The organism is Mycobacterium lacus (assembly GCF_010731535.1).
Classification (GTDB): domain Bacteria; phylum Actinomycetota; class Actinomycetes; order Mycobacteriales; family Mycobacteriaceae; genus Mycobacterium; species Mycobacterium lacus.
Genome location: NZ_AP022581.1, coordinates 4,086,028 through 5,008,773, shown reverse-complemented (window position 1 = coordinate 5,008,773; position 922,746 = coordinate 4,086,028). Strand labels below are relative to the sequence as shown.

812 protein-coding genes, 11 tRNA genes, 1 other RNA gene, 65 pseudogenes and 2 riboswitches (2 of these 891 cut by a window edge) are annotated in these 922,746 nt (G+C 67.1%); of the genes and pseudogenes, 441 read left to right on the top strand and 448 right to left on the bottom strand.

Annotation, left to right across the window (positions count from 1 at the left end; genetic code table 11):
• Both radA and disA read left to right on the top strand, forming a co-directional pair.
• Nucleotides 1–1,311, top strand: partial view of a DNA repair protein RadA gene (radA, locus tag G6N24_RS23200; protein WP_085157056.1) — the 3' portion only. Its footprint begins 129 nt before the window's first position; only the last 1,311 of its 1,440 coding nucleotides appear in the window; the start codon falls outside the window, past its left edge; the stop codon is at nt 1,309–1,311.
• A 14-nt stretch (nt 1,312–1,325) separates the two neighbouring features.
• Nucleotides 1,326–2,393 carry a DNA integrity scanning diadenylate cyclase DisA gene (gene disA / locus G6N24_RS23195; RefSeq protein WP_085157059.1) on the top strand — a complete coding sequence of 356 codons (1,068 nt, stop codon included), beginning with the start codon at nt 1,326–1,328 and terminating at the stop codon, nt 2,391–2,393.
• A gap of 5 nt (nt 2,394–2,398) precedes the next feature.
• Here the strand turns inward: disA and G6N24_RS23190 are convergent, their stop codons facing one another.
• Both G6N24_RS23190 and G6N24_RS23185 read right to left on the bottom strand, forming a co-directional pair.
• Nucleotides 2,399–3,217: a hypothetical protein gene (locus G6N24_RS23190; RefSeq protein WP_139822205.1), complete on the bottom strand. Its 819-nt coding sequence runs from the start codon at nt 3,215–3,217 to the stop codon at nt 2,399–2,401.
• Between the two features lie 80 nt (nt 3,218–3,297).
• On the bottom strand, nt 3,298–3,927 hold the full coding sequence (locus tag G6N24_RS23185) for a carbonic anhydrase (protein WP_085157065.1): 630 nt from the start codon (nt 3,925–3,927) through the stop codon (nt 3,298–3,300).
• On the opposite strand from G6N24_RS23185, the gene G6N24_RS23180 reads away from it, so the two are divergent.
• On the top strand, nt 3,926–4,840 hold the full coding sequence (locus G6N24_RS23180; protein WP_085157068.1) for an HhH-GPD family protein: 915 nt from the start codon (nt 3,926–3,928) through the stop codon (nt 4,838–4,840). The two genes, G6N24_RS23185 and G6N24_RS23180, sit on opposite strands and share 2 nt — an antisense overlap.
• Here the strand turns inward: G6N24_RS23180 and G6N24_RS23175 are convergent.
• Together G6N24_RS23175 and G6N24_RS23170 are read right to left on the bottom strand one after the other, a co-directional pair.
• Complete coding sequence (locus tag G6N24_RS23175; protein ID WP_085157071.1) at nt 4,837–6,558, bottom strand: PE family protein; 1,722 nt, start codon at nt 6,556–6,558, stop codon at nt 4,837–4,839. The genes G6N24_RS23180 and G6N24_RS23175 overlap by 4 nt on opposite strands.
• A 57-nt stretch (nt 6,559–6,615) precedes the next feature.
• Entirely contained in the window at nt 6,616–7,389 is a 774-nt protein-coding gene (locus G6N24_RS23170) for an alpha/beta fold hydrolase (RefSeq protein WP_139822206.1), read from the bottom strand.
• 14 nt (nt 7,390–7,403) lie between these two features.
• Here G6N24_RS23170 and mhuD point away from each other — a divergent pair, with 14 nt between their 5' ends.
• Nucleotides 7,404–7,724, top strand: coding sequence for a mycobilin-forming heme oxygenase MhuD (gene mhuD, locus G6N24_RS23165; protein WP_085157074.1), 321 nt, complete (start codon nt 7,404–7,406; stop codon nt 7,722–7,724).
• Nucleotides 7,687–9,066 (top strand): serine hydrolase, encoded by a 1,380-nt coding sequence (locus G6N24_RS23160; protein ID WP_232070653.1) that lies wholly within the window; start codon nt 7,687–7,689, stop codon nt 9,064–9,066. The genes mhuD and G6N24_RS23160 overlap by 38 nt, the downstream gene beginning before the upstream one ends.
• Here the strand turns inward: G6N24_RS23160 and G6N24_RS23155 are convergent, their stop codons facing one another.
• From G6N24_RS23155 to ftsH, 18 genes are all read right to left on the bottom strand, one after another.
• Nucleotides 9,067–9,600 (bottom strand): histidine phosphatase family protein, encoded by a 534-nt coding sequence (locus tag G6N24_RS23155; RefSeq protein ID WP_085157080.1) that lies wholly within the window; start codon nt 9,598–9,600, stop codon nt 9,067–9,069.
• Nucleotides 9,597–10,340, bottom strand: coding sequence for a CbtA family protein (locus G6N24_RS23150; RefSeq protein WP_085157082.1), 744 nt, complete (start codon nt 10,338–10,340; stop codon nt 9,597–9,599). The genes G6N24_RS23155 and G6N24_RS23150 overlap by 4 nt, the downstream gene beginning before the upstream one ends.
• Nucleotides 10,341–10,349: 9 nt before the next feature.
• Complete coding sequence (locus G6N24_RS23145; RefSeq protein ID WP_085157085.1) at nt 10,350–10,559, bottom strand: CbtB domain-containing protein; 210 nt, start codon at nt 10,557–10,559, stop codon at nt 10,350–10,352.
• 174 nt (nt 10,560–10,733) lie between these two features.
• Nucleotides 10,734–12,092, bottom strand: coding sequence for a PE family protein (locus G6N24_RS23140; RefSeq protein WP_085157088.1), 1,359 nt, complete (start codon nt 12,090–12,092; stop codon nt 10,734–10,736).
• Between the two features lie 141 nt (nt 12,093–12,233).
• Nucleotides 12,234–14,780 (bottom strand): ATP-dependent protease ATP-binding subunit ClpC, encoded by a 2,547-nt coding sequence (gene clpC1, locus G6N24_RS23135; protein ID WP_085157092.1) that lies wholly within the window; start codon nt 14,778–14,780, stop codon nt 12,234–12,236.
• Between the two features lie 278 nt (nt 14,781–15,058).
• Nucleotides 15,059–15,397 carry a histone-like nucleoid-structuring protein Lsr2 gene (gene lsr2, locus G6N24_RS23130; protein WP_085157095.1) on the bottom strand — a complete coding sequence of 113 codons (339 nt, stop codon included), beginning with the start codon at nt 15,395–15,397 and terminating at the stop codon, nt 15,059–15,061.
• A 112-nt stretch (nt 15,398–15,509) separates the two neighbouring features.
• Nucleotides 15,510–17,006 carry a lysine--tRNA ligase gene (gene lysS / locus G6N24_RS23125; protein WP_085157098.1) on the bottom strand — a complete coding sequence of 499 codons (1,497 nt, stop codon included), beginning with the start codon at nt 17,004–17,006 and terminating at the stop codon, nt 15,510–15,512.
• 137 nt (nt 17,007–17,143) lie between these two features.
• Nucleotides 17,144–17,968 (bottom strand): type III pantothenate kinase, encoded by an 825-nt coding sequence (locus G6N24_RS23120; protein WP_085157101.1) that lies wholly within the window; start codon nt 17,966–17,968, stop codon nt 17,144–17,146.
• 2 nt (nt 17,969–17,970) lie between these two features.
• Nucleotides 17,971–18,390 (bottom strand): aspartate 1-decarboxylase, encoded by a 420-nt coding sequence (panD, locus tag G6N24_RS23115; protein WP_085157104.1) that lies wholly within the window; start codon nt 18,388–18,390, stop codon nt 17,971–17,973.
• Nucleotides 18,390–19,313, bottom strand: a complete 924-nt coding sequence (panC, locus tag G6N24_RS23110; protein WP_085157107.1) for a pantoate--beta-alanine ligase — start codon at nt 19,311–19,313, stop codon at nt 18,390–18,392. The genes panD and panC overlap by 1 nt, the downstream gene beginning before the upstream one ends.
• Nucleotides 19,310–20,221, bottom strand: a complete 912-nt coding sequence (locus G6N24_RS23105; RefSeq protein ID WP_085157187.1) for a Rossmann-like and DUF2520 domain-containing protein — start codon at nt 20,219–20,221, stop codon at nt 19,310–19,312. Before G6N24_RS23105 ends, panC begins: the two co-directional genes overlap by 4 nt.
• Before the next feature lie 99 nt (nt 20,222–20,320).
• On the bottom strand, nt 20,321–21,556 hold the full coding sequence (locus G6N24_RS23100) for a DUF6779 domain-containing protein (RefSeq protein WP_085157110.1): 1,236 nt from the start codon (nt 21,554–21,556) through the stop codon (nt 20,321–20,323).
• An 80-nt stretch (nt 21,557–21,636) separates the two neighbouring features.
• Nucleotides 21,637–22,113 (bottom strand): DUF3180 domain-containing protein, encoded by a 477-nt coding sequence (locus tag G6N24_RS23095; RefSeq protein ID WP_085157190.1) that lies wholly within the window; start codon nt 22,111–22,113, stop codon nt 21,637–21,639.
• On the bottom strand, nt 22,113–22,643 hold the full coding sequence (gene folK / locus G6N24_RS23090; protein WP_085157113.1) for a 2-amino-4-hydroxy-6-hydroxymethyldihydropteridine diphosphokinase: 531 nt from the start codon (nt 22,641–22,643) through the stop codon (nt 22,113–22,115). Before folK ends, G6N24_RS23095 begins: the two co-directional genes overlap by 1 nt.
• Nucleotides 22,643–23,041, bottom strand: coding sequence for a dihydroneopterin aldolase (gene folB, locus G6N24_RS23085; protein ID WP_085157116.1), 399 nt, complete (start codon nt 23,039–23,041; stop codon nt 22,643–22,645). The genes folK and folB overlap by 1 nt, the downstream gene beginning before the upstream one ends.
• On the bottom strand, nt 23,034–23,861 hold the full coding sequence (gene folP / locus G6N24_RS23080) for a dihydropteroate synthase (RefSeq protein WP_085157119.1): 828 nt from the start codon (nt 23,859–23,861) through the stop codon (nt 23,034–23,036). The genes folB and folP overlap by 8 nt, the downstream gene beginning before the upstream one ends.
• Nucleotides 23,858–24,466 (bottom strand): GTP cyclohydrolase I FolE, encoded by a 609-nt coding sequence (folE, locus tag G6N24_RS23075; RefSeq protein WP_085157122.1) that lies wholly within the window; start codon nt 24,464–24,466, stop codon nt 23,858–23,860. The genes folP and folE overlap by 4 nt, the downstream gene beginning before the upstream one ends.
• Nucleotides 24,467–24,481: 15 nt before the next feature.
• Nucleotides 24,482–26,761 (bottom strand): ATP-dependent zinc metalloprotease FtsH, encoded by a 2,280-nt coding sequence (gene ftsH / locus G6N24_RS23070; RefSeq protein WP_085157125.1) that lies wholly within the window; start codon nt 26,759–26,761, stop codon nt 24,482–24,484.
• A 243-nt stretch (nt 26,762–27,004) separates the two neighbouring features.
• Here ftsH and G6N24_RS23065 point away from each other — a divergent pair, with 243 nt between their 5' ends.
• The 3 genes from G6N24_RS23065 to G6N24_RS23055 are packed head-to-tail and all read left to right on the top strand — an operon-like array spanning nt 27,005 to nt 30,194.
• Complete coding sequence (locus G6N24_RS23065; RefSeq protein ID WP_085157128.1) at nt 27,005–27,982, top strand: alpha/beta fold hydrolase; 978 nt, start codon at nt 27,005–27,007, stop codon at nt 27,980–27,982.
• Complete coding sequence (locus tag G6N24_RS23060) at nt 27,979–29,166, top strand: LLM class flavin-dependent oxidoreductase (RefSeq protein WP_085157132.1); 1,188 nt, start codon at nt 27,979–27,981, stop codon at nt 29,164–29,166. Before G6N24_RS23065 ends, G6N24_RS23060 begins: the two co-directional genes overlap by 4 nt.
• Entirely contained in the window at nt 29,166–30,194 is a 1,029-nt protein-coding gene (locus G6N24_RS23055) for a zinc-binding dehydrogenase (protein ID WP_085157135.1), read from the top strand. The genes G6N24_RS23060 and G6N24_RS23055 overlap by 1 nt, the downstream gene beginning before the upstream one ends.
• 662 nt (nt 30,195–30,856) lie before the next feature.
• Here G6N24_RS23055 and G6N24_RS23050 read toward each other — a convergent pair.
• Nucleotides 30,857–32,101, bottom strand: a complete 1,245-nt coding sequence (locus G6N24_RS23050; RefSeq protein ID WP_085157138.1) for a PPE family protein — start codon at nt 32,099–32,101, stop codon at nt 30,857–30,859.
• A 13-nt stretch (nt 32,102–32,114) separates the two neighbouring features.
• Nucleotides 32,115–32,414, bottom strand: coding sequence for a PE family protein (locus G6N24_RS23045; RefSeq protein WP_085157141.1), 300 nt, complete (start codon nt 32,412–32,414; stop codon nt 32,115–32,117).
• Between the two features lie 603 nt (nt 32,415–33,017).
• On the opposite strand from G6N24_RS23045, the gene G6N24_RS23040 reads away from it, so the two are divergent.
• Nucleotides 33,018–33,764, top strand: a complete 747-nt coding sequence (locus G6N24_RS23040; protein ID WP_085157144.1) for an SIMPL domain-containing protein — start codon at nt 33,018–33,020, stop codon at nt 33,762–33,764.
• Nucleotides 33,765–33,770: 6 nt separating this feature from the next.
• Here G6N24_RS23040 and hpt read toward each other — a convergent pair.
• The 4 genes and pseudogenes from hpt to dacB form a co-directional block, all read right to left on the bottom strand.
• A pseudogene (gene hpt / locus G6N24_RS23035) lies at nt 33,771–34,386 on the bottom strand (hypoxanthine phosphoribosyltransferase).
• Nucleotides 34,383–35,375: a tRNA lysidine(34) synthetase TilS gene (gene tilS / locus G6N24_RS23030; RefSeq protein WP_085157150.1), complete on the bottom strand. Its 993-nt coding sequence runs from the start codon at nt 35,373–35,375 to the stop codon at nt 34,383–34,385. The pseudogene hpt and the gene tilS overlap by 4 nt, the downstream one beginning before the upstream one ends.
• Nucleotides 35,354–36,406: a zinc-dependent metalloprotease gene (locus G6N24_RS23025; RefSeq protein WP_085157193.1), complete on the bottom strand. Its 1,053-nt coding sequence runs from the start codon at nt 36,404–36,406 to the stop codon at nt 35,354–35,356. The genes tilS and G6N24_RS23025 overlap by 22 nt, the downstream gene beginning before the upstream one ends.
• Nucleotides 36,403–37,788 carry a D-alanyl-D-alanine carboxypeptidase/D-alanyl-D-alanine endopeptidase gene (gene dacB, locus G6N24_RS23020; protein WP_139822210.1) on the bottom strand — a complete coding sequence of 462 codons (1,386 nt, stop codon included), beginning with the start codon at nt 37,786–37,788 and terminating at the stop codon, nt 36,403–36,405. The genes G6N24_RS23025 and dacB overlap by 4 nt, the downstream gene beginning before the upstream one ends.
• 363 nt (nt 37,789–38,151) lie before the next feature.
• Here dacB and G6N24_RS23015 point away from each other — a divergent pair, with 363 nt between their 5' ends.
• The gene (locus tag G6N24_RS23015; RefSeq protein WP_085157196.1) at nt 38,152–38,640 is read left to right on the top strand and encodes an inorganic diphosphatase; all 489 of its coding nucleotides are present in this window, start codon (nt 38,152–38,154) and stop codon (nt 38,638–38,640) included.
• Here G6N24_RS23015 and G6N24_RS23010 read toward each other — a convergent pair.
• On the bottom strand, nt 38,621–39,754 hold the full coding sequence (locus G6N24_RS23010) for a DUF475 domain-containing protein (RefSeq protein ID WP_085157156.1): 1,134 nt from the start codon (nt 39,752–39,754) through the stop codon (nt 38,621–38,623). The genes G6N24_RS23015 and G6N24_RS23010 overlap by 20 nt on opposite strands.
• Before the next feature lie 160 nt (nt 39,755–39,914).
• On the opposite strand from G6N24_RS23010, the gene G6N24_RS23005 reads away from it, so the two are divergent.
• The 5 genes from G6N24_RS23005 (at nt 39,915) to G6N24_RS22985 (ending at nt 46,844) form a co-directional block, all read left to right on the top strand.
• Complete coding sequence (locus tag G6N24_RS23005; RefSeq protein WP_085157159.1) at nt 39,915–41,132, top strand: hypothetical protein; 1,218 nt, start codon at nt 39,915–39,917, stop codon at nt 41,130–41,132.
• Nucleotides 41,133–41,166: 34 nt separating this feature from the next.
• On the top strand, nt 41,167–41,880 hold the full coding sequence (locus tag G6N24_RS23000) for a glycosyltransferase family 2 protein (protein ID WP_139822211.1): 714 nt from the start codon (nt 41,167–41,169) through the stop codon (nt 41,878–41,880).
• Entirely contained in the window at nt 41,877–42,233 is a 357-nt protein-coding gene (locus tag G6N24_RS22995) for a DUF2304 domain-containing protein (RefSeq protein ID WP_085157165.1), read from the top strand. The genes G6N24_RS23000 and G6N24_RS22995 overlap by 4 nt, the downstream gene beginning before the upstream one ends.
• Nucleotides 42,234–42,382: 149 nt before the next feature.
• A complete protein-coding gene (locus tag G6N24_RS22990; protein WP_085157168.1) occupies nt 42,383–43,261 on the top strand; it encodes a phytanoyl-CoA dioxygenase family protein in 879 nt (292 codons plus the stop codon).
• A 271-nt stretch (nt 43,262–43,532) separates the two neighbouring features.
• Nucleotides 43,533–46,844, top strand: a complete 3,312-nt coding sequence (locus tag G6N24_RS22985; protein ID WP_163745617.1) for a PE family protein — start codon at nt 43,533–43,535, stop codon at nt 46,842–46,844.
• A gap of 16 nt (nt 46,845–46,860) precedes the next feature.
• Here G6N24_RS22985 and G6N24_RS22980 read toward each other — a convergent pair whose 3' ends face one another.
• Together G6N24_RS22980 and G6N24_RS25450 are read right to left on the bottom strand one after the other, a co-directional pair.
• On the bottom strand, nt 46,861–47,082 hold the full coding sequence (locus tag G6N24_RS22980; RefSeq protein WP_085157171.1) for a hypothetical protein: 222 nt from the start codon (nt 47,080–47,082) through the stop codon (nt 46,861–46,863).
• A gap of 433 nt (nt 47,083–47,515) precedes the next feature.
• Nucleotides 47,516–47,647, bottom strand: coding sequence for a hypothetical protein (locus G6N24_RS25450; RefSeq protein WP_269151266.1), 132 nt, complete (start codon nt 47,645–47,647; stop codon nt 47,516–47,518).
• Nucleotides 47,648–47,727: 80 nt separating this feature from the next.
• On the opposite strand from G6N24_RS25450, the gene G6N24_RS22975 reads away from it, so the two are divergent.
• Entirely contained in the window at nt 47,728–47,877 is a 150-nt protein-coding gene (locus G6N24_RS22975) for a hypothetical protein (protein WP_232070652.1), read from the top strand.
• A 167-nt stretch (nt 47,878–48,044) separates the two neighbouring features.
• Here G6N24_RS22975 and G6N24_RS22970 read toward each other — a convergent pair whose 3' ends face one another.
• The gene (locus tag G6N24_RS22970; RefSeq protein WP_085157178.1) at nt 48,045–48,989 is read right to left on the bottom strand and encodes an NAD-dependent epimerase/dehydratase family protein; all 945 of its coding nucleotides are present in this window, start codon (nt 48,987–48,989) and stop codon (nt 48,045–48,047) included.
• Between G6N24_RS22970 and G6N24_RS22965 the strand changes: the two genes are divergently transcribed.
• Together G6N24_RS22965 and G6N24_RS22960 are read left to right on the top strand one after the other, a co-directional pair.
• Nucleotides 48,955–50,766, top strand: coding sequence for a hypothetical protein (locus G6N24_RS22965; protein ID WP_085157181.1), 1,812 nt, complete (start codon nt 48,955–48,957; stop codon nt 50,764–50,766). The two genes, G6N24_RS22970 and G6N24_RS22965, sit on opposite strands and share 35 nt — an antisense overlap.
• Nucleotides 50,767–50,901: 135 nt before the next feature.
• The gene (locus G6N24_RS22960) at nt 50,902–52,302 is read left to right on the top strand and encodes a PE family protein (protein WP_163745616.1); all 1,401 of its coding nucleotides are present in this window, start codon (nt 50,902–50,904) and stop codon (nt 52,300–52,302) included.
• Between the two features lie 79 nt (nt 52,303–52,381).
• On the opposite strand, the gene G6N24_RS22955 is transcribed toward G6N24_RS22960, so the two are convergent.
• A tRNA-Thr gene (locus G6N24_RS22955) sits at nt 52,382–52,454 on the bottom strand.
• A 141-nt stretch (nt 52,455–52,595) separates the two neighbouring features.
• Nucleotides 52,596–53,801 carry a DNA polymerase III subunit delta' gene (locus G6N24_RS22950; protein WP_139822268.1) on the bottom strand — a complete coding sequence of 402 codons (1,206 nt, stop codon included), beginning with the start codon at nt 53,799–53,801 and terminating at the stop codon, nt 52,596–52,598.
• A 155-nt stretch (nt 53,802–53,956) separates the two neighbouring features.
• On the opposite strand from G6N24_RS22950, the gene G6N24_RS22945 reads away from it, so the two are divergent.
• Complete coding sequence (locus G6N24_RS22945) at nt 53,957–55,573, top strand: adenylate/guanylate cyclase domain-containing protein (RefSeq protein ID WP_085158496.1); 1,617 nt, start codon at nt 53,957–53,959, stop codon at nt 55,571–55,573.
• Between the two features lie 80 nt (nt 55,574–55,653).
• On the opposite strand, the gene topA is transcribed toward G6N24_RS22945, so the two are convergent.
• From topA to cspA, 3 genes are all read right to left on the bottom strand, one after another.
• Nucleotides 55,654–58,446 (bottom strand): type I DNA topoisomerase, encoded by a 2,793-nt coding sequence (topA, locus tag G6N24_RS22940; RefSeq protein WP_085158498.1) that lies wholly within the window; start codon nt 58,444–58,446, stop codon nt 55,654–55,656.
• Nucleotides 58,447–58,671: 225 nt separating this feature from the next.
• The gene (locus G6N24_RS22935) at nt 58,672–59,259 is read right to left on the bottom strand and encodes a hypothetical protein (RefSeq protein ID WP_085158501.1); all 588 of its coding nucleotides are present in this window, start codon (nt 59,257–59,259) and stop codon (nt 58,672–58,674) included.
• Between the two features lie 176 nt (nt 59,260–59,435).
• On the bottom strand, nt 59,436–59,639 hold the full coding sequence (gene cspA / locus G6N24_RS22930; protein ID WP_003419650.1) for a cold shock protein CspA: 204 nt from the start codon (nt 59,637–59,639) through the stop codon (nt 59,436–59,438).
• A 248-nt stretch (nt 59,640–59,887) separates the two neighbouring features.
• On the opposite strand from cspA, the gene G6N24_RS22925 reads away from it, so the two are divergent.
• The 5 genes and pseudogenes from G6N24_RS22925 to G6N24_RS26010 all read left to right on the top strand — a co-directional run.
• The gene (locus G6N24_RS22925) at nt 59,888–62,197 is read left to right on the top strand and encodes a DEAD/DEAH box helicase (protein ID WP_085158513.1); all 2,310 of its coding nucleotides are present in this window, start codon (nt 59,888–59,890) and stop codon (nt 62,195–62,197) included.
• Nucleotides 62,198–62,815: 618 nt separating this feature from the next.
• Entirely contained in the window at nt 62,816–63,889 is a 1,074-nt protein-coding gene (locus G6N24_RS22920) for a PAS domain-containing protein (RefSeq protein WP_085158504.1), read from the top strand.
• Between the two features lie 182 nt (nt 63,890–64,071).
• Entirely contained in the window at nt 64,072–66,855 is a 2,784-nt protein-coding gene (locus G6N24_RS26145) for a PE family protein (RefSeq protein WP_163745615.1), read from the top strand.
• A 169-nt stretch (nt 66,856–67,024) separates the two neighbouring features.
• Nucleotides 67,025–68,276: pseudogene (locus tag G6N24_RS25445) on the top strand (PE family protein).
• A 182-nt stretch (nt 68,277–68,458) separates the two neighbouring features.
• Nucleotides 68,459–69,010, top strand: a pseudogene (locus G6N24_RS26010) (PE family protein); the annotation flags it as partial.
• 1,088 nt (nt 69,011–70,098) lie between these two features.
• Here the strand turns inward: G6N24_RS26010 and G6N24_RS22900 are convergent.
• From G6N24_RS22900 to ssd, 7 genes and pseudogenes are all read right to left on the bottom strand, one after another.
• Nucleotides 70,099–70,389, bottom strand: coding sequence for an Rv3654c family TadE-like protein (locus G6N24_RS22900; protein ID WP_232070651.1), 291 nt, complete (start codon nt 70,387–70,389; stop codon nt 70,099–70,101).
• A pseudogene (locus G6N24_RS22895) lies at nt 70,362–70,708 on the bottom strand (TadE family type IV pilus minor pilin); the annotation flags it as partial. The pseudogene G6N24_RS22895 and the gene G6N24_RS22900, both read right to left, overlap by 28 nt.
• A gap of 35 nt (nt 70,709–70,743) precedes the next feature.
• A complete protein-coding gene (locus G6N24_RS22890) occupies nt 70,744–70,950 on the bottom strand; it encodes a DUF4244 domain-containing protein (protein ID WP_139822431.1) in 207 nt (68 codons plus the stop codon).
• Nucleotides 70,951–70,959: 9 nt separating this feature from the next.
• Nucleotides 70,960–71,550, bottom strand: coding sequence for a type II secretion system F family protein (locus G6N24_RS22885; protein ID WP_179963454.1), 591 nt, complete (start codon nt 71,548–71,550; stop codon nt 70,960–70,962).
• Nucleotides 71,547–72,335 carry a type II secretion system F family protein gene (locus tag G6N24_RS22880; protein ID WP_085160980.1) on the bottom strand — a complete coding sequence of 263 codons (789 nt, stop codon included), beginning with the start codon at nt 72,333–72,335 and terminating at the stop codon, nt 71,547–71,549. Before G6N24_RS22880 ends, G6N24_RS22885 begins: the two co-directional genes overlap by 4 nt.
• Nucleotides 72,332–73,498, bottom strand: coding sequence for a TadA family conjugal transfer-associated ATPase (locus G6N24_RS22875; protein WP_085160978.1), 1,167 nt, complete (start codon nt 73,496–73,498; stop codon nt 72,332–72,334). The genes G6N24_RS22880 and G6N24_RS22875 overlap by 4 nt, the downstream gene beginning before the upstream one ends.
• Nucleotides 73,495–74,559, bottom strand: coding sequence for a septum site-determining protein Ssd (gene ssd / locus G6N24_RS22870; protein WP_085160976.1), 1,065 nt, complete (start codon nt 74,557–74,559; stop codon nt 73,495–73,497). Before ssd ends, G6N24_RS22875 begins: the two co-directional genes overlap by 4 nt.
• A 485-nt stretch (nt 74,560–75,044) precedes the next feature.
• Here ssd and G6N24_RS22865 point away from each other — a divergent pair, with 485 nt between their 5' ends.
• Entirely contained in the window at nt 75,045–75,902 is an 858-nt protein-coding gene (locus G6N24_RS22865) for an HAD-IB family hydrolase (RefSeq protein WP_085160974.1), read from the top strand.
• Nucleotides 75,903–76,307: 405 nt separating this feature from the next.
• On the opposite strand, the gene G6N24_RS22860 is transcribed toward G6N24_RS22865, so the two are convergent.
• Genes G6N24_RS22860 through G6N24_RS22840 form a run of 5 tightly spaced genes read right to left on the bottom strand, consistent with a single transcriptional unit; the run spans nt 76,308 to nt 82,129 of the window.
• Nucleotides 76,308–77,060, bottom strand: coding sequence for an oxidoreductase (locus G6N24_RS22860; RefSeq protein WP_085161000.1), 753 nt, complete (start codon nt 77,058–77,060; stop codon nt 76,308–76,310).
• 34 nt (nt 77,061–77,094) lie between these two features.
• Nucleotides 77,095–78,717 (bottom strand): dipeptide ABC transporter ATP-binding protein, encoded by a 1,623-nt coding sequence (locus G6N24_RS22855; RefSeq protein WP_085160996.1) that lies wholly within the window; start codon nt 78,715–78,717, stop codon nt 77,095–77,097.
• On the bottom strand, nt 78,714–79,577 hold the full coding sequence (locus tag G6N24_RS22850) for an ABC transporter permease (RefSeq protein ID WP_085160998.1): 864 nt from the start codon (nt 79,575–79,577) through the stop codon (nt 78,714–78,716). Before G6N24_RS22850 ends, G6N24_RS22855 begins: the two co-directional genes overlap by 4 nt.
• Entirely contained in the window at nt 79,570–80,496 is a 927-nt protein-coding gene (locus G6N24_RS22845; RefSeq protein ID WP_085160972.1) for an ABC transporter permease, read from the bottom strand. Before G6N24_RS22845 ends, G6N24_RS22850 begins: the two co-directional genes overlap by 8 nt.
• 1 nt (nt 80,497) lies before the next feature.
• Nucleotides 80,498–82,129: a peptide ABC transporter substrate-binding protein gene (locus tag G6N24_RS22840; RefSeq protein ID WP_085160970.1), complete on the bottom strand. Its 1,632-nt coding sequence runs from the start codon at nt 82,127–82,129 to the stop codon at nt 80,498–80,500.
• 121 nt (nt 82,130–82,250) lie between these two features.
• On the opposite strand from G6N24_RS22840, the gene G6N24_RS22835 reads away from it, so the two are divergent.
• Nucleotides 82,251–82,508, top strand: a complete 258-nt coding sequence (locus G6N24_RS22835) for a hypothetical protein (protein ID WP_085160968.1) — start codon at nt 82,251–82,253, stop codon at nt 82,506–82,508.
• 102 nt (nt 82,509–82,610) lie between these two features.
• Entirely contained in the window at nt 82,611–83,150 is a 540-nt protein-coding gene (locus tag G6N24_RS22830; protein WP_085160994.1) for a DUF4232 domain-containing protein, read from the top strand.
• A 75-nt stretch (nt 83,151–83,225) separates the two neighbouring features.
• Here G6N24_RS22830 and G6N24_RS22825 read toward each other — a convergent pair.
• Nucleotides 83,226–84,061: pseudogene (locus G6N24_RS22825) on the bottom strand (hypothetical protein).
• Nucleotides 84,058–85,047, bottom strand: coding sequence for a DNA adenine methylase (locus tag G6N24_RS22820; protein WP_085160992.1), 990 nt, complete (start codon nt 85,045–85,047; stop codon nt 84,058–84,060). Before G6N24_RS22820 ends, G6N24_RS22825 begins: the two are co-directional and overlap by 4 nt.
• A gap of 286 nt (nt 85,048–85,333) precedes the next feature.
• Between G6N24_RS22820 and acs the strand changes: the two genes are divergently transcribed.
• A complete protein-coding gene (gene acs / locus G6N24_RS22815; protein ID WP_085160966.1) occupies nt 85,334–87,286 on the top strand; it encodes an acetate--CoA ligase in 1,953 nt (650 codons plus the stop codon).
• Between the two features lie 7 nt (nt 87,287–87,293).
• Here the strand turns inward: acs and G6N24_RS22810 are convergent, their stop codons facing one another.
• A complete protein-coding gene (locus G6N24_RS22810) occupies nt 87,294–87,992 on the bottom strand; it encodes a S1 family peptidase (RefSeq protein WP_139822426.1) in 699 nt (232 codons plus the stop codon).
• Between the two features lie 279 nt (nt 87,993–88,271).
• On the opposite strand from G6N24_RS22810, the gene G6N24_RS22805 reads away from it, so the two are divergent.
• Nucleotides 88,272–88,793 (top strand): phage holin family protein, encoded by a 522-nt coding sequence (locus G6N24_RS22805; RefSeq protein ID WP_085160962.1) that lies wholly within the window; start codon nt 88,272–88,274, stop codon nt 88,791–88,793.
• On the top strand, nt 88,794–89,753 hold the full coding sequence (locus tag G6N24_RS22800; protein WP_085160960.1) for an alpha/beta fold hydrolase: 960 nt from the start codon (nt 88,794–88,796) through the stop codon (nt 89,751–89,753). It abuts the gene before it with no gap.
• On the opposite strand, the gene marP is transcribed toward G6N24_RS22800, so the two are convergent.
• From marP to nth, 4 genes are read right to left on the bottom strand one after another with little or no spacing between them, the layout of a single operon-like run.
• On the bottom strand, nt 89,746–90,939 hold the full coding sequence (gene marP / locus G6N24_RS22795; protein WP_139822429.1) for an acid resistance serine protease MarP: 1,194 nt from the start codon (nt 90,937–90,939) through the stop codon (nt 89,746–89,748). The two genes, G6N24_RS22800 and marP, sit on opposite strands and share 8 nt — an antisense overlap.
• A gap of 5 nt (nt 90,940–90,944) precedes the next feature.
• Nucleotides 90,945–91,742 (bottom strand): NUDIX hydrolase, encoded by a 798-nt coding sequence (locus G6N24_RS22790; protein WP_179963453.1) that lies wholly within the window; start codon nt 91,740–91,742, stop codon nt 90,945–90,947.
• 1 nt (nt 91,743) lies between these two features.
• On the bottom strand, nt 91,744–92,391 hold the full coding sequence (locus tag G6N24_RS22785) for a TlpA family protein disulfide reductase (protein ID WP_085160988.1): 648 nt from the start codon (nt 92,389–92,391) through the stop codon (nt 91,744–91,746).
• Nucleotides 92,392–92,399: 8 nt separating this feature from the next.
• On the bottom strand, nt 92,400–93,137 hold the full coding sequence (gene nth, locus G6N24_RS22780) for an endonuclease III (protein WP_085160956.1): 738 nt from the start codon (nt 93,135–93,137) through the stop codon (nt 92,400–92,402).
• A 116-nt stretch (nt 93,138–93,253) separates the two neighbouring features.
• Here nth and G6N24_RS22775 point away from each other — a divergent pair, with 116 nt between their 5' ends.
• Both G6N24_RS22775 and crp read left to right on the top strand, forming a co-directional pair.
• A complete protein-coding gene (locus tag G6N24_RS22775; RefSeq protein ID WP_085160953.1) occupies nt 93,254–93,649 on the top strand; it encodes a hypothetical protein in 396 nt (131 codons plus the stop codon).
• A gap of 97 nt (nt 93,650–93,746) precedes the next feature.
• On the top strand, nt 93,747–94,421 hold the full coding sequence (gene crp / locus G6N24_RS22770) for a cAMP-activated global transcriptional regulator CRP (RefSeq protein WP_012396681.1): 675 nt from the start codon (nt 93,747–93,749) through the stop codon (nt 94,419–94,421).
• A 70-nt stretch (nt 94,422–94,491) separates the two neighbouring features.
• Here the strand turns inward: crp and G6N24_RS22765 are convergent, their stop codons facing one another.
• Genes G6N24_RS22765 through G6N24_RS22755 form a run of 3 tightly spaced genes read right to left on the bottom strand, consistent with a single transcriptional unit; the run spans nt 94,492 to nt 95,920 of the window.
• Nucleotides 94,492–95,286, bottom strand: coding sequence for an MBL fold metallo-hydrolase (locus G6N24_RS22765; protein ID WP_085160951.1), 795 nt, complete (start codon nt 95,284–95,286; stop codon nt 94,492–94,494).
• A 5-nt stretch (nt 95,287–95,291) separates the two neighbouring features.
• The gene (locus tag G6N24_RS22760) at nt 95,292–95,759 is read right to left on the bottom strand and encodes a RidA family protein (RefSeq protein WP_085160949.1); all 468 of its coding nucleotides are present in this window, start codon (nt 95,757–95,759) and stop codon (nt 95,292–95,294) included.
• Nucleotides 95,756–95,920: a DUF4177 domain-containing protein gene (locus tag G6N24_RS22755; protein WP_139822425.1), complete on the bottom strand. Its 165-nt coding sequence runs from the start codon at nt 95,918–95,920 to the stop codon at nt 95,756–95,758. Before G6N24_RS22755 ends, G6N24_RS22760 begins: the two co-directional genes overlap by 4 nt.
• A gap of 88 nt (nt 95,921–96,008) precedes the next feature.
• Here G6N24_RS22755 and G6N24_RS22750 point away from each other — a divergent pair, with 88 nt between their 5' ends.
• Both G6N24_RS22750 and G6N24_RS22745 read left to right on the top strand, forming a co-directional pair.
• On the top strand, nt 96,009–97,034 hold the full coding sequence (locus G6N24_RS22750; protein ID WP_085160947.1) for an ArsA family ATPase: 1,026 nt from the start codon (nt 96,009–96,011) through the stop codon (nt 97,032–97,034).
• Complete coding sequence (locus tag G6N24_RS22745) at nt 97,031–98,188, top strand: ArsA family ATPase (RefSeq protein ID WP_085160945.1); 1,158 nt, start codon at nt 97,031–97,033, stop codon at nt 98,186–98,188. Before G6N24_RS22750 ends, G6N24_RS22745 begins: the two co-directional genes overlap by 4 nt.
• Nucleotides 98,189–98,525: 337 nt before the next feature.
• Here G6N24_RS22745 and whiB4 read toward each other — a convergent pair whose 3' ends face one another.
• Nucleotides 98,526–98,882, bottom strand: a complete 357-nt coding sequence (gene whiB4, locus G6N24_RS22740) for a transcriptional regulator WhiB4 (RefSeq protein ID WP_085160943.1) — start codon at nt 98,880–98,882, stop codon at nt 98,526–98,528.
• 356 nt (nt 98,883–99,238) lie between these two features.
• Between whiB4 and ponA2 the strand changes: the two genes are divergently transcribed.
• The 4 genes from ponA2 (at nt 99,239) to G6N24_RS22720 (ending at nt 103,914) form a co-directional block, all read left to right on the top strand.
• Entirely contained in the window at nt 99,239–101,656 is a 2,418-nt protein-coding gene (gene ponA2, locus G6N24_RS22735; protein WP_085160941.1) for a transglycosylase/D,D-transpeptidase PonA2, read from the top strand.
• 57 nt (nt 101,657–101,713) lie between these two features.
• The gene (locus tag G6N24_RS22730) at nt 101,714–102,670 is read left to right on the top strand and encodes a metallophosphoesterase (protein WP_085160939.1); all 957 of its coding nucleotides are present in this window, start codon (nt 101,714–101,716) and stop codon (nt 102,668–102,670) included.
• Nucleotides 102,667–103,779: an L-cysteine desulfhydrase Cds1 gene (gene cds1, locus G6N24_RS22725; RefSeq protein WP_085160937.1), complete on the top strand. Its 1,113-nt coding sequence runs from the start codon at nt 102,667–102,669 to the stop codon at nt 103,777–103,779. The genes G6N24_RS22730 and cds1 overlap by 4 nt, the downstream gene beginning before the upstream one ends.
• 61 nt (nt 103,780–103,840) lie before the next feature.
• Nucleotides 103,841–103,914, top strand: a tRNA-Pro gene (locus tag G6N24_RS22720).
• Nucleotides 103,915–103,998: 84 nt separating this feature from the next.
• Here G6N24_RS22720 and G6N24_RS22715 read toward each other — a convergent pair.
• The 8 genes from G6N24_RS22715 to G6N24_RS22680 all read right to left on the bottom strand — a co-directional run bounded on the left by G6N24_RS22715 (nt 103,999) and on the right by G6N24_RS22680 (nt 110,226).
• Nucleotides 103,999–104,358 carry an Rv2640c family ArsR-like transcriptional regulator gene (locus tag G6N24_RS22715; protein ID WP_085160934.1) on the bottom strand — a complete coding sequence of 120 codons (360 nt, stop codon included), beginning with the start codon at nt 104,356–104,358 and terminating at the stop codon, nt 103,999–104,001.
• 66 nt (nt 104,359–104,424) lie between these two features.
• Nucleotides 104,425–104,658, bottom strand: a complete 234-nt coding sequence (locus G6N24_RS22710; protein WP_085160932.1) for a hypothetical protein — start codon at nt 104,656–104,658, stop codon at nt 104,425–104,427.
• A 93-nt stretch (nt 104,659–104,751) separates the two neighbouring features.
• Nucleotides 104,752–106,176 (bottom strand): cytochrome P450, encoded by a 1,425-nt coding sequence (locus G6N24_RS22705; RefSeq protein WP_232070845.1) that lies wholly within the window; start codon nt 106,174–106,176, stop codon nt 104,752–104,754.
• A 16-nt stretch (nt 106,177–106,192) separates the two neighbouring features.
• A complete protein-coding gene (locus tag G6N24_RS22700; protein WP_085160929.1) occupies nt 106,193–106,495 on the bottom strand; it encodes a DUF4193 domain-containing protein in 303 nt (100 codons plus the stop codon).
• 167 nt (nt 106,496–106,662) lie between these two features.
• A complete protein-coding gene (locus tag G6N24_RS22695) occupies nt 106,663–106,998 on the bottom strand; it encodes a hypothetical protein (RefSeq protein ID WP_085160927.1) in 336 nt (111 codons plus the stop codon).
• Between the two features lie 152 nt (nt 106,999–107,150).
• A complete protein-coding gene (locus G6N24_RS22690; protein WP_085160925.1) occupies nt 107,151–107,492 on the bottom strand; it encodes a hemophore-related protein in 342 nt (113 codons plus the stop codon).
• 94 nt (nt 107,493–107,586) lie between these two features.
• On the bottom strand, nt 107,587–109,278 hold the full coding sequence (locus tag G6N24_RS22685; protein WP_372514579.1) for a CocE/NonD family hydrolase: 1,692 nt from the start codon (nt 109,276–109,278) through the stop codon (nt 107,587–107,589).
• A 24-nt stretch (nt 109,279–109,302) separates the two neighbouring features.
• A complete protein-coding gene (locus G6N24_RS22680; protein ID WP_163745613.1) occupies nt 109,303–110,226 on the bottom strand; it encodes a LysR family transcriptional regulator in 924 nt (307 codons plus the stop codon).
• 220 nt (nt 110,227–110,446) lie between these two features.
• Here G6N24_RS22680 and G6N24_RS22675 point away from each other — a divergent pair, with 220 nt between their 5' ends.
• Nucleotides 110,447–111,103 (top strand): TetR/AcrR family transcriptional regulator, encoded by a 657-nt coding sequence (locus G6N24_RS22675; RefSeq protein WP_085158996.1) that lies wholly within the window; start codon nt 110,447–110,449, stop codon nt 111,101–111,103.
• Nucleotides 111,104–111,420: 317 nt separating this feature from the next.
• A pseudogene (locus G6N24_RS25440) lies at nt 111,421–112,579 on the top strand (PE family protein); the annotation flags it as partial.
• 332 nt (nt 112,580–112,911) lie between these two features.
• Here the strand turns inward: G6N24_RS25440 and G6N24_RS22660 are convergent.
• On the bottom strand, nt 112,912–113,799 hold the full coding sequence (locus G6N24_RS22660) for a LysR family transcriptional regulator (RefSeq protein WP_085158994.1): 888 nt from the start codon (nt 113,797–113,799) through the stop codon (nt 112,912–112,914).
• A 409-nt stretch (nt 113,800–114,208) separates the two neighbouring features.
• Between G6N24_RS22660 and G6N24_RS22655 the strand changes: the two genes are divergently transcribed.
• Together G6N24_RS22655 and G6N24_RS22650 are read left to right on the top strand one after the other, a co-directional pair.
• The gene (locus G6N24_RS22655; protein WP_139822297.1) at nt 114,209–114,823 is read left to right on the top strand and encodes a glycosyltransferase; all 615 of its coding nucleotides are present in this window, start codon (nt 114,209–114,211) and stop codon (nt 114,821–114,823) included.
• Between the two features lie 14 nt (nt 114,824–114,837).
• Nucleotides 114,838–115,884, top strand: a complete 1,047-nt coding sequence (locus G6N24_RS22650; protein ID WP_232070649.1) for a helix-turn-helix transcriptional regulator — start codon at nt 114,838–114,840, stop codon at nt 115,882–115,884.
• An 18-nt stretch (nt 115,885–115,902) separates the two neighbouring features.
• On the opposite strand, the gene G6N24_RS22645 is transcribed toward G6N24_RS22650, so the two are convergent.
• Both G6N24_RS22645 and G6N24_RS22640 read right to left on the bottom strand, forming a co-directional pair.
• On the bottom strand, nt 115,903–116,547 hold the full coding sequence (locus G6N24_RS22645; RefSeq protein WP_232070648.1) for a PAS and ANTAR domain-containing protein: 645 nt from the start codon (nt 116,545–116,547) through the stop codon (nt 115,903–115,905).
• 323 nt (nt 116,548–116,870) lie between these two features.
• Nucleotides 116,871–117,239 carry an STAS domain-containing protein gene (locus G6N24_RS22640; protein WP_085158992.1) on the bottom strand — a complete coding sequence of 123 codons (369 nt, stop codon included), beginning with the start codon at nt 117,237–117,239 and terminating at the stop codon, nt 116,871–116,873.
• 186 nt (nt 117,240–117,425) lie between these two features.
• Here G6N24_RS22640 and G6N24_RS22635 point away from each other — a divergent pair, with 186 nt between their 5' ends.
• The 5 genes from G6N24_RS22635 to G6N24_RS22615 are packed head-to-tail and all read left to right on the top strand — an operon-like array spanning nt 117,426 to nt 122,070.
• Nucleotides 117,426–118,313: an STAS domain-containing protein gene (locus G6N24_RS22635; RefSeq protein WP_085158990.1), complete on the top strand. Its 888-nt coding sequence runs from the start codon at nt 117,426–117,428 to the stop codon at nt 118,311–118,313.
• A 31-nt stretch (nt 118,314–118,344) separates the two neighbouring features.
• Nucleotides 118,345–118,749 carry an STAS domain-containing protein gene (locus tag G6N24_RS22630; protein WP_085158988.1) on the top strand — a complete coding sequence of 135 codons (405 nt, stop codon included), beginning with the start codon at nt 118,345–118,347 and terminating at the stop codon, nt 118,747–118,749.
• Nucleotides 118,739–119,149, top strand: a complete 411-nt coding sequence (locus G6N24_RS22625; RefSeq protein ID WP_085158985.1) for an anti-sigma regulatory factor — start codon at nt 118,739–118,741, stop codon at nt 119,147–119,149. Before G6N24_RS22630 ends, G6N24_RS22625 begins: the two co-directional genes overlap by 11 nt.
• Nucleotides 119,142–119,768, top strand: a complete 627-nt coding sequence (locus G6N24_RS22620) for a SpoIIE family protein phosphatase (protein WP_085158983.1) — start codon at nt 119,142–119,144, stop codon at nt 119,766–119,768. The genes G6N24_RS22625 and G6N24_RS22620 overlap by 8 nt, the downstream gene beginning before the upstream one ends.
• Nucleotides 119,769–119,778: 10 nt before the next feature.
• Complete coding sequence (locus tag G6N24_RS22615) at nt 119,779–122,070, top strand: SpoIIE family protein phosphatase (protein WP_085158981.1); 2,292 nt, start codon at nt 119,779–119,781, stop codon at nt 122,068–122,070.
• 5 nt (nt 122,071–122,075) lie between these two features.
• Here G6N24_RS22615 and G6N24_RS24025 read toward each other — a convergent pair.
• Together G6N24_RS24025 and G6N24_RS22605 are read right to left on the bottom strand one after the other, a co-directional pair.
• Nucleotides 122,076–122,165: pseudogene (locus G6N24_RS24025) on the bottom strand (peptidase C56); the annotation flags it as partial.
• A gap of 57 nt (nt 122,166–122,222) precedes the next feature.
• Nucleotides 122,223–122,687: a GatB/YqeY domain-containing protein gene (locus tag G6N24_RS22605; protein ID WP_085158979.1), complete on the bottom strand. Its 465-nt coding sequence runs from the start codon at nt 122,685–122,687 to the stop codon at nt 122,223–122,225.
• A 134-nt stretch (nt 122,688–122,821) separates the two neighbouring features.
• On the opposite strand from G6N24_RS22605, the gene G6N24_RS22600 reads away from it, so the two are divergent.
• From G6N24_RS22600 to G6N24_RS22580, 5 genes are read left to right on the top strand one after another with little or no spacing between them, the layout of a single operon-like run.
• Nucleotides 122,822–124,000, top strand: a complete 1,179-nt coding sequence (locus G6N24_RS22600) for a hypothetical protein (RefSeq protein ID WP_085158977.1) — start codon at nt 122,822–122,824, stop codon at nt 123,998–124,000.
• A gap of 14 nt (nt 124,001–124,014) precedes the next feature.
• A complete protein-coding gene (locus G6N24_RS22595) occupies nt 124,015–124,668 on the top strand; it encodes a DUF4129 domain-containing protein (RefSeq protein ID WP_085158975.1) in 654 nt (217 codons plus the stop codon).
• A complete protein-coding gene (locus G6N24_RS22590; RefSeq protein WP_085158973.1) occupies nt 124,665–125,840 on the top strand; it encodes a DUF4350 domain-containing protein in 1,176 nt (391 codons plus the stop codon). The genes G6N24_RS22595 and G6N24_RS22590 overlap by 4 nt, the downstream gene beginning before the upstream one ends.
• A complete protein-coding gene (locus tag G6N24_RS22585) occupies nt 125,837–126,832 on the top strand; it encodes an AAA family ATPase (RefSeq protein WP_085158971.1) in 996 nt (331 codons plus the stop codon). Before G6N24_RS22590 ends, G6N24_RS22585 begins: the two co-directional genes overlap by 4 nt.
• 51 nt (nt 126,833–126,883) lie before the next feature.
• A complete protein-coding gene (locus G6N24_RS22580) occupies nt 126,884–128,206 on the top strand; it encodes a DUF58 domain-containing protein (protein ID WP_085158969.1) in 1,323 nt (440 codons plus the stop codon).
• 77 nt (nt 128,207–128,283) lie between these two features.
• Here G6N24_RS22580 and G6N24_RS22575 read toward each other — a convergent pair whose 3' ends face one another.
• The gene (locus G6N24_RS22575; RefSeq protein WP_085158967.1) at nt 128,284–129,276 is read right to left on the bottom strand and encodes a stage II sporulation protein M; all 993 of its coding nucleotides are present in this window, start codon (nt 129,274–129,276) and stop codon (nt 128,284–128,286) included.
• Nucleotides 129,277–129,322: 46 nt separating this feature from the next.
• Between G6N24_RS22575 and G6N24_RS22570 the strand changes: the two genes are divergently transcribed.
• Together G6N24_RS22570 and G6N24_RS22565 are read left to right on the top strand one after the other, a co-directional pair.
• Complete coding sequence (locus G6N24_RS22570; RefSeq protein WP_085158965.1) at nt 129,323–130,306, top strand: RDD family protein; 984 nt, start codon at nt 129,323–129,325, stop codon at nt 130,304–130,306.
• Nucleotides 130,307–130,404: 98 nt separating this feature from the next.
• The gene (locus G6N24_RS22565; RefSeq protein WP_085158963.1) at nt 130,405–131,103 is read left to right on the top strand and encodes a PadR family transcriptional regulator; all 699 of its coding nucleotides are present in this window, start codon (nt 130,405–130,407) and stop codon (nt 131,101–131,103) included.
• A gap of 14 nt (nt 131,104–131,117) precedes the next feature.
• Here the strand turns inward: G6N24_RS22565 and glpK are convergent, their stop codons facing one another.
• The 3 genes from glpK to G6N24_RS22550 all read right to left on the bottom strand — a co-directional run bounded on the left by glpK (nt 131,118) and on the right by G6N24_RS22550 (nt 133,336).
• Complete coding sequence (glpK, locus tag G6N24_RS22560; RefSeq protein WP_232070844.1) at nt 131,118–132,584, bottom strand: glycerol kinase GlpK; 1,467 nt, start codon at nt 132,582–132,584, stop codon at nt 131,118–131,120.
• Nucleotides 132,585–132,677: 93 nt separating this feature from the next.
• Nucleotides 132,678–133,115 (bottom strand): type II toxin-antitoxin system VapC family toxin, encoded by a 438-nt coding sequence (locus tag G6N24_RS22555; RefSeq protein WP_085158959.1) that lies wholly within the window; start codon nt 133,113–133,115, stop codon nt 132,678–132,680.
• Complete coding sequence (locus G6N24_RS22550; protein WP_085158957.1) at nt 133,112–133,336, bottom strand: antitoxin; 225 nt, start codon at nt 133,334–133,336, stop codon at nt 133,112–133,114. Before G6N24_RS22550 ends, G6N24_RS22555 begins: the two co-directional genes overlap by 4 nt.
• Nucleotides 133,337–133,426: 90 nt before the next feature.
• Here G6N24_RS22550 and G6N24_RS22545 point away from each other — a divergent pair, with 90 nt between their 5' ends.
• Nucleotides 133,427–134,896, top strand: coding sequence for a glutamate--cysteine ligase (locus G6N24_RS22545; protein WP_085158955.1), 1,470 nt, complete (start codon nt 133,427–133,429; stop codon nt 134,894–134,896).
• Between the two features lie 35 nt (nt 134,897–134,931).
• Here G6N24_RS22545 and G6N24_RS22540 read toward each other — a convergent pair whose 3' ends face one another.
• The 14 genes and pseudogenes from G6N24_RS22540 to G6N24_RS22485 all read right to left on the bottom strand — a co-directional run bounded on the left by G6N24_RS22540 (nt 134,932) and on the right by G6N24_RS22485 (nt 146,483).
• On the bottom strand, nt 134,932–135,345 hold the full coding sequence (locus G6N24_RS22540; protein WP_085158952.1) for a type II toxin-antitoxin system VapC family toxin: 414 nt from the start codon (nt 135,343–135,345) through the stop codon (nt 134,932–134,934).
• The gene (locus G6N24_RS22535) at nt 135,342–135,611 is read right to left on the bottom strand and encodes a hypothetical protein (RefSeq protein ID WP_085158950.1); all 270 of its coding nucleotides are present in this window, start codon (nt 135,609–135,611) and stop codon (nt 135,342–135,344) included. The genes G6N24_RS22540 and G6N24_RS22535 overlap by 4 nt, the downstream gene beginning before the upstream one ends.
• A 47-nt stretch (nt 135,612–135,658) precedes the next feature.
• Nucleotides 135,659–136,804, bottom strand: coding sequence for an ergothioneine biosynthesis PLP-dependent enzyme EgtE (egtE, locus tag G6N24_RS22530; RefSeq protein WP_085158948.1), 1,146 nt, complete (start codon nt 136,802–136,804; stop codon nt 135,659–135,661).
• A gap of 1 nt (nt 136,805) precedes the next feature.
• Nucleotides 136,806–136,905, bottom strand: a pseudogene (locus G6N24_RS26005) (hypothetical protein); the annotation flags it as partial.
• Entirely contained in the window at nt 136,902–137,867 is a 966-nt protein-coding gene (gene egtD, locus G6N24_RS22525; protein ID WP_085159007.1) for an L-histidine N(alpha)-methyltransferase, read from the bottom strand. The pseudogene G6N24_RS26005 and the gene egtD, both read right to left, overlap by 4 nt.
• Nucleotides 137,867–138,574, bottom strand: a complete 708-nt coding sequence (gene egtC, locus G6N24_RS22520) for an ergothioneine biosynthesis protein EgtC (RefSeq protein WP_085159011.1) — start codon at nt 138,572–138,574, stop codon at nt 137,867–137,869. The genes egtD and egtC overlap by 1 nt, the downstream gene beginning before the upstream one ends.
• Nucleotides 138,574–139,851: an ergothioneine biosynthesis protein EgtB gene (gene egtB, locus G6N24_RS22515; RefSeq protein WP_085159009.1), complete on the bottom strand. Its 1,278-nt coding sequence runs from the start codon at nt 139,849–139,851 to the stop codon at nt 138,574–138,576. Before egtB ends, egtC begins: the two co-directional genes overlap by 1 nt.
• Entirely contained in the window at nt 139,848–141,146 is a 1,299-nt protein-coding gene (gene egtA / locus G6N24_RS22510; RefSeq protein ID WP_085158946.1) for an ergothioneine biosynthesis glutamate--cysteine ligase EgtA, read from the bottom strand. The genes egtB and egtA overlap by 4 nt, the downstream gene beginning before the upstream one ends.
• Before the next feature lie 144 nt (nt 141,147–141,290).
• Nucleotides 141,291–141,932 carry a sensor domain-containing protein gene (locus G6N24_RS22505; protein WP_085158943.1) on the bottom strand — a complete coding sequence of 214 codons (642 nt, stop codon included), beginning with the start codon at nt 141,930–141,932 and terminating at the stop codon, nt 141,291–141,293.
• Between the two features lie 145 nt (nt 141,933–142,077).
• A complete protein-coding gene (locus tag G6N24_RS25230) occupies nt 142,078–142,524 on the bottom strand; it encodes a hypothetical protein (RefSeq protein WP_085158941.1) in 447 nt (148 codons plus the stop codon).
• Nucleotides 142,525–142,638: 114 nt separating this feature from the next.
• Nucleotides 142,639–142,986 carry a hypothetical protein gene (locus tag G6N24_RS22500; RefSeq protein ID WP_085158939.1) on the bottom strand — a complete coding sequence of 116 codons (348 nt, stop codon included), beginning with the start codon at nt 142,984–142,986 and terminating at the stop codon, nt 142,639–142,641.
• Between the two features lie 72 nt (nt 142,987–143,058).
• Complete coding sequence (locus G6N24_RS22495) at nt 143,059–144,186, bottom strand: DUF4185 domain-containing protein (RefSeq protein WP_372514593.1); 1,128 nt, start codon at nt 144,184–144,186, stop codon at nt 143,059–143,061.
• Entirely contained in the window at nt 144,183–145,217 is a 1,035-nt protein-coding gene (locus tag G6N24_RS22490) for an aspartate-semialdehyde dehydrogenase (RefSeq protein ID WP_085158926.1), read from the bottom strand. Before G6N24_RS22490 ends, G6N24_RS22495 begins: the two co-directional genes overlap by 4 nt.
• Nucleotides 145,218–146,483, bottom strand: coding sequence for an aspartate kinase (locus tag G6N24_RS22485; protein WP_085158924.1), 1,266 nt, complete (start codon nt 146,481–146,483; stop codon nt 145,218–145,220).
• A 228-nt stretch (nt 146,484–146,711) separates the two neighbouring features.
• On the opposite strand from G6N24_RS22485, the gene leuA reads away from it, so the two are divergent.
• Together leuA and G6N24_RS26000 are read left to right on the top strand one after the other, a co-directional pair.
• Nucleotides 146,712–148,748 (top strand): 2-isopropylmalate synthase, encoded by a 2,037-nt coding sequence (gene leuA, locus G6N24_RS22480; protein ID WP_163745611.1) that lies wholly within the window; start codon nt 146,712–146,714, stop codon nt 148,746–148,748.
• A 50-nt stretch (nt 148,749–148,798) separates the two neighbouring features.
• Nucleotides 148,799–148,936: pseudogene (locus G6N24_RS26000) on the top strand (DUF4190 domain-containing protein); the annotation flags it as partial.
• Between the two features lie 153 nt (nt 148,937–149,089).
• Here the strand turns inward: G6N24_RS26000 and G6N24_RS22470 are convergent.
• Nucleotides 149,090–150,076 carry a DEDDh family exonuclease gene (locus G6N24_RS22470; RefSeq protein WP_085159005.1) on the bottom strand — a complete coding sequence of 329 codons (987 nt, stop codon included), beginning with the start codon at nt 150,074–150,076 and terminating at the stop codon, nt 149,090–149,092.
• A gap of 263 nt (nt 150,077–150,339) precedes the next feature.
• Between G6N24_RS22470 and G6N24_RS22465 the strand changes: the two genes are divergently transcribed.
• Together G6N24_RS22465 and G6N24_RS22460 are read left to right on the top strand one after the other, a co-directional pair.
• Nucleotides 150,340–151,581, top strand: coding sequence for a Mur ligase family protein (locus G6N24_RS22465; RefSeq protein WP_085158918.1), 1,242 nt, complete (start codon nt 150,340–150,342; stop codon nt 151,579–151,581).
• On the top strand, nt 151,574–152,278 hold the full coding sequence (locus G6N24_RS22460) for a type 1 glutamine amidotransferase (protein ID WP_085158916.1): 705 nt from the start codon (nt 151,574–151,576) through the stop codon (nt 152,276–152,278). The genes G6N24_RS22465 and G6N24_RS22460 overlap by 8 nt, the downstream gene beginning before the upstream one ends.
• Here G6N24_RS22460 and G6N24_RS22455 read toward each other — a convergent pair.
• From G6N24_RS22455 to G6N24_RS22445, 3 genes are all read right to left on the bottom strand, one after another.
• Complete coding sequence (locus G6N24_RS22455) at nt 152,275–153,153, bottom strand: hypothetical protein (protein WP_139822295.1); 879 nt, start codon at nt 153,151–153,153, stop codon at nt 152,275–152,277. The two genes, G6N24_RS22460 and G6N24_RS22455, sit on opposite strands and share 4 nt — an antisense overlap.
• Before the next feature lie 63 nt (nt 153,154–153,216).
• Nucleotides 153,217–153,828 carry a recombination mediator RecR gene (recR, locus tag G6N24_RS22450; protein WP_085158912.1) on the bottom strand — a complete coding sequence of 204 codons (612 nt, stop codon included), beginning with the start codon at nt 153,826–153,828 and terminating at the stop codon, nt 153,217–153,219.
• 12 nt (nt 153,829–153,840) lie between these two features.
• Nucleotides 153,841–154,221: a YbaB/EbfC family nucleoid-associated protein gene (locus G6N24_RS22445; protein ID WP_085158909.1), complete on the bottom strand. Its 381-nt coding sequence runs from the start codon at nt 154,219–154,221 to the stop codon at nt 153,841–153,843.
• A gap of 98 nt (nt 154,222–154,319) precedes the next feature.
• On the opposite strand from G6N24_RS22445, the gene G6N24_RS22440 reads away from it, so the two are divergent.
• Nucleotides 154,320–155,075, top strand: a complete 756-nt coding sequence (locus G6N24_RS22440) for an Rv3717 family N-acetylmuramoyl-L-alanine amidase (RefSeq protein ID WP_197743100.1) — start codon at nt 154,320–154,322, stop codon at nt 155,073–155,075.
• Here the strand turns inward: G6N24_RS22440 and G6N24_RS22435 are convergent.
• Nucleotides 155,072–155,509, bottom strand: a complete 438-nt coding sequence (locus G6N24_RS22435; protein ID WP_085158905.1) for an SRPBCC family protein — start codon at nt 155,507–155,509, stop codon at nt 155,072–155,074. The genes G6N24_RS22440 and G6N24_RS22435 overlap by 4 nt on opposite strands.
• Before the next feature lie 77 nt (nt 155,510–155,586).
• On the opposite strand from G6N24_RS22435, the gene G6N24_RS22430 reads away from it, so the two are divergent.
• Both G6N24_RS22430 and G6N24_RS22425 read left to right on the top strand, forming a co-directional pair.
• Nucleotides 155,587–156,975, top strand: a complete 1,389-nt coding sequence (locus G6N24_RS22430) for an FAD-binding oxidoreductase (RefSeq protein ID WP_179963512.1) — start codon at nt 155,587–155,589, stop codon at nt 156,973–156,975.
• Complete coding sequence (locus tag G6N24_RS22425) at nt 156,972–158,291, top strand: class I SAM-dependent methyltransferase (RefSeq protein ID WP_197743099.1); 1,320 nt, start codon at nt 156,972–156,974, stop codon at nt 158,289–158,291. Before G6N24_RS22430 ends, G6N24_RS22425 begins: the two co-directional genes overlap by 4 nt.
• A gap of 20 nt (nt 158,292–158,311) precedes the next feature.
• On the opposite strand, the gene G6N24_RS22420 is transcribed toward G6N24_RS22425, so the two are convergent.
• From G6N24_RS22420 to ffs, 3 genes are all read right to left on the bottom strand, one after another.
• Entirely contained in the window at nt 158,312–159,985 is a 1,674-nt protein-coding gene (locus G6N24_RS22420) for a DNA polymerase III subunits gamma/tau (RefSeq protein ID WP_085158903.1), read from the bottom strand.
• 165 nt (nt 159,986–160,150) lie between these two features.
• Nucleotides 160,151–161,455 (bottom strand): aminotransferase class I/II-fold pyridoxal phosphate-dependent enzyme, encoded by a 1,305-nt coding sequence (locus G6N24_RS22415; RefSeq protein ID WP_139822294.1) that lies wholly within the window; start codon nt 161,453–161,455, stop codon nt 160,151–160,153.
• Nucleotides 161,456–161,500: 45 nt separating this feature from the next.
• Nucleotides 161,501–161,597, bottom strand: an RNA gene (gene ffs, locus G6N24_RS22410) — signal recognition particle sRNA small type.
• 359 nt (nt 161,598–161,956) lie between these two features.
• Between ffs and G6N24_RS22395 the strand changes: the two genes are divergently transcribed.
• From G6N24_RS22395 to G6N24_RS22365, 7 genes are all read left to right on the top strand, one after another.
• A tRNA-Ser gene (locus tag G6N24_RS22395) sits at nt 161,957–162,042 on the top strand.
• A gap of 55 nt (nt 162,043–162,097) precedes the next feature.
• Entirely contained in the window at nt 162,098–162,859 is a 762-nt protein-coding gene (locus tag G6N24_RS22390) for a hypothetical protein (RefSeq protein ID WP_085158901.1), read from the top strand.
• Nucleotides 162,860–163,199: 340 nt separating this feature from the next.
• Nucleotides 163,200–163,670, top strand: coding sequence for a lipoprotein LpqH (locus G6N24_RS22385; protein ID WP_085158898.1), 471 nt, complete (start codon nt 163,200–163,202; stop codon nt 163,668–163,670).
• Nucleotides 163,671–163,758: 88 nt separating this feature from the next.
• Nucleotides 163,759–165,450: a hypothetical protein gene (locus G6N24_RS22380; protein ID WP_085158896.1), complete on the top strand. Its 1,692-nt coding sequence runs from the start codon at nt 163,759–163,761 to the stop codon at nt 165,448–165,450.
• The gene (locus tag G6N24_RS22375) at nt 165,447–166,796 is read left to right on the top strand and encodes a CHAT domain-containing protein (RefSeq protein ID WP_085158894.1); all 1,350 of its coding nucleotides are present in this window, start codon (nt 165,447–165,449) and stop codon (nt 166,794–166,796) included. Before G6N24_RS22380 ends, G6N24_RS22375 begins: the two co-directional genes overlap by 4 nt.
• Nucleotides 166,797–166,846: 50 nt before the next feature.
• Nucleotides 166,847–167,095, top strand: a complete 249-nt coding sequence (locus G6N24_RS22370; RefSeq protein WP_085158892.1) for a hypothetical protein — start codon at nt 166,847–166,849, stop codon at nt 167,093–167,095.
• Nucleotides 167,082–167,510, top strand: a complete 429-nt coding sequence (locus G6N24_RS22365; protein WP_085158890.1) for a type II toxin-antitoxin system VapC family toxin — start codon at nt 167,082–167,084, stop codon at nt 167,508–167,510. The genes G6N24_RS22370 and G6N24_RS22365 overlap by 14 nt, the downstream gene beginning before the upstream one ends.
• A gap of 22 nt (nt 167,511–167,532) precedes the next feature.
• Here G6N24_RS22365 and G6N24_RS22360 read toward each other — a convergent pair whose 3' ends face one another.
• Nucleotides 167,533–167,910, bottom strand: a complete 378-nt coding sequence (locus G6N24_RS22360; protein ID WP_372514592.1) for a hypothetical protein — start codon at nt 167,908–167,910, stop codon at nt 167,533–167,535.
• 44 nt (nt 167,911–167,954) lie between these two features.
• On the opposite strand from G6N24_RS22360, the gene G6N24_RS22355 reads away from it, so the two are divergent.
• The 4 genes from G6N24_RS22355 to G6N24_RS25995 all read left to right on the top strand — a co-directional run bounded on the left by G6N24_RS22355 (nt 167,955) and on the right by G6N24_RS25995 (nt 173,469).
• Complete coding sequence (locus G6N24_RS22355) at nt 167,955–169,274, top strand: hypothetical protein (protein WP_085158886.1); 1,320 nt, start codon at nt 167,955–167,957, stop codon at nt 169,272–169,274.
• Nucleotides 169,271–170,410 (top strand): hypothetical protein, encoded by a 1,140-nt coding sequence (locus tag G6N24_RS22350; protein ID WP_085158884.1) that lies wholly within the window; start codon nt 169,271–169,273, stop codon nt 170,408–170,410. The genes G6N24_RS22355 and G6N24_RS22350 overlap by 4 nt, the downstream gene beginning before the upstream one ends.
• A gap of 91 nt (nt 170,411–170,501) precedes the next feature.
• The gene (locus G6N24_RS22345) at nt 170,502–171,560 is read left to right on the top strand and encodes an NAD(P)H-dependent amine dehydrogenase family protein (protein ID WP_085158882.1); all 1,059 of its coding nucleotides are present in this window, start codon (nt 170,502–170,504) and stop codon (nt 171,558–171,560) included.
• Nucleotides 171,561–171,627: 67 nt separating this feature from the next.
• Complete coding sequence (locus G6N24_RS25995; RefSeq protein WP_163745610.1) at nt 171,628–173,469, top strand: PPE family protein; 1,842 nt, start codon at nt 171,628–171,630, stop codon at nt 173,467–173,469.
• A 26-nt stretch (nt 173,470–173,495) separates the two neighbouring features.
• Here the strand turns inward: G6N24_RS25995 and G6N24_RS22335 are convergent, their stop codons facing one another.
• The 3 genes from G6N24_RS22335 to G6N24_RS22325 all read right to left on the bottom strand — a co-directional run bounded on the left by G6N24_RS22335 (nt 173,496) and on the right by G6N24_RS22325 (nt 176,821).
• The gene (locus G6N24_RS22335) at nt 173,496–173,624 is read right to left on the bottom strand and encodes a hypothetical protein (protein WP_163745609.1); all 129 of its coding nucleotides are present in this window, start codon (nt 173,622–173,624) and stop codon (nt 173,496–173,498) included.
• Between the two features lie 72 nt (nt 173,625–173,696).
• Nucleotides 173,697–174,749, bottom strand: coding sequence for an ISAs1 family transposase (locus G6N24_RS22330; RefSeq protein ID WP_163745667.1), 1,053 nt, complete (start codon nt 174,747–174,749; stop codon nt 173,697–173,699).
• A 191-nt stretch (nt 174,750–174,940) separates the two neighbouring features.
• A complete protein-coding gene (locus G6N24_RS22325) occupies nt 174,941–176,821 on the bottom strand; it encodes a PPE family protein (protein WP_163745608.1) in 1,881 nt (626 codons plus the stop codon).
• Nucleotides 176,822–177,087: 266 nt separating this feature from the next.
• Between G6N24_RS22325 and G6N24_RS22320 the strand changes: the two genes are divergently transcribed.
• From G6N24_RS22320 to G6N24_RS22300, 5 genes and pseudogenes are all read left to right on the top strand, one after another.
• Nucleotides 177,088–177,759, top strand: coding sequence for a cutinase family protein (locus G6N24_RS22320; protein WP_163745666.1), 672 nt, complete (start codon nt 177,088–177,090; stop codon nt 177,757–177,759).
• 69 nt (nt 177,760–177,828) lie between these two features.
• Nucleotides 177,829–178,806 (top strand): annotated as a pseudogene (locus G6N24_RS22315) (SDR family NAD(P)-dependent oxidoreductase); the annotation flags it as partial.
• A gap of 294 nt (nt 178,807–179,100) precedes the next feature.
• Nucleotides 179,101–180,291 (top strand): zinc-binding dehydrogenase, encoded by a 1,191-nt coding sequence (locus G6N24_RS22310; protein WP_085158847.1) that lies wholly within the window; start codon nt 179,101–179,103, stop codon nt 180,289–180,291.
• Between the two features lie 391 nt (nt 180,292–180,682).
• A complete protein-coding gene (locus G6N24_RS22305; protein ID WP_085158849.1) occupies nt 180,683–182,491 on the top strand; it encodes a hydroxysqualene dehydroxylase in 1,809 nt (602 codons plus the stop codon).
• A 60-nt stretch (nt 182,492–182,551) separates the two neighbouring features.
• The gene (locus G6N24_RS22300; protein WP_085158851.1) at nt 182,552–185,725 is read left to right on the top strand and encodes an MFS transporter; all 3,174 of its coding nucleotides are present in this window, start codon (nt 182,552–182,554) and stop codon (nt 185,723–185,725) included.
• 42 nt (nt 185,726–185,767) lie between these two features.
• Here the strand turns inward: G6N24_RS22300 and G6N24_RS22295 are convergent, their stop codons facing one another.
• The 3 genes from G6N24_RS22295 to G6N24_RS22285 all read right to left on the bottom strand — a co-directional run bounded on the left by G6N24_RS22295 (nt 185,768) and on the right by G6N24_RS22285 (nt 187,681).
• The gene (locus G6N24_RS22295; RefSeq protein WP_232070647.1) at nt 185,768–186,064 is read right to left on the bottom strand and encodes a HigA family addiction module antitoxin; all 297 of its coding nucleotides are present in this window, start codon (nt 186,062–186,064) and stop codon (nt 185,768–185,770) included.
• A 13-nt stretch (nt 186,065–186,077) separates the two neighbouring features.
• Complete coding sequence (locus tag G6N24_RS22290; protein WP_232070646.1) at nt 186,078–186,368, bottom strand: type II toxin-antitoxin system RelE/ParE family toxin; 291 nt, start codon at nt 186,366–186,368, stop codon at nt 186,078–186,080.
• 239 nt (nt 186,369–186,607) lie between these two features.
• A complete protein-coding gene (locus G6N24_RS22285; RefSeq protein ID WP_085158857.1) occupies nt 186,608–187,681 on the bottom strand; it encodes a DNA polymerase domain-containing protein in 1,074 nt (357 codons plus the stop codon).
• A gap of 37 nt (nt 187,682–187,718) precedes the next feature.
• On the opposite strand from G6N24_RS22285, the gene G6N24_RS22280 reads away from it, so the two are divergent.
• Both G6N24_RS22280 and G6N24_RS22275 read left to right on the top strand, forming a co-directional pair.
• The gene (locus tag G6N24_RS22280) at nt 187,719–188,804 is read left to right on the top strand and encodes an ATP-dependent DNA ligase (RefSeq protein ID WP_085158859.1); all 1,086 of its coding nucleotides are present in this window, start codon (nt 187,719–187,721) and stop codon (nt 188,802–188,804) included.
• Nucleotides 188,805–188,839: 35 nt separating this feature from the next.
• Complete coding sequence (locus G6N24_RS22275) at nt 188,840–189,283, top strand: hypothetical protein (RefSeq protein WP_139822290.1); 444 nt, start codon at nt 188,840–188,842, stop codon at nt 189,281–189,283.
• On the opposite strand, the gene G6N24_RS22270 is transcribed toward G6N24_RS22275, so the two are convergent.
• Complete coding sequence (locus G6N24_RS22270) at nt 189,280–190,515, bottom strand: cytochrome P450 (RefSeq protein ID WP_085158863.1); 1,236 nt, start codon at nt 190,513–190,515, stop codon at nt 189,280–189,282. The two genes, G6N24_RS22275 and G6N24_RS22270, sit on opposite strands and share 4 nt — an antisense overlap.
• An 81-nt stretch (nt 190,516–190,596) precedes the next feature.
• Here G6N24_RS22270 and G6N24_RS22265 point away from each other — a divergent pair, with 81 nt between their 5' ends.
• Nucleotides 190,597–191,667: a DUF2330 domain-containing protein gene (locus G6N24_RS22265; RefSeq protein WP_085158865.1), complete on the top strand. Its 1,071-nt coding sequence runs from the start codon at nt 190,597–190,599 to the stop codon at nt 191,665–191,667.
• Here the strand turns inward: G6N24_RS22265 and G6N24_RS22260 are convergent.
• From G6N24_RS22260 to G6N24_RS22250, 3 genes are all read right to left on the bottom strand, one after another.
• Nucleotides 191,650–192,135: an NUDIX domain-containing protein gene (locus G6N24_RS22260; protein ID WP_085158867.1), complete on the bottom strand. Its 486-nt coding sequence runs from the start codon at nt 192,133–192,135 to the stop codon at nt 191,650–191,652. The two genes, G6N24_RS22265 and G6N24_RS22260, sit on opposite strands and share 18 nt — an antisense overlap.
• Nucleotides 192,136–192,148: 13 nt before the next feature.
• Nucleotides 192,149–193,507: a WS/DGAT/MGAT family O-acyltransferase gene (locus G6N24_RS22255; RefSeq protein ID WP_085158869.1), complete on the bottom strand. Its 1,359-nt coding sequence runs from the start codon at nt 193,505–193,507 to the stop codon at nt 192,149–192,151.
• A 180-nt stretch (nt 193,508–193,687) separates the two neighbouring features.
• A complete protein-coding gene (locus G6N24_RS22250) occupies nt 193,688–195,529 on the bottom strand; it encodes an AMP-dependent synthetase/ligase (RefSeq protein WP_085158871.1) in 1,842 nt (613 codons plus the stop codon).
• A 371-nt stretch (nt 195,530–195,900) separates the two neighbouring features.
• Here G6N24_RS22250 and G6N24_RS22245 point away from each other — a divergent pair, with 371 nt between their 5' ends.
• Complete coding sequence (locus G6N24_RS22245) at nt 195,901–196,398, top strand: adenosine-specific kinase (protein WP_179963511.1); 498 nt, start codon at nt 195,901–195,903, stop codon at nt 196,396–196,398.
• Between the two features lie 182 nt (nt 196,399–196,580).
• Nucleotides 196,581–197,597, top strand: a complete 1,017-nt coding sequence (locus G6N24_RS22240) for an AraC family transcriptional regulator (protein WP_085158875.1) — start codon at nt 196,581–196,583, stop codon at nt 197,595–197,597.
• 14 nt (nt 197,598–197,611) lie between these two features.
• On the opposite strand, the gene eccE (G6N24_RS22235) is transcribed toward G6N24_RS22240, so the two are convergent.
• The 11 genes and pseudogenes from eccE (G6N24_RS22235) to G6N24_RS22195 form a co-directional block, all read right to left on the bottom strand.
• A complete protein-coding gene (gene eccE / locus G6N24_RS22235) occupies nt 197,612–198,655 on the bottom strand; it encodes a type VII secretion protein EccE (protein ID WP_372514564.1) in 1,044 nt (347 codons plus the stop codon).
• Between the two features lie 97 nt (nt 198,656–198,752).
• On the bottom strand, nt 198,753–199,040 hold the full coding sequence (locus G6N24_RS22230) for a WXG100 family type VII secretion target (RefSeq protein WP_163745607.1): 288 nt from the start codon (nt 199,038–199,040) through the stop codon (nt 198,753–198,755).
• 34 nt (nt 199,041–199,074) lie between these two features.
• Nucleotides 199,075–199,368 carry a type VII secretion system protein EsxG gene (gene esxG, locus G6N24_RS22225; RefSeq protein WP_163745606.1) on the bottom strand — a complete coding sequence of 98 codons (294 nt, stop codon included), beginning with the start codon at nt 199,366–199,368 and terminating at the stop codon, nt 199,075–199,077.
• A 40-nt stretch (nt 199,369–199,408) separates the two neighbouring features.
• Nucleotides 199,409–200,647, bottom strand: coding sequence for a PPE family protein (locus tag G6N24_RS22220; protein ID WP_085158492.1), 1,239 nt, complete (start codon nt 200,645–200,647; stop codon nt 199,409–199,411).
• Nucleotides 200,644–200,958 (bottom strand): PE family protein, encoded by a 315-nt coding sequence (locus G6N24_RS22215; protein WP_085158494.1) that lies wholly within the window; start codon nt 200,956–200,958, stop codon nt 200,644–200,646. Before G6N24_RS22215 ends, G6N24_RS22220 begins: the two co-directional genes overlap by 4 nt.
• Before the next feature lie 1,106 nt (nt 200,959–202,064).
• Nucleotides 202,065–202,250 carry a hypothetical protein gene (locus G6N24_RS22210; RefSeq protein WP_163745373.1) on the bottom strand — a complete coding sequence of 62 codons (186 nt, stop codon included), beginning with the start codon at nt 202,248–202,250 and terminating at the stop codon, nt 202,065–202,067.
• Nucleotides 202,251–202,271: 21 nt separating this feature from the next.
• Nucleotides 202,272–202,439, bottom strand: coding sequence for a hypothetical protein (locus G6N24_RS25205; protein WP_232070645.1), 168 nt, complete (start codon nt 202,437–202,439; stop codon nt 202,272–202,274).
• Nucleotides 202,440–202,510: 71 nt separating this feature from the next.
• Nucleotides 202,511–202,612: pseudogene (locus G6N24_RS25200) on the bottom strand (IS3 family transposase); the annotation flags it as partial.
• Nucleotides 202,613–202,676: 64 nt separating this feature from the next.
• Nucleotides 202,677–203,270, bottom strand: a complete 594-nt coding sequence (locus G6N24_RS25195) for an integrase catalytic domain-containing protein (protein WP_232070644.1) — start codon at nt 203,268–203,270, stop codon at nt 202,677–202,679.
• Entirely contained in the window at nt 203,267–203,710 is a 444-nt protein-coding gene (locus G6N24_RS23960; protein ID WP_179963428.1) for a transposase, read from the bottom strand. Before G6N24_RS23960 ends, G6N24_RS25195 begins: the two co-directional genes overlap by 4 nt.
• A gap of 85 nt (nt 203,711–203,795) precedes the next feature.
• Nucleotides 203,796–205,148, bottom strand: a pseudogene (locus tag G6N24_RS22195) (HNH endonuclease signature motif containing protein); the annotation flags it as partial.
• A gap of 542 nt (nt 205,149–205,690) precedes the next feature.
• On the opposite strand from G6N24_RS22195, the gene G6N24_RS25190 reads away from it, so the two are divergent.
• Nucleotides 205,691–206,143 (top strand): integrase catalytic domain-containing protein, encoded by a 453-nt coding sequence (locus G6N24_RS25190; RefSeq protein ID WP_232070643.1) that lies wholly within the window; start codon nt 205,691–205,693, stop codon nt 206,141–206,143.
• Entirely contained in the window at nt 206,128–206,520 is a 393-nt protein-coding gene (locus tag G6N24_RS25185) for a hypothetical protein (protein ID WP_232070642.1), read from the top strand. The genes G6N24_RS25190 and G6N24_RS25185 overlap by 16 nt, the downstream gene beginning before the upstream one ends.
• 57 nt (nt 206,521–206,577) lie before the next feature.
• Here G6N24_RS25185 and G6N24_RS25180 read toward each other — a convergent pair whose 3' ends face one another.
• The 5 genes and pseudogenes from G6N24_RS25180 to G6N24_RS25435 all read right to left on the bottom strand — a co-directional run bounded on the left by G6N24_RS25180 (nt 206,578) and on the right by G6N24_RS25435 (nt 211,398).
• Nucleotides 206,578–206,922 (bottom strand): PPW family C-terminal domain-containing PPE protein, encoded by a 345-nt coding sequence (locus G6N24_RS25180; RefSeq protein ID WP_232070841.1) that lies wholly within the window; start codon nt 206,920–206,922, stop codon nt 206,578–206,580.
• A gap of 468 nt (nt 206,923–207,390) precedes the next feature.
• A pseudogene (locus tag G6N24_RS25175) lies at nt 207,391–207,833 on the bottom strand (PPE family protein); the annotation flags it as partial.
• A 401-nt stretch (nt 207,834–208,234) separates the two neighbouring features.
• Nucleotides 208,235–209,578, bottom strand: a complete 1,344-nt coding sequence (locus tag G6N24_RS22180; RefSeq protein ID WP_139822440.1) for a WS/DGAT/MGAT family O-acyltransferase — start codon at nt 209,576–209,578, stop codon at nt 208,235–208,237.
• Nucleotides 209,579–209,615: 37 nt separating this feature from the next.
• On the bottom strand, nt 209,616–211,121 hold the full coding sequence (locus tag G6N24_RS22175; RefSeq protein WP_085161105.1) for a flavin-containing monooxygenase: 1,506 nt from the start codon (nt 211,119–211,121) through the stop codon (nt 209,616–209,618).
• Nucleotides 211,122–211,266: 145 nt separating this feature from the next.
• Nucleotides 211,267–211,398, bottom strand: coding sequence for a hypothetical protein (locus tag G6N24_RS25435; RefSeq protein ID WP_264035229.1), 132 nt, complete (start codon nt 211,396–211,398; stop codon nt 211,267–211,269).
• Between the two features lie 137 nt (nt 211,399–211,535).
• On the opposite strand from G6N24_RS25435, the gene G6N24_RS22170 reads away from it, so the two are divergent.
• Nucleotides 211,536–212,048 carry a class I SAM-dependent methyltransferase gene (locus G6N24_RS22170; RefSeq protein ID WP_232070641.1) on the top strand — a complete coding sequence of 171 codons (513 nt, stop codon included), beginning with the start codon at nt 211,536–211,538 and terminating at the stop codon, nt 212,046–212,048.
• 15 nt (nt 212,049–212,063) lie between these two features.
• On the opposite strand, the gene G6N24_RS22165 is transcribed toward G6N24_RS22170, so the two are convergent.
• From G6N24_RS22165 to G6N24_RS22155, 3 genes are all read right to left on the bottom strand, one after another.
• Nucleotides 212,064–212,462, bottom strand: a complete 399-nt coding sequence (locus G6N24_RS22165; RefSeq protein WP_085161101.1) for a DUF2237 family protein — start codon at nt 212,460–212,462, stop codon at nt 212,064–212,066.
• 39 nt (nt 212,463–212,501) lie between these two features.
• Entirely contained in the window at nt 212,502–212,837 is a 336-nt protein-coding gene (locus G6N24_RS22160) for a PE family protein (RefSeq protein WP_085161099.1), read from the bottom strand.
• Nucleotides 212,838–213,078: 241 nt separating this feature from the next.
• Nucleotides 213,079–213,342 (bottom strand): hypothetical protein, encoded by a 264-nt coding sequence (locus G6N24_RS22155; protein ID WP_085161097.1) that lies wholly within the window; start codon nt 213,340–213,342, stop codon nt 213,079–213,081.
• A 139-nt stretch (nt 213,343–213,481) separates the two neighbouring features.
• On the opposite strand from G6N24_RS22155, the gene G6N24_RS22150 reads away from it, so the two are divergent.
• From G6N24_RS22150 to G6N24_RS22135, 4 genes are all read left to right on the top strand, one after another.
• On the top strand, nt 213,482–213,868 hold the full coding sequence (locus G6N24_RS22150) for a hypothetical protein (protein ID WP_085161095.1): 387 nt from the start codon (nt 213,482–213,484) through the stop codon (nt 213,866–213,868).
• A 53-nt stretch (nt 213,869–213,921) separates the two neighbouring features.
• Entirely contained in the window at nt 213,922–214,320 is a 399-nt protein-coding gene (locus tag G6N24_RS22145; protein WP_085161093.1) for a YbjQ family protein, read from the top strand.
• A gap of 50 nt (nt 214,321–214,370) precedes the next feature.
• Entirely contained in the window at nt 214,371–214,730 is a 360-nt protein-coding gene (locus G6N24_RS22140; protein WP_085161091.1) for a hypothetical protein, read from the top strand.
• A 101-nt stretch (nt 214,731–214,831) separates the two neighbouring features.
• Entirely contained in the window at nt 214,832–215,968 is a 1,137-nt protein-coding gene (locus G6N24_RS22135; RefSeq protein WP_085161088.1) for a glycoside hydrolase 5 family protein, read from the top strand.
• A gap of 117 nt (nt 215,969–216,085) precedes the next feature.
• On the opposite strand, the pseudogene G6N24_RS22130 reads toward G6N24_RS22135, so the two are convergent.
• Nucleotides 216,086–216,613, bottom strand: a pseudogene (locus G6N24_RS22130) (transposase); the annotation flags it as partial.
• A gap of 181 nt (nt 216,614–216,794) precedes the next feature.
• Between G6N24_RS22130 and G6N24_RS23955 the strand changes: the two are divergent.
• The 5 genes from G6N24_RS23955 to G6N24_RS25170 are packed head-to-tail and all read left to right on the top strand — an operon-like array spanning nt 216,795 to nt 221,341.
• Nucleotides 216,795–217,238 carry a transposase gene (locus tag G6N24_RS23955; protein WP_179963428.1) on the top strand — a complete coding sequence of 148 codons (444 nt, stop codon included), beginning with the start codon at nt 216,795–216,797 and terminating at the stop codon, nt 217,236–217,238.
• Nucleotides 217,235–218,239 carry an IS3 family transposase gene (locus tag G6N24_RS22120; protein ID WP_163745452.1) on the top strand — a complete coding sequence of 335 codons (1,005 nt, stop codon included), beginning with the start codon at nt 217,235–217,237 and terminating at the stop codon, nt 218,237–218,239. Before G6N24_RS23955 ends, G6N24_RS22120 begins: the two co-directional genes overlap by 4 nt.
• On the top strand, nt 218,239–219,357 hold the full coding sequence (locus G6N24_RS22115) for a tyrosine-type recombinase/integrase (protein WP_331253178.1): 1,119 nt from the start codon (nt 218,239–218,241) through the stop codon (nt 219,355–219,357). Before G6N24_RS22120 ends, G6N24_RS22115 begins: the two co-directional genes overlap by 1 nt.
• Complete coding sequence (locus G6N24_RS22110; protein ID WP_163745604.1) at nt 219,351–220,850, top strand: tyrosine-type recombinase/integrase; 1,500 nt, start codon at nt 219,351–219,353, stop codon at nt 220,848–220,850. Before G6N24_RS22115 ends, G6N24_RS22110 begins: the two co-directional genes overlap by 7 nt.
• Before the next feature lie 29 nt (nt 220,851–220,879).
• Nucleotides 220,880–221,341, top strand: a complete 462-nt coding sequence (locus tag G6N24_RS25170; RefSeq protein ID WP_170296073.1) for a hypothetical protein — start codon at nt 220,880–220,882, stop codon at nt 221,339–221,341.
• 24 nt (nt 221,342–221,365) lie between these two features.
• Here the strand turns inward: G6N24_RS25170 and G6N24_RS22100 are convergent.
• From G6N24_RS22100 to G6N24_RS22090, 3 genes and pseudogenes are all read right to left on the bottom strand, one after another.
• Nucleotides 221,366–221,653: pseudogene (locus G6N24_RS22100) on the bottom strand (transposase); the annotation flags it as partial.
• A 251-nt stretch (nt 221,654–221,904) separates the two neighbouring features.
• A tRNA-Ser gene (locus G6N24_RS22095) sits at nt 221,905–221,994 on the bottom strand.
• A 29-nt stretch (nt 221,995–222,023) separates the two neighbouring features.
• The gene (locus G6N24_RS22090; RefSeq protein WP_085163077.1) at nt 222,024–222,479 is read right to left on the bottom strand and encodes a nucleoside deaminase; all 456 of its coding nucleotides are present in this window, start codon (nt 222,477–222,479) and stop codon (nt 222,024–222,026) included.
• Between G6N24_RS22090 and G6N24_RS25990 the strand changes: the two are divergent.
• Nucleotides 222,479–222,685: pseudogene (locus G6N24_RS25990) on the top strand (gamma-glutamyl-gamma-aminobutyrate hydrolase family protein); the annotation flags it as partial. The gene G6N24_RS22090 and the pseudogene G6N24_RS25990 sit on opposite strands and share 1 nt — an antisense overlap.
• Here G6N24_RS25990 and G6N24_RS22080 read toward each other — a convergent pair.
• Nucleotides 222,638–223,159 carry a tRNA adenosine deaminase-associated protein gene (locus G6N24_RS22080; RefSeq protein WP_085163063.1) on the bottom strand — a complete coding sequence of 174 codons (522 nt, stop codon included), beginning with the start codon at nt 223,157–223,159 and terminating at the stop codon, nt 222,638–222,640. The pseudogene G6N24_RS25990 and the gene G6N24_RS22080 sit on opposite strands and share 48 nt — an antisense overlap.
• Nucleotides 223,160–223,288: 129 nt before the next feature.
• On the opposite strand from G6N24_RS22080, the gene G6N24_RS22075 reads away from it, so the two are divergent.
• On the top strand, nt 223,289–224,233 hold the full coding sequence (locus G6N24_RS22075) for a prephenate dehydrogenase (RefSeq protein ID WP_232070840.1): 945 nt from the start codon (nt 223,289–223,291) through the stop codon (nt 224,231–224,233).
• Here the strand turns inward: G6N24_RS22075 and G6N24_RS22070 are convergent.
• Genes G6N24_RS22070 through G6N24_RS22050 form a run of 5 tightly spaced genes read right to left on the bottom strand, consistent with a single transcriptional unit; the run spans nt 224,196 to nt 228,267 of the window.
• The gene (locus G6N24_RS22070; RefSeq protein ID WP_139822643.1) at nt 224,196–224,795 is read right to left on the bottom strand and encodes a putative glycolipid-binding domain-containing protein; all 600 of its coding nucleotides are present in this window, start codon (nt 224,793–224,795) and stop codon (nt 224,196–224,198) included. The genes G6N24_RS22075 and G6N24_RS22070 overlap by 38 nt on opposite strands.
• A 4-nt stretch (nt 224,796–224,799) precedes the next feature.
• Nucleotides 224,800–225,516 (bottom strand): ABC transporter permease, encoded by a 717-nt coding sequence (locus G6N24_RS22065; RefSeq protein ID WP_085163066.1) that lies wholly within the window; start codon nt 225,514–225,516, stop codon nt 224,800–224,802.
• On the bottom strand, nt 225,513–226,202 hold the full coding sequence (locus tag G6N24_RS22060) for an ABC transporter permease (RefSeq protein ID WP_085163067.1): 690 nt from the start codon (nt 226,200–226,202) through the stop codon (nt 225,513–225,515). Before G6N24_RS22060 ends, G6N24_RS22065 begins: the two co-directional genes overlap by 4 nt.
• Nucleotides 226,187–227,311 carry an ABC transporter ATP-binding protein gene (locus tag G6N24_RS22055; RefSeq protein ID WP_085163068.1) on the bottom strand — a complete coding sequence of 375 codons (1,125 nt, stop codon included), beginning with the start codon at nt 227,309–227,311 and terminating at the stop codon, nt 226,187–226,189. Before G6N24_RS22055 ends, G6N24_RS22060 begins: the two co-directional genes overlap by 16 nt.
• Before the next feature lie 8 nt (nt 227,312–227,319).
• The gene (locus G6N24_RS22050; RefSeq protein WP_085163069.1) at nt 227,320–228,267 is read right to left on the bottom strand and encodes an ABC transporter substrate-binding protein; all 948 of its coding nucleotides are present in this window, start codon (nt 228,265–228,267) and stop codon (nt 227,320–227,322) included.
• Between the two features lie 111 nt (nt 228,268–228,378).
• Here G6N24_RS22050 and G6N24_RS22045 point away from each other — a divergent pair, with 111 nt between their 5' ends.
• Entirely contained in the window at nt 228,379–228,714 is a 336-nt protein-coding gene (locus G6N24_RS22045; RefSeq protein ID WP_085163070.1) for a LapA family protein, read from the top strand.
• A gap of 94 nt (nt 228,715–228,808) precedes the next feature.
• Here the strand turns inward: G6N24_RS22045 and G6N24_RS22040 are convergent, their stop codons facing one another.
• Both G6N24_RS22040 and G6N24_RS22035 read right to left on the bottom strand, forming a co-directional pair.
• On the bottom strand, nt 228,809–229,861 hold the full coding sequence (locus tag G6N24_RS22040; protein WP_085163071.1) for a phosphotransferase family protein: 1,053 nt from the start codon (nt 229,859–229,861) through the stop codon (nt 228,809–228,811).
• Nucleotides 229,862–229,967: 106 nt separating this feature from the next.
• A complete protein-coding gene (locus G6N24_RS22035) occupies nt 229,968–230,573 on the bottom strand; it encodes a histidine phosphatase family protein (protein ID WP_085163072.1) in 606 nt (201 codons plus the stop codon).
• Between the two features lie 78 nt (nt 230,574–230,651).
• Here G6N24_RS22035 and G6N24_RS22030 point away from each other — a divergent pair, with 78 nt between their 5' ends.
• The 4 genes from G6N24_RS22030 (at nt 230,652) to G6N24_RS22015 (ending at nt 234,403) form a co-directional block, all read left to right on the top strand.
• Nucleotides 230,652–231,683: a phosphotransferase family protein gene (locus tag G6N24_RS22030; RefSeq protein ID WP_372514553.1), complete on the top strand. Its 1,032-nt coding sequence runs from the start codon at nt 230,652–230,654 to the stop codon at nt 231,681–231,683.
• A 1-nt stretch (nt 231,684) separates the two neighbouring features.
• Entirely contained in the window at nt 231,685–232,449 is a 765-nt protein-coding gene (locus G6N24_RS22025; RefSeq protein ID WP_085163074.1) for an SDR family NAD(P)-dependent oxidoreductase, read from the top strand.
• 69 nt (nt 232,450–232,518) lie between these two features.
• Nucleotides 232,519–233,802, top strand: coding sequence for an acyl-CoA dehydrogenase family protein (locus G6N24_RS22020; RefSeq protein ID WP_085163075.1), 1,284 nt, complete (start codon nt 232,519–232,521; stop codon nt 233,800–233,802).
• A complete protein-coding gene (locus tag G6N24_RS22015; protein ID WP_085163076.1) occupies nt 233,783–234,403 on the top strand; it encodes a TetR/AcrR family transcriptional regulator in 621 nt (206 codons plus the stop codon). The genes G6N24_RS22020 and G6N24_RS22015 overlap by 20 nt, the downstream gene beginning before the upstream one ends.
• Nucleotides 234,404–234,735: 332 nt before the next feature.
• Here G6N24_RS22015 and G6N24_RS22010 read toward each other — a convergent pair.
• Together G6N24_RS22010 and G6N24_RS22005 are read right to left on the bottom strand one after the other, a co-directional pair.
• Nucleotides 234,736–236,048 (bottom strand): annotated as a pseudogene (locus G6N24_RS22010) (ISL3 family transposase).
• Between the two features lie 142 nt (nt 236,049–236,190).
• Nucleotides 236,191–238,071 carry an alkyl/aryl-sulfatase gene (locus tag G6N24_RS22005; RefSeq protein WP_163745602.1) on the bottom strand — a complete coding sequence of 627 codons (1,881 nt, stop codon included), beginning with the start codon at nt 238,069–238,071 and terminating at the stop codon, nt 236,191–236,193.
• Nucleotides 238,072–238,249: 178 nt separating this feature from the next.
• Between G6N24_RS22005 and G6N24_RS22000 the strand changes: the two genes are divergently transcribed.
• Nucleotides 238,250–238,729 carry a lipoprotein LpqH gene (locus tag G6N24_RS22000; RefSeq protein WP_085162467.1) on the top strand — a complete coding sequence of 160 codons (480 nt, stop codon included), beginning with the start codon at nt 238,250–238,252 and terminating at the stop codon, nt 238,727–238,729.
• A 9-nt stretch (nt 238,730–238,738) separates the two neighbouring features.
• Here G6N24_RS22000 and G6N24_RS21995 read toward each other — a convergent pair whose 3' ends face one another.
• The 4 genes from G6N24_RS21995 to G6N24_RS21980 form a co-directional block, all read right to left on the bottom strand.
• On the bottom strand, nt 238,739–240,235 hold the full coding sequence (locus tag G6N24_RS21995; RefSeq protein WP_085162466.1) for a sensor histidine kinase: 1,497 nt from the start codon (nt 240,233–240,235) through the stop codon (nt 238,739–238,741).
• Entirely contained in the window at nt 240,213–240,917 is a 705-nt protein-coding gene (locus tag G6N24_RS21990; RefSeq protein ID WP_085162465.1) for a response regulator transcription factor, read from the bottom strand. Before G6N24_RS21990 ends, G6N24_RS21995 begins: the two co-directional genes overlap by 23 nt.
• Before the next feature lie 183 nt (nt 240,918–241,100).
• Complete coding sequence (locus G6N24_RS25165) at nt 241,101–241,355, bottom strand: hypothetical protein (protein ID WP_085162464.1); 255 nt, start codon at nt 241,353–241,355, stop codon at nt 241,101–241,103.
• A gap of 94 nt (nt 241,356–241,449) precedes the next feature.
• Nucleotides 241,450–241,863 carry an MmcQ/YjbR family DNA-binding protein gene (locus G6N24_RS21980; protein WP_085162463.1) on the bottom strand — a complete coding sequence of 138 codons (414 nt, stop codon included), beginning with the start codon at nt 241,861–241,863 and terminating at the stop codon, nt 241,450–241,452.
• 80 nt (nt 241,864–241,943) lie between these two features.
• On the opposite strand from G6N24_RS21980, the gene G6N24_RS21975 reads away from it, so the two are divergent.
• Entirely contained in the window at nt 241,944–242,768 is an 825-nt protein-coding gene (locus G6N24_RS21975) for a hypothetical protein (RefSeq protein WP_085162462.1), read from the top strand.
• 74 nt (nt 242,769–242,842) lie between these two features.
• On the opposite strand, the gene G6N24_RS21970 is transcribed toward G6N24_RS21975, so the two are convergent.
• Together G6N24_RS21970 and G6N24_RS21965 are read right to left on the bottom strand one after the other, a co-directional pair.
• The gene (locus tag G6N24_RS21970) at nt 242,843–244,312 is read right to left on the bottom strand and encodes a PE family protein (RefSeq protein WP_085162461.1); all 1,470 of its coding nucleotides are present in this window, start codon (nt 244,310–244,312) and stop codon (nt 242,843–242,845) included.
• Between the two features lie 219 nt (nt 244,313–244,531).
• Nucleotides 244,532–244,735: pseudogene (locus tag G6N24_RS21965) on the bottom strand (class I SAM-dependent methyltransferase); the annotation flags it as partial.
• A gap of 137 nt (nt 244,736–244,872) precedes the next feature.
• On the opposite strand from G6N24_RS21965, the gene G6N24_RS21960 reads away from it, so the two are divergent.
• From G6N24_RS21960 to G6N24_RS21945, 4 genes are all read left to right on the top strand, one after another.
• Nucleotides 244,873–245,220, top strand: a complete 348-nt coding sequence (locus G6N24_RS21960) for a nuclear transport factor 2 family protein (RefSeq protein ID WP_085162460.1) — start codon at nt 244,873–244,875, stop codon at nt 245,218–245,220.
• 41 nt (nt 245,221–245,261) lie between these two features.
• A complete protein-coding gene (locus tag G6N24_RS21955) occupies nt 245,262–246,260 on the top strand; it encodes a phosphotransferase family protein (protein ID WP_085162473.1) in 999 nt (332 codons plus the stop codon).
• 105 nt (nt 246,261–246,365) lie between these two features.
• Complete coding sequence (locus G6N24_RS21950) at nt 246,366–246,986, top strand: hypothetical protein (protein WP_085162459.1); 621 nt, start codon at nt 246,366–246,368, stop codon at nt 246,984–246,986.
• Nucleotides 246,987–247,138: 152 nt separating this feature from the next.
• Nucleotides 247,139–249,040 carry a neutral ceramidase gene (locus G6N24_RS21945; protein WP_085162458.1) on the top strand — a complete coding sequence of 634 codons (1,902 nt, stop codon included), beginning with the start codon at nt 247,139–247,141 and terminating at the stop codon, nt 249,038–249,040.
• A 41-nt stretch (nt 249,041–249,081) separates the two neighbouring features.
• On the opposite strand, the gene G6N24_RS21940 is transcribed toward G6N24_RS21945, so the two are convergent.
• Nucleotides 249,082–249,154 (bottom strand) — tRNA-Arg (locus G6N24_RS21940).
• Between the two features lie 31 nt (nt 249,155–249,185).
• Nucleotides 249,186–249,274 (bottom strand) — tRNA-Ser (locus G6N24_RS21935).
• Nucleotides 249,275–249,361: 87 nt separating this feature from the next.
• Here G6N24_RS21935 and G6N24_RS21930 point away from each other — a divergent pair.
• The gene (locus G6N24_RS21930) at nt 249,362–250,432 is read left to right on the top strand and encodes a pyridoxal phosphate-dependent aminotransferase (RefSeq protein ID WP_163745601.1); all 1,071 of its coding nucleotides are present in this window, start codon (nt 249,362–249,364) and stop codon (nt 250,430–250,432) included.
• Complete coding sequence (locus G6N24_RS21925; RefSeq protein ID WP_085162456.1) at nt 250,429–250,890, top strand: DUF4334 domain-containing protein; 462 nt, start codon at nt 250,429–250,431, stop codon at nt 250,888–250,890. The genes G6N24_RS21930 and G6N24_RS21925 overlap by 4 nt, the downstream gene beginning before the upstream one ends.
• Here the strand turns inward: G6N24_RS21925 and G6N24_RS21920 are convergent.
• Nucleotides 250,887–251,486 carry a TIGR03086 family metal-binding protein gene (locus G6N24_RS21920; protein WP_085162455.1) on the bottom strand — a complete coding sequence of 200 codons (600 nt, stop codon included), beginning with the start codon at nt 251,484–251,486 and terminating at the stop codon, nt 250,887–250,889. The two genes, G6N24_RS21925 and G6N24_RS21920, sit on opposite strands and share 4 nt — an antisense overlap.
• 23 nt (nt 251,487–251,509) lie before the next feature.
• Here G6N24_RS21920 and G6N24_RS21915 point away from each other — a divergent pair, with 23 nt between their 5' ends.
• Complete coding sequence (locus tag G6N24_RS21915; RefSeq protein WP_085162454.1) at nt 251,510–252,334, top strand: crotonase/enoyl-CoA hydratase family protein; 825 nt, start codon at nt 251,510–251,512, stop codon at nt 252,332–252,334.
• Between the two features lie 10 nt (nt 252,335–252,344).
• Nucleotides 252,345–253,580 carry a lipase LipE gene (gene lipE / locus G6N24_RS21910; RefSeq protein ID WP_085162453.1) on the top strand — a complete coding sequence of 412 codons (1,236 nt, stop codon included), beginning with the start codon at nt 252,345–252,347 and terminating at the stop codon, nt 253,578–253,580.
• Nucleotides 253,581–253,696: 116 nt separating this feature from the next.
• Here the strand turns inward: lipE and G6N24_RS21905 are convergent.
• Nucleotides 253,697–253,786, bottom strand: a tRNA-Ser gene (locus tag G6N24_RS21905).
• 31 nt (nt 253,787–253,817) lie between these two features.
• On the opposite strand from G6N24_RS21905, the gene G6N24_RS21900 reads away from it, so the two are divergent.
• On the top strand, nt 253,818–254,801 hold the full coding sequence (locus tag G6N24_RS21900; protein WP_085162472.1) for an NAD(P)H-quinone oxidoreductase: 984 nt from the start codon (nt 253,818–253,820) through the stop codon (nt 254,799–254,801).
• 66 nt (nt 254,802–254,867) lie between these two features.
• Here the strand turns inward: G6N24_RS21900 and G6N24_RS21895 are convergent, their stop codons facing one another.
• Nucleotides 254,868–256,064, bottom strand: a complete 1,197-nt coding sequence (locus G6N24_RS21895) for a cysteine desulfurase-like protein (protein ID WP_085162452.1) — start codon at nt 256,062–256,064, stop codon at nt 254,868–254,870.
• Nucleotides 256,065–256,177: 113 nt separating this feature from the next.
• On the opposite strand from G6N24_RS21895, the gene G6N24_RS21890 reads away from it, so the two are divergent.
• The 16 genes and pseudogenes from G6N24_RS21890 (at nt 256,178) to idi (ending at nt 272,732) form a co-directional block, all read left to right on the top strand.
• A complete protein-coding gene (locus G6N24_RS21890) occupies nt 256,178–258,265 on the top strand; it encodes a DUF6541 family protein (protein WP_085162451.1) in 2,088 nt (695 codons plus the stop codon).
• A gap of 59 nt (nt 258,266–258,324) precedes the next feature.
• A complete protein-coding gene (locus G6N24_RS21885) occupies nt 258,325–258,864 on the top strand; it encodes a bacterial proteasome activator family protein (RefSeq protein ID WP_139822573.1) in 540 nt (179 codons plus the stop codon).
• Between the two features lie 3 nt (nt 258,865–258,867).
• Nucleotides 258,868–259,695 carry a galactan export ABC transporter ATP-binding subunit Wzt/RfbE gene (gene wzt, locus G6N24_RS21880; RefSeq protein WP_085162450.1) on the top strand — a complete coding sequence of 276 codons (828 nt, stop codon included), beginning with the start codon at nt 258,868–258,870 and terminating at the stop codon, nt 259,693–259,695.
• Nucleotides 259,688–260,602: a galactofuranosyltransferase GlfT1 gene (glfT1, locus tag G6N24_RS21875; RefSeq protein WP_085162449.1), complete on the top strand. Its 915-nt coding sequence runs from the start codon at nt 259,688–259,690 to the stop codon at nt 260,600–260,602. Before wzt ends, glfT1 begins: the two co-directional genes overlap by 8 nt.
• On the top strand, nt 260,599–261,429 hold the full coding sequence (gene wzm / locus G6N24_RS21870; RefSeq protein WP_085162448.1) for a galactan export ABC transporter permease subunit Wzm/RfbD: 831 nt from the start codon (nt 260,599–260,601) through the stop codon (nt 261,427–261,429). Before glfT1 ends, wzm begins: the two co-directional genes overlap by 4 nt.
• Before the next feature lie 126 nt (nt 261,430–261,555).
• Nucleotides 261,556–261,744: pseudogene (locus tag G6N24_RS23950) on the top strand (PE family protein); the annotation flags it as partial.
• A 27-nt stretch (nt 261,745–261,771) separates the two neighbouring features.
• Entirely contained in the window at nt 261,772–262,281 is a 510-nt protein-coding gene (locus G6N24_RS25985) for a flotillin family protein (RefSeq protein WP_232070638.1), read from the top strand.
• Nucleotides 262,254–262,664: a hypothetical protein gene (locus G6N24_RS25980; RefSeq protein WP_232070637.1), complete on the top strand. Its 411-nt coding sequence runs from the start codon at nt 262,254–262,256 to the stop codon at nt 262,662–262,664. The genes G6N24_RS25985 and G6N24_RS25980 overlap by 28 nt, the downstream gene beginning before the upstream one ends.
• Before the next feature lie 98 nt (nt 262,665–262,762).
• Nucleotides 262,763–263,248, top strand: coding sequence for a GreA/GreB family elongation factor (locus G6N24_RS21855; protein WP_085162447.1), 486 nt, complete (start codon nt 262,763–262,765; stop codon nt 263,246–263,248).
• 309 nt (nt 263,249–263,557) lie between these two features.
• Complete coding sequence (locus G6N24_RS21850) at nt 263,558–263,923, top strand: GtrA family protein (protein ID WP_139822575.1); 366 nt, start codon at nt 263,558–263,560, stop codon at nt 263,921–263,923.
• Between the two features lie 29 nt (nt 263,924–263,952).
• Nucleotides 263,953–265,338: an FAD-binding oxidoreductase gene (locus G6N24_RS21845; protein ID WP_085162445.1), complete on the top strand. Its 1,386-nt coding sequence runs from the start codon at nt 263,953–263,955 to the stop codon at nt 265,336–265,338.
• Nucleotides 265,338–266,102 carry a decaprenylphospho-beta-D-erythro-pentofuranosid-2-ulose 2-reductase gene (locus tag G6N24_RS21840; RefSeq protein WP_085162444.1) on the top strand — a complete coding sequence of 255 codons (765 nt, stop codon included), beginning with the start codon at nt 265,338–265,340 and terminating at the stop codon, nt 266,100–266,102. Before G6N24_RS21845 ends, G6N24_RS21840 begins: the two co-directional genes overlap by 1 nt.
• A gap of 2 nt (nt 266,103–266,104) precedes the next feature.
• Nucleotides 266,105–268,045: a galactan 5-O-arabinofuranosyltransferase gene (locus tag G6N24_RS21835; RefSeq protein WP_085162443.1), complete on the top strand. Its 1,941-nt coding sequence runs from the start codon at nt 266,105–266,107 to the stop codon at nt 268,043–268,045.
• A 155-nt stretch (nt 268,046–268,200) separates the two neighbouring features.
• Nucleotides 268,201–271,422 (top strand): arabinosyltransferase domain-containing protein, encoded by a 3,222-nt coding sequence (locus G6N24_RS21830; protein WP_372514528.1) that lies wholly within the window; start codon nt 268,201–268,203, stop codon nt 271,420–271,422.
• Between the two features lie 121 nt (nt 271,423–271,543).
• The gene (locus tag G6N24_RS26140; RefSeq protein ID WP_179963452.1) at nt 271,544–272,104 is read left to right on the top strand and encodes a polyprenyl synthetase family protein; all 561 of its coding nucleotides are present in this window, start codon (nt 271,544–271,546) and stop codon (nt 272,102–272,104) included.
• Between the two features lie 19 nt (nt 272,105–272,123).
• Complete coding sequence (idi, locus tag G6N24_RS21820) at nt 272,124–272,732, top strand: isopentenyl-diphosphate Delta-isomerase (RefSeq protein ID WP_085162441.1); 609 nt, start codon at nt 272,124–272,126, stop codon at nt 272,730–272,732.
• 2 nt (nt 272,733–272,734) lie between these two features.
• Here idi and G6N24_RS21815 read toward each other — a convergent pair whose 3' ends face one another.
• Entirely contained in the window at nt 272,735–272,845 is a 111-nt protein-coding gene (locus tag G6N24_RS21815; protein ID WP_407938716.1) for a hypothetical protein, read from the bottom strand.
• A 554-nt stretch (nt 272,846–273,399) separates the two neighbouring features.
• Between G6N24_RS21815 and G6N24_RS21810 the strand changes: the two genes are divergently transcribed.
• From G6N24_RS21810 to embB, 5 genes are all read left to right on the top strand, one after another.
• On the top strand, nt 273,400–274,494 hold the full coding sequence (locus tag G6N24_RS21810) for a PPE family protein (RefSeq protein ID WP_085162470.1): 1,095 nt from the start codon (nt 273,400–273,402) through the stop codon (nt 274,492–274,494).
• Between the two features lie 41 nt (nt 274,495–274,535).
• Nucleotides 274,536–275,714: a PPE family protein gene (locus G6N24_RS21805; protein WP_085162440.1), complete on the top strand. Its 1,179-nt coding sequence runs from the start codon at nt 274,536–274,538 to the stop codon at nt 275,712–275,714.
• 40 nt (nt 275,715–275,754) lie between these two features.
• A complete protein-coding gene (locus tag G6N24_RS21800; protein ID WP_085162439.1) occupies nt 275,755–277,194 on the top strand; it encodes an amino acid permease in 1,440 nt (479 codons plus the stop codon).
• Nucleotides 277,195–277,301: 107 nt separating this feature from the next.
• Nucleotides 277,302–280,613, top strand: coding sequence for an arabinosyltransferase domain-containing protein (locus G6N24_RS21795; RefSeq protein ID WP_085162438.1), 3,312 nt, complete (start codon nt 277,302–277,304; stop codon nt 280,611–280,613).
• Nucleotides 280,610–283,858, top strand: coding sequence for an arabinosyltransferase EmbB (embB, locus tag G6N24_RS21790; protein WP_085162437.1), 3,249 nt, complete (start codon nt 280,610–280,612; stop codon nt 283,856–283,858). The genes G6N24_RS21795 and embB overlap by 4 nt, the downstream gene beginning before the upstream one ends.
• Here embB and G6N24_RS23945 read toward each other — a convergent pair.
• Nucleotides 283,829–284,218 (bottom strand): hypothetical protein, encoded by a 390-nt coding sequence (locus G6N24_RS23945; RefSeq protein ID WP_163745599.1) that lies wholly within the window; start codon nt 284,216–284,218, stop codon nt 283,829–283,831. The genes embB and G6N24_RS23945 overlap by 30 nt on opposite strands.
• Nucleotides 284,219–284,478: 260 nt before the next feature.
• Nucleotides 284,479–284,703: a DUF1918 domain-containing protein gene (locus G6N24_RS21780; RefSeq protein WP_085162436.1), complete on the bottom strand. Its 225-nt coding sequence runs from the start codon at nt 284,701–284,703 to the stop codon at nt 284,479–284,481.
• 171 nt (nt 284,704–284,874) lie between these two features.
• Between G6N24_RS21780 and G6N24_RS21775 the strand changes: the two genes are divergently transcribed.
• Together G6N24_RS21775 and G6N24_RS21770 are read left to right on the top strand one after the other, a co-directional pair.
• Nucleotides 284,875–285,342 (top strand): hypothetical protein, encoded by a 468-nt coding sequence (locus G6N24_RS21775; protein ID WP_085162469.1) that lies wholly within the window; start codon nt 284,875–284,877, stop codon nt 285,340–285,342.
• Between the two features lie 138 nt (nt 285,343–285,480).
• Nucleotides 285,481–287,280, top strand: coding sequence for an acyl-CoA dehydrogenase family protein (locus G6N24_RS21770; protein WP_085162435.1), 1,800 nt, complete (start codon nt 285,481–285,483; stop codon nt 287,278–287,280).
• A gap of 30 nt (nt 287,281–287,310) precedes the next feature.
• Here the strand turns inward: G6N24_RS21770 and G6N24_RS21765 are convergent, their stop codons facing one another.
• From G6N24_RS21765 to glf, 13 genes are all read right to left on the bottom strand, one after another.
• Complete coding sequence (locus G6N24_RS21765; protein ID WP_085162434.1) at nt 287,311–288,864, bottom strand: acyl-CoA carboxylase subunit beta; 1,554 nt, start codon at nt 288,862–288,864, stop codon at nt 287,311–287,313.
• Nucleotides 288,854–294,109, bottom strand: a complete 5,256-nt coding sequence (gene pks13 / locus G6N24_RS21760; RefSeq protein WP_085162433.1) for a polyketide synthase Pks13 — start codon at nt 294,107–294,109, stop codon at nt 288,854–288,856. Before pks13 ends, G6N24_RS21765 begins: the two co-directional genes overlap by 11 nt.
• Nucleotides 294,110–294,122: 13 nt before the next feature.
• Nucleotides 294,123–296,012, bottom strand: a complete 1,890-nt coding sequence (fadD32, locus tag G6N24_RS21755) for a long-chain-fatty-acid--AMP ligase FadD32 (RefSeq protein ID WP_085162432.1) — start codon at nt 296,010–296,012, stop codon at nt 294,123–294,125.
• Between the two features lie 232 nt (nt 296,013–296,244).
• Nucleotides 296,245–297,255, bottom strand: coding sequence for a carboxylesterase Culp6 (gene culp6, locus G6N24_RS21750; protein WP_085162431.1), 1,011 nt, complete (start codon nt 297,253–297,255; stop codon nt 296,245–296,247).
• A gap of 180 nt (nt 297,256–297,435) precedes the next feature.
• On the bottom strand, nt 297,436–298,341 hold the full coding sequence (locus G6N24_RS21745) for an esterase family protein (RefSeq protein ID WP_085162430.1): 906 nt from the start codon (nt 298,339–298,341) through the stop codon (nt 297,436–297,438).
• A 164-nt stretch (nt 298,342–298,505) separates the two neighbouring features.
• On the bottom strand, nt 298,506–299,531 hold the full coding sequence (ag85A, locus tag G6N24_RS21740) for a diacylglycerol acyltransferase/mycolyltransferase Ag85A (RefSeq protein ID WP_085162429.1): 1,026 nt from the start codon (nt 299,529–299,531) through the stop codon (nt 298,506–298,508).
• Between the two features lie 514 nt (nt 299,532–300,045).
• Entirely contained in the window at nt 300,046–300,477 is a 432-nt protein-coding gene (locus G6N24_RS25970) for a transposase (RefSeq protein WP_407938681.1), read from the bottom strand.
• Nucleotides 300,458–301,411 carry a transposase gene (locus tag G6N24_RS21735; protein ID WP_407938680.1) on the bottom strand — a complete coding sequence of 318 codons (954 nt, stop codon included), beginning with the start codon at nt 301,409–301,411 and terminating at the stop codon, nt 300,458–300,460. Before G6N24_RS21735 ends, G6N24_RS25970 begins: the two co-directional genes overlap by 20 nt.
• A 152-nt stretch (nt 301,412–301,563) precedes the next feature.
• The gene (aftB, locus tag G6N24_RS21730; protein WP_269151263.1) at nt 301,564–303,561 is read right to left on the bottom strand and encodes a terminal beta-(1->2)-arabinofuranosyltransferase; all 1,998 of its coding nucleotides are present in this window, start codon (nt 303,559–303,561) and stop codon (nt 301,564–301,566) included.
• A complete protein-coding gene (locus G6N24_RS21725; RefSeq protein WP_085162727.1) occupies nt 303,548–304,465 on the bottom strand; it encodes a decaprenyl-phosphate phosphoribosyltransferase in 918 nt (305 codons plus the stop codon). The genes aftB and G6N24_RS21725 overlap by 14 nt, the downstream gene beginning before the upstream one ends.
• Nucleotides 304,462–305,004, bottom strand: a complete 543-nt coding sequence (locus tag G6N24_RS21720) for a phosphatase PAP2 family protein (protein WP_085162726.1) — start codon at nt 305,002–305,004, stop codon at nt 304,462–304,464. The genes G6N24_RS21725 and G6N24_RS21720 overlap by 4 nt, the downstream gene beginning before the upstream one ends.
• Nucleotides 304,997–306,889 (bottom strand): glycosyltransferase, encoded by a 1,893-nt coding sequence (locus G6N24_RS21715; protein ID WP_085162725.1) that lies wholly within the window; start codon nt 306,887–306,889, stop codon nt 304,997–304,999. The genes G6N24_RS21720 and G6N24_RS21715 overlap by 8 nt, the downstream gene beginning before the upstream one ends.
• The gene (gene glf, locus G6N24_RS21710; RefSeq protein WP_085162724.1) at nt 306,886–308,085 is read right to left on the bottom strand and encodes a UDP-galactopyranose mutase; all 1,200 of its coding nucleotides are present in this window, start codon (nt 308,083–308,085) and stop codon (nt 306,886–306,888) included. Before glf ends, G6N24_RS21715 begins: the two co-directional genes overlap by 4 nt.
• Before the next feature lie 265 nt (nt 308,086–308,350).
• Here glf and G6N24_RS25150 point away from each other — a divergent pair, with 265 nt between their 5' ends.
• The 4 genes from G6N24_RS25150 to G6N24_RS21680 all read left to right on the top strand — a co-directional run bounded on the left by G6N24_RS25150 (nt 308,351) and on the right by G6N24_RS21680 (nt 314,258).
• Nucleotides 308,351–309,310, top strand: coding sequence for a hypothetical protein (locus G6N24_RS25150; protein ID WP_232070636.1), 960 nt, complete (start codon nt 308,351–308,353; stop codon nt 309,308–309,310).
• Between the two features lie 170 nt (nt 309,311–309,480).
• Nucleotides 309,481–311,124, top strand: coding sequence for an LGFP repeat-containing protein (locus G6N24_RS21695; RefSeq protein WP_179963451.1), 1,644 nt, complete (start codon nt 309,481–309,483; stop codon nt 311,122–311,124).
• A 21-nt stretch (nt 311,125–311,145) separates the two neighbouring features.
• Entirely contained in the window at nt 311,146–313,068 is a 1,923-nt protein-coding gene (locus G6N24_RS25145; RefSeq protein WP_085162721.1) for a spermine/spermidine synthase domain-containing protein, read from the top strand.
• Nucleotides 313,065–314,258, top strand: coding sequence for an MFS transporter (locus G6N24_RS21680; RefSeq protein WP_085162720.1), 1,194 nt, complete (start codon nt 313,065–313,067; stop codon nt 314,256–314,258). Before G6N24_RS25145 ends, G6N24_RS21680 begins: the two co-directional genes overlap by 4 nt.
• Here G6N24_RS21680 and G6N24_RS21675 read toward each other — a convergent pair.
• A complete protein-coding gene (locus G6N24_RS21675) occupies nt 314,250–314,936 on the bottom strand; it encodes a class I SAM-dependent methyltransferase (protein ID WP_085162719.1) in 687 nt (228 codons plus the stop codon). The two genes, G6N24_RS21680 and G6N24_RS21675, sit on opposite strands and share 9 nt — an antisense overlap.
• 452 nt (nt 314,937–315,388) lie before the next feature.
• On the opposite strand from G6N24_RS21675, the gene G6N24_RS21670 reads away from it, so the two are divergent.
• Nucleotides 315,389–316,360, top strand: coding sequence for a hypothetical protein (locus G6N24_RS21670; protein WP_139822609.1), 972 nt, complete (start codon nt 315,389–315,391; stop codon nt 316,358–316,360).
• Nucleotides 316,361–316,370: 10 nt separating this feature from the next.
• The gene (locus tag G6N24_RS21665) at nt 316,371–316,994 is read left to right on the top strand and encodes a hypothetical protein (RefSeq protein WP_085162717.1); all 624 of its coding nucleotides are present in this window, start codon (nt 316,371–316,373) and stop codon (nt 316,992–316,994) included.
• Nucleotides 316,995–317,234: 240 nt separating this feature from the next.
• On the opposite strand, the gene G6N24_RS21660 is transcribed toward G6N24_RS21665, so the two are convergent.
• From G6N24_RS21660 to G6N24_RS21630, 7 genes are read right to left on the bottom strand one after another with little or no spacing between them, the layout of a single operon-like run.
• Nucleotides 317,235–317,690 carry a DUF350 domain-containing protein gene (locus G6N24_RS21660; RefSeq protein ID WP_085162716.1) on the bottom strand — a complete coding sequence of 152 codons (456 nt, stop codon included), beginning with the start codon at nt 317,688–317,690 and terminating at the stop codon, nt 317,235–317,237.
• A gap of 29 nt (nt 317,691–317,719) precedes the next feature.
• Nucleotides 317,720–318,886 carry a glutathionylspermidine synthase family protein gene (locus G6N24_RS21655; RefSeq protein WP_085162715.1) on the bottom strand — a complete coding sequence of 389 codons (1,167 nt, stop codon included), beginning with the start codon at nt 318,884–318,886 and terminating at the stop codon, nt 317,720–317,722.
• Nucleotides 318,883–319,500 carry a hypothetical protein gene (locus tag G6N24_RS21650; protein WP_232070635.1) on the bottom strand — a complete coding sequence of 206 codons (618 nt, stop codon included), beginning with the start codon at nt 319,498–319,500 and terminating at the stop codon, nt 318,883–318,885. The genes G6N24_RS21655 and G6N24_RS21650 overlap by 4 nt, the downstream gene beginning before the upstream one ends.
• 37 nt (nt 319,501–319,537) lie before the next feature.
• On the bottom strand, nt 319,538–320,365 hold the full coding sequence (locus G6N24_RS21645; RefSeq protein ID WP_139822612.1) for an HAD family hydrolase: 828 nt from the start codon (nt 320,363–320,365) through the stop codon (nt 319,538–319,540).
• A gap of 41 nt (nt 320,366–320,406) precedes the next feature.
• Complete coding sequence (locus tag G6N24_RS21640) at nt 320,407–321,195, bottom strand: lysophospholipid acyltransferase family protein (protein ID WP_085162713.1); 789 nt, start codon at nt 321,193–321,195, stop codon at nt 320,407–320,409.
• Nucleotides 321,196–321,225: 30 nt separating this feature from the next.
• Nucleotides 321,226–321,981, bottom strand: a complete 756-nt coding sequence (locus tag G6N24_RS21635; RefSeq protein ID WP_085162712.1) for a lysophospholipid acyltransferase family protein — start codon at nt 321,979–321,981, stop codon at nt 321,226–321,228.
• A gap of 7 nt (nt 321,982–321,988) precedes the next feature.
• Nucleotides 321,989–322,765, bottom strand: coding sequence for a lysophospholipid acyltransferase family protein (locus G6N24_RS21630; RefSeq protein WP_085162711.1), 777 nt, complete (start codon nt 322,763–322,765; stop codon nt 321,989–321,991).
• 58 nt (nt 322,766–322,823) lie between these two features.
• Between G6N24_RS21630 and G6N24_RS21625 the strand changes: the two genes are divergently transcribed.
• From G6N24_RS21625 to G6N24_RS21615, 3 genes are all read left to right on the top strand, one after another.
• Nucleotides 322,824–323,573 carry a phosphotransferase gene (locus G6N24_RS21625; protein WP_085162710.1) on the top strand — a complete coding sequence of 250 codons (750 nt, stop codon included), beginning with the start codon at nt 322,824–322,826 and terminating at the stop codon, nt 323,571–323,573.
• Nucleotides 323,574–323,638: 65 nt separating this feature from the next.
• Complete coding sequence (locus G6N24_RS21620; protein WP_085162709.1) at nt 323,639–325,189, top strand: MBL fold metallo-hydrolase; 1,551 nt, start codon at nt 323,639–323,641, stop codon at nt 325,187–325,189.
• Complete coding sequence (locus tag G6N24_RS21615) at nt 325,186–325,509, top strand: hypothetical protein (RefSeq protein WP_085162708.1); 324 nt, start codon at nt 325,186–325,188, stop codon at nt 325,507–325,509. Before G6N24_RS21620 ends, G6N24_RS21615 begins: the two co-directional genes overlap by 4 nt.
• Nucleotides 325,510–325,585: 76 nt before the next feature.
• Here G6N24_RS21615 and G6N24_RS21610 read toward each other — a convergent pair whose 3' ends face one another.
• Both G6N24_RS21610 and G6N24_RS21605 read right to left on the bottom strand, forming a co-directional pair.
• Complete coding sequence (locus G6N24_RS21610) at nt 325,586–327,172, bottom strand: phytoene desaturase family protein (RefSeq protein WP_085162707.1); 1,587 nt, start codon at nt 327,170–327,172, stop codon at nt 325,586–325,588.
• Between the two features lie 50 nt (nt 327,173–327,222).
• Nucleotides 327,223–327,849: a TetR/AcrR family transcriptional regulator gene (locus G6N24_RS21605; protein WP_085162706.1), complete on the bottom strand. Its 627-nt coding sequence runs from the start codon at nt 327,847–327,849 to the stop codon at nt 327,223–327,225.
• 68 nt (nt 327,850–327,917) lie between these two features.
• Between G6N24_RS21605 and G6N24_RS21600 the strand changes: the two genes are divergently transcribed.
• Complete coding sequence (locus tag G6N24_RS21600; RefSeq protein ID WP_085162705.1) at nt 327,918–328,376, top strand: DUF2834 domain-containing protein; 459 nt, start codon at nt 327,918–327,920, stop codon at nt 328,374–328,376.
• 60 nt (nt 328,377–328,436) lie between these two features.
• On the opposite strand, the gene serS is transcribed toward G6N24_RS21600, so the two are convergent.
• The gene (serS, locus tag G6N24_RS21595) at nt 328,437–329,693 is read right to left on the bottom strand and encodes a serine--tRNA ligase (protein WP_085162704.1); all 1,257 of its coding nucleotides are present in this window, start codon (nt 329,691–329,693) and stop codon (nt 328,437–328,439) included.
• A gap of 115 nt (nt 329,694–329,808) precedes the next feature.
• Between serS and G6N24_RS21590 the strand changes: the two genes are divergently transcribed.
• From G6N24_RS21590 to G6N24_RS25140, 3 genes are read left to right on the top strand one after another with little or no spacing between them, the layout of a single operon-like run.
• Nucleotides 329,809–331,128 (top strand): septum formation family protein, encoded by a 1,320-nt coding sequence (locus G6N24_RS21590; RefSeq protein WP_139822608.1) that lies wholly within the window; start codon nt 329,809–329,811, stop codon nt 331,126–331,128.
• A gap of 4 nt (nt 331,129–331,132) precedes the next feature.
• Nucleotides 331,133–331,483, top strand: a complete 351-nt coding sequence (locus G6N24_RS21585) for a metallopeptidase family protein (protein ID WP_085162702.1) — start codon at nt 331,133–331,135, stop codon at nt 331,481–331,483.
• Nucleotides 331,484–331,542: 59 nt separating this feature from the next.
• Nucleotides 331,543–331,761, top strand: coding sequence for a hypothetical protein (locus G6N24_RS25140; RefSeq protein ID WP_085162701.1), 219 nt, complete (start codon nt 331,543–331,545; stop codon nt 331,759–331,761).
• On the opposite strand, the gene G6N24_RS21580 is transcribed toward G6N24_RS25140, so the two are convergent.
• Nucleotides 331,738–332,433: a histidine phosphatase family protein gene (locus tag G6N24_RS21580; protein ID WP_085162700.1), complete on the bottom strand. Its 696-nt coding sequence runs from the start codon at nt 332,431–332,433 to the stop codon at nt 331,738–331,740. The genes G6N24_RS25140 and G6N24_RS21580 overlap by 24 nt on opposite strands.
• Nucleotides 332,430–333,398 (bottom strand): prephenate dehydratase, encoded by a 969-nt coding sequence (gene pheA, locus G6N24_RS21575; protein ID WP_139822607.1) that lies wholly within the window; start codon nt 333,396–333,398, stop codon nt 332,430–332,432. The genes G6N24_RS21580 and pheA overlap by 4 nt, the downstream gene beginning before the upstream one ends.
• 95 nt (nt 333,399–333,493) lie before the next feature.
• On the opposite strand from pheA, the gene G6N24_RS21570 reads away from it, so the two are divergent.
• Nucleotides 333,494–334,282, top strand: a complete 789-nt coding sequence (locus G6N24_RS21570) for a DUF2470 domain-containing protein (protein ID WP_085162698.1) — start codon at nt 333,494–333,496, stop codon at nt 334,280–334,282.
• Nucleotides 334,283–334,303: 21 nt separating this feature from the next.
• Here the strand turns inward: G6N24_RS21570 and G6N24_RS21565 are convergent, their stop codons facing one another.
• Nucleotides 334,304–335,917, bottom strand: coding sequence for a PPE family protein (locus G6N24_RS21565; protein WP_085162697.1), 1,614 nt, complete (start codon nt 335,915–335,917; stop codon nt 334,304–334,306).
• Nucleotides 335,918–336,329: 412 nt separating this feature from the next.
• On the opposite strand from G6N24_RS21565, the gene G6N24_RS21560 reads away from it, so the two are divergent.
• Nucleotides 336,330–337,475, top strand: coding sequence for an LCP family protein (locus G6N24_RS21560; RefSeq protein ID WP_085162696.1), 1,146 nt, complete (start codon nt 336,330–336,332; stop codon nt 337,473–337,475).
• 178 nt (nt 337,476–337,653) lie between these two features.
• Nucleotides 337,654–338,199 carry a ferritin gene (locus G6N24_RS21555; protein ID WP_085162695.1) on the top strand — a complete coding sequence of 182 codons (546 nt, stop codon included), beginning with the start codon at nt 337,654–337,656 and terminating at the stop codon, nt 338,197–338,199.
• Between the two features lie 7 nt (nt 338,200–338,206).
• Here G6N24_RS21555 and G6N24_RS21550 read toward each other — a convergent pair whose 3' ends face one another.
• Together G6N24_RS21550 and G6N24_RS21545 are read right to left on the bottom strand one after the other, a co-directional pair.
• Nucleotides 338,207–339,031, bottom strand: coding sequence for a glycerophosphodiester phosphodiesterase (locus G6N24_RS21550; RefSeq protein WP_085162694.1), 825 nt, complete (start codon nt 339,029–339,031; stop codon nt 338,207–338,209).
• A 4-nt stretch (nt 339,032–339,035) separates the two neighbouring features.
• Nucleotides 339,036–340,070 carry a DUF4328 domain-containing protein gene (locus G6N24_RS21545; RefSeq protein WP_085162693.1) on the bottom strand — a complete coding sequence of 345 codons (1,035 nt, stop codon included), beginning with the start codon at nt 340,068–340,070 and terminating at the stop codon, nt 339,036–339,038.
• A gap of 427 nt (nt 340,071–340,497) precedes the next feature.
• Between G6N24_RS21545 and G6N24_RS23775 the strand changes: the two genes are divergently transcribed.
• The 8 genes from G6N24_RS23775 (at nt 340,498) to rraA (ending at nt 345,903) form a co-directional block, all read left to right on the top strand.
• The gene (locus G6N24_RS23775) at nt 340,498–340,653 is read left to right on the top strand and encodes a hypothetical protein (RefSeq protein ID WP_169716105.1); all 156 of its coding nucleotides are present in this window, start codon (nt 340,498–340,500) and stop codon (nt 340,651–340,653) included.
• A 171-nt stretch (nt 340,654–340,824) separates the two neighbouring features.
• Complete coding sequence (locus G6N24_RS21540) at nt 340,825–341,448, top strand: superoxide dismutase (RefSeq protein ID WP_085162692.1); 624 nt, start codon at nt 340,825–340,827, stop codon at nt 341,446–341,448.
• A 211-nt stretch (nt 341,449–341,659) separates the two neighbouring features.
• On the top strand, nt 341,660–342,193 hold the full coding sequence (locus G6N24_RS21535) for a peptidase (RefSeq protein ID WP_085162740.1): 534 nt from the start codon (nt 341,660–341,662) through the stop codon (nt 342,191–342,193).
• 278 nt (nt 342,194–342,471) lie between these two features.
• Nucleotides 342,472–343,182 (top strand): TMEM165/GDT1 family protein, encoded by a 711-nt coding sequence (locus tag G6N24_RS21530; RefSeq protein ID WP_085162738.1) that lies wholly within the window; start codon nt 342,472–342,474, stop codon nt 343,180–343,182.
• A 463-nt stretch (nt 343,183–343,645) separates the two neighbouring features.
• Nucleotides 343,646–344,044 carry a helix-turn-helix transcriptional regulator gene (locus G6N24_RS21525; protein WP_085162739.1) on the top strand — a complete coding sequence of 133 codons (399 nt, stop codon included), beginning with the start codon at nt 343,646–343,648 and terminating at the stop codon, nt 344,042–344,044.
• Between the two features lie 130 nt (nt 344,045–344,174).
• Complete coding sequence (locus G6N24_RS21520) at nt 344,175–344,831, top strand: DUF6474 family protein (RefSeq protein ID WP_085162691.1); 657 nt, start codon at nt 344,175–344,177, stop codon at nt 344,829–344,831.
• Between the two features lie 141 nt (nt 344,832–344,972).
• Nucleotides 344,973–345,398, top strand: a complete 426-nt coding sequence (locus G6N24_RS25430) for an Rv3852 family protein (protein WP_085162690.1) — start codon at nt 344,973–344,975, stop codon at nt 345,396–345,398.
• A 16-nt stretch (nt 345,399–345,414) separates the two neighbouring features.
• Nucleotides 345,415–345,903, top strand: a complete 489-nt coding sequence (gene rraA, locus G6N24_RS21510) for a ribonuclease E activity regulator RraA (protein ID WP_085162689.1) — start codon at nt 345,415–345,417, stop codon at nt 345,901–345,903.
• On the opposite strand, the gene G6N24_RS21505 is transcribed toward rraA, so the two are convergent.
• Nucleotides 345,900–347,369 carry a flavin-containing monooxygenase gene (locus G6N24_RS21505; RefSeq protein WP_085162688.1) on the bottom strand — a complete coding sequence of 490 codons (1,470 nt, stop codon included), beginning with the start codon at nt 347,367–347,369 and terminating at the stop codon, nt 345,900–345,902. The genes rraA and G6N24_RS21505 overlap by 4 nt on opposite strands.
• Before the next feature lie 76 nt (nt 347,370–347,445).
• Between G6N24_RS21505 and G6N24_RS21500 the strand changes: the two genes are divergently transcribed.
• The 5 genes and pseudogenes from G6N24_RS21500 (at nt 347,446) to G6N24_RS25125 (ending at nt 349,199) form a co-directional block, all read left to right on the top strand.
• The gene (locus tag G6N24_RS21500; protein ID WP_085162737.1) at nt 347,446–348,093 is read left to right on the top strand and encodes a TetR/AcrR family transcriptional regulator; all 648 of its coding nucleotides are present in this window, start codon (nt 347,446–347,448) and stop codon (nt 348,091–348,093) included.
• Nucleotides 348,094–348,159: 66 nt separating this feature from the next.
• Entirely contained in the window at nt 348,160–348,387 is a 228-nt protein-coding gene (locus G6N24_RS21495) for a ribbon-helix-helix protein, CopG family (RefSeq protein ID WP_085162687.1), read from the top strand.
• Entirely contained in the window at nt 348,384–348,686 is a 303-nt protein-coding gene (locus tag G6N24_RS21490; RefSeq protein WP_085162686.1) for a toxin, read from the top strand. Before G6N24_RS21495 ends, G6N24_RS21490 begins: the two co-directional genes overlap by 4 nt.
• Before the next feature lie 43 nt (nt 348,687–348,729).
• Nucleotides 348,730–348,921 (top strand): annotated as a pseudogene (locus G6N24_RS25130) (Y-family DNA polymerase); the annotation flags it as partial.
• Nucleotides 348,921–349,199, top strand: a complete 279-nt coding sequence (locus G6N24_RS25125; protein ID WP_232070633.1) for a DinB/UmuC family translesion DNA polymerase — start codon at nt 348,921–348,923, stop codon at nt 349,197–349,199. The pseudogene G6N24_RS25130 and the gene G6N24_RS25125, both read left to right, overlap by 1 nt.
• Before the next feature lie 297 nt (nt 349,200–349,496).
• On the opposite strand, the gene G6N24_RS21480 is transcribed toward G6N24_RS25125, so the two are convergent.
• Nucleotides 349,497–350,504: a PHP domain-containing protein gene (locus G6N24_RS21480; RefSeq protein WP_085162736.1), complete on the bottom strand. Its 1,008-nt coding sequence runs from the start codon at nt 350,502–350,504 to the stop codon at nt 349,497–349,499.
• A 143-nt stretch (nt 350,505–350,647) separates the two neighbouring features.
• On the opposite strand from G6N24_RS21480, the pseudogene G6N24_RS21475 reads away from it, so the two are divergent.
• Nucleotides 350,648–350,734, top strand: a pseudogene (locus G6N24_RS21475) (LLM class F420-dependent oxidoreductase); the annotation flags it as partial.
• 476 nt (nt 350,735–351,210) lie between these two features.
• Here the strand turns inward: G6N24_RS21475 and G6N24_RS21470 are convergent.
• Both G6N24_RS21470 and gltB read right to left on the bottom strand, forming a co-directional pair.
• The gene (locus tag G6N24_RS21470) at nt 351,211–352,677 is read right to left on the bottom strand and encodes a glutamate synthase subunit beta (protein WP_085162685.1); all 1,467 of its coding nucleotides are present in this window, start codon (nt 352,675–352,677) and stop codon (nt 351,211–351,213) included.
• Entirely contained in the window at nt 352,670–357,274 is a 4,605-nt protein-coding gene (gltB, locus tag G6N24_RS21465) for a glutamate synthase large subunit (protein WP_085162684.1), read from the bottom strand. The genes G6N24_RS21470 and gltB overlap by 8 nt, the downstream gene beginning before the upstream one ends.
• A gap of 732 nt (nt 357,275–358,006) precedes the next feature.
• Between gltB and G6N24_RS21460 the strand changes: the two genes are divergently transcribed.
• Nucleotides 358,007–359,164: a MinD/ParA family ATP-binding protein gene (locus G6N24_RS21460; protein ID WP_179963450.1), complete on the top strand. Its 1,158-nt coding sequence runs from the start codon at nt 358,007–358,009 to the stop codon at nt 359,162–359,164.
• On the opposite strand, the gene G6N24_RS21455 is transcribed toward G6N24_RS21460, so the two are convergent.
• A complete protein-coding gene (locus tag G6N24_RS21455) occupies nt 359,111–359,563 on the bottom strand; it encodes an SRPBCC family protein (protein WP_232070632.1) in 453 nt (150 codons plus the stop codon). The genes G6N24_RS21460 and G6N24_RS21455 overlap by 54 nt on opposite strands.
• Before the next feature lie 223 nt (nt 359,564–359,786).
• Here G6N24_RS21455 and G6N24_RS25120 point away from each other — a divergent pair.
• Nucleotides 359,787–359,927, top strand: a pseudogene (locus G6N24_RS25120) (deazaflavin-dependent nitroreductase); the annotation flags it as partial.
• A 164-nt stretch (nt 359,928–360,091) separates the two neighbouring features.
• Here the strand turns inward: G6N24_RS25120 and G6N24_RS21450 are convergent.
• Nucleotides 360,092–360,382 (bottom strand): WhiB family transcriptional regulator, encoded by a 291-nt coding sequence (locus G6N24_RS21450; RefSeq protein WP_085162681.1) that lies wholly within the window; start codon nt 360,380–360,382, stop codon nt 360,092–360,094.
• Between the two features lie 458 nt (nt 360,383–360,840).
• On the opposite strand from G6N24_RS21450, the gene G6N24_RS21445 reads away from it, so the two are divergent.
• The 16 genes from G6N24_RS21445 (at nt 360,841) to G6N24_RS21370 (ending at nt 379,287) form a co-directional block, all read left to right on the top strand.
• Nucleotides 360,841–361,899, top strand: coding sequence for an FHA domain-containing protein (locus tag G6N24_RS21445; RefSeq protein ID WP_085162735.1), 1,059 nt, complete (start codon nt 360,841–360,843; stop codon nt 361,897–361,899).
• A 234-nt stretch (nt 361,900–362,133) separates the two neighbouring features.
• The gene (locus G6N24_RS21440) at nt 362,134–363,390 is read left to right on the top strand and encodes an EspA/EspE family type VII secretion system effector (RefSeq protein WP_085162680.1); all 1,257 of its coding nucleotides are present in this window, start codon (nt 362,134–362,136) and stop codon (nt 363,388–363,390) included.
• 106 nt (nt 363,391–363,496) lie between these two features.
• Nucleotides 363,497–363,808, top strand: coding sequence for an ESX-1 secretion-associated protein (locus G6N24_RS21435; protein WP_085162679.1), 312 nt, complete (start codon nt 363,497–363,499; stop codon nt 363,806–363,808).
• 2 nt (nt 363,809–363,810) lie between these two features.
• A complete protein-coding gene (locus G6N24_RS21430; protein ID WP_085162678.1) occupies nt 363,811–364,662 on the top strand; it encodes an ESX secretion-associated protein EspG in 852 nt (283 codons plus the stop codon).
• A gap of 41 nt (nt 364,663–364,703) precedes the next feature.
• Nucleotides 364,704–365,258, top strand: coding sequence for a DUF2694 domain-containing protein (locus G6N24_RS21425; RefSeq protein ID WP_085162677.1), 555 nt, complete (start codon nt 364,704–364,706; stop codon nt 365,256–365,258).
• A complete protein-coding gene (eccA, locus tag G6N24_RS21420) occupies nt 365,255–366,976 on the top strand; it encodes a type VII secretion AAA-ATPase EccA (RefSeq protein WP_163745595.1) in 1,722 nt (573 codons plus the stop codon). Before G6N24_RS21425 ends, eccA (G6N24_RS21420) begins: the two co-directional genes overlap by 4 nt.
• Before the next feature lie 3 nt (nt 366,977–366,979).
• Nucleotides 366,980–368,425 carry a type VII secretion protein EccB gene (gene eccB, locus G6N24_RS21415; protein WP_085162675.1) on the top strand — a complete coding sequence of 482 codons (1,446 nt, stop codon included), beginning with the start codon at nt 366,980–366,982 and terminating at the stop codon, nt 368,423–368,425.
• A complete protein-coding gene (gene eccCa / locus G6N24_RS21410; RefSeq protein ID WP_085162674.1) occupies nt 368,422–370,686 on the top strand; it encodes a type VII secretion protein EccCa in 2,265 nt (754 codons plus the stop codon). Before eccB (G6N24_RS21415) ends, eccCa (G6N24_RS21410) begins: the two co-directional genes overlap by 4 nt.
• Nucleotides 370,683–372,461 carry a type VII secretion system ESX-1 FtsK/SpoIIIE family ATPase EccCb1 gene (gene eccCb1, locus G6N24_RS21405; RefSeq protein WP_085162673.1) on the top strand — a complete coding sequence of 593 codons (1,779 nt, stop codon included), beginning with the start codon at nt 370,683–370,685 and terminating at the stop codon, nt 372,459–372,461. Before eccCa (G6N24_RS21410) ends, eccCb1 begins: the two co-directional genes overlap by 4 nt.
• 151 nt (nt 372,462–372,612) lie before the next feature.
• Nucleotides 372,613–372,909 carry a PE family protein gene (locus G6N24_RS21400; RefSeq protein ID WP_085162672.1) on the top strand — a complete coding sequence of 99 codons (297 nt, stop codon included), beginning with the start codon at nt 372,613–372,615 and terminating at the stop codon, nt 372,907–372,909.
• A gap of 46 nt (nt 372,910–372,955) precedes the next feature.
• Complete coding sequence (locus G6N24_RS21395) at nt 372,956–374,059, top strand: PPE family protein (protein WP_085162734.1); 1,104 nt, start codon at nt 372,956–372,958, stop codon at nt 374,057–374,059.
• 91 nt (nt 374,060–374,150) lie between these two features.
• Nucleotides 374,151–374,453 carry a type VII secretion system ESX-1 WXG100 family target CFP-10 gene (esxB, locus tag G6N24_RS21390; RefSeq protein ID WP_085162671.1) on the top strand — a complete coding sequence of 101 codons (303 nt, stop codon included), beginning with the start codon at nt 374,151–374,153 and terminating at the stop codon, nt 374,451–374,453.
• 34 nt (nt 374,454–374,487) lie between these two features.
• Nucleotides 374,488–374,775 (top strand): type VII secretion system ESX-1 WXG100 family target ESAT-6, encoded by a 288-nt coding sequence (gene esxA, locus G6N24_RS21385; RefSeq protein ID WP_085162670.1) that lies wholly within the window; start codon nt 374,488–374,490, stop codon nt 374,773–374,775.
• 116 nt (nt 374,776–374,891) lie between these two features.
• The gene (locus G6N24_RS21380) at nt 374,892–376,859 is read left to right on the top strand and encodes a MinD/ParA family ATP-binding protein (protein WP_163745594.1); all 1,968 of its coding nucleotides are present in this window, start codon (nt 374,892–374,894) and stop codon (nt 376,857–376,859) included.
• Nucleotides 376,856–378,391 carry a type VII secretion integral membrane protein EccD gene (eccD, locus tag G6N24_RS21375; protein ID WP_085162668.1) on the top strand — a complete coding sequence of 512 codons (1,536 nt, stop codon included), beginning with the start codon at nt 376,856–376,858 and terminating at the stop codon, nt 378,389–378,391. Before G6N24_RS21380 ends, eccD (G6N24_RS21375) begins: the two co-directional genes overlap by 4 nt.
• 122 nt (nt 378,392–378,513) lie before the next feature.
• Nucleotides 378,514–379,287: a hypothetical protein gene (locus G6N24_RS21370; protein ID WP_085162667.1), complete on the top strand. Its 774-nt coding sequence runs from the start codon at nt 378,514–378,516 to the stop codon at nt 379,285–379,287.
• A gap of 89 nt (nt 379,288–379,376) precedes the next feature.
• Here the strand turns inward: G6N24_RS21370 and G6N24_RS21365 are convergent, their stop codons facing one another.
• From G6N24_RS21365 to G6N24_RS25090, 28 genes and pseudogenes are all read right to left on the bottom strand, one after another.
• Nucleotides 379,377–381,635 carry a secretion protein EspK gene (locus G6N24_RS21365; protein WP_085162666.1) on the bottom strand — a complete coding sequence of 753 codons (2,259 nt, stop codon included), beginning with the start codon at nt 381,633–381,635 and terminating at the stop codon, nt 379,377–379,379.
• A gap of 316 nt (nt 381,636–381,951) precedes the next feature.
• The gene (locus G6N24_RS21355; RefSeq protein ID WP_085162665.1) at nt 381,952–382,296 is read right to left on the bottom strand and encodes a YbaB/EbfC family nucleoid-associated protein; all 345 of its coding nucleotides are present in this window, start codon (nt 382,294–382,296) and stop codon (nt 381,952–381,954) included.
• Between the two features lie 2 nt (nt 382,297–382,298).
• Nucleotides 382,299–383,684, bottom strand: coding sequence for an EspB family ESX-1 secretion system-associated protein (gene espB / locus G6N24_RS21350; RefSeq protein ID WP_085162664.1), 1,386 nt, complete (start codon nt 383,682–383,684; stop codon nt 382,299–382,301).
• A 108-nt stretch (nt 383,685–383,792) separates the two neighbouring features.
• Nucleotides 383,793–385,181, bottom strand: coding sequence for a type VII secretion protein EccE (gene eccE, locus G6N24_RS21345; RefSeq protein WP_085162663.1), 1,389 nt, complete (start codon nt 385,179–385,181; stop codon nt 383,793–383,795).
• Entirely contained in the window at nt 385,178–386,518 is a 1,341-nt protein-coding gene (gene mycP / locus G6N24_RS21340; RefSeq protein ID WP_085162662.1) for a type VII secretion-associated serine protease mycosin, read from the bottom strand. Before mycP (G6N24_RS21340) ends, eccE (G6N24_RS21345) begins: the two co-directional genes overlap by 4 nt.
• Before the next feature lie 236 nt (nt 386,519–386,754).
• Nucleotides 386,755–388,608, bottom strand: a complete 1,854-nt coding sequence (gene eccA, locus G6N24_RS21335; protein WP_139822605.1) for a type VII secretion AAA-ATPase EccA — start codon at nt 388,606–388,608, stop codon at nt 386,755–386,757.
• Between the two features lie 11 nt (nt 388,609–388,619).
• Nucleotides 388,620–390,224, bottom strand: coding sequence for a type VII secretion protein EccE (gene eccE / locus G6N24_RS21330; protein ID WP_085162732.1), 1,605 nt, complete (start codon nt 390,222–390,224; stop codon nt 388,620–388,622).
• On the bottom strand, nt 390,221–391,885 hold the full coding sequence (mycP, locus tag G6N24_RS21325; RefSeq protein WP_085162661.1) for a type VII secretion-associated serine protease mycosin: 1,665 nt from the start codon (nt 391,883–391,885) through the stop codon (nt 390,221–390,223). Before mycP (G6N24_RS21325) ends, eccE (G6N24_RS21330) begins: the two co-directional genes overlap by 4 nt.
• Nucleotides 391,870–393,399, bottom strand: a complete 1,530-nt coding sequence (gene eccD / locus G6N24_RS21320; RefSeq protein WP_085162660.1) for a type VII secretion integral membrane protein EccD — start codon at nt 393,397–393,399, stop codon at nt 391,870–391,872. Before eccD (G6N24_RS21320) ends, mycP (G6N24_RS21325) begins: the two co-directional genes overlap by 16 nt.
• On the bottom strand, nt 393,396–394,421 hold the full coding sequence (locus G6N24_RS21315) for a MinD/ParA family ATP-binding protein (RefSeq protein ID WP_139822604.1): 1,026 nt from the start codon (nt 394,419–394,421) through the stop codon (nt 393,396–393,398). Before G6N24_RS21315 ends, eccD (G6N24_RS21320) begins: the two co-directional genes overlap by 4 nt.
• A gap of 95 nt (nt 394,422–394,516) precedes the next feature.
• Nucleotides 394,517–395,347, bottom strand: a complete 831-nt coding sequence (locus tag G6N24_RS21310) for an ESX secretion-associated protein EspG (RefSeq protein ID WP_085162659.1) — start codon at nt 395,345–395,347, stop codon at nt 394,517–394,519.
• 106 nt (nt 395,348–395,453) lie between these two features.
• Entirely contained in the window at nt 395,454–395,741 is a 288-nt protein-coding gene (locus tag G6N24_RS21305) for a WXG100 family type VII secretion target (RefSeq protein WP_085162658.1), read from the bottom strand.
• 42 nt (nt 395,742–395,783) lie between these two features.
• Entirely contained in the window at nt 395,784–396,110 is a 327-nt protein-coding gene (locus G6N24_RS21300; RefSeq protein ID WP_085162657.1) for a WXG100 family type VII secretion target, read from the bottom strand.
• 112 nt (nt 396,111–396,222) lie between these two features.
• On the bottom strand, nt 396,223–397,428 hold the full coding sequence (locus G6N24_RS21295; protein ID WP_085162656.1) for a PPE family protein: 1,206 nt from the start codon (nt 397,426–397,428) through the stop codon (nt 396,223–396,225).
• 78 nt (nt 397,429–397,506) lie between these two features.
• Nucleotides 397,507–397,737 (bottom strand): annotated as a pseudogene (locus G6N24_RS21290) (PE domain-containing protein); the annotation flags it as partial.
• 183 nt (nt 397,738–397,920) lie between these two features.
• The gene (locus tag G6N24_RS25115; RefSeq protein ID WP_232070630.1) at nt 397,921–398,322 is read right to left on the bottom strand and encodes a hypothetical protein; all 402 of its coding nucleotides are present in this window, start codon (nt 398,320–398,322) and stop codon (nt 397,921–397,923) included.
• A gap of 5 nt (nt 398,323–398,327) precedes the next feature.
• Nucleotides 398,328–398,801: an LppA family lipoprotein gene (locus tag G6N24_RS21280; protein ID WP_163745592.1), complete on the bottom strand. Its 474-nt coding sequence runs from the start codon at nt 398,799–398,801 to the stop codon at nt 398,328–398,330.
• Between the two features lie 95 nt (nt 398,802–398,896).
• The gene (locus G6N24_RS21275; RefSeq protein ID WP_085161634.1) at nt 398,897–400,849 is read right to left on the bottom strand and encodes a putative alpha/beta hydrolase; all 1,953 of its coding nucleotides are present in this window, start codon (nt 400,847–400,849) and stop codon (nt 398,897–398,899) included.
• Nucleotides 400,831–401,145 (bottom strand): DUF2563 family protein, encoded by a 315-nt coding sequence (locus G6N24_RS21270; protein ID WP_085161640.1) that lies wholly within the window; start codon nt 401,143–401,145, stop codon nt 400,831–400,833. The genes G6N24_RS21275 and G6N24_RS21270 overlap by 19 nt, the downstream gene beginning before the upstream one ends.
• 11 nt (nt 401,146–401,156) lie before the next feature.
• Nucleotides 401,157–405,356 (bottom strand): type VII secretion protein EccCa, encoded by a 4,200-nt coding sequence (gene eccCa / locus G6N24_RS21265; protein WP_085161635.1) that lies wholly within the window; start codon nt 405,354–405,356, stop codon nt 401,157–401,159.
• Nucleotides 405,357–406,844, bottom strand: coding sequence for a type VII secretion protein EccB (gene eccB / locus G6N24_RS21260; protein ID WP_085161636.1), 1,488 nt, complete (start codon nt 406,842–406,844; stop codon nt 405,357–405,359).
• A gap of 2 nt (nt 406,845–406,846) precedes the next feature.
• Nucleotides 406,847–407,707, bottom strand: coding sequence for a transglycosylase (locus G6N24_RS21255; protein ID WP_085161637.1), 861 nt, complete (start codon nt 407,705–407,707; stop codon nt 406,847–406,849).
• Nucleotides 407,708–408,528: 821 nt separating this feature from the next.
• Nucleotides 408,529–408,873 (bottom strand): annotated as a pseudogene (locus G6N24_RS25110) (hypothetical protein); the annotation flags it as partial.
• Between the two features lie 174 nt (nt 408,874–409,047).
• Nucleotides 409,048–409,338: a DUF5631 domain-containing protein gene (locus G6N24_RS25580; RefSeq protein WP_232070629.1), complete on the bottom strand. Its 291-nt coding sequence runs from the start codon at nt 409,336–409,338 to the stop codon at nt 409,048–409,050.
• 4 nt (nt 409,339–409,342) lie between these two features.
• A complete protein-coding gene (locus tag G6N24_RS25575) occupies nt 409,343–409,876 on the bottom strand; it encodes a DUF5632 domain-containing protein (protein ID WP_232070628.1) in 534 nt (177 codons plus the stop codon).
• Nucleotides 409,877–410,053: 177 nt separating this feature from the next.
• Nucleotides 410,054–411,097 carry a hypothetical protein gene (locus G6N24_RS25570; RefSeq protein WP_232070860.1) on the bottom strand — a complete coding sequence of 348 codons (1,044 nt, stop codon included), beginning with the start codon at nt 411,095–411,097 and terminating at the stop codon, nt 410,054–410,056.
• A gap of 200 nt (nt 411,098–411,297) precedes the next feature.
• Nucleotides 411,298–411,674: pseudogene (locus G6N24_RS21230) on the bottom strand (hypothetical protein).
• Nucleotides 411,595–412,857 carry a DUF5632 domain-containing protein gene (locus G6N24_RS25090; protein ID WP_232070627.1) on the bottom strand — a complete coding sequence of 421 codons (1,263 nt, stop codon included), beginning with the start codon at nt 412,855–412,857 and terminating at the stop codon, nt 411,595–411,597. Before G6N24_RS25090 ends, G6N24_RS21230 begins: the two are co-directional and overlap by 80 nt.
• 270 nt (nt 412,858–413,127) lie before the next feature.
• Between G6N24_RS25090 and G6N24_RS25085 the strand changes: the two genes are divergently transcribed.
• On the top strand, nt 413,128–413,610 hold the full coding sequence (locus tag G6N24_RS25085) for a hypothetical protein (RefSeq protein WP_163745590.1): 483 nt from the start codon (nt 413,128–413,130) through the stop codon (nt 413,608–413,610).
• A 247-nt stretch (nt 413,611–413,857) separates the two neighbouring features.
• Here G6N24_RS25085 and G6N24_RS23940 read toward each other — a convergent pair whose 3' ends face one another.
• Together G6N24_RS23940 and G6N24_RS25080 are read right to left on the bottom strand one after the other, a co-directional pair.
• Complete coding sequence (locus tag G6N24_RS23940; protein WP_169716070.1) at nt 413,858–414,319, bottom strand: hypothetical protein; 462 nt, start codon at nt 414,317–414,319, stop codon at nt 413,858–413,860.
• A 180-nt stretch (nt 414,320–414,499) separates the two neighbouring features.
• Nucleotides 414,500–414,940, bottom strand: a pseudogene (locus G6N24_RS25080) (DUF5632 domain-containing protein); the annotation flags it as partial.
• Nucleotides 414,941–416,038: 1,098 nt separating this feature from the next.
• Between G6N24_RS25080 and G6N24_RS25075 the strand changes: the two are divergent.
• Nucleotides 416,039–416,188: a hypothetical protein gene (locus tag G6N24_RS25075; RefSeq protein WP_163745372.1), complete on the top strand. Its 150-nt coding sequence runs from the start codon at nt 416,039–416,041 to the stop codon at nt 416,186–416,188.
• Between the two features lie 247 nt (nt 416,189–416,435).
• Here the strand turns inward: G6N24_RS25075 and G6N24_RS21200 are convergent, their stop codons facing one another.
• The 5 genes and pseudogenes from G6N24_RS21200 to G6N24_RS21185 form a co-directional block, all read right to left on the bottom strand.
• Entirely contained in the window at nt 416,436–416,903 is a 468-nt protein-coding gene (locus tag G6N24_RS21200) for a hypothetical protein (protein ID WP_407938715.1), read from the bottom strand.
• A complete protein-coding gene (locus tag G6N24_RS21195) occupies nt 416,893–417,117 on the bottom strand; it encodes a hypothetical protein (protein ID WP_163745371.1) in 225 nt (74 codons plus the stop codon). The genes G6N24_RS21200 and G6N24_RS21195 overlap by 11 nt, the downstream gene beginning before the upstream one ends.
• 83 nt (nt 417,118–417,200) lie before the next feature.
• Nucleotides 417,201–417,362 (bottom strand): annotated as a pseudogene (locus G6N24_RS25065) (hypothetical protein); the annotation flags it as partial.
• An 86-nt stretch (nt 417,363–417,448) separates the two neighbouring features.
• Nucleotides 417,449–417,903, bottom strand: a pseudogene (locus tag G6N24_RS21190) (hypothetical protein).
• Between the two features lie 165 nt (nt 417,904–418,068).
• Nucleotides 418,069–418,983, bottom strand: a complete 915-nt coding sequence (locus tag G6N24_RS21185; RefSeq protein WP_170296072.1) for a DUF5632 domain-containing protein — start codon at nt 418,981–418,983, stop codon at nt 418,069–418,071.
• Between the two features lie 363 nt (nt 418,984–419,346).
• On the opposite strand from G6N24_RS21185, the gene G6N24_RS21180 reads away from it, so the two are divergent.
• Entirely contained in the window at nt 419,347–419,622 is a 276-nt protein-coding gene (locus G6N24_RS21180) for a hypothetical protein (protein ID WP_163745589.1), read from the top strand.
• A gap of 247 nt (nt 419,623–419,869) precedes the next feature.
• On the opposite strand, the gene G6N24_RS21175 is transcribed toward G6N24_RS21180, so the two are convergent.
• From G6N24_RS21175 to istA (G6N24_RS21150), 8 genes and pseudogenes are all read right to left on the bottom strand, one after another.
• Nucleotides 419,870–420,352, bottom strand: coding sequence for a hypothetical protein (locus tag G6N24_RS21175; RefSeq protein WP_372514531.1), 483 nt, complete (start codon nt 420,350–420,352; stop codon nt 419,870–419,872).
• Nucleotides 420,349–420,627, bottom strand: a complete 279-nt coding sequence (locus G6N24_RS21170) for a DUF5631 domain-containing protein (protein WP_163745588.1) — start codon at nt 420,625–420,627, stop codon at nt 420,349–420,351. The genes G6N24_RS21175 and G6N24_RS21170 overlap by 4 nt, the downstream gene beginning before the upstream one ends.
• Before the next feature lie 37 nt (nt 420,628–420,664).
• Nucleotides 420,665–420,799: pseudogene (locus G6N24_RS25060) on the bottom strand (hypothetical protein); the annotation flags it as partial.
• Nucleotides 420,786–421,334 carry a hypothetical protein gene (locus G6N24_RS21165; RefSeq protein ID WP_407938675.1) on the bottom strand — a complete coding sequence of 183 codons (549 nt, stop codon included), beginning with the start codon at nt 421,332–421,334 and terminating at the stop codon, nt 420,786–420,788. The gene G6N24_RS21165 and the pseudogene G6N24_RS25060, both read right to left, overlap by 14 nt.
• On the bottom strand, nt 421,268–421,462 hold the full coding sequence (locus G6N24_RS23750) for a hypothetical protein (RefSeq protein ID WP_170296071.1): 195 nt from the start codon (nt 421,460–421,462) through the stop codon (nt 421,268–421,270). Before G6N24_RS23750 ends, G6N24_RS21165 begins: the two co-directional genes overlap by 67 nt.
• Nucleotides 421,463–421,545: 83 nt before the next feature.
• A pseudogene (locus G6N24_RS25965) lies at nt 421,546–421,623 on the bottom strand (hypothetical protein); the annotation flags it as partial.
• A gap of 252 nt (nt 421,624–421,875) precedes the next feature.
• Nucleotides 421,876–422,631 (bottom strand): IS21-like element helper ATPase IstB, encoded by a 756-nt coding sequence (gene istB / locus G6N24_RS21155; RefSeq protein ID WP_163745587.1) that lies wholly within the window; start codon nt 422,629–422,631, stop codon nt 421,876–421,878.
• 72 nt (nt 422,632–422,703) lie between these two features.
• A pseudogene (gene istA, locus G6N24_RS21150) lies at nt 422,704–424,256 on the bottom strand (IS21 family transposase).
• Between the two features lie 1,006 nt (nt 424,257–425,262).
• On the opposite strand from istA (G6N24_RS21150), the gene G6N24_RS21140 reads away from it, so the two are divergent.
• Nucleotides 425,263–426,246 (top strand): hypothetical protein, encoded by a 984-nt coding sequence (locus tag G6N24_RS21140; protein ID WP_085163156.1) that lies wholly within the window; start codon nt 425,263–425,265, stop codon nt 426,244–426,246.
• Between the two features lie 529 nt (nt 426,247–426,775).
• Here G6N24_RS21140 and G6N24_RS21135 read toward each other — a convergent pair.
• The 16 genes and pseudogenes from G6N24_RS21135 to G6N24_RS21050 all read right to left on the bottom strand — a co-directional run bounded on the left by G6N24_RS21135 (nt 426,776) and on the right by G6N24_RS21050 (nt 440,259).
• Nucleotides 426,776–426,958, bottom strand: coding sequence for a hypothetical protein (locus tag G6N24_RS21135; protein WP_232070626.1), 183 nt, complete (start codon nt 426,956–426,958; stop codon nt 426,776–426,778).
• A 442-nt stretch (nt 426,959–427,400) separates the two neighbouring features.
• Nucleotides 427,401–429,859: pseudogene (locus G6N24_RS25050) on the bottom strand (ADP-ribosyltransferase).
• A gap of 4 nt (nt 429,860–429,863) precedes the next feature.
• Nucleotides 429,864–430,152, bottom strand: a pseudogene (locus G6N24_RS21120) (WXG100 family type VII secretion target).
• Nucleotides 430,145–430,456, bottom strand: a complete 312-nt coding sequence (locus G6N24_RS21115) for a WXG100 family type VII secretion target (protein ID WP_085163148.1) — start codon at nt 430,454–430,456, stop codon at nt 430,145–430,147. The pseudogene G6N24_RS21120 and the gene G6N24_RS21115 overlap by 8 nt, the downstream one beginning before the upstream one ends.
• A 643-nt stretch (nt 430,457–431,099) precedes the next feature.
• Nucleotides 431,100–431,261 (bottom strand): YrhB domain-containing protein, encoded by a 162-nt coding sequence (locus G6N24_RS21105; protein WP_085163153.1) that lies wholly within the window; start codon nt 431,259–431,261, stop codon nt 431,100–431,102.
• Between the two features lie 296 nt (nt 431,262–431,557).
• Entirely contained in the window at nt 431,558–431,857 is a 300-nt protein-coding gene (locus tag G6N24_RS21100; RefSeq protein WP_085163152.1) for a hypothetical protein, read from the bottom strand.
• Nucleotides 431,858–432,995: 1,138 nt separating this feature from the next.
• Nucleotides 432,996–433,628: a hypothetical protein gene (locus G6N24_RS21090; RefSeq protein ID WP_163745370.1), complete on the bottom strand. Its 633-nt coding sequence runs from the start codon at nt 433,626–433,628 to the stop codon at nt 432,996–432,998.
• 22 nt (nt 433,629–433,650) lie between these two features.
• Nucleotides 433,651–436,071: a TNT domain-containing protein gene (locus G6N24_RS21085; RefSeq protein ID WP_085163149.1), complete on the bottom strand. Its 2,421-nt coding sequence runs from the start codon at nt 436,069–436,071 to the stop codon at nt 433,651–433,653.
• Between the two features lie 4 nt (nt 436,072–436,075).
• The gene (locus G6N24_RS21080) at nt 436,076–436,366 is read right to left on the bottom strand and encodes a WXG100 family type VII secretion target (protein WP_085163167.1); all 291 of its coding nucleotides are present in this window, start codon (nt 436,364–436,366) and stop codon (nt 436,076–436,078) included.
• Nucleotides 436,359–436,669 (bottom strand): annotated as a pseudogene (locus G6N24_RS21075) (WXG100 family type VII secretion target). Before G6N24_RS21075 ends, G6N24_RS21080 begins: the two are co-directional and overlap by 8 nt.
• Before the next feature lie 459 nt (nt 436,670–437,128).
• The gene (locus G6N24_RS21070; protein ID WP_085163147.1) at nt 437,129–437,311 is read right to left on the bottom strand and encodes a hypothetical protein; all 183 of its coding nucleotides are present in this window, start codon (nt 437,309–437,311) and stop codon (nt 437,129–437,131) included.
• A 20-nt stretch (nt 437,312–437,331) separates the two neighbouring features.
• Nucleotides 437,332–437,655 carry a putative alpha/beta hydrolase gene (locus G6N24_RS21065; RefSeq protein ID WP_085163146.1) on the bottom strand — a complete coding sequence of 108 codons (324 nt, stop codon included), beginning with the start codon at nt 437,653–437,655 and terminating at the stop codon, nt 437,332–437,334.
• Entirely contained in the window at nt 437,576–437,833 is a 258-nt protein-coding gene (locus G6N24_RS25960; RefSeq protein WP_407938714.1) for a hypothetical protein, read from the bottom strand. Before G6N24_RS25960 ends, G6N24_RS21065 begins: the two co-directional genes overlap by 80 nt.
• A 41-nt stretch (nt 437,834–437,874) precedes the next feature.
• A complete protein-coding gene (locus G6N24_RS21060) occupies nt 437,875–438,177 on the bottom strand; it encodes a DUF2563 family protein (RefSeq protein ID WP_085163145.1) in 303 nt (100 codons plus the stop codon).
• Between the two features lie 105 nt (nt 438,178–438,282).
• Complete coding sequence (locus G6N24_RS21055; RefSeq protein WP_085163144.1) at nt 438,283–438,792, bottom strand: pullulanase; 510 nt, start codon at nt 438,790–438,792, stop codon at nt 438,283–438,285.
• A 24-nt stretch (nt 438,793–438,816) separates the two neighbouring features.
• The gene (locus G6N24_RS21050) at nt 438,817–440,259 is read right to left on the bottom strand and encodes a CCA tRNA nucleotidyltransferase (protein WP_085163143.1); all 1,443 of its coding nucleotides are present in this window, start codon (nt 440,257–440,259) and stop codon (nt 438,817–438,819) included.
• Between the two features lie 336 nt (nt 440,260–440,595).
• Here G6N24_RS21050 and G6N24_RS21045 point away from each other — a divergent pair, with 336 nt between their 5' ends.
• The 8 genes from G6N24_RS21045 to G6N24_RS21010 all read left to right on the top strand — a co-directional run bounded on the left by G6N24_RS21045 (nt 440,596) and on the right by G6N24_RS21010 (nt 451,634).
• Complete coding sequence (locus tag G6N24_RS21045; protein WP_085163142.1) at nt 440,596–441,351, top strand: NUDIX hydrolase; 756 nt, start codon at nt 440,596–440,598, stop codon at nt 441,349–441,351.
• Complete coding sequence (locus tag G6N24_RS21040; RefSeq protein ID WP_085163141.1) at nt 441,348–443,765, top strand: hypothetical protein; 2,418 nt, start codon at nt 441,348–441,350, stop codon at nt 443,763–443,765. The genes G6N24_RS21045 and G6N24_RS21040 overlap by 4 nt, the downstream gene beginning before the upstream one ends.
• Nucleotides 443,762–447,346, top strand: a complete 3,585-nt coding sequence (gene murJ, locus G6N24_RS21035) for a murein biosynthesis integral membrane protein MurJ (protein ID WP_085163140.1) — start codon at nt 443,762–443,764, stop codon at nt 447,344–447,346. Before G6N24_RS21040 ends, murJ begins: the two co-directional genes overlap by 4 nt.
• Before the next feature lie 71 nt (nt 447,347–447,417).
• Entirely contained in the window at nt 447,418–448,008 is a 591-nt protein-coding gene (sigM, locus tag G6N24_RS21030; protein WP_085163166.1) for an RNA polymerase sigma factor SigM, read from the top strand.
• Between the two features lie 69 nt (nt 448,009–448,077).
• Complete coding sequence (locus G6N24_RS21025) at nt 448,078–448,839, top strand: hypothetical protein (RefSeq protein WP_085163139.1); 762 nt, start codon at nt 448,078–448,080, stop codon at nt 448,837–448,839.
• 89 nt (nt 448,840–448,928) lie between these two features.
• The gene (gene trxB, locus G6N24_RS21020; protein WP_085163138.1) at nt 448,929–449,915 is read left to right on the top strand and encodes a thioredoxin-disulfide reductase; all 987 of its coding nucleotides are present in this window, start codon (nt 448,929–448,931) and stop codon (nt 449,913–449,915) included.
• Entirely contained in the window at nt 449,912–450,265 is a 354-nt protein-coding gene (trxA, locus tag G6N24_RS21015) for a thioredoxin (protein ID WP_085163137.1), read from the top strand. The genes trxB and trxA overlap by 4 nt, the downstream gene beginning before the upstream one ends.
• A 148-nt stretch (nt 450,266–450,413) precedes the next feature.
• Nucleotides 450,414–451,634: an N-acetylmuramoyl-L-alanine amidase gene (locus tag G6N24_RS21010; RefSeq protein ID WP_085163136.1), complete on the top strand. Its 1,221-nt coding sequence runs from the start codon at nt 450,414–450,416 to the stop codon at nt 451,632–451,634.
• 9 nt (nt 451,635–451,643) lie between these two features.
• Here the strand turns inward: G6N24_RS21010 and G6N24_RS21005 are convergent, their stop codons facing one another.
• The 9 genes from G6N24_RS21005 to rpmH form a co-directional block, all read right to left on the bottom strand.
• A complete protein-coding gene (locus G6N24_RS21005; RefSeq protein ID WP_085163135.1) occupies nt 451,644–452,396 on the bottom strand; it encodes an acetyltransferase in 753 nt (250 codons plus the stop codon).
• 333 nt (nt 452,397–452,729) lie between these two features.
• On the bottom strand, nt 452,730–453,722 hold the full coding sequence (locus G6N24_RS21000; protein ID WP_085163134.1) for a ParB/RepB/Spo0J family partition protein: 993 nt from the start codon (nt 453,720–453,722) through the stop codon (nt 452,730–452,732).
• Nucleotides 453,719–454,762 (bottom strand): ParA family protein, encoded by a 1,044-nt coding sequence (locus G6N24_RS20995; protein ID WP_275996518.1) that lies wholly within the window; start codon nt 454,760–454,762, stop codon nt 453,719–453,721. The genes G6N24_RS21000 and G6N24_RS20995 overlap by 4 nt, the downstream gene beginning before the upstream one ends.
• Nucleotides 454,759–455,523 (bottom strand): 16S rRNA (guanine(527)-N(7))-methyltransferase RsmG, encoded by a 765-nt coding sequence (gene rsmG, locus G6N24_RS20990; RefSeq protein WP_085163132.1) that lies wholly within the window; start codon nt 455,521–455,523, stop codon nt 454,759–454,761. Before rsmG ends, G6N24_RS20995 begins: the two co-directional genes overlap by 4 nt.
• 69 nt (nt 455,524–455,592) lie before the next feature.
• The gene (locus G6N24_RS20985) at nt 455,593–456,174 is read right to left on the bottom strand and encodes a Jag family protein (RefSeq protein ID WP_085163165.1); all 582 of its coding nucleotides are present in this window, start codon (nt 456,172–456,174) and stop codon (nt 455,593–455,595) included.
• Between the two features lie 70 nt (nt 456,175–456,244).
• Nucleotides 456,245–457,315: a membrane protein insertase YidC gene (gene yidC / locus G6N24_RS20980; protein WP_456320191.1), complete on the bottom strand. Its 1,071-nt coding sequence runs from the start codon at nt 457,313–457,315 to the stop codon at nt 456,245–456,247.
• 43 nt (nt 457,316–457,358) lie between these two features.
• Complete coding sequence (gene yidD / locus G6N24_RS20975; RefSeq protein WP_372514511.1) at nt 457,359–457,709, bottom strand: membrane protein insertion efficiency factor YidD; 351 nt, start codon at nt 457,707–457,709, stop codon at nt 457,359–457,361.
• Complete coding sequence (rnpA, locus tag G6N24_RS20970) at nt 457,706–458,068, bottom strand: ribonuclease P protein component (protein WP_085163129.1); 363 nt, start codon at nt 458,066–458,068, stop codon at nt 457,706–457,708. The genes yidD and rnpA overlap by 4 nt, the downstream gene beginning before the upstream one ends.
• Nucleotides 458,069–458,092: 24 nt before the next feature.
• Nucleotides 458,093–458,236: a 50S ribosomal protein L34 gene (rpmH, locus tag G6N24_RS20965; protein WP_085163128.1), complete on the bottom strand. Its 144-nt coding sequence runs from the start codon at nt 458,234–458,236 to the stop codon at nt 458,093–458,095.
• Between the two features lie 585 nt (nt 458,237–458,821).
• Between rpmH and dnaA the strand changes: the two genes are divergently transcribed.
• From dnaA to G6N24_RS20920, 9 genes are all read left to right on the top strand, one after another.
• Complete coding sequence (dnaA, locus tag G6N24_RS20960) at nt 458,822–460,327, top strand: chromosomal replication initiator protein DnaA (protein WP_085163127.1); 1,506 nt, start codon at nt 458,822–458,824, stop codon at nt 460,325–460,327.
• 528 nt (nt 460,328–460,855) lie between these two features.
• Nucleotides 460,856–462,055, top strand: coding sequence for a DNA polymerase III subunit beta (dnaN, locus tag G6N24_RS20955; protein WP_085163126.1), 1,200 nt, complete (start codon nt 460,856–460,858; stop codon nt 462,053–462,055).
• Between the two features lie 31 nt (nt 462,056–462,086).
• A complete protein-coding gene (recF, locus tag G6N24_RS20950; protein WP_085163125.1) occupies nt 462,087–463,232 on the top strand; it encodes a DNA replication/repair protein RecF in 1,146 nt (381 codons plus the stop codon).
• The gene (locus G6N24_RS20945) at nt 463,214–463,756 is read left to right on the top strand and encodes a DUF721 family protein (RefSeq protein WP_085163124.1); all 543 of its coding nucleotides are present in this window, start codon (nt 463,214–463,216) and stop codon (nt 463,754–463,756) included. The genes recF and G6N24_RS20945 overlap by 19 nt, the downstream gene beginning before the upstream one ends.
• A 245-nt stretch (nt 463,757–464,001) precedes the next feature.
• The gene (gyrB, locus tag G6N24_RS20940) at nt 464,002–466,029 is read left to right on the top strand and encodes a DNA topoisomerase (ATP-hydrolyzing) subunit B (RefSeq protein WP_085163164.1); all 2,028 of its coding nucleotides are present in this window, start codon (nt 464,002–464,004) and stop codon (nt 466,027–466,029) included.
• Nucleotides 466,030–466,039: 10 nt separating this feature from the next.
• Nucleotides 466,040–469,765, top strand: a complete 3,726-nt coding sequence (gene gyrA / locus G6N24_RS20935) for an intein-containing DNA gyrase subunit A (RefSeq protein WP_085163123.1) — start codon at nt 466,040–466,042, stop codon at nt 469,763–469,765.
• 102 nt (nt 469,766–469,867) lie between these two features.
• Nucleotides 469,868–470,767: a DUF3566 domain-containing protein gene (locus G6N24_RS20930; RefSeq protein WP_085163122.1), complete on the top strand. Its 900-nt coding sequence runs from the start codon at nt 469,868–469,870 to the stop codon at nt 470,765–470,767.
• A gap of 114 nt (nt 470,768–470,881) precedes the next feature.
• Nucleotides 470,882–470,955, top strand: a tRNA-Ile gene (locus G6N24_RS20925).
• Between the two features lie 139 nt (nt 470,956–471,094).
• Nucleotides 471,095–471,167: transfer RNA gene (locus G6N24_RS20920), tRNA-Ala, on the top strand.
• A gap of 74 nt (nt 471,168–471,241) precedes the next feature.
• Here G6N24_RS20920 and cwsA read toward each other — a convergent pair.
• Complete coding sequence (cwsA, locus tag G6N24_RS20915; protein WP_085163121.1) at nt 471,242–471,673, bottom strand: cell wall synthesis protein CwsA; 432 nt, start codon at nt 471,671–471,673, stop codon at nt 471,242–471,244.
• Between the two features lie 142 nt (nt 471,674–471,815).
• Between cwsA and G6N24_RS20910 the strand changes: the two genes are divergently transcribed.
• Complete coding sequence (locus tag G6N24_RS20910; protein ID WP_085163120.1) at nt 471,816–472,364, top strand: peptidylprolyl isomerase; 549 nt, start codon at nt 471,816–471,818, stop codon at nt 472,362–472,364.
• 27 nt (nt 472,365–472,391) lie between these two features.
• Here the strand turns inward: G6N24_RS20910 and G6N24_RS20905 are convergent, their stop codons facing one another.
• Nucleotides 472,392–472,814, bottom strand: coding sequence for a PH domain-containing protein (locus G6N24_RS20905; RefSeq protein WP_085163119.1), 423 nt, complete (start codon nt 472,812–472,814; stop codon nt 472,392–472,394).
• Between the two features lie 155 nt (nt 472,815–472,969).
• A complete protein-coding gene (gene crgA, locus G6N24_RS20900; protein ID WP_085163118.1) occupies nt 472,970–473,251 on the bottom strand; it encodes a cell division protein CrgA in 282 nt (93 codons plus the stop codon).
• A 135-nt stretch (nt 473,252–473,386) separates the two neighbouring features.
• Here crgA and G6N24_RS20895 point away from each other — a divergent pair, with 135 nt between their 5' ends.
• Both G6N24_RS20895 and G6N24_RS20890 read left to right on the top strand, forming a co-directional pair.
• Complete coding sequence (locus tag G6N24_RS20895; RefSeq protein ID WP_085163117.1) at nt 473,387–474,130, top strand: DUF881 domain-containing protein; 744 nt, start codon at nt 473,387–473,389, stop codon at nt 474,128–474,130.
• 31 nt (nt 474,131–474,161) lie between these two features.
• Nucleotides 474,162–474,860: an aminodeoxychorismate/anthranilate synthase component II gene (locus G6N24_RS20890; protein WP_085163116.1), complete on the top strand. Its 699-nt coding sequence runs from the start codon at nt 474,162–474,164 to the stop codon at nt 474,858–474,860.
• Here the strand turns inward: G6N24_RS20890 and pknB are convergent.
• The 7 genes from pknB to G6N24_RS20855 all read right to left on the bottom strand — a co-directional run bounded on the left by pknB (nt 474,838) and on the right by G6N24_RS20855 (nt 484,741).
• Nucleotides 474,838–476,718 (bottom strand): Stk1 family PASTA domain-containing Ser/Thr kinase, encoded by a 1,881-nt coding sequence (pknB, locus tag G6N24_RS20885; protein WP_085163115.1) that lies wholly within the window; start codon nt 476,716–476,718, stop codon nt 474,838–474,840. The genes G6N24_RS20890 and pknB overlap by 23 nt on opposite strands.
• The gene (locus G6N24_RS20880) at nt 476,715–478,040 is read right to left on the bottom strand and encodes a serine/threonine-protein kinase (RefSeq protein WP_085163114.1); all 1,326 of its coding nucleotides are present in this window, start codon (nt 478,038–478,040) and stop codon (nt 476,715–476,717) included. Before G6N24_RS20880 ends, pknB begins: the two co-directional genes overlap by 4 nt.
• A complete protein-coding gene (pbpA, locus tag G6N24_RS20875; protein WP_085163113.1) occupies nt 478,037–479,512 on the bottom strand; it encodes a D,D-transpeptidase PbpA in 1,476 nt (491 codons plus the stop codon). Before pbpA ends, G6N24_RS20880 begins: the two co-directional genes overlap by 4 nt.
• The gene (locus G6N24_RS20870) at nt 479,509–480,918 is read right to left on the bottom strand and encodes an FtsW/RodA/SpoVE family cell cycle protein (protein WP_085163112.1); all 1,410 of its coding nucleotides are present in this window, start codon (nt 480,916–480,918) and stop codon (nt 479,509–479,511) included. The genes pbpA and G6N24_RS20870 overlap by 4 nt, the downstream gene beginning before the upstream one ends.
• Complete coding sequence (locus G6N24_RS20865) at nt 480,915–482,483, bottom strand: protein phosphatase 2C domain-containing protein (RefSeq protein ID WP_085163111.1); 1,569 nt, start codon at nt 482,481–482,483, stop codon at nt 480,915–480,917. The genes G6N24_RS20870 and G6N24_RS20865 overlap by 4 nt, the downstream gene beginning before the upstream one ends.
• A gap of 88 nt (nt 482,484–482,571) precedes the next feature.
• A complete protein-coding gene (locus G6N24_RS20860) occupies nt 482,572–483,039 on the bottom strand; it encodes an FHA domain-containing protein FhaB/FipA (RefSeq protein WP_085163163.1) in 468 nt (155 codons plus the stop codon).
• A 121-nt stretch (nt 483,040–483,160) separates the two neighbouring features.
• Entirely contained in the window at nt 483,161–484,741 is a 1,581-nt protein-coding gene (locus G6N24_RS20855) for an FhaA domain-containing protein (RefSeq protein WP_085163110.1), read from the bottom strand.
• 263 nt (nt 484,742–485,004) lie between these two features.
• Here G6N24_RS20855 and G6N24_RS20850 point away from each other — a divergent pair.
• Nucleotides 485,005–485,087: transfer RNA gene (locus tag G6N24_RS20850), tRNA-Leu, on the top strand.
• 37 nt (nt 485,088–485,124) lie between these two features.
• On the opposite strand, the gene G6N24_RS20845 is transcribed toward G6N24_RS20850, so the two are convergent.
• From G6N24_RS20845 to G6N24_RS20835, 3 genes are all read right to left on the bottom strand, one after another.
• Nucleotides 485,125–485,466: a GNAT family N-acetyltransferase gene (locus G6N24_RS20845; protein ID WP_085163109.1), complete on the bottom strand. Its 342-nt coding sequence runs from the start codon at nt 485,464–485,466 to the stop codon at nt 485,125–485,127.
• Nucleotides 485,463–486,446, bottom strand: a complete 984-nt coding sequence (locus G6N24_RS20840; RefSeq protein ID WP_085163108.1) for a pirin family protein — start codon at nt 486,444–486,446, stop codon at nt 485,463–485,465. Before G6N24_RS20840 ends, G6N24_RS20845 begins: the two co-directional genes overlap by 4 nt.
• Nucleotides 486,447–486,530: 84 nt before the next feature.
• Nucleotides 486,531–486,947 carry a WhiB family transcriptional regulator gene (locus G6N24_RS20835; protein WP_085163107.1) on the bottom strand — a complete coding sequence of 139 codons (417 nt, stop codon included), beginning with the start codon at nt 486,945–486,947 and terminating at the stop codon, nt 486,531–486,533.
• A gap of 143 nt (nt 486,948–487,090) precedes the next feature.
• Here G6N24_RS20835 and G6N24_RS20830 point away from each other — a divergent pair, with 143 nt between their 5' ends.
• The 6 genes from G6N24_RS20830 (at nt 487,091) to G6N24_RS20805 (ending at nt 491,157) form a co-directional block, all read left to right on the top strand.
• The gene (locus G6N24_RS20830; protein ID WP_085163106.1) at nt 487,091–487,867 is read left to right on the top strand and encodes a helix-turn-helix domain-containing protein; all 777 of its coding nucleotides are present in this window, start codon (nt 487,091–487,093) and stop codon (nt 487,865–487,867) included.
• Nucleotides 487,868–487,875: 8 nt separating this feature from the next.
• Nucleotides 487,876–488,715: a C40 family peptidase gene (locus G6N24_RS20825; protein WP_085163105.1), complete on the top strand. Its 840-nt coding sequence runs from the start codon at nt 487,876–487,878 to the stop codon at nt 488,713–488,715.
• A gap of 73 nt (nt 488,716–488,788) precedes the next feature.
• On the top strand, nt 488,789–489,166 hold the full coding sequence (locus G6N24_RS20820; RefSeq protein ID WP_085163104.1) for a DUF4226 domain-containing protein: 378 nt from the start codon (nt 488,789–488,791) through the stop codon (nt 489,164–489,166).
• A gap of 68 nt (nt 489,167–489,234) precedes the next feature.
• Nucleotides 489,235–490,515, top strand: coding sequence for a DUF4226 domain-containing protein (locus tag G6N24_RS20815; protein WP_085163103.1), 1,281 nt, complete (start codon nt 489,235–489,237; stop codon nt 490,513–490,515).
• A gap of 22 nt (nt 490,516–490,537) precedes the next feature.
• A complete protein-coding gene (locus tag G6N24_RS20810; protein WP_085163102.1) occupies nt 490,538–490,855 on the top strand; it encodes an ESX-1 secretion-associated protein in 318 nt (105 codons plus the stop codon).
• Nucleotides 490,852–491,157 (top strand): DUF2694 family protein, encoded by a 306-nt coding sequence (locus G6N24_RS20805; RefSeq protein ID WP_085163101.1) that lies wholly within the window; start codon nt 490,852–490,854, stop codon nt 491,155–491,157. Before G6N24_RS20810 ends, G6N24_RS20805 begins: the two co-directional genes overlap by 4 nt.
• A 4-nt stretch (nt 491,158–491,161) precedes the next feature.
• Here the strand turns inward: G6N24_RS20805 and G6N24_RS23745 are convergent, their stop codons facing one another.
• Nucleotides 491,162–491,305, bottom strand: coding sequence for a hypothetical protein (locus tag G6N24_RS23745; RefSeq protein ID WP_169716109.1), 144 nt, complete (start codon nt 491,303–491,305; stop codon nt 491,162–491,164).
• A gap of 82 nt (nt 491,306–491,387) precedes the next feature.
• Here G6N24_RS23745 and G6N24_RS20800 point away from each other — a divergent pair, with 82 nt between their 5' ends.
• Together G6N24_RS20800 and G6N24_RS20795 are read left to right on the top strand one after the other, a co-directional pair.
• The gene (locus tag G6N24_RS20800; protein WP_085163162.1) at nt 491,388–492,515 is read left to right on the top strand and encodes a DUF5632 domain-containing protein; all 1,128 of its coding nucleotides are present in this window, start codon (nt 491,388–491,390) and stop codon (nt 492,513–492,515) included.
• A 33-nt stretch (nt 492,516–492,548) separates the two neighbouring features.
• Nucleotides 492,549–492,878, top strand: a complete 330-nt coding sequence (locus G6N24_RS20795) for a DUF2710 family protein (protein WP_085163100.1) — start codon at nt 492,549–492,551, stop codon at nt 492,876–492,878.
• A gap of 87 nt (nt 492,879–492,965) precedes the next feature.
• Here the strand turns inward: G6N24_RS20795 and G6N24_RS20790 are convergent, their stop codons facing one another.
• A complete protein-coding gene (locus G6N24_RS20790) occupies nt 492,966–493,739 on the bottom strand; it encodes a TIGR03084 family metal-binding protein (RefSeq protein ID WP_085163160.1) in 774 nt (257 codons plus the stop codon).
• A 39-nt stretch (nt 493,740–493,778) separates the two neighbouring features.
• Nucleotides 493,779–495,110, bottom strand: coding sequence for an MFS transporter (locus G6N24_RS20785; protein ID WP_139822646.1), 1,332 nt, complete (start codon nt 495,108–495,110; stop codon nt 493,779–493,781).
• Nucleotides 495,111–495,212: 102 nt separating this feature from the next.
• On the opposite strand from G6N24_RS20785, the gene G6N24_RS20780 reads away from it, so the two are divergent.
• On the top strand, nt 495,213–495,818 hold the full coding sequence (locus G6N24_RS20780) for a YqgE/AlgH family protein (protein WP_085163099.1): 606 nt from the start codon (nt 495,213–495,215) through the stop codon (nt 495,816–495,818).
• A 45-nt stretch (nt 495,819–495,863) separates the two neighbouring features.
• Here G6N24_RS20780 and G6N24_RS20775 read toward each other — a convergent pair whose 3' ends face one another.
• Both G6N24_RS20775 and G6N24_RS20770 read right to left on the bottom strand, forming a co-directional pair.
• Nucleotides 495,864–496,214 (bottom strand): hypothetical protein, encoded by a 351-nt coding sequence (locus G6N24_RS20775; protein ID WP_085163098.1) that lies wholly within the window; start codon nt 496,212–496,214, stop codon nt 495,864–495,866.
• A gap of 57 nt (nt 496,215–496,271) precedes the next feature.
• Nucleotides 496,272–497,291: an LpqN/LpqT family lipoprotein gene (locus G6N24_RS20770; protein ID WP_085163097.1), complete on the bottom strand. Its 1,020-nt coding sequence runs from the start codon at nt 497,289–497,291 to the stop codon at nt 496,272–496,274.
• A 195-nt stretch (nt 497,292–497,486) separates the two neighbouring features.
• Here G6N24_RS20770 and leuS point away from each other — a divergent pair, with 195 nt between their 5' ends.
• A complete protein-coding gene (leuS, locus tag G6N24_RS20765; protein ID WP_085163096.1) occupies nt 497,487–500,393 on the top strand; it encodes a leucine--tRNA ligase in 2,907 nt (968 codons plus the stop codon).
• A 60-nt stretch (nt 500,394–500,453) separates the two neighbouring features.
• On the opposite strand, the gene G6N24_RS20760 is transcribed toward leuS, so the two are convergent.
• The 8 genes and pseudogenes from G6N24_RS20760 to G6N24_RS20725 all read right to left on the bottom strand — a co-directional run bounded on the left by G6N24_RS20760 (nt 500,454) and on the right by G6N24_RS20725 (nt 507,005).
• Nucleotides 500,454–500,957: a MarR family winged helix-turn-helix transcriptional regulator gene (locus G6N24_RS20760; RefSeq protein ID WP_085163095.1), complete on the bottom strand. Its 504-nt coding sequence runs from the start codon at nt 500,955–500,957 to the stop codon at nt 500,454–500,456.
• 43 nt (nt 500,958–501,000) lie between these two features.
• Nucleotides 501,001–501,421, bottom strand: a pseudogene (locus G6N24_RS20755) (hypothetical protein).
• A 215-nt stretch (nt 501,422–501,636) separates the two neighbouring features.
• Nucleotides 501,637–502,365 carry a GntR family transcriptional regulator gene (locus G6N24_RS20750; RefSeq protein WP_085163094.1) on the bottom strand — a complete coding sequence of 243 codons (729 nt, stop codon included), beginning with the start codon at nt 502,363–502,365 and terminating at the stop codon, nt 501,637–501,639.
• Between the two features lie 112 nt (nt 502,366–502,477).
• A complete protein-coding gene (locus G6N24_RS20745; protein WP_085163093.1) occupies nt 502,478–503,266 on the bottom strand; it encodes an LLM class F420-dependent oxidoreductase in 789 nt (262 codons plus the stop codon).
• A 15-nt stretch (nt 503,267–503,281) separates the two neighbouring features.
• Nucleotides 503,282–504,184, bottom strand: a complete 903-nt coding sequence (locus tag G6N24_RS20740) for an alpha/beta fold hydrolase (RefSeq protein WP_085163092.1) — start codon at nt 504,182–504,184, stop codon at nt 503,282–503,284.
• Nucleotides 504,185–504,305: 121 nt separating this feature from the next.
• Entirely contained in the window at nt 504,306–505,412 is a 1,107-nt protein-coding gene (locus tag G6N24_RS20735; RefSeq protein ID WP_085163091.1) for an inositol-3-phosphate synthase, read from the bottom strand.
• A gap of 71 nt (nt 505,413–505,483) precedes the next feature.
• Nucleotides 505,484–506,011, bottom strand: a complete 528-nt coding sequence (locus tag G6N24_RS20730) for a PadR family transcriptional regulator (RefSeq protein ID WP_085163090.1) — start codon at nt 506,009–506,011, stop codon at nt 505,484–505,486.
• 124 nt (nt 506,012–506,135) lie between these two features.
• On the bottom strand, nt 506,136–507,005 hold the full coding sequence (locus G6N24_RS20725; protein WP_085163089.1) for a DUF1707 SHOCT-like domain-containing protein: 870 nt from the start codon (nt 507,003–507,005) through the stop codon (nt 506,136–506,138).
• A gap of 113 nt (nt 507,006–507,118) precedes the next feature.
• On the opposite strand from G6N24_RS20725, the gene G6N24_RS20720 reads away from it, so the two are divergent.
• The 10 genes from G6N24_RS20720 (at nt 507,119) to G6N24_RS20675 (ending at nt 516,515) form a co-directional block, all read left to right on the top strand.
• Nucleotides 507,119–507,553 (top strand): DUF5318 family protein, encoded by a 435-nt coding sequence (locus G6N24_RS20720; protein ID WP_163745585.1) that lies wholly within the window; start codon nt 507,119–507,121, stop codon nt 507,551–507,553.
• A 58-nt stretch (nt 507,554–507,611) separates the two neighbouring features.
• Entirely contained in the window at nt 507,612–510,080 is a 2,469-nt protein-coding gene (locus G6N24_RS20715; protein WP_372514485.1) for a transglycosylase domain-containing protein, read from the top strand.
• Nucleotides 510,077–511,729, top strand: a complete 1,653-nt coding sequence (locus G6N24_RS20710) for a glycosyltransferase family 87 protein (RefSeq protein ID WP_085163087.1) — start codon at nt 510,077–510,079, stop codon at nt 511,727–511,729. Before G6N24_RS20715 ends, G6N24_RS20710 begins: the two co-directional genes overlap by 4 nt.
• Nucleotides 511,723–512,361, top strand: a complete 639-nt coding sequence (locus tag G6N24_RS20705) for a DJ-1/PfpI family protein (protein WP_085163086.1) — start codon at nt 511,723–511,725, stop codon at nt 512,359–512,361. Before G6N24_RS20710 ends, G6N24_RS20705 begins: the two co-directional genes overlap by 7 nt.
• A 136-nt stretch (nt 512,362–512,497) precedes the next feature.
• Nucleotides 512,498–512,788, top strand: a complete 291-nt coding sequence (gene rpsF, locus G6N24_RS20700; RefSeq protein ID WP_085163085.1) for a 30S ribosomal protein S6 — start codon at nt 512,498–512,500, stop codon at nt 512,786–512,788.
• A gap of 161 nt (nt 512,789–512,949) precedes the next feature.
• Nucleotides 512,950–513,456 (top strand): single-stranded DNA-binding protein, encoded by a 507-nt coding sequence (locus tag G6N24_RS20695; RefSeq protein WP_085163084.1) that lies wholly within the window; start codon nt 512,950–512,952, stop codon nt 513,454–513,456.
• A 41-nt stretch (nt 513,457–513,497) separates the two neighbouring features.
• Nucleotides 513,498–513,752 (top strand): 30S ribosomal protein S18, encoded by a 255-nt coding sequence (gene rpsR, locus G6N24_RS20690; RefSeq protein ID WP_085163083.1) that lies wholly within the window; start codon nt 513,498–513,500, stop codon nt 513,750–513,752.
• A 34-nt stretch (nt 513,753–513,786) separates the two neighbouring features.
• On the top strand, nt 513,787–514,245 hold the full coding sequence (gene rplI / locus G6N24_RS20685; protein WP_085163082.1) for a 50S ribosomal protein L9: 459 nt from the start codon (nt 513,787–513,789) through the stop codon (nt 514,243–514,245).
• Between the two features lie 509 nt (nt 514,246–514,754).
• Entirely contained in the window at nt 514,755–516,146 is a 1,392-nt protein-coding gene (gene dnaB / locus G6N24_RS20680; RefSeq protein WP_085163081.1) for a replicative DNA helicase, read from the top strand.
• 120 nt (nt 516,147–516,266) lie between these two features.
• Entirely contained in the window at nt 516,267–516,515 is a 249-nt protein-coding gene (locus G6N24_RS20675; protein ID WP_085163158.1) for a type II toxin-antitoxin system ParD family antitoxin, read from the top strand.
• 110 nt (nt 516,516–516,625) lie between these two features.
• Here G6N24_RS20675 and G6N24_RS20670 read toward each other — a convergent pair whose 3' ends face one another.
• From G6N24_RS20670 to istA (G6N24_RS20655), 4 genes and pseudogenes are all read right to left on the bottom strand, one after another.
• Nucleotides 516,626–517,438 carry an ATP-binding protein gene (locus G6N24_RS20670; RefSeq protein ID WP_085163080.1) on the bottom strand — a complete coding sequence of 271 codons (813 nt, stop codon included), beginning with the start codon at nt 517,436–517,438 and terminating at the stop codon, nt 516,626–516,628.
• Nucleotides 517,435–518,988, bottom strand: coding sequence for an IS21 family transposase (gene istA, locus G6N24_RS20665; protein WP_085163079.1), 1,554 nt, complete (start codon nt 518,986–518,988; stop codon nt 517,435–517,437). Before istA (G6N24_RS20665) ends, G6N24_RS20670 begins: the two co-directional genes overlap by 4 nt.
• Before the next feature lie 180 nt (nt 518,989–519,168).
• Nucleotides 519,169–519,924: pseudogene (gene istB, locus G6N24_RS20660) on the bottom strand (IS21-like element helper ATPase IstB).
• Nucleotides 519,925–519,996: 72 nt separating this feature from the next.
• Nucleotides 519,997–521,550: pseudogene (istA, locus tag G6N24_RS20655) on the bottom strand (IS21 family transposase).
• Nucleotides 521,551–522,030: 480 nt separating this feature from the next.
• Here istA (G6N24_RS20655) and G6N24_RS20645 point away from each other — a divergent pair.
• The 12 genes from G6N24_RS20645 (at nt 522,031) to G6N24_RS20595 (ending at nt 530,745) form a co-directional block, all read left to right on the top strand.
• Nucleotides 522,031–522,276 (top strand): AbrB/MazE/SpoVT family DNA-binding domain-containing protein, encoded by a 246-nt coding sequence (locus G6N24_RS20645; protein WP_085162335.1) that lies wholly within the window; start codon nt 522,031–522,033, stop codon nt 522,274–522,276.
• On the top strand, nt 522,236–522,682 hold the full coding sequence (locus tag G6N24_RS20640; RefSeq protein ID WP_232070622.1) for a PIN domain-containing protein: 447 nt from the start codon (nt 522,236–522,238) through the stop codon (nt 522,680–522,682). The genes G6N24_RS20645 and G6N24_RS20640 overlap by 41 nt, the downstream gene beginning before the upstream one ends.
• Before the next feature lie 109 nt (nt 522,683–522,791).
• Nucleotides 522,792–523,094, top strand: a complete 303-nt coding sequence (locus tag G6N24_RS25045) for a hypothetical protein (RefSeq protein ID WP_232070621.1) — start codon at nt 522,792–522,794, stop codon at nt 523,092–523,094.
• Between the two features lie 25 nt (nt 523,095–523,119).
• Nucleotides 523,120–524,091 carry a DUF2786 domain-containing protein gene (locus G6N24_RS20635; RefSeq protein WP_232070620.1) on the top strand — a complete coding sequence of 324 codons (972 nt, stop codon included), beginning with the start codon at nt 523,120–523,122 and terminating at the stop codon, nt 524,089–524,091.
• Nucleotides 524,092–524,547: 456 nt separating this feature from the next.
• Nucleotides 524,548–525,177: a winged helix-turn-helix transcriptional regulator gene (locus tag G6N24_RS20630; RefSeq protein ID WP_085162332.1), complete on the top strand. Its 630-nt coding sequence runs from the start codon at nt 524,548–524,550 to the stop codon at nt 525,175–525,177.
• On the top strand, nt 525,174–525,920 hold the full coding sequence (locus G6N24_RS20625; RefSeq protein WP_085162331.1) for a hypothetical protein: 747 nt from the start codon (nt 525,174–525,176) through the stop codon (nt 525,918–525,920). Before G6N24_RS20630 ends, G6N24_RS20625 begins: the two co-directional genes overlap by 4 nt.
• Nucleotides 525,921–525,937: 17 nt before the next feature.
• Nucleotides 525,938–526,453, top strand: coding sequence for a nuclear transport factor 2 family protein (locus G6N24_RS20620; RefSeq protein WP_085162330.1), 516 nt, complete (start codon nt 525,938–525,940; stop codon nt 526,451–526,453).
• A 120-nt stretch (nt 526,454–526,573) separates the two neighbouring features.
• The gene (locus tag G6N24_RS20615; RefSeq protein WP_085162329.1) at nt 526,574–528,010 is read left to right on the top strand and encodes an FAD-dependent oxidoreductase; all 1,437 of its coding nucleotides are present in this window, start codon (nt 526,574–526,576) and stop codon (nt 528,008–528,010) included.
• A 44-nt stretch (nt 528,011–528,054) separates the two neighbouring features.
• A complete protein-coding gene (locus tag G6N24_RS20610) occupies nt 528,055–528,408 on the top strand; it encodes a hypothetical protein (protein ID WP_085162328.1) in 354 nt (117 codons plus the stop codon).
• 106 nt (nt 528,409–528,514) lie between these two features.
• Nucleotides 528,515–528,748 (top strand): hypothetical protein, encoded by a 234-nt coding sequence (locus G6N24_RS20605; RefSeq protein WP_085162327.1) that lies wholly within the window; start codon nt 528,515–528,517, stop codon nt 528,746–528,748.
• 35 nt (nt 528,749–528,783) lie between these two features.
• Nucleotides 528,784–529,086 carry a type II toxin-antitoxin system PemK/MazF family toxin gene (locus G6N24_RS20600; RefSeq protein WP_163745584.1) on the top strand — a complete coding sequence of 101 codons (303 nt, stop codon included), beginning with the start codon at nt 528,784–528,786 and terminating at the stop codon, nt 529,084–529,086.
• A gap of 222 nt (nt 529,087–529,308) precedes the next feature.
• Entirely contained in the window at nt 529,309–530,745 is a 1,437-nt protein-coding gene (locus G6N24_RS20595) for an FAD-dependent monooxygenase (protein WP_232070836.1), read from the top strand.
• A gap of 31 nt (nt 530,746–530,776) precedes the next feature.
• Here the strand turns inward: G6N24_RS20595 and G6N24_RS20590 are convergent, their stop codons facing one another.
• The 3 genes and pseudogenes from G6N24_RS20590 to G6N24_RS20585 form a co-directional block, all read right to left on the bottom strand.
• The gene (locus G6N24_RS20590; protein WP_085162338.1) at nt 530,777–531,043 is read right to left on the bottom strand and encodes a YdeI/OmpD-associated family protein; all 267 of its coding nucleotides are present in this window, start codon (nt 531,041–531,043) and stop codon (nt 530,777–530,779) included.
• A 149-nt stretch (nt 531,044–531,192) separates the two neighbouring features.
• A pseudogene (locus tag G6N24_RS25955) lies at nt 531,193–531,279 on the bottom strand (VapC toxin family PIN domain ribonuclease); the annotation flags it as partial.
• A gap of 152 nt (nt 531,280–531,431) precedes the next feature.
• Nucleotides 531,432–531,791 carry a hypothetical protein gene (locus G6N24_RS20585; protein ID WP_232070835.1) on the bottom strand — a complete coding sequence of 120 codons (360 nt, stop codon included), beginning with the start codon at nt 531,789–531,791 and terminating at the stop codon, nt 531,432–531,434.
• Here G6N24_RS20585 and G6N24_RS25040 point away from each other — a divergent pair.
• Nucleotides 531,676–531,939 (top strand): hypothetical protein, encoded by a 264-nt coding sequence (locus G6N24_RS25040; RefSeq protein ID WP_232070859.1) that lies wholly within the window; start codon nt 531,676–531,678, stop codon nt 531,937–531,939. The two genes, G6N24_RS20585 and G6N24_RS25040, sit on opposite strands and share 116 nt — an antisense overlap.
• Before the next feature lie 14 nt (nt 531,940–531,953).
• On the opposite strand, the gene G6N24_RS20580 is transcribed toward G6N24_RS25040, so the two are convergent.
• The 4 genes and pseudogenes from G6N24_RS20580 to G6N24_RS26135 form a co-directional block, all read right to left on the bottom strand.
• A complete protein-coding gene (locus G6N24_RS20580) occupies nt 531,954–533,165 on the bottom strand; it encodes an acyl-CoA dehydrogenase family protein (RefSeq protein ID WP_085162323.1) in 1,212 nt (403 codons plus the stop codon).
• Nucleotides 533,166–533,192: 27 nt separating this feature from the next.
• Nucleotides 533,193–533,423, bottom strand: a pseudogene (locus G6N24_RS20575) (TetR/AcrR family transcriptional regulator); the annotation flags it as partial.
• 79 nt (nt 533,424–533,502) lie between these two features.
• Complete coding sequence (locus G6N24_RS20570; RefSeq protein WP_085162322.1) at nt 533,503–534,450, bottom strand: NAD(P)/FAD-dependent oxidoreductase; 948 nt, start codon at nt 534,448–534,450, stop codon at nt 533,503–533,505.
• A gap of 30 nt (nt 534,451–534,480) precedes the next feature.
• A pseudogene (locus G6N24_RS26135) lies at nt 534,481–534,633 on the bottom strand (PadR family transcriptional regulator); the annotation flags it as partial.
• A 331-nt stretch (nt 534,634–534,964) separates the two neighbouring features.
• On the opposite strand from G6N24_RS26135, the gene G6N24_RS20555 reads away from it, so the two are divergent.
• Nucleotides 534,965–536,002 (top strand): LLM class F420-dependent oxidoreductase, encoded by a 1,038-nt coding sequence (locus G6N24_RS20555; RefSeq protein ID WP_085162320.1) that lies wholly within the window; start codon nt 534,965–534,967, stop codon nt 536,000–536,002.
• Nucleotides 536,003–536,015: 13 nt separating this feature from the next.
• Here the strand turns inward: G6N24_RS20555 and G6N24_RS20550 are convergent, their stop codons facing one another.
• Nucleotides 536,016–538,244, bottom strand: a complete 2,229-nt coding sequence (locus tag G6N24_RS20550; protein WP_085162319.1) for an NADP-dependent isocitrate dehydrogenase — start codon at nt 538,242–538,244, stop codon at nt 536,016–536,018.
• Nucleotides 538,245–538,376: 132 nt separating this feature from the next.
• The gene (locus tag G6N24_RS20545) at nt 538,377–538,577 is read right to left on the bottom strand and encodes a hypothetical protein (protein ID WP_232070619.1); all 201 of its coding nucleotides are present in this window, start codon (nt 538,575–538,577) and stop codon (nt 538,377–538,379) included.
• Between the two features lie 60 nt (nt 538,578–538,637).
• Between G6N24_RS20545 and G6N24_RS20540 the strand changes: the two genes are divergently transcribed.
• Entirely contained in the window at nt 538,638–539,048 is a 411-nt protein-coding gene (locus G6N24_RS20540; RefSeq protein ID WP_232070618.1) for a TetR/AcrR family transcriptional regulator, read from the top strand.
• A gap of 25 nt (nt 539,049–539,073) precedes the next feature.
• Here G6N24_RS20540 and G6N24_RS20535 read toward each other — a convergent pair whose 3' ends face one another.
• Nucleotides 539,074–539,547: an SRPBCC family protein gene (locus G6N24_RS20535; RefSeq protein WP_085162318.1), complete on the bottom strand. Its 474-nt coding sequence runs from the start codon at nt 539,545–539,547 to the stop codon at nt 539,074–539,076.
• A gap of 155 nt (nt 539,548–539,702) precedes the next feature.
• On the opposite strand from G6N24_RS20535, the pseudogene G6N24_RS25030 reads away from it, so the two are divergent.
• Nucleotides 539,703–539,861 (top strand): annotated as a pseudogene (locus G6N24_RS25030) (hypothetical protein); the annotation flags it as partial.
• Between the two features lie 251 nt (nt 539,862–540,112).
• Nucleotides 540,113–540,931 carry a polysaccharide deacetylase family protein gene (locus G6N24_RS20525; protein WP_139822558.1) on the top strand — a complete coding sequence of 273 codons (819 nt, stop codon included), beginning with the start codon at nt 540,113–540,115 and terminating at the stop codon, nt 540,929–540,931.
• Between the two features lie 73 nt (nt 540,932–541,004).
• Here G6N24_RS20525 and G6N24_RS20520 read toward each other — a convergent pair whose 3' ends face one another.
• Entirely contained in the window at nt 541,005–542,198 is a 1,194-nt protein-coding gene (locus G6N24_RS20520; RefSeq protein ID WP_179963449.1) for an aromatic ring-hydroxylating oxygenase subunit alpha, read from the bottom strand.
• Nucleotides 542,199–542,250: 52 nt separating this feature from the next.
• Between G6N24_RS20520 and G6N24_RS20515 the strand changes: the two genes are divergently transcribed.
• Nucleotides 542,251–543,081: a PaaX family transcriptional regulator C-terminal domain-containing protein gene (locus G6N24_RS20515; protein WP_085162315.1), complete on the top strand. Its 831-nt coding sequence runs from the start codon at nt 542,251–542,253 to the stop codon at nt 543,079–543,081.
• 15 nt (nt 543,082–543,096) lie between these two features.
• Here the strand turns inward: G6N24_RS20515 and G6N24_RS20510 are convergent.
• From G6N24_RS20510 to G6N24_RS20495, 4 genes and pseudogenes are all read right to left on the bottom strand, one after another.
• Nucleotides 543,097–543,539: pseudogene (locus tag G6N24_RS20510) on the bottom strand (pyridoxamine 5'-phosphate oxidase family protein); the annotation flags it as partial.
• The gene (locus G6N24_RS20505) at nt 543,540–544,394 is read right to left on the bottom strand and encodes a sigma 54 modulation/S30EA ribosomal C-terminal domain-containing protein (RefSeq protein WP_269151260.1); all 855 of its coding nucleotides are present in this window, start codon (nt 544,392–544,394) and stop codon (nt 543,540–543,542) included. It abuts the pseudogene before it with no gap.
• A gap of 82 nt (nt 544,395–544,476) precedes the next feature.
• On the bottom strand, nt 544,477–545,949 hold the full coding sequence (locus tag G6N24_RS20500) for a PE family protein (protein ID WP_163745583.1): 1,473 nt from the start codon (nt 545,947–545,949) through the stop codon (nt 544,477–544,479).
• Between the two features lie 65 nt (nt 545,950–546,014).
• On the bottom strand, nt 546,015–547,406 hold the full coding sequence (locus tag G6N24_RS20495) for an FAD-binding oxidoreductase (protein ID WP_085161766.1): 1,392 nt from the start codon (nt 547,404–547,406) through the stop codon (nt 546,015–546,017).
• A gap of 124 nt (nt 547,407–547,530) precedes the next feature.
• Between G6N24_RS20495 and G6N24_RS25415 the strand changes: the two genes are divergently transcribed.
• Nucleotides 547,531–550,440, top strand: a complete 2,910-nt coding sequence (locus G6N24_RS25415) for an ATP-binding protein (protein ID WP_085161765.1) — start codon at nt 547,531–547,533, stop codon at nt 550,438–550,440.
• Between the two features lie 3 nt (nt 550,441–550,443).
• Here the strand turns inward: G6N24_RS25415 and G6N24_RS20485 are convergent, their stop codons facing one another.
• The 5 genes from G6N24_RS20485 to G6N24_RS20465 all read right to left on the bottom strand — a co-directional run bounded on the left by G6N24_RS20485 (nt 550,444) and on the right by G6N24_RS20465 (nt 554,882).
• On the bottom strand, nt 550,444–550,713 hold the full coding sequence (locus tag G6N24_RS20485) for a nickel-binding protein (RefSeq protein ID WP_085161764.1): 270 nt from the start codon (nt 550,711–550,713) through the stop codon (nt 550,444–550,446).
• A 69-nt stretch (nt 550,714–550,782) separates the two neighbouring features.
• Entirely contained in the window at nt 550,783–551,982 is a 1,200-nt protein-coding gene (locus G6N24_RS20480) for an acyl-CoA dehydrogenase family protein (RefSeq protein WP_085161763.1), read from the bottom strand.
• Nucleotide 551,983: 1 nt separating this feature from the next.
• Nucleotides 551,984–553,171, bottom strand: coding sequence for a CaiB/BaiF CoA transferase family protein (locus G6N24_RS20475; protein WP_085161762.1), 1,188 nt, complete (start codon nt 553,169–553,171; stop codon nt 551,984–551,986).
• Nucleotides 553,168–553,731 carry a UGSC family (seleno)protein gene (locus G6N24_RS20470; protein ID WP_085161761.1) on the bottom strand — a complete coding sequence of 188 codons (564 nt, stop codon included), beginning with the start codon at nt 553,729–553,731 and terminating at the stop codon, nt 553,168–553,170. Before G6N24_RS20470 ends, G6N24_RS20475 begins: the two co-directional genes overlap by 4 nt.
• 38 nt (nt 553,732–553,769) lie before the next feature.
• A complete protein-coding gene (locus G6N24_RS20465; protein ID WP_085161760.1) occupies nt 553,770–554,882 on the bottom strand; it encodes a hypothetical protein in 1,113 nt (370 codons plus the stop codon).
• A 95-nt stretch (nt 554,883–554,977) separates the two neighbouring features.
• Between G6N24_RS20465 and G6N24_RS20460 the strand changes: the two genes are divergently transcribed.
• A complete protein-coding gene (locus tag G6N24_RS20460) occupies nt 554,978–555,928 on the top strand; it encodes a LysR family transcriptional regulator (protein ID WP_085161759.1) in 951 nt (316 codons plus the stop codon).
• 80 nt (nt 555,929–556,008) lie between these two features.
• On the opposite strand, the gene G6N24_RS20455 is transcribed toward G6N24_RS20460, so the two are convergent.
• Together G6N24_RS20455 and G6N24_RS20450 are read right to left on the bottom strand one after the other, a co-directional pair.
• Entirely contained in the window at nt 556,009–557,895 is a 1,887-nt protein-coding gene (locus G6N24_RS20455; protein WP_163745582.1) for a PE family protein, read from the bottom strand.
• A 203-nt stretch (nt 557,896–558,098) separates the two neighbouring features.
• A complete protein-coding gene (locus G6N24_RS20450; RefSeq protein ID WP_085162530.1) occupies nt 558,099–558,704 on the bottom strand; it encodes a TetR/AcrR family transcriptional regulator in 606 nt (201 codons plus the stop codon).
• A 65-nt stretch (nt 558,705–558,769) separates the two neighbouring features.
• Between G6N24_RS20450 and G6N24_RS20445 the strand changes: the two genes are divergently transcribed.
• Complete coding sequence (locus G6N24_RS20445; protein WP_085162531.1) at nt 558,770–559,633, top strand: alpha/beta fold hydrolase; 864 nt, start codon at nt 558,770–558,772, stop codon at nt 559,631–559,633.
• Between the two features lie 83 nt (nt 559,634–559,716).
• Complete coding sequence (locus G6N24_RS20440; RefSeq protein WP_085162532.1) at nt 559,717–560,796, top strand: DUF190 domain-containing protein; 1,080 nt, start codon at nt 559,717–559,719, stop codon at nt 560,794–560,796.
• A gap of 36 nt (nt 560,797–560,832) precedes the next feature.
• Here G6N24_RS20440 and G6N24_RS20435 read toward each other — a convergent pair whose 3' ends face one another.
• Both G6N24_RS20435 and G6N24_RS20430 read right to left on the bottom strand, forming a co-directional pair.
• On the bottom strand, nt 560,833–561,828 hold the full coding sequence (locus G6N24_RS20435) for an ATP-binding cassette domain-containing protein (RefSeq protein WP_085162533.1): 996 nt from the start codon (nt 561,826–561,828) through the stop codon (nt 560,833–560,835).
• A gap of 3 nt (nt 561,829–561,831) precedes the next feature.
• Nucleotides 561,832–562,881 (bottom strand): ABC transporter permease, encoded by a 1,050-nt coding sequence (locus G6N24_RS20430; RefSeq protein WP_085162534.1) that lies wholly within the window; start codon nt 562,879–562,881, stop codon nt 561,832–561,834.
• A gap of 371 nt (nt 562,882–563,252) precedes the next feature.
• Nucleotides 563,253–563,342, top strand: a riboswitch (glycine riboswitch).
• Nucleotides 563,343–563,544: 202 nt separating this feature from the next.
• Between G6N24_RS20430 and G6N24_RS20425 the strand changes: the two genes are divergently transcribed.
• From G6N24_RS20425 to G6N24_RS20410, 4 genes are all read left to right on the top strand, one after another.
• On the top strand, nt 563,545–563,685 hold the full coding sequence (locus G6N24_RS20425) for a hypothetical protein (protein ID WP_163745581.1): 141 nt from the start codon (nt 563,545–563,547) through the stop codon (nt 563,683–563,685).
• Complete coding sequence (gene glyA, locus G6N24_RS20420) at nt 563,685–564,962, top strand: serine hydroxymethyltransferase (RefSeq protein ID WP_085162535.1); 1,278 nt, start codon at nt 563,685–563,687, stop codon at nt 564,960–564,962. Before G6N24_RS20425 ends, glyA begins: the two co-directional genes overlap by 1 nt.
• Nucleotides 564,959–566,344, top strand: a complete 1,386-nt coding sequence (locus G6N24_RS20415) for an L-serine ammonia-lyase (RefSeq protein WP_085162536.1) — start codon at nt 564,959–564,961, stop codon at nt 566,342–566,344. Before glyA ends, G6N24_RS20415 begins: the two co-directional genes overlap by 4 nt.
• A gap of 136 nt (nt 566,345–566,480) precedes the next feature.
• Nucleotides 566,481–566,861 (top strand): hypothetical protein, encoded by a 381-nt coding sequence (locus G6N24_RS20410; RefSeq protein WP_085162537.1) that lies wholly within the window; start codon nt 566,481–566,483, stop codon nt 566,859–566,861.
• Nucleotides 566,862–566,951: 90 nt separating this feature from the next.
• On the opposite strand, the pseudogene G6N24_RS20405 reads toward G6N24_RS20410, so the two are convergent.
• Nucleotides 566,952–567,233: pseudogene (locus G6N24_RS20405) on the bottom strand (SDR family oxidoreductase); the annotation flags it as partial.
• Nucleotides 567,234–567,304: 71 nt separating this feature from the next.
• Here G6N24_RS20405 and G6N24_RS25565 point away from each other — a divergent pair.
• The 4 genes and pseudogenes from G6N24_RS25565 (at nt 567,305) to G6N24_RS20385 (ending at nt 570,849) form a co-directional block, all read left to right on the top strand.
• Nucleotides 567,305–567,782: pseudogene (locus G6N24_RS25565) on the top strand (class I SAM-dependent methyltransferase).
• Nucleotides 567,783–567,856: 74 nt separating this feature from the next.
• Nucleotides 567,857–568,630, top strand: a complete 774-nt coding sequence (locus G6N24_RS20395; RefSeq protein ID WP_085162538.1) for a DUF2127 domain-containing protein — start codon at nt 567,857–567,859, stop codon at nt 568,628–568,630.
• Nucleotides 568,631–568,984: 354 nt separating this feature from the next.
• Nucleotides 568,985–569,740 carry a 5'-methylthioadenosine/adenosylhomocysteine nucleosidase gene (locus G6N24_RS20390; RefSeq protein WP_139822585.1) on the top strand — a complete coding sequence of 252 codons (756 nt, stop codon included), beginning with the start codon at nt 568,985–568,987 and terminating at the stop codon, nt 569,738–569,740.
• A gap of 292 nt (nt 569,741–570,032) precedes the next feature.
• Nucleotides 570,033–570,849: pseudogene (locus G6N24_RS20385) on the top strand (SDR family NAD(P)-dependent oxidoreductase).
• Nucleotides 570,850–570,900: 51 nt separating this feature from the next.
• On the opposite strand, the gene G6N24_RS20380 reads toward G6N24_RS20385, so the two are convergent.
• A complete protein-coding gene (locus G6N24_RS20380; RefSeq protein ID WP_179963448.1) occupies nt 570,901–571,638 on the bottom strand; it encodes a cutinase family protein in 738 nt (245 codons plus the stop codon).
• A gap of 154 nt (nt 571,639–571,792) precedes the next feature.
• Here G6N24_RS20380 and G6N24_RS20375 point away from each other — a divergent pair, with 154 nt between their 5' ends.
• Together G6N24_RS20375 and G6N24_RS20370 are read left to right on the top strand one after the other, a co-directional pair.
• Nucleotides 571,793–572,671, top strand: a complete 879-nt coding sequence (locus G6N24_RS20375) for an SDR family NAD(P)-dependent oxidoreductase (RefSeq protein WP_232070833.1) — start codon at nt 571,793–571,795, stop codon at nt 572,669–572,671.
• A gap of 2 nt (nt 572,672–572,673) precedes the next feature.
• The gene (locus tag G6N24_RS20370) at nt 572,674–574,236 is read left to right on the top strand and encodes an AMP-binding protein (protein WP_085162542.1); all 1,563 of its coding nucleotides are present in this window, start codon (nt 572,674–572,676) and stop codon (nt 574,234–574,236) included.
• 28 nt (nt 574,237–574,264) lie between these two features.
• Here the strand turns inward: G6N24_RS20370 and G6N24_RS20365 are convergent, their stop codons facing one another.
• On the bottom strand, nt 574,265–576,280 hold the full coding sequence (locus G6N24_RS20365; RefSeq protein ID WP_372514536.1) for a secretion protein EspK: 2,016 nt from the start codon (nt 576,278–576,280) through the stop codon (nt 574,265–574,267).
• Nucleotides 576,281–576,727: 447 nt separating this feature from the next.
• Between G6N24_RS20365 and espB (G6N24_RS25410) the strand changes: the two genes are divergently transcribed.
• The 5 genes from espB (G6N24_RS25410) to G6N24_RS20340 all read left to right on the top strand — a co-directional run bounded on the left by espB (G6N24_RS25410) (nt 576,728) and on the right by G6N24_RS20340 (nt 580,741).
• Nucleotides 576,728–578,095, top strand: a complete 1,368-nt coding sequence (gene espB / locus G6N24_RS25410; RefSeq protein ID WP_139822580.1) for an EspB family ESX-1 secretion system-associated protein — start codon at nt 576,728–576,730, stop codon at nt 578,093–578,095.
• Nucleotides 578,092–578,454 (top strand): YbaB/EbfC family nucleoid-associated protein, encoded by a 363-nt coding sequence (locus G6N24_RS20355; protein ID WP_085162544.1) that lies wholly within the window; start codon nt 578,092–578,094, stop codon nt 578,452–578,454. The genes espB (G6N24_RS25410) and G6N24_RS20355 overlap by 4 nt, the downstream gene beginning before the upstream one ends.
• 174 nt (nt 578,455–578,628) lie before the next feature.
• On the top strand, nt 578,629–579,813 hold the full coding sequence (locus G6N24_RS20350; RefSeq protein WP_163745580.1) for an EspA/EspE family type VII secretion system effector: 1,185 nt from the start codon (nt 578,629–578,631) through the stop codon (nt 579,811–579,813).
• Between the two features lie 26 nt (nt 579,814–579,839).
• Entirely contained in the window at nt 579,840–580,154 is a 315-nt protein-coding gene (locus tag G6N24_RS20345; RefSeq protein ID WP_085162546.1) for an ESX-1 secretion-associated protein, read from the top strand.
• Between the two features lie 29 nt (nt 580,155–580,183).
• Entirely contained in the window at nt 580,184–580,741 is a 558-nt protein-coding gene (locus G6N24_RS20340) for a DUF2694 domain-containing protein (RefSeq protein ID WP_139822582.1), read from the top strand.
• 258 nt (nt 580,742–580,999) lie between these two features.
• On the opposite strand, the gene G6N24_RS20335 is transcribed toward G6N24_RS20340, so the two are convergent.
• The 6 genes from G6N24_RS20335 to G6N24_RS20310 all read right to left on the bottom strand — a co-directional run bounded on the left by G6N24_RS20335 (nt 581,000) and on the right by G6N24_RS20310 (nt 589,849).
• Nucleotides 581,000–581,710 carry a hypothetical protein gene (locus G6N24_RS20335; protein ID WP_139822583.1) on the bottom strand — a complete coding sequence of 237 codons (711 nt, stop codon included), beginning with the start codon at nt 581,708–581,710 and terminating at the stop codon, nt 581,000–581,002.
• 51 nt (nt 581,711–581,761) lie between these two features.
• The gene (locus G6N24_RS20330) at nt 581,762–582,049 is read right to left on the bottom strand and encodes a WXG100 family type VII secretion target (RefSeq protein WP_085162548.1); all 288 of its coding nucleotides are present in this window, start codon (nt 582,047–582,049) and stop codon (nt 581,762–581,764) included.
• Between the two features lie 28 nt (nt 582,050–582,077).
• Complete coding sequence (locus G6N24_RS20325) at nt 582,078–582,380, bottom strand: WXG100 family type VII secretion target (RefSeq protein ID WP_085162558.1); 303 nt, start codon at nt 582,378–582,380, stop codon at nt 582,078–582,080.
• A 94-nt stretch (nt 582,381–582,474) separates the two neighbouring features.
• Nucleotides 582,475–583,554, bottom strand: coding sequence for a PPE family protein (locus G6N24_RS20320; RefSeq protein ID WP_085162549.1), 1,080 nt, complete (start codon nt 583,552–583,554; stop codon nt 582,475–582,477).
• Between the two features lie 374 nt (nt 583,555–583,928).
• On the bottom strand, nt 583,929–588,755 hold the full coding sequence (locus G6N24_RS20315) for a cation-translocating P-type ATPase (protein WP_085162550.1): 4,827 nt from the start codon (nt 588,753–588,755) through the stop codon (nt 583,929–583,931).
• Nucleotides 588,756–588,862: 107 nt separating this feature from the next.
• The gene (locus tag G6N24_RS20310; protein ID WP_085162551.1) at nt 588,863–589,849 is read right to left on the bottom strand and encodes a sigma-70 family RNA polymerase sigma factor; all 987 of its coding nucleotides are present in this window, start codon (nt 589,847–589,849) and stop codon (nt 588,863–588,865) included.
• 183 nt (nt 589,850–590,032) lie between these two features.
• Here G6N24_RS20310 and G6N24_RS20305 point away from each other — a divergent pair, with 183 nt between their 5' ends.
• Complete coding sequence (locus tag G6N24_RS20305; RefSeq protein ID WP_085162559.1) at nt 590,033–590,770, top strand: DUF899 domain-containing protein; 738 nt, start codon at nt 590,033–590,035, stop codon at nt 590,768–590,770.
• Nucleotides 590,771–590,813: 43 nt separating this feature from the next.
• Here G6N24_RS20305 and G6N24_RS20300 read toward each other — a convergent pair whose 3' ends face one another.
• Together G6N24_RS20300 and G6N24_RS20295 are read right to left on the bottom strand one after the other, a co-directional pair.
• Entirely contained in the window at nt 590,814–591,047 is a 234-nt protein-coding gene (locus G6N24_RS20300; protein WP_085162552.1) for a hypothetical protein, read from the bottom strand.
• Nucleotides 591,048–591,152: 105 nt separating this feature from the next.
• Complete coding sequence (locus G6N24_RS20295) at nt 591,153–592,664, bottom strand: HNH endonuclease signature motif containing protein (RefSeq protein WP_163745656.1); 1,512 nt, start codon at nt 592,662–592,664, stop codon at nt 591,153–591,155.
• Between the two features lie 192 nt (nt 592,665–592,856).
• Here G6N24_RS20295 and G6N24_RS20290 point away from each other — a divergent pair, with 192 nt between their 5' ends.
• Nucleotides 592,857–594,359, top strand: coding sequence for a PE family protein (locus tag G6N24_RS20290; protein ID WP_163745579.1), 1,503 nt, complete (start codon nt 592,857–592,859; stop codon nt 594,357–594,359).
• Here the strand turns inward: G6N24_RS20290 and G6N24_RS20285 are convergent.
• Nucleotides 594,356–594,757: a nuclear transport factor 2 family protein gene (locus G6N24_RS20285; protein WP_232070614.1), complete on the bottom strand. Its 402-nt coding sequence runs from the start codon at nt 594,755–594,757 to the stop codon at nt 594,356–594,358. The genes G6N24_RS20290 and G6N24_RS20285 overlap by 4 nt on opposite strands.
• Before the next feature lie 84 nt (nt 594,758–594,841).
• On the opposite strand from G6N24_RS20285, the gene G6N24_RS20280 reads away from it, so the two are divergent.
• Both G6N24_RS20280 and G6N24_RS20275 read left to right on the top strand, forming a co-directional pair.
• A complete protein-coding gene (locus G6N24_RS20280; RefSeq protein WP_085163192.1) occupies nt 594,842–595,708 on the top strand; it encodes a rhomboid family intramembrane serine protease in 867 nt (288 codons plus the stop codon).
• Nucleotides 595,705–596,166, top strand: coding sequence for an SRPBCC family protein (locus G6N24_RS20275; protein ID WP_085163191.1), 462 nt, complete (start codon nt 595,705–595,707; stop codon nt 596,164–596,166). The genes G6N24_RS20280 and G6N24_RS20275 overlap by 4 nt, the downstream gene beginning before the upstream one ends.
• Here the strand turns inward: G6N24_RS20275 and G6N24_RS20270 are convergent.
• Both G6N24_RS20270 and G6N24_RS20265 read right to left on the bottom strand, forming a co-directional pair.
• The gene (locus tag G6N24_RS20270; RefSeq protein WP_085163190.1) at nt 596,148–596,936 is read right to left on the bottom strand and encodes an SDR family NAD(P)-dependent oxidoreductase; all 789 of its coding nucleotides are present in this window, start codon (nt 596,934–596,936) and stop codon (nt 596,148–596,150) included. The two genes, G6N24_RS20275 and G6N24_RS20270, sit on opposite strands and share 19 nt — an antisense overlap.
• A gap of 1 nt (nt 596,937) precedes the next feature.
• Complete coding sequence (locus G6N24_RS20265; protein WP_085163189.1) at nt 596,938–598,557, bottom strand: AMP-binding protein; 1,620 nt, start codon at nt 598,555–598,557, stop codon at nt 596,938–596,940.
• 20 nt (nt 598,558–598,577) lie between these two features.
• Between G6N24_RS20265 and G6N24_RS20260 the strand changes: the two genes are divergently transcribed.
• From G6N24_RS20260 to G6N24_RS20250, 3 genes are all read left to right on the top strand, one after another.
• Complete coding sequence (locus tag G6N24_RS20260) at nt 598,578–598,715, top strand: hypothetical protein (protein WP_163745577.1); 138 nt, start codon at nt 598,578–598,580, stop codon at nt 598,713–598,715.
• A gap of 49 nt (nt 598,716–598,764) precedes the next feature.
• On the top strand, nt 598,765–599,973 hold the full coding sequence (locus tag G6N24_RS20255) for a CaiB/BaiF CoA transferase family protein (protein ID WP_139822649.1): 1,209 nt from the start codon (nt 598,765–598,767) through the stop codon (nt 599,971–599,973).
• Nucleotides 599,974–600,204: 231 nt separating this feature from the next.
• Nucleotides 600,205–602,199 carry an acyltransferase family protein gene (locus tag G6N24_RS20250; RefSeq protein ID WP_085163187.1) on the top strand — a complete coding sequence of 665 codons (1,995 nt, stop codon included), beginning with the start codon at nt 600,205–600,207 and terminating at the stop codon, nt 602,197–602,199.
• On the opposite strand, the pseudogene G6N24_RS25950 reads toward G6N24_RS20250, so the two are convergent.
• Nucleotides 602,198–602,284: pseudogene (locus tag G6N24_RS25950) on the bottom strand (methyltransferase); the annotation flags it as partial. The gene G6N24_RS20250 and the pseudogene G6N24_RS25950 sit on opposite strands and share 2 nt — an antisense overlap.
• Before the next feature lie 78 nt (nt 602,285–602,362).
• Nucleotides 602,363–602,535: riboswitch (M-box (ykoK) riboswitch) on the top strand.
• A 216-nt stretch (nt 602,536–602,751) separates the two neighbouring features.
• On the opposite strand from G6N24_RS25950, the gene G6N24_RS25000 reads away from it, so the two are divergent.
• The 4 genes from G6N24_RS25000 (at nt 602,752) to G6N24_RS20230 (ending at nt 608,730) form a co-directional block, all read left to right on the top strand.
• Nucleotides 602,752–602,931: a hypothetical protein gene (locus tag G6N24_RS25000; protein ID WP_085163186.1), complete on the top strand. Its 180-nt coding sequence runs from the start codon at nt 602,752–602,754 to the stop codon at nt 602,929–602,931.
• Nucleotides 602,932–603,039: 108 nt separating this feature from the next.
• The gene (locus tag G6N24_RS20240; RefSeq protein ID WP_085163185.1) at nt 603,040–604,815 is read left to right on the top strand and encodes an NRAMP family divalent metal transporter; all 1,776 of its coding nucleotides are present in this window, start codon (nt 603,040–603,042) and stop codon (nt 604,813–604,815) included.
• A gap of 150 nt (nt 604,816–604,965) precedes the next feature.
• Nucleotides 604,966–605,724, top strand: coding sequence for a class I SAM-dependent methyltransferase (locus tag G6N24_RS20235; protein ID WP_085163196.1), 759 nt, complete (start codon nt 604,966–604,968; stop codon nt 605,722–605,724).
• Between the two features lie 153 nt (nt 605,725–605,877).
• Nucleotides 605,878–608,730, top strand: a complete 2,853-nt coding sequence (locus G6N24_RS20230; RefSeq protein WP_085163184.1) for an MMPL/RND family transporter — start codon at nt 605,878–605,880, stop codon at nt 608,728–608,730.
• On the opposite strand, the gene G6N24_RS20225 is transcribed toward G6N24_RS20230, so the two are convergent.
• From G6N24_RS20225 to G6N24_RS20185, 9 genes are all read right to left on the bottom strand, one after another.
• The gene (locus tag G6N24_RS20225) at nt 608,731–609,582 is read right to left on the bottom strand and encodes a siderophore-interacting protein (RefSeq protein ID WP_085163183.1); all 852 of its coding nucleotides are present in this window, start codon (nt 609,580–609,582) and stop codon (nt 608,731–608,733) included. It lies immediately after the preceding gene.
• A 1-nt stretch (nt 609,583) separates the two neighbouring features.
• Nucleotides 609,584–610,273 carry an acireductone synthase gene (mtnC, locus tag G6N24_RS20220; protein WP_085163182.1) on the bottom strand — a complete coding sequence of 230 codons (690 nt, stop codon included), beginning with the start codon at nt 610,271–610,273 and terminating at the stop codon, nt 609,584–609,586.
• On the bottom strand, nt 610,270–610,845 hold the full coding sequence (locus G6N24_RS20215; protein WP_085163181.1) for a 1,2-dihydroxy-3-keto-5-methylthiopentene dioxygenase: 576 nt from the start codon (nt 610,843–610,845) through the stop codon (nt 610,270–610,272). Before G6N24_RS20215 ends, mtnC begins: the two co-directional genes overlap by 4 nt.
• Nucleotides 610,842–612,482, bottom strand: coding sequence for an S-methyl-5-thioribose-1-phosphate isomerase (gene mtnA, locus G6N24_RS20210; RefSeq protein WP_085163180.1), 1,641 nt, complete (start codon nt 612,480–612,482; stop codon nt 610,842–610,844). The genes G6N24_RS20215 and mtnA overlap by 4 nt, the downstream gene beginning before the upstream one ends.
• Nucleotides 612,483–612,493: 11 nt before the next feature.
• Nucleotides 612,494–613,873 carry a cytochrome P450 gene (locus tag G6N24_RS20205; RefSeq protein WP_085163179.1) on the bottom strand — a complete coding sequence of 460 codons (1,380 nt, stop codon included), beginning with the start codon at nt 613,871–613,873 and terminating at the stop codon, nt 612,494–612,496.
• A gap of 33 nt (nt 613,874–613,906) precedes the next feature.
• Nucleotides 613,907–614,872: a GNAT family N-acetyltransferase gene (locus tag G6N24_RS20200; protein ID WP_085163178.1), complete on the bottom strand. Its 966-nt coding sequence runs from the start codon at nt 614,870–614,872 to the stop codon at nt 613,907–613,909.
• Between the two features lie 6 nt (nt 614,873–614,878).
• Nucleotides 614,879–615,580, bottom strand: coding sequence for a TenA family transcriptional regulator (locus G6N24_RS20195; protein WP_085163177.1), 702 nt, complete (start codon nt 615,578–615,580; stop codon nt 614,879–614,881).
• Between the two features lie 50 nt (nt 615,581–615,630).
• On the bottom strand, nt 615,631–616,746 hold the full coding sequence (locus G6N24_RS20190; protein ID WP_085163176.1) for a DUF3419 family protein: 1,116 nt from the start codon (nt 616,744–616,746) through the stop codon (nt 615,631–615,633).
• Between the two features lie 868 nt (nt 616,747–617,614).
• Complete coding sequence (locus G6N24_RS20185; protein ID WP_085163175.1) at nt 617,615–618,370, bottom strand: L,D-transpeptidase; 756 nt, start codon at nt 618,368–618,370, stop codon at nt 617,615–617,617.
• A 164-nt stretch (nt 618,371–618,534) separates the two neighbouring features.
• Here G6N24_RS20185 and G6N24_RS20180 point away from each other — a divergent pair, with 164 nt between their 5' ends.
• Complete coding sequence (locus G6N24_RS20180) at nt 618,535–619,479, top strand: LysR family transcriptional regulator (protein WP_085163194.1); 945 nt, start codon at nt 618,535–618,537, stop codon at nt 619,477–619,479.
• A 66-nt stretch (nt 619,480–619,545) separates the two neighbouring features.
• Here G6N24_RS20180 and oxc read toward each other — a convergent pair whose 3' ends face one another.
• Complete coding sequence (gene oxc, locus G6N24_RS20175; RefSeq protein ID WP_085163174.1) at nt 619,546–621,237, bottom strand: oxalyl-CoA decarboxylase; 1,692 nt, start codon at nt 621,235–621,237, stop codon at nt 619,546–619,548.
• Between the two features lie 279 nt (nt 621,238–621,516).
• Here oxc and G6N24_RS20170 point away from each other — a divergent pair, with 279 nt between their 5' ends.
• Nucleotides 621,517–623,076 (top strand): FadD7 family fatty acid--CoA ligase, encoded by a 1,560-nt coding sequence (locus G6N24_RS20170; RefSeq protein ID WP_139822650.1) that lies wholly within the window; start codon nt 621,517–621,519, stop codon nt 623,074–623,076.
• Here G6N24_RS20170 and G6N24_RS20165 read toward each other — a convergent pair.
• Both G6N24_RS20165 and G6N24_RS20160 read right to left on the bottom strand, forming a co-directional pair.
• Nucleotides 623,029–623,544 carry a DUF2231 domain-containing protein gene (locus G6N24_RS20165; protein ID WP_085163172.1) on the bottom strand — a complete coding sequence of 172 codons (516 nt, stop codon included), beginning with the start codon at nt 623,542–623,544 and terminating at the stop codon, nt 623,029–623,031. The two genes, G6N24_RS20170 and G6N24_RS20165, sit on opposite strands and share 48 nt — an antisense overlap.
• Nucleotides 623,545–623,580: 36 nt before the next feature.
• Nucleotides 623,581–625,728, bottom strand: a complete 2,148-nt coding sequence (locus G6N24_RS20160) for an elongation factor G-like protein EF-G2 (RefSeq protein WP_085163171.1) — start codon at nt 625,726–625,728, stop codon at nt 623,581–623,583.
• Between G6N24_RS20160 and G6N24_RS20155 the strand changes: the two genes are divergently transcribed.
• Nucleotides 625,727–626,521 (top strand): SPFH domain-containing protein, encoded by a 795-nt coding sequence (locus G6N24_RS20155; protein WP_085163170.1) that lies wholly within the window; start codon nt 625,727–625,729, stop codon nt 626,519–626,521. The genes G6N24_RS20160 and G6N24_RS20155 overlap by 2 nt on opposite strands.
• Here the strand turns inward: G6N24_RS20155 and G6N24_RS20150 are convergent.
• Nucleotides 626,505–626,912, bottom strand: coding sequence for a TIGR03668 family PPOX class F420-dependent oxidoreductase (locus G6N24_RS20150; RefSeq protein WP_085163169.1), 408 nt, complete (start codon nt 626,910–626,912; stop codon nt 626,505–626,507). The genes G6N24_RS20155 and G6N24_RS20150 overlap by 17 nt on opposite strands.
• A 210-nt stretch (nt 626,913–627,122) precedes the next feature.
• Here G6N24_RS20150 and G6N24_RS20145 point away from each other — a divergent pair, with 210 nt between their 5' ends.
• The 10 genes and pseudogenes from G6N24_RS20145 (at nt 627,123) to G6N24_RS20110 (ending at nt 646,925) form a co-directional block, all read left to right on the top strand.
• Nucleotides 627,123–630,425: a PE family protein gene (locus tag G6N24_RS20145; RefSeq protein WP_163745576.1), complete on the top strand. Its 3,303-nt coding sequence runs from the start codon at nt 627,123–627,125 to the stop codon at nt 630,423–630,425.
• 60 nt (nt 630,426–630,485) lie between these two features.
• The gene (locus tag G6N24_RS24985; protein ID WP_407938672.1) at nt 630,486–636,485 is read left to right on the top strand and encodes a PPE family protein; all 6,000 of its coding nucleotides are present in this window, start codon (nt 630,486–630,488) and stop codon (nt 636,483–636,485) included.
• A gap of 22 nt (nt 636,486–636,507) precedes the next feature.
• Nucleotides 636,508–637,896, top strand: a pseudogene (locus G6N24_RS26130) (beta strand repeat-containing protein); the annotation flags it as partial.
• Nucleotides 637,897–638,241: 345 nt separating this feature from the next.
• Nucleotides 638,242–639,438 (top strand): annotated as a pseudogene (locus G6N24_RS26125) (beta strand repeat-containing protein); the annotation flags it as partial.
• A gap of 314 nt (nt 639,439–639,752) precedes the next feature.
• Nucleotides 639,753–641,135 (top strand): annotated as a pseudogene (locus tag G6N24_RS20135) (PE family protein); the annotation flags it as partial.
• A 310-nt stretch (nt 641,136–641,445) separates the two neighbouring features.
• Nucleotides 641,446–641,616: a nuclear transport factor 2 family protein gene (locus tag G6N24_RS24970; protein ID WP_232070612.1), complete on the top strand. Its 171-nt coding sequence runs from the start codon at nt 641,446–641,448 to the stop codon at nt 641,614–641,616.
• A gap of 227 nt (nt 641,617–641,843) precedes the next feature.
• Nucleotides 641,844–642,896: a S1C family serine protease gene (locus G6N24_RS20125; RefSeq protein ID WP_085158357.1), complete on the top strand. Its 1,053-nt coding sequence runs from the start codon at nt 641,844–641,846 to the stop codon at nt 642,894–642,896.
• Between the two features lie 108 nt (nt 642,897–643,004).
• Nucleotides 643,005–644,810, top strand: a complete 1,806-nt coding sequence (treS, locus tag G6N24_RS20120; RefSeq protein ID WP_085158393.1) for a maltose alpha-D-glucosyltransferase — start codon at nt 643,005–643,007, stop codon at nt 644,808–644,810.
• Nucleotides 644,807–646,168, top strand: a complete 1,362-nt coding sequence (locus G6N24_RS20115) for a maltokinase N-terminal cap-like domain-containing protein (RefSeq protein ID WP_085158355.1) — start codon at nt 644,807–644,809, stop codon at nt 646,166–646,168. Before treS ends, G6N24_RS20115 begins: the two co-directional genes overlap by 4 nt.
• Nucleotides 646,169–646,247: 79 nt before the next feature.
• Nucleotides 646,248–646,925, top strand: a complete 678-nt coding sequence (locus G6N24_RS20110; RefSeq protein ID WP_085158353.1) for a YoaK family protein — start codon at nt 646,248–646,250, stop codon at nt 646,923–646,925.
• A gap of 77 nt (nt 646,926–647,002) precedes the next feature.
• On the opposite strand, the gene ag85C is transcribed toward G6N24_RS20110, so the two are convergent.
• Together ag85C and G6N24_RS20100 are read right to left on the bottom strand one after the other, a co-directional pair.
• Nucleotides 647,003–648,004, bottom strand: a complete 1,002-nt coding sequence (ag85C, locus tag G6N24_RS20105; RefSeq protein WP_085158351.1) for a diacylglycerol acyltransferase/mycolyltransferase Ag85C — start codon at nt 648,002–648,004, stop codon at nt 647,003–647,005.
• 330 nt (nt 648,005–648,334) lie between these two features.
• On the bottom strand, nt 648,335–648,847 hold the full coding sequence (locus G6N24_RS20100) for a metallophosphoesterase family protein (RefSeq protein WP_085158349.1): 513 nt from the start codon (nt 648,845–648,847) through the stop codon (nt 648,335–648,337).
• A 37-nt stretch (nt 648,848–648,884) separates the two neighbouring features.
• Between G6N24_RS20100 and G6N24_RS20095 the strand changes: the two genes are divergently transcribed.
• Entirely contained in the window at nt 648,885–649,340 is a 456-nt protein-coding gene (locus tag G6N24_RS20095; protein ID WP_085158347.1) for a MaoC family dehydratase, read from the top strand.
• A 154-nt stretch (nt 649,341–649,494) separates the two neighbouring features.
• A pseudogene (locus tag G6N24_RS20090) lies at nt 649,495–650,802 on the top strand (ISL3 family transposase).
• A 242-nt stretch (nt 650,803–651,044) separates the two neighbouring features.
• Here G6N24_RS20090 and G6N24_RS20085 read toward each other — a convergent pair.
• Together G6N24_RS20085 and G6N24_RS20080 are read right to left on the bottom strand one after the other, a co-directional pair.
• Nucleotides 651,045–652,340 (bottom strand): acyl-CoA dehydrogenase family protein, encoded by a 1,296-nt coding sequence (locus G6N24_RS20085; protein WP_085162817.1) that lies wholly within the window; start codon nt 652,338–652,340, stop codon nt 651,045–651,047.
• A gap of 88 nt (nt 652,341–652,428) precedes the next feature.
• Nucleotides 652,429–653,526, bottom strand: a complete 1,098-nt coding sequence (locus G6N24_RS20080; RefSeq protein WP_085162816.1) for a F420-dependent hydroxymycolic acid dehydrogenase — start codon at nt 653,524–653,526, stop codon at nt 652,429–652,431.
• 77 nt (nt 653,527–653,603) lie between these two features.
• Here G6N24_RS20080 and G6N24_RS20075 point away from each other — a divergent pair, with 77 nt between their 5' ends.
• Nucleotides 653,604–654,209 (top strand): GNAT family N-acetyltransferase, encoded by a 606-nt coding sequence (locus G6N24_RS20075; RefSeq protein ID WP_085162815.1) that lies wholly within the window; start codon nt 653,604–653,606, stop codon nt 654,207–654,209.
• Between the two features lie 60 nt (nt 654,210–654,269).
• Here the strand turns inward: G6N24_RS20075 and G6N24_RS20070 are convergent, their stop codons facing one another.
• A complete protein-coding gene (locus G6N24_RS20070) occupies nt 654,270–654,944 on the bottom strand; it encodes a TetR family transcriptional regulator (protein WP_085162814.1) in 675 nt (224 codons plus the stop codon).
• Between the two features lie 69 nt (nt 654,945–655,013).
• Here G6N24_RS20070 and G6N24_RS20065 point away from each other — a divergent pair, with 69 nt between their 5' ends.
• Both G6N24_RS20065 and G6N24_RS20060 read left to right on the top strand, forming a co-directional pair.
• Nucleotides 655,014–656,087, top strand: a complete 1,074-nt coding sequence (locus G6N24_RS20065; protein ID WP_085162813.1) for a ferredoxin reductase — start codon at nt 655,014–655,016, stop codon at nt 656,085–656,087.
• Nucleotides 656,088–656,175: 88 nt separating this feature from the next.
• Entirely contained in the window at nt 656,176–657,318 is a 1,143-nt protein-coding gene (locus tag G6N24_RS20060; protein WP_232070611.1) for a fatty acid desaturase family protein, read from the top strand.
• Here the strand turns inward: G6N24_RS20060 and G6N24_RS20055 are convergent.
• A complete protein-coding gene (locus tag G6N24_RS20055) occupies nt 657,315–658,427 on the bottom strand; it encodes a DUF1214 domain-containing protein (RefSeq protein WP_085162812.1) in 1,113 nt (370 codons plus the stop codon). The genes G6N24_RS20060 and G6N24_RS20055 overlap by 4 nt on opposite strands.
• Nucleotides 658,424–658,999: a TetR/AcrR family transcriptional regulator gene (locus tag G6N24_RS20050; protein ID WP_085162811.1), complete on the bottom strand. Its 576-nt coding sequence runs from the start codon at nt 658,997–658,999 to the stop codon at nt 658,424–658,426. The genes G6N24_RS20055 and G6N24_RS20050 overlap by 4 nt, the downstream gene beginning before the upstream one ends.
• Before the next feature lie 97 nt (nt 659,000–659,096).
• On the opposite strand from G6N24_RS20050, the gene G6N24_RS20045 reads away from it, so the two are divergent.
• On the top strand, nt 659,097–660,260 hold the full coding sequence (locus G6N24_RS20045; RefSeq protein ID WP_085162834.1) for a sulfotransferase family protein: 1,164 nt from the start codon (nt 659,097–659,099) through the stop codon (nt 660,258–660,260).
• 9 nt (nt 660,261–660,269) lie between these two features.
• Nucleotides 660,270–661,160 (top strand): alpha/beta fold hydrolase, encoded by an 891-nt coding sequence (locus G6N24_RS20040; protein ID WP_085162810.1) that lies wholly within the window; start codon nt 660,270–660,272, stop codon nt 661,158–661,160.
• Nucleotides 661,161–661,167: 7 nt separating this feature from the next.
• Here the strand turns inward: G6N24_RS20040 and G6N24_RS20035 are convergent, their stop codons facing one another.
• Together G6N24_RS20035 and G6N24_RS20030 are read right to left on the bottom strand one after the other, a co-directional pair.
• The gene (locus tag G6N24_RS20035) at nt 661,168–661,380 is read right to left on the bottom strand and encodes a TOBE domain-containing protein (protein ID WP_085162809.1); all 213 of its coding nucleotides are present in this window, start codon (nt 661,378–661,380) and stop codon (nt 661,168–661,170) included.
• A 35-nt stretch (nt 661,381–661,415) separates the two neighbouring features.
• The gene (locus G6N24_RS20030) at nt 661,416–662,030 is read right to left on the bottom strand and encodes a TetR/AcrR family transcriptional regulator (protein WP_085162808.1); all 615 of its coding nucleotides are present in this window, start codon (nt 662,028–662,030) and stop codon (nt 661,416–661,418) included.
• 141 nt (nt 662,031–662,171) lie between these two features.
• On the opposite strand from G6N24_RS20030, the gene G6N24_RS20025 reads away from it, so the two are divergent.
• Nucleotides 662,172–663,506, top strand: a complete 1,335-nt coding sequence (locus tag G6N24_RS20025; RefSeq protein ID WP_085162807.1) for a cytochrome P450 — start codon at nt 662,172–662,174, stop codon at nt 663,504–663,506.
• 80 nt (nt 663,507–663,586) lie between these two features.
• On the opposite strand, the gene msrA is transcribed toward G6N24_RS20025, so the two are convergent.
• On the bottom strand, nt 663,587–664,111 hold the full coding sequence (msrA, locus tag G6N24_RS20020; protein ID WP_085162806.1) for a peptide-methionine (S)-S-oxide reductase MsrA: 525 nt from the start codon (nt 664,109–664,111) through the stop codon (nt 663,587–663,589).
• A 75-nt stretch (nt 664,112–664,186) separates the two neighbouring features.
• Between msrA and G6N24_RS20015 the strand changes: the two genes are divergently transcribed.
• The 4 genes from G6N24_RS20015 (at nt 664,187) to G6N24_RS20000 (ending at nt 666,986) form a co-directional block, all read left to right on the top strand.
• Nucleotides 664,187–664,693, top strand: coding sequence for a nuclear transport factor 2 family protein (locus G6N24_RS20015; protein WP_085162805.1), 507 nt, complete (start codon nt 664,187–664,189; stop codon nt 664,691–664,693).
• Nucleotides 664,690–665,694 (top strand): NAD-dependent epimerase/dehydratase family protein, encoded by a 1,005-nt coding sequence (locus G6N24_RS20010; protein ID WP_085162804.1) that lies wholly within the window; start codon nt 664,690–664,692, stop codon nt 665,692–665,694. The genes G6N24_RS20015 and G6N24_RS20010 overlap by 4 nt, the downstream gene beginning before the upstream one ends.
• 74 nt (nt 665,695–665,768) lie before the next feature.
• Entirely contained in the window at nt 665,769–666,551 is a 783-nt protein-coding gene (locus G6N24_RS20005) for a class I SAM-dependent methyltransferase (RefSeq protein ID WP_085162833.1), read from the top strand.
• 54 nt (nt 666,552–666,605) lie between these two features.
• Nucleotides 666,606–666,986 carry a DUF427 domain-containing protein gene (locus tag G6N24_RS20000; RefSeq protein ID WP_085162803.1) on the top strand — a complete coding sequence of 127 codons (381 nt, stop codon included), beginning with the start codon at nt 666,606–666,608 and terminating at the stop codon, nt 666,984–666,986.
• Here G6N24_RS20000 and G6N24_RS19995 read toward each other — a convergent pair.
• A complete protein-coding gene (locus G6N24_RS19995) occupies nt 666,967–667,389 on the bottom strand; it encodes a nuclear transport factor 2 family protein (protein WP_139822618.1) in 423 nt (140 codons plus the stop codon). The genes G6N24_RS20000 and G6N24_RS19995 overlap by 20 nt on opposite strands.
• 54 nt (nt 667,390–667,443) lie before the next feature.
• On the opposite strand from G6N24_RS19995, the gene G6N24_RS19990 reads away from it, so the two are divergent.
• Entirely contained in the window at nt 667,444–668,355 is a 912-nt protein-coding gene (locus tag G6N24_RS19990; RefSeq protein ID WP_085162802.1) for a DNA-3-methyladenine glycosylase family protein, read from the top strand.
• A gap of 16 nt (nt 668,356–668,371) precedes the next feature.
• Here G6N24_RS19990 and G6N24_RS19985 read toward each other — a convergent pair whose 3' ends face one another.
• The gene (locus tag G6N24_RS19985) at nt 668,372–669,826 is read right to left on the bottom strand and encodes a chloride channel protein (RefSeq protein ID WP_085162801.1); all 1,455 of its coding nucleotides are present in this window, start codon (nt 669,824–669,826) and stop codon (nt 668,372–668,374) included.
• Here G6N24_RS19985 and G6N24_RS25940 point away from each other — a divergent pair.
• From G6N24_RS25940 to G6N24_RS19960, 6 genes and pseudogenes are all read left to right on the top strand, one after another.
• Nucleotides 669,735–670,058 (top strand): annotated as a pseudogene (locus tag G6N24_RS25940) (hypothetical protein); the annotation flags it as partial. The gene G6N24_RS19985 and the pseudogene G6N24_RS25940 sit on opposite strands and share 92 nt — an antisense overlap.
• 102 nt (nt 670,059–670,160) lie before the next feature.
• Nucleotides 670,161–670,823, top strand: a complete 663-nt coding sequence (locus G6N24_RS19980) for a TetR/AcrR family transcriptional regulator (protein WP_169716107.1) — start codon at nt 670,161–670,163, stop codon at nt 670,821–670,823.
• Between the two features lie 63 nt (nt 670,824–670,886).
• On the top strand, nt 670,887–671,822 hold the full coding sequence (locus G6N24_RS19975; RefSeq protein ID WP_139822620.1) for a class I SAM-dependent methyltransferase: 936 nt from the start codon (nt 670,887–670,889) through the stop codon (nt 671,820–671,822).
• 136 nt (nt 671,823–671,958) lie between these two features.
• A complete protein-coding gene (locus tag G6N24_RS19970) occupies nt 671,959–673,392 on the top strand; it encodes an aldehyde dehydrogenase family protein (RefSeq protein ID WP_085162798.1) in 1,434 nt (477 codons plus the stop codon).
• 43 nt (nt 673,393–673,435) lie between these two features.
• Nucleotides 673,436–674,296: an SDR family oxidoreductase gene (locus G6N24_RS19965; protein ID WP_085162797.1), complete on the top strand. Its 861-nt coding sequence runs from the start codon at nt 673,436–673,438 to the stop codon at nt 674,294–674,296.
• 5 nt (nt 674,297–674,301) lie between these two features.
• Entirely contained in the window at nt 674,302–675,270 is a 969-nt protein-coding gene (locus G6N24_RS19960) for an NADPH:quinone oxidoreductase family protein (RefSeq protein ID WP_085162796.1), read from the top strand.
• Nucleotides 675,271–675,276: 6 nt separating this feature from the next.
• Here G6N24_RS19960 and G6N24_RS19955 read toward each other — a convergent pair whose 3' ends face one another.
• The 4 genes from G6N24_RS19955 to G6N24_RS19940 all read right to left on the bottom strand — a co-directional run bounded on the left by G6N24_RS19955 (nt 675,277) and on the right by G6N24_RS19940 (nt 681,028).
• Nucleotides 675,277–677,061, bottom strand: a complete 1,785-nt coding sequence (locus G6N24_RS19955) for a PE-PPE domain-containing protein (protein WP_085162831.1) — start codon at nt 677,059–677,061, stop codon at nt 675,277–675,279.
• 164 nt (nt 677,062–677,225) lie between these two features.
• Complete coding sequence (locus G6N24_RS19950; RefSeq protein ID WP_085162795.1) at nt 677,226–678,863, bottom strand: PE family protein; 1,638 nt, start codon at nt 678,861–678,863, stop codon at nt 677,226–677,228.
• 133 nt (nt 678,864–678,996) lie between these two features.
• Nucleotides 678,997–679,815 (bottom strand): tyrosine-protein phosphatase, encoded by an 819-nt coding sequence (locus G6N24_RS19945; protein WP_085162794.1) that lies wholly within the window; start codon nt 679,813–679,815, stop codon nt 678,997–678,999.
• Nucleotide 679,816: 1 nt separating this feature from the next.
• Nucleotides 679,817–681,028, bottom strand: coding sequence for an acyl-CoA dehydrogenase family protein (locus G6N24_RS19940; protein ID WP_085162830.1), 1,212 nt, complete (start codon nt 681,026–681,028; stop codon nt 679,817–679,819).
• A 410-nt stretch (nt 681,029–681,438) separates the two neighbouring features.
• Between G6N24_RS19940 and G6N24_RS19935 the strand changes: the two genes are divergently transcribed.
• The 3 genes from G6N24_RS19935 to G6N24_RS19925 are packed head-to-tail and all read left to right on the top strand — an operon-like array spanning nt 681,439 to nt 684,368.
• A complete protein-coding gene (locus G6N24_RS19935; RefSeq protein ID WP_232070610.1) occupies nt 681,439–682,614 on the top strand; it encodes a Re/Si-specific NAD(P)(+) transhydrogenase subunit alpha in 1,176 nt (391 codons plus the stop codon).
• Nucleotides 682,615–682,950, top strand: coding sequence for an NAD(P) transhydrogenase subunit alpha (locus G6N24_RS19930; protein WP_085162792.1), 336 nt, complete (start codon nt 682,615–682,617; stop codon nt 682,948–682,950). It begins immediately after the preceding gene.
• Complete coding sequence (locus G6N24_RS19925; protein WP_085162791.1) at nt 682,947–684,368, top strand: NAD(P)(+) transhydrogenase (Re/Si-specific) subunit beta; 1,422 nt, start codon at nt 682,947–682,949, stop codon at nt 684,366–684,368. Before G6N24_RS19930 ends, G6N24_RS19925 begins: the two co-directional genes overlap by 4 nt.
• Before the next feature lie 5 nt (nt 684,369–684,373).
• Here G6N24_RS19925 and G6N24_RS19920 read toward each other — a convergent pair whose 3' ends face one another.
• Nucleotides 684,374–684,499, bottom strand: coding sequence for a hypothetical protein (locus G6N24_RS19920; RefSeq protein ID WP_139822617.1), 126 nt, complete (start codon nt 684,497–684,499; stop codon nt 684,374–684,376).
• A 142-nt stretch (nt 684,500–684,641) separates the two neighbouring features.
• Here G6N24_RS19920 and G6N24_RS19915 point away from each other — a divergent pair, with 142 nt between their 5' ends.
• Nucleotides 684,642–685,274, top strand: coding sequence for a TetR/AcrR family transcriptional regulator (locus G6N24_RS19915; RefSeq protein ID WP_372514481.1), 633 nt, complete (start codon nt 684,642–684,644; stop codon nt 685,272–685,274).
• Nucleotides 685,275–685,287: 13 nt separating this feature from the next.
• Here G6N24_RS19915 and G6N24_RS19910 read toward each other — a convergent pair whose 3' ends face one another.
• Nucleotides 685,288–686,742: a PE-PPE domain-containing protein gene (locus tag G6N24_RS19910; RefSeq protein ID WP_085162789.1), complete on the bottom strand. Its 1,455-nt coding sequence runs from the start codon at nt 686,740–686,742 to the stop codon at nt 685,288–685,290.
• A 178-nt stretch (nt 686,743–686,920) separates the two neighbouring features.
• Complete coding sequence (locus G6N24_RS19905; RefSeq protein WP_085162788.1) at nt 686,921–688,432, bottom strand: PE family protein; 1,512 nt, start codon at nt 688,430–688,432, stop codon at nt 686,921–686,923.
• 466 nt (nt 688,433–688,898) lie between these two features.
• Between G6N24_RS19905 and G6N24_RS19900 the strand changes: the two are divergent.
• The 3 genes and pseudogenes from G6N24_RS19900 to G6N24_RS19890 all read left to right on the top strand — a co-directional run bounded on the left by G6N24_RS19900 (nt 688,899) and on the right by G6N24_RS19890 (nt 691,954).
• Nucleotides 688,899–689,849 (top strand): annotated as a pseudogene (locus G6N24_RS19900) (NAD(P)H-dependent amine dehydrogenase family protein).
• Nucleotides 689,850–689,868: 19 nt separating this feature from the next.
• A complete protein-coding gene (locus G6N24_RS19895) occupies nt 689,869–690,609 on the top strand; it encodes a glucose 1-dehydrogenase (protein WP_085162787.1) in 741 nt (246 codons plus the stop codon).
• 19 nt (nt 690,610–690,628) lie between these two features.
• Nucleotides 690,629–691,954 carry an FAD-binding oxidoreductase gene (locus tag G6N24_RS19890; RefSeq protein WP_085162829.1) on the top strand — a complete coding sequence of 442 codons (1,326 nt, stop codon included), beginning with the start codon at nt 690,629–690,631 and terminating at the stop codon, nt 691,952–691,954.
• Between the two features lie 8 nt (nt 691,955–691,962).
• Here G6N24_RS19890 and G6N24_RS19885 read toward each other — a convergent pair whose 3' ends face one another.
• Together G6N24_RS19885 and G6N24_RS19880 are read right to left on the bottom strand one after the other, a co-directional pair.
• Nucleotides 691,963–692,511 (bottom strand): TetR/AcrR family transcriptional regulator, encoded by a 549-nt coding sequence (locus tag G6N24_RS19885; RefSeq protein WP_085162786.1) that lies wholly within the window; start codon nt 692,509–692,511, stop codon nt 691,963–691,965.
• A gap of 112 nt (nt 692,512–692,623) precedes the next feature.
• Nucleotides 692,624–693,445, bottom strand: coding sequence for an SMP-30/gluconolactonase/LRE family protein (locus G6N24_RS19880; RefSeq protein WP_085162828.1), 822 nt, complete (start codon nt 693,443–693,445; stop codon nt 692,624–692,626).
• A gap of 139 nt (nt 693,446–693,584) precedes the next feature.
• On the opposite strand from G6N24_RS19880, the gene G6N24_RS19875 reads away from it, so the two are divergent.
• From G6N24_RS19875 to G6N24_RS19860, 5 genes and pseudogenes are all read left to right on the top strand, one after another.
• Nucleotides 693,585–694,475, top strand: a complete 891-nt coding sequence (locus tag G6N24_RS19875) for an acyl-CoA thioesterase (RefSeq protein WP_085162827.1) — start codon at nt 693,585–693,587, stop codon at nt 694,473–694,475.
• A 16-nt stretch (nt 694,476–694,491) separates the two neighbouring features.
• Nucleotides 694,492–695,293 (top strand): annotated as a pseudogene (locus G6N24_RS19870) (TIGR03619 family F420-dependent LLM class oxidoreductase).
• Nucleotides 695,294–695,470: pseudogene (locus G6N24_RS19865) on the top strand (acyl-CoA dehydrogenase family protein); the annotation flags it as partial.
• Nucleotides 695,471–695,601: 131 nt separating this feature from the next.
• Nucleotides 695,602–695,877, top strand: a pseudogene (locus G6N24_RS24950) (HNH endonuclease signature motif containing protein); the annotation flags it as partial.
• 175 nt (nt 695,878–696,052) lie between these two features.
• Nucleotides 696,053–696,643: a hypothetical protein gene (locus G6N24_RS19860; RefSeq protein WP_085162826.1), complete on the top strand. Its 591-nt coding sequence runs from the start codon at nt 696,053–696,055 to the stop codon at nt 696,641–696,643.
• Nucleotides 696,644–696,665: 22 nt separating this feature from the next.
• Here the strand turns inward: G6N24_RS19860 and G6N24_RS19855 are convergent, their stop codons facing one another.
• The gene (locus G6N24_RS19855; RefSeq protein ID WP_085162825.1) at nt 696,666–697,793 is read right to left on the bottom strand and encodes an alcohol dehydrogenase catalytic domain-containing protein; all 1,128 of its coding nucleotides are present in this window, start codon (nt 697,791–697,793) and stop codon (nt 696,666–696,668) included.
• A gap of 14 nt (nt 697,794–697,807) precedes the next feature.
• Here G6N24_RS19855 and G6N24_RS19850 point away from each other — a divergent pair, with 14 nt between their 5' ends.
• Together G6N24_RS19850 and G6N24_RS19845 are read left to right on the top strand one after the other, a co-directional pair.
• Complete coding sequence (locus tag G6N24_RS19850; protein ID WP_085162784.1) at nt 697,808–698,290, top strand: acyl-CoA thioesterase; 483 nt, start codon at nt 697,808–697,810, stop codon at nt 698,288–698,290.
• A gap of 44 nt (nt 698,291–698,334) precedes the next feature.
• A complete protein-coding gene (locus G6N24_RS19845) occupies nt 698,335–698,772 on the top strand; it encodes an SRPBCC family protein (RefSeq protein ID WP_085162783.1) in 438 nt (145 codons plus the stop codon).
• A gap of 13 nt (nt 698,773–698,785) precedes the next feature.
• Here G6N24_RS19845 and G6N24_RS19840 read toward each other — a convergent pair whose 3' ends face one another.
• The gene (locus tag G6N24_RS19840; protein ID WP_085162782.1) at nt 698,786–699,478 is read right to left on the bottom strand and encodes a GntR family transcriptional regulator; all 693 of its coding nucleotides are present in this window, start codon (nt 699,476–699,478) and stop codon (nt 698,786–698,788) included.
• A 149-nt stretch (nt 699,479–699,627) separates the two neighbouring features.
• Here G6N24_RS19840 and fadD5 point away from each other — a divergent pair, with 149 nt between their 5' ends.
• From fadD5 to G6N24_RS19775, 13 genes are all read left to right on the top strand, one after another.
• On the top strand, nt 699,628–701,229 hold the full coding sequence (gene fadD5, locus G6N24_RS19835; protein ID WP_085162781.1) for a fatty-acid--CoA ligase FadD5: 1,602 nt from the start codon (nt 699,628–699,630) through the stop codon (nt 701,227–701,229).
• A 381-nt stretch (nt 701,230–701,610) separates the two neighbouring features.
• Entirely contained in the window at nt 701,611–702,327 is a 717-nt protein-coding gene (locus tag G6N24_RS19830) for an MlaE family ABC transporter permease (protein ID WP_372514482.1), read from the top strand.
• Between the two features lies 1 nt (nt 702,328).
• On the top strand, nt 702,329–703,198 hold the full coding sequence (locus G6N24_RS19825) for an MlaE family ABC transporter permease (protein WP_085162780.1): 870 nt from the start codon (nt 702,329–702,331) through the stop codon (nt 703,196–703,198).
• Between the two features lie 5 nt (nt 703,199–703,203).
• The gene (locus G6N24_RS19820; protein ID WP_085162779.1) at nt 703,204–704,544 is read left to right on the top strand and encodes an MCE family protein; all 1,341 of its coding nucleotides are present in this window, start codon (nt 703,204–703,206) and stop codon (nt 704,542–704,544) included.
• Nucleotides 704,541–705,581, top strand: a complete 1,041-nt coding sequence (locus tag G6N24_RS19815; protein WP_085162778.1) for a virulence factor Mce family protein — start codon at nt 704,541–704,543, stop codon at nt 705,579–705,581. Before G6N24_RS19820 ends, G6N24_RS19815 begins: the two co-directional genes overlap by 4 nt.
• Entirely contained in the window at nt 705,578–707,140 is a 1,563-nt protein-coding gene (locus G6N24_RS19810; RefSeq protein ID WP_085162777.1) for a virulence factor Mce family protein, read from the top strand. Before G6N24_RS19815 ends, G6N24_RS19810 begins: the two co-directional genes overlap by 4 nt.
• Nucleotides 707,137–708,777 (top strand): virulence factor Mce family protein, encoded by a 1,641-nt coding sequence (locus G6N24_RS19805; protein ID WP_085162776.1) that lies wholly within the window; start codon nt 707,137–707,139, stop codon nt 708,775–708,777. The genes G6N24_RS19810 and G6N24_RS19805 overlap by 4 nt, the downstream gene beginning before the upstream one ends.
• A gap of 44 nt (nt 708,778–708,821) precedes the next feature.
• Nucleotides 708,822–709,976, top strand: coding sequence for a virulence factor Mce family protein (locus tag G6N24_RS19800; RefSeq protein WP_085162775.1), 1,155 nt, complete (start codon nt 708,822–708,824; stop codon nt 709,974–709,976).
• Entirely contained in the window at nt 709,970–711,520 is a 1,551-nt protein-coding gene (locus G6N24_RS19795) for a virulence factor Mce family protein (protein WP_085162774.1), read from the top strand. The genes G6N24_RS19800 and G6N24_RS19795 overlap by 7 nt, the downstream gene beginning before the upstream one ends.
• A complete protein-coding gene (locus G6N24_RS19790; RefSeq protein WP_085162773.1) occupies nt 711,490–712,251 on the top strand; it encodes an Mce protein in 762 nt (253 codons plus the stop codon). Before G6N24_RS19795 ends, G6N24_RS19790 begins: the two co-directional genes overlap by 31 nt.
• The gene (locus G6N24_RS19785) at nt 712,248–713,222 is read left to right on the top strand and encodes an RDD family protein (protein WP_085162772.1); all 975 of its coding nucleotides are present in this window, start codon (nt 712,248–712,250) and stop codon (nt 713,220–713,222) included. The genes G6N24_RS19790 and G6N24_RS19785 overlap by 4 nt, the downstream gene beginning before the upstream one ends.
• The gene (locus G6N24_RS19780) at nt 713,219–713,773 is read left to right on the top strand and encodes a mammalian cell entry protein (protein ID WP_085162771.1); all 555 of its coding nucleotides are present in this window, start codon (nt 713,219–713,221) and stop codon (nt 713,771–713,773) included. The genes G6N24_RS19785 and G6N24_RS19780 overlap by 4 nt, the downstream gene beginning before the upstream one ends.
• Nucleotides 713,740–714,444: a mammalian cell entry protein gene (locus tag G6N24_RS19775; protein ID WP_085162770.1), complete on the top strand. Its 705-nt coding sequence runs from the start codon at nt 713,740–713,742 to the stop codon at nt 714,442–714,444. Before G6N24_RS19780 ends, G6N24_RS19775 begins: the two co-directional genes overlap by 34 nt.
• A 4-nt stretch (nt 714,445–714,448) precedes the next feature.
• On the opposite strand, the gene G6N24_RS19770 is transcribed toward G6N24_RS19775, so the two are convergent.
• From G6N24_RS19770 to G6N24_RS19755, 4 genes and pseudogenes are all read right to left on the bottom strand, one after another.
• A complete protein-coding gene (locus G6N24_RS19770; RefSeq protein ID WP_139822616.1) occupies nt 714,449–715,570 on the bottom strand; it encodes a phosphodiester glycosidase family protein in 1,122 nt (373 codons plus the stop codon).
• Nucleotides 715,571–715,649: 79 nt separating this feature from the next.
• Complete coding sequence (locus G6N24_RS19765) at nt 715,650–717,020, bottom strand: YhgE/Pip domain-containing protein (RefSeq protein WP_085162768.1); 1,371 nt, start codon at nt 717,018–717,020, stop codon at nt 715,650–715,652.
• A 36-nt stretch (nt 717,021–717,056) separates the two neighbouring features.
• On the bottom strand, nt 717,057–717,782 hold the full coding sequence (locus G6N24_RS19760) for a pirin family protein (RefSeq protein WP_085162823.1): 726 nt from the start codon (nt 717,780–717,782) through the stop codon (nt 717,057–717,059).
• Nucleotides 717,783–718,036: 254 nt separating this feature from the next.
• Nucleotides 718,037–719,139: pseudogene (locus G6N24_RS19755) on the bottom strand (sigma-70 family RNA polymerase sigma factor).
• On the opposite strand from G6N24_RS19755, the gene G6N24_RS19750 reads away from it, so the two are divergent.
• The 4 genes from G6N24_RS19750 to G6N24_RS19735 are packed head-to-tail and all read left to right on the top strand — an operon-like array spanning nt 719,087 to nt 723,364.
• On the top strand, nt 719,087–719,926 hold the full coding sequence (locus G6N24_RS19750; RefSeq protein WP_085162766.1) for an alpha/beta hydrolase: 840 nt from the start codon (nt 719,087–719,089) through the stop codon (nt 719,924–719,926). The pseudogene G6N24_RS19755 and the gene G6N24_RS19750 overlap by 53 nt on opposite strands.
• A 44-nt stretch (nt 719,927–719,970) precedes the next feature.
• Nucleotides 719,971–720,720, top strand: coding sequence for a DUF2786 domain-containing protein (locus G6N24_RS19745; protein WP_085162765.1), 750 nt, complete (start codon nt 719,971–719,973; stop codon nt 720,718–720,720).
• Nucleotides 720,717–721,247, top strand: a complete 531-nt coding sequence (locus G6N24_RS19740; protein ID WP_085162764.1) for a TIGR04338 family metallohydrolase — start codon at nt 720,717–720,719, stop codon at nt 721,245–721,247. Before G6N24_RS19745 ends, G6N24_RS19740 begins: the two co-directional genes overlap by 4 nt.
• Nucleotides 721,248–721,285: 38 nt before the next feature.
• Nucleotides 721,286–723,364: a beta-glucosidase gene (locus G6N24_RS19735; protein ID WP_085162822.1), complete on the top strand. Its 2,079-nt coding sequence runs from the start codon at nt 721,286–721,288 to the stop codon at nt 723,362–723,364.
• A gap of 34 nt (nt 723,365–723,398) precedes the next feature.
• Here G6N24_RS19735 and mymT read toward each other — a convergent pair whose 3' ends face one another.
• Complete coding sequence (gene mymT, locus G6N24_RS24945) at nt 723,399–723,554, bottom strand: copper-binding metallothionein MymT (RefSeq protein WP_085162763.1); 156 nt, start codon at nt 723,552–723,554, stop codon at nt 723,399–723,401.
• Between the two features lie 336 nt (nt 723,555–723,890).
• Between mymT and G6N24_RS19725 the strand changes: the two genes are divergently transcribed.
• Nucleotides 723,891–724,331 carry an SPW repeat protein gene (locus G6N24_RS19725; RefSeq protein WP_085162762.1) on the top strand — a complete coding sequence of 147 codons (441 nt, stop codon included), beginning with the start codon at nt 723,891–723,893 and terminating at the stop codon, nt 724,329–724,331.
• A gap of 33 nt (nt 724,332–724,364) precedes the next feature.
• Here the strand turns inward: G6N24_RS19725 and ilvD are convergent, their stop codons facing one another.
• Complete coding sequence (ilvD, locus tag G6N24_RS19720) at nt 724,365–726,068, bottom strand: dihydroxy-acid dehydratase (protein WP_085162761.1); 1,704 nt, start codon at nt 726,066–726,068, stop codon at nt 724,365–724,367.
• 143 nt (nt 726,069–726,211) lie between these two features.
• Between ilvD and ricR the strand changes: the two genes are divergently transcribed.
• From ricR to G6N24_RS19700, 4 genes are all read left to right on the top strand, one after another.
• Nucleotides 726,212–726,517: a copper-sensing transcriptional repressor RicR gene (ricR, locus tag G6N24_RS19715; RefSeq protein ID WP_085162760.1), complete on the top strand. Its 306-nt coding sequence runs from the start codon at nt 726,212–726,214 to the stop codon at nt 726,515–726,517.
• Between the two features lie 133 nt (nt 726,518–726,650).
• Nucleotides 726,651–727,886 carry an MFS transporter gene (locus tag G6N24_RS19710; protein ID WP_085162759.1) on the top strand — a complete coding sequence of 412 codons (1,236 nt, stop codon included), beginning with the start codon at nt 726,651–726,653 and terminating at the stop codon, nt 727,884–727,886.
• A 119-nt stretch (nt 727,887–728,005) separates the two neighbouring features.
• Nucleotides 728,006–729,025, top strand: coding sequence for a L,D-transpeptidase (locus G6N24_RS19705; protein ID WP_085162758.1), 1,020 nt, complete (start codon nt 728,006–728,008; stop codon nt 729,023–729,025).
• A gap of 125 nt (nt 729,026–729,150) precedes the next feature.
• A complete protein-coding gene (locus tag G6N24_RS19700; RefSeq protein ID WP_085162821.1) occupies nt 729,151–730,065 on the top strand; it encodes a L,D-transpeptidase in 915 nt (304 codons plus the stop codon).
• Nucleotides 730,066–730,130: 65 nt separating this feature from the next.
• Here the strand turns inward: G6N24_RS19700 and G6N24_RS19695 are convergent, their stop codons facing one another.
• On the bottom strand, nt 730,131–731,954 hold the full coding sequence (locus G6N24_RS19695) for a hypothetical protein (RefSeq protein WP_085162757.1): 1,824 nt from the start codon (nt 731,952–731,954) through the stop codon (nt 730,131–730,133).
• A gap of 294 nt (nt 731,955–732,248) precedes the next feature.
• On the opposite strand from G6N24_RS19695, the gene G6N24_RS19690 reads away from it, so the two are divergent.
• The 4 genes from G6N24_RS19690 (at nt 732,249) to G6N24_RS19675 (ending at nt 739,770) form a co-directional block, all read left to right on the top strand.
• Complete coding sequence (locus G6N24_RS19690) at nt 732,249–735,842, top strand: ABC transporter ATP-binding protein (RefSeq protein WP_085162756.1); 3,594 nt, start codon at nt 732,249–732,251, stop codon at nt 735,840–735,842.
• 346 nt (nt 735,843–736,188) lie between these two features.
• The gene (locus tag G6N24_RS19685; protein WP_232070828.1) at nt 736,189–736,830 is read left to right on the top strand and encodes a response regulator transcription factor; all 642 of its coding nucleotides are present in this window, start codon (nt 736,189–736,191) and stop codon (nt 736,828–736,830) included.
• A 107-nt stretch (nt 736,831–736,937) separates the two neighbouring features.
• A complete protein-coding gene (locus tag G6N24_RS19680; RefSeq protein ID WP_085162819.1) occupies nt 736,938–737,534 on the top strand; it encodes a TetR/AcrR family transcriptional regulator in 597 nt (198 codons plus the stop codon).
• Entirely contained in the window at nt 737,521–739,770 is a 2,250-nt protein-coding gene (locus tag G6N24_RS19675) for a molybdopterin oxidoreductase family protein (RefSeq protein ID WP_085162755.1), read from the top strand. Before G6N24_RS19680 ends, G6N24_RS19675 begins: the two co-directional genes overlap by 14 nt.
• A 49-nt stretch (nt 739,771–739,819) precedes the next feature.
• Here G6N24_RS19675 and G6N24_RS19670 read toward each other — a convergent pair whose 3' ends face one another.
• Nucleotides 739,820–741,817 (bottom strand): M13 family metallopeptidase, encoded by a 1,998-nt coding sequence (locus G6N24_RS19670; protein WP_085162754.1) that lies wholly within the window; start codon nt 741,815–741,817, stop codon nt 739,820–739,822.
• A gap of 42 nt (nt 741,818–741,859) precedes the next feature.
• On the opposite strand from G6N24_RS19670, the gene G6N24_RS19665 reads away from it, so the two are divergent.
• Nucleotides 741,860–742,477 (top strand): hypothetical protein, encoded by a 618-nt coding sequence (locus G6N24_RS19665; RefSeq protein WP_085162753.1) that lies wholly within the window; start codon nt 741,860–741,862, stop codon nt 742,475–742,477.
• On the top strand, nt 742,474–743,163 hold the full coding sequence (locus G6N24_RS19660) for a hypothetical protein (RefSeq protein ID WP_085162752.1): 690 nt from the start codon (nt 742,474–742,476) through the stop codon (nt 743,161–743,163). Before G6N24_RS19665 ends, G6N24_RS19660 begins: the two co-directional genes overlap by 4 nt.
• 7 nt (nt 743,164–743,170) lie before the next feature.
• Here G6N24_RS19660 and G6N24_RS19655 read toward each other — a convergent pair whose 3' ends face one another.
• Nucleotides 743,171–743,704: a transcriptional regulator gene (locus G6N24_RS19655; protein WP_085162751.1), complete on the bottom strand. Its 534-nt coding sequence runs from the start codon at nt 743,702–743,704 to the stop codon at nt 743,171–743,173.
• Nucleotides 743,701–746,616: an MMPL family transporter gene (locus tag G6N24_RS19650; RefSeq protein ID WP_085162750.1), complete on the bottom strand. Its 2,916-nt coding sequence runs from the start codon at nt 746,614–746,616 to the stop codon at nt 743,701–743,703. Before G6N24_RS19650 ends, G6N24_RS19655 begins: the two co-directional genes overlap by 4 nt.
• Before the next feature lie 323 nt (nt 746,617–746,939).
• On the opposite strand from G6N24_RS19650, the gene G6N24_RS19645 reads away from it, so the two are divergent.
• Entirely contained in the window at nt 746,940–747,395 is a 456-nt protein-coding gene (locus G6N24_RS19645; protein ID WP_085162818.1) for a hemophore, read from the top strand.
• A 7-nt stretch (nt 747,396–747,402) separates the two neighbouring features.
• On the opposite strand, the gene G6N24_RS19640 is transcribed toward G6N24_RS19645, so the two are convergent.
• On the bottom strand, nt 747,403–748,578 hold the full coding sequence (locus tag G6N24_RS19640; RefSeq protein WP_085162749.1) for a lysylphosphatidylglycerol synthase transmembrane domain-containing protein: 1,176 nt from the start codon (nt 748,576–748,578) through the stop codon (nt 747,403–747,405).
• A gap of 149 nt (nt 748,579–748,727) precedes the next feature.
• On the opposite strand from G6N24_RS19640, the gene G6N24_RS19635 reads away from it, so the two are divergent.
• Nucleotides 748,728–749,867 carry an AI-2E family transporter gene (locus tag G6N24_RS19635; protein WP_085162748.1) on the top strand — a complete coding sequence of 380 codons (1,140 nt, stop codon included), beginning with the start codon at nt 748,728–748,730 and terminating at the stop codon, nt 749,865–749,867.
• Nucleotides 749,868–749,876: 9 nt separating this feature from the next.
• Here the strand turns inward: G6N24_RS19635 and G6N24_RS19630 are convergent, their stop codons facing one another.
• The 3 genes from G6N24_RS19630 to trmB form a co-directional block, all read right to left on the bottom strand.
• Complete coding sequence (locus tag G6N24_RS19630) at nt 749,877–752,759, bottom strand: MMPL family transporter (protein ID WP_085162747.1); 2,883 nt, start codon at nt 752,757–752,759, stop codon at nt 749,877–749,879.
• 63 nt (nt 752,760–752,822) lie between these two features.
• Complete coding sequence (locus G6N24_RS19625; protein ID WP_085162746.1) at nt 752,823–753,554, bottom strand: NYN domain-containing protein; 732 nt, start codon at nt 753,552–753,554, stop codon at nt 752,823–752,825.
• On the bottom strand, nt 753,551–754,372 hold the full coding sequence (trmB, locus tag G6N24_RS19620) for a tRNA (guanosine(46)-N7)-methyltransferase TrmB (protein ID WP_085162745.1): 822 nt from the start codon (nt 754,370–754,372) through the stop codon (nt 753,551–753,553). The genes G6N24_RS19625 and trmB overlap by 4 nt, the downstream gene beginning before the upstream one ends.
• 145 nt (nt 754,373–754,517) lie before the next feature.
• Here trmB and G6N24_RS19615 point away from each other — a divergent pair, with 145 nt between their 5' ends.
• From G6N24_RS19615 to G6N24_RS26120, 7 genes and pseudogenes are all read left to right on the top strand, one after another.
• Nucleotides 754,518–755,606 (top strand): hypothetical protein, encoded by a 1,089-nt coding sequence (locus G6N24_RS19615; RefSeq protein ID WP_085162744.1) that lies wholly within the window; start codon nt 754,518–754,520, stop codon nt 755,604–755,606.
• Complete coding sequence (locus tag G6N24_RS19610; RefSeq protein ID WP_179963447.1) at nt 755,603–757,111, top strand: hypothetical protein; 1,509 nt, start codon at nt 755,603–755,605, stop codon at nt 757,109–757,111. Before G6N24_RS19615 ends, G6N24_RS19610 begins: the two co-directional genes overlap by 4 nt.
• A gap of 250 nt (nt 757,112–757,361) precedes the next feature.
• A complete protein-coding gene (locus tag G6N24_RS19605) occupies nt 757,362–759,182 on the top strand; it encodes a phosphoenolpyruvate carboxykinase (GTP) (protein WP_085162742.1) in 1,821 nt (606 codons plus the stop codon).
• A 141-nt stretch (nt 759,183–759,323) separates the two neighbouring features.
• A pseudogene (locus G6N24_RS19600) lies at nt 759,324–760,632 on the top strand (ISL3 family transposase).
• 506 nt (nt 760,633–761,138) lie between these two features.
• Nucleotides 761,139–761,408 carry a type II toxin-antitoxin system Phd/YefM family antitoxin gene (locus tag G6N24_RS19595; RefSeq protein ID WP_085159546.1) on the top strand — a complete coding sequence of 90 codons (270 nt, stop codon included), beginning with the start codon at nt 761,139–761,141 and terminating at the stop codon, nt 761,406–761,408.
• Complete coding sequence (locus G6N24_RS19590; protein WP_085159544.1) at nt 761,405–761,686, top strand: type II toxin-antitoxin system RelE family toxin; 282 nt, start codon at nt 761,405–761,407, stop codon at nt 761,684–761,686. The genes G6N24_RS19595 and G6N24_RS19590 overlap by 4 nt, the downstream gene beginning before the upstream one ends.
• Before the next feature lie 310 nt (nt 761,687–761,996).
• Nucleotides 761,997–763,753: pseudogene (locus G6N24_RS26120) on the top strand (IS1634 family transposase); the annotation flags it as partial.
• Nucleotides 763,754–763,848: 95 nt separating this feature from the next.
• On the opposite strand, the pseudogene soxR reads toward G6N24_RS26120, so the two are convergent.
• Nucleotides 763,849–764,112 (bottom strand): annotated as a pseudogene (gene soxR, locus G6N24_RS26115) (redox-sensitive transcriptional activator SoxR); the annotation flags it as partial.
• Nucleotides 764,113–764,192: 80 nt separating this feature from the next.
• On the opposite strand from soxR, the gene G6N24_RS19565 reads away from it, so the two are divergent.
• Genes G6N24_RS19565 through G6N24_RS19550 form a run of 4 tightly spaced genes read left to right on the top strand, consistent with a single transcriptional unit; the run spans nt 764,193 to nt 768,461 of the window.
• On the top strand, nt 764,193–764,906 hold the full coding sequence (locus G6N24_RS19565) for an SDR family NAD(P)-dependent oxidoreductase (RefSeq protein WP_085159869.1): 714 nt from the start codon (nt 764,193–764,195) through the stop codon (nt 764,904–764,906).
• Nucleotides 764,903–766,084 carry an S-adenosylmethionine:tRNA ribosyltransferase-isomerase gene (locus tag G6N24_RS19560; RefSeq protein WP_085159871.1) on the top strand — a complete coding sequence of 394 codons (1,182 nt, stop codon included), beginning with the start codon at nt 764,903–764,905 and terminating at the stop codon, nt 766,082–766,084. The genes G6N24_RS19565 and G6N24_RS19560 overlap by 4 nt, the downstream gene beginning before the upstream one ends.
• On the top strand, nt 765,987–767,504 hold the full coding sequence (fadD4, locus tag G6N24_RS19555; RefSeq protein ID WP_085159873.1) for a fatty-acid--CoA ligase FadD4: 1,518 nt from the start codon (nt 765,987–765,989) through the stop codon (nt 767,502–767,504). The genes G6N24_RS19560 and fadD4 overlap by 98 nt, the downstream gene beginning before the upstream one ends.
• Nucleotides 767,505–767,507: 3 nt before the next feature.
• Complete coding sequence (locus tag G6N24_RS19550) at nt 767,508–768,461, top strand: enoyl-CoA hydratase/isomerase family protein (protein ID WP_085159875.1); 954 nt, start codon at nt 767,508–767,510, stop codon at nt 768,459–768,461.
• Between the two features lie 369 nt (nt 768,462–768,830).
• Here G6N24_RS19550 and G6N24_RS19545 read toward each other — a convergent pair whose 3' ends face one another.
• Both G6N24_RS19545 and G6N24_RS19540 read right to left on the bottom strand, forming a co-directional pair.
• Entirely contained in the window at nt 768,831–769,274 is a 444-nt protein-coding gene (locus tag G6N24_RS19545; RefSeq protein WP_085159877.1) for a CD225/dispanin family protein, read from the bottom strand.
• Between the two features lie 64 nt (nt 769,275–769,338).
• Nucleotides 769,339–770,505, bottom strand: coding sequence for an acyl-CoA dehydrogenase family protein (locus G6N24_RS19540; RefSeq protein ID WP_085159879.1), 1,167 nt, complete (start codon nt 770,503–770,505; stop codon nt 769,339–769,341).
• A gap of 38 nt (nt 770,506–770,543) precedes the next feature.
• Here G6N24_RS19540 and G6N24_RS19535 point away from each other — a divergent pair, with 38 nt between their 5' ends.
• The 8 genes from G6N24_RS19535 to G6N24_RS19500 all read left to right on the top strand — a co-directional run bounded on the left by G6N24_RS19535 (nt 770,544) and on the right by G6N24_RS19500 (nt 779,497).
• Entirely contained in the window at nt 770,544–771,551 is a 1,008-nt protein-coding gene (locus G6N24_RS19535; protein ID WP_085159881.1) for a MaoC family dehydratase, read from the top strand.
• A gap of 24 nt (nt 771,552–771,575) precedes the next feature.
• Complete coding sequence (locus G6N24_RS19530; RefSeq protein WP_085159883.1) at nt 771,576–772,733, top strand: CoA transferase; 1,158 nt, start codon at nt 771,576–771,578, stop codon at nt 772,731–772,733.
• Complete coding sequence (locus G6N24_RS19525) at nt 772,727–774,031, top strand: amidohydrolase family protein (protein WP_085159885.1); 1,305 nt, start codon at nt 772,727–772,729, stop codon at nt 774,029–774,031. Before G6N24_RS19530 ends, G6N24_RS19525 begins: the two co-directional genes overlap by 7 nt.
• A 292-nt stretch (nt 774,032–774,323) precedes the next feature.
• Nucleotides 774,324–774,965 carry a methyltransferase domain-containing protein gene (locus G6N24_RS19520; RefSeq protein WP_085159887.1) on the top strand — a complete coding sequence of 214 codons (642 nt, stop codon included), beginning with the start codon at nt 774,324–774,326 and terminating at the stop codon, nt 774,963–774,965.
• Nucleotides 774,962–776,266, top strand: a complete 1,305-nt coding sequence (locus G6N24_RS19515; protein ID WP_085159889.1) for a molybdopterin-dependent oxidoreductase — start codon at nt 774,962–774,964, stop codon at nt 776,264–776,266. Before G6N24_RS19520 ends, G6N24_RS19515 begins: the two co-directional genes overlap by 4 nt.
• A 1-nt stretch (nt 776,267) precedes the next feature.
• Nucleotides 776,268–776,792, top strand: coding sequence for a hypothetical protein (locus G6N24_RS19510; protein ID WP_085159891.1), 525 nt, complete (start codon nt 776,268–776,270; stop codon nt 776,790–776,792).
• A 50-nt stretch (nt 776,793–776,842) separates the two neighbouring features.
• A complete protein-coding gene (locus G6N24_RS19505; RefSeq protein ID WP_085159893.1) occupies nt 776,843–778,045 on the top strand; it encodes an alpha/beta hydrolase in 1,203 nt (400 codons plus the stop codon).
• A gap of 42 nt (nt 778,046–778,087) precedes the next feature.
• Nucleotides 778,088–779,497 carry a WS/DGAT/MGAT family O-acyltransferase gene (locus G6N24_RS19500; protein WP_085159992.1) on the top strand — a complete coding sequence of 470 codons (1,410 nt, stop codon included), beginning with the start codon at nt 778,088–778,090 and terminating at the stop codon, nt 779,495–779,497.
• A 109-nt stretch (nt 779,498–779,606) separates the two neighbouring features.
• Here the strand turns inward: G6N24_RS19500 and G6N24_RS19495 are convergent, their stop codons facing one another.
• Complete coding sequence (locus tag G6N24_RS19495) at nt 779,607–780,197, bottom strand: TetR/AcrR family transcriptional regulator (RefSeq protein ID WP_085159994.1); 591 nt, start codon at nt 780,195–780,197, stop codon at nt 779,607–779,609.
• A 77-nt stretch (nt 780,198–780,274) separates the two neighbouring features.
• Between G6N24_RS19495 and G6N24_RS19490 the strand changes: the two genes are divergently transcribed.
• From G6N24_RS19490 to G6N24_RS19475, 4 genes and pseudogenes are all read left to right on the top strand, one after another.
• On the top strand, nt 780,275–780,805 hold the full coding sequence (locus tag G6N24_RS19490; RefSeq protein ID WP_085159895.1) for a methyltransferase family protein: 531 nt from the start codon (nt 780,275–780,277) through the stop codon (nt 780,803–780,805).
• A gap of 6 nt (nt 780,806–780,811) precedes the next feature.
• Nucleotides 780,812–781,005, top strand: a pseudogene (locus G6N24_RS24940) (short-chain dehydrogenase/reductase); the annotation flags it as partial.
• A gap of 136 nt (nt 781,006–781,141) precedes the next feature.
• Nucleotides 781,142–782,644 carry a class I adenylate-forming enzyme family protein gene (locus G6N24_RS19480; RefSeq protein WP_085159899.1) on the top strand — a complete coding sequence of 501 codons (1,503 nt, stop codon included), beginning with the start codon at nt 781,142–781,144 and terminating at the stop codon, nt 782,642–782,644.
• Nucleotides 782,641–782,937: a hypothetical protein gene (locus tag G6N24_RS19475; protein ID WP_085159901.1), complete on the top strand. Its 297-nt coding sequence runs from the start codon at nt 782,641–782,643 to the stop codon at nt 782,935–782,937. The genes G6N24_RS19480 and G6N24_RS19475 overlap by 4 nt, the downstream gene beginning before the upstream one ends.
• A gap of 117 nt (nt 782,938–783,054) precedes the next feature.
• On the opposite strand, the gene G6N24_RS19470 is transcribed toward G6N24_RS19475, so the two are convergent.
• From G6N24_RS19470 to G6N24_RS19450, 5 genes are all read right to left on the bottom strand, one after another.
• Nucleotides 783,055–784,254 (bottom strand): PPE family protein, encoded by a 1,200-nt coding sequence (locus G6N24_RS19470; RefSeq protein ID WP_085159903.1) that lies wholly within the window; start codon nt 784,252–784,254, stop codon nt 783,055–783,057.
• Nucleotides 784,255–784,316: 62 nt separating this feature from the next.
• Complete coding sequence (locus tag G6N24_RS19465) at nt 784,317–785,522, bottom strand: PPE family protein (RefSeq protein ID WP_163745569.1); 1,206 nt, start codon at nt 785,520–785,522, stop codon at nt 784,317–784,319.
• Nucleotides 785,523–785,548: 26 nt separating this feature from the next.
• On the bottom strand, nt 785,549–785,848 hold the full coding sequence (locus G6N24_RS19460) for a PE family protein (RefSeq protein WP_085159907.1): 300 nt from the start codon (nt 785,846–785,848) through the stop codon (nt 785,549–785,551).
• Nucleotides 785,849–786,753: 905 nt separating this feature from the next.
• The gene (locus G6N24_RS19455) at nt 786,754–788,220 is read right to left on the bottom strand and encodes an aldehyde dehydrogenase (RefSeq protein WP_085159909.1); all 1,467 of its coding nucleotides are present in this window, start codon (nt 788,218–788,220) and stop codon (nt 786,754–786,756) included.
• Nucleotides 788,221–788,264: 44 nt separating this feature from the next.
• Nucleotides 788,265–789,032 (bottom strand): class I SAM-dependent methyltransferase, encoded by a 768-nt coding sequence (locus G6N24_RS19450; protein WP_085159911.1) that lies wholly within the window; start codon nt 789,030–789,032, stop codon nt 788,265–788,267.
• A 382-nt stretch (nt 789,033–789,414) separates the two neighbouring features.
• Here G6N24_RS19450 and G6N24_RS19445 point away from each other — a divergent pair, with 382 nt between their 5' ends.
• Nucleotides 789,415–790,569 (top strand): glycosyltransferase family 4 protein, encoded by a 1,155-nt coding sequence (locus G6N24_RS19445; protein WP_085159913.1) that lies wholly within the window; start codon nt 789,415–789,417, stop codon nt 790,567–790,569.
• Here the strand turns inward: G6N24_RS19445 and G6N24_RS19440 are convergent.
• From G6N24_RS19440 to G6N24_RS24935, 3 genes and pseudogenes are all read right to left on the bottom strand, one after another.
• Entirely contained in the window at nt 790,553–792,208 is a 1,656-nt protein-coding gene (locus G6N24_RS19440) for a hypothetical protein (RefSeq protein ID WP_085159915.1), read from the bottom strand. The genes G6N24_RS19445 and G6N24_RS19440 overlap by 17 nt on opposite strands.
• Before the next feature lie 9 nt (nt 792,209–792,217).
• On the bottom strand, nt 792,218–793,510 hold the full coding sequence (locus G6N24_RS19435) for a DUF3068 domain-containing protein (protein WP_085159917.1): 1,293 nt from the start codon (nt 793,508–793,510) through the stop codon (nt 792,218–792,220).
• Nucleotides 793,507–793,584: pseudogene (locus G6N24_RS24935) on the bottom strand (hypothetical protein); the annotation flags it as partial. The gene G6N24_RS19435 and the pseudogene G6N24_RS24935, both read right to left, overlap by 4 nt.
• 186 nt (nt 793,585–793,770) lie before the next feature.
• Here G6N24_RS24935 and G6N24_RS19430 point away from each other — a divergent pair.
• Nucleotides 793,771–794,943: an acyltransferase family protein gene (locus G6N24_RS19430; RefSeq protein ID WP_085159919.1), complete on the top strand. Its 1,173-nt coding sequence runs from the start codon at nt 793,771–793,773 to the stop codon at nt 794,941–794,943.
• 3 nt (nt 794,944–794,946) lie between these two features.
• Here G6N24_RS19430 and G6N24_RS19425 read toward each other — a convergent pair whose 3' ends face one another.
• From G6N24_RS19425 to G6N24_RS19400, 6 genes are read right to left on the bottom strand one after another with little or no spacing between them, the layout of a single operon-like run.
• On the bottom strand, nt 794,947–795,924 hold the full coding sequence (locus tag G6N24_RS19425) for a phosphotriesterase family protein (protein WP_085159921.1): 978 nt from the start codon (nt 795,922–795,924) through the stop codon (nt 794,947–794,949).
• Nucleotides 795,925–795,967: 43 nt separating this feature from the next.
• The gene (locus tag G6N24_RS19420; RefSeq protein WP_085159923.1) at nt 795,968–796,657 is read right to left on the bottom strand and encodes a class I SAM-dependent methyltransferase; all 690 of its coding nucleotides are present in this window, start codon (nt 796,655–796,657) and stop codon (nt 795,968–795,970) included.
• A gap of 15 nt (nt 796,658–796,672) precedes the next feature.
• Nucleotides 796,673–797,911: an ATP-grasp domain-containing protein gene (locus G6N24_RS19415; protein ID WP_211278716.1), complete on the bottom strand. Its 1,239-nt coding sequence runs from the start codon at nt 797,909–797,911 to the stop codon at nt 796,673–796,675.
• 32 nt (nt 797,912–797,943) lie between these two features.
• Nucleotides 797,944–798,468 (bottom strand): MaoC/PaaZ C-terminal domain-containing protein, encoded by a 525-nt coding sequence (locus tag G6N24_RS19410; RefSeq protein ID WP_085159996.1) that lies wholly within the window; start codon nt 798,466–798,468, stop codon nt 797,944–797,946.
• Between the two features lie 18 nt (nt 798,469–798,486).
• On the bottom strand, nt 798,487–799,341 hold the full coding sequence (locus tag G6N24_RS19405; protein ID WP_232070827.1) for an HpcH/HpaI aldolase/citrate lyase family protein: 855 nt from the start codon (nt 799,339–799,341) through the stop codon (nt 798,487–798,489).
• Nucleotides 799,342–799,385: 44 nt separating this feature from the next.
• Nucleotides 799,386–800,645 carry an aminotransferase class I/II-fold pyridoxal phosphate-dependent enzyme gene (locus G6N24_RS19400; RefSeq protein ID WP_085159929.1) on the bottom strand — a complete coding sequence of 420 codons (1,260 nt, stop codon included), beginning with the start codon at nt 800,643–800,645 and terminating at the stop codon, nt 799,386–799,388.
• Between the two features lie 246 nt (nt 800,646–800,891).
• Between G6N24_RS19400 and G6N24_RS19395 the strand changes: the two genes are divergently transcribed.
• From G6N24_RS19395 to G6N24_RS19380, 4 genes are all read left to right on the top strand, one after another.
• The gene (locus G6N24_RS19395; protein WP_139822366.1) at nt 800,892–801,992 is read left to right on the top strand and encodes a hypothetical protein; all 1,101 of its coding nucleotides are present in this window, start codon (nt 800,892–800,894) and stop codon (nt 801,990–801,992) included.
• Nucleotides 801,874–803,592 carry an acyl-CoA dehydrogenase family protein gene (locus G6N24_RS19390; RefSeq protein WP_085159933.1) on the top strand — a complete coding sequence of 573 codons (1,719 nt, stop codon included), beginning with the start codon at nt 801,874–801,876 and terminating at the stop codon, nt 803,590–803,592. Before G6N24_RS19395 ends, G6N24_RS19390 begins: the two co-directional genes overlap by 119 nt.
• Nucleotides 803,593–803,666: 74 nt before the next feature.
• Nucleotides 803,667–804,341 carry a TetR/AcrR family transcriptional regulator gene (locus tag G6N24_RS19385; RefSeq protein WP_085159998.1) on the top strand — a complete coding sequence of 225 codons (675 nt, stop codon included), beginning with the start codon at nt 803,667–803,669 and terminating at the stop codon, nt 804,339–804,341.
• Nucleotides 804,338–805,276: a R2-like ligand-binding oxidase gene (locus G6N24_RS19380; protein WP_085159935.1), complete on the top strand. Its 939-nt coding sequence runs from the start codon at nt 804,338–804,340 to the stop codon at nt 805,274–805,276. The genes G6N24_RS19385 and G6N24_RS19380 overlap by 4 nt, the downstream gene beginning before the upstream one ends.
• Nucleotides 805,277–805,343: 67 nt before the next feature.
• Here the strand turns inward: G6N24_RS19380 and G6N24_RS19375 are convergent, their stop codons facing one another.
• The 4 genes from G6N24_RS19375 to G6N24_RS19360 all read right to left on the bottom strand — a co-directional run bounded on the left by G6N24_RS19375 (nt 805,344) and on the right by G6N24_RS19360 (nt 812,746).
• Entirely contained in the window at nt 805,344–806,717 is a 1,374-nt protein-coding gene (locus G6N24_RS19375; RefSeq protein WP_085160000.1) for an NADP-dependent succinic semialdehyde dehydrogenase, read from the bottom strand.
• Between the two features lie 91 nt (nt 806,718–806,808).
• Nucleotides 806,809–808,245: a lipase maturation factor family protein gene (locus G6N24_RS19370; protein WP_085159937.1), complete on the bottom strand. Its 1,437-nt coding sequence runs from the start codon at nt 808,243–808,245 to the stop codon at nt 806,809–806,811.
• 60 nt (nt 808,246–808,305) lie between these two features.
• Nucleotides 808,306–812,511 (bottom strand): alpha-(1->3)-arabinofuranosyltransferase, encoded by a 4,206-nt coding sequence (locus G6N24_RS19365; protein ID WP_085159939.1) that lies wholly within the window; start codon nt 812,509–812,511, stop codon nt 808,306–808,308.
• A 61-nt stretch (nt 812,512–812,572) separates the two neighbouring features.
• Nucleotides 812,573–812,746 (bottom strand): DUF2613 domain-containing protein, encoded by a 174-nt coding sequence (locus G6N24_RS19360; RefSeq protein WP_023369784.1) that lies wholly within the window; start codon nt 812,744–812,746, stop codon nt 812,573–812,575.
• 132 nt (nt 812,747–812,878) lie between these two features.
• Between G6N24_RS19360 and G6N24_RS19355 the strand changes: the two genes are divergently transcribed.
• The 3 genes from G6N24_RS19355 to G6N24_RS19345 all read left to right on the top strand — a co-directional run bounded on the left by G6N24_RS19355 (nt 812,879) and on the right by G6N24_RS19345 (nt 816,031).
• Nucleotides 812,879–814,042, top strand: coding sequence for a glycoside hydrolase family 3 N-terminal domain-containing protein (locus G6N24_RS19355; RefSeq protein WP_085159941.1), 1,164 nt, complete (start codon nt 812,879–812,881; stop codon nt 814,040–814,042).
• An 81-nt stretch (nt 814,043–814,123) separates the two neighbouring features.
• Nucleotides 814,124–814,750 (top strand): TetR/AcrR family transcriptional regulator, encoded by a 627-nt coding sequence (locus G6N24_RS19350; RefSeq protein WP_085159943.1) that lies wholly within the window; start codon nt 814,124–814,126, stop codon nt 814,748–814,750.
• A gap of 18 nt (nt 814,751–814,768) precedes the next feature.
• Nucleotides 814,769–816,031: a chloride channel protein gene (locus G6N24_RS19345; RefSeq protein WP_085159945.1), complete on the top strand. Its 1,263-nt coding sequence runs from the start codon at nt 814,769–814,771 to the stop codon at nt 816,029–816,031.
• Here G6N24_RS19345 and G6N24_RS19340 read toward each other — a convergent pair.
• Both G6N24_RS19340 and G6N24_RS19335 read right to left on the bottom strand, forming a co-directional pair.
• The gene (locus G6N24_RS19340) at nt 815,985–816,830 is read right to left on the bottom strand and encodes a MaoC/PaaZ C-terminal domain-containing protein (RefSeq protein WP_085159947.1); all 846 of its coding nucleotides are present in this window, start codon (nt 816,828–816,830) and stop codon (nt 815,985–815,987) included. The genes G6N24_RS19345 and G6N24_RS19340 overlap by 47 nt on opposite strands.
• 12 nt (nt 816,831–816,842) lie before the next feature.
• Nucleotides 816,843–818,219: a 3-oxoacyl-ACP reductase gene (locus G6N24_RS19335; RefSeq protein ID WP_085159949.1), complete on the bottom strand. Its 1,377-nt coding sequence runs from the start codon at nt 818,217–818,219 to the stop codon at nt 816,843–816,845.
• Nucleotides 818,220–818,328: 109 nt separating this feature from the next.
• Here G6N24_RS19335 and G6N24_RS19330 point away from each other — a divergent pair, with 109 nt between their 5' ends.
• Both G6N24_RS19330 and G6N24_RS19325 read left to right on the top strand, forming a co-directional pair.
• Complete coding sequence (locus G6N24_RS19330; protein ID WP_085159951.1) at nt 818,329–819,642, top strand: acetyl-CoA C-acetyltransferase; 1,314 nt, start codon at nt 818,329–818,331, stop codon at nt 819,640–819,642.
• 651 nt (nt 819,643–820,293) lie between these two features.
• Nucleotides 820,294–821,313: an isoprenoid biosynthesis enzyme family protein gene (locus G6N24_RS19325; protein ID WP_139822367.1), complete on the top strand. Its 1,020-nt coding sequence runs from the start codon at nt 820,294–820,296 to the stop codon at nt 821,311–821,313.
• A gap of 31 nt (nt 821,314–821,344) precedes the next feature.
• Here the strand turns inward: G6N24_RS19325 and G6N24_RS19320 are convergent, their stop codons facing one another.
• Nucleotides 821,345–823,180 (bottom strand): acyl-CoA dehydrogenase, encoded by a 1,836-nt coding sequence (locus tag G6N24_RS19320; RefSeq protein ID WP_085159955.1) that lies wholly within the window; start codon nt 823,178–823,180, stop codon nt 821,345–821,347.
• Nucleotides 823,181–823,384: 204 nt separating this feature from the next.
• Here G6N24_RS19320 and G6N24_RS19315 point away from each other — a divergent pair, with 204 nt between their 5' ends.
• Together G6N24_RS19315 and G6N24_RS19310 are read left to right on the top strand one after the other, a co-directional pair.
• On the top strand, nt 823,385–823,585 hold the full coding sequence (locus G6N24_RS19315) for a hypothetical protein (RefSeq protein WP_139822368.1): 201 nt from the start codon (nt 823,385–823,387) through the stop codon (nt 823,583–823,585).
• Nucleotides 823,582–824,070: a flavin reductase family protein gene (locus G6N24_RS19310; RefSeq protein ID WP_085159959.1), complete on the top strand. Its 489-nt coding sequence runs from the start codon at nt 823,582–823,584 to the stop codon at nt 824,068–824,070. The genes G6N24_RS19315 and G6N24_RS19310 overlap by 4 nt, the downstream gene beginning before the upstream one ends.
• Nucleotides 824,071–824,189: 119 nt before the next feature.
• Here the strand turns inward: G6N24_RS19310 and G6N24_RS19305 are convergent, their stop codons facing one another.
• The 5 genes from G6N24_RS19305 to G6N24_RS19285 all read right to left on the bottom strand — a co-directional run bounded on the left by G6N24_RS19305 (nt 824,190) and on the right by G6N24_RS19285 (nt 828,660).
• The gene (locus tag G6N24_RS19305) at nt 824,190–824,936 is read right to left on the bottom strand and encodes a succinate dehydrogenase/fumarate reductase iron-sulfur subunit (protein ID WP_085159961.1); all 747 of its coding nucleotides are present in this window, start codon (nt 824,934–824,936) and stop codon (nt 824,190–824,192) included.
• Nucleotides 824,936–826,852, bottom strand: a complete 1,917-nt coding sequence (locus tag G6N24_RS19300; protein WP_085159963.1) for a fumarate reductase/succinate dehydrogenase flavoprotein subunit — start codon at nt 826,850–826,852, stop codon at nt 824,936–824,938. Before G6N24_RS19300 ends, G6N24_RS19305 begins: the two co-directional genes overlap by 1 nt.
• 44 nt (nt 826,853–826,896) lie before the next feature.
• Nucleotides 826,897–827,718, bottom strand: coding sequence for a hypothetical protein (locus G6N24_RS19295; RefSeq protein ID WP_085159965.1), 822 nt, complete (start codon nt 827,716–827,718; stop codon nt 826,897–826,899).
• A gap of 76 nt (nt 827,719–827,794) precedes the next feature.
• Nucleotides 827,795–828,091 carry a hypothetical protein gene (locus G6N24_RS19290; RefSeq protein WP_085159967.1) on the bottom strand — a complete coding sequence of 99 codons (297 nt, stop codon included), beginning with the start codon at nt 828,089–828,091 and terminating at the stop codon, nt 827,795–827,797.
• Nucleotides 828,092–828,219: 128 nt separating this feature from the next.
• Nucleotides 828,220–828,660 carry an Hsp20/alpha crystallin family protein gene (locus G6N24_RS19285; protein ID WP_085159969.1) on the bottom strand — a complete coding sequence of 147 codons (441 nt, stop codon included), beginning with the start codon at nt 828,658–828,660 and terminating at the stop codon, nt 828,220–828,222.
• A gap of 214 nt (nt 828,661–828,874) precedes the next feature.
• Between G6N24_RS19285 and nirB the strand changes: the two genes are divergently transcribed.
• Both nirB and nirD read left to right on the top strand, forming a co-directional pair.
• A complete protein-coding gene (gene nirB / locus G6N24_RS19280) occupies nt 828,875–831,451 on the top strand; it encodes a nitrite reductase large subunit NirB (protein ID WP_085159971.1) in 2,577 nt (858 codons plus the stop codon).
• Between the two features lie 13 nt (nt 831,452–831,464).
• Nucleotides 831,465–831,821, top strand: a complete 357-nt coding sequence (gene nirD / locus G6N24_RS19275) for a nitrite reductase small subunit NirD (protein ID WP_085159973.1) — start codon at nt 831,465–831,467, stop codon at nt 831,819–831,821.
• A gap of 25 nt (nt 831,822–831,846) precedes the next feature.
• Here the strand turns inward: nirD and G6N24_RS19270 are convergent, their stop codons facing one another.
• The 9 genes from G6N24_RS19270 to G6N24_RS19230 form a co-directional block, all read right to left on the bottom strand.
• Nucleotides 831,847–832,296, bottom strand: coding sequence for a TetR/AcrR family transcriptional regulator (locus G6N24_RS19270; RefSeq protein WP_085159976.1), 450 nt, complete (start codon nt 832,294–832,296; stop codon nt 831,847–831,849).
• Nucleotides 832,297–832,327: 31 nt separating this feature from the next.
• Nucleotides 832,328–833,095 (bottom strand): sirohydrochlorin chelatase, encoded by a 768-nt coding sequence (locus G6N24_RS19265; RefSeq protein WP_085159978.1) that lies wholly within the window; start codon nt 833,093–833,095, stop codon nt 832,328–832,330.
• The gene (locus tag G6N24_RS19260; protein ID WP_085159980.1) at nt 833,092–834,237 is read right to left on the bottom strand and encodes a uroporphyrinogen-III synthase; all 1,146 of its coding nucleotides are present in this window, start codon (nt 834,235–834,237) and stop codon (nt 833,092–833,094) included. Before G6N24_RS19260 ends, G6N24_RS19265 begins: the two co-directional genes overlap by 4 nt.
• 101 nt (nt 834,238–834,338) lie before the next feature.
• Complete coding sequence (locus tag G6N24_RS19255) at nt 834,339–835,751, bottom strand: MFS transporter (RefSeq protein ID WP_085159982.1); 1,413 nt, start codon at nt 835,749–835,751, stop codon at nt 834,339–834,341.
• 205 nt (nt 835,752–835,956) lie between these two features.
• Nucleotides 835,957–836,502, bottom strand: a complete 546-nt coding sequence (locus G6N24_RS19250; protein WP_085159984.1) for a GNAT family N-acetyltransferase — start codon at nt 836,500–836,502, stop codon at nt 835,957–835,959.
• Nucleotides 836,503–836,511: 9 nt separating this feature from the next.
• Nucleotides 836,512–837,414, bottom strand: a complete 903-nt coding sequence (locus G6N24_RS19245) for a 5-oxoprolinase/urea amidolyase family protein (RefSeq protein ID WP_085160002.1) — start codon at nt 837,412–837,414, stop codon at nt 836,512–836,514.
• A gap of 11 nt (nt 837,415–837,425) precedes the next feature.
• Nucleotides 837,426–838,088 carry a 5-oxoprolinase subunit B family protein gene (locus tag G6N24_RS19240; RefSeq protein ID WP_085159986.1) on the bottom strand — a complete coding sequence of 221 codons (663 nt, stop codon included), beginning with the start codon at nt 838,086–838,088 and terminating at the stop codon, nt 837,426–837,428.
• A 101-nt stretch (nt 838,089–838,189) separates the two neighbouring features.
• Entirely contained in the window at nt 838,190–839,182 is a 993-nt protein-coding gene (locus tag G6N24_RS19235) for an ABC transporter substrate-binding protein (RefSeq protein WP_085159988.1), read from the bottom strand.
• Nucleotides 839,183–839,219: 37 nt separating this feature from the next.
• Nucleotides 839,220–842,849: a hydantoinase B/oxoprolinase family protein gene (locus tag G6N24_RS19230; RefSeq protein WP_085159990.1), complete on the bottom strand. Its 3,630-nt coding sequence runs from the start codon at nt 842,847–842,849 to the stop codon at nt 839,220–839,222.
• 168 nt (nt 842,850–843,017) lie between these two features.
• Here G6N24_RS19230 and G6N24_RS19225 point away from each other — a divergent pair, with 168 nt between their 5' ends.
• The 5 genes from G6N24_RS19225 to G6N24_RS19205 all read left to right on the top strand — a co-directional run bounded on the left by G6N24_RS19225 (nt 843,018) and on the right by G6N24_RS19205 (nt 846,691).
• Nucleotides 843,018–843,644, top strand: a complete 627-nt coding sequence (locus G6N24_RS19225; protein WP_085161264.1) for an IS607 family transposase — start codon at nt 843,018–843,020, stop codon at nt 843,642–843,644.
• Nucleotides 843,637–844,035, top strand: coding sequence for a hypothetical protein (locus G6N24_RS19220; RefSeq protein ID WP_163745369.1), 399 nt, complete (start codon nt 843,637–843,639; stop codon nt 844,033–844,035). Before G6N24_RS19225 ends, G6N24_RS19220 begins: the two co-directional genes overlap by 8 nt.
• Before the next feature lie 6 nt (nt 844,036–844,041).
• Nucleotides 844,042–845,832 (top strand): hypothetical protein, encoded by a 1,791-nt coding sequence (locus tag G6N24_RS19215; RefSeq protein ID WP_163745568.1) that lies wholly within the window; start codon nt 844,042–844,044, stop codon nt 845,830–845,832.
• Nucleotides 845,787–846,182: a hypothetical protein gene (locus tag G6N24_RS19210; RefSeq protein WP_085161423.1), complete on the top strand. Its 396-nt coding sequence runs from the start codon at nt 845,787–845,789 to the stop codon at nt 846,180–846,182. Before G6N24_RS19215 ends, G6N24_RS19210 begins: the two co-directional genes overlap by 46 nt.
• 344 nt (nt 846,183–846,526) lie before the next feature.
• The gene (locus G6N24_RS19205; RefSeq protein WP_163745567.1) at nt 846,527–846,691 is read left to right on the top strand and encodes a hypothetical protein; all 165 of its coding nucleotides are present in this window, start codon (nt 846,527–846,529) and stop codon (nt 846,689–846,691) included.
• Nucleotides 846,692–846,822: 131 nt separating this feature from the next.
• On the opposite strand, the gene G6N24_RS19200 is transcribed toward G6N24_RS19205, so the two are convergent.
• Genes G6N24_RS19200 through G6N24_RS19190 form a run of 3 tightly spaced genes read right to left on the bottom strand, consistent with a single transcriptional unit; the run spans nt 846,823 to nt 849,779 of the window.
• On the bottom strand, nt 846,823–848,208 hold the full coding sequence (locus G6N24_RS19200) for a hypothetical protein (RefSeq protein ID WP_163745566.1): 1,386 nt from the start codon (nt 848,206–848,208) through the stop codon (nt 846,823–846,825).
• A complete protein-coding gene (locus tag G6N24_RS19195; protein WP_139822458.1) occupies nt 848,209–848,520 on the bottom strand; it encodes a hypothetical protein in 312 nt (103 codons plus the stop codon). It abuts the gene before it with no gap.
• Nucleotides 848,521–848,531: 11 nt separating this feature from the next.
• Complete coding sequence (locus G6N24_RS19190) at nt 848,532–849,779, bottom strand: DNA polymerase domain-containing protein (protein ID WP_085161415.1); 1,248 nt, start codon at nt 849,777–849,779, stop codon at nt 848,532–848,534.
• 68 nt (nt 849,780–849,847) lie between these two features.
• Between G6N24_RS19190 and fadD2 the strand changes: the two genes are divergently transcribed.
• On the top strand, nt 849,848–851,539 hold the full coding sequence (fadD2, locus tag G6N24_RS19185) for a long-chain-fatty-acid--CoA ligase FadD2 (protein WP_163745565.1): 1,692 nt from the start codon (nt 849,848–849,850) through the stop codon (nt 851,537–851,539).
• A gap of 370 nt (nt 851,540–851,909) precedes the next feature.
• Nucleotides 851,910–852,272 (top strand): hypothetical protein, encoded by a 363-nt coding sequence (locus tag G6N24_RS19180; RefSeq protein WP_085159060.1) that lies wholly within the window; start codon nt 851,910–851,912, stop codon nt 852,270–852,272.
• Nucleotides 852,273–852,283: 11 nt separating this feature from the next.
• Here G6N24_RS19180 and G6N24_RS19175 read toward each other — a convergent pair whose 3' ends face one another.
• The 3 genes from G6N24_RS19175 to G6N24_RS19165 all read right to left on the bottom strand — a co-directional run bounded on the left by G6N24_RS19175 (nt 852,284) and on the right by G6N24_RS19165 (nt 856,461).
• Nucleotides 852,284–854,479 carry an acyl-CoA dehydrogenase gene (locus G6N24_RS19175; protein WP_085159062.1) on the bottom strand — a complete coding sequence of 732 codons (2,196 nt, stop codon included), beginning with the start codon at nt 854,477–854,479 and terminating at the stop codon, nt 852,284–852,286.
• Between the two features lie 225 nt (nt 854,480–854,704).
• Complete coding sequence (locus G6N24_RS19170; RefSeq protein ID WP_085159066.1) at nt 854,705–855,835, bottom strand: alpha/beta hydrolase; 1,131 nt, start codon at nt 855,833–855,835, stop codon at nt 854,705–854,707.
• Nucleotides 855,832–856,461, bottom strand: a complete 630-nt coding sequence (locus G6N24_RS19165; RefSeq protein WP_179963508.1) for a TetR/AcrR family transcriptional regulator — start codon at nt 856,459–856,461, stop codon at nt 855,832–855,834. The genes G6N24_RS19170 and G6N24_RS19165 overlap by 4 nt, the downstream gene beginning before the upstream one ends.
• A 115-nt stretch (nt 856,462–856,576) precedes the next feature.
• Here G6N24_RS19165 and G6N24_RS19160 point away from each other — a divergent pair, with 115 nt between their 5' ends.
• Together G6N24_RS19160 and G6N24_RS19155 are read left to right on the top strand one after the other, a co-directional pair.
• Nucleotides 856,577–857,158, top strand: a complete 582-nt coding sequence (locus G6N24_RS19160; protein ID WP_085159070.1) for a VOC family protein — start codon at nt 856,577–856,579, stop codon at nt 857,156–857,158.
• Nucleotides 857,159–857,194: 36 nt separating this feature from the next.
• A complete protein-coding gene (locus G6N24_RS19155; protein WP_085159092.1) occupies nt 857,195–857,743 on the top strand; it encodes a hypothetical protein in 549 nt (182 codons plus the stop codon).
• Here the strand turns inward: G6N24_RS19155 and G6N24_RS19150 are convergent.
• On the bottom strand, nt 857,676–858,365 hold the full coding sequence (locus tag G6N24_RS19150; protein ID WP_139822308.1) for a TetR/AcrR family transcriptional regulator: 690 nt from the start codon (nt 858,363–858,365) through the stop codon (nt 857,676–857,678). The two genes, G6N24_RS19155 and G6N24_RS19150, sit on opposite strands and share 68 nt — an antisense overlap.
• Nucleotides 858,366–858,460: 95 nt before the next feature.
• Between G6N24_RS19150 and G6N24_RS19145 the strand changes: the two genes are divergently transcribed.
• Complete coding sequence (locus G6N24_RS19145) at nt 858,461–859,369, top strand: oxygenase MpaB family protein (protein ID WP_085159074.1); 909 nt, start codon at nt 858,461–858,463, stop codon at nt 859,367–859,369.
• An 8-nt stretch (nt 859,370–859,377) separates the two neighbouring features.
• Here the strand turns inward: G6N24_RS19145 and G6N24_RS19140 are convergent, their stop codons facing one another.
• On the bottom strand, nt 859,378–859,806 hold the full coding sequence (locus tag G6N24_RS19140; RefSeq protein ID WP_085159076.1) for a type II toxin-antitoxin system VapC family toxin: 429 nt from the start codon (nt 859,804–859,806) through the stop codon (nt 859,378–859,380).
• A gap of 25 nt (nt 859,807–859,831) precedes the next feature.
• Nucleotides 859,832–860,088: pseudogene (locus G6N24_RS19135) on the bottom strand (ribbon-helix-helix protein, CopG family).
• A gap of 236 nt (nt 860,089–860,324) precedes the next feature.
• Between G6N24_RS19135 and G6N24_RS19130 the strand changes: the two are divergent.
• The 14 genes from G6N24_RS19130 to eccE (G6N24_RS19065) all read left to right on the top strand — a co-directional run bounded on the left by G6N24_RS19130 (nt 860,325) and on the right by eccE (G6N24_RS19065) (nt 879,475).
• Nucleotides 860,325–861,896 (top strand): PPE family protein, encoded by a 1,572-nt coding sequence (locus tag G6N24_RS19130; protein WP_085159078.1) that lies wholly within the window; start codon nt 860,325–860,327, stop codon nt 861,894–861,896.
• A gap of 10 nt (nt 861,897–861,906) precedes the next feature.
• On the top strand, nt 861,907–862,818 hold the full coding sequence (locus G6N24_RS19125; protein WP_085159080.1) for a class I SAM-dependent methyltransferase: 912 nt from the start codon (nt 861,907–861,909) through the stop codon (nt 862,816–862,818).
• 117 nt (nt 862,819–862,935) lie between these two features.
• The gene (locus tag G6N24_RS19120; RefSeq protein ID WP_085159082.1) at nt 862,936–864,441 is read left to right on the top strand and encodes a PPE family protein; all 1,506 of its coding nucleotides are present in this window, start codon (nt 862,936–862,938) and stop codon (nt 864,439–864,441) included.
• Between the two features lie 284 nt (nt 864,442–864,725).
• On the top strand, nt 864,726–866,588 hold the full coding sequence (gene eccA, locus G6N24_RS19115; RefSeq protein WP_085159084.1) for a type VII secretion AAA-ATPase EccA: 1,863 nt from the start codon (nt 864,726–864,728) through the stop codon (nt 866,586–866,588).
• Entirely contained in the window at nt 866,585–868,222 is a 1,638-nt protein-coding gene (gene eccB / locus G6N24_RS19110) for a type VII secretion protein EccB (RefSeq protein ID WP_085159086.1), read from the top strand. Before eccA (G6N24_RS19115) ends, eccB (G6N24_RS19110) begins: the two co-directional genes overlap by 4 nt.
• Complete coding sequence (gene eccCa / locus G6N24_RS19105; RefSeq protein WP_085159088.1) at nt 868,219–872,202, top strand: type VII secretion protein EccCa; 3,984 nt, start codon at nt 868,219–868,221, stop codon at nt 872,200–872,202. Before eccB (G6N24_RS19110) ends, eccCa (G6N24_RS19105) begins: the two co-directional genes overlap by 4 nt.
• A gap of 2 nt (nt 872,203–872,204) precedes the next feature.
• A complete protein-coding gene (locus G6N24_RS19100; protein WP_085159090.1) occupies nt 872,205–872,513 on the top strand; it encodes a PE family protein in 309 nt (102 codons plus the stop codon).
• Between the two features lie 2 nt (nt 872,514–872,515).
• On the top strand, nt 872,516–874,060 hold the full coding sequence (locus G6N24_RS19095; RefSeq protein ID WP_139822310.1) for a PPE family protein: 1,545 nt from the start codon (nt 872,516–872,518) through the stop codon (nt 874,058–874,060).
• A 57-nt stretch (nt 874,061–874,117) separates the two neighbouring features.
• Entirely contained in the window at nt 874,118–874,411 is a 294-nt protein-coding gene (gene esxG, locus G6N24_RS19090; RefSeq protein WP_163745520.1) for a type VII secretion system protein EsxG, read from the top strand.
• A gap of 34 nt (nt 874,412–874,445) precedes the next feature.
• Entirely contained in the window at nt 874,446–874,733 is a 288-nt protein-coding gene (locus G6N24_RS19085) for a WXG100 family type VII secretion target (RefSeq protein ID WP_163745563.1), read from the top strand.
• Nucleotides 874,734–874,753: 20 nt separating this feature from the next.
• Entirely contained in the window at nt 874,754–875,641 is an 888-nt protein-coding gene (locus G6N24_RS19080; RefSeq protein WP_085159613.1) for an ESX secretion-associated protein EspG, read from the top strand.
• A 65-nt stretch (nt 875,642–875,706) separates the two neighbouring features.
• The gene (gene eccD / locus G6N24_RS19075) at nt 875,707–877,131 is read left to right on the top strand and encodes a type VII secretion integral membrane protein EccD (RefSeq protein ID WP_139822348.1); all 1,425 of its coding nucleotides are present in this window, start codon (nt 875,707–875,709) and stop codon (nt 877,129–877,131) included.
• The gene (gene mycP / locus G6N24_RS19070) at nt 877,131–878,525 is read left to right on the top strand and encodes a type VII secretion-associated serine protease mycosin (protein ID WP_085159609.1); all 1,395 of its coding nucleotides are present in this window, start codon (nt 877,131–877,133) and stop codon (nt 878,523–878,525) included. The genes eccD (G6N24_RS19075) and mycP (G6N24_RS19070) overlap by 1 nt, the downstream gene beginning before the upstream one ends.
• A gap of 5 nt (nt 878,526–878,530) precedes the next feature.
• The gene (gene eccE, locus G6N24_RS19065; RefSeq protein WP_085159607.1) at nt 878,531–879,475 is read left to right on the top strand and encodes a type VII secretion protein EccE; all 945 of its coding nucleotides are present in this window, start codon (nt 878,531–878,533) and stop codon (nt 879,473–879,475) included.
• Here eccE (G6N24_RS19065) and G6N24_RS19060 read toward each other — a convergent pair.
• On the bottom strand, nt 879,462–880,670 hold the full coding sequence (locus G6N24_RS19060) for an alpha/beta hydrolase family protein (RefSeq protein WP_085159605.1): 1,209 nt from the start codon (nt 880,668–880,670) through the stop codon (nt 879,462–879,464). The two genes, eccE (G6N24_RS19065) and G6N24_RS19060, sit on opposite strands and share 14 nt — an antisense overlap.
• 130 nt (nt 880,671–880,800) lie before the next feature.
• Between G6N24_RS19060 and G6N24_RS19055 the strand changes: the two genes are divergently transcribed.
• Nucleotides 880,801–881,586 (top strand): trans-aconitate 2-methyltransferase, encoded by a 786-nt coding sequence (locus tag G6N24_RS19055; protein WP_085159603.1) that lies wholly within the window; start codon nt 880,801–880,803, stop codon nt 881,584–881,586.
• A gap of 10 nt (nt 881,587–881,596) precedes the next feature.
• Here the strand turns inward: G6N24_RS19055 and G6N24_RS19050 are convergent, their stop codons facing one another.
• From G6N24_RS19050 to G6N24_RS19040, 3 genes are all read right to left on the bottom strand, one after another.
• Nucleotides 881,597–882,979 (bottom strand): sulfatase family protein, encoded by a 1,383-nt coding sequence (locus G6N24_RS19050; RefSeq protein WP_085159601.1) that lies wholly within the window; start codon nt 882,977–882,979, stop codon nt 881,597–881,599.
• Nucleotides 882,980–883,091: 112 nt separating this feature from the next.
• Nucleotides 883,092–883,700, bottom strand: coding sequence for a 5,6-dimethylbenzimidazole synthase (bluB, locus tag G6N24_RS19045; protein ID WP_232070825.1), 609 nt, complete (start codon nt 883,698–883,700; stop codon nt 883,092–883,094).
• Between the two features lie 71 nt (nt 883,701–883,771).
• Nucleotides 883,772–884,254, bottom strand: a complete 483-nt coding sequence (locus G6N24_RS19040) for a hypothetical protein (RefSeq protein ID WP_085159597.1) — start codon at nt 884,252–884,254, stop codon at nt 883,772–883,774.
• A gap of 57 nt (nt 884,255–884,311) precedes the next feature.
• Between G6N24_RS19040 and G6N24_RS19035 the strand changes: the two genes are divergently transcribed.
• Nucleotides 884,312–885,019 (top strand): phosphatase PAP2 family protein, encoded by a 708-nt coding sequence (locus G6N24_RS19035; RefSeq protein WP_085159595.1) that lies wholly within the window; start codon nt 884,312–884,314, stop codon nt 885,017–885,019.
• Nucleotides 885,020–885,029: 10 nt separating this feature from the next.
• On the top strand, nt 885,030–885,686 hold the full coding sequence (locus tag G6N24_RS19030) for a L,D-transpeptidase family protein (RefSeq protein ID WP_085159593.1): 657 nt from the start codon (nt 885,030–885,032) through the stop codon (nt 885,684–885,686).
• Between the two features lie 69 nt (nt 885,687–885,755).
• Here G6N24_RS19030 and G6N24_RS19025 read toward each other — a convergent pair whose 3' ends face one another.
• On the bottom strand, nt 885,756–886,250 hold the full coding sequence (locus G6N24_RS19025; protein WP_085159591.1) for a nuclear transport factor 2 family protein: 495 nt from the start codon (nt 886,248–886,250) through the stop codon (nt 885,756–885,758).
• Between the two features lie 14 nt (nt 886,251–886,264).
• A complete protein-coding gene (locus G6N24_RS19020; protein WP_085159589.1) occupies nt 886,265–886,858 on the bottom strand; it encodes a TetR/AcrR family transcriptional regulator in 594 nt (197 codons plus the stop codon).
• Between the two features lie 38 nt (nt 886,859–886,896).
• Here G6N24_RS19020 and G6N24_RS19015 point away from each other — a divergent pair, with 38 nt between their 5' ends.
• The 5 genes from G6N24_RS19015 (at nt 886,897) to G6N24_RS18995 (ending at nt 895,340) form a co-directional block, all read left to right on the top strand.
• Nucleotides 886,897–888,120, top strand: coding sequence for a hypothetical protein (locus tag G6N24_RS19015; protein ID WP_085159587.1), 1,224 nt, complete (start codon nt 886,897–886,899; stop codon nt 888,118–888,120).
• A gap of 153 nt (nt 888,121–888,273) precedes the next feature.
• The gene (locus tag G6N24_RS19010; RefSeq protein ID WP_085159585.1) at nt 888,274–890,130 is read left to right on the top strand and encodes an Hsp70 family protein; all 1,857 of its coding nucleotides are present in this window, start codon (nt 888,274–888,276) and stop codon (nt 890,128–890,130) included.
• 170 nt (nt 890,131–890,300) lie between these two features.
• Nucleotides 890,301–891,689 carry a DUF7159 family protein gene (locus G6N24_RS19005; RefSeq protein ID WP_163745562.1) on the top strand — a complete coding sequence of 463 codons (1,389 nt, stop codon included), beginning with the start codon at nt 890,301–890,303 and terminating at the stop codon, nt 891,687–891,689.
• Nucleotides 891,690–891,757: 68 nt separating this feature from the next.
• Nucleotides 891,758–892,156, top strand: coding sequence for a hypothetical protein (locus tag G6N24_RS19000; protein WP_085159550.1), 399 nt, complete (start codon nt 891,758–891,760; stop codon nt 892,154–892,156).
• A 28-nt stretch (nt 892,157–892,184) separates the two neighbouring features.
• Nucleotides 892,185–895,340, top strand: a complete 3,156-nt coding sequence (locus G6N24_RS18995; protein WP_179963424.1) for an ATP-binding protein — start codon at nt 892,185–892,187, stop codon at nt 895,338–895,340.
• Between the two features lie 16 nt (nt 895,341–895,356).
• On the opposite strand, the gene G6N24_RS18990 is transcribed toward G6N24_RS18995, so the two are convergent.
• Nucleotides 895,357–896,064, bottom strand: coding sequence for a DUF3060 domain-containing protein (locus G6N24_RS18990; RefSeq protein WP_085159552.1), 708 nt, complete (start codon nt 896,062–896,064; stop codon nt 895,357–895,359).
• Nucleotides 896,065–896,126: 62 nt separating this feature from the next.
• Here G6N24_RS18990 and G6N24_RS18985 point away from each other — a divergent pair, with 62 nt between their 5' ends.
• The 5 genes from G6N24_RS18985 (at nt 896,127) to G6N24_RS18965 (ending at nt 899,675) form a co-directional block, all read left to right on the top strand.
• The gene (locus G6N24_RS18985) at nt 896,127–897,146 is read left to right on the top strand and encodes an NADP-dependent oxidoreductase (RefSeq protein ID WP_085159554.1); all 1,020 of its coding nucleotides are present in this window, start codon (nt 896,127–896,129) and stop codon (nt 897,144–897,146) included.
• A 95-nt stretch (nt 897,147–897,241) separates the two neighbouring features.
• Entirely contained in the window at nt 897,242–898,126 is an 885-nt protein-coding gene (locus tag G6N24_RS18980; RefSeq protein WP_085159556.1) for a glycoside hydrolase family 16 protein, read from the top strand.
• Between the two features lie 11 nt (nt 898,127–898,137).
• The gene (locus G6N24_RS18975; protein ID WP_085159558.1) at nt 898,138–898,620 is read left to right on the top strand and encodes a MarR family winged helix-turn-helix transcriptional regulator; all 483 of its coding nucleotides are present in this window, start codon (nt 898,138–898,140) and stop codon (nt 898,618–898,620) included.
• A 94-nt stretch (nt 898,621–898,714) separates the two neighbouring features.
• Nucleotides 898,715–898,927, top strand: a complete 213-nt coding sequence (locus tag G6N24_RS18970) for a PASTA domain-containing protein (RefSeq protein ID WP_163745561.1) — start codon at nt 898,715–898,717, stop codon at nt 898,925–898,927.
• Between the two features lie 58 nt (nt 898,928–898,985).
• Nucleotides 898,986–899,675, top strand: a complete 690-nt coding sequence (locus G6N24_RS18965; RefSeq protein ID WP_085159562.1) for a GAP family protein — start codon at nt 898,986–898,988, stop codon at nt 899,673–899,675.
• A 22-nt stretch (nt 899,676–899,697) separates the two neighbouring features.
• Here G6N24_RS18965 and G6N24_RS18960 read toward each other — a convergent pair whose 3' ends face one another.
• Nucleotides 899,698–900,483, bottom strand: a complete 786-nt coding sequence (locus G6N24_RS18960; protein WP_085159564.1) for a glycerophosphodiester phosphodiesterase family protein — start codon at nt 900,481–900,483, stop codon at nt 899,698–899,700.
• Between the two features lie 279 nt (nt 900,484–900,762).
• Between G6N24_RS18960 and G6N24_RS18955 the strand changes: the two genes are divergently transcribed.
• Nucleotides 900,763–901,590, top strand: a complete 828-nt coding sequence (locus tag G6N24_RS18955) for a glycoside hydrolase family 16 protein (RefSeq protein WP_085159566.1) — start codon at nt 900,763–900,765, stop codon at nt 901,588–901,590.
• Here G6N24_RS18955 and G6N24_RS18950 read toward each other — a convergent pair whose 3' ends face one another.
• From G6N24_RS18950 to G6N24_RS24930, 3 genes and pseudogenes are all read right to left on the bottom strand, one after another.
• Nucleotides 901,591–903,132 carry a glycosyltransferase family 39 protein gene (locus G6N24_RS18950; RefSeq protein WP_085159568.1) on the bottom strand — a complete coding sequence of 514 codons (1,542 nt, stop codon included), beginning with the start codon at nt 903,130–903,132 and terminating at the stop codon, nt 901,591–901,593. It abuts the gene before it with no gap.
• A gap of 171 nt (nt 903,133–903,303) precedes the next feature.
• The gene (locus G6N24_RS25935) at nt 903,304–904,095 is read right to left on the bottom strand and encodes an integrase catalytic domain-containing protein (RefSeq protein ID WP_407938713.1); all 792 of its coding nucleotides are present in this window, start codon (nt 904,093–904,095) and stop codon (nt 903,304–903,306) included.
• A gap of 24 nt (nt 904,096–904,119) precedes the next feature.
• A pseudogene (locus tag G6N24_RS24930) lies at nt 904,120–904,362 on the bottom strand (integrase catalytic domain-containing protein); the annotation flags it as partial.
• Nucleotides 904,363–904,750: 388 nt separating this feature from the next.
• Here G6N24_RS24930 and G6N24_RS18940 point away from each other — a divergent pair.
• Complete coding sequence (locus G6N24_RS18940) at nt 904,751–905,482, top strand: DUF433 domain-containing protein (protein ID WP_163745559.1); 732 nt, start codon at nt 904,751–904,753, stop codon at nt 905,480–905,482.
• 21 nt (nt 905,483–905,503) lie between these two features.
• Nucleotides 905,504–905,935 (top strand): PIN-like domain-containing protein, encoded by a 432-nt coding sequence (locus G6N24_RS18935; protein ID WP_085159362.1) that lies wholly within the window; start codon nt 905,504–905,506, stop codon nt 905,933–905,935.
• Nucleotides 905,936–906,028: 93 nt separating this feature from the next.
• Here the strand turns inward: G6N24_RS18935 and G6N24_RS24925 are convergent, their stop codons facing one another.
• Nucleotides 906,029–906,169: a hypothetical protein gene (locus G6N24_RS24925; protein ID WP_232070608.1), complete on the bottom strand. Its 141-nt coding sequence runs from the start codon at nt 906,167–906,169 to the stop codon at nt 906,029–906,031.
• A gap of 460 nt (nt 906,170–906,629) precedes the next feature.
• Here G6N24_RS24925 and G6N24_RS24920 point away from each other — a divergent pair, with 460 nt between their 5' ends.
• Entirely contained in the window at nt 906,630–906,866 is a 237-nt protein-coding gene (locus G6N24_RS24920) for a site-specific integrase (RefSeq protein ID WP_232070607.1), read from the top strand.
• Between the two features lie 12 nt (nt 906,867–906,878).
• Here the strand turns inward: G6N24_RS24920 and G6N24_RS18925 are convergent.
• Nucleotides 906,879–906,952: transfer RNA gene (locus G6N24_RS18925), tRNA-Gly, on the bottom strand.
• Between the two features lie 279 nt (nt 906,953–907,231).
• Here G6N24_RS18925 and G6N24_RS18920 point away from each other — a divergent pair.
• From G6N24_RS18920 to G6N24_RS18905, 4 genes are all read left to right on the top strand, one after another.
• Nucleotides 907,232–907,900, top strand: coding sequence for a hypothetical protein (locus G6N24_RS18920; RefSeq protein WP_085159359.1), 669 nt, complete (start codon nt 907,232–907,234; stop codon nt 907,898–907,900).
• Between the two features lie 29 nt (nt 907,901–907,929).
• Complete coding sequence (dcd, locus tag G6N24_RS18915) at nt 907,930–908,502, top strand: dCTP deaminase (protein ID WP_085159358.1); 573 nt, start codon at nt 907,930–907,932, stop codon at nt 908,500–908,502.
• 122 nt (nt 908,503–908,624) lie between these two features.
• On the top strand, nt 908,625–909,998 hold the full coding sequence (locus G6N24_RS18910; protein ID WP_420866028.1) for a DUF7159 family protein: 1,374 nt from the start codon (nt 908,625–908,627) through the stop codon (nt 909,996–909,998).
• Nucleotides 909,999–910,061: 63 nt separating this feature from the next.
• Nucleotides 910,062–911,414 (top strand): UDP-glucose dehydrogenase family protein, encoded by a 1,353-nt coding sequence (locus G6N24_RS18905; protein ID WP_085159356.1) that lies wholly within the window; start codon nt 910,062–910,064, stop codon nt 911,412–911,414.
• Nucleotides 911,415–911,569: 155 nt separating this feature from the next.
• On the opposite strand, the gene G6N24_RS18900 is transcribed toward G6N24_RS18905, so the two are convergent.
• Together G6N24_RS18900 and G6N24_RS18895 are read right to left on the bottom strand one after the other, a co-directional pair.
• Nucleotides 911,570–912,952, bottom strand: coding sequence for a cytochrome P450 (locus G6N24_RS18900; RefSeq protein ID WP_085159354.1), 1,383 nt, complete (start codon nt 912,950–912,952; stop codon nt 911,570–911,572).
• Nucleotides 912,907–913,329: a hypothetical protein gene (locus tag G6N24_RS18895; protein WP_085159352.1), complete on the bottom strand. Its 423-nt coding sequence runs from the start codon at nt 913,327–913,329 to the stop codon at nt 912,907–912,909. Before G6N24_RS18895 ends, G6N24_RS18900 begins: the two co-directional genes overlap by 46 nt.
• Before the next feature lie 64 nt (nt 913,330–913,393).
• On the opposite strand from G6N24_RS18895, the gene G6N24_RS18890 reads away from it, so the two are divergent.
• Nucleotides 913,394–913,996 carry a TetR/AcrR family transcriptional regulator gene (locus tag G6N24_RS18890; protein WP_085159350.1) on the top strand — a complete coding sequence of 201 codons (603 nt, stop codon included), beginning with the start codon at nt 913,394–913,396 and terminating at the stop codon, nt 913,994–913,996.
• Here G6N24_RS18890 and G6N24_RS18885 read toward each other — a convergent pair.
• Both G6N24_RS18885 and G6N24_RS18880 read right to left on the bottom strand, forming a co-directional pair.
• A pseudogene (locus G6N24_RS18885) lies at nt 913,977–914,465 on the bottom strand (class I SAM-dependent methyltransferase); the annotation flags it as partial. The gene G6N24_RS18890 and the pseudogene G6N24_RS18885 sit on opposite strands and share 20 nt — an antisense overlap.
• Before the next feature lie 22 nt (nt 914,466–914,487).
• Nucleotides 914,488–915,060 (bottom strand): Uma2 family endonuclease, encoded by a 573-nt coding sequence (locus G6N24_RS18880; RefSeq protein WP_085159348.1) that lies wholly within the window; start codon nt 915,058–915,060, stop codon nt 914,488–914,490.
• Nucleotides 915,061–915,182: 122 nt separating this feature from the next.
• On the opposite strand from G6N24_RS18880, the gene G6N24_RS18875 reads away from it, so the two are divergent.
• From G6N24_RS18875 to rfbA, 3 genes are read left to right on the top strand one after another with little or no spacing between them, the layout of a single operon-like run.
• Nucleotides 915,183–915,938 (top strand): maleylpyruvate isomerase family mycothiol-dependent enzyme, encoded by a 756-nt coding sequence (locus tag G6N24_RS18875; RefSeq protein WP_085159346.1) that lies wholly within the window; start codon nt 915,183–915,185, stop codon nt 915,936–915,938.
• A 40-nt stretch (nt 915,939–915,978) separates the two neighbouring features.
• On the top strand, nt 915,979–916,350 hold the full coding sequence (locus tag G6N24_RS18870; RefSeq protein ID WP_085159344.1) for a nuclear transport factor 2 family protein: 372 nt from the start codon (nt 915,979–915,981) through the stop codon (nt 916,348–916,350).
• 27 nt (nt 916,351–916,377) lie between these two features.
• Nucleotides 916,378–917,244, top strand: a complete 867-nt coding sequence (rfbA, locus tag G6N24_RS18865; RefSeq protein WP_085159342.1) for a glucose-1-phosphate thymidylyltransferase RfbA — start codon at nt 916,378–916,380, stop codon at nt 917,242–917,244.
• Nucleotides 917,245–917,258: 14 nt separating this feature from the next.
• Here rfbA and G6N24_RS25405 read toward each other — a convergent pair whose 3' ends face one another.
• Together G6N24_RS25405 and G6N24_RS18855 are read right to left on the bottom strand one after the other, a co-directional pair.
• Nucleotides 917,259–917,381 (bottom strand): hypothetical protein, encoded by a 123-nt coding sequence (locus tag G6N24_RS25405; RefSeq protein WP_264035137.1) that lies wholly within the window; start codon nt 917,379–917,381, stop codon nt 917,259–917,261.
• Nucleotides 917,375–918,609, bottom strand: a pseudogene (locus tag G6N24_RS18855) (integrase catalytic domain-containing protein). Before G6N24_RS18855 ends, G6N24_RS25405 begins: the two are co-directional and overlap by 7 nt.
• 46 nt (nt 918,610–918,655) lie before the next feature.
• Here G6N24_RS18855 and G6N24_RS18850 point away from each other — a divergent pair.
• Nucleotides 918,656–920,176 (top strand): HNH endonuclease signature motif containing protein, encoded by a 1,521-nt coding sequence (locus G6N24_RS18850; RefSeq protein WP_163745558.1) that lies wholly within the window; start codon nt 918,656–918,658, stop codon nt 920,174–920,176.
• Nucleotides 920,177–920,319: 143 nt separating this feature from the next.
• Here the strand turns inward: G6N24_RS18850 and G6N24_RS18845 are convergent, their stop codons facing one another.
• Both G6N24_RS18845 and G6N24_RS18840 read right to left on the bottom strand, forming a co-directional pair.
• A complete protein-coding gene (locus G6N24_RS18845) occupies nt 920,320–921,609 on the bottom strand; it encodes a pyridoxal phosphate-dependent aminotransferase (protein ID WP_085160540.1) in 1,290 nt (429 codons plus the stop codon).
• Between the two features lie 32 nt (nt 921,610–921,641).
• Nucleotides 921,642–922,746, bottom strand: partial view of a (Fe-S)-binding protein gene (locus G6N24_RS18840; RefSeq protein ID WP_085160538.1) — the 3' portion only. The gene runs 1,724 nt beyond the window's last position; 1,105 of the gene's 2,829 nt are visible here — the last part of the coding sequence; its start codon lies off the right edge, out of view; the stop codon is at nt 921,642–921,644.

The window sequence follows — 922,746 nt, the reverse complement described above, 5'->3', positions numbered from 1 at the left end:
GGCGGCCGTCGTTCGGTGGCCGCGCCTCTAGATCCAGCGCGGCGAGCCGTTCCGATCAGTTGCGTTGAGGCGCACCTGAGTCAGCACCGTTCGACGGGCATCGATGAACTCGACCGGGTGCTTGGCGGCGGCGTGGTGCCGGGTTCGGTGACGCTGCTCGCGGGCGATCCCGGTGTGGGTAAATCGACGCTGCTGCTCGAGGTCGCCCACTGCTGGGCTCAGTCGGGGCGGCGCGTCCTGTATGTCTCCGGCGAGGAGTCCGCCGGCCAGATCCGGCTGCGCGCCGACCGGATTGGCTGCGGAGGCGGCGAGGTCTACCTGGCCGCCGAATCCGATCTGCATGCGGTGCTGGCCCACATCGAAATAGTGCAGCCCGCGTTGGTGATCGTGGACTCGGTGCAGACCATGTCCACCAGCGAGGCCGACGGCGTCGCCGGCGGTGTCACGCAGGTGCGGGCGGTGACGGCTGCGTTGACCGCCGCGGCGAAGGCCAACGGCGTCGCCCTGATCCTCGTCGGCCACGTCACCAAGGATGGGGCGATCGCCGGACCGCGCTCACTCGAACACCTCGTCGACGTGGTGCTGCATTTCGAAGGCGACCGCAACGGCGCGTTGCGTATGGTCCGCGGGATCAAGAACCGGTTCGGCGCGGCCGACGAGGTCGGGTGTTTCCTCCTGCACGACAACGGAATCGACGGCGTCGCCGACCCGTCGCATCTATTCTTGGAGCAGCGGCCGACCCCGGTCGCCGGCACCGCGATCACCGTCAACCTGGACGGCAAACGGCCGCTGATCGGGGAAGTCCAGGCGTTGCTGGCCACGCCGTGCGGCGGCTCACCGCGGCGCGCCGTCAGCGGAATCGACCATGCCCGGGCCGCGATGATCGCCGCCGTGCTGGAAAAGCATGCCAGGCTGAGGCTCGCTGTCAACGACATCTACCTGTCCACCGTGGGCGGGATGCGGCTGACCGATCCGTCTTCGGATCTCGCGGTCGCAATCGCGCTGGCATCGGCGTACACGGCGCTGCCGCTGCCCACCACCGCAGTGATGATCGGCGAGGTGGGTCTGGCCGGGGACCTGCGGCGGGTCAGCGGCATGGAACGCCGCCTGTCCGAGGCCGCCCGGCAGGGGTGCACCACCGCGTTGATCCCGCCGGGTTGCGACGGGATACCTGCGGGCATGCGGGCGCTGAGCGCACCCACCATCGTCGCGGCGCTGGAGCACATGATCGACATCGCCGACCATCGCAGCGGTAGGCCCGCCGGTCCGCATCGGCTGGACACTGCCGCGTCGCGCGGCGGCCGCCCATAGCAGAATGACACGCTGTGACTCGTCCGACGCTGCGTGAGACCGTCGCTCGCCTGGCCCCCGGCACCGGGCTGCGCGATGGCCTAGAGCGCATCCTGCGCGGCCGCACCGGCGCGCTCATCGTGCTCGGCCACGACGAGAACGTCGAGGCCATTTGCGACGGCGGCTTCTCCCTTGACGTGCGCTATGCGCCGACGCGGCTGCGCGAGCTGGCCAAGATGGACGGCGCCGTCGTGCTGTCCACCGACGGCAGCCGGATCGTGCGGGCCAACGTGCAGTTGGTCCCGGATCCGTCGATACCCACCGGCGAATCCGGGACCCGTCACCGCTCGGCGGAGCGGGCCGCGATCCAGACCGGCTACCCGGTGATCTCGGTTAGCCACTCGATGAACATCGTCACCGTCTACGTCGGCGGGGAGCGCCACGTGTTGGCGGACTCGGCCACCATCCTGTCACGGGCCAATCAGGCCATCGCGACCCTGGAACGCTACAAGACCAGGCTCGATGAGGTCAGCCGGCAACTGTCCCGGGCCGAAATCGAGGACTTCGTCACCCTGCGCGATGTGATGACGGTGGTGCAACGGCTCGAGCTGGTCCGACGGATCGGTGTGGCGATCGACTACGACGTCGTCGAACTCGGTACCGACGGGCGTCAACTGCGGCTGCAGCTCGACGAGCTGCTGGGCGGAAACGACACCGCCCGGGAATTGATCGTGCGCGACTATCACGCCAACCCCGAGCCACCAACCCACTCGCAAATCGCCGCCACCCTCGACGAGCTGGACGCCCTGTCCGACGTCGAGCTACTCGAACTCAGCGCGCTGGCAAAGGTTTTCGGATACCCCACCACGGCGGATGCTCAGGACTCGGCGCTGAGCCCGCGAGGCTATCGCGCGATGGCCGGTATTCCCCGGCTGCAGTTCGCCCACGTCGATCTGCTGGTCCGGGCGTTCGGCACGCTGCAGGGCCTACTCGCGGCCAGCGCCAGCGACCTGCAATCGGTGGACGGCATCGGCGCGATGTGGGCCCGGCACGTGCGCGAGGGGCTATCGCAGCTGGCCGAGTCGACCATCGCCGAGCACTAGGTTGGTTACCCGCCGACGGGCGCCGGCGCAGCGGCGGGCGGCGCCTCGGGCGGTGGCGCAACCGCAGGCGCACCCGGCGCGGGGACCGGCCCGGGCGGCGGCGGCGGCTGATTCAGGATGAACGGAACAGGCTGGGAGCGCAGGTTGCCGAGCTGGACGACGAGGTTGTAGGTGCCGGGCCCGATCGCCGGCCGCGGCAGCGGGCAATGCGGCGCCGAACCCATCCCCGTCCAGGTCACCGCCGTCGTCACCTGCTCACCCGGCGTAAACGTCTTGACCAGCGTCTCGTTGGACGGTGCGCAGTCCAGGTTGGACCACAGGCGCTTGTTGTCCAGGGAATACACGTAGGCCGCCAGCACCGCGGCTCCCACGTCGCGTTTGCAGGACACCAGCCCGATGTTGGTGACGACCATGGTGAATTTCGGCTGGTCACCGACGAAGTACTGAGGCGAGTTGGTCAGGCCCTTGACGGCCAGCGTCGAGTCGGGGCAGTCGTCCCCCTCCTTGAGCACCGGCGGCGGTTGCACCGCGGCGGTGGGGGTGGGGGACTCCGGATTTGGGCCCTGCGGTGGCGCGACCGCAGTGTTGCCTCCGGTTTGCCCGGCCGGCTGGGGCGTCTGCGGCGCCTGGGGGGCGGGTGAGTGCGCTTGGGCCGTGCCCGGCTTCTCGGCGCTGGCGGGTTTAGCCTTCGCGCTGCTGTTGACGAAAGCGACGACCGTGGCGACCGCGATCCCGATCACGACGACCGCGATGCCCAGGGCCAGTCCCCGACGCCGCCAATAAATCTCCGTGGGTAGCGGGCCACGCGGTTCCAGATCCAGCACGTTTACACCGTAGGCCCAGGTCACGTCGACGTGTTTGACCCGCCTCGGCGTGTCGCCCGGTTAGCCGACCAACCCCCGTGTTAAGAGCGGGCTTCGTCGCCGATGTCGCCGATGTGATCGTTCAGCACCGCCCGCCCGTCGTCGAGTTGATACGTGACGCCCACGATTGCCAGGGTGCCGGCCGCCACCCGCTCCGCGATGGCCGTCGAACGCGCCATGAGCTGCGCCATCGTCTCGTGCACATGTCGTTCCTCGAACTCGTCGACGCGAGTCAGGCCCTCGCGGCGGCCCAACAGGACCGACGGCGCCACCCGCTCCACCACATCGCGCACGTAACCGCCGGGCAATTTGCCTTCGTTGATCGCCGCCAACGCGGCGTTGACGGCGCCGCAGCTGTCATGGCCAAGTACGACGACGAGCGGAACGTTGAGGATCGTCACCGCGTACTCGACGGAGCCCAGCACCGCCGAGTCGATGACGTGGCCGGCGGTGCGCACCACGAACATGTCGCCCAGGCCCTGGTCGAAGATGATCTCGGCGGCCACCCGGCTGTCCGCGCAACCGAACACCACCGCCGTCGGCTTCTGCGCGGCGGCCAGGCTGCCCCGATGCTCAACGCTCTGACTGGGATGCTCGGGCTTTCCCGCGACGAATCGCTCGTTACCCTCTTTGAGTGCTTTCCACGCGGCTACCGGATTGGTGTTGGGCATGCCACACATAATGCCGGACCTGCCGGTGACCGGCTCGGGAGTCATACCAGTTACCAATCTTCTCGGCTGGTACGACCGATCGCGCCGCGACCTGCCGTGGCGAGAGCCCGGCGTCAGCGCGTGGCAGATCCTGGTGAGCGAGTTCATGCTGCAGCAGACACCGGTGGCCCGGGTGCTGTCGATCTGGCCGGACTGGGTGCGCCGCTGGCCCACCCCGTCGGCCACCGCGGCGGCCAGCGCCGCCGATGTGGTGCGCGCGTGGGGCAAGCTGGGCTATCCGAGGCGGGCCATGCGCCTGCACGAATGCGCGACCGTTATCGCGCGTGACCACGGCGACGTGGTTCCCGACGATGTCGGAATCCTTTTGGCCCTGCCGGGTGTCGGGAGCTATACCGCACGAGCGGTGGCCTGCTTCGCCTACCGCCAACGAGTTCCGGTGGTGGACACCAATGTGCGACGAGTGGTGGCCCGCGCGGTGCATGGGCGCGCCGATGCGGGTGCGCCGTCGGCTTCGCGGGACCACGCCGACGTCTTGGCGCTGCTGCCCAATGATGAAGCGGCGCCGAAGTTTTCGGTGGCGCTGATGGAGCTGGGCGCGACGGTGTGCACGGCCCGGTCGCCGCGCTGCGGGTTGTGCCCACTTGACGCCTGCGCATGGCGGGATGCCGGCTATCCGCCCGCTGTCGGTCCGGCACGCCGGGTCCAGCAGTACGCCGGTACCGACCGGCAGGTCCGCGGCAGGTTGCTAGATGTGTTGCGCACCAAGGATTCTCCGGTCACCCGCGCCGAGCTGGACGTGGCCTGGCGCACCGATAGCGCCCAGCGTGACCGGGCGCTGGAGTCGCTGCTTGCCGACGGCCTGGTGACCCGCACCGGCGACGGCCGGTTCGCGCTGGCGGGCGAGCGGTTTTAGCCGGGCTGACCGTCGGCGCCGGCGGCGCCGAAGCCTCCGGGATCGCCGGGATTGCCGTTGATGGCCGTCCCGGTTCCCGCAGCGCCACCCGCCCCGCCGGTGCCGCCGGCGCCGTGGACACCGGCATGGCCGAACATTCCGGCACCGCCACCCTTGCCGCCGGCGCCACCATTGCCGCCGTTTCCGCCGGCGCCCCCGGCGCCGCCGTTGCCGCCATCGCCGCCGACCAGGCCCGTGCCACCCTTACCGCCGTCGCCGCCTTCGGCGCCGGTGCCGCCGATGCCGCCCATGCCGCCGGCGCCGCCGTGGCCACCGTTGCCCCACAGCAGCCCGCCGTGCCCACCGGCGCCACCGGCACCGCCGGTGCCGCCGCTGCCGGCGTTGTTGGCCCCGGCCCCGCCGGGGCCCCCGTTGCCGCCACTACCTATGAGGGTCAGCGCGGCGCCGCTCGCGCCGCCGCCGTTGCCGCCGTCGCCGCCGGCAGCGCCGGTGCCGCCGCGACCCCCGGCACCACCGTTGCCGCCAATCCCGTTGCCACCGAACGGGGCGAACGACGCGGTGCCACCGCCGCCATCACCGCCGTCACCACCCCTGGCGCCGGCCCCGCCGTCGCCGCCATTGCCCCCGTTGCCGCCGTAGGCCCAGCCGGTGCCGAAGTTTTCGCCATTGCCTCCCCGGCCCCCGTTGCCGCCGGCAGCGCCGGCGCCTCCGTGGCCTCCGTTGCCCCCGTTGCCGCCGCTGATGGGTCCCGCGCTGCTAGCGGAGCCGAAGCCACCAAAACCGCCGTCACCGCCGGCCTGCCCTGCTACGGTGCCCGGGGTGCCAGGCAGCCCTGCGCCGCCGCTGCCGCCGATCTGAGGGGCACCATCGGCGCCGTTCGGCGCCTGGCTGATCTGGTTGGGCGTGGGGTTCACCCCGTTCGTTCCCGGGGCGCCGACCCCGCCGGCGCCGCCGTCGCCGCCGGCGCCGATCAGCCCGGCGTTGCCGCCGGCGCCCCCATTGCCCGCCAGGCCACCGGTGAGGGCGGCGCCGCCCGCCCCGCCGACCCCGCCGTTGCCGAAGACGGCCCCGTTGCCGCCGGCGCCACCGGTGCCGCTGACGGTGGTGCCCACGCCGCCGGTTCCCCCGGCACCACCGTCACCGAACAACCAACCGGAGCCACCCGCCCCACCCGCACCGCCCGGGCCCGCGGCATTGGTCCCGCCGGCGCCGCCGTTGCCGCCGCGGCCGAACAGCCCGGCCGCCCCTCCGCGACCGCCGGCCCCGCCAACACCGGCTACGCCGGACCCGCCGTTGCCGCCGTTGCCAATCAGCAGCCCACCGGGGCCGCCGGCCTGCCCGGTGCCCGGCGCCCCGTCGGCGCCGTTGCCGATCAGCGGGCGCCCTAGCAGCGTTTGGGTGGGCGCGTTGATCGCGTCCAACAGCACCTGTTGGACGTTGAGCGCCTCGGCGCCGGCATATGACGCCGCGCCGGACGACAACGCCTGCACGAACTGCCGGTGAAAGGCCGCCGCCTGGGCGCTGAGCGCCTGGTACTCGAGGGCGTGCGCGCCGAACACCGCCGCGACGGCCGCCGACACCTCGTCCTCGGCCGCGGCCAGCAACGCCGTGGTCGGGGCCGCCGCCGCGGCGTTCGCCGAGCTAAGCGCCGAACCGATACCGGCCACATCCGAGGCCGCTGACGCCAGGGCGTCGGGGACTGCGGTCATAAGAGACATCTGCCACCTCCCACCGGGACCAGGCCAGACGCCGATCGTATCGCCATCGCGGTCTCCTCACGCCTTTTTCGCCGCCAGGAATGACTCGACCGCCTGCCGGTAAACCTCCGGCGCCTCGTCATGCACCAGGTGGCCGGCGTCGGCCACACGCAAATATGTCGTCGCGCCCTCTCTTTCAGCCATTTGCCGCATCTGGCCCGGCGGTGTGACCGAATTGCCGGCCTCGATGAGCAGCGCCGGCGAGCTCACCGCCCGCCACTGGGCCCAGTAGTCGCGGGTCCCCCACTCGGCGGCGATCTGGACCCATCGCTCGGTGTGACCGTGGAGCCGCCAGCCGGTGGCGGTGCGGTCGAAGGCCTCCAGAAAGTACCGGCCGGCCACCGTCCCGAATTCGGCGAATACTTGTTCGGCAGAATCGAATTCGATCGGCAGGGCGTGCAGCCACGGCTCCCACGGACCGGTGGTGCGCCCGCGGAAATCCGGCGCCATGTCCTCGATCACCAACGCCGAAACCAAATCCGGACGCTCGGCGGCCAGACACCACGAGTGCAAAGCGCCCATCGAATGTCCGACCAGCCTGACCGGCACGCCCAGCGCGATCACGGCATCACCCAGATCGGCGACGAAACGTTCGGTGCTGATCGGGTGCGGATCGGCGACGTCGCGGCCCCGGTGCCACGGCGCGTCGTAGGTGTACACCGCACCCCAGCGGGTCAGCCACGGCAGCTGACGCGACCACGTGGTGCCCCGGCCCATCAGGCCGTGCACCAAGATCAGCGGTTCGCCCCGGCCGCCGCGAAGGGTCAACAGGTCGGTGGGCATGCCGGGCACGGTAGCCTAGCGGAATGCCGCCAGTGGTGAAGATCAACGCAATCGAAGTGCCGGCCGATGCCGGCCCCGAACTCGAAAAGCGGTTCGCCCATCGCGCGCACGCGGTAGAAAACCAACCCGGCTTCCTCGGGTTTCAGCTGCTGCGTCCGATCAAGGGCGAAGACCGCTACTTCGTGGTGACACACTGGGAGTCCGATGAAGCATTCCAGGCGTGGGCGACTGGGCCCGCCCTCGAAGCCCATGCTGGACACCGAGCGAACCCCGTGGCGACCGGCGCGTCGCTGCTCGAATTCGAGGTTGTGCTCGACGTTGCCGGGTCCGGCGAGACAGCGTAGCCGGCCCCGGGCGCGGCGCCGCGCGGTGGCGTTGAGTGCGGCAACCGCACTGGTGGTGACCCTGGCCACGGGTTGTGCCCCCTCGCCCACCCCGCCCGCGAACGCGGCGAACGCGGGGCACCCAATCGACACCAGGACTCCGCCCGGGCTGCGGGCCCAGCAGACCTTGGACATGCTCAACTCTGACTGGCCCATCGGCCCGGTCGGCGTGCGCACGCTGGCCGCGCCCGATAACGTCGGCTCGGTCGAAACCATCATGGAAGGGCTATGGTGGGATCGTCCCTTCGCCCTCGATGGCGTGGATATCAGCGCCAGCGTCGCCACCCTGCACCTCGTCTCCTCCTACGGCGCGCGGCAGGACATCCGGATCCACACCGACGACGACGGCCGGGTTGACCGGTTCGACCTCGAGACGCTGCCGCCGCCATCGATCACCTCGTGGCACGACGTCGACGCCGTGTTGAGCAAGACCGGCGCCCGCTACTCCTATCAGGTGGCCAAGGTGGATAACGGTCGCTGCGACCCGGTGGCGGGCACCAATACCGGCGAATCTCTGCCGCTGGCATCGATTTTCAAGTTGTACGTGTTGCATGCGCTGGCGGGCGCGGTCCGCGGCGGGACGGTGTCGTGGGACGACCGGCTGACCGTCACCGCCAAGAGTAAGGCCGTGGGCTCGTCCGGCTTGGAACTGTCTCCCGGAGACCATGTTTCGGTTCGCACGGCGGCCGAAAAGATGATCGCCACCAGTGACAACATGGCCACCGACCTGCTGATCGAAAGGCTGGGCACGCACGCCATCGAGGAAGCGCTGGCCACGGCCGGCCACCACGATCCGGCCAGCATGACGCCCTTCCCCACGATGTACGAGCTGTTCTCCGTCGGCTGGGGTCAACCGGATCTGCGCGAACAATGGAGACAGGCGTCGCCACAGGCTCGTGCCCAATTGCTGCGGCAAGCGAATTCGACTCCCTACCAACCCGATCCAACCCGTGCCCACACCCCGGCCTCCAGTTACGGCGCGGAGTGGTATGGCAACGCCGAGGATATCTGCCGGGTGCACGCGGCGCTGCAGGCCGACGCGGTCGGCGAGGCCGCACCCGTTCGGCGGATCCTGTCGGCCGTCGCGGGCATCCAATTGGATCGCAACAAATGGCCCTACATCGGCGCGAAAGCCGGTGGCCTGCCGGGGGATCTGACGTTCAGCTGGTACGCCGTCGACAAAGCAGGCCAGCCGTGGGTGGTGAGCTTCCAGCTGAACTGGCCACGCGATCACGGACCCACGGTGACCGGCTGGATGCTACAGGTCGCCAAGCAGGTCTTCGCGCTGGTGGCGCCGAAATAGCTAGAGCCGCAACGTCCAGCATTGCCCGCGGGAGTGTAGGACACTGCGGCTTAGCGGCCTAATATCGAGGCGCCAGAAGGATTTTGACGGGATATCAAGCGCCCGCACGATCGCCGCGCGAATCACCGCTGGATGTGTGACCGCCACCGTGTTGCCTGTGAGCGACGCCAGCCATCCGGCCACCCGGTCGATGAGGTCGACGATCGACTCTCCGCCGTGTGGCGCTCGAGCCGGATCGGTCAGCCACACCCGTAACTCTTCGGCGGCGACGCCCTCCAGGGTTTCGCCACGCCACCGTCCGCAATCGAGGTCGGCCAGCCGCGGCTCCGTCATGGCTCGTAGACCCAGCAGCTGCGCGGTCTGCCGCGCGCGCAGCTCGGGTGCCGCAAGTTGGCGGGTTCCGCCCCTGACATCGAGGGCTTCGACCTGGCGACGGCCGATGTCGTTGAGCGGCTCGTCGACAGGGAAACGTCCGGCTGCCATGGCGTCGGTCATGCCGTGCGACACCAAGGTCAGCCGGACGACCTCGGTCATGTGGCTCGCGCGGCCTCAGCTCGCTCACCCAGCAGCCGGCCCGCGAGCACCGAGAACACCAGCCCGATGGTTGCCCACAGCACCAGCTGCGTGCCCACAGCGACCAACCTGAATTCGTAGAGAACATCGGCGGGGAAGCCCGCGGGTGTCTCGGCAATAGCCGGCGATATCAGCATGATCAGGGCCATCGCCACCACGTAGGCGGCGGCCGCGGTCAGCCCGGCTTTCCACGCGCCAAGTCGCGCCGAGATCTGCCGGCCCAACCACACCGCCGCGATCGCCAGCGCCACCGACGCCAGCACCGTCGCCAGATACCACAGGGTGCGCGATCCGATCGTGTCCACCTGACCGACGGCCGGCGGATTGGGCGGATACTTCACAAACGGCACCAGGTACACCACGGTGAACGCGCCGGCCGCGAGGCGGAGCGAAAGCCCCCGTGCCCCAATGCCTTCCGTGCGCGCATACGCAACGCAGAACGCCACGGCGAACAGCGCACCCATGGCGACGCCGAAAACCAGCACGCCGAAACCCAATCCGGCGTTGCCCTGCACGCCGCGGGTGAACAATTCGACGCCGTGCTCGTGCACGCCCTGCGCATGCGCGGCTTCGGTGCGGGCGTCCTCAAAGTCGATTGCGCGGCCTATCACGGGCTCGGCGAGCAGGCGGGCGAGAACAAACGCCAGCACAGCGCCCACGGCGCCGGCCAGGAGACCGCGTGCGATCAGACGCTTCTCCACGACAGCTGCTCAGTGGCAGGGAAATCCGAGCAGATGCCGTGCGTCGTGAAAGAATTCGTGCACGTGCGAGTCGCTGCCGAAGAGCGACACGGCGCCCTGGTCGAAGCCGACGAAGTAGATGGCCAGCAGCGCCAGCACGGCGGTGGCCGCCAACCAGAGCGCCGCGCTTGCCGCCGACAGATCTACCGATCCGACCTGGGCCGTATGGGAATTCGCCACAGTCCACTCCTTCTGGGATATCGCGTCCCGCTTCGGCGCTGATGACGAGCACCGGGTTTGACTTTGTTCAGTGGCGCGACCGTTGGGGAGTCTCACCGGATTCCGGCGCTCATCAAACAACTGACAACACCCGTCAGTGTAAACCGTAGACCGCTGGCCAACCTCCAGCAGATGTTAGCCGGGCTGGCCGGACGGGCCGGGCTGGCCGGGCGCACCCGGGCTCCCTGAGCCGCCGACGCCGCCGGCCGTCTTCCCACTCCCACCACCGGTGCCAGGCTGACCAGGCTGGCCACCTATCCCGCCACTCCCGCCGCTGCCTGCAGCGCCGCCGAGCCCATGGCTGCCCGAGGCGCCGAACAGTCCGCCCGCGCCGCCCGCGCCGCCAATTCCGCCGTCGCCTCCGGCACCGCCGACTCCGCCACTGCCGCCGTTGCCCGCGTCACCGCCGTCACCCCCAAAAAACAGCAACGGGCTGATATTCGCGCCGCCTTGTCCGCCATCGCCGCCGGTGCCGCCCTGTGCACCGGTGCCACCGACCGCCCCGGCGCCGCCGGCACCGCCGGCGCCGCCGTCACCGACTAGCAGCCCACCACGGCCGCCGACGCCCCCGTTACCGCCCGCGCCACCCGTGCCACCGGGCGCGCCGGGCCCGCCGTCACCGCCGTTGCCGCCGTCACCGCCGCTAGGGCCCTTGCCGCCCTGACCACCGTCGCCGCCGGTCTGCCCGAACAGGGTGCCGGGATCGCCCGGCCCTCCTGGCCCGCCACTCGCGTTGTTGCTATTAGTCCCGGGGTCCCCGGGGGCCGCCGGGTCGGTGACGGGGTTGACGCCGTTGGCGCCGATCGCGCCATCCGCGCCGCGACCGCCGGCCCCGCCGTTACCGAATAGCCACGCGGCCCCGCCGGCCCCGCCGGCCCCGCCGATGCCGCCGGGGACGGTGGCGGCCCCGCCGTTACCGCCGGCGCCGCCGTTGCCATACAGCCACCCACCGGTCCCGCCGGCCCCCCCGGCGGCACCCGGCCCGCCGACACCACCGGCCCCGCCGTGGCCGATCAACCCCGCGGCCCCGCCGTTACCGCCGGCCACCCCGGCGTTCGTCCCTGGCGCGCCGTTGCCGCCGTTGCCGAACAACAACCCCCCAGCCCCACCGGACTGCCCCGGCGCCGTGCCATTAGCACCGTCGCCGATCAACGGACGGCCCAACAACGCCTGGGTGGGCGCATTCACCAGATTCAGCAGACTCTGCTGCACGTTGGCGGCCTCGGCGGCCGCATACGCGCCCGCGCCCGCGTTCAACGCCTGCACAAACTGCGCATGAAACGCCGCCGCCTGCGCACTAAGCGCCTGATACGCCTGCGCATGCGCCCCAAAAAACGCCGCGATAGCCGCCGATACCTCGTCGGCACCCGCCGCCAACACCCCCGCCGTCGGGACCGCCGCCGCCGCATTGGCCGAACTGATCGCCGACCCAATACTCGCCAAATCCGACGCCGCCGCCCCCACCAACTCCGGCGCCGCGATCACAAACGACATGGAACACCTCCTAAGGAATCAGCGGGAGTATATCGTCCTTCACGACCTGACGGTTGGGGTTTCAACCAGGCTGTCCAGACAGACCAGAAGGGGCCCGAGCAGGATCGATCACCGCCCGTCAAGGTGTCTCGCAGGTCGCCGCTACTGCGCGGTCGGCCCGGCGCCTCCCGCGCTGTGCGCTCCAGCCTTGGCCAGATCCGGCTCGGCCGGCGGCCTGCGGGTTCCGGTGAAGGTGAATACCGCGTCCTCGCCGGGGCCTTCGCCGTCCCAGTTGTCGACGTCGACGGTGACGACCTGTCCCGGCCCGACCTCCTCGAAGAGGATCTTCTCCGACAGCTGGTCCTCGATCTCGCGCTGGATGGTGCGCCGCAACGGACGCGCACCCAGCACCGGGTCGAAGCCGCGCTTGGCCAGCAGCGACTTGGCCTTGTCGGTCAGCTCCAGCGCCATGTCCTTGCTCTTGAGCTGGCCCGCGACCCGGCTGATCATCAGGTCGACCATCCGGATGATCTCGTCGCGGGTCAGCTGGTGGAAGACGATGACCTCGTCGATGCGGTTGAGGAACTCGGGCCGGAAGTGCTTCTTGAGCTCGTCGTTGACCTTCTGCTTCATCCGCTCGTAGTCGTTCTCCCCACCGCCCTTGGTGAAGCCCAACCCGACCGGCTTGGAGATGTCGGAGGTGCCCAGGTTGGACGTAAAGATCAGCACGGTGTTCTTGAAGTCCACCGTGCGGCCCTGCCCGTCGGTGAGCCGGCCATCCTCGAGGACCTGCAACAGGCTGTTGTAGATCTCCTGATGCGCCTTCTCGATCTCGTCGAACAGCACCACCGAGAACGGCTTGCGACGCACCTTCTCGGTGAGCTGGCCACCCTCCTCGTAGCCGACATACCCCGGCGGCGCACCGAACAACCGCGACGCGGTGAACCGGTCGTGGAACTCGCCCATGTCGATCTGGATGAGCGCGTCGTCGTCGCCGAACAAGAAGTTGGCCAGCGCCTTGGACAGCTCGGTCTTACCGACGCCCGACGGGCCGGCGAAGATGAACGAACCCGACGGGCGCTTGGGGTCTTTCAGCCCGGCGCGGGTACGACGGATCGCCTTGGAGACGGCCTTGACGGCATCCTCCTGGCCGATGATCCGCTTGTGCAGCTCCTCCTCCATGCGCAGCAGGCGCGTGGTCTCGGCCTCGGTGAGCTTGAACACCGGGATGCCGGTCCAGTTGCCCAGCACCTCGGCGATCTCGTTGTCGTCGACCTCGGCCACCACGTCGAGATCGCCCGAACGCCATTGCTTTTCGCGCTCGGCGCGCTGGGCGACCAGTTGCTTCTCGCGGTCGCGCAGGCTGGCGGCCTTCTCGAAGTCCTGCGCATCGATCGCCGACTCCTTCTCCCGGCGCGCCTCGGCGATCTTCTCGTCATACTCGCGCAGGTCCGGCGGCGCGGTCATGCGGCGGATGCGCATCCGAGCGCCGGCCTCGTCGATCAGGTCGATGGCCTTGTCCGGCAGGAACCGGTCGTTGATGTAGCGGTCGGCCAGGGTGGCGGCGGCCACGATCGCGGAGTCGCTGATCGAAACCCGGTGGTGGGCTTCGTAGCGGTCGCGCAGGCCCTTGAGGATCTCGATGGTGTGCTCCACCGTCGGCTCCCCCACCTGCACCGGCTGGAAGCGGCGTTCCAGCGCGGCGTCCTTTTCGATGTACTTGCGGTACTCGTCGAGCGTGGTGGCGCCGATCGTCTGCAGCTCGCCGCGGGCCAGCTTGGGCTTGAGAATGCTTGCCGCGTCGATCGCACCCTCGGCCGCGCCGGCGCCGACCAGCGTGTGCAGCTCGTCGATGAACAGGATGATGTCGCCGCGGGTGTTGATCTCCTTGAGCACCTTCTTCAGGCGTTCCTCGAAGTCACCGCGGTAGCGTGAGCCGGCCACCAGCGATCCCAGATCCAGCGTGTAGAGCTGCTTGTCCTTCAGAGTTTCGGGGACCTCGCCGTGCACGATCGCTTGCGCGAGCCCTTCGACGACGGCGGTCTTGCCGACACCGGGCTCGCCGATCAGCACCGGGTTGTTCTTGGTGCGCCGGCTCAGCACCTGCATCACCCGCTCGATTTCCTTCTCGCGGCCGATGACTGGGTCCAACTTGCCCTCCATCGCGGCCGCGGTCAGGTTGCGCCCGAACTGGTCGAGCACCAGGGAAGTGGAAGGAGAGCCGGACTCTCCCCCCCGGCCACCGGTCCCGGCTTCCGCTGCTTCCTTGCCCTGGTACCCGGAGAGCAGCTGGATCACCTGCTGGCGCACCCGGGTGAGTTCGGCGCCCAGCTTGACCAGGACCTGGGCGGCAACACCTTCACCCTCACGGATCAGGCCCAGCAGAATGTGCTCGGTCCCGATGTAGTTGTGGCCGAGTTGCAGCGCCTCACGCAGGCTCAGCTCGAGGACCTTCTTGGCGCGTGGGGTGAACGGGATATGCCCCGACGGCGCTTGCTGGCCCTGGCCGATGATCTCCTCGACCTGGCTGCGGACGCCTTCCAGCGAGATCCCCAGCGACTCCAGCGACTTGGCCGCCACGCCCTCGCCCTCGTGGATCAGGCCCAACAGGATGTGCTCGGTGCCGATGTAGTTGTGGTTGAGCATCCGGGCCTCTTCTTGCGCCAGGACGACGACCCTGCGGGCACGGTCGGTAAATCGTTCGAACATCGGTGGCTACCTGCTCTCCCTCACCATCGGTACTTCGTCATTGCCGGCAGGAGCCGACACCGCGTACCTGCCGTCCACTGTAATGGTCGGCCTGCCGGGGTTCCTAACGTTGCCCTCTCGCGCTGGTCTGGCCCGACAACTCCAACGCAACAAATAAACCACCAAAACGTTTCCAGCGCTGACCGGTGATCGGTTACGCCACTAGCGAACGCCGGGAGAAAATGACAAAGCACCGGCGCCCGGGGCCGCTGGGCCCGGGCGCCGGTGAACGCCTTTGATTAGTTTGCGGCGTGGAAAGCGTCGATCACGTCGGCCGGGATGCGGCCACGAGTCGAGACGTTGTGCCCGTTGCGACGAGCCCATTCCCGTATTGCGGCGCTCTGCTCGCGGTCGATCGCGCCGCGACCGCGCCCGGAGCCGGAACGCCCGCGCCGACGACCGCCAACGCGGCGACCGGCTGCGACCCATTGCTTCAGGTCGCTGCGCAGTTTCGCTGCATTCTTGGTCGAAAGGTCAATCTCATAGGTCACCCCGTCAAGCCCAAATTCGACCGTTTCATCGGCGGCGCCTGAACCGTCGAAATCATCGACCAAGGTGACGGTTACTTTCTTCGCCATTGGCTCACCCTCGCGTTTCTTCGTGTGCGTACTGTGCAGCTTGGATTGACTCCCCGGATACCAATCTGCCATACAAACGCAGAATACTCAATCCAGACGCAACACGCACAGTTCAGTTGGAGTGTGGTCGAACAATCGGGAACAAAACAGTCTCCCGAATTGACAGGCCGGTCAAAGACATCAACAACCGATCGATACCCATTCCGGTACCGGTGCACGGCGGCATCGCGTACTCCAGGGCGGCCAGAAAATCCTCGTCGAGCTGCATTGCCTCGTCATCGCCCGCGGCCGCGGCACGCGCCTGGTCGGCGAATCTCTGCCGCTGTACCACCGGGTCGGTCAATTCGGAGTACCCGGTGGCCAGCTCGACTCCGTGCAAGTATAGGTCCCACTTTTCGGTCACCCCGGGGATACTGCGGTGCTGGCGGGTCAAAGGTGTTGTCTCGACGGGGAAATCCCTGACGAATGTGGGCGCGCTCAGCGTGTTGCCGACTGTGTGCTCCCAGAGTTCCTCGACGAGTTTGCCATGACCGAAGCCAGGGGTCGCTGGGCCCTTGTCCAAACTCAGTCGATCCGCGATGTCGCGTAAGCGCTCAACCGTCGTCTGCGGGGTGATCTCTTCGCCGAGCGCCGCGGACAGCGATGGGTACATTTGAATAGTCGCCCATTCTCCGTCGATGTCGTAGACACTGCCGTCAGGCATCGGCAGTTGTCTGGTCCCGATCGCCTCGTCGGCCACCTCTTGAATAAGCTCCCGCGTGACCACCGCCGAATCGTCATACGTTCCGTAGGTCTGGTAGGTCTCCAGCATGGAGAATTCTGGGGAATGCGTGGAATCGGCTCCTTCGTTTCGGAACACTCGATTTAGTTCGAAGACCTTGTCGAAACCGCCGACGATGCAGCGCTTCAGGAACAGTTCCGGCGCGATCCGCAGGTAAAGATCGATGTCCAGGGCATTCGAATGGGTGACGAACGGCCGGGCCGCCGCGCCACCGGCCAGCGTCTGCAAGATAGGCGTCTCGACTTCGAGGAAGCCGCGGCGTTCCAGCGCGTTCCGTATCGCGCGGACGACGGCAATCCGCTGCCGCGCGTACCCGCGCGCGTGCGGGTGGACGATCAGGTCGACGTAACGCTGCCGAACCCGCGACTCTTCGCTCATCTCCTTGTGCGCGACGGGCAGCGGCCGCAACGACTTGGCCGCCATCTGCCAGGAGTCGGCCAGGACGGAGAGTTCGCCGCGCCGTGAACTGATCACGGTGCCGTGCACGAAGACGATGTCGCCGATATCGACTGCGGCCTTCCACGCGTCGAGAGCGACCTGGCCCACCTTGTCGAGGCTGATCATCACCTGCAGGTGGGTGCCGTCCCCGTCCTGCAGCGTCGCAAAGCACAGCTTTCCGGTGTTACGCGCGAAGACGACCCGGCCCGCGACACCGACGATGTCGTCGGTCGCGGTGTCGATCGCCAGGTCGGGGTAGGCGGCGCGAATCTCGGCCAGGGTGTGCGTGCGCGGCACGGCGACGGGGTAGGGGTCACGCCCCTCCGCCAGCAGGCGAGCGCGTTTTTCCCGGCGGATACGAAACTGCTCGGGAAGGTCGGCGGCGCTCACGACGTGCCAGCTTAAATGAACTCGCGCCGACGCCCGCCGCGGGCGTCGAGCCTGCGCTGGCGGCGTCGAGCCTGCGCTGACGGTGCGAAAACGACGGGCAGACCGGTCCTGTGCGCAGACTCGATGCGGGGAACGCGTCAGCGCGCGGTCTTTAGCCGGCCGCGCTGGGCTTCCCGGTTGCGTTCGAAGACGAGCCGCAGACCGTGCAGGGTCAGGTGCTGGTCGTAGTGGGCGACGGTGTGCAGCTCGGGCAACAGCAGGGGGGCGGTATGCCCGGTTGCCACGATCGCGACCTGATCGCCTAGGTCGCCGGAGAAACCGTCCACGTCCTCGCGGATGCGGCCGACCAAGCCGTCGACGAGCCCCGCGAAGCCGAACACCGCGCCCGCCTGCATGCATTCGACGGTGTTCTTGCCGACCACCGAACGGGGGCGAGCCAATTCGACGCGGCGCAGGGCGGCGGAGCGGGCCGCGGCGGCATCCGAAGAAACCTGGACGCCCGGGGCGATGGCGCCGCCAAGAAATTCGCCCTTGGCCGAAACGACATCCACACAGATCGACGACCCGAAATCGACGACGATGGCGGCCCTTCTGAATCGGTTGTAGGCGGCCAGGCAGTTCACAATCCGGTCGGCCCCAACCTCTTTCGGATTGTCGACCAGCAGCGGAATGCCGGTCCGGACGCCCGGCTCGATCAACACGTGTGGCACCGACGGCCAGTACTGGTCGAGCATGATCCGCACCTCGTGCAGCACCGAGGGGACCGTGGACAGGGCGGCGGCCCCGGTGAGCCGCTCGGAGTCCTCACCGATCAGACCGTCGATCGTCAGCGCCAGTTCGTCTGCGGTGACCTCGGATTCGGTGCGTATCCGCCAATGCTGCACGACTTTGGCGTGCTCCTTGGCCCCGGACAATAGGCCGACGACGGTGTGGGTGTTGCGAACGTCGATCGCCAGCAGCACGGTTACCGCACGCCGATCCGGGGGTCAAGAAGCTCGCCCGCGTCTGCTGGCACGAAGGCCGGATCGTGGCCCAGGTCAACCTGCTTGTTGTGGGCGTCGACGAACACGATCCGTGGCTGGTAGGCGCGCGCCTCGGCGTCCTGCATCGTTCCGTAGGCGATCAGGATCACCAGGTCGCCCGGATGTACGAGATGCGCTGCGGCACCGTTGATTCCGATGACCCCGCTGCCTCGCTCGCCGGTGATCGCGTAGGTGACGAGCCGGGCCCCGTTGTCGATGTCGACGATGGTCACTTGTTCGCCCTCGAGCAGGTCCGCGGCATCCATCAGGTCTGCGTCGATGGTCACCGAGCCCACGTAATGCAGATCCGCCCGGGTGACGGTGGCGCGGTGGATCTTCGACTTCAGCATCGTCCGTAACATCAGTTCCTCCAAAGGGATTCAAGGACACGATTTTCGTCCGCCCCTGCGGTGGCGGCGAGAGTTCCAATCTCGAGTGCGATGTTGTCCAGCAGCCTGGTGGTGCCCAGTCTGGCCGCGACCAGCAGCCGACCGGGTCCGTTGGCGGGCGCGGGACCCAGGTCGGCGTCGCGCACCTCGAGGTAGTCGACGCTCAGCGTGGGCGCAGCGTCCAGCACGGCATGCGCTGCGTCCAGCGCGGCCTGCGCACCGGCCGGCGCGGCGTTCATCCCCGCCAGGAGCGCCGCCGAAAGCGCCACCGCGGCTTCCCGCTGCCCCGGGTCGAGGTAGCGGTTGCGCGACGACATCGCCAAGCCATCGGCCTCCCGGACGGTAGGCACGCCGACGATCGCAACGTCGACGTTCAGGTCGGTGACCATCTGCCGGATCAGCACCAGCTGCTGGTAGTCCTTCTCGCCGAAAAAAGCCGAGTCCGGTCGCACGATCTGGAACAGCTTCAGCACGACGGTCAGCACGCCGGCGAAATGGGTCGGCCGCGCGCCACCCTCAAGCTCGGAAGCCAGCGGGCCGGGTTGCACGGTGGTACGCAGGCCGTTGGGATACATCGCCGCGGGTGTCGGCGCGAACACCATCTCCACACCCTCGGCGCGCAACAGCTCCAGGTCGGCGTCGAGGGTGCGGGGATAGGCGTCGAGATCTTCCCCGGCCCCGAACTGCAGCGGGTTGACGAAGATCGACACCACGACCACCGAGCCGGGCACCCGCTTGGCCGCGCGTACCAGTGTGAGGTGACCCTCGTGCAGCGCCCCCATGGTCGGCACCAGCATCACCCGACGACCGGTGTGACGCAGTGCGCGGGTCACATCCGTGACATCACGCGGTGCCGCGTAGACATTGAGTTCGCCTGGCTTGAAAGCCGTCCTCATCGCGCCAGCACCTCGACGACGTCCTCGGGAGCATGTGCGCGCTGCGCGGTCCGCAGCGCGTTGACCCGATATGCCTGAGCGAGTCGCGGATCGACCCGCTCCAGTGCGGCCAGATGCCCGGCAACCGCGACCGCGTCACCGCGCGCGACCGGTCCGGTGAGCGCGGCCTGCCCGCGTTGCAGCGTGTTCTGCAGCGCCGCCAGCGCCAGCGGCCCGACGATGCGCTCGGCGACGCCGCCCGGCTGGTCGTCGACGAGTTGTTGGCCGAGCAGTTCGCCGCCGCGCAGGGCGGCGCGCAACGCCTCGAGCGCATCCGTCAGCACCGTCACGATGTGGTTGCCCGCATGGGCCAGAGCGGCATGGTAGAGGGTGCGGGCGTCCTCGCGCACGCAGAACGGCTCCCCAGCCATTTCCAGCACCAGCGATTGCGCGATCGCGTACCCGACGTCGTCGGCCGCGGTGATCCCGAAGCAGGTGTCCGGCAGCCGGCTGATGTCCTCGTCGGAGCCGGTGAACGTCATCGCCGGGTGGATGGCCAGCGGTATGCAGCCCTGCTGGGTGAGGGGTGCCAGAATGCCGACCCCGTTGGCGCCGGACGTGTGCGCCACGATCGTGCCGGGCCGCACCGCCGAGGTGGCGGCCAAACCGGACACCAGGCCCGCGAGTTCGCCGTCGGGAACCGCCAATAGCAGCAGCTCAGCTGCGGCGGCAACGTCCTGCGGCGACAACACCGGGGTATCGGGCAGTCGCCGCTGCGCGCGCCGCCGGGACGCATGGGAGATGGCGCTGCACGCCACCACAACGTGATCTGCGCGCTCCAGCGCGACGCCCAGCGCGGTGCCCACCCGGCCGGCGGAGATGATTCCCACCTTGAGCCTGGCCGGGCGCAAACCGTCGAACTGCACCATCGCAGACGACCTCACATGCTTGTTCGTTCGTTCCAGTCCCATGCTCGGGTACCGGACGGTCACTAAGACTGTAGTCGATCCGGCGGGCGGGACCCAGTGTCATCCATCACGTCGGCGCCGCCGGCCGCCCCCGGTCGGCTCGGTCTGCAGCCGCGCGAGCAGGTCGGCGACCGACTGGCCACCGGACCGACGGGCTGCATCCAGGCTTCGCCGGCCTTCCGCGGGGACCTCCGCGCCGCGGTGCCGGGGCGCGGGCTCAGGTGGCGGCGGCGGGGCCAGTCGCGGTGGCGAAGGTGCGTCCGGCTGCGGTGACGGCGCCGGGGGCTCACCGAGCCCAGGCTCCCCGCGGTGCTCCGCCGAATGGCGCGACCCCGACCGGCGACCCGACTCGCCGCCGTAGTGGCGTCCGGTCGGAACCTCCCCGAACGGGATGTCGACCTGGTCGCCCGGGCCGGCATGCCGGCCGCGCCGCCGCCGGCCCGACGGCGCGGCCTCCGGCTCGACCTCGTCGGATGCCCAATGGCTCCCCGGTGCTCCCGGGGGGAGCCACCGCCCGTCGGCGGGGACCGGCCGCCACTCCAGCGACTCCGCTTGCGACGGCCCCGGCGGTGGTGGCGGCGGCGCGTGACGCGGCCCGAATAGGGGATCGGGTTGCTGGTGGATCGGCTCCCGCGGGGTCATGGGCTGCCGGGGCGGCACCAGCGGTTCCTCCGGCACGTCGATGATCGAGTGTTCGTCGGTGCGGCTGGCGACATCGCCATGCCGGACCGGAGTGACCCAGTCGCTGGACACCCAGTCGCGCGGTGAGCCTGCGCCATCTTGGGCGCCATACTGGGCCCGTTCGCTCAACGCGCGCGCGGCGCCGGCCTGTCTCTCCGGGGTTCCGAGCGCGGGGCGATGCTCGAGGTCGGTGTCGAACAAGATCTCGAGGCTGGCTCGCAGCGCGCTCAATTCCGCGCGCAGCGCCGCCACCTCGTCGGCGGCCTGGGCGCGCAGCTCGGAGGCCAGCTCGCGACGCAGCTGGGACTCAACGGTCAGTTCGTACTCGCGCCGAGCCGAGATCTCGCGGTCCAATTGCAGGTCATAAACCAGCTTCATGTCCCGTGCCCGGGCCTGGTCCACCTCGCTTTGACGGCGGTAGAGCACGGACACGAACGCGCCGGCGATCGCGGCCCACAGCGCCAGGATCACAGCGAGCCTGAGCAGTTCCGCGCGGTCGGTGAAGATCAGTGCGGAACTGGCTCCAATCGCGAGGAGCAGCAACGTCGTCAAGAGCACCCAACCCGGCCTGCGGCCGCCGCGCCGGACCCGGGCGCCGCGGGACAGAACGGTCATGGCCTGACTGTACCCGGGCCAGGTCGATCCGCGTGTCGCGCGAGTCCGGCGATTCTCGGATCGCCGTCAGCAACGTCGACCTAGCCCTCCGCGCCCTCACCGTGCTCGGTCGGATCCTGCGGCGATTTGCAGCAATGCTGCAGCCACAGCGCGGCGATCACCAACGCCAGCGCGCTGACGGCCGCCACCACCGTGCCGGTGGTGTCCTCGGAAACCGCCCGCTGCCACGACCGCCGGGGCAGAAAGTAGACCAACACCCCAATCCACCAACCCAGCACCAGCGCACCCACCCAGGCCGACGCCTTGGCGACCACCAAGCTGCGCGCCACCGCGAGCGGGTGCAGCCAACCGGGCCCGTCTCCGATCTCGCCATCGCTGATCTTGGCCCGCACGAAGCGAGCCCACAGCGCCTCCGCAGCGGCCACCACGAGCAGCGACGCACCGGTCCACACCGTGATGGGGGGAAACCACCGGTACAGCACCACCACCAGCAGATAACCCACCACCGCAGCGCCGATCACCGCGACCGTGAGGTCACGTTTGCGGGTCGGTCCCATCAGCATCCCGGCTTTGCATTCCAGGTGAGCGCCTGCCCGGACAGCCGCACCCCGTCCCGGTCGGGCGGGTCCAGCTCGGCCAGCAGCCGGGCGACGGGACGCGGCCCCACGGCGATCGTCAGCTCAGCACCCGGGTCGACGGCCAGCCACGGGACCATCACGAACGCCCGTAGATGCGCCAGGGGGTGCGGCAGTGTCAGGTTGCTTTCGCGCGCGATCACCTCGGTGTCGCCGTAACAGGCGATCAGGTCGACGTCGAGGGTGCGTGGGCCGAAGTGCTGGCCGCGCACCCGACCCGCTGCGCGCTCGAACTCCTGGGCCCGGCGCAGCCAGCCCTGCCCGTCGCACGTCGGGTCGTCGGCGATCACGACCGCGTTGAGGAACGGTCCCTGCTCCACGCCGCCCCAGGGTTGGGTCTCGTATACCGGAGACACCGCGCGCACCGCTTCGCCTAGTCCGTCGACGACGGACTGCAGCCGTGCCAGCCGGTCACCCAGGTTGGAGCCGATGGAAAGCACTATGCGGGTCATCACACCTCGCTCGCGGGGATCACCGACCCGCGACCGCCGCGGCGCGACCGCCGGATCACCACCGACACATCGGCGAACGTCTGCGCGATGGGGGCCCGCGGCTTGTGCACCACCACCTCGACGGCATGCACACGCTCGTCGCCCATCACGTGGTCGGCGATCTGGGCACCGACCGTCTCGATCAGGTTCCGTGGGGGTCCGCCGACGATCTCGGCCGCCCGCTCGGCCAGGCCGGCGTAGTCATAGGTATCGGCCAGCTTGTCGCTCTCGGCGGCGTGGACGAGGTCGATCCACATGACGATATCGACGACAAAGGGCTGCCCGCTGACCCGCTCGTGGTCGTAGACGCCGTGGAAGCCGTGAACTGTCAAGCCGCGCAATTCGATTCGGTCAGCCATCGCATCCCCTCCATGCCGCGACGACCTTGAGCGCGTCGACCGAGGCCCGCACGTCGTGCACCCGCACGCCCCAGGCCCCGTGCAGGGCAGCGAGCGCGGAAATCACCGCGGTCGCCGTCTCACGCCCGTCCGGTGGTCGCGGGGCACCGTCGGGCCCGGCCAACAACGCGCCGAGGAAGCGCTTGCGCGAGGCGCCCAACAGTACCGGAATCCCGGTGGCCACCAACTCCGGCAATGCATGCAGGAGCGCCCAGTTGTGTTGGCTGGTCTTGGCGAATCCAAGCCCGGGATCGATGACCAGCTTTTCGGGATCGACGCCCGCGGCGACCGCGTCGGCGACGCTGGCGAGCAAGTCCGCGCGCACCTCGGCGACCACATCGCGGTAGTGCGGAGCCCGATGCGGGCTGTCGGCCGACACCGGCCGCCAGTGCATCAACACCCACGGCACACCCGCTTCGGCCACCAGCGGAGCCATCGCCGGATCGGCCCGGCCACCGGACACGTCGTTGACGATCTGCGCGCCGTTCTGCAGCGCCGCCCGCGCGACGTCCGCGCACATGGTGTCGATGCTGACGGTAATACCTTGTGCAGCAAGCTCTTTCACCACGGGCATCACACGAGAGGTTTCAACCCGAGGGTCGACCCGTACGGCACCCGGCCGGGTCGACTCGCCCCCGACGTCGACGATTCCCGCGCCTTCGGCGGCCATTGCCAGGCCATGGGCGACGGCGCTTTGCGCATCGAGATAACGCCCGCCGTCCGAGAACGAGTCGTCGGTGACGTTCAGGACCCCCATAACCTGCACGGGCGCCGGACTCACTTGCGCAGGATGAGGTCGAGCGCTTCGGCTCGGGACGCGGGATTTGTCTTGAACTGGCCACGCACCGCCGACGTCGTCGTGATGGCACCGGGCTTGCGGACGCCGCGCATCGCCATGCACAGGTGCTCGGCCTCGATGACGACGATTACCCCGCGCGGATCGAGTTTTTTCACCAGGGCGTCGGCGATCTGGCTGGTGAGCCGCTCCTGCACCTGTGGCCGCTTGGCGTAGAGGTCGACCAGCCGCGCGATCTTCGACAGGCCAGTCACCCTACCGTCATTGCCGGGGATGTAGCCGACGTGGGCCACTCCGTGGAACGACACCAGATGGTGTTCGCAGGTGGAATACAGCGGGATCGCCTTAACCAACACCAGCTCGTCGTGTTCTTCGTCGAACATGGTGTTCAGCACCGTGTCGGGATCGGTGTAGAGCCCGGCGAATATCTCGCGGTAGGCGCGCGCGACCCGGGCCGGGGTCTCCCGCAACCCGCCCCTTTCCGGGTCTTCGCCGATCGCCAGCAGCAACTCGCGGATGGCGGCCTCGGCACGTGGCTGGTCGAACACCCGAACACTCGGGACCACTTCCCGCGAATCCAGCTGCGACATCGCATCCTCCGTTCGTCAGCCGAGGGCCGGCGGCTTGGACCGACTTACGTCCTTGTCGTCGTCGGAAGACTTGTCCGCGTCCGGCGTCGATTGATCCGGCGGCGCATAGGGCTGGTAGGGCTCGCCCGCGTAGCCGGGATAGCTTGGGGCGGGTTCGGCCGTATAGCTGGGCCGATGCGACGGCTGCGGGGGCCATCCAGGCGCGTGCCAGCCGGCCGGGGCGCCATAGTCGGGCTGGGTGGGCGCGTGAGAACCGTTGGCGCCGTGGCTGGTACGGTCGGCCTCCGATTGCGCGGCCGGTGCGGCCTCGGCGGCCCGGGTCGCGTGTGCGATGGCTGCCTTGAACGCGGGCTCGGGCAGCGGCTGGGGCCAGGGCTCACCGCGCTCGATCGCCAGTTCGCCGGGCGTCTTGATCGGCGGCTTGTCCGACGGGATTCGGCCACCGAAATCATCGAACATGGTGAGCCGGGGCCGCTTTTCGACATCGGCGAAGATCGCTTCCAGCTCGGGTCGGTGCAGTGTTTCTTTTTCCAGCAGCTGGCCGGCCAAGGTGTCGAGCACGTCGCGGTATTCGGTGAGGATCTCCCATGCTTCGGTATGCGCCGCCTCGATGAGTTTGCGGATCTCTTCGTCGATGTCTCGCGCGACCTCGTGGGAGTAGTCGGGTTGTGTGCCTATCGTGCGACCCAGGAACGGATCGCCGTGCTCGGTGCCGTACTTGACGGCGCCGAGCTTGGAGCTCATCCCGAACTCGGTGACCATTGCGCGGGCAACCTGGGTAGCCTTTTCGATGTCCGAGACCGCGCCGGTCGTCGGCTCGCGGAACACCAATTCCTCGGCGGCGCGCCCGCCCATCGCGAAGACCAGCTGGGCGATCATTTCCGATCGGGTCCGCAGCCCCTTGTCCTCCTCGGGCACCGCCACCGCGTGCCCGCCGGTGCGTCCGCGGGCCAGGATCGTCACCTTGTAGACGGGGTCGATGTCCGGCATCGCCCAGGCCGCCAGGGTGTGCCCGCCCTCGTGGTAGGCGGTGATCTTCTTCTCCTGCTCGCTGATGATCCGGCCCTTGCGGCGCGGGCCGCCGATCACCCGGTCCACCGCCTCTTCCAGGGCAGCGCCGGTGATCACGGTGCCGTTCTCCCGGGCGGTCAGCAGCGCCGCCTCATTGACGACGTTGGCCAGGTCGGCGCCGGTCATGCCGACGGTCCGCTTGGCCAGTCCGTCGAGGTCGGCGTCCGGGGCGATCGGCTTGCCCTTGGAATGCACGTGCAGGATCGCCTTGCGGCCGTTGAGGTCCGGATTGGTCACCGGGATCTGCCGGTCGAAGCGGCCGGGCCTTAGCAGCGCGGGATCGAGGATGTCGGGCCGGTTGGTGGCCGCGATCAAGATGACACCGGCGCGCGGGTCAAACCCGTCCATCTCGACGAGCAGCTGGTTCAGCGTCTGCTCGCGCTCGTCGTGGCCGCCGCCGAGGCCCGCGCCGCGCTGGCGGCCCACCGCGTCGATCTCATCGACGAAGATGATGCATGGGCTGTTCTGCTTGGCCTGGTCAAACAGGTCGCGCACCCGGGACGCGCCAACTCCGACGAACATCTCGACGAAGTCGGAACCGGAGAGGGTGAAGAACGGAACTCCCGCTTCGCCGGCCACCGCCCGGGCCAGCAGCGTCTTACCGGTCCCGGGTGGGCCGTAGAGCAGCACGCCCTTGGGGATCTTGGCGCCGAGAGCCTGATAGCGACCGGGGTTCTGCAGGAAGTCCTTGATTTCGTAGAGCTCCTCGACCGCCTCGTCGACGCCCGCGACGTCGGCGAACGTGGTCTTGGGCATGTCTTTGGAGAGCAGCTTGGCCCGCGATTTGCCGAAGCCAAAGCCCATCCGGGCGCCGCCCTGCATGCGGGAGAACATCACGAACAGGCCGACCAGCAGCAGCAGCGGCAGCACGTAGACCAGCAGCTCACCCAGGATGCTGCCTTGGTTGACGACCGTGCTGACCTTGGCGTTCTTGGCGTTGAGCGCGTTGAAAAGGTCGACTGCGTAGCCACTGGGGTACTTGGTGATGACCTTGTCGGAACCGTCGGTGTCGTTGTTGCCCTTCTTAAGCGTCAACCGCAGTTGCTGCTCGCGATCGTCGATCTGCGCGCTCTTGACGTTGTCGCCGTTGATCTGAGCCATCGCCACCGAGGTGTCAACGGGCTTATAACCGCGGGTGTCGTCGCTGAAGTAGAAGAATGACCAACCCAGCAGCACCACAACGGCGATCGCCGTGAGGGTGCGGATGACGCTTTTCCGGTTCATCAATCATCGGCCGTGCCGGCCAGGTCCTTCCCCGATACACGCACAAGCTTTCAGGCTGGAAAGTCCAGGTTACCGCCCGTGGCGATCGCCAGCGCCGGCAGAGCCGGGGCGCTGGGGCTACCACCCGCTTGCGGGGGACGGGTCGCCACCATCCTGCTCAGATCAACGTCTGGCAGTTCCCAACGCCCGGCGACGATGCGGCCAGCCCTTCTCAGCTCGGTGCCGTTGTGATTTGGTGAAACGATGCCCGCAAGCCTTTCGTGGACCGAACGGTACGTCGACACCAACGGTGTGCAGCTGCGAGTGGTCGAGGCCGGGGACCGCGGCGCACCCGTGGTGGTCCTGGCCCACGGTTTTCCCGAACTGGCCTATTCGTGGCGGCACCAGATTCCGGCCCTCGCCGACGCCGGCTACCACGTGCTGGCTCCCGATCAACGCGGCTACGGCGGCTCGTCTCGTCCGGCCGAGATCGAGGCCTACAACATCCACGAGCTGACCGCCGACATCGTCGGCCTGCTCGACGACGTCGGGGCCGAGCGCGCCGTCTGGATCGGCCACGACTGGGGTGCCATCGTGGTGTGGAACGCGCCACTGCTGCACCCCGACCGGGTCGCCGCCGTCGCCGCGTTGAGCGTTCCGGTGGTGCCCCGCGCGAAGGTGCCGCCGACCCAGGCGTTCCGCCAGACGTTCGGGGAGAACTTCTTCTACATCCTGTATTTCCAGGAGCCGGGTATTGCCGACGCCGAACTAAGCGGTGATCCCGCCCGCACCATGCGCCGGATGATAGGTGGCCTGCTTCCGCCCGGCGATCAGGCCGCGGCGGCGCGGATGTTCGCCCCGGGTCCCGAGGGTTTTGTCGATCGGCTCCCGGAACCGGACGGGCTGCCGTCCTGGATCAGCGAGGATGAGCTCGACCATTACGTCAGCGAGTTCACCCGCACCGGATTCACCGGCGGGCTGAATTGGTATCGCAATTTGGACCGCAACTGGGAGACCACTCCGCAGCTCAACGGAGCCATGATTGCGGTGCCGTGCTTGTTCATCGGCGGGACGGCCGATCCGGTGTTGTCCTTTACCCGTCGCGACCGGGCTTCAGAGGTGATCTCCGGCCCGTACCGCGAGGTGATGCTCGAGGGAGCCGGGCACTGGTTGCAACAGGAACGGCCCGGCGAGGTGAACGCGGCGCTGTTGGATTTCCTCAAGGGTTTGGGGTCAGGATGAGCGCGCCGATGCGGTTCGGGGTGTTCATCACGCCTTTTCATCCGATCGGCCAATCCCCAACGGTGGCATTGGAATACGACATGCATCGCGTCGTCGCCCTGGACCGGCTGGGGTACGACGAGGCATGGTTCGGCGAGCACCACTCCGGCGGCTACGAGCTGATCGCCTGCCCCGAGGTGTTCATCGCGGCCGCGGCGGAGCGGACCAAGCACATCCGGCTGGGTACCGGAGTGGTCTCGCTGCCCTATCACCATCCCCTAATGGTTGCGGATCGCTGGGTGCTGCTGGATCACTTGACCCGCGGCCGGGCCATATTCGGCACCGGCCCCGGTGCGCTGCCCTCGGATGCCTACATGATGGGAATCGACCCGGTCGATCAGCGGCACATGATGCAGGAGTCCCTCGAGGCGATCCTCGCGCTCTTCCGCGCCGCACCCAGCGAGCGCATCGACCGCCATACCGACTGGTTCATCCTACGTGACGCGCAGCTGCACATCCGGCCGTATACCTGGCCGTATCCGGAAATCGCTACGGCCGCGATGATTTCGCCGTCCGGGCCACGGCTGGCGGGCGCGCTGGGCACGTCGCTGCTGTCGCTGTCGATGTCGGTGCCCGGCGGCTACGCCGCCCTGGAGAACACCTGGGAAGTTGTGCGCGAGCAGGCCGCCAAAGCCGGCCGGGAAGAACCCGACCGTGCCAACTGGCGCGTTCTGTCGATCATGCATCTGTCGGACAGCCGCGACCAGGCGATCGACGACTGCACGTACGGGCTGAAGGATTTCGCCAATTACTTTGGTGCGGCCGGGTTCGTTCCGCTGTCCAACACCGTCGACGGCGCGCAGTCGTCGCGGGAGTTCGTGGAAGAGTATGCGGCCAAAGGAAATTGCTGCATCGGGACGCCCGATGACGCGATCGCACACATCGAAGACCTCATCGACCGGTCAGGTGGTTTTGGGACGCTGTTATTGCTCGGCCATGACTGGGCGTCGCCGAAGGCGACATTTCACTCCTACGATCTGTTCGCCCGCAAGGTAATTCCCTATTTCAAGGGACAGCTGGAGGCGCCGCGGTCGTCTCACGACTGGGCCAAAGGCAAACGCGATCAGTTGATTGGCCGCGCCGGCGAGGCCGTGGTGAAGGCCATCACCGAGCATGTGGCCGAGCACGAAAGCGCGGGAAACTGATGCGCGCTTCGGTACTGCGGGACGGCCGGATGACCTACCGGGACGACGTGCCCGATCCGGTGCCGGGGCCGGGCCAGGTGTTGGTCGCGGTGCGGGCGTGTGGAATCTGTGGCTCCGACCTGCATTTCGCCGCCCACGGTGCCGAGGTGCTGGCACTGACCGCTCAGCTGACGCGCGGTCGCGGCGGCATGGACGTCGACCTCAGCCGCGACATCTTCATGGGTCACGAATTCAGCGCCGAGATAATCGAAGCCGGTCCCGACACCGAAACGCTTCCGCCGGGAACATTGGTCACGTCCCTGCCGGTGCTATTGTCCGCCAAGGGCGCCGAGCCGATCGTCTACAGCAACATCACGATTGGCGGCTATGCCGAACGGATGCTGCTCTCGGCCCCGCTCCTGATCCCGATCCCCAGCGGGCTAGACCCCAAACATGCGGCCCTCACCGAACCCATGGCGGTAGGACTGCATGCCGTCAACAGGTCGAACATCCGGCCCGGCGAGACTGCGCTGGTGCTTGGTTGCGGTCCGATCGGAATCGCGATCATCGGTGCGCTTCGGTTGCGCGGCGTAGAAGCCATCGTGGCGGCCGACTTTTCGCCGAAGCGGCGCGAACTTGCCACCGCGCTGGGTGCGCACCAGGCGCTGGATCCGGCGGAAGGCTCGCCGTTCGACACCGTCAAGCCCGCGGTGGTGTTCGAGGCGGTCGGCGTGCCCGGAATCATCGACGACGTGTTATTGCGGGCGCGGCCGGGCACGCGGCTGGTCGTCGCCGGTGTGTGCATGCAACCCGACACCCTGCACCCGTTCTTCGCGATCGCCAAAGAGATCAACGTGCAATTCGTACTCGCCTACGCCCCGGACGAATTCGCTGAGTCGTTGCGCGCAATCGCCGAGGGCAACATCGACGTCTCTCCGCTGATCACCGGCGAGGTCGGCCTGGACGGGGTGGGCGCGGCCTTCGACGACCTCGCCGATCCCGAACGGCACTGCAAGATTCTCGTCACACCGCAGGGGGCTGGGCAGTAGGGGCTGGGCGCGGGACTGGCGGGGACGTTCGGCGCGCCAAGCGATGGCGAGCACGCAATTGCTAGCGATCCAGTCGTCAATGTGGCGCATCGTGACGGGCAGCGCGTCCCCAGGACGAGGTGGTCGAGCGGGGAATCTCCACAAAGGTGACCTTCTGATACCGGGCTGGCGCTTTGAGCGTGACCTGTGGTGACACGAGAACGTCGCATTCGCCCCGGTTGCCCAGGCACGCAACAGCAATCGAGAGCAACGACCGGTCAATGGGCGCCTGCGTCAGCCGGAATGCTGTTGATGCAGTACCCCCTAGCCTAGCTGTTCGGCGCCACGGCAACTGGTCCCAGCAGTCACGGGAGTCTCCGCGGGTTGGGGTGTTCGTCGTGCCCGGCTCGCAGCGACAAAATCCCCTGCGCGCCTGACGTTGTCGCGCTGAGGCGGGCAAACTGTGTGCCGGCTCGACCCAGGGGCGAGTGGGGCAGATGTGACTACCGCAGCCCAGGACACCACCGATCTAATGACTACATCAGCAGGCCAACAACACGCCCGAAAGCACGAGATCGCGGCGCGCAAATGCCGAAACCACGTGCGCGACATGCTGTTTCTGCTCAAGCGCGCATCGAGTACCAGCCCTTCTGCGCCCGGACACAGGGCCGAAGGCCTTCTTGCTATCCGCCCGCCGGCGGGTGTGGGATGACAGTCGGCTTGAATCCGTAACGTGGGGCCGCAAAGTGGGCCGCCAGAGCGCGTCCGGCGCCAGCGCCGGGTACCACCGGCAACCCACCGAAGGCGCTCGCGGCAGGTTCGGCGGCCGCCGCGGCCCCGACGCCATTGAGAGCCACGGTGACGGGTGTCGCCGTCGGGGTCGCACCGGCCCAGGAAGCCGGAACCGACAATCCCCCGACTGACGCGGCCTTACCGACGGCTCCCGCGACCCCGCCCAGGGGACCCCCGGAAACGGCGGCCGGAAGCGCGGCCGGCAGCTCCTTGGCGGCCTTGGCGGCGGCTTCGGCGCCCTCACTGGCCCACTTCGGCAGATCGTGCGCGAGGCTGAAGTAGTCCTTCATCTGGGTGATCACGAGCCGGGCGGGAGAGACCCATCTATTGAATACGTCCATGGGCAGGCTGCCATCCACGGTTGCCGACCCGGTTAAGCCCTCCACCACGTCGCCGAGCATTCCAGCCACGATAATGCCATCGCCGTTGGCGTTCCAGGCGTGCCCCGTGAGGCCGAGCGCGGCGGCGGGGTCGGTGAGCCAGGGCGGATCGTTCGTCAGCCCGGCGAGCCCCAGCAAGGCTTTGGGAACCGCGTCGAGTCCCTGCGCGGCCGCGGCCCCATTCACCGCTTGGGCGACGGCAGCAGCCTGGCTGGCCAACCCGGCCGGGTTAATAGCCTGCACGGCCGGGTCAAACGGCATTAACGTCGACGCCGCCGCCGATGCGCCGGCATAGCCGTACATCGCGGCCGCGTCCTGGGCCCACATTTCGGCGTATTGCGCCTCAGTGGCCGCGATCGCCGCGGTGTTCTGGCCAAGGAAATTCGTCGCCAACAGCGCCAGCAACAACGCCCGGTTGGCCGCGACCTCCGCCGGCGGCACGGTGGCAACGAAGGCCGACTCGTAGGCGCCCGCCGCCGAAACGGCCTGGGCGGCAGCCTGTTCGGCCTGCACGGCGGTGCTGCGCAGCCACGCTATTTGGGGCGCGGCGGCGGCCGCCATGGACGCCGCGGAGGGGCCCAGCCATGGCCCGTCGGTCAGGCCGACAATCACCGCGTCGTAGGAGGACGCCATGGTCTGCAATTCGGAAGCCAGCACCTCCCACGCCGTCGCGGCCGCCAGCATCGGCGCCGAACCGGGGCCCGCGTACATCAGCGTGGAGTTGATCTCCGGCGGCAACTGTGCGAAATCGAGCATGACTCCCTCCCGCCTAACCGATGGTGCTGGCGTTGGCGGCCTCGGTGACCGCGTACGAAGCGCCGCTGACGCCCAGCGTGGTCGCCAACTGCTCTTGGACGGCCGCGGCCTGGGCGCTGATCTCCTGATAGAGCCGGGCGTGCCTGGCGAACTGCGCCGCCGTCAGCGCCGACACCAGATCAGCGGCGGCCGGAACGACAGCGGTCGTCGGGACCGCCGCGGCCGCATTGCCGGCCCGCAGCGCCGCGTTGATGGACTGTAGCTCCCCCGCCGCGGCACCCAGCATGTCCGGCTGTGCGATCACAATCGACATTGGATTTCCTCCCTAATGGCACTTTGCATCAGCGGCTTTCATCAATTTGATTTCGTCGCTGACGCGGATCCTCCGACACGTTAGGACACCCATGTCCGGGCAACACAGCCTCCACTGAGGTTGTTCACTTCAGGGTCAATAAATATTCACTTAATTCGTGGCACTTTCTAAGTCATATAGTTTCCCAATCAAAAGCCCTGGGAATCAGTTATTCTCTGAGTTCCATATGAACCTCGGTCAATCCCTCGACTTGCCATGAGGCGCAGCGTATTGGCGCGCCAAGCGCGGCTACGAATACGCGGCAGGTGGCGATTCATTAGAATTTGACATGAGTCTGCATCGGTAGCCGCAGCCCCGAATTATTGACGATTTTGTCATGCGGTCATGGACTGGGCCGTGACCCACGAGGCGACTCGTGGGGGATCCTGCGGCAACGCACCGAGCGGCAATTCACAGTGTGGTCATAACATCCGCATACGGCCGAATCTCAATAAATTAGAGTCTTATACGAACTACGCGGAGATCGCCGCAGCGTGCACTATTATGCCGGGACTTTGTTTATCCGATGAGGTTTGGGTGCCCGGAGACGATAGGGTGCCAGGCATGCCGATCGCAGGGAGCGCCCAGAGATTCGTTCGCAGGTCGATTGCCGTGGTAGCCGCCGGCCTGGCCGTCGCCACGATGTCGGGGTGCGATAAGCACACCCCCGGGTCGCCCGGGGCGAATCCGCGCCAGGTCACCGTCTTCGGATCGGGGCAAGTCCAGGGCGTGCCGGACACGCTGACCGCCGACGTCGGCATCGAGTTCACCGCACCGGACGTCACCACCGCGATGAACCGGGCCAACGACCGCCAGCAAGCCGTCATCGACGCGCTGGTGGGCGCCGGCCTGGACCGCAAGGACATCCGCACCACCGAAGTCACCCTGCGGCCGCAATACAGCAATCCCGAGCCCGCCGGCACGGCCACCATCACCAGCTATCGCGCCGGCAACGCGATCGAGGTCAAGATCCATCCACCCGATGCCGCATCGCGGCTGCTGGCTCTCATCGTCAGCACCGGGGGGGACGCGACCCGGATCAGCTCGGTCAACTACTCGATCGCGGACGACTCGCAGCTGGTGAAGGACGCGCGGGCGCGCGCCTTCCAAGACGCCAAGAACCGCGCCGAGCAGTACGCCCAACTGTCGGGCCTCCGTCTGGGCAAGGTGCTTTCCATCTCGGAGGCCTCGGGATACACGCCGACGACAGGGAGCCCGCCGGCGCCGTCACGTGACATGTCGACGGTGCCGCTGGAACCCGGCCAGCAGACGGTGTCCTTCTCGGTGACCGCGGTCTGGGAGCTGGACTAAGACCCGCTACTGGTAGACCCGCGGGTCCAGCGTCCCGATATAGGACAGGTCGCGGTAGCGCTCGTCGTAGTCCAGGCCGTAGCCGACGACGAAGTCGTTGGGAATGTCGAAGCCCACGTATGCGATGTCGACGTTGGCGCCCACCGCGTCGGGCTTACGCAGCAGCGTGCAGACCCGCAATGAACGCGGATGCCGGGTGGTCAGGTTGCGCAGCAGCCAGGACAGCGTCAGCCCCGAGTCGACGACGTCCTCCACGATCAGCACGTCGCGATCGTGGATATCACGGTCGAGGTCCTTCATGATCCGCACCACCCCGGACGACGACGTCGACGTCCCGTAGGAACTCACCGCCATGAACTCGAACTGGGTCGGCAGCGGAATCGCCCGCGCCAGGTCGGTAACGAACAGAACCGCGCCCTTCAGCACGGTAATCAACAGCAGATCCTGGCCGTCGGCGGTGACATCGCGGTAGTCGTTGCCGATTTGCGCGCCGAGTTCGGCGACGCGGGCCTGAATCTGCTCCGTGGTGAGCAGCACCGACTTGATGTCCCCCGGGTACAGCTCCGCCGCCACGCCCACAGCGTAGTCATGCCGCCGGCCGAAGAACCAACGCAGGCGTCAAACCGGCTTGGCAACGGGCTCGATCCGCAATGTCAGCACACCGTCGCGCCGGCCCGCGACCAATCGCCGACCGCGCAATGTGGACCCGACCGCCACCCCGCCCTGGCCGCGCCAAGCGGTGACCAGCGTGTTCACGCCGCGGATCTGCTTATCGGTCAGCCCAGTCGCGCCGCCGGCCAAGAGCCAGCCACGAATTACCCTGCGCCGCACCGGGTCCGGCAGCGCGGTCAACGCCTTGGTACTCAGGCCAGAACCCGCCGACGCCTTGGTGAGCGCCTCCGCGGCGATCGTGTCGAGCAGGTCGGTGTCCTCACGCAACGCGGTCGCGGTGCGGGCCAGCGCCTCGGCCACACCGCCGCCCAGCACGTCCTCCAGCAGCGGCAGCACCTCGGCGCGCAGCCGAGTCCGGGTGAAACGGCGGTCGGTGTTGTGCGGATCCCGCCACGGCGTCAGGCCCAGTTCCCGGCAGGCGGCGTGGGTCACGTCGCGCCGCACACCCAGCAACGGCCGGCACCACGGCGGATCGTATGGGCGCATGCCGGCGATCGACCGGGCCCCCGAACCGCGACCGAGCCCCAGCAGCACCGTCTCCGCCTGGTCATCGAGCGTGTGGGCCAGCAGCACCGGGCCGTCGCGGTGCGCGTCCAAAGCGGCGTAGCGCGCGGCGCGTGCCGCCGCCTCCAGGCCACCAGAGCCGGCTTTGCGGCCGCTCCCGTCACCCAACTGAACGCAAAGCACTTGTGCGTCAACGCATCCCAGCGCCACGGCCTGCGCCCTGGCGGTTTCGGCGACCGCGGCCGAACCCGACTGCAGACCGTGGTCCACGATCAACGCGGCGGTGGGCAGCAGCCGCGCGGCGACGGCGGTGAGCGCCAGCGAGTCCGGGCCGCCGGAGAGGGCCACGCACCACCGGTCGGCGGTGTCCAGATGGGCCTTGACAAACGCCTCGGCGGCCCTGCGCAGCCGCGCTACAGCACCCTGTCGATCCATCGCTGCGGGTTCTCGATCTCGGCAGGCAGGGGCAACGTCTCGGGGCCCGACCAGATCGTGTTGAACCGCTCCATCCCGACCCGGCCCACCACGTGATCGACGAACGCCTTGCCGCGGGCGTATTGGGCGAGCTTGGCGTCAAGGCCGAGCAACGCCCGCAGCAGCCGCTGCAGCGGCGGTTGCTTGCGATGGCGACGTTCGTCGAATCGACGGCGGATGGTGGCCACCGACGGCACCACCATCGGCCCAACCGCGTCCATCACATGATCGGCGTGACCCTCGAGCAGCGTACCGAGCACCAGGAGCTGATCCAGCGCCTCGCGCTGCGGCTCGGACTGCACGGCGCGCACCAGCCCGAGGATCCCCGTTGCGTTGGGGTCGTCGGTCGCGGAGCCATAACCGCGGGTGCGGACGAAGTTGGCGAGGCGGCCCACCACCTCTCCGAGGTCATCACCTGGTTCCTGGGTCAACAACCCCAGTGCGCGGGACATGTAGCCGGACAGCCAGGGGTTGGCGGTGAACTGCACCCGGTGGGTGACCTCGTGCAGGCACACCCACAGCCGGAAATCGGACGGCTCGACCCGCAGTTGACGCTCGACGGCGATGACGTTGGGATACACCAACAGCAGGCAGCCCTGGTCGGCGGTGGCGTATGGGTCGTACTGACCGAGAATCCCGGAGGCCACAAACGCCAGCACGGCACCCGTCTGCGCACCGGTGATCCGACCGGTGAAAAACCCCCGCGGCTTTTCGGCTCCGTTGGTCATGACCCGCATCGACTCGGCCGCCGCCCGAATCCACGCCGGCCGGTCGACGACGCGGGCCGCCGGCACCACACCGTCGGCGACCAGGCCCGTGACCTCGCGCACCGGCGGCTCGGCCTTGGCCGCCGCGCTCGTCAACTCGTCGACCACCTGGCGGCGGGTGTATTCGGTGGACGGTGGCCCCGGGCGGGCCAGCCGCTCCCCCACGGTGGCCGCGAATCGCCAATCGACCGCGTTGCCGAGGGTCAGTTCCGTCGATGCGGTCACGTCGTGCACCCGCAGAACCACAGCTTGGTCGCCAGGGCGTCCATCGCGTTGCGGCCGTTCGGGCCGGCGTCGTTGGAGATGAACGCGAAGGTGAGCACCCGTCCGCTGCTGTCGGTGAGGACCCCGGCCAACGCATTGATGGCGGTCAACGAGCCCGTCTTGGCTCGTAGCCAGCCGGCCGGGCCCTGGTCGGTGGCCCGGTCGAGGAAGCGTTCGCCCAGCGTGCCGCTGCCGCCGGCGATCGGAAGCAGATCCAGCAGCGGCCGCAGCACCGGCTGGTCCGGCCCCGCCGCCGCTTGCACGGCGCCGTCCAGGGTAGTGGCCGTCAACCGGTTGTCCACCGACAAGCCGCTGGAATCCACCAGCGCGGCGCCGTTGGTGTCGACGCGCGCGGTGTTGAGCCGGTTGGTCACCGCGTCGACCGCACCGGTGAAGCTCCGCGGCCGGTTGATGGCGGCCGCCACCTCACGCCCGATGCATTCGGCCATCACGTTGTCGGAGGCGTTCATCATCTGGGACAGCCGCTCGATCAACGGCGCCGACTGCACCACCGCCAGCTGCCGCGCGCCGGCCGGTGCCGACGCGATCGTCACCGCCGCAGGATCGAGACCGAGGCCTTTGGCCAGCTCCCGTCCGGCGTCCAGCGCCGGGGTCCGCGACCGTCGTGAGTTCACCGTCGTCGGCTGGATCCGACCGGCGTCGATCATCGCGGCCTCGATCGGGGCGATGTCACCGTTGTCCACGTCCGCCGGGTCCCAGCCCGGCGCCATCGTCGGGCCGCTGAACGCCGAGATGTCAACCTGCACCGCCGTCGGCGTCATACCGCTGCGCTGGATCTGCTCGACCAGGTCGCTGATGCGCGCCGCACCCCGATACCAGGTGTCCACGCCGGGTGGCGCGGCGGACAGCGTCGGATCCCCAGCCCCCACGAGTACGACGGGGCCCTGGGAGACCTGACCGCTGGCCACCACGCGTGTGCTGATCCGGGCCTGACGGTCCAGGGTCAGCAGGGCGGCCGCCGCGGTCAGGATCTTGTTTGTCGACGCCGGCACCAGCGGCATGTCATCGAGCCGCTGCCAGAGCGCCTGCCCGGTCATGGCGTCGGTGATCCGGCCCCCCAACTTGCCCAAATCGGGATCGGCGGCAACGGCTGCCAGCGCTGCCGCCACGCCGTCGGCGCTGGGTAACGGGGCGGTGTCGGCGACGGGGGTCACACCCGGCTTGACGGTGGGCACCCGCGGTGGCGGCACGGGGGACCGCGCACCGGCGCCGCGACCGCCTGTCGTGAAGTACATCGCCGCCCCGACCACGGCCGCGATAAACGCCAGCACGACCACCCCGACGATCACCTGGGTGGACCTGCGCCGGCTAGTGGGACCCATGACTCTCTTTCTGCCTGGTGGCTGTATGGCCCCATTCTGCCGAACCAGCGACGAGGCGGACCTCTCGACTTGCGCCCGACGACGGCGAGCGCCGCAACGGCGCGAGTGAGGAGTCAGGCAATCGGACTTGCGCCTGACGACGGCGAGCGCCGCAACGGCGCGAGTGAGGAGTCAGGCAATCGGACTTGCGCCCGACGACGGCGAGCGCCGCAACGGCGCGAGTGAGGAGTCAGGCAATCGGACTTGCGCCCGACGACGGCGAGCGCCGCAACGGCGCGAGTGAGGAGTCAGGCAATCGGACTAAGGTGGACCCGCGACTCAACCGACCTACCCGTGTCTTTCCCATTTGAAGGAGCCGACAAGGTGCAATTCGACGTGACCATCGAAATTCCGAAAGGCCAGCGGAACAAGTACGAAGTCGACCATGAGACGGGACGGGTGCGCCTGGACCGCTACCTCTATACGTCGATGGCGTACCCGACCGATTACGGGTTCATCGAGGACACCCTCGGCGAGGACGGCGATCCGCTGGACGCGCTGGTGCTACTGCCCGAGGCGGTGTTCCCGGGCGTGCTGGTGGAGGCGCGGCCGGTGGGCATGTTCCGGATGGTCGACGAGCACGGCGGCGACGACAAGGTGCTGTGTGTCCCGGCCGGCGACCACCGGTGGGATCACATCCAGGACATCGGGGACGTTCCGGCCTTCGAACTGGACGCGATCAAGCATTTCTTCGTGCACTACAAGGACCTGGAGCCGGGCAAGTTCGTCGAGGCAGCCGACTGGGTGGACCGCGCCCAAGCGGAGGCCGAGGTGCAGCGCTCGGTGGAACGCTTCAAGACGGGCGCGCACTGACGCTGGCCGGCGTCGGGCCTTCTTCAAGTAGAGCCACCGAGGCGGCATTGCGTCGATTGCGCAGCACGCTCCAGCCCAACGCCGCCCCGATGAAGACCACACCCACCGAGGCCGTGACCGCCTCGGGAAGTTCGAATCTGTGCTCGATGGAAAGCAGCATGATCACCGCTAACGCACCGATCGCCCAGTGCGCGCCGTGTTCCAGATACACGTAGCGCTCGAGCGCTTCCTGGTGGACCAGGTAGACGGTGATCGACCGGACGAACAGTGCCCCCACTAGGCCAAGACCCAGCGCAATGATGACCGGGTCCGACGTGATCGCGAAGGCTCCGGTGACTCCGTCGAAGGAGAAGGCCGCGTCAAGCATCTCGAGATAGAGGAACAGCGCGAACGCCGCCTTGCCGACCGCCGGTACCGGCCGGGCATCGGCCATCACCGCATCGATGCCGGCCGGCCGGAACGCCCGGGCCAACCCGTCCACGGTCAGGTACGTCACCATGCCCAGCAGGCCAGCCGTCAGTACCGTAGCGCGTTGGTCATTGGAGTGCGTCAACAGTGTGCCGACGACGACCAGCACCACGCAGGCCACTACGACCGGCACCTGACCCAGCCGCCCGATGCGCGCGAACGGTACCTCGATCCACTTCAGCCACTTGATGTCTCGGTCGTGGAAGACGAAGTCCAGGAATAACAGCAGCAGGAACATCCCGCCGAATGCGGCGATCTGGGGGTGGGCCGCCAGGATCAGCTTTTCGTAACTGGGTGAGCCGTCCGGGAATTCGAGAGCGCGGTTGGGCGGCGGATGCAGCGCCAGGTGAAGTGCGCGCAGCGGGTCGAGACCCGCCGTTGCCCAGACGATGACCAGCGGGAAGACCAGCCGCATGCCGAACACCGCGGCAAAAATCCCGACCGTGAGGAACATCTTCTGCCAAAAGGGGCTCATCTGCTTCAAGACCGCGGCGTTGATGATGGCGTTGTCGAACGACAGCGACACCTCGAGAACAGCCAGCACCACCAACAAAAAAAGGGCGGTGAGCCCGCCATGCGCGTAACCGGCTACGAAGGCCAGCATGGTCACTGCCAGCGAGATGGCGAAAACGCGGAGCGCGGCCATGGATCCTTCCTGACGGCTTTCAGGATAGCGGGCGCGGTCGCCGCGGCAGGGAGTCGCCGTAGCGCCCTTAGTATTTTCAGACTGTGGCGATGCATCGAGTCGGTTGGCCAGAAGTGCCGTCACGGTGACCGCCTCTCGCGGGGCGATCGCGCGAGGCAGCATGGCCAGGGTTGGTACCGCGACCGCAGTGACCGCCCTGTGCGGCTACACGGTGATCTATCTGGCGGCACGCAACCTGGCCCCGACCGGCTTCTCGGTGTTCGGGGTGTTCTGGGGGGCGTTCGGCCTGGTCACCGGCGCCACCAACGGCCTGTTGCAAGAAACGACCCGCGAAGTGCGCTCGATACACTACGTCCGCGAACTGGAGGCCTTGCCGGCAGGTGGGCGTATTCGTCCGCTGCGGGTAGCCGGCATGGTCGGTGTCGCCGCCGCCGTCGTGATCGCCGGAAGCTCACCATTGTGGGGCGGGCGGGTATTCGTCGAAGCGCGCTGGCTATCCGTGGGACTGCTTAGCGTTGGACTCGCGGGGTTTTGCCTGCACGCCACCCTGCTGGGCATGCTGGCCGGCGCAAACCGGTGGACCCAGTACGGAGCCCTAATGGTGACTGACGCGGTCATCCGGGTGGCGGTCGCCACGGCGACGTTCGTGGTCGGCTGGGGCCTGGTCGGCTTCCTGTGGGCCACCGTGGCGGGCGCGGTGGCCTGGCTGATCATGCTGCTGACCTCTCCGGCCACCCGTGCGGCCGCCCGCCTGCTGACGCCGGGCAGTACCGCGACCTTCTTGCGCGGCGCCGCCCATTCGATCACCGCGGCGGGCGCCAGCGCGATTCTGATCATGGGATTTCCGGTGCTGCTAAAGCTGACCTCCGATCACCTCGGAGCCCAGGGGGGCGTCGTCATCCTGGCGGTGACGTTGACGCGAGCGCCGCTGCTGGTGCCGTTGACGGGCATGCAGGGCAACCTCATCGCTCATTTCGTCGACGAACGCACCGGGCGCCTTAGGGCGCTGATCGCACCGGCGGCGGCCATCGGCGGCATCGGCGCGGTCGGCCTGGTCGCGGCGGGCGTGGTGGGCCCCTTGCTGCTGCGCGCCGGGTTCGGGTCGCAGTACATGGCCAGCGGTGCGCTGCTGGCGTGGCTGACGGCGGCCGCGGTGGCGATCGCCATGCTGACGCTCACCGGGGCCGCCACGGTAGCGGCCGCGGCGCATCGGGCCTATTCGCTGGGTTGGGTGGGCGCGACAGTGGCGTCGGGATTGCTGCTGTTGTTGCCGCTGCCGCTGGAAACCCGGACCATCGTCGCGTTGTTGTGCGGTCCGCTGGTAGGAATCGGCGTCCATCTGGCGGCGTTGGCGCGTGCCGGACGCCCTAATGCCTGATTAGCCTGGTCCGGCGTGTAACTTGTGGGCTTAAATGGCCTCGAAAATGGACACCGAAACGCGTTACCCCGACGTCTGGATAGTCGTTCCCGCCTTCAACGAATCCGCTGTCATCGGCGAGGTCATCGCCGGCGTGCGGTCGGTCTTCGACCACGTCGTCTGCGTTGACGATGGCAGCACCGACGGCACCGGTGAGATCGCCATGCGCGCCGGCGCTCACCTGGTGCGCCATCCGATCAATTTGGGCCAGGGTGCGGCCATCCAGACCGGCGTCGAGTATGCGTGCAAGCAGCCCGGGGCCCAGGTTTTCGCCACGTTCGACGCCGACGGGCAGCACCGGGTCAAGGACGTGGCCGCCATGGTCGACCGGCTTTCCACGGGTGACGTCGACGTGGTGATCGGCACACGCTTCGGCGGGGCCGTCGGCAGCCGGCCGCCGCTGCTGAAGCGGATCGTGCTGCAAACCGCCACGCGGTTGAGTCGGCGCGGTCGCCAGCTTGGCCTGACCGACACCAACAACGGTCTGCGGGTGTTCAACCGGAAGGTGGCGGAGGGACTGAACATCACCATGAGCGGCATGAGCCATGCCGCCGAGTTCATCATGCTGATCGCCGAAAACCATTGGCGCGTAGCGGAAGAGCCGGTCGAGGTGCTCTACACCGAATACTCGAAGTCGAAGGGTCAGCCACTGCTCAATGGCGTCAACATCATCTTCGACGGGTTCTTGCGAGGAAGGCTACGACGATGAACTGGATCCAGGTGTTGTTAATCGCGTCGATCATCGCGCTGCTGGTCTATCTCTTACGGTCGCGCCGCAGCGCGCGATCTCGGGCCTGGGTCAAGGTGGGCTACGTTTTGTTCGTGCTGGGCGGAGTCTACGCCGTGCTTCGGCCGGACGACACGACCGTGGTCGCGCACTGGTTCGGGGTGCGCCGCGGCACCGACCTGATGCTCTACGCGCTGATCATGGCGTTCAGTTTCACCACGCTGAGCACCTACATGCGGTTCAAGGATTTGGAGTTGCGCTACGCGCGACTCGCGCGAGCGATAGCGATCGAGGGCGCACGGGCACCCGACGAGCAGGGGATGCTGGCGAAATAGCGCAGCAGCTACGAATTCGTCTTATAGTTGCTGTGCACGCACGTCGGCACATCTACCAACGGAGGCATCATGGCTGACCCGGACGACGTTACCACCACCGAAGACGACCGCGGCGAGGGCGAGTCGGAAAAGGACCTGCTGCCAGCCTGATGACCCAGGACTCATCGGTCGGGCGCCACGTCGGCGAGATCGACGAGTTCGGCTACACCGTCGTCGAGAATGTCCTCGACGCTGAATCAGTCGCTGCGTTCCTGGCGGATACGCGCCGGCTCGAACGGGAGTTGCCGACTGTCATCGCCAACTCCACGACGGTCGTCAAAGGCTTGGCATGGTCCGGGCACGTCCCGATCACCAAGGCCGACCACGACTGGGTGCGCATCGACAACCTGCTGTTGCACGGCAGCCGCTACGAGGCGCTTCCGGTACACCCGAAGCTGCTTCCCGTGATCGAGGGCGTCCTGGGCCGTGACTGCCTGCTCTCGTGGTGCATGACCAGCAACCAATTGCCGGGGGCGGTCGCCCAGCGCCTGCACTGCGACGACGAGATGTATCCGCTGCCGCGGCCGCATCAACCGATTCTGTGCAATGCGCTGATCGCGCTGTGCGATTTCACCGCCGACAACGGCGCCACCCAGGTGGTGCCCGGTTCGCATCGCTGGGCCGAGCAACCGTCGCCGCCGTACCCGGAGGGCAAGCCGATCGAGATCAAGGCGGGCGACGCGCTGATCTGGAACGGCAGCCTGTGGCATACCGCCGCGGCGAACCGCACCGATGCGCCACGGCCAGCATTGACCATCAACTTCTGCGCGGGATTCGTGCGCCAGCAGGTCAACCAGCAGCTGAGCATTCCGCGAGAGTTGGTGCGCCGCTTCGAGCCCCGGCTGCAGGAGCTGATCGGCTACGGGTTGTTCGCCGGGAAGATGGGCCGAATCGACTGGCGGCCACCCGCGGACTATCTCGACGGCGACAAGCACCCGTTCCTCGACGCGGTGAGCGACCGTTTGCAGCGTCCGGCGTTGCGGCGCTGAAAGCCTCCGGTCCCTAGGACAGTTAGCTGGAGTGTCGACGGGCCCGCGCCACGGCTGAACGGCTGGATCCCACCCGTGGGTCAATCACCTTCACCGCGAACGCCGGACCCACCGATGGGCGCACCCCGCCACGCGCCAGGGGTGCCTTGCTGTCGTCACGGATAGTTTGCTCAAACCACTCAGTGACCGCCCGAATAGCGATAGCATCATCAAGTCCATCGCTCGGCCAAGGCGGAGCGGTGGGTTATTCGTGAGTACAGCGAGGTGCCCGATGACGTATGTACTGGTCTCGCCGGAGATCATGGCCTCGGTGGCCGCCGACGTGAAAAGCATCGGCGCGCTCCTCGCCAACGGGAACGCGGCGGCGGCCACTCCCACGACGAACGTGGCCAGCGCGGCGGCCGACGAGGTGTCGACAGCAATCGCGGCGTTGTTTTCCCAGCACGCGAAGGAATATCAGGCGCTGGCCGGGCGGGCCGCGGCGTTTCACGACCAGTTCACGACCAACCTGCTGGCCGGCGCGAATTCGTATGTTGCAGCCGAGGCCACCAACGCGGCGGACGGGCTGATGGCGGTGATCAACGCGCCCACCCAAGCGCTGCTGGGGCGCCCGCTGATCGGTAACGGCGCAAACGGGACAACCGTCAATGGTGTGGGGACGGCTGGCGGTCCGGGTGGGATCTTGTACGGCAACGGTGGTAACGGTGGGGCTAGCGCCAACCCGGGAGCACCGGGCGGCGCCGGCGGGGCCGCAGGCCTGATCGGCAACGGCGGCCTAGGCGGGCTCGGCGGGCCGGGCGGCCCGGGCGGTGTCGGCGGCACTGGCGGATTCCTGCTCGGGGCCGGCGGCGCCGGCGGCGCCGGCGGGACCGGTACCACCGGTGCGATCGGCGCTGCCGGTGGCGTGGGCGGCGACGGCGGCGCCGGCGGGAGCGCCGGGTGGTTCGGCCAAGGCGGAGCCGGTGGCGCCGGCGGGGCCGGCGGCACCGGTGGTGCGGGCTCACCGGGCCAGGAGGGCGGTACCGGTGGGGCCGGTGGTCGCGGCGGAGTCGGCGGCAGTGCCGGGCTGTTCGGTCACGGAGGCGCCGGCGGCGGCGGCGGCACCGGCGGCGCCGGCGGTGTGGGCTTGGCCGGGGAGCCGGGCAAGATCACCGGCGGTTTCGGCGGCCACGGCGGCCACGGCGGCGACGGAGGGGCGGGCGGCAACGCCGGCAGCTTCGGCACCAATGGCAGCGGCGGTCGCGGCGGCGACGGAGGGGTCGGCGGCATCGGCGGCGCCGGTGCCGCCGATACCGGCAGCGGCGCCGGCGCGGGCGGTTTCGGCGGCGATGGCGGCGACGCCGGAGCCGGCGGGGCCGCGGGCACCGGCGGCACCGGCGGGTCGGCGGGTGTCTACGGCAATGGTGGCAATGGCGCGTTCGGCGGCACCGGCGGGGCCGGCGCCAGCGCCGCGGCCGGCACCGGTCTCAGCGGTACCAATGGCGGGGCCGGCGGACAGGGCGGGTCCGGCGGCAATAGCGGCCCCGGCGGCACCAACGGTAGCGGTGCCGACGGCGCCCCCGGCGGCGCTGGAGGGGACGGCGGCAGCGGCACCGCCGACACCGGCGCGGGCGCCGGCGCCGGCGGAAACGGCGGAAAGGGCGGCGCCGGCGGCGCCGCCGGCCTCGCCGGCAAAGGCGGCACCGGCGGCACCAGTGGCACCGGCGGCACCGGCGGCGCCGGGGGCGCGGGCGGCGCCGGTGCTGCGGGCGCATCCGACTCCGGTCACACGGGCGGTACCGGCGGCATGGGCGGCGAGGGCGGCAACGGCGGCAATGGACTGCCCGGTGCTACGAACGGCAACGGCGGGGTGGGCGGGGCCGGCGGCGACGGCGGCGACGGCGGCAGCGGCACCCCGGATACCGGCAGCGGTGGCGGCCCGGGTGGCTTCGGCGGCTACGGCGGCGACGGCGGCGCCGGCGGCCAGCCCGGGCACGGCAACGGCGCCGCCGGCATCGCGGGCACCGGCGGCGCCGGCGGGGACGGCGGCGACGGCGGGGCGGGCGCTCAAGCCGGGTCGAGCGGCGTCGGCGGCTACGGAGGCGACGGCGGTTACGGCGGGGACGGCGGTTACGGCGGCAACGGCATCACCGGTGCCGGTGGCACCGGCGGTGCCGGTGGCGACGGCGGCAACGCCGGCCCCGGCGGTAGCGGGGCGAATTGGGGCACCGGGGGCACCGGCGGCACCGGCGGCGGGGGCGGCTTCGGTGGTGCCGGCAAACTCGAGCAACCCGGCGGGGCGGGCGGGGCCGGCGGCACCGGTGGCAACGGCGGCAACAGCGGCCCCGGCGGAACCGCCGGCAACGGCGGCACCGGTGGCGTCGGCGGTGGCGGCGGCTACGGCGGCCCGGGCGACTACCAAGAAACGGGATTCGCGGGCGGGCCCGGCGGCACCGGCGGCACCGGCGGGAACCCGGGCACCGGGGGGGCCGCGGGTGTCGGCGGCAACGGGGGCGCCGGCGGTGTCGGCGGCGGTGGGGGCTACGGCGGCACCGGCCGCGAATCGGCAGGCGCCACGGGCGGGGTCGGCGGCACCGGCGGCACCGGCGGCAACCCCGGCCCCGGCGGCGTCGGTGGCAACGGCGGTGACGGCGGCATCGGCGGACCCGGCGGCTACGGCGACACCGGCATCGGAACGGTGGGCTACGCCGGTGGCACCGGCGGCCAGGGCGGCACCGGCGGTACCCCCGGCCCCGGTGGCGCCGCCGCCGGCAACGGCGGCCAGGGCGGCAGGGGCGGCACCGGCGGCTACGGCGGCAGCGGCAACGAAACAGCCGGGTACGCCGGTGGAGCGGGCGGCCAAGGCGGCGCCGGCGGGACCGGCGGCTCGGCCGGTGCCGGCGCCGCCAACGGCAACGGCGGCGCCGGTGGCGAGGGCGGCCTGGGCGGCAAGGGCGGTTACGGCGGCTACAGCGGCACCACCTACGCCGGCGCGGCCGGCGGCGACGGCGGCGCCGGCGGCAACGGCGGCAAAGGCGGGCAACCTGGCAGCGGAGCGGGCAGCGCGGGCAGCATCGGAGGCGCGGGCGGCGGCGGCGAAGGCGGGCTCGGCGGCACCGGCGGCACCGGCTACTACGGCGGCAATGCCGGCCCCGGCGGCCAGGGCGGCCAGGGCGGCACCGGCGCCGACGGTGCGCCTGGTCAGGCCGGCGGAACGGGCGGGACCGGCGGGCCCGGCGGGACTGGCGGGACCGCGTCCGGCACCGGCAACGGCGGCACCGGCGGCCAGGGCGGCACCGGCGGCGCCGGCGGCATGGGCGGCAGCGGCACTACACCCGGGCAGGCCGGCGGCGCCGGTGGGGCCGGCGGGTTCGGTGGGACCGGCGGCAACGGCGGAAAGGCCTCCGGCGGCGACGGTGGCGACGGCGGCACCGGCGGCGACGGCGGCCCCGGCGGTGATGGTGGCGATGGCGTCGGCGCGCCCGGCGGGGCCGGCGGCACCGGCGGTACCGGCGGCAATGGCGGCAACGGCACCCCACCGAACGGCACCAACGGCGGCCCCGGCAACCCCGGCGCGGACGGCCTCGACGGCCAAAGCCTCTAGTTTGCGCGGGTCGGTACTACGTGGTCGGGGTGTTGGGTTGATCGGCCGGTTGTTGGGATCGTGGGGTGTGCCCGATGGTTTCGATGATGGTGGTTTGTTCGAGGTTGACCCCGCTGTCCGGGTAGATCCTGAGTTCTTTGCCGCCGAAGCCGTCGGTGGACAAGGCTTTCGGCTGTTCGACCCGGATCAGGGGTTGGTGTTGCCCTGGTCGCTGGTTGAGTGGCTGCCGGTCGGACACTGCCCGGTTTATCGCCGATCTGGTCGATGAGCATTGGGATCTTAGGCCGTCTACCCCGAGGGGCGCGGCGGCGCGCGTTATGACCCGCGGTTGAGGGTGCGCGTTGTGCTCGACGGCTTCACCACCATGGTGCTTTTTCGCGGGTGGTCGAGACCAGATGCGTCGATGACGTGTCGTTTCGCCCGCTGGCGGGTGGGGTGGCCCCCGATGGGCGGGCGATCGACCGGTTGTTGTCAACGCTGAGCGCTGGGGCTGTTGTTTGTGCAGGCCTTGGCGTGGTGTCGGGCCGCGGGAATAGTCGGGTGGGCCGGGATGTGGGACCAAGGTGCGCGCCAGCGCCTCCATACGCATAGCGATGGGCTCTGCGCGGGTGAGTGAGAAGGTAAAGGGGCCAACACCAGCCAAGCCCCCGCCAGCTTCTTGCTGTTGCCGGCTATTGCCCGGCCACCAACCCCGACGCCGCACCGAGTTTCATATCGCCACCGGACGTTACCGCCGCGACGACCCGCCACCGGGCGCCCCACGTGGACGTATCCCCCAACGACGCCACCGCAAAACAGCGCATGACCGGCAACCTCACGACCCCATAAAGGCCGCAACATCTATGCCCGCCGCAAGGCGATCGTCGAACCGGTATGCGGCCAAATGCACACCCGGCAACACGCCAAACAACTCCTGCTTCGCGGGCTCGATCAGCCCCACGGCGAATGGCTACTGCCGGCAACCCGCCACAACCTGCGCAAACTGCACGGCCACGTCGGCGTCACCGGACCGGCCAGCATTGCGGCCCGCTGACCCGCCCGTCGATTCCCGGGCGCCTGAACACACGAGTCTGCATCCAAGACGCCCAGTCTGCGCCCAGCGTGCCGCGGACCGCGATTTCGTCGCCCTCAGCGCAGACTGAACACCTCACCCGGGGTCGGGCAACGCCGGACCCCGGGAACCGTTACCGACCCGCACCCCTAGCCGGTGTGCAGTCGGCGAAAGTATTCCACCGTGCGGCGTATGCCGTCGGCCAGCTCAACCTGCGGGCGCCAGCCCAAAACCCGTGCGGCCAAACCGATGTCGAGGCAGGAGCGCTTCAGGTCGCCCAGCCGCGGCGGGTGAAACTCCGGGTCGTCGGGCCCGCCGACGGCCGCGGCCACCGCGGAATGCAGTTGGCGGTCCGAGGTTTCCAGGCCGGTCCCGATGTTGAAGCGCTGCCCACCGCCGGCATCACCGGACGCCTTGATGAAGGCATCCACCACGTCGTCGACGTACACGTAGTCACGGGTGTTGGTGCCGTCGCCGAACACCTTGGTGGGCTTACCCGACAGCAGGGCCTGGGCGAAAATCGCGACCACGCCGGCTTCGCCGTGCGGATCCTGCCGCGGGCCGTAGACGTTGGCCGGGGCGATGTGCGAGCAGTCCAGGCCGTAGAGATGCCGAAACGTGTTCAGGTAGATCTCGCCGGCCACCTTGCCGGCGGCATACGGCGACGCCGGGTCGGTGGGCGCCGTCTCGGGGGTCGGGTACTGCGGTGGGGTGCCGTAGATGGATCCCCCCGACGAGGTGTGCACGACCTTGCGCACACCGCTGAGCCGGGCTGCCTCGGCGAGACGCACGGTGCCGACGACGTTGACCGACGCGTCGAATTGCGGATCGGCCACCGAATTGCGGACGTCGATTTGGGCCGCGAGGTGAAACACCACCTCGGGGCGGTACTCGGCGAGGATCGCCTGCAAATCCGCGGTGACGATATCCGCCTCGAGGAAAACGTGGGCGGGGTTGCCGGCGAGATGCTCGAGATTGGTCGCGCGACCGGTCGCGAAATTGTCCAGCCCCACCACCGTGTGACCGTCGGCCAACAGACGGTCGACTAGCGTCGACCCGATGAAACCGGCTGCCCCGGTAACCAGTGCGCGCACCGGCCCACCATACCGGCGGGTCGTGCTGGGCGCCGCGGTGCTGATCTCGGTGCAGCTGGCGATCCGCGCGGTGCTGGCCTTCGGTGGCTACTTCTACTGGGACGATCTGATTCTTGTGGGCCGGGCCGGCACCCATGGCCTGCTGTCGCCGTCGTACCTGTTCGACGACCATGACGGCCATGTCATGCCGGCCGCGTTCCTGGTCGCCGGCGCGATTATCCGTGCGGCGCCGCTGATGTGGATCGGGCCGGCCATCAGTCTGGTGGTGCTGCAGCTGCTGGCCTCGCTGGCGTTGTTGCGGGCGCTGTTCGTCATCCTCGGCTGGCGACCGGTGCTGCTGATCCCGTTGGCCTTCGCCTTGTTCACGCCGCTGGGGGTGCCCGGGTTCGCCTGGTGGGCGGCCGCGCTGAACTCGCTGCCGATGCTGGCGGCGCTGGCCTGGGTGTGCGCCGATGCGATACTGCTGGTCCGCACCGGCAACCGGCGCCACGCGGCCACCGGCGTGCTGGTGTATTTCGGTGGGCTGCTGTTCTTCGAGAAGGCCGCGGTGATCCCGTTTGTAGCGTTCGCTGTGGCCGTGCTGGTGCGCCACGTGGGAGGGGACCGACGCGCGGTGCGGACGGTGTGGCGGGCTGGAGTCCGGTTGTGGGCGCCGTCGCTGGCGCTGACCGTCGGCTGGGCGGCGCTGTACCTGACCGTGGTGGATCAGCGACGGTGGAGTTCGGACCTGGCGATGACGGCCGATCTGCTGTGGCGTTCGATCACCCACGGCGTCGTGCCGGGTCTGGCCGGCGGGCCGTGGAGCTGGGAGCGCTGGGCCCCGGCCTCCCCCTGGGCCACTCCCCCGCCGCTGGCGATGGCGCTTGGCTGGGTGGTGCTGGTTGGCACGCTGGTGTTATCGCTGATGCGCAAACGGCGCATCGGCCTGGTGTGGCTGACCGCGGGCGGATACGTCGTCGCCTGCCAGGTGCCGATCTATCTGATGCGGTCGTCGCGGTTCACCGCGCTCGAACTGGCCCAGACCCTGCGGTATTTCCCAGACCTCGTCGTCGTGCTGGCGCTGCTCGGCGCGGTCGCGTTCACCGCGCCCGACCGGGACGTGTCGGGCTGGCTGGACGCCTCGCGGACACGCACCGTGGCCACCTTCGGCGCGGCGGGGTTGTTCGTGGCCAGCAGCCTGTATTCGACGGCGACGTTCCTGATCTCCTGGCGCAACAACCCGGCCGAGCCCTACCTGAAGAATGCGCGCGCGAGTTTGGCGGCCGCGCATGCGAATTCGACTGCATCGCTGCTGGATCAGGAGGTCGATCCGCTGGTGCTGCAACGGGTGGCGTGGCCGGAGAATCTGGCCAGCCACATGTTCGCGCTGCTGCCCGATCGGCCCGAATTCGCCACGGCGACAACACAATTACGGATGCTGACTAGCTCAGGCCGGCTGATTGACGCGAAGGTGACCTGGGTGCGGACCATCGCGCCGGGGCCGATGCCGCACTGCGGCTATTTCGCGCAGCCCGATAAGCCAGCGCGCCTGATCCTCGACGGGCCGCTGCTGCCGGCGGACTGGACCGTCGAACTCAACTACCTGGCCAACAGCGACGGCTCGATGACGGTGTCACTCACGCAAGGACCCGGCGTCAAGGTGCCGGTGCACCCGGGGCTCAACCGCGTGTACGCGCGGGTGCCCGGCGCCGGAGACGCGATCACCGTGCGAGCCAACACCACGGCACTGTCGTTGTGCATCGCGTCGGGACCGGTGGGGTTCCTCGCGCCGGTGTGACCGGCCCCGTCCTTGCGGCGGTTCGGATGCGCGGGGATAAATTTCGGGCAATCCCGAAACCTGTTGCCGTGGCGAGCGATACGATTCGACCGTCGCAGGTGTCAATGGCCGCCGTGGACATCGGAGGTTTGTCGGATGTCTGTACTACTAACCGCAGCGCCGGACATCATGGCGTCGGCCGCGACGGGTTTGGCGAACATCGGATCAGCGATCAACGCAGCTAACTTTACGGCCGCAACCCCGACCACCAACCTGCTGGCCGCCGCCGAGGATGAGGTGTCGGCCGCAGTCGCCGCGCTGTTCGCCTCCCACGCCCAGGCGTACCAGGCCCTCAGCATCCAAGCAGAGGCGTTTCACCAGCAGTTCGTGCGGGCCCTCCACGTGGGCGCGGCCTCCTATGCCAATGCTGAGGCCGCCAACGCCTCGCCCCTGCAGGAACTCCTCAATGTGGTCAACGCGCCCAGCATTGCGCTTACCGGACGCCCACTTTTCGGCAACGGCGCCAACGGCGCGCCGGGGACCGGGCACGACGGCGCTCCCGGCGGGTGGTTGATCGGCAGTGGCGGGGCCGGAGGGACTGGCGGCTTGAGTCACCCAGATGGCGGTAACGGCGGGGCCGCCGGGTTATTCGGCAACGGCGGGGCGGGGGGCGCCGGCGCGAAGAACTCACTAGCCGGCCCTGGCGGCAAGGGCGGGGCGGGCGGAACCGGCGGATTGTTCGGCGCCGGCGGCGCCGGTGGCGCCGGCGGATTCTCGCAGATGGGCGATGGCGGCAACGGCGGCGCCGGTGGCGCCGGCGGGCTGTTCGGCGCCGGCGGCGCGGGTGGCACCGGAGGCACCGGCGGGAACGGCGGCGGAACAGGCGGGGCCGGCGGCGCCTCCGGCCTGTTTGGCGTGGGAGGCATCGGCGGCACCGGGGGCGCCGGAGGAACCGGCAGTGGCGGCGGCGGCGGCAACGGCGGCAGCGCCGTATTCATCGGCACCGGCGGGGCCGGGGGCACCGGCGGGGCCGGGGGCACCGGCGGTGACGGCGGCAACGGCGGTTGGGGCGGCAACGGCGGGTATTTTGGCACCGGCGGGGCCGGCGGGACGGGCGGATCCGGCGGCGCGGGCGGGATTGGCGGCATCGGTGGCAATGGCGGGCTGCTCGTCGGCACCGGCGGCGACGGCGGCGCCGGCGGCATCGGCCGCGATCTCGGCGGAGCCGGCGGCGCCGGAGGAAACGCCGGCATCCTCATCGGTTCTGGCGGCAACGGCGGCGCCGGTGGGTTCGGCAATACCGACGTGGGCGGAGACGGAGGGATCGGCGGCCAGGCCGGGCTGATTGGCAACGGCGGGAACGGCGGGGACGGCGGAGGAACGGCGGCGGTCTTCCCCGTCACGGGAAGCAATGGCGGCGAGGGCGGTAACGCCACGCTGATCGGCAACGGTGGTAACGGCGGCAACGCCGGATCCGGCGCAACCGGCGGCAACCCAGGCACCGGCGGTGACGGCGGGTTGCTGCTGGGCGAGAACGGGTTGAACGGGCTCACCTAGCCGGCGGGCGCGAGGGCGCGCAAAGTGTCAACCGCGCCGGCGTGTCGCTTACAACACGCGCGCTCGCGCCCAGGCATTGAGCCACCTAGGAGAATCGAACTCCTGACCTGCTCATTACGAGTGAGCCGCTCTACCGACTGAGCTAAGGTGGCATGCCCTCGCGCCGGGCGGCACGAGTCTACGGCAGGCGCGCCGGCCGACCCAAGTCTGATTGCCCGGCTCTCCCCCGCAAGCGGGCGGTACCCCCACCGCAGGCCGCCTTCAACGGCCTGCATCGCGCCAGGCCAAGTGGACTAGCGCAGTTCCTGGCCAACGGTGGCGACCATGGCGTCGACGGCGAACTTGGGCTTGACGTTGATTGCCAAGGCTTCCCGGCACGCAAGCACGGCCTCGATGCAGCGCAGCAGCCGCTCGGGTGTGGCGTGCGCGGCCAGCGCGGCGACCCGATCGGACATGTCGGGGTGGTTGGCGCGCACGCTGCCGGCATTCGACGAGACCACCAGCGCATCCCGGAAGTACGTCGCCAAGTCGATCAGGGCCCGGTCCAAGGCATCGCGCGAGGCCCGGGTCTGGCGCGATTTCTGCCGCCGCTCGAGATCCTTGATCGCACCCGTGACGCCGCGCAGCGTGCCGGCGGTGCCCTTACCGGTGCCGCCGGCCCCCAGGGCGGTCCGCAGCTCCTCGGTCTCGGCCTCGGCGCGTGGCGCGGTCAAGATCAGGGCCTCGGTTTCCGCGGCGGCCACCAACTCCTCGGCGGCGGCATACGCCCGCGACGGCGTCGCGGCGTCGCGGACCAGCCCCAACGCCCGCTCCCGTCGCTGCCGGGCCTCCGGGTCGGTGGCCAGCCAGCGCGCCCGCCCGACATGCCCGCCGCTGACCGACGCCGCCCAGTTCGCCGTCTCGGCGTCCAGCCCGTCGCCGTGCATGAGCACCTGCGCGATGGCGGCGGTCGATGGGGTCACCAGCGCAACATGGCGGCACCGGGATCGCAGCGTGACCGCGATGTCTTCGGGATCCACCGACGGCGCGCACAGCAGGAACACCGTCGACGGCGGTGGTTCCTCGACGACCTTGAGCAGAGCGTTTCCGGCGCCTTCGGTCAACCGATCGGCGTCTTCGATCACCACGATCTGCCAGCGCCCGGTAGTGGGCCGCCGCGACGCGATCTGCACGATGGCGCGCATCTCGTCCACGCCGATGGACAGGCCCTCGGGAATTACCCTTCGCACGTCGGCGTGCGTGCCGGCCATCGTCGTCGTACATGCCCGGCAGCGCCCGCACCCAGGCTCTTCGTCGGAAGTGCACTGCAGCGCGGCCGCGAAGCACAAAGCCGCAATCGAGCGCCCGGAGCCCGGCGGACCGGTGATCAGCCAGGCGTGTGTCATAGTCCCCGTGCCCGACGAGCTGTGATTCGAATCACCACGGTCCGCCTTGGCCGCGGCCAGCAGCTCGGCTTCCACCGCTTGCTGGCCTACCAGCCGCGTAAACACCCCGGACATCATCGGTAACAGTAGTAAGCGCTGCAGACAGATACCGATCAGCGGCCATGTCGAAACAATTCCGTGATCTTCACCCATCTTTCGGCAGCTTCAGGCGACTTGCCGGGGGTGCGGTAAGTTTCCGACGAGTCCCCGGCGACCGATACGGTGGGCTCATGGCTACCGTGGCGGCACTGCCCGGGCGAATCCACGCATTCGTCCGGTGGGTGGTGCGCACCCCGTGGCCGCTGTTCTCGCTCGGCATGCTGCAGGCCGACATCATCGGCGCCCTGTTCGTGCTCGGCTTCCTGCGTTACGGCCTGCCCCCCCACGACCGCATCGAGCTGCAGGATTTGCCTCGCGCCAACCTGGTGATCTTCACGATCTCGGTGATCGTGGTGTTCCTCGCCGGGTTCGCGGTGACCGTGAAACTTCTGATGCCGGTCTTCCGCTGGCAGCGCCGCGACAACCTGCTCACCGAGGCCGATCCGGCCGCCACCGAGCTGGCCCGCAGCCGCGCATTGCGGATGCCGTTCTACCGCACCCTGATCAGCCTGGCGTCCTGGTGCATCGGCGGTGTGGTGTTCATCGTCGCGAGCTGGTCGGTGGCCAAGCACGCGGCGCCCGTCGTAGCGGTCGCCACCGCGCTGGGCGCCACCGCCACCGCGATCATCGGTTACCTGCAATCCGAGCGGGTGCTGCGGCCGGTAGCCGTGGCCGCCCTGCGCAACGGTGTGCCGGAGAACGTCAAGGCACCGGGGGTGATCCTGCGGCTGATGCTGACCTGGGTGCCGTCCACCGCCGTGCCGCTGCTGGCTATCGTGCTGGCGGTGGTGGCCGACAAGGTTTCCCTGCTGCACGCCGCGCCGGAAAGTTTGTTCAATCCCATCCTGTTGCTGGCGCTGGCGGCGTTGACCATCGGGCTGGTCAGCACCCTGTTGGTGGCCATGTCGATTGCCGATCCATTGCGTCAGCTGCGCTGGGCGCTGTCCGAGGTGCAGCGCGGTAACTACAACGCCCACATGCAGATCTACGACGCCAGCGAGCTGGGGTTGCTGCAGGCCGGCTTCAACGACATGGTGCGTGAGCTGTCCGAGCGGCAGCGGCTGCGCGACCTGTTCGGTCGCTACGTCGGCGAAGACGTGGCCCGCCGGGCGCTGGAGCGCGGCACCGAGTTGGGTGGTAAAGAACGCGACATCGCGGTGCTGTTCGTGGACTTGGTCGGCTCCACCCAACTGGCCGCGACGCGACCGCCCGCCGAGGTCGTCAGCCTGCTCAACGAGTTCTTCCGAGTGGTGGTCGATGCCGTCGGCCGCCATGGTGGGTTCGTCAACAAGTTCCAGGGCGACGCGGCGCTGGCGATCTTCGGCGCACCCATCGAACACCCCGATGCCTCCGGTGGCGCGCTGGCGGCCGCCCGTGAGCTGCACGACGCGCTGTTACCGGTGCTCGGTTCGGCGGAGTTCGGCATCGGGGTGTCGGCCGGCAGGGCCATCGCCGGACACATCGGCGCCCAGGCCCGCTTCGAGTACACCGTGATCGGTGACCCGGTCAACGAGGCCGCCCGGCTCACCGAGCTGGCCAAGCTCGAGGAGGGTCATGTGCTGGCGTCGGCGATCGCGGTCAGCGGCGCGCTCGACGCCGAAGCTTTGTGCTGGGACGTCGGCGAGATCGTGGAGCTGCGCGGGCGCACCGCACCTACCCAGCTGGCCCGGCCGCTGAATCTGGCCGCCCCCACAGAAATGTCCAGCCCAGAGGTGTCCAGCCCAGAGGTGTCCAGCGAGATCATGTAGGCCGCGAGCGTAACGGCACTGCGAAAAATCCCGGCCGAATTCGCGGCCACGTTGCGCTCGCGGGCCTGCCAGCACCGCGGCTATCCGCGCTTGGCGGCCTTCTTCGCCGGGGCCTTGCGGGTGGTCTTCTTCGCGGACCGCTTCGCCGGGCCCCGGGCCCGTCGGTCGGCAAGCAGCTCGGCGGCACGCTCGTCGCTGATCGACAGCACGTCGTCGCCCTTGCGCAGGCTGGCGTTGGTCTCACCATCGGTGACGTACGGCCCGAATCGGCCGTCCTTGATGACCATCGGCTTGCCCGACGCCGGATCGGTCCCCAGCTCACGCAGCGGCGGCGCCGAAGCGCTTTGTCGCCCAGAGCGTTTCGGCTCGGCGTAGATCTTCAGCGCTTCGTCCAAAGTGATGGTGAACAGCTGATCCTCCGTTGCCAACGACCGAGAATCCGTGCCGCGCTTCAGGTATGGTCCGTAGCGTCCGTTCTGCGCGGTGATCTCCTCACCCGAAGCGGGGTCCACGCCCACCACCCGGGGCAGCGACAGCAGCTTCAACGCATCCTCGAGCGTGACCGTCTGCAAGTCCATGCTGCGCAACAACGAACCGGTGCGGGGTTTGAGACGGGTGGGCTTCTTACCCTTTTTGACCCCGACAGCGCCACCCTCGTCGGGCAGGGCCTCGGGCAGGATCTCGGTCACGTAAGGCCCGTACCGGCCATCTTTGGCGACGATCTCGTGGCCGGTTTCCGGATCCACGCCCAGCACACGTCCCTCTTGCGGTGTCGCGAAGAACTCCTCGACCACCTCGAGGGTGAGCTCATCAGGGGTGAGCGTGCCGTTCAGGTTGGCCCGCTGCGGTGTGGGCTCACCGTTGTCGCCGGTGACCAGCCGCTCCAGGTAGGGCCCGTTCTTGCCCACCCGGACATAGACGGGCCGGCCCTGTGCATCGTCAAACAGCTTGATGGAGTTGACTTCTCGGGCGTCGATGCCTTCGAGGTTGACACCCACCAGCTTCTTGAGGCCACCGGAGCGGGCTACCGAACCGGGCACACCGTGGTCCCCCCCGAAGTAGAAGTGGTTGAGCCAGTTGGTGCGTTGCTCGTGCCCATTGGCGATCTCGTCGAGTTCGTCCTCCATCGCGGCGGTGAAGTCGTAGTCGACGAGTCGGCCGAAATGCTGCTCGAGCAGACCGGTGACGGCGAACGCCACCCAGGACGGCACCAGGGCGCTGCCCTTCTTCTGCACGTAACCGCGGTCCTGGATGGTCTTGATGATCGACGAGTAGGTTGACGGGCGGCCGATGCCCAGCTCCTCGAGCGCCTTGACCAGCGACGCCTCGGTGTAGCGGGCCGGCGGGTTGGTGGCGTGCCCGTCCGGGTTCAACTCGATGACATCCAGCCGCTGACCCGGGGTGAGATGGGGCAGCCGCCGCTCGGCGTCGTCGGCCTCGCCGCCGGCGAGCTCGTCCACGGTTTCCACGTAGGCCTTGAGGAACCCGGGGAAGGTCAGGGTGCGCCCGGAGGCCGAGAACACGACGTGCCGCTCGCCGGCTCGGCCTTCGATCCGCAGGCTCAGCGTGGTGCCACGTGCATCGGCCATCTGCGAAGCCACGGTGCGCTGCCAGATCAGCTCGTAGAGCCGGAATTCGTCACCGTCGAGCTCGCGACGCACCGCGTCGGGGGTGGCGAACGTCTCGCCGGCGGGCCGGATGGCCTCGTGCGCTTCTTGCGCGTTCTTCACTTTGCGGGTGTATTGCCGAGGAGATCCGGAGACGTACTCGTCGCCGTAGAGCTGACGCGCCTGGGTGCGCGCCGCGTTGATCGCCGATTCCGACAGTGTCGTCGAGTCGGTGCGCATATAGGTGATGTAGCCGTTCTCGTACAGCCGCTGGGCGAGGCTCATCGTCCGCTCCGCGGAGAACCGCAACTTACGGCCGGCCTCCTGCTGCAGCGTGGACGTCATGAACGGCGGGTAGGGACGCCGCGTGTAGGGCTTCTCCTCCGCCGACGCCACGGTCAGCCGCGCGCCGTCCAGTCCCGCCGCCAGCGCGGTCGCGCCGGCCTCGTCCAGCACGACGATTTCGTCGGCCTTGCGCAGCGCGCCCAGCGAGTCGAAATCGCGGCCGGTGGCCACGCGCAGGCCGTCGACGCTGGTCAGCCGGGCGGTGAAGGTGGGCGGCTGCGCCTTCGGGTCGGACACGCTGGCGTCCAGCTTGGCAACGATGTCCCAGTAGGACGCGCTGCGGAACGCCATGCGGTCGCGTTCCCGCTGCACGATGATGCGGGTGGCCACCGACTGCACCCGGCCCGCCGACAGCTTGGGCGCGACCTTCTTCCACAGCACCGGGCTGACCTCGTAGCCGTACAAACGGTCCAGGATGCGGCGCGTCTCTTGCGCGTCGACCAGGTCGATGTCCAGGTCGCGGGGGTGCTCGGCCGCCTCGAGGATCGCCGGCTTGGTGATCTCGTGGAAGACCATCCGCTTGACCGGTATGCGCGGCTTCAGGGTTTCCAGCAGGTGCCAGGCGATGGCTTCGCCCTCGCGGTCACCATCCGTGGCGAGATAGAGCTCGTCGACCCCTTTGAGCAGGCCCTTCAGCTCGCTGACCGTGCTCTTCTTCTCCGGGCTGATGATGTAGAGCGGCTCGAAGTCCGCGTCGACGTTGACCCCGAGCCGGGCCCACGGCTCGGACTTGTACTTCGCGGGCACGTCCGCCGCGGCGCGCGGCAGGTCGCGGATGTGGCCGCGGGAGGACTCGACGATGTAGCCGGAGCCCAGGTAACTGGCCAGTTTGCGCGCCTTGGTCGGCGACTCGACTATCACAAGTCGCCGTCCGCTCCCATTTCCGCCGCCGCCGGGAGGCTTTGTTTTCGGGTCAGCCAACTGCGCTTCCGCTCCATCTCGTATGCCGGTCCCCTGGCGGAACCGCCCCCGCAGCAGGATGACAGGTCGGCGCCGAAATTCCGGGCAATTCCCGGGAAATTCCGGTACGCCGCCGTACCCTGGCCTGCGGGCACCTGACAATTTCGCACCTGAGGGTGGGCCGATGCAAACCGACAGTAAACCGACTGGACGCCGGATGCCTGGAAACCGGGCCCGACGGGGCCACTACACACTAGGCCAGCACGCGTGCGCCGCCGCGCCGTGCGGGGGTTCCCCCACGTTCTCTACCAGGCGCGATAGCCTGCGCCGGCCACTTATCCGAAGCGCCGGCCGGCTGCCGCGGGTCCCGATCAAGGTGGGCGCGATCCCCACCCGCATCAGGGCCGACGCCAGCGGGGCATGGGTGTCCGGCGCGTGTGGATCCAGACCCAGCAGGTAGCGGTCGGCCTCCGGACGTCCCGCCGCCAGGGTCCACGCCCGCAGCTCCCTGGGCCCGGGCAGCCACCGCGCAGGCACCGTCTTGACGGCGCCGCGCGTCCACTCCGCGGCGATGCCACGCAATCGCGGGTCCACGCCCGTCCGCACCAGCGGAGTGTCTTCCTCGGTGCAGGTGATCTCGGGTACCAAACCGGCCTCGTGGATCATCTCGGCCAGCGCCGAGGCGCGCCACAGCTGATCCACCACGACCGACAGCCGAGCACCGTGAACGGGTGAGCCGACCAGCACGATCTGGCCGGAGGCCGCCAGCACCCCGCAGAGATCCGCGACCGCGGGTGGCACGGACTCCGCGGCGAAGAAGGAAAGCTGGCTCACCTTACCGACAGTAGGCCAGCTGCCGCCTGTCCCCGGTGAGCCGCGGGCACCCTCCCCGCGCGAGCAGACGCAAAAGCGCCCCAAAATGGTCCCTTTGGGGCGCTTTTGCGTCTGCTCGCCGGGTAACGAAAACCCCCCGAGAGTGCGCCGGGGGGTTTCGTCAGAGTGTGCTCGGTCTAGAGCGAGCGGACTCCCGTGGCCTGGGGGCCCTTGGGGCTGTGGCCGATCTCGAACTCGACCTTCTGGTTTTCCTCGAGGGTGCGGAAGCCCGTTCCCTGGATCTCCGTGTAGTGGACAAACACATCCGCGGAACCGTCTTCGGGGGCGATGAAGCCGAACCCCTTCTCCGCGTTGAACCACTTCACAGTTCCCTGTGGCATTTCTCGATCTTTCCTTTTCTTATGGGTGCGGGGCACCGCCTTTCGGTGCCCCGGGCCAGTCACGACCGCCATACCTCGCTGAGTCGCCGGAACTTCACCCGACCGATAACCTCGCAGGAACCGCGGCCGCAACGTCGATCCTGCGAAAGTTTGACACGAACACAGAAGCTGCGACCGCAATTAGTCAATCATGTTCATCGCGTCGGCGACAGCCTCTTGCCATGGACGGGTCCGCGAAAGGTTTCCAGATGACGAGTTTCGGCAGCGAACTGCTCGCCGCCGCGCTCGCCGGGACCGCGCCCGCCGAGCATCCGCTGCGCCACGTCGCCGAGCTGCCGGCGCGCGCTGGCCGGCCGCGCGGCTGGCCGGCGTGGGCCGATCCCGACGTGGTCCGTGCGTTCACCGAACGCGGCATCAGCGCGCCGTGGTCACATCAGGTGCGCGCCGCGGAGCTGGCTCACAGCGGCCGCCATGTCGTGGTGAGCACCGGCACCGCGTCGGGAAAGTCGTTGGCCTATCAGCTTCCGGTGCTCAATGCGCTGGCGTCGGACCCCCGGGCCCGGGTGCTGTACCTGTCGCCGACGAAGGCGCTCGGCCACGACCAGCTACGCGCCGCCTGTGCGCTGACCGCCGCCGTCCCGCGTCTGGCCGGCGTCGCGCCGACGGCCTACGACGGCGACAGTCCGGCCGAGGTGCGTCGCTTTGCCCGGGAGCGGTCTCGATGGCTGTTTTCCAACCCCGACATGGCCCACCTATCGGTGCTTCGAAACCACGCCCGCTGGGCCGGGCTGCTGCGCGGTCTTCGCTTCGTTGTCGTCGACGAATGCCATTGCTACCGCGGCGTTTTCGGCTCGAATGTGGCGATGGTGCTGCGCCGGCTGTTGCGTTTGTGCGCGCGATATTCGGCCGCTCCGACGGTGATCTTCGCCAGCGCGACGACGGCGTCACCGGGTGCGACGGCCACTGAACTGCTCGGCCAGCCGGTCGAGGAGGTCACCGAGGACGGCTCGCCGCAGGGGGCACGGACGGTGGCGTTGTGGGAGCCCGCGCTGCGGGCCGATCTGACCGGCGAGAACGGCGCCCCGGTGCGACGGTCGGCCGGCGCGGAAGCGGCGCGGGTGATGGCCGACCTGATCGTCGAGGGGGCGCAGACCTTGACGTTCGTGCGGTCGCGGCGCGCTGCCGAGCTGACGGCGTTAGGCGCCCAGGCGCGGCTGGAGGACACGGCCCCGCAACTGTCTCGTGCCGTCGCGTCGTATCGGGCCGGCTATCTCGCCGAGGACCGCAGCGCGTTGGAGCACGACCTGGCCGAGGGCCGGCTGCGCGGTCTGGCCACCACCAACGCGCTGGAGTTGGGTGTCGACATCGCCGGGCTGGACGCGGTGGTGCTGGCCGGCTTCCCCGGAACCGTCGCCTCGTTCTGGCAGCAGGCCGGGCGGTCGGGCCGGCGCGGCCAGGGAGCGCTGGTGATGCTGATCGCCCGCGACGACCCGCTCGACACGTATTTGGTCCACCATCCCGCCGCGCTGCTGGGCAAGCCCGTAGAGCGCGTCGTTATCGATCCGGGTAACCCCTACCTTCTTGGGCCCCAACTGCTTTGTGCCGCAACTGAACTACCACTCGACGACGCCGAGATTCGTTCATGGGGGGCGACAGAGGTGGCCGAGGGCCTCGTTGACGACGGGCTATTGCGGCGGCGCAACGGAAAGTACTTTCCGACGCCCGGCGTGGAACCGCATGCCGCGGTGGACATCCGGGGATCCGCCGGGGGCCAGATCGTCATCGTGGAGGCCGACACCGGGCGGCTGCTGGGCAGCGTCGGGGTGGATCAGGCACCGGCGTCGGTCCACCCCGGCGCGGTGTATCTACATCAGGGCGACAGCTACGTCGTGGACTCGCTGGATTTCCAGGAGGGGATCGCGTTCGTGCGCGCCGAGGATCCCGGCTATGCGACGTTCGCGCGGGAGATCACCGACATCACGGTCACGGGAAGCGGAGAGCGGTTGGCTTTTGGTCCCGTCACACTGGGTCTGGTGCCGGTGACCGTCATCCATCAAGTGGTCGGCTACCTGCGCCGCAGGCTCACCGGGGAGGTGATCGACTTCGTCGAGCTGGACATGCCGCGACAGACGTTGCCTACTAGCGCGGTCATGTGCACTGTCACTCCGGATGCGTTGGCCCGCAATGGCATTGATGCACCACGGGTTCCCGGTTCGTTGCATGCCGCCGAGCATGCGGCCATTGGGCTGTTGCCGCTGGTGGCCAGCTGCGACCGCGGCGACATCGGCGGCATGTCCACCGCGGTCGGGCCCGACGGGTTGCCCAGTGTCTTTGTCTACGACGGTTATTCGGGTGGGGCGGGGTTCGCCGAGCGTGGCTTCCGCCAGGCCCGCACCTGGTTGGCAGCCACGGCCGCGGCCATCGAGGCCTGCGAATGCCCGAGCGGATGCCCGTCATGCGTGCAGTCCCCCAAGTGCGGCAACGGCAACGACCCGTTGGACAAGGCCGGCGCTCTGCGGGTGTTGCGACTGGTGGTTGCCGAGCTTGGCGTGCGGTAACGCTGGGCATTTCGCACGACACGGTTGGCCCCACTACCTCGATGTCCAACGAAAGTTTCGACATTCTGGTCAACCAGCACGCCCGGCCGCCAACGCGGTTCCCCTACCACGTTGACGCTGCGGCCACGGCGCAACATGGTGCTGTGAGTTAGCTCACGAGTCGCGTTGGGAACATCCGGCGGACGGCGACCGACCCCTCGACGGTCGACCTCCACGGATCTGCATCCTGATAGCCACCACGAATACCATTTCCTCACCGCTGAAGAAATGCCGACGTGCCATCACGAAGCACAGCGAGCGGTTCCGCAATGAAGCCGCGCGCACGCCCGACAATACGGGCGAAGCTGAAAGCTACCCGGATCCAACAGGGTGCGCAAATCACCAGGGCATGGCAGCCGCGGCCCGCAGACACCGACGCCATCGACGCGCAGGTGTCGCCGACCGGCTTACCGAATCCGAGATGGGTTGGCGCCTGAACCCACGATTGTGCACCGGTAACGGTGTGACGGGCGCGGGCGGCGACGGCGGTGAGATCCGGATTCGCCTTCCCCACAACAGGATTCCCGATAACCACGCCCAGCTTCGGCGCCCTGGGCTCCAGATCAGTAGACTGCCGGTATGGGCCACGACTGGCTGCTCGTGGAGACACTCGGAGACGAACCCGCCGTGGTAGCGCAGGGCCGTCAGCTCAAGAACCTCGTCCCGATCACCACCTTCCTGCGCCGCAGTCCCTACCTCGCCGCGGTCCAAACGGCGATCACCGAGTCGCTGCAAACCGGTCAGAGTCTGACCAGCATCACCCCCAAGCGAGATCGGGTGATCCGCACCGAGCCGGTGGTGATGTCCGACGGCCGGATCCATGGTGTGCACGTGTGGACCGGCCCCGCCGACGCGGAGCCGCCCGAACGGCCGACCCCCGGCCCGCTCAAGTGGGATCTGACCCTCGGTGTGGCCACCGACACCCCGGAGTCCCTGGCCAACAGCGGCAAGAATCCCGAGGTCGAGGTCACATACGGCAGGGCCTTCGCGGAAGATCTGCCGTCGCGCGAACTCAATCCGAACGAAACCAAGGTGCTCGCCTGGGCCGTCAAGCCCGAACCTGGCCAAACACTGTGCAGCACTTGGGATCTCACCGACTGGCAGGGCATCCCCATCCGAATAGGGTTTACCGCGCGCAGCGCGCTGGAGTCGGCACCAGACGGCCGCGACCACCTGGTCGCCCGCGCGATGAACTGGCGTGCCGAGCTCAAGGGCCCGGCGGTAGCCGTCGACGACCTGGCGCAGCGGATCCTCAACGGTCTGGCGCAGGCCGGCGTCCACCGGGCTCTGGTCGACCTCAACAACTGGACCCTGCTGAAGTGGCTCGACGAACCCTGCCCCTTCTACGACTGGCGGGTCAACGAGCCCGGCCGGCCGCGGGTGCATCCCGACGATGAGCACGTAATGGCAGCCATGACAAGGGAATTCGCCACCGGTGCAACGAGCCGGGTACTGCGGCTACCCGGCAACGGCACCGCGTGGGTGCCAGTGCATGTCACCGTCAACCGGGTCGAACTCGAACCGCATACTTACGCCGGCCTGATCTCAGTGCGGCTGCCCACCGAGGACGAGCTCGCCGATGCGGGACTACCCAAAGCCGGGACGACACCACCCGAACGCACCGCTCGGTGCGGGCCGTCAGCCGGCGTTTAGCGCCACCGCTAAACGGGCGACACGAGCTCGCCGGGGTCTCGGGCCGCCGAACAATCTTTGGCGGAAACGCGCAATGTCCTCCCCGGATCACGGTAAGCTGCGACCTGCCGATTCCTTGCTGGGGATCGAGCGGTTCCCAGTTCGGTGTGACATATCGGTCATGTCGTATTGGGAGGTGCCAGATGTCGTTCGTGATCGTCGGGCCGGAGGCCCTCGCGGCGGCGGCTTCGGATTTGACGAGTCTTGGTTCGACGATCAGCGCGGCCAACGCGGCGGCGGCGGCCCGGACGACGGGGCTGCTGGCCGCGGGCGCCGATGAGGTGTCGGGTGCCGTAGCGGCGCTGTTTGGGGCGTACGGCCAGGGGTATCAGGCTCTCAGCACCCAGGCGGCTGCGTTTCACCAGCAGTTTGTGCAGACTTTGACCGCAGGTGCGGGCTCATACGCAACGGCCGAGTCCGCCGCCGCGCAGCCCTTACAGAGCCTGATCGACGTGATCAACGCACAGTTCGTGGCGCAGACCGGGCGCCCGCTGATCGGCAACGGCACCAACGGCGCCCCGGGGACGGGGCAAAACGGGACGCCCGGCGGGTGGTTGATCGGCAACGGCGGGGCCGGCGGGTCCGGAACGTCCTCAACGACCGCCGACGGCGGGCCCGGCGGCGCCGGCGGGGCCGCGGGACTGTTCGGTAGCGGCGGGGCCGGCGGGGCCGGCGGGACCACAACGGCCGCCGGCAAGGCCGGCGGGGCCGGCGGAGCCGGCGGCAACGCCATGCTGGTCGGCGCCGGCGGCGCCGGCGGCGCCGGCGGTTCATCGACAGACAACGGCGGCGGGAACGGCGGGGCCGGCGGGGCCGGCGGCAACGCCGGCATGCTCTTCGGCGCCGCCGGGACCGGGGGCGCCGGCGGGTTCGCAGCCAACAGCGTGACCCCCGCCACCGGCGGGGCTGGCGGTACCGGTGGGGCCGGCGGGCTGTTCTCCGACGGCGGGGTCGGCGGGGCCGGCGCGCAAGGCGGCAGCGGCGGGGCCGGCGGAGCCGGCGGGACTGGCGGGCTGTTCGGCACCGGCGGCACCGGTGGGGCCGGCGGGTTTGGTTTGTCCACGGCGGTCGGCCCCACCGGCGGGGCCGGTGGTGACGGTGGCGCCGGCGGGATGTTCGGCGCCGGCGGCACCGGCGGCAGCGGCGGGGCGAGCCAAGGCAGCACCGGCGGGGCCGGCGGGGCCGGCGGCGACGCCGGCATCTTCGCCCTCGGTGCGGCCGGCGGGGCCGGCGGGGCCGGCGGGGAGGGCCTCAACCCCGGCCAGACCGCGGGCGGAGTCGGCGGGGCCGGCGGCAACGCCGGCATGTTCTTCGGCTCCGGCGGCCCCGGGGGAGCCGGCGGGTTCGGCCGCACCATCGGCGGGGCCGGCGGGGCCGGCGGCAACGCCGGCCTGCTCAACGGGTCCGGCGGCGCCGGCGGCGTCGGCGGCGCCGGCATCCCCACCGGCGGTAACGGCGGGGCGGGTGGCACGCCCGGGCTGTTCGGCAACGGCGGTAACGGCGGTAACGGCGGCGCCGGCACCACCACCGGCGGCAACGGCGGGATCGGCGGCGACGCCACGCTGATCGGCAACGGCGGAAACGGCGGCAGCGGTGGGACAGGCGCGGCCGCGGGCAAGGCCGGCCTCGGCGGCCTCGGCGGGCTGCTGTTGGGTGCGGACGGATCGCCCGCTCCCCCCAGCCCCTCACCACTGCACACCCTGCAGCAGGACGTACTCGACATAGTGAATCAGCCGGTCCAGGCGATTACCGGGCGCCCGCTGATCGGCAACGGCGCCAACGGGACTCCGGGGACCGGGGCTGCCGGCGGGGACGGCGGGTGGCTGTTCGGCAACGGCGGCAACGGCGGGCACGGCGCGACCTCCGCCGCGGCTAACGGTGGGGCCGGCGGGGCCGGCGGCGCCGGCGGGATCATGTTCGGCACCGGCGGGACCGGCGGGACCGGCGGGATATCCACCGCGGCGGGTGGGAACGGCGGGGCCGGCGGCGCCGGCGGTGCGGCCCTGCTGATCGGCTCAGGCGGCACCGGCGGCAGCGGCGGGAACGCCGCTGGCGTCCCCGCCGGGAAGGGCGGGGCCGGCGGGCGCGGCGGCAACGCCGGCTTCTTCTTCGGCGCCGCCGGGACCGGCGGTCACGGCGCCGCTCCCGGTGGCGCCGGCGTCGCCGGCGCTGGCGGCGCCGGCGGCACCGGCGGGCTGTTCGCCAACGGCGGGGCCGGCGGGGCCGGCGGGGCCGGCGGAAACGGCGGGGCCGGCGGGAACGGCTTGCTCTTCGGCGCCGGCGGCACCGGCGGTGCCGGCGGCACCTTCGGCGCCGGCGGGGCCGGCGGGAACGGCGGGCTGTTCGGCGCCGGCGGCACTGGCGGCTCCGGCGGCACCGGCCAAACCACCGGTGGGGCCGGCGGGGCCGGCGGTAACGCCGGCCTACTCTCCCTCGGTGCCTCCGGCGGCGCCGGCGGCAGCGGCGGGGACGCCACCAGCACCGGCGGCAACGGCGGCGCCGGCGGCGCCGGTGGCTTGCTCTTCGGTTCCGGCGGCGCCGGCGGCGCCGGCGGGCACGGCGGCGCCGGCGGAAGCCTCACAGCGAATGGCGGCGCCGGCGGCGCCGGCGGCAGCGCCGGCTTCCTCGTCGGCTCGGGCGGCGCCGGCGGCGCAGGCGGGTCCGGCGCCAACGCGGGAGTCCTCGGCACCGGCGGCATCGGCGGTACCGGCGGCAAGGCCGGGGTGTTCGGCAGCGGCGGCGACGGCGGCGCTGGCGGGGATGGGATCACCACCGGCGGCAACGGCGGGAATGGTGGCAACGCCGTGCTGGTCGGCGACGGCGGTAACGGCGGTAACGGCGGGAAGGCTGCGGCCAACGGCAAGGCCGGCACCGGCGGCACCGGCGGGCTGCTGCTCGGCAACAACGGGAACAACGGGAAGGCGTAGCCAGCGGGCTTGCTGGCCGGTTGTTTTCGACGGCGGCGCTTCGGCGACCGAGGCGCGCCAGTGGCGACGGGGACGCGCAGCTCTACGAACATCGGGCATCAAGCAGCCCTGTTGCGCTCGTGCCCGCGATACGGGCGTCGTGCTGATCTGACGTATTGGGAGGCATCGGGTGTCGTTCGTCGTCGCGGCGCCGGACATGCTGGCGGCCCCGGCCGCCGATTTGGCGAGGATCAATTCGGCGCTCAGCGCGGTTAACGCGGCGGCGTCGGCCCCGACCACCGCGTTGGCGGCCGCCGCCGAGGATGAGGTGTCGGCCGCCATCGCCGCGCTGTTCGGATCGTACGGCGAGGCCTACCAGACAATGACAGCCCAGGTGGCAGGGTTTCCCGACCGGTTCGTGCAGGCCCTGGCCGCGGGTGCCGGCTCGTACGCGAGCACCGAGGCCGCCAATGCCGCGCAGAACCTGTTGAACGCCGTCAACGCACCCACCCAGGCACTTTCGGACGTCCACTGATTGGCAACGGCGCCAACGGTGCGCCAGGGACGGGGGCAGACGGCGAACCCGGCGGAATATTGATCGGCAACGGCGGGGCCGGCGGATCCGGCGGGCCCGGCCAAGACGGCGGTGACGGCGGGGCCGCAGGGTTATTCGGCACCGGCGGTGCCGGCGGGCTCGGCGGATTCGGCTTGCCGGGCGGTCCCGGTGGCAACGGCGGCGCCGGCGGCGCGGGCGGGCTGTTCGGCAGCGGCGGCAACGGCGGCATCGGTGGCGGCTCATCGGACGGCAACGGCGGGACCGGCGGGGCTGGCGGCGCGGGTGGGCTGTTCGGCTCCGGCGGCAAAGGCGGCGTCGGCGGCGTCAGCGCGCACGCCGTGGGGGTACCGGCGGGGCCGGTGGGGCCGGCGGCTTGTTCGGCGCCGGCGGCGCCGGTGGCGACGGTGGGCAGGCTGACGATGCCCTCGGCGGCTCCGGAGGGGCCGACGGCCACGGCGGCCGGCTGTACAGCTCCAGCGGCAGCGGCGGCGACGGCGGCAACGGCGGCCAGGACGGCGGCCACGGCGGGGCCGGCGACGCGGGCGGGCTGTTCGGCTCGGGCGGCAATGGCGGGGACGGCGGAACCGGCGGCATCAACGGCGGGGCCGCCGGAGACGGCGGCCATGGAGGAATTCTCGTCGGCGCCGGCGGGGCCGGCGGGGACGGCGGGGACGGCGGCAACGGGCAACCCGGCACTGGCGGAGCCGGCGGAGCGGGCGCGTCGGGCGGACTGTTCGGCGCAGGCGGAGCCGGCGGAGTCGGCGGCAATGCCGGACTAATCGGCAACGGCGGCGACGCCGGGACCGGCACCGCCGCTGGTAAAGCGGGCACCGGGGGCGTCGGCGGGCTGCTGCTCGGCCTAAACGGTACGGACGGGCTGCCGTAGTCCAGCGCCTGCACCCAATCAAGGCAACGAGAGTGCTGCGTCCCAAACTTGTCGTAATCGCGGCAAACCTGGATTATTCGGCCGCGGGTACCCATACAATGCGACCGTGCTGGCCGATTGCCGGCAGGGGACCGGCTGGTTGGCATGCCCTTGTTGGGTCAGGGCGAATCAGGGGGTGCCACATGTCGTTTGTTGTCGCGACGCCGGAAGCGCTGGTGGCAGCGGCCGCGGATTTGACCAACATCGGTTCGACGATCGGCGCCGCCAGTGCGGCCGCGGCCGCGCCCACGACGGCGTTGCTGGCCGCGGGCGCCGATGAGGTATCGGCGGCCATCGCGGCACTCTTCGGAGCCTATGGCCAGGCATATCAAGGCCTCAACGCGCAGGCGGCGGCCTTCCATCAACAGTTCGTGCAGGCCCTGACCGCGGGAGCCGGCTCCTATGCGGCCACCGAGGCCGCCAATGCCTCGCCGATTCAAGAGTTGCTCAACGTGCTCAATGCGCCCACCCAATTGCTGTTGGGGCGCCCGCTGATCGGCAACGGCACCAACGGCGCCGCGGGAACGGGCGCGGCCGGCGGGCCCGGCGGGATCTTGATCGGCAACGGCGGGGCCGGCGGTTCCGGCGCGGCTGGCCTACCGGGCGGGAACGGCGGGGCGGCCGGGCTGTTCGGCGTCGGCGGGGCCGGCGGACCCGGCGGCGCCACGACGACGGCGGTCGGCGGCGCCGGCGGGACCGGCGGGGCCGGCGGGTTGTTTGGCGTCGGTGGCGCCGGCGGGCCGGGCGGGTTCGGCTCTACTACGGGCGGCGCCGGCGGCGCCGGCGGGGCCGGCGGGCCCTTCGCCGCCGGCGGGGTCGGCGGACTCGGCGGGTTTGGCGGCGGCAAAGGCGGGGCCGGCGGTCCCGGCGGGATGGGCGGGATGTTCGCCGCCGGCGGTGCCGGCGGCGCCGGCGGGGCCGGCGTCCTCGGCGGGGCCGGCGGGACCGGCGGCACCGGGGGGCTGTTCGCCGCCGGCGGCGTCGGCGGCGACGGCGGGGCAGGCAACCCCATCGCCGGCGGCGGTGGCCCCGGCGGGCAGGGCGGGACCGGCGGCCTGTTCGGCCCCGGGGGCGCGGGAGGCGCTGGCGGGTTCGGCGGCGTCGCCGGCGGTGACGGCGGGGCCGGCGGAGCCGGCGGGTTCGGCGCCGCGGGCGGTGCGGGCGGCGCAGGCGGGGCAAGCAACAGCACCGGCGGATCCGGTGGGCTCGGCGGGGCCGGCGGGCCGTTCGGCGCCGGCGGCGGCGGGGGCACGGGCGGCGCCGCTGCCAGCGCCGGCGGGGACGGCGGGGACGGTGGCGTTGGCGGGGCCGGCGGGTTGTTCGCCGCCGGCGGCGCCGGCGGCACCGGCGGGTTCGGCGCCGGCACCGGCGGGACCGGCGGGGCGGGCGGCAACGGCGGCATGCTCGGCGGCAACGGCGGCGCCGGCGGCAACGCCGGCATCAGCCAGTCCGGCATCGGCGCAGCCGGGGGCGCGGGAGGCAACGCCGGCATGCTCTACGGCAACGGCGGCGCCGGCGGCAACGGCGGCACCAGCAGGTTCGGCGGGACCGGCGGGACCGGAGGGGCGGGCGGCAAGGCCGGGCTGATCGGCAACGGTGGTGACGGCGGCGTTGGCGGGGACAGCGGGTCGGCCACCGGCACCGGCGGCAACGGAGGCACGGGCGGCGACGCGTGGCTGATCGGCAACGGCGGCAACGGCGGCAACGGCGGCATCAGCGCCACGACGGGCACGCCCGGCGCCGGCGGCACCGGTGGGCTGCTGCTCGGTGTAACCGGATTACCCTAGCCCGCCGGCCCCGCCCGCGCGGCGGCCCGCGCCACACCCGTGAAGGCGACGGCCACCTCCACCGTCACGACGACGTCGAGGCCGTCCACCCCACACCGGGTGTCGCCGACTCGCATCGCACGGGCAACGGCCGTCGCCCGCTCGCAGGCCGCCGCGGCCCCCGACGGCAACCGGGCGGCGGCCGCCAACGCGGCCAGATCAGCCGCCGCCTGGGCACGGTGGCGGGCCACCACCACCGAGCCCAGGTAGGCGCCGGCGCCGGTGACACACAGCAGCACAGCGAGCATCGCGGCCGCGAGCACGGTGGCCGAGCCGCGGTCAGCGCAGCTCGGCGGCCGAGACGGCCTTGGCCGCAATATCCAACGTAGGCAACAGGTTTGAATGGGCGACGACCGTGGCAACGACGAACTCGCCGTCCCGGCGCACCTGCACCGACGCCCCGCCAGGGGCGATGCGACGGGCCGCGTCGACCGCCGAGCGGTCGTCACCGCGTGCGGCCAGACGGGCGGCCTCGCGTGCCGCGTCGACGCAGCGCACCTGCATCGACACCGCGGTGACACCGGCCAGGCACAGCACCAGCACCACGACCAGCGCGGCGATCGCCAGGGCCGCCTCAACGGTGCTGGCTCCGGCATCCGAACCTAAACCTTGGTGTTGAGCGCGCGACCGATGATGTGGTTCAACGCGGACACGATGGAGTCGCCGGTGACGACGGTATAGAGGATCGCGCCGAACGCCGCCGCCGCGATAGTCCCGATTGCGTACTCGACCGTGGACATGCCCGACTCGTCGGTCACCAACAACGTCGCCCGAGCAGCCAACACCCGAAACATGTTGAGCACCAATATATTCCTTTCTCATAACAGACCAGACTGCAGGACTTCACCGGCCAGACCGGCCACCACCGGAACAAGGCCAAGGCAGACGAACGCCGGGAGAAAGCACAGTCCCAGCGGGCCGGCGATCAATACCCCGGCGCGCTCGGCGGCCGCGGCGGCCGCATGCGCGGCGTCGTGGCGGGCCTGGGCGGCCAGATCCACGACGCCCTCGGCAAGCGCGGCACCCGAGGACGCCGAGCGCCGCGCCAACCGCAGCAGCGCGTCGGCCTGCGCATCGATCGAGCCCGCCGGCAGATCCGGCGGCATCGACCACGCGATGCTGGCATCGGCACCCAGCGCCAGCATGTCGGCCGCCCGGCACAACAACCGCGCCAACGGCGGCGGCGCCGACGGGGCGATCGCGGCCGCGGCGGTCGACACCGCCATGCCCGCCGCCAGGCACACCGCCAGCATGTCCAGGCTGGACGCTTCCCCCAACGGGTCCGGTCCGCAAGCCGGTCGGGCCCGCGGCCGATGCGTGCGGGCGGGCATCCCGGCGCGCGCCCGAACCACCGACGGCCCGGGCCCGGCCCACAACGCCATGGCCAGCAGCACCGCGGCGGTGTTCACGTCCCCACCCGATCGGTCATCCGGTCCGACCACAACAACCCGCCGCAGGCCAGCGTCAGCCCGACCACCAACACCCATCCGCCCGCGTGACCACCCAACAAGAAGCTCAACGGTCGGGCTCCGATCAGTTGCCCGAGCAGCACCCCGACCAGCGGCAGGCCCGCCAGTAGGGCCGCGGAGGCGCGGGCTCCGGCCATCCCCGCGCTCACCCGCGCCGAGAACCGTTGCCGCTCGGCGATGTCACGCTGCGCGGCGCGCATCAGAGCGGCAATCGCCAGGCCATGGTCGCTGGCCAGTTGCCAGCACACCGCGAGTCGCTCCCAGTGGGCGGGCAGCGCCGACGAGCGGGCAGCCGCGCGCAGGCCGGCCGTGACGTCGGCGCCCAAGAGTGCCCGGGCCGCTACCGCACGCATGCCGGCGGCGACCGGGCCGACGGTCTCGTCGGCGGCGACGCCGAACGCACGCACCGGATGGGCGCCGACGCGCAGTTCACCGACCAGCACATCGAGGGCGGCTTGCAGCGCCTGGCCCTCGTCCAAGCAGCGCCGCCGCCGCCGGCGGCGGCGCACACGCAGGCCCGCCGTGGAGCCCAGCACCGCGACGGCCAAGACGGTCGTCAACGGCAGCAACACGACGGCGCCCAGCGATGCGCACGCGGCGAGGTACACCAACCACCGTGTCCCGGCCCGCCGACGAACGGTCACCTGGAGGCGGCGCCGCGGCGACGACGGCAAGACCACGAGCGCAACCGACAACATCAGCGCCGCAACCGCCGGGCCGTTCATGCCGACATCCGCGCTTGCAGCAGCCGGCGCAAATCGGCCGCATCGTCGGTCATCCCGCGGTCCGCGTGCCATGCCGTGACCGCACGCACCCCGCCGCTATCGGACCGGCGCAATACCGCGATTTCAGCGAGCCGCCGACGACCGGCCCGATCGCGTGCGACGTGCAGCAGGACTTGGACCGCCGCGGCAAGCTGGCTGTGCAGCGCGGCGCGGTCCAGCCCACCGAGCGCGCCCAACGCCTCCAGCCGGGCCGGAACCTCGCCCGGGTTGTTGGCGTGCACGGTGCCCGCGCCGCCGTCGTGGCCGGTGTTCAGTGCCGCCAGCAGATCGACGACTTCGGCTCCCCTGACCTCGCCGACGACGATGCGGTCGGGCCGCATCCGCAGTGCCTGCCGCACGAGTTGGCGCACCGTCACCTCGCCGACGCCTTCCACGTTGGCGCCGCGCGCGACCAGCCTGACCACATGTGGATGCCGGGGGGCCAGCTCGGCGGCATCCTCGACACACACGATCCGCTCGGCGGGCGAGACGGCGCCCAACATCGCGGCCAACAACGTTGTCTTTCCGGCGCCCGTACCCCCGCAGACCAGAAACGCCAGTCGGGCGGCGATGATGTCGGCAACCAGCTCGGCGGCCTGGGCCGCGATCGCGCCCGCCGCGGTCAGGGCGGCCAGATCCTGAGTGGCGGGCCGCAGCACCCGCAGCGACAGGCAGGTGCCTTCGGCCGCGACGGGCGGCAACACCGCGTGCAGGCGGACCGCGAAACCCCCGGCGCCGATGCCGCTCAGCTGCCCGTCCACCCACGGCTGCGCGTCGTCGAGTCGGCGACCCGCGGCCAACGCCAGCCGCTGCGCCAAACGCCGCACCGCCGGCTCGTCGGCAAACCGAATTTCGCTGCGCCGCAAACCGTTTCCGTCGTCAACCCATACCGCGTCGGGCGCGGTGACCAAGACGTCGGTGGTGCCGTCCGCGCAAAGCAACGGTTCGAGGATGCCCGCACCGGTCAATTCCGTCTGCAATACGCGGAGATTGGCCAGTACCTCGGTATCGCCGAGGATCCCGCCGGACTCGGCCCGAATCGCGGCGGCCACCACGTTGGGCCGCAACGGGGCTGATTCCGCGGCCAGCCGCTCGCGGACACGTTCGAGCAGCGAGCCGCTCACGCGGCCCGACCCGGCTGGGCTGAAACGGGATGCCCCGATAGCACTGCAAGCACCCGACGGGCCGCCACCGTCAGCGCGGATCGCCGCCGCAATCGCAGCCCACCGTGTTCGAGCCGCACGGCCAGCCGCGGCTGGGCCTTCATGGACGTCAGCAGAGGCACGCCTGCGATGTCGGCGACCTCAGCCGCCCGCAAACCCCCCGGGGACGGTCCCCGTACCACCAACCCGATGTTGGGGTTGATGCCTGCCAGCACCGGCGCGATCGTCGCGGTGGCCGCGCACGCCCTCACGTCACACCGACTGACCAGAACGACGAGATCCGCTGTATCCAGCGCGGCTTGGGTGGCCTCGGTGAGGCGGCGGGGAAGATCGCACACTACGGTCACTCCCCCTCCTCGGCCGGCATCGACGACGGCGTCCACCGGCCCGGCGGCCACCTCGTAGCCGCGGCGGGTGCCGGACAACAGGGTGACGCCCCCGTGCCGGGGCAGCGCCTCGCGCACGGCCGACCAGTTGAGTCGACCACCCCGCAGCGCCACGTCCGGCCAGCGCAGGCCGGGCGCAGCTTCGCCCCCCACCAGCAGGTCGATCCCGCCGCCCCACGGGTCGAGGTCGATCAGCAGCGCGTCGGGGGCGGTCTGCGCCAGGGCGACGGCTAACAACGACGCGCCCGCCCCGCCGCAGCCCCCCATGACGGCGACCACCTCGCCGCGCCGCCCGCCGTCGCGGGCCGATCGCGCGTATTCGGAGGCCTCGGCGAGCGCGCGGATCAATTCACGCTCTTGCTCGGGCAGCCGCAGCACGTGCTGGGCGCCGACGGCGATGGCCGCCGCCCAGGTCGCCGGCGCGGCTTCGGGGCCGGTCAGCACGCTAACATGGGTGCGGCGCGGCAGCGCGTCCTTCCCGCACCGATCCGCCGCCGAGGGGTCGAGCACCACCGCCGCGGCCGCCAACCACGTCTTCCTGCTCACCGCGGGTCGGCCGCCGACATGAACCACCCGCACCCCGACGGCCGCGGCGACCCGATCCAGTTCGGCGCGCAATTGCGGATCGGTCAGCATCGCCAAGACGCCCGAACCCGTCGGGCCGGTGTCCGAAGTACGAGACGCGGGAGTCACCTACCCACCGTGCGGGGTCGTGACTATGAGACACCAGTCCCAAACCCGAATTTGTGGATACGTACGCAGGTGTGCACAAAGCGCTCGGAACAGCCCGGACACCACTCCCCGCAACGCGCGCACAGTCGGACTAAGCACCCTGCGGGCGAAGATTTCACCCCACAAAAGGGACGACCCCCGCCAGGGGGGGAGGAGGCGAGGGTCGTCGTGCATCAGCCCCGGGGGGTCGGACTGATGCACCCTCGGCTCGAGGCCGAGTAATGCTTACTATACACATGACAGTCCGCATTCACGCAAGTACCGCCTTTTGCCGAAAGTACAGCTTGAGCCGTGAAAATGCCGTCGAAAAGCTGTCAACATCGGTCCCGGAGCGCCGTTTTCGGGCACAGGGCCGTGGCCCCGTCGGACCGCCGCCCTATGCTGGTTCGGTGACCGTCTCCGACTCGGCCGCCCACCAGCAAACCTCACCGCAAAGAGCCGCAGGCACCGCTCCGCACGCCCGCACCGCCGCCTTCTTCGATCTGGACAAGACCATCATCGCGAAGTCCAGCACGCTGGCGTTCAGCAAACCCTTCTTCGCTCAGGGACTGCTCAACCGCCGCGCCGTGCTCAAGTCCAGCTACGCGCAGTTCATATTTCTGCTCTCCGGCGCCGACCACGATCAGATGGACCGGATGCGCACCCACATGACCAACATGTGCACCGGTTGGGATGCGGCGCAGGTGAGGGCGATCGTCAACGAAACGCTGCACGACATCGTGACTCCGTTGGTGTTCGCCGAAGCCGCGGACCTGATCGCCGCCCACAAACTGTGCGGCCGGGACGTCGTGGTGGTCTCGGCGTCGGGGGAAGAGATCGTGGCGCCGATCGCGCGTGCGCTGGGCGCTACCCACGCGATGGCGACCCGGATGGTCGTCGAGGACGGCAAGTACACCGGCGAGGTGGCGTTCTACTGCTACGGCGAGGGCAAGGTGCAGGCTATCCGGGAGTTGGCGGCCCGCGAGGGCTACCCGCTGGAACACTGCTACGCCTATTCCGACTCGATCACCGACCTGCCGATGCTCGAGGCGGTTGGCCATCCCTCGGTCGTCAACCCCGATCGCGGATTGCGCAAGGAAGCCGTCGGCCGCGGTTGGCCCGTGCTGTCGTTCTCCCGGCCGGTGTCGCTGCGCGATCGCCTCCCGGCGCCGTCGGGCGCGGCGATCGCGACCACGGCAGCCGTCGGGGTCAGCGCGCTTGCCGCCGGAGCGGTCACCTACGCGGTGCTACGCCGCTACGCCTTCTAGCAAACGCCTCGCGGGCGCAATCCGATGCCGCCTCGCGACCTTCGCTCAAATTGGCCCTTGCTGTGTCAAGCGGCTAGTAGTACAAAGGAACCACGGAAGCCCGGTGAGGCCTAGGTCGATCCGGAAGAGAAGGTTCGATCTCCCGACCCGGGCGCCTAAACACGGTTCCCGGCACCCACGCGGAGTCATAGCCGCGATAATGGCAGAAGTGTTGCGGGCCTGCGTAATTGCGAAGAATGGATGGTCGCGACGGCCCTTTGGGTGGGGCTGCAACCGGAAGTGTCGCAAGATCGCCGAGGCCACCCACGCAGCCGAAGAAGTGCACGCATGGTAACCGAGATCCGTGTCGGCGGGCGGCGATTCGAAACCCTCGATCGCCGCCCGCTTTTTGCATTGCCGAAACGGTTATTTGCGAGGGCCCCCAGCTACCAACTCGGCGATCGACACGGCCTCCTGCGCACCGGCTTGCATCGCCCGGCAGCACAGCACCAGCCAGCCCGCCACACCCTCGGCCGTGCCCTCGGCGAATCCGCGTGCGGCGTCGCGGTAATTCACGGGTTGCCGCATCCAACTGACCTCCGGCACACCCAGTCCGTGCGGATCCAGCCCGGTGGCGATCGTCACCAGTCGCGACACCGCGCGCGCCACCACGCCGTCGGCACCGCCAAACGGCTTCAGCGTCAACAGCTCCCCGTGTGCGACCGCGGCAACCACCGGCGCCGACGCCCGCGTCGGACGGGTCACCACGTCGGCGAGCACCTCGAGACGCGGCCCAATTCCGGCGTCGGGGCGCGGGCGGCCCAGCCGGTCGGCGTCGACCTGGTCGGCCGCCGCCAGCATGTGCAGGCGGGCTAGCGCCTGCAACGGGGCCCGCCGCCACACTCCGACCAGGGGTCCCCCGCCGCCCTCCAGCGCCTGCGCCACCCGCAAGGCGCCGGCGAGCACCGGATCGCCGACTCCCAAACCATGCGGCGCCGGACCGCCCAAATCGTCCAGGCGCACGGGGCCGCCGTCGAGCACCGAGGAGGCCCGCGCCGCCCGCAGCGCCGCCTCGGCCGCGGTCACCGGCCAGCCCCGCAGGTTGGCCGGGTGCCGGTGCGCCCGGCCCAGCGCGTCGCGTGCCCGGTCGCTCGCCTCGGCGACGCCGGGGAGCTCCATCAGCGGAGCCAGCGGGTCGCTCACAGGTTGCAACCTATCGGGAAGCCGACTGGGCGCCGGGAATGGCCTCCAGCAACTGGCGGGTGTACTCCTGGCGAGGCCGGTTGAACACGTCCTCGGTGGTTGCGTGCTCCACCACCCGCCCGGCGCGCATGACCAGCACGTCGTCGGCGATCTGCCGGATCACCGCCAGATCGTGGCTGATGAACAGGTAGGTCAGGCCGAGGCGGGCCTGCAGATCGGCCAACAGCGCAAGGATTTGCTCCTGCACCAACACGTCTAACGCCGAGACCGCCTCGTCGCACACCAGCAGCTCGGGTCGCAGCGCCAACGCCCGCGCGATGGCGACGCGCTGCCGCTGACCGCCGGACAGCTCGCGGGGCAGCCGGCCCGCGACCGACGACGGCAGCGCCACCTGGTCGATCAGCTCACGCACGGCCCGCTGGCGCTGCTTGCGGTCACCGACCCGGTGGATGCGCAACGGTTCCTCGATGGCGCGAAACACCGAGTACCTGGGATCCAGGCTGCTGTACGGGTCCTGGAACACCGGCTGTACCCGACGGCGAAAAGCCAACGCCTCCTTGCGGTTCAGGGCGCCAACGTCGGTGCCGTCGAAAACCACCGTGCCCGAAGTGGGTCGCAACAGGCCAAGCACCATCCGGGCCAGCGTCGACTTCCCCGAGCCCGACTCGCCGACGATCGCCAGGGTGCTCCCCCGTGGTAGCCGGAACGACACCCCGTCGACCGCCCGAGACTCGATCCGGCGCCACGGTGCGCCGCGAGACTCGCGGTAGATCTTGGTCAGCTCCGAGGCGACGAGAACGTCCCCGGACTCGGTGGCGTTTGCCACCCGCGCCGGAATCCTGTTGCGCGTCATCAGCGACGCAGCCGCGGCCACCAGACGCCGGGTGTACTCGTGCTTCGGATCCCGCAAAATCGACTGCGCCGCACCGGACTCCACCACCCTCCCGCGATGCATGACAACCACGGCCTCGGCTCGTTCGGCGGCGAGCGCAAGATCGTGGGTGATCAGCAGCAGCGCGGTACCCAGTTCGCCCGTGAGGCGCCGCAAATGGTCGAGCACCTGCCGCTGCACGGTGACGTCGAGCGCCGACGTCGGCTCGTCGGCGATCAGCAGCAGCGGCCGGCCGGCCAGGCCGATAGCGATCAGCGCACGCTGACACATGCCGCCGGACAACTGATGCGGATATCGCCCGGCTTGCTTGCCCGGATCGGGCATGCCGGCCTGGCCGAGCAACTCCACCGCCCGTCGCCGCGCTTTGCGGCCATCGGTGTTGGCCCGCAACGCTTCTGAGATCTGGAAGCCGACCTTCCAGACCGGGTTCAGGTTGGTCATCGGGTCTTGGGGTACGTAGCCGATGCCGCGACCGCGAATCGACCGGAGGAGCCGCCGGTCGGCTGACGTGATGTCGCGCCCGTCGAAAACGATGCGCCCGGCGGCAATTCGTCCGCCGGGGGCAAGCAGCCCAAGGATCGCGGCGGCCGTGGTCGATTTCCCCGATCCCGATTCGCCGACGACGGCGACGGTCTGGCCGCGACCCACGGTCAGGTCCACGCCGCAGACCGCGGGGGCGTCGGCACCGAACCTGACCTGTAGGCCCTCGACGGACAGCAACGGCGATTCCGCGCTGCTCATGCGCGCCATACCCGTGCCGCCGGATCCAGGGCATCGCGCAGGGCATCCCCCAGCATCATGAAGGCCAGCACCGTGATCGCCAGTGCGCCCGCGGGATAGAACAGTATGGGCGAGCCGGATCGCAGCCGGGTCTGCGCGACGTTGATATCGCCGCCCCAGGACACCAGCGACGGCGGCAGTCCCACCCCGAGGTAGGACAGCGTGGCCTCGGTGACGACGAAGATCCCCAGGGCAATGGTGGCCACGGCGATCACCGGGCCCATTGCGTTGGGCAGCACGTGTCGCAGCAGAATCTGAAACCTGCTCAGGCCCAACGCCTTAGCCGCGAGCACATAATCACGGGTCCGCACCTCGAGCACCGCGCCACGGGCGATCCTGGCCACTTGCGGCCAGCCGAACAGGGCCAAGATGGCGATCACCGTCCACACCGTGCGGTGACGCAGGACTTGCATCAGCACGATGGCGGCCAGCAGCAGGGGCAGGCCGAAGAACACATCGGTGATGCGGGAGACCACCGCGTCGACCCAGCCGCCGTAAAACCCGGCCAGCGCGCCCAGCGCCCCGCCGACGACGAACACCGACAACGTGGCTCCCAGCCCCACGGTGACGGAGGCCCGCGCCCCGTAGACGGTGCGCGCGTAGATGTCGTGGCCCTGCAGGTCGGTGCCGAACCAGTGCGCCGACGACGGAGGGAGCAGGCTTTGGCTGGGATCGGCGTAGGTGGGATCGGCGGACGTGAACAGCGCAGGAAATGCCGCGACGGCCAGGATCAGCAGGATCAGCGCGGCGGCGATGACGAATTTCGGACGCCGGCGCAGCCCGCGCCACGTTTCGAGCCAGAACCCGGTGTGCTCAGCCATACCGGATCCGCGGGTCCAGCGCCGCATACAGCAGGTCCACGACCAAATTCGTGATCAGGTAGATCAGCACCAGCACGGTGACGATCGACACCACCGTCGGCGCCTCCTGCCTGGTGACCGCCTGATACAGCACGCCGCCGACGCCGTGGATGTTGAAAATGCCTTCGGTCACGATCGCCCCACCCATCAGCGCCCCCAGGTCGGCGCCCAGGAAGGTCACCACCGGGATCAGCGAGTTGCGCAGGATGTGCACCGTCACCACCCTGGGCCGCGACAGCCCCTTGGCGGTGGCGGTGCGCACATAGTCGGCGTGCGCATTGGCGGCCACCGCGGAGCGGGTCAACCGCACCACGTAGGCGAATGACACCGCGCCCAGCACAATCCCGGGTAGCACCAGCCTCGCGAACGTCGCCCGTTCGCCCACGGTGACCGGCGCGATTCCCAGCCGGACCCCGAACAGGAATTGCGCCAGAAAGCCCAGCACGAAAATGGGAATCGCGATGATGATGAGTCCGGTGATCAGCACCGCGGCATCGAAGATTCCGCCCTGGCGCAGGCCGGCGATCACCCCGAACCCGATGCCCAGCACCGCCTCCACCGCCAACGCAATCAGTGCGAGCCTGATCGTGACCGGAAATGCGTGTGCCAGGACGGCGCTCACGGGCAGTCCGGAATAGGCGCGACCCAGATCGCCGTGCAGGATGCCGCCCAGATAGCGCAGGTACTGCACCACGAACGGATCGTCGAGGTGGTACCGGGAACGCAGCTGCGCGGCCACCGCGGGCGTCAGCGGCCGGTCCCCGGCCAGCGCGGCGACCGGGTCACCGGGCAGCAGGAACACCATGCCGTAGATCAGCAGCGTGGCGCCGAGGAATACCGGTACTATGACGGCGACCCGGCGCGCGATGTACCAACCCATCTCAAGCCTTGGCGATGTTCTCGTAGTCCGGCAGACCATTCCAGGTGACCGTGACGTTGCTGACCCGCGGCGACCACCCGACCACGCTGACATAATCCCACAGCGGCACAGCGGGCATGTCCTGCAACAGGATTCGCTGCGCAGTATTGGCCAGCACCGTGGCCTCGCGCAGGGTGGGCGCCGCCTCGGCGGCCAGCAGCGCCGCGTCGAACTCACGGTTGGAGTAGCCGACGTCGTTGGATCCCGCCCCGGTGGCATACAGCGGGGCGAGGAACTCGATCATCGACGGATAGTCACCCTGCCACCCGGAGCGAAACGCAGTGTCGATCGTGCGGTTGGCGATCTGGGTGCGCAGCCCGGCAAACGTGGGCGCCGGCGCCCCGACAGCGTCGATGCCCAGAACGTTCTTGATGCTGTTGGCCACCGCGTCCACCCACTCCCGATGGCCGCTGTCGGCGTTGTAGGCGATCGCGTATCGGCCGCTCCATGCCGATATCGCGTCGGCTTGGGCCCAGAGCCGCCGCGCCCGTTCGGGATTGAAGTCCAGCGCGTCGCTGCCCGGCAGGTTCGGGTCGAAGCCCGGCAACGACCGGGCAGTGAAATCCCGTGCCGGACTGCGGGTGCCGACGAAGATCTGCCGGCAGATTTGTGGGCGGTTGATCGCGGCCGACAACGCCAGCCGCCGCAACCGGCCTTCCTCGCCGGCGAAATGCGGCAGCCGAAACGGGGTGTCGAGGGACTGATTCACCGCGGCGGGCCCGGTAGTGACGTTGGCGCCGAGGTCGCGCTTGTAGATCGGCAACGCGCTCGGCGGAATCGTGTCCAGCACATCGAGATTGCCGGACAGCAGGTCGGCATAGGCGGTGTCCAGATTGGCGTAGAACTCGAACCGCAGGCCCTTGTTGCGCGGCATCCGGTTGCCGTGGTAACCGGGGTTGGGCACCAGATCGATCTTGACGTTGTGTTCCCACGCTTGCCCATTGGGACCGTCGGCCAGTTTGTACGGGCCGTTGCCGATCGGGTTCCGCCCAAACGCCGCCATGTCCCGAAATGCCGCGGCCGGCAGCGGATAGAACGAGCTGAAGCCCAGCCGCAACATGAAGTCTATGGTCGGGGCCTTGAGCCGCACCCTGAACTCGAGGTCGTTGACCACCTGCAGGCCGGACATGGTGGCGCGTTTGCCGTCGCCCGCACGGCCGGCGACTTCGTCGAACCCGTCGATCGGGCTGAAAAAGCTCTGCTGCAGTTGGGCGTTGGCGCTCAGCGCCCCGTAGTTCCACGCGTCGACGAACGAGTGGGCCGTCACCGGCGATCCGTCCGTGAACGTCCAACCCGGTTTGAGAGTGATTCGGAAGTTGACGTTGTCGGTGGTCTCGATCGCCTGGGCGACCTCCGGCGACGGGTTGCCCTTGGCGTCGTAGGACATCAGGCCCGCGAACAGCCGGTCTATGATCCGGCCGCCATTGCTGTCGTTGGTGCTCGTCGGGATCAACGGGTTGGGGGGTTCCCCGCCGTTGACCAGCACCACATCGGGGCTCAGGACGCCACCACCGCAACCGGCCGCCGGCGCGACCACCAGCAATCCGGCGGCGACCGAGGCTGTCCAGGCCAGGGCGGCCCGCATCCGACGCATGACAGCGACACTAAGCTAAGGCCTGCTTGTAGCGTCCGGTTCGCCAGGCAGTGAAGTGCGGAGCCGGCCACGGCGCCACGACGCCGTGCCGCGGCGGCCACCACAACCTAGAATCCCGCTGATGACCGTCACCCACCTCGCCTCGCATGGTGGTGCCTTTCAGGCGGGGTACCTGGCACTGGCACTCGGCGTTCCCACGCTGGGATGGATCCTGTTGATCGTCGGCCTGAAACAGCGCGCGCGCACTCGTCCACAGCCGGGTGCTCGTCCGCATCAGCTAACACCGCCGGCCCGGGCCGCATCGTCCGGCACGGCGCTCATCGTCGTCGGCGCCGCGCTGTTGACGGTGGGCGTGCTGGCGATAGCGTGGCGCCTCTGAGGCACGCAGGCCCCGACCTGCCCCTCGATTCGGGCGATTTAGCCCAATCGCCTGCCACTATGCGGGATGATCACGGCCATGCACGAACGTCAAGAGCGCCCGATGCAGCGGCGGGCCCGTCGAGCAGTCGCCACCGGTGTCCTGGCGACAACAAGTTGTGCCGCCGTAGTGCTGGGCCCGGCCGCATGGGCCGCACCGGCCGACACCGGCGAAGAGCCGACGCCGTGCAAGGGGGAGCAGATCGCCGTGAGTACCTCCCCGACCCAGGTCGCCGTGGGTCACCGGGCGCTGACCCTGATATTCACCCTCGCCAGCGGAGCGGCGCCGTGCACGCTCAGTGGCTACCCCGACGTCGAGTCGGGCGCCGGCGGGCCCCTCATTCACGCCAAGCCCACGCCGCGCGGCTACATGGGCGGCTTGCCGGCCACCGACACCGTGCCGCCCACCGCCACCCTGTCGCTGGCGCAACGGGCACAGGCCATCGTGGAAGGCATGGCCATCGACGGCAACGGCAACCAGTGCCCCACGTATACCGACCTGCGCGTCAACCTTCCCAACACCGTCGAAGTGTTCACCGTGCCGACCACCATCGAGGCCTGCCAACTGCAGGTACACCCGATCACCGACACACTGTCGGCGTAGCCTGACAACCTCGCCCATTCCCGCCACCAATACTGGCGCAGGTGCTGCCGGTGGTGCTGCGCAAGCCATCGGCTCTCAGATCAAGTGGCGCAGACGGGCCGCCATCTGAAGGTCGTCGCGAAACTGGTCGAACTCAGGGTGTACAGACCGTCAATCTGCTTGTTGGTCCAGAGCAAATGAATGCGACGAAGATCAGATTGGCGAGATTTCCAACCGATCCCGTCGATCACAGCCATGACGAACTGAGTGGGCAGGCGAACGTCGGCCATCTCCTCGATTTCGCGAACGGCGTCGGTGAGCTTGCTGCCGGTGGAGTCAAAACCCTTCGCGGCTACCGCAATGTCGGCGGATGTCGCGTTGGGGATGAGGAGATCTCCGGGCGCGGATCGCCCGTGGCGTCCGGTGAAGCGGGCACGGGTGACGTAAGGCAGGCCAAGGTCTTTGGCAATCGCCTCGATCTCGTCTTCGACCCTCCGGCCTGAAATCCCAGCACGTGTAGCGGTGACGCGTCTTTCTGCACGGGCGATGAGGACGTCGGCGAAGCCGTATTTACGCTTCAATTGCGTTTTTAGCATCCGGATCAGGTCGAACTCGACGTCAAGCCACGAAATCAGCTCACCGGGTTTAGCCTGAGCCAACTTTGTCCAGCCCGACGTCCCGAATTCGTGTCGCAATTCGTTCTTCAACTTCTCCTGGGACAATCCTGCCGATAAACCGAGCACCAGCGTCCAGGTCGGATGTGCCTGAACCCATCTCGTCAAAGTGGACGCGTTGATCGGCTTGATTTCACTCAGGCTCTCCGTGGCGTGGCGGATATCTTCGGCTTCCGGTGTAGAAGCAGTGGGATCGACGCGTGCGGTTAGACGGCCAAGCGAGTCCAGATAGGCTTCGAATGAGATTGGTTCACTCATCCAGCACGCCCAACGAACAGATACTCACGGACATTACGTCGGGCAGCCGCGGTGTGTGTTCCGAAACTGTACTTATGGTCAATCGCGATGACTTCAACCGACGGTTTGACCTTGCCAAGCAGGTCCACAATGCGTGCTGCGTCGGGTATGGCGTTCGAGGAGTACGACAAAACAATCGCCCCCGCGCGCTCGAAGTGCTCGAAAGTCCGTAATAACGCATCCTCAATCGTCCGCTTGTACGCGAATGGGGTGAACTGTTTCTTCAGCTTCTTGGTGGTGGTGTCTTGCATGATGGTGAGTCCGCGCCAGTACACGCTCAGCCCTTCGAGGAAGTGGTACCGCTTGATGTAGTCGTTGTCGTCATTGGGCGGGGCGTAGGGCGGATCAAGGTAAACGAGGTCGGGTTCCGTGTCCGGAATGTCGAAGACGTCTCCGCGGATAGCTCGGCTATGCAGCTCGTTGGTGAACACGGTCGCGTTGTATTCCGCCGCACGCTCGCGGAAGTGCTCACGTAGAGACAACCGAAGGTCGCGGCGACCATCGGCGTAGCGGGCGGAGTCGGTGAAGGTGAATACTCCACGCGGTTGCTTGCGGGCGGCTGACAGGATCAAGGCGGCTATCGCCAAATCTCGTCGATGCCCACGCAGCGTATCGATATGTGACCACGCCGAGTCGAGAAATTGGCGATCCTGCGGCGTGAAATACAGCCCGTCAAATTGAGACTGGATGAAGTCGCGGTCATCTGCCGGAGGCCCACAGATCTGATCGATCAGCTCCGCTTCGAGTCGCACCGAATTGTTTTGGACCGTTGCCCGGGCGACTGTCGCTGGAAAGTTCAAGAAATCGTTCGCTGTGACCCGATACCCCTGGGCCTTAAGGAGATAGGACACGACACCCGAGCCCGAGAATCCATCCACAGCGGTTGTCCCACCGATCTGGGCGAAGACGCGCTCCAAGTGCGGAAGCAAGCGGTACTTCGACCCCATGTAGCGCAGACGCGGAAAATTCCGGGCTCTGATCAAGCTGTCGGACAAGGTCGGAACATATGGCGTGACGGCTGCCAATTCTGATTCAAACGCCACACCAATCTCCCTATACGCATCTCGTGAGCCCCGACGCACCTGCGCCCGAGCAGCGCGCCGTAAGTGACAGATACACCCGCTTACCGACAAACCGTCGCAGACACGTCCGACAGCCACAGATTGTTGCGGCCGGACGCACCCAGCCGACGTCGCAACACGCCGCCTCCGCTGGCTATATAGGCTCACATCCGTGAGCGAGTCCACCCCCGAAGTCCCCTCCTCGTACCCGCCGCCAGCGCACTTCGCCGAACAGGCGAACGCCCGCGCCGAGCTGTACCGCGAGGCCGAGGAAGACCGGCTGGCATTCTGGGCCAAGCAGGCCAACCGGCTGTCCTGGGCGACCCCGTTCACCGAGGTGCTCGACTGGTCGGAGGCCCCGTTCGCCAAGTGGTTCGTCGGCGGCAAACTCAACGTCGCCTACAACTGCGTGGATCGCCACGTCGAGGCCGGCCACGGCGATCGGGTCGCGATCCACTGGGAGGGCGAGCCCGCCGACGACCGCCGCACCCTGACCTACTCGGATCTGCACGTACAGGTCTGCAAGGCGGCCAACGCGCTGACCGACCTCGGCCTGGTGGCCGGCGACCGCGTGGCCATCTACTTGTCGTTGATCCCCGAGGCCGTGATCGCGATGCTGGCGTGCGCCCGGCTGGGAATCATGCACAGCGTGGTATTCGGCGGTTTCACCGCGACGGCACTGCATACGCGGATCGCCGATGCCCAAGCCAAGCTGCTGATCACCAGCGACGGACAATTCCGCCGCGGCAAGCCGGCCCCGCTGAAGGAAGCCGCCGACGAAGCGGTCAGCGATCCGGACAGCCCCGTGGAGCGCGTTCTGGTGGTGCGGCGCACGGGAATGGACGTGCCGTGGAACGATGAGCGCGACGTGTGGTGGCCCGACGTCGTCGACCCGGCATCACCCGATCACACCCCGGAGTCATTCGACTCCGAGCAGCCGTTGTTCCTGCTGTACACATCGGGCACCACCGGCAAGCCCAAGGGCATCATCCACACCACCGGCGGCTATCTCACCCAGAGCTCGTACACCCTGCACACCATCTTCGACGTCAAGCCAGAAACCGACGTGTTCTGGTGCACCGCGGACATCGGGTGGGTCACCGGGCACACGTACGGCGTCTACGGCCCGCTGTCCAACGGGATCACCGAGGTGCTCTACGAGGGCACGCCCAACACACCTGATGAACACCGGCATTTCCAGATCATCGAAAGATACGGCGTCACAATCTATTACACGGCCCCTACCCTGATCCGGACGTTCATGAAGTGGGGCCGGGAGATCCCCGACGCACACGACCTGTCCAGCCTGCGGCTGCTGGGCACGGTCGGCGAACCGATCAACCCCGAGGCCTGGCGCTGGTATCGCGACGTCATCGGCGCGGGCAGGGTTCCGGTGGTGGACACCTGGTGGCAAACCGAGACCGGCTCGGCGATGATCTCACCCCTGCCCGGGGTCGCTGCCGCCAAACCGGGTTCGGCGATGACGCCGTTGCCGGGCATCTCGGCCAAGATCGTCGACGACCACGGCGATCCGGTGGAGCCGGACACCAACGGCGACAAGCACGTCACCGGCTATCTTGTCTTGGACCGGCCGTGGCCGTCGATGCTGCGCGGCATCTGGGGTGACCCCGCGCGCTATTGGCACGCCTACTGGTCCAAGTTCGCCGAGCAAGGGTTCTACTTCGCCGGGGACGGCGCCCGCGTCGATGCCGACGGCGCGATCTGGGTGCTGGGCCGCATCGACGACGTGATGAACGTGTCCGGGCACCGGATCTCCACCGCCGAGGTGGAATCGGCGCTGGTCGGTCACCCCGGGGTGGCCGAGGCTGCCGTGGTCGGGGTTACCGACGAGACCACCAACCAGGCCATCTGCGCGTTCGTCGTGCTACGCGCCAACTACGAACCGCACGACGGGACCGGCGAGGAGTTGCGCGCCGAAGTGGCCCGGGTGATCTCGCCGATCGCCCGCCCGCGTGAGGTCCATGTGGTGCCGGAACTACCCAAGACCCGCAGCGGCAAGATCATGCGCAGGCTGCTGCGCGACATCGCCGAAAACCGCGAGCTGGGCGACACATCGACACTGCTCGACCCCAGCGTGTTCGACGCGATCCGGGCCGCCAAGTAGAGCACCCTCAGGACGGCGCCGGGACGAACCCCGAACCCGGCCGATTCTTGGCGTCGATGTCGGCCAGGATCGCGTTGAACGACATCACCACCGCCGGGGTGTGCAGCGGTATGTATTTGGTGACGCAGCTGGGCAGATTGTCGCTGAAGGCGCCGTGGATCATCCCGACCAGCAAATTGTCCACGGTCACCGGCGCCCCAGAGTCGCCCGGTCCCCCGCAGACCTGCATCACGATGGTGCCCGGATTCTGGCCCGGCCCCCAAGTGACGCCGCAGGAGTTGCCGGTGGTGCGGCCCTGCTTGCAGGCGATCTGACCGAAGGCCGGATCCGGGCCGATGCCGTTGATCGCAAAGCCGTTGAAACTGGCCACCGGCGCCACCTTGGCCGGATCGAACTTGATCACCGCGTAGTCCAGGTTGTCGTTGCCGGCGACCATGGTGCCCAGGACGCCCCTGTTTTCGGCGCCCTCCGCGGCGACCTGCGCACCCGGGCCCCCGCAGTGCGCGGAGGTGAAGCCGATCAGCTCGCCAGCCTTGTCGGTGCCGATGGTGGTCAGGGTGCACATCGTGTTCCCGTCGATGGTGATGGGCGCACCGCCGCCCAGCGCGACCTTGTCATCGGCTGCCGCCGTGCGCGCGGGCATGCCCACAAACGCCAGGAGCACGGCCATGATCGCCGCGCCCAAGCATCGGTGCGCCATGTGCAAGGCAATACCCCCGTCAGCGGTCGGATATCGGAGACCCGCCAGTCTAGATGATCGCCCGCCGCACCGGTTGCTGCGCAAATGACCCCGACCGTCAATTGCTAGGTCGATCACCTGTTCACGCACGGTGGGCGGCTGACCTCGTACGCATACGCACAGCATGGCAACATAAGCCGCGACAACAGAGCAGGCTCGGCGACGAGGCGAGCCGCGCAACGGCTCGAGGTGGGGGTACCCCGCCTGCGGGGGAGAGTCGCGACAACAGGACCGAGAGGACCGTCTGTGAGCAAGCCTGATCGCACGAACGGTGTGCCCAGCACGCTGACCACGATTCCGTTGGCCGACCCGCACGCGGCACCCGCTGAGCCGTCGATCGGTGACCTGATCAAAGACGCGACAACTCAGATGTCAACGTTGGTGCGCGCCGAGGTCGAATTGGCGCGCGCCGAGATCACCCGCGATGTGAAAAAGGGCCTGACCGGCAGCGTCTACTTCATCGCCGCGCTGGTGGTGCTGTTCTACTCGACGTTCTTCTTCTTCTTTTTCCTCGCGGAGTTGCTCGACAGCTGGCTTTGGCGCTGGGTCGCGTTCCTGATCGTGTTCGCCATCATGGTCGTGGTCACCGCGGTGCTGGCGCTCTTGGGCTTCCTCAAGGTCCGCCGAATCCGAGGACCGCGGCAGACCATCGAATCGGTCAGGGAGACCCGCACCGCCCTCACCCCGGGCCACGACAAGACCGCGGGTGACGGACGCAAGGCAATCACGACCGCCAGCAAGACGGCCTCCGATCCCTCGGGTTGGTAGATGCCGGCGCCAGATCCGTCGATGACCCGCATCGCCGGGCCATGGCGCCATCTGGACGTGCATGCCAACGGCATCCGCTTCCATGTCGTACAGGCAACTCCGGACGGCGAAGACGCGCCGGTGACGGCGCGTCCACTGGTAATCCTGCTGCACGGTTTCGGTTCGTTCTGGTGGTCGTGGCGCCATCAGCTGCGCGGGCTGAGCGGGGCGCGAGTGGTCGCGGTCGACTTGCGCGGCTACGGCGGCAGCGACAAGCCGCCGCGCGGCTACGACGGCTGGACGCTGGCCGGCGACACCGCCGGGCTCATCCGGGCGCTCGGCCACTCGTCGGCGACGCTGGTCGGTCACGCCGACGGCGGGCTGGCCTGCTGGACCACCGCGCTGCTGCATTCACGGCTGGTGCGCGCGATCGCACTGATCAGCTCGCCGCATCCGGCCGCGCTGCGACGTTCCACGCTGCTGCGGCGCGACCAAGGGCGTGCGCTGCTGCCGACGCTACTGCGCTACCAGCTGCCAATCTGGCCCGAGCGCTTGCTGACGCGACATAACGCGAACGAGATCGAACGCCTCATTCGCACCCGCGCCTGCCCCAAATGGGTTGCTTCCGAAGATTTCTCGGCAACCATCGGCTACCTGCGCCAGGCGATCCAGATTCCGGGGGCCGCGCACTGTGCACTCGAGTACCAGCGTTGGGCGGTGCGCAGTCAGCTGCGCGGCGAAGGCCACCGGTTCATGAGATCGATGACCCAGCAACTCGGTGTGCCGCTGCTGCACCTCCGCGGCGACGCCGATCCTTACGTGCTCGCCGCCCCGGTCCAGCGCACCCAGCGCTATGCGCCGCATGGGCGCTACATATCCGTAGCCGGCGCAGGACATTTCAGCCACGAAGAGGCGCCCGACGAAATCAACCGGCACCTGATGCGGTTTCTCGAGCAGGTGCACGCAGCCAAATTCAGGTGACGCAGGTCCCCGTGGCGACCGCTTGGGTGTCGCCGATCTTGGCGAGTTGGCCGGCCACCTCGTCGGCCGTCAGCACGAAGCCGGTGTCCGCGTCGTCGACCGCCGCGCCGAACACCACACCGAGCACCTGGCCGTTGAGGTCGATCAGCGGTCCGCCCGAATCACCTTGCTCCACATTGGCTCTGATGGTGTAGACGTCGCGGGTGACCGGCCGTGGGCTCCGGTAGATATCGGGGCCGCTGAGTTTGATGGCTTCGCGAATCCTGGCCGGGGTTGCCGCGAAATTGCCGCCGCCAGGGTAACCCAGCACCACCACGTCGGCCCCGGTCTTCGCCGGCGTCTCAGCGAACGCCAGCGGCGGCGGCGGCAAGTCGGGGACGGCGAGGATAGCGATGTCGACCGAAGGATCGTAGGAGACCACGATGGCGTCAAAGGGCTTGCCGCTGGCGTACACCTGAACGCTGTTTGAACCGGCAACGACGTGCGCGTTCGTCATCACCCGGTCGGGTGATATCACAAACCCGCTACCCTCCAACACTTTCTGGCAACTGGGCGCCAGGCTGCGCACCTTGACGACGCTTGGCTCGGCGGACACCACCACGGGGTTGTTGGCCAGCGCCGGATCTGGTGAGGCCACCGGAATGACCGGGGTGCGGCTGAACGGCTCCAAAACCGCGGGCAGGCCGGAGGTGTTCAGCAGCGCCGACAGCCGCTTGGGCACGTTCTTCAGCCAGCTAGGCGCCACCTCGTTGACCTGAGCGAGCACCCGCGAGCCGCGCACCGCGGCGGCCAGCTCGGGCTGGTCCGTCGACTGGGTCAGCGGCGTCGCCAACAGCCAGGCCGCGGTCAGCACCACCAGCAGCTGCACGCCGACGCCGATCACCGAGTCGATCAACCGGATCGGCCGGTTGCGGATCGCGCTGCGCACCGCCCGGCCCAGCACCACACCGGCGACCTCACCGACGACGACCAGCGCCAGGATCAGGAACAGCGCGGTGAACAGTTTGGCGCGCGGCGCGGCGATGTGGCTGACGATGTGCGGTGCCAGCAGCACACCGGCGATCGCGCCGAGTAGCACACCGCCAAACGACAGCATCGAGCCCAGGGCGCCCGAACGCCAACCCGAGATGGCGGCGATAAACGCCACCGCGAGGACCGCAATATCCAGCCACTGGGACGGGGTCATCGAGTTCATCGGGGGCCAGCCTCGTCGCCCACCAGCGTCATCGCCTCGTCCAGCTCGCGCACATCGCCGGTGTCCCACGGCTCGGCCCAGCCGGCGACGTCGAGCATCGCGGAGATCACCTGGCCAGTGAATCCCCAAACCAGCATCTCGTTCAACAGGAACGCCGGCCCGGCCAAGCGACGGGTGTGTGGGCGGCGGTACACCATCAGCCGGTTTTCCGGATTGATGAAGGCGCGCACCGGAACCCGCGCCACGATCGCCGTTTCGGCCTCGTTGACGACGGCAATTGGGCCCGGATCCGGCGAGTAGGCCAACACAGGGACGACATGGAACCTCGACGGCGCGATGAACGTCCGCTCGCACGTCGCCAGCGGGTGCAGCCTGCTGATGTCGAGCCCGGTTTCCTCGTGCGCCTCCCGCAGCGCGGTGGCAACCGGCCCGTCGTCGGTGGGATCGGACGCGCCCCCGGGGAACGCGGCCTGGCCCGCGTGGTGACGCAATGTCGACGCGCGCACGGTCAACAACAGGTCGGCATCGTCGGGGAGAGCACCGTCGACCGGCCCGGACTCGGGACCCGAGAACAGCACCAGCACCGCGGCGTCGCGCGCGTCACGGCGCAACGTTGCCAGCGACGACGCAGCCCTGGCCGCGGTCACCAACGCCAACACGTCCGCGGGCAGCCGACGCCGGTACGCGTCGGGAATCTGACCGACGTTGTCGACCAGCGGACGCAGCCACGACGGGCCGACGTCAGGCTTCAGCGCAAACGCAGTGCTCACCGGCGCCTCCCTCCGCGTGTCCACCTCATCCCGCGTCGTTTCCGACTGCGGCCGCGATCTCGTCGGCGCTGCCGAAAGCCCGCGGCAGGGTCTGGGCAACGCTACCGTCCGGACGCAACACCACCGTCGCGGGCATCACATTTGGGACCCCCAGCGCCGCCGCAACCCGGCGGCGGCCGTCTTGCAGGGTCGGCAGCCGCACGCCAAGGTCCGCCAGCCGCAGCAGCGCCGCCGTCTCGTTCTCGTCCTGATGCACGGTCACCACCATCACGTCGGGCCCGGTCCGCCGTTGATACTCGGCCAACGCGGGCAGTTCGGTCATGCACGGCGCGCACCAATACGCCCATAAATTGATGACCACGCGGCGGCCGGACAATGCGTGCGCAACGTCGACGGCCGAGCCGTCCGCCGCGCATTCCACCGCCACGCCGCGCAACGCCGCCGGGCCGGGACCGGCCCCGGCGGCGGGACAGGGTGGCAGGTTTGCGCGCCGCCGGGGGCCCGCCAGTGCTGCCGGCGTGTCGGCATCGCGGTGTTCGCGTGCGGCGGGTGTCGGGGTGTTAGCGGTCGGTCCGAAAGTGTCGCGGCGATCACGCAGCTGGGCGACCAGCGCCACCAGCAGGGCCGCCACCACCGCCAGGATCGCGATGGTCCAGCGGGCCTTCTGGGTCAACCGCGATCTCACAGCCCGGCCAGGGCCAGCAGATGTTCGGTTTCCGGTCCCTGCACCAGGGGCGCGGCGAGCAGCGGTTCGGTGGGACCCAGCCCGAAGGAGGGGCAGTCTTTGGCGAGCACGCAGACACCGCATGCCGGTTTGCGGGCGTGGCAGACCCGGCGCCCGTGGAAGATCACTCGGTGGCTCAACAGGGTCCACTCACTGCGTTCGATCAGCTCGCCGACCGCGAGCTCGACTTTGACCGGGTCCTCTTCGGCGGTCCAGCGCCACCGGCGCACCAACCGCTTGAAGTGCGTATCGACGGTGATCCCCGGGATCCCGAAGGCGTTCCCCAGGATGACGTTGGCGGTCTTGCGTCCCACGCCGGGCAGCGTCACCAGCTCGTCCATGGTGGCCGGCACCTCGCCGCCGAACCGTTCCACCAGGGCTTGGCCGAGGCCGATGAGCGAAGCCGCCTTGTTGCGATAGAAGCCCGTGGGCCGGATCAGGCCCTCGAGCTCCTCGCGGTCCGCCCGCGCGTAGTCCAGCGCCGTCTGGTAGCGCGCGAACAACGCCGGTGTCGTCAGGTTCACCCGTTTGTCGGTGCTCTGCGCCGAAAGGATGGTGGCGACCGTCAGTTCGAGCGGCGAGGTGAAATCCAGCTCGCAGTACACGTGCGGAAAGGCTTGCGCCAGTGCGCGATTCATCCGCCGGGCCCGTCGCACCAGGGCGAGTCGGGTCTCCGCAGGCCAGGGCCGGGGCACGGCGGCGCCGGGCTGGGATGGAACTGACTTGGAACGCCCCGACGACTTGGCCGCTGTCACCTACGACAGAGTACTGATTTCGTAATCCGACCGAGACATCGCGTTGATCCAAGGCCATGTTTACTCTCCTTGTGTCATGGTTGCTGGCCACCTGCATTCCGGTGTTACTCATGCTGGCGATGCTCGGGTTGGGGCGGCTAGAAACCGCGCTGGCCCATGACGCCGTGACGGCAACCGATGTCGCCGAGTTCCTCGCCCAGGCCGAGGCCGTCGATGTGCACACGCTGGCCCGGGAGGGGATGCCCGAGGCTTTGGATCACTTGCATCGCCGGCAAGCTCAGCGAGTCAGCGAGCCACCGTGGCCCGGATCGCAGAGCGGCACACACCACGGCGAGCCGTTGTTTGCCACCCACCCCGATGGCCGCGCCGAGGCCGGCTTGCCGACGCGCATCGCCCAGCATTCCCGGGCAAATCCGCAGTTAACGGCAACTCGACACGTCAAGCGTGTGTAGCGTTGGCAGGTCGCATCGATTGGCCTACCTTTAGACTCGTGTGGTTGGCAAGCGGTCAGTCTGCCCGTATAACTTCGTCGGAAAGTTGAAGAGCAACGTGGACGAGATCCTGGCAAGGGCAGGAATCTTCCAAGGGGTTGAGCCCGGCGCGGTCGCCGCATTGACCAAACAACTGCAGCCGGTCGATTTTCCCCGTGGACATACGGTTTTCGCTGAGGGGGAGCCGGGCGACCGGCTATACATCATCGTCGCGGGAAAGGTCAAGATCGGTCGCCGCTCACCGGACGGCCGGGAAAATCTGCTGACCATCATGGGCCCGTCAGACATGTTTGGCGAGTTGTCGATCTTCGACCCCGGGCCCCGGACGTCCAGCGCGACCACGATCACCGAGGTGCGAGCGGTGTCTATGGACCGCGACGCGCTGCGCGCGTGGATCGCCGATCGTCCTGAGATCGCCGAGCAGCTGCTGCGGGTGCTGGCCCGTCGGCTGCGGCGCACCAACAACAACCTGGCCGACCTCATCTTCACCGACGTGCCCGGCCGGGTAGCCAAGCAGTTGCTGCAGCTCGCTCAGCGGTTCGGCACCCAGGAAGGTGGCGCCATGCGCGTCACGCACGACCTGACCCAGGAGGAGATTGCCCAGCTGGTGGGCGCTTCGCGGGAGACGGTGAACAAGGCGCTGGCCGATTTCGCGCACCGCGGCTGGATCCGCCTGGAGGGCAAGAGCGTGCTGATCTCGGACTCCGAAAGGCTGGCCCGCCGAGCGCGCTAGCTTGCTGCGCCGAACAGACGCAAAAGCTCCCGACACGCCGGGGAAAATGGGGCTTTTGCGACTGCTCGCGCTACCGAGTCCGCAGATAGTCCAGTTGGGCCTGGACGGACCATTCCGCGACGTCCCAGAGCTGCTCCTCGACGTCGACATAGACGTACTCCACGATCTCGCGGGCGCTCGCCTCGGCCCCGAGATCCCATAACGCGGCGCGCACCTGCTCGAGACGTTCGTGCCGGTGCATCAGGTATCCGGACGCGACGGCTTCCAGGTCGGCCAAGTCGGGCCCGTGTCCGGGCAGCACCTTACGCCGGCCCAAGCCGCGCAGCCGTCTCAGCGATTCCAGGTAGTCCGCCAGGCTGCCGTCGTCCTTGTCGATGACGGTGGTGCCGCGGCCCAGGACGCTGTCCGCGGTGAGCACGGCGTCTTCGAGGAGGAATGACACCGAGTCGGCGGTGTGTCCGGGGGTGGCCAGCACCGTGATCCGCAGCCCGGCAGCGTCGATCACCTCGTGGTCGGTCAGCGTGGCGCCGTCGCCGCGCAGGAACTTCGGATCCGCGGCGCGTACCGGTGCACCGGTGCGCTCGACCAGCTTGTCGATGCCCCCGGTGTGGTCGACATGCCGGTGGCTGATGAGCACCAGGGCGATGCGGCCCAGCGCGGCAACCCGTTCGACGTGCTCGTCGTCGTCTGGCCCGGGATCCACGATGACCAACTCGTCACTGCGCGGCCCGCGCAGCACCCAGGTGTTGGTGCCCTCTAGCGTCAGCAATCCGGGATTGTCGGCCAACAGGACCGACGCCGTGTCGGTGACCGCCCGCAGGCGACCGCATGCGGGGTGCGTCAACGACTCGGGGGTCTCAGGCACGGCCGCTAGGTAACCTCCACGATCAACTCGACCTCCACCGGCGCGTCCAGCGGCAACTCGGCGACGCCGACCGCCGAACGCGCATGCGCGCCCTTGTCGCCGAAGACCTCGGCGAGCAGATCGGAGGCGCCGTTGACGACGCTTGGCTGCCCGTTGAAACCCGGCGCGGATGCCACGAACCCGACGACCTTGACCACCTGCGTCACGGCGTCAAGACCCACCAGCGAGTCCACCGCCGCCAGGGCGTTGAGCGCACAGATCCGCGCCAGCGCTTTGCCCTCTTCAGGGTTGATCTCGGCACCGACCTTGCCGGTGCGCGCCAGCTTTCCCGCCTCGAACGGCAGTTGGCCCGCGGTGTAGACCAGGCTGCCGGTGCGAACCGCAGGGACATAAGCGGCCAGCGGCGCGACCACTTGCGGCAGCACCAGGCCGAGTTGTCCGAGCCGTGCCGTCCAGCCGGAGCCGGCATTCATGACTTCGGCCGCTTCAGGTACGCGACGTGCTGCTCACCTGTGGGCCCGGGCAGCACGGCGACCAGTTCCCAGCCGTCGGCGCCCCACTGGTCGAGGATCTGTTTGGTGGCGTGCGTCAGCAGCGGAACCGTGGCGTATTCCCATGCGGTCGGTTGGGTCATTACGCGAGCTTATCGGTCGTACTTGAACGGCTCCGGCCAGCCCAGCGGCCGGGCAGCGGAGCACGCAGGGCGAGCGGGCTAGCATGCGATGGTGGCAACGACACCTGGCGGCGGTAGTTCCGTCGGCTGGCCGTCGCGCTTGTCGAAGGCCCGCCTGCATTTTGTGACCGGCAAAGGTGGTACCGGAAAGTCGACAATCGCGGCCGCGCTGGCGCTGACCCTGGCGGCGGGTGGCCGCAAAGTCCTGCTCATCGAAGTCGAGGAGCGCCAAGGGATTGCGCAACTCTTCGACGTGCCGCCCCTGCCGTATCAGGAGCTCAAGATCGCGACCGCCGAGCGCGGCGGCCAGGTCATCGCGCTGGCGATCGACATCGAAGCTGCGTTCCTGGAATACCTCGACATGTTCTACAACCTCGGGATCGCGGGCCGCGCAATGCGCCGCATCGGTGCGATCGAGTTCGCGACGACGATCGCGCCCGGTCTGCGCGACGTGCTGCTCACCGGGAAGATCAAAGAGACCGTGGTGCGCCTGGACAAGGGGACCAAGCACCCGGTCTATGACGCGATCATCGTCGATGCCCCCCCGACCGGCCGCATCGCCCGCTTCCTCGACGTCACCAAGGCGGTGTCCGATTTGGCTAAGGGCGGACCGGTGCACTCCCAGGCCGAGGGCGTGGTGCGGTTACTCCATTCCGAGCAGACCGCGATCCACCTGGTGACTCTCTTGGAAGCGCTGCCGGTACAGGAAACGCTAGAGGCCATCGAGGAGCTTGCGGAGATGGAACTGCCGATCGGCAGTGTGATCGTCAACCGCAATATCCCGACCTATCTAGAGCCCGACGCCCTGGCCAAAGCCGCCGAGGGCGATGTCGACGCCGATTCGGTGCGGGCCGGGTTGGAGATGGCCGGGATCAAGCTCGCCGACGCCGACTTCGCTGGTCTGCTGACCGAGACCATCGAGCACGCCACCCGAATCGCGGCGCGCGCCGAGATCGCCCAGCAGCTCGAGGCCCTGCACATACCGCGGCTGGAGCTGCCGACGATCTCCGATGGAGTCGATCTCGGTAGCCTATATGAGCTTTCCGAATCACTGGCACAGCAGGGGGTTCGATGAGCGTCACACCGAAAACCCTTGACATGGCCGCAATCCTGGCCGACACAGCCAACCGGGTCGTGGTGTGCTGCGGCGCCGGTGGCGTCGGCAAGACCACCACCGCTGCGGCGATGGCGTTGCGCGCAGCCGAATATGGCCGCACCGTCTGCGTTTTGACGATCGACCCGGCCAAACGGCTAGCACAAGCGTTGGGGGTCAACGACCTTGGCAACTCACCGCAACGCGTGCCACTGGCACCCGAAGTCCGCGGCGAACTGCACGCGATGATGCTCGACATGCGCCGCACGTTCGACGAGATGGTGATTCAATACTCCGGACCCGAACGGGCACAAGCGATTCTGGATAATCAGTTCTATCAGACTGTCGCCACGTCGCTTGCCGGAACGCAAGAATACATGGCGATGGAGAAGCTGGGCCAGCTGCTCGCCCAGGACCGCTGGGACCTGGTAGTGGTGGACACCCCCCCGTCGCGCAACGCGCTGGACTTCCTGGACGCGCCCAAACGCCTGGGCAGCTTCATGGACAGCCGGCTGTGGCGGCTGCTGCTCGCGCCCGGCCGGGGTATCGGCCGCCTGGTAACGGGCGCAATGGGATTGGCTATGAAGGCGCTTTCTACCGTGCTCGGTTCACGGATGCTGGGCGACGCCGCAGCGTTCGTGCAATCGCTGGACGCCACATTCGGCGGTTTCCGAGAGAAGGCGGACCGTACTTACGCGCTGCTGAAACGGCGCGGTACCCAGTTTGTGGTGGTGTCGGCGGCCGAACCCGACGCACTGCGCGAGGCGTCCTTCTTCGTCGACCGGCTGACTCAAGAGCGCATGCCGCTAGCGGGGCTGGTGTTGAACCGCACCCACCCGACGTTGTGCGCATTGCATGTCGAGCGGGCAATCGACGGTTGCGAAACACTGGAGGCCAATCCGGAGTCGGATGCCGCGTCGTTGACGGCGGCAGTGCTGCAAATCCATGCCGACCGCGCGCAGACCGCGAAGCGCGAGATCCGGCTGCTGTCGCGATTCACTGGAGCCAACCCGCACGTGCCGGTCATAGGGGTTCCGTCGCTGCCGTTCGACGTGTCAGATTTGGAGGCGCTGCGCGCGCTCGCCGACCAGATTGCTTCGGTCGGCGACGATGCGGGCCGTGCAACGGCCCGCTGAGGAGCCGGCCAATCGGGCTTCGGTCGGCGACGATGCGGGCCGTGCAACGGCCCGCTGAGGAGCCGGCCAATCGGGCTTCGGTCGGCGACGATGCGGGCCGTGCAACGGCCCGCTGAGGAGCCGGCCAATCGGGCTTCGGTCGGCGACGATGCGGGCCGTGCTGGGGGCACCTCCCCTTGCGGGCGACAGTTCGTTCCAGAGTCGCCCAATTAGGCATACGCCAGTTCCTGTTGGGCACAAGGCAATTAGAGCGGCGCCGTCTACAGCTGTAACCAAAACGTAATCACAAGACCGTCGGGCACGGCCCGGGCCGACGGGCGCGATCCGGGGAAGGGAATCAGCCAGCGGTGCCGGTGCGGTGCTTCCGCTTTTCGAGATAGTCCGACCACGAGACCACCTCGGGATGCTGCTTGAGCAGAGCCCTGCGCTGGCGCTCGGTCATGCCCCCCCACACACCGAACTCGACCTTGTTGTCAAGCGCATCTGCGGCGCACTCCTGCATCACAGGGCAGTGACGGCAGATGACCGCGGCTTTACGTTGCGCGGCCCCGCGCACAAACAATTCGTCTGGATCGGTTGTGCGACACAACGCTTTGGAGACCCACGCGATGCGCTCCTCCGCGTCGACGCTGCGAAGAACATTCTGTGCGGCCGTAAGGTTCGTCCTTCGAGAAGACGGACGTGTTCCTGACACGAGCTGATCCCTTCCTCCCGGCCGCGGTTGCGACCGCCCTCCTCGGGTACAGCCGATGTTGCGATCTACGCCACACTGTGCACATCGCTGTTACCTGAATCTCACTGTGTGTATAAGTTAGGTGGTGAACCGCCAATTGCGCAACAGTATGATAACGGTTTTTTTGGGACGGGCGTGCAGTCTTGCCGCGATCGACGGGCCAAAACAAACGATCGCCGTTCTAATTAAGCGCTTGACCAGTGACGCAGACGCAAATAACGCCCAGACGCTGGGCGTTGGGCGGGTGAGCGTTGGCTGAAGATTTTTTTTCTTCGCGCGGCGCGGCGGGGTGACAGGCGGTCGCTACTGTAGTACGCATGCCCGAGCGCCCCCCGGCCCTACTCACGATCCTGAAGCTGGCCGGGTGCTGCTTGCTGGCCAGTGTCGTGGCCACCGCGCTGATGTTCCCCTTCGCCGGCGGCATTGGGCTGATGTCCAATCGTGCCTCTGAGGTTGTCGCCAACGGCTCGGCCCAGCTGCTCGAAGGGCAAGTGCCGGCAGTATCGACGATGGTCGATGCGAAGGGCAATGTAATCGCGTGGCTCTACTCGCAGCGCAGGTTCGAGGTGCCCAGCGACAAGATCGCCAACACCATGAAGCTGGCAATCGTATCGATCGAGGACAAGCGGTTCGCCGATCACAACGGCGTGGACTGGAAGGGAACCCTCACCGGCCTGGCCGGCTACGCGTCCGGTGACCTCGACACTCGCGGCGGCTCGACCATCGAGCAGCAGTACGTCAAGAACTATCAACTGCTGGTGACCGCCCAGACCGACGCCGAGAAGCGCGCGGCCGTCGAAACCACCCCGGCACGCAAGCTGCGCGAGATCCGCATGGCGCTCACGTTGGACAAGACGTTCACCAAACCTGAGATCCTGACCCGCTATCTAAATTTGGTGTCATTCGGCAACAACTCGTTTGGCGTGCAGGACGCGGCGCAGACCTACTTCGGCATCAACGCATCCGACCTGAACTGGCAGCAGGCGGCGCTGTTGGCGGGCATGGTGCAGTCGACCAGCACCCTCAACCCGTACACCAACCCCGAGGGGGCGCTGGCCCGTCGCAACCTGGTGCTGGACACCATGATCGAGAACCTACCCGGGGAGGCCGACGCGTTGCGCGCCGCCAAGGCCGAGCCGTTGGGGGTATTGCCGCAGCCCAACGAGTTGCCGCGGGGCTGCATCGCGGCCGGTGACCGCGCCTTCTTCTGCGACTACGTCCAGGACTATTTGTCACGCGCCGGCATCAGCAAGGAGCAGCTGGCCAAGGGTGGCTACCTGATTCGCACCACCCTGGATCCCGACGTGCAGGTCCCGGTCAAGGCGGCCATCGACAAGTTCGCCAGTCCGAACCTGGCCGGCATCTCCAGCGTGATGAGCGTCATCAAGCCGGGCAAGGACTCCCACAAGGTGTTGGCGATGGCCAGCAACCGCAAGTACGGGCTGAACACCGAGGCCGGCGAAACGATGCGTCCGCAACCGTTCTCCCTGGTTGGCGACGGCGCCGGGTCCGTGTTCAAGATCTTCACCACGGCCGCCGCGCTGGACATGGGCATGGGCATCAACGCCACGCTCGACGTGCCGCCCCGCTTCCAGGCCAAAGGCCTGGGCAGCGGCGGGGCCAAAGGGTGCCCCAAGGACACCTGGTGCGTGGTCAACGCCGGAAATTACCGCGGGTCGATGAACGTGACCGACGCGCTGGCCACCTCACCCAACACCGCGTTCGCCAAGCTCATCTCGCAGGTCGGGGTGTCGCGCGCGGTGGACATGGCCATCAAACTCGGCCTGCGGTCGTACGCGGACCCCGGCACCGCACGCGACTACAACCCGGACAGCAACGAGAGCCTGGCCGACTTCGTCAAGCGGCAGAACATCGGTTCGTTCACCCTCGGCCCGATCGAGGTCAACGCGCTGGAGTTGTCGAACGTCGCCGCCACGCTGGCATCCGGCGGCGTGTGGTGCCCGCCGACCCCGATCGACAAGCTGTTCGACCGCAACGGCAATGAGGTCGCCGTGACCACCGAGACCTGCGACCAGGTGGTGCCCGAGGGGCTGGCGAACACCCTCGCCAACGCGATGAGCAAGGACGCGGTGGGCAGCGGCACCGCCGCCGGCTCGGCCGGCGCGGCCGGCTGGGACCTCCCGATGTCGGGCAAGACGGGCACCACCGAGGCCCACCGGTCGTCCGGCTTCGTCGGCTTCACCAACCGCTACGCGGCCGCCAACTATATCTACGACGATTCCACGACGCCAACGGATCTCTGTTCCGGTCCGTTACGCCACTGCGGCAGCGGTGACCTGTACGGCGGCAACGAACCGGCCCGAACGTGGTTCACCGCGATGAAGCCGATCGCCAACAACTTCGGCGAAGTGCACTTGCCGCCCACCGATCCCCGCTACGTCGACGGCTCACCTGGTTCACGGGTGCCCAGCGTGGCCGGTCTGGACGTGGACGCGGCGCGCCAGCGCCTGAAGGATGCCGGGTTCCAGGTCGCCGACCAACCCACGGCCGTCAACAGCAGCGCAAAGTACGGCGAGGTGGTCGGCACCTCGCCCAGCGGTCAGACGATTCCGGGTTCGATCATCACGATCCAAATCAGTAACGGCATCCCGCCGCCTCCGCCTCCGCCGCCGGAGGGCGCGCCGCCTGTTCCGGTCGGCTCGCAGGTGGTGGAGATTCCCGGCCTGCCCCCGATCACCATTCCGCTACTGGCCCCACCGCCGCCGCCTCCGTAGGCGCTGATCACGCCGTAGATGCGCGTTCAGTAACCAACCGGCGGGTAGGCTGCCTCCATGGCTGTTTTGCCCGTCCTGTTACGCACCGGAGCCGCCGCCGTCGGCTCGGCGGTCGCCGGCATCGGTTACGCCGCGCTCATCGAGCGCAACGCGTTCGTCCTGCGTGAACTGACCATGCCCGTCCTGACGCCGGGCTCGACACCGCTGCGGGTGCTGCATATCAGTGATCTCCATATGCTGCCCAACCAGCGCCGCAAGCAGGCCTGGTTGCGTGAGCTGGCCAGTTGGGAGCCCGACCTGGTCGTCAACACCGGTGACAACCTGGCGCACCCCAAGGCGGTGCCCGCCGTGGTGCAGACCCTGAGCGACCTGCTGTCCCGGCCGGGTGTGTTCGTCTTCGGCAGCAATGACTACTTCGGTCCGCGGCTGAAGAACCCGATGAATTACCTGACCAATCCGGGTCATCGCGTCCGTGGTGAGCCCTTGCCCTGGCAGGATTTGCGGGCGGCTTTCACCGAGCGAGGGTGGCTCGACCTCACCCACACCCGCCGCGAGTTCGAGGTGGCCGGGCTGCACATCGCCGCCGCGGGCGTGGACGACCCGCACATCGACCGGGACCGGTACGAAACGATCGCCGGCCCGGCCAGCCCGGCCGCCAACCTGCGGCTGGGGCTGACCCATTCGCCGGAGCCGCGGGTGCTGGACCGCTTCGCGGCCGACGGCTATCAGCTGGTGATGGCCGGCCACACCCACGGTGGCCAACTCTGCCTGCCGTTCTACGGGGCCGTGGTGACCAACTGCGGCCTCGACCGCACCCGTGCCAAGGGCGCGTCGCGCTGGGGCGCAAACATGCGCTTGCACGTCTCCGCCGGGATCGGCACCTCACCCTTCGCGCCCGTGCGATTCTGCTGCCGGCCCGAGGCGACCCTGCTGACATTGATCGCCACCCCCATGGGCGGCCGAGACTCGCGCACCAACCTGGGCCGTTCGCAGCCCGCGGCCTCGGTGCGTTGAACGAACGGGCCCGGGTCGCCGTCCGCAGCCTGCCGCGAAGTTGGACCGACAACGCCATCCGGCTGATCGAGGCCGATGCCCGTCGCAGCGCCGATACCCACCTGCTGCGCTACCCGCTGCCGTCGGCCTGGCAGGAAGACCCCGATATCGACGTCGAGCTGTACCTCAAAGACGAGACGACGCACATCACCGGCAGCCTCAAACACCGGCTGGCCCGCTCGTTGTTCCTGTACGCCTTGTGCAACGGGTGGATCGGTGAGGGCACCACGGTCGTCGAGGCGTCGTCGGGTTCGACGGCGGTGTCGGAGGCGTACTTCGCGTCGCTGCTGGGTCTGCCGTTCGTCGCCGTGATGCCGGCGAGCACCAGCGCCGCCAAGGTGGCGCTGATCGAATCACAAGGCGGCCGTTGCCATTTCGTGGAAAACTCAAGCGAGGTTTATGCCGAGGCTGAGCGGGTGGCGCGGGAAACCGGCGGGCATTACCTGGACCAGTTCACCAACGCCGAGCGGGCGACGGACTGGCGCGGCAACAACAACATCGCCGAGTCGATCTACGTGCAGATGCGCGACGAGAAACACCCCATCCCGGAATGGATCGTCGTCGGCGCGGGCACCGGCGGAACGAGCGCGACGATAGGCCGCTACATCCGCTATCGGCGGCACGCGACCCGGTTGTGCGTCGTCGACCCCGAGAACTCCGCATTCTTTCCCGCCTACGCCGAAGACCGATCCGACATCGTCGTGCCGACGTCCTCCCGGATCGAGGGCATCGGCCGGCCGCGGGTCGAGCCGTCGTTCCTGCCCGGGGTGGTCGACCGGATGGTCGCGGTGCCCGACGCGGCATCGATCGCCGCCGCCCGCCACGTCAGCGCCGTTCTGGGGCGCCGCGTGGGACCGTCGACGGGCACCAACCTGTGGGGAGCCTTCGGCCTGCTCGCCGAGATGGTCGCCGAAGGCCGCGGCGGCTCGCTGGTCACGCTGCTCGCCGACAGTGGCGACCGCTACGCCGACACCTACTTTTCCGACGAGTGGGTCAGTGCCCAGGGGATCGACCCGACGGGCCCCGCCCGGGCACTGGTCGAATTCGAACGCTCCTGCCGCTGGAGCTGATGCGCTGCGCCGCGGTTTGGCGAGCCGATGGGCCGGTGCGATAGGCTGTCGTGGCTTCAAGCGGGGTGTGGCGCAGCTTGGTAGCGCGCTTCGTTCGGGACGAAGAGGCCGTGGGTTCAAATCCCGCCACCCCGACTCGTGCGAGCAGACGCATAATCGCCTATTTCGGCCCGAAAATCGGCGATTCTGCGTCTGCTCGTCGGCGTGGCGCAGGCCGACTCAGCCGCAACAGTTTGGGTCGAGCACTCTGCACAGCGCCACAAGTGATTCCCGACCGGCGCGGTGGTACACGCTCATCCCGCGCCGCTCGGATTCCACGATGCCGGCGCGTCGAAGCTGACTGAGGTGATGACTCACCGTGGGTTCGCTCACCCCCACGGCGTGCGCGAGGTCGCGGCTGCATTCCTCACCGGCGGGTGAGCCAAACAGCAGCGAGACCAATCTGACCCGAACAGGGTCGGCCAATGCCTTGAGGCGCAGTGCAATCCCCAAAGCAGCGTCGTCATCGAGTGGCCCTGCAGCGACGGGAGCGCAGCACACCGGCGCGGAGATGTCCACCTTCGGCAGCGTCTTCGGCATGCGGCAATCCTGCCACAGCTTGTTGACATATATCAAAGCAGTGACATCGCCGGGAAGCAGCGCAAGCTAGATCGCATGCGCGCCGGCCAGCATGGACAACACGACGATCCAGCCCGCCGAGACCAGCAGGCCGGCGACCGCCAGCCCACGCCCTTCGTCTCGGTTCTCGATCTCGCACAGCGCCGCGACCGCGCAGATCACGCTCAAGACGACGGCCCCAACCACGCCGAACGCCAGCGCTGCCAAGGCATAGGCGTTGGTAGCGCGCTGCGGCGCGGTGTTGGCAACGGAACTGGTCATGGCGCATGCTCCTTCGTGGCGGACAGTCGCCGAAGAGAATCTCGGCCGGCGCTTGGAGGGTTCTCAACGGATTCCTGGAGCCGGCCGCCGTAGCTACCGCGCGGGGCGGAACCGCACCCTGGTGCCGTGGCGCGGCGCCAGCATGATGGAGCGCCGCACGATCTTCTCGGCGTTTTCGTCGACGGCGCTGAACTCGCCCTCGCGCAGCAGCACGTGCAGCACGGTGATCAACTCGCGCATGGAGAAGCTCGCGCCGAGGCAGCGCTTGACACCGCCGCCGAAGGGCACCCATGCGTACGTTTGCGGTCGGGTGCCAAGAAATCGCTCGGGACGGAACTCGTGTGGATGCTCGTATGTGTCGGGGTTGCGATTAATGGCGATGATATGGACGACGATTCGCGTGCCGGGATCGAGCTGGTAGTCACCGATGCGGAATGGTCGCGCGACCACGCGGGCAGTTAGCGGCGCGGGCGGACGTATCCGCAGGGTTTCGCTGATCACCGCGGTCGTGAAGGCTTCCGCACCGCTGACGGCCTCGGACCGCACGCGTCGCAGCGCATCTGGGTGGTGCAGCAGAAGGTCGATTGCCCATGCCAACGTCGTCGCGGTGGTTTCGTGACCCGCCAGCGCCAAGGTGACCAGATCGTCGCGAATCTCGTTGTCCGACAACTGTTCACCATCGTCCCCACGCGCGCACATGAGCAACGCCAGGATGTCGCTTCGTTCGTTGAGGCGTGGATCCTTGCGCCGTTGGGCGATAAGTGGCATGACAACGTCATCGACGGCCCTGTTGGCACGGGCACGCGACGGCCACACCCGTAGCGCGCCTAGGCGACGCAGCGCGTAGCGGATGGTCAATTGCTCTGAAACACCAAGCTTTAGCAGGCGTTCGAACGGGCGGCCCAATCGCCGCACCTCGTCGGGATCGTCGACACCGAAGATGACCTTGACGATCACGTCCAGCATCAGCGACCGTGCCGCTGCCAACATCTCGAACGGACGGTCGACCGGCCAGCCGCGCATCGCGGTGCGGGCGCTGTCCTCGATGATCGGCACGTAGCTGCTCAGCGCGGGGCCGTGCAGCGGAGGCGTCAGAAGCTTGCGCCGCCGCAGATGCTCCGGCTCCTCCTGGACGAACATCGACCCGGGCCCGTAGATCGCTGCCGCCGGTCCCACCCCCTCGCCCCCGAGCAGCACGTCGGTGGGGGCGGTGAAAACCTCCTTGACCAGCGCCGGGTCGGACACGATCGCAATGTCACCCAGGCTGAGGATGGGCATCGTCATGATCGGTCCGTACCGACGGATCAATCGCAGCATCCGCCGCTCGCCGCCCACGACATAGGCGGCCGCGTACGCCGCGGCAAAAGCCGGCCGAAGCCCGCGGGGGGCGGGTAACCCGGGTGGACGGCTCGGGGCATCCGGCGCCCTCTCCCAGCCAGGTGCGGACGCTGCCACGGTTACGACAGAAACACAGCCCTTCGCACAGGTCAACGCGACCCGGCAAGCGTCAGAACCCAGCTGCGCGCTTCGTCGATCACGCGCAGTCGGCACAGATCGGAAGCCCACCGCTGGTGTGACGCAATCGGCTGCGATGCTGCACCAGGAAGCAACTCGAACACGTGAACTCATCGGCGCGCTGCGGAACTACCTTCATCGAGAGTTCTTCACCGGACAGGTCCGCGCCGGGCAGCTCGAAGAAGGACACGTCGTTCGGGTCCTCGTCGACGAGGGTTGCGGGCGGCCCGGGCAGGACAGGCGCCAGCTCGCGAAGAGCGGATCTGTCGACAGACTCGACGTCGAACACGCGGCGTGCGTCGTAATCGCTGGCGGTCGACATGGGCGTTCCTTCCTGCTGAGCGGCCGGGTCAACCCACCCCCGGTGGTTCACCCGTGGCTCAGGCAATACCCCGATCGGATCGCCGCCACACCCATCAGCGCGGACAAGTTGCACACGCGACAAACCGACGCGATCCGCGACGCCGCGGCCGGGTTGGGCCCGCGGCTTTAGCGTGCCGTGAACCGCAGCCGGCGCCAGGCGGTCGGGAACCACGCAGCCGCGTCGGATGCGGCGGGGCACCAAAGCTCCGCGCGGGAAGGCTCCCGTCGGCTATGCGAGATCCAGGCCAGGCCGAACCAGGGCGCCATTACACCGAAAACCAGGGCCACCGCGGCCACCGCCAGGTGTCCGGCAATCATCGCAACCAACCCCACCGCCAGGGCGACCGCCCACACCGCGGCAGCCACCAGGCCGGGCACGTTCACGGCGTTCTCGATGGCGGCGTCGCCGGCCGGCTGGGCGCGGCATCCAGGATCCCCGGCGTCGCGTCCGGTGTAGGCCATGAGCACTCCCAGCGAGAAGATTGCAGGTCAACGCTATAGGGTGGCGAACCGTCCGTCGACAGCTCTCCGAAGTTCCCCTCGGGTCATTATAGCTATAGGATACTGTTTCGCACGCTTTGATCTCGCGCATCCCGGGCTACCCGGGTCAGCCCCTACGAACTCGGGCTAGTGCCGCCGATCGGCGTCAGGATGTCCCTCAGGTCGCCGTACTCCTGCGGGTGCTGAGTAACGTAGTTGCGAAGGCTGATCAGCACCGGTGGGCGTGGGTGGTTGTATGCGGCGCCAACCGCCTGGTTGGCGTCCGGGTGGGCGGCCAGGTACGCACACGCGGAACCGGTCGCCGGCGACACCGTCGCCCGCACACCTTCGGGACCGCAATCGGGGGTCGCGCCTGCCTGGGGCGCGCCGAGCGCGGCAATGGCCATCCCCCCGAGCAGACATCCGGCACCGATGCCGGCCACTCGCCGCTGTACGGCGAGACGGCTGATTTTCATCGTCGTCGTCCTTCGAATGTGCGATCTGGTCGCTGACGGTCCCGACCCTGAACTTCAAGTAGCCGAACCCACCGCCGCCCAAACCCGGCTGCGGTTATGCGGGAATGACGGGCACGCGCAGCCGTGCGGGTCGGTCGGCTCCCCAATGCAGGGTGCATCGTGCCGGTGGGCTCGGCACGTATGAAGCGGGAAAAGTGCCGTAGAGGGGATTGCGTGGCGCAAGCGAACGGCCCGCGACAAGGAGCCGGATGTGGTCGCCGGCATGGAAGGCGGTGGCAGACGGGCCCAACGCGACCTCGACGGGAACGATTTCACCGGGCGACAGGGGTTGGGGTCGCCGGAACGTGTGAACCGGTTCGTACGCCGTGGAACGCTCGGCATCGATTTCGCGCAGGGACGCGCGCTGCCATCCCGTCGTCACCCGGTCCCGACCGAAGCCGTGCGACCCTTCGAACGAAACCCATTGTTGGCCAACCCATTTCTCGACGCCGACGAACAGCCCGACGTCGTCGGCTCCGTCGACGGACACCCACAGCGCCAGGCTCATGGGGCCGGTGAGTTCGAGGTCGCCGGCGACCGCGAAGGTGAAAGCCGCGGCGCGCCGACGGGTGTGAAAGGTGACGGATCCGTCCACGGTCGGTGGCGCGGTGCCCAGCACCCCGTTGTCGGCGAGATACAGATCGCGCCAGTTGGTGCGCTTCAGCGGCCATTCCTGCTCGGCGCGGACCTCGACGATGACGTCGCGCCGCTCTCGCACCTCGAGCCGGACCCGAGGCAGCTTGGGCGCGTCGCGGTGCTTGAGGTAACGGTCGAAGAAGGCCAGCTGGGCCCGGCGGGCGTCCTCGCTGTAGAACGTCGCCCACTTGCCGCCGCGATGGGTGTAGACGAATTTGTCTGTCGCACTGATCTTTTCGAATGCGCGGAAGGAGCCGCGGCTGTGCAGATTGTTGTCCGAGAAGCTCGCGCAGATGAGCATCGGTACCTCGATCCTGGCGAGGTCTGGCACCAGGGATTGCCACCATTGATCGCGCAGGGGATGCGCCCTGCGCTGCGCGCCGATGTCCTCGGTGACACGCATCCGCCGTTTCACCCCGGTCTGCCAGATGCGGGAGAAGCCGTTCTCGACGATTCCACCGGGAGTGAACAGATCCCGGTAGGCATCGGTGAACCCTTCCCAAGGGCAGATCGCCTTGAGGCTGGGCGGGCGCAGCGCGGCCGCCTTGAACTGTGAAATCGCCAGATAGGACACCCCGAGCATTCCGACGCTGCCGGTGGACCACGGCTGTGCCCCGGCCCACTCGACGAGGTCGTACACGTCCTGGCCCTCCTGGTCGGAAAGCAATGCGCCGGCACCCTCTGATGTTCCGGCACCGCGCAGATCGGCGTTGACGACGGCGTATCCCTGCGCCACCCACCAGACCGGATCGGGTGCTTCCCAACTGGTCTCGCTGGAGAGTTCGACCGGACCGGGTTGGCGCATGACGCGAAACAGCGGATTGGCATGCCACCGGCGCCATCTGCGCTTGGGCAGCCAGTCCTTCCCGTACGGGTGGGCCGACAGGACCACGGGGAAGGGTCCCGCCCCCAGAGGCCAATAAATATTGACCCGCAGCACCACACCGTCGCGCATACGGACCGCGACTTCACGATCCACCACCAGATCGGGCGGTGCGGCCGACACGCGCACCGGCGGGCGAAGGATCCCGCGAAGCCGGGTGGCCGCGTACCGGATGGCCCCCGGACGCCTCCAGGGACGGTCGTAGATGGGGTATTGCGTCGACACAATGTGCTCCTGGATGCGCGGTGGATCTCACCCCGCGATAAGCCGTGCAGCCGGCCGATAATCGTGTTCCGGCAGGCCGCAGGACGCGATCACGGTGTCACGGAACGCGGCGGCCGACGGCGGCAGATACCGGTTGGTCATCCAGCCGACCGCGATGGGCCGGACCAGCTGCGTGTCGTCGACGGCGATCTCGACGATGTCCGGCGGCGGTGTGGCCGCCCTGGGCAGCACACCCACCCCCAACCCCGCCCCGATCAGGCCGCGCAACGTGCAGATGTCGGCGCCCTCGAAGGCGATCGTGGGCCTGATGCCATGACGCTCGCAGGCGTCGTCGAAGATCCTGCGCAGCGTGTGATTGCGGTCCAGGGCCACAAACGGTTGTCCGGCAAGCTCTTCGAAGCCGATCACCTCCCGGTGAGCCAACGGATGCTCCGGATCGACCACGGCATAAAGCGGTTGGGTGAACAACGGATGCCATTTCACTCCGGGTGATTCGTCGAATGTCACGCGGTAGCTAAGGCAGACGTCGATGGCGCCGCTGGTGAGATCGTTGACCAGTACGGGTCCGGAGCGCTGGCGCAGCTCGAATCGGGCCGCGGGGTGGCGGTCATGATGACGGCGGATCAGCCGGGGCACCGTGGCCGCGCCCAGCGACATGAGGAATCCCAGGGCCACCGTGCCGGCGTCGGCGCCGGCGAGTTGGCGCACGTCGGACACGGCGGTCTCGAGGCTGTGGTGCGCGCTTCGGCTCGCGCGCAGGAACGCCCGCCCGAACCGGTTGAGTTCGTTGGCCCGGCCGCGCCGGGTGAACAGCTCGACCCCGATCTCGGATTCGAGCATGGCGATGGCCCGGCTGACGGCCGATTGCGACACCGCCAACTTCTCGGCGGCGTCGCGCAGCGTGCCGACCTCGGCGACCGTCTGGAAGTAACGCAGCTGATAAAGCTCCACAGTCAGACTCCAAAATTCCGTGGCACGCAAGGGTTTGCGCCCAACCCGCACTCAGCTGCCCAGATCCGGGCCGCGTAGGGATCGATCACACGGTGCTTCGACCACGCCCCGTCTAAGGGGTATCGCCTCGGCATGTCGGCTCCCTGCTGACGCATGTGATTAGAGTAGCACTCTAATCTGCTTGAGCGCAACTCTAATTCTATTGAGTTAGGCTGTGATTGTGGAAACCAAACGGCCTCGGAACACCACCCGGTTACGCGAAGCGGGAGCGGCCGCGCGCGCGGAAACTCGCCGGCTGCTGCTGGCGGCGGCCGCCGAAGAATTCACTCGCGTCGGCTATGTCGCCGCCACGGTCAATCGAATCGCCGAGGGCGCCGGGGTCACCGTGCAGACGCTCTACCTGGCATGGGGAAGCAAACGCGCGTTGCTGCGCGGCTACCTGCAAAGCACACTCACGCCCGGCGCCATGCCGTCGGGCGAGTTCTATGTCTCCCAACTGCATCCCGACAGCCCGGCCGCAACCGTGGCCCAGATTGCGAAAGTGTTCTGCGGCGCAGCGCAGCGCTCGGCAATCGCGTGGCGGGCCTACCGCGAGGGAGCCGCCGTCGACGATGCCATCGCCGAGGAATGGCAGGAGCTCCAGACGCTGCGCCGTGGATCATTCGAGGCCATGCTGGCAACCATCCCAGACAACGCATTGCAACTTCCGCGAGAAGACGCCGTGGATACCCTATGGGCCATCGCCAGTCCCGCCACCTACGAGCTGATGGTCTGCGGCGCCGGCTACACGCTCGAGCGCTTCGAGGCCTGGCTCACGGCAACCCTGCAAAACGCCCTTCTTTACGCCGTCGCCGCCCCCCCACGTGCCTCGTGTTGAGGCGCCACATAGCAAGCAGGCTCTCAACGAACGCTTGCATCGGCCGTGAACATCGGGCTACTCGGTGGGCGCCGAGGGATTCCGCAACCGCCGGGTCACCCGCGCTCAACGTCAGTCGCGTTAGCACACAAAGCCTTTCGACGTGCACGTTGCGACTGAGCCACTGCTGCCTGCCCGCACCACCAGAGGGCAACACTTTCATTCAACGCAACGCTTCTTTCAAAACCTTCTGCTAGACGCCCTACCGTGTCGGCGCGCACGCTGCTGGAGCACCCGCCAAGCGGCGTGGCTGCTCATAGGTGGCGGAAGGAAAAACAATGTCGTTTCTCAACGTGGCGCCGGACTTCGTGGCGGCCGCGGCTTCGGATCTGGCTGGCATTGGCACCGCGATCAGCGACGCCAACGTGGCGGCGGCAGCGCCGACGACCGCGATCGCCGCCGCGGGTGCTGACGAGATATCGGCCGCCATCGCGACACTGTTCGGCACCCACGCCCAGCACTATCAAGCCCTGAGCGCGCAAGCGGCGGCCTTTCATGACCGGTTTGTGCAGGCGTTGACCGCCGCCGGGGGCTCATATGGGATTGCGGAAGCCGTCAACGCCTCCCCCTTGCAGACCCTGCAGCGCGATGCGCTGGGCGCGATCAATGCGCCCACCGAGGCCCTGTTGGGGCGCCCGCTGATCGGCAACGGCGCCAACGGGACCGCGCCGGGACAGGCCGGCGGCGCCGGTGTTGCTTTTGGGCAACGGCGGTAACGGGGCGCCCGGCACCAAGCCCGGGCTGGCCGGTGGCGCTGGAGGTGCGGCGGGGCTGATCGGCAACGGCGGCGCCAGCGGCGCCGGCGGGGCCGGTGGCCACGGCTCGACCGCGGGTGCGGCCGGGCTGGCCGGCAACACCCCCTACGCCGGCGGCGACGGCGGCGATGGCGGGAACGGGAGCTCCAACTTGTTCGACGCGGGTAACGGCGGGGCCGGCGGCAACGGCGGCACCGGCGGCAGCGGAATCAACGGCGCGAGTGGCGGGGCCGGCGGAGACGGCGGCAACGGCGGCGGCTTCCCCACCCTATTCACCGGTGGGGCTGGCGGGGCCGGCGGGCACGGCGGCACCGGCGGCACCGGTTCCCAAATCGGAGGTGCTGGCGGTGCCGGAGGGACCGGCGGCGACGGCGGCAACGGACAAACGCAAGGCGGCAACGGCGGCAACGGCGGCACCGGCGGCAACGGCGGCGCCGGCGGCAACGGCGGCGCCGGCAACATTGGCGGCGACGGCGGCAGCGGCGCGAACGGCGGGATCGGGGGCGACGCCGGTGACGACGGCGCCAGCGGCGGCGACGGCGGCACCGGCGGCAGCGGCGGAACGGGCGGCGCCGGCGCCGGCGGTCCTGGTGGAGCCCCCCAGCCAGGCCTGGCCGGCGGCACCCACACCGGCAAAAATGGCGGCGAGAGCGGCGCCGGCGGCGCCGGCGGAACCGGGGGCCCCGCGTAGCCCAGCGGTCTGTTGCCGGCGCGACGGCGGTGACTCATCCCGCAATTTTGTGCAGCCCACACGAAAGGCATCGCGCGGTCCGGGATTTATCAGAGGTGCACACCCACGGCCTTGAGCTGACTCGATCCGCGAGATCTCGGCCGAATAGCTCCGTGTAGCAGACGTTTACGAACAAATTCTTGCGCCCGAGCATCCATTACGGCCGACAGCGTCGCTACCGGCATCGAGCGTTGGTGCTCAGCCCCGGCCAGCGTGGTGGTCGGCCCTGCCACCACGAAGACGTAACCGAAGGACGACGCTGTGCAGACCCCGTATCACAAGCATCAGTCCGGCAGCCCACAGGACGCGATCGCGGTGTCACGGAACGCGGCGGCCGACGGCGGCAGATACCGGTTGGTCATCCAGCCGACCGCGATGGGCCGGACCAATTGCGTGTCGTCGACGGCGATCTCGACGATGTCCGGCGGCGGTGTGGCCGCCTTGGGCAGCACACCGACCCCCAACCGCGCCCCGATCAGGCCGCGCAGCGTGGTGATGTCGGTGCTCTCGAACGCGATCGTGGGCGTGATGCCATGACGTTCGCAGGCGTCGTCGAAGATCCTGCGCAGCGTGTTCGCCCGATCGAGGGCCACAAACGGTTGTCCGGCAAGCTCTTCGAAGCCGATCACCTCCCGGTGAGCCAACGGGTGATCCCGGTCGACCACGGCATAGAGCCGCTGGGTGAACAACGGATGCCATTTCACTCCGGGTGATTCGTCGAATGTCATGGGATAGCTGAGGCAGACGTCGATGGCGCCGCTGGTCAGGTCGTTGACCAGCGCGGGCCCGCAGCGCTGACGCAGCTCGAATCGGGCCGCGGGGTGGCAGGCATGATGACGGCGGATCAGCCGGGGCACCGTCGCCACGCCCAGCGACACCAGGAACCCCAGCGCCACCCTCCCGGCGTCGACGCCCGCGAGTTGGCGCACGTCGGACACGGCGGTCTCGAGGCTGCGCTGTGCGGTCCGGCTCGCGCGCAGGAACGCCCGCCCAAATCGGTTGAGTTCGTTGGCCCGGCCGCGCCGGGTGAACAGCTCGACCCCGATCTCGGATTCGAGCATGGCGATGGCCCGGCTGACGGCCGATTGCGACACCGCCAACTTCTCGGCGGCGTCGCGCAGCGTGCCGACCTCGGCGACCGCATGAAAATAACGCAACTGGTAAAGCTCCACCGAATCCCCAACTCCTTTGAGACGCAAGGGTTTATGGTCACGGATTGCCCGCGGGAGGCGAGGCGGCCATCACGGCAGGTGGCGCTGTAGACGCGAGGCGGACACGTCCATCTCCGTTCACGGCGCCCCGACCAATTTTGTAATTCTTGGTCGTCAGCGGGCCACACCAACCTGCCTCCGGCGAGCAGGTCCGAGTGAGGCTACGCATGGCCGAGGGCCGACGGAAGTGCCCTTAACGCTTTCTTTACGGCATTACCGGCGACTTTTGCGGCCTTACCAACGGTTACCCGCCAGGCTAGTCGGTGAACGAAGCCCCGCCACCGGGTTTAGCCGGTGCCAGAACGGGTAATCCGCCGGTTCGCCAGGGGTTGGCATCGGGAGTCGTGCGTTTCCTGCGAAAGGAGTGGCGGTGAGGGTCGCAATCGTCAGCGGCAACGACTGCGAACAGCTGAGCGCGGAGCTGGCGGCCCAGGGGGACGACGTCACCGCCTACGTCCGCCGGCAGGATCGCCGCCCGGCACACATGACCACCGCACGGAACTGCCGGAGGGTCGCGGTGCGCGCCGGACCCCCTGCGGAGCTGCCCGCTGCGGAGGTGCTTCCGTTCGTCGGTGACTGGGCGGCCGAACTGGAGGGTCGCTGGTCGTCGGATCGACCCGACATCGTGCACCCGTACGGCTGGTTGGGCGGCCTGGCGGCTCAACTGGCGGCACGGCGGACCCGGGCAACCGGTGGCAGCAACGAAGAGATCGAAGCGCTGACCGATACCGTGATCCATTCCGTCACCGGATTCGTGGTGCCACCCAACAAACCCCGTGAATTGGTCGCCGCGTTGAAACCCTTTCAAGGGCAACCCTTTCAGTGCGAGAGCATGGGGGCGGCCGGTCGGTCCCGCGCGATGTCACGCTTCACCTGGGACCGGATCGCGCGCGACGCGCGCGGCATCTGTCACCAAGCCAATTCTGAGCCGCACCCCGACAAAGCGGCGTGCCGAAATTCCCGCCCCGCGGCGCCGGCGGTCTAGCCTCAACCAGGATTGTGAGAACCACGACAAGCACCATTGGCAGCGCCGGACCCGGCGTGGGCGGCGGGGCCCGCGCCGCGACACATTCCGGCCCCCATCGGCTGGCCGAGCCCAGCGGTCCGGACGCGATTCGCCACGAGCGATTCCGCACCCGTGACCGGGCCGCGGCCCAGCGATTCCTGGACAGCGCGTCCACGCCGGGCTGGGAGATCACTGGGCTCGCGAGGGGCTCGGGCGTCACGCACCGACGCTATGACGCCGGGTTCATCGCCGTCGACGAGTTGCTGAGCGACGGCAAGGTCAGCTACCGGATCCAGCCCAACGACTGTGTCGTCGTCATCCAGCCCCGGGCGGGGCCGGTGACAGTAGCCGGCGAGCCGGTCAACACGCTCGACAGTCCGTTGCTCGTCACGGACGGCATTCCCTGTGCGCTGCAAGCAAACACCGCGCGATTGACGGTAGTGACTGTCGACGCGAAGGTACTGCGCACGGCGGCAAGGGGCCGCAACGCGCCACTCCCACAACATATTCGGTTCCTAAATTCCCGTCCGCAGTCGCGCGCGCTGGTGCGCATCTGGGACCGAACGCTGGATTACGTGGCCAACACCTTCGCGAGCGAAGACATTTCGCAACGGCCACTGATTGTTGCGGCGGCGGCGCACCTACTGGCTTCCGCGATGCTCGAGTGTTTCCCCTCCAACGTGAACTCCGGAGTGGACTTACCTGGCAACGCGGCCGTCCCGGCGGCATTCACGGGCGCGGTGTCGTTTATCCAACAACACGCCGGCCATGGTATCGGGATCAACGACATTGCGGCCGCCGTGCGTCTCACGCCGCGAGCGGTCCAGTACCTGTTCCGGCAGCAGCTAAACACCACACCGACGGAATACCTGCGTCGCGTCCGGCTACACCGCGCCCATCGGGACCTGACGAGCGGCGACCGATCGACCACCACCGTCACCGAAATCGCGCAACGTTGGGGCTTCGCTCACGCCGGACGGTTTGCCATGCTCTACCGCCAAACCTACGGGGAGAGCCCACACGACACGCTCAAAAACTAAGCAGCGAACGCATTTCGGCTACGCGCTGCTGTCCCGCAGCGTGAGTAGCAATTCGTCGACCGGGCATCCTGCCACCTCATCGGGGAATGCTCGTTGTGTGGTGGTCTCGGCGACCACCCGTTCGGCGATGTCGCGCAGCTTGGTGTTCGATTGCTGAGACAGCTTTGTCATCAGCTGGAACGCGGAATTGGCGTCTACCCCGAAGCGCAGCATCATGATGCCCATGGCCTGATTGATCACCGCCCGCCGCTCATTGACCGCCGTCACCGATTCCGTCAGCCGCTTGCGCACGTCGGCCTGGAACGGTTCGGTGATGTCGACATAAAACCCAGCGGTGCCGGCCGGCCTGCCGGCGTTGTCGTACAGCCGATCGCCGACCACGACAACCATGTGCGGGTCACCACGGGTATCGATGATTCGGTGCCGGTTGCTGAACGCCACCCCGTGTCGGCGCACCTGTCCGACCAATTCGGCCACGATCGGCTTCTCGTCCGGATGTTTGTGCGCAAGGATCAAGCTGGTGGTCGGCGTGACGCTACCCGGTTCATACCCGTGCATCCGGGCCACCTCGGCCGACCACTCCCACCGGTCATCACGCAAGAAGTAGCGAAATCTGCCCACCGGTGCCCACCGGTCGCGTCCCCTCAGCGCATTTGCGCACACAACCCCAATGTATTGCGATGCCCCGCACAAGGTGTCCCATTCCGGCATTCCTCTTCGGATTCCGGATAACACCGACACACAGCGAAACGAGATGCGCTGTCGCCCTTTGCTATTCGTGCGATCAGCGTGCAAGTAACCTTGACCAGGATTTGCTGAGCCCGCTCCGCGGTCCACGGCGAAATACACGCGCTCGTTGATGAAGGCGCTCGACGTTCCCGTCTACAACAAACGGGGGCTGCTGCCGGCCACAACCGCGGCCGGCAGCCTGGTGAACTTCTGGCGGAACGTCTCGTAGATGAGATAGCGCCCAGCGATGGGCGTCGTTACCGGTTGAGCCTGTCGTCTCGCACACCGGTCAAGGCATCGTCCAGCGTCGGGTACAGCGGGAAGGTCTTGTCCAGGCCCGTCAGGTGAATCGGCCTCCTGGTGGCCGGACCCCGGGCAACCACCCCGAACTCCGCTGAGCTGCCGAGCTTCTCGTAGGTCGCGGCCAGAATCTTCAACCCCACCGAGCCGAGAAACTCCACCCCGGAAAGATCGATGACCAGCGCCGTCGGATTCTCCGCAACCACCGCGCCGATCGCTTCTTCCAGGGCCGGAGCGGTGACCAAGTCAATTTCGCCGCCGATGCTGAGGACGGCGACGCCATCATGGTCGGTGACCGTGGCGGTGATCGAATCAGGAGCTGACAATGGCGGTCCTCTGTCTGAGCCTTCGGTGTGCTGCCAGCCTAACCTGCCGTGCGAACTGCGAGAAGATGAACACCTCAACACCCCGCGCGCCACGCGCCAGGCTAGTCTCGCAAAAGGACCTGCGCCCTGCGGAGCGCGACGCGCACTTGGGAAGCCCGGAAGGGCATTGGAGGGCTTGGAGGGAAGATGTCAGATTCGCCGACGGATTCCAGCAGCGCTAGCGCACAAATGGTCAGCATTTCCAGCGAGGGCTTGCTGCCACAGCTGGTCCAGCACTTGCGGCGGAACCGAACCGCTTTGCGCGAGGAGTGGGCCCGCAGGATCACCGAGGCGGAGCTGCTCACCGCGATGACGCCCGAGGAGATCTTCTCCGAGGCGACCGCCGTCTACGACAACTACGTCGAGGTGCTCGAGACCGGGAGCGTCGAGGCGTTGCAGGACTACGCACGCGACCTGTCGGAACGCATCATCCCGCGGGGGGTGGAAACGGACGAGGTCGTCGGCATCGTCCTGCTGCTGCGCGACGTGCTCGCGCGCTCCCTGTTCGAGAAGTACCAGACCAATTTCGAGATGCTCAACCGAGTGCTGGACGCCTACGAGCCGGCGGCCAACCGCATCGCCAACACCGTGGCCGTCAGCTTCGTCCAGGAACGCGAGCGCATCATCCGCCAGCAGCAGGAGGCCATCCGCGAGCTGTCGACGCCGGTGCTACAGGTGCGCGAGCAGCTGCTGATCTTGCCGATCATCGGCGTGCTGGACAGTCAGCGCGCCCGCCAGGTTACCGAACAACTGCTGCGGGCCATCCGGGCGAACCGCGCGAAAGTCGTGGTCATCGACATCACAGGTGTGCCCACCATCGACTCCACCGTGGCGAACCACCTGGTGCAAACGGTCGACGCCTCCGGGCTGATGGGCGCCAGCGTGATCATCACCGGGCTGTCGTCGGAAATCGCCCTGACCCTGGTGACGATCGGACTGGACCTGTCGAAGATGAACGCCGTCGGCGACCTGCAGGGCGGGATCGAGGAAGCCGAGCGCCTGCTGGGCTACGAAGTCACCCGCACCGGCGACTAGACCGCGCGAGCGCTACCACGGTGAACCCCTCATGCCAGTACCAATCCTGAAACAGGGCGCGATTCTGATCGCCACGGTGCAGGCGGCGCTCACCGACTCGGACACCGAACGGCTGCGGTACGACCTCATGGAGCGCGTCAGCCACTTCCGCGCGCAGGGCATCATCGTCGATGTCACCGCCATCGATGTGATGGACTCCTTCGCCGCCCGATCGCTGCGGACGATCGCGCACATGACCCGGCTGCGCGGCGCCACGACGGTGATCGTGGGTCTACAGCCGGAGGTCGCCTTCGCGATGGTGCAATTGGGACTTGCATTTGACGACATGAACACCGCGCTGGACTTGGAAGAGGGCCTTGCGCTGCTGAATCGTCAACTTGGCCTTGGAAATTCAGCACGGGGGAAATCAACGATCGGGCGCGACGGTGGCGTGTGACATCGTGGTCAACATCGACAAACCCGACGACATCGTGGCAGCGCGCAAAGCCGGACATCAGCTCGCCTCGGAACTCGGGTTCTCGTTGACCGACGTCACCATGATCGCCACCGCGATCTCGGAAGTCGCACGCAACATCACCAGCTACGCCGGCCGGGGCGCGGTTCGGGTCACGGTGGCCGACCGGGAGGGCCGCCAGGCGCTGGTGGTGCGCGCCGAAGACGAGGGTCCCGGCATCGCTGACGTCGAGCGTGCGCTCGAGGACGGATACTCGACCGGCCGCGGGCTCGGCCTGGGCTTGCCCGGGGCCCGCCGCCTCATGGACCGATTCACCATCGAATCCGCACTCGGCAAGGGAACGGTCATCGAGATGTGGAAATGGGTTCCGGCCCGTGCGTGATCAAGGCCGACTCGGGCCGATGGAATGGGCGACATCGAGTCGCCCACGACCGGGCGAGCGCGTCTGTGGCGACCAGCCGATCGCGGTCGACGTCGACGGAACCGCCGCCCTGTTCGGCGTGCTCGACGGCCTCGGCCACGGCCCGGCCGCCGCGACCGCCGCATTGACCGCCGTGGACGTACTCCGGGGCGCCCGAGGGGAGCGACTCGAGGTACTGATCCAGCTGTGCCACCGCGTGTTGAGCGGCACCAGGGGGGTCGCGATGACCCTGGCGCGGGTCGATTTTCAGACGGGCAGGCTGACCTGGACCGGGATCGGAAATGTCAGCGCCAATCTCGTCGCCAAGGCGGCAAGCGGTACCCAGATCCGTTCCGCTGCGCGGCTGACGGGCGGAATCGTCGGCTACCGGATACCGGAAATCTCACCCGCGCAGGTCGTTCCGATACGCACCGGCGACCTGCTGGTCATCGCCAGCGACGGGATCGCCAAGGATCACCTGGACCACATCGACTTCGCCGCCCCCGCGGCGGACATCGCCGAGCACATACTGGGTAAACACGCCAAGGAGACCGACGACGCGATGGTGCTCACCGCGCGTCATCGGGGCGCCCCGACATGACCGATCGCACATGCCCGAGCTAGCCAACACGGGCGACTTTCGCGCCCAGTACGTTGCCGCGCTCCATACCTACCTGGGCACGCGCGGTGAGGACGACCTGGCCGTTGGTCACGAGCTGGGACGCCGGGCCTTGCGGGAACAAATCAGCATGCTCGACATCATCGAAAACCACTTCCGGACGGTCGACGAGCTGTCGAAGACCGCCGGCGTCGACGCGGCGGCCGCGTTGGAATTCCTGTTGCAGTCACTCGCCGCGCTCGACGTCGCGACCCGGGGCTTTCTCGACGGCACCAGGCGCTACGAGGAGCAACGGGCCCGCGCCGACGATCTGGCGGATCGCGACAAATTCCGCACCGCCCTCGTGAATTCCTTGCAGGAGGGGTTTTTCGTCGCCGACCACGAGGGCGCGGTGATCGACATGAACAACGCCTTCGAAGAGATCCTCGGCTATCCCGCTGAAGGGATGCCGTATTCGTGGCCGCACCCCTGGCTGGTCGACAAGAAGACCGCGGCTCAGCAGCAAAACCAGGTCCGCGAGGTTGGCAGCGCCCAGTACGAGACGCCGATTCGGCATCAAGACGGCCACCTCGTCTGGGTGACGGTGAGCATCAATGCGGTCACCGGACCCGGCTCGGATCGAGACGTCTATGTCGGAACGGTTCGCGATATCACCGCCGAACGCGCCTTTGCGGCCCGGGAAAGCGCGGTGCTGCGCCTCGCCACGAGTGTGGGTGTGGCCAAGAGCGTGGCAGAGGTGTTGTCGATCACGCTCGATGAGTGCCGCACGGCACTCGACGTGCAGCGCGTGGTCGCGGTCATGTGGCCGCCGGGCGACGGCGAGCCGACCGTCCTGGTTGCCGGCGAGCCGCCCGAATCCAGCTGGCGCAGCCTGGATCCATTACTGCGTCAGACTTTTCAGGACGCGCGTCATCAGCTGCCACTGACGGCCAAGACGGTCGAGTGGCCGGACGCTCCGGGTCGGGCGCGGGGCATGGTCGCGGTGCTGTCCGGCACGGCGGACGTCGCGTTGTGGTTGGAGTTTCGCGTGCCCCGCTGGGTGATAGGCGAGGACCGTCTGCTAGTCACCGTGCTCATCGGCCACCTCAGCCTGGCCATCCAGCACGTCCGCCAGTTCGAGAGCGCGCGCGAAACATCGCTGACGTTGCAGCGCGCGATGCTGCCGCCCGTGCAGCCGCCGCCGGGGTTCGCCGTTCGCTACGAACCCGCGATCCCCCCGCTGGAGATCGGAGGCGACTGGTATGACGTGTTGCCGCTCGGCGATCACCGCATCGGCATCGTCGTGGGCGATTGTGTCGGCCGCGGGTTGCCGGCCGCGGCGATCATGGGTCAGTTACGCAGCTCGGCGCGTGCGCTGTTGCTCACGGGAGCCCAACCGGCGCTGCTGCTCGAGCAACTCGACGCGGCGGCTTCGCTGATTCCGGATGCGTACTGCACCACGGTGTTCCTGGCAATCCTGGACACCGAATCGGGGATCCTGGACTACAGCAACGCCGGGCATATGCCCGCCGTGCTCGCCGGGCCTCCGTATGAGTCCGGCTCCGGAACAACCCTGTTGACTGATGCCCGGTCGGTGCCGCTCGCGGTGCGCCGCAACGAGACTCGCCCCGAAGCCTCCCAGGTGCTACCGCCGGGCTCGACGCTGATGCTGTTCACGGACGGGTTGGTCGAGCGCAGGCACGAGTCGATCGACGACGGCCTGGCGCGCATCGCCGACGTCTTGGCGGACACGATTGCGTTGCCGATCAGCGCCCTTGCCGACGAGGTGCTGCGCAAGTTGGCTCCGTCCGGCGGATACGACGACGACGTCGCCATGGTGGTATACCGGCACCGACAGGCACCGCTTCGAATCGAAACCGATGCTACCGCAGATCAATTGGCGAGGATCCGCCATCAGCTGGCCACCTGGCTGCGGGCCGCCCACGTCCCGGACGAACTGGCCGCCGACGTCGTGCTCGTCGTCAACGAGGCATGCACCAACAGCGTCGAGCACGCGTATCGCGGGCGCGACGTTGGGACGATGCGGCTCGAGGTCGAAGCCGCCGACGGCGAAATTCGCGCGCGGATCGCCGATTCCGGTTCTTGGAAACCACCGGCGGCCCAACCGGGCAACAGCGGGCGTGGCCTGGTATTGGTCCGGGAGATCGGCGACTCGGTGGAACTGGCCAACGGCCCGACCGGCACCACCATCGAGATCGCGTTTCGACTGCCGACAGCGGCCGCGACGGTCGATCACCGCCGAGCGTGCAACCACGGCGAGGAATCGGCCGATTTTTCGTTGTGAGTGCACGCTCGACGCGGCCGATGCTCGAGTTCAACCTTCTCCACGCCATCGGCGGCCAGAATAGCTATTCTCTTGCCGTGCAATTCGTTTGACATTTGGCGCGCTTCCTTGTGGTTTGCGCACGGCCGTCGTGCGGCTCGGGTGCGTGCCGACTACAGCCGATCCTTGACGGCCGCGGACAACCGCGCGCCGTCGGCCTTGCCGGCCGCGATCGCGGTCGCCGCCTTCATCACCAGGCCCATCTGCTTCATGCTGGGCCGCTCGCCGAGTTCCTCGGCCACCTGCGCGATCGCGGTGTCGGCCACGTCGGCCAACTCGGCCTCGGTGAGCGGCGTCGGCAGATACTCGTCGATGATCCGCGCCTCGGCGTGCTCTTCGGCGGCAAGCTCGCCGCGACCGTTTTGGGTGTAGATCTCGGCCGCCTCGCCGCGCTTCCGGGATTCCCGGGCCAGCACCTTGATCACCTCGTCGTCGGAGAGTTCTCTTGCCTGCTTGCCGGAGACTTCCTCGGTCTGGATCGCGGCCAGCACCATGCGCAGGGTCGCGGTTCGCAACTTATCCTGCGTCTTCATCGCCTGAGTGAGGTCCGACCGGAGCCGGGATTTGAGTTGCGCCATAGCCCAGACGCTACGCGCCGGGGCGCAAGGCCGCGCCACGTAGAAGTCACCGAGAAGTCACATTGTGAAATGGCGTGACCCTGGACAGGATGGGACAGGATGGAGGCCATGATCAACGACCGCCGCTGCACCCGGTGAGCACGCTGCCGCCCAGTTATCCGGTTGACCCGCCCGGCTTGCCCGGGTATGGGCCAGCCGGTTATCCGCCGTTGGGGTACGCGACGCCGGGCTATGGCGGCCCGCCGCCCGGCTATGGCCCGCCACCGGGCTATGGCCCGCCACCGGGCTATGGCCCGCCACCGGGCTATGGCCCGCCGCCGTTTGTCCCGGGGGCGGTCAGACCCGGGGTCATCCCGCTGCGGCCGTTAACGCTGAGCGACATCTTCAACGGCGCGGTTGGCTACATCCGCGCCAATCCGAAGGCGACGCTGGGCTTGACCGCCATGGTCGTGGTCGTCATCCAGGTCATCACGTTGATCGCGACCATCGGGCCGCTGACGGCGGCCAGCCGGCTCAAGACCGCGCGGCCGGACGAGCTCGCCGTCTCGGATGTCGGGGCGTGGCTGGTGTCGATCGGTGCCGGCACGCTGGTCAGCTGGTTGGGCGGCGTGTTGCTCAGCGGGATGCTCACCGTCGTCGTCGGGCGGGCGGTGTTCGGGTCGCCGATCACGATCGGCGAGGCGTGGGCCAAGATTCGCGGGCGCCTACTCGCGTTGCTCGGACTAGCGCTGCTGGAGGCCGCCGGGCTGATCGCGCTTCTCGGCCTGGTGGTGGTGATCCTCGTCGCGGTCGCGGCGCTCGCCAACGGCGCGGCCGCGGCCCTGCTCGGCTTCCCGCTGGCGCTGAGCGTGATCGCGCTGCTGGCCTACCTGTACACGATGCTGTTGTTCGCACCCGTGCTGATCGTGCTGGAGAGGCTGCCGGTCGTGGACGCGATCACCAGATCCTTCGCGCTGGTGCGCGGCGGATTCTGGCGGATCTTCGGCATCCGGCTGCTGACGGCCATCGTGGTGGGCTTCGTCGGGAATGCGATTGCCGCGCCGTTCAGCATCGCCGGCCAGGTATTGGTGGCCGTGACCGCGTCTGAGGGGTCGGTCACCATGCTGCTCGCCGGCGCCACGCTGTCGGCCATCGGTGCGGCGATCGGCCAGATCGTCACCGCGCCGTTCAACGCCGGGGTGGTCGTCCTGCTCTACACCGACCGCCGCATGCGCGCCGAGGCCTTCGACCTGGTGCTGCAGACCGGTGCCGCCGGCGGACTCGCCGCCGTGGCGTCCACCGACAGCCTCTGGCTCACGCGAGCCTACTACTAAGGGACCGGCTGACCATGCCCTCCATCGACATCGACCGCGATGCCGCACACCAGGCCGCACAGCGCGAACTCGACAAGCCGATCTACCCCAAACAGTCACCGTGGGCGCAGTTCAGCGACTGGATCAACGAGCTGCTGTTCAAGCTGCTGCAGAAGGGCGCTTCGGTGTCTGGCGGTTGGTTCACCATCACCGTGCTGCTCATCCTGCTGGGGATCGCCCTGGTGGTGGGCATCCACATTGCCCGTCGGACGATGCGCACCAACCGCGGCGGCGACTACCTGCTGTTCGATGCCGGTCTGCTGACCGCCGCCCAACATCGAGCGACGGCGGAAAGCTATGCCGCCGAAGGCAATTGGGCGGCCGCGATCCGGCATCGGCTGCGCGCCGTAGCCCGTGAGCTGGAGGAGTCCGGCGTGCTCGACCCGGCGCCCGGCCGTACGGCCAACGAGCTGGCCAGCGACGCCGGCCAGGCATTACCGCACCTCGCGGGGGAACTGTCGCAGGCGGCAACGGCCTTCAACGACGTCACCTACGGCGAACGGCCCGGCACCCAGGCCGCCTACCAGATGATTGCCGACCTCGATGACCACCTGCGGTCACGGTCGGCGGCCACCGGAGCGGCGGTGGAGCGGCACGCCGTAGTCGACTCATGGGCGCGGGTTAGATGATCCCCGCGCGTCCAGGGGAGCCCGTTACCACACGGCGATCGCGGCCGTGGCGCGGGGTGCTGCTCACGGTGGCCGTGCTCATGGTCATCGCCTCGATCAGCACCTATCTGACAGCTCCGCGGCCCGGCCCGGCGATGGACCCCGCGTCCACCGACGCCTCGGGCGCCCACGCGTTGGTGACATTGCTGCGCGACCACGGCGTCGAAGTGGTGGTGGCCGACACCATTGCCGATGTGGAAGACGCGGCCCGTCCGGACACACTGCTGCTGGTGGCGCAGACCCACTATCTGACCAATGACACACTGCTGCAGCGGTTGGCCAGCGCCCCCGGCGACCTGTTGCTGGTGGAACCCACGTCACGCACCCGCGCGGCGCTGACGCCGCGGCTACGCATCCACGCTGCCAACTCACTCCACGCGAAGCCGAATTGCCCTCTGCGAGAAGCTAATCGAGCCGGATCCGTGCACTTTGGGCCCACCGACGCCTACCAATCCACGGGCGACCTCATGGTGACCAGCTGTTACGACGGGGCATTGGTCCGCTATCGCGACTCGAGTGGCCAGACGGGCCGAACCGTCACCGTGGTCGGCAGCAGCGACTTCATGACCAACGGCGGCCTGTTGCGGGAGGGCAACGCCGCGCTGGCGATGAACCTGGCCGGGGACCGGCCACGTCTCGTCTGGTACGCGCCTCACCGCATGGAAGGTGAAACATCCTCCCCGTCATCCCTTTTCGACCTGATCCCAGACAACGTGACCTGGATCGTCTGGCAGCTGTGGCTGGTGGTGATCCTGGTGGCGCTGTGGAAGGGCCGGCGGATCGGGCCACTGGTGGCCGAGGAGTTGCCCGTGGTCGTGCGCGCATCGGAGACGGTCGAGGGCCGCGGGCGGCTGTACCGGTCCCGCCGGGCCCGCGATCGCGCCGCGGACGCACTGCGCGCGGCGACCCTGCGCCGGTTGCTGCCCCGGCTCGGCCTGAGCACAGGAGCGCCGCCGCCGGCGGTGGTGGCGAGCGTGGCGCGGCGCTGGGGGCACCACCCGCTTGCGGGGACCGGCGCCGATGCGGAGTTTGTTCGCTACCACCTGTTCGGCCCGCCGCCGGCCACCGACGCCGACTTGCTACACCTTGCCCGTGCGCTCGACGACATCGAAAGGCAGGTCACCCACTCGTGACGCAGTCCCCTTCCACACCGCAAGCCCCTCCCGCGCAGACCGCGATCGCAGAAGCCGCACGTAATGCATTGCTGGCGTTACGCACCGAGATCGCCAAGGCCGTTGTCGGACAGGAAGGGGTGATCAGCGGTCTGGTGATCGCGCTGTTGTGCCGCGGCCATGTGCTCCTGGAAGGTGTTCCGGGAGTGGCGAAGACGCTGATGATCCGCGCCATGTCCGCCGCCTTGCAGCTGCAGTTCAAGCGGGTGCAGTTCACCCCCGACCTGATGCCCGGCGACGTCACCGGTTCGCTGGTTTACGATTCGCGCACCGCCGCGTTCGTGTTCCGGCCGGGTCCGGTGTTCACCAATTTGCTGCTGGCCGACGAGATCAACCGCACCCCGCCGAAAACACAGGCCGCGCTGCTCGAGGCGATGGAGGAACGCCAGGTCAGCGTGGAGGGCGAACCCAAGCCGCTGCCCGACCCGTTCATTGTCGCCGCCACGCAGAACCCGATCGAATACGAGGGCACCTATCAGTTGCCCGAGGCGCAACTCGACCGATTCTTGCTCAAACTGAACGTAACCCTGCCGGCGCGCGACGCCGAGATCGCCATCCTGGGCCGGCACGCTTACGGTTTCGATCCCCGCGATCTATCGGCGATCCAACCGGTGGCCGGTCCGGCCGAGCTGGCCGCCGGCCGCGAGGCGGTGCGCCAGGTGCTGGTCGCCGATGAGGTGCTGGGCTACATCGTCGACATCGTCGGGGCCACCCGCTCCTCCCCCGCGCTGCAGCTGGGGGTATCGCCCCGGGGGGCGACGGCGCTGCTGGGCACCGCTCGGTCGTGGGCGTGGCTGTCCGGGCGTAACTACGTCACTCCAGACGACGTGAAGGCGATGGCCCGCCCAACGCTGCGCCACCGGGTGATGCTGCGTCCGGAAGCCGAACTCGAAGGCGCCACACCCGACGGCGTGCTCGACGGCATCTTGGCCTCGGTTCCGGTGCCGCGCTAGTGACTGCGCCGGCGACGATGCGGAGTGTAACGATGAGGAGGAGCGGCGCCAATGATACTGACCGGGCGCACCGGCCTGTTGGCCCTGACCTTCGTCCTGCCGATCGCGCTGTCCCCTTGGCCGGCAAAGGCTTTCGTCATGTTGCTGGCGGCACTGGCGCTATTGGTGGTCGTCGATACCGCGCTGGCGGCCAGTACCCGTCGGTTGCGCTTCGTCCGTTCGCCAGACGCCTCGGCCCGCCTCGGCCAGCAGGTGGATGCGGGCCTGCTGATCCACAATGACGGCGGACGCATGTTTCGAGGCCAGGTTCGCGACGCCTGGCCGCCCAGCGCGCGCGCCCAGCCGCGCACCCACACCGTCGTCCTGGCTGCCGGGCAGCGCCAGCGCGTGGTCACCGCGCTGCGACCGGTGCGCCGCGGCGATCAGCGCGCGGCCGTGGTCACCGCCCGATCGGTCGGGCCGCTGGGGTTGGCCGGGCGGCAGAGCTCGCAGCAGGTGCCCGGCCAAGTCCGGGTGCTGCCGCCGTTCCTGTCGCGCAAGCACCTGCCGTCGCGGCTGGCCAAGCTGCGCGAGATCGACGGGCTGCTGCCGACGCTGATCCGCGGGCAAGGCACCGAATTCGACTCGCTGCGCGAGTATGTCGTCGGCGATGACGTCCGCTCGATCGACTGGCGCGCCACCGCGCGGCGCGCGGACGTCATGGTTCGCACGTGGCGCCCCGAACGTGATCGGCGGGTCGTTCTGGTGCTCGACACCGGGCGCATGGCGGCGGGCCGGGTCGGAGTCGATCCGACCGTCGCCGATCCCGCGGGATGGCCCCGGCTGGACTGGTCGATGGACGCCGCGCTGCTGCTGGCCGCGCTGGCGTCACGGGCCGGCGACCACGTCGACTTCCTCGCCCACGACCGCGTGAGCCGGGCCGGCGTGTTTGGCGCGTCGCGCACCGAACTGCTCGCCCAACTGGTCGACGCGATGGCCCCGCTGCAGCCCGTCCTCGTCGAATCCGACTGGCGGGCAATGATTGCCACCATCGCCCGCCGCACCCGGCATCGGTCACTGGTGGTGCTGCTGACCGACCTCAACTTGACCGCTCTCGACGAGGGCCTGCTGCCGGTGCTACCGCAGCTGTCGGCCAAACACCACGTGCTGGTCGCCGCCGTTGCTGACCCACGCGTCGACCAACTGGCCGCCGGGCGCTCCGACGCGGCGGCGGTGTACGACGCGGCCGCTGCCGAACGCGCCCGCAACGACCGGCACGCGATCGCGACGCGACTGCGCATGAACGGTGTGGACGTCGTCGACGCCGGGCCCAGGGAAATCGCGCCCGCGCTCGCCGACCGCTACCTGGCGATGAAGGCAACCGGGCGGCTCTAGCTTTGTCGCCGCGAGTGTGAATCGGGCGACGCCCCCGCGGCGAGTCGCGTCGTCAGATTCACTGTCGCGCCGCTGGGTCAGCCGGTCGGGACCACGTCGGGCGCGTCCTCGATGTCGCCGGTCTCCCCGGCGTGCACGGCCCGGCGCCCGAAGTACACGACGTAGCCCAGAAACGCCGCCTCGGCGAGGACGCCGATGGTGATCCGAACAAACGTCGGCAACCCCGACGGCGTCACCATCGCCTCGATCAAACCGGACACCAGCAAGACGCCCACCAAGCCCACGGCCACCGAGACCACGCCGCGGCCTTGCTCGGCAAGGACCTGTCCACGCGGCCGGTCACCCGGCGAAATCACCGACCAGCCAAGCCGCATCCCGATTGCCGCGGCCAGGAACACGGCGGTGAGCTCCAGCAGCCCGTGCGGAATGAGCAGGCCCAGCAGCAACGGCCCCCTGCCGGCCTGGAACATCAGCCCGCCGATCAGTCCCAGGTTGGCGGCGTTTTGGAAGAGCACCAGCGGGATCGGCAGCCCCAGCACGACGGACATCGCGATGCACTTGGCCGCCACCCAGGAGTTGTTCACCCAGACCTGCAGCGCGAACGACGTGGCGGGGTGCTCGCTGTAGTACGCCTGGACGTCGTGGTTGACCAATTCGTCTATGTCCGTTGGCGTTCCGATGAGGGACTGCACCTCCGGAGTGCCGGCCACCCAGAAACCGATGACCACCACGACGGCGAAAAACGCAGCCGCCGTCGCCAGCCACCACCGCCAGGTACGGTAGGCGACCACCGGGAAGGACACCGTCCAGAATCGGAGGAACGTACTGGTCAGCGGGGCATGCGCGCCGGTGACCGCGGAGCGGGCGCGCGCCACCAGGCTGGAGAGCCGACCGACCACCAGCGAGTCCGACGACACGGACCGCAGCATCGACAGGTGCGCGGACACCCGCTGGTAGAGCTCGACGAGCTCATCGACTTCCGCGCCGGTCAACGACCGGCGCCTCTTGATCAACCGGTCGAGGCGGTCCCACGTGCCGCGGTGGGTCAGCAAGAACGCGTCGACGTCCACCCGCGCAGCCTAGCCCCGCGGCCTAAAACCTGTACCGTTCCCTGGTATGCCGGAGGTGGTGACCGGGGACGCCGTGGTCCTCGACGTGCAGATCGCGCAGTTGCCCGTGCGGGCGGTCGGCGCGCTGATCGATATCACGGTGATTTTCATCGGCTACATCTTGGGGCTGATGCTGTGGGCGGCCACCCTGACCGAGTTCGACGACGCGCTGACCGCCGCCTTCCTGATCATCTTCACGGTGCTGGCGATCGTCGGGTATCCGCTCGTGTTCGAAACCGCGACGCGGGGCCGGTCGATAGGCAAGATCGTGATGGGTCTGCGAGTGGTGTCCGACGACGGCGGTCCGGAACGGTTCCGGCAGGCCCTATTTCGCGCCCTGGCGTCGGTGGTGGAGATCTGGATGCTGTTCGGCAGCCCCGCCGTGATCTGCAGCATGTTGTCGCCGAAGGCCAAACGCATCGGCGACATCTTCGCCGGCACTGTCGTGATCAGCGAACGCGGTCCGCGTCTGGGCCCGCCACCGGCAATGCCGCCGTCGCTGGCCTGGTGGGCTTCGTCGCTGCAGCTGTCCGGACTATCCGCCGGCCAGGCCGAGGTCGCACGCCAATTCCTTTCCCGGGCACACCAACTCGATCCGCAGTTACGCGCACAGATGGCCTACCGGATCGCCGGCGAAGTGGTCTCTCACATCGCACCCCCGCCCCCGCCCGGCGTCCCGCCACAGCTGGTACTTGCCGCCGTGCTTGCCGAACGACACCGGCGCGAACTGGCACGGCTGCGCCCAACCCCGCAGACGCCGCCGACCGCACCGGCGCCGTGGCCGCAGGCCGCACCGGCGCCGTGGCCACCGGCCGCCGGGCCCATGCCCATGCCGCACCAGCCCTGGCCTCAGTACGGGCCTCAGTACGGGCCGGGCGGACCGCCCGCCGCCTGGCCCCCGCCAGCGCAGGCCGTCCCCTGGCCGGAGGCACCCGAGCCCGGGCAGGGGTTGTTGGGGCCCGGCAGCGGCGGATTCTCACCGCCGCACTAACGACCCGTAACGGGTGCGCGACCCAACGTTGCATGGCGTTCGTTTGCGATATATCGTGATGTATCGGATTAGTCAAACCGGCACGAGGACAAACAGACATGCACAACCTGACCCCTCCGGGCGGACCCTTTGCCCACCGCCCAGGATTCGGCTTCGGGCCCGGCCCGGCACAACGGCGGATGCTGCATGACGCCCGCCGCCAGGCCCGCCGGGAGTTTCGTGAACACCTGCGCGACCACGCCGGCGGCCACGACGGCCCATTCGGTTTCGGCACCGGTCTTGGCGCCGACTTCGGTCCGGGGTTCGGCTTCGGCTTCGTTGGCGGCCCGCGCGGGCAGTGGCGTCGTGGCGGACCGCGCCGCGGACGACGCGGTGACGTGCGTGCTGCCATTCTGGCGCTGCTGACCGAACGGCCGATGCACGGCTACGAGATAATCCAGCAGATCGCCGAACGCAGCAACGGAATCTGGCGGCCCAGCCCCGGCTCGGTGTACCCGACGCTGCAGCTGCTCGACGACGAAGGCCTGATCACCGCCAGCGAAACCGACGGCAACAAAAGGCTTTTCGAGCTGACCGGCGACGGGCGCGCCGCAGCGGAAAAGATCGAGTCCCCGCCGTGGAACGAGATCGCCGAGGGCGTCGACCCCGGTCATATCAACCTGCGCACGGCCGTCGTCGCGCTATTGGGCGCGGTCGTGCAATCCGCGCACGCGGCCAGCGCCGAACAGCAGCAGCGCATCGTCGAGATTCTCAACAACGCACGCCGCGAGATCTACGGCATCCTCGGCGAGGACTGAGGCGTCGACGCGAGCTAAGACACGTCGACCCAGTCCAATGTCCGCTGCACCGCCTTGCGCCAGCCCCCATATCCTGCGGCACGCTGCTCGGCGTCCCAGGTGGGCGTCCAGCGCTTGTCCTCCTGCCAGTTTGCCCGCAGGTCGGACGGGTCGGCCCAGAACCCCACTGCCAGACCCGCCGCGTAGGCGGCGCCCAGGGCGGTGGTCTCGGCGACCACCGGCCGCACCACGTCCACGCCCAGCACGTCGGCCTGAATCTGCATGCATAGGTCGTTCCCGGTGACACCGCCGTCGACCTTCAAGACCTCAAGGCGCACACCGGAATCCGCCTCCATCGCGTCGACCACGTCGCGACTCTGGTAACAGATCGCCTCCAGCGTCGCGCGAGCCAGGTGGGCGTTGTTGCTGAACCGCGACAGCCCCACGATCGCGCCGCGGGCATCGGATCGCCAGTACGGGGCGAACAGCCCGGAAAACGCCGGCACGAAGTAGACCCCGCCGTTGTCGGCGACCTGACGGGCCAGCGACTCGCTTTGCGCGGCGCCGCTGATGATGCCCAGCTGATCGCGTAGCCACTGCACGGCCGAGCCGGTGACCGCGATCGAACCCTCAAGCGCGTACACGGGTTTGGCGTCCCCGAATTGATAACAGACGGTGGTCAGCAGCCCATTCTTGGACCGCACGATCGCCTCACCGGTGTTCAGCAGCAGGAAATTGCCGGTGCCATAGGTGTTTTTCGCCTCCCCCGCGGCCAGGCAGACCTGACCGACCATCGCCGCATGCTGATCGCCGAGCACCCCGGTGATCGGCACCTCGCCGCCGACCGGCCCGGTATCCAGGGTGACCCCGTAGGGCTGGGTCGGCGACGACGGCGCGATCGTCGGCAACATCGCGCGGGGGATGGAGAAGAACGACAACAGCTCCTCGTCCCAGTCCAGCGTCTCCAGATCCATCAGCATCGTCCGGCTGGCGTTGGTCACATCGGTGACGTGCGCGCCACCCCGCGGGCCGCCGGTCAGGTTCCACAACACCCAGGTGTCCGGCGTGCCGAACAGGGCATCGCCGCTTTCAGCGGCCGCACGCACCCCGTCGATGTTCTCCAAGATCCACTGCAGCTTTCCGCCGGAAAAATAGGTCGCCGGCGGCAGGCCCGCCTTGCGGCGGATCACATCGCCGCGGCCGTCCCGGTCCAGCGCCGACGCGATGCGGTCGGTGCGGGTGTCCTGCCAGACGATCGCGTTGTAGTACGGTCTGCCGGTCCGCCTGTTCCATACCAACGTGGTCTCACGCTGATTCGTAATTCCCAGCGCCACAATATCTTTCGGCGACAAGTTGGTGGCGTTCAGCACGGTTGTCAGCACCGATGCGGTGCGCTCCCAGATCTCGACCGGATTGTGCTCTACCCAGCCGGCGCGGGGCAGGATCTGCTCGTGCTCGAGCTGGTGGCGGGCCACCTCGGCGCCGTTGTGATCGAAAATCATGCAGCGGGTGCTGGTGGTGCCCTGGTCGATGGCGGCTACGAATTCGGCCAACTGCACTCCTAGGGATATCGGAAATTGGATGACCCGCACCGGTCAGCCGGCGAAGGGATCGCGGACCGTGATCCCCTCGAACTTACGGAAGTCGCGGTCGTGGCTCCAGATCGTGGAGATGCCGTGCTGGCCCATGAGCGCGACGAGGTGGGCCGCGGGGACGAGATTGCCTCGCGGCTTGACCGTGCCGGCTACGCGCCGATAGACGGGCCAAAATCCGTCGGCCTCACCGACCTGCCGCACGTGCGGTCGTGAGGTGAATTGCTCGATGTTTTCGGCGGCGACGCCGGGTGCCAACGGCGCATCCAGCAATGCCGGATGGGTAACAATCCGTAGGTAGCCCAACGCGACTGGCCACAACAGGTATACGAGGCCGGGCCCAGCCAGGAATCGCTCGACGAGCGCCTTCGCCTTGTCGTGGAATGGGCTGGCTCGGTGGGTCGCATAAACCAGGATGTTGACGTCGAAGGTTTCGCTCACCCCTGATCCAAGATCGCCCAGACAGCGTCCTTGTCGTCAAGATCCACGCGAGGCCGCAAGTCGGCCGTCGCCCAGCGGATGTCAACGTTTGGGGAGGGCTCGGCGGCGAGTGCTTGCGCAAGCAGCTCGGAGACGAGCTGCCCCAACGTTTTGCGTTCCTCGCGCTGTCGGCGTTTCAACGTCCGCAGTATGTCGTCGTCGAGGTCGATCGTGGTCCGCATACATCAGATGCTAGCTCACAGTGCATCTGATGCGAAGGGTGTTGGCCTGGCTAGTTGCGCTGCCAACGGTAAACCTGTTGCATCGGCATTGTGGGCGAAGAGGTCCAGCGCACCACGTATAGCCGCGCGCAACGGCGGGAATACCGGCGCAAGGTGCGGCTGTGTGTGGACGTCTTCGAGAGGATGCTCACGCAGTCCAGCTTCGATTTCGACCGGCCGCTCAGCGGCATGGAGATCGAATGCAACCTCGTCGACGCCGACTACCAGCCCGCCATGTCAAATCGCTTCGTGCTGGACGCCATCGCCGACCCGGCCTACCAGACCGAATTGGGCGCCTACAACATCGAATTCAATGTGCCGCCCCGGCCCCTACCCGGACACACCGGGCTGGACCTGGAGGCCGAGGTGCGCGCCAGCCTCAACGACGCCGAGGCCAAGGCCAACTCCGCATGCGCGCACATCGTGATGATCGGCATCCTGCCCACGCTGATGCCCGAACACCTGGCCGAGGGCTGGATGAGCGACTCGAAGCGGTACGCGGCCCTGAACGCCTCGATCTCCACCGCCCGCGGCGAGGACATCCCGATCAATATCTCCGGACCGGAGCCGCTGAGCTGGCGAGCCGCATCCATCGCACCCGAATCCGCTTGCACCAGCATGCAATTGCATTTGCAGGTTGCTCCGGCGGATTTCGCGGCCAACTGGAACGCGGCTCAGATGCTGGCCGGCCCGCAGCTGGCGCTGGGCGCGAACTCGCCCTACTTCTTCGGCCACCAGCTGTGGGCCGAAACCCGCATCGAACTGTTCGCCCAGTCCACCGACCCGCGTCCCGAGGAGCTCAAGACCCGGGGCGTGCGACCCCGGGTTTGGTTCGGCGAGCGTTGGATCGCCTCGATCCTGGACCTGTTCAAAGAGAACATCCGTTACTTCCCCTCCCTGCTGCCCGAGGTTTCCGACGAGGACCCCCTCGCCGAGCTGGCCGCCGGACGCGTCCCTCACCTGTCCGAATTGCGCCTACACAACGGCACGGTCTACCGGTGGAATCGGCCGGTATACGACGTTGTCGACGGGCGGCCGCACCTGCGGCTGGAGAACCGGGTGCTGCCGGCCGGTCCGACCGTGGTGGACATGCTGGCGAATTCGGCCTTCTACTACGGCGCGCTGCGCACTTTGTCCGAGGACGAGCGGCCGCCGTGGACCAGGATGAGTTTTGCTGCGGCACAAGCCAATTTCCTGGCGGCGGCGCGGCATGGCATGGATGCGCGGCTGGATTGGCCGGGCCTCGGCGAGGCGACGACGCAGGAATTGGTGCTCGGCACGCTGCTGCCGATGGCTGACGAGGGATTGCGGCGATGGGGGGTCGACGCCGAAGTGCGCGACCGGTTTCTGAGCGTCATCCAGGACCGCGCCAGCACCGGCCGCAACGGCGCGCGCTGGCAGGTGTCCACCGTGCGGGCGCTGGAAGACGGCGGGATGACCCGGCGCGCGGCGCTGGCCGAGATGCTGCGACAGTACTGCGAGCACATGCATGCCAACGAGCCGGTGCATACCTGGGATTAAGGCGGCGCGTCCGGGGCGATGGATTGGGACGGTGCCTACCGGCAGCAGGGCATCTTCGAGGGTTCCCGGCTAGCAACGACCAATCCGAGATCGGCGGCTCGAGCGGCGAGTTTGTCGTCGAAAGTGGCGACCGCCGCGTTGTGTTGCTCCGCGGTGTAGAGAACGCAGCAATCCGGCATCTTGAGCGCGGTGATGGCGCGCAGCTCGCCCAACCGAAGCGCAGCGCCGGCAGGAAGGCCCAGACTGTCGATCTGCAGCTGCGCGAGGAGCCGGCGGAGCCGATCGGCTCGTCCGGCCCGCGCGGCACCGGCGTAGACCTCAGCGAGCGTGATGACGCTAGCGGCAAACAACTCGGACGAATGAGCCCTCAGCAGTGCGGTGGCATCGGCGTGGTGGGCATCGGCGGGTTCGAAATGGCCGATCAACACGCTGGCGTCGAGGACGATCACTCGGGCCAGTCCCCACGCAGCTCCCGTAAGTAATCGGGCCCAAAGACACCGGCCAAGGCGCCGGCAGTCGCTTCGACTGCTTGGCGTCGGGCCTTGTCGGTCGCAGCATGATCGTCAGCAAGGGTGTTTCGGCCGAGCAGAATGAGCCGACGCAACAGTGCGGCAGGCTTATCCGCCTGATCCGGCCAGGTTCTGCGCGCAATCTCCAGCGCGTAGCTGATGTCGTCGGTTTCTGTGATGGCGTAGCGCCGGCGGATCGTCGGCATGGCAAGAGTGTAACACCGATCGTATTGGTGTTACACCTGGTGGCCGGCTACGACGACGCGGTCGCGGCCTCCAGCGCCTCGGCGAAGGCCGCCAGGTCGTCGGACGTGGTGTCGGCGTGCGGCGAGATCCGCAGCACCGGGGCACTCAACTCCAGCGGGGCCCGTTGCACCCCGGCACACGTGATCACGATCCGGCGCTCGGCGAGCAGCCACGCCCGCACCGCCTGCGGGTCGGCACCATCGACCGCAGCCAGGGTGGTGATCGCGCTCGGCTCGTCGACCTCCTCGACCACCCGCCAGCCGGGTACGTCGGCCAGCATGGTCCGGGTGACACTGCCCAGCTCGGCCAGGCGCGCCCGCACGAGCTCCGGCCCGCACTCCAAATGCTCCCCCAGGGCCACCGAAAACCCCACTCGCGCAGCGACATTGGCTTCGCCAAACTCGAGTTGCCGGGCCGTCGGCGGCGCCGGTGCCGCCCACGCCGGCGACGCCAGCCGCGGACGTAGCCGCTGCATCAGTTCCGGACGCACCGCCAGCGCGCCGACACCGCGCGGCCCGGCGATCCATTTCCGCGACGACGCATAGGTGACGTCCGCGCCCGCGACGCAGTCCACGTGTCCCAGCCCCTGTGCGGCGTCGACAACCAGCGGCAATCCGAGCTCGCGGCAGAGTTGGGCCATCATGGCCAGCGGTTGCACGACACCGCGGTGGCTGGCCACGACGGTCAGGTGGACCAGGTCAGGCGGGTCGGACTCCAGGGCGTAGGCCGCATCGTCGAGCGCCACCCTGCCGTCCTCGAGGGTCGGCAGGGTGCGCACGTCGAATCCGTGAGCGGCCATCACGGCCAGGTTGGGGCCGTATTCGCCGGGCAGGCAGGCCAGCGTCCGGTTTTCCGCCGGCCAGCTACCGAGCAGCAGATCCAACGCGTGCAGCGAGCCGGTGGTGAACACCACCTCGGCGTCGAGCATGCCGCTCAGCGCGGCGACCGCGGCCCGCCCGGCGTCGAGCACGGGCGCGGCGGCCTCGGCCGCGACGTAACCGCCCACCTCGGCCTCGTGCAGCGCGTGCCGGGCGGCGGCGTCGAGCGCCCCGAAACTCTGACGAGAGCAGGCCGCACTGTCGAGGTGCAGCCCGGCGACCGGCGGACGGGCCGCCCGCCACCGGTGGGCCAGCGTGTCGCCGGCGCGGCTCATTGGCGCCGCTCTCCCCCGCAAGCGGGTGGTACCCCCACCTCATCACTTCGTCCCCCGCAAGCGGGTGGTGCCCCCACTGCATCGTCGCCGGCGCGGCTCACTTGACGGCCAGGGACAGCCCAAAGTCACCGGCGTCGTCCGTCCACCACCGGATGCGGCGCAGGCCCGCCCCGGCCAGCTCGGCGCCGACCCCGCCCGGGCGGAACTTGCACGACACCTCGGTGAGCATCTCTTCACCGGCCGCGAAGTCGACGGCCAGGCCCAGCGCCCCCACCAGCACACGCTGGCCGCGGTCGGCCCGCAGCCACATCTCGATCCGCTCCTCCTCGGCATTCCAGCGGGCCACGTGCCGGTAGGCCTCGACGTCGAAGTCGGCATCGAGTTCCCGGTTGATCACCGCGAGCACGTTGCGATTGAACAGGGCCGTTACCCCTGCGGCGTCGTCGTAGGCACGCACCAGGCGCCCGGCGTCCTTGACCAGGTCGGTGCCCAGCAGCAAGCTGTCCCCCGGCCGCATCACCGCGGCCAGCGTCGCGAGAAACTCCGTACGAGGCGCGGGCGTGAGGTTGCCGATCGTGGACCCCAGGAACACGAACAGCCGCCGCCCACCACCGGGAATCTCGGTCAGATGCTCCTCGAAATCGCCGCAGACAGCGTGGATTTCGACGCCCTCGTATTCGCGCTGGACGGCGCTCGCGGTCGCCGACAGCATGCCGGCGTCGACGTCGAACGGAACGAACCTGCGCAGCGATCCACGGTCACGCAGCGCGTCTAAGAGCATCCTGGTCTTCTCCGAGGTCCCGCTGCCCAGTTCGACCAGGGTGTCGGCATCGCACGCCGATGCGACCTCGGCTGACCGGGCGCGCAGGATTTCGGCCTCGGCACGGGTCGGGTAGTACTCGGGCAACCGGGTGATCTGATCGAACAGCTCACTGCCCACCGAATCGTAGAACCATTTGGGCGGCAACGACTTCGGCGTTTTCTGTAGCCCTTCGAACACGTCGCGTCGCAACGCGTGATACGCCGAGTCCTGCGCCAGATGGTTGGAGAGCGACAGCGTCATCAGCATCCTTTCGGGGGGCCAAGGCGGTCCAAACGGGTCAACGTGACACGATCCCCGACGACCTCCACCAGGTGGCGGTCCGGCACGTCTGCCCAGTCCGGGTCGTCGTCGTAGGGTTCGCTGGCCAGCACCACTCCGTCGGCGCGCCGCAAGATCGACAACGTGTCCCCCCAGGTAGTGGCCACCATACGAGAACCATTGGCCGCCAGGATATTCAATCGTGCAATGGGGTCGGCCGCCCCGATCTCGACGATCGTGTCGCCCAGCGCGTCCATCCCGCGAGCGAAGATGGCCGCCGCGAGTATCGCGCTGTCGCAAACCGATTCGGCCGACGAACGCAGCGGCAACACGGCGCGGTCGACGACACCGTTGTGCGACAACAGCCAGTGACCGTCGGTGAACGGCGCACTCGCGCTGGCTTCGATCGGCATGCCGACCGTCGCCGAGCGCACCGCCGCCACCACACAGTGGCTGCGCAGGGCCGGCGCCACCGAGGCAAACGACAGGTCGCCCCAGAGCGGCGCCGAGCTGCGCCAGCGCCGGGGCACCCCGCCGTCGAAAAAGCCCACGCCCCAACCGTCGGCGTTCAGCAGGCCGTGCTTTTGCCGGCGCGGAGCATAGGACTGCGCCAGCAGGCCCCGTGGCGGATCGAGCACCAGCGAGGCGACCGTGACATCGGCCCCGAGCCAACCCAGGTGACGGCACATCAGGCGTCCCACGCCAACCGGACGCCGGAGAAGATCTGGCGGCGGTAGGGGTGGTCCCAGTTGCGGAAGCTGGGCCGCAGGATCGCGCTCTCCACCGCCCACGATCCACCACGCAGCACCCGATAGTCGCCGTCGAAGAATGGCCGCGAATAACGCTCGTAGATCATCGGGACGAACCCGGGCCAGGGCCGCAGCGGCGAGCTGGTCCACTCCCAGACATCGCCCAGCATCTGCTCTACGCCGTAGGCCGAAGCACCACCCGGGTACGCGCCGACCGGCGCCGGGCGCAGCGCCGCGCCACCGAGGTTGGCCACGGCCTCCGACGGCTCTGAGGCTCCCCACGGGTAGCGGCGCCGGGAGTTGGTCGCCGGATCCCATGCGCAGGCCTTCTCCCATTCCGCCTCGGTCGGCAACCGGGCGCCGGCCCAGGCCGCGTAGGCCTCGGCCTCGAAGTAGGTGACGTGCTGCACCGGCTCGTCGGCGGGAATGTCTTCGACGTAGCCGAAGCGGGTGCGCGTCTGCCCGTCCGGATTCCAGAACTGCGGCGCGGTAAGCCCGGCGCGCTGGCGATGCTGCCAGCCGCGCGTGGACCACCACCGCGGCTGGGTGTAGCCCCCGTCGTCGATGAAATGTCGCCATTCACCATTGGTGACCGGAACCCGGCCAATGCGGTAGGCCGGCACATCGACGATGTGGGCGGGACGCTCGTTGTCCAGCGAGTACGGCTCACTCGCGGCGTCCACGCCGAGCACGAACGGGCCGGCGGGCACCAACACCGCCGTCCCGGCCAGCGCCGGCCGGCCCGCGGGCAGGGCGGCCCGTTCCCGCAACAGCGGCGGGCCGGGGCGCAGGTTCAACGCCTGCAGCATCGTTTCGTCGTGCTGATTCTCGTGGCTGATCACCAAACCGAACGCGAAGTCGCTGGCGTCCACCGGAAGGGCGTCGAGGGCATCCAGCACGGCGGACCGCACCGTCCGGCAATAGGACCGCGCCCGCTCCGGGGACAGCAGCGGCAAATCGACACGACTGGCGCGGGGGTGTTCGAAGGCGTCGTAGAGGCCCTCGACCGCCGGCGACAGCATCCCGGGCCGGGCCGGGTCGCCGTCGCGCAGCAGCCACAACTCTTCCTGCTGACCGATGTGCGCCAGGTCCCACACCAGCGGGCTCATCAACGGGTCGTACTGGCGACAAAGCTCGGCATCGTCGAACTCGACCAGCCGCAACGTGCGCGCCCGGGCCCGCGCGAGGCCGTCGGCGAGCCTTTCCCGGCTAGTCACGGCCACCCTTGCGCCAACCGCGCGACCACCGGCGCGAGGCCGTGCTCGATCACTCGGTCGGAAAAATCGTCCGCCGGACACCGGCCCTGTTCGACGCCGCCGATCAACCGCTGCATCGAGTCGCTGAGCTCCGGCGGTGCCCGCCGCGCGGCGACGGCCACACACCGGTTGGCCGCCGCGTATAGCCGCCGGTCGCTCAGGCCGACCCGGGCGGCGGTGTCCCACGCGGTGGCCACCGGCTCGACGGCGTCGGCGGCGAGGTCGGCCGCGGCCGGGTCGTCGAGCAGCGTCACCAGGGTGAACAGCACGGCGGGCCAGACGTCGTCGGGCACGCTGTCCAGGTAGCGGATCTCGAGCCACCGCCGCGGGCGCACCGGCGGAAACAGGGTGGTGAGGTGGTACTGCAGGTCGGCGACGGTGGGCCGGCGACCGCCGAGCCGGACCACGCCGTCCACCCAATCGGCGAAGGGCACGTAATGGGTGACCGCAAAAGTGTCGTCGGCGTCCGGGCTTCGCACCATCATCACCGGGGCCTTCAGCGCGTAGCGCGCCCAGTCGGTGCCGGGGTCGTCGCCGCTGGCCCCCAGGATGGGCCCGCACCGCGCGGAGTCCATCTGACCCCACACCCGCTGGCGGCTGGACACCCAACCGGAGAATCGACCGCTCAGCATCGGGGAGTTGGCCGCGATCGCGATCATCGTCGGCCCCAGGGCGTGCGCCAGCCGCACCCGCGACGCCCACCCGTCCTGCGGCCCGGCGTCCAGATTGACCTGGATCGAGGCGGTCGATGTCATCATCGCCGCACCCGCTGCCCCGCTGTGGCTGGCGGCGAAGAACCGTTCCATGGCGCGATACCGCGCGCCCGGGTTGACCCGCATCGGCGAGCGCAGCGGGTCGGCTCCCAGGAAAACCAACCCCAGCCCGGCCTCGGCGAAGGCCGACCGCAGTACCTGCTGATCGCGGGTCATCGCCTCAACGGCGGGCAGTACGCCGACGACCGGTGGGCCGGACAGTTCCACGGCGCCGCCGGGCTCCACGGTGACCACACTGCCGCCCGGCATCGGGCTCAGCCACTCCAGAACGGCGGTGATTTCGTCCCAGCTCGGCCTGCGAAACGGATCGGCCGGGTCGTAACAGTGCGCCTCCAGCTCCAGGCCGACGCGCCCCAGCGGGCCGTCGTCGAGGCAGGTATCCGCGATGTACTCCGCGGCCACCGACGAACTCGTCATCTCGACGTCGGCCGGGCAAGCGCCATCCAACCGCGAGGCCGCCGCGGCGATGGCGCCGAACGTCATATCACGATCCCTCCGGGCCCGGAGCGCGCGTCGCAGACCCTCGTTGTCGCAGCTAGGAGAACCTTAGCCGCCACCACTTCAGCTACCAGACCGCCCCGACATATTCCTTGCACGGGTTAGCTGTTTACCCAAATTAGGCCGCGGCTACTGGCCCAGTGCGTTCTGCATTGCTCCGGCCAGCACATTGACCGCGGGGCCGGCGTTGCCAGATTGGCAGACCTTGGCTTGGAGCAACACATTTTCGCGCAGCCGGGTTTGATCGAAGCAGCGACGATCGGTGCCCGCTTCTTGCTTGACCCACACCATGTCGCCGCCGGTGGCGCCCTCGCCGGCGAACGACCACACCTGGGTGATTCCGTTGTCCAAGTGCATCGCGGTGGTCTGTCCCGAGCAACCCACGGTCCGGTCCACGACCCGGTGGAAGGCCCGGTCGGCGGCGTCGTTGGTGGCGAAAACCCCGACCGCCTGCTTGACGTAGTGGGTTTGGTCAGTGGCCGACGTCTGCGTGGTGGCTCCGTTGAACGACGCCAGGTCGGGGTCGTTGTACACCTCGGGCAGGCCGATGTCCGCCCAGTTGTTGCACGCCGGAAGCTCGACCCAGAACTCCTGGATCGGCTGGGTGAACACCGACTCCCACCCCATCGGTCCGCCGACGATGTTGCCCACGGACCCCTTGCCGAGGACCGCGTAGGAAACCACTCCCGGATCCGACGGGTGAGCCTGCGCGACGGGGACAGCCAACGCTGCGCCGACGGCCACACTCACCGCCGCGGTGGCGATCCGCATGAGGGTTAGACCTGGACGTCGACGTCGACGTCGCCCCGGGTCGCTGACCTCGCCTGGCCGCCCCCAGTGGCAGTGGATTCGTTGGTGTAAACGACTTCAACGGTCATGGGTGTCGATCATGCCAGGCGCGGCGCCGGGCTAACCCCTATGGGCGACCCGGCGGATTACTGGGTGTGATGGTCGGACCGGTAGGCGACGGAACCTGCGTCGGACCACCCGGACCACCGGGACCACCGGGAGGCGGCGGGCCGAGCGGCCCGGGGAAAGGCGGAGGTGGGCCCAGGGGAGGAGGACCGCCCGGTCCGGGGAACCGGAATTGCCAGCCCCCGGGTCCCGGCGGCTGGCCACCGGGTCCGTCGCGCCAGAAGATGCCGTGGTGGTGACGGGGATGATGCCCGCGCCAGTGGTATGGCCCGAGGATTATGGCGGTGGTGAAGAAGATGGTCGTCACGATGAAAACGATCCCGGCGACGATCACTACCCACGCCGCGACCGCGTAAAGCCTCGGCGGCTTCTCCCTGGACGGTGGCGGAGGTGGCGGAGCGGTGGCGACAGGAGGCGCTGGAAGCGAGGGTTCGGGTGTTTCGCTCATGTCTTGAATATCGCGCAGGCCTGCAAAGACCGTAAGGGGTTAGGCCCACAAAATTCCTATGAATTGGTGGCCCGGCGCGCGAGCGAACACCGGGCCACTGACTGACCCGTACCGCTACGGCGTCCTAGGGGCGCTCGTCGCGGTCGGGGCGACCGTCGACGGCACCTGGGCAGGCCCCGCCGGTGCGCCGGGATTCGCCGCCGCGGGGCCGCCGTTCGGGGCTCCCGGACGCATGAGGATCGCGTGGTGCTTGTGGTGACCGTGGTGGCACCCACCGTGCCCGGCATGCCTGCCGAGGGCGAAGCCGGTGAAGAAGATGACCGAGACAATGAACACGATCCCGGCGACGATGGCGACCCACGCCGCGGCCCGGAAGACCCAGGGGCCCTGGTGTGACGTCCCGCCGTCGGCGGGAGCCGGTGGTGTTGCGGTAGCAATTGGGGTTTCAGGAGCTTCACTCATGAGACACATGATGCGGGGGTAAACAATAGGCAGGGCTATGCGCCAGTTATGTAGCGGCTGTGAGCTCAGGCGCTAGTCCGGCTTGAACGGGTTGACCGCGAACTGGATCACCCGGTAGGGCGCGCTGGCACGCGGATCGATGTTATTCCACTGGCTGACGAAGATCCGCAACTCATCGAGGGTGGAGCCGGGCGAGATGTACCCACCGTAGGGTTGGGCGAGCCGATTGTCGTACGGGGGCGGCAGGCTTTCCGGCGGTTCCGGCCACTCGTCGTGTTGCACCACCGTGGTCACCGGCGCGTCACCCAGGAACCTCGGGTCGGTGGCCACCCGAACCTCCATGTCGCCGGTGCTGGCGTTGAAATACGACAGCACCGCCCTGCCGTCGATCTGCCTGATGCACATCTCGCCGATCTGGTCGGGCCACAGCGGTGTCGGTGGCTTGTTCCACCCGCCGTTGGGTCCCGACGCCCAGCCCTGCCACCGCGACCGGTCCGTGAACGCTTCCGGCGTGGCGCGGTACAACACGACTGATTGATTGCGGGTGAAGCTGTTGGCCACGATGTACACCCACCCGGTCTGCGAATCGGGGGTGGGGATCGGGTCGTAGTACCCGCTGATCTGCGTCTGATGGCCGCCCTGGTAGGAGGCGTCGCGCCGCGATCCCGGGACCGTTTGCCAGCCGCCGTGCACCGGTTCGGCAATCACCAGCCGCGAGTTCTGCGGCTCCAGGTCTTTCGTCGTCGCCACCATCAGATAGTTGCGACGGTTGATCTGCACCACCCCGGCGGGCAGCTGCGAATCCCCCGGCGGCGTGGGATCGGCCAGCAACGGCTTGGTCACGCCGGTGACACCCGTGTAGCGCACCCCGTCGGGGTCGTCGACCGACGCGGTGTCGACGTGCAGCGCGATCGGCGAGTACCAGCCACCGAACCCGACCCCCTGACCGGCGAAGCTGTCCCCACAGACTTGCAACAGTTGGGTGGGGAACTCGACGAATTCACACAGATCGGTGGCGCCGATGCCGTAATCCCTGGTGGGGGTGCCGGTGCCGGCCGTCGGACCGATCCGCACCACCTGTCCGGGTGCCAACGGCTGCAGGATCGGCTCCGGCGCGGGCGCGGGCGGATCGGCGTGTGCGATCCAAACAGCTTGCGAAGCAACCAAACACAACAACACCGCGGTATACCCGCGAATCACAATTCAGAAGCCAGCAACTCGGCGATTTGGATCGTGTTCAGCGCCGCCCCTTTGCGCAGGTTGTCCCCCGAAACGAACAGCGCCAAACCACGCCCGTCCGGTACGCCCGGATCCTGTCGGATGCGGCCGACCAGTGATTCGTCGATGCCGGCGGCCGCCAGCGGTGTCGGTACCTCGACCAGCCTCACGCCGGGGGCGCCGTCGAGAAGTTCACGGGCCCGCCCGGGCGAGAGCGGGTGGGCGAATTCGGCGTTGATCGACAGCGAGTGGCCGGTGAACACCGGAACCCGCACACAGGTACCGCTAACCAGCAAGTCCGGAATGCCGAGGATCTTGCGGCTTTCGGAGCGCAGTTTCTGATCCTCGTCGGTCTCCCCGGAGTCGTCGTCCACCAGCGATCCGGCCAGCGGCACCACGTTGAACGCGATCGGCGCGACGTATTTGGTTGGCGCCGGGAAATCTAGGGCGCCGCCGTCATGCACCAGCCGTTCGGCGTCGTCAATGACCGCGCGCGCCTGGGTCGCCAGTTCGTCCACCCCGGCCAGCCCGCTGCCAGACACCGCCTGGTAGGTCGACACGACGATGCGCACCAGCTGCGCTTCGTCGTGCAGCACCTTGAGCACCGGCATCGCGGCCATCGTGGTGCAGTTCGGGTTGGCAATGATGCCCTTGGGCCGACGGTGCGCGTCGCGCCGGTAGTTGACCTCCGAGACCACCAGCGGAACGTCGGGATCCTTGCGCCACGCCGACGAGTTGTCGATCACCGTGACCCCGGCGGCGGCGAACCGCGGCGCCTGCACGCGCGACATCGCCGCGCCGGCCGAGAACAACGCGATGTCCAGCCCGCTCGGGTCGGCGGTTTCGGCGTCCTCGACCTCGATCTCTTGGCCGCGGAAGGCCAGCTTGCGGCCCTGGGAGCGGGCGGAGGCGAAGAACCGGACCGTCGTCGCCGGGAAGTCGCGCTCGTCGAGCAGCGTGCGCATCACCTGGCCCACCTGGCCGGTGGCCCCTACCACCCCGATAGCAACCATCTAGCGTCCCGTCCCCGCATACACGGTGGCCTGTTCCTCGCCGCCCAGACCGAACGCCTCATGCAACGCGACAACGGCCTTGTCTAGTTCGGTGTCCCGGCACAGCACCGAGATCCGGATCTCGGAGGTGGAGATCAGCTCGATGTTGACCCCGACCGCGGCCAGCGCCTCGCAGAACGTCGCCGTGACGCCGGGGTGACTGCGCATGCCCGCCCCGATGAGCGACACCTTGCCGATGTGGTCGTCGTAGAGCAGCTGGGTGAACCCGATCTCGTCCTTGAGCGAATCCAGCTTGGCCACCGCGGTGGGCCCGCTGTCGCGGGAGCAGGTGAAGGTGATGTCGGTCTTGCCGTCCTCAACCTTGGAGACGTTCTGCAGCACCATGTCGATGTTCACGTCGGCGTCGGCGACGGCCCGGAACACCTTGGCCGCGTACCCGGGGATGTCGGGCAGCCCGACAATCGTCACCTTGGCCTCGCTGCGGTCGTGCGCGACTCCGGTCAGGATGGGGTCTTCCATGGGTATGTCCTTGATCGATCCGACGACGACGGTGCCCACCTTGTCCGAGTACGACGACCGGACGTGCACCGGAATGTTATGCCGCCGTGCGTATTCCACGCAGCGCAGCATCAGCACCTTGGCGCCGCAGGCCGCCATTTCGAGCATCTCCTCGAACGTCACCGTGTCGAGCTTGCGGGCGTTGTGCACGATCCTCGGGTCGGCGCTGAAGATGCCGTCCACGTCGGTGTAGATCTCGCAGACGTCGGCGCCCAGCGCCGCGGCCAAGGCGACGGCCGTGGTGTCCGAGCCACCACGGCCCAGCGTGGTGACGTCCCGGGTGTCCTGGCTGACCCCTTGGAATCCGGCGACCAGAACGATCCGGCCTTCGGCGAGCGCGGTTTGCAGCCGTCCCGGCGTGACGTTGATGATCTTCGCGTTGCCGTGGGTGCCGGTGGTGATCACACCGGCTTGCGAACCGGTGAACGACCGGGCTTGCGCGCCCAGCGATTCGATCGCCATGGCCACCAACGCATTGGAGATGCGCTCCCCGGCGGTCAGCAGCATGTCGAGTTCCCGGGGCGGCGGGGCCGGGCATACCTGCTGAGCCAGGTCCAGCAGGTCGTCGGTGGTGTCGCCCATCGCCGAGACCACCACAACGACGTCATTTCCCTGCTTCTTGGTCTCGACGATGCGCTCGGCGACGCGGCGGATCCGGTCAGCGTCGGCTACCGAAGATCCGCCGTACTTCTGCACGACGAGCGCCACTGTTTTCCTGCCTGCCCTTTGCGAGCTGGGGTATAAGTCCACAACAGGATACGTGCCGGCGCATCTTGATTAACGTCGCGCTGCTGGCCTGCGGTAGAGTTCTTCAACGTGCAGCGGGTGCTCCTCCTCGGACGCCGCGACGGGGTCTGATCCGGACCGGCTTCCCGTCGCGGGTCGTTCGCGATGCGCCGGTCCGAGGTTTCCTTCTTACATCCCGGAGCAACTACCGTGACTATCTCTGATTTGCCCGACGCCTATCAGTCAGCGCGCACCATCGTGAAACCCGCCGGCCCACCGCGGCCCGGCCAGCCCGTCTGGAACCCTCAACGGAGTTCCTCCATGCCGATCAACCGGTACCGGCCGTTCGCGGAGGAGGTTGAGCCCATCCGGCTGGCCGACCGCACCTGGCCCGACCGTGTCATCAGTAGCGCCCCACTGTGGTGCGCGGTGGATCTGCGCGACGGCAACCAGGCGCTGATCGACCCGATGAGCCCAGCCCGCAAGCGCCGCATGTTCGACCTGCTGGTGCGCATGGGCTACAAGGAGATCGAGGTCGGGTTCCCGTCGGCCAGCCAGACCGACTTCGACTTCGTTCGCGAGATCATCGAGCAGGGCGCAATTCCCGACGATGTCACCATCCAGGTGCTGACCCAGTGCCGTCCCGAGCTGATCGAGCGCACCTTCGAGGCGTGCGAGGGTGCGGCGAAGGCGATCGTGCACTTCTACAACTCGACGTCAATCCTGCAGCGCCGCGTGGTCTTTCGCGCCGACCGCGCCGCCGTGCAGGCGATCGCGACCGACGGGGCCCGAAAGTGCGTCGAGGAGGCGGCCAAGTACCCGGGCACGCAGTGGCGGTTCGAGTACTCGCCGGAGTCCTACACCGGCACCGAGCTGGAATACGCCAAGCAGGTGTGCGACGCCGTCGGCGAAATCATCCAACCGACGCCGAACAACCCGATAATCTTCAACCTGCCCGCTACCGTCGAGATGGCGACCCCCAACGTCTACGCCGACTCGATCGAGTGGATGAGCCGCAACCTGGCCAACCGGGAGTCGGTCATCCTGAGCCTGCATCCACACAACGACCGCGGAACTGCCGTTGCCGCAGCCGAATTGGGCTTCCAGGCCGGAGCGGACCGGATCGAGGGCTGCCTGTTCGGCAACGGCGAACGCACCGGCAACGTGTGCCTGGTGACGCTGGGACTGAACCTGTTCTCCCGCGGCGTGGACCCACAGATCGACTTCTCCAACATCGACGAGATCCGCCGCACGGTGGAGTACTGCAACCAGCTGCCTGTGCACGAGCGTCACCCCTACGGCGGGGACCTGGTCTACACCGCGTTCTCGGGCAGCCATCAGGATGCCATCAACAAGGGCCTGGACCAGATGAAGTTCGACGCCGACGCCGCGGACTCCGATGTCGAGGACATGCTGTGGCAGGTGCCATACCTGCCGATCGATCCGCGCGATGTCGGCCGCACCTACGAGGCGGTGATCCGCGTCAACTCGCAGTCCGGCAAGGGCGGGGTGGCCTACATCATGAAGGCCGACCATGGCCTGGTCCTGCCGCGTCGGCTGCAGATCGAGTTTTCCCAGGTGATCCAGAAGATCACCGAAGGTGAGGGCGGCGAGATCTCGCCCAAGGAGATGTGGGAGGCGTTCTCCGAGGAGTACCTGGCCCCGGTGCTGCCGTTGGAGCGCATGAAGCAGCATGTGGATGCCTCCGACGAGGACGGCGGCACGACCAGCATCACGGCGACCGTCAAGGTCAACGGGGTGGAGACCGAGATCAGCGGCTCCGGCAACGGCCCGTTGGCCGCGTTCGTCCATGCCCTGGGCAGCGTCGGGTTCCACGTAGCGGTCCTCGATTACTCCGAGCACGCGATGAGCGCCGGCGACGACGCCCAGGCGGCGGCCTACGTGGAGGCTTCGGTGACGATCGCGAGCGCGGCGGAGCCGGGCGAAGCGGGTCGTCACCCATCAGGCCCGGTGACGATCGCGAGCGCGGCGGAGCCGGGCGAAGCGGGTCGTCACCCATCAGGCCCGGTGACGATCGCGAGCGCGGCGGAGCCGGGCGAAGCGGGTCGTCACCCATCAGGCCCGGTGACGATCGCGAGCGCGGCGGAGCCGGGCGAAGCGGGTCGTCACCCATCAGGCCCGGTGACCGGTCGCACGGTGTGGGGCGTCGGCATTGCACCGTCGATCACCACCGCGTCACTGCGCGCCGTGGTGTCGGCCGTCAACCGGGCATGCAATGGCCAGTGAAGGGCCGGTCCTGAGGCTACCCTTCGGCGCCGCCTCCTGCGCGTAACGGTTTGCGCATCGGGTCGCTGGTACTCGGGCTCATCGCGCTGCCGCTTTCCTGGGTACCCTTCGGCGGTCTCATCCTCGGCGTATGCGCCGTCGCGACCGGAGTTGCTGCACGGCGACGGATAAAGCGGGGACAAGCCACCGGTGGCGGCGCCGCGATTGCGGGCATCGTGCTCGGCACCCTGACGATCGTGATCGGCAGCGTGATCACAATATTCCTGCTGTATCAGATCTTCAGGTATCAGGGGTGCACGTCGCATGCCACCGACCGCTACCAAGACAGCCGGTGCCGACCGTCAAAACAACGCGAGCTGGTGTTCTACGGTGACGCTGGTGAATTCGTCCATGCTGGTGCCGCCGACGACGTTCCCGACACAGCGTATGAACTGCGTGTCGGAAATCACCGGCACTCCCAGTTGCAGGGCGTGATAGCCCTTGCCCTGCTCGGGGGCGCCCTCGTTGCAGATCACCAAGGAGGTCTCATGGTCGACGACCTCGCTGTAAGCCAGCCCGGCGTGCAGGATCCGCTCGACGAGTTCCTCGTGGGTCCGTCCCACTTCGGCGGCCAACGCCACTCGCATGCCCTGGACCAGCGGCCTGCCAACGACATACCGGCCCGGGTTGAGGTACGGGCACGGCATGCGGGATGCCAACACCTTTAGGGGGCGGAGCTCGTCGTGGGTCACCCGGCCGTTCGGCCATCGGCGCCGGGTGACCGGATGTACCGGCAGCCATACGTCGAGTTCGCGTGCCCTCTCCAGCGCGGGTGCCAGGATCCCCGTCAACACCCGTGCGTCGTCGAACGCGTCGTGCGGCCGTTCCTGGGTCACGCCCCAGTACGCGGCGAGCGTCTCCAACCGCAGATTGTCGATGCCAAGCTCTAGCCGCCGGGCCAGCTCGACCGTGCACATGACGGTGTCGACGGGAAGTTCGGCTTCAGCGATCTCCGCCTCCGCGGCCAGGAACGCATAGTCGAACGCGACATTGTGCGCCACCAGCGTGCGGCCCCGCAGCACCTCGGCCACGTCGCGGACGATGTCGGCGAATTGCGGCTGATCTTCGAGCATGGCGGCCGTCAGACCGTGCACATGGGTGGGGCCGGGGTCCACTCCGGGATTGAGCAGGCTTACCACCGACTGCTCGATCCGGCCGGCGGCGTCGAGGCCGAGCACGGCAAGGCTGACGATCCGCGCCTGACCCGGGCGAAAGCCCGAGGTCTCGACGTCGATCACCGCCCAACCCTCGTCCGGGTGCCTAGCGGGCCGTCCCCAGATGTGGCTCACAGCATGAGGATGGCACGGCCGACCGACATTACCGGCTCGGCCGCGGGTCGTGTCGTGCTTGCGATCGCCCTTAGACCGGATGAGGGCGACCCGGCGCGCCCGGCAAAAAGCGCCGAGCTTGCGATCGCCCTTAGACCGGATGAGGGCGGCCCGCCGCGCCCGGCAAAAAGCGCCGTGCTTGCGATCGCCCTTAGACCGGATGAGGGCGACCCGCCGCGCCCGGCAAAAAGCGCCGAGCTTGCGATCGCCCTTAGACTGCGCGGGTGGTCACCACCCGTGCACGTCTGGCCCTTGCCGCCGGGGCGAGCGCGCGATGGGCGTCGCGCGTCACCGGACGCGGGGCCGGGGCGATGATCGGCGGCCTGGTCGCGATGACCCTGGACCGCTCCATTCTGCGTCAGCTCGGGGCGGGCCGGCGCACGGTCGTTGTCACCGGCACCAACGGCAAGTCAACGACCACCCGGATGACCGCGGCCGCATTGGGCACCTTGGGAGCCGTAGCCACCAACGCCGAGGGCGCCAACATGGACGCCGGCCTGGTGGCCGCGCTGGCCGCTGACCGCGAGGCCAGCCTGGCGGTGCTGGAAGTCGACGAGATGCACGTGCCGCACGTTGCAGATGCCCTCGCGCCCAGCGTCATCGTGCTGCTCAACCTGTCGCGCGATCAGCTGGACCGTGTCGGGGAGATCAACGTGATCGAGCGCACGCTGCGCGCCGGCTTGGCCCGGCACCCCGACGCGGTGATCGTCGCCAACTGCGACGACGTGCTGATGACCTCGGCCGCCTACGACAGCCCGAACGTGGTGTGGGTGGCCGCGGGTGGCGCCTGGTCGGGTGACTCGGTCAGCTGCCCGCGCAGCGGCGAGGTCATCGTCCGCGACCAGGGCCACTGGTATTCCACCGGCGCCGACTTCAAGCGGCCCAGCCCGCACTGGTTGTTCGACTCTGACACCCTCTACGGCCCCGGCGGGCTGGCCCTGCCGATGCGGCTGTCGCTGCCCGGCTCGGTGAACCGTGGCAACGCCGCTCAGGCCGTCGCCGCAGCCGTCGCGGTGGGCGCCGATCCGGCTTTGGCCGTCTCTGCCGTCTCCGGGGTCGACGAAGTCGCCGGGCGCTACCGGACGGTCCGCCTCGGTGCGCACCAAGCGCGGATACTGCTGGCCAAGAACCCGGCCGGCTGGCAGGAAGCACTGTCGATGGTGGACAAGCACGCGGCCGGCGTGGTCATCTCGGTCAACGGGCAGGTGCCCGACGGCGAGGACCTGTCGTGGCTGTGGGACGTGCGTTTCGAGCACTTCGAACAGACCGCCTTGGACAGGCCCCTAGTGGCCGCTGGCGAACGCGGCACGGATCTTGCGGTCCGCCTCGGATATGCCGGTGTGCGGCACACCCTGGTGCACGACACCATGGCGGCCATCGCATCCTGCCCACCCGGGCGGGTGGAGGTCGTCGCCAACTACACCGCATTCCTGCAGCTGCAACGGGCGTTGGCGCGGCATGGCTGAATCGACCGTGCGGATCGGGCTGGTCCTGCCCGACGTGATGGGCACCTACGGCGACAGCGGTAACGCCCTGGTGCTCCGCCAGCGGCTGCTGCTGCGGGGTATCGCCGCCGAGATTGTCGAGATCACGCTGACCGATCCGGTGCCGGACTCGTTGGACCTCTACACGCTCGGCGGCGCGGAAGACTACGCACAGCGGCTGGCCACGAGGCACCTCCTGCGCTACCCGGGCCTACAGCGCGCGGCGACCAGGGGTGCTCCCGTGCTGGCGATCTGTGCGGCTATCCAGGTGCTCGGTCACTGGTACGAGACATCGTCAGGGGAACGGGTTGACGGTGTGGGCCTGCTCGATGTGACCACCTCGCCGCAAGATGCGCGCACCATCGGCGAGCTGGTCAGCAAGCCGCTGCTGGCCGATCTGACGCAGCCGTTGACCGGTTTCGAAAACCACCGCGGCGGCACCGTCCTCGGCTCGGCGGCGTCACCGCTGGGCGCGCTGGTCAAGGGCGCGGGTAACCGGGCGGGCGACGGGATCGACGGCGCGGTCGCGGGCAACGTGGTCGCGACCTACATGCACGGGCCGTGTCTGGCGCGCAATCCGGAACTCGCCGATCTGTTGCTGAGCCGGGTGGTGGGTTCGCTGGCGCCGCTCGAGCTGCCCGAGGTAGACCTGTTGCGCCGCGAGCGGCTTCGGGCCTAGGCCCGCCATCCCCTTGCCAGCAGCGCGTCACGCGCACGGGTCACTATCTCGTCGGACCTATCCTCCGCGATCACCCGGACGATGATCCAGCCCAGCTCAGCGAGCTTGCGCAGCCGCCGCTGGTCTCGGACATACCGGTAGCGGTCGGAGCGGTGTTGGTCGCCGTCATACTCGGCCGCCACCTTGTATGCCTCCCAGCCCATATCGAGCACGCCAACCAGTCGCCAGTTCGCATGCACCGGTATCTGCGTCTCCGGAACCGGCAGGCCGGCGTCGATCAACAACAGCCGCAGCCAGGTCTCTTTGGGTGATGCCGCGCCGGCGTCGACAAGGGGCAACACGGCCCGCAGCCGCCGGATACCACGCGCGCCCGCATGCCGCTTGAACAGCAGCAACACATCCTCGATGGAAAACGGGGTCGCCCGCATCAGCGCATCGAGCCTGGCCACAGCCTGCCCGCGCGCCAGATGCCGCCCGAGGTCATACGCGGTCCGCGCCGGCGTGGTGACCGGCAGGCCGGCGACACGGGTGATCTCATCGTCGGCCACTGTCTCGTCACGAGCAACAAGTCCCCGTGGCGGCCTGGTGTTGCCCCAGATCAACTCGATCGGCACGTCGTCGTCGACCCACTGCGCGCCATGCAACGCAGACGCGGCGATACCGGCGATGACACCTCGTCGCCCGGAGCGCAACCACGCTCCTTCAATCCTGTCGCGAAGTGATGGTTCGTAACCTTTCCGGACAAAGACGTCACGAAAGATCGCCTGGTGCCGTCGGCGCAACTCGTATTCGGTGAGCCGGCCCTGCGCCAGCGCTTCACTGCCAAGAAAGACCTCTCGCACGCCGCTAGGCTGGCACCAACCACCGACAGGAATTCGAGCCTGTAGTTAGCGCGGAGAAGTGCGAGTAGCGAGCACGCTAACCACAGGCTCGGCGAATCAGGCGAGCACGCGACGGCCGATGAGCGCGCGGCCGAGCGTCAGCTCGTCGGCGAACTCCAGGTCGCCGCCCATCGGCAGACCGGACGCGATCCGCGTCACAGTCAGGCCGGGGATGTCGCGCAGCATCCGCACCAGGTAGGTGGCCGTCGCCTCGCCCTCGGTATTGGGGTCGGTGGCGATGATCACCTCGGTGATGTCCACGTCGTCGACCCGCTCACCGATGCGACTCAACAGCTCACGGATCCGTAGCTGATCGGGACCAACTCCAGACAGTGGGTCAAGCGCCCCGCCCAGGACGTGATAGCGGCCCCGAAATTCGCGGGTGCGCTCGACGGCCTGGACATCCTTCGGCTCCTCGACGACGCACACCTGCGAGCCGTCCCGGCGCGGATCGGCGCAGATCCGGCAGCGCTCTTCATCGGAGACGTTGCCGCATACGGCGCAGAACCGCACGCCGTCACGAACCTTCGCCAGCACCGCGGTCAGCCGGTCGATCTCCGGCGGTTCGACCGACAACAGATGAAAGGCAATACGCTGCGCGCTCTTGGGGCCGATACCCGGTAGCTTGCCGAGTTCGTCGATCAAATCCTGAACGGGTCCCTCAAACATGTCGGTACGAAGTCAGACCCCCGGGGCACCCGGGGCACCCGGGGCACCCGGGGCACCCGGGGCACCCGGGGCGCCCGGGGCGCCCGGCGGGCGCATAGCACCGGCTAGCGACCCTAGCCGCTCCTGCGCCATCTTCGTCACTTGCTTGGAAGCGTCGGACAGCGCACCAACGATCAAGTCCTGCAAGGTCTCGATGTCGTTGGGATCGACGACCTTGGGATCGATGCTCACCGCAACCACCTGGCCGCTGCCTTTGACGACGACCTTGACCAAGCCTCCACCGGCTTGACCGTGCACCTCGGCGTTCGCGAGCTGCTGCTGGGCTTCCAGCAGTTTCTGCTGCATCTGCTGCGCCTGGGCCAACAGCGCCGACATATCGCCTCCGGGTTGCATGACAATCCCCTCGCATCTTGGTCTCGAGTCGGTTTCGCCTGCGCATGTCGGGCGATTCGGAACATTCAGCGTAGACGGTGCTACGTTACCTTTGCGTTGTGGACCTACGAGTAAGCCGGCGTGTCGGCATCGCAATGGTCGTCGGAATACTCGCCGCGGCTTCGATTCCCCCGGTTGCTACGGCAGTGCCCTCGAACATCGCTGGCATGGTGGTGTTCATCGACCCCGGCCACAACGGCGCCAATGACGCATCCATCGGTCGTCAGGTGCCCACCGGCCGCGGCGGCACCAAGGATTGCCAGGCCAGCGGAACGTCGACGAACAGCGGGTACCAGGAGCACACCTTCACCTGGGACACGGCGCTGCGGGTCCGGGCTGCGTTGAATGCGCTGGGGGTGCGGACCGCCATGTCACGCGGCAACGACGATGCGCTGGGCCCGTGCGTCGACGAGCGCGCCAACATGGCCAATGCATTGCATCCCAACGCGGTCGTCAGCCTGCACGCCGACGGTGGTCCGGCGTCGGGCCGGGGATTCCACGTGAACTACTCGTCCCCACCGCTCAACGCGGCGCAGGCCGGACCGTCGGTGCAGTTCGCGCGAGTCATGCGCGACCAGTTGAAGGCGTCGGGCATCCCGGCGGCCAACTACATCGGCCAGGACGGTCTCTACGGGCGTTCGGACCTGGCCGGCCTGAACCTGGCCCAGTATCCGTCGATCCTGGTCGAGCTGGGCAACATGAAGAATCCCGCGGATTCGGCGTTGATGGAGTCACCCGAGGGCCGGCAGAGGTACGCCGACGCGGTCGTTCGCGGCATCGCGGGCTACCTGGCCACTCAGTCCCAGGCGCGCTAGCGTTCCAATTCGTTCTTCAGGTTGGCCAGCACCTCACCCTGGATCTTCTTCAGCCCCAGCGGCGCAAAGGACTTTTCGAAGAAGCCCTTGACCCCGCCCGCACCGGTCCAGGTGGTCTTCACGGTGACACTGCAGCCGGGTCCGGCGGGGGCCACCGTCCAGTTGGTGACCATGGAAGAGTTGGCGTCCTTCTCGATGACGGTGTGACCGGCGACGTCAACGTTGACCTGCACATCGCGGACGCGTGATTTGGTCGCCTGCAGCCTCCATGTGGCGACGGTGCCCTGACCCTGACCCCCCTGCAGCACCTGGTACTGACTGTAGTGCCCGGACAGGATCTTCGGGCGAACGTTCTGATAATCGGCCACTGCGGCGAGTACGGCCGCAGGCTCAGCATTGATCAAGATCGTGCTGGCTGCGCTCACCTGTCCCATCAGGCGCAACTCCTCCGTCGTCAGTGCAGGCGCCCACGGCCGCGCTGCAGGGATTGTTGTCGGGGACTAGGGTATATGTGGTGCCTGTCTCCGCATCCGCACTGTCGGCGCACGCATCGGGCGTCGAGCGCTTGTTGGCGAGTTACCGGTCCATCCCCCCCACCGCATCCGTCCGGCTCGCCAAGCCCACCTCAAATCTGTTCCGTGCCCGCACCAAACGTGACGCGCCCGGCCTGGATACATCGGGGCTGACGGGCGTCATCGGTGTTGATCCCGACGCTCGCACCGCCGACGTGGCCGGGATGTGCACCTACGAGGACCTGGTCGCAGAAACGTTGCGTTACGGCCTTTCTCCCCTGGTGGTTCCGCAGCTGAAGACCATCACCCTCGGTGGTGCGGTCACCGGCTTGGGTATCGAGTCGGCGTCGTTTCGCAACGGGCTGCCCCACGAATCGGTGCTGGAGATGGATATCCTCACCGGCGCCGGCGAATTGATCACCGTAGCCCCCGACCGGCACCCCGACCTGTATCGCGCCTTCCCCAATTCCTATGGGACACTGGGATATTCAACCAGACTGCGGATAGAGCTGGAGCCCGTCAAGCCATTTGTTGCGCTGCGGCACATCAGATTTCACTCGTTGACCGCGATGGTCGACGCGATGGACCGCATCGTCGACACCGGCGGACTCGACGGCGTCGCGGTGGATTATCTGGACGGAGTGGTATTCAGCGCCGACGAAAGCTACCTGTGTGTCGGCAGGCGGACCCTAACCCCGGGCCCGGTCAGCGACTACACCGGGCAGGACATCTATTACCGGTCGATCCAGCACGAGACGGGCGTCAAAGAAGACCGGCTGACCATCCACGACTACTTCTGGCGCTGGGACACCGACTGGTTTTGGTGCTCGCGCTCGTTTGGTGCGCAGAACCCGCGGGTGCGGCGCTGGTGGCCGCGACGCTACCGGCGCAGCAGCGTCTACTGGAAGCTGGTCGCCGCCGACCAGCGCTTCGGCATCACCGACCGGATCGAAGCCCGCAAGGGCCGTCCGCCGCGGGAGCGGGTGGTGCAGGACATCGAGGTGCCGATCGAACGGACCCGCGAGTTTTTGGAATGGTTCGGACGCAACGTGCCCATCGCGCCGATCTGGTTGTGCCCCCTGCGGCTGCGCGGCCACAACGAATGGCCGCTCTACCCGATCCGGCCAGACCGCACCTACGTCAACATCGGGTTCTGGTCATCGGTTCCGGCCGGCGCCGCGGGAAGCTCAGCGGGCGCTACCAACCGAAAGATCGAGCGGAAGGTGACCGAACTCGCCGGGCACAAGTCGCTCTACTCCGACTCCTTCTACAGCCGCGAAGAGTTCGAGGAGCTCTACGGCGGGGAGTCCTACGCCACCGTGAAGAAGACCTATGACCCCGACTCGCGTCTTCTCGATCTCTACGCAAAGGCGGTGCAACGACGATGACGGCAACCAAGGAGTCCAGCAAGCGCGACCGCAGCGGCACGGGCAAACTCAGCATGGCCGAGATCCTGGCCATCTTCACCGCCGGAGGGCCACAGCCGCTGAAGTTCACCGCGTACGACGGCAGCACCGCCGGCCCCGACGACGCCGTCCTGGGCCTGGATCTTCGGACGCCCCGGGGGGCCACCTACCTGGCCACGGCGCCCGGCGAACTCGGTCTGGCCCGCGCGTATGTGGCCGGTGACCTACAGGCGCACGGCGTCCATCCCGGTGATCCGTACGAGTTGCTCGTTTCGCTGACCGACCGGGTCAACTTCAAGCGGCCGCCGGCCCGGGTGCTGGCCAATGTCGTCCGCTCGATCGGCATCGAGCATTTGTTGCCGATCGCGCCACCGCCGCAGGAATCGCCGCCGCGGTGGCGCCGGATCGCCGATGGCCTGATGCACAGCAAGACCCGGGACGCCGAAGCCATCCACCACCACTACGACGTCTCCAACACGTTCTACGAATGGGTACTCGGGCCGTCGATGACCTACACGTGCGCGGTCTACCCGAACGCCGAGGCGACGCTGGAAGAGGCCCAGGAGAACAAGTACCGGCTGATTTTCGAGAAGCTGCGGCTACAACCGGGTCACCGGCTGCTCGACGTCGGCTGCGGCTGGGGTGGCATGGTGCGCTACGCGGCGCGACGCGGTGTGCGGGTCATCGGTGCCACGCTGTCGGCCGAACAGGCCAAGTGGGCGCGGCAGGCGATTCAAGATGAAGGGCTGGCCGAGCTAGCCGAGGTGAGGCACTCGGACTACCGCGACGTGGCCGAGACGGACTTCGACGCCGTTTCTTCGATCGGGCTGACCGAGCACATCGGTGTCAAGAACTACCCGTTCTACTTCGGATTTCTCAAGTCGAAGTTGCGCACCGGTGGCCTGCTGCTCAATCACTGCATCACTCGCCACGACAACAGGTCGACGTCCTTCGCGGGCGGGTTCACCGACCGCTACGTGTTCCCCGACGGGGAGCTAACGGGCTCAGGACGCATCATCACCGAGATCCAAGAGGTCGGCTTCGAGGTGCTGCACGAGGAAAACTTCCGGCATCACTACGCGATGACGCTGCGTGATTGGTGCCGCAACCTCGTCGAACACTGGGACGACGCGGTCGCCGAGGTGGGGCTGCCCACCGCCAAGGTGTGGGGTCTGTACATGGCCGCGTCGCGGGTGGCCTTCGAACGCAACAACCTGCAGCTGCATCACGTCCTGGCCGCCAAGGTCGACCCTCGGGGCGACGACCGCCTCCCGCTGCGGCCATGGTGGACTGCTTGACTCGAAGCCGCAACTTCGGCTTAACCGTCGATGCGGCGGGCGCCCAGCTCGTTCCGCAGCAGCTCGAGCGCGACCTCTTCCGGGTCGCGGCGCGGCTCCGACGGGTCGCTGCGGCCCGCTTCGGCCAGCATGCGCTCCTCTTCGTCGAGCTGAACCGCGGGCGCGTTTTCGCCGACCGGTGCCGCGGCCGGCGCTGATGCGCCCGTCTCACACCGCACCCGCCAGTTCACTCCCAGCGCGTCTTTGAGCGCCTCGGCTATCACGTCGGCGTTGCGCTGTTCGGACAGCCGCTTGGCCAAGGGCGTCGATTCATGGGTCAGCACCAGCGTGTCGTCCTCTACCGCCCGCACGGTGGCGCCCGCCAGCATCACCTCGGTGGTACGGCTGCGCTTGCGCACCTTGTCGCGCACCTCGGACCAGATGCTCCGTACCGCGGCAGCGTTGGGTTCAGTCGGTACCGGGGCTGACACCGGCGCCGGCTGGGGCTTCGCCGGCTCAGCGGGAGCGGACCGCGGCGCAGGCTCAGCGGCGGGGATCGACATGGCGAGCCGGGTCTCGATCCGCTCGACACGCTGCAGCAGCGCCGACTCGGTGTCACTGGCCGAGGGCAGCAGCAGCCGGGCGCAAATCACTTCCAGGAGCAGCCTCGGCGCGGTCGCGCCGCGCATCTCACCCAGCCCGGCCTGTACCACCTCGGCATACCGGGTCAAGGTCGCCGGCCCAATTCGGATCGACTGATCCCGCATGCGATCCAGCACGTCCTCCGGTGCATCCACCACGCCACGAGCTGCCGCGTCTGGAACAGCTCGCAGCACGATGAGGTCGCGAAACCGCTCCAACAGGTCGACGGCGAACCGCCGCGGGTCGTGACCGGCGTCGATCACCGATTCGACCGCACCGAACAACGCTGCGGCATCCGACGCGGCGAGCGCATCGACCGCGTCGTCGATCAGGGCGACGTCGGTGGCGCCCAGCAACCCCAGCGCCCGCTGGTAGGTCACGTGATTGCCGTCGGCTCCTGCCACCAGCTGGTCGAGCACCGAAAGGGTGTCGCGGGGCGAACCGCCGCCGGCGCGGATCACCAGCGGATACACCGCATCGTCGACGACGACCCCTTCCTGCTCACAGATCCGCTCGATCAATGCCCGCATGGTGCGTGGCGGCAGCAACCGGAACGGGTAGTGATGGGTGCGCGACCGGATCGTCGGCAGCACCTTCTCCGGTTCGGTGGTGGCGAAGATGAAGATGAGGTGCTCGGGCGGTTCTTCCACGATCTTGAGCAGCGCATTGAACCCGGCCGTGGTCACCATGTGCGCTTCGTCGACGATGAACACCCGGTACCGCGACTGCGCCGGCGCGTAGAACGCGCGATCCCGCAGCTCGCGGGTGTCGTCCACGCCTCCGTGGCTGGCGGCATCGAGTTCGACCACGTCGATGCTGCCGGGCGCGTTGGGTGCCAGCGACACGCAGGACTCGCACACCCCGCACGGGTTGGCCGTCGGCCCCTGCACGCAGTTCAGCGACCGCGCCAGGATGCGCGCCGACGAGGTCTTTCCGCAGCCGCGCGGCCCGGAGAACAGGTAGGCGTGATTGATCCGGCCGGCGCCCAGGGCGATCGACAGCGGCTCGGTAACGTGCTCCTGCCCCACCACCTCGGCGAAGGTCGCCGGTCGATACTTGCGGTACAGAGCCACGTCAGCAGGCTACTCAGGCCCGGTGACGATGCGGACCCCGGTGGGTCCGCTGAGGAGGCAGGCAATCGAGCCGAGCTGGCTGACTAAAGCCCGGCCGGGCATCGAGCCTGCGTTGACGGCGCTGACCCTGAACGTACGGCGCGATTTCCGCGGATCTCCTAGCCCTCAGCGCAGTCTGGGCGCCGATGACGCCAGGCCACTGCCCAGCAATGACTCGGTTGCCGCCAGCAGTGCACAGGTCGCCAGCCCGTCGACCGCGTTCCGCAGGTCGGGTATCGACGGGAAGGTGGGTGCGATCCGAATGTTCTTGTCGTCCGGATCTTTTCGGTACGGGAATGATGCACCCGCCTCGGTGACGGCGACACCGGCGTCCTTGGCCAGGGCGACGGTCCGGCGCGCCGTGCCGGGCATCACGTCGAGGCTGATGAAGTAGCCGCCCTTGGGCTCGGTCCAGGTCGCGATCTTGGAATCCCCGAGGCGCTGCTGAAGAACCTCGGCGGCCAACGCGAACTTCGGCGCCAATATCTGCTGGTGGCGCAGCATGTGCAGGCGTACCCCGTCTGCGTCTCCGAAGAAGCGTAGATGCCGCAGCTGGTTGACCTTGTCCGGGCCGATCGACTTCTTCCCCGCGTACTGCAGATACCAGGCGATGTTGCCCAGCGATCCGCCGAAGAAGCTGACACCGGCGCCGGCGAAGGTGATCTTCGACGTGGACGCGAAGACGTAGGGCCGGTTCGGGTTGCCGGCCTTGGCGGCCAGCCCGAGCACGTCGACCTGACGGATGAAGTCGTGCGTCAGGGTGTGCACGGCGTAAGCGTTGTCCCAGAACAACCGGAAGTCGGGTGCCGCCGTGCGCATCTGGACGAGCCGGCGAACCGTTTCCCAGGAGCAGGTGACGCCGGTGGGGTTGGCGAATACCGGTACCGTCCACATCCCCTTGATGGCGGGGTCGGCGGCGACCAGCTCCTCGATCAGGTCGACGTCCGGACCGTCCTCGAGGATCGGGACGGGGATCATCTCGACGCCCATCGTCTCGGTGATGGCAAAGTGCCGGTCATAGCCAGGGACCGGGCAGAGGAATTTGACGCTCGGTTCGTCCTTCCAGGGCCGAGGCGAGTCCACGCCGCCGTACAACATCGAAAAGGCGACGGTGTCGTGCATCAACTCCAGGCTGGAGTTGTTGCCCGCGATCAGGTTTTGCACCGGGATGCCAAGCAGCTCTCCGAAGATGGCCCGCAGCTCGGGCAGGCCGTGCAGGCCGCCATAGTTGCGGGTGTCGGTGCCCTCGACGTCGCGGTAGTCGTCTCCAGGCAGGCTCAGCAGCCGATTGGACAGGTCGAGCTGCTCGGGTGACGGCTTGCCGCGGGTCAGATCCAACGCCAGCTTCTTGGCCCGCAACGCCGCATAATCCTGCTGATGGCGGGCGTGCTGCGCCGCGAGCTCTGCAGAGTTGAGGGAATCGAACGCCACCAGACGGCCTCTCGGTCCTACACACAAGTACTGGCTCTGCCCCCGACATAGGGGACCCCGCGCACCCGACAGAGCCCATTGACCCTTGCTGCCTTCCGGCCCTGGGGGAGTTCACAGGATAGACGCCGCGCGGGGTCCACCGCGAGTCTAATACCCCGTGGCGATCGCAAGCGCGGCGCAGCCGGGCGCAGCGGGTTGCCACCATCAGACCCCGTGGCGATCGCAAGCGCGGCGCAGCCGGGCGCAGCGGGTCGCCACCATCAGACCCCGTGGCGATCGCAAGCGCGGCGCAGCCGGGCGCAGCGGGTCGCCACCATCAGACCCCGTGGCGATCGCAAGCGCGGCGCAGCCGGGCGCAGCGGGTCGCCACCATCAGACCCCGCGGCGATCGCAAGCGCGGCGCAGCCGGGCGCAGCGGGTCGCCACGCAGCTAGCGTGCGTTGGCACAGTCGGCGCCGACCAAGGGACACCAGACCTTTACTCAGCGGCTACCATGGCCACGGAGGATTCGCCTAGTGGCCTATGGCGCTCGCCTGGAACGCGGGTTGGGTTAATAGCCCTCGCGGGTTCAAATCCCGCATCCTCCGCGGACGCTCGCCCTCCGATCGAGGCGCGGACAACCACATCAGCATGAGGAGGCGTATGGGGCGCAAGGTTGCCATGCTGTGGCACGCGTCGTTTTCGGTTGGCGCCGGCGTCCTCTACTTCTACTTCGTGTTGCCCCGTTGGCCTGAGCTGATGGGCGATACCTCGCACGCGCTGGGGACGACGCTTCGGATCGTGACGGGCGTGCTCGTCGGGCTGACCGCACTGCCGGTGGTGTTCACCCTGCTGCGCACCCGCAAGCCCGAGCTGGGCACTCCGCAACTCGCGCTCTCCCTAAGAACGTGGTCGATCGTCGTCCACGTGCTGGCCGGCGCGCTGATCATCGGCACCGCGATCAGCGAGATCTGGCTCGACCTGGATACCGCGGGGCAGTGGTTGTTCGGGATTTACGGCGCCGCCGTGGCGGTCGCGGTGCTCGCGTTCTTCGGGTTCTACCTGTCGTTTGTCGCCGAGCTGCCGCCGCCACCGCCGAAACCCCTCAAGTCGAGGGAACCCAGACAACGCCGCATTCGCCGCAGGGTGCGCCGTGGGCGCCCGGCCGAAGCAGCGGCTGAAAAAGCCCCCGAAGCCGAGGAAACCGAGACCGCCGAACGGGTGGAGGAGCCCGCCGAAAGCACCGCCGAAAGCCTGGAGCCGGAGGCCGAACCCGAAACGCCCACCGAAGAAGCCCCCGTCGAGGCGCCGGTCGCCGAAGAGGCCGCCGAAGAGCCGCGGGGCGGATTGCGCAATCGCCGCCCGACTGGCAAGACGTCACATCGGCGCCGGCGCACCCGTGGCGGGGTCGCGGTCGAGGACTGAGTCGGCGGCGCCGAATGCGTTGGAGGTAGCCGGCGATGCCCACTACATCGGCTGCGCGCCGCATTTGGCGGACCTCGCTGTCGAGAGCACCGGCGTCATGCATCCGCGCCGCAACGAGAGCCCGCGATCGCGGCACCGTTGATCGCGGCCACCGTCGGCCCCGGGAACATCGCCTCGAACGCCTCCGACAGCGCCGGGATCAGCCGATCGGTGTCGCCGGACCCTGACAGACTCCACCATCGATGACGAGACGAAATTTGGGATCGGTAGCGACCCGGACGGTCTGTACTTGCTCCCGTGACGGACGCCAATGGGGCGACGCATAACGGAAGGAAGTTCAGTGAAACGTGTTCTCGCGACAGCGATTGGGACCCTGGGCTGCGCGGCGGCGCTGGTGGCCTGCTCGAGCGGCGGTCACTCAGCCAGCCCGGCGTCCAGCGTCTCGACCGGCGGCGGCACCGAGGTCAAGGTGGGCGGTGCCGACCTGGCGGGCCTGAACCCGGCGTCGGTGACCTGCGTCAAGCAGGGCGGCAAGATCAACATCGGCAGCGGCTCGACTAATGGTGCCCAGCAGGCGCTGGCTGTCGTGATGACCGACGAGGCCACCCCTAGGGTCGAGTCGCTGGCCCTGGTTGTCGACGGCAACGCCTTGTCCGTCAGCGACAACATGGGCGCGAAGGTCGGGTCGGCGAAGGTGGCGGTCGATGGCAAGACCTACACCATCACCGGTCAGGCGCAGGGCGCCGACTTGAAGAACCCGATGGCCGGCATGATCACCAAGGACTTCAACATCAAGGTGACCTGCGGTTGATCGAGGGGGGTCGGGCGGCGGGCGTGCGGTGTGCGTCCGCCGTTTCCGACCGCCGAGGACGCCGACCGTAAAGACTTATGATGCAGCCGTGTCGATTCCCGACGAATTGGAGCGCGCCCGTCGCCTGGCTTTTGCCGCCGACGAGACCGGAGCCCGGGATCTACTGCTGGCGGTGATGCCGCAAATCGAGCGGGCCGATCGAGACGATCTGATGCTGGAAGTCTTTGCGCAGCTGGGCGAGATCTACCTTACCCGAGGCGCGAATGACGGTGTGCGAGAGTGCATCCAGCGCATTCGCGACTGCCTGGCGATCTACTCCGCAATCGTTGCCGGCGCCGAGATCAAGCGAATGATCTGTCGGTATTCTCGACGGGCCCAGTTTCTGCGGACCGGGTTGGCCGCGGCCCAAGGCGATCACGAGGAAGCCGAGGCAGCACTGGCGGCCTTGGAGGGCGACGCGGACTCTGCCGATGCTTTCCCCGACCTCGCCGACGAGCACGCGTATCTGCTCACCCACGCCCAGATCCTGTGCGCGATCGCGCTGTGTGACGACGACCTGCATGTGCGGTCACTTCCGTTGTGGGAGCGGATAATCACCGCCTTGACCCGCCCCAGTTCGGGCACCGACGCCGCCGACTACCTGCGGGTGGCCGGGGCCACCGCCTACGGCAGATTCTGCGTCGAAACTGGCCGGCTAGCGGAAGCCGAGCCCTGGCTGCGTCGCGCCGGGGCCCGCGCCCAGGCCAAAGGCTGGGAACTGGCCGCGGCCAGAACACGATTGGTGCGAGCGGCGGCGGCCTGGTCGACCGGCGACCATGTCACGACCGAGCAACTGGTCGCAGAGGCCTATCCCGTCGTCGCTCGATACGCCCGAGCGCACGACGTCGCCCACTGCTGGCTGTACATGGGACTCACCCGGCTGGCTTGCGGCGCATTGGAAGCGGCCGACCAGTGCTGGGAGCATGCCGAACGGCACTGGCGCGGACTGGGCAAGCCACTGCATCTGCATCGTATTCTGTTGCAGCGCAGCTGGATACCAATCTTCTGTGGCCGCTTTGCCGACGCGGTCGAGCTGATCGCCCAGGCCCGGGAACTGCTCGACTCGTCGCCACGCAGCAGTTGGTTGCAGTACGCCCAACTCGACAATCACCTCGGGACCGTCTGGCGCGCGGATGCATTGACGGACCTTGGTTGCGACGCTTCGGGCGTCCCCGGCGAGACATTGCCGGAAACCGAGGCACGGCACGCGCAGTCACTCGGGATTCTCCGGGGCAAGGTCGGCGGCCCGGAATACCTGCGTGCGATGACCAAACTCGAACAGGCCGCCGAGCTCAAGGTGCCGGCCGCGCTGGCGGTCGACTCGGTGCGTTATTCGATCGCCGATCCCGACGCGAGATCGCGCTGGGCGACCAGTGTTTCGGCGCCCATGCTGGCCGGCGCCTTCGCGGTCGCCTGGGAATGGGAGAACACCGAACTGATCAGCGAACTGGTCGAATACCACAGCGCGCGAGGCACGTTCGACAACGAACCAACGCGGCAGGAAACAAGCGAATGGGCATCCACGGCCACCGCGCCGGTTCTCATCGACACCGGCCCGGCCCTGGCCGGCGCCGGACCGCCGCCACGGGGTGGCGCTTCGCTGACGCGGCTTGGCCCGTTGCCCCCGTTGCGGATGCAGCCGGACACCCCGCCCATCCTGGGCCGCTATCGCGCGCTGGCGCTGCAGCGCTACGGCCGCGACGTCACCGCCGCCGAACCCGCCTGGTCGACCTGGCCATGAGCGAGCCGGACCGGCTGACCCTGGTCCTGCGCTACGCCGACGTCGGGATCGTCACCTACGCGAGTTTGCGCATCGTCGGGCAGCCGACGAGAACCGTCAACTGGGTGGTCGAGGAACCGATCCTGCTCGCGGCCTTACAAGAACTCGACGATGCCTTACCTGAACCGCACGGCTCCGAGAGCCGGCGTGACGCCATCGAGCGGGCGCTGACCCGAGGTCCCTTCGCGGCGCCGGACCCCGAGCTGACGGTCGCCTACATCCTGGGTGTGCTGCTGATCGGCCCGGCCGGGTGGCAGCTGTTGGCCGAGTGCGTGGCGTCGCCGCGGGCGGTGCTGTTCGTCACCCCCAGCGCCCGCCTGGCGCGCGTCCCGTGGGGACAGCTGGCGGTGCCGAAGTCGGGACCAAGCGCGGAAGAATTGGTGCGCGCTCGCCAGGAGGCCGTCACCGCCAGCGGCCGGGTGGCCGCTCGGCTCCCTTGGCAGCTGGCCGATATCAGGGACCACACCGATGGGTATCGGCTGATGGAGCTGGTCGACGTGCTGATGGCGGTGCCACAGAACATCGTGCACTCGCCGCGCGCGCCGGCCGGGTGGACCGCCAGGAAATCCGGCCCGCCGGTACTGGTCATCGACCCTCGGGTGCCGGGGCAGCGCCCGGACTCCGCGCTCGGGTCGGTGCTCGGCAGGCCGTCGGACCAAACGCCGCTGGCACGGCATTTCACCGAGCTGATCCGACATCGCGCGGTGCTGCCGGACGTCGACGCGGTCCAGCTGTTTCGCCGAACCGATGCCGACCGCAGGTGGCTGGCCAGGCTGCTGACCGCGAACCCAAGTCGGCTCGTGTACGTCGGGCACGCCAGTGCGGCCGACGGCCGAGCCGACCGGGCGGCGCTTCATCTCGCCTGCCCGGCGGCGATTCCCGGGGATGCCGACGCCATCGGCGACCACCGTCCGCTGACCGCTTCGGACCTGATGTCGTTGCGGTTGCCGATGCCGCCCCGGGTGGCCCTGCTGGCCTGCGCATCGGGCGCTGACTATCGGTTCGACGAGGCGACCGGTTTGGTGGCGGCGATGATCCTCGGCGGGGCGCAACTGGTGACCGCCACGTTGTGGTCGCTGCCCACCACGGCGGCCTACCGGCAGTTCTGCTCCGCCGGCGCCGATCTGGCTGATCCGATGGCCGACCTGGTCGTCGCCGTCGATCGCGCACACGAAGCCGTCGATGCCGGGTCCGCGGTGAATCGCTGGCAACGTGAACAGATGCGGCGCTGGCGGGACGGTGAGGTCACCGCCAGCCCGCTGTATTGGGGCGCGTTGGTCACGTTCGCCGTCGACGGCGCGCGCTGACCTATCAGGCCCACGCATCATGATGCGGCTCAGTGATGCTATGATGATGTGTGCGTACAACCGTGAACCTGTCCGACGACCTGCTTGCCGAGGCGAAAGTGCTGGCGGCGAAATCACGGCGCCCGCTCGGTTCGGTGATCGACGACGCATTGCGGCTGTTGCTCAGGCGCGAGCAGGCGAAGGCGCCGCAAAAGGCTTGGTCGTTTCCCACTGGAGGCGCCGGCGGCCTGCAGCCCGGGGTGAACCTCGAGGATCGGGAAGCGTTGGCGGACTTGCTGGGTGACAATGCTGTGCCCTGACGTCAACGTTCTGCTCTACGCCTATCGCCGTGACAGCATCGCGCACTCCGCGTACGTTGACTGGCTGCAACAAACGATGACAGGGCATGAGCCCGTGGGAGTAAGTGAGCTGGTGCTTTCCGCAGTTGTCCGGCTGGCGACCAACCACCGGATCTATCGGCAGCCCAGCGGCACCGCAGACGCGCTCGAGTTCTGCCAGGCGATCCGGTCCGCCCCGGCCGCGGTCCCACTGCGGCCGGGTGTCAAGCATTGGGAGATCTTTGCCCAGTTGTGCCGCGATGTCGCGGCCACCGCAAACCTGGTCCCCGATGCCTACCACGCGGCGCTGGCAATCGAAAACGGAGCTACCTGGATCACCACTGACCGCAGCTACGCCAGGTTCCCGATTCTGCAGTGGCGCGGCCCGTTTGGGTAATGCCAGCACGACCGCGCGGCCGTCATGCCGAGGCCGCGCGCACGGCCAGCATGTCGTCGGGCAACGAAAGCCGTTCGCGGGCAGCGGGATCGAACGCCACCAGAACAACCAGCCCGGGACGTAACGTCGCGACGTCGGGATCTCCGTCGTCATGCACCAGTCGACCGACGAACGTATCGCCGTGCACACTGGCCACCTCGACCCAGATCTGACGTTCGCCCGAAGCCGTTGCGGATTCGTCGTTGTCGACCACGGTCCCGACGCCGACGATAGGCCCGTCGGCGCGCCGACGAGCTCGCATCCTGATGAGCCGGCCGACGAATCCCTCGGCGACCGTTGCCAGCAGCAGTGACTTCTTCATGCGATCAGCGTCGCGATGCCGGCCGGCTACCGAACCCAACTTTTCGAATGTCCCTAGTTCCGTGATCCCCCTATCCTGGGCACATGTGCGCGGATTCGCAGGCGGCGACCGTCGTCGCGGTGGGGCACCCGCGCCGGGCGGTGATCGAGGCGGCATGGCGGGCGATCGGTCCCGGCGTCGAGCTGCTCAGCGGCGATGACGGTGGCCCGTTGAGCCGAACCGTCAAGCGCATCATCGATCCATTGGTGCTGCGCCTTCGCTCGAATCCCCAGTATTCGGCCCCGGTCGTCACGCCCGACACCGCCGCTGCGATGCACCGCCTGATCGTCGACAGCGCTCCCCAATTGCGTTTCGCCGCAGCGTGGTTCGAGGTGCTCAAGCTGGAGCGGCGCAGGCAGCGGATTCGCATCGGCAACGCCCAGGAGCTGTATTTCCCGGTGTGCTTCGAGCTCGCGGTGACGAAAGGCGCACCGGCGCCGCAAGATCGCGAGACGACGGCCGAGGTGCTCCGCGAGATCCACCAGGGCCGGGACCGCACCGCCATCGAGGTCCTGCACGAGTACGTGGCCGGTCCCGGCGTCGTCGCCAAGCTGGCCGATCAGCTCGACCGCAGTTGGCGTGACGTGCGGGCCGCCGATACGGTCATCGCACCGTTCCTGGCGGAGCTGAGCACCGTGCTAGGTCCGGCCAACGGCCACAGCGCGACGGTTGCGCGACAGCGCGTCTGGACCGCCGTGATCGCCGACGCCACACCATACAACCTGGGCGCGCTGGCGCGGGTCGAAACCGGCGCGCTGCCATGGTCGATCGTCAAGCTGGGGTTGAGTTCCGTTGCGCCGCAACGACCACCGGCAATTTGCGGCGGCTCCGACAGCGACCGCCCGCTGGACCGCAGCGTGGTGGACCGGGTGCGCGCGACGCTCCGCCGCGCGCTGGACCGCGACGCGTTGCCGGATATCCCGCTGTTGTGCGAGGAAGAAGTCGACCGGGCCTGTGCGCCGTGGGGCCTACTGGCGGAGGACAAGCAGGCCACGCTCGTGGCCGGCATCGAGGTCGCCGTCGAGCTCGCACCGCTGGACCGATCCGTCGCGAGCCGCTACGCCTTAGCGGCCCAGATCCAGGCGCGGCTGCGCAAGGAGGCCTATGTGCTGCACGCTCGGCGCTACCTGGCCGAGGGCGGGCCCATTCATCCGCGTCAGCGCCAGGTCGTCGACGACCTCGCCGCCTACCCACAGCCGTACCTGAGCCGGCTGTGGGCGCGACTGCATGGGCGCGATGTCTGGCAGGAACCGTGCGACGACGTCGATGACGTGCGGTCCCTGCTGGAGGGGGTCGCCAGGTCGGTGAGCCTCGACCACCGGCAACGGATCAAGGCGATGCTGGAACTGCAGGTGGCCGGATGAGATTGGTCGCCGAATCCGGCCTTTGGAGCACCGGCCCCAGCGCCGCGGCATCGCCATTGGTGGCGGTGCTGGAAGTCAGCGGGGCGGTGCTGTCCTGGACGATCGACGAGCCAGCCGACGCACCCCAGATCACCTTCACCGACTTGTCTCGCGCCGACTGGCTGTGGCGCGTTTTCGGTGAGTCCGGACACGTCGCCCTTGCTGCGGCGGTGGCGGAAGCCGCCGACGGACCACGCAGCATCGAGGTCACCGGAGTCGACATCTCGCCGGCATCGATAGCCCCGCTGCGTCGCCTGGCCGTCGGTCATTGGCTGCGGCGCTGGTGGCCCGCCAGTCAACGGGACGGCATCCCCGGTCTCGACCGTGCCCTGCTCGATGTCGAGGTTGCCTTGCTGACGGTCGGCGCGCAGGGTTTCTTCACCGACGACACCCTGGATTCGGACGTGGCTGGCCTGCTGGCGCCGCACGCCGCGGCCCTCGTCGCACACGTCCGGACCGGCGACCCGCGCGTCGGCGACCTGGTGCGAGCCGCTGCCGAGCTTGCCGACGAGATTGGTGCGGACGGCGTCGGCTGGCCGGAACTCGCTGCCGCACTTGATGATTCGGGCGCGATTCGTGACCTTACGGCCGGACGTCACGACGACTATGCGCTGGCCGCCGGCTCCGACGCGGGTCCACGGGGTGGCGCTGCGATCGCGCGGGGCGTCGCGTCGATCAGCTGGGGCGCGGTTCCCCCTGGCATATTCGATGCGGCCGAGGACACCGTCGACTGGAGTGTCGAGGCTTCCGGGCCGGGGGTGGTCGCCGTCGTGCGCGCGGCCGTCATCGGGCCGGACCCGGCCACCGGCGTCGGGGTGCGGGTGCGGTCCGGTGCCGTCGGCGGCGTCGGTGCCTTGGACGCCGACGGAAGCGCCACGCTTCCCCTCACCGAGGCGCAGGACCGGCCGATGCCGGAATCGGCCGCGTGGGACCATGATTGGCCGGTGACGTCGGTGGTAGTCGGGGTCCCGCTGTCGGGGACGCCCGAATCACGCCAGATCCGAGAGCGGGTCCGCCGTTGGGCGCGGGCACGGTTGGACCGGCCGGCGGACGACGCCTTCCTGGCCGAAATCCTGGCCTCTCAATCCACTTACTAAACGCCGACAGTGAATCTGACGACGCAAAATGGGCGTGTCGCGTCGTCAGATTCACTGTCGCCAAGGCAACGCGCTTACCTATGCTGAGCGAGTGCCAAACAAGTATCGGGTCGTGCAATGGACCACCGGAAACGTCGGCAAGAGCTCGTTGCGCGCGATCGTGGACAACCCGCAACTCGAACTGGTGGGGTGTTATGCCTGGTCGCCAGACAAGGCGGGACGCGATGCCGGCGAGCTGTGCGGCATTGCACCGCTGGGGGTGGTCGCCAGCAACGACGCCGACGAGCTGCTCGCCCTCGATCCGGACTGCGTGGTCTACAACCCGATGTGGATCGACGTCGACGAGCTGGTCCGCATCCTGTCGGCGGGCGTCAACGTCGTGACGACGGCGTCGTTCATCACCGGGCACAACCTCGGCGCCGGGCGCGACCGGATCCTGGAAGCCTGCGAGCGCGGTCGCTCCACGATCTTCGGGTCCGGCGTCAGCCCGGGCTTCGCCGAGCTGTTGGCCATCGTGTCGGCGATGGTGTGCGACCGGGTCGACAAGGTCACCGTCCACGAGGCCGCCGACACCACGTTCTACGACTCACCGGCGACCGAGCGGCCGGTGGGCTTCGGCCGGCCGATCGACCACCCTGAGCTGCAGGCGATGACCGCCAAGGGGACGGCCATTTTCGCCGAGGCCGTCCGGCTGGTGGCCGACGCGCTCGGCGTCGAGTTGGACGACGTGCGTTGCGTGGCCGAATATGCCCGGACCACAGCCGATCTCGACCTCGGGTCGTGGACGATACCCGCTGGATGCGTCGCGGGTGTGCACGCGAGCTGGCGGGGCGTGCTCGGCGGCAAAACGGTGGTCGAGATCGACGTCCGCTGGCGCAAGGGCCAGGCCCTCGATCCCGACTGGAAGATCGACCAGGACGGCTGGGTCATCCAGATCGACGGGCAGCCAACGGTCACAACCAAGGTCGGGTTTCTGCCGCCGCCGTATTTCCAGGCCGAGACGATCGCCGATTTCATGGTGCTCGGGCACATCATGACGGCGATGCCCACCATCCACGCCATCCCGGCCGTCGTCGCCGCGGCGCCCGGGATCGTAACGTACAACGACCTGCCCCTGACGCTGCCCCGCGGTGTGGTGCCGGCGAGCTAGCTGACGCAAAGCGGCATCCGCAGCGCCGGTCCGGCCGTAGAGTGCTGGGCGAGAAAGGACCGCAACGATGCACTTTTCGGTGTTGCCGCCGGAGGTCAACTCGGCGCGGCTGTTTGCCGGTGCCGGGTCTGCGCCGCTGTTGACGGCGGCGTCGGCCTGGGAGGGGCTGGCCGCCGAATTGGCCTCGGCGGCGGCCTCATTCAGGTCGGTGACCGCGGGGCTGGCGGCCGAATCCTGGCGGGGCCCGGCGTCGCTGGCGATGGTGGCCAAGGCCGCCGCGTATCTGGGATGGCTCAGCGCGGCCGCGGCCCAGGCCGAGGGGGCAGCCGGTCGGGCCCGCACGGCGGCCGTCGTCTACGAAGCGGCGCGGGCAGCCACCGTGCATCCAGCGACGATCGCGGCCAACCGCAGTCAGCTGGTGTCACTGGTGCTATCAAACCTGTTGGGGCAGAACGCCCCGGCGATCGCGGCCACCGAGGCCCACTATGAGCAGATGTGGGCGGCGGATGTCGCGGCGATGTCGGGCTATCACGTGGGGGCTTCGGCGGTGGCCGCGCAGTTGCCCGCCATGCAGCAAGCGCTGCAAGACATCAACCTGGGCATCGGCAACAAGGGCAGCCTCAACCTGGGCAGCGGAAACACCGGCGACACCAACGTGGGCAGCGGAAACACCGGCAACACCAACCTGGGCAGCGGAAACACCGGCAACACCAACCTGGGCAGCGGGAACTTCGGCTGCACCAACCTCGGCAGCGGAAACGGAAGCCCCCTGCTTTCAATCACGTCTAGCTTCAACGTCGGCGGCGGCAACCTGGGCGATTACAACGTGGGCTTCGGAAACGCGGGGCCAGCGAGCACGGCGGGATTCGGAAACGTCGGCAATGGCAACCTGGGCAGCCACAACGTCGGCGGCGGAAACACCGGAAACAACAATGTGGGCTCGGGCAACAACGGAAATAACAACATCGGCTTCGGCAACACCGGCAACCACAACTGGGGCTCGGGCAACAACGGCAATAACAACATCGGGTTCGGCAACACCGGCACCAACAACATCGGCATCGGGCTCACCGGCGACAATCAGATCGGCTTCGGCCTGCTGAACTCGGGCAGCGGGAACGTCGGCTTCGGCAACTCGGGCACCGGCAACATTGGCTTCTTCAACTCAGGCGACGGGAATTTCGGCATCGGCAATTCGGGGCACACCAACACCGGCATCGCGAACTCGGGCGAGATCGACACCGGGATCGGCAACTCGGGCAGCAGGAACACCGGTATCGGCAACTCCGGCGCCGGCCCGCTCGCCGGGGTCAACACCGGCTTCGGCAACACCGGAGAACACAACACCGGCATCGGGAACGCGGGGGACTTCAACGCGGGCTTCTTCAATGCGGGCAACCACAACACCGGCAGCTTCAACTCCGGGTTCCTGAATACGGGCGACTTCAACGCGGGCTACGTCAACACCGGGTTTGCCAACTCGGGGGATATCAATACCGGCGTGTTCAACTCGGGCGACTACAACACGGGCTTGGGCAGCACGACCAACCAGCCGGTCTCGAACTCGGGCTTCGGTAACTCGGGATTCAGCAACTCGGGATTCTTTAACACGGGCGCACTCGGTTCAGGCGCCGGGAACTCAGGCACCGATTTCAACACGGGCTTCTTCAACTCAGGCAACCGCCATGTAGGCTTCTTCAACTCGGGCACCGGGGTCGGCAACACGGGCTTTTTCAACTCGGGCAGCGGCGGGGTGAATTCGGGCTTCTTCAACTCGGGCGGCGGCGGATTCAGCTCGGGCTTCTTCAACTCGGGCGACGACGGTGAGAACTCGGGTCTGCACAACTCGGGCGGATCCAGCTCGGGTGGCTTCAATACCGGCTTCGGCCAGTCCGGCTTCTTCGGCTGACGCCGACCGTTCCCCGATGCCGCAGGTCACAAATGGAAGAAGCCGGACTGTAGGGTGCCGAAGTTGAAGCCGCCCGAGTTGAAGCTGCCCGGATTGGCAAAGCCCGAATTTCGGTTGCCCGTGTTGGCGACGCCCGTGTTGCCGCCGGCGCCCAAGGTTCCGGACCCCGAGTTAAAGAAGCCAATATTATTGCCACCGGCACCCCAGGGTGCCGGAAAAGTCGCGTCTCATGAGGTCAGGACCAGTTTGAGGGCATGGTCTGGGTGTGTGGCGTGGTGGCGTAGGCCGGCGGCGATGTTGTCCCAGCCGGTGATTCGCAGGATGCCGATGGCGAGGTTGCGGCAGGTGGCCATCACCCGTGGTGCTTGGCCGGTGCGTACCTGCGAGGAGTCCTCGGCGAAGGTGACGTCTCGGACCCAGTGGAGGCGATTTTCTATGCTCCAGTGCCCTTGGACCCAGGTGGCGAGCCGCTGGGGCGGTGCGGCCGTGTGGTTTGCTGAGGTGATCAGGTACACGACCTCGACGGTTTTGCTTCCGTCAACGGTGACGGTGCGGCGCAGCTGGGCGACTTGGGTTGCACCGGGAAAGTCGATCCAGTCGGGAACGTCGGCGACCTTGATCGAACGGGTGATGTGTCGGCCACGCTCAGCGGCCCGGGTCGTGTGGGCGGGCATGTCCTTCCAGGGCAGTGTCTTGAGCTTGTGGTGCAGGGTCGGCATATTCGCCTTCACTGTGAACACGTAGTCGCCGCCTGCGCCGGTGATGAGTGTGGCGGTATCGGTTTGGGTGTGCATCGCATCGAGGGTCACCACTGCATCGTCGAGATCGAGATGCCTCAACAGTGTTCGCGCAGCGGGTATTTCGTTGCTCTTTGCGTCGACGGCCACCTGTCCTAGCACGACTCCGGCACCGTGGTCGAATGCGGCGATCAGGTGTGGGGCCCTGCCACCAGCGCGGGTGCGCGCGCCTCGGATCGTCTTGCCGTCGATGGCGATCACGCGACGCTGCTCGACGGTGAAGGTTCGCGTCCACATCCACACGCCCAATGCTTGGTCGAGGGCGTCGGCATCGAGGCGGGCGAACAATTTGCGCAACGTCGATTCGTCCGGGGCGCTGCCGCTGGTGACTCCGAACGAAGCCAGTGTGCCACTTGCCGCCTCTGCGGCCCATTGGCCGATCGCCGCGAACGACCGGCACCCGGCCAAGGTAGCTGTGACCGCCAGTGCGAGCACCCCGGCCAACGAGTAGCGCACCCCGCGCCGGTCGCGTGGGTCGGGCACTGTCTGCAGGGCTTGCAACAGGCGTTCGTGGCGCGTCGGGTTCGCATCGGCAGGCGGCGTCGGAGAAGATGGCACGTGGGTGTGACCTCGGGTTCGGATGGTTGGCTTCGCAACCTGCATCCAAGCCCGTTGGCCACACCCGCCACATCCGACACGCCGGTCACACACTGATAACGGCCGAGGTCACAGCTCTACGCATCAACCTTTCCGGCGCCCTGACCGGCACCCCAGTTGAAGGCGCCATTGCTACCGCCCTCGGCGCTGGAATTGAAAAAACCGGTGTTGACGCCGACGCCCGAGTTGAAGAACCCCCCGCTGGCCCCGAGCGTGCCCGAATTTCCGACGCCCGTGTTGAGTCCACCGCCGGAATTAAAGAAGCCCGCATTGAAGCCGCCGCTCCCGGAGTTTCCGGCACCGGAGTTCCCATCGCTGCCCGAATTAAAGAAGCCCGAGTTCCCGGTTCCCGTGTTTCCGAAGCCCGAGTTCGGGCCGGTTTGGTTGACCGAGCTGCCCGCGCCGGTATTGAGGTTGCCGGAATTCACGAAGCCGGTGTTGATGTTGCCGGAGTTAAAGAAGCCCGTATTAGTGTCGCCCGAGTTGAAATTCCCCGTGTTGAAACGACCGGCATTTCCGAAGCCAATATTATGGAAGCCCGAATTGCCGCTGCCCACGTTCTCAATGCCCGAGTTCCCGAAACCCAGGTTGGCGGGACCGGAGTTCCCCACGCCGAAATTATGTTCACCGGCGTTTCCGAAGCCAAGGTTGAAGTTGCCCGAGTTTCCGAAGCCGAAGTTGAGTTGACCAGCGTTTCCGAGGCCGAAATTTTCTAAGTCAGAGTTTCCGAAACCAGTGTTCGAAATGCCCGCGTTCCCGACGCCGGTGTTGAGGTCACCCGAGTTGGCGATCCCAAAGTTTCCATTGCCCGAATTGAAAAAGCCCACATTATTGTTGCCCGAGTTGAACAAGCCGAAGTTTCCGCTGCCCGAATTTAAGACGCCGAAACCTATCTTATTATCGCCGATTAGCCCGATGCCGATGTTGTTATTCCCACGGTTGCCGAACCCAATATTGCCGTTGCCCAAGTTTCCAAAGCCGATGTTGTTGCTACCGCTGTTCCCACTTCCCAGGTTGTTGTTGCCGGGCGTTCCGGCGTCCGCATCTCCGTTTCCGTTGCCGAAGTTGTTGCTGCCGAAGTTGCCGAATCCGACGTTTGCGTTGCCCCGATTTCCGGCACCGACGTTGGTGGCGCCGATGTTCCCGCTACCTACGTTTCCGTCGCCCGTGTTTCCGCTGCCGAGGTTCGTGCTCCCGATGTTTCCGCTGCCCAGGTTCCAGTCTCCGGTGTTGCCACTGCCGAGGTTGTAGTTGCCGGTGTTCCCGCTGCCGACGTTGTCGTTGCCGCGGTTCCCGCTGCCCAGGTTGGTGTTGCCGGTGTTCCCGCTGCCCAGGTTGGTGTTGCCGGTGTTTCCGCTGCCCACGTTGGTGTCGCCGGTGTTTCCGCTGCCCAGGTTGAGGCTGCCCTTGTTGCCGATGCCCAGGTTGATGTCTTGCAGCGCTTGCTGCATGGCGGGCAACTGCGCGGCCACCGCCGAAGCCCCCACGTGATAGCCCGACATCGCCGCGACATCCGCCGCCCACATCCGCTCATAGTGGGCCTCGGTGGCCGCGATCGCCGGGGCGTTCTGCCCCAACAGGTTTGATAGCACCAGTGACACCAGCTGACTGCGGTTGGCCGCGATCGTCGCTGGATGCACGGTGGCTGCCCGCGCCGCTTCGTAGACGACGGCCGCCGTGCGGGCCCGACCGGCTGCCCCCTCGGCCTGGGCCGCGGCCGCGCTGAGCCATCCCAGATACGCGGCGGCCTTGGCCACCATCGCCTGCGACGCCGGGCCCCGCCAGGATTCGGCCGCCAGCCCCGCGGTCACCGACCTGAATGAGGCCGCCGCCGAGGCCAATTCGGAAGCAAGGCCCTCCCAGGCCGCCGCTGCCGTCAACAGCGGACCCGACCCCGCGCCGACAAACATCCGCGCCGAAATAATCTCCGGCGGCAACGACGCGAAATTCGACAACATCGCACGGCCCCTTCGTGACCACAGCTGATCTGGCGAGCTCCCTGGCCAGACGTTAGCGCGGTCCCAGAAGAAAAACCGGCGATCGTGCCGGAACGGCTCGACACGTCGGTCGCCCTTCCGCCGAGTGAACCGCGTTGCGAGTTAAAAATGAGCTCTTCTGGCTATACCTATCTCGATCTAGCATCGAGGCGTGGGGATCAGGCAGGGGTTTTATCATGGCGCGGCACATCATCAAATTCGTTCATGCGAAATGCGCGCGGCGGCTCATGGGAGCGGCAGGCGTGGCGGCGGCGATGTGCGCCTCGACGCTGTTGGGCGTGCCCGTCCCAGCGGCGTCCGCGGAGCCGTGCCCAGACATTGAGGCGGTGTTCGCTCGCGGCAGCGGTGAGCCGCCAGGCCTTGGCGCCGTGGGAGGCGCGTTCGTCGACGCGCTGCGCGCGCAGGTTGGCGCCAGGTCACTCGGGGTGTACGCGGTCAACTACCCCGCCAGTACCGACTTCGGTAGCCCCGATTTCCCCGGGACGGTCGTCGACGGGATTCGTGACGCGAGCACCCACATCCAGTCCATGGTGGCGAGTTGCCCCAAGACCAGGGCGGTGCTCGGCGGATATTCCCAGGGCGCGGCCGTCGCCGGCTACGTCACCTCCGCCGCGGTACCGGCGGGAGTGCCCGCATCGCTAGTGCCCGCGCCGATGGCACCCGAGATTGCAAACCACGTCGCCGCGGTCACCCTGTTCGGAGCGCCGTCGGATCAGTTCTTGGGACAGTACGGCGCCCCGCCGATCGCCATCGGCCCGCTTTATCAAGCCAAGACGCTCAAGTTGTGCGCCCCCGGCGACGGCATCTGCGGTGACGGCGACAGCCCCGTCGCGCACGTCGGCTACGCGCTGAACGGCATGGTGAGCCAAGGCGCGGAATTCGCCGCGAGTCGCCTCTAGGGACGGAAAGCCACACGGCGGCGCCGCCCCCAGCGATGGGCGGGGCGCCGATCCGTGCAGAATCGCACCATGCACGTTCTGGTGACAGGCGGTACGGGATTCGTGGGCGGTTGGACCGCCAGGGCCATCGCTGACGCGGGACACTCCGTCCGCTTCCTGGTACGCAAGCCCGAACGACTGCAGACATCGGTGGCCAAGCTGGGCGTCGAGGTGTCGGACGTCGTCGTCGGGGACATCAAGGACCGCGATTCCGTGCGTGCGGCGTTGCGCGGATGCGACGCCGTCGTGCACGGCGCCGCCCTGGTCGCAACCGACCCGCGCCAGACCGCACACATGCTGAGCACGAACATGGAGGGCGCCCGGAACGTCCTCGGTCAAGCCGTCCAACTCGGGCTCGATCCGATCGTGCACGTGTCAAGCTTCACGGCGCTATTTCATCCCGGCTTGGAGACGCTGACGGCGGACCTGCCGGTTGCCGGCGGAACGGACGGCTACGGACAATCCAAGGCGCAGGTCGAGATCTATGCTCGCGCCCTGCAGGACGCCGGCGCACCGGTGAACATCACCTATCCCGGCATGGTTCTCGGCCCGCCCGTCGGCGACCAATTCGGCGAGGCGGGCGAGGGCGTCAAAGCGGCGCTGCAAATGCACACCATTCCCGGGCGAAACGCGGCGTGGCTGATCGTCGACGTCCGCGATCTCGCCGCGCTGCACGTGGCGCTGTTGGAACCCGGGCGCGGACCGCGTCGCTACATGGTCGGTGGCCATCGGATTCCCGTGGCCGAGCTGGCGAATCTGCTCGGAGACGTCGCCAACACCCCGATGGTGGCTGTTCCGGTTCCCGACACCGTGCTGCGCGTGGCCGGGACGGTGCTCGATCTGTTTGGACCATATCTACTCTTCGACAATCCGTTCACCGCGGCGGGGATGCAGTACTACACGCAGATGCCGGAGTCCGACGATTCGCCGAGCGAGGAGGAACTCGGCATCACCTATCGAGATCCGCGCGAGACGCTGGCCGATACAGTCCCAGCCCTTCACGCGGGAGGCCGCTCTAGGTGGTCTCCCCAGGGGGCTTCGGGGCGTCCCCATCAGGGGAGTCGCCGGGAGGCGGATTCTGCAACCACTTCCGCAGCCGAAGAAGGGGATTGATCACGATGCCGATCGCCAGGATCACCAGCACCGTCACCACAATCGCGGTGGTCACGTAATCCATCGTGACAGGTGGGCGTTCCGGCGCATGCGGCCCCCGCGCTCCACCGCCCCCGGGCCGATGCTGACCACGATGTAGGAGGATCGCCGTGACGATGTGCATCGACCTGGCTGGAAAGGACCCGCGCGATTAAGGCTGTAACCTGCACCAACACCAAGCTCGAGTTAGTCGACCGGCCGACCCCGACGCCGGCCCAGGGGCAGTTGCTCATCGACGTCCTCCGGTGTGGCATCTGCGGATCGGACCTGCACGCGCGCCACCACTGCGACGAACTCGCCGACGTGATGGCCGAATCGGGCTACCACGACTTCATGCGGTCGAATCAGCACGTTGTGTTCGGCCACGAGTTCTGCGGCGAGGTTGTCGACTACGGCCCCCGCACACGCAAGACCCCCCGGCGCGGCACCCCGGTCGTTGCCATGCCGCTCCTGCGGCGCGGCAAGAACGAGGTGCACGGGATCGGACTTTCGGAATTGGCGCCGGGCGCCTACGCCGAGCAACTCGTCGTCGAGCAGTCACTGACGTTTCCCGTCCCGAATGGGTTGGCGCCCGAGATAGCCGCGCTGACCGAGCCGATGGCCGTCGGGTGGCACGCCGTCCGGCGCGGTGAGGTGCGCAGGGACGACGTCGCAATCGTGATCGGGTGCGGGCCGATCGGCCTTGCGGTGATCTGCATGCTGAAGTCGCACGGAGTACGCACCGTGATCGCGAGCGACTTTTCACCCGGCCGCCGTGCGCTCGCTACCGCCTGTGGCGCCGACACCGTCGTCGATCCCGCACGGGACTCGCCGTATACCGTGGCCGCCGGCCTTGGACGGGGTAAGGGACACCTGCGAGGCATGCTCGACGCATTCGACCTCGCTGTCGGTACGGTCGAAAAGCTCCAGCGGCTGCGGCTGCCCTGGTGGCACCTTTGGCGCGCCGCCGAAGCGGCCGGCGCCGCGACCCCCAAGCACCCCGTCATCTTCGAATGTGTTGGGGTTCCAGGCATTATCGATGGCATCATCGCGAGCGCACCACTGTTTTCGCGCGTCGTCGTGGTTGGCGTCTGCATGGGCTCAGACACCATCCGGCCGACGATGGCGATCAACAAGGAGATCGACCTGCGGTTCGTGCTCGGCTACACGCCGCTGGAGTTCCGCGACACGTTGCACATGCTCGCCGACGGCAAGGTCAAGGCCGCACCACTCATCACCGGGACAGTCGGTCTACCCGGCGTCGAGGCAGCATTCGACACGCTCGGCGATCCCGAGGCGCACGCAAAAATCTTGATCGACCCCAAGAGCAACGCCGCGAGCCCGCAGTACTGCCGGATCTGATCCCCAAAGGTGGCTGGCGAAAACCGGCCGAAACGGCCACACGTGGGACACCCTCTGTCCACCGACGGTAGGACACAAATTTCATGCACCGGACGACTTGGCACCACACATCGCGCTGGTAGATACTTCGTGCAGGTCGCTGTGGTAAGCCGGTGAACGCCGAAGGCGATCGCCTGGGAACCGGGCAACCTCGTCACACTCCGAGTCCACCGCCGAACTCACGATCCTGCCGCCGCGCAGGTTTATTCGACTAGTCGCATTGCCCTGACTAGCACCCCCGCACAGAAATTGGAGCCGCCATAACCGTGCTAACCGTCCTCACCGGTGCTCCACCCGCTTTTGCTGCCCCGCCACAGGGCAGGCGTCGTGAATACCTTCGCCAGGTGACCGCATGAAACCGCCGATGCCCGCCGAAACGCACGTCGTTATTGCCGGTGCTGGAATCGCGGGGATGGCTGCCGCCATGATCCTGGCCGAGGCCGGAGTGCGGGTCACACTGTGCGAAGCCGCACCCGAAGCCGGGGGCAAGGCCAAGAGTCTTCGCCTCCCGGATGGTCACCCGACCGAGCACAGTTTGCGGGTGTACATGGACAATTACCAGACCCTGCTGGCACTGTTCTCGCGCATACCCACCGAGAACGGCATGACCGTGCTGGACAACCTGGTCGGCGTGAGTCCCGTTCGGGTTTACCGGGACCGCTCGTTTGGCCGCGCTGCTGCGCCCGTTCCTCTCCAACGACGGCGGCCGACCTTCCCACGGATCGTCGGCAAAGTTTTGGAACCGCTTCACCAACTTGGCCTGATCGCATTGCGCAGCGCAATGGTATTTGTCGGTATGGCCTCAAGGGGAGTATCACCCATCGACGCCATCCACTATCTTTACGCGCATCTGCGCCTGCTATGGATGTGCAAGGAGCGACTCGTCGAGGAGCTGGGGGATATCTCCTATGCGGACTATCTGCGACTCAGCCGCAAATCATCCGACGTGCAGTCGTTCTTCACCGCCCTGCCACGCATTTTCGTCGCGGCGCGCCCGAGCGCAGAAGCAGCGGCGATTGCTCCCGTCATTCTTAAGGGTCTGTTTCACTTTACGAGTCGCCCGCCGGCGCTGAACGGCGTAAAAGCGCACTCAATCATGATGATGAATGGACCGACGAGCGAGCGCATGATCGACCCCTGGATTCGTCATCTCCAAAGTCTCGGCGTCGACATACATTTCGACACCCGCGTTAACGATCTCGAGTTCGACAATGGCCGCATCACCGCATTGACATCGGCCGATGGCCGCCGGTTTGAGTGCGACTATGCCATCCTCGCCCTGCCCTACCTGACGCTGCGCGAGATGGCCAAATCAGGTCACGTCAGACAACATCTTCCGCACCTCGCCGCGGAGCATGCCATCGAGCTTGAGTCATCGAACGGAATTCAATGTTTTCTGCGTGACATTCCCGCGACATGGCCCTCGTTTGTGCGCCCGGGAGTCGTCGGCACGTATTTCGAGAGCGAGTGGGCGCTGATCTCCGTTCTCCAGGGAGACGGCTTCTGGAAAAATGCCCGCCTGCCGGAGGGAACCAAATACGTTTTGTCGATGACCTGGAGCGAGGTGGATAAGCCCGGTCCGGTTTTCCATCGCCCGGCGAGCGAATGTACGCCAGCTGAGATCTTGACCGAGTGCCTGGCACAGTGCGGCCTTGACGAGTCGCATATCTTGGGTTGGCAGATTGATCACGAGCTGAAATATCTGAGCGAGGCCGAATACCAGAGCCGGGCGAGCGAGCTGCCCCCGCATCTTGCCTTGGCGCCCTCGCGTGGGATGCGCATGCTAAATCTCTCGCCGCTCGCCATACTGCTGCCTGGCGCGCGCCGCCGATCTCCATGCATCCACACGGAAGTGCCCAACCTCTTCCTTGCCGGTGAGGCGATCTATTCGCCGGAGCTGACGTTGTTTGTCCCAACGATGGAGAAGGCGGCAACCTCCGGCTATCTGGCCGCCCACGACATCATTGGCGTTGCCGCCCCGCACGCCGCGCCTGGTCTGCGGATCCACTTCCAGGATCTCGTCCCGTTCTCGGTTCTCCGGCGGGTGGATCGCTGGTTGTGGAGCCGCCGCCGACCGAAGGCACCGGCGAGGGTTGGCGGTTACCCAAGCCCGAGCCACGTCGCAACGGGGGCGCCGCCCGCAGGCGTTGACGCGCCATAGCTCTACCCGACCAGACGCATTCCCTGACCAGCACCGACCCCACCGAACCTGGAGTCCACCATGACCGTCCACACCGTCCCCGCCCGGAACGCCGCGCCCGTCGTCGACAGCGGGCGCGCCGGACCCGGCGGACGGGCCCGGCGCGCCGGCTCCCCGCCCACCCCGCTTACCCGACGCCGCCAGCCCTCCTCGGCGACAGTGCTGCTGGTGGCGGCTTTCGGCGCCTTCCTCGCTTTCCTTGACTCCACGATCGTCAACGTCGCGTTTCCCGACATCCAGAGGTATTTCCACAGCGACATCACCGACCTGTCGTGGGTGCTCAACGCCTACAACATCGTCTTCGCGGCGTTTCTGGTGGCCTCGGGCAAGCTCGCCGACCTGCTGGGCCGCAAGCGGGTGTTCATCTATGGCGTGGTGTTGTTCACCGTCGCGTCCGGGCTGTGCGCGATCGCCGACAGCGTCGGACAGCTGGTGGCGTTTCGCGTGCTGCAGGGTGTGAGCGCCGCGGTTCTGGTACCCGCTTCGCTCGGGCTCGTCGTCGAGGCCTTCCCGGCCGAACGGCGCGCGCACGGGGTAAATCTGTGGGGCGCTGCCGGGGCCATCGCCGCCGGCCTGGGCCCGCCGATCGGTGGCGCCCTCGTAGAGGCGTTGAACTGGCGGTGGGTGTTCCTGGTGAACCTCCCACTGGGGGTGCTGGCCATGCTGGCCGCTCGGCGGGCGCTGGTGGAGAGCCGGGCCTCCGGACGGCGGCGCGTGCCTGACCTGCGTGGCGCGGCGCTGTTGGCCATCGCGCTCGGCTTTCTGACGCTGGGGTTGATCAAGGGCCCGGACTGGGGTTGGGCCAGCCTGCCGGCAATCGGGTCGTTGGTGGCCGCGGCGGTCGCGATGGTCGGATTCGTCATGAGCTCGCGACACCACCCGGCGCCGCTGGTCGAGCCCGCGCTCTTGCGTATCCGGTCGTTCGTGGCCGGCAGCGGGCTCACCGCTGTGGCCAGCGCCGGTTTCTACGCCTATCTACTGACGCACGTGCTGTTCCTGAATTACGTGTGGGGCTACACACTGTTACAGGCTGGCCTGGCCGTCGCCCCCGCCGCGTTTGTCGCCGCCGTCGTCGCCGGACTGCTTGGCCGCGTCGCCGACCGGCACGGCTACCGCGTCATCATCGGCGTCGGTGCGCTGGTCTGGGCCGGCAGCCTGCTGTGGTACCTCGAGTTCGTCGGGTCCAAGCCCGATTTCCTCGGTGAATGGCTGCCCGGCCAGATCCTGCAAGGCGTCGGGGTGGGCGCCACGTTCCCGCTGCTCGGCAGCGCCGCCCTGGCCAGGCTGGCCAAAGGCGGCAGCTACGCCACCGCTTCGGCGGTGACCGGCACCATCCGCCAAGTGGGCGCCGTCGTCGGCGTCGCGCTGCTGGTGATCCTGATCGGCACGCCGGCGCGGGGCGAGGCCGAGGAGGCCCTGCGCCGCGGATGGGCGATGGCCGCGATCTGCTTCGTGGCGGTCGCGATCGGTGCGGTGATGCTGGGTCGCATCCGCCCAGTGCCTGCGGAGCCAGTCGAACCCACACCCGCGCCACCGGTCACTCCGTTGGGAGCGCAGCCGCCGGCACCCCCACCGGCCGCTCCGTCGCCCTCGGTTTCCCTCGATATCGACATGCTGCAGGCCCTGCCGGAACTGCACGGCCACGCCGAGCATGTTGAGCTGCAAGCGGGCGCATACTTGTTCCGCGCCGGCGACGTGTCGGATGCGCTCTATGTGGTGCGCCGCGGCCGCCTGCAAGTCCTCGACGAGCACGGCGTGCTCGCCGAGCTGGGCCGCGGCCAGGTGGTCGGCGAGCTTGGGCTGCTGCTCGGCACGGCGCGCTCCGCGACGGTGCGGGCCATCCGCGACACGTCCCTGCTCCGACTGACCAAGGCCCAATTCGAGCAGATCGCCGACGCCAGCGTGCTCGGGGCACTGGCGAAGCTCTTGGCCAACCGGCAGCACCAGACGCGCACGGCATCGCAGCGGACAACGCCCGAGGTCGTTGTCGCGGTCATCGGTGTCGACGCCAACGCGCCCGTGGCAATGGTGGCCACCGAGTTGTGCGCCGCACTGTCGAAACGGCTACGCGCCATCGCCCCCGGCCGGGTCAACCGCGACGGGCTGGAACGCGCCGAGCAGTCCGCCGACCGGGTGGTATTACAGGCGACCGTCAACGACGGCCCGTGGCGGGAGTTCTGTCTGCGCGTCGCCGATCGCGTGGTGCTGGTCGCCGGCAACCCGACGCCGCCTTCGGCACCGCTGCCGGCCCGAGCGACCGGGGCTGACCTGGTACTAGCAGGACCATCCGCCGCCCGCGAGCACCGGCGTGGCTGGGAGGAATTGATCACGCCGCGGTCGACGCATGCAGTCCGGCGCGCCCATGTCGCCGATGACCTGCGGGTGCTCGCCGCGCGCATCGCCGGTCGTTCCGTCGGGCTGGTCCTCGGCGGTGGGGCCGCACGGGCGTGCGCTCACCTCGGCGTGCTCGAGGAGTTGGAGGCCGCCGGGGTCACCGTCGACCGCTTTGCCGGCACCAGCATGGGGGCAATCATCGCCGCGCTGGCGGCCAGCGGCATGGACGCGGCCAGTGTGGATGCGTACATCTACGAGCACTTCGTGCGCAAGAGCCACGGCGACTACACCCTGCCGAGCAAGGGGCTCATCCGCGGGAAGCGCACCCAGGCCTCCCTACGCAGCATCTTCGGAGACCGGTTGGTGGAGGAGCTGCCAAACCACTTCCGCTGCGTCAGCGTCGACCTGCTGGCCCGCCGACCGGTCGTCCACCGCCGCGGGCCACTGGCCGACGTCATCGGCTGCTCGATGCGACTGCCCTTCCTGTATGCGCCGATGCCCTACAACGGCACGCTGCACGTCGACGGTGGCGTTCTGGACAACGTCCCCGTCACCACGCTGGTGGGCAAGGACGGCCCCCTGATCGCGGTGAACATAGCCTCCAGCGCCAACCCAAGCCCCGCGTCGGGCAGCAACCGTCGCCGCAAACCACGGGTGCCCGGCCTCACCGACACCCTCCTGCGCACGATGACGATCAGCAGCGCGATGGTGTCCGAGGCGATGCTGGCCCAGGCCGACCTGGTGATCAAGCCCAACCCAACCGGTGTCGGACTGATGGAGTACCACCAGATCGACCGCGCCCGCGAAGCGGGCCGGATCGCGGCCCGTGAGGCATTGCCACAGATCATGGAGCTGGTGTAGCGCTAAAGCCTGGGTGATCTACCTATTCCGCTGATTCTGTAACTAGCCGGAGGCGGCCATGGGGTGAATGCGCCTCAGCTCTTCACCCTTTTCGATGCGAGCTACATCGGCGTCGTAGCGTGCCTGCAGGTTGATCCAGAACATGTCGCTGAGACCCAGTGCCCGCGACAGCCGCAGCCCCGTATCGGCGGTAATCCGGCGCTCGCCAGCGAGGATCTCACCCACACGCGTTTGTGATACCCCGATCGCCTTGGCAAGCCGGTAGGGGGTGATCCCCATCGGCGCAAGGAACTCCTCGGCGAGGATCTCGCCGGGGTGGGTAGGGGAGAAATCAGCCACTTGTCTCCTCCTCTCAGTGGTAGTCGACCAATTCGACATCATCCGCGCCACCGTTACTCCATTTGAAGCAGATGCGATATTGGTCTTTGACGCGGATACTGTGTTGTCCTTCGCGGGGCGGTTGGAGCTTTTCCAGGCGGTTGCCCGGAGGAACCCGTAGGTCGTTGATGTTCTCTGCGGCATCGAGGATCTGCATCTTCCGGCGGGCCGCCTTCGCCAGCTCCTTACTGATCCCCTTCAGACCGGACAAATCCCAGATCTTCTGGGTGTCGCCGTCGCTAACGTCGAGCGTTACTAACGTCAAGCGACAGTACATCTTGGCGCGGGTGTGCGCCCGACGTGGAGTCGATGTCGGGTGCACATGTGATGATCGGCGTAGGGATCGAACCGCAAGTCGTGCGCCAGCGGTTCCTGGCCTTTCAACGCTTTCGATTCTTCCGCGCCAACACTGCGCAGCATGTCCGCGAACTCGGCTGGGAGCTACCGTCATCCAACTAGGTTCTGGGCGCGATTGCGACGCTAGTACTCTGGCGCTCGCACTTCCTATGATCGAAGGCCGCACTGCTTTCCGTTAACCACGGCCGTCTGCTTCGACCGCTTCCGATCCGTATCACGGCTCGGCTGAACGCGTTTCGGCTCGCCCGGCATCTTGGGATAATTCGGCGGATAGGGCATGTCGCCGAGCCCACGCTCCTCGTCGGCCGCAACCATCTCCAGCAGCGGGGCAATCGAGTGCGCCACGTCGGCCATGGCGGCCCACGGGTCCGCGCGATCCCGCACCAGGTCGGGCACGGTCGCGATGGTGTAGTCGTCCGGATCGGCGCCGGCCAGCTCGTCCCACGTCAGCGGCGTCGACACGGTCGCGATCGGGGTGGGCCGCACCGAATACGCCGACGCCATGGTGCGGTCGCGCGCGTTCTGGTTGAAGTCGATGAAGACCCGCGCGCCCCGTTCCTCCTTCCACCAGGCCGTCGTCACCGCGTCCGGCGCGCGACGTTCCACCTCGCGTGCCAGCGCGATGCCCGCCCGGCGCACTTGGACGAAGTCCCAGTCGGTGGCGATCCGCAGGAACACGTGGATCCCGCGGCCCCCGGATGTCTTGGGATATCCGACCAGCCCGAGTCCGTCGAGCAGCGGCCGCAACACATCGACGGCAACCGTCCGCGCCTCCCGAAATCCGACGCCGGGCTGCGGGTCCAGGTCGATGCGCAACTCGTCGGGGTGCTCGGTGTCGGGGCAGCGCACCTGCCACGGGTGCAGGGTGATGGTGCCCATCTGCGCCGCCCAGACGATGGCGGCAGGGTGGGTCACCCTCAGCGCGTCGGCGGTCCGTCCGGACGGGAACGTCACCCGGCAGGTCTGCAGGTAGTGGGGATGGTGCAGCGGAACCCGCTTCTGGTAGATCTCCTCGCCGTCGATGCCGTCCGGGAACCGCTGCAGATGGGTGGGCCGGTCGCGCAGCGTGGCCAGCATAGGGCCCCCCGCCACGGCGAGGTAGTAGTCGACGAGCCGTCGTTTCGTGCCGTTCGACCCCAGCCGGGGAAAATACACCTTGTCCGGGCTGGTGAGCCGAACCGCGATGCCGTCGACGTCGACTTCTTCTGCTGCGGCGGCCATAGCTGGATTCCAGCATGCCCCGGGCCAGAATGAATCAATGGACTTACCCGTCATGCCGCCGGTCTCGCCGATGCTGGCCAAATCGGTCGGGGCCACATCGGTCTGGAAGATCCCACCTGATTCGTCGTATGAGCCCAAATGGGATGGCTTCCGGTCCATCTGCTTCCGCGACAACGACGAGGTCGAGCTGGGCAGCCGCAACGAGCGACCGATGACCCGCTACTTCCCCGAGCTGGTCGCGGCGGTCAAGGCCGAACTGCCACGACGGTGCGTGATCGACGGCGAGATCGTCATCGCCACCGACCACGGCCTGGACTTCGAGGCGCTGCAACAGCGCATCCACCCCGCCGATTCGCGAGTGCGACTGCTCGCCGAGCACACGCCGGCTTCCTTCATCGCGTTCGACCTGCTCGCCCTCGGCGGCGACGACTACACCGACCGCCCATTCAGCGAGCGCCGCGCCGCCCTGGTCGACGCGCTCTCCGGTTCCGGTCCGTCGATCCACGTCACGCCGGCGACCACCGATCTGGCGACCGCGCGGCAATGGTTCGAGAAGTTCGAGGGGGCCGGTCTGGACGGCGTCATCGCCAAGCCGCTGACCATCACGTACCAGCCGGACAAGCGGGTGATGTTCAAGATCAAGCACGAACGGACCGCCGACTGCGTGGTCGCCGGGTATCGAGTGCACAAGTCCGGCGCTGACGCGATCGGCTCGCTGCTGCTGGGGCTTTACCAGGACGACGGCCAACTCGCGTCGGTCGGCGTGATCGGCGCCTTCCCGATGGCGCAGCGGCGGCGGCTGTTCGCCGAACTGCAGCCGCTGGTCACCAGTTTCGATGACCACCCGTGGACCTGGGCCGCCCACCAAGCCGGCGAACGCACCCCCCGCAAGAACGGGTTCTCCCGATGGAACGCCGGCAAGGACCTGTCCTTCGTGCCGCTGCGACCCGAGCGGGTGGTCGAGGTCCGCTACGACCACATGGAGGGTGTGCGGTTCCGCCACACCGCCCAGTTCAGCCGGTGGCGTCCCGACCGGGACCCACGCTCGTGCACCTACGCCCAACTTGACCAGCCACTCACCTTCAGCCTCGACGACATCGTCCCCGGCCTCGGGACGCATTAATGGTTTCTCGCCGAAGTCGCCGTTAAGCTGTCGGGATGCATGTAGCTGCACTTTTGGTAGCCGGTTCCGCCAAGATGGACGGTGGCGCGATCGACGCCATGCGCATACCAACGACCAGCTATGCGGTCGACCAAATCCCCCTCTGGCTTACGATTCCGGTCGTTCTCGTGGTCCACGCCCCGGCGGGCGGGGACTACGAGCCGGAGATATATGTCGTGTGCAAAGATCCCCGCGGGGAGCGACGCGGAGTGATCCGATCGAGTTGGGACTGGCCCGACGAGGACGACAAGCCTTCCAAGTACCGGTGTTTCACCTACGACCTCTCGTTCGCAATCGAGGTCGACGGTGAGTACACGATCGGCGCCTATCGCGACGCGGAAGCCACCGATGCGGTGGGCGCACCCATACCGCTTGCGATCAACTTGGCGGGTTCGCGCGCGACCGGCAATAACGGCTTGGGTACGGGTTCGATCGTCTAAACCGCGACCGTCAGCGCCGACAATCCGCGCAGCGTGACGTTCGGCTTATACCGCGGCTCGCTGTCCAGCCGCGCGTCCGGGAAGCGCGCCGTCACCGCGGAGAGCGCCACGCCGGCCTCCAGCCGCGCCAGCGGAGCGCCCAGGCAATAGTGCGCGCCACGGCCAAAGCCCAAGTGCCGCAACGTCCCCCGATCGGGATCGAAGGCCTCCGGGCGGTCGAACTCGGCGGGATCGCGCTGGGCCGCGGCCAGCAACAGCATCATGGTGTCGCCGCGTGGCACCTCGACCTCCCCAATCGTCATGTCGTCGACGGCAATTCGGCCGGCCAGTTGCACGGGCGGGTCGAGACGCAGCGTCTCCTCGACGACGGCCGGGGCCCGACCGGCGTCGGCGCCCAGGGCTGTCCACTGCACGGGATGCCGCAACAGCGCCAGGACGGCGTTCGCGATCAGGTTCACGGTGGTCTCGTGGCCCGCGATCAGCAGCAGGTTGCAGGTGGCGACGATCTCGTCGGCGGTCAGCTGATCGCCGGACTCCTCCACCGCGATCAGACCGGACATCAGGTCGTCGCCCGGCCGCGATCGCCGCTGCTCAATCAGGTCATGAAAGTATTCGCGCAGCCACCGAGCGGCCCTTAGCCGGTCGTCGACGCCGCTCGCCGCTTCGCCGGTGAACGAGACGAACGGGTCCAACGACTGCGCCAGCAGCGCGGACGCGTGGCTGAACCGCGGCTCGTCCTCGAGCGGCACGCCGAGCAGCCGGCAAATGACGGCCACCGGCAGCGGGTAGGCGAAGTCGCTGATGACGTCGAATCGGCCCTTTTCGGCGATCCGATCCAGCAATCCCTGCACCAGGGCGCCGATATCGGGTCGCAGCGCATTGACCACCTTCGGCGCGAAAGCCTTGCTCACCAGCTTGCGCAGCCGGGTGTGGTCGGGCGGATCGAGGAACAGAAATCCCGGCGGGCCCAGCGGGCGCGGCGCCGTGCCGTCGCTGATCTGACGCTGCGCGATCGTCGACTTGAGCCGATCACTGCTCGAAGACGGATGCCGCAAAACCTCGTCGCAGTCGCGATAGGCCGAGAAGACGGCCAGGTTGGCCTCGGGTAGCAGCAGCGGTCCGCGGTCACGAAACTGCGCGTAGACCGGGTAGGGGTCGACCCGGTTGGCCGGGTCCAGCAGCTGTAGCAGCAACGCGTGAGATTCGGCCCGCTCGGTCGGCGCGGTCGTCATCCTCACATTGTGCCTGCGCCGTCTTTCAAAGCGGTTTTCAAAGCGGGCCGCCGCGGGCCAACCCGCACGTAACATTGCGCCATGACGGTGCTGCGCGCGTGTCGAATAGCGTTGAGCGTCGCCCTGCTGGCCGCCACAACAAGCATGCTGGCCGCGCCGAGTTACGCATGCGCGTGCGGTGCCGCAATCGCTCCGGGCGGCTCCCAAGCCAAGATGAATCATGAAGTGGCGCTGGTGCATTGGGACGGGACAACCGAGACCATCCTGATGCGGCTCGCGATGGACTCCACCGCCACTGACGTCGCCTTGGTGGTCCCCACCCCCACGCCGGCGACCGTCACGGCGGGCGACAAGGCAACCTTCATCGAGTTGGACGAGCTCACCGCGCCGCAGATCCAGCACCAGCGACGTTGGCGACTGAGCCTCATGCTCGCCGCCTCCGCGCCGCGCGAGGGGGCGACCGCCGCCAGGGCGCCCGACGTGGTCAATCAGGTTCAGCTGGGCCCACTGGAGGCCACCACCCTAGCCGGCGGCGACCTGGCCGGCCTGCAAAGCTGGCTAGCCGACAACGGCTATTCCATCCGGCCGGCGGTGGCCCAGGCGCTGGAGCCGTACGTGCGTGAGGGCTGGGCGTTCGTGGCGATGCGGCTGACCAGCGCGGCCCCGATAGTGGGCGGGCTCGATCCGGTGCGGATGACCTTCCGGTCGTCCCGGCTGGTCTATCCCATGCGGCTCTCGGTGGCGGCCGCGGATCCGCAGCACGTCACCATCCTCACGCTGTCCGACCACCGTCAGCGGCGCACCGACCCCGACGCTTCCACCCAGGCCACCCAGATCCAGTACGCCGGCAACGTTTCCGATTCCGTACGTGACCCGCTGCTGCGCGAGCTGGCCGCCAACCACGGCTCGTACCTGACCAAGATGCAGGCCGACATCTACCAGACGGCGCGGATCTCCTCGGATTTCACGTTCGGCAACGCCCAAAACGACGATGCCTACCGGCAAGTGATCGTCGTCTACGACAACGTCGATGTTCCGATAGAGCTGATCCTGTTGGCCGCGGTGGTGACGGTCGTGGTGGCGGCGACGGTGATCTTCGTCCTGGTCCACCGGCTGATCTATCCCAGGCGGCTCTCACGTCCCTTCGGGTGACCCCGCTACCGCCGGGTGCGCCAGCAACCGATCGAGAAATGCGCGCTGCCCCTTGAGCAGCTTGGTGTATGCCCGCGCCACCGGAAACCAGCCGACCCTATCGACCTCGGGGAACTCGCGGACCCTGCCCGAGCCTCGGGGCCACTCCAGTTCGAAAGTGTTGCTGCGCGTTTCGGTGACGTCCAGGTCACCGTGGACGGCGAAGGCGGTGACCACCTTGCCGCTGGGCTGCTTCAGCGAGCCGAGGTCTATTCGCGGCCCGTCCGGCACCGGCAGCCCGAGCTCCTCGGCGAACTCGCGCCGGGCGGCCGCCCAGGGATCGTCGCCGTCGGCGTACTCGCCTTTCGGGATTGACCAGGCCCCGTCGTCCTTTCGGGCCCAAAACGGGCCGCCCGGATGCGCGATCAGGACCTCGATAGCCCCGTCGCGGACCCGGTACACCAGCACACCCGCGCTGAGCTTGGGCATGGCGCGCGTTCTGTCAGACCCCGACCGCGACTTCTAGATCCTTGAGCGACGACTCCAGGTGCGCGAGTAGTCGCTGTAGGTGTGGCACGCTTCGCCGACATCCGACCAGACCGAAATCGAGATTGCCGGCGTTATTGACCAGGGTGATGTTCAACGCTTGCCCGTCCGGGATGTTGGACAGGGGGTAGCTTCCGTCCAGCCGGGCACCGCCGTAATACATCTGCTGCGCCGGTCCCGGCACGTTCGAGATGACGATGTTGAACGGTGGCGGCACCGTGGAGAGGAACCCCGGCACACCCGCCAGCGTCAGCGGCGCCATGTTGAGCGCCGACAATGCCAGGACATGCAGCTGCGGCAATTCGGAGAGCACCTTCTTGTTGGCGCGCATCGACTCGCTGATGGCCTCGATCCGCGCCGCGGGATCCTCAAGGTGGGTTGCGAGGTTGCACAAGATGCTGCCGACCAAATTGCCACCGCCGTCGGCGTCCTCCTTCGACCGCAGGCTCACCGGAACCATCGCGATCAGCGGCCGGCCCGGCAGCGCATTCTGCTCGATCAGGTAGTAACGCAGGGCGCCGGCGCACATCGCCAGGACGGCATCGTTGACGGTCACTCCGGCCGCCTGCTTGACGCTCTTGATGCGGTCCAGCGACCAGGACTGGCCAGCGCACCGGCGGGCTCCCCCGACCTTTCTGTTGAACATGGTGTGCGGCGCCGCGAACGGCAGGGTCAGCTGCTGCTCGAAGAGCGCGGCGTAGGCCAGCTTCAACGTCGAAGGGGCAAGTCCCACAACGGATCCCGCCATCTTGGCCAGCGAGCCCAACGAGAAGGAGCCGCTGGATTGCCGGCGCGGTCGCCGAGGTAGGTTCCACATCGCCCGGACCTCGGTGTCGTCCGGGTCGGCCGACAGCGTGCGCTGCATCAGCTTCACCGCCGTAACACCGTCCATCAGGGCGTGGTGGATCTTGGTGTACAGGGCGAACCGGCCGTCGTTCAGTCCCTCCACCACGTGGAGTTCCCACAGCGGGCGGTGGCGATCGAGCAGGCTGGTATGCAGCCGAGAGGTCAGCTCGAGCAGGTCGCGGACCCGTCCCGGCGACGGCAGCGCCGAACGCCGGACGTGGTAGTCGACGTCTATGTCGTCGTCGTAGGCCCATGCCACGCGGGCGATTCCGCCGCCGATCGTCGCGGGGTGCTTGCGGAATACCGGCTGGAATTCGTCGTTGGCGACCAGGGCGTCGTAGAACCCCCGGACGAATTCCGGGCCCGCGCCCTCCGGTGGCTCGAACAACTGCAATCCACCCACGTGCATGGGGTGCTCACGGGATTCAGCGAACAGAAACATCGAGTCGGTGGGCATCATCAGGTCCATCCACCTATTAGACCGCGATCGATGCGCGACGCGAAGGCGGCTTCACAACGTCGCTCCTCGTAATAGTTGTTGAACGGCGCACGGGCTTCCAGGTCGTCCTCACCGAACGGACCCGCGCTCACACAGCTCGCGCCGAAGTAGTCAGGGCCTCCGACGTCAACGCAGGGCGCGCCACGCGTTTCACTGCCGGTAAAGCGCCTCGAGACGATCGCTGAAGTTGTCGATGACGACTTTCCGTTTCAGCTTCAGGCTCGGTGTCAGGTCGCCGGCTTCGACCGACAGCTCCCGGTCGATGATCGCGAACCTCTTGATCTGCTCCCAGCGGTTCAGGTGGTCGTTCAACTGGTCGATGTATCTACCGATGAGCTCGCGGGTCTTGTCGTCGCGCGCGATCTCGGCGAAGGACCGCTCGCCCATGCCCTGCTTGGCCGCCCACTCGGTGATCGCTTCGGATTCGAGGCCGACGAGCGCGACGCAGTACGGGCGGTTCTCGCCGTAGACGATCAGCACGCTGGCGTAGGGGCAGATGCCGTTGAAGGTCGCGGCGATGGCCGACGGCGCGACGTATTTGCCCTGCGACGTCTTGAACATGTCCTTCTTGCGGTCGGTGATCCGCAGGAAGCCATCGGCGTCGATCTCCCCGATGTCGCCGGTGTGGAACCACCCGTCGGAATCGAGTGCCTCGGCAGTGGCCTCGGGCAGATCGTGGTAGCCGGTCATCACACCGGGGCCCTTGAGCAGGATCTCGCCGTCGTCGGCGATGTTGACCTCGGTGGCGGGGAACGGCCAGCCGACGGTGCCGAGCCGATAAGCGTTGGGGCGGTTGATAAACGACGCGGCCGATGTTTCGGTGAGGCCATAGCCCTCGAGCACGGCGATGCCGACGGCGTCGAACCACTTGGCGACGTCGCGGTCCAGGGCCGCGGACCCGGAGATGAAAAACCGCAGCCGGCCGCCGAACCGCGCGCGGATGGTGGAGAACACCAATTTGTCGGCCAGCTTGTGCTGCAGCGCGAGGGCGAGCGACGGCTTGCGGCCGGCCTGCATGGACCGCGAAACCTGCAGGCCGACTCCGATCCCCCAGTCGAAGATCCGCTTTTTCAGCCCGCCTTCCTCGTCGATCATTCCCTGGACGCGGGCGTGGACCTTCTCGAAGATGCGCGGCACGGCGCCCATGACGGTGGGACGGATGACCGCGAGGTTCTCGACGATCTTGTCGACGCGGCCATCGATGGCCGTCGTAAACCCCAGCACCAGCGGCAGCGCCAGCATCACCTTGCCGAACGAGTGCGCCAGCGGCAGCCACAGGTAGTTCACGTCGTCGGGACGGAGAATGTTCGCCGAATCGATCGCCGCCGCGGTGTACGTCCAGGCCGCGTGGGTGAGCCGCACGCCCTTCGGCCTAGCGGTCGTGCCCGACGTGTAGATGATGCTGGCGAGGTGCTCGGGGCGAATCGCGTGCACCCGGTCCTCGACCGCGTGGGGTGTGTCCGCCAGCACCTGCTTGCCGCGCTGCTCGAGTTCGTCAAGCGTGATCACCCAGTCGCCGTCGCCGGTGCCGTCGATGATCACGACCTTCTGGACGTCGGGGAGGCCGGCGCGGCGCTCAATCAGTTTGTCGACCTGAGCCTGATCCTCGGCAACCACCACCCGGCTTCCCGAGTTCGCGACGATGTAAGCGACGTCGCCGGCGTTGGTCGTCGGATACACCGTGGTGGTGGCCGCGCCGGCGCACAGCACCGCGAAATCGACAAGCACCCACTCATAGCGCGTCGCCGACGCCAGGGCGACGCGGTCCTCGGGGGCGATGCCCAGCGAGATCAGCCCCGCGGCGATTCGCTGGACGCGGTCGTTGACCTGCTGCCAGGTAGCGCTCTCCCATCCCTCGCCACGCGGATATCGAAACGCCTCGGCCTGCGGGGTGGCGGCGACGCGGTCGAGGAACATCTGGGCCACCGACGGCGCGCGCTTCTCAATCTTGGAATAGTCGGGTCTTTCATCGGCCGCGCGCATGATTGTCATAGCCCGAGTCTAAGAATGTCGCCCGTGGGCGCCTGCACAATTATGCAGTTGTTTGCGCCGCCATACCTCGACGCAGGGTCCGGACGCGCGCTGCGCGGAACATATCGGCGCATAATTGCAAACGGCATTTCGAGCACTCATCGACATCACACCGGGCGCAAATGCGGGGGTTCCATCCCTCTCCCGCGATCGGCGAAACCCGGCGGAAGACCATCGGCGTCGGTTCCCGACCATCGACTGACCGAAGCCACCTCGGCGCTCGATCCGGGCCTCGAATACTCGCTCTGCCGATTCCTCCGCACCGAGCTGCCCGACACCGAACCATCCCGAACGCGGACCGTTGGTGGCAGCATGTGTCTGTGACTGGGTTTGTGTCCGAGACGTCGCTGTCCTGGGATTTGGTGTCCGTTGAGAAGCCGGACGATGTCAACGTAATTGTCGGGCAGGCGCACTTCATCAAGACGGTCGAAGACCTGCACGAGGCGCTGGTCGGGGTGAGCCCATCGCTACGATTCGGGCTGGCCTTCTGTGAGGCGTCGGGACCGAGATTGGTTCGCCGCACGGGAAACGATGCCGAGTTGGTCGAACTCGCGACCCGAGCCGCGCTGGCCATCGCGGCCGGGCACTGTTTCGTGATCTTCTTGCGCGAGGGATTTCCGGTCAACGTGCTCAACCCGGTAAAGGCGGTGCCCGAGGTCTGCTCGATCCACTGCGCCACGGCCAACCCGGTCGACATCCTCGTCGCCGTGACGCCGCGCGGGCGCGGCATCGCGGGCGTCATCGACGGGCAGACCCCGGTGGGAGTGGAGACCGATCGTGAGGTGGCCGAGCGACGAGACCTGTTGCGCGCCATCGGTTACAAGCTTTAGGACGAGAGCGACCGCACCGGCGGCGCGTTCCATCACCACGTGGCGCTTCACCTTCAGCGCCGGGCGGACAGGCCAAAGTCCACACGTCAAGAGTCCACTGGCGTCCGATCCACCGCGACCAACGAATCGTTGACCCGGCCCTGTGCTTGACATATCGAGCCGATCCGCTGAGGGTCGACCGCATGTCCGTGGTGCGCGGGACCGCGCTGTCGAACTACTCGGGCCTGGTTTCCGAACTGGGCGGTGACCCGACCGGCCTGCTGCGCGCGGCAGGCATCCGCGCCCGGGACGTCGGCAACTACGACGCGTTCATTCCGCTCCGCGCGGCGATACGGGCGATCGAATCGGCCGCCGAGGCCACGGCCACACCGGATTTCGGCCGACGGTTGGCAAAGCGGCAGGGCATCGAGATCCTGGGTCCCGTCGGCGTCGCCGCCCGCACCGCGGCGACGGTGGCCGACGCCTTGGCGATCTTCAACACGTTCATGGCGGCATACAGCCCGGCGATCGTCATCCGCATCATGCCGCTGATCGATCCGCAACAATCATTCATCGCGGTCGAGTTCATGCTCGACGAGGCGACACCATGCCCGCAGACGACCGAACTGGCGTTGGGCGTCTCGCTAGGGGTGTTCCGCCTGCTGATGGGCGCCGACTACTCGAGCCTGTCGGTGCACCTGCCCCACGACCCGCTCAACCCCCAAGCCACGTATGTGGAGTACTTCGGCTGCAGGCCGTGCTTCGCCGAACGCACCGCGGGTTTCACCTTGCGCTCCGCCGACCTGCGCCGCACCCTGAACCACGATGACGTCGCTCATCGCGCCGTCGTCGACTACCTGAGCAGCATCACCCCGTTGGGCGCCGGGATCGTGGAATCGGTGCGCACCATCGTGCGCCAGTTGCTACCCACCGGGGCGGCGACGCTGGACGTGGTAGCCGATCAGTTCCACCTACACCCAAAGACATTGCAGCGCAGGCTAGCCGACGAGAACACCACGTTCGGCGCTCTGGTCGATCAGGTCCGTAAGGACATCGCCGACCGCTACCTGCGGACCACGGGTATGAGCCTGTCGCACCTGGCCCGCGAACTCGGCTACGCCGAGCAAAGCGTGCTGAGTCGGTCGTGTAAGAGATGGTTTGGCAGCGGCCCGGCCACCTACCGCATCCGAGCCCGCTTGCCGGTGATTGTCCGGCGTTGAACGCCGGACGGTTGCTATTCGGGTGCGGCCTGTTTCGCACGGGGTCGTGTGCCGAAACGGCGGCCGGGGTGCGCGGCGTGAAGCGAGTGTGTCACGGTACGCCAACGGAGCCGCGCAAGCAGGTCGCCGGGCACGCCTGTGTGCCCGTCGAGGCGCTGTGTCGACAAGGGATTTAACGTCATCAGCGCCGTTCGGTGGTTGCCGTGTTGTGGAATCAGCCCGGCCAACGGCCCGGCACCCCGGTGCCGTTCACCGGTGCGGAAGGCGCATGCGGCGGCCAGCGTCCGGCCAGCGTGGCCGTCGGCGATCTCCAGCGCCGTCCAGGTCTCGCGCGCCGGATAGGACCGGATCGCGGCGAGGGTATCGGACAGCGCGTCGTCTACGGTGATCCGGTAGGCCGCAACGTAATCCCCGCTGCCTTTGGAAACCTCGCGTAGCACCCCGCGCCAGGTCTCACGCGCCGACCGGGCGACCAACGGTGGCACGTCGTCGGGCCCGGCCACGCTGGCCGCCCACCCGACCTCGCGTAGGTGGTCAGCAAGCCGGCGCGCTGCGACTTCGGTGGTCTGGTGCAACGGAATGCGTGGCGAGCGTGCCTGTAATGCCGCCAGGTTGTCGACGGCTGACACCGTCAACCCGATCCAGGTTTCCCAGACATCAGTTCCTATGTCTCGGTTGGTGATTCGGATTTTCTGCGCGCGGATGCCGTAGCGGTTCAGGTAGCCGGCGATCAGCGGCAACGGTAACGCGTGCGCGTCGGGGACCAGCGGCCACACGCGTAGCAACGCGGTGGTCTTGACGTCGATGCTTGCTTCGGACGCAGATTTTCGGTGGCGACGCGCCACCGCCACTCGGCGGCGCAGGATCGTGGTGAGATAAAGCCCACGCCACCAGCCGAGCAGCACGACCACAACGCAAGCAGCGACACCCAGCACCCATTGGTCGCGTGTCGACCTCCATGGGTATGCCATCACCCCGGGCAGCACAGCCAGCAGCGCCAGGGTGATCCGCTCGGTCCCCGGCCAGCCCACGCCGGGCCGCCGTATGTGCAGCGTCACGTTGCGGCCTTGATGGTTTCGGCGATGAACCAGGCGTGATCGACCGTCATTTCGACGGCGTTGGGTGCTGTTTCCATCTAGCTAACCGACGAACGGGTTAGCCCCATTTGGCGGCTTCGGCGCCGTCGCGGGCCAACATGGCCATGGTGTTGGCCTCATGCGTGGAGGCCATCGACTGATAGGCCCGCACCAGGTCCTCCAGCCCCTGGTTCCACTGCGCCTGCCAACCCTGATAGGTGATCCCGGTATCACCCTGCCAGGCATTCGACAGCGCGGCCTGCTCGCTGGCGATATCGGCGCCCAGGCTCTGCAGCGTGCCCGCATACCCCGACATGTCCCCAGCGTGGGCCATCATCGCCGGGTAGTTGTACATAATCTGCGACATCACAAACCCCTTCGATAATCAGTAACGGGCGGCTTTAGAACCCGGTGTAGCTGGACGCGGCGGCGGCATCGGCGGCCACATAGGTGCCCGCGGCATCACCCAGGTTGGCCTGCGCGAGATCCAGCAAGGCGTTGACCTTGGCGGCCGCGGCCACAAACCGGGCATGCGAACCCTGAAACGCCGCCGCGGACTCCCCCTGGTGAAACGCCTGCGCCGACATCGCCGACTGCTCGGCCTGACCGATCGTGTGGCGCATCAACCCCGCCTTGGCGGCAAACGCCGACTGCGAGGCCACCAACTGCGGAATATGGGCATCCAACAAACTCATCACGATCCCTCTCTTTTTCGGGTTTCCCTTAACAACGCCGTTAGCACACGGCGCCAACCACATTCGGCTCCCAGCTCGCCGGCAGCATCGGCACCCGCACACCACCACCAAGCCCATCCCCGGTCAACACCGTCAAACCACACGGCGCCGCGACCGCCTCCTTACCGGCCGTCCCGGCAAACCCCAACACCCCAGCACCCCGATCAGAACCCACCACCGACACCAACCGCGCGCCAGAAGCACCACCCGCCAACGGCTCCGCACTGCTAACGGCGACCGCCGACGCCGGTGCTGCTCCGACCCCGGCCAAACCCGTGACGGACCCAACGGCCGGTACCGCGGCCGCCGCCGCCAGGGGACCAACGGCTGCCGTGGTCAAAGGACTAAAGAGAGCGGGCAGGACCATCCACGACAAGGCTATTGCGCCGATGATGTGCCCAATGATCCATTGAATGACAAATTCGATCGCCGCGATGGCAAGGTAGACGGCCGCCCAGCCGAGGAGCACCACCATGTTGAAAAGAAGTAGAGGAATAAGGACAACCACCATCATGACCGCAATCGTGAGGAGCGTGATGGCTCCGATGACGAATAGCGTTGAGATGGCCACTATCAACCCCAGGACTACAAGATCCTCAAGCGCCACGACTAGGTAAGCAAGGGCCAAATCAACCCAGTGCCAGGGGTCTAGTCCGATTTGGCCGGCCAGGGTTACGAGTTCGCCGGCCTCACCCACGCCGGGTTTGACGATGACCGGTGCGGGGCTGGTGTGCGGTGCCGAGATCACCGCCGCACCCGCAGCGGCGTCATAGACGCTCATCGTGGTGGCGGCCTGGATCCACATCCGCACGTAGTCGGCCTCGTTGAGCGCGATGGGGATGGTGTTGATGCCGAAGAAGTTCGTCGCCACCAACACCGCGTGGGTGACGTGGTTGGCGGCCAGCTCGGCCAGCGTCGGCATCGCCGCCAGCGCGCCGACATAGGCGGCCGCGACCGTCTCGTGCTCGGCGGCCGTCGCCGCGGCATCGGCGCTGGCCTGCATCAACCACGCCACGTACGGCACGTTGGCGGCCACGAACGCCTCAGCGCTGGGGCCCAGCCAGGCACCGGCCTGCACCGCGGCCACTATTGCGGTCAGTTCTGCTGCCGCAGCGGCGTATTCGGTGCTCAGCGATGTCCAGCCCGCCGCGGCCGCCTGCAGCGAAGCCGGGCCCGGGCCGGCGCTGAGCAGCGCCGAATGCACCTCCGGCGGCGCGGTCATCCAGACCGGCGCTGTCACAGCGAACCACCCGCACCCGCATACGACGCCGCCGCGGCGGCGTCACCGACGGCATAACTGATAGCGGACTCACCCACACCGATCCCGGAACGGCCCAGCTCTTCGACCCCTTCGGCGGCCACCGCGGCGTGCTCGTTGCCCAGGGCGCTAAACCCGGCCGCGGTCTGCAGTGACACCGGGTCGGCCGCGGGCGGCACCACCGCCGTAATCACCGGCGCCGCACCAGCGTGCGCGGCCGCCAGCCGCGCGGTCAGCGCCTCCACCGCCGCACTGGCCGCCGCCAAACCCTCAGGAACCACCCGCAACGTCACTACCGACACTCCTTCCGAGACGCACCTGCACCCGACAATAAATCTCACGGATTGTAAATGGTGTCAACTGTTTCGATAGGCTACGGTTACGTAGCCAGAAGTGACGGATCCGTAGGTTTCGCACACCAACTCGTCTGCTTGTCGTACACGCCACGCGGAACGCGCCCGGGGCAATCTCGGCTTGCGCAGGCGTCCTGATATCACCCGAATTCTCGGCACCATAAAGGATTTCGGGCAGGGATCCGACGCGACGCCAGAGCATCGTTATGTCGGGCGCCCTTGGGGGGCAATTACACCGCCTGCAGATTCCACGCAAGTTGGGCGCCGGCATTCACTGAAACAGTGCTGCCCCCAATGGTTTCCGCGATGCGCCAAGCTAGTAGACCTTCAGTCATACCGCGTGAGAATCACTTTCCCAGCGACAAACCGGTAACCCACAGCCGGGATGGGGTGCTGCTGATTTAGTCACTAGCGATCCTTGGTCGCTAGATCGGTGGTGTCCTGGGCTCGCGGTAGGCACATCTGTCCCACGAATATCTGGGCCCACACGGTGCACAGTTTGTCCGTCTTACAGCGACAACGTAAGGCACACAAGGGGTTTGTCGCTCCGAGGCGGGCACAACGAACACCCCAACCCGCGGAGACTCGCCCGACTCATGTGACCAGCTTGCCGTCGTGCCGAACGGCTAGGGGGACAACATCAGCAGCGTCCTAGATTGCAGGTCAGTGCTGTGCGTTTCCGTGCGTACTGGTGATCCCGGCAGGTCGGAACATTTACGGCCGCAACGGATTGTCGACCGTGTTTAACGCAAGAAGAGGGCACTAAGCCGGTCGCGGTCAGGGATGTCAGTGATCGCCGGCATTCACCAAACTGTTTGCCACCCCTTCGGCCTTCGTATGACATGCACGCGGCTGGCGATCTCCCGATCCACCCGGCCGTGGCGCGTCACCCATCGCACCCACGGCCCCCGCCCACCCAGCATGGCGGCAGCAGCACCCTGACCCCACAAGCCGCTAGCGCCCAACATAAACATGGACCGGGGCCACAAGCTCCAATACTGCTCCCCAACAAGACCTTTCAACCACACGTTGTGATCTGTTCCGCATCAGAATGGTGGTGGGTCGTGGTCGGTGTGGGGTGGGGCGGGGCCGGGGTGGTTGGGGGGTTCGGCTAGCCGGGTGGTGTGGGCGACCGTGCGGGCGTGGTGGTTGTGGCGGCGTTCGGTGGCGATGCGGTGGGCGCGGTCTTGGGCGCGGGTGCGGCGGCGTTTGGGCATCACGGTAGCTGTCAAGGTGTTTGAGACAGCGTCTCACTATGTGGACACTATTTTCGGTTGTGGGGTCGGTGGGTTGATCCATGCCGCGGTCGGTAGTTTCGGGGGCTGTGGTGGGCTGCTAAACCGGTTGGGGTTGGCGGCGTAGGCATCGGCCATGACCCGGGCTCGTTTGGCCTGGATGTCGGCGGCGGTGCCGAAGTACACCGACGCCGTGTGTGCAGGCCGAGCGCGGAATGGCGGTGCTCGTGGCGCAGGTAGTCGAAGAAGTCTTTGCACCAGGTGCGGGCGTGCTCGATCGAGTCGAACCGTTCGGGAAAATCGTTGCGGTACTTCAGCGTTTTGAACTGGGATTCGCTGAACGGGTTGTCGTTTGACACCCGTGGGCGCAGTGGCTGCGCGCCACGCCGAGGTCGATTAGCAGCTGGGCGACGTTCTTCGACGTCATCGCCGAACCCGGTCGGCGTGGATCGCGCCGGGCCGCCCGTGTAGCGCGGTCAGCTCGGCCATCCAGTCCTGGGCGATGTCGGCGTCCTCGTGGTACTCGACGCGCCAGCCGACGGGGTAGCGGCTGAAGATGTCCAGCATCACGTAGAGCTGGTAGAACTCGCCGCGCACCGGTCCCGCCAATTTGGTGATGTCCCAGGACCACACGTCGTTGGGTTGGTGGGCGACCAGCTCGGGTTTGACCCGCGGCGGTGTGTGGCTACCCGCCGCCGTTCGCGGGTCATGTTGTGCGTGCGCAGGATCCGGTACATCGTGGACTGCGAGCACAGGTAGACGCCCTCGTCGAGCAGCTCGGCCCACACGGGCGACCGCCTTGTCGGCGAAGCGCGGCTGGCACAACACCGTAAGGATCTGCGTGCGCTCGGCCGCGTCGAGCGCATTGGGCGGCGGTCCGCTCGGCCCGGGTTTGCGGCGTGGACCGGCAGGGCGGTTGCGCTGCCGATACAGGCTCGCGCGCGGCTTGCCCAGCAGCGCGCACGCCTTCGCGGTCGAGGTCAGCCGCTCCACCTCGGGCAGCAACTGTGCGATCACTTCTTCGACCCGGGCCGCGTGCCCGTGCTCTCGGAGAGCGTCTCCAAGAGCGCGTGTGCTTTTCCCACCAGATCCAACGCGGCCCTCGTGCGTTCAAGCTCGGCCTCGGCCCGTTCGGCCCGCTTCCGTAGCCGTTCGATCTCGGCCTGGTCGCGGTCCTTACCACGACCGCCTGACCGGGCCAGCCCGTCCAACGCGCCCGCGTCGCGCGCTCGGCGCCACTCCACGATGTGCGATGAGTACAGGCCCTCACGCCGAAGCAGCGCACCCCGCGCACCCGGCTCGGTCAACGCGTCGTACTCGGCCACAATGGCCGCCTTGTACTCCGGGGTGAAGTTGCGCCGCCGGGGACGATCCGCCCGCGGACCCTGGGCCGAATCGGTTCCCACGCCTTCATCATCGGCGCTACCCTTCCGGACCTCAGCCAAAGTCGCCGTCATTGTTCGTTGCAATCCTTACTTGCCCTCAATACCTGGTCAGATATTTTCGAACCCTGCTGTCTCAACTAACCCTGCCAGAGAGGGTCATCGCGGTCCGGTGGGCGCAGTAGTCGTGCGGGGGGTCGGCTTCCGGTGCCGGCATAGCGCCGACCGCGCGGCACAAACTTGGGAACAGCAGCGCGCTGCCCGGGGTGGTGACATGGGTGTGCCCCGACGGTGAGGTGAAAATCAGGGTCCCGTCGCGTAGTTGCCGTTCCCGCCAGCCCCAAAAGGTCTTCACAAGGTGATGGGTTCTACATTTGCAGTTCAGGTTGGCCGCATGGGTGGGTCCACCCTGGGCGTAGGGGATCGAATGATCCACATCGCAATCGACGGCGGGCCGGTCACAGCCGGGCCAGCGGCAGGTCAGATCCCGGCACCGCACGAAATCGGCCAACGCCTTCGAGGGCACATAGCCGGGCTCGGGTGGGGCATCGCCGGGGTGGGCCAGCGGCACCAGTTTCGCGGTCTTGGCGAGCTCGGCGATCAGTTCGGGGGTGATCAGCCCATCGGCGCCCACCATCGAGGCTGGCGCCGAGCTGGTGCCCTCGAGGGTGGCGGGTTCGGCGATCACATGGATCACCACCGGGGCCGCGCCCGGGCGGGTGGCGGCCGGGCAGTCGGTGAGCCTGCAGCGACAGCCCAGCCGATCCGCCCCGGCGGCCAGCGCCCCCAGCGCGTCGGCGCGGCGCTGCTCGCGGGTGCGCGGATCGTGGGCACACACCGTGGCCGCCAACGCGCTCAACCGCTTGTCCAGCGCGTGGGCGTCGACGCTGTACAGGCTGCCGTCGATGCGCGAGAGGCCGTCTTGGTCCTGTCCGATCGAGATCTGCCGATCGGCCTGATACTCCTTACGCCGGCGCACCGCATCGGTATCCACCTTCGCCACGATCCTATCGACCGCCCCGGACAGCCGGGCGCTGCTCAGCGAGGGCCAGCGCGTCACATTGAGCGCCACCAACTCATCCACCGCCGCCAGCACCTCGGGGTCGACGATCAGATCGGTGCGGAACACGATCGTGGAAAACGCCCGAAAGTCGATCTCGCCGGCCACAAACACCGCAGCGGTCTTGGGCAACCGCTCACGCATCGCCCGGGCATAACGCAGCCGGCCGGCGGCGCGCGCCTGGCTGATCCGCAACGCCGCACCCACCTCCGCGGCCACCGCCTCCATGGTGTCGATCGCCCAGTCCTCGGTCTCCGAAGAGCGCGAGAGCCGAGAGGCGAACAACTCCCCGATCGCCACTAGCTGCGCGGCGGCGGCCCGGTTCTCCGCCCGCGCGGCCGCACAAATCCGCTCCACCAACCCCGCCGACTCCGCAGTGGTCGACGGATGGCGCCGCTCGACGTGCTCATCGAAACGGGCCACCACCTCCGGATCGAGCACCCCTTCGAACATACATTCGATACTAGCAGACCCCGCCGACCACGTTGACCCGTGAAAAATGCGCGCGAAAGGCTGATTCGTTGCCTCACTGAAAATGCGCGCGAACGCCCGGTGGATGGGGTTGACGTTGGCCGAGCGCAGAGCAATCACCGAGACCACCGCGGTACGAGTCGGATTCTCGACGAGTTGTGCGCTAACACCCGGTGGCACCGCAGCCATGCCCGCAAGGCGCTCAAAGCGGCGCTGCAACCCAAGATCGTCACCCCGCGCAGTCCGCGGCCAGTGAAGTACGGGCCTGATGTCACCGCGGCGCCGTTGGTGCGCTGGACAGTGCCCGCAATGCCCGCCGGCAAACGGCTTGCGCCGATGCTCAGGCAACCGGTGGCAGTGCTGCATCAGTTCGGAGAACTGGTCATCGACGAGGCCACCGCGGCGCTGTTGGTGTCAATGTCAGCGGCCACCATCGATCGCCGCCTGGCTGGTGAGCGGACCAAACACCAGCTCAAGGGCGTGTGGGGACAAAGCCGCGATCGCTTCTCACAAGCCAGATCCCGGTGCGCACCTGGGCCGAGTGGGACGACGCGCGGCCCGGATTCGTCGAGATCGACCTGGTCTGGCGCGACGGCGGCAACCGGGCTAGAGGCCATGCCTTCACGCTGACGGTCACCGACATCGCCACCGGCTGGACCGAGAACCGCTCAATGCCGGACAAGACCGCCAAATGCGTGCCGGCCGCCCTAAATGACATTGCCCGCAAGATGCCGTTCCCGATCCTCGGTGTGGACTCCGACAACGGATCAGAATTCATCAACGAAGACCTGCTCAGATGGTGCCAGGACCGCCAGATCACCTTCACCCGGGCGCGACCGGGCAATAAGAACGACGGTCATCACGTCGAGCAGAAAAATATGGGGCAGCGGTGCGCACCGTGGTCGGCTACCACCGCCACGACACCCCCGCAGAACTGTTGCCGCTCAACAAGATCTGGCAGTTGCAGTCCAAGCTGACCAACTACTTCTACCCACAGCAGAAACCGATCTCTAAAGTCCGCAACGGCGCCACGGTGCCCAAGAAACACGACACCACCGCCACCGCGTTCCATCACGCGATCGATCACCCCACCATGACCGTCGAGCGCATCGTGGCACTAACGCGGACCTACTCCCTGATCAATCCCGCCGCCACCCAACACCAGATCCAGGCCCTGACCGCCCAACTCCTCACGCTGGCCACCAGCAAAGCCGGACCCGACGCCCCAGCCCACATGAACAAGCGCACACGTTCACAAGAGGCAACGAATCCCCCTCGCGCCCATCTTCACATCAGGCAACAGGCCGACACCGACCGCGACCGATCACGCAAGCGCCGGTGCGCTTGCCGGTGATTGGCAGCGGTTGAGCGCTGACGCCTATCGGGTTTTCCGTTGCGAGCCATCACGTCGTCAGCCCACGCCCCCTACCGCCGCCTCGCCGAACCACTGCGGGACCCAGGTGGCCGGCAGCATCGGCACCGTCGGACCACCGGGTTCATCGTTGGCTAGCATTGTCAATCCGCATGGATCTCCGGCGTTCTGCTTGGCCGCGGTCCCGGCAAACCCCAACGTGCCAGCACCCCCGGTCGATGCCGCCACCGAGACCGGCGAGGCCGCGGGACCAGTCGCCACCGCCGAAACTAGTGTCGCCTCCGGCAGTACGACGGAGGTGCCGAGTTGCGGCGTCACGGCACTGGCAGCAACCGCCCCCGCAGCGGCCGGCGCGGCCGCCACTGGCACCCCGGCGGCATTCATCAGGGCGGTGGCGGCCGGAACCAGACTGGGCGGCAGCGCGGACACCAATGCCGTTGAGGCGCCAGTAACAACGCCCGTGGCCAGGGCGTCCGCCGGCGCCCCTCCCTCCACGACGGTGTAACCGAGCGCGAAGATCATCGGACCCCATTCGAACAGCGCGTTGACCGGATTGGTCATGAAAGCGTCGAACATCTTCCATAGATTTCCGATCGGATCCTGCAGGAAGAGGGCATCCTCCTTGAGCACCCACACGTTGAAGTCGAGGTACGCTTCTGCCACTTGCTTGAGGAGTTCCCAGATCAGGTTCCACGGGATGTCCCCCACCGCGGATTGGGTTGTGGTGGCAGCGGCGTTACCGGCAGCGCCGACACCGGGTTTGAGCAGCACCGGCGCGGGCGTCGTGCGTGGCGCCGACGCGAACGCCACGTCCGACACCGCCTGGTAGACGCTCATCGTGGTGGCGGCCTGAATCCACATCCGCAGATAGTCGGCCTCATTGAGCGCGATCGGGATCGTATTGATCCCAAAGAAATTCGTCGCCAGCAACACCGCGTGGATGGCGTGGTTAGCGGCCAGCTCCGCCAACGTCGGCATTTCCGCCAGCGCGGCCGTGTAGGCCGTCGCCGCAACCTCATGCTGGGCGGCCACCCCCGCGCTGTCGGCACTGGTCTCGGTCAGCCAGGCCACATAGGCCAGTGCGCGGCTACATACGTCTCGGCGCTCGGGCCCTGCCACGTTCCGGCCTGTACCGCGCCCAGCACCGTAGTGAGTTCTGCTGCCGCTGAGGCGTATTGGGCGCTCAGCGACGTCCACGCCGCCGCGGCGGCCTGCACCGAACCAGGGCCCGGACCGGAGCTCAGCAGCGCCGAATGGACCTCCGGCGGCGCGGCAAGCCAGATGGACGCCGTCATGCCATACCGCCCGCGGCCACATACGACGCCACGACGGCACCGCCGTCGGCGTAACTGACACCGGGCACCAACCCTTCAGGAACCACTCGCAGCGTCACCATCGATACTCCTTCTGAGGCATCTCGCCTACCTGGACTGCCAAGCTCAGTCACCCAACAAACGGACTTATTGCACATGACGAACTATAGATCGCACGGAATATAACTCTTATCTATTATTGATGCAGGTTACTTTTCCGTAGGTTTGGCGCCGCGGCGCTGGCCGACGAGTCCGTTGCGTACCATAAGGTCTTCGGGAGGTCATTTTGACCATAACCGACGCGGCCACAACGGTTTTCGAGTTTCGATGGCCACGTGTAGGCGCGCAGACCGGCTTGTCGGCAATCGCCCGACAGCCCATCCTCAGAGACCGACTGCGCGCTCCAAATCCTTCAGCGACGTCTCCAGATGGCCCAGCACCCGCTGCAGGTGTGGGACGCTACGACGGCAGCCGACGAGCCCGAAGTCCAGACTGTCGGCACTACTGGTCAGCGTGATGTTGAGCGCTTGGCCGTCGAGCACAAGCGACATTGGGTAGTTTCCGACCATCCGCGCGCCGTTGAAGTAGAGCGGCTCGCGCGCGCCAGGAACATTCGAGATGCAAACGTTGAACGGTGGCGGGGTCGCGGTGGCCAAGCCGGGCAGCGTGCTGAGCACGGCGGGGCTCAGCAGCGCCATGGACAACGCGATCGCCTGGGCCCTGGGCAGCTGTGTGAGCACTTGTTTGTTCGCCCGCATCGAGGAGTGGATGGCATCAAGACGCTCGGCCGGGTCGTCGAGATGGGTGGCCAGGTTGCATAACACGGCCCCGACCATGTTGCCGCCGACGGAGTCCGTGTCATTGCGCAGACTCACCGGCACCATCGCGACCAGCGGTATGTCCGGCAGCGCGTCATTGTCGTCGAGGTAGGCGCGCAGCGCACCCGCGCTCATCGCCAGGACGACATCGTTGAGGCTTACCCCGGCGGCGTCTTTGACCGTCCTGACCCGGTCCAGCGGCCACGACTGCGCCGCGCATCGGCGGGCTCCGCCGACGGGAACGTTGAGCATGGTGCGAGGCGCCCCAAAGGGCAGCGTCAGCTGTTGTTCCAGCACCGCGGCGCGCGCCAACCGCAGCGTCGACGGGGCCAACCCGGCAACGGACCCCACCAGGCCGCCGAGGCTTTGCAGGCGGCCGCGCCCGCCACGAGGCGCCCGCTTTTCCGCCGGCGACCAGGGCGCACGGAACTCACCATCGATGGGATCGGCGTCCATCGACTCCCGCATCAGCGTCATTCCGGATACCCCGTCGACCAGCGCGTGGTGGATCTTCGTGTAGATCGCGAAACGCCCGTCGTTGAGGCCCTCGATGACGTGGGTTTCCCACAGCGGGCGGTGCCGATCGAGCAGGTTGGCGTGCAGCCGTGAGGTCAGCTCCAGCAGCTCGCGTACGCGGCCCGGTCGCGGTAAGGCGGATCGCCGCACGTGGTAACCGAGGTCGACGTCGTTGTCGGACGTCCATCCGATGTTAGCGAACGCGCCACGAAATCCCATGGGACGCTTACGAAATATCGGTGCTACATCGTCGCACTGCAGCAGCGTCCGGTGGGTTTCGCGAACGAAGCTTCGTCCGGCACCGCGGGGCGGGGCGAAAAGTTGAAGTGCGCCGACGTGCAGCGGATGTTCGCGCGACTCGGCCGTCAAGAACAGCGAGTCGATCGGTGACATCAGTTTCATGGTGTGCTCCTCGAATGCGTACGGGCGGTCAGCCGGTCAGGGCTGGTTCGGGCAGGTTCGTGAAGCGCAGGTGGTCGTCGTCGACCGGACCCTGGCGCAGCATCTTGTGGTCGGCTCGGTAGTCCATGCAGGTGCGCCAGGGACCTTCGGCGCCCTGCCGGGGAAACTGGCACGCCGCTCGCTTGACATAGCCGGCGGTTATTTCCAGCAACGGCCGGGTCGGCATCGACCCCGGCGCCTGCGGGCAGCAGATGGTGTGGCCGTGCGCATCCATGTGCGCCAGCAGCCGGCAGAAGTGTTCGCACACCAGACCGACTTTCAGCGTCCACGACGAGTTGGTGTAGCCGAACATGTAGGCGAAGTTGGGAACGTCGCTGAGCAGGAAGCCCTTGAACGCCACCCGCTGCGACACGTCGACGGCAACGCCGTCCACCGAGAGGCCGATGCCGCCGAACGCCAGCAGGTTCAGGCCTGTCGCGGTAATGATGACGTCGGCCTCCAGCTCGCGCCCGGAGTGCAGCCGGATGCCCCGCTCGGTGAAGGTTTCGATCCGGTCGGTGACCACCGAGGCTCGGCCGTCGCGGATGGCCTTGAACATGTCGGCGTCCGGCACCGCGCAAAGCCTTTGATCCCATGGGTTGTAGGCCGGCCTGAAGTGTTCGTCGACCGGATACCCCGTCGGGAGTTGCTTGGCGTTGAGGTGGCGGATCAGTCGCCGGGCGGCGCGGGGGTGCTGCTGGCAGAGCCGCCAGACGAGCCGCTGCTTGGCGATGTTCTTCCGCCGGACGACGGCGTGGGCCCGCTCGCGGCCGATCAGCTTGGGCAGGATGTTGGCGACGCGGTCCTTCGACGGCACCGGGACGATGTAGGTCGGCGAGCGCTGCAACATGGTGACGTGCCCGGCGGTTTCGGCCATGGCCGGCACCAGCGTGACCGCGGTCGCACCACTGCCGATGATCACTACCCGCTTGCCGCGGTAGTCCAGGTCCTTGGGCCAGTGCTGCGGGTGCACGACCTGCCCCGCAAAGCGCTCCCGGCCGGGGAATTTCGGGGTGAATCCCGCGTCGTAGCGGTAGTAGCCACTGGCGCAGAAAAACCATCCGCAGCTCATGGTGAGGCGTTCGGTGGTGTCTTGCCCGGCATCGAAGCGCTCGACTTCGACCAGCCAGCGGGCATCTTCGGTGGACCAGGACGCGCTAATCACCTTGTGGCCAAAGCGGATTGACCTCCCAATGCCATGCTCGGCGACCGTCTCGCGAAGGTAGGACATGATCGCGTCCGCGTCGGCGATCGCTTTGTTGTCTTCCCACGCCTTGAACTCGTAGCTGAACGTGTGCAGATCAGAGTCCGAGCGAATCCCCGGATACCGGAACAGGTCCCACGTCCCGCCGATATCGGCGCGGGCCTCCACGATCGCGAACGTCTTGGCCGGCTGCATTGTCTTCAGGTAGTAGGCAGCGCCGATGCCCGAGATGCCGGCACCGACGATCAACACGTCGACGTGTTCGACGCTGCTGGAGTTCTTAGAGTTCACGGGGCGTGTCCTGTTCGGGTTGGATTACCCACGGACGTCGTCGTCCGGAGGCGGTGGCTTACCACTGAACACACTTTCCGGCAGCACGGAGCCCCGCGTCTTGACAGCAGAGGACAACTTTTTGACAGTTAAGGACAGAGGCCAGTCATGAGGCATCGGCGTCTGGCTGCGGCGCCATCGCCCGCAACCAGGCGGCGGCAATCTCGTCGACGACCTCGACTGGCGGTGTTTCCAAACCCACCAGCCTCTCGGCCAGCGGCCGGGTCAGGAGGTGCACGGCGATCTCGGCGCGGCGAAGACCGGCTGCGCTGGTACCAACTGGTGTATCGGCTTATCTACCGGGTCGGGCTCATCATCTGGCGCAGGGCCGCGCCGCCGGCCGAGCTGGTTGCGCTGGTGCAAGGACCGAGCGCCATGGAGGCCGGGCGCGCGCTCGATCTCGGCTGCGGCACCGGCACCGACACTATCTATCTCGCCAGACACGGCTGGGACGTGACGGCGGTGGACATGGTGCCCAAGGCCCTGGCGATCGCTCGGGATAGCGCCATCGCCGCCGGCGTCACGCCGCGGTTCATCCTCGGCGACGTGACCCGCTTGGATGAGCTCGACGTCGGCACCGGCTACACACTGCTGGTGGATTTCGGCTGCTTCCATACCCTTCCAGATGACCGGCGAACCGCATATGTCACCGCTGTCTCCGATGCCGCCGCCCCGGGCGCGACGCTTCTCCTCTACGGCTTCCGCCGGCCACCCAAAGCCGCGCCGTTGCACGCCGGCATGACGGCCGACGAGGTTCGCCAGCGCTTTAGCACGGCGGGCTGGGAACTGGTCGAGGCCGAACGCAGCCATATCAAACCGGTGATGGCACCGCGGGCGGACGACCTTTTCGAACTCTGGCGGTACCAACTCCGACGCACCGCATCGTAACTGGCTGACCGGGCCCTACAGGTTGCCCAGGTCGTCGGGCACGTCGACAGCGTTCTCCTTGAGCACCTCGAAGGGCACCACTTCGAGGGTGCTCTCGTGGGTGGACGCCATCGCCACCGGGGCGGCGCAGCCGTCACGGTGGGCGCGAAGCCAGTTCAAGGCGGTAACACACCAACGGTCACCTGGCAGCAGGCCGGGAAACCGGTACCCGGGCACGGGTGTCAACAGATCGTTGCCAATGGAGCGCTGGTGCTCCAGGAACTCGGCGGTCACTACGGCACAGATGGTGTGCCGGCCGCGGTCCTCGGGTCCGGTCGAGCAGCAGCCGTCCCGATAGAAGCCGGTGAGCGGCTCGGTGCCGCATGGTTCCAACGGGCCGCCCAGCACATTGCGGTCAGGCCGGCGATCAGGCATAGCCTCAGTATCCCGCCCACCGCGTGAACTTTTTAGGCGCTAGACAGTCGCCAGTCGATAGCCCCATTGCAAACTGACGCCAACCACGCTGTTGGCCGCGGTGGCGTCGGCATCCGCATACATGCGGGCGATCTCTGAAATCGTCGAGCCCGCCCGTATCAGCTCTTCTTGCGCTGCCTGGTTGAGCGCCACCATCTGGGCGGCCTCTGTCGTGAACGCCGCCACGGCCTGCGCCGAGACCTCCTCGGCGCCGGCGGGCGGCAACGCGGTCAACGAGTTCGACGCCGTCACACCGGCCTGTAGCCCCTGGTTTGCGCACTCGACGACTTGTGAACCGATGTCGCCCGCGGCCGAATCAATCGCCATTGACTGCATTCGCGTCTCCTGTATTGCGGGGTGCCCCTCACCCGCTCGAAAACGGCAATGTGAGCGATAGTAGCATTCGAATATAGTTTGCGTCTACAAGAATGAGGGAAGACCACTGCGGTTCATTGCATGCACCGGCGCTCGCCGTGGTTCAACTCTGATCTGTGACGCCAATTACAGCAGTCGGCGGGTCTCCGGCTAGCTGCGGCGGAGGCTGCGACGCCAGCCGATGACCCAAGACTCAGCGGTGTCACCAGTCCCTGTGCAACTTTTCGTCGGCCTCGCGCTTGACCCGCTCGGGGTCGCTCGCCGGGCTAGCGGAAGTCGCCTCGCGGATCAATGTGCGGATCTGATCTAGCAGTTCATGCATCTCGCCACGCAGCGCATCGACCGCGGCATACAGATCCGCCCTGGTCGCCGGCTGCTGATCTGATGTCAGCGGCGGCCGCACGGGCGGTGCTGTCCGTCCCGCCGTCGGCGCCTTTGCGTTCTGATAATCGGGTCGCTCGTCCACGCCCCCGACACTGCCATACGACGAACTGCTTGACGAACGAACGATCGGCACCCGTAGCCCATCGGATCCCGACTCCCAGGCCCCAATCCCCTACCCCCCTCGGTCTCGCGGGCCGTCGGCCGGGCGGTAGGTTCGGCGTGTGATTATCACCGGGGCCTTCTTGGCCGAAGCTGCGGCGGCGGTCGACAACAAGCTCAATGTGTCGGGCGGGGTGGTGTCGAGATTTGCCGTCGGGCCTGACCGGTTAGCCCGGTTTGTGCTTGTCGTGCTCACCGAATCCGAGATCGATGGTTCCAACCGGCGCGTTGACGTTGAGATCAGGCCTCCCACGGATGACGAGCCGATACGCATGGAGTTCGACGTGCCAGAAGTCGCCGTCGCCGAGTTCCCCGGTTTCGCATTCTTCGAAATACAAGTCCAGTTGCCCGTTGACGGCCGTTGGGTGATCGTGGTGACGGGTGGCACGGGAGCCATCTCGCTTCCACTTCTGGTGAGTGAGATGACGCCGCCAACGTTTGGCCTGTGACGGCGTCCCCGTCAGGTGAAGCAGATTTCGCGTCTTCGCAGAAAGGTTGTGCCGTGCTCGTCGTCACTACCAACGACCTTCCCGGTTGGGAGATCCAACGCGTGTGCGGCGAAGTCTTCGGACTCACCGTCCGATCGCGGAACGCGTTCGCCCAGTTCGGTGCTGGCCTCAAGTCGATGTTCGGCGGCGAGCTGCAGGGCATGACCAAAAACCTGGCCGAGAGCCGCAACGAGGCGATGGCGCGGCTGATGAACGAGGCCCGCAACAAGGGCGGCAACGCGATCATTGGAATGCGCTTCGACACGACCGAGCTTGGCGACGTGTGGACGGAAATTTGTGCCTACGGCACCGCCGTGCAGGCCGTACCGGTCACCGACGCCGCCCGATACACCGCGACACAACTGGGTTATGGGACGGTGCCACAGCCGCAGCAGCCTTTCGGCGCCGGCTGAGCTGCTCGGCCGATCATGCGGCCATCCGGCAGAGCGGTAGGTTCGTCGGCGTGATAGTGGGAGCCTTCCTGGCCGAAGCGGCTTCTGCGGTGGACAACAAGCTCAATGTGTCGGGCGGCGTGCTGTTCGGGTATGCCGTCGAGCCTGACCGGTCAGCCCAGTTTCTGCTTGTGGTGCTGACCCAAGCTGAGACTGACGATCCGGAACGCCGGGTCGACGTAGAGATCAGGCCACCGAATGATGGCGAGCCGCTGTATATGACCTTCGAGCTGCCCGAAGCCGCGACCGCCGCCGAAGTCGGTTTCGCGATATTCAGGATCGAGATAGCCCTGCCGGTCGACGGCCGCTGGGTGATCGTGGTGACGGGCGGCGCCGGCGCGATCTCACTTCCGCTGATGGTGAGCGCCTAACGCCTGCCTGGCCGACGACGAGATAACAATTTTCAATCACAAACTGTCTCGGAACGATAAGCAAGGCTAAGGAGATCGCCTGGAAAAATTATCGTCGCCTTGTGCACCGTCGGACGGCCCTGAAGCTACCGCTGCTGCTGGCAGCAGGCGCGGCACTGGCCCCAGCGCCCCGCGCGTCGGCAGAACCAGGCCGGTGGTCAGCTGACCGTGCCAACAGCTGGTATCAAGCCCAAGGCTGGCTCGTCGGCGCGAACTACATCACCTCCAACGCCATCAACCAGCTCGAGATGTTTCAGCCAGGCACTTACGACCCCCGGCGCATCGATAGCGAGCTGGCATTGGCCCGATTCCACGGGTGCAACACCGTGCGGGTTTTCCTCCACGATCAGCTGTGGGCGCAGGATCGCGCGGGCTTCCAAAGCCGTCTCGCACAGTTCGTCGCCATCGCGGGACGCCACGGCATCAAACCTCTCTTTGTCTTGTTCGACTCCTGTTGGGACCCATTCCCCAGGCCGGGCCGCCAGCGCGCGCCGAGGCCTGGAGTGCACAACTCCGGTTGGGTGCAAAGCCCGGGGGCCGATCACCTCGATGACCGCCGCTACCGCGGCATTCTCTACGACTACGTGGTGGGCGTGTTGGGCCAATTCCGCACCGACGATCGCGTTTTAGGTTGGGACCTGTGGAATGAACCCGACAATCCCGCGCGTGTGTATCGCAAGGTGGAGAGAAAAGACAAGCTGGAACGTGTCGCGGAGCTGCTCCCCCAGGTGTTCCGGTGGGCGCGTTCAGTCGATCCCGCTCAACCGCTGACGAGTGGCGTGTGGCGAGGCGACTGGGAAGAGCCACAGCGCCGCAGCGCAATCAGTGGCATTCAACTGGACAACTCCGACGTGATCACCTTCCACTCCTATGCCGGGCCCGCGGGCTTCGAATCCCGGATCACTGAGCTGGCCCCACTGGGGCGGCCGATTATTTGCACCGAGTACCTGGCTCGGACCCAGGGCAGCACGGTCGAGGGAATCCTGCCAATTGCTAAGCGACGCAACGTCGGTGCATTCAATTGGGGTTTGGTAGCCGGGAAAACCCAGACGTACCTGCCGTGGGATTCCTGGGACCATCCGTACACCACGCCGCCGAAAGTATGGTTCAGCGATCTCCTCCTGCCCGATGGGCGGCCCTACCGGGACAGCGAAATTCACACGATCCGGAAGCTGGTGAGCGAGCAAAGCCGGGAGTGATCCCCCGGCGCCGAGATTGCCACTACGGCTGTGGTTGCGGCCGGTACCACGAGGTGGCGTCCCAGGAGCGGTGTAAAAGTGGCCTGACGTAGGCCCCGCTCGCTTGCGTTCATGATTCTATGCGGTGACGCCGACAAGCTCGGTCGGCGCCGCGCCGGTTTCGGTGTGATTTTCCGAATTCTTTTGTGGCAGTTGGCTTCGCGGGTCGTGCAGCGTGCGACGCAGATCTTGCAGCAGCCGTAGCCCGGCCGGGGTCATAGTCAACCCGCGCCATCCGGCCGAGGCGCGGTCGAGCACCGCCCACACCAGTTTGAGGCAGGAGTGCTCGCCGGGCAGCCGGCCGATCACCTTCACCCGGCGCCGCGTCTCACCGAAGGTGCGCTCGATGAAATTGGAGTGCCGCACCCGTGTCCAATGCTCACGCGGAAACCGCAGATAGACCGTCAGCGATTCACGGTCATCGAGCAGACAACGCACCGCCGCCGGGTAGGAATCGCGCCACCGCTTGACGAACACGTCGATGCGGCTCTGGGCGAGTTTGACTGCGTCGATGCCGGGTTCAACATCCTCCGGCAGGTCGAAGATCGCCCAGTAATCGGCTTTGACGTCGGCCTGCGCATTCTTGGGCACCTTGGCCAGCAGGTTATCCGTTAACCGGCCCTCGTCGGGGCGACACGCTCGGTGCATGTGAGGTCCCACCAGTGAGGCGTTTGGGCGTTGACACTGGAGGTCGGTGGCTTTCCCCTCTCTGGCAGGGTTAGTTGAGACAGCAGGGTTCGAAAATATCTGACCAGGTATTGAGGGCAAGTAAGGATTGCAACGAACAATGACGGCGACTTTGGCTGAGGTCCGGAAGGGTAGCGCCGATGATGAAGGCGTGGGAACCGATTCGGCCCAGGGTCCGCGGGCGGATCGTCCCCGGCGGCGCAACTTCACCCCGGAGTACAAGGCGGCCATTGTGGCCGAGTACGACGCGTTGACCGAGCCGGGTGCGCGGGGTGCGCTGCTTCGGCGTGAGGGCCTGTACTCATCGCACATCGTGGAGTGGCGCCGAGCGCGCGACGCGGGCGCGTTGGACGGGCTGGCCCGGTCAGGCGGTCGTGGTAAGGACCGCGACCAGGCCGAGATCGAACGGCTACGGAAGCGGGCCGAACGGGCCGAGGCCGAGCTTGAACGCACGAGGGCCGCGTTGGATCTGGTGGGAAAAGCACACGCGCTCTTGGAGACGCTCTCCGAGAGCACGGGCACGCGGCCCGGGTCGAAGAAGTGATCGCACAGTTGCTGCCCGAGGTGGAGCGGCTGACCTCGACCGCGAAGGCGTGCGCGCTGCTGGGCAAGCCGCGCGCGAGCCTGTATCGGCAGCGCAACCGCCCTGCCGGTCCACGCCGCAAACCCGGGCCGAGCGGACCGCCGCCCAATGCGCTCGACGCGGCCGAGCGCACGCAGATCCTTACGGTGTTGTGCCAGCCGCGCTTCGCCGACAAGGCGGTCGCCCAAGTGTGGGCCGAGCTGCTCGACGAGGGCGTCTACCTGTGCTCGCAGTCCACGATGTACCGGATCCTGCGCACGCACAACATGACCCGCGAACGGCGGCGGGTAGCCACACACCCGCCGCGGGTCAAACCCGAGCTGGTCGCCCACCAACCCAACGACGTGTGGTCCTGGGACATCACCAAATTGGCGGGACCGGTGCGCGGCGAGTTCTACCAGCTCTACGTGATGCTGGACATCTTCAGCCGCTACCCCGTCGGCTGGCGCGTCGAGTACCACGAGGACGCCGACATCGCCCAGGACTGGATGGCCGAGCTGACCGCGCTACACGGGCGGCCCGGCGCGATCCACGCCGACCGGGGTTCGGCGATGACGTCGAAGAACGTCGCCCAGCTGCTAATCGACCTCGGCGTGGCGCGCAGCCACTCGCGCCCACGGGTGTCAAACGACAACCCGTTCAGCGAATCCCAGTTCAAAACGCTGAAGTACCGCAACGATTTTCCCGAACGGTTCGACTCGATCGAGCACGCCCGCACCTGGTGCAAAGACTTCTTCGACTACCTGCGCCACGAGCACCGCCATTCCGCGCTCGGCCTGCACACACCGGCGTCGGTGTACTTCGGCACCGCCGCCGACATCCAGGCCAAACGAGCCCGGGTCATGGCCGATGCCTACGCCGCCAACCCCAACCGGTTTAGCAGCCCACCACAGCCCCCGAAACTACCGACCGCGGCATGGATCAACCCACCGACCCCACAACCGAAAATAGTGTCCACATAGTGAGACGCTGTCTCAAACACCTTGACAGCTACCGTTCCGCGTGGGAGGTGCCGATGGGGCTTCGGGTAGCCGGTGACGGAGACGTTTTCTTGCTTGCCGCGGATGCCGCCGCCGGGCAGAGCGACGACGTCGCAATGGTGAATCGGTTTCTGGCGCACCTGAAGGGTAGGAACTTCGCCCGCGCGACGCGGCGCGCATATGCGTACGACGTGTTGAATTTCCTGCGGTTCCTCGCCGGGCACGGCATTGGTCTGGCCGAGGTGCGGCCGCCCGACTTATTCGACTATCTGGACTGGCAGACCCAGCCCAAGCGCACCGCGGGTTCGACAGTGGTCCGGTTATGCGAGCGGCGGGGCGCTGCCCCAGCGACGCAGAATCGGCGCATTGCCGCGGTGAGAGCACTGTTCGAGTTCGCGGAGATCACCGGCGTGGTGACGACCAGCCCGGTGCCGGCTCCGCGGCGCACCAGTGGGCTTCGGGCACGTCGGGGCCTGCTGGGGCATATCCCGGCTCGTCACCGCAGACCGGGCGGTCGGCTGGTGCGGCAGCAACAGCTACTGCCGGAAAGCCTTGAACTGGCCGAGGTTGAGGCGTTCCTGGCCGATCTGGGCACCCATCGCGACCGTGCCATGGTGCTGCTGATGCTGCTTGGCGGACTGCGCGCCGCTGAGGTCCGCGGTCTGCTGTTGGCCGAGGTGGACGTCGGCCGCCGGCAGGTGCGAGTGGTCGGCAAGTGCGGCCGGGAGCGGGTGGTGCCGGTGGACCGGCCGTTCTTCGCCGAACTGGCTGCTTATCTTCGACTTGAGCGGCCAGCGGATTGCGCGACCGAGCAATGCTTCGTTGTGCTGCGTGGGCCGACCGTGGGACAGCCGTTGACCGAGGCGGGGATGCGTCGGATCTTCCGCACCCACCGGGCTCGTTCGGGCGCGGCGCGGGTGCGGCCACACCGGCTGCGTCACACCTACGGAACCCAGTTGGCCGCAGCCGGGATCGATCTGCTGGTGCTGCGGGACTTAATGGGGCACGCCAGCCCCGAGACGACGGGCAAGTACGTGCATCTGTCAGCCGAGACCCTCGCCGCCGAGTACACCGCCGCACGTAAGGAATCGCCATGGTGAGCGTCGCGGCCGCCAACCCGGCCACCGCACCGCTTCGGACGAGCGCGCAGCTGCTCGCGGCCTACGACGACCACGTCGACGCGCTGACAGTAGCCAAGGGTGTGCAGTTCGAACGGCGCCGCGCCGCCCGCCGGTTCCTGCAGCAGCATCCCGACCCGGCGGTGTGGATGCGCCGCCCCACCCCGGCCCGGTTAACCGACCTGCACCGGCTAAAAGCTTGGCCGTTCCTCTCCTGGTGTTTCGTGCACCGGCACCTGGTTCCTGACGTGGAGCTACTGCTGGCCAAGCCCGGCGGGTGCGGGCTGCCGGTTGAGTGGGCCGCCCACGAGCCCGACAACTTGGCCGCGGTCGCAGAGGCCGCCGCGGTGCTGGGCTGGAGCAGCAACTGGCAGCGGCAGGTCGGGCTGTTGGCTGCCTCGACGATCTGCCTGCACGTGGGAAAGCCCGTGCGGCAGCTGACCGAAGACGACTTCGCTGCCGTGCTCGGACAGCTGGATGGATCAGCCGTGTTGTCGGCCTCGGCGCGTCACCATGCCCGCACCCGGCTGTTCGGCTTGCAGCAGGCCTGCTACCAACTCGGGAGCCTGACCACCCCGCCGCGACAGAGCGGGCCGGTGGCAGTTGGGCCACTTGCGCACGCCGCTGGTGTGCGCCAGCCGCTGATCCGCACGGAGGTGGTCCGCTACGTGCAGACGATCACCACTACGCTGCGCCCCTACACGGTTGCCGGGCGAACCAAGGCGTTGCGGGTGTTCTTCGACCACCTCGCCGACCAGCACCCCGAGGTGACCCGGCTGGAGCAGATCGAACGAACCCGCCACATCGAGCCCTACCTGGCATGGGCCCGGACCCGGCCGTGGCGCGGCAAGAACCGGGAGCGCCGCACCGTCGGCGTGGTCGTGTTCCACCAAGATGTGGTCGACCTGCGCTGCTTCTTCGAAGACATCGCCGGCTGGGGCTGGCCCTCGGCGCCGCCGCGGCGGCTGCTGTTCTACGCCGACATCCCACGCACCCCCGACGCGCTGCCCCGAGCGCTGACCCCAGACGTCGACCGGGCACTGATGGGTGCCGTCGCCAACCTCGATGACGCATTCGTTCGCACCGGCCTGCTGCTGTTGCGCGCTACCGGTATGCGCGTCGGTGAACTGCTCGACCTGGAACTGGACTGCCTGCTGGACTTCGTTGGGCACGGCACCTGGCTGCGCGTGCCGGTGGGCAAGCTGAACTCCGAACGCATGGTGCCGCTGGACCCCGACACCGTGCAGGTGATCGATGCCTGGATCGCCCAGCGGGGCCGCCAACGTGCGCTGCCCCATCCCCGCGACGGCCGGCTGACCGAGTTCTTGTTCCTCGAACACGGCCGCCGCCCAACGTCATTCCGGCTGCGCAAAGGCCTGCTCGACGCGGCCGCCACTGCCGGGCTGCGCGGCCGCGACGGAAAGCTGCTGCACATCACCCACACCAGCTGCGGCATACCTTCGGCACCAGCCTGATTAACGGCGGTATCGGGCTGCCCGCGCTGATGGCCCTCATGGGCCACGTCACCCCGGAGATGACACTGCGTTACGCCAAGCTCGCCACGCCCACCATCCGCAGCGCCTACCAAGCGGCGATGGACAAAGTCCGCGCCGGTCAACTGCTCCCCCTGACCGTCGTCAACGCCGCGCCGCCGGTGCCCGACAAAGTCGCCTGGCTGCATTCGGAAATGCTCAAAACTCGTCTCGCGCACGGCTTCTGCGCCCGCCCCAAAGCCGCTGGGCCGTGCCCCTACGCCAACATCTGCGAGCAGTGCGACTTCTTCGTCCCCGACCCAGCGGCCACCACCACGATCAGCGCCCAACTCGACGACATCCGCGCTTTACAGGCCGATGCCCAAGCCCGCGGCTGGGACGACGAAGCTGCCCGCCACCAGCGCGTCGCAGCGAACCTCGATCAGCACCTCCAACGACTACGCCGCAACCCCTCCACCACCCCGCCCTCTTGACCCTGACCACGAAGGCCGGTTAATTCTGGCGCGATGGATCAGGCAGCGTTGCCGCAGCGCCGCGCCCATGGTGCGCTCGACCGCGCCGATCAACCCGGCCGCGCCGTCGCTGATCACCAACAGCGGACACGCCAGGCCCCGCCCGCCGAGCCCGGTCAAGAAACCCTCCCAGCCATCGCCAGACTCGCTGGCGGCCGCATCTAGCCCGACGAACACCGGTTTGCCGTCGGTGTCGATGCCCCAGGCGGCCAACACCGGCTCGGCCGAGGCATTGGCGTGGTACTTGAAGTGGCTGCCGTCGAGGAAAGCCCAGGGCTGAATGACGATGCCGCCGATGATGCTCATCCTTGAAGTCGCCGATGACCACCCGGATGCGAGCAAAGCCGTCCCAGTCGCTACTCCAAGCGGGCAAGGGGCGATCCCGCCACCGGCGAACCCATCCGACAGCTAACCATGGACCCCACAAGGGACTACCAACCCCGAAACGCCTCCACCAGCCACCCAAAGAAAAGCCCCAACCCTAAACGAGGTTCGGACATATTCCGCTGTCTTGAGACATCACTTGGCGGTGGCGGAGGGATTTGAACCCTCGGACGGTGTTAGCCGTCACACGCTTTCGAGGCGTGCTCCTTAGGCCGCTCGGACACGCCACCGTCAAGCAGCTTACCGAACGAGCGACCCGTCACCCCAACCGCTGGCGGGCGAAGAAGGCCTCCAGCGGCGCGGCGCACTCCGCGGCGAGCACCCCGCCGCGCACCTCCGGGCGATGGTTGAGCCGCCGGTCCCGGACCACGTCCCACAGCGACCCGACCGCCCCGGTCTTGGGTTCCCAGGCGCCGAACACCAGCCGCGCGATGCGCGCCAGCACCAGGGCGCCGGCGCACATGGTGCATGGTTCGACGGTGACCGCGAGCGTGGTCCCCTCCAGCCGCCACCCGTCGCCGAGCACCCCGGCCGCGGCCCGCATCACCAGGATCTCGGCGTGTGCGGTGGGATCGCCGAGGGCCTCGCGGGCATTCACGGCCCGGGCGAGTTCGGTTCCGTCGGCGCCGATCATCACCGCACCGACGGGCACGTCGCGGGGGCCGGCGGTCCCGGCGACCGCTAGGGCGGTACGGATCAGATCTTCGTCGGTGATCTGACGGCGGCGACCCGCTTCGCCCGGCGTCGCCGCGCTCGCGATCACCGACGGAATCTGACGGCGGCGACCCGCTTCGCCCGGCGTCGCCGCGCTCGCGATCACCGACGGAATCTGACGGCGGCGACCCGCTTCGCCCGGCGTCGCCGCGCTCGCGATCACCGACCGAGGCGGTCGATCACCGCCGACAGCTGGTCGGCGAAACCCATCTCCCGGGCGATGCGGCCCAACTGCTCATCGGCGTACAGGTCGGTCTCGTCCAGGATGACCCCCAGCACCGCTTCGGGCAGCCCGATGTCGGAGAGCAACCCGAGGTCGCCTTCCTCGAACGGCTCGGCGTCCTCGAGGTCTTCGGGATCGATCTCGGCGTCCAGACTGTCCAGGACCTCGGCGGCGATGTCGTAGTCCAGCGCGGCGGTGGCGTCCGACAACAGCAGCCGGGTGCCCGACGGAGCCGGGCGCACGATGACGAAGAACTCGTCGTCAATGTCGAGGAGCCCAAAGACGGCTCCGGCACTGCGCAGTTCGCGCAGCTCCGTCTCGGCGGCCGCCAGGCTCGTCAGCGCCTTGCGTCCCATCGCCGAGCAGCGCCATTGGCCCTCTTCGCGTACGACCGCAACGCCGAAGCCGTCCGGTGTGTCCGCGGACGGGCCTTGCGCGGAGGCCCGTTGTGCTCCCATGGGCGCCTACGGTAGTCGCTGACCAGGCCCGTGACCAGATGAGGCCGGGACGAACACGGTGCGGCAAGCGAACTTGATGGCCCGCCGCCCACTGAACTGTGCCAACCTTGGACTGTGGTGACGAGGCCGGTGTGCGTGTTGGGGCTGGGACTTATCGGCGGTTCGATAATGCGGGCCACGGCGGGGGCGGGCCGTGAAGTCTTCGGCTACAACCGGTCGGTGGAGGGCGCCCAAGCGGCGCGAACCGACGGATACGACGCCACCACCGAACTCGCCGACGCGCTGACCCGCGCCGCCGACACAGACGCGTTGATCGTGCTGGCCGTTCCGATGCCCGCATTGCCGAACATGCTCGACCATATCCGCGCACTGGCCCCCGACTGCCCGCTGACCGACGTCACCAGCGTCAAGAGTGCGGTGCTCCATGAGGTCGCCGCGGCAGGTCTGCTGGCACGTTTCGTCGGCGGCCATCCGATGACGGGCACCGCGCATTCCGGCTGGGCGGCCGGCCACGGGGGCTTGTTCACCAGGGCACCCTGGGTCATCAGCGTGGACGACCACGTGGACCCGACGGTGTGGTCGATGGTGATGACGCTGGCGCTGGACTGCGGGGCCGTCGTGGTGCCGGCCAAATCCGACGAGCACGACGCCGCCGCGGCCGCGATCTCCCATCTGCCGCACCTGCTCGCCGAGGCGCTGGCCGTCACCGCCTCGGAGGTCCCCCTGGCCTTCGCGCTGGCCGCCGGGTCATTCCGCGACGCCACCCGGGTGGCGGGCACCGCGCCGGATCTGGTGCGGGCGATGTGTGAAGGCAATTCCCGCCAACTGCTGCCGGCAGCCGACCGGGTCATCGAACTGCTCAGCCGTGCCCGCGACTCGCTGTCCTGCCACAACTCGGTGGCCGACCTCATCGAAGCCGGCCACGCCGCGCGCACGCGCTACGACAGTTTCCCGCGCTCCGACATCGTCACCGTCGTCATCGGCACCGAGAAGTGGCGTGAGGAACTGGCCGCCGCCGGCCGGGCGGGTGGGGTGATCAGATCCGCTCTGCCAACCCTGGATAGTCCACGATGAACCCGTCGGCGTCCACGGTCACGACGGTGTCGGCGACCGGCGAACGCAACTTGATTCCCTCGAGGCCTCCGCTGCTGGTGTAGCTGACGGTGGCCGCGGTCACCGACATCTCCGGCACGTTCACATAGACCATCGGCAACGTAATCGATTCCGTCCGTTCGTGTAACCCGAGGCGACGGATCGGCAGCGCGTTGAAGAACGGGCTGAACACCACATCGACGTCGAGAGCGCCGTTGAATCCCGCGCGCCGCTCCCCCTGATGGTCGGTGATCAACCACATGTTCTCCTCGTCGCGAGCAATCGCAAGCTGGCGTTCCCGCTCGGCCAGCGTGACCGTCAGCCCGAACCGCTTGGTGGCGCCGGTCTCGTCGGTCTGCAGTTCGTAGAACGCACCGAACGCCGGGTTGGTTGCGGTGGCCGCGGCCACGATGCGTCCGGTGGCCCTGATTCGCTTGCGGGACAACTGCACTCGCACCGATTCCATGCGGGAGACGTCCTGTGCGCGCCAGGTCAACATCGCCGGCCAGGCGGACGGCGTCGAGTCGGAAGGGGCTGCGTTCACACCCCTACCGTAAAACGTGTCCACCGGCCGCGGCAGCCTTGTCCGCAACTGTGGGCTTGCGCACCCGACCGGTGCCCGGCACCGACGCCCATACTGCCAGCGCCAGCAGGCCATCGAGGATCAGCGCCAGCGCGGCCACCATCAGAGCACCAACGAGGGCGATGTGGAATTGGCGTTCCTTGATCCCGTCGATCAAGTAGCGGCCCAGCCCGCCAAGGCTGGCGTAGGCCGCCACCGTCGCGGTGGCGACCACCTGTAGGGTCGCGCTGCGTAGGCCGCCCAGGATGAGGGGCAGTGCATTGGGAACCTCGGCGCGCAGCAGCACCTGGGACTCGGTCATGCCCATCGCGCGGGCGGCGTCGACCACCAGCGGGTCGACGCTGGCAATTCCGGCGTAGGCGCCGGCCAGCAGCGACGGAATACCCAGCAGCATGAGGGCAACCAGCGGCGGTCCCGCGCCGAGCCCGAACAGCAGCACGCCCAGCAGCAGCACTCCCAGCGTGGGAAGCGAGCGCAACCCGTTGACCGTGCCCACCACCAGCAGCGTGCCGCGGCCGGTGTGCCCGATGAGCAGCCCGACCGGCACGGCGACCAGCGCCGCCGCCGCCACCGCCACCGCGGTGTATTCCAGATGCTCCAACGTGCGCGCCGCCAGGCCGACGGGGCCGATCCAGTTGCTGGCAGTAAATAGGTAGGACAGCGCCTGCTCGATGAAGCTCATCGCGCACCCCCCGCCATCGGTGCGGCCACCCGGCGCCGCCGACGGCCGCTACGGTCCGCGTGCTCCCACGGCGTGACCAGCCAGCCGGCCAGGTTGACCAGCATGTCGACGCCAATGCCCAGCAGGAACATCGCGATGATCCCGGCGACGATCTGGTCGCTCTTGTTGGTTTGGTATCCCGCGGTGAACCAGGTGCCCAGGCCGCCGATGCCGATCACCGAACCCACCGACACCATCGCTATGTTGGTCACCACGACCACCCGCAATCCGGCGACCAGCACCGGGATGCACAGCGGCAGTTCGACTTTCATTATCCGGGCGATCGTCGAATAGCCGACCGCGGTGGCCGCGTCACGCACCTGCGCAGGCACCGCGTCCAGCGCCTCGAGGACGGCCCGAACCAGCAACGCCGTGGTATAGGCGGTCAGCGCAACCATGACGTTGGCCTCATCGAGGATCCGGGTCCTGATGATCAGCGGCAGGACCACGAACAGCGCCAGCGACGGGATCGTGAACACGACGCTGGCGGTCGCCGTCGTTAGTCGGCGCAGCATCGGTGCGCGCTGCACCAGCACGCCCAGTGGCACCGCGATCGCCAGTCCGAACAGCACCGGGAGCAAGGACAGCCGCAGGTGGACAACGGTCAGCGCCCAGGCGGCGTCGAGGTGGGTCAGCAGGTAGTGCATGCCTGCCCCCCACCGTCGGTCTTCTTGCCTTCTTGGAACGCGGCCAGCACGTCGGCGGCCCGCACCCCACCGATCACTTTGCCCCCGCCGTCGACGGCAACACCCACCGCCGACGGCGACGACAGGGCGGCGTCCAACGCCTGGCTGAGGTTGCCGTTCGGTCGGAACACCGAACCGACGACGGTCATGCTCTCGGACAACGGCGCGCCGCTGCGGTGGCGCCGCAAGCCGTCGGCGTCGATCCAACCCAGCGGCGCGTTGTCGTCGTTGACCACCAGCGCCCAGCCGTCCGCAAGCTGCGCATCCCCGAGGCGGTTCGCGGAGACCTGCTCGATGTCGTGCACGGCCAGGCCCGCCGCGTCGAACAACTGCAGCCAGCGATAACCGCGGCCGGCGCCGATGAACATCGACACGAACTCGTTGGCCGGATTCGACAACAGCTGCGCCGTGCGGTCGTACTGCTGCAGCGCACCGCCCGGCGCGAACACCGCCACCAAGTCGGCGAGCTTGAACGCCTCGTCGATATCGTGCGTGACGAAGACGATGGTCTTGTGCAATTCGCCTTGCAGACGCAGTATTTCGTTCTGCAGATCGTGGCGGACCACGGGGTCGACGGCGGAGAACGGCTCGTCCATCAATAGGATCGGCGGGTTGGCCGCGAGTGCTCGAGCCACGCCCACGCGCTGCTGTTCGCCGCCGGAGAGCTGCGCAGGGTAGCGGGTGGCGACCCTCGGGTTCAGTCCGACGCGTTCGAGTACCTGGTAGGCCGCTTTGCGGGCGGCGCGGCGGGACTGACCTTTGAGCACCGGCACCGTCGCGACGTTGTCGATCACCCGTTGATGGGGCATCAAACCCGCGTGCTGGATGACGTAACCAATTCCAAGGCGCAGCTTCACCGGGTCGACGCCTGCTACGTCGGTGCCGTCCACGGCGATGGTGCCCGACGTCGGCTCGACCATCCGGTTGATCATCCGCAGCGCGGTGGTCTTTCCGCAGCCCGACGGACCGAGAAAGACGGTCAGCATGCCGTTGGGGACTTCCAGGCTCAACCGGTCCACGGCGGTGGTGCCGTCGGCGAACACCTTGGTGACCGTGTCGAAACTGATCATCCTGGTTGCTACCCCCGGATCGGGTGGTCGAAACCGTTGGCGTGCACCCATTTCCGTGCCGCCTGGTCGGGATCTACTCCGGAATTACCCGACACCGCGGCATTGAGTTCGGCCAAACCCGCCGTGGTCAGCTTCGCCGATACCGCGTCCAGGACATCTTTGAGGCGATCCGACTTTTTCTGCGAATTCACCAGCGGCACAATGTTGCCGGCCAGGAAGTTGTGCTCCGGATCCTCGAGCACCACCAGGTGGTTTTGCGGGATACCCGGGGACGTGCTGAAGATGTTGGCGGCAGTGGCCGTTCCGTCCACCAGCGCCCGGATGGTCACGGCGCCGCCGCCGTCGTTGATGGTCATGAAATTGCCCGGGCGGATGTCGAGTGCGTACTTCTGTCGCAGCCCGGGCAACCCGGCCGGCCGCGTCTGGAACGCCGACGGCGCCGCGAACTTCACATCCGCGGAATGGGCCGCGAGGTCAGCGATCGTTTTCAGGTTCCACGCGGTGGCGGTCGCGTTGGTGACGGTGACGGTGTCGGTGTCAGAGGCAGGCGACGGCGTCAGGATCGACAGGTCGCCGGGCAGCCGCTTGTACAGCTCCAGCTCGACGGCGTCGAGCATGGTCACCGGGGAATCGGGCTGGAAGTAGAGCAGCAGGTTGCCGATATATTCCGGCACCAGGTCGATGGAGTGGTCTTTGAGCGCCGGGATATACGTCTCGCGGCTGCCGATTCCCATCCGCCGACCGATGTCAAAGCCGTTGGCCTGCAATGCTTGTGCGTAGATTTCGGCGACGATCTCGGATTCCGGGAAGTCCCCAGACCCCACCACGATGGATTTCACGTTGCCGGTCGCCGCCCCGAGCGGATCGGGACTGCCGCACGCCGCGACCAGACACACCGTCAGCAGCCCCGCCACCGCGACGAGTGTCGTGCGACGCGCGCGCCGCAGCATGTTCATGTCGCTGACACTAGTGTCGGATACTGTGCGGCGCCGCCGCGGCCTGACGCATTCGGTGTTTCTGCGCCTGGTTTGGTTTCATTCCGTGCCGGATGAGACGAAGATGGCACCATGACCAGCACTCCCTCTGGCTCGCCTGATCGGCCGCCCCCGGCGCCCCGACCCCGTCCGACAACCAAGGACCCGACGGCCAAGTTCACCCGCGCCGGCGCGCTGTGGTCGTCGTTGATTGCCGGCTTCCTGATCCTGATCCTGCTGCTGATCTTCATCGCGCAGAACACCGCGTCCACGCCGTTCGCGTTCTTCGGCTGGCGCTGGAGCCTGCCGCTGGGTGTGGCCATATTGCTGGCGGCGGTGGGCGGCGGGCTGCTCACGGTCGCCGTCGGCACCGCACGGATCGTTCAGCTGCGCCGAGCGGCCAAGAAGCACGCCGCATCCCTGCGATAGCCCATCACCATCGAGTCTGCGTGCAGGGCGCAGAGATTGCCCGTGGAGTGGCCGCCAGCGCAGGATCGATGCCGTCGGCGCAGGCTCGATCGAGCTAGCGGCTCGGCGTGGCAATTTCCGCCAGCCCGCGGGCAATCAATGGCGCCACCACTTCGGGTACGTCGTACGTTTCCTCCTTCCCGGCGGCGTGCTCGGACATCCGGCGGCGGAAGTCGATCCCGGCGGCGATGATCGCGAGCTTGAAGTAGGCCAGCGCCATGTAGAACTCCCAATGCCCCAGCGGCTGACCGGAGACCAGTGAATACCGGTCTGCCAGCTCGTCGGCCGTCGGCAGCAGTGGCGACGTCCAGGCGGCCTGCGCGTTGACGATCAGGTCCAGGGCGGGGTCGCGGTACACGCACATCAGGGCCGCGTCGGACAGCGGGTCCCCCAGCGTCGAAAGCTCCCAGTCCACGACCGCCCGAACCCGCGTCGGGTCGCGTGCGTCCAGGATGGTGTTGTCGATCCGATAGTCCCCGTGCACGATCGAGGTGCGGCTCTGCGGCGGAATGGATTGCCGCAGGGCCGAATGCAGCCGCGCGACGTCGGAGTCGCGGCGATCATCGGGCAGTCGCACCAGGTCCCATTGCGAACCCCATCGGCGCACCTGGCGCTCCAGGTAGCCGTCGGACTTGCCGAAATCGCTCAGCCCGACGGCGTTTGGGTCCACGCCGTGCAAGTCGACGAGCACCTGGATCAGCGCGTTGACACAGCCTTCGATGACGGAGTGGTCGCCGAGCGCTTCGAGTTCGGCACGTCGGCGCACCACTTGCCCGACAACGAATTCGACGATCTGAAACGGCGCGCCGAGCACCGTGTCGTCTTCGCACAGGGCGATCGTGCGCGCCACCGGAACCGGGGTGTCCTGCAAGGCGGCGACCACCTTGTACTCGCGGGCCATGTCGTGTGCCGACGGGGTCAGGCCGTGCAGCGGCGGACGACGCACCAGCCAGCTCGTCGTGTCGTCGTGGACCCGGAACGTCAGATTCGAGCGGCCACCGGAGATCAGCTCGGCCCGCAACTCGCCGTCGCGCTCGATGCCGTGCGAACGCAAGTACCGGTCCAGCGCGGGCAGATCGAGCCCGTTCAGTCGGTCAGCCGAGGTCACCGGATATGTCTACCACCGCTGATTGGCCCGGCTTTCCCCCGCATGCGGGTGGCACAGCCCACCTTAGGATGCTTCACGGCCTGCTCGAACGTTCTGGGTCGCCGAGTTACCGCTGATTTCGGGGCAGCAGGTCCCACACATGTTCGGTCGAGTTGACGGTCGCGACCGTCGCTTGCCCGGAGCGGGAGAACAACAGCCGGGTCACCGACGCGTAGTCGATCGGGAAGGACAGCACCCGGGCGGTGCCGAGAATCTCGTGCAACACCACGTTGATCACCCCACCGTGGCTGAACGCCGCAACCGTCTCGTCGGGCTGGGCCGCCGCCACGATATCGCCGACCGCCGCGCGAACACGGGCGCGAAAGGCGTCTTCGTCGACCGCGCTGGGCAGATGGCCCCGCGCCAGGCGCGCCCATTCCTGGGGAAATTCCTCGCGGATGTGCTCGACGGGGATGTACGCCGGAAGGTCGCGGTCGTACTCGGCGAACCGCTCGTCGATTTCAACGGCCAGCTGGCGTACCGCCGCGACCGGTTCGGCGGTCTGAAGGGCGCGGCGCTGCGGGCTGCTCACCACGCGCGATATGGGAAACCGGGCAAGCGCCTCGGGCAGCCGCGCGACCTGCGCCAGCCCGGCATCCGACAGGTCAGGGTCAGAGCCCTCGCCGTGTTCGCTGCGCAGCGGCAACGCATGCCGGACCAGAAGCAGTTGCATGTTTCTAGCCTCGCACGCAGCGTTCGCGTCCTCCCTCGCCCAGATGGAGAATGCTATTCTCTGCACAGAGAGTTGGGTGTGCACACGGTGGACGCGGTGGGTCTTGGTCGTTGGCTGGACGCCAATGACGCGCCGGGCACCGGCGTGGAACCGGCGCTGGAACGACTGACCGGCGGCTCACAGAACACCCTCTACCTGGTGCGACGGGGCGATCATCGCATGGTGCTGCGGATGCCGGGCGCCCGTGCGGACGCGGCCCGCATCGACGGGTTGCTGCGGGAGATCCGGCTCGTCCGGGCACTGGCGGGCACCGACGTGCCCCATGCCGGGCTGATCGCGGCCGACGAGACCGGCACCGTGCTCGGCGCGCCGTTCTACGTGATGGCGGCGATCGACGGGTGGAGCCCGATGGACGGGGGGTGGCGGGCGCCCTTCGACACCGACCTGGGCGCGCGGCGCGGTCTGGCGTTCGAGTTGGTCGACGGTGCCGCCAGGCTGGGCCGGGTGGATTGGCGCGCCCGAGGTCTCGAAGGGTTTGGCCGCCCGGACGGCTTTCACGAGCGACAGGTCGATCGCTGGCTGACGTTTCTCGGCGCCTACCGGGTGCGCGAGCTGCCCGGCCTGGACGAGGCCTCGGATTGGTTGCGCCGCAACCGGCCCGCGCATTACACGCCGGGCATCATGCACGGCGACTACCAGTTCGCCAACGTGATGTTCACGCACGGGGCGCCGGCCCGGCTGGCCGCGATCGTGGACTGGGAGATGACCACCGTCGGCGATCCGCTGCTGGATCTGGCGTGGGCGCTGCTGGGGTATGACGGCGAACGGCCCCGCGACGACGGGTTCTACCTGGACATGCGCGGCATGCCGCCGCGCGGCGAATTGCTCGAGCACTACGAGAAGGTCAGCGGGCTTTCCACCGAGAACATCGACTACTACCTGGTGCTGGCCAACTGGAAGCTCGGAATCGTGCTGGAGAAGACGTATGCGGCCGCGGTGAGGACCGGCAGGGTCGATCCCAAGATCACCGAGGCGCTCGGGTCGATGATCCCGCGGCTCATTGCCACCGCGGCCGAGCTCGCCCGGACCAGGCCGACCAGGGGGCGCTGAAATGGGTTATGCGGACCAGCTTTTCGACCTCACCGACCGGGTGGTGCTGATCACCGGCGGCAGCCGCGGACTGGGGCGTGAAATGGCTTTTGGCGCGGCCCGATGCGGAGCCGACGTGGTGATCGCCAGCCGCGACATGGACAACTGCGTGGCCACCGCCGCCGAGATCGCGGCCGAGACGGGCCGCTCCGCCATGGCCTATCAGGTGCACGTGGGGCGCTGGGATCAGCTCGACGGCTTGGTCGAGGCGACCTACGACCGGTTCGGCAAGGTCGACACGTTGATCAACAACGCGGGCATGTCGCCGCTCTACGACAGGCTGACCGACGTCACCGAGAAGCTGTTCGACGCGGTGGTCAACCTGAACCTCAAGGGCCCGTTCCGGTTGTCGGCGTTGGTGGGCGAGCGGATGATGGCCGCCGGACGTGGGTCCATCATCAATGTCAGCTCCACGGGTTCGCTGCGTCCGAACGGCGGCATCATTCCCTACGCCGCGGCCAAGGCCGGGCTCAACGCCATGACCGAAGGGCTCGCGCAGGCCTTCGGGCCGGCCGTGCGGGTCAACACGCTAATGGCGGGGCCGTTCCTGACCGACATCAGCAAGGCGTGGAATCTTGATAAAGCGACCCAGAACCCGTTCGGCCACCTTTCGCTGCGACGCGCCGGGAATCCGTCCGAAATCGTCGGCGCCGCATTGTTTCTGGCGTCTGACGCGTCCAGCTTCACCACCGGCTCAATCCTGCGGGCCGACGGCGGAATCCCCTGACGTGGCGATCGCAAGCGCGGCGGAGCCGGGCCCAACGGGCCGCCACCAATGAGAGACAGGAGCATTCGAATGTCTTGGGACTTCTCCACCGAACCGGAGTTCGAGAAAAGGCTCGACTGGATCCGGGAGTTCGTGCGCGAAGAGGTGGAACCGCTCGAAGTGCTATTCCCCGGCTGCGAATTCCTGCCGCTGAATGCCGAGCGGCGCCGCATCGTCGATCCGCTCAAGCAACGAGTTCGCGACAACGGCTTGTGGGCACCGCATTTGGGCCCCGAACTCGGCGGGCAGGGCTTCGGCGCGGTCAAGCTGACGTTGATCAACGAGATCCTGGGCCGCAGCCCGTGGGCGCCCATCGTGTTCGGCACGCAGGCGCCCGACACCGGCAACGCGGAGATCCTCGCCCGCTTCGGCACCCAGGATCAAAAGGACCGCTATCTGGCGGGGCTGCTGTCCGGCGAGATCTTCTCCTGCTTCTCGATGACCGAGCCGCAGGGCGGCGCCGATCCCCGCGTCTTCACCACCCGCGCCGTTAGCGACGGCGACGATTGGGTGATCACCGGGCGAAAGTTCGTCTCCTCCAACGCCTCCGTCGCCTCATTTTTCATCGTCGTCGCGATCACCGATCCGGATGTGCCCGTCCATCGCGGCGCCTCGACCTTCCTGGTGCCGGCGGGCACCGAGGGCCTAACCATCGAAGCCAACTACCACCTGGTCGGCGCGGCCGCCCACGAACCCGGACATTCCCTGGTGCGCTACGACGCGGTGCGGGTGGGATCGGACGCGCTGCTCGGCGAACCCGGCCAGGGCTTCATGATCCTGCAGGCTCGGCTGGCCGGCGGGCGGTTGCATCATGCGATGCGGTCGATCGGGGTCGCGCAACGCGCCGTCGACATGATGTCCCGGCGAGCGAAAAGCCGTTCCACCCAAGGCAGTTCGCTGGCCGACAAACAGTTGGTACAACAGTTCATCGCGGACTCCTACACCGAGCTGATGCCGTTCCGGCTGGCGGTCCTGCACGCCGCCTGGCTGATCGACACCGTTGGGGAACATGCGGCTCGCGCCGAGATCGCCGCCTGCAAGATCCTGGCGTCGCAGGTGCTCAAATCGATTGGGCTGCGGGCGATCCAGGTGCACGGCGCGCTGGGCACCACCGACCAGCTGCCGCTGGTCAACGTGCTGCTCGGGGGCGTGGCGCTCGGGCTGGCCGACGGACCCACCGAAGCGCACAAGGTCAACCTGGCCCGCTTGCTGCTCAAGAACTACGAGGCCGAAGACCCGGAGTGGCCCAGCGAATTGCTCAGCATCCGCCGCGAGGCCGCCCTTGCCAAGTACGGTGACCTCGTTGACCAATAGGGTCGCCGCCGCCGTCGAACGCGCACTCGACGACCGTCAGCGAGAGGCCACCGAGGAGGTGGAACGCATCCTGGCCGCCGCGGTGCGGGTCATGGAGCGGGTCGCACCCGAAGCGCCCCGGGTCAGCGACATCGTCGCCGAGGCCGGCTCGTCGAACAAGGCGTTCTACCGGTACTTCGCCGGCAAGGACGATCTCATCCTGGCCGTCATGGAACGCGGGGTGGGCATCGTCGTGTCCTACCTGCAGCATCAAATGGCCAAGGAATCCAGGCCGCAGGACAAGGTCGCGCGCTGGATCGAGGGCACCCTGGCGCAGGTCGCCGACCCGCACCTGATCAGCATGAGCCGGGCGGCGGCCGGCCAGATGGCGGCCAGCATGCATTGGCGCGCGGCCGACCAGGAAATGATGCGACCGCTGCGCGACTTGCTGATCGAGCCGGTCACCGCGCTGGGCAGCGCCGACCTCGACCGCGATGTCGAGGCCGTGTTCGGCTGCACGGCCGCCGCCATGCGACGGTACGTCGGCTCCGCCGACCGTCCCGGCCCCGCGGACATCGAGCACCTGGTGCGGTTCTGCCTGCGCGGTCTGGGGGCCGGCTGATGGGTGCGGTCGTCTGCCCCTCCTATAGTCCGCCCGAGAACCTGGAGATCTGCGATGTCCCGAGCCCGTGGCGCTCTAGTACGCCGAGAAGACGCAAAAGCCCCCAAAATCGCTCATTTTGGGGTGCTCCTGACCTATCCGTGGGTTGATGGGTTGGAAGTTTCTTCTTGCTCCCTTCCGCGATAGTTGCTCGTTGGCGCTGCCTGCGTGGGAGGTGTCCATGTGGAGCCCCCCGAGCGCAGCGAGGCGGAACGACATGGACACCGACGCGCGGGTGGCGCAGAATCGGCGACGCTGCGGAAGGGGCCCGCCAGGGGTGCCCTGGTGGGGTGTTAGCCGCGGCCGGGCAGTGTGGGGCGGTGGCCGCCGAGGGCGAGCATGGCCAGCGCGATCAGTGCGGCGGGGTTGTGAAACCCGAACGCGACGCGGGTCAGGACCCGGATTTTGGTGTTGGTGGATTCGATCAGTCCCTGGGACAGGCCGTGGTCGAGGGCGGCGTCGATGGCCTGGCGGTGGCGCACGATGCGGCCGGCCAGCTCGACGAATACCGGGATGCGGCAGCGCCGCGCCCAGGAGATCCACCGGTCCAGGGCCTGTTTGCCTTCCTCGCCCTTGACCGAAAACACGTGCCGTAGGCCCTCTTTGAGCAGATAGGCACGGTATAGCCGGGGATCGGTCTTGGCGATCCAGGCCAGTTTGGCGGTTTGACGTTCGCTGAGGTCTTCGGGGTTTTTCCACAGCGCATAGCGGGCACCCTTGAGCCGCCGTGCCCGCTCATGACCCGGCCGCGGCGCGGTGTTCTTGGCGGGCCGGCCACGGCCCCATTTGGCCTCGGTACGCGCCAGCGTCCGCGCGTCATTCCAGGCCCGGCGCCGCTCGGCGTCCAGGGCCTCGGTGGCCCAGGCCACCACGTGAAACGGATCGGCGCAACGGATCGCGGCCGGGCAACGCTCGGCGACGACGTCGGCGATCCAGTCCGCCGCATCGGCGGACACATGGGTGATCTGCGCGGCCCGGTCGGCACCCAGCGCGTCGAAGAAGCGCCGCAGGGTGGCGGTGTCGCGTCCGGGCGCGGCCCAGATCAGGTGGCCGCTGTCGTGGTCGACCACCACCGTCAAATACTTGTGGTGGCGTTTGTAGGCAATCTCGTCAATGCCGATACGACGCAGATTGGCGAACCGATCGACGGTCTTTTCGGTGTCGGCCCACACCCGGGCCACGACTGCCCCCCACGGTGCGCCAGGCGATTCGCATCAGTTCGCACACCGCGGTTTTCGAGCAGGCCACCGCCAGCCAGGCCACCGTGTCATCAAAGGCAAACGTGTGTCCAGCATGGTGACGCGCCCACGGCACCATCACCACGGTCGGCCCATGGGCGGGGCAATTCACCCGCGGCGCCTCGGCCTCCAAAAAACACCCGGATCGTGCCCAAGTCCAAGCCCCGCCACCGCCGCGGTCCCTCACCCCGGTCATACCAGGGCGCCTTGCGTTGACAGCGGCCACAGCGGCCCGACATACCGCTGCGCGAGCGCACCCGCGCCACCACCAACTCCGCGCCATCGCCGTCTTCAGCGAACTCGATGTCCTCGATTACCGTGCGGCGGTCGACACCAAGCAGCGCACGCCATAGCCTCACATTGCGCACGTCGTTGCTGGCTCCTTTGGTTTCGGACCCTTCACAAGCCAGAAACCTTAAGCCACAACGGCGTGCGCCCCTACTTCGCTGCTATCCACCCACGGAACTGTCAGAAGAGCCCATTTTGGGGCTTTTGCGTCTTCTCGCGGCACTAGGGCGTGACGATGTTGAAGTTCGGATCCGGCTCATCGAGTGCACCCAGCAGCGACTGCAACGCCGTCTGATCACCGGACACTTGAAGCCCGGGCGAGCTGAGATCGCCGCTCGCCGCGAGCAGCAGCCGAAACTTGGTGTCCAGCTTGACCGTAGCGGTCGCCGTCGCCGGATCGGCGGAAACCTTGCGATGAACCAGCACTCCGTTGCGCAACGTGAGCCGGTAGTTGGTCGCCAGGTCGGCGAACGTGATGTCGACGGTGATGTCGAGGTCCCAGCTGCGCGGGCCGTTGACCCGAATGGCGATGCCGTCGAAGATCTGCTCCGGTGTCAGCTGGGAAAGCAAGGCCGGCGAGGTGGCCTGAGCTGCGGTACCCATGTTGCCGTCCCGCAATTCTGCGGCCCCGCACATGAAGAAGTTGCGCCACGTGGCATTCTCGGCGCCGTAGCCCAACTGCTCGAGCGTGTCGGCGTATAGCTCGCGGGCGGTGGCGTGGTCGCTGTCGGTGAACATCGCGTGGTCGAGCAGGGTTGCCGCCCAGCGGAAGTCACCGGAATCGAACGCCGCCGAAGCGAGTTCGACGACCCGGTCCATCCCGCCGAGCGCCTCGACGTAGCGCGGCGCGAGGGCCTCCGGGGGATGGGGCCACAGCCGGGCCGGGTTACCGTCGAACCAGCCCATGTAGCGCTGGTAGACCGCCTTCACGTTGTGGCTGACCGACCCGTAGTAGCCGCGGGTATGCCAGGCCCGCTCCAGCGCCGGTGGCAGCTGGAACATTTCGGCGATTTCGACGCCGGTATAGCCCTGGTTGAGCAGCCGCAGCGTCTGGTCGTGCAGGTACGCGTACAGGTCCCGTTGCAGCGACAGGTATTCGACGATCTGGTCGTGCCCCCAGGTCGGCCAGTGGTGGGAGGCGAACACCACATCGGCACGGCCGGCGAAGATGTCGATCGCCTCGGTCAGATAGCCCGCCCAGGCATTGGGGTCGCGCACCAGCGCGCCCCGCAGGGTCAGCAGGTTGTGCAGGTTATGGGTGGCGTTCTCGGCCATGCACAGCGCGCGGAACCGCGGGACATAGAAGTGCATCTCGGCGGGAGCCTCGGTGCCGGGCGCCATCTGGAACTCGATTTCCACGCCGTCGATGGTGTGCTTCTCACCGGTCGCCTTGATGGAGACGGTCGGCGCGATGATGGCCACCTCACCGGTCGACGGGGTCTGGCCGAGCCCGCAACCCACCTGCTCTTGGGGTCCGCGCGCCAGCAGGGTGCCGTACATGTACGTCGCGCGCCGCGTCATCGCCGGGCCGGCGTAGACGTTTTCCTGCACCGCGTGCTCGGTGAAGCCTTCGGGCGCCAGCACCGCCACCTTGCCGGCGTCGACGTCCGCCTGCGAGGTGACGCCCAGCACACCGCCGAAATGATCGACATGGCTGTGGGTGTAGATGACCGCGACGACGCGGCGGTCACCGCCCCGGTGGGTGCGGTACAGGCCCAATGCCGCGGCCGCCACCTCGGTGGATACCAATGGATCGATGACGATGACGCCCGTGTCGCCCTCGATGAAGCTGATGTTCGACAGATCCAAACCGCGAACTTGATAGATACCCGGGACGACCTCGTAAAGACCTTGTTTGGCGGCCAGGGTCGATTGCCGCCACAGGCTGGGATGCACCGATGTCGGCGCTTGTCCACCGAGGAACGAGTACGCATCGTTGTCCCACACCACGCGGCCGTCGTCGGCCTTGACGACGCACGGGGACAGGGCCGCAATGAATCCGCGATCAGCGTTGTCGAAATCCGTTGTGTCATCCAGCGGTAGCGAATGTTCGCGATGCGCGGTCTCGATGGCCGCGGTCGGAGGTTTGTGGTCCACCGGCAATACATTGCCATTATTGCAGCCGCCTGGGATAGATGCGGGAACACCGTGCCGGCGACCGACCAGCTAACAAACGAGAAATAGATCTCTCCGGACCCTAGATATCGGGTCCAGTTAACCCGCATACTGCCCAGGCGGTCCTCAAAGCCGATGGACCGCTACGACAGGCAAAGGAGCACAGGTGAAGCGTGGACTAATGGTCGTGGTAGCCGCGGCGACAATCTTGGTCGTGGGTCTGTCCGGTTGCTCGAGCAAGAAGTCGAGCACGGGCAGTAGCGGGACCACAGGTTCAGCCAGCACATCGGCAGCCGGTCCCGGTGCCGCTGGGACGAAGGTCATCATCGACGGGCAGGACCAGCACGTCACCGGTTCCGTCGTGTGCACGACGGCGGGGGGCAACGTCAACATCGCGATCGGTGGGGCAGCGACCGGCATCGCGGCCGTGCTCACCGATGCCAACCCCCCCGAGGTGAAATCGGTTGGGCTCGGCAACGTCAACGGCGTGACGCTGGCATATACGTCGGGTACCGGCCAGGGCAACGCCTCGGCGACCAAGAACGGTAGCAGTTACAAGATCACCGGGACAGCCACCGGGGTCGACATGGCCAACCCGATGCAACCGGTGAACAAGCCGTTCGAAATCGACGTGACCTGCTCCTAGCCCCAACGTTCAGGCGGACGGTTGCCACCCGTCGAGTGGCAACCGCACCGCGAACTCGGTTCGACCGGGCCTGCTGTTCACCGTGATGGTCCCGTTGTGCGCCTTGACGACAGCGGAGACGATTGCCAGACCCAGCCCGGTGCTACCGCCCTTGCGGGAGCGTGAGGTGTCGCCGCGGGCGAACCGCTCGAACATCTCCGACTGCAGTGCTGCCGGAATGCCGGGGCCGTTGTCGATCACCTGCAGCACGGTGTGCGCCGGCTCGCGGCTCAACCGCGTCGTCACGACGGTGCCGGCACCGGTGTGGATGCGGGCGTTGGCGAGCAGGTTCGTCAGCACCTGATGCAGCCGGGCCGCATCGCCGGGGACGACCACCGGTTCTTCGGGCAGGTCGAGCTCCCACCGATGATCCGGCCCGGCGACGTGCGCGTCGCTGACGGCGTCAACCGCCAGCCGCGACAGGTCCACGGGTTCGCGCTGCAGCGGCCGGCCGGAATCCAGCCGGGCCAGCAGCAGCAGGTCTTCGACGAGCCGCGTTATCCGCTCGGTCTCGGATGCCACCCGGCTCATCGCGTGCGCCACCGCCTCGCGATCGTCTCCCATGCGTTGGGTGAGTTCGGTGTAGCCGCGGATCGCGGCCAGGGGGGTGCGCAGTTCGTGACTGGCGTCGGCGACGAATTGGCGCACCCGAGTCTCGCTGGCCTGCCGCGCCGACAGGGCGGCGGCGATGTGGTCGAGCATCCGGTTGAGGGCCGAACCGAGCTGGCCCACCTCGGTGTAGGGGTTTGCGTCGGGTTCGGCGACCCGGATCGGTAACGCGACTTCGCCGCGGTCCAGGGGAATATCGATGACTTCGCGAGCGGTTTGCGCGACGCGCCGCAGCGGCGCGAGCGCTCGCCTGATGATGACAACGCCGGCGATCGTTGCGGCGGCCAGCGCCACCATGGTGACGATCCCGAAAATGATCAGCATCCGGATCATCGTGGCGTCGACGCCTGCCATCGACAGTCCGGTGACGATGACGTCGGCCCGGTTCCGGCTCGGGGCGGCGACGACCCGGTACCGGCCGAGGCCGTCGAGATTCAACGTCACCGGATCGCGGCTGCCCGCGATCGCCGCCAGCTGGGCCTGGGCCTTGTCGCTCAACGCCGCGCGGGCACCGACGCTGGTCAGGTAGCCGGCGTCGACCGTCTTGCCGTCGCTGACCACCGCCCCGACCATGCCGGCCGGCTGGCCCGGGGCATCGAGAAACCTCGGACCGGGGCCCGGCCGCGGGTAATAGCGCGGCTGGTGCCGACGAGGCTGGTCGGGGTACAACACCGCCGAGCGGTACGAAGTCCCGCTGAGCTGCCCGTCGAGCTGCGCCACCAGGTGGTGGTCCAGCGCCAGTTCGGTCGCCGCGGTGATTCCGATGCATACGGTTGTCAGCACGACGACCTGCCCGACCAACAGGCGCAGCCGAAGCGACCAGACTCGCCGCGTGTTAGCGGGCCGGCTTGAGGACATACCCTGCGCCGCGCAGCGTGTGGATCATGGGTTCGCGACCGTTGTCGATCTTCTTGCGCAGGTATGAGATGTATAGCTCGACGATGTTGGACCGGCCGCCGAAGTCGTAGCTCCATACCCGATCCAGGATCTGGGCCTTGCTCAGCACTCGCTTGGCGTTGCGCATCATGAACCGCAGCAGCTCGAACTCGGTGGAGGTCAATGCAATCGGTTCGCCGGCGCGGGTCACCTCGTGACTGTCCTCATCGAGCACCAAGTCGCCAACCACCAACTGCGCGCCGCTGTCCGACGTCGTCACCCCGGTGCGCCGCAGCAGCGCCCGCAAGCGCAGCACTACCTCCTCGATGCTGAATGGCTTGGTGACGTAGTCGTCGCCGCCCGCGGTCAAACCGGCGATGCGATCTTCCACCGCATCCTTCGCCGTCAGCAGCAGCACCGGAAGGCGCGGATTCTCTTCGCGCAACTTGTGCAACACCTCGAGGCCACTCATGTCGGGCAGCATCACGTCGAGCACCACCACGTCGGGCCGCTGGGCGCGGGCCGCCACGATCGCCGACGACCCATCGGCGGCCGTGACAATGTTCCAGCCCTCGTATCGCAATGCCATAGCCACCATCTCGGCGAGGACCGCTTCGTCGTCGACAACCAGCACGGTGATCGGTTGGCCGTCGGCCCGGCACATCACGACACGCTCAACCGGGGTCCGGGAGTGCGTCACAGGCTCAAGTATCCGCGTATGACTAGGCCGACGCTATGTTGCTCCTATGTGCGGGCTGTGAAACTCCTCGCTTCGGCCGGGCCTAATGCCAGTAGCGCCGGCCCGCGACCCGGCGTCCGAGGTTGGTCAAGATAGCCCCTACGACAATCATGGCGAACTCCTTGGCATTACCGGGCTGATGTCGAACGACCGCAGTGAACTGGGTTGGGGCAAACGGCAATCCCTTACTTTCGGGTTGACGCCCAAGTAGTTCAAGGGCCCGACGAGCACCGTCAGGGCAACGGTTCCCGCTGCGGCACAGCTTGTTTGCTCACCTTTGAAATAATTGCGCTGCCACGCCGCGAGGACTCCAACGATTAGCCACACCAGAACAATCGCTCCGACAACTCCGCGACCACGCATGGGTCACCTCCGTTGCGCCCGAGATAATTCCCGTAGTGCAAGCGATACCCACGGCGGCTTGGGCTAAACATGGCGAGGGCGCGGGCCGGCCTCCCTACGGGTGGTGGGCAGCGAGCCACGCCGCGGCTCGGCGCTTCGACGCCCGCGACAACCACGCGTCCTGAATCAGCTCGGTCAGCTCCGTCATGCCGATTTCCGCCAATCGGCTGGCGCGCACCAACACCGAGGGGTGCGCGTCGAAATGGGCCGTGGTGAAGAACGGCGACGCGGGATCCTGCACCAGCGCCAGCTTGTCGCTCTCCGACTCCACCCACAGCATGATGACGTCGGTGTAGCGTTCGCCGGTGACCGGATCGGTTGCGTCCGGCTGGGGCGTGCGGAAGAACACGAACGACTTGCCGCCCACCTGATAGATAGGATTGCCCTTCGGCCCTTCCAGGCGGGTGAGGTGCGGCATGGACGCGGCGACCCGATGCACATCGCCTACCGTGGCGGGTCGATCAGCCATAGCGGCGACAATACGCGCCGCCTGGCCGGTATCTGTAGCATGGGCGACAACCATTGCGGTAAAGGGAGATTGAGATAGCCGTGGCAGACACTTTGTTCGCTGATGTCTCCGAATATCAAGTGCCCGTGGATAACTCATATCCTTACCGCGTGCTTTCGATTCGTGTTTGCGACGGCACTTATCGTGACCATAACTTCGCGCGTAACTATGCCTGGATGCGCGCCGCTTTGGACAGCCGGCGATTGACTTTCGGAATCGTGTATACCTATGTCCGCCCGAATTGGTTGGCCAACGCCAATACCGTGCGTTCGATGATCGACGCAGAAGGCGGCTTGCACCCACGGGTCGCATTGATGCTCGACGTCGAATCGGGCGGTAACCCGCCGGGCGACGGGTCGAGCTGGATTAACCAGCTGTACTGGAACCTGGCCGACTATGCCGGCAATCGCGCGCGAATCATCGGGTACGCCAACGCATACGACTTCTTCAACATGTGGCGGGTGCGCCCGGCGGGGCTACGCGTCATCGCAGCGGGCTACGGGTCCAATCCGAACCTGCCCGGGCAGGTCGCGCATCAGTACACCGACGGCAACGGCTACAGCCCCAACCTGCCGCAAGGCGCTCCGCCGTTCGGCCGGTGCGACATGAACTCCGCTGACGGACTGACACCGCAACAGTTTGCCGCCGCCTGCGGCATCGCAACGAAGGGAGGACTGCTGATGGCGCTCACTGACGAAGAACAGGCCGAACTGTTGACCAAGGTCCGCGAGATCTGGGATCAGCTGCGCGGACCCAACGGTGCCGGCTGGCCGCAGCTCGGGAAGAACAGCCAGGGCCAGGACCTGACGCCCGTCGACGCGATCGCCGCGATCAAGACCGACGTGGAGACCATACTGTCCGGGTGAGCGGCGAAGCTCCGCTCGCACGGGCAATGGGCGCGCCGCGACCAGCCCGGCGCCGCGACCGCGCGCGCCGTTCGCTACCCCGTTCGCCCGGGATCGCCGTACAGCAGGCCTCCGGAACCGCCCGCACCGGCGGACCCGTCGCGTCCGTGGCTGCCAGCTTGCAGGTTGGCCCCACCCGCCCCCGGCGCACCGCCGGCACCACCATTGCCGATCAGCCGGGCCGCTCCACCGCTGCCACCGTTGCCGCCGTTGCCGCCGCTGACGTCGATGGGGGTAGCAGCACCGCCACCGCCACCGGCCCCGCCGGCACCGCCGCCGCCGTACCACCAGCCACCGGCACCACCGGTGCCGCCAGTGCCGCCGACACCAGCCCGTGTGAACCCGGCACCTCCCGTGCCGCCATCCCCTCCAGCGCCCCCTGTACCTATGAGCCCGGCCGCGCCACCAACCCCACCCACGCCACCGGCGCCGCCGTCGGTGATGGGCCCTAGACCACCGCCACCACCCGCGCCACCGGCACCACCCATGCCGACCAGCGATCCACCGGCGCCACCGGCACCACCGGCTCCGCCCGCACCGGCACCATTCACCCCCGTGTCACCTCCAGTTCCCCCAATCCCGCCGGCGCCACCGGCACCGAACAACCCCGCGGCGCCGCCGGCGCCGCCAGTTCCGCCGGTCCCGCCAAATGCGCCGCTGAAGTCGCCGGTTCCGCCTTCACCACCCCGCCCGCCGGCGCCGGCCTGGCCACTCAGCAGGCCGGCAGCACCGCCGTTGCCGCCATTTCCTCCGCTGCCGCCGTCCGCCAACTGGAGGCCAGCGTTGGTGCCGGCGGCACCGCCAATTCCCCCTTGCCCACCGGCCCCACCGGAGCCCCACAGCCCAGCGGCTCCACCGGCGCCGCCGTTGCCGCCGTTGTCGCCGTTCACAGCCGGTCCACCGGCCGCACCTTGCCCACCCGGCCCGCCGGCTCCGCCGTTGCCATAAAGCCACCCACCGTGACCGCCGGCCCCACCGGCGGCACCGGTGCCACCTAACGCGCCGTTGCCGCCGTTGCCGATCAACCCCGCGGCACCGCCGCCACCGCCAGCCTGACCGGCACCGCCCGGCGCGCCGTTACCGCCGTTGCCGTACAACAACCCACCGGCACCCCCGTTGCCCCCCGGGGTCGTCGCGTCGGCGCCGTTGCCGATCAGCGGACGCCCCAGCAACGCCCTGGTGGGCGCATTGACCACGTCGAGCGCGGCTTGCAACGGGCTGGCGTTGGCCGCCTCGGCGGCCAAATACGATCCCGCACTCGACGTCAACAACTGCACGAACCGCTGATGAAACGCGCTGGCCCGAGCGCTGAGCGCCTGATACTCCTCGGCATGCCCGGCGAACAACGACGCCACCGCCACCGATACCTCATCACTACCCGCGGCAACCAACCCCGTGGTAGGAGCGGCCGCCGCCACGGTCGCCGCGCTCAGCGCCGAACCGACGCCTGCCAAATCCGTTGCAGCCGAAGCCAGTAATTCTGGAACCGCTAGCACATACGACATCGACTTTCTCCCACTTCGGTGATCATCCGAACGGTCGGCAGAAATACACTGTAAGGCGACCCAAACCGCAAGCTTCCACGTTTAAGAAATCTCACTGATCTACACCAGCCCGGTCACCCGGCGACAAGAATGCGCTCAGGTGGCCCGGCGCTGCGCGGATACGAAAAACGTTGGCGGTATAGCGTCTTCGCCCTCATGCGGTGCAGCGCGGCCATAGCGATCCAGCAGTTCGGCGAGCAACCCGGGATTCGCGTAGACGCTCCACATCCCCTCGCCCGCCGCGTCCACAAACACCCGCGCGAACGGGTCGTTGATGAGCGGATTTTCGCTCTCGGTCTCCGCGGCACGAGCGGCCGCCACACCGAGCGCGGTGGCGCCCACACTCTGGGTGATGTCCCAGGAATCGTCGTCGGTACGTGGCATCGCGATACCTCCCTCACCGGGCGCCAGCCGGATCGTCAGTTTCGCAAACTATTTTTCCAGCCGCCGGGGCCTCGGGCCGCTCGTCAGGAGTGCCCTACGCTTTTTCCCAGGCGGTCTACAGGTTAGGGAGGAGCGTCATGACACGGACGCTGCAGCAAGTATTCGCCCACCACGGCAAAGCGCTCGCCGCGGGCGACCTCGACGAGATCGTCGCCGATTACGCCGATGATTCCGTGTTCATCACGCCGTCCGGCGTGGCGCGCGGCAAAGAAGGCATTCGGAAGGCGTTCGCCAAGCTGCTCGACGATCTGCCCGATGCGGCCTGGGACCTGAAGACCCAGATCTTCGACGGCGACGTGCTGCTCCTCGAGTGGACCGCCGATTCCACGGTGAACCGGGTTGACGACGGCGTCGACACTTTCGTGTTCCGGGACGGCGTGATCTGGGCGCAGACGGTCCGATACACCGCACGCCCCAAGGGCTGACGTCCGTGGACGATGTGGACCTCAGGGCGGTAGCCGAGTGGATGTCCACACAGGGACTGGGCGAGGGTCCCTTGGAAGGCGTTTCCCGGGTCACCGGCGGGACGCAAAACGTCATGCTGAAGTTCAGCAGGTCCGGCCGAGCCTATGTGCTGCGTCGGGGACCGCGGCACCTGCGTCCGCGCAGCAACAGCGTGATGCTGCGGGAAACCAGGGTGCTCGCGGCGCTGGCCGGCACCGACGTCCCCCATCCACGCCTGATCGCCACCTGCGCCGACCCCGGCGTCCTCGGTGACGCCGTCTTCTATCTGATGGAGCCGATCGACGGATTCAACGCCGGCGAAGGGCTGCCACCGCTGCACGCGGGCGATCCCACCGTGCGATTCCAGATGGGGCTGTCGATGGCCGACGCGCTGGCCAGGCTCGGCGCCGTCGACCACGTCGCGGTGGGTCTGGGCGACTTCGGCAAGCCGGAAGGATTCCTGGAACGCCAAGTGCCGCGCTGGCTTTCGGAGCTGGAGTCCTATCAAGAGTACGAGAACTACCCGGGTCCGCGGATCCCGGGAGTCGCCCAGGTGGCTTCCTGGCTGGACGGCCACCGACCGGCCACCTGGGCGCCCGGCATCATGCACGGCGACTACCACGCCGCCAACGTGATGTTCTCCCGCACCGGGCCGGACGTGGTGGCCATCGTCGACTGGGAGATGTGCACGATCGGTGATCCGCTGCTGGATCTGGGCTGGCTGCTGGCCACCTGGCGCCAGCCGGACGGGTCCAGCGTGTTCAGCCACGCTCTCGGCGGCCAGGATGGATTGGCCAGCACCGACGACCTGCTACACCGATACGCGCGGAACACCACCCGCGACCTGTCGCAGATCACCTGGTACGCGGTGTTGGCATGTTTCAAGCTCGGCATCGTGATCGAGGGCACGCTGGCTAGGGCCTGTGCGGGCAAGGCCGACAAAGGGGTCGGCGACCAACTGCACGCCGCCACGGTGCAGCTGCTCCAACGGGCGTTGGGCCTGATCGAGACGCGGCCCTGAATTGGCGGCCGACCGGCTACTGACTCCGGTTTGTGCGCCCGGCCCGACTGCACGACGCGCTGGACCTCGCGCAGCTCTATCACCGTGCGTCGATAGCCTCAATGCGTGAATGTGGGAGATTCGGTCAGGCAATCACTCGACCACTGGGCCAGGCAGGAGTGGGACACCGCGATGTTCCACGCATGCAACGCTGTCAACGGAACCGCGAAGAAGCGATATCCGCAGCTGGGGGTTGCAAGCCGGTTCAGGCGAACCATCCGAGACTCGCTTGACATCTTCCACGTGATGGCGGCACCCGGCATCGACTTCACTCAGACTCGCTTCCCGGTAGCGGTGAAGTCGGATCTGCCCGACAAGCGTCCCGACATCGCCGACGTGCTGTACGGCATTCACCGCCGCACTCACGACCACGGCGACGAACTGCCCAAGGGATTCGAATTGACTCGCCACGGGTCGCGCGACGCAACGGTGTCTGTATGGCGTGACGGGAAGATCCAGCTTCCCGCGGCGGCCGTGCTCGGGCTGTTGGCAATCGCCGTGTTTGCGCCGGAGAACAAGGGTGAAGTCATACCCATCAACTATCAGCTCAGCTGGTATCAGCACCAATTTCAGATCAGCGGTTGGTGGGGCTGGCAAGAGCACTTTCGCGAGATCATCAGCGGCGCCCAGTTCTCACATCAGGTCCTCGACTTCGGTAAGCGGTGGGACGAGTGGACACCACTGTGACGACCACCTCGTGCAGGCACACCGTCCTGGCCGACTGCGACACGTTCGCTCACCCACCCGATCGCTGGGTATATGAATGGGTTTCCGGACGCTCAGCGGTGACGGCGACCCGGCGATTTGTTGCTGTTGCGGAAGGCGCGAAAGGCTAGGTCATGCTTCGCGTGGGACGCGGTATTGCCGATATCACCGGCGAGTCAGCGGATTGCGGCATGCTCGGCTACGGCAAGGCCGATCAGCGCGCGGCCGGTATCCACCTTCGACTTCGGTCTCGGGCGTTCGTCTTCGACGACGGGCATGCGCGCTTACTGCTGGTTGTGGCTGAGCTGCCACTGCCTATGCAAAACGTGACCGATGAAGTACTGCGGCGGCTGGCGGATTCCTATGGCGATACCTACTCGTTGCGGAACACACTGATAACGACGACCCACACGCATTCCGGGCCCGGCGGGTACTGCGGACACCTGCTGTACAACCTGACGACGAGCGGTTTCCGCCCGGCGACATTCGCGGCGATCGTCGACGGAATTGTCGAATCGGTGAACCATGCACACGGCGATGTGGCGCCGGCCGAGGTGACGCTATCCCACGGCGAGTTGCACGGCGCAAGCATCAATCGTTCACCATCGGCGTTCGACCGCAACCCGCCGTCCGACAGAGCATTCTTCCCGAGCCGCATCGACCCCCATACCACGCTGGTGCGTATCGATCGGGGTGACCGCACCGTGGGCGCGATCCATTTCTTCGCCACCCACGGCACGAGTATGACCAATCGCAACTGCCTGATCTCCGGGGATAACAAGGGCTTCGCCGCTTATCACTGGGAACGCACTGTGGGCGGCGCGGATTACCTCGCCGGTCAGCCCGACTTCATCGCTGCGTTCGCGCAGACGAACGCGGGCGACATGAGCCCGCACGTCGACGGGCCCATCACTGGCGCATCCACACCGCACCGGGAGTTGGAGAACACCCGCCGTACAGGGTTGTGCCAGTTCGAGGATGCATGCGCGCAGTTGAACAACGCGACACCGATCGGCGCCGGCATCGATGCCCGGTTCACCTATGTCGATCTCAGCTCGGTTCTCGTGCGGGGCGAATACGCGCCCGACGGTCAACCGCACCGTACCGGGCGCCCGATGATTGCCGCCGCGACCATGGCGGGGACCGACGAGGGCGAAGGGTTCCACGGCTTTCATCAAGGCCGAAACCCGTTCTGGGACAGATTATCCAGTGCCATCTACCGGTTGGCGACGTCGGCGCGGGCGGTACACGCTCCCAAAGGCGTAGTGGTGCCCGCCCACCTGGTGAACCGGATACATCCGTTTGTCGAAGAAGTCGTTCCCATTCATCTCGTGCGGATCGGCCGGCTCTATCTGATCGGCATCCCGGGCGAGCCGACCATCGTCGCGGGCCTTCGACTGCGTCGCACGGTGGCTTCGATCGTTGGCGCCGACCTGGCCGACGTGCTCTGCGTGGGCTACTGCAATGCCTACATCCATTACGTGACGACGCCCGAAGAGTATCTGGAACAGCGCTACGAGGGTGGAAGCACATTGTTTGGCCGGTGGGAATTGCCCGCCCTGATGCAGACCGTAGCCGGACTCGCCACCGCAATGCGAGACGGCCGTCCGGCAACGCCGACCCAGGCTCCCCGGCCCAAGCGACCGCTGAGCTGGGTCCGCAACCCCCCAGCCGATAGCGGATCGTTTGGAACAGTTGCCGCTGAGCCATCTGCGACCTACCGACCCGGCGAGACTGTAGAAGCCGTATTTGTCAGCGCACTGCCCAATAACGATCTGCGCCGCAAGCACACCTATCTCGAAGTGCTACGCCACGAAGGGACGGTTTGGATACGAGTAGCCGACGACGGCGACTGGTCGACGCGCTTCCAATGGCAGCGGCACGGGCGGAATGGGTCGCGCGTCACCATCAGTTGGGATATTCCTGCCGATACCCCACCCGGGCGATACCGAATCGTGCACCACGGCAGCGCACGAGACCGCGCCGGCGCGCTAGCGGCATTTACGGGAACGACCCGCGAGTTCGCTATCTGCTGACTCGGGAAGCGGCGGGCTGGGCGACCACCGCTGGCAGCGAGCGCGCCCGAAGGGATTCGAACCCCCAACCTTCTGATCCGTAGTCAGATGCTCTATCCGTTGAGCTACGGGCGCCAGTCTTCAGTTGTCCGCTCCCAAAACTCCGCGGAGGCGAGAGGATTTGAACCTCCGGTCCCCTTGAAGGGGGACAACTCATTAGCAGTGAGCCCCATTCGGCCGCTCTGGCACGCCTCCATGGACCTCCCGAGGGTACCCGACCATCCTCGGAATCCCGGAACCGCCGGGGGCATAGCGTACCCAGCGGCAACATATGCTGTCGACGTGACCGCCCGCCTGCGTCCCGCGCTGGCCGGCCTACCAGTTTATGTACCTGGCAAGACGGTTCCGGGCGCCATCAAACTGGCCAGCAACGAGACGGTGTTCGGCCCGCTGCCCAGCGTCCGCGCCGCCATCCAACAGGCCACCGACGTCATCAACCGCTACCCCGACAACGGCTGCGTGGCGCTCAAGTCGGCGCTGGCCAAGCACCTCAGCTCGGAGGGTTCTGCCGATTTCGCGCCCGAGCACGTCGCCGTCGGCTGCGGTTCGGTCAGCCTGTGCCAGCAGCTCGTGCAGATCACCGCCGCGGTGGGCGACGAGGTCATCTTCGGATGGCGCAGCTTTGAGCTCTATCCGCCCCAGGTCCACGTCTCCGGAGCCACCCCCGTCCAGGTGCCGTTGACCGACCACACCTACGACCTCGATGCCATGCTCGCCGCGGTCAACGAACGCACCCGGCTGATCTTCGTCTGCAACCCGAACAATCCGACGTCCACCGTCGTCGACCCGGGCGCGCTGACGCGGTTCGTCCAGGCGGTTCCGCCGCACATCCTGATCGCGATCGACGAGGCCTACGTCGAGTACGTTCGCGACGGCATGCTGCCCGACAGCCTTGGGCTGGCCCGCACTCACAGCAACGTCGTTGTGCTGCGGACCTTTTCGAAGGCGTACGGGCTGGCGGGCTTGCGCGTCGGCTACGCGGTCGGTCATCCCGAGGTGATCACCGCGCTGGACAAGGTCTACGTGCCGTTCACGGTGTCCAACATCGCGCAGGCCGCCGCTGTCGCCTCGCTGGACGCCGCCGACGAGCTGCTGGCCCGCACCGACGCCGTGGTCGCCGAGCGTGTCCGGGTGGGCGCCGAGTTGCGCGCCGCGGGGTTCACGCTGCCGCGCTCGCAGGCCAACTTCGTCTGGCTGCCGCTGGGATCCCGCACCCGGGACTTCGTGGAACAGGCCGCCAACGCGCGCATCGTGGTGCGCCCGCACGGCACCGACGGTGTCCGCGTCACCATCGGCGCGCCGGAGGAAAACGACGCCTTGTTGCGGTTCGCCCGTGGCTGGATTGCGCGATGAGCACGGCACGCCAAAGGTTCACCGAACTCAAGGAACGCGGCGGCGATATTCCCGACGCCGAGCTGGACGATTTCTGGGCGACGCTGCCGCCGGCGACCATCGACGACATGCTGGGGGAGTGGAAGGGCGGCGAGTTCGTCACGGGCCACCGGATGAACGGCCAATTGGAGAAGGCAGGCTGGTTCGGCAAGACCTTCAAGTCGGCGGGCGACGTGCAGCCGCTGGTGTGCCTGGACGCCGAGGGCAACAAGTTCTCCAACGTCGCGATGGGCAAGGGCGAGGCGAGCCTGTGGCTGGAAGACTTCCGCGGCGAGGTGACCGCGACGATGGTCTATGACGGTCAGCCCGTGCACGACCATTTCAAGAAGATCGACGACGACGCCGTGATGGGCATCATGAACGGCAAGGGCGTCGTCGACAACGGCCGGTACTTCTACTTCTACCTCGAGCGGGTCTAGCGGCCCGCGTTCGGCCTCGCCGGGTTGCGGCCGGTGAACGCCACCAGCCGGTGCAGGGCGCTGGCATCGTCGGGCACGGCGATCGGGTCATCGAAACCGGCCACGCTGCGTTCGTCCGGCTTGATGAGCTTGCGGGCCAGCCCCAGCACGTAGTCGCACAGCGAATCCGGGAATTCGACGTCGCATCCGACCGCGACAGCGTAATCCCAGGCGTGCACCAGGAATTCAATCGAAAACACGGAGACCGCGACCTGGGCAGTCATCGAGCCGGGACCCAGCGGCACCGCGCCCTCCAAACCGTGCCGGTGCCAGGCGTCGAGGGCTGGCCGGGCCGCGCCGATCACCAGGCCTTCTACTGAGTCGGTGTCCTCGCTGATGGCGAATTCGGCACCGACCATGCCGCCAAGGACCATGATCGAATGGAGCAGATGCTCGGTGAGCTCCTTGACGTTGTACTCCGAGCACGGCGTCTGCGTGAACTTGTCGTCGGCGGCGATGGTGCGCAGGACCTGTTGGAGCACCCCGAGTGAGGCTTCGGCGCTGGCCAGCTCGTCGACGGGCGGGGAATCTGGACCGGGTCGCGACTCTGGGGGCATGGTCCCCACGCTACGGTCTGCACATGGGCGAAACATACGAATCCGTCACCGTTGAGATCAAAGACCAGGTCGCACAGGTGACGCTGATCGGACCGGGCAAGGGCAACGCGATGGGGCCCGCCTTCTGGTCGGAGATGCCAGAGGTGTTCGCAGCGCTGGACGCCGACCGCGACGTGCGGGCCATCGTCATCACCGGATCGGGCAAGAACTTCACTTATGGCCTCGACGTGCCCGCGATGGGCGGCATGTTCGCCCCGTTGATGGCCGACGGCGCGCTGGCCCGCCCCCGCACGGACTTCCACGCCGAGGTGCTGCGTATGCAGAAGGCGACCAACGCCGTCGCCGACTGCCGCACCCCCACCATCGCGTCGATACACGGCTGGTGCATCGGCGGCGGCGTCGACCTGATCTCCGCGGTCGACATCCGCTACGCCAGCGCCGACGCCAAGTTCTCGGTGCGGGAGGTCAAACTCGCGATCGTCGCCGACATGGGCAGCCTCGCCCGCCTGCCGCTGATCCTGAACGACGGGCACCTGCGGGAACTCGCGCTGACGGGTAAGGACATCGACGCGGCCCGGGCCGAAAAGATCGGACTGGTCAACGACGTCTACGAGGACGCCGACGCCACGTTGGCCGCCGCCCATGCGACCGCCGCGGAGATCGCCGCCAATCCGCCGCTGGCGGTCTATGGCGTCAAGGACGTCCTGGACCAGCAGCGCATTTCCGCCGTCTCGGAGAACCTGCGGTACGTTGCCGCATGGAACGCGGCCTTCCTGCCGTCCAAGGACCTGACCGAGGGGATCTCGGCGACGTTCGCCAAGCGCCCGCCGCAGTTCACCGGCGAATAAAGCTGGCGCCATGACCCCCGACGGCAAGATCCGCGTGCCGGCCGACCTAGACGCCGTCACCGCGATCGGCGAAGAAGACCATGCCGAGATCGACAGCGCGGCCGTCGAGCGGATCTGGCGGGCGGCACGGCACTGGTATGCGGCCGGCATGCATCCCGCGATCCAGTTGTGCATCCGGCACCGCGGGCGGGTGGTGCTCAACCGCGCGATCGGCCACGGCTGGGGCAACGCCCCGACCGATGATCCCGACGCGGAAAGGATCCCGGTCACGACGGACACACCGTTCTGTGTGTACTCCGCGGCCAAGGCCATCACCGCGACCGTGATCCACATGCTCGTCGAACGGGGATACTTCGCGCTCGACGATCGTGTCTGCGACTACATCCCCACCTACACCAGCCACGGCAAGCACCGCACCACGATCCGGCACGTGATGACCCACAGCGCGGGCGTCCCGTTCCCGACCGGGCCCAGGCCCGACGTCACCCGCGCGGACGACCACGAGTACGCCCAACGAAAGCTCGGCGAATTGAGGCCGATCTACCCCCCGGGATTGGTGCACATCTACCACGCGCTGACCTGGGGACCGTTGGTGCGCGAGATCGTCTATGCAGCCACCGGCAAGGACATTCGCGAGATCCTCGCCAACGAGATCCTCGACCCGCTCGGCTTCCGATGGACCAACTACGGCGTCGCCAAACACGACGTCCCGCTGGTCGCGCCCAGCCACGCCACCGGTCGCCCATTGCCACCGGTGATCGCCGCGATCTTTCGTAAGGCCATCGGTGGAACCGTGCACGAGGTCATTCCCTACACGAACGAGCCGTTTTTCCTCACCACCGTCGTCCCGTCGTCCAACACCGTCTCCACCGCAAACGAGCTGTCGCGGTTCATGGAAATCCTGCGCCGCGGAGGCGAACTCGATGGCGTTCGGATCATGCGACCGGAAACGCTGCGCGACGCGGTGCAGGAATGCCGACGTCTGCGGCCGGACTTCGCCACCGGGCTGATGCCGCTTCGCTGGGGGACCGGATTCATGCTGGGATCGACGCGGTACGGACCGTTCGGCCGCAACGCACCGGCCGCGTTCGGTCATCTCGGCCTGGTCAACATCGCCGTGTGGGCCGACCCCGCGCGCGGGCTGGCCGCCGGATTGATCAGCAGCGGCAAGCCCGGCCGGGATCCCGACGCCGGCCGCCACGGCGCCTTGATGAACACCATCACGGCCGCTATCCCGCCCGGTTGACGACGAGCACCCGACCGGGCAGCGAGGGTGCACAGAATGCCAGCCGTGCCGGCGTGTCGGTGTACAAACACGCGCGCTCGCGGGGCGGGGTTGTGAAGGCGGCAAACGCGGTCACATGGCGGTGGCGGAGGGATTTGAACCCCCGGACGGTTTTGGCCGTCTCTCGCTTTCAAGGCGAGTGCATTAGGCCGCTCTGCCACGCCACCGCTGACAAGGGTAAGCGGTAGCGTGACCGGCATGCGCGCCATCGTCGCCGAATCCGCCGAACAACTCGTATGGCAAGAAGTGCCCGACGTAACCGCCGGGCCGGGCGAGGTGCTCATCAAGGTCGCCGCCGCCGGCGTCAACCGCGCCGACGTGCTGCAGGCCGCCGGTAGGTATCCGCCCCCACCGGGAGCCAGCGAGATCATCGGCATGGAGGTGGCCGGCGTCGTCTCTGCGGTTGGCGCCGATGTCACCAAATGGTTTGTCGGACAGCAGGTTTGCGCTTTGCTGGCCGGCGGCGGATACGCCGAATGCGTCGCCGTTCCCGCCGGCCAGCTGATGCCGATTCCGACGGGTGTCGAGCTCACCGACGCGGCCGGACTACCCGAGGTGGCCTGCACGGTGTGGTCCAACCTGGTGCTGACGGCTCACCTGAGCGCCGGCCAGCTGGTCCTGCTTCATGGCGGGGCGAGCGGCATCGGCAGCCACGCGATCCAGGTCGCGCGGGCGTTGGGCGCCCGGGTGGCGGTCACCGCCGGGTCCCCGGAGAAGCTGCAACTGTGTCGCGATCTGGGTGCCCAGATCGCGATCGACTATCGCAACGAGGATTTCGTCGCACGCGTCAAGGAAGCAACCGGCGGCGCGGGCGCCGACGTGATCCTCGACATCATGGGTGCGGTCTATCTGGACCGCAATATCGACGCGCTGGCCACCGATGGGCAGCTGGTCATCATCGGCATGCAGGGCGGGGTGAAGGCTGAGCTCAACCTCGGCAAGCTACTGGGCAAACGGGCGCGGGTGATCGGCACCACGCTGCGGGCGCGGCCGGTGAGCGGCGCGAACGGCAAGGGCGCCATCGTCGAGGCGGTGACGGCCTCGGTCTGGCCGATGTTTGCCGACGGGCGGGTCCGCCCGATCATCGGCGCGCGGATGCCCGTGCAACAAGCGGCCGACGCGCACCGGCTGCTGGTGTCGGGGAAGGTGGCCGGCAAGATCGTGCTGACTGTCGCGTCCTAGAGCGCGAGCAGACGCGGAATCGCATGAAATCCCTAGCAATTATGCGATTCCGCGTCTGCTCGCCGATCAACCCAGCGACGCCAGCGCGCGCACCAGCTGGTCGACTTCGGCCATCGTCGTGTAGTGCGCCAGCCCGATGGTGACCGCGCCGCCGACGTCATTGACGCCCAGCACGTCGAGCGCGCGCGAAGTGGCGTTGGAGATCGCCAGAATCCCGTTGTCCGCCAACCGTTGCACCACCCGATCGGCCGGTATCCCATGCAAAGCGAAGCTGACCACCGGTATCCGCGCCTCCGGACGGCCGATCAGCATCACCAAGGGCAGCGACCGCAGCGACATCATCAGGTAGTCGAAGATCCGGTTTAGGTAGGAACCGGCGGACTGCATCGACAGCGACAACCGTTCGCGTCGATTCCCGCGGGCGGACTCGTCGAGTGCCGCGAGGTACTCGACGCTGGCGACGACGCCGGCCAGCAGGCCGAACTGATGCGCGCCGACCTCGAGGCGCGCCGGGCCCGCGGCGTACGGGTTCGTCGACACCGAGCCGAAGGTATTGATCAGCGCCGGATCGCGAAATACCATCGCCCCGATCGGCGGGCCACCCCACCCTGCCGCGTTCACCGTCACCACGTCGGCGTCGGTTTCCTTGATATCCAGCAAACGGTACGGCGCGGCGGCGGAGTGATCGACCACCACCAGGCCGCCCACGTCGTGGACCAGCTTGGTCGTCGCCCGCAGATCGGTGACCGCGCCCAGCGTGCCCGACGCCGAGGTGACGGCGACCAGCCGGGTCGACTTGCCGATCAGGCTCTCCCACTGCCACGTCGGCAGCTCGCCGGTCTCGATGTCGACCTCGGCCCACTTCACCTTGGCGCCGTAGCGGTGCGCGGCCCGCAGCCACGGGGCGATGTTCGCCTCGTCGTCTAGGCGGCTGACGATCACCTCGTACCCCAGGCCGGCGCGGGACGACGACGCTTCGGCCAGCGACGACAGCAGCACCGCGCGATCGGCGCCCAGCACGACGCCACCCGGGTCGGCGTTGACCAGATCGGCCACCGCCGCGCGCGCCGCGTCCAGCACCGCCGCGCTGCGCCGCGCGGATGGGTGAGCACCCACTGTGCTCGAGCCGGACCTGCGGAAGGCCGTCGACACGGTGGTCGCGACGGAATCGGGGATCAGCATCCCGGCTGGCGCATCGAAGTGCACCCACCCGTCACCCAGCGACGGATGCAGTCCGCGCACTCGGGCGACGTCATAGGCCATGCCAGCCACCTTAGAGCTTTCGCAATCTCCGCAAATTGGTGACGGTAGCGGTGAGTGCCCCTGCTCCAGCCGGGCTTCACGAGCCAGGTCACCCGGCCAGCCATACTAGTCGAGTGAGCTTGTGGTTCGGAACGCTGATCGCATTGATTTTGCTGATCGCACCGGGAGCCATCGTCGCGCGGATCGCGCAGCTGAGTTGGCCCATCGCGATCGCGGTGGGCCCGCCACTGACATACGGCGTCGTGGCCTTGGCGATCATCCCCTACGGCGCGCTTGGCATCCCCTGGAACGGTTGGACCGCGCTGGCCGCGCTGGCTATCGTTTGCGTAGTAGCAACGGGTTTGCAGCTGCTGCTCGGCCGCTTTCGCGACGCCGAGGCCGAAGCACGAACGGTCAGCGGCTGGCCGGCAGTCACCGTCGCGGCCGGGGTGGCACTGGGCGCCCTGCTCATCGGCTGGGCGGCCATCGCCGGCATCCCGCACTGGCAATCCATCCCCAGCACCTGGGACGCGGTCTGGCACGCCAACACGGTGCGCTTCATCCTCGACACCGGCCAGGCCTCGTCCACGCATATGGGCGAGCTTCGCAACGTCGAGACACACGCCGCCCTGTACTATCCCTCGGTATTCCACGGCCTGGTCGCGGTGTTCTGCCAACTGACCGGGGCCGCGCCCACCACTGGCTACACGCTGAGCTCGCTGGCGGCGGCGGTCTGGCTGTTCCCGGTCAGCGCGGCCGTTCTCACCTGGCGCGCGCTGCGCACCCACGCGGGGCCATATTGGTCGGCTCCCCCGCAAGCGGGAGGTGCCCGCACCTCAGCCTCGCCGTTCGGCTCGGCATTGCCGGCCTCCGCAGAATGGCGGACCGCCGGGGCGTCGGCCACCGCGGCGGCGCTGTCGGCCTCGTTCACCGCGGTGCCCTACGTCGAGTTCGACACCGCCGCGATGCCCAATCTGGTCGCCTACGGCATCGCGGCGCCGGCGATGCTGCTGATCGCCTCGACGTTGCAACACCGAGACCGCATCCCGATGGCCGTGCTCGCGTTGGTCGGGGTCTTTTCGGTGCACATCACCGGAGGGGTCGTCGTCGTGCTGCTGGTGGGAGCCTGGTGGGCTTTCGAGGCGCTGTGGCATCCCGTGCGAGGCCGGCTCGCCGACCTGTTGACGCTGGCCGGCGTCGCCGTGACGGCCGGGCTGATCCTGCTGCCACAGTTTCTCAGCGTCACCCAACAGGAAGACATCATCGCCGGACACTCCTTCCTCACCTACCTCAGCAAGAAGCGTGGCGTCTTCGACGCCGTGTTTCAGCACTCCCGACACCTCAATGACTTCCCGGTCCAGTACGCGCTGATCGTGCTGGCCGCCTTTGGCGGGTTCATCTTCCTGGTCACAAAGATCTGGTGGCCGCTGGCGGTTTGGCTGCTGCTCATCGTGGCGAACGTCGACGCCGGAACGCCGCTGGGCGGGCCCATCGGGGCGCTGGCCGGGACATTCGGCGAGTTCTTCTACAAAGATCCGCGCCGCATCGCCGCGGCCACGACGCTGCTGCTGGTGCCGATGGCGGGTGTGGGATTGTTCACGGCGGTCATGCTGGTGGTGGCCCTGGCCAAACGACTCCCGCACCGTTTCAGACCGGTGCCCGCACGCGCCGGTGATGATCGCCAGCGCGGCGAAGCCGGGCGTAGCGGGTCATCGCCATCGACCTGGGCCCCGATCACAGCGGCGCTGTTGGTGGCGGCCACCGTGGTGAGTGCATGGCACTACTTTCCACGGCACCGGTTCCTGTTCGGCGACAAATACGACTCGGTGATGGTCGACCAGAAAGACCTGGACGCCATGGCCTACCTGGCGAAACTGCCCGGGGCCCGCGACACCCTGATCGGAAACGGCAATACCGACGGCACCGCATGGATGTATGCGGTTGCCGGGCTGCACCCACTCTGGACGCACTACGACTACCCGGTACAGATGGGTCCGGGCTACCACCGCTTCATCTTCTGGGCCTATGCCCGCAACGGCACCGACGACCCGCGTGTTGTCGAGTCCGTGAAGGTCCTCAACATCCGCTACATCCTGACCAGCCTGCCGATCGTGCGGGGGTTCGTGGCCCCCGACGGACTAGTCTCGCTGGAGAAATCGAAGTCGTGGGCGAAGATCTACGACAATGGCGGGGCCCGGATCTACGAATGGCGCGGGAAATAGCGGGAAATAGCGAGAAATAGCGCAACGACGCGCCCCAAGACGGGGCCCACTCCTAGAAGGTGTGTAAGAGGATGGTGATTGGTTTGAGTACCGGCAACGACGATGACGACATCGAGGTCATCGGCGGCGTCGATCCCGGGCTGATAGCGGTACAGGACGAAGACTCCGATGAACGCTCCCTGACCGACCTGGTCGAGCAGCCCGCGAAGGTGATGCGAATCGGCACGATGATCAAGCAGCTGCTCGAGGAGGTGCGCGCCGCACCGCTCGACGAGGCCAGCCGCAACCGGCTGCGCGAGATCCACGCGACCAGCATCCGGGAGCTGGAGGACGGCCTGGCACCGGAACTTCGTGAGGAATTGGATCGGCTCACCCTGCCGTTCAACGAGGATGCCGCGCCGTCGGACGCCGAGCTGCGCATCGCCCAGGCCCAGCTGGTCGGCTGGCTCGAGGGGCTGTTCCATGGCATCCAGACCGCTCTGTTCGCGCAGCAGATGGCGGCCCGCGCGCAGCTGGAGCAGATGCGCCACGGCGCGCTACCGCCGGGACTGGGTAAAGCGAGCCAAGCCCATGGTCACGGCACCGGACAGTACCTGTAAACAGTGTCCGGCCCGCACATCGAGACGCGTGACGCGTGGGTGGAATTTCCCATCTTCGACGCCAAGTCACGTTCGCTGAAGAAGGCCTTCTTGGGCAAGGCGGGCGGCACGATCGGCCGGAACAATTCCAACGTGGTCGTCATCGAGGCACTGCGGGACATCACCATGTCGCTGGAGCTCGGCGACCGGGTTGGTCTCGTCGGGCACAACGGCGCCGGGAAATCGACTCTGCTGCGCCTACTTTCGGGCATCTACGAGCCGACCCGCGGCTGGGCGAAGGTCACCGGCCGGGTCGCGCCGGTGTTCGATCTGGGGATCGGCATGGACCCCGAGATCTCCGGCTACGAGAACATCATCATCCGCGGCTTGTTCCTGGGACAGACCCGCAAGCAGATGCTGACCAAGGTGGACGAGATCGCCGAGTTCACCGAGCTGGGCGACTACCTGTCGATGCCGCTGCGCACCTATTCCACCGGCATGCGGGTCCGGCTGGCGATGGGTGTGGTCACCAGCATCGACCCCGAGATCCTGCTACTCGACGAAGGCATCGGCGCCGTGGATGCCGACTTTCTGAAGAAGGCCCAGTCCCGGCTGCAGGGCTTGGTCGAGCGTTCCGGAATCCTCGTGTTCGCCAGCCATTCCAACGAATTTCTGGCCCGGTTGTGCAAGACCGCGATGTGGATCGACCACGGCGTCATCAGGCTCACCGGCGGCATCGAAGACGTGGTGCGCGCCTACGAGGGTGAGGACGCCGCCCGGCATGTGCGCGAAGTGCTGGAAGAGACGGCCGCTTCCAAGCCGCTCGCGCAACAAGCCTCGGGCGATGAGTGAATCCGTCGTCGCCGTCGTGGTCACCCACCGGCGACCCGACGAGCTGGCCAAGTCGCTCGACGCGCTGAGCACCCAAACCCGGCCACCCGACCACCTGATCCTGGTCGACAATGACGGCCCCGAGAACAGCCGGGCCCGCGATCTGGTCGCCGGCCAGCCGATTTCGACGACCTATTTGGCCTCTCGCCGAAACCTGGGCGGCGCGGGCGGTTTCGCGCTCGGCATGTTGCATGCGCTGGCACAGGGCGCCGACTGGATATGGCTGGCCGACGACGACGGGCGCCCGCAGGACACCCGGGTGCTGGCTACCCTGCTGGCCTGCGCCGAGAAGTACGGCCTGGCCGAAGTGTCACCGATGGTCTGCAACTCCGACGACCCGGAGCTACTGGCGTTTCCGTTGCGGCGCGGCCTGGTATGGCGCAGGCGCACAAGCGAATTGCGCACCGAGGAGGGGCAGGAACTGCTGCGCGGGATCGCGTCGCTGTTCAACGGCGCGCTGTTCCGGGCGTCCACCCTAGAAGCGATCGGCGTCCCCGACCTGCGGCTGTTCATCCGCGGCGACGAGGTGGAAATGCATCGCCGGCTGGTCCGCTCCGGCCTGCCGTTCGGAACCTGCCTGGCCGCGGTTTACCTGCATCCGTGCGGATCCGAGGAGTTCAAGCCGATCCTGGGCGGGCGGATGCACACCCAATACCCCGACGACCCGGCCAAGCGGTTCTTCACCTACCGCAACCGCGGCTACGTGTTGTCGCAACCGGGCCTGCGCAAGCTGCTGCCGCAGGAGTGGGTTAGGTTCGGCTGGTTCTTCCTGGTCACGCGCCGCGACCCGCGGGGCCTGTTGGAGTGGATTCGGTTGCGCCGCTTGGGGCGTCGCGAGAAGTTCGAGCGACCGGAAGGTTCGGCATGACGTTCATCGACGCCGCTGCTCAGTCGCGGACGTTTGCCCGCGCGCGCGGCGACCTGGTCGCCGGGTTCCGTCGCCACGAGCTGTGGATGCACCTGGGCTGGCAGGACATCAAGCAGCGATACCGCCGCTCGGTGTTGGGACCGTTCTGGATCACCATCGCGACCGGCACCACCGCCGTCGCGATGGGTGGCCTGTATTCGAAGCTGTTCCGCCTCGAGCTGTCGGTGCACCTGCCGTACGTCACGCTCGGGCTGATCGTCTGGAACCTGATCAACGCCGCCATCCTCGAGGGCGCCGACGTGTTCGTCGCCAACGAGGGACTGATCAAGCAGTTGCCGACACCTTTGAGCGTGCACGTCTATCGGCTGGTGTGGCGGCAGATGATCTTGTTCGCGCACAACATCGTCATTTTTCTCGTCATCGCCATCATCTTCCCCAAGCCGTGGTCGTGGGCCGACCTTTCGGTGATTCCCGCGCTGGGGCTGATCGTCCTCAATTGCATATGGGTGTCACTGTGTTTCGGCGTCCTGGCGACCCGCTACCGCGACATCGGTCCCCTGCTGTTTTCCGTCGTCCAGTTGCTGTTCTTCATGACGCCGATCATCTGGAACGACGACACACTGCGACAGCAGGGCGCCGGAGTGTGGTCGAAGATCATCGAACTCAACCCGCTGCTGCACTATCTCGATATCGTGCGGGCGCCCCTGCTGGGCGCGCACCAGGAGCTGCGGCACTGGGCGGTGGTTGTGGCGCTGACCGCCGTCGGGTGGGGGGTGGCCGCCTTCGTGATGCGGCGGTATCGCGCGCGGGTGCCCTACTGGGTCTGACCCGGCCAACGACATGGTCGAAACCCCGAACATGGTGTCCCGTATGACGATACGATCCGGCCGTGTCGGCGCTCGCTCATCGAGCGGGCGATTTCCGGGTCGTCGTGCGGTGCTGGGAGGTCTCCGATGTCGCATGTGATTGCGGTTCCGGAGGCGCTGAACACAGCGGCAAACGACGTTGTCGCAATTGGATCGACGATCAGCGCAGCGAACGCCGCTCCGGCTGCTCCGACGACGGGCGTGCTGGCCGCGGCCGCCGACGAGGTGTCGGCCCAAATCGCGGCGATATTCGGCGCTCATGGCCACAGATACCAGTAGGGCATCACCCTCAACGTCCGGGCGGTGATCGCCCTCAAGGTCGGCCACGACCCCGAGCGCATCATCGCCGCGGCCCAGCGATTCCTGTCCGAACAGGACCAGATGTCGGTGTTGACGGGCCGGATCTTCGCCGACCACTTGCGCTCCATCATCGGCTCGATGACCACCAAACAGATCATCCGGGAACGCCAGAAGCAGGCGACCGAGGTGCTCGACGGTTGCAAAGAGGAGATGGCCCGGATCGGCCTGAACGTCGACGCCCTGCAGATCCAGTCCATCGACGACGGTCTCGGCTACATCACCGCGATGTCGGCGCCTCACAACGCCGCCATTCAGCAACAAGCGCAGATCGCTCAGGCGCAGGCCGCCCAGGCTGGCCCGCTGGCCGAGGCGCCCTCCCAGCGCGAGGTGCTGGCGATGAGGACGGCGCCGCCGAGCTGCGCCAGCAGGAGCCGGTCGCCGACGTGGTCAAGCCGGCGGAGGCGGACGCCGAACGCGTCCGGACCTTGGCCGTCGCCGACGCGGAAAAGATGACGATCCAGGCCGAAGCGGCCGCGTCGCACAACAGGGTGGCGCTGAACAGGATGCTCATCGACCAATTGCCCGAAATCGTGGACAACGCGGCACGTGGGCTTTCCGGCGCAAACCTGACCGTACTCAACGGCGCGGAAGGCCTCACCCTGCTGGCCAGCGGATTGGTCTCGCAGGGCGTGGCATCTTCGAAGCGCTGCGCGGCGGGGTTGTCGACTATGCCGACGAGGACCCCGAGAATTCGGCGCAGCCACTCGCCGGACGCCCGAAAGCTGATGCCTGACAACCCGGCTCGACCTTTTCGCTCCGCAATGGGGATAGAATCGCCTGCCAACGGGGTATCCACCTCGACAACTGCCTGTAAACGCTTACCGGATATCGGGTGACGACTGCCCGCTAGTGGTGTAAAACTAAGCGCCACGAAGCTCATACACGGCAGACGCGTCAACGGGCAATCGGAAACCACCGCGAAAGGTCGGCGGAAGTGAGCGAGGAAGTCGAATCGACAGGGCTGGCGGATGCAGCGCGGGATCACCTCGCCGCGGAGCTCAACCGGCTGCGCCAACGCCACGACCGCCTGGAGGTCGAGGTCAAAAACGACCGCGGCATGGTTGGCGACCACGGAGACGCGGCCGAGGCGATACAGCGCGCCGACGAACTGGCCGTGCTCGCCGAGCGGATCAACGAGCTCGACCGGCGGTTGCGGGCCGGGCCGTCACGCGGGAACGGATTGGAAACGCTGCCCGGCGGTACCGAGGTGACCTTGCGGTTCCCCGACGGTGAAGTCGTCACGATGCACGTGATCTCCATCGTCGAAGAGACTCCGGTCGGCCGCGAGGCCGAGACGTTGACGGCCCGCAGCCCGCTGGGCCAGGCCCTGGCCGGACATCAACCCGGCGATACGGTGACCTACTCCACCCCGCAGGGGCAAAATCAGGTCGAGTTGATTGCGGTGAAGTTGCCCAGCTAATCGGCGGCTGATCCGGGCGCAGGGTGTCCTCGCTGAGACCTCGCAAGTCTCAGAAGCAGCCAGCGTGAAGCTGTTGCGACTTTCGGGCTCGATCTTCGCAGTGGCTGCACGTTCGGCGCTCAACCGGCCTGCCGGTGTGGTGTGATTGCTGAGGCGCCGGTGGACCGGGCGGGCTAGACCTCGGCCAATCCGCAATCCCGCGGGGCACTCGGCGGCCCCCGTTAGACTCCCCCAATGCTGCCCGCAGAGCCTGATGCCGCGCCCACCGACCAGCACCAGGGCCACCACCTGCACCTGACGACGCAGGTAATGCGCTTCGTCGTCACCGGCGGGCTGGCGGGGATCGTCGACTTCGGCCTGTACGTGACGCTCTACAAAGTGGTGGGCCTCCAGGTTGATTTCGCCAAAGCCGTCAGCTTCATCGTCGGCACCATCACCGCCTACCTGATCAACCGGCGATGGACGTTTCAGGCGGCGCCGAGCACCGCCCGGTTCGTCGCGGTCATGGTTCTCTACGGAATCACCTTCGCCGTGCAGGTCGGGCTCAACCATCTGTGCCTTGCACTGCTGCACTACCGGGGATGGGCGGTGCCCGTCGCCTTCGTGGTCGCCCAGGGCACGGCCACGGTGATCAATTTCGTCGTGCAGCGAGCCGTAATCTTCCGCATCCGCTGACCGTGGCCGGACGGGTACCCTCTTTGACGATGTTCAGCGCCGACCTTTCCACCACCCCGACCCGGCTGACCGGCTGGGGCCGCACGGCGCCGTCGGTGGCCGCCGTGCTGCGCACCCCCGATCCCGAGGTGATCGCGAAGGCGGTGGGGCGGGCGGCCGACTCCGCGGGCGGCCGGGGTGTGATAGCCCGCGGGCTGGGCCGGTCCTACGGGGACAACGCGCAAAATGGCGGCGGCCTGGTGATCGACATGACCCCGTTGTCGCGCATCCACTCTATCAGCGCCGACACCAAGCTGGCCGACGTCGACGCCGGGGTCAGCCTCGACCAGTTGATGAAGGCCGCGCTGCCGTTCGGGCTGTGGGTCCCGGTGCTGCCGGGAACCCGGCAAGTGACCATCGGCGGCGCGATCGCGTGCGACATCCACGGCAAGAACCATCACAGCGCGGGCAGCTTCGGGAACCACGTGCGCAGCATCGACCTGCTGACCGCCAGCGGCGAGATCCGCCGCCTCACCCCGTCCGGCGAGGACGCCGAACTGTTCTGGGCCACCGTCGGCGGCAACGGCCTCACCGGCATCATCCTGCGCGCCACCATCGAGATGACGCCCACCGAGACGGCGTACTTCATCGCCGACGGCGACATCACCGCCAGCTTGGATGAAACCATCGCGTTGCACAGCGACGGCAGCGAAGCCCGCTACACCTACTCCAGCGCCTGGTTCGACGCGATCAGCGCGCCCCCGAAATTGGGTCGGGCGGCGGTATCGCGGGGCTCGCTGGCCACCATCGACCAGCTGCCGGCGAAGCTGCGCCGCAATCCCTTGAAATTCGATGCCCCGCAACTACTTACGTTGCCCGACGTGTTCCCCAACGGGCTGGCCACCAAGTACACCTTCGGGCCGATCGGCGAACTCTGGTACCGCAAATCCGGCACCTACCGCGGCAAGGTCCAAAATTTGACGCAGTTCTACCACCCGCTGGACATGTTCGGCGAATGGAACCGCGCCTACGGCCCGGCGGGCTTTTTGCAGTACCAGTTCGTGATTCCCACCGAGGCCGTCGACGAGTTCAAGAAAATCATCCGCGACATCCAAGCCAGCGGCCACTACTCATTTCTCAACGTGTTCAAGCTGTTCGGCCCCGGCAACCGGGCGCCGCTGAGCTTTCCCATCCCGGGCTGGAACATCTGCGTCGACTTCCCGATCAAGGCGGGCCTGGGCGAATTCGTCGGCGAACTCGACCGGTGGGTACTGGAATTCGGCGGCCGGCTCTACACCGCCAAGGATTCCCGCACCACCGCGGAGACCTTTCACGCCATGTATCCGCGCATCGACGAGTGGATCGCCGTGCGCCGTAAGGTCGACCCGCTGCGGGTGTTCGCCTCCGACATGGCCCGACGTTTGGAGCTGCTTTAATGGTTCTTGATGCCGTAGGAAGCCCCCAGTCCGTGCTGCTGCTCGGTGGCACCTCCGAAATCGGGCTGGCCATCTGCGAGCGCTACCTGCGCAACGCCGCCGCCCGCATCGTGCTGGCCGCCATGGCCGACGACCCGGGCCGCGACGACGCGGTGGCCCAGATGAAGGCCGCGGGCGCGCGATCGGTGGAGCTGATCGACTTCGACGCCCTGGAAACGGAAACCCACCCCAAGGTGATCGACCAATGCTTCGCAAACGGCGACATCGACGTGGCGATCGTCGCCTTCGGTGTGCTCGGTGACGCCGAAGAACTGTGGCAGAACCAGCGCAAAGCCGTGCAGATCGCCGAAATCAATTACACTGCATCGGTTTCCGTGGGCGTGCTGCTGGGCGAGAAAATGCGCGCCCAGGGTTTCGGCCAGATCATTGCGATGAGCACCGTGGCCGGTGAGAGGGTGCGCCGGTCCAATTTCGTCTACGGATCCACCAAGGCCGGCCTGGACGGCTTCTACCTGGGCTTGTCAGAAGCGCTGCGTGAGTATGGCGTTCGGGTGCTGGTGATCCGGCCGGGTCAAGTGCGTACCCGGATGAGCGCGCACATCAAGGAAGCTCCGCTGACCGTCGACAAGGAGTACGTCGCCAACCTCGCGGTAACCGCGGCCGCAAAAGGTAAGGAATTGGTCTGGGCGCCACCAGCATTCCGGTACGTGATGATGGTGTTGCGTCACATCCCGCGGAGCATCTTCCGCAAGCTGCCCATCTGACCATGTTGAGCTGGGGGCACCGCCCGCTTGCGGGGGAACGCGAAAGCCCCCAATTCGGGACCGAATTGGGGGCTTTCGCGTTCGCTCGCGCCCTTGGCCAGATGGCCCTAGCGGTGGCGGTGGCCGTCCTGGTCGCCGTGATATCACTCAACGCGATCTCGCGCGTGGAGTGGCCCGCCTTCCCGTCGTCCAACCAGCTGCACGCGCTGACCACCGTCGGCCAGGTCGGTTGCCTGGCCGGGCTGGTCGCCGCCGGATGGGTGTGGCGGCTCGGCGGAAGGTTGCGGCCACTGGCTCGGCTGGGCGCGTTGGTGTTCGTGTCCGCGTTCACCGTCGTGACGTTGGGCATGCCGCTGGGAGCCACCAAGCTCTACCTGTTCGGCATCTCCGTCGACCAGCAGTTCCGCACCGAATACCTGACCCGGCTCACCGACAGCCCCGCCCTGCGCGACATGACCTACGTCGGACTGCCGCCGTTCTACCCGCCGGGCTGGTTCTGGATCGGCGGGCGCGTCGCGGCGCTAACCGGAACATCCGCTTGGGAGACCTACAAACCGTGGGCCGTCACCTCGATCACCATCGCGGTCGCGGTCGCGCTGGTGCTGTGGTGGCGGATGATCCGCTTCGAGCAGGCGCTGATCGTCACCACAGCCACCGCCGCGGTCACGCTTGCCTACGGCTCACCCGAGCCCTACGCCGCGATGATCACGGTGCTGCTGCCGCCGGTGCTGGTCCTGACGTGGTCGGGCTTGCGCGCCGACGGCGGTCAAGGCTGGGCCGCGGTCTTCGGCGCTGGCCTCTTCCTCGGCTTCGCGGCCACCTGGTACACGCTGCTGGTGGCCTACAGCGCGTTCACGGTCACGCTGATGGCACTGCTCTTGGCCGCGTCGCGCTGGCGGCACGGCACGAAGGCCGCCCTGGACCCGCTGCAGCGACTGGGCGTCATCGCCGTCATCGCGGCGGCCATCGGATCCACCACCTGGCTGCCCTACCTGTTGCGGGCGGCCCATGACCCGGTCAGCGACACCGGGAGCGCGCAGCACTACCTGCCCGCCGACGGCGCCGTATTGACCTTCCCCATGCTGCGGTTCTCGCTGCTGGGCGTGATCTGCATGCTCGGCACCCTGTGGCTGGTCGTCAGGGCGCGATCGTCGGTCCGGGCCGGCGCGTTGGGCATCGGCGTGCTGGCCGTCTACCTGTGGTCCCTGCTATCGATGCTGACCACCCTGGCGCGCACCACGCTGCTGTCGTTCCGGCTGCAGCCGACGCTGTCGGTGTTGCTGGTGGCCGCCGGGGCCTTCGGCTTCGTCGAGGCGACGCAGGCGCTGTCCAACCGCAGCCGCGCCGTCATCCCGGTGGCCGTTGCGATCGGGCTGGCCGGGGCGATCGCGTTCAGCCAGGACATCCCCGACGTGCTGCGACCTGATGTCACCATCGCCTACACCGACACCGACGGCCACGGCCAGCGCGGCGACCGGCGACCGCCCGGCTCGGAGAAGTATTACCCGGCGATCGACGCCGCGATCCAGCGCGTCACCGGCAAGCCGCGGGATCAGACCGTGGTGCTGACCGCCGACTACAGCTTCCTGTCGTACTACCCCTATTGGGGCTTTCAGGGGTTGACGTCGCACTACGCCAACCCGCTGGCGCAGTTCGACAAGCGCGCCGCCCACATCGAAAGCTGGTCGAAGCTCAACACGGCCGGCGAGCTCGTCCGCGCGCTGGACACGCTGCCCTGGCCCCCGCCGACGGTCTTCCTGATGCGCCACGGCGCCGGCAACACCTATACCCTGCGGCTGGCCGAGGATGTGTATCCCAACCAGCCCAATGTCCGCCGCTACACCGTGGACTTCAAGGCCGCCCTGTTCGCTGACCCGCGTTTCTCGGTCGACACCATTGGCCCATTCGTCCTGGCCATCCGCAAGCCGGTGGCGAGCGGCTGATGGCAACCGAGACCCCGCCGAAAGCGGCCCAACAGCTAGCCCAATTGCCCTGCTCTCCCCCGCAAGCGGGTGGGGGCACCTCCCGTTTGCGGGGGAGAGCCCCCACCTCACGCCGCTCCGCGGCGCGCATCGTCGCGGAGCTAGCATCTACCTCCGTGAGCGACGCGGGAGCAAACTACCGGATCGCTCGGTTCGTCGCCGTCTTCGCCGGCCTGCTCGGGGCCGTCCTGGCGATCGCCACCCCGCTGCTGCCGGTCAACCAGACCACCGCCCAACTGAACTGGCCCCAGAACGGCACCTTCAACAGCGTCGAAGCGCCGCTGATCGGCTACGTGGCCACCGAACTGAACATCACCGTCCCGTGCCAAGCCGCCGCCGGCCTCGCCGGCGCGCAAAACACGCTGTTGTCCACGGTGCCCAAGCAGGCCCCGAAGGCCGTCGATCGTGGCCTGCTCGTCCAGCGCACCAACGACGACCTGGTGCTGATAGTGCGCAATGTCCCGGTGGTCAGCGCGCCGCTGAGTGAGGTGCTTGGCCCCGCCTGCCGGCGGTTGACCTTTACCGCGCGCGCCGACAGGGTCACCGCCGAATTCGTCGGGCTCACACAGGGACCCAACGCCGAGCATCCCGGCGCACCGCTGCGCGGGGAGAAAAGCGGCTACGACTTCCGGCCCCAAATCGTCGGCGTGTTCACCGATCTGACTGGGCCGGCGCCGGCGGGGCTGAACTTCTCGGCGACCGTCGACACCCGCTACAGCAGCTCCCCGACGCCGCTGAAAATGCTCGCGATGGTCCTCGGGGTGGTACTGACCGGCGCCGCCCTGCTCGCGCTGCACGTCCTGGACACCGCCGACGGCACCCGGCACCGACGCTTCCTGCCCCCGCGCTGGTGGTCGATCGGCGGCCTGGACGCCCTGGTCATCACCGTGCTGACGTGGTGGCATTTCGTCGGGGCCAACACCTCCGACGACGGGTACATCCTGACGATGGCCCGGGTGTCGGAGCACGCCGGGTACATGGCGAATTACTACCGCTGGTTGGGCACCCCCGAGGCGCCGTTCGGCTGGTACTACGACCTGCTCGCGCTGTGGGCGCATGTCAGCACCACCAGTGTGTGGATGCGGCTGCCGACCCTGGCGATGGCGCTGACCTGCTGGTGGGTGATCAGTCGCGAAGTCATCCCCCGGCTCGGGCACGCGGTCAAACGCAGCCGGGCCGCGGCGTGGACGGCGGCGGGAATGTTCCTGGCGGTCTGGCTGCCGCTCGACAATGGCCTGCGGCCCGAGCCCATCATCGCCCTGGGCATCCTGCTGACCTGGTGTTCGGTCGAGCGCGCGGTGGCCACCAATCGGCTGTTGCCGGTGGCGGTCGCCTGCATCGTCGGCGCACTGACGCTGTTCTCCGGGCCGACCGGCATCGCGTCCATCGGCGCGCTGCTGGTTGCGATCGGGCCGCTGCGAACCATCGTCCACCGCCGGTCCAAACAGTTTGGCGCGTTGCCGCTGCTGGCCCCCATCCTGGCCGCGACCACCGTCACGGCGATCCTGATCTTCCGCGACCAGACCGTGGCCGGCGAGATGCAGGCGACCGCCCTCAAGCGCGCGCTCGGGCCCAGCCTGAGCTGGTTTGACGAGCACATCCGCTACGAACGGCTGTTCATGGCCAGCCCCGACGGATCCGTGGCCCGCCGCTTCGCGGTGCTCGCGTTGGTCCTCGCGCTGGCGATATCGGTGGCAATGTCGTTGCGCAAGGGCCGAATTCCGGGCACGGCCGCCGGACCCAGCCGCCGCATCATCGGCATCACCGTCATCTCGTTCCTGGCGATGATGTTCACTCCCACCAAGTGGACACACCACTTCGGGGTGTTCGCGGGGCTGGCGGGATCGCTGGGGGCGCTGGCCGCGGTCGCGGTGACGAGCGCGGCAATGCGGTCCCGCCGCAACCGCACGGTGTTCGCCGCGGCGGTGGTGTTTTTGGTGGCGCTGTCATTCGCCAGCGTCAACGGCTGGTGGTATGTGTCCAACTTCGGTGTGCCGTGGTCGAATTCGTTCCCCGAATGGCGGTATGGCTTTGCGACCATGCTGCTCGGTCTGACGGTGCTGGTCCTGCTACTGGCCGCGTGGTTCCACTTCGTCGCCACCGATAACGGCCCACCCACCACCCGCTATGGGGCACGGCTGGCCGGAATCGTCGAGTCCCCGTTGGCGATTGCGACGTGGTTGCTGGTGCTTTTCGAGGTGGCATCGCTGACCCTCGGGATGACCGCTCAGTACCCGGCGTGGTCGGTGGGCCGGTCCAACCTACAGGCGTTGACCGGTCTGTGGAGCGGCTCGGCCTGCGGCTTGGCCGAGGATGTGCTGGTCGAGCAGGACCCCAACGCCGGCATGCTGACCCCCGCGACCGCCCCGGTGGCCGACGCGCTGGGCGCCGGCCTATCGGAAGCCTTTACACCCAATGGCATCCCCGCTGACGTGCGTGCCGACCCGGTGATGGAACGCCCGGGCGACCGCAGTTTCATCAGCGACGACGGGCTGATCACCGGCAGCGAACCCGGCACCGAGGGCGGCACCAACCCGGCACCCGGAATCAACGGCTCGGTCGCGCGACTTCCCTATAACTTGGATCCGGCCCGCACGCCGGTGCTGGGCAGCTGGCGGTCGGGCATCCAGGTACCCGCCATGCTGCGGTCGGCGTGGTACCGGCTGCCGCCCGCGGATCGGCGGGGCAGGGCGCCGCTGCTGGTGGTCACCGCGGCCGGCCGCTTCGACCCCCGCGAGGTCCAGGTGCAATGGGCCACCGATGAGGGAGCCGCCACGGGACACCCGGGCGGTTCATTGGGATTCGCCGACGTCGGCGCGGCGCCCGCCTGGCGCAACCTGCGCGCGCCGCTGTCCGCGATCCCGAGCACCGCCACCCGGGTTCGCCTAGTCGCCGACGACAACGACCTGGCGCCGCAGCACTGGATCGCACTCACACCACCGCGAATTCCGCAGGTGCAGACGCTTCAGGATGTGGTGGGCTCAACCGACCCGGTCTTCCTCGACTGGCTGGTGGGCCTGGCCTTCCCGTGCCAGCGACCGTTCGGCCATCAAAACGGCGTCGACGAAGCGCCGAAATGGCGCATCCTGCCGGATCGGTTCGGCGCCGAGGCCAACTCCCCGGTGATGGACAACAATGGTGGCGGCCCGCTGGGCGTCACCGAGCTCCTGATGCACACGACCACGGTGGCCAGCTACCTGAAGGACGATTGGTTCCGGGACTGGGGCGCGTTGCAGCGGTTGACGCCCTACTACCCCGACGCCCAGCCCGCGCACCTGCAGCTGGGAACCGTCACGCGCGGCGGTCTGTGGAACCCCGCACCGCTGCGCCGGGGTTAGCCTTAGCGGGAAACGTCGCGAACACGCCGTGATCAACCGTTCCGACGAATCCTCTACGTTTTGGGCTCTCAATCCGGTAGCTTGTGGCGGCATTCGGGCGCGCCAATGAGGGAGGCGATGGATGAGCGAGGCGGCGCAATCGGTTCACGGTTGTCAAGGCGCCACGAGCATCGACGCCATTCTGGGCGAAGCGCGAGTTCTCGTCCAACCGAGACTGCACGCCGTCGTGGAAACCCTTCCCGCTGAACTACTGCGGGTGGCCGATTTTCATGTGGGATGGTGGGGGATCGACGGTGGCAAAGATTCGCGAGGAGGCGGCAAAGCGCTGCGACCGGCCCTGACATCTGCATGTGCGCGCGGCGGGCGGTTCGGTGCGGCCGGCAATTCCAGCCGCGGCCGCTGTGGAGCTGGTGCACAACTTTTCGCTGCTGCACGACGACATCATGGACGGCGACCAACACGGCGACACCGTTTCACGGCGTGGGCGGCGTTCGGGGTGCCGAAGGCGTTGTTAACCGGTGACGCACTTTTCGTGCTGGCGGTGGATCTGGTAAGTAGTGGCGCGGCCGGAGAGGCCCTTAGGAGTGCCCTGCTGGAGATGTGCGCCGGCCAGTCCGAGGACCTGGCTTTTGAAGATCGGGCCGAGGCGGGGCGGTGGAGTTGCAGGCGTTGGCCCAATTAGTCGCGGCGCGGGTGTCGTGATGGGCGCAGGTCCGGTCCCGCCCGACGAGCGCGTGGTTCTGCTCGACGAATGCGGCGGCGCGATAGGTGCGGCTGACAAGGCCACCGTGCATACCTCTGAAACCCCGCTGCACCTCGCGTTCTCCACCTACGTCTTCGATCGCGAAGATCGACTGTTGATCACCCGGCGAGCCGCTACGAAACGGACCTGGCCGGGGGTGTGGACCAACAGCTGTTGCGGGCATCCACAGCCCGGCGAATCGTTGCCGAACGCCATCCGCCGGCGGCTCGCCGTTGAACTCGGGCTGATCGCCGACGTGGTCGACCTGATCTTGCCCGGTTTCCGCTACCGGGCAACGATGGCCGACGGCACGGTGGAAAACGAGATGTGCCCGGTGTACCGAGTCCGGGGTGGCAGGCGGATCCGACCGAACTCAGACGAAGTCGACGCCGTGCGCTGGATGCCCTGGGAACAGTTCGTTCGTGACGTCGCCGCCGGGACAATCACGCCGGTATCCCCTTGGTGTCGCGCACAATTGAGCCTTCTGACCGAGATGGGGCCGCGTCCGGCTGACTGGCCGGTGGCCGACGATTCCCGACTGCCCGTGGCCGCGCGCTCCGCCGAATAGCGCTACGGGTCCACTTTGCTCGCCGGGCGGTGCGACCTTCCCAGCGTGCGCACGCGTTGTCCGAAGTCCGCGAGCGCCTGCTCGAAGCATTCGCGGGTGAAGTCGGGCCACAGTTCATCCAGGAACAGCAGCTCGGAGTACGCCGACTGCCAGAGAAAGCCGTTGGACAGTGGCGCGTGTGACTAGGAGTAGGGCCAACTTGGCTCGCTCGTGCTGCAATGTTAAGAAAGTGTTTCTACTGAAAACTATTTCAGTGTCAGATTGTTGCACTAAGCTGCTTTGTCTCAGCGAGATTTTTTTCTCCGCGCCGTGGGCTTGTCCGGGCCGTGACATGAGCACGCGGTGACGCGCCCTGCTGTGGCCCTCGCGCTCGCTGCGGCCGGGATAACCGCGTATTCGCGCAGCTAGCGACCGTGTGACCGGGCAGCGATAGGAATCGTTGATCACCCGTCGCATTGCGGCGTCGCCGGTTCGGATGGGCGGCCGAGCTTGCCTGATCAACCGGTTGCGGCGGACGCGGTCGCGGGAGCGCAAGCTCTAGCCTCCCAGCAAGCGACGGTGCTGAAAAGCCATTGAGTCCGAACTACGTGGAGGCAAGCCCACATGTCACACGCGAACCTTGTCCCGACCAGCTGAGGATCCGGCGGTCGATCAACCAATGCTGATGATGGATTTCGGGGGCTTGCCCCCTGAGGTCAACTCCGGTCGCATGTATACCGGTCCAGGCTCGGGACCGATGATGGCTGCCGCGTCGGCCTGGGACGACCTGGCTTCCGAGCTGACCTGTGCGGCGGCCGGAATCGATTCGGTGATCTCGGAGCTGACCAGCTCGCCATGGGTCGGGCCCGCGTCGGCCGCTATGGCGGCCGCGGCACAGCCCTATGTGGCCTGGTTGAGTGCTACCGCCGCGCAGGCCGAAGCGGCAGGCGTGCAGGCCCGAGCCGCCGCCGCGGCCTATCAGACCGCTTTTGCAATGACGCTGCCTCCACCGGTGATCGCGGCCAACCGGGCCTTGTTGACCGTGCTCATCGCGACCAACCTCTTCGGCCAGAATGCACCGGCAATCGCGACCACCGAGGCGCAGTACGCCGAGATGTGGGCCCAGGACGCCGCCGCCATGTACGACTACGCCAGCTCCTCGGCGATCGCCTCGAGGTTCACCCCGTTCACGCCGCCGCCATCCATCACCAGCCCGGGCGCGGGCGCGGTGCCTCAATTGCCGCAGCAACTCTCGAATCGGTCGTTTCCGTGGTTCTCCGCGATCATCGCGTGGCTGGAGGCGGAATTGGCCGGCCTGTCGCCGGCCGACGAGCTCGCCTTGGCCGGTCTCATTACGACCGCTGAAGGATTCGTTTACGACGGCGGCGGCTTTACCTTGAACATCTTGCAGATAGCGCAGTTGCTGATCGCCGGGCGGGGCGGAGCAACGACGGCCGCTGCGAGCGCGCTGGCGGGCCCGGGCACGGCAGGTCTCGGCCCGGGCTTGGCGCGCGCGGGCGGCCCAGGCGTGTCGGCACTTTTGGGCCGGGCCGAGCTGATCGGGCGGATGTCGGTGCCGTCGAGTTGGGCGTCATCGCCCTCGATGCCAAGCGTCGATACTGCACAGATGCCGGGCGCCGGCGTGCACCCCGGCCCGCCAGGCGGAACGGCGAGCCTGCTCCGGGGTATGCCAACGAGGAGGCCTGGGCGCACCGCAAGCTTTGCTCAGCGCCGGAATGGGTTCCGCCCCACCGTGATGCCACGCCCGGTGGCCGCCGGATAGCGCCCGACGCGCCCGACGAAGAGATAAGGGGTTCATAGCCAATGGATTTCGGAGCATTGCCGCCGGAGGTCAACTCCGCGCGCATGTATGCCGGTCCGGGTTCGGCACCGATGGTGGCCGCCGCGTCGGCCTGGAATGCGCTGGCCGCGGAGTTGAGCTCGGCTGCCACCGATTATGGCGCCGTGGTCAGCATGCTCAGCAGCGAGGAGTGGCTCGGTCCCGCCTCGACATCGATGGCCGAGGCGGTGGCCCCGTACGTGGCCTGGATGCGCGCGACGGCTGCCCAAGCCCAGCAGGCGGCGAGCCAGGCCGCCGCTGCGGCCGCGGCTTATGAGACCGCGTTTGCCTCGGTCGTGCCCCCACCGCTGATCGCGGCCAACCGTGCCCGGTTGGCATCGTTGGTTTCGACCAACGTCTTGGGCTTGAACGCCGCCGCTATCGCCACCACCGAAGCCCAATACGGCGAAATGTGGGCCCAGGACGCCCTGGCGATGTACACCTATGCCGTCTCGTCGGCCACCGCTTCTTCCGTCAAACCGTTTGCGGCGCCGCCACCGACCACCAACCCGGCGGCGCCGGCGCTGCAGGGCGCCGCCGTCGGCCAGGCCACGGGCACCGCGGCCGGTGCGGCCCTGTCCACCTTGTCACAACTGCTGTCTGAGCTGCCCAGCGCGCTGCAAGGCCTCTCCTCGCCCATTTCGGCCCTCTTCGCTTTCGCTGGACCGTCCGCGACCCCGGGATGGGCGCAGTGGCTGATCGACTGGCTCATACCTGTGTCACAGCTGATCTACAACACCACTGGGTTGCCCTATTTCGGCATCGGCATTGCCAACAGCCTTGTGACATCGGCCAAGGCGATGGGAATGATCGGCCCCGAAGCCGCCGAAGCTGCCGTCGGGGCCGCGCCGGCGGCCGCCGCCGCAGCAAGCGTGGGAGGCCCGCTTGGCGGCGGTGGGCCGATAGCGGCGGGGTTGGGCGGCGCGGCCTCCATCGGCAAGCTGTCGGTGCCGCCGGCCTGGGCAGGGACAGGCCCGGGGCCATCCGCTGTCCACGCGCCCCTGCAGCGGGTCAGCCAGGTGGTCGAGCCTCCTGACGTCGGGTCGACCGGAAACCTGTTGGGTGGCTTGCCGCTGGCCGGTGCAGGCGCGAACGTGGCGGGTGCCGGGCCCCGATATGGGTTTCGTCCCACGGTGATGGCTCGCCCGCCTTTTGCGGGATAGCGTGATGGCGGCTTGCACCCGTTTGATGAGGACGTCGCACATGTCGCACGAAGTGTTCGCGGCCGACGCTGTTGAGGTCGCCCCGCACCTGCGTCGTGGTCTTGCCAACCGTCATATTCAGTTGATCGCGATCGGGGGTGCCATCGGCACCGGCTTGTTCATGGGTTCGGGGCGAACGATCTCTCACGCCGGTCCGGCGGTGCTGCTGGTGTACGCGATCATCGGGTTCTTCGTCTTTTTCGTGCTGCGCGCGATGGGTGAGCTGCTGCTGTCGAACCTGAACTACAAGTCGTTCGTCGATTTCGCGACCGACCTGCTGGGGCCCGCGGCGGGTTTCTTCCTGGGGTGGTCGTACTGGTTCGCCTGGGTGGTCACCGGCATCGCGGACCTCGTCGCGATCACGGGCTACACGCACTACTGGTGGCCCGACTTGCCGGCGTGGCTGCCGGTCCTGGTCACCGTCGGTGTGTTCCTGACGTTCAACCTGGTCGGCGTCCGCAACTTCGGGGAGATCGAGTTCTGGTTCGCGTTGATCAAGATCGTTGCAATCCTTGGCCTGGTCGTCGTTGGGATGATCCTGGTGTCGACCCATTTCGTGTCCGCACACGGCGACCGCGCCACGATCGAGAACCTCTGGAACGACGGCGGGTTCTTCGCGACCGGGTTCATGGGCCTGGTGAGCGGATTCCAGATCGCGTTCTTCGCCTACATCGGCGTGGAACTCCTCGGCACCGCCGCGGCCGAGACAGCCGACCCGCGCCGCACCCTGCCCCGGGCGATCAATGCCGTCCCGGTGCGGGTGGCGATCTTCTACATCGGGGCGCTGCTGGCCATCCTGACCGTGGTCCCGTGGCGGCGGATCGCCAGCGGTCAGTCGCCGTTCGTGACGATGTTCTCGTTGGCGGGGCTTGCCGCTGCGGCGTCGGTCATCAACTTCGTCGTCGTCACCGCAGCCGCGTCCTCAGCGAATTCCGGGGTCTTCTCCACCGGACGGATGCTGTTCGGCCTGGCCGACGAGGGCAACGCCCCGGCGCTGTTTCGCCGACTCAACCGCGGCGGCGTGCCGGCCCCCGCGCTGCTCGTCACGGCGCCGCTACTGCTGACCGCCATCCCGCTGCTGTACGCCGGCGGCTCGGTGATCGGCGCCTTTACCCTCGTGACCACCTTTTCGGCATTGTTGTTCATGTTCGTATGGGCGATGATCGTCGTCAGCTACCTGGTCTACCGTCGGCGACACCCCCAACGCCACGCCGACTCGACCTACCAGATGCCCGGTGGCATGCCAATGTGCTGGGCCGTCCTGGCTTTCTTCGGATTCGTGATCTGGACGCTGACCACCGAAACCGAGACCGCGATCGCCTTGACTTGGTTTCCCCTGTGGTTTGCGGTCCTCGCGGCCGGTTGGCTGATCGTTCGCCGCCGGCCCGGCCGCGCCGAGCAGTACCGCCTGTTCCAGGCCGAGATGAACGAGAAGACGTAAATGCCCCCGCACGCCCGGCGTGTCGCGGGCTTTCGCGTCTTCTCGGCATAGTCGCCGCGGCCCCGCATCCTCAAAGCACTCAGCGGCGTCGCATACGATCGACCCTCGTGCCCCACGACGGTAATGAACGGTCGCAACGGGTCGCGCGGCTCGTGGCCGTCGTCTCGGGAATCGCCGGTCTGTTGTTGTGCGCCGCGGTCCCGTTGCTCCCGGTGAGGCAGACCACGGCGACGATCGTCTGGCCGCAAAGCCTCACGACCGACGGGCACGTCACCCAGATCACCGCCCCACTGGTTTCCGGGGCGCCGCGTGCGCTGGACATCTCCATCCCCTGTTCGGCGATGGCCACCCTGCCCGCCGATGGCGGCCTGGTGCTGTCCACACTGCCGTCCGGCGGGGTGGACACCGGCAAACACGGGCTGTTCGTGCGCGCCAACAAGGACACGGTCGTCGCCGCGTTCCGGGACACGGTGGCCGCGGTGGCACCCCGCTCGGCGGTCGCCGCCGGAGCCTGCAGCGTGCTGCACATCTGGGCCGGCGTCGGCGGCGCCGGCGCGGATTTCGTCGGCATGCCCGGTGCCGTCGGAAAGCTGCCAACCGAAAAGAAGCCGCAGGTCGGTGGCCTCTTCACCGACCTGAAGGTCCCCGCACAACCGGGGCTGTCGGCCCGCATCGACGTCGACACCCGGTTCATCACCATGCCCACCGCCACAAAGAAGATCGCGATGGTCCTGGGCGCGCTGGCGGTCCTGGGCGCCATCCTCGCGCTGGCGGTCATGGACCGCCGCAGCCGGGGCAACCACCCGCCGGTCAGCTGGCGCTCCCTGATCGCTCCCCGGCTAGCGGGCGCGGCCACGTGGCTGGCCGACGCCGGTGTGATCGCCACCCTGCTGCTCTGGCATGTCATCGGCGCCACCTCCTCGGATGACGGCTACAACCTGACCATCGCCAGGGTCGCCCCGAAGGCGGGCTACGTGGCCAACTACTACCGCTACTTCGGCACGACCGAGGCACCGTTTGACTGGTACCTCTCGGTGCTGGCGCGGTTGGCGTCGGCCAGCACCGCCGGCGTGTGGATGCGACTGCCGGCCACGCTGGCCGGGATCGCGTGCTGGCTGATCATCAGCCGTTGCGCGCTACCGCGCCTGGGACCGGGCAAGGGCGGCCTGGCGTCCAACCGGGTGGCCGTGTTCACCGCGGGCGCGGTGTTCCTGGCCGCCTGGCTGCCGTTCAACAACGGCCTGCGGCCCGAGCCGCTGATCGCCCTGGGTGTGCTGGTCACGTGGATGTTGGTGGAGCGCTCGATCGCGCTAGGCCGACTGGCCCCGGCCGCGGTCGCCATCATCGTCGCGATGCTCACCGCCACGCTGGCACCGCAGGGGCTGATCGCGCTGGCCCCACTGTTGACCGGTTCCCGTGTTATCGCCCAGACGATTCGGCGGCGCCGGGCGACCGATGGCGTGTTGGCACCGCTAGCCGTCCTGGCGGCGTCGTTGTCGTCGATCACCGTGGTGGTGTTCCGGGACCAGACGCTGGCCACGGTCGCCGAGTCCGCCCGCATCAAATACAAGGTCGGGCCGACGATCGCCTGGTATCAGGACTTCCTGCGCTACTACTTCCTCACGGTCGAGAGCAACGCCGACGGTTCGATGGCGCGGCGGTTCGCCGTGCTGGTGCTGCTGCTGTGCCTGTTCGGGATGTTGTTCGTGCTGCTGCGCCGCGGCCGGGTGCCGGGGTTGGCCGGCGGACCGGCCTGGCGGTTGATCGGCACCACCGCGATCGGCCTGCTGCTGTTGACGTTCACCCCCACGAAGTGGGCCGTGCAGTTCGGCGCGTTCGCCGGACTGGCGGGCGCGCTGGGGGCGGTCACCGCGTTCACCGTCGCCCGGATCGGCCTGCACAGCCGGCGCAACCTGGCGCTGTATGTCACCGCGCTGCTGTTCGTGCTAGCGTGGGCCACCTCGGGCATCAACGGATGGTTCTACGTCGGCAACTACGGGGTGCCGTGGTATGACATCCAGCCCGTCATCGCCAGCCACCCGGTGACGTCGATGTTTCTGACGCTGTCGATCGTCACCGGACTGCTGGCGGCGTGGTACCACTTCCGCATTGACTACGCCGGGCACACCGAGGTGAAGGACAACCGGCGCAACCGCGTCCTGGCCTCCGCGCCGCTGCTGGTGGTCGCGACGATCATGGTCCTCGGCGAGGTCGGCTCGATGGCCAAGGGCGCGGTGTCCCGCTACCCCCTGTACACCACGGCCAAGGCCAACCTGGCCACTGTGATTTCCGCGAGCCCCGGCCCGCGCCCCACCAGCTGCGCCATGGCCGACGACGTGCTGGCCGAACCCGACCCCAATGCCGGCATGTTGCAACCGGTTGGCGGGCAGACCTTCGGACCCGACGGCCCGCTCGGCGGCGTCAACCCGGTGGGCTTCAAACCCGACGGCGTGGGCGACGACCTGAAGTCCGACCCGGTGGTGAGCAAGCCCGGGGTGGTCAATTCCGACGCGTCACCGAACAAGCCGAACGCGGCCATCACCGACTCGGCGGGCACCGCCGGAGGCAAGGGCCCGGTCGGGGTGAACGGGTCGCACGCGGCGCTGCCGTTCGGCCTGGACCCGGCCCGCACCCCGGTGATGGGCAGCTACGGCGAGAACAACGTGGCCGCGACGGCCACCTCGGCGTGGTACCAGCTGCCCGCCGATTGGAAGGAGCACATCGGGGCCCAGCCGATCGTGGCGGTCGCCGCCGCCGGCGCCATCTGGTCCTACAAAGAGGACGGCGACTTCGTCTATGGCCAGTCGCTGAAACTGCAATGGGGCGTGACCCGCCCCGACGGCGGCATCGCGCCGCTCGGGGAGGTGTATCCGATCGACCTCGGGCCGCAGCCGGCATGGCGCAACCTGCGCTTCCCGCTGACCTGGGCCCCGCCGGAGGCCGATGTGGCACGCATCGTCGCCTACGACCCGAACTTGAGTTCCGAGCAGTGGTTCGCGTTCACGCCGCCGCGAGTCCCCGTATTGGAAACGCTGCAGCAGTTGATCGGATCGCGGACCCCGGTGCTGATGGACATCGCGACGGCGGCCAATTTCCCTTGCCAACGGCCATTTTCCGAGCACCTAGGTGTCGCCGAACTGCCGCAGTACCGCATCCTGCCCGACCACAAGCAGACCGCGGTGTCGTCGAACTTGTGGCAGTCCGCTTCGACCGGCGGGCCGTTCCTGTTCACCCAGGGGCTGCTGCGGACGTCGACGATCTCGACGTACCTGCGTGGCGACTGGTATCGCGACTGGGGTTCGGTGGAGCAGTACTACCGCCTGGTACCGGCCGCGCAGGCGCCGGAAGCCGTTGTCCAACAGGGCTTTATCACAGTGCCCGGCTGGAGCCGGCAAGGACCGATTAGGGCGCTCCCATGACACAGAGCGCGAGCAGACGCAAAAGCACCCGAAATCGGGCGATTTCGGGTGCTTTTGCGTCTGCTCGCAAGCGGGTGGGGGTGACGCGCTGGGTTGCCACCATCGCGGGCCTGATCGGCTTCGTGCTGTCGGTCGCGACGCCGCTGCTGCCCGTCGTGCAGACCACCGCGACGCTGAACTGGCCACAAAATGGGCGCCTGAATAGCGTTACGGCGCCGTTGATTTCGCTGACGCCGGTCGATATGACCGCCACCGTGCCGTGCGGCATCGTGCGCGACCTGCCACCCGCCGGCGGGGTGGTACTTGGCACCGCGCCGAAGCAGGGCAAGGACGCCAATCTCAACGCGTTGTTCGTCGTCGTCAGCACCCGGCGCGTCGACGTCACCGACCGCAACGTGGTGATCCTGTCCGTCCCGCGGGAGCAGGTCGCCTCCCCGCAATGCCAGCGCATCGAGATCACGTCGACCCGTGCCGGCACGTTCGCCACGTTCGTCGGGTTGACCGACCCGTCGGGCAAGCCGCTGCGCAGCGGCTTCCCCGATCCGAACCTGCGCCCGCAGATCGTCGGGGTGTTCACCGATCTGACCGGTCCCGCGCCGCCCGGGCTGCGGCTGTCGGCGACCATCGACACCAGGTTCTCCACCACCCCGACGACCCTGAAGCTGCTAGCGATCGTGGGCGCGATCGTGGCCACCGTCGTCGCGCTCATCGCGCTGTGGCGCCTCGACCAGCTGGACGGCCACCGGATGCGCCGGATGATTCCGGCGAACTGGCGCACCTTCACCCTGACCGACGCCGTGGTGATCTTCGGCTTCCTGCTCTGGCACGTCATCGGCGCGAACTCCTCCGACGACGGCTACATCCTGGGCATGGCGCGCGTCGCCGACCGTGCCGGCTACATGTCCAACTACTTCCGCTGGTTCGGCAGCCCGGAGGATCCGTTCGGCTGGTATTACAACCTGCTGGCGCTGATGACCCACGTCAGCGACGCCAGCCTGTGGATGCGGCTGCCGGTCCTGATCGCCGGGCTGGTGTGCTGGCTGCTGCTGTCGCGTGAGGTGCTGCCCCGACTCGGGCCGGCGGTGGCGGCCAGCAAGCCCGCCAACTGGGCGGCCGCGATGGTGCTGCTGACCGCGTGGATGCCGTTCGACAACGGCCTGCGCCCCGAGCCCATCATCGCGCTCGGCTCGCTGGTCACCTACGTGCTGATCGAGCGGTCCATGCGATACAGCCGGCTGACACCGGCCGCGCTGGCCGTCGTCACCGCCGCGTTCACCCTGGGTGTGCAGCCCACGGGCCTGATCGCGGTGGCCGCCCTGGTCGCCGGCGGCCGGCCGATCCTGCGGATCTTGGTGCGCCGTCATCGCGTGGTCGGCACGTGGCCGCTGGTGGCCCCGCTGCTGGCGGCCGGTTCGGTCATCCTCCCCGTGGTCTTCGCCGACCAGACTCTGTCAACGGTGTTGGAAGCCACCAGGATTCGCACCGCGATCGGGCCCAGCCAGGCGTGGTACACCGAGAACCTGCGCTACTACTACCTGATCCTGCCCACCGTGGACGGTTCGCTGTCGCGCCGATTCGGCTTCCTGATCACCGCGGTGTGCCTATTCACCGCGGTGTTCATCATGTTGCGGCGCAAGCGAGTTCCCGGCGTCGCGCGCGGTCCGGCGTGGCGGCTGATGGGCATCATCTTCGCCACCATGTTCTTCCTGATGTTCACCCCCACCAAGTGGGTGCACCACTTCGGATTGTTCGCCGCGGTGGGAGCGGCGATGGCCGCGCTGACCACCGTGCTGGTGTCACCGGCGGTGCTGCGTTGGTCACGCAACCGGATGGCGTTCCTGGCGGCGCTGCTGTTCATGCTGGCGTTGTGCTTCGCCACCACCAACGGCTGGTGGTACGTCTCGAGCTACGGCGTGCCGTTCAACAGCACCATGCCGAAGGTCGCCGGAATCACGGTCAGCACAATATTTTTCGTTCTGTTCGCGATCGCCGCACTGTACGCGGCCTCGTTGCACTTCGCTCCCCGGGGCAGCGGCGAGGGCCGGTTGAGCCGCGCTGTGACCAGCGCCCCGGTGCCCGTCGCCGCCGGCTTCATGGCGCTGGTGTTTGTCGCGTCGATGGTAGCCGGGGTCGTGCGCCAGTACCCCACCTACTCCAACGGCTGGGCAAACCTGCGGGCCTTCACCGGCGGCTGCGGGCTGGCCGACGACGTGCTCGTCGAGCCGGACACCAACGCGGGATTCATGACGCCTCAGCCCGGCGATTACGGCCCACTCGGTCCGCTGGGTGGTGTGAACCCGGTGGGGTTCACACCCGACGGGGTGCCGGACCATACCGTCGCCGAGGCGATCGTGATGAAGCCCAACCAGCCTGGCACCGACTACGACTGGGATGCGCCGACAAAACTGAAGACCCCGGGCATCAATGGTTCCAGTGTGCCGCTGCCCTACGGGCTGGACCCCGCGCGGGTTCCGCTGGCCGGCACCTACACCTCCGGCGTGCAGCAGGAAAGCCGACTCACGTCGGCGTGGTACTGGCTGCCCAAACCGGACGACGGACATCCGCTGGTGGTGGTGACCGCCGCGGGCAAGATCGCCGGCAACAGCGTGCTGCACGGCTACACACCGGGGCAGACCGTGGTGCTGGAATACGGCAAACCCGGCCCGGACGGCAACGTGGTTCCCGCTGGGCGGCTGGTGCCCGACGACCTGTATGGCGAGCAGCCGAAGGCCTGGCGCAACCTGCGCTACGCCCGAGACAAGGTTCCCGCCGACGCCGTCGCGGTCCGGGTGGTCGCCGAGGACCTGTCGCTGACGCCGGAAGACTGGATCGCGGTGACCCCGCCGCGGGTGCCGGACCTGCGCTCGCTGCAGGAATACGTCGGCTCGACGCAGCCGGTGCTGCTGGACTGGGCGGTGGGGCTGGCATTCCCGTGCCAGCAGCCGATGCTGCATGTCAACGGCGTCACCGAGATCCCGAAGTTCCGCATCACACCGGACTACTCGGCTAAAAAGATGGACACCGACACCTGGGAGGACGGCGTCAACGGCGGCCTGCTGGGCATCACCGACCTGCTGTTGCGGGCCCACGTCATGGCCACCTACCTGTCCCGGGACTGGGGCCGCGACTGGGGGTCGCTGCGCGAGTTCGACACCCTCGTGGACGCCCCTCCCGCACAATTGGACTTGAGTACAGCAACGCGCAGCGGACTGTGGTCACCGGGTCAGATCAGGATAAAGCCATAAAAATGGTTTAGTTGCGCAAATAACCGTCGATACCGTTCTTCGTTGGGTGGGGATGTAACGGGTAAAGACGGTGGGGACGATGCGCACGCTGACACGCTCGGCGACATTTGCGGCGGCAGTCACCGTGGTGTCGTTCTTGGGGGCGACGTTTGCGGTTGACCGGGCCGAGGCGCCGCCGGGGTCGACCGGTGCCACGACGGTTGTTTTGGACGCGGCTCTGCGGCGTTGCGATTTCAGCCGCATCGCCACCGCGGCGATGGTGCCACGCCCGATGCTGGGCACGGGCATAGCCTTCATCCACGCGTCGAGGTCGAGCGTGGTCGCGGAGGTGCGTGTGACGATCCCCAACCAGCCGGGCACCCACTACGACGTCGGCCTGATCCAGCACCCGCGGCCGTCGTCGGCCACCTGTGGTCCCGGCGACCCGGGCACCGCCTTCGCCGGCCTCGACACCGACGCGGCCGCCAACGGAACGGTGGCCATTCGAGACGATATTCGGCCCGGCACCACCGGCGTCTGGGTGATCGTCGCGCGCCCGACCCGAATTCCCGGCCGAGTGCTACACGTCCGAGTTCGTGGTGCCCGTATAGGCCGACATAAGCCGACGAGGGGACTACCCCTCAGACCTTGTGCCGGGCTCGTTCGTCGGCCTGCTCCTGTTCGGCCGCGGTAACGACGAGCGCGTCCGAGCCCGGAAACACCGTTGTCACATGGTCGTTCGGCCAGCGCACCACATACGGCGGTGCGCCATCGGTCCCGTGCACCTCGGTGATCAGCCCACGCTGATCCGCCAGCTCCGTCGTCGTGCCCTTGATCACGAGCCAGTCACCTACGTTGGCCTTCATCCTCGACTCCCTTGTCGTTGGCTGCACGTCCCATCATGCCCCTCGGCCGGCTGGCTGGGCGAGGGGAAAAAAGTCACCGATAGACGAATGACCTAAACCAACGGGACTTCGGTCCCTATCGCGGCAATTCGGCTCAGTGGTCCGATACAGGTGTCAAATGGAGGTATGGCCATGAACGTTTCACCACAGTCGCAGGCCCGGACGCGCATGTTCGCCCGCGTGCTCGGACCCTTCCTTGTCATCGTTGATGTCATCGCAGTGGCGCGCGCTTCGGACATGCGGTCGCTAATTTCCCAGTTCGAGGCCAATTCACTGTGGGCCTGGGTGGCCGGCGCGTTTATCTTGGTGTTTGGCCTTGTCATCGTCGCCGGTCACCAATACTGGCGAGGCGCCGCGGCGATCATCGTGTCCCTGCTGGGCTGGCTTGTGACGTTGCGCGGCCTGTTCCTGCTGGCTTTTCCCAAGGCTGTCGCTTCGGTAGCCAACGCGATGATCGGCGCGCAGGCGTGGTGGGTGGCGCTCTGCGTTGTCTTCACGCTGGTCGGGCTGTACCTGACCTACGTTGGCTGGGCCCCGACTCCCAGTCGGCCGACGCAGCAAACGGCAAGGGTCAACCCGGATCTTCCCCGGGCCGCGTGATTGCGGGTGAACCGGTGGACGCGGCGAATCGGCGATCCCCGTCTGGTCTTCGTCACCGGCCCACATCGAGTTGATGCCCCGCCGGCCCGGGCGATGGTGACCTTGCCAAACAGCGGCGGGTTGGCATAGCAACAACACATGAGCGAATACGCCGCCGAGGCCGTCGACCGGCTCGCATTTTCGACCCCGGAAAAATCCGAGCGCTACCGCACGGAGAACTATCCGGGCGCTATCGGTCTCAACTGGTACCTCACCGATCCCACGTTGCAGCACATGATGGCGTACTACCTGCAGCCGGACGAGCTGGCGTTCGCACAACCGCACCTGACGCGAATCGGTGACCTGATGGGCGGCCCGGTGGCGCGGTGGGCCGAGGAGACCGACCGCAACCCACCCCGGCTCGAGCGCTACGACCGGTGGGGACACGACATCAGCAGGGTCGTCATGCCGGCGTCGTTCACCCAGTCCAAACGCGCGGTTCTGGATGCCCAGCAGGCGTTGCGTCACGAGGCGCGACGTGCATCCGTGAGCCCGTCACTGGCGATGTTCGCGTCCAACTACCTGCTCAACCAGGCCGATATCGGGATGGGCTGCGCTTTGGGCACCGGCGGCGGCATGGTCCAGTCGCTGGTGGCCGCCCACGCACCGGCCGATGTGGCCGACCACGTCCTGGCCAAGTTCGATTCCGGCGAGTGGGCCGGCGAAACGGCGCAGCTACTGACCGAGCGGACCGGCGGTTCGGATCTGGGGGCGCTCGAGACGACCGCTCGACGCAGCGGGGACGCCTGGCTGCTGAACGGGTTCAAATGGTTCGCGTCCAACTGCGCAGGCGAGGCGTTCGTCGTGCTGGCCAAACCCGAGGGCGCCCCCGACTCGACCCGTGGCGTCGCCAACTTCCTGGTGCTGCGCACGCGCCGCGACGGTTCGCGCAACGGGGTGCGCGTCCGCCGCCTGAAGGACAAGCTGGGCACCCGCTCGGTCGCCTCCGGCGAGGTCGAATTCGTCGACGCCGAGGCCTTCCTGCTGTCCGGCGAACCCTCTGCAGATTCGGGCCCGTCCGACGGCAAGGGACTCGCTCGCATGATGGAGCTGACCAACGCGGCGCGGCTGGGTATCGCCTTGTTCGCGCTGGGCAACGCGCGCCGCGCGTTGGTCGAATCGCTGTGCTACGCCGGGGCGCGCCGCGCGTTCGGCGGCGCGCTGATCGACAAGCCGCTCATGCGCCGCAAGCTCGCCGAGATGATCGTCGACGTCGAAGCGGCGCTGGCGCTGGTGTTCGACGGCACCGGAGCAACCAACCACCGCCAGCCCAGAAGCATCCGGCAACGCATCGCGGTGCCGGTCACCAAGCTCAAGGTCTGCCGGCTCGGGATCACCGCGGCGTCCGACGCGATCGAGATCCACGGCGGCAACGGCTACATCGAGACCTGGCCGGTGGCAAGGATTTTGCGCGATGCGCAGGTCAACACCATCTGGGAGGGCCCGGACAACATCCTGTGCCTCGACGTGCGGCGTGGCATCGAGCAGACCCGCGCCCACGAGACGTTGTTGGCGCGGTTGCATGACGCGGTGTCGGTCTCCGATGACGACGAAACCACCCGCCTGGTCGCGGGCCGCATCGACGATCTCGACGCGGCGATCGCGGCCTGGACGAAACTGGACCGGGATATCGCCGAGGCCCGGCTGTTCCCGCTGGCCCAGTTCATGGGCGACGTCTACGCCGCGGCGTTGCTCACCGAGCAGGCGGCCTGGGAGCGGGAAACCCTTGGCGCCGAACGAAAGGCGCTCGTCGCCCGGCTCTACACGCAGCGGTATCTCGCCGATCGCGGGCCGCTGCGCGGCATCGACGCCGATTCCGACGATGCGCTGGACCGTTTCGACGAGCTGGTCGACGGGGCGTTTGACCGCGAGCAGACGCAAACTCGCCCAATTTCGTGACGAAATGGGCGAGTTTGCGTCTGCTCGCGGTCAAACCGGGATCAGCCCATGCTTGCGCGCGACGCGCCACCACTGCTGCTTGTCGCGCAGCAGGTGCATCGACTTGCGCAGCAGTAGCCGGGTGTCGTGCGGGTCGATCACCGCGTCGATGAATCCGCGCTCGGCGGCGATCCACGGGATCGCCATGTTGAGGTTGTAGTTCTCCACGAACGACTTCCGAATGGCCTGCGCCTCAGGCGCATTCGGGTCCGGGAAACGCTTCATCAACAGCTGCGCGGCCCCGTCGGCGCCGATCACCGCGATGCGCGCGGTGGGCCAGGCGAAGTTCAGGTCCGCGGCCAGCTGCTTGGATCCCATCACCGCGTACGCGCCGCCGTAGGACTTTCGGATGGTGATCGTCACCTTCGGCACGTCGGCTTCGACCACCGCGTACAGGAACCGCCCGCCGCGCTTGATGATCCCGTTCTTCTCCTGCTCGACCCCCGGCAGGAATCCGGGGGTGTCTACGACGAACACGAGGGGGATCCGGAACGAGTCGCAGAACCGGATGAATCGCGCGGCCTTGTCGGAGGCCTCGTTGTCGATCGCCCCGGACATGTGCATCGGCTGGTTGGCCACGACGCCGACCGGGCGACCACCCACCCTCGCGTAGCCGGTGATGATCGCCTGCCCGGCTTGTGCTGCAACATCGAGGAAATCACCGTCGTCGAAGATTCGCAACAGGATTTCGTGCATGTCGTAAGCCATGTTGTCCGAGTCGGGCACGATCGAGTCGAGCTCCAGGTCGTGTGGCGTGATCTCGGGCTCCAGCCCGGGGTTCACGATCGGCGCGTCGTCAAAGCAGTTGCCGGGCAGAAAGGACAGGAAATCGCGCACGTACTGCAAGGCGGCGGCCTCGGACTCGACGACTTGGTGGATATTGCCATATGTGGCTTGGTAGTCGGCCCCGCCCAACTCGTCGAGTGTGACGTCCTCGCCGGTGACGTCCTTGATGACGTCGGGTCCGGTGACGAACATGTAGCCCTGGTCGCGCACCGCGACCACAAGATCCGTTTGGATCGGCGAATACACCGCTCCCCCAGCACATTTGCCGAGAATGATGGAGATTTGTGGAACAACCCCACTCAACAGCTCGTGGCGGCGGCCCAGCTCGGCATACCATGCCAGCGAGGTGACGGCATCCTGGATCCGGGCGCCTCCGGAGTCGTTGATCCCGATGATCGGGCAGCCGACCATCGCGCACCACTCCATCAGCCGGGCCACCTTGCGGCCGAACATCTCGCCGACCGTGCCGCCGAACACCGTCTGGTCGTGGGAGAACACCCCGACCGGGCGGCCGTTGATCAAGCCGTGGCCGGTGACCACGCCGTCGCCGTAGAGCGCGTTGGGATCCCCGGGTGTCTTGCACAGCGCCCCGACCTCGAAGAAGGTGCCCGGATCGACGAGGGCGTGGACGCGGGCACGGGCACTCGGGATACCTTTTTTGTCGCGCTTGGCGGCGGCCTTCTCACCGCCGGGCTCCTTGGCCAGCTCCAGCTTTTCGCGTAGTTCGGCCAGCAGCTCGGCGGTGGTCTTAGTGCTCACTTGCGGCCCTCTGTTCAGCCTCGATGTCCTCCAACGCGCGGCTCATGTGTTCGCCCACCTTGGCGATGATCGGCTCGTCGATGGCCTGGATGTGCTCGCCACCGATCGGCACGACCTCGAGGTCGGAGACGTACTCGCCCCAGCCGCCGTCCGGTTTGCGGGTGGCGTACCGGGGCTCGAACATGATCGCGTCGTCATGGTAGCGATCGGCCATGTAGAGGGTGACGTGCCCGTCGTAGGGCTGAATCTCGGCGGTGTCGATCGCCCGGTTGTCCAGGTACGACGTCCGCTGGTGTTCGATGATCCCGGCCGGGATCTGCACCCCGCTCTGGCTGACGGCCTCGAGCACGAACCGGACCTGTCCCTCGTCGTCGAGCTCCTCGAGCTGCTCGTACGGGATCTCCGGGATGGTGACGTTGAACGTCTTCTCGGCGAACCGCGCGTAGCGGTCCCAGCGCTTGCGGATCTCCTCCTTGGTCTGCGGGATCTCCTCACCGGCGCGCACCGCGTCGATCAATCCGACGAACCGGACGTCCTTGCCCAGCCGCTTCAACCCGATCGCGCACGCGTAGGCCAACACCCCGCCCAGCGACCAGCCGACCAGAATGTAGGGCCCGTCGCCCTGCATCTCGACCAGCTTCGGCACATAGGCGGCCGCACGTTCTTCGATCGACCCCTCGACCCGTTCGAAGCCGTACATCGGTGTGTCCGCCGGCAACCGGCCCAGCAGCGGCTCGTACACCACCGTCGACCCGCCGGCCGGATGGAAAACGAACACCGGCAACTTCGGGCTGCCCTCGGGCCGCGCCCGCAGCGTGCGGACAAACCCGTCGATCGTGCCGGCCTCCAGGTAACCGCGCACCTTGTCGGCCAACGCCTCGATGTTGGACGAGCTCAGCACGTCCTCGGCGGTGATCGGCCCTTCGGCACGCTCGGAGAGCCGCTGCGCCATCTTGGCCGCGGTGGCCTCGTCCAGCTTGGGCAGCGGGTTGAAGATGCCGCCCGCCGACTTGCCGGTGACGATCGCCCAGGTCGCGAACGTGACCCGCTCGGCGGCATCACGTGGCGGCACGTCGGAGTTGAGTGCCTTGGCCACCGCTTCCGGGTTGAGCGCATCGGCGGCGGCCGCAAGGTTCGGCTGCCCGTCACCGGACGGGCCCCTAGGGTCCGTCGGCGCCGGCGGAAGCGGGACTTCCGACGCCGGCGGCGGTGCGGGCTCCGCCGGTGTCTCGGCGGTCTTGCCGTGGAGCAACTCGGCCTGTGCCCGGGCGATCTCTTCGGCGGTCTGCGTCTTCTGATGCTCGTGCAGCTGCTGAACCTCGTCGCGGTGCTCGACCGCGTACTCGATCAACTTCTCGACGTTGTAGAGGTTGGCGTCGCGCACCGCGGTCAACTGAATCGGCGGCAGGTCGAAGTCGTACTCCACCCGGTTCTTGATTCGCACCGCCATCAGCGAGTCCAGGCCCAGTTCGATCAGCGGCACCTCCCAGGGCAGGTCCTCGGGCTCGTAACCCATGGCCGCCCCGACGATGGCGCCCAGTCGATCCGCGATCGTCTCGCCCGAATCGGGTGACCATCGGCCCATGTCGGATATGTAGCGGGTGGTCAGGCTGTCGGTCAGGGTTTCCGCCTCTGGCTCCTCGACCGGGGCTTCCGGGGCCACCGGCACAGCGGCCGGCGCGGCAATCGCCGTGCCCGCACCGACTGCCGTCGGCAACACCGATTCCGAACCGGCGCGAGCCACCAGGGCGTCGTAGACCAGCGTGAAGGACTCGTCGATGCGCGCGTGCACCTGAACCGAAGCGCCGCCGGGGTGCCGCGTCATCGTCGTCACCAGCCGCGCGCCCTCGCCCGGCACCGCACGCTGCTCGGCAGCGGTCAACTGAGCGTCCGGAAGCAGCTGCGTCGCAGCGGCTTTCACCAACGCAGCCAGATCAGTATCGCCGGCCCGCGGCGCGTATTCCCAGACGTGGCGGCCGTCCGGCAGCGCGACGTGGGTGCCCGGCATGATCACCGACGCATCACCGGAGAAGTGCGCGGGCAGCCAGTGCTCTTTGCGCTTGAACCGCGTCGGCGGAATGTTCGCGTAGTCCTCTGGGCCAGACGCGCGAGTGAACAGAGTACGCATGTCCAGGTCGTGGCCGTAGACGTACAGCTGCGCCATGGTCGAGATCATCGACTCGACCTCGTCCTGTTTGCGAGCCAGCGTCGGGATCAGCTGGGCATCATGCAGGCCGGCGGCGGCCGTGGTCAGACCGACCTGCATCAGCGCCACCGGGTTGGGCGCCAGCTCCAGGAACGTCGTGTGCCCGCTGTCGACGGCGTTGCGAATCCCGTGGGTGAAGTAGACGGAATGCCGCAGCCCCTTCTTCCAGTAGTCGACGTCGTGGATCGGGTCGCTGCCGGGCTTGATGTAGCTGCCCTCGTGCACGGTCGAGTAGATCCCGCATGTCGGGCTCATCGCCTTGATGCCCTGCAGCTCGGCGGCGAGTTCGCCGAGCAGCGGGTCCATCTGCTGGGTGTGGCTGGCGCCCTTGGTCGCGAACTTGCGGGCGAACTTGCCCTCGGCTTCCGCGCGGGCGATGATCGCGTCCACCTGCTCGGGCGGGCCGCCGATCACGGTCTGGGTGGGCGCGGCGTACACGCACACCTCGAGATCGGGGAAGTCGCAGAACACCGTCTTGATCTCGTCGGCGGAGTACTCCACCAACGCCATCAACCGGATGTACTCGCCGAACAGCATCGCCTCGCCCTCGCCCATCAGGTGCGAGCGCGAGCAGATCGCCCGGGTGGCGTCGCGCAGCGACAGCCCGCCGGCGAAGTAGGCGCAGGCTGCCTCACCCAGCGACTGGCCGACCACCGCGGCGGGCTTGGCGCCGTGATGGCGGAGCAGCTCCCCCAGCGCGATCTGGATCGCAAAGATGGTGACCTGGGTGGTCTCGATGCCATAGTCCTGCGCGTCGTCCAGGATCAGCTCGAGCACCGAGTAGCCCAGCTCGTCCTGCACCAGGGCGTCGACCTTTTCGATCCACTCGGCGAAGACCTCGTTGCGCAGGTAGAGGCTCTTGCCCATCTTGCGGTGCTGCGCGCCGAATCCGGCGAGCACCCACACCGGGCCGTTGGTCACCGGGCCGTCGACACTGAACACGTTCGGCCGCTGCTTGCCCTCGGCGACCGCGCGCAGGCCCTTGACGGCCTCGTCGTGGTCGTGGGCCAGCACCACCGCGCGGGAGCGGCCGTGGTTGCGCCGCGACAGCGATCGTCCGATCGACTCCAGCGACGACGCCCGGCCTTCGGGGCTTTCCATCCAGTCCGCCAGCTCGGCGGCGGCGGCCTTCTTGCGGGAGGTCAAGAACGCCGACACCGCCAGCGGGATCAGTGGGGGCGAAACTTCTTGGACCGCAAGCTCTTCCAGCGCCGCCGCCTTCAGCCGCAGCGCCTCCTCGGTCACGCCCGGCAGTTCCGGCTCGCCCTCCTCGGCCGCGGCGCTGTCGGTGATGATCTCGCCGTACTCGTCGAACCGCAGCGCGTGGCCTTCGTATGTGGGCGCCTCAGCCGGGGCCGGTTCGGCGGGGGCCATGGCTTCCGGCTCCGGCTCACGTTCGATCACGTCACGCGGCAACACCTCGCGCACCACCACGTGCGCGTTGGCGCCGCCGAACCCGAAGCTCGACACCCCGGCCAGGGCGTAGCCGCCGTAGCGCGGCCAGTCGGTGGCCGTGTCGGTGAACTTCAGGCGCAGCGCGTCGAAGTCGATGTACGGGCTGGGCCCGGCGAAGTTGATCGACGGCGGCAGCTTGTCGTGCTGCAGCGCCAGCACCACCTTGGCCATGCTGGCCGCGCCGGCCGCCGACTCCAGGTGTCCGACGTTCGTCTTCACCGCGCCCAGCAGCACCGGTCGATCGGCGGGACGGCCCCGGCCGACCACCCGGCCCAACGCCTCGGCCTCGATCGGGTCACCCAGGATGGTGCCGGTGCCGTGTGCCTCGATGTAGTCGACCGTGCGCGGATCGATGCCGGCGTCCTTGTAGGCCCGGCGCAGCACGTCGGCCTGGGCGTCCTGGTTGGGCGCGATCAGGCCGTTGGACCGGCCGTCGTGGTTGACCGCGCTGCCGGCGATCACGGCCAGGATCTGGTCGCCGTCGCGGCGGGCGTCGTCGACCCGCTTGAGCACCAACATGCCCCCACCCTCGGACCGGGTGTAGCCGTCGGCCTCGGCGGAGAAGGACTTGATCCGGCCGTCGGGGGCCAGCACCGCGCCGATCTCGTCGAAACCCAGCGTCACCATGGGAGTGATCAGGGCGTTCACCCCGCCGGCGATGACGACATCGGCCTCGCCGTTGCGCAGCGCCTGCACCCCCTGATGCACGGCCACCAGCGAACTCGAACACGCGGTGTCGATAGTGACCGACGGTCCGCGGAAGTCGTAGAAGTAGGACACCCGGTTGGCGATGATCGAGCTGCTGGTGCCCGTGATGGCGTACGGGTGGGCGACCGTTGGGTCGGACACGGCCAGGAAGCTGTAGTCGTTGGTCGAGCTGCCGACGTACACGCCGACGGCCTCGCCGCGCAGGCTGGAGGCCGGGATGCGGGCGTGCTCGAGCGCCTCCCAGGTCAACTCCAGCGCCATCCGCTGCTGCGGGTCGATGTTGTCGGCTTCGGTCTTGGCCACCGCGAAGAACTCGGAGTCGAAGCCCTTGATGTCCCTCAGGTAGCCGCCACGGGTGCGCGCCGAAGCGACGCGCGCGGCCAGCCGCGGCTCTTCGAGAAACTCCGACCAGCGGCCCTCGGGCAGGTCCGTGATCCCGTCGCGGCCCTCGAGCAGTGCTTGCCAGGTCTCCTCCGGGCTGTTCATGTCGCCGGGCAGCCGGGTCGACAGGCCCACAATCGCGATGTCGACGCGCTCCGCGGGGCCGGGGCGCGTCCAATCGACAGCATCCGAGTCGTCGGCCTGTTCGGGCTCGCCCTCGACGATCCGCGTGGCCAACGATTCGATGGTCGGATGCTGGAAGGCCACCGCGACCGACAGCGTGACACCGGTGAGGTCTTCGATGTCGGCGGCCATCGCCACGGCATCCCGGGACGCTAGGCCCAGCTCCACCATCGGCACCGATTCGTCGATGTCGTCGGGTGACTTGCCCACCGCCTTGCCCACCCAATTGCGCAGCCACTGCCGCATCTCGGGGACGGTGATATCTGTCTTGTTGGCGGGCAGGTTCTCCTGGGATTCGGCTATCTCAGACATACGTACCTTGCATTCAGGATTCCGTCGCGAAGACCGTCGGGGAACCCACGCCACTGCGCAGGCTGCCGTCGAGGTAGGCGGCACGGCAGGCACGGCGCCCGATCTTGCCGCTGGAGGTGCGCGGAATCGTGCCCGCGGATACCAGCAGCACGTCGCGCACGGTCACCCCGTGTCCCACGGCGATGGCCGCCCGGATGTCGTCGGCGATGGGCTGGTAGTCGAGCTTGTGCGCACCGGCGGCGCGCTCCCCGACGATCACCAGCTGCTCGGAGGTGTCCTCGGCGTCGAACTTCAGACCGGCATGTGGGTCGTCGAACACCGTCTGCGGCAATTGGTTAGCGGGCACCGAGAACGCGGCCACATAGCCGACGCGCAACGCCTTGGTCGCCTCCTGCGCGGTGTACTCGAGGTCCTGAGGGTAGTGGTTGCGGCCGTCGATGATGACGAGGTCCTTGATCCGGCCCGCGATGTAGAGATGCCCCTTGAAATAGGTGCCGTAGTCGCCGGTGCGCACCCACAGCCCGTCGTCAGGGGCTCCCTCGGCGTGCGACTCCGGGATCCGCGACTTGAGGATGTTCCGAAACGTCTCGGTCGTCTCCTCTTGCTTACCCCAGTAGCCGACGCCCAGGTTGTTGCCGTGCAACCAGATCTCACCGATCTGACCGTCGGGCAGCTCGCTGGCCGTGTCGACGTCGACGATGACCGCCCATTCGTCGACCCCGACCTTGCCCGCGGAGACCTGCGCGACGGCGTTCGGCGCGTCGGCGGCCACCTCGACGAAGCGCTGGTTGTTCAGCTCGTCGCGGTCGACGTGGATGACCGTAGGAGGCTCGTCCATCGGCGTCGTCGAGACGAACAGCGTCGCCTCGGCCAGACCGTACGACGGCTTGACCGCGGTCTCCTTCAAACCGTAGGGGGCAAACGCGTCAAAGAACTTGCGCATCGACGCCGGCGACACCGGCTCGCTGCCGTTGAGGATCCCCTTGACGTTGCTCAGGTCCAGGGGGGGCTCGTCGTCGCGGGGCAGGCCACGCATCGCGGCGTGTTCGAAGGCGAAGTTCGGCGCGGCCGAGAAGGTGCCGCCGGTCTCCCCCGGCTTGCGTGCCAGTTCGCGGATCCAACGGCCGGGCCGGCGGACGAACGCCGCGGGCGTCATAAAGGTGAAGGGGTGCCCAAGCACCGACGAAAGCAGCACCGTGATCAGGCCCATGTCATGGAAGAACGGCAACCAGCTGACCCCGCGGTCACCTTCACTGCCTTCCAGGGCATTGAGCACCTGCAACACGTTGGTGGGCAGGTTCAGATGGGTGATCTGCACGCCGCTCGGAATTCGGGTCGAGCCGGAGGTGTACTGCAGGTAGGCGGTGGTGCCTTCGCTGGCGTCCGGCTCTTGCCAGGTAGCGGCGACCTCGGTGGGCACCGCGTCGACGGCAATGACACGAGGCCGTTCCTTGGCCGAGCGGTTGCGGATGAACTTGCGGACACCTTCGGCCGAGTCGGTGGTGGTCAGGATCGTGGACGGGGAGCAGTCGTCGAGCACCGCGTGCAGCCGGCCGACGTGACCCGGCTCGGCCGGGTCGAACAACGGCACCGCGATCCGGCCGGAGTACAGCGCGCCGAAGAAGGAAATGAGGTAATCCAGGTTCTGCGGGCACAGGATGGCGATACGGTCACCGGGCTGGGTGACTTGCTGCAGGCGCGCTCCCACGGCGCGGTTGCGGGCGCTGAATTCGGACCACAGTATGTCGCGCGCGACACCGTCGCGTTCGGTGGAGAAGTCCAGGAAACGGTAGGCCAGCTTGTCGCCGCGAACCCTCGCCCATTTTTCGACGTGCCGGACCAGGTTGGTGTTCTCCGGGAACCTGATCTTGCCGTTCACGATGAACGGGTTGTGGTACGCCATGCCGCCCTCTCCTGTCACATCTTCTAAGGTCGGCTCCGCCGACGGTACATCTGCGCGCGGGCCAACCCACGAACGACACTCGCGCCCGCAAGCACCGATCGCTGCCCGCTTCGACCCGATCGGGTCAGCCACAAAGCTCTTAATTTTCTCTTAATGTTAAGGGGCGGCGCGCGGCAGACCAAATCACAAGGTACCGCTGATCGTGCCCGTCACCCGCATACTCACGCCCGCTTCACCCATGCTTGGGGTGTGGCGCGCGGTCAATCAGCCCGTGGGCCCAGTTCAGCGTCCACACCGTCGCCGGCACCCCGTCCAGGTTCCAGAAATCCGGTGTGGCATACATCGCGTGGACCGGCTGCCCGGCGCCACCGGCGAGTGTGCTCAGCGTGGTCGGCAGGTTGGCCGGACTGAACGCCTCCTTGGGAGCGGCACAAATCAGATCGCCGGGGGCGCAGATCTCGTTGGTCGTGCCGTTGAGCGCGCCGAAACCGCCCGGCCGCGGGCCGGTCATGGTCAGGCCGAGGCCCGACAGCACCGGCACCTCAGCGAGGGTGATCTCGGCGCCCTCGCCCTCCGGGTCCGGCCCGATCACGTTGCCCACCCCCTGCTCACGGCGGCCATCGGCGATCAGAGTCACGCCCAGTACCAGGTCGTCGTCGACCGGTCCGCGGCCGTTGCCGATATCGCTGGCGACGTCGCCGGCGATCACCGCACCCTGCGAAAAACCGATCAGCACGTAGCTGGTCAACGGGCACTTGTTGGTCATGTCCGTCAGCGCGGCCACCATCGCGCGGGTGCCCTCCGCCCGGCTGTCGTTGTAGGACATTTGACCGTCGGCGCTCATCGGATTGTGGAACTGCGCGGTGTAGGCAACCGTGTACGTCTGCACCCGCGCGGGGGCAAACTGCTGGGCGATCGGCCCAGTCACGTTGAGCAGCAACGCCTTCGGGTTCGCCGTCGGGGCGAGCGGGTTGTCCTGCGGGGACGATTCCCAGGTACCGGGAACGGCCACCAACTCGACGTCGGGGCAGGAGGCGTCCTGAAACGCGGGTCGGGGCTTGTGCGGGTGGGTTGTGGTCGAACCCGGGGGCAAGACGCCGGGCGGCACCGCGGTGGGCGGGTATTTAGGGCTGCGCAGCATGATCACCACGGCCACGATGACCAGCGCCACCACTGCGGCCATCGTGCAGGCTGCGATCCAGGCGAGGATTCGGTGACGTTTACGCCGGGCGTTGTTGGCCATGTTCTCCTGCTAACAGAGTCGGTAGGTCGCGTCGGGAGTGCGGTGGGGGGTAACGCGCACCTTCGCGCCCTAACTCACCCGCGCAGCGTGTGACGGGGACGTACCGCGCTCTGCCGCGCCAATTACACGGTACCGGGCCCGTCCGTCCGCGGGCGTCGCCAGCCGGCGGGCGCCGCCCGACTAGCGAATGGCGCCGACGATGTCGCCCGACATGGCACCCAGCTGCGCTGACCACGAGCCCCAACCGTTGTCACCGCCGCCCGGGAAGTCGAAGTGCCCGTTGTGCCCGCCGACGCTTCGGTACTGCTGGTAGAACATCCGGCTGTTGCCCATCGCCTCCCCGGCCTGGCCGATCATGGCGGCGGGATCACTTGCCCCCATATTGGTCGGACTCCAGACCCAAACCCGGGTGTTGTTCTGCGCCAGCAACGCGGCGTGCACGTACGGGTCGTGCCACTTCCACCGGCCCAACTGTGGGGCCCCCCACATTCCGTTGCCGTCCACGCCGCCGAACTGCTGCAGGCCAGCGAGGATCGAACCGTTGGTGGTGGTGTTGGACGGGTACAAAAACCCGGATAACGAGCCGGCGAAGCCGAACCGGTCGGGGTGGAAGGCGGCCAGAGCCATCGCCCCATAGCCACCCTGCGAAGCGCCGACGGCGGCATGGCCCCCGGGCGCCAGGCCCCGATTGGCTGCCAGCCAATCGGGCAGCTCGCCCGACAGGAAGGTGTCCCACTGCTTACTGCCGTCCTGCTCCCAATTGGTGTACATGCTGAACGCGCCACCCGCCGGCGCTACCACCGAGATCCCCTTGCCGGCAAGCGTGTTCATCGCATTGCCCGCGGTGACCCAGTTGCTGACGTCCGGGCCGGCGTTGAAGGCGTCCAGCAGGTACACCGCGTGCGGGCCGCCGGACATGAAGGCCACCGGGATGTCACGGCCCATCGCGCCCGACGGCACCATCAGGGTCTCGTAGCCCGCGGCCCGGGCCTCGCCCGCGGATCCCGTCGTCAGCGTGACACCGCCCAACCCGATCGACAGCGCGACAACACAGAGCAACCGCAGCAGCGCCGACAAGCCCCTCATGTCCACCTCCCTCGTCTATCGCTGCGCGCACAGCGATCCAGCTCCCGCGGCAAACCCCGGCTCGCAAGGTAGCTAACCACACCGCGCCCGATGGGATAAAGGGCTAACGGCGGCGACCCCGAGGGTCGCCGCCGTTAGTTGTGTTGCCGTCAGCCCAGGATTACTTAGGTGCCCTGGTGGTTGGTGCCGTTACCGCCGTTGTTGGGTGTGGCGCCCAGCGTCTGCTGCAGATCGGGCTTCATGGCCTGCAGCTGCGCACCCCAGTACTCCCAGCTGTGGGTGCCGCTGTCCGGGAAGTTGAAGCTGGCATTGTGGCCACCGCCGGCGTTGTAGGCGTCCTGGAACTTGATGTTGCTGGTCCGCACGAAGCCCTCGAGGAACTTGGCGGGCAGGTTGTTGCCCCCCAGATCCGACGGCTTGCCGTTGCCGCAGTAGACCCAGAGGCGGGTGTTGTTCGCGATCAACTTGCCGACGTTCAGCAACGGGTCGTTTCGCTGCCACGCCGGGTCGTCCTTCGGGCCCCACATGTCGGAGGCCTTGAAGCCGCCGGCGTCACCCATCGCGAGGCCGATCAGCGAGGGACCCATCGCCTGGGAGGGGTCGAGCAGACCCGACATCGCGCCCGCGTAGACGAACTGCGCCGGGTGGTAGATCGCCAACGTGAGCGCCGAGGAGGCGGCCATCGAAAGGCCGATCGCGGCACTGCCCGTGGGCTTGACCTGACGATTGCTCTGCAGCCACTGCGGCAGCTCGCTGGTCAGGAACGTCTCCCACTTGTAGGTCTGGCAGCCGGCCTTGCCGCAGGCGGGCTGGTACCAGTCGGTGTAGAAGCTGGACTGCCCACCGACCGGCATGATCACCGACAGGCCCGACTGGTAGTACCACTCGAACGCGGGGGTGTTGATGTCCCAGCCGTTGAAGTCGTCCTGCGCGCGCAGGCCGTCGAGCAGGTAGATCGCCGGCGAGTTGGGGCCGCCGCTTTGGAACTGGACCTTGATGTCGCGGCCCATTGACGGCGACGGCACCTGCAGGTACTCCACCGGCAGGCCCGGCCGGGAGAACGCGCCGGCGGTCGCCGAGCCCCCGACGACGCCGATCAGACCCGACAGGAGGGCCGCACCGGCGATCCCTATCACGAGTCGGCGCGGCATGCCCGTCACGGCACCGCGAACTCTGTCAACAAGCTTCATTCTTGCTTCCTCATCCTCATCCGTTTAAGCGCAACCGTGTGCTTGGGGCGCGTCCTGAATTAGGCCGGACTGCGTGCGCGAGGCGCCGCAGTGCCCGTGTAGTCAACCACAACTTTGGGTGTGCTTTCCCCTCGAGCGGGTCGCCGAGACGGCGATTTGGCGGCAATTCAGGGCGATTTTCACGCTTCACACGCCGGCCGGAAACGGCATTTCCGCATGTGCCGGCCGTTCATTGCGGCCTGGTGAAGACTCAATTGTGATGTTGCTGTCAGTATTCTCACCGCGCGGCGACCCGATGGCCTCGGGCGGGCAGTCGATGTTGCCCGAAATTGCGGCCGGCTCGCTAACCTCGATTTTTCGCGCTGCTTGATGGGTGGGGTGTGAGCGGGGTTCTGGCCGGCTGGTGACGCCGATTCTGGCAGGTGGGTGCGACAGGTCGCCGGCTGTCGTGCCGGTGGGCGGGCTTCCTGGGGGCCGGGGTCTTTCGTCTGGTCGGGTCAGGGAGGTCGGGTGGTTAGGTGAAGGCGGCGCGGATGCGAATCCAGGCGGCGGTGATGGCCTTGGCCCAGCGCCAGGTGGCGTCGATGCGCAGGCGAACCTGGCGGGCGCCGCGGGTGATGCGGGCGGCCACGTGCAGCACCCGGTAGCGGAAGGCGGCGATCTCGCAGCGCGCCAGGTCCGGGTCCTCGGTGAAGCCGATCAGTTTGGTCCAGGCGATCAGATCGGTGGCTGCCAGGACGATTTCAAGCCAGGCGGCATTGGCGTCAAAAGCACTGAACGGTAGATTCCGCAGGCCGGTGGCTTTGGCTTGGCGGATGCGGTCTTCCACCCGGGCGTGTTGGCGGTGGCGCAACTCCAGGCCGGCCAGCTGGCCGGGGATGGCCCCGTCGGCGGTGTCGGTGAGAAACCCGGTGACCCGGTGGCCGTCAGAATCGGTGAACCGCAACTGGGCGCCGGGGTGCGGGCGCTCCTTGCGTAGGACCAACCGCGTGCCGGCCGGCCAAGCCGACAGATCCACCAGATCGGTGGCCTCGGCGACCAGGCGCCGTCGCGGATGGCGCCGTCGGTGTCGATGGCCGGATACCAGGCATCGGCGTCGTTGAGGATCTCGACAGCGTTTTGCACGCGGGAGTCGATGACCGCGCCCAAGGAGAACCCACGTGCGCGGTACGGCAGGCCGCGGCGAACCCGTAGGTGGCCCCGGCCGAATCCGAGCGGATCAACACCGCCGGCCCGTCGGGGTTGTCCGGGTCGGGACGGTAGGCCGCCGGTAGCGATTCCAGCGCCTGCTCAAGAACGGTGATGTGGTCGGCGGTGGTGTTCGAGCCGGCGTTGCCTGCGCGCAGCAACCCGGCCAAGGCCTCCCCGGCGGCGATGTCGGGACGGTCCAAAAACACCAGCAGCGGGTGGAATCCGAAGGTTTTCTTCCAGGTCGCTGCCGCGTTTTCCTTGTTGTCGGAATGATCAACGCAGATGGTGGCATCGACATCCAGGTGCAGCCACCCACCGTGCTCGGGGCCGCCCGGCCGCCCACGCCTGGGCGCGGGCATGCGCGCGGGCCGCCCGAATCCCCGGCAGATGCGCGGCGTCGATGCGCTCATCAACCAACCGCCACAGCGTGCTCGTCGAGGCCACCGGCCCGAACGCCTGCTGGCGGTCACCCACAATGCGCCGACCGAATCGATGCAGTCCGCGCCGTCGGCCACCGCCGCGGCCAGATCAGCGAACACCACCCCGGGTGCATGCATCCACGGCCCCCGGTAGGTATCGGCCAACACGGCTGTGACCTGCGACGACAGCCCGGTCAGATCGGCGACCTCCCGCAGCATGCCCACCCCGGCATGCGACACGACACCGGCACCGTCGGCTGATACTTTCACCCGCGGACCCGCTGCGCTACCGTTCACTTAGAAAGTGCCTCCCCGCTGGATACTGACGACTTGAAGAAACCTCATTATCCATTGCAGGACAGGCACTTTCGCTAACTCAACACCGTGTCACGCACAGTTTCGCGAAAAATCCGGGCTAACGCTCAGTCGTGCGGACCGACTGAAGTGGGGCCGCCCCCCTCGGGCACCTCGAGCCCGCACCTGATGAGTTCATAGAGCGGAACGCGGTCGATCCGGTATTGGGTGAACTCGTAGGAATGCAGCACGTTGGAGATGAACCGGTGCAGGTTCATCGGCGCCCGTACCGAGTTCAGCGCCGCCTGGGTCGCCGGGCATTGCAGAGCCGCCACCGCCTCGGCGACCCATTGCTGGTCGAGATAACCAGGGATACCCGGGTACACCTTGACCCACGGCCCGTCGGCGACCACCCAGTCCGGGAAGAGGTTCTTGTCGTGCCCGATCCGGCCATGCCGCAGCCGGTCGGTGTGTTGCGCGAGTGGGTTTGCCAGCCCAATCTGATCGATCACCCTGACATCGAGCCCGACGTTCATGCCCAGCATGCCGAGGTTAGTGAAGAACACAGTGTGTTGCGGCTTTTGGGGTGCCCTATCGTCCGCTGCGGTTCCCGGAGCCGGCTGGAGCATCGGCACGAGGTCCCATTGATTGTAGTTGCCAGACGGCAGCAGCAACGCCCCCTCCGGGGTGTTGTTGATCGCGGTGAGGACGGCGGCCATCCTCGGGTAATCGAGATAGTCGGCGGCGGTCAGCGGATGCGCGTGCCCGGTCGCCTGTGCATAGAAGCGGCGCTCGTCGACGATCCCCGAATAGGTCACATGCGTCGCGTCGTCACCCATCCCCGGCGAATTCGCCGCCCACAGCGACCAACCCGCGACCCCCAGCCACAACAGGCTGACCGCACCGGCCAGCCAATAGCCGGTCTCCCGCGAGTAGTCCTTTCCGTCGGGCACCACCACGGGAATGACAGCCACCGGAGCCAGCAAACAAAGCAGCGCCGCCAGCAATACCCGGCCGTGCATGAAGTCGCCGCCCTGCCGGATCCAATACACCCCCTGCAGCAGGCCGCTGACGAGGATGAAGGCCACGACCGCCGGCGGGCTCTGCACGGCCCGGGCCACCCGGCCGTAGTCGGGCGTTACCACAGGACGCAAAAACGACGGCCGGCGCCGTGCAAACATCAACAGCAGGCCCAGCGGCACCAACAGCACCAACGGCACCCAAAGCGCATACGGCCGGTTGAAGTTGGCCAGGTAGACCATGCCTTGTGACCACTTGTCGCCGGCGGCGTCTTTGGCCAGGGCGGTACCGGGCACCAGCAGCGCGTAGTAGCCCATCCGGAAGATCTGGTAGGCCAGCGGCAGAGCGCCTCCGGCCGCCACGATCAGTACGCGACGGCGCCAGCTGCGGGCCGCGACCAGCATCATGATCAGCGCGAGCCCGCCCGTCAGCGCCAGTTCGGGCCGGACAAATACACTGCATCCGGCGACGAAAGCCAGCGTCCCGGTGAACACCCGGCCCTCCGGTCGCAGCCGCAACGGCTGCGACCAGCAGACCAACATCCACCACAACAGCCCCAGATAGGCCAGCACCAGCCCGCTTTCCAGCCCGGACGTGGCGAAGTCGCGCGCCGGCGGCACCGCGATGTACACCAACGCCCCGGCCGGCAGCATGATCGCGCGACGGCCCCGCAGGCTGGGCGCATACAACCGGCCCGTCCCCAACATGAACAGCCCCATACCCACCACGGAGAGCGTTAAGGCCATGGCCAGGGCTACGTACTCCATGCGCATCGGCCCGCCGACCCAGCTCCCCGCGTACAGCAGATACGTCCACGCCGTCGAGGTGTTCGCCTCCACCCGCTCGCCCATGTTGAACACCGGCCCGTTGCCGGCCAACAGATTGCGCACGGTGCGCAGCACGATCAGCCCGTCGTCGGCGATCCAGCGTCGCTGCCAGCTCCCCCAGGCGAACAGCGCCGCGACCACCGCCACGCTGATCCACAGGCTAGCCCGGACCGTGGCGTGGTAGGGGAATACCGGCCGGCTGACCCGCCTCACCGCGGGCCGCCGGGTCGGCATCACCCCGACCGCGAGCGCTCCGAGTTTGGTGCTAGCCGAAGGCAACCGCGGCACCAACCGTCGCGATCCATGCGAGCGCCAGCAGCTGCAACACCCGGTCACGCAGTGCGATGTCTTCGGGCTCTCCCGCCAGCCCGCCATCGACGTCCACCGCGTAGCGCAGGATTGCGATGGTGAACGGGACCATCGACACCGCGAACCAGGGTCCCGAATGGCGGTCACGCTCGAACGCCCACAGTCCGTAGCACACCACCACCGCGGTGGCCGACAACGTCCAGACGAACCGCAGATAGGTGCTGGTGTAGCTTTCCAGCGCCTTACGGATCTTGGCGCCGGTGCGCTCGGCCAGTTGCAGCTCGGCGTAGCGCTTGCCCGCCACCATGAACAGCGACCCGAACGCCACGAACAGCAAAAACCACTGCGACAGCGGGATTTTGGTGGCCACACCCCCGGCGATGGCCCGGAGCAAATATGCCGACGACACGATGCAGATGTCCATCACCGCTTGGTGTTTGAGGCCGAAGCAGTAACCCAGCTGCATGGCGATGTAGACGGCCATCACCAGTGCCAGGTTCGGCGCCAGCTGCCAGGAGATCACCAGCGCGGCGACCCCCAGCCCGGCCGCCAGGGAATAGGCCAGCCACTCGGGCACGACGCCCGCCGCGATCGGCCGGAACCGCTTGGTGGGGTGCTCGCGGTCGGCGTCGACGTCGCGCACGTCGTTGATCAAGTAGATCGCCGAGGCCGCCAGGCAGAACACCACGAACGCCAGGGATACCTTGGCCAGCACCTCGGCGTAGTCGTAGCGGACCGGGCCGCCCAACGCGGCCAGCGGCGCCGCCAGCACCAAGACGTTCTTCACCCATTGGCGCGGGCGCATTGCCCTGACCACGCCACTGACCAGGTTCGCCGGAGGTCCGGCCACGGAAGCCTCCAGGTCTTCACTCATTCGGTCACACCTCCGTCGACTCGGGCCGCGATGGCTGCGATGGCGGCGCCGAGGGCTATGCCGACGGCCACGTCGCTGGGATAGTGCACGCCCAGCAGTATTCGCGACAGCGCCATCGGCGGCACCAGCACCGCGGCGGTCATCCCTTTGCGCAGCCCGGTGGCTCTGCCCAGCAAGATGGCCGCGGCCGTGGTCGATGTGGCATGCGCCGACGGGAAGCTCAGCTGGCTGGGTGTGCCGACATTGACCACGATGGCCGGGTGCTGCGGCCGCCGGCGCCGCACCAGCCGCTTGACCAGCACAGCGGCCGCATGGGCGACGAGGGAACCGGCCCCGGCCACCACCCAATCCCGGCGCCGCCGCGGCGCCAGGACCGCACCCAGCAGCGACACGGCCACCCAGCCGATGCTGTGTTCGCCGAAGTGGGAAAGTCCGCGCGCCGCGGTGAGCACACCCGGGCGGTCAGCCAGCGCCGACTGAACGGCCACCATGGCGGCCACTTCGCCACGTGGGGCCCCTAAAGGGGGGGGTTCAGGCATGCTCACGCTCGTTGTGGGGCAGCAACGCGGTCTCCCACTTTTGCTTGCTGGACAGCACCGGCAACGCGTCGCGGTACACCCTGCGCATCTCGTCGAACCGGCGAGCCAGTTGCCGCTGGCGGCGCAGCGACTTGAACAGCAACGACAGCATCTTGGCCCGATCACGCTGGCGATACACCACGCCGCATCCATCCGCCGTGGTGACGGTGACGCCGTCGACCGTGCACAACCGGAACCAGCGCGCGTCCTGGGTCGGCACATTGAACTCCGGGCGCACGTGGTGTGCCGGGTCGGCGGCGGTCGCGTTGTGCAATATTCCGCGGGCCAGCCGGTAGCCGATGGACAACGGATTCACCGGTGGCTTCATCACCTTGTTCCTGTGCAACGGCGGCGGCAGCTCGCTGGCCGCGGGCAGCACGACCGCGTCCGGGAATTCCTTGCGCATCCGGTGTACCTCCGGCAGCGCCGATTCCAGGATCGAGAAGATGTGCTCCGGGCCGGCGAGGAAGTCGTCGATCGCCTTGTTCTGGATGGCCACCGTCGAATATTCCAGGCAGGCAAGGTGTTTCAACGTTGCCTTGAAGTGGCTGCGGACCAGCCCGGTTACGTCACCGTCCCAGTGCAGCGCCGCGACCACCAACCGGTTGCGCAGATGGAAGTAGGCCTGCCAGTCGATGGCGTCGTCCTTGTCGCTCCACGCCATGTGCCAGATCGCCGCGCCGGGCAGCGTGACCGTCGGGTAACCGTGCTCGGCGGCGCGCAGCCCGTAGTCGGCGTCGTCCCATTTGATGAACAGCGGCAGCGGCTGGCCCAGCTCCTCGGCGACCTGCCGCGGGATCATGCAGGTCCACCAGCCGTTGTAGTCGACGTCGATGCGCCGGTGCAGGAGCTTGCTTCTGTCGTTGTTGTCGTTCAGTGGGTATTCGGCGAAGTCGTGGTCGTACTCGGCATGCGGCGCCGCCGTCCACATGAAGTTCGACCGGTTCACGACCTCGCCCATGATGTGCAGGTGCGACGGCTCCTGCAGGTTGAGCATCTGACCGCCCACCAGCATCGGGGCCTTCGCGAACCGGTGCATGGCCAGCACCCGCAGAATCGAGTCGGGCTCGATGCGGATGTCGTCGTCCATGAACAGGATCTGTTGGCAATCGGTGTTTTTCAGCGCCTCGTACATCACCCGGCTGTAGCCGCCGGAACCGCCCAGGTTGGGCTGGTCGTGGACGGAGAGCCGAGTGCCCAGCCGGGCGGCCGCGGCGGGGAAGTCCGGATGATCGCGGACCTTGCGGGTGCCCTGATCGGGCACGATCACCGCGCCGATCACCTCGTCCACCAGCGGGTCCGCGGTGAGCTCCGCCAGCGCGTTGGCGCAGTCGGCGGGGCGGTTGAACGTCGGGATGCCTACCGCGATGTTGGCCCTTCCCGGCGCCGGGGTGGTGGCGTACCAACCGCCGCTGAGCAGCGTGACCTTGGTGTCGGTGGTGATGTCGAACCAGATCCAGCCGCCGTCCTCGAACGGTTGCAGCCCGACCTCGACCTCCACCACCTGAGGCTGATCCTCGCAGCCGGTGAACGCGCGGCCCTCGACGAAGATGCGCGCCCCGGTGGCCTTGGTCCGGTAGACGTCCACTCGTCCGGCACCGGTCAGCTCGGCGCGTAACACCACCGACTCGCAGGTCGTCCAGCGGCGCCAGTAGCTGGCCGGGAAGGCGTTGAAATACGTGGCGAACGACACCTCGGACTCCGCACCGATCCGCAGGGTGGTGCGGCTCACCGCATGCGCGCGCCGGGAGTTGGTGGGCGACTCCTCCAGGTACAGCTTGCGCACGTCGAGGGGTTCACCCGGCCGCGGCAGGATGATTCGGGAAAGCAGGCTCACCGCAGTCATGCCGAGGCTTCCTCGTCACCGAGCGGGACACCGTCACGCAGGTGCGGCGCCAGGACGTTTTCGTACATGTTCAAAGCGCTGGCGATGGCCATATGCATATCCAGATATTGGTAGGTGCCCAAGCGTCCGCCGAAAAGTACCTTCGCTGACGCGGTCTCGGATTTCGCCCTGGCCCGATAGGCGGTCAACAGGGCGCGGTCGGCCTCGGTGTTGATCGGATAGTAGGGCTCGTCCTCGTCTTCGGCGAACCGGGAGTATTCCCGCATGATCACCGTCTTGTCGGTCGGGTAATCGCGCTCGGGGTGGAAGTGGCGGAACTCGTGGATGCGCGTGTACGGGACGTCGAGATCGTTGTAGTTCATCACCGGGGTGCCTTGAAAATCACCGCAGTCCCCGAGCACCTCTACTTCGAAGTCGAGAGTGCGCCAGCCCAGCCGGCCCTCGGCATAGTCGAAGTAGCGGTCCAACGGGCCGGTGTAGACCACCGGGGCTTGCGGACTGTCATTGCGCAGTTCGTCGCGGACGTCGAACCAGTCGGTGCCGAGCCTGACCTCGATGCGGTCGTCGGCGGCCATGTTCTGTAGCCACGCGGTGTAGCCGTCGACCGGCAGCCCCTCGTAGGTGTCGCTGAAGTACCGGTTGTCGAAGGTGTAGCGCACCGGCAGCCGGGTGATATTGGCCGCGGGAAGTTCCTTGGGGTCGGTCTGCCACTGCTTGGCGGTGTAGCCCTTGACGAAAGCCTCGTAGAGCGGCCGGCCGATCAGCGAGATCGCCTTCTCCTCCAAGTTCTGCGCGTCGGCGGTCTTGATCTCGGCGGCCTGTTCGGCGATGAGTTGGCGCGCTTCGTCGGGAGTGAAGTACCTGCCGAAGAACTGCGAGACCAGCCCCAGCCCCATCGGGAATTGGTAGGCCTGCCCGTTGTGCATCGCGAACACCCGGTGCTGGTAACCGGTGAAGTCGGTGAACTGCCGCACGTAATCCCACACCTTCTTGTTGGAGGTGTGAAACAGGTGCGCGCCGTACTTGTGGACTTCGATGCCGGTTTGCGGCTCGGGTTCGGAGTAGGCGTTGCCGCCGATGTGCGGGCGCCTCTCGACGACAAGGACACGCTTGTCGAGTTGGGTAGCCACGCGCTCGGCAATCGTCAGGCCGAAGAATCCGGAGCCGACGACGAAGAGGTCGAAACGAGCGGTCATCGGTTGCCTAGGGTATCTGACCTTGCTGCCAAAACCCGACTTGGCGGCGCGTGGAGGTCCGGATTCTCCCAGGTACTTCAAGGCTCTGGTGGTTCTCCAGTGGTTCACGTCCGTCGAACGTCACACACCAGAACCACTCACGTCGCGATTGCCTCACGATTCGATATCACCACTCTAGTCACATTAATCCCACTCGTACCATCGACCGTGTGGGTTTCATGCCGTGCATGCCACTCAACACATAATCCAAATTGAGGAGACTTCCGTGCCGAACCGACGCCGACGCAAGCTTTCGACAGCCATGAGCGCGGTCGCCGCCCTGGCAGTCGCGAGTCCTTGCGCATATTTTCTTGTCTACGAATCGACCAGCGGCACCAATCCGCCTGAGCACCACGAGTTCAAGCAGGCGGCCAACGTGGCCGACCTGCCCAGTGAGCTGATAGGCGCGCTGTCCCAGGGGCTGTCGCAGTTCGGGATCAACTTGCCGCCAGTGCCCGCCCTGACCGGGACCGGCACCACGACGCCCGGCCTAGGCAGTCCGGGCCTGGGCAGCCCCGGGTTGACCAGTCCGGGCTTGGGCACCTCGGGCCTGACCAACCCTGATCCCACCAACCCGGGCCTCACCAGCCCGGGCCTCACCAACCCGGGCCTCACCAGTCCGGGCCTCACCAGTCCCAGCCCGGGCCTGACGCCCACGACGCCGGGGTCGCTCGCGGCGCCGGGTGCCGCGCTGACCCCGACCCAGGGCGCCGCCGTCAACCCTGCGCTCCCCAACCCCGCGCTCACCAGTCCCGCCGGCGTGACGCCCGGCCTGACCAGCCCGGCGGGCCTGAGCCCGACCGGCGCCGGCCCCAACGAGGTGCCCATCGGATTGGACCCCGGTGCTGACGGCACGTATCCGATCCTCGGCGATACGTCGGGACTGGGCGGCATGCCTGTTTCCAGCCCCGCCAGCACAGGCGGCAGTGGCGGCGGGGGGCTCGTCAACGACTTGATGCAGGCCGCCAATCAGTTGGGCGCCGCTCAGGCCATCGACCTGATCAAGGGCCTGATCATGCCGGCGATCATGCAAGGCGTCCAGAACGGCGCCGCGGCCGCCCCGGCCGCCGGTGCGCCGGCCGCGGCCATACCGGCTGATGCGGCGCCCGCGATACCCGCACCGGCGGCGGCAGCAGCAGCCGCACCGGCAGCTCTCGCCCCGGCAGCGACACCACCGCCGGTGTAGAAAGCCTCGCGATCCTGTCACCCGGGCGGCGCCGCAGAGTCCAGCCGGACCCCGGCACACCATCCAGCAACCGATCCTCTGCGGTGTCGCCGACAGGTTTCCCGGAGTTTCCGCAGCTATGTGCCGTGTCGCCTCATAAGAAACATTAGACACACACGTAACATCGGCTGGTGCCGTCCCGTAGCCGCGCGCCGACGACGTTGCTCACCGCTATCGCCGCCACCGTCGTCATCGTCTTGTGGCTGTCGAACCGGCCGCCCGCGAGCGCCCCTGAGGCACCGCCGCCGCACGACACCCAACTCGCCGAGCGGCCGCTGATCGGGCTTGGCGGCGGAGTCACCCTGCGTGAACTCACCCAAGACACGCCGTTCTCGTTGGTGGCGATGACTGGTGACCTGGCCGGCACGTCCGCCCGCGTTCGAGCCAAGCGTCCGGACGGTTCGTGGGGGCCCTGGTACGAGACCGAATACGAAACCGCGGCGCCGGGCGCCCCCCGGGCGGGGCCGCCCGGCGCCGCTGGGTCTATTGACGGTCCCCGCAGCACCGATCCGGTATTCGTCGGCACCACCACGACCGTCCAGATCGCGGTCACCCGCCCGATCACTGCGCCGGTGACCCAGGCTCCGGGCGAATCGCCGCCGAGCGGATTGGGATACCGTCCAGCGACCAGGGAACAGCCGTTCGGGCAGAACATTTCCGCGATCCTCATCTCGCCGCCGCAGGCGCCGGCGGGAACACAGTGGACTCCGCCCTCCGGGGTCACCATGCCCGGTCAGCCCCCGAGCATCATCAGCCGTGCGGAATGGGGCGCCGACGAGTCGCTGCGATGCGGAAAGCCGCAGTACGACAACGCAGTTCGCGCTGCCGTGATCCATCACACCGCGGGCAGCAACGACTACTCGCCGCTGGAATCCGCCGGGATCGTCAAGGCCATCTACACCTACCACAGCAAGACCCTGGGCTGGTGCGACATCGCATATAACGCGCTAGTGGACAAGTACGGCCAGGTGTTCGAGGGCGCGGCGGGCGGGCTTACCAAAGCGGTCGAAGGGTTCCACACCGGGGGATTCAACCGTGACACCTGGGGCGTGGCCATGATCGGCAACTTCGACGACGTGCCGCCCACTCCGATCCAGATTCGTACCGTCGGCCGGCTGCTCGGATGGCGGCTGGGCATGGACAGCGTGGATCCCAAGGGCACGGTGGGACTGGAGTCAGCGGGCAGCCACTACACCACCATTGCGGCCGGCGTCACGGCGACATTGCCCACCATCTTCACCCACCGCGACGTCGGAAACACCGACTGCCCGGGCAACGCCGCCTACGCGCTGATGGACGAGATTCGAGACATCGCCTCGCATTTCAACGATCCACCCGAGGAGCTGATCAAGGCGCTCGAGGGTGGCGCGATCTATGAGCGCTGGCAGGCGATCGGCGGGATGAACAGCGTGCTCGGCGCGCCCACGTCGCCGGAGTCGGACGCGGAGGGCGGGGCCCGGTACGCGACGTTCGCCAAGGGCGCGATGTACTGGTCGCCCGCCACCGGCGCCGAGCCGGTCACCGGCGCGATCTACGATGCCTGGGCGTCGCTGAGCTACGAACGCGGTCCGCTAGGGCTGCCGACGAGCGCCGAGATCCAGGAGCCGCTGCGGATCACGCAGAACTTCGCGCATGGAACCCTGAACTTCGAGCGGCTCACCGGCGCCGTCACCGAGGTCGTCGACGGGATCTCGGTGCCGTTGTCGGCGCAAGCCCCTAGCGGCCCGAATGTTCCACCCGAACACTTCTCGCTCCCGACGCACCCGCCCAACTAAGACCGGATTACGCTGCCGCGTGTGCCCGAGACACCGTATCTGACGATCGATCTCGCTCGGGTGCGTCGCAACTTCCAGAGGCTGCAGGCCGCCTTGCCCGACGCGCGGATCCGCTACGCCGTCAAAGCGAATCCCGCCGAACCGATCCTGCGCCTGCTCGCCGCCGAGGGGGCCGCGTTCGATATCGCCTCGATCGGCGAGATCGACGTGTGCGAAGCCGCCGGCATCGACGGCCACCTCATGACGTTCGGAAATACCATCCAGAAGCCGTCGTGGGTGGCGCAGGCGCGTTCGCGCGGAGTGCGGCGGTTCACATTCGACACCGAGCAGGGTATGACGACGATCGCGGAGCACGCTGTGGGCGCAAGCGTGGAATGTCGTGTAGCGCCGGCGTTTCCGTCGTCGGTGACGCCGTTCGGCCACAAGTTCGGCTGCCGTCCGGACGAGGCCGCCGGGCTGCTGAATCGCGCCCGACGGCTCGGATTGCGTCCGGAGGGGCTGTGCTTTCATGTCGGCTCACAACAGCTCGACCCGACCGCGTGGGAGCTCGGAATCCGTTGTGCTGCATCGATCTTCGACGCGCTGGGCGACCTCGTCACCGTCAACGCCGGAGGCGGCTTTCCGATCGAGTATGCCGCCGCAGCGCCGGAACTCGAGGCTGTCGCCGAGGTCATCCGTTCCGCGCTGACACGCTATTTCGGCGCGAATCCGCCGCAACTGGTGCTGGAACCCGGGCGGGCGCTCGTGGCCACCGCGGGCACAGTCAGCTCCGAGGTGGTATCGGTGCGGATCGGTACCGATGGCCGCCGCTGGGTATACCTCGACATCGGTCGCTACAGCGGTCTGGCCGAAACGGAGAACGAGTGCATCCGCTACCGGTTGCGGACCAACCGCGACGGCGACCCGGTTGATGACGCCGTCGTGGCGGGGCCGACGTGCGACGGAGACGATGTGCTCTACCAACGGTATCCGCTTGCGGTGACGCTGCGTCCCGGCGATCGCGTCGAGATCGACGACGCCGGCGCGTATACCGTGAGCTACGCGTCGACGTTCAATGGATTCCCGCTTTTGCCAACGTATTTCGAAGGGGCAGATGCGAGGAAAAGCGCGGAGATCACGGAGTCGCTGTCGCGCGGACTCACTCGAAATTGGCGCCTCTCCGAGGTCCTCTGCGACGTGCGTACCGGATTCCAGCATGTGGTGATCGGACGAACGGAACAGGGCATCGCGTTGTTCAGCGACTCCGAACGCCAGAGCACCGAGTTCAGCCAGCTCGTCTATCATGAGGCGCTGTTGGTGCCGGCGCTGTTGCTGGCGGAAAACATCGATCGTGTGCTCGTCATCGGCTCCGGCGAGGGGGTGGTGAGCCAGCTGGCGGCATCCGCCGGGGCAACCCACATCGATCACGTCGACATCGATCGCGAAGCGGTGCGGCTGTGCGCCGAGCATCTGCCCTACGGCTACACTTTCGACGAATTACTCAGGGCGGAACGAGGACTCGGCCCGATCACCGTGCACTACGGCGACGGCTGGGAGTTCGTGGACCGCTGCACCGCGTCATACGACATCGTCGTGGTCGACCTTCCCGACGAGCGAACCGGGCCCGCACAGCACAACCGGCTCTACGACGCCGACTTTCTCGAAAGGTGTCGCAACATCGGTCAGGTCGTCGTCGGCCAGGCCGGCTGCCCGGCACTGTGGCGCAACGAATCGCTGCGCCGATCTTGGCGGCGCTTTCACGAAACCTTCGACACCGTCGTCTATTTCGGCAGCGACGAGCACGAATGGGCGTTTCTGTCGGGCCTGTCGGGTGCCGTTTGTGAAGCCCCGGTCGCGATGATGTCGGCTCGACTACCGACACTGTCCTACAGACCGCGCACCATCGACGCCGACTCGTTGATCGCGTCCACGGTCCCGCCCAAGTCGCTGCGGGATAGCTCGTGAGCAACGGGGCGGTCGGTCTTGCTCGGCTGACGCTGGCCCGCGGACTGTTTTCGGCGGGTAATGCAGCGATCGCGGTCGTCTGGGGATACGCCGTCTTCGTCATCAATAATTCGGCATTCCTCACCGGGCTCCTGGACACCGGCTACACCTTGGCGTTCGCGGCTGCTTCCTCTTGGTTGACGATCCGCCACCAACTGCTGGCGGCCCGCACCTCGATCGTGGTGAATGGGCTGATATCTGCGACGGTCACGGCGGCGGTCGGGCTGTTGACCGCGTTGAACGACTACGTCTGGCTGCTGCTCCTCGTCGTCGTGATCGGCGTGGGAACCGGTGTGAACTACCCGGCCTGGTTCGCGCAGCTGCGCCGCGGTCGTGACGGTAATGAGTTACATGGACAGATCGGGACCTATGAGTCCTTCCGCGTCGTTGCTGTCCTTAGCGGAACGGCCGGTGGTGGCCTGTTGGCCCACGTGCTGGGCCTGAAACCGACGACCTTGCTGATCGCCGTCGCCTTTGCTACCGGTGGCCTGCTGGCGCTGACGTTCCCGAGATCTGACGGCCTCCCAGCGCCGGACCAGCCGGCGACCCCTGCCAAAACATCCGAAGCGGTGGTGGCGGTCAATCACCGAGTCCGGCTGCTATTCGGACTGTTGGCCGCCTTGCAGCTGATGCTGGCTCCGATCATCGCAGTGACGCCGGTGCTCGCCGTGGAGGGCGTCGACGGCGGCGTCGCGCACGTGGGCATGCTGTCCGCATTGTACGGAGCGGGAAGTGTCCTGCAGTTCGTCACGACAAAGGCGGCGGCGCACGGTGCCGGCGTCCGCATGCTGGTGTCGGCGACCCTGGCGCTGATGCTGGCCTGCGCGGTCTTGGCGGCGGTGTTGCGCACCGTGGCGGGCGCCGCGCTGTTGATGGTCTCGTTCGGCTTCGGGGTCTCGTCGATTGGCACGCTGATCAACGCCGAGATCCAATCGTCGGTCCACGAGTCGGTGCGGGATAAGCGCGTCTCTACCTACGCGCTCATCTTCTCGATACCGCTCGCCGTCGGCAGCGGTGTGTGGGGACTGGCCGCCGACTTCGTGGCGGTGCCGATCATCGCGATCATCGCAACCATTTTGACCGCTCTCATCGCGATCCTGTTGCTGGTCGTTTGGCGGCAAGTCAGCGGCCGGTGGGGTCGATCAGGGTAATCCGGGCCAGTCGGCCAAATAGGCCACCGACGGCGAGTCATCTCCGTGCACGTCACTGAGCGCGAACCCCATGGAACGCAGTTCGTGGACTTCCCAATCGTGGGTGACGTAGCAGGTGCCGTTTCCAGCGTCATCGTGCAACACCACTATGCCGTCCGCCCCGGGGTCGAGATGAGCAAGCCGCTGTCGTTCGACGTCGGACAGCTCGCGGCGGCGGTCCGGACGCGCTCGCCGTAGCAGCCAGTCAAGCGAATGTGTGGTGAAGTAGAACGCTCCACCCGGCCGCAGCACCCGAGCCACCTCGCCCAAAATCCGGGTACGGGTAGGCGGATCCGCGTAGTCCAACCCGTTGAACGGGAAACACACCAGGTCAAAACCGCCGTCGGCGAGGGGTAACTGGGCCGCGTCGGCGACCAGCACCGTCGCCCGGCCCCACGTGCGTTGCACCGCACGCCGGGCCAGTTCGGGGATCACCTCCACCCCGACATAGCGGCCGGCGCGGCGCCCGAACGCGAACCAGGTGCGACCGGTGCCCACACCCAGGTCGAGGATCCGAAGCCGAGTCCAGCTGAAGTCGAAGCGTCGCAGCAGGGCGCGCTCGTGATCGTCGAGGTCCCAGCGGTCCGGCCCCGCGAAAGATCGGCGACCACCAGCCGGCGCTTCGGCCTTTCGGGACATCCGCGCAACTTAGCATTAACGCGTTGCCGTCGGTGTGATTGTGCGCGGCCGCCTTCGTTTGCAATACGTTCAACTGATCGATAGTATCTACAGGTCACAGTGTCATCCGGTCATGGTCGCGGCAAGGAAACCACCCCTCACGAACAACGAAAACGAGTTTGTCGACATCAACGTCTCGCCTACCTCCGACAAGAGCGCCGAAGGCGTTTGGCCGGAGCGGTACTAGCTAGCTAGTAGGCCTTAATTCCGTTGGTTCGGCGCTTGTAGTCGCTGCTTGTGAATACATGTGCAATTTGACCATCGATATCTACCTAAGTTGATTGCTATGGTGCTCTCTGCGCCAGGCACCAGGCCGCGGCTAATAGTGAGGAGAACAAAATGGAAGAGCAGGAATTCGTCGACGTCACCGTCTCACGTACCTCCGACGAGAGCGCCGAAGCCGTTTGGATGGAATGGCGGTAGAGCTTAATCCCGCTGCCGCCCGTGGGTTAGCTGCCGGCGGCAGCGGGATGCTCCTCAACACGGAGCGTATTGCCCGCATCTTTGGCGGGGAATCACCCATGATCGCCGTCGATATCCCTGACTTGGTCGACTGGTTGAACAGCTCCGGTGTTTCCGCTATCCCGCTTGCCGAGGTCATGTCGGTCACCGCGGGCGCCGTGGTCGCCGTCAGCGCCACCCCCGAGACGGTCGGGCTGGCCCTCAAATCGCAGCCGGGGGTCCGCAAGATCCACGTGGTGCAATCGGTACACAGCGGCGACACCCACACCGTTGCCTACACCATCGAGCACCTGCTAGCTTCCGACCCCTTTGTCTGTACGCAGCGCCAGGCTGACATCGCCGCCGCCATCAAGTCGTCCGGCGGGCGCATCATGTTCACCGGAGTCGGCACCGACTTGACGGTCCGATCCCGCGGCCGGGCCGGTTTGATCCACCTCGATGACCCGATCATCAAACCCGGGGAGTGCCTGTCCGCCCACTCGTTCTTCGAGATCGGGCTGGCGAACCTCAGGGCGGACGAGAACAGCGCGTTTCTGGTCAATGGCCACTGCCGGGCCAACGGCATGATCGCGTCACGGGACTCCGAGTTGCGCGCCGGGCCCGAACCGGCGGAGTGGGTTGAGCACCGTCACCAGATCGCCCGTACCGGTATGGACCTTCATATCAGGGACAACCAGCTCGCCGAATGTCGGCTCGATGGACGCGACATCAAGGACGACATCGCGCGGTGGACCCGCGACTACGGTCTGCGCATCACCGAGTGCTCCATCGGCACCAATGCCCAAGTGCTAACGGGAGCGGACTGGTCACTCAACTCGTTGATGAACGAGGGCGCCCAGGGCATCCACGTCGGCTTCGGCCGACCGGTCGACGGCATCCACTTCGACTTCATCTGTCCCGAGGTCGCTCTGGTCACCGGGTGACCGGTCCACGATGACGCCTACCGTCTTTGCCCTGCAGTCGGTGCTCGGCACCACCGATTGTCAGTTCGTGGCAGACCCCGCCCGTCGGACCCGTTGGCTGCCCGATGAAACCTCCCGGTCGCTGTGGCAGCGGTTGTCGGTGCGTGCCGCCGAACTCGAAATCGATTGGGTGACTGGGGCGGAGGCGTGCCTCGAACCGCCACTGGATCTTGGCCCCATCCTCCTCAACCGCCTGTCACCGGCCAATGCCGCGGTCCGCCGGTTCGGTCTGCTGGACGGGTATCGGAGGATGATGTCGGTGGTGGTGTTGCTGGCCGCCTTGGGTGGTGAGGCGCAGTCTCGCGGCGACTCGGTGGGGGCGGCCCGAATCCGCGACAAGTACCTGATCAATAGGTATGCCCAGCGTTCCGGTGATCGGTGGCGCCTGATCCCCTCGCCCACGGACGCCGACGGCTGGGAGCAGTTGATGACGGGCCACGGCGGGCCGACGGAATTGCTGCTTCCCGCTGCCGAAAGCGTGGCCGGCTGGTATTCGAGCGCCCCCGAGCGGGAGGTTGCGGCGGCAACCTACCGGCTGGAGCGCGCAGTCGCGGGCTGGACCAGCGTTGAGGAACACGTCGCTCCCGACGCTTAGCCGACGGGTCTCCGAAACCCTTTACCGCCCGAAATACTGATCGCGCTGCGCCTGCCCTTCGACGGGATTCTTGTTCCCCCACCCCGTTACGGCAACCAGAGACACCACATTGTCAGCCCATTCGACGTCACGATCGTCGGCGCGCCCTTCTCGGGGATGGCTCCGCTGCCGATCGACTACCTGCCCCAACAGCTCGCCAAGGCAATCACGCCCGCGGCGCAGCCGGGTCGGCATCAAGGCTCAGAGAATCGCCACTGCCACCACGATCCCCAGCGCGAACTGAGCCGCGGCCACGATGCGTGACTCGTAGCTGAACTCGTCGGCCCGGAATAACGCGTCCATGTCGATGCCGAGCACCAAGGTCGCGATCCGCATCATCACCACCTGCGCGGCGATCCCCACCAGACCAAAGACCGCCGAAGCCACCAGCCCTTCGACCAGCTTTCCCGACGACGAGTAGATCGCCAGCACCACAATGAGTGCCATGCTGACCATTCCGGCGGCAGCCACCACGATCGCATTGGGCTTTCCGGCCTTGACCATCGCGCGCAGTGGTCCCGGTGTGGTGAGGTTGATGGCGTAGAACCCGATCATCATGAGCACCAATCCGAGGATCGCGTACAAGACGACGGCGCCGACCCCGTGACCGAGCCGATACCAGTAATCCGACTGCAGCGCCGCGATGGTTGTCGTCATCGATGATCAACTCCGTTCTTGGTGAAAGGTCATTTCGCAGCAATTCGGTGCGGGACGAAAGCCGCGCCGTCGTCGGTCACCAGTCCGGCAGTTTCCCGGATGCCGAGCCCGGCCGACGAGTCGCCGACGATCCAGGCGCCCAAGGCCGGCCGCATGTCGTCGAATTGAGGCAGCGGGTCCAGTAATTGGTACACGAAGCCCTCTTCGCCGTAGACGCCGCCGGTGGCGGTCTGGAAGCCGGCGCCAACGATGGTGACGTTCGCGCCTTCCCGGCCCAGCTTGGGTTTGCGGACGTATTCGGTGAGCTCGTGCGGGTCGTCGATGTATGCGGGCAGCAGGTTGGGATGACCCGGGTACATCTCCCACAGCACCGCCAGGATCGCCTTGTTCGACAGCAGGGTCTTCCACAGCGGCTCGATCCACATCGTCTGCGGCAGACTCGCCACCACGTGTTGGCCGAACTCGTCCTCGAGCACCCACTCCCAGGGGTGCAGTTTGAAGATCGCCTGAATCTGGGCCTCTTCCAGGTCGACGAACCGCTGCAGGGCGGCATCCCAACCGACGTCCTCGATCATCAAGCCGATGGTCGCAAAACCCGCCTCCGCCGCGGTCTCTTGCATGTAGGTCGTCGTGATCTGGTCCTCACCCGTGGCTTCCACACCGGACCAGGTGAAGTGCAACTCGTTGCCGGGCAACACATCCCGTAGCTGCTTCCAGCGGTCGACCAGCTGTTCGTGCAGCGAGTTCCACTGGTCGTCACCGGGGAACTTGTCTTTGACCCAATACCACTGCAAGATCGCGGCTTCGAGCAGGGTGGTCGGCGTGTCGGCGTTGTACTCGAGCAGCACCGCCGGCCTGCGCCCGTCATAACGTAAGTCGAAGCGGCCGTAGACGTGTGGGTCGCTGCGGCGCCATGATTCGGCAATCGGCTGCCAACTCCATTCCGGCAGACCGAAATCCGCATACCGCTCCATCAGGATCACCTGCTCGACGGCGTTCAGGCACATCGAATGCAGCAGTTCGACGTCGGCTTCCAGTGCCAGGATCTCGTCCATCTCGAATTCGTAGTAGACCGACTCATCCCAGTACGGCCGGTCCGCGCCGCGCGCGTCACGTGCCGGCGTTCCGTACACCAGCCCTTGCGATTCGACGATCGATCGCCATTTCGGCCGGGGCGCTGCCCGGCAGCGCCTCACGAGCCACCACCCTTGCCGCCGAGCTTGCCGCCAAGGCCGCCGCGCTGAATGGTGGTGCCCGACTTCGTGGTGATCGTCGCTCCCTTGGGCGCGACCGTCGTTCCGCCGATCGGCCGCGAACCTACCGACCCCGAGCTGCCGTAGTAGTACCGGTATTGATGTCCGCCGTAGAAAAAGAAGCCGCTGAGGCCCGGGGTGTGACCGGTGCAGTAGCTGTCGGGGACGATCATGGGCTGACCGTTGGGGTCGTCCTGCACGCATTGAGCGGTGACGGTGGGCGACGACAGCGCCCAGTACCCCAGGGCGGCAACGACACCCACCACCCCGACGGCGGCCGCGGCGCCCATCAACACACGTTGCTGCCGACGCCGCTTGGCTTCGGCCTCCAGTCGCGCCTGCTCGATCTCCCGCTGCTTCTTGGTGAACTTTTCCCGCGCGCGTAACTCGGCGGGCGTCGGAGGGCGCGGTCGCGTCGTCTCCGCATCCTGGTATTCGATGCTGCCGCCGGATGGGTACTCGCCGGGTTCGTCGTGTTCCGACTCGTCGGCCGGCGGCGACGGTTCCACGCCCTCGGGTTGCTGACCCGGCCCCGCGTTGTCTTCCTCCGATGCCATCAGCGCGCAGTGTCCCACACTGCCGGTCCAGCCACAGCTACAACCACCGTTCCAGCACCCGCGCGACGCCGTCGTCGGTGTTGGGGGCGGTGACCTCGTTGGCGGCGGCCAGCGCGTCGGGATGCGCGTTACCCATCGCCACGCCAAGACCGGCCTGCAGCAGCATCGGCACGTCGTTGGGCATGTCGCCGAATGCCACCATCTCTGCGTTGGCGATCCCCAGCGGCCGGGCGACCTCGTGCACCCCGGTGGCCTTGCTGATGCCCATCGGCACAATCTCCACCAGTCCGTTGTTGGTGGAGTAGGTGATATCGCCCTCGATCCCCACATGCTTGGCCAACTCGGCGGCCATGTCCGCGCTTGCGGCACCGGCCTTGCGGATCAGCAGCTTGATCGCCGGCGCGCTGAGCAGGTCTTCGAACGACACCTCGGTGTTGTCCGGGTTGAGCCACGCGTGCTCGTAGCCGGGCGAGCTGATGAACTGCGGGGTCGCCGTGTCGTGCGCGCGGTCGCCGATCCGTTCGACGGCCAACCCGACACCCGGGATGACCCGCATCGCGATCTCCGCCAACTGCTCCAAGACGTCGACCGCCAGCGTGTGGGCCGACACCACCCGGTCGGTCTCGGGGTCGTAGATGACGGCCCCGTTCGCGCACACCGCCATCGGCGCGAACCCGAGTGCCTCGACGACCGGCCGAATCCAGCGCGGCGGGCGGCCGGTGGCCAGAATGAAGTGCGCACCCGCAGCGACCGCGGCGCGCACGGCGTCACGGGTGCGCGGGGTGACCTTTTCGTCGTCGTCGAACAAGGTACCGTCGACGTCACAGGCGATGAGCGCCGGCCCTGTAGGAAGAGGGGGCTGAATTGTCACTGAGGCGGTTCGCCTTTCGCAGTTGGCGGCCGTCGTCAGCGTGATCCGCTTTGGGTGCGCCCGGGTCGCCGCGTCACCCCGTCGTGCCCGTATTTCTTTCTCCGCTCGGCCAATTCAGCCAACCAGATCGCCCTGGACTCATCCGGGCTCGGCGCGGTGCCACCCAGCCGGCGCGGCACCCAGTGCTCCCCCTGCGGATGCGGATACTCCTCCTGCACCCGGTAGAGCAACGAATTCATCGCTTGGCGCAGCGCCGAATTGAGCTGCTCGGCGTTTCCCCGCGGCGGCAGCGCCGGGCCGGCGGCCACGGTGATCGGCACCTTGTTACGGAACAGTTTCTTCGGATGACCTTTGGGCCAAATCCGCTGTGCGCCCCAAACGATCAGGGGAACGATCGGCACCTGCGCCTCCAGCGCCATCCGGGCCGCCCCGGATTTGAATTGCCGCAGTTCGTAACTGCGGCTGATGGTGGCCTCGGGATGCAGCCCGATGAGCTCGCCCTCCCGCAGCCGCTGCACCGCCACCGCGTAGGCGTCGGCCCCGTCGCTGCGGTCCACCGGTATCAGCTGGGCGTGCTTGATCACATAGTTAACCGCTCTGACCTCCTGCATTTCGGCCTTGATCATGAAGCGCAGCCGCCGTCGGCGCTCGTACGCGGCGATCGACGCGGGAATCCAGTCCACATAGCTGGTGTGATTGAGGGCGATCACCGCGCCGCCGCGCTCGGGAATGTTCTGCAGGCCGTGGAACGTGATCTTGTTTCCATTCGCCGCAACGATCGTCGGAACAAGCAGCTCCATCATCCGAAAAAACGGTTCGGCCATGTCCCTCACTCCTTTCCCCGGAGGCCACCACTACCGCGTCTGATGCGGGATACGGCTGGCGGCCCTGGCCGCCAGCTCGGCCGCCTCCATCCGAGCCGCCTCTTCCATCGTCGGGGCGCCCCCGCCGAGCCGGCGCGGCACCCAGTACGCTCCGGCCGGATGGGGATAGTCCTGCTGGGCGCGACGCAGCAACGTCGTCATCGACGCGCGCAGCCCCGCCTCAGTCGCCGAGATGTCATCGGCGGCGCGCATGGGCGTGCCGACCGCCACCGTGATCGGCACCTTCTTGCGGCCCAATTGCCTCGGATGGTCCTTGGTCCAGATCCGTTGAGCACCCCAAACGATCACGGGCACGATGGGAACTTCGGCTTCGCGCGCCATCCGGGCGGCCCCCGTCTTGAACTCCTTGAGCTCGAAGCTGCGGCTGATCGTGGCCTCCGGGTAGACCCCGACCAGCTCGCCTTCGCGCAACCGTTGCACGGCCACGGCATAGGCGCCGGCGCCGGCGCCCCGGTCCACCGGGATGGTCCGGGTGCGTTTGATCAAAAAGTTGACCACCCTCACCCGCTGCATCTCGGCCTTGATCATGAACCTCATCCGGCGGCGCCGGCGCTTCATCGCCAACGCGGCCGGTAGCCAGTCGACGTAGCTGGTGTGGTTGATGGCGATCACGGCGCCACCGCGCTCGGGGACGTTTTCCTCGCCGAGGTAGGTGATCCGGCTTCCGGTTGCCAGGACGATCAACTGTGCCAGGATCTCGAGGGTGCGATAGGTTGGCTCCGCCATCGGGTCCCTACTCCGACACCCCGGCAGGACCGGCCCGCTGAGCCCGGCGCGCCGCCCTTATCTCCGCCTCCTCGGCGTCCAAGCGGGCCGCCTCCGCGAGTGACGGCGCGCCACCGCCCAGGCGGTGTGGCACCCAGAACTCACCGGCCGGATGGGGCCCGTACTGTTCCTGTGCGCGTTCCAGCAGATGCTGCATCCGCGAGTGCAGCAGGCCGTTCAGCTCGGCGGTGGCCAACGTCGGCTCGATCGGTTCCCCGACCAGGATCGTGATCGGAACCTTTGGGCGAAATAGTTTCTTGGGGTGGTCTTTGGTCCAGATCCGCTGCGCACCCCAGACGATGTGCGGAACGATCGGCACCCCTGCCTCGACCGCCATCCGGGCGGCCCCCGTCTTGAATTCCTTGATCTCGAAGCTACGGCTGATCGTCGCTTCGGGGTAGACGCCAACGAATTCGCCGTCTTTGAGCATCCGGACCGCTGCTTCGTAGGAAGCGGCCCCGTCTTGCCGGTCCACCGGGATGTGGCGCAGGCTGCGCATGATCGGACCGGTGATCTTGTGGTCGAAGACCTCCTGCTTGGCCATGAAGCGCACCCTGCGCCCAAGCCCCTGTTTGTAGGCGGGCAAACCCGCGAACGTGAAGTCGAGATAGCCGGTGTGGTTGATGGCGATGACGGCGCCCCCGCTGGTAGGCAGGTTTTCCACCCCGATGACGGTGAGCTTCAGCCCCTGTATGCGCCACATCAAGCGGGCAAGCTGAATGACAGTCCCGTATACAGGTTCCACAGCAGCTCAGCCTAGTGCTCCGGGCTGTGAGCCGCCTGAACTGAGGAAAACAGGAACGGTGTCCTTCCCGTCATCCCCTCTGCCGGTGCCCGCGGTGGTCAGCCGGTTTTCCGCGGGCCGGCCCGTGCGCGCGGTGTGGGTCAACGAGTTGGGCGCCGTCACCTATCGGGTGGGCGCCGCCACCTCTAACAGCGAGTTCATCAAGGTCGGCAAGTGCGGCGCCACCGACTTTGCTGCCGACTTTGCCGACGAAGCGCGCCGGCTGCGCTGGGCGGCGCCCTACGTTGCGGCGCCGCCGGTGCTCGGTGCCGGCCTGGACGGAGACTGGGCGTGGCTGCGCACCGCCGGGCTGCCCGGCGTGTCCGCGGTGCACCCGCGCTGGCAGGCGTCGCCCGATGCGGCGGTGCGAGCGATCGCCGCCGGGCTACGCACGCTGCATGACAGCTTGCCGGTCTCGTCCTGCCCGTTCGACTGGTCGGCCGCCAGCCGGCTGGCACGGGTGGCGCCGGCCCGACGGGCGAGCCTGGGCGAGCCGCCGCCGGTCGAGAAGCTGGCGGTCTGTCACGGCGACGCATGCTCGCCCAACACACTGATCGGCAACGACGGCCGCTGCTGCGGACACGTCGACTTCGGCGACCTCGGCGTGGCCGATCGGTGGGCCGACCTGGCGGTGGCGACGCTGTCGTTGCGCTGGAACTATCCCGGTCGTGGCCGGGACGCCGAGTTCTTCGCCGCCTACGGCGTCGAGCCCGACCTGGCGCGCATCGAGTACTACCGGCGGCTGTGGCAGGCCTCGGACAATACCTGAGCCGACACCTCGGGCTAAGCTCGTGGCGGCACTGTAACCGCCAAAAGGGCCCCAGAAAGGTATTTGTGCAGGTCACGAGCGTAGGCCACGCCGGCTTCCTGATCGAGACCCACGCGGGCAGCATCCTGTGCGACCCCTGGGTCAACCCCGCCTACTTCGGCTCCTGGTTCCCCTTCCCGGACAACAGCGCGCTGGACTGGGACACGCTGGGCAACTGCGACTACCTGTATGTCTCGCACCTGCACAAGGATCACTTCGACGCCAAGCACCTGCGGGCGCACGTCAACAAGGACGCGATGGTGCTGCTGCCCGACTTTCCGGTGCCCGACTTACGGAATGAGCTGCAGAAGCTGGGGTTTCACCGGTTCTTCGAGACCACCGACTCGGTCAAGCACCGGATCGACGGACCCGAGGGCCATCTCGACGTGATGATCATCTCCCTGCGGGCCCCCGCCGACGGCCCGCTCGGCGACTCGGCGCTGGTGGTTTCCGACGGCGAGACAACGGCTTTCAACATGAACGACGCGCGCCCGGTGGATTTGGACGTGCTGGCGTCGGAGTTCGGCCATGTCGACGTGCATATGCTGCAGTACTCCGGGGCGATCTGGTACCCGATGGTCTACGACATGCCTGCCCGCGCCAAGGAGGCGTTCGCCACGCAGAAACGGCAGCGGGGAATGGACCGCGCGCGCCAGTACGTCACCCAGGTCGGTGCGACCTGGGTGGTGCCGTCGGCCGGGCCGCCGTGCTTTTTGGACCCCGAATTGCGCCACCTCAACGACGACCGCGGGGAGCCGGCCAACATCTTCCCGGACCAAATGGTGTTCCTGGACCAGATGCGCGCCCACGGCCACGACCGGGGCCTGCTGATGATTCCCGGGTCGATCGCGAATTTCACCGGTGCGAGGCTGAATTCACTGAACCATCCGCTGCCCATCGACCAGGTCGAGGCCATCTTCACCACCGGCAAGGCCGCCTATATCGCCGATTATGCCGACCGGATGGCGCCGGCGCTCGCGGCGGAGAAGGCGAGCTGGGCCCCCGCTGCCGGCGAGACGCTGTTGGAGCCGTTGCGCGCACTGTTCGAGCCGATCATGCTGCAGAGCGACGAGATCTGCGACGGCATCGGCTACCCCGTCGAACTTGTCATCGGCCCCGAAACGGTGATCCTGGACTTTCCGAAACGAGTTGTGCGCGAACGGATTCCCGACGAGAAATTCCGGTACGGGTTCGCGATCGAACCGGAGCTGGTGCGCACCGCGCTGCGCGACGAGGAACCGGATTGGGTCAACACCATCTTCTTGTCCACCCGTTTCCGGGCCTGGCGCGTCGGCGGCTACAACGAATACCTGTACACGTTTTTCAAGTGCCTGACCGATGAACGGATCGCCTACGCCGACGGCTGGTTCGCCGAGACTCACGATGATTCGGCATCGATCACGCTGGACGGCTGGGAGATCCAGCGCCGCTGCCCCCACCTCAAGGCCGACCTCTCGAAATTCGGTGTGGTGGAAGGCAACACGCTGACCTGCAACCTGCACGGGTGGCAATGGTGCTTGGACAGCGGCCGCTGCCTCACCTCACGGGGGCATGAGCTTCGGAGCGCGCGGCGATGATGCCGTTTTACGACGACGGCGTGATCCAGCTGGACCGGGCCGCACTCACCTTGCGTCGCTACCACTTTCCTTCCGGCACATCGAAGGTCATCGCGCTGGACAGGATCCGCGGCTACAAGGCCGAGCCGCTTGGCCTGTTCCTGGTCCGGTTCAACCTTTGGGGCAGCCCCGACTTGCGGCGTTGGCTTCCGCTGGACATGTACCGACCCCTCAAATCGACGTTGGTCACCCTCGACGTACCCGGCGAGCGCCCGCAACCCGCCTGCACCCCGGCCCGTCCGGACGACTTCACCGCATTGCTGGACGAATTCCTAGCCTAGCCACCCGCCGAACGTGAACCGACGGCGAGATTCGGCCGGCGCCATTTTTCGCACTCAGACCACGCTCGGCGAAAGGCTAGAGGTCAGCCAGCGCCGCACGACCGGCGTTGTAGCCGGGGATGAACGTGATCCCCGGGCCACCGTGGCATCCCGCACTGCCCAGATACAGCCCCGCAAGCGGTATCGGCTGGCCGAGAAAGCCTTTCGGGCCGGGCCGGTTGGGACCGATCTGGTCCGGGTTCAGCAGTCCATGGCAGTAGTCGCCCCCCGGAGCGCCGAACATCACGCCCATGTGCTTGGGCGTGAAGGTGGTGTGCCGGACGATGCTGCGTTCGAAATTCGGCGCCAATCGGGTGATCTTGTCGATCACCCGCCGCCCCATTTCGACCTTTGCCGGACCATAACCTGCCTTGCCTGCCGAGTCGGCCCCACCCTCGATCGGGAACCACAGCGCGAACGCCGATGCGGCGTGCTTACCCGCGGGCGCCAGGTGCGGATCGTGCACCGAGGGGACCTGCAACACGAGCGTCGGATCGGCCGGCACGATCCCACGTCGACAATCTTCCCACTGGCGCTGGACTTCCTCCGGGGTGCAGAAGATGCCTATCGACGCCTGCATGCTCGGCTCGTTGAGCGCCTCGTAGGGCGCCGCGAAACAGGGGGCCTCGTCCAGGGCGAAGTGCATCTGCAAGTAGCTGCCGCGGTGGTCGATGCGCGAATAGCGGTCCCGGATGTCGCACGGCAGCGCCGCGGGATCGATCAACTCGTTGACCGTGACGTCAGGCGCGATGGCGGAGACCACGATCGGGGCGCCCAAGGTGTCGCCGGCCTCGGTCCGCACCCCGCGCACCCGGCCGTTAGCGACGAGGATCTCGGTCACCTTGGAACGCAACCGGAGGTCGCCGCCGTTGCTCTGCAGCAGTCGGGCCAGATGCTCGGTGAGCGCGCCGATGCCGCCGCGCAGCTTCTTCATCTGCACGAAGTCCCCATCGGGAATCCCCAGCCCAAAGGCGAGCGCGGCGGCGCTGCCCGGCATGGCCGGCCCGCGATAGAGGGTGTTGACGGCCAGCACGGTCATCGAGCCGCGCAGGGCGCCGTGCTTCTCGCGGTCCGGGAAGTAGCGGTCCAAGACGTCGGTGACCGAGCCGAACAACATGTCGTCGATCGCGGAGCGTTCGAATTCATTTGTGGCACAGGCATACATCTCGTCGAAGGTCTTCGGCGGCGTGCCCGCCTCGAACCTGCCCAGCGCCCGTGTCGGCGCCTGGCTCCACGCCAACAGCCCCGCCATTCCGGTGACCGCGTCCGCCCCGTGCACCTCGCCCAGGTGGGCGAACATCTTCATCGGGTCGGTGTATTGGACCAGTGGATCGTCCCCGACACCGCGCAGGGCTACCGACATGACGTCCACGTCGACGGTGGGCAGGGTGTCCAGGCCCAGTTCGCCGAGGACCGCGGCGGACGTCGGGAACTGCACCGATCCAGCGATCTCGAACCGGTAGCCGTCGAACAACTCCACCGTGGAGGCCATGCCGCCGGCGTAGCGCTTGGCTTCCAGGCACACGGTCCGCAGCCCCGCCCGCTGCAGGAGCACCGCCGCGGTCAGGCCGTTATGCCCGGCGCCGATGACTATTGCGTCGAACCCCGTCTCAGATTTAGACATGCTCCCAGCCCTCCGAAAGGCAGGCTGGCACGCACCCACAGTTTTGTCAATCATGACGAAACCGGTCCGGCGTCCCAGGCCTCGGTGATCCCCGCTCGCAGCGCCTCCAGCGCCACGTGGCACACCCGCGCCAACTCTCCCAGCGATCGATCGCTACCGACCATCCAGAACTCCATCGCACCGAAAACCGCGGCCGCGATGCAGCGAGCTGTCACGGCGGCCCGCAACCGGGCATCCCGTGTCTGATTCGCTGTGCAGCTACGTCGGCGCAGCTGTGCGGCAATAGCGTCCGCGAAGTCGGCCTGGACTTCCTGGATGTGCCGCACGATGCGGCCCGGCTCGAGCTCGTTGCCCCTTAGCGCGGCGATTTTCGTCACGGCCTCAACGTCATAGGGAAACGCGAAGATGGCCGATCGCACGGAATCGATGATCGATTCATCGGCCGGCCTGGCGTCCAGCGCGGAACGAAACCAGTTCAATCCGGTGTAGTCGGCAAACAATAGATCGTGCTTGGAGCTGAAGTGGCGATAGAACGTTCGCAGCGACACCCCGGCGTCCGCCGCGATCTGTTCGGCGGAGGTGTCCTCCACACCCTGAGCCAGGAACCGCACCGATGCGGCCCGGATCAGCGCCTCCCGGGTGCGCTCGCTGCGCGCCGTGTGCGCGGGCCTGACCATGCCAGTAAGGTACCAGCACAAGTTCTGTCAATATTGACAAAACTGCAAGCCGCGGTGACACTGCGGCCATGGTCTCGCTACTCGTCCACGCACTACTCGGGCTCGCCGTCATCGGCTGGATCATCGCGTCGAACCCCAAGGCCTTCGCCCGGCCGGCCACGGGGCCGTTGTTCTCGCCGCTGGAATGCGTGTACTACGTCGCCGGCATCGCGTCGATCGCGCTGGGCTGGTATTTCAACATTCGCTTCGTGCGGGAGTACTCAACCGGCACCACCAACCCGATCTGGGGGCCCGGCAGCTGGGCCGACTACATCCGGCTGATGTTCACCAACCCGGCCGCCTCTTCGGCCAGCCAGGACTACACGATCGCCAATGTGATTCTGCTGCCGCTGTTTTCCATCGTGGACGGCTACCGGCGGGGTCTACGCCGACCGTGGCTGTACTTCGTGAGCAGCCTGTTCACCAGCTTTGCCTTCGCGCTCGCCTTTTACTTCGCCACCGTCGAACGGCAACGCCGCCTAAGTTAGTTGCGTGAGCAGACGTAAAAGCCCCCAATTTCGTACCGAAATGGGGGCTTTTGCGTCTGCTCACGCGGAGGCCGGCTCCAGCAGCTCGGTGCCGACGTAGGGGACCAGCGCCTCGGGCACCCGCACACTGCCGTCGGGCTGCTGGTGATTCTCCAGGATCGCAACCAGCCACCGGGTGGTGCCCAGCGTGCCGTTGAGGGTGGCCGCGATCTGCGGCTTGCCGTTCGCGTCCCGGTAGCGCGTCGCCAGCCGGCGCGCCTGAAAGGTGGTGCAGTTCGACGTCGAGGTCAGCTCGCGGTAGGTCCCCTGCGTCGGGACCCACGCCTCGCAGTCGAACTTGCGGGCCGCCGACGAGCCGAGATCGCCCGCGGCCACGTCGATGACCCGATACGGCACCTCGATGCGCGCCAGCATCTCGCGCTGCCAGCCCAGCAGCCGCTGGTGTTCGGCCTCGGCGTCGGCCGGTGCGCAGTAGACGAAGCCCTCCACCTTGTCGAATTGGTGCACCCGGATGATGCCGCGGGTGTCCTTGCCGTGACTGCCGGCCTCGCGGCGAAAACACGACGACCAGCCCACGTACCGCAGCGGCCCGCCGGACAGGTCCAGGATCTCGTCGGCGTGATAGCCGGCCAGCGGCACTTCGGAGGTGCCCACCAGGTAGAGATCGTCCACCCGATACACCTCCTCGGCGTGGGCACCCAGGAATCCGGTGCCCGACATCACCTCCGGGCGCACCAGCACCGGCGGGATCATCGGGATGAAGCCGTTGTCGACCGCCAGCCGCAACGCCAGCTGCAGCAGGCCCAGTTGCAACAGCGCGCCCCGGCCGGTGAGGAAGTAGAACCGCGACCCGGACACCTTGGCGCCGCGCCGCATGTCGATCAGACCCAGCGACTCGCCGAGTTCCAGGTGATCCCGTGGGTGCTGGATCGCCCGGGGTTCGCCGACGACGTCGAGGACCGCGTAGTCGTCCTCCCCGCCGGCGGGGACCCCCTCCAGGACGACGTTCGAGATCGCCATGTGCGCCGCGGTGAAGGCCACCTCGGCCTCGGCCTGGTCCGCTTCGGCGGCCTTGACCTGCTCGGCGAGTTCCTTGGCGCGCGCCAACAGCGCCGGGCGCTCGTCGGCCGACGCGGCGCCCACGGTCTTGCTGGCGGTCTTCTGTTGGGCGCGCACGGCATCGGCGGCCGAAATCGCGGCCCGGCGGGCGGCGTCGGCCGTCAGCAACGCGTCCACCAGCGCCGGGTCTTCGCCACGACTGACTTGAGAACGGCGCACGACCTCGGGGTCTTCCCGCAGCAGCTTAAGGTCGATCACGGCCGCAAGACTACTTTCGGCTCCCCGGTCAGACGTCAGACGGCCCACCCCGAGCCCCGATCTCACATCTGCAACATTTGTCACGCGGCCGCATTGGCCTGCAAGAATGGAACGGATGTCCGACACGCCCCCGATAGAGGCTGCACCAGCTAGCCCCGCGCCGCCGGCCGGGTTCCGGTGGCCGCGCGGCTTACAGGCGTCCGCGACCAGGCGAGCGCTGCTGCTCACCGCGCTGGGCGGCCTGTTGATCGCCGGGTTGGTCACCGCGATTCCCGCCGTTGGTGCCGGGCCGGGGCGATTGGCCGGCTACATCCACACAAATCCGGTGCCCAATGCCGGTACCAAGAGCAACGCCGCCTTCAACCGCGCCACCAGCGGTGATTGCCTGATGTGGCCGGAAAGCGCGCCGGAGGCGGCAAGCATCGTGCGCTGCACCGAGGACCACCGGTTTGAGGTCGCCGAGTCCATCGACATGCGGACCTTCCCCGGCTCCGAATACGGGCCCAACGCCGCGCCCCCGTCCGCGGCCCGCATTCAGCAGATCAGCCAGGAGCAGTGCGAGGCAGCCGTGCACCGCTACCTCGGCACCAAGTTCGACCCCAACAGCAAGTACAGCGTCAGCATGCTGTGGTCCGGTGATCGGGCGTGGCGCCAGGCTGGCGAGCGCCGCATGTTGTGCGGCCTGCAGCTGCCCGGCGCCAACAACCAACAGGCCGTGTTCAAGGGCAAGGTCGCCGACATCGACCAGTCCAAGGTCTGGCCGACCGGCACCTGCTTGGGCATCGACACGGCCACCAACCAACCGATCGACGTCCCGGTCGACTGCGCGGCGCCGCACGCGATGGAGGTCACCGGCACCGTCAATCTGGCCGAGAAGTTCCCCAACGCCCTGCCGGCCGAACCCGAGCAGGACACCTACATCAAGGACGCCTGCACCCGCATGACGGATGGCTACCTGGCGCCCATCAAATTGCGCACCACCACGCTGACGCTGATCTACAGCACCCTCTCGATGCCCAGCTGGTTTGCGGGCAGCCGCGAGGTCGCCTGCAGCATCGGCGCGACGCTGGGCAACGGCGGTTGGGCCACCTTGGTGCACAGCGCCAAGGGGGCGCTGTTGATCAACGGCCAGACGCCGGTACCGCCGCCCGACATTCCCGAGGAGCGGCTCAACCTGCCACCGATACCCCTTCAGCTTCCGGCGCCCAGCGCCCCGGCCGATGCCGTCCCGACCATGCCACCGGGCAATCAGCATCTCCCACAACAGCCGGTGGTCACGCCCTCCCGGGCACCCGCGTCCCCGGCCACGCAAGCACCGTCGTCCCCGGCCACCCAGGCACCGCCGGGGAACCCGCCGCCCCCGCAGGACGGCGACGCGCCGCCACCACCCGAAGCCCCGGCACCCGCAGCCGCCGAACCCCCACCGGCGGGCTAGCCGGGTGGCCGTGCGGATGGACCCGCAGCGGTTCGAAGAATTGGTCTCCGACGCGCTGGACCTGATCCCACCCGACCTGGCGGCCGCGATGGATAACGTCGTCGTGCTGGTCGCCGACCGGCACCCGGAGGACAGCGACCTGCTCGGGCTGTATGAAGGGGTGGCGTTGACCGAGCGCGACTCCGACTATTCCGGAGCGCTGCCGGACGCCATCACGATCTACCGCGACGCGTTGCTGGATGTCTGCGAATCCGACGACGAGGTCGTCGAGCAGGTGGCGATCACGGTGATCCATGAAATCGCCCACCACTTCGGGATCGACGACGACCGCTTGGACGAACTGGGCTGGGCCTAGAAATCCTCGGTCGGGCGCGGCAACTCGGAAATGTCCGCGCCGGATGCTAGGAACGGCGTATGAACGCAGGCTGCCGCGACTGCCGGGCAGGCTTGGATCACTGCCACGGCACCCTCATTCATCACCCAGTGGGCCGCCCGGAGTGCACCGAGCCGGAGTGCGTCAGCCCCGAGCTTTTGCGGCACACTTTCGTCGTGGACTGTGACGCCGTCGGCTGCCGCTGCGCCGAATCGGTCCCGGCTGCCCCGGTCGGATCAGCCCATCGGATCGGTGCTTGACCTCACCACGTGTATGACGGGGCCGGCCCCGGATTCATACTGCTCGGGATAGAAGGGGGGCGTTCGAGTTCCCCACCGCAGGCAGCTCCACCGCCCGTCGGTGATCGGCGCGAGCACCACCGATTCGGCGTTGCCCAGATGGTTGTCCAGCACAAAGGCACCGTCCACGCCGGCCAGCACGGCGCAGGTCAGCCGGATCGCCGCACCATGGCTGACGACGACGATGTCGCCTGCCCAGTCGTCGTTGTCGAGGTAGCGCATGCGCAAGTCGGTGAGCACCGGCACGTAGCGGTCCAACACGTCGTTGCCCGTCTCGCCACCGGGCAGCCGCACGTCGAGCTCGCCGCGCTGCCAGCGGTCGTAGATGGCGTTGAATTCCGCGACCGCCTCTTCGTCGTTGCGGTTTTCCAGCTCGCCGACCTGCACCTCGTGAATGCCGGCGCATTCGTGGGCCGGCAGGCCGAGTTGGGCGCCGATCACCGCGGCGGTCTCCGACGCCCTGATGGCCACCGAATGCACGAGCATTGCGGGGCGTGCGCAACCCGACGCGAACACCCGCGCCTGGTCACGACCCAAAGGTGTGAGCGCGGTCCCGGGCGGCCGGGTGTCCAACCTGCGCTCGACGTTGCCGTAGGACTGACCGTGCCGCAGCAGCACCAGACGACCGCTCATTGCCCGGATCCCTTGGGCCCGGATCCCTCGGGCCCGGACTGCGCGGGTTTGCCCGCCCGCACCCGCGCCAGCCAGTTCGATGCCTCATCGACCGGCGGCGGCTGCGCGCCGCTGACCAGGCCGGTCGGCCAGGAACCCAGATACCGCACATCCGCACAACGACGGTGCAGCGCCTTGAGTGCCTCGGCGACGGCGCCGTCGTCGATATGGCCGACGCAGTCCACGAAGAACAGGTAGGTGCCCAGTTCGGTGCGGGTAGGCCGGGATTCGACGCGGGTGAGGTCGATGCCGCGAATGCCGAATTCGGCCAGCGCAGCCAGCAGCGCGCCGGGCACGTTGTCGATGCGCAAAACCACCGATGTGCGATCCGCCCCGGTGCGGGCCGGCGGCGGCGCCGGCAGGCCAGCCAGGACGAAGCGGGTGCGCGCGTTGGATTCGTCGACGACACCCTCGGCCAGCGGCGCCAACCCCCACCGGGTGGCGGCCAGCGGTGAAGTCACCGCGGCATCGACCTCGCCGTCCGCCACCTGCCGGGCGGCGTCGGCGTTGGAATACGCCGGCCGCGGCGCCACCCCGGGGAGGTGCGCGGCCAGCCACCGCCGTACCTGTGCGCCCGCCACCGGGAAGGCCGCCAAGGTGCGCACGTCGGCGGCGGTGCGGCCGGGTCTGACGGCGATGCTGAAGCTCACGTCGAGCGTCGTCTCGGCGAACACCTGCACGGGAGAACCGATGGCCAGGCTGTCCAAGGTGGGCATCACCGACCCGTCGATCGAGTTCTCGATCGGCACGCACGCATAGTCGACGACGCCCTCGCGGACGGCGTCCAGTGCCGCGGGCGTGCTCTCGAACGGCAAGCGCCGCGGGGCATCCCGCGCGCATTGGGGAACCAGGCCGGCGGCCGTCATCTTGAGCAGCGCCGCCTCGGTGAATGTCCCTTCCGGACCGAGGTAAGCGATGCGGGCCACGCTCACAACCCTAACGGCGCTTGCCGGCCGACCAACCCCTTGCGGCGCCTCGGCCGACTAAGTTAACTTAGGCTTACCTAAATTAAGGAGTCGCTGTGCTGCCGATGACCAGCCTCGTCCCGACGACTGCCGAACGCGTTCGCAGTGCCTGCGCGCGGGCCGGCGGCGCCCTCCTGGCCGTCGAGTCCGACGACCCGGTAGCCACCCCGCTACACCATCTGCTACGCGACGGATCCTTCGCCGTGGCGGTCCCCGTCGACCGCGGCCCGGCTCATTGCGCGATCGACGGATCGCAGGCGCTGCTGGAGCTGACCGACTACGCGCCGCTACCGCTGCGTGAACCGGTCCGTTCGCTGGTGTGGGTCCGCGGCCGTCTCCACCAGATCCCATCGGGAGCGGTGGCCACGATGCTCGACCTGATGGCCACCGAGAACCCGGATCCGGCTCTGCTGCAAATCAATAGGCCGAATTCCGCGCCGGCCGACGGGGAGGACACGCGATACACCCTGATGCGGTTGGAGATCGCGTCAGTGGTGGTGACCGATGCCACCGGCGCCGAGCCCGTTACCGCCGCGGAGCTACTTGACGCGCGACCCGACCCGTTCTGCGAGATCGAATCCACCCTGCTCTGGCACCTGGCCACCGCGCACGACGACGTCGTCGCCCGACTGGTCTCCAGGCTGCCGGCGCCGCTGCGACGCGGGCAGGTCCACCCACTTGGTCTCGACCGGTACGGCATGCGGTTTCGCGTCGAAGCCAACGACGGCGACCGCGACATCCGGCTGCCGTTCCACAAGCCGGTGGACGACATGACCGCGCTGAACCAGGCCATCCGGGTGCTGATGGGTTGCCCGTTCGTCAACGGGCTGCGCGCCCGTCGGTAACGGACTCAATCCCAGCCCGAGCTACGACAGCAGCCGACTGAGGTTAAGCACGCCCGATACACCGGTGCCCATGTTGAACAGGCCCGAGTTGAAGCCGCTAGCGCCGGGAAAGGCGGTGCCCGGGACACCGGTGTTTCCAATGCCCGAGCTGAAGCCGTTAACGATTCCGCCGCCGCTGGTGTTGAGGACGCCCGAGTTTCCGTTACCGGTGTTGTTGAAGCCCGAGTTTCCGGTACCGGTGTTGTTGAAGCCCGAGTTAGTTAGGCCGCTGTCGGTGGTGGCCCCGAAGCCGGTATTCACATTGCCCGAATTCCAGAAGCCCGTGTTGATGTTCCCCGAATTCCCTTTGCCCGTATTTGCGACGCCCGCGTTCGCAAAGCCCGTGTTTATGTCGCCCGCGTTCGCAAAGCCGGTGTTCTCGTCGCCCGCGTTCCCGAAGCCCGTGTTCACGTCGCCCGCGTTCCCGAAGCCGAAGTTGCCGCTGCCCGAGTTCCCGAAGCCGATGTTGCCGCTGCCCGAGTTGCCGAAGCCAAGGCCGTTGAGGTGACCCGGGATAACGGTATTGGTGCCCGTGCTGAAGACGCCGATGTTGCCGTCACCGGAGTTGAAGAAGCCGATGTTGTTGGTGCCCGAGTTCCCGAAGCCGATGTTGCCACTGCCCGAATTCAACAGCCCGGGCAAGTTGATGCCCACCTGATTGTCGCCGGTGAGCCCGATCCCAATGTTGTTGTTGCCGGTGTTTCCAAAACCGAAGTTGTTGTTGCCGGTGTTCCCACCACCGATGTTGTTGTTACCCGCGTTTCCCCCGCCCCTATTTCCATCGCCACTGTTTCCCAAGCCGACGTTGTTGTTGCCGGTGTTCCCCATGCCCACGTTGTGGCCGGTGGTGCCATTGTTTCCGAAGCCGATGTTTCCATTGCCGACGTTTCCGGCGCCGACGTTATCGTTGCCCCTGTTTCCGCCGCCGGTGTTGTTGTTGCCGATGTTCCCGCCGCCCAGGTTGGAGCTGCCCTTGTTGCCGTCCCCCACGTTGCCGCTGCCGGTGTTGCCGCTACCGATGTTGGCGTTACCTCTATTGCCGATGCCCAGGTTGGGCAGGCCCTGCAGGAACTGCTGCAGACTGGCCGGCAACGGGACCAACTGCGCGGCCGCCGCCGACGCCCCGGCGTGATAGCCCGTCATCGCCGCCACATCGGCGGCCCACATCTGCTCGTAGGCGGACTCGGCGGCCATGATCGCCGGCGCATTCAGTCCCAAGAAGTTTGACCGCACCAGCTGCACGAACGCGGTGCGGTTGGCCGCCACCGCCAGCGGATGAATCGTCGCGGCCCGCGCGGCCTCGAACACAGCGGCCACCGTTTTGGCCTGCGCGGCGGCCGCTTGTGCTTGGGTGGCCGCCGCGCCGAGGAACCCCGCATACGGGGCCGCGGCCGCCGCCATCGCCGCCGACGCCGCACCCTGCCAGGCCTGACCGGCCAACCCCGAGGTCACCGACGAAAACGACGACGCCGCTGCCCCCAACTCCGAAGCCAGCCCGTCCCACGCGGCCGCAGCGTCCAGCATTGGCGCCGAACCGGCACCGGTGAACATCTGCAAAGAATTGACTTCCGGCGGCAACACCGCAAAATTGACCATTGTCGGCCTCCTACCCGTTTCACCGGTCGCCGCACCGGCAAACAATCCGCAACGAATTGATCTCCGCCGGCAACACTGAATGGCTTATCGGGGTATTGCTCGCTCGCATTGCCCGTGCCGCTCGGCGCCACCATTTGCGCGGTGAAATTACGCTATGAATCACACGAATCGGCGTCTAGCAGAAGATTTCGCATGTATACTTGCGTCATTCGTAAGCATGTCGTCCGGTTCACGGCCGTGTGCGACGACAGCACGGGTGTAGCCCGCGTCAGTGGGGACGCATACTTGCGGCTAACTGAAGTGTGCCTTGCAAGCAGAAGTGCACGCTTATCGAGGGCCCGTTCCATGCGGCATTTCGTTCACACGCTTCAAGACAACGTGCGCCAGGCCCGCCGCGCAGAAACGGATGCGAATGAATGAGGACAGGCCGGTGATCCGCCGTCGGCCCGGCCCGCCACCACGAGCGGCCGAAAACACCCTGCCGCTGCAGCGCCCGAAGTCACCCGCGGTCCGCGCAGGTGCTGCGCCGCCACGGCGCAGCACCACGCGGCCGCCGCGTCCGGTCGCCCCGAAGGCGCGCCGCAACCGCGGCCGGCGCCGCTGGGGCCGGGTGCTGGCGCTGAGCCTGCTCATGGTTCTGCTGTTCGCCGGCGCCGGCATCCTCGGCGGGGCCGCCTGGCTCGACACCTCACTGCACCGCGAGCCGGTACTCGGCGACTACCCCGACCGGCCGGCCCGCGGGAGCGGCACGAACTGGCTGCTCGTCGGCTCGGACAGCCGCGAAGGCCTCACCGTCGACCAGCAGAAGGAACTGGCCACCGGCGGTGACATCGGCAGCGGTCGCACCGACACCATCCTGCTGGTGCACCTGCCGGGGTTTGGCTCTGATGCCCCGACAACCTTGGTGTCGATACCGCGCGATTCGTATGTACCGATTCCCGGTCATGGCAGGGACAAAATCAACGCGGCATTCGCCGCGGGCGGGGCGCCCCTGCTCATCCAGACCGTCGAACAGGCCACCGGCCTGCGGCTGGACCACTACGCCGAGGTCGGATTCGGTGCGTTCGCGGGCGTGGTCGACGCGCTCGGCGGGGTCACCGTGTGCCCGGCCGAGCCGATCAGCGATCCCCTCGCCGGCATCGACCTGCCCGCTGGCTGCCAGAACCTGGAGGGCCGCACTGCGCTAGGTTTCGTCAGGACCCGGGCAACGCCGCGGGCAGACCTGGACCGGATGAAGAACCAACGGCAGGTCATGTCGGCGCTGGTGCAGCGCGCCGCCAGCCCGATGGTGTGGCTCGATCCCTGGCGCTGGTACGCGGTGCCGCGTGCGGCCGCCGACGCCTTGACCGTCGACCAGGGTGACCACGCCTGGGACCTAGCCCGACTCGGCTGGGCCTTGCACGGACCGACCACCGCGCTGACCGTCCCGCCCGGTGAGTTCACCACCGGCGACGCCGGGTCTGTGCTGGTGTGGAACCACGACGCGGCCCGCGAGTTGTTCGACGCCCTGGCCAACGACGCGCCGGTGCCGGCCTCGGCGGTCGTCGGGCAGCCATAGCGATCCACGCGTGCCCAACGAATAGAATTCGACATTTCTACAAAGGCTTGCTTTGGTTAGGCAAAGCTGGCCTGCGTAATACCGGACTTTAGTGGCGGCAGGGATCTTAGGAAAACCTTTCCTGAGTAAGCCGTACCTTCGTTGCAGATCGTGATCTACCTGCGCTAACCTGCCATTTATGAGCGACTACGACGGACCCAAGACGAAATTTCACGCACTGCTGCAAGACCAGATATTCAACGAGTTCACGAGCGCGCAGCAATACATCGCGATCGCCGTTTATTTCGACGGTTCCGACTTACCGCAATTGGCGAAGCATTTTTACAGCCAAGCGGTCGAGGAACGAAATCACGCCATGATGCTGGTCCAACATCTGCTCGACCGCGACGTCCGCGTCGAAATCCCGGGCGTGGACACGGTGCGCAATCAATTCGCACGACCGCGCGACGCGCTGGCGCTGGCACTCGAACAGGAGCGCGCGGTTACCGAACAGGTCAGCCGGCTCACGGCAGCGGCCCGCGACGAGGGCGACTACCTCGGCGAACAGTTCATGCAGTGGTTCCTTCAGGAGCAGATCGAAGAGATGGCGCTGATGACCACCCTGCTGCGGGTTGCGGATCGCGCTGGCGACAACTACTTCGAACTGGAGAACTTCGTCGCCCGCGAGATTGGCCCTGCCCCGTCGGGCTCCGGTGCGCCGAAAGCCGCGGGCGGCCACCTGTAGAGATCGGCTAGCTGCGGCGCTTGTCTAGGCGACCATTCTCTAACCAGGCCTTGGTGCGTCCTGGGTGGTGCGTCGCGAGCCAGGCCACCCCAATATCCCGGCAAAAGTCGATGTCTTCGTACTCGTCGACGTTCCAGCAATACACCGCCCGGCCCTGGGCGATGGCCCGGTCGACGAGTTGCGGATACTCCTTGAGCGCCGGCAGCGAGGGCCCGACGGCGGTGGCCCCGACGGCGGTGGCCGCGCTGCTGTTCAGGTAGCGGGCGGTCTTGCCCAGCAGCACCGTCGGCAGCAGTGGTGCGGCTCGCCGCACCCGCCAAACCGCCGCCGCCGAAAACGACATCACCACCGCGCGAGATCGGTCGGCGGAGGCCGGCGCGGCGATCCCGAAGCGGTGTAGAAGCGCCAGCAGCTTGCTTTCCACCAGCGCGCCGTACCGGACTGGGTGTTTGGTCTCGATGAACAACTTCACCGGCCGGTGCCAGTCAAGAACCAGGGCGACAAGGGCGTCCAGCGTCAGCAGGCTGGTATCACCATGCGTACCGTCCGGACGCCAACTGTCGTGCCATGCGCCGTACTCCAGCTCGCGGAGCTGGGCCAGTGTCATCGTGCTGACCAGACCCACTCCGGTTGAGGTCCGGTCCAGGCGGCGGTCGTGGACGCACACCAGATGACCGTCGCGAGTGAGCCGCACGTCGCATTCCACGCCATCGGCGCCCTCTTTGAGGGCGAGGTCATAGGCGGCCAGCGTATGTTCCGGTCGAGCAGCCGAAGCGCCCCGGTGGGCGACCACGAAAGGATGCCCGGCCAGCACCTCGTCTGCCCTCATCATGTGTCTATGCTGCCGGTTCCCGGCCCTCCATCTCAACCGGACCGGTGGAAGCGGCCACGGCGGGCCGATCCGGCACCACAACCCAACGATGCGCGGGCCTTTCCACCGGCTTGCGCTCGAAGCCCTCAAAGACCCGGCCGACGGCGGCCACCGTCGCGGCCGCGAGCACATAGGCGAGCACCATCAGCAGCGTGTTATTCGCGATACCCTGGGCGTCGGTGGCAAAGCTGGTCAGGATGGCGAAGATCGATACCGCGTTGCTGACCACCCACGCGATCCACCACACCACAATCGGTCTGCGGAGCCGGGTGTAGTGGTCTTCGATCATCGCCAGCTCGATGACGTAGACCGGTGCCCACAGCAGATTGACTAGCGGCAGCAGGCAACCGGCCACCAATTGCCGGACAGACCGCCGCTCCGGCAGACCGTGATGTTTGAAGGCGGCGGCCCGGCGCGCGATCAACCAGCGGACCAGCACCATGATCGACGTGAACACCGCCGCGATGGCCGCCACACTGGCCACTATCCCCAGCCAGACCGCGGCGCCAGCCACCATCGAGTTCAGCAAGGTGTTGCGGTTGATGATCAACAGCACGTATCGCACTGCGTACACCAGTGCGGCGATGCCGAGCACCAGCACGTTGACGAACAGCGCGGTGCGCACCGCCCCTGCCGATGGCCCGGCCTTTGTCGCTGCTGCGGCCAACGCCGGCGCGTGGGCAACATGGTCAGCCAGCCCCCAACGCGGCATCACCGCGTAGCGCGGAGTCGGCCCGCGAGGCCGCCGAGGGCGCCGTATCGGCGGTGCGGCGCCGGGACGCACCGCAATCCATCGAAAACCTGGGGGAAGCCGCGGCGGTGTGCGCCGCGCGACGGGGGCGGTTGGCACCTGCGGGCGGGGGTACGTGCCCCAGCGCGGGTCCGCGGGTGGCATGTCCGCCAGGGGTGCCATCAGCGCCCCGCGACAGCGGGGGCACCACTGGCGCTGCCGCTCGCGGACGTTCCACCGCGTGCCGCATTGGGAGCACACCTGGATCACCGGACCAGCCTAATGGGTGGCGCGACGACGCGGGTTCGCCAGCTACGTATGGCTATCCACAGTTTCCACAGGTTTATCCACAACGGACCCGCCGGCGTCCAACTCATCGCCACAGCCTCTATCGCCGAGCCGGATCGCGACTGTGGATAACACCACGCACTCGACGCACGTCATCGACAGCCGCGCGAGCGCTGGAGCGAATGCCGTGTCCGTCTGACTACCGGCCACTGCGCCCGGCTAACCGGCGGCGCGCAAGGTACCCCGCCCACCGCCGGTGCCGGCGCCCGCGTCTCGGCGAATGCGCAGCTCAGCGCCCCGTCCGCCCGCCAATTGTTGAAGTCGTTCACCAGAGGCTATTATCGCGATCGCGACGTTCGTGTGACTCACCTCACTGCGGCGAGGTGACGGTACTGGTGAAAGGCGGTCGATGACCACGCACTCGTTCGGTCCGGGGTCGGCATCTCCGTCGAACTCATATTCCGGATCGCCGGCTTGGAACCACGCCTACGTCGTCGCCGCTTTACGCGCCGGCCTGATCGCGCTGGCACTGTTCGCAGTTCTGCTGCTCATCATTTTGTCTTGAAGGTGCGCCAACGGGGCTCCGGGTAGCTACCCGCAGCAGTCGTTCTTGCGGCGCGCGCGGTCATAGAGCAGGGTTGACGTGTCAGGCTAGGGGCCAGCCCGCCCCGTCGTGTGGGGCAACCCACGCGAAGGACGTGTCAGACGACCACTCTTCATCGAAGGAAGGAACGCCGTGGCGGAATACACATTGCCCGACCTGGACTGGGACTACGGAGCGCTGGAACCGCACATCTCAGGTCAGATCAACGAGCTTCACCACAGCAAGCACCACGCTACCTACGTCAAGGGTGCCAACGACGCCGTCGCCAAACTGGAAGAGGCCCGCGCCAAGGACGACCACTCGGCGATCTTGCTGAACGAAAAGAATCTGGCTTTCAACCTCAGCGGCCACGTCAACCACACCATCTGGTGGAAGAACCTGTCGCCCAACGGTGGTGACAAGCCGACCGGCGAGCTCGCCGCCGCCATCGACGACGCGTTTGGATCGTTCGACAAGTTTCGCGCGCAGTTCCACGCAGCCGCCACCACCGTGCAGGGTTCGGGATGGGCGGCGCTCGGCTGGGACACGCTGAGCAACAAGCTGTTGATATTCCAGGTGTATGACCATCAGTCCAACTTCCCGCTCGGTATTGTTCCGCTGCTGCTGCTGGACATGTGGGAACACGCCTTTTACCTGCAGTACAAGAATGTGAAGGTCGACTTCGCCAAGGCGTTCTGGAACGTCGTGAACTGGGCCGACGTGCAGTCGCGCTACGCGGCGGCAACGTCGAAAACCCAAGGGCTGATATTCGGCTGACTCCAGCCACCTCGCGGCCTGGGCGTCACGCGCATCGCGTGGCGCCCTTGCCTTTCGGTGGGCCTCACATGGAGCAGCTTTGTGAACGCGACCACGCGTAGCCGTGTCGCGTTGCAACGCGGGTAAACCCCGCGCATGCTTAATTACTCGAGCTATCATTATTCGAACTACCAGCGTGGTTATTCGGACGGAGGCGTTCACGGAGGGCGAGATGAATACCGGGTCGAGTGAGCCTATAGGGGTTACTCCCTTTCATTCTCGTGGCGCCCTGAAAGGGTTCGTGATCTCCGGCCGTTGGCCTGATTCCACCAAGGAATGGGCGCAATTGTTGATGGTCGCGGTTCGCGTCGCCTCGCTGCCGGGATTGCTTTCCACCACGACCGTGTTCGGTGCCCGCGAGGAGTTGCCCGACGAGCCCGAGCCGGGCACCGTCGGCCTCGTGCTGGCCGAGGGCACGGTCTTCGGCGACAAAGCCATCCAGCCCGGCTACTTCGCTCATCATCAGCCCCCCGCGTTGTTGATGCTGCATCCACCTTCGGAGACGACGCCGTCGTTACCGGAGTGCACCGGAGCGGCGTCGGGATGCGTCCTGCTGCCGGGATTGCCGTATCTGGGACTCGAGCACCGGGCGGCCTGGGTGGAAGCGGAGGCCGACGGCACCATCACGTCGATGGTGAGCCGCGTCGGCGTCGACCCGATCAGCCACCCCGACACCGCGATTCTGGCGATGCTGCTTGCGGCATAAGGAAATTCGAACCAATTAGTTCGGGCATCGAACCGAGAAATACGGGTATCCGAACATCGTCTCCGTCCTAGCGCACCCCGGGTATGCCCGCTAGCCTGGGGATCGTTAGCGAAGGGGAGTAGCCCCGAATCGTCGAGTCGACATGCTGGCGAATAGCCCGGCCGGCGAACCGTTCCGATTGGACTCCGATTGGACGGTGGGTGAGACCTTCGACCGATGTTCGGATGACCGGATTGGCCCCAGACGGTCACCGACAACGCGTCGAAAGGTCGTCCGCCATGCTCACCGCCACACTGCTGAGTCTCGGAGTGGTCTTCCTCGCGGAACTCGGCGATAGGTCCCAGCTCATCACGATGACCTATGCGCTGCGCTACCGATGGTGGATAGTGCTGACCGGGGTGGCGATCGCCGCGTTCACGGTGCATGGGATCTCGGTGGCGATCGGCCATTTCCTCGGCGCCACCCTGCCCGCGCGTCCGATGGCGTTTGCCTCCGCGCTCGCTTTCCTCGCCTTCGCGGTGTGGGCCTGGCGGGAAGGCCTAAAAGACGAAGCCAGCGCCGACGACGGCGCATCCATGGTTCGGGAACCCCGTTTCGCGCTGTTGACTGTGGTGTCGTCGTTCGTGCTCGCCGAGCTGAGCGACAAAACGACGTTGGCTACGGTGGCGTTGGCCAGCGATCACAACTGGGTCGGCGTGTGGGTCGGCACGACGCTGGGCATGGTTTTGGCCGACGGCCTGGCGATCGCCGCGGGGATCCTGCTGCATCAGCAGCTTCCGGACCAGCTGTTGCACGTCCTGGCCAGCCTACTGTTCCTGCTGTTCGGACTCTGGATGCTTTTCGACGGCGCACTCGGATGGCGGACCGTTGCCGTCGGCGTCACCGCGGGGCTGGCGCTGGCCGGCGCCGCGTCTGTGCGGGTGGCGCAAACTCTTCGGCGACGGCGAAAGGGGACCGCGACCGCCGGCAGGTCACCCCGCGTGGGCTGAGCAATGCCCGACGCCTAACCGCCCAATCCTCCGACACATCGGCAGCCTCTCCCTGACCGTCTCGAGGGGAGCGTCCGCGTACCCTGGGTCACTCCATGCGCACTGCGCGACACTAAGCAGCAAAGGAGCCGCGCGGCGGAACCTGGTTTTCCGCTGGTTGCCCGCCGCCGAATGCATTCGCCCGGCACGGTCCACGAGATCCTTTCGCCAACCGCACGGACTGCGGAGCGGCGCACACGTCCTCACCGCGTATTCTGCCGATTGCCTGTGAAATCCGTGCATCTTCTGGACACCTCACCGGAGACGTTGGAAGCTCGGCGGGGGGGTATTTGTCGATCGCTCTGCACGCCCGTACCGAATCCACTGGGGTTTGCACTTGGTTGTGGAGGCAACTGTCGCTACCATGATCAGCAAATACATTTAGATATCTGTTAGTTCTCACAGCTCGGTGGAGGTCATATCGATGAGCACGACGTTCGCTGCCCGCCTGAACCGCCTGTTTGACACGGTGTATCCGCCCGGACGGGGGCCGCACACCTCCGCGGAGGTGATCGCGGCGCTCAAGGCGGAGGGCATTACGATGTCGGCTCCCTACCTGTCGCAGCTACGTTCAGGCAACCGCACAAATCCGTCGGCCGCGACCATGGCCGCACTTGCCAACTTCTTCCGTATCAAGTCGGCGTACTTCACCGACGACGAGTACTACGAAAAGCTCGAGAAGGAGTTGTCGTGGCTCGCCACGATGCGCGATGAGGGCGTGCGCCGCATCGCCCTGGGAGCGTACGGGCTGTCAGCCCAAGCCCAGCAGGAGATCGTGGAGCGGATCGACGAGCTGCGCCGCGCCCAGCGCGTGGACGCTTGAGCCCGCTTCAGGTAGCCGCCGCACCCCGCCCTGACGAGGGGTCGACCCCGCATTCCGATTAGGGTTGGCCCAGCAACCGCGCGCACCCGCGAAAGCGATAGTCGACGAGATATTCAGGAGGCGGCCGGGAATGGGCCTGTTCGGCAAACGAAAGAGCCGCGCGACACGTCGCGCGGAGGCACGGGCGATCAAGGCGCGCGCCAAGCTAGAGGCCAGGCTGTCCGCCAAGAACGAGGCCCGCCGCATCAAAGCCGCCCAGCGGTCCGAGGAGAAGGCCCTCAAGGCACAGCTCAAAGCCCAGCGCGACAGCGATCGGGCGGCGCTGAAGGTCGCCGAGACCGAGCTCAAGGTGGCTCGTGAAGGAAAGTTGCTGTCGCCGACGCGGATTCGCCGGGCGCTGACGGTGTCGCGGCTGCTCGCCCCAATACTCACACCGGTCATCTACCGGGCAGCCATGGCCGCTCGTGGGCTGATCGACCAGCGCCGAGCCGACCAACTCGGGATTCCGTTGTCTCAGATCGGCCGGTTCTCCGGTCACGGCGCCTCGCTGTCCGCGCGGATTGCTGGGTCGGAGCAATCGCTGCGAATGGTCCAAGAAAAGAAGCCCAAAGACGCCGAGACCAAGCAGTTCGTGTCGGCTGTCACCGAACGGCTGACCGACCTGTCGGCGGCCATTACGGCTGCGGAGAATATGCCGGCCGCGCGACGCCGGACCGCCCACGCCGCGATCTCGTCGCAGCTCGACGGTGTCGAGGCCGACCTGATGGCCCGGCTCGGGCTGGTCTGACCAGCGCCGCCGGTGCGGGGCAGGCCCTAGCGGAGCGCCCGGCCCGGTTGCCAGGACGACGCCGCGGGGTGTCCTGGCATGATGGGACCCGACCGTTTCGCGACCTAGTGAGCGGCGAGAAGGCTACAAAGGAGCGGCCGCATGACAGACCCGCAGGATCGACCCGACAGCGACCCCGACGAGGCATCGACATCGCCGCCCCAAGAGGGCCCACCCGCCCAACTCGCCAAGGCGGCCGCGAAGAAGGCCGCGAAAGCGCCCGCCAAGAAAGCGCCCGTGAAAAAGGCGCCGGCCAAAAAGGCACCCGCCAAGAAAGCACCCGCCAAAAAGGCAGCCGCCAAGAAGGCGCCCCTTGGCCCGCAGCGGCGGCTCGAACCCAACGGCGAACTTGCCGCCGCCGCTAAAGATACAGCGGCACAGGCGAAGTCGAATGTAGACCGGGCCAAAGACCCAATCCCCCGGGAACCGTCGTTGCCCGAGTCCGGCCAATTCCCAGTGCCGCTGCTGGTGGCAGTCGCGCTCAGCCTGTTGGCCCTGCTGCTGATCCGGCAGCTGCGACGCCACTGAGAGCGCGGACACGACGGTGACTGTGACTTTTCGGCCAACGGCCGACCTGGTCGACGACATCGGTCCCGGCGTGCGCAGCTGCGACCTTCAGTTCCGCCAGTTCGGGGGACGTGCGCAGTTCGCCGGACCGATCAGCACGGTGCGGTGTTTCCAGGACAACGCGTTGCTGAAATCGGTGCTCTCGCAACCGGGTGCGGGCGGGGTGCTGGTGATCGACGGCGCCGGTTCGCTGCACACTGCCTTGGTCGGTGACGTCATCGCTGAATTGGCCCGCTCCAACGGTTGGGCCGGGTTGGTCGTCAACGGCGCGGTGCGGGACGCGGCCGCGCTCCGCGGCATCGACGTCGGGATCAAAGCGCTGGGCACCAACCCTCGCAAGAGCACCAAGACCGGCGCCGGGGAGCGCGACGTCGAGGTCACTTTGGGTGGCGTGACGTTCGTGCCGGGCGAGATCGCCTACAGCGACGACGACGGCATCGTCGTCGTCGCTGTAGATGGGCACTAAACCGCCACTGGCACAGGGTTTTTGGCGAACCGTAGGCCCTCGTCGGCGACCTTGCCACGCCGGATGAGGTGGATGTCGCGCAGGTAGTTCTGGTTCAGTCGCCACGGAGTGCGCGAGCCCTGCTTGGGCAGCTCGTCTATTGAGCGTAGGACGTAGCCCGGGGTGAACTCCATGAATGGCCGCTCGTCGACATCTGCCCCCGGACGTTCTACCACCACGGTGTCAAAACCCTTGTCGTCCATGTAGTTCAGCAGCCGGCAGACGAACTCCGACACCAGGTCGGCCTTCAATGTCCACGACGCATTGGTGTATCCAACCGTGTAAGCCATGTTGGGGATGCCGGAAAGCATCATGCCCTTGTAGGCCATCGTCTTGGTCAGATCCACCGGTTGGCCGTCAATGGTCGCCGTGGCCCCGCCAAAGAGCTGTAGGTTCAATCCCGTCGCGGTGATGATGATGTCGGCCGGCAATTCGCGACCCGAGTTGAGCCGAATCCCGGTCGCGGTAAACCGGTCGATGGTGTCGGTGACCACTTCGACCTGCCCGTGGCGGATGGCACGGAACAGGTCGCCGTTGGGCACCAGGCACAGCCGCTGCTCCCACGGGTTGTAGTGCGGACCGAAATGCTTGCGCACGTCGTAGCCCTCGGGTAGCTGGCGCTGGACCAAGCCCATGAACATTTTGCGCATGCGGCGCGGCCACTTCTGGCAGGCCCCGTACACGGCCGCCTGGCGCAGCACGTTCTTCCACCGGACAACGGTGTAGGCCATGTTCTCCGGCATCCAGCGGTTGAGCCTTTCGGCGATGGTGTCGCGTTCGGGCTGCGAGACGATGTAGGTGGGCGACCGTTGCAGCATCGTGACGTGCTGGGCGCCCGAATTCGCCAGCGCCGGAACCAGAGTGACGGCCGTTGCACCACTGCCGATCACCACGATGTCCTTGCCTTCGTAGTCGAGGTCCTCGGGCCAGTGCTGGGGATGAACGATCGGTCCGGTGAAATCCTCCGAGCCGCGGAACGTCGGCGCGTAGCCCTGCTCGTAGTTGTAGTAGCCACTGCACAGAAACAGGAATGAGCAGGTCAGCGTGCTCTGCGTGCCGTTGGAGTCGAGGTAAACCGTCCAGCGGTTTTCCGTGTTCGACCAGTCGGCACCGACGACCCGCTGGTTGAACCGGATGTGCCGGTCGATACCGTACATGGACGCCGTCTCCTTGACGTACTCAAGGATCGGCTTGCCATCGGCAATGGCTTGGCGCCCGGTCCATGGACGGAAGCGGAAGCCCAGTGTGTACATGTCCGAGTCGGAGCGAATGCCGGGGTAGCGGAACAGATCCCAGGTGCCGCCCATGGCGGCTCGCTTCTCCAGGATGGCGTAGCTCTTGGTCGGGCAACGGTCCTGCAGATGCCAGGCCGCGCTCACACCGGAGATTCCGGCGCCCACGATGACCACGTCGAGGTGCTCAGTCATGGGCCCACGCTATCAACGCGGTGTCGAGGCCGTCAACGGGATGTCGAAACTCTCGACATAGAGTAAAGTGCGCGACGTGACCACCACCGCCGCCAGCCAGGCGTCGCTGCAACGGGGCCGGCGCAGCGCGCGCCCGTCCGGAGACGATCGCGAACTGGCGATCCTCGCCACCGCCGAGCAGCTTCTCGAGGACCGCGCACTCGCCGACATCTCGGTCGACGATCTGGCCAAGGGCGCCGGCATCTCACGGCCCACCTTCTACTTCTATTTCCCGTCCAAGGAAGCCGTCCTGTTGACCTTGCTGGACCGCGTGGTCAGCGAGGCCGACTCGGCCCTGCAAGCCCTCGTCGACGGCCTGGAAGCCGACCGCGAGGACATGTGGCGCACCGGGATCAACGTGTTCTTCGAGACGTTCGGGTCCCATAGGGCGGTGACCCGGGCGGCCCAGGCTGCCCGGGGCACCAGCACGGAAGTGCGTGAACTGTGGTCGACCTGCATGCAGAAGTGGATCGGCTTCACCGCCGCCGTCATCGATGCCGAGCGCGACCGCGGTGCGGCGCCGCACACCCTGCCGTCCCAGGAACTGGCCACCGCGCTCAACCTGATGAACGAGCGAACGTTGTTCGCGTCATTCGCCGCCGAACAGCCGTCGGTCCCGGAATCTCACGTGCTCGACACCCTGGTGCACATCTGGGTCAGCAGCATCTACGGCGCGGCCCGCTAAGAGGTCCACTTCCGGCCGGACCACATTTGGTAGGAGCATTAGTCGTATTCTTCGTACGATAGATGGGTGGCGAAAGAGAAGATTTCGGTGACGGTCGACGCGGCCGTGCTCGCGGCGGCCGACGCGGATGCCCAGGCCGCGGGCCTGAATCGGTCGGAGATGATCGAACGGGCGCTCCGGAACGAGCATCTACGCGTTGCGCTGCGCAACTACAAGAGTCGAACAATTCCGGCGTTGCGGATCGATGCCTACGCCGACCAGGTCTACCAGGCAAATCGGGCTGGTGGCTGGTGATCGCTCCGGGCGCCATCGCACCCCGCCGCGACACCGACGGTCAGCTGTATGTTGCGGTGCTGTCCAACGCAATCCATCTCGCGGCCGACACTGGACGGCTGATCACCTGCCCGTTCGTTCCGGGCCAGATTCCAGACGAGGTCATGGCGATGGTCGTCACCGTCGATCAGCCCCCAGGCGCGCTCTTGCCCGAGCTGGTGCAATGGCTGCCACGTTCCGCCCTCGACGAGCCGATCGGCACCATCGGAGAGACCGCCCTGCGTGAAACCGCGTCAATCGTGACTGCGCTCATCACGTGACGATGCATGACGACCGCAGTTTGTCAGGCAGGAATGCGAGCATATGTTCGTGCGGTGTGCGGCCGCCCTCCTGCACGCGGACCTGGATTCGTTCTACGCGTCCGTCGAACAACGTGACGACCCGACGCTGCGAGGCCGCCCGATGATGGTCGGCGGCGTCGTGCAGGCGGCCAGTTATGAAGCCAAGGCCTGCGGCGTGCGCACCGCGATGGGCGGCGCGCAGGCACGACACCTGTGCCCACACGCCGTGTGGGTGCCGCCGCGAATGTCGGCCTATACGCGCGCCAGCGACGCCCAACGTTGCCCTGGGCCACCGCGTCGACGCAGCCGATCCTGGCCGCCGCTCGGCAGCTGGTCGCCTCGGTTGGACCCACCATCGCCGAGCGTGGGCAGACGCTGGTCGGCTTCGCGGTGTCCAGCATCGACCGCGCCGGTGCCCAGCAGCTGATGCTGCCGTTTGACGGCGAGCCGCCCGCGGTGGACGAGGCGGTCGACCGGATACGGCGTCGCTAGGGCAACTCCGCGCTGACCCGCGCCGTGTTGCTCGGGCGCGACCCCGGCCTGGCGATGCCCCACCTACCGGACTGACGCCGCTCGCAAGTGGCCACTGACTCCGGGAGCCACGGCGTCACGGCGACCAGGCCCCGGGCCAACTCTATGATGGATATTTCGAGCATTTGCAATTCCGGAGTTGATGATCGATATATCGCGCGCATTGCGCGCTGCGGCCGTATATGGATCATCGTGCGTCGGTGGTGTACGACACCGCCGAGCTGGGCGAACACATCCGACGAGCCCGTCGAGAAGAGGTTAATTCGACCCGGTCCACGCCAGGAGCTTGTCAGCCGGCCAGGTGTTGACGATCCGGTCAACCGGAACACCCGCGTCCTGCGCGCGTTGGGCGCCGAAGCCGAGGAAGTCCAACTGGCCGGGCGCGTGCGCGTCGGTGTCGATGCTGAACACGCAGCCGATGTCGCGCGCGAGGTTGAGCAGGCGGGTCGGCGGGTCTCGGCGCTCGGGACGGGAGTTGATCTCCACCGCGGTGCCATGGTCACGACAGGCGGTGAACACAGCCTCGGCATCGAATTTCGATTCGGGTCGGATGCCACGGTTGCCGGCGACCAGCCTTCCCGTGCAGTGGCCCAGCACATCGGTGTGGCGGTCGGAAACGGCGCGCACCATCCGTCGCGTCATCGCGGCGGAATCCATCGACAGCTTCGAGTGCACGCTGGCCACCACGATGTCCAGGCGGTCCAGCAGCTCGGGTTCCTGGTCCAGGCTGCCGTCTTCGAGGATGTCGACCTCGATCCCGGTAAGGATGCGCAGCGGCGCGAACTGCTCGCGCAGCTCGTCGATCACGTCGAGCTGCTTGCGCAACCGGTCCGGCGACAGGCCGTTGGCGATCGTCAGCCGCGGTGAGTGGTCGGTCAGCGCGCAGTACTCATGGCCCAGCGCCGCGGCGGTGCCCATCATCTCCTCGATCGGCGCCGAACCGTCCGACCAGTTCGAATGCAGGTGCAGATCCCCGCGCAACGCGGCACGGACCTCTCCCCCGCCGAGATCCTCTGCGGCAGCGCGCAATTCGACCAGGACGTCGGGCTCGCGTCCAGACCAGGCCTGGGCGATGACTTTCGCGGTCTTGGGGCCGATGCCCGGCAGCGACTGCCAGCTGTTGGCCTGGCCGTGTCGCTCCCGCGCCGTCTCATCGAGGCCCTCGACGATGTCGGCGGCGTTGCGATAGGCCATGACGCGCCGCGGGTCTTGACGGCTCCGGTCCTTGTAGTAGGCGATCTGCCGCAGCGCGGTCACCGGATCCATTATCGGTGGCTCGAGGATGGGCAAGGCCATCCCCGCCTCCATTTGCCGTGCGGGACGCTCGAATTGGTCCTCGGTGTCGCGTCGTAGCTCATCGTTGCATCGAGTCTAATTGCGCGTCAGCAAGCGGGACTACCGTCGGGCGCATGCGCTTCGCCTTCAAAACCTCACCGCAAAACACCACCTGGGCCCAGATGCTGGCCGTCTGGCAGGCAGCCGACGACATCGACGTCTAGGGGTCCGGGTGGACCTTCGACCACTTCTACGGCATACGCGCGCTGAGAATGCGGCCGCGACTGTGAATCTGGCGACGCGACTCGCCGACGTTGCGTCGCCAGATTCACAGTCGACGCAAACCGCCGTCCTACATCTAGATAACAACTCGATTAAGCAGAGCAAATATGTAACTGGCCAGGCGAGGGTGGCTAGACGCCGAAGCGCAGTAGCTCCTCGGCCGTTACCAGGCGCTCATGCTTGGCGGGAAATTCGCGACTCTTCACCGGGTGCCGGAACCATGACCAGGCGATTCGCCCCACCCGTGACCGGGGTACTGGGTGCATATGCACAGTGATCACTCCTGCGATCGGTCAACGCAATCGGGACTCCCGATGTGATGAAGCCCACAAGGACTCATTAGACACCCGCCATCTGGCAAACGGTAGGCGACGCGCCGAGCAATTATCAAATGTTTCTAATGTGACTGATGTGGTTATTGAAGGGGTACCGCCGTCGGCTTGACAGGCACCGGCAGGGCACTGGAACCCATCAGATAGCGGTCCACACCCGCGGCGGCGGCCCTGCCCTCGGCAATCGCCCAGACGATCAACGACTGGCCACGACCCATGTCGCCGGCAACGAACACACCCGGGACCGAGGTGTCGAAGTTCTCGCCCCTGGCGACATTACCGCGGTCGGTGAGCTTTACCCCGAGGTCGGTCAGCAGGCCAGCCCTTTCCGGGCCGACGAATCCCATTGCCAGCAACACCAGATCGGCCTCGAGCTCGAAATCGGAGCCCTCGACCTTCACGAACTTGCCATCGCACATGGTCACTTCGTGCGCCTTGAGCCCTCGCACGTGCCCGTCCTGGCCGATGAACTCCTCGGTGTTGACCGAGAATACCCGCTCGCCGCCTTCCTCGTGCGCCGCCGACACCCGATACATCAGCGGATAGGTCGGCCACGGGGTCGATTCGGCGCGGGCGTCGGGCGGACGCGGCATGATCTCGAACTGGTGCACGCTGATCGCACCTTGGCGGTGCACGGTGCCCAGGCAGTCGGCGCCGGTGTCCCCGCCGCCGATGATGACGACCTTCTTGCCCTTGGCGGTAATCGGCGGCTGCCCGTCGGGCCCCAGAACGTCGTCTCCCTCCTGCACCCGGTTGGCCCACGGCAAAAACTCCATGGCCTGGTGGATGCCTGCCAACTCCCGACCGGGAATGGGCAGCTCGCGCCAGGCGGTTGCGCCCCCGGCCAGCACGACCCCATCGAAATCGGCACGCAGCTGTTCGGCGGTGATGTCAACTCCGACGTTGACGCCCGGTCGGAATTGCGTTCCCTCGGCCCGCATTTGGTCGAGCCGCCGGTCGAGGTGGCGCTTTTCCATCTTGAATTCGGGGATGCCGTAGCGCAGCAGCCCACCGATGCGGTCGTCGCGCTCGAACACGGTCACGGTATGACCGGCGCGGGTGAGTTGTTGGGCGGCCGCCAGGCCAGCCGGTCCCGAACCCACCACGGCCACGGTCTTCCCGGTCAGCTTCGACGGCGGCAGCGGCCGCACCCAGCCCTCGTCGAATGCCCTGTCGATGATCTCCAGTTCGATTTGCTTGATCGTCACCGGATCCTGGTTGATTCCAAGCACACACGCCGGCTCGCACGGCGCGGGACAGAGCCGCCCCGTGAAGTCGGGGAAGTTGTTGGTGGCGTGCAGCCGTTCGATCGCGTCGCGCCAACGGCCCCGCCGCACCAGGTCGTTCCATTCCGGGATCAAGTTGCCCAGCGGACATCCGTTGTGGCAGAAGGGAATGCCGCAGTCCATACACCGGGTCGCCTGCTGGCGCACGGTCTCGTCGTTGAATTCCTGGTAGACCTCATTCCAGTCGCGCAGCCGCAGCGGTACGGGCCGTCGCTTCGGCAAGACCCGGTGCGTGTACTTGAGGAAGCCGGCGGGATCAGCCATGCGCCGCCGCCATGATTGCCTTGTCGACGTCCGCACCGTCGCGTTCGGCCAGGGCGATGGCTTGCAGCACCCGCTTGTAGTCGCGCGGCATCACCTTCACGAAGTGACGTTGCTGTCCGTGCCAGTCAGCGAGAATGCGCTGGCCGACAGTTGAATCGGTGGCATCGACATGCGCCTGGATGGTCCCGAGCAGCCAGTCCGCGTCATCGTCGTCGAGAGTCTCGAGTTCGACCATCTCCGCGTTGAGGTTGGACGGCAGTTCGCCGTTGGGGTCATACACGTACGCCACACCGCCGGACATGCCCGCGGCGAAGTTACGGCCGGTCCGCCCCAGGATGACAACCCGCCCGCCGGTCATGTACTCGCAGCCGTGATCGCCCACTCCCTCGACCACAGCGTGGGCCCCGGAGTTGCGGACCGCGAACCGTTCACCGACCACGCCGCGCAAGTAAACCTCCCCGCTGGTGGCGCCGAACAGGATCACGTTGCCGCCGATGATGTTTTCCTCGGCAACATAGTCCTGCGGCGCGTTGTCTGATGGCCGCACCACAATCCGGCCGCCGGATAAGCCCTTGCCGACGTAGTCGTTGGCATCGCCATAGACACGCAGCGTAATTCCCCGCGGCACAAAGGCGCCGAAGCTGTTACCCGCCGATCCCTCGAACGTGATATCAATGGTTCCGTCGGGCAGACCCTGGCCGCCATAGGCTTTCGTTACCTCGTGGCCGAGCATGGTGCCGACGGTGCGGTTGACATTGCTGATGGTCGTCGAAAAGCGGACGGGTGAACCGGAATCCAGCGCCTCGCGGCTCATCACGATCAGCTGCTGATCAAGCGCCTTGTCCAGGCCGTGATCCTGGCGGGAGCTACAGTAGAGGTCCTGATTCATGAACGCCGACTCCGGCTCGTGTAGCACCGGCGTCAGGTCCAGCTTGTGCGCCTTCCAGTGCGCCCGTGCGAGCGTGGTGTCCAGCGCTCCCGCCTGGCCGACGGCCTCGTTGAGGGTCCGGAAGCCCAACTGCGCCATGTATTCCCGGACTTCCTCGGCGATGAACATGAAGAAGTTCTCCACGAATTCGGGCTTACCGGTGAACCGCTCCCGCAGCACTGGGTTCTGCGTCGCCACGCCGACCGGGCAGGTGTCAAGATGGCAGACGCGCATCATGATGCAGCCGGCCACCACCAACGGTGCTGTGGCGAAGCCGAACTCCTCGGCGCCCAGCAGCGCGGCGATCATCACGTCGCGGCCCGTCTTGAGCTGGCCGTCCACCTGAACCACGATCCGATCGCGTAACCCGTTGAGCAGCAACGTCTGCTGCGTTTCGGCGAGCCCCAACTCCCACGGGGCGCCAGCGTGCTTCATCGACGTCAACGGGGTCGCGCCGGTGCCGCCGTCATGTCCCGAGATCAGGACCACGTCGGCGTGCGCTTTGGAAACTCCAGCCGCGACCGTCCCTACCCCGTTCTCGGAGACCAGCTTGACATGCACCCGCGCGGATGGGTTGGCATTCTTCAGGTCATGGATCAGCTGCGCGAGGTCCTCGATGGAGTAGATGTCGTGGTGCGGCGGCGGCGAGATCAGGCCGACACCGGGTGTGGAGTGACGGACCTCGGCAACCCACGGGTACACCTTGTGTCCCGGAAGTTGGCCCCCCTCACCGGGTTTCGCGCCCTGGGCCATCTTGATCTGGATGTCGGTGCAGTTGGTCAGGTAGTGCGAGGTGACCCCGAACCGGGCGGACGCGACCTGCTTGATCGCGCTGCGTCGCCAATCCCCGTTGGGATCGCGCTCGAATCGCTTGGCGTCCTCGCCGCCCTCACCGCAGTTTGACCGGCCACCAAGGCGGTTCATCGCAATGGCCAGCGTCTCGTGCGCCTCCGCGGAGATCGAGCCGTAGCTCATCGCCCCCGTCGAGAACCGCTTGACGATCTCGCTCGCGGGCTCGACCTCCTCCAGCGGAACCGGGGGGCGCACGCCCGCACGGAACTTGAGCAGACCACGCAGGGATGCCGTCCGCTCGCTCTGGTCGTCGACCAGACGGGTGTATTCCTTGAATATCTTGTATTGCCCGGTGCGCGTGGCGTGCTGCAGCTTGAACACGGTCTCCGGGTTGAACAGGTGATACTCGCCCTCCCGGCGCCACTGGTATTCCCCACCCACCTCGAGTTCGCGGTGCGCGCGCTCGTCCGGACGGTCCAGGTACGCCAGCCTGTGGCGGGCGGCGACATCGGCGGCGATGTCGTCCAGGGTGATGCCACCGGTCGGACAGGTAAGCCCGGTGAAGTATTCGTCGAGCACCTCCTGACAGACGCCGACCGCCTGGAACAGTTGCGCACCGGTGTAGGAGGCCAGCGTTGAAATGCCCATCTTGGACATCACTTTCAGCACACCTTTGCCGGCGGCCTTGATGTAGTTGTTCAACGCCGTCTTGCGGTCGATACCGTCCCCGGCGCCGTCCAACACCCCCCGATCGAGCATGTCCTCGATCGACTCGAACACCAGGTAGGGGTTGATCGCAGCCGCCCCGCAACCGACCAACATCGCCATGTGGTGCACCTCGCGGGCATCACCGGATTCGACCACCAGACCCACATGGGTGCGAGTGCGTTCGCGAACCAGGTGGTGGTGCACCGCCGCGACGGCGAGCAGCGACGGGATGGGAGCCAGCTGCTCGTCGGACTCGCGGTCGGACAAAATGATGATCCGCACGCCGTCGGCGACCGCTGCCGACGCCTGCGCGCGTACCTCGGTCAATGCGGCGGCCAGCCCGGCGCCGCCCTCGGCGACCGGATATAGGCAGCGAATCACCTTGGATCGCATGCCGTGTGGGCGCCCGTTGACCTCGTCGTTGGGGTCCAGGTTGACCAGCTTGGCCAGCTCGTAGTTACGCAGTATCGGCTGTTGCAACACGATCTGGTGGCAGGAGTTCTCGTCCGGGTTGAGCAGGTCACGCTCTCCCCCGGTGGTGCCCTGCAAGCTGGTTACCACCTCTTCGCGGATGGCGTCCAGTGGCGGGTTGGTCACCTGCGCGAAGAGCTGGTGGAAGTAGTCGTAGAGCATGCGGGGGCGCTGCGAGAGCACCGCGATGGGGGTGTCGGTACCCATCGATCCGATCGGCTCGGCGCCGTTGCGGACCATCGGCGCCACCAGCAGGTTGAGTTCCTCGTAAGTGTACCCAAATGCCAACTGCCGCATGACGAGTCGACGGTGGGGCATGCGCACGTACTTGCCCGCCGGCAGCTTCTCGATCGGAACGAGGCCCTTGTCGAGCCACTCTTGATAGGGGTGTTCGGCCGCCAGCTCAGCCTTGATCTCTTCGTCCGAGACGATGCGGCCCTGGGCGGTATCCACCAAGAACATTCGGCCTGGCTGCAGCCGCATTCGCCGCACCACCTTCGACGGATCCAGATCCAGCACACCGGCCTCCGAAGCCATGACCACCAGCCCGTCGTCGGTAACCCAAATCCGGGACGGGCGCAGGCCATTGCGGTCCAGCACGGCGCCCACGACGGTGCCGTCGGTGAACGTCATCGATGCCGGGCCATCCCACGGCTCCATCAGCGACGCGTGGTACTGGTAAAACGCCCGGCGCGCGGGGTCCATCGACTCGTGGCGTTCCCAGGCCTCGGGGATCATCATCAGCACCGCATGGGCCAGGCTGCGTCCGCCCAGGTGCAGCAGTTCGAGCACCTCGTCGAAGCGCGCCGTGTCGGAGGCACCCGGTGTGCAGATCGGGAACAGTTTTTCGACGTCAGCTTCCGTCCCGAAGATGTCGGTCTTGATCAACGCCTCACGGGCCCGCATCCAGTTCTCGTTGCCGGTGACGGTGTTGATCTCCCCGTTGTGGGCGATGCGCCGGAAGGGATGCGCCAGCGGCCAGGACGGGAAGGTGTTGGTGGAGAACCGGGAATGCACGATGCCCAGCGCGCTGGTGAGCCGCTCGTCCTGCAGGTCGAGGTAGAACGCCTTGAGTTGCGGGGTGGTCAGCATGCCCTTGTAGATGAGCGTCTGGCCGGAAAGGCTGGGGAAGTACACGGTTTCGCGGCCCGGCCCATCCTGGCCAGGGCCCTTGGTGCCGAGTTCGTGCTCCGCGCGCTTGCGGACCACGTAGGCGCGACGCTCCAGGGCCATGCCCGACGCGCCCGCCATGAACACCTGCCGGAAGGTCGGCATCGCGTCACGTGACAGCGCGCCCAGCGACGAGTCGTCGGTGGGCACGCTTCGCCAGCCCAGCACTTGCAGGCCCTCGGCCTCGGCGATCTTCTCCACGGCCGCACAGGCCGCCGCGGCGTCTTTGGACGACTGTGGCAAGAACGCGATGCCGGTGGCATAGCTGCCGGCGGGGGGTAGCTCGAATTCCACGACCGCGCGCAGGAACGCGTCTGGGACCTGAATCAGGATGCCCGCGCCGTCACCGCTGCGCGGCTCGGCTCCCTGGGCACCACGATGTTCGAGGTTGAGCAGCGCGGTGATCGCTTTGTCCACAATGTCGCGGCTACGCCTGCCGTGCATGTCGACGACCATGGCGACCCCACACGAGTCATGCTCGAACGCGGGGTTATACAGCCCTTGGGAGCCCGAGCGCTTGGGCGTCATTCCCACCTAACCCTTCACCAGACGTCTGCGCTGCCGCCACCAGCGGCTCCGACGAGGCCGCGCCCCGGAGGTTGCGGGCTTGACCCCTTCGGTCTTGTCGATAGGCTGTCCGCCGGGCCGAGATGATCCGGTTGATGATTCGTCCGTGCAACGCTGAACGGTGGCCCCACAACCGGTCGGGACAAGTCGTAAAACGATATGACAAAACCCGCCTGACATGCCAACTTCCCTATACTAGCCTGCCGGCAGGCAGCACCGTAAATTCGCTGTAACAGGCAAATCGACAACCCCTCCGCACGCCGGTTCGCGGCGGCCATGCTGCCGACAACGGGGCGACTCCCGACGCGCCGCTGGCCATACCAACCGCTTAACCAGGTTTGCTGTGATTGCGGCCGCTGGCCCACCACCACCATCGGCGAAGTAGCCGACGGCCGTCACACCGGCACCATGGCGCGCGATATGGCGTGGCAGCAATGCCGCCGGAATCGCCCATTCGTGCGTCGGCGGTGTGGCGAAAACGTCACGGCGACACCGCCGGTGGAGTTTGCACAATCCTAATAGGAGTCTAAAAGCGGCGCCGGGGAGGCGCGGCTCGGACCTGGGCGAAGGCGCTGCGGCACAACCCCCGCTCGTCGGGCTGGCCGGTGCCCGATACTGGTCCATGTCCATCCATGTCCGACGGCGGCGGTCGGACCCGCGGCGACGGTCGGTCGCCTGTTCTCCGAGGAGCCCATGAGCGAGCGTGACGAATTCCTGCGGGACCGAGTGCGGCCCGTCCACCCCGACGCCCCTCGCCCGCACCCGCCGCGCGTGCCGACAGCCCCGCCACGCCCACAGCCGGACTTGCCACCGCCGGCGGCGGCGCCCCTTCCCCCGCCGCGGTCCGCGGCCGTACCCGCACCCGGTCCCTGGGCCGGCCCCGCCGTCGCACCAGCACGCCCGCGCCGGCAACCACTCGCCGATCGTGGTTGGCGACGCATCCTCGGCGTGGCCACCCTAAGCCTCGTCAAGCTGGGTCCGTCCGCCGCGCAACGCCAGCGTGCCCAGCTCGAAGCAGCCATGCGGACCGTCCTGCACGGCACCCACAAGGTCGGCGTGCTGGGCAAGGGCGGTGTCGGAAAGACATCGATCGCCGCCAGCGTCGGATCGATCATTGCCGAACTGCGCCAGCAGGACCGCGTGGTGGCGATCGACGCCGACACCGCGTTCGGGCGGCTGAGCAGCCGAATCGATCCTCGGGCAACCGGCTCGTTCTGGGAGCTGACCGCCGATAAGAACCTGCGGTCCTTCGCCGATGTGACGGCGCGCGTGGGCCGCAACGCCGCCGGGCTCTACGTCCTGGGTGGCGAGCCGGTGTCCGGCCCACGCCGGGTGCTCGATCCGGCGATCTACCGCGAAGCCGCGTCACGGCTGGATCGCCATTTCACGATCTCGGTCATCGACTGCGGGTCGACGATGGACGCAGCGGTCACCCAGGAAGTCCTACGCGATCTCGACGCGCTGATCGTGGTGTCCTCGCCATGGGCGGATGGCGCCTCGGCTGCCGCCAGGACCATGGAGTGGCTGGCTGATCGCCGCCTGACGGATTTGTTGCAGCGCAGCGTCGTGGTGCTCAACGATTCCGACGGACACGCCGACAAGCGCACGCGAACGTTGCTGGCCCGCGAGTTCATCGATCACGGACAACGGGTGATCGAGGTGCCATTCGATCCACATCTACGGCCCGGCGGGGTTATCGATGTGAGCCACGAGATGGCCTCGGCGACACGGCTCAAGTTCTTGCAGATCGCGGCCACGATCATCGGATACTTCGCCTCGCGGCCCCACCGATTCGCGCTAACCGCGCTCCGCGGCCCGCTTCAGACCGGCGCTTTCCATTTCGACGTATGAGCGGATCCGGGACCCCGCGACCAGGCTCACCAACCACGCCAACGGGCCGGTCGCGACGAACTCCAGGGTGGTCCGCACGCCATCCCCGGCTGCGTCGATCCGATGCACCGCCTCCAGAGAAAGCCCCGGTTGCTTTGCCGCCCAGGTGAATTCGCGCATCGGCTCGAGTTTGGTGACCGTCCACACCATTGGTCGACCTTTCGGCTGGGTCACCCGGGATGGGCTGCCCACCGCCAGCGGACCCTCATCCAGACGCGTAATCTCCCGCATCGAGTTCGTCCAGGTCGGCCAGCCTGCTACGTCAACTAGCAGCTCCCACACTCGGGCGGCGGGTGCGTGAACGCTTTCCTCGAGCACGTATCGCATGTGCCCCTCCATCGAGATCCTTGAGACGATCACCCGCACTCAACCTTAAGAGCGTCCGGGACAGGGCCGCGGCCCGCGCCGAGGGGTCTGCGGTCGCCAGGATCTTGCTGATCAGCCGGTCGTGGATCGTCAGCACGACGTCGGCGGATAGTCGCCGGTCGGCGCAGGCCAGCACAACCGGTTGCCGTTCCCCAGACCGTCGGGTCCAGAACGTTGGTCAAGGCAGCAATGTGGCCGTTGGCGCAACGCCGAGTAAGCTCGCCCAGTTCTGCGGGTGTTGCCCACCGAAGTGCCGGTCGGTGTGGCGTTCGCGACGCGCTCCGGACGGGTGCGTGACGGAACGCCCGGCGAATTCGGGGCATTGGCCGGGCAAGTCGCCGTATTCCGATTCGAACCGCTGCCGGTCCCGGTAGCGCGCCGAACGCGAACAGCGCGAGAAACCTCGGAGATTTCTCGCGCTGTTTGCACGCCGGCCGGTCGCACCCGAAAGCGGAAACCGTATGCCGGACCCACTGCCGCCCCACCGCAGACCCCTCGTTTCAGCGGCTAAAGCGGCACGGGTTAGGCCGATTGGGCGGCCACGCGGCGTTCGCGAACGGGGTACCCGTTGCGCTCGGCCAGCGAGCGCAGTTGACCCAATGCGAACGCCCGCGCCCGGCCCGACTCAGGTATCACCACACCTGCCCACAGCCCCTCCGCATTCGGCGACTCGACCGCGTCTCGGGCACACATCCACCGGCGCGGGCAAGCCCGGCACAGCGTCTTGGCCTCGTCGTCGGGAGTCTCCGTCCAACGATCGGGGTCTTGCGTGCAAACGCCCAGCGGGACCTCGTACAGAGTCGTTGCGTTCATATCGTTACGTTCCTCCAGAAAGCGTTGCAGGTTCGTGACCTCTGCGAAGAAGGGTATAGCACGAACCGTTGCAGTGCAACAGTTAGATTGCTCCGGCTGTCCCCCACAGCGCTACGGCTTCGGTCCGCGGTGGCTCAGTCTACTGCGCTTTCCCCCGACTACCAGTGCTTATATGCTGTAAGTCAGCTGTGTATCGTCGCGGCCGGTGCCGCGCCCCGGAGGTTCGAACCGTTGGACTGCCGCATTTAGCGCTTGCGTTAGTGCTAGGCCGGGGTACGATAAACCGTAGCGCTACCCCGGTTTCACCCCGATACCGCCGATTAGCGGACCGCTGCGGACCCGGATCTCCAAACGTAGCGAAGGTATAGCATTAGATGGGTGCAACGGTTAGGATGATGGACGGCGCAAGGCGAGCACCGCTGCCCGTCCTCATGTTCGCGAGCGAGGAATCCACGCAGATGTCCAAAGCCGAGTCGAGTGCCGATCCAGCCCCGCTGGTCGTGCACGGCGGCGACGCATCGCATGCGATCGATAGACGGTGGCGGGTCGTTGACAGCAGCCCGAGCGGTAAGTTCGTCGACGGACGACGCACAAGCGCTGTGACCGTCAGCGAAAAGCCGATTGTCCGGTTCGGCGATCCCACTGGAGGCAAGGCGTTGACCTTCGAAATCGTCAGGCCATCGAGTTCGCCTGAACCGCGCCCCACTGAACAACAAGAACAACTACCGGCGGAAGGCTCCGGCGAGTCCCCCTCCAGCGAGCCTGACCCCGGCGTGGTGCGCGCCGGGGCGGCCGCCGCGGCGCGCCGTCGTGAGCTCGACATCAGTCAGCGCAGCCTGGCAGCCGACGGAATCATCAATGCGGGCGCGCTCATCGCCTTCGAAAAGGGCCGCAGTTGGCCCCGCGAACGAACCCGGGCCAAGCTCGAAGAAGTACTGCAGTGGCCCGTCGGGACCATCGCGCGCATCCGCCGCGGTGAGGCCCTCATACCCCAAGAAGCCCCCCAAGGAGCCCCCCAAGCGGTTCCCCACGCCAACCCTCCGACAAACCCCGAGGCGGCCCCGGACACACCACCTGCCCCCGACGGCCCGGCGTCGTTGATCGCGCAGGCGGTGGCGGCCGCTGTCGATACCTGCAGCCTGGCCATCGCCGCATTGCCGCCGCCCGAGGATGGGGAGTTCACCGAGCGGGCGGCGCCAATCCTGGCCGATTTGCGTCAACTCGAGGGGATCGCGGTACAAGCGACCCGCATCAGCCGGATTACTCCGGAACTGATCAAAGCGCTGGGCGCGGTGCGCCGCCACCACGACGAATTAATGAGGCTCGGAGCAACCGCCCCGGGTGCAACGCTGGCGCAGCGCTTATATGCCGCTCGCCGGCGGGCGAACCTTTCCGCCGCCGAGACTGCACAAGCGGCCGGAGTGACAGAAGAAATGATCGTCCGCGCGGAAGCCGAGGAAGCTTTACCCGCGACCGCCACCGAAGCGATCGAAGCGCTTATCAGTCAGATCAATTGAAGTCGACTCCGGGCGCCGTCACCCGCTGAAGCGCTCGGATCATCCGGTTCGGGGAACGTTTACGTTGCCCCGGTGTTTGCTGCGCAACCGGTCGTCCGCATGCGAAAAGGCCCGCCTCCCCGGAAAATTCGTGCACCGAGGCCCCTAGAAGCGCTGCTAAGCTCAACGTGCGGAGCAAAGGTGCACATTAAAAGGACAAGTGCACGAGAACAGCGAGTGTGAGGAACCAGGTAAATGAAGGGCAGCGATCTCTGCAAGAACACGAGTAACTTTATTTGGGGCCAGTTGCTCTTGCTCGGAGAGGGCATCCCCGACCCGGGCGACGTCTTCAACACCGGCTCGTCGCTGTTCAAGCAAATCAGCGACAAGATGGGACTGGCCATTCCGGGCACCAACTGGATCGGCCAAGCCGCGGACGCATATTTGAACCAGAACATCGCCCAGCAACTTCGCGCCAAGGTGATGGGTGACCTCGACCATTTGACCGGCAACATGATTTCAAATCAGGCCAAATACGTGTCGAACACGCGCGACGTCCTGCGGGCGATGAAGAAGATGATCGACGGTGTCTACAAAGTTTGCAAAGGCCTCGAAAAGGTCCCCCTGCTCGGCTGGCTGTGGTCGTGGGAGCTCGCACTGCCCATGTCCGGCCTTGCGATGGCGGTCGTCGGTGGTGCACTGCTCTATCTGACGATCATGACGCTGATGAACGTGACCAACCTGAAGGGCCTTCTCGGCAGGCTGCTCGAGATGTTGACGACGCTGCCCAAGTTCCCGGGCCTGCCCATCCCCGACATCCCTGGCATCATCGACGACCTCTGGCCGCCCAAGTTGCCCGACATCCCGATCCCCGGCATACCCGACATCCCGGGCCTGCCGGACTTCAAGTGGCCGCCGGAAGTCGGCATCCCCGACTTCCAACTACCCATCCCGGGCCTGCCCGAGTTCGAGTGGCCGACCATCCCGGGCTTCCCCGACTTCAACTTGCCCGACCTCGGGGGGCTCATCCCCGGGTTCCCCCCGTTGCCCGGGCTGCCCACCATTCCCAACGTGTTCCCCGGCTTCCCCAGCCTGGGCGACCTGATTCCGGGCTTCGGCGGCAACTTGGGCAAGCTGCCCACCTGGACCGAGCTGGCCGCGTTGCCCGACTTTTTGGGTGGCTTCGCCGGGTTGCCCAGCCTGAGCTTCGCCGACCTGGCCGGCTTCGCCCAGCTGCCCAGCGTGGGTTCAATAACTGCGACCATCGGTCAGCTGCAACATCTCGCCGCCGCCGGCGGCGGGCCGACCCAGTTGGGCAGCATGGCGGGCCAACAGGCACAGATGATCTCCTCGCAGGCTCAACAAGGAGGTCAGCAACAGCAGGCCACCCTGGTGAGCGACGAGAAGAAGGAAGACGAGGAGGGCGCGGCCGCGGCCGAAGCCGGTGCCGAGCGCGCACCTATCGATGCCGGAACCCGTGGTGACCAGAGGCGGGAGGGCACCGTCCTTTAGATCGGGCCATCGAGGGATCGGGCCACCGACGCCCTTGGCAAACCGAAGCCATAGCAAGCCAAAGCTATAGCGAGTAAAAAGTTAAGCGTAGAGGAGGGTCTACCCCATGACAGGAGTTCTCAACGTCGTACCTTCGTTCCTGAAGGTGCTGGCGGGCATGCACAACGAGATCGCGGGCCAGCTGAAAACGGCGACCTCGTCGGTCTCGGGGATCAGTCAGCGCGTCGCGATCACCCACGGTTCGTTCACCTCGAAATTCAACGACACCCTGCAGGAATTCGAGACGACCCGCAACAGCACGGGCGTAGGCCTGCAGGGGGTGACCAACGGACTGGCCAATAATCTCCTTTCGGCCGCCAGCGCCTACCTCAGCTCCGACCAAGGCTTGGCCGGTGTGATCGACAAGATCTTCGGCTGACCATGTCCGGTCCGCTCGCTACCGGTCGCGCGGGCCTCGTCGACGACGTCGTCGGCGTCGAGGTGACCATCGACGGCATGTTGGTGATCGCCGATCGGTTGCACCTGGTCGACTTCCCCGTAACGCTGGGGATCCGGCTGAACATCCCGCAGGAGGACCTGCGCGACATCGTCTGGGACCAGGTGCGGCGTGACCTCACCGCCCAGGGCGTGCTCGACCACAATGGCCAACCCCACCCAGCGGTTGCGGCGATGGTCGACACGCTCAGCAGGCCGGACCGGACTCTTGAGGCTCGATGGTGGCGACGCGATATTGGCGGCGTCATGGTGCGTTTTGTGGTGTGCCGCAAGGGCGATGACCACGTCGTCGCCGCGCGCGACGGCGACATGCTGGTGCTGCAGCGGGTGGCTCCTCAGGTCGGTCTGGCGGGCATGGTGACAATCGTGCTGGGGCCCGCCGAACCCGCCAACGTCGAACCGCTGACGGGCGTCGCGAGCGAATTGGCCGAGTGCACCACCGCGGCGCAACTGTCCCGGCATGGCGTCGCGCCAAACACGGCCCGCATCTATGCGGAGATCGTGAGCAACCCGACCGGCTGGGTGGAGATCGTCGCGAGCCAGCGTCACCCCGGTGGCACCACGACGCACACCCAGGCGGCCGCGGGTGTTCTCGACTCCGCGCGCGGCAGGCTGGTTTCGCTGCCCCGCCGGGTCGGCGGCGAGCTGTACGGAAGCTTCCTTCCCGGCACGCAGCAAAATCTGCAGCGCGCACTCGATAGCCTGATGGAGCTGCTCCCAGCGGGCTCCTGGTTAGACCGCGCCTCAGATCACGCCCAAGCCTCCGCCCGAGGCTGATTTCTTAATCTCCGCCCACGAGTTCAGAAAGGGATCCAATAGTGGACCTGCCCGGGAACAACTACGACAGCGACGATCTCGGCGCCCTCGATTTCTCCGGCGGCGGTGACGAGGAGTCGTCCATAGGCGCCTTCGACGATTATGCGCCGGCCGGGGCCACGGAGACCGAAGTCGCCGGAGCCGAGCTGGACGCCCTCCACGGGCTCACCGAGAAGGAGGAAGAGCCCGAGCTGGAGATGTACACGGTGACCAACCCGCAAGGGTCCGTGTCGGTGACGGCGCTGATGGGCGGCATCATCCAGCGCATCACGGTGACGGACAAGGCGTCGAGCATGACCGAATCGGGGCTCGCGGACGAGATATTCGTGATTGCGGACCTGGCCCGGCAAAAGGCGCGGGCCGCCCAGCACACCTTCATGTTCGAGAACATGAGCGAAATGACGGGCGAGGGTCCGGAAGAAAGCGCCCTCCTGCGTGAATTCGTGGGTATGACCCTGAACTTGCCGACGCCGGAAGAGGCCGCCGCGGCCGAGGCCGAGGTGTTCGCGACCCGTTACGACGTTGACTACACGTCCCGGTACGACGGTGATAAATGACTGATCGCCTGGCCGGTTTGTTCGAGAGTGCCGTCGGCATGTTGCCATTGTCGGAGGCGCGCTCCTTAGATCTGTTCACCGAGATTACAAATTACGACGAGTCGGCCTGCGACGCATGGGTTGGCCGGATCCGGTGCGGCGACACCGACCGGGTGACCCTGTTCCGCGCCTGGTATTCGCGACGCAACTTCGGGCAGTTGGCGGGTTCCGCCCAAATCTCGATGAGCACACTGAACGCCCGGGTTCCCATCGGCGGCCTGTACGGCGACATCACCTACCCCGTCACCTCGCCGCTCGCGATCACCATGGGTTTCGCCGCATGTGAAGCCGCGCAGGGCAATTACGCCGACGCGATGGAGGCCATCGAGGCGAGCTCGGTCACCGGTTCCGAGCACCTGGTGTCATGGATCAAGGCGGTGATCTACGGCGCGGCCGAACGCTGGACCGACGTCATCGAGGAAGTCAAGGGCGCCGCGAAATGGCCGGACAAGTTTTTGGCCGGCGCCGCCGGCGTCGCGCACGGGGTGGCCGCGGCCAACCTTGGCTTGTTCACCGAAGCCGAACGCCGGCTCACCGAGGCGAACGACTCGCCGGCCGGTGAGGCATGCGCGCGCGCCATCGCCTGGTACCTGGCGATGGCGCGGCGCAGCCAGGGTAACGAAGACGCCGCCGTGGCACTGCTGGAATGGTTGCAAACCACCCACCCGGATCCCAAAGTGTCTGCGGCACTGAAGAATTCGTCTTATCGGTTGAAGACGACCACCGCCGAACAGATCGCCTCCCGCTCGGATCCGTGGGATCCGGGCAGCGTGGTCACCGACAACTCCGGTCGCGAAAGGCTGTTGGCCGAAGCGCAAGCCGAGCTGGACCGCCAAATCGGGCTCACCCGGGTCAAGACACAAATCGAGCGCTACCGGGCCGCCACCATGTTGGCCAGGGTCCGCGCCGCCAAAGGGATGAAAGTCGCCCAGCCCAGCAAGCACATGATCTTCACCGGTCCGCCCGGCACCGGCAAGACCACGATCGCGCGGGTGGTGGCCAACATCCTGGCCGGGTTGGGGGTCATCGCCGAGCCGAAGCTCGTCGAGACGTCGCGGAAAGACTTCGTCGCCGAGTACGAGGGCCAGTCGGCGGTCAAGACCACCAAGACCATCGACAATGCCCTCGACGGCGTGCTGTTCATCGACGAGGCCTATGCGCTGGTCCAGGAACGAGACGGGCGCACCGATCCGTTCGGGCAGGAGGCGATGGACACCCTGCTGGCCCGGATGGAAAACGATCGTGACCGGCTGGTGGTGATCATCGCCGGCTACCCCAACGACATCGATCGGCTGCTGGAGACCAACGAGGGCCTGCGCTCGCGATTCGCCACCCGCATCGAGTTCGACACCTATTCCCCCGAGGAGCTGCTGGAGATCGCGAAAGTCATTGCCGCTGCCAACGACTCGACGTTGAGCACCGCGGCCGCCGACGAGTTCCTGCGGGCCGCCAAGACGCTGCACGATCGCATGCTGCGCGGCCGACCCGCCCTCGACATCGCCGGAAACGGCCGCTACGCGCGACAATTGGTCGAGGCCGCCGAGCAGTCCCGCGACATGCGCCTGGCGCAGGGCCTCGACATCGAGGCTCTCGACGTGGACCGACTGCAGGAGATCAACGGCGCGGACATGGCCGAGGCGATCGCCGCGGTGCATGCACACCTGAACATGAGAGAGTGAAACATGGGGTTCCGCCTGACCACCAAGGTTCAGGTTAGCGGCTGGCGCTTCCTGCTTCGCCGACTCGAGCACGCCATCGTGCGGCGCGACACCCGCATGTTCGACGATCCGCTGCAGTTCTACAGCCGCTCGGTCGGGCTTGGCATCGTCATCGCGGTCCTGATATTGGTAGGCGCCCTGCTCCTGGCGTACTTCAAACCCCAGGGGAAGCTCGGCGGCACCAGCCTTCTCACCGATCGCGCCACCAACCAGCTTTATGTGATCCTCTCGGGGCAGCTGCATCCCGTCTACAACCTGACCTCGGCGCGGCTGGTGCTGGGTAATCCGGCCAGCCCCGCGGCCGTGAAGTCTTCCGAATTGACCCGGCTGCCCCTGGGGCAGACCATCGGAATCCCCGGCGCCCCGTACGCCACGCCCGTGTCGGGGGGCAGCACGTCGATCTGGACCCTGTGCGACACCGTCATCAGGGCCGAAACCACCAATCCCGCGGTGCAGACGGCGATATTGGCGATGCCGTTGCAGATCGATGCCTCGATCGATCCGATCCAGCCGAACGAGGCACTGCTCGCGTCCTACGAGGGCCAACAATGGATCGTCACGACTCAGGGGCGCCATGCCATCGATCTGGCCGATCGGGCCCTCACCTCGTCGATGGGAATACCCGTCACCGCCAAGGCGACCCCGATTTCCGAGGGCATGTTCAACGCGCTGCCCGACCAGGGGGCCTGGCAGCTGCCGCCGATACCCGCCGCGGGCTCACCTAACTCCCTTGGCTTACCCGAAGATCTTGTGATCGGGTCGGTATTCCAGATCCACACCGACAAAGGCCCGCGATATTTCGTGGTGCTGCCCGACGGCATCGCGCAGGTCAACGCCACCACCGCCGCGGCGTTGCGGGCCACCCAGTCGCACGGGCTGGTCGCTCCTCCCGCGGTGGTGCCCAGCCTGGTCGTCAGAATCCCCGAACGGGTCTACGCCTCACCGCTGCCCGACGAACCGCTCAAGATCCTCAACCGGTCGGACGACCCCACACTGTGCTGGATGTGGGAGCGCGGGGCCGGCGATCAAACACCGAGGACAACGGTGCTCGCCGGCCGGCATCTCCCGATTCAGCCATCCCAGATGAGCACCGGTATCAAGCAAATCCGGGGCGGGGCCACCGTTTTCATCGACGGCGGCAAGTTCGTGTCGCTCCAGTCCCCGGATCCCCGATACGGCGAATCGATGTACTACGTCGACCCGCAGGGTGCGCGGTACGGGATACCGGACGCCGAGACGGCGAAGGCGCTGGGCCTAAGTTCACCGAAGACCGCGCCCTGGGAGATCGTCCGGCTCCTGGTTGACGGCCCGGTGCTGTCCAAGGACGCCGCCCTGTTAGAGCACGACACGCTCCCCGCGGACCCAAGCCCCCGAAAGTTACCCGCCGGATCCCCCGGAGCACCCTCATGACAACGAAAAAGTTCACCCCGACGATCACCCGCGGCCCCCGACTGACCCCGGGCGAGATCAGCCTCACCCCGCCCGACGACCTCGGTATCGACATCCCGCCGTCGGGCGTCCAGAAGATCCTTCCTTACGTGATGGGCGGCGCCATGCTGGGCATGATCGCCATCATGATCGCCGGCGGCACCCGGCAGTTGTCGCCGTACATGCTGATGATGCCGCTGATGATGGTCGTGATGATGGTCGGCAGTTTGGCCGGCGGCACCGGTGGTGGCGGCAAGAAAGTGCCCGAAATCAACGCTGACCGTAAGGAGTACCTGCGCTATCTGGCCGGACTGCGCTCTCGAGTGACGACCTCGGCCAGCTCCCAGGTGGCGTTTTTCTCCTACCACGCACCCCATCCCGAAGATCTGCTGTCGATCGTCGGCACCCAACGACAGTGGTCCCGGCCTGCCAACAGCGACTTCTACGCGGCCACCCGCATCGGGATCGGTGACCAGCCCGCGGTGGACCGGTTGCTGAAGCCGGCGGTCGGCGGCGAACTGGCGGCCGCCAGCGCGGCGCCTCAGCCGTACCTGGAACCGGTCAGCCACATGTGGGTGGTCAAGTTCCTGCGCACCCACGGGCTGATCCATGACTGCCCGAAGCTGGTGCAGCTGCGCACATTTCCGACGATCGCGATCGGCGGCGACCGGGCCGGAGCCTGCGGCCTGTTGACCGCCATGATCTGCCACCTCGCGGTGTTTCATCCGCCGGACCTGCTGCAGATCCGGGTGCTCACTGAGGACCCCGACGACCCCGACTGGTCCTGGCTGAAATGGCTCCCACATGTCCAGCATCAGACGGAGACCGACGCCGCCGGGCCGACCCGGATGATCTTCACCCGCCCGGACAGCCTCGCCGATCTGGCCGCGCGCGGTCCGCACGCGCCCGACACGCTTCCCACCGGGCCCTACGTCGTCGTCGTAGACCTCACCGGCGGCAAGGCGGGATTCCCGCCCGACGGCAGGGCCGGTGTCACGGTGATCACGCTTGGCAACCACCGTGGCTCGGCTTACCGCATCCGTGTCGACGAGAACGGGACCGCCGACGACCGGCTACCGGGTCAATCGTTTCGCCTGGTGACATCGGTCGCCGACAACATGTCCCCGCACGAGGCCAACCGCCTTGCGCGAAAGCTGGCCGGGTGGTCCATCACCGGCACCATCCTCGACAAGACGCAACGGGTCCAGAAGAAGGTCGCCACCGAATGGCACCAGTTGGTCGGCGCCAAGAGCGTCGAGGAGATCACACCCAGCCGCTGGCGCATGTACACCGACACCGACCGTGACCGGCTCAAGATCCCCTTCGGTCACGAACTCAAGACCGGCAACGTCATGTACCTCGATATCAAGGAGGGCGCGGAATTCGGCGCCGGGCCGCACGGCATGCTCATCGGCACCACGGGGTCCGGTAAGTCCGAATTCCTGCGCACCCTGATCCTGTCCTTGGTGGCCATGACCCACCCGGATCAGGTGAACCTGCTGCTGACCGACTTCAAGGGTGGCTCGACATTCCTTGGGATGGAAAAGCTTCCGCACACCGCGGCCGTGGTCACCAACATGGCCGAGGAGGCCGAACTCGTCAGCCGGATGGGTGAGGTGTTGACCGGCGAACTCGACCGTCGGCAGTCGATTCTGCGGCAGGCGGGGATGCAGGTCGGTGCGGCAGGCGCGCTTTCCGGTGTCGCCGAATACGAGAAGTACCGTGAGCGCGGTGCCGACCTCCCGCCGCTGCCGACTCTTTTCGTCGTCGTCGACGAGTTCGCCGAGCTGCTGCAAAGTCATCCGGACTTTATCGGGCTGTTCGACCGGATCTGCCGGGTGGGGCGGTCGCTGCGGGTGCATCTGTTGCTGGCCACCCAGTCGCTGCAAACCGGCGGTGTACGCATCGACAAGCTGGAGCCCAACCTCACCTACCGCATCGCGCTGCGCACCACCAGCTCGCACGAGTCGAAGGCGGTGATCGGAACTCCCGAGGCGCAGTACATCACCAACAAAGAAAGCGGTGTCGGGTTCCTCCGCGTCGGCATGGAGGACCCCGTCAAATTCAGCACGTTCTACATCAGCGGCCCGTATGTTCCGCCGACGGCGGGTGAAACCAACGGCGACGGCACCGCGGCCGGGCCGCAGATGGTCAAGCAATCGGTGCGAATCCGGAAGTTCACCGCGGCCCCGGTCATGGAGGTGGGGGCACCTCCCGCTAGCGGGGGAGCGTTGACATCATGACCCGCGCCGAACCGGAAGTGCGGACACTGCGTGAGGTGGTGCTCGATCAACTCAGCACCGCCGAATCGCGGGCATACAAGATGTGGCTGCCGCCGCTGGTCGATCCCACGCCACTCAACGAGCTCATAGCCCGCGACCGGCGCCAACCGCTGCGCTTCGCCCTGGGCATCATGGATGAGCCGCGGCGCCACCTCCAGGACGTCTGGGGCGTCGACGTTTCCGGGGCGGGCGGGAACATCGGTATCGGGGGCGCACCGCAGACCGGGAAGTCCACCCTGCTGCAGACGCTGGTGATGTCGGCCGCCGCCACCCACTCTGCGCGCAATGTCCAGTTCTATTGCATCGACCTCGGCGGCGGCGGTCTGATCTATCTGGAAAACCTGCCACACGTCGGCGGGGTGGCGAATCGGTCCGAGCCCGACAAGGTCGCCCGGGTGGTAGCGGAGATGCAAACCGTAATGCGGCAGCGAGAAACCACCTTCAAGGAACACCGGGTGGGCTCGATCGCGATGTATCGGCAACTGCGCGACAACCCGAACCAACCCGTCGCGGCCGACCCGTACGGCGATGTTTTTCTGATCATCGACGGGTGGCCGGCCTTCGTCAGTGAGTTTCCCGACCTCGAAGGGCAGGTCCAGGATCTGGCCGCGCAGGGGCTGTCGTTCGGCGTTCATGTCATAATCTCCACCCCGCGCTGGACGGAGCTGAAGTCGCGCGTCCGCGACTACCTCGGCACCAAGATCGAGTTCCGGCTCGGCGACGTCAACGAAACCCAGATCGACCGAATTGCGCGGGAGATCCCGGCGAACCGTCCGGGCCGGGCGGTGTCGACGGAAAAGCACCACCTGATGATCGGTGTGCCCCGGTTGGACGGCGTGCACGGCACTGACAACATGGTGGAAGCGATCACCGCGGGCGTGGCACAGATCGCGGCCCAGCACACCGACCAGGCGCCCCCGGTCAGGGTCCTGCCGGAACGCATACACCTGCACGAACTCGATCCCCACCCGCCGGGACCAGAATCCGACTACCGCACTCGCTGGGAGATACCGATCGGATTGCGGGAGACGGACCTAACGCCGGCTTTCTGCCACATGCACACGAACCCGCACCTGTTGATCTTCGGCGCGGCCAAATCGGGCAAGACGACCATTGCCCACGCCATTGCGCGCGCCATCTGCGCCCGCAACAGCCCCGAACAGGTGCGGTTTATGCTCGCGGACTACCGCTCGGGTCTTCTGGATGCGGTACCGGACAGCCATTTGCTGGCCGCGGGCGCGATCAACCGCAACAGCGCGTCGCTGGACGAGGCAGTTCAAGCCCTGGCGGTCAACTTGCGGAAACGCCTGCCCCCGACCGACCTGACGACGGCGCAGCTGCGCTCGCGTTCGTGGTGGAGCGGATTCGATGTCGTGCTACTGGTCGACGACTGGCACATGATCGTGGGCGCCGCGGGAGGCATGCCCCCGATGGCTCCGCTGGCACCGTTATTGCCGGCGGCGGCAGACATCGGGTTGCACATCATTGTCACCTGCCAGATGAGCCAGGCATACAAGGCAACGATGGACAAGTTCGTCGGCGCCGCATTCGGGTCGGGCGCTCCCACAATGTTCCTTTCCGGCGAGAAGCAGGAATTCCCGTCGAGCGAGTTCAAGGTCAAACGGAGGCCCCCTGGCCAGGCATTTCTGGTCTCACCGGACGGCAAAGAGGTCATACAGGCGCCCTACATCGAGCCTCCAGAAGAAGTGTTCGCAGCACCCCCAACCCCCGGTTAAGATTATTTCAATCGCGGCGAAGCAGGACCCGGGACCAGTAGTAAGGACCGTGGTAATCGGGGCCCATGGCGGTGCTCTTCGTCGGGTTTGTTTCCGGCCATAACCGAACGGTTTGTGTCTGGAACACAAATACAGGAGAAGAAGTAGGCAAATGGAAAAATTGTCACACGATCCGGCCGCTGCCGACATTGGCACGCAGGTGAGCGAAAACGCTCTTAGCGGTGCGGCGGCCGGCGCGGCGGCGATGACGTCGGTAAGCGGGCTCGCGCCCGCCGGGGCCGACGAGGTCTCGGCGCACGCGGCGAGGGCGTTCGCGTCGGAGGGCATCCAATTGCTGGCTTCGAATTCCTCGGCCCAAGGCGAGCTGCGGCAAGCTGGCGACGCGGTCCGGGAGATAGCCCACACCTACTCCGAAGTCGACGGCGGCGCGGCCGGCGCCTTCGTCTAAGAGTCCAGCCATACAGACACATCGACAGTCAGAGGGAGTGATCGCCATGCTGTGGCACGCAATGCCACCAGAGCTGAACACCGCACGGCTAATGGCCGGCGCGGGTCCGGCTCCGATGCTGGCGGCGGCCATGGGGTGGGAGGCGCTCGCGGCGGCCCTGGACGCTCAGGCGGTCGAGTTAACCGCGCGTCTGAACTCTCTTGGTGAGGCATGGACCGGAGGCAGCAGCGACAAGGCGATTGCAGCTGCCAAGCCGATGGTCACCTGGCTGCAGACCGCGTCGGCGCAGGCGAAAATACGCGCGACGCAAGCAACCGCACAGGCCGCCTCGTACACGCAGGCGATGGCGACCACGCCGTCGCTGCCTGAGATCTTCGCCAACCACATCACACATGCAGTCCTTACCGCCACCAACTTCTTCGGCATCAACACCGTGCCGATTGCCTTCAACGAGATGGACTACTTCATCCGGATGTGGAACCAGGCCGCCCTGGCGATGGACGTCTACCAGGCGGAGACGACCGTCAACACGCTCTTCGAACAGGTCGAGCCGATGACGGCGATCCTTGACCCCGGGATGAGCCAGAGCGCGACGTCGAGCCCGATGATGGGGATGGTATCCCAGGTCACCGGTGTGACTCCGGGCCAGCTGCAGGCGACAGCCGGGCAGGTTGCGGAGTTGAGCGCCCCGATGCAGCAGCTGACCCAACCGATGCAACAGGTGACATCGCTGTTCAGTCAGATGGGCAGCACGGGCGGCTCCAGCAGCGGGCTCGGTGATGACGAAGGTGCGCAGATGGGCCTGCTCGGTGCCAGTCCACTCTCCAACCACCCGTTGGCGGGTGGATCGGGTCCGAGCACGGGCGCGGGACTGCTGCGGGCGGAATCGCTGCCCGGTGCAGGTGGGACGCTGGCCCGCACGCCGCTGATGACCGGGCTGCTCGATAAGCCCGCTACTCCCGCGATGGTGCCCGCGGCGGCCGCGGGATCGTCGGCGACGAGTGGCGCCGCCCCGGTCGGCGCGGGCGCGATGGGTCAGGGTGCAGGGTCAGGGGGCTCCACCAGGCCAGGGCTGGCGGCACCGGCCCAGCTCACCCAGGAACGCGACGAGCACGACGAAGAAGACTGGGACGACGAGGACGACTGGTGATCGTCTCCAGTGAGAACAGACTTCCCGGCCACCCGGGCCGGAAGACTTGCCAATATTTGGCGAGGAATAGAAAGAGAGAAAGTAGTCCAGCATGGCAGAGATGAAGACCGATGCCGCTACCCTCGCGCAGGAGGCAGGTAACTTCGAGCGGATCTCCGGCGACCTGAAGACCCAGATCGACCAGGTTGAGTCGACAGCGGCGTCGCTGCAGGGTCAGTGGCGGGGTGCGGCAGGCACGGCCGCCCAGGCCGCGGTGGTGCGCTTCCAAGAGGCGGCCAACAAGCAGAAGCAGGAACTCGACGAAATTTCCACGAATATTCGTCAGGCCGGCGTCCAATACTCGAAGGCCGACGAGGAGCAGCAGCAGGCGCTGTCCTCGCAAATGGGCTTCTAATCCCCCAAATACCAAAAAGAAACGGAGCAAAAACATGACAGAACAGCAGTGGAATTTCGCGGGCATTGAAGCCGCGGCTAGTGCAATCCAGGGAAATGTTACGAGCATCCATTCCCTTCTCGACGAGGGAAAGCAGTCCCTGACCAAGCTCGCGGCGGCCTGGGGCGGTAGCGGTTCGGACGCCTACCAGGGCGTTCAGCAGAAGTGGGACGCCACCGCTCAGGAGCTGAACAACGCGTTGCAGAACCTGGCTCGGACGATCAGCGAGGCCGGTCAGGCGATGGCCTCGACCGAAGGCAACGTGACGGGGATGTTCGCGTAAGCCATCCCTTAGGTTCGCGTAGAATACCAAAGCACGAGATCGGGCGAGTTCAATCCCTCGGGGGATCTCGCCCCTTCTCGTGTTTTGTTCTATGGACGAACTTCTGAGAGGTTCTGATGCCGGCCGACTACGACAAGCTATTTCGGCCAGCCGACGCTACTGAGCCCGCAGACGACGAGACCTATCAGCCGGACTTCGACGCGACTGCTTCGTATCCGCCGCCACCCGCACCGACCAGCTCCTCCGAGCCCAACGGCGAGGCTCCAGCTCCAGCCGCAATCGACTGGTCGCAGCAATTCCCTCAGGCCACGCCCCCTCCAGTTTCGCTAGAGCCCCCATCGGCTCCCCCAGAGCCGCCTCTGCCTCCAATGCCGATCGGCGGACCGCCACCCGCCCCACCCGAACCACCGCCGGCCCCACCCGAACCACCGCCCGCACCACCCGAACCACCGCCGGCCCCACCCGAACCGGCTGCATCGCCGATGCCGGTCAGCGGGCCCGCGCGGACAGGGCCCAGACCACCCGCGCCCCCAATGCCGATCGGCGGACCCCCACCGGCTCCAGCCGAACCACCCGCGCCCCCAACGCCGATCGCCGAACCCCCACCCGAACCACCGCCGATCCCGCCCTCACCGGCTCCGGCCAAACCACCCGCGCCCCCAATGCCCATCGGCGGACCCCCACCGCCGCCGCCGCGGATTCGGCCCTCGCCGCCGTCGGCGTCGCTGCCTACCGCCGGACCACCGCCGGCGGCGCCCAAACCACCGCCGCCCCCAATGCCGGCCAGCGGAATGCCTCAGACTCCGCAGGCCCCATCCGAGCCCCCCCCGCGGCGGGTACGGATCGGCGCACCCCAGCAATCCGCGCCGCCCGAACCGCCGTCACGACCTCCGGCTCAACATTCGCCACGCGCGCGCCGTGGTCACCGCTATCGCCCCGAGCCCGAACCCGGCGAGGTCACGCCAGCTACCCGTCCGTCCATCCCGCTGCGCCCACGCACAGCAGAACCCGGGCTGGCGCCGCCCAACGCCGGGCCGGAACGGTCGTTCGCGACACCGCCACGACGCGCTGCGCCCATCGCGCCCGCGCCTGTCGTCGCCCCGGCTCCCGGGCAGTCACCGCCCCATCGTAAAGGCCATCGCCGCGCCAAGCGGCGAGCCGACAGGCCCACCGTCGCACAACCCGAAACCAAGAAGCCCGCCAGATTGGTGCCGCGGCAGGGTTGGCGACGTTGGGTCCACACGTTGACTCGTATCAACTTTGGCCTGTCGCGCGACGAGAAATACCTGCTCGATCTGCGCACCCGGATCAGCCGAAAGCCGCGCGGGTCGTATCAGATCGGGATATTGGGTCTGAAAGGCGGCGCCGGCAAGACGACCACGACCGTTACCTTGGGCAACACGTTGGCTCAGGTGCGGGGCGACCGGATCCTGGTGCTCGATGCGGATCCGGGCGCTGGAAATCTCGCCGACCGTGCGGGCCGCTCCTCGCCGTCATCCATCGCGGATCTGCTCGCCGACGATTACCTGTCGCACTACAACGACGTCCGCGCACACACCAGCGTGAATGAGAACAGTCTCGAGATACTCCCCGCAGCGGAGTACACCGCTGCACAGCGCGGGCTCAGCGGGGCGGACTTGCGTTTCGCGGTCGACACCGTGTCGAAGTTCTACAACATCGTCTTGGCCGACTGCGGGGCCGGCCTGTTCGACCCGGTGACGCTCAGCGTTCTCGAAACGGCGTCCGCCATAGTGATCGTGACCAACGTGTCGGTCGACAGCGCCCGGCAAGCTGAGATCGCGCTGGACTGGCTGCGTAATAACGGCTATCAGGACCTGTTGAGCCGTGCCTGCGTCGTGATCAACCATGTCGCACTGGGAGAAACCAACGTCGCAGAGCAACAGTTGGTGCGCCAGTTCTCACGGCAGGTTCAACCCGGCCGGGTGGTGCTGCTCCCCTGGGACAAGCACATCGCGGCCGGCACCCAAATTCAGCTCGACCTACTGAACCCTGTCTACAAGCGCCGGGTTCTCGAGTTGGCCGCGGCGCTATCCGACGATTTTGAAAGGGCTGGACGCCGTTGAGCGCACCTACTGTTGCTACCGGCTCGACCGCGGCGGGGGTTACTCCCCCCCGACCCGCGACCACTCGGGTGACGATCCTTACCGGCAAGCGGATGACCGACGTGGTGCTGCCAGCGGCGGCGCCGATATCGGCCTATATCGACGAGACCGTCGCGGTGCTGGCCGACCTGCTGGACGACACCCCGGCGGATATCTTGGCCGGCTTCGATTTTTCCGCCCAGGGCGTGTGGACATTCGCCCGGCCCGGAGCGCCGCCCCTGAGGCTCGACCAGTCACTCGATGACGCCGGCGTTGTCGACGGATCGTTGCTGACCCTGGTATCGGCGAGCCGGACGGAGCGCTATCGCCCGCTGGTTGAGGACGTCATTGACGCGATCGCGGTTCTCGACGAATCGCCGGAGTTCGACCGGGCGGCGCTGAATCGCTTCATCGGTGTGGCGATCCCGGTCTTGATACTGCCGATCACCGCGATCGCAATGCGGGCGTGGTGGGCGACCGGGCGCAGCCCGTTCTGGCCACTGGCGATAGGCCTCGTCGGAATCGCGGTGCTGATCGCCAGCTTCGTGGCAAAGCGGTTCTACCAGAATGCGCACATTTCAGAATGCCTGCTGCTGACCGCATACCCCCTCATCGCCGCCGCCGCGGCGATCGCCGTCCCGCTGCCGCGCGGGTTCACCTCGTTGGGGGCGCCGCATCTCGCCGGCGCGGCAACGGCTGTGTTGTTCTTGACCCTGATGGCGCGCGGCGGCCCTCGTCAGCGTCATGAGTTGGCATCGTTTGTCGTCATCACAACGATCGCGCTCATAGCCGCCGCGGTTGCCTATGGCTACGACTACCAGCACTGGGTGCCGGCCGGGGCGATCGCATTTGGTCTGTTCATCGTGACGAATGCGGCCAAACTGACCGTCGCCGTGGCACGAATCGCCCTGCCGCCAATTCCCGTCCCGGGCGAGACCGTGGACAACGAGGAACTGCTCGATCCCGTCGCGGCCGACCAGACCACCAGCGACGAAACGCCGACCTGGCAAGCCATTATTGCCTCGGTACCGGCCTCGGCCGCGCGGCTCACCGAACGCAGCAGACTCGCCAAGCAGCTGCTGATCGGGTACGTGACGGCCGGCACGCTGATTCTGGCGGCCGGCGCCACCGCGGTGTTGGTGCACGGACACTTCTTCGTGCACAGCCTGGTGGTCGCGGGTCTAATCGCGGTGATCTGCGGGTTCCGCTCGCGGCTCTATGCGGAACGTTGGTGCGCGTGGGCGTTGCTGGCAGCGGCCGTCGTCATTCCGACGGGTCTAACCGCCAGGCTCAGCCTTTGGTACCCGAACTATGCGTGGCTGATGGTGACCATTTATCTCTCGGGAGCCGTGGTCGCTCTGGTGCTGGTCGGGGCGATGGCCCAGGTGCGTCGTGTTTCACCGGTGATGAAGCGGCTTCTGGAAATCACCGACGGCGCTATGGTCGCATCAATCATTCCGCTGTTGCTCTGGATTACCGGCGTCTACGACATGGTCCGGAATATCCGATTCTGAGCCGCGGGGCGCGCATTCGCGCGCCAATGCAGTTCATCGGCCGTCGGCAAAATTGCCGCAATTCGGCTCTGGTACATCCGGTAAAATTTGCTCGATGGGTAACGTTCAGAAGGGATTCTGCGATGGCTGAGCCGCTGGCCGTCGATCCCGCCCGGCTGATTGCTGCGGGAAGCAAACTCGCCGAGCTCGTCCTTCCGACGGCTCCACCGCCGATCGCAGCGACTGGATCGGATTCGGTGTCGGCGGCGATTAACGAGACGATGCCCGGCATCGAATCATTGGTATCCGACGGGTTGCCTGGCGTCACAGCCGCCCTCAAGCGGACGGCAACCGCTATGTCCACCGCGGCTGACATTTACACCAAAGCCGACCAGTCGCTGGGCGAAAGTTTGCGGCAATACGAATTCGTTTCCGATGGCCAAGCGGTGGCGGCCGGTGGTACGGAAGGCGTGACCGGTGCGGCCGCACAACTGCTCGGTGCGCCCGCGGGTGCGGCGTCACAGATCGGGCAGGCGGTGAGCGCGCAGGCCGATGCGCTGGCGCCCCGAGTCGTTGCTACAGTGCCGCAGGTTGTGCAGCTTGCCCCGCAAGCCACCCAGATGGCGCAGCAGGCGTCTCCGATCGCGCAGACCATCAGTCAGAGTGCGCAGCAGGGTGCCTCGTCGGCCTCGCAGGGCGGCGTCGCAGCCCCGGCACAGCTCGCCAGTGACGCCAAGCCCGCCGGGCAGGCGCAGCTGGTCGACGAAACGAAGAAGGACGACACGGAAGGCGACGAGCAGGCCGAGGGCGCGACACGTGACGAGGCCGCAGCCGGCGAAGCGACGTTGGTCAGCGCTCCCATTCAGGGCGCAACCCGTGGCGACCTGTCGGCAAGTTCGCGCGCAACGCCGATCTAAGAGCGCACTCGGTCAGGTGTTGCAGCGATCACTTGAGGCTAAGCCGGCGGGGCATCGTGAGATTCACACTCGCGCAATGGGCTCGGGCCTCAGGACGCCCCGGCGAGGGCGCTCTCGAGGAGCCCGACGACGTATTGCCAGTACAGCCAGTCCGCGACGGCCGGGCGCTGGGCTTCCGCCTCGGTCGCGGCGTACGCCTGGTGCAGTGCGAGTTCGCGGGAGTGGGCCGCAAACGCGTGAAACGCCCGCAGGTGTGCGACCTCGCGACCGGTAGCCGTGCTGGTCATCGGCTTCATCAGCTCGAACCACAGCATGTGCCGCTCGTCGTCCGGTGGGTTTTCACCAGCAGGTGCCGGCGGCAAAAGGTCGGTCAACCGCAGGTCGTCGGTTTCTGCGAGTTGGGCCGCGGCCGCGGGATTCACCACCTCCAGCCGGGAGCGGCCGGTCATCTGGCCGCTCTCCGGGATGTCGTCCGGTTCCAACACGATCTTGGCCGCGCCAGGATCGGAATTGGCCAACTGCTCCGCGGTGCCGATCACCGCCCGCAGTTTCAGGTCGTGGTAGGCCGCCCAGCCCTGCACCGCCAGGATCGGGTAGGTGGCTGTGCGCGCTTTCTCGTCGGCCGGGATCGCGTGATCGGCACTGGCCATGTACACCTTGGTGGGTAGCTGGACCTGGTCGGGGATGTATGCCAGCCCATAACTGTTGGCCACGACGATCTCGCCGTCGGTGGTCACCGCGGTGATCCAGAAGAACCCGTAGTCGCCCTCGCCGCCGCTGTCGGGCGCGTTCAGCGCGGCGGCGATCCGCCGCGCCAGCCGCAGCGGGTCGTCCTTGCCGCGGCGAGCGCGGGAGGCCGCGGCGACGGCGTCGCGCGCAGCCCGTGCCGCCGAAACCGGGACCGACAGCAACACCGTCACGTCGTCCGCCGCCGCGGGTTTCTCGCGCCTGTCGTCGTGCTCGGGCGGCGGTGCCGGGCGGGCCGGAGGCGCGGTACGCGCCGCCGCCGCCCGGGGGGTCGCCGTTCCCGGTGCCCCGCCGGACGCACCCAACGGCGCGCGGCCAACCCCAGCACGCGACCCCGCCGCTGACGCGGCGGCCGCACCCGCGCTCGGACTCGCGGCCGTCGCCCGCGCGGCCGCCGGTATGCCACCACCGGCGGCGGCGGGCGCCATCGCCGATGATGAGTCGTCCGGTTGTGACGGCCCCGACGGGCCGGCGGGTTGAACGCTGGGCGCAGCGGGGGCATCCGTCGCCGCCGCCGGCTTCACATGCGCCGGCTCGGTCCCCGGGGTACTCGGCGTCGACGGCGTCCCCGTGTCCCCGGGCGTCGACGGCTGGTCGGGCGCAGGGGGCCCCACCGGGGTCGGCTGCGGGGCCGGCTGCGGGGCCGGCGCGGGCGTTGGCGTGGCGGGGGTCGGCGGAGGCGGGGATGGCGCCGGGGTCGGCGCAGGCGTCGGGTTGACCGGTGTCACCGGCGTGATCGGCTTTTCCGGGGTCGGCGTGATCGGGGTAACCGGGTGGCCCGGGGTGACCGGTTTCCCCGGGGTTGGGGTGATCGGAGTGACCGGGTTCGCCGGCGTAACGGGCGTTACCGGCGCCACCGGATGACCCGGCGTAATCGGCGTCGGGCGCACCGGCGTGACCGGAGTGGGTCCGACGGGAGTCACCGGCTTGTCGGGTCTTGGGGTGACCGGTGGGATCGGGGTGACCGGGGTTGGCTCGAAGGGCTTCGGCGCCGGGAAGTCTGGGCGCGGCCTGCCGGGGGTCGGAACAACCAGATGCGGGATGTCCGGGGTTGGCGGTGTCACCTGGTGCAGCAGATCCTGGAGCGCGTTTTTCGGCGGCTTCCAATTCTTGGATGCCAAGACTTGTTCGGCGGTTTCGGCGACGAGGCTGGTGTTGGCCTCATGGGCGGCGCGGACCAACGCATTAATCGCGGCGGTTCGTGCTTCGGCGTCCAGCTCGGGGTCGTTTTCCAGAATGCTTATTTCCCGTTGAGCGCTGTCTACGTTGTTGCCGATATCGGACTTTGCTTGCACGATCAAACCGGCGATATGCCGGTGCCAGGTAATGACGGTGGCGAGGTAATCCTGCAAGGTGCTCATTTGATTGAGGTTTGCGCCCAGGGCACCGTTGGCGGCGTTGGCGGCACCGCCGGACCAGACGCCGCCGTCGAAGACTTCAACCTGCTGGTGCCGGCAGGCGTCCATCACGTCGGTGACCTGCCGCAGGACCCGGTTGTACTCCTGTGCCCGATCGTAGAAGGTGTCCTCGTTGGCTTCCGGCCAACCGCCCGGCTCGAGCATCTGCCCGGCGTACTCCCCCGTCGGTCTACCGATGCCCATCGCTACTCCCCTCCCGCCAACAGCGGGGCCACATCAACTCCACCGGCCGGGTTGTTACCCGCGGTGCATCGTTGGATCGCCGCGCTGCATGCCGCACGGCCGGGGCCGTCGCTCAGGGTGTCGCTTCGCTGGCGCTGGCCCGGGTGCCGCGTCGGCGGCTGAAAGATACCGGACGTCATGGTTAACAAGCCTAACCGAGGCTAAGACCTGCTAGATGCGGCAATTTCGCGGCCACGATGCTCGCGCTCAGTGCAGCACAGCGCTGTGCACGCACCCCTGTCAGAAGGGTCCTGCACAGCGGTGAAGCGGCGATCGGCTACGACAGCCCGTGGGGGTTGGCCGCCTTGGACATGGCGGCCAGTGCCGCCGCTAGCTGCTGGCTCGCGGCGTCGTTGTATGCGCTCGCCGCGGCCTGCGCGTTTTGAAGGGCCTCGTTGACCCGCGCGCCGACCGCCTCCGCGCCCAGCGCTTTTATCAAACCGTCGTCGATGCGCACACCCGTGAGCCATTGGTGTCCGTTGATCGTGACTTCGACGGTCTCGGCTGCATCGGTGCCACGGAAGGACCCGGTGTTCATCTGGTTCAGCGTCCCGTCCAGGGCCGACTGAAACCGTGCCGCCAGCGCCAACGCCTGTGCGACCTGCGGGGGCATTTCCTCCATGCTTACTTCGACTCCTTGCTGTCCTGGCGGCGGCGGTTACCGATGACGGCCTCGGTCCACGCCCTGTCCTCGGTGTAGAGCGCCTCGTCGTCCTGCTGTGCGCCCTTGGATTTGGAGCCGCCCTGGCCCTGGCCGTGGGCGCCCATCGGCATACCCATGCCGCCAGCGCCCATTCCGCCGCCCGCGCCGGCCCGCCCCTGGCCCGCGCCGGCGATGTCACCCGCGGCGGCGGGTCGCACGGATTCGCCGTCGATGCCCGTCGCGGGCGCCAACGGCATGGACGGCGCCCCGCCGCCTCCGCCGCCACCGCCCAGCGACGCCGCTTTGACCGACAGGTCGCCCGGCAAACTCGCCGCCGCCTCCCGGCCGGCCGAAGTCAGCTCGGCCGCGGTATCGGGCGTCAAGCCGCCACCACCCGCCCCGGCGGTCGGGGCCATGGGGGCCATCGGGGTCATGCCGGACGGGGTTCCGCCGGAACCGTCCGAAGGCGGCATCAGGAACCCGGGTATCAAACCCTGTTCTTGCTGAGGCGGCGGCGGATCGATCTTGATCGCCGGGGGAGGCTTCGGCGGATTCACCGGTTCGAGGTCTGCCTTGGTGTTGTACTCGCTCAACACCTGCTCCGACTTCGACTGGTACTCCGCGTATAGCTTGATGGCTTGGTCTTTGTAGGCCGGGTCTTTCGACAATTCCTCCAGCTTGGTGATATCCGCTAACGACGGATGCGACCGCCTAGCCCACACTTGCAACTGTGCGATGTATTGGGCCTGCTTAGCCATCGCGGCGCTCAGTTTCGCCATGTGGACCACCCACTCCTTTTGCTGGTCCAACGAGGCCTCACACGCTGTAGCCGCGTCGCCTTCCCACTTCTCAAAAACCCGGAACCGCTTGAGGTCCCCCTGCAGTGCCAGGTTGAAGCTGTTCCACCCATCCGCAAAGTTGGCCAACGACGCGCCCTGGTCCCCTGATTCGAGTTTCGTTGCTGCCGCTTTGAGGGAAGTGAAGTCCGGGTCACCCGCTGCCGCCACTTTCGGGGTGTCCTGCAGCCCCGCCGAGCTATCCCCTCCCGCGCCACCGGCCGATTCGGCCTCCACGGTCCCGCCGTCGCTGTTCAGGGCTGTCGCCGATTGTTCGTCGACGTCGCCGTACGCTTTGGCCGCGTTGCGCAGCGACGTCGCCAGACGCGACCGCTCCCGCGCGCCCGCCTGCAGGTAGAGCCGCATGTTGTCGGCGGACACCGTGAGTTGTTGGGCCGCGTTCTCAGCCGCCGTCAGCGCGCAAGGAGCCGCGGGAACATCGGTTGGCGCGACGGCCATTGGGGCCTCCACTTCGTTGGCCCTGTTCAAAATTTCTTGCTGATCCACCGTCACGGTCTGCGGCTGACTCATTCGGATCACCTTCCTTAGTGCTACAGCCATTATCGTCGCTGAATTGCGTGGTTCCTGCACCAAAAAATTCCAGGCCTGCCCTGCACGCCCGAGTCGTGGACGTCCGCGCTACTTCGGCAAGGCCATCTGGTAGCGACTTTCCTCCGGTGGGGAAATTCGCCGGATCGGCAACTGGCGATGTCGCGGGGTTCCGATGACGTTATGGCGCAGCATCACCCGGTCGACGCCGGCGTGCGGACCCAGGTAGGTCGTCGCGTTCGGCCACGCAACCTTGGCCACCGGCCCGATGTGCGCGCCGATCAACCTGGCGAATTCCTCGAATTGCGGTCCGACGGTGACGATGCCGCCCGCGGCCGCCGCGCGGACCGCGAATTGCGTGAATGTCTGTGCGTCCCCGAGGGCGATGCTGGCGTCTACGTCGTCGAACGGCATATAGACCGGGCACCGGTTGACCGTCTCACCGACCAGCACGCCCGCGGAGCCGATCGGCAGTTGGCAATGGCGATTGGCGACGAGGTTCTGGCCCTGCAACGCGGGCCGCTGTCCACCGAACAGCCGGGAGAAGCCCCGTGGCGTCTTGGGCTTGCCTGCGGTCGTCAGCAGCACCGTGGTCTGCGGCGGCATATCCGGTGCTATTCGGACCCTGGTGATGGTGTGGTCGGCCCGCGCCGACCACCACAAGTCCGGGCCACCGGGGGCTGTGTAGGCGGCGGTATAGGCGTCGCGGCCCTTGATCATCGACCACCGCTCGCGCTCAAATCCGATGTCGGTGGCGTGGTCGAAATCGTCGAAGCTGCGCCCGCACACGGCGTCAACCCCATTGCTGGCCAGGTTGTCGGCGATGCGCGTCGCCGAGGCCACCAGATACCGGGCCAATCCGGCGACGCCTTCATCGCGCCGCTGCGCCGACTTGCAGGTGCGTTCCGGGTCGGCGCGCAGCATGATCCAGGTCCGTCGGTTCGCGGGGGCCGGGTCGGCACCGATCACCCGCTGATACAGGCTCACCACCTCGGGCGCCGCCGTCTTGCCGACCCGGTAGCCGGCCGACACCACCTCGGCCTCCAAGTCCGGACAGTGCACCGATAGCAGCTCCTGCAACAGCCGGGTGTCAAGCACGTCGTCGGTATGGGCTTGCCCGTCGACGATGACCGTCGGCGTGAACGGGCGGGGCTTGAGTTCGATGACCGCAATCAGGTGCTCGCGTTGCCAGCGCACCGCCACGTGGTCTCCCGGCTTCACGGTGGCGCCGACGACGGGCTCCGAAGGAGCCTGCGGCGGCTTGCGGTGCCGCCGCAGCCACGCGTAGACCGTCGCCACCCAGCCGGTTGCCCGTCGACCGTAAAAGGTGACGAAGGCCACGATGGCTCCCGCCGCCGCCAGGGCGATGCCTGCCCACCAGTAGCTGGTGGGCAAGAACACCAGGATGCATGCCGGCGCCAACACCGCGATGATCACCGTGTGCCCGGTGCTGAACCGCAGCCGCAGTGGATTCCTCATCGGCGTCTCAAGGCTCGCGCGGCCAGCGCGCCCAGTCCCAGGGCCAGCACCAGGCCCACCACCGCCAATGCCACGACCGTGATCGGGCGATGATCGGGTCCGGGCGCTATCACCGGGGGTGGAATGCGCCGGACGCTGAACGGTGCCGAGCCCGGGCCGGGCGGAATGTCCCACGTCAGTGCGGCGACGGCATCGATGACGCCCGCGCCGACAAGGTTGTCGACCCCGCCTCCCGGGTGCCGCGCGGTCGCGGTGATCCGGTTCATGATCTGCACCGGTGTCAGGTCCGGAAACTTCTGTCGCAGCAGCGCCGCCAGACCCGAAACGTACGCGGCGGCAAACGAGGTGCCGGCGATCGGGACCGGCCCCTCCCTGCCTTGCAACGCGTTCACCGGGTCGCCGCGATCACCCAGGGCGACGATGTTCTCCGCCGGTGCCGCCACCCCCACCCACGGTCCGTGCATCGAGAATGAACTCGGCGCCCCCGTCGGGCCGATGCCCCCTACCGTCAGCACCAACGGCGCGTACCACGCCGGGGTGACAACCGTCTGCACCTTGTTCCAGCCCCGCGGGTCGTCGGGCCGCGACGCGTCCGGCAGCGGATTCTGCGCGCAGTCGCCACCGGTGTTGCCGGCCGCGACGATGACCACCGCGCCCTTGGCGTTGACCGCGTAGTTGATCGCCCCACCCAGCGTGGACTCGTCGATCGGTTTGCTCACCTTGTAACAGGCCGCCTCGCTAATGTTGATCACGCCCGCGCCGAGATTGGCGGCATGCACCACCGCGCGGGCCAGGCTGCGGATGGACCCGGCAGCCGGTGTGGAGTTGGGGTCGTTGGGGTTGGGTTGCGAGCCAACCGGTTCGAAGGCCTCCGAGGTTTGGCGCAGAGAAACCAGCCGCGCATCCGGCGCGACGCCGACGAACCCGTCGGTGGGCGCGGGCCGGCCGGCGATGATCGATGCGGTGAGTGTCCCGTGGGCATCGCAGTCGGACAACCCGTTGCCGGCCTGATCGACGAAATCGCCGCCCGCCTCCGCCGGCACCCGCGGCGAGGCGTTGACACCGGTGTCGATCACGGCCACCGTCACCCCGGCCCCGGTCGCAAACTTGTGGGCCTCGGCGACCCCGATGTACGTGTTACTCCACGGCGGATCGTGAAAGCTGGAATCGGGCAACGTGGTGGGCGCCGAACACAGGACACGCTGTTCGGTGGGCTGGTCGGGCCCCGTCACGTCGGGCGGGACCGCGCCCGGGTCGATCGAGGGTGGGGCGATCGCCAGGGCGGGCGCCGCGGTGAGCAATGCCAGCGCCACCGTCATCAGCAAGATCCGGTGCACCGCCGAACCTCTCCATTCTTTAGCCGCGCCGCTGCCCTGCCGTCGGGCCTGCGTGCATCTTAGACTTAGACTTAGACTTTACCGGCGCGTGACCGACGCCTTTTCTCTCGACGGCTGACCGGCGTCGTCTACTCTGTGTCGCAATCGACTCCCGCCGACTCCTGTTCGTCACGACATTGGGCCACAGCCAAGCGGATTCGCCGCTGTGCAGGCGCAAAACGTGCGTTCCATCACCTTTACCAAACGATGGCGGCCATGTCGCGGTTGTCCGAACACACGCTGCGCACCGCGCCCTGGATGTCGGCGGCGGTGATGATCTGCAGATCCTGAACCGACACCGGCTGGCCCGCGCGTTTTTGCGCGACCACCCGACTGTCCCGGAAGCCCTCGGCACGTTCGATGACATTGCGGGCGAACCGGCCATTCTGCATCGCGTCGATACCGTGCTGCCCGCTGGGAGTGGTGTAGTTGCGAATGGTGGTGGCGGCGTCCAGAAATGTCTCTCGCGCGGCGTCGTCAAGCAGGCTGGCCCGTGGAGTGGCGTAGCGGTGGGCAATTTCCACGATCTCAGCGGGCGAGTAGGACTCGAACCGAAGTTTTCGGTTGAACCTGCCGGCCAAACCCGGGTTTACCGCGAGGAATTCGTCAACTTGGTCCTCATAGCCGGCCCCGATGAAGCAGAAGTCGAATCGGTGCGCTTCCAACTGAACCAGAAGTTGGTTGACCGCCTCCATGCCGATCATGTCCGGCGTCCCGTCCTGATGGCGTTCGACCAGGGTGTAGAACTCGTCCATGAAAATGATTCGCCCAAGCGACTTTTCGATCAGCTGGTTCGTCTTGGGACCCGATTCGCCGATGTAGTGGCCGCAGAAGTCCGACCGGCGGACCTCCCGAATTTCGGGGTGACGCACGATCCCCATGCCGGCGTAGATCTTGCCCAGCGCTTCGGCGGTGGTCGTCTTACCCGTGCCCGGCGGCCCTACCAGCAGCATGTGATTGGTCTGTCCCTCCACCGGTAGGCCGTGCTCAAGGCGCATCATGCGGACTTCAAGCTGGTCTTCGAGCGCGGCTACCGCTTGCTTGACCGCGGCCAGGCCCACCTGTTTGGTCAGCAGCTCGCGGCCTTCGGCCAGCAGCTCCGCTCGCCGGCCTGCCGCGTCGTCGTCATCGAGTTGGTCGCGGCTTTTTGCCGTCGCGGCGTCCCAACGGTCGGTGCGGCTCGCGATGGCCTGTTCGTCGGTCACCACCAGGTGCAGGTTGGGGTCGGCCAGGGCCGCTTTGGCGGCGTCGGTCAGCACGCCGTTGATCGTTGCCTTCGAGAGCCAGATCTGGGCCTTGTCCTCCTCGTGCAGCTGGCGATGCACCATCCCCCGCACATACGCCAGATCGGCTGCCAGCAGCGGAATGTCGGCCGGACCGATGGAGGCGGTCAGCACGTTGGCGTCGAACCGGGCCGATGACGTGTTGTGCCCAATCACGTCGACCCGGTCCAGCCAGTCCAGGGCCACCCGCCCCTGCCCGAGATGCGCGGCGGCGTGGGCGGCCAGCGCACAAATCGACGCCGTTACCGCCGACATGACGATCGCCTGCGCGGGCAGGTCCTCGGCGGCCGTCAACAACACGTCCGGCCAACGCTGCGTGGCGTACATCAGAAACGCCCGGGCCAGCTGATGCCACTGGTGGTTGCCCCACGAATCCAGCAGCAGCTCACGGTTCGCCAACAGCGCGTCGGCCGCGGCGTACTCCCCGGCCATGGTCAGCGCCGACGACAGCGCCAGCCCCACCTGAGATGCGTCGGTGACCGTCATCCCGATGTATGGGCCCAGCTGGATGTCAGCGGCCAGCGTCCGGCCGATCCGCGTGGTCTCACGGTGCAGCCATTCGCTGTGGGCGTGAAGCTGTTTCAGCGATGCCAGGTCGTTGTCGCCGCAGGCTATTCGCCCCAGCCACGCGTCAGCCATCGAGGGGTCGGCGTCGGTGGCGGCCACGAATTCGGGCAACGCCGCCGCGTGGCCCTGCCGGCTCTTGATCGCCATGGCCCGATCGAAATGCCGACGCGCAGCGAGCAAATCACCCATCGTGTCCACCATCCTCGTGGCTGCTATATGGCGCTGGACATCGTGACGGGCTCAACGCTGACGTAGCGGTTCTCCGCGCGGAACAGGTCCATCTCCACCAGCCAATGTTGTCCTGCCGCACTCACATTCAGCATTGCGCGGTCAACCTGCTCGATAGTCACCTCGTACCCGTGCCGAAGGCCCTCGGGCAGCGTCGTGCCCGAGGGGGCGATGGTGATCACGGTGGCCGGCCGCGGTGTCGGAGAGATCGCGATATCGAGAACGCCGCCCTCGTCGCCACCCTTCTTGCGCGGCGCTGCGTACTCCACGACGCTGACGGTGGTGCGGGGCGTGGGTCGGGACGTGTTGACGACGCTGACTTCCGGCATTCGTACGCTGGCCCAGCGGGTCTGGTCGCGGGTGTGCACACAGACGCGCTCGCCGGCACCGGCGGTGCGGATCACGATCCGTTTGGCGATCGGGTCGTCGGCGGCGACGAAGACCCGCGACAGTTCACCGGCATCGGTGAGCGGGATCATCAGCCGGTCCCCGTTGCTCAGCTTGCCTATCAGCACTCCCGAGGTCCCGATCTCGGTGATGAGCTGCGCCGGCAGCGGACCGCGCCGCAGTCCGCGCAGGTGTGGCCGCGGGCCGCACATGTTGGCCGCCGACGCGGCGGCTTGCTCACCGTTGAGCCGCCGCAAGAGCACACTGGGCGGGGTAGGCGCCGGCGTCGGGGTGCGCACGGTTACGGTAGCGGTGCAGGTCGCGTCCGGATAGATGGTGACGTTCTGGATGACCTCGTCGGCGCGCAGCGTCCATGCCTGCGAGAGAACCCGCGACGTGATCGCCTCGACCGGGTAGGCATAGGTCGTCATCCACCCGGCTTCGCCGCGGATGGCCTTCCACCGCTGCGCACGCCCGGCCACCGCATCCGATCCCAGCCGGCGATCGAGCTCGGCCAGGTCGGTGGCGGTGGCCACCTTGGCCCGCAACCCTTGGCAGCGCAGCGAGCCCGCGATGCGTTGGGCGACCGAAATAGCGGCTGTCCCAACGGTCGTGCGCCACCGTAACGCTTGGCTGTTGTCGATCACCCGCAGCCGCATGATCAGCCACGTTTCGCGTCGCCCCGCATATGGCGGGGTGCCGATCTCCGCGTCATACACCCGTGGATAGTCACCAACGGTGCCGTGCCGAGAGCCGAATGTGACGGCGCTGATCGAGTCGAGTCGCAGGCCCAGCGGGTGGTGCAGCATCGGCACCAGTTCGACGATGTCGATGACGTTGTCGGTCTCGACGGTCACCGAGCCCGTCACCGTGGTCGCCTGGTGCCCTCGACCGAGCAGTTGCACCGCGACCACCGCGGTCCCGTCTTGCACGCGGACACCCCCGCCGGATCGGTTGCTGGCCACGGTAATCGGGGCATCCCAGCTTATTGGCCGCCTGCCACGCAGGCCCAGCACCGCCCACGACCACGCCGGCTGACCCCACCACCGGACGAACACCAGGGCGATGCCAACCGCCACAGCGATCCCCGCGCCGACGTAGCCGCCCAGTGCCCAGCCGCCCAACGTGAGCACGAACGTCGCCCACACCCCGGCCACGCGCCACTTGCCGACCGGGCTGAACCCGGTCAGCTTCGGGGTCATCGCGCCCTCCGCAGCCACGCCGCGATCATCGCCACCAGCACACCGGCCGCCACCGCGCCGACGAATCCGATGGCGATGTTGCGCGCCCGGTGATCCGGCGGCACCGGGGGCGGCGCGGGTGTGATCAGCCGGCTCTGTGAACCCGGGGCCACCCGCTCGCCAGCGGGGATGTTGAACGTCAGCGCTGCGACCGGGTCGACCAGCCCATACCCCACCTTGTTGTCCACCCCCGCGGGCGGATTGTGCGCCGACTGCACGATCCGATTGATCACCTGGTGGGCGCTGAGATCGGGAAACTTCGCCCGCACCAGCGCCGCGACACCGCTGACGTAAGCCGCCGAGAAGCTGGTGCCCCAAAACGGCATGTTCTTCTCGCCCGGCCTCGTCGGCGGGTAGGCGTTGACCGGTCCGCCGCCTTGGGGCGAGAGACCCATAATGTGGGTGCCCGGCGCGGCAACGGCGACCCAGGGACCGGACATGCTCTTGTCGAGCGCGGCGCCACCGGCATCGACAGCACCGACCGACAGGACGTAATCGGCGAACCAGGACGGTGAGGATACCGTCTTGACTTGATGCCAGTCGCGTGGATCCGACGGGTCCAGTGGGTCAAACGTCGGGTTGTTATCGCAACCTGCTTCCCCGTCGTTTCCGGCCGCGGCCACGATCACCGCGTCCTTGACGGTGGCCGCATACCACAGCGCCGCACCCAGCGCCCGCTGATCGGCGGGGGCCACTGCCGGCAGGCATGAGGTCACCGAAATGTTGATCACCTTCGCCCCCATGTTTGCCGCATGTACCACTGCGCGGGCCACCGTGTTGAGGGTGCCGGCTTTGACCCGCTCGTCGGAGTTGGGATCGCCCGGCGGCGGGTTGACCGCCTCGAAGGCCCGTGAGGACTGGCGGATCGAGATGACGATCGCGTGCGGGGCAACCCCGACCACCCCGTCCGGGGCGCCCGGCGCGGGCGGCGGCACCGCGGGCTCGTCCTCGGTTTGCGGATCCGGCGGCCCGTTGGAGGGCGCCATGCCGCCTCCGTCCTCGGGTGGTGGTGGGGGTGGCGGCGCAATGGTTTGCGTGATCGTCACCGGGGTCGGCGGCGGTGGCGGGAGTATCGGGGGTGGAACCTCCACCGGCGGCGCGGGCGCAGCGGTGACCGGTGGCGGCCCGGCCGGCGGCGGGAACGCCGGGGTGGCCGGCATTGGCCGTGGCATCGGCAAGATCCCCTGCGGCACAGCGCCAATGATGGAACTCACCACCGTGCCATGCGCGTCACAATCCGACAGGCCGTCTTCGCCCATGATGTAGTCGCCGCCCGACACCACCGGCAATCGCGGGTTGGGAGTGACGCCCGTGTCGATAACCGCCACGGGCACACCGTTGCCGGTGCTGTATTGCCAGGCCTTGCTGATGTTGAGCAGGTTGAAGCCCGGCGCCAGCTGCGCCACGTCCGGGTTTTTCACGGTGATCGGCGTGGAGCAGCTGTTCGCGCGGCGCATCGGCTGGTCAGGTCGCGGCGGCCCGTCGGGCGGCACCATTCCCGGATCCACGGACGGCGGTGGGATGGCTTGTGCGGCAGGCATATTGGTTGACAAGGCGACCAGCGCGGCGGCTGCGCCCGCCGCCGCGGCGCGCAACCAGGGTCGTGTTAGTGGCGCAGCCATGAGAACAGCCCCCCGAGGGCCGCGGCCGCCGGCAGCAATACGATCATGGCCAGCACTTCAAGCCATTCCACGGTCAACCGGACAAGCGGCCGAAACCGCATCGCAGGCACCAGAAGCGCTGCGGCCAAACCCAATGCGGCGAAAACCACCACCGCCAGCGCGGGCCATAGCAGCCCGGCCTGGGCATCCCGTGGCGCGGCAACGGCATACCTGACAACCCCCGCGCACACCGCGGCGGAGGCCCCGCACACCAGCGCCACCGCCTGGTACTTCGCGGCGAATCCGCGGCCCTGGGTGATGAAGATACCCACGACCAGCCCGGCTACCACGAGCGCCAACCAAGCCCACGGACGTCCCGGCGTCAGCACCCCCCACACGGCCGCGGGTAGCACGGCCGACACTCCGACGCACATGCCGACCTGTACCGCGTTGACCAGTCGCGCCGACGCGGCGATCGCGGCGCCACGCGCGGAGATGTCGGTTAGTTCGTTGTCCTCGTCTTCGGTGTCGGCTTCGCTGACCGGCGACACGGTGTCGACGGGCATCCCCTCACGGCGGGCGAACAGGTCGCGTCCCGTGATCGATCCGAAGTGCGGGGGGCGTACCCGTGCCACCCAGAGCGCGATCGTCGGGGCCATCCTGACCAGGACAACTAGCGCGACCAGCACGCAGATCGCCAGCACCTGCGCCGAAGCGGGCCGAAACATCCGGATCACGGCCACCACGGCAAGAATCCCGCACACCGTCACCACCGCGGTCACCACCGCGGTCTGCCACCACTTCTTCGTCGCCACGCCGATCGCGATGGCGCCCAGAATTGTCACCACGAGCCCGATCAGCGCATGCGCCGCGCCGAGCGCTCCCGGCGGCGCGCAGGCGCCGGCAACGGCCAACGACACCACCGCCAGCCACCCGAACCCACTGAACAGGTCGCGCCGCTCCCGCCAACCCCACCACACCACCAGCGCGCCGATGACCAGGAGCACACCGATCCCGCCGGCCATCGCAGCCGGGATTAGGGCGTCGGTGAGTGCGCGGGTCCGCAACGCCAGAGCGACCACCACGCCGACCGCCATGGCGATGATCGCGACGGCGGTGTGGGCGGCGGTCAGCGGAGTTACCGGAGCAAACACCCGATCCCCGCCGTCGCGGCCCAGCCACTTGCCCATGGCCGCCAAGCCCGTCGACAGCGACTCGTACTGCGGCTCGAACGACTCGCCGGCAACCCGGGGCACCAGCACTAGCGTGTCGCCGTCTTGAACTCCAAGCTCGTCGAGGCTCTTGTTGATGTCCAGCCGCACACCATTGATCTTGTGCAACTCGTAGCTGCCCGCCGGCAACGCAACACCGTCGAAGCCTTTGCGTTTCAGGTCGGCGTCGAACAGCTCGACCATTCCCTCGAAGAATCCCTCCACCGGAATTCCCGCGGGGAACACCTGGGAGCACAGATGCTTGTCGTAGCAAATGTTGACCGCACAGCGCGCCGGGAAAGCAACCTTATGCGGCGATGTCACGGCGCAGCCCGCTCGGTGTCCGGAACGTATTTGTCGGCGAGTCCCGCGGTGATTTCGAAAAGCCGTAACCGCGAACCTTTCTTTAGCTCGTGGACCGTGTCGATGATCCCGCCTTTCGCCAGGTGCGGATCGAACGGCATTACTTCCACGATGGCGCCCACCTTGGTGAATCGCTCAGTCAAGTACGCCAGCGCATCCTTGTCGGTGATGCCGTCGGTGTGGTTGATGATCACGGTGCTACGCGAGACCAGCTCGTGATAGCCCTGCGACCTGAGGTAGTCCACCGCGCGCAGCACCGGCCGGGACTTGTCCGCGGTGATGCCCGAGACAAACACCAGGGTGTCGGTGCTCTGCAGCACCGGCTTCATCACATCGTGCTCGAGGTCAGGGGAGGTGTCGACGATGATGACGGTGTGGGTTCGCCGCAGCCGGGACAACACGCCGGAGAACATCGCCGGCACCAGCGGCCTGGGCTGGTCCGATGTGCGATTTCCGGCCAGCACGTCAAGTCCCACCGTGTTTTGCCCGAGGTGTTCCCGAATGTCCGCGTAACCTTGGACGTCGGTGTCGTTGATGATGGCGGTGTAGTCCCCCGGCGGCGATTCGTCGATGCGGTCGGCCAGAGTGCCGAAGCCCGGCACCGCGTCGATCGCGATCACGTTATCCGGCCGGCATTCGCGGAACACACCGCCGATACAGGCGGCCATTGTCGTCACCCCGACGCCGCCCTTACCCGAAACGACGGTGACAACATATTGCCGACGGATATGGCGGCGGATACGGCCCTGTAAATCACGATAGTGTCGCTCACGGGGCGATTCGCCCGGGTTAATTTTGTGAAATGACGCGACGTAGACGAATTTGCGCCAACCTGCGCCCGGGGGAATCTTTCGGGGTGCCGCCAGATCGGTAATCCGCATGGTGTCGGATACCGAATCCCGAAAGTGGCGCCGCCCCGCAGGATCCCCCTGTCCGAGCGCACCTTCGTCCGACATATTCGGGTCATTCCAAGGGCTCATCACGACGGCGATGCTAACACGATTAGCGATTGCACGTTTACCTCGCTCGGCGGCCCTTCACCTGCGTTAATTAGCGTGCTATTCCAAGGCATTGTTATTTAGACCACACGCCGGTAGGAGTACCACTGTTCGCCGGCCGGCAGGCGACGGACAAGCCGCTGCACCGCCCCACCGATGTCGCTGCGCGATCCCGGCGAGAGGACCTGGTAGCGGCGCTGCCCCGACGCCACGCTTTCCACGCAGATACGGCCGGCGGGGCTGTCGACGATGGCTACCGTTGAATCGCCGACGACCATGCGCGCCGTTTTCTCCGGCCCGATGCCGGTCTGCAGCGCCACGATGGCCGCGTGCGCGGAGCGCGTGGGATCGGCCGCCATGGTTACCATTTGAAGCTGGTCGATGTCTAGACGCTGGCTGAGCAGAAACGCTCGCAGACCGGCGGGGTCGCGTGCCGATTGAAGCAGCTCGTCGGCGTCCACGGTGACCGGCCGCAGCGGCGCCGCCTCGGCGACGCCGCACAACCGCTCGATCTGACCCACGACGAGCTCACCGGCGTCGGTCTCGTCGTGGGCAATGCCGGCCGGGTAGAGCCGCACACGGTCGCCGTGGCGTTCCAACACCACCCACCAGCTGGCGAATCGGCAAATGGCCGCGCGCGTCGGCTCGCTGCCCGGCAACCCGATAGTTATGAGCAATCCCAGGTCACGCCGCAACAGGACGGTGAGCCATTCGCGGATCATCGGGTCGGCGTCGCCGGCCTCATCCAGCGCACCCGCGGCCATCAGGTCGGCGGCCACCGGGTGGCGCAGTGCCCGCTCGGCGGTGTCCAGCCGCGGCAACAAGGGCCGCAACCCCAGCTCGGGGCAGGTCTGTTCGACCCCGGTTACCGCCTGCAACACCCACAGGCCGTCAACGGTCGTTGTCAGCATGCCGCTTTTACCTCAATCGGCGAGCACCACGCAGAAGGTGGGGCATACGCGCGGACCGCGCATGTGCCCCACCTTCACTCGTGCCCCGCTCCCAGCCTGGCCGGATTCAGAACAGGCCGGCGATGGCCTGGTCGGTGCCGATCGCGTTGTCCAGCACGTGGCCGGTCGTGGTCCCGTGCTGACCCACCGTCTCGATCAGCCCCTGCAGCCCCGACAGCATCTGCGCCTGGGCGTCGAAAAACCCTTGCGCGCCGTGGCCCGCGAAAAATTCTTGCAACGCATTTGTTTTGCTCGCGGTGTCCTCGTAAATCGCGTGGAGCTGGCCGGCGCGCGAGCCCACATCCGAGGCGAAGTCGGACACGGCTCCCGGGTTATAGGTGATTTGGTCTCCCATTGAAATTTCCTTTCCGAAGCGGAATATGAGGTGCGGGTTGGGTCAGGATCCGTGGCCGGCGCCGAACAGTGCCTGGAACGCGGTCTGCGAGTCCGCCTCGTGCCCTTCCATCAGGGCCGCGGCCTGCACGAGGCCCTCGGCCAGGCGCGTGCCCCCGGTCAGGACCTTGTTCAATTCGTTGGTGATCTCGGTGGCGGTCATGTGCGAGGCAACCACGCCGGCGCCAGCCCAGGTGGCCGGGTTCATCACGTTTTCCTGATTGGCCAGGTAACCCTTGGCAATCCCCATGGCGTGCTCCATATTCGCCTGGATGTCGTGGGCGGTACTGCGCAGCATCTGCGGTGTTACCTGGATTGTGTTGTCTGCCATGGGGACTTTCTCCTTACTGCCGTTAGCCGATTCCCCCTTGAATATCGGGGCATGACGCGAAGTGTATGGGTGCTATGCGGACCTGTCGATTCACCCTGTGCCGACGCCGGGCCTACCGCCGGTCGTCGACGACGCGCACGGTCGTGGGTTGCTCGGATTTGCCGTGGGATCCGCGGTGACCCCCCACCGCATGGCCCACCGGCATGCCGCCGACGGGGGCCCCGCCGATCGATGTCGTCGGCGCGCGCAGAGCCTCCGCGCCCAGTGCGCCGCTGGGCCGCAAGCCGACCGGCCGGCCGCTGGTGCCGGACTCAAAGGCGCTGACCGGACGGGTGAAACTGGTCGCCGGCACGCCCGCACCGCCCAGGGAGGCGCCCCCGCCGCCGGCGCCCACCGACGCCTCGGCCGCCGCGGCCGAGATCCCACCGCTCGCCGATGCCGCCGAGGCCCCCGGTGCCGCCGCACCCATGCCCAGTGCGCCCGGGTTGGCGAACATGCCCATCATCGATTGCAGGGGCTGCATGGCGCTCATCGGCGCCTGCATCAATCCGGACGGAGCCTGCAGCGCCTGCGGGACCGCTCCCATCATCGATTGCACCGGCTGCATGAACGTGCCGATCTGATTCCCGACGTTTTCACCGGCCGACGTCGACTGGCCGGCGCCGGTTGTCCCCGCCTGCACCCCCTGGTAGGCGGATCGCATTCCGTCCCCGGCGGCGGTTTCCGCGGCAGCCTGGCCGATCGCCGAGGCGGCCTGTGCGGGAGCCGCCGGTGATGCGCCCATGGTCGCTACCGGCGGTGGAATGGCCAGGCTTTCCGAGAGCGCGGCAAGGATCCCCCCGTAAGTGGCGCCCACGGCGGAGTTGTTCGGCCACATCACCCCGAAGTACTCGACGTCCAGCGAGACGATGCGCGGGGTCAATGTCCACAACACACTGGGATTGGCGATGTTGTCGGCCGTCCACTCGTCGCGGTTCTCCATGCACTCGGGAGCGGGGCGCATGGCGGCGTTGGCGGTCTCAAACGCGGCGATCGCGGCCGATACCACCGCCGGCTTGACGTCGACCCAGCCGACCAGCCCGTGCAGCGAGGCGTTGAGCATGGTGACGTTGAGCGCGGAGGCCGCCGACCCGACACCCAACCAGCTCGCCGCGGTGGCGGCGGTGTTGATCGCCGACGCGATGCCTGAGGCGTGGTGGGTCGCGCCCAACGTGGTCCATGCCGTTTGGTTGGCCACGTGCGTGGCCACTCCGGTGCCGGCCTTGAGCAGCAGATCGTTGGCCTCAGGCGTACGCGCAGCCCATCCTGGATCGGGCACGCGTGGTTAACCTAGCGCCGATGCCGCCGCGCGGGCCGCCTCGGTGGCCACGTACACGCCCGACGCCAGGCCCTGCGTCCCGGCGAACAAACCGCGCTGGGCGGCGTGCTCGGCGACCACCCCCAGGTAGCTGCCGCCACAGGCATTCAGCGCCGCGGAGAACATCGCGGAGTCGGGGTCGCCGCCCATCGGCGTCGTTCCCAGCAGCGCCGGCGCCGCTGCCGAGGCGGCGGCCTCGGTTTCCGCGCTGATCGCCGACTCCGTGGCGGCCGACGCCAAAACCGCCTCTGGCTGCACAGACCAAACCATGTTCGAGCCCCTCCGGTTGCGTGTGCGATGCAAGGTGTTGGTCGGTCAGTGTAGTGGGAGTGGGCCGATCGTGTATTCACAAGTCGGCTGTAGCCGGCGTTGCCGCAGCCCAAAGGTGCCCGATTGGAGGCCGGTCACGCAGAGGCGCAGCGCCGCTTCGACGGGCAGCGGGCCCGCTCCCGGCTACAGTATCCCGGCCGAGCGAGCCCAGTTCGCGAGGAACGGTCCGGCGAAATACGCCGCGATAGCAAGGGGGAGTCCCACCCATACCCACGCGGCACGCCATCGGAAGACCGCCACGAGGACCGCGGGCCCAAATGCCGCAACCACCATGGATGCGAGCGCGACGAGCGGGAGCGTTGCCGCCCAATGCTGGCTTTCTTTGGTGCAAATGTCGCGGACGTCATCGCCGTGGCAATCGTCACTAAGCATCGTTGCCGCGATCAGCCACATCCAGGAGGCGAATGCGGCGATCGCAACGAGGACACCAGTGGATGCAACATAGGCTGCGAAATGGAATCCGCGCCGATCTCTGACCGCGGGATTAGGTGCTGGATGCATCAGCTCACAAAGGTGGGTCTTCACGACAACTATTTCTTATCTTGCGGCAGCCGGCAGCCGGTATAGCCGGAGACGACGAGGTTGCCGCGGTAGCCGATCTTGATGAAGATCCCGGTGGGGCCGGAAAACCACACGTCATGGTCGCCGGGCTGGTTTTTGATGACCTGCACGTCCGTGGCGTCGAGCTTGGCGGCGGCCTCTTTGGCTGCCTCGACAATCTTGGCCCAGTCGCTCTCGGAGACCGGCACACGAACAGCCACTTCGTCGGGCAGAAAATATCGCTTACCGTCAGTTTGCTCATATGGTTGTTGGCAGTTGCCTGTTGATCCCTCGTGCGGCGTCTCCCAGACAATCGACGGAATGAGTTTGCTCGCGGCCGCGGTGATTTCGTCCATGGCGGCTTGCACCTGAACCTTGGTGTCTTCGAACGACGGCAGCGCCCTGAGTTCTTCGAGGGCCTTTGCCGCCTCGCCGGGTGGGGTGGGTGGGTAGGGCTCGTACACGTGGCATCCTGTCGCGGCTAGTGCGGTAACGGTGACGGCGGCGCCGAGAAGTCCGTGGCGGCCGCCGTAGGATCGTTTTCTCTTCGGGCGCATGTTCATTTTCCGCGTACCGCCGTGTCGCCCAATCCGGCAACGATTGCGGCGATGTTGTATCCGGTGGTGCGCGGCATATTATTGCTGCCCTGGCGGGGGTAGTCGCTGTGCCCGTGTGCGCCTTGCAGGTTCAAGGTGCCGCCGTGGCCGTCGGACACGACGGCCGGGCCGGTGCCCAGTCGGGTGAAGTTGGGATTGGTCGCCGGGTTGGGTCCGAAGTCGCCGGTGCCGGTGGCATCGGCGCCGAGCCCGAGGATCTGCGCGAGCCCGGACGGCAGGCTGTGCGAGAGGGTCTTGCTGTTATAAGCCCATTGGATGGGGTCATCGGGGGTTTCCATGGCGTAGACGTGCCCGGGCCCCAGCTGCAGCTGCCGGGGCGTGGACGCTTCGATGCCGGGGGAGCCGTAGAACAGGGCGTCACTCACCCCGTGGTTGCCGGGTTCTTGCAGGGCCAGCCCGGTGGTCAGCGAGCCATAGGAATGCCCAATCGCGGTCAGGTGGGCAGGGGCGCCCTGGTGGGCCGCCCCCAGCCCGTCGTAGAAGCGGGCCAGGTCATGGGCACCCGCTCTGGCGACGTCGTCATGGCTGACGTCCCAGCCGCCCACCAGCGACCTGCCGATGTCATCCCAGCCAGGGATCTGTGGGGCGTCATATCCGATCCACGCAATGGCGGCCACCGTGTCATGCTGGTGGCCCGGCGTGAAGCTCAGTTGCCGGAGGGCTTCGGTCCTGAGGTTGGTCGCCTCCTCGGTCATGTTGCCGATGCCGCCGTGCACGGTGGTGTTCAGTCCGGGGGTGGTGACCGAGACGTGTGTGGCGGTGTCGGGGTCACCGACCGCGACGGCGGCGCGGGCCTGACGGCCGTTCTTGGTGTCCAAAAGCAGCAGCTTTCTATCCGGGTTGCCGGCGACGGCCCGGTCGACCGCTTGCAGATCAGGCAGGTATTTGGCCTGGTTGCGGGCGTCGTCGTAGTGGTGTTGCCAGACCTCATAGGCGCGGCGGTCGTCGAAAATCGCGCCCGGCTCGTTGGGGTGGGGAATGTTTTCGCCCGCCGCCCAGTCGGGGTGCTGGGCCCGCAACGCGTCGGCCTGCGCGGCGGCCGCTTGGGCGCGCGCCAGTTCATCGCCAAGCGTCAGCCGGTTGTAGTGATCGCGGTCAATGGCGGCCATCCCATCATGGTTGCCGATGTAGTGGTCTTGGCCGTATAGCCAGTCCTTCTGCTCCCGAGTGAGCCGATTCCACAGCTCGGCGAATTGCTTCGGATCCTCCGGCAACGGCTGCGACAGGTGCGGCCGAATTGGATGCTGTTCGTCAGCCGGCGATTGCGGCGCGTCCAACGCTCCGATGACCGCCGGATCGTAGCCATCGATGCGCAAGGTGTTCAGCGAGTTCTGCAGAGTGTCTGAGTAGCCGTTGCGGATCAACTGCAGCTGGCCCAGGGCAACTTGCGTGTCTTTGATCGCCTGATCTTCAAGGGCGGTGATAAGCGCTTCGAGCGACGCTCTGTCGGCGGCGGTGAGGTGGGGGGTTTTCTCCATCTCCAGCGCTTCGCCGATTTCGGTGTCGAGCTGCTGCAGCTGAGCCTCCAGCGTCGCGATCTGCCCACCTGCCGACCGCTGCGCCTCGGCCAATGCGGCTGCGATGCTTTCCAAATCGACTGCGATCCTTGGCAATTGCACGGCCTGTAGGCCCAATGAAGCCGTCGCTCGCGGCACCTCGGCGGAGTCGTTGATCGGGTGATCGCCGCTCTCCCGGTTCCACGCCGCCTCAAACCGGCGGCGGGCGTCGGTGAAGGCGGCGCTGGCCTCCGCGGTGCAGCGGCCCGCGTCGTAGAAAGCCTGCGCCAACTCGGAAATTTGCGCCGGGCGGCCGACTTGGAGGCTATCGTTGATCGCCCAGGGGTCGCCGCCCGCCTCGCCGATCAGCAGCGGGATGCTTATGTACCGGAGCTGCATCGCACCGCCCGTAGGGCCGCCGCGTTGCCCTCATCCATCCGGGTAAACCCGCGTGCCGCATGATGCGCCTTGCTCCCGACGGAGCCGAGGATTCCCTGGTGCGCCTGTAGGGCTTTGGTGTGGCCAGCGTGAGCCAGCGTCACCGCGCCGTGAAACGATTCGGCCGCGGGGAAGTCCCCGAACATACCCACGGCCAGCGGACCGCGCGACAGGTGATCTGCCCCGAATTGGGCGTGCTCACCGGCACGGCCGCACTGATTCGCGCGCGCGTGCAGCAATCCGGGTTCGACGAACATCGCTACCACGGTCATTGCGCGGCAGCCACGGACGGCAGCCCGACCAAGATCCCCTCGACGTCGCCGTCGGCGCCCGCCAACAGTCCGCGTCCGGGCGGTAACGCTTGGGCGCGGACCATTCGGTTGATCCGGTTTTGTGGGTCGTTGTCCATGTACAACTGGGCCACTTTCGCCGAGGTCTGAAATTTCATCCATGGATCCATCGGCATGGTGGCCCAGTTCGCGCTGTTGCGCGTCGTGAAAACGTGCAACCCGATCTGGCGGGCGCGTTCCATCAGCATCCACAGCGCCGCGCCCACGGGCGGCTTGGCCGGGTAACTCTGTTCCTTGCGCAGGTCCTGGACGTCGTCGATGAGCACAAAATGCCGAGCGCCTTCCCACGGCTTGAGCGCTCGCAACTCCTCCTGGCTCAAACCCTTGGGAGGCAACCGCGGCAGCAGTACCTGTTGAGCCAACTCGGTGATGACCTCGTCGATCTCGTCTTGGTCATAGGCGTACGCACGCACATAACCGGGGCCGTGCAGATCCCGCAGGCCGTGCGGGGCGGTCTTGGGGTCGATCAGCGTGAGCTGCGCCTCCTCCGGGCTGAACCGGCTCATCACCGCCTCACCGATGGCCACCAGCGCCGTGGTCTTGCCGCAGCCTTGGCGGCCCAGGATCATCAACCCCGGGCTTTCCCGCAGCCGCAGTGCAACGGGACCGAGTTGGTGGCGCTCACCGATCGCAAACGCAATCGAAAGCTCGTCGCCGCTGGGCCGCGCGCCCTCGTGCTCGAGGATCGCCTTGAGTTCCACGCGCTGTGGCAGGCGCTGCAGGCTTGCATGCTTGGTCACACCGGCGACCTCGGCGATGCGCGCGCCAACTTCGGTGATGTTCACCAGCTCGCCGGTGGTGGGGTCGGCCAGCGCCGGAATACCGACCCGCAGCTCGTGCAAGCTATCGGTCAAACCAAAGCCGGGGCGGTTCAAGGTTCGCCGCGCCGCTTCCCGCGATTCGATCGACGAGTGCCCCATCTGGCTCTCCCCGGGATCGGCCAGCCGCAACTGAATTCGCGCGGTGACGTTCTGCAGGAGATTCTGCCGCTGCCCGTGGATCCAGCCCCCGGCGCTGCACATCAGGTGCACCCCGTACTCCGGACCACGGCTACTCAACGAGATGATGCGATCCCCCAAGAGGGTGTCCTTCGAGTACAGGTCGTCGTAATCATCGAGCACCACAAAGACATCCCCGAACCGGTCATTGGGATCGGTACCGCCCCGCCCGTCGCTGCCGACCCCGAACCGGCGCTCCCGGAACCCGTCCAGATCGATCTTGGCTTGCCGAAATGCCTCCTCACGCGCGTCGATCAGCGCCTCCATCGTGCTCAAGATGCGCTCGATGCCCTCGGAGTCCTTCGGCGACACGATGTCGGTGACGTGCGGCAGCGACCCAATCTGGGCCATGGTCGCGCCCCCGATGCAAAAGAACGTCACCCGCGCCGGGCTGTACATTGTTGCGGCCGAGCACATTAGCGTCATCAAGGTGGTCGTCTTGCCGCGCTGCTTGGCGCCCACCACGATGATGTTGCTGCGCAACGCGTCGATCGCATACACGACCTGCTTGGATTCTTCAGGGATGTCCATGACGCCCACCGGGAACATCAGCCCTGGGTTATCTCCGTAGTCGACATGCCATGGCCTGCCGCGGTATCCCGCCACCAGAGCATCGACGGGCTCGGCGTCCTCCAGCGGCTCCAACCACGGCCGGCGCGGCGATCGGTGCGGCACGTTGTGCAGCGACTCCCGCAGCACGTCGACGATCTTTTTCTTCTTGAAACCGTCGTCGTGGTAGAGGAATTCGTCGGGCTCCGCGTCGGCAGCGGCGGCGGCCGCCAATGCCTCGGCGTCGGCCGCATCCAGCGGCTGGTACTGCCAGCCGTACAGCCGCGGCTTGGTCAGGGTCATGTCGATGGTTCGGGCCACTTCTTTCTTCTTGGGCACCACGAACGGCGCGGACAAGTAGAAGCAGCGGAACGGCTCGAGGTCGCGCGGCCCCACCTTCAGCAGCGCGAAGCCGTTCTCCTTCGACGGCAGATGGTAAGCGGCGTCGCTGCCGATCACTTCCCGGCTGTCATCGCCGGATTCGGCGCGTAGCGCGATCCGAAACGCGATGTTGGACTTGACTTTCTGAAGCGATGACAAGTCCAGCCGCTGACCACCCAGCATGAAGAAGACGTTGGCGCCGCGGCCCTCCTGACCGATGTGGATGATCAGTTGGATCCACTTTTCGTGGTTGGCGAACAACTCCAGATATTCGTCGACGATCACCAGCAGCACCGGCACCGGCGGCAGATCACGCCCGGCGAGACGGATCTCCTCGTAGTCGTTGGCGTCGCGCGCGCCGACCGACGTGAACAGCTCGTAACGCTGCTTGATCTCACCGTCGATGACCCTGCGCATCCGCTCCGCGAGATGCCGCTCGTCCTTGCCGAGGTTGGACAGCGCGGCCACCACGTGGGGGAGGCCCAGGATGTCTTGGGCCGCCGATTCGAATTTCATGTCGACGAAGATGACGTTGAACGTCTCCGGTGAGTGCGTCAGCGCGATTCCATAGACCAGCGACAAAAAGAATTCCGACTTGCCCGAACCGCTGGTGCCGATCACCACGGAGTGAAACCCGAAGCCGCCAAAGTCCTTGGCGCGCAAAATGATATTCTGCAGCTCGCCGTTCGGCTTGGCGCCCACCGGGATCTCCGACCACCGCTCGTCACCGCGGCCGCGGCGCTCGGCCCACAACCGATCGACATCCAATTCACGCGGGTCGCTGATGCCAAGCGAGCGCAGCAGCTCCGCCGCGCCGCTGGCCGAATCGGTGATCTCGCTGCGGCTTGTCGGCGACCACCGCGCCATGGCCCGCGCGTAGCGGTAAGCCCGATGGATGGACAGCTGGTCGGCATGGGCGAAGAACTTGCCGCGCGCACGCAGCAGCGGCGCCGGCCGCTCGTCGTCGTCCTCGTCGGCGCCGTCGCTTTGAACCGGCCCCGAACCGCTTGCCGCGCCATGCCGCTCACCCATTTCGAAGACCTGGTCCTCGGCGAAGCCCACGCCGGTGCCCACCCGAGACGCGATGCGCAGCACCGTAATACCCGCCTTGCCGACCTGGCCGACCACGCTTTCCCACGCGTCGGGGCTGCCGGTGTTGTCGTCGACGATCACCAGGTGCGGTCCCAGATCGACTGCGGCAGTTGCCTGCCCGGTTTCCAGCGCCGAGCCCATCGCCGTCGGGCTGGCCGCCGCCACCGGGGTCCACGCGCCGCGCTTGCCCTTCATGTGCAGCTCGGCGCCGAGCGCGGCCTCCAGCTCCTCGGGTGTGGCGAAGATCAGCCGCCGCCACCCGCAGGCATCGAACAGCTCGTCGTGCAGGTTGTGCGGCAGCCACACCATCCACGACCACACTTCGGGGTTGCGCGTCACCACCAGAAGCTTGACGTCGCGCGGGTTGTGAAACACCGCCAACGAGCACAGCGCCGAGCGCATCAGCGCTCGCACCCGGTCCAAGTCCTCGCTGACGAAACTGAAGCCCGGCGCCGAGCGCAGGTTCACCACCTTGGCGATGTCGCGGATCTTGCGCTGCTCCAAGATGAAATCCCGTAACGCCTGCCCGGTGACGGGTTCCAACTCCTCATCGGAGGATATGTCGGGCCAGGTCACCGACAACACCGAATCCGGCGCATGCTGCACGCCCGTCCCTAGTCTTACCTCCAAGAAGTCGACGTCGCCGCGGCCGCGTTCCCACATCCGCGGACCGCCGATGATGGCACCTAGCCCGCGCGGATCGGAGTGCACCGCGTGCTGCCATGAGCGTTGCGCGCACACCGCCGTCTGAATCTCGTCCCGGATGCCGTCGAGGTCGCGTAGATAGCGCCGACGGCCCTTTTCCATTTCCCCCCAGGTGATCTTGCGGGCCCGCCCAAACCGCCCCGAAAACGCCAGCATGCTGAACGCGCCGATTCCCATCAGCGGGAAGAACCCGGTGGACAGGCTGCGCACGCCCGACACGTACAGCATGACGATGGTGCCGATCAGCGCGACGATCAACGCCGGCACGCCGATCATCACCCAAATGTTGCGCGGCTCGCGCTCCGGCAGAGCTATCGGCGGATTCGGCGCTACCCGAACGGGTTTCGGCGGGTCTATCTTGACGCGGTTGATCGGAAACGCTTTCTTGGACACTTAGCCGCCCGCCTTCGCTGTCGTCGTCACAATGGCCACCTGGCCGAGCGTCGGCACCGTGTCGCGAGCCAACAGCGCCGCCTCGCGCGACAAGGCCGGTCCCGCGGCAAAGGTCCGCAGCAACGGCCACGGCGCCTGCACCGCCACACCGGGGTCGAGTCCCAGTGCGCGCAGCGTCGGCTCGTCGTTGGCGATTCCGAACCGCACACCGTTTCCGGATACCCAGAACAACGATTCGCGCGAATCGGCGGTGATCACGCCGCTGGTCGACGTCACGAAGTTCGCCGCTCCCGGCAACACCAGCACCTGGTTGGCCACCACCGACGCCGGGTCCCGGTCGTCACGCACCAGCCGCACGATCCGGCTGTCCATCGACGAGGGCACCGGGAGCCCCCGTCCGTTGTAGACGGCGACGCGGGCCTGCGGGTCGGTCGGCGCCTTCTCCCACGCCACGCATGTGGTCGGATTGGCCGCGGCGTCAACGAAATTCAGCCGCCCGCTCGGGTAATAGTCCACCGGCAGCGAGGCAACTTGGGGGGTGTTGACCAGCACGTCGGGAGTCACCACCCGCGGCGCCGTCGACCCGTAGGAGTTGGCGCTGCGCAGCAGATCGGCCACGAAGCTGTTGATCTTTTGCACCCCGTCCGGCAGCAGAACATAGTACTGGCTGCCCCCGCCCGCGGTTTGGGCCTGCAGCACCGCACCCACCTGGGAACCCGGCACCCACTTCGACGGGGCGCCCGCCTCGGGTACCTGCGGCACGCGCAGCGGCTCGGTCGCGGGCAAGCCGTCAAACAGCGCGCGCGAGATCTCCACCGGTGCCGTCACTCCGGGGTCCAGCCCCAGGCTCAGGGTGACCGCCCTGTCGGTCGCATCGATCTGCGAGCGCTTGCCACCCCAGATCACGTAGGTGCTGCCCTGGAACGTCACCAGCAGCCCCGCGTCGTCGCGCAGGTGTGTCGCGCGGCCGCCGCCGGTGAGCGGGCCCGCGATCGAGGTGACCACCGGCTTGTCCCCGCTGCGCGGACGCCCGGCCGTGTCGCACACCGCCCAGGCAGAGATCGCGCCCCGGTTCACCGGCATCGCCGCGGGAGCCCCGGGGATGCCGACCAGCGGCCCGGTCGGATACTTGGCAATCTCGGCCGGTTTGACCCATGCCGGCTGCCCCGCCGTCCCCGTCGCCAGCCGCGCCGACGTCAGATTCAGCGCCGGATACAGGCGGCCGTCGATGCGCGCGTAGATCGCCCCGGAATCGCGGTCTCCGATGATCGCCGACTCACCCACAATGCCGGTGGGCTTGAGCACGTTGAGCAGCATCATCCATCCGGCGGCAATGGCCACCAACACCACCGACAACGCCAGCGCGGCGGTTTGTTTGCGATCATCGTGTTTCATCCGCACCGAGAACCGGGTCGTGGCCGCCCGCAGCCGCCGGTTGTAAAACAGATGACCGGAATTTTGGTCGCGGTTGGACAAACTCAGCGGCATGCTCAATACCCCCTCGGTGGTCGGCGAGGATCGGCCTGCTGAATCCGGTCGGCCAGATTCGACGCATCCGCGGCAACCCCGTAGTGGCCGCGCGCGTAGTTGATGAACGCACACGCCTGGGCGACCAGATCGTGGATGTTGGGCGACGTCCCCGGCTCGTGATACCTGGCGAACGTCGGAGCGATGAACTGCCAGGCACCCTTGCTGGGCGTGCCCCTCGCGGCGTTGGAATCCCAGTCGTTTACCGCGTTGGCGTTGTAGTTCGACTCGCGGCGAGCCACCAACTCCATGCCGCTGGTCCAGCGGGCGCGCGCGGCGGGGTCGTGAATTCCTTTGATATCCAATGCTTCTTGGATCGCTGACAACACGGCAGCTCGCCCGGTTTGGTGGTGCGTCCTGCGTGACGTGTGTAGATAGCGCAACCGCCGCAGCCGCAGCGCGAGCCGCCGCGCTTGCGACCGTGACCGCGCGATGTGCCGGTGCTGCGCCCGCAGCCGCGCCGCCATCCGGGTTATCGCCTCCCGCCGGCCCATTGGGGTGTCGTCGGCCCGTGGCGCGTCGGCCTTGGCGGCGTCGAGGATTGCGCGCGTTGCCATGCTCGCGTGCGCGTGCTCGGCCCGCGCCGCCGCTGTGATCTGTGCCAGCGCCTCGTCGGTGTCGGCCAATCGACGTAGCGCGCTGGCGGCGCCCCCGGAGCGGCTTGCCGCCACGGCGGGCAGGGCTATTCGCGTACGGGAGATTGCGTCGGCACGGGCCCGGATCTGCGCGGGCGCGTCAATGTCGGCGCCGCCAACGCCGCCAGCGAACAGGCGATGGCCCCGCGACAACGCCGCAAGCGCCTGCGCCGTCAGGGGATCAGTCAAGGGTTCTCCCGCACCTCCTGGTCGGCTACCGCAAAGTAGCCCGAGGCCACAATCTGCTCCTTTGGCCGCACGGCCAAGAGACTACTGTCGCGAGGACGACCCGACCACTCAGCTCACCGCGGTACCGGGTCTCGCACCGGTGATCAGGTGGCTGAGGCTATTCCTTATACCTCGTCGTCATTCGGCATCACCACAACCCGCCGCGGCGACCTGGTGACCACCGGTGGTTTGCCATCGACAGGTTTCGCCGGAACGCTCGGCGGGACCGTCAGGCGCCCCTTGACCGGCTGGCCATTGGGCACCGCCGGCGCGGTCACGCGCTTCTCGACCGGCTTATCCTTACTGCCTTCGCCGGTAGCGCCCATCGCTCCCGGGGGCACCATCGGCATACCGGTCATGCCGGCCGGCCCCGACGCGGGCGGGGTGCCACCGGTCGGTGGCGCCGCCACCGACTTGCCCGGGGCCCCAGCAGGAGTCGTCGGCGGCGACGACGTCGGCACGGGTGGGGGACCCAGATAGCCGGTCGGGGTCGTGCCGGCACCGCCCCCGCCGCCGGCGCCGATGCCGCCAGCATCACCGCCGGGGCCGAGGCCGGGTTCTCCTTCGATGCTGTCCACAAGCCGCGCCCCGTCGGCGGCCTGTAGTCCCTGTGCGCCGCCGGCCTGCTGCAGCGCACCCATCAGCGGCTGCATTGCGCCCTGCCCGGCCTGCATCGCCTGTTGCGGAAGCTGGGTGAGCGGCCCCAAAATGCCGCCAACCGCGCCGCCGACCGCACCGGTAATGCCCGACACTGCCTGTTGCATCATCTGCGTAGCCCCCTGGGCACCCGCCTCAGCGCCGACCCCCTGGAACTGCTGGGCCGCATCGGCCTCGTTCGCCGTGAACTTTTGCGCGGCATCGGCCGCATGCGCCCGACGATCCAAGTCCTCCTGGGTGCTGGACGCCGCGTCGGCTGCCACTCCAGCATTGCCCGCAGCGAAAATTGCGCCCTGAGCGGCATTGGCAGGCGTGGGTAGGTCTGCGGGAACCCCCGGAAACGGTGCCGGACCTGACGCCGGGGGCGCCGTCAAGAGCTGCAATAAGATCTCGGGCGTCACCTTGATCGGAACTCCGCCCGGCGGAAACGAAGGAAGCGGGCCCGGCGCCGGGTTCTGATCTCCGGTCATGTTTACCCCTCGAACTTCGTCTGGACGCTCGTCTGCTTCGCAGCCAGCGGCCGGCAGCATCGCCATTTTGTCACAGCGCGCATCGAGCGGTATTCACGTCGCAGTGTCGGGCGTCGCTCAGCGATCAAGCAATCCGCACCAAGCGCGTCGGACGCCGCGGTTTCTGGCCGCCGTTTAGGCCGCAAACCCCCTTGAGCCACCGCGCCTCGTGATCGCGCCAAACCAGGCCACATGGTAATTCGCGACGTACTCATGCTCGTCGATCAGAGCCTCGATCGCCGCCAGCAGCATCCAATCCCCGACAGCAGTGAGGTTGTGGCGGGGATAGGCGTTGAGCACCGACTCTTGAATTGCGGCGATGCGGTCGCGCAGCAGTTCGGCTTCGTTGTCGGGCACACCGGTTTTGCGTACGGCCGGCACCACGATGACCTGGGCTATCCGCGGCAGACCGTCGCGGCGGCGCACAGCCTCAACCAACGTGGGCCCGAGTTCGTCGACCTTCGGTACGGCCGAGCGCGCTGACCGATCCCCCCGTAAGCCCAGGCGCGTCCGCGCCCGGCTCGGCAACGTAGGCGTGGGGCTCATGCGCCGCCGCGACCACGACGGCGCCCAGCAAATCGACGACGCCGGCATCGCGGCGTCGTGCGGTTGGCTCCAGCAGCGTCACGTTCGCGGGCAATCGCACATGGGGTGGAATCCACCCGCCGGCCAGATCGGTGACCAGCAGGCTGGTGATGCCGTCCTCGCGCAGCCCGGCCGCCCACCACAGGCGCGGTTCCTGGCGGGCCACCGCATCCACCATCCGCTGCAGCCGTTGCTGCTCGGCCACCCCGGCCGACACCGCGCCGGCCGACGCCCCGGCTGTGGCCGAAACCGCCCATGCGCCGACCATCGACGCCGAGCCCGCGCCGGCCTGGCCAGCCGCGGCTTTCGCGGCCGCGCGCTCCACCGGAGAAACCACCGCGCCCCCGGCCGACGCAGACGACGCCGCCGAGGATGCCACCGGCGCGCCGGAGACCGGCGCGGCCGTGGCCGGGTCGTGGCGGGGGCCGCTACGACAGGTGGGCGTAGGTCTGAGCCGTACGCCGGCAGCGGCCCGGCGGGCACGGCCGGGCCGCCCGCCGGCGCTGCGGGTGCCGACACCGGCCCGGCGGTCAGCACCGCCGGCGCGACCGGGACACTATTCGCGGTCGACGCCGGCGGGAGTTGGGGTGTTCGACGGCGCATCCACTGGACCGTGTGTAGCGGCCGATTCGATACCGGCAGCCATGGCCAGCGGCGCCGGCGGCGCCGGCGCCGTCATCGGAGCAGCAGCCTGCGGCGCAGGAGCCGACCCCGACTGGATCGCGCTCATCGCCCCCTCCGACAGCGACTGCGCACCAGCCGCGGCCGGCTGCCCCGTCACCATCCCGGTCGCCAACGATTGCCCAATCGACCCGGGCGACACGCCCTGGCCGACGGCCGCCGGCGACAACGACGGCGCACCCGGCATAGCCGGCGCTGCTGGTACACCGGGGCCGACCATCGGCGGACCACCACCAGCGGGGGTTGCGACTGGCGGTGCGGATGGCACGGGCCCTGCGTTCAGAGGGCCACCCGTGGGGCCAATTGCCCGAGGCGGCAAGCCGCTGACCTGGGTACCGATCTGACTGCCTCCGCTACCAGGCCCGCCTGTACCAACTCCCAACGCTGGTGCCGTCGTCTCGCCACCTGCGACGGGTCCGCAGTCACTACTACCAGGCCCGCCGATACCACAGCCCAATGCCGGCGGCACATCCAAGTCATCCTTGCTAATCGGGGATGCTGGCGGAGCATCGTCGACGCTAAAGCCGTTCGCCCGTGCCCACGTTCGGGCGTCACGACCGATATCTTCGGCCTCGAGGATCTTCTGCGTGGCCACCATGATCTTGTCGACGGCATTGCGGGATGCGTTCGCCGCATCAGCGTTGCACCGCGCTTGGATCGCCTGTATCTCCGCTATTTGCTCCGGCAGCGGCTTGTTCGACGCAAGAACGTCGTCGATTTCTTTATTTCCTTCGTCTGCGATTTCGGTCAACCGACTCCGCAGATAATCGATGGCGCCGGCGGCAGTTTCGAAGGCATCTGATTTTATTTGATATTTTTCCGCCTTACGGCCTTCCGATTGCGCTCCCTGATAATACCGGCCGATGAGATCCTCGGCCGTTCTTCCCTGATTCCGGGACAAAAGTTCACGCTGGTTCATCAGATTCCGAGCTAGTTCGTCCTTCTGCGTCGCCCAAGTCGCCCAGTGTTGTGCCGCGGCCTGCAGGGCCGCCGACGGGGCCGGCCACCACGGCCCGACCAGCGCTACCGTCCACCTACCGGGCGGGAGATCACCCGCCACCACAGACCCTTTTCATAGCAGCATCCTTGGCGTTGCCGTCATCAAGTGCAGCCTGCCACTCAGGCTGAGTGCCACCACTCGCAATTGCAATCGTCGTGCGGTAAGCGGCCGCTAACGCGCGCGCTGCGTCGCGGTGTTTGGCGTCGAGGGCTGGATCGGCTGACGCATTGTCGAGGATTGCCGCACCGTTCGTGAGCGTGATACGTGCCAGCGCCTTATCGCTCCCGTTCGTGTCGGCTTGTACTGCACGCGCCACCAGTTTGTAGGTGTCGCACAGCTGCCGTTGAGCGGCGGCGGTCTCGGCGGCGGTGTAAGTAGGCGTTGTCGTTGCAGCAGATGGAGCCGGCGACGTGGAATTAATCAGGGCCACGATCAGCGCGGCGACCGCCACTACAGCAGCGATCGCGGCCACGACGATGGCGAGCCAACTGCACATACGTGGCCTGGGCGACGATGAAGGCGCGGTCACGTGCCAGATCGTATCGCCGGACACCGCTTCCCGCTTGCGCCAGATCGCCCCCACCCGGGCATGCCGTCGGCAGATGCGATATCAGGGGCCCACCGACAGCAGTGAGGTTGTGGCGGGGATAGGCGTTGAGCACCGACTCTTGAATTGCGGCGATGCGGTCGCGCAGCAGTTCGGCTTCGTTGTCGGGCACACCGGTTTTGCGTACAGCCGGCACCACGATGACCTGGGCTATCCGCGGCAGACCGTCGCGGCGGCGCACAGCCTCAACCAACGTGGGCCCGAGTTCGTCGACCTTCGGTACGGCCGAGCGCGCTGACCGATCCCCCGTAAGCCCAGGCGCGTCCGCGCCCGGCTCGGCAACGTAGGCGTGGGGCTCATGCGCCGCCGCGACCACGACGGCGCCCAGCAAATCGACGACGCCGGCATCGCGGCGTCGTGCGGTTGGCTCCAGCAGCGTCACGTTCGCGGGCAATCGCACATGGGGTGGAATCCACCCGCCGGCCAGATCGGTGACCAGCAGGCTGGTGATGCCGTCCTCGCGCAGCCCGGCCGCCCACCACAGGCGCGGTTCCTGGCGGGCCACCGCATCCACCATCCGCTGCAGCCGTTGCTGCTCGGCCACCCCGGCCGACACCGCGCCGGCCGACGCCCCGGCTGTGGCCGAAACCGCCGATGCGCCGACCATCGACGCCGAGCCCGCGCCGGCCTGGCCAGCCGCGGCTTTCGCGGCCGCGCGCTCCACCGGAGAAACCACCGCGCCCCCGGCCGACGCAGACGACGCCGCCGAGGATGCCACCGGCGCGCCGGAGACCGGCGCGGCCGTGGCCGGGGCCGTGGCGGGGGCCGCTACGACAGGTGGCCGTAGATCAGAGCCGTACGCCGGCAGCGGCCCCGCGGGCACGGCCGGGCCGCCCGCCGGCGCTGCGGGTGCCGACACCGGCCCGGCGGTCAGCACCGCCGGCGCGACCGGGACACTACTCGCGGTCGACGCCGGCGGGGAGTTGGGGGTGTTCGACGGCGCATCCACTGGACCGTGTTTAGCGGCCGATTCGATACCGGCAGCCATGGCCAGCGGCGCCGGCGCCGCCGGCGCCGTCATCGGAGCAGCAGCCTGCGGCGCAGGAGCCGACCCCGACTGGATCGCGCTCATCGCCCCCTCCGACAGCGACTGCGCACCAGCCGCGGCCGGCTGCCCCGTCACCATCCCGGTCGCCAACGATTGCCCAATCGACCCGGGCGACACGCCCCGGCCGACGGCCACTGGCGACAGTGACGGTGCACCCGGCATACCCGGCGCCGCTGGTACCCCAGGGCCGACCACCGGCGGACCACCACCAGCGGGGGTTGCGACTGGTGGTGCGGATGGCACAGGTCCTCCGCTAGCGAGCCCACCGACACCAGCTACCGGTAGGCGTGACACTTGCGCGCTCGTGTTAGGGACATTTCCCGAACTACCACCGCCACCGCTGGCGAGCCCACCGGCGCTAGCTACCGCTGGCGGCGACGCGGGCGTGCTGGTGCCAGATGTACCAACACCACTGCTGCGTCCGCCGGCGGCGGCTGGTGGCGAATTGAGGTCGTCCTTGCTGATCGGGCGGGGCGGTGGAGCATCGTCGACGCCGAAGCCGTTCGCGCGCGCCCACGTACGAGCATCGCCACCGATATCTTCAGCTTCGAGGATCTTCTGGGTACCTGCCATGATCTTGTCGACGGCGTTCCGGGATGCGTTTGCCGCATCAGCGTTGCACCTCGCTTGGATCGCCTGTATTTCCGTTATTTGCTCCGGCAGCGGCTTGTTCGACGTAATAACGTCGTCGATTTCTTTGTTTCCTTCTTCTGCAATTTCGATCAACCGATTCCGCAGATAATCGATGGCGCCGGCGGCGGCTTCGAACGCACCTGATTTTATTTTATATTTTTCCGCCTTATGGCCTTCCGATTGCGCTCCCTGATAATACCGGGCGATGAGATCCTCGGCCGTTCTGCCCTGATTTCGTGACAAAAGTTCACGCTGGTTCTTCAGATTCCGAGCCAGCTCGTCCTTCTGCGTCGCCCAAGTAGCCCAGTGTTGTGCCGCGGCATGCAGGGCCGCCGAAGGGGCCGGCCACCACGGACCGACCAGCGCCGCCGTCCACTTACCGGGCGGGAGGTCACCCGCCACCACAGACCTTTTTCATAGCTGCGTCCTTGCCGATGAGGTCATCGAGAGCTGCCTGATATTCGGCGTCAGTTGCGACGCCATAACTACCCTTCGCCGTAAGCGTCATGTATGTCTTCGCCAACGCGCGCGCGGCGTCACGGTCGCTGGCATCGAGAGCAGGATTCGCCGCTGCCATTTCGAGCATGACTGCGCCATTTGTAGTGGCTATGCGCGCCAATGCCTTGTCACTCCCGGCGGTATCGATCTGCACGGCCTGTGCTGCCAGTTTGTACATGTCGCACAGCTGCCGTTGAGCGGCGGCGGTCTCGGCAGCGGTGTAAGTAGGCGTTGTCGTTGCAGCAGATGGAGCCGGCGACGTGGAATTAATCAGGGCCACGATCAGCGCCCCGACCGCCACCACAGCAGCGATCGCGGCCACGACGATGGCGGGCCAACTGCGTGGGCGTGGCATGGGCGACGATGCTGGAGCGGTCACGTGGCAGATCGTATCGCCGGACACCGGCTTGCCGCTTGCGCCAGATCGCCCCCCACCTGGGCATGCCGTCGGCAGATGCGGTATCGGGGGCCCCCCGACAGCAGTGAGGTTGTGGCGGGGATAGGCGTTGAGCACCGACTCTTGAATTGCGGCGATGCGGTCGCGCAGCAGTTCGGCTTCGTTGTCGGGCACACCGGTTTTGCGTACGGCCGGCACCACGATGACCTGGGCTATCCGCGGCAGACCGTCGCGGCGGCGCACAGCCTCAACCAACGTGGGCCCGAGTTCGTCGACCTTCGGTACGGCCGAGCGCGCTGACCGATCCCCCGTAAGCCCAGGCGCGTCCGCGCCCGGCTCGGCAACGTAGGCGTGGGGCTCATGCGCCGCCGCGACCACGACGGCGCCCAGCAAATCGACGACGCCGGCATCGCGGCGTCGTGCGGTTGGCTCCAGCAGCGTCACGTTCGCGGGCAATCGCACATGGGGTGGAATCCACCCGCCGGCCAGATCGGTGACCAGCAGGCTGGTGATGCCGTCCTCGCGCAGCCCGGCCGCCCACCACAGGCGCGGTTCCTGGCGGGCCACCGCATCCACCATCCGCTGCAGCCGTTGCTGCTCGGCCACCCCGGCCGACACCGCGCCGGCCGACGCCCCGGCTGTGGCCGAAACCGCCCATGCGCCGACCATCGACGCCGAGCCCGCGCCGGCCTGGCCAGCCGCGGCTTTCGCGGCCGCGCGCTCCACCGGAGAAACCACCGCGCCCCCGGCCGACGCAGACGACGCCGCCGAGGATGCCACCGGCGCGCCGGAGACCGGCGCGGCCGTGGCCGGGGCCGTGGCGGGGGCCGCTACGACAGGTGGCCGTAGATCAGAGCCGTACGCCGGCAGCGGCCCCGCGGGCACGGCCGGGCCGCCCGCCGCCGCCGCGGGTGCCGACACCGGCCCGGCGGTCAGCACCGCCGGCGCGACCGGGACACTACTCGCGGTCGACGCCGGCGGGGAGTTGGGGGTGTTCGACGGCGCATCCACTGGACCGTGTTTAGCGGCCGATTCGATACCGGCAGCCATGGCCAGCGGCGCAGGAGCCGACCCCGACTGGATCGCGCTCATCGCCCCCTCCGACAGCGACTGCGCACCAGCCGCGGCCGGCTGCCCCGACGCCATCCCGGTCGCCAACGACTGCCCAATCGACCCGGGCGACACGCCCCGGCCCACGGCCGCCGGCGACAACGACGGCGCACCCGGCATACCCGGCGCCGCTGGTACCCCAGGGCCGACCACCGGCGGACCACCACCAGCGGGGGTTGCGACTGGTGGTGCGGATGGCACAGGTCCTGCGCTGGCACTCCAACTGGAACCACCTGGCACTTGCTGCGGCGACTGTGAACCAACGGCCTGGACATCACTGCCCACAAAGTTGCCACCACCCACCATTTGTGGCGGCGCCACCTCTTCGGTGCCCTGACCACTCCCGAAGCTATCGCCGCGCGTGCCAGGGCCGGTCGGCGCTGACTCAAGACCGTCCGTTCTGATCGGGGATGGTGGTGGAGCGTCGTCGATGTTGAACCCGTTCGCCCGTGCCCACGTTCGGGCGTCGCCACCGATATCTTCGGCTTCGAGGATCTTCTGTGTGGCCGCCATGATCTTGTCGACGGCGTTGCGGGATGCGTTCGCCGCATCAGCGTTGCACCTCGCTTGGATCGCCTGTATGTCCGCTATTTGCTCTGGCAGCGGCTTGTTCGACGCAAGAACGTCGTCGATTTCTTTATTTCCTTCTTCTGCGATTTCGGTCAACCGGCTCCGCAGATAATCGATGGCGCCGGCGGCGGCTTCGAAGGCATCTGATTTTATTTGATATTTTTCCGCCTTACGGCCTTCCGATTGCGCTCCCTGATAATACCGGCCGATGAGATCCTCGGCCGTTCTTCCCTGATTCCGGGACAAAAGTTCACGCTGGTTCATCAGATTCCGAGCTAGTTCGTCCTTCTGCGTCGCCCAAGTCGCCCAGTGTTGTGCCGCGGCCTGCAGGGCCGCCGACGGGGCCGGCCACCACGGCCCGACCAGCGCTACCGTCCACCTACCGGGCGGGAGATCACCCACCACCATTCGCGCACACCTGTCTCATCGCAGCGTCCTTCGCAATGACGTCATCGAGTGCGGCGCGGAACTCGGCCTCGGTGACTACGTCGCCGCTACTCTTCGCCGTGTCCGTTAGGTATGCGGTCGCTAGCGCTCGGGCCGCGTCGCGATGTTTGGCATCGAGAGCCGGGTCAGCATCTGCTTCGTCGAGCATGGCCGCGGCGTTGGTGAGTGCGATACGGGCAAATGCCGGGTTGTTGCCGTTCGTGTCGACTCCTACGGCACGCGCCACCAGCTTGTAGGTGTCGCACAGCTGCCGTTGAGCGGCGGCGATCTCGGCGGCGGTGTAAGTAGGCGTTGTCGTTGCAGAAGGCGGGCCCGCGGATGTGGAATTAATCAGGGCCACGATCAGCGCAGCGACCGCCACTACAGCAGCGATCGCGGCTACGACGATGGCGGGCCAACTGCACCTACGTGGCATGGGCGACGATGAAGGCGCGGTCACGTGCCAGATCGTATCGCCGGACACCGGCTTCCCGCTTGCGCCAGATCTCCCCCACCTGGGCATGCCGTCGGCAGATACGAAATCGGGGACCCACCAACAAGGGCTTGGTCGTGGCGGGGTAACCGTTGAGCACCGACTCTTGAATTGCGGCGACGCGGTCGCGCAGCAGTTCGGCTTCGTTGTCGGGCACACCGGTTACGCACGGCCGGCACCACGATGACCTGGGCTATCCGCGGCAGACCGTCGCGGCGGCGCACAGCCTCAACCAACACGCTGGTTCTCCAGATTCCGAGCTAGCTTAGCTAGCTCGTCCTTCTGCGTCGCCCAAGTGGCCCAGTGTTGTGCGGCGGAATGCAGGGCCGCCGACGGGGCCGGCCACCACGGCCCGACCAGCGCTACCGTCCACTTACCGGGCGGGAGATCAGCCGCCACCATTCGCGCACACCTCTTTCATCGTGGCTTCCTTCGCATTGACATCGCCGAGTGCGGCCCGGTACTCGGCTTCGGTGAAGGCATCGCTACTACTCTTCGCCGTGAGGGTGCGATATGCGGTCGCTAGCGCTCGGGCCGCGTCGCGATGTTTGGCATCGAGAGCCGGGTCAGCATTTGCTTTGTCGAGCATGGCCGCGGCGTTGGTGAGCGCGATACGGGCAAATGCCGGGTTGTTGCCGTTCGTGTCGACTCCTACGGCACGCGCCACCAGCTTGTAGGTGTCGCACAGCTGCCGTTGAGCGGCGGCGATCTCGGCGGCGGTGTAAGTAGGCGTTGTCGTTGCAGCAGATGGAGCCGGCGACGTGGAATTAATCAGGGCCACGATCAGCGCAGCGACCGCCACCACAGCAGCGATCGCGGCCACGACGATGGCGGGCCAACTGCACATACGCGGCATGGGCGGCGATGAAGGCGCGGTCACGTGGCAGATCGTATCGCCGGGCACCGGCTTCCCGCTTGCGCCAGATCGCCCCCACACGGGCATGCCGTCGGCAGATGCGAAATCGGGGACCCACCAACAAGGGCTTGGTCGTTACCGGGGTAACCGTTGAGCACCGACTCTTGAACTGCGGCGACGCGATCGCGCAGCAGTCGGCTTCGTTTTCGGGCACACCGGTTTTGTGTACGGCCGGCTTCACGATGACCTGGGCTATCCGCGGCAGACCGTCGCGGCGGCGCCCAGCAAATCGACGACGCCGGCATCGCGGCGTCGTGCGGTTGGCTCCAGCAGCGTCACGTTCGCGGGCAATCGCACATGGGGTGGAATCCAGCCGCCGGCCAGATCGGTGACCAGCAGGCTGGTGATGCCGTCCTCGCGCAGCCCGGCCGCCCACCACAGGCGCGGTTCCTGGCGGGCCACCGCATCCACCATCCGCTGCAGCCGTTGCTGCTCGGCCACCCCGGCCGACACCGCGCCGGCCGACGCCCCGGCTGTGGCCGAAACCGCCGATGCGCCGACCATCGACGCCGAGCCCGCGCCGGCCTGGCCAGCCGCGGCTTTCGCGGCCGCGCGTTCCACCGGAGAAACCACCGCGCCCCCGGCCGACGCAGACGACGCCGCCGAGGATGCCACCGGCGCGCCGGAGACCGGCGCGGCCGTGGCCGGGGTCGTGGCGGGGGCCGCTACGACAGGTGGGCGTAGGTCTGAGCCGTACGCCGGCAGCGGCCCGGCGGGCACGGCCGGGCCGCCCGCCGGCGCTGCGGGTGCCGACACCGGCCCGGCGGTCAGCACCGCCGGCGCGACCGGGACACTATTCGCGGTCGACGCCGGCGGGGAGTTGGGGGTGTTCGACGGCGCATCCACTGGACCGTGTGTAGCGGCCGATTCGATACCGGCAGCCATGGCCAGCGGCGCCGGCGGCGCCGGCGCCGTCATCGGAGCAGCAGCCTGCGGCGCAGGAGCCGACCCCGACTGGATCGCGCTCATCGCCCCCTCCGACAGCGACTGCGCACCAGCCGCGGCCGGCTGCCCCGTCACCATCCCGGTCGCCAACGATTGCCCAATCGACCCGGGCGACACGCCCTGGCCGACGGCCGCCGGCGACAACGACGGCGCACCCGGCATAGCCGGCGCTGCTGGTACACCGGGGCCGACCACCGGCGGACCACCAGCGGCGGGGGTTGCGACTGGCGGTGCGGATGGCACGGGCCCTGCGTTCAGAGGGCCACCCGTGGGGCCAACGACCGCTGGCGAAGATGTCTGCGTGCCGGCGCCCTGGACAAACCCCGTGCTGCCACCACTGCTAGGTCCGCCGGCGGCAGTACCAACTACCAGCGGCGACGGCTCGCGTGTGCCGGCGCCTGTGACACTTTCGGGGTTACCGCCACCAATGCCCGGATAGTTAGGGCCGCCTGCACCTCCTACCGCGGAATCCAGGTCGTCCGTTCTGATCGGGGATGGTGGTGGAGCGTCGTCGATGTTGAACCCGTGTTGACGTGCCCAGGTTCGGGCGTCACGACCGATATCTTCGGCTTCGAGGATCTTCTGCGTGGCCACCATGATCTTGTCCACGGCGTTGCGGGATGCGTTCGCCGCATCAGCGTTGCACCGCGCTTGGATCGCCTGTATCTCCGCTATTTGCTCTGGCAGCGGCTTGTTCGACGCAAGAACGTCGTCGATTTCTTTGTTTCCTTCTTCTGCGATTTCGGTCAACCGGCTCCGCAGATAATCGATGGCGCCGGCCGCAGTTTCGAAGGCGCCTGATTTTATTTGATATTTTTCCGCCTTACGGCCTTCCGATTGCGCTCCCTGATAATACCGGGCGATGAGATCCTCGGCCGTTCTGCCCTGATTCCGGGACAAAAGTTCACGCTGGTTCATCAGATTCTGAGCCAGCTCATCCTTCTGCGTCGCCCAAGTCCCCCAGTGTTGTGCCGCGGCATGCAGGGCCGCCGACGGGGCCGGCCACCACGGCCCGACCAGCGCTACCGTCCACCTACCGGGCGGGAGATCACCCACCACCATTCGCACATACCTGTCTCATCACGGCGTCCTTCGCGATAATGTCATCAAGTGCAGTGCGATATTCCGCATCGGTGGCAACACTCCCCATCGCCGTCGTCGTGCGGTACGCCGTCGCTAACGCACGGGCAGCGTCGCGGTGTTTGCTATCAAGAGCCGGATCCAGAGTTGCGTTGTCGAGCAGCGCCGCAGCATTGGTGAGTGCAATACGGGCCAACGCACGGTCCGTTCCGGTCGTCTCGACCTGCACCGCGCGCGCAGCTAGTTTGTACGTGTTACACAGCTTTTGTTGCGCGATGGCGGTCTGAGCAGCAGTGGACGTAGGCCCCGAAGTCGCAACCGGGGCCGCGGATGTGGAATTTGTTAGGGCCACGATCAGCGCAGCGACCGCCACTACAGCAGCGATCGCGGCCACGACGATGGCGGGCCAACTGCACATACGTGGCATGGGCGGCGATGAAGGCGCGGTCACGTGGCAGATCGTATCGCCGGACACCGGCTTCCCGCTTGCGCCAGATCGCGCCCACCCGGGCATGCCGTCGGCAGATGCGAAATCGGGAACCCACCAACAAGGGCTTGGTCGTGACCGGGGTAACCGTTGAGCACCGACTCTTGAACTGCGGCGACGCGGTCGCGCAGCAGTTCGGCTTCGTTGTCGAGCACACCGGTTTTGCGCACGGCCGGCACCACGATGACCTGGGCTATCCGCGGCAGACCGCCGCGGCAGCGCACAGCCTCAACCAACACGCTGGTTCATCAGATTCCGAGCTAGTTTAGCTAGCTAAGCTAGCTCGTCCTTCTGCGTCGCCCAAGTGGCCCAGTGTTGTGCTGCGGCCTGCAGGGCCGCCGAAGGTGCCGGCCACCACGGACCGACCAGCGCTACCGTCCACCTACCGGGCGGCAGATCACCCACCACCACAGACCTTTTTCATGGCCGCATCCTTGGCGTTGGCATCGTCTAGGACAGCCCGCCATTCCGCGTCGGTGGCTACACCCTTACTGCCCATCACCGACACAGTGCCATATGCCGTCGCTAGCGCGCGTGCGGCGTCGCGGTGTTTGGCATCGAGGGCTGGGTTGGCGGCTGCGTTGTAGAGCATGACGGCGCCATTCGTGGCCGCGATACGGGCCAGCGCTTCGTCATTGCCGTTCGTGTCCACCCGGACCGTACGTGCTTCGCGCTTGTACGTGTCGCATAGTTGCCGTTGAGCGGCGGCGGTCTCGGCGGCGGTGTAAGTAGGCGTTGTCGTTGCGGAAGGCGGGGCCGCGGATGTGGAATTTGTCAGGGCCACGATCAGCGCAGCGACCGCCACTACAGCAGCGATCGCGGCCACGACGATCGATGGCCAACTGTATATGCGTGGCATGGGCGACGATGCCGGAGCGGTCACGTGGCAGATCGTATCGCCGGACACCGGCTTCCCGCTTGCGCCAGATCTCCCCCACCTGGGCATGCCGTCGGCAGATGCGAAATCGGGGACCCACCAACAAGGGCTTGGTCGTGACCGGGGTAACCGTTGAGCACCGACTCTTGAATTGCGGCGACGCGGTCGCGCAGCAGTTCGGCTTCGTTGTCGGGCACACCGGTTACGCACGGCCGGCACCACGATGACCTGGGCTATCCGCGGCAGACCGCCGCGGCAGCGCACAGCCTCAACCAACACGCTGGTTCCCCAGATTCCGAGCCAGCTCGTCCTTCTGCGTCGCCCAAGTGGCCCAGTGTTGTGCTGCGGCCTGCAGGGATCCCTCAGCGCGCTGTTTAGGTCGATGTAGCCAAATCCAATGTCGTCGGCAAGTGACGACAGCTCATCGGCGTCCAAACCATCGAGTGGGGTCGGATATTGCCCGACGTCGACAGGGCCGTCATGTTTGCCAACAGGGTGGTCAGTGCATCGCCAAACTGTCGACCGTCACGTAATTCCCCAGGGCTGCCGTCACGGAATTCCCCAGGTGCGGGCCTCGATGGTATGTGTACCGTGCCCGCGGTGGCGTTGTCTAGCTGACGCTGCGTCCGGGCCGTTTGCGGGGCCGGTAGCTGGGTCCGTCCATGAGGATCTGGTAGCTGCTGTTGATGATCCTGTCGAGTAGCGATTCGGCGACGACCGGGTTCGGGAATAGGCCGTACCAGTCGTTGGGGGCGCGGTTGGAGGTCAAGATCAGCGGCTTGCCGCTGACCGCGCGTTCGTTGATTAGCTCGTAGAGGTCGTCGGCGTGCATGGTCGTGTGCTCGCGCATCGCAAAATCATCAAGAATCAACACGAGCGGTTTGGTGTATTCGCGGATGCGTTGGCCCCAACTGCGGTCGGCGTGCCCGCCGGCGAGGTCGGCGAGCATCCGAGAGGTTTTGGCGAAACGGACGTCGCCGCCGCGTCGGGCTACAGCATGCCCGAGTGCTTGTGCCACATGGGTTTTGCCTACCCCAACGGGTCCGTAGAGGATGACCGACTCGCCGGCGTCGAGCCAGCGCAGCGCGGCCAGGTCGCGCAGTATGGCGGCGGGCAGTTTCGGGTTGGCGGAGAAGTCGAAGGATTCGAAGGTGGCTTGTTCTTCGAACTTCGCGCGGCGGATGCGCCGTGTCAGGGCGGCCGATTCGCGGCGGGCGATCTCGTCCTCGCACAGTGCTTGCAGGAATTCGAGGTGCCCGAAGTCGCCGTTGCGGGTCTGGGCTAGCCGGGCGTCGAGGGCGTCAAGCATGCCCGACAGTTTCAGAGTGCGCAGCGCGTTGCGCAGCGCGGGGTCACAAATACCCATGAAGTCGTGTTCTCCTTGTGAAATAGCTTATGTGGGTTGTGATTCGGTCAGATTCCGGGACCCGGGTGACTTTCAGCCGACTCCGCCGGTGTCGCCGGTGGCGAACTGGTCGGGGCCACGCAGGAACGCCGCGGTAGTGGCGGCGGCGCCGGTGGCCGGTTCGGCGGTGGTGGCGTCGTGTTCGGTGCCGGCGGCCAGGATGCCCTTGATGGTCCGATACGCCGGGTCGCCGACGGCGATCGCGCAGGCGCAGGCGGCTTCGAGCCGATCACAGCCGTGCTTGTCGCGCAGCCCGAGCACTCCTTGCGCCGAGCGCAGGTGGTGGATCGCGTTGTCGCGCATGAATTCGGCGATCACCGCTTCGCAGGCGGGGCCGACCTGGGCGGCGGTGTGCCGACACCAGGTGGGGTTTTCATCGCGAAGGCGACCTTCTCCGGCGGGTAGTGGGAGAAGTCGGTGGAGCGCCCGAGGCCCGCCGCACATGGGTGGCGACGACCTCGTTGTGGGCAAAGATCTGCACGATGTCACCGGCGGTGCGGGCGTGCAGGCGCCGCCCGATCAGCCGCCATGGCACGCTGTAGAGGGCCTTGCCGACCTTGAGGTGCGTATCGACCCCCACGGTGCCGATAGACCAGGTGGTGAGTTCGAACGCGTGGCGCGGCAACGGTTTCAACGTATCGGCCTCGATCGCTTCGAACACCCGCAGCGGCTGGCCGCCGTCGAGGGCCCGTGAATGTCGTAGCCCGGCCACCTCCCGGCTCCACCGGGCCGCCTCGCCCTGCATCTGAGCCAGCGAGGTGAACTCGCGGCCCCGCCAGAACGAATCCCGCACATACGGCATCGGCCGCTCGACACGAGGTTTGTCCTTGGGCTTGAACGCCCGGGCCGGGTCGATCAAGCAGTCGTAGTGGGCGGCCAGCTCGGCGTAGGTGCGGTTGATCTTCGGGTCATATAGGTCGGGCTTGTCCACCCCGGTCTTGAGGTTGTCGCACACCAGCCGGGCCGGAATACCATTGAAGAATTCGAATGCCTCGACATGGCAAGTGCACCAGGTGGTTTGGTCCATCCTGACCACAGGGCGAACGAACAGGTGCCGCGAGCACGACAGCACCATGACAAACGCCCACACTGCGACTCGCTTGGCTGTGGCCGGGTTCAGCCACATTCCTAACCGGCCGTAGTCGATCTGCGCTTCGCTGCCCGGCGGCACTTCGCCGCGCGGCACGCTCACCCGAGCACGAGCCACCTCATCGGCGAAATTCATTGCCACCCAACGCCGCACAGAGGACTCCGACACGTCGACCTGATGGTCGTCACGTAGCCGCTGCGCGATCGTGGCGACCGTAACATCGGCGTGCAGCCAGTCCTGATCCGGTCGCTATGCCGGTCGATCAACGGCCACGTCGATGCCCGCGCGCCGCGATCATCCAGTCCGGGAAACCACTGCGCGATCCGCGCCGCCCACTGCTCGGCGCTCAGCGGTTCTCCGCCTGGGCCAATGCCCCGGCGACCGCCGGGGCCAGATACTTGCGGATCGTCTTACGATCCATCCCCAGCGACTGCCACAACTGCACCTGTGAGCGACCAGCCTGCCAATGCGTGTACAACTCGATCAGATCGAACATCTCGATATCTCTCCTCGCCATCAGTGCCCCTTCGTCCGCCGTACTCCGACGGATCAAGAGCGAACATGTGTGCGAGGCCCACACCCGGCAGACACACCGCCCAGGGTGGGGAATTACCTGACAGCCAGGGTGGGGAATTCCGTGACGGACAACCCCTCAAACCTGGGGAATTGCGTGACCGCTGACACCAAACAACCCGGTCGCCCGCGGCGATCCCGGCTGCTCGCGAGCCACCGGATCCACCATGCGCCGCGGCCGCAGCTCCTCGCCAGCTCGGCTTGACGTATCGCCGGCCATCCGCCGCGTAACCGCTAGTCACTGCCGCTGGTCGGCGCGTGGTGGCCAAGCGACTCGGTGCGCCAGCAGTCGACTTGACGCACTGGCCGGGCCAAGTATCAATGATTTCTATGCAGCATGACGCTGACGATCTTCAGGACGAGACAGTCAAGTGGCGGTGGCTGCCGTATGCGTTACAGCGTGTCGGACAAGAGGCCAAACCGCTGTGCGATGGGGCTGTCGAGATCCGGCGATCTGCCCTGGCGATATACGCGACTCACGGCCTCGCCGCACGGGTGGCCGTGCTCTGATCACCGGGACACAAGGCGGGCGGTCAACCATCACCTGGAGTGAGCGTGCATTCCCATCAAAAAGGAGACGACAACAGCGATGACGATTGCGACCCGTCCGGATACCTACTGCCAACCTGAGGGGACGCCGATTGATGATGGGAAGGCGGCCACGAACGCGGATCTAGCGATCACGAGCGCCGCAATCACCGTCGATGACGGCGATTCGGTGGAATGATGGCGATGATGCCGCCGGGCACGATGGGCGCTGCCGAAGGGCACAGTAAATGGGCGTCGGCGCCAAGTTTGCCGAACGGACGACAGGTCAAGGCTAGCTTGGTAATCCCGCCCAGTGAGCCGGTCGCGAATCCTGCTACGGAAATGACGAGACGGACCGCTGACGTCAGCGGCAAGAACGCCGCTGGCCGTGAGGATCGGCGATGAAGGCGTGGCCGGCGTTCGATGTGATTTGTGCTGAGTTTGCACGCCAGTTACAGGACGGCGAAGTGTCCATGGATGCCAGCGGGGCATTCGATTTGTTATGCACTGCGCGGTGGCAGCTCGATAACATGAAACCCGCTACGAGCATTAGGGCGCATGGCCCCCTGTACGAGACCGTGATGGCGGCCCGTGCGCAGGTGTACGAACCCCTGATGCGGCGGTGGCACGCCCGTCGTGAGGTGCTGGATGCGGGACGGGCGCGGTGGTTCGCGGGCCAGCGCGACGTACGTGCGCTGCTGGTGGATCTGCTTAATGTATTGTTGGCGGCCGACGCCGCGGTAGGTGCGGAGCGGGCATACGCGCGTGCGGAGAGGCGGGCGATGGCTGCTGCGGTCGTTGCCGACATTCGTGGCGACGAGTTAGGTATCGCCTCGCAGCGAGATGTGGTGCAGCGTGCTGCGGCTGACGCGCTCCACATGTTGGCAAGCACGGTAGCGCCGTACGGAGATGGTGATTGGTTTCCGCCCTTCGATTTGATCCGCAATGAGGTTGAACGGCGGCTGCGTGGGGAGGTGCAGACCGACGCCTACGCGGCTTGTGAACTGGTCGCCGCGGTGCGAGACCTTGTAGACAACGAACAGCCAGTGAACTACGTGGCGTATGGGCCGCTGTTCCACGATGTGATGGTGGCTCGTGAGCCAGTCTGCAGACGCCTCGTTCGTTTGCGACAGGCCCGCCGGGAAGTCACCAACCGCAACGTGCGCGACGTGCGGGCGCGGCTCGTCGATCTCAACGGTGTCTTACTCGAGGTAGGTACAGTCGTAGGTGTTGAGCAGGCGTATGTGCGCGCGGAATGGCGGGCAATGGCTGCCGCGGTCGTCGCTAAGGTTCGCGATGACAAGCTTGGTGTCGCCCAGCAGCGAGATGCGGTGTACCGTGCCGCCGCCGATGCACTCGACGCGTTGCAGACGCTAGACGCGTAACAAGGCGACGTAACACGTCGCGCTTCGAGCGGCACCAAGGAAAGGGCAAGCATGCCAGTGCCAACACAACTTAGTTTCGCTAATTTCCCGAAAAATCGGAAGTCGGCAAAAGGACAATCAAGCCCGCGCGCAATTATCCCCGTTGGAAAAGTACCGCCCTCCCGCTTGGCCTCTGACGCTTGAATTGCCAGGAATCCCAAAGATACCTTAACGAGCGGCTTACGGCATTCGGGACACCGTCCCGCATACCGGCGGTCCGGGTGTCATCCTCTAGGAAAGCCGACAGTATAGTTGGCAAGGCAATCAACCAGCAGTTCATCAACCCGAGACACCTGGTCGCGCAGCACCGACTCTCACAACGAGCGCCCGCCTAATCTAACGCACAGAACACGACGCCCTCAATCCCTTTCAGCTCACGCGGTTGAGGGCATCTTGCCGTCAAGGCGCCCGCTGGGAATTAATTTAATGCGCCGACTAAAGGTCCAGAAATTGACTCTCGCCCGGACGTTCATATTCAGTACTTGAATTATCATCCCCAAAATTTCGGCGAGACTTCTTTCACTCGATCCGGAGATACGGCGTCCATTCTTTTCTGAAACTCGTCGAAAAGTCTTCGTGCAAGCGCTATCTCCTCTTCTGTCGGCGGAGTCAAGCCCGCTTGCTCTGCTTCTTCGGCTGCATAAAAGATCTTTCCAGCAATTTCCCTGCTCACCCTACCACCTCCAATTGTTTGTCTCCACCTCGATCAGCCAACATCTACTGTTTCATCATATCGATAATCGTCTTGCCCATTAGCCGCTCAATGTCGTGCTTGCGACTAAAGCTTAGCAACAGTCGGAGGCGGGATTTCGTCAAGTCGATTACTTGGAATCAACGTGCCGACTTAGGCTTTAGAGACTAGCTATCTCGGCGACGTTCATACTCGGTGCCTGAAGTGTCATCCCAAAATTTCGGTGAAATTTCTGTCACCCGATCTTCCGGTGCCACGGCGTCTACCTGTCGCTGGAACTCGTCGAGTAGTCTTCTAGCGTGCGCCAACTCCGCTTCCGTCGGCGGAGCTACTCCCGCCTCTTCGGGAGTAGAAAAAGTCTTTCCAGCAATCTTCCTGCTCACTATGAACTCCCATCTTTCGCTTGCCGCCCCATCAACAGTACCTACCGTTCCATCATATCAATAGTCGTCCTGCCTGTTGACGGGTTCACTTTTCTATCTATAACGTAGAATTTCGTACCCGCCGGAAAAAGAATCTCTTGCTCGCCAGGGAATACCGACACAGAAGAAATATCTCGTCCAGTCTTAGACACAATTCTGAACTCGACATTCCCTGCGAAAGTTGGCGATTCCGCCACAGCAGGATTCGTTGTCGTGCTTAGGAAAGCATCCTCTGTAATAACTTCACCTGGTTGATATTGCGCGAGCGCCTCGGGCGGAAGGTCTGAACCACGCACGACCGCGCCTTCATACACGGGAAGCTTCTCCAACGCTTTGTGTATTGCGTCAATGCGGGCCTGTTGAGATGCATCCAAGGCATTGTCCCTCAGCGCGCTGTTTAAGTCCTGGTAGCCAAATCCAGTGTAGTCAGCGAACGCCGACAGATCAGCGGAGGTCAAGGGTACGACGGGATTCAGATAGTCGCCGCCATCGGTGGGGCCGTGATGGTCGGCTCCGTGGTCGCCGGCTCCGTGGTGCGTAATGACGCTACCATCACTACCGCTTGGCTCGCCGGGTTCGGGCCGAGGCGCCGGTTCGGTGAGGTGGCGATCTGTTGCTCCGCCTTGGGGTATCTCACTGTGGGTTGCTGATTCAGGTACGGATTTCCCCGGGACGGCCCAATCCGGGGCCGACGGGTGGGGTGCTGTGGCTGACGGAGCCGCTGGCGCAGGCTCGGCTGGAGATCCGCCCGGGGGCGTCGATGCCCACGTGGGCACAGGTTCGGCCGGTTGTGGTTGGGCAGGTGGTAGGTGTTCGCTGGGTGCGGCCGGTGCGGATACCGCAGGCTGACCCGCTGACGCCGCAGCCGGACTGGGTAGTCGGGTTGGCTCACCTGTGGCGGGCTTGTCGGCGACTGGTGTCTTGGATTCGGTCGGGCTGTGGGGCAACGAAGTGTTTGCAGGCGCGGGTGCGGGGCGGCCGGATTCTGGTTGCGGGTCGGCTGCGGGTTTGGGCTGCGGCGCAGGTGCTGGTCGCCCGGATTCTGGTTGGGTGTCGGTTGCCGGTGGCTTGGGCTCGATGGCACCAGGCACCGTGGGCTTGGCAGGATTGGGGTTAACAGGCGGCTCGGACACGGGCGGCTCCTTGAGCCCTGTCGCCGCCTCGGCAACGTCGCGGCCCTTGGTGCTCAGCTTGGAGAGCGGCCCGCCGGGTAGAAACAAACCCGCCAGGTCGGCTTCCGTTTTCCCGAGTGCCTCGCCCGGACTTCTACCCCAATCGTCCCAATGGACAACGCCTTTAAGGAGTTCCTTCCACGACTCTGCGACCGAGGGCGCGTCATCGCCGCCAAGGCCGACCAGCGGCGCCATCCCACGCGCCATGCCTCCCACGTCGCGGGCATAGCCAACCGGATCTAGGAAGGCCCGTATCTGGTTGTAGGTCAAGGCGGTTTCGCCGAGTCCCACGGCGACCTCGCCGATGCCCTTCCACCGCTGGCCCGTGAAATTGATGAACAATCCCACCGGGTTGCCATGCAAGAACTGATCCCACTCCCGGGCGGCGTGGCGGCCCATCGTGGTGATCGTCGTCTGCGCCTGAGAAACCACGCCGGCGATCTCGGCGCCCAACGCATCCGCTTCGCCGCGAAACTGCTCGATGACCGCGGCGATGTCATGGGCGATCCGCGCGATCTCGTCTTCGTCCTGGTCGGTCAAAAACTCCCAGACCTCTTTGATCCCGGTCAGCGGATCACAAATACGCGCCAGCAAATCCAGGACCGCCCGATGCACCGCGTCGATGCGCGCCGCATAACCCTCCAACTGCGCCGCGATCGTCTCGCACTGCCCCACCACGGCGGTGGTGGCGGCGTACGCATCAGAAAACGCCGCCTCGATCAGCCCCGCCTCCGGCAGCTGCTGCGCGCGAATAACGCCCATCGGGCCGGCTGTGCCCGCGATTTCGGCCAGCGCGAACTTCGCCCCCGCCGCCCGCCACCCCGCCGCCGCGGCCCGCAACTTTCCCGAATCGCCCGTCGGCCAGATCATCCCGATATAGGGCGCCACCCACCCCCAACCCGCCGGCACAGCACCACCAGTACCGACCGCCGACGGGGCCCAACCCGGCGCAACACAGCCAGTCGACGGCGGCACCGGCAGCGCGGCGGCCCGCCCGCCAACATCGGACATCGCCTCGGCCAGCGAATAGTTGTGCGCGCTCATCCGCACACCATCCCCGAGGTTGGATAACCCATTGCGGGTGACCACCATCGCCTCGAACAGCGCAGCCGCCGATCGGTCATAGGCGCGCCCGAACACCACGCCGGCCGCATCGTCACCGGCCATCCCGCACACCCGGCCAGCCCGCTGGTCAGCGCGGCGATCACCGACCCCAAACCCTCACCCGCGGCCACCACCGCGGCACCCGCACCATCGAGGGCCGCGGGATCCACCGCCAGCGGCGCCATCAGCTCACGACCACATGCCCACATTCGTGGACACCACGCCGCGGTAATTGGCGTGCGCGCCCTGCCCCGCCGCCCGCAACGCAGCCAACGCCTGGCGCATCATCGCCTCACCAACAGCCCAATGCCGGTGCGCCTCCGCATGAGCCGCCGCAGCCTGCGCCGTCCACGTCGCATGCAGGCGGGCCACCACAGAGTCGATTTCGGCGAGCATGCTCGGCATGACGCCCGAACTCGGCCATCCGCTCCACCGCGTCCGCCAGCGCCGCCGGATCCACCCGAAACGGCTCAGCCATCGCCGACCCCACCCAACGCCCGCGCGGACGCGGTCTCATTGCGTTGATATCCCGCCCCGGCCTCGGCGATCAACCCCGCCAGCATCGACAACCCCACCCCCACCTCACCAGCCCCGCGATGCCACAACTCCCACGCCGCCCCATACGCACCCCCCGACACCCCACGCCACCCGCCCAACATCTCGCCAACCTCGGCATCCAGCCAAGCCAACTGCGCCGCAAGATGCTCGGCCGCACCACCCAGCGACGCGGCGAAACCCTGCATCACCACCGGATCTACTCGCAACGTCTCGTCAGCACCCACCGCGGCAACCTAACAACATCACCACCCAGCCACAATTCAGCAAACACGCACAACCGCCTGCGAAGTGAAATGCGACACCAACACGATCCGCAAGCGCTGTCGGATAGCGATACAAACCCACACCAGAGGAGCCTGACGACCGAGCCTGCCCCATTCGCTTCAACACCGTGAGGGTGGTTCGTACGTGAGAGCGCTCCCGTCTCTCGGCACCTTCACTGGCACATTTCCCGCCAAGGCAGCGTCTTTGGCGCCAGATCGCAAATCTAACTGGCAAGGACTCATACGATGAGGCCGACTGGGAGAATGGACGTCTATATTTTCGCTCTGACTTCGTCAACAAGATGGAAGAGTGGCCAGACTGGAACCGGTTTGGCGAATGGGACGACATCCGCGAATTCATCTGCGTCGCGGCGCCGAGCACGGTCCGCGTCCATCGCTTGCTCCTATCTGCTGCGTCGCTATCAGGGGCGGCGCAGATGTCCGCGCCTTAGAAGGTCTTCGATCAGCACCTTCTGACCCTTTTTCGTTAACAACTACCCATTGGGTTCCGCCGCCCGGCTGACCAAACGCTTCGGCAACCTCGCCATACCGCAGTTCCCCGCCGCCGGGCAATGGCTTACCGGTACCCTGGAAGATATGGTAGTCACCGGTCGTCCCAGGTGAGAGCGCTCCCGTCTCTCGGCACCTTCACTGGCACATTTCCCGCCAAGGCAGCAGAAATATCTCCATCTACCACGAACGCGACCGCGTCGTACGGAAAATACCATGCTTCCTCTGTTTCCACGATCGCCGAATCGACGATCATGAGTTCACCTAACCGCTCTTTTTCTGCCAATTTGCTAATCGCGCGTCAGTAGCCCGTATTCGTGCCTCTTCGAGATCTATTTCATTCACCGATACCTCATAAAGTATAAGATCTCGCTCAGCAGTAGCATCGAAACCGCAAAAACATCTCGTCCTTCATATGTCGGAAGCTTCTGTAACGCTCCATGTAATGATTCAATACGGACGAGTTGAGCTGCATCCAATACGTTATTCCTCAACCGAGCGTTTTAGGTCCCGCCCAGAAAGCTATTTACGAGTTAGGTGTGATCTCTCGTGTCAACGCATCAAGTAAGTATAATAATGGCCAATTGACGCGAGCGCTTTTGCCGAAAGCTCCGGATGTTCATCGTGCATCACTGACTTCACGACTTCGCCGCCTTCAACCAAGCTCAATCCGGTCCAGTCCACTTTGACCTTCATCGCTCGATCCAGGATTGTCCGGACCTTCGCTCGCGCGATCGACGCTAACGCAGGCCCGAAGAACGAATCGAATTCGGCATCATTTTTGCCCGGGTAATGTTTCAGATATAGCTCGATCGCCTTACTTATGTCGATACTCTCTGCAGAGTTAGTCATAATGGCCTGCCTGTTGCTATCGTTCAAATATGATGGTCGGCATTCCGGTGTCTGGGTCGATTTGGACAATCCTAGTTGCTTTTGGATTATCGATCAAACGAGGGACTTCGACCGTCTGCCAGATATTCCCAGGACGCAGGTTACACCCCACAATTGCGGTAACTGTCCCACAGGCATTATCAGCGTATGCCGCCGAAGCATCCTCCCAAAACCTAACCGATTCTGGATCTCGCTCAACCTGCAGCACCCCGCCAGCCGTCGCGTCGTAGGCGCGCCCGAACACCACGCCGGCCGCATCGTCACCCGGTGGGATTGTTCATCAATTTCACGGGCCAGCGGTGGAAGGGAATCGGCGAGGTCGCCGTGGGACATCCGCGCCGCATAACCGTCCAAATGCGCCGCGATCGTCTCGCACTGCCCCACCACGGCGGTGGTGGCGGCGTCGATTTCGGCCAGCGCGAACTTCGCCCCCGCCGCCCGTTATTCGCGCGCAGCAGCTGCCTCTTTTTCTGCCAATTTGCTAATCGCGCGTCAGTAGCCCGTATTCGCGCCTCTTCGAGATCTATTTCATTCACCGATACCTCATAAAGTAGAAGGTGTGATAGCCGGAAGATGTGGCCGCTCTGCCGGGCTGGCCGTCAAGGAACCGTATCACTCCACCTTTGATTGACAACATTGAAGACGTGCCCCACTTGCCCAGGGCCACGGGATGCGAAAACGACTCCGCGCGCGCCGTCCCCTGCAGCAGTCATCGTCGCTTCGATCGCTGCTCTATCCGGGATGGAGGCGAACTGGGAGCCAATCCGTGAAAGCGAGCTGGGCCGGAAGCTCCTCGCCATCGAGCCGAACTCCAAGGCGAAGGCGAAGTTCCCGGTCCAACTCGTATCTAAGGGCCACTGGGATGATCGTCCCCAGCGGATGTCGGGGGACGGCTTCATCGTATGGGCTCTCGGACATGCCAACGCCCTCGAACGAATCCACGGCGCCACATCATGGTCGAAGCAGTGAAGACCTGCCTATGGGTGACGCTGTAGCATCCGGGGTCGACTTCGGGGTCGACTCTGAGAAACGTCTCAACAACCGTTATTAATGCCATGCTCGCTCGGCGCCGCGCGACCACCGCCAATGCGCAGCGCGGCTAATTGCTAACAATATTGATGCTGAACCAGTCTGGCGAAATTCCCTCACGAAGCGTCGCATCAAGTTCGTCGAAACTCAAAACTATGACATGCGAGCCCGCAATAGCGTCGTGTTCGCTCATCCACCCCCGGTCGGTGGCGTCTTGATCGACTGTTAAGCTTACGCGTCCGGGGTGATTTACAGGATCAGGTTTCGCTAGAGCCACCCTCGGATGCAACCCCTCTTTGTACCAACGAAAGCTCGGCGACTGCTCATAGTAACCTGGACGCGCAACCTGGCTGATTAAAAAAACCGCGTACTTTTCGGCATCCTCAAAGCGCCTGAACATTATGTACCTACCCCGTGACCCCCGAGATGTTCTATCGATATAATATTGGTCGTCTTCGAATACTAAATAGTAGGACAGCTCCCAGTCGTCGAAAAATCGCAACTCACAGTCGTTGGTCATTACCGGCGGCCTTCCGCCCCAGAATATTTCCTCGCGAGTCTCTAGACCACGTGGCTCGCGTTCATCCTTACCCGGGTAACTACCCATCTTTCGAAGGTAGACCTCCTGCCAGGAATACCATGCTCTGACAATCCGATGCACCGATGGAGGGAACATCCTCAGATCAACCTGGTAATCAGGCATTATGAACTCCTGAAATCTCGGCTTAGTCACTCGTCAAGAACCCTCTGTCAATGAGGTCCTGGACCCTAGGCCAGTCATCTCGTGGGGCAATAATCTTATACTGCGGTTCGCCGCCCGGGTGTCCAAACCATGGCGCTGCAAGGGATTCCTCAAGTTTCCATCCAGCCGGTAGGCCGGCGTTGACGTTAACCGTATAAGCAAAGTACGGCTTTTCTAAACTGGTGTGGGGAAGCGATCGGCCTTCATAAGGAGTTCCTGCCGGTGCCAGCCATTCCCCGCCGGGATAGCCAATCCGATCGAGTTTCCTTCCATCCAAAGACCAGATTTCTGCCTCAGTCATACTGTGGGCAGTGCCTGGAATTGCGTAGGGCTTGGCGGGATCATCTTGATCGGGATATCTCAACTTACCATTGTCATCTTCAAATTGTGCTCGATACTCATGCTCGGTGAGCTCGCCGTAAGGTTTCGCATCAGGAAAAACTTCCCTGGCCTTGGGAGGCTCATGGTGGACACCGGTGCCATGACCGTCGTCGCTAGGTGAGCTGTCACCGTCCGATGGATGCGTTTCATGCGGATCCCCGCTTTCGCCTTGTCCGTGAGGAGCGCCGTCGTGACTCGACGGTGGTTCGTTGGGGTGTGTGCCCGGCGCCCCGCTGTGGGGTGTGCCGCCGAGAGGTGGTGGTTCGGGTGGGTGGTTGGCCGGAGGGATGGAATGTGGGGGTGATGGGTGGGTTGCCGTCGCTGCGAGTGCGGGCTCCCGTGGGTGCGTGCCGGCTGGTGTCGGTTCGACGGGAGATCCGCCAGGGGAAGCCGGCGCCGGTGCACGAGCGATAGCTTCGCCCGGCTGCGGATGGCTCGTCGGTAGGTGTTCGCTGGGTGCGGCGGGTGCGGATGGCCGGGGACCTGCCGGCGCTGGGGCCGGCCCGGTCGGTTTGGCTGGCTCGCCGGCGGCGGGCGCGTCGGTGGGTGGTGTCTTGGATTCGGTGGGGCTGTGTGGCAGCCGACTGTTGGGCTGCGGCGCGGGTGCCGGGCGGCCGGATTCTGGCGGTTCGACCCGTGGCGTTCGCGGTGGCGGAGGCGCGGTGTGCGGTTCCACTCGCGGGGCGGGCGGGTCAAGCGGCCTCTTGAGCCCCTCCATCGCCTCGACAATCCCGCGGCTTTTGCTGCCCAGCTTCGAAAGCGGCCCGCCGGGCAAAGCCAGTGTCGCGACATCGAACACGGTCTTGCCGAACGCCTCATCGGGGTTGGTTTTCCAGTCATCCCAATGGATGACGTTCTTACCGAACTGCTTCCACGATTCCAGGACCGCGGGAGCATCCCCGCCGCCGAGGCCCACCAGCGGCGCCATCCCCGTCAGCATCTCCTGCCAGGCGCGGTACCAGCCGATCGGATCGATCGGGGCGCGCAAGGGCCCAAGATCCCACGAATCTTTGGCCATTGCGAAGGCTTCCTCGCCAAAGCCTTTGAGTTGCTGCCCATGCCTATTGACCGCCCGGCCCACCGGGTTGGCATGCAGGAACTGATCCCACTGCTTGGCGGCGTGGCGGCCCATCGTGGTGATCGTCGTCTGCGCCTGAGAAACCACGCCGGCGATCTCGGCGCCCAACGCATCCGCTTCGCCGCGAAACTGCTCGATGACCGCGGCGATGTCATGGGCGATCCGCGCGATCTCGTCTTCGTCCTGGTCGGTCAAAAACTCCCAGACCTCTTTGATCCCGGTCAGCGGATCACAAATACGCGCCAGCAAATCCAGGACCGCCCGATGCACCGCGTCGATGCGCGCCGCATAACCCTCCAACTGCGCCGCGATCGTCTCGCACTGCCCCACCACGGCGGTGGTGGCGGCGTACGCATCAGAAAACGCCGCCTCGATCAGCCCCGCCTCCGGCAGCTGCTGCGCGCGAATAACGCCCATCGGGCCGGCTGTGCCCGCGATTTCGGCCAGCGCGAACTTCGCCCCCGCCGCCCGCCACCCCGCCGCCGCGGCCCGCAACTTTCCCGAATCGCCCGTCGGCCAGATCATCCCGATATAGGGCGCCACCCACCCCCAACCCGCCGGCACAGCACCACCAGTACCGACCGCCGACGGGGCCCAACCCGGCGCAACACAGCCAGTCGACGGCGGCACCGGCAGCGCGGCGGCCCGCCCGCCAACATCGGACATCGCCTCGGCCAGCGAATAGTTGTGCGCGCTCATCCGCACACCATCCCCGAGGTTGGATAACCCATTGCGGGTGACCACCATCGCCTCGAACAGCGCAGCCGCCGATCGGTCATAGGCGCGCCCGAACACCACGCCGGCCGCATCGTCACCGGCCATCCCCGCACACCCGGCCAGCCCGCTGGTCAGCGCGGCGATCACCGACCCCAAACCCTCACCCGCGGCCACCACCGCGGCACCCGCACCATCGAGGGCCGCGGGATCCACCGCCAGCGGCGCCATCAGCTCACGACCACATGCCCACATTCGTGGACACCACGCCGCGGTAATTGGCGTGCGCGCCCTGCCCCGCCGCCCGCAACGCAGCCAACGCCTGGCGCATCATCGCCTCACCAACAGCCCAATGCCGGTGCGCCTCCGCATGAGCCGCCGCAGCCTGCGCCGTCCACGTCGCATGCAGGCGGGCCACCACAGAGTCGATTTCGGCGAGCATGCTCTCGGCATGACGCCCGAACTCGGCCATCCGCTCCACCGCGTCCGCCAGCGCCGCCGGATCCACCCGAAACGGCTCAGCCATCGCCGACCCCACCCAACGCCCGCGCGGACGCGGTCTCATTGCGTTGATATCCCGCCCGGCCTCGGCGATCAACCCCGCCAGCATCGACAACCCCACCCCCACCTCACCAGCCCCGCGATGCCACAACTCCCACGCCGCCCCATACGCACCCCCCGACACCCCACGCCACCCGCCCAACATCTCGCCAACCTCGGCATCCAGCCAAGCCAACTGCGCCGCAAGATGCTCGGCCGCACCACCCAGCGACGCGGCGAAACCCTGCATCACCACCGGATCTACTCGCAACGTCTCGTCAGCACCCACCGCGGCAACCTAACAACATCACCACCCAGCCACAATTCAGCAAACGCGCACAGCGACGGGCCCCGGTGCAACGCGTCCGGGCATTCATCCGCGGCGCAGCTAATCGTCGATCCTGAAGCCCGCCATCGTCCCGTCGAGCCGATAATGTTCCGGCAGTCGCCATAATGATCTTGTCGGTCAAGAGATCCGGTCCGCAGCCGTCGCCGGCCGGGTCGCGGCCCAATCCGGCGTTCGCCTGGATAGGGATCCGCCGCCAAGGTTTGATCGTAGAGATTGATCGCATCGTCATGCCCCGTCATCCACCCCTGCGCCACGCTGCTACCGGTGCCCGGAACGATGGCGGCGGTGTTGCGGGCGTAATCGGGATTGCCGATCGCGATCGCCACTTTGCCTTGGCCGTTAAACGCCAACGGGTCGTATACCCACAGCATGACCGGCCTCGGGTCGTCGCTGCCGTGTTCACTGTCGTAGTTGCGTGACGCCGCTGGCCGAAAGCCCGTACATCGCAAGATCATCGAGCACATCCGCGGCCGACACCCCGCGCCGCTTAGCGATGTCGTCGACCCGGGTGATGTCGTCGATCACCACCGCCTGGTTGACCGTGACGCGAACAATGGCGTCAATACCGTTGAGGTTGCCCAACCCCGGCGGGTGCTGCGCAATCAGCTGGTCCCGTTGTTCCTGGCGCAGCGAGTCCCACCACTGCGGTCGGTGTCCGACGACGGAATCTCAATCGGCTCTTCGGGTTTCACGGGGGATTCGGGCGCGTCCAACGCCTGGATGGCCGTGGGGTCGTATCCGTTGACACGCAGGTTCCCCGGGGATTGCTCCAAGCGGTCCGCATACCCGCTGCGTATCGACTTCACCTGGCCCAGGGTGGCTTTGGTGTCGTCGATGGCTTGCTCTTCAAGGGCGGTAATGAGCGCATCGAGCGCTGGCCTGTCCGCGTTGGTGAGGGGTGTTGCGCTCCATCTCCAGCGCCTCACCCAATTCCGCGTCGAGCTGCCGCAGCTCAGCCTCCAAGGTCGCGATGTAGCTAATTGCCTTCCGTTGCGCCTGCGACGCGCGTCCTCGAACGTGGCATTGGCCTCGGTGGTTGCGGCGGCCGGTATCGCCAAACGCCTGCGCCAAATCCGAGATCTGCGCCGGGCGACCGGCCCGCAGGGTTCGATTGATCGCCCACGGGTGACCACCGGCCTCGGCGATCAGAAGCGCACCGCCCGCAGTGCCCCGGCGTTGCGCTCGTCCATGTCGGTGAATCCCATGGCGGCCAGATGCGCGTTGGCGCCGAAAGCGGTCAGCGCCTCCCGATGGGCCTGCAGGTTGCTCACGTGCTGTGCATGCGCCGAGCCGACCGCGCCGTGAAACGCCTCGGCGGCGGCGAACTCGCCGAACATTCCCGCGGCCAGCGGTCCGCGTGAGAGGTGATCGGCCGCGTCTCGCGCGTGTCCACCCGCCCGGTGCGACTCGTTGGCCCCCGAGTGCAGCATTCCGATGTCAACGAACATCACTCAAGCCCTTCTCGCTACTAAGGCTTCGATATTGCCGGGTGACAAGCGATCTCACGGTGTCGGTCACGCTAACGACGCCGCGGTCACCCGGTCAATTCACCCTCACAAGGCGCTGGCGCCATCGGCGGTGCCGTCGCCGTCGGTGTCGGTCAGCCGCACGTCCCAACGCCCGTCGCCGTCGGTGTCGACGTATCCGGTCATGCCCCGCTCGCCGGCGCACAGCACCCGGTCGGCCACTCCGTCACCGTCGGCGTCAAGCAGCCGGTCGTCCGGGCGGCCATGACCGTCGAAATCGACCAGCGGACCGCCCGCGTGCTCGACGCCGTCGAGCCCATACCAACGCAGCTTTCCGCCGCGGTCGGCGGCGACCGCCCACGTCCCCGATCCGTCATCGACGAAATAGCTGTCCGGGGTGCCGTCGTTGTCGAGGTCGAGCACGGCGTGGTCGGCGACCCCGTCGCCGTCGAAATCCGCCAGCGCGTCGTCGTGCATCCCGTCGCCGTCGAGATCGAGGCCGATCGCGTCGAGCCGTCCGTCGCCGTCGAGGTCGAGGTTGGGCGGGCGATTCCAGATGGCCGCCGTGCCGTCATCCCCGCCGAGGCAATATTCCACGACCAATCCGACGCGGCGCCGACGCTAGCGGTTCCCCCGCTTTTCCCACCAGGACAGCAGCTCTTGTGCCGCCTCCTCGGAGGTCAGCGGCCCGCGGTCCAGTCGCAGTTCCTTCAGGTAGCGCCACGCCTCGCCGACCTGCGGTCCCGCCGGAATGCCGAGCAGCGCCATGATCTGGTTGCCGTCCAGGTCGGGGCGCACCCGATCGAGGTCCTCTCGGGCGGCCAATTCGGCGATCCGCGCCTCCAGCTGGTCATAGCTGGCCCGCAGCCGGGCGGCCCGGCGCTGGTTGCGGGTGGTGCAGTCGGCGCGCACCAGCTTGTGCAGCCGCGGCAGCAGGGGCCCGGCGTCGGTGACGTAGCGGCGCACGGCCGAATCGGTCCACTTCGCATCGCCGTAGCCGTGGAACCGCAGGTGCAGATACACCAGCTGGGAGACGTCGTCGATCATCTGCTTGGAGTACTTCAGGGCCCGCATCCGCTTGCGGACCATCTTGGCGCCCACCACCTCGTGGTGGTGAAAGCTCACCCCGCCGTTGGGCTCGTGGCGCCGGGTGACGGGCTTGCCGATGTCGTGCAGCAGTGCCGCCCACCGCAACACCAGGTCGGGGCCACCGTCTTCCAAGGCGATGGCCTGCCGCAGCACGGTCAGCGAATGCTGGTAGACGTCCTTGTGCTGATGGTGCTCGTCGATGGCCATCCGCATGCCGCCGATCTCGGGGAGCACCACCGCACCCATCCCGGTCTGCACCAGCAGGTCGATACCGGCGACGGGGTCGTCACCGAGCAGCAGCTTGTCCAGCTCGGCGGCCACCCGCTCCGCACTGATGCGCCCCAGCTCGGGCGCCATGTCTTCGATCGCGGTCGCAACCCGCGGCGCGACCGCAAACCCGAGTTGCGAGACGAACCGCGCCGCGCGCAGCATCCGCAACGGATCGTCTCCGAAGGACACCTCCGGCGCCGACGGGGTGTCCAGCACCTGCGCCCGCAGCGCCGCCAAACCGCCTAGCGGGTCACGGAATTCGCCCGGGCCGTCCGGGGTGATACGCACGGCCATCGCGTTCGCCGTGAAATCCCGGCGCACCAGATCGTCGTCGAGGCGGTCGCCGAAACGCACCTCGGGATGGCGCGACACCTGGTCGTAGCTGTCGGCGCGGAAGGTGGTGATCTCCAGGCGGTAGTCGTCCTTGCCGGCGCCGACGGTCCCGAAGTCGATACCGGTGTCCCACACCGCGTCGGCGAATGGCCGCACGATCCTCCGCGTCTGCTCGGGGCGCGCGTCGGTGGTGAAGTCCAGGTCGGGGCTCAACCGGCCCAACAGCGCGTCCCGCACCGAACCGCCGACCAGATACAGCTCGTGGCCCGCGGCTGCGAACGCCGACCCGAGCCCGCGCAGCAGGGGAACGTGCCTGTTCAGCGCGACCGCGGCAGTGGTCAGCAGGTCGGTGTCGTGGGCGGGTTCAACCACGTTCGATCAGCCTAGTCGGGTCGGTCTGGCAACGATGCGGGCCGGCACGGCCCGAGGAGGAGGCGGACGATTAGGCCTCGTTGCGGGCCGGGCCGGCCCGCTGTGGGGGTACCGCCCGCTTGCGGGGGAAAGCCGACAATCCGGCCTATTGGGTCGGTGGGCGCTCCAGCCGCGTGGAGTGGGCGCTCAGGCCTTCGAGCGTGCACTCAGGGCGGGATTTTCGGCCGGCTTTCCGCCTTAGCTGCGCGCTCGACGCACACTCGAGCGGGACCGGATGCGCCCGACAAACGGCGAGTGAGGCGGGTAGACCCGCCCGTACCAGCTAATATCGCTGGGGTGTCGGAGGGCGAACAAGCCAAACCACGTCGACGCCGGGCCCGGCGTCGCCGTCGTGGCGGTGCGGGTTCCGCCAAAAATGCTGCCGAAGACGCGATGGCCGGCCAAGCGGCCGGTAACGGCGCCAGCCCCGCGTCGGCGAAACCGCGCCGCTCCCGCTCACCCCGTCGCGCGCAGGAGCGGCTGCGCACCGTGCACGAAACGTCGGCTGGAGGTCTGGTCATCGACGGTATCGACGGGCCGCGGGACGCGCAGGTAGCCGCCGTGATCGGTCGCGTCGATCGGCGCGGGCGGATGCTGTGGTCGCTGCCCAAGGGTCACATCGAGCTTGGCGAGACCGCCGAGCAGACCGCCATTCGCGAGGTCGCCGAGGAGACCGGGATTCGCGGCGGCGTGCTGGCCGCGCTGGGGCGCATCGACTACTGGTTCGTCACCGACGGCCGGCGGGTGCACAAGACCGTGCACCACTACCTCATGCGGTTCCTCGGCGGTGAGCTCTGCGACGCGGATCTCGAAGTCGCCGAAGTGGCGTGGGTGCCAATCCACGAACTTCCGTCGCGGCTGGCGTACGCCGACGAACGTCGCCTGGCCGAAGTGGCCGACGAACTGATCGACAAGCTGCAGAGCGACGGCCCGGCCGCGCTTCCGCCGCTGCCGCCCAGCACGCCCCGGCGACGCCCGCAGACACACTCGCGCGCCCGTCATGTCGACCGATCCGCGGCGGGTCGGAAGAACGGTCACGGGCCAGGGTCGTGACTGTCCCGCGACTCCGATGGGTCGGATTGTTGCGCGTCGCCGCGGTGACCGGCATCGTGGCGGGTTTCGGGGGGATACTCGCCATCCCTGCCTCCGCGCCACGCGCGGAGGCCGGCGAGCCCAGCGCGACGCCGTTCGTCCAGGTTCGCATCGATCAGGTGACCCCGGACGTGGTCACCACCACGAGCGACGCCGTCGTCACCGTCAGCGGCATGGTGTCCAACATCGGCGACCGCCCGGTCCGCGACGTGATGGTCCGGCTCGAGCACGCGGCGGCCGTCACCTCGTCGGCGGGCTTGCGCACCTCCCTCGACGGCCGCACCGACCAGTACGAGCCGGCCGCGGACTTTCTCACCGTGGCCCCCGAGCTGCAGCGCGGACAAGAGGCGGGCTTTACCCTGTCCGCCCCGCTGCGCTCGCTGACCAAGGAATCGTTGGCCGTCGACCAGCCGGGGATCTATCCGCTCCTGGTCAACGTCAACGGAACACCGGACTACGGCGCGCCCGCCCGGCTCGACAACGCGAGGTTCCTGCTGCCGGTGGTCGGCGTACCACCCGACCATGCCGCCGGTCGGGACTCCGCCGTCGCGCCCGATACTTCCAAGCCGGTATGGATGACCATGCTGTGGCCGCTCGCCGACCGACCCCGGTTGGCGCCCGGCGCGCCCGGTGGCACCGTTCCGGTTCGGCTGGTCGACGACGAGTTGGCCAACTCGCTGGCCACCGGCGGTCGGCTCGACATCCTGCTGTCCGCAGCCGAACTCGCCACCGGTCACGACGTCGACCCCGACGGCGTCGTCGGCCGGGCGCTGTGCCTGGCCGTCGACCCGGACCTGCTCGTCACCGTCAACGCGATGACCGCCGGATACGTCGTGTCCGATTCGCCCGACGGGCCCGCCCAACAACCGGGCACGCCGACACACCCGGGCACCGGCCAGGCCGCCGCGACCACCTGGCTCAACCGGCTACGCGCGCTGGCTCATCGGACCTGCGTGGCGGCGCTGCCCTACGCGCAAGCCGATTTGGACGCCCTGCAACGCGTCAACGATCCCGGGCTGAGCGCGATCGCCACCGTCAGCGCCGGGGACATCGTCGACCGGATTCTGGATATCACCTCGACCCGCGGTGCAACCGTGCTGACCGACGGCCCGCTGACCAACCGCGCCGTCAGCCTGCTCAGCGCCGACGGCAGCATGGTCGCGATCGCGGCCGCCGATTTCGCCGCCCACGACACGCGGGCGACTTCCGGCGCCGACTCCGTGAACGTGGTCGACACCTCGCCCCGGCGGTTGACGCCGCAAGTGGTCGCCGCGCCGTTCGACCCGGCCGTGGGCGCCGCGCTGGCCGCGTCGGGGAACAATCCGATCGCGCCCACCTACCTCGACTCCTCCTTGGCGGTTCACCTGACGCATGACTCGGCCACCGCGCGCCGCCAAGACGCCCTGGGCGCCATGATGTGGCGCGGACTGCAGACAGACGCCGCGCCACGCACCCAGATCCTGGTGCCGCCCGCGACATGGAACCTGCAGTCCGATGACGCGCAGCTCATCCTGACCGCGCTGGGCACCAGCATCCGGTCCGGGCTGGCGGTGCCGCGTCCGCTGCCGGCGGTCATCGCCGACGCCACGGCGCGCACCGAGCCACCGCAGCCGTCGAGCGCCCCGCGGGATTCAGCGTCCGCACGCGGCCGGTTCAACGACGACATCACCGACGAGATCGCCGGCCATGTGGGCCGACTATGGAAGCTGACCTCAGCGTTGACCACCGACGACCGCACCGGGCTAACCGGCGTGCAATACACCGCACCCCTGCGCGAAGACATGCTGCGCTCATTGAGCCAGTCGGTGCCTCCCGACACCCGCAACGGGCTCGCTCAGCAGCGGCTGACCGTGGTGGGTAACACGATCAACGACTTGTTCGGCGCGGTCACGATCGTCAACCCCGGGGGCTCCTACACGCTGGCTACCGAGCACAGCCCGCTACTGCTGGCGCTGCACAATGGCCTCGCTGTTCCGATCAAGGTCCGGCTGCATGTCGATGCTCCGCCCGGCATGACCGTCACCGACGTCGGCCAGATCGAGCTGCCGCCGGGATACCTGCCGTTGCGGGTACCGATCGAGGTGAACTTCACCCAGCGGGTCGCGGTCGACGTGGCGCTGCGGACGCCGGACGGCCAGCCCCTGGGCGAGCCGGTGCGCCTGTCGGTGCACTCCAACGCCTACGGCAAGGTGCTGTTCGCGATCACACTGACCGCGGCGGCGGTGCTGGTGACGTTGGCGGGACGGCGGCTCTGGCACCGGTTCCGCGGCCAGCCCGATCCCGCCGACCTCGACCGACCCGACCCGCCCATCGGCAGGCACGCCGAACGGCACCGCGATCTTCCCGATCGGGTCCGTGAAAAGCACCGCGTATGAATCCCGCTCCTCGGCGAGGGCAGCCCCAGCCAGGGCCTCCGCTGAAGCGACCGGCGCCGCCGGGAAGGCGGCCCGAGCTGTCCGACGCCGCGCTGGTATCGCGGTCGTGGGCAATGGCATTCGCCACACTGATCAGCCGGATCACCGGCTTCGCGCGGATCGTGCTGCTGGCCGCGATCCTGGGCGCGGCGCTGTCCAGTTCGTTCTCGGTGGCCAATCAGCTGCCGAACCTGGTCGCCGCGCTGGTGCTGGAGGCGACGTTCACCGCGATCTTCGTGCCCGTGCTGGCCCGCGCCGAACAGGACGACCCCGACGGCGGCGAGGCGTTCGTGCGGCGCCTGGTCACGTTGGCCACCACCCTGCTGTTGGCGGCCACGATGCTGTCCGTGTTGTCCGCGCCGCTGCTGGTGCGGTTGATGCTGGGCCGGAACCCGCAGGTCAACGAGCCGCTGACCACCGCGTTCGCCTACCTGCTGCTGCCGCAGGTCCTCTTTTATGGCCTGTCCTCGGTGTTCATGGCGATCCTGAACACCCGCAACGTGTTCGGGCCGCCGGCATGGGCACCCGTCGTCAACAACGTCGTCGCGATCGCAACCCTGGCGGTGTATCTCGCGGTTCCCGGCGAGCTTTCCGTCAGTCCCGTCGAGATGGGCAACGCCAAGCTGCTGGTGCTGGGGATCGGCACCACCGCCGGCGTCTTCGCGCAAGCCGCGGTGCTGCTGGTCGCGCTCGGCCGCGAGCGCGTCAGCCTGCGCCCGCTGTGGGGTATCGACCAACGGCTCAAGCGCTTCGGCGCGATGGCCGCCGCGATGGTGCTCTACGTGTTGATCAGTCAACTCGGCCTGGTGGTTGGCAACCAGATCGCCAGTGGCGCAGACGCTTCCGGCCCGGCCATCTACTACTACACCTGGTTGGTGCTGATGCTGCCGTTCGGCATGATCGGCGTGACCGTGCTGACGGTGGTGATGCCGCGGCTGAGCCGCAATGCCGCCGCCGACGACATCCCGGCCGTGCTTGCCGACCTGTCGCTGGCCACCCGGCTGACCCTTATCACGCTGATCCCGACGGTGGCGTTCATGACCGTCGGCGGCTCGGCGCTCGGCAGCGCGCTGTTTGCTTACGGCCGGTTCGGCGAAATCGACGCCGGCTACCTGGGCGCCGCGATCGCGCTGTCGGCATTCACACTGATCCCCTACGCGCTGGTGCTCTTGCAGCTGAGGGTGTTCTACGCCCGGGAGCAGCCGTGGACGCCGATCGTGATCATCATCGTGATCACGACCGTCAAGATCGCCGGCTCGCTGCTGGCGCCGCATGTCACCGGTGATCCCAAGCTGGTCGCCGGATACCTCGGGCTAGCGAACGGCCTCGGGTTTCTGGCCGGCGCGATCCTCGGCTACTGCCTGCTGCGGCGCGGCCTCCGGCCCGGGGGCGGCCAGCTGGTCGGTGCCGCCGAGGCGCGGACCGTCCTGGTGACCACCGCCGCGTCGTTGCTGGCAGGCCTGCTCGCCCACGTGGCGGATCGGCTGTTGCAGCTGGAAGAATTGACCGCCCACGGTGGCGGTGCCGGTTCGCTGCTGCGCTTGCTGGCGCTGGCGACGATCATGCTGCCGATCCTGGCCGCGGTCATGCTCCGCGCGCGCGTCCCCGAGGCGCATGCCACATTGGGTGCCATCACCCGCCGACTGCGGGGCCCGCGCGCGCAGGCGGCGCCCCGCAAAGCGACTGTGCCGGATCGATCGGCCCGCCGCCGCCCCGTCACGTACCCTGAGCAGAGAAATTCGTCCCTGCCGGGGGGAAGCGCGGTCCAGGATCCGATCCGGCGCAGGCCTCCGGAGCGGGTAACCAGAGACGGAATAGCGAAAGGACCGCAGGTGACCGACCGCCCATCCGACAGCGCATCGTCGGGTCCCGCGTCAGGCACCGAGGTTCCGCGGCCGGTCGCCGACGACTTCCAGCCCGACATTCCGCCTGGCCGTGACCGCGGCCCTCGCTCGCCGCGCACGCCCGACCAGCTGAACGGCGATCTACCGACGGCCGATCCCACCCGCTCGCCGATTCCCTTCGACGCGCCCCGGGAACGGGGTCCCGAACCGTCGGTGCCCGCCGACGATGTCCACCTGGTTCCCGGTGCCCGCATCGCCGGTGGCCGCTACCGCCTGCTGATCTTTCACGGCGGCGCACCGCCGCTGCAGTTCTGGCAGGCCCTGGACACAGCGCTGGATCGGCAGGTGGCACTCACCTTCGTTGACCCCGACGGTGCGCTGCCCGCCGACGTCCTGCACGAGATCCTGTCCCGCACCCTGCGGCTGAGCCGGATCGACAAGCCGGGCGTGGCCCGGGTGCTCGACGTCGTCCACACCGGTAGCGGCGGCCTGGTCGTTTCGGAGTGGATCCGCGGTGGTTCGCTCCAAGAGGTTGCCGACACCTCACCGTCCCCCGTCGGCGCCGTCCGGGCGATGCAGTCGTTGGCCGCGGCCGCCGATGCCGCCCACCGTTCCGGCGTCGCCCTGTCCATCGACCACCCGAGCCGGGTACGCGTCAGCATCGAGGGCGACGTGGTGCTGGCCTATCCGGCGACGATGCCCGACGCTAATCCGCAGGACGACATCCGCGGAGTCGGCGCCGCGCTGTACGCCCTGCTGGTCAACCGGTGGCCGCTACCCGAAGCTGGGGTGCGCAGCGGGCTCGCACCGGCCGAGCGGGATGCATCGGGCAACCCGGTCGAACCCACCGTCATAAACCGCGACATCCCGTTCCAGATTTCCGCGGTCGCGGTCCGGGCGGTGCAGGAGGATGGCGGAATACGCAGCGCATCAACGCTTTTGAACCTGTTGCAACAAGCGACGGCGGTCGCCGACCGCACCGAGATACTCGGTCCAATCGACGAACCGCCGCCCCCCACCCCCCGCCGCGAGGCACCCGTTGGCAGCCCCGGGCCTTTCGGCAACCGGCGCCGCAACCTGACAATCGGCATCACCGCGGCCGCCGCCGTCATCGTGGTGGCGCTGCTGGTACTGGCGTCGGTATTGAATCGCATCTTCGATCTCGGCAACGGCATCAACAAAGACCAACTCGGCCTCAACACGCCGACTTCGTCGACGTCATCGGCCGTCAGTTCCGCGCCCGCCGGCAGCATCGTCAAACCCACCAAAGCCACCGTCTTCTCGCCCGACGGCGAACCCGACAATCCGGGCCAGGCCGGTTTGGCGATCGACGGCGACCCCAGCACCTCCTGGCAAACCGACACCTACACCGACGCGGTCCCCTTCCCCAGCTTCAAGAAGGGTGAAGGTTTGATGCTGCAGCTGCCGAAACCCACCGTGGTCGGCACCGTCACCGTCGACGTTTCCAGCACCGGGACCAAGGTGGAGATTCGCTCGTCGCCCACGCCGAACCCGTCACTGCTGGAGGACACCACCGCCCTGACGCCGGCCACGGTGCTCAACCCCGGCCACAACACCATCTCGGTCAAAGCCGCCTCCCCGACATCGAATCTGCTGGTGTGGATCTCCACCCTGGGGACCACCGACGGCAAGAGCCGCGCCGACATCTCGGAGATCACCATCCGGGCCGCGTCCTAACGCGTCCCGATCGGGCCCATCCCGGGTGAAGTGCCGGGTGGCCGGCCATTGGTTACTGTCCGCCCGTGGGTTTGGGGGTCTTCGGAGCGAACGGCCGGCGCCAACGCAGCGACGCCGAGTTGCTGGCCGCTCACGTCGGCGGCGACCGCTACGCCTTCGAAGAGTTGTTCCACCGTCACCGCCGCCAGCTGCACCGGCTCGCGCGGCTCACCAGCCGCAGTCCCGAGGATGCCGCCGACGCGCTGCAGGACGCGATGCTCAGGGCACACCGCGGGGCGGCTTCGTTTCGCTACGACGCCGCGGTCAGCAGTTGGCTGCACCGCATCGTGGTCAACGCCTGCCTGGATCGGCTGCGGCGCGCCAGCGGCCACCCCACCACCCCGCTCGAGGACGTCTATCCGGTAGCCGATCGGACGGCCCAGGTCGAAACGGCTGTGCTGGTGCAGCGGGCGCTGATGCGGCTTCCCGTCGAGCAACGGGCCGCGGTGGTGGTCGTCGACATGCAGGGCTATTCGATCGCCGACACCGCACGGCTGCTCGGGGTGCCGGAGGGCACGGTCAAGAGCCGATGCGCCCGCGGCCGGGCCCGCCTCGCGCAGCTGCTGGGTTACCTCGACAGCAGCGCCGGCGCCGCTTCCGACCACGCCGCCGGTCAGCGTTGAGGCCGCCGCGCGCATCCTCGGCCGGGCTGTGCATGGCCTCGCGAGTGTGCATGACGGACACTGGGGCGGATGAATACAGCCGAAAACGACCCCCCGGAAGGTCGGCCCGACGCGGCCGGGGACCCACCCCGGACGATTGAGCTGCTCGCCGAGCTGCAGGCCGGTCTGCTGGACGACGAAGTCGCGGCTGGTGTCCGCCGACGAGTCCGCACCGACCCGGAGGCACAACGCATCCTGCGCGCGTTGCACCAGGTCCGCCGCGAGGTCGCCGCCGCCGGAGCCGATGCGGCGTCGGCGCCGGATGCGCCCCCGGATGTCACCGCCCGCGTTCGTGCGGCGCTGAGGGCCGCGGGCGCGAGCCGATCCCCCGCCGCCCACTGCGCCCGCCCGCGCGCCCGCCCCGCCAGGGTGCTCGCCGGCATCGCGGGTTTGTGCGCGGCGGTCGCCGCGATCGGCCTCGGCGCGGCCGCGCTGGTCGACGGGCCCGCCCCCACGCCGAGTGGACCGACCACCGCGGAGCACATCACGGTGTCGACGCCGCCACCGGTGATACCGCTATCGGAGGCGCAGATCCTCGACCTCCTCCGCAGCTCCCCCGACTACGGGCCGCTCGGCGACCCATCACGGCGCGCGTCTTGCCTGAGCGGCCTCGGCTATCCGGCGTCGACACCGGTGCTGGGCGCGCAGCCGATCGACATCAATGCCCGCCCCGGCGTGCTGCTCGTGGTGCCCGGCGGCGCGCCCGACCGGCTAGCAGTTTTCGCCGTCGCCTCGAACTGCAGCGCGGCCGATACCGGGCTGTTGGCCAGTACCGAGGTATCCCGGCCCTAGGCAGCTACGAATGCTATGCATCACCCACGGGAACAGCAATGCCTACGCTTGCGTTCGTAGACGTAGCTTCGAGCGCCTGAAAGGTCCGCATGTCTGTTGATGACGCTATCCACGACGTAATCGTCATTGGTTCCGGTCCCGCCGGATACACCGCAGCCCTGTACGCCGCCCGCGCACAGCTGGCGCCGCTGGTGTTCGAGGGCACCTCGTTCGGCGGCGCGCTGATGACCACGACCGAGGTGGAGAACTATCCGGGCTTCCGCGAGGGCATCACCGGCCCGGAGCTGATGGACGAGATGCGGGAGCAGGCGCTGCGATTCGGCGCCGACCTGCGAATGGAAGACGTCGAGTCGGCGTCGCTGGACGGGCCGGTCAAATCGGTGGTGACCGCCGACGGGCAGACCCACCGAGCCCGGGCCGTCATCCTGGCGATGGGCGCGGCCGCGCGCTATCTGCACGTGCCCGGCGAGCAGGAGTTGCTGGGCCGTGGCGTGAGTTCGTGCGCGACCTGCGACGGGTTCTTCTTCCGCGATCAGGACATCGCGGTGATCGGCGGCGGCGACTCCGCGATGGAGGAGGCCACCTTCCTGACCCGGTTCGCCCGCAGTGTGACGCTGGTACACCGCCGCGACGAGTTCCGGGCGTCGAAGATCATGCTCAATCGCGCCCGCAACAACGACAAGATCCAGTTCGTCACCAACCACACCGTCCTCGCGGTGGAGGGTGACACGACCGTGACCGGGCTGCGCGTGCGTGACACCATTACCGGGGCGGAAACCACCCTGCCGGTGACCGGCGTTTTCGTCGCGATCGGACACGAGCCGCGTTCTCACCTGGTGCGCGACGCCGTCGACCTCGACCCGGACGGCTACGTGCTGGTGCAGGGACGCACCACGAGCACCTCGATGCCCGGCGTGTTCGCCGCCGGCGACCTGGTCGACCGCACCTACCGGCAAGCGGTCACCGCTGCAGGAAGTGGTTGCGCCGCGGCGATCGACGCCGAACGCTGGCTCGCCGAGCACGAAGCAACTTCAGACGCCGACAATGCCGACAAGTTGATTGGAGCACAGCGATGAGCAATGCCGAGAACTCCGGGGCCACGGTCGAGGTTTCCGACGCCTCCTTCGCCGCCGACGTATTGGCCAGCAATAAGCCCGTGCTCGTTGACTTTTGGGCGACCTGGTGTGGACCGTGCAAGATGGTCGCGCCGGTCCTCGAGGAGATTGCCGCCGAGCGGGGCGGCGCACTCACGGTGGCCAAGCTGGACGTGGATGCCAACCCGGAGACCGCGCGCGACTTTCAGGTCGTGTCGATCCCCACGCTGATCCTGTTCAAAGACGGACAGCCGGTGAAACGGATTGTCGGCGCCAAGGGTAAGGCGGCGTTGCTGCGCGAGCTTTCCGACGTGGTTCCCAACCTGAGCTAGCCCCAGTCGAGTTCGCCGGTTCGCCCCTGCTATTAGCCTGGGGTTTTCTTGAAATCGGCAAGGATCTGCGACAATACCGGTTAGCTGTGGTGCATTTGTCAGCCCTGTATTTGTCGGTATTGGCAGTTTGTCCCGGAGGGCCCTTGGTATGTCGAGTCCGCGCCGCGAAGACGGCGATGTGTTGCGCTGTGGCGACCGCAGCGCCGCTGTCACCGAGATCCGGGCTGCGCTGGCTGCGTTGGGAATGTTGGAGAACCCCGACGAAGACCTGACAACTGGCCGACATGTCGCGCTAGAGCTGTTCGACGAGCAACTCGACCAGGCGGTGCGCGCATTCCAGCAGCATCGCGGGCTACTGGTCGATGGTGTCGTCGGGGAGGCCACCTACCGCGCCTTGAAGGAGGCGTCCTACCGGCTCGGCGCCCGCACGCTGTATCACCAGTTCGGTGCGCCTTTGTACGGTGACGACGTCGCCACACTGCAGGCACGGCTGCAGGATCTCGGTTTCTACACCGGTTTGGTGGACGGACATTTCGGGTTGCAGACCCACAACGCCTTGATGTCGTATCAGCGTGAGTACGGTCTTGCCGCCGACGGCATCTGCGGCCCAGAAACGTTGCGTTCCTTATACTTTCTGAGTTCGCGGGTCAGTGGCGGCTCACCGCACGCCATTCGCGAAGAGGAACTGGTCCGCAGCTCCGGGCCGAAACTGTCGGGCAAGCGGATCATCATCGATCCCGGCCGCGGTGGTGCGGACCATGGCCTGATCACACAAGGTCCAACAGGACCGATCAGCGAAGCAGATATCTTGTGGGACTTGGCAAGTCGCCTCGAAGGGCGGATGACCGCCATCGGTATGGAGACGTTTCTGTCCCGGCCGACCAACCGCAGCCCGTCGGACGCAGAACGCGCCGCAACGGCCAACGCCGTCGGTGCGGACCTGATGATCAGCCTGCGCTGCGAAACTCAGGCCTGCCCTTCGGCCAACGGCGTGGCCTCCTTTCACTTCGGCAACTCGCACGGTTCGGTCTCCACCATCGGCCGCAACCTCGCCGATTTCATTCAACGAGAAGTGGTGGCCCGCACCGGTTTACGGGATTGTCGTGTTCATGGCCGGACGTGGGATCTGCTGCGACTGACCCGAATGCCTACCGTTCAGGTCGACGTCGGCTACATCACCAATCCCCGCGATCGTGCGATGTTGGTCTCCACGCAGACCCGCGATGCCATCGCCGAAGGCATCCTCGCCGCGGTCAAGCGGCTCTATCTACTCGGCAAGAACGACCGTCCAACTGGCACTTTCACCTTTGCCGAGCTGCTTGCCCACGAGCTGTCGGTCGAGCGCGCGAGCAGGCTCGGCGGTACGTAACGCCGCTTCCTAGATCCTGAGCTCGGGGGTCTGCAAGGCGTTTCCCGTGGCAGACCCCGCGCCGACCGGCTGTTGTAGCTGAGCATTCTCGAGCAGGCGCTCCAGGGCTGCTTCGACTTCGGCCTTCCACCCCAGGCCCTTGTCCAGCTCGAGCCGCAAGCGCGGGAAGTACGGGTGCTCCGCCACCACGACGAAACCCACGTCCCGCAAGAAATCCGCGTCGATGACGCAATGGTCGACCGTGCAGTCGCCAAGCGCTTCCAGCACCGGCCGGACGTCCACGTCCGCCGTCCGCGGATCCAGCTCGCTGGCCGCGGGCGTGCGTCCAAAGGCTTCCAATGCCCGGACGCCGCGCCGCACCAACTCGTCGATCACCCGAGCGATGAGCGCGTGCGGCAGATCGTCGGCGGCTTGTCCCTGCTCGATACCCATCGATGTCAGCAGCACCGCATCCGCGGACACCGGGGCGGTGGGAAACCGGTGCGCCCGCGGTACAGCGCGCGGAGGAGCGTAGAGCACATAGCCCAAACACGGCGGTTCGGCGTGGCTGCGTTCGTCCGGCATCGCCGTCGCAACCTGACCGCAGGAGCCCCACTCCAGCATCACCATCGACAACCAGGCTTCCTTTTCGAATTCCGGGTCGGCGAGATGGTCGTCCTTGCCAAGGACCGCGGGGTCGACCTCCCAGAAGACGCAGCGGCGCGCATGCTTGGGAAGCTGCTCGAAGGCCTCGAGCCGCAGCGGCGTGATTCGAGCAGACACTAGTCTCCTGGCCTCCGTGCGGTACCTCAGCCAACCGCCCCGCTCCTCCGCGGGCCGCCACGCGGCCCGCGGAGTCGCCCGGCGGTTGCCCGGCTCTCCCCTGGCCGATGTGTATCAGCAACCTCTCCAGGATAAGAGAGTTGGATGCGATCGGGCCAGTATTGGCGCTGTCACGCGAGCCGTCATGTGAGCCGCCCACATGGGTGGGCCGGTCGGATATGAAATGGCTTGACGCACAAAGTTTTCTGTCGAATTGTTGTGCCGGAGGGCGTTGTCCGCGAACCCCGTTCCCGACGCCACTGTCACAGTGACGTAATTACAGAATGTTCCTGTTCAAGCGTTATCCGTGGCCATCAGACCGACGATGCGCTGCAGGTCGTCCACCGAACCGAACTCCACCACGATCTTGCCTTTGCGTTTGCCGAGACTGACGGTTACCCGGGTGTCGAAGGCGTTCGACAGTCGCTCAGCAACGTCTTGGAGGCCAGGCATCTGGATCGGCTTGCGCCGCGGCGGAGTCGGCGCCGCGTCCGGCCGATGGGCCTCGTGGTTGGCCAGGGTGACTGCCTCTTCGGTGGCGCGCACGGACATGCCTTCCGCGACGATCCGGCTCGCCAGTTCCTCCTGTGCGTCGGGGCCGGCCTCCAGCGACAGCAGCGCGCGGGCGTGGCCGGCGGACAGCACGCCCGCCGCGACCCGGCGCTGCACCGGGATCGGCAGCTTGAGCAACCGGATCATGTTCGTGATCAGCGGCCGCGAGCGGCCGATGCGTGCGGCGAGTTCATCGTGGGTGACGCCGAACTCGTCGAGCAGTTGCTGGTATGCCGCGGCCTCTTCCAAGGGGTTCAGCTGCACCCGGTGGATGTTTTCCAGAAGGGCGTCGCGCAGCAGGTTGTCGTCGCCGGTCTCGCGGACGATGGCGGGGATGGTCGCCAGGCCCGCCTCTTGGGCCGCCCGCCAGCGCCGCTCCCCCATCACGATCTGATAGTGCGCGCCGCTTCGCGAGCCCTCGATCGCTCGCACCACGATCGGCTGCAGGAGCCCGAACTCGCGGATGGAGTGCACCAGCTCCGACAGCGCCTCCTCGTCGAACACCTGCCGGGGTTGGCGGGGGTTGGCCTCGATCGCATTCGGCGGGATCTCTCGGTATACCGCACCTATCGCGGCGCCATCCGGTCCCGGCCCGCCGATCACCACGTCCGCGGCCGCGGTCCCCATTCGTGGACCGAACGCCGAAATCCCGGAGTCGCCGTCGGCGGGACCGGTCGGGATGAGCGAAGCCAGGCCCCGGCCGAGGCCGCCCTTCTTGCGTGACGGCTGCGTCATGGTCGTCCCTTCGCGGATCGGGGTTGGTCACGTTCGGCGAGTTCGCGGCTTGCGTCGAGGTAGCTCATCGCGCCTCGCGAACCGGGATCGTAATCGATGATCGTCATGCTGTAGCCTGGCGCCTCCGAAACCTTGACGCTGCGCGGGATCACGGTGCGCAACACCTTGCTTCCGAAGTACCGGCGCACCTCCGCGGCCACCTGGTCGGCGAGCTTCGTCCGGCCGTCGTACATGGTAAGGATCACGGTGGTCACCTCGAGCTGCGGATTGAGGTGGGCCTTCACCATCTCGATGTTGCGCATCAGTTGTGACACGCCCTCGAGCGCGTAGTACTCGCACTGGATCGGAATCATCACCTCGGGCGCGGCCACGAGCGCGTTGATCGTCAGCAACCCGAGCGACGGGGGGCAGTCCACGAAGACGTAGTCGAAGTCGAAGTTGTCGAGCTCTGCCAACGCGGTGCGCAACCGGTTCTCGCGCGCCACCATGCTCACCAGTTCGATCTCCGCTCCAGCCAGGTCGATGGTGGCCGGAACGCAGAACAGTCGTTCGCTGTGCGGGCTGCGTCGCAACGCCGTCTGCAATGGGACCTCCCCGAGGAGTACCTCGTACGAGGATGGTGTGCCGGACTGCCGGTCGGTGATGCCGAGGGCCGTGCTCGCGTTGCCCTGGGGATCGAGATCGAGAACGAGCGTCTTGAGTCCCTGCACGGCAAGCGCGGCGGCCAGGTTGACCGCGGTGGTGGTCTTGCCCACGCCGCCCTTCTGGTTCGCGATGGTGAACACCCGACGGTGTGGGGGCCGAGGCAACGGCTCGTGCGTGGTGTGCAGGATCCGCATGGCGCGCTCCGCGGCCGCGCCGATCGGGGTGTCGAGGTCGGTCGATGTTTCACGTGAAACATCGACCGCGGGATTGTGTGCGGCCGCGGGTCCGGACTCGGCTACGCCGTGGACCACTCCCGCTACCGGGGCGGGCGGTTCGCCCGGTGTTGGGCCGAGCGACGTTCGCGTAGCAGGGGCCGGGCCCCGCGGAGGCCTCATGCCGTCCCCCTGTTCTCTTTCGGGATGCGCTGTCCGTCCGGTTTGCGTGCCGGTTTGTGCCGCGCCTCCGCGCCGCGCCGGGCGAGCACCACGGTTGTGGGCGGCCGCAAATAGTTCGCGCCACATGTGATCACCCTGACATCGACGGCGCCCGATGCGGCCATCACACGCCGGTGTTCGTGTACTTCTTCGGAGGCGCGCTCCCCCTTGATCGCGAGCATCCGCCCGTTCGGCCGTAGCAACGGCATACTCCATTTCGTCAATTTGTCCAACGCCGCCACCGCCCGCGACACCGCGGCGTCGCAACCGCCCACCTGCTCCTGTACCCAGGGCTCCTCCGCTCGCCCGCGGACCACGTCGGCAGCCAGGCCGAGGTCGGCGACAACCTCGCGAAGAAACTCAACGCGGCGCAGTAGCGGCTCGAGGAGAATCACCCGGAGGTCGGCTCGCGCAATCGCCACCGGGATGCCCGGCAAGCCGGCTCCGCTCCCGATGTCGATGACCCGGTCACCCGATTCGAGAAGCTCCGCGATCGTCGCGCTGTTCAGCAGATGCCGCTCCCACAACCGGCCGGCCTCGCGCGGCCCCAGCACCCCGCGGTCCACCCCGGCGCCCGCCAGCGCTTGGGCGTAGCGCCGGGCAAGGTCGAGCCGCGGACCGAAGACCTCGAAGGCAGCCGCCGGCACGTCATCGCCCTCGAAGGCAGCCGCCGACGCGGGCGCTGCCCGCTCGCGGGGGCCGACATGTTTCACGTGAAACATTCCTTCGGTCTTGCGGGCTCCCACGGCCCGCGTGAACTACACAGCTGTAACTCCGCTTCCGTCGCGGCGTCAGTCAGGCAAGACAACGACTCGGCGTGACGGCTCCACGCCCTCGCTTTCGCTGTGCACGCCCGGCACGGCCGCCACCGCGTCGTGAACGATCTTCCGCTCGAACGGCGTCATCGGGGCCAACTCCTCGCGCTGACCGGTGGACAGCACCCGCTGCGCCACCTTATCGCCCAGCGCCGCCAATTCCTCACGGCGCCGACGCCGCCAGCTCGCGATGTCGAGCATCAACCGGCTCCGCACTCCCGTCTTCTGGTGCACCGCCAGCCGAGTGAGTTCCTGCAGAGCGTCGAGCACCTCGCCGGTACGGCCCACCAACTTGTTCAGGTCGTCGCTGCCGTCGATGCTCACCACGGCGCGGTTGCCCTCGACATCCAGATCGATGTCGCCGTCGAAGTCCAGCAGATCCAACAGCTCTTCCAGATAGTCGCCGGCGATCTCCCCCTCCGCGACTAGGCGCTCCTCCAGATCGTCGGCCTCGTCCGCATCCGCGTCTGCGGCCGCCGCGCCCTCTGGCGCATGCCCGGTCGGCTGTTCTGTGTCATCGGTCTCGGTGTCGAGCTCGGTCGTGTTGGCGTCCGTCATGGCGTTCTCTCCCTCATCCACGGGTCCGTCTTCTTGTCGGGCCGCTCCGCCGCGCCCCGCAGAGTTTTCGTCAACGTTTGCGTCGCTTCGGGCGCGCACCGGGGCGCGGGGTTCGGCTGCTGCGGCTGATGTTGCGCCCGGCGGGATTCGGCTTGTTCGTTTCGGCCTTCGCCTGCTCGCTCTCGGGCGTCTGGCTGTCGGTGTCCGTCTTGCTGGAATTGGCCTCCGCGTCGTCGCCGCTGCCGCTCGACGAACCGTCGCTCTTTCCCGGTGCCGCCTTGGCAGCGCGCTTGGGTTTGGCTCCCGGTGCCGGGGCGTTCGCCGCCCGGCGCTGCAGGGCCTCCTGTCGCTTCGCCTCGTCCTCCCGTTCGATCATGCCGAACACATAGTGCTGCTGACCGAAGGTCCAGATGTTGTTGGCGAACCAGTACAAGATGATCGCCAACGGAAGGAACGGCCCACCGACCACCACCCCGAGCGGAAACACATACAGCGCCAGCTTGTTCATCATCGCGGTCTGTGGGTTCGCGGCCGCCTCCGGACTTTGTCGCGCGACCGATGCTCGACTGTTGAAATAGGTCGCGATGCCGGCCAGGATCATCACCGGGGCGCCCACCGCGATTACCGCCGGACGACTGAAATCGACGAACGCGTCCAACCCGGACCGTTGCGTCATGTACGCACCGATCGGAGCACCGAACAAGTTGGCGTCCAGGAAGTGGCCGACATCGGTCGGGGTGAACACGTAGTTGCCGGTGAGCCGGTTCTCGATCACCGACATGTGCGGCTGGCCGAAGCCTCCTGTCGTGCGATTGAACGAGCGCAGCACGTGATACAACCCCAGAAACACCGGGATCTGCGCCAGCATCGGCAAGCAACCGAGGATGGGGTTGAAGCCGTGCTCACGCTGTAACTTCTGCATTTCGAGCGCCATGCGCTGACGATCCTTGCCGTACTTCTTTTGCAGCGCCTTGATCTGCGGTTGGAGTTCCTGCATTTGCCGGGTGGTGCGGATCTGGCGCACGAACGGCTTGTAGAGCAACGCCCGCAAAGTGAAGACCAGGAACATCACCGACAGCGCCCAGGCGAAAAAATTCGATGGCCCCAGCACGAACCCGAACAGCTTGTACCAAAGCCACATGATCCACGACACCGGGTAGTAGACGAAGTCGAGGCTGAAGAAATCAAACAACAGATTCACTCTCCGCTTGCTTCGCTGGGGGGTCCCAGCCATTACCGGCATCATCGGAGTCAGCCCCGGACCCCCGGCGCTCGGGTATTGGGTCCCACCCTCCTTGATGCCACGGTCCGCACTTGAGGAGCCTGACCGTCGTCAGCCAGCTCCCCCTAATGACGCCGTACTCGCCGAGAGCGTCCACGGCGTACTGACTGCAGGTGGGCACAAATCGGCACGACGCCGGACGCAGCGGTGAAATCATGTGCCGATAGAGTTCGATGAGGAAAATCAATCCGCGCGCTGCCCCCCTGCCGGCGCCATGGGCCACGCTCCGGTATCTGTGCGCCGATCCCCTCACCGCTGCGTTCCCGCCAACTCGAACGCGCGGCGCAACCCGGTTTGCAGCTCTTGTTCCAACCGTGCCGACGACACCTGTCGACTGCTTGGCAGCGCCCGGATCACTACCTGATCGGACGGGTCGAGAAGGCCCACCAAGGCGCGGGCGACGTGGCGGAGCCGACGCGCCACTCGATGGCGCTCGACGGCCGAACCCACCGGCTTGGCGATAATCAGCCCGACGCGCGGGCCCTTTCCCGGTTCGCGATCACCGCCCCGTCGAACGTGAACGATCACGTCGGGCTGCACACCACGCATCCCGTACTTCACCGTCTCGTCGAACTCGGTAGACCGCCTCATGCGGTTGCGTGCGGAAAGCACCGCCAAGAAACCTGGCCGTTGTGATCAGGCAGTCAACGCGCGGCGACCTTTGCGGCGCCGGTTGGATACGATCGAGCGCCCGGCCCGGGTGCGCATCCGCAACCGGAAACCGTGCACCCGGGCTCGGCGCCGGTTGTTCGGCTGGAAGGTCCGCTTGCCCTTGGCCACGGCGTTCTCCTCGCTATGTCTGCATCGCCATCCGGCCGCTTATGCTTTGCAACTGCATTGGTCCGCAGGTCGGGCGGGCGTGGTCTCGCTGCTGGCCGGCGCGGTCGCCAGACATTTCATCCGGGTCGCAGCCGTATCGCCGACTTTCGGGCGACTGTTTGAGGGTACTGACGAGCCTTCGCCCGGTCAAACTTGGCGCAGCCCAACGGACCCGCCCCAAACTGCATGGGCGGCAAGCCGTACTGCCGCAACGCAAGCCAAAGCCTCGCGGTCGCGGAAAAGAACCCGCCAGATTGCAACGGAACTGTTGGCAGCCGCACGGAAAACTGTTAGCTTCGGGCGGTGAAGTTTTGCCGCCGTTTCGCCCGAAACGGCCGGTGCACAACGAAGCGAGGATGGCGGATCAACTAGCTGCGCGGATAACCTTCATGGTTGTCTTCAGCCCGGAGATCGCGAGCCGTTGCCGGTAGGCTGCGGCACGTTTACCGTCGTCCTTTCCACATCTGTGGATAAGCATGTGGACAGTTGTCACCAACAACAGTTGTCCTTCGGCCCAGACATTCCAAGGACCAGGGAGATGCGTCGTTGACTGATGACCCCGGTTCTGGTTTCAGCACCGTATGGAACGCGGTCGTCTCCGAACTCAACGGCGAACCGAACTCTGACGGCGTCGTGACGACTGGCACTACGCTGACCGCGCCCCTGACCCCACAGCAAAGAGCCTGGCTAAATCTCGTCCAACCGCTCACCATCGTCGAGGGGTTTGCCCTGCTGTCGGTGCCGAGCAGCTTCGTGCAAAACGAGATCGAACGTCACCTGCGCACCCCGATCACCGACGCACTGAGCCGCCGACTCGGGCACGAGGTACGACTCGGCGTGCGCATCGCACCGCCAACTCCCGCCGACGACGTCGACGACCCTGCTCTCGCACCACCCGACGATCCCGGTACCGACCCCGACGAGACGGACGAAAACGGTGAAAACCCCGGCGGTGCTCGGCGCAGCTGGCCGGCTTACTTCACGGAACGTCCGCACAACGCCGACCCCGCTGCAATCAGCGGAACCAGCCTCAACCGCCGATACACCTTCGACACGTTCGTCATCGGTGCCTCCAATCGATTCGCCCATGCCGCCGCCCTGGCCATCGCCGAAGCACCGGCCCGCGCCTACAACCCCCTCTTCATCTGGGGCGAGTCCGGCCTCGGCAAGACGCACCTGTTACACGCAGCCGGCAACTACGCGCAGCGCCTGTTCTCCGGGATGCGGGTCAAGTACGTCTCCACCGAAGAATTCACGAACGACTTCATCAACTCGCTACGTGATGACCGCAAAGTCGCCTTCAAACGCAGCTACCGCGATGTCGACGTGCTCCTCGTCGACGACATCCAATTCATCGAGGGCAAAGAAGGCATCCAAGAAGAGTTTTTCCACACCTTCAACACGCTGCACAACGCGAACAAGCAGATTGTCATCTCATCGGACCGCCCGCCCAAGCAGCTCGCCACCCTCGAAGACCGACTGAGAACCCGTTTCGAGTGGGGGCTGATTACCGACGTTCAGCCCCCCGAGCTCGAAACCCGCATCGCCATCCTGCGCAAGAAAGCACAAATGGAACGGCTCGCGGTGCCCGACGACGTACTCGAGCTGATCGCCAGCAGCATCGAACGCAACATCCGCGAACTCGAAGGTGCGCTCATCCGGGTCACCGCGTTCGCCTCGTTGAACAAGACGCCCATCGACAAGGCCCTAGCCGAGATTGTGCTTCGCGACCTGATCGCCGACGCCAGCACCATGCAGATCAGCGCGGCGACGATCATGGCCGCCACCGCCGAATACTTCGACACCACGGTGGAAGAATTGCGCGGCCCGGGTAAAACGCGGGCCCTGGCGCAGTCGCGGCAAATCGCGATGTACCTTTGCCGTGAACTCACCGACCTGTCACTGCCCAAGATCGGCCAGGCGTTCGGCCGTGACCACACCACGGTCATGTACGCCCAACGCAAGATCTTGTCCGAGATGGCCGAACGCCGAGAGGTTTTTGATCACGTCAAAGAACTCACCACGCGGATACGGCAGCGCTCCAAGCGTTGACTGTCGGTAATTTTCTTCAAACAACTTCCTTCCCGGCGGTCGCACCAGCCCCATCCCCGGCGGTGTGCGCATCCTTGTGTACAAGGTCGGCCAACCATGCCGAATCCGTGGTAGTTCGGTGCACAGCCCCGTTGCATCCCCAGGGCGCCAACACACAGCACCCAGTTATCCACGCGCTCGTCCACACCCCCAGCTCACCCCTAGCAGCGTCAAGACCAAACTGTCCCCAATATGCACAACCCTTACTACTAATATTGAGATCATTTCGTAGTTTTCCCTTTGAAGTACGGCGCTGGGGACACCTCTTGCACAGGCCCCAGCACAGCCGCCGGACGAGCATGGTTGGTGAGGCTTGTCACCGTTAGCGATTAGCTTTCAAGTTGGCGCTAGAAGCTCTACGGTTGTTGTTCGACTGCCGTTGCGGGCGCCGGGTCGGATGGCATGCCACCGGCGTCCGCCAGCGGGGCCCCAACGCTAGCGGGCAAGCTAGCCATCGATTTTCGACTCGTTGTTAGGCGAAGGGACGCTATGGACGCGGCGATGACAAGAGCCGGCCTTACCGATCTGAAGTTTCGGCTGGCGCGTGAGTCCTTTGCTGATGCGGTGTCGTGGGTGGCGAAAAACCTTCCCACCCGGCCGGCCGTACCGGTGTTGTCGGGGGTGTTGTTAACCGCCTCGGACCGGGGCTTGACGATCTCCGGATTCGACTACGAGGTGTCCGCCGAGGCACAGATTGCAGCTGAAATCGATTCTCCCGGAACAGTTTTGGTGTCTGGACGGTTGTTGTCCGACATCACCCGGGCGCTACCGAACAAGCCCGTTGACTTCTATGTGGACGGCAACCGGGTCTCGCTGACCTGCGGAAATGCCAGGTTCTCGTTGCCGACGATGGCGGTCGAGGACTACCCGACGCTGCCCACCCTTCCGGAAGACACCGGGACGTTGCCGGCGGAGCTGTTCGCCGAGGCGATCGGTCAGGTCGCCATTGCGGCAGGCCGCGACGATACGTTGCCCATGCTGACGGGTATCCGGGTCGAGATCTCCGGTGAGACGGTCGTTTTGGCCGCCACCGACAGATTTCGTCTGGCGGTCCGCGAGCTGACATGGTCGGCGTTGTCACCCGATGTCGAAGCGGCGGTGCTGGTGCCGGCCAAGACGCTGGCGGAGGCCGCCAAAGGCGGGACCGATGGTTCCGATGTTCGTCTGTCGCTGGGGGCCGGAATGGGCGTCGGGAAGGATGGGTTGCTCGGCATCAGCGGCAACGGCAAGCGCAGCACCACCCGCCTGCTTGACGCGGAGTTCCCGAAGTTTCGGCAGTTGTTGCCGGCCGAACACACCGCGGTGGCCACTATCGATGTGGCCGAGTTGACCGAGGCGATCAAGTTGGTCGCCTTGGTGGCAGATCGGGGCGCACAGGTGCGCATGCAGTTTACGGACGGCATGCTACGGCTGTCCGCCGGCGCCGACGATGTCGGTCGCGCCGAGGAGGACCTTGCCGTCGACTTCGTCGGGGAACCGCTGACGATCGCGTTCAACCCGAATTATCTGACCGATGGCTTGGGGTCGCTGCATTCGGAGCGGGTGTCGTTCGGTTTCACGTCCCCGGGTAAGCCCGCCTTGCTGCGCCCGGTGTCGGATGACGACTGCCCGGTGACGGGCAGCGGTCCCTTCCCCGCCGTGCCGACCGACTACGTCTACCTGTTGATGCCGGTTCGGTTACCGGGTTGATCGCGGTTCCGGCGAAAAGGCGTCAAAGCAGGTGTACGTCCGGCATTTGGGATTGCGTGACTTTCGATCCTGGGCCCGCGCGGACCTCGAATTGTGGCCAGGCCGCACGGTGTTCGTCGGACCCAATGGCTTTGGCAAGACTAATCTAGTTGAGGCGCTGTGGTTTTCGTCGACTCTTGGATCGCACCGGGTGGGGACGGATATGCCGCTGATTCGCGCGGGCGCCGAGCGCGCCGTGGTGTCGACGATTGTCGTGAACGAGGGCAGGGAGTGTGCGGTTGACCTGGAGATCGCCGCCGGGCGGGCCAACAAGGCACGGTTGAACCGGTCGCCGGTGCGCAGCACGCGCGACGTGATCGGAGTGTTGCGGGCCGTGTTGTTCGCCCCGGAAGACCTGGCTTTGGTTCGTGGCGATCCGGCGGCGCGGCGCCGTTATCTGGATGACCTGGCGACCGTGCGCCGGCCAACGATCGCGGGCGTACGGGCCGATTACGAGAGGGTGCTACGCCAGCGGACCGCGCTGCTGAAGTCCGTGACGGGTGCACGGTACCGAGGCGACCGCGCAGTGCTGGACACACTCGACGTGTGGGACAGTCGCCTGGCCGAGCACGGCGCCGCATTGATGTCCGCCCGTATCGATTTGGTGAATCAGCTGGCGCCGGAACTGGAAAAGGCGTACCAGCATTTGGCGCCGGGATCGGGTACGGCTTCGATCGGTTATCGCGCCAGCGTGCATGGTTTAGGCGACGAATCCGATCGTGAGTTTCTCGAAGCGGCGTTGTTGGCCGCACTGGTGGCGCGGCGCGACGCCGAACTAGAGCGGGGGATGTGTCTGGTTGGTCCACACCGGGACGACCTGGAATTGCACCTGGGTGATCAACCCGCCAAAGGCTTTGCCAGCCATGGGGAATCGTGGTCGTTGGCGGTGGCGCTGCGGTTGGCGTCCCACGAGCTGTTGCGTGCGGATGGTGGCGAGCCGGTGCTCTTACTCGACGACGTATTCGCGGAACTGGACGACGCCCGTCGTCGCGCGTTGGCGACGGTCGCGGAATCGGCCGAGCAGGTCTTGGTGACCGCGGCGGTGCTGGACGACATCCCCGGGGGCTGGGACGCTAGGCGGGTGTGTATCGATCTGCGTGAGGGGGACACCGGTCGGGTATCGGTGGTGCAACCGTGACCGGCTGCGGCGACGGCAGTGATGTCGATTTGGTCAGGCGGACGCTGGAGGAAGCGCGGGCGGCCGCGCGGGCGCGCGGACAGAATGCCGGGCTGGGGCGCGCGGTGCCGGTTGCGCCGCGCGGTGTGCCCGGGCGGCGGCGGAGCTGGTCGGGACCCGGCCCCGACGTGCGTGACCCGCAACCGCTGGGTAGGGCGGCGCGCGAGTTGGCGAAAAAACGGGGCTGGTTGGTGCGCGTTGCCGAGGGCACCGTGCTCGGTCAGTGGAGTTCGGTGGTCGGGCAGCAGATCGCCGATCACGCCACCCCGACTGCGCTGGTCGATGGCGTGCTGAGTGTGACGGCGGAATCGACCGCGTGGGCCACCCAGTTGCGAATCATGCAAGGTCAGTTGCTGGCCAGGATCGCGGCCGCCGTCGGCAACGGCGTGGTGACCTCGGTGAAAATCACCGGTCCGGCGGCGCCGTCGTGGCGCAAGGGACCGCGGCACATCGCCGGCCGCGGGCCGCGCGACACGTATGGCTGAGCCCAGCCCGGCGGGTCGAACAAGCGAGGGGCGGCCAGCGGCTCAGAGCCGCTAAGACGGGACGGACCGCCGTCGCCGACGTCGGGACGCGACGGGAATAAAGATATCGAGCACACGGCGCGGCCAGATAGGTAGAAACGCGCCCGGAGAACCGGTGCGGAGGCCCGATCACGGTAGAGTGGATGGATGCGACCGCTGCGGTGACTGAACCGCTCGCATGCAACCCCAAGGAGAGCATTCGGACCGTGGCTGCCCAGAAGAAGAAGGCCCAAGACGAGTACGACGCCGCATCCATCACCATCCTCGAAGGGCTCGAGGCGGTTCGCAAACGCCCGGGCATGTACATCGGGTCCACCGGCGAGCGTGGGTTGCACCACCTTGTCTGGGAGGTCGTGGACAACGCGGTCGACGAGGCGATGGCCGGTTACGCAACCACCGTGAACGTGACCCTGCTCGAGGACGGCGGAGTCGAAGTCGCCGACGACGGCCGCGGCATCCCGGTCGCGATGCACGCCTCGGGGATACCCACCGTCGACGTCGTCATGACGCAACTGCACGCCGGCGGCAAGTTCGACTCCGACGCCTATGCGATATCGGGTGGTTTGCACGGCGTCGGGGTTTCGGTGGTCAACGCGCTTTCCACCCGCCTCGAGGTCGAGATCAAGCGTGACGGGTACGAGTGGACGCAGACCTACAAGCAGTCGGAACCGGTGGGCCTGCAGAAAGGGGCGGCGACCAAGAAGACCGGTTCCACGGTGCGGTTCTGGGCCGACCCCAACGTGTTCGAGACCACGGAGTACGACTTCGAAACCGTCGCGCGCCGGCTGCAGGAAATGGCGTTCCTCAACAAGGGGCTGACCATCAATCTCACCGACGAGCGCGTCACCCAGGACGAGGTCGTCGACGAGGTCGTCAGCGACGTCGCCGAGGCACCGAAATCGGCCAGCGAACGTGCCGCCGAATCCGCTGCGCCGCATAAGGTCAAGCGCCGCACGTTTCACTACCCTGGCGGCCTGGTCGACTACGTCAAGCACATCAACCGCACCAAGAACGCCATTCACGGCAGCATCGTGGATTTCTCCGGCAAGGGGCCTGGCCACGAAGTCGAGATCGCGATGCAGTGGAATGCCGGCTACTCGGAGTCGGTGCACACCTTCGCCAACACGATCAACACCCACGAAGGCGGGACCCACGAAGAGGGCTTTCGCAGCGCACTGACGTCCGTGGTGAACAAATACGCCAAGGATCGCAAACTGTTGAAGGACAAGGACCCCAACCTGACCGGCGACGACATCCGTGAAGGCCTGGCCGCGGTCATTTCGGTCAAGGTCAGCGAACCGCAGTTCGAGGGCCAGACCAAGACCAAGCTCGGCAACACCGAAGTCAAGTCGTTTGTCCAGAAAGTCTGCAACGAGCAGCTGACACACTGGTTCGAGGCCAACCCCGCGGATGCCAAAGTCGTTGTCAACAAGGCGGTTTCCTCGGCGCAAGCCCGCATCGCGGCTCGTAAGGCACGAGAATTGGTGCGCCGCAAGAGCGCCACCGACCTTGGTGGACTACCGGGCAAGCTGGCCGACTGCCGTTCGACCGATCCCCGCAAGTCGGAACTGTATGTAGTAGAAGGTGACTCGGCCGGCGGCTCGGCCAAAAGTGGCCGTGATTCGATGTTCCAAGCGATCCTTCCGTTGCGCGGCAAGATCATCAACGTCGAGAAAGCCCGGATCGACCGGGTGCTGAAGAACACCGAAGTCCAGGCGATCATCACTGCGCTCGGTACCGGGATTCATGACGAATTCGACATCACCAAATTGCGCTACCACAAGATCGTGCTGATGGCCGACGCCGACGTGGACGGCCAGCACATCTCCACGTTGTTGCTGACGTTGTTGTTCCGGTTCATGCGACCGCTGATCGAGAACGGGCATGTGTTCCTGGCGCAGCCGCCGTTGTACAAGCTGAAGTGGCAGCGCAGCGATCCCGAGTTCGCCTACTCCGACCGCGAGCGCGACGGCCTGCTGGAGGCGGGGCTGAAGGCCGGCAAGAAGATCAACAAGGAGGACGGCATCCAGCGCTACAAGGGTCTGGGTGAAATGGACGCCAAGGAGTTGTGGGAAACCACGATGGATCCGTCGGTTCGGGTGCTGCGTCAGGTCACCCTGGACGACGCCGCGTCCGCCGACGAGCTGTTCTCCATCCTGATGGGCGAGGATGTCGATGCCCGACGCAGCTTTATCACTCGCAATGCCAAAGACGTTCGCTTTCTCGACGTTTAGGACTGCCTAGATGACAGACACCACGTTGCTGCCGGGTGACGACTCGGTCGACCGGATCGAGCCGGTCGACATTCAGCAGGAGATGCAGCGCAGCTACATCGATTACGCGATGAGCGTGATCGTCGGCCGCGCGCTGCCGGAGGTGCGCGACGGCCTCAAACCGGTGCATCGCCGCGTGCTGTACGCGATGTTCGACTCCGGGTTCCGCCCGGACCGCAGCCACGCCAAGTCGGCGCGATCGGTCGCCGAGACGATGGGCAACTACCACCCGCACGGCGACGCCTCGATCTACGACACCCTGGTCCGGATGGCGCAGCCGTGGTCGCTGCGTTATCCGCTCGTCGACGGGCAGGGCAACTTCGGCTCCCCGGGCAACGACCCTCCGGCGGCGATGAGGTACTGCGTCTCCGCAGATGCGTTGGTGCGCTTGTCTTTTGGGCAGTCGATGCGGATTGGCGATGTGGTTCCGAAAGCCCGACCCAACTCCGACAATGCGGTCGAGCTGAAGGTCCTGGACCGGCACGGCAATCCCGTTATCGCCGATCGCCTGTTTCATTCGGGCGAGCATCAGACGTACACGGTGCGTACCGCCGAGGGCTACGAACTCACCGGCACCGCCAATCACCCGTTGCTGTGCCTGGTCGATGTCGGCGGGGTGCCGACGCTGTTGTGGAAGCTGATCGAAGAGATTCGACCCGACGATTACGTCGTGTTGCAGCGGACCCCGCCCGTGGAGTTCGGTCCCGCTGAGTGGCACTCCGTGATGGAGGCCCTGTTGTTGGGTGCGTTCATCAGTGAGGGTTTCGTATCCGAGCGGTGTGCCGGCTTCGACAATCTCGACCGCGACTACTTCGCAATGGTGGCCGGTGCTTACCATGCGGTGGTCGGCGGCAAAAGCCGTATTTACCAGACGACCAATGCATCGGGCTGTCGGATGCACGTGCTCCGCAGCGTCGGGTGCCAGTCGGCAGACAAGTATGTGCCGGAATGGATGTGGCATGCGCCCGCTGCCGTCAAGCGCGTCTTCTTACAGGCTCTCTTCGAAGGCGATGGAACCTGCTCCGTGTTGCCGCGCAATACGATTCAGATCTCGTACTCAACGCGCAGTGAACAGCTGGCCAAAGATGTGCAGCAGATGTTGCTGGAGTTCGGGGTAGTATCGCGCCGGTACCGCCACGCCGTCGGCGAGCACAAGGTCGTCATCACCAATCGAACCCAAGCCGAACTGTTCGCTACCCGAGTCGGTTTCGGCGGCGCCAAGCAGACCAAGCTAACCACGATCCTGTCGTCCATGCCACCATGCGCCGGGATGGACGCCGATCATGTCCCCGGACTGGCGGCCTTCGTTCGCAAGCACTGCGGTAGCCGGTGGGTCGACAAAGATTGGCTCAACCGCCACAACGTCGACCGGATCCAAGGTTGGCGCACCCGCGGCCACGAGATCCTCTCGCACATCGCCGACCCCGACGTGCGTGCGATCGCGACCGAGCTCACCGACGGCCGGTTCTATTACGCGCGCGTCGCGTCGGTGACCGAAGCCGGCATCCAACCCGTCTACAGCCTGCGTGTCGACACCGACGACCACGCCTTCGTCACCAACGGGTTCGTCAGCCACAACACCGAGGCCCGGCTGACCCCGCTCGCGATGGAGATGCTGCGCGAAATCGACGAGGAGACAGTCGATTTCATCCCCAACTACGACGGCCGGGTGCAAGAGCCGACGGTGTTGCCCAGCCGATTCCCCAACCTGCTGGCCAACGGCTCCGGCGGCATCGCCGTCGGCATGGCCACCAACATCCCGCCACACAACCTACGCGAGCTCGCCGACGCGGTGTTCTGGTGCCTGGAAAACCACGACGCCGACGAGGAAGCCACCCTGGCCGCCGTCTGCGAACGGGTCAAGGGCCCCGACTTCCCCACGGCGGGCTTAATCGTTGGTACCCAAGGGATTCACGACGCCTATACCACCGGACGCGGCTCCATCAGGATGCGTGGCGTGGTGGAGATCGAGGAGGACTCCCGCGGCCGCACCTCGATCGTCATCACCGAGCTGCCCTATCAGGTGAACCACGACAACTTCATCACCTCGATCGCCGAACAGGTCCGCGACGGCAAGCTCACGGGCATCTCCAACGTCGAAGACCAAGGCAGCGACCGGGTCGGCGTACGCATTGTCATCGAGCTCAAGCGCGACGCCGTGGCCAAGGTGGTGCTCAACAACCTCTACAAGCACACCCAGCTGCAGACCAGCTTCGGCGCCAACATGCTGTCGATCGTCGACGGTGTGCCCCGCACCCTGCGGCTGGATCAGATGATCCGCCACTACGTCGCCCACCAACTCGACGTCATCGTGCGGCGCACCACCTACCGGCTGCGCAAGGCCAACGAGCGGGCCCACATCCTGCGCGGCCTGGTCAAGGCGCTCGATGCGCTCGACGAAGTCATCGCCCTGATCCGCGCCTCGGAGAACGTGGACATCGCCCGGGCCGGACTGATCGAGCTGCTCGACATCGACGAAATCCAGGCGCAGGCCATCCTGGACATGCAGCTGCGTCGACTGGCCGCCCTAGAGCGCCAGCGCATCATCGACGACCTGGCCAAGATCGAGGCCGAGATCGCCGACCTTGAAGACATCCTGGCCAAACCGGAGCGGCAGCGCGGCATCGTGCGCGACGAGCTCGGCGAGATCGCCGACAAGCACGGCGACGACCGCCGCACCCGGATCATCGCGGCCGACGGCGAGGTCAGCGACGAGGACCTGATCGCCCGCGAGGACGTCGTCGTCACCATCACCGAGACCGGATACGCCAAGCGCACCAAGACGGACCTGTACCGCAGCCAGAAACGCGGCGGGAAGGGCGTGCAGGGCGCGGGGCTGAAGCAGGACGACATCGTGCGGCACTTCTTCGTGTGCTCGACCCACGACTGGATCCTGTTTTTCACCACCCAGGGCCGGGTGTATCGGGCCAAAGCCTACGAGCTTCCGGAGGCCTCGCGGACCGCGCGCGGTCAGCACGTCGCCAACCTGTTGGCGTTCCAACCGGAGGAGCGCATCGCCCAAGTCATCCAGATCCGCGGCTACGAGGACGCTCCGTACCTGGTGCTGGCCACGCGAAACGGCTTGGTCAAGAAGTCCAAGCTGACCGACTTCGACTCCAACCGCTCGGGCGGGATCGTCGCGATCAACCTGCGCGACAACGACGAGCTGGTCGGCGCGGTGCTGTGTTCGGCCGACGACGACCTGCTGCTGGTCTCGGCCAACGGCCAATCCATCAGGTTCTCGGCCACCGATGAGGCGCTGCGCCCCATGGGACGGGCCACCTCCGGCGTGCAGGGCATGCGGTTCAACGCCGATGACCGGCTGCTGTCGCTGAACGTGGTCCGCGAGGGCACCTACCTGCTGGTCGCCACCTCCGGGGGCTACGCCAAACGCACCGCGATCGAGGAATACCCGGTGCAGGGGCGCGGCGGCAAGGGAGTGCTGACCGTCATGTACGACAGGCGGCGCGGCAGGCTGGTCGGCGCCTTGATGGTCGACGACGACAGCGAGGTGTACGCGATCACCTCCGGGGGCGGCGTCATCCGCACGGCCGCGCGCCAGGTCCGCAAGGCGGGGCGGCAGACCAAGGGAGTTCGGTTGATGAACTTGGGCGAGGGCGACACACTGTTAGCCATCGCGCGTAACGCCGAAGAGAGCGCCGACGAGAACGGCGAGGACGTCGACGCTGACGGTTAGCCGGCGGATGGCCGCGAAGGAGGGCCGGGCAACTAGACTCAGCCCGACCATAAATTGTGACTGGATCGCCCGGGCGGCCAGGGATACATGTGAGGAGTCGGGGTGACTTCACCGAACGAGCCGGGCGTCCCCAGAATGGGCGACCCCCTGAACGGGGACGGTTCGGTCGAGCGTGCCGGTGCACACCGGGCCGCGACCGGACCGGCCCGTATCCCGGATCCGTCAGACGGGCCGCCGCGGCAGCGCGGCGCCACCCGCGCGTCCTACGCAACGCATCGCCCGCCGCCGGAACCACACGCCGAGACCCGGTTGCCGAGCCCACCGCTCAGCGCTGACGAACGGCTGAATCGCTTCATCTCCGGCACGGCGGCGCCGGCGGGCGGCCCAACCACCGGGCCGGTCAAGACCCCACCCCCGGAGCCCGACAGCATGCCGGCACGTAACGACGGCCCGCCCGTGGAGGCCTACGCCAGCGAATTGCCCGATTTGTCTGGCCCGATTCCCCGCGCCCCGCAACGCAAGCCCCCGCCCGACCTCCCCTCGGAGGCGTCGGGCGCCTCGGGTGCTGGCCGGTCTGCGACCCCGGAAGCTCGAGATATCCGCGAATCGCGTGTGCAGGTGTCCCGGCGAACGCGGGGAGGACCCGTGCGGGCCAGCATGCAGATCCGTCGCATCGATCCGTGGAGCACGCTGAAGGTGTCGCTGCTCCTGTCGGTGGCGCTGTTCTTCGTCTGGATGATCGCGGTGGCCTTCCTGTACCTGGTCCTCGGCGGTATGGGGGTGTGGGCCAAGCTCAACAGCAACGTCGGTGACCTGTTGAACAACACCAGCGGCAGCAGCGGCGAACTCGTCTCCAGCGGCACCATCTTCGGCGGAGCCGCGCTGATCGGGCTGGTCAATATCGTGCTGATGACCGCGATGGCCACCATCGCGGCGTTCGTCTACAACCTGGCGACCGACCTGATCGGCGGCATCGAAGTGACGCTGGCAGACCGGGACTAGTTCGGATGAGCGGCGACCCCCAGCGCCCGGCGTTGCCGCGCTTGCGATCGCCACGCGGTTTTGGGAGTCGGGTGGCGATTGCGGTAATCTCGTCGCTCGGCCATACGCGAGTACGGGCCTATAGCTCAGGCGGTTAGAGCGCTTCGCTGATAACGAAGAGGTCGGAGGTTCGAGTCCTCCTAGGCCCACGACCATGTGCCCGTCAAGACGTTGCGTGAAATTCGCGTTGCCGCTGATAGTCATCGCCGTAGTGGCGCTGGTGATGCGGTCGCGACGCGGCGTCGAGGTTTGGCACGTGGCGGCGGATCACGAACCGGGGTGCGACGAGGGGCCTTAGCTCAGTTGGTAGAGCACTGCCTTTGCAAGGCAGGTGTCAGGGGTTCGATTCCCCTAGGCTCCACAAGCGTCGAGATTGCCGCCATGGTCGTGGTTGGTATCGGAAGCACGGCCCCACGGCAATCTCGGCGCAAACCCCTAAGGACGTGGTTGCACGTCGACGCTGGGCGGGCGCGGCGACGGCTCGGGACGCATCGAGCGCCGGACAATGCTGAATGTCACGGCGCCGGCGACCAGCACCACGACGGCGGCCCCAGCGATGATCCACGGGCGGCGCTTGAAGTGACGACGCTGGGACTGACGCGCCTCCTGGATCACCTGCGGCAAGTTAGCGACCACCTCTTGCGCGGCGGCCAGCTCCTGGGCAATCGTCTCCTGGGCCGCAGCGAGTTCACGGGCCACCCGGCCTTCCCGGTAGCGACGGCGGAGTTCCGACGCGGTCGACTGCGCGGACTGCACCCCGAGCCCGACGACCCCCCGGGTGACGTCCACCGGTCCGACCGCCGTATAGGTCAGGCCTCGGGTCAGTCGCTCCCGAGGGGTCAACCGGGTTTCCGTCTTCGCGCTCATCTGCCGCCTTTCCGTATCGCCCAGTGGAGCATGTCTGTCGCAAGCCGAGGCCCAATTGGTATCTGAACAGACTGCCACCATTGGGACGCCAGCGGGACCATTGTGCGCGCGCCGCGCCCGGGTGCGGCCCGGCGCGCGCGTAATGGCAGACTGTGCTGTCGTGACTAACAGCCCCATTCAGACCGCCACTGCCACACTGCACACCAACCGCGGAGACATCAAGATCGCCCTGTTCGGAAACCATGCGCCCAAGACCGTCGCCAACTTCGTGGGCCTGGCGCAGGGAACGAAGGACTATTCGACCCAGAACGCATCGGGCGGCCCGTCCGGCCCCTTCTACGATGGCGCGGTCTTTCACCGGGTGATCAAGGGCTTCATGATCCAGGGCGGCGATCCCACCGGGACGGGCCGCGGCGGCCCGGGCTACAAGTTCGCCGACGAATTTCACCCCGAGCTGCAGTTCGACAAGCCCTACCTGCTGGCGATGGCCAACGCGGGCCCAGGCACCAACGGCTCGCAGTTCTTCATCACCGTCGGCAAGACTCCGCACTTGAACCGGCGCCACACGATCTTCGGTGAGGTGACCGACCCCGACTCGCAGCGGGTGGTGGACGCGATCTCGATGACACCCACCGACGGCAACGACCGGCCGACGGACCCGGTCGTCATCGAATCCGTCACCATCTCCTGAGGCGCCGCCACCCCGCCGCCCCGCGGCTCAGGTTCCCGGGCCGGCGTAACCCGACGCGGTGAGCGCGTCAAGCACGTCCAGCGGGTCGGTGCCAAGGTCCCAACGGGACAAGATCAGCAGCCCGCCGCCGGTTGTTTCGATCTCGAGCAACCGCATCTTGCGGCCCAAGCGGCGAAACTCGGTGATCCGAATGATCTTGATATCGGGGCGACGCAATGACTGCGTCCGGAACCACCCTCGGATCGCCAGGCCCGCGGGGGTAATTGCCAGTTTTGGGCGTGCGCGCCACGAGACGCCGGCAAACAAGATCAGACCCAGCGCGGCAATGCCGGTCATCACGCGGCCCGGCGGGTCTGTGACCAAGGTCACGCTGGCGATAGCCATCAGGATCCCAGCGGCTCCACAACCAGCGATTCCCGTTGCGCGAGGCGCCCATTCTGTTTGCTGCATGCCCCGCCTATGCCCTCCCACCACGGCCGATGCAGTTATCCACAAGCGCTATCAACAGTGGGGATGAATCACACGCATGTGATTGAGTTGCCGCAAGGTTGCTGGCCCAGTAACGAACGACCGCCAATATGAATCCATTATGTCCGCGCCAACCGTCAGTGCCACCGCATCGTGAGCAACAAACCGGTGATCATGAAAGCGAAGGCGATCGCGTAGTTCCACGGTCCCAGTTGCGCCATCCAATTGAGCGCCGTCGGGGCCTGACTGCCAACGGCGGCCAATTGGAACACCATCAACCAGACCAGGCCGATCAGCATCAAGCCGATGAACAGCGACACGAACCACACACTCGACGGTCCGACCTTCACTCGCACGGGTGTGCGGCTCACCGCGCCGACGGTGAAGTCGTTCTTCTTGCGAACCTTGGACTTAGGCATCGATACCTCTGAATACCTCGGGACAACCTCAACAAAGAGCGGGACGGGGTGCAACGATAAACGACAGCAGCTGCGGGCATAGCTTGGCTACGAGATTAACGCACCGGGACGCATGACCAAGAAGACGGAGACCCGATGATCGACGAGCGCCGCTCGACATGGCGGTTCGGCGTCCCGCTGGTGTGCCTACTGGCCGGCCTGCTGCTGGCAGCTACCCACGGGGTTTCCGGCGGTGCGGAGATCCGCCGAAGCGATGCCCCTCGCCTGGTCGACCTGGTGCGTCAGGCGCAGTCGTCGGTGAGCCGGCTCAGCACCCAGCGAGACGCGTTGACCAACAGGATCGATAGGGCGCACGGCCGGTCCTCGGATGCCGCGTTGGCGGCGATGCTGAGGCGGGCCGACGAGCTGGCAACGGAGGCCGACGTGGATCCGGCGCACGGTCCGGGCCTGGTCGTGACCCTCAACGATGCGCAGCGCGACGCCAACGGCCGCTTCCCGCGGGACGCCTCCCCCGACGACCTGGTCGTGCACCAGCAAGACATCGACGCCGTCCTCAACGCGATGTGGAGCGCCGGAGCGGAGGCGATCCAGATGCAGGACCAGCGACTCATCGCGACCTCGGTCGTTCGTTGTGTCGGGAATACGTTGCTGCTCAACGGGCGCACCTACAGCCCGCCCTACACGATCACCGCGATCGGCAATGCCGCCGCCATGCAGGCGGCCCTGGCCGCCGCTTCCCTGGTGACCCTCTACAAGCAATACGTGATCCGCTTCGGGCTCGGCTACCGCGAAGAGGTGAAGTCCGACGTTTCGGTCGTCGGCCACCCCGTGCCGCTCCAGATGCACTTCGCCAAGCCCGCCGGACCCTTGGGGTACTGAGGCGTGCTGACCCGGACGGTAACCTGTCACGATGCGGATCTTGGTCGTCGACAACTACGACAGCTTCGTGTTCAACCTGGTGCAGTACCTCGGCCAGCTTGGCGTCGAGGCCGACGTGTGGCGCAATGACGACACCCGGCTATCCGACGAGGCCTCCGTTGCCGCCGATTTCGACGGTGTCCTGCTTAGCCCCGGTCCGGGCACGCCGGAACGCGCCGGTGCGTCCATCAACCTGGTGCGCGCGTGCGCGGGGGCGCGCACCCCACTGCTCGGGGTGTGCCTCGGGCACCAGGCCATCGGCGTCGCCTTCGGCGCCACGGTCGACCGTGCGCCGGAGCTGCTGCACGGTAAGACCAGCAGCGTATTTCACACGAATGTCGGTGTGTTGCAGGGACTTCCGGATCCGTTCACGGCGACCCGATACCACTCGCTGACGATCCTGCCGGAGTCGCTGCCGGCGGTGCTGGAGGTGACGGCCCGCACCCGTGGCGGCGTGATCATGGCCGTGCGGCACACCGCGTTGCCGATCCACGGTGTCCAGTTCCATCCGGAGTCGATCCTGACGGAGGGCGGGCATCGGATGCTGGCCAACTGGCTCGCGGATTGCGGATGGGTGCGAGACGACACGCTGGTGCGACGGCTGGAAAACGAAGTCCTCACCGCGGTCCGGCCGCGTTTCCCGGGCCCGGCGGCCGGAATCGCCGCGGCTACTGACCGAACTTCAGCGTGATGATGCCGTCGCGGTTGACGCCGGCGCCGGCCGGCGGGTTCTGATAGACGACCCGGTTGTGCTGCGAGCCCCCGGCGTCGACGTCGGGGCCCTTGTCCAGCGCACCGGTCCAGCCCAGCGCGCGCAGCCGCGGTTCGGCGTCGGTCCAGAACATTCCGGACAGGTCGGGCATGACAAACTGGTTGCCCTTGGATACCTGCAGTTCGATGACCGAGTCCACCGGCACCATCGCGCCCGCCGGCGGGTTGGTGCCGATCACGTCCCCGGCCGGACGCGGGCTGTCCACCGACGCCTGACTGAACTTCGTGAAGCCGTACACGGTCAGGTTCTTCTGCGCGAGGTCGACCGTCTGGCCCGCGACGTCGGGAATCTGCTTGGCCTCCGGCCCGGAGCCCACGATGATGGTGATCACGTTGGTGATCGCCGAGGTCTGATTGGCCGGCGGGTTCGTCCCGATGACCTTGCCCTGCATTTCCGGGGTTGACGGCGAATTCGCCTGCTTGAAGCGGCCAAACCCGGCCGCAGTCAGCTTCTTGACCGCGTCGGCGTAGCTCAGCGAGGACACGTCGGGCAGTTCGCGTTGCTCGGGGCCGGTGGAAACGATGATGGTGATCTCATCGCCCGCAGCGACCGAGGCGTTAGCACCCGGGTCGGTGCCGATGACGTGGTCAGGCGGGATCGTCGAGTCGGGCTTTTGTTGGGTGCGCGTCTTGAAGCCCCGGTTTTGCAGAGCGGCGATCGCGTCGGCCGACGCTTGTCCCCGCACGTCGGGCACCTGAACATCGCGGGTATTACCGCCGAACGTGTTGATGGCGATCGTGACGAAGACGGTCAGGACCGCAAGGACGGCGACCACCGCCATCCAGCGGCCCACCGAACCGACGTTGCGGTCGCGGTCGGTGTCGTCGACGAGCTGGCGGGGCAAGGGATCGGTGCGCGGACCGCTGAGGCTCGGACCGGTGGATGACAGCAGCGAGGTCCGCTCGGCGTCGGTGAGCACCTTGGGCGCCTCGGGCGGCTCACCGTTGTGCACTCGGACCAGGTCGGCGCGCATCTCCGCCGCGGTCTGATACCGATTTTCCGGGTTCTTGGCCAGCGCCTTGAGGACCACCGCGTCGAGGTCGGCCGAGATGCCCTCGTGGCGTTGTGACGGCGGAATGGGGTCTTCGCGGACGTGCTGGTAGGCGACCGCAACGGGCGAGTCTCCGGTGAAAGGTGGTTCGCCGGTGAGGATTTCGTAGAGAACGCAGCCCAGCGAATAGACATCGGATCGGGCGTCGACGGAATCGCCGCGGGCCTGTTCGGGCGACAGGTATTGGGCGGTCCCGATCACGGCCGCGGTCTGGGTGACGCTGTTGCCGCTGTCGGCGATCGCGCGGGCAATGCCGAAGTCCATCACCTTGACCGCGTTGGTGGTGCTGATCATGATGTTGGCCGGCTTGACGTCGCGGTGGATGATGCCGTTCTGGTGACTGAAGTTGAGCGCCTGACAGGCGTCGGCGATGACCTCGATGGCGCGCCGGGGCGGCATCGGACCTTCGGTGTGCACGATGTCGCGCAGGGTCACACCGTCGACGTACTCCATGACGATGTAGGGCAATGGGCCGGCGTCGGTGTCCGCCTCGCCGGTGTCATACACCGCGACGATTGCCGGGTGATTCAGGGCCGCGGCGTTTTGTGCCTCACGGCGGAAGCGTAGATAGAAGCTGGGATCGCGGGCCAGGTCGGCGCGCAGCACCTTGACCGCGACGTCGCGGTGCAGCCGGACGTCGCGGGCCAGGTGAACTTCGGACATGCCCCCGAAACCGAGGATGTCGCCGAGCTCGTAGCGGTCAGACAGGTGCCGAGGGGTGGTCATCGCGGTGTCTCGTATCGGGCCAACGACGCTCGGCGATGCGGCGTCAGCGGAACAGCTGAGCTAGGTTCGATTGCCCGGTTGGCTTCGGGCCGCTTGCTCTGCCGTCCAGGATTACCTGTTTCTCCGCGATCCGTCCAATTGAGGCGCGGTCCCTGCCCGGTGGACGTCTGGCTGGCCGGTGGCGTCTGGGTGACAGTCGGAGGCGGTTGCTGCGGCTGCGTTTCGGCATTGTGGTTGATGACGATGAGCACGGCGATGATGATTGCCAGCGCGCCGAGCACGCCGGCGGCCCAGAGCAGCGCGCGTTGCCCGGACGAAAAGGTCCGCCGGGCCGGCGGGGGGCGGTGACCGCCAGTCGACGGGCGGGATCGGCGGGGCGCGGCAGCCCGGCTGGGCGAGCCGGCAGCGACCCTGGCAGGCGTGCCCGACGGGATGGCGGCCGGCGCGGCCCTGCCGGGCGGTGGTGACTGGCTGGGCCTCGGGGGCCGGCGGCCGGCGCGTACCGCGGCGACGGCATCGGCGAACGGTCCCCCGCTGCGGTACCGCATGCCCGGGTTCTTCACCAGCGTTATCTCGATGAGTTCGCGGACATTGGGGGGCAGGTCGGCGGGCAACGGCGGCGGGGGTTCTTTGATGTGCTTCATCGCCACCGTGAGGGCGCCATCGCCGGTGAACGGCCGCTTACCCGAAACCGCTTCGTACCCAACGACTCCTAGCGAGTAGACGTCACTGGCCGGAGTCGCCTCGTGGCCCAGGGCCTGTTCGGGCGCGATGTATTGCGCGGTGCCCATCACCATGCCGGTCTGGGTCACCGGGGCGGCGTCGACAGCCTTGGCGATACCGAAGTCGGTGATTTTCACCTGCCCGGTGGGGGTGATCAGGATGTTGCCGGGTTTGACGTCGCGGTGAACCAGGCCGGCGGCATGCGCAACCTGCAGGGCACGACCGGTCTGCTCGAGCATGTCCAGCGCGTGCCGTAGCGACAGCCGGCCGGTGCGCTTGAGCACCGAGTTCAACGGCTCGCCGTTGACCAGCTCCATGACCAGATAGGCCGTGCGGCCCTCGCCGTTCATCTGGCTTTCGCCGTAGTCGTGGACGCTGGCGATCCCAGGATGATTCAGCATCGCGGTGGTGCGCGCCTCGGCCCGGAACCGCTCGATGAATTCCGGGTCTTGGGAGAACTCCTGCTTGAGCACCTTGACTGCCACGCGCCGGCCCAGCCGGCTGTCCACCGCCTCCCAGACTTGGCCCATGCCGCCGGTGGCGATGAGCCGCTGCAGGCGGTACCTGCCAGACAGCGTCACACCAACTCGCGGGCTCATGGTCCTCCCTGCAGCGCGGCCTCGATGACGGCCCGTCCGATCGGAGCGGCGAGCGCACCCCCGGTCGCGGACAGGCGGTCGGCGCCATCCTCCACCAGCACCGCCACCGCAACTTTGGGAGCGTGCGCGGGCGCGAAGGCGATGTACCACGCGTGCGGTGGGGTGTTACGAGGATCCGTGCCGTGCTCTGCGGTACCCGTCTTGGATGCGATCTGCACGCCGGGGATGGCCCCTTTCTGCTGTGCGAGTTTCTCGGCGCCGACCATCAGCTCTGTTAGCTTAGCGGCGACCTGCGGCGACACCGCGCGGCGCTGCTGGTATGGGGCAGTCGCGCTGATGTTGGCCAAGTCCGGCCCCTTGAGGCTGTCGACCAGGTAAGGCCGCATCGTTACCCCGCCGTTGGCGATGGTCGCGGCGACCTGCGCGTTTTGCAGTGGTGTCAGTGCTACATCCTTCTGCCCTATGCTCGACATCCCCAGCGCGGCGGCGTCTGGAATGGGTCCGACGGTTGACTCGGCGACCTGCAGCGGAATCGGGCCCGGGGCGCTGTCGAGGCCGAACGACCGCGCCATGCCGCGCAGGGCGTCCGCGCCGGTCAGGATGCCCAATTGGACGAAGGCGGTGTTGCACGACCTGGCGAACGCCTCGCTCAGCGGCACGGTCGCCTCGCTGCCACAGGGGGCGCCACCGTAGTTCTCCAACGTCGCCGTGCTGTTGGGCAGCGGAATCGTGGGCGCCGCGGTCAGCGGCTCGGTCTCGGTGGCCCCGGCCGCCAGCGCGGCCGCGGTGGTGATCACTTTGAAGGTCGACCCCGGCGGGTACGTCTCCGAGATGGCACGGTTGACCAACGGGTTATCCGGGTTGTCCCGAAGCCGCTGCCACGCCCGCGCCTGTACGTCGGGATCGTGCGACGCCAGCAGGTTGGGGTCGTAGGACGGCGACGAGATCAGCGCCAGAATCTTGCCGGTGGACGGTTCCAGGGCAACCACCGCACCCTTGCACGGCCCACCGCAGCCCTGCTGCATCGCGTCCCACCCGGCCTGTTGGATGCGCGCATTGATCGTGGTGTCGACATTGCCGCCGCGCGGGTCGCGGCCGGTGAAGAAGTCGGCGAGCCGGCGGCCGAACAGCCGCTCGTCGGAGCCGTTCAACAACGGGTCTTCGGCGCGCTCCAGGCCCGTACTGGAATAACGCAGCGAGTAGAAGCCGGTAATCGGCGCGTACATCGCGGGGTTGGGGTACACCCGCAAGAAGCGGAAGCGGCTGTCGGTGGCCACCGAGTAGGCCATCAGTTGCCCCCCCGCGGTGATCTGACCCCGCTGACGGGAGTACTCGTCGAGCAGGACTCGCTGGTTGCGCGGGTCGGCGCGCAGCCCGTCGGCGGTGAACACCTGGGTCATTGTGGCGTTGAGGAGCAGCAGCACGATCAACGCCATCACGGTCACCGAGATCCGGCGGAGAGAGGCGTTCATACCTTCTGGATCACCTCTGTGTTGGCCGCCGCGATCGGCGAAGTGTTGCGCCGGCGGGGGCGCAGCGGACGCCGGGCGCTGTGCGAGATGCGCACCAGGATGGCCAGCAGCACGTAATTGGCCAGCAGGGACGACCCGCCGTAGGACATCCACGGCGTGGTCAGCCCGGTGAGCGGAATGAGCTGGGTAACGCCACCGACCACGATGAACAGTTGAATGGCGAGCGTCGAGGCCAGGCCCGCGGCCAGCAGCTTGCCGAAGCTGTCGCGGGTCGCGATCGCCGTGCGCAGGCCCCGGACGATGACGATCGTATAGAGCATGAGAAGCGCCGCTAGGCCCACCAATCCAAGCTCTTCGCCGAACGCGGCGATGATGAAATCGGTCGACGCCGCGGGCACGGTGTCGGGCTGCCCGTTACCGAGTCCGGTGCCGAAGATGCCGCCGGTGGCGAAGCTGAACAGCGACTGCACAATCTGATAGCCGCTGCCGTCGGGGTCGGCGAACGGGTCCAGCCAGGTCTGCACGCGGACCCGGACGTGGCCGAACATGAAATACGCCGCCGCGCTTCCCGTGGCAAACAGAACCAGGCCGATGACGACCCAGCTGAAGCGCTGCGTGGCCAGGTAGACGACCACTAGAAAGGACGCGTACAGCAGCAGCGACGTGCCGAGGTCCTTCTCGAAGACCATCACACCCACCGAGATCACCCAGGCCGCCAGGAGTGGGGCGAGGTCTCGTGGTCGGGGCAGGGTCATGCCCATCAAATGCTTGCCGGCGCTGGTGAACAGGCTGCGTTTGGCGACCAGCACCGCCGAGAAGAAGATCAGCAGGAGGATCTTGGAGAACTCAGCGGGCTGAATGGAGAAGCCGGGCAAGCGGATCCAGATCTTGGCGCCATTTTGTTCGGACAGCGATCTCGGCAGCAGCGCGGGAACCGCCAAGAAGACCAGACCCGTGAGTCCACATAGGTAGCCGTAGCGGGCAAGTCGTCGGTGGTCCTTGAGGAACGTCACCACCATGGCGAATGCGGTTACGCCGACGAGAGTCCACAGCATCTGCTGGCTCGCGGTGGGGTGGCCGTGCCGGCCGACCCCATTCTCGGCAAGGTCAAGCCGGTGAATCATGACCAGGCCAAGTCCGTTGAGCAGCGCCACCACCGGCAGCAGGAGCGGGTCGGTGTAGGGGGCGAAGCGTCGGATGGCCAGGTGCGCACACCCGAACAGGGTCAGGAAGGCCAGCCCATAGCTGGTCAGGTCCCAGCGCAGGGTCCGCTCCTGGTTGGCCTGAACGATGAGCAGCGCGGCGATCGTGATTAACGTGGCAAAACACACCAGCAGCAATTCGGCATTGCGGCGAGTGGGCAGCGGCGGGGTAACCGAAACCGGTGGTTGCAGTTGTGTCGTCATGCCACCGCCCGGCAGTCGATGCCCGGCTGGAGTGGCGGTGGCGGCAGTGCGGTCACTGTCGACGGGGCGGCGGACGGCGCGGTCGTCGAGGAAGGGGCGGGCTCCGCTGGAGCGGGGGTACCACCCGCTTGCGGGGGCGTGCTTGTGGCGGTGGCGCCGGAGGGCGCTGTGGCGCCGGCGGAAGGTGAGGCGGTTGGTGTGGTGGTCGGTGGCGCGGATGTGACGTTTGGTTGTGGTGTTCCGCTCGGGTTGGTCGTGGTGGGCGGCCCGGGCGGCGATGTCGCGCGGGGTGGCGGACAGGGCGGCAACAGGGAGTTGCTCGCCAAGTCACGCAATTGCGAGATCGCGTTGTCCAGGCTGCCGGTCGGGAGCCCGGCCTGAACCTGCGCGCGCTCAGAAGGGCGCAAGTCCTGCAGTTTCATCAGGTGGCAGTCGAGGTGACCGCCGGTTTGGCTGGAGCTGATCAGGGATAGCTCGTTGCGGGCGCTCAGGCAGCCAATCAAATAGGGCTCGTGCAGTGACATGCCCAGCAGCGAGCCCTGGATTCCGCGCACGATGGACACCATGCCGTTGTATTCGGCGACGTAGTAGTTGTTCCGGACAATCGCGCGCCCGATGGCCAGGCCCGCAAGTACCACCAGCACCGCCACCGCGACAACGAGGAACGTTCGACGCCGTGACCAGCGGGGCCGATGAAACGATTCGATTTGCGGCGGAACGCGTTTGGCGACCTCTTTGCGGGGGTTGATCGCGGACGCGCGGCCGGCGGCGGTGTTGGGCAGGGTCACTTGGTCGTGGTCGTCGTCACCGGACACCGCCCCGGCCAGAATCGGCTGGGTCTGGCCGTAGTCGTAATCGACGACGTCGGCGACCACGACGGTCACGTTGTCGGGGCCGCCGCCGCGCAGCGCCAGCTCGATGAGGCGGTAGGCGCTCTCGGCAACGTCGGGGATCCGCAGCGCCTCGGCGATGGTTTCGTCGCTGACCGGGTCGGACAGCCCGTCCGAACACAGCAGGTAACGGTCACCTGCGCGGGCTTCGCGCATGGTTAGCGTGGGCTCGACCTCGTGACCGGTCAGTGCCCGCATGATCAACGAGCGCTGTGGGTGGCTGTGCGCCTCCTCCGGGGTGATCTTGCCTTCATCGACCAGGGTTTGGACAAAGGTGTCGTCCTTGGTGATCTGGGTCAGCTCGCCGTCGCGCAGCAGGTAGCCGCGCGAGTCGCCGATGTGCACCAGCCCGAGCCGGTTGCCTGCGAACAGGATCGCGGTCAGCGTGGTACCCATTCCCTCGAGGTCGGGCTCCATCTCGACTTGCGCGGCGATGGCCGCGTTGCCGGCGCGCACCGCGGCCTCGAGCTTGGCGAGCAGATCGCCGCCGGGCTCGTCGTCATCGAGATGGGCCAATGCGGCGATCACCAACTGGGACGCCACCTCGCCGGCCGCGTGACCGCCCATGCCGTCGGCTAGGGCCAGTAGCCGTGCGCCGGCGTAGACCGAGTCTTCGTTGTTGGCGCGTACCAGGCCGCGATCGCTGCGGGCGGCATATCGCAGGACCAGGGTCACGAGTGCCGCTCTCCCCCGCAAGCGGGCGGTAGCCCCACGATCCCGGCTCGAAAACCATCCAAGCCGGCATCATCGTCGTAGGCGCGGGTCACGGGCGCAACTCGATTGCCGTTTTGCCGATCCGAACCGGCGTTCCCAGTGGAACTCGTACCGCAGTCGTCACCTTCGCCCTGTCAAGGTAAGTGCCGTTGGTCGATCCCAGGTCCTCGACGTACCACTCCGACCCGCGCTGAGAGAGCTTGGCGTGCCGCGTCGAGGCGTAGTCGTCGGTCAGCACGAGGGTCGAATCGTCAGCACGCCCGATCAGCACCGGCTGCCCGCTGAGGGTAATGCGCGCGCCCGCCAGCGCTCCTTCGGTGACGACCAGGTAGCGCGCCGCGGTCCTGCGCGGCCGCGACGGCAGCAGCGTGCCACGCAACGCCAAGCCGCGGTGCACCATGACAGCACCTGTGGGTGCGTAAATGTCGGTCTTCAGGATCCGCAGTACGGACCAAATGAATACCCATAACAGCATTAAAAATCCGGCGCGCGTCAGCTGCAGCACTAATCCCTGCATCTGGCGTCCTTTCCGTCCCGGCGCCGTTCCCAGGCCCGCGCCACCGAGCACATCAGCAACGTCACGATACTTGGACGACGGCGGACGCGGGGTGAAGCTCGGCGGCTTTGAACCGGTGGGTTCAGTGCATGCGGACGATGATCTCCGAGTGGCCCAAGCGGATTACATCGCCGTCGGCCAACTGCCACTCCTGCACCGGCGCGTTGTTCACGGTGGTGCCGTTGGTGGAGTTGAGGTCCGACAGCAGCGCGACCTGGCCATCCCAGCGGATCTCCAGGTGCCGACGCGACACGCCAGTGTCGGGCAACCGGAACTGGGCGTCCTGTCCGCGGCCGACGATATTGGAGCCCTCGCGCAGCTGGTACGTCCGGCCGCTGCCGTCGTCGAGCTGCAGGGTGACCGACGTTCCGGCGGAGGGGTAGCCGCCCTGCCCGTAGTCGGCGTAACCACCACCGGCCGGTTGGCCATAGCCGCCGGACTGACCGTAGTCGTATTCGCGGCCGGCGGGTTCGGCGTAGCCGCCGCTGGCCGGGGGATACCCCGGGACGGGAGGGGCCTCGGCGTAGCGGGTGTAGTCGCTGCTGGCGTAGTCCTGGCCGCCGTAGCCGGGGCCGGGCTGCTGGTAGCCCTCGTAGCCGCCTTGGTCGGGGTAAGGCGGGCGCTGTTCGGGCGGGGCCGCGGGTGCATATCCGGCCTCCTCTCGGGGAGCCGGCCCCCGACCGTAGTCGCCGTAGCCGCCATAGCCGGGCTGGGGACCGCCGGGAGGCGGGCCGTAGCCCCCGCCGCCTTGGCGGTAGCCCTGGTCGTAGCCCTGGTCGCCATACCCACCAGAAGGGGCGGGTGCAGGCGGACGTTGTTCGTAGGTCGGAGGGTAGCCACCCGGGGTCTGCTCGGGGTAGCCGCGCTGCTCGGGGTAGCCCCGTTGCTCTTGGTAACCGCCTTGGTCGGGGTAGCCACGCTGGTCCGAGTAGCCCCGTTGTTCTTGGTAGCCGCCTTGGTCAGGGTAGCCGCGCTGTTGTTCTTGGTAGCCGCCTTGGTCAGGGTGCCGGGGCGGGGGATATCCCTGCTGGGGCGGGTAACCACCCTGCTCTGGTGGATATCCCCCGCGGGGGTCCTGTCCTCCTTGCGGATCAGGGCCACCGCGCGGATCCTCGTGCGGACGGTCATAGCGGTCGTCGTAGTACTCGTCGGGCCGCCCCTGCCCCTGACCGCCGCGGTAGCTCGAATTGTCAGTCATTGGTGGTACTCCTGGTTCTGCGGCAAACGCGTTATTTGATTGTGGCCGTGCGGGATGGGTGACTGTCGGGCGGGGCTCGACATCGGGGTTGACAGTGCCGCGGGCGCGGAACTGGCCGGTATGCAGGTTCGATGACTGCTCGAACCGGACGACCACATCACCATACGTTTGCCACCCCTGTTCCTGGATATAGTCCGCCAAGTGCCTGGCGAAAGTGGTCGCCATGCGATCTTGATCGACCCCCAATTTTTCGAAGTCGTGCACACCGAGGGTAATGACGTATTCATTGGGCGCCAAAAGGCGATCTCCCTGCAGGGACCGGACGCCGTCGGCGGCCTCGCGGCGCAACAGTCCCTCGATCTCCTGCGGGACGATCGATCCTCCGAACATCCGGGCAAACGCATCGCCAACGGTCACCTCGAGTTTGCGCTCGATGCGCTGAACTAGCCCTTTCTGGCCATTCATGTTTCAGCGCTCGCCTCACTATTCCCAGTATTCGTCGGCGCAGGGCAAACGACCAGCCCGCGTGTCGTGTCAAACAAGCATGCTATCGGGACACCGTGATGCTGCGGCACCGTGAGAACACTGAGAATCGCGTCGAGACCGTTCAGAGCCCTTTGCGCGTCTCGAGCCCAACGTCAGACGGCCGCCCGGCTCCCCGCTCCGTGTCCTTCCGAAGCGGTTTGGGGTGCGCGGCTACTACAGTGGTATGGTCCTCCGGTTGTTTCGGGCGAGTGGCGGAATGGCAGACGCGCTGGCTTCAGGTGCCAGTGTCCTTCGGGACGTGGGGGTTCAAGTCCCCCTTCGCCCACCGTGAGCGGTTGTCATCGACGCCACTTCGAACTCTCTCAGTCGGTCGGCTGGGCACTCGCCCACCCGGTGACCTCGGCGGTCACGGGATCGGTGAGGTCGTCGAACTCGGGGTACTTCCTGAGCACCGTGCCGACCATGGAACACACGGGAACGACGCGCTTGCCGTCGTTGCGGGCGCCATCCAGTGCCGCCTTGACCAGAATGGTCGCCAAGCCTCGTCCGCCGAATCCGGGATCGACCTCGGTGTGGTAAAACACGCGCTGGTTGCCACGGTCGGCGAATTCGGCGACGCCGACGGTCTTGCCGTCGACGGAGATGGTGTACTTACCGAGTTCCGCGCTGACCGTAGTTGGCGCGCCGGTGTTGTCGGCAGTCACGTGTGTCCGCTATCCGTTCTCTCCGGAAGCGACCGAGGCCGCAGCCGGACGGTGGGCAGTGGCGGGGCGGGCAGTCGGGTGACCGAACCCTGGTACCCCTGGACCGCGCCGAAGCGCTCGTCGGCGTCCTCCCACAGCCGGCGATAGTTGACGATGTCGTCGTGGCTGCGCCCGACGAAGTTCCACCACATCACCAGTTGTTCGGTAAACGGGGCCCCACCCAGTACCAATGCCCGCGCGGGCCCATCGCCAACATTGTGCAATTGCAATACGGAGTTGCCCGGCCCCTGATAGCCCAGATCGGCGGCCGCCAGGGCACTCCCGCAGATCGCTATGCTGCCGAGGTCGCACAGCACCCCGTGTTCGAAGCCCGGGTCGATGCCGATCTCTAGCGCGGCGCTGGCGTCGAGATCGATCTGGGCGCCCACCAGCGGGGTGAAGGTATGCACCGGGGAACGGCTGCCGGCCAGCTCGCCGAGGAATACCCGCGCCGTCGCTCCCGGCAGCGCGACCGGGGCGGGTGCGTAGTGGGCGAAGTCGCGTGCGGTGTCGCGCGCGGGGTCAGGCAACGCCACCCAGAGTTGCACACCGTGCAGAACGGTGTGCGGGTCTGACCCGATCGACACTTCGGAGTGGCAGATGCCCGCGCCCGCGGTCATCAGGTTCAGCTCCCCGGGCCGGACCAGGGCGCGGACGCCGGCGCTGTCGCGATGCTCCACTTCCCCACTGAATAACCAACTCACGGTTTGCAATCCGGTGTGCGGATGAGGCGGGACGTCCATGCTCGCGGCCACCGGGCCGTAGTGGTCGACGAAGCACCACGCACCGATCAGCGAGCGTTGCCGCTGGGGAAGCGTGCGTCGCACCGGGAGCGCCCTTGGTCCGCCCAGCGGAACCTCACGGGGGTGCAGCACTTCGATGCCCGCGACCCCTGAGGCGCGGCACTCGACCTCGGCCGGCGCGGCCTCGAGGTTGCTCATCGTCCACCGTTCGTCAGGGTGTCATACAGCGCCGTTACCGCGACCCTACCCGGGTTGTCGGCGCCCCGGCGGCCGCCTAACCAACTAGGCGGCCGAACGCGGGCCCACTCGCGCAGCCGGTAGGTGCAACACGACAGCGGAGACCGAGACGAAGTCGTGCTCGTGGCGCGCCAGCAGTGCCGCGTTCTCCGGCAACTGCCGGGCGTTGATTTCCCCGGCGGCGATGCGCCGGAGCGCGTCGTGGGCGCGGGCCAGCTCTTCGCGCTTGCGATACTGGCCGCCGGGAAGCTTGACGCCGGCCCAAACGCCGTATTCCTCCCGGTGTGCGATCGCGTGTTTGGCGCACTGACGCTGTTGCGCCAGCGGGCAGCGACGCAGGCATTGAATCCGTGCCTCGGTCGCCGAACGTTCGTAAGCGCGCGCCTTCGCGGCGCCGTCACCACCGTCATCGTCGGGATAGCCGAACCATAGCTCCGGGTTGGTTGCGCAGGGGTGTCCCATGTGCCGATCTCCTTGTCGAGGGCGAAACGTAGGCGAAAGCGTATACATAATCCCGGCCCGGGGCAAGAGAAACGTGACAAAAACATATATACGCTGGCCCGTCCCATCCGCTGTGTACTATCCCGGTATGGCCGGAGCGCGCGATGAGCCGTGAGTCGGCCGGCGCGGCCATCCGGGCACTGCGCGAATCGCGGGATTGGTCGCTGGCGGACCTGGCGGCGGCGACCGGCGTCAGCATCATGGGACTTAGCTATCTGGAGCGCGGCGCCCGCAAACCGCACAAAGGCACTGTTCAGAAGGTTGAAAATGGGCTCGGGCTGCCGCCCGGAACCTACTCGCGGCTCTTGGTGGCGGCGGATCCGGATGCCGAGCTCGCCCGGTTGCTCGCCGCGCAGCCGCCCGAGCCGACGTCGGCACGCCGCGCCGGCGCGGTCGTGGTCGACCGCCACAGCGACACCGAGGTGCTCGAGGGCTACGCCGAAGCGCAGCTCGATGCCATCAAGTCGGTCATCGATCGACTGCCCGCGAATACCTCAAACGAATATGAGACGTATATTCTCTCCGTGATCGCGCAGTGCGTGAAGGCGGAGATGCTGGCCGCCAGTTCCTGGCGGGTGGCGGTCAACGCCGGCGCCGATTCGACGGACCGGCTCATGGCACATCTGCAGGCGCTCGAGGCGACGCGCAGTGCCCTGCTGAGACGGATGCCCGCGAGCTTGAGCGCGCGGTTCGATCGGGCCTGCGCGTGGTCGTCGCTACCGGATCCGATCGTCGCGGCGCTGATCGGGGTCGGGAGCGACGAAGTGTGGGAGATCCGCAACCGAGGCGTGATACCGCCGGGAGCACTCCCCCGCGTTCGCGCCTTCGCCGACGCGGTCGAGGCGATGAACCACGACCGGCCCGACCAGGACAGCGGTTAGGGGAACTAATGGTCGACAGCGAGATCGCGGCGTTGAGCCGGGCTCATCAGATGTTTGCGGGCGCCACCCGCTACCCTGCGCTGGACGCCGACACCGCGCATTACCGGGGATTACTGCAGCGCGCCGCCGAACTGAATATCGCGGCGGGACAAGGCCGTTACGGGCTCGCGGTCCACCGCGGCCAGGCGGCTCTGGTGGCGGCGGCACGGACGGATGCGGCGGCCGCGGCCGTCATCACCGGTGCCCAGCGGGATCGGGAAACTGCGCGTGAGTCGACCGGCAACGTCCTCGACCAGGCTCGCGCCGACGCTGTCGTCCGTCCGGCTGCGCCGATGGCTCAGCGAGAGGCGATGCGCCGTCGCGTGGCGCGGCTGCGAGCTCAGCGCGTGCATGTCCTGACGGCGCGCCGGCGGGCCCGACGGCACCTGGCGGCGCTGCGCGCGCTGCGTTACCGAGTGTCGCACCAGCACGGCTTCGCGCCCAACGGACCGCGGCCGCCGTCGCCGAACGGGCGCGCAGCAATCGCGGTGCGTGCCGCGTTGTCGCGACTGGGCCGTCCGTACGTTTGGGGGGCGACCGGACCCGACCAGTTCGACTGTTCCGGGTTGGTCCGGTGGGCCTATGCGCAGGCGGGTGTTCACCTGGACCGCACCACCTATCAACAGATCAACGACGGGATCGCCGTCCCGCGCTCGCAAGTGCGGCCGGGGGATCTGGTGTTTCCGCATGCGGGACACGTGCAGCTGGCGATCGGCAACAATCTCGTCGTCGAAGCGCCGTACCCGGGTGCGGCGGTCCGGATTAGTCGGCTGGGCGGCAACGTGCAGATCCGCCGTCCGCTGGGATGAGAGCGAGGAGAACTTCGGAGAGCTGTCGACGGACGGGCAGATCCGCCGTCCGCTGGGATGAGAGGGTGGAACCATGTCGGAGCAAGACGGAACTTCGGTAGCCGCCATTCGGGCGCGGCAGGCGGCCCTGGCGACGCAACACAGCGCGGTTGCCGACGCCGACCGTGCGCTGGCCGAGGCGCTTGCCAGCGCGCATGCTGTGGTGCACGAGAGTGTCCGGCGGCTGGACGCGATCGCCGCCGAAATCGACCATGCCGTGCCAAACCAGACGGACCTCGCGGTCGATACCCCGATGGGAGGGCGCGAGTTTCAGAGGTTTCTGGTTGCCAAACAACGCGAGATCGCGGATGTCGTGACCAATGCACACGAACTCGACCGCGCGAAAAGTGCTGTGCTGGAAAGCCTGCGGGCACACTACGCCGGTCCCACGGGCGAACCGGATCCCACATAGGGCGTTGGTTCACAGACGCGCGTGAGGTGAATTGTCGACACTAGGGCGCCTGGGTACTGTCACCCGGCATGGAGGCGTCGCGATACCGCCCGCCGCGGGGCGCGGCTCGCTCGCGCGCTTCGGATCGCCAGCAGGGCGACGCGGCCGCAGCCATAGCCGATGCGGAAGCCGCTCTGGCACGGCAGAATTCAGCGAGCGCTCAGCTCGACCTGCAAGTTGTTTCGGCAATCCTGAATGCGCACCTGAAGACGGTTGAGGGTGGAGAGGCGCTGGACGACCTGCAGCAAGAGACCGAAGCCGCGGTGCGCACGCGATCCGATCTGGATACCCCGGCGGGAGCGCGTGATTTCCAGCGTTTCCTGATCGGCAAGCTCAGGGATATCCGAGGGGTGGTCGCCAACGCGAGTCTCGACGATACGTCGAAGTCTGCGCTGATGGCCGCGTGGACATCGCTGTACGCCGCCTCCATGGGTGAACCGAAAGCTCCCGCCGAACCTCAGCCGGCACGGTCCGCGCGCGATGCCGCGCCCGCGCGGGGCGCCGGCCAGGAGCCGGCGGCACTATCCGGCGCCGGTTCGGATCCCTACCTCGATTCGCTGTTGCTGGACGATCCTGGCCTGCTGCCCGAGGAATCACCGGTGCAAAGCGCCACACCGCCCGCGATGCCGATGTGGCCGGCGATGCCAAGCATTCCCAGCTTCGGCGGCGCGACGATGCCGGGTGTCGGAATGGCACCGGGCTCCATCCCCGGTTGGAGCGCGCCGGGTGGGCTCCCGCTGTCCGGGCCGCGTGGGAGAACCGAAACCGATCCGGACCCAAGCGATTTCGACGAGTGGCACCAGGAATCCGAGGAGTCGAACCCGGCGGACCACACCCCCTCGGACGAACCGGGCAATGACGAAGACAGAGGTGAGGACGCGTCGGCCGCCAAGCCCAACTCCCCACCGGCCGGTCCGACGACCGTGACCCTGCCCGACGGGCAGACGGTGACCGCCGCCAGCCCGCAGCTCGCGGCGGCGATCAAGGCCGCGGCCGGTGGAGCGTCGATCGCGGATGCCTTCCATCGGCAGGGCATCACGATCCCCGCGCCGGGGACGGCGGTCGCCAACCCGATAGACCCGTCGCGGGTCATCCCGGGAGATATCGGCATCTTCATCGATCGTCACGCGCTCGCCCTCGGGCGAGGCAAGGCCCTGCTCGACGGTCAGATTCAACCCATCTCCAACGTGAGCGGGCCGAGCTTTCTAGGCTGGGAACATCCGCCAGTGCCGACGACCGCGACCGCGCCGGCCACGGCGGAACCACCGATACCGACCCGGCCGTCGGCTACGTCGACGGCAATGCACTAGGCGCTAAGGCGAGGAGAAGCCGATGGCAGATCGAATCCATGTGGAGCCGGCGCACTTACGTGAAGCCGCCGCTCACCATGAGCAGACCTCCGACTACCTGCGGACCGTGCCGTCGTCGCATGCGGCGATCCAGGAAAGCCTGGACTCACTCGGACCGATTTTCGGTGAGCTACGCGAGGCCGGCCGCGAACTGCTCGAGCTACGACGACGGTGCTACGAGCAACAGGCCGACGACCACGCCGCGATGGCGCGCGATCTGCGGATGTCGGCGGCTATGTGGGAGCGGCACGACGAAGACGCGGCCCGCGACCTCGGCGGCATCGTCGACGGCGGTCGATGACCGACGCCGATCCCGCCTTCGACACCGTTCATCCCAGCGGGCATATCCTGGTGCGGTCCTGCCGCGGGGGATACATGCACAGCGTGGCGTTGAGCGAGGCGGCGATGGACACCGACGCGGAGAACCTGGCGCAGGGCATCCTGCTGACCGCCGACGTGTCCTGTCTGAAAGCGTTGCTAGAAGTACGAAATGAGATCGTGGCGGCGGGCCACACCCCGTCCGCGCAGGTTCCGACGGCCCGCGACCTGGATGCGGCGATTGAAAAGCTGCTGGCGCATCGGCTGCGGCGCCGCGACGGTTGACCGCCTAAACCCGCCAGGTTTCGGCGGTGTCGGGATCGGGCGCGATGTCGGATGGCGGCTCGATGGGATTGGCGCCGAACAGTTCTCGCGCGCGGCCAAGCAAGGCGCGCACTTCGTCGAGTTGCTGCTGCAGCGCAGAGTCGGCCATGTCCCCACGCTACCCACGGCTGGGCAGCCGCACAATTCAGTATCCGCAGAGCCCCACCAATGGCCGCCGGTACGCTTGGCCGGTGGCGATCTTCGGTCGGAAGTCGGCGCGCCAGCGCCTCCGGCGAGCGACCCGGGAATCCCTTACGATTCCGGCCTTTCGCTCGCCCGTCGATTGCACCCCCTGGGTGATCGGTGGCCTTTGGCCTGCCGAGCTGTCGACGATCACCGCCGAAACCGCCTCGCTCGCAGAGCATCTCAACACCGAGCTGCGGCGCATCGCCGACGGCGCCAATGGCGAACTGCGGAGCATAAGCCGAGCGGGTTTGCCTGCTTCGGCCCGGCGGGCAGCAGAGGCCGAAGTGATCGACGAAGCCCGTGCCCGAGCCCAGCGGCGCGTCGAGTCGACAGTTCGACAGCTGCGCAGCCCGACGCAGGAACCGCCGGCGAGGTCAGCGCGCCCGGCCGTCGCCAACCGCTTCGCCGGCACAGACCTCGACAAAACCCAAGTCATGCAGGCCATCACCGTGGAGCCTGCGGCCACGGAGGCCACCGAGGTTGCAGCCGAGACGGAATCCGACGACGAACGGTTGCAGCGGCTCCTCGCCTTTGTGGTCCGTCAAGAGCCGCGGCTGAACTGGGCCGTCGGCACCCATCCCGACGGCACGACCGTGCTGGTCACCGATCTCGCCCACGGATGGATACCTCCGGGTATCGCGCTACCGGACGGCGTGCGGTTGCTGGAACCCGAGCGGCGCGCCGGCCGAGCAGCCGAGCTGCTCGGCAACGTCACGCGCTCGGCTACCTACACTCCCGGCGATCCCATGCGCTGGCCGGCTGACGTCGAAACGCCGCGATCCTCGATGCGGCCCCGAGAACTGCCGGCGGTCGAGGATCTCGGGCGGGAGTTGGGTGCGGCCACGCACCGGCGCGGCGAACTGCCGAGGATGGTGCACACGGTCGCTAAGGCCGCCGCGTCGGGAACGGGCGTCATCGAAGCGGGAATCGACCTGCTGCGCGTACATCTCGATACCGCGCGCCACCGGCTTCAGCTCCAGTACCCGGATGTCGAACCCGCGCTGCTGCTCGACTGTCTCTTGTTGGCGGCCATCGAAAGCCTGGTGACCGGAGACGTCATCGCCGCTAACTATCACCTTGCCTGGTTCCAGAAACTGGAACGCACCACCGGACGGCCGTCGCTCCGGGCGTGAATTGACCCTGGTTGGGGGCGTCGACATACTGTCATGGTGTCGGGGTCGGGCAGTCACGGCGAGCGGAGCGACCTGAGCGACCGAGACCTCGTCGAATCGGTTCTGCGTGAGCTGAGCGAGGCGGCCGACAAATGGGAAGCGCTCGTCGCGCAGGCCGAGGCCGTCACGTACAGCGTGGACCTGGGAGACGTTCACGCTGTCGCGAACTCCGACGGCCGACTGCTCGAGTTGACGCTGCACCCGGACGTGATGACGGGCTACGCCCACGTGGAGTTGGCCGACAGGTTGAACCTCGCGATCGCGGCGCTGCGTGAAGAGGCGGAGGCCGAGAACCAGGCGCGTTACGGCGGCCGCTTGGGTTGATGGGCCCCGGTTCTCTTCGCGCGCTCGCGCGCTCATCGCCCGGGGCTTGGGTTGATGGGCCCCGGTTCTCTTCGCGCGCTCGCGCGCTCATCGCCCGGGGCCGGGCGGGCCGGCGAAGGCTTGAGCGATCTGTAGCCAGCGCCGCGCGTCGTCACCGACCGCTGCGACGTCGAGAGCGCCAAGCGGGCGTCGTTGGGTGACCAGAAAGCAGAAGTCCTCGGCGGATCCGGTGACGCGCTGGGCCGCGTCCGACGGTCCCCACGACCAGGTGTCTCCCCCGGGCCCGCGCAGCTCGACCCGGAAGGGTTCGGTGGGCGGAGCCAGGTTGTTGACGAGAAAGGCGTAATCACGGGTCCGGACACCCAGATGCGCGATCGAGCGCAGCCGCCCGGTCGCGGGGCGTCGCACCCCGAGGGTGTCGGCGACGTCGAGGCCATGCGCCCAGGTCTCCATCAGCCGCGCGGTCGCCATCGACGCCGCGCTCATCGGCGGGCCGAACCACGGCAATTTGCGGCCCTCGGGCACCGTCAGCAGCGCCTCGTGCAGCCGCGCGCGGGTAAGCCGCCAATCGGCGAGCAGCTGGGGCGGCGGGGTGGCGGCCAGTTCGTCGGCCGCGGCATCCACGAAGCCGGTCGGGTCGGCCGCCGCGGCGGCCAGCAGGTCGGCAAAACCCGCCTCGTCGGTGACCGCGGTCAACGCGACCCGGTCGGTCCACAACAGGTGTGCGATCTGGTGCGCGATGGTCCAGCCGGGTGCGGGCGTCGGCTCGGCCCAGCGGTCCGCGGCCAGCGGCGCCACCAACGCGTCCAGGTCGTCGCTTTCGGCGCACAGGTCAGCCACCATCGGGCCGGCATCGGCCATCATCGTCTCCCTCAGGTACCGTCGGACATTTCTCGAACCTTAGCCATGAGCGCGGGCCAGCCGTGCGGGCCGGGCGACGACGGCATGGACGACGAGGCCGGCCAGGTAGATCACCGACCCGGCGAGCGCAAACGCCGGCGCGTACCCGTTAGCTGGAATCACGGTGGCCGCCAACGTGGTCGCGACAATGTATGAGATCCAGAACAACGCATCCTGCACGGTGAACACGTGTCCGCGAAGGGCGTCGTCGACGTCGATCTGCATCGCCGAATCGGCGCACAGCTTGACCATCTGGCCGGCGATGCCAAGGCAGAACCCCGCGACCAACATGACCGGCAGCAACAACCCGGCACCGGCGGTCTGGATGACCACCGCCGCCACCAAGGCGCCGTTCGCCGTGGCGTAGCGCCCCCAGCGGCGCACCGCCGGCGGGGTCAGTGCCGTCGCCACGAACGCTCCGATGCCCGATGCGGCGACGAATAGCAGCGCCGTGCCCAGCCCGCCGATCGCGAAGGCCTTCGTGTGGTGGACCAGCAACAGCATGAGCAACGCGTTGATGCCGACCACCATTCGGTGGGCGGCCAGACCGGACAACGTGGCCGCGACCGTCGGGGTTTGGATGACCGTACGCGCGCCGTGCAGCCAACCGGTGATCACCGCGTAGAAGGCCGACCCGTGGATCGCGCGTTGGGTGTCGTCCGGACCGAGGACCCGGGCGGCAAATCGCAACGACAGCAGCAGGGCAATCGCCACCGGAATCTCGACGATGAAAACGATCCACGCGGCGCCCGCATCTCCGCCCCCGGCGAGCCAGCGGGGAACCAGCATGAAGTTGGCGCCGAGGAAGGCGGCCGCGGCGCCCGTCGCGGTGGCCAGCGAGTTCATGGTGACCACCTGTTCCCGCGGCACCACGTGGGGCAGGGCGGCCGACAGGCCGGACGCGACGAAGCGGGATAAACCGTTGGCCACCAGCGCTCCGCACAGCACCGGCAGATCCCCCGCCCCCAGCGCCAGAAACGTGCCGACCGCGGTCACCAGAGCCAAGCGGCCCAGGTTGGCTCCGACGAGGACGAGGCGTCGATCCCAACGGTCCATCAGCGCTCCGGCGAAGGGTCCTAGCAGCGAGTACGGCAGGAAAAGCACCGCAAACGCGCGCGCGATCGCCATGGGGTCCGACGCTCTATCGGGGTTGAACAACAACGCCCCGGCCATGCCCGCCTGGAAGAGACCATCGCCGAACTGACTCGCCATGCGCACCTGCAGCAGCCGCCAGAAGTCCGGCAAACCGCGCACCGACCGCCAAAGCTCGACGGGTGCGCGCGCCCGGATCCGGCTGTCAACCACAGAACCCACTTCCAACGATCGGGGCAGACAGGGCCGATCACGCTCTCCGCCGCCCAAACCACACTACAAATATTCGTGGGGCGCGCTCGTTTGACCCGGCGATGCGGCGACGAGTGCGATGATGGTCGGGTGGCCCAGCACGAAGATCCCGAGGACTATGTCGCACCCGCCGCACAACGCGTGCGGGCGGGCACCTTGCTGTTGGCCAACACCGACCTTCTTGAACCGACATTTCGCCGCAGCGTGATCTACATCGTGGAGCACAACGAGGGCGGCACCTTGGGCGTGGTGCTCAACCGGCCCAGCGAGACCGCGGTCTACAACGTGTTGCCGCAGTGGGCCAAACTGGCGGCCAAGCCGAAGACCATGTTCATCGGGGGGCCGGTCAAACGTGACGCGGCCCTCTGCCTGGCGGCTTTACGGGTTGGCGCCGACCCAGAGGGCGTGCCGGGCCTGAGGCATGTGGTGGGCCGGATAGTCATGGTCGATCTGGACGCCGACCCCGACCTGATCGCGCCGGTGGTGGACGGGGTGCGGATCTTTGCGGGCTATTCCGGCTGGACCATCGGTCAGCTCGAAGGCGAAATCGAGCGTGACGACTGGATTGTGTTGTCGGCCTTGCCATCTGACGTTCTGGTCGGGCCCAGGGCCGACCTGTGGGGGCAGGTGTTGCGACGGCAGCCGCTGCCGCTTTCGCTGTTGGCCACCCACCCGATCGACCTCAGCCGGAACTAACCCACCCGCCGGACAATCGCCATCGCCGCCGCAACGCGGCGGAGTTCAGCCGCACGACTGGGTGCAGAGGGCGCAATTGCCCGCGCAGCTCGGCGCCGCAGTGCTGGAAGCCTGACGCCGCAGCGCGTATCGCGCGCTCTGCCATGAGCCGGCGGCCAAGGTGCCGATCGCCCCGGCAACGCAGACGACCACCAACACCAACGCGGTGTGCGGGGATGCTGCCAGCGCCACCGCTCCCCCGGCGGCCAGCATGACAGCGGCAGCCAATTGGGTGGGCGCCATCGCGCGCAGCGCGAGTTGAGTGGCGTCTGCGCCGGGGGCATGGGAGAGCGACCAGGTCCCGAACACCGCGGACGAAACCGCCGCGACTACGCACAGCACACCCGTGATCAGCATGGGCACACGATACGGGCTCACCGGTGGGTCCGCTCGCCGGACCCCGCGCCGCCCGGATCAGCGTTGCGCAGTGAGGTGCAGGTTCGGCAGCGGCGGCATCCCGGGCACGAGGGTCAGCAGGTTGGGAAGGGGCTGCGGAGCGGGCGACGGGCTGGGCAGCGACGCCTGACCGGAACGCCCCAGGGGCGCCGGGGCGGCGACCGGTGGCGGGGCAGTTCCAGCGGGCGCAGTCACCCGGAATCCGTTGATGATGGCGTCGGTAGCCGGCGCGTCTGCTACCGCCTGCGAAGCGGCGGTGGTCACCGCAAGCGAAACCAGATACTTATTCTTTCCGGAGGTGGCGATGACATGGCGCCGCGAGGTGTTGAGCGTCATGTCGTTCTCGCGGTACGTGCCCTCGATGATCGATGACGGAAAGCCGCCGAAATTGGCCATCGAGGCGTTTGTGGTCTGCCACGCCAGCAGTTGCTGACTGTCGACGTACCCGTGGGTGATGGCCTCGGCGGGATCGAACTCACCGATCAGCTTGTAGACCACCACCTGCGCGTTTGACGTGTAGACACTGTTGCCGCCGACGCGGTCGGCGATCACCACGAACGCGTCGGGCACGTTGGGGTCGGGGACCCGAGTCCAGCGCGGCGGCATCGGCAGGGTGATGTCGAGAGCATTGAATCCCTGGGCCCGCTGGGGCTCGAGCTTGACGCCCTTGCCCGTCAAATAATCGCGAAGCGTGCCGGTGGTCGCGGGAGTCACCGGCGGCGGCATCGGCGCCACCGCCGTGGGCGCGGGCCCGGCGGCCAGGACGGTCGCGGGATTCGGTGACGCGATCGGTGCCGGGGCCGGGGCGAGCGCGGGCGGGGCAGCGGGGGCAAGCCTGTTGTTGACTGCGCCGGGAAGGGCCGTGAGGTTCTGGACGGGTGGGGCCGGCGCCTGGGCAGGGCCCGGGGCGGGAAAAGGTGGCGGTGGAAATACCGGATCCGCGGCCGCGCGCCCGCCCGCAAAGAGCATGACGCCGATGAAACCCGTGACGATACCCCCCGCGAATACCCGCCACGACGTGCGCGCGATGTGAGTCATTTGCGTCGGTCCCTCCGAACGGCTCGAGCACGGCATCCGGTTAGAGGCTGACTGTAACCAGGGCGCACGTCCGGCAACCAGGCTTGAAACAGACCTGGGATGAACCTCTGATCGGTGCGCAACGCAACCGAGATCAACCCGTGGCCGGCGGGTCGGCCCCCTCGGGCTCGGTTGCCGCCCTTATACCCTGTTGGCGTGACCGAATCGCCGACCGCGACGCCCGGCAGCACGTCTGGTGTCCCATCCGGCGCCCGCGACGCCGACGCTCCGCGGTACCGCTACACCGCCGAGGTCGCGGCGCGGCTGGAACGCACCTGGCAGGACAACTGGGCGCGGCTCGGGACGTTCAACGTGCCGAACCCGGTCGGCTCCTTGGCCCCGACGGACGGCGCGCGGCTGCCCGAGGACAAGCTCTTTGTCCAGGACATGTTTCCCTACCCTTCCGGCGAGGGACTCCACGTCGGTCACCCGCTGGGCTACATCGCCACCGACGTCTACGCCCGGTATCACCGGATGATTGGCCATAACGTGTTGCACGCGTTGGGGTTCGACTCTTTCGGGTTACCGGCCGAGCAGTACGCGGTGCAGACCGGCACCCACCCGCGTACCAGGACCGAAGCCAACATCGTCAACTTCCGGCGGCAGTTGGGCCGGCTGGGTCTTGGCCACGACAGCCGACGCAGCTTTTCGACCACCGACGTCGAGTTCTACAAGTGGACGCAGTGGATATTCCTGCAGATATACAACGCCTGGTTCGACACCGCCGCCAACAAGGCCCGCCCGATTTCGGAGTTGATCGCCGAATTCGATTCCGGCGCGCGCCATCTCGACGACGGACGAGATTGGGCCAGCTTGTCGGCGGGGGAGCGCGCCGATGTGATCGACAATTGCCGGCTGGTTTACCGGGCCGATTCGATGGTGAACTGGTGTCCGGGCCTGGGTACGGTGCTGGCCAACGAGGAGGTCACCGCCGACGGCCGCAGTGACCGCGGCAACTTCCCGGTATTCCGGAAACGGTTGCGGCAGTGGATGATGCGGATCACCGCGTATGCCGACCGGCTGCTGGCCGACCTCGACGTGCTGGACTGGCCGGACCAGGTCAAGACCATGCAGCGCAACTGGATCGGGCGCTCGACCGGTGCCGCGGCGCTGTTCTCAGCCACCAAGGCCACTGGCGAAGCCGTCGATATCGAGGTGTTCACCACCCGGCCCGACACCTTGTTCGGCGCCACCTATCTCGTGCTGGCCCCGGAGCACGACCTGGTCGACGACGTGGTCGCGCCCGCGTGGCCGGACGGGGTCGATCCCACGTGGACGTACGGGGCCGCCACACCGCGCGAGGCCGTCGCCGCCTATCGCCGCGCGATCGCGGCGAAGTCAGACCTCGAGCGCCAGGAAAGCAGGGAGAAAACCGGTGTCTTCGTGGGCAGCTACGCGACCAACCCGGCCAACGGCGAGCCGGTGCCGATCTTCATCGCCGACTACGTGTTGGCCGGGTACGGCACCGGGGCGATCATGGCGGTCCCTGGGCACGATCAGCGGGACTGGGAATTCGCCCGCGCGTTCCACCTGCCCGTCGTCGAAGTCATTGCTGGCGGCGATGTTTCGCAGGCCGCCTACGCGGGTGACGGTGTGTTGGTGAACTCGGATTACCTCGACGGCATGGAGGTGGCGGCCGCGAAGGAGGCCATCACCGCGCGCCTGGAGTCCGACGGGCGCGGCCGCGCTCGCATCGAATACAAGCTGCGCGACTGGCTTTTCGCGAGGCAGCGGTATTGGGGCGAGCCGTTCCCCATCGTCTACGACAGCGACGGACGCCCCCATGCGCTCGACGAATCCGCGCTGCCGGTCGAGCTGCCCGACGTGCCCGACTACTCGCCGGTGTTGTTCGACCCCGACGACGCCGATAGCGAGCCGTCGCCGCCGCTGGCCAAGGCGACCGAGTGGGTGCACGTCGAACTGGACCTCGGTGACGGGCTGAAGCCCTACAGCCGTGACACCAACGTGATGCCGCAGTGGGCCGGCAGCTCCTGGTACGAGCTGCGCTACACCGATCCGCACAACTCGGAACGGTTCTGCGCCAAGGAGAATGAGGCGTACTGGATGGGCCCACGACCGGCCGAGCACGGTCCGAACGATCCCGGCGGCGTCGACTTGTACGTCGGTGGCGCCGAACATGCGGTGCTGCACCTGCTGTATTCGCGGTTTTGGCACAAGGTCCTCTACGACCTGGGTCATATCAGCTCGCGAGAGCCCTACCGCAGGCTGATCAACCAGGGCTATATACAGGCCTTCGCCTACACCGATGCCCGCGGGTCCTATGTGCCGGCCGAGAAGGTGATCGAACGCGACGGCGGATTTGTCTACCCCGGGCCCGACGGCGAGATCGAGGTGTTCCAGGAGTTCGGCAAAATCGGTAAGAGTCTGAAGAATTCGGTGTCACCCGACGAGATCTGCGACGAGTACGGAGCGGACACGCTGCGGGTGTACGAGATGTCGATGGGCCCGCTGGAGGCTTCGCGCCCGTGGGCGACCAAGGACGTCGTCGGCGCCTATCGTTTTCTGCAGCGGGTGTGGCGGCTGGTGATCGACGAGAACACCGGCGAAACCCGGGTGTTCGATCGCGAGTTGGACACAGACACGTTGCGGTCGCTGCACCGCACCATCGCGGGAGTATCGGAAGACTATGCGGCACTGCGGAATAACACCGCGACGGCCAAGCTGATCGAGTACACCAACTATCTCACCAAGGAACACCGCGACGCGGCGCCGCGCGCGGCGGTCGAGCCGCTGGTGCTGATGCTGGCCCCGCTGGCACCACACATGGCGGAGGAGCTGTGGTTGCGGCTGGGCCACACCACCTCGCTGGTGCACGGTCCGTTCCCCGTCGCCGATCCCGCCTATTTGGTTGACGACACGGTGGAATACCCGGTGCAAGTGAACGGCAAGGTGCGGGGCCGGGTGGTGGTGGCCGCCGACGCCGACGAGGAAGCGCTGCGGGCCGCCGCGCTGGCCGATGAGAAGGTGCGGGCGTTCCTGGACGGTGCTACCCCGCGCAAGGTGATCGTGGTCCCCGGCCGCCTGGTCAACCTGGTCGTCTGAGCCCTACCGACCGCGAATTGGGCAGCGCTAGACGCTAATTACGTTGAAACACACAAGCTTTCAGGCTTCTTTGCGCGCTACCGAGTCCGCTGCCGGGCAGCCGGCCGGTTCGCCGGAGGCCAGGCGTTCCAGCGGCGCCAGCGCCTTCCTCAGGGTGTCCAGGTCGTCGGGGGGGAGTTGGCTGAGCATGGCGGCCAGGGCAGCACGGCGATTGGCCAGCGACTCGCCATGAACGGCCCGCCCCCGCGGCGTGATGTCCACCAGCACCGCCCGCAGGTCGGACGGGTCACGCGAGCGTTTCACCAGCCCGATCTTCTCCAGCCGGCGGATCGCCACGGTAGTGGTGGGAGTGCGCACGCGTTCGTGCGCGGCCAGGTCGGTCATCCGGATGGGGCCCTGATCGAGCAAGGTGACCAGGATCGACAGCTGTGCCAGCGTCAACTCACCGGCCGCCGCTCCGTTGGGATCCCCGCGGCGCAGGATCGAAAAGAGCTTGGACAGCGCGCGATGCAGCCCCTGCGCCAGCTCCGTCACCTCCGGCGCCGTGGGTCCGCTGTCCTCCATAAACCGGGAGTCTAGCCTGACATCGGCTTTGCTCAAGACTCTGTCACAGCCCTTGGGACAGAAACCGCCGCAGCTGCTCGGTCTGCGCGGCCCCGAATATCTGCTCAGGGGGCCCGGATTCCACGACTTCGCCGTGATCCGTGAATACGACGGCGTCCGACGCCGAACGCCGCGAACCCCATCCCGTGGGTGACCACAGCCATTGTCATACCGCCGGCGCCGAGATCGGCGATCAGTTCCAGAATGCCCGTGACCATCGCGGGATCCAGCGCGGAGGTCGCCTCGTCGAGGAACAGCACCTGCGGGTCCATTGCCAACGCCGGCGCAATCGACCCGATCACCGCCGCCGTGCCGCCCGCGGGCACATCGATGTCGACGCCGCGCAAAACCGCATTGCTGCTAAAAGATTGGTGAATGTCCTTGGCTGCCAATGAAACCGGCTCGCACCGCGCGGCGGCGGCCATGACGCCATCTCCGGGCCGAGCGTCGATGCGATCACGTCGGGGGAGTCTCCGGCTCAATCGCGGGGCGACCCCGGCGAAGCCGCGCGTCGATGAAGTCCACGAAATGCGTTAACAGTTAACGGAACAGTCAATATCGGGTAGCGGACGCCGGCGGCCACGAGCGGGAACAAGTCACCGCATCGCCCGACCCACGGTTAGGCCCAATGCCGGAAGCCTCAGAGCGCCTCCGACAGGCTCGGAGAACCACCGCTCGTCTGCTCGAAGGCTGCCGCCCCGGCACTCACCACCTCGGATGGGACAAAAACCCCGCGGCGGCACAGTTCGGCCAGCATGGTTTGGGCCATCAGGTGCGAGCGTCCGATGCAGGCGGCCCGCGCCGCTTCCGGATCACGTCGATGGATCGCCGCATTTTCGTCCTCGTAGAACGGCAACGTATCGTCGCGGCTGCACTGGTAGGTCATCCAGAACACGCGGGGAATGAGGTTTTGTGAGGCGCGGATCGTGGCGTGCAACCGCGGGCCCGCGTATTCGTCGTTGACCGTGTGCCGGTACTCGCTGGCAAATTCGGAAAAAGTCCGCGAATCCTTCGAGGCGCGCATCGATCGCATGATCGTGTCGAGTTGCCCAAGGATCCGCGGCGTGGGGTTGGCGGCTGCGCGGGCGGAGGCGATGCCGTTGAGCAGGCCGTCAAGCTCGTGATGCTCGAGGACGGTGGCTTCGTCGAACCGCTCGACGAATGCGCCCCGGTGGTAGCGCGTCGACACGATGCCGTCGTGTTCGAGTTGGACCAACGCCTCTTGGATGGGGACACGGCTAACGCCCAAGCCCAGCGCGATTTCGTTGCGGTCGACCCGGTCGCCGCTGCGCAGCTTGCCGGTCAAAACCAGGTTCAGGATGTGAGAAACAACCTGGTCTTTTTCTTTGACCCCGTATTTCTTCGGCATAAGTTTGTCGAGCCTCTTCAGCCAATGTCATGGGGCCGCTCCGGCCGCCAGCGCTGGCAAGTTTCTCACGACTTGGCGCGCGCGTTGGGGTGTTTGGCAGATGAGGCGAAGGCTAACCCGATCGGTCGCGCCACCTGCAGAGTTCTTCCGCGGCGGTGAGGTCGTAATCGGGACCGTCGCAGCCCACCGTGAGCAGCGTGACCCCGAGGCCGACGAGGGTTTCCGCGTTGGCGACCAGCCCGCCGCGATTTCCCACGGCGGCCGAGCGTTCGATGGTCGCCGGGTCCCGACCGACGTCGGCGCAGTGCCGGCCGAGCACCGCGGCCTTCGCCGCTAACGCGTCGGCGGCGGTGAAGCTGTGCCAGATGTCGGCGTGTTGGGCGACCAGCCGCAGGGTCTTGCGTTCCCCTGCGCCGCCGATCAGCAGCGGGATGTCACGGGTTGGTGCCGGGTTCAGCTTGGCCAGCCGCGCCCTAATCCGGGGCAGCGCGGCCGCCAGGTCGTCCAGACGGCTGCCGGCGGTGCCGAACTCGTAGCCGTACTCGTCGTAGTCCTTCTGCTTCCAACCCGACCCGATCCCGAGGACGAGCCGGCCGTCGGAAATGTGGTCGACGGTACGGGCCATGTCGGCCAGCAGCTCCGGATTGCGGTAGGAGTTGCAGGTCACCAGCGCACCGACCTGGATGCGCGAGGTCTGCTCGGCCCAGGCCCCGAGCATGGTCCAGCATTCGAAATGCGGCCCGTCCGGATCGCCGTAGAGCGGGAAGAAGTGGTCCCAGTTGAAGGCGATGTCGACGCCGATGTCCTCGCAGCGCCGAACGGCGTCGCGGATGTTGCCGTAGTTTGCGGCGTGCTGCGGCTGCAGCTGCACGCCGATACGAATGGGGCGGTCAGCAGTCATACGACCACCGTAGGCTCAGCACCCGGCCAGCACCCCGCGCAGGATGTCGACCAACACCCGAGGCTGGTCGCTTTGCACCGAGTGACCGGAATCTTCGACGACGTGTGTCCCACGGAAATGCGTTGCGCGCCGGGCCAGTTCAGCAACGTCCTGGTCGCTGACAAAGCCTGAGTTGCCGCCGCGCACGAGCGTGACGGGCGCGGACAAGGCGTCGACGTCGGCCCACAGACTGGCGAAGTCGGGGAAGGCGCGGATCGCGTCGTAGCGCCACGTCCAGTTGCCGTTGTCGAGCCGGCGCGAGTTGTGAAAGACGCCGCGGCGCAGCGCCTTTACCTCGCGGTGCGGTGCTGCTGCGATCGTCAGGTCCAGCATGGCCTGGAAGCTGGGGAACTCGCGCTCGCCGTGCATCAAAGCCACCGTGCCGCGCTGGTCGGCAGTCATCTCGGCGTGCCGCTGCAAGGCCGACGGGGTGACGTCGATGAGGACCAGTTCGTCCACCAGCTCCGGCGCCACCGCGCCCAGGCGTAACGCGGTCAGCCCGCCTAGCGACATGCCGACGACGCATTCGGCGCTCGGCGCCAGCTCGCGCAGCACCGGCGCCAGGGTGTCGGCGTTGTGCTGCGGCGAGTAGTCGCCGTCCTCGCGCCAGGCGGAATGACCGTGCCCCGGAAGGTCCACCGCCAGCGCCGGCTCACCAAGGCCGACGATCACGGTGTCCCAGGTGTGCGCGTTCTGGCCACCGCCGTGCAGGAAGACCACCCGCGGTGCCGAGCCGCCCCAGCGCAGCGCGCTGATGGCGCCCGCCCCGACGCGCTCAACTGTGGGAAGCGGACCCGTCACGCCGGCCTGCTCGGCGTTCTCGGCCAGCAGATCGAACTCGGTCAGTCCGCTCAGTTCGTCGTCGGAGATGCCGGTCACGATCTCTGACTGTTACGTCCGCCGAGACTGCGAGCACGGCATCCAGACTGCGCCCACGGCGTCTCGCGAGCCCGAACGCGGACCGTCACCGCAGTCTCGATGGTGCCGCATGGTCGTTCGACTACCCCTCGACGATGAACTCTTCGAGCTGGGCGCGAGCCAGGTCGTCGGGCATTTGCTCCGGCGGGCTCTTCATCAGGTAGGCCGACGCCGGGATCACTGGGCCGCCGATGCCGCGGTCCTTGGCGATCTTCGCCGCCCGCACCGCGTCGATGATGACGCCCGCCGAGTTCGGCGAGTCCCACACCTCGAGCTTGTACTCCAGGTTCAGCGGCACGTCGCCAAACGCCCGGCCTTCCAGCCGCACGTAGGCCCATTTGCGGTCGTCGAGCCAGCCGACATGGTCGGACGGGCCGATGTGGACGTCCTTGGCGTTGAACTCGCGATGCACGTTCGACGTCACGGCCTGGGTCTTGGAGATCTTCTTGGACTCCAGCCGCTCCCGCTCGAGCATGTTGAGGAAGTCCATGTTGCCGCCCACGTTGAGCTGCATGGTGCGGTCCAGCTGCACGCCGCGGTCCTCGAACAGCTTGGCCATCACACGGTGGGTGATGGTGGCGCCGACCTGACTCTTGATGTCGTCACCAACGATCGGCACCCCAGCGTCGGCGAACTTCTTGGCCCACACCGGGTCGGAGGCGATGAACACCGGCAGCGCGTTCACGAACGCCACACCGGCGTCGATGGCGCACTGGGCGTAGAACTTGTCGGCCTCCTCGGAGCCCACCGGCAGGTAGGAAACCAGCACGTCGACCTCGGCGTCCTTCAGCACCTGGACCACGTCGACCGGCTCTGCATCGGACAATTCGATGGTGTCGGCGTAGTACTTGCCGATGCCGTCGAGGGTCGGACCGCGCTGCACCACCACGTTGGTGGGCGCCACGTCGGCGATTTTGATGGTGTTGTTCTCCGAGGCGAAGATCGCGTCCGACAGGTCGAAGCCGACCTTCTTGGCGTCCACATCGAACGCCGCCACGAACTTGACGTCGCGGACGTGGTACGCGCCGAACCGCACGTGCATGAGGCCGGGAACCGTCGATGCCTCGTCGGCGTTCTGGTAGTACTCGACGCCTTGGACCAGCGAGGACGCGCAGTTGCCGACACCGACAATGGCGACTCGTACCTCAGGCTGCGCCCCCGGCGCCCCTAACGGCTTGTGCTCACTCATAGGGCGTTCTCCTAACCTCATAACCGTCTGCTCCGATGTCTCGGCTTGGTGTTCGTTCGTGTGCTGGGGTGCTACTGTTCGGCTGCCCGTTCCGCAGCGATGAGCTCGTTGAGCCACTTGACTTCGCGTTCACTGGACTCGAGCCCGAGTTGATGCAATTGCCGGGTGTAGCGGTCGAACGAGCTACTGGCCCGCGCCACCGCTTCGCGCAGGCCTTCCCGGCGTTCCTCGACCTGACGACGACGGCCTTCCAGGATCCGCATCCGCGCCTCGGCCGGAGTGCGGTTGAAAAACGCCAGGTGCACCCCGAAGCCGTCGTCGGTGTAGTTGTGCGGGCCGGTGTCGGCCACCAGCTCAGCGAAGCGCCGGCGGCCCTCGTCGGTGAGTTGGTAGACCCGCCGGGCACGCCGCACCGGGGTCCCCGCGGGGGCGGCGTTCTCGGCAATCAACCCCTCGTTTTGCATGCGCCGGAGGGCTGGGTACAACGACCCGTACGAAAATGCCCGGAACGCGCCGAGCAGGCCGGTCAGCCGTTTGCGCAACTCGTAACCATGCATTGGCGATTCGATCAGGAGACCCAGGATGGCGAGCTCCAGCACCGAGACACCTCCTTTGCATGGCTGGTTACGACGGTCCGACGCCTCGGAGCATCGTATCGTTTCGATATATTTGCCACAACACACCGAGTGTTGGTGAGCTATTAGTCACATCCAGCGGATGCGCTCAGGACGGGTAGTTCACCTGTTTGACGGTGCCGTCGCCCGCGAACTCGATGTAGCCACCGCCGTAATCGCTCGAGACGTACAGCGTCAGCGACAACGCCCCCGGCGCGGTCGGGTCGGTCGCCGGCTCGACGATCAGATATTGGGTCTTGACGTCGGGCTGTTTGATGCCGAGGGTTTCTGGGGCGCCCCGCAGAATGGCCACCGCGGTCTTGACGTCGAACTTGCTGAGGTCGACGAGGGCGCCGTCGACACTGCTCTTGGCGGAGCTACTCGGATCGCCCCAGCCGCCGCGGTAGGTGTAGTTGAGGACGCGGCGGTCGTCCTTGGGGTCTTGGCGATCCAGCGACGCGTAGTCCGGGTAGACCACCAGTCGGTAGCCCGTGGTGTCGCCGAAGCGCTTGCGGGTTTGTTCCAGCAGTCCGGTGAGGCCACCGAGGGATTGCAGCTGCTTGGGCGGGGTCAGCACGACGGCCGCGACGCCGTCGGGCTTGGCTCCCGGGTCCGTCGTGAAATCCAGCGGCGACGTCGTGTTGCCGTACAGGCCCCAGCCGATGCCAACCCCGAGCAGCACGGACACGACGAAGGCGGCGGCCAGCATGCCCAAGCCGCGGCGCTTGGCTCCCGATTTGAGCGCCGGCACCTGGGCGGGGGTGCTCCCCGACTGCAGATCGTCCACCAGACGCTGCAAATCGCCCAGTGTCACGGCCTTGGTGGCCGAGCTGACCCGTTCCCGGTGCTCCTCCATCGTGAGTTCGCCGTCGCCCAGGGCGTTATCGAGAATCTGGCACGCGTCTTGACGGTCGCTGTCTTTGGCGCGGGTTGTTGTCGTTCCTCCGCGGGCAAGCGGTGCGCCCAGCCATTTCGCCACGGGATGATCGTAGGAGGCCGGCCCCGACCGTGATCACCGAATACCCCGGTGCATGCACAACAACGGGGTCGGTTGCCTGTCGGTGGTGGGGTGGGCGTCGTACTCTGGTCACCGTGCGACTGCAGCGACAGGTGGTGGATTACGCCCTTCGGCGGCGCTCACTGCTGGCCGAGGTGTACTCGGGACGCACCGGGGTGTCCGAGGTGTGTGACGCCAATCCCTATCTGCTGCGCGCCGCCAAGTTTCACGGGAAACAAAGCCAGGCGATCTGCCCGATCTGCCGCAAGGAGCAGCTCACGTTGGTGTCGTGGGTCTTCGGCGAGCACCTGGGTGCGGTTTCCGGATCGGCGCGCACCGCCGAAGAGCTGATCATGCTGGCGGCCCGGTTCCCGGAATTCGCCGTCCACGTGGTGGAGGTGTGCCGAACCTGCAGCTGGAACCACCTGGTCAAGTCGTATGTCCTCGGCGCGGCACGTCCAGCGAACCCCCCTAGGGGGTCCGGCGAGACGCGGACGGCGCGCAACGGCGCCCGCACGGCCAGTGAATAACGAAGGGCGCCACCACCAGTCGTTCAGTGACGCCTCGGACGGGTCGGCCACTGAAGATGTGGGCAGGCATTCCGGCGCCGACGACGGCGGCGAACGACCGGCGCCGGGCCAGCGTCGTCACGTTCCTCCCGACGACCGACTAACCGCGATCATCCCGCCCGTCACCGACGACCGGTCGCTACCGCACGCGGACCCCATCGAGGCGGTCAAGGCCGCCCTAGACGCTCCCGCTGCTCCCGCGTCGGCGCCGCCACAGCGCGACCCGCTCGAGCACGGCAGGGCCACGCTGGACAGCCCGCCTGCCCCGCGGCGTGAGCGGCCGGGCGGCGGACGGCGCCCACCCGGCGGACCTCCTCCTGCGGACCCCTCTGGGCCGCGCGCGGGCGGGGCACTCGGGCCCAGGCCGAATTGGCGCTGGGCCCGGCAGGTGAACTGGAAATGGGTGCGACGCGCGCTGTACCTCACCATGGCGATGGTGGTGCTGCTGCCGATCGTCACCTTCACGATGGCCTACTTCATCGTCGATGTCCCCAGGCCGGGCGACATCCGCACCAACCAGGTCTCGACGATCCTGGCCAGCGACGGCTCCGAGATCGCCAAAATTGTTCCACCCGAAGGCAATCGGATCGACGTCAACCTCAACCAAGTGCCGGTTTATGTGCGCCAGGCGGTGATCGCCGCCGAGGACCGTGGGTTCTACACCAACCCGGGGTTCTCGTTCAGCGGCTTCGCGCGGGCGGTGAACAACAATCTGTTCGGCGGTGGCGACTTGCAGGGTGGTTCGACGATCACCCAGCAGTACGTCAAGAACGCACTGGTTGGTTCCGCCCAACACGGGTGGAGCGGCCTGATGCGCAAGGCCAAGGAATTGGTCATCGCGACGAAGATGGCGGGGGAGTGGTCCAAAGACGATGTGCTACAGGCCTATCTGAACATCATCTACTTCGGACGGGGCGCCTACGGGATTTCGGCGGCGTCCAAGGCGTATTTCGACAAGCCCGTCGAACAGCTCACCGTGTCCGAAGGGGCACTGCTGGCCGCGTTGATCCGGCGGCCGTCCACGCTGGATCCGGCCGTCGATCCGGAAGGCGCCGTAGCGCGCTGGAATTGGGTGCTCGACGGCATGGTGGAAACCAAGGCGCTGTCTCCGGCCGACCGTGCGGCACAAGAGTTTCCGAAGACCGTGCCGCCGGATCAGGCTCGCGCGCAGAACCAGACCAGCGGCCCCAACGGGCTGATCGAGCGGCAGGTCACCAAGGAACTGCTGGAGCTGTTCAACATCGACGAGCGGACCCTGAACACGCAGGGGCTGCAGGTCACCACCACCATCGATCCGCAGGCTCAGCAGGCGGCGGAGAAGGCGGTGGCGAAATATCTTGACGGACAAGACCCCGACATGCGCGCGGCGGTGGTTTCGATCGACCCGCACAACGGAGCGGTGAAGGCCTATTACGGCGGATCGAATGCCCAGGGCTTCGATTTCGCCCAGGCCGGGCTGCAAACCGGATCGTCGTTCAAGGTGTTTGCCCTCGTTGCCGCGCTCGAGCAGGGGATCGGCCTGGGCTACCAGGTGGACAGCTCACCGCTCACGGTCGACGGCATCAAGATCACCAACGTCGAGGGCGAAAGCTGCGGCACCTGCAACCTCGCCGAGGCGCTCAAGATGTCGCTGAACACCTCCTATTACCGGCTGATGCTCAAGCTCAAGGGTGGGCCGCAGGCCGTCGCGGACGCCGCGCATCAGGCCGGCGTTGCGGAAAGCTTTCCCGGTGTCGCGCACACGCTTTCCGAGGACGGCAAGGGCGGACCGCCCAACAACGGGATCGTGTTGGGCCAGTACCAAACCCGAGTGATCGACATGGCGTCGGCGTACGCGACGCTGGCCGCGTCCGGCATCTATCACCGGCCGCACTTCGTCCAGAAGGTCGTCAACGCCGAAGGGCAGGTACTCTTCGACGCCGGCGCCGCGGCCAACGCCGGTGACCAGCGCATCCCCAAGGCCGTCGCCGACAACGTCACCGCTGCCATGCAGCCGATCGCCGGCTATTCGCGTGGCCACAGCCTGGCCGGCGGGCGGCAGTCGGCGGCCAAGACCGGCACCACCCAGTTGGGCGACACCACCTCGAACAAGGACGCCTGGATGGTCGGGTACACGCCGTCGCTGTCGACGGCTGTGTGGGTGGGCACCGTCAGGGGCGACGAGCCGCTGGAAACCGCCTCGGGCGCAGCGATTTACGGGTCCGGTCTGCCATCGGACATCTGGAAGGCGACCATGGATGGTGCGTTGAAGGGCACCCAGGACGAGACCTTCCCGAAGCCTACAGAAATCGGCGGGTACGCGGGCGTGCCCGCCGCACCGCCGCCCCCGCCGGCGCCGCCCCCGCCGTCGGAAACCGTCATCCAGCCCACGGTCGAAATCGCGCCGGGGATCACCATTCCCGTCGGCCCGCCCACCACCATCACCCTGGCGCCACCGCCGCCGGGGCCGTCCGCCACGCCCACCGACGCTCCCACGCCGCCGCCGTGACCGGCGCCGGGATAGCGCGCGCGACAGTTTCACCGCGGCCGCTGGCCGCCGATCTGCGCAGCGCCGACAACCGCGATTGCCCCAGTCGCAACGACGTTTTGGGTGCCGCCCTGGCGAATGTGGTCGGTGGGCCGGTGGGCCGGCACGCGCTGATCGGCCGGACCGGGCTGATGACCCCGCTGCGGGTCATGTTCGTGATCGCGCTGGTATTCCTGGCGCTCGGCTGGTCGACGAAGGCGGCCTGCCTGCAGAGCACCGGCACCGGCCCGGGTGACAAGCGGGTGGCCAACTGGGAAAACCAACGCGCCTACTACGAGTTGTGCTACTCCGATACGGTGCCGCTCTACGGCGCGGAATTGTTGAGCCAAGGCAAGTTTCCCTACAAGTCGAGCTGGATCGAGACCGACGCCAGCGGCGCACCGCAAACCCGCTATGACGGACAGCCCGCGGTGCGCTACATGGAGTATCCGGTGTTGACCGGGGTGTATCAGTACGTGTCCATGGCGATCGCCAAGACCTACACGGCGCTGAGCAAGCTCGGCGCCGTTCCGGTGGTTGCCGAGGTGGTGATGTTCTTCAACGTCGCCGCGTTCGGGCTTGCGCTGGCTTGGTTGGGAACCATCTGGGCGACGGCGGGCCTGGCGGGCCGACGGGTTTGGGACGCCGCGCTGGTCGCCGCCTCTCCGCTGGTGATCTTTCAGATATTCACCAATTTCGACGCGTTGGCAACGGCTTTCGCGATCAGCGGGCTGCTGGCATGGGCGCGGCGCAGGCCGGTGCTTGCCGGTGTGTTGATCGGGCTGGGTGCGGCGGCCAAGCTGTATCCGCTGTTGTTTCTCGGTCCTTGGCTGGTCCTGGGAATTCGGGTGGGGCGCCTGGGGAGCCTGGCCCGCACCGCGCTGACCGCGGGCCTGGCCTGGCTGTTGGTGAATCTGCCTGTGTTGGTGCTCTTTCCGCGGGGATGGTCGGAGTTTTTCCGGCTCAACACCCGGCGTGGGGACGACATGGACTCGCTGTACAACGTGGTGAAATCGTTCACCGGCTGGCGCGGCTTCGACCCGTCCCTGGGCTTCTGGGAGCCGCCGATGGTGTTGAACACGGTCGTCACAGTGTTGTTCGGATTGTGCTGTGCGGCAATCGCTTATATCGCATTCACCGCACCGCAGCGGCCACGGGTGGCGCAGCTGGCGTTCTTGGCGGTGGCGGCCTTCCTGTTGACCAGCAAGGTGTGGAGCCCCCAATTCTCGCTGTGGCTGGTCCCGCTGGCGGTGCTGGCGGTTCCTCATCGCCGGGCACTGCTGGCGTGGATGACGATCGACGCGCTGGTGTGGGTGCCGCGGATGTACTACCTGTACGGCAACCCGAACCGCTCGCTGCCGGAGCAATGGTTCACCGCGACGGTCCTGCTGCGTGACATCGCGGTTATGGCGCTGTGTGCGGTGGTGATCCGGCAGATCTACCGGCCCGACGAGGATTTGGTGCGCTTGCGGGGCCGAGTGGACGATCCGGCCGGCGGCGTCTACGACCGGGCACCCGATGCCCCGCCCGGCTGGCTGCCGGGCTGGTTGCGCCCCGCCCCGGCGGGCCGGTCGGTCGTGCCGGCGGCAGCGTCCGATGCCGGCTCGCATACCCGGGACGCCTTATGCTGATCGTCATCCCGCTGTTCCCGCGGTTCACCGCGCTCGATGCCGTCGGGCCCTACGAGGTGCTGCAGCGTATTCCGTCGCTCGACGTGGTGTTCGTTGGGCACCAACGCGGCGAAGTGCGCACCGAAAACGGCATGCTCGGCGTCACCTGTGATGCCGCATTCGACGAAGTCGACGCACCCGACGTGGTGGTCGTGCCCGGCGGCATCGGAACCCGCACGCTGATCCACGATGACGTGATCCGCGGCTGGCTGCAATCGGTACATCCGCACACCAGGTTCACCACCTCGGTGTGCACCGGCGCACTGTTGCTTGCCGCGGCGGGCCTGCTCGATGGGCTCACCGCGACCACCCATTGGCGGGCCGCCGAGTTGCTCGACGAGTTGGGTGCGCGGTATGTGCCCGATCGCGTCGTGGAGCACCTTCCGCAGCGAATCATCACCGCGGCGGGGGTGTCGAGCGGCATCGACATGGCGTTGCGGCTGGTGGAGTTGCTCGTCGATCGGGAGGCGGCGCAGGCCGCTCAGCTGCTCATCGAATACGATCCACGGCCGCCGTTCGACTCGGGCGCGCTGGCCAAGGCCGATCCGGCGACGCAGGCCAGGGCCGACGAATTCCTGCAACGCAGGAAGTGACGCCTGATTGACCGGATTTGCCCGGGTTTTCGGGCCGGGCCCGCATCCGGTAGCCTGGGGCGGTTGCCGGCGCAGGCGACCCTCCTGCCACGGATCGATCGTGGCCGCACAGACCAGAGGAGGTGATGAGGTTCCCATGCGTCCATACGAAATCATGGTCATCCTTGACCCCACCCTCGACGAACGCACCGTCGCCCCGTCCTTGGAGACTTTCCTGAACGTCGTCCGCAAAGATGGCGGAACGGTCGAGAAGGTCGATATCTGGGGCCGTCGCCGCTTGGCTTACGAGATCGCCAAGCATGACGAGGGCATCTACGCCGTCATCGACCTGAAAGCCGAGCCGGCGACGGTAGCCGAGCTCGACCGTCAGCTCAGCCTGAACGAATCGGTGTTGCGCACCAAGGTGATGCGCACCGACAAGCATTAGCCCGGCGACGATGCGGCCGCGGAGCGGGCGGGGGCAAGCTGGGCAATCAAGCACTGACTGTCCGCTGTCGGCGCTGTTGCATAGGCTCGTGCACACGCTCATTGAACGGCTCGAAGAAAAGACGCCCATGAAAGCCCACCAGGCGGACCCAGGAGGAAATTATGGCTGGTGACACCACCATCACCGTCGTCGGAAACCTGACCGCCGACCCCGAACTTCGGTTCACTCCGTCGGGGGCTGCCGTGGCCAATTTCACCGTGGCGTCGACGCCCCGGATCTACGACCGCCAGACCGGGGAATGGAAGGACGGCGAAGCGCTGTTCCTGCGGTGCAACATCTGGCGGGAGGCCGCCGAGAACGTGGCCGAGAGCCTCACCCGGGGAGCGCGGGTGATCGTCACCGGGCGTCTCAAGCAGCGTTCCTTCGAAACCCGCGAAGGCGAGAAACGCACCGTCGTCGAGGTCGAGGTCGACGAGATTGGGCCCTCGCTTCGGTATGCCACCGCCAAGGTCAATAAGGCCAGCCGCAGCGGCGGCGCCGGTGGCGGTGGCTTCGGCGGCGGATCCCGTCAAGGGCCCCCGGCGAGCAGCGGATCGGGTGACGACCCGTGGGGAAGCGCCCCGGCGTCGGGCTCGTTCGGCGGCGGTGACGACGAACCGCCCTTCTGACCCATATCAGTTCGACGCACGAGAAACGGAAGAAAGACACCATGGCCAAGTCCAGCAAGCGGCGACCGGCTCCGGAAAAGCCGGTGAAGGCGCGTAAATGCGTCTTCTGCGCAAAGAAGGATCAGCCGATCGACTACAAGGACACCGCGCTGCTGCGCACCTACATCAGCGAGCGCGGCAAGATCCGCGCACGTCGCGTCACCGGCAACTGCGTGCAGCATCAGCGGGACATTGCGCTTGCGGTGAAGAATGCGCGCGAAGTGGCGCTGCTGCCCTTCACCTCTTCGGCGCGATGACCGCCGAAAGGCTCGACGGAAAGTACGAACAACGATGAAGCTGATTCTGACGGCGGATGTCGACCACCTGGGGTCGATCGGCGACACTGTCGAGGTCAAGGACGGATACGGGCGCAACTTCCTGCTGCCGCGGGGGCTGGCGATCGTCGCCTCGCGCGGCGCGCAGCGGCAGGCCGACGAAATCCGCCGGGCTCGCGAATCCAAGATGGTGCGCGACCTCGAGCACGCCAACGAAATCAAGGCGGCGATCGAGGCGCTGGGCCCCGTGTCGTTGCCGGTGAAGACCGCGGCCGATTCGGGCAAGCTGTTCGGCTCGGTGACGGCCGGCGATGTGGTCGCGGCCATCAAGAAGGCCGGCGGGCCGAACCTCGACAAACGCAGCGTGCGGCTACCCAAGGCGCATATCAAGGCCGTGGGCAAGCACCCGGTGTCGGTGCACCTGCATCCGGAAATCGATGTCGAGGTCTCGCTCGAGGTCGTCGCGGAGAGCTAACGGCAGTTGTTGCCCCGCCCGGTGGCGGCCGTGGTCGGTCGTCGCCGGGGTTGACGCTGCTTTGACGGTGCTGTGCGCGGGCGGCCGTCCTGGCGAACTGTTCCGAGGGCGTTTGCGGGCGCGCGCCGTTACCGGCTCTTAACGCCGCGAAAATCTGACCGAAAGGCAACACGCCCGGCGTAGTAACCTCGCACGACACGCCGAAGAGATTATTGTCCACACAAGATATGTCGTGTTCGGCGGCGGCTATCTGCGCCGATGTTGTCACGCCGCGCACTAATCCACAGGTTCTCCACACCCCCCTCAACACAGGCGCTGACGGATATGCACACACGATGCACACCCTTATGAACAACAGCCCCTTGGAGTACCCGCCAGCAACGCTTACGGTCGTCCCGGCGCGAGGCAATGCGGCGCATTGGAGCGGGGTGTCGGTGCTTCGGCTTACGCTCTGAATATCGGCTATCGAATGTATGTTCGGCTGCTTATGTCAGAGGAGGTGAGGGCCCGTGGCGGTCGTCGATGACCTCGCGCCCGGTATGGATTCCTCGCCGCCGAGCGAAGATTTCGGCCGTCAGCCACCGCAGGATCTCGCCGCCGAGCAGTCGGTGCTGGGCGGGATGCTGCTGAGCAAGGATGCCATCGCCGACGTGCTGGAGCGACTGCGCCCCGGTGACTTCTATCGCCCGGCGCACCAGAACGTCTACGACGCGATCCTGGACCTGTATGGGCGCGGGGAGCCGGCCGACGCCGTGACCGTCGCCGCCGAACTGGACCGCCGCGGCCTGTTGCGCCGGATCGGCGGGGCGCCGTACCTACATACCCTGATCTCGACGGTGCCGACGGCCGCCAACGCGGGGTACTACGCCGGGATCGTCGCGGAGAAGGCCTTGCTGCGTCGGCTGGTGGAAGCCGGCACGCGGGTGGTGCAGTACGGCTATGCCGGCGCGGAGGGCGCCGATGTCGCCGAGGTGGTCGACCGTGCTCAGGCGGAGATCTACGATGTCGCCGACCGACGGCTGTCGGAAGACTTTGTGGCGCTTGAGGATCTGCTGCAGCCAACGATGGACGAGATCGACGCCATCGCCTCCAGCGGCGGCCTGGCGCGCGGCGTGCCGACCGGCTTCGCTGACCTCGACGAATTGACGAACGGCCTGCATCCGGGGCAGATGATCATCGTCGCCGCCCGGCCGGGTATGGGCAAGTCCACCCTGGGACTGGACTTTATGCGGTCGTGTTCGATCAAGCATCGGCACGCGAGCGTCATCTTTTCCTTGGAGATGAGCAAGTCCGAGATCGTCATGCGGCTGCTGTCGGCGGAGGCGAAAATCAAGCTCTCCGATATGCGTTCGGGTCGGATGAGCGACGATGACTGGACCCGGCTGGCGCGGCGGATGAGCGAAATCAGCGAGGCACCACTCTATATCGACGATTCGCCGAACCTCACCATAATGGAGATCCGCGCCAAGGCCCGCAGGCTGCGGCAAAAGGCCAACCTCAAGCTGATCGTGGTCGACTACCTGCAGCTGATGACCTCGGGTAAGAAGCACGAGTCGCGGCAGGTGGAAGTTTCCGAATTCTCAAGACACCTCAAGCTTTTAGCCAAGGAACTCGAGGTTCCGGTAGTTGCGCTGAGCCAGCTCAACCGCGGCCCGGAGCAGCGCACGGACAAGCGGCCGATGCTGGCCGACCTTCGCGAGAGCGGGAGCCTGGAGCAGGATAGCGATGTTGTGATCTTGCTGCACCGGCCAGACGCGTTCGGGCGGCCTGATGACCAAGGCGCTGATCCCCGCAGCGGGGAGGCGGATTTCATTGTTGCCAAACACCGCAACGGACCGACGAAGACGGTCACCGTTGCACACCAACTGCACTATTCCCGCTTCAAAGACATGGCGAGATGACGCCCTCAGCTGTAGGGCCTCACGGGTCGTGGTGGAATCTCGGAATGATGGCGGAGCGATGGCGGTTCCGCCATGTTCGTGTCCAGCATGAAAGGTACCAATAGTTGGTACTTCTGGTGTATGGGTAAGAATACGTCGTTTAGCCTCGATGAACATTTCAGCGCGCTTATCGAGGAGGAGGTCGCGTCGGGCCGTTATCGCTCGGCCAGCGATGTCGTGCGTACTGCTCTGCGGTTGCTTGAGGACCGCGAGACCCGCTTGCGCGCGTTGCGCCAGGAACTCATTGCTGGTGAACGTAGTGGCGAAGCGACTCCATTCGACTTCGATGAGTTCGTCGCGCGCAAGCGAGAGGAACCTGGCCGACGGTAGTCGGTTGTCGCCTGCCAGGGTGATGGGACCTCTGGTTTGCCATGAGCATGGGACCGGGTTGTTCGGGTTGTAGGCCGTGCGTTGATAGTGGCCGAAGGGGTGGTTGCCGGTCAATCCGACGGAGTCGGAGGGGCCGGCTTTCGTGTCCTTGGTTTTTGGCGTTGCCGGTAGGACTCGCCTTCGACGACGAGTTCGTAGGCTGCTGATTGCAGTCGGTCCATCGCAGATTGGGCCAGCAGTGGGTCGGCCATCATGGTCAGGATCTCGGGTGGTTCTCGGTTGCTGGTGATGATGGTCGATGCGGCGCGGTGGCGTTCGACGATTATCTCGTAGAAGTCGGTGGTCTCGGTGGCCTCTAGGCGGTGCAGCGCGAGGTCGTCGATGATCAGTAGTTCGACGCGGTGCAGTTTGCGCATCTCGTCTTCGTAGCTGCCGTCCAGGCGTGCCCCGCGTAGGCGTTTGAACAGTTTGTCGGCCCGTTCGGTGTGCACGCTGTGATGTTTGCGTACGGCGATGTGCCCTAAGGCGTTGGCCAGGAACGTCTTTCCGACTCCGACTGGTCCCATGACGAGCACGTTGTAGGCATCGGCGAGGAATCGCAGTGAGGTCAGCTCGGCCCACAACTGTTGATCGAACGCCACGGCAGCGGAGTCGTCCCAGGCCTGCAGCTGCATCGCCGGGTCCAGATGGGCGGCCTTGGCGCGACGGGCCGCCGATTCGCGGTCACGACGGGTGACCTCATCGGCGAACAACAACTCCAGAAAGTCGTGATGGGGCAGCCGGTTGGTGCGGGCCAACGCCAACCGCTCGGGCAGGGTGTCGAGCAATTGGCCGAGCTTGAGGCGGCGCATCAGGGCTTTGAGTTCAGCGGAGACCTCGATCGGTTTGACCGCCGGTGCGGCATCGGGACGTTGCGGGCTCATGAGGGCCTGCGCACCGCGAAATCCGAGCCGTCGCGGACGAACCGCGACGCCGCCCCGGGCGGTTTGGGTATCAGGGGCAGTTGTTCACCGCCGCCGCGGGCCAGGATCCGCTCGATGAGCCCGACGTCGATCACCTCGGCGTCCAAGGCGCGGCGGCACGCGTCGTCGACTTGCGCGGCGCCGTGGCGGCGCACCAGCCCCAGCAGCCGGTAGACCTGACGCATCTTGGTCCACGGCAGCGGGTGCTCCAACACGGCGGCGGCGTAGACGCCGACATGGGTGCCGTGGGCGGCCGCTTTGCGCTGCAGGGCATTGAGATCCCGCATGGCATAGACCGACACCTCCGAGGGAAGATCAGCCGGATCAGTGTGGCGGCGGCCCGGGGCCACGACCGGATGCACCTTGATCAGCTCACCACGCCAGTACAGCTTGACCGAGTGCGCATCAGCACGGGCCTCGATGCGCTTGCCGACCAGCTCCCCGGGCACGCTGTAAAGGGCCTTGGCCACCTGCACGTGGCGGTCGGGAGCCACTTTCGGATGCGTCCAGAGCGGAACGTCGAACACCTCCTCGGGCGCGGGCTTGAGTGCGGGTAGTTCGTCGGCGGCGAACACCTCGGCCGGGCGCAGCCGGGTGGTGCCATGGGTACGCATCCCCGCGGTATCACGACACCACTGCTCGGCGCGGCTGCGGCAGTCGTCGAGACCCCGGAAGTCTTCTCCGGCAAAGAAATTCGACCGCACATAGGACACCATGCGTTCCACCCGCGGCTTATCCTTCGGGCTGCGGACCCGCGCCGGGTCGATCGCGAACCCACGCGACTGGGCGTACTCACGGAAGGAGTCGTTGAGCCGGGGCTCGGTCGCGTGCGCGGTGGTGACGATGGCTTTCATGTTGTCGGGGATCACCACGGCGAACACTCCGCCGAAGAACGCCCACGCCGCTTCGAACCCGGCGATCACATCTGCCAGCGTCTGGCGGTAGGTGGGCCAGACGAACATGTGCCGCGAGTACACCGCGGTAAAGATCAACCCCTGCACGACTCGGCGCCGGCCATCGGCGGCGTCGGTGAGCATCCCGAGGCGACCGAAGTCGACCTGCACCTCCCCGCCGGGATCGCAGTCGGCCACCGGCACCGTGCACTGCCGGCGGCCGAAATCCAATTCGGTTGTGGCGTAACGATTCAGCGTCCGATAGGACACCACCACACCGCGGCGCCCCAACAGCGTGTGGATCTTGGTCAGCGTCAATCCGTCTTTGAGCCAGGCCCTGATCTGCTCATGCTCTGCAGCGATCGTCTCCCACGCCAAGCTCTTGCCGGCCGGCCGGTGCGGACGCACCCCGGCAATCACCGCCCCGATCAACTCATCAGTGAGCTGACCATCTCCACCATCGCGGTCCAGCCCACACGCACGGGCCCGGTCGACGTAGCGTCGCACCGTTTTGCGGTCGGTGCCCGAGAGCCGGGCCACCTCCCGCAACCCCAACCCCTGCAGCCACAGCCGCAGCATCTCCACGATCTCGATCACCGACACCTCCCGGTAGCTCATTGGGCCAATACAGCGGCCCAACAACCGGAAGAACCCACGCCACGCCGGGGTGGTCCCATAACTGGCAAACCCGCCAGCCAGGTGGTTGTCGACCGTCACGTAATTCCCCAGGGCTGCCGTCACGGAATTCCCCAGGTGCGGGCCTCGATGGTATGTGTACCGTGCCCGCGGTGGCGTTGTCTAGCTGACGCTGCGTCCGGGCCGTTTGCGGGGCCGGTAGCTGGGTCCGTCCATGAGGATCTGGTAGCTGCTGTTGATGATCCTGTCGAGTAGCGATTCGGCGACGACCGGGTTCGGGAATAGGCCGTACCAGTCGTTGGGGGCGCGGTTGGAGGTCAAGATCAGCGGCTTGCCGCTGACCGCGCGTTCGTTGATTAGCTCGTAGAGGTCGTCGGCGTGCATGGTCGTGTGCTCGCGCATCGCAAAATCATCAAGAATCAACACGAGCGGTTTGGTGTATTCGCGGATGCGTTGGCCCTAACTGCGGTCGGCGTGCCCGCCGGCGAGGTCGGCGAGCATCCGAGAGGTTTTGGCGAAACGGACGTCGCCGCCGCGTCGGGCTACAGCATGCCCGAGTGCTTGTGCCACATGGGTTTTGCCTACCCCAACGGGTCCGTAGAGGATGACCGACTCGCCGGCGTCGAGCCAGCGCAGCGCGGCCAGGTCGCGCAGTATGGCGGCGGGCAGTTTCGGGTTGGCGGAGAAGTCGAAGGATTCGAAGGTGGCTTGTTCTTCGAACTTCGCGCGGCGGATGCGCCGTGTCAGGGCGGCCGATTCGCGGCGGGCGATCTCGTCCTCGCACAGTGCTTGCAGGAATTCGAGGTGCCCGAAGTCGCCGTTGCGGGTCTGGGCTAGCCGGGCGTCGAGGGTGTCAAGCATGCCCGACAGTTTCAGAGTGCGCAGCGCGTTGCGCAGCGCGGGGTCACAAATACCCATGAAGTCGTGTTCTCCTTGTGAAATAGCTTATGTGGGTTGTGATTCGGTCAGATTCCGGGACCCGGGTGACTTTCAGCCGACTCCGCCGGTGTCGCCGGTGGCGAACTGGTCGGGGCCACGCAGGAACGCCGCGGTAGTGGCGGCGGCGCCGGTGGCCGGTTCGGCGGTGGTGGCGTCGTGTTCGGTGCCGGCGGCCAGGATGCCCTTGATGGTCCGATACGCCGGGTCGCCGACGGCGATCGCGCAGGCGCAGGCGGCTTCGAGCCGATCACAGCCGTGCTTGTCGCGCAGCCCGAGCACTCCTTGCGCCGAGCGCAGGTGGTGGATCGCGTTGTCGCGCATGAATTCGGCGATCACCGCTTCGCAGGCGGGGCCGACCTGGGCGGCGGTGTGCCGACACCAGGTGGGGTTTTCATCGCGAAGGCGACCTTCTCCGGCGGGTAGTGGGAGAAGTCGGTGGAGCGCCCGAGGCCCGCCGCACATGGGTGGCGACGACCTCGTTGTGGGCAAAGATCTGCACGATGTCACCGGCGGTGCGGGCGTGCAGGCGCCGCCCGATCAGCCGCCATGGCACGCTGTAGAGGGCCTTGCCGACCTTGAGGTGCGTATCGACCCCCACGGTGCCGATAGACCAGGTGGTGAGTTCGAACGCGTGGCGCGGCAACGGTTTCAACGTATCGGCCTCGATCGCTTCGAACACCCGCAGCGGCTGGCCGCCGTCGAGGGCCCGTGAATGTCGTAGCCCGGCCACCTCCCGGCTCCACCGGGCCGCCTCGCCCTGCATCTGAGCCAGCGAGGTGAACTCGCGGCCCCGCCAGAACGAATCCCGCACATACGGCATCGGCCGCTCGACACGAGGTTTGTCCTTGGGCTTGAACGCCCGGGCCGGGTCGATCAAGCAGTCGTAGTGGGCGGCCAGCTCGGCGTAGGTGCGGTTGATCTTCGGGTCATATAGGTCGGGCTTGTCCACCCCGGTCTTGAGGTTGTCGCACACCAGCCGGGCCGGAATACCATTGAAGAATTCGAATGCCTCGACATGGCAAGTGCACCAGGTGGTTTGGTCCATCCTGACCACAGGGCGAACGAACAGGTGCCGCGAGCACGACAGCACCATGACAAACGCCCACACTGCGACTCGCTTGGCTGTGGCCGGGTTCAGCCACATTCCTAACCGGCCGTAGTCGATCTGCGCTTCGCTGCCCGGCGGCACTTCGCCGCGCGGCACGCTCACCCGAGCACGAGCCACCTCATCGGCGAAATTCATTGCCACCCAACGCCGCACAGAGGACTCCGACACGTCGACCTGATGGTCGTCACGTAGCCGCTGCGCGATCGTGGCGACCGTAACATCGGCGTGCAGCCAGTCCTGATCCGGTCGCTATGCCGGTCGATCAACGGCCACGTCGATGCCCGCGCGCCGCGATCATCCAGTCCGGGAAACCACTGCGCGATCCGCGCCGCCCACTGCTCGGCGCTCAGCGGTTCTCCGCCTGGGCCAATGCCCTCGGCGACCGCCGGGGCCAGATACTTGCGGATCGTCTTACGATCCATCCCCAGCGACTGCCACAACTGCACCTGTGAGCGACCAGCCTGCCAATGCGTGTACAACTCGATCAGATCGAACATCTCGATATCTCTCCTCGCCATCAGTGCCCCTTCGTCCGCCGTACTCCGACGGATCAAGAGCGAACATGTGTGCGAGGCCCACACCCGGCAGACACACCGCCCAGGGTGGGGAATTACCTGACAGCCAGGGTGGGGAATTCCGTGACGGACAACCCCTCAAACCTGGGGAATTGCGTGACCGCTGACAGGTGGTCCCATCAATGGCAAACAGGTGGTCCCATGCTCATGGCAAAACCAGCTCAGAAGTGGTCCCATTCACCTGGCAGCCGACAGTCGGTCTCCGTCCAAATAGACCGACGAATCTCGACTTCGCCCTCGCGTGAAAGTGGCCCGCCAGCGACGCCGACCAAGCCAAATGGCGTTCCGTGAGACAACCAACGAACCCGCCGGTCAAACAGGATCGACCAATTGGATGGCAGTACGTTGCCATCTTACCAATTAGTTGGTTCGGTGGTCCCAATCTGGTGGTATATTCATGCCATGTATGTGACAGTGGACCGAGTGGGGCGGATGGTGATCCCGAAAGCCCTGCGTGTTGCGCTGGGAATTACACCGGACACAGAGCTCGAACTCATTCCGGACGGGTCCGGTCTCCGGATTGAGCCCGTCCGTCGGCACCAACGCTCGATCGATACCAGTGACGGGCTACCGATACTCGGCAACGTCGAAGGCGCCGTGCTGACCGATGACGACATTCGCCGACTGCGCGATGACATCCAACGGTGACCTGTGGGCGTGCGACACCAGCGTTGCCGTCGCCGCTCTCGATCCGACCCACGAAGCGCATCCGGTCTGTCGCCGAGCCCTGGTCGAGTTGCGTCCTGCGCTCGCGGGCCATGCCATGTTCGAGACATATTCAGTGCTGACTCGGCTGCCGTTGCCCCTGCGCCTAAGTGCTGGCCAAGCGGTGTCGGTACTGGCCGCGGCGTTTCCGGAAGACTGTTGGCTTGGCGCCACCGGGACGCGCCGCCTTCGCGAGCGACTTGCACGACTCGACATCGTCGGGGGATCGATATACGACGCCCTCGTTGGTCAGGCCGCCGTCACGAATCACCGCGCCCTGCTCACCCGGGACCGTAGGGCTGAGCGCACGTACCGCTCACTCGACGTGGAGTACCGGTTCCTGGACTGACAACCGAACCGCAGGTGGGGACACCCGCCGAGCGCCGAACACAGGCTAGTTCACCGCGTCCAGGCGCGCCTAACCCGAAATGTCGGACCCTCTCGCCAGTATTGCGGGCATGAGCCGACGCAACCGCCAGAAGCGAGCCACCAAGCAGAAGATGCGCCGCGGCGGGGCCAACAACCGAGCGCGCTTCGGGTTTGATACGCCGCACGACGGTTCGATCCCGCTGCAACTCCTCGTCTTCGCCTTGTGCAGTGCCGCCATGTGCCCCGAGCACGACGCCGAACGGCACGCCGCCGACCTTCTCGACGAGTTCCCTACTTCGGCGCAAGACCTTGATCTGGCGGCCGACACCGGCTATGGGTGGCGCAGTCCGGGCGGCGTGGGAGGCGGGCTGGCTGCCGTCCGATCTTCATGAGCTCGCCCGCCGCAAGCTCGCACCGTTGGCAGTCGAATGCCTCGCGGCCGCGGTCGTTCTCGAGTCCACGCGGTACCCGGTTGCGACACTGCACCCGCGATGGCGCGCCGACCTCGCGGCCATCTCAGCCGTGATCGGCCCCGACCCAATGGCGCCGCTGCTTAGGCACTGCGCCGTTGCGAGCGGCGTGGGCCGTCGCGCCGGGCTGACCGTTGTGCTAAAGGTGCTGGCGTTACTCGGGGCGCTTCCCGCCCTCGAACCACTGCTGCCTCTGCCGGGCGCGTGCCGGCATACCCACTCCGAGGCAGGCGAGGTCGACCAGAAGGCCCTGGGCAGGGTGCGCGCGCTGCTGGCCAAAGCCGAGGCCACCGAGTTTCCCGAAGAGGCCGAAGCGCTTTCCGCCAAGGCGCAGGAGCTGATGAGTAGGTACTCGCTGCACCAGGCCGTGGCCGACCACGAACTTGGGCGGGCACCGGTGGCTGCCGCGCGGCGGCTATGGATCGATAGCCCGTACGCGGGCCCCAAGGCGGTGCTAGTGCAAGCCGTGGCCACCGCTAACCGTTGTCGCGCGGTGTGGACGGAGAATCTGGGGTTTGTCACCGTTGTCGGATCCGAAACCGATCTCAAACTCGTCGAACTGCTCACCACATCGCTGCTAGTGCAAGCCAATCGGGCGATGTTGGCGGCGGGCCGCCAGATCGGTGGAGGTGGCAACACCCGCACGAGATCGTTTCGCCAGTCTTTCCTCATCGCTTACGCCAGCCGAATTGGCGAGCGCCTCGACACAACCACCGCCACGGTCACAGCCCAGGTCGAAGACAGTCGACTACTCCCAGTGCTTGCGGCCCGCAACCGGGCGGTCGATGAGTTCACGAAACGACTGTTCCCGGGCATGGTGCACCGGCGGGTATCGGTGTCAAACGCGGCGGGCTGGACTGCCGGGCGCGCAGCGGCGGACCTGGCCCTGTTTGATGTTCACCGCCCGATCGCCGGCTGAAGCCTCCTTCGAGCCGGCCCACACACCAATAGCCAAACGGCGGATAACTCTGTGCGTGTGATCCGAAATACATTGTAAAACAGCATAATTCGTGTCGCCCGGTGATGTATTCCGCAGACGCGACCGGCGAAACGGCAACACTGGCCGGTGCGGTGCCGCAGGTCGGCTTCGCCGGTGTTTCGGGGCCCGGGTTCTGCGCCTGTTCACGCGCGTACCACGTCGGCCTTTCTCGACCGTTGGGCCGCAGGCGAAGTCAGCTGGGACGACGGTCGCGCCAGCGGCGACGTGCTCGTCGATGGGCCGGAGTCGGCGTGGGCGCGCTTCGACGGCCGCGACCAAGCCCGATGGACCGAGCCCATCGACGACGCCCGCCTCCTCGCGAGCGAGAAGCGGTGACGTTCAACGGCTTCCCGTGCACTAGGCATCGTCAAGCACGCTTGATATTCTCAAGTGACAATGGGCAGAAGCTACTCCCAGTACTGTGGTCTCGCCCGGGCGCTCGATGTGGTGGGTGACCGCTGGAACCTGCTGATCGTCCGCGAGCTGCTCATGGGACCGACCCGCTTTCGCGAGTTGCTCGACGGGCTCCCCGGCGTGGCCACCAACCTGCTCGCTGACCGCCTCCGCGGCCTCGAGACCGCCGGCGTGATCGAGCGGCGGCTGGCCAAGGAGGGCAACGCCATCGCGTATGCGCTCACCCCGTGGGGCGCTGAACTGCGGGAACCGATCGAGAGCCTGATTCGCTGGTCCGCGCCGCTGATGGAAAGTGGCCGAGGCGGCGACGCGCTGCGGCCCCGCTGGTTGGCCGTCGCGCTCCCGGCGCTGCTCCGCGGACGGACGGCCGACCCTCCTGCCGAGTTTGGCATCGAGGTCGGCGGTATACACATGGCCCTTCGGATCGGCCCGGACGGCCCGCACGTGACCGTCCAACCCGACCGGCATCCCGACACGGTCCTGATAGCAGAGCCAGAGGAGGTCCTCGGACTCGCGGCCGGTGTCATCACCGTCGACCAAGCACTTTCCCGAGCAACCGTCCACGGCGACCCGCGCGTCCTCACCATGGTGCTGGGCGGGGCACAGCCATGAGCGGGCTGCTCGGCGAGGTCCTCGCCGCCCATGGCGGCCTGGACCGGTGGCGGGCCGTGACCGCGCTGACCGCGCACGGCAGCTTCGGCGGCCTTTTGCGCTCGCGCTTGCCGGGAAACCGGATGGCCACCGTGAGTGTGCGGGTTGCGCTGGCAGAACAGTACACCGTCTTTTACGGCTTCCCGCACCAGGACCAGCAAGCGGTGTTCGATCGAGGCGACACGCGGATCGAAACCCGCGATGGTGAACTGATCAGCGCCCGGCGCAACGCCCGCGCCGCCTTCAGGGGCCTCAGCGGGCTCCGTCGCAACCTGCACTGGGACGCCCTCGATGCCGCGTACTTCGCCGGATACGCCTGGTGGAACTACCTCTCGCTGCCCATGCTTCTGACGCGCGAGGGAGTGACGGTCACCGAAGGCGATCCCTGGCGGGAGGCAGGTGAGCGGTGGCGACGTCTCGAGGTCGGCTTCGCACCGGATATCCACACCCACTCCCGACGACAGACGTTCTACGTGGACGCTGCCGGGCTCATCCGTCGACACGACTACGTTGCCGAGCCCATCGGCCGTTGGGCGCGTGCCGCCCACTACTGTGGCAACCACCGAGACTTCTCCGGACTCGTCTTTCCCACGCGCCGACGGGTGCGCCCCCGAGGACCCGGCGGGCGATCCCTTCCGTATCCGATCCTCGTCGCGCTCGACATCGACCACATCGAGATCGAGACCCGATCGAGCGCAGGCTGAACGAGAGAGGAGTAGCAATGAGCGGCTCCGGTCCCCCGGCCACTTCCACGTCGCCGATCTCAACGGCGATCACCGCCGTGCGCGCCGCCGGGGAACGCGGCGATGCCGACGCGATGGCCGAGCTCTTGGCCCCCGACGTCGTCTTTCACTCGCCGATCACCGAGCTACTGCGGTTCGAGGGAAGGGAGGAGGTCGCCGCACTGTACCGCGACGTCTTCGCCGTTCTGGAGGACATCCGCACCACCGAACCGCTCGCGCTCGGTGATGCGCGCGCGTTCACGTTTCGTGCCCGCGTCCGCGGGGTGGAACTTGAAGCCATGAATCTGGTGCGCTTCAACGCGCAAGGGCAAATCGCTGACTTCACGGTATTCGTCCGCCCGCTCGCCGGGCTCGCGACACTGTTCGCGGCGCTGCCGCCGCGAGTTGCGGCGAGACGGCGCGGCCACCTGCCGGGCGCGCTTGTTGCAGCCTTCGCCCGACCTGTCGCCTTTGTGTTACGCGCCGCCGACCGCTTGACGCCCAGACTGATCTAGCCCGAAAGCAGATTGGGTAAAGGTTCGGGCACGTTTCGGCCCTCACACAACGCGCCAACACGGCAGTGGCGGTCGCGTCAGCGACAATGCGGGGCGTGACGCAATCGCGGGAGCCCGGCGTTGGCGCGTGAGATCTCACGCCAGACGTTTCTGCGCGGTGCCGCCGGAGCGTTGGCCGCTGGCGTGGTGTTTGGTTCGGTCCGGGCCACCGCCGATCCGAATGCCGCCGGCTTCGACGCTCTTTCCGCCGCCGTCGGGGGGCGGGTGTTGCGGCCCGACGACCCCCAATTCGCCACGGCCAAGCAAGTTTTCAACACCAACTACAACGACTTGACGCCGGCGGTGATCGTCACCCCGACATCGCAGGCGGATGTGCAGAAGGCGATGGCATTCGCCGCCGCCCACAACCTCAAGGTCGCTGCGCGCGGTGGCGGGCACTCCTACGTGGGCGCGTCCACGGCGAACGGCGCCATGGTGCTCGACCTGCGTCAGCTGCCCGGGGAAATCGACTACGACGCCGCCACCGGGCAGGTCACCGTCACGCCCGCGACCAGTTTGTACGCGATCCACGAGGCGCTAGCCGGGGCCGGCCGTGGTATCCCGACGGGTACCTGCCCGACGGTCGGTGCCGCGGGACACGCCCTGGGCGGCGGGCTGGGTGCCAATTCCCGGCACGCGGGCCTGCTCTCTGACGCGCTGACGTCGGCCTCGGTGGTGCTGCCCAGCGGCGAGGCGGTCACCGCGTCCGCCACCAGCCACCCCGAATTGCTCTGGGCGCTGCGCGGCGGCGGTGGCGGCAACTTCGGGGTGACAACCTCGCTGACCTTCGCCACGTTCGCCACCAAAGACACCGACGTCGTGAACCTCAACTTCCCGCCGCAGTCGTTCGCGCCGGTCCTCCTGGGTTGGCAGAACTGGCTGCGCGGCGCCGACCGAAGCAGCTGGGCACTGGCGGACGCCACCGTCGACGCAATGGGTACGCATTGTCGCATCATGGCGACCTGCCCGGTCGGATCGGGCAACAACGTTGCGAGCGCCATCATTTCGGCCGTCGGAATGCAACCGATCGGCACGGAGAATCACACCTTCAATTATCTGGACCTGGTGCGGTATCTGGCCGTCAACAACCTCAACCCGTCACCGCTCGGATATGTCGGCGGATCCGATGTCTTTCCCACCGTCAACGGCGCCGTCGCTCAGGGGATCGCCTCGGCGGTCGACGCTTTTCCTCGTGGCGCGGGCCGCATGTTGGCAATCATGCACGCCCTCGACGGCGCCCTTGCCGATGTGGCAGCGGGGGCCACCGCCTTTCCGTGGCGTCGGCAGTCCGCCCTGGTGCAGTGGTACGTCGAAACATCCGGTTCCCCGTCGGCAGCGACCAGCTGGCTCGGCACCGCACACCAAGCGGTGCAACCGAATTCGGTCGGCGGCTATGTGAACTACCTCGAGGCAAACCAGCCGGCTTCACGCTACTTTGGCCCGAACCTGTCCCGGCTGAGCGCCGTGCGGCAGAAGTACGACCCCGGCCGGGTCATGTTCTCCGGGCTGAATTTCTAGCCGTCCGTATCCTGACGCCGGCGTCCACCAGCGGCGCCGCAACGGTGGACATAGCGGCGATCCGCAGCGGCGGTTCGACGGTCGTCGAGGTCGGTTACCGCAACCGCGCCGGCGCGGCCCGGATCCGGTTCCGGCAGGGATGTACCTGTGGACGATCGAAGGCGCCATTGCGCCCTTTCGAGGCGCTGATCGCCGACACTGTGGGAATGCTGCACTTACGCATCCTGACACCCTCCAAAATGACCGACGGCATCGTTTATGTTCTTGCAGAGGACCGATGTGTGAGCGGTCTGGCTGTGGTCAAGGGCGCCGCGATTCGGCCAGTCGCGGACCTGGTCGTTGCCGACATTCTGGGCGCGGGTGTCAATTCGCCGCGCCAAAGCCATGGCTCGGCCTAAGCGCATGCTGTGACAACCAAAAGACCTGATGCGGAACGCCGGCCGCGCGCCCAGGGCGTAAACATCATTGTTTACAATTGCGTTTACGGTCTAGTACCGTGGGGTTATGTTGCGAGTGAGCGATGAGACCCGGGCGCGGGTGCTCCGTATTGGGCGGGAGGAGTTTGGCGGCGCGTCGGCCGACGAGACGGTGCGCCGGCTGATCGATGAGCACTGGCAAGCGAAGGCCGTGACCGCCGTGCGCCACTATCGGGAGACCGATCCGCAGGGCTGGGCGGAATACGTTGCCGAGGCCGAGGAGTTCGCCAGCGCCGACGCGCCAATCACTGACGAGTGGTGAAGCGTCCGCCGATCGAACCGGGCCAAGTGTGGTTCGTGGACTTCGATCCCGTGCGGGGTCGCGAGCAGGGCAAAGATCGGCCGGCTTTGGTGGTATCGTCGCGGTTTCATCTGGACCTGACCGCCGGCCACCTGGTCAGCTTGCTGCCGTTGACCAGCGTCGAACGCTCCGGCTGGGTGCACCGGATACGCGTCGGCTCGGGCGGGGGCTGGGTAATCACCGAGCAGATCCGCACCGTCTCCGCCGATCGATTCCGGCGCTATGCACCCGAAATCGCGCTCTCCGCAGACGAGCTGAACGAGGTGCGACGCGTGCTGGCTCAGATGCTGATTGTGTAAGAAGTTGCTCAAGGCGGCGCCTCTCACCTTCACCATATAACGGACATGGGGGCTTGCGGCAAGACGGGGGGCACGGCGCAAAATCGCTGGCCGAACCCAGAACTCACTGGATTTGGGGGTGGCGAGTTGCGTCAATGGTCGGCATCGGATGGGTCAGGCCGAGAGGTCGAACCGGGATTCGATCATGCGGTAGTGGTTGTTGGAGGAGGCCCGACGGGGCTGATGTTGGCAGGTGAGTTGGCCTTAGCGGCGGTCGATGTTGCCATCGTCGAGCGGCGCGCCAGCCAGGACCTCATTGGCATGCGGTCGGGCGGTTTGCATTCACGCACCATTGAAGTCCTCGATCAGCGCGGAATCGCCGATCGGTTCCTTTCGGAGGGGCAGGTGGCGCAGGTCGCGGGGTTCGCGTGGATTCCGTTGGACATCAGCGATTTTCCCACCCGGCACCCCTATGGGCTCGCGCTGCGGCAGAACCAGATCGAGCGAATCCTGGCGGACTGGGTCGGCGAGCTGGCGGTACCGATCTATCGAGGACGTGAGGTGACGGGCATCGCCCAAGACGACACCGGCGTCGACGTCGAGCTGCGCGACGGCGCGTCACTGCGGGCGGAGTATCTCGTAGGGTGCGACGGCGGACGCAGTGTGGTCCGTAAAGCAGCCGGCATCGACTTCCCGGGATCGGATCCGACGACGAGCTGCCTCATCGCCGAGGTCGAGCTGGCCATCGACACGAGCGAAGCACCGGAATGGGGCCGGCGCCGCGACGCCTTCGGTATCCATGCCTTCAGCAGGCTGGAGGACGACGGGCCGGTGGGGGTCATGGTGACCGAGCAGCACTCTGGAGGCACGAGCGAACCCAGCATGCGGGATCTGAGCGAGGCGCTCATCGCCGTATACGGGACGGATTACGGGATCCACAGTCCCACTTCGATTTCCAGATTCACCGATATGGCGCGGCAGGCCGCGGCCTATCGCGACGGGCGGGTCCTGCTGGCCGGCGACGCCGCCCATGTGCATTCCCCGGTGGGTGGACAGGGTCTCAACACGGGTGTGCAGGACGCGGTGAATCTGGGCTGGAAGCTAGCGCAGGTGGTCAATCAGGCATCGCCCGACAGCCTCCTGGATACCTACCACGCCGAACGGCACCCCGTCGCGGCCCGCGTGCTGCGCAACACGATGGCCCAATCCGCGTTGCTTAGCCCAGGCCAGCGTATCGACGCGGTGCGCGATACCGTTTCCGAACTCCTGCGCATGGACGAGCCTCGCAAACGGTTCGCCGCGATGATGTCCGGTCTGGACATTCATTACGACCTCGGTAACGGACACCCGCTGCTCGGGCGCCGCATGCCCGATCTCGACCTGGCCACCGCCAACGGTCCGCTGCGGGTATTCACCCTGCTGCACGATGCCCGGCCGGTGCTGCTCAACCTCGGTGAGCCCGGCGGCATCAACATTGCACCGTGGGCCGATCGGGTCACGTTGGTCGACGTGAAATATGTTGGCGACTGGGAACTTCCGGTGCTTGGCACGATCACGGCGCCCGCCGCCGTGCTGATCCGGCCCGACGGATACGTTGCCTGGGTGGGGGGCGCGCCCCATCCGGGGCTCGCCGACGCCCTCACCACTTGGTGCGGGCCGGCTATTGGGTCCCAGTACTAGACTTTCGGGCCCGGTCAGGGTCTGATACCGCTCACCTGCCAGTGCGCTCGCGGTGCTTGCACCCCGGCCAGCAGCAGGGCCTGCGCTGGCCCTCTTGCAACTCCTCCTGAGTCCGCCGAATGCGGCGCTGTCGGGTGGTCTCTTGCTTGGCATCCTCGACCCAACAGATGAACTCGTTGCGTGCCAACGCAGTGATGTCCTTCCAGGCAGCGAGCGCCGTGGAATTGGCGACCAGTGCCTCGCGCAGGTCCGCGGGGAGCTCGTGTACCACCCCACCGGGCACTCGGTTGCCGCTCACGAGGCCCAGGGTAGCCCGCGGCGGTGATGCGCGCGCAACGGCTTCAACGCTGCGCTGTAGCTGGACCCCAAACTCTACCCGAATACTTCTGGCGCCCTTCACATTCCGCAATCCCGAACGATGTGGCCCGCATCCTTCGAAGGAACCCGCTATTGGTCAGCGTGAACGACGTGCCGCGCTCTGACGTCGGGGAGGTGGCGCTTGGCCAGTTCGTAGTTGGCGTCGTCGTGGAGAATGCGCATCGTCGTCGAGGTCGATCTGCGTCACCGACACGGCAGGCTCCTGACGTTGACAATGTATGTAGTGAACATACATCACCAACATGCCGTACGTCGTGGAGGATCGGGGCACAGGACGCGCCGGGGTGCCGGGCCGGTGGTTCTGGCGGTCAAGGCGCTTCGCCACGGGCACTGGGGTGGTGTTCTCCCGCCCGAACGTTTCTCGCGCCCTTGACATTCCGTAGTCCCGAGCAATTCACGCAGCCGATGCATCCCACACAGTCGGTGCAGCGCACGCACCCGACACATGCCACGCAACGGGTGCAGGCGACACATGCAACACACGCCACGCATTCCCGCACGGCTACGCATAATGCAGTCACCGCGCTGGCAATCACCCCCACACTGCCCGCGGTGCCCACCGAACCCGCGACAGCAACGCTCCCCGCGGTCGCGACCGAGCCCGCCACCGCGACACTGCCCGCGGTCGATGCCGACCCGGCAACTGCGACGCTGCCCGCCGTCGCCACCGATCCGGCGACCGCTGCGCTTTCCACGCTGGCTATCGAGCCCACAACCGTGTCACCGTCGACGGCGACCGCCGAATCCCGCTGGACTGCCATGAGCCTCATCATCTCAGCCACGCGTTCGATCCGTGTTGATCTGGTGTCGCGATAAGGCGACGCCGGTCGCTACCGGATAGGCAGGCCGGTTATCGCCCGCGAAATCACCAGACGCTGGATCTCGCTGGTTCCCTCGAAGATCGTGAAGATCTTTGCGTCGCGGTGCATGCGCTCGACGGGGTAGTCGCGCGTGTACCCGTTGCCGCCGAGGATCTGGATGGCCTCGTCGGTGACGTATACCGCGGTCTCGCTTGCCACCAACTTGGCCATCGAACCTTCCGCCGAGTCGAAGCTTTGGTTGTTGCGTGCCATCCAGCCGGCCCGCCATACCAGTAGACGGGCCGCGTCGATCCGGCATTTCATGTCGGCCAATTTGAACGCGACCGCCTGAAATTCCCCGATCTTGCGACCGAATTGCTCACGCTGACAGGCGTAGTCGAGGGCGTACTCGTAGGCGGCCCGAGCCACGCCGACGGCCATCGCCCCGACCGTGGGCCGGGTGCGCTCGAAGGTCTTCATGGCCGCCTGCCCTCCCGCGGAGGCGCCGGACTTGACCCGAGCGATCCGCGCTTCGAATTTCTCCCGGCCGCCCAGGATGAAATCCTCGGGCAGACGGACGTCGTCGAGCACCACCTCGGCGGTGTGCGATGCGCGGATACCGTGCTTCTTGAACTTCTGGCCCTGAGCCAGGCCTTTGGCGCCCGGCGGGATGACGAAGGTGGCCTGGCCGCGGGTGCCGAGTTCGGGATAGACCGATGCCACCACGATGTGCACGTTGGCGATTCCGCCGTTGGTCGCCCACGTCTTGGTGCCATTGAGAACCCACTCGCGGGCCGCCTCGTCGTAGCGCGCACGTGTGCGGATGGCGCCGACGTCGGAGCCCGCGTCGGGCTCCGACGAGCAGAACGCGCCCAGCTTGGGCTCGTCGGATGTGCCGAACATCTCGGGAAGCCAGCGGCCCAATTGTTCGGGAGTTCCGTTGCCCGCCAACGCCGCCGCGGCCAGCCCAGTGCCCATGATCGATAGCGCGATCCCGGCGTCGCCCCAGAACATCTCCTCGAACGCGGTGAGCATGCCCAGCCCCGTCGGCTCAGCCGCCTGTTGCGCGAAAAAGTCGGGGGAGTAGATGCCCACCTTGGCCGCCTCTTGGATGACGGGCCACGGGGTTTCCTCTCGCTCGTCCCATTCGGCCGCGGCGGGGCGGATCACCTCGGTCGCGAACTCGTGTACCCAATCGCGCACCTCGGTCACGTCGTCGCTCAACTGCAGTGAGAAAGTCACGGCTGCGCTCCTGAAATAGTTTGGTGTTTAACGGTTCTGCCGATTGGTGTGCCGCGCGAGGACGCCGACCGTCTGGTGCCACGCCTCGAAACGGCGATCTTCATCGATGTTGCCGGACAAGCGGCCGGTCAGCGCCTGCAGCGTGGCGGCATAGGACAGCGATCCGATCGCGACGGCCGCGGCCGCTTCGGGAGCCGGGATGCGCGTGCGGCCAAAGCGATTGGACGCGACCAGTTCGTCGGCGAAGAGCTTCAGCGCGGCGGCCAGCAGCCGCTCCCGTCCGGAGGCGGGCATGGCGAGAGAGTACTCACTCACCACCGCTGCGGCAAACCGCCCCTTACGAAACGATCAGGTCGCTGGGCAGCTCGTCGGTCAACATGCTCTCCGCGAGCAGTTCGCCGAGCAGGGGCCCGAACTTCATGAGGTTGTTCCCGACGAACGCGACGACGCGGCCGCGGCGCGCCACCCTCCACCCGTCGCCGCCGGAGTCGAGCCAGGGCGCGCGGACCGTGACGCAGTCCACCTGGCCCACGGGTCTCAGCGACGGGAACAGCGCGCGCACGGTCGCGGGGTCCGGCACCTCCTGCCCGAAGGCCCAGCGGCCGGTGCTGCCCAGCGGCAGTCCGTATCCTTCGGGCGCGGACAAGCACGCGGCGCCGGCGGCATCAGCGCCCTCGTAGGTGAATCGAGTGTGCGGGGCGAAGTCGACGTCAAGCGGACCGAAGAGCGCGGGCGTTTGGACGCCCGCACAGATCAGCACGTGGTCGGCGCGCACCATGGTGCCGTCCGCAAGGGTCGTCGAGCCATCGTCGGCGACCGTCACCACCTCGCCGCGGCGGATGTCCGCCCGCCGCGCAAGGGCGGTCAGCGCCCGCCGGATTCGCAGGCCGCCGCCGAGCGGGTCGAAAACGCCGGTCTCCCACGGCGCGGCCGCGAATGGGATCCGCGACGCGATCGCGGCCCGGTCAACCCAGGAGAACGCAGCGCCGGCGTCCCGCATCGCCGCCGCGGTGTCGTCGCGGGGACCGGCGGCGATGAATCCCTCGGAGCCAAGCAGCCGTCCGGTGCCGAACTCCGTCTCCCAGCGCTGCCAGCCGACGCGGGCCTTGATCGCGAGCCGGCATAGCGCCGGACGCCGGTGCGCGATGCGGAAAATCCGCGCCAACCCCGCGGACTGTTCGGCGAATGGCTCGGCGCGCTCGAACACAATCGCGTGTTTCCCGCGCCGCGACAGCTCATAGGCGGCCGCGAGCCCGCATATTCCGGCGCCAATGATGACGATCATGCCCAACGCTCCTGGAAGAAAAATCCGAATTCACGTCCGGCGAGGATATCGGCGCTCGATGGTCGTCAGCGCTTGCTCGGCCCAGCGAATGTTCGCTTGTTCAACCGATATTCCGCGCAGCAGCGTCAGGTACGGGCCCACCCGTTCGGCCTTGGCGAGGCACTCCTGCTCCGCGCGGACGTCGTTCGCCACCGCGGCATTGAAGCCCTTGGCCAGGTCGTATCCGGACGATTCGCCGTCAACAGGTGCGGCCAACACGGCGTCACGGAGCGGCATCGGCAGATAATACGCGATGCAAATAATCAATAACGTGATTAATCACGTATAGACACATCGCGCCGCGCCCTCTACGGTCAACCACACCCACTCAACAAGTCGACCATGCGAGGTGTGGGATGAACCCGTTCCGCAAGGCGGTCGAACCGCGCGACGGGTCCGCCATTGAGTCGCTGTTGGCCCACGACGTGGTGTCCACCAGCCCGGCGGAAGCCGTCGAAGTGGCTGCGAACTAGCCATGCGGATCGGACTGGCCATCAACTACGCGGGCGGCTTCAAGGACGTGGCCGCCGAAGTCGCCGACCTCGAACGCGCCGGGTTAGACATTGTCTTTGTCCCCGAGGCGTATTCGTTCGACGCGGTGAGCGCGCTCGGCTACCTGGCGGCCGTCACCGAGCGGGTTCAGTTGGCCTCGGGCATCCTGCAGCTCTACACCCGAACGCCCACCCTGACCGCGATGACCGCGGCCGGTCTCGACTACGTCTCCGACGGCCGGTTCACCCTCGGCCTGGGCGCCTCCGGCCCACAGGTCATCGAGGGCTTCCACGGTGTGCCCTATGACGCCCCGATTGCCCGCACCCGCGAAGTCATCGAGATCTGCCGTCAGGTGTGGCGACGCGAGAATCTGCACCACCAGGGCACGTACTACACGATCCCGCTGCCCGCCGACCGCGGCACCGGACTTGGCAAACCGCTCAAGCTCATCAACCACCCCGTCCGGGAACGCATCCCGATACTGGTGGCCGCGCTGGGGCCCAAGAACGTCGAATTGGCCGCCGAAATCGCCGAGGGCTGGCAACCGATCTTTTATCTGCCCGAGAAGGCGCGGGAGGTGTGGGGCCAGGCGCTGGCCGCCGGCCAGGCCAAGCGGGACCCTGCGCTGGGGCGGCTCGACGTGTACGCAGGCCCGGTGCTGGCCATCGGCGAAAACGTCGAACCGCTACGCGAATTGGTCAAACCCCACCTGGCGCTCTATATCGGCGGAATGGGCGCCCAGGGCAAGAACTTCTATCACGCCCTGGCCACCAAGTATGGCTACGGACCGCAGGCCGACCGTATTCAAGAGCTGTACCTGGCCGGCGACAAACAGGGGGCCGCCACGGTCGTGCCCGACGAACTCGTGCGGAACGTGAACCTGATCGGCACTCCTACATTTGTCAAGGAACGATTGGCGGCGTTCCGCGAGGCGGGGGTGACGACCTTGAACGTGGTGCCGTTGGCCGGCACGCCGGCCGAGCGGGTCAAGCTCATCGAGAGGCTACGCGAACTGCTATAGGACGCGGCTGATCTCATGCCTCCAGCGCTGCGTTGAACGTCTTGCTCGGCCGCATCACCGCCGTTGTTTTCTCGCTGTCCGGCGCGTAGTAACCGCCGATGTCGACCTCCTGGCCCTGCACCTCGGCGAGCTCGGCGACGATGACGGTCTCGTTCTTGGTCAGCGCATCGGCCAGTTTGGCGAAGTGTTCGGCCAGCTCCTTGTCATCGGACTGCGCGGCAAGTTCTTGCGCCCAGTACATGGCGAGGTAGAACTGGCTCCCCCGGTTGTCGAGCTCACCGGTCTTGCGCGACGGGCTCTTGTCGTTTTCCAGCAGCCTGCCGATCGCCGCGTCGAGGGTCTTGCCCAGGATTTTGGCTCGCGGGTTGCCGGTCTTGATGCCCATGTCTTCCAGGCTTGCGCCCAGCGCGAGGAACTCACCAAGCGAATCCCAGCGCAGGTGGTTCTCTTCCACCAGTTGCTTGACGTGCTTGGGCGCCGAACCGCCGGCTCCCGTTTCGTACATGCCGCCGCCGGCCATCAGCGGCACGATGGACAGCATCTTGGCGCTGGTGCCCAGCTCCAGGATCGGGAACAGGTCGGTGAGGTAGTCGCGCAGGATGTTGCCGGTGGCCGCGATGGTGTCGAGCCCGCGGATGAGCCGCTCCAACGTGTAACGCATGGAACGCACTTGCGACATGATCTGGATGTCGAGGCCCTCGGTGTCGTGATCCTTCAGATACGTCTTGACCTTCTTGATCAGTTCGTTCTCGTGCGGCCGGTACGGGTCCAGCCAGAACAGCACCGGCATGCCGGAGTTCCGCGCACGGGTGACGGCCAGCTTGACCCAGTCGCGGATCGGTGCGTCCCTGACGATGCACATGCGCCAGATATCGCCAGCCTCCACGTTCTGCGTGAGCAGCACCTCCCCGGTCGCGAGGTCCACGATGTTGGCGACGCCGTCCTCGGGAATCTCGAACGTCTTATCGTGTGAGCCGTACTCCTCCGCCTGCTGCGCCATGAGGCCGACGTTGGGGACGGTGCCCATCGTCGCCGGATCGAAGGCGCCATTGGTCTTGCAGAAATTGATGATTTCCTGGTAGATGCGGGAAAAAGTGGACTCGGGGTTCACGGCCTTGGTGTCCTTGGGCCGCCCGTCGGCGCCGTACATCTTGCCGCCGGCACGGATCATCGCGGGCATCGAAGCGTCCACGATCACGTCACTGGGCGAATGGAAGTTCGAGATTCCCTTGGCCGAATCGACCATGGCCAGCTCGGGGCGGTGCTCATGGCAGGCATGCAGGTCCCTAATGATCTCGTCGTGTTGCGACGCGGGTAGCGACTCGATCTTGTTGTAGAGATCGACCAACCCGTTGTTGACGTTCACGCCCAGTTCGTCGAACAGCTTTTGGTGCTTGGCGAAGGCGTCCTTGTAGAAAACCCGCACCGCGTGTCCGAAGACGATGGGGTGGCTGACCTTCATCATCGTCGCCTTGACGTGCAGGGAGAACATCACGCCGGTCTTGCGCGCGTCCTCCATCTGCTCCTCGTAGAACTCACACAGGGCCTTCTTGCTCATGAACATGCTGTCGATGATGTCGCCTTGCAGCAGCTCGACCTTGGGCTTGAGCACGATCGTCTCGCCGCCCCTGGTCACCAGCTCCATCTTCACGTCGCGCGCGCGGTCGAGCGTCATCGACTTCTCGCCGTGATAGAAGTCGCCGTGCCGCATGGTCGCGACGTGCGTGCGCGAGGCCATCGACCACTCGCCCATGCTGTGCGGGTGCTTGCGCGCGTACTCCTTGACCGCCTTCGGCGCGCGACGGTCCGAGTTGCCTTCCCGAAGCACCGGGTTCACCGCACTGCCCAACACGTTGGCGAAGCGCCTTCGGAGTTCGTTTTCCTCGTCGGTCTTCGGGTCCTGCGGATAATCCGGAACCTTGTAGCCCTTGGCTTGCAGCTCCTTGATAGCGGTCACCAGCTGCGGTACCGAGGCGCTGATGTTCGGTAGCTTGATGATGTTGGTGTCTGGTAGGTGCGTCAGCCGGCCCAGTTCGGCCAGGTTGTCCGGCACCTTCTGCTCGTCGGTCAGGTAGTCGGGAAACTCGGCCAAAATGCGTGCCGCCAAAGAGATGTCGCTGACCTTGATGGTGATGCCCGCCGGTTCGGCGAAGGCGCGCAGAACAGGAAGAAAGGCGTAGGTCGCCAGCATGGGCGCCTCGTCGGTCAGCGTGTAGATGATGGTCGGCTGGTCGGCGCTCATGATTGTTCTCCCGGCGTCGCTGGCGGTCAGATTTCGAGGGGCTCCGCGTTTGCGTCTTCGATGCGTCTTCGACCTTACTGACGAGAGCGCGATCGGGCACGGTCTACCCGAGCCATTCGCAACGAGCCCGCCCTACGGGGCGTCGTAGTTGTGCAGAGTCTGGTTCGTTCCCTCACTTACCGTCACGTAACCGTTTCCGTCCGGATGAAAGCCGATCGCCTCACCCTGCGACTCGTTCGGCGTCGGCGCGGTGACCGCCGGCTGTTGTAACGCCGCCCAGAGCGGCTCGGACGGGTCCCGATTCCATGGCAGGACACGGTCGTAGGTGCGCACAGCCAATTCCGAACCGTCCGGTGACACGTCGGCGCCGGTGACGAGATCGAGGAGATCGTCTTGCCGCGGCTGCGAGCGGCCGCGGCGCGGTCCGATGACGTCGTCGACCGACTCGACGCGGTGCTAGACGAGTCGAAACGGTTGATACGCGACTATCCCTACCTGGCCGCGTTCCTGCGGGCGGTGCGGGCCGAAACCGCTGTCCAGCAACGGCGCGGCGCCGCAAAATACCCCGGATCCCGGGCGCCGCGCGACGTCGTCACCGAGATCGTCGATGACGCTCGGGTTCAGGGGGTGCTGTCCTCGGACACCGGCCCCGCGGCCGCGGTGGAGGCGATCTGTGCGCTGACGCGCGGACTATCCGAGCGGGCGGCCAGTCTGCCGCCGGAGGACTATGAAGCCACGCTGGGCTCGGCCAAGAAGCTCATCCGGGGAACGCTGTTCGCGCGCATGAAACCCACGGACTGCTGAACCCGATCCCGGCCAGCACGACCACCTATTGCGCGGTGTAGCGATCGCGCAGCTTGGCCAGCGTCGCCTCGATGCCCGCCGCATTGCCCTTCGCGTAACCCATGCGCTCGTAATATTTCAGCTGGTTCTTGAGCGCGCCGGCATCGCGATAGTCGAACGTCTCGGTGACCCGGGTCAGCGTCGGCGAGAGCGACTCGAATTCCCATCGCCAGCGGTGGCCCATCGGATGGCGCCATTCGACCAGTTCGTTCGGTTTGAGGGCGGTGACCGTGCTGGTGATGCGGTAGGGCAGGCCGTACATCTTCATTTTCGTCGAAAACTTTGACCCTACAACCAGTTCCGCCGGTGCTTTGATGTTGTCGCCAACCGTGCCCGATCCGTCCAGCTCGTGGTGGCGCCGGGGATCGGCGGCCATCGCGAACAGCTCGGCCGCCGGCGCCGCGACCTCCACCGACCGGCATACTCGCTGCGGTCCCGCATCCACGACGGTGACAGTCATGATGTCTCCTTTCGTCTGCCCGGCAGCGCCAGATCGAGGCTACGCCGAGCCGTTCACCGGCGGCAAAATCCCGTTGACGCGGACACCCCCACGGGGTATGTAGGGGTGGCGATCTACGCGTCGCAACGGACGCGATCCGGCTCGCCCGCCGAACGCTCGCCCCGATGCTTGCCGGTGCCGCGATGGCATTCTCTAGCGTTTTCGTCGTCGGCAACAGCCTGCGCCTGCGCTCCTTCGCCAGCGGCATCAAGGCAGAGACGCCACTGCGAGCGACCGCGAACGGCGAAGCGGTGCCACATCTTCGGTGCGTGTGACCGGCATCGCACCGCGGCCCGGTTGTGGGCTCGACGACACGTCGCGGCCACTGCGGGGTCTTCCCAGGGAACCGACAGCCGACGCTCCCGCAAGCAACATGGCGTTTGGCCCCGCAGGTGGTACGGTTCGCTGCTGTGGCGGCGACTTCTGGCAACGCGGGCATTCCCGTTGGGGACGTGCCCGGTGTGCCGCGCACCCGTCTCCACCTGCGAGGAGTCGCGTCCGGTTCACGCCTGATCGAGACCATTCCGTGACGGAGCTAAGTCGGCGCCGTTTTCTCGGGTCGCTCGCCGCCGCCACCGTTGTCGGCGTGGGTGCGGCTCGGTGCATGGTAGACCCACAACCGCGAACGTTTGCCCAGGCGCCCGCCGGTGCCGTTCCCACTTCCGGCCCACCCATCTACCCGCGCTTGTTGCCGCCACCACCCCTGAGCGCGCGGATCCCGCTGCCCGGCGGTGGCGCACTGACCAAGCTTCCCGGCAAGGGCGATTTGCTTGCGCTCACCGTCGACGACGGCGTCAACACGGAGGTGGTGCGCGCCTACACGCAGTTCGCCAAGGACGCCGGCGTGCGGCTGACATTCTTCGTCAACGGAACCTACGACTCGTGGACCGACAATCAGGCGTTACTTCGGCCGCTGGTTGACTCCGGGCAGATCGAGCTCGGCAACCACACCTGGTCACATCCCGATTTGACCACGCTCACGAAAAGTCAAATCGCCCAACAGCTCACCCGCAATGACGAATTCTTGAAGAACACCTACGGCGTCGGCGCGAAACCGTATTGGCGGCCACCGTACGCAAAGCACAACGCCGATGTTGACGCGGTAGCCGCCGATCTTGGCTATACCGTCCCGGTCCTATGGTCGGGCTCGCTCTCGGATTCGACGCTGATCACCGAGGACTACATCGTGAAGATGGCCGACCAGTTCTTCACCCCACAAGCCATCGTCATCGGACACCTCAACCACCTGCCGGTCACCCATGTCTACCCGCAGCTGGTCGAGGTCATCCGCTCCCGCAATCTTCGTACCGTCACCCTCAACGACGTGTTCCTCAAAACGCCTTAGCGACGGAATCGCTCCGAGCGCGTGGGCAAGCTGCTAGCCACTTCCGCATGGGAGCTGGTGTCGCAGATATGACTCACCGCCGCTGTGCCGCGGTGAAACCAGCCAGACGCGCATCGAGGGTGGCGTGAAAGTGTCCGATCGCGCTCTCGTGCCGACCGAACTCCACGAATGCGTTTGCGCCGGCGTGCAACCCGCGTTGCACACCCGCCGACATCTCGTTGTCTTCCACCGCGCCACGAGCGATGAAGCTGACCGCACCTTCCGGGTTGTTCGGTCCGGGATCACGCGATGCGCGCTCGGCGCCGTCGCCCCTGGGGGGCCGCACCATCGAATACATCACGACCGTGCTGTGGTCGACGTCCACCGGATCGATCGCGACCATAAGGATCAGGTCCGGGAACGTTGCCAGCATGACGTTGGGGAACAACTGATATAGATATGTCACCCGCGCGTCGGTCGTCCAAGTGCTCTCAGGACGGTCGCGGAGCCGCTCGATATTGCGGTATGGGAACGTGATTCGGCAATTCGGGCCGAACGTCTCGACCACGTTGAGGTCGTCGTATTGCACCGGGTAGAAGGTGTCCTTGTGCGTCGAGCGGATGTGGTATCCCTCCAGGAATTGCTCGACGAGCACCTTCCAATTCATCGCTCGCAGGGTGGAATCCGCGTACACGAACCGCTGCGCCGGGAGAAGCTTGTCGCGCCACGGGGTCCCGTCGGTTAGCCACCGCATCGCCTCGTTGCCATCTGCGGCCGCGGGGTCGAGTGCGTCGATGACGATGAGCCCATCCACTTCGCGGCTGGTGACCTCGACCAGACCGCGCGCCGACATGTCCAGATCCGGGAAAGCGTCCGCATGCGGCACATGCGACAACGAACCGTCGAGACGATAAGTCCAGCCGTGGTAGCGGCACACCAGCGCGCGGGAGCACCCGGCGGCCTCGACTAGGGCGAAACCGCGGTGCCGGCACGCGTTGCGGAACACCCGCGCCCGCCGATCGCGCCCACGCACAGCGAATAGGGGCACCCCGAAAACGGTGCGTTCGACGTGGTCGCCCGGGTTCGGGATGGTCGCGGAGGGAACGAATACGCTGGGCAGCGCGCGCAGCAACCGGAGTTCTTCGGCGAACCGTCCTGGGTTCAGGTAATTGTCGACGGGCTCACGCCACGTCGCTCCCTCATCGGTGGTGCCTGCGTCGATATGGGCGAGGACCCGCCGCACGATCTCCGCGTCGTCCGCAACCAACGACGTTGTTGGGAAAGCCATGCATGTCAGTGTCACACTGTTGGCATCACGCGTCAATGATTTAGTGATACGCATGGTCGTCGGTGAAGATACATGTGTGCCCGCTGTACCGCGATCCCGCGTGCGCGACCTGATCGGCAACCGACCGCTCAGCGCGCGCTCGGTGCTCGCGTCGGCCCTGTTGGGGTCCGACCAGGCCCGTCTCACGGTGGGGGAGTTGGTCGCCGTGGCTTCCCTGTTCGGCATCAGCGACGGCGCGGCCCGCACCTGTCTGTGGCGGATGGTCTCCAATGGCGAACTCACTGGCGACGGCGGCAGCTACGCACTCGCCGGCCGCTTGTTGGAGCGCCGCCAGCGTGTCGACGAGGCGTCCCGGATCGACGACGCGGCCGCCCACAAATGGGACGGAACCTGGGAGCTGGCAATCGTCTCGCTGGATCGTCGGTCGGCGGCCGATCGCCTCGAACTGAGGAAGGCGGCGACGGCGCTGCACCTGGCCGAACTTCGGGAAGGCGTGTGGATACGACCGGACAACCTTGACCCGCAACGGCTTCCGATATCACGAGCGGTGCTGGACCGCCAGTGCACGCACTTTCACCGCGCGGCGACCGACATTACCGCCGACAGGGTGCGAACGCTGTTTTACCTCGACGGATGGGAGGACGATGCTCGGGTCCTCATCGAGGCGATGAACGAGGCGCTCGATAGCCGCGCGCGCGATGATTCGTCCGATAGCTTCACCTACGCGTTCGCCCTATCGATCGCCGTGGTCCGGCATCTCCAGCTCGACCCGTTGCTGCCCGTCGAGCTCATTGGCGACCACTGGCCCGGGCCCATGTTGCGGAGCACATACCACCGTTTCGACGACGCATTCAAGCGACGAATGAGCGGTGCGTTCCGCTGATCTCACGCAGCGAAGTCACCGCGCGCGCGTGTTGCCCAGGATGCGGATGCCGGTGACGGTCCCGGGTTCGATCGCGATCACGGTGTCGGAGCTGTTCACCCAGGGGTGCAGCAGCCGCTCATAACGGGCGACCTGCTCGGGGTCGGTGATCGTGATCGCCCAGCCGGTGACCACAACGCTCCAGCCGGCGCGCCGCTGCGGATCGAGGTCGTCGGCCTCGTAGGCCACCACAACCCTGGAATCGGTGCTCGATCGCACCGACACGGACAGCTTGCGGTTCAGGCGGGTGCGAATGATGACGCGACCGTCATCGACAAGATGGTTGACCGGGCGGATCGCCGGCAGCGCGTCGGCGGTGAACACCACCCGCCCATACTCGACGCTGGCCAGCAATCGCATCGCCTCGTCACGATCGAGTTCGACGACGTCGTGGACGACGCTGGTGCCGCCGTCCTGGATCATGTCGCACCGCCCGCACTGCCGCCGCCGACGGGGGTGATCAACCCGAGGTTCCCGTCGTGGCGCCGATACAGCAAGTGGCCGCGCCCGGTGACCAGGTCGGTGAAGAACAGGAACGGCAGGCCGTGCTCGCACACTCGCGCCACCGCGTCGGCCTCGGCAAGAACCGGCGTCGGACGGCAATTCACAATCAGCGGCACCCGCGGGGCAACCGCGGCCGGTGACCACGACCATCCGGGGGGATACACGCGGCGCTGGCGGGCCAGCCGCAGTCCCGACGGTCCGCCCCGATAGACCACGGCGTCCTCTCCGGTCTCGGCGTCGGTGAACAAATGCACGTCGTAGTCCATCGCATCCATCGCCGCGACCGCCTCCAACGGGGTGACGCGCCGCAGCACGACCGGCTTGCGACGTGCGACGGGCGCGTCGACGGGCGCGGTCGCCATCTGGCGGATCTCGTCGGGCCAGGGCCGGGGGCGCCACGGCGCCGACGCCCGGGCGATCTGACGATCCAGCCTGAGCAGTGCGGGCGACAGATCGTCGGGACCCGCGGTCATGGCCTGCATCCGTGTGGGGGTGTCCCCGACCCGAAGGTTGACCTGAACCAGCAGGGCCCCGTCGGCGAGGCTGGTGACGGTCAGCCGAACCCGAGCACCCCCGGTGATCCCACGATGGGCCAACACTCGACCCACCGCACACGCGAGCTGTTGGGCCCGCGAACCTGAGACTCCGCGACCGGGCAGGACGACGACGTCGGGGAACTCCCGCAGCGACGATGGCGCGGGTTCACACACGACGACGCGATCCCACGTGCGCTCCACCTTCGTCAACTCGCGAATCAGGGCCGATCCCACAGCGTGGCTGGAAGGCGCATGACACGAACAGGGCCAAAGGTCCCGAACCGGTGTGGTCTGTGTCACCTTGTCCCCTGGGCGGCTAGGGCAGCCCGGATGTCCCGTCCACTCCGAGCAGCGACCCGCCGCTGCCGCCCTTGCCGGCAGCGCCGGTGGTTGCACCGGACCCGCCGTTGCCGCCGTGACCGCCGTCGCCGATCAGCACGGCATCGCCGCCCTTACCGCCTGTGCCGCCTTTCGCCGCGGCGCCGCCGGCCCCACCGTCGCCGCCGGTGCCGATTAGTCCGGCCTTGCCGCCGTCGCCGCCGTCGCCGCCGAACACGTTGGCGGACCCGCCGATGCCGCCGGCCCCACCGTCGCCCCAGAAGAAGCCGGCGGCACCACCGCCCCCGCCGGCCCCGCCGGCGGTACCCCCGGCCCCGCCGGCGCCGCCTGCGCCGCCCGCGCCGAAGAGCATGCCGCCGTCCCCGCCGGCCCCGCCGAACCCGCCGCTGGTGCCGCCGAACCCGCCGGCGCCGCCCGCGCCGCCGGCGCCCAAGAGCCCGCCGTCGTTGCCTCCGGCCCCGCCAATCCCGCCGCCGACGCCGCCGGTGCCGCCGGTGCCGCCGGTGCCGCCGGTGCCGTAGAGGAATCCGGAATTACCCCCGGCACCGCCTAACCCGCCGGCAATATTGCCTCGCCCGCCCGTACCCCCGACGCCGCCCGAGCCACCGAGCGTGCCGCCGGCCCCGCCGGCCCCGCCGTCCCCACCGCTGGTGCCGCCGGTCGTGCCGCCGGCCCCGCCGGCGCCGCCGTCGCCGAACAGCCCGCCGGAACCACCGGCCCCGCCGTTTCCGGCGGGGTTGCCCGTCGTTGAGTTCCCGCCGGCGCCGCCGATTCCGCCGGTGCCGAACAGACCGGCGACGCCGCCTGCCCCGCCGGCCCCGCCAGCCCCGGTGCCTGATGTCCCGCCCGTGCCGCCGGTGCCGCCGGTGCCGAACAACAGCCCGCCCGCGCCGCCGGTCCCGCCCGCCCCGCCGGTGCCAGCCGTTGAATTTCCGCCGGCGCCGCCGGCGCCGCCCTTGCCGAACAGCCCGGCCGCCCCGCCGTCGCCACCCCGCTGGCCGGGGCCTCCCGAGCCGCCGGCCCCGCCGTTGCCGTAGAGAATCCCGCCGGCGCCGCCGTTGGCGCCGGTGCCCGGGGCCCCGTTGGCACCGTTGCCGATCAGCGGGCGCCCCAACAGCGCCTGGGTGGGCGCGTTGACCACGTCGAGTAGCTGCTGTAACGGTGAGGCGTTGGCGGCCTCAGCGCTGGCATACGAGCTAGCACCAGCGGTCAATACCTGCACGAACTCGGCGTGAAACGCCGCTGCCCGGGCGCTGAGAGTCTGATACGCGTGGCCGTGGGCAGAAAATAGCGCCGCGATGGCCGCCGACACCTCATCGGCGCCCGCAGCCAGCAGCTCCGTTGTATGGGCCGCCGCGGTCGCGTTGGCGACACCGAGGGCCGACCCGATGCCGGCCAAGTCCGAAGCGGCGGCGACCAGCCTGTCCGGCGCCGCGATCACAAACGACATTTGAGATCTCCTTACGAGTCATGACCCAACTGCTGGGCCGTGGCAGGTTTTGTCGCCCGCTGTCGTTAGCGCTGTTGCGCCGACGGCGCCGGCTGGATGTTCTGGTTGATCCGGAACACGTTGCCCGGGTCGTATTCGGCCTTGACCTCGCTGAGCCGCCGATAGTTCGGGCCGTAGGTCGCGCGCACTCGGTCCTGGCCCTCGTCCATCATGAAGTTCACGTAGGCCCCGCCCGCCGAGTACGGGTGGGTCGCGTCCCAGTAGTCAACAGTCCAGCGCCGCAACGCCTCCGCGTTGGCCGGGTCGGGATCGACCCCCGCGATGACCTGTGAGAAGTTGACGTCCCGGTACGCCCACGCGGTGTCGGTCTGCCCCACCCGATGAACGGCGCCGTCGACCGGATAGAGGTGCATCGTGGAGTGCATCGTCGGCAGTTCTTCGGTGAAGCGGGCGTGGGCTTGCAATGCACCGTCGGCGACGGTCCGGAAAAAGTCGCCGCGCCAATACCACTGCAATCCCCTCGGATACAGGCCGTCGAAGGCGGACTGCAGCGCCGGGTACGGGGCCGCACCGAGACCGTCGAAGGCGGGTTCCATCTGCCGGACCGGCGCGAACGCCTCATCGGCCCGGGCCGGATCACCGGTGTAGCACCACACCACGGCACACGCCTTGTGCAGGTGGAAGGCCTCGGGGAAGGGCGCCACCGGCGGGACGGTCATGGCCGCGAAGAACCCGTAGAGATCCTCGTCTTGGGCGGGGATGAAGTCCCGGTACCACCGAAGGATGTCGGCGGTGGCCGATGCCGGCCACGCCGTGGCACCGCCGATCACGCTGTGCACGGGATGCAAGCGGAACGTGAACGAGGTGACCACGCCGAAGTTTCCGCCGCCGCCGCGCAGCGCCCAGAACAGGTCCGGGCGCTCGGATTCGGACGCCGTCACCACCCGCCCGTCGGCCAGCACCACCTCGGCCTGCAGCAGGTTGTCGATGGTCAGCCCGTGCTTGCGGGACAGGTAGCCGTGGCCGCCGCCGAGGGTGAGCCCGCCGATGCCGGTGGTCGAGATGATGCCGGTCGGCGTGGCCAGACCATGCGCGTGGGTCGCGGCGTCCACTTGACCCCCGGTGGCGCCGCCTTGGACCCGGACGGCGCGCCGGTCGGGGTCCACGTCGATGCCGTTCATCGGCGACAGGTCGATCACCAGGCCACCCTCGACGGTGCCGAAACCGGGGCCGTTGTGGCCGCCGCCGCGAACGGCGACCGAGAGGTTGGCGGTACGTGCGAAGTCGAGGGCGGCCCCGACGTCGGCGACGGATCCGCAGCGCGCGATCACCGCCGGCCGCTTGTCGATCATTGCGTTATGGACGGCGCGAGCCTCGTCGTATCCCGGGTCGCCGGGCAGGATTACCTGCCCACCCAGCCTGGCTCGCAGTTCATCGGTTTCGGTGGTGAGGCTCATGCCCGCGACGCTACGGGCCGACCGGGTCACACGTCATGACCACAACGAGGCATTTCCGAGGCGAGCCCACGATAGTCAGATCTGACTATCGACCGCCCGACGGCAGCCCTACTACGTTGACAGCATGGCGCAGTGGGGGCCACCACCGCTTCCGCCCGAACTGATCGCACGTCGCCGCGGCCCGCTGGTGGGTCGCGCCGCCGAACTCGCGGCGTTCGAGCAGGCCTGGGAGCGCGTTGAGAGCGGCAACCGCCAGGCGGTGTTGATCGGCGGTGAACCCGGGGCCGGCAAGACGCGCCTGGCCGCCGAGGTGGCCGCGACGCTGGTCGACCACGACGTCGCCGTCCTCGTCGGCAGCTCGACGGCCGACGCCGACGTCCCGTACGCGCCGTTCGCCGAGGCGCTGGATCGCCTGCTGATCGCCGCTCCACCGGGTTCGCTGGCGGACGCGCTGGCGGACGCGGGACCACAGCTGCGGCTGCTGACAACCCAGGTGGATCGGCATCTGCCCGACGCCGGCCCGGCCGACGACGGCGGCGCGGCCCGGCGCGCCCTTTTCGACGCGTTGACCGGCTTCCTGCGGCGCCTGGCGATCGATCGCCCGATCGCGTTGATCCTCGACGACCTACATTGGGCGCAGCCGCCCACCCTCGCGATGCTCGAACAGGTGCTGTTCGGCTGCGCCGATGCCCGCATGTTGGTGGTGGCCACTTTCCGTACCACCGAACCGGACCGTTCCGACGAGCTCCTCACCCGGCTGGCCGAACTGTACCGGTTCGACGGCATCCGGCGCCTCGATCTCGGGGGCCTGGACACCGAGGCGATCGCCGAATTCGTCCGCCACACCCAGCATCTGGCCCCGGCGCCGGCGCGCACGGCGGCGGCCCTGCTGCGCGACAAGACCGGCGGCAATCCGTTCTTTTTGACCGAGCTGGTCAACGACCTGGAAATCCGGGGCGGGATAAGCACATTGAGCGTGCAACAGACCGTTCCGGCATCGATCGGAGATGCCATCGCGCGCCGCGTCGGCGGGCTGGGTGCCACCGGCCGCGGGGTCATCGAGCAGGCGGCGGTGCTGGGCGAAACGTTCGATTTGCCGGCTCTGTTCGCCGCCAGCGAGGCCGATCTACCCGCGACGCTGGCGGCGATCGATTCGGCCGAAGGCGTCGGGTTGATCCGGGCGGTCAACGACTCCGACGGCGAGTTCGCGTTCGTGCACGCCCTCACCCGCGAGGCCGTCGTCGGCGGGATGGCGGCCTCCCGGCTGCGGATCATGCACGCGCGCGCCGGCGAAGCGCTCGAGGGTCGCGCGGACCCGTCGGTCGTTCCCCGCCTGGCCAACCACTACCTGCGGGCGCACGTGCTGGGCTACCACGAACAGGCGTTGCGATACGCGCACAGGGCGGCCCGGATGGCCGAACAGAGCCTGGCCTATGAGGACGCGGCGAAATGGTTCGAGCGGGTGGCGTCGCTGCCCGAGCTGAGCCTTGCGGATCGGGCAGCGATGGACCTCCGCGCGGCCGCGAACCACGTGCGCGCCGGTGATTTCGCCCGCGCGCGGGTCACCTACGAACGCATCAGCGCGATGGACGACCCGCTCATCCGGCTAGAGGCCGCCATCGGCTACGAGGACGCCAGTTGGCGTCCGGGGCTGGCCGACTCGAAGGCAGCCGACCTGCTGGCCTCGGCGCTGGAATCCTGTGGATTGGATGCCGTGGACCCGCGCTACGTGCAGGCTCTCGCGAGCTTCGGGAGGGCGCTGGCATTCGCCGGCGAGGCGGCGCGCGGCCGTGAAATCGGCGACCGCGCAGTCGAACTCGCACGGGCAGCCGACGATCCGAAGGCGTCGCAGCACGCTTTGACGACGAGCCTTTGGCACGGTCTCGCCCCGGACATGTGCGAAATCCAGTCGGAACGATCGGCCGAGCTCGTGCGCGCGGCGCATGCAGGCCGTGACTACGACGCGCTGGGTTCGGCGTCGCACTTCCGTGCCATGGTCAGCTATCTGGCGGGCCGGCCCGAGGAGCTGGCCGCGGCGGCCGCCGACATGCGGCGCGCGGTCCAGGCCTGCGGACAACCGTTCTACGGCTTTGTCCGCGCGTGCCTGGAGCACGCGTTGGCCTATCTGCGCGGCGACTTCGCGGGCGCTGAGGGATGGGCCGACATCGCCGTGCGCACGGGTAGCTCGTTCGGCGTAGACGGGACCGAGGGCTCGCACGGGGTCCAGATGTTCATGATCCGCCGCGAGACCGGGGGCCTAAAGAGATTCAGCGGGTTCGTGGACGGCAGCGAAACGTTCGCCGGCCGCTGGCTGCCCGGCTTGCTTGCGCTGTATACCGAGCTCGACTGCGAACGTGGCATGACCCGCGCGCTGAATCAGCTGCTGAACCGCAATCTCGGCGATCACACCGAGGAGGCCCAGTGGCCGATGGAGCTGGTCTTCATGCTCGAGGCGGCGCTGGAGCTGGGCAACCGCGAAGCGGTGCACGCCCTGCGACCTTTCGTGGCGCGCTACGCCGGCAAGAACCTGGTGGCCGGCCAGTTCGTCGCGCTGTTCGGCAGTGCCGACCGCTATCTTGCCCGGATCGCGGCGCTTGGCGGTGAAAACGATGCGGCAGAGCGTCATTTCGACGCGGCGCTGGTGATGGACCGGCGGATGGGCGCCGTGGTTCATGTTTCGGAGACGCTGGCCCGGCGGGCGTCGTTTGCGGCATCCCGCGGTCGCATCGAGGAGGCGCGCCGCCTGGCCGACGAGGCCCGCGGCATGGCGGCGCCGATCGGCCAGGCCCGGGTTCTCGACCTGGTGGACTCGCTGTTGACCCGGGATCTCCAGGGGCCCGATGGTCTGACGGAACGAGAGGTCGAAGTGTTGCGGCTGCTGGCCGCTGGGCTGAGTAATCGAGCGATCGGCGAACGCCTCTACATCAGCACCAACACGGCTGCCAACCATGTTCGCAGCATCCTGATCAAGACCGGCGCCGCGAATCGTACGCAGGCCGCGATGTACGCCGCCGATCACGAGCTGCTCGGCTGAAAATCAGATGTCGGCCAGGGCGCCGTCCGGCATGACGCGATCGCTGACCTGGACGACGACGTCGGCGGGAAGACCGGCGCGCGCGGCGGCGATTCTGATGGCCTCCGGTGTGGGTGCCTCGTAGAGGCAGTATGTTTTTCGTTTGTCGGCTGACAGAAACGAGTACAGCCAGCGAACGCCCTCCTGCTCGTTGATCCGATTGATTCCATCGGCGACCTCGAGGCTGGGTTCCAATACCTCGGCGTAGTTGCGCTCGACCATGAATATCGGCACGGCGGACTCCTCTTGGGTTTCGTAGGGTCGAACCTACGCGGTGAAGAATCTGTGCGCAGCCGTTCCCGGTTAGTGGAATGCCGCGATACCCGTGACGGCCCGGCCGACGACGAGGGTGTGGATCTCGCTGGTTCCTTCGTAGGTGAGGACGGATTCGAGGTTGGCCATGTGGCGCATGACGGGGTAGTCGAGCGTGATTCCGCTGGCGCCGAGGATGGTTCGTGCGGTGCGGGCGACGTTGAGCGCCTTGTCGACGTTGTGCAGTTTGGCGTAGCTGACTTGTTCGGGGTGCAGCTGGCCGGCGTCTTTGAGCCGGCCCAGGTGGAGGGCCAGCAGGTAGGAGTTGTTGACGTGGGTGAGCATGTCGACGAGCTTGGCCTGGGTGAGCTGGAATCCGGCGATGGGGCTGCGGAATTGGGTGCGGGTGCTGGCGTAGGCGAGCGCGGCTTCGTAGCAGGCGCGGGCCGCGCCGACGGCTCCCCAGATGATGCCGAATCGGGCTTCGGTCAGACACGATAGGGGCGCGCGCAGGCCGAACGCCTGGGGCAGCACCGCATCGGCCGGCAGCCGAGAGTCGTCGAAGCTCAGTTCGGAGGTGGTCGAGGCGCGCAGGGATAGCTTGTGGGTGATCTCGTGGGTGCTGAAGCCGGGGGTGGTGCGGGGCACCACGAATCCGCGGATGCCGTCGGGTGTTTTGGCCCAGACGATGGCCACATCGGCGATGTCGCCGTTGGTGATCCACATCTTGGTGCCGTTGAGCACCCACCCGTCGTCCTCACGACGTGCGGTGGTGCGCATGGCGGCCGGGTCGCTGCCGGCATCGGGTTCGGTCAGTCCGAAGCATCCGATGGCCACGCCTTTCGCCATGCGGGGTAGCCAGGTTTGTTTGTGTAGCTCGCTGCCGTAGCGCCAGATGGCGAACATCGCCAGCGATCCCTGGACGGAGACGAAGCTGCGCAGGCCGCTGTCGCCGGCCTCGAGCTCCATGCAGGCCAGCCCGTAGCACACCGCGCTCGTCCCGGGGCACCCGTAGCCGTGCAGGTGCATGCCGAGCAGGCCGAGTTGCCCTGCGGCGGTGGGGAATCCCGCGGGTAGGCGCCCCTGGGTGTAGGCATCAGGCAGTTGATGCAATAGATCCCGGCGGACAAACGCGCGGACGGTGTCGCGGATCAGGCGTTCCTCATCGGACAAGCTGCTGTCGATCGCCAAAAAATCGTGCGTCGTCAGGGGCGCTCTGACGTCAGATCCCGCATCTGCTGCGGTGGTCATCTCATGCTCCTTTTCGCGTATTCTTGCGCCCCTCATCGAGTTCGGCGAGCCAGGCACGGATGTCGGTACTGTGTTCGCCCAGCAGCGGTGCCCGGGTGCGGTAGGTCACCGGTGTGGCGGACAGGTTGATCGGGCTGGCCACTTGGCGGCCCAGCCGGGCGTCCCCGTCGGCGGTGCTCCGGATCGGTTGCAGGCCAAGACGTTCGGCGTGGGCGAAGGCCTCGGCGATGTTGTTGACCGTTCCGGAGGGAACGCCGGCCGCGCCTAGGGCCCGGGTCCAATGACCGGCCGGGTGGGCGGCCAGTGCGCGTTCCAGTTTCCGGCGCAATGACGCTCGATGGCGCACCCGCAGCTCGTTGGTGAGGAAACGGCCGTCCCGCGCAAGTTCGGGGATGCCCAAGATGTCGCAGAGCTGGCCGAATTGCTTGTCGTTGCCAATCGCGAGCACGATCATCCCATCGCCGGTCGCGTACATGTCATAAGGGGCGATGCTGGGATGCTCGTTACCCATCGCGCGCGGGATCTGCTGGGCCAGCACATAACTGGCCGACTGGTTGGCCAGGGCCGACAGCAGCGCCGACATCAGGTTGATCTCGACGTGCTGGCCCCGCCCACAGCGGTCGCGCTCACGCAGCGCCGCCAAGATGCCCACCGTGGCGAACAGGCCGGCCAGGACATCGACGAGAGCGACGCCGGCCTTTATCGGGCTATCGGAATCTGGCCCGGTGACGCTCATCAACCCGCCCAGCGCCTGGACCAGCAAGTCATAGCCGGCCAATTGCTGCCCCGCCGCAGGTCCGAACGCGGTAATGCTGCAATACACCAGCTCCGGGTTGGCTTCGCGGAGTGTGGGCTCATCCAGACCGAACCGCGCCATGGTTCCGGGCCGGAAGTTTTCCACCAGCACGTCGGCGTGCCCGGCCAAAGTCCTGGCCACCCGCAGGTCATCGGTGTCGCGCAAGTCGAGCACGATGCTGCGCTTGTTGCGATTCACGCCCAGGTAGTAGGTGCTTTCCTTGTCCACGAACGGAGGCCCCCACGCCCGGGTGTCATCGCCTTCGGGCCGTTCCACCTTCACCACCTCGGCGCCCAGGTCGCCGAGGGTCATCGTGCAGAACGGCCCGGCCAGCACCCGGGAGAAATCGGCCACCAACAACGACGAGAGTGGCTGTGGCACAATCTGATTCATCGTGCGCCTACCGGCCCGGACACCCTTGGGACCTCGCCGAACCAGATCCGGCGGGCCTGGGGCGCGACCTCGGCGGCGCGGCCGTCCAGCTGTTCGAGGGTCAGGCTGCTGATCGGATGGGTGACGACCACGGGTTCGAGGTCGCCCATGCCGCGCGCCTCGCGCTGCAGACGTGCCTCGTTTTCAAATTCAGTCGTAACGATGACCGCCGTCGGCACCCCCGCCGCTTCCAGGCGCACCGCGTCGTTGACACATGACGAGGTGCACGAGCCGCAGTCGCCGATCGCCGTGAGCGCGACGTCGGTTTCGGCCGCGATCTGACTGATCAGCTCGGGATTGGCATCCGAGGAGAAGTGGTGCTTGTCGTAGTAGGTGACCGAGGCGAACGTCAGCCCGTGAAAGGCCAACTCGCGCACGGTGGCCCGCAACAACTTGGCGGCGTTCCATTTGGTGTTGCTCAGCACGCCCAGGCGCAGGCCCTCGGTGGTGCTCGGCCGGGGAGCGGTGGGAATGGCCTCCACCTCGATCACACCGCAAGGGTCATAGACAAAGCCGGTCACTTCGGCACTCCTTCGTTGACGTTTCGGGTGGCTCGATCTCAGAGTCGGCAGGCGCCGTCGGAGCAATCCAGCTCACGGGCGCTCCCGTTGGCGCTGGCGACACCGTCGTCTATGGCGCGCAGCACCGGTGTGGTCGCGGTGCTCCAACCCGGCAGGAACGCCGAGAATCGGCCGGCGGCCCCGCCCGCGACGAACAGGTGGATGTCGTCGGGCGTGAACACGATCGGCACGCGCCTGCCCGCCTCGCGCGGATACCACTTCGGCAGGTTGCGGTTGTAGGTGCGCCCTCCGGGCGGTGCGTAGCGATCGCCGTAACTCACGTCGCCCCAGTCGTTGGTGCCGTTGAGCCACAGGTAGCGACGGACGTCGTCGCGAGTCCAGCCGAACGACGCGATGGTGCGCGCATGCTCCACGCCGATGACGACCGTGCAGGAGCCGCCGAGCACCGCGTTGTTGTGCGCGATGGTGCTCATCGCCGAGGCGATGGAGTCCAGAATCCCTTGCGGGTCATCGGAAATGTGGTTGGTGACGCTGTGTGGGGCTTCGGCGCCGATAACCAGGACGGTGCTGTCGTCGGGCGCGTAGCCGTGCTCGACGTGATACGGAGCCCACGGGCTGGATTCTTCGTTCTCGGCGATGCAGAACGTGTACTTGCCGGGATGGCCCAGGGTGCTCCTGTCGAGCTCGCCCGGAATGCCGCCGCCGACGCTGAGCATGATCAGCCGAACCGCGCGGCCGATGGTGGCGTTGGCGCGGTTACCCGAACCGAATACGTTGCCGCCGGAATTCATTCCGATCCGGCGCGCAACGGGACCGTTGACCACGATGAGTGGCGAGACGACATGGGTGGTGGCCTGAATTCCGTTGAGGTTGAACCGCGCGTCGGTCAGGGCGAGGATCGCCGCCCGCACGACGGGGGCGTATTCGGGCTTGCAGCCCGCCATGACCATGTTGACGGCCAGGAGTTCGCGGGTCAGGCTGCCCCACCGTGGGGGAATGCGCGCCACGAGTTCGTCCGGGTCTCCGCCCAGCACGTCCAGCACCGCGGCGACGCGCTCCGGCGTCGGCGGCACCACGGGTAGCCCGTCGCTCCACGGCTGGTCGAAGTAGTACTCGACCAGATCGCGCTCGTCGATGATCACAGCGGTCATTTCGTTGCCTCCTACGTTGCTCGCTGGGGCAACCGTAGGCCGGCTACATCTTCGCAGTCCAAGACATATTGGAACAGCTATTATATTGTGCAGATATGGCTGATCCGGAGCTGCGCTTGCTTCGGTACTTCGTGACCGTCGCCGAAGAACGACACTTCGGCCGCGCGGCCGAGCGGCTACACATCGCTCAGCCGCCGCTGAGCCAGCAGATCCAAAAGCTCGAACGCCAGCTGGGAGCCGAGCTCATCGATCGGAGCCGGCGTCCGATCGAACTCACCGATGCCGGCACCGCGCTTTTCGAAGAGGCGCGGCTGGCGCTCACACACGCCGAGCGGGCGTTTGCCGCCGCACGCAGGGCGGCCGCCGGGCATCTCGGTCATCTCCGCATCGGCGCCTTGCAGGCCGCCGTCGACGGCGTGCTGTCGTACGTCATGCGGGCACATCGCCGCCAGTATCCCGATGTCAAACTCGAACTCGCCGAACTAGATACCGCCGAACAGGTGGCCCAACTGCTCGAGCACCGCCTCGACGTCGGTTTCCTGCGCGGGCCGGTCGATGAACCGTCATTGACCATCGAGATGTTGCTTGATGACCCACTTGCCGCAGTGGTGTGCGAGGAGGATGCGCTTGCCACCCGCGAGCGGATCGCTCCGGCACTGCTTGCGGATCAACCGATCATTCTGTGGACGCGAGCCGCGGCGGCCACCACGTACGCCGACGTCGTCGAGTTGTTTCGTCTGCACAACATCGAGCCGCCGGTCGTTGACGAAGTGTCCCGCATCCAAACGATCCTGGCGTTGGTGGCATCCGGAGCCGGGATAGCCTTGCTGCCAACGTCTTTCATCAATCTCAGCCGAAAGGGTGTTCGGTTCATCCCGCTACACGGGCCCCTTCCGCACCGGCCGCTGGCTCTGGTGTGGCGCACCGCCAACCAGTCACCAAGCGTGCGTTGCTTTCTCGACGTCGCCACGCAAGTGTCCCCGCAATACCTGCGCGACCTGAGCGAGCATTATCCGCAACTCGCGTCGCCGTCGCACGGCACCTGATGGTGCAACCACGTTCGGGCGCTAGGGCTAGGGGTTGAGGGCGTCCGGGATTTTGCTTGTGCGCGGCGACCGGTGCGGGGTTAACCGTCTGCGCCGTTGGTCCCGGATGATCCGTCCGCGCCGCTGGCGCCGTGCAGACCGGGGATGGTCGGCCCAGAACCAAGCGTAGAGGCTTTACCGCCGACGCCGCCGTTACCAGCCGCTCCGCCACCCCCGCCCGAGCCACCGCTGCCACCCAGGCCGGCGGTCCCGTCGGCACCGGATTGGCTCGTCAGGAACCCTCCGGATCCGCCCGTGCCGCCGATGCCGCCGGCACCGCCGTGACCGCCGTCACCCCCCACACCACCGCCGCCGCCGACACCGCCGTTACCGCCGTAGACCGTCGCAGGAGAGATGCCGGTTACGCCGCCGCCGCCGGAACCGCCGACACCCCCGCCGCCGCCCATGCCACCGCCGCCGCCGGCGCCACCGTGGCCGCCGGCGCCACCGGCACCACCGGTGCCGAACATCCGTGAGGCGGCACCGCCAGCGCCGCCAGCCCCGCCCGCGCCGCCGGCACCACCGAACCCGCCGGCGCCACCAGCACCACCGTCGCCCCCGTCGCCCCCATGCACGACGGTGGCGCCGTGGGCATGGTCATTGATGTTGTTGCTGCCGCCCGCACCGCCGTGTCCGCCATTGCCGCCTGAGCCGCCGGCCCCACCGTTGCCGCCGGCCCCACCCGCTCCGCCGTTGCCGGCCAAGATTCCCCCCGCACCGCCGTGACCGCCGGCACCGCCGTGACCACCGGCCCCGCCGGACGCCCCGGCGGCGCCGTTACCACCACTTCCGCCGGCACCCCCGACACCGGCATTGGCTGCGCCGCCCACGGGCCCACCGGGGCCACCGTTTCCGCCGCCCCCGCCTGGCACCCCGCCGTCGGCCCCGTCACCGCCCGCCCCGCCGATGCCGCTAGCGCCACCTCCTGGAAAGGCGGCACCGCCGGCGCCGCCGGCCCCACCGAACCCGCCGGCACCCCCGTCACCACCGGCGCCACCGGTGGCATTGCCGGTGTTTCCGATGTTGGTGACGGCGTCACCGCCGGCCCCACCGGTGCCGCCGGTCATCGTGGGCCCGCCGTCGCCGCCGGGGGCGCCGGGGCCGCCGACGGCGTCGGCGTTGACGTTGAGGATCTGATTACTGCCCGCGCCGCCGGTGGCCGCCGCGGGGCCGGGCGTGGGGTTAGCGCCGTCTGCCCCGGCCAGGCCGGTGCCGCCCTGCCCGCCCGCGCCGCCGTCGCCGACCAGGCCGACGGCGTTGCCGCCGCTACCTCCATTGCCGGGGTTGCCGCCGTTGACGCCCGCCATCGCGGCCCCACCGGCCCCGCCGGCGCCACCGTTGCCGGTCAGCCATCCTCCGGCTCCACCGTTACCGCCGGCCGCGCCGGCGCCACCGGCCCCGCCGGCGCCGCCGTTGCCCCACAGCCCCGCGGCCCCGCCGGCGCCACCGGCCACTCCAGGTGCCGTGCTGCTGCCGCCCTTGCCGCCATTGCCGTACAAGATGCCGCCCGCCCCGCCCGGCTGTCCCACCCCGGCGACCGTCTGCCCATCCGCGCCGTTGCCGATCAACGGACGCCCCAACAGCGCCTGCGTGGGCGCATTCACCACGCCGAGCACGTTTTGCTCCAGGGTCTGCAACGGCGACGCGTTGACCGCCTCGGTACGGGCGTATGACCCCGCGCCGGCGGTCAAGGCCCAGAGAAACTGCTCATGAAAGGCCGCCGCCTTGGCGCTCAGCGCTTGGTACTCCTGGGCGTGCGTGCCGAACAAGGCCGCGATCTGTGTTGAAATCTCGTCCGCACCCGCGGCCAGCACCTCGATTGTCCGAGACGCCGCGGCCGCATTGGCTGCGTTGATCATCGAGCCGATTCCGGCGAAATCTGAAGCCGCGGCCGCCAGAGCCTCCGGCGCCGCGATCACGAACGACATTCCGCACCTCCCGACCAATTTGGATACTTCGGCTGACGCCCGGTCACCGGCGAGCCGTCGGCATACGGATCGTAACGCGATCTGGGCGCGGCACCCCTCTTTTCAGGCTCTCACGATCACGCTGCCACGGTGATCACCTCCTGCGTAGGCTAGCCGATCATCTTTTGTTCGCGGTCAAGCCTTTTCATCGGCCCGGCCGAACGCTAGGCGTCGAGCATCCCGTCGATGAGCCGGTGCAGCGCCTGCCGGGTCTCCCGACGGGCGCGCTTCGGGTCGTCGGCGGTGGCGATGGCCATGGCCGCCTCGTCGAGCGCGCCGATGAGCACATGGGCCAGCGGCCGCACCGGCAGACGAGCGAGCTGTCCTGCCCGGATGGCCTCGGTGAGCAGCTGCTCGGTCATGCCGAGGCTGTACCGCTGCGCGACGTCACGGAAGGCGGCCCAGCCGAGCACCGCCGGTGCGTCCAGCAGGATCAACTGACGCACCTCTGGATCGCCGGACACTTCGAGCCAGGCGTCGACGGCGGCGCGGATCGCATCGGCGGGCGTCGTCGCTCCCGACGCGGCCACCAGGCTAGCCATTCGGGCCATCACGTCCTGCTCTACCGCCTCGACGACATCGCGGAATAACGCTGCCTTGTCGGCGAATTGGTGATACATCGCCCCGCGGGTGACCCCAGCCTCCTTGGCGATCTCGGGTGTCCCCACCTCCGCGTAACCCCGCAGGCCCCACAGCTTGCGGGCGGCCGAGATCAGCGCATCGCGGGTCGCCGCGGAGCGCTCCCCCTGGGTACGCCTCTTGATTTCCATACAACCTGTTGGTAACTTACAAACAGACAGACTGTTTGTAACTATATCTCGGAGTAGGGATGCCCATGCCGACGATCGACACTAATGCCGGAACCATCCATTACGAAGCAACCGGACCGGAGGACGGCCGGCCTATCGTGTTCGTGCACGGGTACATGATGGGCGGCCAGCTGTGGCGCCAGGTCAGCGAACGACTCGCGGGCCAGGGCCTGCGGTGCATCGCCCCCACCTGGCCGCTGGGCGCGCACTCCGAACCACTGCGTCCCGGCGCCGACCGAACCATCACCGGTGTCGCCGGTATCGTCGCCGATGTCCTTGCCGCCCTTGGCCTCGAGGACGTGGTGCTGGTCGGCAACGACACCGGCGGGGTGGTCACACAGCTCGTGGCGGTGCATCATCCCGACCGGCTCGGTGCGCTCGTGCTCACGAGTTGCGATGCGTTCGAACACTTTCCGCCGCCGGTCCTCAAGCCGGTGATCCTCGCGGCCAAATCGAAGACGCTGTTCCGCACCGCCATCCAGGCCATGCGGGCCCCGGCGGCGCGCAAGCGCGCCTACGGCGGCCTGGCTCATGGCAACATCGACGAGCTCACCCAGATGTGGGTGCGTCCGGTGCTGTCCAATTCGGCGATCGCCGAAGACCTGCGCCAATTTTCGCTATCGATGCGCACGGAGGTCACCATGGGAGTGGCGGCGCGGCTGCCCGAGTTCGACAAGCCGACGCTCATCGCCTGGTCGGGCGACGACGTGTTCTTCGAGCAGGAGGACGGCGAACGACTGGCCGCGACCGTTCCCAACGCCCGCCTGGAGGTCATCGAAGGAGCACGGACGTTCTCGATGGTGGATCGGCCGGAGCAGCTCGCCGAACTGGTGTCGAGTGTCGCGGTGCGCGCCTGTGTCCGCCGCAACCCCACCGATCTGCAGGTATGATTTCCGCGAAGTGGGCTTCCGCGTTGATGGTGGCATGCGAAATGCATTGAAAACCGTTGCACGGCAGCGTCTGAGGAGTAGCCGTGGACGAAGATTGCCTGAAGCTCAGTACCTATCTGGCTGAGCGTCGACGGACCGACGACGGCTTTGTCTCCGATGTGCTGCTCGGCCTGTACGGACGGCACCGCATTGCGACCAGCGTCGTGTTGCGCGGCATCGGTGGCTTCGGGACCGGGCGTCACCTCAGGACCGATGAGTCGCTGACGCTGTCCGAGGACCCACCCGTGGTGGTCATAGCCGTGGACACCAGACGGACCATCGAGCCACTGCTCGACCCGGTGCTGGCCATTAAACAACGAGGCCTTGTCACGCTGGAGCGTGCGCGGCTGCTGCGCGGGGATATCGGGCCGGTGGCGCTCGGCGACGAATTGCACGAAGCCGTCAAGCTGACGATTTGCGTTGGCCGCAAAGAGCGCGTCTACGGGGTGCCCGCCTACATTGCGATCTGCGACCTGTTGTACCGGCGCCAACTTGCCGGCGCATCGGTGTTCCTGGGCGTCGACGGCACGGCGCACGGACGGCGACAACGCGCCGCGTTCTTCGGCCGCAATACCGACGTCCCGATGATGATCGTTGCGGTCGGCTCCGGCGATCTGATCGGCCGGGTGTTGCCGGAACTCGGCGGGCTGCTGCGGCGGCCGATGATCACCGTCGAACGGGTCCGGGTGTGCAAACGCGACGGCGAATTACTGGAACGACCGCACGCCCTGCCGGGGGCCGACGAACACGGCCTACCACTGTGGCAGAAGTTGACGATCTACACTTCCGAATCGGCCCATGACGGCGGTATGCCGATTCACCGGGCGTTGCTCCAGCGGCTTCGGCAGCGCAAGACGCCCGACGGTGCGACCGTCCTTCGAGGGATCTGGGGCTTCCACGGCGATCACCGACCCCACGGTGACAAGCTGCTTTCGCTGAGCCGTCACGTCCCCGTCGTCACCGTCATCGTCGACACGCCGGCCAACATCGCCGAATGTTTCGACGTGGTCGACGAACTGACGCAGGACGTGGGATTGGTGACAAGTGAAATGGTGCCCGCGTTGGTGTCGGATGAAGGCCATGACCGCCGGGGCGGACCACCGATGGCCCGCCACAGGTACTAGGAACGCTGGCTTGACCAGAGCCGACGGCACCTAAGTCTAAGAGTCGGTGGCAAGCGCGCGGTGCTCGATCAGGTCGCGCAGACCCCCCACGCCGAGTCGCTCCCGAAACGCTTGCGCCGTGTAGCCGACCGCCACCGCGTCGCTGCGGGCGCGCACCGTCGCCGAGCGCGGCATGTGAAACAGCACACCCATCTCGCCGACGTAGTCCCCGGATCCGATCACTTTGACCAATTCCTCACCACCGTCGGCCAATTCGTGCACGATCTCGAATTCGCCTTCGGCGACCACGTAGATCAGATCGCCCATCGTGCTCTGCTCGAACAGCACCTCGCCGGCCTTCAGTTCGACAGTTTCGGGTGGCCGATTCGTCTCGGCGAAATCCGGCGTCAGCTCGACGACGCGATCGGCCATCGGCAGCATCCGGCTGTCGTGGGTCGCGACCATGACCACTCGGTCACCGTCGGCGAGTTCGCGGATCAGCCGCAGCACCTCTTCGACTTGTATGAAGTCGAGGTGCGCGGTCGGTTCGTCGGCGAGGATCAACGGCGGATCCAGCGCGATCGCGCGCGCGACCGCGACGCGTTGCTGCTGCCCCCCGCTCAGGTCACCCGGGCGATGCTTCATTCGCTCCGCAAGATTGACGCGCGCCAGCAATTCCTCGGCACGCTTACGCGAGGCCGCGCGTGACCACCCGGCCGAGCGCAACGGAATCATCACGTTCTCGAGGGCGGTGAGGCTCGGCACCAGGTTGAACGCCTGGAAGACGATGCCTACCTTGTCGCGCCGGTATTTCGCCAGCGCGGCGCCCTCAAGAGTCGTGATGTCGACGTCGTCGAATTTGATTGCCCCCGACTTGGGCCGCAGGATGCCGCCCAGGCAGGACAGCAGCGTCGTCTTGCCACAGCCACTGGGCCCCAGCAGGATCACCAACGAGCTGGTTGGCACGTCGAGGTTCAAACCGTTGATCGGCCGCAGGGCGTAGCCACCGCTGTAGTACTCGACGACGAGGTTCTGAATGCTGAGATCGCCCACGGTTCAGGGGCCTCCGAACGCGAGCGCGGGGTCGACGGCCACCACGCGCCGTAGCCCGGCGAGGCTGGCCAGCAGGCCGATCATGATCGCGACCATCGGCAGCGCCAGGTAGGCACCGATGGGCACCGCGACAATCATCGGGAACAACGGTGCCAGCAGCTGGGCAAGGATAACACCTACCACCGCTGCCAACAGCGCGACGACGAGCGCCTGCAAGGCGAGTCCCGCCAGAATCGAGCGCGTCGTTGTGCCGATGGCCTTGAACACCGCAAAGTCGCGCAGTCGCTCGAGCGCGGAGAGGTATACCACTGATCCGACGATCAGCACCGCCACGATCCACAGCAAGACGGCCACGATAGATATCGAGTTCACCGCGACCTTCAACGGGCGCACCAGCTCGTTGACAGCACCCGTTCGGTCGAAGGCCTGGTAGCCGTCGGGCAGCGCTCGGGGTGTGCCTTTGACTCCGATCGACGTGATCAGCGGCTGCCCGTTGTACGCCAGTTGCTGTAGGCCCTGGGTCGTCAGGAACACGTTGGGAATCTTTGCCATTGCGGTGGAATTGGGCACGACGCCGACGATGTGCAATGCGTGCGTACCGACCTCCAGGGTGTCGCCGACGTGCCGGCCCGTTGTGCTCGACACCGCAACCTCATCCGGTGTCGAGGGTGTCCGACCCTCCGAGACCTTCGGCATGCCGGGTCCACGCTCGGGCGCGCCGAAGGCCGTGACGTTTCGCGTTGATGTGCCTTCCCTCATCATCGTCCCCACGCAGCCCAGTGGGGCCGCAGCCTCGACGCCGGGCTCAGCGGCCACCCGCGCCAGGTCAACGTCGGGGAACGGTATCGAACCCAGGAACGGCCCGGCCGCGCCGGATTTGACCACAAACTCGTCGATACCCATGGAATCCACGGTGTGCCTGGCCTCGACCCGAAAGCCGTTCGCAAGCCCGGTCAGCACGAGTGTCATCCCGAAGATCAGTCCGGTGCTGACGATCGCGATGACGAGGCGCCGTTTTCGCCATTGCATGTCACGCAGGGCCGCAAAGAGCATTCCCAGAACGTACCAACGACCGAGCTGTTCCGAGGCCGGGTTGGTCTACGTTCGTCGACACTGCCGTCGCGGCAGCACCCGCCCGATCACCACACGCGTCCGGGTTCGTCGGCCCCGACACCGTCGTCGATGGCACGGGCGCGCTTCCCGGTTGTCGCGCCGAGGTGGGCACATCGTTGGTCACCTCCACGCGGAGGCCAGCGCGGCAGAGATGACGATTGCGCCGTGCGATACAGGTGCCAGTCACATTTGTCACACCGGTATCCGACAAAAGGATGTCCGTTGTGCCCACGTCAGCGCGACAAATTCGAGGGGTGACAAACAGGCTACGTGGTAGGTATCTTGGCTTCCGGTCATAACTGAACAGCTGTTGACGCGATGCGGGAGAACCTCGATGTCGAGGCGCCGTAGGAGCAATCTCCTCCCCGGGAATCTCTCAGGCCCAGTACCGCACCGCCGAGGCAACTCTGGAGACAAGGAACGGTCACTCGACCGCGCCTTACCGAAGGTGTACGACTCTGCCGTGAGGCGGAGTCACAGACTCTCAGGTTTCAGGACAGAGCGGGGAGGGCACATCCAGCCCGGTGCATCCGGGCTCACTGAAACCGGAGTTGGACCTTGCCCGAGATTTATGTTCAGGCGCCCGACGGCAAAGCCGGGGACTTGAGTTTTGTCCCCCGCCACGTCGGCCGCGACGCCAGCGACGATCTGGCATTCGTACAACTCCCTGCGGTCGGTGCCACCACCCCCGGCGGGTCAGCCCCAGCCGCCGCCGAGTACGCCCGGCAGAACGGAGTGACCTGATGAACAACCTCGACCAACCCCTGGCCACCTTCGACCCCGACATCGCGGCCCTGATCGACAACGAACTGCGTCGCCAGGAGGCCGGTTTGGAGATGATCGCCTCGGAGAACCATGCGCCGCTGGCGGTGATGCAGGCGCAGGGTTCGGTTCTGACCAACAAGTACGCCGAGGGTTACCCGGGCCGGCGCTATTACGGCGGGTGCCAATTCGTCGACGGCGTCGAGCAGCTGGCGATCGACCGCGTCAAGGCCCTCTTCGGCGTCGAATACGCCAACGTGCAACCACATTCGGGTGCCACCGCCAACGCCGCCACCATGCACGCCCTGTTGACTCCCGGCGACACCATCCTGGGGTTGTCGCTGGCACATGGCGGCCACCTCACCCACGGGATGCGCATCAACTTCTCCGGCAAGCTCTACAAGGTCGCCGCCTACGAGGTGTCCAAAGAGGACTACCGCATCGACATGGACGCCGTCGCCGAAGCCGCCCGCAAACATCGGCCCAAAATGATCATCGCGGGCTGGTCGGCTTATCCTCGCCACCTGGACTTCGCCCGGTTCCGCGACATCGCCGACGAAATCGACGCCCTGCTGATGGTCGACATGGCGCATTTCGCCGGCCTGGTCGCCGCCGGGCTGCACCCCAGCCCGGTGCCGCACGCTCACGTCGTCACATCCACCACCCACAAGACACTCGGCGGTCCTCGCGGCGGCATCATCTTGTCCAACGACGCCGCCATCGCCAAGAAGGTCAACTCCGCGGTCTTCCCCGGGCAGCAGGGCGGACCGCTCGAACATGTCATCGCCGCCAAGGCGACCGGGTTCAAGATGGCCGCGCAACCCGAATTCGCCCAGCGGCAACGACGTTGCCTCGACGGCGCGCGAATCCTCGCCGACCGGCTGACCCAGCCCGATGTCGCCGAACGCGGTATCACGGTGCTGACCGGCGGCACCGATGTACACCTCGTCCTGGTGGACCTGCGTGACGCCGAACTCGACGGCCAGCAAGCCGAAGACCGGTTGGCCTCCGTGGACATCACCGTTAACCGCAACGCGGTGCCCTTCGACCCCCGACCCCCGATGGTCACCTCGGGGCTGCGGATCGGCACCCCCGCCCTGGCCTCACGCGGCTTCTCGCTCAACGACTTCCGCGCTGTGGCAGACGTGATCGCTGCCGCACTGACTGCCACTAGCGAGGGCCAGCTGGGTCCGCTCCGCGCCCAGGTCCGGCAGCTTGCCGCGCGGTACCCGCTCTATCCGTCATTGCGCCAGCCGTGACCGTCAGCGTTTTCGACCTGTTCACCGTCGGGATCGGGCCGTCCAGCTCCCACACGGTGGGCCCGATGCGCGCGGCCAATCAGTTCGTAGCAACCCTGCGCCAACGGGGTCGAGTGCATGAAGTCGGCACGGTGCGAGTGGAGCTGTTCAGCTCGCTGGCGGCAACCGGAGCGGGCCACGGCACGATGTCGGCGATACTGCTGGGGTTGGAAGGCTTTCGGCCGGAGTCGATCAGCACCGAACAAAAGGAGCGCCGCCTCGCCGACATCGCAGCGTCGGGCACGACATGGATCTACGGCGTCACGCCGGTGCGGCTGGCCGAGCGTGACATCGAATTGCATCCCGACGTCGTCCTGCCCACGCATCCCAACGGGATGACGTTTACCGCCGCTGATTCCCGCGGCCGGATCCTGCATGAGCAGACATATTTCTCGGTGGGCGGCGGGTTCATCGTCACCGAACAGTCCAGCCGGAGCGCCGGCCAACATCCGTGCTCCGCTGGCCTGCCCTACTCGTCGGCTCAGAGGCTGCTCGACATCTGCGACCGCCTCGACATCGCCATCAGCGAGGTGGCGCTGCGTAATGAGTCTTGCTGCCGCTCTGAAGGCGAGGTCGGCCGCGGGCTGCTGCACCTGCGTGACGTGATGGTCGAGTGCGAGCGACGCAGCATTGCCCGCGACGGGTTGCTTCCCGGCGGCCTCGGGGTGCGCCGTCGCGCGAAAAGTTGGTATGAACGGTTGAGCGCCGAAGACCCCACTCGCAAACCGGAATTCGCCGAGGATTGGGTCAACCTGGTCGCGCTGGCGGTCAACGAGGAGAACGCTTCCGGTGGGCGCATAGTCACCGCGCCGACCAACGGTGCTGCCGGCATCGTCCCCGCCGTCCTGCATTACGCCACGCACTACACGCCGGCCGGCGCCGCGGATCCCGACGACACCGCCGTGCGATTCCTGCTCACCGCGGGGGCCATCGGATCCTTGTTCAAGGAACGGGCATCGATCTCGGGAGCCGAGGTCGGATGCCAGGGGGAAGTCGGCTCTGCGGCCGCCATGGCCGCCGCCGGGTTGGCTGAAATCCTCGGTGGCACACCGCGACAAGTGGAAAACGCCGCCGAGATCGCCATGGAGCACAGCCTCGGTCTGACCTGCGACCCAATTGCCGGCCTGGTGCAGATCCCCTGCATCGAGCGCAACGCGATTTCCGCCGGCAAAGCCATCAACGCCGCACGGATGGCACTGCGTGGAGACGGTGTCCACCGCGTCACCCTCGACCAGGTGATCGACACCATGCGGGCCACCGGTGCGGATATGCACAGCAAATACAAGGAGACCTCCGCCGGCGGGCTCGCCGTCAACGTGGGGGTCAACATCGTCGAATGTTGACTGTGCCGAGCAGACGCAAAAGCCCCTCATTTCGGGACGAAATGGGGGCTTTTGCGTCTGCTCGCGGTGATCTCGACGCCGCTTTTTGCCCTGTAGCGCTCCGAAAGAAGGCGCAAGCGAACTAGAATCCCGGCTTGTGACGACCCCGTCGAACCCCTGGGGCGGCGAACGAGGAAAACTCTCGCATCGGCTGCAGATGCGGGGTCAGCCACTTGGCCGCCGGCGGGCCCGGCGGCTGTGCCGGCGGTTCGCGCGCGTCGGCGTCGAAACCCCACCAGGGCGTCTGCAAGCGATACTGGCGGGCGCGCCGGCCGCCGAAAACGAGTTGACGGATGTCAAATTTGCTTTGATCGCGACTCAGCTCAATCACGAGAAGCGCGTCGCGACGTTCAAGCGCCTCCAACGCCGGGGCACCCGCTCACTGATCTTTGTGGGCTTGTTTCTGGTGATGTTGAACTTCCTTTTCTGCCTTGCCTACGCCCTGTTGAACCTGACGCAGCAGGCCCCGCCGCTGTGAACCACCTCAGCTGGCGGCATTTCCCGGCTTTGCAGCCCAACCACGCGGCCGTCGACAAGCACGTCGGTGCCGGTGATGAAGGTGGCGTCGGAGGGCGACGCCGAGCAGGTCTACGGCCAGGATGGCTTCAGCCGAGGCCTGCGCCGGGAAGAGGCCGGCGGTGTGTGCCACCTGGGTGACGCTGCCGAGTGACGCCGCGTACTCGGCGAGCGCACCAACCGATTCCGCCGACGCGACATCGACGCCACGGCTTTCCACGCGATGGCCGTCTGCGGCCAATGATTCGGCGACCGCCGTGAGCACCTGTTCGTTGTTGTCGGCTAACAGCACCGTCTTGCCGCAACCCAGCCGCCGGGCAATCGCCTGGCCCATCCCGCCCACGCCGATGACGACCAATACGTGCCGATTCACTGTCACCCCGAAATTTGAGCTGTCTCCGGTCAATTGGCGATGCTATACACATCAACATCCACGACGACGCGCTGCTGGATTCAAAGATCCCGCCGGGCGCCCGGCGCGTTCTCGATGTCGGGTGCGGCGACGGGTTCCTGGCCGGACGGCTGGCTCGCCGCGTACCGGACGTCACCCCGGTGGATGTTGACGCGCCCGTTCTGCGACGACCGCGGGCCCGGTTGTCAACGGACACCCGCGCACTGGGCGGCTGGCGGGTCTGGTCTCCCCGGGCGGGACGTAGGCCGTGGTCACCTTCGTCAAGCCCGCACTGCGAAACGGCTTGTGGCACTTGAGCAGCCGGGTAGCATGCGCCGTCGTCAATCGCGTCAGGGCAAATGGGAACATACCGCTGCGATCAAGTGGCCGCCGACGGAGGCGCTGCGGCGGCCGCGCGCGCAACTTCCCGGATCCCGCCTCCGCAGGCTGCGCTACGGCCGCGTGCTGATCACGTGGCGCGCACGCGTCTAGCCCGGAGCACCCCCACGTAGCCCGTTTCGGTTCTGAAAGAATGGTCGGCGCATCCTGGCAGCGAAGGAGCGCACGTGGCCAAGCGTGAAAATCGTGGCACCAACCGGTGGGAGCTGATTACCTGCGCGCTCAGCGGGCACGCCACCTATGGGCCCGACGACGAGGCACTCGCTGAGCGGCTCAGCGCCAAAACGAAGCTCGGTGAAGTGTGGCGCTGCCTGCGCTGCGGCGATTTCGCCCTCGGCGAGCCGCATGGCCGGGGCCGCCCCGAGGATGCGCCACTGATCATGCGCGGCAAGGCGTTACGTCAGGCAATCATCATTCGAGCGCTCGGGGTCGAGCGCTTGTTTCGGGCGCTGGTGCTGGCGCTCGCCGCGTGGGCGGTGTGGGAGTTTCGTGGTGCGCGTGGCGCGATCCAAGCCACCCTGGACCGCGACCTGCCGATTTTCCGGGCCGCCGGTTTCAAGGTCGATCAGATGTCCGCGATACACGAGCTGGAAAAGGCGCTGGCCGCAAAACCATCCACACTTGCCCTGATAACCGCCCTGCTGGCGGCCTATTCGGTGCTGCAGGTCGTCGAAGGTGTCGGCCTGTGGTTGCTGAAACGCTGGGGTGAGTACTTCGCGGTGGTGGCTACCTCGATCTTCCTGCCGTTGGAGATCCATGACCTGGCCAAGGGCATCACGATGACCCGTGTGGTGACCTTCAGCATCAACGTGGCCGCGGTGGTCTACCTGCTGGTCTCGAAACGGCTGTTCGGTCTGCGGGGTGGGCGCAAGGCCTACGACGAGGAACGGCACGGCGAGCAGCTGCTGGACCTCGAACGCGCCGCCATGACGACGACGTGACGACCCCGTAGTAGCTCAGCGGATTGTGGCTAACGCCACAACGTGGATTCTTGCACTGTTTACGCACCCGCGGCGCGCCCGTAAAGGCTCCACGGTGAGATTCCACCAAGTGGCGTACTGCCTCCGGACTGATGAAGGACCAAAGCGTGACGACACTACCGTCGTGGATCAACCGGGGCCCTAACGGCTTCGACGTCGTCGCGCCCATGAAGGCGCGCGCATGCGGCGCTCTGCACGCCATGCTGAAAAGCAGGGCGCGCCAACCGCGCGCTGGCGTGCGGCTCATGCGTCGCGGCGTTGAGCGCTGTTGATCGCACGTCAACGAATACCATCGCGCGGGTGACGATCGGCGTCATGTGTGCAATCCCGCAGGAGCTGGCGCAACTGCGTAGCGTTCTGTCCGACGCCCAGCGCCACGAGCTGGCACGCACCACCTTCGACACCGGCGAGCTCGATGCGCACCGGGTCGTGTTGGCCGCGGCGGGGATGGGCAAGGTTAACACTGGACTGGTCGCCACCCTGCTCGCCGACCGATTCCGTTGCCGCATCATTGTTTTCACCGGCGTGGCCGGCGGGCTGGATCCCGAACTACGTATCGGTGACATAGTCATCGCCGACCGCGTCGTGCAGCACGATTTCGGTCTGCTTATCGACGAACGGCTGCAGCCCTATCAGCCGGGGCATGTTCCCTTCATCAATCCGACTGAACGGCTCGGCTTCCCGGTCGCAGCCGAACTGATGGAGCGCGTCAAACGCCGTCTCGAGGGCATTCACCTTCCGCCCCTGTCAGCCGTCGCAGGTGTCGGAAGCCGGGTGCCACGGATCAACTACGGCACCATCTTGACCGGCGACCAGTACTTGCATTGCGCGCGAACCCGCGACCGGCTGCACGACGACTTCGGCGGTCTCGCAATCGAAATGGAGGGTGGCGCGCTGGCCCAGATCTGCGAGTCCTTCGGTATACCTTGGTTGGTCATCCGTGCGCTCTCCGACCTTGCCGGCACCCGCTCCGGACTGGACTTCAACCGGTTTGCCGACGGCGCTGCGGCCAGTTCGGCCCGCATCTTGCGGTGGTTGTTGCCCGTCCTCGATGCCGTCGCCGATCGATAAAGCTAAAGTGCTGCGATAGAATTCACGCGGACCCCACCGGATGATGGCCCAGTGTAGACGGCCTGTCCGAAGGCAGATCCCCGTCTTCGGACGGTGGGTCAAGCAGGCCGTTTCCGGCCTCGCCCAATAGTGGGCTCGCTGCACTTCGGACAGACCACCGGGTTGCCCCGGCAATGACCACAATGGCACGCCGTCCGACTGCTCCTCGATGGCCGAAGGTCCTCAAGGTATCGGCCTAAAGTCACATGTGCGTCGGGACCCGGATGCGCGGGCGAGGTGTTTGGATTGCGACATGGCACACACCCTTCTCCCACCACCAGGAAATGACCGCGCCGCAATCGTGACCGGCGCTTCGTCAGGCATCGGCGAGGAATTCGCGCGAATACTCGCCGGGCATGGCTATCAGGTCGTGCTGGTTGCCCGCACTGCCGACCGCCTCCAACAGCTGGCCGAACGGTTGGGCCCGAACGCGTATCCGCTGCCTGCCGATCTATCCGATAGAACCGCCCGAGCGGGCCTGCTTGACCGGGTCAACGGGCTCGGACTGGTTCCCGACATCCTCATCAACAACGCGGGGTTGTCCACACTCGGGCTCGTCGCGAAATCGGTTCCAGCGAAAGAACTTTTACCTGGTCGAGGTCGATGTGGCAGCGGTGGTTGATCTGTGTAGCAGGTTCTTGCCCGGCATGGTTGCCCGCCATCGCGGCGCCATCCTGAACGTAGCGTCGATAGCCGCATTCGGCCCCCTGCCGGGACAAGCGGCGTATGGCGCCGCCAAGGCATTCGTGTTGTCCTACACCCATAGCCTGCGCGGTGAGTTGCGTGGCACCGGGGTCACTGCGACCGCGCTCTGTCCGGGGCCGGTAGACACCGGATTCGGTGAGGCTGCCGGGTTCACCAAGGAGGAAGCCGAGTCGGCCCTGCCGCGGGTTATGTGGATTCCCGCCGACCGGGTGGCGCGGGCCGGAATCGACGGCCTGGCGGCCGGGAAGGCCGTCGTCGTGCCTGGTCGTGTCAACCGGGTCTCTGCGGCCTTCTTCCGGGTCGCGCCACCCGGGTTGCTGTTGCCGGTGCTCGCGCGCAGCCACCCGGCAATGAAACGGAGCTAATCTGGCGTGTTCTTGATGCGCAACAAGGGCTTTATCAGGGTCTGACGCGGCTCAGTTTCCAAAGCCTCCGCCGGGAGACGGGACCGGCGCGCCAGGACCCGCGCCAAGACGACTGGCGGCGAAGGCCGCCCCCCGGTCGACCATCGCCCAGTCCTCGGCATACGTATCGTGCGCGGCGAAATTCATCCCGTCGGAGCACACCGGGTCTTCGGGAGCGCACACCTTGATGGTTTTGCCCTGGTACTGCGGGCCGATGACGATCGGCGGCTCGCCGAGGAAATTCATGGCCCGCACATTCGGCGCTCCGAACAGCACCACGGCGGCGACGTGGTCGGCCACCTCGGGCGCAAGCGGTTTGGGAACGGTCGCGGGATCGATCCCATCCGGGACCGTGGACGAGGTGACGAAGCCCATCACGGCGGCGCCTTGGGAGTAGCCGCCGAGCACCATCTTGGTCTGCGGACAGCTACTCGTCGTGGAAACGATGTGAGCGCCCGCGTCGCTGATGCCGTCGACGCCGGTGTCCCACTGGTCGATGGCCGGGTAGTTGACCGGATATACCTCCATCGACTTGGCCCCAATGCGCGACCGCAGGGAGTCGACGAACGCCTGTCCCGTGGGGCCAACGCCGGGCGGCTCGCCGGTGCCGCGAGCGAACACCACCTCCACGTCGGGGCACGGTTGGGCAGCCGCGGATGGGAGAGCGGCACCGGGAAGGACACAGGCGCTGACGCCCCATGCCGTGATGACCGCGGGACCAGCGAAACGGGCGACGTGACGTGGAATCATGCCGCAATTGTGCCCCAGCAGGCGCTTGGCTAAACCGGAAATTATCGACAACCAGGGCGGGTCCGAAACCGCTCGCGCGCGGCGACGGGCGGTAGCTTATGCGGTGAACGTGAACGCAACAGCAAGGTTCTTTCACGAAGCCTCCAAGAAGGCCGTGAAAACGGGTGCAGCCAGATTGGCCAACCCGGCGCGGGTTTCCGACCCCGACAAGCTGCGCCGAGTGGTCCGCGGCCAGACGATATTGGTGACCGGCGCGTCCTACGGAATCGGCGAAGCGACGGCCCGGAAGCTGGCCGCGGCGGGTGCGACGGTGCTGCTTGTCGCAAGATCCGTCGAAAGGCTCGACGACCTAGCAGCGTCGATCAACGCCGGCGGTGGGCACGCGGTCGCCTACCCGGCCGATCTGACCGACGAGGCCGCGGTCGGTGTGCTAACCAAGCGGATCACCCGGGACCATGGCCCGCCGGACGTCGTGGTAAGCAACGCGGGCAAATCGTTGCGCCGGTCACTGCATCACCAGTACGACCGGCCGCACGACTTCCAACGCACCATCGCCATCAACTATCTCGGGCCCGTTTGGCTGCTCCTCGGCGTGCTGCCGGCCATGCGCGAAAACGGCCGTGGGCACATCGTCAACGTTTCCAGCGTCGGCGTGCGCGTCGCGCCCGGCCCGCAGTGGGGCGCCTACCAGGCCTCCAAGGGGGCTTTCGACCGCTGGCTGCGCAGTGTCGCGCCGGAACTGCACGGCGACGGTGTGGACGTCACGACGGTTTATTTCGCATTGGTCCGCACCCGGATGATCGAGCCCACGCCCATCCTGCGCAGGCTGCCCGGTTTGTACCCCGGTGAGGCCGCCGATGCCATCGCGAAAGCGATCATCGAGCGGCCCCGCACGAACGCGCCGCCATGGGTGTGGCCCGCCGAGATAGCCTCGGTGCTGCTGGCCGGGCCGGCCGATCGGGCGGCCCGGCTGTGGCACCACCGGTTGTTCGCTGAGCCCGGCAACACGGCGGCCAGCACGGGAAGGGACTAGCGATGACGGACGGCGTGCTCACCACGGCGGCCCGGGCACTGCTGTCCTCCGGGCTGCTCAGGCCGCCCGGCCCCGTCGCAGCGTTGCGGCTCGCCCGTGAAATCTGCCGGGGCGGCACGAATCTCTACACGCTCCTCGCGATCGCGGCGGCTCGATGGCCGGATCGGACCGCGATCATCGACGACGACGGCGTCCTCAGCTATCGCGAGGTGCGGTCGATGACCGACGGGCTCGCGAGCCGGCTCGCCCGCGACGGGGTTGGCCCGGGCCAGGCGGTGGGCATCATGTGCCGCAACGGACGCAACTTCGTCACCGCGGCATTCGCCGCCGGCTTGGTGGGCGCCGACGTCGTGCTGGTGAATACCGACTTCCGCACCAACGCCCTCGCGGGCGCGCTGACTGCACACCGGATCCAGACGATGTTCGCCGACGTGGAGTTTGCGGGACAGACACCCGACGCAGGGGGCTCAGTCACGGTGATCGACCCGGCAACCGCAGGCACCGCGCAGGCCGGTTCGCGGCCCAAAGTCGCGGCGCCCGGCCGGATGGTTCTGCTGACCTCGGGCACGACGGGCGTACCGAAAGGCGTGCCACGCACCCCCCACCCGGGTTCGGGAGTGGGTGTGGGCGTGACCATTCTCGAACGCACGCGGCTGCGCGTCGGATCGCGAGTTGCGTTGGCGGTGCCGATGTTTCATGGGCTGGGCTTCGGCATCCTGATGCTTACCGTCGGGTTGGGCGGCACCGTGCTGACCCATCGGCGCTTCGACGCCGAAGCCACCCTCGCGCAGGCGTCGCTGCATGGCGCCGACGCGATGAGCGTGGTCCCGATCATGCTGGCCCGCATCCTGGACCTGCCCCAGCGGGTGCGGGCGCGAAACCCGCTGCCGTCCCTGCGGGTGGTGGTGTCCAGCGGCGACCGGCTCGATCCCAGCTTGGCGCGACGATTCATGGACGCGTACGGCGACGTTCTGTATAACCTCTACGGCTCCACCGAGGTCGGCATCGGCTCGCTGGCAACGCCGGCCGAATTGCGACGATTCCCGGAGACGGTGGGCAGGCCGGTCGCGGGGTGCCCGGTGCGCATCTTCGGCAAGAATGGCAGGCCCGTCGGGCCTGGCGTCACCGGTCGTATCTTCGTCGGCGGTGAACTGGGCGCCGAGGGCTATATCGGTGGCGGCGAAAAAGCCGTCATCGACCGCATGACCGGCACCGGCGACATGGGCTATCTCGACGAATCGGGCCGGCTGTACATCGTTGGCCGCGAGGACGACATGATCGTTTCTGGGGGAGAGAACGTATACCCGCGCGCGGTGGAAAATGCCCTCGCCGAACACCCCGACATCGCCGAGAACGCGGTCATCGGTGTTCCCGACGAGCGGTTCGGGCACCGCCTGGCCGCGTTCGTCGTCCCCCGGCCGGACAGCGACGTCGACGCGCCCGCGATACGGGAGTATTTGAAGGACAGGGTCTCTCGCTTCGAACAGCCCCGGGACATCCACATCGTCGGCAGCATTCCGCGCAACCCCGCGGGAAAGGTCTTGCGCAAGGAGTTGTCCGGCTAGGCACGCCCGAGTCGACGGCGTTTTCGGCTCAGGAAGCGTCGGCCAGGGCGGCGTCGAGTAGCCCGGTGAGATGTTTCCAGTACAGCCAGTCGGCGACGGCGGAGCGCTGGGTGGGCGGGTCGGGCGCGGTGTGGCCCTCGTCGACGGCGACGTCTTGGGCGTGGGCAGCGTAGGCGTGGAATGCGCGTAGGTGCGCCGCTTCGCGGCCGGTCAGGCTGCTGGCCATGGGCTTCATCACCTCGAACCACAACCTGCGTCGCCGGTTAGCCGACGGATTGGCGTTCACCAGCGCTGGCGGCAACAGGTCTATCAAATGCGGATCGGCGGTCGCTGCCAGCCGTGCCGCGGCCGCGGGGTCCACCACCTCCAGCCGGGAGCGGCCGGTCATTGCGCCGCTCGATGGGATGTCGTCGAGTTCCAACACCACCTTGGCCACGCCGGGGTCGGAAACGCCAAATTGCTCCTCGGTGGCGATTACCGCGCGCAACCCAGTGTTGTGATGGGCCGCCCAGCCCTGCACGGCCACCACCGGGAAGGTGGCCCAGCGCGCGCGCTCGATGGCGGGGATCCCCGCATCGGCGCTGACCATGGTCACCAGCTGCGGTAACCGCATCCCGTCGGGGATGTAGGCCAGCCCATAGCTGTTGGCCACCAGGATCGCGCCATCGGTGGTCACCGCGGTCACCCAGAAGAACCCGAGATTCTCCTCGTGGTCTCCGGGCGCGTTCAACGCGGCGGCGATGCGCCGCGCCAACTGCAGCGGATCGGTTCCGTCGCTGCTGCGGCGCGCGGGGCCGGCGATGGAGGCCGCAACGGCGGCGTCGCGTGCGGCGCGCGCCGCCGAAACCGGGATCAGTGCCATCGCGGCGGCATCCGCCGACTGGGTGCGATCGGTCGGCTTCGGGCGCGCAGCGGGCTCGTTCCGTGTAGGCGCCTGGGCGGCCCGTGCGGTCGCGGAATGGGCCGGCGGCCTATTTGAGGCCGCCGGCCCGGCGGCAGCACCCGACCCCGCGGCCGCGGCCTTGCCGCCCGGGCCCGTTGCGGCCGGTGCCATACCGATGGGCGATGCGCCAGTCGCTGCGATCGGCGCGACCGGCGGTGACGAGTCTTTCGACTTCGCGAAGCCCGCCGCCCGCTGGGTCGCCGACGCCGGAGTGAGCCTCTCGTGACGCACACCCGAACGTGTCAAGTGCGCTGTGGCCGCCGGGGTCACCGGTATCGCCGGTCCCCCGTCTGGGGCGCCCGGCGCCGAGGGCGCAGGCGCTGGAGGTGCTTCTGGGGCCGGCGTTGGGCTGACGCCTGGAGCGGGGGCCCCGGGTGACTGGGGGAACCATCCGGGTGAAACCGGCGCAGGGTTCACCGGCACGGACTGCGTGGGGCTGGGCCGCGGGTGCTCTCGCTCTACAGGGGGTGGTGTGGCTGGAAGTGTGACGGGGGGTGGTGTCTTCTGGTCGAGCAGATCCGTCAGGGCATTGTTCGGGGGCTTCCAGGTCTGGCTTGCCCGAATCTGCTCGGCGGTGTCGGCGACCACGCTGACATTCGCGCCGTGCGTCGTGCTCACCACCGTATTGATCGCGGTGGTTCGCTCGGCGGCAGTCAGGGTGCGGTCGTTCTCCAGGGCGTTGATCTGCCGCTGAGCGGCCTCCACGTTGTCGCCGATATTCGACTTGGCTTGCACGATCGACCCGGCGACATACTGGTGCCAGGTAATTGCGATGGCCAGATCGTCTTGCAGCGTTATCAACTGATCGACGTTGCTGCCGAGCTTGCTATTGGCGGCCTCGGCGGCACCGCCCGACCAGATGCCGCCGTCGAAGATCTGAGCTCGCTGGTGCTGGCTGGTCGCTAACACCTCGGTGATCTGCCGCAGAACCTCCGTGAGCGCCCGTGCCCGGTCATAGAAGGTGTCCTCATCGACTTCGGGCCACCCGGCCTGGCCGAGCATCTGCTCGACATACCCACCCGTCGGCTTCACGATGCCCATCGCCTGTACCTCTTTCATCGCCGGACACGCCGCCTCGATCACCCCGTCGGATGGGGGCAACCTACAAGACATTGAGTCGGGCGACTTGCGGCAAAAGCAACGATCAGCGTCGTTGACGTCAAGCGGTGGGTGTGACGTGGGCCGCCCCGAGCCCGCTATTTGGTTGGCCGCACCCGCCTCGCCTGGCCCGCGATGCTTTGCGCGGTATTCCTACGTGAACAGCCATTGCGTATGACGCAAAGCCCTATTCGTAACCTTCTACTGGACGCCGCCGTGTGGCCTGCATAACTTGCCCTTCAAAGGGCGCTGGTGAGGTCTCCTGCGCGCAACGTGTTATTCGCGCCGGTGAGGGACCTTGCATCTCAGGATGGCGGCCTTTGGCGGCTACCTCGTGGTGAAGGGAAAGGCGATGTCGTTCATCAACATGGGGCCGCCGGCCGTGGCGCGGGCGTCGGCTGCAGCCCGCACAGGGGCCGATACACGATGACGCAACCGCGGACGTCGAGTGTGAAGACAGAGGAACTCTTGGCCAGGGCGCAGGAGCTGGAGATCACCATCACACCACCCGCGGAGAATCCCCAAGCGCCGTGCAACCTTGCCATGGCCATCAACGCGGCCCAACAACTGGGATTTTCCGCCGACAACATGCGGGCCTACGTGGCCGCCGGCCAAAGGGAGTGGGCAAAGCTGGCGAAGTCGCTGCGGAACGCGGCTCGGGCGTACAAGAAGGTCGACGAGGGCGCGGCGCAGGCCGTGAACACCGGCCGCAATTCGGTGTCGCCCGCGACGCCCGGGCTCGCGCATGACGATCTACCCGCGGTGACGCTCAGCGACACCCAGGTAGTGGCGACGGCAGGCCCCCCGCAGTACGCCGACCTCAAACAGCGTGCGTTGGATATCGAGCAAGGTGACCAAGGGGCATCGTTGGACACCTTTGCGGACGCGTGGGAGGCAATGCAACAAACCTTGCAGCGGGCCGACTATCGATTCCGGCCCTTTCAAAACTGGGACGGCGCCGCGGCCGATGCCGTCGTGGCGAATTTCCAGCAACAAAGGACGTGGTTATCTCAAATGGCGGATTTGTGCGGAACGATGGTTGCGCAAGCCCGAGCCGCAGCGTCAACGCAACGCTGGGCTGCCCAGGAGCATATCTTGGTGCGAGGCAAGAGATACGGATACAACGACCTTGTAAACAGAATCGACCCATTATACGACAGGTTTCCTGCGTTACTTATGAAGTTCTACGCGGAATTGCAGCAAAAGTCGGATGACGTGATGGCCCAATACCCGACGAAGGCGGATTTACCGCTAGCACCAGTGAATCCGCCGAATCCGCCCACCGCCGACCCGACGCCAGTAAACCCAGATCCTGCGTCCATGGCAAATGGCGGATTGCCCTCCGACCCCTCCGACCAGACCCTCCCGAGCCTGACCGGATTGCCTAGCGTGCCGTTTATGCCGTTCACCGGCGTTCCGGTGACGCCGAGTGGTGCATTGTCGGCCGACGCCTTAAAGGATTTGAAGAAGGCGCCGGGCCCGTCAACAGGGGCAGGGTTCAAACCCGCGTCATATCGGGGTGGTGGGGTGCCGTCGATGCCGTTGCAATCCCAGGTGAACCCCGGAGAGGCGGTCGCGCTCGCCGGCACGCGTGAGGCCATGGGGCTAGGCGGTGCGAACCCCGCCGCGGGCGCCATGGGCGGTGGTGGTACCGGGATGGCGCCCCTGGGCGCACCCGGTGTGGGCCAGGGCCCGGGCGGCAAAGGCGCACGCGCACAACAGGACAACGAGTCGCTCTACACCGAGGACCGGCCGTGGACCGAGGGCCTCATCGGTAATCCGATGCACGCCCAGTCCGGCCGTAAGGACGCCAAATGACTATCGAGATGCACCCCCAGGTGGCTGAGGTGTTGCAGCAGATGCGGCGGGTTCAGTCGGCGCTCGAGGACGAACGGCACCGGACGGACACCGCGTCATACACGGGCACTGACCAAGCCAAGACCGTCGAAGTAACGCTCGACTGGCGGCATTGGCTCACCGGCCTGAATATCGAAGACGGCCTGCTTCGACTGGGCGCCGAAGAGGTGGCCCAGCGCGTCAACGAGGCACTGGGCAACGCACGCGCGACCGCGACAGCAGCCCTCGAAGCCGAGCAGCAGCGGCTCATCGCGTCACTTGCAGACATCGTCGGTGAGCTCCGGAAAGGATTGGGATTGAACTCAGGATCGGCGAAGTAGCTATTGCAGACAATTAGCCCGCGGAGCCGCCCATGAATGTAAAGCAAGGAACCACAGATGCCCTCTTCAGTTGTACAAGCCGTCAGGCTCATCGCTAGCTTGTCCGGCCTCAGCCAACAATTCGCCGGCATCGGCGTCGGCGGCAATAGCGGTGGCGGCGAATATATCGCGTCGATGGCGACCAGCATGAGCGGCGATGCGTTGGCTATGTTTGGTAGACCATTGGCCAGAAACATGATCACAAGAATGCTCGACGGCCGCCCGGCTTTCGGCAACCGGCTTATGGGTGATGTGGGAGCTGCGGGGAACGCCGCCGAGTTAATCCGGTGGGCCATCACCGTCGTTGATCTGTTGGAGCTTACGACGGGGTTTGGACCGCCAACCGAAGGTGATGACCTCAAGACTGGTTCGCAAAGATTCACCACGCTCTGCGAGCAGCTGAAATCGGCCCTTCCGGATTCCAGTTGGCAGGGTTCGGCGTCACAAGCCTATGCCGCCCAGGTCGCGACGCTTCAGAATCTCGCGCAAACGATGGCCGACCTGGACCTCAAGCTGGCACACCTGGTGAAGGATCAGGCCGACTGGGTCACCCATACACGATTGGCCATGGGAATAGTGAAGGCGCTCCTAGCCGCGGCATACCTGATCACTTTCGCCCTGATATATACGCCTGGGGTTGGCCCGGCCGCGGCGCGGGTTTTCGCACTGACAGTCGCCACGCTGGGGATCGCAACCGCCATAGGCATGCTCGGCACCTTGATCAATTTCTCGGTAAAAAACAGACAAAAGGCAAACGGCCTGGCCTCCCAATACCGCGAGGTGAGCACGGCCGCGGGTGCGGTTGCACAGGGCGCTCAGGCTCAGGCGCCGGCGGCCGTGCAGTCCACCGGTGCTGGCGTCGAGGCCAGCTCGGCGGGTATGGCCGGGCAGGAGGGCATGCCGAGCATTGCCGCGTTGGCCAACTCGAGATTGGCCAGCCAAGGCGCTTCGCCCACACAACGCGCCGCGCTGAGCGCTTTGACCGGCGATGGTGCAAGTCTTGGAGATGGTTGGCCCGCGGCCTTGTCCGGGTATGGCTCCCAAGCGGTGAATGGTGTCAACCCGGCGTTCGGACAGATAGGGCGGGTCGCTGCAATGGCCGCAATGGCCGCAAAGGGTCAAGGGGCTGTCGCTCCCGCAAAAACCGCTGCCGCGGAGGCCGCGCCCGTGGGCGCGCGCCCCGATGAGACCGCCCTCGCGGGCGACGCCGATGTTGGCGGGGCCGGCTCGGGCACAGAAGCTGCCGAGCGTGCGCCGATCCAGCCCGCCACGCACAGCGCGGAACCAGCTGAACCAGGAGCCACAACATCAGCAAGTTGAAACCACGACGTTAAGGAGACCAACCCATGCCGATCTTGACCGTCACACCCGATTATCTCGACGCACTGGCAGCCAAGCAGGACCAAGCCGCCGGCACGGCCGGATCCGCGGCCGCAGCGGCTGTTCACCTCAAAACCCAGGTCTGGGTGACCCACGGTGTGGCCTGCGGAGCCTCCAATGTGGGGTTTAGCAACGCTGAAGCTGCGCGCCGCAACGCGGGCCAGGCCATGAAACAGGCCTCCACCAGCCTGGCGGCCAAACTGCGTTCCGCCGCAACCGGCTACACCAGCACCGATGAGCAGACCACCACGGTCATCGACCAACAGGTGCGTTCCTCCTGATTCCGCTACCAATTTAGAAACGGGACGCCATGCCGCAGCACCTGCTCGGGAACGACGACGACCACGACGATCTGGCCGCCCTCGATTTCTCCGCGACCGACGACGACAACGGCGAAGAGTCGGCCGTTGACGCGTTGCGCGCGTACGCACCCACCGGCCCCGAAGACACCGAAACCGAGCTGGACGCCCTCCGCTTGCAGACCGGACAGCCCCAGGAAGAGGACGAAGAGGATGCCGTCCAGCTGTTCACGGTGACCAACCCCCCCGAGACGGTCTCCGTATCGGCGCTCATCGACGGCAGGATCGACCAGGTGGATCTGTCGGAGAAAGTGACGAGCATGACCGAATCCGAGCTCGCAGAGGAGATACTCGTCATTGCCGACCTGGCCCGGCAAAAAGGGCTGGCCGGCCGGTATACCTACCTGTTAGAAGAAGACGATTCGCTGCCGGATGCCCTGCGTGAAATGGAATCAGACGGCTGCGAGGCCGTGCATGATTTCGTGAATGGTATGGCGTTGTCGACACCGGAACAGGCGACGGCCGCACAGGCGGAAGTGTTTGCCACCCGATACGCGACCGATAACTGACCGCTCACGCGCGTGGTCTGTGATCACCGCGATGAGGAGAAGCCTTCGGGCCCGGCGCTGACGCTCAGCGGCGACCCCGGGGATGGCATTCGGCCACGCCTCAACCGCGGTCAGCGATATTGCCCCTGCGGAGCATCGCCCATTGCGTGTGTGCTCTGAATCAATCGCCTCAATCTCCGAAAGTACCGTCGCCCGCTTGGCCGGGAGTCGGCGGCTGTCCCGATGTTGCGGGCGGAATCGCCAGCGGGCGGCCACCGGCTATACCAGTGGCGTTGTGCGGGGAATGGTCTTCAACGTCCGGTGGTCCGGTGCGGCGCGTGCATCACCCGCGTCGGTCTCGGTGTCAGGCCGCTGCCGTGTGTCCTTGTTGTCCTCGTTGGTTTCGTCGGCTGACGTCTCCCCGGCGTGTGGCTGGCCGGCGCTGCCGTCCGTAGTGAGCTGCGCCGGTATCGGGCTAGCGCCCGGTCCTCTCGCCGATGCCGCTTGTACGCCCTGGGCCAAGCTCTGGGCGAGAGGCGACACTCCGCCGATCGCCACCATCGGCAGCGATGTCGTCAAACCAAGCTGCGCCGCTGTCCGCAACGGCCCGGCTGCCATCGCATCAAGTTGCGACGCCGCACTTTTCAGCTGACCGAATGTGCGGCCCAGCGCCTGATCGATCTCGGCATACATGGCAGCTGCGCTCGCGATAGCGGATCCCGTTTGGGTAAGGGAGGCTTGAACGGCAGGCAGCCCGTCAACCACCGGCGATTCGATACTGGGCAAGGTCGAATTGATCGCCGCCGCAGTCGGATCCGTTCCGGTTACTGCTTCCGGTGCCGGAAGCACCGGAAAAGTCATATTTCCCAATTTCGTCGCTGCAGCGCTCAGGCCGGAAGGATCGACGGCCAGTATCTTTACCATCTCCCAATCTCCTATGCAAATTTCGGATCCGGCAAATTTGCCTCTTCCATCAATGCGACGGAACACAAGAAGAGGCGAGTTCTCCGTTGAACTCGCCCAATCTTCTCCCCCGCCGACCTAGGTGAACATGCCGGTGATGGAAGACTCGGTTTGGGACATCGCCTGCCCGGACTCACTGATCGTTCGCGCTAGATTCTGCAACGAAGAGTTCAGTTCATTGGCGGTGTCGTCCCATTTCTGCTGGACCGCTTGGTAGGCCTCCGAGCCGGATCCGCCCCATGCCGCAGCGAGGTTGGTCAGAGACCTTTTCCCTTCTTCGAGAAGGCCCTGGGTTGCTTGGAACGATCCCAGGATTTCGCCCGCCCCGGCCTCGATACCGGCGAAATTCCAGTGCTGTGAGGTCATATTATTGCTCCGTCTCTTTCGGCAAGGATTAGAACTGCATCTGCGCGGCCAGCGCTTGGTGCTGTTGGTCATCGGCAGCGGCGTACTGCCCCCCGGCGGCGTGGATGTTGGTCGAGATGTCGTTGAGTTCCTGAATCTGCTTGGTGGCCGCCTCGTGGAAGCGAAGCAGCGCGGCCTGGGCGGCAGTGCCCGCCTGGCCACGCCACTGGCTGGCCAACGAGCTTGCCGTCGACTCCACCTTCGCGATCTGGTTCTTGAGGTCGCCGGAGATCCGCTCGAAGTTTCTTGCCTCCGTAGCGAGGGTCGCGGCATCGGTTTTCATCTCTGCCATGCTGAACTTCATCTCTCTCTTCGGTGTGACCTCGCCAAATGATGGCGAGTCTTCCGGCGCGGGTGGCCGGGAAGTCCGTCAATATGGGGCGCGCTCACCAGTCCTCCTGGTGGTCGCACGTTTCGTGCTCTGCTTCTTCCGGCTCCTCAGCGGGCCGCGCAGGCACCGTCAGACCTGGCCTGGCGGAAGCGCCGGATTGCGCGCCGTGGCCTATCACGGCCATGGGAGCGCCGCCGCCCACCGCAGCCGGTTCCGCGCTGGCGGCGGCCGGCACCACCGCGGGAGTTGCCGGTTTGTCGATCAGACTCGCCATCAGCGGCGTCTGGGCCAACGACCCACCCGCACCGGGCAATGAATGCGCGCGTATCAGTCCGTTGCCCATGCTTGGGCCCGATCCGCCGGCCAATGGGTGGTTGGACAGCGGGCTGACACCGAGCAGGCCCATCTGCGCGCCGTCGTCGGCCAGACTGGCGCCGGCCGTACTGCCCGTCTGGCCGAACAACGACGTCACCTGCTCAAGGGGCGCGATTAACTGCTGCATGGATATGGCGGCCTGCCCCGCGAGCTGGGTAACCGTCGGTTGGAGTGGCAAGGCGCCAGCTGGGATGGCGGCTTTGGGCGCCAACGCGGCTAGCTGGCTTGCGCCGGAAACAACGATCGGTGCCGCTGCCTCGATCTTCTCGAAACGCGTGATGATTGCGGTTTCGGCTTGGTAGACGTCCATCGCAGACGCGGCCTGATTCCACATGCGGATGAAATAATCCATTTCCTTGACCGCAATTGGCACCGTGTTAATACCGAAAAAGTTGGTGGCAGTAAGGACTGCACGGGTGATGTGGTTGGCCGCGATCTCGGGCAGCGACGGTGTTGTCTCTAGCGCCTGCATATATGCCGCGGCTTGCGCCGTGGCCCGCTGCCCCCGCAGTTTCGCCTGTACGGCGGCGTTTTGCAGCCAAGTCACCATCGGCATCGCAGCAGCGATCGCACGCTCGCTGCTTCGCCCCGTCCACGCCTCGCCGAGGGAGCGCAGTTGCACCGACAACTCGACGGCTTGAGTGTCGAACGCCACCGCCAGGGCCGCCCACCCCGCGGCGGCCTCCAACATTGGCGCCGGACCTGCGCCGGCCATTAACCTCGCGGTGTTCAGCTCCGGTGGCATCGCGTGCCACAGCATGGTTACCACCCCACCGTTGTTTGCTATGTTTTCGGACTCAGCGGCTACACCAATCTGCCCGCGGCGCCGGCGTCCACTTCCGGATGGGTGCGGGCGATCTCTCATAACGCCTCGCCCGCCCTACCCCGTTAATGCCCACACCCTGTATTAGGGGTTCTCTCGACACGGTTCTGATGACGAGATCACGCTATGCAGCCTGGCGTATCGCGTCCAGTAAAAGGTTGCGAACATGGCTTTGCGTCATCCGCAAATATTGCGCGTTCTGGCGGGAACGACCTGCCGCCGCCCGCCACGTGATTGATCCGATTGGGCATAGGTCTAGACAACGGTCATGAAACGCACTCGTTTGCCGGTTAGCTAGGCGGTGCGGAACCTCACTCCTGATCGGGTGTCACCACGCCGACGGTTTTGGCCAACCACTTGGGTGCCAGCGCGGAGACCGCGGTGGCTCCGGCGGTGGCAGTGAACACGCCCGACCAGGCGATCGGCCCCAGCGGCGTGCAGCCGAAAAACTGGCTGACGACCGGGGTTTGGATGATGCCGATCAAGACGCCCGCGCTGCCCAACGCGGTCGCCACGACCAGCGGGCTGTGCCGCCGAGCCAGCAGGGTCTGCGCCAGCTGCGTGGTCACCAGGGCGGTCAATCCCATTGTCGCCGTGCGCCTTTCGCTGCCCGGTGTCCAGCGTCCGATGGCCCAGGCCGCCGTCGCGCCGGCGGCCGTGACGACGCCGCGGTTGACGATCTGGCGCATCAGCGGCGCGTCGAGCGACGGCGGTGGTTCGGTCAGAACGGCGCGCTGGCGCGCACGCCGCACCTCCTCGACCTCTTCCTCGCTTCGGTCCGTATCCTCTTCCGGTTCGTCATACTGCGAGGTGACGGCCACCGCCAGCGCGGGGAACATATCGGTGAGCAGGTTCACCAACAGCAGCTGACGGGTCCCCACCGGCGCCCGCCCGGCACCGAATGCCGTCCCGATGATGGTGAAGAGAACTTCGCCGACATTGCCGCCGACCAGGATCGTGACCGCGTCACGGACGCCGGCCCACATGCTGCGGCCCTCGACCAGCGCGTCGAGCAGCACGCCCAGATCGTCGTCGGTCAAGACGATGTCGGCGGCCCCACGCGCGGCCGACGAACCACGACCGCTCACCCCGATGCCCACGTCGGCCATCCGGATGGCGGCGGCGTCGTTGGCGCCGTCGCCGACCATGGCCGTCACCCGACCGCAGCGCTGCAGCGCCGCCACAATCTGGACCTTTTGCTCCGGGCTGACGCGGGCAAAGACCTGAACGTCGGCGGCGAGTTCGGCATGCGCTTCCTCGTCGAGGATGGCAAGTTCGGCGCCGGTCACTACTCGCGCATCCTCCGGCAGCCCCAACTGGCGGGCGATCGCGCGTGCGGTGATCGGGTGGTCGCCGGTGATCAGCACGACGTTGCGCTGGGCGTCCAGCAGCTCTTCGATCAACGGCCGCGCGGATGGCCGTGCGGTGTCGGCTAATCCCACATAGCCGATCAGCTCAAGCTCGTGGGCGGCGGCGTCGACGGCGTCGGCGTCTGTGTCGTCGTCGGCGGTCTCGTGCTCCCAACGCCGCCGCGCCACCGCGAGCACGCGCAAGCCCTGCGCGGCGAGGTTGTATACCAAAGACTCGGCGTGCTGGTAGTCGGTGTCCGGATCGGCGAATCGGCAGCGCGGGAGGATCGTCTCCGGGGCGCCCTTGAGCATCAGGACGGGTGCCGCGTCGGTGCCGAGTATGCCGATGGCGGCAGCGAAGCCGCGACTGGATTCGAACGGCACCTCGGCGAGCACAGTCCACTCCGAATCGCCTTGGTCGCCAAGCGAACTCGCCGCCGTGAGGATTGCCTCGTCGGTGGCGTGCGCGTGCCCTTGGCCGTCGTGCGGCTGCGTGGACGCGCGCGCGGCGGCCCGCAGCACCTCCGCGGCGAGCGGATCGGTCGCATTGGGATACGGACCCAGCGGTGCGCAGTCGCCCGGCACGGCGTACACGACGCGCAGGCGGTTCTCGGTGAGCGTGCCGGTCTTGTCGAAACATATGGTGTCGACCCGGCCCAGCGCCTCGATGGTGCGCGGAGAGCGCACCAGCACCCCGTGCTCGGTGAGCCGCTGAGCGGCGGCGAGCTGGGAAAGGGTGGCCACCAACGGCAGGCCTTCCGGGACCGCCGCCACCGCGATGGCGACGCCGTCGGCCACCGCTTGCCGCAGTGAGGCACGACGCAGCATCGCCAAACCGGTCACCGCCGCGCCGCCCGCGAGGGTCAGCGGAAGGACCTTTCTGGTCAGCTCGCGCAGCCGGGCCTGCACCCCCGCCGAGGTTTCGACGTGGGCGACGGCCGCGATGGCGCGGTGGGCGGCGGTGCCGACCCCGGTCGCCACCACGATCGCGCGGGCATGTCCGGCGACGATGGTGCTGCCCTCGAACAGCATGCTGGCCCGGTCGGCCTCGTTGACGGCGACCGGGTCCACCTGCTTGTCCACCGGCAGCGACTCCCCGGTGAGGAGGGATTCGTCGACCTCGAGGTCGTCGGCCACCAACAGACGGGCGTCCGCCGGGACCACCTCCGGCGCGGCCAGGTCGATGACATCGCCGACCCGCAGCGACTTCGCGGACACCGTGACCGTGCGCGTGGCGTGTCGGGCCGCCTCCAGCCGCCGGCGGGTCGTCGCCACGGCCGGGACCACGACGCGGCGGACCAGTTGGTCTTGCTCGGCGAACAGCTCCGCGGCCGCCGCCTCGGCCCGCAATCGTTGTACCCCACCGGTTATCGCGTTAACGGTCATCACGCCCGCGACCAGCAGCGCGTCGATGTTGCTGCCCACAATGGCCGATGCCGCGGCTCCGACCGCCAGGATTGGCGTCAGCGGATCGGCGAGCTCGTGCCGCGTGGCCACCGCCAGCCGTCCCAAGGCTTGTGCTGGACGGCGCAGTGGCGCCATCACCGGTTCGTAGGACAGGTCGTCCAGAATGCGTCGCCAGGCGGGGACTCCGGGCTCGACGGCCAGCGGCCGGGCACCCCCGGCCAGCCGCGAGTAGACGATCTCGGGGTCGAGTGCATGCCAGGCAGTCAGCGGTTGCGGGGTGGGATCGGCCAGCCGCAGCACCCTGCTGGCCGACCACGTTCCCGATATCAAAGCCGTCGCGGCGGCCGCGTTGACGGGATTGAACCAGCGACGGAAGCTCGCCGGGTTGCTGGTTCTTTCCTTCTCACCGGTAACCAGCAGCAGCCCCGCCAGCGTCGTGCCGCCCTGGGCAAGGTGCACGGCTGATTCGCTGGCGGCACGGGCGACGGGAATCGCCGACAGAATTCGCACCGCCGCCGCGAGGTCGGTGCCGGTGATGATGTCGGCGGTCCATGGTGTCGCGGCGCGCGGATCGTCGAGGGCCACCCCCACGTCGGCGATGGCCAGGGCGGCCAACGTATCGGTCGATGCGAAGTCTCGGTGCAGCGCGGTGATCAGCAATACCGGCCCTCGATCCGTCCGCAGCTCACGCACTAGCTTCAGCAGCGGCGTCCCGGGCGGATGTGTGGAGCCAACGCTCGCCGACAGATCTTCGGTACCGGCGACGTGACGCAAGACCACCCGGGCCCCGGTTCGGTGTGCGGTCTGCAGGAGCGGGATCGAGTAAGGGTCGACCTCCCACCCCACGGCGACGCCGCCCACGCGCTGACCGTCGACCACGAGGTCGGCGTGTTCCAGACCCTGTGCGGGCGTTGCCGACGAACCCTGCGGCGCAATCCATCTCAGCCGCGCGCCGGTGGCCGGTAACTCGTCGGGGTCGGGTTCGGGTGCCACCTCCCCATGGAGCAGCGCGTCGGCAACCTCGTAGACGCGGTCGGCGTCCCAGCCGGGTTCGTCTCCGTGCGCGTGGAGGACGGCGCGGTGGTCGCCGCGCAGCGCTGCGCCGTCGATAACGACCACCTGCACCCGGTCCAGCCGGCGCAAGGCACCCGGGTCGAGCACCAGTTGCCCGGCGTTGGCGAGCCCGCGGCCCAAAGTCGCGGCGAACGCCTGCCGGCCCATGTGCGCGGCTCGTGGCACCCCGGCCAGGATCGCCCCGGCCGCGTCTTCGGTGCCACCGCCGGCCAGCAACGCGCCTGCCGCGGCGATCAATGAACCATTCGCCGCCGAATCGACGTAGCTCTCCACCGGCCCCTTCATCGACCCCTTTGCGGTGTCGATTGCCGCGTCGATGGATCCACCGACCACGACGTGTGAGGCCTCACCGGCCGCTGCGGCTGCCCAACTGTGCCGCGGCTCGTGCGACTTCGCACCCGCCGACGAGATGACCGGGACCACCGGAGCCTGCGGCCGCCTGGGGGAGGCCAGCTGGGGCTCGCGATCCCGCCAAACCCGACGGTGAGCCGCCGCTTCGGAGATTTGCAGGCTGCGTTGCACCAGGTCGAGTAGGGGCGTGCCGACCGCTTGGGTTAGCCCGTTTGCCGCCGCCGTCGTGGCCGCGAGGGCAATATCGGTGCCCACCCGACCCAGCCGCGACTCCAGGAGTGCCACCATTCGCGGTTGGTGGTTGATCAGAGCGACCGCAGCACGGGTGGTTCGCGGCGCGGCGGGCAGCCGCGCGACCCAGCCGGTGAGTGCGGCACTCATCGCCATGAGATCCATTGCCGCAGCGGTCAACGGCACCAAAATCGCCAATGGGTTACCAGGGTCGGCGAACGGCGCGGACTTCGGCACCGACCCCGGGCCGGTCAGGAATATGTCCGCCGCCACGGCGCAAACCGTGTCACGCACCTGATCCAGGACGCTGTCGCTGTCCGCGTCGGCGTCCAGTTCGATCACCAGCCGGCCCAACGAGCCCTCGATGTGGGCCTCGGCCACGCCCGGGATCCTGCGCACCGGTTCTTCAACCACCGCCGCATGCTCATGCCAGCGAGGGAATGGCAACAGCGGATCCAGGTCCAGATGCACCCGCTGCCCGCTGCGCCAACGCACCGGCGGCTCGACGCGGTCGGCGGTGCCGTTGGCGAAATTGCTCGTCCCAAAGACTCGGCCGGTTGACTGGGCGGCCGACTGCACCACTGGGCCAACCAGTTCCATCACCGGGCTGGCCAGCATCTGCATTGTGCTGGCGGCACCAGCCGCGCCTTGCGCGCCCGCCCGCACCGCCTGCCCTACTCCACCGGTCACGCCAGCGACGACACTGGCCACACCCGGAATCTTCATGCGCCACCCTTCAATGAGGCCTTCCGCCTAATACTGCTGGCGTGTTACGGGCCTGTCCACATTGGGGGTCGCGTGCGCAGCGGCGTGTTGCATTCCCGGTACGCGGCTCACCGGCTTGGTGGCAGACCGAATGTGGTGAACAGCCCCGGATCGAGAAAGACGGTAACGCCGGCGATTCCGGCGGTGCCCTTGTCCGCGACCGTCGTCAGGACGTGTATGGAATGGGCCCGCATGACGCGGTCCTCGCTGCGGCGATACTCGGCCGCGGCGGGTTGCCCGTTGGCGGCCGTCGGGATCATCACGATATCGCCGGCCTTGGTGACGGCACGTGCGGCAAGGAAGCGCAGTACGGTGTCGCGGCCGGTGAACCACACAGGCACAGGCGGCATTTCGAGCTTGACGTCGGCTTGCAGCAGCTCGGTGAGGGCGGCCATGTCGGCGTTCTCGAACGCCGCGCAGTAGCGGTCGAGCAATTCGCGGCGCTTGGCCGGTTTATCCCAGTCGGGCTCGGCCACGCGTTCTTCGGTAGGGGAGGTCTCGGCCAGACGGGCGCGGGCCCGCTGCAGGGCGGAATTGACCGCGGCGGGCGTGGTCTCGAGCAGCTCGGCGACCTCGGCCGCGCTGAACTGCACCACGTCGCGCAGGATCAACACGGCACGCTGTCGCGCCGGCAGCTCCTGCAGGGCCGTCATCACGGCCAGGCGGACGCTTTGCCTTGCGGCCAAGGCGGTCTCCGGGGTCTCGAACACGCGCGCGTCGGGGATCGGCTCGAGCCAGTCATGAGCGCCCCGTTGAAAGGCCGCGACGTCGAGACTGGCATTCGGGTCGACCGAGGCGTCGCCCAGCCCGGCCGGCAGCACACGGCGGCCGCGGCTCCGAAGCGCACGCAGGCACGCGTTCGTCGCGATTCGGTACAGCCAGGTCCGCAGCGCGGCGCGTTCTTCGAACGCTTCGTACCCGCGCCAGGCTTGCAGGTATGTCTCCTGGACGAGATCTTCGGCGTCATGCACCGAACCGAGCATGCGGTAGCAGTGCGCGATCAGCTCGGCCCGAAAAGGTGCCGCCTGCTCGATGAAGTTCTCCCGGACCGGCATGTCGTGCTCCTTCCTGCATCCCGATTGACACGCCCGGCGCCACAGATTCATCGGTTGACCTCGGGAGAGATGAATTCGCATGGCGCGACGTCTCGGTATTAGTGCAGACCTCAAACATCGAAAATCTGAGCAACTTCGATGCTGAATGGGTAATCCAGCAATACCAGGAAGGTGGAGATCGACATGAAGACACCCCCGATCGTGTCGGCGGAAGAGTGGGAAGCCGCACGCCGGCAACTGCTCGTCAAGGAGAAGGAGTTGACCCGCGCCCGCGACGCGTTGGCCGCGCAGCGTCGGCGCATGCCATGGCTGGCCGTGGAGAAGGAGTACGAGTTCGACGGGCCGAGGGGCAAGGTGAGCCTGCTGGGCCTGTTCGGCGGCCGTCGTCAGCTGATCATCTACCGCGCGTTCTTCGAGCCCGGCGTCGACGGGTGGCCCGATCATGCCTGCCGCGGCTGTTCCATGATCGCCGACCACATCGGCAACCTCGCCCACCTGAACGCCCGCGACACCACGCTGGTGTTCGCCTCGCCGGCGCCGCAGCCCGACATCGAGCGGCTAAAGGCGCGGATGGGCTGGCAGATGCCGTGGTACACGATCACCGACGGCTTTGACGCGGACTTCGGCGTCGACCAATGGCACGGCACCAATGCGTTCATCCGTGACGGCAACCGCGTGTTCCGCACCTACTTCATCAACAACCGCGGCGACGAGGCGCTGGGGACCACGTGGAGCTTTCTCGACATGACGGCGCTGGGGCGCCAGGAGGACTGGGAGGACTCGCCGGAGGGCTACCCGCAGACCCCACCGTACGAGTGGTGGGACTGGCACGACGCCTACGGCGAACACGTGCCGTCGCGCTGGTTCGGTGAGCCCGATCCGGACGACCCCAACGACCCCCGGCCGCCACGCAAGAGTTGAGCCGAGGGCTGCGCGTCGCGATATGTGGACTGCGGAATTCGGTCTACAGGATGCGGTGGTTTGCCCGGCCGACGTGATACCCGGTGGGGAACGACTTCTCGATCACCTGCAGCTGATGGTCCACTCTGGACTCGAGCTCGAGGACCACGCAGCTATCGCCAACGGCCTTCGATTCGAGAACTATGTACCGCTGACCGCCACCGTTGACGTCGGTGATCGGGTCACCGGAATGCAAATTTTCGACGGGCACCAATTCGGGGGTTCCGTGTGACTCCACGCAGAACACAGTAAGTCAATTCCGCGGGCCAGGGAACACCCGCGGGCTGGGGCGTTTTGGCTAACTCAACAGCCGCCTCACCCCAAGTTCTCAGGGAAACCCCGGTCAGAAGGGTGGTGGGTCGTCGTCGGTGTGGGGTGGGGCGGGGCCGACGTAGCTCGAGGGCTCGGCTCGCGGCGTGGTGCGGGCGGCGTGGTTGTGGCGGCGTTCGGTGGCGATGCGGTGGGCGCGGTCTTGGGCGCGGGTGCGCCGGCGTTTGGGCATCATCGCGGTCCGGTGGGCGCAGTAGTCGTGCGGGGGGTCGGCTTCCGGTGCCGGCATGCCGCCGACCGCGCGGCACAGGCTGGGAAACAGCAGGGCGCTGCCCGGGGTGGTGACATGGGTGTGCCCCGACGGTGAGGTGAAAATCAGGGTCCCGTCGCGTAGTTGCCGTTCCCGCCAGCCCCAAAAGGTCTTCACAAGGTGATGGGTTCGGCATTTGCAGTTCAGGTTGGCCGCATGGGTGGGCCCACCCTGGGCGTAGGGGATCGAATGATCCACATCGCAATCGACGGCGGGCCGGTCACAGCCGGGCCAGCGGCAGGTCAGATCCCGGCACCGCACGAAATCGGCCAACGCCTTCGACGGCACATAGCCGGGCTCGGGTGGGGCATCGCCGGGGTGAACCAGCGGCACCAGTGTGGCCGTCTTCGCGAGTTCGGCCACCAGCTCGGGGGTGATCAGCCCGTCGGCGTTCATCTCAGATGCCGGCGCCGAGCCCGTGCCGTTGATGGTGGCGGGTTCGGCGATCACATGGATCACCACCGGGGCCGCACCCGGGCGGGTGGCGGCCGGGCAGTCGGTGCGCCCGCAGCGACAGCCCAGCCGATCCGCCCCGGCGGCCAGCGCCCCCAACGCGTCGGCGCGGCGCTGCTCGCGGGTGCGCGGATCGTGGGCACACACGGTGGCCGCCAACGCGCTCAACCGCTTGTCGAGTGCGTGGGCGTCGACGCTGTACAGGCTGCCGTCGATGCGCGAGAGGCCGTCTTGGTCCTGTCCGATCGAGATCTGCCGATCGGCCTGATACTCCTTACGGCGGCGCACCGCATCGGCGTCGACGCGGGCCACGATCCTATCGACCGCCCCGGACAGCCGGGCGCTGCTCAGCGAGGGCCAGCGCGTCACATTGAGCGCCACCAACTCATCCACCGCCGCCAGCACCTCGGGGTCGACGATCAGATCGGTGCGGAACACGATCGTGGCAAACGCCCGAAAGTCGATCTCGCCGGCCACAAACACCGCAGCGGTCTTGGGTAGCCGCTCACGCATGGCCCGGGCATACCGCAGCCGGCCGGCGGCGCGCGCCTGGCTGATCCGCAACGCCGCGCCCACCTCGGCGGCCACAGCCTCCATGGTGTCGATCGCCCAGTCCTCGGTCTCCGAACACCGCGAGAGCCGAGAGGCGAACAACTCCCCCACAGCCACCAGCTGCGCGGCGGCGGCCCGGTTCTCCGCCCGCGCGGCCGCACAAATCCGCTCTATCAGCCCCGCCGACTCCGCAGTGGTCGACGGATGGCGCCGCTCGACGTGCTCATCGAAACGGGCCACCACCTCCGGATCGAGCACCCCTTCGAACATGCGTTCGATACCAGCAGACCCCGCCGACGGCTCCGCCGGATCAGGCATACAGGAGCTGGATTTTCTGCGAATGGCACGCCTGGGTCGCGGTAGATTTATTGCACCGATCGTGTCGATGGTGGCCGAAAGAACCCGAGAGATCCCGAAGGGCCCGAAGGATCAAGGTCACCGCGCATCGCAGAAGTGGTCCAGATGTCTTACGTGCTCGCGGCGCCGCAGATGATGTCAGCGGCGGCAACGGACCTGGCAGGAATCCGTTCGGTCATCAGCGCGGCCAACGCGGCCGCGGCCGTTCCGACTACCGGTGTGCTGGCCGCGGGTGCCGACGAGGTCTCCGCGGCGATCGCGGCGCTGTTCGGCGCGCACGCGCGGGCGTATCAGGCGGTCAGCGCTCAGGCGGTGGCGTTCCACGACCAGTTTGTCCAGGCGCTCAATGCCGGCGCGAGCTCCTACGCGGCGGCCGAGGCGGCCAATGCGTCGCCGCTGCAGGTTGCGCAGACCGTGCAGCAGAACGTGCTCAACGCGGTGAACGCGCCTACCCAGGCAGTGTTTGGCCGCCCGCTGATCGGCAACGGCGCCAACGGGTTACCCAACACCGGGCAAGACGGCGGGCCGGGCGGGCTCTTGTACGGCAACGGGGGCAACGGCGGGTCCGGCGGGGCGGGCCAGGCCGGCGGCAACGGCGGTGCGGCGGGGTTGATCGGCAACGGCGGGGCTGGGGGAATCGGCGGGCCGGGTACGGCCGTCTCACCGACCGGTGCGGCGGGCGGGGCCGGCGGCGCCGGCGGGTGGCTGTGGGGCAACGGCGGAGTGGGCGGCGCCGGGGGCGTGGCCTTCATGACGGGTGACGGCGGGCCTGGCGGTGCCGGCGGCAACGCCGTCGGGCTGTTCGGCAACGGCGGCGCCGGGGGCGCGGGCGGGGTCGGCGGCATTGGTGGTGTCGGCAACGGCGGGAACGCCGGTAATGGCGGCAACGCCGCGCTGTTCGGCCGCGGTGGGGCCGGCGGGGCCGGCGGCATCGGCAGTGCCAACGGCGGGCTTGGCGGTCGTGGGGGCGATGCGGGGCTGCTGGGCGACGGCGGCGACGGCGGGGCCGGCGGCTTCGGCGCTAGCCAAGACGGCGGGGGCGGCGGCGACGGCGGCACCGGTGGGCTCATCGGCGACGGCGGGGCCGGCGGGAACGGCGGCATCGGCGCTGTCAATGGCGGGCTTGCCGGTAACGGGGGTAACGCCGGGTTCTTCGGCGACGGCGGCGCGGGCGGCAACGGCCAATTGGGCAGCGGCGCAATCTCGTCGGCGGGCGGCATGGGCGGCACCGGCGGCGTCGTGGTCGGCAACGGCGGCGCCGGTGGCGCGGGCGGGCCGGGCACCTCCGCCGGCAGCGGCGGCAACGGTGGCGACGCCATCGGGCTGTACGGGCACGGCGGCGACGGCGGAACCGGAGGGGCGGGCCTCGGCGGCAACGCCGGCGGCAATGGGGGTGACGGTGGCACGGGCGGATACGTCGGCAACGGCGGGACCGGCGGGGGCGCCGGCACCAGCAATGGGCTCGCGGCCGCCGGCGGCAAGGGGGGTAACGCCCGGTTGATCGGCGACGGTGGCGACGGCGGGCCTGGCATGTTCGGCGGCCCCGGCGGGGCCGGCGGCACCGGCGGCACCATCTTCGGCTTCGACGGCACCCCCGGGCCGAGTTAACGAACCGGCCTGCCGGCTGCAGTTGGTGCGGCGGCGTCAGCCCCCCGCTGCTTGAAGAAGACGCTGACGTGCGATATCAAGCCGTCGTCGTCCTGCTCGAACCGCAGGCACTCGGGCCATTCGGCGTCTGCACCGTCGACCTCGAAGGCCTCGGTCAACTCGACGTATGCCAACCGCGGGTTCACCTGCGAGATCCGCTGCACGTCCAAGCGGTGCCCCTTGAGGTTGGTCAGCACCTTGCGCAGGTAGGAGACGTAGCGCTGCTTGCCTTCGATGCGATCGCAGAACGGGCCCTCCCGGATCAAGCCCTGGTCCGCGATAGTGGCGGCCAGACCGTCCCAGTCGTGGGCCGCCAGGCAGGTCAGGTAGCGCTCAACAACGGTCCCGTGTGAGTCCACGGAAGACACCGTAAGGCAACGTCGTGGACCCGATAAACACCGAGCAATGCGGTCGACGGACCCAACGCAGGCAACAATGGTGCGATGAACGGGCCCAGCACACCGGGGTCGCCGACCGAGGCACCAACCTGTTACCGGCATCCGGGTCGCCGGACGTATGTCCGCTGCAACCGCTGTGACCGGCACATCTGTGCGGACTGCATGCGCGACGCCGCCGTCGGTCATCAGTGTGTGGAGTGCGTCCGGGCGGGCGCCCAGAGCATTCGGCAACCCCGCACGCGCTTCGGCGGGCGGCAGCGGTCGGCCACGCCGTTGGTTACCTATGCGCTGATCGCAATCAACGTGCTGGCCTTCATGGTCCAGACGGCGTCCCGGGGTTTGGAAAGGCAACTCGCGCTGTGGCCACCGGCCGTCGCCGACGGCCAGCTGTACCGCCTGGTGACCTCGGCGTTCATGCATTACGGCGCCACCCATTTGCTGTTGAACATGTGGGCGCTGTATGTCGTGGGTCCAGCGCTCGAAATATGGTTGGGCCGGCTGCGGTTCGGCTGGCTGTACGCATTGAGTGGACTCGGCGGTTCGGTGCTGGTCTACCTGCTGTCGCCGCTCACCACCGCGACGGCGGGCGCCTCGGGCGCGGTGTTCGGCCTTTTCGGGGCCACCTTCGTGGTGGGGAAGCGGCTGGCCCTCGACGTCCGGTGGGTCGTCGCGGTCATCGTGATCAACTTGGTCTTCACCTTCGTCATGCCGGCGATCAGCTCGCAACTGATCAGCTGGCAGGGGCACGTCGGTGGGCTTGTCACGGGCGCGGGAGTCGCCGCGGCCTACGTTTACCCGCCGCGGGAACGACGGAACCTGATCCAGGCCGCGGTGACGATCGCCGTCCTGGCTTTGTTCGCCGCGCTGATCTGGTGGCGCACCGCCGATCTCCTCGCGCAATTATCCCTATGAGCTGGTGGGTCGCCCACGCCGAGCGGACGCTCACCGAGGACGTACCCGCGCCGCCGAACGAGGTCCACGACTTCTACGTCGATCTGGACAGCATCAAACGCGTGCACCCGCTGATCGTGTCCGTGCGGGCGATGAGCCGTAGCGAATCCCCGGAGGGCTATCGGCAGAGCTACCGAGTCGTCGATCGAATTCCCTTGGGGCCGTTCACTCTAAAATGCACCTACCGAGCGCGGATGCACGTTCGAGCGCAAGGCGACGTGCTCACCGAGGCCGCTCAGTCGCCCTGGGTGCGCCTGCGCGGGACGGTAACCTTCGAGCCGATCGGCGCCGGCACCCGTGTCGTCGAGCGGATACGGATAGCAGCGCCGCGGCCGCTGGCCGCGATCACCACGCGCGAGGCGGTCAAGGCGCACATCGCGATGTTGTCCGGCATCCGGCGTCACTTCGAATCACGTTGAGCGGCCGTCCAGTCGGAGGTCAACGCGAACTCGGAGAGGTACTTGGTGGAGCTCCAGCCGCCGTCCACGACGACGGTCTGGCCATTGATGAACGCACCGCCGGGCGAGCACAAGAATGCCACCGTGCTCGCGACGTCGTCGACCGTGCCCAATCGCTGATGCGGCGTCATCTCGATATTGAGCCGCCGAAACCGCTCATCCCGCAAACGATGTTCGGTCATCGGCGTCCGGACGACCCCGGGAGCCACCGCGTTGCAGCGGATTCCCTGTGAGCCGTATTGGCAGGCGATGTGGGTGGTCAATGCGGTGAGTCCGCCCTTGGCCGCCGAATAGGCGCCTCCGCGAAGGCCACCCACGACGGCGAAGGTCGAGGTGATGTTGATGATCGCGGAGCCGGGCCGCATGTGCGGAAGGGCCTCGCGCACCAAACGGAACGGCGCGCGCAGCATCAAACCGAGAAAACTGTCCAGGGATTCGTCGTCGGTCTCGTGCAGCGGCTTGGGACTGCCCAAGCCGGCGCTGTTGATCAGGAAGTCGATGCGTCCCCATCGGGCAATGGCCGCGTCCACGATCCGCTTCGGCGCGTCGTTGTCGGTGAGATCGACGGCGTGCGTAGCCACCCGTTCGGGATCCGCTATGGCGTGGGCCAATTCGGCCAGTCGGTCCTCGTTGCGGCCCGTCGCCAGCACCGCCTTGCCTGCCTCGGCGAGTTTGGTCGCACAACCAAAGCCGATCCCGCCGGTGGCCCCGGTTACGATCGCTACCTGCATTTCATTGATCCGCCTTCGTGAGCGCGGCCTTGATCTGATGCTTCAGTATCTTTCCAGCGTCGTTTTTCGGTAGGACATCCCAGATAACGACTTGCTCGGGCGCCTTGAACCGGGCAACGCCGGCAGCATCCAGGAAGCTGCGCAAGCCGGCTATGTCCAGTCCCGAATCCGGGGCGGGTGGCGCTGTGGGCACGACGACGGCGCACGCACGTTCTCCCGTACGGTCATCCGGCAGCCCGACGATGGCGATCTCGGCGATGCCGGGGTGACCGGCCAGGATGTCCTCGACTTCCTTGGGTGAGATGTTCTCGCCATTACGGATGATGATGTCCTTGGCCCGCCCGGTAACCACGAGGTACTCGTTGTCGACCCAGCGCGCGAGATCTCCGGTGCGGAAATATCCCTCGCCGTCGAAGGATTCGGCCTCGTCTTCGGGATGCTGATAGCCGACCAGCATCTGCGGCCCGCGGGCCCGTATTTCGCCGGCGACTAGCCTGACCTCGGCCACGCCGACGCGCCCGTCGGTGTCGGCGGCGTGATCGCGATCCCGCGGCGACCCGATCGTCGTGACCGGTACTTCGGTCGAACCGTACACGCGGGTGACGACCGCTGGCTCGAAATACGCTGCCGCCCTGCGGATCAAGGATGGCGGCACGGACGCACCGCCGCAGATGAACAGCTTCAGGTCGGGCAGCCGGGTGCGGGCGCGTTCCGCGGCGGCGAGCAGTTGCTCGAGGAAGGGCGTCGCTCCCGCCATGTGAGTGCACCGTTCGGTTCGCATCAGGCGGACCGCGTCGTCGGCGTTCCAGTGATCCATCAGCACCGCGGTGGTGCCCAGCAGCAGCGGGCATTCGAACGCGTAGATGGACCCACCGATATGGGCGATCGGCGACGCAACCAGGAAGCCGTCGCCCGGCGCGACCAGCCAGTGATCGCGGATCTGGAGGATCAGCGCATGGATCGAGTTATGGGTGTGCAGAACGCCTTTCGGGCGACCCGCAGTTCCAGAGGTGTAGAGGATCAGGCGCACCGCGTCGGGATTCAACGCGGGCAACGGGGTGGTCGCCGTGGCCCGCGGCGCGAGCAGTGACTCGAACGGGATGTGGCCCGCATCGGGATCCCCACGCACCACCACGACATCCGGCGGCGACTCCATCTGGGCGGTCACCCGGCTCAACATCGCGGAGTAGTCGTGGCGGCCGAAACACGAGGGGACAAAGACCATCCGGCTGTCGGCGTCCTCGAGGATGAACCGCAGTTCACGATCCCGCATGGAGGGCAGGATCGGGTTGGCGACCATGCCCGCCAACGTCGCGGCCAGGTAGATGACCGCGGCTTCGTGCCAGTTGGGCAGCATGAACGACACCACGCTGCTCGGGGGGATGCGCGCGTGCAGGGCCCGTGCGAGCGCCGTCGCCTGCTGGCAGAGGGTGTGACAGTCCAGCCGCCGGTCGGCATCGATCAGCGCTACCCGGCGAGGCGTGCGCCGGGCGGCCTCGCGCAGCGGATCGGCCAGCGTGTCGTGAACCCACCAGCCGCGTGTGTAGGCGTCGGCGGCGCGGCCGTCGTCCCAGCGAATCCATCGCCCGCCGATGAGCTTCCTGCCTATATCCCCAGCCATCGTGGGGCCTAGCGTATGACGTGCTGGTCAGCGGTGAGCTGCCGATCGCGCTCGCCCGTCGGGTGGCCAGCGCGGCGATCGCCGGAACCCGTGGCGTGTATCGTCCGTCATGGTCGATCGAGGATGTGGCCGAACGGATCAATGCCGTCCGTGAATAGGTGTTTCCCAGCCTCCCCGAAGGTGATGCCGACTAGGAAGGCGCGCGCAATGTCTAGTTTGGGGTCTAGCTCGAGTGACCGGCCGGGTCCGCTGGCGGGTGTACGCGTCGTCGACCTCACCGCGATGGTGATGGGACCGTATTGCACCCAGATCATGGCCGACATGGGCGCGGACGTGATCAAGGTCGAGCCCCCGCAAGGCGATGACGCCCGGTACGTCTCGGTCGGCCCGGCCCGCGGCATGAGTGGTGTCTTCATGAACGTCAACCGCGGCAAGCGCGGGGTCACCATCGACCTGAAGTCCGACTCCGGCGCGGCCGCGCTGCGCGCGCTCATCGAACGGGCCGACGTCTTCATTCACTCGATGCGGGCCAAGGCGGTCGCTCGGCTCGGGTTCAGCTACGCTGACGTCGCTGCCATCAACCCGGCCATCGTCTACACCAACTGTTACGGCTACGGCCGCCGTGGACCCAACCGGGACCTGCCGGCCTATGACGACACGATTCAGGCGGCCTGCGGGTTGCCTTTCGTTCAAGAGCAGCTGACCGGTGAGGCCAACTATGTGGGAACGGTGTTGGCGGACAAGGTCGCCGGGCTCACCGCGCTCTACGCGACAATGATGGCGCTGTTCCACCGCGAGCGCACCGGTGAAGGGCAAGAGGTGGAGATCGGCATGTTCGAAGCGGTGGCGTCGTTCATGCTGGTCGAACACGCCAACGGCGCGATGTTCGATCCGCCGCTTGGCCCAGCGGTTTATCCCCGAACGGTGGCTCCCAACCGGCGGCCGTTCCGCACCAGTGACGGCTACATCGCCGCGCTGATCTACAACGACCGGCATTGGGCCGCCTTCATCGACGCGGTGCGGCCGGCGTGGGCCAGCGATCGGTACGCCACGCTCGAGGCGCGGGCACGCGAAATCGACACTGTGTATGCGTTGCTGGCCGAGACGATTTCGCGGCGCAGCACCGAGGAATGGCTGCAACTGTTCCGTGAGTTGGAAATACCCGCATCGTCGTTGTCCAGTCCGGAGGCGTTGTTCGAGGATCCGCACCTGGACGCCGTCGACTTCTTCGAGACGGTGGACACCCCGCATGGCCCGGTGCGCTTCCCGGGTGTGCCGGCCTGGTTTTCGCGAACACCGGGCCGAGTCGCCGGTCCCGCCCCTGAGCTGGGCGCCGACACCGCGGATGTGCTCGAGCAACTCGGGCTGGCCTCGGCCAACACGGGAGTGGACGCGAATCCGGTCGGCCCGATCTAGGAAAACCCTTGCGGTTCTTAGCGTGTCTTGGGCCAGATCCGGCGCGAGCGCATCTAAGCTTGCGGGGATCAAGAGGAGGGGCAGCGACGTATCGGCAGCAACTACGGCGCCGGACGCCCTGGTGGTCGGGGCGCGCCAACCGCGAGCGCTGAACCGGGCGGGGCTCACCCCGCGCCGGGTCGTCCTGCGCGGCGGCCCCGATGGGTTGCCCCGGTTCGCCGCGCCGGCCGGTTGGCGATATGGGATCGACCGGAGCGGCGCAGCGGCATTCCCGCGCTGGATGGTCTTCGCGCGGTAGCGGTTGCGCTGGTGCTCGCCCAGCATGGCGGCGTTCCCGGCGTGGGCGGCGGGTTCCTCGGCGTCGACGTCTTTTTCGTCCTCAGCGGATTCCTGATCACCTCCCTACTGCTCGACGAGCTGGGGCGCACTGGTCGCATCGAGCTGACCGGGTTCTGGATTCGCCGCGCGCGACGGCTGCTGCCCGCACTGGTGCTGATGGTGCTCACGGTAGGCGTGGCACGCGAACTTCTTCCCTACCAAGCCCTTACCGGCCTGCGAAACGACGCGATCGCCGCGTTCCTTTGGGTGGCCAACTGGCGGTTCGTTGCTCAAAAGATCAACTATTTCACGCAAGGCGCTCCGCCTTCACCCCTACAGCACGCCTGGTCGCTGGGGGTGGAGGAACAGTACTACTTCGTCTGGCCGGTCCTGTTGATCGCGGTGACCCTGCTGCTGGCGGCGCGGGCCAAGCGTTACTTCGCCAAAACCACCGTGGGCCATGTTCGGTTCGCGACGTTCGTGATTGCCACGCTAGGCGCCTTGGCTTCCGCCGTGGCCGCGATCGTGTTCGCCTCCGACGCCACGCGCGACCGGATCTATTTCGCCACCGATACCCGTGCGCAGGCCCTATTGATCGGTTCGGCGGCATCGGCTCTGCTGGTTCGGGATTGGCCGTCGCTGAATTGCGGCTGGTGCCTGATCCGGACGCGGGGGGGACGGCGGATCGCCCGCCTGTTGCCGGTCGTCGGCCTGGCCGGGCTGGCGGCGCTGAGTCACTACGCGACGGGTAGCGCGGTGGAGTTCCGCCGTGGTCTGCTGATCGCGGTGGCGGCCGCCGCCGTTGTCATGATCGCACCCGTCGCGCTGGAGCAGCGCGGAGCGGTCGCCCGCATCCTGGCCTGGCGTCCGCTGGTGTGGCTGGGCACCATCTCCTACGGCGTCTATCTGTGGCACTGGCCAATCTTTCTGGCGCTCAACGGAGAACGCACCGGGTGGTCCGGCGCCACGCTGTTCGCCGCTCGGTGCGGGGCCACCGTGGCGGTGGCGGCCGCATCGTGGTGGTTGATCGAGCAACCCATCCGGCGCTGGCGACCGGCCCGCGTGCCGCTGCTGCCGTTGGCGGCTGCCACCGTGGCCACCGCGGCGGCGGCCACCATGCTGGTTGTTCCCGTCGGAACCGGACCCGGACTACGCGAATTCGGCCTCCCGCCTGGCGTTTCGGCGGTCGCGGCGGTCTCCCCGTCACCGCCGGGCTCGGGTCAGCCGGTACCGCCCCCCGGGCCGCGGGATCCCAACCAGCCGTTTACCGTTTCGGTCTTCGGCGATTCGATCGGGTGGACGCTGATGCATTACCTCCCGCCGACGCCCGGATTCCGGTTCATCGACCACACCGTCATCGGCTGCAGCCTGGTGCGTGGTACGCCGTATCGCTACATCGGCCAAACCCTCGAGCAGAGACCGGAATGCGATACCTGGCCGGGCCGATGGACGACGCAGATCGGCCAGGACCGGCCCGACGTCGCGTTGCTGATCATCGGCCGCTGGGAAACAGTAGACCGGGTCAACGAGGGCAAGTGGACGCACATCGGCGAGCCAACATTCGACGCTTACCTCAACTTCGAGCTCCATCGTGCGCTGAATATCGTGGGCTCCACCGGTGTTCGGGTGATGGTCGCTACCGTGCCCTACAGCCGAGGCGGCGAAAAGCCGGACGGCCACTTGTATCCGGAGGACCAACCGGACCGGGTCAACCAGTGGAATACCATGCTGCGCAACGCTGTGAGCCAACACCCGAACGTCGGCATTATCGACCTGAACAAAAAGCTGTGCCCGGATGGCGTTTACACCGCCAAGGTCGACGGCATCAAGGTGCGCAATGACGGCGTCCACCTCACGCCGGAGGGCGTGAAATGGCTTACGCCGTGGCTGGAGGAGTCGGTCAGATAGTCAGTTGCCAGTCCAGCAGCTTGATCACCGGTAGGTACAGCTCTTTCCAGCCGTCGAGCAGGACGAAATCAACCGGGTCCCGCAAAGTATTGGCGACGTGGTCGAGGGTAGGCCGCGACCGGCATTTGACGGGCAGCCGCCTCGGTGCCACGATGGGAGGCTGCAAGCACCTCGGTAGGTGAGGCGTCTGCACGGATACAGGCCACTGACCCCGAACGTCGAGAGACGCCCCGGGTCAGGACAGCTCTTCCCGGCCTAAGGGTTGAGCCCAAGTGGCTTCCGGACGTAGTCCGGATACGGCGTGCAGTGCCGAAGCTCCGACGAGAGGGGTGTGCTCGACGGTCGACCGTCGGGCGTTCATGCCTCTTCCGTTCAGGTGACTGTGACGACACCCGCGTGTGTCCTGGCCGTGAGGAGGTGAGGGCGAGATGAGTCCCAGCGATAGTCCCTATCCGAAATCCGTCTTGTCCCGATCCGGTTCCGGCGCTCTTTCTCCTGCCTGATCTTTCTCTGAGTGTCGCGCGCCGATCGGGCTGTCGACAGGAGAAGATCATGACTTTTGTTGTTTCACAACGTGTTAGCCGCGTGACGCGAGCGCGGGGACGGTCGATGTTGCGTATCGGTCGCCGTCTGACGGCCAGGTTGTGCGCGGCGCGCCAGCTGACCGCCCAGGAGCGCGCCAACTGGTATGTGGCACGGATGCCGATCGCGGTGATCGCCGCCCCGCGCTGAGCGCGCAACGGGCGGTGATCGATTTCGCCACACCGATTCAGCGGCGGGTGCCGCCCGGTGTCCTCCGCTGATCCCACAGTCCAACCTTGTTGAGATAGCGAGAACCCGATGACTTCGACCTCCACCCAGCTTCACGGTGGTCTGCGCGCCGCCCTCCCCGGCCGGACCGCAACCGCGGCCCCCGACGAGTCCGGCCAGGCGGTACTGGATTCGGCGCACGCCGGCGATATCGTTGGCGCGTTCGGCCGCATCCGCCGAGACGACACCGGTGCAATCAGCGGACGTTGGCGACGACTGCGGACATTGATGGTCATCACCGGTCCCGGGCTGATCGTCATGGTTGGCGACAACGATGCCGGTGGCGTCGCGACCTACGCGCAGGCCGGGCAGAACTACGGGATGCACCTGTTGTGGACCCTGGTGTTGCTGATTCCTGTGCTGTACGTGAACCAGGAGATGACCCTGCGGTTGGGTGCGGTCACCCGGGTAGGACACGCGCGACTGATATTCGAACGCTTCGGCAAGTTCTGGGGCGCGTTCAGCGTCGGTGATCTACTGATTCTCAACGCATTGACGATCGTCACCGAATTCATTGGCGTAGCACTGGCCCTCGGCTTTTTGGGATGCCCGAAGACAATAGCTATCCCGGCCGCTGCGGTGTTGCTGTTCGCCGTGGTAGCCGGGGGCTCGTTTCGCCGCTGGGAGGGAATGATGTTCCTGCTGATCGCGGTGAACGTGGTGGTCCTGCCGATGACGCTGCTGGTTCATCCCACGCTGAAGGGGACCGTCGGCGGGCTGATGCCCCAGTTTCCGGGTGGGCTCGACTCCACGGTGCTTCTCTTGATCATCGCGATCGTGGGGACAACGGTGGCGCCATGGCAGTTGTTCTTCCAGCAGTCCAACGTGGTCGACAAGCGGATCACGACGCGCTGGATTCCTTACGCACGAGCCGATTTGGTCATCGGCATTGTCGTGGTGATGACCGGGGCGACGGCGCTGATGGCGGTTACCGCGTTCGGGTTGGCCGGTACCCCCGCCGCCGGCGGCTTCACCGACGCGGGCGCGGTCGCGTCGGGCCTGGCCAACCATTTCAGCGGCACCGTGGGGACGCTCTTTGCGATCATCCTGCTCGACGCATCGTTGATCGGGGCAAATGCCATCGGGCTGGCCACCACCTACGCCATCGGTGACTCGCTGGGGAGGCGGCACTCACTGCACTGGAAGATCAGCGAGGCCCCGTTGTTCTACGGCGGATACGCTGTGCTGCTTGCGGCGTCGGCCGCGGTCGCATTCAGCCCGGACCACATCCTGGGCCTGGTGACTCAGGGCGTGCAGGCGCTCGCCGGTGTGCTGTTGCCCTCGGCGACTGTGTTCCTGGTCCTGCTCTGCAACGACCGCGCGGTTCTGGGCCCGTGGGTAAATACCGTGCGGCAGAACATCATCGCGTGGACCGTCGTGTGGTGTCTGGTGCTACTTTCATTGGCGTTGACCGCCACGACGTTCTTCCCGGATTTGTCCACGGCCACTATCGAGGTTGGGCTGGCGGTGGGCGCGGCGATCGGCATCGTGGGCGGCGCCGCCGTGATCATCGCCGGCCGGCGGCATCACGACCGGCGCGACGCGGAAGCCATCGTGCGGGCGTTCGGCGGCGGGTTGGACCCCGCCGAGGTCGACGAACTCAACGACACCCCGCTGCTCACGCGTGCCGAACGGCGTGCTGTCCGCAAGCAGGACCAGGCGAACTGGCGCACGCCCAGCCTCGCCACCCTCGCTCGCCCGATCATGTCGCCGATCCGCCGCGCGGGCCTGTTCACTCTGCGCGCGTACCTTGTGGTCGCCGTTCTATTGGTCGTCGTCAAGATCGTGGAGGCCGGCGTGGGCTAGCCACGCCGGCCAGCGGAGCACGACGGGGTTGGGGAGTTCGTTGAGAAAGCATCGGAATAGCCTGCGGTCCAAGAGAACTCGACGCGGCTGTCGTACAAAGCTGCCGATGCAAGTGCACGCCCGCCCGAGGGAGCGGATAATGTGGCCGGTATGGCGCGGACGTTTGAGGATCTCGTAGCCGAAGCCGAATCAGCACCGATAGACGGCTGGGACTTCTCCTGGCTGGATGGCCGTGCGACCGAACAACGCCCCTCATGGGGCTATCAACGACAGTTGAGCCAGCGGCTGGCGAACGCGACGGCGGCCCTAGACCTTGAAACCGGCGGCGGCGAGGTGCTGGCCGGCGCGGGCAACTTCCCGCCCACCACAGCCGCCACCGAATCGTGGCCGCCCAACCTGGCTTTGGCCACCAAGCTGCTGCATCCGCTGGGCGTGGTCGTCGTCGCCACCGGCGACGCGCCGGTGGTGCCATTCGCCGACGATGCGTTCGACCTGGTGACCTGCCGCCATCCCAGCAAGCGGTGGTGGACCGAGATCGCGCGGGTGCTCCGGCCGGGCGGCATCTACTTCGCACAGCATGTCGGGCCCGGCACGCTGATGGCCCTGCGCGAACACTTTCTCGGGCCGCAACCACGGACTGGAACGGATCGGTATCCGGACGTTGAGCTGCAACGGATCACGGGCGCCGGCCTCGAGGTCGTCAACCTGCAGATGGAGCGGCTGCGAGTGGAGTTCTTCGACATCGGTGCCGTCATTTACTTTCTGCGCAAGGTGATCTGGTTGGTGCCGGACTTCACCGTCGAGCACTACTACGATCGTCTGCGCGCACTGCATGAGCGAATCCAGGCCGGCGGTCCCTTCGTCACGTACTCCACCCGCGTACTCATCGAGGCCCACAAGCCGTCGTGATCGCATTAGTTGGTCGCCGACGCCGTCGCGATCAAATAAGCCAATACATTTGGCTCACCGAAACAACTAGCGTTCACGGCGTCACAATCATGTTGAGATTTGACGATGCCCCCAACGCGGTGAACGCCTACACTTACTGCCGGTGAAATCCGCATGACCGTCAGCCACGCGAACCACTCCGCCCCCCGCGTCCAGGTGGAAAGGCCGTTAATCGCGAGGACGATCCGCGCGTTTGCGGTGCCCATCATCTTGGGCTGGCTGGCTATTTGCGTCGCACTCAATGTCTTCGTGCCATCGTTAGAAGTGGTCGAGCAGGCGCGTTCGGTTTCACTGAGCCCTCAGGAGGCGGCGTCATATAACGCGGTCAGGCGCATCGGCCACGTGTTCCACGAAGGTGACTCCGACAGTTCAGCGGTGATCGTCCTAGAGGGCGACCAGCCTCTCGGTGACGCGGCTCATACGTACTACGACGTTCTGTTGCGCAAGTTGCGTGCCGATAAGAAGCACATACAGAGCGTGCAAGACTTCTGGGGCGATCCCCTCACGGCGGCGGGCGCGCAAAGCACCGACGGTAAGGCTGTGTCCGTCCAATTGAGCCTGGCGGGTAATCGGGGTGAGTCGCTGGCCAATGAATCCGTCGAAGCCGTCCGCAAGATCGTCGCCGAGACGCCCGCTCCGCCCGGGATCAATACCTATGTCACGGGGGCGTCGGCACTCCTGGTGGATATGCAGCGCAGTGGTGACAAGTCCATGCTCAAGATCACCATGACGACTGTCACGGTCATCTTTGTGATGTTGCTACTCGTCTATCGTTCGGTCAGCACTGTGATTGTTTTGCTGTGCGCGGTCGGGGTTGCTTTGGCTGCGTCGCGGGGAGTTGTCGCGCTTCTCGGGCATAGCGGGGTTATCGGACTCTCCACCTTTGCGGTCACCCTGCTCACGTCGCTGACAATTGCCGCCGGCACCGACTACGGGATTTTCATCTTCGGGCGCTACCACGAGGCACGCCAGGCTGGCGAACACGAAGAGGGCGCCTTTTACACCATGTACCGCGGAACCGCTCATGTCATTTTGGGCACTGGCTTGACCATCGCCGGTGCGACCCTCTGCCTCATGTTCGCCCGGATGCCCTCCTTTGTGACCCTGGCCGTCCCCACCGCGGTGGGGACGCTGATAACAGTGGCGGTCGCGTTGACGCTGGTGCCGGCGGTGCTGACTGTCGGGAGCCGTTTCGGCCTGTTCAACCCCAAGCGGCGGCTCAACGTTCGGGGCTGGCGACGCGTCGGCACCGTGGTGGTGCGCTGGCCCCTGCCCGTTCTCGCCGCCACGCTGGCCATCGCCCTCGTCGGCCTGCTGACACTGCCCGGACTTCGGATCAACTACAACGACCGGGTCTATCTACCCGCCGGCATCCCCGCCAACCAGGGGTATGCGGCCGCGGATCGCCATTTCTCCCAGGCCCGGATGAAGCCCGAGGTTTTGATGATCGAGGCGGGTCACGATATGCGAAATCCGGCCGATTTTCTGATCCTGGACAGACTTGCCAAGGGAATCTTCCGCGTTCCCGGAATCTCGCGGATCCAGGCGATAACCAGGCCCGGTGGAACGGCAATGGACCACACGACGATACCGTTCCGGATCAGCATGCAAAACGCCTTTCAAGTGCAGACGATGAAGTATCAGGGCGACCGGATGAACGACCTGCTCAAGCAGGCCGAGGCAATGGCCAAAATGATCGGCGCGATGCGCCAGATGTACGACGTCATGTCGCAGCTTGCCGACAATACCCACCGAATGGTCAACGACACAGTCGTGCTACAGCAGATCACCGCGGAGGTGCGCGACCAAATCGCGGACGTCGACGACTTCTGGCGGCCGATCCGCAGCTACTTCTACTGGGAAAAGCACTGTTACGACATTCCGATCTGCTGGTCCTTCCGATCGGTTTTCGATGCGCTGGATGGTTTGGACCAGTTCGACGAGAAACTCGGCATGCTCGTGAGTGACATCACGAACCTGGACGCGCTGATGCCCCAGATGCTCGCCACGTTCCCGCCGACGATCGAATCCTTGGAAAGCTCGCGCACCATGATGCTGAGCATGCACAGCACCATGTCGGGCGTATTCGACCAGATGGACGAGATGAGCGAAAACTCGAACGCCATGGGCAAAGCGTTCGACACCGCCAAGAACGATGACTCGTTCTATTTGCCACCGGAAGTGTTCGAAAACAAGAACTTTCAGCGTGCCATGGACTCGTTCCTGTCATCCGACGGACACGCCGCCCGCTTCATCATCTTGCACCGAGGCGACCCCCAAACGGCCGAGGGCATCGCAAGTATCAACGCGATCCGCACCGCGGCCGAAGAGGCGCTCAAGGGAACCCCATTGGAGGACGCCAAGATCTACGTGACCGGCGCGGCAGCCGCCGTCAAAGACATCGCCGAGGGCGCCGGCTGGGACCTTCTGATTGTGGGAGTTTCTGCCCTGTGCATGATTTTTATCATCATGCTGATCCTCACCCGCGCGTTTGTCGCTGCCGCCGTGATCGTGGGCACGGTAGTGCTGTCGCTGGGTGCTTCCTTTGGACTATCCGTGCTGCTTTGGCAGCATATTCTCGATATTCGCTTGCACTACATGGTGCTTACGATGTCGATTATCGCCCTCTTGGCGGTGGGATCTGACTACAACCTGCTGTTGGTGGCGCGGTTCAAGCAGGAAATGGGCGCCGGGCTGAAGACCGGAATCATCCGTTCGATGGGCGGCACCGGAAAGGTCGTGACGAACGCGGGCCTGGTATTCGCCTTCACCATGGCATCCATGGTCGTCAGCGACCTGCGGATCATCGGCCAGGTGGGTACCACGATTGGCCTGGGCCTGATGTTCGACACGTTGGTGGTCCGGTCGTTTATGACGCCGGCCATAGCCGCACTGCTGGGCCGCTGGTTCTGGTGGCCGATGAGAGTGCCCAGCCGGGCATCGACCGCCCACCGCGGGCTGGGTTGACTACTGTGTCGCCGCCTCCGCTGCGGCGAGTTCCTTCTTCCACCGCCGGAACGTCTCGTCGGTGTGTCCGCGCCGCCAGTAGCCCGAGATCGACGACGCACATTTCGCGTCCACGCCCCGCTGTTTGCGGATATACGGGCGCAGGTTGTGCATGACGGTTTGGGCCTCGCCGTGAATGAAGACGTGCACTCGTCCGGGTAGCCACGGAGAACTGGTGACCGCCTCGATCAGCGGTGCGTGGTCCCCGGCGCGATCATCGGGAACCAGATCGGCGCGGCCGCCGCGGTAGACCCAGGTCACCTCGACGGATTCCGGTGCGGTCAGCGGTATCACGTCATCGGGGCCGGCGACTTCGATGAAGGCCTTGCCGATCGCTTTGGCGGGCAATGCCTCCAACGCGGCGGCGATGGCCGGGAGCGCGGATTCGTCGCCGGCCAGCAGATGCCAGTCGGCGGCGGGATCGGGGGCGTAGGCGCCGCCGGGCCCCATCAGGTAGATCGGCTGGCCGGGTTGGGCGGACGCCGCCCACTGCCCCGCCACCCCGCGCTCACCGTGCATGACAATGTCCAGGGAGATTTCGCGGGCGGCCGCATCGACGTGGCGGACGGTTATGGTCCGCACCGAAGGCTTCTTCTCGGGCGGCAGGTCGGCGAAGCTGTCCAGTGTCAACGGCCGGGGCAACCCAGACACGGAGATGTCCTCGGCGAGGAATACCAGCTTGACGTAGGAATCGGTAAATTTGCTCGGCGCGAAGGCGTCAAAGTTACTGCTGCCGAGCACCACCCGGACCATGTGCGGCGTGAGTTGCCGGGTACCGATGACTTCAAACGCTTGCAAAGGTCGACGTGCCACGTCATCCTCCTATCGCGAGATCGACATCGGCGAGCGAGCCGACCCACCTGTGCGGAGGCCGTGGCGTATAGGGTTCCCCCGGCCGGGCCACACCCAGTACCGACCAACCCGCGGCCGCGGCGGCGTCCAGTTCGTCGGGATGATCGGTCACAAAGAGGATCTGGTCACCCGCCAACCCGATCACCCGAGCGATCGTCTCGTAGGACGAGACCAGGCGCTTGCCGCCGGCGTTGGCCAGATCGAACCAGCCACCGACCAACGACGCCAGCTCGCCGCCTCGGGCATGCGCGAACCAGTCTTGTTGATTGCGAACCGAACCCGACGAGAACACGTAAAGCGCGATGCCAGCATCATGCCAGGCCCTCAGCGCGGGCGATACGTCGTCGAAGAACTCGCCGTGCAAGGCGCCGCTACGGAAGCCCTCAGCGCAGATCAAACCTTGTAGGGTCTTCAGCGGTTCGGCCTTCACATCCGAATCCAGCCATTGACACAGGGTTTGGGCGATCTCGGCCGAGCCGGCCTCAGGTAGCACGGCCAATTCTCGCGCGCCGGCGATCACGGCGTCCGCGGCGCCGCCGACGTTGTCGATCAGCCACTGAGCAAGACGCTGCCGGGTGTATTCGAAGAGAGCGTGTACCGAGCTGGTCGGGCTGGTGGTCCCCTCGATGTCGATGACGATCGCGGCGATCATGTTAGGACAAGTTCATCGAGCGTCGGAAACCGTTCCCCGATACCGTCACCGGTGAAGTCGCCGATCCAACCGTCCTTCCCCTCGAAGAACCGGATCACCACGAAATCGGGTCGCATGCCCATGTCGAACCAGTGCGGCGTGCCCGCCGGCACCGACAACAGGTCACCGCCCTCGCAGACCACCGCCACCACCTCCGGACCCAGATGCAGATAGAAGCAGCCCCGGCCGGCGACGAAGAAGCGCACCTCGTCTTCGGCGTGCCGGTGCTCGGAAAGGAACCTCCCGCGTGCGAGCCTGGCCGATTCCGGCCAGCCAGGGTCGTCATCGTCGGGCTGCAGCCGGGCCACGTCAATATGTTTATAGCGCTGATCGGCATTGAGTTCGGCGATGTAGTCGGCATAGTCGGTCAAGATCTGGCCCGGCGGCGTTGCCGCGCCGACGGCGGGCGAGGCCGGCCAACGGTCGAAGACGATGTTGCGCTTGGCAAGTTCGGCGCCGATCTCTTCGACATCGCGAGTACGCAGCCGCACGCAGGCGGAATCGCTGTCGGCCATCACCTGTACCAGTGTCACGCGGGCACCTTCGCGGCGAGCTCTGCTCCGATCTCGCGGCGACCGGAGAGCGTCACCAGCTCGCACATCGCCTCCAGGCACTCGACGCGATCGCGGGCCTGGGCGAGGTCGACCCCCCAAGCCGTAATGCCGTGACCGGCGATGACCAGCACCGGCGGGGCATCGGGGTGCTCGGTCAAAAAGGTTTCGATGTCGACGCCGATGCGCGAGACGTCGGAGTGGTTGCGGAACAACGGAATATCGATCGTTTCCGATGCGCCCAGCCCCTTGATCAGCTCGTAGCCGCCGAACCGCAATGTCTGTGCCGCGCCGAGGGATTGGGCGGTGGCATGCGGCGGGTGCACGTGGACGACGGCACCGGCTCCGGTGGCCCGATAGATGGCGGTGTGAATGGCGGTCTCCGCTGAGGGACGTCGCGTGCCCGACACCAGGCGGGAGTCGATAATGCTCACCGTGACGATGTCGTGGGAAGCCAATTCCCCCTTGGACAGTCCGCTGCCGGTGATCTCCGCGGTGTCTCCGGTGCGAACCGAGATGTTACCTGCCGTCCCGGCCATCCAGCCCCGTGCATACAACCCGCGCGCGACGTCGATGATCTGGTGGGCAACGGCATTCGGGGCATTTGCCCTCATGTCCTGTCCGACGACACCGTTCTCGGTAACGACGGCCGTGACCAGATCCGGTGGGGTGACGTCGAATGCGGGATTGAACACCGCGGTGCCTTCGGGGGCGGCCGGGGCGCCATTGAAGTGAGTGATCTCGGCGGCCGCCCGCTCCTCTACGACGATGTCGAGTCCGGTCGCAGTGGACGGGTCGCGCGTCGATTCGGGCGCGACCACGACGAACGGTATGTCGTGACGGTGCGCCGCCAGCGCCAGGGAATAGGTACCGATCTTGTTGGCCACCGCGCCGTCGGCGGCGATGCGGTCCGCACCGACGATGACGCAGTCGACGTGGCCGCTCGCCATGGCCCACGCCGCGGCCGAATCGATGGTCAGTCGGTGCGGGATGCCGGCTTCGGCCAGCTCCCACGTGGTCAGCCGGGAGCCCTGCAGCAGCGGGCGCGTTTCATCTACCAGGACACTGTCGATCTTGCCGCGGGAATGCAGCACCCGCAGCGCACCGATCGCGGTGCCGAACGCGGTCGTCGCCAACCTCCCGGTATTGCAATGAGTCAGGATGCGCAACGGCCGACCGGGACACAACCGCTCAACAAGATCGGCCGCGTGGGTGGCGGCGGCCCGGTTCACCTGAGCATCCTCGGCCAGCATCCGTAGCGCCTCGTCGAGCACCGCTTGGGATCCTTGCGGCAGCTTGGCCAGCGCCCGCTGCACACCCCAGCGCAGGTTCGTCGCGGTTGGCCGCGCCTCCGCGATGCGCGCGGCCTGCCGCCTCACGTGCTCGGCATCCGCGTCGTCGCCAACAGCGGCCTCTGAGGCGGCCTCTGAAGCGGCCAACGCCACCCCAAATGCCCCGGCGACCCCAAGCATGGGCGCACCCCTGATAGCCAAAGTCGTGATCGCCTCGATGAGTTCGTCGACCGTCGCGATCCGCAGCTGCCGCAACTCGTGCGGCAACGCACGCTGGTCGACCGTCGTCACCGTCCCGTCCACCCAGGCGATCGAACTCTCAGTCATGTGACACCTCCCTAGCCCCAGCTGCGGGCGTGGTCGAGCTCGAGCGTCGCATCCTTGGACGCATATCCATTGCGGGAGTTGGCCGACCGGCGGTGCACCACGGCGCGCCCGCCATGAGCCGGCGCGTTGGTGACACCTCGAAAATGGACCGGCTCGCCTGGAGCAGAAGACGGAGCCAGCTCGAACTGGCGCAGCAGCATCCGCAGAACGATGGTCATCTCCATGTTTGCGAACGCGGCGCCGATGCAACGATGCACGCCTCCGCCGTAGGTCACCCATGTGTAACTGTCTGGTGGTCCATCCGCGAAGCGGCTGGGGTCGAACCGTTCTGGATCCTCGTAGCTGCTCGACGCATGGTGGGCGGTCCAAATATCGCCGACAACGTGATGCCCCTTCGGGAGCACCCACGGGCCCAGGCGCATCTGTGTTTCCACGCGTCGACCGATGAGATTCAATACCGGCCTGCAACGTTGCACCTCCCAGATCGTCGCCTGCGCCAGCGCCGTTTCGCCGTTGTCCACCTCGTGGACAAGTTGCGCCAGGACATCAGGGTGCCGGCGCAACCGTTCGACAACCCACGCCAGGGTGGTGGCAATCGTTTCGTGTCCGGCCACCAGCAGCGACAGCAATTCGTCGCTGATATCAGCGTCACTGATTGGTGAACCGTCGTCGTAACGAGCCCGCAGCATCAACGCCAGCACGTCAGTTCGTTCCTCGAGGTTGGAATCCGCGCGAGCCTCAGCGATCAGCTGGGCGACCAGCTCGTCGTAACGCCGGCGAGCCGATTGCACTTTGGCCCATGGACTCCAGGGGCCAAGGTCGCGCCGCAACCATCCCGGAGCGACGGTCATGCGACTAGCGAGAAGAATCGTCCGCGGCGCCAAGTGACGGAGCTCATCGAAAATGGCGCCGTGCGCGCCGAAGACCGCGCGCAAGATGACGTTGCCCGTAATCGATGTCATTGATGGCAGGGTCTCGAATTCGATTCCCTCGGGCCATGTTTGGACCTCGCGCAGGAACTCTTCCTCGACGATCGTCGAGTATGTCTCCATGCGTTTGCCGTGAAACGGCGGTACCAGCAGTTTGCGACGCTCACGATGCTTGGCGCCATTCATGCTGAAGGTCGAGCCCGGCCCCAGCATCCGGCCAAGGGTCGTTGGCCGGCGGACGAGATCGCTGCCGGATGTGAAGAGTTCCCTCATCAGCGACGGGTCGCTGACGACAAGCGAAGGACCGTAAACCGGTAGGTTGAGGCAGTATCCGGATCCATACCGCTTGGTCAACCACGACCGGGCGCGCTCCATCGCGAAAACGTATGCCAACGCCTGAATCAGACGCGGCACTTTCGGACCCGCGGGCAACCGAATCGCATCAGTTGTGGCTTCCGCCATCGCAATGTCCTTTCGTGGTTGGCGTGGAGGCCCTCAGATCTCCGCGGTGTTGACGCTCCATCGCGCCCCCGCGGCCAGGCTTGAACACCCATAGATCGTCGCGGGGGCCACCACCGTTTCCGCGATGCCCAGATGGGCAAGGAACGCGTCGGTGTCGGCTGCCGGGACGGCGACGAACAAGGCCGGGTTGCCGTGGTTGGCCGCCACTGGCAGCGCAGTCCGTATGAGCGCTGCCCCGCGCTCGGGGGCGCGGTAGGCGAAGTCTGACAGGTGCGCGCTTCGCAGCTCACCGTTGTCGGTGAGGAGGCGTTTGGCGTTGCGGGTGTCTTCCAGCAGGCCGCACGCCGAGCCGTCCGGCAGCATGAGTGCGGTCGGGGTTAGCTCGGAACGCCGCGTCGCGTCGCCGGCGGGCACGGCGTAGTGGCCTTGTGTCCATCGCCGGTAGGACTCCGCGGCAGCCGCTGGGGATACCGGGTGGGCGGTGTGTTCTGCGGTGGCGTGGGAGGGCTGGCAGGTGGGGATGCGCAATACGGTGATGCGGGCGAGCTCATGGAACGCAGGCATGCCGAGCCGGCCGGAGTAGGCCGTCGGTGTCTGGGCGGTGCCATCCATCACCACGCAGAAAGCCCCCTCGGCTTCGCTGTGCTTCTTTGCTTCTCTGAGAACGGCCACGCCGAGCCGCAGAATGGTTCGCCCGCCCTGCTCGGCCGGCAGGATCTTCAAGTCCCCGACATACGCGGAGCGCTTCAGGTGCCCGTCGGGGGTCCGCAGCGGTCGCAGGGCGATTGCCACGGTGCCCATCACCCGGCCGTCGCGCTCGGCCACGAACACCATGGCCTCCTCGCCCATCGCGCTGAAGAACCGTGTGTAGTCGGCGCCATGCGAGATTCGGAAGGTGCGACCCGGACCCAGCGGGTAGCTGAACTGCTCCTCGAAGATCTCCAGCGCCCGGGCCAAGTCGGGCGGCGGCGGACCCTGAAGCCTGTGAACGACGGTCACAGCTGCTCAGCCGTCGAGGGTGTACAGGTCGGTGTAGAGGCGGTTGAAGACGTATGCGCCCAGCCGCAGGCCGCGGTCGACAGCGGCGCGGGTGCCGGGGTCGTCATAGCTGGGTTCGACGAGGACGAAAAAGTCCTCGGCGTGCTGCTCGTCGATCTCCGCATGAAGTGCGTAGTGCACCAGATCGTCCTCGGCGACCCAGCCGCGCTCCACGACGGCCGAGCCGATCGTGGCCGAGATCCCGGCGAAGGCATGTTCGATGATGCCCAGGCAACTGGTCCCCACCGCCAGATCCTCCATCGTGCACACGGAGGTCAGGACGCTGTTGAACGCGTGAACCTGAGGGGATGGGACCAGGGCATCCAGGCGCTCGGCATCGTCGCTGCCGATGCTGGCCAGGAACTGCCGGAACGTCGCGTGGTGGAAGGCGTGCGGCTTGAAATCGCCGTGCTCCTCAAGGATGTTGCTCAAAATGCCGAGCCGCTGGCCGGGTAATTCCATCCGGGAGATCAGCGCGGCCATCGGCCGGGCGAAGTAGGTGACGGCGAAACCGAACTGCTCCTGGCTGACGCGGAAATGGTCCAACGTCATGCTGCCGTCGACCAGTGTGGTCAGATATGGGTTAGCCGCGATTCCTACACCGGTAAGAATCTGCTCGGCCCGCTCCGTTACGCGCGGGGCCTGGGTGAGATATTCGGTCGTGGGCATAGTTCTCCAATCGGGGTGGGTGTTCAGGGAGAAATCTGGTTCGAGCACGGTCAGGGCCGCGCACCGACGTGCAAAGCCCGGTAAAAGAAGCTGCGGTCCCGGTCGTGCAGCTCTTCGGCCACCGGGTCCCATCGGAACTCCGGGCCGCAGCCGCGCACATCCAACGTCGAGTTCAGCTGGCGCACAACCACAATGCCGCCCGGCCGCAGGGCCTGCCAGGCGCGCTCCAACGTCACCCGAGCCTGTGCGGGAGAGAGCCAATCGAGGATGTTCGACAGATGAACGATGTCGAACCCGCCGGGCGGAACCGCTGCGAGTGCCTCATCCATGGTGTCTTGCGCGAAGGTGACCTCTGGCAACCGCAGTACTGGCGACTCCTGGGCAAGCCACGGCACCGTGACGCTCGGGTAGCGCCCGGCCAGCAGCTGCCACAGGTAGGGATTGTCTGCCGCGGGCTGGGTTGCCAGAAGATGCCGGGTCCGGCGGGCGAAGTGCCGGGCGAACGGCTCGACACGGTTGGCCGTCGCCCCCTCACCGAATAACTCCACCAGGATGTCCAGGTCGAACGCCGCATCGTAGGCGCGGTCCAACGCCTCACCGAGGGCCGTATCGGGAGCAACCAGCCGCGACTGCTCGACCGGATTGCGCAGCGCCAGAACGCCATCCAATTCGTCGCGCCACTCCGCGAGCTCGTGCCGCAACGCGGCGAACAGCCACTCGTACCGGCCGCAGAAATCCGGGCCCTGCGTGGCAACCTCTTGCACCGGACCCAAGGCATCGGGCTCCAGGTTCAACGCGGCGAACACCGACTCCAGTGCGGTGTGACGCTGGGCCGCCGGCATCGGCGTGTGTCCGAGCAACCGCATCCGTTCTGGGCTGCTGGCCGTCTCCAGCAGGTACAGCTTGAGCCGGGCCAACGCCAGTTGCGCGGGGTTGGCGTCGACCAGATGCAGCAAACCCACGCCCGGAGAGGCCGCCAGTGTGGCGGCGGTGCACCCACCGGAGGCCGTCAACGCGATCCGCAACGCCTCGCCTCGCGTCCGGTGCTGCCGCGACGCAAGCCACACGTCCTGCAACGCGTCCTCACGGACCTGAGCGAATGCCACCGGCAAGCGGCGCGCCCGTGTCACCCATTCCAGCCGTGGCGGTGCGTCCTCAGAAATCATCGATTCCTCAATTCTTCTTATCACCTCGCGCCCCAGGAGCCTTTCCCGATCCGGTGAAGACACCGGGCTTCACAAATATCCCAATACCGCGCGATTTAGACACATGCGATCGACAATTTCGCAGGCTTGTGAATAGTAGATAGCGCGCGCCGATGGCGTCTGTCCCCCGCCCGCACGGGAATGTTGTCCCCTGATTGGTGGACCTAGCTGTCCTCCCGCTATCGTCCCTGGTGGGATAGGCCAAATTTACTACTACGCGGGCATCGAATTTGACGAAGGTTCAAGGTAGGGTGCGGCAATGCGCGCCATGACTCCTACACGTACCCTCGCCAATTGTCGGCGGGTGCGAGCCCATGCTCGGCCAGTATTGCTCGCACTGTCCGCGGGCGTGTCCTACGGTTGTTGGGCCGCATTCGCCCACTTCCGTTCCGGCCTCGACGTCGCGCTACACGCCGGCCTGACGCAAGCGGCGCTGAGCCTGACCGCGACTCTGGTGCTGGCGATGGTGCTCGAACGACTATTTCGATGGCCGTCAAATCCCGTACACGGCTTCTGGTTAGCCGCCTTGGGGAATTCCACGTTGACGGCATCCTGGCTGGTTCTAGGCCACGTGGTGGCGGGCACATCGGATATCGCAATAACAATCGCACCGAGTCTGATCGTTGGCATCGCCAGCAATTTCGCTTATAGCCGTGTGCTGCTCGCCGAAACGAGGCGAAACGCTAGAGCGTCCGAAAAGTCTGAACGGCCTTCTGCCGCTGCGTGTCCAACGTAGTTTTACCGCACGCTTGCGATGTGTGTGTGCGCGCGTCGGCAGCGGGAAACCACCCAAATAGTGTGGCAGCGTGACGGTTTCGAGCCACGGCGGCTATGCGACCACCTGGATGGGATCGCCGACGCTGACCATGTTGAAGTACCACGCGGCGTTGTCCGGGCTCAGGTTGATGCATCCGTGGCTGACGTTGGCGTAGCCCTGCGAGTTCACCGACCAGGGGGCCGAGTGCACGTACACGCCGCTCCCGGTGACGCGGACCGCGTACGACGCCGTGATCAGATACCCGTCCGGGGAGCTCAGCGGGATGCCGATGGTCCGCGAGTCCATCACGACGGTGCGCTCCTTCGACAACGCGGTGAAGTTACCGACCGGCGTCGGGCGGCTGGGCTTGCCCATCGACGCCGGCATCGTGCGGAGCACCTCGCCGTTGCGGCTGACGGTGAAGGTGTGCGCGGAGATGTTGGCGACACCGAGCAGCGCGTCGCCCGTCTCGAAGCCGTCCGTCAGTTCCTGCACTCCCACCGACACGTGGGTGTGGGCGGGCCAATAGCGGTCCGGAACCCACTGCACGACATTGTCATCCACCCATTCGAAGTGCCCGGGAATGCCCGCCGGCGAGGTGACGTGGATGACCCGCTGCGCGGCGCGGCGGTCGGTGACCGGCGCGGTGAAAGTCACCACCACCGGGTGCGCCACGCCGACCGTCGCGCCGTTAGCCGGCAGGATCGAAGCAACGCCGGGAATCGGGCGGGGAACCGGGACCGCGGCCATACTGGGGCGGCCCGCGCCCGCGATCGCCATGACCGTGATCGCAGTCATAACAAACAGATAACTAACCGCTCGATGCATGGCGTCCACCCTTCGAGATGGTGCGATCAACACACGGTATTCTACTGGCTGTCTACCCACTACCCGTCGTAGCAAACATCGTCCCGGTAGCCCGGTTGGCCGTCGTGGCGGTCGAGTAGCGGTAGTCTCAGCGAGACCGGTGCCCGAGTGCCGAGGAGGTGCGGGTGCTCTTCCGTCAACTGGAGTACTTTGTCGCGGTCGCCCGAGAGCGCCACTTCGCCCGGGCCGCCGAGCAGTGCCACGTGTCGCAGCCCGCGCTTTCGGCCGCGATCGCCAAGCTCGAACGCGAACTGAACGTCACCCTGATCAACCGCGGGCACAGCTTCGAGGGCCTCACCCCCGAGGGCGAGCGGTTGGTGGTGTGGGCCAAACGGATTCTGGCCGAGCACGATGCGTTCAAGGCCGAGGTGGACGCCGTGCGGTCCGGGATCACCGGCACGCTTCGGCTGGGCACGGTTCCCACCGCCTCGACGACGGCGTCACTGTTGCTGTCGGCCTTCTGTGCCGCACATCCGTTGGCCAAGGTGCAGATCCGTTCCCGGCTGGCGACCACCGAACTGTACCGGCGGCTGCGCGAGTTCGAACTCGACGCCGTCATCGTGCATCCCGCGCCCGAGGACGCCCACGACGTGGACCTGGTGCCGCTTTATGAGGAGCACTATGTGTTGCTGGCGCCGGCGGACATGCTGCCCCCGGGTGCCTCGACGCTGGTCTGGCCGGAGGCCGCACAGCTCCCACTTGCGTTGCTGACACCGGACATGCGGGACCGGCAGATCGTTGACGCAGCCTTCGCGAAGCACGGCATCACCGTGCGCCCTCAGGTCGAGACCGATTCCGTCGCTTCGCTATTCGCACAGGTTGCCGCGGGCGAGTGGGCGTGCATCGTGCCGCACACCTGGCTGTGGACCGCGCCGCTCTCGGGGCCGATGGCCGGTGAGATCCGCGCGGTGCAGCTCGTCGATCCGGTCCTGACAGCACAGATCGCCCTGGCGACCAACTCGGCCGGACCGGGATCGCCCGTTGCCCGCGCTCTCGCCGCATGCGCGCAACAGTCGGGGCTCGACGAGTTCTTCGAGGCTCGGCTGCTGGGAATCACCCGTCGGCGCTGACCGGCGAGCAGACGCAGAATCGCACGCGCGATGTCCGCGCCGTGCGATTCTGCGTCTGCTCGCGGGCTAACCCCTTGGCGCGCTGGTGGGGTTGAGGCTCGCTAGGTGTCCGCTTTCCACCCCGGCGGACGGGTCCAGTTCGCAGTCGATGATCGACGGCCCGCCAGACGCGAGCGCCGCGGTGAGCGCCGCCGCCAGCTCGGGTGGCGTCGTGACGTGATATCCCTTGCCGCCGAACGCCTCTGCGATCAGCTCATGGCGCGCTCGCGCGTTCAGCACGGTCGGTGCCGGATCGTTTCCGGCCGCCTGCTCGTCGCCGCGGTAGACACCGCCGTTGTTGAGGATGACGACGGTCACCGGCAGCCGGTAGCGGCAGATGGTCTCGATTTCCATGCCGCTGAAGCCAAATGCGCTGTCACCTTCGATCGCGACGACGGGCCGCCCGGTTTCCACGGCCGCGGCGATGGCGTAGCCCATGCCGATGCCCATCACCCCCCAGGTTCCGGTGTCGAGCCGGTGACGCGGGACCGCCATGTCGATGACGTTGCGCGCCAAGTCCAGCGCGTTGGCTCCCTCGTTGACCACGTAGACATCCGGGTTCCGTTGCAGCACAGCGCGAATGGCGCCCAGCGCGTTGTAGAACCGCATTGGGTGCGGATCCTCGGCCAGGCGCTCTCGCATCTTGGCGTTGTTGCGGGCCTTACGCTCGGCGAGTTCGTCGGCCCAGGCGGTGGGCGAGGCGACCGGGCGGGCGGCCATGCCGTCGAGCAGCGCCGCCATCACCGAACCGATGTCACCCGCCAGCGGCGCCACGATCGGCTGATTGCTGTCGAATTCCGCTGCCGCGATGTCGACCTGGATGAACTTGACGTCGGCCGACCATTGTGGCGACTCTCCGTGGCCCAGTAGCCAGTTCAGCCGGGCGCCAACCAGCAAGACCGCGTCGGCCCGGGCCATTGCCAGGGAGCGGGCCGCGGCCGCCGACTGTGGATGCGAGTCGGGCAGTAGCCCCTTGGCCATCGACATCGGCAGGAAAGGCATGCCCGTCTTCTCGACGAATTCCCGAATCGCGTTGTCGGCCTGCGCATATGCCGCGCCCTTGCCGAGCACGATCAGCGGTCGCCGCGCGTGGGCGAGCACATCCAAGGCGCGATCGACGGCCTCGGGTGCGGGCAGCTGGCGGGGTGCCGGATCCACGACCCGCCATATGGTGCCGGAAGCTATCGAGCTGTCCAGGGTCTGGCCCAGCACCTCGCCGGGGATGTCGAGGTAGACGCCGCCCGGCCGGCCGGAGATCGCGGTGCGGATCGCGCGGGCAACGCCACGCCCGATGTCTTCGACTCGGCCGATCCGGTAGGCGGCCTTCGCGAACGGCCGCGACGCGTTGAGCTGGTCGAGGTCCTGGTAATCACCGCGGTGCAGATCCACGATCGGGCGCTGGCTCGATCCGGAAATCTGGATCATGGGAAAGCAGTTCGTGGTGGCGTTCGCCAGCGCCGGCAGGCCGTTGAGGAAGCCGGGGCCCGATGTCGTCAGGCACACGCCGGGCCGGCGGGTGAGGAACCCGGCGACGCCGGCCGCGTAGCCGGCCGAGGTTTCCTGACGGAAGCCGATATAGCGGATTCCCGACACCTGCGCGGTGCGGGCGAGATCGGTGATCGGGATGCCGACGACCCCGTAGATGGTGTCGATCTCGTTGGCCCTGAGCGCGTCCACCACAAGGTGGAAGCCGTCGGTCAGTCGCGACGATGTGGTCATGGTGCCGACTCCTCGGGTACGGGTGATGTGCCTCGGTCATCACTGTCGTCCGGTGCGCCGGCCGTGTCCAAGATCGGGTCCCTATTCGGCGATTCACGCCGTTTATCGACGGTGATCAACCGCTCATCCAGGGTCAATAGCCACCGGCTATTGACCGTTAGCGGATCGGTATTGGACAAAGGACGTTGGCCACCGGCATGGTGCTGTCTGGGTGCCTCACGGTGCGGGCGTCGCACCGGAAACACCCGGAAGGAGCGCACCGTGACGACGTCCGACCCCATCACCACCGGCCCGGTCGTAGCCGACCCGCGCGTCGCGGATCTGGTCGAGTCGGCGGCGACGCGCCTGCCGGAGGCCGCGGCGCTCGTTGTCACCGCCGAGCGCATCGAGGTCGCCTATCGTGACTTGGTACACCTGGTCGCCGACCTGGCCGGGCAGCTGACGCGGGCGGGCCTGCTGCCGGGTGACCGGGTGGCGCTGCGCGCGGGCAGCAACATCGAGTTCGTCGTCGCGTTGTTGGCGGCGTCACGCGCCGACCTGATCGTGGTCCCGCTGGATCCGGCGCTGCCCGTCGGCGAGCAACGGGCCCGCAGCGAGGCCGCGGGAGCAAGGGTCGTGCTCGTCGACAGCGAGAACGCCGGAGACGGCGCCGAGCCGACGGTCCGGTGGTGGCCGGTCGCGGTGAGTGTCAGCCGACACGGCGCCCCGTCGGTGCGCCTGGACGCGGGCAGCGAGCCGAACGCCGTCACGTCGACGCCCCAGGGGCTGCGGCCCGACGACGCCATGATCATGTTCACCGGCGGGACGACCGGGCTGCCCAAAATGGTTCCCTGGACCCACGCCAACATCGCCGGCGCGGTGAGGGCCCTCGTCGCCGGCTACCGTCTGGGCCCGCGGGACGCGACCGTCGCGGTGATGCCGCTGTACCACGGCCACGGGCTGATCGCCGCGCTGTTGTCGACCCTGGCGTCCGGCGGGACGGTGCTGCTGCCCGCTCGGGGACGCTTCTCGGCGCACACGTTCTGGGAGGACATCGACGCCGTCGGGGCGACCTGGTACACCGCGGTGCCGACGATTCACCAGATCCTGTTGGAGCGCGCCAAGCTCGATCCGGGCGGCAAGCGGGCGAAGCTGCGTTTCATCCGCAGCTGCAGCGCACCGCTCACTCCGGAAGCGGCGCGGGCGCTGCAAGCCGAATTCTTCGCACCCGTGGTGTGTGCATTCGGAATGACCGAGGCCACTCACCAGGTCGCAACCACGGGCATCAATCAAGACGAAAATCCCGCTGAGACAACCGGTCTCGTCGGCCGGTCGACCGGACCGGAAATGCGGATCGTCGGCTCCGACGGAATGCCCCTGCCGGCCGGCGCGGTTGGGGAGGTCTGGCTGCGCGGCCCGACCGTGGTGCGCGGCTATTTGGGTGACCCGAAGATCACCGCCGCGAACTTCACCGACGGTTGGCTGCGCACCGGTGATCTGGGGTCGCTGTCGGAGGCGGGCGACCTGAGCCTCCGCGGCCGGATCAAGGAACTCATCAACCGCGGCGGTGAGAAGATCTCGCCGGAGCGCGTCGAGGGCGTGCTGGCCAGCCATCCCAACGTGATCGAGGTGGCCGTGTTCGGTGTCCCGCACCCGATCTACGGAGAGACCGTCGCGGCGGCGATCGTGCCCCGTGAGACCACCCCGCCGACCCCGGAGGAGCTTACCGAGTTCTGCCGGGAACGATTGGCGGCCTTCGAGATTCCCGCCAGCTTCCAGGTGGCGAGTGAACTGCCGCATACCGCGAAGGGTTCACTCGACCGCCGCGCCGTGGCAGCACGGTTCGGCCGGCACGCGTAAAGCTTGAGCCGACGTGACGGGTCCCCAGGCGGCGCGTGCACCCGATTCGCCGACGCGATAGGTCTGCGCCAGCGTGGCCACCGCGGCGGCGATCACCAGCACCGCGACCACGGCGTGCACCGCGAATGTCACCGAACGTCCACGCGCCGTGCGGAGGTGGACGGCGGCCAGCACGGCGACCGTCGCCACGAGCGCGGCCACCATGTAGATCAGCGTTTCGCCGAGCTGCCGATGGTGCACGATAGCGGGCGACGGTTCCAGCTTGCCCTGCAACCACACGCCCGTGTTCGCGGTCGGCGGCGTCAAGACGAGGGTGACCACGGCCAGCATCAGGACCAGCCAGATCAGTCTTCTTCGCGCCGCGGGCCATAGCGCACAGATGACGGCCAGGATCGCCGCCAATGGGCCCAGCGCAAGGACGAAATGGTTGAGCAGTATGTGGGTGGGCAGTCCGTTGAACGTCGACATGAGCCTCGGGCGGTGTTTGCAAAGGGTCAGGCCTCGTCAGGCCGAGGTCTTCACCCGGGCCGCCGCGGACTCCGGCATGGGTTCATAGCGGACAAACGAACGGGTAAACGACGCGGCCCCGTGCGCCAGTGAGCGCAAGTCGATGGCATACCGGGTCAGCTCCACTTGGGGCACTTCGGCTTTGACCACCGTGCGCTCGTGGCCCGCTGCCTCGGTGCCCAGCACCCGACCGCGACGCCCGGACAGGTCGCCCATCACCGCGCCGACGAAATCGTCGGGTACCAGCACCGTGATCTCGTCGATCGGCTCGAGCAAGACGACCTTCGTCGCGGCCGCCGCCTCCCGCAACGCCAGAGCGCCGGCCATCTGGAACGCGAAATCCGAGGAGTCGACGCTGTGGGCCTTGCCGTCGAACAGCGTGACCCGGATGTCGACCACCGGGTAACCGGCGTGCACCCCCTTTTCCATCTGCGCGCGGACTCCCTTCTCCACACTGGGGATGAAGTTCCGCGGCACCGCCCCGCCCACCACCTTGTCGACGAACTCGAACCCGGAGCCCTCCGGCAGCGGCTCCACCTCGATGTCGCACACCCCGTACTGGCCGTGTCCGCCCGACTGTTTGATGTGGCGGCCATGGCCTTTCGCCTTGCCGGCGAGGGTTTCTCGCAGCGGCACCCGAAGCTCGATCGTGTCCACGGTGACGCCGTACCGGTTGGCCAGGGCGTCGAGGACGACGCCGGCATGGGCCTCGCCCATGCACCACAGCACGATCTGATGCGTCTCCTGGTTCTGCTCGATCCGCAGCGTCGGGTCTTCGGCGGCCAACCGCCCCAAACCGACCGACAGCTTGTCCTCGTCGGTCTTGGCATGCGCCTGGATCGCGACCGGCAGCAGCGGCTCGGGCATGGTCCAGGGTTTCAGCACCAGCGGCTCGGACTTGTCCGAGAGCGTGTCGCCGGTTTCGGCCCGGCTCAGCTTGCCGATTGCGCAGATGTCGCCCGCCACCACCTGCGCCGCGGGACGCTGCTGCTTGCCGAGCGGGAACGACAGGACCCCGATGCGTTCGTCCTCGTCATGGTCGGGGTGGGTGGTGCCATGCCCGTTCGACCCGCCGAAGAACGACGCAAAATGGCCCGACACGTGAACCGTCGTGTCGGGCCTGATGGACCCGGAAAACACCCGGACCAGGCTGACCCTGCCGACGTATGGGTCCGATGTCGTCTTCACCACCTCGGCCAGCAATGGAGCGTCGACGGCACAGGCCACCTTGGCGTGTGCCGCCCCTTGCGGCGTAAAGACCTCCGGCAGTGGATGTTCCATCGGAGACGGGAATCCGCGGGTGGCGACCTCTAGCAATTCCAGGGTGCCGACGCCGGTGCCGCTGCACACCGGGATCACCGGGAAGAACGAAGCCCGCGCAACGGCCTTCTCCAGATCCTGGGTCAGCACCGACTCGTCGATCGCCTCGCCGCCCAGATAGCGCTCCATCAGGGACTCGTCCTCGGACTCCTCGATGATTCCCTCGATCAGTGTGCCGCGCGCTTCCTCGATCCGGTCGGCGTCCGAGGGATCCGGCGGGCTCGTGGTCCGCCCGCCGTCGGCGTACGTGTAATGCGTCTGCGACAACAATCCGATGAGGCCGTCACCGGTCGGCAGGTAGAGCGGTAAAACCTTGTCGCCGAACGCGTTTTGTGCGGCTGCCAGCGCCTCTGGGTAATTCGCCCGGGCGTGGTCGAGCTTGGTGATCACCACGGCGCGGGGCATGCCGACCTGGGCGCATTCCTGCCACAGGGACTTGGTTGGCTCGTCGACGCTTTCGTTTGCCGCGATCACGAACAGCGCGCAATCCGCGGCTCGCAGCCCGGCCCGCAGCTCGCCCACGAAGTCGGCGTACCCGGGTGTGTCGATGAGATTGACCTTGATGCCGTCATGGGACAGGGACGCCACGGCCACACCCACCGAGCGCTGTTGCCGGATCTCCGCCTCGTCGAAGTCGCACACCGTGGTGCCATCGGCGATCGAGCCCGGTCTGGACAGCACCCCAGCCGCAACCAGCAGGGCCTCGACCAGAGTGGTCTTGCCCCCGCCGGACGGCCCCACCAGCACCACGTTGCGAACGGCGTCCGGACCGTCCGCGGTGGGAGCGACTCCCGCGCCCTGCGAAGGATTAGCTCTGTCCGCCATGAATTTCCTCCAGTTCTACCGGGTTGCTTCGCGCGGTGCGTTCTCGCCCACAGGACGACGTAAGCAACTTTTCCCCGAACCGCCGCCCAACACAAGGCCACCGCCGGCGAACCCGCCGTTGTGCGGACCGGCGCTCACCTGGTTGATTCCGGTAGCCGATCGCCTGAAAAAGGTGAACATGCAGATCATCACGATGCCCGTGCCCGCGCAGGACGGCATCACCCGCGACAACGTCACGGTCGCGTGGATGCGGTCATCTATTTCAAGGTGTCGGATCCGTGCCGGGCGGCAGTGGAACGTGCAGGACTACATGTCAGCAATCGGGCAGGTGGCACAAACTTCGCTCCGATCGATCATCGGCAAGAGCAACCTCGACGACTTGTTGTGCAATCGTGAGGGCCTCAACCAGGGCCTGGAGTTGATGATCGACAGCCCGACGCTGGGCTGGGGAATTCACATCGACCGAGTCGAAATCAAAGACGTGGTGCTGCCCGATTCGATGAAGAGGTCGATGTCGCGTCAGGCCGAGGCTGAGCGTGAGCGACGAGCTCGGGTGATCACCGCCGACGGCGAGCTGCAAGCCTCGCGGAAGCTGGCCCAAGCGGCCAAGGTTATGGCGCAGGACCCGGCCGCGTTGCAGCTGCGGCTGCTAGAAACGGTGGTCGAGGTTGCCGCAGAGAAGAACTCGACGCCGGTACTGCCGTTCCCGGTCGCATTGCTGAGGTTCTTGGAACAGGCAACACCGCCCAGATCCGCTGTTCCGGCGAAGGCGCCCGCTAAGCGTGCCAGTTAGCCCAGCGGCGCACCATGACCGCGATCACCGGACCGTTCAACGGAACCGATTGATACTGGGGGTATTTGGCGCGTAGCAGCCGATATCCGGTCCGCATCGCCTCGTCGTCGCGATGAACCGTGGCAACGCCGTCGGCCCGGACCCACCACAGCTGGGTCCAGTCGTCGGCGTAGTGATCGACCAGCAGGCTGACCTGTGGATTGTTCTCGATGTTGGTCAGGCGGCGCAGCCGTCGCGTCGTCTTAGGCTTCGCATCGACAGCGGTGTAGACGGCGTCGTCACCGACAGCAAAAACCACCGGCACCAGATGCGGGGCTCCGTCGGGCGTGACGGTGGCCAGTCGCGCCACCGGTGACCGCGCGAATCTGACCTTCGGGTCGAATTCCGCCACCGGGCCAGCCTAGAGGCGCCGGGCCGCGGCTAAGCGGGTAACCCAGCACCGCAGTGGCGTGGTGCTCCGCGGTGACGTATCACGAACCGGCGATTGCCAAAGCGTATTCGGTTGCAGAAAACACCGGTTGTCAATTGCTGCGCGGTATTACTATCCGCATTTGCCGGGTGCGGTGTGACCCGTGTGGGTCACCGTATTAGGAGGTGGCCCATGTCGCTGGTGATCGTGGCGCCAGATATCGTGGCGGCGGCGGCAATGGATTTATCAAGTATTGGGTCGACGCTCGGGGCGGCCAATGTCGCCGCGGCGGTCCCGACCACGGCGGTGCTGGCCGCGGCTCAAGACGAGGTGTCGACGCAAATCGCGGACCTGTTTTCCGTGTTCGCCGCCGACTACCAGCGGGTCGCTGACTTTGCGGCGACGTTTCACAACCAGTTGGTGCGGTACCTGAACGCGGCGGTGGGCTCTTATGTCAATGCGGAACTCGTCAACGCTTCGCCGCTGCAGGCCGTGCAGCAGGGTTTGCTGAACGCTGTCAACGCGTCCACCCAGTCGCTGGCCGGGCGCCCGCTGATCGGCAATGGCGCCGACGGCGCGCCGGGGACGGGGCAGGCCGGCGGGGCCGGCGGGATCTTGTGGGGTAATGGCGGCAACGGCGGGTCCGGTGCACCTGGCCAGGCCGGCGGTGCCGGCGGGGCGGCCGGGTTCTTCGGCAACGGCGGCAACGGGGGAGACGGTGGGCTCGGCGCGAACGGTGGCGCCGGCGGGGCCGGGGGGATCGTGTGGGGGTTCGGTGGCAACGGCGGGGTCGGTGGGTCCGGTGTGGCAGCCACGCCAAGCATGCCCGCGGTGGCCCCGGGCAGGGGCGGCGACGGCGGCAACGCGGGCTGGTTCGGCAACGGGGGGGCCGGCGGGGCGGGCGGGGTCGGCGCCCACGGCACCGACGCTGTCAACCCCGCCCCGGCCGCCCCGGCCGTCAAAGCGGGCAACGGCACTCCGGGCATGCTCGATCCGGTCCACGGTGACAACAACCCAGACGGCGGTAACGGCGTCTCCGGCAGTGCCGTCGGGCAGGCCGGCGGCAACGGCGGCAACGGCGCCGGCTCCAACACCCAAAGAGTCGCCGACCCAAGTAGCCCAACCGGTGTTTCCTCCTACCACGGCAACGGCGGCAATGGCGGCATCGGCGGTAACGGCGGACCCGGTGCGCCCGGCGGCGACGGCGGCGACGGCGGCTATGGCTTGAACGGAAACGGTAACAACGTGGCCGGCGGGCAGGGTGGTCGTGGCGGCGACGGAGGCGCCGGTGCGCCCGGCGGCGCCGGGGGTCGTGGCGGCGACGCCAACTTCAACGCCGAGGGCAGCTCCGGCCAGCTGTTCGGCGGCTCCGGCGGCGACGGCGGCGACGGCGGCATCGGTGCGCCCGGTGGCCCCGGCGGCAACGGGGGTCTCGGTAATGACGCCGGCGGCGCCGGTGGCGCCGGTGGCCGTGGCGGCGACGGCGTCAGCGCCACCGGCATCGCCGGCACTGGCGGCGCCGGTGGCAACGGTGGCCGTGGCGGGTTGTTCTTCGGCGACGGCGGCGACGGCGGCGCCGGCGGCGCCGGTGGTGTCGGTGGCGCCGGCGCCCCAGGCGGCGCTGGTGGGACGGGCGGCAACGGCGCTCCCGGCGCCGGCGCCAACTTCGGCGGCCAGGGCGGGGACGGCGGCGACGGCGGCAACGGCGCGCCCGGTGGCGCCGGAGGTGTGGGCGGCAATGGCGGCGCGCACGGGCTGATCGGCCAATCCGGTGCCGGCGGGGTCGGCGGGGCCGGAGGCGCCGGCGGTCATGGCGGGGCCGGCGGCGCTCCTGGGGTCGGCGGTATCGGGGGCAGCGGCAACAACGGTTCGAGCGGCGGCGGCGGCACCGGCGGGCAGGGTGCGCTCGGCGGTGCGGGCGGTGCCGGCGGCCAGGGCGGTATTCCTGGTGCCACCGGCGCCACCGGCGCCACTGGCGCCGACGGCGGCTCCTTGATCTCCGGCGCCGGGCAGAACATGCTGGCCGCGGTCAACGCGCCCACCCAGGGGCTGCTAGGGCGTCCGCTGATCGGCAACGGCGCCAACGGGTTGGCGGGCACCGGGCAGGCGGGCGGGGCCGGCGGGATCTTGTGGGGCAACGGCGGCAACGGCGGATCCGGCGCACCTGGCCAGGCCGGCGGCGCCGGCGGGGCCGGCGGGCTGTTCTTCGGCAACGGCGGCAACGGCGGGGCCGGTGGGGTCGGCGGCAACGGCGGCGCCGGCGGGGCGGCCGGGTTGTTGTGGGGTTACGGCGGCAACGGCGGGGCCGGCGGCGACGGTGCGGCGGCCACGCTCAGCGCGCCGGCGATGCCCGCGGGCAACGGCGGCGACGGCGGCAATGCCGGGTGGTTCGGCAACGGCGGGGCCGGCGGGGCCGGCGGGATCGGCGCCCCCGGCGCCAACGCGGTCAACCCCACCGCCGCCACCCCGATCGGCAAAGCGGCCAACGGTACCCCGGGCTTCCATTCCGGTTTTCCCCTCCTGGCCAACGCCGGTAACGGCGCTGACGGCAATGCGGTTGGGCAGGCCGGCGGCAACGGCGGCAACGGCTTGGGCTCCAACGACCAACCCATGAGCATTGACACCTCCATTAACACACTCTTCAACGGCGGCAACGGCGGCAACGGCGGCAACGGCGGCCCCGGCGCGCCCGGCGGCGACGGCGGCGACGGCGGCTACGGCTTCGGCGGCGACGGGGTCACCGTGACCGGCGGCCGCGGCGGTGACGGCGGCAACGGTGGCGCCGGTGCGCCCGGCGGCGCCGGCGGCCGCGGCGGTGACGCCAACTTCAACGGCTTCAATACCTCCGGCCCCCTCATCGCCGGCGACGGCGGCAAAGGCGGGAACGGCGGCCTCGGTGCGCCCGGCGGCCCCGGCGGCAACGGCGGTGTCGCACACGACGGCCCCTTTAACAACGGCGGCGTCGGCGGCCGTGGCGGTGACGGCGTTAGCGCCACCGGCACCGCCGGCACGGGCGGCGCCGGCGGTAACGGCGGGCATGGCGGGCTGTTCTTCGGCGACGGCGGTGCCGGCGGCGCCGGCGGAGTCGGCGGCGTCGGTGGTGCCGGGGCGCCTGGCGCGACCGGCGGTGCCGGCGGTCTCGACGGGCCCGGCCTATTCCAGGCTCGGGGCGGCGACGGCGGCGACGGCGGCGACGGTGCGCCCGGTGGTGCCGGCGGCGCCGGCGGCAATGGGGGCGGGCGCGGACTGATAGGCCACTTCGGGGCCGGCGGGGTCGGTGGGTCGGGCGGGGTCGGCGGGGCTGGTGCCGCCGGCGGGAACGCCGGCGTCGGCGGCAATGGCTTGAGCGGCGTCGGCCACGGCGGCAATGGTGGCGACGGCGCGCTCGGCGGTGCCGGCGGCGCTGGTGGCCTCAGTGGCGACGGCTCCGGCGCCGCCGCCACCGGTGCCACCGGTGCCGCCGGCGCCGACGGTGCCAGGGGCGCCGACGGCTGACCGTGGGATATGAGACCGAAGTGATGCCTCACTGCGGTCCAATCCCGTGAGGACGGTGTCATGAACTTCGCCGTGTTGCCACCCGAGGTCAATTCGGCGCGGCTATATCTGGGTGCCGGGTCGAGGCCGATGTTGGTGGCTGCGGTGGCCTGGGATGGGCTGGCAACCGAATTGGCATTGGCGGCGGCCTCGTTCGGGTCGGTGACCACCGGGCTGGGGGGCGGGTCCTGGCAGGGCCCTGCGTCGATGGCGATGACTGCTGCGATCGCACCCTATCTGGGGTGGTTGAACACGGCCGCGGCCGAAGCCGAGCGGGTGGCCGCCCAGGCCCGGGTGGTGGCGGCTGCGTTTGAGGCGGCGCAGGCAGCGACGGTGTATCCCGGGATCGTCGCGGCCAATCGCGCCCGGCTTGTGTCGCTGGTGATCTCAAATCTCTTCGGGCAGAACGCCGCGGCGATCGCAGCCACCGAGGCTGCCTATGAGCAGATGTGGGCCCAGGATGTTACCGCGATGGCTGGCTATCACGCGGGGGCGTCGGCGGCCGTCTCGGCGTTGACACCTTTCACCCAGCCGCTGGCGAACCTCGCGAGGCCAGACGCCTCCGCAGCGGCCGCAGCCGCGACCGCCCAAGCTGCGGTCACAAGCTCCCTGAGCGACGCGACCTCTAGCCTGGGCTATGCAAATGTCGGCGGCGGCAACCTGGGCAGCGGGAACGCCGGGGTCGTCAACGTCGGTGTGGGGAACTTGGGCAGTTACAACGTCGGCGCGGGCAACCTGGGCGACGACAACTTTGGCTTCGGGAATGCGGGCAGCTACAACGTCGGTGTCGCCAACACCGGGTTCAGCAACCTCGGCTTTGCCAACACCGGCGACCACAACGTCGGCGTCGGGCTGACCGGCAGCGGTCAGGTCGGGTTCGGCTCGCTGAACTCGGGCAGCCACAACATCGGCTTGTTCAACTCGGGCAGCGGCAATGTCGGTTTGTTCAACGCGGGCAGCGGGAACTTCGGTGTGTTCAACTCGGGCAGCGGAAACTTCGGCATCGGTAACGCCGGCGTCGCCAACACGGGCTTGTTCAATGCCGGCGACGTCAACACCGGCATCGCCAACCCGGGCAGTTACAACACCGGCAGTTTCAACACGGGCAGCACCAATACGGGCGGCTTCAACCGGGGTAGCTACAACACCGGTTATTTCAACGCCGGCAATTACAACACCGGTGTGGCAAACACCGGCAATTTCGACACCGGCGCCTTCATCTCGGGCAACATGGACAACGGCTTCTTCTGGCGGGGCGACAACCAGGGCCTGCTGGGCCTCTCCTACGCGATCGATATTCCCGGCATGCGCATAGACTCACATTCTGTCATACCGGTAAATGAAGGAATGGTCCTTCCGGGCAGCGTGATTGAATTTCCATTTGCCAGCCCTGATATCCAGCCATTGTCGCTCGCCATCCAGCCATTCTCGATCACGACTCCCACGGTGACAATCGCCGTGGGCGGGCCGACGACCGCGATCGATATTGCGGTCAGCGCCAGCGTTGGCCCGGTCAGGGTCCCGATCATCGATATTCCCGCGAGGCCGGGCTTTGGGAATTCGACGGCCGGCCCGTCGTCGGGTTTTTTCAACACCGGCGCTGGCAGCGCGTCGGGCTTCGGCAACATCGGCGCCAACAACTCGGGCCTGTGGAACGCCGGGGGGTTCGGTAGCTCCGGGTTTGAAAACATCGGTGCGCTGTCCTCGGGTGTGGCCAACATCGGCACCGCGGTCTCGGGTTTCTACAACGCGGGCCCGCCGGACCTCGTGACGGCGGCCTTCGGCGCGGGCGTGGCGAACATCGGCGCCAACTTGCCCGGTGCGGGAACCGCGGGGTTCAACTTGGGCTTGGCCAACGTCGGCGGCGGCAGCGTGGGCGGCGCAAACACCGGGGTTTTCGATATCGGCGTGGGGAACTTGGGCAGTTACAACGTCGGCGCGGGCAACCTGGGCGACGACAACTTTGGCTTCGGGAATGCGGGCAGCTACAACGTCGGCGTCGCCAACACCGGGTTCAGCAACCTCGGCTTTGCCAACACCGGCGACCACAACGTCGGCGTCGGGCTGACCGGCAGCGGTCAGGTCGGGTTCGGCTCGCTGAACTCGGGCAGCCACAACATCGGCGTGTTCAACTCGGGCAGCGGCAATGTCGGTTTGTTCAACGCGGGCAGCGGGAACTTCGGTGTGTTCAACTCGGGCACCGGAAACTTCGGCATCGGTAACGCCGGCATCGCCAACACGGGCTTGTTCAATGCCGGCGACGTCAACACCGGCATCGCCAACCCGGGCAGTTATAACACCGGCAGTTTCAACACGGGCAGCACCAATACGGGCGGCTTCAACCGGGGTAGCTACAACACCGGTTATTTCAACGCCGGCAATTACAACACCGGTGTGGCAAACACCGGCAATTTCGACACCGGCGCCTTCATCTCGGGCAACATGGACAACGGCTTCTTCTGGCGGGGCGACAACCGGGGCCTGCTGGGCCTCTCCTACGCGATCACCATCCCGGAAATCCCCGCGCACGCCGACGTGAATATCCCGATCAACATACCAATCACCGCCACTTTCACCGACACCCTGTTCAGCGGAACGCGTCTGGACTTTGCATTCATCGGCGACCTCGCTTCCATTGATATCCCAGCCAACCGGGTAACCGGTCCCACGCCGGTAGTCACCGTGGGTGGGCCGACTACTGCGATCGATATTGCCGCCACCGCCGGTTTCGGCCCCATCCGGGTCCCGATCATCGATATTCCCGCGAGGCCGGGCTTTGGGAACTCGACCGCCGGCCCGTCGTCGGGCTTTTTCAACACCGGCGCTGGCAGCGCGTCGGGCTTCGGCAACATCGGCGCCAACAACTCGGGCCTGTTGAACGTCGCCTTCGGGGGATTCGGCAGCTCCGGGTTTGAAAACATCGGTGCGCTGTCCTCGGGTGTGGCCAACATCGGCACCGCGATCTCGGGCTTCTACAACGCCGGTCCGCCGGACCTCGTGACGCCGGCCTTTGACTCGGGCGTGGCAAACATCGGCGCCAACGTCACTGGCGTGCTGCGCGACAGCGCGGGCACCACACTGTTCAATTTGGGCCTGGCCAACCACGGCGGCCCCAACGTGGGGTTCGCAAACGTCGGCGGCTACAACGTGGGCAACGCAAACTTCGGCAGCGCAAACTTCGGAGCCGCCAACATCGGCAGCGGCAACGTCGGCAGCGGCAACGCCGGGGTTTTCAATATCGGCTTGGGAAACCTGGGCAGCTACAACATCGGCCTGGGGAACTTGGGCGACGACAACATCGGCTTCGGCAACGCGGGCAGCTACGACCTTGGCTTTGCGAACGCGGGCAGCTACAACGTCGGCGTCGCCAACACCGGGCTCAACAATCTCGGCTTTGCGAACACCGGCAACAACAACGTCGGCGTCGGGCTGACCGGCAGCGGCCAGGTCGGGTTCGGCTCGCTGAACTCGGGCAGCCACAATATCGGCTTGTTCAACTCGGGCAGCGGAAATGTCGGTTTGTTCAACGCGGGCAGCGGGAACTTCGGTGTGTTCAACTCGGGTACCGGAAACTTCGGCATCGGCAACGCCGGCATTGCCAACGCGGGCTTGTTCAACGCCGGCAACGTCAACACCGGCATCGCCAACCCCGGCAGCTACAACACCGGCAGCTTCAACACGGGCAGCTTCAATACCGGCAGCCTCAACAAAGGTGACTACAACACCGGGTATTTCAACACCGGTAATGTTGACACCGGCGCTTTCATCTCGGGCAGTTACAGTAACGGCTTTATGTCGACGGGCGACTACCAGGGCTTGATCGGCGGCCTCGACCTCGAACTCACTATTCCGGTCCCCACGAGCCTGGACGTCAATATACCCATTGATATACCGATCACGGCCAGTATCGGAAACATCATCCTTGAGCCCTTCATAATTCCCGCATTCAATGCCCACATTATTGGGGTTCCGCTTTTATCCGTCGGCCCGGTCTTCGTCTTCGACATTACGATTGTCGGCCCTGTGATAACCGGCGTCATAGGGGGACCAAACACTGCGATCGATATAAGCGCCGACGGTGGTCAGATCAGGATCCCGATCATCGACATTCCCGCGACGCCGGGCTTCGGGAACTCAACTACCAGCCCGTCGTCGGGCTTCTTCAATACCGGCCCCGGTCCCGTCTCGGGCTTCGGCAACGTCGGCACCAACGTTTCGGGCTTCTTCAAGTCCGGCTCGGGAAGCTTAGGAAGCTCGGGCTTTGCAAACCTCGGCGCGCTGGAATCGGGCATGGTAAGCGTCCGCAACAACGTCGCCGTCTTGCTGCCCCACGGCTTGGCCGACGCACCGTTCAATTTGGGCTTCGCCAACCAGGGCAGCGGTAACGTCGGCGGCGGCAACGCTGGGGTTTTCGATATCGGCTTGGGAAACTTGGGCAGCTACAACATCGGTCTGGGGAACCTGGGCGACGACAACATCGGCTTCGGCAACGCGGGCGACTACGATCTTGGCTTCGGGAATGCGGGCAGCTACAACGTCGGCGTCGCCAACACCGGGTTCAACAACCTCGGCTTTGCCAACACCGGCGACAACAACGTCGGCGTCGGGCTGACCGGCAGCGGCCAGGTCGGGTTCGGCTCGCTGAACTCGGGCAGCCACAACATCGGCTTGTTCAACTCGGGCAGCGGCAATGTCGGTTTGTTCAACGCGGGCAGCGGGAACTTCGGTGTGTTCAACTCGGGCAGCGGAAACTTCGGCATCGGTAATGCCGGCGTCGCCAACACGGGCTTGTTCAATGCCGGCGACGTCAACACCGGCATCGCCAACCCGGGCAGTTATAACACCGGCAGTTTCAACACGGGCAGCACCAATACCGGCGGCTTCAACCGGGGTAGCTACAACACCGGTTATTTCAACGCCGGCAATTACAACACCGGTGTGGCAAACACCGGCAATTTCGACACCGGCGCCTTCATCTCGGGCAACATGGACAACGGCTTCTTCTGGACTGGTAGTAACCAGGGCCTGTTTGGTCTTGACGTCGCGTTGACCATCCCCGAAATCGGCCTGAACTTCGGCATAGATATCCCCATAAATATACCAATCCATGTCGACGGCAGACAATTAACGCTCAACAATTCCGGCACGCCTGGCGGCCACAATGTGTTCATTTTTCCCGTCAACATCTTTCCCCTGGGCACTATCGGTCTCATCAGCGGCTCGCCCATCACGGTCAACCTTCCCACAATCGCGATCGCCGTGGGCGGGCCGACGACCGCGATCGATATTGCGGTCAGCGCCAGCGTTGGCCCGGTCAGGGTCCCGATCATCGATATTCCCGCGAGGCCGGGCTTTGGGAACTCGACGGCCGGCCCGTCGTCGGGTTTTTTCAACACCGGTGCTGGCAGCGCGTCGGGCTTCGGCAACATCGGCGCCAACAACTCGGGCCTGTGGAACGCCGGGGGGTTCGGTAGCTCCGGGTTTGAAAACATCGGTGCGCTGTCCTCGGGTGTGGCCAACATCGGCACCGCGGTCTCGGGTTTCTACAACGCGGGCCCGCCGGACCTCGTGACGGCGGCCTTCGGCGCGGGCGTGGCGAACATCGGCGCCAACTTGCCCGGTGCGGGAACCGCGGGGTTCAACGGGCTTGGCCAACGTCGGCGGCGGCAGCGTGGGCGGCGCAAACACCGGGGTTTTCGATATCGGCGTGGGGAACTTGGGCAGTTACAACGTCGGCGCGGGCAACCTGGGCGACGACAACTTTGGCTTCGGGAATGCGGGCAGCTACAACGTCGGCGTCGCCAACACCGGGTTCAGCAACCTCGGCTTTGCCAACACCGGCGACCACAACATCGGCGTCGGGCTGACCGGCAGCGGCCAGGTCGGGTTCGGCTCGCTGAACTCGGGCAGCCACAACATCGGCGTGTTCAACTCGGGCAGCGGCAATGTCGGTTTGTTCAACGCGGGCAGCGGAAACTTCGGTGTGTTCAACTCGGGCACCGGAAACTTCGGCATCGGTAACGCCGGCATCGCCAACACGGGCTTGTTCAATGCCGGCGACGTCAACACCGGCATCGCCAACCCGGGCAGTTATAACACCGGCAGTTTCAACACGGGCAGCACCAATACCGGCGGCTTCAACCGGGGTAGCTACAACACCGGTTATTTCAACGCCGGCAATTACAACACCGGTGTGGCAAACACCGGCAATTTCGACACCGGCGCCTTCATCTCGGGCAACATGGACAACGGCTTCTTCTGGCGGGGCGACAACCGGGGCCTGCTGGGCCTCTCCTACGCGATCACCATCCCGGAAATCCCCGCGCACGTCGACGTGAATATCCCGATCAACATACCAATCACCGGTAGCGTCACCAACCTCGTAATAAACCCCTTCACCCTCGACGAAATTGACGTCATAAGCGTCGCCGGTACCGGCAGCATCGGACCCGCCGCCTTCCCGGCCATCACGCTTAGCCTTCCCACAATCGCGATCGCCGTGGGCGGGCCGACTACTGCGATCGATATTGCCGCCACCGCCGGTTTCGGCCCCATCCGGGTCCCGATCATCGATATTCCCGCGACGCCGGGCTTTGGGAACTCGACCGCCGGCCCGTCGTCGGGCTTTTTCAACACCGGCGCTGGCAGCGCGTCGGGCTTCGGCAACATCGGCGCCAACAACTCGGGCCTGTTGAACGTCGCCTTCGGGGGATTCGGCAGCTCCGGGTTTGAAAACATCGGTGCGCTGTCCTCGGGTGTGGCCAACATCGGCACCGCGATCTCGGGCTTCTACAACGCCGGCCCGCCGGACCTCGTGACGCCGGCCTTCGGCGCGGGCGTGGCAAACATCGGCGCCAACCTGCCCGGCGCGGGCACCGCGGGGTTCAACTTGGGCTTGGCCAACCACGGCGGCGGCAACCTGGGCAGCGCAAACACCGGGGTTTTCGATATCGGCGTGGGGAACCTGGGCAGCTACAACATCGGCGCGGGCAACCTGGGCGACGACAACTTCGGCTTCGGGAATGCGGGCAGCTACAACGTCGGCGTCGCCAACACCGGGTTCAACAACCTCGGCTTTGCCAACACCGGCAGCAACAACGTCGGCGTCGGGCTCACCGGCAGCGGCCAGATCGGGTTCGGCTCGCTGAACTCGGGCAGCGGAAACGTCGGCTTGTTCAACTCGGGCACCGGGAACTTCGGCTTGTTCAACTCGGGCACCGGAAACTTCGGCATCGGCAACACCGGCAATAACAACACAGGCTTGTTCAACTCTGGCAACGTCAACACCGGCATTGGCAACCCCGGGAACTATAACACCGGCAACTTCAACACGGGCAACACCAACACCGGCAGCTTCAACACCGGTAGCACCAATACGGGCGGCCTGAACCAAGGCAGCTATAACACCGGCTTCTTCAACGCCGGCAACTACAACACCGGTGTGGCGAACACGGGCAATTTCGACACCGGCGCCTTCATCTCGGGCAACATGGACAACGGCTTCTTCTGGAGGGGCGACAACCGGGGCCTGGTTGGCTTCTCCTACACCATGACTATTCCCGCAATCCCCGCACACTACAGTGTCAATATCCCAATACATGTGCCTATCACCGGCACCATCGGCGTTAGCATGCTGAACAGTTTCACCATCCCCGAAATCCCCTTAGATGTTCAGGTTCTTTTTGCATTCCCCGTGAACAATAGTATCGGTCCCTTTGTGTTCGATGAAGCCGTTATTCAACCCATAACACCCGTGGACATCCTTATCGGGCAAGATATTAATATGGGCGGCAACGGTAGCTTCGGTCCCTTCACCATCACCATAGGTATCGGCGGGACCCCGGGCTTCGGAAACGCGACCACCGGCGCGTCGTCGGGATTCTTCAATTCCGGTGGCGGCCACGCATCGGGCTTCGGAAACTTTGGTGCCGGTAGTTTGTCGGGTTTCGGAAACGTTGGCGCCGGCAATTCGGGCTTCTGGAACGCCGGCGGCTTAGGAAACTCTGGCTACCTGAACTTCGGCGCGCTGCAGTCCGGTGTGTCGAACGTTGGCAACACCATCTCCGGCCTCTTCAACACGAGTACGTTGGACCTCGCGACACCGGCTTTCGACTCGGGCATCGCGAACGTCGGCGCCAATCTGACGGGCATCTTCGGCGGTCCGCCGACATTTAACCTGGGCTTCGCAAACCACGGCGCCTTGAACGTGGGCAACGCCAACATCGGCAACAACAACGTGGGCATCGCAAATCTCGGGGACTACAACTTTGGTGGCGCCAACATTGGGAGCAACAACATCGGCGGCGGAAATACCGGAACCTTCGATATTGGCTTTGGAAACTTGGGCAGCTACAACTTCGGGTTAGCGAACACTGGAATTAACAACCTCGGTCTGGGAAATCTGGGCAGCTACAACCGAGGCTTCGCAAACTCCGGGATCAACAATATCGGCTTCGCGAATACGGGCAGCAACAACATCGGGATCGGCCGTACCGGCAGCGGCCAGGTCGGGATAGGCTCCCTCAACTCGGGCAGCCACAACATTGGCCTCTTCAACTCGGGCAGCGGAAACATCGGCTTTTTCAACTCGGGCAGCGGAAACATCGGCTTATTCAACTCGGGCAATGGAAACTGGGGCATCGGCAACACCGGCAGCACCAACACGGGCTTGTTCAACTCGGGCGACGTCAACACCGGCCTGCTCAACTCCGGCGACGTCAACACCGGCGGCCTCAACCCGGGCAACTACAACACAGGCTTGGCAAACGCCGGCAATATAAACACCGGCGCTTTCATCTCCGGCAGCTACACCAACGGCTTCTTGTCGAGTGGCGATTACCAGGGGCTGATCGGCATCCCGCTGTTGGGCATCCCGGCGACCCCGGGCTTCGGAAACTCCACCCTGAGCCCGTCGTCTGGCTTCTTCAACTCCGGCGCTGGCAGCGCATCGGGCTCCTTCAACTCCGGAGCCAATCTTTCGGGCTACCTCAACGTTGGCGCGGTGGAGTCGGGCATGTTGAACCTCGGCAACACCTTGTCGGGCTGGTTCAACACGAGAGTCCACTGAACCCCGCGGCGGCAGCGCACGACTCGGGCGTGGCAAACGTCGGCGCCCACATCTGGGGCTATTGAGCCTGCTGGTGCGGCGAGTGTTCTGGTCGGTCTTAAAAGGATTGGTGGCAATCGGAGTTGTCAGGCCGGACCAGGCGATACGCTGTACATCTGTTGAATACTCCTGCGTTCTGACGGGCGCTAGCCGAGTCGCGCTGAAGTGGTGGGAGGTGTCCCATGTCGTTTGTGATTGCGGCGCCGGAGTTGGTGTCGGCGGCGGCGTCGGATTTGGCGAGTATTGGGTCGGCGATCAGTTCGGCCAATGCGGCGGCGGCGGTCCCGACGGCGGGGGTGTTGGCGGCGGGTGCCGATGAGGTGTCCGTGGGGATCGCGGCGTTTTTTGCGGCGCACGCCCAGGCGTATCAGGCGCTTAGTGCGCAGGCGGCGGCGTTTCATGCCCAGTTTGTGCAGGCGTTGAACGCGGGTGCGGGCTCGTATGCGGCCGCCGAGGCCGCCAACGTGCAGCAGAGTCTGCTGAATCTGGTGAATGCGCCCACCCAGGCGTTGTTGGGCCGTCCGTTGATCGGCGACGGTGCTAATGGCACGGCGCCGGGGCAGTCCGGCGGGGCTGGGGGGTTGTTGTTCGGCAACGGCGGCAACGGCGCGCCAGGGACGAACGCCGGGGTGGCCGGCGGTAACGGCGGGGCCGCGGGGTTGATCGGCCATGGCGGGGCCGGTGGTGCAGGCGGGGCGGGTGCCGCCGGGGGGGCCGGCGGGACCGGCGGGTGGCTGTACGGCAACGGCGGCGCCGGCGGCGCCGGCGGGGCCGCCACCGTCCCCGGCGGCAACGGAGGCAACGGCGGTGCCGGCGGGAACGCGTGGCTATTCGGGAACGGCGGGGCCGGCGGGCTCGGCGCGGATGGCGCGACCGGTGTGCCCGGCGTCAACCCCATCACCAGCCCGGCGGCCACCGGGTCCCCGGGAGCCGCTAACCCGGACGGCATCGGCGGTACCGGTGACAGCGGCACCGAGTTCGGGCAGACCGGCGGCACCGGTGGTGCCGGCGCCTTCAACATCCCCGGGGGCACCGGTGGTGACGGCGGTGATGGTGGCCCCGGAGCGCCCGGCGGCGCGGGCGGCAACGGAGGCACCGGGGGCGCCGGTGGCCGCGGCGGGCTACTGGTCGGCGACGGCGGCACCGGCGGTGCTGGCGGTGTTGGTGGCAGCGGCGGTGCCGGTGCGCAGGGCGGCACCGGCGGCGACGGCGGCATTGGCGGTGCCGGTCAGGTCGTGATCACGGGCCCTGATGGAAAGAAAATCGTGATCTTTGGTCAAGGCGGCACCGGCGGCGACGGCGGCACCGGCGGCGTCGGCGGCGACGGCGGACCCGGCGGCGACGGCGGTAACGGCGGTGCGGGCGGCGCGAGTGGACTCCTGGGTCGCTCGGGCAGCTCCGGACATGGCGGTAACCCTGGCGGCGGCGGCGCCGCGGGTCTCGGTGGTTTCGCCGGCGCGGGCGGCCCGGGCGGAGCGGGTAATCCTGTGGGCTCGAGCGGACAGGACGGTAGTTCGGGCGGGCCCGGTCAACCCGGCGCACCCGGCGATCCCGGCCAGCCCGGCTGAGGTCTGCATCGCCCCGTCCTTCACCGGCAGGCCCGCATCTCGGAACGGGCGGCACCCGAGCTGCGCGCCCGGCGGACCGCGCAGTTGCCAAGGCTTGAGACGCCGAGCCGCGGCTACCTTTATGTCATGTCGGCGGAGAGGCGCATTACCAATCTCCTGGAGCGCTATGCCGAATGCATCGACAGCGGCGACCTGGCTGGGGCGGCTGCGCTCTTCGAGCACGCACGCGTCCGGATCGGTGCGGACGAAACCGTTGACGCGGCCCGGCTGCTCGGCATCCGGAAGTGGTTGATTGTGCTCTATCCGGATGGGACGCCGCGAACCAGGCGCTGGTCCGATCGTCGAGGTCGACCGGGGCACTGGCACCGCGCGGTGCCGCACTTACTACACCGTGTTACAGCAAACCGAGGAGTTTCCGGTGCAGCCGATTGTCACCGGCCGCTACCATGACCGCTTCGAATGTGTCGACGACCAGTGACGCTTCTCATACCGGGACCTCACCTCACCCTCATCGACATGGTCGGCGACCTCAGCCACCATCTCAGGCATCCCATTGCGCCGGCTGCGCCGGAATCGGGGGCCTGACCTGGCTTATAAAGGGACTCCGATCCCGATCTGGACTACGGTGGATAGGTAAAGTTACGCCGCCCGGACCCCAAGGGCTGGGACTATTCCGATTCTTACCCCGACGCAGGAGGTTACGGGATGAGCAAATTGCGCCACCGCGCACGCGGATGGTCATGGTTGGTTGCCATGGCGACGGTGCTCGGCTTGGGCCTGACTACGCCGCCGCTGGGCGCGCAGGCGGCCCCGATCAAGGACTTCCCGGCGTTGCCGCTCGACCCGTCGGCGATGGTCGCGCAGGTGGGCCCGCAGGTGGTCAACATCAACACCCGGCTGGGCTACAACAACGCGGTCGGAGCCGGAACCGGCATCGTCATCGACCCCAACGGCGTCGTGCTGACCAACAACCACGTGATCTCGGGCGCTACCGACATCAGCGCGTTCAGCGTCGGCGACGGCCGAACTTACGGTGTCGACGTGGTCGGTTACGACCGCACCCAGGATGTCGCGGTGCTGCAGCTGCGTGGCGCCGGCGGCCTGCCCACCGCCGCGATCGGCGGTGGGGTCTCGATCGGCGAGCCGATCGTGGCGCTGGGCAACACCGGTGGGGCGGGTGGCACGCCCCGTGCGGTGCCCGGCCGCGTGGTCGCGCTCGGCCAGACGGTTCAGGCGTCGGACTCCCTGACCGGCGCCGAAGAGACCCTGAGCGGGTTGATCCAGGTCGACGCGGCCATCGCGCCCGGTGACTCGGGCGGGCCGATCGTCAACAACGCGGGACAGGTGGTCGGCATGAACACGGCCGCGTCCGACAACTTCCAGATGTCGCAGGGGGGGACGGGCTTTGCGATCCCGATCGGTCACGCGATGGGGATCGCCGGGCAGATCCGGTCCGGCGGCGGGTCGCCCACCGTGCACATCGGGCCCACCGCCTTCCTCGGCTTGGGCGTGGTCGACAACAACGGCAACGGCGCACGGGTGCAACGCGTGGTGGGTAGCGCTCCCGCCGCGTCGGTCGGAATCTCCACCGGTGACGTGATCACCGCGGTCGACGGTGTGCCGATCAACTCGGCCACCGCGATGTCGGATGTGCTGATCACGCATCATCCCGGGGACACCATCGCGGTGACCTGGCAGTCGAAGTCGGGCGGCTCGCGCACCGAGAACGTGACGCTGGCGGAGGGACCCCCGGCCTGACCGCCCCGCGGATAGCGCCCGCTGGCCGCCAATGTGTTTGGCGCCAGCCATGATTGCCTGCGCGATCGCCGGCGTGCGGCCTCGGGCACGCGTGGCATCGTGGAATCGATGAGCGACGCAAGCCGTGACGTCGGGGCCTTCGGGCATGATCCCGCGCGCGATCGCGCGGAGGGCAGTCACGTCGAACAAGGTGTGGTCGAGCATCCCACCGCCAACGACTTCGGCAACGCCGCCGCGCTGCCCCCCGACCCGACCTGGTTCAAGCACGCCGTTTTCTACGAGGTGCTGGTGCGGGCGTTCTTCGACGCCAGCGCCGACGGTTGCGGTGACCTGCGGGGCCTTATCGACCGCCTGGACTATCTGCAGTGGCTCGGCATCGACTGCATCTGGCTGCCCCCGTTCTACGATTCACCGCTGCGCGACGGTGGGTATGACATCCGGGACTTCTACAAGGTTTTGCCCGAGTTCGGCACCGTCGACGACTTCGTCGCGCTGGTCGACGCCGCACACCGGCGGGGCATCCGGGTGATCACCGACCTGGTGATGAATCACACCTCTGAGGCACACCCCTGGTTCCAGGAGTCCCGCCGCGACCCCGACGGCCCGTACGGCGACTACTACGTCTGGAGCGACACCAGCGAGCGCTACGCCGACGCCCGCGTCATCTTTGTCGACACCGAAGAGTCCAACTGGACGTTTGATCCGGTCCGCCGCCAGTTCTATTGGCACCGGTTCTTTTCGCACCAGCCGGACCTGAACTATGACAACCCGGCCGTGCAGGAGGCGATGATCGACGTCCTGCGCTTCTGGCTCGGCCTGGGCATCGACGGGTTTCGCTTGGACGCGGTGCCCTACCTCTTCGAGCGTGAGGGCACCAACTGCGAGAACCTGCCCGAGACGCACGCCTTCCTCAAGCGGGTCCGCAAGGTGGTGGACGACGAATTCCCGGGGCGAGTGCTGCTGGCCGAGGCCAATCAGTGGCCGGCCGACGTGGTCGAATACTTCGGCGATGCCAGCACCGGCGGCGACGAGTGCCACATGGCCTTTCACTTCCCGCTGATGCCCCGCATCTTCATGGCGGTCCGGCGGGAGTCGCGGTTTCCGATCTCGGAGATCCTGGCGCAGACCCCCCCGATCCCCGACATGGCGCAATGGGGCATCTTCCTGCGCAACCACGACGAGTTGACGCTGGAAATGGTCACCGACGAGGAACGTGACTACATGTACTCCGAGTACGCCAAGGATCCGCGGATGAAGGCCAACGTCGGGATCCGCCGCCGGCTGGCGCCGCTGCTGGAAAACGACCGCAACCAGATGCAGCTGTTCACCGCGCTGCTGCTCTCCCTGCCCGGCTCGCCGGTGCTGTACTACGGCGACGAGATCGGCATGGGCGACGTCATCTGGCTCGGCGACCGCGACGGCGTGCGGACGCCGATGCAGTGGACGCCGGACCGCAACGCCGGATTCTCCACCGCCAACCCCGGCCGGCTCTACCTGCCGCCGAGCCAGGATCCCGTCTACGGCTACCAGGCGGTCAATGTCGAGGCACAACGCGACACCTCGACGTCCCTGCTCAACTGGACGCGCACCATGCTTGCGGTGCGACGCCGCCACCACGCGTTCGCCGTAGGCACATTTGAGGAGTTGGGTGGGTCCAACCCGTCGGTGCTGGCGTTCGTGCGTGAGGCCGCTGAGCATGGCTCTGGCGATCGCGATGTGGTGCTGTGCGTGAACAACTTGTCACGGTTCCCGCAGCCTATCGAGCTGAACCTGCAGCAGTGGAACAACCACACGCCCGTCGAGCTGACCGGGCAGGTGGAATTCCCGCGTATTGGGCACCTGCCCTATCTGCTGACACTTCCGGGACACGGGTTCTACTGGTTCCAGTTGTCCGCATCCGAGGAGGAGCGATGACCCTCTCAGCCATGCTGGCAGCCAAGCTGCCCTGGTCGGAGTGGCTTCCGCAGCAACGTTGGTACGCCGGGCGCACCCGCGAGCTGTCCGCCGCCGAGGCCGGGATGGTGGTGCCGCTGCGAGACGGTCTGGATCTGGTGCTAGTCGACGTCACCTACAGCGACGGTTCCGCGGAGCGCTATCAGGTGATCGTCGAGTGGGATAGCGCGCCGGTCTCCGAGTACAGCACGCTCGCCACCATCGGCGCCGCCGACGACCGCACCGGTTTCGACGCGCTCTACGGTGTCGAGGCACCTCAATTCCTGCTGTCGCTGATCGAATCGTCGGCCGTGCGCGGCGTGCCGGGCGTCGAGGTGGCGTTCGTCAAGGAGCCGGATGTCGAGCTGCCGCTTGGGGCGCATCCCCGCGTGTCCGATGCCGAGCAAAGCAACACCAGCGTGATCTTCGATCGCGGGGCCATCTTCAAGGTGTTTCGCCGGGTCAGTCCGGGTGTCAATCCCGACATCGAGCTCAACCGGGTGTTGGGCCGCGCCGGTAACCCGCACGTGGCGCGGCTGCTCGGCACCTATGAGATGGCTTGGCAGGGCGCGGATCAGGCCGCGGTGTGCCCGCTGGGCATGGCGACCGCGTATGCGGCCACCGCGGCCGAAGGCTGGGCGATGGCCACCGCCAGCGTTCGTGACCTGTTCGCCGAGGGCGACCTGTATGCCCACGAAGTCGGCGGTGACTTCGCCGGCGAGTCCTACCGGCTCGGCGAAGCCGTTGCATCGGTTCACCGCACACTGGCCGGCAACCTCGGAACCGCGCGGGCGGCCTTCCCGGTGAACAAGGTGCTGGCGCGCCTGTCGTCGGCCGTGGCGGCGGTACCCGAACTGCGGCAGTACGCGGCAACGATCGCAGAGCGTTACCAGAAACTTGCCGAAGAAACGATCACCGTTCAGCGGATCCACGGCGATCTGCACCTGGGGCAGGTGCTGCGCACCCCCGAGAGCTGGCTGCTGATCGACTTCGAAGGTGAGCCGGGCCAACCCCTGGACGAGCGGCGGGCACCGGATTCGCCACTGCGCGACGTCGCCGGCGTGCTGCGTTCCTTCGAGTACGCCGCCTACGGGCCGCTGGTGGATCAAGCCGGGGACAAGCAGCTTGCCGCGCGTGCCCGGGAATGGGTCCAGCGCAACCGCACCGCGTTCTGCGACGGTTACGCGGCGGCGTCGGGAATCGACCCACGCGATTCGGCGCCGCTGCTGGGCGCCTACGAACTGGACAAGGCGGTGTACGAGGCGGGCTACGAGTCCCGGCACCGGCCCGGATGGCTGCCAATTCCACTGCGAGCGATCGCGCGGCTCACCGCCACTTAGCCTCGATCCGGCCGACCGTCGCGCCCCGTCGGCACGGCCGTGCCCTGCGCGCACGCCCGATGTCTGGCAGCATGTCCGGGTGGCGAATGAGACTTTCGACAGTGAGGCACGGTTGTCGTGGGTGCTGGCAGCGCTGGCCGGGATCTTGGGGGCGACCGCATTCGCCCACTCCGACGGGTACTTCGTGACCTTCATGACCGGCAACGCGCAGCGAGCCGTGCTGGGGGTTTTCCGGGACGACGTGGTGCTGTCGATAAGCGCGGCGCTGCTGATGCTGTGCTTCGTGGGCGGCGTGGTGGTTGCGTCGGTGTGCAGGCGGCGTTTCTGGGTGGCGCATCCGCACGGGCCGACCGTGCTGACCACCGTTAGCCTGCTGGCTGCCACCGCGCTGGACATCGTCGCGGGCGGATGGTCCGAAAAGCTGGATTTCGTGCCGATTCTGTTCGTGGTCTTCGGCATTGGCGCGTTGAACACGTCGTACGTCAAGGATGGCGAGGTGTCGATCCCGATCAGCTACGTGACCGGCACGCTGGTCAAGATGGGTCAGGGCATCGAGCGTCATATGGCCGGTGGACAGGCAGCCGACTGGCTGGGCTACTTTCTGCTGTGCGCCAGCTTCATGGTGGGCGCCGCCGTCGGCGGCGGCATCAGCTTGATCCTCGGTGGCACCCAGATGCTGGCCGCCGCAAGCGTTTTGTGCGCGGTGACAACGGGTTACACCTACTTCCACTCTGATCGCCGTGCCCTGCTGAAATAAAGCATCGGCAGCAGCGCTGGCCGTAGCGCCGCTGCCGATGCTGGCATTGTGGCTGGGCCTGGGAGCCACTAAGCGCCTTAGGCGGAATTGTTGGTGGCGCCCAGCACCTGCTGGATGTCGGACTTCATGGCAACCAGCTGTTGATTCCAGTAGGGCCACGAGTGTGTTCCATTGCTCGGGAAGTTGAACACGCCGTTGTGTCCACCCGCGGCCGCGTAGTTGTCCCGGAACGCTTCGTTGGTGCGCAAGGTGAAGCTTTCCAGGAACTTCGCCGGCATGTTGTCGCCACCCAGATCGGTTGGTGCGCCGTTACCGCAGTAGACCCAGATCCGGGTGTTGTTGGCGACCAGGCGCGGAATCTGGACCATTGGGTCGTTGCGCTTCCAGGCCGGGTCGGTGGACGGACCCCACATGCTGTTGGCGTTGTACCCGCCCGAGTCGTTCATCGCCAGTCCGATCATCGTCGGCCACCAGCCCTCAGACGGATTGAGGAATCCGGACAATGATGCGGCGTACGGGAATTGCTGCGGGTAGTACGCGGCCAGGATCAATGCGGAACCGCCTGACATCGAAAGACCCACCGCCGCATTGCCGGTCGGCGAAACACCTTTGTTGGCCTGCAGCCACGCGGGCATCTCCCTGGTCAGGAACGTCTCCCACTTGTAGGTGTAGCCCTGACCGTTGCCCTGGGAAGGCTGGTACCAGTCGGTGTAGAAACTGGACTGGCCGCCTACCGGCATGACCACCGAGAGGCCGGACTGGTAGTACTCCTCGAAGGCCGGGGTGTTGATGTCCCAACCGTTGTAGTCGTCCTGTGCCCGCAGGCCGTCGAGCAGGTACACCGCGTGCGCTCCGCCGCCCTGGAACTGGACCTTGATGCTGCGGCCCATCGACGGCGACGGCACCTGCAGGTATTCCACCGGAAGGCCTGGCTTGGAGAATGCCCCCGCGGTCGCCGAGCCGCCGACGGCACCCACGAGACCGGTCAACAGGGCAGCCCCCACGGCCGCGATGGCCAGCCGGCGCGGCGCTTTCGCCGCCGTGCCACGCAGTTTCCGCACCTCTTCGAAGAACGACATAGCCCTACCCATCCGTCGCGGTCGAATCTGTCTGGGTGAGTGAAACACAGCGGGACGCCGCCACTCGTCCGTCGCGGCCGGAGAGGCATGTCGCGGTTGGCTAACGATTGAGCGTCGGCGCGGAATCGGTCCCGTTTGACACGTTCTGGTCACATCAGTCATCCGAGTTTGCGCGGGGCGGTGGTCGATGTGCGCCGCTCCGAGCGACAAATCCACTGCGCGCCTGAGCTTGTCGCTCCGAGGCGGGCAAACTGTGTACCGGCTCGACCCGGAGATTCGTGTTGCCGATGTGACTGCCGCGGACCAGCGCGCCGGTGATCGGTGACCAAATCAACACCGCCCCGCGAGGCCTTCCACCTCGCGCAAGACCACTTCCGTCAGCGCGCCGTCCGCCACGGTCGCGGTCATGTACGTGCAATGGGGTTGGCGGCGGCGATCCGTCGGCGAGCCCGGGTTCAACAACCGCAGGCCGGTCTTCGTCGTGGTGTCCCAAGGGATATGACTGTGACCGAAAACCAGCACGTCGCTGCCCGGATAGAGCCGCGACATCCGCGAGTCCCGGCCGGCCGCCGCGCCCGTCTCGTGGACCACCGTGAAGTGCAGCCCGTCCAGCACCGCGTCCGCACGCTCGGGCAGCCGAGAGCGCAACCGTGGCCCGTCGTTGTTCCCCCAGCACGCCACCAGCCGGGAGGACCTGGCCTCCAGCTGGTCGAGCAACTCGGGCGCCACCCAGTCGCCGGCGTGCATGACGACGTCGGCCCTCGCGACTTCGGCCCACACCTGTGCGGGCAGGTCGCGTGCGCGCGTGGGGACGTGGGTATCGGCGATCAGCAGCAGCCGCATAAGTTCTATGCATACCCCCGACCAGAGGAGAGACCCTATGCGCACCTTCGATTCGGTCGCCGACCTCGCTGGCGCCGTCGGCGAGACGATCGGGCAGAGCGACTGGGTGACCATCACTCAGGACGCGGTCAACCTGTTTGCCGACGCGACGGGGGACCACCAGTGGATCCACGTCGACCCGGAAAGGGCGGCGGCGGGTCCGTTCGGCAAGACCATCGCCCACGGGTACATGACCCTGTCGCTGCTGCCGCGGCTGCAGCAACAGATGTATGCCGTCAAGGGCATCAAGTTGGCAATCAACTACGGCCTCAACAAGGTTCGGTTCCCCGCCCCGGTGCCGGTCGGATCGAGGGTGCGCGCGCGGAGTTCGTTGGTCGGCGTCGAGGACCTTGGCAACGGTGCCGTGCAGGCGACGGTGTCGACCACCGTCGAGATCGAAGGCTCCGCCAAGCCGGCATGTGTGGCCGAGGGCATCGTTCGCTACATTTCGTAGTGTGGCGAGCAGACGCAAAAGCCCCCAAAACCACCCCGTTTTGGGCTCTTCTGACAGTTCCGTGGGTGGATAGCAGCGAAGTAGGGGCGCACGCCGTTGTGGCTTAAGGTTTCTGGCTTGTGAAGGGTCCGAAACCAAAGGAGCCAGCAACGACGTGCGCAATGTGAGGCTATGGCGTGCGCTGCTTGGTGTCGACCGCCGCACGGTAATCGAGGACATCGAGTTCGCTGAAGACGGCGATGGCGCGGAGTTGGTGGTGGCGTGGGTGCGCTCGCGCAGCGGTATGTCGGGCCGCTGTGGCCGCTGTCAACGCAAGGCGCCCTGGTATGACCGGGGTGAGGACCGCGGCGGTGGCGGGGCTTGGACTTGGGCACGATCCGGGTGTTTTGGAGGCCGAGGCGCCGCGGGTGAATTGCCCGCCCATGGGCCGACCGTGGTGATGGTGCCGTGGGCGCGTCACCATGCTGGACACACGTTTGCCTTTGATGACACGGTGGCCTGGCTGGCGGTGGCCTGCTCGAAAACCGCGGTGTGCGAACTGATGCGAATCGCCTGGCGCACCGTGGGGGCAGTCGTGGCCCGGGTGTGGGCCGACACCGAAAAGACCGTCGATCGGTTCGCCAATCTGCGTCGTATCGGCATTGACGAGATTGCCTACAAACGCCACCACAAGTATTTGACGGTGGTGGTCGACCACGACAGCGGCCACCTGATCTGGGCCGCGCCCGGACGCGACACCGCCACCCTGCGGCGCTTCTTCGACGCGCTGGGTGCCGACCGGGCCGCGCAGATCACCCATGTGTCCGCCGATGCGGCGGACTGGATCGCCGACGTCGTCGCCGAGCGTTGCCCGGCCGCGATCCGTTGCGCCGATCCGTTTCACGTGGTGGCCTGGGCCACCGAGGCCCTGGACGCCGAGCGGCGCCGGGCCTGGAATGACGCGCGGACGCTGGCGCGTACCGAGGCCAAATGGGGCCGTGGCCGGCCCGCCAAGAACACCGCGCCGCGGCCGGGTCATGAGCGGGCACGGCGGCTCAAGGGTGCCCGCTATGCGCTGTGGAAAAACCCCGAAGACCTCAGCGAACGTCAAACCGCCAAACTGGCCTGGATCGCCAAGACCGATCCCCGGCTATACCGTGCCTATCTGCTCAAAGAGGGCCTACGGCACGTGTTTTCGGTCAAGGGCGAGGAAGGCAAACAGGCCCTGGACCGGTGGATCTCCTGGGCGCGGCGCTGCCGCATCCCGGTATTCGTCGAGCTGGCCGGCCGCATCGTGCGCCACCGCCAGGCCATCGACGCCGCCCTCGACCACGGCCTGTCCCAGGGACTGATCGAATCCACCAACACCAAAATCCGGGTCCTGACCCGCGTCGCGTTCGGGTTTCACAACCCCGCCGCACTGATCGCGCTGGCCATGCTCGCCCTCGGCGGCCACCGCCCCACACTGCCCGGCCGCGGCTAACACCCCACCAGGGCACCCCTGGCGGGCCCCTTCCGCAACGTCGCCGATTCTGCGCCACCCGCGCGTCGGTGTCCATGTCGTTCCGCCTCGCTGCGCTCGGGGGGCTCCACATGGACACCTCCCACGCAGGCAGCGCCAACGAGCAACTATCGCGGAAGGGAGCAAGAAGAAACTTCCAACCCATCAACCCACGGATAGGTCAGGAGCACCCCGTTTTGGGGGCTTTTGCGTCTGCTCGCCGATCAGAACTCGGCTATCGAGTGCTCCAGCCGTTCGGCTAGCCGGGCCTCGGCCTCCGCCCGCCGGGTCGGTATGTGCTGAGACGGGAAAGGCGTTGTCACAGGCTGGTATTCACGCAAAGTCCGCCGGGCAACCGTCATCTTGTGCAACTCCGTCGCGCCGTCGGCGATGCCCAGCGACTCGGCGGCCACCATCATCTTGACGAACGGCATCTCGTCGGACACGCCGAGCGCACCGTGCAGGTGCATGGCCCGCTGCACGACATCGTGGAGCACTTGGGGCATGGCGACCTTTACCGCCGCGATGTCGCGGCGCACCTTCTGATAGTCGTGGTGCTTGTCGATCAGCCAAGCGGTGCGCAGCACCAGGAGCCGGAACTGCTCGATCTGGATCCAGCTGTCCGCGACCTTTTCCTGGGTCATCTGCAGCTCGGAGAGCCGTCCATGCCGGGTCTGACGCGACACCGCCCGCTCGCACATCATGTCAAATGCCTTGCGCGCCAACGCTATTGTGCGCATCGCGTGATGGATACGCCCGCCGCCGAGCCGGGTCTGCGCGATCATGAACGCCCGGCCTTCCCCGCCCAGCAGGTGATCGGCCGGCACCCGCACGTCGTGGTAGCGGACGTATCCGTGGCTGGCGTGCCTGGATGACTCGGCTCCCACACCGACGTTGCGCACGATCTCGATACCGGGCGTTTCGGCCGGGACGATGAACAGCGACATTTTTTCGTACGTGCGGGCGTCGGGATTGGTGACGGCCATGACGATGAAGAACGACGCGTGCTTGGCGTTGGTGGAAAACCACTTCTCCCCGTTGATGATCCAGTGATCCCCGTCGCGGGTGGCGGCGGTGACGAACAGTCCGGGATCGGAACCGCCCTGCGGCTCGGTCATCGAATAGCAGGAGGTGATTTCGCCGTCCAGCAGCGGCCGCAGGTAACGGGCCTTTTGCTCGTCGGTGCCGAACAGCGCCAGGATCTCGGCGTTGCCCGAATCCGGTGCCTGGCAGCCGAACACCGACGGCGCCCAGCGCGAGCGCCCCAGGATCTCGTTGAGCAGCGCCAGCTTCACCTGACCGAAGCCTTGGCCGCCCAGTTCCGGCCGCAGGTGGGCGGCCCACAGGCCCTGATCCTTCACCCGCTGCTGCAACGGCCGCAGGATCGCCATCACCTCGGCGTTCTTCTTGTCATAGGGATCAAGGGCGACCAGATCGAGCGGTTCGAGCTCGTCGGCCATGAATTTTTCGACCCAGTCCAGCTTCGCCTGGTATTCCGGGTCCGTTTCGAAGTCCCACACTTCTCGCCAACCGTTCCCCGGCGCACCGTGGCACCGGCATCGTTGATGGAACCCCTCCATCGTAGGTGCGGCACGGAATCGGCCGGCTTCAGTGCAACTTCGGTAAGACGTTGGTGCGGTAGAACTCGATGGCGTCGATGGGTTCGTCCTGGGGAAAGTGCAGAAACGGGATAGCCCCGGCGTCGAGCACCGCCTGCACGGCGCCGATGTGCGGGCCGGGGTCGGTGCCGACCGTCCAGTTGGCCAGCACCTTGTCGATCGGGTTGGACTCGGCGGCGCGCTGGATCTCGACCGGATTGGGTTGATCGACGGCCCCGGCGGTGAATCGCCACAGGATCGCGGCGCGGGTGGCCTCGGCGTGGTCGCCGACGACGGCGAACAGCTCGGCGCGTTTGCCCAGGCTCGCGGGATCGCGCCCGGCGGCGTGTGCGCCCGCATCGAACGCGGCGAGCAGCTTCGGGTTCGTCAGGTCGGCGGCCTGGGTTATCCAGCCGTCGCCGTACTGGCCTGCCAGCGCGGCGCTTTTGGGACCACCGGCAGCCACGAAGATCGACGGCGGGGTAGGGGGCAGGTCGTAGAGCTTCAAGGCGTTCGTCTGAAAATAGCGGCCCGCAAACGAGATTCGCGCACCACTCCACAGCTGGCGGATCAGCCCGATCGCTTCGATCAGCCGGTCGCGGCGCTCGGCGTAGGGGCCGAACGCGTTGGTCGCGGCCTGTTCGTTGAGCCGCTCACCGGTGCCCAGCCCCAAGAACACCCGCCCCGGACTCAGGATGGCCAGGGAGGCGAACGCCTGGGCCACCGCCGCGGGATGGTAGCGATACACCGGGCAGGTCACTCCGGTGCCAAACGAGATGCGGGTGGTGCCGCTACCCACCAGCGCCAGGGTCAGCCAGGGAAACATCGAATGGCCCTCGTTGTCCTGCCACGGCTGGAGATGGTCGCTGGCCCACACGTATTGGAAGCCGGCGCGTTCGGCCGCCTGGGCTTGCGCCACCAGCCGATCGGTACGAAATTGCTCGTGCGACAGCACGACCCCCACCGGCTTGCCCGGCTCGGGGGCCGGACCGGTCGGCGCGCCGCGATCGCCGCCGCGTGTGCCGCAGCCGCCGAATAACCCGCCGGCGCCGAGCACGCCCGCCCCGGCAGCTACCTGCCCGAACACCCGCCGCGAGATGCCGGTCATCGGATCGGATCACCCGCCACGCAACCCACCACACCTTCGAGTTCTCCACCGCCAAGTTACTCGCTAACCTGGTTCGGGTGACCCCACAGGCGCGCGCGGCACTCAAGCCCGACGTCCGCGAGCTGTCACGCACGATGGCCCGGGCCTTTTACGACGACCCGGTCATGACCTGGCTGCTTCCCGACGACAAGGCCCGGACCGCCCAGCTGTACCGGTTGTTCGCGACGATGACGCGCCACCACCATCTGTCGCGCGGCGGTGTTGAGGTGGCCTGCGAGGGCGGCGGCATCGGTGCGGCGGCTCTGTGGGATCCGCCGAATCAATGGCGGGAGACGCGCCGTGGGGCGCTGGCGATGACCCCGGCATTCCTTCGGGTGTTCGGCTTCCGGATGGCGATGGGACGCGCCGTGCAGGAAGAGATGAAGCGCGCGCATCCCGAAGAACCGCACTGGTATCTGGCTGCCATTGGCAGCGATCCAACGGTCCGCGGCCACGGCTTCGGTCACGCCCTGCTGCGCTCACGGCTGGACCGCTGTGACGCCGAATACTGTCCGGCCTATCTGGAGTCGACCAAACCCGAAAACGTGCCCTATTACCAACGTTTCGGATTCACCGTCACCGGCGAGATCACGCTGCCAAACGGCGGGCCGCCCCTGTGGCCGATGTGGCGCGAACCGAGGTAGGGAACCACTGCGATGTCGCCGACGAGCACCGGGTGGACGTCGCGAGAACGCTCTTGCGCCTCAGGGATTGCTTCGCCAGCCGGCGACACCGACAGCGATCATCCGCAGCTGCTTGATGGCGATTCGCCGGATCTCTTCGAGTGCCTCGGAGCTGGAAGCGTCCTCGATTGCCTCGGCGGTGACGATCATCGCGTTGACGAACAGGGTCGCCAGCACGTTCAGGTCCTCCGTGCTCCATTCGTTCAGCCCCGGGAAGCGCGCTAGGTCGGTAGCCAGCTCGGAGGTGATCAGCCGGATCTCGGTGCGGATGGCGTACCGCAAGACGCTGAGCCCGCTGGAGCGTTCCCGGCCAATGAGGCGCCAGTGCTCGCGGCGTTCGGCGACGCTGGCGACCAGGATCTCGACGGAGGATTCGATCACGCGGTTGGGATCGAGCCTGCCGGCGCGCGCACCGCGCAGCGTGTCCCGCAACGTGCGAAACGACTCGTCGATCAGGACCAATCCGAGGGCCTCCATCGACTCGAAGTGCCGGTAGAACGCCGCGGGCACGATCCCGGCCTCCCGGGTTACCTCACGAAGGCTTAGGCCGCTGAAGCTACGGTCTCCGAGCAGCTTGAGGGCGGCGGCGATGATGGCCCGCCGGGTCGCTTCCTTGCGCTCCTCCCGTGACGGGCTATCGCGGTTACGGTCCCGGCCCGATCGCTGCGGCCGTGAGCTAGGAGTACGGTCGTTCACTGTGTGAACTCTACCACAGCGCTGCGGAAATCCTTGACGACCAGCATGCTAAGAACACACCGTGTACATATGTTCACTCAATCTTTGACGAAGCGAGTCCTGGGTTCGGACCTGGTCGGCCTGCTCACCGGCCCACATGGCGTCGACCGCTACACCGAGCTGGTCGCGCCCACCTGGACTCGGGACGAGGCCCGCGCCAAGGTCGTCGACGTGCGGCGGACCACGCCGCGCAGCGTCACCCTGACACTGGCTCCGAACCCCGCCTTCACCGCCGCCCACACCGTCAAGGCCGGGCAGTACGTCAACCTCACCGTCGACATCGATGGCCGCCGGCACACCCGCTGCTATTCACCGGCCAACGCCGAGGGCAGCCGCCACCTCGAGCTGACCATCGGTCGCCACGACGGCGGGCTGGTCTCGACCTACCTGCACGAGCGTGCCCACCGCGGCATGGTGGTCGGCCTGGCCGGGGTCGGCGGCGACTTCGTGTTGCCCGCGCCGGGGTCGCATGGGAGACCGCGGCGGATCCTGTTCGTGTCCGGCGGCAGCGGCATCACGCCCGTCATGGCGATGCTGCGCACGCTGGTCGCCGAGCGTCACCCGGGCGAGATCGCCTTCGTGCACTACGCGCGCGCCGCCGCGGAGGCGTGCTACCGCATGGAGCTGGCCGCCATGACTCGGGTGCGGGTGCTGCACGGCTACACCCGATCGGACGGCGGAGACTTGGCCGGTCGTTTCGGCCCGCAGCACCTGGCAGCGGCGATGCCGTCACCCGACGCGGTGTTCGTGTGCGGGCCAACCGCTTTGGTCGAGGCCGTCCAGAAACACTGCGAGAACGTCCACACCGAGAGCTTCGTGCCGCCGGTGTTCGAGCCGCCGGAGAATCCGTCAGGCGGCCGAGTGACGTTCGCGGACAGCGGGATTAGCGTCGTCGACGACGGTCGTTCGCTGCTCGAACAAGCGGAATCGGCCGGCCTGACACCGGAGAACGGCTGCCGGATGGGCATCTGCCACACGTGCACCCGGCGCAAGAGCGCCGGGACCGTGCGCAACCTGGTCACCGGCGCGGTCTCGACGCAGCCCTACGAGGACGTGCAGATCTGCGTGTCCGCCCCCGTCGGCGATGTCGAGCTGGCCCTGTAACCCAATGACATTGCACGACCGTGAATCACGCGACAGCCGCACGTCGTGTCGTGTCGCGCGGTTCACAGTCGTGAAGAAAGGAAAAACCATGTCACACAACAAGATCACGCTGACCCCCGAGCAGGCCGACGCATTCGGCCGCGAACTCGACGCCATCAAGGAACGCGTGATGGCCGACCTCGGCGAAAGAGACGCCGACTACATCCGCCGCGTCATCAAGGCCCAGCGCGCGCTGGAAGTGGGCGGGCGCGTCCTGCTGTTCCTGCCGCCGGCCTGGCCGGCGGGGACCGCGATGCTGGGCCTGTCGAAGATCCTGGACAACATGGAGATCGGCCACAACGTCATGCACGGGCAGTACGACTGGATGCGTGACCCCGCGATCTCCGGCCGCTCGTTCGAGTGGGACACCGCCTGCCCGGCCGATCAGTGGCGTCATTCGCACAACTACATGCACCACACGCACACCAACATCGTGGGAATGGACCGCGACATCGGCTACGGCATCCTGCGCATGAGCGAAGACCAGCCCTGGCAACCGTACTTCCTGGGCAACCCGGTCTACGCGTTCTTGCTGATGGTGTTGTTCCAGTACGGAGTCGCCTTGCACGAACTGGAAACCGAGCGCATTCGCTCGGGCGAGATCACGCTCGCCGACAAGCGTGAGACGCTGAAGGCCATCTGGAAAAAGACGCGCCGGCAAACGCTCAAGGACTACGTCGCCTTCCCGCTGCTGGCCGGGCCGTTCGCGCCGTTCGTGTTCGCCGGCAATCTGACGGCCAACCTGATGCGCAACGTGTGGTCGTACATGATCATCTTCTGCGGCCACTTCCCGGACGGCACCCAGGAATTCACCGTCGAGGAGACCCAGGACGAGTCGCGCGGCATGTGGTACTTCCGTCAGGTGCTCGGTTCGGCGAATCTGACCGGCGGCAAGATCTTTCACCTGCTGTCCGGCAACCTGTCACATCAGATCGAACACCATCTGTTCCCGGACATGCCGGCCCGTAAGTATGCCGAGGTCGCGCCCGAGGTGCAAGAAATCTGCGAGCGTTACGGGATTCCCTACAACCGTGGACCGCTGCTGCGGCAGTTCGGCACGGTCGTCCGCAAGATCGTCAGGCTGACCTTCCCGGAGCGGGGTGAGCCTGCGCTGACGGCGCCGAGCCTGCGCCCAGCGTGTGTCTCCTCGACCGCGGGTAACCCTGGACGCAGTCTCGATCGACCGGCCTAATCCACGTCCGTCGGCGCTTCCGACACGTTCACGAGCTTCACCTCGGGCCGCGCGGGCACCCCGTCGGCGAGAAACCACCGAAATGCGAGGTTGCCACGCGGATAGCCCAGCGCCGTAACTGAATTCGGGTGGGCAGTCGTCCCGCGGGACAAGACGATCGTCACGGAACCGTCACCATTGAGCGCCGCGCTGTGGCCGTTGACGGAGCAACGGACATCGGGGCCCTCCGCCGCGCCGTGGGTGGCCATGAATTGGTTCCACACCACTAGGTTCCAAAACCTGCACGACGGGGGTCGGTGCGTGATGACGAGCGCCTCGTCGTCGTCGAGCACGAAGCTGCCGTAGGAGTAGCAGGCGTCGCGCGCCGACCAGCCGAAGTTGGCGTCGGGAACTTGGTAGGGATCGGCGAATTGGTTTGCAGCGTGCTCGGTTTCGTGCCCCAGCGCGTGCTTGTCGTCGACCCGTGTTCCGACGGCCAGCGGCACGATGGCGAACATGGTGCGCATCCACGCGGCAGTCGCCCGCAGGCGTGCCGCGGTCTCCGCGTCGCCGTGTCGGATCGGCTCCAGCTCGTCGAGCGCCTCGATGTGCCAGGTAACCGGGCGGCCGGTCAGCGGATCCGCCTGGTAGTCACGGGTCATCAGCACGGCCGCGTCGGGTGTGGGAGGGAACTCAAAGCTGAAGTTGCCGTCGGCATCGATATCGAGATCGGTGTCGCGGACGATTGCGACGATCCGGTCCGACCACGCGCCGGGCGACGGTTCGTTGTAGGTGGTGACCGAGAAGTACACGCTGTCACCCTTGTTGCCGCTGACGCGGTAGCGCCGCCGCGGATCGACCGGGCAGATGAAGTAGTAAGCGTCGGTGTTGTCACCGCCCCATCGGCGGTCGCGACGAAACGGCGTGTTCACCGCGACGAACTGTGGCCGACCCGGCTCGGCGAACAGGTAGGTGTCGAAGGCCACGCCCAGGGTGGTGGCGAGCATCCGGTAGCCGTCGGCAATGTGCCGGTCGTCGGTCACCGCACGGTCGCCCTCCAGGAACGAGCGGTCAAGGTCTCCGAGGGTCGTGAGCAGCTCCTTCCAAGCGGCAGTCGATTCGTGCGTCATGCGCCAATTCCCTTCAGGAGCAACGTGGTTGTGCGATCGACCCAGGCGTCGTCGAGTTCGGCGGCGCGCGTGAGCAGGGCCAGCAGTGTGACACCGGCGATTGCCTCGGCAAGTTCGGCGGCGGCGACGTCGGCGCGGACTTCACCCCGCGCCGCGGCGCTTGCAAGCCACGCGACCAGGCCGCCGCCAATGATGTCGGCGAACCGCTCCAGCAGTGCCGAATGCAGGGTCGGATCCGCTGCCATCTCGCCGACCAGCCCCGGCAGGGCCGCCTTGGCCGCCGGTGTCGTCAGGAAAGCCATTGTGCGGCGCACCATCTCACGCAGGTCCTCGGGTGTAGATCCGCTATCGGGGATTTCGGTTGCGGCGCCGATCGGGAACACCGCCTCGTGCACGAGGTGCGCCTTGCTCGGCCAACGCCGGTAGATCGCGGGCTTGCTGGTGCCGGCTCGCGCGGCGATGGCGGCGACCGAAAGGCCCGGATAACCGGTTTCGGCGAGCAGCTCGACTGTCGCGCGAAGCACCGCGCCGTCGATACGGGGGTCACGAGGCCGGCCAAATTCAACTACCATTACGTAACTCAGAGTAACATAAGTCGGCGTGACGCAAGTCCGCCTCGACGACCTCGCCCGGCCGCGATTCGGCGCCGAGGCCCGGCAGATCCTGGACATGATGGCCGCGATGGCGCCCAATTGCCCGCTGGATGCCGAGGCGCTGCACGCGCGCGCCAGTGCCGACACCGGCCTGCACGATTTCGGTCCGGGAGACTACCGAGAACGACTCGATGTCTACCTCGCCGCGCTGCGTGACGTCGACGGGCTGCACGACGCCGGCGCGGTCAACTTCTACGCGCAACTGCTGCAGTTGCTCAAGAACCGGCTGCTGCTGACCGACCTGCTGCGCCGCCATCCGGAGATCGACGACATCGAACTGCGATCGCCGGTGGTGATCGCGGGGCTACCCCGCACCGGCACCACCCACCTGCACAACATGCTGGCGGCAGCGCCCACCTTCCGCACGATGCCGTACTGGGAAAGCGTCGAGCCATTCCCGTTGCCGGCCGAGGCTGCAGCCGAGCCCGATCCACGGCGGACGCGGACGGACGTCGCGGTCGGGGTGATCAACACGGTGATGCCGCATTTCGCACTCATGCACGAGATGACCACCGATCACGTCCACGAGGAGATCCAGCTGCTGGCCAACGACTTCTCGACGATGCTCTTCGAGACGCTCGCCGACGTGCCTCGCTGGCGCGACTACTACCAAGCCCACGACCAGACGCCCCACTACGAATACCTCGCCCGGCAGCTCAAGGCGATGCAGTTTCTGCGCGGCGGGCGGCGCTGGCTGCTCAAGTCGCCCCAGCACCTCGAGCAGGTGCCGGTGCTCGATCGTGTCTTCCCCGACAGCATTGTCGTGTTCACGCACCGCGACCCGGTGCCGGTGGCGCTGTCGATGATCGCGATGATCACCTACTCCGCCCGCATGCACCGCTCACCGGTTCCGGTCGAGCGGATCGCGGATTACTGGATCGAGCGTCTCGAACGGATGCTCATCGCACTCATCGGTGACCGGGACACCATCGGCCCGGACCGTTCGATCGATGTCCGTTTCGATGACTTCATGGCCAACGAATTCGGTGTCGCTGAGCGGGTGTACGCCCTGGCCGGCGAACCGTTCACCGAAGCAGTACGCACGGCCACCGCCGACTATCTGTCGGGCCACCGGCGCGGCCGGCTGGGCAGCGTCGAAACGTCGTGTGCGATGTTCGGGCTCACCGAGGGGAACCTGCGTGCCCGGTTCGCGCCCTATGTCGAGCGGTTCCTGGCATAGCCTGCCAGCATGACCACAATGCCCGCCCTGGAAGGCGTCGAACACAGGTATGTCGATGTCGGCGACGGCGTCACGATCCACGTGGCGGACGCCGGCCCGGCGGATGGGCCGGCGGTGATGCTGGTGCACGGTTTCCCGGAGAACTGGTGGGAGTGGCACGAGCTGATCGGCCCGCTGGCCGCCGACGGCTACCGCGTGCTGTGTCCCGACCTGCGCGGCGCCGGTTGGAGTTCGGCGCCCCGCTCGCGGTATCTGAAGAGCGAGATGGCCGACGATCTCGCCGCGGTGCTGGACCGGTTGGGCGTCGAATCGGTCAAACTCGTCGCGCACGACTGGGGCGGACCCATCGCATTCATCATGATGCTGCGTCATCCCGCGAAGGTGACCGGATTCTTCGGGCTGAATACCTCGGCGCCGTGGGTGCGCCGCGACCTCGGGACGCTCCGGCACCTGTGGCGGTTCTGGTACCAAATCCCGATGTCGCTGCCGGTGATCGGCCCCCGGCTGATCGCCGATCCCAAGGCCCGCTACTTCCGGATGTTGGCGTCCTGGGTGGGTGGCGGGTTCAGCGTGCCCGACGAGGATGTGCGGATCTACGTCGATCGCATGCGCCAGCCTGGGCACGCGGTTGCCGGCTCGCGGTGGTATCGCACCTTTCAGACTTCGGAGATGCTGCGCTGGATGCTCGGTGAATACGATGACGCTCGAGTCGACGTTCCGGTGCGCTGGCTGCACGGCACCGGCGATCCGGTGCTCACGCCCAACCTGCTGCGCGGATATGAGGACCGCGCAAGCGATTTCGAGGTTGAACTGGTCGACGGCGTCGGCCATTGGATCATCGAGCAGCGACCCGAGCTGGTGCTGGACCGGGTCCGGGCCTTCCTTCACATCGAAACGTGAACGACTGTTACTCGACCCCGATCGTGACTTGGGTGGACTTGATGAATACGGTGGCGGGCTGACCGACCTTGAGGCCCAAGTCGATTGCGGCATCCTTGGTGACCGAGGACGTGACGACCTGATCTCCGCCGTCGAGCTTGACTTTGACGATCGCCATCACGCTGCCGAGGTTGACCTCGGTGATCGTGCCCCTGAGCTGGTTCCGGGTCGATAGCCGCATCGCAGGCCTCCTGAAGTCGACGGTTCGCGACGAGCCTAGTGGCGAGGGCCGAGCAACGCGATCGACGCATCGACGGCCGGCTCGACGATCTCCCGCACGGGTCGTCCGTCTTCGACGGCAACCGCGGTCAGTTCCCGCAGCCCGCCCAGCAGGATCACCGCCAGCGGCATATTCAGCGGCGGCAGATCCGCCCGCCGGAACCCGGCGCTCGCGCTGAGCTCGATCAGCAGGCCGGTCAGCAGTTCCGTCCCGCGGCGCTGGACGGGACGCGCGACGTCGCCGAGCGGCGGCAGCTCACGAATCCAGCTCAGTGTGAGGGCCGGCCGCGACTCGATATGGCTGACGAATGCCTCGACCGCTTGCCGAATCTGCCGCTGCCAGTCGGCGTCGGGATCGACCGCCGCCCGGATGCTCTTGGCCAGCGTCTCGTTGTCGGCCAGCAATAGCTCCTGAAAGCACTGTTCCTTGCTCGCGAACTGGTCGTAGAAGGTGCGCTTCGAGGTGCGTGCGTGGCGGACGATGTCGGCGACGGTGGTGGCGCGGTAACCACGCTCGTCGATCGAGGCGGCCAGGCCGTCGAGCAGCCGCGACCGAAACGGATCGCCATCGTCGAGGACCGCGTCGGCGGCCGCTGCCGTCGCTGACGTCATCGTGGCGGCCCCTCTCATGAACCCAGTCTTGTCAGCCTTGGTACCAAAGAGTACCGTACCGTGATGAGCCCGTGGTACACGGTGGTACCAGGCCGCGCTCGACTCTGAACAGTCGGGGCAGACGTTGGGAGCGATACGTCGATGAGTCAAGCAATCACCGATGCGCCGGCACCGCCCGAACTCAGGTTGCCCCCCGCGGTCCGAGTTCCAAAACCGGTCCAGGGCCTGGCTTTTGCGACGGCGCGGCAGTCGATGTTTCGATGGTGCGCTCGCCGTTACGGCAAGGTCTTTGCGCTGAACGTCCCGGTCTACGGCCGCATCGTGGTGGTGTGTGACACCCAGCTGGCCAAGCAGATCTTCACCACCAGCCCAGAGGTATTGGCCAACATCCAGCCCAACCTGAGCCGGCTGTTCGGCTCCGGTTCGGTGTTCGGGCTCGACGGTGACGATCATCGCCGTCGGCGACGGCTGCTGGCGGCGCCGTTCCACGGCAAGGGCATCAAAAATTACGAGGCCATCATCGAAGAGGAGACCCTGCGCGAGACCGCCGATTGGCCGGAGGGGCGGCCGTTCGCAACGTTGCCGTCGATGATGCACATCACGCTCAACGCCATCCTGCGCGCGGTCTTCGGGGCCGGCGGCACCGAACTCGACGAGCTGCGCCGGGTCATCCCGCCGTGGGTCACCCTGGGTTCGCGAATGGCCGTGCTGCCGATGCCGCAACGGACCTATGGCCGCCACAGCCCGTGGGGCCGACTGGCCGAGTGGCGGCGCCAATACGACCTCATCATCGACAAGCTGATCGAGTCCGAGCGCGCGGACCCGAACTTCGCCGATCGGACCGACGTGCTGGCGCTGATGCTGCGCAGCACCTACGACGATGGTTCAAGGATGTCGCGCAAGGACATTGGCGACGAACTGCTGACGCTGCTGGCCGCCGGACACGAAACCACCGCAGCCACCCTGGGCTGGGCGTTCGAGCGGATTACCAGGCATCCGGACGTGCTGGCTGCCCTGGTCGAGGAGGCCGATAACGGTGGCCAGGAGCTGCGTCAAGCGACGATCCTCGAAGTCCAACGGGCCAGAACCGTTATCGATTTCGCAGCTCGTCGCGTTTACCCTCCGGTCTACCAATTGGGCGAGTGGGCGGTTCCCCACGGGTATTCGATCATCGTCAGCATCGCGGAGATACACGACGACCCCGACGTCTTCCCCGATCCGGATCGCTTCGACCCGTACCGCTACATCGGAACCAAGCCGTCGGCTTTCGCCTGGATCCCGTTCGGCGGCGGCACCCGTCGTTGTGTGGGGTCCGCGTTCGCCAACATGGAGATGGATGTGGTGCTGCGAACGGTGTTGCGCGACTTCACCATCGAGACCACCACGGCGCCGGGGGAGCGGATGCACTCCCGGGGTGTTGCCTACACCCCGAAGGACGGCGGCCGGGTCGTGGTGCGTCGCCGCCAACGCGGGTAGCCTCGCCGGCGCGCGATCGAGGCTGCGGTGACGGCGTCGAGTCTGCGTTCAGCGCCCGAATCCAGAGGCGAAGCCCGCCGTCAGTTCAGGGTCGGTGTCGTCGTTGCCCGTCGGGGCAGCTTCCAGCCGGGGCGGACGTAGTGGCAGGTGTACCCGTTGGGGTAGCGCTGCAGGTAGTCCTGATGCTCGGGCTCGGCCTCCCAGAAGTCGCCGGCCGGGCTGACCTCGGTCACCACACTTGCGGGCCATAGCCCGGACGCCTCGACGTCGGCGATGGTGTCCAGCGCGATTCGCCTTTGCTCGTCGTCGAGGTAGAAGATGGCGGACCGGTAGCTGGTCCCCCGGTCGTTGCCCTGCCGGTTCTTCGTTGTCGGATCGTGGATTTGGAAGAAGAACTCCAGCAGCGTCCGGTAATCGGTAACGGCGGGGTCGTAGACGATCTCGACGGCCTCGGCGTGCGTGCCGTGGTTGCGGTAGGTCGCGTTGGGGGTGTCGCCGCCGCTGTAGCCGACGCGGGTGGAGATCACCCCGGGCTGCCTGCGGATCAGGTCCTGCATTCCCCAGAAGCAGCCGCCGGCGAGGATCGCTTTGCGGGCGCTTGCCACGTGGTGCCCTCCTTACCGGCCTGCCATCCGATGATGGTGCCCAGGCTACACTCCGCCGATGAGGTGTAACGGCGCGTGAGCCGCCCGGCGTTTTCCCGCGGCGAACTGTCGGCCGCGTTCGAGAGGTTCGAGCGGACGGTCGCCCGCGCCGCCGAGACGCGGGACTGGGACGCCTGGGTCGAGCAGTACACGCCCGACGTCGAGTACATCGAGCATGCGGCGGGCACCATGCGGGGCCGCGAGCAGGTGCGGGCCTGGATCCAGCAAACGATGACGACCTTCCCGGGCAGTCACATGGTGGCGTTTCCGTCGTTGTGGTCGGTCATCGACGAGTCCACCGGGCGGATCATCTGTGAATTGGACAACCCGATGCGCGACCCCGGCGATGGCAGCGTGATCGGCGCGACGAACATCTCGATCATCACGTATGCCGGCGACGGCCGGTGGTGCCGTCAGGAGGACATCTACAACCCGTTGCGCTTCCTCAAGGCGGCGCTGAAGTGGTGCCGCAGGGCGCAGGAACTGGGCACGCTGGACGCGGACGCCGCACGGTGGTTGCGCGAGAACGGCGGGCAACAGTGAACACGAAACCCAAGTTGGTCATCGGCGCGAATGGCTTCCTGGGCTCGCATGTGACCCGCCAGCTCGTTGCCGACGGCGCACAGGTGCGGGTGATGGTGCGCCCGACCGCCAACACCCGCGGCATCGACGACCTGACCCGATGTACGCGCTTTTATGGCGACGTGTTCGACACCGCCACCGTGGCCGAGGCGATGGACGGCTGCGACGACGTGTACCACTGCGTCGTCGACACCCGCGCGTGGTTGCGCGACCCGGCGCCGCTGTTTCGCACCAACGTGGAAGGCGTGCGCAACGTCCTCGATGTGGCCAAGGACGCTGGCCTGCGCAGGTTCGTCTTCACCAGCACCTATGCGACGGTTGGCCGCCGCCCCGGGCATGTGGCCACCGAACCCGACCGGGTAGACACCCGCAAGGTGACGCCGTACGTTCAATCCCGGGTTGCGGCCGAGGATTTGGTGATGGACTACGTCGCCAACCACGGTCTGCCCGCCGTCGCGATGTGCGTTTCGACGACCTACGGCAGCGGGGACTGGGGCCGAACCCCGCACGGCGCCTTCATCGCCGGCGCGGTCTTCGGCAAGCTGCCGTTCCAGATGAACGGCATCCAACTGGAGGCCGTCGGAGTCGACGATGCCGCCCGGGCGCTGATCCTGGCCGCCGAACGCGGTCGTAACGGCGAGCGCTACCTCGTCTCGGAACGCATGATCCGGTTGAAAGACGTCGTGCGGATCGCGGCGGATGAGGCCGGCGTGCCGCCGCCGCGGCGGTCGATCTCGCTACCCATGCTCTACGCGCTGGGCGCGGTGGGCAGCCTGAGGGCCCGGCTCACCGGCAAGGACGCCGAACTGAGCCTGGCATCGGTGCGGATGATGCGCGCCGAAGCCGACGTCGATCACGGCAAGGCCGTCCGCGAGTTGGGCTGGCAGCCCCGCCCGGTCGAGGAATCGATCCGCGAGGCCGCCCGCTTCTGGGCCGCGATGCGCAAGACCAGCAAGAAATAGCGCGGCAACCCAATTCGAATAGGCTCGCGCACGTGGACCGGGTTCACGTCGACCTCCGCGGACCCTCGCAGACCATGCTGGCGACGCTGTACGCCAGGGCGCTCGATGCCGACCTGCCGAGCCCGATTCTGGGCGATCGGTACGCCAAAGAGACCGTCGCGCGCATCGACTACGACTGGTCGAAAACCGCCATCACGCCGCGCAATTCGGCATCGGTGACGACCCGGGCGGCCCACTTCGACGCCTGGGCTCGGCAATTTCTTGCGGTACACCCGAAGGCGGTGGTGTTGCACGTAGGCTGCGGGCTGGACAGTCGATACTTCCGGCTGCAGCCGGGTCCGGACGTTCAGTGGTACGACGTCGACCAACCCGAGGTCGCCCAGTTGTGCACCAGGTTCTACCCCGCTGCGGAGCACTACCACGTCATCGGGGTGTCGGTCACCGATCCGGCCTGGCTGGCCGAGATTCCCGACGACCGGCCCACGCTGATGATCGGTGAGGGGCTGACCATGTACCTGAGCGAGCAGGACGGCGTTGCGCTGTTGCGACGGGTGGTCGATCGCTTCCCGTCCGGCGAATTGCAGTTCGACGCGTTCAACCGGCTGGGCATCAAGTCGCAATGGATGAACGCCGTGGTGCGCCGATCGGGATCAACGCTGCGCTGGGGCATCGACGGACCCGGGGACATCCTCGAGGCCGTGCCCGGTACCCGGCTGCTGTCCTGGCTCCGCTGGTTCGAATCCGACAACGTCGGACGACTGCCGTGGGTTTACCAGATGATGGGCAGAATCATGTCGCTGGTTCCCGCCCTGGCCAATATGGCGCAATATCATCGCTACGCGTTCGGTATGCCCTGACCGGCCAGTGGGCGGCGCCGGGAATGTTGACGGTCGCCAGGCGTTGCAACTCCCATGAGCCATCGGAAAGTCTTAGAACCCAATGCCGGGCACCCGATCACCATCGAGCCGACCAAGGGGCGGGTGCAGGTTCGCGTCAACGGCGAACTGGTCGCCGACACCTCCGCGGCGCTGGCATTGCAAGAGGCCACTTTGCCTGCGGTGCAATACATTCCGCTTGCCGACGTCGTTCAAGAGCGGCTGACCCGGACGGACACCAGCACCTACTGCCCGTTCAAGGGCGAAGCCAGCTACTACAGCGTGACCACTGCGGCCGGCGACACCGTCGACGATGTGATCTGGACGTACGAACGGCCCTATCCCGCGGTCGCCGCGATCGCCGGGCATGTGGCGTTCTACCCCGACAAAGCCGACGTCAGCATCGTTCCCCGGTAGCTCCCCCTACGGGATACACCTCCGCCAGGGCCTGCGTGTCGCTGTATTCGCGCAGCGACACGATCACGCCGTCGCGGGTCTCGAAGATGCACACGAACGGGCTGTCGTATCGGGTGCCGTCGGCGGTAACGCCGTCGACCTGCCCCTCGACCACCACCGTCTCCCCCTCGTTGACGCAGCGGATGAACTCGATGTTGACCTCGAAGGCCTTTTTGCGTCGCTCCACCGCTCCCCGCAAAGTCGCCTTGTCGAATGCGGTGCGCGTGACGATGCTCCAGTAAGTGAAGTCGTCGCTGAGCAGTGCGAACCCCTCGTCCAGATCCCCGCCTTCGCAGAGGCTCTGCAGAAACATCCATGCCAGTTCGGCCTGCGGGTCGTCGAACGGCGTCGTCACAACCGCCATCCTGGCTTGCGAGATAGTTCGTGGTCAATTTGACGGGGATTAGGAGTCATCGGGTTGCAGACCGCACGCACTGTTTCATTCCCCGGGGCGGCCAGCTTCGGGCATACCCTGGCACCGCTGCGCCGCGGCCGCGGTGATCCGTGCTTCCGGGTCACCGGCGACGGCAGCATCTGGCGGACCAGCCTGCTGCCCACCGGATCCGTCACCGCGCGGATCAGCCGCGCGGGGTCCGCCGCGGCACACTGCGTGGCCTGGGGCGACGGCGCCCAGCAGTTCATCGACATGCTGCCGGCGATGTTGGGCGCCGACGACGACGCCTCGGATTTCGTCCCGCGAGACCCGACGGTGGTCGCTGCCTGCCGACGGGTTCCGCACTTGCGCCTGGGCCGCAGCGGACGCGTGGTGGAAGCGCTGATCCCGGCGATCATCGAGCAGCGGGTGCCCGGCGCCGACGCGTTTCGGTCGTGGCGCGTGCTGGTTTCCAGGCACGGGACGCCAGCCCCGGGTCCGGCGCCGGACGGGATGCGGGTGCCGCCGTCAGCCGAGGCGTGGCGGCGCATCCCGTCCTGGGAATTCCACCGCGCCAATGTGGACCCGGGGCGGGCGCGGACGGTGGTGGGCTGCGCGCGGCGGGCGGAGTCGCTGGAACGGTTGGTCTCGTTGCCGGCGGCGCAGGCACGCGAAGCGCTGACGTCGCTGCCCGGGGTAGGGGTGTGGACGGCGGCTGAGGTCGCGCAACGGGCGTTCGGCGACGCCGACGCGCTGTCGCTGGGCGACTACCACCTTCCGAAGATGGTCGGCTGGACGCTGCTGGGCCGTCCGGTCGACGACGCCGGCATGCTCGAGCTGCTGGAACCGATGCGACCCCACCGGCATCGAGTGGTCCGTTTGCTCGAAGCCAGTGGGCTGGCGTACGAACCACGCCGCGGGCCCCGGCTGCCGGTGCAGAAGATCCGCCAGCTCTAGCCGTGGCCCGGCCAAGTCAGCCCCCGCCACAGGCCCGACGAGCGCGTTCGGCCGCGGCGGTCTCGCGGTTCAGCCGCTGCGCCTCGTAGATGGTGACGTTCGTGCGCGACATCAGCAACGAGGCGATCCCTACCGCGATGATCGCTCCGGGCACCACGGAGAACGAACCGGTCATCTCCGCGACCATGATCATGATGGCCAGCGGCGCGCGTGCGACGCTGCCGAAACAGGCCATCATCCCGACGACGACGAAGATCCCCGGCGCCTCGGGTACCCCCGGCAGCCCGGACAGCTCACCCAGGCGCCACGTCGCGGCGCCGACGAAGGCGCCGATGACGATTCCGGGACCAAACAGCCCGCCGGACCCGCCGGTGCCGATCGACAGCGAGGTGGCGAGGATTTTGGCGATCGGCAGGACGACGATGATCCACAACGGGATCGCCATCAGCGACCCCCGATCGGCGGCCAGCTGCGCCCAGCCGTAGCCGCTGCTCAGGATCTGGGGGATCAGCAGTCCTAAGAGTCCGACCAACAATCCGCCGATCGCCGGTTTGAGCACTTGGCCGCCGGGAAGCCGGTGGGTGACCGCCACCGACGCGTGGAAGATGCGGGCGTACAGGTAGCCGACGGCGGCGGCGACCAGGCCGATGACCACGAACCACAGCAGCGGCCAAGCTCTTTCGAAGCGATACTCGGCATCGATGTAGCCGAATAGCGGGTCGAAGCCCAGGAATGCGCCGAGCACGGCGTATGCCGTGCCGGCCGTGATGAAACCGGGCAGCAGGGCCCGGTAGTCGAAGTCGTCGCGGTAGCCGATCGACGCGGCCAGCACCGCCCCGCCCAGCGGGGCGGCAAAGATGGCGCCGATGCCGGCGCCGATGCCCAGCGCCACCGCGGTCCGGCCGTCCTCGTCGGACAGATCGAGCCGACGGGTCAGCAACGAGCTGAAGCCGGCCGAGATCTGCGCCGTCGGGCCCTCGCGGCCGGCTGAACCGCCCGAGCCGATGGTCAGCGCGCTGGCGACCATCTTCACCAGCACCGCCCGCGTACGGATGGCGCGGGGATCGGTGTGTACCGCATCGATCGCTTCGTCGGTGCCGTGACCGGTGGCCTCCGGGGCCACCTTGGCCACGATCAGCGCCGACAGCAGCGCACCACCCGTCGTCACCAACGGAATCGCCCACGCACGTGGGAAGCCGGCCGACCCCCGGCCACCGCCTTCCCCGACGGGAGTGGGGACGTGGTATTCCGCCAGGTAGCCGAGCAGAAATTCGCCGGTGTACCGCAGCGCCAGGTAGAAGACCACCGCTCCCAGGCCCGCGATCACGCCGATCGTGATTCCCAGCAGGAACCACTTGCGCAAGTAGCCCGCGTTCCTGATGGAAGCGCCGAACCGTCCGCCGGCGGCCTCGGGCGGGGCTGTCCCCGGTTCCGGCCCGGGCTCTGGTTCTTCTGGCGACTCGTCGGTCACGGTGCGGACCCCTCAAGCACCCAGCCATCCTATGGCAACCGGGAATAATCGGACTTGGGTCCGGTTGCCTCGCGACGCGGTGGTTGACAGTCGGGGATGGCATGATACGTATCGAGATCAAGTCCGTCAAGATCGAAAAGGATGCGCCCTTTTCCACGGCATCCAGCTATGGGTGAAGCTGCCGCTTCGGGAGCCGGCATTTCACCACGGACCGTGTGTGATGAACTCCCGGGCCGAGGTGATCCAGGCGCTCGAGGACTACCAAACTGGGAAGTTCCGTAGCATCTGCGCGAACGCCCTGATGCCGGACCTTTGGGGGTGGCACACTTTAACAATGCCGCTCACGGCGAGTCGAGGCCCGGGTCGTCCTCCGGCGGCGAGGGCAGACGAGACGCGGAAACGTATCGTGCGCGCCGCACGCCAGGTGTTCAGCGAACGTGGTTACGACGGCGCGACTTTCCAGGAGATCGCCGTCCGCGCCGACCTGACCCGACCCGCGATCAATCACTACTTCTCCAGCAAGCGGGCGCTGTACATGGACGTGGTGGAACAAACCAACGAACTCGTCGTGGCGGCCGGCATCGAACGCGCGCGTCGCGAGCCCACCCTGATGGGGCGGCTGTCGGTGATGGTCGCCTTTGCGATGGAGGCTGATGCCCAGCATCCTTCCTCTACGGCGTTTCTGGCCACCGCAGTGCTGGAATCACAGCGGCATCCGGAATTGAGTCGAACCGAAAACGACGCCGTGCGTACGAGTCGGGAATTTCTGGTCTGGGCCGTCAACGATGCGATCGAGCGCGGCGAACTCGCCGACGACGTCGATGTCCCGTTGCTGGCCGAGACGTTGCTGGTCGTGCTGTGCGGGGTCGGGTTCTATCTCGGCTTTGTCGGGAGCCACCGACAGATGCAAGCCATCACCGGGTCATTGCAGCAGCTGCTGGCCGGCACGCTGTGGCGGCCCCCGCCCGATCCCGCACGCCACGCGATCGAGCAGTGATGTAGCGCACAAAGCGCATAGCTTACCTAACTTTTTCGGTAGCATGGTCGCGACATGAGCAGCATGCGCACCCACGACGACACCTGGGACATCAAGACCAGCGTTGGCACCACCGCGGTCATGGTGGCCGCCGCCCGGGCCGTCGAAACCGACCGGCCCGACGCGTTGATCCGCGACCCGTACGCCAAGCTCCTGGTCGCCAACGCCGGCGCCGACGTCCTGTGGGAACTGATGCTCGACCCGTCGATGGTGACCAAGGTGGAGAAGGCCCTCGACGCCGAAACCGCGGCCACCGTCCAGCACCTGCGCAGCTACCAGGCGGTGCGGACAAACTTCTTCGACACGTACTTCACCAACGCCGTCACCGATGGGATCCGCCAGGTCGTGATCCTGGCGTCGGGACTGGATTCCCGCGCGTACCGCCTGGACTGGCCGGCCGGTACCACCGTGTACGAGCTCGATCAGCCCAAGGTGCTGGAGTACAAGTCCAAGACGCTGACGGACAACGGCGTGACGCCCACGGCCCTTCGCCGTGAGGTGCCCATCGACTTGCGTCAGGACTGGCCGGCCGCGCTGCGTGCCGCGGGTTTTGACTCGACGGCGCGCACCGCCTGGTTGGCCGAGGGGCTGTTGATGTACCTGCCGGCCGAGGCGCAGGACAAGCTCTTCGCCCGGATCGGCGAGCTGAGCCCCGCGGGCAGCCGGGTCGCGGCCGAGACCTCGCCCCTGCGCGGCGACCAGCGGCGGCAACAGATGCGCGAGCAGTTCAAAAAGGTGGCCGACGCGCTCGGCCATGAACAGACCGTCGACGTGCAGGAGCTGATCTACCACGACGAAAACCGCGCGATCCTCGCGGAGTGGCTCAACGACCACGGTTGGCGGGCCACGGCCTGCAGCGCGCCGGACGAGATGCGCCGCGTGGGCCGCTGGATCGAGGGCGTGCCGATGGCTGACGACAAGGACGCATTCGCCGAGTTTGTGACCGCGGAGCGGTTGTAGCCGCGGGCTCTGCGCGACGCGATCTTTCCTGTCGCCGTCCTACTGCCGCCTCTGCCGGGTGACTAGGATCACGGTTATCGCCGATGGGCGCCCATGCGCGGACAGCAGCGGGCGGCTCTGGGAAGGAAGGACAACGATGACCACCGAATCCCCGCCCCAAGCCGCACCCACGTCCGGTGCATCCCAGTCGACCGACGTCGCCGCGACGGTGGCTCGGCTTCGCAAGACCTTCGCCTCCGGGCGCACCCGCAGCATCGAGTGGCGTAAACGGCAGCTGCTCGCGCTGCAGAAGTTGATGGAGGAAAACGAGGACGCGATCGCCAAGGCGCTCGCCGAGGATCTCGACCGCAACCGGGTTGAGGCATTCATCGCCGACATCGCGACGACCGCCGCCGAGGCGAAATACGCGGCCAAGAGGGTGCACAGGTGGGCCCGCCGCAAATACCAGCTGCTCGAGGCGCCACAGCTGCCCGGGCGAGGCTGGGTGGAATACGAGCCCTACGGCACCGTGCTGATCATCGGCGCCTGGAACTACCCGTTCTACCTGACGCTCGGCCCGGCGGTCGGGGCGATCGCCGCCGGAAACGCCGTCATCCTCAAGCCCTCCGAAATCGCCGCGGCGTCGTCACGATTGATGGCCGAGCTGGTACCCCGGTATCTCGACCGCGACGCGATCGCGGTGATCGAGGGCGACGGGTCGGTGAGTCAGGCGCTGATCGCGCAGGGCCTGGACCGCGTCATGTTCACCGGCGGCACCGAGATCGGCCGCAAGGTCTACGAGGGCGCGGCGCCGCACCTGACCCCGGTCACGCTCGAGCTCGGCGGCAAGAGCCCGGTGATCGTGGCGGCCGACGCCGACGTGGACGTCGCGGCCAAGCGGATCGCCTGGATCAAATTGCTCAACGCCGGCCAGACCTGCGTCGCACCCGACTACGTGCTGGCCGACGCGACGATCCGCGACGAACTTGTCGGCAAGATCGGCGCCGCCATCACCAAGTTCCGGTCCCAGGACGACCCGCGCGGGTTGCGCATCGTCAACCGGCGCCAGTTCGACCGGTTGAGCGGTTACATTTCCGCGGCGGAAGCCGACGGGAAGAGCAAGGTCGCCCTCGGCGGCAAGTGCGACGCGTCGAGCCTGCGCATCCAACCGACCGTGATCGTCGACCCCGATCCGGAGGGGCCGCTGATGAAAAACGAGATCTTCGGACCGATCCTGCCGGTGCTCACCGTCCAATCCCTCGACGAGGCAATACGTTTCGTCAACTCACGGCCCAAGCCGCTGTCGGCGTACCTGTTCACCAAATCGCGCGAAACCCGGGAACGGGTCATCAAGGAGGTGCCCGCGGGCGGCATGCTGGTCAACCACCTGGCCTTCCAGGTGTCGACAGCCAAGCTGCCGTTCGGCGGCGTCGGCGCCTCGGGCATGGGTGCCTACCACGGCAAGTGGGGGTTCGACGAGTTCAGCCATCGCAAGTCGGTATTGACGAAACCGACTCGGCCCGACTTCTCGAAGATGATCTACCCGCCCTACACCGAGCGGGCGTTCAAGCTGGCGCGCAAGCTGTTTTGACGTTTCGACCCCGACCACGCAAACAACTGCAGAGAGGAACCTGATGCCCGGAGTGCAGGATCGCGTCATCGCCGTCACCGGAGCCGGTGGGGGTTTGGGCCGTGAATACGCCCTTGCCCTCGCCCGCGAGGGCGCGAGCGTCGTGGTGAACGACCTCGGCGGAGCCCGCGACGGCACGGGCTCCGGATCGGCGATGGCCGACCACGTCGTCGCCGAGATTCGCGACGCGGGCGGGCGCGCGGTCGCCAACTACGACAGCGTCGCCGAGCCCGCGGGCGCGGCGAACATCATCAAGACCGCGCTCGACGAGTTCGGCGCCGTGCATGGTGTGGTGAGCAACGCCGGCATCCTGCGCGACGGCACCTTCCACAAGATGTCCTTCGAGAACTGGGACGCCGTGCTCAAGGTGCACCTCTACGGCGGGTACAACGTCATCCGCGCGGCGTGGCCACACTTCCGGGAGCAGAGCTACGGCCGGGTCGTCGTCGCCACCTCCACCAGCGGGCTGTTCGGCAACTTCGGCCAGACCAACTACGGGGCGGCCAAGCTCGGCCTGGTCGGCCTGATCAACACGCTCGCGCTGGAGGGGGCCAAGTACAACATCCACGCCAATGCCCTCGCCCCGATCGCGGCCACCCGGATGACCCAGGACATCATGCCACCCGAGGTGCTGGAGAAGCTCACGCCCGAGTTCGTCGCGCCGGTGGTGGCCTACCTGTGCACCGAGGAATGCGCCGACAACGGATCGGTGTTCGTGGTGGGCGGCGGCAAGGTGCAGCGGGTCGCGTTGTTCGGCAACGACGGCGTTAATTTCGAGAAGCCGCCGACGGTGGCCGATGTCGCGGCTCAGTGGACCGAGATCACCGATCTATCCGGCGCACAAAAAGCCGGTTTCACGTTGTAGGGTAAATGAAAGCTTGTGTCGTAAAAGAGCTTTCCGGCCCGTCGGGCATCGTGTACACCGATATCGACGACGTCACCGGTGACGATGGCAACGTCGTCATCCAAGTACGCGCCGCGGGCGTGTGTTACCCCGACCTGCTGCTGAGCAAGGGTGAGTACCAACTGAAGTTACCGCCGCCGTTCGTGCCCGGCATGGAAACGGCGGGGGTCGTGGTTTCGGCGCCGCCCGAGGCCGATTTCCGTGTGGGCGAACGGGTTTCGGCGTTCGGGGTGCTCGGCTGCTATGCCGAGCAGGTGGCCGTCCCGGCGGCCAACGTGGTGCGCAGCCCCGTGGAACTCGACGATGCCGAAGCGGTGTCGTTGCTGGTGAACTACAACACGATGTACTTCGCCCTGACTCGTCGGGCGGTGATGCGACCGGGCGACACCGTGCTGGTGATGGGCGCTGCCGGCGGGGTGGGCACCGCGGCCGTCCAGATCGCCAAAGCGATGGGCGCAAGCCAGGTGATCGGCGTCGTGCACCGCGAGGGCGGGATCGACTATGTCGCGGCCCTCGGCGCCGACGTGGTGCTGCCGTTGACCCAGGGCTGGGTCGAGCGGGTGCGTCAGCACACCCGCGGCCGGGGGGTGGACATCGTCGTCGACCCCGTCGGCGGTCCGACGTTCGACGACGCGATGCGTGTGCTGGCGATCGACGGCAAGCTGGTGGTGATCGGATTCGCCGCGGGCGCCATTCCCTCCCTTCAGGTCAACCGCCTGCTGCTGAGCAATGTCAGCGTGATTGGCGCCGCGTGGGGCGAGTACCTCAACAGGGTCCCCGGCTCGGCCGCCCTGTTCTCCTCGGGCCTGAACCAGTTGGTCTCCCTCGGGCTGAGACCGCCACCGCCGCAGCGTTATCCGCTGTCGGAAGCCCAGGCCGCGTTGCACAGCCTCGACGAAGGCGGTGTGCTCGGAAAGCTCGTCCTCGAACCCTAGGCGCCGTTAGGCGGCACCCGTGAGATCGCCGATAACGTCTTCGACGGCATACAAGAGCACCGCGAATTCGAAACCGCCGGCGAGCGTGAACAGCGCCACGTCAGCGGCGATCGGATAGCCGAACGCGTTGACGATCCCGGCCGGGTCACCGTTGGCTAGTTGCTGGATCCCCTCCAGGAAGAGGTTGATGTTGTACGACGGAACGACGGTCACCATGGTGTTCACGATGTCGGCTGTGGGCAGCGCGACGGCGTAAGCGTCGGAGGCCGCACTCGAAATGGCGTTGGTGATGTTCGTGTTTGCCGCCTGGAGGGCGTCGATGGCGTTGTCGATCGGGGAGCCCGTGGCCAGCGGCAGGCTGGGTAGCGCCCATGGGGTCGACGCGCCGCCGGTCTGCATAAGGCCCGCCAGCGGCAGGTCGGGCAGCGATGCCGGCGCCATGGCCTGGATGTCGCTCACGAAGGCACCGGCTCCCTGCTGGGCCCCGCTGACCATAAGGCCCGCGAAGGCGATCGGGTCGATCGAGGGGAACAGCCCGAACGGTGTGGGCACGTCGGCGTAGCCGGTCGAATAGCCGTAGCGCGGGTCGCCGTAGCCGAGGTTGACCAGATACGTCAAGTCGGGCTGGACCAGATCCGCCAATGGATCGCCGATCACCGGGATCGCCCGTAGCGGCTCCAGGAGCGGAAGGTTCGGGTAGGTGATCATGTAGTAGTGCTCGAGGCCGTTGTTGCCCGGGGATACCGGCAATTCGACAAGGTTGTAGCCGGGGGGAAGATTGTTCGGATCCAGGCCGGGATAGTCGCTATGCACGTACTGGATGCCCAAAAAGGCGTTGAGGTCGGCCAGGATATTGATCGGGTACTGGGGGAAGTCGGCGTATCCGTCGTATTGGAGTGTGTATTGGCTGAGCGGGTAACCGGTGTTCGACGGCGTCGCCCCGTAGAACTCGAGACCCAGCGCCGGCATGGACAGTCCCGGGAAGCGCGACAGCAGGCCGCCGTTGGCAGCCATCGGATTACCCAGCAGGGTGAAGCTGAGGAAGTTCGTGCTGGGGCTCCCCATGGCCGCGAGGTTTCGCATCTCTATCGAGGAGAGGATGGCGCTCTGCGAGTAGCCCAGGACGGCAACGCTTTGTCCGTTGGTGATGAACCCCTGGGGCCCAAAGAGCGCGTTGTCGAGCATTTGTGCGCCGAGGGTCACCGACTGGTTGAGGGGCAGGTCCTTGATTTCGGTGAGCGGATAAAGCCCCTCGGGGGTGTTCAGGGGTATGTTCAGCGGGTTCACCATGAAACTGGCGTCGATGAACGGGCGAACGCTGGCCATGTAGGCCGGCGAGGGTATCGGCGTGCCGCTGCCGGTCATGATCAGGGCCAGATCGTACGGCGGCGCGGCGGCCAGCGGCGCCGCGACCGCACCCCCACCGGTCGCGCCCGTCGTCGCGGCTCCGCCGAGCAACGACTGGACGGGCGCAGTCAGCGCGCCCAGGGCGCCCGACACGGCCGCCGCGTTGGCGGCCTCGGCCCCCGCGTAGGCGATCCCGGCGGCGGCCAACGCCCGAACGAATTCCTCGTGGAAGGCCGCCGCCTGCCTGATGATCGCCTGATATTCCTGGCCGTACGCGCCAAACAGCGACGCGGTAGCCGCCGACACCTCGTCGGCGGCCGCCGCCACCAGGCCGGTTGTCGGGCCAGCCGCCGCCGCGCTGGCCGCGTCGATCGCCGAACGAATGCCCGCCACGTTTGCTGCGGCCTCGGCCACCAGCTGGGGTTGCGTCATCAAGTACGTCATCGACCAATTCCCTTCACGAGCGGGGCTTTTCGTCTTTTCGCCGCGACGCCGAGCCAAGCCGGTCACCGTGACCCCCGGCATTAGTTAGCCTAGGTCGATAACGGCCGGCCGTTTGGCGTTTCGTTGAGTTTCTGAATTCCGGGCATCCGGCCAGCGCCGTAATGTCAAAGTTTGATGCTCTGCAAATCCTGAACGATCTCGGCCGCCGCTTCCAAGACCGCGATGCCCTCGATCATGGCGCCCAGCGCGGCCAACCCGAAGGTCGCCGCGAGCGGAAGCTCGATCGCGCCGACGAGGTCTCCCTTCATGAGTTCGCTCACGAACAGGGTGGCGTCATAGGCCGGCAGGATGGTGACGAAGGCAAGACCGAGATCCGCCGTCGGAAGTAGGACCGAATAGCTGGTTGCGACGGCAGAGGCGAGCACGGTCACGACGTTGACTGGAGTCGGCGGCACCGAGACGGGGGGCGGCGGCAGGACGGATTCGATGAACGGCGGGAACGCGATCACTGGCATTTCCGGCGGGGTTGAGAGAGCGGCCGGCAGGCTGGCCATGAAGTCCGAGACCCCTTGCTGGGTGCCGGCGACCAGGGCATCGGCGACCAGCTGTGGGGGGACGTCCGGGAACAGCCCGAACGGAGTCGGGATATTCGCCGGGCTCGTCGAGTAGCCGAATCTCGGGTCGCCATAGCCCAAATTGACGATCACCCTCAAGTCGGGTTCGACCAGGGCGGCCAGGGGTTGTCCGATCACGGGGATGGCGCGCACCGGAGCCAACAGCGGCAGGTCGATCGGCTCGCCATTTATGGTGGTGATCATGTAGTAGGTGTTCGACGTGGGGCCCTCGGTTGGCAAGAGGACGGCGTTCGTGATGTCCGAAGGCGGGAGGGTCGCATACTGCGTGTGCAGCAGGAGGATGCCCATGGTGGCGTTGAGGTCGGACAAGACATTGAGCGGATACCGCGGGAAGTCGGCGAAGCCGTCGTATTGGATCGTGTAGGTCGTCGTCGTATAGGGGTTGTCCGGGGTCGCCCCGTAGAACGGCAGGCCGATGGTCGAGACGTTCAGACCGAGTATGCGCGCCAGGATGCCGCCGTTGGGATTCATCTCGTTTCCGGTCAGCACAAACGTGAGCTGGGACTGATAGGGAGCACCCTCGGAAATGAGGCGCTGCATTTCCAGTGACGCGATGACGGCGCTCTGGGAATACCCGAAAACCGTGACATTGTCGCCCGCGGCGAGTCGCGGAATGAGCGTGTCGTTGAGAATCGTCAGGCCCTCCTCCACCGATATTTGGAGGGTCAAGGATTTGACGCCGGTAATGGGATAAAGCTCTTCGGGGGTGACTAGGCCTATTGTTTCGTCCGGGGCGAATGGAATGTACCGTGCCACGACGTCGGCAATATAGGTTGGCGAGGGTATCGGCATTCCGGTGCCGCCCATGATTAGCGCGACGTCTGCAGCCGCCATTGCGGCCGGCGCCTGGGCGGCGGGGTTGAGCGCGGCCCGCACGGCGGCCGCGTTGGCCGCCTCGGTCGCCGAGTACGCGCTGCCGGCGGCGGCCAATGCCTGGGCGAACTGGTTCTGCAACGCCGCAAGTCGCGCGCTGATCGCCTGGAACTCCTGGCCGTACGCGCCGAAGAGCTTCGCCATGGCCACCGACACCTCGTCGGCCGCGGCCTCGAGCACACTGGTCGTCGGGCCGGCCGCGGCGGCGGCGGCCGCGTCGATCGCCGAACCAATGCCCGCCACATCGGTGGCCGCGGCGGCCAGCATTGGCGGCTGCGCGCTCACATACGTCATCACACCAGCCCTCCCTGGTGGCCCGGGTCGTTTGCCCAAACGAACCCGATGAACGCGGTGGTAACACCCGGTGACTGTTGAGCCTAGGGCGATCCGGCGAGCGTGTCTGGCCTTTGGGCAGACACATAGAATCTCAACACAGCAATTCGCCGCGCAGGCGGTCCACGTCGGCCTGGGTGATGCCCGCGTCGCGCAGGTAGGCGCGCAGCGTCCCGAACTCCTCGTCGATCGCCTGCCGCGCGGCATCCAGGTACTCCGTGCGTACGCCGAGGACGCCATCGGATAGGCGGGCCTCGGTGAACGTCACGACCTCCGGGGTCAGTCCGGCATCGGAGCGCTGTCGGATCATCTCGGAGATCCGGGTCCGCAGCTGCGGCATCGCGTCGTTGCTGCGCAGAAAATCGGTCAGGATGGCGTGGCGATCGACACCGATCGCTTCCAGCACCGTGGCGATTACGAAACCGGTCCGGTCCTTGCCGGCGAAGCAATGCGTGAGCACTGGACGCCCGGCGGCCAGCAGCGTGACGACGCGGTGCAGCGCGCGCTGAGCTCCGTTGCGCGTGGGGAACTGTCGGTACTCGTCGGTCATGTAGCGGATGGCGGTTTCGTTGATCGATTCGCCCCCAACGCCGTCGGTGAGCAACTTCCGGAACGCATGTTCGTGCGGGGCTTCGGCGTCCGTCGGCCCGTCCTCGCCGAGGTCGGGGAACGGCAGCAGATGGATGTCGACGCCGTCGGGCACCCGTCCCGCACCCCGCCGGGCGACCTCTCGGGCCGCGCGCAAGTCGGCGACGTCGGTGATGCCCAGCCGGCGCAGCGCTGCCCGGCCGTCCTCGTCGAGGCCGCTCAGTTCGCTGGACCGGAACAGCCGCCCGGGGCGCAGCGCCCCGATGCCGTCCGCGACGTCACGAAAGTTCCACGCGCCCGGCAGTTCTCGAAGGGCGGCGGCCATGTCAGGTGACCACCGCCGCGAAGGCGGATTTCTCCCGCCCCAGCTCGGCCCGCGCGATCGATCGCAGGTGCACCTCGTCGGGCCCGTCGAAGATGCGCATGGCGCGATGCCAGCCGTAGAGCCGGGCCAGCGGGGTGTCGTCGCTGACGCCGGCGGCTCCGTGCACCTGAATCGCGCGATCGATGACATCGCAGGCCACCTGCGGCGCGACCGCCTTGATCTGTGAGACCAGTAGGTGGGCGGCCTTGTTGCCGTGTTGGTCGATGGTCCACGCCGCCTTCTCGCAGAGCAGCCGAGCCTGGTCGATTTCGTTGCGGGACTTGGCAATCGCCTGCTGCACGACGCCCTGTTCGGCCAGCGGGCGGCCGAACGCCACCCGGCTGCGGGCCCGGTTCACCATGTGCGCCAACGCGCGTTCGGCCCCGCCGAGCGCGCGCATGCAGTGGTGGATGCGACCCGGTCCCAACCGGGCCTGAGCGATCGCGAAGCCGGTGCCCTCCTCGCCGAGCAGGTTCGTGGCCGGTACCCGGACGTTGTCGTAGCTGATCTCGCAGTGGCCGTGCTGGTCCTGCCAGCCGAACACTGGGGTCGAGCGCACGATCGTCACCCCCGGAGTGTCGATCGGGACCAGGATCATCGACTGCTGTTGATGGGCGGCCGCGTCGGGGTTGGTGCGGCCCATCACGATGAGAATCTTGCAGCGCGGGTCCGCCGCCCCGGACGTCCACCATTTGCGGCCGTTGATGACGTAGTCGTCGCCGTCGCGGGCAATGGTGGTTTCGATGTTGCGGGCGTCGCTGCTGGCGACCGCCGGTTCGGTCATCGAAAAGGCGCTGCGGATCTCGCCGTTCAGCAGCGGCCGCAGCCACCGCGTGCGCTGCTCCTCGGTGCCGAACATGTGCAGGATCTCCATGTTGCCGGTATCCGGTGCCGCGCAGTTGAGCGCCTCGGGCGCGACCTCGAGGCTCCACCCGGTCAGCTCCGCTAGCGGCGCGTATTCCAGGTTGGTCAATCCGGATTCCGCGGGCAGAAACAGGTTCCACAGTCCGCGCTCCTTGGCCTTGGTCTTCAGCTCCTCGATGACCGGCGGCACGGTGTGGTCGTTCGGGCCGGCCTCGTGGCGGTATCGGTCGTACTCCGCCTCGGCCGCAAAGACGTACTCCGTCATGAAGTCGGACAACCGCTTGTGGTAGTCGATCGCTTTGGCCGACATCGCGAAGTCCATGCCCGCCACGATAGGACACGCGCAGTGGGCCGGAGTGGCGAGCAGCGTCCAACAGGCGCATGTAGCGCCACCTTAGAGGCGAGCCTGTAGTTAGCGCGCTGTCCACTCGTACTTTCCCACGGCAACTACAGTTTCGCGGTTGGCAAAACCGCGCTGCTGACCCGCAAATGGCAGCGCGAGGTGGACCATTCCCGCGACCGCTACGGCAACGAACGTGGGAATTTTCGCCGTCGGGGCCGATGGCGCATTCGTGAGGCCGGCATTGATGACGAACCGATCGCCGAATCCGAGCGGCGCTACTTCGGTCCGCGGCCGGTGTCGGAGCACGGCCAGGGGACCCCCGGTAGGGTGTCTGAGCAATCTAGCCGGGTTGAGCAAGGAAAGCAGATGTACGTGCCATGACTGATCCGCAGACGACCGTCGGAGTGGTCGCCGAGTCCGGGCCCGACGAGCGGCGCGTTGCGCTGGTGCCGAAGGCGGTCGCGTCGCTGGTGAACAGTGGTGTGGCGGTCGTCGTCGAGGCGGGCGCGGGTGAGGGAGCGTTGCTCCCCGACGAGCTCTACACGGCGGCTGGGGCGACAATCGGGGATGCGTGGGCTGCCGACATCGTCGTCAAGGTCGCACCGCCAACCGCGCACGAGGTGGGTCGGCTGCGCTCCGGGCAGACGCTGATTGGCTTCCTCGCACCGCGCAATGCCGACAACTCGATCGGGGCGCTGAGGCAGGCCGGGGTGCAGGCGTTCGCGCTCGAGGCAATACCGCGCATCTCGCGGGCACAGGTGATGGATGCGCTGTCGTCGCAGGCCAATGTGGCCGGGTACAAGGCGGTGCTGCTCGCGGCCTCGGAGTCCACCCGGTTCTTCCCGATGCTGACGACCGCCGCGGGCACCGTGAAGCCGGCCACCGTGCTGGTGCTCGGTGTCGGAGTTGCCGGGCTGCAGGCGTTGGCAACGGCCAAACGCCTGGGCGCGCGCACCACCGGCTACGACGTGCGTCCCGAGGTGGCCGATCAGGTTCGCTCGGTGGGTGCCCAGTGGCTGGACGTGGGCATCTCGGCGGCCGGCGAGGGCGGATACGCACGCGAGCTCACCGAAGACGAACGCGCCCGGCAGCAAAAGGCTTTGGAACAGGCGATCAGCGGCTTCGACGTGGTGATCACCACCGCGCTGGTCCCGGGCAAGTCCGCGCCAAAACTGGTGACCGCCGCGGCGGTTCAGGCCATGAAGCCCGGCAGCGTGGTGGTGGACCTGGCCGGGGAGACCGGCGGCAACTGCGAGCTCACCGAACCCGGAAAGACGGTGGTTAAGCACGACGTCACCATCGCCGCGCCGCTCAACCTGCCGGCGACCATGCCCGAGCACGCCAGCGAGCTCTACAGCAAGAACATCACGGCTCTGCTCGACCTGCTGATCAAGGATGGCAAGCTGGCCCCAGACTTCGACGACGAAGTCGTCGCGGAATCGTGTGTGACGCGCGGGCGCGCCGGCGACGACGCAGGGGCACCCCCAGCCGCGCAGCGGCGAGGGGGACGCAGCGATGACGAGGCGCGGCGCCAGACCGGAGAGGACGCGTAGATGTACGACGAACTTCTGGCCAACCTGGCGATCCTGGTGCTGTCCGGCTTCGTCGGTTTCGCGGTGATCTCCAAGGTGCCCAACACGCTGCACACTCCGCTGATGTCGGGCACCAACGCCATCCACGGCATCGTGGTGCTCGGCGCGCTGGTGGTCTTCGGGGAAGTAGCGCATCCCTCGCTGGCGGTGCAGGTCATCCTGTTCGTCGCGGTGGTGTTCGGCACGCTGAACGTCATCGGCGGCTTCATCGTCACCGACCGCATGCTGGGCATGTTCAAGGGCAAGAAGAAGCCGGCCTTGGAGGCCAAGAAGACCGAGGAGCCGACCGCCAAATGAACTACCTGGTGATCGGCCTCTACGTCATCTCCTTCTCCCTGTTCATCTACGGCCTGATGGGGTTGACCGGGCCCAAGACCGCGGTACGCGGCAACCTGATCGCCGCGGTCGGTATGGCCATCGCCGTGGCAGCGACGCTGGTCACGATCCGGCACACCGACCAATGGGTATTGATCATCGCCGGCCTGGTGGTGGGCGTGGTGCTGGGCGTGCCCCCGGCTCGCCTGACCAAGATGACCGCCATGCCGCAGCTGGTGGCGTTCTTCAACGGCGTCGGCGGCGGAACGGTCGCGCTCATCGCGTTGTCGGAATTCATTGAGACCAGTGGCTTTTCCGCATTCCAGCACGGCGAGTCGCCGACCGTGCACATCGTGGTCGCCTCGTTGTTCGCCGCGATCATCGGGTCGATCTCGTTCTGGGGCTCGATCGTCGCGTTCGGCAAGTTGCAGGAGATCATCTCGGGCCGGCCCATCGGCGTTGGGAAGGCGCAGCAGCCGATCAACCTGCTGCTGCTGGCCGGGGCTATCGGGGCCGCGGTGGTCATCGGTCTGGATGCGCATCCCGGCACCGGTGGGGTGTCGCTATGGTGGATGATCGGCCTGCTGGCCGCCGCCGGCGTGCTGGGCCTGATGGTGGTGCTGCCCATCGGCGGCGCCGACATGCCGGTGGTCATCTCGATGCTGAACGCCATGACGGGGCTGTCGGCAGCGGCCGCGGGTCTGGCGTTGAACAACACCGCGATGATCGTGGCGGGCATGATCGTCGGCGCGTCCGGCTCGATCCTGACCAACCTGATGGCCAAGGCGATGAACCGCTCAATCCCCGCGATCGTCGCGGGGGGTTTTGGTGGCGGCGGCGTGGCCCCCAGCGGCGACGGCGGCGACAGGCACGTCAAGTCCACTTCGGCCGCCGACGCCGCGATTCAGATGGCCTACGCCAACCAGGTGATCGTGGTCCCGGGCTATGGCCTGGCCGTGGCGCAGGCCCAGCACGCCGTGAAGGATCTGGCGACGCTGCTCGAAGACAAGGGCGTGCCCGTGAAATACGCGATCCACCCGGTTGCCGGCCGGATGCCCGGGCACATGAATGTGCTGCTGGCCGAGGCCGAAGTCGACTACGACGCCATGAAAGACATGGACGACATCAACGACGAGTTCGCCCGCACCGACGTCACCATCGTCATCGGCGCCAACGACGTCACCAATCCGGCGGCCCGCAACGACCAGTCCAGCCCGATCTACGGCATGCCGATCCTCAACGTGGACAAGTCGAGGTCGGTGATCGTGCTCAAGCGGTCGATGAACTCCGGGTTCGCCGGCATCGACAACCCGCTGTTCTATGCGGACGGGACCACCATGCTGTTCGGGGACGCGAAGAAATCGGTGACGGAGGTCGCCGAAGAACTGAAGGCGTTATAAACCCTTTAGACGGGTGGATAGGCCGGTGGCGGATATCCGTTTCCGGACTCGACCCCCCGTATGCCCCAGGTCAAGTAGTTGAAGAAGAACTCGATCTCGTCGCTGAAGTCGTAGTCCGGACTCGGATCCATTGCTCCACCTCTCGACTCGCGACTTGGTCCGCCACCAGAGTCTAGGCCTATCCGGGTCGGCGCGACAGGCGGGCCGCCGCCGTAAACTGTCCAACCAGTTGATTGATACCGGCTCCGCCGGCAGTGACGATAGCGAGCACCGATGCCACAAATGCCATCCGAGAACGGGCTTTCGCGCCGCGAGGAGTTGCTGGCGGTTGCCACCAAGCTGTTCGCCGCCCGCGGTTATCACGGCACCCGCATGGACGACGTCGCCGACGTGATCGGGCTGAATAAGGCCACGGTCTACCACTACTACGCCAGCAAATCGCTGATCCTGTTCGACATCTACCGCCAGGCCGCCGAGGGCACGCTGGCCGCCGTGCACGACGAGCCGTCCTGGACGGCCCGCGAAGCCCTCTATCAGTACACCGTCCGACTGCTCACCGGAATCGCGGACAATCCCGAGCGGGCCGCCGTGTACTTCCAGGAGCAGCCCTACATCACGGAGTGGTTCACCCCCGAGCAGGTCGCCGAGGTGCGTGAGAAGGAACAGCAAGTCTACGAACATGTGCACGGCCTGATCGACCGCGGGATTGCCAGCGGCGAGTTCTACCCATGCGACTCGCACGTGGTGGCGCTGGGCTACATCGGGATGACGCTGGGCAGCTACCGCTGGCTACGACCGAGCGGTCGGCGTACGGCCAAGGAGATCGCGGCCGAGTTCAGCACCGCGCTGCTGCGCGGGCTGATCCGCGACGAGTCGATTCGCAACCAGTGTCCGCTAGGCGCGTAACCGCGCCTGATGCTCACGTAAGTGGCGGAATCAGTCTGGTCACGGACCCGATGGCTCCACTGAGCACCGACAGCTCCGTCACGCTCGACTGGCCGAAGTTGAACATCAGGCCCGGATTCGCCGACGGAACGTATGGATACGTGGTGGGCAGCGAGGAGGGCGGGAGCAATCCGATGTCTACCAGGGCGGCCTGGGGGCCTTGCACCGCCCCATTCGCCAGGGCGGCGGCCACCGCGATCGGGTTGATTGGCGGGAACAGGCTGGCCGGGGTGGGCACATCCGCGTAGCCGTAGCCGTAGCCCAAGTCGACCAACACCCGTAGGTCGGGCTGAATTAGGTCGGCTATCGGGGTCCCTACGAAGGGGACGTAGCGAAGGGGCGCCAACAGCGGGAGGTCGTGGGTCAGAAACATGTAGTAATGCGTGTTGCCGGTGTAGCCCGGAGACGTCGGCAACGGCACGGCATTCGCCACCTCGGCGGCCGTGAAGGGATACGCGTTGTGCACCAAGCTGATGCCCATGAAGGCGTTGATGTCGGACAAGATATTGAGCGGGTATTGCGGGTTGTGGGCGTAGCCGTCGTATTGGCCCGTGTAAATGTAGGTCTGGTAGGGCGAATTCGGTGGGGTCGCACCGTTGAACGACATATCCAGGAACGGGATGTAAAGGCCGGTGTAACGCTCCAGGACGCCACCGTTGGGGTTGTTGATGTCACCGATCATCATGAAAGCTAGCCGGCTTGGGTCTGGTTGTTGACCGGGTGGTAGCGCCATAAGGGCACGTATTTCGTTGGTGGCCACCGCGGCGCTTTGCGAGTAGCCGAAAACGACGACGTCATGCCCATTTTGCAGTTCCGCGTTGATTCCGTTGTCCAGCAAAATGACGCCCTGGGCGATGGACTGGTCGAGTGACAGGTTCCCGATAAACGGCCACCACTCCTCGGGCGTGTACTGGCCGACCGGGTTGTTGGGCCCGAAAACCGGCTGGATATATGCGCTGTCAAGGATCGCCAAGACATCGGCGGGAAATACGGGATACCCGGTGCCGCCCATGATCAAAGCCGTGAGCGGGTTGCCGGACAGCATCGGGGTCGAAGTCGGCGTGCCGACGACGCCGCTGGGTCCGGTGCCGCCCAGTCCCAGCAGCGCTTGGATCGGCGCGTTGAGAGCGCCCGACACGGCGGCCGCGTTGGCGGCCTCGGCCTGCGCATAGGCGGCCCCGGCGGCGGCCAGCGCCTCGGTGAACTCGCCGTGAAAGGCCGCGGCCTGTTTCAGGACGGCCTGACAGTCGTCGGCGTATGCGCTGAACAGCGCCGCGGCGGCCGCCGACACCTCATCGGCGGCCGCCGCCAGCACACCGGCCGTTGGGCCCGCCGCGGCCGCACTGGCCGCGCTGATCGCCGAACCGATCCCATCGACGTCCGCGGCCGCCGCCGCCAACAGCTCCGGGACTGCGATCACATCGGGCATCTTGTCTCCTGTCCGACAGCGAGGTCATTGCGCACCCCACGGGACCGACCCAAGCGCAGCCGGCGCGAAAGCGGGTGCCGGGAGAGCCTAGAGGAGCGCGGCCAGGAAGTCAGGCGTTTTCGGCCAAATCGTTTGCACGGCGTTGCGGCGCAGGCCGATTCGTGGGGATCGCAGCTGATCAGTCGAAGACCGGCGGCGGAATCAACCGCAGGACGTCCCCGAGACCGCCGCTCAGCAGGGATAACAACGTCACCTGAGGCTGGCCGAGGTAGAAATTCAGGCCCGGGTTTAGCGACGGAACCCACGGATAGGTGTCCGGGAACCACTCCGGCCCGATCAATCCGGCTTCCACCCCAATTTCCACCGCTGCGCCGTAGGGCGCCTGCAAGGACCCCTTAACCAGGTAGTAGGTGACGGCGAACGGGTTGGGAATGGAGAGCAGCCCGGCCGGGGTGGGAATGTCGGCATAGTTGAGGCCCGGCCCGTAGTCGCCGTAGCCCAGGTCGACGAGCACCCGCAGCTGCGGCTGGAACAGGTCGGCGATCGGGGGACCGGCATACGGGATGTCGCGAATCGGCTGCAGCAGCGGCAGGTCCTGGGTCAGGATCATGTAGTACTGGGTGTTGCCGGCGTAGCCCGGGGACGTCGGCAACGGCACGGCGTTGGCGATCTGCGCGGCCGTGAGGTTCGGGTAGTCGCCGTGCACGTAGAAGTAGCCCATGAGGGCGTTGATGTCCGAGAGGATGTGGAGCGGGTATCGCGGGGCGTTGGCGATGCCGTCGTACTGGATTGTGTAAATGCTCGTCGGGTAAGGACTATTCGGTGGTGTCGCACCATTGAACGGCACATCCAAGAACGGGATGTAAAAGCCGGGAAAGCGTGAGAGCAGCCCGCCTTCGGGGGTGTTGGGATTTCCGATCGTCACAAAGGAAATGTCGCTCGCATTAGGCGAGCCCGCCGCGATCAGTCCGTTGATGTAATTGTTCACGATCGTGGCGCTCTGTGAGTAGCCGAAGACGACGACCTTGTTACCCATGCCCAGTTGGTTGGTGACCTCGGCGCTCAGCAGCGCGACGCCCTGGGTGACGGATTGGTTGAACGTCATGTTGCCGAGATTGGGGGTCACCGGCCAGAACTGCTCGGGCGTGAACAGGCCCTGCGGGATGGCCCCTCCGAAGAGCGGTTGGATGTACTTGCTGTTGATGGTCGTCACGTACTCGGGATCGGGCAGCGGGTTGTTGGTGCCGCCCATGATCAACGCGACCACCGGATCCGCCAGCAGCGCCGACCGCGCCGTCGTCAGCGCACCGGACCCGCCGGCGCTGACCGCCGGCTGCCCCGACAGCGACCGGATCGGCGCGTTGATCGCGCCCAACGCGTTCGATACCGCCCCATTTACCAGGGCGGCGTTGGCGGCCTCGGCGTGTGTGTAGGCGTTCGCGGCGGCGGCCAACGCCCGAGTGAACTCGTGATGAAACGCGGCCGCCTGCTTGACAATCGCCTGGTACTCCTGGCCGTATGCGCCGAAGATTCTCGCGATGGCCGCCGACACCTCGTCGTTGGCCGCCGCGAGCACGCTCGACGTGGGGCCCGCCGCGGCCGCATTGGCCGCGCTGATTGCCGAGGCAATCCCGTCCACATCGGTCGCGGCCGTTGCCAACATGTCAGGGGCAGTGAGCAGGTGGGACATCTCCCCCTCCTTCACGCGCGCCAACCCGTAACCGCGGGTATTGGGTATTAGTCAGAGGGTAGAACTGTCCGGTCGGGAAGTCTGGCGTTTTGCACAAGCTCCTGGGCTAGCTTTGGCTGAATGCCTTCTCGAGCCGCCCCACGCCCGCTGGCCCATACAGGATTGGTGCGCACGGCGTTACCGACGCCGAAGGCGGCGACCGCTGAACCTGGCAGGCGAAGATTCAATCCGACGGGGGGGCACCGCGAACCCGACCCGCCCGGAATCAACTCTCAAGACTGTTTGCGCGTCCGATTGTTGTCCGATGCAAAGGGAAATTGCCTGCCGATGGCGCACGTGACTTCGGTTATGACACGCCAAAACCTTGCCGGTACCGTCGAGGCCCAGCAGAACCTGGCATTGCGTACTATCCGATCGCGCCTCAACGACGGGCTCATGGAGATTGGAGACATACTCGGCGCTTCCGATGAACGGATCGTGCCCTGGAACCTTCCGGTCGACGCGGCTATGGAACGCGTCGATCCGCGTCGCTCACGTCGGCACCGGAAACGTCGGCCGGCTAGCGCTGACCGCGCTCGTCGCCAATCCGCGGTTCGAATTGACAGGGCTGTGTGTGTCCGCTCCGGAGAAGGTCGGCAAGGACGCCGGCGCGCTGGCCGGGTTCGGATACGACATGGGCGTCACAGCCGTCAGTGACCTCGACGCGGTTCTGGCCGCCGAACCGGAGTGCGTCGTCGAACGCGCCATGGGCGATACCCGCCTGCCCGATGCGATGAACGACGTCAGGCGGATCCTGGCCGCCGGCATCAATGTCGTGGGGTCGTCCGTGGGGCGTCATGCCCGAGAAGCACATCTCCCGCATCGAAGACGCTGCCCGGCAAGGCAATTTGAGCATCTTCGTCAGCGGCGTCGACCCGGGATTTGCCAACGACCTCATCCCGTTCGCGCTCGCCGGGACCTGCCAGCGCATCGAGCAGGTGCGTTGCCTGGAGATCGCCGATTATGCGACATACGACGGCTCGGAGGTCATGTTCAACGTCATGGGGTTGGCCAAACCCTTGGACGAACTGCCGATGCTGCTGCGCCCGGGTGTGCTCACGATGGCCTGGGGGACGGCGGCGGGCCTCGGCATCGAGCACACCACCCGGTTGCGGCCAGACCTGCGACCCGACTGGTCGCAACCCGCATTGGGCGGCGGCTCGTATCGCGTCGAGATCACCGGCGAGCCGTCGTACGCCGTCGACATCTGCCCGACCAGCCGCAAGGGCGACCACAACCACAACCGATCGTGGGCGCCGCGGGCCGGATCGTCAACGCGATCCCGGCGGTCATCGCGGCGCCGCCGGGTATTAGGACCACACTCGATCTTCCGCTGGTCACCGGAATGGGGCTTTATAGACCGATGGTGGCCATCTAATCGAAAGGAGCCCGGCTTCATGGGACGGGTAGCGGGCAAAGTTGCACTCATCAGTGGGGGCGCCCGGGGCATGGGCGCTTCACATGCTCGCCTGCTGGTCGAGGAGGGCGCGAAGGTGGTGATCGGCGACATCCTCGACGAGGAGGGCAAGGCGCTGGCGGACGAGATCGGGGCCGCCGCTCGCTACGTCCACCTCGATGTGACGCGGCCCGACCAGTGGGACGCCGCGGTCGCGACGGCGACCGGCGAGTTCGGCAAGCTCGATGTGCTCGTCAACAACGCCGGCATCGTCGCGCTCGGGCAACTGAAGAATTTCGACCTCGCCAAGTGGCAGAAGGTGATTGACGTCAACCTGACCGGCACGTTCCTGGGGATGCGGGCGGCGGTCGAACCGATGACCGCGGCCGGGGGAGGCTCGATCATCAACGTGTCGTCCATCGAGGGGTTGCGCGGCGCACCGGCCGTGCATCCGTATGTCGCGTCGAAGTGGGCCGTTCGCGGTCTGGCGAAGTCGGCGGCCTTGGAGTTGGCGCCGTTGAATATTCGGGTGAACTCGATTCACCCGGACTTCGTCCGCACCCCGATGACGGCCAAGCTGCCCGAAGACGTGGTCACCATCCCGCTTGGCCGCCCGGCCGAGCCCAGGGAAGTGTCGACGTTCGTGGTGTTCCTTGCCAGCGACGAGTCGTCCTACGCGACCGGCAGTGAGTTCGTGATGGACGGCGGGCTGGTGACCGACGTGCCGCACAAACAGGTGTAGCGGTGCTATGACCGCGAGCATGCTGCGAAGCCTGGCGAGTGTGGTGGGATCCAGCCACGTCATCACCGATCCCGACGTTCTGGCCGGTCGCGGCGTCGACCACACCGGCCGCTATCGGGGCCGGGCCAGCGCGCTGGTGCGTCCGGGCTCGGCCGACCAGGTCGCCGAGGTGCTGCGGGTGTGCCGCGACGCCGGGGCGTACGTCACCGTGCAGGGCGGTCGCACCTCGCTGGTGGCCGGCACCGTCCCCGAGCACGACGACGTGCTGCTATCCACCGAAAGGCTTTGTGGTGTGAGCGATGTCGACACCGTGGAACGTCGGGTCGAGGTCGGCGCGGGCACCACTTTGGCCGCGGTGCAGCACGCGGCGACCGCTGCCGGACTGGTGTTCGGTGTGGACCTGTCGGCGCGGGACACCGCGACCGTCGGTGGGATGGCCTCGACGAACGCGGGCGGCCTGCGCACGGTCCGCTACGGCAACATGGGCGAGCAGGTCGTCGGCCTGGACGTGGCGCTGCCCGACGGTTCGCTGCTGCGCCGGCACAGCCCGGTGCGCCGCGACAACACCGGTTACGACCTGCCGGCGCTGTTCGTCGGCGCCGAAGGCACGTTGGGCGTCATCACGTCGCTGGATTTGCGGCTGCACCCCACGCCGTCGCATCGGGTGACCGCGGTCTGCGGATTCCCCGATCTGGAGGCGCTGGTCGATGCCGGCCGGGTGCTCGCCGACGTCGACGGGATCGCGGCGCTGGAATTGATCGACGGCCGGGCCGCCGCGCTGACCGGTGAGCGTCCGGTCGAGGGTGACTGGCTGCTGTTGGTGGAACTGGCCGCCGACCACGACCAAACCGAACGGCTCGCCGAACTGCTGGACGGGGTTCAGCTGTGCGATGAGCCCGCGGTCGGCGTGGATACCGCTGCGCAGCAACGGTTGTGGCGCACTCGTGAATCGCTGGCCGAGGTGCTCGGAGTGTACGGGCCGCCGCTGAAGTTCGACGTGTCACTGCCGTTGTCGGCGATCGGCGGATTCGCAAGGGACGCGGTCGCATTGGTCCATGCGCACGTTGACGACGCGCTGCCGGTGTTGTTCGGCCACGTCGGTGAGGGCAGCCTGCACCTCAACGTGCTGCGCTTCCCGTTAGAGCGGGAACAGGCGTTGTATCCGGAGATGATGGGCTTGATCGCCGGCTACGGCGGCAACGTCAGCTCCGAGCACGGCGTCGGCACGCGCAAGCGGCCCTACCTGTCGATGTCCCGGGAGGCCGCCGACATCGCGACGATGCGGGCGGTGAAGGCGGCGTTGGACCCGACGGGCTACCTCAATGCGGCGGTGCTGTTCGACTAAGGGGCGATTCAGTCACTGCCCTTGATCCCGACGGCGTGGCGTAGCTGCGCCAGGAACTGATCCGCGTCGTCGCTGCGAACTACGTAGTGCGAAATCGCGATCCGGATCGCCGTCGCCGCCTTCACCGCGGCGTTGGGGCCGGGCAGGAGTCGCTGCAAACCTTCGCGCATCTCCGGTATGACGTCGGACATCTGCGGGATGACGAGCTCGGGCTCGACGTCGACCATGCGCACGCCCGAATACGAGTGCTGGTAGTCGACGATGAATCGTAACGCGGCGTCGAGCCTGTCCGTTCCCCTCAGTCCCGCCGTTGCCTTGGCCAACCCGCCTTCGAAGACTTGCCGCTCGTAGCGGGTAAACGCCGAGAGCAACTCCTCTTTGGACGCGAACCAGCGGTAGAGGGTAGGGCGCGAGACCCTGGCCTGGGCGGCGACTTCCGACAGGCTGAGCTTCGTTTTCCCGTTGCGACCCAGCACCTCGGCGGTGGCCGCAAGGATGCGCTGGCGCGTCGAGGTGTCGGCGTCGGTCATGTCTGTCGCCCGGACCGCGTGGCTCATGTCTGAGACTTTACAAAGTATCGCGGAAGTGTCGCTCTGTTTCGCCGCTGCGCCGCGGATTCGCCGGCGTCGTCGATCAGCTCGTAGTAGGCCCCGGTTATTGCGGTCATTGTCAGGGCAGTCCGGCGCCGGGGGCGGCAACCAATACGGCGTCCAGTCGGGAGAGCCGGGTGCCGATGAGGCGCTTGGGATAGGTGTCGGTGCTGGAAAGCAGGAACAACGTGCGGCGCTGGGGGCCGCCGAGCGTGCATGCGATGGCAACCCGGTCACCCATATCGATGCGGTCGGTCACCTCGCCGCCTTCGGTGATCCGCTCGAACTGATGAGCCAGCGTCATCGAGGTCCACACGCCGCCCTCGGCGTCGAGCGCGATCCCGTCGGGCGGTCCGTCCAGGCCATCGGCGAAGACCCGGCGGTCGGTGAGTGCGCCATCGTCGGCGATGGTGAACGCGGTCAGCCGTCGGGCCATGGATTCGGCGACGATCAGGGTCTTGTGGTCCGGGGTGATGACCATCCCGTTGGGGAAGTCGAGATCCTCGGCGACGACGGTTGCGCTGTCGTCCGGGTCGAGCCGGATGATCAAGCCGCCGCCGGTGAATGCCTGGGAGCCGATGTATGCCCGCCCCGCGTCGTCTATCACCATGTCGCCCAGGTTGGCCGGTGCGAGGTCAGCGAGGTCAGCGATTGGTTCCGTGGTTTCCCCGTCGTAGCGCAGGACCAGCCGGTCTTCGGCAGAGGCGATCAACAGCGACCCGTCGGGCCGGAAGCCTAGGCCGGACGGGTAGTGGCCAGGCAGCGGCAACCTGGTCAGCGAGCCGCGCATGTCCGAGGTGTGCACGGCTTCGCCGAGCATGTCGGAGAACCACAGCAGTCCCTCGAACCAGCGCGGCCCTTCGCCGAAGCAGAAGTCGGCGGCCAACGGTGTCGGGGCCATCAAGCCTTTACAAATCACCGCAAAAGTGTCACGCATGGCGGGCACCGCTGTCAACGTGGCCTGGGCCGGCCGGTGCTTTACAAATCATATACAAAATGTCACGCTGGGCCCTGAGCTGGTCGTCACGGGATGGCGAGAGGTGAGCGCGTTGACCGCGGATTCGGAACGGGCGCAGTGGTCGGTCGAACGCCTGCTCGACCTGTTCGACGTGCGGGCCGACGGCCCCGACCGGTACAGCGGCGACACCGGGATCGCCCAGGGCGGCGAGCGCCAGGTGGTCGAGGGCACCCAGGTGGTCGCCCAGGCGATTGTCGCTGTGGCGAAACGATTCCCGGGCAAGTCGGTGCGCTCGGCACACGCGGTGTTCTCGCGTGCCGTTGCGGTCGGCCCGGCCATCGAACTTGTCATCGACGTCGTGCACGAGGGTCGGTCGACCGCCACCGCGATCGTCGCCGCGCACCAGAACGGCCGACGTTGCCTGAGCGTGACCGTGCTGGCCGATGTTCCGTCGGGCGATATCATCCGCCACCACCTACCGCGGCCGGACGTGGCCGGGCCCGCGGATGCCAACGTCTCCGAGATGCCAATGACCGGACGGGAACTGCGCCTGGTCGACGTGGTCGACGTCAATAGCCCCGACGAGGTAGGGCCCCCGGAGCTGCACGCATGGCTGCGTTATGAGCCGATCCCCAACCGCGATGACCTGGCCAAGGCGCTGATCGCGCATTTCGCCGGACACCTGGGGATTTCCACCACCATGCGGGCGCACCCCGGCATCGGTACCAGCCAGGCGCACCTGACCGTGTCCACCGCGCCGATGACGATCTCGGTGACCTTCCACGAACCGGTGTGCTGGGACGGGTGGCTGCTCTACACGCACGAGAGCACCCAGGTCGGCGCTGGGATGTCGTATGTGCGCGGCACGGTGCACACCGAGGCGGGTGAGCTGCTGGCGTCCTTTGCCCAGGAGGCGCTGATCCGGCCGCTGCGCACCTGCGACACCGCTATCGACGCCCGTTCGCGGTTCTAGCGGCTGGAAGATATCGATGCGCTTCACCCTCACCCACCCGATGCATAGCCATCCCTACAACCCGGAGTTGTTGAGCGGGGCCAGCATTGCGAGGGCGGCCGCCGGGGCCGAGGCCGCCGGGTTTCACGGGTTCGGTTTCACCGATCACCCCGCCCCTTCGCAACCCCCTTCGTGGTGGCCAGGTCGGGTGCGACGCTGGACCTGCTGTCGGGTGGCCGATACACGCTGGCGGTCGGCGTGGGCTACCTCAGGCGGGAATTCGCGGCGTTGGGCGTGAATTACGACGAGCTGGCGGAGCTGTTCGAGGAGGCTTTGGCGGTGATCCGCGCGGTGTGGACCACCGATGACATGTCTTTTGAGGGAAAGCATTTCAGCGCGCAGGGAATTACCGCGCACCCCCGCCCAGTCACCCGGCCGCATCCGCCGATCTGGATCGGCGGAAACACCGCCGCGGCTCGCCAGCGAGTCGCGCACCACGGCGATGGCTGGTGTCGTTTCCCGCCCCCGCGCGGCTGGGCCGAACCGCGGGCACCGCGGCCATCGACTCGGTGGAGCGGCTGGCCGATGGGATCGACGACGTGCGGCGCCGCTGCGACGCGGCGGGCAGGGACTGGTCGGCGATCGACGTGACCTTCACCAACTTCGCCGGCGGCAGCCCCGCCGCAGACGACTTCAATGCCGACGCATACCTCGGCGGCCTGGACAAGCTGGCGGCGCTCGGGGTGACCTGGGTGCATGTCGGCCTGCCCGGGGACAGCCAGGCGCACGCGCTCGAGGCCATCGAACGCTTCCGCGATATCGTGATCGACGCGATCTAGGTGGACTTCTCACCCGTCGCACTCTCCGCCGATGACACCGCTTTCCGTGATCGGACGTGGGCGTTGATCGCGGAATTGGTCACCGACGAAGTGCGCCGACGCGATCAGGAGTCCGGGGAAAACTTCGCTGAGCGGGTGCATGTGGTGCTTGGCGAGGCGGGGTATCTGGCCGCCGACTAAAGGCCCGAGTCCGACGGTGGATTCGATCCGGCTCGCCGGCGGATCTTTGAGGGCCACCAGACTCATGGCGTTCCTCCCAGGTCATCCCGCAGGGCGGCAATAGGGCCGACTCGATGCGATGGAACGCTGGCCTGACCGTGTTGGAGAACCTCAAATGCCTTATTAGGCAACAGCAACGGCTCAAGACCTTCGGCGGCTGACGCGATACTCAGTGGGCCGACGCGACGGTCATCTGGACCGCGCCCACTGGCAAGAACAACCGCACGTCACCCGCTGGTGCCGACCTTTTCCCGCAGGCTGACAAGCCGCCGTGTGCGCCACCCGCCCGAAACAGGCGCAGCAGGTCTCAGCAACGAGCTAGCCGAATCAACCTGGCGTGCAAGCACAACCGGGATCAGCGACCCCCTCCCTCGTCGAATGGGCCCTCGCCGAACTCGAGACCCGCCGTCAGTCTGTCGTGAATCGCTGAATCGACTTTACAAATTGCCGCGAAAGTGTCACGCTGTCGATGAGTTGATGACAAGCCGGCAAGGCATGCCACGCTGGCGCGGCCCGCGTGTGGCGATGAGGAATGGATTGATGGTCACTCCAACTTTCGACATCAGCGAGTACGGCCCACGGAGAACCCGGGCACGCGCTGCCCGAGCACCGCGTGAGGTCGGTGAGTGCCTGCAATATCGGCTCGATGTTCTTGCGGGCAGCGCGGTCGACGTCGTGCAATCGGCCGGCGGCTGGCTGTATGACCGGGTCATGGCCGGTTGGAAAGTCGCGGTGCTGTTGCCGCGCGGCTGCGCCGGCCGACCGCTGCACGTCCTCGGGGTGCGCGTATTGGATCTCGAGTCAGGGTTCGAGGAGGCGGGCGGGGTGTCCCAGAGTCTGGCAGCCAGCGCCGAGGCATTCACCGGGGATGCGCGCATTCGCGAGAAGGTGCTCGAGGCCGTCGACAACCGGGTGACCGAGGTCGCCCTGTGGGGTGACGGGTGGCCCCTGGAGATGGACCGTGGGATGACCAGAATGCAGCACGTGCTCAGCGCGGCGGCGCGGGTGTTCAAGCGCCAGGCGCTTGCGGCAGCCGGAATCCCGTGTGCTTCGGTCGACCCCACCGAGACTCTGCTCAGTGACGTGGCAGCCTGTCCGCCGGTCGACTCGCAACTGATCCGGCTTGGATGAGAGGTGGCAAGCGGGTCGGAGATCATGGCGCGCCGAACCTGATGAGCTGGCGCACGGCGGTGCCGTCGGCCAGGTGGTCCATCGCCGCGTTGATGTCGTCCAGCCGAATCGTCGACGACACCAGCGCCTCGACGGGCAGCCGGCCCGACTGCCATAGCGACACGAACCGGGGAATGTCGCGGCTGGGTATCGCCGAGCCCAGATAGCTGCCGATCAGCGACCGGCCTTCGGCGACAAAGCCCAACGGCGACAAGCTGATCCGGGCATGCGGCGGCGGCAGCCCCACGGTTATGGTGCGACCGCCGGGCGCCGTTAGCCCGATCGCGGTCTGCAGTGCGGCCGGATGGCCGACGGCCTCGACGACCACCGCGGCCTTGACGCCGGCGTCGGCGGCCTGCTGCGGTGTGTAGGTTTCGTGGGTGCCCAGGGCCCGCGCCGCCGTCAGCTTGTCGGGTAGTTGGTCGACGCCGATGACGTGGACGTCGTCGTACGTCAGGGCGGTGAGCAGCGCCGCCATGCCGACGCCCCCAAGGCCGACCACGGCGACCGACTGGCCCGGTTGCGGAGCGCCGACGTTGAGCACCGCGCCACCACCGGTCAGCACGGCGCACCCGAGCAGGGCCGCAACCTCGGGCGGCACCTCGGGTGGCACCGGAACCACACTGGACCGGTTCACCACGGCATGCGTCGCAAAGCCCGAGACGCCGAGATGGTGGTATACGGGCTGGCCGGCCCGCGTGAGCCGGATCCCGCCGCCCAGCAGCGTTCCGGCGGCGTTGGCCGCGCTGCCCGCCGCGCAGGGCGTCCGGCCCTCGGTCGCGCACGCCGTGCAGTGGCCGCAACGCGGCAAAAACACCAACACCACCCGCCGGCCGACCGCGACGTCGGCCCCGCCTGTCGGCGGACCGGGACCGACGGCTTCGACGATTCCGGCGGCCTCATGACCAAGCAGCATCGGCACCGGCCGCACCCTGTTGCCGTCCACCACCGACAGGTCGGAATGGCACACGCCGGCCGCCTCGATGCGGACCATGACCTCGCCACTGCGGGGTTCGTCGAGTTCGAGTTCGTCGACGCTGATCGGCTTCGACTCCGAATAGGGCCGAGGCAAACCGATCTGGTTCAGCACAGCGCCCCGGATGTGAACCATGTTGGAATACAACCATGGCTTCAGTTCCGGGGATCCCACCCGTTGGATCGGCGGATCAGCTCACCAGCGCCGACTTCCCGGTGCTGTGGCCGCTGGGAACCCGGTGGGCCGACAACGACATGTTCGGCCACCTCAACAACGCCGTCTACTACCAGCTGTTCGACACCGCGATCAACGCCTGGATCAACACCGCCACCGGGCTCGACCCGATCTCCATGCCATCGTTGGGCATCGTCGCCGAGTCGGGCTGTCGCTACTTCTCCGAGCTCCATTTCCCGCAAAGCCTCGTCGTGGGCCTCGCGGTGACGCGGCTGGGGCGCAGCAGCGTCACCTACCGGCTCGGGGTGTTCAAAGAGGCCCGGCAAAACAGGGGGCCGCAGCCGATCACCGCGCTCGGGCACTGGGTCCACGTGTACGTCGATCGGACCAGTCGCAAACCGGTCCCGATACCCGACCCCGTCCGATCCGTGCTGTCGACGGCCCGGGTGAGCGAGTGAGATGGCCTAGGAGGCCGTCGCTTTCGCCCGGGTATGCTTCGCCAATGCCAGTGTTGAGCAAGACCGTCGAGGTTGGTGCGGACGCCGCATCGATCATGGCCATCGTCGCCGACATCGAGCGGTACCCAGAGTGGAATGAAGGGATCAAAGGCGCCTGGGTGCTGCACCGCTACGACGACGGGCGTCCGAGCCAGGTGCGGGTCGACACCGTCGTTCAAGGCTTTGAAGGCACCTACATCCAGGCCGTGTACTACCCGGGCGAGAACCAGATTCAAACCGTTATGCAGCAAGGTGAGCTGTTCGCCAAGCAGGAACAGCTATTCAGTGTGGTGGAAACCGGCGTCACGAGCCTGCTGACCGTTGACATCGACGTCGAGCCCTCCTTGCCGGTGCCCGCTCCCATGGTGAAGATGCTCCTCAGCAACGTGTTGGACCAACTCGCCGAAAACCTCAAGCTGCGCGCCGAGCAGCTGTCAAGCTAAAGCGCGTCGCGGCTCAGCTGAAGATTCCCGTTCGATCCAGCATGTCCGTCAGCCGGCGCGCTGCGTCGGTGAATTGCCAGACGGTGTGTTCGACCACCGCGGCCGCGTCCCGGCGGCGCAGCGCGCCGATCAACCGCCGGTGATTGTCGACCGCGTCTGCACCCCATTGCGGATCGGCCGCGAACACCTGCGCCGGCATGTAGCGCGCGGCATTCAGCAGGAACCAGGCCAGCTTGATCCGGCGGCTCGCCTGGTTGAAGACGCGATGGAACGAGAACTCGATCGCCGCGATGGTCTCGGCGTCGCCCGACCCGACGGCCGCCGCAAGCGCATCGTTAAGGCGGTCCATCTCGTCGATCTCGACATCGGTGATGTGGTCGGTGGCCGCGGTGGCGAGTTCTTTGGCGATGGTGGCCTGCAGCCAGAAGATGTCGTCGATGTCCTGCCGGGTCAAAGGCAGCACGACGTGGCCGCGGTGCGGCTCCAGCTGCACCATGCCCTCACCGCGCAGTTTCAACAGGGCCTCGCGCACCGGGGTGACGCTGACCCCGAGCTCGGCCGCCGTGTCGTCAAGGCGGATGAATGTTCCCGGGCGCAACGTCCCGGACATGATCGCCGCGCGCAAGTGCCCCGCGACCTCGTCGGACAACTGCGCCCGGCGTAGGGGCCGCCGACTGCGCGGGTGCGTAGATAGAGGTGCGTTCACGCGGCCTGCCAGGACTTTCCGGGTCTTGTCGGGTCTTGTCGGGGACTTGTTTTAAGACGCCTCGGGCCATTAGTGTGACCCGGACAACACCATGTTTTATCAAATATCAACCTGGCGCAAGCGGTGCGCGAGTGAAAGGAACGGATTAGTTGACCGCGCAACTGGCCAGTCACGCACAGGCATCACTGGTTGAAGAGCAGCCCTACCTGGCTCGCCGGCAGAACTGGGTCAACCAGCTCGAACGGCACGCGATGATGCAGCCGCAAGCGACGGCGCTGAGGTTCATGGGCAACACGGTGACTTGGGCTGACTTGCACCGCAGGGTTATGGCCCTGGCCGACGCCTTAAGCCGCCGAGGGGTCGGCTTCGGCGATCGGGTCATGATCCTGATGCTCAACCGACCCGAGTTCGTCGAGTCGGTGCTGGCCGCCAACATGCTCGGAGCCATCGCGGTCCCGCTGAATTTCCGGCTCACCCCGGCCGAAATCGCCTTCCTCGTCGAGGACTGCACAGCGCGGGTGATGGTCACCGAACCGGTGTTGGCTCCGGTGGCAACCGGGGTGCGCGACATCCAGCCGCTGCTGGGCATGATCGTGGTCGCCGGCGGCGCGGGCGACGACGCCGTGTTCGGTTACGAACAGCTGCTCAACGAGCCCGGTGCCGCACACGAACCGGTGGACCTCCCGAACGACTCGCCGGCGCTGATCATGTACACCTCGGGGACCACCGGCCGTCCGAAGGGCGCCGTGCTGACCCACGCCAACCTGACCGGCCAGACGATGACCGCGCTCTACACCAGCGGTGTCGACCTCAACAACGATGTCGGTTTCATCGGTGTCCCGTTGTTCCACATCGCCGGAATCGGCAACATGCTGACCGGAATGTTGCTGGGCATCCCCACGGTGATCTATCCGCTCGGCGCGTTCGACCCCGGCCGGCTGCTCGATGTGCTGGAGGCGGAGAAGGTCACCGGGATGTTTCTGGTTCCGGCGCAGTGGCAGTCGGTGTGCGCCGAGCAGCAGGCAAGACCACGTGACCTGAGGTTGCGGGTGATGTCGTGGGGAGCCGCTCCGGCGCCCGATGAGCTGCTGCGGCAAATGTCGGCGATCTTCCCCGGCACCCAGATCCTGGCCGCATTCGGACAGACCGAGATGTCGCCGGTGACCTGCATGCTGCTCGGCGAGGACGCGATCCGCAAGCGGGGATCGGTCGGCAAGGTGATCCCCACGGTCGCCGCGCGCGTGGTCGACGAGAACATGAACGACGTAGCGGTCGGTGAGGTCGGTGAAATCGTCTATCGGGCACCGACATTGATGAGCGGTTACTGGAACAACCCGGAGGCCACGGCGGAGGCGTTCGCCGGCGGCTGGTTCCATTCGGGAGACCTCGTTCGGATGGACGACGAGGGCTACGTGTGGGTGGTGGATCGCAAGAAGGACATGATCATCTCCGGCGGAGAGAACATCTACTGCGCCGAGGTGGAAAACGTCCTTGCCGGCCATCCGCGCATCGTCGAGGTCGCCGTCATCGGTCGGGCCCACGAGAAGTGGGGCGAGGTGCCGATCGCGGTCGCGGCTGTAACGGGTGACCACCTGCGGATCGAAGACTTAGGTGAGTACCTGACCGAGCGGCTTGCGCGGTACAAGCATCCCACGGCGCTCGAGATCGTGGATGCCCTGCCGCGCAACCCCGCCGGGAAGGTGCTCAAGACTGAACTGCGGATGCGCTATGGGACCCCGCCGGGACCCTAAAGCCGTTCTGCGTCAAAGGATTTAACGACAAGAAGGGAAGGCTGACGGAAAGCGTAACGTTTGCCAGCTGTTGACGAAGGGTTAATTGGTGCGGATGCGGTTCACACCTGGACGGCCATCGGGTAGATTCCTGTGGTCTCCGTTACTACCTGCGGGTAGGGAGCCGATGGTCACACATATTGGTTCGCGGCAAGGTGGGGGTACCCCCAGCCGCATGGCGGCGAGGGGGCGAGGCGTGCGACACGATCTGCCGCGACGCCGCGACACCAGGGGTCCCGTCGTGAGGGGGCGGTGTTGACAACCCAGACGCGTCCCAACCTGGTCGGATACTTCCGCGACCAACTCCAGACCCCCCTGACACTTATCGGTGGCTTCTTCCGGATGTGCGTGCTGACCGGAAAGGCGTTGTTCCGTTGGCCGTTCCAATGGCGCGAGTTCATCCTGCAGTGCTGGTTCATCATGCGGGTCGCGTTCCTGCCGACCATCATGGTGTCGATCCCCCTGACCGTCCTGCTGATCTTCACCCTGAACGTGCTGCTGGCTCAGTTCGGTGCCGCCGACCTCTCCGGCGCGGGCGCGGCGATCGGCGCGGTCACCCAGCTCGGCCCGTTGACCACGGTGCTGGTGGTGGCCGGGGCGGGGTCGACGGCCATCTGCGCCGACCTGGGCGCTCGCACCATCCGCGAGGAGATCGACGCGATGGAGGTGCTCGGCATTGACCCCATCCACCGGCTGGTGGTGCCCCGGGTCATCGCCGCGACGCTCGTCGCCACGCTGCTCAACGGTCTGGTCATCACGGTTGGCCTGGTGGGCGGCTACCTCTTCGGGGTCTACCTGCAGAACGTGTCGGGCGGCGCCTATCTGGCGACCCTGACCACGATCACGGGCCTGCCCGAGGTCGTGATCGCGACGGTCAAGGCCGCCACGTTCGGACTCATCGCCGGCTTGGTCGGCTGCTACCGCGGCCTGACCGTGCGCGGCGGCTCCAAGGGGCTGGGCACCGCCGTCAACGAGACCGTGGTGCTGTGCGTGGTCGCGTTGTACGCGGTCAATGTGGTGCTGACCACGATCGGTGTGCGATTCGGAACGGGGCACTGAGATGTCGACCGCCGCCGTATTGCGCGCCCGCTTCCCGCGGGCGGTCGAGAATCTGAATCGCTACGGCGGTGCCGCGGGCCGCGGGCTCGACGACATCGGCCAGATGACGTGGTTCGGCCTGGTAACGCTCGCCAACATCCCGCACGCGCTGACCCGCTATCGCAAGGAAACGCTGCGGCTGATCGCCCAGATCGGCATGGGCACCGGTGCCATGGCGGTCGTCGGTGGCACCGCCGCGATCGTCGGATTCGTGACGCTGTCCGGCAGCTCCCTGGTCGCCATCCAGGGCTTCGCGTCGCTAGGAAACATCGGTGTTGAGGCGTTCACCGGTTTCTTTGCCGCACTCATCAACGTGCGCATCGCCGCTCCGGTGGTCACCGGTATCGCCATGGCGGCCACCGTCGGCGCCGGCGCCACCGCCGAGCTGGGGGCCATGCGGATCAGCGAAGAGATCGACGCCCTGGAAGTGATGGGCATCAAGTCGATCTCGTTCCTGGCAACCACCCGGGTGATGGCCGGGATGGTCGTCATCATTCCGCTCTACGCGCTGGCCATCATCATGTCGTTCCTATCCCCGCAGATCACCACCACCGTGCTCTACGGACAGTCGAACGGCACCTACGACCACTACTTCCGGACGTTCCTGCGCCCCGATGACGTGTTCTGGTCATTCCTGGAGGCGATCATCATCACGGCGATCGTGATGATCACCCACTGCTACTACGGATACAACGCCGGCGGCGGGCCGGTCGGCGTCGGCGAGGCGGTCGGGCGGTCGATGCGTTTCTCACTGGTCTCGGTGCAGGTTGTTGTCTTGTCGGCCGCGTTGGCGCTCTATGGCGTCAATCCCAACTTCGCGCTCACGGTGTGACTGCCATGACGACACCGGCAAAGATCAACGCGCCACGGAACCCGCCGTACAAGCTGGCCGGCGTCGGATTGTTGGTCGTCGCCGTGGTGATTTTCGCCCTGGTGTACGGGCAGTTCCGGGGAGACTTCACGCCCAAGACGAAGTTGACGATGGTGGCCAGTCGGGCCGGGTTGGTCATGGACCCGGGCTCGAAGGTCACCTACAACGGGGTCCAAATCGGCCGGGTCGCCGCCATCTCGGAGATCACTCGCGACGGCAAGCCGGCCGCCAAATTCACCTTGGATGTGTATCCGAAATACCTCAAGCTGATTCCGGAGAATGTGAACGCCGACATCAAGGCGACGACGGTGTTCGGCGGCAAATACGTGTCCTTGACGACGCCGAAAGACGCTGCGGGGAACGTCATCGCCAAGGGGCACCTCACGCCGCAGACCGTGATTGACGCCACGTCGGTGACGACCGAAATCAACACGTTGTTCCAGACCCTCACCTCGATCTCCGAGAAGGTGGACCCGGTCAAGCTGAACCTGACGCTGAGCGCGGCCGCACAATCGTTGGCTGGGCTGGGCGAGCGGTTCGGGCAGTCGATCGTCAACGGCAACGCGATCCTCGACGACATCAACCCGCAGATGCCGCAGGCCCGTCGCGACATCCAGCAGCTGGCGGCCCTGGGCGACACCTACGCGAACGCCGCGCCGGATCTGTTCGACTTCCTTAACAGCTCTGTGATCACGTCGCGCACGATCAACCAGCAGCAAAAGGACTTGGACCAAGCCTTGCTGTCCGCGGCGGGGTTCGGCAACACCGGCGCGGACATCTTCGCGCGCGGCGGGCCGTACCTGGCGCGTGGCGCCGCCGACCTGGTGCCAAGCGCCGAGCTGCTCGACACCTACAGCCCGGAGCTGTACTGCACCCTCCGCAACTTTCACGACGTCGAACCCAAGGCCGCTACGTTCCTCGGCGGTAACGGCTACTCGCTGAATGACCACGCCGAGCTGCTGTCCGGGCTGGCACTCATGCTGAACCCCGTGTCGGCGGTATCCATCCTTGGGTCCGGACTTCTCACCCAGGGACTCTTGGCGCCACTCGGGCTGGTTGGAGTGGTGGGCGGGGCGCCGAACCCCTATATGTATCCGGAAAACCTGCCGCGGGTGAACGCTCACGGAGGACCGGGGGGTGCGCCGGGTTGCTGGCAGCACATCACCCACGATTTCTGGCCCGCGCCGAATTTGGTGATGGACACCGGCAACAGCCTTGCGCCGTACAACCACCTAGACACCGGTTCGCCCTACGCGATCGAGTATGTGTGGGGCCGTCAGGTAGGGGATAACACGATCAACCCATGAAAATCACCGGTACCGTCGTCCGACTCGGCATCTTCTCGTTGGTGCTGCTGCTGTTCACTGTGATGATCATCGTGGTGTTCGGCCAGATGCGCTTCGACCGTACAACCGGCTACACCGCTGAGTTCAGCAATGTCAGCGGGCTGCGGGCGGGCCAATTCGTCCGCGCCTCGGGGGTGGAGATCGGCAAGGTCGACTCCGTTGCGCTGGTCGACGGCGGCAAGAGGGTGCGCGTGAAATTCAACGTCGACCGCTCGGTGCCGCTGTATCAGTCGACGACCGCGCAGATTCGCTACCTCGACCTGATCGGTAACCGTTACCTGGAGCTCAAACGCGGCGAGGGCGAAGGCGCCGACCGGGTCCTGCCGCCGGGCGGATTCATCCCGTTGTCGCGGACGTCGCCGGCGCTGGATCTCGACGCGCTGATTGGTGGTTTCAAGCCGGTGTTTCGGGCCCTGGACCCGGACAAGGTCAACACCATCGCGTCGGCGCTCATCACCGTGTTCCAGGGGCAGGGCGGCACCATCAACGACATTCTCGACAACACCGCCCAGCTGACCGCCCAGCTCGCCGAGCGTGACCAGGCGATTGGCGAAGTGGTCAAGAACCTGAACACCGTCCTGGACACGACGGTTCGGCATCGCAAGGAGTTCGACCAGACGGTCAACAACCTCGAGGTGCTGATCACCGGCTTGAAGGACCGCGCCGACCCACTGGCCGCCGGAACCGCGCACATCAGCAATGCAGCGGGAACGGTGGCCGATCTGCTGGGCGAGGACCGCGCGCTGCTGCACAAGGCCGTCAACTACCTGGACGCGATTCAGCAACCGCTCATCGATCAGCGTCAGCAGCTCAGCGACTACCTCCACAAGTTGCCGACCGCGTTGAACCAGATCGGGCGCACCATCGGCTCCTATGGCGACTTCGTGAACTTCTATGCCTGTGACATCTCGCTGAAGATCAATGGGCTGCAGCCCGGTGGCCCCGTCCGCACGGTCCGGCTGTTCAACCAGCCATCGGGTAGGTGCACGCCGCAATGAGAACGCTGGAACCTCCCAACCGACTGCGCATCGGACTCATGGGCATCCTGGTGACGCTGCTGGTCATCGGCGTGGGCCAAAGCTTCACCAGTGTCCCGGTATTGATGGCCAGGCCCAGCTACTACGGCCAGTTCAGCGACGCCGGCGGCCTCAACAAGGGCGACAAGGTGCGCATCGCCGGCATGGACGTCGGCAAGGTCGAGGGCCTGTCGATCGACGGTGACCACATTTTGATCAAGTTCGCGATCGGCACCAACACGATCGGCACCGAAAGTCGGCTGGCGGTTCGCACCGACACTATCCTCGGCAAGAAGGTCCTCGAGATCGAGGCGCGCGGCAATCAGCCACTGCGTCCGGGGGCCACCTTGCCGCTGGGTCAAAGCACCACTCCCTACCAGATCTACGACGCATTCTTCGACGTCACCAAGGCCGCCACCGGCTGGGACATCGACACTGTCAAACGGTCACTGCACGTGTTGTCGCAGACGATCGATCAGACCTACCCGCACCTGAGCGCCGCCCTGGACGGGGTGGCCCGGTTCTCCGACACGATCGGCAAGCGGGACGAGGAGATCAAGCATTTGCTTGCCCAAGCCAACCAGGTGGCCAGCGTCCTCGGTGACCGCAGCGAACAGGTCGACAGGCTGCTGGTCAACGCGAAGACGCTGCTGGCCGCCTTCGAGGAACGCGGACGCGCGATCGACGCGTTGTTGGGCAACATCTCCGCGTTCTCGGCGCAGGTGGCGGGGCTGATCAACGACAACCCGAACCTCAACCACGTGCTGGAACAGTTGCGAACCGTCAGCGACATCCTGGTCGAGCGCAAGGAGGACCTGGCCAACGGGCTCGTCGAGGTTGGAGCGTTCCTTCCGTCGCTGAACGAGGCCATCGGGTCCGGACCATTCTTCAAGGTGGTGATTCACAACCTGGTCCCGGGTCAGATTCTGCAGCCGTTCATCGACGCGGCGTTCAAGAAGCGTGGCCTCGACCCCGAAGACTTTTGGCGCAGCGCCGGGCTGCCGGAATACCGGTTCCCCGACCCGAATGGCACCCGGTTCCCCAACGGCGCGCCGCCGCCGGCGCCGCCGGTGCTGGAAGGTACCCCCGAGCATCCGGGACCGGCGGTTCCGCCCGGATCGCCGTGCTCCTATACGCCGGCGGCGGGCGCGCTGCCCCGCCCGGACAACCCGTTGCCGTGCGCCGGCGCGACCATCGGCCCGTTCGGTGGGCCGGCCTTCCCGGCGCCGATCGATGTCGCGACGTCGCCGCCGAACCCCAATGGGCTGCCGCCAACGCCGGGCATCCCGATCGCCGGGCGCCCGGGCGAGCCAGCCCCGGACGTCCCAGGCACGCCGGTGCCGTTGCCGCCGAGCGCACCCCCGGGTGCCCGCACGGAGCCGTTGGGACCGGCCGGTCCGGCGCCACCACCCTCGACATTCGCGCCGGGGTTGCCGCCGGGGCCACCAGCGCCGCCCGGGCCTGGGGAGCAGCTGCCCGCCCCGTTCATCAACCCAGGGGGAACGGGAGGTAGCGGCATCACGGGAGGTAGCCAGAATTGAGCACCATCTTTGATATCCGCAACCTGAAGTTGCCGAAGCTGTCCCGGGCGTCGGTGATCATCGGGTCGCTGGTGGTGGTGTTGGCGCTCGTCGCCGGGTTCGTCGGCTGGCGGCTGTACCAGAAGCTGACGAACAACACCGTGGTCGCCTACTTCCCCGCGGCCAACGCACTCTATAAGGGGGACAAGGTCCAGATCATGGGCTTGCGGGTGGGCGCGATCGACTCGATCGTGCCGGTCGGCGACAAGATGAAGGTGACCTTTCACTACCAGAACAAATACAAGGTGCCGGCCAACGCCTCCGCGGTGATCCTCAACCCCACCTTGGTGGCGTCGCGCTCCATCCAGTTGGAGCCGCCCTACAAAGGCGGCCCGGTGTTGGCCGACAATGCTGTGATCCCGATCGAGCGCACCCAGGTGCCGGTGGAGTGGGACGAGCTGCGCAACAGCGTCACCAACATCATCTCCAAACTCGGCCCGACATGCCCGCAAGAATCCGGGGCGGGCTGCACGGTAGCGGAGCGCGAGGGCCCATTCGGTGAAGTCATCGAATCGTTCGCCTACGGACTGGAAGGCAAGAGCAAGCAGATCAACACGACCCTGGACAGCCTCTCGCGGGCGTTGACCGCGCTGAACGAGGGTCGTGGCGATTTCTTTGCTGTGGTGCGCAGCCTGGCACTTTTCGTCAACGCGCTGTACCAGGACGACAAGCAGTTTGTCGCGCTCAACCAGAACCTGGCGGACTTCACCACCAGGTTGGCTCACACCGACACCGATCTCGCCAATGCGGTACAGCAGTTCGACAGCCTGCTTTCGGTTGCGCGCCCGTTCTTCGCCAAGAACCGCGAGGTGCTCGCCCACGACGTCAACAACCTGGCGGACGTGACGACGAGGCTGTTACAACCCGAGACTCTCAACGGGCTGGAGACCGCCCTGCACGTCCTTCCGACGGCCGCGGCCAATGTCAACCAGATCTACCACCCGACGCACGGTTCCGTTGTCGCCGTTCCGGCGATCACCTTCGCCAACCCGATGCAACTCATCTGCAGCTCGATTCAGGCCGGCAGTCGGCTCGGGTATCAAGAGTCCGCCGAACTTTGTGCGCAGTATCTGGCGCCGGTGCTGGATGCGATCAAGTTCAACTACTTCCCGTTCGGTCTGAACCTGTTCAGCACCGCCGAGGTGCTGCCCAAACACCTCTCCTACTCCGAGCCGCGGCTGCAGCCGCCGAATGGGTACAAGGACACCACCGTCCCGGGGATCTGGGTGCCGGATACGCCGTTGTCGCACCGCAACACCCAGCCGGGCTGGGTCGTCGCCCCGGGGATGCAAGGGGTACAGGTAGGGCCGGTCACGGCAGGCCTGATGACGCCGGAATCGCTGGCTGAGCTCATGGGTGGACCCAACATTGAGCCCGTTCAATCCAACCTGCAGACTCCACCGGGACCGCCCAACGCGTACGACGAGTATCCGGTGCTGCCACCCATCGGCTTGCAGGCGCCGGTGCCGATTCAGCCGCCGCCGCCCGGCCCCGGGGTGGTCCCCGGTCCCGTCGCTCCGACGCCGCCACCGGTGTCCGCGCCGGCACCCGGTGCCGGTGGCCCACCGCTGCCTGCCGAGTTAGGAGCGGGCCAATGAGGCGCGCGATGAGCAAACCGAGCCAGTGGGCACCGAGGCGCGCGATGGGCGTGAATATCCGGCGCCGCACCTGGCAGGGGCTGGTGCTATTGGTGGTCGCACTGGTGGCTAGCTCGTGCGGGTGGCGTGGGATTTCCAACGTCGCGATACCGGGCGGTCCCGGCAGCGGAGAGGGTGCATACACGATCTATGTGCAGGTGCCCGACACCCTGGCGATCAACGGCAACAGCAAGGTGATGGTCGCCGACGTCGCCGTCGGCTCCATACGCGCCATCAACCTGAAGAACTGGGTGGCCACCCTGACGCTGGGCTTGCAGAAGGGCGTCAAGCTACCGAAGAACACGCTCGCCAAGATCGGCCAGACGAGTCTGTTGGGTTCTCAGCACGTGGAGCTGCTCGCACCGCCGAACCCGTCGCCGGAACTGCTCAAGAACGGCGACACCATCCCGCTGAAGAATTCGTCCGCGTACCCCACTACCGAGCAGACGCTGGCCAGCATTTCGCTGATCTTGCGTGATGGCGGCATTCCAAACCTGGAAGCGCTCACGAATGAGTTTTACAACATCTTCCACGGGCGAGCCGACCAGATCCGGGCCTTCCTCGGCAAGCTCGATACCTTCGTCGACCAGCTCAACCAGCAACGCGATGACATCACTCACGCGATCGACTCCACCAACCGGCTCTTGGTGTATGTAGGTGGCCGATCGGATGTGCTGGACCGAGTGCTGACCGACATCCCGCCCGTGATCAAACATTTCGCCGACACCAAGAACCTGCTGATCAACGCCGTCGACGCGGTGGGACGGCTCAGCCAGGTCACCGCCCAGTATCTGGGTGAAGCGCAGAGCAGCCTCTACACCGACCTCAAAGCGCTGCAATGCCCGTTGCGGGAACTCGGTCGTGCTTCGCCCTATCTGATCGGCGCGCTGAAGTTGATCCTCACCCAGCCGTATGACATAGACACGGTCCCGAAGCTCATGCGCGGTGACTACCAAAACGTTTCGGCGACGATCGACGTGACCTACAGTTCCGTCGACAATGCGATCTTCACCGGTACGGGACTTTCCGGGGCTCTGCGGGCGCTCGAGCAGTCGTTCGGGCGCGATCCCGAAACGATGATCCCGGACGTGCGGTACACGCCCAACCCGAATGATGCGCCCGGCGGTCCACTGGTCGAAAGGGCGGACAGGCAGTGCTGACTCCCTTCATCAAACGCCAGCTGATCCTCTTCGGCATCCTGACAGTGGTCTCGCTGAGTGTGCTGGGCGTGTACTACCTGCAGATTCCGAGCTTGGTGGGCGTCGGCCGCTACGAGCTCAAGGCCGACTTGCCCGCATCGGGTGGCCTGTATCCAACGGCCAACGTGACCTATCGCGGCATCACCATCGGGAAGGTCACCGACGTCGAGCCGACCGAACAGGGCGCCCGAGCGATCATGAGCATCGACAGCCGCTACAAGATCCCGATCGATGCGTCGGCGAACGTGCACTCGGTGTCGGCGGTCGGTGAGCAGTACCTGGACCTGGTGTCGACCGGGAACCCGGGCAAGTTCTTCTCACCCGGGCAAACCATCACCAAGGGCACGGTTCCCAGTGAGATCGGGCCGGCCCTGGACACCGCCAACCGGGGGCTTGCCGCGTTGCCGAAGGACAAGATCAGCAAGCTGCTCGACGAGACGGCGGAATCCGTCGGCGGGTTGGGTCCGGCGCTGCAGCGTCTGGTCGACTCTACCCAGGCGATCGTCGGTGATTTCCACACCCAGATCGCCGACATCAACGACATCATCCAGCACTCCGGGCCGATCCTGGAAAGCCAGGTCAATTCGAGCAGTGCAATCGAGCGCTGGGCGCGCAATCTGAACCGCTTGGCCGCGCAGACCGCGGCAAACGACCAGCACGTGAAGAGCATCCTGTCCCAGGCTGCGCCGACGGCCGACCAGGTCAACGAGGTGTTCACCGACGTGCGAGATTCGCTGCCGCAGACGCTGGCGAACCTCGAGGTCGTGATCGACCTGCTCAAGCGTTACCACAACGGTGTGGAGCAAGTGCTCGTGTTCCTGCCACAGGGCGCGTCGATCGCTGAGACGGTGTCCGCGCCGTTCCCGAATCAGGCCGCACTCGACCTTGCGCTGTCGATTAACCAGCCGCCGCCGTGTCTGACCGGGTTCATCCCCGCATCGGAATGGCGGTCCCCGTCGGACACCAGCCTGCAGCCGTTGCCGACGGGCACGTACTGCAAGATTCCTCAGGACACGCCCGCCAACAGCGTGCGCGGATCGCGCAATATCCCCTGTGTCGATGTCCCCGGCAAGCGGGCGGCCACGCCACGGGAGTGCCGCGACCCCAAACCGTACGTTCCGCTGGGGACCAATCCCTGGTTCGGCGACTCGAACCAGCTGCTGACCTGCCCGGCACCCGCGGCGCGCTGCGATCAGTCGGTGAGGCCGGGCATGGTGATCCCGGCGCCGTCGGTGAACAACGGCCTGAACCCGGCGCCCGCCGATCGGGTGGCTGGGACGCCGCCGCCGGTCAGCGATCCCTTGTCGCGGCCGGGATCGGGTACCGTGCAGTGCAATGGCCAGCAGCCCAACCCGTGTGTCTACACTCCGAGCGGGCCTCCCTCCGCGGTATACAGTCCGCAGAGCGGCGAACTGGTAGGGCCCGACGGTGTCAAATACTCCGTCGAAAACTCGACTAAAACAGGAGACGACGGATGGAAGGAGATGCTGGCGCCAGCCGGCTGAACCCCCCACCGATGCCGCGGCTGCGTCGTCTGCGCAGGCTTGCCCAGAAATCAAGCCCGAAGATTGCTCAGGAATCGGAGGGCGCGGCTGACCCGACCAGCACCGAGGCGACGGCCGAGGAGTCGGCAGAACCCCAGGGCGGGGACGATTCGACCAGCACCGGCGCCACGGCCGACGAGTCGGGAGAATCAGCGGCCACAGCCGATGCTGTGGAGACGGGCGTCGAGCGCGGCCCGTCGCGTCTGGGTCGAGGGTGGCTGGTCGGTATCGCCGCGGTGCTCGTCGTGCTTGCGGGCGGCATCGGGGCCGGCGGCTACCTTGCGCTGCGCTACCACCAGGAAGGCCAAGCAACTGCGCGCAACGACGCCGCGGCGCTCAAGGCGGCGATGGATTGCGTGGCGGCAACGCAAGCGCCGGACACCAACGCGATGGCCGCCAGTGAACGGAAGATCATCGACTGCGGCACCGACACCTACCGCAGCCAAGCGCTGCTGTACACCAGCATGCTCGTTCAGGCTTATCAGGCCGCCAACGTTCACGTTCAGGTGTCCGACATGCGGGCAGCGGTCGAGCGAAGCAACGACGACGGTTCGGTCGACGTGCTCGTCGCACTCCGCGTCAAGGTGGCCAATGATCAGTCCCAGAACGAAACCGGCTACCGCCTGCGGGTGAAAATGGCGCTCGCAGAAGGCGAGTACAAGATTGCCAAACTCGACCAGGTGACGAAGTGACGGTGGTGGTCGACACTCAGACCACCAAGGCCGTCCAGAAGTCATCGGCGATCAGCTTGGCGCCGTGGCACGTTCGTGCCTGCGCGTTCGCCGTTGACGTACTGCCGGCCATGGCCGTGGTGACGACGACGGTGTTGGTCTGGCTTACCGTGCCGCCGCGCAGCGCGTGGTCGTGGTTGTGCATCTCGGTCGCCGGCGTCGCGATCCTGCTGATGTTGGCCAACCGACTGCTGTTGCCGACCGTCGTCGGATGGAGCCTGGGACGTGGCCTCTGCGGCATCGCGGTGGTCCACCGCGACGGCACGGCCGCCGGTCCCTGGGGCCTGCTCCTTCGGGACCTGGCCCACCTGCTCGACACTGCATCGCTGTTGGTGGGATGGCTGTGGCCGCTGTGGGATTCGCGCAACCGCACTTTCGCCGACATGCTGCTGCGCACGGAGGTGCGTCGCGTCGAACCGGACGAGCGGCCGCGCAACATCCGGCGGTGGACCGCGGCGGCCGTGCTGACGGCGGCGGGGGTGTGCCTGGCGGGCGCCGCCGTGAGCTACGTGGTGGTGTACTCCCGGGATCGGGCGATCGACCGGACCCGCGCGCAAATTGCGACGCAGGGGCCGAAGATCGTCGCCCAGATGCTGACGTACGACCCGAATTCGTTGCGCGACGATTTCGCGCGCGCCCGGTCGCTGGCCACCGACAGATACCGGGACCAGTTGGCCGCTCAACAGGAGGCGGTGCAGAAGGGGCACCCGGTCATCAACGAGTACTGGGTGATCGACAGCTCGATCCAATCGGCGATGCCCGATCGCGCGACGATGCTGGTGTTCATGCAGGGGAGGCGGGGCGCCGCGCCGGGCGAACGATACATCAGCGCGACCGTTCGGGTGAATTTCGCCAAAGGCGGCGACAACCATTGGCGCGTCGACGATCTCACCGTTCTGACCAAACCGAAACCGCCCGGGGACGGAAAATGAGCCCCCGTCGCAAGTTTCAGCCCGGCGAGGGACGACTGCTCGTCGCGCACCCAGTGGAGCCCCGGCGACCCTGGGGGTTACCGCTCGCCGGCGCCGTCGCCGCGTTCCTGATGGTGGCGGCGATCACGGTATCCACCCTGATGCTCGTCTCCCATGAGTCCCGCACGCGCGCCGCCTCGAGGGATCGCGAGGTGGTCAGCTACGTGAAATGGTTCATGACACAGTTCACGTCCGTTGACCCGTACCACGCCAACGACTATGTGGAACGGGTATTGGCGCAAGCGACCGGTGAGTTCGCCAAGCAGTACCACGACAAGGTGAACGAGATCCTCCTCCAGGTCGCCCAGGCCGAACCCGCCACCGGGGCCGTCCTCGATGCCGGCGTGGAGCGGTGGAACGACGACGGCAGCGCCATCGTCCTGGTGGCCACCGAAGTGACCTCGAAGTCGCCGGATGAAAAACAGGTATTCCAGAACACGAATCGTTGGACGGCAACCGCGACGCAGGAAGGGAAGCAGTGGAAGATCAGCAGCTTGCTGCAGGTGATCTGACGGACAAGACCGGCGACGATGGACCCGAGGTCGACACTGAGCTGACAGCTCAAGCCGCGGAGACGGCTGATGAGCAGGAAGACGGCGAAGCCGAGGCCGATTTCGACGCGGCCGCGGCCGCGGACGGTCCCGACGGCAGCGCTCCCGCCAGAAAGCCGATCGGCAGGGCGCTGGCCGTGGTGGCCGCGGTCGCGGCCGTATTGTTTGTCGGCTCAGCGGCTTTCGCGGGCGCAACCGTGCAGCCCTACCTAAACGATCGCGCCACCACGGCAACCAAGCTGAGAATCGCGCGGACCGCGGCCGGGGCGATCACCACGCTGTGGACCTATACGCCGGAGAACATGGACACCCTTGCCGATCGCGCGGCCAACTACCTCAGCGGCGATTTCGCCGCCCAGTACCGCAGGTTCGTCGACGCCATAGTGGCGCCCAACAAACAGGCCAAGATCACCAACAGCACCGAAGTCACGGGCGTGGCGATCGAATCGCTGGACGATTCGAACGCCGTTGCCATTGTGTACACCAACACCACGTCCACCAGCCCGCTGACCAAGAACATCCCGTCGCTGAAATACCTGTCCTACCGGCTGTTCATGAAGCGCAGCAACGGACGCTGGATGGTGACCAGGATGACGACGATCACCTCGCTGGACTTGACGCCCCGCGTGTAGCCGGCTAGTTGAATGCCAGCCAGCTGGGCAGTGCGCGCTCGTGCGAGTCGCACAGAACCTGTCGGGTGTCGCACGATCCCTTCGGCGACCCGGCCCCGGCCCACATGCCCCCGGTTTCGCGGCGTAGCACGATCGCCGACGACCCACCGCCGTCGAGCAGGATCGCCGTATCGCTGCCCAGGCCGCGGAACAGGTCCTGAATGTTGTCCGGCGTGTAGTTGCCACCCTCGAAGATGTACATCTCGTCCTTCTGCTTGGCGTAGGCGAGGGCCGTCCGCGCCGCGCTGGGACCGCCGTCGTGGAGCTGTCCGGTGTTGCCGGGGGACAACAGCCCGATGCCGGCCACCGCCACGAACTTCGCATTCTTGTTGAGCAAGTCCTGGATCACCGGAGTGGCGGCGTCGTAATCCTCGCTGCCCTTGGGTCGCAGCACATATGGGGCGCCACCCGAAGGAAGGATCATCGTCGTCAGCGAGGTCCAGCTCTCACCCCCGCCGGAAAGACCCTGCTTACCGGGGTAGGCGACGGTGCCGGTGACCGCCTGGTTGGCGTGGCCCTGGCCGCGGGTGTTGTCCACGAAGGCGCCCAGCGGTGAACTGCAGCCGGTCGTCCGCCACGAGCCACCCTTCTGCGGGCGCACGTCGAAGAAGTTGGCGTTGATTGCGATCGTCGGTTGCCCCATCCGCTGCCATGCCTGCAGCGGCGGGTAGATTTCCGACGCCTGCCACAGCCCCTCGCTGGTGCGGGCCCCCGGGTTGTTCTCGCAGCGCGCTTGGTCTCCGCGGTGGGTGTCCACCAGCAAGTGCGGTTGCAGGCGTTGCGACGCATTCTTGATGATCATCAGATGGCCGCCGTTGTTCATCTCATACCAGCTACCGCCGCCGTTGAGCAGCGGTGTGGGATGCCCGGGCCCGAAGTTGTAGACGAGGTAGGAGCCCTTGGTGGTCGCGATGGCGCTCGCGAGCATTTCGCGGCCGTCGGCGGCGCGCGCCACGGGCTGTCCCGTGGTGGTCGCGAGCGTGGCGCACAGAGCCACGGCGGCGCAGCAAGCCGTCAGTCGACCCGCCGATTTGAGCAGGCTGGCAGATGGCGTGAGCACGGTTGCCCTTTCGGCCCGAATCCGGATGCAACCATTTCAGCATTAGTCACACCAGTACCACTGTCAACTTTAGTAACAGCTGCGTGACGGTTAGGCCGCGCGGGAATTACGTTTCGTCGCTTGAGTTTTCGGATTCGGATTGACGCGCGCTCACACGCGCTTGGTGCTGCGCTTGGTGTGCCTCGGCGATCGCCATTTCGATTGCCCCGGGAATCCGGTGGAAGCCCTGGCGGTCGTACAGCTTGGTGACGAGGCCTCCCAGCAGCACACCGATGATCAGGCCGATCGACGTCATGAGCAACGCCTGCGAAAGACCCGCGTCGGCCTGACCGTCGAGGTACAGCAGCGACCGCACGCCGAGGAACACCTGGTGCATCGGCTCGAACTCGGCCAACCAGCGGAAGAACGGCGGCACCGCCTCCAGCGGCACCGTGGCGCCCGCCGACGGCAGCCCGAGGATCACGAAGATCAGCATGCTGAACAGCAGGCCCATCGAGCCCAGCACCGCGATCAGCGAGCTGGAGGTGATGCCCACCGCGCTGATCGCGAACACCCCATAGAGCCACAATTCCCAGCCGAGCGGGATGGGCATACCCAGCCCGTGGGCTATCGACATGTAGACCGCCGACGTGAGCAGGGCCAGGATCACCATCACGCCCCACTTGACCAACAGGGTGCGGAATCGAGAGATGTTGACCTGTTCGGCGAACCGGTACACCGGCCCGAACTCGGCGGGCACGTAGCCGAGCATGGAGTCCACCAGCGTGCTGACCACGATGCTGCCGGTAAAGCCCGCCAGCAGCAGCAAGAGCGCGTAGTAGAACGCCGACAACCCGTTGCCGGTGCCGTTCGGCAACGGGTTGTATACCGAGGACTTAACGTCGATGGGGTTGGTCAGACCTAACGCCGCGGCCCCGGTCAGCGGCGCCCCACCCGTCTGCGCGGCGACATCCGCCGTGAGTCGTTCGCCGACTTTGCCATTCACCACGGCCATCGCCTGGGTCAGGGTCTGGCTCGCGATACTGGAACCGAGGGTGCCCGCTCGCGGGTTTGTGGAGATCGTGATCAGCGGCCGGTTCGCGCGGGTGGGTTCAACCGAACTGGCCGCGTACTCCCGCAGGCTCGATGAGAAGGTCGGCGGTATCACCGCCTCGCCGTACACCTGGGCCCTGTCCAGCAGCCGCTTGGCCTCGTCCCGGGAAACTACGCGGATGTCGAACTTGTTCTTGTCCAGGCCGGCAACCAGACCATCGACGATCTGCTTCCCCGCGGGCCCGGCGTCCTGGTTCACCACGGCAATAGGGAAATGCCGCAGGTTGGTCGTCGGGTTCAGGATTCCGCCGAGGTAGAGTGCCGCAAGCGCCGACATGAGGGCCAACGTGATGACGATCGGCGCCGCCCAGAACCGCACTGTCCGAACGGCTTTGATGTTCCGGTTAGGTTTGGGTGCTGCGTACCGCGGCTGCGATTGAGGCATGCGGGCTCCTGTCTGTCGAGCACACTCTAGGTGGTGCTAGCCGCCCAGCTTTGCATGCATCTCCCAGAGCAGCACCTCCGACGGCTCGCTGGCGGTCACCCGCTGGCCGTCGGACGCGGTGAACCGGATCGCGTCACCCTCGGCCAGATCGCCGATCCCCTCGACGTTGAGCCGGCCGCGCGCGACGAACAGATGCAGGTAGGGCGCCGCGGGCAGGCCGATCGCAGCGCCCGGCTCTAGCCGTGCGCCGTGCAGCGCGGCATCGCGATTGTGCAGGGTGATGGCCGCGTCGTGACCGGGCATGCCCGAGGCGATGGTCACCAGGCCGCTGGTCAACAACTCCTCATTGATCTCGTGCTGTTGGTAGCTCGGGGAGAGGGCGGCCTCGTCGGGGATCACCCACATCTGCACGAAATGCACCGGTTCCGTTGGGGAATCGTTCTTCTCCGAATGCAGGATTCCGCTGCCCGCCGACATGCGTTGGGCCAGGCCAGGGTGGATCACCCCACTGTTGCCGGTGGAATCCTGGTGTGTCAGTGCCCCACTGAGCACCCAGGTCACGATCTCCATGTCGCGATGTGGATGGGTATCGAAACCGGCGGCCGGCGCCACGACGTCGTCGTTGTTCACCAACAGGATCCCGTGGTGGGTGTTATCCGGATCGTAGTGGTCGCCAAACGAGAACGAGTGCCGGGATTTCAGCCAGGATGTCGCGGTGACGGCCCGGTCGGCCGCACGCCTGATCTCCACGGTGGCACGCACCATTCCACGGTAGTCGCCGCCCGGGCGGGTCACGCCTCTCGGGCCGACGCTGGTGTCCGAGTATGGATATCTCGCGTGCGCCGCCAACCTCGTCGGACAGTCCGATGCACGTGGAATTGCCTGAAAGGCTTGGCTATACGCGCGTGGCTGTACGACTAGCCCGCCTCATGGCGCGGGGACGGTACTCATGTGGTCATGACCGCATACGCCGAGCTGAAGATTGGGGATCGCCCGACCTGCCCCACGTTCGCCCGTCAGAGGCGTTCGGGCAGTCCGAATTTCGCAAACAACGTGTGATCGAGGAACGCCACCACGTGCGACACCCGCTCGGTGCTCATGTCCAGCACGTGCAGCTGGAAGGGCAGATGCGCCTCACCGGCACGCATGTACATCGCCGCGGCAGGTTGGCCGTTGGCGACCAACGGCAGCAGGCGCATATCGCCGGGGGATTCGGCGGGGCACTGCTGGTGAATGAGCGTGATGATCGCCCGCGGTCCCTGGTACCAACCGGTGTACGGCGGCATTTCCCAGACCGCCTCGGCGGTGAACAGCTCCACCAGCCGGTCGATGTCATAGGTCTCGAACGCCGCGATGTAGCGGGCCAGCAGATCCTGGGCCTCGGGCGACTCCGGCGCCGCCAGCGCGTCGTCGGCACTGGGCCCGACCGCATCCAGCTGGGACCGGGCTCGCTGCAGCAGGCTGTTGACGGCCACCGTGGTGGTGCCGATCGCCTCGGCCACCTCGCTAGCCCGCCACTGCAGGACGTCGCGTAGCAACAGCACCGCTCGCTGCCGGGGTGAAAGATGCTGCAGCGCGGCGACGAACGCCAACCGCACCGATTCACGCGACCCGACGATGACTGATGGGTCGGTAGGGTCTGCCGTGAGGTCGGGCAGCGGCTCCAGCCAGGGGACCTCGCGGCGCTCCACCAGTTCGGCGGTTGGATCCGAACTGGGTGTCCCCAGCCCGGCGGGCAGCGGCCGGCGCTGCCGGCCCTCCAAGGCCGTCAGGCAGGTGTTGGTGGCGATGCGATGCAGCCACGTCCGCATCGACGACTTGCCCTCGAAGCGTTCGTAGGATTTCCAGGCGCGCAGAAATGTCTCCTGCACCAGGTCCTCCGCGTCGTGCAGCGACCCGGTCATCCGGTAGCAGTGTGCGAGCAGTTCACGTCGATACGGCTCAGCCTGCGCCGAGAACTCCCGGTCAGAGTGTTCTGCGAGCACGCTCACCCGAACGAGCCTACGCAGAGGCTGTGACAGCTTCGTGTGCGGCGGCCACTGAGGGGTGTGCGTAAGCTGCCCGTAATGAGCACGACCCGTACTGAACGAAACTTCGAAGGCCTCGGCGGCGCGCGCATTGTCTACGATGTCTGGACACCAGACGCCCCGGCGCGTGCCGTGGTCGTACTCGCCCACGGTCTCGGCGAGCACGCCCGCCGCTACGACCACGTCGCGCGGCGATTCGGCGAGGCGGGCCTGGTCACCTACGCGCTGGACCACCGTGGGCACGGCCGCTCCGACGGCAAGCGGCTGCTGGTGCGGGATATCGCGGAGTTCACCACCGACTTCGACACCCTGGTCGCCATCGCCACCCGCGAACACCCCGGCCTCAAGTGCGTCCTGCTGGGGCACAGCATGGGTGGGGCGATCGTCTTCGCCTACGGCGTTGAACGCCCCGACAACTACGACCTGATGGTGCTGTCGGGACCGGCAGTGGCGGCCCAAGACCTGGTGCACCCGCTGGTGGCGCTCGCCGCCAAGGGGCTGGGCGTGGTCATCCCCGGTCTGCCGGTGCAGGACATCGACGTCAACGCCATATCCCGTGACCCCGCGGTGGTGGCGGCCTACAACGACGACCCGCTGGTGTACCACGGGAAGGTGCCCGCCGGCCTCGGACGCGCGCTGCTGCAGGTGGGCGAGACCATGCCCCAGCGGGCGGCGGCGTTGACCGCGCCGCTGCTGGTGGTGCACGGTTCCGACGATCGGCTGATCCCCGTCGACGGCAGCCGTCGGCTGGTCGAGTGTGTGGGATCTAGCGACGTCGAGTTGAAGGTCTATCCCGGGCTGTACCACGAGGTCTTCAACGAGCCCGAACGCGACCAGGTGCTCGACGACGTGGTCTCGTGGATTTTGCAACGCCTCTGACCGGCTGCGGCGGAAATGTCGTACCGCTTGAGTAGTTTGACGCTATGACCGACGACAAGATGCTGGCCCGCATCGGCGCACTGCTGCGCCAGGCCGAAGGCACCGATAACCCCCACGAGGCCGACGCGTTCATGGCCGCCGCGCAACGGTTGGCGACGGCAGCGTCCATCGACTTGGCGGTGGCCCGGTCGCATTCGGCGAACCGCTCGGCCGCCCAGACCCCAACCCAACGCACCATCACCATCGGGACGGCGGGCACCCGGGGACTGCGGACCTATGTGCAGCTCTTTGTGCTGATCGCCGCGGCAAACGATGTGCGCTGTGACATCGCATCGAACTCGACGTTCCTCCACGCCTACGGGTTCAGCGAAGACATCGACGCAACTCACGCCCTGTACGCCAGCCTGGTCGTCCAGATGGTCCGGGCGTCGGACGCGTACCTCGCCTCGGGTGCACACCGGCCCACGCCGACCATTACCGCCAGGCTTAACTTCCAGTTGGCCTTCGGGGCCCGCGTCGGCCAGCGTCTGGCCGAGGCCCGCGAGCAGGCCCGCAACGACGCCACCGAGGACTGTGGTCGGGCGCCCGGCACCGCTATTGCGCTGCGCGACAAGGAGATCGAACTCCGTGACTATTACCGCAGCACGTCGCAGGCACGCGGTACCTGGCGGGCCAACCGGGCCTCGGCGGGGTATTCGTCGGCGGCGCGGCGGGCGGGGGACCGGGCCGGTCGGCACGCGCGGCTCGGGACCAGCCCCGAGTTGCCCGGGACGCGGACCGCGCTGGGCCGGTGACGGAGGCGGATTCGCGGAATCGGTCTGGGAGGGATTCCCAGCGCGCCAGGGTCTACGCGGCCGAGCAATTCGTGCGGACCTTGTTCGACCGCGCTGCCGAACACGGCTCGCCCAGTGTCGAATTCTTCGGCACGCAGTTGACGCTGCCGCCGGAAGGGCGGTTCGCGTCGGTGGCGTCGGTGCAGCGTTATGTGGACGACGTGCTCGCGTTACCGGCGGTGCGGCAGCATTGGCCGGCGGTGCCGCCGCTGCGGGTACGGGCGCGACGGGCGGCCACCGCAGCGCATTACGAAAACCGGGACGGCGCGGGGACAATCGCGGTTCCGGACCGGGATGCGGCCGACTGGGCGATGCGGGAGCTGGTGGTGCTACATGAAGTGGCCCATCACTTGTGCCAGGTGCCGCCGCCGCACGGTCCGCGATTCGTGGCGACGAATTGCACGCTGACCGAGTTGGTGATGGGTCCCGAGCTCGGGCACGTGTTGCGCGTCGTGTACGCGAAAGAGGGTGTGCGGTGGGCGAGCTAGCGGACCCTGACGTCCGGGCCCGCGAGATCGAGTCACGGATGACCGACGACGAGCGATTCTCGCTGCTTGTGTGCGTGATGGGGGCCGGTGAACTGTGGCCGCTGACCGATGAGCGCATTCCGCCGGACGTCCCGATGAGCGCCGGCTATGTGCCGGGGATCCCACGGCTTTCAGTTCCGGCATTACGGATGAGCGATGCCGGCCTTGGCGTCACCAACCCGGGATATCGCCCGGGCGACACCGCCACCGCGCTGCCCGCCGGGCTGGCTCTGGCGGCCAGTTTCAACCCGGCACTCGCCCGCGCCGCAGGTGAGGCGATCGGCCGGGAGGCGCGCAGCCGCGGCTTCAACGTGCTGCTGGCCGGCGCCATCAACCTGGCGCGCGACCCGCGTAATGGCCGTAACTTCGAATACGCCTCGGAAGACCCGCTTTTGAGCGCCACGATGGTCGCGGAGTCGATCGATGGGATACAACGGCAGGGCGTCATCTCGACGATCAAGCACTACTCGCTGAACTGCAACGAGACCAACCGGCACTGGCTGGACGCGATCATCGATCCCGATGCGCACCGCGAATCGGACTTGCTTGCGTTTGAGCTCGCCATCGAGCGGTCGCGGCCCGGCGCCGTGATGACGGCGTACAACAAGGTCAACGGCGACTATGCCGCGCAAAACGGCGCCCTGATCAACGGCGTGCTGAAAGGCGATTGGGGATACCGGGGCTGGGTTATGTCCGATTGGGGCGGCACGCCAAGCTGGGAGTGCGCCCTTGCCGGCCTCGACCAGGAGTGCGGCGCGCAGATCGATGCGGTGCTGTGGCAATCGGAGGCGTTCACCGAGCGCCTGCGGGCCGCCTACGCCGACGGCAGGCTGCCCAAGGAGCGCCTCTCGGACATGGTCCGGCGCATCCTGCGTTCGATGTTCGCCGTCGGAATAGAGCGGCGCGAGGCCGCACCCGCACCGGACATGGCCGCGCACAACGAGATTGCGCTGCAGATCGCCCGGCAGGGAATCGTGTTGCTGACCAACCGCGGGGTGTTGCCCCTGGCATGCCCCGAGTCGACCGCACGCATCGCCGTGATCGGCGGTTATGCACAGCTCGGCGTGCCGATTGGGTGTGGATCGAGTGCGGTCGTCCCGCCGGGCGGGTACGCCGACGTGATCCCGATCGGCGGGCCCGGACTCACGGGCGGCCTACGCAACCTGTACTTACTGCCGTCAAGCCCGCTGAGCGAGCTGAGAAAACAATTGCCGCACGCGCAGATCGAGTTCGACCCCGGCATCAGCCCCGCCGAGGCGGTGCTGGCGGCGCGGCGGGCCGACGTCGCCATCGTGTTCGCGGTTCGCGTGGAAGGGGAGGGGATCGACGGTGCCGACCTGTCGCTGCCGTGGGGGCAGGACGCGGTGATCGAGGCCGTCTCGGCCGCCAACCCGAACACCGTGGTGGTGCTAGAGACTGGCAACCCGGTGGCCATGCCCTGGCGCGACTCGGTGAACGCGATCGTGGCGGCCTGGTATCCGGGTCAGGCCGGTGGCCAGGCCATTGCGGAAATCCTGACCGGTCGGGTCAACCCGTCGGGTCGGCTGCCGATCACCTTCCCGGTCGGTCTCGGTCAGACGCCGCGCCCCGAGCTGCCCGACCTCGGCGCCGCGTGGGGGACACCCACGACCGTCCGCTATTCCGAAGGATCCGAGGTCGGCTACCGATGGTTTGCACGAACAAACCAGGTGCCGATGTTCGCGTTCGGCCACGGGCTGTCCTACACCCGCTTCGACTATCGCGACCTGGCGGTGTCCGCAGGACACACCGTCACGGCCAGCTTCAGCGTCGTCAACACCGGTGACCGCAGGGGGGCGGACACCCCACAGCTGTATTTGACCGGCGCCGCCGGTGAGCAACGGGCGCGGTTACTCGGATTCGAGCGGGTCGAACTCGAGCCCGGCGAGGCCCGCCGCGTGACGATCGAGGCAGATCCGCGCTTGCTTGCCAGCTACGACGGCCGGGCCCGAAGCTGGCGCATCCGGGCGGGCCGCTATGCGGTGGCGGTGGGTGCTTCGGCCGTCGCCCAGGAGCTGGCGGCCGAGGTCGAGCTGGCCGGCCGTGCATTCGGGCGGTGATCCGCGCCGCCCGGACGCACGACCGGCGCGCCGCCTACTGGACCGCGACCAGTTCGTCGCCGCAGGTGCAGCGGTATGCTTCACCCGCACTGGAACAATGACACGGAACCTCGACGCGAATGCGACAACCGCAGCCCTCGTGGCCACACGTCAGCAAGGTCCCGGCCTCGTACTCTGCCATCTTCGCCATCCCTATCTGTGTCTGTGCCGGGACCTGAAATCCCAGCGGTTAACTCCGTTTGGGTTGTCCGGCACCCGGAACAACCAGGCTCCACTCTATACCCTATACGGGTATCTGGTAAAGGCCGCATCGGCGTGTCCTTAAGGGCGCCAGCGACGCGCCCGCCAGGCCGCCTGACCCGCGGGAACGCCGGGCCGGAATTGGTCCACGACGCCCCTGGTTCACCTCAATTTTCGTTGCTGGCGTATGAAAACCGAGCGTAATCTTGGAGCAGATGGATGGGTTGCAGTGAGCCCACAGTGCTTGCTACATAACGGACTTGCTGCATAACAGAAAGGTTGCAAAATGAGTACAGTCCATTCATCAATCGAACACCACCCCGACTTGTTGGCCCTACGCGCGAGCTATGAGCGCGCCGCCGAGTCGATGAGTTCGCAAATCACCTTCGGCCTGACATTGCTGACGGGTCTCTACGTGGCCGCATCGCCGTGGATCGTTGGATTCAGCGGCATGGGACGACTCGCCGGGTGCGACCTCATCGCCGGGATCGCGATCGCGGTCTTGGCGTACGGATTCGCGGCGGCGCTGGACCGCACGCACGGCATGACCTGGACGCTGCCGGTGCTCGGTGCATGGGTCATCTTCTCGCCATGGATCCTGCCAGGGATGGCGGTGACGGCCGGCATGGCGTGGTCGCATGTCATCGCTGGAGCGTTGGTGGCCTTCTTCGGTTTGACCGCCACCTACTTCGGCATGCGCACGCGCGCCGCGGCTACGCACTCATAGCCTCGGGATTCGCTCAGCCAGAACGGAACCGAGCTACCCGCAGACCGCGCCGAACGAGGCTGAGCCGACCAGTTTGACGTACTTGGCCAGTACGCCGGTGGTGTAGCGCGGCCGGGGAGGGGTGAAATCTTTTTGCCGAGCGGCGAACTCGGCCGGGTCCGTCAGTACGTCCAGAGTGCGGCCGGCGACGTCCAGCCGGATCCGGTCGCCATCGCGCAGGAACGCGATCGGTCCGCCGTCGACCGCCTCCGGCGCGATGTGTCCCACGCATAGGCCGGTGGTTCCCCCGGAGAACCGGCCATCGGTAAGCAGCAGAACGTCTTTGCCGAGTTCTGCGCCCTTGATCGCGCCGGTTATGGCGAGCATTTCGCGCATTCCGGGACCGCCCTTGGGGCCCTCGTAGCGGATCACGACGGCGTCGCCCTTGGTGATGGTGCCGTCTTCGAGGGCGTCCAGCGCGGCCCGCTCGCCGTCGAAAACCCTTGCGGTGCCTTCGAACACGTCGGAGTCGAAACCGGCCGTCTTGACCACCGCGCCGTCCGGTGCCAGCGATCCGCGCAGGATCGTGATCCCGCCGGTCGGGTGGATCGGGTTGGCTAGCGCACGCAGCACCTTGCCGTCCGGGTCCGGTGGGGCGATGGCGGCCAGATTCTCGGCCATGGTCTGGCCGGTGACGGTCAGGCAATCACCGTTCAGCAGGCCCGCGTCGAGCAGGGTCTTCATCACGACCGGCACGCCGCCGATGTGGTCGACATCCACCATCACGTGGCGGCCGAACGGCTTCACGTCGGCCAGATGGGGCACCCGAGATCCGATCCGGCTGAAGTCCTCGAGCGACAGCGCGACCCCGGCCTCTTGGGCGATGGCCAGCAGGTGCAGCACCGCGTTGGTCGAGCCGCCGAACGCCATCACCACCGCGATCGCGTTCTCGAACGCCTCTTTGGTGAGGATGTCGCGGGCGGTGATCCCGCGGCGCAGCAGTTCGATGACGGCCTGACCACTGCGGCGCGCAAACCCATCGCGGCGGCGGTCGGTCGCCGGGGGTGCTGCGCTGCCGGGCAACGACATGCCGAGCGCCTCGGCCGCGCTGGCCATGGTGTTGGCCGTGTACATGCCGCCGCACGCACCCTCGCCGGGGCAGATGGCCCGCTCGATGGCGTCGACATCCGCGCGGGACATCAATCCGCGAGCGCACGCTCCGACGGCTTCGAACGCGTCGATGATCGTCACATCGCGCTCGGTCCCGTCCGAGAGTTTGGCTCGCCCGGGCAAAATCGAGCCCGCGTAGAGGAACACCGCGGCCAGGTCCAGCCGCGCGGCGGCCATCAGCATTCCGGGCAGCGACTTGTCGCATCCGGCCAACAGCACCGAGCCGTCGAGGCGTTCGGCCTGCATCACGGTCTCGACGCTGTCCGCGATCACCTCGCGCGACACCAGCGAGAAGTGCATCCCCTCGTGGCCCATCGAGATGCCGTCGGAAACCGAGATTGTCCCGAACTCAAGCGGATAGCCGCCGGCCGAGAACACCCCTTCCTTGACCGCCTTGGCCAGCCGGTCCAGCGAGAGATTGCACGGCGTGATTTCGTTCCACGACGATGCGACCCCGATCTGCGGCTTGCCGAAGTCTTCGTCCTCCATGCCGACCGCCCGCAACATGCCGCGGGCGGCGGCCTTCTCGAGACCGTCGGTGACGTCACGACTGCGAGGTTTGATGTCGGCCGCTGTGGTTTTGGGCATTGCTCAAGTATGGGGTGCCGGTCTGGGCGCGGCGCCGGTGTCCCCAAAGTCCGCGTATGATACCCCGCCCGGGTATAGGGTACGATGGGAGGCAAGGCCGGTCCTGCGCTACCGCAGGCGGGTTTGGAAAGTATGGAAAGCAGATGACAACCGCAGCGCACGGATACTCGCAGCAAAAGGACAACTACGCCAAGCGGCTACGCCGCATCGAGGGTCAGGTCCGTGGCATCGCGCGCATGATCGAGGAGGACAAGTACTGCATCGATGTCCTCACCCAGATCAGCGCCGTCAACAGTGCGTTGCGGTCGGTGGCGCTGAATCTGCTGGACGAGCACCTGAGCCACTGCGTCACCCGTGCCCTGACCGAGGGTGACACGGAGGCCCCGGAAAAGAGCCGAGACAAGCTTGCCGAAGCCTCGGCCGCCATCGCGCGTCTTGTTCGTTCGTGATCGCGTGGGCGTGTTGAAACGCGCGGTTGCTTAAAGGCCGTCGGCGCGGTGCGTACGGTAAGAGCAGCGTGATCGTGCCGGCAATCGTATTTCGGAACTGAGCTAAGGCCCGGCCGGTTTCACACCTCACGCCATGACGACCGAAACCGAAACCGCCGCCACCCGAGCGTGGACGCCGCGAATAGCCACGCAACTGGCCGTGCTGGCCGCTGCGGCGTTCATCTATGTCACCGCCGAAATCCTGCCCGTGGGTGCGCTGTCGGCGATCGCGCGGAATCTGCACGTCAGCCTGGTTCTGGTGGGAACGCTGCTATCGTGGTATGCGCTGGTAGCGGCCCTGACAACGTTCCCGTTGGTGCGCTGGACGGCGCATTGGCCACGCCGGCGGGCGCTGCTGGTCAGCCTGGTCTGCCTCACCGCGTCACAGCTGATCTCGGCGCTGGCGCCCAACTTCGCGGTGCTGGCGGTCGGGCGGGCGCTGTGCGCGATCACCCACGGCTTGTTGTGGTCGGTGATTGCCCCGATCGCCACCCGGCTGGTGCCGGCCAGCCACGCCGGACGTGCCACGACGTCGATCTACGTGGGAACCAGCCTGGCGCTGGTGATCGGCAGCCCGCTCACGGCGGCCCTAAGCCTGATGTGGGGCTGGCGGCTGGCGGCGGCATGCGTCACCGCGGCCGCGGCCGTCGTCACCCTGGCGGCCCGGTTCGTGCTCCCGGAGCTCGTGCTCACCGCGCATCAGCTCAAACATGTCGGGCCGCGGGCGCGTCATCACCGCAACCCGGCGCTGATCATTGTGAGTCTGATCACCCTGGTCGCCGTCACCGGCCATTTCGTTTCCTATACGTACATCGTGGTGATCATCCGTGAGGTCGTCGGCGTGCGCGGACCGAATGTGGCTTGGGTGCTGGCCGCCTACGGCATCGCCGGAGTGATCGCGGTGCCCATGGTGGCGCGGCCGCTGGATCGTCGGCCGAAGGGCGCCATCGTGTTTTGTATGGCCGGGCTCACGGCTGCGTTCGTCCTGCTGACCGTGCTGGCTTTCGGCGAATACGGCCCCGTGGTGCCGTTGCTGGTGGGCGCCGGCGCGATCGTGTTGTGGGGGGCCATGGCCACCGCGGCGTCGCCGATGCTGCAATCGACTGCGATGCGGAACGGGGCCGACGACCCCGACGGGGCATCGGGTGTGTACGTGACGGCGTTTCAAGTGGGCATCATGGCCGGTTCGCTGGCGGGCGGATTGTTGTACGAGCGCAGTGTCGCGACGATGCTCAGCGCCTCGGCGGGCCTGATGGCGATTGCATTGCTGGGCATGGCCGCGATCCGGCAGAAGTTCGGCGTTACGCCGGTGACGCCGCGCGACGAGTAACACCGCAGGTCAGCGAGGCGAACTACACCTCAAACCCGGTGTTTGGCGAGCGCTCAACAGGTGGTCAGTCGCCTCGCTATGCCACACTGGGGCGAAGTACGTGACCGGAGGGATGGGATATGTCGCGCGGGACGAGGGGCCACAAGGGGGGTCGCCTCCTAGCCGTTCTGAACGGAGCCGGGCTGGCCTTTGGGCTGGCCTGCGCGTTCATGTTTGCACTGGTCCTGGGCACGGGCACGGCACTGGCCGACCCGGACGAGGCTTCCGGCGATCCGGGCGGGGTTGGCGCACCCGTCGGCCCGGCGGCGCCCCCGGCTGACCCGTTGGCGCTGCCGCCCGCGCCTGACCCGCTGGCGCCGCCACCGGCCGACCCGCTGGCCGTGCCCGTCGGCCCGGTCGCCGGGCAGGACCCCACGCCGTTCGTCGGTGAGCCGCCGTTCCGGCCGCCGTCCTTCAACCCGGTCAACGGGGCGCTGGTCGGCGTGGCCAAGCCGATCATCATCAACTTCCAGGTGCCGATCGCCGACCAGGCAATGGCGGAACGGGCCATCCACATCTCGTCGATCCCTCCGGTGCCGGGCAAGTTCTATTGGATGAGCCCGACGCAAGTGCGCTGGCGCCCGCTGAGCTTCTGGCCGGCCAACACCGCGGTAAACATCGATGCGGCCGGCACCAAGTCGAGCTTCCGGACCGGTGATTCGTTGGTGGCCACGGCCGACGACGCCACACACCAGATGACGATCACGCGCAATGGGGCCGTGGTGCAGACCTTCCCGATGTCGATGGGCATGTCGGCCGGCAACCACCAAACCCCGAACGGCACCTACTACGTGCTGGAGAAGATGGCCACGGTGGTGATGGATTCCTCGACCTACGGTGTCCCGGTCAACTCGGCCAACGGCTACAAGGTGACGGTTTCCGACGCCGTGCGGATCGACAACAGCGGCAACTTCGTGCACAGCGCGCCGTGGTCGGTGGCCGACCAGGGCAAGCGCGACGTCAGCCACGGCTGCATCAACTTGAGCCCGGCCAACGCGAAGTGGTTTTTCGACAACTTCGGCAGCGGCGATCCGGTCGTGGTGAAGAACTCCGTCGGCACCTACACGAAGAACGACGGCGCCCAGGACTGGCAGCTGTAGGAGCGCGAGCTCGCCGAGCAGACGCAAAAGCCCCCTTTTTGAGGCCAAATAGGGTGCTTTTGCGTCTGCTCGGCGGGCGGGCGGGCTGTGCCAAACTGTTTCGGGAACGCGACGAAGGGATGCACATGTCGGGCTGGGCGAGCGGAAGGCTCTTCGGCGCTATGAAGGCGGCCGGAATAGCCTCGGTAATGGGCCCTCCATTGGGCGTTGTGATGGTGCTGACTGCGGGTCTTGCGCTGGCAGATCCCGATCCCGCTCCCGGTGATCCAGGGGTCGTCGCGCCCCCCGCGGGTCCCGCCGCCGGAGAGGACCCGACACCGTTCATCGGCACGGCGCCATTCGGGCCGCCGAAGTTCACCCCTGCCAATGGCTCGACGGTGGGCGTGGCCCAGCCGATCATCATCGATTTCCCAGCGCGGGTCGATGACGCGGGCGTCGCCGAAAGCGCGATTCACATTTCGTCGATCCCGCCGGTTGCGGGCAAGTTCTACTGGCAGACCCCGACCCAGCTGCGCTGGCGCCCGTTGAGCTTCTGGCCCGCCCACACCGAGGTGACCATCGACGCGGGCGGCACGGTGTCGAGCTTCCGAACGGGCGATGAGCTGCTGGCGACCGCCGATGACGCCACGCACCAGCTGACCGTTACCCGAAACGGCGTCGTCGAGAAGACGTTCCCGATGTCGATGGGCATGGCGGCCGGCGGCCACCAAACCGCAAACGGCACCTACTACGTTCAGGAGAAGCTGGCGTCGGTGGTGATGGATTCCTCGACGTACGGTGTCCCGGTCAACTCGGCGAACGGCTACCGGTTGACGGTGACGGACGCCGTCCGGTTCGACAACAGCGGTAACTTCGTGCATAGCGCGCCGTGGTCGGTTGACGACCAGGGCAGGCGCGACGTCAGCCACGGCTGTATCAACCTCAGTCCCGCCAACGCCAAGTGGTTCTTCACCAACTTCGGTCCCGGTGATCCCATCGTGGTGAAGAACTCCGTCGGCACCTACACCAGGAACGACGGCTCCAACGACTGGCAGAGCTAGTAGCGCGGACAGACGCAAAAGTACCCTTTTTGACAACAAAAAGGGTACTTTTGCGTCTCCTCGCGCTAGAGCGAGGTGAGCGACAGCATCAGGTAGTGGCGGAGCAGCCGACGTGTGCAGTCGCGGACCACCGCGTTGCGTCTGCCGTCCAGGCTGTAGGCGGTGTCGACCGCCCAGAAGGCGAACAAGCTGGTCGACAGGTACGCGGGCCTGTCCTCGCAGCGCAGCACTGCCTCGGCCAGGTCCTCCAGCAGGTGCTTGACCGAGCGCGCGGCGGCGGCCGGGCTCATGCCGAGCATGTCGTTGTGCCAATCGGCGGGCGGAGTCTGGTTTCCGTCCAGCGGCAGCGTCTCGAGCACCTCGGAGATCAGGGCGTGGATCTGCGGTGGACGTAGGCAGTCGGCGGGCCGATGCTGGTCCATGTCGGCACGCCAGCCGAGCAACCGCTCGTGAAGCCGGTCCGCCGACATCTCACGAATCAGGTTGCGCGCCCACTTTCGCGGTTCCTCGCGGTTGTCGTGGTAGAGGATCAGATCCAGTGGGCCGTGCTTGTCGAATCGCATCAGTCGCCAGATCAGATCGAAGAAGTCCTCCCGCGACAGGACCTCTCCGTAAGGGATCGGCTGTTCGCGGTTGCGGATCGCCTGTACGCCGGGCGCCTCGGTGGCCGCCGAAATCCATTCCTCGAACCGCGGCCCGTCGATCCGTTTCTCCTGCAATGGCAGCGGAACCGGGCGCGCCGGGGTGTGCTTCCACTTGACGAGCAGTTCGGCGATCTCGTCGGCGGCGCCGCACAGGGTGGTGATGAATCGCTGCTGGTAGGAGTCGTCGGGCACGCCGCTGGTCAGGAGTTCACTCAGGGAGGCATCCGGGGAGTCCTCGACATCGCTGACCAGACGCCCAGGGTTGTCGGCAACCCGGTGGAAGGCCATGATGACGCAGCTGCGCGCGTTGCCGGTAGCGGTGCGGAAGCGGTGATGCACCAGCGAGCCAGCGGCGAAAACGGTGCTCAGCGGGCGTTCGGAATCGGTGACCTCGACCACGGTCGGGCTGTCCTGGCCGCGGACTTGCATTTGCGCGTCGAATACCCTGCGGATCCTGTCGGCGGTGGTGAAGATCGACGCGTTTTCACTGGACCACGGGACCCCGGCCTCGTTGACGAAGCAGGTGCGGGCGAGTTGATGTGTGCCGGGCAGGAAGGTGAAGTTCTGTCCCGCCGGTCCCTGCGCGGTTCCGCGGCGCCAGGTGACGATGATCTTGTACTCGTCATTGAACGGGGTGTTGTCGATGTGCAGCATGTTGTCCTGGGCCAGGACCGACAGCGGTTCGGCGTCCTTGGCGCGTGCGTCGACCATTCTGATCGGCCCACCGATGGCGTAGGAGATCAACGCGATCATCAACGGGTGCAGCAGCGGCTTGTTGACCGTTGGATCGGTCAGCAGTCCGATGGTTCGCCGCAGGTCCGCGAAGCGGTGGAGGAAACTGCCGCTGCCCTCCTGGGCCATGATTTCGTCGTAGCGTGCAACCAATTCCAGAAAGTCTTCCGCGGCAACGATGTCGGCGAGGACGACCGCGCCCTGCTCGGCCATTTCGCCCATGAGGTTTCGTAGCGCCGCGGCCGTGCCGGCGGCGGTCTCCGAATTCCTGGCCTCGAGCGCGTTGGTTAGCTCCTGCAGGAGCTTTGCCCGGTAGGACTCCTTTGCGTCCAAATCGGTGAATCGCTTGTATGCCCAGGCTGCAGGCAATTCGTCTTCGGATACCAATTCTGGACCGATGGGAGGTGCGAAATCGAGTGGCAGGATGTCATCCGCGAGGAACGGGGTCAGCTGGATTCCGTCGGAATTGTCCGAAGGGGACTGTGTGGTAGCGGCGTGAGTTCCTGAGCTCATGTGATTTCTCCCCGGGGAATTGATCTTCTCTGCGGTCGCGTATTACTCGAGAACTCGATCCCCTCGACCCCGTCGAGCCCGACTGCAAAACGTATATCCCGTGCGGGCGACATCGCCAGAGCGATATGGGCGTATTGCCCGAAAGGGAAGACGTCGTTCCCTTTCGGTTAGGCGGGCGAGATCGTGGAGGTTGTCCGAATTCTGCCCGAAAGGGAAGACCCGATTTTCCTTTGGTCGTCGATGCGATCGGAATATATCGTGTGAGCCGCGCAGTAACGAGGAGGGCCATGCCGAATGCCGACAACGTGGTGGTGGCGGTTGTCCGGGTATGTCCTCCGGCATCGAGGTGATGTGTTGCTGGGATTCGGGGCGGCGCTGGCCGGCACCGTTGTCGCCGTCCTGGTTCCGCTGGTATCCAAGCGCGTCGTCGACGATGCGATCGCGGCGGACCATCGGCCCCTGGCACCGTGGGCCGCTGTCCTGCTTACCGCTGCCGGTGCCGTCTACTTGCTGACCTTCGTGCGCCGGTACTACGGCGGTCGCATCGCCCACCTGGTGCAGCACGACCTGCGCATGGATGCCTTTCGGTCGCTGATGAGCTGGGATGGCCGCCAGCTTGACCGCTGGAGCGGCGGTCAGCTCATCGTCCGCACCACCAGCGACCTGCAGCTGGTGCAAGGGCTGCTGTTCGACCTGCCCAATGTGATCAGGCATGTGCTCACGCTGCTGCTCTGTGTTGCGGTCATGATCTGGTTGTCCCCGTTGCTGGCTCTGCCCGCGGTGCTGCTCGTACCGGTGATCGCCCTGATTGCTCGCCGCAGCCGCCGCTTGCTGGCAGTGGCCACCGAATGCGCTCAGGAGCGCTATGCCACGGTCGCGGGAGTTGTCGATGCGGCAATCTCCGGAATCCAGGTGGTCAAGGCCTTCGTGCAAGAAGAGCGGGAGACGGAAAGGCTCGGATCGGCCGGCCGCGCGCTCTATGCGGCGCGGCTGCGGGTAGAGCGGCTCAACGCGCACTTCGGTCCGCTGCTACAAAGCCTGCCGGCGCTGGGCCAGATGGCGGTCTTCGCGCTCGGGGGATGGATGGCGGCACAGGGCAGCATCACGGTGGGTACCTTCGTCGCCTTCTGGTCCTGCCTGGCACTGGTCGCACGGCCGGCGTGCGATCTGGCGGGGATGCTGACGGTTGCGCAGCAGGCGCGAGCCGGGGCGGTACGGGTATTCGAGGTTATCGACAGCCAGCCGACACTGCTCGACGGTGCCAAGTGCTTGACCTCGGGGGCTCCCCCGTCGCTCGAGTTTGCGCACGCATCGTTCGGATACGTCGCCAACCGCCCGGTCCTGCACGACATAAACCTCTGCGTCCGGCCCGGCGAAACCCTCGCCGTGGTCGGCGCACCGGGCAGCGGCAAATCCACGTTGGCGTTGCTGGCGATGCGTTGTTACGACGTCGCCGAGGGCGCGGTGCGGATCGGCGGCGAGGATGTGCGCGAGCTGACGCTCGGCTCGCTGCGGTCAGCTATCGGCGTGGTGCCCGAGGAGGCCGTCCTGTTCTCGGGCACGATCGGCGCGAACATCGCGTACGGTCGGCCGGATGCGACGCCGGCACAGATTGCCGAGGCGGCTCGGGCGGCGCACGTCGACGAGTTCGTCAACACCCTGCCCGACGGCTACGCGACGGCCGTCGGTGCGCGCGGGTTGACCCTGTCCGGCGGGCAACGCCAGCGCATCGCCCTGGCCCGGGCGCTGCTCGACCGGCCGCGGTTGTTGATTCTGGACGATCCGACCTCCGCGGTGGACGCCGTCATCGAATACGGAATTCATGAGGTGCTGCGCGAAGTCATCGCGGATCGCACCGCGATCATCCTCACCCGCCGGCGGTCCATGCTCACATTGGCCGACCGGGTCGCGGTGCTGGATTCCGGGCGGCTGCTCGACATCGGCACCCCCGACGAGTTGTGGGAACGGTGTCCTCGATACCGGGAATTGCTGTCGCCCACACGGGATCTCACCGGTGACCTCGTTGACGACGATGGCGCGCCGGCATGCCTGCCGGTGCCACCGGCCGCACACGACTCATACGCCCGCACCGCCGAACCTCGCGACCACGCACCCAGCCGCTTGTTACGTCGCCCGCTGCGCGATTTCCGCGGCCCGCTTGCGCTGAGCCTGCTCCTGGTAGGAGTCGAAAGCTGCGCGGGTTTGCTACCGCCCCTGCTCATCCGCCACGGTATCGACATGGGGGTGCGCCGGCACCTGCTATCGGCGCTGTGGTGCGCGGCGGTCGGGGGCACGGGCGCCGTGGTCGTCCGGTTTCTGGCGCAGTGGGGGGGTGCCATGGTCGCCGGATCCGCCGGTGAGAAGGTGCTGTTTCGCTTGCGGTCCACCGTGTTCTCCCATACGCAGCGACTGGGCCTGGCTGCGTTTGAAGACGACGGGGATGCCCACATCGTTACCGCAGTCACCTCCGACGTCGATGCCATCGTCGCGTTCTTGCGCACGGGTCTGGTCACCGCGGTGGTCAGTGCGGTGACTCTGGTGGGCATCCTCGTGGCGCTGTTGGCGATTCACGCCAGGCTGGGGCTGGTCATCATCGTCACGCTGCCACTGCTGGCCCTTGCGACCTGGCAATTCCAGCGAGCGTCGAACGGGATCTACCGGCAGGCACGCCAACGGCTGGGGACGATGACCGCTACCTTGCGTGAGTATGCGGCGGGGCTGCGGATCGCGCAGGCATTCCGCGCCGAAAGCCTCGGAGTGCAACGCTATTTCGCGCACAGCGACGACTATCGCCGAACGCGCGTGCGCGGACAGCGGCTATTGGCCTCGTACTTTCCGTTCGTGGCTTTGCTGTGCAGCCTGGCGACGACCCTGGTGCTGCTCGACGGCGGGCGCGAGGTCCAGGCGGGCGTGCTATCGGTCGGCGCACTGGTGACCTACCTGCTCTATGTCGAACTGCTGTTCACGCCGATAGACCAACTTTCACAAATGTTCGACGGGTATCAGCAGGCGGCGGCGGCGGCCGCGCGGATCCGGTCGTTGCTGAGCACGCCGCCGCCGTCGTCACCGGCGTTGCGGCCGGTGGGCAGGTTGCACGGCGAGGTGGTGTTCGACGCCGTCAACTTCCGGTACCGGACCCGGGAAGCGCCGGCATTGGCCGGTATCGACCTGCGAATTCCGGCCGGACAGACGGTGGTGTTCGTCGGCTCCACCGGGTCCGGGAAATCCACCCTGCTCAAGTTGGTGGCGCGGTTCTACGATCCGACCGTGGGGACGGTGCGGCTCGACGGATGCGACCTGAGGGAGTTCGATATCGGCGGCTATCGCGGCCGGCTCGGCATCGTTCCGCAGGAACCCTACCTGTTCGCTGGGACGGTGCGCGATGCCATCGCATACGGACGGCCCGGTGCCACCGATGCACAGGTCGAGCGGGCCGCGCGGGAGGTCGGGGCCCATCCGATGATCACCGCACTCGACGGCGGGTACACCCACTGGGTCGCCGCGGGCGGGCGCAATCTCTCCGCCGGCCAGTCGCAGTTGCTCGCGTTGGCTCGGGCGTGTCTGGTCGATCCCGATATCCTGCTGCTCGACGAGGCCACCGTCGCCTTGGATCCCGCCACCGAGGCGGTGGTGCAGCGGGCGGTTCTCGGGCTGGCGGCTGGCCGGACGACTTTGATTGTGGCCCACCAGCTCGGAATTGCCGAACACGCCGATCGTGTTGTCGTGCTCGAGCACGGGAGCGTTGTCGAGGACGGCACCCATGCCGAACTCCTCGCTCGTGGCGGACACTATGCGCGGCTGTGGGAGGCCCACATTCGAGTGGGTGGGCCGCCGCAATTCGAGGACAGGTTGTTGGCGAACAACTTGGTCGCGGCCACCGCACGTTAGAAGGTGGACCGTGCGGCCAATCGGGGGACGCGACTGTCCGATATTTGGGGGAGGTGTGATTCATCCCGGTCGTCCCCGGTCGGCCGACAGACATCGCCGATGCGCGGCGGCAGGCTCGTGATCTGGAGTGGGCCACAAAGCAATCCAACGATCAGGCCGTGCGACGGGGGCAGCACACATGAACAGATGCGACGATCAACACACCGTCAGGAGCCAGGCGTTCTCGAACCATTCCGTCGAGCTGCTGGCGCCCGGGAGGTACACCCCGGTGCGGACCGAGTTGGCTCGCGTGGTGCGGCGCAGCGGGGCGATATCCGGCGAGGCGTTCACCGTGCGTTCTGACCGGATGCGAATGACACCCGCGGCAGTCACCTCGGTCGCCCTACTGGCGTGCGACCCCCTGACCGAAGAGGGCGCGTTGGCCCGGTTCTCGAGTTTCCGACAACTCGACGTGCGCGCATGGCGGGCCGGATGCAAGGCCGCGGTTCTCCTCGTGTTGGCCACCACGATCACTGGACCGCTGTTGTCCGCTATCGAGGAAGCTCAGAAGGACGCCGCCGGCGATCCGCCGAAACTGGTCGTCGTCGCTGACGATTTGTCCGAGCAACAGGTCGTCCGGATGATCGATCTGGAGCTGACGGGCTTGTTGTATCGCGGGCGGAGCACCTTCAATTGCATCGTCGAGACAATCCTGTTGTCCGCGGAAGGCCGCCTCCGACTCCCCGAACCTGTCCAGCGTCAGTTGCTCGGCCGCGTCAAATCGACTGGGGCGGCCCAACCCGACGCGGCGGGTGCCGCCTGCCTCGGCGAGCGTGCGGTGGACGTTTTGCGTCTGCTGTCGGACGGCCTGAGCACCAGCGAGGTGGCGACGAAACTCAATTACTCCGAGCGCACAATCAAGAACATCGTGCATGAGGTAGTGACCGGGCTGAACCTGCGCAATCGCACGCATGCTGTCGCGTATGCCCTGCGCGCAGGCGTCATCTAGCTGTATCCCACGCCGGTGCCGATCGGCGGTCGGTCGCGCTGACGCGTTGATCCCGTCGCGATCTTGCGTCCGGTCGTGCCGGTATGGTTATGTATAGCATCATACATATGCGAAGCCCTCGCGAGCGGATGGTGGTGTCTGCTGCGCTGTTGATCAGGGAGCGCGGTGCACACGCCACCGCCATCTCGGACGTTCTGCAGCACAGCGGGGCGCCGCGCGGATCGGCCTACCACTATTTCCCGGGCGGGCGCACCCAATTGCTGTGCGAGGCGGTCGACTACGCCGGCGAATATGTCGCCGCGATCATCGACGACGCCCAGCGGAGCGTTGAGCTGTTGGACACATTGGTCGACAAGTACCGCGAGCAGCTGCTCGGCAGTGACTTCCGCGCGGGCTGCCCCATCGCCGCGGTCTCGGTTGAAGCGGGCGAGGCTGCCGATCGGGAGCGGATGGCTCCGGTGATCGAGCGCGCTGCCGCGGTGTTCGACCGTTGGTGCGACCTGATCGCGCAGCGTTTCATCGCCGACGGCATGACGCCGGAGCGGGCCAAAGGCCTTGCGGCCTTGGTCACCTCAGCTCTTGAGGGCGCGTTGCTGCTGGCGCGCGCGCGGCGCGACCTGACACCGCTTGATCTCGTTCACCGCCAGCTGCGCGACCTGCTACTGGCCGAACTGCCGGAAGGAACCCGCGATGACCACCACTGATTGGCAGCCCACCGCGTGCATCCTCTGCGAATGCAACTGCGGCATCGTCGTGCAAGTCGAGGACCGCAGGCTGGCTCGCATCCGGGGGGACAAAAACCATCCCTGCTCGCGCGGTTACACCTGCAACAAGGCGCTGCGCCTGGACCACTACCAGAACAACCGTGCTCGCCTGACGTCGCCGATGCGCCGCCGGCCGGATGGAACCTACGAGGAGATCGACTGGGACACCGCGATTGTCGAGGTTGCCGAGGGATTCAAGCGCATCCGCGACGACTACGGTGGCGACAAGATCTTCTACTACGGCGGCGGAGGGCAGGGCAATCATCTTGGCGGGGCATACAGCGGTGCATTCCTGAAGGCCCTGGGTGCGCGCTACCGGTCAAATGCGTTGGCGCAAGAGAAAACTGGCGAAGCGTGGGTCGATGGTCAGCTGTACGGCGGTCACACCCGGGGCGAATTCGAGCACGCCGAGGTGTCGGTGTTCATCGGAAAGAACCCGTGGATGTCGCAGAGCTTCCCGCGAGCCCGGGTGGTGCTCAACGAGATTGCCAAAGACCCGGACCGGTCGATGATCGTGATCGATCCCGTCGTCACCGACACCGCGAAGATGGCCGACTTCCACCTTCGGGTGCGACCCGGCACCGACGCCTGGTGCCTGGCGGCCCTAGCAGCTGCGCTGGTTCAGCAAAACCTGTGCGACGAGCAATTTCTCGCTGACCACGTCCAGGGCGCCGACACCGTGCGCGCTGTCCTGCGTGAAGTGCCCGTCGCCGACTACGCGCAGCGTTGCGGGATCGACGAAGAGCTGTTGCGTGCGGCGGCGCGGCGCATCGGTGCCGCCGCCAGCGTGGCGGTGTTCGAAGACCTCGGCATCCAGCAGGGACCCAACAGCACCCTGTGCTCCTATCTGAACAAGTTGCTGTGGATCCTGACCGGCAATTTCGCCAAAAAGGGCGGCCAGCACCTGCATTCGTCCTTCGCTCCACTGCTCGGCCAGGTCTCTGGCCGCACACCCGTCACCGGCGCGCCCATTATCGGGGGCTTGATCCCGGGCAATGTTGTGCCCGAGGAGATCCTGACCGACCATCCGAACCGGTTCCGCGCAATGATCGTCGAAAGCGGGAACCCCGCACACTCGCTGGCCGATTCGACCGCGTGCCGCCAGGCTTTCCAGGCTCTGGAACTGATGGTGGTCATCGACGTCGCGATGACCGAGACCGCCAGACTCGCACACTACGTCCTCCCCGCCGCCTCCCAGTTCGAGAAGCCGGAAGCTACGTTCTTCAACTTCGAGTTCCCGCACAACGGTTTTCAGTTGCGCCACCCGCTGTTCGAACCATTGCCGGGCACGCTGCCCGAACCGGAGATATGGGCTCGCTTGGTGCGGGCTCTCGGCGTGGTGGATGACGCGGACCTGAGGCCGCTGCGCGAAGCCGCACAGCGAGGACGTCGGGCCTATACCGAGGCGTTCCTCACCGCGATGGCGACCAATCCGACTGTGGCGAAACTACTTCCGTACGTGCTCTACGAAACGCTGGGGCCGACGCTGCCGCACGGGTTGGCCGGGGCGGCCGCCCTATGGGGGCTCGCCCAGAAGACTGCCATGGCCTATCCCGACGCCGTTCGGCGTGCCGGCCACGCCGACGGCAACGCGCTATTCGACGCGATCCTGGAGAGTCCTTCCGGGGTCACCTTCACCGTGCACAACTACGAGGACGACTTCGCGCTGATCGCCCACGCCGACCACAAGATCGCGTTGGAAATCCCCGAAATGCTGGACGACCTAAGGGCACTCGCCTGCGCGCCAGCCCGGCTCACCACCTCGGAGTTTCCGATCGTGCTGTCGGTGGGTGAGCGGCGCGCCTACACCGCCAACGACATCTTCCGCGACCCGTCCTGGCGGAAACGCGACGCCGACGGGGCGCTGCGCGTCAGTGTTGAAGACGCGCAATCGGTTGGACTCGTCGACGGAGGCCGGGCTCGCATCACCACCGCGGCCGGCAGCGCCGAGGCGACCGTCGAGATCACCGAGACGATGCAGCCCGGACACGCCGCCCTGCCCAACGGTTTTGGGCTCGACTACACCGATGACGATGGGCGAACCGTCGTTCCGGGCGTCGCGCCGAATGCGCTCACCTCCACCCAGTGGCGCGACCCCTACGCCGGTACGCCCTGGCACAAGCACGTGCCCGCGCGCATCGAACCGTGCCGAGCAGACACAGAATCGCACGCTTAGCCGCCAAATTGTGCGATTCTGTGTCTGCTCGCGGGAAGGACCGCGGCCCCTAATTCCAGATGCGGACCCGGCGGCGCGGCTCCAGGAAGAGGGCATCCTCCTCGGCGACGTCAAAGGCCTCGTAAAAGGCGTCGACGTTGCGGATGACGCCGTTGCACCGGAACTCCGGCGGGGAGTGCGGATCCACCGCCAGCCGCCGGATCGACTCCGCGTCACGCGATTTGGCCCGCCACACCTGCGCCCAGCCGAAGAACACGCGCTGCACACCGGTCAGACCGTCGATGACCGGAGCGGGCCGGCCATTCAGTGACAGCTGATAGGCCAGCAGCGCGATGGATAGCCCGCCCAGGTCGCCGATGTTCTCGCCGACCGTGAACGCGCCGTTCACGTGGTGCTCGCCGTCCAGCGCTCGGGGTGTATACGCGTCGTATTGCTCGATCAGTGCTTTGGTGCGGGCGCCGAACTCGGCGCGGTCGTCGTCGGTCCACCAGTTGACAAGGTTGCCGTCGCCGTCGTACTTGGCGCCTTGGTCGTCGAAGCCGTGCCCGATCTCATGGCCGATCACGGCCCCGATGCCCCCGTAGTTGGCGGCGTCATCGGCCTCGGCGTCGAAGAATGGTGGCTGTAAAATCGCTGCGGGGAACACGATTTCGTTCATACCCGGGTTGTAGTAGGCGTTGACGGTCTGTGGCGTCATGAACCATTCGTCACGGTCGACCGGCCCGCCCAGCTTGGCCAGCTCGCGGTCGTGGTTGACCGCGTATCCGCGTTGGTAGTTGCCGTAGAGGTCGTTGCGGTCGATGACCAGCCTTGAGTAGTCCTTCCACTTGGTCGGGTAACCGACCTTGGCGGTGAACTTGTTCAGCTTGGCCAGCGCGCGCTCTCGGGTCTGCGGCGTCATCCAGTCCAGGTCGTTGATGCTGATCCGGTACGCCTCCCGCAGGTTGTCCACCAGGGCGTCGATGCGGGCCTTGGCTCCCGGCGGGAAATGCCGCTGCACGTAGAGCTTTCCCACGGCATCGCCCAGCAGGCCTTCCACCAGCGACACCCCCCGCTTCCACCGGTCACGGATTTGCTCCGCACCGGTCAGCAGCCGGCCATAAAACTCGAAGTCGGCGGCCACGAGGTCGTCGGTCAGCCAGGGGGCGCGGGAGCGGATCAAACGCCAACGCGCCCAGCGTTTCCAGTCCTCCAGATCCTCGCTGTCCCAGAGCGCGGCGAACGCCGTGAGGTAATCGGGTTGGCGCACAATGACTTCTGCGACGGACTCGGGTGTGGTGCCCAACGCGGTCACCCAGCCCGACCAGTCGAAGCCCACCGCGTCGGCCTGTAGCTCGGCGAAGGTCCGCAGGTTGTAGGTGAGGTCCGCGTCGCGGCGCTTGACCACGTCCCAGTGCGCGGCAGCGAGTTTGGTCTCCAAGGCCACGATGCGGGCCGCGGTCTCGGCGTGGGCGCCGGGATCCTCGGGGCCCACGCCCCGATACACCAGGCTGAACATCCGGGCGATGTGCCCCGGGTAGGCGGCCAGCACGTCGGCGTGTTGCTTGTCGCGGAAATATGACTCGTCGGGCAATCCGATGCCGGATTGGGCGAAGTGCACCAGATAACGGGTCGAGTCCTTGGAATCGGTATCGACACACAGTGCGACGCCGCCGCCCATCCCGGTGCGTTGCAGCGCCCCGATGGCGGCGGCCAGCGCAGGACGGTCGGTGGCCGCGTCGATCGTGGCCAGTTCGTCGAGCAACGGCCGCACGCCCCTGCGTTCGACGGCTTCCTCGTCGAGGAAGCTGGCGTAGAGGTCGCCGATGCGTTGCTGGTCGGTTCCGACCGGGGCGCCGGCAGCGCTGGCTTCGACGATCAGGTCACGCACCTGCTCCTCGGCCCGGTCGAACAGTTCGCGAAAAGCGCCATCGGTCGCACGGTCCGGGGGTATGTTGTGTTCGGCCAGCCAGCGGCCGTTGACGTGACCGAACAGGTCGTCTTGCGGCCGGGCATCGGCGTCGACATGGCTCAGGTCGATGCCCGAGCGAGTGGCCAGATACGTCACCCCGCCATCCTTCCATCTGCACTTGGATGCGACGATCGGGCCATGCCTGACCAGGAACAGAGCGCGTCACCGGCCCAAGAAGAGACCGACGACAGACCGGTCGGCGGTGAGATCTTTTCCGGCTACGGCGTCGCGTCGGCGGTCCTCGGGGTGCTGTCGGTGGCCGCGGTCGTGCTCGGCGTGCTCATCTGGTCCACGCATCGTCGAGAATCCGGTGAGCGTGCCTATCTGACCCGGGTCCTGCGGACGGCCGCCGACTGGACCGGCGTGCTGATCAACATGAACGCCGGCAACGTCGACGCCAGCCTGCAGCGGCTGCATGACGGAACGGTCGGAGAACTCAACGCGGACTTCGACGCGGCCGTGCAGCCGTACCGGCAGGTGGTGGAGAAGCTGCAGACGCAGAGCACCGGCCGGATCGATGGGTTGGCGATCGAAACCGTGCACCATGACCTCGACACCCAGCCCGGGTCCGTGCGTCCCGTGGTGACCACGACATTGCCGCCCTTCGCCACCCGGACGGACTCGGTGATGGTGGTCGCGACGTCGGTCGCCGAGAACGCCGGCGCCAAGCCGCAGACTGTGCACTGGAACTTGCGGCTCGACGTCTCCGACGTGGACGGCAAGCTGATGATCTCGCACCTGGAGTCGATCCGGTGAGGAACGCTTGGCGGCTGGCGGCGTTCGACGTCCTGGCACCACTGGCGGCGATCGTCGCGTTGTTGGCGATCGGGGTTGTGCTCGGCTGGCCGTTGTGGTGGGTGTCGGCGTGCTCGGTGCTGGTGCTGCTGATTCTCGAAGGTGTAGGCATCAACATCTGGCTGTGGCGCCGCGATTCGGTGACCGTTGGCACCGACGACGACGCGCCCGGGCTGCGTTTGGCCGTCGTCATCGTGGGTGCGGCCGCCCTGTCGGCGGCGGTGCTGACCGCATACACCCAATGGACCACGCCGGACCGCGACTTCAAACGGGACTCCCGGGCGGTGGTTCAGATCGCCACGGGGATGGCGGAGGCGGTCGCCTCGTTCTCGCCGAGCGCTCCGACGGCCTCCGTCGACCGGGCGGCGGCGATGATGGTGCCCGAGCATGCGGGCGCGTTCAAGGAGCAGTACGGCAAATCCGCCGCCGATCTGGCGCAGCGAAAGGTCACCGCCCAGGCCAGCACGCTCTCGGCCGGCGTCGAGGCGCTCGGGCCGTCGGCGGCCAGCGTGGCGGTGATCCTGCGGGTTACCCAGAACGCGCCCGGTCAGCCAACCAGCCAAGCGGCGCCAGCCCTGCGGGTGACGCTGACGAAGCGTGGCAGTGACTGGCTGGTGCTCGACGTGACGCCGATGAACTCCCGCTAGCGGAGGCCTATCGGGACTCCGCCGACCGGGTGGACTTCACCCTGACGAAGCGGTCCGACAACCTGCGCATCCGGATCATCAGCGACGCCGACGGGCTGACGCTGCCGTCGAGATAGGCCGCCAGATCGTCGGCGGATACCCCGATGCGCGACGCGAATTCCTGCTCGTCCAGGCCCGAGCGGTCGATGAGTAGCCGCACGTGACGAGCCACCTCGGCGCGCTCGTTGGCCTCCAGGTGAATCCGGGCGCGGTCCAGCACCTCGGACAACGCTTTGGAGATTCCGTACGGTCGCGCGCCCACCAGGACTTCCTCGACCTGGCGGGCCGTGCGCCCGTACGGATCGCGCTTGAGCGCGGCGGCGATGCGCTTCCATGTGGCGATGTCTCCGCCTTCCAGCGCGCAGCGGATGGCCGCAGTGGGCCAAAACTCCACCGGCTGGTCCGGGTGTTGGGAATCCCGGTTGACGGTGGGTCCTCGGGCGGGCTCGGGCGGCGGCGGTCCGGGGCTGGGAACAGGACGGGGCTCGGCTGCCAACGTCACCTCGCCTCCTCCAGCATCGCCACGGCCACCGACAGGCAGCGTTGCCGGACCTCCTCCCAGTTTGCCTTGGCATCTGGTTCGGACGACTGATCTTCGAGGTCACACGGATGCGGATCCGCCAGCCGACGAACCAATTGGGTGGCGATCCAGTGCCGCTTGGGTGGCTGACAACAGTAATACCGATCCATCCCGCCCAGCACCACCGCGGCGGTCTCGGGTTCCATCGTCTCGACCATGTCGGCAAATTCGGCGTAGTCGCGGCTGCTGTTACGGCACATGATCAGGTAGCCCTTGAGGCGCAGGGTTTCCGCGCCGGTCGGGATCAGCAGGCGGTCGCCGGTGGGCAATTGGACGTTGGTGGTCTCCACCGGGCCGCGCCGCTCGTACCTGGGTTGGGCGGTCCCATCCGCGGAGCTCTCCAGCGCGTCGAGGGCGACCGAGAGCCGCCGGCGCCACACGGTGACCGGATGAACCGGCCGTTCTGCCCACGCCATTGCCCGCCCGATGCCGTTGCGGTATGCGAGGCCGACGGCCTTCCTGGTCGCCGAGTGACCCGGTTCCGGAATTTGTTCGGCCTGCCTGCCGTTGCGTCCGCAGCCGGAGAACGCAAGCGGATCCGCCACGCAAATGGCATCCGGCGCCAGGTGTTTGAGCTTGGCCGCCGACTTGATCAGCATCCGCAGATCCGCGCTCGGGGCAACGGAGGTGGTGATGTCGTCGGGAATGACCACGACGCCACCGAGGTCGACCTCGGGCAGTGGCCTGTCGAAGTCGACCGACGGCAGGATGCGACGCAGCCATCCGGGCAGCCACCAGTTCCATTGGGAGAACATCGCCATCAACGCCGGCACCAATACCAACCGCACGATCGTGGCGTCCACGGCGATCGCGACGGCGCACGCCACGCCGATCTCGGCGACCAGTGGCATGCCGGCGAAGGCGAACCCGCAGAACACGGCGATCATGATCAGCGCGGCGCTGGTGATCGTGCGTGCGCTGGTGCTCACGCCGTAGGTGACCGCATCGCGGGTGCGGCCGGTCTGCACGAATCGTTCCCGGATCCGGGTGAGCAGGAAGATCTCGTAGTCCATCGACAACCCGAAGGTCATCGCCAGGACCAGCGGGGGAACGGTGCTGTCGATCGAACTCAGCGGCGGGAATCCGAGTCTTTCGGCCCAGCCCCACTGGAAGACCATCACCAGGCTGCCGTAGGCAGCGGCCACCGACAACAGGGTCATCAGCACGCCCTTGAACGCTAAGAAGACCGAGTGGATCGAGATCAGCAGCATCACGAACGCGATCAGTGCGACGAAGGCCAACACCAGGGGCTCGGTCTGTGACACCCGGTCATCGAAGTCCTTGATCAGCGCGGTCGAGCCGCCGACATCCACCTGCGGCGCGCCGGGCACCTTGGGCAGCTGGGTGCGCATCCAGTCGACGGTCCGCCGGGCGCCCATGTCCTCCGGATCGACCGACAACACCGCGGACAGCAGGGCGCTGCCGTTGTCTTCAGCAAACTCCGGCGGTGCCACCGAGGCGACGTTGGGCGCCTGCGTCATCCGCTGCCGGATCGCGGCGATTGTCTGCTGGTGCTCCGGGGAGGACGCGCCGGCGTCGCCAAAGGTGACCAGCACCTGAACCGGACCCAGCGCCCCGGGTCCGAGCGCCTGGGCCGCCGCGGCCGCCCCGGCCCGGATCTCGTGCGACGAATCGAACTGGCGCAGCAGGCTGTTGCCGAGCACCATCGACGATGCCGGTGCCGCCATGACAAGCAGGACGGCCGACGCCGCCAGCGCCGACACCCACGGCCGGCGCATCACCCAGCCCACCCAGCGGGTCCAGAACCGGGACTGGGTGCATTCGGGGCGGCGCGACCAGTGCAGAAACGCCGACCTCTTGGCGGCCGCCCGCGCGAACGTCGCCAGCACCGCCGGGGTCAAGCTGACCGACGTCAGCATCGCGACGGCCACGGCGAGGATCGCCCCGGTGGCCATCGACTTCAGCGCCGGGGTGTTGATCAGGTAGATGCCGGTGAGCGAGGCGATGACCGTCATGCCGGACAGCACCACCGCGAGGCCGGAGGTGGCCATCGCGGCGTCCACGGCTTCGGCCGGCTGACGGCCGGCACGCAGTTCCTCACGGAAGCGCATCAGGATGAACAGGGAGTAGTCGACGGCGAGCGCGATGCCGAACATGGACACCGTCGACGTGACGAACACCGACATGGTGACGTGCGTCGACAACAGGTAGACCAGGCCCATGGTGACGACGACCGTGCACACGCCGAGCGTCAGCGGGATCGCCGCGGCGGCAAGCGAACCGAACACCGCGAGCAAGACGACCAGGATGATCGGAAGGTTCCAGCGTTCCGCGGCGGCGATGTCGCGTTTGGTGTTTGCCGCCGCCGCAGCGGACAGCGCACCCTGCCCGATGACGTAGAGCCGCACGTGGCCGTTCGCCGTCTTCCCGGATTGATCACCGCGGATGCCGACCCTCTCGCGGAGCTTCTTCGCGACGTCGCTGGTGCCCGGGTTGCGGGCGTCCAGCCGCAGCGAGATCACATACGGCCGGTCCGGTTGGGGGGGCCGCTGGGTGGGGTTGGGGACCTCCGAGACACCCGGTAGCTCGCCGGCGATCCGTCGCAGTTGCGCGACCGCCTCGTTAATGTCCTGGTAGCTGGCATCCGGGCGGGGGGCGGCCACCAGCGCCAACGACGACGCTGCATGGTCCTGGTATTGATTGGCGAGTCGATCGTGGACCAGCAGCGATTGTGACCCTGCCACTTCGAATCCGCCGCCGGTGAGTTGCCCCGACTGCGTGAGCGCCAGGTAGACGGCCGGCACCAACGCCAGCAACCAGCCGGTGAAGACAAACCAGCGGAATCTGCGCAGGTCGCGGCTTAGGCGCATCATTAACTGCTGGATTTCTTCTCTCCCGAGTTCCGGCGTATTTCGTGCCCGCGAGCCTACCGCAGCGCTGCGTGAATTAGGTCGGCTTATGGTTGCTGAGCTGCAACGATAGCGATACTGCCAATACGCTCCGAATACGCTGTGAACGCCTCGACGGGTTGACGATTCGGACGACCCGAAGTGGCGTCGCCGATGTCGGAGATGGCAGGATGCAAGGTGACCGCGCGGAGCATCGGGGGAACTTCGCGACAGATTTGGTCGACAATCGCAACCGTTTGCGAGGCAACCGAATTCGGCGTGCGTTCGCAAACCCGAAGGAGTCTTTCATGAGGACAAGCACTGCGACCACCCGCCGCAGTCTCTTGGCAGTGGTGATCGCCCCCTTGGTGGCGACTGGCTCCGCCGCCGTCGCGCTCCTGGCTGTGTCAGCGGAGCCGTCGGCGACCGGTGCCGCCGACCCGTGCGCGGCCAGCGAAGTCGCCAGGACCATCGGGTCGGTCGCCAAGTCGACCGGCGACTACCTGGACTCACACCCGGAAACCAACCAGGCGATGACCACCGTCCTGCAGCAGCCCGCCGGGCAGGGATCATTGGGCTCGCTGAAAAGCTACTTCGAGGCGAACCCCAAGGCCGCCAGCGATCTGCAGTCGATTGGGCAGCCGCTGACCAACCTGTCGACACAGTGCAAGCTGCCGATCTCCGTTCCACAGGCGCTCGGCATCGCGCAGGCGGCGACCGGGCCGCTTCCGGGTCCAGCGCCGCGGGCGAACAACGTCGGCTAGCTGTCGGCTAACTGTGGGCCTCCGGATCCCGATCCGGCGGTAACGGACCCTGCGATGCCGTCTCGGCGGCGTCGGCGGGGCCACTCGCCATGTCCGTGATCGGGTCGGGGTCGGCATCCGGCTCGGCGGTGTTCTCGGTGCGGAACACGAAGAAAAACACCACCCAGCCGATGGCGGCGATGAAGAGCCAACTGATCAGCCGGTAGATCAGCATCGCGGAGATGGCGTTCGGCAGGGCCATGCCGCTGGACACCAGGCCTGGCACCAGCACGGCCTCGACGACCAGCAGACCGCCGGGCATCAGCGGTATCGTGCCGACCGCGCGGGCGGCCGCGTAGGCGACGGTCAACCCGGCGACGGAGGCATGGTCGCCGGCGGCGTAGGCGGCAAAGCCCAGACAGCCAACGTCGGCGATCCAGTTGAACAGCGACCAACTGAACGCCAGGCCCAGGTCGCGCCGGCCCAGGCTGACCGATTCGAGCTGCACGAGCGTCTCGCGCCACTTGTCCAATCCGGTGTCGGCCGGCCTGCCGCGAACCGAGTTGACCCACGACAAAACCCGGCTGCCGATCCCCTCGATCAGCTCCGGCCGCGACGCCACCGCCTGGGCCAGCAGCAACAGCGCGACGAAACCGCCGAGCGTGAACAGCAACGAGAACGGGTTGTTCTTGGCGCCCAGGAAAAAGGCGCCGCCCAACCCGAGCACCGCCAACCCGGCGGCCTGCAGCACTCCCGACATCACCAGCTGCCACGACGCCACCAGCGTGGAGGCACCCCAGGCGCGTTGCTGACGGAGCAAGAACGTCGCCGACAGCACCGGCCCGCCGGGGAGCGTGGTGCTCAGCGAGTTGGCGGCGTAGAAGGCCGCCTCCGACCTGAGCTGTTTGACGTGCACGCCCGCGGACTTCAGCAGGGTGCGCTGGATCTGGGCGAAGCTGTGCATCGACGCCGCCGCCGCCACCACCGCGGCCAGCAGCCACCACCAGTTGGCCTCGTACACGCTCGTCCAGGCCTTGGCCAGCTGGTCCCACCCGAGCGCCACTTCGACGCCGAGCACGATCGCGACGATGGCCAGGATCACCCATCGCACCCACCAGTATTTGCCTCGCGGGGCCTCTGTCCCGCGCGCGGGAAGCGCCACCACGCGCTGGCGGAGCTTGCGGGCGGGAGCGTCGCGCGACACGTGCTTTAGCGTAACCGCGCAGGTGGCACCGTAATCGCTGCACGTCGCTTACTGTGTCTGGCTCGTTCTGGGGCCGTGATCGGATCGTGCCAGCCGGCACCGCGTCGACGCGATCCTGTACCGGAATGCGACCCAGTTACGCTTGCCGCATGCCGGCAAGCCTCGACGACGCCTCGGTCGAACCGCTGGTCCGCAAGACCGCCGCTTGGGCGTGGCGCTTGTTGGTCATCCTGGCCGCGGGGCTGGCCTTCCTGTGGATCCTCAAGAGGCTCGAGATCATCGTCGTTCCAGTTTTGCTGGCGTTGATGTTGAGTGCATTGCTGGTGCCGGCGGTGGATTGGCTGGACTCCCGCGGCCTGCCGCGTGGTGCCGCGGTGACGCTGGTCTTGTTGAGCGGTTTCGCGATCCTCGGCGGCATCCTGACCTTCGTCGTCAGCCAGTTCATCGTGGGCTTGCCCGACCTGGTCAAGCAGGTCGAGCACAGCATCGACTCCACCCGCCGATGGTTGATCGAAGGGCCCGCGCATTTGCGTGGCGAGCAGATCGACAACGCGGGCAACGCCGCGATCGAGGCGCTGCGCAACAACCAGGCGAAGTTGACCAGCGGCGCACTGTCGACCGCGGCCACCATCACCGAGCTGGCCACGGCCGCGGTGCTGGTGCTGTTCACGCTGATTTTCTTCCTCTACGGGGGCCGCAACATCTGGCGGTACGTCGCCAAGATTTTCCCGGCCGACGTCCGGGACCGGGTGCTCGAGGCGGGCCGCGCCGGATACGGATCGCTCATCGGGTACGTGCGGGCCACGTTCCTGGTGGCGCTGACGGACGCGATCGGGGTCGGCGCCGGCCTGGCCATCATGGGTATCCCCCTCGCCCTGCCGCTGGCCTCGCTGGTGTTCCTCGGTGCCTTCATCCCGCTGATCGGTGCGCTGATCTCGGGCTTGCTGGCCGTGGTGGTCGCCTTGCTGTCCAAGGGTATCGTCTACGCACTGATCACATTCGGTTTGCTCATAGCGGTTAACCAACTCGAAGCCCATTTGCTGCAGCCGCTCGTGATGGGCCGGGCGGTCTCCATTCACCCGCTGGCGGTGGTGCTGGCCATCTCCACCGGCGGCGTGCTCGCCGGGATCGTCGGCGCCCTGCTGGCGGTCCCGACGACCGCGTTCCTGAACAACGCGACGCAGGTGTTGCTGGGCAGGGACGCGGCCGCCGAAGCGGAGCGGGGGACCGAGGAGGGTCCGGCCATCGTCGAGGCGAAACCGGACCGCCCCGAGGACGGCGCCGAGTAGGGCTATGCGTCAGATACGTCCCTCGCGGCGCAGCAGATCCTGGGCGCTGACGCCTCCGCCGCCGCCGCGGCGGCGCTGACGGGTCTTTTCGGCACCCGACCCGCCCTGGCCACCCTGCCCGCGGGCATTGAGCTGCTCGGTGGCCGCCTCGGAGTCGTTGGTTTGCGAACGCTGGATCGGAAGGGCGGCGGTCTTGTCGGCCGGGTCGCCCGTTGCTTCGCCGGACCGATTTGACGGAATTGGCATGGCCCGCGTCGGGCCGGCGGACGGGGGCGGCGTCTGAGCCGACGACGGCCGCGGCCGTTTAGGTGGTGCGGGCTGCGCGTCCTGCTTGCCGGGCGCGGTCAGGCGGGTCGTCGGAGCCTCCGTCGACTGGCTGGGCGATGTACTCGAACGCGTTTGTATCTGTGCGGTTTTCGCACTAGAGGGCCCGATCTGGGCGGGCCGGTCGTCCGGTCGAGCGGCCACGAGTGAGCGCGCCGGCCGCGGCGACTCCAGCGCACCGGGGTGAGTGGGGTCGTGCGGTGGACGCGCGCCCCCGGCAACACTTGCGGCAACCAGACCGGCCGTGACCGGCGGCCGCGCGGGCCGCCCGTTGGCGACGGGCCGCTTGCGCTCGTCGGGCAGGTGGATCTCGCCCAGCCCGATGCGGGTCTGCAGGCGTCGCATCCACCGCGGCGCCCACCAGCAGTCGTCGCCGAGCAGCTTCATCACCGAGGGCACCAGGAACATTCGCACCACCGTCGCGTCGAGCAGCAGCGCGGCCATCAACCCGAAGGCCAGGTACTTCATCATCACCAGGTCGGAGAAGACGAACGAACCGGCAACCACGGCCAGGACCAGGGCGGCCGCAGTGATGAGGCGACCGGTGGTCGCCGTGCCGATCCGGATGGCCTCCTGGGTCGACATGCCGTGTTCTCGTGCCTCGACCATGCGCGAGACCAGGAAGACCTCGTAGTCGGTGGCCAATCCGTATCCGACGGCGACAACCAGCGCGATGACTGGCGCGGTCAACGGAGTCGCCGTGAAATTCAGCCACTTCGAAAAGTGCCCGTCGACGAATATCCACGTCAGAATGCCCATGGTGGACCCAAGGGTCAACGCGCTCATCACCGCCGCCTTGATCGGCAGCACCACCGAACCGAAGGCCAGGAACATCAACAGCGTGGTGGCGGTGAGCAGGATGATGAGCATTGCCGGCATGTTGTCGAACAGGCTGTGGATCGAATCCTGTTCCAGTGCGGGGGTGCCGCCGACGTATACCTCGAGTCCCTTGGGCGGTGTGATCGCCCGGAGCTCTTCGAGCTTCTTCGACGCCTCACCCGGATTCTTCAACCCGTTCTGCAGGACCCGCACGGACGGATCCTTCGATGCGCCCGGCGCGTAGCTGCGCTCCTGCCACATGTTGGCTGGGTTGTCGTCGGGTTCGATGAACCCGCTGATCGCCATCGCCTTGCTGCGAATGTCTGCGATCTGTTGGTCGGTGACCGGCTGATGGTTGGTGGAGTGGATCACCAGGGTCAGCGGATTGGTGCGATAGCCGGGGAAGAGCTGGTCGAAATGCTCCTGCGACAGCCGCACCGCATTGTCCGGCGGTAGATACTTCTCGCTCATGCCGCCGAGCGACAGGTTGAACAGCGGGATGACCAGCAGGATCATCCCGAAGACGATCGGGATAGCGAAGACCAGCGGCCGCCTCATCACCCAATTGACGAGTTTGCCCCAGAAGCCGGCCTCGACCTCTTCGCGGGTCTTGGTCTTCTGCAGCCGGTCCGCGAGCCAGTTCAGGTAGGCCCGCGACACCTTCCAGTTCCGCAGGAACGGCACCCGGAACAGGGTCCGCACGCCGAGCGCGTCGACGTGGCGGCCGAGGACGCCCAAGCAGGCGGGAAGCAGGGTGATCGACAGCAGCGCGGCCAACCCGACCGCGGCGAGCAGGGCGTAGGTCAGCGACTTCACGAAGCCCTGGGGCAACATCAGCAGGCTGGCCCCGGAGGCCATGATCAGCACAGCCGAGAAGGCGACCGTCCGGCCGGCGGTCATGACGGTGCGTCTCACCGCGGCCTCGGTGTCATAGCCTTCGGCGATCTCTTCGCGGAATCGGCTCACCACGAAAAGTCCGTAGTCCACCGCGATGCCCAGACCGATCAGCGAGACCACGGGTTGGGCGAAGAAGTGCACCGGCCCGAAGACGGCGACCAACCGGAGGATGCCCAGGGCGCCGGCGATGCTCAGCCCGCCCACCATCACCGGCAGGCAGGCCGCGATCACGCCACCGAACACCAGGAACAGCACCACCGCCACCAACGGCAGGGCCAGCACCTCCATCCGGCGTTGGTCGGTGGCGATGGTGCCGGTCAGGGCCTCGGCCACCGGCTCGAGGCCGGCGAGCTGGACCGTGCCGCCGTCGAGCTTCTGCAGGGCCGGCGCTACGTCCTTGTAGTTATTGAGGATGGTGTCGTCGTCGTCGCCCTTGAGCGGGACGGACACGAAGGTGTATTTCTTGTCGTCGGTGGCCATGCCCTTGACGACGGGGTTGGTCGTGTCGGGCGCCCGCAGATACCCGGCCCATCCGAGCACTTCCGCGGAGTGGTCACGCTGAAATTGGTTGAGTTCGTCGCTGATCTTCTTCGACCACGCCGGGTCGTTGACGGTCTTGCCGTCCGGCGCGCGGAAGATCGCGACGATGTGACCGCTTCGATCCCGGCCATAGACCTTGTCGCCGAGAATCGAAGCCTTGACCGACTGACTGCCGTCGTCGTAGAACCCGCTCTGCGTCACGTGCTTACCCAGGCTCAGCCCGAAAATGCCGCCGCCAAGGCACAGAGCCACCATGAGCCCGATTACGATGAACCGGTAGCGGTACACAGTTCGACCCCACCAGGCGAACACGTAGGCTCCTTACTGGATCGTTAGCGACCCGCGGATTGCTTTTTGGTTGTCACACGTCGGCTGTCACACCCGCGCGGTCAGCAGCGAAGACAACGGCCGGAACGGCTGCAGCCAAGCGCCCTGCTCAGGCAGCGAATCCAGGCCGATTCGCGGCAGCGGCTCCCGGAAAACACCAGCGATGTCCTCCAGGTCGACGAACTCCAAGGTATCCGACGCTAGCGCCCAACTGGCGTGTTCACGAAATCCAAGCACCTGAACGCTCACGCCGGTCCGGGCGATTTCCTCCAGCGGCTGGCGGAATGCTTGACCGTCGGCGGAAGCCACAACCAGCCCCGCGAGCCCCTCGTCTCGCCGTTGGCTGATGTGCTGGAGCATGTCGCGGTCGACGTCGCTATCCTCGTCAATCTTCGGCTTGGCGAAGACCGCGAACCCGACGTTGCGCAACGCGTCCACCCAAGGTCGAACCACTTCGGCGCTACCGGGCGCGATGTTGGTGAAGACGGTGGCCTCGGGTTCGATCCGGATATCCGGTGCCGGCGGCGCCCCCGCCGCGATCTCGGCGGTACGAGCCAGCAACCAGCGGCCCAGGGCGTCGAAACGAGGGCGTTCCAGCGCCGTCGGCCGACGGCCCAGGATGGAGCCCAGGCCCATGTCCAGGTTGGGAGCGTCCCACACCAGCAGCACACGTCCCACCCGCATGGGGAACCCGGGCAGTCCGTCGCCGGACAGCATCGACGCTGGCGTTGGCCCGAGGGGTTCAGGCGTCTCGGTGGTCACGTCTTCTGTCAGACTCATGATCCCTCTAAATTCTCGGGCCTTTGCCAGATCAATTCGGTGACGGCGCTGCCCGCTTCTTGGGCTTTCGTCTCGTATTTCGTGGTCGGACGGACCACCGAAATGGGCAGTCGGGCACCGGGGTCGACGCGGCATAGCCGCGGTTCGGCGTCGCCGGCACCGGCGATGTCCCCGGCGTAGCCGGGATGGTCGGTTGCGGCGTGCAGGACACCACCGGGGCGTAGCCGATCCGCGATCAGCGCGATCGTGGCCGGCTGCAGCAGTCGGCGCTTGTGGTGGCGCGCCTTGGGCCACGGGTCCGGAAAAAAGACCCGAACCCCACTTAATGATTCCGGGGCGATGAGGTTCGCCAGCACATCGAGCCCGTTCCCGCGGATCAACCGGATATTGCTCACCTTCTGACCGTCGATCGCGCTGAGCAACTGCGCCAGCCCCCGGCGATAGACCTCAACCGCGATGACGTCGATATCGGGCTCGGACTGTGCCATGGCCAGCGTGGCAGCGCCGCTACCGGAGCCGATCTCCAGCACCACCGGCGCGTCACGGCCGAACCAGGCGCGGGTGTCCAGCGGTACCGCGCGTGGGGAACCGGGAAGCGTGATGCCGAGCCTTGGCCAGAGCCGTTCCCAGGTCTGGCGTTGGGCATTCGAGAGGGCCGAACGCCGCGAGCGAAGGCTGGTGGTCGGCAGGTATCCCCGGGCTCGGTGTTCAGCCGGGTCCGGATCGGGCGGCTCCGGAGACGCGGTGAGGCCCGCTGCGCAGGCTTGGGGATCCATCCCCACTCCGGGTTGCGCATGCATTCGTCCATGGTGGCCCATGAACCCCCGATGTAGCCGCCCCTGGTCCAGATTGATACCCAACAGTTGTCTTCGGCTGGTAACACACAATTCCTGACTCGCGTCTCCGGGACACGGGTGTCACCATCGGTGGGACCTGCTCGGCGGCGATGCGCCGTGGCGGGGTATCCGGCAGGCGCGGGACAGGGGGCACCAGATTTTCGTTGACGAGCTGGCGAGTTTCGCCGCCGGGGGCGCTGACCAGCGGGTGAACGCGATCGCGGAGCGGGCCGGGGCGCCGCTGCGGGTGGCTGTCCACGGACGCCGGGGGGTGGGTCGCGGCACGGTGGCACGTGCCCTGGCGCGCGCCGGGATCGGATCCGGGATTCAGATGGTATCGCCGGCAACCGCGGCCGACCTGGACGTCCATGTCATCGCCGAGGTGGTCAAACCCGAAGACCGCGCCGCCATCGGGGCGGCGCGGTCTTCGGTGTTGGTGGTGCTGAACAAGGCTGATCTGACAGGCTGCCTCTCGCGCGACGCCGGGCCGGTGCCGACGGGCGGGCCGATCGCGGCCGCACGCACCCGCTGCGGGCATTTTTCCGCGCTTGTCGGGGTACCCGTCGAGCCCATGATCGGGTTGCTCGCCGTCGCCGCGCTCGACGGGCTGGATGACGCGTCATGGGCCGCGCTGCGGGCATTGGCCGCCCATCCTGACGGCATCGCCTCCCTCGAGGATTCCTACGACGGTTTTGTGACGGCCGACCTGCCGGTGCCGGCCGAGGTCCGGATGCGCGTGCTGGCCGGCCTCGACCTCTTCGGCACCGCGCTTGGCATCGCAGCGTTCCGGCAACACCGAACCCCGGAACAGGTCCGCGCGCTGTTGCGCAGGGTCAGCGGGGTCGACGCCGTCGTCGACAGGGTGCATGCCATCGGCGCCGAGGCGCGTTACCGGCGCGCGCTCGACGCCGTCGCCGAACTCGAGGCGCTGGCCGTCACGGACCAATCGCAGAGCGAGCGGATCGGCGAATTCCTTTCCCACGACGACACGGTGGTCGCCCGGATGGCCGCCGCCCTCGACGTGGCCCGGGCGGCCGGGTTGGACCCCGAGGTGGCAGCCTGCGACGACCCCGCCGCCCACCTGTCGCGGGCCGCGCGCTGGCAGCGCTACAGCCGCGGCCCGGTGAGCGAGCTGCACCGGGCGTGCGGCGCGGACATCGCCAGAGGATCGCTCCGGCTCTGGTCGCGCGCCGTCGGCGGCGGGGGGCCAGGGTGAGGGGCCGCGACGATCCGACCGCCCGGGTGGACGCGCTGATCGCCGCGATCGGGCCCCAGTTGGATTCGCCGGCCATCGACCGCCGCGACGTGGTGCTGGTGACCGGTCCGTGGCTGGCGGGGGTGAGCGGTGTGGTCGGTGTCTTGCGGGAGCGGCTGCCGCGGCACACCTTCGCCGAGGCGCCGGACCTCGGACCCGGCGCGGCGCCGGCGGCGGTGGTGTTCGTCGTCTCCGCGGCGGCGCCACTGACCGAATCGGACTGTGCGCTGCTCGACGCCGCGGTCGAGCACACCGACGCGATGGTCGGCGTGGTGTCCAAGATCGACGTGCACCGCACCTGGCGCGACGTCCTGGCCGCCAACCGCGACACGTTGGCCGCGCACGCCCCGCGGTACGGCCGGGTGCCCTGGGTTGGCACGGCCGCCTCACCCGCCCTCGGCGAACCCCGCGTCGACGACCTGGTTGCGACCGTCCGGAGACAACTCGCCGATGCCGATGTCCCGAGGCGAAACAGATTGCGCGCGTGGGAGTCCCGGCTTGAGGCGGTCGCGCAGCGGCTCGATCGAGACGCCGAGGGCCCCGGTCGGCGGGCCCGGGTCGACGCCTTGCGTCGAGCGCGCGGCGCGGCGCTGCGCCAGCGGCGCCAGTCGAAGTCCGAGCGCACCATCGCGTTGCGCGGTCAGATCCAGCAGGCGCGGGTTCAGTTGTCCTACCGTGCGCGCAGCCGTTGTTCGTCGGTGCACAGCCAGCTGCAATCCGACGCCCGGCGGCTGTCCCGGCGTCAACTGCCCGGGTTCGAGGCATATGCCCGCGACCGGGTGCGGGAGGTGGTGGCCGAGGTCGGTGAGGACACCGACAACCTGCTCGCCGAGGTCTCGGAGGTGATGGGTGCGCGGGTGGATCTGGCGCCGCGAGAGCAGCTACCGACGGTCGACGTCGCCGCCCCGCCACTGAGATCGCCGCGCCTGGAGACACGCCTGACGACGTTGTTGGGTGCCGGATTCGGACTGGGGACTGCGCTGACGCTGAGTCGGCTGGTCGCCGAGCTGGCCCCGGGATCGTCTCCCGCTCTGACCGCGGCCGGGATCGTGGCTTGCGTGGCGATCGGAGTCGCGGTCACCGCCTGGGTGGTGAACACCCGCGGACTGCTGCATGACCGTGCGCTGCTGGACCGGTGGGCGGGTGATGTGACGACCTCACTGCGGTCCGCAGTGGAGCAGCTGGTCGCCAGTCGCGTGCTGGTCGCCGAGTCGGCGCTGACCACCAGCCTGGCCGCACGCGACGAGGCCGAGAACGCTCGGGTGGCCGACGAGGTCAGCGCTATCGACAGCGAACTGCGCGACCACGCTCTGGCCGCGGCCCGAGCGGCGGCCGTGCGCGACAGGGAGATGCCGACGGTCCAGGCCGCCCTCGAACTCGTGCGTGCGGAACTGGGCGAACCGGGTATCCGTAGACCCGACGGGTGCCGGGGCGGCGAGCCGGCGGCGGCGCGGTCGGGCGATTAGGCGCTGGTAGCGGCGGAATGTGCGGATCAGATGTGAGAAGTGCGATGGCGGTCAATTCGCCGGTTTCTGACGCTTCTGAATCGTTGTTGTGAGGAGGCTTATACCCTCCTGAGACTTCCGCGACAAGTGATGCACGATAACCTGTATAAACCGCGCCACGTTGCAAACAGGTGTGTGGGCAAACACTAGGCAACATGCGTACCCAACTGACAGAAGCCGATACCTACTTCGCAGAATTCAGGAGAGTTCGATGACCTCAGCAACCGTCCCCGGTTTGGATAACGCGCCGACGAACCACCCGGGGCTGCTGTCTTGGGTGGAGGAGGTTGCGGAGCTGACCCAGCCCGACCGGGTGGTGTTTGCCGACGGCTCGGAGGAAGAATTCCAGCGGCTCTGCGCCGAGTTGGTCGAGGCCGGCACCTTCGTCAAGCTCAACGAGGAGGCGTACCCGAACTCCTACCTCGCGCTGTCCGATCCGTCCGATGTGGCGCGGGTGGAGTCTCGGACGTTCATCTGTTCCGAGCGCGAGATTGACGCCGGGCCCACCAACAACTGGATGGACCCCTTCGAGATGCGGACCATCATGACGTCGCTGTACCGCGGCTGTATGCGAGGCCGCACCATGTATGTGGTGCCGTTCTGCATGGGCCCGCTCGGCGCCGAAGATCCCAAGCTCGGGGTGGAGATCACCGACTCCGAATACGTCGTGGTCTCGATGAAGGTGATGACCCGGATGGGCACCGCCGCCCTGGAGAAGATCGGTGACGACGGTTTCTTCGTCAAGGCGCTGCACTCGGTCGGCGCCCCGCTGGAGCCGGGCCAGAAAGACGTGCCGTGGCCCTGCAGCGAGACCAAGTACATCACCCACTTCCCGGAAACCCGGGAAATCTGGAGCTACGGCTCGGGCTACGGGGGCAACGCGCTGCTGGGCAAGAAGTGCTATTCGCTGCGCATCGCGTCGGCGATGGCCCATGACGAGGGCTGGCTGGCCGAGCACATGCTGATCCTTAAGCTGATTTCTCCGGAGAACAAGGCGTACTACATCGCGGCGGCGTTCCCGTCGGCCTGCGGCAAGACCAACCTGGCGATGATTCAGCCCACGATCGAAGGCTGGCGCGCCGAAACGCTCGGCGACGACATCGCCTGGATGCGGTTCGGCAAGGACGGCCGGTTGTATGCGGTGAACCCGGAGTTCGGCTTCTTCGGGGTGGCGCCGGGCACCAACTGGAAGTCCAACCCCAACGCCATGCGCACCATCGCCGCGGGCAATACGGTGTTCACCAATGTCGCGCTCACCGACGACGGCTCGGTGTGGTGGGAGGGCTTGGAGGGCGATCCCCAGCACCTCATCGACTGGAAGGGCAACGACTGGTACTTCCGCGAAACAGAAACCACGGCGGCGCACCCGAACTCGCGGTACTGCACGCCGATGTCGCAATGCCCGATCCTGGCGCCGGAGTGGGATGACCCGCAGGGCGTGCCGATCTCGGCGATCCTGTTCGGCGGCCGCCGCAAGACCACCGTTCCGCTGGTCACCCAGGCGCGGGACTGGCAGCACGGCGTGTTCATCGGCGCCACCCTGGGCAGCGAGCAGACCGCCGCCGCCGAGGGCAAGGTCGGCAACGTGCGTCGCGACCCGATGGCCATGCTGCCGTTCATCGGCTACAACGTCGGCGACTACCTGCAGCACTGGATCGACGTGGGCAAGAGTTCCGACGAGTCCAAGCTGCCAAAGGTGTTCTTCGTCAACTGGTTCCGCCGCGGCGAGGACCATCGCTTCCTGTGGCCCGGATTCGGCGAGAACAGCCGGGTGCTGAAGTGGATCGTGGACCGCATCGAGCACCGGGCCGGCGGCCGGACGACCCCGATCGGCACCGTTCCCGCCGTCGAGGACCTGGACCTGGACGGGTTGGACGTCGACCCCGCCGACGTGGCCGAGGCGTTGACGGTCGACGCCGACGAATGGCGTCAGGAGCTGCCGCTCATCGAGGAGTGGCTGGAGTTCATCGGGGAGAAGCTGCCGACCGGAATCAAGGACGAGTTCGACGCCCTGAAGCAGCGCCTCAGCTAGCGCGAGGAGACGTAAAGTCCCCCGATTTCGGGCTCTTCTGACAGTTCCGTGGGTGGATAGCAGCGAAGTAGGGGCGCACGCCGTTGTGGCTTAAGGTTTCTGGCTTGTGAAGGGTCCGAAACCAAAGGAGCCAGCAACGACGTGCGCAATGTGAGGCTATGGCGTGCGCTGCTTGGTGTCGACCGCCGCACGGTAATCGAGGACATCGAGTTCGCTGAAGACGGCGATGGCGCGGAGTTGGTGGTGGCGCGGGTGCGCTCGCGCAGCGGTATGTCGGGCCGCTGTGGCCGCTGTCAACGCAAGGCGCCCTGGTATGACCGGGGTGAGGACCGCGGCGGTGGCGGGGCTTGGACTTGGGCACGATCCGGGTGTTTTTGGAGGCCGAGGCGCCGCGGGTGAATTGCCCCGCCCATGGGCCGACCGTGGTGATGGTGCCGTGGGCGCGTCACCATGCTGGACACACGTTTGCCTTTGATGACACGGTGGCCTGGCTGGCGGTGGCCTGCTCGAAAACCGCGGTGTGCGAACTGATGCGAATCGCCTGGCGCACCGTGGGGGCAGTCGTGGCCCGGGTGTGGGCCGACACCGAAAAGACCGTCGATCGGTTCGCCAATCTGCGTCGTATCGGCATTGACGAGATTGCCTACAAACGCCACCACAAGTATTTGACGGTGGTGGTCGACCACGACAGCGGCCACCTGATCTGGGCCGCGCCCGGACGCGACACCGCCACCCTGCGGCGCTTCTTCGACGCGCTGGGTGCCGACCGGGCCGCGCAGATCACCCATGTGTCCGCCGATGCGGCGGACTGGATCGCCGACGTCGTCGCCGAGCGTTGCCCGGCCGCGATCCGTTGCGCCGATCCGTTTCACGTGGTGGCCTGGGCCACCGAGGCCCTGGACGCCGAGCGGCGCCGGGCCTGGAATGACGCGCGGACGCTGGCGCGTACCGAGGCCAAATGGGGCCGTGGCCGGCCCGCCAAGAACACCGCGCCGCGGCGGGTCATGAGCGGGCACGGCGGCTCAAGGGTGCCCGCTATGCGCTGTGGAAAAACCCCGAAGACCTCAGCGAACGTCAAACCGCCAAACTGGCCTGGATCGCCAAGACCGATCCCCGGCTATACCGTGCCTATCTGCTCAAAGAGGGCCTACGGCACGTGTTTTCGGTCAAGGGCGAGGAAGGCAAACAGGCCCTGGACCGGTGGATCTCCTGGGCGCGGCGCTGCCGCATCCCGGTATTCGTCGAGCTGGCCGGCCGCATCGTGCGCCACCGCCAGGCCATCGACGCCGCCCTCGACCACGGCCTGTCCCAGGGACTGATCGAATCCACCAACACCAAAATCCGGGTCCTGACCCGCGTCGCGTTCGGGTTTCACAACCCCGCCGCACTGATCGCGCTGGCCATGCTCGCCCTCGGCGGCCACCGCCCCACACTGCCCGGCCGCGGCTAACACCCCACCAGGGCACCCCTGGCGGGCCCCTTCCGCAGCGTCGCCGATTCTGCGCCACCCGCGCGTCGGTGTCCATGTCGTTCCGCCTCGCTGCGCTCGGGGGGCTCCACATGGACACCTCCCACGCAGGCAGCGCCAACGAGCAACTATCGCGGAAGGGAGCAAGAAGAAACTTCCAACCCATCAACCCACGGATAGGTCAGGAGCACCCGATTTCGCCCGAAATCGGGGGACTTTACGTCTCCTCGGCGGGCGCAGCGCCGGCCGCCGTCGCCGCCGTCGCTACCGCGGCCTGGCACCCTCCCGCTCTACGGGGGGTCCGTAGGAAGCGTGCGGCGCACACACGGCTACGCAGGCTGCGCGGACTCGTGCCAGCATGTTCGCCGCGAGCCATTGGGCGTGACAAGGAAATCGCGCGCTGCACGATTATCTTGCCGACTCTCACAATAGGTTGGTGGCTAGAATTGTGGCTAGCTAAAGGCTAGTCTTCGAGCTATATTGATGGCATGAAGACGGTACCGCTGACAGAGGCTAAAGACAAGCTTTCCGCTTTGGTCGACGAGGCCGACACCACCCACGAAATCATTCAGATCACCCGGCACGGCCGCGTTGCCGCGGTCATCATGTCCGCCGACGATCTCGAGTCCCTCAATGAGACCCTGCATGCGCTGCGGACCCCAGGTATCGCCGAGGAACTCGCGCAGGCCGACGCCGACTATGCCGTCGGAAACACCGTGAGCGGCGAACAGATCCGCAAACGGTACGGCCTGAATTGACGGGCCAGGATGCGCCGTGGTCTGTCCAGCTGTCACCGACCGCCGTGCGGGCGCTCGATCGTCTGCCGCACAAGATCGCCGCGGCCATCGTTGAATTCGTCACTGGCACCTTGCCGACCGGCCCGTACCGGCTAGCCAAGCCGCTGCGATTCGAGTTGGAAGGATGGCGCGTGGCGCGCCGCGGCGATTACCGAATCACGTTCCGCGCACTCGAGGACGACCGCGTCCTCTACGTCGGCCGCATTGAGCACCGTGCCCACATCTATCGACGCCAATAAGCAACCGGTGCCACCATGTTCGCGGTTCGTCAATGTCTGGCACGTGCCGGCCACTGGCCAATCCACCACCGCATCGACCCCGGCAGCGAGCGGCGCCGCCTCGTCGCCAAACTCCAGGCTTAAGGATTGTCCGTCGCTCTCGGACCCAAGTGCCGCGCGGCTCGACAGGCTAACCCGAAGTTGCGACGGGTTCTGACGCGGAAGTGTGATGTGACCTGACGTTTCGGGTGTTGAAGCCCTGGTGTTTGTAGTCAGAATACTGGTGTGTTGTGTTGATGATCGTCGCGGTAGGTCGGTTACGATGCTTGGTATGCCGCGCAACATGGGGAAAGTCCACGTAGTCAGAGTCAAGAAGACTCATGTGGATAAGCAGGGCGGCGGCGTGACTACGAATCGGTGTATCTGCGCCGCACGTTTCGCGACGGCGCCAAAGTGCGGAACGAGACGGTGGCCAACCTGTCGATGCTGCCGGCGGCCTCGATCACCGCGCTGGAGGCGACGCTGAAGGGGCAGGCCCTGATCCCGGCGGGCAGCGAGTTCACCAAGACCCGCTCGCTGCCGCACGGGCATGTGGCCGCGGTGTCGGCGATGGCGCATCGGCTCGGGTTTCCCGCGCTGCTGGGCCCGGCCTGCCGGTCACGCGATGTGGTGTTCGCGTTGATCATCTCGCGGGTGATCCGCCCAGCGTCCAAGCTGTCCACCCTGTCACGGTGGCCCGATACCACGTTGGGTGTCGATCTGGACGTGGCGGGGGCGTCGACCGACGAGATCTACGCGGCGATGGACTGGCTGGCGCACCGCCAAGATGCGATCGAGCGCAAACTGGCCGCCAAACACCTGAGCCCGCAAGCAAACCCGCATCGGATGGCGTTGTTTGACCTGACCAGTTCGTGGGTGACCGGGCGGTGTTGTGAGCTGGCCGCGCACGGGTATTCCCGCGACGGCAAGAAGGGCTGCGCGCAGATCGAGTACGGGGTGCTCACCGACCCCGGCGGACGGCCGGTGGCGGTGCGGGTGGTGCGCGGGGATACCGCCGACCCGGTCGCGTTCACCGAGATCGTCGCCGAACTGCCCGCCACCTTCGGCCTCACCGACCTGGTGCTGGTGGGTGATCGCGGCATGATCACCTCCGCGCGCATCGGCATGCTGCGCGAACTCAACGACAACCCCGACGCCCCAACCGATTTCGGGTGGATCACCGCGCTGCGGGCACCGGCGATCGCCAAACTCGCCCGTGACGACGGGCCACTGCAGATGACCCTGTTCGACACCCAGGACCTGGCCGAGATCGTCCACCCCGACTACCCCGACGAACGGCTCATCGCCTGCCGCAACCCGCTCTGGCGGCCGAGCGTGCCCGCAAACGCCGCGATCTACTGGACGCCACCGACAAAGAGCTCGCCCGGATCAAGGACCGGGTGGACCGCGGCACCTTGTCCGGCGCCGCCGAGATCGGCAAAGCCCTCGGCAAAGTCAGCGGAAAATACAAGGTGGACAAGCACTTTGTCACCACCATCACCGACACCAGCTTCACCTTCGCACGCAACCAGGCGGCCATCGACGCCGAAGCCGCCCTGGATGGCATCTACGTGCTACGCACCAGCGTTGACCCCGACACCCTCGATGCGGCCGGCGTCGTCGCCGGCTACAAGAACCTGGCCAATATCGAACGCGACTTTCGCATCATCAAAGCCGACGACCTGGATCTGCGACCCATCTATCACCGTCTCGATCAGCGCGCGCGCACGTGCTGATCTGCCTGCTGGCCTGCTACCTCGTCTGGCACCTACGCAGGCCTGGGCGCCGCTGACCTTCACCGACGAAACACCACCGGCGCGCGACAACCCGGTCGCGCCGCGCAACGCTCCGCCGCCGCCAACGCGAAAGCCTCGACAAAACACGACGCCGACGGCAACCGCTACGCAGCTTCCGCGGCCTGCTCGACCATCTCGGCACCCTCACCCGCGACCGCATCCGCTACCACGACACCGACATCGAAATCGACAAACTCACCGAACCCACCCCGACCAACGCCGCGCCTTCGACCTCATCGACACCACCATTCCCTCACCATCGCCGCGTAGCCACCGAACAAAGCCGGCCGAGTCCAGATTGTCGCGAAGCGCCACTAGCCCCGCGATCTGACCATCAAGGCGTGCGCGCCAATCTTTGGACAAGCGCGTCCAGTCGGCGCGGGTCGGGGTGCGGCCGTCCGGCAGCTTGGCCAGCGCGGCGGCCACCTCGTCCAGGCTCAGTCCGACGTTGCGGGCAGCCCGGATGAACGCCAGGCGGCGCAGCATCTGTCGTTCGAATCGGCGCTGTCCGCCGGCCGTGCGGGACGCGGTGATGAGGCCCTGGCTCTCGTAGAACCTGATTGCGGAGGCGGCGAAGCCGCTGCGATTCGCTAGCTCGCTGACCGTGAACAAATCTGTCTTGTCCAATGCGGCTTACCTCAATCCAGGTAGGGGCTTGACTTAAAGTTAAGTTTAACTATCAGTATGGCCCCATGACCCGATTCGCGAACACCTGTCCTGTCGCTATTGTCACCGGCGCGTCACGCGGGTTCGGCCGGGCGGTGACCGCCGCTCTGCTCGACCGCGGTTGGGTGGTCGTCGGTGACGCTCGCCGCGCAGCCGAGCTGGAAACGACGGCCCGAGAGCTCAATTCGGCGAGGTTGATCGCCCTACCCGGAGACGTCACCGACGCGTCGCATCGCGACGCATTAGTCGCCGCCGCGACCAACGCCGGGCCGCTTGGCCTGCTGGTGAACAACGCCAGCCGGCTTGGGCCCAGTCCGCAACCGGCCCTCCTCGATTACCCGGCAGGCGAGTTGTGGGCCGTCTACCACACGAACGTATTCGCCCCACTCGCCCTGATCCAGGCCGCGCTGCCAGCGCTTGCCGACAACGCGGGGATCATCGTGAACCTCACCTCGGACGCGGCCGTCGAGCCCTACCCAGGCTGGGGCGGGTACGGGTCGTCGAAGGCCGCGCTCGATCAGCTCTCAGCCGTCCTGGGTGCCGAGACCCCGGCCGTGCCCGTCTACGCCTTCGACCCCGGTGACATGCGCACCGAGATGCATCAGGCCGCATTCCCCGGCGAGGACATTTCCGACCGCGCCGAGCCGGACTCCGTCGTGCCGGCGTTGCTGCGGCTTCTCGACCGCCGCCCCGCCGCCGGTCGGTACCGGGCAACCGATTTGGCCAGCGTGCTGTCATGATCCGTGCGCACACCCGGTTCCAGCGGCCACCGACCTCCGACGCCACCGAACCACCGGAGGCCCGCGGCGTCGCCCGAGACAACGTCAAACTAATGGTCGCGCGACCGTCCGGCGTCAGCCACGCCCGATTCGCCGACCTTGGCGACTACGTGCGCCCCGGTGACCTCCTGGTAGTGAACAACTCGGCGACGTTGCCCGCCGCGGTCGACGGCCGGCGTGCCGGGCAGCCGATCGCCGTTCACTTCTCCACGGCGCGCGCCGAAAAGCACTGGGTGGTTGAACTACGGCCGGGCGGCTCAGGCGTAGCGGCGACCGGATACCTGCCCGACGTCCGGGTGGGCGAGCGCATCGACCTACCAGGCGGTGCCGCGATGGTCGTCACGTCGTCCTATCCGGAACCGGGCATCGACGGCGGGCGCTTGTGGCTGGCGCGGGTGGACCTCGACGGCCGAGAAGGCGACGTTGCGTCCTACCTGGCCCGGCATGGCCGACCGATCCGATACTCGTATGTGCCGCGACAATGGCCGCTCGCCTACTACCAAACGGCATTCGCCCGGATTCCCGGCAGCGCCGAGATGCCAAGCGCGGCACGACCCTTCAGCGCCGAGCTGGTTTGCGCGCTGGTGGCCGACGGCATCGCGATCGCGCCGATCACACTGCACGCGGGAGTGTCGTCCGCGGAGTCGGGCGAGCCACCAGCCCCCGAGCCGTTTCACGTGCCGCCCGCCGCCGCGCGGATGGTGAACCTCACCCGCGCGACCGGCGGCCGGGTGATTGCCGTCGGCACCACGGTGACCCGCGCCCTGGAGTCAGCGGTGAACGCCGACGGCGTCGTGCGCCCGGCCGTCGGCTGGACGGATCTGGTACTAGGCCCGGGCCGCCCCTGCCGGGTGGTCGACGGCCTGATCACGGGATGGCACGACGCCGGGGCGTCGCACCTGCTCCTGCTCGAGGCCGTTGCGGGCCCGGATCTGGTCGCGCTGGCGTATCGGGAGGCCGTCGAACACGGGTATCTCTGGCATGAATTCGGCGACAGTGCCCTGCTGCTGCCATCGTCGGACAGCGACGTACAGTCGGCCCATGCAGATTCGCCCGTATGTCGGCGCCGACAAACCTGCTGTCATCCTGCACCCGTCGGGGACGGTCATCAGCTTCGACGAGCTGGAGACCCGGGCTAACCGGCTGGCGCATCGGTTCCGCCGGGAGGACCTGCGCGAGGGCGATACCGTCGCCATCCTGATGGAGAACAACGAGCACATCCACGCGGTCATGTGGGCGGCTCGCCGCAGCGGTTTGTACTACGTTCCGATCAATACCCAGCTGACCCCGGCCGAGGCCGCCTACATCGTGGATAACAGCGGCGCCAAAGCGATCATCGGGTCGGCGGCGCTGCGCGACACCTGCGCGGGCCTGGCCGAACATTTGCCGGGCGGACTGCCGGGCCTGTTGATGATCGCCGACGCAGACCAGCCGGGCTGGGAGCGCTACCCGGAATGCGTTGCGGACCAACCCGACACGCCGATCGACGACGAAATCGAGGGCGACCTGCTGCAGTACTCCTCGGGCACGACCGGTCGGCCCAAGGGGATCAAACGCGAATTGCCGCACGTACCACCGGATCAGGCGCCGGGCATGATGTCGGCCCTGGTCGGGTTCTGGATGGACCCCGACTCCGTGTATCTAAGCCCGGCACCGCTTTACCACACCGCACCGTCGGTGTGGTCGATGAGCGTCCACGCCGGGGGCATCACCACGGTGGTCATGGAGAAGTTCGACGCCGAAGGAACGCTCGACGCCATCGCGCGCCATCGGGTCACCCACGCCCAATTCGTACCGGCCATGTTTGTCCGGATGCTGAAACTCCCTGAAGCGGTGCGTAATTCGTACGACCTTTCCAGCCTCAAACGGGTGATGCATGCGGCCGCGCCGTGCCCGGTGGAGATCAAGATGCAGATGATGGATTGGTGGGGACCGATCGTCGACGAGTACTATGCGTCCTCGGAAGCGATCGGGTCTACGCTGATCACCGCGGAGGACTGGTTGGCGCATCCGGGGTCGGTCGGCAAACCCGTTCTCGGCGGGGTGCACATCCTCGGGCAGGACGGCAGCGAGCTGCCGCCGGGCCGGGTGGGCGAGATCTATTTCGAGGGTGGATATCCCTTCGAGTACCTGGGCGATCCGTCGAAAACCGCGGCGTCGCGCGACAAGCACGGCTGGGTGACGGTCGGCGACGTCGGCTACCTCGACGACGAGGGCTACCTGTATCTGACCGACCGGCGGCACCACATGATCATCTCCGGCGGCGTGAACATCTATCCGCAGGAAGCCGAGAACCTTCTGGTCACCCACCCGAGGGTGCTGGACGCGGCGGTGTTCGGGATTCCCGACGACGAGATGGGCCAGCAGGTCATGGCGGCGGTCCAGACCGTGGATCCGGCCGACGCCACCGATCAGCTCGCCGACGAGCTGCTGGCCTGGTTGCGAGATCGCCTGTCGCACTTCAAGTGTCCGCGGTCGATTGCGTTCGAGGCCCAACTGCCGCGCACCGACACCGGAAAGCTCTTCAAGAACGGGCTAGTCGAGAAGTATTCGGTGTGACCCATGCTCCGCGTGGTAGACCTGTCGAACGCGCCGGATGCCGGTGTCGATACGCCGCCGGGCCTAATCGTCGCGTATGGGCCACTTTCCGATGAATCCTGGTTGAACACTGCGACTTTCACCCTGACCGAGCAGCCGTGCACCGACCGGCGGGTGGTCACCGTGGACTCGGTGCCCGTAGCCCTGGCCGAGCTGTCGAAGCGCTGTCAGCGCTGGCCGCACGCCAGTGCCGTGTGCGACGACGTGCTGCGCGCGGTCGACCCCGATGGCGAGACGGTGGCTTCGGTGGTGACCGAGTCGCTGGGCTACTCGACCTTGCAGGCCGGACCGGAATTCGCGCGTTGGCTCGCCGAGCGCGGCCCGGCCCACGTGCCTGACAGCGCCAATCCGGTGCTGGCCGAACGCGACGGTGCCATCCTGCGCATCAAATTCAACCGGCCGCAACGCCACAACGCGTTTTCCAACGCTGCGTGCGCCGCGCTGCTGGAGGCGCTCAACGTCGCGGTGCTGGACCGGTCAGTCACCGGAATCGTGTTGAGCGGCGAGGGGCCATCGTTCTGCAGCGGCGGGGACCTCGCCGAGTTCGGCAGCTTCGCCGACCCGCCGAGCGCGCATGTGGCCCGCACTCGGCACAGCCCGGCCCTGGTGCTGGACGCGCTCACCGCCCGGTTCGGCCGGGCTTGCCGCGCTCAGGTGCACGGTCAGGTATTGGGCAGTGGGTTGGAGATGGCAGCGTTTTGCGGATGGGTTGAGGCAGAAGAGGATTCGGTGTTCGGTCTGCCGGAGTTGAGGCTGGGACTTATTCCCGGAGCCGGCGGTACCGTCAGCGTCACACGCCGGATCGGCCGCTGGCGCACGGCATATCTGGTGCTCTCCGGTGAAACGATCGACAGTGACACCGCGCTGGCCTGGGGACTGGTAGACGCCGTCACACCGAACACCGAGCACCAAACCTAGTGACCCCGGGAACGATGCTGATGTCGTACCCCTACCCGTCGCTGTTCGGTGCGACGTCAAGTTCGTCACATCAGTCACACCAGATTCCGTGGGTTGCGGTGTTCGTTGTGCCCACCTCCCAGTACCCCCGACTCAGGGAAGAGTCATCGGAAAACTGGATCTGCCTCGGGTGATCTGACGGTGCCCTTTGGCCACTCTCCACACTGTTCGCGCCAATCTTGAAATAGCCGGAAATCCCCTGCGTGCCTTACGTTGTCGCTGTTAGGCGGGCAAACAAACTGTCTACCGGCTCGCCCCAGGGATTCCTGGGGCATGTGACTACCGCGGCCCAGGACCACCACTGATAGCTCAGGCGAACACGCGCGATGCTCAGTAGCCCGAATACGTGGTGGTGACGGTGGACGGCATCTCGTGGACGGCCACCGCGATGATAACGATGTAAAGTACGGCAAATATCGCCGCGACGACGGCTCCCGTGATTGCGCCAATGATGGCCCACTTCTTGGCGTTGGCGGACGCGGCCTGCGCTTCGGCGTACCGTCCCTGACTCCACAGCCCGGAGACTCTGGTGGAGTACACGATCGACACGATTCCGAATGGGAGGCAGCACAGAACCGTGACCAGAATCGCCCAGACGAGGTAGTTGTCCGGCTCTGGCTGGCCCCCGTAGATCGGCTGCTGAGCTTGCCAACCCGGCTGCTGAGCCGGCCAACCCGGTTGCTGCCCTTGCCAACCCGGTTGCTGCCCTTGCCAACCCGGTGGCTGGCCCTGCCATTCTGGGGTACCTCCGGGCGGCGCTGGCGGATAACTCATGGCAATTGCCTTCCCTCGGGGGCGAAGTCAGGCAAATATAGCGCACCGGCTGCGTCCGCACCCGCTAGATCCCGCCGCGGGCGACCAACTGTTCGGCGATTATATTGCGCTGGATTTCGTTGGTTCCCTCGCCGACGATCATCAGGGGCGCGTCGCGGAAGTAGCGTTCGACGTCGTATTCCGTGGAGTAGCCGTAGCCGCCGTGAATGCGCACGGCGTTTAGGGCGATCTCCATCGCGACCTCGGAGGCGAACAGCTTGGCCATCCCGGCTTCCATGTCGCAGCGTTCGCCGCGGTCGTAGCGCTCGGCGGCATAGCGGGTGAGCTGGCGGGCGGCGGTGAGTTTGGTCGCCATGTCGGCCAGATAGTTGCCCACGGCCTGGTGCTTCCAGATCGGCTGGCCGAAGCTCTCCCGTTGCTGGGCATAAGCAAGCGCATCCTCCAGCGCCGCCGTCGCCACCCCCAGGGCGCGCGCGGCCACCTGGATGCGGCCCGTCTCAAGGCCCTTCATCATCTGCGAAAAGCCTTGGCCCGCATGACCGCCCAGGACCGCCGACACCGGAGCCAGGTAGTTGTCGAACGACAGCTCGCAGGACTCGACACCCTTGTAGCCCAACTTGGGCAGGTCCCGCGATACGGTCAGGCCCGGCCCGTGCTCGACGAGCAGGATCGAGATGCCCCGATGACGCGGCGTGGCATTCGGGTCGGTCTTGCACAGCAGCGCGATCAATCCGGAGCGGCGCGCGTTGCTGATCCAGGTCTTTGAACCGTTGATCAGCAAGCCCTCGGCGCCAAAAGGCACGGCGGTGGTCGACATGTTCTGTAGGTCGGAGCCGCCGCCCGGCTCGGTCAGCGCCATGGTGGCCCGCAGCTCACCCGTGGCCATCGGTGGCAGGTAGGCGCGCTTTTGCTCCTCGGTGCCGAACAACGTCAGCAATTTGGCGACGACGGTGTGCCCTCCCATCGCACCGGCCAGGCTCATCCAGCCGCGGGCCAGCTCCTGGGTGACCCACACGTAGCACGGCATCGACACCGGCGACCCGCCGTACTCCTCGGGGATGGCCAGGCCGTAGATGCCGATCCGCTTCATCTGCTCGATCCATGCCTCGGGGTAGGTGTCGGCGTGCTCCACCTCGCGGACGGTTGGTTTGACATCGCGGTCGACGAACGCCCGCACGGTGGCGACCAGCATGTCCTCGTCGTCGTTCAGTTCACGGCTCACCCGTGCCATATTGCCCCCGTTTCAACAGCCTGCCAGCATGTGGCGTTGTGACTTACGCGCGTGTACGCGAAGGCGGGCCCTACTTCGACGACCTCGCGATCGGCCAGGTGTTCGACTGGGCACCCGCGATGACCCTGTCGTCCGGGTTGGCCGCCGCCCACCAGGCGATCCTGGGCGACCGGCTGCGCCTTCCCTTGGACGCCGGCCTGACCGCGGCGGTGACCGGAGCCCCGGCCGCGCTGGCCCATCCGGGTCTGGTGTGCGATGTGGCGATCGGGCAGTCAACGCTGGTCACCCAGCGGGTCAAAGCCAACCTGTTCTACCGCGGCCTCACGTTCCACCGGTTCCCGGTCATCGGCGACACCCTATACACCCGCACCGAGGTGGTCGGGTTGCGAGCCAACTCGGCCAAGCCGGGCCGGGCGCCAACGGGAATGGCCGCGCTGCGGATGACCACGATCGACCGGGCCGACCGGCTGGTGCTCGACTTCTACCGGTGCGCCATGCTGCCCGCCAGCCCGGATTGGACTCCCGGTGATGAACTCGGTGACGACCTGTCGGCGATCGGCGCGGACGCGGCGCCGCCGGCCACCGATCCGACCGCGGAATGGAATGGCGAGGCCTTCCGGAATCGGGTGCCGGGGCCGCATTTTGACGCCGGAATTGCCGGCACGGTAATGCACAGCACCGGGGACCTGGTCAGCAGCGCGCCCGAACTAGCGCGACTGACCCTGAACATCGCTGCCACCCACCATGATTCGCGTGTCGCCGGAAAACGGCTGGTCTACGGAGGGCACACCATCGGCCTGGCGCTCGCGCAGACGAGCCGACTGTTGCCGAACCTGGCGACGGTCCTGGGCTGGGAATCCTGCGACCACACCGGGCCGGTGCGCGAGAACGACACCCTCTACAGCGAGTTGCACGTCGAGTCGGCGCAACCGACGCACCACGGGGGCGTGCTGGGCCTGCGGTCGCTGGTCTACGCCGTCAGCGACTCGGCGGACGAGCCCGACCGGCAGGTGCTGGACTGGCGGTTCAGCGCGCTGCAGTTCTGAGCCCCTGCACGGCCCGCGAGCACAATGGGTGGGGTGAGTTCCGCGGCGGCTAGGTGGGGCAGCTGCGGGCTGGCCTACCTGACCGGCCTGCCCGACGGGCCACCCGACTTCTCCCGTGCCAACGTGCTGGGCCGTGCCGAGCGGATCGCCCCCGATGCGGCGACGCTGCTGACCGGACGTGCCGGGTTGCTCGGCCTGACCCGCGGTGGCCGTGTCTCCGCCGGTGGCGCAACCCGGTTGCTTCCAGCACATGACGGCTGGTGCGCGATCACGCTGTCCCGCCCCGACGACGTTGCCGCGGTCCCCGCGCTGCTGCGCATCGATGAAACACCCAATGACCCCTGGCCGATGCTGCAGCGATGGGCCGCAACACGTTTGGTGGCCGGGATCACTGAGCGGGCCGAACTCCTCGACATCCCCGCCGCCGCCCTCGGCGAGGCCACGGCCGCACCCCCTCGGATACGCCGCATCTGGCGGCGGACACCCGCGCGCGGGCTATCCGGCCTGTTGGTGGCCGACCTGTCGGCGATGTGGGCCGGCCCGCTGTGCGGGCATCTGCTGGCCCGGGCCGGCGCAACCGTCGTCAAGGTCGAAAGCCCGCGCCGCCCCGACGGCACCCGCGCCGGCAACCACACCTTCTTCGACTGGATCAACGGCGAAAAGCTCTCTTATTGCCTGGATTTCGACCGCGACGCCGACGAGCTGCGGCAGCTGCTGGCGGTCGCCGACGTCGTGATCGAAGGGTCGCGGCCCGCCGCGCTGGCGCGCCGACGACTCGGCCCGGAGGATATCGCGCCGCGGGCGGGCCGCATCTGGGTGCGTATCACCGGGCACGGCGAGCGATCCAGACGACCCGCGTTTGGTGATGACGCCGCCGTAGCCGGAGGCCTGATCGGAGTGGGACCCGTGTTTTGCGGGGACGCCATCGCCGACCCGCTGGCCGGGCTGGAGGCCACGTCGGCGCTGGCCGAATCACTGGGCCGCGGGGGCGGCGAACTCCTTGACGTATCCATGGCCGCCGTCGCCGCGACCTACGCGGCGCTGCCGGCGGGGGCGTCGGTTTCGGCGCACCCGGCCCCACCACCGCCAGCGCCGCCGCCATCCAGACCGGCGGCCGCGCTGGGCGCCGACAACGACGCGGTGCGTCGCCTGGTCTGCGAAAGACGCCGTCGATCATGCTGATTCAGCGGGCCACGTTGCTAGACGGGACGGTCGCCGATATCCGCGTCGGCGCGCAGATCGATGAGGTCGGCCACGACCTCACCCCCAGGCACGGGGAGGGCGTGCTCGACGCCGGGGGCGGAACGGTGCTGCCCGGGCTGCATGACCACCACGTGCACCTGCGCTCGGCGGCCGGTGCATTGGATTCGTTCTTCGTCGGACCGCCCGGGGTCAGCACCAAAGCCCAACTGACACAGTTGCTGTCGAATGCCACGCCGGGTCCCGACGGGTGGATTCGCGCCGTCGGCTATCACGAGTCGGTCGCCGGGGAATTGGACCGGAGCGCCCTCGATGCCGTGGTGTCCGACATTCCGGTGCGCATCCAGCACCGCAGCGGTGCGCTGTGGATCCTCAACTCCGCCGCGCTGGGCCGGGTCGGCCTGGCCGAACATCCTGACGGGCGGCTGCGCAGCGACGACCGTGGCTGGTCGGACGCGCTCGCGCGCCGCGAAACCGACCTGGCGGAATTGTCCCGTCGGATCACCGCGACCGGCGTCACCGGCGTCACCGACGCGACCCCCGACCTCGACGCCGACGACATCGTCTCGCTGGTGGTGGCGCACCGTCGCGGTGAGTTTCGGCCACGGCTGCGTTTCCTGTCACCGGGTAAGAAAATCCTGCGCGACGATCGGCTCGACCTGGACACCCTGACGGACTGGATTGCCGACCAGCACCGCGCCGGACGGCCGGTTGCGGTGCACTGCGTCACCGCGGCCCAACTGGTGGTGACCATCGCGGCCCTGCGTGCCGCGGGTAGTCATCCGCTGGATCGCATCGAGCATGCTGCCGTAGTGCCCGACGACAACCTGACCGACCTCGCGGAGCTGCGGGTCACGGTGGTCACGCAGCCCAACTTCGTCGCCGAGCGCGGCGAGCAGTACGTCGCCGAGGTCCCACCCGCGGAGCACACGCAGCTATGGCGGGTCGCATCCCTGCTGGACGCGACGGTGCCGGTGGCGCTGTCCACCGACATGCCGTTCGGCCACGGTGACCCGTGGACGGCGATGCGCGCCGCGGTGTACCGCACCACACCCGGCGGCACCATCCTCAATGCGAACGAACGTGTCTCGGCGCTTACCGCTTTGACGATGTTTCTGGGCCGGCCCGATCAACCGGGCCGGGCGCGAACCGTCGAAGCCGGACAGCCGGGGGACCTCTGCGTGCTCACCGAGCCACCGGCGACGGCGCTGGCCGAGCTGGACGCCGGCATGGTGGCCGCCACGATCATCGGCGGCGAGCTCGTCTACTTCGCAATGTGACCCGGCGAGTCAGATTCCAGCGCCGCGCGCGACACGTCGCCCGGTACAGCTTCGACCTCGCACGGCGCCTCGGCCCTCTTCGGGTGGTTAGCACAGGCCAGGTCTTCGTTCGGCGTGAACCTCGTCGGTCGCCACGGGTCCAGTATCCGTCTCGGCATGCTCCGGCTCCGAATCACTCGGTGATCCGTTTCACCCCAGCCGCCGTGCCTGCTGGCGGGTGTGGTGTAGTCGACCGTCGATCCGGGTATTGGGGCACGGGCCGGTCTGGTTGGCACGATACGAAAGGCGTGACATGCTGGGGCAGCTGTACGACCGGGCGCTTGGCGGCGAGCGATGTTGGATCCGTCATGAGGACGGCGAAGTGCGCCCGTTGCCGGCCCATCGTTGGTCGAACGGGCGCTCTGTTGGTGACCCCTTCGATGAGGCCTTCGACGAGGTGGTCGCGCAGATGTGCAGCGGGCCGACGATCGAGTTGGGCTGCGGGCCGGGCCGGTTGGTCGCGCGGCTGGTGCGGCGGGGGGTTCCCGCGCTTGGCATCGATCGGTCGGTGACCGCGATCCGGTTGGCCGGCCGCGGCGGCGCGCCGGCCCTGCTGGGTGACGTGTTCGAGCCGTTGCCCGGGACGGGTTGTTGGCGCACAGTGTTGTTGGTGGACGGCAACGTGGGCCTGGGCGGGGATCCGCGACGGATTCTGGGTCGCGCCGCCGAGTTGTTGGGCCGCGGTGGGCGGTGCGTGGCGGAATTCGACCCCGAGGTCATCGGTATCCGGGCGCGCTGGGTGCGTCTGGAGTCGGCGCGCGAGGTCGGGCCCTGGTTCCGATGGGCGTCGGTCGAAGTGGACAGCGCCGCCATACTGGCCGCGCAAGTGGGCCTCACGCTGACCGGTGTCCGGCTGATCGGCAACCGGGTGCTCGCGAGCCTGGCGGCCCTATGAGCGAACCCGAGTACGGCTTTCCGGCGCGGTTGTGGCGCGCGCTGGAGCGGCATCGACCGCCCGGCGTCGAGCGGCTGTCCCGGTTTCGCAGCCCGCTGCGTGGCCCGTGGCTGACGTCGGTGTTCGGCCTGGTGCTGTTGGTGACGTTGCCGATCGTCATCATCACCGGGCTGCTGTCCTACATCGCCTATGCGCCGCAATACGGGCAGGCGATCCCGGCCGACGTGGGCTGGCTGCGGCTGCCCGCCTTCACCTGGCCGACCCGTCCCTCCTGGCTGTACCGGCTGACCGAGGGCCTGCACGTGGGGCTGGGCCTGCTGATCATTCCCGTGGTGCTGGCCAAGCTGTGGTCGGTGATCCCGCGGCTGTTCGTGTGGCCGCCGGCGCGCTCGATCGCCCAGCTGCTCGAGCGGCTGTCGGTCTTGATGCTGGTCGGCGGGATCCTGTTCCAGATCGCCACCGGTGTACTCAACATCCAGTACGACTACATCTTCGGGTTCAGCTTCTACACCGGCCACTACTTCGGCGCCTGGGTCTTCATCGCCGGTTTCCTGTTGCACATCGCCGTCAAGATGCCGCACATGATCAGCGGGCTGCGATCGCTGCCGCTGCGAGAGGTGTTGCGCGCGGGCGTCGCCGACACCCGCCCGCAGCCGCGCGACCCGGACGGGCTGGTGCCCGCCGATCCGGGCGAGCCGACGATGAGCCGGCGCGGCGCCCTGGGATTGGTCGGCGCCGGTGTGCTGCTGATCGGCGTGCTGACCGCCGGGCAAACCCTCGGCGGCTTCACCCGCAGGGCCGCCCTGCTGCTGCCACGCGGCCGGGTTCGCAGCCCGGGTGACTTCCCGATCAACAAGACCGCGGCCGCCGCCGGGATCACGCCGGAGAGCACCGGGCCCGGCTGGCGGTTGGTCCTGCGCGGCGGGCCCTCGCCGGTGGTGCTGGACCGCGCTACGCTGGCCGGCATGCCGCAACACACCGCGCGGCTGCCGATCGCCTGCGTCGAAGGGTGGTCGACCGTGCAGACGTGGAGCGGGGTGCGGCTGGCGGATCTGGCCCGGCTGGCCGGTATCCCGGAACCGGCCTCGGCGCGGGTCACATCACTGCAGCGCGGCGGCGCCTTCGGCGAGGCCACGTTGGCGGCCAACCAGGTCGCCGACCCCGATGCGCTACTCGCGCTGCGCGTCGACGGCGCCGACCTGTCGCCGGATCACGGGTACCCGGCCCGGGTCATCGTTCCCGCGCTGCCCGGTGTGCACAACACCAAATGGGTCGCCGCGATGGAATTCCGGGAGCACTGAGATGTCCCGTATCGCAACATCTTTCAGGAAGGTCTACGGGGCGCATCCGGTGCATCTGCTGACCATGGTGTCGGGCTTCGCGTTGCTCGCCTACATAGTGGTCACCGTCAAGCCGGCGGAGCTGTGGGACCGGGGCACCTGGTGGCAGTCGATTGCCGTCTGGTTCGTCGCCGCGGTCGTCGGCCACGATCTGGTGCTGTTCCCGCTGTACACGCTGGCCGACCGGGTCCTGGCCGGGCGGGTCGGTCGGCGGCAATCCCCGTCGGCCCGGCGGTGCCCTTCGGGCGGCCCAAAAGTCCCGGTACGCAACTACATTCGGATACCGGCGCTGGCGGCCGGGCTGACGCTGCTGGTGTTCCTGCCCGGCATCATCGAGCAGGGCGCGCCGACCTATCTGGCCGCGACGGGACAAACCCAGCAGCCGTTTCTGGGCAGGTGGCTGCTGCTGACCGCGGCCATGTTCGCGATCAGCGCCGTCGCCTATGGCGGTCGATGGCTGATTGCTCGTCGGCGAAACGGTGGATAACCGCGACCCAATCGCGCGTTCCCCCAACCGCGTGGGGGTAGGCTGCCCACATGGCGTCTACCGGTCGCACTGTGGCACCGTGCTTGCGATGGTTGCTGCGGGCTCGCCCCGCCGACTACATGCTGGCCCTAAGCGTCGCGGGAGCTTCGCTGCCGGTGGTGGGCAAGCACCTCGAGCCGCTGGGCGCCGTCACCGCCATGGGTGTCTGGGGTGCCCGGCAAGCGCCCGAACTCATGTCCGCCAGGGCGAGGGACTGGCTGACCCCGGGTAGCAACGAGGTTCGCCGCCGGGATCGCGCGAGCACGAACGAGGTTTCCGCGACGGCGTTGCGCGGCATCGTCTCGGCCGACGACCTGGACGTCGAATGGCCGGCGCCGGAGCGCACACCGCCGGTGTGGGGCGCGCTGCGACACCGCCGCCACCTTCATCGCGGTGGCGTCCAGTATGGGGGCAGCCCGGCCCAGCGGCTCGACGTATGGCGCCGCCATGACTTACCCAGCCAGCCCGCGCCGGTGCTGATCTTCGTTCCGGGCGGTGCGTGGATCCACGGCAGCCGCACCATCCAGGGATATGCGCTGCTGTCACACCTGGCCGCGCTGGGGTGGGTGTGCCTGTCGATCGACTACCGGGTCGCGCCGCACCATCGTTGGCCACGCCACATCCTTGACGTCAAGACCGCGATCGCGTGGGCCCGGGCCAACGTCGACAGGTTCGGCGGCGACCGCAATTTCGTTGCGGTGGCCGGTTGTTCGGCCGGCGGGCATCTGTCCGCGCTGGCCGGGCTGAGCGCCAACGACCCCAAATTCCAGGCCGAACTGCCGGAAGGCTCCGACACTTCGGTCGACGCCGTGGTCGGGATCTACGGCCGCTACGACTGGGAAGACCGCTCCACCCCCGAGCGCGTCCGATTCGTCGATTTTCTCGAGCGCGTGGTGGTACAGCGGCCGATCGACCGTCACCCAGAGGTGTTTCGCGACGCCTCGCCGATTGCCCGCGTGCATCCGAACGCGCCTCCGTTCCTGGTGATCCACGGCAGCCGCGACAGCGTGATCCCGGTCGGGCAGGCGCGGAGCTTTGTGGAGCGGTTACGCGCGGTTTCGCGTTCGCCGGTCGGCTACGTGGAACTGCCCGGGGCGGGCCACGGCTTCGACCTTCTTGACGGCGCTCGCACCGGCTCGACGGCGCACGCGATCGCGTTGTTCCTCAACCAGGTTCACCGCAGTCGAGCCCAGCTCGCCGAAGAGGTCATCTGAGCGCCGGCCGAATGTAGGGTCACCCATGAGTAGGGGGCTGTGGTGAAACGGCTCAGCGGCTGGGACGCGGTACTGCTGTACAGCGAGACGCCGAACGTGCACATGCACACCATCAAGGTTGCGGTCATCGAGCTGGACGAGGATAGCCGCGAATTGGGCGTCGACGCTTTTCGCGAGGTGATCGGCGGACGGCTGCACAAGCTCGAACCGTTGGGCTACCAACTGATCGACGTCCCGTTCAAGTTTCATCACCCGATGTGGCGCGAGCACTGCGAGGTCGATCTCGACTACCACATCCGGCCCTGGCGGCTGGCCGAGCCGGGCGGGCGTCGCGAACTGGACGAGGCGATCGGGCAAATCGCCGGCACCCCACTCGACCGCGCCCACCCGCTGTGGGAGATGTATTTCGTTGAGGGGCTTGCCAATCAGCGGATCGCGGTGGTAGCGAAGATTCACCACGCCCTCGCCGACGGGGTCGCCTCGGCGAACCTGATGGCACGCGGCATGGACCTGCTGCCGGGACCCGAGGGCGGCACGTATCAGTCCGATCCGTCCCCCACCAAGCGGGAGTTGATGAGTTCGGCGTTCGTGGACCACCTGCGCCACCTCGGGCGCATCCCCACGACGGTCCGCTACACCGCGCAGGGCATCGGCCGGGTGCGACGCAGCGCGCGCAAGCTCTCACCGCAACTCACCATGCCGTTCACTCCGCCGCCGACTTTCATCAATCACAAGATCACCCCCGAGCGCATGTTCGCCACCGCAACCCTGGCGTTGGCCGACGTGAAGGAGACGGGGAAGAAGCTCGGGGTGACTATCAACGACATGGTGCTGGCCATGTCTACCGGAGCGCTGCGCAGCTTGCTGCTGCGCTATGACGGCAAGGCCGAGCCGCTGCTGGCGTCGGTCCCGGTGAGTTACGACTTCTCACCGGAGCGGATTTCCGGGAATCGCTTCAGCGGGATGATGGTGGCCCTGCCGACCGACTGCGACGACCCGCTGGAAAGGGTGCGGGCCTCTCACGACAACGCGGCCTCCGCCAAGGAGAGCCATCAGCTGCTGGGACCGGAGCTGGTCAGCCGCTGGGCGGCCTACTGGCCACCGGCGGGTGCGGAAGCCCTGTTCCGGTGGTGGTCCGGCCGGGAGGGGCAGAACAAGGTCCTCAACCTGAACATCTCGAACGTCCCCGGTCCCCGTGAACGCGGCCGGGTGGGCGGCGCGCTGGTCACCGAGATCTATTCCGTGGGCCCGTTGACCGCGGGCAGCGGCCTGAACATCACGGTGTGGAGCTACGTCGACCAGCTCAACATCTCGGTGCTGACCGACGGCGCCACCGTCAAGGACCCGCATGAGGTGACCGAGGCTATGCTGGCCGACTTCATCGAAATACGCCGGGCCGCTGGGCTTTCCGAAGAACTGACGGTTGTCGAGACCGCGATGGCTCAGGCCTGATCTAGGGCCGTTACACATCGGCGGTGTGAGCGACGAAGCCGGTACCGCGAGCAGCCGCAAAAGCCCCCATTTCGGTCCGAAATGGGGGCTTTTGCGGCTGCTCGCCACACTACTCAGTCAGGTAGCGCTGCACGGTCGGTGCGAGCCAGGCGACCAAGTCGTCGACGCTGGTCGACGCGACCGGCTCGATCTTCAGCTGATACCGCGCGAACGCCAGCCCGGCCAAGTGGCTGGCCACCAGCTCGACCCGCAGCTCGGCGTCACCCACCCCGTAGTCGGCCGCGACCCGCTCGGCTATCGGACCGGCAAGGCTGTCGTGCAACACCTTTCGCGCCTGAGGGTGAATGGCCGCCGAACGCCACAGCGTCAGAAAGGGCTCGTAGCCGGCGTCGTCCTCCCAGCGCTCGAGGAAGCGGCGCACCAGCCTCGGGCCGATCTGCTCGGTCCCCTCGTCCATGAGCGTGGCCAGCTGGTGCAGCGGGTGCTCGGGACCGGTGAGCGCTGCCGCGGTGAATAGCCCTTCCTTGCTATCGAAGAAGTAATAGACCATCGCGACGTCGACCCCGGCGTCGGCGGCAATCGCGCGGACGGTGGCCCGCTCGTATCCGTCGCGCATGAAACGTTCCCGCGCCGCGTCGATGATGCGTTGCTTGTTCTGCTGACCGGTGCGCCACCGACCCGTACGCCGGGCTTCTGACATGGGCGACAGCATACTTCAACAAGCGTTGACCATTGCGCTCGTGCGGGCGTAGATTGTTCTTTAACGGAGGTTGAAGAATGATGACTTACACACGCGAACAACAACTGTGGTGGCGCCACTTGATCTCTGTCCTGGTCGCTCCCGTCACGGTGACGCTCGTCATCCCCGCGCTGATCGTGGCGGCGACCGGCGAGCGGGGGCCGGACCTGAACTCGCCGGCCGGCATCGGACTGGTGACGGTCGGCGGCCTGCTGATCGCGGGCGGCTTGGGCCTGCTGGTCTGGACGGTGGTGCTCTTCGACCGATGGGGCGAGGGCACGCTTGGCGTGGGTGAACTGCTCGGCGAGCCGGTGCATCTGGTCGTGCACGGCCCGTACCGGCACATGCGCAACCCGATGATCAGCGCGGTGTTGTGCATCCTGCTCGGGGAGGCCGCGGTCATGGCGTCGGGTTGGCTGCTGGGATGGGTCGCGATCTTCTTGGCGCTCCGGTTGACCGTCATCCGGTTCTGGGAAGAGCCCCATCTGGTGCGGCGCTATGGCAACGAATACGTCGAATACCGGCGCCACGTCCCACGCTGGTTCCCCCGAATCTCTGCCCGGCGGTAACACCTCGTGGACTGGTTCATCACCGGCGCGTCGACTTATTCGGGCGCGAGCTCGCCATCGCCGCGCTCGAGCGTGGCGACCGCGTCACCACTACCGCGCGCGGCACCCATTCGTTGGCCGATCAGTCCGCGCGGTTCGGGGACGGTCAGCTGCCGCTTCGGCTCGATGTCACCGACCGGGCGGGGGATTTCGAGGCGGTCGGGCGTTTCGGTTCTGAGAGGCCCGCGATGGGCGCCGGGATCTACCAGCAGCGGCTGCCGTGTCGCGACGAGCACAGGGCGGGTGAGTTACACTACAGCCTATATTTGTAAAGGGCGTGATCCGGAAGGATCCGGGATGAGCATTTCGTTGCTGCTCGAGATGGCGGCGTCGACCAACCCCAATCGCACGGCCGTCGTGTCCGGTGACCTGCGGTTGACGACGCAGCAGCTCAGCGATCTCGCCGACGGCGGGGCGGGAGTGATCGCGGGCTCGAATGCCCGCCATGTCGTGTATGTCGGCACCGGCGGCGCGATGCTGCCGCTGCTGATCTTCGCGTCAGCGCGGGCCGGGCTGGCCTTTACGCCGATCAATTACCGGCTGTCCGCCGATGGCATCGGAGCGCTGATCCAGCGGCTGCCGGAGCCCCTGGTGATCGCCGACGGGCGCTACCGCGAGTTGCTCTCAGCTACGTCCGAACGGCTGATGGTCGCCGCCGATTTCCTGACGGCCGCGCGCGGCACCGATCCGGTCACGAAGTCCGCCGATCCGGATTCCGTTGCTATCGTGCTGTTCACCTCGGGCACGACGTCGGCGCCCAAGGCCGTGGAGCTCTCGCACCACAACCTGATGAGCTACATCACCGGCACCGTCGAATTCAACTCGGCCGGCACAGGCGACGCCGCGCTGATCTGCGTGCCGCCCTACCACATCGCCGGGGTCGGCGCCGCGCTGTCGAACCTTTATGCCGGCCGCAGGATGGTCTACCTGCCGAACTTCGACGCGCGGGAATGGGTGCGGGTCGCCAACGCCGAGCGGGTGACCACCGCGACGGTGGTGCCCACCATGCTGGACCGCATCGTCTCCGTGCTGGAGACGGGCCGTCATGAGCTGCCGCACCTGCGCAACCTGGCCTATGGCGGCTCGAAGGTGGGCCTGCCGCTGGTGCGCCGGGCGCTGGACCTGCTGCCGGATGTCGGCTTTGTCAACGCCTACGGCCTGACCGAGACGAGCTCGACGATCGCGGTGCTGACCCCCGACGACCACCGCACCGCGCAGGCGGCAGCGGGTGGCGGCCAGGATGCGCTCGCCAGGCGGTTGGGATCGGTCGGACGGCCGCTGCCCGGCATCGAGGTGCAGATCCGCGACGACCGCGGCACCGTGCTGGGCCCGGGTGAGACCGGTGAGCTGTATGTGCGCGGCGAGCAGGTGTCCGGCCGATACATCGGGATCGGCTCGGTGCTCGACGAAAACGGTTGGTTCCCAACCAAAGACATCGCCACCCTCGACGAAGACGGTTACTTGTTCATCGGCGGACGCAGCGACGACACCATCATCCGCGGCGGTGAGAACATCGCACCGGCCGAGCTGGAGGACGTGCTGATCGAGCACCCGGATGTGCGCGACGTCGCCGTGGTCGGCGTCGACGATCCGCAGTGGGGTCAGGCGATCGTCGCCGTGGTGGTGCCGAAGCCTGGCGTCGAACCCGACCCCGAGGAACTGCGCGAGCATGTCCGCAACAGCTTGCGGGGCTCGCGCACCCCCGACCGGGTAGTGTTTCGCGACCAACTGCCGACCACGGCCACTGGCAAAGTTGTTCGTAGGAAGATCATCGAGAAGCTAGAAGGACTGCACGCATGATCAAGAACGGAACTCGCCTCGCCAGCCAGGTGTGTGACACCCAAGTCATCGTCGTCAGAAGCGCCGACAGCCTCGACGACCTCCGCTGCGGCGGCGCGCCGATGGTGGCGATCGGTGCGCAGCGTTCGGGTGACCTCGACCCGGCCTTCGCCGACGGCACGGTGATGGGCAAGCGCTATGTCGACGAAACCGGCGCCGAGGTGCTGGTGACCAAGCCGGGCGCGGGAAGCCTAAGCGTCGGCGCGACCGCGTTGCGGCTCAAGGAGGTCAAGCCGCTGCCCGCCAGCGACTGACTTAGCTGTGCCGAGCAGACGCAAAAGCCCCAAAACTCTGGGGGTTTTGGGCTCTTTTGCGTCTGCTCGGCACAGCTACTCGCCCGATCGATTCGCGCGCGACCGCTGTGCCAGTTGCTAGCCGGCGGCCGGTGGTTTCGTCATGAACGTCAGCCTGAACCCGTACGAGGGCAGCTTTCGGCCTCTGCCGCCGTTGATGAACTGCCCAAACGGTGGGGCCAGCGGAGTGCCGTTGGCGGCTTGTGCGGCGGCCGGAACCGCGGTGGTGGCGTTGGTCAACGTTGCTACGCCGGGTGCGGTTGAGGCGTTGATCGACGTGGTCCAGCTTGCTGGCGCAGACAACCCCCCGAGGGGAACCGCCTTACCCAGGCCCGCGGCCACGCCGCTGACGTTGCCCCCGACGGTGGGCCCGGCGCTGGCCGCGGCAGACGCTGCGGCCTGCGCCGCCTGCTCGGCCGCCTGCGCATCGGTGGCCAGAGTATTCGCAAGATTGCCGAGCTTGGCGAAGCCGGCGGTTTCGTCACCAACGAAGAGCGTGTTTTGAAGCGTGAATGCTACCGAGTTCATGTACGGCGAGATGTATTTGCTGTAGAGCGGGACGATCTCGTCGAACGGGGTATTGGCAACGATCCATCGGTCGATCGCGGCGCCGTTGATCGGTGACGACAGCGTCTTGAGCAGGTCGGACACCCGGGCGTCGACCTGCGATGCCACCTGCATGACGCTGCTGTAGACGTTGTTGACCTGGGACTTGAAGACCGCGATCGCCTGATCGGCCAGCCCCCCGGGGTCCACGACTTCGGCCGGCTCGGGCAACTCCGCTAACTGGGTCGCCGCCGCCGAGCTGTCGGCGTAGGCATACATCGCGCCCGCATCCTGAGCCCAGAATTCCATGTACAGGGCTTCCGTCGCCGCGATCGCCGGGGTGTTTTGGCCGAAGAAGTTGGTCGCCACCAACACCGCCAGCAGTGCGCGGTTGGCCGCGATCACCGGCGGAGGGACCGTAGCCGCGAACGCCGCCTCATAGGCGGCCGCGGCCGCGAACGCCTGGCTGGCGGCCTGCTCGGCCTCCTCGGCGCTGCTCTCCAGCCAGATAATGAAAGGACTGACCGCCGCAAGCGCCGATGCCGACGCCGGCCCCAGCCACGGACCGCTGGTCAGCTCGGACATCACCACCCGATGACCCGCCGCGGCGGCCTGCAAGTCGGCCGCCAGTCCACCCCATGCCGTCGCGGCGGCCAGCATCGGACCTGCCCCCGGACCGGCGTATATGCGCGCCGAGTTGACCTCGGGAGGCAACAACGCATAATCAAGCATCGCTTCTTGTCCCCTAATGCATGGTGGCCGCTCAGCCAGCAACCGCTGCGCTAATCCGGCCGTTAACCGGCGGCCGGCGGCTTCGCGATGACCGAGGGCTTGAACCCGTACGTGGGCTGGTTACGGCCGAAGCCGCCGCCATTGACGAATTGCCCGAGCGGCGGGGCCATCGGAAACCCGTTGGTGCCTTCGGCGGCGGCCGAAACCGCGCTGGCGACTCCCGGATTGGTGGTGGCGTGCCATGGGATCCAGCTGGCAGGCGCCGACAAGCCGCCAATCCCAACCGCCTTACCCAGGCCCGCCGCCACTCCACCCGCGCTTGACCCGAGGTTGCCCGCAGCCTGCCCGGTTGCGGTCGCGGCCGCTCCGGCCGCCGACGCGGCGCCTTCGGCCGCCTTAGCCGCCGCCGGGGCCGCAGGCTTGAAAAGAGTGTTGCAAAGGCTGGCGACGCCCGACCAGCCGCTGCTGTTCTGCCCGATCGTTTGCGTCGACTGAATCATGGCCGCGAGCGAATTGACGTACGGGGACCAGTACTTGCTGTAGAGCGGGACGATGTCGTCCAACGGGGTGTTGGCGATAAGCCACGCATCCATCGCCGCACCGTTGATTGGCGCAGACAGGGTCTTCAACACCTCGCTGACTCGCGGGTTGATCTCGCCCATCATGCCGCCCACGATGCTCCCCATGGCGGCATGTTGTGCCTTGAAGACCGCGACGGCCTGGTCGGCCAGCCCGCCGAGGTTCACCACTTCGGTCGGCTGCGGCAACTCCGCCAACTGGGTCGCCGCCGCGGCGTTGCCCGCATAGGTATACATCGCGCTCGAATCCTGAGCCCAGAATTCGGAGTACTCGGCCTCGGTTGTCCCGATTGCCGGGGTGTTTTGACCGAGCAGGTTGGTCGCGACCAACTCCGCCAGCAGCGCGCGGTTGGCCGCGATCAGCGGCGGGGGGACCGAAGCCAGGAACGCCGTCTCGTAGGCGGTTGCAGCCGCGTTCGCCTGACTCGCTGCCTGTGCGGCCTCCTCGGCACTGATGTCCAGCCAGTTGATGAACGGACCTACCGCAGAAAGCAGCTTGGCCGCCGCTGGCCCCGTCCACGGGCCGCTGGTCAGCGCGGTAATCACCGACCGATGACCCGCCACGGCGGCCTGCAAATCAGAAGCCAGCGCGCTCCATCCCGCCGCCGCGGTCACCAACGAACCGGCGCCGGGGCCAGCGTAAATCCGCGCCGAGTTGATTTCGGGCGGCAACAATCCGTAGTCCACCATCATTACCCCCTACTGCCTCGGGCCGCTTAATGCGCCGCGGCCGCGTTAGCCGTTTCGGTCTCTGCGTACGAACCCGCACTGGTCGCCAACGCCGCCGTCAACGCCGCCTGGATTTGAGCCGCTCGCGCATGCAATTCCTGGAACCGGGCACCGTGGGCAGCGAACTGCGCGGCCGTCAGGATCGACACCTCGTCGACGGCCGCGGGCACGACGCCAGTGGTGGGGCCAGCGGCCGCCGCGTTGCCAGCGTTCAAGGCCGCACCAATTGACGCCAGGTTGTCGGCCGCTGCCGCCAGGTGCTCTGGATATGTACGGACGAAAGACATGAGGTTCCTCCGGCGAGCTGTCGGTGTGGATCGGCTACTGTCTGTGTGTTGTCTGCAATCTGTCTGTGTATTGCCTATGTATTGCCGTGTGTCGAGTTGATAGTTGTCGGCTTACCGGTAGCTTCAAAGTTGTTGACATCTCCGAATGGGCGCTGATCACGATATTTCATTAAAATCATCGTGATTTTTATTCGTGCCTTTTCTTCATATGTCCTATGAAGCTTCTATGCGGTTCGCTAGGCGTTTCCGTGGGAGACGTTCGCACCGGTCGCGGGCTGTCCTGATCCGCCTCCGCGTTCGGTCACACCCGGCCGCGCGCCTTCATCCCCGCAACGCCGCCTGCGAGCCGCCGAAATCCCTTGGTGCCCTGTGTATCTCGCATTTCCTGGGCATGACGCATGCGTCGTCGATTCGTCATGCCGATCGCAGCGGAGAGGTCATCGGGCCGCTCATGTGGTCCAGCGATCCCTTATTAAGCTTGCGGCCGAGGCGCAACCGGGTGTTCGTGCGATACGACAACCACGCAGGTTCTCGTGATTGAGGCCGCGATTATACTCAAAATTTTGGTGATTGCCAACGAACTATGTTGCACACGAACATACGGTTGGCGTCTAACAGACTAATTCAAGATGAACATAACGGTGTTCTATATTTTCCGGGCTTCGCCGGGCTTTTTGAATTCAAACGTCGCAGGCCAGTTGCCCCTAGGCCGTTGGCAACACCGCAGGCCAATCGTGACGTCATCGCGTGCCATGGTCGCCGCTGTCGCCAGCACTAGCTTGGCTCGCCGCCCTGGTCACTAGCCCACGCCCGCCGCCGGGCTCTTGCGTAGACGCCAGGGCGAGGCGTCCGTCATGGAGCCGACCGGAGGCCACATTCCAGGGCCATTGGTCTGCTCGGCACAGCTACTCGACGGTATAGCCCATCGGCATCAGGACGCTCTTCTGCTGGGTGAAGTGCTCGACGCCTTCCGGCCCGTTCTCGCGGCCGATGCCGGAATTCTTGTAGCCGCCGAACGGGCAGCCGGGATCGAAGGCGTACCAGTTGATTCCGTACGTGCCGGTGCGGATCTTCTCCGAGATCTCGATGCCCTTCGGGATATCGGTGGTCCACACGCTGCCGGCCAGCCCGTACACCGAATCGTTGGCGATCGCGATCGCGTCCTCCTCGGTGTCATAGGGGATGATGCTCAGCACCGGCCCGAAGATCTCCTCCTGCGCGATCGTCATCTTGTTGTCGACGTCGGCGAAGACGGTGGGCTGCACGAAGAATCCGTTGTCCAGGCCCTCGGGACGGCCGCCTCCGCATACCAGCCGGGCGCCCTCTTCGAGGCCCTTGGCGATGTAGCCCTCGACGCGGGTCCGTTGCTTCTCCGAGATCAGCGGCCCGACCTGGACGGCCGGATCCGACGGCAGCCCCACCGGTAGCGCTTGCACGAATGTGCTTACTGCGCCCACGATTTCGTCATACCGGGAACGCGGCGCCAGGATCCGTGTCTGGTTCACGCAGCCCTGCCCGGCGTTCATCACGCCGGAGAACACCATCATCGGAATCGCCGCGGCCAGGTCGACGTCCTCGAGGATGATCGCCGCCGATTTGCCGCCGAGTTCCAGGGTGCACGGCTTGAGCAGTTCCGCGGCGCGCTTGCCGACCTCCTTGCCGACGGCCGAGCTGCCAGTGAAGGTGAACATGTCGATATCGGGGTTTGCCGTCAGCGCCCGTCCGGTCTCCACGTCGCCCGGCACCACCGACAGCACCCCCTCGGGCAGGCCGGCTTCGGCGAACACCTCCGCCAAAGCGTTCGCGCTCAACGGTGTCTCGGCGGCCGGCTTGAGCACCACCGTGCAGCCGGCCAGCAGCGCGGGACCCAGCTTGTTGACCGCCAGGAACAGCGGCACGTTCCATGCGATGATCGCGCCCACGACGCCGACCGGCTCGCGATGGACGATGGTCTGCCCGTAGGAGCCGTTGCGCGTCTCCTTCCACTTGACCTGATCCACAGCGGCGGTGGCGAAGAAGTTCAGCGCCCCCATCGAACCCATCCAGTGCATCGTCTCGATGATGGTCGGCGGCTGACCGGTCTCGGCGGCGAGCAGCGTGGTGAAGAGGTCCTTGCGCTCTTCCATCAACTTGACCGCGTTGGCGATGACAACCGCGCGCTCCCGTGGCGGCGTCGACGGCCACGGGCCGTGGTCGAATGCTTCACGGGCCGCGGCGACCGCGGCGTCGACATCGGCCGCCGCCGCCATCGGCACCTTGCCCACGTACTCGCCGGTGGCCGGACAGCGCACCTCGATGACTTCGGAGGTCGACGGTTCGGTCCACTTGCCTCCGATGAAAAGCCTGTCGTATTCCCTCGTTGCCTCGCTCATGGCGCCACCCTACCCAAGCCGAGGCAAAACGAGAACATGTTCCATTATTGCGGCTGGAGGACCAGCACCAGATTGCTCACTCCGAACTCGCGCAGCACCGGCACCGAGGTCAGCCACCACGCCCATCGCGGGTGGTAGCGGGGAAATGCCGCTATTGCGGCTCCGGTGCTCGCGGCCCAGTCCAGGCCCTCGGCGGCGGACACCGCAAACAACGACGACCCGTAGTTGTTCTTTGCCGGATGACCGTGTTTGCGGGCATACCGGGAGGCGGCGCGGGCACCGCCCAGGTAGTGGGTCATGCCCATCTCGTGGCCACCAAACGGGCCCAGCCAGACGGTGTAGGACAGCACGGCCAGGCCGCCCGGCTTGGTCACCCGCAGCATCTCGCCGCCGAGCTGCCAGGGGCGCGGCACGTGCTCGGCGACATTCGACGACAAGCAGATGTCCACGGAGTCGTCGGCGAAGGGCAGCGCCATGCCCGACGCTCGGACGAACGCAGCCGGCTCATATGCGAAACTAGTTGCGGCCGAGTGCATTTCATTCGGGTCCGGCTCGACACCGATGTAGCGGACACCGAGATCATCAAATGCCGACGCAAAATATCCGGGTCCGCCGCCGACGTCGAGCAGGGTGCGGCCGGCCGGGCGTTCGCCGTGGCCGGCCAGCCACAGGTCGCCGATCATCGCCGCCGTGTCGGTCGCCAGCGTGCGGTAGAACCGTGCCGGGTCCGGGTTCTCGTATCGGAACTCCGACAACAGCCGCAGCGAGCGTCGCAGTGTCGCGCGCCGGGCGAAGATGTCGGTCACGCCCACGTGCCCACACTACGGTTGGGCAGTCGCATTGGTCACACCTGCCCCACAAGTCCCCGCTTCGGGCGGTACCCGATTTGCCCGCCTTACCCCGACAAGGTGCTCACACAAGCAGTTGTCGCTGTGAGCGTTGATGGGGCTGCGCCCCGTTGTGGGGAGATGAAAAATCGCATGGCGGTGCGGTTGGGAACACCGGTGCTGCCTAACACAAGCGGGCAGCCCACTCACCAGCTCCTGGTCACCCTAATTTTCGAGTGAGTGAGTAAGGCGGGCACAAGGGACACCCTTCCCGCCAGGGACCAGTGTGGCGGATGTGACGAGTCGACGTACGGAGGTCCGCCGGCCCGGCTCGCCCGCACCCATTGCCAGGCTAGGCTGACCATCGATGTCTGCCGTGCGCTCCGTCCTGCTGCTGTGTTGGCGCGACACCGGGCACCCGCAGGGCGGCGGCAGCGAGGCCTACTTGCAGCGCATCGGAGCACGGCTGGCCGCCTCGGGCATAGAAGTCACACTGCGCACCGCCCGGTATCCGGCTGCGCCACGACGTGAAGTGGTCGACGGGGTGCGGATCAACCGCGCCGGAGGCAGGTACTCGGTCTACGTGTGGGCGTTGCTGGCTATGGCCGCGGCGCGGATGGGTCTCGGGCCGCTACGGCGGGCACGGCCCGACGTGGTGGTCGACACCCAAAACGGGCTGCCGTTTCTGGCCCGGCTGCTATATGGCCGGCGGGTGGTGGTGCTGGTGCACCATTGCCACCGTGAGCAGTGGCCGGTGGCCGGGCCGCTGCTCGGCCGGCTCGGTTGGTTTGTCGAGTCGAGGTTGTCGCCATGGGTGAACAGGCGCAATCAGTATGTGACGGTGTCGCTGCCGTCGGCTCGCGATCTGGTCGCCCTGGGTGTGGACACCGGGCGGATCGCGGTCGTGCGCAACGGTCTCGACGAGGCGCCGGCGCAATCGTTGTCCGGCCCCCCGGCGGCCGCGCCCCGGGTCGTTGTGCTGTCGCGGCTGGTGCCGCACAAGCAGATCGAAGACGCGCTGGAAGCAGTCGCGCTGCTGCGACCACAGATCCCCGGTCTGCACCTCGACGTCGTCGGCGGCGGATGGTGGCGACAACGACTCGTCGACCAGGTACAGCGGCTGGGCATTTCCGACGCGGTGACCTTTCACGGTCATGTCGACGATGTGACCAAACACCATGTGCTGCAAAGCTCTTGGGTGCATGTGCTACCTTCGCGCAAGGAAGGCTGGGGTCTCGCGGTCGTCGAGGCGGCCCAGCACCGGGTGCCCACCATCGGCTATCGATCCTCCGGCGGTCTGTGCGATTCGATCATCGACGGGGTGACCGGAATGTTGGTGGACAACCGCGCTGAGCTGGTCGACCGGCTCGAACGACTGCTGTCCGACCCGGTGCTGCGCGATCAACTCGGCGCCAAGGCGCAGGTGCGCAGCGCCGAATTTTCCTGGCGACAAAGCGCCGATGCCATGCGCACCGTGCTGGAAGCGGTGCGGGCCGGCGACTTCGTCAGCGGCGTGCTCTAAACCATCCCGTCAGCACCGCCCCGGCTGCGCCGACGACCAGCATCGCTAACCACGCCGAGTGCGCCATCATCGTCACCCGGACGTGGGCAGCGGGTGCACCGGCGGTGTTGCCACCGATCCGATAGAGAGCGAGCTCGTTGTCCTGGTAGGTCGGCAGCAGACGGTCCAGTGTGCGCGCGGCCGCGCCCATGTCACCGGCGGTGTTCGTTTCGACCACCAGCCACCCGATGCCGGCCGGGGCCAGGGCGGCGGGGTCGGGCCCGGTCAGCAGCAATTCCTGCACCGCACGGGCGCGAGCGCCCTCTCCCGGCACGGTCACCCCCGAAATGACCAGATCACCGGTGTACAGCACGTCGGCGCGAACCCAGCGGGGCAGCGGATCGAGCACCGGCGCCGGGCCCGACCACGAGAAGCGCCGCATGGTGCCGACGGGCAACACCGCGACCGTGCCTGGATTGGCGTTGATCGCCGACGCCACCGCCGCCCACCCGGACGGGTAGTGCACGGGCGCCACCTTGCCCCACCCACCCCAGGCCAGATCGGGCAGCCCGAGAACCAGTGCCAGGCTGCACACCAGCGCCACCACCGCCGAAGGCAGCCAACGGCGCAGCGTCACCACCGCGCCGGCACCGGCCAGCGCGTATCCGGGCACCGCCAGCGCCACCCACTTCTGCCCGTCGCGCAGCACGCCGAAGCCGGGCGCGGCGTCGACGATGGCGCGCAGCAGGTGCAGGCCCGGACCCGTCGCCAATGCGGCCGGCACCGCCACCGACACCGCCGCCAGCGCCAGCAGCGGCACCACCGCCGGACGACGCACCACCGCCGGCAGCCCGGCGGCCACCATACCCAGCAACACCACGGCCGAGACCACCGCGAAAAGCGTTGTCCGCGAAGCGGGTACGGCCTCGCCATTCCAGATTCCGCCGAGGCTGGCCAGGCTGGCCAGCGTGCCCAGACCGGGTTCGGCGCGAGGGGCGAACGCATCGACTCCGAGTGCGGCCGCGTGGACACCCAGCGGGGAGCCCAGCGCCGATGCCGTCACCCAGGGCAGCGCGGCCACCAGCGAAAACCCCAATGCCACTGCGGCACGGCGCCAACGGGGCCGACCGGGCGCGGCCACGCAGACCACGGCCACCGTCGTCGCGAGCAGCAACCCGGTAGGCGTAAGGCCGGCCAACGCGATCCAGAAAGCCAGCGAAAAAAACCGCGGCGCCAGCATCGCCGTCGCAACCCAAGGCAGGCAGCCGTAACCAACCAGCAGGCTCCAATGGCCCTGCAGAAGTCGTTCGGCGACATAGGGATTCCAGATGGCCAGCGTGGTCGCAATGAACTGCCCACCGGCACCGGAGGCGGGCAGCGCCGTGGCCACCAGCTGCGCCGCGCCCCAGCCCGCGAGCCATAGCCCCAGGACCAGCAGCGCCTTCACCACGACTCCGCCGTCGAGCAGGTGCGACGCCAGGGCCACCGCGAAGTCCTGCGGCGTCGCCCGCGGCGCGGACGCCAACCCCAGGGCGCTGTCAGACAGATACGACCGTGGCGTGGAAACCGCGTCGCGCAGCAGCAGGTACCCGGGCCTCAGCAGTGGGGCGACCACCAGCAGCGCCAGCACCAGCGCGTACCCCGGTCGCGACCAGCGCACGTCGCTCGGTTAGGTCCGTCCGGGCGGGCCGGGGGGACCCGGTGGAGTTGGCTCGGGTGGCCCGTGATCCGGTGCGGACCCGGCCGAACCAAGTTGACGGGGACCCGAATCGGCCTCGTGCCGGTCAGGGCGTTGAGTGGGTAGCTTCTCGGTCTCGGCTTCCGCGCCCGGCACCGGCGGCTCGAGCCCGGCGCGGCGGAGGAAATCGGTGTCGTCGCGGTCCAGGCCGGGATCGATCAACGCGCTCTCGGTGCGCAGGCTGAACGAGGCGAGCAATCCCCCGCCGACCAATGCGATCAGGCCCGTCGCCGTGAACGTGATCGGCAGCACCCGTGACCACAGCGCCAGCCGGTCGCGCTCGTCGCGGGCCGCGTTCACCTGCGATTCGACCGTCTCTTCCGTCGAGGTGACCTTGTAGTCGACCAGCGTCACCTCCGGCTTCAGCGGGTCGCGGGCGAAGTAGTGGTTGGCGTGCTCGGTCTCCTTGACGATGGTGCCCGACACCGGGTCCACCCAGAAGGTCCGCTGCGCGGCGTAATAGCGGGTCATGGTGATCTGCTCGTTCGGATCGCCACCTTGCAGGCCCCACATCGCCGCCGACGCGGTGACTTTGCCGTCCTCATCCCCGGGGTACAGCGACGGGTACCTGACGGGGGCCACCAACTTCCCGTCGGAGTTGTAGCCGACGGTCTGTGTGAAGCGGTACGTCGTCAAACCGTTGACGTCGTCCTCGCTTTCGTAGTTGACGTCAAACGCCTTCTGTGCGATCGGATCGAAATAGGGATATGTCTTCTTCTCGGTGTGGAACGGGAAGCAGTAGGACAGGCCCTCGTGTCGCAACGGGATCGCGGTCGGCGGGCTTTCGTCGTTGAAACCACGCGGTTTCTGTACCGAACCACCAGTGTGCGTGTCATCGGAAACGGCCATCGCCGTCTTCCGGTTGAGGGTGACGGTGTCGACGATCGCGAGCAGCAGACCGCTGTCCTTCTGTTTATCGGTGCGCCGGACCGACGCTCCGACCTGCAGCGTGACGACATCGGCGTTGGCCGGCGACTCGACGCTGACCTGCTGCTGAGACACCAGCGGCACGTTCGGATTGATGACGATATGGTCCCCGGACAGTGACGCCGTGTCCAGTGCGCTTCCGCTGCCGTCGCTGATCAGCGTGGCGTCGATGTCGAGCGGGATCTTGGTGATCCTGCTGCTGGTATAGGTCGACAGCAGCAGCGCGGCGATGAGCAGGGCAGCACCGAGTCCGAGGATCCCGCATGCGGCCATTCGCAACATGACTGCCCGGTTCATGTGCGCCGCTCCTCCTCATCGCTTCCGCCGCCGCAAGCGGGCGGTACCCCCACTGCATCGTCGCCGGCGCGGTTCACGTTGCGGTGACCTCCTTCTGGTCCAAGAAATCGACGGTCGCGACCCGCTCCGACCCGACCAAGCAGCGCGGCAAACCCGTTTGACCCTAACAGCAGAATGCAAAGCCCCGACGGACGAACCCATCGCCTTCACCGGGCGATTCGGTGGTCCCGATACGTCCGCCAACGCATCGCAGGCAAACTGTGGTCGTGACCGACAGCCAGCAGGTGGGTGGGACCCGTGGCTTTCTGCCCGCCGTCGAGGGTATGCGTGCCTGCGCGGCTACCGGCGTGGTCGTCACGCATGTCGCTTTCCAGACCGGGCACTCCACCGGCGTCGCGGGCCGGCTGTTCGGCCGCTTCGACCTGGCCGTGGCGGTGTTCTTCGCGCTGTCGGGCTTCCTGTTGTGGCGCGGACACGCCGCGGCGGCACGAGATCTCGGGTCGCGCCCGCGCACCGGGCGCTACCTGCGGTCGCGGGTGGTCCGCATCATGCCGGCCTACGTGGTCGCGGTGGTGGTCATCCTGTCCCTGCTGCCCGACGCTGATCACGCCGGCCTGACCGTGTGGCTGGCGAACCTGACGCTCACCCAGATCTATGTGCCGCTGACCCTGACCGGCGGCCTCACCCAGATGTGGAGCCTGGCCGTCGAGGTCGGCTTCTATTTGGCATTGCCCATTCTGGCGTTGCTCGCCCGCCGTATCCCGGTGGGCGCCCGGGTGCCGGCGATCGCCGCGCTGGGGGCCCTCAGCTGGGCCTGGGGTTGGGTGCCTTTGGGGCATGCCGGGTCGGGGATCAACCCGCTGAACTGGCCGCCCGCATTTTTCTCCTGGTTCGCCGCGGGCATGTTGCTGGCCGAGTGGGTCCACAGCCCGATCGGGTTGGCCCACCGGCTGGCCCGGCGGCGTGTGTTGATTGCCGTGGCGGCCGTGTTGGCCTACCTGGTGGCGGCTTCCCCGCTGGCCGGACCGGAGGGGCTGATTCCGGGCACTGCCACGCAATTCGCGGTGAAGACCGCGATGGGTTCGCTGGTGGCGTTCGCGCTGGTGGCGCCGCTGGTGCTGGACCGGCCCGACACGGCGCACCGGTTCCTGGGCGGCACCGCCATGGTGACCCTAGGGCGCTGGTCGTATGGCCTGTTCATCTGGCACCTGGCCGCGCTGGCGATGGTGTTCCCGGTGATCGGCACCTTCCCGTTTAGCGGGCGGATGCCGACGGTGTTGGTGTTGACCCTGGTCTTCGGTTTCGCGATCGCCGCCGTCAGTTACGCGCTGGTCGAGTCGCCCTGCCGGGAAGCGTTGCGCGGCTGGGAGAAACGCGTGAAGCCGGCCGAGCTGCGACGCGCGGATCGGGAGGCGGACGCGATCGCGCCCTGACGGTTAATAGCCGCCCTGCCGCTCGAAGATGCGCCGCGGGTTGTCCACGAGCATGGTGTGCAGCTGCTCGTCGGTGACCCCACGCTCCTTCAGCGCCGGAATCACGTCGTTGTGGATGTGCAGGTAATGCCAATTGGGGGCGGCCACCGCCACCAGCTCCTCTGGCAGCGCATCGAAATAGCAGTTGGCGTCGTGCGAGAGCACCATCTTGTCGGCATGGCCGCGCTCACACATTTGCGCCACGATGTTCACGCGGTCCTCGAACGGTGAGATCACGTCGATGCCGAACCGGTCCATCCCGAGGTAGGAGCCGTTCGCGATGAGCTCCTCCAGATAGCCGACGTCGGTGCTGTCGCCCGAGTGCCCGATGATCACCCGGCTCAGGTCCACGCCTTCCTCGGCGAAGATGCGTTGCTGCTCGAGCCCGCGCCGCAGCCCGGCGTGGGTGTGCGTGGAGATCGGCACCCCGGTGCGCTTGTGCGCCTGGGCGACGGCGCGCAGCACCCGCTCGACGCCCGGGGTGACCCCGGGTTCGTCGGTGGCGCACTTGAGGATTCCCGCCTTGATGCCGGTGTCGGCGATGCCCTGCTCGATGTCGCGGACGAACATGTCGGTCATGATCTCCGGGCCGTCGAGCATGCCGCCCGGTCCCAGGTAGTGGAAATAGAACGGCACGTCGTTGTAGGTGTACAGGCCGGTCGCGACGACGATGTTGAGCTCGGTGGCCGACGCGACGCGGGCGATGCGGGGGATATAGCGGCCCAGCCCGATGACGGTGAGGTCGACGATGGTGTCCACGCCGCGGGCCTTCAGCTCGCCCAGCCGGGTGATCGCGTCAGCCACCCGCCGTTCCTCGTCGCCCCAGGCTTCCGGATAGTTCTGCGCGATCTCCGTGGTCATGATGAACACGTGCTCGTGCATGAGCGTCACGCCGAGATCAGCGGTATCGATGGGTCCGCGGGCGGTATTTAGCACTGGCACGCAACCGATGCTAGGTCGATGCGGCGGTAAACCAACAGGGCTGTTAGCGGTGGCGCTCCACTTCGAGCCATTCCGTTGATTCGGGAGTGTTGTTCAGCAACCGCAATCCCGCATCGTTGAGTCCGTGTCGGAGTTCCTCAACTGTGAGCACCTCGAGATGAAAGCATTGCCGCAATTCCGATTCGTCGACGAGCAACGCATATTCGCCGTCGACGAGCCCGTCTGAATTTCGGTGGATCGTCACGCGGACCGTCACGTCGCCGATCGTTTTAGATTCCGTCCAGCCTGAGGGCCGTGCGGCCCAGTAGGGCGGCGGTTTCCACTGGATGATGGCCTTGCCCGTCGGTTTGAGATGGTGTGCTAACGAGCCGAGCACCGCCCGTCGAAGGTCATCGCCCCGGTAGTGAATCAGGTTGGTTGCCAACAGGACTGCATCGAACCGCTCGGCGAGCTGCAGGTCCTCGATGCGGGCGCGCACGGGCCGCGCGTGCCGAACTTGGGCGAGCATGAGGTCGGAGTCGTCGACCGCGGTGACGTGGTGGCCGAACTCAACGAGCGGGTCGGCGATCCGTCCGGTGCCGGCGCCGAGTTCCAGCACCGAGCTCTGTGGTTGCAGAAGGGCGTGGATCTGCTCGGGCTCGCCCGTCGGCGGCATGCGACGGTAGAGCTCGATGAGGCTTCCGTCGTCCGTCCGCTCGTTGTCCGTGTCGAGCTGGCAGTAACACTGCGGCATCAAAGATTCCCTTTTTTAGGCAAGCTCGTAAAAGCTCACGCCGTCGAGGTAACGCAGCGTCCAGAGATCGCGAGCCACTAGTTCGCCGACCTCGTGCACCAGCGTGACGAAGATCGGGTAGGTCAGGTCGTCGGTGGTTAGCGTCAGTTGTTGCCCGGGATTAACCCGCACCTGCATGTCGTGGAAGCTCTCGAGCTCCTTAATGGCCTCCAGGCTGTGATAGGAGATCAGCGTGCCGCTGCCGGGGGCGACCATGGTTGCTCGCGCGACGTGTTGGTGGAGGTCGTACGGCCGCCCACTGTTTCGGGCGAATGTCTCGGGTCGCACGTAGGCGTCCACCGTCCAGTCAATCTGCGACCGTCCGGTGCCCATGCGGGCACCCTCAGGAAGGTTGGCACCCGCTATTCGCGCTCCCACTTCGACCAGGCACGGTCCATTCGGCGTCATCTTGATCTCGGCATGCGCCGCACCGTGCCGGATTCCGAGGGCGTCGAGCACGGCCCGCGCGTAGGCAACCAGCTCGTCCTGCACCTCCCCCGTCGCCAGCAGCAGCCGCCAGGCAACCAGGAGGTCAGGAATACCGTTTGCGCTGATGCGATGGGACTCCCAGATGTCGCACACCTGGTGCACCCCGTCGCGGCTGACCGTGTCGACCGTGTATTCCATGCCGATGAGGCACTCCTGCGCGACGACGCCGTCATTGCACTGCGACAGGATGTTTTCCCGCCCGTTAAGGCGCCGGAAGGCTTGCACGGCATCCTCTGGGTTGCGGCACCAGGTGACGCCGTCGTTGGCGGCACTGCGCAGTGGCTTGACGATGACCGTGCCGCCAACTTCGTTGTGCCAGTTGCGGAGTTGGTCCTCGTCTGCCACCAGGATCTGCCGGGCTCCCCGCAAGCCTTGCTGTTTAATTCGCTCGACCATCAGGTACTTGTCGCGCCGAGCTCGGCTCAGCGCTGTCCCGTTGGTCGGTGCGCCCGTGATCGGGTGGAGGGCTTCGCTCAGCGCGTCGGCCAGTTCCACGCCCGGTTCGGTGCCGGCCACCACTGCAACAGGGCCGAAGGGCATCAGCGCTGCCAGCGTCGCCCCTAAGTCGCCGCCGTGCACGATGTCGACCGGGTAAGGGTATCGATCCGGTTGACCACGTAAACCTGTCGGCGCCTCAGGGGTGCTCTGCACCCGCAACGGGGTATACCCCGCGTCTTGAAAGCCTTGGGCCAGTTCGGATCCGACGGTGCCATAGCTGTCGACCAAGACGACATGACGCCCTACGTTGCTCTCCAACGTCAGTACCCGGCCTGGTCTTCGAGATCGTGTTCGCGAGTCGGCAGCAGGAACGTACGTTGGCAGGTCAGAAACAGCGTGCCGTCCGCCTTGACGCCACGCGTAGCGCAGCTGACTATGCCTTGACTCGGGCGGGATTTCGACAGGCGCTTGTCCAGGTACTCGGTTTCGGCATAAATGGTGTCTCCGACGAACACCGGGGCAACAAGTCGGATATGGTCCCAGCCCAGGTTGGCGAGGCCCTTGGCACTGGTGCTTGGAACGCTCATGCCCGAGACGATCGACAACGTCACAAGACTCGACACCAAAGGGCGCTTCCATTCGGTCTTTTCGCAGTAGACATTGTCAATGTGCAACGGATGCAGGTTATGTGCCAGCAATGACATCCAAATGTTGTCGGCCTCAGTCAGCGTGCGGCCCGGACGATGCTCGATGATGGTCCCAACCTCGATATCTTCGTATACCAGGCCGCGTGACTCTCGCCAGCGCCGATCGCCAACCTTCTTATACGAACGCACTTGATCCATGGCCAATCCCATCCACTACTAGACGACCCGGCAAGTCTGTGAGCGCGGCGGCTTAAAGTTTTGTGCGTCAAGTGCTTTGGCCCGACGCAGGAGACGCCGCGCCGCGGCGACCATGGGCGGACCAACCATCTGCCCGTCGAGTACACCGATCGCCCGAGACCCTCCCTCCGCCATGTCGATAATGCGGCGAGCGTGTTCCACCTCTGCCGGCAACGGTGTAAAGGCGTCATTGATCACCGCCACCTGCCGAGGATGCACCGCGGCCTTGCCTTGGAAGCCGAGCTCGCGCGACCGGTTCACATCTATCTTGAGGGCGAGGTCGCTGCTCAGGTCGAAAGTGGGCGCGTCGATTGCCGGGATACCGGCCGCGGCGGCGGCCGCGACGATACGCGAACGGGCATAAAGCAGGGGCTCCCACTCCATTGATATGCCTAGCTCGGCGGCGATGTCAGCGGCTCCGAAAACCAGTGCGCGCACCCGTGGCGTGGCGGTGGCGATCTCCTCGACCGAGGCGAGGCCGGCCGCCGTTTCGATCGTTGCCAGGAATGCGATGTTGCCATGCTGCTTACCCAGCATGTCCTGCAGCATGAGCAGATCGTGCGCACCGGTGACCTTCGGAACCAGCAGCGCGTCGGGCTGGATGGCTCCGTACGCGAGCGCCAGGATGTCGCGCAAACCGTCGGTGGTGCGCATGCTGTTGATCCTCAGGGCGCGAACGCACCCGGTTGAGGGCCCGTCGAACATCTGCGACGCGCGGCGACGAGCGTCCGCGCGCTGGGCGGGTGGCACCGAGTCCTCGAGATCCAGCGTGCATACGTCGGCGCCTGATTGTAGGGCCGTTTGGTACTGGCGCGGATTGACCGCACTCGTCATCAGCATGGTGCGAAACACGCACGGCTGATTCGACATTGGGTGATTCACGGTGAAACACCAACAAGATTATGGGATTGCGCCGCCACCAACTCATTGACGGTCTTACAGAAACTGCGGATGTCTTCCGGATCGTTGTCCGCGCGCAGCATGATTCGAAGTCCCGCTTGGCCTTTGGCCGTTACAGGGAAAAAGACCGCCGAGGTGTAGAAGCCGCATTCCAGAATTCGACTGGACAGACCGATCGCTTTGGATTCGGCGCCGATCTCGATAAGCCGGATAGCGGTGTTCAGACCCGCTTGCGGGGTGGAAATCAGACTGTCGAACAGAGCCGCATTCTGGCGCAGCTGCTGCTGCCGCTGCGCCAGCTCGGGTGAATTGTGTACCCGCACCGAACCCAGGCAGCCACCGATCGTGGGCCCGTTCTGCGGCTGGGACCAAGCCAGCGGTCCGCCAAAGCGCATCAGCACGTCGTGGTGCTTCTCGTTGCCCAACATGATGACGCCCCCGGTGGCGCCGAAGCCCTTCCCGAGCGAGCCCACAATGACGGTCAGCGGGTTGAGCTCCTCGGGCATCATGGACCGCACGATTCCTTCGCCCCGCGCGCCGTACATGGCCAACGAGTGCGAGTCGTCGAAGAAGAGGAACAAGCCGTAGCGGTCTTGCAACTCCATCAGCTCTTTCACCGGCGCGACGCCGCCCAGTGAGTAGGCGCCGTCGGCGACGTAGGCCACCCGCTTGTGCTTCTTGCACATGTCCTCGAGATAGTTGAGGTCGTTGTGTGGGCAGGTGAAGACAGGCGCTTCGTCGGCGCAGATGGGCTTGATGTAGTTGAGCGAGAAGTGGCTGTGCTTGTCGAACACCATGACGCGCGGCTCTCCGTCGTCGGTCAGGTGCCCCGAGGAGATCAGCGGCAGCACGGCGGCGCTGGCCACCGATGCGGAAATTGCGGCGACGCTGCGAGCACGATACAGGGCCGAGAGTCCGGCTTCGAGCTCGTCGAGCATGGAGAAACGGATGCGCAGGCGCGAGACGGGCAACGCGAACGTCTGCTCCGAATCAATCGCCGTGCGTGCGCCTTCCAGAACCCACGGATGAGAATGCAGTCCCAGGTAGGAACACGACACCATGTTGATGAAGCGATGACCGTCGCGCTGCCGCTCCAGGCGGTCGTTGCCGACATAGCGGACGCTGTTGTCCAGCAGGTAGTTATCGGCCGCGGCCTGCCACGCCGGATTGCCGACGTCGACGGCTCTGGCGTTGTTGCGAAATCGGTGTGTCGCGGTCTGCTCGTTCAGGTCCGTCAACGGATCTCCTTCAAAGGCGCGTGTCCACGGATCCTGAGCTTCACTGCCCGCGGAGCTTTCATCACCTTCAGGGTAGAAAAATTCAGCGTGTGCGGGCCTCCACTGATCGGTTAGCCGAGTTATTTACATAGCTGTCCCCTGATTGGGGGACATCGGCGCATGCGGTATTCATCCCTTCCAGTGGCCGCTCAGCCGACAGACAGCGCCGCCTCCTGACGGCAGTGTTATCCCTATGGTGATCACCTGATGCCCTGGGTTGCCCTCATCGTCGGTAACGGCTTGCATGCAGTGATTACGGCGCTATTGGGGTTGTCGATGATCACTCCGGCAGACAGCCTGCTGATCTTGGCGATCGCCGCGGCCGCCTGCGCGCTGCTCGGAGCCGTAGCGACTCGGAGAAACGCGGCTTCAGTTGCCGGAACCGGCGTGTCCGTCACCGGCACCTTGGGCTGGTTGAACTTGTGGACCGCGGTCACGTTCGTCGCCTTCTTCTTGGGCGTGGCGGTCTACGGCGCGGTGGTCGTATTCACACTGGGAGCCTCGTTGGCTCCCCTTGCGGTGACGGCCTGGTCGGGTTTTCAGGCAAGTCGTGGCGATGCCACGACGCGGCCCAGTGCCGCTCAATGGTGGGCGGTCGGCCTTCTTGCTGTGTTGGGCAGTTCGCTGGTGGCGGCGCAGGCTGATTCGGATTCCCGCGGCATCGGGGCGCTGCTGGTTGCGTCGGTGCTGGGCGTCATCGACGGCTTTGCGGCCGGCGGGGTGGCCATCGTTTCCCGCGGCTTGGGGTCCAACGGAATCAGTGTCTGGCAGGTGATGGCTCACCGCTACTACGCCACGGTGGTTGTGGCCGGCGTAACCTTGCTCATCCTGGTCCCGTCCGGATTGCTTGCCGCGCCCAGGATGTCGGTCGGCATGTCGATCGGAGCCGCGTTCGCTTCTCTGGTAGTGCCGTTCTTCTTGATGCAGTACGCCATTCAGCGATTGGCGCCGGTACTTGTGACTGGAACGCTGGCATTGATCCCGGCTATCGCACTCTTCGTCGAAATGGCAGACGGACGAGCGGTGAACTGGCCCGCTCTGTTGCTCGCATTGCTGATCGTGCCCGCCAGCCTTGCGATATTTGCCGCTCAACAGAAGCCAGTAGCAGTACCGCCGCCGTCACAGCCGCGCCAATGGCGTACCGTCTACGCTCGACCTTTTCCAAAGTCTCGTACTGGGAGCCACCGTCATGCTGCTCAATCCCAACAACCTGCAACGCAAATACCCCGACCAGCGCTCGGCGGAGATCATGGCTGCGACGGTCGAGTTCTTCGAGTCCAAGGGGAAGGCCCGGCTCAAGCACGATGATCACGAGCGGACGTGGTACTCCGACTTCCTGGACTTCGTCGGGCGGGAACGCATCTTCGCCGCCCTGCTGACGCCGGCCGCGTACGGCGCCTCGGATGATTGCCGTTGGGACACCTACCGGATCAGCGAGTTCGCCGAGATCATCGGCTTCTACGGGCTGAGCTACTGGTATCCCTTCCAGGTGACCGCCCTTGGCCTGGGCCCGATCTGGATGAGCGCCAACGAGGATGCCAAGCGCAAGGCCGCCGCGCAGCTCGAGGCCGGCGAGGTGTTCGCCTTTGGCCTGTCGGAACAGACCCACGGCGCCGACGTCTACCAGACCGACATGATCCTGACGCCGAATGAAGGCGGACGGACCGGCTGGATCGCCAATGGCGAGAAGTACTACATCGGCAACGCCAACGTGGCCCGGATGGTCTCCACGTTCGGCAAGATCGCTGGGAGCCCAGAAAGCCAGGAGTACGTCTTCTTCGTCGCCGACTCCCAGCACGAGCGCTACGACCTGATCAAGAACGTGGTGAATTCGCAGAATTACGTCGCCAATTACGCGCTGCGCGACTATCCGGTCACCGAGGCCGACATCTTGCACCGCGGCCCCGAGGCCTTCCACGCCGCCCTCAACACCGTCAACGTCTGCAAGTACAACCTGGGTTGGGGCTCCATCGGCATGTGCACCCACGCCCTGTACGAGTCGGTCACCCACGCGTCCAACCGCTACCTGTACGGGACCGTCGTCACCGACTTCAGCCACGTGCGGCGGCTGCTCACCGACGCCTATGTGCGCTTGGTTGCCATGAGGCTGGTCGCCACCCGGGCCAGCGACTACATGCGCAGCGCCTCGGCCGAAGACCGTCGCTACCTGCTGTACAGCCCGCTTACCAAGGCCAAGGTCACCAGCGAAGGCGAGCGAGTCATCACCGCCCTGTGGGATGTCATCGCCGCCAAGGGGGTGGAGAAGGACACCTTCTTCGAGACCGTGGCCCGGGAGATCGGGCTGCTGCCGCGGCTGGAGGGCACCGTCCACATCAACATCGGGCTGCTCGGCAAGTTCATGCCCAATTACCTGTTCGCCCCCGACGCCGCGCTGCCGCTGATCGGCCGCCGAGACGACGCTGCCGACGACACCTTCCTGTTCGCCCAGGGACCCACCGGTGGCCTGGGCAAGGTGCGCTTCCACGATTGGCGCGCGTCATTTGACACCTGCGCGCATCTGCCTAATGTCGCGCTGTTGCGCGAGCAGATCGACGTCCTCGCCGAGATGCTGGCCAGCGCTACCCCGGATGCGGTGCAGCAGAAGGACATCGACTTCGCCTTCGGCGTGGGGCAACTGTTTGCGACGGTGCCCTATGCCCAGCTCATCCTGGAGGAGGCGCCGCTGTCGGGTGTGGGCGAGCCGCTGATCGACGAGATCTTCGCGGTGCTGGTGCGGGACTTCAATGCCTATGCCGTCGAGCTGCACGACAAGTCCGCGACGACGGACGAGCAGGCCCGATTCGCGATGCGGATGATCCGCCGCCCAGGACACGACCCGGCGCGTTACGACCAGATCTGGAAGGACCACGTCCTACCGATCAACGGCGCTTACCAGATGCGCCCGTAAGCCCTACCGGCCCCTTGACTGTGAGCTAGCTCACCGTAGAATGACCAGTGGTCATCAACTCGCTAGGGGGCGTGATGCCGACGGTGACTTGGGCGCGCGTCGACCCGGCTCGGCGGGCCGCCGTCGTGGAAGCGGCGGAGGCCGAATTCGGGGCGCACGGGTTCTCCGGAGGCAGCCTGAACGTCATCGCCCGGCGCGCCCGCGTCGCCAAAGGTAGCCTGTTCCAGTACTTCGCGGACAAGCGCGACCTCTACGCCTACATCGCCGACATCGGCAGCCAGCGGGTGCGCTCCTACGTGGAGGACGTCATCCGCGAGCTCGACCCGAGCCGGCCATTCTTCGACTTCCTCACCGACCTGCTCGACGCCTGGGTCGCCTACTTCGCCGATCATCCGCGGGAACGTGCGCTGCACGCCGCGGCGACCATGGAGGTCGACACCGACGCGCGTGTCAGCGTGCAGACCGTCATTCACCGCCACTACCTGGAGGTGCTACGGCCGCTCGTGCGCGACGCGCACGCCCGGGGGGACCTGCGCGCCGATTCCGACACCGACGTGTTGTTGTCGCTGCTGCTGATGATCTTTCCGCACCTGGCGCTGGCTCCGTACGTGCGCGGCCTTGATCCGGTCCTCGGACTCGACGAGCCCACGCCGGAGCAGCCGGCGCTGGCGGTGCGCCGGCTCGTCGCGGTGCTCGCGGCCGCATTCTCGCCGCTGCCAGCCCCAATACGATCCGAGGAGGTCACATGACACGGACACGTTCAGGCTCGCTCGCCCGGGGCGGCCTCAACTGGGAGAGCCTGCCGTTGAAGCTGTTCGCCGGGGGAAACGCAAAGTTCTGGAATCCCGCCGATATTGACTTCTCCCGCGACGGGGCGGACTGGGAGAAGCTGTCGGATGTCGAACGCGACTATGCCACCCGGCTGTGCGCGCAGTTCATCGCCGGCGAGGAGGCGGTCACCGAGGACATCCAGCCGTTCATGGCCGCGATGCGGGCCGAGGGACGACTGGGCGACGAGATGTATCTCACGCAGTTCGCGTTCGAGGAGGCCAAACACACCCAGGTGTTCCGCATGTGGCTCGACGCCGTCGGGATGACCGACGACCTGCACGGCTATCTCGACGACCTGCCCGCCTACCGGCAGATGTTCTACGACGAATTGCCGGGTTGCCTCAACGCCCTGTCGACCGATCCCTCACCGGCGGCCCAAGTCCGGGCATCGGTCACGTACAACCACATCGTCGAAGGCATGCTGGCGCTCACCGGCTACTACGCCTGGCACAAGATCTGCGTTGAACGCGGAATTCTTCCCGGCATGCAGGAGCTGGTCCAGCGCATCAGTGACGATGAGCGACGCCACATGGCCTGGGGCACCTTCACGTGTCGGCGCCATGTCGCCGCCGACGATGCCAATTGGACGGTCTTCGAGACGCGGATGAACGAGCTCATCCCGCTGGCGCTGCGCCTCACCACGGACGGCTTCGCCCTTTACGGGGACCCGAAGCCCTTCGGCCTGGAGGAGGACGAATTCCTGCGGTACTCCACCGACAAGGGCATGCGCCGGTTTGGGACGATCTCCAGCGCCCGCGGCCGGCCGATCGGCGAGATCGACGTCGACTATTCGCCACTGCAGCTCGAGGACACCTTCGCCGACGAGGACCAGCGCGCGCTCGCTCGCGTTTAGTGGCGAACAGACGCAAAATCGCCCAAATCCCTGAGGATTTGGGCGATTTTGCGTCTCCTCGGCAGTGTCAGCCGATCCAGATGGTCTTGATGTTGCAGAATTCGCGGATCCCGTGGCTGGAGAGCTCTCGGCCATAGCCCGATCGCCTGACACCGCCGAACGGCAATTCCGGGAACGACGCGGTCATCCCGTTGATGAAGACCTGGCCGGCCACGATGTCGTCGATAAAGCGTCGTTGCTCGGCCTCGTCCCGCGTCCAGGCGTTGGATCCGAGGCCGAAGGTCGTGGCGTTGGCGATCTCGATGGCGTCGTCGATGTCGGCGGCCCGGAACACCGAGGCGACGGGGCCGAAGACTTCCTCGGTGTAGAGCGCCATGTCCCGGGTGATGTTGGTGATCACCGTCGGCGGGTAGAACCATCCCGGTCCGTCGGGGCGCTTGCCCCCACAGCGGATCACCGCGCCCGCCGCGGCCGCGTCGTCGACCTGCTTGGCCACCTCGTCGCGGCCCTGTTCGGTGGCCAGCGGACCCACGTCGGTGTCCGGGTCGGTCGGGTCGCCGACGTGCAGCGCCTCCATCTGCGCGACGAACCTGTCGACGAACTCGTCGTAGATGTCGGCGTGGGCGATGAACCGTTTGGCGGCGATGCAGGATTGGCCGTTGTTCTGCACCCGGCCGGTGACCGCGGTTTTGACCGCCGCGTCCAGGTCGGCCGACGGCATGACGATGAACGGGTCGCTGCCGCCGAGCTCCAGCACGGTGGGTTTGATCTCGTCGCCGGCGATGGCGCCGACGGATTGGCCGGCCGGTTCGCTGCCGGTGAGGGTGGCCGCGGCGACGCGCGGGTCGCGCAAGATTCGTTCGACGGTGCGGGCGGGGACCAGCAACGTCTGGAAGCAGCCGTCCGGGAAGCCGCCGCGCCCGATGACGTCGGCGAGGTACAACGCGCACTGCGGAACGTTCGACGCGTGCTTGAGGAGGCCGACGTTGCCCGCCATCAGCGCGGGAGCGGCGAACCGGACGGCCTGCCACAGCGGGAAATTCCACGGCATCACGGCCAGCACCACCCCGAGCGGTTGGTAACGGCTGTACGCCTTGGTAGCGCCGACCTTCGCGGCGTCGACCGGTTCGTCGGCGAGCAGCGCTTCGGCGTTCTCGGCATAGTAGCGGAAAGCCTTGGCGCACTTGAGAACTTCGGCTTTGGCCGCCTTCAGGGTCTTACCCATCTCGCACGTCATGATGGCGGCGGTTTGGTCGGCTTCGGCGTCCAGCAGGTCGGCGGTGGCATTCGCCCACTCGGCACGCTGGGCGAAGCTGGTGTGGCGGTAGTCGGTGAACCGCTCGTGTGCGCGGGTGATCGCCGCGTCGACTTCTTGGTCGGTCGCCGGGGTGAACGTCTTGATTGTCTCGCCGGTGGCGGGGTTGACAGTGGCGATGGGCACGCTGACCATCCTTCTTTTCGGGTCGATTTGTGAAACGTCCGGTACCCAGCCTGCCACTACTGTGGCCGGAGGGAAGGCCCACGTTGCGCACTCAACGAACGCCCGCCTGCAGCGTCATCGGCGACACATACCGACCGACCAGGGTCCGGTGCCACCACGCGTGGTCGCGCCGCAGCTCTTCGAGGGTGGTGAAGCGGTACTGGTAGAGCTGCGCGCGCACGTACCGGGGCGGGGATTCCGGGAAGGGGTTGTGCCGCAGCAGCCGTAGCGTCGGCGGATCGTTGCGCAGCAGCCGCGTCAGGAACGGCGTCATCCACGGCAACGCGTAGCCCGGCGAGATGGCGGCAAACCACATCAGCCAGTCCAACCGGAGATGGTAAGGCGCCCACTGCCGCGGCAGCCGGCGCAGACCGGTGGGCTTGCCCTTGAATTCGTATTCGTGCCAGACCGTCTCACTCGTGATCGTGGGTTCGTCGGTGCCTTCGATCACCACCTCCCGGCGGATGCGGCCGATGCTGCCGAAGGCCCCATAGGTGTTCACCAGATGAAATGGATTGAACGACATGTTCATTCGCTGATGGGAAGACACCATGTTGCGCGCCGGCCAGTAGCTCAGGAACACGATCACCACCGTCACCGCGATCACCGCGCCGGCAAACCACGTCGGCGGTCCCGACAGCGCCGGCCGACCGGGTATCGGCAGCAGCGCCGCCACCGATGACTGGTCGATCGCGCTGCACGCCAGCACGATCGTCAGCCAATTGAGCCAGGCGAAGTTTCCCGACGCCACCAGCCACAGTTGGGTGACGATGATGATCGCCGCGGCGATGCTTGCTCCCGGTTGCGGAGTGAACAAACCGAACGGCACGATTAGCTGGGCAAAATGGTTGCCCGCCACCTCAATCCGGTGCAGCGGCTTGGGCAGGTGATGGAAGAACCAGCTCAGCGGCCCCGGCATGGGCTGTGTTTCATGGTGGTAGTACAGGCACGTCAGATCGCGCCAGCACGAGTCGCCGCGCATCTTGATCAGCCCAGCGCCGAACTCGACCCGGAACACCAGCCAGCGCGCCAACCACATCGTCAGCACCGGCGGCGCGATCTGGGCGTTGCCCACGAACATCATCAGGAACCCCGTCTCCAACAGCAGGGACTCCCAGCCAAACCCGTACCACACCTGCCCCACGTTGACGATCGACAGGTAGAGCACCCACAGCGCCAGCCACATCAGCATCGCGGCCCACAGCGGCGCCAGGTCGGCGACACCGACCACAATCGCCGCCGACAACGTCGCGCCGAACCAGCAGAACCCCGCGAACAGGCGGTCGGAGTAGCGGTAGTGAAAGACACTCGGCGTTGCCCAGAAGGACCGCCCGGCCAAATACCGCGGCACGGGCAGCATTCCGCGCTCGCCGATGAGTGCGCGGAATTGGGTGGCGGCCGCGACGAACGCGATCAGGTAGATGGCCGCGACGCCACGCTCGAGCACCAATCTGCTCAGCCAATATTCGGGTGCGGAAAACCATCCCATGGCCGCAACTCCTCGGACGCTGGCGGTCTCCAGTCAACCAGCCGGTAAACCCGTAGCCAACTATTCGTCGCGGGGTCGGCGCGTGCGATCCGGCCGGCCGACCACCGAAGCGGCCAGCGCGGCGAGCGAAATCAGGGCCAGCAGTTGAACACTCGCGGAATGCCCGGCGTAGCCGTCGACCGAACGCCAGGGATGCCGGGACAACGCCGCCCCGGCCAGGATCAGCCCGCCTGCGCTCAGCGCGACGGTGACCCGGTCGCGCAGCCGCTCCCGGTTGCGCAGCGCGTACCGCAGACCAAAAGCGGTGCCGACCACCGCGACACCGGCCACACCGGCGATCACCGCGCCCACCCCCAGCACCGCTACGGCGGCCCAGGCCCCCGGCGTCCAGGGTCGTGGGGGCGGACCGTCGGAACCCCGGCGCCTGTACAGCGCCAGCAAGGCCAACAGCGGCAATAGCGCCAGGCCCACCGTCAGCCCCATCCGATACAGCGAATCGGCGGCAAACGTCAGCGTGATGGTGCCGGGGGCCCCGGCGGGCACCACCCAACCCTGCTGCCAGCCGTTGACGGCGACGGGCATCAGCCGAACGCCGGTACTGGTGCGCGCGACCCAGCCGGGATTGATGCTTTCGGGTATGACCAGGACCCGCGACGGGCCCGATCCGGGGGCGCGCACTTCCCGGCGGGTCGGGCCCCAAGCCTCGATCTGAGCGGAAACGGCTGCCGCGCTTGGCATCTCGGCCGCACCGACGACCGACAGCCGGGCCCCGTCGACCACGAACGCGGCGCCGGGGCTGATCAACAACTCCTGCCGCCCGGCCGGCAGCGGGATCGGCTCGCGGTCACACGGGAGCGCGGCAACCGGCTCGCCGTCCAGCAGCGCACCCACCGTGGTCCGGATCGAGGTGTGGACAAACCGGCCCGCGATCGCAATGACCGGGCCCCGGTCGCAGTCGACGGCGATCTCGCGTGCGCGGTTGCGGGCGGCGTCGGCGGCCGCGATCGGGTTGCCGTCGGCGCCCAGGGCCACGACATCGGCGAGCCCCGGCGGCTTGAGCTGGTCGAAGCCCAGCGCGTTGCGGTCGATGATGTCTTCCCAGTCCAGCAGGCTGATGGTGACCGTGTCGGTGACGCGGGGCCGCAACGACAGCACCTGCGCCGCACCGTTCGGCCGCACCGCACGCACCTGTGGGCCGTCGCCCAGGTTCACGGCCACCATCGTCGGGTGGGCGGGCAATGTCGACCGGCTGGGGGTCAGCCGCAGCCCGGCCACCTCGGTGGCTTGCGGCAGGGTGAGGGTGAGGGTCGGCGGGGTCTTGTGTTGCACGACCCGCTGCGGCGCGGTCCACGCGGTGGCCGGATCGCCGTCGGTGGCCGCGTAGGCCGAGCCGAGGATGTCGATGACGTCGGAATCACCGCGGGCCCGCGTCGTTCCCGGCTCGGCGATCAGATCGGCCAGCATGGGGCCTTGCCGCGGCCGCACCCAGACCAGCGGGGTCACCGGCACCGGGCTGGGCACGGTCAGCGTGCGGCTGAAATTGACCGGTTCTTCGGGGGAGAGCGCCATCGACGCCGCGCACCGCACGCCGTCGGGAGCCCGGGCGCAGCCCGGTCGGCCCAGCAGTTCCGATCCCAGGTCCCACCGGGCGATCGCCGAACCCGGCGGCGGCCCGGGCACCAGCGCGGTGTGCCGCAGATCGACCGGATGGGCGAATCCGGACGCGTCATACTGCGTGACCGACAGGTCGGTGATGCCGAACTGCACCCCCGCGGACCCGTCGTCGGTGGCGGCCGCGGTGATGCGCACCCACGGGGTTTCGCCGTAGGGCAGCGCCGCGGTGAGCGGCTTTCCGGCCTCGTCGAACCGCAGGGTGGTGCTGCCGTTGACGGTCTCGATCAGGATGCGGCGGACCTGGGCCCCGACGGCGGTTGCGCTGGGTGTCAGCGTGATGACGGCGTTGGTCACCGGGTGGTCGAAATCCACCCGCAGCCACTGCCCGACGGCGGCCTGCAGCGCGTTGGACACCCACGCGGTCGCCGGGTCGCCGTCGATGGCGGCGGCGGGTGAGGTCGCCGGAGCCACGTCGGGCATCGCGGTGGAGTCCGACGACGAGCTCGACGCGGTGATCCGGCCGCCGGTCCAGGCGCCGACGACCATCGCCGCGCCCGGGACCGGGTAGTCGGGCACGCGGTTGTAGCTGTGCCGGGCGTCGTCGGCCGCGCGGATTGCCGACGAATGCTGGTCCACCCGGCCGTAGTCGGTCTCGCGCGCCACCGGGGTGTCGGTGACGGTCACCAGGGGTGTCGGCAGGCCGACGGCCCGAGCGTCCGAGGTCATCAGCACCGGACCCAGCGGCGGCTGGCCCAGCAGCCGGCGGCGTTCGTCGAGCCGCAGCAGGACTTCGGGCCCGCCGTCGACGCGCGGCAGCCGGTCGGCGTCGGCGAAGTAGGGCACGCCGGGATCACCGGCCCCGCCGACGCGATAGATCTCTACCGCCGGGTACCGGGGTCGCAGTCCGCCGTCGGCGACGAAGCCCGGCACCGATCCCGGACCCACCGGCGCACCGAACTCCGCCACCTTCGTCAGCCCCGGCGAGCCCGCAAGCGCGCGGTGTACCAGGATCGGGCGGGCCGAGCGCGACGTCTCGGGATCCAGGTCGTTGCGCACCACCACATAGGAAATGCCTTGCCGGGCAAGGGTATCGGCCAGTCCAACCGATGGCTGTCCGGCCGCGAAGAGACGTTGCACCGAATCCAGTGCCCGGATCGTTTGCGGCGGGGTCAACGGGATCGAGTCACGCACGCCCCATGGGCCGGCGCCGAGCACTTGCAGCGGCTCGTCGTGGCTGGTGCCCCACACCTGGGTGGCGAACGGCGCCCCCGGGACCACCAGCGCGCGCCCCGGGCTGGGCGATCCGGCATTGTGCTCGCTGAGCCAATCGGCGGCGTCGTGCCAGTACCGGGGTATCGCGCTGAACGTGCCGGGCGGGGCGAGCCGACCGGTCCAGGCCAGCGAGGTCCCGATCATCAGCGCGGTCAGGACCACGACGGCGACCGCGACCCGTTTGTCGCGCTCGGGATGGGCGAACGCGCGTCGCCACACCGCGGACGGCGCGCTGCCCGGCAGCGGGATCCGGCCCAGCAACTGGGCCAGACCGAGCACCAGCGGAATCCGGAGCAGCGACTCCACCTTGTGCACGTTGCGCAGCGGCGCGCCGCGGGCATCCAGGAACACCTGAACCTGGTGGGCCACCGGCGAGCCCAGCCCGCCGCCGTACCCGACGGCCAGCAGCACCACCCCGATCAACAGCATCGTCACCAGCCGACCCCGCGCCGGCATCCCGGGCGTGGCCAGCCCGGCCAGTCCGGCCGCCGCAACCAGACAAGTGGCCAGGATGGCCACCGATCCGGTGACCAGCGGCGCGCCCGCGGTCGCGGTGGGCGCCACGAACGGCGTCCAGCTGTCGGTGCCGCGCAGCATCTCGACTAGCGACGACCACTGCGTCGTTACGCCGGAGGATTCGATGAAGTCAAGAAAGGGGGGACTGACCTCGCGCAGCAGCACCAGCCCCACCACCCACCAGAGCATCGCCAGGGCGAGGCTCAACGACCACCACGCGGTATAGCGCCACCACAACCGACTTGGCCGGTGACAAGCCCACCAGACCAGCGCGGGAAGACAACCCGCCAGGGTCGCGATGGCGTTGACGGCACCCATCAACGCCACCGCCAGGCCGGCCTGCGCGGCCAGCGCCCGCACCGACCGATTTGGGGCGGCCCCCGCCGCCGGCCGCAACGCGAGAATGGCGGGCAGCAACACCCAGGGCGCCAGCATGATCGGCAGGGTCTCCGACGAGATCGACCCCAGCGTGGTCAGCACCCGCGGCGACAGCGCGAACGCCGCCGCGCCGAGCACGCGTGAGGTCGGGCTGCCGATTCCCAGCGCCTCGGCGACCCGCAGCAGCCCCCAGAAACCCACGGTGAGCAGCAGCGCCCACCACAGCCGCTGCGTTATCCATCCGGGCAGCCCCAGCAGGTGCCCGATCAGGAAGAAGGAGCCATGGGGAAACAGGTAGCCGTAGGCCTGGTTCTGCGCCTGGCCGAACGGCAGCTCGCTGTTCCACAGGCTGGTCGCGCGGGCCAAGAAGCGCAGCGGGTTGGCGGTGAGGTCGAGTTTGGTGTCGGGGGAGACCTGCCCGGGGGATTGGGCGAACGTCAACGCCAGCGCGATCGCGGAAACCAACAGCAACCACCGGCGTGACAACGGCTGCGGGTGTGAGCCCGGTCCCGTTTGCGCCGCCGCCCGCGCCGCCGTTGTCGCCGGGCTAGCTACGGTTGCCGTACTCGACCCGGTTGAGCACTGACGACGACGGATCTCCCCCGGGGAGTGGTGGCTTCGTGTCCTGCTGCACCATCAGGGTGATTCCGAAGATCGCGGCCGCGCCCAGCAACAGACCAACCACAACGCTCGCGGCGGCGGGCGCAACGATCCGGTTCATCCGATGGCTCCTTGGGCTTGCGGTCGTGGTCAAACCTAGCAGAACAGCGCCCCGGGCTTGTGAGACCGAATGTCAGGGCGCGGCTCCTGCCCCGAGCCCCGCGATGAAACGCCACCGTGACAGCATGTCCGGATGGCTTTTCCGCGCACCCTGGCCACGCTCGCCACGCTGTCGGCGGTGCTGGCGGTGGCCTGCGGCCACCAAGATGCACGCAGCGCGCCGTCGAAGTCGCCCGCCGGCCCGGTTCCCGTAGCCGTTCCGGCGCCGCCGGTCTGCGCGGAGCCGACCGCCGTGCCGGCGACCCTGTCCAGCCGCGACAAGCTGGCGCAGCTGCTGATGGTGGGGGTGCGTAACGCGGCCGACGCTAAGGCCGTCGTCACCACCTACCACGTCGGCGGAATCATGATCGGCAGCGACACCGACCTGTCGATGTTGACCGACGGCGCACTGGCCGAGCTGGCGGGCGGCGCCGGGCCGCTGCCGCTGGCGGTGAGCGTCGACGAAGAAGGCGGGCGGGTGTCGCGGCTGAAATCGCTGATCGGGAATTCGCCGTCGGCCCGGGTGCTCGCCCAGACCCAATCGGCCGACCAGGTCTACAACGTGGCGCTCGAGCGTGGCCGCAAGATGAAACAGCTTGGCATCACCATCGACCTCGCCCCAGTGGTCGACGTGACCGATGCCGCCGACGACACCGTGATCGGGGACAGGTCGTTCAGCGGCGACCCGGGCAAGGTCACCGCCTACGCGGGTGAGTATGCGCGGGGCCTGCGCGATGCCGGGCTGCTTCCGGTGCTCAAGCATTTCCCAGGGCACGGACGTGCGTCCGGCGATTCACACAAGAACGGCGTCATCACCCCTGCGCTGAGCGACCTGCAGAGCGTCGACCTGGTGCCCTACCGGGCCCTGGTGACCGCGGCCCCCGTCGGGGTGATGCTCGGTCACCTGCAGGTTCCCGGACTGACCGGCGACCAACCGGCCAGCCTGAGCGCAGCCGCGGTGCAGTTGCTGCGCAGCGGCACCGGTTACGGCGGACCGCCGTTCGACGGCCCGGTGTTCAGCGACGACCTGTCCGGCATGGCCGCGATCTCCGACCACTATGGCGTGGCCGACGCGGTGCTGCACAGCCTGCAGGCCGGCACCGACGTCGCGCTGTGGGTCTCCACCGCCGAGGTGCCCGCGGTCCTGGATCGGCTGGAGAAGGCGCTGGCCGCCGGCGAATTGACGACGCCGAACGTCGATGCGTCCGTGGTGCGGGTGGCGACGATGAAGGGCCCCAGCCGGGTGTGTGGCCGCTGAAGCGTGTGCGCCCGCGGCGCCATTGCTTACCCTGGAGTCAGGTAAACGTGCGAGGGGCCTGACGGGGCCTAAGGGGACGCAATGGCAGGTGGTACCAAACGGCTGCCGCGTGCCATCCGCGAGCAGCAGATGCTCGACGCCGCCGTACAGATGTTCTCGGTCAACGGCTATCACGAGACCTCGATGGACGCCATCGCCGCCCAAGCGCGGATCTCCAAGCCGATGCTCTACCTGTACTACGGCTCCAAAGAGGACCTGTTCGGCGCCTGCCTCGACCGCGAGATGAGTCGCTTCATCGACGCGGTGCGCGCCGGGATCGATTTCCAGCAGAGCCCAAAAGACATGCTGCGCAACACGATTGTGTCGTTTTTGCGCTACATCGACGCCAACCGGGCGTCGTGGATCGTGATGTACACCCAGGCGACGAGCTCGCAAGCATTCGCCCAGACGTTGCGTGAGGGACGCGAGCAGATCATCGAACTGGTCGCCGGGCTAGTGCGGGCCGGCACCCGCAGCCCGCGCCCCGACGCCGAAATCGAAATGATGGCCGCGGCTCTGGTGGGCGCGGGGGAGGCGGTGGCCAACCGGCTCAGCACCGGCGACACCGACGTCGACGAGGCGGCCGAGCTGATGATCAACCTGTTCTGGCTCGGCCTCAAGGGCGCGCCCGCGGATCGGGAAGTCGGCCCCAACCTCTTCACCGGCTAAATCGTCTAGATTCGTGCGGTGGCTCGATTGCCCCGCGGCAGCAACCTCGACTTCTTTTGTGCGGTCGTCATCGTCGGCCTGCTGGCCGGGCTCGCCGGGTTGTCGACAACGCTGGTGCTGCGCTTCGTCGAGCACCTCACGTACCACTACACCTTCGGCTCGCTGCTCGTCGGGGTCACCGGGAGCAGCCCGGTCCGCCGCGCGGTGGGTCCGATGGCCGGCGGCGCGCTGGCGGCGGCCGGCTGGTGGATTCTGCGGCGCAGAGCCCGGGTGCCACCGGTGGCGGAAACCATCGCCCGCCATGAGCGGATCCCGCGGCTGTCGTGGAGCGTCGATGCCGTGCTACAAGTGGTGTTGGTCGGCTCGGGTGCCTCGCTGGGGCGGGAAGGGGCGCCACGCCAATTCGCCGCGGCCCTAGGTGATTTGGCCACCGGATGGCTGAAGCGGCTGTCGCCGCGCGACCGTGAGATCCTGCTGGCGTGCGCGGCCGGGGCCGGGCTCGGCGCGGTCTACGCCGTCCCGCTGGGTGGTGCGCTTTTCGCGGTGCGGATCATGCTGGACACCTGGCATCCGCGAGCGCTGGGCGCGGCGTTGATCAGCTCGAGCCTGGCCGTCGCGATCGGCTCGACCATCACCCACGATCAGCCCGAGCTGGACTGGCCCAGTGTGGAGTCGTCGTATCTGCTGACTGCCCACGGATTGCTATTGGCGCCGCTGACGCTGGCGGTGGGTTTGGCGTTCAACCGGGTCATGGCGGCCGCGCGCCCGGCCAGCCCGATGCGGACCTGGGTGCTGATCCCCGCGCTCGCGGCCGCGGGATTGCTCACCGGAATCTGTTCGCACCGGTGGCCCGAACTGCCCGGCAACGGCAAGAGCATCCTGACGGTCAGCCTGGCCTCCGGCATGGGGGGCATGACGCTGTCGGCGGCGGCGGCGATCCTGGTCCTGAAACCGCTACTGACCGCGCTGTTCCTGCGTGCCGGCGGCGCCGGCGGGATGCTCACGCCGTCGCTGGCCACCGGCGCGGCGGCGGGATCGTTGCTGGTGCTGTCGATCAACTCGGCGGCCGGGACGCACCTGCACGTGCCGGCCGTATCCCTGGCCGGTGCCGCCGGGGTGCTCGCGGTCACCCAGGGGTCACCGATCTGGGCGGCGATCTTCGTCTGGGAGCTCGCCCACCCGCCGGTGTGGCTGCTGTTGGTCTTCCTGCTCACCGCGGTCGGCTCGCATGGGCTCAAAGCAGCGCTCGAACGGCACCGGTCAGGTGCGGGTATCCCTTAGACATATTGCGCAACGTGAGATCCCACCCGTCACCACATTGTTCGACATAGAGTCCTGCCGTGGCCGGCAGCACCACCGGCTTGGCGAACCGCACCGAATAGCGAACCGCGTCCGGAAACCGAGCCTCGATGTTCGCCAATACCGCTGCGGCACTGAACATCCCGTGCGCAATGACGGTCGGGAACCCGAACAACCTCGCGGCGATCGGGTTGGTGTGGATCGGGTTGTGATCGCCTCCCACGACGGCGTAGCGGCGGATCTTGCCAGGCGTGATCCGCAGGACGACGCCGGGCGGGGGCAGCTTCGGCTGCTTCTGCGGCGGCGGTTTGGGTTCGTCGGACAGGCTGGTGCGTTGCTGGTGCAGGAAGGTGGTCACCTGGTGCCACGCGGGGTCGTTGCCGACGCTGACGTCGGTCACCAGGTCGACTAGCAGACCCTTCCGGTGTTCACGCAGGTTCTCGGCATGCACCCGGACGCCGACCGTGTCGGTGACCGCGATCGGGCGGTACTGCGTGATGTCGTTCTCGACGTGCACCGCACCCATTGCGGCAAAGGGAAAATCGAACCCGGTCACCAGCGACATCACGGACGGGAAGGTCAACGCGAACGGATAGGTCAGCGGTACGGTGTTGCCGTAGCGCAGGCCGGTCACCGACGCGTAGGCCGCCACGTTCGTGTGGTCGATGGGTAGTTCCTCGACGGTCACCGTCCGGTTTGGCAGCTGGTCTGTCCGGGGCACCACGGGCAATGCCCCGGCCGCCGCGCGCAGCAGGTTTTTCAGGCCGCTTGGTTGGTTCACAGCTCTCCTCGGTTAGGCGCCGATCATGGCCTGGCCGCAAACGCGAATGACGTTGCCGGTCACCGCATTTGACGCTGGGCTGGCGAAGTAGGCGATGGCTTCGGCGACGTCGATGGGCTGTCCGCCCTGCAGCAGCGAATTCAGTCGGCGCCCCACCTCGCGGGTGGCCAGCGGGATGGCGGCGGTCATTTGGGTTTCGATGAACCCCGGTGCGACCGCGTTGATCGTGATGCCCTTCTCCGCGAGTGCCGGTGCCAGCGCCTGGGTGATGCCGATCATCCCGGCCTTGGTGGTGGCGTAATTGGTCTGCCCGCGGTTGCCCGCGATCCCGGCGATCGACGACAGCCCGATCACCCGGCCACCCTCACCGATGGTCCCGTTGTCGACCAGCCCTTCGGTAAGCCGCAGTGGGGCAAGCAGATTGACGGCGATGACGGCATCCCAGCGGGCGTCATCCATGTTGGCCAGCAGCTTGTCGCGGGTGATGCCGGCATTGTTGACCAGGATGTCGGCCCGTCCGCCGTAGTGGTCGCGCAGGTGCTCGGTGATCTTGTCGACGGCGTCGTCGGCGGTGACGTCGAGCCACAGCGGGGTGCCCCCGACGACGCTGGCGGTTTCGGCGAGGGCATCCTCGGCGGACTCCACATCGATCGCCACGACGCGGGCGCCGTCGCGGGCAAACACCTCGGCGATCGTCCGACCGATGCCGCGGGCCGCGCCCGTCACGACCGCGGTCTTGCCGTCCAGCGGGCGGTCCCAGTCCGCCGGTGGGGTGGAGTCGGCGGCGCCGACGTAGAAAACCTGGCCGTCGACGTACGCCGACTTGGCCGACAGGATGAACCGCATGGTCGATTCCAGGCCGGTCGCAGCCGGTTTGGCGTCCGGCGCGAGATACACCAGCGCCGCGGTGGAGCCATGGCGCACTTCCTTGGCCAACGAGCGGGTGAAGCCCTCCAGCGCGCGCTGGGCGATCCGCTCGTGGGTGCTGGCCGCCGCTTCGGGCGTGGTGCCGACGACCGCGACGCGCGCGCAGCGACCCAGGTTGCGCAGCACCGGCGTGAAGAATTTGTAGAGACCGTCGAGTCCGGCCGGCGTCGTGATGCCCGTGGCGTCGAAGACGAGCCCGCCGAACGAGTCGGCCCAGCGGCCGCCCAGGTTGTTGGTGACCACGTCGTAGTCGTTGTCCAGCGCCGCCCGCAGCGCCTCGGCCACCCTGCCCGGCTGGTCTGGGGGACCTCCGATCAGCAGGGATCCGGCCAGCGGCGGATCGCCTTGACGATAGCGGCGCAGCGTCTCGGGTTGCGGAACGCCGAGTTGTCTGGCCACGAACGATCCGGGGCCGGAGTTGACAACCTGTGAGAACAGATCGGACGAGCGCTTGGGGGCCACTGGGTTGCCTTCCGTGTCTGAGACGAACTTACTTCAGAGTAAGAACAGTGGTTAGTATTGCCCGCAGAGGCGAATACCCAAAACTAACCCCCGACTAGCGGAGACAAACGTGGCCCCTGCAAGTTCTGAGCCGAGGCGGCGCGTCGCCGTACTGGGCGGAAACCGCATCCCGTTCGCGAGATCAGACCGCGCCTACGCCGAGGCGTCCAACTACGACATGTTCACCGCCGTGCTCAGTGGGCTCCTCGACCGGTTCGGGCTTGCCGGCCAGCGGCTGGGGATGGTGGTCGGCGGGGCCGTGCTCAAGCACAGCCGCGACTTCAACCTGATGCGTGAATGCGTGTTGGGCTCCGAGCTCTCGCCCGACACGCCCGCGGTCGACCTGCAGCAGGCCTGCGGCACCGGCCTGCAGGCGGCGATCGTTGCGGCGGACGGCATCGCAGCCGGCCGCTTTGACGTGGCCGCCGCCGGCGGGGTGGACACCACGTCTGACGCGCCGATCGCCCTAGGCGACGACCTGCGTCGCACCCTGCTGAAGTTGCGACGCTCGAAGTCCAACGTGCAACGGCTGAAGTTGGTGGGCACGCTGCCCGCCAACCTCGGGATCGCGATACCGGCCAACAGTGAGCCGCGAACCGGGCTGTCAATGGGTGAGCACGCCGCCATCACCGCCAAGCAGATGGGCATCAAGCGCGTCGACCAAGATCAGCTGGCCGTCGCCAGCCATCGCAACATGGCCGACGCCTACGACCGGGGTTTCTTCGACGACCTGATCACGCCGTTTTTGGGTCTGTACCGCGACGATAACCTGCGCCCCGACGCCAGCGTGGAGAAGCTGGCCGCGCTGCGCCCGGTATTCGGGGTGAAGGCCGGCGACGCGACGATGACGGCGGGCAATTCGACCCCGTTGACCGACGGCGCCTCCGTCGCGCTGCTGGCCACCGAGCAGTGGGCGGCGGACCACTCACTGACGCCGCTGGCTTACTTCGTGGATGCCGAAACGGCCGCGGTGGATTACGTCAACGGAAACGACGGCCTGTTGATGGCGCCCACCTACGCGGTGCCCCGGCTGCTCGCCCGCAACGGGCTGAGCCTGCAGGACTTCGACTTCTACGAAATCCACGAGGCGTTCGCTTCGGTAGTCCTGGCGCATCTGCAGGCCTGGGAGTCCGAGGAGTACTGCAAGGAGCGCCTGGGCCTCGATGCCGCGCTGGGGTCGATCGATCGGTCCAAGCTCAACGTCAACGGTTCGTCATTGGCTGCCGGGCACCCCTTCGCGGCCACCGGCGGGCGAATTCTCGCTCAGACGGCCAAGCAGATCGCTGAGAAGAAGGCCGAGCAAAAAGCCGGCAAGCCCGTTCGGGGGCTGATTTCAATCTGCGCTGCGGGTGGCCAGGGTGTGGCCGCGATTCTGGAAGCCTGACGCCAGGCCGCATGAAATTTCCTCACTGGGTGGGTTAGTAACACGGCGATGTGGGTATCCCCACGCTCGGATAGCCCCGTGTTGTGGTCTGACCCCCCGACCCCGACGGCAACGCGGGGCAATCCCTGGATCGACCGCCGGTCGGCGGATGCACGACGGGCGCACGAAAAGGGCCGCCGCCGGAATGAGGGGATCCAGCGGCGGTCTTTTCGCCAACGCGCATCCTTCACGGGACATCCCCGAACGATCCCCTCCTGACTTTTCCGGAGGCGTTGGCGACGAGTCGGCGAACCCAAGTTAGCCCCGCACGGGTGACCGTCGGGCGACTGGGCTGGTCGCCGCGGGCCGGCGGGCGGGCTCGTGGCGCCGGCAGCCTTTGCTTTCGTGTGGCGGCCGGTTCGCTGCTGTGTTAGCGTGGGCGCTCTCGTAAGGATCCTTACGGAATAATGATCAAGCGAAAGGGCACAATCTATGCGTGCGACCACAATGTCCTTGCAGGACCAATTCGAGGAAGTCATGTCTGGTTTGGGTGGGACGCAAGGATTGCCGGAGCTGAGTCGCGTTAAGCAGGCGCTCGATCTGTCGAACGAGCCAGTGAAACCGCTTTTACCATGGTGAGCTTGGGGTGTCGCTAGGCCGGACGAGGCGTTCATGATCGATGAACGCCTCGCCAATTTTAGCCCGCCGAAGTTTCCCGGTGATGACGAATTGCCGGAGCCCGAGCCGCTGCCCGCTGGCCTCATAGCCGTTTCTACGGAATTCCCTTGGTCGGAAGTGTCGCGCGCGGCACGTGAATTTCTCGCTGAGCGACTTAAGTCCGATGCGTTTACGTCGTCACAATTGGAGCCTTATCGCGATGCAGGATATGGCACCACGAGTGGCTTCTTTTACTTGCCGATCCAGCAGGCTATTGAATGGGGAATCGCGGATCGAAATCTCCTTGAGCGCATCTGCTTAGCTACCGCATTGAGCCACTTTCATTATTTCTGGCAAGACAAGTTGATCGACGAAGCATCGGCAGATGCGATCATGTGTTTGATTGCAAGCGAGGCACTTTCGGCATCGCTCGACCTGTTGTGTGACATTGATCCGAATAACTCGCGGCTATACCGTGTCCTGCACACCAAGTATTACGCGCGCTATGTGGCCGCGATCATCCGGGATCTCAAGCACCGTGGAGTTCCGAAGAAATATACGCCGGCCGAAGTCCTCGGACTAGGAGATAAGGCCGCATCACTTATGCTCCCCCTTCAACTGGTGGGGAATTTGGCCGGGAAGACCAGTTCGATCGAACGCATTATCGAGGTGTTCATTCGATTTTCGACCGGCTTTCAATTAATAGATGACCTCGCCGACGCGGAAGAGGATGCTTCAGAGGGAAATCTGACTTGGCCGCTCACCGTTGCGGTCGAGGTATATCCAGAAATCTCGCTAGCGGATGCAGAGTCCGTTCGCGCAGCGATTGTGGGCAGCGGCGTAGATAGGGCGAGCCTAGCGCTTGCTCACAGGGTTTTCTCGCATGTCAGGGACGAAGCATCACGCCTTGGTGCCCAGTGTTTGTCAGATCTCGGCAGCGTATGGGTAAAGCGGGCCGCGAGTCAGCTCACCGCCGCGGAGGCGAACTTCGCCCGCATTCTTGGCGATCGACCGCTGAAATCGACCGGCAATTGACCCCGGTTAATCGCTGAGGGAGGCCGCCACGTTAGAACGCGGCCTCGTCGAGCTCCATGATGTCGTTGTCCAGCGTCTCGATCACCTCGCGGGTGCTGGTCAACAGCGGCAAGAAGTTTTTCGCGAAGAACGACGCCACCGCGACCTTGCCCTCGTAGAAGGACCGCTCGTCGCCGGTGGCACCCGCGTCAAGCGCCGCCACAGCCACCGCGGCCTGACGTTGCAGCAACCAGCCGATGATCAAATCGCCGACGCTCATCAGGAAGCGCACCGAACCCAGGCCCACCTTGTAGAGGCTGGTGACGTCCTCCTGAGCGGCCATCAGATAGCCAGTGAGCGAAGCCGCCATCGCCTGCACGTCGGTCAGCGCCTTGGCCAGCAGCGCGCGTTCGGTCTTCAACCGGCCGTTACCGGACTCGCTGTCGATGAACTCCTGGATCTGGCTCGACACGTGGGCCAGCGCCACACCCTTGTCACGAACGATCTTGCGGAAGAAGAAGTCCTGCGCCTGGATGGCGGTGGTGCCTTCGTACAGCGAGTCGATCTTGGCGTCCCGGATGTACTGCTCGATCGGGTAGTCCTGCAGGAAGCCAGAGCCACCCAGGGTCTGCAGGCTTTCGGTGAGTTTCGCATAGGCCTGCTCGGAGCCCACACCCTTGACCACCGGCAGCATCAGGTCGTTGACCTTGACGGCCAGCTTGGCGTCCACACCGTGCACCGCCTCGGCGACCGCCGCGTCCTGGAAGGTGGCGGTGTAGAGGTAGAGCGCACGCAGCCCCTCGGCGTAGGCCTTCTGCGTCATCAGGGACCGGCGCACGTCGGGGTGATGCGTAATCGTCACCCGGGGCGCGGTCTTGTCGGTCATCTGGGTCAGGTCGGCACCCTGCACGCGGGACTTCGCGTATTCCAGCGCGTTCAGGTAGCCGGTCGACAGCGTGGCGATCGCCTTGGTGCCGACCATCATGCGCGCCTGCTCGATGACCTCGAACATTTGCGCGATGCCGTTGTGCACCTCGCCGACCAGCCAGCCCTTGGCGGGCACGCCGTGCTGACCCAGTGACAGCTCACAGGTCGCCGAGACCTTCAGGCCCATCTTGTGCTCGACGTTGGTGACGAAGACGCCGTTACGCTCGCCCAGCTCGCCGGTCTCGAAGTCGAACAAGAACTTGGGCACGAAGAATAGCGACAGGCCCTTGGTGCCCGGCCCGGCACCCTCCGGGCGCGCCAGCACCAGGTGGAAGATGTTCTCGAACAGGTCACCGGAGTCACCCGAGGTGATGAACCGCTTGACCCCGTCGATGTGCCAGGAGCCGTCCTCTTGTTGCACGGCCTTGGTCCGGCCGGCACCCACGTCCGAGCCGGCGTCCGGCTCGGTGAGCACCATCGTCGAACCCCAGCCGCGCTCGGCGGCCAGCACTGCCCACTTCTTCTGTTCCTCGGTGCCGAGGTGGTAGAAGATGTTGGCGAAGCCCGCGCCGCCGGCGTACATCCACACCGCGGGGTTGGCACCCAAAAGGTGCTCGTGCAGCGCCCACACCAGCACCTTGGGCATCGGCATGCCACCGAGTGCCTCGTCGATGCCGGCCTTGTCCCAGCCGGCTTCCAGCACCGCGTTGACCGAGTCCTTGAAAGCCTCCGGCAGCGTCACCGAGTGGGTCGTCGGGTCGAAAACCGGCGGGTTGCGATCGCCCTCGACGAACGACTCCGCGACCGGTCCCTCGGCCAGTCGGCTGACCTCGGCAAGCATTTCGCGGGCGGTGTCGGCGTCCAGATCGCTGTACGCGCCTTCGCCTAAAGCCTTGTCAACGCCCAACACCTCAAACAGATTGAACACCTGGTCGCGGACGTTGCTCTTGTAGTGGCTCACTACGGTCCTCCTCGTTGAGAATGCCACCTCGGTGGTTGGGTACTCGGGCTAAGTTACCCACCAGTAACGCCGATAAAATATATCGGTCGCATTGCTGGATGCAAGCCAATGTGAGCTACATTTCACTGGCTAACTAACCAACCGGTTGAATTGCACCGGTCGAGTCCGGTGGCGGCCCTGCTACCTGCGACGATGATGTGCGAGATGGCAAGTGTGCGCGACGTCACGGTCCTTCCACTCGCGCGTCGGCTGTTCGAGCTGCCGCAGGCGAACAACGACGCCATCGCGAAATGTGCCCGCCGAACCGACGACCCGTGGGATGTGGCCGCCGCGCACGGACAGTCGCCGGGTAGGGTCCCATACGAGAATTCCGTTCTCGGCTCAAGAGGCGAAGAAGTCCGGTGAACTCGAACAGCAATCTGACACCTTCCTCACTCCGTGAGGCCTTCGGCCACTTCCCCACCGGGGTGGTGGCCATCGCAGCCCAGGTCGATGGAGTGCGGGAAGGCCTGGCGGCCAGCACCTTTGTGCCTGTATCGTTGGAACCGCCGCTGGTGTCGTTTTGCGTGCAGAACACCTCGACGACATGGCCAAAGCTGAAGGGCGTGCCGATGTTGGGCATCAGCGTGCTGGGTGAGGCCCACGACGCCGCGGTGCGCACCCTGGCCGCTAAGACCGGGGACAGGTTCGCCGGCCTGGAGACGGTGTCCACCGGCAGCGGCGCGGTCTTCATCAAGGGCACGGCCTTATGGCTGGAGAGCGCGATCGAGCAACTGATCCCGGCCGGGGATCACACCATCGTGGTGCTGCGGGTCAGCCAGGTCACGGTGGACTCCGCCGTGGCGCCAATCGTGTTCCACCGCAGCGAATTTCGCCGGCTCGGTGTCTGACGACAACCCGGGGCCACGGTAGCGATCGAGTCTGCGGCCAGGGCGGGCAGGTCCGGCGGAGGCGCGCGCTGGCCGCAGACTCGCTGCCGTGATCGCAGGCTCGGCGTGCCCCGCCCCCGTCAGCGGCGGAACAGCTTGTTGCCCAGCCACACCATCGGGTCATATTTGCGGTCGGCGACTCGCTCCTTCATCGGGATCAGCGCATTGTCGGTGATCTTGATGTTTTCCGGGCACACCTCGGTGCAGCACTTGGTGATGTTGCAGTAGCCCAGGCCGTGCTCCTCCTGCGCCTGGTTGCGCCGGTCCCGCGTATCCAGCGGATGCATCTCGAGCTCGGCAATTCGCATCAGGAAGCGCGGCCCGGCGAACGCCTCCTTGTTCTCCTCGTGGTCGCGGACCACGTGACACACGTTTTGGCACAGGAAGCACTCGATGCACTTGCGGAACTCCTGCGAGCGCACGACGTCGACTTGTGCCATCCGGTATTCGCCGGGCTGCAGCTCTTTTGGCGGCGCGAAGGACGGGATCTCGCGTGCCTTCTGGTAGTTGAACGAGACGTCGGTGACCAGGTCGCGAATCACCGGGAAGGTTCGCATCGGGGTGACGGTGACGATCTCGTCCTCCGCGAATGTCGACATCCGGGTCATGCACATCAGTCGGGGCTTGCCGTTGATCTCCGCCGAGCAGGATCCGCACTTGCCCGCCTTGCAATTCCAGCGCACCGCGAGGTCCGGCGTCTGGGTCTGCTGCAGCCGGAGGATGACGTCAAGCACGACCTCGCCCTCGTTGACCTCGACGGTGAAATCGCGAAGTTCGCCGCTGGTCTCGTCGCCGCGCCACACCCGCATGCTCGCGTTGTAGGTCATTAGCCTCTCCGTCCTGGATGCCCGGCCAGCTCTTCGTCGGTGTAGTACTTCTCCAGCTCCGAGATCTCGAAGAGCTCCAGCAAGTCCGGTCGCATGGGTATCTGCGGCTGCCGGGTGATGCTGACGCGGGCACCGCTGGTTTCGCTGTTATCGACGCGGCACACCAGCAAGGTTTTGCGCCAGTTGGCGTCCATGCCGGGGTGGTCGTCGCGGGTGTGGCCGCCGCGGCTTTCGGTGCGTTCCAGCGCAGCCCTGGCCACGCACTCGCTGACCAGCAGCATGTTGCGCAGGTCGATGGACAGATTCCAGCCCGGGTTGTACTGGCGATGCCCCTCGACTTGCACGTGCTGGTATCGCCCCCACAGCTCGTTCAGCAGCGTCAACGCCTTCTGGATCTCGTCGGCATTGCGGATGATGCCGACCAGGTCGTTCATCAGGTACTGCAAGTCCATGTGCAGCGCATACGGATTCTCCGGTGCTGAACCGTCTTTCGGCCCTTCGAAGGGGCGAAGGGCCTGCTTTGCCGCGGCGTCGACAGCGTCCTGCGATGCTGCCGGACGGCTACTCAGCGCGCGCACGTAGTCGGCGGCGCCCAGGCCGGCCCGCCGGCCGAAGACCAGCAGATCCGACAGCGAGTTTCCGCCGAGCCGGTTGGAGCCGTGCATGCCGCCGGAGCATTCGCCGGCGGCGAATAGACCCGGAACCGTGGCCGCACCGGTGTCGGCATCGACCTCGACACCGCCCATCACGTAGTGACAAGTAGGCCCGACTTCCATTGGCTGCGAAGTGATATCGACCTCGGCCAACTCCATGAACTGGTGATACATTGACGGCAATCGCCGCTTGATCTCCGCGGGCGTCAAACGCGAAGCGATGTCGAGGTAGACCCCGCCATGCGGGGTGCCGCGGCCGGCTTTGACCTCCGAGTTGATCGCGCGCGCAACCTCGTCACGCGGCAACAGGTCCGGAGTGCGACGGGCGGAGTCGTTGTCCTTGAGCCACTGGTCGGCCTCTTGCTCCGTTTCGGCGTACTGGCCTTTGAACACCGGCGGGATGTAGTCGAACATGAACCGCTGGCCCTCGGAATTCTTCAGCACCCCGCCGTCACCGCGAACACCTTCGGTGACCAGGATCCCCTTTACACTCGGCGGCCACACCATGCCCGTCGGGTGGAACTGGACGAACTCCATGTTGATCAGCGTCGCGCCGGCGCGCAGCGCCAACGCGTGGCCGTCGCCGGTGTACTCCCAAGAGTTCGACGTCACCTTGAACGACTTCCCGATCCCGCCGGTGGCCAGCACCACCGCGGGGGCCTCGAACAAGACGAACCGGCCGCTCTCGCGCCAATAGCCGAACGCGCCGGCGATCGCGTCACCGTCTTTGAGCAGCTCGGTGATCGTGCATTCGGCGAACACCTTGATGCGTGCCTCGTAGTCGCCGAGTTCGGCGTGATCCTCCTGTTGCAGCGAGACGATCTTTTGCTGCAACGTGCGGATCAGCTCCAGCCCGGTGCGGTCACCCACGTGCGCCAGCCGAGGGTAGGTGTGCCCGCCAAAGTTTCGCTGACTGATCCGGCCGTCTTCGGTGCGGTCGAAGAGTGCGCCATAGGTCTCCAGCTCCCACACCCGGTCCGGCGATTCCTTGGCGTGCAGTTCGGCCATCCGCCAGTTGTTCAGGAACTTCCCCCCGCGCATCGTATCGCCAAAGTGAGTCTGCCAATTGTCCTTGGGATTGGCGTTACCCATCGCCGCCGCCGCGCCGCCCTCGGCCATCACCGTGTGGGCCTTGCCGAACAGGGACTTGCACACCACCGCGACTTTCAAGCCGCGCTCGCGGACCTCGATGACCGCCCGCAGTCCCGCGCCGCCGGCACCGATCACGACCACGTCGTAGGAGTGCCGTTCGACCTCAACCATTGAAACCTCGCTCAGCTATTTCTGGGTAATCCTGAAATGGCATGTCAGCCAATAAATCTGAGATCCGTGATGCTGCCGCTAGCCACCAGCATGATGTAGAAGTCGGTGAGTGCCAGCGTTCCTAACGTAATCCACGCGAATAGCATGTGCCGGGTGTTCAGCTTGCTGACCTGTGTCCAGATCCAGTACCGCACTGGGTGTTTAGAGAAATGCTTTAGCCGACCACCGGTGACGTGCCGGCACGAATGGCACGAGACGGTGTAACACCACAGCAGCAGCACGTTGACTACCAAAATGACGTTGCCCAAACCGAAGCCGAAACCAGAGGGAGAATGAAACGCCACTGTCGCGTCGTACGTGTTGATTACTGACACCACCGTTGCGACGTAGAAGAAGTATCGGTGGCTGTTCTGGACTATCAAGGGAAGCCGGGTCTCACCGGTGTAATGGACCCGAGGTTCGGGCACAGCGCACCCGGTCGGCGACTGCCACACCGATCGGTAGTAGGCCTTGCGGTAGTAGTAGCAGGTAATCCGGAATCCGAGCAGGAACGGTAATACCAGCATTCCCAACGGAATCCACCACGGGAAATGACCAAACCAGACACCCAGGTGGCTGGCACCGGGCTCGCATGACGAGCTCACGCATGGCGAGTAGAAGGGCGTCAGGTAGTGGTATTTATCCACCCAGTAGTTGCTACCCCAGAAGGCGCGGGTGGTGGCGTAGATGATGAACGCTGAAAGGCCGATATTGGTTACCAGCGGCGACAACCACCAGCGGTCGGTGCGTAGCGTCCTTTCCGGTATTTGGGCCCGGGTGGGTGAGAAAACGCCGGATGCAGGACGGTTCGCCGTGGGTGCGCTCATCTATTGACCTCTTCGCGTGTTATCTCGTCGAAGGGTACACAGACAGACGGCCCACTATTTAGGGGGGCTTCGTTGATCAGTACCGGCTGTGACCTCCGACACCCTCGTCGTCGACATCGCGCCAGAAGTCGCGGTCGTACTCGGTGTCGGGAATGATGATCTTCTCGCTTGACTGCTGCGCCGTGGCGCGATCGAGGTCCAATTCAGACGCGTCGGTATCGAGTAATTGGACGTCACTGAGGATCCGGTCGGCATCGATGACAATGCGACGCGTCGCCGGATTGTCGCCGTATCGCGCCTTCAGCGAGCTCACACACCGCCGCAAGCTGCCGATCAGGTCGTGAAGTTCGGCAAGTTCAGGGGTGGCGGACAATGGATGCTCCCTAGGCCGGCGATGTTGCGGGGTGTCACTGATCACAATACGCGCGCCGCGCCGAGAAGACGTGAAAGCCCCCGACACGCCGTGCGTGCGGGGGCTTTCACGTCTTCTCGCGCCAGCGGTTACTTGGTGATCTCGATGCGTCGCGCCCGAGAACCTGCATACGCGCCGTTGACCCGAACGGTCAACACGCCGGCGTCATACGAAGCCGTGACGGCCTCGCTGGTGACATGCGCGGGCAACTGGAACGATCGGCGGAACGATCCGTACCGGATCTCACGCAGGGTGCGGCCGTGGTTGTCCTCCGCGTGCTCGTCGCGGTGTTCGCCGTGGATTACCAGGCGGCCACGGTCCACCTCGACGTTCACGTCCTTTTCGACGTCAACCCCGGGCAGTTCCACGCGGACGACGGCGTCCTCGCCATCCTTGACGATCTCGGCGGCCGGGCTGAAGTCGCTGGTCAGAGGCTTGTACCAGTCCAGCACCGAGGCAGGGCCGAAAAAGTCGCGCAGCCAGCGGTCGGTGTCCCAGGCCGGGCGAGACCACAATGCGAGGTTGCTCATGGGCTTCTCCTTATGTTTCCGTGTGAATTTGCTGTGGCCGGCGCGACCCCGGCCGGCTACTTGTACAAACCTGAGTCGACTACGCTTAAGTTCCACCTGGGCGTTCGCCATAAGCGAACACCTTCACACAGGAGGTTGCCAGGCGTGAGCACGACGTCATAAGCGCGTCACATTGCGCGACATTTCGGCAATATCGCGTTCCTAACCTCTAGTCATGCCTCCAGTCGGGAACCCGCGCGCGCGTGGCGCCAGCCGCCGCCTGGTCGTGGTGGGGCATGGCATGGTGGGCCATCGACTCGTCGAGGCGCTCCGCGCCCGTGACGCCGAGGGCTCCTGGCAGATCACCGTGCTGTCCGAGGAGGCCGACGCGGCCTATGACCGCGTCGGTCTGACCGCGTACACCGAAAGCTGGGACCGGAGCCTGATGGCACTGCCCGGTAACGACTACCCCGGTGACGACCGGGTTCGGCTACTGCTGAATACGCCCGTCGCCGAGATCGATCGCGCGGCAAAATCGGTGGTCACCGTGGACGGTGAACGGCATAGCTACGACACCCTGGTACTGGCCACCGGCTCCTACGCTTTCGTTCCTCCGGTGCCCGGCCACGACCTGCCCGCCTGCCACGTCTACCGCACGCTCGACGACCTCGACGCCATCCGCGCCGACGCCCAGCGCGCGCTGGATTCCGGTCATGCCCGCGCGGGGGTGGTCATCGGCGGCGGCCTGCTCGGCCTGGAGGCCGCCAATGCGTTGCGCCAGTTTGGATTACAGACGCATGTGATCGAGATGATGCCGCGGTTGATGGCCCAACAGATTGACGAGGCGGGGGGCGCGCTGCTGGCCCGGATGATCACCGACCTCGGCATCGCGGTGCATGTTGGAACGGGTACGGAATCGATTGAATCCGTTGAGCATCCGGATGGCTCGACGTCGGTGCGGGTGCGAGTGCGCGACGGTCTGAACGAGAAGGTCATCGACGCAGGCCTGGTGGTCTTCGCCGCCGGCATCCGGCCACGCGACGAGTTGGCGAGGGCGGCCGGGCTGACAATCGCAGACCGGGGTGGTGTGCTCACCGATTTGTCTTGCCGGACAAGCGATCCCGACATCTACGCCGTCGGTGAGGTCGCGGCGATCGAGGGGCGGTGCTACGGCCTGGTCGGGCCCGGTTACACCAGCGCCGAGGTGGTGGCGGACCGGCTGCTGGACGGCGCGGCGGAATTTCCGGAAGCGGACCTGTCGACAAAGCTCAAACTGCTGGGCGTCGACGTCGCCAGCTTCGGTGACGCGATGGGGGCGACCGAGAACTGCCTCGAGGTCGTCATCAACGACGCGGTGAAGCGTACTTACGCCAAACTGGTGCTCTCCGACGACGCCAAGACTCTGCTCGGTGGCGTGCTGGTGGGCGATGCCTCCTTGTATGGTGTCTTGCGGCCCATGGTCGGCGGCGAGCTGCCCGGGGATCCGCTGGCGCTCATCGCACCGGCGGGTTCTGGTGACGGCGTTGCCGGCTTGGGCGTTGGAGCGCTGCCGGATTCGGCACAGATCTGCTCGTGCAACAACGTCACCAAGGGCGACCTGAGGTCCGCGATCGCCGATGGGTGTGGCGAGGTTCCCGCGCTCAAGGCGTGCACCGCGGCCGGCACGTCGTGCGGGTCGTGCGTGCCCCTGCTGAAGCAGCTGCTCGAAGCCGAGGGCGTGGAACAGTCCAAGGCGCTGTGCGAGCACTTCAGCCAGTCGCGAGCCGAGCTTTTCGAGATCATTTCCGCCACCGAAATCCGGACCTTCTCCGGGCTGCTGGAGCGCTTCGGCCGCGGAAAGGGTTGCGACATTTGCAAACCCGTCGTCGCCTCGATCCTGGCGTCGACCGGCTCCGACCACATTCTCGACGGCGAGCAAGCCTCGCTACAGGATTCCAACGACCACTTCCTGGCCAACATCCAAAAGAACGGCAGCTACTCGGTGGTGCCCCGGGTGCCCGGCGGTGACATCAAGCCGGAGCATCTGATTCTGATCGGCCAGATCGCGCAGGACTTCGGCCTGTACACCAAGATCACCGGCGGCCAGCGGATCGATATGTTCGGCGCCCGTGTGGATCAGCTGCCGCTGATCTGGAAGCGGCTTGTCGACGCGGGCATGGAATCGGGTCACGCCTACGGGAAGGCGGTGCGCACCGTGAAGAGCTGCGTGGGCAGCGACTGGTGCCGTTACGGCCAGCAGGATTCCGTGCAGCTGGCCATCGATCTGGAACTGCGCTATCGCGGCCTGCGGGCACCGCACAAGATCAAGATGGGTGTCTCCGGGTGCGCGCGCGAGTGTGCCGAGGCGCGCGGCAAGGACGTGGGCGTCATCGCCACCGAGAAGGGCTGGAACCTCTACGTCGGCGGCAACGGCGGCATGACCCCCAAACATGCGCAGCTGCTGGCCAGAGACCTCGACACCGAGACGCTGATCCGTTACATCGACCGGTTCCTGATGTACTACATTCGCACCGCCGACCGGCTGCAGCGCACCGCGCCGTGGATGGAATCGCTGGACGGCGGGCTCGATCACGTGCGCGAGGTCGTCTGCGACGACTCGCTGGGCCTCGCCGCGGAATTCGAGGCCGCGATGCAGCGGCATGTGCAGAACTACAAGTGCGAGTGGAAGGGCGTGCTGGAGGATCCCGACAAGCTGTCGCGGTTCGTCTCCTTTGTCAACGCCCCGGACGCCGTCGATTCGACGGTGACCTTCACCGAACGCGCCGGGCGCAAAGTGCCTGTGCTCATTGGCATCCCGCGGGTCAGATCGTAGACAGGGAGTAATCGTGACACTTCTCAACGACATTCAGGTATGGACGACCGCCTGCGACTACGATCACCTCATCCCCGGGCGCGGTGTCGGTGTGCTGCTCGACGACGGCAGCCAGGTGGCGTTGTTCCGGCTAGACGACGGATCGGTGCACGCGGTCGGCAATGTCGACCCGTTTTCCGGCGCGGCGGTGCTGTCACGCGGGATCGTCGGCGACCGCGGAGGCCGCGCCACGGTTCAATCGCCGATCCTGAAGCAGGCTTTCGCGCTCGACGACGGCAGCTGCCTGGACGATCCGAGGATTTCGGTGCCGGTCTACCCGGCGCGCGTCACGCCCGAAGGCTACGTCCAGGTCGCCCGGATCACCGCCTAGGCTAAGAGACCCAGACCCAGCTGAGCTAGCCAATATTGCCGACGAGGTAGCGCTGCATCGTCGGGCCGATGGCGTCGACGAGCGCCTCCACCGACATCGAGTGCAGCGGTTCTGAGCGCACCCCGTAGCGCATGATGCCCAGGCCGACGAGCTGAGAGGCGCACAACGATGCCCGGATGGCGATCTTGTCGGCCCCCAGCATCTTGAGCAGCGGATTGAAGACCGGCCCGATGAACATTGACTGAACAATTTCCGCGGTCTTGGCCAGCCCGGTGGATGCAACGGCGCTGGCAGCAAAGGGGCCACCACCGGCGGCATCCCACGTTGTAATCAGCAGGTACAGCGTTCGGCGACCCACCTGATTAACGCTGCCGGTGACGATACGGTCGATGAACTCCGGTGTGTCGAAGGGCAAACGCAGCATCTTGGCCACCGGATCGAGGAGCCCACGCGAGTGCTGTTCGTGACGGGCCATCCTGCCAGGATCACCCGGATGCCGCAGAAGATCAAGCGTCGCCGACGTCGGCGTACCCGGCCAGCAACGCTTGGCGCCCGTCCGAATTCGACATGTATTGCGGCCGTTGGCCACAGGAACGATGCGGTACGGCCCTGCGGAATCGGTGCGCAACCAGGCGCGCCAACCCGGGATGGGTGCCTAGCGGCGGGGTCACCAGGTCGGCGCCGCAGCCGCGTAACCGTTCCTGAAACAGGCCCTCGGCCAGCAGGTAGGAGGCCACCACGACGCGGCGGGCGCCTTGGCGGCGAGCGTTGGTGACCGCTTCGTGAACATCCGGATCACCGGTTGCCGCGAATGCCAGCTCCACCCGGGATCCGGTCAGGGCCGACAGCAGCGCCGCGGTGGTGCACAGGTCGGCGCGTGCCCTTCGATCCGATGTTCCCGCAGCCGCGAGAATCACCGAATCGCCGGGACGCCAACCGGACTTCGCCATCTGCTGGACGACTATTCGCGCGATCTCCGGGCTCGGTCCCAAAGCGGGGGTAACGGTGACGTTACGATGTCCGCTCGCCGCGATATGGGAGGGCAGATCGGTGCGGACATGATATCCGCGCGACAAGAACGCGGGCACCACGATAGCGGGCCGGCGGGAGTCCGCCGCCGAGCACAGAACCTCGCGCGGTGTCGGCCCCAGCACGTCGACAAACCCCACATGTACGGGGCAGTCCACCAGCGCGCTCACCTGCGCAGCGAGGTCGGCGATCATGGCGACACCAGACGACCTTCGGGTGCCGTGCGCTGCCAGGATCAGGCTCACGGGGCACCGTGCTGAGCGTCGACCGCAAGTCGATAGCCGCGTTTGACCACTGTCGCAACGATGTTCTTGTCGCCCAACGCTGTTCGCAGCCGCAGCAGGGCCGTGTCCACGGCGTGGGTGTCATTGCCGTTGCCGGGGAGCACGCGCAGCAGGTCGGCGCGTGCGACGACGTCGCCGGGACGTTGCGCCAGCGCACGCAGTATCGCCATCCCGGACGGGGACAACGACTTAACCGAACCGTCCACCAGCACGCAGGTGCCCCGGACATCGATCACGCGGCCCGCCGCCTTGAAGCTGCACGATGCCAGCAGCGGTAGCTCCTCGGCGATGTGCCGGGCCAAGGCTCCCAACCGCATTCGCTCGGGCGAGGAGGTCGGGACGCCCTTTCGGACCAATGGCCGGGAGGTTACGGGGCCGACGCACATCGCGTGCACATCGCTGCGGAGTGCTTCCAGCAACTGGCCCTCGATATCCAATTCGCGGCTGCGTTCTAGAACTGCCGCCGCGGCGGGTGCCGATGTGAAGGTGACCGCATCGAATTGCCGTCGTGCAATTCCGGTGACCAACTGGTCGAACTCGCCCCCCAATGGCGTTGGCTTCCACCGGTACACCCGGATGGGCACCACGCTGGCGCCCGCGGAACGCAATCCCCCGAGAAATTCCGGGAACGGATCCCAGGCGTCGGCGGCGCCGTGCAGCTGGATGGCGATCCGCTTGTCGGATACACCCGATTCGAGCAGGTATTCGAGCACTTCTTGCGAAGATTCCGATTTCGGGGACCACTCCTCGTTCAGGCCGGCGGCGCGCAGCGCGCCGGTCGCTTTGGGTCCGCGGGCCACGACGCGCGCGCTTGCCAGCGCCGCGATCAGCTGGTTGGCCAGCCCCCACCCCTCGGCTGCCGCAACCCAGCCACGAAAGCCGATTCCGGTGTGCGCCACCAGAATGTCGGGCGGCTCGGCGATCAACGCCTTGGTGTTGGTGTGCAGTTCGTCGTCGTCGGGCAGCGCGATCATGTTGATCGCCGGCGCGCTGAAGACTTCGGCGCCGTGGCGGCGCAGCAAAGCGCATAGCTCTTCGGCGCGGCGAGCCGACGTCACTGCAACCCGGTAGCCGGTCAGCGGCGCAGAGTCTGGCTGGCCCATGACAAGTGTCTATGCCCGCAAGATTTCCGCTGCGTTACCACGCAATTGCTGACGCATTGCCCCGCCGGGGCCTTGATGACGTCCTGCTCACATGAAGCCGCTCACACGCGGGCGAGTTCGGATCCGGTCTTCGTGCCCGGGATGCTCGCCGGCGAAGACGGTAGGCGCACATACATCGTCCACGTCAGGACGGCGGCGACGACGTAGGACGCCAAGAACAGCCAGTAAGCCGACGTCTCGGTGCCACTCCTGAGGTAGGACTCGCTCAACGCCAAGTTGATCCCCGCGCCGCCGAGCGCGCCGACCGCCGCGCAGAAGCCGATCAGCGATCCCGACATCGCGCGCGACCAATGGCGGCGCTGCGCCTCGCCGAGATCCAGCGCGCGGCTGCGCGCCTCAAAGACCGACGGGATCATCTTGAACACCGAGCCGTTGCCCATCCCGGCGAGGATGAACAGCAGCAGGAAGCCGACGACCTCGCCAACCATCGCCATGGGCGCGGTGCCCGCCCTGTGGTCTGCTCCATGATCGGCGAAAGTGCTGATGCCGACCAGCAACCCGGCGCCGACGATCATGCCCGCGAGGACGCCCAGGGTGACGCGGGATCCACCCAGGCGATCGGCCAGCCGCCCACCGTAGATCCGGGCCAGCGACCCCGATAGTGGTCCGACGAAGGCGATTTGCGCGGCGTGTAGCGACGCGTGCTTGACGCTTTCCCCATTGGCCAGGAAGTTGACCTGCAGCACCTGCCCGAACGCGAATGCGAACCCGATCCAGGAGCCGAAGGTGCAGATGTAGAGCAGCGAGATCACATACGTGTGGCGATCGGACAGGATCGACCGCACGTGGTTCACCTCGATGCCGTGGTCGAGGTTGTCCATGAACAGCGCCGCGGCGATGCCGACGATTGTCAGCAACACCAGGTAGACCGCGCAGACCCAGTACGGTGCTTCGTGGCCCGCGATGGCGAGCACCAGCAGGCCGATCAGTTGGATCACCGCGACCCCGAGGTTGCCGCCGCCGGCGTTGACCGCCAGCGCCCACCCCTTGAGCCGCTGCGGGTAGAACGCGTTGACATTGGCCAGCGATGCCGCATAGTTGCCCCCACCCAGCCCGGTCAGGGCCGCGCACACCACATACGGCCATAGCGGCAGCCCGGGGTTTGCCAGCAGCGCAATGGTGCCGACCGTCGGGATCAGCAGCACCAACGCCGAAAACGTCGTCCAGTTGCGGCCACCGAATTTGGCGATGCCCAGGGTATAGGGCATGCGCACGCAGCCACCGACCAAAGTGGCAACAGCGCCCAGCAAGAGCTTGTCGCCGGCGGAAAAGCCGTAGACGGACGCGGGCATGAACAACACCATCACCGACCACAGCGACCAGATCGAAAAGGCGACGTGATCACCGGCCACCGTGCACAGCAGATTGCGACGGGCGATCTTGTCGTTGCCGGCTTCCCAGGCAGCGGTGTCTTCGGGATTCCAGTCCGTGATGCGATGGTTGCGGCCCGCCATGTCTACAGATCCCTCCCGCCTGAGCTGTCCCACCATCGCGCATTCGGCAGCCTTCGTGGGCGCCCAAGGTGAAGAGGCATGCGCTACCGTCGGCTTCGATGCTCACATCGACGACGGACGTCAGTCAACTCGACGGCGCCGATATCGCCTGAAAGTTGAATCCCAGTTATCTGGTAGGTCGCTGAGGGTGACGCGGGCCCGCGGCTTACCACACGTCCCCGGCGCGCCAATCGCACGTGAGCTCCGCCGAGGTGTCCAAGCTGACGCTGACCGGCAGGACGAACACCGATCCGTCGTCGTCGGGTGTGGGGATCCGACCCGTGGGAGCCAGCACCGATGTCGGGCCGCACCAGGGCAACCAGCCGCGCGACTTGTACAGCCTGCGAGCCCGCATCGTGGAACTGAGTGCCCCGAGCTGGTAGGCGCCGCGCGTCACCTGCTCGACGCCGTCCAGCAGTGCGCCCACCAGCCCCTGGCCACGCCAATCTTCCCGTACCGCAACACCTTCGACGTAACCGCAGCGCAGCGCGTTGTCGTGGTAGTACAGGCGACGCTGGACCACCGCGGCGTGCGCGACGATCGCGCCGTGATGCCAGATCAGGGCGTGCATGCCGCCCAGCGTGTGCTCCCAATCCGCGTCGGTGAAGTCTCCGGCGAACGCGTCGGTGACCATCTGATGGATGCCTTGGCGAGTCTCGCTGTCGAGATCGGCGGTGTGGACGAGGCGAGCGGTGTGTACCTGGGGGTGCACAAACCCTGTCTACCACCCCGTCGGCGTCAGCTGCGTCCCAAGCCGCGAACGGGGCCGCGCCCAGTGCAGCCGCACCCGCTGGCCGGGCCGCACCTGGGCGACCTTGTCGATGTCGTCGTCGACCAGCACGCCCACGACCGGGTAACCGCCGGTCACCGGGTGATCGGGTCCCAGGATCACCGGTAGCCCGTTGGGCGGCACCTGGATTGCGCCGCGGGTGACGCCCTCGATGGGCAGCTGTCGATCCGTGTCGCGGTACTGCAAGGGCGGGCCAACCAATCGCATCCCCACCCGGTCGGTTTGGTGGGATGCCATCCAATCGGTGTGGACCAGGGCGTCGGGATCGACGAACCAGTCGTCGCGGGGGCCAGGTATCGCCAACAGCTCGACCGTGTTGCCGGTGATGGCGGCCACCGGGGCCTGGTCGAGTTCGGGGTAGGCGTCGGCGTGTTCGCCGACCGGCAGCACGTCTCCAGCCCGTAGGGGCGACGGCCCGATCGTGGACATCACGTCGTAGCTGCGCGACCCCAGCACCGGCTCCACACAGATGCCGCCCCGCACCGCCAGATAGGTCCGCAGTCCGGCGCGCGGGGTGCCCAGCGAGATCACCTGGCCGTCGTGCACGTGGTGAATGCTGTTGGTGCCGAACATGATTCCGTCGACGGTCGGGTCGGCGTCGGCGCCCGTCACCGCGATATCGACGTCGGCGCCGCGAACCCGGGCCGCGAAACCGCCTAACGTCACCTCGACGGTGGCGCACTTGCTCGGGTTGGCGACCAGCCGGTTGGCCAGCGTGTGCGAGCGGCGGTCGGCGGCCCCGGACCGGCCGACGCCGAGGTGCGCCATCCCGGCGCGGCCGAGGTCTTGCACGACGGCCAGCGGCCCGGTGCGCAGGATTTCCAGCGTTGTCATGGCCCCTCCTGCTACGCGGCCCGGAACCGGACCCACATGCCCTGCGTGAGCAGCGCGGGATTCGGCCGGTCGATGTCCCACAGGACCGCGTCGGTGTGGCCGATGACCTGCCAGCCGCCGTGTGATTGGCGGGAGAATATCGCGCTGAATTCGCCGCCGAGGGTGACCGAGCCGGCGGCAACCGACCCCCGCTGCTCGGACCGGCGCGACACGTGCAATCGCGGGTCGCCGTCGATCAGGTACACGGAGCCGGGCGCGAACCCGCTGAATCCCACCCGCCATCGCGTGGCGGTATGGGCGTTGATCACCGCTGCGGTGGTCAGGCCGGTACGGTCGGCGACTTCGGCGAGGTCTGGGCCGTCGTAGACGACGTCGATCACCATCTCGTCCCGGTCGTCCGCGTGAGTGGCTCCGACGATGCTGTCGGGGGCGACCCGCAACTTGCGCACGCGCTGCCGGGTGACCCCTTGGTAGCGGGGTCCGTCGAGCTTCACCAGCACCGTGCGGGCGGCCGGGACGATGTCGACCACACCGGGCATCGCCGCCGCACGCAAGGCGGCGGTCCATGCCAGTACGTCAGCGGTGCTGTGACATTCCAGCATCAGTGCCCGGTCGCCATAGTCGAAAACGGCTTTGGTTTCTACCAGATCCGCTGCGATGTCCGTCACACTCATGATTTGACGGTAGGTCCGAATCGCGGGGTCGGCCAGGGATTTTCGAGCACTGCCAGAGGTGCCTTAGCGAACCCTCATGCGGGCCCGAGGCGGGCGCGCGTCTAGCCCAGGATCTTGCCGATTTGTTGGGGCAGTTGATCGGCCACCACGGGATAGCTCAGCACCGACGCGAAGGCGATCGCCCCGGCCTGCTCCTTGGTGGTGAAGACGTGGCGGTTCTGCACGGTCGCTTGCGACGCCGCCACGTCTGGGTCGGCCAGCAGCACCTTTTGCTCATCCGGACTCTCGGTTGTCCAGATCACCACGTCGGCCGAGTCGAGCACCGCTTTGATGCGATCGCGCGGGATGACGGCGCGGTGACCGGTGCCGAAGGGTTTGATGCTGTCGGCGATGACCAGGCCCATCTGGTTGAGGAAGTCGGTACGCCAGCCCGCCATCGTCGCGACCACGGTGCCTTGCCACAGGGTGCCCTGCATCAGCAACGCCTTTTTGCCCGTCCATTGCGGGTTCTGCTGGGCAACGGCCGCGAATTGCTTGTCGACGGCTTCGATGAGCGACGTCATCTGGTCGGCGTGAAACACCGCCTGACCGATCGTGGTGGCCTGGTCCTTCCACGGTTCGAAGAACGCGTCGCCGCCCGACTGCGGGACGGTCGGGGCGATGGCGGACAGCCTCTTATAGGTGTCAGCGTCCACGCCGGCATTGATCGCCACGATCAGGTCGGGCTTCAGGTTGGCGATCTGGTCCACCGGAATTCCGTTGTCGAGGTTCAACACCATCGGCTGCGCCGCGCCCAGCTTGGGCTGCGCCCACGGCCACACCGCAAATGGTTGGTCGCCGAACCAGTTGGTCACCGCGATGGGCACGACCCCCACCGCGAGTAGGTCGTCTTGCTCGGTGTAGCCGGCGCTGACCACGCGTTTGGGCGGCGCCTTGACGACGGTCTGACCGAAGAGGTGGTTGATGGTTACCGATCCGCCGCCAGCGGTGCCCGCCGGTTTGGGTGACGAACACCCGGCGCAGACGCCAGCGCCGAGCAGCCCTGCGGCCCCGGCGAGCCGCAGGAAGCCCCGCCGATTCCATCCCTGTTGCACCGCGTGAGGGTATCGCGCACCTCGAGCGCGTGCGTTCTCAGACGGCGTTGGGCGGCGTGCCGTATCCGCCGCCGCCCGGGGTCTCGATCACCAGCGCGTCGCCGGGCCCGACCTCGGTCGAGTCGCAGCCGGCCAGCTCCGCGGTGCCGCCGTCGGCGCGTTCCACTCGATTGCGTCCCAGCTTCCCCGGTGACCCGCCGGCCATGCCATAGGGCGGAACCCGACGATGGCCGGACAACGTGCTGACCGTCATCGGCTCGCGGAATTCGATCCGACGGACCGCCCCGTCACCGCCGCGCCACCGCCCGGCACCACCGCTGCCGCGCCGAATGGCGAACTCGGCCAGCAGCACCGGGAAACGCGATTCGAGCACTTCGGGATCGGTGAGCCGCGAGTTCGTCATGTGCGTCTGCACGACCGACGCCCCGTCGAACCCGTCGCCGGCTCCCGAGCCGGAACCGACGGTCTCGTAGTACTGGTGCCGATCGTTGCCGAAGGTGACGTTGTTCATCGTCCCGGCTCCCTCGGCCTGCACGCGCAGCGCGGCGAACAGCGCGCCGGTGATCGCCTGCGAGGTCTCGACGTTGCCGGCGACAACCGCGGCCGGGTAGGTCGGCGCGAGCATCGAGCCTTCCGGGATGACGATGCGCAGCGGGCGCAGGCAACCGTCGTTGAGCGGGATGTCCGGGATATCCCTGCCGACCAGGGTCCGGAACACGTACAGCACGGCGGCGTTGACCACCGACGAGGGTGCGTTGAAGTTCGTGGTCAGCTGGGGTGAGGTTCCGCTGAAATCGATGGTCGCGCCGCGGGCGACGCGGTCGACGGTGACGCGGACGGCGATCGTGGCACCGGAATCCGTCTGGTAGCGATATTCGCCGTCGTTGAGCCGGTCGATGACGCGGCGGACGGCTTCTTCGGCGTTGTCCTGGACGTGGCGCATGTAGGCCTGGACGACATCGCGGCCGAAATGGTCGATCATCTTGCGGACCTCGTCGGCGCCCTTCTGGTTGGCGGCGATCTGGGCGCGGAGATCCGCGAGGTTGGTCTCGGGATCGCGGGATGGATAGGGCGCCTCGGTGAGCAGCCGCCGGGTTTCGGCTTCCCGGAACCGCCCGTTCTCGGCGAGCAGCCAGTTGTCGAACAGCACCCCTTCTTCGTGGATTGCGCGGCTGTTGGCGGGCATGGAGCCCGGTGTGATGCCGCCGATCTCGGCGTGATGCCCGCGCGAGGCGACAAAGAACAGGATGTGCTCGCCGCCGGTGTCCCCGCCGCCGGTGTTGTAGACCGGGGTGATCACGGTGATGTCCGGCAGGTGGGTGCCGCCATGGTAGGGGTCGTTGACCGCGTACACGTCACCGGGCTTCATTGCGCCGGTGCGGCGGTGAATCACCTCTTTGACGGTGGTGCCCATCGAGCCGAGGTGGACGGGGATGTGCGGTGCGTTGGCGACGAGGTTGCCGTCCGGATCGAACAGCGCGCACGAAAAATCCAGTCGTTCACGGATATTCACCGACTGGGCGGTGGATTCGAGGCGAAAGCCCATCTGTTCGGCGATCGACATGAACAGGTTGTTGAAGATCTCCAGCAATACCGGGTCTGCCCGAGTCCCCGCGCCGGGCTGCGCGGGAGCGACGACGCGTTCGGCGAGCACGTGCCCGGAAGGGGTGAGGGTGGCCCGCCAGCCGTCGTCGACGACGGTGGTGGCGTTGGCCTCGGCAATGATCGCCGGACCGGTCACGGTCTCACCCGGGCGCATCCCTTCCCGGTGGCGCAGGGGGGCGGCGCACCAACGTCCGTTCGAGTAGACCCGGACGGATTCTGTGGTGTCGGGGCCGTCGGCGGGCCGGTCACCGAGGTGCGAGAGGTCGGGTTGTTCGGTGAGTCCGATCGCCTCGACGGCCACCGCGCCGGCGATCAGCGGACGGTCCATCAGGAACGCGTACATCGAGCGGTGGGCGGCTTCGAACGCGGCGGTCATCGCGTCCAGGCCGGCCAGTTCGACAGGGATCGCGGTGTCGGTGCCCTGGTATCGCAGATGCACTCGGCGAACGACTCGGATCCGTCCGGCGGGGATGCCCTCGTCGAGCAGCTCGGCACGAGCCGCCTGCTCGAGGGAATCCGCGACCGCTGCCAACCTCTCCGGGGCGGCGGAGTCGAGCGGGATCTCCACGGACTGTTCCCGCATCGCGGTCGTGTCGGCCAGGCCGATCCCCAATGCGGAAAGCACACCGGCCATGGGCGGGACGAGCACCGTGCGGATACCGAGCGCATCGGCGACCGCGCAGGCGTGCTGCCCGCCGGCGCCGCCGAATGTGGTCAGCACGTAGCGGGTGACGTCGCGTCCCTGTTGTACGGAGATCTTCTTGACCGCATTGGCCATATTCGCCACCGCGATTTGCAAGAATCCCTCGGCGACCTGCTCGGGGGAGCGGTCGTCACCGGTTTGCCCGCGGATGTCGGCGGCCAAACCGGTGAAGCCGCGTCGCACGATCTCGTCGTCCAGTGGCTGATCGCCGCCGGGACCGAACACGGCGGGGAAGTGCGCTGGCTGGATGCGACCCAGCATCACGTTGGCATCGGTGACGGTGAGCGGACCGCCCCCGCGGTAGCAAGCCGGGCCTGGGTCGGCCCCGGCGGAGTCCGGGCCCACCCGGTAGCGGCCGCCGTCGAAATGCAGGATCGACCCTCCGCCGGCGGCCACGGTGTGGATGGCCAGCATCGGAGCCCGCAATCGGACCCCGGCCACCTCGGTGGTGAACACCCGCTCGTACTCGCCGGCATAGTGCGACACGTCGGTGGAGGTGCCGCCCATGTCGAAGCCGATGACGTGATCGAACCCGGCCAGCGCCGACATCCGCACCATGCCGACGATGCCGCCGGCCGGTCCGGACAGAATGGCGTCCTTGCCGCGGAAGTGCCCCGCCTCGGCGAGGCCTCCGTTGGACTGCATGAACATCAGCCGCACGCCGCGCATCTGGTCGGCCACCTGGTTGACATAGCGGCGCAGCACCGGGGACAAGTAGGCGTCGACCACGGTGGTATCCCCGCGTGGGACCAGTTTCATCAGCGGGCTGACCTGCGACGACAGCGAGATGTGGCCGAAGCCGATCTGTTCGGCGAGCTTGCCGATCGCTCGTTCGTGTGCGGGGTACAGGTAACTGTGCAGGCATACCACGGCTACCGCGCGGATCCCGTCGGCGTGCGCCTGCCGCAGTTGTGCGCCCAACGCCTCGAGGTCGGGTGCCCGCAGCACCGTGCCGTCGACCGTGATCCGCTCGTCGACCTCGGCGACCCGCTCATACAGCATCTCCGGCAGCACGATCTGGCGGTCGAAGATGCGGGGACGATTCTGGTATGCGATGCGCAGCGCGTCGCCGAAACCGCGGGTGATCACCAGCAGGGTGCGCTCCCCCTTGCGTTCCAGCAGGGCGTTGGTGGCGACGGTGGTGCCCATCCGCACCGCGTCGACGCGCGCGACCGGATCCGGCGCGTCCTCGGTGATCCCGAGCAGCGCCCGGATTCCGGCGACCGCCGCGTCGCGGTAGCGCGCAGGGTTCTCCGAAAGCAGCTTGTGCGTCAACAAGCGTCCGTCCGGGCGGCGCGCCACAACGTCCGTGAACGTGCCGCCTCGGTCGACCCAGAACTGCCACCCCGCGCCAGCCAACTGATCCTTCCTTTCCTGGCTGATGAAACCCTACGGCGAGTTGGCGTGGGAGTTTCCGGTGGCTACGCGCGTCCCTAGCGACGATGGTGTGTGCGTGGGGTTTAGAACTGCTTGCGAGATACTGAGCGATAGTGAGCGTATGAACGTTCGAGTGAGTACGCTGGTGGTGTGAATTTGACGGAGTGGGCGCGTGCTCAGGGTGTGCATCCACAGACGGCGTACCGGTGGTTTCGGGAGGGGACGTTGCCGGTTCCGGCGGTGCGGGTGAATGAGCGCACGGTGCTGGTGTCACCGGATGCGCCTGCAGGATCGGCGCCGGCGGCCGCGTTCGGTCTGTACGCGCGGGTGTCGTCGCATGATCAGAAGTCGGACTTGGATCGCCAGGTCGCTCGGCTGACGGGCTGGGCCGCCGAGGCAGGCGGGACGGTGGTGCGGGTGGAGGCCGAGGTCGGGTCCGGGATGAATGGGTCGCGGGCGAAAGTCAGGCGATTGTTGGCCGACCCGAAGGTGACCGTTGTGGTGGTCGAGCATCGGGATCGGCTGGGCCGGATGAACACTGAACTGGTGGAAGCGGCGCTTTCGGCGCACGGTCGCCGGCTGGTGGTGCTCGACGCCGGTGAGGTAGACGACGATCTGGTGCGCGACATGGTGGAGGTGCTGACCTCGTTCTGTGCGCGACTCTATGGCCGCCGCAGTGCGCGAAACCGTGCGCTCAAAGCGGTCGGCTGCGCGCAGCGCGATATCGGGCCGGCCGCGCTTGTCGGTGGCCGGGTGGATGATGCGGCACATGAGTGACCTGCCCGCTGCGGGATCGGTGAAGGTTGTCGTCAGTGCTGCACTGTCGGACCGGTTCGAGAAGCGATACGTCATCGTCGACGCAGCGACCGGCGACGTCGTGGACGACGCTCAAGGATACGGGTATAAGACCGCTCAGAACGCGCACCGCGCGCACGCCTACACGTCGATGCCGCCGAAGAAGAAGCGGCGACGCGACGCCGCCCAACGACAGGTCCGACGCTGGTGTGCCGCGCACCCGGAATTCATGCAGCACGTCAAGCAGTCGATGTTCTACGCGCTCAAAGACGGCCTGAACCTTACTGAGGCCGACGTGCGGGCGATGGCCGACGAGCACGGCGTGGAGCTGCCGTTCTCGGTGAAAGACCTGATGCAGCGTTGGAACTGGTGATGCGGCGTGGGTAAGCAGTTGCGTCGGATCGGGGATCCCGTGGTGGCTGCGGGCCCGGCTGGTGTTCGGGTGCGCACCCGGCTGCACCTGACCGAGGAGGAAGCCGCGGCGCTGGGTGCGATCGGCGAGTTCCTGGGTTCGGTGTATCGCCGCGAGCTCGCGCACCGGATCACGTTGGGCCGCATGGATCGCAAGCAGCACGGCCGGTGGCGGGCCGAGCGTAAGCAGGCGATCACGGTGGTGGCGTCGTCGCGGTGGGCCGGTGCGATCACCCGCGCCGTCGAAGACCAGTACCAGCTCGGCATGCGAGCCCTAACCGCTGAGGTCACCAATGTGCGGGCCGCGATCGGCGTGCTGGAATCCCGGTGTGCGCTGCGCCCGGGTGAGGTCGCCGCCCCAGCCGACGTGGTTGGCGGTCCGCGCCGCCAGTCCCGGCGCCCGGTGCGTGGATATGCCAGTGCGGCGCAGCGGTTCTCCAAGACCCGCCGGCTGGCCACACTGCGGACGCGGCTGGCGGTGGCCGAGGCGGACCTGGCGGCGGGCCGCCCGTCGATCACCGTCGGCGGTAACAGGTTGTGGCACACCCGCCAACATCTCGACGCGGCCGAGATGAGCGAGCAGCAGTGGCGGGACCGCTGGACCGCCGCCCGCATGTTCCTGACCGCCGACGGCGAGACGGGCAAGGCCGCGGGTAATGAGACGATCCGCGTCGACGAGTCGGGCCAGTTGCGGATCAAAGTCCCGGCCGCCCTGGTGGACCGGTTCGGTACGCATCTGCACATCGCCGCACCGGTGGCGTTCGGCCATCGCTGCCAGGAGTGGGCTGATCGGGTGGCCGGCCGGCGGGCGGTTCGTTATGACATCACCTTCAACCCGGCGAAAGGCCGCTGGTATCTGGACGCCTCCTGGACCACCACGCCCGGCCCGGCGCCCACGCTCGAGGAGCTGCGCGCCGGGCCGGTGCTGGGTGTGGACCTCAACGCCGATCACCTCGCCGCGTGTGTCCTGGACTGCTCAGGCAACCCGGTCGGTGCACCCGTCACGATTCCCGTCGACACCGCCGGTTTACCCGCTACGCGCCGCGATGGGCGGGTTAGAGCCGCGATTACCGCGCTGCTCGACCTTGCCGTGCACCACAACTGCAGCGCAGTCGCGGTGGAGAACCTCGATTTCACCGATGCCCGCGCCACCGGACGCGAAACACTGGGCCGCGGGCAGCGTGGGAAGCGGCTGCGGCGCGCCGTCGCGGGTATCCCGACTCGGCGTTTCCGGGACCGGCTCACCTCGATGGCCACCCGCCGCGGCATCGCAGTAATCGGTGTCGATCCGGCCTACACCAGCCTGTGGGGCCGCCAGCATTGGCGTAAACCCTTACAACAGCAGACTTCCAACCCGGCCGCTGTGACCGTGCATCACGGTGCGGCGGCCGCGATCGGCAGACGTGGACTCGGCAATCCGATCAGGCGTCGGCCGGCAGGACCCCGCACCCAACAGCGGATGCGTGCGGGCACTCCACCGGCCAGACCTGACCAGCCACCGGGAACCACACGACGGTGCCGCAGTTCTGGCTCACCGCCACGCCCACAACGACGACGAGGCATGCCGGTCCACCAGAGAACACCCACCATCAGCGGCCAACACCGTTCGGGCCGCACAGGACTCCTCCTGCTCACTAATCAGGAACGGTTCGATTGGTTCGCCTGGAAGAATGCTTCCTATGACCTTCGGCACGCGAAAGGGAAACGTGGGCGGTGGACGCTGCGACTGAACACGACTGGGTCAAGGAGGGTCTGCTGATCGAGGGTCTGCAGGACTCGATTTCGCTCAGCAATGTGCACTCGTCGTTCATGCCGGAGACGGGCCCGCCAAGGCCGCCTCATGAGGTGCAGCAGCTGACGTTGAGCATGATCCGGGAGCTGGTCGGTGAGGGCCTGTTCGTGTTGGGCGTGCCGGCCGGGGGTTGGCGCAACCCTCACTTCGAACCGTGGGATCTGCCGCTGGACGCCGCGATGGCCAAGATCGAAGACGCCTACGTGACCCATTTCGACGACCGGTGGAACTGGGTCACCATGTGCTGGTTGAACCTCACCGACAAAGGCGAGAAGCTGGCCCTCGAGCTGTATCGCGCGGATGAGCCCGATCCGTAAGCACGGACCAGACCATCTCGGCGCTTGCCCTGGCTTTGTTGGTGTCAGCGGCGGGCATCAAGCAACGCGGAAAATGAACTGTCGACCGTGTCGCTGAATTAGGCGATGTCCCGCCTGAGCTGTGTCCGGCGCCGAGTAACGACGAAAAGGCTGTGCTGAACCAGTCGGCCCAGCCCGGGAGATTCCGATCCCGCGACGTAGGTAGCGAACTGTCCCCACATCCGCAACCGAGCGGCGGTGAAGTACCCCGTGCTCCGCACAGCACACACGCTCGGTATCAGCGGAGTCTCCAGGACGCGGGTCGTTACGCCTGCGGCACCGAGATCATGCAGGGTGCATCCGGCATGATCGATAACCACGTCGACCGGTGGCATTCCGGTGAAGCCGAACGTGGCCAGGGTGTCGCAGCCTTCCCAGCCGCCGCGCGAGCGGTGCCCCGTGACAATGACCCGTACCGGCTGTTCGGCATTGTCTCCTGGCGCGGCCAGGTGCCAGCCCGCTGGGACTAAAGCAGCGTTAACGCGGTGCAATGCGTCCCCAACGGGAACGGGCGCGAACTCGCTGACAGCGCGGCCAACAAGATCGGCCAGCGATGTCGCCGACAAAAGGCGCCGCCGCTCGTCTGACTGCTTCACCGTATCTACCGCGCGACCTGTCCGCTGGACGTGACCCCGCCCGCGATGAGGCCACCGATAATGGCGATTCCGGCGAGCACTCCAGCTCCGGCCGCCTTGCCGGCTTCAGCCAGATCGTGGGCCAGATCGGGCAACAGAGGTGACCCGCCCGGGGACGCGCCGGGCGTCGCTGGCGGTGCAGGAACAGCTGGGGCGTCAGGGAGGTCGAACGGGGCGATTGGGAGCGGCGCGCCGGGCGCTACCTGAAATCCCGGCGGCGACGGATTCTGCAACCATGGCGGCAGCGTCGCCGGATCAACAACGTGCGCCGGCGGAAGAATCACGGGCGGATGCCCCACCTGCGGTGGGGGGAGTGGCAACGGTGCGGGGTGAGCGGCAGGCGGCAGCTGCGGTGGAGCGCTGATCAACGGCGGACCGTACGGAACATGGATTTTCTTGTCCGAGCCGTCCGGGTACCAGACGTCGATAGTGTCGCCCCAACCCTTGCCGCTCTGTCGCAGTCCGATTTTGGTGCCGTCGGGCAGGACGCGTACAGGCCCCTCATAGCCCGGTGGGCCTGGGCAATCCGTGGCGTTGCGGGTGAGGTAGTCCCACATCCGTTTGATTGTTGCGGTGTCCCACAGCTCCTTGACTTTGGGTTTCGTGCCGACGCCGTTAGGCCCGCGCTGCCCTCCGTTCTGCAAGGGGTCCAGCACCTTCCTGACGTCTTCGGCATTGTTGACCGGCGGCAGTGGACCCGGCGCCGGGTCTGGGGGGACGGGTTGGGGCGGGGTTTCTTTCCAGGTGTGGTTGTCGACGAGTTGGATCCCGTCGTGCTTGTCGGCATCGACGATGGTGTCGTCGATGCCAGGGGCCTCTTCGAATGTGAGGGTGTCGATGCCTTGGGTGGCGGCGGCGATCTGGGTGGCGATCTCGTGATCCTTGGCGACCAGCGCGCCCACCCGGTGGCGGATAAAGCTGGCGTGCCCTTGGGCGGCGGCAACACGTGCCGCCCGAAACTCGGCGGAACCGCCTGATGAGCGGTCGCTGACCGAATAATCCTCACCGACCTCGAAGCCTTCGGCCCGGGCATCACAGACGGCCTCTAGCACTGCCTCGTGGCAGGCCCGCAACGCCTCGTCCCCGCGACGGGCGATCGTGGCGGCCTGGTGCAACCGGTCGCACGCCGCGCGCACCTTCACCAGGTCACGCGCGGAGCGCTGCTCCGCCGCGGCCCCGGCCCGACCTGTCCACGGCGTGCCACCCGGGGCCCACACCCGCTTGTGGACTTCGCTAAAGACCTCTTCCCACAGGTTGGCGGTGCGCGTCCAATACGCCGACGCCTCACGCAGATGCGTGGTGTCCATGGCCTGAACCTGCGACAACGTCGGCAGTGCTGCGCTGACCGCCATCTAACGCACCGTCGGCCCGTTGAGCGCCCGGAACTGGGCTGCCGAGCTGGCTTCGTTGGCCGCGTAACCGGCAGCGGCTGCCGCGAGATTGGCGGCCGTCGCCTGCATGCGCAACATGCACCTGGTTTCGGCCGCGACGATCTCCGCGTTGGAAACACCGACCGCCGCTGCGCTTGCCAGCCAGTTCGAAACCGCAAGAGTCGGCGCGCAATTGGCCGCCAGCCTGCCGGCCAACACCTCGCACCTGCTGGCTTCCAGGCAAAGACCATCATCGCTGACCCGCAGCTCGCTGGGGAGTCGTGAAGATTCCATGCGCGGAGAGTTTAGTGCTGAATGCCCTGGTGCGAACGCCACAACGGCCAGGGGCTGTAGTCGGCGATCAGCTCCTCCTGCGGCGGGCGCTGGTCGGCCGGCACGTGCCGCAGGTTGATCCGGATCCGGTACCAGATCGAACTCGGCCCCCGCATGCCGTCGACCAGGACGTCGGCCGGCTGCAGCAACGCGGCGGCGACGGGATGGCGGGCGCGCCAGGTGTCCAGCGCGGCCATTGCCTCGTCCCTCGTCTTGGTGCGGGCGATCTCGATGAGCGGCATGACGGACTGACGGCGACCCGCGGTCCCGCCTTGTCTCGGCGGCTTCGCCGGCGGACCCAGTTCCTCGGCCAGCATGAGCAGCCGATCGAGGCCGCCGACGGCGTCATCGATCCCGGCCCACGGGTCACCCATTTCGGCGAACCGGCCGGGAACCGTGGCGATGGTGAACGCCTCCGGGCGGCACTCGGCGACCTCATCCCAGCGCAACGGCGTCGACACCCGGGCATCCGGAGTGGCCCGCACCGAGTACGCCGACGCGACCGTGCGGTCCTTGGCGTTCTGGTTGAAGTCGACGAACACCCCCTCGCGTTCCTCCTTCCACCAGCGGCTGGTCGCCGCCTCAGGCGCGCGCCGCTCGACCTCTCGTGCGACGGCCTGGGCGGCCAGCCGTACCTGGCGGAAGGGCCACCGCGCGGCGATCCGGGCGTAGACGTGGAAGCCCCGCGATCCCGATGTCTTGGGCCAGGCGACCAGGCCGTGGTCCTCGAGCACCTCGCGTGCCACCAACGCGACCTCGACGATCCGCCGCCACTCGACCCCGGGCATCGGGTCCAAGTCGATCCGCAGTTCATCGGGATGATCGAGGTCGGTGGCAAGCACCGCATGCGGATTGAGGTCGACGCAGCCGAGATTGATCACCCAGGCCAGTCCGGCGGCGTCCTGGATGACGGCCTCCTTTGCGGAAGTGCCCCGGGCATAGCGGAGTTCGGCCACGTCCACCCAGTCGGGCCGCTTCTGCGGGGCGCGCTTCTGGAACACCGCTTCGGTGCCGATGCCCTTGACGAAGCGTTTCAGGATCATGGGTCGGCCGGCCACGCCGCGCAGCGCCCCGTCGGCGACGGACAGGTAGTAACGGACCAGGTCGAGCTTGGTGTAGCCGCGGCCGCCTCGATCACTCGCGTCGGGGAAAACCACCCTGTCGGGATGGGAGATGGTGACCTTGCGTCCGGCCACCTCCAGCGACACGGGACCGGCCATGGGAGTTCATGGTAGTTCCGGGAGACGTGCCGACCGCCGTGCGACGGCCGTCACATATTGTGAGGTTTATGCCTAACCTCAGCGGCCTGACCGGGCAGACCCCAGCCAAGATCGGGGCGAAGATTCAGCAATACCTCGAACGCGGCTCCGCCGAATTGCACTACGTGCGCAAGATGATCGAATCGGGCGCCCTGCGGCTGGAGTCGCCGCTGAACTACGCCGGAATGGCAGCCGACATCCAGAAGTGGGGCGAGGTCGGCATGCTGCCGTCGTTCAACGCCAGGCGGCATCCGAACCGCGCGGCGCTCATCGACGAAGAGGGCGAGTTCACCTACAAGGAGCTCGACGACGCAGCCCACGCCGTGGCCAACGGGCTGCTGGCTAAGGGTGTGCGCGGCGGGGACGGTATCGCCATCCTGGCGCGCAACCACCGCTGGTTCCTCATCGCCAACTACGGCGCCGCCCGCGTCGGAGCCCGCATCATCTTGCTCAACAGCGAGTTCTCCGGGCCGCAGATCAAAGAGGTGTCGGAGCGCGAGGGCGCCAAGCTGATCATCTACGACGACGAGTACGCCAAGGCCGTCAGCCAAGCCGAGCCGCCGCTGGGCAAGCTGCGGGCTCTCGGCGTCAACCCCGATTCCGACGAGCCCTCGGGCAGCACCGACGAGACGCTGGCCGAGCTGGTCGCGCGCAGCAGCACGGCACCGGCCCCGAAGGCCAGCAAGCACGCGTCGATCATCATCCTCACCAGCGGGACCACCGGCACCCCGAAGGGGGCGAACCGTAGCGCCCCGCCCACCCTGGCCCCGATCGGCGGCGTCTTGTCGCACGTGCCGTTCAAGGCCAACGAGGTGACGTCGCTGCCGGCGCCGATGTTCCACGCGCTGGGCTATCTGCACGCCACCATCGCGATGTTCCTGGGCTCGACGCTCGTGCTGCGACGCAAGTTCAAGCCGCCGTTGGTGCTCGAAGATATCGAGAAGTACAAGGTGACGGCCATCGTTGTGGTGCCGGTCATGCTGTCGCGGATTCTCGATGCCATCGAAAAGATGGCGAAGAAACCCGATCTGTCCAGCCTGAAGATCGTGTTCGTCTCGGGGTCGCAACTGGGCGCCGAGCTGGCCACGCGCGCGCTCAAGGACATCGGGCCGGTCATCTACAACATGTACGGCTCTACCGAAGTCGCGTTCGCTACCATTGCCGGTCCGGAGGATCTGCAGTACAACCCCGCCACCGTCGGGCCCGTCGTCAAGGGCGTCAAGGTCAAGATCCTCGACGACAACGGAAACGAGCTGCCGCGGGGCGAGGTGGGGCGGATCTTCGTCGGCAACGCGTTCCCGTTCGAGGGCTACACCGGCGGCGGCAACAAGCAGATCATCGACGGCCTCTTGTCCTCGGGAGACGTCGGCTACTTCGACGAGCGCGGCCTGCTGTACGTCAGCGGCCGCGACGACGAGATGATCGTCTCCGGCGGTGAGAATGTGTTCCCCGCCGAAGTCGAGGATCTGATCAGCGGGCATCCCGACGTGGTGGAGGCCACCGCGATCGGCGTCGAGGACAAGGAATGGGGGGCCCGCCTGCGCGCCTTCGTGGTCAAAAAGCCGGACGCCACCGTCGACGAGGAAGGAATCAAGGTCTACGTGCGTGAACACCTGGCCCGCTATAAGGTGCCGCGCGACGTGATCTTCCTCGAAGAGCTGCCGCGCAACCCCACCGGCAAGATCCTCAAACGCGCGCTGCGCGAGTTCGAGGTCGAGTAGCGCGAGCAGACGTAAACGCCCCCAAATCCGTACGGATTTGGGGGCGTTTACGTCTGCTCGCGCGGCGGCCGTAATTGCGAAAATGAGTAAAAGCGTATTTCTGTCCTGACGTAGTTCAGTAGATCGCCTGTGAGCTGGATATATCGCGTGACGCGAGAATACTGTTCAACGTAACGCCGTAATTCTGTGAATCAGCAAAGCTGATACACAGAAGCCATTTTTAGGCCGACCAGATCACAATCGTAAATGGGGTAACTATCCTTGCGGATATTCGAATTGCCTTTGTACCATATCGATATGCGATAAATGTCATTTGAAACCGAGTTTCGAGCTATCGCATCTGTTTCAACATCGTGGAAGGAGTTGGCACATGTTGACTTCACTGCTAGGCGCCGGTGCGCTGACCGGAGCGATGCTGTTCGGCGCCATCCCCGTGGCGCAGGCCGCCGAGGTGCCCGCCCCGACGCCTAGCGTGGCACTTGCCGACATGCCCAACGGCGCGTCCGGCGTGCCCAACCTGCCCTGGACCGACGCGCGCAACCGCGCGGATCTCGGCCAGGTCGCCGCGCTGGACGACTGGTGGGGTCCCTGGTGGCCCTGGGGGCCCGGCTGGCGCGGTGGCTGGCATGGTGGGCCCGGATGGCACGATGGGCCCGGGTGGCATGGCGGGCCGGGGTGGCACGGTGGCTGGCATGGTGGGCCCGGGTGGCACGGCGGCCACGGGCGACACTAAGAGACGCCCGCCTACGGATCGCGGGGCAGGCCCAGCAGTCGTTCGGCGATGATGTTGAGCTGCACCTCCGACGTGCCGCCGTAGATGGTGGTGGCCCGGCTGGCCAATAGGTACTCGCCCCACTTGCCCGGCAACTGGTCGGTGTCGCCGATCGCGGCGTCGGTGCCGAAGGAGGACACCGCGAACTCCGCGTAACCCTGACCGGTGCGCATCGACAACAGTTTGGAGATCGCCGCCGACGGCATCGGGTCGCCGCCGGCCAGCGTCAACAGCGTGGAGCGCAAGTTGAGCAGCTTGGCGGCGTGACCCTCGGCGATCAGCTGCCCCGCGCGGTGCTGCGCGACCTGGTCGAACTGGCCTTCGAAGCGGTAATTGCGAACGAACTCGACGAACTCGGGCAGCGTGGCCAGGAAGTTCGAATCGCTGCTGCCGATCGATACGCGTTCGGCCGCAAGGGTGTTGCGGCTGACCTCCCAGCCGCGGTTCACCTCCCCGAGCACGTACTCGTCGGGGACGAACACGTCGTCGATGTAGACCGTGTTAAACATCTCGTGGCCGGTGATCTCACGCAGCGGCTTTACCTGTACGCCTTCGCTCTTCATGTCGAGCAGGAAGTACGTGATGCCGTTGTGCTTCGGAGCGTTCGGGTCGGTTCGTGCCAGGAGCGCACCCCATTGGGAGAACTGCGCTGCCGTCGTCCAGATCTTCTGGCCGGTGATGCGCCAGCCCCCGTCGACCCGGGTTGCCTTCGTGGACAGCCCCGCCAGGTCGGAACCGGCGCCGGGCTCGGAGAACAGCTGGCACCAGAAGATGTCGCCGCGAAAGGTCGGCGGCAGGAAGCGCTGTTTCTGCTCCTCGGTTCCGAACGCCACAATCGACGGCACGATCCATGCCGCGATGGCGATCTGCGGCCGTTTGACCCGCCCGGCGGTGAACTCCTGGGCGATGATGATCTGCTCGACTGGGCCGGCCGCCCGCCCCCACGGCTTGGGCAGATACGGCAGCACCCAACCCCCTTCGGCGATGGCGACCTTGCGCTGCTCGCGCGGCATCGACTTCAGCGCGGCCACCTCGGCCCGAATCTCGGCTCGCAGCTGCTCGGTTTCGGGATCTAGGTCGACGTCCACCGCACGCATGCCGGTGCTCGTCGCGGTGTCTACCACTTTTTGCGGGTGCGCGGAGGCGCGGCCGAAGCACGCCGCGAGCATGAGCGCCCGGCGGTAGTAGACGCCTGCGTCGTGTTCCCAGGTGAAGCCGATGCCGCCGTGCACCTGAATGCAGTCCTGCGCACATCGCTGAGCGGCCGTCGGCGCCAGCGTCGCCGCCACCGCGGCGGCGAACTCGACGTCCGGGCTGCCCTCGTCGATCGCGCGGGCGGCGTCCCACACCGCGGCGGTGGCCCGCTCGGTGTCGGCGATCATCTCGGCGCACTTGTGCTTGATGGCCTGAAACTGCCCGATCGGCCTGCCGAACTGTTCGCGGATCTTCGCGTATGCCGACGCGTTATCGGTCGCCCAGCGCGCCACGCCAACGGCCTCAGCCGACAGCAGGGTGAACATCAGGGCGTGGGCGGTTGTCATGCTCAGGTTGGTCAACACGGCATCGTCGCCGACCTCGACGGCGTTGGCTCGCACATGCGCGATGGGCCGCAGCGGATCCAGGCTTTTCGCCGGCTCGATCTCGAGCTGCTCGGCGCGCAGCACAACCCATTCCTCGCCGCTGTCGATCGCGACCGGCAGCACCAGCACGGATGCCTGGGCCGCCCCGGGAACCGCGCGAACCTCACCGCGGATCACTAGCGCATTGTCATTGGGGCCGTGCCGGGTCGCGGTCAATCCGGAATCCAGCGCGTACGCGGCGATGGCCGCCCCGGAAGCCAGCTCGGCAAGGACTTTGGCGCCCGCGTCATGCGCGGCGATCAGCGCGCTGGCGATCGCCGACGGCACGAACGGCCCGGGCACGGCGCCATAGCCGAACTCGGCGAGCACGATGGCCATCTCGAGGATGCCGAAACCCTGTCCGCCAACGGATTCGGCGAGATGCATGCCCTGCAGGCCTTGTTCGGCGGCGGCCTGCCAGTATGGCGGCGGGTTTTCGATCGGAGTTTCCATCGCTGCGTGCAGCACCTCGGACGGCGCCACCCGTACCACCAGGGATCGCACCGAATCGGCCAGGTCTTGATGCTCAGGAGTTATCGCGATCGGCATTGATTGCTTTTCCCATGCTTTCGGGGGCAGTTTCGGCCAGGCGTCTTCCAAGCTAACAACCGGCCGGTTGGTTGACCAGATCGGCCAGCGGTTTCCCGTCGTGCAGCAGCTGGGCCAGGCTTCGCAGCGGGTTTGCGGGCGCGATGGGTCGACCCCGAATCTTCTTTGGCAAGAGGGCAGTCCAGCATTTCGCCACCGGATGGGCGAGGACCCATAACGCCCGTCTCAGGGCCACCGTTGGTTGATCCACTTGGCGATGATGTCGGCCTGCTCGCTGCGCGCGCCCGGGGTGGTGAAGTAGTGATCGGTGTCGATCGTGTGCTGCGTCTTATCGCTGCTCGCCAACGCGTCGTAAATCCGCTGGGCGTCAGAAGGGAACACTCCGGTATCGGCCTCGGCGTTGATCACCAGGGCCGGGCAGCGGATGCGGGCCAGATGCGGCTCGGCTCGGGTTTGCGCCACCCGCAGGCTCCACATGCCCAGCCAGTTGCGCAGCGTGCAGGCGGCGGCGATGCCGTGCGCGGAGCGGTTCGCCTTGGCTGGGATGCCCGCGTAGCACCGGTTGGGCTTACGGTTGGTCGGCTCGATGCTGGGATCGACCATGCGCGGATCCGCCCAGGTTCGCATCACGCTGAACGGCCGGTCGGAAAACCCCGCAGCGCGAACACGTTTGAGCTCCGTCTCGGCCCAGTCGGTGATGGCGTGGTTACGCGCCGTTTGCGCCGAGCGGTAGCGGTTGAGGAACTCCGCTGTGTATGGTGGGCCGTTGTTCTCGTTGAACAGGTCGAGGTCGGGATCGGTGGCGACCGGATCGTTTTCGTCGACGACGGCGGCGTCCATCCAGGCGGTCAGGACATCCGGGCGCCCCAGATGGGCGGCGGTCGCGACGTAGCCGTCGGCGGGGAGCAACTCGCTCACCCCGGCCGCCGGCCGCATCCCCTCCAACGGGGTGACATTCGGTTCGACCGCCTGCGACTGGTAGGCGGCCAGCAACGAACCGCCACCAGAATTACCAAGCAGCACAACAGTTTCCACCCCCTGAACCTCGCGCAGCCAGTGCACCCCGACCCCGATGTCCACCAGTGCATGGTCCAGCAGAAAGCTGCTTTCGAAACCACGGAACCTGGTGTTCCACCCGAGGAATCCGATGCCGCGGATGGCGATGTAGTCGGCGAGGTAGTGCTCGGAGAAATCGATCTGGTAGTGCGTGGCGATCATCGCCACCTTCGGCTTGCGTCCCACCCCCCGGTGATACAGCCCCTGGCAGGGGTGCCCGCCGGCGCCGGCGCGCCCGGCGGTAGGCGACGGCAGTCCAACGAATTCGCGGATAACTCCCGGCGGGCTGTGACGAGTCAATTCGGCGATTCTCCTTGAGAGTAGATGGCACGGTAGTAGATGTTGGCCAGCGTCCGGACGCAGGCCGCGTCGTCGGGTTCACGGTGCCCGCTGAGCTGGATGTAGCAGAACTGGTTGAACATCGCCACGATCGCCTCGGCGATCAGCTGCGGGTCGTCGCCAGCGCAATACCCCTGCGCCTGGGCGCGTCTGACCGTCTCGGCGATGAAAGAGATTGGGATCGCGCATATCTCGGCCCAGTAGTGCGCGAAGTCCTCGTTGATCATCGCCAACTGCGACACGCTGATGATCTCCGCGAGCCGGTGGCGGTAGGTGTGCCAGTGGGCAGCGGCGGCCGCTTGCGCGCGCTCGCGGTTGGACAGGCCGTGCAGGGTCACCGACAGCGCGCGCTCGTTGGCTTCGTCCCGAAAGCGCAAGGCCCACTGACGGACCATCGCCTCTTTGGAGTCGTAGTAGTTGTAAAAGGATGCCGTCGAGCGGCCCGCTTCTGCTGCGATATCGGCGACGGTCGTCGCCAGGATGCCCTTGCGCGCGATGACCGTTCGGGCGGCGGTGTCGATCGCGGCCCGCGTGCGCCGGCCGCGGTGCGTCGGAAACTCGGCTGGCCGGCCGGCTTGTTTGGACACCGTCGACACCCGAGCGCGCCTCCTCGTCCCTGGAGCAAACCTGAACCTGATGTTAGATTCAGTTCTAGATCTTGGCCAGGGCCTGCTTATCCCGGGACCGATGGGAGCCGCAAAAATGATCAAGCCGCACAACGTCAACGCCGAGTTCGAACTCGGTGGGATCAACCATGTCGCGCTGGTGTGTTCGGACATGGCGCGCACCGTGGACTTCTACAGCAACATCCTCGGCATGCCGCTCATCAAGTCGCTCGATCTGCCCGGCGGTGCGGGACAGCACTTCTTCTTCGACGCCGGCAACGGCGACTGCGTCGCGTTCTTCTGGTTCGCCGACGCCCCCGATCGGGTGCCGGGCATCTCGTCGCCGGGTGCCATCCCGGGCATCGGGGACATCACCAGCGCGGTGAGCACCATGAACCATCTGGCGTTTCATGTGCCGGCCGAGAAGTTCGACGCCTACCGGCAGCGGCTCAAGGACAAGGGTGTGCGGGTCGGCCCCGTGCTCAACCACGACGAGAGCCCTGCGCAGGTGTCGGCGACGGTGCATCCCGGGGTGTACGTGCGTTCGTTCTACTTCCAGGATCCCGACGGCATCACGTTGGAATTCGCTTGCTGGGTCAAGGAATTCACCACGAGCGATACCCGGGCGGTGCCGAAGACCGCGGCCGACCGGCGACCTCCGTTAGCGGCGCGACGCTAGTCTGCACAATCGCCATCGATTCGGAGGATGTCCGACATGACTCACGCCATTTTGACCGATGTGCAAATCGCGAGCCTGACGCCCGAGCAGCGGCGGGAGCTGATTTCCCGGCTGGAGCAACCGCTGAACGAGCTGGTCGACCCGGCGGCCCTAATGCGGATGCGGCGGATCCGATTCGGCCTGATCGTCGGTGGCTCGATCGCATTGATGCCGTGGATCGTGTATCTCGCGCTGACGCTGCCGCAGAACTACGTGGCCCACAATTGGCCCGCCACCTGGGTCGGCTTCGACATTGTGCTGGTCGGCTTCATGGCGACGACGGCGGTGCTGGGCTACCTGCGCCGCCAACTGCTGCTGCTCACCGCCTTCACCACCGGGGTGCTGCTGATCTGCGACGCGTGGTTCGACATCATGACCGCCGGACCGGACGACTTCTGGTTGTCGGTGGGCACAGCGCTGCTCGCCGAGGTGCCGTTGGCGATCCTGATGATCACCGGCGCGCAGCGCATCATGCGACTTACCCTGATGCGCCTGTGGCTGTTGCATCCCGGGATGAGGTTGTGGCAGCTGCCGCTGTTGCCGTGAGGCCGTACAGCTTCGGTTCGGCGACCGCGTCGAGCAGCGTGGCCAGCTGGTCGACAAGCTCATCGGGCTGCAGTCGCACGTCCCCGTCCAGCCAGGCGCTGATGGTCTGTCCGACGCCGCCGACCGCGAAATGCGCCCCGGATTTGATGCGGTCATTTGCCGGTATGCGCAGCGCGTCGCCGGCATACTGACCCGACAGCATGGCGAACAGCGCGGTGGATTCGGCGCGCTTACGCATGACCACGGCGTTGGCCAGATGCGCGCCGAACAGCAGGCGTCCGATGCGGGCGTCATCGGCGATGGTCCGCACGATGTTGGCCATGCCCGCGCGGCTCTGCTCGCGGGCCGGTACCGCCGCCACCGCGGCCTGGGTGGTGGCGGCCAAATCGGCGATCACCCAATCGAAGACACCGCCGACGAATTCGTCCTTATCGGTGAAGCTTTCGTAGAAGTAACGGGCCGCCAGGCCAGCCCGGCCGCATATCCCGCGGACGGTCAGCTCGGAAATGTCCTGCTGGTCTGCCCCCAGCAGGTCGAGACCGGCGGCCAGCAGCCGGCCGCGCCGCTGAGCCAGCCGTTGCTTGGCCTCGATACCCCGGTACGGTCGTTGACTGGGCGTCATGGCCACCACCTTGACACACGTGTGGAATACCCGCCAATATTAGGAAACAAACGTTCGCACAATTAGCGAGACCTGACACGGCAGGCGGCATTCAGATGGCGATTCGCGAGACGATCCACCGGCCCGTCCCTCATGTCGAGCGGCCGATCGCCGACCCACCCCGTCGGGAACCGCCCACGCGCCGACGACGGGCTGCCAGTGACTACGGCTTGATGGGGGTTGCGCTGCTGGCCGGCCCGGCCAACGTGATCATGGAGCTCGCGCGTCCCGGCGTCGGGCACGGCGTCATGGAGAGCCGCGTCGAAAGCGGTCGAATCGACCGCCATCCGATCAAACGCGCGCGCACCACCTTCACCTACATCGCAGTGGCCAACGCGGGCACTGACGCCCAGAAGGAGGCCTTCCGCCGCGCCGTCAACGGTGCGCACGCCCAGGTTTACTCCACCCCCGACAGCCCGGTGTCGTACAACGCGTTCGACCCCGATTTGCAGCTGTGGGTGGCGGCCTGCATCTACAAGGGCGGCATCGATGTCTACCGCACCTTCGTCGGCGAGATCGACGACGAGGAGGCCGACCGCCTGTACCGCGAGGGCATGGCCCTGGGCACCACGTTGCAGGTGCCGCCGCAGATGTGGCCACCCGATCGAGCGGCCTTCGATCGGTACTGGCAGGAGTCGCTGGAGAAGGTCCACATCGACGACGCCGTCCGCGAATACCTGTATCCGATCGCGGTGTGCCGAATACGGGGGGTCGCGCTGCCGCGCGCAGTGCGCCGGCAGGCGGAAAGCCTCGCGCTGCTGATCACCACCGGCTTTCTGCCGCAACGGTTTCGCGACGAGATGCGGCTGCCATGGAACGCCGCGATGCAACGGCGGTTCGACCGGCTGATGGCCGTGGTGGGGGCGGTGAACCGCATGATGCCGCGGGTCGTCCGGCAGTTCCCGTTCAACCTGATGCTCTGGGACCTGGACCGGCGGATCAGGACCGGGCGTCCGCTGGTTTGACCAGCCCATCACCTTGGCGGGCGAATGTGACGCACCGAGGTGAACCGGGCGAAATCCCTGTCCAGGGTCACCACGGTGCAGTGGTGCTCGACGGCGATGGCCGCGAGTACCGCGTCGGGGAGTTGGTCGCCCGACGCATCGGCCTCGCCGCAGAGTTTGCGCAACAGCGTGAGGTGTCGCGGGCCGGGACTCGTCGGAAGGTGATGGGGTTGGCCGTTGACCGCGTCGATGAATGCGAACGCGTCCGGACGCGGTGACGGAATCTCGACGATGCGTCGATTCGTTGCCAGCCGGAGGAACGACGCCCACACCAGGTTCGGCACGGTGAACGGGTCGTCGGCCGCAAGCAGTCCATCGAACCGGGGCCGGACGGTTCGGTGATTCGGATGCTCGCCGCGGTGCGCGGCGAGCAGCACGTTGACGTCGAGAAGGAACATCGCTTGTTCGGTGGCCTATCCAGGCTCACTTCCGCGCGTTCAGTTCCAGGCCTCGTCGAGAACCTCGGACAACGCCGTATTCGAGGCCAGGTCGAGGCCTCGCCGCGGGCCGGTGCCGCCGTCGAAAACCGGGACGGTTGGCCGGTCGCCGCCGGTGTGGGCGGCGGCGAGCTCGCGGCGAAGGGCGTCCTCGATCACCGCGCCCAGCGACTGACCACGCTCGCGGGCTCGACGTTTGGCGGCAGCCAGTAGCTCGTCGGAGATCGACACGGTGGTGCGCATGATGACAACTGCAACGCATCGATAGCATCACACAGCCAGTTGTTAACGACAACCATTTTCAGTAAGCTTCGGGGCGGTTGCCGCGATTCTGCATCCGAGGTTTGTCTGTTGTGGCGCTGCACGTAGTTACCGGAAGGGCTGGCCGCCGTGGGGGCATGTGTCGAAGCGTTGACTGACCGCGTCGTGCCGGCGTCGGCGGACGATCCGGCCGGGCGCGGCCTGCCGTGACGGCCCCAATGTGGATGGCGTCGCCACCAGAGGTGCATTCCGCGCTGCTCAGCAGCGGCCCCGGACCAGGATCACTCGTGTCGGCCGCGGCGGCCTGGTCGGCGCTCAGCGACGAATACACCGCCGCGGCGGACGAACTCACCGTATTGCTGGGGGCGGCCCAGGCCGGTGCGTGGCAGGGGTCCACTGCCGAGCGGTATGTGGCCGCCCACGTGCCGTACTTGATGTGGTTGACGCAGGCGAGTACGACCAGCGCGGCCGCGGCCGTCCAGCATGAGGCGGCGGCCGCCGCGTACACCACGGCATTGGCCGCCATGCCGACGCTGGCCGAACTCGCCGCCAACCACGTCATCCACGGGGTGTTGGTGGCGACGAATTTCTTTGGGCTCAACACGATTCCGATCGCGCTCAACGAGGCCGACTACGTGCGGATGTGGATCCAGGCGGCGACCACGATGGCGACCTACCAGGCGGTGTCCGACGCGGCGGTTGCGTCAACTCCGCCGACCGCCCCGGCGCCACAGATCGTGACAGCCGAGGCGGCCGAGGATGACCACGACCACGGTGGCGACGCCACCCCGGTCGACTACTTCGTCGCGGAGGTCTTGCGCATCATCAGCGGTGGCCGCCTGATTTGGGATCCTGCCGAAGGCACGATGAACGGAATCCCCTTCGAGGACTACACGAACGCGGCCGAACCGATCTGGTGGGTTGTTCGTGCCATTGAATTCAGCAAGGACTTTGAGACGTTTGTCCAGGAACTGTTTACACATCCGGAAGAGGCTTTGCAGGCCTATTTCGAACTTCTGTTTTTCGACTACCCAGAGCACATCGTGCAGATTGTGCAGGCGCTAAGCCAGTCCCCGCAGTTGCTTGCGGTCGCACTCGGCTCCGTCATCTCCAACTTGGGCGCGGTTACTGGTTTCGCGGGGCTGTCCAGCCTAGCTGGCATTCAGCCTGCGGCAATCCCCGCGGTGGCGCCGCCGGCGGTCCCGCCCGCGATGCTGCCTTCCGTCGCGATGGCCCCAACCGTCGCGGCGCCGGCCGCGGCGCCCGCGTCGGCGGCCACTGCCGCGTCCGCGCCCGCGGCGAGCACCGTCGCCAGCGCCGCACCAACACCGCCCACCGCCGCCGGCGGGGTGGGTTTCGGCTACCCCTACGTCGTGGGTCCTCCCGGCATCGGCTTCGGCACCGGGATGAGCACCAGCGCCAGTGCCAGCGCCAAGAGGAAAGCCCCGGAGCCCGATAGCGCCGCATTGGCTGCCGCGGCCGCCGCACGAGAACAGGCGCGAGCGCGGCGGCGACGGCGCGCCACGCGACGGGGATACGGCGACGAGTTTATGGACATGAACGTCGATGTCGACCCCGACTGGGGCGAACCGCAGGGTGGTGAGCCGGAGGTGTCGGCCTCCGATCGCGGTGTCCGAAATCTGGGCTTCGCAGGCACGGCACGCAAGGAAACGAGCGGCGCAGCCGCGGGCTTGACCACACTGGCCGGCGATGAGCTCGGTGGCGGCCCGACGCTGCCGATGGTCCCGGGCACGTGGAACCCGGACGAGACCGGCGAGCACCCGGCGTAGGGTCGGTTGCGTGCGTAGCGAAGGTGATACCTGGGACATCACAACAAGTGTCGGCTCGACGGCGTTATTCGTAGCGACAGCGCGAGCGTTGGAGGCGCAAAAACCCGACCCGCTGGCCGTCGACCCCTATGCGGAGTTGTTCTGCCGTGCCGTTGGCGGTTCCTGGGCCGACGTGCTGGACGGCAACGCACCCGACCACCAGTTGCTGACCGACGATTTCGGCAAGCATTTCGTCAACTTCCAGGGCGCCCGCACCAGGTACTTCGACTCCTACTTCCGCCGGGCCGCCGATGCCGGCGCCCGTCAGGTAGTCATCCTGGCGGCGGGACTGGACTCCCGCGCCTACCGGCTGCCGTGGCCGGACGGGACCACCGTCTTCGAATTGGACCGGCCGCAGGTTCTCGATTTCAAGCGCGAGGTCCTCAGCGGCCATGGCGCCCAACCGCGCGCTGACCGTCGCGAGATCGCTGTCGATCTTCGCGACGATTGGCCACAAGCCTTGCGAGACACGGGTTTTGATTCCGGTCAGCGCTCGGCTTGGATTGCCGAGGGCCTATTGTTCTATCTGCCGGCGAGCGCTCAGGAACAACTGTTTACGGGCATCGACGCCCTGGCCAGCCCCGGCAGCCACGTCGCGGTTGAGGATGGCGCTCCGCTCCCCGCGGACGAATTTGCTGCCAAACTCGAGGAGGAACGCGTTGCCGTCGCCGAGGGCGCGCAGGGCCCGTTTTTCCAATTGGTCTACAACGAACGATGCGCGCCGGCCACCGAGTGGTTTGGGAAGCGCGGTTGGGCGGCGGTGGGCACGCCGTTGAATGACTACCTGCGCGAGGTGGCGCGACCGGTGCCGGGCCCGGATTCTGAGGCCGCGTCGATGTTCGCGCGGAACACCCTCGTCAGTGCCACCAAGACGGCGCATTAGTTAGAACCATATTTGCCAGAAATGTGAATATCGTCACCGGCCGGGAACTTTTCCCGGCCGGCCGGTGACTACTGCCTACGTGCTAGTCGCGCCGCCCGCCTGCGAGGGACGTCGAGGATGACGGGGCCGGTGTGGATGGCCGTGCCGCCCGAGGTCCATTCGGCCCAGCTCAGCAACGGTCCGGGGCCGGGCGGCCTGTTGGCCGCGGCCGGGGCCTGGCGCTCGTTGAGCGCCACGTACGCGGCGGCGGCCGACGAACTCATGGACATCCTGGGCGCGGTGCGGACCGTGGCGTGGCAGGGGCCAACCGCCGCCCGGTATGTGGCGGCGCATGTGCCCTACCTGGCGTGGCTGATGCGGTCCGAGGCCAACGCCGCCGAGGCGGCCGCCCGGCACGAGACCGCTGCCGCGGCGTACACCACGGCGTTGGCCGCGATGCCAACGTTGGCGGAGCTGGCCGCCAATCATGCGATCCATGCGGTGTTGGTGGCGACGAACTTCTTCGGGATCAACACCATCCCCATCGCGCTCAACGAGGCCGACTACGTGCGGATGTGGGTCCATGCGGCCACCACGATGGCCACCTATCAGGCGGTGTCCGGGGCAGCGGTGGCAGCAGCGCCGCCGACCGATCCGGCGCCCGAGATCGAGACGATGCACGCCAATCACGGCGACGATGACGGCCACGACCACGGCGGCGGCATCGTCGACAACGACACCGGCGACCCGACGCAGTGGAATTGGTGGGTGAATCGGATCACCGAAATCACGCAAACCCTGGCCAGGGACCTCGAAGAGTTTCCGGAGAACCCATCCGCGGCACTATCACAGATTCAGAACGACATACCGCTACTGGTGGCCGATGAGATCGAGCACCTGGGCGAAGCGCTCATCACCTTCGGCCCGCAACTGCAGGCGCTCGCGTTGACCGCGCCGGCGGCGAACGTCGCGGTCGTGGGCGGTGCCGCCGGATTGAGCGGGCTGGCCGGGATTCAGCCCGGCGCCGTCCGCGCGGCGACTGCGCCGATGCCCGGGGCACCCGAGCCCACCCTGGCAGCCGTCGGGGGTTCGCCGGTCGTGACCACCGCACCCGCTCCAGGCCCGGCGCCGGCCTCGGCACCGTCGGTCGCTCCAGCGCCGGCGTCGGCCACGGCCGCGGTTCCGCCACCGGCGGCCCCTGGCCTCGGCGGTCCCGCCTACCCCTATCTCGTGGGCGGTCCCGGCATTGGTTCCGACACCGGGATGGGCGCGAGCGCACGACGGAAGGCGCCGGAACCCGACAGCGCCACGACCCCGGCCGCGGCCGCGGCGTCGGCGCCGGGAAAAGGGCGGGCCCGTCGACGCCGGCGCGCCGGCATGACTGGAGACCAGCGCGGCTATCGGTACGAGTTCCTGGATCCGGAGTCGGAGATGGCTGCCGAGCCGAGTCCTTCGGCGGAGCGCGTGTCGGATCAGGGCGCGGGCACCCTCGGGTTTGCTGGGACGACGCGCCGGGACGCCGAGGTTGCGGGGCTGGCGACGCTACCCGGTGACGGGTTCGGCGGCGGGCCGGTCGAGCCGATGGTGCCGGGCACCTGGGGGCGGTGCAGCGGCAGGCTTGATAATGAAAATCATATTCAATAACCTCCAGGAAGCGTCCGGGCTGCGTCTATAGCCATCAGCAACAATTGACAAGGGGTATATTGCGTGCAGATCCATATTCCGGCGCATGCGTCGAGGAACCACTCCTCAGTGAACCCGCCAGTGGAGGAATGTTTGTCATCGGGCCGCAAGACATGCAGGTCAGTGCCGTCAGAAGGGCGGCTGGACAGTGAATCGACCGGGCTCGAACGGCTCGACAGTTAGCTTATGCAATGCTAACTTCAGGCGGGTCAGGTCAGGCAATACGAGGTGCAGGAGACGCGGCCGTGGAACGCGGTGACATCGGCATGCTTGCGGTTCAGCCCGTCGCGTACCGGTCGAACGGCAAGGTAGACGCCGACGTCGTCAGCCGATTCGCCACCTGCTGCCGGGCGCTCGGCATCGCGGTCTATCAGCGTCAACGTCCGCCCGACCTGGCAGCCGCCCGGTCGGGCTTCTCGGCGCTTACCCGCATCGCCCATGACCAGTGCGACGCGTGGACCGGCTTGGCTGCCGCGGGCGACCAGTCCATCGGAGTGCTTGAAGCCCTTTCGCGGACCGCGGCCACGGCCGGCGTGTTGCAGCGTCACGTGGAGCTGGCGCACGAGGCCATGGGGTTTCTCTACGACACCGGGCTGTATCTGCGGTTTCGTGCCACCGGTCCGGACGACTTCCACCTTGCGTATGCCGCGGCGCTGGCTTCATCAGGGGGGGCCGGGGAGTATGCCAAGGCCGACCGATTGGTTGGTGACATCACGGGGCGCCGCCCCAACTGGCGTGAGGCGCGTTGGGTCGCGGTCGTCATCAATTACCGTGCGCAGCGCTGGTCGGACGTCGTCAAGCTGCTCACCCCGATCGTCAACGACCCCGATCTGGACGAGGCCTTCGCACACGCCGCCAAGATCACCCTCGGCATCGCGCTCGCACGGCTGGGCATGTTCGCCCCCGCACTGTCGTATCTCGAGGAGCCCGAGGGCCCTGTCGCCGTCGCGGCGGTTGACGGTGCGCTCGCCAAAGCGCTGGTGCTGCGTGCGCACGTCGACGAGGAGTCGGCAAACGAAGTGCTGCAGGACTTGTACGCTGCCCATCCCGAGAACGAACAGATCGAGGAGGCGCTGTCCGACACCAGTTTCGGTATCGTCACCACAACCGCGGGTCGAATCGACGCCCGCAGCGACCCGTGGGATCCTGGCACCGAGCCCAGCGCGGACGACTTCGTCGACCCCGCCGCCCACGAACGCAAGGCGGCGCTGCTGCACGAGGCCGAACGCCAGCTCGCCGAATTCATCGGGCTCGACGAGGTCAAGAACCAGGTCTCACGGCTGAAGAGTTCGGTGGCCATGGAACTGGTGCGCAAACAGCGTGGGCTCACGGTAGCGCAGCGCACCCACCACCTGGTCTTCGCCGGACCGCCCGGCACCGGCAAGACCACCATTGCCCGGGTGGTCGCCAAGATCTATTGCGGCCTGGGCCTTTTGAAGCGGGAGAACATTCGGGAGGTACATCGCGCCGACCTCATCGGTCAGCACATCGGCGAGACCGAGGCCAAGACCAACGCGATCATCGACAGCGCACTGGACGGGGTGCTGTTCCTCGACGAGGCCTACGCCTTGGTGGCCACCGGCGCCAAGAACGACTTCGGTTTGGTGGCCATCGACACGCTGCTGGCCCGGATGGAAAACGATCGGGACCGGCTGGTGGTCATCATCGCCGGTTACCGGGCCGACCTGGACAAGTTCCTGGACACCAACGAGGGCCTGCGGTCACGGTTTACCCGCAACATCGACTTCCCGTCCTACACGTCGCACGAGTTGGTGGAGATCGCGCACAAGATGGCCGAACAGCGCGACAGTGTGTTCGAGCAATCCGCGCTCGATCACATGGAGGCTCTGTTCGCCAAGCTGGCATCGTCAACGACGCCCGACACCAATGGAATCGAACGGCGCAGCCTCGACATCGCGGGCAACGGCCGCTTCGTCCGCAATATTGTCGAACGCTCCGAGGAAGAACGGGAATTCCGGTTGGACCATTCAGAACATGCCGGAACCGGTGAATTCAGCGACGACGAGTTGATGACCATCACCGACGAGGACGTCAGCAAGTCGGTAGAGCCGCTGCTGCGCGGCCTCGGGCTGTCGGTGCCGGCATGACGAGTAACGAGCCGGACGGCGAATGGGCGGGGGCACGGCGTTCGTTCGCGTCGCGGACCCCGGTCAACGACAACCCCGACAAGGTGGTCTACCGCCGCGGCTTCGTCACCCGCCACCAGGTGACGGGCTGGCGGTTCGTGATGCGCCGGATCGCCGCCGGGATAGCCCTGCACGACACCCGGATGCTCGTCGACCCGTTGCGCTCCCAGTCGCGCGCGGTCGTGATGGGCGCACTGATAGTGATCTCCGGCCTGGCGGGTTGCTTCGTGCTCACACTGATCCGGCCCAACGGCCAAGTGGGTAACAATGCGGTGCTCGCCGATCGGTCGACCGCGGCCTTGTATGTGCGGGTGGGCGACGAGCTGCACCCGGTGCTCAACCTCACCTCGGCGCGCCTGATCGTCGGCCACCCGGTCAACCCCACGACGGTGAAAAGTGCTGAGCTGGACCGGTTTCCGCGCGGCAACCTGATCGGCATTCCGGGCGCGCCGGAGCGGATGGTGCAGAACACCTCGCGCGACGCGAACTGGACGGTGTGCGATGCCGTGAGCGGGAGTTCCGGGGCCGCGCACAGCCTTGGCGTCACGGTCATCGCCGGCCGCCCCGACAGCAGCGGTGCACGCGCGGCCACGCTCGGATCGCGGCAGGCGGTGCTGGTTGATAACGGCGCCGGCACCTGGTTGCTGTGGGACGGCAAGCGCAGTCAGATCGACCTGGCCGACCACGCGGTCACGAATGCCTTGGGGCTGGGTGTTGACATACCCGAGCCTCGGCCTATCGCGCCTGGGCTGTTCAATACGATGCCCGAGGCGCCGCCACTCACGGCGCCGGCCATCCCCAACGCCGGCAACCCCCCGAGCTTCCCGGTGTCCGCGCCGATCGGCGCGGTGGTCGTGTCCTACGCGGTAGACAGGACCGCGTCCGACGCCGTGCTGTACTACGCGGTGCTGCCGGATGGCCTGCAGCCCATCTCACCGGTGCTGGCCGCGATCCTGCGTAACACCAATTCCCATGGGCTGGACCAGCCGCCGCGGCTGGGCGCCGATCAGGTCGCCCGGCTGCCCGTGTCGCGGATGCTGGACACCACGCGTTACCCCGCCGAGCCGGTCAGCCTGGTCGACGCGGCGCGCGCCCCCGTCACGTGCGCGTACTGGAGCAAGCCGGCCGGGGCCGCCACCAGCACGCTGAGCCTGATGTCCGGTGCGGCCCTGCCGGTGCCCGACGCGGTGCGCACCGTCGAACTGGTCGGCGCGAGTGCCGGCGGCGGCTCCCAGGGCGGAGGCGCGATAGCCACTCGAGTCGCGCTGGCGCCGGGCACCGGCTACTTCACCCAGGCAGTGGGAGCCGGCGCGGCCGCGCCGGCGGCCGGGTCGTTGTTCTGGGTCTCCGACGCCGGGGTGCGCTACGGCGTCGACACCGAGGCCGAGAACACGCCGGGAGCCGCCGGACACAGCAAAACGGTTGAGGCCCTTGGTTTGACGGCGCCACCGGTCCCCATCCCGTGGTCGATCTTGTCGCTGTTCGCGTCCGGCCCGACGCTGTCGCGCGCCGACGCCCTGCTGGCCCACGACAGCCTGCCGTCCGACAGCAGGCCCGCTCGCGCGGTGTCGTCCGAAGGAGGGGGGCCCCGATGAGCCGACTGATCTTTGAGGCCCGGCGGCGGTTACCGGCGCCCGGCACCCGCAAGGGCACCATCACCATCGAGGCGCCGCCCCAGCTGCCCCGGGTGATTCCGCCCTCGCTGCTGCGACGCGCGATGCCCGTCATGATCGTGCTCCTCATTGTCGGCATGATCATCGCGCTGGTCGCCACCGGGATGCGGGTCATCTCGCCGCAGACCTTGTTCTTCCCGTTCGTGCTCTTGCTGGCGGCCACCTCGCTCTACCGCGGCAACGACAGAAAGATGCGCACCGAGGAGGTCGACGCCGAACGGGCCGACTATCTGCGTTACCTCTCGGTGGTCCGCGACAACATCCGGACCCAAGCCGCCGCGCAGCGGACGGCCGCGCAGTGGTCGCATCCCGACCCGGCAACACTGGTAGCCGTGCCGGGCTCCCGCCGCCAATGGGAGCGCGACCCGCATGACCCCGACTTCCTGGTGGTGCGGGCCGGTCGGCACTCGGTGCCGCTGGCCACCGCGCTTCGGGTCAACGATGCCGCCGACGAGGTCGACCTGGAACCGGTGTCGCACAGCGCCTTACGCAGCCTGCTCGACACCCAGCGCACCGTCCGCGACGTGCCGACCGGCATCGACCTGGCCAAGGTTTCGCGGATCACCGTCCTCGGGGATGCCGAGGAAGTGAGAGGCGCGGTGCGTGCCTGGATCGCCCAGGCGGTGACCTGGCACGATCCCACGGTGCTGGGGGTCGCGTTGGCCACCCGCGATCTGGAGGGCCGCGACTGGTCGTGGCTGAAGTGGTTGCCGCACGTGGACATTGCCGGCCAGGTTGATGGTGTCGGCCCGGCCCGCTACCTGACGACAGACCCCGACGAGCTGGTCGCGCTGCTGGGCCCGGCGCTCGCCGACCGGGCCGCGTTCTCCGGCCAGCCGGCGGACGCGTCGCGGCACTTGCTGATCGTCGTCGATGACCCCGACTACGACCTGGACGCCTCGCCGCTGGCCGTCGGCCGGGCAGGGGTCACGGTGCTGCACCGCTCCGCCAGACCGCCACACCGCGAACAGTATTCAGACCCCGAAAAGCCGATCCTGCGCGTCGCGAACGGTGCCATCCAACGCTGGCAGACCGGCGGCTGGCAGCCCTACATCGACGCCGCCGACCGGCTCGGCGCCGACGAGGCGTCCCACCTGGCCCGCCAGCTGTCGCGGTGGGACTCCAACCCGACGCACGCCGGGCTGCGCTCGGCGGCCACCCGCGGCGCCACCTTCACCACGCTGCTGTCTATCCCGGACGCGTCCCGGCTGGATGTGCCCACGCTGTGGGCGCCGCGAACCCGCGACGAGGAGCTGCGCGTCCCGATCGGTGTCACCGCGACCGGCGAGCCGCTGATGTTCGACCTCAAGGACGAGGCCGAGGGCGGGATGGGTCCGCACGGCCTGATGATCGGCATGACCGGTTCCGGCAAGTCGCAAACCCTGATGTCGATCCTGTTGTCGCTGTTGACCACCCACTCGGCGGATCGGCTGATCGTCATCTACGCGGACTTCAAGGGTGAGGCCGGCGCCGACAGCTTCCGCAACTTCCCGCAGGTTGTCGCGGTGATCTCGAACATGGCCGAGAAGAGGTCGCTGGCCGACCGGTTCGCCGACACCCTGCGCGGTGAGGTCGCCCGTCGCGAGACGGCGCTGCGGGAGGCCGGCCGCCGGGTTCAGGGCAGCGCGTTCAACTCGGTGACCGAGTATGAGAACGCGGTGGCGGCCGGACACGATTTACCGCCCATCCCAACGTTGTTCGTCGTCGCTGACGAGTTCACCCTGATGCTGGCCGACCACCCGGAATACGCGGAACTGTTCGACTATGTGGCCCGCAAGGGCCGCTCGTTCCGCATCCACATCCTGTTCGCTTCGCAGACGCTGGACGTCGGCAAGATCAAAGACATCGACAAGAACACCTCCTACCGAATCGGCTTGAAGGTGGCCAGCGCCAGTGTTTCCCGCCAGATCATCGGGGTGGAGGACGCCTACCACATCGAGTCCGGCAAGGAACACAAGGGCGTGGGTTTCTTGGTGCCCGCCCCCGGTGCCGCCCCGATCAAGTTCCGCAGCACGTATGTCGACGGCATCTACGAACCGCCACGGACATCCAAAGCCCTTGTCGTGCAATCTACTCCGGAGCCGAAGCTGTTTACCGCCGGTTTGGTGGAGGCGGATCCGGATACGGTAATCTCCGGCGGCGAGGAAGACGAACCCGCCGGACCACCGCGCAAGCTGATCGCGACCATCGGCGAGCAATTGGCGCAATACGGCCCGCGGGCGCCGCAGTTGTGGCTGCCGCCGCTCGACGATCCGATTCCGCTGACAGCGGTGCTAGCGCGGGCCGGGGTGCCGCAACGGCGATGGCGCTGGCCGCTCGGTGAGATCGACAAGCCCTTCGAGATGCGTCGTGACCTACTCGTGTTCGACGCGAGGTCGTCGGCCGGAAACATGGTGATTCACGGTGGCCCGAAGTCCGGCAAATCCACTGCGCTGCAGACCTTTATCCTGTCCGCGGCCAGCCTGCATTCACCGCACGAGGTGACCTTCTATTGCCTGGACTACGGCGGCGGGCAGTTGCGCGCGCTCGAGGACCTGGCGCACGTCGGCAGCGTCGCGTCGGCGCTGGAACCCGAACGCATCCGTCGCACCTTCGGCGAACTGGAGCAGCTGCTGCTATCGCGCCAGCAGCGCGAGGTGTTCCGGGAAAGGCGGGGCAGTGATCTTTCGGGCTCACCGCACGCTGACGGTTTCGGCGAGGTGTTCCTGGTCATCGACAACCTCTATGCCTTCGGCCGCGATAACACCGACCAATTCAACACCCGAAATCCGTTGCTTGCCAAGGTAACTGAACTTGCCAATGTGGGACTGGCGTACGGCATCCACGTGATCATCACAACCCCGAGCTGGTTGGAGGTGCCACTGGCGATGCGCGACGGTCTCGGGCTACGCCTCGAACTCAGGTTGCACGACGCGCGGGACAGCAACGTGCGGGTGGTTGGGGCACTACGCCGCCCTGCCGACACCGTCCCGCATGACCAGCCGGGCCGAGGGCTGACCATGGCCGCCGAGCATTTCCTGTTTGCGGCTGCGGAGCTGGACCAGGTTGCCGTGATCAACGCGCGCTACCCCGGGTTGGCTGCTCCACCGGTGCGGTTGTTGCCCACCAACCTCGCGCCCGAAGAGGTCGGCGCCGTCTACCGCGGCCCGGATCAGATCGTGATCGGCCAGCGCGAAGAAGACTTGTCGCCCGTGGTGCTCGACTTCGCCGAGAACCCGCTGCTGATGGTCTTCGGTGACAGCAAGTCGGGAAAGACCACGCTGCTACGCCACCTGATCCGCGCGATCCGCGAGCACGCCGACGCCGACCGAGTGGCATTCACGGTGCTGGACCGGCGGTTACACCTCGTCGACGAGCCGTTGTTCCCCGACAACGAATACACCGCCAACGTGGACCGGATCATCCCGGCGATGCTCGGGCTGGCGAACCTGATCGAGTCCCGGCGCCCACCGGCGGGCTTGCCGGCGGCCGAACTGTCTCGGTGGAGCTTTGACGGTCATACCCACTACCTGATTATCGACGATGTCGACCAGATACCGGATTCGGCGGCGTTGAGCGGCCCCTACATCGGTCAGCGACCGTGGACCCCGCTGATCGGCCTCCTCGGGCAGGCCGCCGAGCTGGGGCTGCGGGTGATCGTCACGGCGCGGGCCACCGGTTCGGCGCACGGGCTGATGACCAACCCGTTGCTGCGCCGGTTCAATGACCTGCAGGCGACCACGCTGATGCTCGCCGGAAATCCGGCCGACAGCGGAAAGATCCGGGGCCAGCGTTTCAGCCGACTGCCCGCGGGACGGGCGATTCTGTTGGACGACAGCGATAGTCCGACATACGTGCAGCTGGTCAACCCGCTGGTCGGCGAGGCCGCGGTGTTTGGTGAAACGCAACAGAAGGGGAGTTAGTGATGACGTTGCGAGTGGTTCCCGAGGGGCTGGCGGCGACCAGCGCGGCGGTGGAAGCGCTGACGGCGCGGCTGGCGGCCGCGCATGCCGGCGCCGCGCCCTTGATCACCGCGGTCGTGCCGCCGGCGGCGGATCCGGTGTCGCTGCAGACCGCGGCCGGGTTCAGCGCTCAGGGCTTTCAGCACGCCGCCGTCGCCGCCCAGGGGGTTGAAGAGCTGGGACGCGCCGGTGTCGGTGTCGGCGAATCCGGCGCCAGTTATCTCGCGGGTGATGCCGCGGCCGCCGCTACGTACGGCATCGCGGGCGCCTGACGGTGACTGGGCCCATCTGGATCGCTTCGCCGCCGGAGGTGCATTCGGCGTTGCTGAGTAGTGGTCCGGGTCCGGGGCCGCTCTTGGCGGCCGCCGCGGCCTGGAACTCGCTCAGCGCCGAATATGCTTCGGCGGCAGCGGAACTCAGCGGGCTGCTGGACGCGGTTCAAGCGGGGGCGTGGCAAGGGCCGAGCGCCGAGCGGTACGTGGCCGCACATGCGCCGTATCTCGCGTGGTTGATGCAGGCCAGCGCCGACAGCGCCGGGGTGGCGGCCCAACACGAGGCGGCCGCGACCGCCTACAGCACCGCCCTGGCGACCATGCCCACCCTGATGGAGCTGACCGCCAACCACGTCATTCACGGGGTGTTGGTAGCGACGAATTTCTTTGGGCTCAACACGATTCCGATCGCGCTCAACGAGGCCGACTACGTGCGGATGTGGATCCAGGCCGCCACCACCATGAGCCTTTACCAGGCCGCCTCCGGCGCGGCCCTGGCCTCCGCGCCGCGCACCGGCCCGGCACCGACCATCGTGAATCCCGGTGCGGGGGAGGCCGGTAACGTCGCGGCCAGCGCCGCCCAGGCGGAGGCCGGCCAGGCGGCCGCGACGTTCGACCCATGGCAGTTCCTCTGGCAGCTGCTGCAAGATGTGTGGCACGCGTACCTGAACTCCTTCCTGTGGATGTACGAAGAAATCTGGAAGTTCCTGCAGGATCCCATCGGGAACACGATCAAGATCATCGTGGCGTTCCTGACGAATCCGATTCAGGCCTTGATCACCTACGGCCCGCTGTTGTTCGCGATCGGCTACCAGATTTTCTTCAACGTGTTCGGCAACGCCTTTTGGGCCACGGTGCTGAGTTCGCCGCTGTGGTTGCCGCTCGGGCTCAGCCTGGGCCTGAGCACGATCGCGTTGCTGCCTGTACAGATTGCGCCGCTTGCCGTGCCGGCGGCTGGGGCGCCGTTGCTCGCCGCCACCGCGGGAAAGGTATGGCCGGTGGCCGGCATGGCTCCCACGGCGGCGAGCGCCGCTGGAGCCCCGGCGTCGGTGGCGACGGCGGGTGCGGGTGCGGCTGCCGCGCCGGCACCGGCGCCGGCGACCGTGAGCCTCGCCTATGCGGTTGGCGCCGCCGGTGATTGGGGACCGGGCTTCGGGCCGACGCTGGGTCCGCGCAGTGGCGTCAAGGCGCCGGCGGCAACCATCCCGGCGGCCGGTGCGGCGGCCGTGAGCCGGGCGCCATCACGCGCGCGGCGGCGCAGGCGGACAGAAATGCGCGACTATGGCGACGAATTTCTGGATATGGACTCCGATATCGGTGTCACTCCCGATTACGGCGCACAGGCTTCCGACCGAGGAGCGGGTCCGCTGGGGTTCGCCGGAACCGCGGCCAAAGACGTCGCAACGCAGGCGGCGGGTTTGACGATGCTGGCCGGCGACGAGTTTGGTGGTGGCCCGCGGATGCCGATGGTGCCGGGAACCTGGGAGCCGGGCGACGCGGGTCGTCGCCCATGCCCCGGGCCGGGGAGAGGGGGTCCAGAAAGCTAGCGAAACAATTCACGGCGTAACAGTCCGTAGTCGCAATCCGAATCGAAAGGGAATGCCATGAGTCTCTTGGATGCCCATATTCCGCAGTTGGTGGCCTCGCAGTCGGCGTTTGCCGCCAAGGCGGGGTTGATGCGCCACACGATCGGTCAGGCCGAGCAGTCGGCGATGTCGGCGCAGGCGTTTCACCAGGGGGAGTCCGCGGCGGCGTTTCAGGCCGCCCATGCCCGGTTTGTCGCCGCGGCCGCCAAGGTCAACGCCTTGCTGGATCTCGCGCAGGCCAACCTGGGGGATGCCGCGGGCACCTATGTGGCCGCCGATGCCGCCGCCGCGTCCAGCTACACCGGGTTCTAAAGCCGCCCGTTACTGATTATCGAAAGGGTTTGTGATGTCGCAGATTATGTACAACTACCCGGCGATGATGGCCCATGCCGGGGACATGTCGGGGTATGCGGGCACGCTGCAGAGCCTGGGCGCCGATATCGCCAGCGAGCAGGCCGCGCTGTCGAATGCCTGGCAGGGTGATACCGGGATCACCTATCAGGGTTGGCAGGCGCAGTGGAACCAGGCCCTAGAGGACCTGGTGCGGGCCTATCAGTCGATGGCTAGCACGCATGAGGCCAACACCATGGCCATGATGGCCCGCGACGGCGCCGAAGCCGCCAAATGGGGCTAGCCCGTTCGTCGGTTAGCTAGATGCAAACAGCACCCAACGCCGTCGAGCTGACGGTCGATCACGCCTGGTTCATCGCCGAAACCATTGAAGCGGGCAGCTTTCCGTGGGTGCTGGCAATCACCATGCCGTATTCCGATGCCGCGCAACGGGAAGCGTTCTTCGATCGGCAGAAAGCGGAACTGACCCAGATCGGTCTGTTGTCGGACGATGGGTCAATCAATCCGGCCGTCGCCGACTGGATCCGTGTGGTGTGCTTTCCCGATCGGTGGCTCGACCTGCGCTACGTGGGGCCCGCCTCGGCCGACGGTTCAGGCGAGCTGCTGCGCGGCCTGGTCGCGCAGCGTGCCGCCGAAAACGGCGGGACTTCCAAGCCCTCGAAGACGATCGTCGCGCTGCGTAACGCCCAGTTGATCACGTTTACCGCAATGGATATCGATGATCCCTGGGCGTTGGTTCCGGTCCTCGGTGTCGGCCTGGCGCAGCGGCCGCCCGCGCAGTTCGACGTGTTCAGCATGCCGACGCGGGTCGGAGCCCGGGCCGACGAGCGGCTCCGGTCGGGAACGCCGCTCACCGAAGTCCTGGATTACCTGGGTATTCCGGATTCGGCGCGACCCGTGGTGGACTCGGTGTTCGAAGGTCCGCGTCATTACGTCGAGATCGTCGCCGGCTGCCAGCGTGACGGTCGGCGCACGACCACCGAGGTCGGGGTGAGCATTGTGGACACCACCGCGGGCCGGGTGCTGGTCAGCCCGTCCCGCGCATTCGACGGCGAGTGGGTCTCCACGTTCAGCCCCGGGACGCCTTTTGCCATCGCCGTCGCGATCGAACAGCTGACCGCCCTATTGCCGGACGGCCAATGGTTTCCCGACCACCGGCTGTCCCGAGATTTTTCTGTCCAACCCTCATAGAAACCAGATAGAGGAGAGAGCACGATGCCACGGCAAAGATCCCAGCGTCATTCGAGGGCGCGGTGATGTCCGGCGCTGTCATGCCGATCGTCCGCGTTGCCATCCTCGCGGACAGCAGATTGACCGAGATGGCCCTGCCCGCGGATTTGCCGCTGCGTGAGATCCTGCCTGCGGTACAGCGTTTGGTGATTCCCGCGGCCCAAAACGATGACGGCGTCGACGGAACCACCGACGTCGGCACGCCTGAATACTTGAGCCTGGCGCCCATCGGTGGGGCACCGTTCAGCCTGGACGCCAGCCTGGACACCGTCGGCGTCGTCGACGGTGATCTGCTTGCGTTGCAGCCGGTGCCCGTCGGGCCGGCCGCGCCGGGGATCGTCGAAGACATCGCCGACGCCGCGATGATCTTCTCGACCTCCCGGCTCAAGCCATGGGGCACAGCGCATATCCGGCGTGGGGCGCTGGCCGCGGTGATCGGTGTGACGTTGGTGGCAACCGGCCTGGCGGTCACCTACCGGGTGGCCACCGGTGCGGTGGTCGGCCTGCTGGCCGTCGGTGCGATCGCGGTCCTGGTTGCGTTGACCGGCCTGCTGATCGGGATCCGTTCGGCAAGGACGGGAACGGCGCTGTCGATCGCCGCCCTGGCCCCCATCGCCGCCGCATTGGTGTTGGCGGTACCCGGACGATTCGGGCCGGCGCAGCTGCTGCTGGCCGCCGCCGGCGTCACCACGTGGTCGCTGATCGTCCTGCTGATCCCGCGCGCCGAACGCGAGCGGATCGTCGGATTCTTCACCGCGGCAGCGGTGGTCGGGGCCGGGGTGCTGCTGGCGGCCGGTGCGGAATTGCTCTGGCAGCTACCCATATCGAGCGTCGGCTGCGGGCTGATCGTGGCCGCGTTGTTGGTCACGATTCAGGCGCCCCAGCTGTCCGCGCTCTGCGCGCGGTTCCCGTTGCCCGTGATCCCGGCACCCGGCGACCCAACCCCGTCGGCTCCACCGTTACGGGTGCTCGAGGATTTGCCGAGGCGGGTGCGCGTCAGTGACGCCCATCAGGGCGGGATCATCGCGGCCGCGGTGCTGCTGAGCGTCCTGGGATCGGTGGCGATCGCGTTGCGCCCTGAGACGTTGAGTCCTCTCGGCTGGTACCTGGTGGCGGCGACCTCCGCCGCGGCCACGCTGCGTGCCCGGGTGTGGGATTCGGCCATCTGCAAGGCCTGGCTGCTCGCCCAGCCCTACCTGGTGGCCGGTGTGCTGTTGGTGCTCTACACCGCCACGGGACGCTACGCCGTCGCCTTCGGCGCGGCGCTGGTCCTCACCGCGCTCATGGTGGGCTGGGTCGTCGTCGCCCTGAACCCGCGCATCGCCTCGCCGGACAGCTACTCCCTGCCCCTGCGCCGGCTGCTGGGTTTTGTCGCCGCCGGCTTGGATGCTTCGCTGATTCCCGTCATGGCTTATCTGGTCGGTCTGTTTAGCTGGGTGCTCAATCGATGATGCTGAGGGCCGGACTGGCCTGCGTCACAGCGGGTTTGCTTGCCGTGATGTGGGCCTGCCCACCTGCGCTGGCGATCAGCCCGCCGGTGGTCGACTCCGCCGCGCAGCCGCCGAGCGGAACCCCGGGACCCGTGCAGCCGATGGAGCAACGTGGCCAGTGCAGCGTCTCCGGAGTCATTCCGGGCAGCGATCCCGGCGTGCCGACGCCGAGTCAGGCGATGCTGAATCTTGCGGCGGCATGGCAGTTTTCCCGCGGCGAAGGCCAGCTGGTCGCGGTCATCGACACCGGGGTTCGGCCGGGCCCGCGACTGCCGAACGTCGACGCCGGTGGCGACTTCGTGGAGTCGACCGACGGCCTGGCCGACTGCGACGGGCATGGAACCCTGGTTGCGGGGATCATCGCCGGCCAGCCCGGTGAGGACGGCTTCTCCGGGGTCGCACCCGCCGCTCGTGTGCTGTCCATCAGGGTGACGTCCGCGAAGTTCTCGCCGCGAACGCAGGGCGGGGATCCGCTGCTGGCACGAGCGGCCCTCGACGTCGCCGCGCTGGGCCGGGCGATCGTGCATGCCGCCGACCTCGGCGCCCGGGTGATCAACATCTCCGCGATCACTTGCCTGCCCGCTGATCGCACGATCGACCAGGAGGCGCTGGGGGCCGCGATCCGCTATGCGGCGGTGGACAAGGACGCCGTCATCGTCGCCGCCGCGGGCAACGTCGGGGCCACCGGACCGGTCGCCGGCGGGACGTCTTGTGAGTCCAACCCGCTCACCGACCTGAGCCGTCCGGACGACCCACGGAACTGGGCCGGGGTCACGTCGGTCTCCATCCCGTCATGGTGGCAGCCGTACGTGCTGTCGGCGGGTTCGCTGACACCCGACGGGCAGCCGTCGAAATTCACCATGGCCGGCCCATGGGTGGGCATCGCGGCACCCGGCGAAAACATCGCGTCGGTGAGCAATCGGGACGACGGCGGCCTGGCCAACGGTCTGCCCGACGACCACCAGCGAATGATCGCCCTCAGCGGCACCAGCTACGCCGCCGGCTACGTGTCCGGTGTCGCGGCGCTGGTCCGCAGCAAGTATCCGCGACTCACCGCCACGCAGGTGGTGCATCGCATCACCGCAACCGCGCACAACGGCGCCCGGGCGCCTTCCAACGTCGTCGGCGCCGGCAGCCTGGACCCGGTGGCGGCGCTGACCTGGGAACTGGCCGTCGACAACGAACCCGCCCGGGCGGCGGTCAAGCCGGTCGCCGTCCCGCCGGCGCCGGCGCGCAGGGACACCACACCGCGCAACGTCGCGTTCGCCGGGGCCGCCGCGCTGGCTTTGCTTGTCGCGGCCACGGCGGTGACGGTGGCCGCGACGGCGCGCCGACGAAAGGAGCCAACCCCGTGAGCCCGATGCCGTCCCCCGTCTGGCCGACGAGCGGGAGGATCACGCTGGCGTTGCTGGCCGTCGTGCCCGCGGCGATGGCGTACCCCTGGAGCTCGACACGCGACTACTGCCTGCTCGGCATCGCCGCGGTCGTGGTGATCCTGTTGTTCGGCTGGTGGCGCGGGCTGCGGTTAACCACGATCCTGCGCCGCCGGCTGGCGATGATGCGCCGCGGCCACCGGTCCGTCCCCGACTCCGGCACGCGGACAACCGCGCTGCTGCGGGTCGGGCCTCCGGCCGCCGGCGCGGACGTGCTCGCGTTGCCGCTGCTCACCCGGTACCTGAACTGTTACGGCATCCGCGCCGACAAGATCCGAATTAGCCACCGCCGCAACACCTCCGGTGCTGACCAGACCTGGATCGGCCTGACGGTGTCGGCCGACGACAACCTGGCCGCGCTGCAGGCCCGCTCACCGCGAATCCCGTTGCACGAGACCGCCCAGGTCGCGGCGCGCCGGCTCGCCGACCACCTGCGCGAGATGGGATGGGAGGCGAGCGCGGCCGGGCCCGACGACATCCCGGGATTGCTCGCGGCGGACGGGGCGGCCACCCGCGAGAGGTGGTCGGGCATGGCCGAGGACGGCTCGAATTACGTTGCGGCATACCGGGTCAGTGTCGATGACGCATTGCCCGACACCCTGGAAGCGATCCGGTCGCATCCGGCGCGCGAGACCTGGACGGCCTTGGAGATCGCCGGGGAGCCGACGAGCTACACGGTTGCGGCGGCATGCGCGTTCCGGTCCGACGCGCGGCCATCGGGCATCGCACCGCTACCGGGCCTGACGCCGCAGCGCGGAAACCACCGGCGTGCCCTGATGGCATTGGATCCGTTGTCCGTTCAGCGACTCGACGGGCACACGGCTGCGCCCGTCGACCTGCGGGAGCGCTCGTTGGCCTTCAGTCGAACATGAAATCGCGCAGGAACGGGGTCATCCGCCGTAGATAATCCAACTGGCTCACGTGCAGTACGTGGTTGCCGGGGAACCAGTGCATCGCGCAGTGATCCCAATGTTCCCAAAGCATTACGGCGTGTTCCGGTGGGGCCATCCGATCGCCGAGGCCGGTGATGATCATCCGGCGGTCCTTGGGAACTTTCGGCGAATAGTTTAGTGGGCTGTGGTAAGACAGCCCGGCGACCAACTCTTCGCGACTGATGTGGCTGAGCCGGAGGCCCAGCCTGATGAGCTTGTTGGCCGGGAACCATTCGTCGAACAGCTTGATGGGCGCGACGACAGGGCAATTGGGAATGACGGCCTCCAGCCGGTCGTCGACCGACGCGATCAGAGCGGAGGTGTAACCGCCCAGTGATATGCCGGTCAGTGCGACGCGTTCGACACCGGTATGCCGCAGATAGTCCACGATGGAACGGAAATCATGCACGGCCTGGGCCATCGCCTCGGCGAAGCCGCTCAGCCCGCCGGCGAAGTAGCCAAAACCGCTTAACGGCGAAAACTTTTCGGCTCTTCGGCCGTGAAACGGCAACGTGTACAGCAACACATCGTAGCCGGACCGGTAATACCACGGCAGCGAGAAGAACAGCCCGTTGAGCAAGTACGACGATCCCATGAAGCCGTGAATGACGCACAGCGTGGGGCGAGGTCCGTCGTGATGACGCCAGTGTTGCGCGCGCACGATGTTGTTGGCGCTCAACGTGCTCCAGTGCTTGCGCATCGTGGGGTTGATCGCGGTGAAGCTGCTGTCGAACGCGATGTTGTCGACCGTGCCGCGTGCGATGCGCTCCGCGAGCGGGCTGGCCCGTCGCGACGATACCCGAGGCAATGCGGGGGGCGGCGGAAACGACTTGGTCGAATCCTGCTCGGCGGCCAGCTCGGCGTAGAACCCCAGGTTGCTGCGCTCACTGCCGGATTTGACGTGTCGCAGAGCGGTCACGGCAACGGCCGGCGCCACCGTGGCGGAAAGCACCGACGCGACCGCGGTGCGCAGCGTGAGATCGGCGATCGCGGATGCGTCGACGACGATGCGTTGACGTGGCGACAGCGCGGAGCGCGGGGGTAACCCTTTGGCGCCGGACGGCACGTCGGCACCAGGCACGTCAGGGATCCGAACGGGCGGCCCGATCCCGGCGATCCCAGGAATCTCTTGCATTAACGCCGATGCTATCCCGCGGGTCCGGGCCCCGTCCGGGCGTTTGGCCATCCGGGCGCATGCTGGAGCATTCGGTAATACGGTTTAACTATCGCCGTGGACGCGACGGTGTCGATCGGGAGGACGATACATGTGGGATCCGGACGTCTACCTGGCCTTTGCGGATCATCGCAGCCGTGCCTTCTACGACTTGCTGTCGCGGGTGGGTGCCGAGCGGCCGCGGCGGGTGGTCGACCTCGGTTGTGGCCCGGGTCACCTAACGAAGTACCTGGCGCGGAGGTGGCCCGACGCGGTGATCGAGGCGCTGGACAGCTCACCGGAGATGGTCGCCGCGGCCCGCGAACGCGGGATCGACGCCACGACCGCAGACCTGCGGTCCTGGAAGCCCCGGCCGGACACGGACGTGGTGGTCAGCAACGCGGCCTTACACTGGGTGCCCGAGCACTCCGACTTGCTGGCCCGGTGGGTCGGCGAGCTCGCACCCGGTTCGTGGATCGCCGTTCAGATCCCCGGCAATTTCGACACGCCGTCGCATTCCGCGGTACGGGCATTGGCCCGTCGCGAACCCTATGCAAAGATCATGCGCGACATACCATTTCGCGTCGGAGCGGCGGTCCATACGCCGGCGCATTACGCCGACCTGCTGATGGACGCCGGATGCAAGGCGGACGTGTGGGAGACCACCTACCTGCACCAGCTGACCGGCGAGCACCCGGTGCTGGACTGGATCACCGGCACGGCGCTGGTCCCGGTCCGCGAGCGGCTCGACGACGAGGGCTGGGAGCAGTTTCGCCAGGAGCTCATCCCGCTGCTGGACGACGCCTACCCCCGCCGGCCCGACGGGACGACCATCTTCCCGTTCCGGCGGGTGTTCATGGTCGCCGAGGTTGGTGGCGCGCGCCGCTCGGGTGGGTAGCTGAGCACAACTATTGATCGGCCTGCGTGACGTCCTCGACGCCGCGGTCGACGGCGATCGCCGACCTGCTCGTCGGCGTCGTGTGGTGGATCCGCAGATAGGTTTCGGTGTAGCGGATCGCGATGCGCGAACCGGCGAAATCCGAAGGTATGACGTCGCCGGTCCGCTGGCGCCAATCATGCAGCCGGACAGCCAGATCGGCGGCGAGGGCATCCAGCTCCGGACGGGGGTCGCCGGCCAGCAGGTTGGTGGTCTCCGTGGGATCGGTGCGCAGATCGTAGAGTTCGCGCTGCGGGCGCGGCGCTTTGACGAACGGCGCGACCGCATGCCCGGAGGGGCTTTCCTCGATGTCCCACGGCAGGTCCAGCAGTGGCCGGGGCACGTAGTTTTCGATGTAGCTGTATTCCTTTGTGCGGATTGCGCGAATGGGATCGAACGAGTCGTGATAGGTCTTCATGGTGTACACGTGGTCGCGCACCGGCTCGGTGGGCGTGCCAGCTGCGAGCACCATGCCCGCATGCGACACCCCCTCGACGTCCTCGGGTATGTCGAGTCCGAGCAGGCCCAGTAGCGTCGGGAGCAGGTCGACGCCGCTGAACAGTTCGTCGTAGACGCGCGGCGCGACCGGCCGGCCGGTGGGTGGGCGGATGATCGTCGCAATGCCGGTTCCGGCGTCGTAGAGGGTGGATTTCGCGCGGGGGAAGGCCGGGCCGTGATCGGTGACGAACACCACCCAGGTGCTGGCGTCTAGCCCGGTATCGGTCAGTGTGTCCAGCAGCCGGCCGACGGCCGCGTCGGCGGTGGCGATGGCCCCATAGAAATCAGCGAGATCCTGGCGCACCTCGGGAGTATCGGGGAGGTAGTCGGGCACGTCGACGGCATCGCCGTCGGCCGGTTGGTAGCGGTCCCGCGGGTAGGGCCGGTGGGTTTCGAAGAACCCGGCGATCAGCAGGAACGGTTGTCCGGACAGGGCGGGGGCGCTCTCGCGCAGCCATTCCTGCGCCCTTTCGACCACGTACTCGCAGTAGGAATTCGACACGTCGAATTCGTCGAAGCCCAGCCGTTTCGGATAGGAGGTCTCGTGCTGCATACCGAAAAGGGCAGAGTACCAGCCAGATTCGGATAATATCTGCGCCACGGTGCGCACCCCGGTGCGGTATTCCCAGCCATGGTGGGCCAGCCCGATGAGGCCGTTGCTCTGCGGGTAGCGGCCGGTGAACAGCGATCCCCGCGACGGCGAGCACAGCGGCGCGGTCGCATGGGATCTGGTGAACAGAATGCCCTCGGCGGCAAGCCGATCCAGCCGTGGGCTGGAAACGTCGGGGTGGCCGTAGACGCCTAGGTAGCGGCCCAGGTCGTGCCAGTGCACCAGCAGCACGTTGTCACCCGTCATTTGTCACCTTTCCGCCTTGCGACAGGCGACGATACCCGACAAACCCAAGCGACTCTGCGGTGACGGTGCCGAGCCTGCGACCAGGGTGACGAACTGGCCGAAAGCCACACCCTCAGCGCAGTTTCGGCGCCTTGCCGGAGAATGGATCGGCCCACCGGTTCTCGGAAACGAACTCAGCCAGCGGTCGCGCAAAAGCCCAGCCGTCCAGTTCCAGCGCCGGGCGATCCGGAAAGTCGGGCACCGGGCCCAGACACAGGATGGCCACTGGCTCGGCGCCGGCGGGCATTGCCAGCAGCGTCGCCAACCGTTGCGGATCGAACAGGGACACCCAGCCCATGCCGAGCCCTTCGGACCGCGCCGCCAGCCACAGGTTTTGGATCGCGCACGACACCGAGGCGAGGTCCATCCGCGGTAGCGTGCGACGGCCGAAAATGTGCGCGTCGCGGTCGTCGCACAACGCCACCACCATCAGCTCGGCGCACTCAAGGATGCCCTCCACCTTCAGGGCCAGGAATTCCTCCGCACGCCGCCCCAGGGCCTGGGCGGTCAGCAGACGCTCTTCGTCGACGAGTGCGTGGATGCGTTTGCGCAGCGTTTCATCGGTGATGCGAATGAACCGCCACGGTTGCATCAGACCGACGCTGGGCGCGGCGTGCGCGGCCGCCAACATGCGCGCCAGCACGTCCTCGGGCACCGCGCCGCCGGGCACGAATCGGCGCATGTCTCGCCGCTCGGAAATGACGCGATACACCGCCCGCCGCTCTTGCGCAGTGAACGCGTGATCGGGCACAGTCACGGAGAATAGGTGACGCCGACGGCGCGGAAGACGTATTCAGCCGGCACGTCGAAGGCCAACGATCGCCGTGGCAGGCGGGCGAGCACGTCTTCGGCGATGGCCGCCTTGTAATGCAGCGAGAGGTGCCCGCTGAACTTCGGGTCGACCTTGGCGACGTCGAGTTCGAGCTGCAGGCCCGTCGGCGAGATCTCGGCCGTCGCGGCGCCGGCCTGCGGCGCATCCCAGCGCACGTCGACGACGCGGCCCGCTAGCTTGGGCACCATCGACAGTGTCCCCAGCACCCGCTGTGCGGTGAAGGCCAGCGATCCCGCATAGCTGGCCACGCTGTGCGATGCCCGCAGACCCGGGATAGCGCCGGTGAACCGCCTGGTGACCGCCACGTATTCGGCAAGGTGGATGAGCCCCTCGGCCTCGACCTCGGCGCGCAGGTCGGCAGGCAGCCTTCCCAGGCCGAAGAACTTGCGCACAATCACCGCCATGAGGCCAGTATGGGGCCGATTCGCAGGCGCGGCACCGATGCTGGTAGTGGTTGGGTCATGAACCGCCCCCGCACGACCCTGGCGCTGTCGCTTGCCCTGGCAGCCACCGTGGTCTACGCCGTCATGTGGGTGGGGCACACCCAGCACTGGTGGTGGCTGCATGGCCTCGACTGGTCGGTGTTGGACGCGGCGCACGACATTGGGATCAAGAGCCCCGCATGGGTGCAACTCTGGGATGGCGTGTCCTTTGCCCTGGGCCCGGTACCGTTGCGGCTGTTGGGTTTACTGGTCGTCGTGGTTTCACTGGTGCGGCGCGAGGTGCGCCTGGCGCTCTTGTTGTTGTTTTGCGCACCGCTCAACGGATTGATGACGTGGGCGGCCAAGAGCCTGGCCGGGCGTCCGCGGCCGGTGACCGCATTGGTCGCCGCACATTCCACGTCGTTTCCCTCGGGGCACGCGCTCGAGGCGATGGCCAGTGTGCTCGCGCTGCTGGTATTCCTGCTGCCGATCATAGGAAGCCCGTTGACACGAGCCGCAGCGATTGCGCTGGGTGCGCTGAGCGTGCTGATGGTCGGCATCGCCAGGGTCGCGTTGAACGTGCACCACCCGTCCGATGTGATCGCCGGCTGGGCGCTGGGATACCTCTATTTCCTCGTATGTCTGTGGGTATTCCGGCCGCCCCTGAAACTGGGTGATCCGCTGTCACAACGCGGTGACCCAACCGGGTCTAAACATTTACTTGACCCTGAGGTTGGAACCATCTGACGATGAAACGGTGCGCCGAGTCGTAGCTGTGCTGTGTGCGGCGGTGTGCGCCGCTGGCGCGGCTGTGCTGCTCGCGCCGGCGAGCGGCGCCGCCGGCAACCCGTGGTTCGCGAACTCGGTCGGCAATGCTACGCAGGTGGTTTCGGTCGTGAGCACCGGCGGCTCGAACGCCAAGATGGATATCTACCAGCGGACCGCCGCCGGTTGGCAGCCGCTGAAGACCGGCATCCCCACCCACGTGGGCTCGGCCGGCATGGCACCGCAGGCCAAGAGTGGCTACCCGGCAACGCCGATGGGCGTCTACAGCCTCGACGCCGCCTTTGGCACGGCGCCGAATCCGGGCGGCGGGCTGCCGTACACCCAAGTCGGACCCAATCACTGGTGGAGCGGCGACGACCGCAGCCCCACCTTCAACAGCATGCAGGTGTGCCAGAAATCCCAGTGCCCGTTCAATACGGCCGACAGCGAGAACCTGCAGATCCCCCAGTACAGGCATGCGGTGGTGATGGGAGTCAACAAGAACAAGGTCCCGGGCGGCGGCTCCGCGTTCTTCTTTCACACCACCGACGGCGGCCCCACCGAAGGCTGCGTGGCGATCGATGACGCCACGCTGGTGCAGGTCATCCGTTGGCTGCGGCCCGGTGGCGTCATCGCGATCACCAAGTAGGCTTCGCGAGCAGCCGCAAAAGCCCCATTTCGGCACGAAATGGGGCGCTTTTGCGACTGCTCGCGAGTCTCAATCAGCCAGCGCGCGGCCGGGTTTCACCTTGAAGTTCAGGCCCGCCAACGACATCGTCGCGTCGTAGGTTCTGTCGTAGCCGGTGGCGCTGATCTTCCAGCCGTGCTCGGTGCGCCGGTATTGGTCGCGGTAGAAGGCCGCGCCGATCAGCATGAAGTCGAGCTCCGCCACGATGACCCGGTCCTGCAGGTACCAACTGCCCGACGCGGTATCGCCGGTCACGGTGATGTCCGGATGGGTCACCCGGTGTTCGGTGATCACCGTCGGACCGAGCGCGGAGCGCAGGTAGTCCACCAGATCGGCGCGGTTAGTGAAGTGCAGCTCCGCACCGATCGACGGCCCGTAGTCGGCCGTGATGTCCTCGGTCAGCGTTTCGGCGAAGTCGTCCCAGTGCTTGGTGTCCAGCGCGCGCAGGTAGCGGTACTTGACCTGCTTGATCGCTTCGACGTCGGCGGCGCAATCGGTGGAGCCCATCACGTCATTGCAGCACATTATGCTTCCGGGGTTCAGCGCTGCAGGTAACCCGTGACCATGTCGATCAACGCGCGCCGTTCCCGGCGCCAGTCGATCGGGGTGCCCACGATCATCTGCGCCAGCACCGTGCCCCGCAGCGCGGCCCAGATGACTTCGGCCACACCGTCATTGGCTGGGTCCTCGGTTATCAGCCGACCGAGCTGGCTGATCGCCGAGTTCATCTCGAGCAGGTGGCGCCGCGCGGATTCGCCCGGGCCGCCGCGGGTGGCCCGGAGGATTTCGAAGGCGGCCATCGAAGTGGGGCTACTGTAGCAGCTCCAGGCGGTGTCGATGACGACCTCGATACGTTCTCGCGGCGGTAGCTCGCTGACATCGGCCGACGACAGGCTGTCGACGAGCCTGGCCACGCCGTCGTCGACGACGGCCATCAGCAGGCCGTTGCGGTCGCCGAAGTGATATTGGATGACGCCCCAGGTCACGCCCGCCCGTTCGGCCACGTGCTTGGCGGTCGCGGCGGCGAATCCCTCCTCCACGATGCAGCGGACCGTCTCGTCGATGATTTTCGCCCGGGTGTCATCGCCGCGTTTGCGTGGCGCACTGGTTCGCCGGGTGGGTGCGATTGACATTGTTGACTTTATAACATAGTCATATCTATTTTTGAAGGGTGGGTCGATCCCGATATGCCCGGTTGTCTCGTGGCGAGCTGGCCGTCCTGGTACCCGAGCTGCTGTTGATCGGGCACATGATCGACCGCTCCGGCATGGCCTGGTGCATCAAGGAATTCGGCCACCAAGAGATGCTGCGGATCGCGATCGAGGAGTGGGCGGGCGCCAGCCCGGTCTACACCAAGCGCATGCAGCGGGCGCTGAACTTCGAGGGCGACGACGTGCCCACCATCTTCAAGGGCCTGCAGCTCGACATCGGGGCCCCGCCGCAGTTCATGGATTTCCGCTACACCGTGCACGACCGCTGGCACGGCGAATTCCGCCTTGACCACTGTGGCGCGCTGCTCGACGTGGAGCCGATGGGCGACGACTACGTCTTCGGGATGTGTCACACCATCGAGGATCCGACGTTCGACGCCACCGCGGTGGCCACCAATTCCCGCGCGCAGATGCGGCCCATTCACCGCCCGCCGCGAGTCCCGTCGGATCGGCACCCGCACTGCGCATGGACGGTCGTCATCGACGAGTCCTACCCGGCGGCTGAAGCCATCCCCGCAGTGCACATACTTCATGAAACCAACGCTGCCACATGGAAACTCGGGGCAATCGATCGAAACGAGGAAGGGCAGGCGGACTACTCGGGTCCGTTGCTGTCCGACTTCGACTTCGGCGCCTACTCGCACTCGGCGCTGGTGCGGATGGCCGACGAGGTGTGCCTGCAGATGCACCTACTGAACCTGTCGTTCGCTATCGCCGTGCGGAAACGGGCCGGCACCGACCTGGCCACCTCGATAAACACCCGCCAGCTGATCGGTCTGGCCGGGCTCGGCGCGGAACGCATTCACCGCGCATTGGAGATGCCCGGCGGGATCGAAGGCGCGTTGCGGGTGTTCGAGTTGCACCCGCTGCTCAACCCCGCAGGATATGTCGTGGCCGAAATCGCGGCGGGCCGACTGGTGGTGCGCCGGTCGCCCGCCCACGACGACGGCGCGTGGATTTCGCTGTGCTCGCCCGAATCCGTGCAGCCGTTGCAGGCGATCGCCACCGCGGTCGACCCGCATGTCGAGGTTCGCGTCAGCGGCACGTACACCGACTGGACCGCTGAGCTGGTGGATAGTGGCGCTGCCACCGCCGAACTACCCGAGGTGATGGTGGCCAAGGTCAGTCGTGGGTCGACATTCCAGTTCGAGCCCCGGCGTTCGCTGCCGTTGACCGTGGTGTGATTCGACGCGTCCTGTCAAGATGTTGGCGGTACCACTTCGGTGACACGGCTGCATCGACCGCATACCAATGAGGTTGTGACCCATCGGAATAGAGCCGGCCCACGGCTATGGTTGACGCTGGCCACCGACCCCTATCGCCGAAAGTCCGCGTATATGTACGACCCGCTGGGGTTGTCGATCGGGTCCACGAACCTGGTTGCGGCGGGTAACGGAAGTCCACCGGTTACCCGTCGTGCCGTGCTGACCCTTTATCCGCACTGCGCGCCGAAAATCGGTGTGCCCGGCCAGGATCCGGGCCTGACCGAGCCCGGCACGGTGATGAGCGGCTTCGTGGAGCGCATCGGAGACTCGGTGGCCCTGGTGTCCGCGGACGGGTCCGCGCACGATCCGGACCTGTTGATGGTCGAGGCCCTGGACGCGATGGTGGTTGCCGCCGGCGCGGATGCGAGTTCGTCGGAAATCTCGATTGCCGTTCCCTCGTACTGGAAACCGGGGAAGGTACAGGCGCTGCGCAACGGGCTGCGGACGCATGTTGGGTTCGTCCGCAGTGGCATGGCACCGCGGCTGGTGCCGGACTCGATCGCGGCGTTGACAGCGGTGAATTCCGAGCTGGGCATCCCGGCCGGCGGCGTGGTGGGGCTGCTTGATTTCGGTGGCTCCGGCACGTACGTCACGTTGCTGCAGACCCATTCGGATTTCGAGCCCGTCAGCCTGACAATGCGTTATCAGGATTTCTCCGGAGGAGAGATCGACCAGGCGTTGCTCCTGCATGTGTTCGAGCAAGTCGGCCACCGCAGCCACGTCGACCCGGACAGCACTACCGCCGTCGGGCAACTCGGTCAACTCGCAGAGCAGTGCCGCGCGGCCAAGGAGCGGTTGTCCGTCGACACGGTCACGGAATTCGGCGTCGAGCTGCCGGGGTGCGACACCGGCATTCAGGTAACTCGTGCACAGCTCGACGACCTGATACAGGACCGGCTGACCGGTTTCATCTACGCGTTCGACGACATGCTGGCGCGCAACAAGGCCAGCTGGGCGGACCTTGCGGCGGTGGTGACGGTCGGCGGCGGTGCCAGTATTCCGCTTGTCACGCAACGGCTTTCGTTCCACACCCGGCTGCCGATCCTGACGCCGGCGCAGCCGGCTTGCGCGGCGGCGCGGGGCGCGTTGCTGTTGGCAACACGCGGGGAGGAGCTGGATTTCCGGACCAAGACGTCGATGGGGCTGCTGGTGGCGGCGGCCGGCGGCGGCACCGGCATCATCGAGTTGCCGGCCGGCGACGTCATGGTGATCGATGAGGATGCGTTGACGGATCGCGAGTTGGCCTGGTCGCAAACCGAATTCCCCGGCGAGGTGCCGGTGCGGTTCGACGGCGACTCCTACAACGAAGACGGTCCCTGCTGGTCGATGCGGCTGAACGTCATCGAGCCCCCCAAGGAATCGCCCTGGCGGCGCTTCCGGGTGTCGCAGCTGCTCATCGGGCTGTGCGCGGTGGTGGCCATGACCGCGATCGGCGGCGTGGCATTCACGCTGACGGCCATCGAGCGCCACCCCGCCCCCCAGATCCCGGTCGTGCCGCTGCCGGCGCCCCCGTCCAGAGGGCCCGGTTCCCTGGCGCCGAGTCCCGTACCCTCGCCCCCCACGGTCGCGCCGCCGCCCAGTGCAGAGCCGGCGCCCACCAGCGTCGCGCCGCCCCCACCCCCGCCGCCATCGCCGTCGGCGGTGACGACCACGAAGGCACCGCCGACGACGGCTTCGATGACCCGGGCGCCGACCACGACAACCACCACGGCGCCGACGACGACTTCGACGACTCCGCCGACCACCACGACGACGACGGAGCCGACGACCACCACCACGACGGTGCTGATGACCACCGAGTGGATACACGTCCCGCTGCTACCGGTCCCCATACCGGTTCCGGTTCCGGCGAACCAGGCCCCGCAGAATCAGGTTCCGCAGACTCAGGGCCCCCAGAACCCGTTCCGCACGCCTGACCCACGCTCCTAGCCGCGTGGCCGTCTGATTTGAGCTTGAACAGAATCTGATCCGCGCCGGCGGCCCCGCGCGTAGGGTGGAAACCCCCAGCTAAAAAGGATCTACCGACCGCATCGGGAATGCGGAAAAATGTGTGTCGACGGCGGCCCGCGCGGTGCGCTCGTCCGCCGCTTGGAGGAGCAGTGGACATCGTACTTGGGGTAGCGGTGGAGCCCACGGCGGTCCGCTTGGTGCTGATCGAGGGCGAGAATGCCGACGGTGTCACCGTCGAAGAAGACGCCTTCGAGGTTGCCCGCCCGGAAGCTGGCGCCGAGGGGTCGGCCACCTCGGGGCCGGCTGCTCAGGCGGTTGCGGCGATCATCGGCACCCGCGAAGGTGTGGTCGAGAGCGGCTACCGACTGACATCAACGGGGCTGACGTGGACAAACCCCGCCGGGGTCGGCGCGCTGCGCGACGAGTTGGCCGCCCGCGACGCCGGGAGCGTCATGCTGGTTTCCCCGCTGTTGGCGGCGGCCGCGTTGGCGCAAACGGTGGGTTACGCGCTCGGCTACGAGTACATCGCGATGCTGTTCGTCGAGGTCGGCAGCGCGACGCTGGCCGTCGTCGACATCGCCGACGGGTCGATCGTCGACCTGCACCGGCAGCCCCTGCGGAATGCCCGGCACGGCGTGCTCGCGGCCGAGCTGGTGACGATGATCGCCGGTCTGGATGCCCCGGGGTCGCGGGCGAACGGCGTGTTCGTCGTCGGCTGTGGGGTCGACATCGTCGGAACCAAACCCGTACTGGAGGCGGCGACGGCGCTCGTGGTGAGTGCTCCCGAGGAGCCGGACATGGCGCTGGCCCGGGGGGCGGCGCTGGCGTCGGCGAATGCGCCGCTGTTCGCGTCGTCGACCGCCGCGCTGGCCTATGCGCTGGATCCGGGCACCGGCGAGGTGGGCCCACGTGGGCTCGCCCCGACGTACCTCGACGTCTGCGCCAATGCCGACCCGGGCCAGGGTGCGCTGGCGTACAGCGCCCTAGAGGATGAAGCCGACGACGACGGCCCGCGGCGGCGCAGGCCCTTGGTGCTGGCCGGTAGCGCAATCGCCGCGGCCATTGCGGCCGGGCTGCTGGTGGTTTCCTCGGACGTTCGTCCCACGGCCGCCGAGCCGCCCGGGCCACCCGAAAGCGTCGTCACCCCGGCGACGCAAGCGCCGCCTCCGCAGGCGCAGTTGCCTCCACCCAGCCCCGCGCCGCCCAGCGCTCCGCCCGTGGCGGAGGTGGCGGCCCCGCCCCCGGTGGCGGCCCCGCCCCCGGTGGCGCAGGTGCCCCCAACCGCGGTGAACATGGCGCCCGTGACACCGCGCCGGGCCCCGACCCGGCAGGCACCGGCGCCCGTCCCACAGGCCCCGCCCGTCACCACACCACCGGCCGCGGTGCCGCCGCCACCGCCACCGCCGGTGGAGACCGCGCCGCCCACCCCGATCATGACGATGTACCTGCACGTCCCCTTCGTCACGATCCCGATTCCGATCTACCCGCCGGCGCCGCCACCCCCGCCGGAGCCCGCCCCGGTCGAGCCAGGGCCATAGGCCCGTGGCGGATCGTGCCGACGGGGCGCAGACTGTGCAGTGACGGTATGAGCTGTTGAGGAGGTCGCGTGGGCGACAGCGGCGGGTTCGGGGGACCTTTCGGATTTGACCCCGACGATTTCGATCGGCTGATCAGGGAGGGGAGCGAAGGACTGCGCGACGCGTTCGAGCGGATCGGCAGGTTCATCAGCGCTCCCGGCGGCCGATCGGGGTGGTCGGTGATTTTCGAGGACCTGGCCCGGCGTTCGCGCCCCGGGCCGGAAACCACCGGCGAGGCCGGCGATGGCGTGTGGGCCATCTACACCGTGGCTGCCGACGGCGGCGCCCGCGTCGAGCAGGTCTATGCGACCGAACTCGACGCCCTGCGGGCGAACAAGGACAACACCGACCCGAAGCGCAAGGTCCGTTTCCTGCCCTACGGCATCGCGGCCAGCGTTCTCGACGATCCGTCGGACGAGCCGACATAGATTGGCAGCCACGTCGTCCGTGTGTCACGTGTGCGGCGCAGAGCCGCGCAAGGGTGCGCGGTTTTGCGATGCCTGCGGCGCGCCACTGACGCTGGTCGCCCGGCCGGCCGAATACAAGCAGGTGACGGTCCTGTTTGCCGACGTGGTGCGGTCGATGGACATCGCCTCGGCTCTTGGCGCGGAGCGGTTGCGGGAGGTGATGACCGAGTTGGTCGATCGGTCCGCAGCCGTGGTGCAGCGTTACGGCGGTACCGTGGACAAGTTCACCGGCGACGGGATCATGGCCCTGTTCGGCGCCCCAGTCACGTTGGAAGACCACGCATTTCGGGCGTGTCTTGCGGCTCTGGACATCCAGCAGGTGGCTCGGCAATTGGCCGTCGAGGTGGCGCGCCGCGACGCTATCGATTTGCGGTTGCGGGTAGGCCTGAATTCCGGCCGGGTAATCGCCGGCGAAGTCGGTGCTGCCCATCTCGGTTACACCGCGGTCGGCGCGCAGGTGGGCATGGCGCAGCGGATGGAAACGGTGGCACCGCCGGGCGGCGTCATGCTCAGCGAGTCGACCGCGCGGCTCGTCGAGAATCGGGTTGTCCTGGGTGAGCGCGAGACGGTGCGCATCAAGGGGGTCGACGCCGGCGTGCCCGCGCGTCGTCTGCTCTCCCTCGATTCCGGACGTCATCACAAACCCCGCCATGAGTCCCGGCTGGTCGGACGTCAACGGGAGAAGGGCGCCGTCGCCGAATTGCTGGACCAGGCCGATCGCGGCAACGGAACCGTAATCACGGTGACCGGTCGGCCGGGCGTCGGGAAGACCAGGTTGGCCCGTGAGTCGCTGGCGGGGGCAAGAGGTCGCGGTTTCGAGGTGTTTGTCACCTACTGCGAATCCCACACTCGTGAGATCCCATTCCATGTCGTCTCTCGGCTGCTGCGCGCGGTCTTCGACATCGACGGCCTCACGGGCGAGCAGGCTCGGACGCGGGTGCACAGCGCAATCCCTGACGTCGGCGCCCAGGATCTGGTTTTGCTCGAGGATCTGCTCGACGTGCGCGACAGCGCCACGCCGCTGCCCGACATCAGCCCGGACGCCCGACGTCGCCGTCTGGTCGACCTCGTCAACACGATTGCGCGGGCACGGCCGCAGCCCGCGGCTTATGTGATCGAGGACGCCCAGTGGATCGACAGCGTCAGTGAGTCGATGCTCGCCGAGTTCGCGGCAACGGTGCCGAAAACGCGGGCGGCGTTGTTCATCATGTACCGACCCGAGTATCGGGGACCGCTCTCGCGCATCCCCGGGGCGTGTTCCTTTACGCTTGCGCCGCTGAGTGATTCGCACATCGCCGAATTGGTTGAGGAGCTGTTGGGCGAACATCCTTCGATACTCGGACTGTCGCGGGTGGTCGTCGACCGGGCGGCGGGCCTACCGTTCTGTGCCGAAGAAATCGTGCGTGACCTAGCCGAGCGCGGCGAACTCCAGGGAGTTCCGGGAGCCTACGAATGCGGCCGGGAAGTGCGCGACATCCACGTGCCGGCCAGTGTGCAAGCGATCATCGGAGCTCGCATCGACCGACTCGGCGCCGCGGCGAAGCGCACCTTGCATGCCGCGGCCGTCATCGGTGCACAGTTCGACACCGAACTATTGGCGCTTCTGCTGGACTTAACCCCGGACGCATTGGATCTGGCGCCGTTGATCCAGGCGGAACTCGTCGAGCCGGTCGCAGTCACGCCGCAGGACACCTACGCGTTCTGCCATCCGCTCATCCAGGCGGTGGCATACGAATCGCAATTGAAGGCCGGGCGCTCGCAGCTGCACCGCCGGGCGGCCGCGGTGATGCAACGTACCCGCGGCGGGTTCACCGGTCAGGAGGCCGCCGTCGTCGCCACCCAGTACGCGGCGGCCGGCGATCTGCGGGAGGCCTTCGACTGGCACATGCGTGCGGCGACATGGTACGGCGCCCGCGATATCCGGGCGGCCCGGCAGAGTTGGCAACTGGCGCAGCGATTCGCTGACCGGCTTCCCGACGACGAACCTGACGTGCTGGCCATGCGGATCGCTCCGCGGGCTCTGCTGTGCGGCAGCGCTTTTCAGGTGGGCGGCACGCCCGCCGAGACCGGCTTCGAGGAATTGCGTGCGCTGACCACCGCCGCGGGTGACAAGAGATCACTGGCTCTCGGAATGGCCGGTCACCTCACCACGCTCACGTTCAATTCGCGTTATCGCGAAGCGGCCGGCATGGCATCCGAATTCGCCACGCTTGTCGAGTCGATCGGAGATCCGGCGATGACGGTCGGGCTGTTCTACGCGGCGGCCCAGGCCAAATGGGAAGCCGGCGAGGCGACCGAGAGTCTGCGGTTGGCCCAGCGGGTCATCGACCTGGCCAACGGGGACCCCGCCATGGGCAACTTCGTGATCGGGTCGCCGCTGGCATGGGCGCTCACGGTCAAGGGAGCGGCCGCAATGTTCTTGGGGCGCAAAGGCTGGCGATCCGACCTCAAGGCCGGCATCGTCCTGGCTCGGTCGGTTGACGCGCCCGCCCGGCCCTTTGTGCAGCTGTACAAGTACGTGGCCGCCATTCAGAACGGCGCCGTGCTGCCCAATGCGCACGACTTGGCGCTGGCGGGCGAGTCCCTGGAGGTTGCCCGACAGTCCGGAGACAACGTCGGGCTCGCATACGCGTTGCTGAATCGCGCCATCGCGTTGCTGCACAACGACCCCGAGTCCGGTGGCCTGGAATTCTTGATCAGGGCGCAAGAGATGTTCGTGCATGAGCAGCTCACCATGACGCTGCGACGAATGTGCGATATCGAATTCGCCCGTGAGCGAGCGCGATCCGGCGATCTGGACGGTGCGATCGACCTGGCCACAACCGTCCTGGCCGAGCAGTTCGACACCGGCGAGATGGTCTTCCGCGGGCCCGCCACCACGGTGCTGGTCGAGGCGCTGTTGGCACGCGGCTCCGCCGCCGACGTCGACGACGCGGAGCTTGCGGTCGACAGGCTGGCGGCGGTACCGACGGAGCCCGGGTTCGTGCTGCACGAGCTTCCGGTGCTGCGGCTGCGGGCGCTGCTGGCCCGGACACGCGGCGACGAGCCCGGCTATCAACAATTCGTGCAACGCTTCCGGGCCAGGGCGCTAGAAGCCGAGTTCGAGGGATATCTGGCGCAGGCCGAGGCAATGGCCCGGCGCTGAACCGAATGCGGCCGCGTCAGCCCTGTTGGACGACGTTCCCGTCGCCGGACTTGCTGACCTTCGGCGAGCCCGAATGATACGTGACCTGATTGTCGAGGCCGGAGGCGTCGATGGTGTCGACGGCGTCGATGGTGATCGTGTTGCCGAGGCCGGACACGGTAAGGCTCACGCAGTGGCCGGTGATCACGATCGTGTTGGACATGCCACTGACAGTGACGTCGTTGTCGTTGCAGGCGATTGTCCGGTTCTCGTTGATCCCGGAGACGATGACGTTGCTGCCCGGCGCTGGTAGCGGCGAAGTCGACGGGCCGGCGCTGGGAGTTTGAGTCCCGCTGGTCGACGGGGCGGGGCTGCGCGGGGTCGTCCTCGGTGCCGTCGGAACCGGGGAAGTGCTGGGCGTGGGGGAGAGAACGACGAAATTGCCATGGGAAATCCGGTGTGCGGCGAAGGCGGCGATGCCCCCCACCAGGGCGAGCATGCCGACGACGAAGACCGCGGCCACGATCCAGAACACCCGGATACCCGAGGACGATCGCGGCGTTGCCCCGGGGAACGGGGCGGTGTAGCCGCCGTACGGCGGCGGTGGTGGTGGCGCTGGTGGGTAGGGCTGGTACGAATACCCGCCGGGCTGCTGCGGGCCCCCCAGCTCGGATGCGCGTGCCGTGTCGGCCAGCGGTTGTTCGAGCTGGCGGATCCGGGCCTCCGGGTCATCCTCTGGGTTCATGGACCGATGTTCCCACACCGGGATCGTGCCGAATAGGCCAATACCTTCGGTAGTTTCGCATCGTGGCCAACGTGGCGAACCGCCAGATCTTGCTGCGCCGCCGCCCGACCGGGTTGGTCCAGCCGGGCGACACCGAGCTGGTCACCTCGCGCGCGCCCGAGCCCGCCGAGGGTGAGGCGCTGCTTCGCACCACCTACGTGGGGATCGACGCCGCCGCGCGGACCTGGCTCGACGACCAACCCGGCTATCTTCCGCCGGTGCGGCTGGGCGAGGTGATCCGGGCGGCCGGTATCGGCCAGGTCGTCGAATCACGCTGCGACGCCTACGCCGTCGGCGACGTGGTCACCACGCTGACCGGCTTCCAGGAGTACGTGATCATCCGCGACGACGTGTTCAGCACGCCCATCCCGGGCGAGGACGACCAGTTGGCGATCATGTCGGTGTACGGCCCCACCGGGGCCACCGCCTACTTCGGTATGACCGACATCGGCCGGCCCCGGCCGGGGGAGACGGTGGTGGTCTCGGCGGCGGCGGGCGCCACCGGATCGGTGGCCGGGCAGATCGCCAAGATCGCCGGAGCGCGGGTGGTGGGCATCGCGGGTGGGCCGCAGAAATGCCGCGCGGTGGTCGACGACTTCGGGTTCGACGCATGCATCGACTACAAGAACGACGACCTGGCCGCGGCGCTCAAAGAGCATTGCCCGCGGCGGGTCGACGTCTACTTCGACAACGTCGGGGGGCCGATCCTGGACGCAGTGCTGGGCCGGCTGGCGCACAAGGCGCGTGTGGTGCTGTGCGGCGTGATCTCCAGCTACCTGACCGGCGAGCACCCGGGTCCGGCCAACTACGTCAACCTGCTGTCGAAAACCGCGCTGATGCAGGGATTCAACGCGCTTGACCAGTGGGGCCGCTTCGACGAGGCGTTCGCCAACCTCCGCAGGTGGGAAGCCGAGGGACGCCTGCGGCACCGCCAGACCATCTTCGAGGGCATCGAGTCATGTGTCGACGCGCTCAACGGGCTGTTCACCGGGGCCAACATCGGCAAGATGCTGGTCAAGCTCGGCGGACCTGCACCTATCTGAGGCCCCGCCCGCGCCCAACGCACGGTGCAACGACTTCTTGGCGACGCACGGCGTGGTCGGGCGCCGGCTGCTATCGTCCCTTGCTTATGTCCCAGATGGATCGCCGCCAGATGGATCGTCGCCGGATGATGCTGATGGCCGGGTTCGGAGCGTTGGCAGCCGCGATTCCCGCCCCGAAAGCCCTGGCCAACCCGTCCCGCCCCGATGCGCCGGCGAGCACGGCGCCTCCGCCCGCCGCACCCGCGGCGATAACCGGTGGGTTCCTCTTCCACGACGAGTTTGACGGCCCGGCCGGCTCGGCCCCCGATCCGTCGAAATGGCAGGTGTCGAATCATCGGACGCCGATCAGGAACCCGGTCGGCTTTGATCAGCCCCAATTTTGGGGGCAGTACCGCGACAGTCGCGAGAACGTGTTCCTGGACGGCAAGTCTAATCTCGTGCTGCGCGCCACCAGGAGCGGCAACGGTTACTTCGGCGGCCTGGTCCATGGCCTCTGGCGGGGCGGCATCGGGACCACCTGGGAGGCCCGCATCAAGATGAACTGCCTTGGGGCCGGCATGTGGCCCGCCTGGTGGCTGTCCAACGACGATCCCGGCCGCAGCGGCGAAATCGACCTGATCGAGTGGTACGGCAACGGGACCTGGCCGTCGGGAACCACCGTTCACGCAAACCCCGACGGCACGGCGTTCGAAACGTGCCCGATCGGCGTGGACGGCGGTTGGCACAACTGGCGCGTCCGCTGGGATCCCACCGGCATGTACTTCTGGCTCGACTACGCCGACGGCATGGAGCCATACTTCTCGGTTCCGGCGACCGGTATTGAAGACTTGAACGATCCCATTCGTGAATGGCCGTTCAACGACCCCGGCTATACCGTGTTCCCGGTCCTCAATCTTGCGGTCGGCGGCTCCGGCGGTGGCGACCCCGCGGCGGGTTCGTATCCGCAGGACATGCTTATCGACTGGGTACGCGTCTTTTAGCATGGCTCGCCGTGCCCGGTGAGGGGCCCTCGGCCGATCAGGTTGATGCCGTCGTGCGGGCATCCCGGGCGTTGGTGGGCATTGCCGCCGCGGCCATCGCCCAGGTGGACGCCAGCGTGACCGTTCCGCAACTGCGGGTCCTGGTGTTGCTGGATACCAGGGGCCCGCTCAACCTGGCGGGCGTGGCCGGTGGTCTGGGTGTCAATCCTTCGAACGCCAGCCGCATCTGTGAGCGTTTGATCCGAGCCGGTTTGCTTGACCGCCAAGAATCACCCGACGACCGGCGCAACATCACCTTGAGTCTCACCGACGCCGGGCGGCGGCTGATCAACACGGTGACCAGGCATCGGCGCACCGCGATCACCCGGGTGCTACGCGGCATGGATCCGAAAGATCGCGAACTGCTCACGACGGCCCTCGACCGGTTCGCCACCGCGGCTGGTGAACCCCTGCCCGGTGATGCGGTCGCGATGATTTGGCCCGGCGGTCGCTGAGTCCGCAGGTGGCCGCCTGTTCTTGCGCATGCGCAAGTATTGCTATCATCAAATGAACGCAGTGGGCGCATATATCCTATGGGGGAGTTGCCGAGTGGTTATCCCTGAGGTAATTGGGCAGGATGGCGCGACAGTTCGAAGCAGGCTGGAAGAGCTGGGCCTCACCGACGTCAGCCTGTTATCGGCGAATCCCAAGTACAGCGCGGTCGTGCTGGCGGCGAACTGGACCGCGGTGAGCATCGACCCCCCGCCGGGAACGGTGGTAGCTTCGGATCACCCGATAGTCGTCCAGTTGTACCGGGACTGACTCCGGCGCACCTTCGAGGCGCCGCCGTCGCCATTGTGTGGTCTCGGGGCCGGTCGGAATGCGAAGATTGCTGCCCGTGACAGGAAGTTGGGTCTCCGAACTGACCGGGCTCACCCCGCTGGCGCTGGTCATCGCGCTCTCGCCGTTGACGGTCATCCCGGCGGTACTGGTCTTGCACGCGCCGCGGCCTCGGCCGGCCAGCCTCGCGTTCCTCGGTGGCTGGCTGCTGAGCCTGGCCGCGCTGACCGCCCTGTTCGTGGCGGGCTCCCGCTTGCTCGGCGGCATGCACACGTCGCCGCCGGCCTGGGCATCCTGGTTACGGGTGGTCCTCGGGTCGGCGCTCATCGTGTTCGGCATCTTTCGCTGGCTGACCCGGCATGGCCATACCGAGTCGCCGGCCTGGATGCAGTCGTTTGCCACCATTACCCCGGTGCGTGCCGGGGTGACCGGGGCGGTGCTGGCGGTGGTCAGGCCCGAGGTGCTGATCGTTTGCGTCGCGGCCGGATTGGCCATCGGCGCCAGCGGACTCGGTGTCGCCGACAAGTGGATATGGGCCGCGTATTTCGTCGTCGTCGCGGCGTCCTCGGTCGCGATTCCCGTGTTGGCCTATGTGGGCGCCGGTGACCGTCTCGACGATCGGCTGACACGGCTTAAAGACTGGATGGACCGACACCACGCCGCGTTGCTCGCGGCCGTGCTGATCGTGATCGGTTTGATGGTGCTCTACAACGGAATTCACGCGCTTTGACCGGGCGGCCCAAGCAGGGCCGCTACCACTCGTTGCGGGCGATCAGAACATCGCGAAGAAGGTCCGCGCGATCGGTGATGATGCCGTCCACGCCGATGTCGAGCAGTGCATGCATCACATCGGGATCGTCGACCGTCCAGGCGTGTACCTGCCGTCCCGAAGCGTGCAGGGACCGCACCAATCCCGGGGTGATGATCGGTACGCCACCAAGTCGTGGCGGCACCTGGAGGCAGTCGCTGTCGTGCAGCACCCGCCAGGCATACGCCCGGCTGCGGGGCGTTCGCGCCGCCATTACGGCCAGGAGCGTGCCCGTGCCTGCCGAGCTGGCCACCGGCCGCGACAGCAGACGCAACGCACGCCGTCGACGACGATCGGAGAACGACGTGATCAGCACCCGGTTGTGCGCGTTCAATCGCTCCACGACGTCGACGGTCGGCTCGATGGCCGACGCCGCCTTGATGTCGATGTTGACGCGCATGTCCGGTAGTGCGGTAAGGAGTTCTTCCAGGGTCGGGATCGATTCCCCGGCGCCTAGGTGCGCGTTGCGGGCATCCCGCCAATCCAACTGATCAATCGCGCCCGGGACGCCCGAGTCGCGCCCGAGCCTGCGGTCGTGCAGGATCACCGCTACGCCGTCACGTGTCGCTCGGACGTCCGTCTCGATGTAGCGATACCCGAGCTTGGCCGCCTCGTGGAACGCCCCCATGCTGTTCATGGGCAGCCGAAACGACGTAAACCCCCTGTGCGCCATGGCAATCCGTCCAGTCCCGCGAAGGAACTCAACGGCGCCCACGCTGCCTTCGCCCATCAGCTGAATATCTCGCCTTCGGTCAGCTCACGCGCCTGCGCATATCGTTCTAGCACGGCGGGCGCCGGTTTCGCGGGCATTCGGCAGGCATGCGTGCCTCGCCGAACCCGCCGACGCCCGATCGCGAATCGGGTGGCCGCCCGGTCGCCGAGCGAAGCCCACCGGCGGGTGAGGATGCGCCTCCCCTGCGGGGCATGGTTTCATAACACCGTTTGCAAAAGTTGCCTGGGGAGATCGCGGAGTCTGGGGTCCCGGCTGGAGAGATTGGTGGTATTGGAGATGGATCGTCGCAGCATGTTGCTGACCACGGGGATCGGCATGCTGGCCGCCGCAGCCTCGATCCGCGTGCCCGAGGCCCGGGCGTACCCGTCACCGCCAGCCGCGCCGGCGGCCGGGCCGAGCGGACCCTACATTTTCTCCGACGAGTTTGATGGCCCGGCGGGCTCAGCTCCCGATCCGGCGAAGTGGGCGGTGCAGACCTGGCAGGACGACGTGTACCCGCCGGTCGAGGGGATATACCGGGACGATCGCCGAAACGTGTTCCTCGACGGCAACTCCAATCTCGTCCTGTGCGCCACCCAGGAAATGGGCCAGTATTACACCGGCAAACTGCGCGGCAGGTTTCGAAGCATGATCAACCAAACCTGGGAAGCACGGATAAAGCTGGACTGCTTGTTCCCCGGCCTCTGGGCCGCGTACTGGGGTGTCAACGAGGACCCGGACCCAGACGGCGAGGTCGACATCTTCGAGTGGTACGGCAACGGCAACTGGCCCCCGGGGACCACGGTCCACGCGGCATCCAACGGGAAGACCTGGGAGGGGAAATCGATTCCCGGGTTGGTGGACGGCGGTTGGCATACCTGGCGAATGCATTGGGGTGAGGACGGTTTCGCCTTCTCGCGCGACGGGGCACCGTACTTCAGTGTTCCGCCGAAGCCCATCCACGTCGCCGGCAACCCTCCCGAGGACATGCGGTGGCCGTTCAACAATCCCGGCTACTGGATGACTCCCATGTTTACCCTTGCGGTCGGTGGGGTTGGCGCCGGCGATCCCGCACTGGGCACCTTCCCGGCGGCCATGCTCGTCGACTACATCCGTATCTGGTGATTACCGCGTCGCTTTGATGACCTGAACCAGGTTGAACTGCCAGCGCTCGACAAGTCGGAAGCCCAGGCCGCGCGGAACCGCGAAGGCCGGGGTGACCCCGTAGCGCGGGCCTGGCGGGAGTGCCGGGCCCTGCTCGTGAGCGGGCAGCGACTCGTCGGCTTGGGTGATGATCCAGACGACGCCGCAGTGGCTCAACGGCTGCGCGACGACCTCCGGGATGAGGTTGGTGTCGAAGACGTCGTTGCGGTCGGTCGCCCGTTGCCACAGGGTGAGGTCGACCAGCTTGCGATACGCATCGGGGCGCGCCGCCATCAGCGGGCGCATCGGGGCAGGCATGAACGTCACCGTGTCGTTGACGAGCAAGCAATCACCGGGTGCGGCCTTGGCGGTGATCAGATCGGCCACTTGGCTGTAGTCCATCCCGTATTTGGCATATGGATTGCGTTGGGCAAGAACATAGTTCGGTGCAGCGCCGACCGCGAAAAGACCGATGAGAGCCGCCGCCGCCCATGGCTTGACGGCCACCGCGGCGACACAGACCCCCAGGACCAGTGCCATTGCCGGTGCGGTGAAGGATAAGTAGCGCGGCGTGTAGATCGGGTGAACCAATGCCGACCAAACCACGATCAAGGCGGTCGGTATCACAACCCAGGCGACCGCCAAGGCCAACAATTGCCGATCCGTCTCACCTAGTCTCGCGGAGGTACAGCGCCACAAGACAATAGCCACCGCCGTCACCAGTGCCGACAACACCGCGAACGGCGGACTTCTTTCGAAGTATTGCTGAACCGCCACATCTTCGATCGTTCGGCGGCCAATCGGCGTTATCCACTTGATCTGTTGAACTTGCCCGACGACCTCAATCACGAACGGCGCCACGACGCAAATGGCCAGAACCGCCGTGATGGCGAATTGGACTAGCACCGTTCGACTGCGCCGGAAGGCGCACATGAAGACAATGTGCGCCACCAACACCAGCACGAGATATATGTCAAGCAGTATCGACATCGCCAGGACGATCCCGTAAGACAGCCAGGCCCAAGGGCTTTCGCGGTGCGCGGCGCGAACGAGCAGTACCGTCAGCCATACCGCGGCCATCATCGACAAGGCATACGGGCGCGCTTCGATCCCTGCCCACGTCGTGCGAGGCAAGATCGCGCAGAAGATCCCGGAGGCCACCGCGACGGTCCGAGACGAAAACTGTTTGCCGAGCACCACTACTCCGGCCGCGGCTGCGCCGACAGCCACACCGCTTGGCGCTCGGGACCAAAACTCCGTGGGTCCGAAAACGTGGAACCAGCCGTGCATGAGCACGTAGTACAGGCCGTGGACGGCGTCGACGTTGCCCAGCATGTGCCATAACTGGGCAAGGGAACGGCTGTACGAGGCGGAAATGGTCGCGGCCTCGTCATACCAGAAAGAGGGACGAGCGGCCCCGCCCAAACTCACCGCGGCGGCCAGCAGTCCGACGATGAGCGGGTCCAGTGCAGCCGGCGGGGGTGCCAGATGCCGTGATGCGCAGGTAGCCGACGAGACCCTCATCGAGGCCGCCAAAAATGTCACGCGGCTATGTTGCCAGAACCAGACCACGCATTCCTGGACGAGGTGCCTCACGTAAAAGTGAGCGCGAAGCGGTGGTTGGTGCCTCACGCATGGTGAGCGCGTGGGGGGCTTGCACTACTTCGCGGTGGCCAATCGGCTGATTGACGGTTGTCATGCTTGCAGGTCGAGGCGGCGGGCGGCGGACAGGGCCTCGGTTTTGGTCTTGGCCAGGTCGAGCAGCTGCATTTGGATGGTGTTGATCTGACGGGTCAGATCGGCGGGGTTGATACCCTCGATTCGGGCGGCCACGTTCGAGAGTTGTTGTGCATCAAGGACTCCCGATGCCTGTAGGCGCTGCCACGGGGTGGCCGGGCTGTCGTAGATGCGCTTGCGGCGACCGTCGGTTGTGGTGGTGTAGCCGACCGGCTTTTTCGTCGGGGTGAAGAAGTTGCACCGCAGCGACACCAACGGCCACAGCTCGGTGAGCAGCTCCAGCTCTTCGGGGGTGTCATAGCGGCAGTAGAACGCGTGTTTGCGCACCACATGATTGTTCTTCGACTCCACATGGGCCTGGTCGTTCTTCTGGTAGGGCCGCGAGCGGGTCTGGGCGATGTCGCGGGCCTGCAGCCGGTCGGCGATCTCGTGATTGATGAACTCAGACCCGCGGTCCGAATCGAAAACCGCCATCGGGAACGGAAAACGCTGCTGCAGTTCCTCGATGCCCTCGAGGATCCACGTGGCGGCGTTGTTGCGGATCGAGTGGTTCTCGGTCCAGCCGATCACCAGATTGGTCATCGTCAGCGTGCGGGCGAACTCACCGATCAGCGTCGGGCCGCAGTGCGCCGCGGTGTCGGCCTCGATCACTCCCGGGGCCTGGGGCGCCTCATCGGCGCAGGTGCGGATGGAGATCGAATTCCGCAGCAGCGGTGAGGGTTTGGTGGTCGAGATGCCCTTGATGCGCATCGCATCCCGGGCGGGTTTGAGGTAGCGGTCCACGGTGGCCGCGCTCATTGTCTTCAGCTCCGCTACGACCGCTTCAGTGGCGAACGGCTTGTCAAGATCACCGGCGGCGGTCAGCAGCGGCAGCCATAGTTCGACCATGACCACCAGGTACTTGCCGCACGGCATGCCCATCAACGCCCACACGTGCTCCAAAAGGGCCCTGGCGTCGTCGCTGAAGCCGCGCGGTCGCAAGCTGCGCCCATCGACCTGCTCGGCCGGTGCCGGCAGCGAGGCGAAGAAGGAAATCGACAAGCGGACAGGGAGCGAGCACGCAGGCATCCAACAGCGCCGGGAACGCTGATACTCGAATGCCTTCGACGGCGTTACGTAGGTCAGATCTGGAGCCGATGACGGGAATCGAACCCGCGTTCTCAGCTTGGGAAGTGTTTTCGACGCATCCGAGTGAGTCCCTGCGGGTCCAACGACGGCGACCGTTCCGCTGATGAACTGCGGAATTAGACCGCGGTCGACGGTGGCGGACTCGCTCGGATTGCCGGGAGTTAGCCGCAAGTTGTAACAACGTCGTGACACCGAGGCCGTATCGGCTTGAGCGCGGAGCGGTTACGAAAGTGCGTGTTCGCCGTGGCCGTGGGTGGCTACTGCCATGATTGTGGTCGTGGGCACTACCGACGTAATCGACCTGCAAAACCGGCCGGTGTACGGGTTCGGTCAGGTCGACCACATACTCGGCCTCAAAGCCGGCACCTCAGTGCGGTGGATCGACGGCTACCGTCGCGCCGGCCGGGACTACCCGCCGGTGATCCGACCCGAGCGCACCGGCGAGGAGATAGTGACGTGGGGCGAGTTCGTCGAGGCCCGGCTCCTGGCCGAATACCGCGACGCTGGCGTGCCGCTCATCAGGATGCGGCCGGCCGTCGAGAAGCTCCGCGAGGAGCTCAACACTCGCTACCCGTTGACGTCGGCCAAGACGTGGGTGGACGTCGCGGGCCGCGAGCTCGTCCGCAAGGTTCAGGACGCCGTCGGCCTCGATCGACGGCTCCTGATCGTTGTGCGCAACGACCAGCAGATGCTCGACTGGTCGGCGCCAGCGCAGGAGTTCGCCGGGTCGCTGGAATGGGAGGACGTCGGTCGCGGCCGGGCGAAACGGCAAGAGGTGACGAGCCTGCGACCCGATCCGGCGATCCGCGACGTCGTCGTGAATCCGCTACAGCGGTTCGGCGAACCGTCGACGCGGGGCGTGCCGACCGAGGTCATTCGGGAGCTCTACGTGGCCGGCGACCCGATTGAAATGATCGCCGAGCTCTACCAGTTGCCGCGCGAGCTCGTCGAGGCGGCCGTCCGCTATGAGCTCAGGGCGGCCGAGGCGTACGCAGCGCGGGCGAGCTAGACCAGCGGGGGCCCGCCGAGGATGGTCGCCGTCGAGCACCTCGTGCGGTTCTACGTCGACGAGAGCGCGGCCGGCCTCGGCCTCGCGCTGGCCGCGGCGCGTAGCGACACAATCCACTCGGGACACACGCTCATCCCGGAATGCCCACGCGGCGCGCTCGACACCGAATGGATTCCAGCCGTGGCCGGCCGTGGGCTCATCGTCATTACCCGCGACAAGAAGCTGAGGACCAAGCCTGTCGAGGTGCGGGCGCTGTGGGAGCACGGGCTGCGGGTGTTCTGCATTGGCGGTAAGCGCGACCTGTCGACGTGGGAGTGGCTTGAGCGAGTGGTGCGGCATTGGCCGCGGATGGAGGCGCTCATCGACGAGCGCGGTCCTGGCCCGTGGATTTACATGCTCAACGAGAACAGAGTCGATGAGTTCGTGCCGGGATGGGCCGCCGGCCACGGTTGACACCAGCCCGCAACGCAACACTCGCCGCATTCGACGACCCGGCCGAGCTGAAAACCGCCAGATAAACCAGCAGACGCGCCGAGCGCGCGGCGGTTACTCCGAGCGCGCCGAGCTCGCGCCGGCGCTCATCCGGTGTAGCACGCGTTTCGGCCGATAGGCTTGATCCGGACGAATACCGATCTCGCTCAATGCCACTGCCGTTTCGTTGGAAACGGCGGCGAGGACTTCGAGCATGCCCGCGTCGTGAGTGCACAGGGTGATCCAATGCGGTTTGCGCGCAGGGCGTGATCTTGCCCTTGCCGACAGCGTCGTCGACGGCCGCCTCGATCTTCTGCGCCTTTGGCGGCGGCGGCCGCGATCTTTCGGCCCTCCCGGGCGTCTTGGCGCAGCGCAGCGAGGGTGTGGGTGTCGCGACGACCGCAAGCCCGGCCTTGAGCGCCGCAGCGTCGACACCTACGCCGAGGCCGAGGTGAAGATGCTGCTGGCGTCGTTCGCTGACGATCGGGCTCGGGCATGCTTGGGAGCTCGCGCTGTGCGGCCTGCGGCGCGGCGAGATAGCAGGCCTGACCGGCTCGTCGTCGTGTTCAAGGCGGCAAAGAAACGGCAGGCCGCCGAGCGGCTGGCCCTCGGCCGCGACGGCGGCTCGTAGGAGTACGTCGCGAGCAACGAGGCCCGCGAGCCGTATCACCCGCAGGTGCCGTCGCGGTATTGGCGAGACGCGGTCAAGTCGGCGGGTCTGCGGCCGATCAAGCTGTGCGCGGCTAGTCACACCGCTGCGACAGCCATGCACCTAGCCGGCGCGCCCGCTGCGGTGATCGCGTGGATCGGACACAAGGACGCCAGTCTGACAATGGGGCGGTACGCGCACAGCCGGGACGACGCTCTGAGGGCCCCCGATGACACTTTCAATCGAGTTCTGACAACGTCGTGACACCGGAGCCGATGGAGCCGATGACGGGAATCGAACCCGCGTATTCAGCTTGGGAAGCTGATGTTCTGCCATTGAACTACATCGGCGCGGTTGCCCAAGAAGGCTAGCACCCAGCAGCGGATGCGCTAGCCGGGTGCTGCCAGGAAGGAGCCTCATGTCGCAGGTCCCGGTCGCCGGGTTCGGACCGTATGGCACGACGCCCGCGACTCCGGCTCAGCTCACTGCCGTGCCTGGCACCGCCCGAGATGGCGGCCGGTATCGAAGTCCGAATACCCAAATTGACCCGTGGTCGCGAGCGGCTGCTACTTAGGGATCTTAAAAATTTTATATTTATTATTTCGTTATCGTGTCGTAATCTGCTCTTCGTGGGTCGGCACGAATTAGCCAGGGACCGACGAAGGTCGTCAGCAGTCCTGGCTGCGCTCATTGCCCCGGCGGCCGTCTTCTTTGCGACAGCGGGTGATGTCCATTCTTTCGCGCCCCGCGGTGACGCCCAGCCGGTTATTGGCGACATCGCGCCGTGCTGCATGGAGGTGGTGGCAACAGCACCGATCGCGATTCCGTCGGATACGTCCCATGGCGCCGTCGGGATGGGCTTCACCGAAGCCGAGTTCGTCAGGGCATCGAGATGGCGGGTCGACAACCGGTCCCGCTTTTTGCCCGTCGGGGTCGCACCGGAGCAGGGCCTACAGGTCAAGACCATCTTGGCCGCCCGGAGCATCAGTGCGGCCTTCCCCCAGATTCACGAAATCGGTGGCGTTCGCCCGGACGCGCTGCGATGGCATCCCGGCGGTTATGCGCTGGACGTGATGATTCCCAACCCCGGCACCGCCGAGGGCATAGCGCTGGGAAACGAGATCGTCGCATTCGTGCTCACCAACGCGACTCGATTCGGGATGCAAGACGCGATTTGGCGTGGCGTCTACTACACGCCCAACGGCGCACATGCGACCGGGGCCGGCCACTACGACCACGTCCACATCACCACCACCGGCGGCGGATACCCCACCGGCGGCGAAATCTACCTCCGCTGAGCCAGTCCAGCAGCAGATACGCTCGTCGGGTGCTGCTCTCCGATCGCGACCTCAGGGCCGAAATCTCCGCCGGGCGGTTGGGCATCGATCCGTTCGACGACACCCTGGTACAGCCGTCCAGCGTCGACGTTCGCCTTGACTGCATGTTCCGGGTGTTCAACAACACCCGCTACACCCACATCGATCCCGCGCAGCAGCAGGACGAGCTGACCAGCCTGGTGCAACCGCTCGACGGGGAACCGTTTGTGCTGCACCCGGGCGAGTTCGTGCTCGGCTCCACGCTGGAGCTGGTCACCCTGGCCGACAACCTCGCGGGACGGCTGGAAGGCAAGTCGTCGCTGGGCCGGCTGGGACTGCTGACACATTCCACCGCGGGCTTCATCGATCCCGGCTTCACCGGCCACATCACGTTAGAGCTCTCCAACGTCGCCAACCTGCCGATCACGCTGTGGCCGGGCATGAAGATCGGTCAGCTGTGCATCTTGCGATTGACCAGCCCGTCCGAACACCCTTACGGGAGTACGGGAGTGGGGTCGAAATACCAGGGTCAGCGGGGACCCACGCCGTCTCGTTCGTACCAGAACTTCATCAGGTCCAGTTAGCTTCGCGCTGCAGCCGTGGCAGGCGGACGCGAGTAGAGTCGACCCAATAGACTCGGGATTGGGCCCGCGACTGGCGACCAAAGACCGTTGGGGGAGCTTTGGACACCGTACTGGGTGTGTCGATGGCACCGTCGGCTGTCCAGATGGTGCTGGTCGAAGGCGAGAACGGTGACGGCGCCATCGTCGACGAAGACAAGTTCGAAGTCATTCCCGACTTGGCCGCAACCGCCGCGGCCGATCAGGTGATCTCCGCGATCCTGGGGACCAGGGAGGGCGCGGCCGAGGGCGGCTACCAGCTGACAGCTACCGGCGTGACCTGGACAGACCCGATCGAGGCCGCTGCGCTGCGCGACGCGTTGGCCGCGCGCAAGATCGAGAACGTCATGCTGGTCTCGGCGTTTCTGGCCGCGGCCGCGCTCGCTCATGCAGTTGGCAACGAAACCAATTACGCCCAGACCGCGCTGTTGTTCATCGAGCCCGATGCCGCCACCTTGGCGGTCGTCGACACCGCCGACGGGTCGATCGCCGACGTTCATCGGCAGGGCCTCGTCGACGACGACGACGCGGCGGTGGCCCAGTTGGCCACGATGGTCTCGGACGCCGAGGCGTTACAGACGCGCCCGGACGCTGTGTTCGTCGTCGGCTCCGGCATCGACCTTCCGATGATCAAGCCGGCACTGGAGGCGGCGACATCGCTGCCGTTAACTGCGCCGGAGGAGCCCGACACCGCGCTGGCCAGGGGGGCGGCGCTGGCGTCGGCACATGCGCCGCTGTTCGTCTCCTCGACCGCGGCGCGGGCCTACGCCCAGGATCCCGGCACCGGTGCGGTCAATCCGATTACGCTCGCACCCGCCTACCTCGACGTCGCCGCCGATGCCGACGATGGCCTCGCCTACAGCGCCATTCCCGACGACGTGGCTGACACCCATGTCGGGGAGGTCACGGCCGCTCAACGCGAGCGGGGATCGTTCACGCTGCTCGGTAGCACGTTGGCGGCGATCTTTATCATCGGGGTGGCGGCGCTGCTCGTTGCGCTGGCGATAGCCATCCGACCGACGGCGGAACTGCGACCCGATCCGGGCCACAACGTCGTCGCCCCGACACCGCCGGCACCGGCAGCGCCCCCTCCGGCACCGGCCGCGCCAACTCCCGCTCCTGCGGTAGTACCGCCGGCCCCCGCGCAACAGGTTCCGGTCCCGGCTCCTGCCCCGGCGCCCGCGCCGATCCCGGTGCCAGCCGCTCCTGCCCCCGCACCGGCGGCGCCTATACCGGTGCCAGTTCCGATACCCGTGCCCCCCGTCCTGAGCCCCCAATTACCCTTCGACCCCCCGGCGGGGGCCGTGGCGGCGGCAAGCCCCCTAACTTCGGCAAGGTCCCCGGCGGCAAGTTCCCCGGGGGCGGTCACGGTGGAGGTCACGGCGGCGGAAGGGGTGGTGGTCACGGCCGCGGTGGGTTCAACATCCCGGGGATCCCCGGCATCTAAATTCGCCGGGTAGCCGTCACCTGCCGTTCAGCGTCGCGATGCGGTTCGCTCATCGCGGCCACCTACACACGGTGTTATGCGATGCACCGTCTTCGGCACGGGCTATCTGGGTGCTACCCATGCCGTCGGAATGGCGGAACTCGGACACGACGTCGTCGGGGTCGATATCGATCCGGGTAAGGTCGCCAAGCTCGCCGGTGGCGACATCCCGTTCTACGAGCCCGGCCTGCGACAGCTGCTGACCGACAACCTCGCCGCCGGGCGTTTGCGGTTCACCACCGACTACGACGTGGCCGCCGAGTTCGCCGACGTGCATTTCCTGGGGGTTGGGACACCGCAGAAGAAGGGCGAATACGGCGCCGACTTGCGCCACGTCCACGCCGTCATCGACGCGCTGGTGCCGCGCCTGACCAGGCCGTCGGTCCTCGTCGGCAAGTCGACGGTCCCGGTGGGCACCGCGGCAGAACTGGGCCGACGCGCCGGTGCGCTGGCGGCCCGGGGCGTCGACGTCGAAATCGCCTGGAATCCGGAGTTCCTGCGCGAGGGTTTCGCCGTGCACGACACCCTGCATCCGGATCGCATTGTGCTTGGGGTGCAGGATCATTCGACACGCGCCGAGCCGGCCGTTCGCGAGCTGTATGCGCCGCTGCTGGATGGCGGCGTGCCCTTTCTGGTGACCGACCTGCAGACCGCGGAGTTGGTCAAGGTTTCCGCCAATGCCTTTCTGGCAACCAAGATTTCGTTCATCAACGCAATCTCCGAGGTGTGTGAGGCCGCGGGCGCCGACGTCAGCCTGTTGGCCGATGCGCTGGGATACGACCCCCGGATCGGACGGCAATGCCTCAACGCGGGTTTGGGTTTCGGCGGTGGCTGCCTGCCCAAGGACATCCGCGCGTTCATGGCCCGCGCGGGTGAGCTGGGAGCCGACCAGGCGCTGACCTTTTTGCGAGAAGTCGACAGCATCAACATGCGCCGGCGCACCCGGATGGTCGAGCTGGCCACCGCCGCGTGCGGCGGCTCGCTGCTGGGCGCCAACATCGCGGTGCTCGGCGCGGCGTTTAAACCCGAGTCCGACGACGTGCGGGACTCGCCCGCACTCAACGTCGCGGGCCAGCTGCAGCTCAACGGCGCCACGGTCAATGTGTACGACCCGAAGGCGCTGGACAACGCGAACCGGCTGTTTCCCACGCTGAATTACGCGGTTTCGGTCGCCGAGGCGTGCGAGCGCGCGGATGCGGTGCTGGTGCTGACCGAATGGCGGGAGTTCGTCGACCTCGACCCCGACGACCTAGCCGACCGAGTGCGGGCCCGGGTCGTCGTGGACGGCCGCAACTGCCTCGACGTCACCCGCTGGCAGCGGGCCGGCTGGCGGCTGTTCAGGCTCGGTGCCCGTCGGGCCCAGCCAGCGCAGGTACTCCCGGTCGCATAGGAGCGTGGGTGGGCATCCGGATGCCGGTAGCGGTCGTCGATGGGGATGAAGCGGTGGGTTGGCCAGGCCCGGGCTGTTCGCGACGGCCGTAACTCCTGCCAGTGAGCGATCGTCGTCGACCGATCCACCTCCACCACGTCGACACCAATGTTGGTCTATGGCATTTCGGCGCCGCCGCCGCACCCGACCAGGCTGCGTTGCCGGGTAAGCCGAAGGCGTGCACCATGTTTGGGAACGGTGGTGATGTTGCGCACCATGGGCGTCTCGCCCTTGGGGGATTCCGATGCACTGATGGTGAGTTGCCCGAATATCTCCTGCAGGATGACTACGCCCTCGGTGAGTGCGAACCCAAAGCCAAGGCATCGGCGTACACCCCCGCCGAACGGGAGCCAAGTGTTCGGTGCAACACTGCCGTCGAGGAACCGGCTGGGGCAGAACTCTTTGGGGCTGGGGTGTGATTCCGCTCTGGCGTGGGCAAGCAGGATCGACGTGTTGACCACCGTGCCCGCGGGCAGTTTCCAGCCGCCGATTTCGGTTGCAGCCGTGACTTTCCTTGCAGTAGAAGCGATTACCGTGTGCCGGCGCATCCCCTCCTTGAAGACCGCCTCCAGGAAACCGTCATCACCTGAGGCGGCCGCGGAGACGACCTGGTCCTGGATGCCGGGAGCCTGGGCAAGTTCCCATAGCGTCCAGGACAGCGCCGCGGCGGTCGTCTCATGGCCGGCCAGCAGCAGGGTGATGAGTTGGTCGCGCAGCTCGGCATCGGTCAAGGGCGTCGTCGACGCGTCTTTGCTCTGCAGCAGTCGGGACAACACATCGGTGCGGATGTCGAGGTCGGAAACTGTGCGGCGAGCAGAGATTTCACGGTACAGGATGGCGTCGATCTTGCCCTGGCTGTCGAAGAAGCGCTTCCACGGGTTCACCCGTTTCAGCCACGGGTATCGAAGCCCCGCGAAGATCGCGGGCCGGACGTTGATGATTTCCTGCAGGCGAGTGGTCAACTCGGCCTTGACATTTGGATCGGTGACACCGAAAACGACCCGCAGAATGACGTCGAGAGTGAGCGCGTTCATGCAGTCAAGGCTGTTGATGCCGGCACCGATAGGCCATCGCGCGATGTGCTCACGGGCAACCGAGGCGATCATGTCGCGGTATTCGCGCAGAGCGGCCCGGGTGAATGCAGGCATCAGCAGCGAACGCATCCGCGCATGCTCGGCTTCGTCGGTCGTTAGCACCGAGTGCTCGCCCATCACGAAACCCAGGATCTGGTTGCCCTCGCCCGCGTGGAGGGACTTCGGGTCGGCCGCGAAGATCTCTTTGATGTGTTCCGGCCGTGTGTAGACCACGAGGTTGTCAGCGTACGGAGGCACCCGCAACGAGAACACGTCTCCGTACTTGCGGTGCATCGCCGGCAGGAACCATTCCCGAAACTTCAGATACAGCACGCTCTGCACATAGCGGGGCAGCCGCGGCCCGGGTGGCAACGTCGCAGTCACCGTGCCTCCTTGTCGAACTCCGGGGCCGCAACCCCCGGCCACGACACGTCGCGGTCGATGCAGGCCCGACGCAGCGCTTGAATGAAGTCGCCGGCGTCGCCGGACACACCTGCAAAATCGTTGGGGCCCATCAGCATTTGGTGCCCGTCGTTTGTCTGTGCCAATACCGCCGGAGTCAGGTCACCGGTCAACCTTGCGACGTCGGCGGAGCGCTCATTGCGGTGCACAAGGTCGAACGGGACACCCAGAGCGCACGTCACGTCCTTCCACTGGGGGTTGGCCCGCAACCCCCGATGGGTGATGTCACATAGCGCGCAGGACGTCGTCCCGCGCAGCTTGCTGAACACGTAGGCCAGCTCGCCCCGCACCCCACCGTCGCCATTGAACACTCCGATGAAACGAACAACCTCGTTTGCCACAGTCTCTCCGCCCGATCAACAAATGTTTGATGTAAACGATTGTTTATCACGATAGGATGCATCCATGCAACAGCTCCGCACCAACCGCGACAAACTGCTGGACGGCGCTCTCGCTTGCCTACGGGAACGCGGCTATGGCAACACCAGCTCGCGCGACATCGCTCGCGCCGCAGGGGTGAACGTCGCGTCGATCAATTACCACTTCGGCAGCAAGGACGCGCTGCTCGACGATGCCCTCGCTCGCTGCTTTTCCACCTGGAACCAGCTCATCCAGGAGGCGTTCGATCGGTCCGCGGCCTGCAGTCCCTACGAACAGATGCGGGCTGTCCTCGAGGCGACAGTTGATTCGTTCGAGCAGATCCGTCCAGCCGTCTACGCGTGCATCGAGTCGTACGCCCCCGCGCTGCGCTCAGAGGTTCTGCGGGAACGCCTTGCTGCCGGATATGCCGACGTGCGGCAACGTTCGGTCGACCTGGCCCACGCTGCCCTTGCCGGCACCGACGTGCAACCACCGGAAAGCCTGCCGACGATCGTTTCAGTGCTGATGGCAGTCGTCGATGGCCTCATGATCCAGTGGATCGCCGACCCGTCCGCCACCCCCCGATCGGCCGAGGTTCTCCAGGCGCTCGCCGACATCGGCGCCGTCGTCAGGTCGCCGTTGCCGTGAACCACACGGTCGACGGATGGTCGGACCTGCGCTCGATGCGGACGTCGCTGAAGCCGCGGCGCGAAGCCACGCCGCGGTGTCGTCGGTGGTGGGCACGCGGTAGATCGAGGGGTCGAAGCGCGCCGCGAGCGGTCGGTCATCGGATATGGAGGTCAGGACGAGTCGAGCGCCGGGCCGCAATGCTCGAGCGATGTCGCGCGGGCTGGCGCGGGGATCCCGCCCGAAGTAGAAGTTGTGCACGCTGAGAGCCTTGTCAAGGCCCTCATCAGCGATCGGCAGGGTTGTCCCGTCCCCTCGATGCAGCGAGATAAGCCCAGCCGCAATCTGTTTCGCAATTGCGGTGCGCGGCGATTGCGATCATGGTCGCCGAGACTTCTACGCCGATCACTTCGGCACCGGCAGCGGTGCGCAGCCCAAGGGTGTTGCCGGGGCCGAAGCCGATTTCGCGGATGCGCTCACCCGATGCCGGCTCGAATCGAGCGCACGGCGCTTTAGTGGCCAGTCAACTCATCCACCGTGAATTCCATGTCCATCGGCTCGAGCACATGGACCCGATCTCCCTCGAGCGCCATGACGCGTCGATAGTTTTCGCCCTCGAGGTGGTACGCGAGAAACCGGTCATTGATCGGTGCGTCGGGATCGATGATCCAGTAGTTCTCGATGCCAGCCTTCGCGTATTCATGCAACTTCATGACGTGGTCTGTCCCGCGCGAGCCGGGCGACACGATCTCGACGACGAGCACAACATCTGCTGCAGGAACCCGGGCAGGGCGCCCCTCGAACACGCGATCCCGAACCACAACGATGTCCGGATCGCGCACACTCGGCGGGAACGATGCCCTCGTGATCACCTCGATCTCGGGAAGCGCTTCGAGCCCATCCGGCAGGTGATCGTCAAGGAGGCGGGTAAGCCTTTTCGAAATCCGCTGATGCCATAGCTGCGGACGCGGCGACATGATGAGTGTCCCCTCACTCAGTTCCCACCGTCGCGTCGGGTCGAGTTCCAGCGCATCCCACTGCTCGAGGCTCAGCAAACCCCGCGGCAGGTGTGCAAGGTCGGTCACCGTGCACCTCCTCCCCGATGGAACTGGACTAGTTGCAGACTACGCGCGACGGCGATCGCGTCCCAGCCTGGCGTCTCCCACCGACAGTCGATGCACACGCAGCACCCGAGTAACCTGACCGCGTGGACTACGCGGCGGCATTCCTCGAACAGAACCGCGCTTTTGCGGAATTGATCCGCAACGCGGACGAGTCCAAGCCGGTGCCGACCTGCCCCGGTTGGAGCCTTCAGCAACTGCTCCGCCACGTCGGTCGCGGCGACCGCTGGGCCGCGCAGATCGTCAGAGACCAGCTTGACCACTTCCTCGATCCCCGCCGCGTGGAAGAGGGCAAGCCCCCGCCGGATCCCGACGAGGCGATCTCCTGGTTGCAGGACGGAGCGCAGCTCATGGTCGATGCCGTCGAACGGACTGGTGCCGAAACGACGGTGTGGACATTCCTCGGGCCGCGCCCCGCCATCTGGTGGACCCGGCGACGACTGCATGAAACGGCGGTGCACCGGGCCGACGCCGCGATCGCGGTCGGCGCTGACTTCACCCTCGCGCCCGAGATCGCCGCCGATGCGATCACCGAGTGGCTCGAGCGCGTCGCGATCCAGGCCGGCAGCGACGGCGTGCCACTGCCGCTAGAGGACGACACCACCATCCACCTGCACGCCGTCGATCCTGGGTTGGGTGAGGCAGGCGAATGGACGATCCGCGCTTCAGAGTCGGGGATCACCTGGTCACACGAGCACGGCAAGGGCACGGTGGCTCTGCGCGGCGGTGCCACCGAGCTGCTGCTGGCGATGGTGCGCCGAGTCCCGGTCGCCGACACCGGCATCGCGATGTTCGGCGATGATGCCGTCTGGGAAAAATGGCTGGAACGAACGCCCCTCTAAACCTGTGACCAGCCCGGGTTTACGCGGTAATTTGCAGACCATGACCACATCGGAGATTGCCACCGTATTGGCGTGGCACGACGCCCTCAGCGCCTCCGACCTCGAGACCCTGGTGGCCTTGTCCAGCGACGACATCGACATCGGCGACGCGCACGGCGCCGCGCAGGGCCACCAGGCGCTGCGCCGGTGGGCCGCTTCCCTCAACACCACGGCAGAGCTTGGCCGGATGTACGTGCACGAGGGGATCGTGGTCGTCGAGCAGGAGATCAGCCGTGAGGACGATCCCGGCGACGTCACGAAGGCGTCGGCGTTCCGGGTGGTGCACGATCATGTCACCTCGGTGTTCCGCCATGAGGACTTGGCGTCGGCGCTGGCGGCCACGGAGCTGACCGAGGCAGACCTGGTTGAGTAAGCTCGATTGAGGCATTAGGAGCCATTCATGCGGGGGATCATCTTGGCCGGCGGTTCGGGCACCCGCCTGCATCCGATCACCATCGGCATCAGCAAGCAGTTGCTGCCGGTCTACGACAAGCCGATGGTCTACTACCCGCTGTCCACGCTGATGATGGCCGGCATCCGCGACATTCTGGTGATCACCACGCCCCACGACGCGGCCGGATTCCAGCGACTCCTAGGCGACGGGACGCAATTCGGCATCGACATCAGCTACGTGACGCAGGATAGTCCCGACGGGCTGGCGCAGGCGTTCGTGCTGGGCGCCAATCACATCGGCACCGACTCGGTGGCTTTGGTGTTGGGGGACAACATCTTCTACGGTCCCGGACTGGGTACTAGCCTGAGCCGCTTCCAAACCGTCAGCGGCGGAGCCATTTTCGCCTACTGGGTGGCCAACCCGTCGGCCTACGGTGTCGTCGAATTCGGTCCCGACGGCATGGCGCTGTCGCTGGAGGAGAAACCCGAAACACCGAAGTCCCACTACGCGGTGCCGGGCTTGTATTTCTACGACAACGATGTGATCGAGATCGCCAAGGGCTTAAAGAAATCGGCGCGCGGCGAGTACGAGATCACCGAGGTCAACCAGATCTACCTCAACCGCGGCCGGCTGGCGGTCGAGGTGATGGCCCGCGGGACGGCCTGGCTGGACACCGGCACGTTCGACTCGCTGCTCGATGCCAGCGACTTCGTCCGCACGCTGGAGTTGCGGCAGGGGTTGAAGGTGAGCGTTCCCGAGGAAGTCGCCTGGCGGCGCGGCTGGATCGACGACGAGCAGCTGGCGCAGCGCGCCCGCGGCTTGGTCAAGTCCGGATACGGCGGCTACTTGTTGGAGTTGTTGGAACGCAGCTGATTTCGGCTGGTTGGCTACGGCAGCCCCGCCAGCCCGTCCTGTCCGAGCAGCAGACCGCCGGAGCCGCCCTTGCCGGCGGTGCAGGTGTTCGGGCCGGTCCCGCCGTTTCCACCGTTACCGCCGTTGCCGATCAGCACGGCGTTGCCGCCCTGACCGCCTTGACGGCGGCGGCGGCGGCGGAAGCCGAGCAGTTTCGTGAAGTGCTTTCGGTGCGTGCTTGATCCGGCGCGGTCGGTGTCGGCCTGTTGCCTTGTGTGAAGATGGGCGCGAGGGCGTCGGGTCCAGCTATGCTGGTGGCCAGCGTGAGGGGCTGGGCGGTCAGGGCTTGGATCTGGTGTTGGGTGGCGGCGGGATTGATCAGGGAGTAGGTCCGCGTTAGTGCCACGATGCGCTCCACGGTCATGGTGGGGTGATCGATCGCGTGATGGAACGCGGTGGCGGTGGTGTCGTGTTTCTTGGGCACCGTGGCGCCGTTGCGGACTTTAGAGATCGGTTTCTGCTGTGGGTAGAAGTAGTTGGTCAGCTTGGACTGCAACTGCCAGATCTCGTTGAGCGGCAACAGTTCTGCGGGGGTGTCGTGGCGGTGGTAGCCGACCACGGTGCGCACCGCTGCCCCATATTTTTCTGCTCGACGTGATGACCGTCGTTCTTATAGCCCGGTCGCGCCCGGGTGAAGGTGATCTGGCGGTCCTGGCACCGTTGCAACAACAGGTCGTTGATGAATTCCGATCCGTTGTCGGAGTCCACACCTAGGATCGGGAACGGCATCTTGCGGGCAATGTCATTTAGGGCGGCCGGCACGCATTTGGCGGTCTTGTCCGGCATTGAGCGGTTCTCGGTCCAGCCGGTGGCGATGTCGGTGACCGTCAGCGTGAAGGCATGGCCTCTAGCCCGGTTGCCGCCGTCGCGCCAGACCAGGTCGATCTCGACGAACCCGGGCCGCGCGTCGTCACTCGGCCCAGGTGCGCACCGGGATCTGGCTTTTGAGAAGCGATCCCGGCTTTGTCCCCACACGCCCTTGAGCTGGTGTTTGGTCCGCTCACCAGCCAGGCGGCGATCGATGGTGGCCGCTGACATTGACACCAACAGCGCCGCGGTGGCCTCGTCGATGACCAGTTCTCCGAACTGATGCAGCACTGCCACCGGTTGCCTGAGCATCGGCGCAAGCCGTTTGCCGGCGGGCATTGCGGGCACTGTCCAGCGCACCATCAGCGCCGCGGTGACATCAGGCCCGTACTTCACTGGCCGCGGACTGCGCGGGGTGACGATCTTGGGTTGCAGCGCCGCTTTGAGCGCCTTGCGGGCATGGCTGCGGTGCCACCCGGTGTTAGCGCACAACTCGTCGAGAATCTCTTTCGCGCGCATTTCTGATGAGTCAACGCGGTCGGCGGGGTCTGCTAGTATCGAATGTATGTTCGAACAAGTGCTCGATCCGGAGGTGGTGGCCCGTTTCGATGAGCACGTCGAGCGGCGCCATCCGTCGACCACCGCGGAGTCGGCGGGGCTGATAGAGCGGATTTGTGCGGCCGCGCGGGCGGAGAACCGGGCCGCGGCCGCGCAGCTGGTGGCTGTGGGGGAGTTGTTCGCCTCTCGGTTGTCGCGGTGTTCGGAGACCGAGGACTGGGCGATCGACACCATGGAGGCCGTGGCCGCCGAGGTGGGTGCGGCGTTGCGGATCAGCCAGGCGCGCGCCGCCGGCCGGCTGCGGTATGCCCGCGCGATGCGTGAGCGGCTACCCAAGACCGCTGCGGTGTTTGTGGCCGGCGAGATCGACTTTCGGGCGTTTTCCACGATCGTGTTCCGCACCGATCTGATCGTCGACCCCGAGGTGCTGGCGGCGGTGGATGAGTTGGTGGCGCTCAATGTGACGCGCTGGCCCTCGATGACCAGCGCCCGGCTGTCCGGGGCGGTCGATAGGATCGTGGCCCGCGTGGATACCGATGCGGTGCGCCGGCGTAAGGAGTATCAGGCCGATCGGCAGATCTCGATCGGACAGGACCAAGACGGCCTCTCGCGCATCGACGGCAGCCTGTACAGCGTCGACGCCCACGCACTGGACAAGCGGTTGACTGCGTTGGCGGCCACCGTGTGTGCCCACGATCCGCGCACCCGCGAGCAGCGCCGCGCCGACGCGTTGGGGGCGCTGGCGGCCGGGGCGGATCGGCTGGGCTGTGGCTGCGGGCTCACCGACTGCCCGGCCGCCACCCGCCCGGGCGCGGCCCCGGTGGTGATTCATGTGATCGCCGAACCCGCCACCATCAATGGCACGGGCTCGGCGCCGGCATCTGAGATGAACGCCGACGGGCTGATCACCCCCGAGCTGGTGGCCGAACTCGCGAAGACGGCCACACTGGTACCGCTGGTTCACCCCGGCAATGCCCCACCCGAGCCCGGCTATGTGCCCTCGAAGGCGTTGGCCGATTTCGTGCGGTGCCGGGATCTGACCTGCCGCTGGCCCGGCTGTGACCGGCCCGCCGTCGATTGCGATGTGGATCATTCGATCCCCTACGCCGCCGGTGGGCCCACCCATGCGGCCAACCTGAACTGCAAATGCCGAACCCATCACCTTGTGAAGACCTTTTGGGGCTGGCGGGAACGGCAACTACGCGACGGGACCCTGATTTTCACCTCACCGTCGGGGCACACCTATGTCACCACCCCGGGCAGCGCCCTGCTGTTTCCCAGCCTGTGCCGCGCGGTCGGCGGCATGCCGGCACCGGAAGCCGACCCCCCGCACGACTACTGCGCCCACCGGACCGCGATGATGCCCAAACGCCGCCGCACCCGCGCCCAAGACCGCGCCCACCGCATCGCCACCGAACGCCGACAAAACCGCACCGCCCGCACCACTCAACCCACCGCGCCTACCGGGTGCACCATCGACATCGGACCCGCCCCACCCGACACCAACCGCGACCCACCACCCTTTTAGGAAGCACGTGAACACGTTCGCGGTGGCAGCGACAAGAACGCCGACCTGGCTTGGGGGTGTCTCGGCTCCCCAATGTCTCCGTGACCCCACATGCGCACCTCCCACGCGGGCACCAACCACCGCGCCCGTCACGTCGTTGGCGGTTACTGACGGTAGCTGGCCAGGAAGTTGCCCAGCCGCTCGATCGCGGCCGCGAGATCACGGGACCAGGGCAACGTCACGATGCGCAGGTGATCCGGTGTCGGCCAATTGAATCCGGTGCCCTGGGTGACCAGGATCTTCTCCGACAGCAGCAGGTCGAGGACCAGTTGCTCGTCGTCGGCGATGTCGTAGACCTCGGGATCCAGCCGGGGAAACACATACAGCGCGCCCTCCGGTTTGACGCACGAGACCCCAGGAATTTCGTTGAGCTTGCTCCAGGCAACGTCGCGCTGCTCGAGCAGCCGGCCGCCGGGCAGCACCAGGTCCTCGATGCTCTGGTGGCCGCCGAGGGCGACCTGGATCGCGTGCTGCGCGGGGACATTCGGGCATAACCGCATGTTGGCCAGCAGGCTGATCCCCTCGATGAAGCTGCTGGCGTGGTCCTTGGGTCCAGTGATCACCAGCCAGCCGGACCGGTATCCGGCAACACGGTACGCCTTGGACAAACCGTTGAAGGTCAGCGACAACATGTCGGGCGCAAGCGATGCCACGCTGATGTGCTTGGCGTCGTCGTAAAGGACCTTGTCGTAGATCTCATCGGCGAGCAGCAACAGTTGATGCTTGCGCGCCAGGTCGACCATCTGAGTGAGGATTTCGCGGCCGTAGACCGCGCCGGTGGGGTTGTTCGGGTTGATGATGACCAGCGCCTTGGTGCGCTCGGTGATCTTGGATTCCAGGTCGGCGATGTCGGGCTGCCAGTCCTGGGTCTCGTCGCACAGGTAGTGCACGGGTGTGCCGCCCGCCAGCGAGGTCGACGCGGTCCACAGCGGGTAGTCGGGCGAGGGGATCAGCACCTGATCGCCGTTGTCCAGCAGGGCTTGCAGCGTCATCGTGATCAGCTCGGAGACCCCGTTGCCCAGGAACACGTCGTCGACGTCGAATCTGGGGAAGCCGGGGACAAGCTCGTAGCGGGTGACCACCGCGCGCCGCGCCGGCAGGATGCCCTGCGAGTCGGAGTATCCCTGCGCGTACGGCAGCGCCTGGATCATGTCGCGCATGATCACGTCGGGTGCCTCGAAGCCGAACGGTGCGGGGTTGCCGATGTTCAGCTTGAGGATGCGGTGCCCCTCGGCTTCCAGCCGCGCGGCGTGCTGGTGTACAGGGCCGCGAATTTCATACAGGACGTCCTGCAATTTGGACGACTGCGCGAAGGCGCGCTGGCGGTGATGACCGGCGGCATGCCAGGGCAGCTGGTGAGTTGTCACGTCAACCATGGTGCCATCGCTGTCCACTGAAATTTGCTGATAGGTGTCAAATCGGTGGATCAGCGCTTGCCCGGCGGCCGGGCGCCGCGCGCGATGCCCAACCCTTTAACGGGTGCAGCGGGCGGGGCCGGGGGAGCCGCTTCCCCGTCCGGTTGCGACGGCGGCTCCGGCTCCGGCTTTGCATCGGGTTCCGGTGCGGCGGGTGTAGGAGCTGCCGCTTGCGCGGGGCTCTTCTTTGCTCCCGGCCGCTTGGCACCGGCGGCGATACCCAGACCCTTGACGGGCGCGGTGGGCGCCTCAACGGCGGGTGCCTCAACGGCGGGTGCCTCGGCGGCGGGCGCCTCGGCGGCGGGGGTTTGCGCAGCGGCTTGGGGGGCTCCCTTCTTGGCACCGGGTCGCTTGGCGCCGGCGGCCAGGCCCAGACCCTTGGCCGGCGCAGCCGCCGCCTTGGCCTCCGGGGTTTTGGGGGGCTGCGCCCCCGTCTTCTTGGCACCCGGGCGCTTGGCGCCGCCGGCGATCCCGAGGCCGGTGACGGCCTTGGTGGCCTTCTCGGGTTTTGTAGCCGCCGGCTTCTCGGCCGCTTCTTCGATTTTCTCGGCAGGGGGACTGGGTGCCGCAGCCTCGGGCTCGGCCTTCGCCGCGCGCTTCGAGGCCTCCTTTGCGGCCGTACCCTTCGCCGGCAGCAGCGACGTGTCGTGATCGAGCGAGCCGAGCAGCACCTGGGCCACGTCGAGCACCTCAGGAACAGGCCGGTCGCTGCCGGCCTCCGCCCGGTCGTTGACGCCGTCTGTGACCATCACCCGGCAGAACGGGCAGGCGGTTGCGATGGCGGCGGCGTTGGTGGCCAGCGCCTCGTCGACGCGCTCGTGGTTTATCCGCTTGCCGATGTGCTCTTCCATCCACATGCGGGCGCCGCCCGCGCCGCAGCAGAAGCTGCGCTCGGCGTGGCGCGGCATTTCGGTGAGGTTCGCTCCCGCGGCGCCGATCAGCTCGCGCGGCGCCTCGTACACCTTGTTGTGCCGGCCCAGATAGCACGGGTCGTGATAGGTGATGTCTTGGGATACGGAGCTGAGGGGGACCAGCCTCTTGTCGCGCACCAACCGGTTGAGCAGCTGCGTGTGGTGCAGCACAGTGTAGTTGGCACCCAGCTGCCGGTATTCCTTG

Coding starts and splice junctions, on each gene's coding strand:
- G6N24_RS19040 (WP_085159597.1), bottom strand. CDS start 884,254: ATGGCGGTGATTGTGCGCAAGTTCTTCGGCCTGGGAAGGCTGCCTGCC.
- G6N24_RS19055 (WP_085159603.1), top strand. CDS start 880,801: ATGTGGGATCCGGACGTCTACCTGGCCTTTGCGGATCATCGCAGCCGT.
- G6N24_RS20670 (WP_085163080.1), bottom strand. CDS start 517,438: ATGAGCCCGCAACGTCCCGATGCCGCACCGGCGGTCAAACCGATCGAG.
- ag85C (WP_085158351.1), bottom strand. CDS start 648,004: ATGTCGTTCTTCGAAGAGGTGCGGAAACTGCGTGGCACGGCGGCGAAA.
- G6N24_RS23005 (WP_085157159.1), top strand. CDS start 39,915: ATGGCCAGGGTTGGTACCGCGACCGCAGTGACCGCCCTGTGCGGCTAC.
- G6N24_RS23175 (WP_085157071.1), bottom strand. CDS start 6,558: ATGTCTCTTATGACCGCAGTCCCCGACGCCCTGGCGTCAGCGGCCTCG.
- G6N24_RS21185 (WP_170296072.1), bottom strand. CDS start 418,983: ATGCCGGGTGCGCCGTCGTTGTCGCCGGCGGCCGTCGGCCAGGGCGTG.
- G6N24_RS24925 (WP_232070608.1), bottom strand. CDS start 906,169: ATGCTCGAAGTCCTCGCCGCCGTTTCCAACGAAACGGCAGTGGCATTG.
- G6N24_RS19915 (WP_372514481.1), top strand. CDS start 684,642: ATGCCACAAATGCCATCCGAGAACGGGCTTTCGCGCCGCGAGGAGTTG.
- esxG (WP_163745520.1), top strand. CDS start 874,118: ATGAGTCTCTTGGATGCCCATATTCCGCAGTTGGTGGCCTCGCAGTCG.
- ilvD (WP_085162761.1), bottom strand. CDS start 726,068: ATGCCCAAAACCACAGCGGCCGACATCAAACCTCGCAGTCGTGACGTC.
- G6N24_RS23095 (WP_085157190.1), bottom strand. CDS start 22,113: ATGGGACCGACCCGCAAACGTGACCTCACGGTCGCGGTGATCGGCGCT.
- G6N24_RS19860 (WP_085162826.1), top strand. CDS start 696,053: ATGGTCACTCCAACTTTCGACATCAGCGAGTACGGCCCACGGAGAACC.
- G6N24_RS20520 (WP_179963449.1), bottom strand. CDS start 542,198: ATGGCTTTCCCAACAACGTCGTTGGTTGCGGACGACGCGGAGATCGTG.
- G6N24_RS22850 (WP_085160998.1), bottom strand. CDS start 79,577: ATGGCTGAGCACACCGGGTTCTGGCTCGAAACGTGGCGCGGGCTGCGC.
- G6N24_RS19790 (WP_085162773.1), top strand. CDS start 711,490: ATGGAAGGAGATGCTGGCGCCAGCCGGCTGAACCCCCCACCGATGCCG.
- G6N24_RS19695 (WP_085162757.1), bottom strand. CDS start 731,954: ATGAGCTCAGGAACTCACGCCGCTACCACACAGTCCCCTTCGGACAAT.
- G6N24_RS19155 (WP_085159092.1), top strand. CDS start 857,195: ATGACTCACGCCATTTTGACCGATGTGCAAATCGCGAGCCTGACGCCC.
- G6N24_RS19085 (WP_163745563.1), top strand. CDS start 874,446: ATGTCGCAGATTATGTACAACTACCCGGCGATGATGGCCCATGCCGGG.
- G6N24_RS21605 (WP_085162706.1), bottom strand. CDS start 327,849: ATGGTCAGGCCCGCGCACACGGCGCGCAGCGAGCGCACCCGGGAGGCG.
- lsr2 (WP_085157095.1), bottom strand. CDS start 15,397: ATGGCGAAGAAAGTAACCGTCACCTTGGTCGATGATTTCGACGGTTCA.
- nirB (WP_085159971.1), top strand. CDS start 828,875: ATGCCTCCAGTCGGGAACCCGCGCGCGCGTGGCGCCAGCCGCCGCCTG.
- G6N24_RS25935 (WP_407938713.1), bottom strand. CDS start 904,095: ATGCGCATCAAGGGCATCTCGACCACCAAACCCTCACCGCTGCTGCGG.
- G6N24_RS22550 (WP_085158957.1), bottom strand. CDS start 133,336: ATGCGGACCACGATCGACCTCGACGACGACATACTGCGGACGTTGAAA.
- G6N24_RS21440 (WP_085162680.1), top strand. CDS start 362,134: ATGAAGGGCAGCGATCTCTGCAAGAACACGAGTAACTTTATTTGGGGC.
- G6N24_RS20185 (WP_085163175.1), bottom strand. CDS start 618,370: ATGCATCGAGCGGTTAGTTATCTGTTTGTTATGACTGCGATCACGGTC.
- G6N24_RS22065 (WP_085163066.1), bottom strand. CDS start 225,516: ATGAGCTTCATCGAGCAGGCGCTGTCCTACCTATTTACTGCCAGCAAC.
- G6N24_RS25170 (WP_170296073.1), top strand. CDS start 220,880: ATGGCCCTCATGGGCCACGTCACCCCGGAGATGACACTGCGTTACGCC.
- G6N24_RS19145 (WP_085159074.1), top strand. CDS start 858,461: ATGGCGATTCGCGAGACGATCCACCGGCCCGTCCCTCATGTCGAGCGG.
- G6N24_RS21480 (WP_085162736.1), bottom strand. CDS start 350,504: ATGGATCCGGTGACCGCGCTGCGGCAGATCGCCTACTACAAGGACCGG.
- G6N24_RS23105 (WP_085157187.1), bottom strand. CDS start 20,221: ATGGTGCAGTTCGACGGTTTGCGCCCGGCCAGGCTCAAGGTGGGAATC.
- egtD (WP_085159007.1), bottom strand. CDS start 137,867: ATGACGCTGTCGCTCTCCAACCATCTGGCGCAGGACTCGGCGTATCAC.
- G6N24_RS19945 (WP_085162794.1), bottom strand. CDS start 679,815: ATGGCCGCCGCCCTTCGAGAACTGCCGGGCGCGTGGAACTTTCGTGAC.
- G6N24_RS21895 (WP_085162452.1), bottom strand. CDS start 256,064: ATGGCCTATGACGTCGCCCGAGTGCGCGGACTGCATCCGTCGCTGGGT.
- G6N24_RS19300 (WP_085159963.1), bottom strand. CDS start 826,852: ATGGTTGAGGTCGAACGGCACTCCTACGACGTGGTCGTGATCGGTGCC.
- G6N24_RS19470 (WP_085159903.1), bottom strand. CDS start 784,254: ATGCTTGATTATGCGTTGTTGCCTCCCGAGGTCAACTCGGCGCGCATA.
- G6N24_RS22985 (WP_163745617.1), top strand. CDS start 43,533: ATGACGTATGTACTGGTCTCGCCGGAGATCATGGCCTCGGTGGCCGCC.
- G6N24_RS20155 (WP_085163170.1), top strand. CDS start 625,727: ATGAATTTCCTCCAGTTCTACCGGGTTGCTTCGCGCGGTGCGTTCTCG.
- G6N24_RS21530 (WP_085162738.1), top strand. CDS start 342,472: ATGCTCACCGCCACACTGCTGAGTCTCGGAGTGGTCTTCCTCGCGGAA.
- crgA (WP_085163118.1), bottom strand. CDS start 473,251: ATGCCTAAGTCCAAGGTTCGCAAGAAGAACGACTTCACCGTCGGCGCG.
- G6N24_RS22270 (WP_085158863.1), bottom strand. CDS start 190,515: ATGACGACCGCGCCGACCGAGCGGGCCGAATCTCACGCGTTGCTGCTA.
- G6N24_RS20870 (WP_085163112.1), bottom strand. CDS start 480,918: ATGACGACACAACTGCAACCACCGGTTTCGGTTACCCCGCCGCTGCCC.
- G6N24_RS18990 (WP_085159552.1), bottom strand. CDS start 896,064: ATGAACCCAGAGGATGACCCGGAGGCCCGGATCCGCCAGCTCGAACAA.
- G6N24_RS19410 (WP_085159996.1), bottom strand. CDS start 798,468: ATGGATCAAGTGCGTTCGTATAAGAAGGTTGGCGATCGGCGCTGGCGA.
- G6N24_RS24985 (WP_407938672.1), top strand. CDS start 630,486: ATGAACTTCGCCGTGTTGCCACCCGAGGTCAATTCGGCGCGGCTATAT.
- G6N24_RS22565 (WP_085158963.1), top strand. CDS start 130,405: ATGCACAACCTGACCCCTCCGGGCGGACCCTTTGCCCACCGCCCAGGA.
- G6N24_RS21560 (WP_085162696.1), top strand. CDS start 336,330: ATGAATGAGGACAGGCCGGTGATCCGCCGTCGGCCCGGCCCGCCACCA.
- G6N24_RS18910 (WP_420866028.1), top strand. CDS start 908,625: ATGGCACCGTCGGCTGTCCAGATGGTGCTGGTCGAAGGCGAGAACGGT.
- G6N24_RS19800 (WP_085162775.1), top strand. CDS start 708,822: ATGGGCGTGAATATCCGGCGCCGCACCTGGCAGGGGCTGGTGCTATTG.
- G6N24_RS20330 (WP_085162548.1), bottom strand. CDS start 582,049: ATGACCTCACAGCACTGGAATTTCGCCGGTATCGAGGCCGGGGCGGGC.
- G6N24_RS21365 (WP_085162666.1), bottom strand. CDS start 381,635: ATGGGCATCGGTAGACCGACGGGGGAGTACGCCGGGCAGATGCTCGAG.
- G6N24_RS21200 (WP_407938715.1), bottom strand. CDS start 416,903: ATGCCACGTAGGTGCAGTTGGCCCGCCATCGTCGTAGCCGCGATCGCT.
- G6N24_RS20460 (WP_085161759.1), top strand. CDS start 554,978: ATGGCTGATCCGGAGCTGCGCTTGCTTCGGTACTTCGTGACCGTCGCC.
- G6N24_RS20355 (WP_085162544.1), top strand. CDS start 578,092: ATGACTATCGAGATGCACCCCCAGGTGGCTGAGGTGTTGCAGCAGATG.
- G6N24_RS22750 (WP_085160947.1), top strand. CDS start 96,009: ATGGTGGCAACGACACCTGGCGGCGGTAGTTCCGTCGGCTGGCCGTCG.
- G6N24_RS22110 (WP_163745604.1), top strand. CDS start 219,351: ATGGTGAGCGTCGCGGCCGCCAACCCGGCCACCGCACCGCTTCGGACG.
- eccB (WP_085162675.1), top strand. CDS start 366,980: ATGGGGTTCCGCCTGACCACCAAGGTTCAGGTTAGCGGCTGGCGCTTC.
- G6N24_RS22020 (WP_085163075.1), top strand. CDS start 232,519: ATGTCTTGGGACTTCTCCACCGAACCGGAGTTCGAGAAAAGGCTCGAC.
- pbpA (WP_085163113.1), bottom strand. CDS start 479,512: ATGAACGCCTCTCTCCGCCGGATCTCGGTGACCGTGATGGCGTTGATC.
- G6N24_RS19385 (WP_085159998.1), top strand. CDS start 803,667: ATGCCGACGGTGACTTGGGCGCGCGTCGACCCGGCTCGGCGGGCCGCC.
- eccA (WP_139822605.1), bottom strand. CDS start 388,608: ATGGTGGACACGATGGGTGATTTGCTCGCTGCGCGTCGGCATTTCGAT.
- G6N24_RS20050 (WP_085162811.1), bottom strand. CDS start 658,999: ATGGTAGTTGAATTTGGCCGGCCTCGTGACCCCCGTATCGACGGCGCG.
- G6N24_RS22165 (WP_085161101.1), bottom strand. CDS start 212,462: ATGCCTGATCGCCGGCCTGACCGCAATGTGCTGGGCGGCCCGTTGGAA.
- G6N24_RS22975 (WP_232070652.1), top strand. CDS start 47,728: ATGCACACCCGGCAACACGCCAAACAACTCCTGCTTCGCGGGCTCGAT.
- G6N24_RS21025 (WP_085163139.1), top strand. CDS start 448,078: ATGAATACAGCCGAAAACGACCCCCCGGAAGGTCGGCCCGACGCGGCC.
- G6N24_RS20910 (WP_085163120.1), top strand. CDS start 471,816: ATGGCAGACTGTGCTGTCGTGACTAACAGCCCCATTCAGACCGCCACT.
- G6N24_RS21920 (WP_085162455.1), bottom strand. CDS start 251,486: ATGCCCCCAGAGTCGCGACCCGGTCCAGATTCCCCGCCCGTCGACGAG.
- glf (WP_085162724.1), bottom strand. CDS start 308,085: ATGACCGCTCGTTTCGACCTCTTCGTCGTCGGCTCCGGATTCTTCGGC.
- mycP (WP_085159609.1), top strand. CDS start 877,131: ATGCTGAGGGCCGGACTGGCCTGCGTCACAGCGGGTTTGCTTGCCGTG.
- G6N24_RS21450 (WP_085162681.1), bottom strand. CDS start 360,382: ATGAACGCAACGACTCTGTACGAGGTCCCGCTGGGCGTTTGCACGCAA.
- mtnA (WP_085163180.1), bottom strand. CDS start 612,482: ATGACTGAGAGTTCGATCGCCTGGGTGGACGGGACGGTGACGACGGTC.
- G6N24_RS20380 (WP_179963448.1), bottom strand. CDS start 571,638: ATGATTCCACGTCACGTCGCCCGTTTCGCTGGTCCCGCGGTCATCACG.
- istB (WP_163745587.1), bottom strand. CDS start 422,631: ATGGGTATTTGTGACCCCGCGCTGCGCAACGCGCTGCGCACTCTGAAA.
- glfT1 (WP_085162449.1), top strand. CDS start 259,688: ATGAGTGAATCCGTCGTCGCCGTCGTGGTCACCCACCGGCGACCCGAC.
- ricR (WP_085162760.1), top strand. CDS start 726,212: ATGACAACCGCAGCGCACGGATACTCGCAGCAAAAGGACAACTACGCC.
- G6N24_RS19685 (WP_232070828.1), top strand. CDS start 736,189: ATGCGAATGACACCCGCGGCAGTCACCTCGGTCGCCCTACTGGCGTGC.
- G6N24_RS20745 (WP_085163093.1), bottom strand. CDS start 503,266: ATGACTGCTGACCGCCCCATTCGTATCGGCGTGCAGCTGCAGCCGCAG.
- G6N24_RS21715 (WP_085162725.1), bottom strand. CDS start 306,889: ATGACTGCGGTGAGCCTGCTTTCCCGAATCATCCTGCCGCGGCCGGGT.
- G6N24_RS19650 (WP_085162750.1), bottom strand. CDS start 746,616: ATGATGCGCCTAAGCCGCGACCTGCGCAGATTCCGCTGGTTTGTCTTC.
- G6N24_RS25090 (WP_232070627.1), bottom strand. CDS start 412,857: ATGAGCGCGATCCAGTCGGGGTCGGCTCCTGCGCCGCAGGCTGCTGCT.
- G6N24_RS22840 (WP_085160970.1), bottom strand. CDS start 82,129: ATGCGTCGGATGCGGGCCGCCCTGGCCTGGACAGCCTCGGTCGCCGCC.
- G6N24_RS19735 (WP_085162822.1), top strand. CDS start 721,286: ATGACCGACGACGAGCGATTCTCGCTGCTTGTGTGCGTGATGGGGGCC.
- folK (WP_085157113.1), bottom strand. CDS start 22,643: ATGACCCGCATAGTGCTTTCCATCGGCTCCAACCTGGGTGACCGGCTG.
- rsmG (WP_085163132.1), bottom strand. CDS start 455,523: ATGTTTCACGTGAAACATGTCGGCCCCCGCGAGCGGGCAGCGCCCGCG.
- G6N24_RS19525 (WP_085159885.1), top strand. CDS start 772,727: ATGCTGATTCAGCGGGCCACGTTGCTAGACGGGACGGTCGCCGATATC.
- rpsR (WP_085163083.1), top strand. CDS start 513,498: ATGGCCAAGTCCAGCAAGCGGCGACCGGCTCCGGAAAAGCCGGTGAAG.
- eccCa (WP_085159088.1), top strand. CDS start 868,219: ATGAGCCGACTGATCTTTGAGGCCCGGCGGCGGTTACCGGCGCCCGGC.
- G6N24_RS22900 (WP_232070651.1), bottom strand. CDS start 70,389: ATGCTCGCTGTGCTGCTGTGTGTCACCGGCGCCGGCGCCTACCTGGGC.
- G6N24_RS19270 (WP_085159976.1), bottom strand. CDS start 832,296: ATGGCCCGTCACGAACAGCACTCGCGTGGGCTCCTCGATCCGGTGGCC.
- G6N24_RS21460 (WP_179963450.1), top strand. CDS start 358,007: ATGAGCGAGCGTGACGAATTCCTGCGGGACCGAGTGCGGCCCGTCCAC.
- eccA (WP_163745595.1), top strand. CDS start 365,255: ATGACTGATCGCCTGGCCGGTTTGTTCGAGAGTGCCGTCGGCATGTTG.
- G6N24_RS20630 (WP_085162332.1), top strand. CDS start 524,548: ATGGGCAGAAGCTACTCCCAGTACTGTGGTCTCGCCCGGGCGCTCGAT.
- G6N24_RS19540 (WP_085159879.1), bottom strand. CDS start 770,505: ATGGCACGGGTGAGCCGTGAACTGAACGACGACGAGGACATGCTGGTC.
- treS (WP_085158393.1), top strand. CDS start 643,005: ATGAGCGACGCAAGCCGTGACGTCGGGGCCTTCGGGCATGATCCCGCG.
- G6N24_RS20890 (WP_085163116.1), top strand. CDS start 474,162: ATGCGGATCTTGGTCGTCGACAACTACGACAGCTTCGTGTTCAACCTG.
- panC (WP_085157107.1), bottom strand. CDS start 19,313: ATGAGGACGGCTTTCAAGCCAGGCGAACTCAATGTCTACGCGGCACCG.
- ag85A (WP_085162429.1), bottom strand. CDS start 299,531: ATGAAGCTTGTTGACAGAGTTCGCGGTGCCGTGACGGGCATGCCGCGC.
- G6N24_RS22710 (WP_085160932.1), bottom strand. CDS start 104,658: ATGACCAGTTCCGTTGCCAACACCGCGCCGCAGCGCGCTACCAACGCC.
- G6N24_RS19190 (WP_085161415.1), bottom strand. CDS start 849,779: ATGGCCGGTCCCGTGTCGCTGGAGGTGGCCGGACGCAAGGTCACCATC.
- G6N24_RS22255 (WP_085158869.1), bottom strand. CDS start 193,507: ATGGACCTGATGATGCCCACCGACTCGATGTTTCTGTTCGCTGAATCC.
- G6N24_RS20190 (WP_085163176.1), bottom strand. CDS start 616,746: ATGATTTCTGAGGACGCACCGCCACGGCTGGAATGGGTGACACGGGCG.
- panD (WP_085157104.1), bottom strand. CDS start 18,390: ATGTTACGGACGATGCTGAAGTCGAAGATCCACCGCGCCACCGTCACC.
- G6N24_RS22035 (WP_085163072.1), bottom strand. CDS start 230,573: ATGCAACTGCTTCTGGTCCGGCATGCGTTGCCGCTGCGCAGCGAACAC.
- esxA (WP_085162670.1), top strand. CDS start 374,488: ATGACAGAACAGCAGTGGAATTTCGCGGGCATTGAAGCCGCGGCTAGT.
- G6N24_RS21810 (WP_085162470.1), top strand. CDS start 273,400: ATGGATTTCGGGGGCTTGCCCCCTGAGGTCAACTCCGGTCGCATGTAT.
- G6N24_RS19635 (WP_085162748.1), top strand. CDS start 748,728: ATGCCGGCAAGCCTCGACGACGCCTCGGTCGAACCGCTGGTCCGCAAG.
- G6N24_RS18965 (WP_085159562.1), top strand. CDS start 898,986: ATGCGAAGATTGCTGCCCGTGACAGGAAGTTGGGTCTCCGAACTGACC.
- G6N24_RS19260 (WP_085159980.1), bottom strand. CDS start 834,237: ATGGGCCAGCCAGACTCTGCGCCGCTGACCGGCTACCGGGTTGCAGTG.
- G6N24_RS20775 (WP_085163098.1), bottom strand. CDS start 496,214: ATGCTGATCACGGGTGTGCTGTGCGTAGTCGCGGCGGTTTCGTCCGCG.
- G6N24_RS19505 (WP_085159893.1), top strand. CDS start 776,843: ATGGCGTCTACCGGTCGCACTGTGGCACCGTGCTTGCGATGGTTGCTG.
- G6N24_RS19495 (WP_085159994.1), bottom strand. CDS start 780,197: ATGTCAGAAGCCCGGCGTACGGGTCGGTGGCGCACCGGTCAGCAGAAC.
- G6N24_RS20005 (WP_085162833.1), top strand. CDS start 665,769: ATGCTGGCGACGCTGTACGCCAGGGCGCTCGATGCCGACCTGCCGAGC.
- G6N24_RS21800 (WP_085162439.1), top strand. CDS start 275,755: ATGTCGCACGAAGTGTTCGCGGCCGACGCTGTTGAGGTCGCCCCGCAC.
- G6N24_RS19855 (WP_085162825.1), bottom strand. CDS start 697,793: ATGGTTCACATCCGGGGCGCTGTGCTGAACCAGATCGGTTTGCCTCGG.
- culp6 (WP_085162431.1), bottom strand. CDS start 297,255: ATGGCCAACAACGCCCGGCGTAAACGTCACCGAATCCTCGCCTGGATC.
- G6N24_RS25180 (WP_232070841.1), bottom strand. CDS start 206,922: ATGAATGCCGCCGGGGTGCCAGTGGCGGCCGCGCCGGCCGCTGCGGGG.
- G6N24_RS20570 (WP_085162322.1), bottom strand. CDS start 534,450: ATGATCGTCATCATTGGCGCCGGAATATGCGGGCTCGCGGCCGCCTAT.
- eccE (WP_085159607.1), top strand. CDS start 878,531: ATGCCGTCCCCCGTCTGGCCGACGAGCGGGAGGATCACGCTGGCGTTG.
- G6N24_RS22635 (WP_085158990.1), top strand. CDS start 117,426: ATGTCAGATTCGCCGACGGATTCCAGCAGCGCTAGCGCACAAATGGTC.
- G6N24_RS19175 (WP_085159062.1), bottom strand. CDS start 854,479: ATGCCGATCGCGATAACTCCTGAGCATCAAGACCTGGCCGATTCGGTG.
- G6N24_RS19965 (WP_085162797.1), top strand. CDS start 673,436: ATGCCCGGAGTGCAGGATCGCGTCATCGCCGTCACCGGAGCCGGTGGG.
- G6N24_RS25140 (WP_085162701.1), top strand. CDS start 331,543: ATGAACGCAGGCTGCCGCGACTGCCGGGCAGGCTTGGATCACTGCCAC.
- G6N24_RS22460 (WP_085158916.1), top strand. CDS start 151,574: ATGGCTGAATCGACCGTGCGGATCGGGCTGGTCCTGCCCGACGTGATG.
- G6N24_RS19935 (WP_232070610.1), top strand. CDS start 681,439: ATGACTGATCCGCAGACGACCGTCGGAGTGGTCGCCGAGTCCGGGCCC.
- G6N24_RS19025 (WP_085159591.1), bottom strand. CDS start 886,250: ATGTGCTGCAATGACGTGATGGGCTCCACCGATTGCGCCGCCGACGTC.
- G6N24_RS18870 (WP_085159344.1), top strand. CDS start 915,979: ATGACCACATCGGAGATTGCCACCGTATTGGCGTGGCACGACGCCCTC.
- G6N24_RS19080 (WP_085159613.1), top strand. CDS start 874,754: ATGCAAACAGCACCCAACGCCGTCGAGCTGACGGTCGATCACGCCTGG.
- G6N24_RS22695 (WP_085160927.1), bottom strand. CDS start 106,998: ATGGCCTACACCGGACGCGACGCCGGGGATCCTGGATGCCGCGCCCAG.
- G6N24_RS21370 (WP_085162667.1), top strand. CDS start 378,514: ATGGCTGAGCCGCTGGCCGTCGATCCCGCCCGGCTGATTGCTGCGGGA.
- G6N24_RS19815 (WP_085162778.1), top strand. CDS start 704,541: ATGAAAATCACCGGTACCGTCGTCCGACTCGGCATCTTCTCGTTGGTG.
- mtnC (WP_085163182.1), bottom strand. CDS start 610,273: ATGATCGCCGCGATCGTCATCGACATCGAGGGGACCACCAGCCCGACC.
- G6N24_RS19895 (WP_085162787.1), top strand. CDS start 689,869: ATGGGACGGGTAGCGGGCAAAGTTGCACTCATCAGTGGGGGCGCCCGG.
- G6N24_RS22275 (WP_139822290.1), top strand. CDS start 188,840: ATGCATGTAGCTGCACTTTTGGTAGCCGGTTCCGCCAAGATGGACGGT.
- G6N24_RS22855 (WP_085160996.1), bottom strand. CDS start 78,717: ATGAGCAGCGCGGAATCGCCGTTGCTGTCCGTCGAGGGCCTACAGGTC.
- G6N24_RS19830 (WP_372514482.1), top strand. CDS start 701,611: ATGTGCGTGCTGACCGGAAAGGCGTTGTTCCGTTGGCCGTTCCAATGG.
- G6N24_RS19560 (WP_085159871.1), top strand. CDS start 764,903: ATGATCCGTGCGCACACCCGGTTCCAGCGGCCACCGACCTCCGACGCC.
- G6N24_RS21650 (WP_232070635.1), bottom strand. CDS start 319,500: ATGGCATCGGAGGAAGACAACGCGGGGCCGGGTCAGCAACCCGAGGGC.
- G6N24_RS19255 (WP_085159982.1), bottom strand. CDS start 835,751: ATGGCGGGCCGCAACCATCGCATCACGGACTGGAATCCCGAAGACACC.
- ponA2 (WP_085160941.1), top strand. CDS start 99,239: ATGCCCGAGCGCCCCCCGGCCCTACTCACGATCCTGAAGCTGGCCGGG.
- G6N24_RS20705 (WP_085163086.1), top strand. CDS start 511,723: ATGCTGATCGTCATCCCGCTGTTCCCGCGGTTCACCGCGCTCGATGCC.
- G6N24_RS19305 (WP_085159961.1), bottom strand. CDS start 824,936: ATGACCTACAACGCGAGCATGCGGGTGTGGCGCGGCGACGAGACCAGC.
- G6N24_RS19625 (WP_085162746.1), bottom strand. CDS start 753,554: ATGAGTCTGACAGAAGACGTGACCACCGAGACGCCTGAACCCCTCGGG.
- G6N24_RS22570 (WP_085158965.1), top strand. CDS start 129,323: ATGCCGGAGGTGGTGACCGGGGACGCCGTGGTCCTCGACGTGCAGATC.
- G6N24_RS18980 (WP_085159556.1), top strand. CDS start 897,242: ATGGATCGCCGCCAGATGGATCGTCGCCGGATGATGCTGATGGCCGGG.
- recR (WP_085158912.1), bottom strand. CDS start 153,828: ATGTTTGAGGGACCCGTTCAGGATTTGATCGACGAACTCGGCAAGCTA.
- G6N24_RS20290 (WP_163745579.1), top strand. CDS start 592,857: ATGTCTTACGTGCTCGCGGCGCCGCAGATGATGTCAGCGGCGGCAACG.
- G6N24_RS21165 (WP_407938675.1), bottom strand. CDS start 421,334: ATGCCCAGGTGGGGGAGATCTGGCGCAAGCGGGAAGCCGGTGTCCGGC.
- G6N24_RS20305 (WP_085162559.1), top strand. CDS start 590,033: ATGAAGACACCCCCGATCGTGTCGGCGGAAGAGTGGGAAGCCGCACGC.
- embB (WP_085162437.1), top strand. CDS start 280,610: ATGACACAGAGCGCGAGCAGACGCAAAAGCACCCGAAATCGGGCGATT.
- G6N24_RS21555 (WP_085162695.1), top strand. CDS start 337,654: ATGAGCGACTACGACGGACCCAAGACGAAATTTCACGCACTGCTGCAA.
- G6N24_RS19750 (WP_085162766.1), top strand. CDS start 719,087: ATGAGCACGACCCGTACTGAACGAAACTTCGAAGGCCTCGGCGGCGCG.
- G6N24_RS21945 (WP_085162458.1), top strand. CDS start 247,139: ATGCTTCGCGTGGGACGCGGTATTGCCGATATCACCGGCGAGTCAGCG.
- eccD (WP_139822348.1), top strand. CDS start 875,707: ATGTCCGGCGCTGTCATGCCGATCGTCCGCGTTGCCATCCTCGCGGAC.
- G6N24_RS19240 (WP_085159986.1), bottom strand. CDS start 838,088: ATGAGTGTGACGGACATCGCAGCGGATCTGGTAGAAACCAAAGCCGTT.
- G6N24_RS20045 (WP_085162834.1), top strand. CDS start 659,097: ATGATGGCCGCGATGGCGCCCAATTGCCCGCTGGATGCCGAGGCGCTG.
- G6N24_RS19445 (WP_085159913.1), top strand. CDS start 789,415: ATGTCTGCCGTGCGCTCCGTCCTGCTGCTGTGTTGGCGCGACACCGGG.
- cwsA (WP_085163121.1), bottom strand. CDS start 471,673: ATGAGCGCGAAGACGGAAACCCGGTTGACCCCTCGGGAGCGACTGACC.
- G6N24_RS19960 (WP_085162796.1), top strand. CDS start 674,302: ATGAAAGCTTGTGTCGTAAAAGAGCTTTCCGGCCCGTCGGGCATCGTG.
- G6N24_RS21395 (WP_085162734.1), top strand. CDS start 372,956: ATGCTGTGGCACGCAATGCCACCAGAGCTGAACACCGCACGGCTAATG.
- G6N24_RS21550 (WP_085162694.1), bottom strand. CDS start 339,031: ATGATGAGGGCAGACGAGGTGCTGGCCGGGCATCCTTTCGTGGTCGCC.
- G6N24_RS20735 (WP_085163091.1), bottom strand. CDS start 505,412: ATGAGTGAGCACAAGCCGTTAGGGGCGCCGGGGGCGCAGCCTGAGGTA.
- G6N24_RS19905 (WP_085162788.1), bottom strand. CDS start 688,432: ATGTCCCACCTGCTCACTGCCCCTGACATGTTGGCAACGGCCGCGACC.
- G6N24_RS19130 (WP_085159078.1), top strand. CDS start 860,325: ATGTGGATGGCGTCGCCACCAGAGGTGCATTCCGCGCTGCTCAGCAGC.
- G6N24_RS21665 (WP_085162717.1), top strand. CDS start 316,371: ATGACGCCTACCGTCTTTGCCCTGCAGTCGGTGCTCGGCACCACCGAT.
- G6N24_RS19380 (WP_085159935.1), top strand. CDS start 804,338: ATGACACGGACACGTTCAGGCTCGCTCGCCCGGGGCGGCCTCAACTGG.
- G6N24_RS19665 (WP_085162753.1), top strand. CDS start 741,860: ATGCCTGACCAGGAACAGAGCGCGTCACCGGCCCAAGAAGAGACCGAC.
- G6N24_RS19370 (WP_085159937.1), bottom strand. CDS start 808,245: ATGGGATGGTTTTCCGCACCCGAATATTGGCTGAGCAGATTGGTGCTC.
- G6N24_RS20500 (WP_163745583.1), bottom strand. CDS start 545,949: ATGTCGTTTGTGATCGCGGCGCCGGACAGGCTGGTCGCCGCCGCTTCG.
- G6N24_RS20080 (WP_085162816.1), bottom strand. CDS start 653,526: ATGACCGGCATCTCGCGGCGGGTGTTCGGGCAGGTAGCTGCCGGGGCG.
- G6N24_RS21520 (WP_085162691.1), top strand. CDS start 344,175: ATGGGCCTGTTCGGCAAACGAAAGAGCCGCGCGACACGTCGCGCGGAG.
- G6N24_RS19970 (WP_085162798.1), top strand. CDS start 671,959: ATGACCACCGAATCCCCGCCCCAAGCCGCACCCACGTCCGGTGCATCC.
- G6N24_RS21610 (WP_085162707.1), bottom strand. CDS start 327,172: ATGTCTAAATCTGAGACGGGGTTCGACGCAATAGTCATCGGCGCCGGG.
- G6N24_RS22250 (WP_085158871.1), bottom strand. CDS start 195,529: ATGACAATCATGCGCGCGGCCGATGAAAGACCCGACTATTCCAAGATT.
- G6N24_RS19515 (WP_085159889.1), top strand. CDS start 774,962: ATGAGCGAACCCGAGTACGGCTTTCCGGCGCGGTTGTGGCGCGCGCTG.
- G6N24_RS19360 (WP_023369784.1), bottom strand. CDS start 812,746: ATGAACCGGATCGTTGCGCCCGCCGCCGCGAGCGTTGTGGTTGGTCTG.
- G6N24_RS22500 (WP_085158939.1), bottom strand. CDS start 142,986: ATGAGTGAAGCTCCTGAAACCCCAATTGCTACCGCAACACCACCGGCT.
- G6N24_RS19350 (WP_085159943.1), top strand. CDS start 814,124: ATGGCAGGTGGTACCAAACGGCTGCCGCGTGCCATCCGCGAGCAGCAG.
- G6N24_RS19520 (WP_085159887.1), top strand. CDS start 774,324: ATGCTGGGGCAGCTGTACGACCGGGCGCTTGGCGGCGAGCGATGTTGG.
- idi (WP_085162441.1), top strand. CDS start 272,124: ATGGGCGCAGGTCCGGTCCCGCCCGACGAGCGCGTGGTTCTGCTCGAC.
- G6N24_RS19975 (WP_139822620.1), top strand. CDS start 670,887: ATGCGCACCCACGACGACACCTGGGACATCAAGACCAGCGTTGGCACC.
- G6N24_RS25415 (WP_085161765.1), top strand. CDS start 547,531: ATGGCGCAGTGGGGGCCACCACCGCTTCCGCCCGAACTGATCGCACGT.
- G6N24_RS20040 (WP_085162810.1), top strand. CDS start 660,270: ATGACCACAATGCCCGCCCTGGAAGGCGTCGAACACAGGTATGTCGAT.
- G6N24_RS23155 (WP_085157080.1), bottom strand. CDS start 9,600: ATGACCGAGGTCGTCCGGCTGACCTTGGTGTCGCACGGCATGACCGAC.
- G6N24_RS19930 (WP_085162792.1), top strand. CDS start 682,615: ATGTACGACGAACTTCTGGCCAACCTGGCGATCCTGGTGCTGTCCGGC.
- G6N24_RS21505 (WP_085162688.1), bottom strand. CDS start 347,369: ATGACTGAGCACCTCGACGTGGTCATCGTGGGCGCCGGAATCTCCGGT.
- G6N24_RS22845 (WP_085160972.1), bottom strand. CDS start 80,496: ATGGGTTGGTACATCGCGCGCCGGGTCGCCGTCATAGTACCGGTATTC.
- G6N24_RS22925 (WP_085158513.1), top strand. CDS start 59,888: ATGACGAGTTTCGGCAGCGAACTGCTCGCCGCCGCGCTCGCCGGGACC.
- oxc (WP_085163174.1), bottom strand. CDS start 621,237: ATGACCACATCGTCGCGACTGACCGACGGCTTCCACCTTGTGGTGGAC.
- G6N24_RS21835 (WP_085162443.1), top strand. CDS start 266,105: ATGTTGAGCTGGGGGCACCGCCCGCTTGCGGGGGAACGCGAAAGCCCC.
- G6N24_RS19700 (WP_085162821.1), top strand. CDS start 729,151: ATGTCGGGCTGGGCGAGCGGAAGGCTCTTCGGCGCTATGAAGGCGGCC.
- G6N24_RS20880 (WP_085163114.1), bottom strand. CDS start 478,040: ATGAGCCCGCGAGTTGGTGTGACGCTGTCTGGCAGGTACCGCCTGCAG.
- G6N24_RS22715 (WP_085160934.1), bottom strand. CDS start 104,358: ATGCCGAAGACGCTGCCGAAGGTGGACATCTCCGCGCCGGTGTGCTGC.
- G6N24_RS21275 (WP_085161634.1), bottom strand. CDS start 400,849: ATGCAGCTCCGGTACATAAGCATCCCGCTGCTGATCGGCGAGGCGGGC.
- G6N24_RS19890 (WP_085162829.1), top strand. CDS start 690,629: ATGCTGCGAAGCCTGGCGAGTGTGGTGGGATCCAGCCACGTCATCACC.
- G6N24_RS19205 (WP_163745567.1), top strand. CDS start 846,527: ATGATCGATAACCACGTCGACCGGTGGCATTCCGGTGAAGCCGAACGT.
- G6N24_RS20835 (WP_085163107.1), bottom strand. CDS start 486,947: ATGGGACACCCCTGCGCAACCAACCCGGAGCTATGGTTCGGCTATCCC.
- G6N24_RS22995 (WP_085157165.1), top strand. CDS start 41,877: ATGAACTGGATCCAGGTGTTGTTAATCGCGTCGATCATCGCGCTGCTG.
- G6N24_RS20350 (WP_163745580.1), top strand. CDS start 578,629: ATGGCGACCAGCATGAGCGGCGATGCGTTGGCTATGTTTGGTAGACCA.
- G6N24_RS21675 (WP_085162719.1), bottom strand. CDS start 314,936: ATGTCCCGAAAGGCCGAAGCGCCGGCTGGTGGTCGCCGATCTTTCGCG.
- G6N24_RS21805 (WP_085162440.1), top strand. CDS start 274,536: ATGGATTTCGGAGCATTGCCGCCGGAGGTCAACTCCGCGCGCATGTAT.
- G6N24_RS20165 (WP_085163172.1), bottom strand. CDS start 623,544: ATGTCGACGTTCAACGGACTGCCCACCCACATACTGCTCAACCATTTC.
- G6N24_RS20100 (WP_085158349.1), bottom strand. CDS start 648,847: ATGCGGCTGCTGCTGATCGCCGATACCCACGTCCCCACGCGCGCACGC.
- dnaN (WP_085163126.1), top strand. CDS start 460,856: ATGGACGCGGCGATGACAAGAGCCGGCCTTACCGATCTGAAGTTTCGG.
- G6N24_RS19490 (WP_085159895.1), top strand. CDS start 780,275: ATGATGACTTACACACGCGAACAACAACTGTGGTGGCGCCACTTGATC.
- fadD32 (WP_085162432.1), bottom strand. CDS start 296,012: ATGGCGTACCACAACCCGTTCATCGTGAACGGCAAGATCAGGTTCCCG.
- egtC (WP_085159011.1), bottom strand. CDS start 138,574: ATGTGCCGTCACCTGGGTTGGCTCGGGGCCGATGTCACGGTCGCCTCG.
- G6N24_RS20390 (WP_139822585.1), top strand. CDS start 568,985: ATGTGTGCAATCCCGCAGGAGCTGGCGCAACTGCGTAGCGTTCTGTCC.
- G6N24_RS19510 (WP_085159891.1), top strand. CDS start 776,268: ATGTCCCGTATCGCAACATCTTTCAGGAAGGTCTACGGGGCGCATCCG.
- G6N24_RS23745 (WP_169716109.1), bottom strand. CDS start 491,305: ATGGCCGACTCTGCGCTGCAGCAGCAACTCGACGAAGTGCGCGCCTTG.
- G6N24_RS22690 (WP_085160925.1), bottom strand. CDS start 107,492: ATGAAAATCAGCCGTCTCGCCGTACAGCGGCGAGTGGCCGGCATCGGT.
- murJ (WP_085163140.1), top strand. CDS start 443,762: ATGAATCCCGCTCCTCGGCGAGGGCAGCCCCAGCCAGGGCCTCCGCTG.
- G6N24_RS21670 (WP_139822609.1), top strand. CDS start 315,389: ATGGCGGTAGAGCTTAATCCCGCTGCCGCCCGTGGGTTAGCTGCCGGC.
- G6N24_RS19920 (WP_139822617.1), bottom strand. CDS start 684,499: ATGGATCCGAGTCCGGACTACGACTTCAGCGACGAGATCGAGTTCTTC.
- G6N24_RS20840 (WP_085163108.1), bottom strand. CDS start 486,446: ATGAGCAACCTCGAGGCCGCGCCGGCCGAGGTCGAGTGCCGCGCCTCA.
- G6N24_RS19435 (WP_085159917.1), bottom strand. CDS start 793,510: ATGAACCGGGCAGTCATGTTGCGAATGGCCGCATGCGGGATCCTCGGA.
- G6N24_RS22590 (WP_085158973.1), top strand. CDS start 124,665: ATGATCCCCGCGCGTCCAGGGGAGCCCGTTACCACACGGCGATCGCGG.
- G6N24_RS20115 (WP_085158355.1), top strand. CDS start 644,807: ATGACCCTCTCAGCCATGCTGGCAGCCAAGCTGCCCTGGTCGGAGTGG.
- G6N24_RS22775 (WP_085160953.1), top strand. CDS start 93,254: ATGTTTACTCTCCTTGTGTCATGGTTGCTGGCCACCTGCATTCCGGTG.
- G6N24_RS21010 (WP_085163136.1), top strand. CDS start 450,414: ATGTCGAGTCCGCGCCGCGAAGACGGCGATGTGTTGCGCTGTGGCGAC.
- G6N24_RS19710 (WP_085162759.1), top strand. CDS start 726,651: ATGACGACCGAAACCGAAACCGCCGCCACCCGAGCGTGGACGCCGCGA.
- G6N24_RS25570 (WP_232070860.1), bottom strand. CDS start 411,097: ATGAACCAGCGTGAACTTTTGTCCCGGAATCAGGGAAGAACGGCCGAG.
- glyA (WP_085162535.1), top strand. CDS start 563,685: ATGAACAACCTCGACCAACCCCTGGCCACCTTCGACCCCGACATCGCG.
- G6N24_RS21470 (WP_085162685.1), bottom strand. CDS start 352,677: ATGGCTGATCCCGCCGGCTTCCTCAAGTACACGCACCGGGTCTTGCCG.
- G6N24_RS21990 (WP_085162465.1), bottom strand. CDS start 240,917: ATGTGCCGGGCCGACGGCCAACCGATCACCGTGCTGGTTGTCGACGAC.
- G6N24_RS19850 (WP_085162784.1), top strand. CDS start 697,808: ATGGCTTCAGTTCCGGGGATCCCACCCGTTGGATCGGCGGATCAGCTC.
- G6N24_RS21915 (WP_085162454.1), top strand. CDS start 251,510: ATGGGCGAAACATACGAATCCGTCACCGTTGAGATCAAAGACCAGGTC.
- G6N24_RS19405 (WP_232070827.1), bottom strand. CDS start 799,341: ATGACGAGTGCGGTCAATCCGCGCCAGTACCAAACGGCCCTACAATCA.
- G6N24_RS22050 (WP_085163069.1), bottom strand. CDS start 228,267: ATGAACATGCTGCGGCGCGCGCGTCGCACGACACTCGTCGCGGTGGCG.
- G6N24_RS21435 (WP_085162679.1), top strand. CDS start 363,497: ATGACAGGAGTTCTCAACGTCGTACCTTCGTTCCTGAAGGTGCTGGCG.
- G6N24_RS20095 (WP_085158347.1), top strand. CDS start 648,885: ATGCGCACCTTCGATTCGGTCGCCGACCTCGCTGGCGCCGTCGGCGAG.
- G6N24_RS22700 (WP_085160929.1), bottom strand. CDS start 106,495: ATGTCGACCGCCAGCGATTACGACGCACGCCGCGTGTTCGACGTCGAG.
- G6N24_RS22180 (WP_139822440.1), bottom strand. CDS start 209,578: ATGTCACCGATCGACTCGCTGTTCTTGACGGCCGAGTCGCGCGAACAT.
- G6N24_RS19880 (WP_085162828.1), bottom strand. CDS start 693,445: ATGGCCCCGACACCGTTGGCCGCCGACTTCTGCTTCGGCGAAGGGCCG.
- G6N24_RS21850 (WP_139822575.1), top strand. CDS start 263,558: ATGCGCTTCGTCGTCACCGGCGGGCTGGCGGGGATCGTCGACTTCGGC.
- G6N24_RS22505 (WP_085158943.1), bottom strand. CDS start 141,932: ATGCGGATCGCCACCGCGGCGGTGAGTGTGGCCGTCGGCGCAGCGTTG.
- G6N24_RS20280 (WP_085163192.1), top strand. CDS start 594,842: ATGAACGGGCCCAGCACACCGGGGTCGCCGACCGAGGCACCAACCTGT.
- G6N24_RS22260 (WP_085158867.1), bottom strand. CDS start 192,135: ATGCCCAAGCTCAGCGCGGGTGTGCTGGTGTACCGGGTCCGCGACGGG.
- G6N24_RS20230 (WP_085163184.1), top strand. CDS start 605,878: ATGACCGTCAGCCACGCGAACCACTCCGCCCCCCGCGTCCAGGTGGAA.
- G6N24_RS18935 (WP_085159362.1), top strand. CDS start 905,504: ATGGTCGCCGTCGAGCACCTCGTGCGGTTCTACGTCGACGAGAGCGCG.
- G6N24_RS18850 (WP_163745558.1), top strand. CDS start 918,656: ATGTTCGAACAAGTGCTCGATCCGGAGGTGGTGGCCCGTTTCGATGAG.
- G6N24_RS20995 (WP_275996518.1), bottom strand. CDS start 454,762: ATGAGGCCTCCGCGGGGCCCGGCCCCTGCTACGCGAACGTCGCTCGGC.
- G6N24_RS22280 (WP_085158859.1), top strand. CDS start 187,719: ATGGACTTACCCGTCATGCCGCCGGTCTCGCCGATGCTGGCCAAATCG.
- G6N24_RS20345 (WP_085162546.1), top strand. CDS start 579,840: ATGCCGATCTTGACCGTCACACCCGATTATCTCGACGCACTGGCAGCC.
- istA (WP_085163079.1), bottom strand. CDS start 518,988: ATGAGCTACCGGGAGGTGTCGGTGATCGAGATCGTGGAGATGCTGCGG.
- G6N24_RS18905 (WP_085159356.1), top strand. CDS start 910,062: ATGCGATGCACCGTCTTCGGCACGGGCTATCTGGGTGCTACCCATGCC.
- G6N24_RS22945 (WP_085158496.1), top strand. CDS start 53,957: ATGGCTACCGTGGCGGCACTGCCCGGGCGAATCCACGCATTCGTCCGG.
- esxB (WP_085162671.1), top strand. CDS start 374,151: ATGGCAGAGATGAAGACCGATGCCGCTACCCTCGCGCAGGAGGCAGGT.
- G6N24_RS19940 (WP_085162830.1), bottom strand. CDS start 681,028: ATGTCGGCCAAAGCGATCGACTACCACAAGCGGTTGTCCGACTTCATG.
- G6N24_RS21090 (WP_163745370.1), bottom strand. CDS start 433,628: ATGCCTGATTACCAGGTTGATCTGAGGATGTTCCCTCCATCGGTGCAT.
- G6N24_RS19480 (WP_085159899.1), top strand. CDS start 781,142: ATGAGCATTTCGTTGCTGCTCGAGATGGCGGCGTCGACCAACCCCAAT.
- G6N24_RS21970 (WP_085162461.1), bottom strand. CDS start 244,312: ATGTCGTATGTGCTAGCGGTTCCAGAATTACTGGCTTCGGCTGCAACG.
- G6N24_RS19725 (WP_085162762.1), top strand. CDS start 723,891: ATGAGTACAGTCCATTCATCAATCGAACACCACCCCGACTTGTTGGCC.
- rfbA (WP_085159342.1), top strand. CDS start 916,378: ATGCGGGGGATCATCTTGGCCGGCGGTTCGGGCACCCGCCTGCATCCG.
- G6N24_RS21615 (WP_085162708.1), top strand. CDS start 325,186: ATGATGCCGTTTTACGACGACGGCGTGATCCAGCTGGACCGGGCCGCA.
- G6N24_RS21000 (WP_085163134.1), bottom strand. CDS start 453,722: ATGACGCAGCCGTCACGCAAGAAGGGCGGCCTCGGCCGGGGCCTGGCT.
- egtE (WP_085158948.1), bottom strand. CDS start 136,804: ATGAGCCGCGCCGGCGACACGCTGGCCCACCGGTGGCGGGCGGCCCGT.
- G6N24_RS20555 (WP_085162320.1), top strand. CDS start 534,965: ATGCGGATCGGACTGGCCATCAACTACGCGGGCGGCTTCAAGGACGTG.
- G6N24_RS22365 (WP_085158890.1), top strand. CDS start 167,082: ATGCTGTGCCCTGACGTCAACGTTCTGCTCTACGCCTATCGCCGTGAC.
- G6N24_RS26145 (WP_163745615.1), top strand. CDS start 64,072: ATGTCGTTCGTGATCGTCGGGCCGGAGGCCCTCGCGGCGGCGGCTTCG.
- gyrA (WP_085163123.1), top strand. CDS start 466,040: ATGACAGACACCACGTTGCTGCCGGGTGACGACTCGGTCGACCGGATC.
- G6N24_RS21100 (WP_085163152.1), bottom strand. CDS start 431,857: ATGACTAACTCTGCAGAGAGTATCGACATAAGTAAGGCGATCGAGCTA.
- G6N24_RS20855 (WP_085163110.1), bottom strand. CDS start 484,741: ATGAATGGCCAGAAAGGGCTAGTTCAGCGCATCGAGCGCAAACTCGAG.
- G6N24_RS21635 (WP_085162712.1), bottom strand. CDS start 321,981: ATGGCGGAGCCAACCTATCGCACCCTCGAGATCCTGGCACAGTTGATC.
- G6N24_RS22580 (WP_085158969.1), top strand. CDS start 126,884: ATGATACTGACCGGGCGCACCGGCCTGTTGGCCCTGACCTTCGTCCTG.
- G6N24_RS22445 (WP_085158909.1), bottom strand. CDS start 154,221: ATGCAACCCGGAGGCGATATGTCGGCGCTGTTGGCCCAGGCGCAGCAG.
- G6N24_RS20985 (WP_085163165.1), bottom strand. CDS start 456,174: ATGACGGACGCCAACACGACCGAGCTCGACACCGAGACCGATGACACA.
- G6N24_RS19295 (WP_085159965.1), bottom strand. CDS start 827,718: ATGAGCGCACCCACGGCGAACCGTCCTGCATCCGGCGTTTTCTCACCC.
- trmB (WP_085162745.1), bottom strand. CDS start 754,372: ATGGGCCACCATGGACGAATGCATGCGCAACCCGGAGTGGGGATGGAT.
- G6N24_RS20860 (WP_085163163.1), bottom strand. CDS start 483,039: ATGCAGGGATTAGTGCTGCAGCTGACGCGCGCCGGATTTTTAATGCTG.
- eccCb1 (WP_085162673.1), top strand. CDS start 370,683: ATGACCCGCGCCGAACCGGAAGTGCGGACACTGCGTGAGGTGGTGCTC.
- G6N24_RS19980 (WP_169716107.1), top strand. CDS start 670,161: ATGCCGCTCACGGCGAGTCGAGGCCCGGGTCGTCCTCCGGCGGCGAGG.
- G6N24_RS20145 (WP_163745576.1), top strand. CDS start 627,123: ATGTCGCTGGTGATCGTGGCGCCAGATATCGTGGCGGCGGCGGCAATG.
- G6N24_RS19530 (WP_085159883.1), top strand. CDS start 771,576: ATGGGTGGGGTGAGTTCCGCGGCGGCTAGGTGGGGCAGCTGCGGGCTG.
- G6N24_RS19010 (WP_085159585.1), top strand. CDS start 888,274: ATGTACGACCCGCTGGGGTTGTCGATCGGGTCCACGAACCTGGTTGCG.
- G6N24_RS19605 (WP_085162742.1), top strand. CDS start 757,362: ATGACCTCAGCAACCGTCCCCGGTTTGGATAACGCGCCGACGAACCAC.
- G6N24_RS21900 (WP_085162472.1), top strand. CDS start 253,818: ATGCGCGCCATCGTCGCCGAATCCGCCGAACAACTCGTATGGCAAGAA.
- G6N24_RS20370 (WP_085162542.1), top strand. CDS start 572,674: ATGACGGACGGCGTGCTCACCACGGCGGCCCGGGCACTGCTGTCCTCC.
- G6N24_RS22880 (WP_085160980.1), bottom strand. CDS start 72,335: ATGAACGGCCCGGCGGTTGCGGCGCTGATGTTGTCGGTTGCGCTCGTG.
- G6N24_RS20125 (WP_085158357.1), top strand. CDS start 641,844: ATGAGCAAATTGCGCCACCGCGCACGCGGATGGTCATGGTTGGTTGCC.
- G6N24_RS21300 (WP_085162657.1), bottom strand. CDS start 396,110: ATGGCAGACAACACAATCCAGGTAACACCGCAGATGCTGCGCAGTACC.
- G6N24_RS22630 (WP_085158988.1), top strand. CDS start 118,345: ATGCCAGTACCAATCCTGAAACAGGGCGCGATTCTGATCGCCACGGTG.
- G6N24_RS22230 (WP_163745607.1), bottom strand. CDS start 199,040: ATGTCGCAGATTATGTACAACTACCCGGCGATGATGGCCCACGCTGGG.
- G6N24_RS23185 (WP_085157065.1), bottom strand. CDS start 3,927: ATGCCCAACACCAATCCGGTAGCCGCGTGGAAAGCACTCAAAGAGGGT.
- G6N24_RS22830 (WP_085160994.1), top strand. CDS start 82,611: ATGCAGCGGCGGGCCCGTCGAGCAGTCGCCACCGGTGTCCTGGCGACA.
- G6N24_RS20825 (WP_085163105.1), top strand. CDS start 487,876: ATGGTCGACAGCGAGATCGCGGCGTTGAGCCGGGCTCATCAGATGTTT.
- G6N24_RS19285 (WP_085159969.1), bottom strand. CDS start 828,660: ATGAGCAACCTCGCATTGTGGTCTCGCCCGGCCTGGGACACCGACCGC.
- G6N24_RS23000 (WP_139822211.1), top strand. CDS start 41,167: ATGGCCTCGAAAATGGACACCGAAACGCGTTACCCCGACGTCTGGATA.
- G6N24_RS20640 (WP_232070622.1), top strand. CDS start 522,236: ATGACGACATTCGCCGACTGCGCGATGACATCCAACGGTGACCTGTGG.
- G6N24_RS20195 (WP_085163177.1), bottom strand. CDS start 615,580: ATGCCCACGACCGAATATCTCACCCAGGCCCCGCGCGTAACGGAGCGG.
- G6N24_RS20205 (WP_085163179.1), bottom strand. CDS start 613,873: ATGGCGGAAGCCACAACTGATGCGATTCGGTTGCCCGCGGGTCCGAAA.
- G6N24_RS22265 (WP_085158865.1), top strand. CDS start 190,597: ATGACGGTGCTGCGCGCGTGTCGAATAGCGTTGAGCGTCGCCCTGCTG.
- G6N24_RS19810 (WP_085162777.1), top strand. CDS start 705,578: ATGAGAACGCTGGAACCTCCCAACCGACTGCGCATCGGACTCATGGGC.
- G6N24_RS19150 (WP_139822308.1), bottom strand. CDS start 858,365: ATGACGCCCAGTCAACGACCGTACCGGGGTATCGAGGCCAAGCAACGG.
- eccB (WP_085159086.1), top strand. CDS start 866,585: ATGACGAGTAACGAGCCGGACGGCGAATGGGCGGGGGCACGGCGTTCG.
- G6N24_RS19765 (WP_085162768.1), bottom strand. CDS start 717,020: ATGCCTCAATCGCAGCCGCGGTACGCAGCACCCAAACCTAACCGGAAC.
- G6N24_RS19705 (WP_085162758.1), top strand. CDS start 728,006: ATGTCGCGCGGGACGAGGGGCCACAAGGGGGGTCGCCTCCTAGCCGTT.
- G6N24_RS22835 (WP_085160968.1), top strand. CDS start 82,251: ATGACCGTCACCCACCTCGCCTCGCATGGTGGTGCCTTTCAGGCGGGG.
- folE (WP_085157122.1), bottom strand. CDS start 24,466: ATGTCGCAGCTGGATTCGCGGGAAGTGGTCCCGAGTGTTCGGGTGTTC.
- G6N24_RS26140 (WP_179963452.1), top strand. CDS start 271,544: ATGAGCGAGGCGGCGCAATCGGTTCACGGTTGTCAAGGCGCCACGAGC.
- G6N24_RS22375 (WP_085158894.1), top strand. CDS start 165,447: ATGAGCGAGCCGGACCGGCTGACCCTGGTCCTGCGCTACGCCGACGTC.
- G6N24_RS21840 (WP_085162444.1), top strand. CDS start 265,338: ATGGTTCTTGATGCCGTAGGAAGCCCCCAGTCCGTGCTGCTGCTCGGT.
- G6N24_RS19140 (WP_085159076.1), bottom strand. CDS start 859,806: ATGTTCCTTCTCGACGTCAACGTGCTGCTCGCCGCGCACCGCGGCGAG.
- G6N24_RS19120 (WP_085159082.1), top strand. CDS start 862,936: ATGACGGGGCCGGTGTGGATGGCCGTGCCGCCCGAGGTCCATTCGGCC.
- G6N24_RS22305 (WP_085158849.1), top strand. CDS start 180,683: ATGAAACCGCCGATGCCCGCCGAAACGCACGTCGTTATTGCCGGTGCT.
- G6N24_RS21140 (WP_085163156.1), top strand. CDS start 425,263: ATGAAGGCGTGGCCGGCGTTCGATGTGATTTGTGCTGAGTTTGCACGC.
- dacB (WP_139822210.1), bottom strand. CDS start 37,788: ATGGGTCCCACTAGCCGGCGCAGGTCCACCCAGGTGATCGTCGGGGTG.
- G6N24_RS19460 (WP_085159907.1), bottom strand. CDS start 785,848: ATGTCTTTCGTCCGTACATATCCAGAGCACCTGGCGGCAGCGGCCGAC.
- mhuD (WP_085157074.1), top strand. CDS start 7,404: ATGCCGCCAGTGGTGAAGATCAACGCAATCGAAGTGCCGGCCGATGCC.
- G6N24_RS19925 (WP_085162791.1), top strand. CDS start 682,947: ATGAACTACCTGGTGATCGGCCTCTACGTCATCTCCTTCTCCCTGTTC.
- fadD4 (WP_085159873.1), top strand. CDS start 765,987: ATGCAGATTCGCCCGTATGTCGGCGCCGACAAACCTGCTGTCATCCTG.
- G6N24_RS19955 (WP_085162831.1), bottom strand. CDS start 677,061: ATGACGTACTTGATGACGCAACCCCAGCTGGTGGCCGAGGCCGCAGCA.
- G6N24_RS22160 (WP_085161099.1), bottom strand. CDS start 212,837: ATGCAGTCAATGGCGATTGATTCGGCCGCGGGCGACATCGGTTCACAA.
- G6N24_RS19910 (WP_085162789.1), bottom strand. CDS start 686,742: ATGCCCGATGTGATCGCAGTCCCGGAGCTGTTGGCGGCGGCGGCCGCG.
- G6N24_RS19820 (WP_085162779.1), top strand. CDS start 703,204: ATGACGACACCGGCAAAGATCAACGCGCCACGGAACCCGCCGTACAAG.
- G6N24_RS22025 (WP_085163074.1), top strand. CDS start 231,685: ATGGGTTATGCGGACCAGCTTTTCGACCTCACCGACCGGGTGGTGCTG.
- G6N24_RS20790 (WP_085163160.1), bottom strand. CDS start 493,739: ATGGCCGATGCCGGCCCGATGGTGGCTGACCTGTGCGCCGAAAGCGAC.
- G6N24_RS20465 (WP_085161760.1), bottom strand. CDS start 554,882: ATGACCGCTGTGATCATCGACGAGCGCGATCTGGTCGAGTACTACTTC.
- G6N24_RS19645 (WP_085162818.1), top strand. CDS start 746,940: ATGAGGACAAGCACTGCGACCACCCGCCGCAGTCTCTTGGCAGTGGTG.
- G6N24_RS20035 (WP_085162809.1), bottom strand. CDS start 661,380: ATGCGGCTATCGACCCGGAACCAGCTCAGGGGCACGATCACCGAGGTC.
- G6N24_RS23180 (WP_085157068.1), top strand. CDS start 3,926: ATGCCACACATAATGCCGGACCTGCCGGTGACCGGCTCGGGAGTCATA.
- G6N24_RS20340 (WP_139822582.1), top strand. CDS start 580,184: ATGCCGCAGCACCTGCTCGGGAACGACGACGACCACGACGATCTGGCC.
- G6N24_RS22170 (WP_232070641.1), top strand. CDS start 211,536: ATGGAGGCCGGGCGCGCGCTCGATCTCGGCTGCGGCACCGGCACCGAC.
- G6N24_RS20320 (WP_085162549.1), bottom strand. CDS start 583,554: ATGCTGTGGCACGCGATGCCACCGGAGCTGAACACCGCGAGGTTAATG.
- G6N24_RS20625 (WP_085162331.1), top strand. CDS start 525,174: ATGAGCGGGCTGCTCGGCGAGGTCCTCGCCGCCCATGGCGGCCTGGAC.
- G6N24_RS22325 (WP_163745608.1), bottom strand. CDS start 176,821: ATGTTGTCGAATTTCGCGTCGTTGCCGCCGGAGATTATTTCGGCGCGG.
- mycP (WP_085162661.1), bottom strand. CDS start 391,885: ATGGCTGCGCCACTAACACGACCCTGGTTGCGCGCCGCGGCGGCGGGC.
- G6N24_RS19100 (WP_085159090.1), top strand. CDS start 872,205: ATGACGTTGCGAGTGGTTCCCGAGGGGCTGGCGGCGACCAGCGCGGCG.
- G6N24_RS20235 (WP_085163196.1), top strand. CDS start 604,966: ATGGCGCGGACGTTTGAGGATCTCGTAGCCGAAGCCGAATCAGCACCG.
- G6N24_RS20810 (WP_085163102.1), top strand. CDS start 490,538: ATGGCAGATCGAATCCATGTGGAGCCGGCGCACTTACGTGAAGCCGCC.
- G6N24_RS21105 (WP_085163153.1), bottom strand. CDS start 431,261: ATGATCGTCGATTCGGCGATCGTGGAAACAGAGGAAGCATGGTATTTT.
- G6N24_RS22285 (WP_085158857.1), bottom strand. CDS start 187,681: ATGGCCGCCGCAGCAGAAGAAGTCGACGTCGACGGCATCGCGGTTCGG.
- yidC (WP_456320191.1), bottom strand. CDS start 457,315: ATGTGGCTTTGGTACAAGCTGTTCGGGTTCGTGCTGGGGCCATCGAAT.
- G6N24_RS22055 (WP_085163068.1), bottom strand. CDS start 227,311: ATGATCAGTTTCGACACGGTCACCAAGGTGTTCGCCGACGGCACCACC.
- gltB (WP_085162684.1), bottom strand. CDS start 357,274: ATGACGCCCAAGCGCTCGGGCTCCCAAGGGCTGTATAACCCCGCGTTC.
- G6N24_RS20905 (WP_085163119.1), bottom strand. CDS start 472,814: ATGCAGCAAACAGAATGGGCGCCTCGCGCAACGGGAATCGCTGGTTGT.
- G6N24_RS20515 (WP_085162315.1), top strand. CDS start 542,251: ATGGTCGTCGGTGAAGATACATGTGTGCCCGCTGTACCGCGATCCCGC.
- lipE (WP_085162453.1), top strand. CDS start 252,345: ATGACCCCCGACGGCAAGATCCGCGTGCCGGCCGACCTAGACGCCGTC.
- G6N24_RS19200 (WP_163745566.1), bottom strand. CDS start 848,208: ATGGCGGTCAGCGCAGCACTGCCGACGTTGTCGCAGGTTCAGGCCATG.
- G6N24_RS19465 (WP_163745569.1), bottom strand. CDS start 785,522: ATGGTGGACTACGGATTGTTGCCGCCCGAAATCAACTCGGCGCGGATT.
- G6N24_RS19995 (WP_139822618.1), bottom strand. CDS start 667,389: ATGGCGGTTGTGACGACGCCGTTCGACGACCCGCAGGCCGAACTGGCA.
- G6N24_RS19595 (WP_085159546.1), top strand. CDS start 761,139: ATGAAGACGGTACCGCTGACAGAGGCTAAAGACAAGCTTTCCGCTTTG.
- G6N24_RS20255 (WP_139822649.1), top strand. CDS start 598,765: ATGTCTAGTTTGGGGTCTAGCTCGAGTGACCGGCCGGGTCCGCTGGCG.
- G6N24_RS23960 (WP_179963428.1), bottom strand. CDS start 203,710: ATGACGGCGACTTTGGCTGAGGTCCGGAAGGGTAGCGCCGATGATGAA.
- wzm (WP_085162448.1), top strand. CDS start 260,599: ATGACGTTCATCGACGCCGCTGCTCAGTCGCGGACGTTTGCCCGCGCG.
- tilS (WP_085157150.1), bottom strand. CDS start 35,375: ATGGATCGACAGGGTGCTGTAGCGCGGCTGCGCAGGGCCGCCGAGGCG.
- G6N24_RS20770 (WP_085163097.1), bottom strand. CDS start 497,291: ATGACTCACATCGCGCGCACGTCGTGGCGGGTATTCGCGGGGGGTATC.
- G6N24_RS19845 (WP_085162783.1), top strand. CDS start 698,335: ATGCCAGTGTTGAGCAAGACCGTCGAGGTTGGTGCGGACGCCGCATCG.
- G6N24_RS21445 (WP_085162735.1), top strand. CDS start 360,841: ATGTCCAAAGCCGAGTCGAGTGCCGATCCAGCCCCGCTGGTCGTGCAC.
- rplI (WP_085163082.1), top strand. CDS start 513,787: ATGAAGCTGATTCTGACGGCGGATGTCGACCACCTGGGGTCGATCGGC.
- G6N24_RS21270 (WP_085161640.1), bottom strand. CDS start 401,145: ATGTTCGTCGAACCCGGATTGCTGCACGCGCGCGCGAATCAGTGCGGC.
- G6N24_RS22355 (WP_085158886.1), top strand. CDS start 167,955: ATGTGCGCGGATTCGCAGGCGGCGACCGTCGTCGCGGTGGGGCACCCG.
- G6N24_RS19675 (WP_085162755.1), top strand. CDS start 737,521: ATGACCACCACTGATTGGCAGCCCACCGCGTGCATCCTCTGCGAATGC.
- G6N24_RS22615 (WP_085158981.1), top strand. CDS start 119,779: ATGCCCGAGCTAGCCAACACGGGCGACTTTCGCGCCCAGTACGTTGCC.
- G6N24_RS19455 (WP_085159909.1), bottom strand. CDS start 788,220: ATGAGCGAGGCAACGAGGGAATACGACAGGCTTTTCATCGGAGGCAAG.
- pknB (WP_085163115.1), bottom strand. CDS start 476,718: ATGACCACCCCTCGGCACCTGTCTGACCGCTACGAGCTCGGCGACATC.
- G6N24_RS20325 (WP_085162558.1), bottom strand. CDS start 582,380: ATGGCAGAGATGAAAACCGATGCCGCGACCCTCGCTACGGAGGCAAGA.
- G6N24_RS23050 (WP_085157138.1), bottom strand. CDS start 32,101: ATGCTCGATTTCGCACAGTTGCCGCCGGAGATCAACTCCACGCTGATG.
- G6N24_RS22535 (WP_085158950.1), bottom strand. CDS start 135,611: ATGCCGACGATCCGCCGGCGCTACGCCATCACAGAAACCGACGACATC.
- G6N24_RS19950 (WP_085162795.1), bottom strand. CDS start 678,863: ATGACGTATGTGAGCGCGCAGCCGCCAATGCTGGCCGCCGCGGCCACC.
- G6N24_RS20025 (WP_085162807.1), top strand. CDS start 662,172: ATGAGTCAAGCAATCACCGATGCGCCGGCACCGCCCGAACTCAGGTTG.
- G6N24_RS21640 (WP_085162713.1), bottom strand. CDS start 321,195: ATGGCCGAACCGTTTTTTCGGATGATGGAGCTGCTTGTTCCGACGATC.
- eccCa (WP_085162674.1), top strand. CDS start 368,422: ATGACAACGAAAAAGTTCACCCCGACGATCACCCGCGGCCCCCGACTG.
- esxG (WP_163745606.1), bottom strand. CDS start 199,368: ATGAGTTTGTTGGATGCCCATATTCCGCAGTTGGTGGCCTCGCAGTCG.
- G6N24_RS23055 (WP_085157135.1), top strand. CDS start 29,166: ATGCGCGCTTCGGTACTGCGGGACGGCCGGATGACCTACCGGGACGAC.
- espB (WP_085162664.1), bottom strand. CDS start 383,684: ATGAGTCAGCCGCAGACCGTGACGGTGGATCAGCAAGAAATTTTGAAC.
- G6N24_RS21995 (WP_085162466.1), bottom strand. CDS start 240,235: ATGTCCTCAAGCCGGCCCGCTAACACGCGGCGAGTCTGGTCGCTTCGG.
- trxA (WP_085163137.1), top strand. CDS start 449,912: ATGAGCAATGCCGAGAACTCCGGGGCCACGGTCGAGGTTTCCGACGCC.
- G6N24_RS19050 (WP_085159601.1), bottom strand. CDS start 882,979: ATGACGGGTGACAACGTGCTGCTGGTGCACTGGCACGACCTGGGCCGC.
- G6N24_RS18950 (WP_085159568.1), bottom strand. CDS start 903,132: ATGAGGGTCTCGTCGGCTACCTGCGCATCACGGCATCTGGCACCCCCG.
- G6N24_RS19550 (WP_085159875.1), top strand. CDS start 767,508: ATGCTCCGCGTGGTAGACCTGTCGAACGCGCCGGATGCCGGTGTCGAT.
- G6N24_RS22060 (WP_085163067.1), bottom strand. CDS start 226,202: ATGCACTACCTGCTGACCCACCTCGACGCCGCCTGGGCGCTGACCGTT.
- G6N24_RS19825 (WP_085162780.1), top strand. CDS start 702,329: ATGTCGACCGCCGCCGTATTGCGCGCCCGCTTCCCGCGGGCGGTCGAG.
- G6N24_RS22990 (WP_085157168.1), top strand. CDS start 42,383: ATGACCCAGGACTCATCGGTCGGGCGCCACGTCGGCGAGATCGACGAG.
- G6N24_RS25430 (WP_085162690.1), top strand. CDS start 344,973: ATGACAGACCCGCAGGATCGACCCGACAGCGACCCCGACGAGGCATCG.
- G6N24_RS20645 (WP_085162335.1), top strand. CDS start 522,031: ATGTATGTGACAGTGGACCGAGTGGGGCGGATGGTGATCCCGAAAGCC.
- G6N24_RS20595 (WP_232070836.1), top strand. CDS start 529,309: ATGTTGGCAGGTGAGTTGGCCTTAGCGGCGGTCGATGTTGCCATCGTC.
- G6N24_RS22755 (WP_139822425.1), bottom strand. CDS start 95,920: ATGACCCAACCGACCGCATGGGAATACGCCACGGTTCCGCTGCTGACG.
- G6N24_RS20605 (WP_085162327.1), top strand. CDS start 528,515: ATGTTGCGAGTGAGCGATGAGACCCGGGCGCGGGTGCTCCGTATTGGG.
- G6N24_RS21725 (WP_085162727.1), bottom strand. CDS start 304,465: ATGAGTGAAGACCTGGAGGCTTCCGTGGCCGGACCTCCGGCGAACCTG.
- G6N24_RS22350 (WP_085158884.1), top strand. CDS start 169,271: ATGAGATTGGTCGCCGAATCCGGCCTTTGGAGCACCGGCCCCAGCGCC.
- G6N24_RS20820 (WP_085163104.1), top strand. CDS start 488,789: ATGTCGGAGCAAGACGGAACTTCGGTAGCCGCCATTCGGGCGCGGCAG.
- G6N24_RS20450 (WP_085162530.1), bottom strand. CDS start 558,704: ATGGAAATCAAGAGGCGTACCCAGGGGGAGCGCTCCGCGGCGACCCGC.
- G6N24_RS20055 (WP_085162812.1), bottom strand. CDS start 658,427: ATGACGCACGAATCGACTGCCGCTTGGAAGGAGCTGCTCACGACCCTC.
- eccB (WP_085161636.1), bottom strand. CDS start 406,844: ATGCCGCTGAGTTTGTCCAACCGCGACCAAAATTCCGGTCATCTGTTT.
- G6N24_RS21845 (WP_085162445.1), top strand. CDS start 263,953: ATGTTCAGCGCCGACCTTTCCACCACCCCGACCCGGCTGACCGGCTGG.
- G6N24_RS22730 (WP_085160939.1), top strand. CDS start 101,714: ATGGCTGTTTTGCCCGTCCTGTTACGCACCGGAGCCGCCGCCGTCGGC.
- G6N24_RS20535 (WP_085162318.1), bottom strand. CDS start 539,547: ATGACTGTCACCGTCGTGGATGCGGGACCGCAGCGAGTATGCCGGTCG.
- G6N24_RS23140 (WP_085157088.1), bottom strand. CDS start 12,092: ATGTCGTTTGTGATCGCGGCGCCGGAGTTGGTGGGGGCGGCGGCGTCG.
- G6N24_RS21080 (WP_085163167.1), bottom strand. CDS start 436,366: ATGGCTGAGCCGTTTCGGGTGGATCCGGCGGCGCTGGCGGACGCGGTG.
- eccE (WP_085162663.1), bottom strand. CDS start 385,181: ATGAGGAATCCACTGCGGCTGCGGTTCAGCACCGGGCACACGGTGATC.
- G6N24_RS20445 (WP_085162531.1), top strand. CDS start 558,770: ATGCCGACGATCGACACTAATGCCGGAACCATCCATTACGAAGCAACC.
- G6N24_RS19395 (WP_139822366.1), top strand. CDS start 800,892: ATGCCCTGGGTTGCCCTCATCGTCGGTAACGGCTTGCATGCAGTGATT.
- G6N24_RS21720 (WP_085162726.1), bottom strand. CDS start 305,004: ATGCCTGAACCCCCCCCTTTAGGGGCCCCACGTGGCGAAGTGGCCGCC.
- G6N24_RS20750 (WP_085163094.1), bottom strand. CDS start 502,365: ATGCCGAAGAAATACGGGGTCAAAGAAAAAGACCAGGTTGTTTCTCAC.
- G6N24_RS18890 (WP_085159350.1), top strand. CDS start 913,394: ATGCAACAGCTCCGCACCAACCGCGACAAACTGCTGGACGGCGCTCTC.
- G6N24_RS23940 (WP_169716070.1), bottom strand. CDS start 414,319: ATGCCACGCCCACGCAGTTGGCCCGCCATCGTCGTGGCCGCGATCGCT.
- G6N24_RS20310 (WP_085162551.1), bottom strand. CDS start 589,849: ATGCCGGTCCGGGAGAACTTCATCGAGCAGGCGGCACCTTTTCGGGCC.
- G6N24_RS21565 (WP_085162697.1), bottom strand. CDS start 335,917: ATGGTCAATTTTGCGGTGTTGCCGCCGGAAGTCAATTCTTTGCAGATG.
- G6N24_RS19325 (WP_139822367.1), top strand. CDS start 820,294: ATGATCGATGAACGCCTCGCCAATTTTAGCCCGCCGAAGTTTCCCGGT.
- G6N24_RS23040 (WP_085157144.1), top strand. CDS start 33,018: ATGCCGATCGCAGGGAGCGCCCAGAGATTCGTTCGCAGGTCGATTGCC.
- G6N24_RS21660 (WP_085162716.1), bottom strand. CDS start 317,690: ATGACGACAACCATCGCGGCGCTGCAGTCGGATTACTGGTATCGGCTC.
- G6N24_RS20675 (WP_085163158.1), top strand. CDS start 516,267: ATGGGTAAGAATACGTCGTTTAGCCTCGATGAACATTTCAGCGCGCTT.
- G6N24_RS22320 (WP_163745666.1), top strand. CDS start 177,088: ATGGGAGCGGCAGGCGTGGCGGCGGCGATGTGCGCCTCGACGCTGTTG.
- G6N24_RS21580 (WP_085162700.1), bottom strand. CDS start 332,433: ATGAGCGGTCGTCTGGTGCTGCTGCGGCACGGTCAGTCCTACGGCAAC.
- G6N24_RS20240 (WP_085163185.1), top strand. CDS start 603,040: ATGACTTCGACCTCCACCCAGCTTCACGGTGGTCTGCGCGCCGCCCTC.
- G6N24_RS19355 (WP_085159941.1), top strand. CDS start 812,879: ATGGCTTTTCCGCGCACCCTGGCCACGCTCGCCACGCTGTCGGCGGTG.
- G6N24_RS25450 (WP_269151266.1), bottom strand. CDS start 47,647: ATGCGCTGTTTTGCGGTGGCGTCGTTGGGGGATACGTCCACGTGGGGC.
- G6N24_RS19475 (WP_085159901.1), top strand. CDS start 782,641: ATGATCAAGAACGGAACTCGCCTCGCCAGCCAGGTGTGTGACACCCAA.
- G6N24_RS21600 (WP_085162705.1), top strand. CDS start 327,918: ATGGTCTCGCTACTCGTCCACGCACTACTCGGGCTCGCCGTCATCGGC.
- G6N24_RS24970 (WP_232070612.1), top strand. CDS start 641,446: ATGGGACGCCGCGAACCAGGCGCTGGTCCGATCGTCGAGGTCGACCGG.
- G6N24_RS18955 (WP_085159566.1), top strand. CDS start 900,763: ATGGATCGTCGCAGCATGTTGCTGACCACGGGGATCGGCATGCTGGCC.
- G6N24_RS21085 (WP_085163149.1), bottom strand. CDS start 436,071: ATGGCGCCGCTGGCGGTGGATCCCGCGGCCCTCGATGGTGCGGGTGCC.
- G6N24_RS19545 (WP_085159877.1), bottom strand. CDS start 769,274: ATGAGTTATCCGCCAGCGCCGCCCGGAGGTACCCCAGAATGGCAGGGC.
- G6N24_RS25995 (WP_163745610.1), top strand. CDS start 171,628: ATGCACTTTTCGGTGTTGCCGCCGGAGGTCAACTCGGCGCGGCTGTTT.
- marP (WP_139822429.1), bottom strand. CDS start 90,939: ATGACCCCGTCCCAGTGGCTGGATATTGCGGTCCTCGCGGTGGCGTTT.
- G6N24_RS19885 (WP_085162786.1), bottom strand. CDS start 692,511: ATGAGCCACGCGGTCCGGGCGACAGACATGACCGACGCCGACACCTCG.
- G6N24_RS22605 (WP_085158979.1), bottom strand. CDS start 122,687: ATGGCGCAACTCAAATCCCGGCTCCGGTCGGACCTCACTCAGGCGATG.
- G6N24_RS21955 (WP_085162473.1), top strand. CDS start 245,262: ATGTCCACACAGGGACTGGGCGAGGGTCCCTTGGAAGGCGTTTCCCGG.
- clpC1 (WP_085157092.1), bottom strand. CDS start 14,780: ATGTTCGAACGATTTACCGACCGTGCCCGCAGGGTCGTCGTCCTGGCG.
- ftsH (WP_085157125.1), bottom strand. CDS start 26,761: ATGAACCGGAAAAGCGTCATCCGCACCCTCACGGCGATCGCCGTTGTG.
- G6N24_RS20265 (WP_085163189.1), bottom strand. CDS start 598,557: ATGGCTGGGGATATAGGCAGGAAGCTCATCGGCGGGCGATGGATTCGC.
- G6N24_RS21980 (WP_085162463.1), bottom strand. CDS start 241,863: ATGGCTGATCGACCCGCCACGGTAGGCGATGTGCATCGGGTCGCCGCG.
- trxB (WP_085163138.1), top strand. CDS start 448,929: ATGTCTGTTGATGACGCTATCCACGACGTAATCGTCATTGGTTCCGGT.
- G6N24_RS25000 (WP_085163186.1), top strand. CDS start 602,752: ATGACTTTTGTTGTTTCACAACGTGTTAGCCGCGTGACGCGAGCGCGG.
- G6N24_RS21960 (WP_085162460.1), top strand. CDS start 244,873: ATGACACGGACGCTGCAGCAAGTATTCGCCCACCACGGCAAAGCGCTC.
- G6N24_RS20000 (WP_085162803.1), top strand. CDS start 666,606: ATGAGCCATCGGAAAGTCTTAGAACCCAATGCCGGGCACCCGATCACC.
- G6N24_RS20030 (WP_085162808.1), bottom strand. CDS start 662,030: ATGACGTCAGCGACGGCAGCGGCCGCCGACGCGGTCCTCGACGATGGC.
- G6N24_RS19315 (WP_139822368.1), top strand. CDS start 823,385: ATGGCAAGTGTGCGCGACGTCACGGTCCTTCCACTCGCGCGTCGGCTG.
- G6N24_RS22820 (WP_085160992.1), bottom strand. CDS start 85,047: ATGGGGTCGAAGTACCGCTTGCTTCCGCACTTGGAGCGCGTCTTCGCC.
- G6N24_RS25230 (WP_085158941.1), bottom strand. CDS start 142,524: ATGAGCGAAACACCCGAACCCTCGCTTCCAGCGCCTCCTGTCGCCACC.
- G6N24_RS20480 (WP_085161763.1), bottom strand. CDS start 551,982: ATGACCACCGCAGCAGATGCGGGATCTGACGTCAGAGCGCCCCTGACG.
- G6N24_RS22965 (WP_085157181.1), top strand. CDS start 48,955: ATGAAACCGGCTGCCCCGGTAACCAGTGCGCGCACCGGCCCACCATAC.
- glpK (WP_232070844.1), bottom strand. CDS start 132,584: ATGATTTTCGATCACAACGGCGCCGAGGTGGCCCGCCACCAGCTCGAG.
- G6N24_RS19245 (WP_085160002.1), bottom strand. CDS start 837,414: ATGACAACGCTGGAAATCCTGCGCACCGGGCCGCTGGCCGTCGTGCAA.
- G6N24_RS21380 (WP_163745594.1), top strand. CDS start 374,892: ATGCCGGCCGACTACGACAAGCTATTTCGGCCAGCCGACGCTACTGAG.
- G6N24_RS19160 (WP_085159070.1), top strand. CDS start 856,577: ATGATCAAGCCGCACAACGTCAACGCCGAGTTCGAACTCGGTGGGATC.
- G6N24_RS20830 (WP_085163106.1), top strand. CDS start 487,091: ATGAGCCGTGAGTCGGCCGGCGCGGCCATCCGGGCACTGCGCGAATCG.
- G6N24_RS20160 (WP_085163171.1), bottom strand. CDS start 625,728: ATGGCGGACAGAGCTAATCCTTCGCAGGGCGCGGGAGTCGCTCCCACC.
- G6N24_RS22045 (WP_085163070.1), top strand. CDS start 228,379: ATGACCAGCACTCCCTCTGGCTCGCCTGATCGGCCGCCCCCGGCGCCC.
- G6N24_RS25165 (WP_085162464.1), bottom strand. CDS start 241,355: ATGCGTGGTCGCGGAGTTGTCGGAGCGATTGTTCTGGTGTGGCTAATC.
- egtA (WP_085158946.1), bottom strand. CDS start 141,146: ATGACGTTCGGCGCCATCGCCGCGGCGGCCTCGCGGTTGGATGGCGCT.
- G6N24_RS23955 (WP_179963428.1), top strand. CDS start 216,795: ATGACGGCGACTTTGGCTGAGGTCCGGAAGGGTAGCGCCGATGATGAA.
- mymT (WP_085162763.1), bottom strand. CDS start 723,554: ATGGCGAAGATGGCAGAGTACGAGGCCGGGACCTTGCTGACGTGTGGC.
- G6N24_RS22425 (WP_197743099.1), top strand. CDS start 156,972: ATGACGGCAACCAAGGAGTCCAGCAAGCGCGACCGCAGCGGCACGGGC.
- G6N24_RS20805 (WP_085163101.1), top strand. CDS start 490,852: ATGACCGACGCCGATCCCGCCTTCGACACCGTTCATCCCAGCGGGCAT.
- G6N24_RS23010 (WP_085157156.1), bottom strand. CDS start 39,754: ATGGCCGCGCTCCGCGTTTTCGCCATCTCGCTGGCAGTGACCATGCTG.
- G6N24_RS22435 (WP_085158905.1), bottom strand. CDS start 155,509: ATGGGACAGGTGAGCGCAGCCAGCACGATCTTGATCAATGCTGAGCCT.
- G6N24_RS19565 (WP_085159869.1), top strand. CDS start 764,193: ATGACCCGATTCGCGAACACCTGTCCTGTCGCTATTGTCACCGGCGCG.
- G6N24_RS22240 (WP_085158875.1), top strand. CDS start 196,581: ATGTCCGTGGTGCGCGGGACCGCGCTGTCGAACTACTCGGGCCTGGTT.
- G6N24_RS20295 (WP_163745656.1), bottom strand. CDS start 592,664: ATGTTCGAAGGGGTGCTCGATCCGGAGGTGGTGGCCCGTTTCGATGAG.
- G6N24_RS22760 (WP_085160949.1), bottom strand. CDS start 95,759: ATGAATGCCGGCTCCGGCTGGACGGCACGGCTCGGACAACTCGGCCTG.
- G6N24_RS20760 (WP_085163095.1), bottom strand. CDS start 500,957: ATGGAGGACAGCGGACCCACGGCGCCGGAGGTGACGGAGCTGGCGCAG.
- G6N24_RS19060 (WP_085159605.1), bottom strand. CDS start 880,670: ATGCAAGAGATTCCTGGGATCGCCGGGATCGGGCCGCCCGTTCGGATC.
- G6N24_RS19745 (WP_085162765.1), top strand. CDS start 719,971: ATGACCGACGACAAGATGCTGGCCCGCATCGGCGCACTGCTGCGCCAG.
- bluB (WP_232070825.1), bottom strand. CDS start 883,700: ATGCGCCGATTCGTGCCCGGCGGCGCGGTGCCCGAGGACGTGCTGGCG.
- G6N24_RS19020 (WP_085159589.1), bottom strand. CDS start 886,858: ATGTCAATCGCACCCACCCGGCGAACCAGTGCGCCACGCAAACGCGGC.
- G6N24_RS20475 (WP_085161762.1), bottom strand. CDS start 553,171: ATGAATCAGATTGTGCCACAGCCACTCTCGTCGTTGTTGGTGGCCGAT.
- G6N24_RS19390 (WP_085159933.1), top strand. CDS start 801,874: ATGCTGCTCAATCCCAACAACCTGCAACGCAAATACCCCGACCAGCGC.
- G6N24_RS23775 (WP_169716105.1), top strand. CDS start 340,498: ATGACCACGCACTCGTTCGGTCCGGGGTCGGCATCTCCGTCGAACTCA.
- G6N24_RS20455 (WP_163745582.1), bottom strand. CDS start 557,895: ATGTCGTTCGTGATCGCGGCGCCGGAGGCTCTGGCGGCCGCGGCTTCA.
- G6N24_RS20430 (WP_085162534.1), bottom strand. CDS start 562,881: ATGCTCTTTGCGGCCCTGCGTGACATGCAATGGCGAAAACGGCGCCTC.
- G6N24_RS20275 (WP_085163191.1), top strand. CDS start 595,705: ATGAGCTGGTGGGTCGCCCACGCCGAGCGGACGCTCACCGAGGACGTA.
- G6N24_RS19195 (WP_139822458.1), bottom strand. CDS start 848,520: ATGGAATCTTCACGACTCCCCAGCGAGCTGCGGGTCAGCGATGATGGT.
- G6N24_RS22800 (WP_085160960.1), top strand. CDS start 88,794: ATGCCGGCGCCAGATCCGTCGATGACCCGCATCGCCGGGCCATGGCGC.
- G6N24_RS22960 (WP_163745616.1), top strand. CDS start 50,902: ATGTCTGTACTACTAACCGCAGCGCCGGACATCATGGCGTCGGCCGCG.
- G6N24_RS21745 (WP_085162430.1), bottom strand. CDS start 298,341: ATGAGGGGCTTGTCGGCGCTGCTGCGGTTGCTCTGTGTTGTCGCGCTG.
- G6N24_RS21590 (WP_139822608.1), top strand. CDS start 329,809: ATGTCCGACACGCCCCCGATAGAGGCTGCACCAGCTAGCCCCGCGCCG.
- G6N24_RS22745 (WP_085160945.1), top strand. CDS start 97,031: ATGAGCGTCACACCGAAAACCCTTGACATGGCCGCAATCCTGGCCGAC.
- G6N24_RS22390 (WP_085158901.1), top strand. CDS start 162,098: ATGGGGCGCAAGGTTGCCATGCTGTGGCACGCGTCGTTTTCGGTTGGC.
- G6N24_RS21535 (WP_085162740.1), top strand. CDS start 341,660: ATGAATACCGGGTCGAGTGAGCCTATAGGGGTTACTCCCTTTCATTCT.
- G6N24_RS22920 (WP_085158504.1), top strand. CDS start 62,816: ATGGGCCACGACTGGCTGCTCGTGGAGACACTCGGAGACGAACCCGCC.
- ssd (WP_085160976.1), bottom strand. CDS start 74,559: ATGCTGACCGATCCGCAATTGCGCGCCGAACTGGATCGGGTCGCCGCG.
- G6N24_RS20060 (WP_232070611.1), top strand. CDS start 656,176: ATGTCACACAACAAGATCACGCTGACCCCCGAGCAGGCCGACGCATTC.
- G6N24_RS20495 (WP_085161766.1), bottom strand. CDS start 547,406: ATGAGCCTCACCACCGAAACCGATGAACTGCGAGCCAGGCTGGGTGGG.
- G6N24_RS19420 (WP_085159923.1), bottom strand. CDS start 796,657: ATGCCGCAGTGTTACTGCCAGCTCGACACGGACAACGAGCGGACGGAC.
- G6N24_RS20065 (WP_085162813.1), top strand. CDS start 655,014: ATGTTCACTCAATCTTTGACGAAGCGAGTCCTGGGTTCGGACCTGGTC.
- G6N24_RS20695 (WP_085163084.1), top strand. CDS start 512,950: ATGGCTGGTGACACCACCATCACCGTCGTCGGAAACCTGACCGCCGAC.
- G6N24_RS22595 (WP_085158975.1), top strand. CDS start 124,015: ATGCCCTCCATCGACATCGACCGCGATGCCGCACACCAGGCCGCACAG.
- G6N24_RS21770 (WP_085162435.1), top strand. CDS start 285,481: ATGAGCGAATACGCCGCCGAGGCCGTCGACCGGCTCGCATTTTCGACC.
- G6N24_RS20315 (WP_085162550.1), bottom strand. CDS start 588,755: ATGAAGATTCCGGGTGTGGCCAGTGTCGTCGCTGGCGTGACCGGTGGA.
- G6N24_RS21925 (WP_085162456.1), top strand. CDS start 250,429: ATGAGCACGGCACGCCAAAGGTTCACCGAACTCAAGGAACGCGGCGGC.
- G6N24_RS23065 (WP_085157128.1), top strand. CDS start 27,005: ATGCCCGCAAGCCTTTCGTGGACCGAACGGTACGTCGACACCAACGGT.
- rpsF (WP_085163085.1), top strand. CDS start 512,498: ATGCGTCCATACGAAATCATGGTCATCCTTGACCCCACCCTCGACGAA.
- G6N24_RS22950 (WP_139822268.1), bottom strand. CDS start 53,801: ATGTCCGGGGTGTTTACGCGGCTGGTAGGCCAGCAAGCGGTGGAAGCC.
- G6N24_RS20815 (WP_085163103.1), top strand. CDS start 489,235: ATGGAGGCGTCGCGATACCGCCCGCCGCGGGGCGCGGCTCGCTCGCGC.
- G6N24_RS23045 (WP_085157141.1), bottom strand. CDS start 32,414: ATGTCGATTGTGATCGCACAGCCGGACATGCTGGGTGCCGCGGCGGGG.
- G6N24_RS25045 (WP_232070621.1), top strand. CDS start 522,792: ATGAGCCGACGCAACCGCCAGAAGCGAGCCACCAAGCAGAAGATGCGC.
- G6N24_RS21430 (WP_085162678.1), top strand. CDS start 363,811: ATGTCCGGTCCGCTCGCTACCGGTCGCGCGGGCCTCGTCGACGACGTC.
- G6N24_RS20795 (WP_085163100.1), top strand. CDS start 492,549: ATGGTGTCGGGGTCGGGCAGTCACGGCGAGCGGAGCGACCTGAGCGAC.
- G6N24_RS21355 (WP_085162665.1), bottom strand. CDS start 382,296: ATGGAGGAAATGCCCCCGCAGGTCGCACAGGCGTTGGCGCTGGCGGCA.
- cspA (WP_003419650.1), bottom strand. CDS start 59,639: ATGCCACAGGGAACTGTGAAGTGGTTCAACGCGGAGAAGGGGTTCGGC.
- pks13 (WP_085162433.1), bottom strand. CDS start 294,109: ATGTCTGAGATAGCCGAATCCCAGGAGAACCTGCCCGCCAACAAGACA.
- fadD2 (WP_163745565.1), top strand. CDS start 849,848: ATGCCTAACCTCAGCGGCCTGACCGGGCAGACCCCAGCCAAGATCGGG.
- G6N24_RS18960 (WP_085159564.1), bottom strand. CDS start 900,483: ATGGGCGAAGGCAGCGTGGGCGCCGTTGAGTTCCTTCGCGGGACTGGA.
- G6N24_RS22860 (WP_085161000.1), bottom strand. CDS start 77,060: ATGGAGCTCCCCGGCGTCGCCGAGGCGAGCGACCGGGCACGCGACGCG.
- G6N24_RS22490 (WP_085158926.1), bottom strand. CDS start 145,217: ATGGTTGCTATCGGGGTGGTAGGGGCCACCGGCCAGGTGGGCCAGGTG.
- folB (WP_085157116.1), bottom strand. CDS start 23,041: ATGGCTGACCGAATCGAATTGCGCGGCTTGACAGTTCACGGCTTCCAC.
- G6N24_RS19680 (WP_085162819.1), top strand. CDS start 736,938: ATGCGAAGCCCTCGCGAGCGGATGGTGGTGTCTGCTGCGCTGTTGATC.
- eccE (WP_085162732.1), bottom strand. CDS start 390,224: ATGACCCCGAAGCTGACCGGGTTCAGCCCGGTCGGCAAGTGGCGCGTG.
- G6N24_RS21060 (WP_085163145.1), bottom strand. CDS start 438,177: ATGTTCGTTGACATCGGAATGCTGCACTCGGGGGCCAACGAGTCGCAC.
- G6N24_RS20270 (WP_085163190.1), bottom strand. CDS start 596,936: ATGCAGGTAGCGATCGTAACCGGGGCCACCGGCGGGATCGGCTTTGGT.
- G6N24_RS23100 (WP_085157110.1), bottom strand. CDS start 21,556: ATGACCGTTCTGTCCCGCGGCGCCCGGGTCCGGCGCGGCGGCCGCAGG.
- G6N24_RS21525 (WP_085162739.1), top strand. CDS start 343,646: ATGAGCACGACGTTCGCTGCCCGCCTGAACCGCCTGTTTGACACGGTG.
- G6N24_RS21310 (WP_085162659.1), bottom strand. CDS start 395,347: ATGCTGACAACGACCGTTGACGGCCTGTGGGTGTTGCAGGCGGTAACC.
- G6N24_RS19780 (WP_085162771.1), top strand. CDS start 713,219: ATGAGCCCCCGTCGCAAGTTTCAGCCCGGCGAGGGACGACTGCTCGTC.
- G6N24_RS21400 (WP_085162672.1), top strand. CDS start 372,613: ATGGAAAAATTGTCACACGATCCGGCCGCTGCCGACATTGGCACGCAG.
- G6N24_RS19180 (WP_085159060.1), top strand. CDS start 851,910: ATGTTGACTTCACTGCTAGGCGCCGGTGCGCTGACCGGAGCGATGCTG.
- G6N24_RS20550 (WP_085162319.1), bottom strand. CDS start 538,244: ATGAGCGCCGACCAGCCGACCATCATCTACACGCTGACCGACGAGGCG.
- G6N24_RS19690 (WP_085162756.1), top strand. CDS start 732,249: ATGCCGACAACGTGGTGGTGGCGGTTGTCCGGGTATGTCCTCCGGCAT.
- G6N24_RS21305 (WP_085162658.1), bottom strand. CDS start 395,741: ATGGGAGACCAAATCACCTATAACCCGGGAGCCGTGTCCGACTTCGCC.
- G6N24_RS22300 (WP_085158851.1), top strand. CDS start 182,552: ATGACCGTCCACACCGTCCCCGCCCGGAACGCCGCGCCCGTCGTCGAC.
- G6N24_RS19035 (WP_085159595.1), top strand. CDS start 884,312: ATGAACCGCCCCCGCACGACCCTGGCGCTGTCGCTTGCCCTGGCAGCC.
- G6N24_RS21780 (WP_085162436.1), bottom strand. CDS start 284,703: ATGAAGGCCAACGTAGGTGACTGGCTCGTGATCAAGGGCACGACGACG.
- G6N24_RS21775 (WP_085162469.1), top strand. CDS start 284,875: ATGAACGTTTCACCACAGTCGCAGGCCCGGACGCGCATGTTCGCCCGC.
- G6N24_RS23060 (WP_085157132.1), top strand. CDS start 27,979: ATGAGCGCGCCGATGCGGTTCGGGGTGTTCATCACGCCTTTTCATCCG.
- G6N24_RS20620 (WP_085162330.1), top strand. CDS start 525,938: ATGAGCGGCTCCGGTCCCCCGGCCACTTCCACGTCGCCGATCTCAACG.
- G6N24_RS22080 (WP_085163063.1), bottom strand. CDS start 223,159: ATGGGAGCACAACGGGCCTCCGCGCAAGGCCCGTCCGCGGACACACCG.
- G6N24_RS19220 (WP_163745369.1), top strand. CDS start 843,637: ATGAGTGACCTGCCCGCTGCGGGATCGGTGAAGGTTGTCGTCAGTGCT.
- G6N24_RS20895 (WP_085163117.1), top strand. CDS start 473,387: ATGATCGACGAGCGCCGCTCGACATGGCGGTTCGGCGTCCCGCTGGTG.